Source organism: Yaniella halotolerans DSM 15476 (genome assembly GCF_000420805.1).
Lineage (GTDB): Bacteria > Actinomycetota > Actinomycetes > Actinomycetales > Micrococcaceae > Yaniella > Yaniella halotolerans.
Genome location: NZ_ATVQ01000001.1, coordinates 749,730 through 1,587,996, shown reverse-complemented (window position 1 = coordinate 1,587,996; position 838,267 = coordinate 749,730). Strand labels below are relative to the sequence as shown.

Annotated in this window: 753 protein-coding genes, 16 tRNA genes, 2 rRNA genes, 1 other RNA gene, 10 pseudogenes and 6 riboswitches (1 of these 788 running past the window's edge); of the genes and pseudogenes, 418 read left to right on the top strand and 364 right to left on the bottom strand. The window is 56.5% G+C overall.

What is annotated here, in order from left to right:
• The 7 genes from G583_RS0107585 to cysS all read right to left on the bottom strand — a co-directional run.
• Nucleotides 1–194 (bottom strand): 23S ribosomal RNA (locus G583_RS0107585); the annotation flags it as partial.
• 564 nt (nucleotides 195–758) lie between these two features.
• Nucleotides 759–2,291 (bottom strand): 16S ribosomal RNA (locus G583_RS0107580).
• 922 nt (nucleotides 2,292–3,213) lie between these two features.
• Nucleotides 3,214–4,005 carry an ABC transporter ATP-binding protein gene (locus G583_RS0107570; RefSeq protein ID WP_022870581.1) on the bottom strand — a complete coding sequence of 264 codons (792 nt, stop codon included), beginning with the start codon at nucleotides 4,003–4,005 and terminating at the stop codon, nucleotides 3,214–3,216.
• On the bottom strand, nucleotides 3,992–4,972 hold the full coding sequence (locus tag G583_RS14980; RefSeq protein ID WP_022870580.1) for an ABC transporter permease: 981 nt from the start codon (nucleotides 4,970–4,972) through the stop codon (nucleotides 3,992–3,994). Before G583_RS14980 ends, G583_RS0107570 begins: the two co-directional genes overlap by 14 nt.
• A gap of 97 nt (nucleotides 4,973–5,069) precedes the next feature.
• Nucleotides 5,070–6,110: an ABC transporter substrate-binding protein gene (locus G583_RS0107560; protein WP_022870579.1), complete on the bottom strand. Its 1,041-nt coding sequence runs from the start codon at nucleotides 6,108–6,110 to the stop codon at nucleotides 5,070–5,072.
• A 62-nt stretch (nucleotides 6,111–6,172) separates the two neighbouring features.
• Complete coding sequence (gene rlmB / locus G583_RS0107555; RefSeq protein WP_022870578.1) at nucleotides 6,173–7,102, bottom strand: 23S rRNA (guanosine(2251)-2'-O)-methyltransferase RlmB; 930 nt, start codon at nucleotides 7,100–7,102, stop codon at nucleotides 6,173–6,175.
• A 34-nt stretch (nucleotides 7,103–7,136) separates the two neighbouring features.
• Nucleotides 7,137–8,579: a cysteine--tRNA ligase gene (gene cysS / locus G583_RS0107550; RefSeq protein WP_029629366.1), complete on the bottom strand. Its 1,443-nt coding sequence runs from the start codon at nucleotides 8,577–8,579 to the stop codon at nucleotides 7,137–7,139.
• Nucleotides 8,580–8,822: 243 nt separating this feature from the next.
• On the opposite strand from cysS, the gene G583_RS0107545 reads away from it, so the two are divergent.
• On the top strand, nucleotides 8,823–9,404 hold the full coding sequence (locus tag G583_RS0107545) for a hypothetical protein (protein WP_022870576.1): 582 nt from the start codon (nucleotides 8,823–8,825) through the stop codon (nucleotides 9,402–9,404).
• A 70-nt stretch (nucleotides 9,405–9,474) separates the two neighbouring features.
• Here G583_RS0107545 and G583_RS0107540 read toward each other — a convergent pair whose 3' ends face one another.
• Nucleotides 9,475–10,155 carry a response regulator transcription factor gene (locus G583_RS0107540; protein ID WP_022870575.1) on the bottom strand — a complete coding sequence of 227 codons (681 nt, stop codon included), beginning with the start codon at nucleotides 10,153–10,155 and terminating at the stop codon, nucleotides 9,475–9,477.
• Nucleotides 10,155–11,381 carry a sensor histidine kinase gene (locus tag G583_RS14975; protein WP_022870574.1) on the bottom strand — a complete coding sequence of 409 codons (1,227 nt, stop codon included), beginning with the start codon at nucleotides 11,379–11,381 and terminating at the stop codon, nucleotides 10,155–10,157. Before G583_RS14975 ends, G583_RS0107540 begins: the two co-directional genes overlap by 1 nt.
• A gap of 179 nt (nucleotides 11,382–11,560) precedes the next feature.
• On the opposite strand from G583_RS14975, the gene phoU reads away from it, so the two are divergent.
• Nucleotides 11,561–12,217 (top strand): phosphate signaling complex protein PhoU, encoded by a 657-nt coding sequence (gene phoU, locus G583_RS0107530; RefSeq protein ID WP_022870573.1) that lies wholly within the window; start codon nucleotides 11,561–11,563, stop codon nucleotides 12,215–12,217.
• Between the two features lie 14 nt (nucleotides 12,218–12,231).
• Here the strand turns inward: phoU and G583_RS16335 are convergent, their stop codons facing one another.
• The 4 genes from G583_RS16335 to G583_RS14965 are packed head-to-tail and all read right to left on the bottom strand — an operon-like array spanning nucleotide 12,232 to nucleotide 16,115.
• A complete protein-coding gene (locus G583_RS16335) occupies nucleotides 12,232–13,041 on the bottom strand; it encodes an aminotransferase class IV (protein WP_022870572.1) in 810 nt (269 codons plus the stop codon).
• A complete protein-coding gene (locus G583_RS0107520) occupies nucleotides 13,038–15,011 on the bottom strand; it encodes a chorismate-binding protein (protein ID WP_022870571.1) in 1,974 nt (657 codons plus the stop codon). Before G583_RS0107520 ends, G583_RS16335 begins: the two co-directional genes overlap by 4 nt.
• Before the next feature lie 24 nt (nucleotides 15,012–15,035).
• Nucleotides 15,036–15,782 (bottom strand): phosphoglyceromutase, encoded by a 747-nt coding sequence (locus G583_RS0107515; protein WP_022870570.1) that lies wholly within the window; start codon nucleotides 15,780–15,782, stop codon nucleotides 15,036–15,038.
• Between the two features lie 21 nt (nucleotides 15,783–15,803).
• Complete coding sequence (locus G583_RS14965; protein WP_022870569.1) at nucleotides 15,804–16,115, bottom strand: DUF2516 family protein; 312 nt, start codon at nucleotides 16,113–16,115, stop codon at nucleotides 15,804–15,806.
• A gap of 60 nt (nucleotides 16,116–16,175) precedes the next feature.
• Here G583_RS14965 and tmk point away from each other — a divergent pair, with 60 nt between their 5' ends.
• The 4 genes from tmk (at nucleotide 16,176) to G583_RS0107490 (ending at nucleotide 19,684) form a co-directional block, all read left to right on the top strand.
• Entirely contained in the window at nucleotides 16,176–16,805 is a 630-nt protein-coding gene (gene tmk, locus G583_RS14960) for a dTMP kinase (RefSeq protein WP_022870568.1), read from the top strand.
• Nucleotides 16,805–17,977, top strand: a complete 1,173-nt coding sequence (locus G583_RS0107500) for a DNA polymerase III subunit delta' (protein ID WP_022870567.1) — start codon at nucleotides 16,805–16,807, stop codon at nucleotides 17,975–17,977. Before tmk ends, G583_RS0107500 begins: the two co-directional genes overlap by 1 nt.
• 17 nt (nucleotides 17,978–17,994) lie before the next feature.
• Entirely contained in the window at nucleotides 17,995–19,530 is a 1,536-nt protein-coding gene (locus tag G583_RS0107495; RefSeq protein ID WP_022870566.1) for an alpha/beta hydrolase, read from the top strand.
• Nucleotides 19,531–19,608: 78 nt separating this feature from the next.
• Nucleotides 19,609–19,684 (top strand) — tRNA-Thr (locus G583_RS0107490).
• Between the two features lie 62 nt (nucleotides 19,685–19,746).
• Here the strand turns inward: G583_RS0107490 and G583_RS14955 are convergent.
• The 5 genes from G583_RS14955 to G583_RS0107465 all read right to left on the bottom strand — a co-directional run bounded on the left by G583_RS14955 (nucleotide 19,747) and on the right by G583_RS0107465 (nucleotide 24,328).
• On the bottom strand, nucleotides 19,747–21,273 hold the full coding sequence (locus G583_RS14955; RefSeq protein ID WP_022870565.1) for an MDR family MFS transporter: 1,527 nt from the start codon (nucleotides 21,271–21,273) through the stop codon (nucleotides 19,747–19,749).
• Nucleotides 21,274–21,326: 53 nt separating this feature from the next.
• The gene (locus tag G583_RS14950; RefSeq protein WP_051129672.1) at nucleotides 21,327–21,965 is read right to left on the bottom strand and encodes a TetR/AcrR family transcriptional regulator; all 639 of its coding nucleotides are present in this window, start codon (nucleotides 21,963–21,965) and stop codon (nucleotides 21,327–21,329) included.
• A 108-nt stretch (nucleotides 21,966–22,073) separates the two neighbouring features.
• Nucleotides 22,074–22,781 carry a TVP38/TMEM64 family protein gene (locus G583_RS0107475; protein WP_022870563.1) on the bottom strand — a complete coding sequence of 236 codons (708 nt, stop codon included), beginning with the start codon at nucleotides 22,779–22,781 and terminating at the stop codon, nucleotides 22,074–22,076.
• Between the two features lie 69 nt (nucleotides 22,782–22,850).
• A complete protein-coding gene (locus G583_RS0107470) occupies nucleotides 22,851–23,300 on the bottom strand; it encodes a hypothetical protein (protein WP_022870562.1) in 450 nt (149 codons plus the stop codon).
• A gap of 11 nt (nucleotides 23,301–23,311) precedes the next feature.
• The gene (locus tag G583_RS0107465; protein ID WP_022870561.1) at nucleotides 23,312–24,328 is read right to left on the bottom strand and encodes an NAD(P)H-quinone oxidoreductase; all 1,017 of its coding nucleotides are present in this window, start codon (nucleotides 24,326–24,328) and stop codon (nucleotides 23,312–23,314) included.
• Between the two features lie 113 nt (nucleotides 24,329–24,441).
• Between G583_RS0107465 and G583_RS0107460 the strand changes: the two genes are divergently transcribed.
• The 12 genes and pseudogenes from G583_RS0107460 to G583_RS0107405 all read left to right on the top strand — a co-directional run bounded on the left by G583_RS0107460 (nucleotide 24,442) and on the right by G583_RS0107405 (nucleotide 36,490).
• Nucleotides 24,442–24,532: transfer RNA gene (locus G583_RS0107460), tRNA-Ser, on the top strand.
• Between the two features lie 816 nt (nucleotides 24,533–25,348).
• Nucleotides 25,349–26,713: pseudogene (locus tag G583_RS16325) on the top strand (MFS transporter).
• A gap of 130 nt (nucleotides 26,714–26,843) precedes the next feature.
• Nucleotides 26,844–27,614, top strand: a complete 771-nt coding sequence (locus tag G583_RS0107450) for an IclR family transcriptional regulator (protein WP_022870560.1) — start codon at nucleotides 26,844–26,846, stop codon at nucleotides 27,612–27,614.
• 93 nt (nucleotides 27,615–27,707) lie between these two features.
• Nucleotides 27,708–28,898 carry a 4-hydroxybenzoate 3-monooxygenase gene (locus G583_RS0107445; RefSeq protein WP_022870559.1) on the top strand — a complete coding sequence of 397 codons (1,191 nt, stop codon included), beginning with the start codon at nucleotides 27,708–27,710 and terminating at the stop codon, nucleotides 28,896–28,898.
• 29 nt (nucleotides 28,899–28,927) lie between these two features.
• Nucleotides 28,928–29,740 (top strand): protocatechuate 3,4-dioxygenase subunit beta, encoded by an 813-nt coding sequence (gene pcaH, locus G583_RS0107440; RefSeq protein ID WP_022870558.1) that lies wholly within the window; start codon nucleotides 28,928–28,930, stop codon nucleotides 29,738–29,740.
• Entirely contained in the window at nucleotides 29,730–30,323 is a 594-nt protein-coding gene (gene pcaG, locus G583_RS0107435; RefSeq protein ID WP_022870557.1) for a protocatechuate 3,4-dioxygenase subunit alpha, read from the top strand. Before pcaH ends, pcaG begins: the two co-directional genes overlap by 11 nt.
• A gap of 74 nt (nucleotides 30,324–30,397) precedes the next feature.
• Nucleotides 30,398–31,804 (top strand): lyase family protein, encoded by a 1,407-nt coding sequence (locus G583_RS0107430; RefSeq protein ID WP_022870556.1) that lies wholly within the window; start codon nucleotides 30,398–30,400, stop codon nucleotides 31,802–31,804.
• Nucleotides 31,801–33,000 carry a bifunctional 3-oxoadipate enol-lactonase/4-carboxymuconolactone decarboxylase PcaDC gene (pcaDC, locus tag G583_RS17125; protein ID WP_022870555.1) on the top strand — a complete coding sequence of 400 codons (1,200 nt, stop codon included), beginning with the start codon at nucleotides 31,801–31,803 and terminating at the stop codon, nucleotides 32,998–33,000. Before G583_RS0107430 ends, pcaDC begins: the two co-directional genes overlap by 4 nt.
• A 180-nt stretch (nucleotides 33,001–33,180) precedes the next feature.
• Nucleotides 33,181–34,374, top strand: coding sequence for a thiolase family protein (locus G583_RS0107420; protein ID WP_022870554.1), 1,194 nt, complete (start codon nucleotides 33,181–33,183; stop codon nucleotides 34,372–34,374).
• A gap of 10 nt (nucleotides 34,375–34,384) precedes the next feature.
• Complete coding sequence (locus G583_RS0107415) at nucleotides 34,385–35,092, top strand: 3-oxoacid CoA-transferase subunit A (RefSeq protein ID WP_022870553.1); 708 nt, start codon at nucleotides 34,385–34,387, stop codon at nucleotides 35,090–35,092.
• The gene (locus G583_RS0107410; RefSeq protein ID WP_022870552.1) at nucleotides 35,092–35,748 is read left to right on the top strand and encodes a 3-oxoacid CoA-transferase subunit B; all 657 of its coding nucleotides are present in this window, start codon (nucleotides 35,092–35,094) and stop codon (nucleotides 35,746–35,748) included. The genes G583_RS0107415 and G583_RS0107410 overlap by 1 nt, the downstream gene beginning before the upstream one ends.
• A complete protein-coding gene (locus tag G583_RS0107405) occupies nucleotides 35,732–36,490 on the top strand; it encodes an IclR family transcriptional regulator domain-containing protein (RefSeq protein ID WP_022870551.1) in 759 nt (252 codons plus the stop codon). The genes G583_RS0107410 and G583_RS0107405 overlap by 17 nt, the downstream gene beginning before the upstream one ends.
• Here G583_RS0107405 and G583_RS0107400 read toward each other — a convergent pair.
• Nucleotides 36,487–38,406, bottom strand: coding sequence for an AMP-binding protein (locus G583_RS0107400; RefSeq protein ID WP_022870550.1), 1,920 nt, complete (start codon nucleotides 38,404–38,406; stop codon nucleotides 36,487–36,489). The two genes, G583_RS0107405 and G583_RS0107400, sit on opposite strands and share 4 nt — an antisense overlap.
• Nucleotides 38,407–38,607: 201 nt before the next feature.
• Between G583_RS0107400 and G583_RS0107395 the strand changes: the two genes are divergently transcribed.
• From G583_RS0107395 to G583_RS0107385, 3 genes are all read left to right on the top strand, one after another.
• Nucleotides 38,608–38,699: transfer RNA gene (locus G583_RS0107395), tRNA-Ser, on the top strand.
• Nucleotides 38,700–39,036: 337 nt separating this feature from the next.
• On the top strand, nucleotides 39,037–40,104 hold the full coding sequence (locus G583_RS0107390) for a 2,3-butanediol dehydrogenase (RefSeq protein ID WP_029629360.1): 1,068 nt from the start codon (nucleotides 39,037–39,039) through the stop codon (nucleotides 40,102–40,104).
• 12 nt (nucleotides 40,105–40,116) lie between these two features.
• Nucleotides 40,117–40,431, top strand: a complete 315-nt coding sequence (locus G583_RS0107385) for a hypothetical protein (RefSeq protein ID WP_029629359.1) — start codon at nucleotides 40,117–40,119, stop codon at nucleotides 40,429–40,431.
• Nucleotides 40,432–40,488: 57 nt separating this feature from the next.
• Here the strand turns inward: G583_RS0107385 and G583_RS0107380 are convergent, their stop codons facing one another.
• Complete coding sequence (locus tag G583_RS0107380; protein ID WP_022870547.1) at nucleotides 40,489–41,181, bottom strand: hypothetical protein; 693 nt, start codon at nucleotides 41,179–41,181, stop codon at nucleotides 40,489–40,491.
• Between the two features lie 24 nt (nucleotides 41,182–41,205).
• Nucleotides 41,206–42,474: an MFS transporter gene (locus tag G583_RS14940; protein ID WP_022870546.1), complete on the bottom strand. Its 1,269-nt coding sequence runs from the start codon at nucleotides 42,472–42,474 to the stop codon at nucleotides 41,206–41,208.
• 91 nt (nucleotides 42,475–42,565) lie between these two features.
• Between G583_RS14940 and G583_RS0107370 the strand changes: the two genes are divergently transcribed.
• Nucleotides 42,566–43,957 (top strand): phosphomannomutase/phosphoglucomutase, encoded by a 1,392-nt coding sequence (locus G583_RS0107370; RefSeq protein WP_040895258.1) that lies wholly within the window; start codon nucleotides 42,566–42,568, stop codon nucleotides 43,955–43,957.
• Here the strand turns inward: G583_RS0107370 and G583_RS0107365 are convergent.
• Complete coding sequence (locus G583_RS0107365; RefSeq protein ID WP_022870544.1) at nucleotides 43,954–46,011, bottom strand: RecQ family ATP-dependent DNA helicase; 2,058 nt, start codon at nucleotides 46,009–46,011, stop codon at nucleotides 43,954–43,956. The two genes, G583_RS0107370 and G583_RS0107365, sit on opposite strands and share 4 nt — an antisense overlap.
• Before the next feature lie 62 nt (nucleotides 46,012–46,073).
• Complete coding sequence (locus tag G583_RS0107360; protein WP_022870543.1) at nucleotides 46,074–47,921, bottom strand: phosphoenolpyruvate carboxykinase (GTP); 1,848 nt, start codon at nucleotides 47,919–47,921, stop codon at nucleotides 46,074–46,076.
• Between the two features lie 385 nt (nucleotides 47,922–48,306).
• On the opposite strand from G583_RS0107360, the gene G583_RS0107355 reads away from it, so the two are divergent.
• Nucleotides 48,307–48,380: transfer RNA gene (locus G583_RS0107355), tRNA-Arg, on the top strand.
• Between the two features lie 139 nt (nucleotides 48,381–48,519).
• Complete coding sequence (locus G583_RS16725; protein WP_022870542.1) at nucleotides 48,520–48,681, top strand: hypothetical protein; 162 nt, start codon at nucleotides 48,520–48,522, stop codon at nucleotides 48,679–48,681.
• On the opposite strand, the gene G583_RS0107345 is transcribed toward G583_RS16725, so the two are convergent.
• From G583_RS0107345 to upp, 7 genes are all read right to left on the bottom strand, one after another.
• Nucleotides 48,678–49,199 (bottom strand): SixA phosphatase family protein, encoded by a 522-nt coding sequence (locus G583_RS0107345; RefSeq protein ID WP_022870541.1) that lies wholly within the window; start codon nucleotides 49,197–49,199, stop codon nucleotides 48,678–48,680. The genes G583_RS16725 and G583_RS0107345 overlap by 4 nt on opposite strands.
• Complete coding sequence (locus tag G583_RS14935; RefSeq protein WP_022870540.1) at nucleotides 49,189–49,521, bottom strand: GNAT family N-acetyltransferase; 333 nt, start codon at nucleotides 49,519–49,521, stop codon at nucleotides 49,189–49,191. Before G583_RS14935 ends, G583_RS0107345 begins: the two co-directional genes overlap by 11 nt.
• A 7-nt stretch (nucleotides 49,522–49,528) precedes the next feature.
• Nucleotides 49,529–49,870 carry a GNAT family N-acetyltransferase gene (locus tag G583_RS0107335; protein ID WP_022870539.1) on the bottom strand — a complete coding sequence of 114 codons (342 nt, stop codon included), beginning with the start codon at nucleotides 49,868–49,870 and terminating at the stop codon, nucleotides 49,529–49,531.
• Nucleotides 49,871–51,016 (bottom strand): pirin family protein, encoded by a 1,146-nt coding sequence (locus G583_RS0107330; RefSeq protein ID WP_022870538.1) that lies wholly within the window; start codon nucleotides 51,014–51,016, stop codon nucleotides 49,871–49,873.
• Nucleotides 51,013–51,516, bottom strand: a complete 504-nt coding sequence (locus tag G583_RS14930) for a carboxymuconolactone decarboxylase family protein (RefSeq protein ID WP_022870537.1) — start codon at nucleotides 51,514–51,516, stop codon at nucleotides 51,013–51,015. The genes G583_RS0107330 and G583_RS14930 overlap by 4 nt, the downstream gene beginning before the upstream one ends.
• Nucleotides 51,517–51,597: 81 nt before the next feature.
• Nucleotides 51,598–52,359, bottom strand: a complete 762-nt coding sequence (locus tag G583_RS0107320; protein WP_022870536.1) for a winged helix-turn-helix domain-containing protein — start codon at nucleotides 52,357–52,359, stop codon at nucleotides 51,598–51,600.
• Nucleotides 52,360–52,589: 230 nt separating this feature from the next.
• Nucleotides 52,590–53,225, bottom strand: coding sequence for a uracil phosphoribosyltransferase (gene upp / locus G583_RS0107315; RefSeq protein WP_029629357.1), 636 nt, complete (start codon nucleotides 53,223–53,225; stop codon nucleotides 52,590–52,592).
• An 89-nt stretch (nucleotides 53,226–53,314) separates the two neighbouring features.
• On the opposite strand from upp, the gene G583_RS0107310 reads away from it, so the two are divergent.
• Together G583_RS0107310 and G583_RS0107305 are read left to right on the top strand one after the other, a co-directional pair.
• The gene (locus G583_RS0107310) at nucleotides 53,315–53,752 is read left to right on the top strand and encodes a nucleoside deaminase (protein ID WP_051129670.1); all 438 of its coding nucleotides are present in this window, start codon (nucleotides 53,315–53,317) and stop codon (nucleotides 53,750–53,752) included.
• Between the two features lie 44 nt (nucleotides 53,753–53,796).
• Nucleotides 53,797–53,884, top strand: a tRNA-Ser gene (locus G583_RS0107305).
• A 59-nt stretch (nucleotides 53,885–53,943) separates the two neighbouring features.
• Here G583_RS0107305 and G583_RS0107300 read toward each other — a convergent pair.
• From G583_RS0107300 to G583_RS0107280, 5 genes are all read right to left on the bottom strand, one after another.
• Nucleotides 53,944–54,294 (bottom strand): YciI family protein, encoded by a 351-nt coding sequence (locus G583_RS0107300; RefSeq protein WP_022870533.1) that lies wholly within the window; start codon nucleotides 54,292–54,294, stop codon nucleotides 53,944–53,946.
• Nucleotides 54,295–54,440: 146 nt separating this feature from the next.
• The gene (locus G583_RS0107295; RefSeq protein ID WP_022870532.1) at nucleotides 54,441–55,574 is read right to left on the bottom strand and encodes a bifunctional 2-methylcitrate synthase/citrate synthase; all 1,134 of its coding nucleotides are present in this window, start codon (nucleotides 55,572–55,574) and stop codon (nucleotides 54,441–54,443) included.
• Between the two features lie 11 nt (nucleotides 55,575–55,585).
• Nucleotides 55,586–56,515 carry a methylisocitrate lyase gene (prpB, locus tag G583_RS0107290; protein WP_022870531.1) on the bottom strand — a complete coding sequence of 310 codons (930 nt, stop codon included), beginning with the start codon at nucleotides 56,513–56,515 and terminating at the stop codon, nucleotides 55,586–55,588.
• Nucleotides 56,515–58,032, bottom strand: coding sequence for an MmgE/PrpD family protein (locus tag G583_RS0107285; protein WP_022870530.1), 1,518 nt, complete (start codon nucleotides 58,030–58,032; stop codon nucleotides 56,515–56,517). Before G583_RS0107285 ends, prpB begins: the two co-directional genes overlap by 1 nt.
• On the bottom strand, nucleotides 58,025–58,678 hold the full coding sequence (locus G583_RS0107280) for a GntR family transcriptional regulator (RefSeq protein WP_022870529.1): 654 nt from the start codon (nucleotides 58,676–58,678) through the stop codon (nucleotides 58,025–58,027). The genes G583_RS0107285 and G583_RS0107280 overlap by 8 nt, the downstream gene beginning before the upstream one ends.
• Nucleotides 58,679–58,879: 201 nt before the next feature.
• On the opposite strand from G583_RS0107280, the gene G583_RS0107275 reads away from it, so the two are divergent.
• The 4 genes from G583_RS0107275 (at nucleotide 58,880) to G583_RS0107260 (ending at nucleotide 66,622) form a co-directional block, all read left to right on the top strand.
• The gene (locus tag G583_RS0107275; protein WP_022870528.1) at nucleotides 58,880–59,338 is read left to right on the top strand and encodes a 23S rRNA (pseudouridine(1915)-N(3))-methyltransferase RlmH; all 459 of its coding nucleotides are present in this window, start codon (nucleotides 58,880–58,882) and stop codon (nucleotides 59,336–59,338) included.
• 9 nt (nucleotides 59,339–59,347) lie between these two features.
• A complete protein-coding gene (locus tag G583_RS0107270) occupies nucleotides 59,348–63,784 on the top strand; it encodes a DNA glycosylase AlkZ-like family protein (protein WP_022870527.1) in 4,437 nt (1,478 codons plus the stop codon).
• Between the two features lie 9 nt (nucleotides 63,785–63,793).
• Entirely contained in the window at nucleotides 63,794–64,792 is a 999-nt protein-coding gene (locus tag G583_RS0107265) for a pseudouridine synthase (protein WP_022870526.1), read from the top strand.
• Nucleotides 64,793–64,912: 120 nt separating this feature from the next.
• Nucleotides 64,913–66,622, top strand: coding sequence for an MFS transporter (locus G583_RS0107260; RefSeq protein ID WP_022870525.1), 1,710 nt, complete (start codon nucleotides 64,913–64,915; stop codon nucleotides 66,620–66,622).
• A gap of 260 nt (nucleotides 66,623–66,882) precedes the next feature.
• Here the strand turns inward: G583_RS0107260 and G583_RS0107255 are convergent, their stop codons facing one another.
• The gene (locus G583_RS0107255; protein ID WP_022870524.1) at nucleotides 66,883–67,170 is read right to left on the bottom strand and encodes a hypothetical protein; all 288 of its coding nucleotides are present in this window, start codon (nucleotides 67,168–67,170) and stop codon (nucleotides 66,883–66,885) included.
• Between the two features lie 30 nt (nucleotides 67,171–67,200).
• Here G583_RS0107255 and G583_RS0107250 point away from each other — a divergent pair, with 30 nt between their 5' ends.
• From G583_RS0107250 to tgt, 8 genes are all read left to right on the top strand, one after another.
• Nucleotides 67,201–67,740: a DUF4916 domain-containing protein gene (locus G583_RS0107250; RefSeq protein WP_022870523.1), complete on the top strand. Its 540-nt coding sequence runs from the start codon at nucleotides 67,201–67,203 to the stop codon at nucleotides 67,738–67,740.
• A 19-nt stretch (nucleotides 67,741–67,759) separates the two neighbouring features.
• Entirely contained in the window at nucleotides 67,760–68,086 is a 327-nt protein-coding gene (locus tag G583_RS0107245) for a non-heme iron oxygenase ferredoxin subunit (protein ID WP_022870522.1), read from the top strand.
• Nucleotides 68,079–69,191, top strand: coding sequence for an NAD(P)/FAD-dependent oxidoreductase (locus G583_RS0107240; RefSeq protein WP_022870521.1), 1,113 nt, complete (start codon nucleotides 68,079–68,081; stop codon nucleotides 69,189–69,191). Before G583_RS0107245 ends, G583_RS0107240 begins: the two co-directional genes overlap by 8 nt.
• 36 nt (nucleotides 69,192–69,227) lie before the next feature.
• The gene (locus tag G583_RS0107235; RefSeq protein ID WP_022870520.1) at nucleotides 69,228–70,673 is read left to right on the top strand and encodes a DUF3375 domain-containing protein; all 1,446 of its coding nucleotides are present in this window, start codon (nucleotides 69,228–69,230) and stop codon (nucleotides 70,671–70,673) included.
• Nucleotides 70,670–71,254 carry a DUF4194 domain-containing protein gene (locus G583_RS14925; protein ID WP_051129608.1) on the top strand — a complete coding sequence of 195 codons (585 nt, stop codon included), beginning with the start codon at nucleotides 70,670–70,672 and terminating at the stop codon, nucleotides 71,252–71,254. Before G583_RS0107235 ends, G583_RS14925 begins: the two co-directional genes overlap by 4 nt.
• A 93-nt stretch (nucleotides 71,255–71,347) precedes the next feature.
• Complete coding sequence (locus G583_RS0107225) at nucleotides 71,348–74,821, top strand: ATP-binding protein (protein ID WP_022870519.1); 3,474 nt, start codon at nucleotides 71,348–71,350, stop codon at nucleotides 74,819–74,821.
• Nucleotides 74,815–75,987, top strand: coding sequence for a Wadjet anti-phage system protein JetD domain-containing protein (locus G583_RS14920; RefSeq protein ID WP_022870518.1), 1,173 nt, complete (start codon nucleotides 74,815–74,817; stop codon nucleotides 75,985–75,987). Before G583_RS0107225 ends, G583_RS14920 begins: the two co-directional genes overlap by 7 nt.
• Nucleotides 75,988–75,992: 5 nt before the next feature.
• Nucleotides 75,993–77,246 carry a tRNA guanosine(34) transglycosylase Tgt gene (gene tgt, locus G583_RS0107215; RefSeq protein WP_022870517.1) on the top strand — a complete coding sequence of 418 codons (1,254 nt, stop codon included), beginning with the start codon at nucleotides 75,993–75,995 and terminating at the stop codon, nucleotides 77,244–77,246.
• Here tgt and G583_RS14915 read toward each other — a convergent pair.
• The 3 genes from G583_RS14915 to G583_RS0107200 form a co-directional block, all read right to left on the bottom strand.
• Nucleotides 77,209–78,453, bottom strand: coding sequence for an acyl-CoA dehydrogenase family protein (locus G583_RS14915; protein ID WP_022870516.1), 1,245 nt, complete (start codon nucleotides 78,451–78,453; stop codon nucleotides 77,209–77,211). The genes tgt and G583_RS14915 overlap by 38 nt on opposite strands.
• 49 nt (nucleotides 78,454–78,502) lie before the next feature.
• A riboswitch (SAM riboswitch) is annotated at nucleotides 78,503–78,618 on the bottom strand.
• Between the two features lie 63 nt (nucleotides 78,619–78,681).
• Entirely contained in the window at nucleotides 78,682–79,380 is a 699-nt protein-coding gene (locus tag G583_RS0107205) for a queuosine precursor transporter (protein WP_022870515.1), read from the bottom strand.
• A 105-nt stretch (nucleotides 79,381–79,485) separates the two neighbouring features.
• Nucleotides 79,486–80,724: an MFS transporter gene (locus G583_RS0107200; protein ID WP_022870514.1), complete on the bottom strand. Its 1,239-nt coding sequence runs from the start codon at nucleotides 80,722–80,724 to the stop codon at nucleotides 79,486–79,488.
• Between the two features lie 84 nt (nucleotides 80,725–80,808).
• Here G583_RS0107200 and G583_RS0107195 point away from each other — a divergent pair, with 84 nt between their 5' ends.
• Both G583_RS0107195 and thiD read left to right on the top strand, forming a co-directional pair.
• On the top strand, nucleotides 80,809–81,294 hold the full coding sequence (locus tag G583_RS0107195) for a hypothetical protein (protein WP_022870513.1): 486 nt from the start codon (nucleotides 80,809–80,811) through the stop codon (nucleotides 81,292–81,294).
• A gap of 82 nt (nucleotides 81,295–81,376) precedes the next feature.
• The gene (gene thiD / locus G583_RS0107190) at nucleotides 81,377–82,222 is read left to right on the top strand and encodes a bifunctional hydroxymethylpyrimidine kinase/phosphomethylpyrimidine kinase (protein ID WP_022870512.1); all 846 of its coding nucleotides are present in this window, start codon (nucleotides 81,377–81,379) and stop codon (nucleotides 82,220–82,222) included.
• An 11-nt stretch (nucleotides 82,223–82,233) separates the two neighbouring features.
• On the opposite strand, the gene G583_RS0107185 is transcribed toward thiD, so the two are convergent.
• The 4 genes from G583_RS0107185 to G583_RS0107170 form a co-directional block, all read right to left on the bottom strand.
• Entirely contained in the window at nucleotides 82,234–82,623 is a 390-nt protein-coding gene (locus G583_RS0107185; RefSeq protein WP_022870511.1) for a VOC family protein, read from the bottom strand.
• A 12-nt stretch (nucleotides 82,624–82,635) separates the two neighbouring features.
• Nucleotides 82,636–84,681, bottom strand: a complete 2,046-nt coding sequence (locus G583_RS0107180) for a CocE/NonD family hydrolase (protein ID WP_245540583.1) — start codon at nucleotides 84,679–84,681, stop codon at nucleotides 82,636–82,638.
• A complete protein-coding gene (locus tag G583_RS0107175; RefSeq protein ID WP_022870509.1) occupies nucleotides 84,678–85,964 on the bottom strand; it encodes an ATP-grasp domain-containing protein in 1,287 nt (428 codons plus the stop codon). Before G583_RS0107175 ends, G583_RS0107180 begins: the two co-directional genes overlap by 4 nt.
• Nucleotides 85,965–86,083: 119 nt before the next feature.
• Nucleotides 86,084–87,211, bottom strand: coding sequence for a thermonuclease family protein (locus tag G583_RS0107170; protein ID WP_022870508.1), 1,128 nt, complete (start codon nucleotides 87,209–87,211; stop codon nucleotides 86,084–86,086).
• 244 nt (nucleotides 87,212–87,455) lie between these two features.
• Here G583_RS0107170 and G583_RS0107165 point away from each other — a divergent pair, with 244 nt between their 5' ends.
• A complete protein-coding gene (locus G583_RS0107165; RefSeq protein ID WP_022870507.1) occupies nucleotides 87,456–88,574 on the top strand; it encodes a YihY/virulence factor BrkB family protein in 1,119 nt (372 codons plus the stop codon).
• Nucleotides 88,575–88,658: 84 nt separating this feature from the next.
• Here G583_RS0107165 and G583_RS0107160 read toward each other — a convergent pair whose 3' ends face one another.
• Nucleotides 88,659–89,186, bottom strand: a complete 528-nt coding sequence (locus tag G583_RS0107160) for a CarD family transcriptional regulator (protein WP_022870506.1) — start codon at nucleotides 89,184–89,186, stop codon at nucleotides 88,659–88,661.
• A 142-nt stretch (nucleotides 89,187–89,328) separates the two neighbouring features.
• A complete protein-coding gene (locus tag G583_RS0107155; protein ID WP_022870505.1) occupies nucleotides 89,329–90,828 on the bottom strand; it encodes a helix-turn-helix transcriptional regulator in 1,500 nt (499 codons plus the stop codon).
• A 460-nt stretch (nucleotides 90,829–91,288) separates the two neighbouring features.
• Between G583_RS0107155 and aceA the strand changes: the two genes are divergently transcribed.
• Together aceA and aceB (G583_RS0107140) are read left to right on the top strand one after the other, a co-directional pair.
• Nucleotides 91,289–92,581 carry an isocitrate lyase gene (aceA, locus tag G583_RS0107145; RefSeq protein WP_022870503.1) on the top strand — a complete coding sequence of 431 codons (1,293 nt, stop codon included), beginning with the start codon at nucleotides 91,289–91,291 and terminating at the stop codon, nucleotides 92,579–92,581.
• A gap of 33 nt (nucleotides 92,582–92,614) precedes the next feature.
• Nucleotides 92,615–94,276, top strand: coding sequence for a malate synthase A (gene aceB / locus G583_RS0107140; protein WP_022870502.1), 1,662 nt, complete (start codon nucleotides 92,615–92,617; stop codon nucleotides 94,274–94,276).
• Nucleotides 94,277–94,369: 93 nt separating this feature from the next.
• On the opposite strand, the gene G583_RS14910 is transcribed toward aceB (G583_RS0107140), so the two are convergent.
• From G583_RS14910 to G583_RS14905, 4 genes are all read right to left on the bottom strand, one after another.
• Nucleotides 94,370–95,074, bottom strand: a complete 705-nt coding sequence (locus G583_RS14910) for a YoaK family protein (RefSeq protein WP_022870501.1) — start codon at nucleotides 95,072–95,074, stop codon at nucleotides 94,370–94,372.
• A gap of 170 nt (nucleotides 95,075–95,244) precedes the next feature.
• Nucleotides 95,245–96,156 carry a glycine betaine ABC transporter substrate-binding protein gene (locus G583_RS0107130; protein ID WP_051129607.1) on the bottom strand — a complete coding sequence of 304 codons (912 nt, stop codon included), beginning with the start codon at nucleotides 96,154–96,156 and terminating at the stop codon, nucleotides 95,245–95,247.
• A 55-nt stretch (nucleotides 96,157–96,211) separates the two neighbouring features.
• Nucleotides 96,212–97,042, bottom strand: coding sequence for an ABC transporter permease (locus G583_RS0107125; RefSeq protein WP_029629350.1), 831 nt, complete (start codon nucleotides 97,040–97,042; stop codon nucleotides 96,212–96,214).
• Nucleotides 97,043–98,134, bottom strand: a complete 1,092-nt coding sequence (locus G583_RS14905) for a quaternary amine ABC transporter ATP-binding protein (RefSeq protein WP_051129668.1) — start codon at nucleotides 98,132–98,134, stop codon at nucleotides 97,043–97,045.
• 632 nt (nucleotides 98,135–98,766) lie between these two features.
• Between G583_RS14905 and G583_RS14900 the strand changes: the two genes are divergently transcribed.
• Entirely contained in the window at nucleotides 98,767–99,807 is a 1,041-nt protein-coding gene (locus G583_RS14900) for an FAD-dependent oxidoreductase (protein WP_211210738.1), read from the top strand.
• 308 nt (nucleotides 99,808–100,115) lie between these two features.
• Here the strand turns inward: G583_RS14900 and G583_RS0107110 are convergent.
• Both G583_RS0107110 and G583_RS0107105 read right to left on the bottom strand, forming a co-directional pair.
• Nucleotides 100,116–100,203: transfer RNA gene (locus G583_RS0107110), tRNA-Ser, on the bottom strand.
• A gap of 89 nt (nucleotides 100,204–100,292) precedes the next feature.
• Entirely contained in the window at nucleotides 100,293–101,012 is a 720-nt protein-coding gene (locus tag G583_RS0107105; RefSeq protein WP_022870499.1) for a DsbA family oxidoreductase, read from the bottom strand.
• A 134-nt stretch (nucleotides 101,013–101,146) separates the two neighbouring features.
• Between G583_RS0107105 and ffs the strand changes: the two genes are divergently transcribed.
• Both ffs and G583_RS0107100 read left to right on the top strand, forming a co-directional pair.
• Nucleotides 101,147–101,243, top strand: an RNA gene (gene ffs, locus G583_RS16585) — signal recognition particle sRNA small type.
• 218 nt (nucleotides 101,244–101,461) lie between these two features.
• Nucleotides 101,462–102,379, top strand: coding sequence for a glycine betaine ABC transporter substrate-binding protein (locus G583_RS0107100; RefSeq protein WP_022870498.1), 918 nt, complete (start codon nucleotides 101,462–101,464; stop codon nucleotides 102,377–102,379).
• Between the two features lie 10 nt (nucleotides 102,380–102,389).
• Here the strand turns inward: G583_RS0107100 and G583_RS0107095 are convergent, their stop codons facing one another.
• Nucleotides 102,390–103,016, bottom strand: coding sequence for a malonic semialdehyde reductase (locus G583_RS0107095; RefSeq protein WP_022870497.1), 627 nt, complete (start codon nucleotides 103,014–103,016; stop codon nucleotides 102,390–102,392).
• 102 nt (nucleotides 103,017–103,118) lie between these two features.
• Between G583_RS0107095 and G583_RS0107090 the strand changes: the two genes are divergently transcribed.
• From G583_RS0107090 to purL, 11 genes are all read left to right on the top strand, one after another.
• Nucleotides 103,119–105,971 (top strand): DNA polymerase III subunit gamma and tau, encoded by a 2,853-nt coding sequence (locus G583_RS0107090; protein WP_022870496.1) that lies wholly within the window; start codon nucleotides 103,119–103,121, stop codon nucleotides 105,969–105,971.
• Between the two features lie 25 nt (nucleotides 105,972–105,996).
• Nucleotides 105,997–106,602, top strand: a complete 606-nt coding sequence (gene recR / locus G583_RS0107085; RefSeq protein ID WP_022870495.1) for a recombination mediator RecR — start codon at nucleotides 105,997–105,999, stop codon at nucleotides 106,600–106,602.
• A gap of 49 nt (nucleotides 106,603–106,651) precedes the next feature.
• On the top strand, nucleotides 106,652–107,938 hold the full coding sequence (locus G583_RS0107080; RefSeq protein ID WP_022870494.1) for an aspartate kinase: 1,287 nt from the start codon (nucleotides 106,652–106,654) through the stop codon (nucleotides 107,936–107,938).
• Between the two features lie 169 nt (nucleotides 107,939–108,107).
• Complete coding sequence (locus tag G583_RS0107075) at nucleotides 108,108–109,649, top strand: class I SAM-dependent methyltransferase (RefSeq protein ID WP_022870493.1); 1,542 nt, start codon at nucleotides 108,108–108,110, stop codon at nucleotides 109,647–109,649.
• 152 nt (nucleotides 109,650–109,801) lie between these two features.
• Nucleotides 109,802–110,893, top strand: coding sequence for a hypothetical protein (locus tag G583_RS0107070; protein ID WP_022870492.1), 1,092 nt, complete (start codon nucleotides 109,802–109,804; stop codon nucleotides 110,891–110,893).
• A gap of 195 nt (nucleotides 110,894–111,088) precedes the next feature.
• Nucleotides 111,089–112,153 (top strand): hypothetical protein, encoded by a 1,065-nt coding sequence (locus G583_RS0107065; RefSeq protein ID WP_156832063.1) that lies wholly within the window; start codon nucleotides 111,089–111,091, stop codon nucleotides 112,151–112,153.
• Nucleotides 112,154–112,219: 66 nt separating this feature from the next.
• A complete protein-coding gene (locus G583_RS0107060) occupies nucleotides 112,220–113,518 on the top strand; it encodes a sensor histidine kinase (RefSeq protein WP_022870490.1) in 1,299 nt (432 codons plus the stop codon).
• A gap of 2 nt (nucleotides 113,519–113,520) precedes the next feature.
• The gene (locus G583_RS0107055; protein WP_022870489.1) at nucleotides 113,521–114,195 is read left to right on the top strand and encodes a response regulator; all 675 of its coding nucleotides are present in this window, start codon (nucleotides 113,521–113,523) and stop codon (nucleotides 114,193–114,195) included.
• A gap of 101 nt (nucleotides 114,196–114,296) precedes the next feature.
• A complete protein-coding gene (purS, locus tag G583_RS0107050) occupies nucleotides 114,297–114,545 on the top strand; it encodes a phosphoribosylformylglycinamidine synthase subunit PurS (RefSeq protein ID WP_022870488.1) in 249 nt (82 codons plus the stop codon).
• Nucleotides 114,542–115,276, top strand: a complete 735-nt coding sequence (locus G583_RS14895) for a phosphoribosylformylglycinamidine synthase subunit PurQ (protein WP_022870487.1) — start codon at nucleotides 114,542–114,544, stop codon at nucleotides 115,274–115,276. Before purS ends, G583_RS14895 begins: the two co-directional genes overlap by 4 nt.
• Nucleotides 115,257–117,569 carry a phosphoribosylformylglycinamidine synthase subunit PurL gene (purL, locus tag G583_RS0107040; RefSeq protein WP_029629345.1) on the top strand — a complete coding sequence of 771 codons (2,313 nt, stop codon included), beginning with the start codon at nucleotides 115,257–115,259 and terminating at the stop codon, nucleotides 117,567–117,569. The genes G583_RS14895 and purL overlap by 20 nt, the downstream gene beginning before the upstream one ends.
• Before the next feature lie 51 nt (nucleotides 117,570–117,620).
• Here the strand turns inward: purL and G583_RS14890 are convergent, their stop codons facing one another.
• Together G583_RS14890 and G583_RS0107030 are read right to left on the bottom strand one after the other, a co-directional pair.
• Nucleotides 117,621–118,004: a DMT family transporter gene (locus G583_RS14890; protein ID WP_022870485.1), complete on the bottom strand. Its 384-nt coding sequence runs from the start codon at nucleotides 118,002–118,004 to the stop codon at nucleotides 117,621–117,623.
• Nucleotides 118,004–118,369, bottom strand: coding sequence for a DMT family transporter (locus G583_RS0107030; protein ID WP_322785325.1), 366 nt, complete (start codon nucleotides 118,367–118,369; stop codon nucleotides 118,004–118,006). The genes G583_RS14890 and G583_RS0107030 overlap by 1 nt, the downstream gene beginning before the upstream one ends.
• 109 nt (nucleotides 118,370–118,478) lie before the next feature.
• Between G583_RS0107030 and G583_RS14885 the strand changes: the two genes are divergently transcribed.
• Nucleotides 118,479–121,112, top strand: a complete 2,634-nt coding sequence (locus tag G583_RS14885) for an HAD-IC family P-type ATPase (protein ID WP_022870483.1) — start codon at nucleotides 118,479–118,481, stop codon at nucleotides 121,110–121,112.
• A gap of 60 nt (nucleotides 121,113–121,172) precedes the next feature.
• Here G583_RS14885 and pyk read toward each other — a convergent pair whose 3' ends face one another.
• A complete protein-coding gene (gene pyk / locus G583_RS14880; protein ID WP_022870482.1) occupies nucleotides 121,173–122,624 on the bottom strand; it encodes a pyruvate kinase in 1,452 nt (483 codons plus the stop codon).
• 254 nt (nucleotides 122,625–122,878) lie between these two features.
• On the opposite strand from pyk, the gene uraD reads away from it, so the two are divergent.
• From uraD to pucL, 3 genes are all read left to right on the top strand, one after another.
• Nucleotides 122,879–123,364 carry a 2-oxo-4-hydroxy-4-carboxy-5-ureidoimidazoline decarboxylase gene (gene uraD / locus G583_RS0107015; RefSeq protein WP_322785324.1) on the top strand — a complete coding sequence of 162 codons (486 nt, stop codon included), beginning with the start codon at nucleotides 122,879–122,881 and terminating at the stop codon, nucleotides 123,362–123,364.
• The gene (gene uraH / locus G583_RS0107010; RefSeq protein ID WP_022870480.1) at nucleotides 123,361–123,687 is read left to right on the top strand and encodes a hydroxyisourate hydrolase; all 327 of its coding nucleotides are present in this window, start codon (nucleotides 123,361–123,363) and stop codon (nucleotides 123,685–123,687) included. Before uraD ends, uraH begins: the two co-directional genes overlap by 4 nt.
• An 88-nt stretch (nucleotides 123,688–123,775) precedes the next feature.
• The gene (pucL, locus tag G583_RS0107005; protein WP_040895242.1) at nucleotides 123,776–124,681 is read left to right on the top strand and encodes a factor-independent urate hydroxylase; all 906 of its coding nucleotides are present in this window, start codon (nucleotides 123,776–123,778) and stop codon (nucleotides 124,679–124,681) included.
• Nucleotides 124,682–125,258: 577 nt separating this feature from the next.
• On the opposite strand, the gene G583_RS0107000 is transcribed toward pucL, so the two are convergent.
• On the bottom strand, nucleotides 125,259–126,038 hold the full coding sequence (locus G583_RS0107000) for an IclR family transcriptional regulator (RefSeq protein WP_022870478.1): 780 nt from the start codon (nucleotides 126,036–126,038) through the stop codon (nucleotides 125,259–125,261).
• A gap of 170 nt (nucleotides 126,039–126,208) precedes the next feature.
• Between G583_RS0107000 and G583_RS0106995 the strand changes: the two genes are divergently transcribed.
• The 4 genes from G583_RS0106995 to G583_RS0106980 are packed head-to-tail and all read left to right on the top strand — an operon-like array spanning nucleotide 126,209 to nucleotide 131,379.
• Entirely contained in the window at nucleotides 126,209–127,597 is a 1,389-nt protein-coding gene (locus G583_RS0106995; RefSeq protein WP_022870477.1) for an NAD-dependent malic enzyme, read from the top strand.
• 52 nt (nucleotides 127,598–127,649) lie between these two features.
• On the top strand, nucleotides 127,650–129,260 hold the full coding sequence (aceB, locus tag G583_RS0106990) for a malate synthase A (protein WP_022870476.1): 1,611 nt from the start codon (nucleotides 127,650–127,652) through the stop codon (nucleotides 129,258–129,260).
• A 14-nt stretch (nucleotides 129,261–129,274) separates the two neighbouring features.
• Nucleotides 129,275–130,534, top strand: coding sequence for a DUF6986 family protein (locus tag G583_RS0106985; RefSeq protein WP_040895239.1), 1,260 nt, complete (start codon nucleotides 129,275–129,277; stop codon nucleotides 130,532–130,534).
• A 26-nt stretch (nucleotides 130,535–130,560) separates the two neighbouring features.
• Nucleotides 130,561–131,379, top strand: coding sequence for a bifunctional allantoicase/(S)-ureidoglycine aminohydrolase (locus G583_RS0106980; RefSeq protein ID WP_022870474.1), 819 nt, complete (start codon nucleotides 130,561–130,563; stop codon nucleotides 131,377–131,379).
• A gap of 133 nt (nucleotides 131,380–131,512) precedes the next feature.
• Here G583_RS0106980 and G583_RS0106975 read toward each other — a convergent pair whose 3' ends face one another.
• From G583_RS0106975 to G583_RS0106960, 4 genes are all read right to left on the bottom strand, one after another.
• Nucleotides 131,513–132,910, bottom strand: a complete 1,398-nt coding sequence (locus G583_RS0106975; protein ID WP_022870473.1) for an NAD(P)/FAD-dependent oxidoreductase — start codon at nucleotides 132,908–132,910, stop codon at nucleotides 131,513–131,515.
• An 82-nt stretch (nucleotides 132,911–132,992) separates the two neighbouring features.
• On the bottom strand, nucleotides 132,993–133,535 hold the full coding sequence (locus G583_RS0106970) for a hypothetical protein (RefSeq protein WP_022870472.1): 543 nt from the start codon (nucleotides 133,533–133,535) through the stop codon (nucleotides 132,993–132,995).
• 83 nt (nucleotides 133,536–133,618) lie between these two features.
• The gene (locus G583_RS0106965) at nucleotides 133,619–135,370 is read right to left on the bottom strand and encodes a hydantoinase B/oxoprolinase family protein (protein WP_022870471.1); all 1,752 of its coding nucleotides are present in this window, start codon (nucleotides 135,368–135,370) and stop codon (nucleotides 133,619–133,621) included.
• A complete protein-coding gene (locus tag G583_RS0106960; RefSeq protein WP_022870470.1) occupies nucleotides 135,367–137,421 on the bottom strand; it encodes a hydantoinase/oxoprolinase family protein in 2,055 nt (684 codons plus the stop codon). The genes G583_RS0106965 and G583_RS0106960 overlap by 4 nt, the downstream gene beginning before the upstream one ends.
• Nucleotides 137,422–137,773: 352 nt before the next feature.
• On the opposite strand from G583_RS0106960, the gene G583_RS0106955 reads away from it, so the two are divergent.
• Nucleotides 137,774–139,198, top strand: a complete 1,425-nt coding sequence (locus G583_RS0106955; protein ID WP_084677266.1) for a PucR family transcriptional regulator — start codon at nucleotides 137,774–137,776, stop codon at nucleotides 139,196–139,198.
• Nucleotides 139,199–139,454: 256 nt separating this feature from the next.
• Here the strand turns inward: G583_RS0106955 and G583_RS14875 are convergent, their stop codons facing one another.
• The gene (locus tag G583_RS14875; RefSeq protein ID WP_407635164.1) at nucleotides 139,455–141,071 is read right to left on the bottom strand and encodes a nucleobase:cation symporter-2 family protein; all 1,617 of its coding nucleotides are present in this window, start codon (nucleotides 141,069–141,071) and stop codon (nucleotides 139,455–139,457) included.
• Nucleotides 141,072–141,336: 265 nt separating this feature from the next.
• Here G583_RS14875 and G583_RS0106945 point away from each other — a divergent pair, with 265 nt between their 5' ends.
• Genes G583_RS0106945 through allB form a run of 5 tightly spaced genes read left to right on the top strand, consistent with a single transcriptional unit; the run spans nucleotide 141,337 to nucleotide 147,528 of the window.
• Nucleotides 141,337–142,188: a hydroxypyruvate isomerase family protein gene (locus G583_RS0106945; protein WP_022870467.1), complete on the top strand. Its 852-nt coding sequence runs from the start codon at nucleotides 141,337–141,339 to the stop codon at nucleotides 142,186–142,188.
• A gap of 57 nt (nucleotides 142,189–142,245) precedes the next feature.
• Complete coding sequence (locus G583_RS0106940; RefSeq protein ID WP_022870466.1) at nucleotides 142,246–143,136, top strand: 2-hydroxy-3-oxopropionate reductase; 891 nt, start codon at nucleotides 142,246–142,248, stop codon at nucleotides 143,134–143,136.
• Nucleotides 143,137–143,174: 38 nt separating this feature from the next.
• Nucleotides 143,175–144,968, top strand: a complete 1,794-nt coding sequence (gcl, locus tag G583_RS0106935) for a glyoxylate carboligase (protein WP_022870465.1) — start codon at nucleotides 143,175–143,177, stop codon at nucleotides 144,966–144,968.
• An 11-nt stretch (nucleotides 144,969–144,979) separates the two neighbouring features.
• Nucleotides 144,980–146,164 carry a glycerate kinase gene (locus tag G583_RS0106930; protein WP_022870464.1) on the top strand — a complete coding sequence of 395 codons (1,185 nt, stop codon included), beginning with the start codon at nucleotides 144,980–144,982 and terminating at the stop codon, nucleotides 146,162–146,164.
• 20 nt (nucleotides 146,165–146,184) lie between these two features.
• Nucleotides 146,185–147,528, top strand: a complete 1,344-nt coding sequence (gene allB, locus G583_RS0106925) for an allantoinase AllB (protein WP_022870463.1) — start codon at nucleotides 146,185–146,187, stop codon at nucleotides 147,526–147,528.
• Between the two features lie 24 nt (nucleotides 147,529–147,552).
• Here the strand turns inward: allB and bcp are convergent, their stop codons facing one another.
• From bcp to G583_RS0106910, 3 genes are all read right to left on the bottom strand, one after another.
• On the bottom strand, nucleotides 147,553–148,017 hold the full coding sequence (bcp, locus tag G583_RS0106920) for a thioredoxin-dependent thiol peroxidase (RefSeq protein ID WP_022870462.1): 465 nt from the start codon (nucleotides 148,015–148,017) through the stop codon (nucleotides 147,553–147,555).
• 394 nt (nucleotides 148,018–148,411) lie between these two features.
• Entirely contained in the window at nucleotides 148,412–151,498 is a 3,087-nt protein-coding gene (locus G583_RS14870; protein WP_022870461.1) for a cytochrome P450, read from the bottom strand.
• Between the two features lie 6 nt (nucleotides 151,499–151,504).
• A complete protein-coding gene (locus G583_RS0106910) occupies nucleotides 151,505–151,972 on the bottom strand; it encodes an HtaA domain-containing protein (protein WP_156832062.1) in 468 nt (155 codons plus the stop codon).
• A 74-nt stretch (nucleotides 151,973–152,046) separates the two neighbouring features.
• Between G583_RS0106910 and G583_RS14865 the strand changes: the two genes are divergently transcribed.
• From G583_RS14865 to G583_RS0106895, 3 genes are all read left to right on the top strand, one after another.
• Entirely contained in the window at nucleotides 152,047–152,958 is a 912-nt protein-coding gene (locus tag G583_RS14865; RefSeq protein WP_051129605.1) for a LysR substrate-binding domain-containing protein, read from the top strand.
• Nucleotides 152,959–153,129: 171 nt separating this feature from the next.
• Complete coding sequence (locus G583_RS16320; RefSeq protein ID WP_022870459.1) at nucleotides 153,130–154,671, top strand: thiamine pyrophosphate-binding protein; 1,542 nt, start codon at nucleotides 153,130–153,132, stop codon at nucleotides 154,669–154,671.
• Between the two features lie 54 nt (nucleotides 154,672–154,725).
• Entirely contained in the window at nucleotides 154,726–155,742 is a 1,017-nt protein-coding gene (locus tag G583_RS0106895) for an MsnO8 family LLM class oxidoreductase (protein ID WP_022870458.1), read from the top strand.
• 20 nt (nucleotides 155,743–155,762) lie between these two features.
• Here G583_RS0106895 and G583_RS14855 read toward each other — a convergent pair whose 3' ends face one another.
• Nucleotides 155,763–156,260 (bottom strand): MarR family winged helix-turn-helix transcriptional regulator, encoded by a 498-nt coding sequence (locus G583_RS14855; RefSeq protein WP_022870457.1) that lies wholly within the window; start codon nucleotides 156,258–156,260, stop codon nucleotides 155,763–155,765.
• Between the two features lie 135 nt (nucleotides 156,261–156,395).
• Nucleotides 156,396–157,799 carry an LLM class flavin-dependent oxidoreductase gene (locus G583_RS0106885; RefSeq protein WP_029629339.1) on the bottom strand — a complete coding sequence of 468 codons (1,404 nt, stop codon included), beginning with the start codon at nucleotides 157,797–157,799 and terminating at the stop codon, nucleotides 156,396–156,398.
• Nucleotides 157,793–157,880: riboswitch (SAM riboswitch) on the bottom strand. Its footprint overlaps the gene before it by 7 nt.
• A gap of 120 nt (nucleotides 157,881–158,000) precedes the next feature.
• On the opposite strand from G583_RS0106885, the gene G583_RS0106880 reads away from it, so the two are divergent.
• From G583_RS0106880 to acs, 4 genes are all read left to right on the top strand, one after another.
• The gene (locus tag G583_RS0106880) at nucleotides 158,001–159,455 is read left to right on the top strand and encodes an APC family permease (protein WP_022870456.1); all 1,455 of its coding nucleotides are present in this window, start codon (nucleotides 158,001–158,003) and stop codon (nucleotides 159,453–159,455) included.
• Nucleotides 159,456–159,657: 202 nt separating this feature from the next.
• Nucleotides 159,658–160,638: an aliphatic sulfonate ABC transporter substrate-binding protein gene (locus G583_RS0106875; protein WP_022870455.1), complete on the top strand. Its 981-nt coding sequence runs from the start codon at nucleotides 159,658–159,660 to the stop codon at nucleotides 160,636–160,638.
• 46 nt (nucleotides 160,639–160,684) lie between these two features.
• Nucleotides 160,685–161,941 carry a type III PLP-dependent enzyme domain-containing protein gene (locus G583_RS0106870; RefSeq protein ID WP_022870454.1) on the top strand — a complete coding sequence of 419 codons (1,257 nt, stop codon included), beginning with the start codon at nucleotides 160,685–160,687 and terminating at the stop codon, nucleotides 161,939–161,941.
• Nucleotides 161,942–162,008: 67 nt separating this feature from the next.
• Nucleotides 162,009–162,096: riboswitch (SAM riboswitch) on the top strand.
• Between the two features lie 105 nt (nucleotides 162,097–162,201).
• Nucleotides 162,202–164,226 carry an acetate--CoA ligase gene (gene acs, locus G583_RS14850; RefSeq protein ID WP_084677310.1) on the top strand — a complete coding sequence of 675 codons (2,025 nt, stop codon included), beginning with the start codon at nucleotides 162,202–162,204 and terminating at the stop codon, nucleotides 164,224–164,226.
• On the opposite strand, the gene G583_RS0106860 is transcribed toward acs, so the two are convergent.
• Nucleotides 164,223–165,107, bottom strand: a complete 885-nt coding sequence (locus G583_RS0106860) for a hypothetical protein (RefSeq protein ID WP_156832061.1) — start codon at nucleotides 165,105–165,107, stop codon at nucleotides 164,223–164,225. The genes acs and G583_RS0106860 overlap by 4 nt on opposite strands.
• Before the next feature lie 234 nt (nucleotides 165,108–165,341).
• On the opposite strand from G583_RS0106860, the gene G583_RS0106855 reads away from it, so the two are divergent.
• From G583_RS0106855 to G583_RS0106845, 3 genes are all read left to right on the top strand, one after another.
• Nucleotides 165,342–166,613: an MFS transporter gene (locus G583_RS0106855; protein ID WP_022870451.1), complete on the top strand. Its 1,272-nt coding sequence runs from the start codon at nucleotides 165,342–165,344 to the stop codon at nucleotides 166,611–166,613.
• A gap of 246 nt (nucleotides 166,614–166,859) precedes the next feature.
• Entirely contained in the window at nucleotides 166,860–168,275 is a 1,416-nt protein-coding gene (locus G583_RS0106850; RefSeq protein ID WP_022870450.1) for an aldehyde dehydrogenase family protein, read from the top strand.
• A 144-nt stretch (nucleotides 168,276–168,419) separates the two neighbouring features.
• Complete coding sequence (locus G583_RS0106845; protein ID WP_022870449.1) at nucleotides 168,420–169,382, top strand: AraC-like ligand-binding domain-containing protein; 963 nt, start codon at nucleotides 168,420–168,422, stop codon at nucleotides 169,380–169,382.
• On the opposite strand, the gene G583_RS14845 is transcribed toward G583_RS0106845, so the two are convergent.
• A complete protein-coding gene (locus G583_RS14845; protein WP_022870448.1) occupies nucleotides 169,379–170,875 on the bottom strand; it encodes an APC family permease in 1,497 nt (498 codons plus the stop codon). The genes G583_RS0106845 and G583_RS14845 overlap by 4 nt on opposite strands.
• A 158-nt stretch (nucleotides 170,876–171,033) precedes the next feature.
• Nucleotides 171,034–172,257, bottom strand: coding sequence for an FAD-dependent oxidoreductase (locus G583_RS0106835; RefSeq protein ID WP_022870447.1), 1,224 nt, complete (start codon nucleotides 172,255–172,257; stop codon nucleotides 171,034–171,036).
• Between the two features lie 629 nt (nucleotides 172,258–172,886).
• Here G583_RS0106835 and G583_RS16315 point away from each other — a divergent pair.
• The gene (locus G583_RS16315) at nucleotides 172,887–173,228 is read left to right on the top strand and encodes a cupin domain-containing protein (protein ID WP_022870445.1); all 342 of its coding nucleotides are present in this window, start codon (nucleotides 172,887–172,889) and stop codon (nucleotides 173,226–173,228) included.
• Here G583_RS16315 and G583_RS0106815 read toward each other — a convergent pair.
• Nucleotides 173,225–173,527, bottom strand: a complete 303-nt coding sequence (locus tag G583_RS0106815; protein ID WP_022870444.1) for an MGMT family protein — start codon at nucleotides 173,525–173,527, stop codon at nucleotides 173,225–173,227. The genes G583_RS16315 and G583_RS0106815 overlap by 4 nt on opposite strands.
• Nucleotides 173,528–173,703: 176 nt before the next feature.
• Between G583_RS0106815 and G583_RS0106810 the strand changes: the two genes are divergently transcribed.
• The 5 genes from G583_RS0106810 (at nucleotide 173,704) to G583_RS14835 (ending at nucleotide 179,764) form a co-directional block, all read left to right on the top strand.
• Nucleotides 173,704–174,555, top strand: a complete 852-nt coding sequence (locus G583_RS0106810) for a Rieske 2Fe-2S domain-containing protein (RefSeq protein ID WP_022870443.1) — start codon at nucleotides 173,704–173,706, stop codon at nucleotides 174,553–174,555.
• A gap of 32 nt (nucleotides 174,556–174,587) precedes the next feature.
• Nucleotides 174,588–174,800: a hypervirulence associated TUDOR domain-containing protein gene (locus G583_RS0106805; RefSeq protein ID WP_022870442.1), complete on the top strand. Its 213-nt coding sequence runs from the start codon at nucleotides 174,588–174,590 to the stop codon at nucleotides 174,798–174,800.
• A 6-nt stretch (nucleotides 174,801–174,806) separates the two neighbouring features.
• Nucleotides 174,807–175,349, top strand: a complete 543-nt coding sequence (locus G583_RS0106800) for a DUF488 domain-containing protein (protein WP_022870441.1) — start codon at nucleotides 174,807–174,809, stop codon at nucleotides 175,347–175,349.
• Between the two features lie 88 nt (nucleotides 175,350–175,437).
• Nucleotides 175,438–177,957 carry an excinuclease ABC subunit UvrA gene (locus G583_RS0106795; protein ID WP_022870440.1) on the top strand — a complete coding sequence of 840 codons (2,520 nt, stop codon included), beginning with the start codon at nucleotides 175,438–175,440 and terminating at the stop codon, nucleotides 177,955–177,957.
• A 295-nt stretch (nucleotides 177,958–178,252) separates the two neighbouring features.
• Nucleotides 178,253–179,764 carry an MFS transporter gene (locus tag G583_RS14835; RefSeq protein ID WP_022870439.1) on the top strand — a complete coding sequence of 504 codons (1,512 nt, stop codon included), beginning with the start codon at nucleotides 178,253–178,255 and terminating at the stop codon, nucleotides 179,762–179,764.
• 78 nt (nucleotides 179,765–179,842) lie between these two features.
• On the opposite strand, the gene G583_RS0106785 is transcribed toward G583_RS14835, so the two are convergent.
• Nucleotides 179,843–180,709, bottom strand: coding sequence for a siderophore-interacting protein (locus G583_RS0106785; RefSeq protein ID WP_022870438.1), 867 nt, complete (start codon nucleotides 180,707–180,709; stop codon nucleotides 179,843–179,845).
• A gap of 108 nt (nucleotides 180,710–180,817) precedes the next feature.
• Nucleotides 180,818–182,020, bottom strand: a complete 1,203-nt coding sequence (locus G583_RS14830) for a heparan-alpha-glucosaminide N-acetyltransferase domain-containing protein (protein WP_022870437.1) — start codon at nucleotides 182,018–182,020, stop codon at nucleotides 180,818–180,820.
• A 553-nt stretch (nucleotides 182,021–182,573) separates the two neighbouring features.
• On the opposite strand from G583_RS14830, the gene G583_RS0106775 reads away from it, so the two are divergent.
• The 3 genes from G583_RS0106775 to G583_RS16310 all read left to right on the top strand — a co-directional run bounded on the left by G583_RS0106775 (nucleotide 182,574) and on the right by G583_RS16310 (nucleotide 188,677).
• Entirely contained in the window at nucleotides 182,574–186,593 is a 4,020-nt protein-coding gene (locus G583_RS0106775; RefSeq protein WP_022870436.1) for a Pls/PosA family non-ribosomal peptide synthetase, read from the top strand.
• Between the two features lie 39 nt (nucleotides 186,594–186,632).
• Nucleotides 186,633–187,964, top strand: coding sequence for a heparan-alpha-glucosaminide N-acetyltransferase domain-containing protein (locus G583_RS0106770; protein ID WP_022870435.1), 1,332 nt, complete (start codon nucleotides 186,633–186,635; stop codon nucleotides 187,962–187,964).
• A 107-nt stretch (nucleotides 187,965–188,071) separates the two neighbouring features.
• Nucleotides 188,072–188,677 carry a 4'-phosphopantetheinyl transferase family protein gene (locus G583_RS16310; RefSeq protein WP_022870434.1) on the top strand — a complete coding sequence of 202 codons (606 nt, stop codon included), beginning with the start codon at nucleotides 188,072–188,074 and terminating at the stop codon, nucleotides 188,675–188,677.
• Here the strand turns inward: G583_RS16310 and G583_RS14820 are convergent.
• Both G583_RS14820 and G583_RS14815 read right to left on the bottom strand, forming a co-directional pair.
• Nucleotides 188,674–189,666, bottom strand: coding sequence for a hypothetical protein (locus tag G583_RS14820; protein ID WP_156832060.1), 993 nt, complete (start codon nucleotides 189,664–189,666; stop codon nucleotides 188,674–188,676). The genes G583_RS16310 and G583_RS14820 overlap by 4 nt on opposite strands.
• Nucleotides 189,667–189,856: 190 nt before the next feature.
• A complete protein-coding gene (locus tag G583_RS14815; protein WP_022870432.1) occupies nucleotides 189,857–190,168 on the bottom strand; it encodes a hypothetical protein in 312 nt (103 codons plus the stop codon).
• 94 nt (nucleotides 190,169–190,262) lie between these two features.
• Between G583_RS14815 and G583_RS0106750 the strand changes: the two genes are divergently transcribed.
• From G583_RS0106750 to G583_RS14805, 4 genes are all read left to right on the top strand, one after another.
• The gene (locus G583_RS0106750; RefSeq protein WP_022870431.1) at nucleotides 190,263–191,009 is read left to right on the top strand and encodes a hypothetical protein; all 747 of its coding nucleotides are present in this window, start codon (nucleotides 190,263–190,265) and stop codon (nucleotides 191,007–191,009) included.
• 51 nt (nucleotides 191,010–191,060) lie between these two features.
• Nucleotides 191,061–192,416: an MFS transporter gene (locus tag G583_RS0106745; RefSeq protein WP_022870430.1), complete on the top strand. Its 1,356-nt coding sequence runs from the start codon at nucleotides 191,061–191,063 to the stop codon at nucleotides 192,414–192,416.
• A 160-nt stretch (nucleotides 192,417–192,576) separates the two neighbouring features.
• The gene (locus G583_RS14810; RefSeq protein WP_022870429.1) at nucleotides 192,577–193,995 is read left to right on the top strand and encodes an MDR family MFS transporter; all 1,419 of its coding nucleotides are present in this window, start codon (nucleotides 192,577–192,579) and stop codon (nucleotides 193,993–193,995) included.
• Nucleotides 193,996–194,137: 142 nt separating this feature from the next.
• Nucleotides 194,138–196,126 carry a BCCT family transporter gene (locus G583_RS14805; protein WP_022870428.1) on the top strand — a complete coding sequence of 663 codons (1,989 nt, stop codon included), beginning with the start codon at nucleotides 194,138–194,140 and terminating at the stop codon, nucleotides 196,124–196,126.
• A gap of 73 nt (nucleotides 196,127–196,199) precedes the next feature.
• Here G583_RS14805 and G583_RS0106730 read toward each other — a convergent pair whose 3' ends face one another.
• Nucleotides 196,200–197,765 carry an arylsulfotransferase family protein gene (locus G583_RS0106730; protein WP_022870427.1) on the bottom strand — a complete coding sequence of 522 codons (1,566 nt, stop codon included), beginning with the start codon at nucleotides 197,763–197,765 and terminating at the stop codon, nucleotides 196,200–196,202.
• A gap of 16 nt (nucleotides 197,766–197,781) precedes the next feature.
• Nucleotides 197,782–198,549, bottom strand: coding sequence for a hypothetical protein (locus G583_RS0106725; protein WP_022870426.1), 768 nt, complete (start codon nucleotides 198,547–198,549; stop codon nucleotides 197,782–197,784).
• A gap of 86 nt (nucleotides 198,550–198,635) precedes the next feature.
• On the opposite strand from G583_RS0106725, the gene G583_RS0106720 reads away from it, so the two are divergent.
• Together G583_RS0106720 and G583_RS0106715 are read left to right on the top strand one after the other, a co-directional pair.
• Nucleotides 198,636–199,928, top strand: coding sequence for an O-acetylhomoserine aminocarboxypropyltransferase/cysteine synthase family protein (locus G583_RS0106720; RefSeq protein ID WP_022870425.1), 1,293 nt, complete (start codon nucleotides 198,636–198,638; stop codon nucleotides 199,926–199,928).
• Between the two features lie 9 nt (nucleotides 199,929–199,937).
• The gene (locus G583_RS0106715; protein ID WP_022870424.1) at nucleotides 199,938–200,450 is read left to right on the top strand and encodes a CoA-binding protein; all 513 of its coding nucleotides are present in this window, start codon (nucleotides 199,938–199,940) and stop codon (nucleotides 200,448–200,450) included.
• A 125-nt stretch (nucleotides 200,451–200,575) separates the two neighbouring features.
• Here G583_RS0106715 and G583_RS14800 read toward each other — a convergent pair whose 3' ends face one another.
• Nucleotides 200,576–201,394: an SDR family oxidoreductase gene (locus tag G583_RS14800; RefSeq protein WP_022870423.1), complete on the bottom strand. Its 819-nt coding sequence runs from the start codon at nucleotides 201,392–201,394 to the stop codon at nucleotides 200,576–200,578.
• A gap of 167 nt (nucleotides 201,395–201,561) precedes the next feature.
• Between G583_RS14800 and G583_RS0106705 the strand changes: the two genes are divergently transcribed.
• A complete protein-coding gene (locus G583_RS0106705) occupies nucleotides 201,562–202,941 on the top strand; it encodes an aldehyde dehydrogenase family protein (RefSeq protein ID WP_022870422.1) in 1,380 nt (459 codons plus the stop codon).
• Nucleotides 202,942–202,979: 38 nt separating this feature from the next.
• Nucleotides 202,980–203,921 (top strand): MBL fold metallo-hydrolase, encoded by a 942-nt coding sequence (locus G583_RS0106700; protein ID WP_022870421.1) that lies wholly within the window; start codon nucleotides 202,980–202,982, stop codon nucleotides 203,919–203,921.
• 559 nt (nucleotides 203,922–204,480) lie between these two features.
• Here G583_RS0106700 and G583_RS0106690 read toward each other — a convergent pair.
• The 4 genes from G583_RS0106690 to G583_RS0106675 all read right to left on the bottom strand — a co-directional run bounded on the left by G583_RS0106690 (nucleotide 204,481) and on the right by G583_RS0106675 (nucleotide 209,141).
• Nucleotides 204,481–205,875 carry an MFS transporter gene (locus tag G583_RS0106690; RefSeq protein WP_022870419.1) on the bottom strand — a complete coding sequence of 465 codons (1,395 nt, stop codon included), beginning with the start codon at nucleotides 205,873–205,875 and terminating at the stop codon, nucleotides 204,481–204,483.
• A 126-nt stretch (nucleotides 205,876–206,001) separates the two neighbouring features.
• On the bottom strand, nucleotides 206,002–207,201 hold the full coding sequence (locus G583_RS0106685) for a cytochrome P450 (protein ID WP_022870418.1): 1,200 nt from the start codon (nucleotides 207,199–207,201) through the stop codon (nucleotides 206,002–206,004).
• A 17-nt stretch (nucleotides 207,202–207,218) separates the two neighbouring features.
• Entirely contained in the window at nucleotides 207,219–208,199 is a 981-nt protein-coding gene (locus G583_RS0106680; RefSeq protein WP_022870417.1) for a PDR/VanB family oxidoreductase, read from the bottom strand.
• Between the two features lie 150 nt (nucleotides 208,200–208,349).
• Nucleotides 208,350–209,141, bottom strand: a complete 792-nt coding sequence (locus G583_RS0106675) for an IclR family transcriptional regulator (RefSeq protein ID WP_022870416.1) — start codon at nucleotides 209,139–209,141, stop codon at nucleotides 208,350–208,352.
• Between the two features lie 126 nt (nucleotides 209,142–209,267).
• On the opposite strand from G583_RS0106675, the gene G583_RS0106670 reads away from it, so the two are divergent.
• Complete coding sequence (locus G583_RS0106670) at nucleotides 209,268–210,509, top strand: MFS transporter (protein ID WP_022870415.1); 1,242 nt, start codon at nucleotides 209,268–209,270, stop codon at nucleotides 210,507–210,509.
• A 396-nt stretch (nucleotides 210,510–210,905) separates the two neighbouring features.
• On the opposite strand, the gene thrC is transcribed toward G583_RS0106670, so the two are convergent.
• Nucleotides 210,906–212,327: a threonine synthase gene (gene thrC / locus G583_RS0106665; RefSeq protein ID WP_022870414.1), complete on the bottom strand. Its 1,422-nt coding sequence runs from the start codon at nucleotides 212,325–212,327 to the stop codon at nucleotides 210,906–210,908.
• A gap of 4 nt (nucleotides 212,328–212,331) precedes the next feature.
• A complete protein-coding gene (locus tag G583_RS0106660; RefSeq protein WP_029629332.1) occupies nucleotides 212,332–213,624 on the bottom strand; it encodes an adenylosuccinate synthase in 1,293 nt (430 codons plus the stop codon).
• Between the two features lie 605 nt (nucleotides 213,625–214,229).
• Between G583_RS0106660 and G583_RS14795 the strand changes: the two genes are divergently transcribed.
• From G583_RS14795 to G583_RS0106645, 3 genes are read left to right on the top strand one after another with little or no spacing between them, the layout of a single operon-like run.
• Entirely contained in the window at nucleotides 214,230–214,811 is a 582-nt protein-coding gene (locus G583_RS14795; RefSeq protein WP_022870412.1) for a TRAP transporter small permease, read from the top strand.
• Nucleotides 214,808–216,178, top strand: coding sequence for a TRAP transporter large permease (locus tag G583_RS0106650; RefSeq protein ID WP_022870411.1), 1,371 nt, complete (start codon nucleotides 214,808–214,810; stop codon nucleotides 216,176–216,178). Before G583_RS14795 ends, G583_RS0106650 begins: the two co-directional genes overlap by 4 nt.
• A 15-nt stretch (nucleotides 216,179–216,193) precedes the next feature.
• A complete protein-coding gene (locus G583_RS0106645; RefSeq protein ID WP_022870410.1) occupies nucleotides 216,194–217,321 on the top strand; it encodes a TRAP transporter substrate-binding protein in 1,128 nt (375 codons plus the stop codon).
• 80 nt (nucleotides 217,322–217,401) lie between these two features.
• On the opposite strand, the gene G583_RS14790 is transcribed toward G583_RS0106645, so the two are convergent.
• Entirely contained in the window at nucleotides 217,402–218,196 is a 795-nt protein-coding gene (locus tag G583_RS14790; protein ID WP_022870409.1) for an alpha/beta hydrolase family protein, read from the bottom strand.
• A gap of 246 nt (nucleotides 218,197–218,442) precedes the next feature.
• Between G583_RS14790 and G583_RS0106635 the strand changes: the two genes are divergently transcribed.
• Together G583_RS0106635 and G583_RS0106630 are read left to right on the top strand one after the other, a co-directional pair.
• Entirely contained in the window at nucleotides 218,443–220,155 is a 1,713-nt protein-coding gene (locus G583_RS0106635; RefSeq protein WP_022870408.1) for a choline/carnitine O-acyltransferase, read from the top strand.
• Between the two features lie 43 nt (nucleotides 220,156–220,198).
• Complete coding sequence (locus G583_RS0106630) at nucleotides 220,199–220,453, top strand: PspC domain-containing protein (protein ID WP_022870407.1); 255 nt, start codon at nucleotides 220,199–220,201, stop codon at nucleotides 220,451–220,453.
• Between the two features lie 24 nt (nucleotides 220,454–220,477).
• Here G583_RS0106630 and G583_RS0106625 read toward each other — a convergent pair whose 3' ends face one another.
• Nucleotides 220,478–220,906, bottom strand: a complete 429-nt coding sequence (locus G583_RS0106625; protein WP_156832079.1) for a DUF3151 domain-containing protein — start codon at nucleotides 220,904–220,906, stop codon at nucleotides 220,478–220,480.
• 94 nt (nucleotides 220,907–221,000) lie between these two features.
• Between G583_RS0106625 and G583_RS0106620 the strand changes: the two genes are divergently transcribed.
• The 4 genes from G583_RS0106620 to G583_RS0106605 all read left to right on the top strand — a co-directional run bounded on the left by G583_RS0106620 (nucleotide 221,001) and on the right by G583_RS0106605 (nucleotide 224,479).
• Nucleotides 221,001–222,005 (top strand): methionine ABC transporter ATP-binding protein, encoded by a 1,005-nt coding sequence (locus tag G583_RS0106620; protein WP_022870405.1) that lies wholly within the window; start codon nucleotides 221,001–221,003, stop codon nucleotides 222,003–222,005.
• Nucleotides 222,002–222,682 (top strand): methionine ABC transporter permease, encoded by a 681-nt coding sequence (locus G583_RS0106615; RefSeq protein ID WP_022870404.1) that lies wholly within the window; start codon nucleotides 222,002–222,004, stop codon nucleotides 222,680–222,682. The genes G583_RS0106620 and G583_RS0106615 overlap by 4 nt, the downstream gene beginning before the upstream one ends.
• 53 nt (nucleotides 222,683–222,735) lie before the next feature.
• On the top strand, nucleotides 222,736–223,608 hold the full coding sequence (locus G583_RS0106610; protein WP_022870403.1) for a MetQ/NlpA family ABC transporter substrate-binding protein: 873 nt from the start codon (nucleotides 222,736–222,738) through the stop codon (nucleotides 223,606–223,608).
• Between the two features lie 118 nt (nucleotides 223,609–223,726).
• Nucleotides 223,727–224,479: an OBAP family protein gene (locus G583_RS0106605; protein WP_022870402.1), complete on the top strand. Its 753-nt coding sequence runs from the start codon at nucleotides 223,727–223,729 to the stop codon at nucleotides 224,477–224,479.
• A 64-nt stretch (nucleotides 224,480–224,543) separates the two neighbouring features.
• Here the strand turns inward: G583_RS0106605 and G583_RS0106600 are convergent, their stop codons facing one another.
• Entirely contained in the window at nucleotides 224,544–224,735 is a 192-nt protein-coding gene (locus G583_RS0106600; RefSeq protein WP_022870401.1) for a hypothetical protein, read from the bottom strand.
• A gap of 116 nt (nucleotides 224,736–224,851) precedes the next feature.
• Here G583_RS0106600 and G583_RS0106595 point away from each other — a divergent pair, with 116 nt between their 5' ends.
• Nucleotides 224,852–225,349, top strand: a complete 498-nt coding sequence (locus tag G583_RS0106595; RefSeq protein ID WP_029629329.1) for an FABP family protein — start codon at nucleotides 224,852–224,854, stop codon at nucleotides 225,347–225,349.
• Nucleotide 225,350: 1 nt separating this feature from the next.
• On the opposite strand, the gene G583_RS0106590 is transcribed toward G583_RS0106595, so the two are convergent.
• From G583_RS0106590 to pyrE, 5 genes are read right to left on the bottom strand one after another with little or no spacing between them, the layout of a single operon-like run.
• The gene (locus G583_RS0106590; protein WP_022870399.1) at nucleotides 225,351–225,686 is read right to left on the bottom strand and encodes a hypothetical protein; all 336 of its coding nucleotides are present in this window, start codon (nucleotides 225,684–225,686) and stop codon (nucleotides 225,351–225,353) included.
• On the bottom strand, nucleotides 225,686–226,708 hold the full coding sequence (gene fbaA / locus G583_RS0106585; RefSeq protein WP_022870398.1) for a class II fructose-bisphosphate aldolase: 1,023 nt from the start codon (nucleotides 226,706–226,708) through the stop codon (nucleotides 225,686–225,688). The genes G583_RS0106590 and fbaA overlap by 1 nt, the downstream gene beginning before the upstream one ends.
• Before the next feature lie 48 nt (nucleotides 226,709–226,756).
• Nucleotides 226,757–227,389 carry a TrmH family RNA methyltransferase gene (locus G583_RS14785; protein ID WP_022870397.1) on the bottom strand — a complete coding sequence of 211 codons (633 nt, stop codon included), beginning with the start codon at nucleotides 227,387–227,389 and terminating at the stop codon, nucleotides 226,757–226,759.
• Nucleotides 227,386–227,694: a hypothetical protein gene (locus tag G583_RS0106575; RefSeq protein ID WP_022870396.1), complete on the bottom strand. Its 309-nt coding sequence runs from the start codon at nucleotides 227,692–227,694 to the stop codon at nucleotides 227,386–227,388. The genes G583_RS14785 and G583_RS0106575 overlap by 4 nt, the downstream gene beginning before the upstream one ends.
• A 48-nt stretch (nucleotides 227,695–227,742) precedes the next feature.
• The gene (gene pyrE, locus G583_RS0106570; protein ID WP_022870395.1) at nucleotides 227,743–228,303 is read right to left on the bottom strand and encodes an orotate phosphoribosyltransferase; all 561 of its coding nucleotides are present in this window, start codon (nucleotides 228,301–228,303) and stop codon (nucleotides 227,743–227,745) included.
• 121 nt (nucleotides 228,304–228,424) lie between these two features.
• Between pyrE and G583_RS0106565 the strand changes: the two genes are divergently transcribed.
• The 5 genes from G583_RS0106565 (at nucleotide 228,425) to nadE (ending at nucleotide 232,061) form a co-directional block, all read left to right on the top strand.
• Nucleotides 228,425–229,021 (top strand): hypothetical protein, encoded by a 597-nt coding sequence (locus G583_RS0106565; RefSeq protein ID WP_022870394.1) that lies wholly within the window; start codon nucleotides 228,425–228,427, stop codon nucleotides 229,019–229,021.
• Between the two features lie 104 nt (nucleotides 229,022–229,125).
• Nucleotides 229,126–229,401 (top strand): hypothetical protein, encoded by a 276-nt coding sequence (locus tag G583_RS0106560; protein WP_022870393.1) that lies wholly within the window; start codon nucleotides 229,126–229,128, stop codon nucleotides 229,399–229,401.
• Nucleotides 229,402–229,452: 51 nt separating this feature from the next.
• Nucleotides 229,453–230,271, top strand: a complete 819-nt coding sequence (locus G583_RS0106555) for an exodeoxyribonuclease III (protein ID WP_022870392.1) — start codon at nucleotides 229,453–229,455, stop codon at nucleotides 230,269–230,271.
• 8 nt (nucleotides 230,272–230,279) lie between these two features.
• Entirely contained in the window at nucleotides 230,280–231,218 is a 939-nt protein-coding gene (locus G583_RS0106550) for a hypothetical protein (protein ID WP_022870391.1), read from the top strand.
• A 24-nt stretch (nucleotides 231,219–231,242) separates the two neighbouring features.
• Nucleotides 231,243–232,061 carry an ammonia-dependent NAD(+) synthetase gene (gene nadE, locus G583_RS0106545; protein WP_022870390.1) on the top strand — a complete coding sequence of 273 codons (819 nt, stop codon included), beginning with the start codon at nucleotides 231,243–231,245 and terminating at the stop codon, nucleotides 232,059–232,061.
• 6 nt (nucleotides 232,062–232,067) lie between these two features.
• On the opposite strand, the gene G583_RS0106540 is transcribed toward nadE, so the two are convergent.
• From G583_RS0106540 to G583_RS0106530, 3 genes are all read right to left on the bottom strand, one after another.
• Nucleotides 232,068–233,528: a phytoene desaturase family protein gene (locus tag G583_RS0106540; RefSeq protein ID WP_022870389.1), complete on the bottom strand. Its 1,461-nt coding sequence runs from the start codon at nucleotides 233,526–233,528 to the stop codon at nucleotides 232,068–232,070.
• A gap of 129 nt (nucleotides 233,529–233,657) precedes the next feature.
• Nucleotides 233,658–233,873 (bottom strand): DUF6458 family protein, encoded by a 216-nt coding sequence (locus G583_RS14780; RefSeq protein WP_022870388.1) that lies wholly within the window; start codon nucleotides 233,871–233,873, stop codon nucleotides 233,658–233,660.
• Nucleotides 233,874–233,986: 113 nt separating this feature from the next.
• Nucleotides 233,987–234,931 carry an aldo/keto reductase gene (locus G583_RS0106530; RefSeq protein WP_022870387.1) on the bottom strand — a complete coding sequence of 315 codons (945 nt, stop codon included), beginning with the start codon at nucleotides 234,929–234,931 and terminating at the stop codon, nucleotides 233,987–233,989.
• 154 nt (nucleotides 234,932–235,085) lie between these two features.
• On the opposite strand from G583_RS0106530, the gene G583_RS0106525 reads away from it, so the two are divergent.
• Together G583_RS0106525 and G583_RS0106520 are read left to right on the top strand one after the other, a co-directional pair.
• Nucleotides 235,086–236,342 carry an alpha-hydroxy acid oxidase gene (locus G583_RS0106525; RefSeq protein ID WP_022870386.1) on the top strand — a complete coding sequence of 419 codons (1,257 nt, stop codon included), beginning with the start codon at nucleotides 235,086–235,088 and terminating at the stop codon, nucleotides 236,340–236,342.
• A 14-nt stretch (nucleotides 236,343–236,356) separates the two neighbouring features.
• Entirely contained in the window at nucleotides 236,357–237,196 is an 840-nt protein-coding gene (locus G583_RS0106520; RefSeq protein WP_022870385.1) for an oxidoreductase, read from the top strand.
• On the opposite strand, the gene G583_RS16305 is transcribed toward G583_RS0106520, so the two are convergent.
• A complete protein-coding gene (locus tag G583_RS16305; protein WP_169558771.1) occupies nucleotides 237,193–237,834 on the bottom strand; it encodes a phosphatase PAP2 family protein in 642 nt (213 codons plus the stop codon). The two genes, G583_RS0106520 and G583_RS16305, sit on opposite strands and share 4 nt — an antisense overlap.
• A gap of 245 nt (nucleotides 237,835–238,079) precedes the next feature.
• Here G583_RS16305 and G583_RS0106510 point away from each other — a divergent pair, with 245 nt between their 5' ends.
• Nucleotides 238,080–238,490, top strand: a complete 411-nt coding sequence (locus G583_RS0106510) for a hypothetical protein (protein WP_022870383.1) — start codon at nucleotides 238,080–238,082, stop codon at nucleotides 238,488–238,490.
• 25 nt (nucleotides 238,491–238,515) lie between these two features.
• Here G583_RS0106510 and G583_RS0106505 read toward each other — a convergent pair whose 3' ends face one another.
• From G583_RS0106505 to G583_RS0106490, 4 genes are read right to left on the bottom strand one after another with little or no spacing between them, the layout of a single operon-like run.
• Nucleotides 238,516–239,262, bottom strand: coding sequence for an energy-coupling factor transporter transmembrane component T family protein (locus tag G583_RS0106505; RefSeq protein WP_022870382.1), 747 nt, complete (start codon nucleotides 239,260–239,262; stop codon nucleotides 238,516–238,518).
• A complete protein-coding gene (locus G583_RS14770) occupies nucleotides 239,259–240,668 on the bottom strand; it encodes an ABC transporter ATP-binding protein (RefSeq protein ID WP_022870381.1) in 1,410 nt (469 codons plus the stop codon). Before G583_RS14770 ends, G583_RS0106505 begins: the two co-directional genes overlap by 4 nt.
• Nucleotides 240,665–241,285: an ECF transporter S component gene (locus G583_RS14765; RefSeq protein WP_022870380.1), complete on the bottom strand. Its 621-nt coding sequence runs from the start codon at nucleotides 241,283–241,285 to the stop codon at nucleotides 240,665–240,667. The genes G583_RS14770 and G583_RS14765 overlap by 4 nt, the downstream gene beginning before the upstream one ends.
• Nucleotides 241,282–241,926 carry a YkoF family thiamine/hydroxymethylpyrimidine-binding protein gene (locus G583_RS0106490; RefSeq protein ID WP_022870379.1) on the bottom strand — a complete coding sequence of 215 codons (645 nt, stop codon included), beginning with the start codon at nucleotides 241,924–241,926 and terminating at the stop codon, nucleotides 241,282–241,284. The genes G583_RS14765 and G583_RS0106490 overlap by 4 nt, the downstream gene beginning before the upstream one ends.
• Before the next feature lie 34 nt (nucleotides 241,927–241,960).
• Nucleotides 241,961–242,072, bottom strand: a riboswitch (TPP riboswitch).
• A 105-nt stretch (nucleotides 242,073–242,177) separates the two neighbouring features.
• Here G583_RS0106490 and G583_RS0106485 point away from each other — a divergent pair.
• The gene (locus G583_RS0106485; RefSeq protein ID WP_022870378.1) at nucleotides 242,178–242,951 is read left to right on the top strand and encodes a YwaF family protein; all 774 of its coding nucleotides are present in this window, start codon (nucleotides 242,178–242,180) and stop codon (nucleotides 242,949–242,951) included.
• 53 nt (nucleotides 242,952–243,004) lie between these two features.
• On the opposite strand, the gene G583_RS0106480 is transcribed toward G583_RS0106485, so the two are convergent.
• Both G583_RS0106480 and G583_RS0106475 read right to left on the bottom strand, forming a co-directional pair.
• Nucleotides 243,005–244,306 (bottom strand): hypothetical protein, encoded by a 1,302-nt coding sequence (locus tag G583_RS0106480; RefSeq protein ID WP_022870377.1) that lies wholly within the window; start codon nucleotides 244,304–244,306, stop codon nucleotides 243,005–243,007.
• Between the two features lie 546 nt (nucleotides 244,307–244,852).
• Entirely contained in the window at nucleotides 244,853–245,800 is a 948-nt protein-coding gene (locus G583_RS0106475) for a quinone oxidoreductase family protein (protein ID WP_022870376.1), read from the bottom strand.
• Between the two features lie 130 nt (nucleotides 245,801–245,930).
• Here G583_RS0106475 and G583_RS14760 point away from each other — a divergent pair, with 130 nt between their 5' ends.
• The 4 genes and pseudogenes from G583_RS14760 to G583_RS14750 all read left to right on the top strand — a co-directional run bounded on the left by G583_RS14760 (nucleotide 245,931) and on the right by G583_RS14750 (nucleotide 251,156).
• Nucleotides 245,931–247,925: an acetoacetate--CoA ligase gene (locus tag G583_RS14760; protein ID WP_022870375.1), complete on the top strand. Its 1,995-nt coding sequence runs from the start codon at nucleotides 245,931–245,933 to the stop codon at nucleotides 247,923–247,925.
• Between the two features lie 415 nt (nucleotides 247,926–248,340).
• Nucleotides 248,341–249,657, top strand: a pseudogene (locus tag G583_RS14755) (L-lactate MFS transporter); the annotation flags it as partial.
• A 37-nt stretch (nucleotides 249,658–249,694) separates the two neighbouring features.
• A complete protein-coding gene (locus tag G583_RS16720) occupies nucleotides 249,695–249,847 on the top strand; it encodes a hypothetical protein (RefSeq protein ID WP_022870373.1) in 153 nt (50 codons plus the stop codon).
• A 22-nt stretch (nucleotides 249,848–249,869) separates the two neighbouring features.
• Complete coding sequence (locus tag G583_RS14750) at nucleotides 249,870–251,156, top strand: amidase family protein (protein WP_022870372.1); 1,287 nt, start codon at nucleotides 249,870–249,872, stop codon at nucleotides 251,154–251,156.
• Between the two features lie 222 nt (nucleotides 251,157–251,378).
• Here G583_RS14750 and G583_RS0106445 read toward each other — a convergent pair whose 3' ends face one another.
• From G583_RS0106445 to paaA, 9 genes are all read right to left on the bottom strand, one after another.
• Complete coding sequence (locus G583_RS0106445; protein WP_245540582.1) at nucleotides 251,379–252,869, bottom strand: AMP-binding protein; 1,491 nt, start codon at nucleotides 252,867–252,869, stop codon at nucleotides 251,379–251,381.
• A 212-nt stretch (nucleotides 252,870–253,081) separates the two neighbouring features.
• Nucleotides 253,082–253,939 (bottom strand): 3-hydroxyacyl-CoA dehydrogenase family protein, encoded by an 858-nt coding sequence (locus tag G583_RS0106440; protein WP_022870370.1) that lies wholly within the window; start codon nucleotides 253,937–253,939, stop codon nucleotides 253,082–253,084.
• Nucleotides 253,940–253,966: 27 nt separating this feature from the next.
• A complete protein-coding gene (locus G583_RS0106435; protein WP_022870369.1) occupies nucleotides 253,967–255,184 on the bottom strand; it encodes a thiolase family protein in 1,218 nt (405 codons plus the stop codon).
• A gap of 10 nt (nucleotides 255,185–255,194) precedes the next feature.
• Nucleotides 255,195–255,977 (bottom strand): enoyl-CoA hydratase/isomerase family protein, encoded by a 783-nt coding sequence (locus tag G583_RS0106430; RefSeq protein WP_022870368.1) that lies wholly within the window; start codon nucleotides 255,975–255,977, stop codon nucleotides 255,195–255,197.
• A gap of 7 nt (nucleotides 255,978–255,984) precedes the next feature.
• Nucleotides 255,985–257,136, bottom strand: a complete 1,152-nt coding sequence (gene paaE / locus G583_RS0106425) for a 1,2-phenylacetyl-CoA epoxidase subunit PaaE (protein ID WP_022870367.1) — start codon at nucleotides 257,134–257,136, stop codon at nucleotides 255,985–255,987.
• A 12-nt stretch (nucleotides 257,137–257,148) separates the two neighbouring features.
• Entirely contained in the window at nucleotides 257,149–257,664 is a 516-nt protein-coding gene (gene paaD, locus G583_RS0106420) for a 1,2-phenylacetyl-CoA epoxidase subunit PaaD (protein ID WP_022870366.1), read from the bottom strand.
• Complete coding sequence (paaC, locus tag G583_RS0106415; RefSeq protein ID WP_022870365.1) at nucleotides 257,664–258,500, bottom strand: 1,2-phenylacetyl-CoA epoxidase subunit PaaC; 837 nt, start codon at nucleotides 258,498–258,500, stop codon at nucleotides 257,664–257,666. The genes paaD and paaC overlap by 1 nt, the downstream gene beginning before the upstream one ends.
• Complete coding sequence (paaB, locus tag G583_RS0106410; protein WP_022870364.1) at nucleotides 258,497–258,793, bottom strand: 1,2-phenylacetyl-CoA epoxidase subunit PaaB; 297 nt, start codon at nucleotides 258,791–258,793, stop codon at nucleotides 258,497–258,499. The genes paaC and paaB overlap by 4 nt, the downstream gene beginning before the upstream one ends.
• 4 nt (nucleotides 258,794–258,797) lie before the next feature.
• Nucleotides 258,798–259,808, bottom strand: coding sequence for a 1,2-phenylacetyl-CoA epoxidase subunit PaaA (paaA, locus tag G583_RS0106405; RefSeq protein ID WP_022870363.1), 1,011 nt, complete (start codon nucleotides 259,806–259,808; stop codon nucleotides 258,798–258,800).
• Between the two features lie 216 nt (nucleotides 259,809–260,024).
• Between paaA and G583_RS0106400 the strand changes: the two genes are divergently transcribed.
• The 3 genes from G583_RS0106400 (at nucleotide 260,025) to G583_RS0106390 (ending at nucleotide 262,662) form a co-directional block, all read left to right on the top strand.
• Complete coding sequence (locus tag G583_RS0106400; RefSeq protein WP_022870362.1) at nucleotides 260,025–260,504, top strand: hotdog fold thioesterase; 480 nt, start codon at nucleotides 260,025–260,027, stop codon at nucleotides 260,502–260,504.
• Between the two features lie 42 nt (nucleotides 260,505–260,546).
• A complete protein-coding gene (locus G583_RS0106395) occupies nucleotides 260,547–261,914 on the top strand; it encodes an AMP-binding protein (RefSeq protein WP_022870361.1) in 1,368 nt (455 codons plus the stop codon).
• A 127-nt stretch (nucleotides 261,915–262,041) separates the two neighbouring features.
• Nucleotides 262,042–262,662, top strand: a complete 621-nt coding sequence (locus G583_RS0106390; protein ID WP_022870360.1) for a TetR/AcrR family transcriptional regulator — start codon at nucleotides 262,042–262,044, stop codon at nucleotides 262,660–262,662.
• Between the two features lie 148 nt (nucleotides 262,663–262,810).
• Here G583_RS0106390 and G583_RS14745 read toward each other — a convergent pair whose 3' ends face one another.
• The 3 genes from G583_RS14745 to G583_RS0106375 form a co-directional block, all read right to left on the bottom strand.
• A complete protein-coding gene (locus G583_RS14745; RefSeq protein WP_022870359.1) occupies nucleotides 262,811–263,656 on the bottom strand; it encodes a dipeptidase in 846 nt (281 codons plus the stop codon).
• Between the two features lie 67 nt (nucleotides 263,657–263,723).
• Complete coding sequence (gene catC / locus G583_RS0106380; RefSeq protein WP_022870358.1) at nucleotides 263,724–264,020, bottom strand: muconolactone Delta-isomerase; 297 nt, start codon at nucleotides 264,018–264,020, stop codon at nucleotides 263,724–263,726.
• A gap of 43 nt (nucleotides 264,021–264,063) precedes the next feature.
• Nucleotides 264,064–265,617, bottom strand: coding sequence for an SLC13 family permease (locus tag G583_RS0106375; protein ID WP_022870357.1), 1,554 nt, complete (start codon nucleotides 265,615–265,617; stop codon nucleotides 264,064–264,066).
• A 241-nt stretch (nucleotides 265,618–265,858) separates the two neighbouring features.
• Here G583_RS0106375 and G583_RS0106370 point away from each other — a divergent pair, with 241 nt between their 5' ends.
• Entirely contained in the window at nucleotides 265,859–266,770 is a 912-nt protein-coding gene (locus G583_RS0106370) for a LysR substrate-binding domain-containing protein (RefSeq protein ID WP_022870356.1), read from the top strand.
• A 23-nt stretch (nucleotides 266,771–266,793) separates the two neighbouring features.
• On the top strand, nucleotides 266,794–267,897 hold the full coding sequence (locus tag G583_RS0106365; protein ID WP_022870355.1) for a mandelate racemase/muconate lactonizing enzyme family protein: 1,104 nt from the start codon (nucleotides 266,794–266,796) through the stop codon (nucleotides 267,895–267,897).
• Nucleotides 267,898–267,937: 40 nt separating this feature from the next.
• Here G583_RS0106365 and G583_RS0106360 read toward each other — a convergent pair whose 3' ends face one another.
• The 7 genes from G583_RS0106360 to G583_RS0106330 all read right to left on the bottom strand — a co-directional run bounded on the left by G583_RS0106360 (nucleotide 267,938) and on the right by G583_RS0106330 (nucleotide 274,776).
• Nucleotides 267,938–268,168, bottom strand: coding sequence for a DUF7010 family protein (locus G583_RS0106360; RefSeq protein WP_022870354.1), 231 nt, complete (start codon nucleotides 268,166–268,168; stop codon nucleotides 267,938–267,940).
• A 33-nt stretch (nucleotides 268,169–268,201) separates the two neighbouring features.
• On the bottom strand, nucleotides 268,202–268,990 hold the full coding sequence (locus G583_RS0106355) for a gamma-glutamyl-gamma-aminobutyrate hydrolase family protein (RefSeq protein ID WP_022870353.1): 789 nt from the start codon (nucleotides 268,988–268,990) through the stop codon (nucleotides 268,202–268,204).
• A gap of 165 nt (nucleotides 268,991–269,155) precedes the next feature.
• On the bottom strand, nucleotides 269,156–270,514 hold the full coding sequence (locus G583_RS0106350; RefSeq protein ID WP_022870352.1) for an NAD-dependent succinate-semialdehyde dehydrogenase: 1,359 nt from the start codon (nucleotides 270,512–270,514) through the stop codon (nucleotides 269,156–269,158).
• Nucleotides 270,515–270,617: 103 nt separating this feature from the next.
• Nucleotides 270,618–271,340: a gamma-glutamyl-gamma-aminobutyrate hydrolase family protein gene (locus G583_RS14740; RefSeq protein WP_022870351.1), complete on the bottom strand. Its 723-nt coding sequence runs from the start codon at nucleotides 271,338–271,340 to the stop codon at nucleotides 270,618–270,620.
• Nucleotides 271,337–272,044, bottom strand: a complete 708-nt coding sequence (locus tag G583_RS0106340; RefSeq protein ID WP_022870350.1) for a substrate-binding periplasmic protein — start codon at nucleotides 272,042–272,044, stop codon at nucleotides 271,337–271,339. Before G583_RS0106340 ends, G583_RS14740 begins: the two co-directional genes overlap by 4 nt.
• 33 nt (nucleotides 272,045–272,077) lie before the next feature.
• Entirely contained in the window at nucleotides 272,078–273,529 is a 1,452-nt protein-coding gene (locus G583_RS0106335) for a glutamine synthetase family protein (protein WP_022870349.1), read from the bottom strand.
• Nucleotides 273,530–273,564: 35 nt separating this feature from the next.
• Nucleotides 273,565–274,776 carry a cytochrome P450 gene (locus G583_RS0106330; protein ID WP_022870348.1) on the bottom strand — a complete coding sequence of 404 codons (1,212 nt, stop codon included), beginning with the start codon at nucleotides 274,774–274,776 and terminating at the stop codon, nucleotides 273,565–273,567.
• Between the two features lie 313 nt (nucleotides 274,777–275,089).
• Between G583_RS0106330 and G583_RS0106325 the strand changes: the two genes are divergently transcribed.
• The 5 genes from G583_RS0106325 to G583_RS14730 all read left to right on the top strand — a co-directional run bounded on the left by G583_RS0106325 (nucleotide 275,090) and on the right by G583_RS14730 (nucleotide 280,417).
• Complete coding sequence (locus G583_RS0106325; protein ID WP_022870347.1) at nucleotides 275,090–276,376, top strand: FAD-dependent oxidoreductase; 1,287 nt, start codon at nucleotides 275,090–275,092, stop codon at nucleotides 276,374–276,376.
• A gap of 27 nt (nucleotides 276,377–276,403) precedes the next feature.
• Nucleotides 276,404–276,892 (top strand): flavodoxin domain-containing protein, encoded by a 489-nt coding sequence (locus tag G583_RS0106320; protein ID WP_245540581.1) that lies wholly within the window; start codon nucleotides 276,404–276,406, stop codon nucleotides 276,890–276,892.
• Nucleotides 276,873–277,703, top strand: a complete 831-nt coding sequence (locus tag G583_RS0106315; RefSeq protein WP_022870345.1) for a FadR/GntR family transcriptional regulator — start codon at nucleotides 276,873–276,875, stop codon at nucleotides 277,701–277,703. The genes G583_RS0106320 and G583_RS0106315 overlap by 20 nt, the downstream gene beginning before the upstream one ends.
• A gap of 5 nt (nucleotides 277,704–277,708) precedes the next feature.
• Entirely contained in the window at nucleotides 277,709–278,425 is a 717-nt protein-coding gene (locus tag G583_RS16300) for a cache domain-containing protein (RefSeq protein ID WP_022870344.1), read from the top strand.
• Between the two features lie 702 nt (nucleotides 278,426–279,127).
• Nucleotides 279,128–280,417, top strand: a complete 1,290-nt coding sequence (locus G583_RS14730) for an ethanolamine utilization protein EutH (RefSeq protein ID WP_022870343.1) — start codon at nucleotides 279,128–279,130, stop codon at nucleotides 280,415–280,417.
• 102 nt (nucleotides 280,418–280,519) lie between these two features.
• Here the strand turns inward: G583_RS14730 and G583_RS14725 are convergent, their stop codons facing one another.
• A complete protein-coding gene (locus G583_RS14725) occupies nucleotides 280,520–281,365 on the bottom strand; it encodes a gamma-glutamyl-gamma-aminobutyrate hydrolase family protein (protein WP_022870342.1) in 846 nt (281 codons plus the stop codon).
• A 337-nt stretch (nucleotides 281,366–281,702) separates the two neighbouring features.
• On the opposite strand from G583_RS14725, the gene G583_RS0106295 reads away from it, so the two are divergent.
• Both G583_RS0106295 and G583_RS0106290 read left to right on the top strand, forming a co-directional pair.
• Nucleotides 281,703–282,638, top strand: a complete 936-nt coding sequence (locus G583_RS0106295; RefSeq protein ID WP_029629319.1) for an HpcH/HpaI aldolase/citrate lyase family protein — start codon at nucleotides 281,703–281,705, stop codon at nucleotides 282,636–282,638.
• Nucleotides 282,639–282,650: 12 nt separating this feature from the next.
• Nucleotides 282,651–283,844, top strand: a complete 1,194-nt coding sequence (locus G583_RS0106290) for an MFS transporter (protein WP_022870340.1) — start codon at nucleotides 282,651–282,653, stop codon at nucleotides 283,842–283,844.
• Here G583_RS0106290 and G583_RS0106285 read toward each other — a convergent pair.
• From G583_RS0106285 to G583_RS0106270, 4 genes are read right to left on the bottom strand one after another with little or no spacing between them, the layout of a single operon-like run.
• Complete coding sequence (locus G583_RS0106285; protein WP_022870339.1) at nucleotides 283,841–285,436, bottom strand: NAD-dependent epimerase/dehydratase family protein; 1,596 nt, start codon at nucleotides 285,434–285,436, stop codon at nucleotides 283,841–283,843. The genes G583_RS0106290 and G583_RS0106285 overlap by 4 nt on opposite strands.
• A 14-nt stretch (nucleotides 285,437–285,450) precedes the next feature.
• On the bottom strand, nucleotides 285,451–286,107 hold the full coding sequence (locus G583_RS0106280) for a superoxide dismutase family protein (RefSeq protein WP_022870338.1): 657 nt from the start codon (nucleotides 286,105–286,107) through the stop codon (nucleotides 285,451–285,453).
• Nucleotides 286,108–286,144: 37 nt separating this feature from the next.
• Nucleotides 286,145–288,397: a catalase gene (locus G583_RS0106275; RefSeq protein WP_022870337.1), complete on the bottom strand. Its 2,253-nt coding sequence runs from the start codon at nucleotides 288,395–288,397 to the stop codon at nucleotides 286,145–286,147.
• A gap of 28 nt (nucleotides 288,398–288,425) precedes the next feature.
• Nucleotides 288,426–289,601 carry an alcohol dehydrogenase catalytic domain-containing protein gene (locus tag G583_RS0106270; RefSeq protein WP_022870336.1) on the bottom strand — a complete coding sequence of 392 codons (1,176 nt, stop codon included), beginning with the start codon at nucleotides 289,599–289,601 and terminating at the stop codon, nucleotides 288,426–288,428.
• Between the two features lie 225 nt (nucleotides 289,602–289,826).
• Here G583_RS0106270 and G583_RS0106265 point away from each other — a divergent pair, with 225 nt between their 5' ends.
• Nucleotides 289,827–291,041, top strand: a complete 1,215-nt coding sequence (locus tag G583_RS0106265) for an MFS transporter (RefSeq protein WP_022870335.1) — start codon at nucleotides 289,827–289,829, stop codon at nucleotides 291,039–291,041.
• Here G583_RS0106265 and G583_RS0106260 read toward each other — a convergent pair.
• Complete coding sequence (locus G583_RS0106260) at nucleotides 290,998–292,083, bottom strand: alanine racemase (protein ID WP_022870334.1); 1,086 nt, start codon at nucleotides 292,081–292,083, stop codon at nucleotides 290,998–291,000. The genes G583_RS0106265 and G583_RS0106260 overlap by 44 nt on opposite strands.
• A gap of 28 nt (nucleotides 292,084–292,111) precedes the next feature.
• Nucleotides 292,112–292,513: a hypothetical protein gene (locus G583_RS0106255; RefSeq protein WP_022870333.1), complete on the bottom strand. Its 402-nt coding sequence runs from the start codon at nucleotides 292,511–292,513 to the stop codon at nucleotides 292,112–292,114.
• Between the two features lie 221 nt (nucleotides 292,514–292,734).
• Here G583_RS0106255 and G583_RS0106250 point away from each other — a divergent pair, with 221 nt between their 5' ends.
• Nucleotides 292,735–292,998: a hypothetical protein gene (locus G583_RS0106250; protein WP_022870332.1), complete on the top strand. Its 264-nt coding sequence runs from the start codon at nucleotides 292,735–292,737 to the stop codon at nucleotides 292,996–292,998.
• Between the two features lie 20 nt (nucleotides 292,999–293,018).
• Entirely contained in the window at nucleotides 293,019–293,372 is a 354-nt protein-coding gene (locus G583_RS0106245; RefSeq protein WP_245540580.1) for an NAD(P)/FAD-dependent oxidoreductase, read from the top strand.
• On the opposite strand, the gene G583_RS14720 is transcribed toward G583_RS0106245, so the two are convergent.
• The 6 genes from G583_RS14720 to G583_RS14710 are packed head-to-tail and all read right to left on the bottom strand — an operon-like array spanning nucleotide 293,369 to nucleotide 300,652.
• Nucleotides 293,369–293,962, bottom strand: a complete 594-nt coding sequence (locus G583_RS14720; protein WP_022870330.1) for a hypothetical protein — start codon at nucleotides 293,960–293,962, stop codon at nucleotides 293,369–293,371. The genes G583_RS0106245 and G583_RS14720 overlap by 4 nt on opposite strands.
• Before the next feature lie 17 nt (nucleotides 293,963–293,979).
• Nucleotides 293,980–295,302, bottom strand: a complete 1,323-nt coding sequence (locus tag G583_RS0106235) for an MATE family efflux transporter (protein ID WP_022870329.1) — start codon at nucleotides 295,300–295,302, stop codon at nucleotides 293,980–293,982.
• Between the two features lie 7 nt (nucleotides 295,303–295,309).
• Nucleotides 295,310–296,188: a CPBP family intramembrane glutamic endopeptidase gene (locus G583_RS0106230; RefSeq protein WP_022870328.1), complete on the bottom strand. Its 879-nt coding sequence runs from the start codon at nucleotides 296,186–296,188 to the stop codon at nucleotides 295,310–295,312.
• On the bottom strand, nucleotides 296,185–297,960 hold the full coding sequence (locus tag G583_RS14715; protein WP_022870327.1) for an ABC transporter ATP-binding protein: 1,776 nt from the start codon (nucleotides 297,958–297,960) through the stop codon (nucleotides 296,185–296,187). Before G583_RS14715 ends, G583_RS0106230 begins: the two co-directional genes overlap by 4 nt.
• Nucleotides 297,953–299,680, bottom strand: a complete 1,728-nt coding sequence (locus tag G583_RS0106220; RefSeq protein WP_022870326.1) for an ABC transporter ATP-binding protein — start codon at nucleotides 299,678–299,680, stop codon at nucleotides 297,953–297,955. Before G583_RS0106220 ends, G583_RS14715 begins: the two co-directional genes overlap by 8 nt.
• 12 nt (nucleotides 299,681–299,692) lie before the next feature.
• Complete coding sequence (locus G583_RS14710; protein WP_022870325.1) at nucleotides 299,693–300,652, bottom strand: acyl-CoA thioesterase; 960 nt, start codon at nucleotides 300,650–300,652, stop codon at nucleotides 299,693–299,695.
• 42 nt (nucleotides 300,653–300,694) lie between these two features.
• On the opposite strand from G583_RS14710, the gene G583_RS0106210 reads away from it, so the two are divergent.
• Entirely contained in the window at nucleotides 300,695–301,276 is a 582-nt protein-coding gene (locus G583_RS0106210) for a HEAT repeat domain-containing protein (RefSeq protein WP_022870324.1), read from the top strand.
• Here the strand turns inward: G583_RS0106210 and G583_RS0106205 are convergent.
• Both G583_RS0106205 and G583_RS14705 read right to left on the bottom strand, forming a co-directional pair.
• Nucleotides 301,273–302,616 (bottom strand): APC family permease, encoded by a 1,344-nt coding sequence (locus G583_RS0106205; protein WP_022870323.1) that lies wholly within the window; start codon nucleotides 302,614–302,616, stop codon nucleotides 301,273–301,275. The genes G583_RS0106210 and G583_RS0106205 overlap by 4 nt on opposite strands.
• 1 nt (nucleotide 302,617) lies before the next feature.
• Nucleotides 302,618–303,484: a carbon-nitrogen hydrolase family protein gene (locus G583_RS14705; protein WP_022870322.1), complete on the bottom strand. Its 867-nt coding sequence runs from the start codon at nucleotides 303,482–303,484 to the stop codon at nucleotides 302,618–302,620.
• 117 nt (nucleotides 303,485–303,601) lie between these two features.
• On the opposite strand from G583_RS14705, the gene G583_RS14700 reads away from it, so the two are divergent.
• Nucleotides 303,602–304,357, top strand: a complete 756-nt coding sequence (locus G583_RS14700; protein WP_022870321.1) for a FadR/GntR family transcriptional regulator — start codon at nucleotides 303,602–303,604, stop codon at nucleotides 304,355–304,357.
• 380 nt (nucleotides 304,358–304,737) lie between these two features.
• A complete protein-coding gene (locus tag G583_RS0106190) occupies nucleotides 304,738–306,639 on the top strand; it encodes an HNH endonuclease signature motif containing protein (RefSeq protein WP_022870320.1) in 1,902 nt (633 codons plus the stop codon).
• 47 nt (nucleotides 306,640–306,686) lie between these two features.
• On the opposite strand, the gene G583_RS0106185 is transcribed toward G583_RS0106190, so the two are convergent.
• Together G583_RS0106185 and G583_RS16785 are read right to left on the bottom strand one after the other, a co-directional pair.
• Nucleotides 306,687–308,387 (bottom strand): carbon starvation CstA family protein, encoded by a 1,701-nt coding sequence (locus G583_RS0106185; protein WP_022870319.1) that lies wholly within the window; start codon nucleotides 308,385–308,387, stop codon nucleotides 306,687–306,689.
• A gap of 105 nt (nucleotides 308,388–308,492) precedes the next feature.
• Nucleotides 308,493–308,951, bottom strand: coding sequence for a ParB family protein (locus G583_RS16785; RefSeq protein ID WP_022870318.1), 459 nt, complete (start codon nucleotides 308,949–308,951; stop codon nucleotides 308,493–308,495).
• A 162-nt stretch (nucleotides 308,952–309,113) separates the two neighbouring features.
• Between G583_RS16785 and G583_RS0106175 the strand changes: the two genes are divergently transcribed.
• From G583_RS0106175 to G583_RS0106160, 4 genes are all read left to right on the top strand, one after another.
• Nucleotides 309,114–310,136, top strand: a complete 1,023-nt coding sequence (locus tag G583_RS0106175) for a nitronate monooxygenase (protein ID WP_022870317.1) — start codon at nucleotides 309,114–309,116, stop codon at nucleotides 310,134–310,136.
• A gap of 56 nt (nucleotides 310,137–310,192) precedes the next feature.
• The gene (locus G583_RS0106170) at nucleotides 310,193–311,452 is read left to right on the top strand and encodes a sensor histidine kinase (RefSeq protein ID WP_022870316.1); all 1,260 of its coding nucleotides are present in this window, start codon (nucleotides 310,193–310,195) and stop codon (nucleotides 311,450–311,452) included.
• 92 nt (nucleotides 311,453–311,544) lie between these two features.
• Nucleotides 311,545–312,210, top strand: coding sequence for a response regulator (locus tag G583_RS0106165; protein ID WP_022870315.1), 666 nt, complete (start codon nucleotides 311,545–311,547; stop codon nucleotides 312,208–312,210).
• A 45-nt stretch (nucleotides 312,211–312,255) separates the two neighbouring features.
• Nucleotides 312,256–312,498 (top strand): hypothetical protein, encoded by a 243-nt coding sequence (locus G583_RS0106160; protein WP_022870314.1) that lies wholly within the window; start codon nucleotides 312,256–312,258, stop codon nucleotides 312,496–312,498.
• On the opposite strand, the gene G583_RS0106155 is transcribed toward G583_RS0106160, so the two are convergent.
• The gene (locus tag G583_RS0106155) at nucleotides 312,495–314,918 is read right to left on the bottom strand and encodes a hypothetical protein (RefSeq protein WP_022870313.1); all 2,424 of its coding nucleotides are present in this window, start codon (nucleotides 314,916–314,918) and stop codon (nucleotides 312,495–312,497) included. The genes G583_RS0106160 and G583_RS0106155 overlap by 4 nt on opposite strands.
• A 142-nt stretch (nucleotides 314,919–315,060) precedes the next feature.
• On the opposite strand from G583_RS0106155, the gene G583_RS0106150 reads away from it, so the two are divergent.
• Both G583_RS0106150 and G583_RS0106145 read left to right on the top strand, forming a co-directional pair.
• Nucleotides 315,061–315,798: an ABC transporter ATP-binding protein gene (locus G583_RS0106150; protein WP_022870312.1), complete on the top strand. Its 738-nt coding sequence runs from the start codon at nucleotides 315,061–315,063 to the stop codon at nucleotides 315,796–315,798.
• 2 nt (nucleotides 315,799–315,800) lie between these two features.
• Nucleotides 315,801–318,329 (top strand): ABC transporter permease, encoded by a 2,529-nt coding sequence (locus G583_RS0106145; protein WP_022870311.1) that lies wholly within the window; start codon nucleotides 315,801–315,803, stop codon nucleotides 318,327–318,329.
• 95 nt (nucleotides 318,330–318,424) lie between these two features.
• On the opposite strand, the gene G583_RS14695 is transcribed toward G583_RS0106145, so the two are convergent.
• The 4 genes from G583_RS14695 to G583_RS0106120 all read right to left on the bottom strand — a co-directional run bounded on the left by G583_RS14695 (nucleotide 318,425) and on the right by G583_RS0106120 (nucleotide 324,007).
• On the bottom strand, nucleotides 318,425–320,440 hold the full coding sequence (locus tag G583_RS14695) for an HNH endonuclease signature motif containing protein (protein ID WP_022870310.1): 2,016 nt from the start codon (nucleotides 320,438–320,440) through the stop codon (nucleotides 318,425–318,427).
• Between the two features lie 568 nt (nucleotides 320,441–321,008).
• Entirely contained in the window at nucleotides 321,009–322,544 is a 1,536-nt protein-coding gene (locus G583_RS0106130; RefSeq protein ID WP_022870308.1) for a tripartite tricarboxylate transporter permease, read from the bottom strand.
• A complete protein-coding gene (locus G583_RS0106125) occupies nucleotides 322,541–323,032 on the bottom strand; it encodes a tripartite tricarboxylate transporter TctB family protein (protein WP_022870307.1) in 492 nt (163 codons plus the stop codon). Before G583_RS0106125 ends, G583_RS0106130 begins: the two co-directional genes overlap by 4 nt.
• A 9-nt stretch (nucleotides 323,033–323,041) precedes the next feature.
• On the bottom strand, nucleotides 323,042–324,007 hold the full coding sequence (locus G583_RS0106120) for a Bug family tripartite tricarboxylate transporter substrate binding protein (protein WP_022870306.1): 966 nt from the start codon (nucleotides 324,005–324,007) through the stop codon (nucleotides 323,042–323,044).
• Nucleotides 324,008–324,165: 158 nt separating this feature from the next.
• Here G583_RS0106120 and G583_RS0106115 point away from each other — a divergent pair, with 158 nt between their 5' ends.
• The 6 genes from G583_RS0106115 to G583_RS14685 all read left to right on the top strand — a co-directional run bounded on the left by G583_RS0106115 (nucleotide 324,166) and on the right by G583_RS14685 (nucleotide 330,086).
• On the top strand, nucleotides 324,166–325,173 hold the full coding sequence (locus G583_RS0106115; protein WP_022870305.1) for an LLM class flavin-dependent oxidoreductase: 1,008 nt from the start codon (nucleotides 324,166–324,168) through the stop codon (nucleotides 325,171–325,173).
• On the top strand, nucleotides 325,173–325,760 hold the full coding sequence (locus tag G583_RS16940) for a CMD domain protein (protein ID WP_029629313.1): 588 nt from the start codon (nucleotides 325,173–325,175) through the stop codon (nucleotides 325,758–325,760). The genes G583_RS0106115 and G583_RS16940 overlap by 1 nt, the downstream gene beginning before the upstream one ends.
• Nucleotides 325,757–326,353 (top strand): alkylhydroperoxidase domain protein, encoded by a 597-nt coding sequence (locus G583_RS16935; RefSeq protein ID WP_029629312.1) that lies wholly within the window; start codon nucleotides 325,757–325,759, stop codon nucleotides 326,351–326,353. Before G583_RS16940 ends, G583_RS16935 begins: the two co-directional genes overlap by 4 nt.
• Before the next feature lie 7 nt (nucleotides 326,354–326,360).
• Nucleotides 326,361–327,149, top strand: coding sequence for a formate/nitrite transporter family protein (locus G583_RS14690; RefSeq protein ID WP_022870304.1), 789 nt, complete (start codon nucleotides 326,361–326,363; stop codon nucleotides 327,147–327,149).
• Between the two features lie 63 nt (nucleotides 327,150–327,212).
• Nucleotides 327,213–329,276, top strand: coding sequence for a TPM domain-containing protein (locus G583_RS0106095; RefSeq protein ID WP_022870303.1), 2,064 nt, complete (start codon nucleotides 327,213–327,215; stop codon nucleotides 329,274–329,276).
• A 75-nt stretch (nucleotides 329,277–329,351) separates the two neighbouring features.
• A complete protein-coding gene (locus tag G583_RS14685) occupies nucleotides 329,352–330,086 on the top strand; it encodes a PspA/IM30 family protein (RefSeq protein WP_022870302.1) in 735 nt (244 codons plus the stop codon).
• 42 nt (nucleotides 330,087–330,128) lie between these two features.
• Here the strand turns inward: G583_RS14685 and G583_RS0106085 are convergent, their stop codons facing one another.
• A complete protein-coding gene (locus G583_RS0106085; protein ID WP_022870301.1) occupies nucleotides 330,129–330,887 on the bottom strand; it encodes an ABC transporter ATP-binding protein in 759 nt (252 codons plus the stop codon).
• Nucleotides 330,888–330,946: 59 nt separating this feature from the next.
• The gene (locus tag G583_RS0106080; protein ID WP_022870300.1) at nucleotides 330,947–332,053 is read right to left on the bottom strand and encodes an ABC transporter permease; all 1,107 of its coding nucleotides are present in this window, start codon (nucleotides 332,051–332,053) and stop codon (nucleotides 330,947–330,949) included.
• 149 nt (nucleotides 332,054–332,202) lie between these two features.
• On the opposite strand from G583_RS0106080, the gene G583_RS14680 reads away from it, so the two are divergent.
• Entirely contained in the window at nucleotides 332,203–333,567 is a 1,365-nt protein-coding gene (locus G583_RS14680; protein WP_022870299.1) for a sensor histidine kinase, read from the top strand.
• Nucleotides 333,564–334,190, top strand: coding sequence for a response regulator (locus G583_RS0106070; RefSeq protein WP_022870298.1), 627 nt, complete (start codon nucleotides 333,564–333,566; stop codon nucleotides 334,188–334,190). Before G583_RS14680 ends, G583_RS0106070 begins: the two co-directional genes overlap by 4 nt.
• Nucleotides 334,191–334,194: 4 nt before the next feature.
• Here G583_RS0106070 and G583_RS0106065 read toward each other — a convergent pair whose 3' ends face one another.
• Entirely contained in the window at nucleotides 334,195–334,608 is a 414-nt protein-coding gene (locus tag G583_RS0106065; protein ID WP_022870297.1) for an acyl-CoA thioesterase, read from the bottom strand.
• Nucleotides 334,609–334,802: 194 nt separating this feature from the next.
• On the opposite strand from G583_RS0106065, the gene G583_RS17055 reads away from it, so the two are divergent.
• From G583_RS17055 to G583_RS0106030, 7 genes are all read left to right on the top strand, one after another.
• The gene (locus tag G583_RS17055; protein WP_156832059.1) at nucleotides 334,803–337,655 is read left to right on the top strand and encodes a helix-turn-helix transcriptional regulator; all 2,853 of its coding nucleotides are present in this window, start codon (nucleotides 334,803–334,805) and stop codon (nucleotides 337,653–337,655) included.
• A gap of 218 nt (nucleotides 337,656–337,873) precedes the next feature.
• Nucleotides 337,874–339,484: a vWA domain-containing protein gene (locus G583_RS0106055; RefSeq protein WP_022870295.1), complete on the top strand. Its 1,611-nt coding sequence runs from the start codon at nucleotides 337,874–337,876 to the stop codon at nucleotides 339,482–339,484.
• 119 nt (nucleotides 339,485–339,603) lie between these two features.
• A complete protein-coding gene (locus G583_RS16295) occupies nucleotides 339,604–340,194 on the top strand; it encodes an alternate-type signal peptide domain-containing protein (protein WP_022870294.1) in 591 nt (196 codons plus the stop codon).
• A 49-nt stretch (nucleotides 340,195–340,243) separates the two neighbouring features.
• Entirely contained in the window at nucleotides 340,244–340,834 is a 591-nt protein-coding gene (locus G583_RS14670) for a signal peptidase I (protein WP_022870293.1), read from the top strand.
• Nucleotides 340,827–341,411, top strand: a complete 585-nt coding sequence (locus G583_RS0106040) for an alternate-type signal peptide domain-containing protein (protein ID WP_022870292.1) — start codon at nucleotides 340,827–340,829, stop codon at nucleotides 341,409–341,411. The genes G583_RS14670 and G583_RS0106040 overlap by 8 nt, the downstream gene beginning before the upstream one ends.
• On the top strand, nucleotides 341,411–342,094 hold the full coding sequence (locus tag G583_RS0106035) for a SipW-dependent-type signal peptide-containing protein (protein WP_022870291.1): 684 nt from the start codon (nucleotides 341,411–341,413) through the stop codon (nucleotides 342,092–342,094). Before G583_RS0106040 ends, G583_RS0106035 begins: the two co-directional genes overlap by 1 nt.
• Entirely contained in the window at nucleotides 342,091–342,999 is a 909-nt protein-coding gene (locus G583_RS0106030; protein ID WP_022870290.1) for a hypothetical protein, read from the top strand. The genes G583_RS0106035 and G583_RS0106030 overlap by 4 nt, the downstream gene beginning before the upstream one ends.
• On the opposite strand, the gene G583_RS14665 is transcribed toward G583_RS0106030, so the two are convergent.
• The 6 genes from G583_RS14665 to G583_RS14650 all read right to left on the bottom strand — a co-directional run bounded on the left by G583_RS14665 (nucleotide 342,996) and on the right by G583_RS14650 (nucleotide 348,767).
• A complete protein-coding gene (locus G583_RS14665) occupies nucleotides 342,996–344,423 on the bottom strand; it encodes an NtaA/DmoA family FMN-dependent monooxygenase (protein ID WP_211210751.1) in 1,428 nt (475 codons plus the stop codon). The genes G583_RS0106030 and G583_RS14665 overlap by 4 nt on opposite strands.
• An 81-nt stretch (nucleotides 344,424–344,504) precedes the next feature.
• A complete protein-coding gene (locus tag G583_RS14660) occupies nucleotides 344,505–345,401 on the bottom strand; it encodes a MetQ/NlpA family ABC transporter substrate-binding protein (RefSeq protein ID WP_022870288.1) in 897 nt (298 codons plus the stop codon).
• 54 nt (nucleotides 345,402–345,455) lie between these two features.
• Nucleotides 345,456–346,331, bottom strand: a complete 876-nt coding sequence (locus G583_RS14655) for a MetQ/NlpA family ABC transporter substrate-binding protein (protein ID WP_022870287.1) — start codon at nucleotides 346,329–346,331, stop codon at nucleotides 345,456–345,458.
• Between the two features lie 17 nt (nucleotides 346,332–346,348).
• Nucleotides 346,349–347,248: a MetQ/NlpA family ABC transporter substrate-binding protein gene (locus G583_RS0106010; RefSeq protein WP_022870286.1), complete on the bottom strand. Its 900-nt coding sequence runs from the start codon at nucleotides 347,246–347,248 to the stop codon at nucleotides 346,349–346,351.
• 32 nt (nucleotides 347,249–347,280) lie between these two features.
• Nucleotides 347,281–347,943, bottom strand: coding sequence for a methionine ABC transporter permease (locus G583_RS0106005; protein WP_022870285.1), 663 nt, complete (start codon nucleotides 347,941–347,943; stop codon nucleotides 347,281–347,283).
• Nucleotides 347,943–348,767, bottom strand: coding sequence for a methionine ABC transporter ATP-binding protein (locus G583_RS14650; RefSeq protein ID WP_051129604.1), 825 nt, complete (start codon nucleotides 348,765–348,767; stop codon nucleotides 347,943–347,945). The genes G583_RS0106005 and G583_RS14650 overlap by 1 nt, the downstream gene beginning before the upstream one ends.
• Nucleotides 348,761–348,873: riboswitch (SAM riboswitch) on the bottom strand. It overlaps the preceding gene by 7 nt.
• A gap of 133 nt (nucleotides 348,874–349,006) precedes the next feature.
• Here G583_RS14650 and G583_RS0105995 point away from each other — a divergent pair.
• Nucleotides 349,007–349,897 carry a LysR family transcriptional regulator gene (locus G583_RS0105995; RefSeq protein WP_022870284.1) on the top strand — a complete coding sequence of 297 codons (891 nt, stop codon included), beginning with the start codon at nucleotides 349,007–349,009 and terminating at the stop codon, nucleotides 349,895–349,897.
• Here G583_RS0105995 and G583_RS0105990 read toward each other — a convergent pair.
• Nucleotides 349,894–351,828, bottom strand: coding sequence for an FAD-dependent monooxygenase (locus G583_RS0105990; protein WP_022870283.1), 1,935 nt, complete (start codon nucleotides 351,826–351,828; stop codon nucleotides 349,894–349,896). The two genes, G583_RS0105995 and G583_RS0105990, sit on opposite strands and share 4 nt — an antisense overlap.
• Nucleotides 351,829–351,928: 100 nt before the next feature.
• Here G583_RS0105990 and G583_RS14645 point away from each other — a divergent pair, with 100 nt between their 5' ends.
• From G583_RS14645 to G583_RS14640, 3 genes are all read left to right on the top strand, one after another.
• Nucleotides 351,929–352,714, top strand: a complete 786-nt coding sequence (locus G583_RS14645; RefSeq protein ID WP_022870282.1) for an IclR family transcriptional regulator — start codon at nucleotides 351,929–351,931, stop codon at nucleotides 352,712–352,714.
• Nucleotides 352,715–352,802: 88 nt separating this feature from the next.
• Nucleotides 352,803–353,147 carry a hypothetical protein gene (locus G583_RS0105980; RefSeq protein WP_022870281.1) on the top strand — a complete coding sequence of 115 codons (345 nt, stop codon included), beginning with the start codon at nucleotides 352,803–352,805 and terminating at the stop codon, nucleotides 353,145–353,147.
• A gap of 45 nt (nucleotides 353,148–353,192) precedes the next feature.
• Nucleotides 353,193–354,149, top strand: a complete 957-nt coding sequence (locus G583_RS14640; protein WP_022870280.1) for an Ltp family lipoprotein — start codon at nucleotides 353,193–353,195, stop codon at nucleotides 354,147–354,149.
• Here G583_RS14640 and G583_RS14635 read toward each other — a convergent pair.
• On the bottom strand, nucleotides 354,146–355,618 hold the full coding sequence (locus G583_RS14635; protein ID WP_022870279.1) for an APC family permease: 1,473 nt from the start codon (nucleotides 355,616–355,618) through the stop codon (nucleotides 354,146–354,148). The genes G583_RS14640 and G583_RS14635 overlap by 4 nt on opposite strands.
• Nucleotides 355,619–355,661: 43 nt before the next feature.
• A complete protein-coding gene (locus G583_RS0105965; RefSeq protein ID WP_040895151.1) occupies nucleotides 355,662–356,822 on the bottom strand; it encodes a CaiB/BaiF CoA transferase family protein in 1,161 nt (386 codons plus the stop codon).
• Between the two features lie 180 nt (nucleotides 356,823–357,002).
• On the opposite strand from G583_RS0105965, the gene G583_RS0105960 reads away from it, so the two are divergent.
• Together G583_RS0105960 and G583_RS14630 are read left to right on the top strand one after the other, a co-directional pair.
• Nucleotides 357,003–358,220, top strand: a complete 1,218-nt coding sequence (locus tag G583_RS0105960) for an acyl-CoA dehydrogenase family protein (RefSeq protein WP_040895149.1) — start codon at nucleotides 357,003–357,005, stop codon at nucleotides 358,218–358,220.
• 100 nt (nucleotides 358,221–358,320) lie between these two features.
• Complete coding sequence (locus tag G583_RS14630; protein ID WP_022870276.1) at nucleotides 358,321–359,286, top strand: universal stress protein; 966 nt, start codon at nucleotides 358,321–358,323, stop codon at nucleotides 359,284–359,286.
• On the opposite strand, the gene G583_RS0105950 is transcribed toward G583_RS14630, so the two are convergent.
• From G583_RS0105950 to G583_RS16290, 3 genes are all read right to left on the bottom strand, one after another.
• Complete coding sequence (locus G583_RS0105950) at nucleotides 359,280–359,615, bottom strand: hypothetical protein (protein WP_022870275.1); 336 nt, start codon at nucleotides 359,613–359,615, stop codon at nucleotides 359,280–359,282. The two genes, G583_RS14630 and G583_RS0105950, sit on opposite strands and share 7 nt — an antisense overlap.
• A 56-nt stretch (nucleotides 359,616–359,671) precedes the next feature.
• The gene (locus G583_RS0105945; RefSeq protein WP_022870274.1) at nucleotides 359,672–360,019 is read right to left on the bottom strand and encodes a metallopeptidase family protein; all 348 of its coding nucleotides are present in this window, start codon (nucleotides 360,017–360,019) and stop codon (nucleotides 359,672–359,674) included.
• Between the two features lie 157 nt (nucleotides 360,020–360,176).
• Nucleotides 360,177–360,728 carry a 2'-5' RNA ligase family protein gene (locus G583_RS16290; protein ID WP_156832058.1) on the bottom strand — a complete coding sequence of 184 codons (552 nt, stop codon included), beginning with the start codon at nucleotides 360,726–360,728 and terminating at the stop codon, nucleotides 360,177–360,179.
• A 199-nt stretch (nucleotides 360,729–360,927) separates the two neighbouring features.
• On the opposite strand from G583_RS16290, the gene G583_RS0105935 reads away from it, so the two are divergent.
• On the top strand, nucleotides 360,928–361,344 hold the full coding sequence (locus G583_RS0105935; protein ID WP_022870272.1) for a VOC family protein: 417 nt from the start codon (nucleotides 360,928–360,930) through the stop codon (nucleotides 361,342–361,344).
• Nucleotides 361,345–361,359: 15 nt separating this feature from the next.
• Here the strand turns inward: G583_RS0105935 and G583_RS0105930 are convergent, their stop codons facing one another.
• The 3 genes from G583_RS0105930 to G583_RS0105920 form a co-directional block, all read right to left on the bottom strand.
• Nucleotides 361,360–361,782, bottom strand: a complete 423-nt coding sequence (locus G583_RS0105930) for an NUDIX hydrolase (protein ID WP_022870271.1) — start codon at nucleotides 361,780–361,782, stop codon at nucleotides 361,360–361,362.
• Nucleotides 361,760–362,689, bottom strand: a complete 930-nt coding sequence (locus G583_RS0105925; protein ID WP_022870270.1) for a DUF368 domain-containing protein — start codon at nucleotides 362,687–362,689, stop codon at nucleotides 361,760–361,762. The genes G583_RS0105930 and G583_RS0105925 overlap by 23 nt, the downstream gene beginning before the upstream one ends.
• A gap of 136 nt (nucleotides 362,690–362,825) precedes the next feature.
• A complete protein-coding gene (locus G583_RS0105920) occupies nucleotides 362,826–363,629 on the bottom strand; it encodes an aldo/keto reductase (RefSeq protein ID WP_022870269.1) in 804 nt (267 codons plus the stop codon).
• Nucleotides 363,630–363,720: 91 nt separating this feature from the next.
• On the opposite strand from G583_RS0105920, the gene G583_RS16285 reads away from it, so the two are divergent.
• The 4 genes from G583_RS16285 (at nucleotide 363,721) to G583_RS0105900 (ending at nucleotide 367,259) form a co-directional block, all read left to right on the top strand.
• The gene (locus tag G583_RS16285; protein WP_022870268.1) at nucleotides 363,721–364,383 is read left to right on the top strand and encodes an RNA polymerase sigma factor; all 663 of its coding nucleotides are present in this window, start codon (nucleotides 363,721–363,723) and stop codon (nucleotides 364,381–364,383) included.
• Nucleotides 364,380–365,627 carry a serine/threonine-protein kinase gene (locus G583_RS0105910; protein WP_022870267.1) on the top strand — a complete coding sequence of 416 codons (1,248 nt, stop codon included), beginning with the start codon at nucleotides 364,380–364,382 and terminating at the stop codon, nucleotides 365,625–365,627. The genes G583_RS16285 and G583_RS0105910 overlap by 4 nt, the downstream gene beginning before the upstream one ends.
• A gap of 101 nt (nucleotides 365,628–365,728) precedes the next feature.
• Nucleotides 365,729–365,923, top strand: coding sequence for a hypothetical protein (locus G583_RS0105905; protein ID WP_022870266.1), 195 nt, complete (start codon nucleotides 365,729–365,731; stop codon nucleotides 365,921–365,923).
• Between the two features lie 25 nt (nucleotides 365,924–365,948).
• Nucleotides 365,949–367,259 carry an OmpA family protein gene (locus G583_RS0105900; RefSeq protein WP_169558770.1) on the top strand — a complete coding sequence of 437 codons (1,311 nt, stop codon included), beginning with the start codon at nucleotides 365,949–365,951 and terminating at the stop codon, nucleotides 367,257–367,259.
• A 3-nt stretch (nucleotides 367,260–367,262) separates the two neighbouring features.
• Here G583_RS0105900 and G583_RS0105895 read toward each other — a convergent pair whose 3' ends face one another.
• The 3 genes from G583_RS0105895 to G583_RS0105885 form a co-directional block, all read right to left on the bottom strand.
• Nucleotides 367,263–368,474, bottom strand: a complete 1,212-nt coding sequence (locus tag G583_RS0105895; RefSeq protein WP_022870264.1) for a DUF3137 domain-containing protein — start codon at nucleotides 368,472–368,474, stop codon at nucleotides 367,263–367,265.
• On the bottom strand, nucleotides 368,474–369,082 hold the full coding sequence (locus G583_RS0105890) for a LemA family protein (protein ID WP_022870263.1): 609 nt from the start codon (nucleotides 369,080–369,082) through the stop codon (nucleotides 368,474–368,476). Before G583_RS0105890 ends, G583_RS0105895 begins: the two co-directional genes overlap by 1 nt.
• Before the next feature lie 192 nt (nucleotides 369,083–369,274).
• Complete coding sequence (locus G583_RS0105885) at nucleotides 369,275–370,159, bottom strand: polysaccharide deacetylase family protein (RefSeq protein WP_022870262.1); 885 nt, start codon at nucleotides 370,157–370,159, stop codon at nucleotides 369,275–369,277.
• A 182-nt stretch (nucleotides 370,160–370,341) separates the two neighbouring features.
• Here G583_RS0105885 and G583_RS0105880 point away from each other — a divergent pair, with 182 nt between their 5' ends.
• Nucleotides 370,342–370,875, top strand: a complete 534-nt coding sequence (locus G583_RS0105880; RefSeq protein ID WP_022870261.1) for a GNAT family N-acetyltransferase — start codon at nucleotides 370,342–370,344, stop codon at nucleotides 370,873–370,875.
• Nucleotides 370,876–370,893: 18 nt separating this feature from the next.
• Here G583_RS0105880 and G583_RS0105875 read toward each other — a convergent pair whose 3' ends face one another.
• Together G583_RS0105875 and G583_RS0105870 are read right to left on the bottom strand one after the other, a co-directional pair.
• Nucleotides 370,894–371,973, bottom strand: coding sequence for a WxL protein peptidoglycan domain-containing protein (locus tag G583_RS0105875; RefSeq protein ID WP_022870260.1), 1,080 nt, complete (start codon nucleotides 371,971–371,973; stop codon nucleotides 370,894–370,896).
• A gap of 146 nt (nucleotides 371,974–372,119) precedes the next feature.
• The gene (locus G583_RS0105870) at nucleotides 372,120–374,033 is read right to left on the bottom strand and encodes an alkaline phosphatase (protein WP_022870259.1); all 1,914 of its coding nucleotides are present in this window, start codon (nucleotides 374,031–374,033) and stop codon (nucleotides 372,120–372,122) included.
• 337 nt (nucleotides 374,034–374,370) lie between these two features.
• On the opposite strand from G583_RS0105870, the gene G583_RS0105865 reads away from it, so the two are divergent.
• From G583_RS0105865 to G583_RS0105855, 3 genes are read left to right on the top strand one after another with little or no spacing between them, the layout of a single operon-like run.
• Nucleotides 374,371–375,150 (top strand): aspartate dehydrogenase domain-containing protein, encoded by a 780-nt coding sequence (locus tag G583_RS0105865; protein ID WP_022870258.1) that lies wholly within the window; start codon nucleotides 374,371–374,373, stop codon nucleotides 375,148–375,150.
• Between the two features lie 52 nt (nucleotides 375,151–375,202).
• Entirely contained in the window at nucleotides 375,203–376,384 is a 1,182-nt protein-coding gene (locus tag G583_RS0105860; protein ID WP_022870257.1) for a hypothetical protein, read from the top strand.
• Nucleotides 376,381–377,181, top strand: coding sequence for an oxygenase MpaB family protein (locus tag G583_RS0105855; protein ID WP_022870256.1), 801 nt, complete (start codon nucleotides 376,381–376,383; stop codon nucleotides 377,179–377,181). Before G583_RS0105860 ends, G583_RS0105855 begins: the two co-directional genes overlap by 4 nt.
• Nucleotides 377,182–377,209: 28 nt before the next feature.
• Here G583_RS0105855 and G583_RS0105850 read toward each other — a convergent pair whose 3' ends face one another.
• Nucleotides 377,210–378,865: a long-chain-fatty-acid--CoA ligase gene (locus G583_RS0105850; RefSeq protein WP_022870255.1), complete on the bottom strand. Its 1,656-nt coding sequence runs from the start codon at nucleotides 378,863–378,865 to the stop codon at nucleotides 377,210–377,212.
• A 118-nt stretch (nucleotides 378,866–378,983) separates the two neighbouring features.
• Nucleotides 378,984–379,118 carry a hypothetical protein gene (locus tag G583_RS17050; protein WP_281162069.1) on the bottom strand — a complete coding sequence of 45 codons (135 nt, stop codon included), beginning with the start codon at nucleotides 379,116–379,118 and terminating at the stop codon, nucleotides 378,984–378,986.
• Nucleotides 379,119–379,630: 512 nt separating this feature from the next.
• Here G583_RS17050 and G583_RS0105840 point away from each other — a divergent pair.
• The 3 genes from G583_RS0105840 (at nucleotide 379,631) to G583_RS0105830 (ending at nucleotide 381,974) form a co-directional block, all read left to right on the top strand.
• A complete protein-coding gene (locus tag G583_RS0105840) occupies nucleotides 379,631–381,133 on the top strand; it encodes an alanine/glycine:cation symporter family protein (protein ID WP_022870253.1) in 1,503 nt (500 codons plus the stop codon).
• 174 nt (nucleotides 381,134–381,307) lie between these two features.
• Nucleotides 381,308–381,526 (top strand): dodecin, encoded by a 219-nt coding sequence (locus tag G583_RS0105835; protein WP_022870252.1) that lies wholly within the window; start codon nucleotides 381,308–381,310, stop codon nucleotides 381,524–381,526.
• 79 nt (nucleotides 381,527–381,605) lie between these two features.
• Nucleotides 381,606–381,974, top strand: a complete 369-nt coding sequence (locus G583_RS0105830; protein ID WP_022870251.1) for a hypothetical protein — start codon at nucleotides 381,606–381,608, stop codon at nucleotides 381,972–381,974.
• 12 nt (nucleotides 381,975–381,986) lie between these two features.
• On the opposite strand, the gene G583_RS16280 is transcribed toward G583_RS0105830, so the two are convergent.
• The 6 genes from G583_RS16280 to G583_RS0105795 form a co-directional block, all read right to left on the bottom strand.
• Nucleotides 381,987–382,589, bottom strand: a complete 603-nt coding sequence (locus G583_RS16280) for an OmpA family protein (protein WP_022870250.1) — start codon at nucleotides 382,587–382,589, stop codon at nucleotides 381,987–381,989.
• Nucleotides 382,582–383,316, bottom strand: a complete 735-nt coding sequence (locus G583_RS0105820) for a hypothetical protein (RefSeq protein ID WP_022870249.1) — start codon at nucleotides 383,314–383,316, stop codon at nucleotides 382,582–382,584. The genes G583_RS16280 and G583_RS0105820 overlap by 8 nt, the downstream gene beginning before the upstream one ends.
• Nucleotides 383,317–383,808: 492 nt before the next feature.
• Nucleotides 383,809–384,969, bottom strand: a complete 1,161-nt coding sequence (locus G583_RS0105810) for an acyl-CoA dehydrogenase family protein (protein WP_022870247.1) — start codon at nucleotides 384,967–384,969, stop codon at nucleotides 383,809–383,811.
• A gap of 9 nt (nucleotides 384,970–384,978) precedes the next feature.
• Nucleotides 384,979–386,835, bottom strand: coding sequence for a cytochrome b/b6 domain-containing protein (locus G583_RS16925; RefSeq protein WP_022870246.1), 1,857 nt, complete (start codon nucleotides 386,833–386,835; stop codon nucleotides 384,979–384,981).
• 5 nt (nucleotides 386,836–386,840) lie between these two features.
• The gene (locus tag G583_RS0105800) at nucleotides 386,841–387,788 is read right to left on the bottom strand and encodes an electron transfer flavoprotein subunit alpha/FixB family protein (protein WP_022870245.1); all 948 of its coding nucleotides are present in this window, start codon (nucleotides 387,786–387,788) and stop codon (nucleotides 386,841–386,843) included.
• Between the two features lie 12 nt (nucleotides 387,789–387,800).
• Nucleotides 387,801–388,571, bottom strand: a complete 771-nt coding sequence (locus G583_RS0105795; RefSeq protein ID WP_029629307.1) for an electron transfer flavoprotein subunit beta/FixA family protein — start codon at nucleotides 388,569–388,571, stop codon at nucleotides 387,801–387,803.
• Between the two features lie 127 nt (nucleotides 388,572–388,698).
• Here G583_RS0105795 and G583_RS0105790 point away from each other — a divergent pair, with 127 nt between their 5' ends.
• The 3 genes from G583_RS0105790 (at nucleotide 388,699) to G583_RS0105780 (ending at nucleotide 391,767) form a co-directional block, all read left to right on the top strand.
• On the top strand, nucleotides 388,699–389,283 hold the full coding sequence (locus tag G583_RS0105790; protein WP_022870243.1) for a TetR/AcrR family transcriptional regulator: 585 nt from the start codon (nucleotides 388,699–388,701) through the stop codon (nucleotides 389,281–389,283).
• A 148-nt stretch (nucleotides 389,284–389,431) separates the two neighbouring features.
• A riboswitch (SAM riboswitch) is annotated at nucleotides 389,432–389,520 on the top strand.
• A 6-nt stretch (nucleotides 389,521–389,526) separates the two neighbouring features.
• Nucleotides 389,527–390,438 carry a MetQ/NlpA family ABC transporter substrate-binding protein gene (locus G583_RS16275; RefSeq protein ID WP_245540579.1) on the top strand — a complete coding sequence of 304 codons (912 nt, stop codon included), beginning with the start codon at nucleotides 389,527–389,529 and terminating at the stop codon, nucleotides 390,436–390,438.
• A gap of 117 nt (nucleotides 390,439–390,555) precedes the next feature.
• Nucleotides 390,556–391,767 carry a globin domain-containing protein gene (locus tag G583_RS0105780; RefSeq protein WP_022870242.1) on the top strand — a complete coding sequence of 404 codons (1,212 nt, stop codon included), beginning with the start codon at nucleotides 390,556–390,558 and terminating at the stop codon, nucleotides 391,765–391,767.
• A 62-nt stretch (nucleotides 391,768–391,829) separates the two neighbouring features.
• Here G583_RS0105780 and G583_RS14605 read toward each other — a convergent pair whose 3' ends face one another.
• The 4 genes from G583_RS14605 to G583_RS0105760 all read right to left on the bottom strand — a co-directional run bounded on the left by G583_RS14605 (nucleotide 391,830) and on the right by G583_RS0105760 (nucleotide 399,250).
• The gene (locus tag G583_RS14605; RefSeq protein WP_022870241.1) at nucleotides 391,830–393,206 is read right to left on the bottom strand and encodes an MFS transporter; all 1,377 of its coding nucleotides are present in this window, start codon (nucleotides 393,204–393,206) and stop codon (nucleotides 391,830–391,832) included.
• 143 nt (nucleotides 393,207–393,349) lie between these two features.
• Nucleotides 393,350–397,213, bottom strand: coding sequence for a hydantoinase B/oxoprolinase family protein (locus G583_RS0105770; protein WP_029629305.1), 3,864 nt, complete (start codon nucleotides 397,211–397,213; stop codon nucleotides 393,350–393,352).
• A gap of 69 nt (nucleotides 397,214–397,282) precedes the next feature.
• Complete coding sequence (locus G583_RS0105765) at nucleotides 397,283–398,074, bottom strand: isochorismatase family protein (RefSeq protein WP_022870240.1); 792 nt, start codon at nucleotides 398,072–398,074, stop codon at nucleotides 397,283–397,285.
• A gap of 417 nt (nucleotides 398,075–398,491) precedes the next feature.
• A complete protein-coding gene (locus tag G583_RS0105760; RefSeq protein WP_156832056.1) occupies nucleotides 398,492–399,250 on the bottom strand; it encodes a helix-turn-helix domain-containing protein in 759 nt (252 codons plus the stop codon).
• Nucleotides 399,251–399,616: 366 nt separating this feature from the next.
• On the opposite strand from G583_RS0105760, the gene G583_RS0105755 reads away from it, so the two are divergent.
• The 5 genes from G583_RS0105755 to G583_RS0105735 all read left to right on the top strand — a co-directional run bounded on the left by G583_RS0105755 (nucleotide 399,617) and on the right by G583_RS0105735 (nucleotide 405,690).
• Nucleotides 399,617–400,615: a Fic family protein gene (locus tag G583_RS0105755; protein ID WP_051129657.1), complete on the top strand. Its 999-nt coding sequence runs from the start codon at nucleotides 399,617–399,619 to the stop codon at nucleotides 400,613–400,615.
• A gap of 134 nt (nucleotides 400,616–400,749) precedes the next feature.
• Nucleotides 400,750–402,186 carry a Na+/H+ antiporter NhaC gene (gene nhaC, locus G583_RS0105750; RefSeq protein ID WP_022870237.1) on the top strand — a complete coding sequence of 479 codons (1,437 nt, stop codon included), beginning with the start codon at nucleotides 400,750–400,752 and terminating at the stop codon, nucleotides 402,184–402,186.
• Between the two features lie 8 nt (nucleotides 402,187–402,194).
• A complete protein-coding gene (locus tag G583_RS0105745; protein WP_022870236.1) occupies nucleotides 402,195–403,289 on the top strand; it encodes a histidinol-phosphate transaminase in 1,095 nt (364 codons plus the stop codon).
• A gap of 119 nt (nucleotides 403,290–403,408) precedes the next feature.
• Entirely contained in the window at nucleotides 403,409–404,425 is a 1,017-nt protein-coding gene (locus G583_RS0105740; RefSeq protein WP_029629302.1) for an LCP family protein, read from the top strand.
• A gap of 287 nt (nucleotides 404,426–404,712) precedes the next feature.
• Nucleotides 404,713–405,690 carry a hypothetical protein gene (locus G583_RS0105735; RefSeq protein ID WP_022870234.1) on the top strand — a complete coding sequence of 326 codons (978 nt, stop codon included), beginning with the start codon at nucleotides 404,713–404,715 and terminating at the stop codon, nucleotides 405,688–405,690.
• 28 nt (nucleotides 405,691–405,718) lie between these two features.
• Here G583_RS0105735 and G583_RS0105730 read toward each other — a convergent pair whose 3' ends face one another.
• The 6 genes from G583_RS0105730 to G583_RS0105705 form a co-directional block, all read right to left on the bottom strand.
• The gene (locus tag G583_RS0105730; protein ID WP_022870233.1) at nucleotides 405,719–406,501 is read right to left on the bottom strand and encodes an NAD-dependent epimerase/dehydratase family protein; all 783 of its coding nucleotides are present in this window, start codon (nucleotides 406,499–406,501) and stop codon (nucleotides 405,719–405,721) included.
• 278 nt (nucleotides 406,502–406,779) lie between these two features.
• The gene (locus G583_RS0105725) at nucleotides 406,780–407,496 is read right to left on the bottom strand and encodes a ubiquinone/menaquinone biosynthesis methyltransferase (protein ID WP_022870232.1); all 717 of its coding nucleotides are present in this window, start codon (nucleotides 407,494–407,496) and stop codon (nucleotides 406,780–406,782) included.
• 41 nt (nucleotides 407,497–407,537) lie between these two features.
• On the bottom strand, nucleotides 407,538–408,101 hold the full coding sequence (locus G583_RS0105720; RefSeq protein ID WP_022870231.1) for a YbhB/YbcL family Raf kinase inhibitor-like protein: 564 nt from the start codon (nucleotides 408,099–408,101) through the stop codon (nucleotides 407,538–407,540).
• Nucleotides 408,102–408,227: 126 nt separating this feature from the next.
• Complete coding sequence (locus G583_RS0105715; protein ID WP_022870230.1) at nucleotides 408,228–408,446, bottom strand: CsbD family protein; 219 nt, start codon at nucleotides 408,444–408,446, stop codon at nucleotides 408,228–408,230.
• A gap of 230 nt (nucleotides 408,447–408,676) precedes the next feature.
• Nucleotides 408,677–409,882 (bottom strand): NAD(P)/FAD-dependent oxidoreductase, encoded by a 1,206-nt coding sequence (locus tag G583_RS0105710; protein WP_169558769.1) that lies wholly within the window; start codon nucleotides 409,880–409,882, stop codon nucleotides 408,677–408,679.
• Between the two features lie 21 nt (nucleotides 409,883–409,903).
• Nucleotides 409,904–411,103 (bottom strand): pyridoxal phosphate-dependent aminotransferase, encoded by a 1,200-nt coding sequence (locus tag G583_RS0105705; RefSeq protein ID WP_022870228.1) that lies wholly within the window; start codon nucleotides 411,101–411,103, stop codon nucleotides 409,904–409,906.
• 192 nt (nucleotides 411,104–411,295) lie between these two features.
• On the opposite strand from G583_RS0105705, the gene G583_RS0105700 reads away from it, so the two are divergent.
• Both G583_RS0105700 and G583_RS0105695 read left to right on the top strand, forming a co-directional pair.
• Nucleotides 411,296–412,276 carry a daunorubicin/doxorubicin resistance ABC transporter ATP-binding protein DrrA gene (locus G583_RS0105700; RefSeq protein ID WP_022870227.1) on the top strand — a complete coding sequence of 327 codons (981 nt, stop codon included), beginning with the start codon at nucleotides 411,296–411,298 and terminating at the stop codon, nucleotides 412,274–412,276.
• Nucleotides 412,273–413,142 (top strand): ABC transporter permease, encoded by an 870-nt coding sequence (locus G583_RS0105695; RefSeq protein WP_022870226.1) that lies wholly within the window; start codon nucleotides 412,273–412,275, stop codon nucleotides 413,140–413,142. The genes G583_RS0105700 and G583_RS0105695 overlap by 4 nt, the downstream gene beginning before the upstream one ends.
• Before the next feature lie 3 nt (nucleotides 413,143–413,145).
• Here G583_RS0105695 and dnaB read toward each other — a convergent pair whose 3' ends face one another.
• Together dnaB and G583_RS0105680 are read right to left on the bottom strand one after the other, a co-directional pair.
• Nucleotides 413,146–414,501 carry a replicative DNA helicase gene (gene dnaB, locus G583_RS0105690; protein WP_084677302.1) on the bottom strand — a complete coding sequence of 452 codons (1,356 nt, stop codon included), beginning with the start codon at nucleotides 414,499–414,501 and terminating at the stop codon, nucleotides 413,146–413,148.
• A gap of 905 nt (nucleotides 414,502–415,406) precedes the next feature.
• A complete protein-coding gene (locus G583_RS0105680; protein ID WP_022870223.1) occupies nucleotides 415,407–416,147 on the bottom strand; it encodes a YggS family pyridoxal phosphate-dependent enzyme in 741 nt (246 codons plus the stop codon).
• Nucleotides 416,148–416,221: 74 nt separating this feature from the next.
• Here G583_RS0105680 and G583_RS0105675 point away from each other — a divergent pair, with 74 nt between their 5' ends.
• Both G583_RS0105675 and G583_RS0105670 read left to right on the top strand, forming a co-directional pair.
• Complete coding sequence (locus tag G583_RS0105675; RefSeq protein ID WP_022870222.1) at nucleotides 416,222–417,565, top strand: aminotransferase class I/II-fold pyridoxal phosphate-dependent enzyme; 1,344 nt, start codon at nucleotides 416,222–416,224, stop codon at nucleotides 417,563–417,565.
• 445 nt (nucleotides 417,566–418,010) lie between these two features.
• Entirely contained in the window at nucleotides 418,011–418,214 is a 204-nt protein-coding gene (locus G583_RS0105670; RefSeq protein ID WP_022870221.1) for a cold-shock protein, read from the top strand.
• A 111-nt stretch (nucleotides 418,215–418,325) separates the two neighbouring features.
• Here the strand turns inward: G583_RS0105670 and G583_RS14600 are convergent, their stop codons facing one another.
• From G583_RS14600 to rpsF, 5 genes are all read right to left on the bottom strand, one after another.
• Nucleotides 418,326–419,201, bottom strand: a complete 876-nt coding sequence (locus G583_RS14600) for a zinc-binding dehydrogenase (RefSeq protein ID WP_022870220.1) — start codon at nucleotides 419,199–419,201, stop codon at nucleotides 418,326–418,328.
• Between the two features lie 199 nt (nucleotides 419,202–419,400).
• A complete protein-coding gene (rplI, locus tag G583_RS0105660; RefSeq protein ID WP_022870219.1) occupies nucleotides 419,401–419,865 on the bottom strand; it encodes a 50S ribosomal protein L9 in 465 nt (154 codons plus the stop codon).
• A 23-nt stretch (nucleotides 419,866–419,888) separates the two neighbouring features.
• Nucleotides 419,889–420,125 (bottom strand): 30S ribosomal protein S18, encoded by a 237-nt coding sequence (rpsR, locus tag G583_RS0105655; RefSeq protein ID WP_022870218.1) that lies wholly within the window; start codon nucleotides 420,123–420,125, stop codon nucleotides 419,889–419,891.
• 72 nt (nucleotides 420,126–420,197) lie between these two features.
• The gene (locus G583_RS0105650; RefSeq protein WP_022870217.1) at nucleotides 420,198–420,740 is read right to left on the bottom strand and encodes a single-stranded DNA-binding protein; all 543 of its coding nucleotides are present in this window, start codon (nucleotides 420,738–420,740) and stop codon (nucleotides 420,198–420,200) included.
• Nucleotides 420,741–420,778: 38 nt separating this feature from the next.
• Complete coding sequence (gene rpsF / locus G583_RS0105645) at nucleotides 420,779–421,081, bottom strand: 30S ribosomal protein S6 (protein ID WP_022870216.1); 303 nt, start codon at nucleotides 421,079–421,081, stop codon at nucleotides 420,779–420,781.
• A gap of 145 nt (nucleotides 421,082–421,226) precedes the next feature.
• Between rpsF and G583_RS0105640 the strand changes: the two genes are divergently transcribed.
• The 3 genes from G583_RS0105640 to G583_RS0105630 all read left to right on the top strand — a co-directional run bounded on the left by G583_RS0105640 (nucleotide 421,227) and on the right by G583_RS0105630 (nucleotide 424,700).
• Nucleotides 421,227–422,285, top strand: a complete 1,059-nt coding sequence (locus tag G583_RS0105640) for a DUF1648 domain-containing protein (protein WP_022870215.1) — start codon at nucleotides 421,227–421,229, stop codon at nucleotides 422,283–422,285.
• A gap of 457 nt (nucleotides 422,286–422,742) precedes the next feature.
• Nucleotides 422,743–423,081: a MerR family transcriptional regulator gene (locus tag G583_RS0105635; protein WP_022870214.1), complete on the top strand. Its 339-nt coding sequence runs from the start codon at nucleotides 422,743–422,745 to the stop codon at nucleotides 423,079–423,081.
• Between the two features lie 101 nt (nucleotides 423,082–423,182).
• Entirely contained in the window at nucleotides 423,183–424,700 is a 1,518-nt protein-coding gene (locus G583_RS0105630) for a SulP family inorganic anion transporter (protein ID WP_022870213.1), read from the top strand.
• 7 nt (nucleotides 424,701–424,707) lie between these two features.
• Here G583_RS0105630 and G583_RS0105625 read toward each other — a convergent pair whose 3' ends face one another.
• The 4 genes from G583_RS0105625 to G583_RS14595 all read right to left on the bottom strand — a co-directional run bounded on the left by G583_RS0105625 (nucleotide 424,708) and on the right by G583_RS14595 (nucleotide 429,617).
• Nucleotides 424,708–425,988: a PhoH family protein gene (locus G583_RS0105625; protein ID WP_040895125.1), complete on the bottom strand. Its 1,281-nt coding sequence runs from the start codon at nucleotides 425,986–425,988 to the stop codon at nucleotides 424,708–424,710.
• Between the two features lie 353 nt (nucleotides 425,989–426,341).
• Entirely contained in the window at nucleotides 426,342–426,896 is a 555-nt protein-coding gene (locus tag G583_RS0105620; protein WP_022870211.1) for a hypothetical protein, read from the bottom strand.
• A gap of 16 nt (nucleotides 426,897–426,912) precedes the next feature.
• Nucleotides 426,913–428,166, bottom strand: coding sequence for a M18 family aminopeptidase (locus tag G583_RS0105615; RefSeq protein ID WP_022870210.1), 1,254 nt, complete (start codon nucleotides 428,164–428,166; stop codon nucleotides 426,913–426,915).
• Nucleotides 428,163–429,617 carry a glycosyltransferase family 87 protein gene (locus G583_RS14595; protein ID WP_084677254.1) on the bottom strand — a complete coding sequence of 485 codons (1,455 nt, stop codon included), beginning with the start codon at nucleotides 429,615–429,617 and terminating at the stop codon, nucleotides 428,163–428,165. Before G583_RS14595 ends, G583_RS0105615 begins: the two co-directional genes overlap by 4 nt.
• A 122-nt stretch (nucleotides 429,618–429,739) precedes the next feature.
• Here G583_RS14595 and G583_RS0105605 point away from each other — a divergent pair, with 122 nt between their 5' ends.
• Together G583_RS0105605 and G583_RS0105600 are read left to right on the top strand one after the other, a co-directional pair.
• Entirely contained in the window at nucleotides 429,740–430,825 is a 1,086-nt protein-coding gene (locus G583_RS0105605) for an inositol-3-phosphate synthase (protein WP_029629292.1), read from the top strand.
• A 199-nt stretch (nucleotides 430,826–431,024) separates the two neighbouring features.
• Nucleotides 431,025–432,386, top strand: coding sequence for an MFS transporter (locus G583_RS0105600; protein ID WP_022870207.1), 1,362 nt, complete (start codon nucleotides 431,025–431,027; stop codon nucleotides 432,384–432,386).
• Here the strand turns inward: G583_RS0105600 and G583_RS14590 are convergent.
• Together G583_RS14590 and G583_RS14585 are read right to left on the bottom strand one after the other, a co-directional pair.
• On the bottom strand, nucleotides 432,383–432,817 hold the full coding sequence (locus tag G583_RS14590; RefSeq protein WP_245540578.1) for a DUF1801 domain-containing protein: 435 nt from the start codon (nucleotides 432,815–432,817) through the stop codon (nucleotides 432,383–432,385). The genes G583_RS0105600 and G583_RS14590 overlap by 4 nt on opposite strands.
• Nucleotides 432,783–434,102 carry an ATP-grasp domain-containing protein gene (locus tag G583_RS14585; RefSeq protein ID WP_022870205.1) on the bottom strand — a complete coding sequence of 440 codons (1,320 nt, stop codon included), beginning with the start codon at nucleotides 434,100–434,102 and terminating at the stop codon, nucleotides 432,783–432,785. Before G583_RS14585 ends, G583_RS14590 begins: the two co-directional genes overlap by 35 nt.
• Before the next feature lie 156 nt (nucleotides 434,103–434,258).
• On the opposite strand from G583_RS14585, the gene G583_RS0105585 reads away from it, so the two are divergent.
• Entirely contained in the window at nucleotides 434,259–435,410 is a 1,152-nt protein-coding gene (locus tag G583_RS0105585; RefSeq protein ID WP_156832055.1) for a hypothetical protein, read from the top strand.
• Nucleotides 435,411–435,423: 13 nt separating this feature from the next.
• Here the strand turns inward: G583_RS0105585 and G583_RS14580 are convergent, their stop codons facing one another.
• From G583_RS14580 to G583_RS0105565, 4 genes are all read right to left on the bottom strand, one after another.
• Nucleotides 435,424–436,788 carry an HNH endonuclease gene (locus tag G583_RS14580; RefSeq protein ID WP_022870203.1) on the bottom strand — a complete coding sequence of 455 codons (1,365 nt, stop codon included), beginning with the start codon at nucleotides 436,786–436,788 and terminating at the stop codon, nucleotides 435,424–435,426.
• 184 nt (nucleotides 436,789–436,972) lie between these two features.
• Complete coding sequence (locus tag G583_RS0105575) at nucleotides 436,973–438,661, bottom strand: formate--tetrahydrofolate ligase (RefSeq protein ID WP_022870202.1); 1,689 nt, start codon at nucleotides 438,659–438,661, stop codon at nucleotides 436,973–436,975.
• Nucleotides 438,662–438,709: 48 nt separating this feature from the next.
• Nucleotides 438,710–439,225: a DedA family protein gene (locus G583_RS0105570; protein WP_022870201.1), complete on the bottom strand. Its 516-nt coding sequence runs from the start codon at nucleotides 439,223–439,225 to the stop codon at nucleotides 438,710–438,712.
• Between the two features lie 45 nt (nucleotides 439,226–439,270).
• Nucleotides 439,271–440,752: a CCA tRNA nucleotidyltransferase gene (locus tag G583_RS0105565; protein WP_022870200.1), complete on the bottom strand. Its 1,482-nt coding sequence runs from the start codon at nucleotides 440,750–440,752 to the stop codon at nucleotides 439,271–439,273.
• Nucleotides 440,753–440,855: 103 nt separating this feature from the next.
• On the opposite strand from G583_RS0105565, the pseudogene G583_RS16920 reads away from it, so the two are divergent.
• The 5 genes and pseudogenes from G583_RS16920 to trxA all read left to right on the top strand — a co-directional run.
• A pseudogene (locus G583_RS16920) lies at nucleotides 440,856–441,437 on the top strand (NUDIX hydrolase); the annotation flags it as partial.
• 314 nt (nucleotides 441,438–441,751) lie between these two features.
• Nucleotides 441,752–443,491 (top strand): murein biosynthesis integral membrane protein MurJ, encoded by a 1,740-nt coding sequence (gene murJ, locus G583_RS14570; protein ID WP_022870198.1) that lies wholly within the window; start codon nucleotides 441,752–441,754, stop codon nucleotides 443,489–443,491.
• A 100-nt stretch (nucleotides 443,492–443,591) separates the two neighbouring features.
• Nucleotides 443,592–445,295: a discoidin domain-containing protein gene (locus tag G583_RS0105550; RefSeq protein ID WP_022870197.1), complete on the top strand. Its 1,704-nt coding sequence runs from the start codon at nucleotides 443,592–443,594 to the stop codon at nucleotides 445,293–445,295.
• 121 nt (nucleotides 445,296–445,416) lie between these two features.
• Nucleotides 445,417–446,364 (top strand): thioredoxin-disulfide reductase, encoded by a 948-nt coding sequence (gene trxB / locus G583_RS0105545; protein ID WP_029629289.1) that lies wholly within the window; start codon nucleotides 445,417–445,419, stop codon nucleotides 446,362–446,364.
• Between the two features lie 48 nt (nucleotides 446,365–446,412).
• A complete protein-coding gene (trxA, locus tag G583_RS0105540) occupies nucleotides 446,413–446,736 on the top strand; it encodes a thioredoxin (RefSeq protein ID WP_022870195.1) in 324 nt (107 codons plus the stop codon).
• Nucleotides 446,737–446,815: 79 nt separating this feature from the next.
• On the opposite strand, the gene G583_RS16575 is transcribed toward trxA, so the two are convergent.
• The 8 genes from G583_RS16575 to rpmH all read right to left on the bottom strand — a co-directional run bounded on the left by G583_RS16575 (nucleotide 446,816) and on the right by rpmH (nucleotide 454,161).
• The gene (locus G583_RS16575; protein ID WP_040895118.1) at nucleotides 446,816–448,144 is read right to left on the bottom strand and encodes a ParB/RepB/Spo0J family partition protein; all 1,329 of its coding nucleotides are present in this window, start codon (nucleotides 448,142–448,144) and stop codon (nucleotides 446,816–446,818) included.
• A 1,907-nt stretch (nucleotides 448,145–450,051) separates the two neighbouring features.
• A complete protein-coding gene (locus tag G583_RS0105530) occupies nucleotides 450,052–450,987 on the bottom strand; it encodes a ParA family protein (RefSeq protein WP_022870194.1) in 936 nt (311 codons plus the stop codon).
• 45 nt (nucleotides 450,988–451,032) lie between these two features.
• Complete coding sequence (gene rsmG / locus G583_RS14565; protein ID WP_084677299.1) at nucleotides 451,033–451,698, bottom strand: 16S rRNA (guanine(527)-N(7))-methyltransferase RsmG; 666 nt, start codon at nucleotides 451,696–451,698, stop codon at nucleotides 451,033–451,035.
• Nucleotides 451,699–451,715: 17 nt separating this feature from the next.
• On the bottom strand, nucleotides 451,716–452,240 hold the full coding sequence (locus tag G583_RS0105520) for a Jag family protein (protein WP_022870192.1): 525 nt from the start codon (nucleotides 452,238–452,240) through the stop codon (nucleotides 451,716–451,718).
• The gene (yidC, locus tag G583_RS0105515) at nucleotides 452,237–453,199 is read right to left on the bottom strand and encodes a membrane protein insertase YidC (protein WP_022870191.1); all 963 of its coding nucleotides are present in this window, start codon (nucleotides 453,197–453,199) and stop codon (nucleotides 452,237–452,239) included. Before yidC ends, G583_RS0105520 begins: the two co-directional genes overlap by 4 nt.
• 3 nt (nucleotides 453,200–453,202) lie before the next feature.
• Nucleotides 453,203–453,613 carry a membrane protein insertion efficiency factor YidD gene (gene yidD, locus G583_RS0105510; RefSeq protein ID WP_022870190.1) on the bottom strand — a complete coding sequence of 137 codons (411 nt, stop codon included), beginning with the start codon at nucleotides 453,611–453,613 and terminating at the stop codon, nucleotides 453,203–453,205.
• Nucleotides 453,597–453,980, bottom strand: coding sequence for a ribonuclease P protein component (rnpA, locus tag G583_RS0105505; protein ID WP_022870189.1), 384 nt, complete (start codon nucleotides 453,978–453,980; stop codon nucleotides 453,597–453,599). The genes yidD and rnpA overlap by 17 nt, the downstream gene beginning before the upstream one ends.
• Before the next feature lie 43 nt (nucleotides 453,981–454,023).
• On the bottom strand, nucleotides 454,024–454,161 hold the full coding sequence (rpmH, locus tag G583_RS16570; protein ID WP_084677252.1) for a 50S ribosomal protein L34: 138 nt from the start codon (nucleotides 454,159–454,161) through the stop codon (nucleotides 454,024–454,026).
• Between the two features lie 422 nt (nucleotides 454,162–454,583).
• On the opposite strand from rpmH, the gene dnaA reads away from it, so the two are divergent.
• The 12 genes and pseudogenes from dnaA (at nucleotide 454,584) to G583_RS17105 (ending at nucleotide 466,474) form a co-directional block, all read left to right on the top strand.
• Complete coding sequence (gene dnaA, locus G583_RS0105500; RefSeq protein WP_022870188.1) at nucleotides 454,584–456,104, top strand: chromosomal replication initiator protein DnaA; 1,521 nt, start codon at nucleotides 454,584–454,586, stop codon at nucleotides 456,102–456,104.
• Between the two features lie 652 nt (nucleotides 456,105–456,756).
• Complete coding sequence (dnaN, locus tag G583_RS0105495) at nucleotides 456,757–457,887, top strand: DNA polymerase III subunit beta (protein ID WP_022870187.1); 1,131 nt, start codon at nucleotides 456,757–456,759, stop codon at nucleotides 457,885–457,887.
• 2 nt (nucleotides 457,888–457,889) lie between these two features.
• Nucleotides 457,890–459,119, top strand: a complete 1,230-nt coding sequence (recF, locus tag G583_RS14560; protein WP_022870186.1) for a DNA replication/repair protein RecF — start codon at nucleotides 457,890–457,892, stop codon at nucleotides 459,117–459,119.
• Complete coding sequence (locus G583_RS0105485; protein ID WP_022870185.1) at nucleotides 459,112–459,615, top strand: DUF721 domain-containing protein; 504 nt, start codon at nucleotides 459,112–459,114, stop codon at nucleotides 459,613–459,615. The genes recF and G583_RS0105485 overlap by 8 nt, the downstream gene beginning before the upstream one ends.
• Nucleotides 459,616–459,879: 264 nt before the next feature.
• Entirely contained in the window at nucleotides 459,880–461,970 is a 2,091-nt protein-coding gene (gene gyrB, locus G583_RS0105480; RefSeq protein WP_051129653.1) for a DNA topoisomerase (ATP-hydrolyzing) subunit B, read from the top strand.
• Nucleotides 461,971–462,023: 53 nt separating this feature from the next.
• Nucleotides 462,024–464,615: a DNA gyrase subunit A gene (gene gyrA, locus G583_RS14555; RefSeq protein WP_022870183.1), complete on the top strand. Its 2,592-nt coding sequence runs from the start codon at nucleotides 462,024–462,026 to the stop codon at nucleotides 464,613–464,615.
• Nucleotides 464,612–465,076: a DUF3566 domain-containing protein gene (locus G583_RS14550; RefSeq protein WP_084677251.1), complete on the top strand. Its 465-nt coding sequence runs from the start codon at nucleotides 464,612–464,614 to the stop codon at nucleotides 465,074–465,076. Before gyrA ends, G583_RS14550 begins: the two co-directional genes overlap by 4 nt.
• 85 nt (nucleotides 465,077–465,161) lie before the next feature.
• Nucleotides 465,162–465,235 (top strand) — tRNA-Ile (locus G583_RS0105465).
• A gap of 22 nt (nucleotides 465,236–465,257) precedes the next feature.
• The gene (locus tag G583_RS16820) at nucleotides 465,258–465,377 is read left to right on the top strand and encodes a DLW-39 family protein (RefSeq protein ID WP_022870182.1); all 120 of its coding nucleotides are present in this window, start codon (nucleotides 465,258–465,260) and stop codon (nucleotides 465,375–465,377) included.
• A gap of 5 nt (nucleotides 465,378–465,382) precedes the next feature.
• Nucleotides 465,383–465,458 (top strand) — tRNA-Ala (locus G583_RS0105455).
• A gap of 663 nt (nucleotides 465,459–466,121) precedes the next feature.
• Nucleotides 466,122–466,334, top strand: a pseudogene (locus G583_RS17110) (DinB/UmuC family translesion DNA polymerase); the annotation flags it as partial.
• Between the two features lie 68 nt (nucleotides 466,335–466,402).
• On the top strand, nucleotides 466,403–466,474 hold the full coding sequence (locus G583_RS17105) for a DUF4113 domain-containing protein (protein ID WP_084677298.1): 72 nt from the start codon (nucleotides 466,403–466,405) through the stop codon (nucleotides 466,472–466,474).
• Between the two features lie 36 nt (nucleotides 466,475–466,510).
• Here G583_RS17105 and G583_RS0105445 read toward each other — a convergent pair whose 3' ends face one another.
• From G583_RS0105445 to G583_RS0105365, 17 genes are all read right to left on the bottom strand, one after another.
• Nucleotides 466,511–469,645 carry a type I restriction endonuclease subunit R gene (locus tag G583_RS0105445; RefSeq protein ID WP_022870180.1) on the bottom strand — a complete coding sequence of 1,045 codons (3,135 nt, stop codon included), beginning with the start codon at nucleotides 469,643–469,645 and terminating at the stop codon, nucleotides 466,511–466,513.
• The gene (locus tag G583_RS16265) at nucleotides 469,642–470,976 is read right to left on the bottom strand and encodes a restriction endonuclease subunit S (RefSeq protein ID WP_022870179.1); all 1,335 of its coding nucleotides are present in this window, start codon (nucleotides 470,974–470,976) and stop codon (nucleotides 469,642–469,644) included. The genes G583_RS0105445 and G583_RS16265 overlap by 4 nt, the downstream gene beginning before the upstream one ends.
• On the bottom strand, nucleotides 470,973–472,943 hold the full coding sequence (locus G583_RS0105435) for a type I restriction-modification system subunit M (RefSeq protein WP_022870178.1): 1,971 nt from the start codon (nucleotides 472,941–472,943) through the stop codon (nucleotides 470,973–470,975). Before G583_RS0105435 ends, G583_RS16265 begins: the two co-directional genes overlap by 4 nt.
• A gap of 198 nt (nucleotides 472,944–473,141) precedes the next feature.
• A complete protein-coding gene (locus G583_RS14540) occupies nucleotides 473,142–473,591 on the bottom strand; it encodes a hypothetical protein (protein WP_022870177.1) in 450 nt (149 codons plus the stop codon).
• Between the two features lie 121 nt (nucleotides 473,592–473,712).
• Nucleotides 473,713–474,933, bottom strand: coding sequence for a Swt1 family HEPN domain-containing protein (locus tag G583_RS0105425; RefSeq protein ID WP_022870176.1), 1,221 nt, complete (start codon nucleotides 474,931–474,933; stop codon nucleotides 473,713–473,715).
• A 378-nt stretch (nucleotides 474,934–475,311) separates the two neighbouring features.
• Entirely contained in the window at nucleotides 475,312–476,439 is a 1,128-nt protein-coding gene (locus G583_RS0105420; protein ID WP_022870175.1) for an McrC family protein, read from the bottom strand.
• 31 nt (nucleotides 476,440–476,470) lie between these two features.
• Nucleotides 476,471–479,824: an AAA family ATPase gene (locus G583_RS16260; protein ID WP_022870174.1), complete on the bottom strand. Its 3,354-nt coding sequence runs from the start codon at nucleotides 479,822–479,824 to the stop codon at nucleotides 476,471–476,473.
• 104 nt (nucleotides 479,825–479,928) lie between these two features.
• Nucleotides 479,929–481,419, bottom strand: coding sequence for an aldehyde dehydrogenase family protein (locus G583_RS0105410; RefSeq protein WP_022870173.1), 1,491 nt, complete (start codon nucleotides 481,417–481,419; stop codon nucleotides 479,929–479,931).
• Nucleotides 481,416–482,111 carry an HD domain-containing protein gene (locus tag G583_RS0105405; protein ID WP_022870172.1) on the bottom strand — a complete coding sequence of 232 codons (696 nt, stop codon included), beginning with the start codon at nucleotides 482,109–482,111 and terminating at the stop codon, nucleotides 481,416–481,418. The genes G583_RS0105410 and G583_RS0105405 overlap by 4 nt, the downstream gene beginning before the upstream one ends.
• 40 nt (nucleotides 482,112–482,151) lie before the next feature.
• Nucleotides 482,152–483,468 (bottom strand): NAD(P)/FAD-dependent oxidoreductase, encoded by a 1,317-nt coding sequence (locus G583_RS0105400; protein ID WP_022870171.1) that lies wholly within the window; start codon nucleotides 483,466–483,468, stop codon nucleotides 482,152–482,154.
• Between the two features lie 3 nt (nucleotides 483,469–483,471).
• The gene (locus tag G583_RS0105395) at nucleotides 483,472–483,792 is read right to left on the bottom strand and encodes a 2Fe-2S iron-sulfur cluster-binding protein (protein WP_022870170.1); all 321 of its coding nucleotides are present in this window, start codon (nucleotides 483,790–483,792) and stop codon (nucleotides 483,472–483,474) included.
• Between the two features lie 9 nt (nucleotides 483,793–483,801).
• On the bottom strand, nucleotides 483,802–484,596 hold the full coding sequence (locus tag G583_RS0105390) for an SDR family NAD(P)-dependent oxidoreductase (RefSeq protein ID WP_022870169.1): 795 nt from the start codon (nucleotides 484,594–484,596) through the stop codon (nucleotides 483,802–483,804).
• A gap of 39 nt (nucleotides 484,597–484,635) precedes the next feature.
• Complete coding sequence (locus tag G583_RS0105385; protein WP_022870168.1) at nucleotides 484,636–486,504, bottom strand: PEP-utilizing enzyme; 1,869 nt, start codon at nucleotides 486,502–486,504, stop codon at nucleotides 484,636–484,638.
• Nucleotides 486,505–486,518: 14 nt separating this feature from the next.
• A complete protein-coding gene (locus tag G583_RS0105380; protein ID WP_022870167.1) occupies nucleotides 486,519–487,607 on the bottom strand; it encodes a PEP/pyruvate-binding domain-containing protein in 1,089 nt (362 codons plus the stop codon).
• 4 nt (nucleotides 487,608–487,611) lie between these two features.
• A complete protein-coding gene (locus tag G583_RS0105375; RefSeq protein WP_022870166.1) occupies nucleotides 487,612–488,895 on the bottom strand; it encodes a cytochrome P450 in 1,284 nt (427 codons plus the stop codon).
• Nucleotides 488,896–489,041: 146 nt separating this feature from the next.
• Nucleotides 489,042–489,803, bottom strand: a complete 762-nt coding sequence (locus tag G583_RS0105370) for an IclR family transcriptional regulator (RefSeq protein ID WP_322785323.1) — start codon at nucleotides 489,801–489,803, stop codon at nucleotides 489,042–489,044.
• 376 nt (nucleotides 489,804–490,179) lie between these two features.
• Nucleotides 490,180–490,794, bottom strand: coding sequence for a DUF2249 domain-containing protein (locus G583_RS0105365; RefSeq protein WP_022870164.1), 615 nt, complete (start codon nucleotides 490,792–490,794; stop codon nucleotides 490,180–490,182).
• A gap of 152 nt (nucleotides 490,795–490,946) precedes the next feature.
• Between G583_RS0105365 and G583_RS0105360 the strand changes: the two genes are divergently transcribed.
• The 6 genes from G583_RS0105360 to G583_RS0105335 all read left to right on the top strand — a co-directional run bounded on the left by G583_RS0105360 (nucleotide 490,947) and on the right by G583_RS0105335 (nucleotide 499,780).
• Complete coding sequence (locus G583_RS0105360; RefSeq protein ID WP_022870163.1) at nucleotides 490,947–492,551, top strand: Na+/H+ antiporter NhaC family protein; 1,605 nt, start codon at nucleotides 490,947–490,949, stop codon at nucleotides 492,549–492,551.
• Between the two features lie 116 nt (nucleotides 492,552–492,667).
• Nucleotides 492,668–494,002: an MFS transporter gene (locus G583_RS14530; RefSeq protein WP_245540577.1), complete on the top strand. Its 1,335-nt coding sequence runs from the start codon at nucleotides 492,668–492,670 to the stop codon at nucleotides 494,000–494,002.
• Nucleotides 494,003–494,957: 955 nt separating this feature from the next.
• The gene (locus G583_RS0105350) at nucleotides 494,958–496,031 is read left to right on the top strand and encodes a tripartite tricarboxylate transporter substrate binding protein (protein ID WP_022870161.1); all 1,074 of its coding nucleotides are present in this window, start codon (nucleotides 494,958–494,960) and stop codon (nucleotides 496,029–496,031) included.
• A complete protein-coding gene (locus tag G583_RS14525) occupies nucleotides 496,031–496,591 on the top strand; it encodes a tripartite tricarboxylate transporter TctB family protein (protein ID WP_022870160.1) in 561 nt (186 codons plus the stop codon). Before G583_RS0105350 ends, G583_RS14525 begins: the two co-directional genes overlap by 1 nt.
• Before the next feature lie 4 nt (nucleotides 496,592–496,595).
• On the top strand, nucleotides 496,596–498,128 hold the full coding sequence (locus tag G583_RS14520) for a tripartite tricarboxylate transporter permease (RefSeq protein ID WP_022870159.1): 1,533 nt from the start codon (nucleotides 496,596–496,598) through the stop codon (nucleotides 498,126–498,128).
• The gene (locus G583_RS0105335; protein ID WP_022870158.1) at nucleotides 498,125–499,780 is read left to right on the top strand and encodes a thiamine pyrophosphate-binding protein; all 1,656 of its coding nucleotides are present in this window, start codon (nucleotides 498,125–498,127) and stop codon (nucleotides 499,778–499,780) included. The genes G583_RS14520 and G583_RS0105335 overlap by 4 nt, the downstream gene beginning before the upstream one ends.
• 336 nt (nucleotides 499,781–500,116) lie before the next feature.
• On the opposite strand, the gene G583_RS0105330 is transcribed toward G583_RS0105335, so the two are convergent.
• Nucleotides 500,117–501,634: a helix-turn-helix domain-containing protein gene (locus G583_RS0105330; RefSeq protein ID WP_022870157.1), complete on the bottom strand. Its 1,518-nt coding sequence runs from the start codon at nucleotides 501,632–501,634 to the stop codon at nucleotides 500,117–500,119.
• A gap of 18 nt (nucleotides 501,635–501,652) precedes the next feature.
• Complete coding sequence (locus G583_RS0105325) at nucleotides 501,653–503,290, bottom strand: amidohydrolase (protein WP_022870156.1); 1,638 nt, start codon at nucleotides 503,288–503,290, stop codon at nucleotides 501,653–501,655.
• Between the two features lie 158 nt (nucleotides 503,291–503,448).
• Here G583_RS0105325 and gcvPA point away from each other — a divergent pair, with 158 nt between their 5' ends.
• The 13 genes from gcvPA (at nucleotide 503,449) to G583_RS0105265 (ending at nucleotide 517,883) form a co-directional block, all read left to right on the top strand.
• Nucleotides 503,449–504,858: an aminomethyl-transferring glycine dehydrogenase subunit GcvPA gene (gcvPA, locus tag G583_RS0105320; protein WP_022870155.1), complete on the top strand. Its 1,410-nt coding sequence runs from the start codon at nucleotides 503,449–503,451 to the stop codon at nucleotides 504,856–504,858.
• A complete protein-coding gene (gene gcvPB / locus G583_RS14515; RefSeq protein ID WP_022870154.1) occupies nucleotides 504,855–506,555 on the top strand; it encodes an aminomethyl-transferring glycine dehydrogenase subunit GcvPB in 1,701 nt (566 codons plus the stop codon). The genes gcvPA and gcvPB overlap by 4 nt, the downstream gene beginning before the upstream one ends.
• Nucleotides 506,552–507,721: an ATP-NAD kinase family protein gene (locus G583_RS14510; protein WP_022870153.1), complete on the top strand. Its 1,170-nt coding sequence runs from the start codon at nucleotides 506,552–506,554 to the stop codon at nucleotides 507,719–507,721. Before gcvPB ends, G583_RS14510 begins: the two co-directional genes overlap by 4 nt.
• Before the next feature lie 16 nt (nucleotides 507,722–507,737).
• Nucleotides 507,738–508,481 carry an SDR family NAD(P)-dependent oxidoreductase gene (locus G583_RS0105305; RefSeq protein WP_022870152.1) on the top strand — a complete coding sequence of 248 codons (744 nt, stop codon included), beginning with the start codon at nucleotides 507,738–507,740 and terminating at the stop codon, nucleotides 508,479–508,481.
• A 15-nt stretch (nucleotides 508,482–508,496) separates the two neighbouring features.
• A complete protein-coding gene (locus tag G583_RS0105300; RefSeq protein WP_022870151.1) occupies nucleotides 508,497–509,333 on the top strand; it encodes a 3-hydroxyacyl-CoA dehydrogenase family protein in 837 nt (278 codons plus the stop codon).
• Nucleotides 509,334–509,478: 145 nt separating this feature from the next.
• Entirely contained in the window at nucleotides 509,479–509,763 is a 285-nt protein-coding gene (locus G583_RS16560) for a cupin domain-containing protein (protein WP_084677248.1), read from the top strand.
• Between the two features lie 145 nt (nucleotides 509,764–509,908).
• Nucleotides 509,909–511,576, top strand: coding sequence for an amidase (locus tag G583_RS0105295; protein WP_022870150.1), 1,668 nt, complete (start codon nucleotides 509,909–509,911; stop codon nucleotides 511,574–511,576).
• A 212-nt stretch (nucleotides 511,577–511,788) separates the two neighbouring features.
• Nucleotides 511,789–513,357, top strand: coding sequence for an amidohydrolase (locus G583_RS14505; protein ID WP_022870149.1), 1,569 nt, complete (start codon nucleotides 511,789–511,791; stop codon nucleotides 513,355–513,357).
• A gap of 434 nt (nucleotides 513,358–513,791) precedes the next feature.
• Nucleotides 513,792–514,799, top strand: coding sequence for a TRAP transporter substrate-binding protein DctP (gene dctP, locus G583_RS0105285; protein ID WP_022870148.1), 1,008 nt, complete (start codon nucleotides 513,792–513,794; stop codon nucleotides 514,797–514,799).
• Nucleotides 514,800–514,862: 63 nt separating this feature from the next.
• Complete coding sequence (locus G583_RS16255) at nucleotides 514,863–515,369, top strand: TRAP transporter small permease (protein WP_022870147.1); 507 nt, start codon at nucleotides 514,863–514,865, stop codon at nucleotides 515,367–515,369.
• Complete coding sequence (locus G583_RS0105275) at nucleotides 515,366–516,646, top strand: TRAP transporter large permease (RefSeq protein ID WP_022870146.1); 1,281 nt, start codon at nucleotides 515,366–515,368, stop codon at nucleotides 516,644–516,646. Before G583_RS16255 ends, G583_RS0105275 begins: the two co-directional genes overlap by 4 nt.
• A gap of 177 nt (nucleotides 516,647–516,823) precedes the next feature.
• The gene (locus tag G583_RS0105270) at nucleotides 516,824–517,291 is read left to right on the top strand and encodes a MarR family winged helix-turn-helix transcriptional regulator (RefSeq protein ID WP_022870145.1); all 468 of its coding nucleotides are present in this window, start codon (nucleotides 516,824–516,826) and stop codon (nucleotides 517,289–517,291) included.
• A 133-nt stretch (nucleotides 517,292–517,424) separates the two neighbouring features.
• Nucleotides 517,425–517,883: a GNAT family N-acetyltransferase gene (locus G583_RS0105265; protein ID WP_022870144.1), complete on the top strand. Its 459-nt coding sequence runs from the start codon at nucleotides 517,425–517,427 to the stop codon at nucleotides 517,881–517,883.
• Nucleotides 517,884–518,374: 491 nt separating this feature from the next.
• On the opposite strand, the gene G583_RS16710 is transcribed toward G583_RS0105265, so the two are convergent.
• Complete coding sequence (locus G583_RS16710) at nucleotides 518,375–518,788, bottom strand: hypothetical protein (RefSeq protein WP_156832053.1); 414 nt, start codon at nucleotides 518,786–518,788, stop codon at nucleotides 518,375–518,377.
• Between G583_RS16710 and G583_RS16705 the strand changes: the two genes are divergently transcribed.
• From G583_RS16705 to G583_RS0105245, 3 genes are all read left to right on the top strand, one after another.
• Nucleotides 518,757–518,966 (top strand): fumarylacetoacetate hydrolase family protein, encoded by a 210-nt coding sequence (locus G583_RS16705; protein WP_245540595.1) that lies wholly within the window; start codon nucleotides 518,757–518,759, stop codon nucleotides 518,964–518,966. The genes G583_RS16710 and G583_RS16705 overlap by 32 nt on opposite strands.
• A gap of 160 nt (nucleotides 518,967–519,126) precedes the next feature.
• Entirely contained in the window at nucleotides 519,127–520,683 is a 1,557-nt protein-coding gene (gene istA, locus G583_RS0105250; RefSeq protein ID WP_022870141.1) for an IS21 family transposase, read from the top strand.
• A complete protein-coding gene (locus G583_RS0105245) occupies nucleotides 520,680–521,429 on the top strand; it encodes an ATP-binding protein (protein WP_022870140.1) in 750 nt (249 codons plus the stop codon). The genes istA and G583_RS0105245 overlap by 4 nt, the downstream gene beginning before the upstream one ends.
• Nucleotides 521,430–521,749: 320 nt before the next feature.
• Here G583_RS0105245 and G583_RS0105240 read toward each other — a convergent pair whose 3' ends face one another.
• Nucleotides 521,750–522,157, bottom strand: coding sequence for a VOC family protein (locus tag G583_RS0105240; protein ID WP_022870139.1), 408 nt, complete (start codon nucleotides 522,155–522,157; stop codon nucleotides 521,750–521,752).
• A 96-nt stretch (nucleotides 522,158–522,253) separates the two neighbouring features.
• On the opposite strand from G583_RS0105240, the gene G583_RS0105235 reads away from it, so the two are divergent.
• From G583_RS0105235 to G583_RS0105225, 3 genes are all read left to right on the top strand, one after another.
• Nucleotides 522,254–522,724, top strand: coding sequence for a nuclear transport factor 2 family protein (locus tag G583_RS0105235; RefSeq protein ID WP_022870138.1), 471 nt, complete (start codon nucleotides 522,254–522,256; stop codon nucleotides 522,722–522,724).
• 69 nt (nucleotides 522,725–522,793) lie between these two features.
• Nucleotides 522,794–524,275, top strand: a complete 1,482-nt coding sequence (locus G583_RS0105230; protein WP_022870137.1) for an MFS transporter — start codon at nucleotides 522,794–522,796, stop codon at nucleotides 524,273–524,275.
• Complete coding sequence (locus tag G583_RS0105225; RefSeq protein WP_022870136.1) at nucleotides 524,262–524,795, top strand: TetR/AcrR family transcriptional regulator; 534 nt, start codon at nucleotides 524,262–524,264, stop codon at nucleotides 524,793–524,795. The genes G583_RS0105230 and G583_RS0105225 overlap by 14 nt, the downstream gene beginning before the upstream one ends.
• Nucleotides 524,796–524,800: 5 nt before the next feature.
• On the opposite strand, the gene G583_RS0105220 is transcribed toward G583_RS0105225, so the two are convergent.
• Nucleotides 524,801–526,270 (bottom strand): GmrSD restriction endonuclease domain-containing protein, encoded by a 1,470-nt coding sequence (locus tag G583_RS0105220; protein ID WP_084677245.1) that lies wholly within the window; start codon nucleotides 526,268–526,270, stop codon nucleotides 524,801–524,803.
• 91 nt (nucleotides 526,271–526,361) lie between these two features.
• Nucleotides 526,362–526,709 carry a DUF262 domain-containing protein gene (locus G583_RS0105210; protein ID WP_022870133.1) on the bottom strand — a complete coding sequence of 116 codons (348 nt, stop codon included), beginning with the start codon at nucleotides 526,707–526,709 and terminating at the stop codon, nucleotides 526,362–526,364.
• Nucleotides 526,710–526,779: 70 nt separating this feature from the next.
• On the opposite strand from G583_RS0105210, the gene G583_RS0105205 reads away from it, so the two are divergent.
• The 4 genes from G583_RS0105205 (at nucleotide 526,780) to G583_RS14495 (ending at nucleotide 532,705) form a co-directional block, all read left to right on the top strand.
• On the top strand, nucleotides 526,780–528,270 hold the full coding sequence (locus G583_RS0105205; protein WP_022870132.1) for a lipase maturation factor family protein: 1,491 nt from the start codon (nucleotides 526,780–526,782) through the stop codon (nucleotides 528,268–528,270).
• A gap of 35 nt (nucleotides 528,271–528,305) precedes the next feature.
• A complete protein-coding gene (locus G583_RS0105200; RefSeq protein ID WP_169558766.1) occupies nucleotides 528,306–529,448 on the top strand; it encodes a lipase family protein in 1,143 nt (380 codons plus the stop codon).
• 168 nt (nucleotides 529,449–529,616) lie between these two features.
• Nucleotides 529,617–530,624, top strand: a complete 1,008-nt coding sequence (locus G583_RS0105195; protein WP_022870130.1) for a TAXI family TRAP transporter solute-binding subunit — start codon at nucleotides 529,617–529,619, stop codon at nucleotides 530,622–530,624.
• Nucleotides 530,625–530,704: 80 nt separating this feature from the next.
• On the top strand, nucleotides 530,705–532,705 hold the full coding sequence (locus G583_RS14495; RefSeq protein ID WP_022870129.1) for a TRAP transporter permease: 2,001 nt from the start codon (nucleotides 530,705–530,707) through the stop codon (nucleotides 532,703–532,705).
• Between the two features lie 101 nt (nucleotides 532,706–532,806).
• Here the strand turns inward: G583_RS14495 and G583_RS0105185 are convergent, their stop codons facing one another.
• From G583_RS0105185 to G583_RS0105160, 5 genes are all read right to left on the bottom strand, one after another.
• Entirely contained in the window at nucleotides 532,807–533,898 is a 1,092-nt protein-coding gene (locus G583_RS0105185) for a Zn-dependent alcohol dehydrogenase (RefSeq protein ID WP_022870128.1), read from the bottom strand.
• A gap of 97 nt (nucleotides 533,899–533,995) precedes the next feature.
• Nucleotides 533,996–535,063 (bottom strand): methyltransferase domain-containing protein, encoded by a 1,068-nt coding sequence (locus tag G583_RS16550; RefSeq protein WP_022870127.1) that lies wholly within the window; start codon nucleotides 535,061–535,063, stop codon nucleotides 533,996–533,998.
• A complete protein-coding gene (locus tag G583_RS0105170; protein ID WP_022870126.1) occupies nucleotides 535,060–535,857 on the bottom strand; it encodes an ABC transporter ATP-binding protein in 798 nt (265 codons plus the stop codon). The genes G583_RS16550 and G583_RS0105170 overlap by 4 nt, the downstream gene beginning before the upstream one ends.
• The gene (locus G583_RS0105165; RefSeq protein ID WP_022870125.1) at nucleotides 535,854–536,843 is read right to left on the bottom strand and encodes an ABC transporter substrate-binding protein; all 990 of its coding nucleotides are present in this window, start codon (nucleotides 536,841–536,843) and stop codon (nucleotides 535,854–535,856) included. Before G583_RS0105165 ends, G583_RS0105170 begins: the two co-directional genes overlap by 4 nt.
• 9 nt (nucleotides 536,844–536,852) lie before the next feature.
• Nucleotides 536,853–537,962, bottom strand: a complete 1,110-nt coding sequence (locus G583_RS0105160) for a FecCD family ABC transporter permease (protein WP_022870124.1) — start codon at nucleotides 537,960–537,962, stop codon at nucleotides 536,853–536,855.
• A 203-nt stretch (nucleotides 537,963–538,165) separates the two neighbouring features.
• Here G583_RS0105160 and G583_RS0105155 point away from each other — a divergent pair, with 203 nt between their 5' ends.
• Together G583_RS0105155 and G583_RS0105150 are read left to right on the top strand one after the other, a co-directional pair.
• Nucleotides 538,166–539,392 carry an ATP-binding protein gene (locus G583_RS0105155; protein ID WP_022870123.1) on the top strand — a complete coding sequence of 409 codons (1,227 nt, stop codon included), beginning with the start codon at nucleotides 538,166–538,168 and terminating at the stop codon, nucleotides 539,390–539,392.
• Between the two features lie 30 nt (nucleotides 539,393–539,422).
• A complete protein-coding gene (locus tag G583_RS0105150; RefSeq protein ID WP_022870122.1) occupies nucleotides 539,423–539,683 on the top strand; it encodes a hypothetical protein in 261 nt (86 codons plus the stop codon).
• 118 nt (nucleotides 539,684–539,801) lie between these two features.
• Here the strand turns inward: G583_RS0105150 and G583_RS0105145 are convergent, their stop codons facing one another.
• The 7 genes from G583_RS0105145 to G583_RS0105115 are packed head-to-tail and all read right to left on the bottom strand — an operon-like array spanning nucleotide 539,802 to nucleotide 545,173.
• Nucleotides 539,802–540,698, bottom strand: coding sequence for an urease accessory protein UreD (locus G583_RS0105145; protein ID WP_022870121.1), 897 nt, complete (start codon nucleotides 540,696–540,698; stop codon nucleotides 539,802–539,804).
• Nucleotides 540,695–541,309: an urease accessory protein UreG gene (gene ureG, locus G583_RS0105140; RefSeq protein WP_022870120.1), complete on the bottom strand. Its 615-nt coding sequence runs from the start codon at nucleotides 541,307–541,309 to the stop codon at nucleotides 540,695–540,697. Before ureG ends, G583_RS0105145 begins: the two co-directional genes overlap by 4 nt.
• A 38-nt stretch (nucleotides 541,310–541,347) precedes the next feature.
• The gene (locus tag G583_RS0105135; RefSeq protein ID WP_022870119.1) at nucleotides 541,348–542,067 is read right to left on the bottom strand and encodes an urease accessory protein UreF; all 720 of its coding nucleotides are present in this window, start codon (nucleotides 542,065–542,067) and stop codon (nucleotides 541,348–541,350) included.
• A complete protein-coding gene (gene ureE, locus G583_RS0105130) occupies nucleotides 542,048–542,521 on the bottom strand; it encodes an urease accessory protein UreE (protein WP_022870118.1) in 474 nt (157 codons plus the stop codon). Before ureE ends, G583_RS0105135 begins: the two co-directional genes overlap by 20 nt.
• A gap of 15 nt (nucleotides 542,522–542,536) precedes the next feature.
• Nucleotides 542,537–544,249 carry an urease subunit alpha gene (ureC, locus tag G583_RS0105125; RefSeq protein ID WP_022870117.1) on the bottom strand — a complete coding sequence of 571 codons (1,713 nt, stop codon included), beginning with the start codon at nucleotides 544,247–544,249 and terminating at the stop codon, nucleotides 542,537–542,539.
• The gene (locus tag G583_RS16545; RefSeq protein ID WP_022870116.1) at nucleotides 544,246–544,854 is read right to left on the bottom strand and encodes an urease subunit beta; all 609 of its coding nucleotides are present in this window, start codon (nucleotides 544,852–544,854) and stop codon (nucleotides 544,246–544,248) included. The genes ureC and G583_RS16545 overlap by 4 nt, the downstream gene beginning before the upstream one ends.
• 16 nt (nucleotides 544,855–544,870) lie before the next feature.
• Nucleotides 544,871–545,173 (bottom strand): urease subunit gamma, encoded by a 303-nt coding sequence (locus G583_RS0105115; RefSeq protein WP_022870115.1) that lies wholly within the window; start codon nucleotides 545,171–545,173, stop codon nucleotides 544,871–544,873.
• Between the two features lie 181 nt (nucleotides 545,174–545,354).
• On the opposite strand from G583_RS0105115, the gene G583_RS14480 reads away from it, so the two are divergent.
• The 7 genes and pseudogenes from G583_RS14480 to G583_RS14470 all read left to right on the top strand — a co-directional run bounded on the left by G583_RS14480 (nucleotide 545,355) and on the right by G583_RS14470 (nucleotide 552,784).
• Nucleotides 545,355–546,305: a LysR substrate-binding domain-containing protein gene (locus G583_RS14480; protein ID WP_169558765.1), complete on the top strand. Its 951-nt coding sequence runs from the start codon at nucleotides 545,355–545,357 to the stop codon at nucleotides 546,303–546,305.
• Between the two features lie 427 nt (nucleotides 546,306–546,732).
• Nucleotides 546,733–548,622: an HNH endonuclease signature motif containing protein gene (locus G583_RS0105105; protein ID WP_022870113.1), complete on the top strand. Its 1,890-nt coding sequence runs from the start codon at nucleotides 546,733–546,735 to the stop codon at nucleotides 548,620–548,622.
• A gap of 199 nt (nucleotides 548,623–548,821) precedes the next feature.
• The gene (locus G583_RS0105100; protein ID WP_029629279.1) at nucleotides 548,822–549,271 is read left to right on the top strand and encodes an urease accessory protein UreE; all 450 of its coding nucleotides are present in this window, start codon (nucleotides 548,822–548,824) and stop codon (nucleotides 549,269–549,271) included.
• Nucleotides 549,240–549,944: an urease accessory protein UreF gene (locus G583_RS0105095; RefSeq protein WP_156832051.1), complete on the top strand. Its 705-nt coding sequence runs from the start codon at nucleotides 549,240–549,242 to the stop codon at nucleotides 549,942–549,944. Before G583_RS0105100 ends, G583_RS0105095 begins: the two co-directional genes overlap by 32 nt.
• 6 nt (nucleotides 549,945–549,950) lie before the next feature.
• Nucleotides 549,951–550,649 carry an urease subunit gamma gene (locus G583_RS0105090; protein WP_022870110.1) on the top strand — a complete coding sequence of 233 codons (699 nt, stop codon included), beginning with the start codon at nucleotides 549,951–549,953 and terminating at the stop codon, nucleotides 550,647–550,649.
• 11 nt (nucleotides 550,650–550,660) lie between these two features.
• The gene (locus G583_RS14475) at nucleotides 550,661–551,419 is read left to right on the top strand and encodes an amidohydrolase family protein (RefSeq protein ID WP_245540576.1); all 759 of its coding nucleotides are present in this window, start codon (nucleotides 550,661–550,663) and stop codon (nucleotides 551,417–551,419) included.
• Nucleotides 551,420–551,481: 62 nt separating this feature from the next.
• Nucleotides 551,482–552,784, top strand: a pseudogene (locus G583_RS14470) (ISL3 family transposase).
• Nucleotides 552,785–552,939: 155 nt separating this feature from the next.
• Here the strand turns inward: G583_RS14470 and G583_RS0105075 are convergent.
• Both G583_RS0105075 and G583_RS14465 read right to left on the bottom strand, forming a co-directional pair.
• Complete coding sequence (locus G583_RS0105075) at nucleotides 552,940–554,277, bottom strand: MFS transporter (protein WP_022870108.1); 1,338 nt, start codon at nucleotides 554,275–554,277, stop codon at nucleotides 552,940–552,942.
• Nucleotides 554,277–555,341, bottom strand: a complete 1,065-nt coding sequence (locus tag G583_RS14465) for an MBL fold metallo-hydrolase (RefSeq protein ID WP_022870107.1) — start codon at nucleotides 555,339–555,341, stop codon at nucleotides 554,277–554,279. The genes G583_RS0105075 and G583_RS14465 overlap by 1 nt, the downstream gene beginning before the upstream one ends.
• Before the next feature lie 175 nt (nucleotides 555,342–555,516).
• On the opposite strand from G583_RS14465, the gene G583_RS0105065 reads away from it, so the two are divergent.
• The 9 genes from G583_RS0105065 (at nucleotide 555,517) to G583_RS14455 (ending at nucleotide 562,702) form a co-directional block, all read left to right on the top strand.
• Nucleotides 555,517–556,305 (top strand): sulfite exporter TauE/SafE family protein, encoded by a 789-nt coding sequence (locus G583_RS0105065; protein ID WP_022870106.1) that lies wholly within the window; start codon nucleotides 555,517–555,519, stop codon nucleotides 556,303–556,305.
• A gap of 158 nt (nucleotides 556,306–556,463) precedes the next feature.
• A complete protein-coding gene (locus G583_RS0105060) occupies nucleotides 556,464–556,910 on the top strand; it encodes a hypothetical protein (RefSeq protein WP_022870105.1) in 447 nt (148 codons plus the stop codon).
• A 167-nt stretch (nucleotides 556,911–557,077) separates the two neighbouring features.
• Entirely contained in the window at nucleotides 557,078–557,563 is a 486-nt protein-coding gene (locus G583_RS0105055) for a YehR family lipoprotein (protein WP_022870104.1), read from the top strand.
• A 357-nt stretch (nucleotides 557,564–557,920) separates the two neighbouring features.
• Nucleotides 557,921–558,613 (top strand): hypothetical protein, encoded by a 693-nt coding sequence (locus G583_RS0105050; RefSeq protein WP_022870103.1) that lies wholly within the window; start codon nucleotides 557,921–557,923, stop codon nucleotides 558,611–558,613.
• Nucleotides 558,614–558,634: 21 nt separating this feature from the next.
• Nucleotides 558,635–558,892: a hypothetical protein gene (locus G583_RS0105045; protein WP_022870102.1), complete on the top strand. Its 258-nt coding sequence runs from the start codon at nucleotides 558,635–558,637 to the stop codon at nucleotides 558,890–558,892.
• A gap of 49 nt (nucleotides 558,893–558,941) precedes the next feature.
• Nucleotides 558,942–560,855: a hypothetical protein gene (locus tag G583_RS0105040; RefSeq protein ID WP_022870101.1), complete on the top strand. Its 1,914-nt coding sequence runs from the start codon at nucleotides 558,942–558,944 to the stop codon at nucleotides 560,853–560,855.
• Between the two features lie 91 nt (nucleotides 560,856–560,946).
• Entirely contained in the window at nucleotides 560,947–561,327 is a 381-nt protein-coding gene (locus G583_RS0105035) for a LexA family protein (protein WP_029629276.1), read from the top strand.
• A complete protein-coding gene (locus G583_RS14460; protein ID WP_040894648.1) occupies nucleotides 561,309–561,779 on the top strand; it encodes a Y-family DNA polymerase in 471 nt (156 codons plus the stop codon). Before G583_RS0105035 ends, G583_RS14460 begins: the two co-directional genes overlap by 19 nt.
• 224 nt (nucleotides 561,780–562,003) lie before the next feature.
• Nucleotides 562,004–562,702 carry a DUF4113 domain-containing protein gene (locus G583_RS14455; protein WP_245540575.1) on the top strand — a complete coding sequence of 233 codons (699 nt, stop codon included), beginning with the start codon at nucleotides 562,004–562,006 and terminating at the stop codon, nucleotides 562,700–562,702.
• Between the two features lie 175 nt (nucleotides 562,703–562,877).
• Here the strand turns inward: G583_RS14455 and G583_RS0105020 are convergent, their stop codons facing one another.
• The 6 genes and pseudogenes from G583_RS0105020 to G583_RS0104985 all read right to left on the bottom strand — a co-directional run bounded on the left by G583_RS0105020 (nucleotide 562,878) and on the right by G583_RS0104985 (nucleotide 566,646).
• Nucleotides 562,878–563,375 (bottom strand): GreA/GreB family elongation factor, encoded by a 498-nt coding sequence (locus G583_RS0105020; protein ID WP_029629275.1) that lies wholly within the window; start codon nucleotides 563,373–563,375, stop codon nucleotides 562,878–562,880.
• 194 nt (nucleotides 563,376–563,569) lie between these two features.
• Complete coding sequence (locus G583_RS17045; protein ID WP_281162055.1) at nucleotides 563,570–563,704, bottom strand: hypothetical protein; 135 nt, start codon at nucleotides 563,702–563,704, stop codon at nucleotides 563,570–563,572.
• A gap of 96 nt (nucleotides 563,705–563,800) precedes the next feature.
• Nucleotides 563,801–564,034 (bottom strand): hypothetical protein, encoded by a 234-nt coding sequence (locus G583_RS0105010; RefSeq protein WP_022870098.1) that lies wholly within the window; start codon nucleotides 564,032–564,034, stop codon nucleotides 563,801–563,803.
• A pseudogene (locus G583_RS14450) lies at nucleotides 564,035–564,744 on the bottom strand (response regulator transcription factor).
• A 141-nt stretch (nucleotides 564,745–564,885) separates the two neighbouring features.
• Nucleotides 564,886–565,110, bottom strand: a complete 225-nt coding sequence (locus G583_RS0104990) for a hypothetical protein (RefSeq protein ID WP_022870094.1) — start codon at nucleotides 565,108–565,110, stop codon at nucleotides 564,886–564,888.
• Nucleotides 565,111–565,122: 12 nt separating this feature from the next.
• A complete protein-coding gene (locus tag G583_RS0104985) occupies nucleotides 565,123–566,646 on the bottom strand; it encodes a molybdopterin-dependent oxidoreductase (RefSeq protein WP_022870093.1) in 1,524 nt (507 codons plus the stop codon).
• 155 nt (nucleotides 566,647–566,801) lie between these two features.
• Here G583_RS0104985 and G583_RS0104980 point away from each other — a divergent pair, with 155 nt between their 5' ends.
• Nucleotides 566,802–567,125: a hypothetical protein gene (locus G583_RS0104980; protein ID WP_022870092.1), complete on the top strand. Its 324-nt coding sequence runs from the start codon at nucleotides 566,802–566,804 to the stop codon at nucleotides 567,123–567,125.
• Here G583_RS0104980 and G583_RS0104975 read toward each other — a convergent pair.
• The 8 genes and pseudogenes from G583_RS0104975 to G583_RS0104935 form a co-directional block, all read right to left on the bottom strand.
• A complete protein-coding gene (locus G583_RS0104975; protein WP_156832050.1) occupies nucleotides 567,122–567,724 on the bottom strand; it encodes a class I SAM-dependent DNA methyltransferase in 603 nt (200 codons plus the stop codon). The two genes, G583_RS0104980 and G583_RS0104975, sit on opposite strands and share 4 nt — an antisense overlap.
• A gap of 127 nt (nucleotides 567,725–567,851) precedes the next feature.
• Entirely contained in the window at nucleotides 567,852–568,757 is a 906-nt protein-coding gene (locus G583_RS0104970; protein ID WP_022870090.1) for an NADP-dependent oxidoreductase, read from the bottom strand.
• 28 nt (nucleotides 568,758–568,785) lie between these two features.
• Entirely contained in the window at nucleotides 568,786–569,211 is a 426-nt protein-coding gene (locus G583_RS0104965) for a cupin domain-containing protein (RefSeq protein WP_022870089.1), read from the bottom strand.
• A 34-nt stretch (nucleotides 569,212–569,245) separates the two neighbouring features.
• Nucleotides 569,246–571,255: a heavy metal translocating P-type ATPase gene (locus G583_RS0104960; protein WP_022870088.1), complete on the bottom strand. Its 2,010-nt coding sequence runs from the start codon at nucleotides 571,253–571,255 to the stop codon at nucleotides 569,246–569,248.
• 28 nt (nucleotides 571,256–571,283) lie between these two features.
• Nucleotides 571,284–571,517, bottom strand: a complete 234-nt coding sequence (locus G583_RS0104955; protein ID WP_022870087.1) for a heavy-metal-associated domain-containing protein — start codon at nucleotides 571,515–571,517, stop codon at nucleotides 571,284–571,286.
• 162 nt (nucleotides 571,518–571,679) lie between these two features.
• Nucleotides 571,680–571,983 (bottom strand): annotated as a pseudogene (locus tag G583_RS14445) (metal-sensitive transcriptional regulator).
• Between the two features lie 30 nt (nucleotides 571,984–572,013).
• A complete protein-coding gene (locus G583_RS14440) occupies nucleotides 572,014–574,248 on the bottom strand; it encodes a heavy metal translocating P-type ATPase (protein WP_211210737.1) in 2,235 nt (744 codons plus the stop codon).
• Between the two features lie 356 nt (nucleotides 574,249–574,604).
• The gene (locus G583_RS0104935; protein WP_022870083.1) at nucleotides 574,605–574,871 is read right to left on the bottom strand and encodes a hypothetical protein; all 267 of its coding nucleotides are present in this window, start codon (nucleotides 574,869–574,871) and stop codon (nucleotides 574,605–574,607) included.
• A gap of 759 nt (nucleotides 574,872–575,630) precedes the next feature.
• On the opposite strand from G583_RS0104935, the gene G583_RS14430 reads away from it, so the two are divergent.
• The 3 genes from G583_RS14430 to G583_RS0104915 are packed head-to-tail and all read left to right on the top strand — an operon-like array spanning nucleotide 575,631 to nucleotide 577,536.
• Nucleotides 575,631–576,506: a DinB/UmuC family translesion DNA polymerase gene (locus G583_RS14430; protein ID WP_245540574.1), complete on the top strand. Its 876-nt coding sequence runs from the start codon at nucleotides 575,631–575,633 to the stop codon at nucleotides 576,504–576,506.
• Nucleotides 576,507–576,516: 10 nt separating this feature from the next.
• Nucleotides 576,517–577,308: a hypothetical protein gene (locus G583_RS0104920; protein ID WP_156832049.1), complete on the top strand. Its 792-nt coding sequence runs from the start codon at nucleotides 576,517–576,519 to the stop codon at nucleotides 577,306–577,308.
• Complete coding sequence (locus G583_RS0104915) at nucleotides 577,309–577,536, top strand: hypothetical protein (RefSeq protein ID WP_022870079.1); 228 nt, start codon at nucleotides 577,309–577,311, stop codon at nucleotides 577,534–577,536. It begins immediately after the preceding gene.
• 36 nt (nucleotides 577,537–577,572) lie between these two features.
• Here G583_RS0104915 and G583_RS0104910 read toward each other — a convergent pair whose 3' ends face one another.
• Together G583_RS0104910 and G583_RS0104905 are read right to left on the bottom strand one after the other, a co-directional pair.
• Nucleotides 577,573–578,826 carry an MFS transporter gene (locus tag G583_RS0104910; RefSeq protein WP_022870078.1) on the bottom strand — a complete coding sequence of 418 codons (1,254 nt, stop codon included), beginning with the start codon at nucleotides 578,824–578,826 and terminating at the stop codon, nucleotides 577,573–577,575.
• A gap of 217 nt (nucleotides 578,827–579,043) precedes the next feature.
• The gene (locus G583_RS0104905; protein ID WP_022870077.1) at nucleotides 579,044–579,271 is read right to left on the bottom strand and encodes a tautomerase family protein; all 228 of its coding nucleotides are present in this window, start codon (nucleotides 579,269–579,271) and stop codon (nucleotides 579,044–579,046) included.
• An 88-nt stretch (nucleotides 579,272–579,359) separates the two neighbouring features.
• Between G583_RS0104905 and G583_RS0104900 the strand changes: the two genes are divergently transcribed.
• Nucleotides 579,360–580,253, top strand: a complete 894-nt coding sequence (locus G583_RS0104900; protein WP_022870076.1) for an amidohydrolase family protein — start codon at nucleotides 579,360–579,362, stop codon at nucleotides 580,251–580,253.
• On the opposite strand, the gene G583_RS0104895 is transcribed toward G583_RS0104900, so the two are convergent.
• Nucleotides 580,247–581,095, bottom strand: coding sequence for a CoA transferase (locus tag G583_RS0104895; RefSeq protein WP_022870075.1), 849 nt, complete (start codon nucleotides 581,093–581,095; stop codon nucleotides 580,247–580,249). The genes G583_RS0104900 and G583_RS0104895 overlap by 7 nt on opposite strands.
• Before the next feature lie 135 nt (nucleotides 581,096–581,230).
• Between G583_RS0104895 and G583_RS14425 the strand changes: the two genes are divergently transcribed.
• From G583_RS14425 to G583_RS0104865, 6 genes are all read left to right on the top strand, one after another.
• Nucleotides 581,231–581,599, top strand: a complete 369-nt coding sequence (locus G583_RS14425; protein WP_022870074.1) for an ArsR/SmtB family transcription factor — start codon at nucleotides 581,231–581,233, stop codon at nucleotides 581,597–581,599.
• A gap of 3 nt (nucleotides 581,600–581,602) precedes the next feature.
• Nucleotides 581,603–582,547, top strand: coding sequence for a cation diffusion facilitator family transporter (locus tag G583_RS0104885; RefSeq protein WP_022870073.1), 945 nt, complete (start codon nucleotides 581,603–581,605; stop codon nucleotides 582,545–582,547).
• Nucleotides 582,548–582,696: 149 nt separating this feature from the next.
• On the top strand, nucleotides 582,697–583,053 hold the full coding sequence (locus tag G583_RS0104880; protein ID WP_022870072.1) for a GntR family transcriptional regulator: 357 nt from the start codon (nucleotides 582,697–582,699) through the stop codon (nucleotides 583,051–583,053).
• A 12-nt stretch (nucleotides 583,054–583,065) separates the two neighbouring features.
• On the top strand, nucleotides 583,066–583,989 hold the full coding sequence (locus G583_RS0104875) for an ATP-binding cassette domain-containing protein (protein ID WP_022870071.1): 924 nt from the start codon (nucleotides 583,066–583,068) through the stop codon (nucleotides 583,987–583,989).
• Entirely contained in the window at nucleotides 583,989–584,753 is a 765-nt protein-coding gene (locus G583_RS0104870; RefSeq protein ID WP_022870070.1) for a hypothetical protein, read from the top strand. Before G583_RS0104875 ends, G583_RS0104870 begins: the two co-directional genes overlap by 1 nt.
• A 151-nt stretch (nucleotides 584,754–584,904) precedes the next feature.
• Entirely contained in the window at nucleotides 584,905–585,735 is an 831-nt protein-coding gene (locus G583_RS0104865) for a methyltransferase domain-containing protein (RefSeq protein ID WP_022870069.1), read from the top strand.
• A gap of 12 nt (nucleotides 585,736–585,747) precedes the next feature.
• Here the strand turns inward: G583_RS0104865 and G583_RS0104860 are convergent, their stop codons facing one another.
• Complete coding sequence (locus G583_RS0104860) at nucleotides 585,748–586,068, bottom strand: hypothetical protein (protein WP_022870068.1); 321 nt, start codon at nucleotides 586,066–586,068, stop codon at nucleotides 585,748–585,750.
• Nucleotides 586,069–586,341: 273 nt separating this feature from the next.
• On the opposite strand from G583_RS0104860, the gene G583_RS0104850 reads away from it, so the two are divergent.
• Together G583_RS0104850 and G583_RS0104845 are read left to right on the top strand one after the other, a co-directional pair.
• Nucleotides 586,342–587,865 (top strand): molybdopterin-dependent oxidoreductase, encoded by a 1,524-nt coding sequence (locus G583_RS0104850; protein ID WP_022870066.1) that lies wholly within the window; start codon nucleotides 586,342–586,344, stop codon nucleotides 587,863–587,865.
• A 14-nt stretch (nucleotides 587,866–587,879) separates the two neighbouring features.
• Nucleotides 587,880–588,104 (top strand): hypothetical protein, encoded by a 225-nt coding sequence (locus G583_RS0104845; protein ID WP_022870065.1) that lies wholly within the window; start codon nucleotides 587,880–587,882, stop codon nucleotides 588,102–588,104.
• On the opposite strand, the gene G583_RS0104840 is transcribed toward G583_RS0104845, so the two are convergent.
• From G583_RS0104840 to G583_RS0104820, 5 genes are all read right to left on the bottom strand, one after another.
• The gene (locus G583_RS0104840; protein WP_022870064.1) at nucleotides 588,101–588,709 is read right to left on the bottom strand and encodes a response regulator transcription factor; all 609 of its coding nucleotides are present in this window, start codon (nucleotides 588,707–588,709) and stop codon (nucleotides 588,101–588,103) included. The two genes, G583_RS0104845 and G583_RS0104840, sit on opposite strands and share 4 nt — an antisense overlap.
• Nucleotides 588,706–589,845, bottom strand: coding sequence for a sensor histidine kinase (locus G583_RS16250; protein ID WP_022870063.1), 1,140 nt, complete (start codon nucleotides 589,843–589,845; stop codon nucleotides 588,706–588,708). Before G583_RS16250 ends, G583_RS0104840 begins: the two co-directional genes overlap by 4 nt.
• Before the next feature lie 5 nt (nucleotides 589,846–589,850).
• Entirely contained in the window at nucleotides 589,851–590,672 is an 822-nt protein-coding gene (locus G583_RS0104830; protein WP_022870062.1) for an ABC transporter permease, read from the bottom strand.
• Nucleotides 590,669–591,595, bottom strand: a complete 927-nt coding sequence (locus G583_RS0104825) for an ABC transporter ATP-binding protein (RefSeq protein WP_022870061.1) — start codon at nucleotides 591,593–591,595, stop codon at nucleotides 590,669–590,671. Before G583_RS0104825 ends, G583_RS0104830 begins: the two co-directional genes overlap by 4 nt.
• 107 nt (nucleotides 591,596–591,702) lie before the next feature.
• The gene (locus G583_RS0104820) at nucleotides 591,703–592,080 is read right to left on the bottom strand and encodes a pyridoxamine 5'-phosphate oxidase family protein (protein ID WP_022870060.1); all 378 of its coding nucleotides are present in this window, start codon (nucleotides 592,078–592,080) and stop codon (nucleotides 591,703–591,705) included.
• Nucleotides 592,081–592,240: 160 nt separating this feature from the next.
• Between G583_RS0104820 and G583_RS0104815 the strand changes: the two genes are divergently transcribed.
• Both G583_RS0104815 and G583_RS0104810 read left to right on the top strand, forming a co-directional pair.
• Nucleotides 592,241–592,978 (top strand): sulfite exporter TauE/SafE family protein, encoded by a 738-nt coding sequence (locus G583_RS0104815; protein ID WP_022870059.1) that lies wholly within the window; start codon nucleotides 592,241–592,243, stop codon nucleotides 592,976–592,978.
• A 159-nt stretch (nucleotides 592,979–593,137) separates the two neighbouring features.
• Nucleotides 593,138–594,514: an NAD-dependent succinate-semialdehyde dehydrogenase gene (locus tag G583_RS0104810; protein ID WP_022870058.1), complete on the top strand. Its 1,377-nt coding sequence runs from the start codon at nucleotides 593,138–593,140 to the stop codon at nucleotides 594,512–594,514.
• On the opposite strand, the gene G583_RS0104805 is transcribed toward G583_RS0104810, so the two are convergent.
• Nucleotides 594,498–595,409, bottom strand: a complete 912-nt coding sequence (locus G583_RS0104805) for a hypothetical protein (protein WP_022870057.1) — start codon at nucleotides 595,407–595,409, stop codon at nucleotides 594,498–594,500. The genes G583_RS0104810 and G583_RS0104805 overlap by 17 nt on opposite strands.
• 9 nt (nucleotides 595,410–595,418) lie before the next feature.
• Nucleotides 595,419–597,739, bottom strand: a pseudogene (locus G583_RS14415) (ATP-binding cassette domain-containing protein).
• 65 nt (nucleotides 597,740–597,804) lie between these two features.
• On the opposite strand from G583_RS14415, the gene G583_RS0104795 reads away from it, so the two are divergent.
• Nucleotides 597,805–598,941 carry an aromatic acid exporter family protein gene (locus G583_RS0104795; protein ID WP_022870056.1) on the top strand — a complete coding sequence of 379 codons (1,137 nt, stop codon included), beginning with the start codon at nucleotides 597,805–597,807 and terminating at the stop codon, nucleotides 598,939–598,941.
• Between the two features lie 30 nt (nucleotides 598,942–598,971).
• Here the strand turns inward: G583_RS0104795 and G583_RS0104790 are convergent, their stop codons facing one another.
• From G583_RS0104790 to G583_RS16905, 4 genes are read right to left on the bottom strand one after another with little or no spacing between them, the layout of a single operon-like run.
• Nucleotides 598,972–599,859: a patatin-like phospholipase family protein gene (locus tag G583_RS0104790; protein ID WP_022870055.1), complete on the bottom strand. Its 888-nt coding sequence runs from the start codon at nucleotides 599,857–599,859 to the stop codon at nucleotides 598,972–598,974.
• Nucleotides 599,860–599,879: 20 nt separating this feature from the next.
• Nucleotides 599,880–600,914, bottom strand: coding sequence for a malate dehydrogenase (locus G583_RS0104785; protein ID WP_051129601.1), 1,035 nt, complete (start codon nucleotides 600,912–600,914; stop codon nucleotides 599,880–599,882).
• 25 nt (nucleotides 600,915–600,939) lie between these two features.
• Nucleotides 600,940–601,455, bottom strand: coding sequence for a CGNR zinc finger domain-containing protein (locus G583_RS0104780; RefSeq protein ID WP_022870053.1), 516 nt, complete (start codon nucleotides 601,453–601,455; stop codon nucleotides 600,940–600,942).
• Nucleotides 601,456–601,510: 55 nt separating this feature from the next.
• Nucleotides 601,511–601,672: a hypothetical protein gene (locus G583_RS16905; RefSeq protein WP_245540573.1), complete on the bottom strand. Its 162-nt coding sequence runs from the start codon at nucleotides 601,670–601,672 to the stop codon at nucleotides 601,511–601,513.
• 32 nt (nucleotides 601,673–601,704) lie between these two features.
• Here G583_RS16905 and G583_RS16900 point away from each other — a divergent pair, with 32 nt between their 5' ends.
• On the top strand, nucleotides 601,705–602,076 hold the full coding sequence (locus G583_RS16900) for an LLM class oxidoreductase (RefSeq protein WP_051129600.1): 372 nt from the start codon (nucleotides 601,705–601,707) through the stop codon (nucleotides 602,074–602,076).
• Between the two features lie 287 nt (nucleotides 602,077–602,363).
• Nucleotides 602,364–602,561, top strand: coding sequence for a helix-turn-helix domain-containing protein (locus G583_RS0104770; RefSeq protein ID WP_022870052.1), 198 nt, complete (start codon nucleotides 602,364–602,366; stop codon nucleotides 602,559–602,561).
• A 64-nt stretch (nucleotides 602,562–602,625) separates the two neighbouring features.
• Here the strand turns inward: G583_RS0104770 and G583_RS14405 are convergent, their stop codons facing one another.
• Nucleotides 602,626–603,180 carry a hypothetical protein gene (locus G583_RS14405; protein ID WP_022870051.1) on the bottom strand — a complete coding sequence of 185 codons (555 nt, stop codon included), beginning with the start codon at nucleotides 603,178–603,180 and terminating at the stop codon, nucleotides 602,626–602,628.
• Between the two features lie 170 nt (nucleotides 603,181–603,350).
• On the opposite strand from G583_RS14405, the gene G583_RS0104760 reads away from it, so the two are divergent.
• Both G583_RS0104760 and G583_RS14400 read left to right on the top strand, forming a co-directional pair.
• Nucleotides 603,351–603,881: a peptidylprolyl isomerase gene (locus G583_RS0104760; RefSeq protein WP_029629270.1), complete on the top strand. Its 531-nt coding sequence runs from the start codon at nucleotides 603,351–603,353 to the stop codon at nucleotides 603,879–603,881.
• A gap of 184 nt (nucleotides 603,882–604,065) precedes the next feature.
• Nucleotides 604,066–604,872 carry a rhomboid family intramembrane serine protease gene (locus tag G583_RS14400; protein ID WP_051129599.1) on the top strand — a complete coding sequence of 269 codons (807 nt, stop codon included), beginning with the start codon at nucleotides 604,066–604,068 and terminating at the stop codon, nucleotides 604,870–604,872.
• Between the two features lie 212 nt (nucleotides 604,873–605,084).
• On the opposite strand, the gene G583_RS0104750 is transcribed toward G583_RS14400, so the two are convergent.
• Nucleotides 605,085–605,354, bottom strand: a complete 270-nt coding sequence (locus G583_RS0104750; protein ID WP_022870048.1) for a cell division protein CrgA — start codon at nucleotides 605,352–605,354, stop codon at nucleotides 605,085–605,087.
• 95 nt (nucleotides 605,355–605,449) lie between these two features.
• On the opposite strand from G583_RS0104750, the gene G583_RS14395 reads away from it, so the two are divergent.
• From G583_RS14395 to G583_RS0104735, 3 genes are read left to right on the top strand one after another with little or no spacing between them, the layout of a single operon-like run.
• Nucleotides 605,450–606,229, top strand: a complete 780-nt coding sequence (locus G583_RS14395) for a class E sortase (protein WP_022870047.1) — start codon at nucleotides 605,450–605,452, stop codon at nucleotides 606,227–606,229.
• The gene (locus G583_RS16780; protein WP_022870046.1) at nucleotides 606,229–606,390 is read left to right on the top strand and encodes a hypothetical protein; all 162 of its coding nucleotides are present in this window, start codon (nucleotides 606,229–606,231) and stop codon (nucleotides 606,388–606,390) included. The genes G583_RS14395 and G583_RS16780 overlap by 1 nt, the downstream gene beginning before the upstream one ends.
• A 47-nt stretch (nucleotides 606,391–606,437) precedes the next feature.
• Complete coding sequence (locus G583_RS0104735) at nucleotides 606,438–607,535, top strand: LLM class flavin-dependent oxidoreductase (protein ID WP_022870045.1); 1,098 nt, start codon at nucleotides 606,438–606,440, stop codon at nucleotides 607,533–607,535.
• Nucleotides 607,536–607,539: 4 nt separating this feature from the next.
• Here the strand turns inward: G583_RS0104735 and pknB are convergent, their stop codons facing one another.
• Genes pknB through G583_RS0104700 form a run of 7 tightly spaced genes read right to left on the bottom strand, consistent with a single transcriptional unit; the run spans nucleotide 607,540 to nucleotide 616,850 of the window.
• Nucleotides 607,540–609,453, bottom strand: a complete 1,914-nt coding sequence (gene pknB / locus G583_RS14390; RefSeq protein WP_022870044.1) for a Stk1 family PASTA domain-containing Ser/Thr kinase — start codon at nucleotides 609,451–609,453, stop codon at nucleotides 607,540–607,542.
• Between the two features lie 18 nt (nucleotides 609,454–609,471).
• On the bottom strand, nucleotides 609,472–611,262 hold the full coding sequence (locus tag G583_RS14385; RefSeq protein ID WP_022870043.1) for a protein kinase domain-containing protein: 1,791 nt from the start codon (nucleotides 611,260–611,262) through the stop codon (nucleotides 609,472–609,474).
• Nucleotides 611,259–612,710 (bottom strand): penicillin-binding transpeptidase domain-containing protein, encoded by a 1,452-nt coding sequence (locus tag G583_RS0104720; RefSeq protein ID WP_022870042.1) that lies wholly within the window; start codon nucleotides 612,708–612,710, stop codon nucleotides 611,259–611,261. The genes G583_RS14385 and G583_RS0104720 overlap by 4 nt, the downstream gene beginning before the upstream one ends.
• The gene (locus tag G583_RS0104715) at nucleotides 612,707–614,113 is read right to left on the bottom strand and encodes an FtsW/RodA/SpoVE family cell cycle protein (protein ID WP_022870041.1); all 1,407 of its coding nucleotides are present in this window, start codon (nucleotides 614,111–614,113) and stop codon (nucleotides 612,707–612,709) included. The genes G583_RS0104720 and G583_RS0104715 overlap by 4 nt, the downstream gene beginning before the upstream one ends.
• Nucleotides 614,113–615,567: a PP2C family protein-serine/threonine phosphatase gene (locus tag G583_RS0104710; RefSeq protein WP_022870040.1), complete on the bottom strand. Its 1,455-nt coding sequence runs from the start codon at nucleotides 615,565–615,567 to the stop codon at nucleotides 614,113–614,115. Before G583_RS0104710 ends, G583_RS0104715 begins: the two co-directional genes overlap by 1 nt.
• Nucleotides 615,568–615,569: 2 nt before the next feature.
• Nucleotides 615,570–616,052, bottom strand: coding sequence for an FHA domain-containing protein FhaB/FipA (locus G583_RS0104705; RefSeq protein ID WP_022870039.1), 483 nt, complete (start codon nucleotides 616,050–616,052; stop codon nucleotides 615,570–615,572).
• Between the two features lie 3 nt (nucleotides 616,053–616,055).
• On the bottom strand, nucleotides 616,056–616,850 hold the full coding sequence (locus G583_RS0104700) for an FhaA domain-containing protein (RefSeq protein ID WP_022870038.1): 795 nt from the start codon (nucleotides 616,848–616,850) through the stop codon (nucleotides 616,056–616,058).
• A 235-nt stretch (nucleotides 616,851–617,085) separates the two neighbouring features.
• On the opposite strand from G583_RS0104700, the gene G583_RS0104695 reads away from it, so the two are divergent.
• Nucleotides 617,086–617,169, top strand: a tRNA-Leu gene (locus tag G583_RS0104695).
• A gap of 82 nt (nucleotides 617,170–617,251) precedes the next feature.
• On the opposite strand, the gene G583_RS0104690 is transcribed toward G583_RS0104695, so the two are convergent.
• Complete coding sequence (locus G583_RS0104690; RefSeq protein WP_022870037.1) at nucleotides 617,252–617,896, bottom strand: cyclase family protein; 645 nt, start codon at nucleotides 617,894–617,896, stop codon at nucleotides 617,252–617,254.
• 109 nt (nucleotides 617,897–618,005) lie between these two features.
• Here G583_RS0104690 and G583_RS0104685 point away from each other — a divergent pair, with 109 nt between their 5' ends.
• The 4 genes from G583_RS0104685 (at nucleotide 618,006) to G583_RS0104670 (ending at nucleotide 620,974) form a co-directional block, all read left to right on the top strand.
• Entirely contained in the window at nucleotides 618,006–618,218 is a 213-nt protein-coding gene (locus G583_RS0104685; RefSeq protein ID WP_156832047.1) for a hypothetical protein, read from the top strand.
• Between the two features lie 76 nt (nucleotides 618,219–618,294).
• Nucleotides 618,295–619,275 carry an LLM class flavin-dependent oxidoreductase gene (locus G583_RS0104680; RefSeq protein WP_022870035.1) on the top strand — a complete coding sequence of 327 codons (981 nt, stop codon included), beginning with the start codon at nucleotides 618,295–618,297 and terminating at the stop codon, nucleotides 619,273–619,275.
• A gap of 4 nt (nucleotides 619,276–619,279) precedes the next feature.
• Nucleotides 619,280–619,759 carry a pyridoxamine 5'-phosphate oxidase family protein gene (locus tag G583_RS16240; protein ID WP_022870034.1) on the top strand — a complete coding sequence of 160 codons (480 nt, stop codon included), beginning with the start codon at nucleotides 619,280–619,282 and terminating at the stop codon, nucleotides 619,757–619,759.
• A gap of 129 nt (nucleotides 619,760–619,888) precedes the next feature.
• A complete protein-coding gene (locus tag G583_RS0104670; protein ID WP_022870033.1) occupies nucleotides 619,889–620,974 on the top strand; it encodes a YkvI family membrane protein in 1,086 nt (361 codons plus the stop codon).
• 346 nt (nucleotides 620,975–621,320) lie between these two features.
• Here the strand turns inward: G583_RS0104670 and G583_RS16700 are convergent, their stop codons facing one another.
• The gene (locus tag G583_RS16700) at nucleotides 621,321–621,518 is read right to left on the bottom strand and encodes a hypothetical protein (RefSeq protein ID WP_156832046.1); all 198 of its coding nucleotides are present in this window, start codon (nucleotides 621,516–621,518) and stop codon (nucleotides 621,321–621,323) included.
• 206 nt (nucleotides 621,519–621,724) lie between these two features.
• On the opposite strand from G583_RS16700, the gene ltrA reads away from it, so the two are divergent.
• Nucleotides 621,725–622,609, top strand: coding sequence for a group II intron reverse transcriptase/maturase (gene ltrA / locus G583_RS14375; RefSeq protein WP_245540572.1), 885 nt, complete (start codon nucleotides 621,725–621,727; stop codon nucleotides 622,607–622,609).
• Nucleotides 622,610–622,795: 186 nt separating this feature from the next.
• On the opposite strand, the gene G583_RS0104660 is transcribed toward ltrA, so the two are convergent.
• On the bottom strand, nucleotides 622,796–622,987 hold the full coding sequence (locus G583_RS0104660; RefSeq protein ID WP_022870032.1) for a hypothetical protein: 192 nt from the start codon (nucleotides 622,985–622,987) through the stop codon (nucleotides 622,796–622,798).
• Nucleotides 622,984–623,283, bottom strand: a complete 300-nt coding sequence (locus G583_RS0104655; RefSeq protein WP_022870031.1) for a MerR family transcriptional regulator — start codon at nucleotides 623,281–623,283, stop codon at nucleotides 622,984–622,986. Before G583_RS0104655 ends, G583_RS0104660 begins: the two co-directional genes overlap by 4 nt.
• A 97-nt stretch (nucleotides 623,284–623,380) precedes the next feature.
• Here G583_RS0104655 and G583_RS0104650 point away from each other — a divergent pair, with 97 nt between their 5' ends.
• The gene (locus tag G583_RS0104650) at nucleotides 623,381–623,812 is read left to right on the top strand and encodes an Hsp20/alpha crystallin family protein (RefSeq protein WP_022870030.1); all 432 of its coding nucleotides are present in this window, start codon (nucleotides 623,381–623,383) and stop codon (nucleotides 623,810–623,812) included.
• Between the two features lie 397 nt (nucleotides 623,813–624,209).
• The gene (locus G583_RS0104640; protein ID WP_022870028.1) at nucleotides 624,210–625,370 is read left to right on the top strand and encodes an FUSC family protein; all 1,161 of its coding nucleotides are present in this window, start codon (nucleotides 624,210–624,212) and stop codon (nucleotides 625,368–625,370) included.
• Between the two features lie 96 nt (nucleotides 625,371–625,466).
• On the opposite strand, the gene G583_RS16695 is transcribed toward G583_RS0104640, so the two are convergent.
• Both G583_RS16695 and G583_RS14370 read right to left on the bottom strand, forming a co-directional pair.
• Nucleotides 625,467–625,640: a hypothetical protein gene (locus tag G583_RS16695; RefSeq protein WP_156832045.1), complete on the bottom strand. Its 174-nt coding sequence runs from the start codon at nucleotides 625,638–625,640 to the stop codon at nucleotides 625,467–625,469.
• A gap of 323 nt (nucleotides 625,641–625,963) precedes the next feature.
• Nucleotides 625,964–626,782: an HAD-IC family P-type ATPase gene (locus G583_RS14370; protein WP_022870026.1), complete on the bottom strand. Its 819-nt coding sequence runs from the start codon at nucleotides 626,780–626,782 to the stop codon at nucleotides 625,964–625,966.
• On the opposite strand from G583_RS14370, the gene G583_RS17100 reads away from it, so the two are divergent.
• The 3 genes from G583_RS17100 to G583_RS14360 all read left to right on the top strand — a co-directional run bounded on the left by G583_RS17100 (nucleotide 626,740) and on the right by G583_RS14360 (nucleotide 630,178).
• A complete protein-coding gene (locus tag G583_RS17100; protein WP_156832044.1) occupies nucleotides 626,740–627,192 on the top strand; it encodes an integrase core domain-containing protein in 453 nt (150 codons plus the stop codon). The two genes, G583_RS14370 and G583_RS17100, sit on opposite strands and share 43 nt — an antisense overlap.
• A gap of 144 nt (nucleotides 627,193–627,336) precedes the next feature.
• A complete protein-coding gene (gene chrA / locus G583_RS0104620; protein ID WP_029629265.1) occupies nucleotides 627,337–628,542 on the top strand; it encodes a chromate efflux transporter in 1,206 nt (401 codons plus the stop codon).
• A gap of 181 nt (nucleotides 628,543–628,723) precedes the next feature.
• Nucleotides 628,724–630,178, top strand: coding sequence for a DEAD/DEAH box helicase (locus tag G583_RS14360; RefSeq protein ID WP_022870023.1), 1,455 nt, complete (start codon nucleotides 628,724–628,726; stop codon nucleotides 630,176–630,178).
• A 13-nt stretch (nucleotides 630,179–630,191) separates the two neighbouring features.
• Here G583_RS14360 and G583_RS0104610 read toward each other — a convergent pair whose 3' ends face one another.
• Nucleotides 630,192–631,418 (bottom strand): variant leucine-rich repeat-containing protein, encoded by a 1,227-nt coding sequence (locus G583_RS0104610; RefSeq protein WP_022870022.1) that lies wholly within the window; start codon nucleotides 631,416–631,418, stop codon nucleotides 630,192–630,194.
• Between the two features lie 259 nt (nucleotides 631,419–631,677).
• Between G583_RS0104610 and G583_RS0104605 the strand changes: the two genes are divergently transcribed.
• The gene (locus tag G583_RS0104605) at nucleotides 631,678–633,651 is read left to right on the top strand and encodes a VanW family protein (protein ID WP_022870021.1); all 1,974 of its coding nucleotides are present in this window, start codon (nucleotides 631,678–631,680) and stop codon (nucleotides 633,649–633,651) included.
• A 13-nt stretch (nucleotides 633,652–633,664) separates the two neighbouring features.
• On the opposite strand, the gene G583_RS0104600 is transcribed toward G583_RS0104605, so the two are convergent.
• Nucleotides 633,665–634,333, bottom strand: coding sequence for a metal-dependent transcriptional regulator (locus tag G583_RS0104600; RefSeq protein WP_022870020.1), 669 nt, complete (start codon nucleotides 634,331–634,333; stop codon nucleotides 633,665–633,667).
• Between the two features lie 212 nt (nucleotides 634,334–634,545).
• On the opposite strand from G583_RS0104600, the gene G583_RS0104590 reads away from it, so the two are divergent.
• Nucleotides 634,546–635,094: a YceI family protein gene (locus G583_RS0104590; protein ID WP_022870018.1), complete on the top strand. Its 549-nt coding sequence runs from the start codon at nucleotides 634,546–634,548 to the stop codon at nucleotides 635,092–635,094.
• Between the two features lie 93 nt (nucleotides 635,095–635,187).
• Entirely contained in the window at nucleotides 635,188–635,850 is a 663-nt protein-coding gene (locus G583_RS14355; RefSeq protein WP_022870017.1) for a LysR substrate-binding domain-containing protein, read from the top strand.
• 17 nt (nucleotides 635,851–635,867) lie between these two features.
• Here the strand turns inward: G583_RS14355 and G583_RS0104580 are convergent, their stop codons facing one another.
• The gene (locus tag G583_RS0104580; protein ID WP_022870016.1) at nucleotides 635,868–637,196 is read right to left on the bottom strand and encodes a uracil-xanthine permease family protein; all 1,329 of its coding nucleotides are present in this window, start codon (nucleotides 637,194–637,196) and stop codon (nucleotides 635,868–635,870) included.
• Nucleotides 637,197–637,304: 108 nt separating this feature from the next.
• Between G583_RS0104580 and G583_RS0104575 the strand changes: the two genes are divergently transcribed.
• On the top strand, nucleotides 637,305–638,258 hold the full coding sequence (locus G583_RS0104575) for an HAD family hydrolase (protein ID WP_022870015.1): 954 nt from the start codon (nucleotides 637,305–637,307) through the stop codon (nucleotides 638,256–638,258).
• Nucleotides 638,259–638,302: 44 nt separating this feature from the next.
• On the opposite strand, the gene G583_RS0104570 is transcribed toward G583_RS0104575, so the two are convergent.
• The gene (locus tag G583_RS0104570) at nucleotides 638,303–639,040 is read right to left on the bottom strand and encodes a hypothetical protein (RefSeq protein WP_022870014.1); all 738 of its coding nucleotides are present in this window, start codon (nucleotides 639,038–639,040) and stop codon (nucleotides 638,303–638,305) included.
• A 73-nt stretch (nucleotides 639,041–639,113) separates the two neighbouring features.
• Here G583_RS0104570 and G583_RS0104565 point away from each other — a divergent pair, with 73 nt between their 5' ends.
• Together G583_RS0104565 and G583_RS14350 are read left to right on the top strand one after the other, a co-directional pair.
• On the top strand, nucleotides 639,114–640,538 hold the full coding sequence (locus tag G583_RS0104565; protein WP_022870013.1) for an aldehyde dehydrogenase family protein: 1,425 nt from the start codon (nucleotides 639,114–639,116) through the stop codon (nucleotides 640,536–640,538).
• Nucleotides 640,539–640,661: 123 nt separating this feature from the next.
• Nucleotides 640,662–642,617 carry a BCCT family transporter gene (locus tag G583_RS14350; RefSeq protein WP_022870012.1) on the top strand — a complete coding sequence of 652 codons (1,956 nt, stop codon included), beginning with the start codon at nucleotides 640,662–640,664 and terminating at the stop codon, nucleotides 642,615–642,617.
• A gap of 34 nt (nucleotides 642,618–642,651) precedes the next feature.
• Here G583_RS14350 and G583_RS14345 read toward each other — a convergent pair whose 3' ends face one another.
• Entirely contained in the window at nucleotides 642,652–643,563 is a 912-nt protein-coding gene (locus tag G583_RS14345) for a formylglycine-generating enzyme family protein (protein ID WP_022870011.1), read from the bottom strand.
• 43 nt (nucleotides 643,564–643,606) lie between these two features.
• On the opposite strand from G583_RS14345, the gene betC reads away from it, so the two are divergent.
• Nucleotides 643,607–645,127 (top strand): choline-sulfatase, encoded by a 1,521-nt coding sequence (betC, locus tag G583_RS0104550; protein WP_029629262.1) that lies wholly within the window; start codon nucleotides 643,607–643,609, stop codon nucleotides 645,125–645,127.
• A 99-nt stretch (nucleotides 645,128–645,226) separates the two neighbouring features.
• Here betC and G583_RS16815 read toward each other — a convergent pair whose 3' ends face one another.
• The 4 genes from G583_RS16815 to G583_RS0104530 all read right to left on the bottom strand — a co-directional run bounded on the left by G583_RS16815 (nucleotide 645,227) and on the right by G583_RS0104530 (nucleotide 649,716).
• Nucleotides 645,227–645,355 carry a putative transporter small subunit gene (locus G583_RS16815; protein WP_022870009.1) on the bottom strand — a complete coding sequence of 43 codons (129 nt, stop codon included), beginning with the start codon at nucleotides 645,353–645,355 and terminating at the stop codon, nucleotides 645,227–645,229.
• 1 nt (nucleotide 645,356) lies between these two features.
• Nucleotides 645,357–647,072: a sodium:solute symporter family protein gene (locus tag G583_RS0104540; RefSeq protein ID WP_022870008.1), complete on the bottom strand. Its 1,716-nt coding sequence runs from the start codon at nucleotides 647,070–647,072 to the stop codon at nucleotides 645,357–645,359.
• A 629-nt stretch (nucleotides 647,073–647,701) separates the two neighbouring features.
• Entirely contained in the window at nucleotides 647,702–648,151 is a 450-nt protein-coding gene (locus G583_RS0104535) for an acyl-CoA thioesterase (protein WP_084677294.1), read from the bottom strand.
• 161 nt (nucleotides 648,152–648,312) lie between these two features.
• Entirely contained in the window at nucleotides 648,313–649,716 is a 1,404-nt protein-coding gene (locus G583_RS0104530; RefSeq protein WP_022870006.1) for an amidase, read from the bottom strand.
• A gap of 80 nt (nucleotides 649,717–649,796) precedes the next feature.
• Between G583_RS0104530 and G583_RS0104525 the strand changes: the two genes are divergently transcribed.
• Both G583_RS0104525 and pheA read left to right on the top strand, forming a co-directional pair.
• Nucleotides 649,797–650,123: a rhodanese-like domain-containing protein gene (locus G583_RS0104525; RefSeq protein WP_022870005.1), complete on the top strand. Its 327-nt coding sequence runs from the start codon at nucleotides 649,797–649,799 to the stop codon at nucleotides 650,121–650,123.
• A gap of 27 nt (nucleotides 650,124–650,150) precedes the next feature.
• Nucleotides 650,151–651,077 (top strand): prephenate dehydratase, encoded by a 927-nt coding sequence (gene pheA, locus G583_RS0104520; protein WP_022870004.1) that lies wholly within the window; start codon nucleotides 650,151–650,153, stop codon nucleotides 651,075–651,077.
• On the opposite strand, the gene G583_RS14340 is transcribed toward pheA, so the two are convergent.
• A complete protein-coding gene (locus G583_RS14340; protein WP_022870003.1) occupies nucleotides 651,078–652,190 on the bottom strand; it encodes a diacylglycerol/lipid kinase family protein in 1,113 nt (370 codons plus the stop codon).
• A gap of 44 nt (nucleotides 652,191–652,234) precedes the next feature.
• Between G583_RS14340 and serS the strand changes: the two genes are divergently transcribed.
• Both serS and G583_RS0104505 read left to right on the top strand, forming a co-directional pair.
• Nucleotides 652,235–653,515 carry a serine--tRNA ligase gene (gene serS, locus G583_RS0104510; protein WP_022870002.1) on the top strand — a complete coding sequence of 427 codons (1,281 nt, stop codon included), beginning with the start codon at nucleotides 652,235–652,237 and terminating at the stop codon, nucleotides 653,513–653,515.
• A gap of 112 nt (nucleotides 653,516–653,627) precedes the next feature.
• Nucleotides 653,628–654,419, top strand: a complete 792-nt coding sequence (locus tag G583_RS0104505; RefSeq protein WP_029629259.1) for a Cof-type HAD-IIB family hydrolase — start codon at nucleotides 653,628–653,630, stop codon at nucleotides 654,417–654,419.
• Nucleotides 654,420–654,458: 39 nt separating this feature from the next.
• On the opposite strand, the gene G583_RS14335 is transcribed toward G583_RS0104505, so the two are convergent.
• Entirely contained in the window at nucleotides 654,459–655,100 is a 642-nt protein-coding gene (locus tag G583_RS14335) for a hypothetical protein (RefSeq protein WP_022870000.1), read from the bottom strand.
• 212 nt (nucleotides 655,101–655,312) lie between these two features.
• Entirely contained in the window at nucleotides 655,313–655,792 is a 480-nt protein-coding gene (locus G583_RS0104495) for an inorganic diphosphatase (protein WP_022869999.1), read from the bottom strand.
• Nucleotides 655,793–655,959: 167 nt separating this feature from the next.
• Between G583_RS0104495 and G583_RS0104490 the strand changes: the two genes are divergently transcribed.
• The 16 genes from G583_RS0104490 (at nucleotide 655,960) to G583_RS0104415 (ending at nucleotide 672,028) form a co-directional block, all read left to right on the top strand.
• The gene (locus tag G583_RS0104490) at nucleotides 655,960–657,507 is read left to right on the top strand and encodes a D-alanyl-D-alanine carboxypeptidase/D-alanyl-D-alanine-endopeptidase (RefSeq protein ID WP_022869998.1); all 1,548 of its coding nucleotides are present in this window, start codon (nucleotides 655,960–655,962) and stop codon (nucleotides 657,505–657,507) included.
• Nucleotides 657,508–657,554: 47 nt separating this feature from the next.
• On the top strand, nucleotides 657,555–658,571 hold the full coding sequence (locus tag G583_RS14330; RefSeq protein WP_022869997.1) for a zinc-dependent metalloprotease: 1,017 nt from the start codon (nucleotides 657,555–657,557) through the stop codon (nucleotides 658,569–658,571).
• 20 nt (nucleotides 658,572–658,591) lie between these two features.
• A complete protein-coding gene (gene tilS, locus G583_RS14325; protein WP_022869996.1) occupies nucleotides 658,592–659,713 on the top strand; it encodes a tRNA lysidine(34) synthetase TilS in 1,122 nt (373 codons plus the stop codon).
• 22 nt (nucleotides 659,714–659,735) lie between these two features.
• Nucleotides 659,736–660,287, top strand: a complete 552-nt coding sequence (hpt, locus tag G583_RS0104475) for a hypoxanthine phosphoribosyltransferase (RefSeq protein ID WP_022869995.1) — start codon at nucleotides 659,736–659,738, stop codon at nucleotides 660,285–660,287.
• Nucleotides 660,288–660,380: 93 nt separating this feature from the next.
• A complete protein-coding gene (ftsH, locus tag G583_RS14320; protein ID WP_022869994.1) occupies nucleotides 660,381–662,378 on the top strand; it encodes an ATP-dependent zinc metalloprotease FtsH in 1,998 nt (665 codons plus the stop codon).
• Nucleotides 662,379–662,951: a GTP cyclohydrolase I FolE gene (folE, locus tag G583_RS16895; protein WP_022869993.1), complete on the top strand. Its 573-nt coding sequence runs from the start codon at nucleotides 662,379–662,381 to the stop codon at nucleotides 662,949–662,951.
• A 36-nt stretch (nucleotides 662,952–662,987) separates the two neighbouring features.
• Nucleotides 662,988–663,896: a dihydropteroate synthase gene (folP, locus tag G583_RS0104460; RefSeq protein ID WP_022869992.1), complete on the top strand. Its 909-nt coding sequence runs from the start codon at nucleotides 662,988–662,990 to the stop codon at nucleotides 663,894–663,896.
• Between the two features lie 8 nt (nucleotides 663,897–663,904).
• Nucleotides 663,905–664,279: a dihydroneopterin aldolase gene (folB, locus tag G583_RS0104455; protein WP_022869991.1), complete on the top strand. Its 375-nt coding sequence runs from the start codon at nucleotides 663,905–663,907 to the stop codon at nucleotides 664,277–664,279.
• Nucleotides 664,280–664,281: 2 nt separating this feature from the next.
• Nucleotides 664,282–664,812, top strand: coding sequence for a 2-amino-4-hydroxy-6-hydroxymethyldihydropteridine diphosphokinase (gene folK, locus G583_RS14315; RefSeq protein ID WP_022869990.1), 531 nt, complete (start codon nucleotides 664,282–664,284; stop codon nucleotides 664,810–664,812).
• A complete protein-coding gene (locus G583_RS14310; RefSeq protein ID WP_022869989.1) occupies nucleotides 664,809–665,357 on the top strand; it encodes a DUF3180 domain-containing protein in 549 nt (182 codons plus the stop codon). The genes folK and G583_RS14310 overlap by 4 nt, the downstream gene beginning before the upstream one ends.
• Before the next feature lie 10 nt (nucleotides 665,358–665,367).
• Nucleotides 665,368–665,883, top strand: coding sequence for a PH domain-containing protein (locus G583_RS0104440; protein ID WP_022869988.1), 516 nt, complete (start codon nucleotides 665,368–665,370; stop codon nucleotides 665,881–665,883).
• The gene (locus G583_RS0104435) at nucleotides 665,880–667,598 is read left to right on the top strand and encodes a PH domain-containing protein (protein WP_084677238.1); all 1,719 of its coding nucleotides are present in this window, start codon (nucleotides 665,880–665,882) and stop codon (nucleotides 667,596–667,598) included. Before G583_RS0104440 ends, G583_RS0104435 begins: the two co-directional genes overlap by 4 nt.
• Nucleotides 667,595–668,092 (top strand): PH domain-containing protein, encoded by a 498-nt coding sequence (locus tag G583_RS0104430; RefSeq protein WP_022869986.1) that lies wholly within the window; start codon nucleotides 667,595–667,597, stop codon nucleotides 668,090–668,092. The genes G583_RS0104435 and G583_RS0104430 overlap by 4 nt, the downstream gene beginning before the upstream one ends.
• A gap of 11 nt (nucleotides 668,093–668,103) precedes the next feature.
• Entirely contained in the window at nucleotides 668,104–669,012 is a 909-nt protein-coding gene (locus tag G583_RS0104425) for a Rossmann-like and DUF2520 domain-containing protein (protein WP_022869985.1), read from the top strand.
• A 45-nt stretch (nucleotides 669,013–669,057) separates the two neighbouring features.
• A complete protein-coding gene (gene panC / locus G583_RS0104420) occupies nucleotides 669,058–669,972 on the top strand; it encodes a pantoate--beta-alanine ligase (protein WP_022869984.1) in 915 nt (304 codons plus the stop codon).
• A 40-nt stretch (nucleotides 669,973–670,012) separates the two neighbouring features.
• Nucleotides 670,013–672,028, top strand: a complete 2,016-nt coding sequence (locus tag G583_RS0104415; protein ID WP_022869983.1) for a M13 family metallopeptidase — start codon at nucleotides 670,013–670,015, stop codon at nucleotides 672,026–672,028.
• 80 nt (nucleotides 672,029–672,108) lie between these two features.
• On the opposite strand, the gene G583_RS0104410 is transcribed toward G583_RS0104415, so the two are convergent.
• The gene (locus G583_RS0104410) at nucleotides 672,109–672,504 is read right to left on the bottom strand and encodes a hypothetical protein (protein ID WP_022869982.1); all 396 of its coding nucleotides are present in this window, start codon (nucleotides 672,502–672,504) and stop codon (nucleotides 672,109–672,111) included.
• A gap of 114 nt (nucleotides 672,505–672,618) precedes the next feature.
• Here G583_RS0104410 and G583_RS0104405 point away from each other — a divergent pair, with 114 nt between their 5' ends.
• Entirely contained in the window at nucleotides 672,619–673,167 is a 549-nt protein-coding gene (locus tag G583_RS0104405; protein ID WP_022869981.1) for a YbhB/YbcL family Raf kinase inhibitor-like protein, read from the top strand.
• 89 nt (nucleotides 673,168–673,256) lie between these two features.
• Here the strand turns inward: G583_RS0104405 and gabT are convergent, their stop codons facing one another.
• Nucleotides 673,257–674,585 (bottom strand): 4-aminobutyrate--2-oxoglutarate transaminase, encoded by a 1,329-nt coding sequence (gene gabT / locus G583_RS0104400; RefSeq protein WP_022869980.1) that lies wholly within the window; start codon nucleotides 674,583–674,585, stop codon nucleotides 673,257–673,259.
• A 107-nt stretch (nucleotides 674,586–674,692) separates the two neighbouring features.
• On the opposite strand from gabT, the gene G583_RS14305 reads away from it, so the two are divergent.
• The 5 genes from G583_RS14305 (at nucleotide 674,693) to G583_RS0104375 (ending at nucleotide 682,193) form a co-directional block, all read left to right on the top strand.
• Complete coding sequence (locus G583_RS14305) at nucleotides 674,693–675,598, top strand: LysR family transcriptional regulator (RefSeq protein WP_022869979.1); 906 nt, start codon at nucleotides 674,693–674,695, stop codon at nucleotides 675,596–675,598.
• A gap of 78 nt (nucleotides 675,599–675,676) precedes the next feature.
• Nucleotides 675,677–677,227, top strand: coding sequence for a lysine--tRNA ligase (gene lysS, locus G583_RS0104390; RefSeq protein WP_407635163.1), 1,551 nt, complete (start codon nucleotides 675,677–675,679; stop codon nucleotides 677,225–677,227).
• A gap of 9 nt (nucleotides 677,228–677,236) precedes the next feature.
• A complete protein-coding gene (locus tag G583_RS14300; protein ID WP_022869977.1) occupies nucleotides 677,237–677,449 on the top strand; it encodes a hypothetical protein in 213 nt (70 codons plus the stop codon).
• Nucleotides 677,450–677,664: 215 nt separating this feature from the next.
• Complete coding sequence (locus G583_RS0104380) at nucleotides 677,665–680,199, top strand: ATP-dependent Clp protease ATP-binding subunit (protein ID WP_022869976.1); 2,535 nt, start codon at nucleotides 677,665–677,667, stop codon at nucleotides 680,197–680,199.
• A gap of 182 nt (nucleotides 680,200–680,381) precedes the next feature.
• Nucleotides 680,382–682,193 (top strand): BCCT family transporter, encoded by a 1,812-nt coding sequence (locus G583_RS0104375; RefSeq protein WP_022869975.1) that lies wholly within the window; start codon nucleotides 680,382–680,384, stop codon nucleotides 682,191–682,193.
• Nucleotides 682,194–682,199: 6 nt separating this feature from the next.
• On the opposite strand, the gene G583_RS14295 is transcribed toward G583_RS0104375, so the two are convergent.
• Together G583_RS14295 and G583_RS14290 are read right to left on the bottom strand one after the other, a co-directional pair.
• Nucleotides 682,200–683,012 carry a fructosamine kinase family protein gene (locus tag G583_RS14295; protein ID WP_022869974.1) on the bottom strand — a complete coding sequence of 271 codons (813 nt, stop codon included), beginning with the start codon at nucleotides 683,010–683,012 and terminating at the stop codon, nucleotides 682,200–682,202.
• On the bottom strand, nucleotides 683,009–683,512 hold the full coding sequence (locus tag G583_RS14290; RefSeq protein WP_022869973.1) for a low molecular weight protein-tyrosine-phosphatase: 504 nt from the start codon (nucleotides 683,510–683,512) through the stop codon (nucleotides 683,009–683,011). The genes G583_RS14295 and G583_RS14290 overlap by 4 nt, the downstream gene beginning before the upstream one ends.
• 118 nt (nucleotides 683,513–683,630) lie before the next feature.
• Here G583_RS14290 and G583_RS0104360 point away from each other — a divergent pair, with 118 nt between their 5' ends.
• Entirely contained in the window at nucleotides 683,631–684,155 is a 525-nt protein-coding gene (locus tag G583_RS0104360; RefSeq protein ID WP_022869972.1) for an amino-acid N-acetyltransferase, read from the top strand.
• A gap of 17 nt (nucleotides 684,156–684,172) precedes the next feature.
• A complete protein-coding gene (locus G583_RS0104355) occupies nucleotides 684,173–684,787 on the top strand; it encodes an LOG family protein (RefSeq protein WP_029629256.1) in 615 nt (204 codons plus the stop codon).
• Here the strand turns inward: G583_RS0104355 and G583_RS0104350 are convergent.
• Nucleotides 684,784–685,722 carry an HhH-GPD family protein gene (locus G583_RS0104350; protein WP_029629255.1) on the bottom strand — a complete coding sequence of 313 codons (939 nt, stop codon included), beginning with the start codon at nucleotides 685,720–685,722 and terminating at the stop codon, nucleotides 684,784–684,786. The genes G583_RS0104355 and G583_RS0104350 overlap by 4 nt on opposite strands.
• Nucleotides 685,723–685,780: 58 nt before the next feature.
• Between G583_RS0104350 and G583_RS0104345 the strand changes: the two genes are divergently transcribed.
• Nucleotides 685,781–686,416, top strand: a complete 636-nt coding sequence (locus G583_RS0104345; protein WP_022869971.1) for a hypothetical protein — start codon at nucleotides 685,781–685,783, stop codon at nucleotides 686,414–686,416.
• A 3-nt stretch (nucleotides 686,417–686,419) separates the two neighbouring features.
• On the opposite strand, the gene radA is transcribed toward G583_RS0104345, so the two are convergent.
• Together radA and G583_RS0104335 are read right to left on the bottom strand one after the other, a co-directional pair.
• Nucleotides 686,420–687,892, bottom strand: a complete 1,473-nt coding sequence (gene radA, locus G583_RS14285) for a DNA repair protein RadA (protein WP_022869970.1) — start codon at nucleotides 687,890–687,892, stop codon at nucleotides 686,420–686,422.
• A 37-nt stretch (nucleotides 687,893–687,929) separates the two neighbouring features.
• Entirely contained in the window at nucleotides 687,930–689,102 is a 1,173-nt protein-coding gene (locus tag G583_RS0104335; RefSeq protein WP_022869969.1) for an FUSC family protein, read from the bottom strand.
• A gap of 193 nt (nucleotides 689,103–689,295) precedes the next feature.
• Here G583_RS0104335 and G583_RS0104330 point away from each other — a divergent pair, with 193 nt between their 5' ends.
• The 4 genes from G583_RS0104330 (at nucleotide 689,296) to pstB (ending at nucleotide 693,505) form a co-directional block, all read left to right on the top strand.
• Entirely contained in the window at nucleotides 689,296–690,387 is a 1,092-nt protein-coding gene (locus G583_RS0104330; RefSeq protein WP_022869968.1) for a phosphate ABC transporter substrate-binding protein PstS, read from the top strand.
• A gap of 105 nt (nucleotides 690,388–690,492) precedes the next feature.
• On the top strand, nucleotides 690,493–691,452 hold the full coding sequence (pstC, locus tag G583_RS0104325) for a phosphate ABC transporter permease subunit PstC (protein ID WP_022869967.1): 960 nt from the start codon (nucleotides 690,493–690,495) through the stop codon (nucleotides 691,450–691,452).
• An 80-nt stretch (nucleotides 691,453–691,532) separates the two neighbouring features.
• Nucleotides 691,533–692,681 (top strand): phosphate ABC transporter permease PstA, encoded by a 1,149-nt coding sequence (gene pstA / locus G583_RS0104320; protein WP_051129643.1) that lies wholly within the window; start codon nucleotides 691,533–691,535, stop codon nucleotides 692,679–692,681.
• A gap of 44 nt (nucleotides 692,682–692,725) precedes the next feature.
• On the top strand, nucleotides 692,726–693,505 hold the full coding sequence (gene pstB, locus G583_RS0104315; RefSeq protein ID WP_022869965.1) for a phosphate ABC transporter ATP-binding protein PstB: 780 nt from the start codon (nucleotides 692,726–692,728) through the stop codon (nucleotides 693,503–693,505).
• Between the two features lie 206 nt (nucleotides 693,506–693,711).
• On the opposite strand, the gene G583_RS16230 is transcribed toward pstB, so the two are convergent.
• The 7 genes and pseudogenes from G583_RS16230 to G583_RS0104285 form a co-directional block, all read right to left on the bottom strand.
• Nucleotides 693,712–694,215: an FAD-dependent oxidoreductase gene (locus G583_RS16230; protein WP_169558764.1), complete on the bottom strand. Its 504-nt coding sequence runs from the start codon at nucleotides 694,213–694,215 to the stop codon at nucleotides 693,712–693,714.
• On the bottom strand, nucleotides 694,215–694,970 hold the full coding sequence (locus tag G583_RS16225) for an FAD-dependent oxidoreductase (RefSeq protein WP_084677235.1): 756 nt from the start codon (nucleotides 694,968–694,970) through the stop codon (nucleotides 694,215–694,217). Before G583_RS16225 ends, G583_RS16230 begins: the two co-directional genes overlap by 1 nt.
• Nucleotides 694,967–695,680, bottom strand: a complete 714-nt coding sequence (locus G583_RS0104305) for a class I SAM-dependent methyltransferase (protein ID WP_245540570.1) — start codon at nucleotides 695,678–695,680, stop codon at nucleotides 694,967–694,969. The genes G583_RS16225 and G583_RS0104305 overlap by 4 nt, the downstream gene beginning before the upstream one ends.
• 11 nt (nucleotides 695,681–695,691) lie before the next feature.
• Nucleotides 695,692–696,833 (bottom strand): annotated as a pseudogene (locus tag G583_RS14275) (type III polyketide synthase).
• Between the two features lie 43 nt (nucleotides 696,834–696,876).
• Entirely contained in the window at nucleotides 696,877–697,890 is a 1,014-nt protein-coding gene (locus G583_RS0104295) for an inorganic phosphate transporter (protein ID WP_022869963.1), read from the bottom strand.
• Nucleotides 697,890–698,516, bottom strand: coding sequence for a hypothetical protein (locus tag G583_RS0104290; RefSeq protein WP_022869962.1), 627 nt, complete (start codon nucleotides 698,514–698,516; stop codon nucleotides 697,890–697,892). The genes G583_RS0104295 and G583_RS0104290 overlap by 1 nt, the downstream gene beginning before the upstream one ends.
• Before the next feature lie 41 nt (nucleotides 698,517–698,557).
• Nucleotides 698,558–699,238: a hypothetical protein gene (locus tag G583_RS0104285; RefSeq protein ID WP_022869961.1), complete on the bottom strand. Its 681-nt coding sequence runs from the start codon at nucleotides 699,236–699,238 to the stop codon at nucleotides 698,558–698,560.
• 130 nt (nucleotides 699,239–699,368) lie between these two features.
• Between G583_RS0104285 and G583_RS0104280 the strand changes: the two genes are divergently transcribed.
• A tRNA-Lys gene (locus G583_RS0104280) sits at nucleotides 699,369–699,441 on the top strand.
• 77 nt (nucleotides 699,442–699,518) lie between these two features.
• Here G583_RS0104280 and G583_RS0104275 read toward each other — a convergent pair.
• The 3 genes from G583_RS0104275 to G583_RS16220 form a co-directional block, all read right to left on the bottom strand.
• A complete protein-coding gene (locus G583_RS0104275) occupies nucleotides 699,519–699,746 on the bottom strand; it encodes a hypothetical protein (protein ID WP_022869960.1) in 228 nt (75 codons plus the stop codon).
• Between the two features lie 76 nt (nucleotides 699,747–699,822).
• Nucleotides 699,823–700,923: a DUF998 domain-containing protein gene (locus tag G583_RS14270; protein ID WP_022869959.1), complete on the bottom strand. Its 1,101-nt coding sequence runs from the start codon at nucleotides 700,921–700,923 to the stop codon at nucleotides 699,823–699,825.
• Between the two features lie 118 nt (nucleotides 700,924–701,041).
• Entirely contained in the window at nucleotides 701,042–701,467 is a 426-nt protein-coding gene (locus G583_RS16220) for a hypothetical protein (protein ID WP_022869958.1), read from the bottom strand.
• Between the two features lie 299 nt (nucleotides 701,468–701,766).
• Between G583_RS16220 and poxB the strand changes: the two genes are divergently transcribed.
• Entirely contained in the window at nucleotides 701,767–703,488 is a 1,722-nt protein-coding gene (gene poxB, locus G583_RS0104260) for a ubiquinone-dependent pyruvate dehydrogenase (RefSeq protein WP_022869957.1), read from the top strand.
• Nucleotides 703,489–703,532: 44 nt separating this feature from the next.
• Nucleotides 703,533–704,012, top strand: coding sequence for a hypothetical protein (locus G583_RS0104255; RefSeq protein WP_156832043.1), 480 nt, complete (start codon nucleotides 703,533–703,535; stop codon nucleotides 704,010–704,012).
• 58 nt (nucleotides 704,013–704,070) lie between these two features.
• Here G583_RS0104255 and G583_RS0104250 read toward each other — a convergent pair whose 3' ends face one another.
• Nucleotides 704,071–704,571: a nucleoside deaminase gene (locus G583_RS0104250; RefSeq protein ID WP_022869955.1), complete on the bottom strand. Its 501-nt coding sequence runs from the start codon at nucleotides 704,569–704,571 to the stop codon at nucleotides 704,071–704,073.
• Between the two features lie 144 nt (nucleotides 704,572–704,715).
• On the opposite strand from G583_RS0104250, the gene G583_RS14260 reads away from it, so the two are divergent.
• Nucleotides 704,716–706,149, top strand: a complete 1,434-nt coding sequence (locus tag G583_RS14260; RefSeq protein WP_022869954.1) for a dihydrolipoyl dehydrogenase family protein — start codon at nucleotides 704,716–704,718, stop codon at nucleotides 706,147–706,149.
• Here the strand turns inward: G583_RS14260 and G583_RS14255 are convergent.
• Nucleotides 706,146–707,534, bottom strand: coding sequence for an NAD(P)-binding domain-containing protein (locus tag G583_RS14255; RefSeq protein ID WP_022869953.1), 1,389 nt, complete (start codon nucleotides 707,532–707,534; stop codon nucleotides 706,146–706,148). The two genes, G583_RS14260 and G583_RS14255, sit on opposite strands and share 4 nt — an antisense overlap.
• A gap of 183 nt (nucleotides 707,535–707,717) precedes the next feature.
• On the opposite strand from G583_RS14255, the gene G583_RS0104235 reads away from it, so the two are divergent.
• Both G583_RS0104235 and G583_RS0104230 read left to right on the top strand, forming a co-directional pair.
• The gene (locus G583_RS0104235) at nucleotides 707,718–708,317 is read left to right on the top strand and encodes a hypothetical protein (RefSeq protein WP_022869952.1); all 600 of its coding nucleotides are present in this window, start codon (nucleotides 707,718–707,720) and stop codon (nucleotides 708,315–708,317) included.
• A gap of 80 nt (nucleotides 708,318–708,397) precedes the next feature.
• On the top strand, nucleotides 708,398–709,870 hold the full coding sequence (locus G583_RS0104230) for a hypothetical protein (RefSeq protein ID WP_022869951.1): 1,473 nt from the start codon (nucleotides 708,398–708,400) through the stop codon (nucleotides 709,868–709,870).
• A 91-nt stretch (nucleotides 709,871–709,961) separates the two neighbouring features.
• On the opposite strand, the gene G583_RS0104225 is transcribed toward G583_RS0104230, so the two are convergent.
• Together G583_RS0104225 and G583_RS14250 are read right to left on the bottom strand one after the other, a co-directional pair.
• Nucleotides 709,962–711,593, bottom strand: a complete 1,632-nt coding sequence (locus G583_RS0104225) for a solute symporter family protein (protein ID WP_022869950.1) — start codon at nucleotides 711,591–711,593, stop codon at nucleotides 709,962–709,964.
• A complete protein-coding gene (locus G583_RS14250; RefSeq protein ID WP_022869949.1) occupies nucleotides 711,590–711,982 on the bottom strand; it encodes a DUF485 domain-containing protein in 393 nt (130 codons plus the stop codon). The genes G583_RS0104225 and G583_RS14250 overlap by 4 nt, the downstream gene beginning before the upstream one ends.
• A 245-nt stretch (nucleotides 711,983–712,227) precedes the next feature.
• On the opposite strand from G583_RS14250, the gene G583_RS14245 reads away from it, so the two are divergent.
• The 6 genes from G583_RS14245 to G583_RS0104190 all read left to right on the top strand — a co-directional run bounded on the left by G583_RS14245 (nucleotide 712,228) and on the right by G583_RS0104190 (nucleotide 718,828).
• Nucleotides 712,228–712,959: a sensor histidine kinase gene (locus G583_RS14245; RefSeq protein ID WP_022869948.1), complete on the top strand. Its 732-nt coding sequence runs from the start codon at nucleotides 712,228–712,230 to the stop codon at nucleotides 712,957–712,959.
• The gene (locus tag G583_RS0104210) at nucleotides 712,956–713,723 is read left to right on the top strand and encodes a LytR/AlgR family response regulator transcription factor (RefSeq protein WP_022869947.1); all 768 of its coding nucleotides are present in this window, start codon (nucleotides 712,956–712,958) and stop codon (nucleotides 713,721–713,723) included. The genes G583_RS14245 and G583_RS0104210 overlap by 4 nt, the downstream gene beginning before the upstream one ends.
• Nucleotides 713,720–714,220, top strand: coding sequence for a DUF485 domain-containing protein (locus G583_RS16215; protein WP_022869946.1), 501 nt, complete (start codon nucleotides 713,720–713,722; stop codon nucleotides 714,218–714,220). Before G583_RS0104210 ends, G583_RS16215 begins: the two co-directional genes overlap by 4 nt.
• Nucleotides 714,220–715,710: a sodium/solute symporter gene (locus G583_RS0104200; RefSeq protein WP_022869945.1), complete on the top strand. Its 1,491-nt coding sequence runs from the start codon at nucleotides 714,220–714,222 to the stop codon at nucleotides 715,708–715,710. Before G583_RS16215 ends, G583_RS0104200 begins: the two co-directional genes overlap by 1 nt.
• A gap of 346 nt (nucleotides 715,711–716,056) precedes the next feature.
• A complete protein-coding gene (locus G583_RS0104195) occupies nucleotides 716,057–718,084 on the top strand; it encodes an HNH endonuclease signature motif containing protein (protein ID WP_022869944.1) in 2,028 nt (675 codons plus the stop codon).
• A gap of 63 nt (nucleotides 718,085–718,147) precedes the next feature.
• A complete protein-coding gene (locus tag G583_RS0104190; RefSeq protein ID WP_022869943.1) occupies nucleotides 718,148–718,828 on the top strand; it encodes a hypothetical protein in 681 nt (226 codons plus the stop codon).
• On the opposite strand, the gene G583_RS14235 is transcribed toward G583_RS0104190, so the two are convergent.
• Nucleotides 718,825–720,066: an MFS transporter gene (locus G583_RS14235; protein WP_211210736.1), complete on the bottom strand. Its 1,242-nt coding sequence runs from the start codon at nucleotides 720,064–720,066 to the stop codon at nucleotides 718,825–718,827. The two genes, G583_RS0104190 and G583_RS14235, sit on opposite strands and share 4 nt — an antisense overlap.
• Before the next feature lie 134 nt (nucleotides 720,067–720,200).
• Between G583_RS14235 and G583_RS14230 the strand changes: the two genes are divergently transcribed.
• Genes G583_RS14230 through G583_RS0104160 form a run of 5 tightly spaced genes read left to right on the top strand, consistent with a single transcriptional unit; the run spans nucleotide 720,201 to nucleotide 724,995 of the window.
• Complete coding sequence (locus tag G583_RS14230) at nucleotides 720,201–721,166, top strand: siderophore-interacting protein (RefSeq protein ID WP_022869941.1); 966 nt, start codon at nucleotides 720,201–720,203, stop codon at nucleotides 721,164–721,166.
• Nucleotides 721,163–722,209 (top strand): iron-siderophore ABC transporter substrate-binding protein, encoded by a 1,047-nt coding sequence (locus tag G583_RS0104175; protein WP_022869940.1) that lies wholly within the window; start codon nucleotides 721,163–721,165, stop codon nucleotides 722,207–722,209. The genes G583_RS14230 and G583_RS0104175 overlap by 4 nt, the downstream gene beginning before the upstream one ends.
• Nucleotides 722,210–722,216: 7 nt before the next feature.
• Entirely contained in the window at nucleotides 722,217–723,197 is a 981-nt protein-coding gene (locus tag G583_RS0104170; RefSeq protein ID WP_029629249.1) for a FecCD family ABC transporter permease, read from the top strand.
• Nucleotides 723,194–724,222 carry a FecCD family ABC transporter permease gene (locus G583_RS0104165; protein WP_022869938.1) on the top strand — a complete coding sequence of 343 codons (1,029 nt, stop codon included), beginning with the start codon at nucleotides 723,194–723,196 and terminating at the stop codon, nucleotides 724,220–724,222. Before G583_RS0104170 ends, G583_RS0104165 begins: the two co-directional genes overlap by 4 nt.
• Nucleotides 724,219–724,995 carry an ABC transporter ATP-binding protein gene (locus G583_RS0104160; RefSeq protein ID WP_022869937.1) on the top strand — a complete coding sequence of 259 codons (777 nt, stop codon included), beginning with the start codon at nucleotides 724,219–724,221 and terminating at the stop codon, nucleotides 724,993–724,995. Before G583_RS0104165 ends, G583_RS0104160 begins: the two co-directional genes overlap by 4 nt.
• 11 nt (nucleotides 724,996–725,006) lie before the next feature.
• Here the strand turns inward: G583_RS0104160 and G583_RS0104155 are convergent, their stop codons facing one another.
• Genes G583_RS0104155 through G583_RS0104135 form a run of 5 tightly spaced genes read right to left on the bottom strand, consistent with a single transcriptional unit; the run spans nucleotide 725,007 to nucleotide 730,647 of the window.
• Nucleotides 725,007–726,020 (bottom strand): DctP family TRAP transporter solute-binding subunit, encoded by a 1,014-nt coding sequence (locus G583_RS0104155; RefSeq protein ID WP_022869936.1) that lies wholly within the window; start codon nucleotides 726,018–726,020, stop codon nucleotides 725,007–725,009.
• 15 nt (nucleotides 726,021–726,035) lie between these two features.
• Nucleotides 726,036–727,310 (bottom strand): TRAP transporter large permease, encoded by a 1,275-nt coding sequence (locus G583_RS0104150; RefSeq protein ID WP_022869935.1) that lies wholly within the window; start codon nucleotides 727,308–727,310, stop codon nucleotides 726,036–726,038.
• Nucleotides 727,307–727,864 (bottom strand): TRAP transporter small permease, encoded by a 558-nt coding sequence (locus tag G583_RS14225; protein WP_022869934.1) that lies wholly within the window; start codon nucleotides 727,862–727,864, stop codon nucleotides 727,307–727,309. Before G583_RS14225 ends, G583_RS0104150 begins: the two co-directional genes overlap by 4 nt.
• Nucleotides 727,865–727,906: 42 nt before the next feature.
• Nucleotides 727,907–729,748 (bottom strand): sugar phosphate isomerase/epimerase and 4-hydroxyphenylpyruvate domain-containing protein, encoded by a 1,842-nt coding sequence (locus G583_RS0104140; RefSeq protein ID WP_022869933.1) that lies wholly within the window; start codon nucleotides 729,746–729,748, stop codon nucleotides 727,907–727,909.
• Complete coding sequence (locus G583_RS0104135) at nucleotides 729,745–730,647, bottom strand: shikimate dehydrogenase (protein WP_029629247.1); 903 nt, start codon at nucleotides 730,645–730,647, stop codon at nucleotides 729,745–729,747. Before G583_RS0104135 ends, G583_RS0104140 begins: the two co-directional genes overlap by 4 nt.
• Nucleotides 730,648–730,802: 155 nt before the next feature.
• Here G583_RS0104135 and G583_RS0104130 point away from each other — a divergent pair, with 155 nt between their 5' ends.
• Genes G583_RS0104130 through G583_RS0104120 form a run of 3 tightly spaced genes read left to right on the top strand, consistent with a single transcriptional unit; the run spans nucleotide 730,803 to nucleotide 732,473 of the window.
• Complete coding sequence (locus tag G583_RS0104130; protein WP_022869931.1) at nucleotides 730,803–731,558, top strand: IclR family transcriptional regulator; 756 nt, start codon at nucleotides 730,803–730,805, stop codon at nucleotides 731,556–731,558.
• Nucleotides 731,559–731,601: 43 nt separating this feature from the next.
• Nucleotides 731,602–732,054 (top strand): type II 3-dehydroquinate dehydratase, encoded by a 453-nt coding sequence (aroQ, locus tag G583_RS0104125; protein WP_022869930.1) that lies wholly within the window; start codon nucleotides 731,602–731,604, stop codon nucleotides 732,052–732,054.
• Between the two features lie 32 nt (nucleotides 732,055–732,086).
• Nucleotides 732,087–732,473 (top strand): nuclear transport factor 2 family protein, encoded by a 387-nt coding sequence (locus tag G583_RS0104120; protein WP_022869929.1) that lies wholly within the window; start codon nucleotides 732,087–732,089, stop codon nucleotides 732,471–732,473.
• On the opposite strand, the gene G583_RS0104115 is transcribed toward G583_RS0104120, so the two are convergent.
• Nucleotides 732,465–732,842 carry a hypothetical protein gene (locus tag G583_RS0104115; RefSeq protein WP_022869928.1) on the bottom strand — a complete coding sequence of 126 codons (378 nt, stop codon included), beginning with the start codon at nucleotides 732,840–732,842 and terminating at the stop codon, nucleotides 732,465–732,467. The two genes, G583_RS0104120 and G583_RS0104115, sit on opposite strands and share 9 nt — an antisense overlap.
• A gap of 227 nt (nucleotides 732,843–733,069) precedes the next feature.
• On the opposite strand from G583_RS0104115, the gene G583_RS0104110 reads away from it, so the two are divergent.
• The 10 genes from G583_RS0104110 to G583_RS0104060 all read left to right on the top strand — a co-directional run bounded on the left by G583_RS0104110 (nucleotide 733,070) and on the right by G583_RS0104060 (nucleotide 741,951).
• A complete protein-coding gene (locus G583_RS0104110; RefSeq protein WP_022869927.1) occupies nucleotides 733,070–733,333 on the top strand; it encodes a hypothetical protein in 264 nt (87 codons plus the stop codon).
• Nucleotides 733,334–733,471: 138 nt separating this feature from the next.
• Nucleotides 733,472–733,735, top strand: coding sequence for a DUF6480 family protein (locus G583_RS0104105; RefSeq protein WP_022869926.1), 264 nt, complete (start codon nucleotides 733,472–733,474; stop codon nucleotides 733,733–733,735).
• A 21-nt stretch (nucleotides 733,736–733,756) separates the two neighbouring features.
• Entirely contained in the window at nucleotides 733,757–734,629 is an 873-nt protein-coding gene (locus tag G583_RS0104100; protein ID WP_022869925.1) for an aldo/keto reductase, read from the top strand.
• 66 nt (nucleotides 734,630–734,695) lie between these two features.
• On the top strand, nucleotides 734,696–736,153 hold the full coding sequence (locus tag G583_RS0104095; RefSeq protein WP_022869924.1) for an L-lactate permease: 1,458 nt from the start codon (nucleotides 734,696–734,698) through the stop codon (nucleotides 736,151–736,153).
• A gap of 61 nt (nucleotides 736,154–736,214) precedes the next feature.
• Nucleotides 736,215–736,868: a SatD family protein gene (locus G583_RS0104090; RefSeq protein ID WP_022869923.1), complete on the top strand. Its 654-nt coding sequence runs from the start codon at nucleotides 736,215–736,217 to the stop codon at nucleotides 736,866–736,868.
• On the top strand, nucleotides 736,868–737,584 hold the full coding sequence (locus G583_RS16210) for a hypothetical protein (protein WP_022869922.1): 717 nt from the start codon (nucleotides 736,868–736,870) through the stop codon (nucleotides 737,582–737,584). The genes G583_RS0104090 and G583_RS16210 overlap by 1 nt, the downstream gene beginning before the upstream one ends.
• A gap of 571 nt (nucleotides 737,585–738,155) precedes the next feature.
• A complete protein-coding gene (locus G583_RS17040; protein ID WP_022869920.1) occupies nucleotides 738,156–739,763 on the top strand; it encodes an LPXTG cell wall anchor domain-containing protein in 1,608 nt (535 codons plus the stop codon).
• Nucleotides 739,764–740,047: 284 nt separating this feature from the next.
• Nucleotides 740,048–740,788: a hypothetical protein gene (locus G583_RS0104070; RefSeq protein ID WP_022869919.1), complete on the top strand. Its 741-nt coding sequence runs from the start codon at nucleotides 740,048–740,050 to the stop codon at nucleotides 740,786–740,788.
• Between the two features lie 194 nt (nucleotides 740,789–740,982).
• Nucleotides 740,983–741,222: a hypothetical protein gene (locus G583_RS0104065; RefSeq protein WP_022869918.1), complete on the top strand. Its 240-nt coding sequence runs from the start codon at nucleotides 740,983–740,985 to the stop codon at nucleotides 741,220–741,222.
• A 57-nt stretch (nucleotides 741,223–741,279) separates the two neighbouring features.
• Nucleotides 741,280–741,951: a 4a-hydroxytetrahydrobiopterin dehydratase gene (locus tag G583_RS0104060; protein WP_022869917.1), complete on the top strand. Its 672-nt coding sequence runs from the start codon at nucleotides 741,280–741,282 to the stop codon at nucleotides 741,949–741,951.
• A 24-nt stretch (nucleotides 741,952–741,975) separates the two neighbouring features.
• Here the strand turns inward: G583_RS0104060 and G583_RS14215 are convergent, their stop codons facing one another.
• The 4 genes from G583_RS14215 to G583_RS14210 all read right to left on the bottom strand — a co-directional run bounded on the left by G583_RS14215 (nucleotide 741,976) and on the right by G583_RS14210 (nucleotide 745,245).
• Nucleotides 741,976–742,803: a TIGR03084 family metal-binding protein gene (locus tag G583_RS14215; protein ID WP_022869916.1), complete on the bottom strand. Its 828-nt coding sequence runs from the start codon at nucleotides 742,801–742,803 to the stop codon at nucleotides 741,976–741,978.
• An 88-nt stretch (nucleotides 742,804–742,891) separates the two neighbouring features.
• On the bottom strand, nucleotides 742,892–744,109 hold the full coding sequence (locus G583_RS0104050) for an MFS transporter (protein ID WP_022869915.1): 1,218 nt from the start codon (nucleotides 744,107–744,109) through the stop codon (nucleotides 742,892–742,894).
• Nucleotides 744,110–744,182: 73 nt separating this feature from the next.
• Nucleotides 744,183–744,530, bottom strand: a complete 348-nt coding sequence (locus G583_RS0104045) for a branched-chain amino acid transporter permease (RefSeq protein WP_211210735.1) — start codon at nucleotides 744,528–744,530, stop codon at nucleotides 744,183–744,185.
• On the bottom strand, nucleotides 744,517–745,245 hold the full coding sequence (locus G583_RS14210) for an AzlC family ABC transporter permease (RefSeq protein WP_022869913.1): 729 nt from the start codon (nucleotides 745,243–745,245) through the stop codon (nucleotides 744,517–744,519). Before G583_RS14210 ends, G583_RS0104045 begins: the two co-directional genes overlap by 14 nt.
• Nucleotides 745,246–745,374: 129 nt before the next feature.
• Here G583_RS14210 and pdxS point away from each other — a divergent pair, with 129 nt between their 5' ends.
• From pdxS to G583_RS14190, 6 genes are all read left to right on the top strand, one after another.
• The gene (gene pdxS, locus G583_RS0104035; RefSeq protein WP_022869912.1) at nucleotides 745,375–746,256 is read left to right on the top strand and encodes a pyridoxal 5'-phosphate synthase lyase subunit PdxS; all 882 of its coding nucleotides are present in this window, start codon (nucleotides 745,375–745,377) and stop codon (nucleotides 746,254–746,256) included.
• A gap of 27 nt (nucleotides 746,257–746,283) precedes the next feature.
• Nucleotides 746,284–747,213 (top strand): EamA family transporter, encoded by a 930-nt coding sequence (locus G583_RS14205; protein WP_022869911.1) that lies wholly within the window; start codon nucleotides 746,284–746,286, stop codon nucleotides 747,211–747,213.
• Between the two features lie 264 nt (nucleotides 747,214–747,477).
• A complete protein-coding gene (locus G583_RS14200) occupies nucleotides 747,478–748,785 on the top strand; it encodes an endonuclease/exonuclease/phosphatase family protein (RefSeq protein ID WP_022869910.1) in 1,308 nt (435 codons plus the stop codon).
• 40 nt (nucleotides 748,786–748,825) lie between these two features.
• Nucleotides 748,826–749,317 carry a DUF456 domain-containing protein gene (locus G583_RS0104020; protein ID WP_022869909.1) on the top strand — a complete coding sequence of 164 codons (492 nt, stop codon included), beginning with the start codon at nucleotides 748,826–748,828 and terminating at the stop codon, nucleotides 749,315–749,317.
• A 52-nt stretch (nucleotides 749,318–749,369) separates the two neighbouring features.
• Nucleotides 749,370–749,990, top strand: a complete 621-nt coding sequence (locus G583_RS14195; RefSeq protein WP_022869908.1) for an esterase — start codon at nucleotides 749,370–749,372, stop codon at nucleotides 749,988–749,990.
• 2 nt (nucleotides 749,991–749,992) lie between these two features.
• Entirely contained in the window at nucleotides 749,993–750,874 is an 882-nt protein-coding gene (locus G583_RS14190; protein ID WP_022869907.1) for a hypothetical protein, read from the top strand.
• 4 nt (nucleotides 750,875–750,878) lie between these two features.
• On the opposite strand, the gene G583_RS0104005 is transcribed toward G583_RS14190, so the two are convergent.
• Nucleotides 750,879–753,368: an ATP-dependent DNA ligase gene (locus tag G583_RS0104005; RefSeq protein WP_022869906.1), complete on the bottom strand. Its 2,490-nt coding sequence runs from the start codon at nucleotides 753,366–753,368 to the stop codon at nucleotides 750,879–750,881.
• Nucleotides 753,369–753,474: 106 nt separating this feature from the next.
• Here G583_RS0104005 and ku point away from each other — a divergent pair, with 106 nt between their 5' ends.
• A complete protein-coding gene (ku, locus tag G583_RS14185; RefSeq protein ID WP_022869905.1) occupies nucleotides 753,475–754,341 on the top strand; it encodes a non-homologous end joining protein Ku in 867 nt (288 codons plus the stop codon).
• A 300-nt stretch (nucleotides 754,342–754,641) separates the two neighbouring features.
• Here the strand turns inward: ku and G583_RS14180 are convergent, their stop codons facing one another.
• Nucleotides 754,642–755,835, bottom strand: a complete 1,194-nt coding sequence (locus G583_RS14180) for an acetate/propionate family kinase (protein ID WP_022869903.1) — start codon at nucleotides 755,833–755,835, stop codon at nucleotides 754,642–754,644.
• A 12-nt stretch (nucleotides 755,836–755,847) separates the two neighbouring features.
• On the bottom strand, nucleotides 755,848–757,920 hold the full coding sequence (gene pta / locus G583_RS0103985) for a phosphate acetyltransferase (protein WP_022869902.1): 2,073 nt from the start codon (nucleotides 757,918–757,920) through the stop codon (nucleotides 755,848–755,850).
• A gap of 81 nt (nucleotides 757,921–758,001) precedes the next feature.
• Here pta and G583_RS0103980 point away from each other — a divergent pair, with 81 nt between their 5' ends.
• From G583_RS0103980 to G583_RS14170, 4 genes are all read left to right on the top strand, one after another.
• Nucleotides 758,002–758,349 carry a thiamine-binding protein gene (locus G583_RS0103980; protein ID WP_022869901.1) on the top strand — a complete coding sequence of 116 codons (348 nt, stop codon included), beginning with the start codon at nucleotides 758,002–758,004 and terminating at the stop codon, nucleotides 758,347–758,349.
• Nucleotides 758,350–758,356: 7 nt separating this feature from the next.
• Nucleotides 758,357–758,920 (top strand): hypothetical protein, encoded by a 564-nt coding sequence (locus tag G583_RS0103975; RefSeq protein ID WP_022869900.1) that lies wholly within the window; start codon nucleotides 758,357–758,359, stop codon nucleotides 758,918–758,920.
• Nucleotides 758,917–759,810 (top strand): spermidine synthase, encoded by an 894-nt coding sequence (locus tag G583_RS14175; protein WP_022869899.1) that lies wholly within the window; start codon nucleotides 758,917–758,919, stop codon nucleotides 759,808–759,810. Before G583_RS0103975 ends, G583_RS14175 begins: the two co-directional genes overlap by 4 nt.
• A gap of 69 nt (nucleotides 759,811–759,879) precedes the next feature.
• Nucleotides 759,880–760,863, top strand: coding sequence for a universal stress protein (locus G583_RS14170; RefSeq protein ID WP_022869898.1), 984 nt, complete (start codon nucleotides 759,880–759,882; stop codon nucleotides 760,861–760,863).
• 135 nt (nucleotides 760,864–760,998) lie between these two features.
• On the opposite strand, the gene G583_RS16690 is transcribed toward G583_RS14170, so the two are convergent.
• Both G583_RS16690 and G583_RS14165 read right to left on the bottom strand, forming a co-directional pair.
• Nucleotides 760,999–762,564, bottom strand: a complete 1,566-nt coding sequence (locus G583_RS16690; RefSeq protein WP_022869897.1) for a C40 family peptidase — start codon at nucleotides 762,562–762,564, stop codon at nucleotides 760,999–761,001.
• Between the two features lie 296 nt (nucleotides 762,565–762,860).
• Nucleotides 762,861–763,628: a GntR family transcriptional regulator gene (locus tag G583_RS14165; protein WP_022869896.1), complete on the bottom strand. Its 768-nt coding sequence runs from the start codon at nucleotides 763,626–763,628 to the stop codon at nucleotides 762,861–762,863.
• 313 nt (nucleotides 763,629–763,941) lie between these two features.
• On the opposite strand from G583_RS14165, the gene G583_RS0103950 reads away from it, so the two are divergent.
• The 3 genes from G583_RS0103950 to G583_RS0103940 all read left to right on the top strand — a co-directional run bounded on the left by G583_RS0103950 (nucleotide 763,942) and on the right by G583_RS0103940 (nucleotide 764,260).
• Nucleotides 763,942–764,014 (top strand) — tRNA-Glu (locus tag G583_RS0103950).
• Between the two features lie 44 nt (nucleotides 764,015–764,058).
• Nucleotides 764,059–764,132: transfer RNA gene (locus G583_RS0103945), tRNA-Asp, on the top strand.
• Between the two features lie 55 nt (nucleotides 764,133–764,187).
• Nucleotides 764,188–764,260, top strand: a tRNA-Phe gene (locus tag G583_RS0103940).
• Between the two features lie 61 nt (nucleotides 764,261–764,321).
• On the opposite strand, the gene G583_RS0103935 is transcribed toward G583_RS0103940, so the two are convergent.
• Nucleotides 764,322–765,875, bottom strand: a complete 1,554-nt coding sequence (locus G583_RS0103935) for a helix-turn-helix transcriptional regulator (protein ID WP_169558763.1) — start codon at nucleotides 765,873–765,875, stop codon at nucleotides 764,322–764,324.
• A gap of 354 nt (nucleotides 765,876–766,229) precedes the next feature.
• On the opposite strand from G583_RS0103935, the gene G583_RS0103930 reads away from it, so the two are divergent.
• The 4 genes from G583_RS0103930 (at nucleotide 766,230) to G583_RS0103915 (ending at nucleotide 767,475) form a co-directional block, all read left to right on the top strand.
• A tRNA-Glu gene (locus G583_RS0103930) sits at nucleotides 766,230–766,302 on the top strand.
• Between the two features lie 37 nt (nucleotides 766,303–766,339).
• Nucleotides 766,340–766,413, top strand: a tRNA-Asp gene (locus G583_RS0103925).
• Between the two features lie 55 nt (nucleotides 766,414–766,468).
• A tRNA-Phe gene (locus G583_RS0103920) sits at nucleotides 766,469–766,541 on the top strand.
• Between the two features lie 109 nt (nucleotides 766,542–766,650).
• A complete protein-coding gene (locus G583_RS0103915) occupies nucleotides 766,651–767,475 on the top strand; it encodes a glycerophosphodiester phosphodiesterase (RefSeq protein ID WP_029629244.1) in 825 nt (274 codons plus the stop codon).
• Here G583_RS0103915 and G583_RS16205 read toward each other — a convergent pair.
• On the bottom strand, nucleotides 767,425–768,978 hold the full coding sequence (locus G583_RS16205; RefSeq protein ID WP_022869894.1) for a helix-turn-helix transcriptional regulator: 1,554 nt from the start codon (nucleotides 768,976–768,978) through the stop codon (nucleotides 767,425–767,427). The two genes, G583_RS0103915 and G583_RS16205, sit on opposite strands and share 51 nt — an antisense overlap.
• A 370-nt stretch (nucleotides 768,979–769,348) precedes the next feature.
• On the opposite strand from G583_RS16205, the gene mgtE reads away from it, so the two are divergent.
• Both mgtE and G583_RS0103900 read left to right on the top strand, forming a co-directional pair.
• Nucleotides 769,349–770,707, top strand: a complete 1,359-nt coding sequence (gene mgtE / locus G583_RS0103905) for a magnesium transporter (protein ID WP_029629243.1) — start codon at nucleotides 769,349–769,351, stop codon at nucleotides 770,705–770,707.
• A 23-nt stretch (nucleotides 770,708–770,730) separates the two neighbouring features.
• On the top strand, nucleotides 770,731–771,357 hold the full coding sequence (locus G583_RS0103900; RefSeq protein WP_022869892.1) for a PaaI family thioesterase: 627 nt from the start codon (nucleotides 770,731–770,733) through the stop codon (nucleotides 771,355–771,357).
• Between the two features lie 15 nt (nucleotides 771,358–771,372).
• Here G583_RS0103900 and G583_RS0103895 read toward each other — a convergent pair whose 3' ends face one another.
• From G583_RS0103895 to G583_RS14155, 4 genes are all read right to left on the bottom strand, one after another.
• Nucleotides 771,373–772,446, bottom strand: coding sequence for a YdcF family protein (locus G583_RS0103895; protein ID WP_022869891.1), 1,074 nt, complete (start codon nucleotides 772,444–772,446; stop codon nucleotides 771,373–771,375).
• Nucleotides 772,447–772,556: 110 nt separating this feature from the next.
• The gene (gene paaZ / locus G583_RS0103890; protein WP_022869890.1) at nucleotides 772,557–774,659 is read right to left on the bottom strand and encodes a phenylacetic acid degradation bifunctional protein PaaZ; all 2,103 of its coding nucleotides are present in this window, start codon (nucleotides 774,657–774,659) and stop codon (nucleotides 772,557–772,559) included.
• A gap of 121 nt (nucleotides 774,660–774,780) precedes the next feature.
• Nucleotides 774,781–775,596: an enoyl-CoA hydratase/isomerase family protein gene (locus G583_RS0103885; RefSeq protein ID WP_022869889.1), complete on the bottom strand. Its 816-nt coding sequence runs from the start codon at nucleotides 775,594–775,596 to the stop codon at nucleotides 774,781–774,783.
• A gap of 93 nt (nucleotides 775,597–775,689) precedes the next feature.
• Complete coding sequence (locus G583_RS14155; RefSeq protein WP_022869888.1) at nucleotides 775,690–777,060, bottom strand: MFS transporter; 1,371 nt, start codon at nucleotides 777,058–777,060, stop codon at nucleotides 775,690–775,692.
• 281 nt (nucleotides 777,061–777,341) lie between these two features.
• Between G583_RS14155 and G583_RS0103875 the strand changes: the two genes are divergently transcribed.
• Nucleotides 777,342–777,893: a GNAT family N-acetyltransferase gene (locus G583_RS0103875; protein WP_022869887.1), complete on the top strand. Its 552-nt coding sequence runs from the start codon at nucleotides 777,342–777,344 to the stop codon at nucleotides 777,891–777,893.
• An 85-nt stretch (nucleotides 777,894–777,978) separates the two neighbouring features.
• Here G583_RS0103875 and G583_RS0103870 read toward each other — a convergent pair whose 3' ends face one another.
• From G583_RS0103870 to G583_RS0103860, 3 genes are read right to left on the bottom strand one after another with little or no spacing between them, the layout of a single operon-like run.
• The gene (locus tag G583_RS0103870) at nucleotides 777,979–778,965 is read right to left on the bottom strand and encodes an ABC transporter substrate-binding protein (RefSeq protein ID WP_022869886.1); all 987 of its coding nucleotides are present in this window, start codon (nucleotides 778,963–778,965) and stop codon (nucleotides 777,979–777,981) included.
• Nucleotides 778,966–778,974: 9 nt separating this feature from the next.
• Nucleotides 778,975–780,261: a cytochrome P450 gene (locus G583_RS0103865; protein WP_022869885.1), complete on the bottom strand. Its 1,287-nt coding sequence runs from the start codon at nucleotides 780,259–780,261 to the stop codon at nucleotides 778,975–778,977.
• 20 nt (nucleotides 780,262–780,281) lie between these two features.
• Nucleotides 780,282–781,244: a PDR/VanB family oxidoreductase gene (locus G583_RS0103860; RefSeq protein ID WP_022869884.1), complete on the bottom strand. Its 963-nt coding sequence runs from the start codon at nucleotides 781,242–781,244 to the stop codon at nucleotides 780,282–780,284.
• Nucleotides 781,245–781,350: 106 nt separating this feature from the next.
• On the opposite strand from G583_RS0103860, the gene G583_RS14150 reads away from it, so the two are divergent.
• From G583_RS14150 to ligM, 7 genes are all read left to right on the top strand, one after another.
• Nucleotides 781,351–782,205 carry an IclR family transcriptional regulator gene (locus G583_RS14150; RefSeq protein ID WP_022869883.1) on the top strand — a complete coding sequence of 285 codons (855 nt, stop codon included), beginning with the start codon at nucleotides 781,351–781,353 and terminating at the stop codon, nucleotides 782,203–782,205.
• 147 nt (nucleotides 782,206–782,352) lie between these two features.
• On the top strand, nucleotides 782,353–783,375 hold the full coding sequence (locus G583_RS14145; protein ID WP_022869882.1) for an ABC transporter permease: 1,023 nt from the start codon (nucleotides 782,353–782,355) through the stop codon (nucleotides 783,373–783,375).
• Complete coding sequence (locus G583_RS0103845) at nucleotides 783,375–784,148, top strand: ABC transporter permease (RefSeq protein WP_022869881.1); 774 nt, start codon at nucleotides 783,375–783,377, stop codon at nucleotides 784,146–784,148. The genes G583_RS14145 and G583_RS0103845 overlap by 1 nt, the downstream gene beginning before the upstream one ends.
• 86 nt (nucleotides 784,149–784,234) lie before the next feature.
• Nucleotides 784,235–785,092: an ABC transporter ATP-binding protein gene (locus G583_RS0103840; protein WP_051129638.1), complete on the top strand. Its 858-nt coding sequence runs from the start codon at nucleotides 784,235–784,237 to the stop codon at nucleotides 785,090–785,092.
• A 179-nt stretch (nucleotides 785,093–785,271) separates the two neighbouring features.
• Nucleotides 785,272–786,267, top strand: a complete 996-nt coding sequence (locus G583_RS0103835) for an ABC transporter substrate-binding protein (RefSeq protein ID WP_022869879.1) — start codon at nucleotides 785,272–785,274, stop codon at nucleotides 786,265–786,267.
• 223 nt (nucleotides 786,268–786,490) lie between these two features.
• A complete protein-coding gene (locus G583_RS0103830; RefSeq protein WP_022869878.1) occupies nucleotides 786,491–787,354 on the top strand; it encodes a methylenetetrahydrofolate reductase in 864 nt (287 codons plus the stop codon).
• Nucleotides 787,355–787,412: 58 nt separating this feature from the next.
• Complete coding sequence (gene ligM, locus G583_RS0103825; protein WP_022869877.1) at nucleotides 787,413–788,807, top strand: vanillate/3-O-methylgallate O-demethylase; 1,395 nt, start codon at nucleotides 787,413–787,415, stop codon at nucleotides 788,805–788,807.
• A 12-nt stretch (nucleotides 788,808–788,819) separates the two neighbouring features.
• Here ligM and G583_RS0103820 read toward each other — a convergent pair whose 3' ends face one another.
• A complete protein-coding gene (locus G583_RS0103820) occupies nucleotides 788,820–789,053 on the bottom strand; it encodes a hypothetical protein (RefSeq protein ID WP_022869876.1) in 234 nt (77 codons plus the stop codon).
• Between the two features lie 570 nt (nucleotides 789,054–789,623).
• Between G583_RS0103820 and G583_RS0103805 the strand changes: the two genes are divergently transcribed.
• Nucleotides 789,624–790,217 carry a PadR family transcriptional regulator gene (locus tag G583_RS0103805; RefSeq protein ID WP_022869873.1) on the top strand — a complete coding sequence of 198 codons (594 nt, stop codon included), beginning with the start codon at nucleotides 789,624–789,626 and terminating at the stop codon, nucleotides 790,215–790,217.
• Here the strand turns inward: G583_RS0103805 and G583_RS0103800 are convergent.
• On the bottom strand, nucleotides 790,214–790,882 hold the full coding sequence (locus tag G583_RS0103800; RefSeq protein ID WP_022869872.1) for a GntR family transcriptional regulator: 669 nt from the start codon (nucleotides 790,880–790,882) through the stop codon (nucleotides 790,214–790,216). The genes G583_RS0103805 and G583_RS0103800 overlap by 4 nt on opposite strands.
• A 147-nt stretch (nucleotides 790,883–791,029) precedes the next feature.
• Here G583_RS0103800 and G583_RS0103795 point away from each other — a divergent pair, with 147 nt between their 5' ends.
• From G583_RS0103795 to G583_RS0103770, 6 genes are all read left to right on the top strand, one after another.
• Nucleotides 791,030–792,178, top strand: coding sequence for a 4-oxalomesaconate tautomerase (locus tag G583_RS0103795; protein ID WP_022869871.1), 1,149 nt, complete (start codon nucleotides 791,030–791,032; stop codon nucleotides 792,176–792,178).
• Nucleotides 792,179–792,206: 28 nt separating this feature from the next.
• A complete protein-coding gene (locus G583_RS0103790; RefSeq protein WP_022869870.1) occupies nucleotides 792,207–793,229 on the top strand; it encodes an amidohydrolase family protein in 1,023 nt (340 codons plus the stop codon).
• A 17-nt stretch (nucleotides 793,230–793,246) separates the two neighbouring features.
• On the top strand, nucleotides 793,247–793,930 hold the full coding sequence (ligK, locus tag G583_RS0103785) for a 4-carboxy-4-hydroxy-2-oxoadipate aldolase/oxaloacetate decarboxylase (protein WP_022869869.1): 684 nt from the start codon (nucleotides 793,247–793,249) through the stop codon (nucleotides 793,928–793,930).
• 9 nt (nucleotides 793,931–793,939) lie between these two features.
• On the top strand, nucleotides 793,940–794,941 hold the full coding sequence (locus G583_RS0103780) for a VOC family protein (protein WP_022869868.1): 1,002 nt from the start codon (nucleotides 793,940–793,942) through the stop codon (nucleotides 794,939–794,941).
• 82 nt (nucleotides 794,942–795,023) lie between these two features.
• Complete coding sequence (locus G583_RS14135) at nucleotides 795,024–797,393, top strand: FdhF/YdeP family oxidoreductase (RefSeq protein WP_022869867.1); 2,370 nt, start codon at nucleotides 795,024–795,026, stop codon at nucleotides 797,391–797,393.
• Nucleotides 797,394–797,521: 128 nt separating this feature from the next.
• Nucleotides 797,522–799,084: an acyl-CoA synthetase gene (locus tag G583_RS0103770; protein ID WP_022869866.1), complete on the top strand. Its 1,563-nt coding sequence runs from the start codon at nucleotides 797,522–797,524 to the stop codon at nucleotides 799,082–799,084.
• Between the two features lie 57 nt (nucleotides 799,085–799,141).
• Here G583_RS0103770 and G583_RS0103765 read toward each other — a convergent pair whose 3' ends face one another.
• Complete coding sequence (locus tag G583_RS0103765) at nucleotides 799,142–799,636, bottom strand: MarR family winged helix-turn-helix transcriptional regulator (protein ID WP_245540569.1); 495 nt, start codon at nucleotides 799,634–799,636, stop codon at nucleotides 799,142–799,144.
• A 99-nt stretch (nucleotides 799,637–799,735) separates the two neighbouring features.
• Here G583_RS0103765 and G583_RS0103760 point away from each other — a divergent pair, with 99 nt between their 5' ends.
• From G583_RS0103760 to G583_RS0103735, 6 genes are all read left to right on the top strand, one after another.
• Entirely contained in the window at nucleotides 799,736–800,659 is a 924-nt protein-coding gene (locus tag G583_RS0103760) for an SDR family NAD(P)-dependent oxidoreductase (RefSeq protein WP_022869864.1), read from the top strand.
• A gap of 9 nt (nucleotides 800,660–800,668) precedes the next feature.
• Entirely contained in the window at nucleotides 800,669–801,571 is a 903-nt protein-coding gene (locus tag G583_RS0103755; protein WP_022869863.1) for an amidohydrolase family protein, read from the top strand.
• Nucleotides 801,568–802,746, top strand: a complete 1,179-nt coding sequence (locus G583_RS0103750) for an acyl-CoA dehydrogenase family protein (RefSeq protein WP_022869862.1) — start codon at nucleotides 801,568–801,570, stop codon at nucleotides 802,744–802,746. The genes G583_RS0103755 and G583_RS0103750 overlap by 4 nt, the downstream gene beginning before the upstream one ends.
• A gap of 29 nt (nucleotides 802,747–802,775) precedes the next feature.
• Nucleotides 802,776–803,246: a MaoC family dehydratase gene (locus G583_RS0103745; protein WP_022869861.1), complete on the top strand. Its 471-nt coding sequence runs from the start codon at nucleotides 802,776–802,778 to the stop codon at nucleotides 803,244–803,246.
• 259 nt (nucleotides 803,247–803,505) lie between these two features.
• The gene (locus G583_RS0103740; RefSeq protein WP_022869860.1) at nucleotides 803,506–804,480 is read left to right on the top strand and encodes an ABC transporter substrate-binding protein; all 975 of its coding nucleotides are present in this window, start codon (nucleotides 803,506–803,508) and stop codon (nucleotides 804,478–804,480) included.
• 293 nt (nucleotides 804,481–804,773) lie between these two features.
• On the top strand, nucleotides 804,774–806,435 hold the full coding sequence (locus tag G583_RS0103735) for a serine hydrolase (protein WP_022869859.1): 1,662 nt from the start codon (nucleotides 804,774–804,776) through the stop codon (nucleotides 806,433–806,435).
• Between the two features lie 65 nt (nucleotides 806,436–806,500).
• On the opposite strand, the gene G583_RS0103730 is transcribed toward G583_RS0103735, so the two are convergent.
• Nucleotides 806,501–807,958, bottom strand: coding sequence for an aldehyde dehydrogenase family protein (locus G583_RS0103730; protein WP_022869858.1), 1,458 nt, complete (start codon nucleotides 807,956–807,958; stop codon nucleotides 806,501–806,503).
• A 292-nt stretch (nucleotides 807,959–808,250) separates the two neighbouring features.
• Between G583_RS0103730 and G583_RS14130 the strand changes: the two genes are divergently transcribed.
• Together G583_RS14130 and G583_RS0103720 are read left to right on the top strand one after the other, a co-directional pair.
• Complete coding sequence (locus tag G583_RS14130) at nucleotides 808,251–814,184, top strand: metallophosphoesterase (RefSeq protein ID WP_169558762.1); 5,934 nt, start codon at nucleotides 808,251–808,253, stop codon at nucleotides 814,182–814,184.
• A gap of 2 nt (nucleotides 814,185–814,186) precedes the next feature.
• Nucleotides 814,187–814,939, top strand: a complete 753-nt coding sequence (locus G583_RS0103720; protein ID WP_022869856.1) for a hypothetical protein — start codon at nucleotides 814,187–814,189, stop codon at nucleotides 814,937–814,939.
• 91 nt (nucleotides 814,940–815,030) lie between these two features.
• Here G583_RS0103720 and G583_RS0103715 read toward each other — a convergent pair whose 3' ends face one another.
• A complete protein-coding gene (locus G583_RS0103715; protein ID WP_022869855.1) occupies nucleotides 815,031–815,699 on the bottom strand; it encodes an NAD(P)H-binding protein in 669 nt (222 codons plus the stop codon).
• A 189-nt stretch (nucleotides 815,700–815,888) separates the two neighbouring features.
• Here G583_RS0103715 and G583_RS0103710 point away from each other — a divergent pair, with 189 nt between their 5' ends.
• Nucleotides 815,889–817,544, top strand: coding sequence for a thiamine pyrophosphate-dependent enzyme (locus G583_RS0103710; protein ID WP_022869854.1), 1,656 nt, complete (start codon nucleotides 815,889–815,891; stop codon nucleotides 817,542–817,544).
• 196 nt (nucleotides 817,545–817,740) lie between these two features.
• Nucleotides 817,741–819,057: an amino acid permease gene (locus G583_RS14125; RefSeq protein ID WP_022869853.1), complete on the top strand. Its 1,317-nt coding sequence runs from the start codon at nucleotides 817,741–817,743 to the stop codon at nucleotides 819,055–819,057.
• Nucleotides 819,058–819,083: 26 nt separating this feature from the next.
• Here G583_RS14125 and G583_RS0103700 read toward each other — a convergent pair whose 3' ends face one another.
• From G583_RS0103700 to G583_RS0103685, 4 genes are all read right to left on the bottom strand, one after another.
• The gene (locus tag G583_RS0103700; protein ID WP_156832040.1) at nucleotides 819,084–819,623 is read right to left on the bottom strand and encodes a hypothetical protein; all 540 of its coding nucleotides are present in this window, start codon (nucleotides 819,621–819,623) and stop codon (nucleotides 819,084–819,086) included.
• A 163-nt stretch (nucleotides 819,624–819,786) separates the two neighbouring features.
• Complete coding sequence (locus tag G583_RS0103695; RefSeq protein WP_022869851.1) at nucleotides 819,787–821,142, bottom strand: dihydrolipoamide acetyltransferase family protein; 1,356 nt, start codon at nucleotides 821,140–821,142, stop codon at nucleotides 819,787–819,789.
• A complete protein-coding gene (locus G583_RS0103690) occupies nucleotides 821,142–822,218 on the bottom strand; it encodes an alpha-ketoacid dehydrogenase subunit beta (protein WP_022869850.1) in 1,077 nt (358 codons plus the stop codon). The genes G583_RS0103695 and G583_RS0103690 overlap by 1 nt, the downstream gene beginning before the upstream one ends.
• 13 nt (nucleotides 822,219–822,231) lie before the next feature.
• Nucleotides 822,232–823,413 carry a thiamine pyrophosphate-dependent enzyme gene (locus G583_RS0103685; protein ID WP_022869849.1) on the bottom strand — a complete coding sequence of 394 codons (1,182 nt, stop codon included), beginning with the start codon at nucleotides 823,411–823,413 and terminating at the stop codon, nucleotides 822,232–822,234.
• Between the two features lie 169 nt (nucleotides 823,414–823,582).
• Between G583_RS0103685 and G583_RS0103680 the strand changes: the two genes are divergently transcribed.
• Nucleotides 823,583–824,059, top strand: coding sequence for an Lrp/AsnC family transcriptional regulator (locus tag G583_RS0103680; protein ID WP_022869848.1), 477 nt, complete (start codon nucleotides 823,583–823,585; stop codon nucleotides 824,057–824,059).
• A gap of 3 nt (nucleotides 824,060–824,062) precedes the next feature.
• Here G583_RS0103680 and G583_RS0103675 read toward each other — a convergent pair whose 3' ends face one another.
• The 3 genes from G583_RS0103675 to G583_RS0103665 form a co-directional block, all read right to left on the bottom strand.
• Nucleotides 824,063–824,479, bottom strand: a complete 417-nt coding sequence (locus tag G583_RS0103675; RefSeq protein WP_022869847.1) for a cupin domain-containing protein — start codon at nucleotides 824,477–824,479, stop codon at nucleotides 824,063–824,065.
• Between the two features lie 79 nt (nucleotides 824,480–824,558).
• Nucleotides 824,559–826,214: an HNH endonuclease signature motif containing protein gene (locus G583_RS0103670; RefSeq protein ID WP_022869846.1), complete on the bottom strand. Its 1,656-nt coding sequence runs from the start codon at nucleotides 826,212–826,214 to the stop codon at nucleotides 824,559–824,561.
• Between the two features lie 93 nt (nucleotides 826,215–826,307).
• Nucleotides 826,308–826,793 (bottom strand): SRPBCC family protein, encoded by a 486-nt coding sequence (locus tag G583_RS0103665; protein ID WP_022869845.1) that lies wholly within the window; start codon nucleotides 826,791–826,793, stop codon nucleotides 826,308–826,310.
• A 122-nt stretch (nucleotides 826,794–826,915) separates the two neighbouring features.
• Between G583_RS0103665 and G583_RS14120 the strand changes: the two genes are divergently transcribed.
• Both G583_RS14120 and G583_RS14115 read left to right on the top strand, forming a co-directional pair.
• The gene (locus G583_RS14120) at nucleotides 826,916–827,299 is read left to right on the top strand and encodes a DUF2267 domain-containing protein (protein WP_022869844.1); all 384 of its coding nucleotides are present in this window, start codon (nucleotides 826,916–826,918) and stop codon (nucleotides 827,297–827,299) included.
• Nucleotides 827,300–827,473: 174 nt separating this feature from the next.
• Nucleotides 827,474–828,976, top strand: a complete 1,503-nt coding sequence (locus G583_RS14115) for a SulP family inorganic anion transporter (RefSeq protein WP_022869843.1) — start codon at nucleotides 827,474–827,476, stop codon at nucleotides 828,974–828,976.
• A gap of 453 nt (nucleotides 828,977–829,429) precedes the next feature.
• Here G583_RS14115 and G583_RS17085 read toward each other — a convergent pair.
• Nucleotides 829,430–829,864: pseudogene (locus tag G583_RS17085) on the bottom strand (Abi family protein); the annotation flags it as partial.
• A 390-nt stretch (nucleotides 829,865–830,254) separates the two neighbouring features.
• On the opposite strand from G583_RS17085, the gene G583_RS0103645 reads away from it, so the two are divergent.
• The 3 genes from G583_RS0103645 to G583_RS0103635 all read left to right on the top strand — a co-directional run bounded on the left by G583_RS0103645 (nucleotide 830,255) and on the right by G583_RS0103635 (nucleotide 834,752).
• Nucleotides 830,255–831,052 (top strand): carbon-nitrogen hydrolase family protein, encoded by a 798-nt coding sequence (locus G583_RS0103645; RefSeq protein WP_022869842.1) that lies wholly within the window; start codon nucleotides 830,255–830,257, stop codon nucleotides 831,050–831,052.
• Between the two features lie 161 nt (nucleotides 831,053–831,213).
• A complete protein-coding gene (locus G583_RS0103640; protein ID WP_022869841.1) occupies nucleotides 831,214–833,016 on the top strand; it encodes a thiamine pyrophosphate-requiring protein in 1,803 nt (600 codons plus the stop codon).
• Between the two features lie 71 nt (nucleotides 833,017–833,087).
• Nucleotides 833,088–834,752 (top strand): class I adenylate-forming enzyme family protein, encoded by a 1,665-nt coding sequence (locus G583_RS0103635; RefSeq protein ID WP_022869840.1) that lies wholly within the window; start codon nucleotides 833,088–833,090, stop codon nucleotides 834,750–834,752.
• Between the two features lie 8 nt (nucleotides 834,753–834,760).
• Here the strand turns inward: G583_RS0103635 and G583_RS0103630 are convergent, their stop codons facing one another.
• Together G583_RS0103630 and G583_RS16685 are read right to left on the bottom strand one after the other, a co-directional pair.
• Nucleotides 834,761–835,252 carry a YciE/YciF ferroxidase family protein gene (locus G583_RS0103630; protein WP_022869839.1) on the bottom strand — a complete coding sequence of 164 codons (492 nt, stop codon included), beginning with the start codon at nucleotides 835,250–835,252 and terminating at the stop codon, nucleotides 834,761–834,763.
• 94 nt (nucleotides 835,253–835,346) lie between these two features.
• Entirely contained in the window at nucleotides 835,347–835,541 is a 195-nt protein-coding gene (locus G583_RS16685) for a hypothetical protein (RefSeq protein WP_022869838.1), read from the bottom strand.
• Nucleotides 835,542–835,617: 76 nt separating this feature from the next.
• Here G583_RS16685 and G583_RS0103620 point away from each other — a divergent pair, with 76 nt between their 5' ends.
• On the top strand, nucleotides 835,618–836,304 hold the full coding sequence (locus G583_RS0103620) for a DUF4956 domain-containing protein (protein ID WP_022869837.1): 687 nt from the start codon (nucleotides 835,618–835,620) through the stop codon (nucleotides 836,302–836,304).
• A gap of 23 nt (nucleotides 836,305–836,327) precedes the next feature.
• Complete coding sequence (locus G583_RS14105) at nucleotides 836,328–837,110, top strand: polyphosphate polymerase domain-containing protein (RefSeq protein WP_245540568.1); 783 nt, start codon at nucleotides 836,328–836,330, stop codon at nucleotides 837,108–837,110.
• Between the two features lie 7 nt (nucleotides 837,111–837,117).
• On the opposite strand, the gene G583_RS0103610 is transcribed toward G583_RS14105, so the two are convergent.
• Together G583_RS0103610 and G583_RS14100 are read right to left on the bottom strand one after the other, a co-directional pair.
• Nucleotides 837,118–837,786: a response regulator transcription factor gene (locus G583_RS0103610; protein ID WP_022869835.1), complete on the bottom strand. Its 669-nt coding sequence runs from the start codon at nucleotides 837,784–837,786 to the stop codon at nucleotides 837,118–837,120.
• A protein-coding gene (locus tag G583_RS14100; RefSeq protein WP_022869834.1) for a sensor histidine kinase crosses the window boundary here: on the bottom strand, nucleotides 837,786–838,267 show its 3' portion. Its footprint extends 1,036 nt past the window's final position; 482 of the gene's 1,518 nt are visible here — the last part of the coding sequence; its start codon lies beyond the right edge, outside the window — the gene reads right to left on this strand; the stop codon is at nucleotides 837,786–837,788. Before G583_RS14100 ends, G583_RS0103610 begins: the two co-directional genes overlap by 1 nt.

The window sequence follows — 838,267 nt, the reverse complement described above, 5'->3', positions numbered from 1 at the left end:
GTTCCCTCCAACTGGCCTATACATTCAACCAGCGGTCACACACACAACCAAAGCCATGCATGCGGGGTTTCCCCATTCGGACATCCTGGTATCAACGCTCGGTTATCAACTCCACCAGGCTTATCGCAGATTCCCACGTCCTTCATCGGCTCCTATTGCCAAGGCATCCACCGTGCGCCCTTCAAAACTTACCCAACCAACCCCGCAAACGGGACCAGCCGCATAAGCCACAAATTGAGCAAACACAACACCCACACCACAATTGTGATGCAAGATGCTGTCACACAGATACAAACAATCACAAGCCATCACACCAAACCCAAACAGGTCCGGTGTAAAGAACTCTTATATAAAGATGCTCGCGTCCACTATACAGTTACCACAACAACACCCCACCAACACCAGCCACCAGAACACACGTCCCAGCACCAATGCCAGCAGGAAAAATGTTTACACTAGAACACCACCACAACACAAACGTGATGACCGTGGTTGTTCCAAAACCCAACAGTATGCCAAAATCCCTACGTCCACGACCATGACTAGCACCAGCCTCCACATACCAACCACCCCACACAGGGGTGATCAGTCAGTACTACCAGCAACCAACCACAATCACAGACCAAGACCACACCCAACACGGGCATGATAAGTTTGATGTTCCACCCACGCTCACACACCACCAACCATCACAACGACGGTCAGTACCAATAGCATGTGAACTCAATATATCTATGAGATACGTGTTATCTCCTTAGAAAGGAGGTGATCCAGCCGCACCTTCCGGTACGGCTACCTTGTTACGACTTAGTCCCAATCACCGGTCCCACCTTCGACGGCTCCTCCCCACAAAGGGTTAGGCCACCGGCTTCGGGTGTTACCAACTTTCGTGACTTGACGGGCGGTGTGTACAAGGCCCGGGAACGTATTCACCGCAGCGTTGCTGATCTGCGATTACTAGCGACTCCGACTTCATGGGGTCGAGTTGCAGACCCCAATCCGAACTGAGACCGGTTTTATGGGATTAGCTCAACCTCACAGTCTCGCAACCCATTGTGCCGGCCATTGTAGCATGCGTGAAGCCCAAGACATAAGGGGCATGATGATTTGACGTCGTCCCCACCTTCCTCCGAGTTGACCCCGGCAGTCTTCCATGAGTCCCCAACCGAATTGCTGGCAACATAGAATAGGGGTTCCGCTCGTTGCGGGACTTAACCCAACATCTCACGACACGAGCTGACGACAACCATGCACCACCTGTACACCGGCCCCGAAGGGAAACCCTATCTCTAGGGCGATCCAGTGCATGTCAAGCCTTGGTAAGGTTCTTCGCGTTGCATCGAATTAATCCGCATGCTCCGCCGCTTGTGCGGGCCCCCGTCAATTCCTTTGAGTTTTAGCCTTGCGGCCGTACTCCCCAGGCGGGGCACTTAATGCGTTAGCTACGGCGCGGAAAACGTGGAAATGTTCCCCACACCTAGTGCCCAACGTTTACGGCATGGACTACCAGGGTATCTAATCCTGTTCGCTCCCCATGCTTTCGCTCCTCAGCGTCAGTAACAGCCCAGAGACCTGCCTTCGCCATCGGTGTTCCTCCTGATATCTGCGCATTTCACCGCTACACCAGGAATTCCAGTCTCCCCTACTGCACTCTAGCCTGCCCGTACCCACTGCAAACTCGAGGTTAAGCCCCGAGCTTTCACAGCAGACGTGACAAACCGCCTACGAGCTCTTTACGCCCAATAATTCCGGATAACGCTCGCACCCTACGTATTACCGCGGCTGCTGGCACGTAGTTAGCCGGTGCTTCTTCTGAAGGTACCGTCACCCCGAAGGGCTTCGTCCCAACTGAAAGAGGTTTACAACCCGAAGGCCGTCATCCCTCACGCGGCGTCGCTGCATCAGGCTTGCGCCCATTGTGCAATATCCCCCACTGCTGCCTCCCGTAGGAGTCTGGGCCGTGTCTCAGTCCCAGTGTGGCCGGTCACCCTCTCAGGCCGGCTACCCGTCAAAGCCTTGGTAGGCCATTACCCCACCAACAAACTGATAGGCCGCGAGTCCATCCAAAACCGTCAAAAACTTTCAACCAACCACCATGCGATGATCAGTCCTATCCGGTATTAGACCCAGTTTCCCGGGCTTATCCCAGAGTTAAGGGCAGGTTACTCACGTGATACTCACCCGTTCGCCACTCATCCACCCCCAGCAAGCTGGGAGCTTCAGCGTTCGACTTGCATGTGTTAAGCACGCCGCCAGCGTTCATCCTGAGCCAGGATCAAACTCTCCATACAAAAACTATGAAACAATTCAATCAAACAGACCAGGCCGGAAACAGCCCAATCCCTGGCAACACCACAACAATCACACGGAGGTATGACCATCATGGCAACCATTCAAAAAATAAATGGCATCAAACAAACTTGGCACACTATTGAGTTCTCAAACAACCACACCAACCCAACAATAACCCCACAAACAGTGAAGCCACCATCAGACAGTGCAAACAACAAACGATCCACAAGACATCATGAACCACACCAAAACCGGTGCAGACACAACACTAAACCAAACCAGGAAACAAAGTCAAATCGGCTTGAACGGAAAGTAAAAACACCATTACCAGCAAGCAAACCGCTCACAAGCAACAGCAACCAACACTAGCAGACAACCCACCAGCACAGTCAAATCCGAACACCATGACCCTGATCACACACAACCAAACCAGCAAACACCAGTCAAATCATGCAAACACCAACGCTACCACAACAGCAACACCAGCACCAACCAGAACCACCACCAACCTGAAATCACCAACGACTCAGCTCAGCAACCGGACCGAATCAACAGCATATCACAACGTGACACCAACCCGTCAACCCAACCCCGGAACTCTCAGGACCGCTATACAATTTTCAACAAAAACCTTCATGTCACAGCGCTTCACGTCTCCGATCCGCCCTGGGCACGAGAGATAACTATACACACCCCAAACCAGAACGCAAAACCGGGGAAGCGCTTTCATTGCATGTCTTTTTATGTCCGTTTAGTGTGCAATAAATAGGTTATTTACCAAGAAGTCACCAGAGGTTCACCAATATCTGAAAATTTGTGATCGAGGTCTCTAGAAATCTTGTATTTTTGTGCGCCAGTCATTCTTAAACCACAAAGCGGGTGGAGCCCCGAAGAGACTCCACCCGCTTTGACAGGATTGGATCATTGCAAGAGTGTGCGATCCGAAACTGTAGCGTTTTTGATGTTTGCAAATTGAGCTAGAAGATCTTCCACAGTCATGGATGATTTTTCTTCACCCGAAACATCAAGGATGATTTCACCATCATGCATCATGATCAAACGGTTACCCACCTCTAGAGCTTGTCCCATGTTGTGGGTGACCATCAACGTTGTCAGCTTTTGTTCTGCGACAACTTTTTCCGTCAGGTCAGTAACCAACCGTGCTCGCTCGGGATCCAGAGCAGCTGTATGCTCATCGAGCAAGAGAATCTTTGGCTTGGAGAATGTAGCCATCAGCAACGACAGTGCCTGACGTTGACCGCCCGAAAGCAAACCGACTTTTGCACTCAGCCGTTTTTCTAGACCAAGTTCGAGAAGTTCGAGCTCCTCTGCGAAGCGGAGCCGTTTCGCCTTCGTGATTCCAAAGGCCAAACCTCTGCTCATACCGCGTCGTTCAGCCAGGGCCATGTTTTGTTCGATCGTGAGATCAGGTGCTGTTCCTGCCATTGGATCCTGGAAAACTCGACCAACATACTTGGCCCGCTTGAAATCCTTGAGACGCGTGACGTTTCGTCCCGCGATATTCACAGTTCCAGTATCAGGACTGATCTTTCCAGCAACTGTATTGAGCACAGTTGACTTGCCCGCACCATTTGAACCAATCACCGTAACGAAGTCACCGTCGTTGAGGTCGAGATTGATGTTGGATAGTGCAACTCTTTCATTGATCGAGTTGGGAAAGAAAGTCTTATGTACGTTCTTAAGCTCTAACATCAGTGGTCTCCTTATACGCCGAGTTGGACGCGGGGGTCTGAACTGCCTTGGCAGGTTTCCTACGGACCCTCCATCTCGGAATGAGCAAGGCAGCCACCACGATGATTGCTGAAATAAGCCGCATATCGTTCGGGTTAAACCCAACGGCAAGGGCGCCCTGGACTGCAGCGCGATAGATGATGGAACCGAGGATAACGGCGGTAGTCGCCATGAGGACTTCCCGGTTTCGTGTTCCAAAAAGCAGTCGGCCAACAGGAGTGTCTGCGAAACGAGTAACGAAGCGGTTATTGAATATTGCTTGTCCAAGAATGACCGAAGCCAGCCCGATGAGGATCAAACCGATACCCATGGAGATGTCCGACGAGCCTTGTTTTTGAGCGATGAACGCTCCAGCTAAACCTACAAGTCCGTTGGACACGGACAGTCCTACGATTTTCATGGCGTCGGTGGAAACCCCAAATGACCTGACCATCTCTTCATTGTCGCCGGTCGCTTGTAGACCTAGGCCCATATCGGTACCGAGGAACCAATCGAGTAGGAGTTTGACGATCAATACGATTACCGCGAGGACCAAGATGAGTGTCCACCCGGTAATCCCAGCACCACTAAACCATGTGTAGATGGTGTCGGTGCCGAGCAACGGGACGTTAGCCCGGTCCCCCATGATGCGTAGATTGATTGAGTACAGTGCAAGCATCGTCAAGATACCTGCGAGAAGGGGGTTGATCCCACCTTTAGCATGCAGCAATCCGGTAATGATGCCCGCGAGTGCCCCAGCGATAAATGCTGCACCCAAAGCAAGTAATGGATTGGTGTCATAATTGGCAATGAGAATTGCGGATGTTGCCGCACCAGTCGTGAATGACTGATCGACCGTTAGGTCAGGAAAGTTTAAGATGCGGAAGGTCAGATATACGCCGAGAGCCATGATGGCGTATATGAGACCGAGTTCTATTGTCACGGTCATAGCAGACGGACTTACCTTTCAAGAGAGCAACGGGCCTGGCCAGCGTCCGCTGAGCCAGGCCCGTTTTGAGTTTTACAGGTCATGAAGCCCGCGAGGATTATTCGCTGGTTTCTTCGTCTGCTTCGCCTTCTTGGGCGTCCTCATCTTCACCAACGATGTTGGCGTCGGCACTCAGGTCCTCGGGAACTTCAACGCCCATTTGTTCTGCAGCGTCAAGGTTGAAGGTGTATTCCATCGCGGCGTCATCTGCCAATGCCGTTGGGGTGTCAGCGACCTCGGCTTCACCGGTAATGATCGACAGAGCCATTTCACCGGCTTGACGACCATGCTCATAGTAGTTGAGACCGTATGTTCCAACAGTGCCACGTTCTACCGAGTCAGATTCTGCGGCAAACACTGGCACTTGGTTATCGATACCGTAGGAAATGACCGTCTCTAGACCCGAAACCACCGTGTTATCGGTTGGCACGTAGATCGCGTCCACATCCGAGAAGGATTCGACACCCTGGGCAACTTCCGAGGTGTTCGTGACAGCAACTTCTTCAATCTCTATGCCCAAAACATCGGCAGCATCTTTGGCAGCTTCAACTTGGACAACAGAGTTTGACTCGGCAGAAGAATACGGAATACCAATAACTTCGGCGTCTTCAACCACGTCCAGGATCAACTGGAGCTGATCTTCCACCGGGTTCATATCCGACACACCGGTAATATTTTCACCTGGTGTTTCCCAATCAGGAACAAGGCCGGCATCAACCGGGTCAGTGACGGCCGAGAAGATAATTGGTGTCTCGGTGATGGACGTCGCTGCGGCAATAGCTACTGGAGTGGCGATTGGTAGGACTGCGTCAAGATTATCGTCGCCGCCGTAGGTGCCCACGATGTTATTCATGGTTGCCTGGTCCGCCTGAGCATTCTGCTCTTCAACCTCGATGTCGGCATCTGCTTCTTCGAAGACGTCTTTCATGCCCTGGGCCGTTGCGTCCAGGGAAGGGTGGGCAACATACTGAGCGATAGCCACGCTATAACTCTCGTCGCCATTTCCCTCTGCACCACCTTCGTCTGAACCACACGCTGTGAGCAGCAACCCCAGGGCTGCCGCGGTAGCTGAGGTTTTCAGCAGAGTATTCGTTTTCATTATGACTCCAACTTCAATAGGTGTGAGTGATAGATTGTGGCCTACGTTACATTGAGACCAGCTTAGTCAATCTTATGCCGAAGTCTGGAAATTTCGTAGAGGGTAATTCCCGTGGCCAATGATGCGTTGAGTGATTCGAGCTCTGAAGAGATCGGAATAGAGACCAATTGGTCGATATTTTCAGAAACCAAGCGGGACAATCCAGCGCCTTCGGAACCGACCACGACACACAACGGATCGGTTGCTAATGGCAAATCATGCAGCGTTTGCTCCCCATCACCGTCAAGCCCAATGGTAAACAGGCCGGCTTTTTTGTATTCGGTCAACGCGTTGTTCAGATTGGTCACTTGTCCCACGGGCACTCGTGCTGCAGCTCCGGCCGAAGTCTTCCAAACCGTCGCGTTCACACCGACTGCCCTGCGCGAGGGGATGATGACGGCATCAGCTTGGAACGCGGATGCCGAACGCAGAATAGCGCCCAGGTTATGAGGATCAGTGATGGAATCCAGCGCAACGACCAGCGGGGGGTTCTTGCGATAGCCGTTGGTCCAGTCGGACATCAGTCCGACAACAAGATCGATACCATTTTCGTATTCGTACGGCGGAACCTGCAGGGCGATACCCTGGTGCCGTGCGTTATCAGTGATCCGGGCGAGTTGTGGTTCAGTGGCATCCAGTACAGGGATGCCGCGATCTGCCGCCATCCGGACGGAGTTTCGAATACGGTCGTCCATTTCGACGCCCACAGCTATGTACAGGGTAGAAGCTGGCACCTCTGCCTCAAGCGCTTCGACTACCGGGTTGCGGCCAGCAACAGCGTCAGTGGTTCGAGCCGGTTTTTTCTGTTTGACCGGCGGACGGTAATTCTTGTGCCAGGTACGGTCCGAGGCTTTAGGGGTCGGGCCTTTGCCGGAGAGTTTCCGACGACCTTGGCCGCCGGAACCTTTAGTTGGGCCCTTCTTACGTGAAGGTCCGCTACGACGAGGACTCATATGCTCGTCCTTTCTTTGGTAAAAACTTTTGCGGTTAGTCCGTTATGGACCAGGTAGCACCATTTGCGGCATCTTTGACAACGATGCCGGCAGCGGTCAATTGATCGCGTATGGCGTCTGCTGTTGCCCAGTCTTTTGCAGCCCGAGCTTGGGTTCGGGCTGCAATTTGAGCTTCCACAAGCTCTGCCAACGCCTGGGATGCGGCGGAGTCACCAGCTGCTGGGAGTTCGTTTGCTGAATTTAGACCCAGGACTTCCACCATGGTGTTGACTTCACGTAGGTACTGTTTCACTGGATCCAATTCTTGAGCATCAAGCGCTGAGTTGCCGGCTCGTACGGTCGCATGGAGTGCAGCCAAGGCCTCAGGCACATTGAGGTCATCCTCCATAGCGGCTACAAACGCTGGGGGCACCGTGTCGGTCCCTATCGCGTCGTCAAACATCTTGGCGGCCCGGGATTGGAATGATTCAATCCGTTCCAAAGCAGTTTGCGCCTCGTCCAGCGCAGAGGGGTGGTAGTCCAGTTGAGAACGATAGTGCGCTTGGCCCAGGAAATAACGGACCGCGCCTGGCCGCGACATCGCCAACATTTGCTCGGGCGAGACAGTGTTGCCCACGGACTTGGACATTTTCTCGCCCTCGGCCGTCACCAACCCGTTGTGCATCCAGAAATTTGCGAAATTATGGCCGGCCGCACTGGACTGCGCTAGCTCATTCTCATGATGCGGGAACCGTAGGTCTAATCCGCCGCCGTGGATGTCGAAATGGGTGCCAAGATACTTGGTGGCCATCGCGGAGCACTCGATGTGCCAGCCGGGACGCCCGTGTCCCCATGGCGAAGCCCACGCAGCGCCAGCGGGGTCGGACGTAAGTTGGGATTTCCAGAGGGTGAAGTCGCGCGGATCTTTCTTGCCGCGTGCCGGAGCATCATCGGCATCCTGCATCATATCGACCGACTGGTGCGTGAGCGCCCCATATTCCGGCCAGGAAGTGACATCAAAATAGACATCCGCAGAACCGTCGAGAGCCTGGTAGGCGTGGCCTGCGTCGATCAGCCGCTGGATCAGCGTGATCATTTCGGGAATATGGCCGGTGGCGCGAGGCTCATAGGTCGGACGACGGACACCGAGTGCCGCATAGGCTGCCGCGAAGGCGTTTTCGAAACGATATGCGAGTGCCCACCACTGTTCTTGTGCAGGATAGTCGTCGGTAGCGGCGAAGTCCGGCGCGAAGGACTCGTCTGAGCGCGACAGGATCTTGTCGTCGATGTCGGTCACGTTGCGCACCAGGGTGACCTTGTAGCCCGCGTACTCGAGCCATCGTACGAGAATGTCAAACACCACAGCGGAACGAATATGTCCCACGTGCGGCCTACCCTGCACTGTTGCGCCACAGTAGTAGACCGAGACCTCGCCCTCGTGGATTGGTGTGAAGTCCCGGATCGCACCGGCGGCAGTATCATAAAATTGTTGTCCCACGTTGCCCAATTTTAGCTCAGGACGAGCGCTCAACGACAACTTCTGATATTCGTCGATAGTGTGTCGAAGCTGATGCCCCTTCCAGGGCGTGCTCGCTGCGAGATATCTTGTCGTAAAGTGGCCTCTATTTAGTCAAATACGATAACCTCATGAAGAAAGCTTCTTGCACCCTCGGGATCGACGCGCCCAGTGCAGGTAGAACATCACCTCTAGCGCACCTTATTTTTTACGAGGAGAACCATCGTGAAGGTCAACACAACTCGCCGGAACGTATTTGCCGGCTTGGCATTGGCTGCCCTGCTTGGCACCACCGGTTGCTCTGCAGTGAACCCGCAGGCAACCACGTTCGAGTACGCACCCTCCGACGGTACTCAGACCACTATCACCGCAGAAGAAACCAGTGACACGGCCTCCACTGACGACGATTTCAATGCTCCCGGCGAGCACGTTGATTTCCTGAACATCGGTGTGATCACGGAATCAGCCGATGACATCGGCACACTGATGGGCAGCATCGACAACCAGTCGGAGAGCAGCCAGGATGTGCAGCTGCAGATCAACGACGAAACGTTCGAATTCTCCCTAGAAGCCGGTGAAATCCTCAAACTTGAGGATGAAGATATTACCATCAACGGTATCGGCACCGAACCAGGCGGTCTCGCTGAAGGCACTGCAACTGCCTTCGGTAACGACCAGGAATTCCACGTGTCGGTTTTGCCGCCAACGCTGGAAGAATACCGTGAGCTGTACCCGGGTGACCTCGACGAAGATGAACAGATTGAGCACCTCTACGACTTCCAGGGCCAGTACCACTCAGACGAGTAAGTAGTACTACGCCCAAATAACAGCTGAGGGCCTGTCCAAAACGGACAGGCCCTCAGCTGTTTCTCTATGTCTATGCTTCGAATTTATATCCGAGCCCACGGACGGTCATCAAATAACGCGGTGACGAGGGGTCGGGTTCGATCTTGGAACGCAACCGCTTGATATGGACATCTAAGGTTTTCGTGTCTCCCACATACCCTGGACCCCATACTCGGTCGATGAGCTGACCGCGGGTCATCACGCGTCCAGAGTTTCGTAACAGCATTTCTAATAAGTCGAACTCTTTGAGCGGCATGGTGATGTCTGTGCCATCAACGGTGACGACGTGGCGTTCCACATCCATGCGTACCGGTCCTGCCGCAACGGTATCGGGAATGAGTTCATCGGCGTCAGCATTGCGTCGCAGCACAGCACGAATTCGGGCAATGAGTTCACGGGCAGAATATGGTTTGGTCACGTAGTCGTCTGCTCCGAGTTCAAGACCAACCACCTTATCGACTTCACCGTCCTTGGCGGTCAGCATGATGACCGGCACCTGAGATTCTTGCCGAATCTCTCGAATAACATCTGTTCCCGGTTGCCCCGGGAGCATCAAGTCCAGCAGCACCAAATCAGCGCCGTTGCGGTCAAATTCTTCCACGGCTTCTAGACCATCATCAACGACGGTAACCTCATATCCTTCCCGTTGTAACAAGTACGCGAGCGGGTCAGAAATTGACGGTTCGTCTTCAACGACAAGAATCCGAGTCATCAGTGTTGTCCTTTTCCTTCTACAGAGGTGTGTCTATGTGAATCATGTTTCACACTGTTCGTATTTGGTTCGGTGCCCTCAGTGGTTGCTTCGTGCGCTTGGGGGTCGAGTTCCGGCAGTCGGATGATAAACGTCGAGCCCTCTCCCACGGTTGATTCCACCATGATTTCGCCGCCGTGATTGGAGACCGTATGTTTGACGATGCTCAGGCCAAGACCGGTACCACCGGTAGCGCGTGAGCGGGCTGAGTCGACACGATAGAAGCGCTCGAAGATGCGTTCTCTGTCGTCATCAGCAATCCCTGCGCCCTGGTCTCCCACCGCGATCAGTACGACGTCTTCGTCCTTGGTCACTTCAACCCACACGGTGGAGCCATCGGGTGAATACGTCACGGCGTTGTCAATGAGGTTGCGGATCGCCGTCATTAGTTGGTCGTAGTCGCCATAGACCGACAGGGCTTCCGGTTGGCGATTGTGGATGGCAATATCTCGCGAGGATGCTTCGGTCCGCACCCGGTCGATAGCTTCGGAGACCAAACCGGTGATTTCCAGTGGCTCGGCGGTCTCAACAATGTCACGACCCTGCAGTCGCGACAGCGAAATCACATCTTGGACCAGAGCCGAGAGCCGTACGGATTCGATCGATAAACGGTTAGCGAAATGTCGGACGGCCTCGGGATCGTCGGCCGCGTCCTCAATGGCTTCGGCTAGCAGGCTCATGGCGCCCACCGGGGTCTTCAATTCATGCGATACGTTGGCAACGAAGTCATGCCTGATGGCTTCTGTCCGGTGTTGTTGGGACCGGTCTTCAGCCATGATCACGATGAATTGGTCGCCGATAGCGGCTGCACGCAGGTGCACGAGCCAGTGCCCTTCGGCTGCGGCCACCGCTGGTAGTTCGAAGCGATAGTCGTAGAGCTGTCCGGCGGTACGCACCCTGGAGGTGAGTTCCGTGAGCTGTTTATGCCCCAGCTGGTTACCTCTGACGAGCCCAAAAGCGTAAGCGGTCGGGTTTGCTCGAACAACCGTATCTGCGACGTCAACAATCACGTAGGCTTGGCCCACAACGGCCAAAACATCTAGGGCACCTTCGGGAATGGTTTGCTCATGGTCTGCTAGTCGTTCAATTCTTGAACGCGACGAGAGACGGAAGGCGACCATAGCGCCCACCGTGACGATCACACCGGCCAGCCCAAAGAGGACGGCTACCGAAACAAGACTTTCCACAATTCACAGAGTACCCATACTTTGTACATCGAGTTGACCCTTTTTCGTCATTTAGGCGCTAATACATGTATTTGTCCGGCAGAATTCACCACTCGTTTACTTTGCTTGGAGACAGTGGACACCGTCGGGCAGGATAATTGGCCTGCAATCGTTCAATGTATCTACGAGGATTTAAATTTATGCGAAAACTCTTTATGGCCGAGATGGAGGCCGTAGGTGACCAGTTGGTCGAAATGGCCACCCTGGTCAATCGAGCTATGAAGCAAGCGCGAGTAGCCATGGAATCCCAGGATCTGGGTTTGGCTGAAACAGTCATTACCCAAGATGCTCGAATCGATTACCTACAAAATGCACTCGATGAACGAACCATTGAACTGCTGCTGCTCCAAAACCCTGTCGCCACGGATCTTCGCCTGTTGATCGCCGCACTGCGGGTGTCGTCGTCGATGGAACGCATGGGCGATCTGGCACGACATACAGCCGCATTGACTCGACTGCGTCACCCTCAGCCGCTTGTGCCAGAACCCTGCCAGCCCGAGATGCAAGAAATGGCTGAGCTGGTCGTCCAGATCGGTGAGCATTTGCAGCAGCTCATGACGGAGTACGATCTGACCCACGGACGGGCCATCGTTAAGCTCAACAACGACGTCGATATTCTGCATTCAAAGGTTCTGACTTCGGTAACCGATGGCACCTGGGATATCTCTGCAACTCAAGCGCAGGATCTCACACTGCTGGTCATGCGGCTTGAACGGTTTGGTGACCATGCGGTATCGATTAGCCGCAAGATCGCGTATCTGGTCACCGGCGAGTGGGAGCCACCCGTTATCGCGTAGTTCCTGTCCCGTAGTTATACAGCGAACATCCCCCACCAGGCCGCTTGCCACTGTGCGGCAGTTTGGTGGGTTTCAACATGCGTTTCTCCGGTCGCACTGCCGACGGTGCTCACCGGGGAAATCCCGTGCAGTGTATTCGAAAACCACACCGGGTATTCTCCGGAGGCCAGCTCTTGAATGGTCACCAAACGGGTGGTCACCTCAATATTGTGTGACCGCGCGTGGTTGGCGATACGTTGCGCGGAAATCGAAGCAAGCTGCTTGGTCGCCTGACATAACACCAGGTGCTCTGGTGCGAGCCAGACGAGCAGCGCGCCGGTGGTGGTCTCATGGACGTTGGTGCCGTCATGCAAGACGACATCATCGGCTGGTGCTTCGTGCATCAGTCCGCGCATCAGGCCAATATCCGGTCCTTTGACCGTAGGCCTGGTGCGCGGGTCGGTGTAGTCCGGTATCCATAAACTCGTTGTTTGACGCGGTTCTGGGGCGGGCCGTACCAGCAGCACGATGCGCCAAGACCCTTCGTGTGCTTCCATACTGATCCGCGGAAACAGCTCCACCCCGGGATGGACAGTGGAGATGTCCGTCAGCTTCTGTTGCAACGCGTCCTGGAGTTTTTGCGCGGTGATGTCTTGCCGCAGCGCAGGATTCGGGTTCTGCTGTGCAATGCCTGCCATAAACCGTTGCACGTGGTCTGCAAGCCCCCAGATGGCGCCGTTCTGCACCCGCCAGGAGTCGGCCACGAGTATCTCAGTGGTTTTGGGCTGCGTTATGGCCACAAAACCGTTGTCCTGCCAGCCAAAGTACTGTGGAAACTCGGTCAAAGCTGCTCCGCGATACTGTCCATCAGGGCTCGAGCCTTCAAGTGTTTTTCTTGTTCTTCCGCCACAGGGTCGGAGTCCACCACGACTGCACCTCCAGCCCCGATGCTTAACTCGTCGCCGTTGATGACGACTGTCCGGATCACTACGTTGAGTTCAGCCGTATTGTGGTGTCCAATCCATCCCATGGCCCCGGAATAGATGCCTCGGGGCCCGGCTTCCAGCACATCGAGTGTTTCCAAGCTGATGTGCTTGGGCGCACCGGTCATGGACCCGCCTGGAAATACTGCTTTCAACGCGTCGACTGCTGAAGTCTCTGGGAGTAGCTGTCCGGTCACGGTGGTCACCAGTTGATGCACCGTCGCAAACGATTCCACGGCCATCAGTTTCGGCACCTGTACGCTTGCCGGAACGGTAACGGCGGCAAGATCGTCGCGTAACAGGTCGGTAATCATCAAGTTTTCGGATTGTATTTTTGCATCGGCGGCCATGCGTTGCGCAATCTCAGCATCTCTTGTGGGGTCGGCGCTACGCGCCACGGTTCCTTTGATCGGTTTGGATTCAACCGTCCCGGCGGCATCGATGCTGAGATATTTTTCTGGTGAAGCCGAGAGCACTTCGAGGCTATCCCCGAAGGTGTTGAAACGCAGGTAACCCGCATACGGGGCGGGATTCTTCGACCGCAAACGGCGGTATAGGGCCAACCCATCAATTCCGTGGGTGCTCATGCTGAAAGTATCGGTCAGGCAGACGCCGGCGGCTGTTCCTGCATGGAGTAACTTTTGGATACGGCCCACACGGTCCTCATACTCCGTTGCGGAAAGCCGCCATTGTCCTGTGATTTCCGTCCGCTCTAGCGCTTCGGGCTCGGTAGGCGGCCCGAAAACCAATGCGGCTTCCAGCGTATCGAGCAGCGCCGGGTCCTGATACGCGACCAGCGTTGTGGATTGGTCGCGGTGATCGTACCGGAGAAAGGCTTGCGGTTGGATCCAGTAGGCATCCGGGGTCGGTGCTTCCCAACGATTCTGGTGGCCTGCAACGGTGGCCTGTTTTGCTTCGTAGCCGAGATACCCAACCCAGCCACCGGTGTATCCGTCGAAGTCGAGTACGGTCGCCGGTTCCCACAGGTGTGCTTCAAGATAGTCAAAGACATCGGCGGTCAGGTGCTGCAAGCTGTCCCCGGTGAGCACATCGAGTTCGTTCGTCCTGACGTTCCAGCGAAGTGTTTGTGTCAGTTCGCCAGCGTTGGTGCCCATCACCGTCAAGCGGCCTTGGCCCCGATCAGCCGAGGCGGAGTCGAGCCAGAAAGCCGCCGACGTGTCATCTTGCAGTGCGGCAAAAGTGGCGACTGTGTCGAGTTCGCCGCGGAGCGTTCGGGTATAGACCTCATAGCGACGACGGTCTGGGGTTTTGACGGCAGCGGGTTCCGCCTCGGTGGCGTCGTGGGATGCGAGGCCTAAGAAATTTTGGATGATGGTGTGCCCTGCCGGTGATTGCAGAGCGGCCGGATCCCCGTGGAGGCCCCAGTGGTTGGTGCCGTTTACACGAAACGCTAGGACAGCATCGTTGTCATCGCTTGCGTGAATAGTGAAGCGTTCTGGGTCCATCCTGTGCAGACGCCACGCGTGGTAGCTAATGAGCTCGACGGGATCCGGCAGACCCGCAAAGAGTTCGCAACCGGTGTGCTGATGCTCCACGGGCTGCCCATAGACCGGTTGTGCGCTGGTGGTTGCGGTATGTCCATAGCAATCTGCAAGCTGCTGATAGCCTGCCCCAATGGCCAGCACCGGAAGATGCGGCACCTCGTGGAGCGGCTGTAGTTCATCGGCGGCAGTGCCGTGGCCCAGGACCACGTGCGTGTAGTCATGTAGGTCGACGACACGCAGCTCGGCGGCGGTGACAAGGCGCACCGCCCCGAGCTGATGCGTGAGGATTCGGGTCGTGAACCCGTGATTATCAACGACGAGTATCATGCAGGGTTTTCACGACAACCGGAGTTATTTGCCTTGCGCAGCAACGGCTGCGGCACCGGCAGCAGCTGCATCTGGGTCAAGGAACCGGGCTGGTCCTGCTGCTTTCATATCTGCGCCGAGTTCGTAAGCGAAGGGAACACCCGTGGGTAGGTTGAGTTCGGCGATGTCGTCGTCCGAGATACCTTCAAGGTGTTTGACAAGTGCGCGTAGTGAATTACCGTGTGCCACAACCAGGACAGTCTTGCCCGCGGCCAGCTGTGGAACGATGTTGTCGTACCAGTAAGGCACCAGCCGAGTGACGACGTCTTGGAGGCATTCAGTACGCGGAATGTCTTCGCCAAGCTGGGCGTAGCGTTCATCGCGGTACTGCGAGAATTCGTGATCGTCGGAGAGCGCCGGCGGTGGGGTGTCATAGGAACGACGCCAGGTCATGAATTTTTCGTCGCCGTGTTCCTCGCGAATTTCAGCCTTATTCATACCCTGAAGCGCACCGTAATGGCGTTCGTTGAGGCGCCAGCTGCGATGCGTTGGAACCCATTGGCGGTCTGCCGTTTCCAACGCTAGGTTCGCGGTGCTGATGGCGCGGCGCAGCAGTGAGGTGAAGACGACGTCGGGCAGTAGGTTTTCGTCTTTCAATAGTTGACCAGCGTGAGCGGCTTCAGTGCGTCCCTTATCGGTCAGCGGGACATCGACCCAACCGGTGAATTGATTGAGTTCATTCCATGTAGATTGTCCGTGGCGCAGTAAGACCAGTTTCGATGATGTAGACATGACGATAACTTTACCTGGTCGTTAGGCCCACAGCTCGAATTGACGTTTCGGCCCCGCCAAGTAGACGCCCGCCGCCACGATAGCTGCAAGTCCGAACAGCCCCATCCGGCCACCCATGAAGATGGTGAGTGCTGCGGAACCCAACCCAAAGATCAGTGCACCCCCGAGGATGAGCAACCAGGTTGGTTTGGTCTGATTCGTATGGGCTTCAAAGACACCGGCGGGACGGCGAGCCGCATCGGCCATCGCCCAAATCACCATGCCGGCGCCCACCAATGCCAGGCCTGCCTGCAGCCCATATTCGATCATCACAACGATTCGCAGAAAATTCATAAGATGAGTCTAGTGGGTGGCACTAGGCTAATGGGAGCATACGGTGAGAAAGGTTGTGTCGTGACGGGATTATTTGTGGTGTTTGAAGGCGCCGATGGGACGGGAAAGTCGACCCAGGTGGCCGCGGTAGCCAACGCTTTGCGTGAGATCGGGCATGATGTCGTGGTCACTCGCGAGCCAGGCGGATCAGATGTTGCTGAAACATTGCGCGCCCTGGTGCTTGATCCTGCCACCCATATTGACGACATGACCGAAACGCTGATCTTCGCGGCTGCGCGTGCCGATCACGTGGCCAAAACGATTCTGCCGGCCCTAAACGCGGGCAAGGTGGTCGTCTCAGATCGCTTCGTGGGGTCGTCCATCGCGTATCAAAGCGCTGGGCGTGGTCTTCGTCAAGATGCTGTCATCGAGATTAATGATTACGCCACCGGTGGGTTGCACCCGGATCTCACCGTGGTGTTGGACCTTGATGCATCAGTTGCCGGTGCGCGGCGTGATGATCGCGGTGAGATGATTGATCGAATGGAGTCTGCCCCTGATGGTTTTCAGGATGCGGTGCGTGCGTCATTTCTAACCCAGGTCGAGGCAGCACCAGACCGTCATCTGCTTATACCTGCAGCCCAGGCTCCTAAAACTATTACCGCACAGATTTTGACCCATCTTGAAACTAACTACGGAGTGAAGCTGTAATGGCGAATCCAGTCTGGCATTCTTTGGCCGGCCAGCATGCGGTCATCCAACAGCTTTCGCACCCGGAAACGATGACCTCCCCGACCCATGCATGGTTGTTTACTGGTCCACCAGGATCGGGACGTTCCATGGCAGCCCGTGCCTTTGCGCAAACCTTGCAGTGCGAACAACAAGAAATCTCCCAGCGCGGGTGTGGCACCTGCCAGGCGTGTGTCACCATTGCTGCTGGAACTCACGCCGACGTCAATATTGTGACCACCGAAAAGGTGCAGTACGCAATCGATGATGTCCGTGAGCTTGTTTCAGACGCCCACGATCGCCCCTCAACGGGACGCTGGCGCATAATTATTATCGAAGATGCCGATCGCATGACGGAACGCGCCACCAATGTGCTACTCAAAGCCATCGAGGAGCCACCCGAACGCACCATCTGGATGCTTTCGGCCCCGTCCCCCGCCGACGTGCTGGTCACGATCCGCTCCCGCACCCGGCACATCAACTTAGTCATTCCGGCAGTCGAAGATGTCGCGCAGCTGCTGGTCGGCCGAGACGGTATCGAAGCTGAGTTGGCACACACCTGTGCTCGCGCTTCGCAGTCCCACGTCGGGGTTGCCCGCTGGTTGGCCCGCTCCCCCGAAGCTCGTGAGCGTCGCGACATGATCGTCAATCTCCCCATGACCGTGAGTTCGGCGTCGGCTGCAGTGGAGTCGGCCGATAATCTCCATAAGCTGGTGCAAGATGAAGCCGAAGCTTCCTCATCGGATCGCAATGCGGCCGAGCGGTCGAGCTTATTGCGCTCGCTTGGGCTAACCGAGGACGATACCGTTCCGCCTAAACTGCGCGTACACTTCCGTCGGTTGGAAGATAATCAAACCGCTCGCAACCGGCGCGCGATTCACGATGCACTGGACCGAGCCATGATCGATTTATCCGGCGTCTACCGCGATCTCCTCGTCCTGCACTTATCCCAGGACACGCAACTCATTAATGAACATCTACGGCCGCACCTCACGGAGTACAGTGCCAAGGTGTCTGCAGAGCACTGTCTGAGCAGCCTCGAAGCTATCAATACAGCACGCCGACGACTGGCAGGCAATGTCCCACCGTTGCTTGCTCTAGAAGCCATGTTGCTGGCCTTTATTCCTCGAACTCGTCGACACGCTCCCTTATAACCACGCAAAGGAACTTGATGCCTACCACTATCCGAATCTTGGCTGCCGCTGGGACCGTCGCAGCACTGGCGCTCACGTCCTGCGCATCTGGAGAGCCTGAACCATCGCCGAGCAACCAAGCGCAGTCGGCGCCAGATGGGTTAGAGACGTTCTACGAACAGACCATTGCGTGGGAAACGTGCGACGATAATGCCGATTTTGAATGCGGCTCTGTTGAAGTTCCGATGGACTATGAGAACCCGGACGATGAGAGCATCGATATTCATCTGACCAGGGATGCCGAAACAGCAGACCAGCCACCTATGTTGGTGAACCCCGGCGGGCCAGGTTCCTCGGGTATCGCCTTTGTCCAAGACAGCCTGGGTTTTGTTTTTTCTGAGGACCTCTTAGAAAACACCTCTCCCATTGGGTTTGATCCACGCGGTGTTGGCGTTTCGGAGCCCATTCAATGTGAGACTGATGAAGAATTTGATGCATCCCGCGAGATAGTCCATGACCCCTCGACACAGGAAGGTTGGGACGCGACGGTTGAAGAAAACAAAGCCTACGCCCAGCAGTGCCTAGAGCGTTCTGGGGAAATAGTTGGCTTCGTGGACACTGCTTCTGCGGCCAAGGACATGGATGTCATTCGTTCCGCACTGGGCGCACCGCAGCTCGACTATTTCGGTATCTCGTACGGAACGAAACTCGGTGCGACATATGCCGAGTTGTTCCCGGAGCAGGTCGGCAAATTTGTGTTGGACTCTGTTCTGCCGCCTAGTGCCGAAACGTTTGAGGTTTCCAAAGCCCAATCTGCGGGCTTTGAACAGTCCCTCCAAGCGTGGGCGCAATGGTGTGCTGACAGCTCAGACTGCAACATCGGTCAGGATGGCGATGCAGAATCAGTCATGACCACGGTCACTGATTTCCTCGCCCAGGTTGAAGAAGAACCGCTCACGTACCCGGAGGGCCGCACCCAACCGGTATCTGATCTTTTCTTCGGCATCGTACTGCCGTTGTATTCCCAAGACAGCTGGGAGATGTTGGCGCTGGCGTTCGAACAAGCACTCGAGGATGACTACGCCAACTCCGACTACCGCCCACTGTTCCTGTACTTCGCGGATACGTACCACGGGCGGGATGACTCCGGAGAATATAGCAACGACACCGCGGCGTTTAATGCCATCAACTGTTTAGACTACACGGGCGAAGAGAAACCCTTCGAACAAGCAGAACAGGAAGCTGAAGAACTTACGGAACAAGCCCCGATCTTTGGCAAATATCTTTCGTATTCTGCAGGTTGTAATGGATGGCCGGTAGATCCCAGCGATACGGTTGAAGACACCGACGCTGAAGGTTCTGACACCATCGTGGTCACCGGCCTGACCTCGGATCCGGCTACACCAATTCATTTTTCACACGAGCTGGCTGATGAACTCGACAACAGTGTGCATATCACCGTTGAGGGCGAAGGCCATGGCGCATATTCCAAGGAAAATGAATGTATCGTCGACGCGATCGACGGTTATATCCTGAACGATGAGCTCCCAGATGACGACATGGTATGTGAGTAAACATGAACAATTTTGACCAATACATGTCACACTCGCTATGATCTCTTATCGGACCACATCGCATACGATGTCGTTCGCGCCGACTTAGCTCAGCTGGTAGAGCAGCTCCCTCGTAAAGAGCAGGTCACCGGTTCAAATCCGGTAGTCGGCTCCATCCACTTGAAGAGGGAATGCCCCGGTTCTGCGCACTTTGCACGAACCGGGGCTTTTTTCTTCTTAGGACTCTGCTGGGGTTTCCTCTGAAACCTCAGCTACAGTTTCTTCACTCGGCACCGGACGCGATCCACGAATGAAGAACGCTCCTATGATGCCTAGCACGGCGACTAACCCGGCTACGAGGAAGGCAATATTGACTCCGTGAATCAGACCTTCTGTCCCATGTGTGGCGGGGTCGAGTGCGGTTCCAGTCATGACTGTTACTAAGACCGCGGTTCCAACCGAAGCTGCGACCTGGCGCATCGTGTTGTTCAGCGCGCTGCCGTGTGGGATGAGCCTCTGCGGCAGCTCGTTGAGCGCAGCCGTAGTGACCGGCATGATGACCATGGCAGTCCCGAACATCCGAATTGAGTTGAAGACCGCAAGATAAGCAAATGACGTTGTCGATGTTAGTGCCGTCAAAAATAGGGTTCCGACAGCAAGCAGCCCAAAACCGACAATCGCTAGCCATTTGGCCCCGTAGCGATCAAAGACTCGTCCCGTTACCGGTGACATAATGCCCATAATCGCGGCACCGGGTAACAACATCAGCCCAGATTCCGTGGCGGTATAGCCGGCCATTGTTTGCATGTAGACCGGGAGCATGAGCATTCCACCGATCATCGCGATAAATACTGCCATGCCCAGCACGGTATTCAGGGTAAACATAGGGTTCTTCAAAATGCGTAGTTCCAACATTGGCTCTTCCAATATCAGTTGACGCCAAATAAAGAGGACCAGGGTCACGAGGCCAAGGCTGAGTGGCACGAGTACTTCATAGCTCAACCAACCGGTATTGCCTGCGTTCCCAAAGCCGAAGAGCATTCCACCGAAGGCTAGGGAGGACAGTACGATCGACAGCGAGTCCAGGCGTGGGTTCGTCCGTTCGGTGACGTTATGAAGAATAAAGTAGGCGATGATCATGTCGATAATGGCAATCGGCAGCATCATCAAAAAGAGCGTTTGCCACGGAAAATGCTCGACGATCCAACCGGACAGCGTTGGCCCGATCGCTGGAGCGAAGGAGATCACCAGGCCGAAGGTTCCCATGGCTTGGCCGCGTTTGTCTCTTGGGAAAATGGCGAACAGGATGGTCTGCATCAGCGGCATAATGATCCCGCCACCGGCAGCCTGAACAAAGCGGCCAGCAAGCAGAACCGCATAGGTCGGCGCCAGAGTGGCAAGCACTGTCCCGAGGGTGAACAACCCCATCGCAGCAAAAAAGAGACTGCGCGTCGTAAATTTCTGGATCAAGAACGCCGTAACCGGAATCATGATGCCGTTGACCAGCATAAACATGGTGGTAACCCACTGCGCGGAATTCGCAGTAATGCCAAAATCTTCCATGAGTGCTGGAAGTGCCGTGTTCATCAGGGTCTGATTGAGAATGACAACGAAGGCGCCGGAAACGAGTACCGCAAGCACGACGTTGCGGTTAATTGGCTTCCTGCGCGGTGAATCGTCTTTCTTTACTTTTGTCCGCTCATAATAGGCCTCGTTGTACCGACCTTCCACGATCGGAATCGAACCGGTAATGTCACTTGCCACTCGCTGTCATCTCTCCTTCACTTCTGCCGCCATGAAAAACTCTGTCCTCGGTGCTACGAAGTAGCACCAACGGCCCCATCGCTAAACAGGTCCATGTCTTCAAAACGCTTGAACGCCATATCGATCAGTTCATAGAGCGGCCTGTCGCCCTCGGCCACCCAGTGGCGCATTGCCACACGAATAATGCTCACCGCCGTCGCGGCTAACAGCTCAGGCACCAAATCTTGATCAATGTCAGTGTCCATGCGTTCAGCAAGTGCTACTGCAAATGTGCGTTCCGCATTAGCGATCTTTCCCAGCTGGTGAGCCATCAACGAGGGATGGTCTTGAGTTAGACGCTGCCGGGCAAGAAGCCGATCACGGTCTGGCGGGATAGATCCGTAATAATCGCTCGTGATAATAGCGTGATGCAACGCTCGCATCGGGGATTCCTCAGCGGGCCGTTCCAATAACAGGGCTCGCACCTGTGTCGCACCTTCGGCAGCTTCCGTCACCAACGCATCTTCTTTGCTGGCGAAGTAATTGAAAAATGTTCTTGGTGAAACACCAGCGTTGTGCGCAATGAGTTCAACGGTAAGGCTTTCCAAGCCGTCTTCCAGCGCCAGGTCTAATGCAGCATCTCTGATTGCTCGTCGTGTTTCGAGCTTCTTTTGCTCACGCCGCCCCAGGAACGCATCTTCTTGAAAAACCATAGAAGACGAGCCTAAACCAAAACTTGCACGCTGTGCAAGTTTTTCGTATACGAACTTCACTTGCGGTATGCCCGTAGTGATAGGCGACACCGTGTTCTATGCGTGGAATCATTCGCCCTTTGGACGCGCCGCCTTCCAACGCCAATAGGCCAAAACAGTCATCACCAACACGATGGCCCAACTGACCGCAACGGTTGTACCGGTGAAGATGTTCGGATTCGAAATCAATGCACCGACGGCCACCAACGAAAGTTGACCCGGTATCACGGCAAGTGCGCTTCCGATGAGAAAGTCACGTTGGCCCACACCGAAAGCCCCGCTCCCGTAGTTCACCGGCCAATACGGAAAACCCGGTAAGAGACGCAAGACAACAATGGCCTCTAATCCGGCTTGATCAAGATGTCGCTCAACTGTTCTTGCTCGCGTCCCAAGCATTTTGACCGTCACTTGGCGGCCCAGGCCTCGTGCCAACCAGTAACCACCCCAGCAGCCGAGAAGGACACCGATTACCGACAGCACAGTGCCGTCAATAACGCCGAATAACAGACCTGCGGTCACCGCCATAACCGTGACGGGAATGGGCGTCATCGCAACCAACGCGTAAATTCCAATGAACACCAGCCAGGCTGCCCAGCCCCAGGAGTCAATCATGTCGCGCAGTCGATCTGCCGATGGCAATTCAACGTTAAACAGCAGCCACAGGAAAATAAACAACACGACAACTAGAACCGTGTTACGGACTATCAGCGCCCAGTCGAATCGGTCTTGCTCAGGATCGTGCTGAGCCGCTGCTGATTCGTCACATTCTGGGGACATAGTCCCACTGTAGACCCCTTCAAAGCCCTGGTCACCCGTGGACTGTATGCGACTGACCGTCCAACCGCATTATCGTTTCATGAGGTCCTTGGCAGCTGTAACTGACTCCAGTACTTTTTCTGCACGTCTGCCAACGGATAGCACATTGGCTTGCCCACGCTTGTACATGGCAACAGCTTGTGCCGTGGCAGCTAGATCATTGGCCGCACGCGACATCATACGATGCACTTCGTCAGCGCCAGCTGGAACATTCAGCTCTTGCTCGCCATAACGCTGACGTGCCGCAGCACAAATTGTACGTACCGTGGCCAGCGCGTCGACTAGAGCGTTGCCAGCATTGACCAAGCCGTTATATTCCTCTTGGGTAACTGCACTTGTACGTTCGGACTCAACGACTTGCCAATATCGGTCGAGCGACCGCGCAAAACGATCATGGGCTTGGCGCCACAAAAGGTTGCCAAGCTCTGCATCGAGTTTCTTTGCCTCGCGACGGCGCGCAAACGGACCTGGTTTCATCATCACTTAGTGTCTCACATCGTCAGGACAATTTTTCCAACCCGGTCAGACTCGGAAAAACGCTCGTACGCCTCTGCGGTCTGGCTAAGCTGAAAAGTCTGCGCGATCAGCGGGTCGATCGTCCCGTCAACAAAGTGTGGCCAGATATGCTCCACCAGTCCACTCAGGATTTCACCCTTCTCCTCAGCGGAACGCGGGCGCAGGAGATTACCGGTCAGAACAGCCTGTTTAGTCATCATGCGTAGAAAGTTAATAGGCCCCTTAATCCCACCTTGCGTGCCAATAACCACCCAACGCCCACCATGGGCTAACGCACGCATATTCTCTTCTGAATATTCGCCAGCGATTATGTCCAGAATGATGTCGGCGCCGTGACCATCGGTGATCTCCTCAATCCGCTCGACGAAGTCCTCGGTGCGATAGTTGATGCCCTGTGCGCCCAGGAATTGAGAGTATTCGACCTTGGCATCGGAACCTGCCGTAGCTATCGGATATCCACCCATGGCTTTGACCATCTGGATTGCCATGGTGCCGATCCCGCCGGAGCCGCCGTGAATGAGCACGTGATCCCCCGCCTGAAATGCCGCGGTCATAAAGACGTTAAACCACACTGTTGCCGCTGTTTCGACAATGCCAGCGGCTTCATAAAGATCTAACTGGTCCGGGACTGGAATCACTTGGCGTGCATCGACAGCTACATATTCAGCGTAGCCACCTCCACCCAGCAGTGCGCAGACTCGGTCACCTACGTGCCAATTACTTACCCCCTCACCGAGTGCCGCGACTGTGCCAGCTATCTCCAACCCAGGGATATCCGTCGCACCCTCCGGAACGTTATAGCCTCCCACTCGCTGCAACAGATCCGCATTGTTAACCCCGGCGGCCTCGACCTTGATCAGGACTTCTCCCGCCTCTGGCTTGGGTACCTCATGACTCACCACATGAATATCGGCCGGCTCAGCTTTAGAAGCCTTCTCACTTCCGGGCTGCGGTATAAAGCGGACTGCTTGCATTTGTGAAGGTAATGACATGCTTTTCATCCTCGCCAGTAGCCCTGAAAGACGTCAATACGTGACCATCTAGCGGCTGAGACACTCACGATTATGTACCTGACCCCTAGAACAGGTACAATAAATCCTCGTCTGGATGGTTGTCCGAGCGGCCGAAGGAGCTGGTCTTGAAAACCAGAGGGCGGCAACCCCGTCCCGGGGGTTCAAATCCCCCACCATCCGCCACATCACTCGGGTGAGAACTTTGCAGAAACTGCTGTTCTCACCCGAGTTTTTCTGTTTTACATCAGATTTGCTCGTGACTCCACAATGGCGACCAAACACTAGCCCTCGATTTGCTCTTCTCGGCAGTGGCACCATTCGCATGTTCCAGTTAATTGCTCAACAACCAAGCACGAACGTCGGATCGAACCTCGACCCAGAGTGGTCCTCGCCCACAGAAAGTGATGGCCTTTCACTTGTCAGGTCCCCGATAAATACACGAAACCAAGCCCCCTAGTCGCAGAAGGAACTATCCGTGCTTACCCTGTATTCTCAGACCGTAACGCATTGTTCTTTGAAGGCATAATTGTGGGCGCATGTCAAGTGTCATCTTGACGCACTATCCGAGCTTCGATCACACGCGGAATCCAACTGACGAATCAGCCCGCATTCTCCGAAATGCCAACAGCGACAAGGGCAACAGTACGCCAGCCTTTTGGTATGACAACAGATACTGCCTCTACAAATCGTGCGTTTAACGATCTCGAGCAAGCCCAAGAAATGTGAGTCGTCGTAGCGCTATAACGACCTCATCGTGACAGTTCAACTGTACAAATCCCCCAAGCTCGTTAGGCTGAAATAGGGTCAAGCCACTAGCACGTCCGGCTCAGAGCACGACGGCGATAGACACGAGAATTCGGCCACCAGACCCCTCTTTCTACGCGGGAGAGATGCCAATTTTCACGTCACTTGACGAGATTTTTGACTGCATCAACACGCAACTGCCGTGATGCGTTTTATTTTGCGCTGCAGACCTTGGATTTGACCGCACGAGGACTTGTGGAGGTTTATCGCGGCTATATCGCCGCTGAACTAGAACATCATCAACACCGATACCTGGAGGATCACTTTTTGACGACTGATACAACACCAAATTTGATAGGGGCGCCCCCGAAAAAACGAACGGGCGGAATAGTCATTACAGTTTCGACGCTGCTGGCATTCTCGTACGGGTTACAGATGTATGCGGTCGTGCCTGCTTACCCGACGCTAACTACCGAGTTTGGTCTCAGTTATTCTCAAGTCGGGTTGATGGTTTCACTCTGGTTCCTTGGCTACGCCATTGCGCACATACCTGCTGGCTTCGCAGCAGCCGCTTGGGGCCTCAAGAAAGTAGCCGTCTGGGGCGGTTTTATCACTGCCGCATCGAGCGCACTTATCGCGCTGTCGAGCAGTTACGGACTGATGCTCTCAGCGCGGTTCGTCGGCGGGGTCGGCATGTCTCTCATCGTTGCGTCTGTCTTCCCGCTGGGCGCATATTGGTCCAAACCTGAAAACGGGAAACTCGTAGCGGGCATCCTGAATGGCCTCGGGCTCACCGGCGGCTCAGCCATCGGCTTGTATGTCTGAACGTTCCTAATGGAAGCCTACGGTTGGCGCGCCAGTTTATGGATGGCCGCCGGCCTTGGACTCATTATTGCTCTCGCTGGTGCCGCATTAATTCAGATTCCGGGGCAAATGGACGAGCTTGAAGGAGACGAGTTTAGCTGGTCCGCTACTGTCAAACTCCTCAAATCGAAGACACTGTGGGGCATCGGAATAGTAAGTGTCGCTGCCTACGGCGCATTCTTTACTGTGTCACAGCTTGCTCCAGGCTACGCAGAATCAGAACATGGCTTTAGCGGCTCGAATGCTAGCCTCTTAGGCTTGGTCATGCTCTTAATTGGTATCCCCGGCTCGATCCTGGGCGGTATTTGGGCTGATCGGGCAAAGAAGTTCTTGTCCACCCTCTGGATTCCAGCAGCCCTCATCGTCGCCTTACTGGCTTTGATCCCAGTAGCCAACAGCATCATGCTGTGGGTCATCCTCAGCGCAATCGGACTCTTTGGCATGATGTATCTGTCGCCTGCCAGTGTTTCCCCCTCGGAATACCCCGACCAAGTCTCGAGCAAGGATTTCGCCACTGCACTAGGGCTTGTCCTAACCCTCGGAAACCTCGGAGCTGTGGTGTTCCCGTATGTTTACACGCTCGGAACCGAACTTGGCAGCTCTGACCTCGGCTGGTGGATGATTGCCGCCCTGTCCGCACTAAGCGTTCTCGGTGTCCGTATGGCACGCGAACCCAGGACCCCTCAAAGCGAGGGGCAACCAGCCAGCGACCCAGTGCGTTCAAAAATAACGGCTGCATCTCGCTATCAAAGGTAGAAAAATCGACTTGCCACTAGGGCGTGACTCGAGAACCTCTTCGAGTCACGCCCTTTGGCGTTACGTCCTCCCCACATCGCGCACTAACGCCAACGCTGCTGCACGACTGCCGAGATAGACTAGAGAAGTCATGACTACATCATCCGGTGACACCGTATTGGACCGCGTGCTGCGCATCCTGTCTGCTTTCGACGCAAACCGCCGCCAACTCAGCGTGACTGACCTGGCCCACCTAGCAGATATCCCGCAAGCAACGGCTTACCGGCTAGTCGCAAAACTTTCGAACGAAGATATCCTGACGCGCTATCCAGACGGCACAATCGGACTGGGCATGCGACTCTGGGAATTAGCCGCCCGTTCTTCGCCAGCGGTCAGCCTACGGACGGCTGCGATGCCATTCCTCGACGACGTCCAAGCTATTTTCCGTCAGCACACACAGCTATCGGTGCTCGATGACCACGAGGTTCTGGTAGTGGAGCGCCTGTCGTCCAGAAACTCGGTGGTCAACCAGGCAACGGTCGCCACTCGGATGCCTATACATACTGTGTCAATGGGATTAGTGCAGTTGGCGTTCCAACCGCCCCACGTGATTGACGAATATTTCCTGGCCCACCCTAAGGCTGCTGAAATGACCTACCCATCCTCTGGTCACATCACCAAGACGTTGGCGCAAATTCGCCAAGAAGGCTTCGCCATGCTGGATGGCATGCTCGACGACGGCACCACCGGCGCCGCGGTGCCGGTCTTCAACACGTTGCGGGGTAAGAATCGCACCGCAATCGCCGCCATTTCGGTGGTCATCCCCGAAGATTTTGAGCAGCGCGGCGCAGTCATACCAGTGTTGATGGCCGCGTCCCGCGGACTCTCACGCGCACTGCACCCACTCCCCGACGTCGAGTAATTCTCATTGAGTGAGAATGTAGTGGCGCAGAACACGACATATGCCACACACTGTTAGAGACACCATCTAGTAATTGACGCGACAGGAGTTTTCGTGAGCACTCAAGCAGAATCCACCCAGGTGGGTATTGTCGGCGGCGGCCCAGCCGGACTGATGTTATCGCATCTGCTGTCACGTGCAGGTATCGACAACATTGTGTTGGAATCCCGAGACTACGAAACCATCAAGAACACCCATCGCGCAGGCATTCTTGAAACCGGTGCGGTACAAATGTTGACCGACTACGGCGTCGACTCTCGCGTACGAGAGATAGGCTACGAGCACGAGGGTATTGATCTACGGTTTGATGGTGAATCACATCGCATCAACTTCAAAGAACTCATTGATGCCTCCGTATGGCTGTACCCACAAAACGAAGTCTTCGTGGATCTTGCGGCAGCCCGTACACGCGACAAGGGCGATGTTCGATACGAACACACCGTAACGGATCTGAGCGACGTCGAATCGGATACCCCGAAAATTCACTACACCGATGCTGATGGTCAGCCCGGAGTAATCGAAGCAGAACTTATTGTCGGCACCGACGGTTCACGCTCATTCTGCCGGCGTGCTATCCCATCTGAAACTCGTGTTGAGCACAAGATTGAATACCCCTTCGCATGGTTCGGCATCCTAACCGAAGCACCCCCGAGCGCCGAAGAACTCATTTATGCCAACTCCCCTCGGGGTTTCGCACTCATTTCGCAGCGCAACGAGACGGTACAGCGCCATTACTTCCAGTGTGATCCAGACGAGAATCCAGATGACTGGACCGAGGACGAAATTTGGGCCGAGCTGCAAGCCCGCGTTGATGGCCCCGATGGTTTCCAACTCAAACGAGGCCCAATCTTTGAAAAAACTGTGCTGAAATTTCGGTCCTTCGTGGCAGAACCCATGCGCTGGGGCAATCTATTCTTGGCCGGGGATGCCGGGCATACAGTGCCACCCACCGGGGCGAAAGGCCTCAACCTCGCTTTTGCCGATGTAAAAGTGCTCTTCGCGGCGCTCGAGCAATTCTTCAAGACCGGCGACTCCACCGGCATCGACAATTATTCTGAAACAGCCCTCAAGCGTGTCTGGAAAGCCCAGAACTTCTCATACTGGATGACCAGCATGCTCCACACCCGCAAAGACGCAAGTTCCTTTGAAACCCGCCGTGCCATTGGCGAGCTACACACGGTAGTGGGCTCCAAATACGGGCGTCAATATCTTGCCGAATCATACTGCGGCTGGCCGCACGAATAACCCGACCGACACGACGAAAGGATGGCGAAGTGACCTCTACGAATAGTCCAAAACTCGACCCGTTGGCCACAGCCGACTCTCAGGAGACCCTCAGCTCCGAAATCCAAGACATTAGCACCACCTATGAGCAGAGCGTGCAAGCCGATCCCAAGCGGGAAGAGACCCAACCGCGACTGAACTATCCGCCATACCGGTCATCGCTGCTGCGGCACCCAACAAAGGATCTGCACCACACGGACCCCGAAACAATCGAGTTATACTCACCCGCATTTGGCCACCGAGACGTCCACCAGTTGGAATCGAACCTCACCATTCAACACAATGGTGAACCGATCGGCGAGCGCATCGTCATTCGTGGACGCGTACTCGATGGCAACGGCCGCCCGGTACGAAACCAACTCATTGAGGTATGGCAGGCCAACGCTGCAGGTCGGTATATTCACAAACGTGACCAGCACCCGGCCCCGATCGATCCGAACTTTTCAGGTGTCGGCCGCGCGATCACCGGTGACGACGGAACCTACGAGTTCACCACCATCAAGCCGGCTCCATACCCGTGGAAAAACCACCACAACGCTTGGCGTCCAGCACACGTGCACTTCTCACTCTTCGGCACGGACTTCACACAGCGCATGATCACCCAGATGTACTTCCCCGGCGATCCGCTGTTTGCGCTGGATCCGATTTACCAGTCGATCACCGACCAAAAGGCACGCGACCGCCTGGTTGCAACCTACGATCACTCAATCACCAGCCACGAATGGAACACCGGGTACCGCTGGGACATCGTTTTGACCGGCTCGCAGCAAACCCCGATGGAGGACGAAGACCATGACCACTAATGATCTGACCCCAACACCGGGCCAAACTATTGGCCCCTTTTTCGGCTACTTTAATGCTGCCGAACAAGTCCACCTGCCATTTGAGAATGGCGACAATCTGGTCCCCCCGGGGGATGACCGAGCGATCCAACTGATCGGTACCGTCTATGACGGCGAAGGCACTCCAATCCCGGATGCGATGATCGAAATCTGGCAGGCCGATGAACATGGCAACATCCCCAACCAAGATGGTTCACTCATCCGTGACCCATTTGCGTTCACCGGCTGGGGCCGTGCGACCACCGATAATGTGGGCACTTACCGGTTCACCACAGTTCAGCCGGGCGCTACCGATGAGGGCAAAGCCCCGTTCATCCACGTCGTCGTCTTTGCCCGCGGTCTGTTGAATAAACTGCACACCCGCGCCTATATTCCAGAGAACAAGGGCTTGGCAAACGACGCGACACTCTCGGCACTGGGCGATCGCGCAGAAACCTTGATTGCCAAGCGTGACGGTAAACGCTTGCTGTTCGACATCCACCTGCAGGGCAACAACGAAACCGTGTTTTTCAGTTACCCCGGTATGGATTACCCGAAACCGTAGGTTTTACTTTCGATACCCGCTCGTTGATTCGGGCGGGTATCGTTATGTCTGACCCCGATCAAAGGAACACTCTCGTGGAAGATTTCGGCTTGCTCAATCCCGCATGGGCCGGTACGCGTGCTGCCGCGCTCACTTCGGATACCGCTTTCGGACAGGCAATGCTTGATGTTGAGGCCGCCTGGTGTCGCGCCCAGGTTCGGTTTGGCACCGCGCCGGCAACTATTGAAGATGCCGTGGCGGCCGTCAGTCATATCGACGACTACGATCTCACAGCCATCGCAGCTCAGACCCCCGATGGCGCCAACGCCCTGATCCCGTTGTTAAACGCGCTGCGGAATAACGTTGCTGCCAATCTTCCACAGGCCGGTCAATATGTGCATCGAGGCGCGACGTCCCAGGACATTATTGATACCGCCTTAATGTTGATGGCTACTCGGGCCGGTGAGCACGTGCTGACAAACCTCAAAACCGCGGTCCGTCAGCTCTCAATGCTCGCCATAGACCATGCTGACACCGTGATGATCGGCCGCTCGCTGGCTCAACATGCCCAGCCCATTACGTTCGGTTACCGCGTTTCCCAGTGGATCGAAGCACTCGGCAGCGCAGGCCAACACTTTGAGAATGTGGTGGATAGTCTTCCGCTTCAGTGGGGTGGCGCTGTCGGTACCTCGACGTGGTGGGTGGATTACTTTAAGGCAGCTCAGCCCGAGTCCGATCCCATGGACCTGGTCAACCATCAGCGTGATCTGCTGGCCGAGGAGCTCGACCTCGTCTCAGCGCCGGTCTGGCACGCTAATCGCATACCGATCCTCCAGCTGGGACAGATGGCGTTCCAGGTAACGGCTGCTGCAGCAAAACTCGCCAACGATGTACTGACGTCGGTGCAAGCCGAGAACGCCGAATTAGCTGAGCCGACTAAACCCGGCCGCGGCGGATCATCGGCCATGCCCCATAAGAACAACCCGGTACTGTCAATTCGCCTCAAACATGCGGCCCAAGAGGCCAGCGGTCACCTCAATACCCTGCAAACCGGAGTCATATCGAATACCGCAGAACGTGCAGACGGTGGCTGGCATACCGAATGGTCCGCGCTGCGCGGGTTGCTGCGCCTGACCGGTGCGGTCAGCGAGATTCTTGTCGAACTCACCGACGGACTCCAGGTCCACTCCGATGCGATGCGGCACAATCTTGCGATCCACGGCAAGGCAGTGTTCCTCGGACGTCTAACACAGTGGTTGGTCCCCATTGTTGAGGCCCACGGTGCGGCTGCACCCGGTGATGGCAAGCAACTCATCGAATCCATCAGTACTACAGCTATGACCAATGACAATGACCTCGCCCAGGCCCTGGTAGAACAGTTGCCAGACGGGATCGTGACCGTGGAAGCTATTGAAAAGATGTTAGACCCTTCCGGATACAGGGGAGGTGCTGCGAGTATCGTGGCAGAAGTATATTCGCGTTATAGAAAGTGGAGCTCATGACCGAACCAAAAATCGCCGGTATTCAGTTCACCGACCATAACCCAGCCAAGCCCTTGCTGGTTCTCGGGCCCGGCATTGGGACTGCTGTGGAACCTCTGTGGGGCAAAGCTGCACAACTGCTGGCCAACGACTATGAAATTATCGGTTATGACCTACCGGGTCACGGACGATCCGAAGCCTCCACCGACCAATGGGAAATTGATGATCTCGCCAATATTGCGGCACGGCTGGCGTCTGAAGCCATTGACGGTACCGATCGAAAAGCATTTTTCGCCGGAGTCTCGCTGTCTGGGGCTGTCGCGCAGCGCATCGCAGCGAATCACGGCGATGTCTTTGAACGCGTTGCCATGGTGTGCTCCTCACCAAAATTCGGCACGCCGGAAGCGTGGCAGGAACGCGCAGAATACGTCTCGACCGCAGGGACCCCGGCCATGGTGGAGCGGTCAGCAAAAACCTGGTTTGCCGACGGTTTCATCGATGCGAATCCAACCGAAGCCACCGCGCTATTGCACTCGCTGCAAAATGCCGACCGGCATTCCTACGCGCACGCTTCAATTGCACTATCGCACTTTGACATGACCGACCAACTGACCCAGATTCAGACGCCGCTGCTGGCGCTGGTTGGGGAAGTCGATCCGGTCTCGCCACCAGAGCACGCGGAAAATGTAGCCGGCACTGTTCAGCACGGTCAGATGGCTGTACTAGAAAACGTGGCGCACCAGGCACCAACCGAAGATCCGGAAGGTACCGCACAAATTCTGCACGCCTTCTTCTCGGGCCAACTGGTTCAGCAACCATCCGATGAACAAACAACCACGCAAGTGTACGACGCCGGCATGGCTGTTCGTCGCCAGGTGCTATCCGATGCACACGTGGACCGTGCCAACGCTAATATCGACGATTTCACCCGGGATTTCCAGGAAATGATTACCCGCTATGCGTGGGGTACCATTTGGACCCGTCCCGGTCTGGACCGTCGCATGCGCTCAGCCGTCACACTGACCGCCATGGTGGCCGGCAAGTACTGGGACGAACTGGCCATGCATGTCAAAGCTGCACGTCGCAACGGACTCAGCGTTGACGAAATCAAAGAGATTCTGCTGCAAACAGCGATCTACTGTTCTGTACCAGCCGCCAACGTGGCATTCTCTGTCGCCAAGCAGGCGCTGTCGGAATACGAGGCTGAAGAAGCCTAGTCCCGTTGACATGAAATCCGGTCCAGTCTGTTGAGTGGACCGGATTTTTTATCGCTTCAAACGCATTTATGACGAACCCCTTTCGCCCAGCGGACGCGTCAGCTAGACTCGAAGTATCGCACAGTGAACCATCGTTCGCACAGCGAACATAGAGTTTTTGCTTCACGCTCGGAAGGAATCATGCAGCAGGTATATATCTACGACGCATTACGCACCCCCTTTGGTCGGCTCGGCGGCGGACTCGCCGGTGTTCGCCCAGATGATCTCGCGGCAACCGTCATCACCCAACTCCTCGAGCGTTACCCGAACCTGGATCGCAAGGCGATCGACGACGTCGTCTTTGGGAACGCCAACGGCGCCGGCGAAGAAAACCGCAATGTGGCCCGCATGGCTACCCTGTTGGCGGGTCTACCAACTTCCATCCCGGGGGTGACCGTCAACCGCCTGTGCGGCTCATCCTTAGACGCTGCCTTCCACGGCAGCTATTCGATCGGTTCCGGCGATAACCACCTGGTGATTACCGGTGGAACCGAGTCCATGTCGCGTGCCCCATATGTCGTGCCGAAACCAGAACGTGCCTACCCGGCCGGCAACAGTCAGATGGTCTCCACGACTCTGGGCTGGCGTCTGATCAACCCCGATATGCCCAACGAATGGACCGTTTCACTCGGTGAAGCCACCGAGCAGCTCGTTGAAAAATACGACGTATCCCGCGAGCGCCAAGACCAATACGCTGCTCTGTCACACCAGCGGGCCAATGCCGCATGGGAAGCCGGCCACTACGACAACCTGGTCGTTCCCGTCGACGAGGTCACCCGCGACGAAACCATTCGCCCAGAAACCACCGTTGACACCCTGTCGGGCCTACGCACCGTGTTCCGGAAAGAAAACGGTACCGTAACCGCCGGCAATGCGTCGTCGATGAACGATGGCGCCGGCGTGGTGCTGATGGGCTCCGAACAGGCCGCTACCACTCTGGGCGCTGACCCACTGGTTCGCGTTGTCTCCCGCGGTGTGGCGGCTAATGAACCCCAGTATTTTGGCGAAGCACCGGTCCCGGCCGCCAACCTGGCGCTAGAACGCGCGGGCATTACCTGGGATCAAGTCGGAGCCATCGAACTCAACGAGGCCTTCGCCGCACAAGTACTGGTCAACCTGGATTCCTGGGGCATCGCGCTGGACGATGAGCGCGTGAACGCCTGGGGTGGCGCCATTGCGCTGGGCCATCCACTGGGTGCTTCCGGTTCCCGTGTGTTGGGTACCCTGGCACGCCGCCTGAAAGCTGAGAACCGCCGTTGGGGTCTGGCCGCGCTGTGTGTTGGCGTGGGCCAGGGTGTTGCCATGGTGGTTGAAAACGAAGACGCCACTGAGTAAAGGAAACGATATGACAAAGATTGTAGATACCGCAGCCGATGCGGTCGCCAATATCTCTGACGGTTCAACGGTCCTCATGGGTGGGTTCGGCGACGCCGGCCAGCCCATGGAACTCATCGAGGCACTGTTGGAGTCGGGGGCAAAAGACCTGACCGTCGTCAACAACAATGCTGGCCAAGCCGATGCCGGCCTGGCCTTGTTGATCAAAGAGCGCCGCGTGAACAAAATTATCTGTTCGTTCCCTCGCCAATCGGATTCTTGGCACTTCGATGAGGCCTACCGCGCCGGCGAAATTGAACTGGAGCTCGTCCCGCAGGGCAACCTCGCCGAACGTTTGCGGGCCGCTGGTGCGGGCATTGGCGCGTTCTTCACTCCGACCGGGTACGGCACCCGATTAGCCGAGGGCAAAGAAGTTCGTGAGATCAATGGTCGCAACTATGTGCTGGAGTACCCAATTCATGGCGATGTAGCGCTGATCAAAGCGTTCCAGGCTGACGAAAAGGGCAACCTGGTCTACCGCAAGACGGCGCGCAACTTCGGTCCGGTTATGGCCACCGCGGCTAAGCAAACCATTGTGCAGGTCGAAGAGATACTGCCGACCGGAAGCCTTGATCCAGAAAACATTGTGACCCCGTCGATTTACACCGATGTGATGGTTCCCATTGAAACTCAGTCCACTGAACTGGCAGCACGCGAGCGTGCCCAAGGAGCGAAGTAATGCTACGTAGCGAAAAAGTAGACCGTAACACCCTGGCACAATTCGTTGCCGATGACATTGAAGCCGGTTCCTTCGTCAATCTCGGCATCGGACAACCAACCCTGGTGTCCAACTATCTGACCGAAGAACACGATGTCACCCTGCACACCGAAAACGGCATGCTGGGCATGGGTCGAGCTGCTGAAGAAGCGGAGGTCGATGTTGACCTGATCAACGCCGGCAAGGTCCCCGTCACTGAAACCCCGGGGGCTGCGTTTTTCCATCAAGCAGACTCATTTGCCATTATGCGCGGCGGCCACCTCGACGTCTGTGTACTGGGTGCCTTCCAAGTTTCGGCAACCGGCGACCTGGCCAACTGGCACACGGGTGCCGAAGATGCGATCCCTGCGGTCGGTGGAGCCATGGACTTGGCCATTGGCGCCAAACGGGTCTTTGTGATGATGAACCTGTTCACTCGTGACGGTGACATCAAGCTGGTATCCGAAGCCACCTATCCGTTAACCGGTGTGGGCTGTGTTTCCCGCGTGTACACCGATCATGGCATCTTCGAACTTTCAGACTCCGGCACCGTTGAAGTGCTTGCACTATTTGGCCTGAGCTTCGAGGAACTGACCTCGAAATCGGATATCGAATTCGTAGATGCAACCAGCAAATAATACGGGCCTTTTCGTCCAGTCGTTTGCCCGGGGCCTCGAAGTGATCGAGGCCTTCGGGCAAACGCCGACGATGACCCTCACCGAGGTCGCAGAAGCCACCGGGCTCTCCCGAGCGACCGTGCGGCGCTTCCTCCACACCCTGGTGTCGCTGGGCTACATGCGGGCTAACGAGAAGAATTTTCAGCTGACGCCCAAGGTGCTGAATCTGGGGTTTGCGTACTTGTCTTCGCAGCCACTAGTCGAACTGATCGATCCGGTCTTAGCGAACCTGTCCAAACAGCTGGGGCAATCCACGTCGGCGTCCGTGCTTGATACCACCGACGTCGTCTACATTGCTCGGAAAGAGACCACGTCGATCATGCGGATCAACATCACGGTCGGGACGCGATTCCCCGCGTATGCGACGTCGATGGGGCGCGTGCTCCTGGCCGGTTTATCCGATGCCGAGCTCGAAACGTATTTTGCCGAGGCGGAGCTGGCCGAGGTCACCGATTACACCATAACGGACCCGGCGTGGCTCCGACGTGAAATTGCCGAAATTCGGGCTCAAGGCTTTGCCGTGGTCACAGAAGAACTTGAAGTTGGATTAGCTTCCGTGGCGGTCCCGATTCGCAACCGGGCTGGGGAAACCGTTGCCGCCATGAATACCTCGATCGCGGTCACTCGGCATACGCCAGGGGACCTCACCGAACTACTGCCCGCGTTGCAAGCAGCGGCCGATGAGGTGTCCAACGCCCTTTAGATCTCCCAGCGCCGGGTTTGTCCCGCAAAGGATTCCAGTACATCGGGATCATCGATGGTCGCGGGCGCGGAAAAGTCCTCGCCCTCGACAATCGACCGCATCGTGCGTCGCAGAATCTTGCCAGACCGGGTTTTTGGCAGCGCCGAGACAACTTCGACGTCACGGAATGCCGCGACCGCACCGAAATCTTTACGCACTTTAGCCACTAACTCTTTGGAAAGCTGTTCGGGCGTAATATCGGCGCCGGCGGTCAAGACCACATAGGCCACCGGTTTTTGGCCTTTAATACCGTCGGCCACACCGATCACAGCAGTTTCGGCAACAACCGGGTGATCGGCAATGACCGATTCCAGTGTGCCAGTGGACAATCGGTGACCTGCCACATTGATGACGTCGTCGGAGCGTCCCAGGACAAAGACATAGCCGTCCTCGTCGATATATCCGGTATCACCGGTTTCGTAATAGCCAGGGAAGGCAGCCATGTACGAGGAGTGGAAACGCTCCGGTTCACCATACAACCCAACCATGGCACCTGGTGGGAGCGGCAATTTGATCACAATATTGCCCTCATTGCCCGGGCCAACGGGTTCACCCAGTGGATTGACAACACCGACGTCGTAGCCGGGCACCGCGACCGACGACGAACCGGGTTTCATCGGCATCGGATCCAACCCTCGCAGGTTCGCTACAATCGGCCAACCGGTTTCGGTCTGCCACCAGTGGTCAACAATCGGCTTACCTGTAACCTCAGCCAACCAGTGATACGTGTCTTCATCGAGCCGTTCACCGGCGGAAAATACATTCCGCAGAGCAGACATATCGTATTTTTCCCACTGTTCCCCGTGGGGATCCGCAGCCCGGATTGCACGGTAGGCTGTGGGCGCTGAGAAGATCATTTTGGCTTGGTGTTCGGATGCGACCCGCCAGAATGCGCCGGCGTCCGGGGTTCCCACGGGTTTGCCCTCATAGACAACGGTTGTGGCACCGGCAACCAGGGGCGCGTACACAATGTAGGTATGGCCTACGACCCATCCGACGTCTGAAGCCACAAACATGGTCTCCCCAGCTGCAACATCATAGATGTGTGGAACCGACCAGGCAGAGGCCACGGCATATCCACCGTGATCGCGAATGACGGCCTTTGGTTTCGAGGTCGTACCCGAGGTGTGCAACAAATACAGCGGGGCGGTTGCTGCCACAGGGACCGCATCAACCGGCTGCTGCGCGGCCAATTGCTCGTCAAAATCTAACCAAGCCGGATCGAAATCAGCAATATTATCGTCGATCTCTGGACGCTGTTTGATGAACACAACCTCTGGCTTATGCTCAGCCATTTCAATAGCCTCAGCCACGTTTGGAAGATAGCGAATGGGTCTAGACGGCTCGATACCGCCGTTTGCCGCAATGACAGCTTTGGCCTGGGCATCATCCAGTCGAGTAGCCACTTCTTTGGGGGCAAACCCACCAAAGGTCACCACATGGATGGCGCCGAGTCGAGCAACGGCCAACATCGCGATCAATGCTTCTGGGATCATGGGCATATAGATCAGTACCCGATCTCCGTGCTCGATACCCTGGGCTCGCAGTGCTGCAGCCAGCCGAGCAACTTGATCCAGCAGTTCAGCGTAGGTATAGGTAATTTTCTGGTCGGTCATGGCTGAATCCCAGATAAGTGCGGGTTGGTCACCTCGACCGTTCTTCACCCAGCGGTCTAAGGCTTGATAGGTGATGTTGAGGCGACCATCCGGGTACCATTTCCATGATTCGGCACCGTCATAGTCGAGTCCTCGAGTGGGTGCTGTATGCCAATCGAGCAGCTCTGCTTGTTCGAGCCAGAACTCTGCCGGTTGCTGGATGGACTGTTCCAGTACCGCACGATAGGCAGTACCTGGTTGTTGCGACTTTTCTTCACCCATGCTGCTCCTTCGCAAACTTCTCGATGTTGTCCAGTAAAACCATTTATGTATACATTGCGTGGGTCACACATTAGTCGCCTGTGATGTACATGACAAACTCGCGGGCGGTATTCACAGACACTGCCATGCTCGTTTTGCTCTATCCGTTTTCGTCCGATATGGTAAAGGGGTTATTTGCACACGAAAATGCGCAAATAGCCCGGAGGCGTGCCAGAGAGGCCGATTGGACTTCACTGCTAATGAAGGGTCTGTTTAAACGCGGACCGGGGGTTCGAATCCCCCCGCCTCCGCCAATACAGCCCTGCAGACTCATTGAGTTTGCAGGGCTTTGACGGCTAAGGCACTTTATTCGGCGAACGCCTTGGCGACAGTTGAGTGCCACCTAGTTTTTCCGGCCTCCGATAGGGGCCGCTTCACGGAGTATTTCCCAGCGTCTTCTGGCCAACGAATAATGTCCTCTTTTCAGCACCATACGTGGTTATGTATACATAGCGGCAGAATAGCCCCCGAATAATTTCCTGCACCGCGCCACAACATTCCGCCTGAAGAACAGCAGTCTTGAAGGACAACAGCCCTAGTGAAAGACTAGGAGCAGAAGCATATTCCACCGTTTTGTGAGAGGTGGTTGCATTGAAAGCAGTCAGATACTACGGAACGGAAGACGTCCGTATCGAAGATATTCCAGAACCTGAACTCGTCGATGGCGCAGTAAAAATTGCTCCGGCGTTCAATGGCCTGTGCGGGTCTGACCTCTCCCTGTTTTTCTCCGGACCGTTCCCGCCAGCTCCTACAGAACATGAACCGCATGCACTTTCGGGTGAAGTCCTTCCCGTGGTGTTCGGTCACGAATTCTCAGGCGTCGTTACTGAAATCGCACACGACGTCGATCATGTGAAGGTTGGCGATCGCGTGGTCGTAGAACCTCTAATGGTCGATGGCACCTGCTGGGCTTGCCAACAAGGACAATACAACCTGTGTGAAGACATGGGCTTCATCGGCATCTCTGGACGGGGCGGCGGGATGGCCCAGTCGATTGTGGTCGAACAACGTTGGGTACACGGAATCGGTGACATGTCACTCGAAGAAGGCGCCCTGATTGAACCCTTGGCGGTAGCGCTGAATGCCGTCAACCGGGCGGGCGTCCTGGCGGGAGAGACGGCCGTGGTCGGCGGTGGGGGCCCGATCGGACAGTTAGTGACCGCCGTGCTAAAAGCCAAGGGGCTCAATGTGATTCTGTCCGAAGTATCTACAGCTCGTCAGCAGATTGCTAGAGATGCTGGTTACGCAGATCGCGTTGTTGACCCCACTAAGGAATCACTGCTGAATGTCGTCCAGGATGCCACCGATGGCGTAGGCGCGGCCTTTGCTTTTGACTGTGCTGGCGTCGAAGTTGTCTTCAATCAGATGTTCGAGGTGGTCCGGCCAACCGGACACGTTGAGATCGTTGCGGTATATCCAGAAGCAATTATGTTTGCAGTTGCCGATGCACTGACAATGCAAGAACGGACGATGGGGTCATCGATCGGCTACGCTAATGTGCACGGCGAAGCCATTGACCTTGTTCTGTCTGGAAAATTGAATGTTCGTCAATTTATTAGTTCTGTCATAGACATGGATGACGTGGTGGATCAAGGCTTGCGGAAGCTTCGCGACGCGGGCGAAACTGAAGTAAAGATCTTGGTCAAAATTGATCAATAGATGGGAGTCGTGATGACTATTCAAGACGTATTCAACTCCAACCTGGCGAGGGCGGGTCGTGCCCTGGTCGGCATCTCGACGTGGTATATAGCTGACGAAACAGGTATCGAACGCGATGAGATTCGGAAGTTTGAACGTGGTGTCATTTCGTTACCCGAAGAGCAGGAGCAAGCAATCAAAGCCGTACTCATCGAACACGGCGCACTGTTCTTACCGGATTCGCAAGCCGGCGGCTATGGCGTACGGCTGAAACACTCCAGTTCAAAAGCCAAGCAGATAGACCGCTGGGAAGGTGAAGGCGGACCGGCTGCCGAGGACGACGTCTAAGCGACCATAGAAAAGCTCCCTGTATAAACAGGGAGCTTTTTCATTGGGCAAACGTCATTACTCTTTGCTGTCATCGTCCGCAGCGTGAATCTGTTGCGCGATAATTTTAATGAGATCCTGCGCCTCGGTCTGCTGCAACACCGTATGTTCGGTCAGGGTTTCTGCTGCATCATCAAGCCGCTCGTCGCGGACCATCGCCTCAATCTGATCGCGAATCCACGGAGGCAATTCCTCCGACGACATAGAGATTGTTTCGGAATCCCGACTAATTTGCACTTCGAAGCCTTGCTGCTTGGCCGGCTCACTGAGCTCTAACCACTCATCAGGCACCGTGAGATCGGTGACTTCCTGTTCATCCGCTGGGACAAACGGATCCGAGCCTGCCACATCTTCCAGTGGAACCGATTCTTCGGCATCTTCCACATGCTCTTGCGGGAACTGATACAGCGCTTGGACATCGACAAACGCCTCAATCCGTCCCACTCCGGTCGCTTTGTGGTAGACCTCTGCCGCCTGGGCAAGCTGTCCAACAGCAAGGTAACGATAGACCTTGTTGTGAGACTCTTCGTCTAGGCGTCGGGCAGCAGCAGATGCGCCTTCTTCGGACATACGGTCAAAGAGCGCCGGCGACTTACCGCGTGAACCTGCGGTTGTGTTCTGTAGGCCTGATGAGCGACCGAGAAAGGCGATGATGCCCCACACCAATAAAGCCGAGACCGCAAGCAGCAAGAGCGGGATAATGAATTCCATGCCGCCTATTGTACTGTCAAGTTGTCAAGCGCGTGTCGAGTTCGGCTCTCGGACCGCTTTAATTCGCGGTCGGACAACAAAAACGTATAACAGCGCCGTGGCAGTCAGCGCCAACAGTGCCAAACCGGCGGTCATCAGCACTGTTCCAGTCCATCCATAATGGATCAAAAAGATGCCGCCGAGCCAACCAAAAACTGACGATCCGGTGTAGTAACAGAGGTTGTATAGCGACGTTGACTGGGCTCTTCCGCCTTCTGCCGCAGCTCCGGCCCAACCGGATGCGACGGAATGTGCTCCGAAAAATGCACCGGTAAATACCAGTAGCCCGAGCAATACTACCCAGAGGTTGGGAACGAGTGTGAGCAGGATTCCCGTAATCATCAGTAGAGTCAGTACCATCAGCACTCGAGAAGGCCGATATCTAGTCGCCAGAGCACCTGCCCACGGTGACGTGAAAGTGCCCATGAGATAGGCCAAAAAGAGCAGCGACACCACAGAGACCGGCAAATTGAATGGCTCTTCTATGAGGTGGAATCCCAAGAAATTGTAGACGGCCACGAATCCGCCCATCAGTAACATGCCCTGCAGGTACATGACGTTGAGCACCGCGGAGCGCAAATTGGTGGTAATCGCTGCGATGGCTTTACGCGGGGAAGACTTTGTGGGTTGAAATTTTCTCGCCGCTGGAGTGAGGAGCAGAAAGCAGACGGCCGAAGCCACCGCAAGCGCCAACACTACCCCCATGCCCATACGCCAGTGGTACCACTCCCCTATGGGGGCTGCCACGACACGACCTAGGAGCCCGCCGAGTACCGTCCCCGCGATGAACGTCCCGGCTGATTGACCGGTGGCTTGCGGGTGGACTTCCTCATTCAGATAGGCCATTGCCAGCGCTGGCACACCACCCAGTGCCATGCCTTCTAACACCCGAAACAGCAGAATCACGCCGAAGGTCGGCGCAAGTGTGGCGCCAATACCGAATAAACAGGCGGTAATAATAGAAATCGTCATGGCTGGTTTCCGTCCGAGCCTGTCACCCACAAATGACCACGGAATAACAGCCGCTGCCAGACCAATCGTAGAAGCAGATACCAGCAGCGCGGCTTGATCCGCGCTAGCTTGCAGGTCTGCAGCGATCAGGGGCAGCAGTCCCTGAGGTGAATAGAGCTGTGCAAAGGTTGCGACGCCGGCGAAGAATAGACCGATCATCAACCGTCGGAAGCTCGCCGTTTTGGGAACGTGTCCCAGCCATGTTTCTCCGGTCTGTGGCCCCGGAAACTGGAACTGGTGCATGGCTGCCTTTCTGCCGCAACGAGGTTTTATGTGCCGGTGTGGTTTGAGGCTAGACTCAGAAATCGTGAAGCTTGCTTTTGATCTCCCCAAAATGAATTTAGCCGATAGTTTTAAAGCCTACGACGTCCGCGGTATCGAAGACGAAACCATCAATGCTGACGTAGCGTTAGCGGTCGGATTCGCATTCGTTGCGGTGACCGGTGCTGACCGGGTACTCGTTGGTGGTGATATGCGCCCTTCATCGGAAGACTATGTGGCAGCATTTACCCGCGGCGCCGCAGCCGCAGGTGCAGATGTTGAACAGCTGGGATTGATCTCCACCGATATGTTGTATCACGCCTCGGGTGTACTGAACGCTCCGGGCGTGGTGTTCACTGCCTCGCATAACCCCGCCGGCTACAACGGCATAAAAATGACCCGTGCTGCTGCCGTCCCCATTTCAGCAGATACTGGCTTGGCGGAGATCCAAGCCAAGGCGCAAAGTTATTTGGACGCCGGGTTTGTCGAATCCGTAGCTGAAGCAGGCGAAGTTTCGCAGCGCGATACGCTCACCGGCTACGCAGAATATCTACGCTCGCTCGTAGATCTATCGAACATTCGTCCGCTAAAAGTTGTGGTCGATGCAGGAAATGGCATGGCTGGGTACACCACCCCTGCGGTTCTGGGCGATAAGGTGTTGAGCTCACTACCTATTGACATCATCCCGTTGTATTTTGAATTAGACGGGACCTTCCCTAACCACCCGGCCAATCCTATTGAACCGGCCAACTTAGTCGATCTGCAGAACGCGGTGCGTGAGCATGGCGCGGATCTTGGTTTAGCATTCGACGGCGATGCAGACCGCTGTTTTGTGATTGATGAGCGAGGCGAACCGGTAACCCCATCGGCCATCACGGCCATGGTTGCGGTACGAGAGATCGCACGAGCTCAAAATGCCGGTGAGACCACCCCGGTGATTATTTACAACCTCATCACATCAAAGGTTGTGCCCGAAGCAGTTGAGGCTGCAGGTGGTCGAGCGGTTGAAACTCGTGTAGGGCACTCGTTCATCAAGGCCTACATGGCCGAGCATTCCGCGGTGTTTGGCGGCGAGCACTCTGCGCACTATTATTTCCGCGACTTTTTCAATGCCGATACCGGCATGTTAGCGGCCATGCACGTCTTAGCGATGCTGGGATCAACCACCGCCACCGCTTCCTCCTTGGCAGCCGAGTACACCCCATACGTTGCTTCCGGGGAGATCAACTCGCAAGTCGCAGACCAAGCCGGTTCGATCGCTCAGGTGCTCGCCGAATTCGACCCCGGTGTTGAAACCACTATTTCGACCATTGACGGCACGACGATGGCAGCGACCAATGGCGATTGGTGGTTTAATCTCCGCCCGTCGAATACCGAACCCTTGCTGCGGTTCAATGCTGAAGCTGCCGATCCATCTACGATGGTGTGGCTCCGAGACACCGTGCTGGGGATCCTCCGCGCTTAGGCGATGCCAAGCGTCAGTGGGAGGACACTGTCGGCGCCAGCCCGCAGCAGCGTCGCAGATGCTACGGTCAAGGACCACTTGGTCGAGGCAATATCGTCGACGAGCAGCAGTGGCCCTTGTGGTGCACTGTTCAACGCCTCTTGGAGTTGCGCAGGCACGCTATACCGATTATGCACTTGAGCTAAGCGGAACGCGCTGTTGGCAGCCGGAGGATGGACCGGACCGTTCCATTGCAACTCACCGAGGTACGGTAACTGGCCAATGCTTGCGATAGCCTGTGCCAGGGACCCCACCAGTTGTGGTCGGTTTGGCGATGGCATCGCAACGACGGCAATGGGACGCTGAGCCCAGTCCCAGTCCGCCAAGACTTGGACCAAGCCTTGCACCATGGCATCGGTAACAGGCTGATCATCAGCATCTTGGAGTTGACGCAGCGTGGTGCCCCAGCCGAGATCTGTCAGGCGGGCGAGTGCCCGCCCCGGGAGATGTTGCTGTTTGATTTTTCCTTTGAGGTTGATTCCAAGATTGTCCAGACCGGTAGGCCACATCTTTCGCGGCGCAATGTCGACCCCCGGCCGTGCCAAGACCTGTTGCGCGTAGTTGCGGGCGTCCGCAGAAATCTCAAGTGTAAGCCAGGCGCCCACGCAGTTATCGCACCGGCCGCACGCTTGGGCGTAGGGGTCATCTAATGTCTGTGAAAGATACTGCATACGACACTGCTCGGTGCGCTGGTATTCCAACATCAGATTTTGTTCGGCAACACGTTGGGCTGCCACATGCTCGTAGCGTTCGGCATCGTAGTGCCAGGGCGTGCCGGTGGCCTGCCAGCCGCCTTGAACTCGAACGATGGCGTCATCAACGGCGAGAATCTTAATCAACAGTTCCAGCCGTGACGGCGATAGGTCTACCCTGGCCGACAGTGCAGGTATAGAAAGCGGCTGCTGTGTGGCTTCCAGAACCTGCTTAGCGATCCCTTCGTCTGGCATTGATGCTGTCGCAAAGTATTCCCAGATCCGTTGGTCTTCCACACCGGGTAGGAGCACCGCCTCGGCGTGGTCGGTCCCACGTCCGGCACGACCGATATGTTGGTAGTAGGAAACCGGAGATGACGGTGCGCCAAAATGAACGACAAATCCAAGGTCTGGCTTATCGAATCCCATGCCCAGAGCCGACGTGGCAATCAGTGCTTTGACTCGGTTATCTTTCAATGCTTGTTCTAGCTCGGTGCGCTCTTCTGGTGCGGTCGCGCCCGTATATGCGGCCACATTATGCCCGGCTGCTTGGAGGGCTTCTGCGACGTCGTGGGCAGCAGCGACCGTAAGCGTATATACAATGCCCGAGGATTCGAAGTGCGTCAGATGGTCGACCAGCCAACCGATTCTGGTTTGCGAGTCGGCTTGGGGCAACACCGAGAGTCGCAACGACGAGCGGGCTAGCGGGCCGCGAGTTAGGAAGACGTCATTGCCAAGTTGTTCCAGTACATCGTCGACCACACGCTGGTTCGCCGTTGCTGTTGTCGCCAGGATTGGTGTTTCCAACTGGCTGATCACCGAGCCGATTCTGCGATAGTCCGGGCGAAAATCGTGACCCCAGTCCGAAATGCAATGGGCCTCATCGATGACCAAGAGCCCCAGTCGTTCGATCAGATCGGGCAGCTGACTCTGACGAAACATCGGATTGTTGAGACGTTCCGGCGAGATCAGCAAGACGTCGATTTCGTCGCGTTCCAGTTGCCCTGCAATCACGTTCCAGGCGGCCGCATTGGTTGAGTTAATTGATTCAGCCACGATGCCGGCACGCTGGGCTGCTGCAACCTGATCTGCCATCAGAGCTAGCAGAGGAGAGATGATCAACGTGGGTCCACCACCACGACGTCTCAGGAGTGCTGTCGCGACGAAGTAGACCGCAGATTTTCCCCACCCGGTGCGCTGCACGACCAATCCGCGCCGCCCACTGACGATCGCTTCGATGGCCTCATACTGTCCCTCGTGGAAGGCTGCGGGCTTTCCGACGAGTTCGGAAAGAATCTGGGTGGCCTCAGCGCGTAGTGTCATACCCTTTAACGTAGTCAACCCGGGCCTGTTATTGCAGACCCGGGTTGACGTGTTGTGGAAAACTAGCTGTTCAGCCCTAGACGATCCTTGAGTCCGTCAAGTTCGTCCGACATAGCAGCTGGCAGTTTATCGCCGAATTTTTCGAACCATTCTTCTATCATCGGGATTTCGTCGTGCCATTCATCCGCGTCGAATTTAATCGAGTTGATGAGGTTGTCTTCAGAAATCTCCAAGCCGGTCAAGTCCAACGCATCCTGGGTAGGAACGACGCCGATAGGAGTATCGGTGCCTTTGCCCTTTCCTTGCAGACGCTCAACGACCCATTTCAGGACACGAGCGTTCTCGCCGAAGCCTGGCCAGGAGATCTTGCCGGCGTCATTGCGGCGGAACCAGTTGACCAAGAAGATTTGCGGCATATTGTCAGCGCCGATCTTGTCTTCCATATCCAACCAATTTTGGACGTAGTCGCCTGCTGCGTATCCCATGAATGGCAGCATCGCCATTGGGTCGCGACGAACTTCGCCAACTTTGCCTTCTGCAGCAGCGGTGCGTGCAGACGACAGGGTTGCACCCTTGAACACTCCATCTTGCCATGACCGGGCTTCAGTCACCAGCGGGATCGCGTTGTCACGACGACCACCGAACAAGACCGCGTCAAGCTTGATGCCTTCTGGGTTGAAGTACTCCTCAGCCAACATGTCGGTCTGGTCAATCGGCGTGCAGAACCGTGAGTTCGGGTGCGCTGCCGGGGTAATAGACTCAGGCGTCCACTCGTTACCCAACCAGTCGGTGAGTTTGGCTGGCTTCTCTTTGGTAAGGCCTTCCCACCAAACGCCACCTTCTGGAGTCAACGCAACGTTAGTGAAGATTGTGTTCCCCTTGGCGATGGCACGCATCGCGTTGGGGTTGGTGTGCCAGCCAGTACCTGGGGCCACACCGAAGAAGCCGTATTCTGGGTTAACGACCCGCAGGTTCTTATCCTCATCGGGCGTGATCCAAGCGATGTCATCGCCCAGTGTTTCAGCGGTCCAGCCTTCCAAGGTTGGATCAATCAGCGCGAGGTTGGTCTTACCGGTGGCTGACGGGAAGGCGCCGGTGATCGTGTAGGACTCATTTTCTGGGCTGGTGAGCTTCAGAATCAGCATGTGCTCGGCCATCCAGCCTTCGTCACGTGCCATAGCCGAAGCAATGCGCAGCGCATATGCCTTTTTGCCGAGCAGTGCGTTGCCGCCGTAGCCGGAGCCGTAGGAGACAATTGAACGCTCCTCCGGGAAGTGGACAATCCACTTGGTGTCGCTTGATGGCCAGGTAACGTCTTCTTGACCTGGCTCCAGTGGGGAACCAACGGAGTGCAAGGCCGGAACGAAGAATGCTTCAGTTTCAGCAATCTTGTTCAAAACGTCTGTGCCGATACGAGCCATGACGCGCATGGACAGGACAACGTAGGGGCTGTCGGTGATTTCCACACCGAACTTAGGATCTTTAGCATCCAGTGGACCCATGACGAATGGGACAACGTACATTGTGCGGCCACGCATGGCGCCGTCGAATGCATCGTTGAGGATGGATTTCATCTCGGCTGGGTCTTTCCAGTTATTGGTAAAACCAGCATCTTCTTCTTTTTCAGAGCAGATAAATGTCCGCGATTCGACGCGCGCAACATCGGCGGGATCGGAGAAGGCCGCATAAGAATTCGGAAACTGTGGGTCCGTGAGTCGGACCAATGAACCGGCATCGACCATTTCTTGGGCGATGCGATCGTTTTCTTCCTGCGAACCATCTACCCAGTAGACCGAGTCCGGTTGGGTCAGCTCCGCTATTTCTTTGACCCAGTCCAATAACGGTGCGTAATTGGTGGGTGCGGTGTCCTCGACCTGTGCAGCCAGATCGGAGGCGGCGTTTTCAACCATTTGGATCCTTTTTCGTATCGACTTACCAACCGCAGCATGACAATACCAGCACGTCGTCGTGCTGCGAACCGTTCCGGTCGGAACGAGAGTCTATGTCGCACACTTTAGCAGCCTGTCCGCTGACCGCGCCCAAGTTGATTCACCAGAACTTCGCTCAGAGACAAGATTCACTTTACCTAACCGGGAGAAAGTGATGAACGACACTGGTTTTCATACTGAAACCCTGGAAAATGAGCTATTGTCGGGCTTTTCGCACCTCACCAATCCTGCGAAAATGAGTTTATACACGTTACTTCACCTCCACACAGCTCGTTTTTGCAAAAACAGGACCCGCACTGGTTTTGCATTTTCAAAAAGTACGAGTATAGTTAGTTCTCGTTGCCCGGCGCCCTTAGCTCAGCTGGATAGAGCGTCTGTCTACGGAACAGAAGGTCAGGGGTTCGAATCCCTTAGGGCGCGCTCAAAACGTTCGCAGTTTCATGCGGATCCTCGGCCCTTGAGATTGATTGCAGATCATATCTCAAGGGCTTTTCGTTAGCCCAAATACGTTTGCTGAAGTTCGCTAGACTTCAACGCATATCAGTATTCTTGAGGAACAATGACCTGCTCCCGCATCCTTCTCGCACTAGCACTCATCGCGATGATGATCACAATGTTTGTGCCGCTGCCGCTGTGGCTGGCAGTAACTTTGATGTGTTTCGCTCTCATCTCCGCGATCGGCGTCGTGCTTCTGCGTCTTGGAGTTCGAGAGGATGTCTAGCGTGGCACGACGAAATGCGTCATGTCAGCATCACGACCGTCCAGGCTGGCCCACTCACCGGGAACGTTGAATACCATCAGCCCTAGTGTCGGATAGCGTTCAGCCATATCCAATACTGCTTGTTCATCAGAGTCAACCGACGCTAACCGCATCCCAATTTCTTGCACCCAGGGCATGTGGCCGACAACCATGAGCGTCCGAACTTGTTCTTCGGTTTCGTTAATCACCGACAGCACCTGGGTTGCAGAGCTCAAGTAGAGACGAGAATCCAGGTAAGGCGTGGGGGCTGTATCTCCGAGTTCGTTGAGCACCCACGTGGTGGTTTGTCGTGTACGCACGGCATCTGAAGTGACGATGGCGTCAGGATATATGCCCTGTTCAATCAGCCAACGACCGGCGGCAGGGGCTTCAGTATTGCCGCGGTCTGCCAGTGGTCGTTCATGGTCGGGCACGGGCGGATACGCGGCTTTGCCATGTCGAAGGACAATAAGACGTTTCTGATCTGTGTTAGTCGACATTCAAGTGCTCCGAGGACGGCTCATCACGGTATTTCAAATAGGATCCGTCGTCGTATTCCCGCATCCATTGTGCCACGTAGGGGCAAACCGGCACGATGCGATATCCTTCGGCGATTGATTGGTCCAGAGAATGTTTCGTCAGTTCCCCGGCCAAACCTGCGCCTCGATAATCGGGATGGACAAAGACCCCTGGAAATACGCGTTGTTTGGTGCCGTCGGCGGATTCGACATCATGATAGAGGTTGCGGCCGATGACATCCCCGGTCTCATTCGTGACACCGAAGGACTCTTCATCGCGGAACCAGCGTGATTGTGTAGTCATGTCTGCCTTAGTTGAAGTGTTCGGGACGCGCAGTGTCACTGGCGTCGGCGTAGCGTTTATCGGAGTTTTTCTCGATCCAACTTTTGACGTATGGGCAGATCGCAACAATGCGGTAACCCTCGTCCAGTGCGTTATCGAGCGCATATTGTACGAGTTTTCCGGCAAGCCCGGCACCGCGGTAGTCTTCTTCGACCACGGTCTCGATAAAGATCCTCTGCTTTGTGCCATCGGCTGTTTCGTGGTCTCGATATATTTCGCGACCTGCAACGGTATCCGAGTCATCGACGATCATGCCGATATACCCATTGCGTTGAAAAAATTGTGGATGATCTGGCGATAGATTCGTCATCTAGTCCTCCTTGCGGCGGGCAACCGTTGGTGGATTTTTTCTTGGTTTCATCGCTACCGTCGGCAATCCTGGGGCCGGTAGGGGCGCTGGTTCGTTGGGCGGGAACTGTCCGTACTGTGGGAAGCGGGTGCCTTCGGGATAGGCGTTCGGTATCAACGTATCCAACAGCGGGCCAGCGACGGGTGCTTCGAGCTCATGCCCGGCCAGCGGAGAGTCTTCGGCAGGTGCTTCAAAGCCCATTTCTGTTTGATAGCGTTGTCTCCAGCGTGCGATTTCGTCGTGAGAACGACCCACGAAATTCCACCACATCACAATGTCTTCATGCAGCGGCTCGCCACCGATCAGCATGACACGTATGGGCGTTTCGCCGGAGCTGAGCTCCAGTTTCGTCACCCCGGTGCCTAAATATCCGAGGTGATTCTGTTCGATCAACGCACCGTTGAAGTTCGCGGTGCACTCCACTGCCAGCAGTCCGTGTTCGTGTTCAGCCGGCACATCAATTTCCAGCGTTGTGTTGGGCTCCAACGATATTTCTGCTGCAGAAAGTGGGCTGTACGTTTCGACTGGAGAAGTGACACCCAGCAAGGAGCCAATAGCGATTTTCGTCTCCCAACCTGGACCGCGAACGACTTCCGCTCGGTGCTGGTCAAGGTGGGGTTCCACGAAACGATGCTGCTCCGGAAAGGCGTACCAGAGCTGCACACCGTGCAGCGTTGTGGTGTCGTGGCTGGAATGTTCGGAGTGGGTGATACCGTATCCGGCATTCATAAGATTGACTTCACCGGGACGAACTAAAGCCCAGTTCCCAGCGGAGTCGACGTGGTCAACCCGGCCTTCGAATAGCCACGAGACGGTAGCTAAACCAGTGTGTGGGTGGCGTGGCACTTGCATGCCGCCGGATTGCGTAACATCGTCAGGCCCAAAATAGTCGAGGAAACACCACGCACCGATCAGTGAGCGAGCTCGCTGCGGAATGGTGCGCTGTACTGTCATCGCGCGTGGTCCGCCCAGCGGTACCCCACGTGGTTCGAGCACCTCGACAATATAGTCAGTGCCGCGTTTTTCTTCGAAACCGGCGCTAAGTCCTGCAGAATTATTTGGAGCGTTAAAGTCAATGAGTTCTGGATTTGGGTCAAGATTCGTCATGACGACTCCCCCAGCGCTTGCTTCGAGGCCTTATTCGGGCGTACCGGGTGGTGCGAGAGAATTGAGATCCGGTTCGTAAGATTCATCGTCATCGCCACCCATTGAACGGCAGCATATTGTTCTTCGTTCAATTGCCCAAAGGCGATCAGCTGTGCGGCCTGCACGGAATCAATGTCGTCCACGTTCGTGACTTCTTGAGCCAAGTGCAGTGCTGCACGTTCCTGGGCGGTGTAGAGGTTCTCAGCTTCCCACCAAGCGGCCAGGGCTCCGAGTCGTTGGGCCGATACTCCGGCGTCAACGGCGTAACGAGTATGCAGATCCAGACAGTAGGCGCAACCATTCATCTGAGATACGCGAAGATTGACCAGTTCGATCAGCTGGTCTGATAGGCCTGCCGCACGGGCGTCGTCACTCACTGCTCTCGATAATCGGATCACGGCTTTCCAAGCGTCAGGATTCGATTTATCGAGGAAAAACTGCAGTGGGTCACGATCCGTCATGACGGCTCCTTCCAAAAGCTCTCTACGAGTCTAGCCCTGCACAGCAGTTAATGCAGGGGTTGCTTGGAAGGCTTCAGGTGACTAAATGGAGTACTCTGGTGCGGCCCAGACGACAACTTCTGGGTGCTCGTAGAAACGGTAGCCCTGACCACGAACAGTGCGGACCGTGCCGGAGAGACGTCCCAGCTTGGCGCGTAGACGACGAATGTGAACGTCGATGGTGCGCTCGTTGGGGACTTCTTCGGTTTCATCCCACAGCGTCTGGAGCAGCTCTTCCCGGTTAACTGTACGACCGCCATTTTCGACCAGGTAGTTCAACAGCTCAAATTCTTTATATGTCAGGTTGAGTGGTTCGCCATCGAGCAAAACTTCGCGACGGGCAAGGTCGATGAGCACACCCGGCTGCCGGGTTGAGACCGGTGCTGGAGCTGAGGCAAGTTCTGGCGAAATAGCCTGCTGGATGGTGGGATCTGCGGTGACCTGACGGACGACGTCAAGATCTTCACCCGCCACGTCGGCCGGGGCAATAGCGACTGCCGCATAGGAATCTGCGCCAGGAACTAAGGTTTCAACATAGTGGCGCAGTTCGTTGGCTAAACGGGTCAACGACGTACCAGCGGCGAGGGCAGACTGTTCGTCCATGCCCACATACAGCACAAATCCACGAGCTTCGGTTTCCATATGCACCGGAGCCACACCATTTTCTGGTGCGGGGGTCTCGTCTGAAGGAACCGCCCTGAGACGATTCTCATCCGCCTCCCGATAAGCTCGGACACGCTCTGCTCGGCGTTGTGCGTTACGTACCGAAATGTGAACGTAACCTTGCTGGGGTGCGCTTGTCATAGAGTTATTCCTTCAACAAACTAAACGGCGATGACCACCGATGACGCTCGGGACTAACCTGACCCGAACTGGTATGTGCTATCACAACATTGACCCGTAATGGTCACGTAACGCAAACGCCGACCCCATGTTTGTCTCATTATGTGGACTTTCGACTTCATTAAGTGATGAGAATCACTTGTAACATTCGAACTCTCAGGAGTTTTCGACCCAATACAGATGTATAAGCGCTACTCTGCGACGCCGTAGAGGCGATCTCCTGCGTCACCGAGGCCCGGCACGATATAAGCATTCTCGTCCAGTCGCTCATCGATTGCTGCAACGTAGAGACTTACGTCAATATCGGCGAGGTTATCTTGGAGGTATTCGATGCCTTCCGGGGCGGCGAGCAGACAGATTGCGGACACCTGACGAGCATTGCGTTCGTATAGGAAACGAATCGACTCGGCCAACGTGCCGCCGGTGGCCAGCATGGGGTCCAGCAGGAAAACGTGGCGTCCCGTCAGGTCTTTCGGTAGGCGTTCGGCATACGTAACAATGTTCAACGTTTCGTCGTCACGGATCATGCCCAAGAAGCCAACTTCGGCGGTTGGGGCCATGCGAACCATGCCATCAAGCATGCCCAGTCCTGCACGCAAGATAGGCACCACAAGCGGACGAGGTTTCGCGATCTGCGTGCCGGTCGTCGCGGTTACCGGGGTCTCGATCTCGACGTCGACGACGTCCAAGTCACGTGTCGCTTCGTAGGCAAGCAGCATGACGAGTTCTTCGGTTACCTGCCGAAAGATCATCGACGGGGTTTCTTTTCTTCGCAGTACCGTCAGTTTATGAGCCAGCAGAGGGTGGTCTATCAGATGAACATGCATAGGGTCAGTTTAGCGTGATCACCTACAGTAAATGTGTGACTACCTCAACTGCTACACCGCTTCCGCCACCCGAGCACCTGGCTGCTTGGATGCACCGAGCCATTGCCGCGGCACATACGACCGCCGCGACCGATGATGTGCCCATCGGAGCTGCAATTTTCGCGCCCGACGGCGAGTTAGTTGCTGCAGCAGCCAACGAAGTCGAAGCTTCCGGGGACCCGACCCGTCATGCTGAAATGGTGGCCCTCACTCAGGCCACAGAAGCGCTTAGCACGACCGGCTGGGAACTTGCCGATTGCACCCTAGTCGTCACCTTGGAGCCATGCTCGATGTGCGCGGGTGCGATGGTGCTGGCGAGGATGCCGCGAGTCGTGTTCGGGGCGTGGGAACCAAAGACAGGGGCTGCAGGTTCCGTGCTGGATGTCCTGCGTGAACCTCGGCTGAATCACCAGGTTGAGGTCATTGGTGGCGTCTTGGCGAAAGAGTGTGCACAGTTGTTGCGAAACTTCTTTGCGGATAAACGCTAATTTTGGGGATTATCAGGGCATCCGGTATAGTGGCTCGGGTATTTGGTAGCGTGTCCGAGCGGCCGAAGGTGAAGCACTCGAAATGCTTTGTACGGCAACCCCGTACCGAGGGTTCAAATCCCTCCGCTACCGCTGATCAATAAGCCCTTACCTCGTTGATATATCAACGGAGTAAGGGCTTTTTGTATTGCCTAGGGGCGTTGTGCCCCCGGTAAGGATTCACGGACTTCGATCCACGTGTCGAGTTGTCCCGCGAAGGTTGCTGCGATCTCTCGGGCGCGCTCTTTATTTTCGACGCGAATTGCCCACACTCGTGCCGAGGGTTTTCCGCCTTCATTGTAATAACCGGGACGAACGTCCCCACCGGGACCAACCACGATCGCTTGTGACTCTGGGTCGAGTACTTCAACCCAGTCGAGTTCAGAACTGAGGAACAACTCGTCCTCGAATCGAGCGAGGAACGCTACGATCTCCTCGCGCCATGCGGGAGTGCGATCGTGTAGTTCGGCCTCCCGGATGTGCCATGACAACAGGTAGCGCATAATGAACTCCTCACTGCGGCGAGCCTCAGGATCTTGGTACCTCTATGCTCGCATCACGGATGCTTGGTGTCGACCCCTTATGGTGGAACGCTAAAAGCCGCGAACCCTGTTGGGAGTTCGCGGCCTTCTAAGCGTCTCAGGCGTTCTTAGAGTTCGCGCTGATCAGGTCCGTGGTAGAGCGACAGTGGACGGATCAGGGCGTTATCCGCACGCTGCTCAATAATATGAGCGGTCCAACCCGTGATGCGTGAGGCAATAAACAGCGGGGTGAACATGTCGGTGTCAAAGCCCATTAGGTGATAGGTAGGGCCTGCCGGATAATCCAAGTTTGGCAGGATGTCCTTAGCCTCGGCCATGGCCTTTTCGAGACCGTCGTAGAGCCCCAGGATTTCGCCACGATCGTAGTATTCGATCATCTTGTCCAAGGCTTCTTTCATCGACGGCACGCGGGAGTCACCGGACTTGTAGACGCGGTGGCCAAAGCCCATAACTTTACGCTTTTCGGCCAGGGCAGCTTCCATCCATGCCTTGGCGCGTGCTGCGGCGTCTTCGCGAGATTCGTTCTTGTCAATTCCGATCTCGTTGAACGTGTGCATGACGGCCTCATTGGCGCCACCGTGCAGTGCTCCTTTGAGCGCACCGATCGCACCGGTAACAGCCGAGTGCAGATCTGATTCAGTCGAGGTGATCACGCGGGCGGTGAAGGTCGAGGCATTGAAGGAGTGCTCGGCGTAGAGCACCATGGACACGCGGAACGCGTCAACAACCTCGGCCGGATATTCCTCACCGAAGGTCATCCACAGGAAGTTCTGCGAATAGTCGAGGTCATCGCGTGGTTCCACAACATCGAGGCCACGACGACGGCGCTGGTCGTAGGCCACAACAGCCGGGAACGCAGCAAAAAGTTCTTTGGATTTGCGCAATTCGACCGAGGGGTCAGAGTTTTCAGCATCGTCATGACGTGCCCCGATGACCGAGACTGCGGTGCGGGCAACGTCCATCGGGTGGGCGTCTTTTGGCAGCAGATCAATGGCCTCTTTGACGGCTGGATCCAGCGCACGATGGCCACGCTCCAGTTTAATGAAATCGTCGAGTTCTGCCTCGGATGGCAGTTCGCCGTTCCACATCAGCAGGGCGACTTCTTCGAAGGATTTCTGGCTCGCCAGGTCCTGAACGGGGTAGCCGCGGTAGAGCAGCGAGTTAGTGTCTGGATTGACTTTCGAGATGGCGGTGGAATCGGCGACAACACCGACCAGGCCTTTTCTCATCTCTTCGGACATAAATACTCCAATCAGAGGTTTTCGGCGTTGGCATCGATATCTAGGCCCGGCACTTCGAAGTTGAAGATACCGGAATCAAATGCGTTGTAGTCTTCGTAGGCTACAAGTTCATACAGGCGGGACCGGGTCAGCATCTGGTCCACGGACGCCTGCTGTGTGCCGTCTTTGGTAATCGTATCAAGGACGCGTTCAGCCTCGCCCATGGCGCTACGCAATAGGGTCACAGGGTAAATCACCATGGCGACCCCGGCGTCGGCCAGTTGCTGGCGGGTGAAGAGCTCGGATTTACCGAACTCTGTCATGTTGGCCAGGACTGGAACATCGACGGCGTTGGTGATGGCCTCGAACTCCGACAGGTCTTTCATCGCCTCCGGGAAGATCGCATCGGCACCTGCATCGACCATGGCCTTGGCCCGGTCGATGGCGGCTGGCAGCCCCTCAATACCGCGGATGTCAGTACGCGCCATGATGAGAAAGTTGTCATCGATACGCGTATCGGCAGCGGCTGCAATCCGTTGGGTCATAGTGGCGGTGTCGACGACAGTCTTGCCGTCCAGGTGACCACAGCGTTTCGGCAACACCTGGTCCTCGATGTGCATCCCGGCCAGGCCGGCATGTTCGAGCTCTTGAATGGTGCGCGCCAGGTTCATGGGCTCACCAAAACCGGTGTCGGCATCGACCAGCGATGGTAGATCCGTCATCCGCGCGATCTGGCCGGCACGATTGGCAACCTCGGGCAGGGTGGTCAAGCCGATGTCTGGCAGACCCAGATCATTGGCAAGCACCGCACCCGAGATGTACACGCCGTCGAAGTTCTTTTCTTCGATCAGGCGTGCGGACAGCGGGTTGAACGCCCCGGGAAACTGCCGTGCAGCTCCGGGGGTGAGCATGTTGCGTAAGGCGACGCGTTTGTCGGCGGGACTGACTTTCGAATACAGCATTAGAAGAGTCCTTTCGGTGCTTCCGCTGCGTTGATGTAGCCGGGCTTGGCGACGACGTTGAGCGCATCGAGTTCACCTGGCTTGAGTTCATCAAGGCGCTGGACTGCGTCCAGGAAGCGGGTGATTTCGGCTTCTTCGACGATGCCCTCAGCAAGCATGCGGAATTTGCTGATGTACTGTTCGCGTTCGAATGGACGAGCGCCCAGTGGGTGGGCATCTGCGACGGCAATGTCATCGGTGATGACGGTGCCATCTTTCATGGTGATCTCTACCGAGCCGCCAAAGGCTTTTTCGTCAAGGTCCAGCGAGTGGTAGCGGCGGGTCCATTCAGGATCTTCAACGGTTGAGACCTTGTGCCACAGTTCCACGGTGTCTTTACGCTGAGCACGTTCTGGTGCGTATGAATCAACGTGGTGCCATGCGCCGTCTTGTAGCGCGACCGCAAAGATGTACATGATCGAGTGATCCAGCGTTTCGCGGGACGCGGTTGGGTCCATTTTCTCTGGGTCGTTGGCTCCGGTACCGATCACGTAATGGGTGTGGTGGGAGGTCTTGATGACAATGGCTTCCACGTTGGCGGGATCGGTGGCTTCTGGGTGTTCCTGGTTTAGCTTCCGGGCCAGGTCGATCCATGCTTGAGCCTGGTATTCGGCAGAGTGTTCCTTGGTGTAGGTATCCAAGATGGCGCGCTTTGCTTCACCCTCGGCTGGCAGTGGCACGGTGTAGTTCGCATCCGGACCATCGAGCATCCACGCGATGACGCCGTCTTCACCTTCATAAATAGGGACCGGGGAGGTCTGGCCGCGCAGTGCACGGTCAATGGATTCCAAGGCCATCTTGCCGGCGAATGCTGGTGCGTGGGCCTTCCACGTGGAAATTTCGCCCTTCCGTGACTGACGAGTAGCCGTTGACGTATGGAGGGCTTGCCCAACGGCCTGGAAGATGGTCTCAGTATCGGCACCGAGCAGGGTTCCAAGACCGGCGGCGGCCGATGGCCCCAAGTGTGCGATGTGGTCAATCTTGTGCTCGTGCAGGCAGATCGCTTTGACGAGGTTGACCTGGATTTCATATCCGGTGGCGATACCCCGGATCAGCTCATGACCGGATTTCTCGGCGTGCTCGGCTGCCGCCAAGATGGCCGGAATGTTATCGCCGGGGTGGGAGTAGTCCGCGGCCAAGAAGGTGTCGTGATAGTCGAGCTCACGAACGGCCACCCCATTTGCCCATGCTGCCCATTCCGGGGAGACCTTCTCGTCAATACCGAAGACTGAGGCACCGGAGCCGCCGGTAGATGGCGCATGTGTAGCAGCCTGGGCACGCGCCGAGACAATTGGGGCACGGTTCAGTGAAGCAACCGCGACCGAGGCGTTATCAATGATGCGGTTAATGATCATGTCTTTAACGTCATCGGTGACCGCGACGTCGTCGGTGGCAACTTTGGCGATCTTGTAGGCCAGCTGATCTTCGTGTGGAAGATGCTGCGCGGATGGGTAAACACGTACTTCGTGGTTAATCATGACGTCCCTTCGGAGTTTCTGCATGGGTAAGGATATGATCCAGCGACGCCTGCAGATGCATGGTCGTTGCTGCACTGGCTAGCAGTGGATCTTGTTTTGCGATTGCCTCGGCAATCTTGGAGTGCTCCACCGCAGACGCGGCCAGACGGTCACGGTCGTCTTTGGCCATGCGGCGAACGCGTGCCAGGTGCACGCGCAAATTTGTGAGTGCGGTGGACAGGTAATTATTGCCCGCCGCTTCATCGATGAGCTCATCCATGGTGTTGACCAACTGGTAGTACGGACCGGGCTCTTCGAGTGTTTCGGAATGTTCGACGACCGATCGGAATCTTTCGGCCAGTGGAGCAAAACGGTGGGCCTGATCGCTGATCGCGGCAAGTCGAGCCGATTCAGTTTCGAGTACTCGACGCAGCACAAACATGTCCTCTAAATCTTCTAGGGAAACGTCGGAGACTACAGTCCCCCGCCCCCGTTGTGCATACGCCAGACCGTCAGCCACCAATTTCGCCACGGCTTCGCGCACAGGAGTACGCGAAACGCCAAGGCGTTCGGATAGCTCAACCTCGGCAAGCACTGAGCCGGGTGGGAGATCCCAATTGAGAATGTCCCGGCGCAGCGCCACATAGGCTCGTTCACTGGCTCGCATACCTTCAGTGTATACACAGGGTGGGCGACTTGGCCAGTTCCGTGAGATCTGCGCCATAATATGTATAGTTCTGTATACATCAGACGAGTAGCGGTGCTAGCGAACTACACCCCGACGCGGGGAGGTGCTGCCTGAAATGAGGCTGGCGCCAGGCTACAGTTGAGCAGAAGAGTCCACAACAGCAAGCCGGGAGTTCAAGCCTTGTCCATACGCGTCATTACCGTGGGAAAACGGCATGAAGCCTGGGTCATCGACGGTATCGACCGGTTTACCAAACGCCTCAAAAAGCCTTATGACGTGATCTTCAAACTTGTTCCCCACACAACCTCCGGTGAACAACGCTCTCGGGATGAAGAATCTGCGGCCATCACCAAACAGCTTCGCCCCAGCGACCACGTCATCCTGCTGGACGAACGGGGCAAAAACTTTTCATCGCCGCAGTTGGCGGCCCACTTGCAGCAACTCTTCGACACCTCACGAAACGTCGCCGTGGTGATCGGCGGCGCCTACGGCGTCAATGATCAGCTGCGAGCGCGAGCCGATACGGTGTGGTCGCTGTCGAATCTAGTGTTTCCGCATCAGTTGGTGCGGCTCATGGTGACCGAACAAATTTATCGCGCGCAGGAGATTTCCGCCGGGCGACCGTATCATCACCAGTAGTCTGGACCTATGACAGATTCGGTGCCGAGCGCATTTTCTGACGCCACGCGCTCATGGTTCGAGCGATCCTTTGATGCGCCGACCCGAGCACAGTTGGGCGCATGGAATACGATCGCTTCTGGCCAGCATGCTCTGGTGATCGCGCCGACCGGTTCGGGCAAGACACTCGCGGCCTTTTTATCGGCGATTGACCGGCTCATCACCCAGCCGGTCGAGACCAAGCGCCGCACTAAAGTTCTGTACATTTCTCCGTTGAAAGCACTCGGCGTTGATGTGGAGCGCAACCTCACCGCACCCCTGGTGGGTATCACCCAGATGGCGGCGGCACAGGGACACGAAGTTCCCGAGATCCGCACCGGGGTACGCTCCGGAGATACCTCACCGCGGGATCGTCGTCGCCTCATTACCGATCCCCCGGAAATCTTAATCACCACACCCGAATCGCTGTATTTGATGCTTACATCGAAGGCTCGGGAAACACTCACCGGAGTTGAAACGGTGATTGTCGACGAAGTCCATGCCTTGGCCGGCAACAAGCGCGGTGCGCACCTGGCGCTCTCGTTGGAACGCCTAGACGCACTGTTAGAGCAGCCAGCACAACGCATTGGGCTATCGGCGACGGTTCGTCCCCCCGAAGAGGTCGCACGATTTTTAGGTGGCGTCCAACCCGTCAAAGTTGTGGATGGGGCCGAGCAAAAGCGGTGGGATATCACCGTCTCCGTACCGGTGACGGATATGACCCAGCCCGCTGCTGGTGCCTCCCCCGAAGAGAACGTCTCGATGTGGCCGCACGTAGAAGCCCGCATTATGGAGATCGCCACCCAGTATCGATCAATGATCGTATTTGTGAATTCGCGACGCTCCGCAGAACGGCTCACCGAATCTCTCAATGAACTCTGGGACGATGAGGAATTCGAATTTGCACGCACCCACCACGGCTCGATGTCGGCAACCGCTCGCGCCGAGGTCGAAGAAGGCCTGAAATCGGGCACACTGCGGTGCGTGGTTGCGACATCGTCATTGGAACTGGGCATCGACATGGGTGTCGTGGATGCAGTGATACACCTGCAATCAGCGCCCACGGTTGCTGCCGGTCTCCAACGGGTGGGGCGTGCAGGCCACCAGGTTGGCGAAGTGTCGATCGGCTGGTTCTTCCCGCTGCACCGCGCCGATGTCGTAGACGCCGCAGTCGTGACAGAACGCATGCTGTCCGGTGAGATCGAGGCCCTGTCGATTCCGGCCAATCCGCTGGATATTTTGGCACAGCACACCATTGCGGCCGCCGCCATGGATGAACTCACCGACCAGACATGGCTCGACGTGGTGCGCCGAGCCGCACCGTTTACCACCCTGTCCCTGGACGTCTACGCATCGGTGCTGGACATGTTAGCCGGCAAGTACGTTTCCGATGAATTCGCACAGCTCAAACCCCGGGTCGTGTGGGATCGCGAAGCCGGGACCATTACCGCCCGGCCCGGAGCACAACGTCTGGCGGTCACCTCGGGCGGTACGATTGCAGACCGTGGGTTATTCGGCGTCTATTTGGCTACTGATACCGATGCAGCCAAGCGCGTGGGCGAACTCGATGAGGAGATGGTGTACGAATCGCGGGTGGGCGAAACCATTATTTTGGGAGCCACTACCTGGCAGATCGAAGACATTACCCACGATCGTGTACTGGTCACTCCGGCCTTCGGGCGCCCGGGACGGCTGCCCTTCTGGCGCGGCGACCAACCTGGCCGCCCGCTGGAGCTCGGTCGCGCTACCGGAGCATTTCGTCGCGAAGCGCTCGCCCACCCCAACATTGAGACCAGGTTGAAAGCCGCCGGGCTGGATGACAATGCCCGCGATAATCTCTTGAACTACCTGACCGAACAGCGCGAAGCCACCGGGCATCTGCCGTCCGACACCACCGTGGTGATCGAGAAATTCCGCGACGAGCTCGGCGACTGGCGGATCATTCTGCACTCCCCCTTTGGCAAGGCCATTCACGCACCCTGGGCGCTGGCGATCTCCGAACGCGTCAAAGACACCTATGGTTTCGACGCCAACGCGATGGCCGGTGACGACGGGATCATCGTGCGGGTACCGGCCACCAACGGCGAACCTCCAACTGCGGATATCTTCTGGTTTGAACCCGAGGACCTACGCGCCCAACTGCGTCAGCACGTGGGAAGTTCGGCGCTCTTTGCCGCACACTTCCGCGAAAATGCCGCCCGAGCGCTGCTACTCCCGCGTCGCGATCCAGCCAAACGCACGCCCCTGTGGCAACAGCGTCAACGCTCGGCTCAACTCCTCGCCGTTGCCTCCAAGTACCCGCATTTTCCCATCATTTTGGAAACCGTCCGCGAAGTGCTCCAGGATGTTTACGACATCGACGGTCTCACCGAAATCCTGGACCAGATTCGCACCCGTATCCTTCGAGTCGTCGAGGTCCAAACCCCGCAGGCCTCCCCCTTCGCTCAAACACTGCTCTTCGGCTATACCGCACAGTTCATGTACGAAACAGATGCGCCACTTGCCGAGCGCCGTGCCGCTGCCCTCTCCTTGGACCCGGGCTTGCTCTCGCAGTTGTTGGGCCAGGACATGCTGCGCGAATTGCTCGACGACGACGTCATCGCACAGGTACAGACCGATCTGCAGCACACCTCCAGCAACCGGCGTCTCACCGGGATTGAGGGCACCGCGGATCTCTTGCGTCTGCTGGGCCCTTTGACCACCCAAGAACTCACCGAGCGGCTACATCTGGACGACGAAGCCGTTAACGCAACGACGGCAGAACACTGGGTTGAGGAACTCGTCGCCGCTAAACGTGCCATCAACGTACGCATGGGCACCCACCACTATTGGGCGACGATTGAAGACGCCCCCAGGCTGCGCGACGGCCTCGGCATCCCGTTACCCATCGGTGTACCCCAAGCCTTTTCTGATTCGGTGCATGATCCACTAGGTGATCTGATTGCCCGCTATGCTCGCACGCACGGTCCGTTTACTGCACCCCAGGTCGCTGAACGGTTGGGTATCGGCCAAGTCATCGCCCATCAAGTGCTCCAGCGCTTAGCCGCCCAGCACCGAGTAACGTTTGGGGCTTACTTATCGACGCCGCCACCAGGCGACGGACCGGTGGCCACCGATGAATGGTGCGACGTCGATGTGCTCGCCCGTATCCGTCGTCGCTCTCTGGCCCAATTGCGCGCCGAAGTCGAACCCGTCGAACATAACGCCTACGCGCGCTATCTGCTCCAGCAGCACCAGATTGTCCCGAGCCCGCAGGAACGCGGTGCCGATGGGCTGGCGATTATCCTGGACCAACTCACCGGTTTCGCAGCGCCCACTGCAGTGTGGGAATCAGCAATCCTGCCCGCACGCGTGGTCGACTACCAGCCGGCCATGCTCGATGAACTGCTGGCAACCGGACAGTTTGTGATGGTCGGAGCGGCGGATCAAACAGTAGCGTTTCACCACGTGGACACCGTCGACCTGACCCTGCCGATTCGACCCACCGATGATCGACTCGCCGTCCACGAAGCTATCGTCACAGCGCTGACCGGCACTGGCGGGTGGTTCTACTCCGCACTGTTAGCCCAGCTTGAGTACTCCGGTGACGACATTCTGGCAGCGCTATGGGACCTCTTTTGGGCCGGGGTGATTACCAATGACACCTTCACCGCGGTGCGGGCCACCTACTCCAAAACCAGCCGGCGAGCCCCGGCACAGCGTACTTCCCCGCGGCGGGCAGCGCGCCTACGTCGACTCAACCGTCTGGCCCCGACAACCCCGGCGTCACGCAACCCCGATCCACCCTCGTCAGTCGGCCGGTGGTCTCTGTTACCCGAACGCACCGACGAAAACACGACCGCACTGCACGCCCAGGCCGAATATCTGCTGGACCGCTACGGCGTCATCACCCGGGGCGCCGTCACCGCGGAGGCCCTACCGGGCGGGTTTTCCGCTTACTACCGGCTGCTATCCAAGATGGAAGAGGCCGGCCATATTCGCCGCGGCTACTTCATCGACGGGCTGGGTGCCGCACAGTTCTCAACCGCTGCAACCATCGATGCCCTCCGAGCCTATGACGACCAGCCCCGACACCCACAGGCCATTGGTTTGGCCGCAACCGATCCTGCCAACCCCTACGGTGCCACGCTGGATTGGCCGCCCACCGAGGGTCACCGCCCCGGAAGAAAAGCCGGGGCCTATGTGGTGTTGGTCAACGGTGAGCTTGTGCTGTATTTGGAACGCGGAGGCAAAACGCTACTGCAGTTTGGCACCCAGCACCTCGGTCCAGCAGCAACGGCCCTCGTCGAGATCTTGCGTCGTGCTCACACCGACAAGTTAGCCGTCGCTACCGTCAATGGTGAACCGATAGCGAGAACGGAACTCGCCTCCCACCTCGTCGAAGCGGGCTTCTACACCACGCCCAACGCAATTCGTTTCCGCGCCTAGACTAGAAGTATGGCCACACCCCCACTTCCGGTCCGCAACGGCGTCGGACCCACCCGACTGCGCGTACCCGACGACGTCGCAACCACCGTCGTCGAGTATCTGCATCATCGCTTCCCGCACCTGGGCCGCGATGCGGTGGCCCAGCGCATCAACGACGGCGAGATCGTGGCCGGAGATGGTACACCGATTGACCATCACACACCCGCCAGCGCACACGAGTTCATTTGGTACTACCGCTCCGTCCCCTATGAGCAGCCCATCCCATTTGATATCAACGTCTTGCATCAAGACCAGGATTTGGTCGTCGCGGATAAACCCCACTTCCTACCAACCACTCCGGGTGGCCAATTTTTGCAAGAAACTGCGTTGGTGCGTCTCCGCAATCAACTCAACATTCCAGACCTGGTGCCGTTACACCGTCTCGACCGTGCGACCGCAGGCGTCTTGCTGTTCTCGCCAAACCCTGCAACACGTGGCGCGTATCAACAGCTGTTTGAACACCGCAAGGTCACCCGTCAATATCAAGCCGTCGTGCATGTCCCCAACCCAACCGAGTTATACCTTGAGCGTTTTCCGCTGACCTTTCGTAATCGCATCATCAAAGTACAAGGCATTATCACCGCTGCGGTTGAGGGCTACGCCGTTAAAGATTCGGGTCGCATCGAAGCCCCCCGGATCGGCAAGCGTCGCCGCAGTCATGCCCCAACGACGGGCCCGAACGCGGTAACTGATATCACACTTTTGTCGCATCGGGCCACCGATGATGGCGCTCTCGCCCACGTTGCACTGCAGCCGCGCACCGGCCGGACCCATCAGTTGCGCATCCACCTGGCAGCTCTGGGGCACGCCATTTTGCATGATCGATTTTACCCTGACCTGCTAGAACATGCCCCTGATGATTATGCTCAGCCGCTACAGTTATTGGCAGACAAGTTGGTCTTCACCGACCCGCTGACGCAGAAGCCACGTTTGTTCACATCCCAGCAGTCGCTCAGGTTCGCACCGTAAATTAGAACGTCGTGTATGCCCGCCGCAACCTCGAGCGTGTCCGTTCGTGGAATGCCGTATGCGGAAGTAAAATAGGCAGACTCGTCTAAAAGGGAACTTAATGCGGTGAAAGGAGTGTACTTGACCGAGGAATCATCGGAGTCGACAAACGCTTTGTCAAGGCTCAAGCAGCACCAGCCTCCCCGCACAGAAACCCAATGCCCCGAGGAAGCTGTCGAATCAAGTGAGTCCAATGGCTCCACACCTGCCGCCACGCAGGAGACCACCGGGTCTAGTGCGCTCGCACGCCTGAAAGACAACCAGCCTTCATCATCCTCTGTCACCCCTGCTGCGGAGACCGAGGAAGACGAAGCTCAAGAGCTCACCGAAGTGCCTGCGACGGGGCGGAACACTTCCAAGGTCCCGAAAGAAGATAAGTGGACCCTGCGCGATAAGTTCAACGCTTGGTTGGATTCATTCAAAGGGCCCTCTCAAGAAGATATCGAACAAGCAATTGCCAATACGCCGGAACGACTGCAGGCTCGTTGGCAAAAGTTGCAGGATGATCGTCGTGCGGCCCGTCTGGCAGAAGAACGCTCAAAGCACTTGGCTGCTGAAGTCGAAGAAGCACGTCTGGCATTAGAAGAGCAACGGGAGCGCGAATCCGAACGCATGGCCGAGCTGGAGCGTCAGCATGCGATCGATGCGCGCCACCGTCAGCAAGAGCGCGAAACCGAAGCATTACTGCGGGCTGCTCGCGAGTTAGAGTCTGATGATGTTCCTGCACCACAAAATCGTCCGATGCTGCAGCAGGACAATGAATACTTGTCGGATGACGAGCTCTTTGAGCGCGCCCGGCAAAATTTGCCAGAATGGCAGCGGTTGAACCGCATCGTTTACAAAGCGCGTTCCATTGAGTCGCAAACTCCCGCACCTGCTGTGGACAAGACCGAAGATAATGTTGAGAACGAGGCAGAGGTCGTGCTGCCCTTCCGTAAACCGATTACGGATGATCCAGATCCGCAACAGCTTGATGGCTTTCGCCGTATTACGCTGACCATCAGTTGGGCGCTTTTTGTGGTCGTCGGACTCGTGAGTCTCGGGTGGATTGGTCCGTGGTCATCGTTAATTGACGCCCACGATGGCTTGTACTCAGGTTCGACGTCGTTGTTGTCGATGGCGTTTTGGCATGTTGCGGCCTGGCCGATTCTTTGGGCCGGCATGCTGTTATACACCGCTTATCAGTGGGCGCCCTCGCAATACTCTGCTGTCCGAAATAGGACGACCGCTTGGTATGTATCCAATGCAATGCTCTTGTCGGTTGGCGCCAAACTGTTAGCGCATTTCCAAGATTGGGGTCTGGAGGCGATCGCCTCCATAGCCGCGGCAGTACTGCTGGTGCGAGCTGTAGGAAGCTTGAATCGATATACGGAGCGAACTGTTCAAGAGCGCTTCCTGGTGGACATGCCGATCGGTTTATTTACCGGCTGGATGATGATTTTTTCTGCCACCACAGTGTTCACGGCTCTTGCTTCACACAATATTTCGGACTTTCTCTGGATTCCGGAAATTGTCTGGGCAATCATCGCTATCGTCGCGTTGTTAGTAGTTCTGTCCCAGTTGACCCTGACCGGCCGAGGCCGCATGTCCATTGCTATTGGTTTTGGCTTCGGCATGATCGCCATTGCTGGTAGTCGCCTCTTCGGTTCGAACTCATCCTTCCTCATGGTCGGTGTGGCACTGCTTGGCCTGTTTGTCATCATTGCGGCCACTGAGAACCGGCGCTACCAAATTGCGACGGCCGAAAAGCAGGCAATGGAGCATCTTGTCTACGCTGATGAGGAAGACTAACGAACGGTCACCAGCACTCTGCGACATAATTCTGGCCACCGGCTAGTTAGGCAGCGAGGCGTTGGGTTATGGTCTCGAATCCGTCATACACCAAGCATAAACACCCGGTAGGACACGATAAGCCCAACCCCAACAACTCAAACATTCAACCAAGCTCTCCACAAACACAACAAACCAGGTAGGTATAACACTGGACACGGTGATAAGCATCAGCCGTGCAGCGTCACGTATGCGATGCCACACGAACTCCAGGCTGTAGACTAAATTGGCAACCAACGCCCTCCACGTCTCAGTAACAACCGCGCTGAGCCCGTCGTCGCGACTTCGGCCACGGCGTCATGCATTACCCCTGCGACATCGTGAGCATTTGCATCGTCGCCAATATGAAACCGCACCACTATTTGGGGAACATTGGACAACACTTGGATATCGGTCTGCTCCACGGTCGCCATGGACGACACGGCCGCGACGGCAGCATCCATGACCGCTTCGGGGCCATGACCTGGATGGACGTCACCGATGGAGAGGATCGCACGGTATGAAGGCATAGGTGCAATTGTAGTTGTAGAGTGGGGCCCATGACGGTTCGAACTCCTGACCCGAATCCCGGGTGGCTCCATGAAACAGAACTTGCCGCGGCCCGAGCGCGGTTGCCGATGATCTATGTTGAAGCTCTCCCTGTCCGCCTCGATTCCCACGGTCGCGTCGTAGAGGTTGGCCTGTTATACCGGGCAGATACCAGCGGCACGTTCCGGTACTCATTCGTCTCCGGTCGCGTGCAATACATGCAGCCGGTGCGCGATGCGCTGATGATGCACCTGGAAAAAGATCTGGGCCCATTAGCGATGCCGCAGTTACCCATGACGCTGACACCCTTTACGGTGGCCGAATACTTCCCGTATGGTTCCACATCAGGGCTCACCGATGAACGCCAGCACGCGGTAGCACTGTGCTACGTTGTGCCGGTCCGCGGTGACACAGAGCCCCGCGAGGATGCCCTGCAGGTAGCATGGCTGACCCCGGATGAAGCCCTTTCCGCCGACGTGCAAGACGAGTTCGAAGGCGGCCGGTCACAACTTGTGACACAGGCGATGGCTTGGGCCAACTGGGGAATCTAAGCTGATTTTGGAGGCTGATATGACAAGTATTGATATAGGCGCAGAAAACGAATTTCCCATCGAGGAAGGCGTCTACGTTGGTCACGATGTGACCGGTGGCGAGCCGATCGCGGTGTTTCGCACGGATGAGGGTATCTACGCGCTGAACGACCGCTGCACCCACGGCAACTATTCGCTGTCCGAGGGCTGGGTTGAAGACGGCACCGTTGAGTGCCCCAAACATGCCTCGAGCTTCTGCTTGGCGAACGGCAAGGTACTGAACCTGCCGGCAACCGTGGATGCCCCGACCCACGATGTTGATGTTGTGGACGGTCGCGTCCTGCTAACTCCGAAATTCGATGCCTAACACGGTTATTCTTGGCGGTTCGGTCGCCGGATTTTCTGTTGCCGCAGGATTGCGCGACGCCGGCTATACCGGCTCGGTGACCATTATTGATCCGCACGAGACCGCACTGGACCGACCGCCGCTTTCCACCGAATATCTGGTGGGTGACGACGTCGACCTGGCCCTCGCGCCCGACACCTGGTTCACCGACAACGCCGTAACCTGGGTGCAAGATACCGCGCTAGGTTTCGAATCCGGCGCCGTGTGGACCGCCAACCAACGGTTTGCAGCCGATCACATTGTGATTGCCACCGGTGCCACACCCAGAACATTGGATCTGCCCGAGCCCGTCTACACATTCCGGACGCTTGCCGATGCCGATGCGCTACGCGATGTGCTTGGCCCGGGAGTCTCGGTAGCGATAGCTGGGGGTGGATTGCTGGCGCCCGAACTTGCCACTTCGGCGAAACAGTTGGGCGCACAGGTCACCGTATATACCCCGCAGGTTCCGGCCACCGAAATTTTTGGCGAGCTGGCCGAGCAACTCTATGCGACCATGAGCGACCAGGTTGAGGTGGTCCCGCGTCGTCTGACCGTGGATGAAGAGCTCGACCGCTTCGATCTGGTCATCGCCGCCGTCGGTGTTGAACCGGCGGTGCAGGTAGCTGAAAACACCGGGGTGACCATTGATGACGGCGTCGTCGTTGACGAACATTACCGAACCAATCTGGCGGGCGTGTATGCGATCGGCGATGTCTGCCGTATTCACGACCAGCCCCGCCAAGACCACTGGGACCACGGCCGCGCCTCTGCCGCACGCGTGGTTCACACGATCATGGGCACCGAACCCGATGCGCCGCTGCCACAGTGGGTGTGGTCGGATCAGTTCGGCCACGATGCCCAGGCCGTTGGGCGGGTGATCCCTCAGGCCCACGAACACCTGGTACACCGCGGGGACAACGCGATTTTTGTTGTCGACGGCGACCAGTTGATTGGTGCTGCCGCACTCGACGAGCGCATGATCATTCGTGCGGCCACCCGCATAATCAGCCGTGGTATTGCAGTCGACCCCGAACAATTGGCGGACACTGATATTTCAATCCGACAGCTGACCCGGAAGCGCTAGCCCTACGCAGCGTTGGCCAATTATGCTAGTGAACATATGAGTCTCGTCCGTCGCGCGTTTGCTCATCAAAGAATTGCTGAAACCCATGCAGCATGGGCAATCCTGCGATCCCAGAATGCGCACATTGTACTGACGATCCTTGAACATCGGCTGGCCGGTGAACACCGAAGAGTTCCAGCACCCGAACTCTTCGAACAGGTCACCGAAGATCTCGAAGAACTTCGCTCCGCAGGATTTGAGCTTCCGCGTACCGCCCAGGAGTATGTATCTGATTGGCGGCGGTCCGGAATTGTGATCCGGCGGCCGAGTACCGATACCCGAGAAGAAACCTTCGAGCTCTCCCCCGGCGCACTGGCCGCGATGCAATTCGTCGAAGAACTCCATACCCCTCGCAGGACCGTGACCGAATCACGTCTCGCCACAATTCAGAATCTGATGTCCCAGCTCGTCATGGAAACCGACCCCGACATCGCTTCCCGCCTGGCAACCCTCGAAGCAGAAAAAGCTCGCATTGAAGACAAGATTCAGCGGCTTTCGGAGGGCGAGCTCGATGTGCTCGACGGCGAGAAGGCCGCCGAACGCATCGATGAGATCCTCAACCTTGTGACCGAGGTACCTTCTGATTTTGCTCGTGTCCGTCAAGAGGTCGAAGGACTCAATCACGGCCTCCGTGAAAAGCTCATTGATTCAGATGACTCGCGGTCCGAAGTGCTCGAGAATATTTTCCGCGGAGTTGATATGCTCGCGGATTCAGACGCGGGACGATCCTTCTACGGGTTCTACGCACTGCTGCTGGATCCTGAACGCGGCCTCGAATTCGAAGATGCGATTCAGACGATCACCGAGCGTAACTTCGCCCAGCAGATCCCACCGTCACAAATGCGGGCACTGCGACGCATGCTACCGGTCATGCAGGATCGCTCGACCGAGGTCCACCAGGTACTGACCTCGTTTAGCCGAAGCCTACGCCGGTTTGTACAATCACAACGCCTGGCCGAAGAACGTCGGCTCAACCGAGAACTGCGGGCGGCACTCAAAGATGCCCTGAGCGTGTCGGAAATATTGCGTCCGACCGACCAGTTCGATGTCGAATTACAGCTTTCACGGCTGCCTCAGATTTCGTCCATCTCATCTCTGCGACTCAAAAATCCCGGAGACTACCGAGTTGAAACGGTGCTCGAAGAAAACACGACGGGGACGGTGTCGTTCGAGACGATCCAACAGCTTGCCCGCACCATGGACATCGATATGTCGGAACTCGAGGTCAACGTCAACGCGGTGATCGTTGAGCATGGCACCGCCACTATCGGCGAAGTGCTCGAACACTTTCCTGCTACACAAGGCATCGCTTCGATTGTCGGCCTCGTCGTACTTGGTCAGGAACACGGACGGTGGCTCGTCGGCAATACCGAACAGGTAGCTTGGAACGACCGCACCGGCCAACTTGAAACGTTTCTGTTTACGGAAAGGATTCCGCAGTGACCGATCATACGCTGCCAGACCCGTTCACCACACAAAATAACACCACCGACGACGCCAACCAGCTGTGGGACAACGACACCGGGACCCTGAACGAAGCCTCACGGCGGACGCTGCTGCAGCTGCTTCGCGGCCCTTATATTTCTGCCGCACGGCACAGCAATCTATGGTCCAGAATTCTCGTTGACGAAACGATGCTCCGCTCACGCTTGGCCGAATTGTTCCTCACGCTCGTCGTAGATCATGAACAAGAGGTCGCCTTCGTCCGCAATGTGGATGCACCAGATGCCCCACGGGTTGTCAGAGCTACCAACCTCACACATATTCAGACCGTTCTCCTGTTGCATTTGCGCCAGCGATTGATGCAAGATGCGGACCAGAGTCGCGCCGTCGTTGATGAAGATGAAACAATCGAGCAACTCGCAGTCTTTGATCGTGTCGGCGGTACGGACCCAGCACAATTTGAAAAAACACGTGCGGGCAGCATGGAATCGGTTCAAAGAACTCGGCATTCTATACGAGACCACGACAAAAGGCCGCTTCGAGATTTCACCGGTGTTGACCGTCATCTTTGGTGCCGATGAGATAGCCGCCATTCGTGGTGAATACGACAGACTGCTGCACGAAAGGCTCCCCCTCGAGCAGGAGCGTGACCAGCCAGCGGAAGAGGATATGTCATGACAACGCCAACCACCATCTACCCTGGACAATGGCGCATGGACAAGATTGAAGTCCTAAACTGGGGTACGTTCCAGAACCACTGGGACATCCCGCTGTCCCGCCAGGGATTTCTCATTACCGGCCCTTCTGGCTCGGGAAAGTCTTCGCTCTTGGACGCCGTCTCCTCGGTGCTGGTGCCGCGGAATCAGATTCGCTTCAACGCTGCCGCACAAGAGGGCGTCTCCCGGGGGCCACACGCTCGCAGTCTGGTGTCCTATGTTCGCGGGGCCTACCGTCGAGCCACCGACGTCGAAACGGGTGAAGTAGTCAGCACATATCTTCGTGAACAAGCCACGTATTCCGGGGTCAAGCTCAGTTTCTCGAATGGTATCGATCCGGAACCGGTCGTGTTGATCAAGCTCTACTATCTGCGTCGCGGAGCCACGCAAAACGCTGACGTCCAGGAACAGTCGATCATTCTGCGAGACGACCGAAAACTCACGGACTTTGGGCAGTTCATTGATTCTGGGATTAATGTTCGCCAGCTCAAACGCGAAATTCCCGAGGCCGAACTCATTACAGATCGCCATGCGACATTTGCCAACCGGTTTCGGCGCATGCTCAAAATTTCCGGAGAAAACGCACTGCGGCTACTGCACCGGACGCAGTCCGCAAAATCTCTCGGCAACCTGGACGAGCTGTTTCGTTCGTTCATGTTGGATGAGCCCAAAACCTTTCAGTTGGCCGAGACGGCTCGGGAACAATTTCAAGAACTGTCGCAAGCGCACAGCACCGTGGTCGATGCTCGTGAACAACGCGATGTCCTGCAAGCACTTCGCGAGCCCGCCGAGGCATACGATAAGGCACGCTCGGACAGCGAACATGCCGCATACCTACTGGCCGGGCTGGATGACTACACCGCCTTAACGAAACATGCACTCGTGACCAAGGAAATTGAAGACGCTCGGCTGAAAGTGACCGAGCGTCGTGATGCGTTTGAGATTGCTGAGCGTCGTCGGGCAGACACGATGGACGACCATAATTTGGCGACTCAGCAACTCTTAGAAGCCGGTGGCGGGGCACTACAAACACTAGAATCTCGTGTCGCAGCACAACAGGAATTAGTTCTCGCCACACAGCAAACTCGCAACGATTTACAACAACGACTGCTCCGGGTCAGCATTGAACTGCCCTATACGCAACGTGACTTTGAAGAACTCCGGACGCAAGCGGCCCATGATATTACCAACGCAACCCAGCGTCGCGAAGAACTTCAACGGCAGATGCTCGACATTGGGACACAGCGAGGCCAGAACGAACAGGCACGTAAGAACGTCCAAGCCGAACTGCGCTCGCTACAAGAATCATCATCCAATATGTCGCTTCGGCTGCAACAGGCGCGCAAAATTATTGCAGCGGCCGCGGGACTACCCGAGATGAGCCTGCCATTTGCCGGTGAGCTGATGGAAGTTCGTGAAGAATATCGGGACTGGACCGGGGCAATTGAACGAGTGCTCCGGCCTTTTGCCACCACATTGCTCATTCCACAAGCACACGCCAACAAGGTGTTAGCGGCCATCGATAGCCAGCACCTCGGCACTCGAGTCGTTTCTCAAGTCGTGCCGGCATCAGATCCAAGCCCCAGGGCATTGAACTATCCGGATTCCGTGGTCAATCGTGTGACCGTCGCCGATCATGCCATGCAGCCGTGGATTTATGCTGAGCTCACACACCGTTATGATTATCAGGCAGTTGAGCAAGCCAGCGACTTTGGTAATTACCAGCGTGCCGTCACGCGCGCAGGCCAAGTCCGACGCGGTGCGAATCGCTACGAAAAAGACGACCGGCATAATATCAATGACGCAACGCACTGGGTCATGGGCTTTACGAATAACGAAAAGCACGACCGGTTTTCTGATCAACTGCAGCAGCTCACCACAGAAGATGGGCAGTTGGAACAACGTCTCGACAAAATTGTGCAACGTCAGAACCACGAGCAGCGACGCTTGCATTTATTAGAGGATTTGGAAACGATCCGGTGGGAAGCTATTGATGTGGTGACTACCGAGATGCGGCGGGATGAGCTGCAAGCAAAGCTCGTTGAACTCCAGTCGTCCAATACCGATCTCATCGAGGCTCAACGCCGCGTCACCGAAGCAGCTTCGCGAAAAGCTGCTGCTGAGAAAACCTATGACGAAAAACTGCAGGCTCGCATGGCATCTGAAAATCACTTGCAGAGGCTCACCGAGATACTCGATGAATTAGATCAGCAAATTCACAAAGCCGATGTTGCAGACGACGTGACTGCCGAACTCGATGCGCTGTTTTTGGAGGTGTCAGAAACACGGCGTATTGCACACGATAAACTTGACCGCGTTTCCCGTCAGGTCTTGAATCAGTTGCATAAACAACAGCATCAGGCAGAGCGTATTGCTTCCGACGCGGGATCCAAGTTTCAGGGTATAGCCCAAGAATTCCGCACTCGGTGGGAAGCCATTGCGGCCAACCTGTCGGTGTTCATCGATGATCGGGCTGGATACAAAGACTTACTCGATCGGATCATTTCCGATGGGCCTTCTCGGTTCGAAGAAAGATTTTTTGAGCTGTTACAGACACAGTCTCGGAATAACATTGCCAATCTCGCGAGTGAAATTCGCGGCAATCTCGGTCGCGTCCAGGATCGCATCGCACCGATCAATGCGTCGCTGTCACGGTCAGAGTTCAATCCCAATACCTACCTGAATATTGTGGTGTTGAATAACCAGAATGAGAAGGCACGAGAATTCTTATCCGACCTGCACGAAATTTCATCGGGTTCATGGGCGGAACAAGATCGGGCGTCCGCAGAATCGCGTTTTCACACCATGAATTCCATTATGCAGAAGATCGGTTCGTCCGAACCGGCTGATCACACCTGGCGACGGCAAGTCCTGGACACCAGATATCATGTGCGATTCCGCGCCAAAGAAACTGATGGTGCTGGCACTGAAGTCGATGCCTTCGACTCGTCCGATGGGCTATCGGGCGGTCAGCAACAGAAACTGGTGACGTTCTGCCTCGCTGCAGCGCTGCGGTATCAGTTGGCCGGAGTTGACGCTGATGTACCCGGTTTCGCCACGGTCATGATGGATGAAGCCTTCGATAAGGCCGACAGTCGTTTTACTCGGTTAGCAATGGATATTTTCCAGGAATTTGGTTTCCACATGGTCCTCGCAACGCCGCTCAAACTGCTCGAAACCCTGGACGATTATATCGACGGGACCGCCGTCATCAGCATCGAAGATTCTCGGAAATCCAGAGTATCGTTGGTTACCGCAGATGCACCCGGTGAACCAGGGCAAGAGTCCGACCGTGACCAGCTGCCGATGGAAATTTATGCTGGCGATTCAGACAATGTTCCCACATCCGGCACCACGAAGCAAAACGGCGTCGACCAGATTGACGAATCCGTCAAGAGCCCTGAACCAGCTGAACCAGAGGGACTATGGTAAAGCGCGTTACACCAGCTGCTGCGATTGAAAGGCTCAAGAAAACCTACCATCGCCACGTGGGCCGCTGGGCGCTAGACAGCCTCGCCTATGCAACACCCGAGACCGCGATTGTCAGCTTTCCCCTCCACCCACCAACGCAGAAGCAAGCCATGGAAGAGCAGCAGGCTGCGATCACCTGGGTCGACTCGTGGCGTGCCCACGAGACGCCAGCCGACCACGTGGTCTGGGAATCCAGACAGTGGTCGTTACTTGGACGACAAGTCATACCGCTGCGGTTGGAAATCTCAGACCCAGAAGTACTCGCCAACGTCATAGGCAAAGCCAAACAGTGGACAACGCTGTTGCAAAGGTTCACTCGTTTATTGGAGACCTTCGACCGTTCAGCTTCCGAGGTAGGCACTGTGCTAGCGCGCAACGTCGATCTGATCTTGGCGCTCAGCGAGATAGACTTCCAACGCCTCGTGAGCGTCGTCGAATGGCTCGCCCAGCATCCGGAGTCGAACCTCTATAGCCGCCAACTGCCTATTCGCGGCGTCGATACCAAATGGCTAGACGCCAAGAGTGGACTCGTGACCGCACTACATGCTGCGAATACAGGTCGCGAACATTTAGGGCTTGCAACCAAACCCAGCCTGTGGCGGATTCGCGTTCTGGACCAGGCACTGCAACTCGGCCCACTCTCGGACATTTCTGCACCACTGGACCAACTTGCAGCGTTCGATATGGCACCATCACGGGTGCTCATCGTCGAAAATTTAATCTCGCTCCTCGCCCTACCCGCCATGCGCGACACCGTTGCGATCTTTGGGCGCGGCACCGCAGTACCCGAATTGGCAAAACTCCCCTGGCTCAACACAGCAGACGTGTATTACTGGGGTGACGTCGACACCCACGGTCTGCGGATTTTGCACACTTTGCGAGCGTCGGGCATCGAAACCACTTCCTTACTCATGGACCTGTCGACACTGCAACGATTCCAAAACCTCTGGGCTCATGAATCAAAACGGTTCACCGGTGACCTCGATATGCTCACCGTCGAAGAAGCCGAAACCTACGATTATCTCCGTGCCAACCCAGGAACACGACTCGAGCAAGAACGCATCGATTGGTCGTACGTACTAAAAGTACTGCACGACCAAGGGCTGCTGATTAAACCACTAGACTGAAACCCATGGCAAAACCCAGCGATTTTTCTTTCACCCTTGGCACGCGACTTGAAGGTGCACACGGCCGCACCGGTACTATTCACACACCTCACGGGGATATTCAGACCCCCGCATATATTCCCGTTGGCACCAAAGCTACCGTCAAAGCGGTGTTGCCCGAAGTGGTCAAAGATCTGGGCGCTCAAGCTGTGCTCTCCAACGCCTATCACCTGTACTTACAGCCGGGACCCGAGTTGCTCGATCAGCACGGCGGGCTGAGCAAATTCATGAACTGGCCGGGTCCGACCTTCACGGATTCCGGCGGCTTCCAAGTCATGTCCTTGGGGTCTGGTTTCAAGAAAGTCATTGATATGACCGGCCCGGAAGCACAGGGCAAAGTGGGCTCGGACGACGCGGTTGCCCCGGGCAAAGAACGTCTGGCGAATGTTGATGACGACGGGGTTTGGTTCACCTCGCACATCAATGGGGATCGGCACCGGTTTACCCCTGAAATCTCCATGAATATTCAGCATCAGCTGGGCGCCGACGTCATGATGGCCTTCGACGAGCTGACTACCCTGCACAATTCACGTGGCTACCAGGTGGAATCGTTGGAACGCACCCGTGGTTGGGCTCAGCGGAGTCTCGACGAGCACGCAAAACTCACACATACTCGCGCCCACCGCCCGTATCAGGCGCTCTACGGTGTGATTCAGGGCGCTCAGTATGAGGATCTACGTCGCAAAGCGTGCCAGGATCTGAGTGCCATGAGCGCGGATTTCGACGGTACCGAAGCCGGTTTCGACGGGTATGGACTCGGCGGTGCGTTCGAGAAAGAAAACCTCGGCACCATCGTCGGGTGGTGTGCAGAGGAACTGCCCGAAGAGAAACCTCGGCACCTGTTAGGTATTTCCGAGCCGGATGATTTATTCGCCGCGGTAGAGGCCGGCGCCGATACTTTCGACGCCGTCTCCCCTACCCGTGTTGCTCGCACCGGTGCGTTTTATACCGAATACGGGCGCATCAACTTACCGCGTGCACAGTTCGCCGCCGACCTGTCACCGCTGCAAGACGGTTGTGACTGCTATACGTGCGCCAACTATACGAAGGCCTACATCCGGCACCTGATCAAGGCCGATGAAATCCTATCTGGCACGCTGCTGTCGATTCACAATCTGCGGTTCACCATTCGGTTAGTAGATACGATTCGTCAGACGATCATCGACGGGGACTTCTATGAGTTCAAAGCGCAGATGCTGGGACGCTACTACTCGAAGTAACTGCTTGACCCACCGTGTACTTGCGGTCCGGCGATCGGCCGTTGACCAGGAAGTCGCCCAGGATGCGAGCGCGGTAGATCAACGGATTGTGGCTGGCCAGCACTCGCGCGTTGCGCCAGTGTCGGTCCAACGCTCTTGTCTGTGAGGTGGCCGATGCTCCACCCACTTCGAAGATCTTGGTTGCTATCTCGAGCGTGATCGGCGCGATAACCTGTTGGGCCTGGTATACCCGCGCGTACAGGGCATCAATCTCTGCTTCGGGCAGCAGCTCTCCACGTGCATCGGCTGCATAGTGTTCAGCTAATACCGGCGGGATCGCATGGAAGATCGTGGCAATACCTGCTGTCTTGGCCTCGAGTTCACCGAGTAGTTGGAGGACTTGTGGGTCCTGGCGGACGGTTTCGGCGGCTCCGTGGCTAAAGGTGCGGGTCCGGGATTGCACGTAGTGCGCGCCGTCGCGTATGACGGCCTGGGCAATACCTACCAGCGTGGCCAAATGCACGGTCTGCCAGGAGGCCTGCCCGTATGCGGTCCGTTCACCCGAGTCGAGACCGTATCCGACAGGAAACACATCATCGTCGTCAACGATGACATCGGTGAAGCGGGTGGTTCCAGAGGCGGTGAGTCGCTGCCCGAAACCGTCCCAATCATCTACGATTTCAACGCCGGGCGCCTCGGCCGCCACCATCAGCGAGACGGGTTCTTCGATCTCGCCGCTCGCAGCCACTGCGATCCAATCAGCGTAGCCGGTGCCTGTCGAGTAATACTTGGTGCCATTGAGCACCCACTGACCGCCGCGGCGTTCAAGACGCGTGATATTTTCGCCTTGTTGATTGCCACGCTCTGTTATTGCGTTACCGACGACAGCCCCGGCGCCCAGACGGCTGAGCCAGCGGTCGGTAAAGTCGTGCTGATCGTCGGTTCGGCTGAGCACGTCTTCAACGAAGCTCCAGTGTGCGCGAAGTGCTTGGGCCAGGTTCGAGTCGGCTGTTGCCAGCGCGATGAAAAATTCATAGGCCTCGGGTAACGATAAACCGTACCCACCGAATTGTTTTGGTATCCGCAGACGGGTAAAGCCTGCGTTGACAAGCTGTTGCACCGCCGCGGTGTCGATATCAGTTGCCGCATCTCGAGCTGGTGCGGTGGCCAAAATATCGTCGAATACCGGAGTGAGTTGTTCCCACAGGGAAAGAATCGTCTGGTTCATGCAGACTCCTGAAATGATCGTGGCGTCGCCAGAACATCGTCCGCGCACGGCGCCATACTTGCTGAGAACGTTCGGACTCAGCCGAATCATCATCTGGAGCACCCCACTATGACAAGAGGGTTGCTGGCTGATCAGCCAGGGCTTCATTGATCAGCACTCGTGATTCTGTTGATTTACATAACCAGATTCTTGCGAACAAGGCAAGGTTCTTTGAAACACAACGACATATTAATCGCCGGTGACGGTGCCGTAGTGTGGTTCAGCAACCTTAATTTTACGGATCGTCCACATGGTGACCGGTGCCAAGACGATCTCCACGGTGAATTTCCAGACCCATCCGATGAGCACGAACACGACGTACTGGCCGAAGGTCTCGATGCCGATGACAGTGGCCGCGATCGCGGAAAACGCGATGGTATCCAGTAATTCACCCACCACCGTGGATGCTGCGATCCGCCCGAAGAGGTATCGTTCGCCACTGCGACGCTTCATGGCCACCATGATCCAGGCGTTGGAGAGTTGCCCCACGAAAAATCCAACCAGCGATGCCAGCACAATCAGCGGGACTGGCCCGAGAGTACGGATCAGCGCTTCTTGGCCATCATAGAATTCGGCTGGCGGAAGGATAATGATAATCCAGTAGGTCAGCGATGCGAATGCTGCGATCAGAAACGTGGTGTAAATGACCCGTCGAGAGGCTTTGAAACCGTAGACCTCGGAGATGATGTCGCCGACGATGTACGCCACCGGGAATAAGAAGAATCCGCCGTCGGTGAGCAACGGCCCAATTTGTACACCCTTGGCTGCACCTATATTCGACAGGATAAAGACCACGGCCATGATGGCAAAGAGCACAGGATAAATATGGGAACTAATCGGTGCGAAGGTTCCTTGGAACTGCCCTTTGGCATGTTGTGTTTCGGGCACGAAGCGTCCTTAGAGAAAAACGTTGTCTCGCGACGGTGTCACGGCCTCAACGGCCCCGTACTCGGCTGCTGCCCCAGCCGGCGTTATAGTTCACAGATATTGTAATCAAGACTGCCCGGAAGTTTTGAATGGGTCGACACCGCGTGGCACAAAGATCATCGCAGTCGTGATGCCCACCGCAGAGGCTGTGACCGTCATCGTCCAGGACATCTGCCAGTTGCCCGCGGCAGCGGCAATTGCGGACAGGATGATGGGTCCCAAAAAATTTGCCAGGTTATAGAGCTGGGTCATCAACCCAATCACGGCTGCTGCTGAGCCACCCGGCGGGGCGATGTCCACGGCTTGGCGGGTCACAGTGGTTGGCACGAGTGCACCGGCGAATGAGAAAACAGCGGCAGCAAGCAGCGGCCACACCACGTGACCGGGCACATTCGACCAGTCAGGGGCAAATACGAGCGTGGAGGTGACGGCCATGGTGATCAAACCGGTTACCAGCAAGCGGCGTGGTGGGTGTCCGTGCTGCAACAGCACACCGGTGAGAATATTGGCTACCCCGTTGAGTCCGCCGACGACGGCAGTCGCAAGACCGACGACGATGGCGACGTTGACGGCGGAGCTCATGTCCACGGCTCCGAAGATGGTGGGCAAGAAACTCAGAATCGCACCCCACTGCAGAGTGTACGACGAGAAAATGATGCCCAACGCCCACGGCAACGGCGTTTTTACCGAGTTGCCGATCAAACGGCCGATGCGCTTAAAGTTGATAGCGCCCGGGCTGTCAGCGGGCACTTTTCGTAGAATCACCGGGATAAAGGCCAGGGTGGCACCACCCATGATGATCCACCAGATCTGCCAGGAGATCTCTGTGGCATTGAGCAGGACCGCTGAAATGCCCACCCCGAGAAATAATGCGATGCCTTGAAAGGCACCCCACCACCCCATTGCCGCGTTAACGCTTTGTACCGGGGCGAGCGCTCGGACCAATGCAGGAGCCGCAACAGTAATGAGAATAAATCCGATGCCCTCAATTGCTCGGGTAGTCATTAGCCAACCGGCGTTTATGCTGACCCCGCCGGCAAGCGAAGCAAGACCAGCCAGTGCCATGCCGACCACCAGGGTATATTTCGCACCGATACGTTCAGAAACGACCGAGGCGGCAAGCCCACCCAATGCGCCGGCCAACTGCACGACACCCACCAGAGTTCCAGCTGCTACCAGGCTGATGCCCAGATCAGTCCGGATATATTCCAAGGCAGATGGCAGTTTCCAAACGTGCATCGCCGCCAGGATGCCCGTCGCCACTACCACGGTCCATGCCCGAGCGCCAGATGTCGTTGTTGCCATAACGACCAAGCTTACTCCTCTGTTTTCAAAAAGCACTAGACTAAACGCTGTCAGTACCCGCGTGACCCCGTTCTAAGGCTCGTTGTGACCACACCCGTTCCAGAGAAGTACGATTCCGCCCCCAAACGTCGCCGCAATACCGGCCCAAGAGCCCGGCTTTCGATGTCGATTTATGGTTTCCTGGTGGCCTGGTTGGTACCCAACATTGTGATGGCTGCAATCGTCGTCATTCTCAATCTCCTACCAATTTCAGATACGGTCGGCGACTTGACGCCAATCCTGACGCTGGTGGGTCTCTCAGGGCTCATCCTGGGGTTGCCGCTTGCGTTGCTGGCGAACTGGCTTCTGCGGCATCAGCTCAACCAGTCCATCCACATCTTGGCTTACGCTATTATCGGCATGTTCTATGGTCTGACCGTGCTGACCGCTGGTGGCGAAGGCCTGATCCCCCTGTTAATTCCGTTGGTGGGTTTCCCGGCTGCAATTCTGATGGCGCTGGGCCGCTGGGCTGCTAGTTCATTCGTCTACGTGGTTGAACCAGAAACGTCAGAACAGCCCGCCGACGAGTAAATTGTCTCGCCGAGCGCTAACTCTGACGAAATATGACCTAGCAGACATGCGTTCATTGGCCTAGGCCATATAAGATGATGGCATGTATAACGTTCACTCACCCGCCGTCACCATGACCATCGCGGGGTCCGAGGCAACCGGCGGCGCCGGTGCCCAAGCAGACCTTCGCACGTTCCAAGAACTCGGTACCTACGGCACTGCCGCACTCACCTGCATCGTTGCGTACAACCCGCAGGACAATTGGAACCACCGACTCACGCGCATTGCACCCGAGGTATTAGAGCAGCAGCTAGAAGCTATCCAGGCGAATTTTGCCGGTCAGCTCGATACCGTAAAGCTCGGCATGATGGGGTCGGTTGAAACCATTGACGTTGTTGCCAAGGCACTGCAGTCCCAAGAGTGGAAGAACATTGTCTTGGACCCGGTCTTGATCTGTAAGGGTCAGGAACCCGGTGAAGCGCAAGACACCGACCACGCTCTCAAAACCAAGCTCCTGCCGCTGGCAACCGTCACCACTCCGAACCATTTTGAGGCAGAACAGCTCTCGGGTATGACGATCACAACCCTTGCCGAGCTCAAGGATGCCGCACGCAAAATCCACGATGATTCAGGTGTGGCGGTGCTCGCCAAAGGTGGCATTCGTCTTTCCGGGCCCGAAGCCGTCGATGTGTTCTATGACGGATCCGATCTGCAGGTTCTTGGCGTACCAAAGATCGGTAACCACGCTGTTTCCGGTGCCGGATGCTCCCTGGCTGCAGCCGTTGCCGCCGAACTCTCGAAGGGCCGCACAGCACTCGAGGCAGCCGAACGTGCCAAAGACTTCGTCACCGCAGGCATCAATCAGCGCATTGCTGCTGAGACCCCGTATGACATCATGTGGCAGGGTGGACTACGCCGTAAACCACAGCAGGTTGTTTCACCCGAGTAACTCGGCGAGGACTAACGCTGATCCTGACGCAGTGGATGGTCGTGCGGAATCTGTACCAGCACGATCTGTACTCCGTCAGGGTCAGCGATCCAGGCTTCGATCAGACCCCAGTGTTCCGTTTGAGGTTCGCGCAACATGGTCACGCCTTGTGTTGCCAGTCGCTCGTACTCAACCTCAACGTCGCGAACCTGCATCCATAGCGAGAGTTGCGGGGTGGCTATCGTTTCTTCAGCCTGGCCGGAAACTTCTAACAAGCCGTTGCCGCAGAAAAACACCATACCCGGACGCTCTGGCGGCCCAAAGATTCGAAAGACCGCGAGGCCAAGTGTATCCCGATAGAACGCTTGAGTACGTTCAAGGTGTTTCGGTCGCAGCAATGTTCGGCTACTAAGAATCTCCATGCAGGTCTCCAATTAGATAAAATCACGTGCAACCGTGGTGTTCCAGGTTTTCGAAGCCACGCGGCTGTCATTCTCGTAGGCATCAAGTTCAGCGTAAATGTGGAACGCGTCGACGGTCGAGGTCAGCACAGTTTTGGTTCGGGTCTGAATATTCCACCCTTCACGTTCAAAACCCATATGCCAAACGGTTTCACCGCGCACCGAGTTCATATCGCCATCTGCGAAGGTGTACCGCTCGACTGCCCTGCGTTTCAGGTCAAGGTCGATATCTTCAAATCGAACCACACCGAGATCTTTGACCACTTCCAATTTACCCGTCAAGTCTGCCAGGTTCCGACTGATGTTCCAGTCGTGCTCACCTGGTTCTAGCTGCAATGTCTCAAGGGGTGGGGCGCCCTCTGGCGGCCTGAACGTCGGGGTCAGGTCGGCGTCGTCATCGATCGAGGTGGGCCGAACCGGCAGGACTAGACTACTTTCGTTTGGATCAACCGTGAGCCGGAACTTTTTAGGAGAAGGCCACACGACCGGCCAATAGGACGTGGATATCGACACCCGAAGCCTATGTCCGGCGGGAAACGATTGCGCCAGACCATTGAGTTGAACCGTCACGGTCTGCTTTTGCCCGGGTTCAAGGGGTTGCGGATTATCTGCGCTCACAAAGTGGTTCAGATTCAGCACACCATAACTCACCCGTGTTGCCGCATCGTCTGGTGCGACATCGGAAAGCCGCACCGCGACCATGGCCACCGGCTGATCGGCAGATAAGCTGAGTTCGACGGTCGGAGCGCCCAATAATTCCAGGCGCTCTTCGAGGGGATCACTATCGAACACCATTGCCCCGCCGTCTTCCTCGCGTTGGTCATAGGGCATATCTGGCGGCGCATTATATGAGCACCATTTGCCCCCGTACTGTCCAAGTGACAGTGGCGACTGAACAGTAAGCTCGGGGCTTTTCGGAAACTTGTCACGCGCTGCTTCAGACTCGAAGATGCGATGCCGCCCCAAGGGGTAGCGTTCTTCAACAATGCGGGAACTTGGCCAGCTTGGCTCCCCAACCCAACGGCCGGGCCGATCCTCATACGTGGTTGCCGGGGCGACAGAATCTTGCATCCAGATGGACAGTTGTGGGCCGTCCATAGCTCCGTTGTCTTTGTCGTCTTTAAGCCAGTGATCCCACCAATCCACCATTTCTTGAAGAAAGCCAATGGCCGGTCCCGGTTGTCCCAGATGCGGATACTTATGGCTCCACGGTCCGATCAAACCGCGCGTCGGGACCTCAAGTCCGCGCAGCAGACGGAATACGGCGTTCGAATACCCATCGGCCCAGCCGCTGACGGCAAAAACGGGGACTTCGATATCGGAGTAGTCCTCGTTGATGGATCCGTGACGCCAATACGCGTCTTTCCGCTGGTGCTGCAACCAGGTCTCCAGCCAGAGGCCGCTGTGTTCGATGCGGTCTTGCCACATTTCGCGCCAGCGCTCCCCTACGAGATCTGGATCGGGTGGCGACGCGTTATAGGCAAACATGGTTGATGCCCAGGACAGGTTGTCCGTTAAAAGACAACCGCCCATGTAATGCACGTCGTCGTAGTAGCGGTCATCGGTCGAGCAAACCGTAACCACGGCACCGAGCCCTTTGGGACGACGAGCAGCTACTTGGAGCCCGTTGAAACCGCCCCAGGAGATACCCATAATCCCGGTGCGACCGTTACACCAGGGTTGTTCAATCAGCCAGGCGAGCACTTCTTCGACGTCGTCGAGTTCTTGCTCTAAATATTCATCGGTGAGCACTCCTTCAGAGTCGCCACTACCTCGCAGGTCGACGCGTAAACAGGCGTATCCGTGGCCGGCCATATACGGGTGGTGAATCGAATCACGGACGGCAGTGAGGTCACGTTTACGGTACGGGATCATTTCCAATACCGCGGGTACAGGGTCCTCTCCGGCCGAGACGGGTTTCCACAGCCGCGCAGCCAGTCTGGTCCCATCGCTCATCGGGATCCAGAGGTGTTCGGTCTCTTCGATTGAGGTTGGCAACGAGGTAACTGTTCGCATCATGCTCCTTCCACGTCATCATCGATTTCGATCGTTAAGGCGTCACAACACGCGTCGTAGATTTCACGGAGTTGTTGTTCAGTCTCTCCCGCGATAAAAATCTCAGCCAGGGTAAAGCTATAGCTGTCCTCGGTGTCAGCATCAGAAAGGCGCGCGCCTTCTTCGACCACGACTTCAATGTCTACATTGTCGTAGTGTTGTTCAATAGCCTTGACTTCGTCTGCTGTTGGAACGCTCCGGACAACGCCGTCTTGGAAATGCCGTAGCATCCATTTTGCTGCAATCGCGTGTTTGCCGTGTCGTCTTGGCATCTGTGGTTCGCGGCCGAGGGCGAGGTCAAGCATGACGGCGTGGTTTGGTTGACCATCTACCCAGTGGAACATTTGGGCATGCGACTGCGAATGGCGGCTATTGATCTCGAGCAGTTTGAGTCGCTCGGCTGATGCATCCCAAAAGTATTCAATATTGAATGTGCTGTTGGTGAGTCCTACCGCCGAGATGATGCGCCGGCTGACATTGTGAATATATTGCTGCACCGGTTCCGGCAGTGTTGACGGGTACTGGTATTTCAGAAAACTCGGAGCATTGTCGTAGTTGAAGGAGTCGACCAACCCAATAATTTCGACCTCGTCGCCCCAAGAATAGCCTTCTAGCGTGTATTGCTGGCCCTGTGCCGCTTCCTCGACCATGTATGCGCCACCCGGGATGTCGGCGATTTCGGCTGGCAGGTCTAGCATTTCCAAAACGTCGTCAAAAGCTCCGCCGATGCGTTCCGGGGCATCACGTTCTTCTGCAAGCGCTTCTTGGAGTTCGCTCTCATTATCCACCCGGTGGGCGCCCTCGGAGGAGAAAGACTTTATGGGTTTGAGCCAGGCCGGGTATGTCATGTGCACTGGCAACTTGGCCGAGGGATCGTGCACATCAATGAGGTCAAAACCCGGGTACTCGTCGATAACTTTTTGTTGTTCGATCCGGCTCCAATACTTGTGTTCACACCGTACGACGCTGGCAAGTGGCTTTGATGGGAGCCCGTAGCGGTCACAGAGGATGGGTACCATCATAGAAACCGGGAAATCCCAATACCCTACGATGGCATCAATTGGGCCGTCGAAAGCGTCTAATTGCTCTTGCGCTTGTGCGAGTAAATCAGTAAAAGAGATGACCCCACTTTGGAGATCTTCGAGCGATAAAATTCCGTGAAAGCTATATTGATCGGCATCTGGAAGAGTGGCTAGTTCAGCGTAGCCGGGTTCATCCAACCCGAGGACAAAAATGTTTTGCGTCATGCGCTGCGCCTCCTGGTTGCCGTGAAGGGACGAGGCCCACCTTGGCTTGTGGGCTCAAACCTAACACACAGCGCGAGGCGCAGGAAGGGCAGAGTCTAATGCAAAATATGTCGCGGGGTTCAGTCAGTAGCGACCTCTGTAGCGCCACCGAGCTCAGCAGGTGAACTTTCGGCCTCGGAGGTTTGCGCGACTTCGACTGGCTGTGATTCAGGTTCCGTTTCAGCTACAGCTGGTTCGCCGGAAGGTTCTGCAGTCGGCTCTGCTGCAGCCGTATCTTGGTCACCCTCCTGTTCTTGGGGGTCCTCTTGTTCCTCGGCTTCATCTTGTTGCTGTTGCTCATCCGGCTGGTCCTCAACCGGTGCCGGAGCATCCGGTGAGGGCGAATTTTCCAACGTATCTGCCTCTTGAAGATCAGCCCGCTTGTCTTGAGCATCTTCAACGAGTCCACGAATCTCTTCGAGGTCGCCCTCCAAGGTCGTGATGTACTCTTGCTTTGCATCGCCCCACGCAAGTGCGGCAACGGAGTCATCATTTTCGGTGTCAGGAATTGCTGTCAGCACGGCGACAGCCTCCTGGGCCCCCGCGCGAAGGTTATTTAGTTCACCAATATATTTCGTCAGCTCAGTTACGTCGTTGGCCTGTGGAGTCGGTGGTAACTCATCGAGCTTTGCTAGTACCGGCTCAACATAGGATGGCAAGGTGCAGTCTGCGTCCTTGGAAAAAATGCCGCGCTCAGCATCACGGGCTTGTTGCTGGGCGTCCTGCAGTTCTTCCAATTTTTCCGGATCGTCAACCGAAGCAGGATCCACCACTGCATAGCCCGATTTCACCATTTCCAAGCCAAGGTCGTTCCCGGCGTGATAGATGTCAGCCCACAACTCACCGTTCGGAGCATTCGCGTAGGCTTCGATCTCTACATCAAGTGATGTACCTTCGCCGGCTAGGCCCTGCAGATGCTCCGTAGCTTGTTGTGCCATACACGTATCAAGGGTCTCAGGAACATCTTCTTCCTTTGGCAACGGTGCTCGAACATTCTGAAAGCGAATGACGTCCAGTCCGGTCGTACGGTTAACTTCCATAGATTGACCGGTCAACACCGAACTGACGACCACCGGGTCGTCTCCCCGGGTCATGGCTTTTACCACCGAGGTGATGGTGAGTGCCAGCATAACGACGGCAACCACCACGAAGGTAATCATGACTGGTGTAGTCAGGCGACTCGTGCGCCGAGTAGACGGTTTTGGCATAACTTTTCTTGCTACCTAGGAAACAGAGGATGAGCCAACATGTCGCTGGCTCCATCAGATTCTACAGTGGACAGTGTTCCTGACCTAGTTCGCCGTACGTAGTGGCAATGGACCGCAGAAACTCACGGTACAAATGTGTTCCAGTATAAATGTGTGCGCTCCACCGCACAGGAATAGCTGACAAGCTTACAGTGAGTTTCTAAGCTGGAAGAGTCCGCAGCACGACGGTAGAAAGAAGTTTGTTGTGACCATTCAACCTAGATTAGAACGTACTATTACGGCAGAGCAGCAGGCGATAAACGAGTCGTCGACACGGGAGCCTGCCGAAAAGCTACCGGCCAGTGCGGTCGGATATGCGTTGAAGCGTGCGGTACAGAAATTCTTGTTGGATAAGGGAACTGACCGCGCAGCTATCCTCACGTATTTTGCGGTGCTCTCCTTGGCCCCGACACTGCTGGCTGTGTTTTCTATTTTGACCCTGATCTTAGCTTCAGCTGCGGGCGCCATTGAAAATTTCACTCAAGACTTAGTTGAGCAGACGGTTCCGGCCGAGTACCAAGATATGGCGTTGAACCTCGTCAATACGATGACCGAGTCAGCATCCGGCGGTGTAATCGCTCTGATTGTCGGTATTCTCGTGGCACTGTGGTCGGCTTCAGCATATGTAAAAGCCTTTACCCGCAATATGAACCACATCTACGGTGTCGTCGAAGGTCGTCCATTTGTGCGCCTGACTCTAACCATGTTGCTCACAACATTAACCGTCGTCATCATTGTGGTCGCCGTGTTAATCTCGCTGGCATTGAACACCACGATCATTGACGCGGTATTTGCACCGATAGCCCAAGCCATGGGCGCACAAGGCGCACTAGACGCCATGACCGAAACATTCCTACCAATCTGGGCTTGGGTAAAATACCCGGTCGTGCTCATCCTCGTCATGCTACTCACGGGCGTGCTCTACCACTTCACCGGAAACGTTGAACGCCGCTTCCGCCTCTTTTCCGCCGGCTCGATTTTTGCGGTTGTGGGCATCATCGTGGCTGGAATTGCCATGATCATTTATCTCACCTATTTCGCTTCGTACTCCTCATACGGTGCGATCGGGACGGTTATGGCCATCCTGTTCGTCGTCTGGGTGTTCAACATCGTGCTGTTCCTGGGGGCTGAAATTGATGTAGAAATTCTTCGGGCCCGCCAGCTCGTTGCTGGCATTCCTGCTGAGGAAGCTCTCCAAATGCGCCCACGCTCGGTAGCTACCGTGGAAAAGCAAGCTGAGAAGAATCAGCAAACGATCGAAGGTGGCAAGGTCCTTCGCCGCACCTATTCCGTGTTCAACGACCAGGACACGGATCGAAGATGATGCTCGGTTGGTTTTTCTAGGCTCTAGGTAAGACAAAGGCGCCGCCCCGAACATTTTCGGGGCGGCGCCTTTGTCTAGTGTAAGTTATTTTTTGTCTTTGCCGCGATCCAGACCGAGACGAGTCAGTGGGACACCGTCAATGGCACCATCAATGGTCTTCTCCGCTTCTTCGTGATCCACGTCTAGCACGAGGGCAACCTCAGAGACGACCATGTCTTTGGCTTCCTGGTACAGGTTGCGCTCGGCCATGGAGAGATCTTTTTCTTGCTGACGACGGTAGAGGTCACGGGCGACTTCTGCCACGTTGTCGAGGTCACCGGTGGCGAGTTTTTCGCGCAATGCCTTCAACCGGCGTGACCACTGCTTTTCGAGTTTGTCACCGGTTTTTGCCAACAATGACATGAGCTTCCGCAGCCGGGTGTGGCTGGCCAGGTCACGGACACCGATTTCAGACAGGCTGTCTTCGGGGACGGCGATCTGCAGGCGCTGATCTTCTACTTCCAGCACCACGTACTCGACGTCTTCACCTTTGACCTTCCTGGTTTTACGCTCAACGACCTCTGCAGGACCGTGCTGAGGGTGAACTACAAATTTACCAAGGGTCAGACGCATGTGCGGTGGGCACCTTTCGTTCGGCAGGGTGACAAGCTGTGGGATTCAGAACGAAAAAAGACACAGCTGTCGCAAACAGTCTAGCTATATAACTCTAACAGCGGCATGTTGAAACAGCCAAGCTGCCGATCCGAAAATTGGCCTAGCGGCTGAAATGTTGTTGTGCAGCTAAGAACTCATAGACTGCGACATCGTCGACGCCGGGGAAAGCACCGGGAGGCATGGCTGCAAGCATATGCGCGTTTGTCCGTGCAGCAGGCCAGGCGTGACCACCCCATTGCGCTTCGAGTTCAGCCGATGGCGTTCTGCAGCACGTCGGATCAGGGCAGTTGGAGCGCGAGCGCTCAGCCGTGTCTGCACCTCGGAACCACCTCGCGTGATTAAAAGGGATCCCTACCGAGAGCGAAAACAATGCGGACTGTGACGGTTCGACCACTGCAGTACACCAGTAGGTGCCAACCGATGTGTCAGTGTATTGGTTGAAAGGCCGAAAACGATCACTGGTGCCAAACACCTCCCGGCACGTCCAGTACCGGCAGGCTGCTTGTCCCTCGATCGCACCGATGGAGTCCACCGGAAAGTTCACACCGTCATTTTCATAGGCTTTATGTAGGACACCCGATTCGTGGACTTTCTGGAAGTGACATTCGATATCCAGGTGGTGCGTGGCCAGATTCGTAAACCGGTGCGCTGCTGCTTCGTAGGACACCGAATAGGCATCTCGAATGTCTTCAATGGCGATGTCGCGGTCCTTCTTGCGCTGCTTCAGCTGCTTAACCAAAGATTTTTCTGGCATCATCAGCGCGGCAGTGACATAGTTCGTTGAAACTCTCTGTCGCAGGAAGTCCTTGTAGTCCACCGGTTCCCCATGACCCAGGACATATGAAACCAACGCTTGCAGCGCAACGGACCGCGGATCGTGGTCAGGATTCCGCGCATCGGCAAGGAAGATGACACGATTCTTCAGGTCTGTCACCGACCGAGTTGAGTGCGGCAGCGATGAAACGAATCGCAATTCAAAATTCAGGTGATCGGCGATATCTGCAATGGCATGGTACGACAGCGGGCCCTCATCATGCCCGACCGCCGACAGGAGCTCATGAGCCTGCCGCTCAAGGTCAGCATAATAATTATTCCGCTCGCGCTGTTCTTTGCGCATGGAGACATTTGCTCGACGGGCCTCTTCTGGAGTCGCAGCTTGCTCCGCAGACTGCCGACGCAATTCACGCGTGAGTCCATCAATTGCTTCAAGTACGGGTGTTGGGGTTCCAGAAGAGATTCGAAGGGCCGGCAGCCCCATTGCCTGCCAGTGTCGAGTGCGTTGAGCTTTTTCTACCGAGATTTCGAGTGCTGCTCGCGCGGAGGGCGCTTCGGGCTGGAGGAAATCGCCCACTTCCACACCGAGGATGTCAGCCCCACGGGTCAAAAGAGAAACTTTTGGTTCTCGCTTCCCATTTTCAATCATCGACAAGTGCGACGCAGTGGCGCCTAACTGGCTTGCTAGCTCACCTAAGGTCATGTTCGCAGCAGTGCGGAAATGGCGGAGCCGATGACCAAGAATCACTGGATCAATCTTGGAGGGTGATACCGTCTCGGAAATGTGAGGATAATTCTGCGACTCTGAGTTTGTGGTTGAGGCCATAAGAGCAGTGTAGTAAATATTTGCAATTCTTCACAGGGAAACAGAGAGATCACGAAAGTTTTAAGAGACAGCCCTCCCAAAATTGCAAAAAGTAGACGCGCGTTCACAACCTCCTGAAAAGATTTTTTATGCGTTATCGCACTCAAAACACCTCAGACACAAAAACACAACTGATATCACTGGATTATTCACTGTTAATTTACCCCATTTTTTCACTTTTTCCAGAGGTGCCGCCGAGAAAAATGAAAAACTCTCCAGAAATCGAGAAAATTTCTTGTACAAAAATTTTTAGGGATATTTTCATACGATGCACCTATTGTCACGTTGAAATCCACGGCAGAGTAGTTCCTACAGCGATCGCAACGGTCACAACCGCAGCGGTCCACACCACATAGAACAAGCAAGTTTTCGGTAGGTCCGAATTCGCAAAATCCAATTGAACTGTGATGTAGGGAGAAACATGGAACAGGCAATTCAGGCAGCAGCAGATCAACTTCAGCAAGACTGGAACAACAACCCTCGCTGGTCGAATATCACCCGTGACTACAGCGCAGAGGAAGTTGTTCGTCTGCGTGGCCGTGTACAAGAAGAACACACCCTGGCCCGCCGCGGTGCAGAAAAACTCTGGTACCAGCTCACTGCTGAACACCAAACCGGCGAATTCACCAATGCGCTAGGAGCCATGACCGGCGGACAAGCCGTCCAGCAGGTCAAAGCCGGTCTGCGTGCGATCTATCTCTCCGGTTGGCAGGTTGCCGCAGATGCAAACCTCGCCGGTCATACCTATCCGGATCAGTCCCTGTACCCCGCAAACTCCGTCCCGCAGGTAGTCCGCCGTATCAACAACGCTCTGATGCGTGCCGACCAGATCGAATGGGCCGAAGGTGTCCAGTCTGTCGAAGACTACTTAGTCCCAATCATCGCCGACGCGGAAGCAGGCTTCGGTGGGCCACTGAACGCCTACGAATTGATGAAATCAATGATCGGTGCCGGTGCTGCGGGCGTCCACTGGGAAGATCAGGTCGCATCCGAGAAGAAATGTGGCCACCTCGGAGGAAAGGTCCTCATCCCAACCTCCCACCACGTTCGCACGCTGAACGCGGCACGCCTTGCAGCAGACGTTGCCGGCACCCCATCGCTCATCGTTGCACGAACCGATGCTGAGGCAGCGACCCTCCTGCAATCCGATATCGATGAACGTGACCACCAGTTCTTGACCGGTGAGCGTTCTTCCGAAGGCTTCTACTACATCAAGAATGGTCTGGAACCATCGATTGCACGCGCCAAAGCCTACGCTCCATACTCCGACCTGCTGTGGATGGAAACTTCCACACCGGATCTGGACGTGGCCCGCCAGTTCGCCGAAGCTGTCAAGGCTGAATTCCCAGACCAGATGCTGGCCTACAACTGCTCACCATCATTCAACTGGAAAGCCAACCTGGATGACGCAACCATCGCGAAGTTCCAGCGCGAGCTGGCTGCCATGGGTTACACCTTCCAGTTCATTACCCTGGCTGGCTTCCACTCGCTGAACTACTCGATGTTCAACCTCGCCAAAGGCTACGCCGAACGTCAGATGTCAGCCTTCGTTGAACTGCAGCAGGCCGAGTTCGCCGCAGAAAAGGACGGCTTCACGGCTACACGTCACCAGCGCGAAGTGGGCACTAGCTACTTCGACCGCATCTCAACCACAGTAAATCCAGAATCTTCCACCACCGCTTGGGCCAACTCGACCGAAGCACAGCAGTTCTAGTTTGAACTGCTACACCAGATAGGAGCACCCGCCATGGCATCATCAACTATCCAGCACACAACGCCTGAAGGCATCACGGTGACCGTGTTCGGTGAACTCGATGCACGGCAGCGTGAAGTTCTCACCGAAGAAGCCCTCAACTTTCTGGGCTACCTGCACACCAAACAAAACACCAAGCGTCTCGATCTACTTGCAGCACGTCAGGACGCTCGGGCTCGGGTTGCAGCCGGCGAGCAACTGGACTTTGAAAAGTCCACCCGCACCATCCGTGAAGATGATTCATGGCGGGTCGCTCCCCTGGCCCCCGGTCTCAAAGACCGTCGCGTGGAGATTACCGGGCCGGTGGATCGGAAAATGACTATTAACGCGTTGAATTCGGGGGCCAAAGGCTGGCTAGCCGACTTCGAAGATGCGTCATCGCCGTACTGGATCAACATGATCAACGGTCAGGTCAACCTGTACGATGCAATTCGGCAAGAGATCGACTTTACGTCGGAGCAGGGCAAGACTTACCGCTTGAAGAAGCCAGCCCTGGCGCAGATGCCCACAATCAACGTTCGTCCACGTGGTCTGCACCTGGAAGAATCCCACATCGAGGTTAACGGCGAACCGCTTTCCGGCTCGCTGATGGACTTCGGCCTGTACTTCTTCCATAACGCCGAGAAGCTCGTCGAACTCGGTCGAGGCCCCTACTACTACCTGCCAAAACTCGAGCACCATCTCGAAGCCCGCTGGTGGAACTGTGTTTTCAATAAAGCACAGGACTACCTGGGCATCCCACAGGGCACCATCCGTGCAACTGTGCTGATTGAAACAATCACCGCGGCATTCCAGATGGAAGAGATCCTGTACCAGCTTCGCGACCACGCTGCCGGTTTGAACGCCGGCCGCTGGGACTACATCTTCTCAATCATCAAAACCTACCGCGACTCCGGAGCAGAATACGTGCTACCAGATCGTGCCGAAGTTTCGATGACCCAACCGATGATGCGTGCTTACACAGACCTGCTGGTTCGCACCTGCCACAAGCGCGGCGCCTCAGCAATCGGCGGTATGGCTGCCTTCATTCCTGAGTCGTCGAATCCGGAACGCACTAAAGAAGCTTTGCGGAAGGTTCGTGAAGACAAGACCCGTGAAGCCAACGACGGTTTCGATGGTTCCTGGGTCGCCCACCCAGGGCTGGTGCCAACTTGCATGGGAGTATTTGACGAACTGCTCCTGGACGCACCACACCAGATCCGGACAAATAAACGAGAAGACGTCATACCTTCTGCAAGCGCGCTCATCAATGTGCAGGCCACCACCGGTTCGATCACCGAGGCTGGCCTGGAGACCAATATTGAAGTCGGCATCCGCTACATGGATGCTTGGCTCAATGGCTCGGGCGCTGCAGCGATCAATGGGCTAATGGAAGATGCTGCCACCGCAGAAATCTCCCGCTCTCAGATCTGGCAGTGGATCAACGCTGGGTCCGAAGCTAGTCGTGACGATGGTTCCACCAAAGTCATCACAAACGAATGGGTGGGCCAGAAGATCGAAGAGGTCTTTGCCACGCTTACCCGGTACGACGGTGATCGTTTAGATCATGCCAAAGAGTTATTCGCCGAATCCGCACTGTCGGAAGATTTTGAGGACTTCCTGACATTGCCGGCCTACGACCGCTACCTATCTGTTAACGCAAAGGTTAGCGCCTAACACTTCCTCTTGTGCTCACAGTTCGTGGGGTCTCACCGTGCTACCGGTGAGACCCCACAACACTTTAAGGAGTATGTTGTCGCGGATCGCTGCTTATGCATTCCTGCGGCGCACCCGCCAAGTCAACGCGATGCTCAAGACGGTCATAGCGGCGACGGTAAGCCAGATAGCGGCGATGCCAAACTGCAGGTAGCTCCAACCACCAATCAGTGAGCCAACCGCAATCGCTCCCCAGAGCACAAGGTAACGCAAGAACCGAAATAGATAGACCGACGACTGTAAAGCCATGGCAGAGGCAAGAGCCTGACCCATTTTCACGAGCGTGCCAGTCATATATGTGAGCCCCACAGTGACTTCACCGCGCCGAGTGAATGTGCCGTTGATAGCACCCGTTGCAGCGGCCACGATGAATGATGCGGCGATGTCTAGTGGAGGGGTCACAGCAGTGATGCCGCCTAGCAGCATCAGCGCATAGGCCACCCATACTGCTGAACCATGCGGGGTCACCTGATCGGTTAGCAAGGACTCTGCTGGTGGGTGGAAACGTTTTGGCCCGAACCGCACGGCAAAGGATGCCAGCATGACTCCGACGATGAAGGCAACAATGAGTGATGACGCGGCCAGCCACGCCAGATGATTCCCTTGAGATAGCTCGGCCGCGGCCCGGGTCGAGTTCCCAGACATAAACGATACGAAGTAACCGCCCAGATGGATGAAGAAAAGACCATCAACAAATCCTGCGTTTGCAGTCAGTCCTACTGCCAGCAGGTGCTGCCGCGTTGAAAGCGAAGCCGCCAAAGAGTCCCTTTCTCGATGTAGCCAACAGTTCCATTATGGTCGACTGCTCCGCCATAGTGCTTGTTGTTCATAGATAACAAGCGCAGGGGCTGCAGTTTTTTGTGCATTAAAGCACCGCTGGCTTCCACTTGTGAGCGGAAGCCAGCGGCTGTTAGCAAGTTGAGGTTTGACTAGTTTGTCAGACCATCAACGTATTCTTGGTTCTCTGCAACCCATTCCTCGATGATTGGACGGTAGTCGTCCGTATCTGGGTTCTCATTGAACATCACATTTTCAAGCGAGTACAGCGTCTCGGAGTCCATTTCGAAGTTTTCGAGCCAGCCAACGACGTCGGCGTTGGCTTCATCTTCGGCCCACTCGGCATTCGCATAGGTGTGAATGCTCTCGGTGCCACCAAGTGCGCCCTCTGGGTCCTCAAGGTCCTTGATTGGGTAGGCATCGTAAGCCCAGTGTGGACGCCACAACGTGACGACGATGTTATCGCCGGCCTCAGTGGCTGTTTCTAATTCCTGCAACATTGCTGGCGTGCTGGAAGTGGTGTACTCCATATCTTCCAGACCATAGGTTGGAATGACTTCTTCCTCTGTGGTCTGTGTGAGGCCCGCGCCTGGGTCGATACCAACGATTTCGTTGTTGAACTCATCAGCATTTTCTGCGAGTTCATCAAGTGAATCAATTGGGGCGTCCTCGTTCACTGCAAGGTGCAACGAAGACTCATCGTTCCATACGCCAAGGTCAGTGATGTCCCCACTGTATTCCTCAACGTAATCAGCGTGGGTGACTGGCAACCAGGTATCGAGCGTGAAGTTGTAGTCGTTGGTCGATACCCCCGAATACACTGGAGCTGGGTCCGCGTATTCGAGAGTAACGTCGTAGCCTTCTTCCTCGAGGATATAAGACCACAGCTCGGAGGCTGCGACGCCCTCTTCCCAGCCGTTGAACACACCGATGGTAATTTCGCCACCGGAAGCTTCACCGTTGCCGCCCTCGTCAGACCCGTCGTCGCCACAGGCGGTCAGTGCTAGAGCAGCTACAGACAAGGCTGCTGCTGGTTTAAAGAATCGTGATTTCACGGTTAACATCTTCCCTTCGGTTTTGTGAGTATGAGAATTTGTTCAGTCATTAGGTACCTGCGAGTTAGGTCTTTGCCTGAATCGAGGTGAGTCGATCAAGGTACATCGCCAAAATGACGACGGCCAGCCCGGATTCAAAACCTAGGCCTGCGTTAATTCGGTTCAGCGATGCAACAACTTCACCACCGAGGCCGCCTGCGCCGACCATACCGGCGATCACGACCATGGACAGCGAGAGCATAATGACCTGGTTTACACCGGCCATGATGGTTGGCATAGCCAACGGCAACTGAATCTGACGCAGGATCTTGCCAGGAGGAGAGCCGAAGGCTTTACCGGCTTCGACAACCTCTGAGTCAACTCCGCGAATACCGAGTTCGGTAAAGCGGACGCCCGGAGCCATCGCAAAAATGACGGTAGCAACCATGCCGGGTACAACACCGACACGGAAAATAACGAGCGCCGGGATGAGGTAAACCATTGGAGGCATCGTCTGCATGAAGTCCATAATCGGACGCAAGATTTTCGAAGCGGTATAGGACTTAGCGCCCAAAATACCCAGCGGAATCGCAATAACGACTGCGATCAAGGTAGCGATGGTTACCAGGGAAAGCGTAGACATAGCGTTTTCCCATTGGTTCACACCAACAATGAGGATGAACCCGATAACGGTACCCAAGGCAAGTTGCCAACTCCGTAGCCACCAGCCAAGTCCAGCAAGTACGAGAGTGATGATCCACCATTCTGGTGTCATCAAAACCCAGAGCAAGAGCTCGTAGAGGTCCTCTAGAAAGTTGCGAATAACGGTGAAGAATCCACCAAGAGTGGCAAGGAGCCAATCGAGGATGACTTCGATCCAGTCACCTAATGGAATACGTGGTACTGGAATTTCCATTTAGTTTGCCGCCTTTGCACCATCGACGACGGTGGATTCTTGTGGTGTGAGCGCTTCGAGGAGCGTCGCTAGTCGGATGTAGCCGACACGGTCGCTGCCAGTTGCACTATCTACTGCCACTGGCCCCTGGGCTTCGAGCACCACGGGAACAATCTGTTGGATAGTTGCATCAGATTTGACGGACAACGATTTTCTGGCGAACGATGCACGGTCTTCTTCCGTCAGCTCGTTTTCTGGAACCATGACGCTTTCTGCTGTCAGTACCCGAGCGCGGTCAACGTCTGAGGTGAACGATGCAACGTAGTCGTCAGCAGGTTCGGACAAAATCTGTTCAGGAGTACCAATCTGCGCGATCTCGCCGTCTTTCATAACAGCAATACGGTCGCCCAAGAACATCGCTTCGTTGAGGTCGTGAGTAATAAAAATAATCGTTCGTCCGAGCCGGTCCTGAATTTGTTTCAGTTCTTCCTGCATCTCGCGACGAATGAGCGGATCGAGCGCCGAGAACGCTTCGTCCATCAACATGACGTCGGTATCTGCTGCCAGTGCGCGGGCCAGACCCACACGCTGGCGCATACCACCCGACAGCTCTGAAGGGTAGGAGTCTTCCCAACCCTTGAGTCCTACAGCTGCTAACACTTCACGGGCTTTTTCGTAGCGTTCTTGTTTTGCTACGCCCTGGGTTTCCAGACTGTATGCCGCGTTTTCAATGTTAGTCCAGTGCGGGAACAAGGCGAAGTGCTGGAACACCATCGAGATATGTTCGGACCGCAATGCACGAAGTTCTTTTGGAGAAAGCTTCGCTAAGTCTTGCCCTCGTACCTCGACGGTCCCTGTGGTTGCTGGCTGGAGTGCATTCAACGTACGAATCAAGGTTGATTTCCCTGACCCCGACAGTCCCATTACAACGAAGATTTCGCCGGGATAGACGTCGAAGGTTGCGTCGATAACCGCTGCAGTCCCTTGATTTTCTACGTCTTTTCGGGTGGCACCCGCCTGCATCTTCTCAGCGACAGCTTTGGGACGTCGACCAAAGATTTTATAGACATTCTCAACCCTGACGACGGGTTGGCCTGTGTTTGGTTCGCTCATGGTGCTTTGACCCACCGCCAATAATTCGCGGGTGAGCTCCTCCTCACGTCCTTTATACAACTTGCTAACAGAAACAAATATAGGTCGCGCTCAACTCATCAGCCCTGGATCACAGGGCGACAAGAAGCAAACGCAACCTCTAGATTTATAACGCTAACAAGATTGCCAGAACAATTACAGACTCCACTCAGACTGTTATCAGGCAGTGATTGTTTAAGTTGACAAGTACCGAAACGTGATTCGCGTGTCACGACACAAGTTTGTCATTGTGTGATCTACACCATAATATACTCACTGTCATGTGCCCCACCGGCTGTGTAGCAATACTTTTCACTCTGCCCGCACAGACGGCATGTGCCACACGGGCCACCTAGCACACGGTGTGCATTACCCTAGATCTCAATAAATTGCGTCAAACACAAGAGGGACCTTTACGCTTTCAGCGAAGTATGCTCCAGGGCTTTTACTCAATTAGTGACCTGACATCGATCCTTTCGAAGACGTGAGGCTGTCCCTTTTATTTGACTTTCACCCTTCTACCATAGTGGTCGAGCGCAGATAGGGCTATTTCGTTCAGGGTAAATATGCCGCACAATGAATGGACCTACCAAGCCCCAAGAGCGAGGGACAAAATGTCGAGAAGAACCACATGCGTGGTTGTCGGCGGCGGACCAGCTGGCATGATCGCCGGATTACTTTTGGCCCGTGCAGGAGTCGAAGTAACCGTACTGGAAAAGCACGCTGATTTCCTCCGCGATTTTCGTGGCGACACAGTACATCCCACGACGCTCGAACTGCTCGATGAACTAGGACTGATCGAGCAGTTCAATTCCCTTACACACACGAAAATTCACGGCCTCACCCTGCACGGTGAACAAGGCCCACCGGTACGCGTCGTCAACATCAGCGGGCTGAAGGTGAAATATCCATACGTAGCAATCACTCCGCAGTGGGAGTTTTTGAACCTGCTGGCCGAAGCGGGAACCGATGAACCAAATTTCCACCTTCTCATGGAAACAGAAGTCACAGCCCTCATCTGTCAAAACCAAAAAGTCGTGGGAGTCTCGTATATCAATGCCGGAATCCGACAGGAGCTCAAAGCTGACCTAACGATCGCAGCTGACGGCCGCTGGTCTGCATTGAGACGACAAGCACATCTGCCAATGAAGAGTTACAACGTACCCCTCGATCTGTGGTGGTTTCGCCTGGATACTTCCGAACCGGTGGGAGAAGCGATACTGCCAATATCCGCCTGCCACAAGCTGTTCATCATCATCCCTCGCAAGGGATATGCACAAATCGCGAATATTATTCGCAAGGGATCCGACGAGTTCCTCCGAGGCCAGGGTCTCCATCCGTTACGCACAGCCATCACCCGAGCGCTGCCGGTGCAATCGGCATCAGCCGCAGTAGATCTGACCTGGAACGAGGTCAAGTTGCTGGACATCAGGTTGAATCGGCTCACTCGATGGTACCGCGACGGTTTATTATGCATCGGCGACGCCGCCCATGCGATGTCACCGGTGGGTGGGGTGGGCGTTAATCTAGCGGCCCAGGATGGTGTGGCCGCTGCGCGACTACTCGCAAATCCCTTACTTGCTAGAAATGTTGCCACTTCGGATCTTGCTGCTGTGCAGCACCGGCGTGAATCCGCCGCAATCTTTATGGCCTGACCCCATTTACACAACGCTTACAACGCGCCATGCACCGACTTATTCATCAGGTGGTCCTCCGGGGCCGAGGGTTAGAAATTCCTCGCCCGATGCACACGGTGTTAGAGAACCTTCCTGTTGTAGCCAAGATTCCCGCCAAACTCCTCTTGTATGGGCGCAGACCAGAACATGCACCCGACTTTGCACGCCGAACGCCTAGCTCCCGCGTACAATAACGCACAGCCCTAATGGTTTCCGTCATTGTGCTGACAAAATGTCAGCACAACAAAAAACAACCCGCTCGATCCCAATGATCATGCGGGTTGTTTTGGCGGAGGATAGGGGATTTGAACCCCTGAGGGCTTTCACCCAACACGCGTTCCAGGCGTGCGCACTAGGCCGCTATGCGAATCCTCCTCAGAGCTTTGCAAAATACATAACCTTGCAAAGACCAGGTTTTAGCATAGCTCATTCGTTATCGAATAAGCAAAAGAGAGAGCTTGCTGCTAGTCGCAACCGTCGACATCGCAGGTTTCCCCATCGGCACCTAAGGTTTGCAGTGGTGCAGAGTTCAGCTCGTCCCAAACTTGTTGCAGTGCAGCACTAAATGTCTCGACCGACTGTGCTCCGGGAAGCGCATATTCCTCAGCCAGAACATACGTGGGCACAGCAGAGACGCCTAACTCTCGGGCCTGCGCAACATCTGCTTGGCCTTCAGCGTTGAATTCATCTGAATTCAACACTTCTCGGACTCGGTCTTCGGCAAGGCCAACCGAGATTGCAACTTGGACAAGTTGGTCGTGATCAGAGAGATCCAGGCCGTGGCTAAAGTGTCCAGCGAGGAGTTCGCGCTTGAGCTTTGGCGTGATCTTGGTTTCCGTAGCTTGAGCGTCCAGCGATTTTGCGAGGTGGAGCAAACGGTGAGCGGTCCAAGAGTTTGCGACCACAATGTCGTCCATCTGGAACTCCAGTCCAGCATCTTTGCCGTGCGAGGCAACGGTCTCGAACATTTGGTGCACCTGGTTCGAAGGCATGCCTTTCGTTTCGGCCAAGTACTGAACCTCGCTGCGCGGGTCGCGCTCCGGCAGGGTGGGATCTAACTGAAAGGTGCGATAGTGCACTTCTACAGAATCCTTGTGCGGGAAATCCGCGAGTGCTTTCTCGAAACGAGTAAGCCCGATGTAGCACCACGGGCACGCTATGTCAGACCAGATATCAATTCTCATAGCTGACACTTTGACAGGCGTAGTTACAGGTCGGCAAGACTGTTTCCCAAGAGCGTGGAATAACGACTATCGATCACCACTGGTGAACTTTTTGCCTCGAATTCGCTCTTTGACCACAAATTGGTAATATGGATCCCGGCCCCTCACGCGGTGCCATCTTACTCAACTCCCCCAGGGCAGGAATGCAGCAAGGGTCGGTAGGCTCTGGCAGGTGCGTGAGGGGTTCTTAGGTTAAGGCGGCTCAAGTACAGCTGGAGCCCCGCAAGAGTAGATTGATCATCACCGCAAAGCACCAGGCAACTGTCACTGCATCGGCACACACCGCATAAATATCGTGTCTTAACGACCAACCTATACGGCCGATGGGGCTAAACCACACCTAGCCTCTTGGGAAGCCGTGTGACTGGTGTTACTGTAGAAAAACCTAACACTCTACACCGAGGATCAAGATGAGCACTTTTGCGAAGAAAAAGTTTCCACTATTGGGGCGCCTCACGGCCATCGCTGCCGTATCTGGTCTTGCACTGACCGCTTGTGGCGACGACGTTGAGACCGCAGATACCGGGGATGGCGAAGGTGGCGGAACCATCAACATTGCGATCAATCACGGTTGGGAAGAAGGCATTGCCGTTGCCGAACTCTGGGCTCTCATTCTTGAAGACGAAGGCTACGACGTCAACAAGAACTATCTAGACCTTGCACCAAGTTTCTCTGCACTAACTACCGGTGACATGGACTTCAACATGAATATCTGGCAGCCGGTTACCCACGAGGAATACCTCGAAGAATACGGCGACGATCTAGAACAAGTTGGGGTATGGAATAGCGACGCCAACCAGGTAATTGCTGTCAACGAAGATGCTCCGGTCGACTCCCTCGACGAACTCGCCGAAAACGCTGACCTCTTCAACAGCGAACTTGTCGGGATTGAGCCAGGCGCAGGCCTGACTGAACGCACCGAGCAGTACGTCATCCCCGACTACGGCCTGGAAGATTGGGAATTCAACACCTCTTCCACACCGGCGATGCTGCAGGAAGTCTCCACTGCAACCGAAGCGGGTGAAAACATCGCTGTCACCCTGTGGATGCCACACTGGGCCTTCAACAGCTTCCCTATCAAACCACTGGAAGACCCTGAAGAGTCTCTTGGCCAAGAAGAAAACATGACCATTTATGCTCGCTCTGGTTTCTCTGACGATCAGCCTGAAGTCTTCGAATGGCTGTCCGACTTCGAAATTGAGACCGAACGACTGCAGGACCTTGAAGTCGTACTGTTCGAAGAAGAAGTAGAACAGGACGATTATCCAGAGGTCATCCGCGAGTGGATGGAAGAAAACCAGGACTGGGTCGACTCCCTCACGTCCTAATTCACTCGAATTACACGACCTGGCAGGCGTCGTCGAAGGAGAGCCGGCCGGCACGTGGACGTACCGCATCAGTATCACCGTCATTTGGCTCCCAGCCAACATTGATGATGACCGCGGTTCTCCACCCGTTGTCGGCATGGAACTCCTCGTCGACGCCTGCGGCGTTAAAACCGGTCATCGGTCCAACATGTAGACCATGCGCTCGGAGTGCAACAAGCAGATACCCGATTTGTAAGTGGCTGGAAACCTTTGCCATGTTCTCTCGAACGGCCAGATCCGGCTCCAGCTTTTCTCGGGCGCCCTGACGCTGCGGAGCTAAATGAGGCAAATGCTCGTGCCAATTCGGATCCCATGCGGCGATGATCGTCAATGGGGCTGCCAACGTTTTGTCACGATTGCCGGGTTTCATGTGCGGACCAAGCCGCTGTTTTGCGTCTGGGGTGTGCACCACGGTCAACCGCATAGGCTGCGAATTCATAGCGGTTGGCGCCCACCGAGCATCTTCATATGCCTGAGCAATCAGTGCAGGATCAACGGCCCCGTCAGAAAACGTGTTGGTCGTGTGAGCATTGACAAAGATCGCATCGAGCAGTTCGCGCGTTGAAATCGAGAGGTCTGTGGAACCAGTTTCGGGCATAAGTTTCCTTTCGTGGGTCACCGGATTAAAGTCTAGACTGAGATTTCTGCCAGCAAATCGTACTGGTTACCACCATGACGCCAGCAAGCTAGGGTATTGAGAGTGACCACCGCTTTATATCGCCGTTACCGTCCGGATTCGTTTGAACAAGTCATCGGTCAAGAGCACGTGACCGTGCCGCTGGCCAATGCTATCGACAAACACCGGATCAATCACGCCTACCTGTTTTCCGGTCCGCGCGGCTGCGGAAAGACCACGTCGGCTCGCATTTTGGCGCGCTGTCTAAACTGCGTCCAAGGGCCAACGGCAACACCATGTGGTGAGTGCGATTCGTGCACAGATTTAGCCACCGGCGGGCCCGGTTCACTGGATGTCATCGAAATTGACGCCGCGTCCCACGGTGGTGTGGACGACGCCCGCGATCTGCGCGAGCGCGCCACGTTTGCCCCGACTCGCGACCGGTACAAAGTCTTCATCATTGACGAAGCGCACATGGTGACACCGGCTGGCTTTAATGCCTTGTTGAAGATCGTTGAAGAACCTCCCGAGCACATCAAGTTTATTTTTGCGACAACCGAGCCGGATAAGGTTATCGGCACCATTCGCTCGCGAACCCACCACTACCCGTTCCGGCTGGTCCCGCCAGAACCGTTAATGCAGTATCTGGAAACGCTGGCCAACTACGAGCAGATCCCTATCGCTCCGGGTGTTTTGTCACTGGTCATTCGTGCCGGTGGCGGTTCGGTGCGTGACACCCTGTCGGTATTGGACCAGCTCCTCGCAGGGGCGACGCAAGAAGGCGTCAGCTACGATCTGGCCGTCAATCTACTCGGCTTCACGCCTGAAAATTTACTAGACGACGTCGTCAACGCCTTGGCCGCTGAGGACTCCCCCACTGTGTTCCGGGTAGTGGACCAAGTTGTCCAGTCTGGCCAAGATCCAGAACGTTTTGTCCAAGACCTCCTGGAGCGTTTCCGTGATGTGGTCATTGTCCGTGCGGCCCCGGACCAAGCCTCGGGGATTCTGCACGGCATGCCCGAAGATCAGCTGCGTCGGTTAGAAGCTCAAGCACAGCAACTTGGGGCCGCCGAGGTATCGCGAGCCGCCGACATCACAGCCGCTGCCCTAACGCAGATGAACGGTGCGACATCCCCGCGTCTTCACCTGGAATTATTGATGGCACGGCTCATGTTGCCTGCTACCGATGAAACTGAGCGCGGCTTAGCCGCGCGTATCGATCGTCTCGAACGGCGGTTCGAATACGGTGGCGCGCCAGAAACGCCTGCTGGTAGTCCACCTCCGCGCCAAACCGCACCGGAGCCCGCAGTCCCTGTCGAAGAGACTGGTTTATCCGGGGCCGCAGCTGCTCGGGCAGCGCTACTTCGTGAACGCCAGGCTGAAGCAGCAAACGAGGAACAGCCACCTGCTGAACCACAGCGTCCAGTTGCCCAGCCGGAACCTGCGCTACGTCAGGAACCTCGCCAGGAACCACAGGCCCGGCCTGAACCGACGCTGGAGCCACAACAACCCGAACCAGCCCGCGAACAACCGGCACAACCTGCACAAGCACCTCAGACTCCGCAACAGGCTGAGCCAGAACATGAGCAGCAGGCTCCGCCTCAGCAACCTGAACCACAGCAGCCCGCCGCACCGTCAACGCCGGAACATCCTGCCGAGCAACATCCCGCTCAGCAACCGTCACAGGTTGAAATGGTGCGCCGTGCGTGGCCAGAAGTCCTGGAGTTCTTGAAGAACGAGTCTCGCCTGATCTGGATGACGGTCAACGGCAATGCTCAGGTCGTGGGCTTTGATGGCAAATTGCTGACCATTGGCTTCGATAACGATGGCGCACGAAATACCGTGCAAATGCGCGGAGGCGCCAACCTACTCGCAGCAGGGTTCAACCACGTGTTGGGCATTCAACCGGAACTCGATCTCATCTCCGGCACCTCGGATGGTGGTTCCCCAAAAGGTCCTAGCCGCCCGGCTCGGCCACAGCCTCAGCCACCTCAACAGCGCCCGCAGGCTCAGCCAGAGCAACCGCCTGCTGCAGAACAGCAGCAGCCACAGAACCCGTCACAACCTACCCCTCCGGTAGCACCGCAGCATACGGCGAACCCGACCCCACAGGCATCGCCACAGTCCCCTCCTCAGCAACCACCACAACGACCCACACAACAGCCGGAGCAGCCGCCACAGTCCGCACCGCAGCAACCGTCCGCACCGCAGGGCGCTCCGAACCACCCGCAACCACCGGCCACCGGGGTTGCTGGTTGGGGCACCGGGCAGCCCGATCAGGCATGGGGCCAACCAGAGCCTGACTGGGGAGCACCAGACCCAAACTGGGGTCCACCTGACGACGATGACTGGATGCCGGATGAAGACCCGTGGCACAGCCCACCGCAAGACAATCCCGCAAGCCAGCAGCCTCCGCGTGATATGGAGCAACCACCGTCGCAGCAGTCTGCGCCACAGCAATCTGCCCCGGTAGAACCGCAAGCTTCTGTCGAACCTGAGATCGCGACCGGTCCCGACCCCGTCGCGTCTGATGGCTATGCCGGATTCATCCCGCGCAACGAGCCAACCGATGAGCCGGCCATCCCTGCGTTTGCCAAATCAGAAGCGGAACTGCGACAAGAGTTTCAGCGACGTTTCGGCGATGTCATTCCTGGAAGCTCCGGTGGTAACAAGCCGCAACAGGACAGTCCCAAACCGACCTCGGGTTCGCGCTTTGCCGACATGGTGGCGCAATACGGCGGTCAACCATCCTCCGGCTCCGAGTCTGAGACACCGGCCCAAGAAGAAAAAACCCCGGATGATGACGACGATGACTACGCCTCGGAAGACGACGAGATCATTGAAGACTCCGGGCTCGCTGGGCGCAGTGTCGTCGAGAATGTCCTCAACGCCCGTCTCGTCGAAGAACGCAACGCGGATGGCACACCCAAACTTTAAACCGTAACGAAAGAAAGGCACCAACGTGTACGACGGTGCAGTCCAAAGTCTTATCGATGAGCTGGGCAGGCTCCCGGGCATCGGCCCGAAATCTGCCCAGCGCATCGCTTTTCATATCCTCGAAGCATCCGAATCCGATATGATCGCGTTGGCCGATGCGATTACCGACGTCAAAACCAAAATCCGGCTGTGCGAAATTTGCTTCAACGTCTCCGAACATAAAGTTTGTGCTATCTGCCGAGACGAGCACCGCGACACCGGCCTGATGTGCGTTGTTGAAGAATCACAAGACGTCATCGCGATCGAACGCACCAGAACATACAACGGTCGTTATCACGTGCTCGGCGGTGCCATCAATCCCATCGGTGGGATCGGCCCCGATCAACTGCGTGTGCGAGAACTCTTGACCCGACTCCAAGATGAATCCATCTCAGAAGTCATTCTCGCGACCAACCCCAATCTTGAAGGCGAAGCCACCGCAACGTACCTGACCCGCATGCTGTCGCCGGTCGGGATCACCTTGTCACGGCTGGCGTCAGGCCTACCCGTGGGTGGGGATTTGGAATACGCGGATGAGGTCACGCTAGGCCGCGCGTTCGAGGGACGGCGCAAACTCGGCGAGACCCTATAGGGAAGCCGCTACACTTAACAGCATTCCAATTGTCTACCCGAGAGTACCTATGAGCCTGATCATCCAAAAATACGGCGGCTCCTCTGTGGCAGATGCTGCAGGAATTCAGCGCGTCGCCCGCCGTGTGGTCGCGACCCAGCGCGCTGGCCACCAAGTTGTTGTCGTTGTCTCCGCAATGGGCGACACAACCGATGACTTACTCGATCTGGCCGGCCAGATTACCGACGACGCACCAGCCCGTGAAATGGACATCCTCTTGTCGTCAGGTGAACGCATCTCCATGTCGTTATTAGCCATGGCGGTCGATGCCAGCGGTTCACGAGCACAATCTTTCACCGGTTCCCAGGCCGGAATGCTCACCGATGTGTACCACGGCCAAGCTCGCATCACCCGGGTCTCCCCCAACCGTATTCGCGAAGCAATCGACGCCGGCAACGTGGCAATCGTCGCAGGATTCCAAGGCATGTCCCCAGAATCCAAGGACATCACCACCATGGGTCGAGGCGGCTCCGACACCACCGCAGTTGCTCTAGCAGCTGCCCTAGACGCCGATGCATGTGAGATCTACACCGACGTCGACGGTATTTTCTCCGCCGACCCACGTGTCGTCCCCTCGGCTGCCAAAATTGATGAAATTTCGTCCGAGGAAATGCTCGAGCTGGCCGCATCCGGTTCAAAAATCCTCCACCTGCGTGCTGTGGAATACGCGCGTCGATTCGGCGTCAAACTCCACGTCCGTTCTTCCTTCACCGATCTCGAAGGCACCTGGGTTATCCCAGATGAAGATGACATCGTCCAACTACCAGAAGGCCAACCCATGGAACAGCCAATCGTCTCCGGTCTCGCACACGACACCTCCGAAGCAAAAGTCACCATCGTCGGTGTGCCAGACATTCCAGGCAAAGCCGCCGAAATCTTCCAGGTTATCGCCTCGGCGAACACCAACATTGACATGATTGTGCAAAACCCATCCCGTGCTGGTGCCGGCGCCACGGATATTTCCTTCACCGTGCCACTGGACCAGACCAAAGCAGCCATCGCGGCTCTGCGCGACGCACAGGCTGGCATTGGGTTCGAAGACATCGTCCACCAGCGAAACATCGGCAAGATCTCGCTGATCGGTGCTGGCATGCGCTCAAACCCAGGCGTATCTGCAACCTTCTTCGATGCTCTGCACCGCGCCGGTGCCAACATCGACCTGATCTCCACCTCCGAGATTCGCATCTCAGTTGTAACTGCTGAAGACAAACTCGCGGCAGCAGTCCAGGAGATCCACAACGCATTCGGTCTCGACGCCGATGAGGAAGCTGTTGTGCACGGCGGTACCGGCCGCTAAGCATCTTCCACTCGGTGCAATCAAAGCCACTGTAGGAATCCAGCTGGATTTCTACGGTGGCTTTTCATTTCACTACACAAACGCAAATATCAGCATCGTGTTCAAGTTGACAGATTAGGGTTGAGAGCTACCGGCAGTTCTGCCGTAGCAGTGGCGGGAAGGAGGCAGCGTGTTAGGTTTCGACTTCGATATAACCGGAACTGAGTCCGTTCGACAAACCGGTCAAGCCTTTCTCGAAAAACTCCGTTCCGACGATCAACACCATGCTTCCCAACAGGGCGCTACCCCGTTCGACATCGCCAGCGATATCGCCGGATTGGCCCTGCGGTATCATCCGGGACGCGAAATCAGCTTCCTCGAACCATGCATCGGCTCAGGCATCTTCTTCTCAGCGCTGTTACATGATGCCCCCGACCACGACGGCGGCCTCGAAATTCGTGCCGCACACGGGGTCGAAGCCGATGAGCAATTCGCCGCCCTGGCACATGATCTCTGGGCTCCGGCTGGACTCACCGTTCATGATCTCAATTTCATGCGCCTATCAGCAGCTGACCTGCCCAAGGCCACCCTGGTGCTATCGCGCCCACCGACAACAGCGCACCACCGGATGACCTCTGACCAAAAAATCATGGCGGCAGATCGGGCAGAAGAAGCCACCGGCATTCGACCTACCGGACTAGCCGATGCATACATCCACTTCTTATTGGCCTCGCACAAGTTCTTAGCTCCCGGTGCAGTATCTGCCTGGTTATTACCGACCGCATTTTTGCAGCGCACCGCGGGCCAAGCGCTACGTTCCTATCTGGCACGCCAGGTCCGAATTCACCGCATCCATACCTATGATCAGGGGATCGTCCGTACCACTGGGCATGACGAGGCAATCGCTGATTGGTCCGTCGTCGTCTTTACGAACCAAAAAGCCCAACCGACCGATACCTTCAAATTCTCATCGGGCGGAGAACTTTTTGGTGCCGACTCAATCGTTGAAGTGCCATATACCCGCTTAGATCCAGACACCTCGTGGGCCAAGCTAGATCAGCAAGGCGATGCCGCAGATCAAGCCACCTACACGATGGACGATTTCTTCCGGATTCGTCGCGGCTGGACGGCACCTGGCGAAAAGTTCTTTGTCATGGACGAAGAACGCGCATGGGCCTTGGGCCTGCAACCGTTTCACATGCACCCCATGCTGCCACCGCCAAAGGAGATCACAACCGATGTCATCGAGGCCGACCGATGGGGAACTCCGAAGGAAGGCTCTCGAAGAGTTGTCGTATTTTCGCGCTACGATACTTACAGTTTGGAAGATAAAGACCCAGCGTTCCTGAAATATCTCAAAGCTGCGAATGGCGACACCATCAAGGAGTCAGAAGACCGCGGCAATAAAGCCTGGTACAACTTGCATCTGCCGGGCGTAGCGCCGATCCTCGTCCAGCCTGCAAACGATGACGATCCGGCACCGTTCCGTTTCATCCAAAATCAGTCCAACGGCATCGCAGGGCCCGGCTGGATCACCATGTACCCAAATCTGGCATGGGCCCAGCCTGAACTGATTCTCAATGGCATCGATTGGGACGCCGTGCAGTTAGCCCTGGAGGCTATCCGGTTGCCCGACGCCGCCAAGAAACCAGAGCTCACACCACAGGCAGTAGCGTCCCTCGACGCAACGGTGATCGCCGAGTACCTCGGCCTAACTGACAAACATGCCTAAGCATGCGGTGATCAGACTTTATTTGTCTTCAGGTCTGAAGAACTAACAACCAGATCTTTGGGCTACTTTCCGCAAGACTACAGTTCAATCATTTGAACGCTGCGTAGCGAATCGGCCCCAAGCAAATAACTTCTAAGGCTACCGTATGAGTCATGAAATTTGTCCTCGTCACGCCAAACCCTGCTATCTGCCGAGTTTGGTATAAAGACTCTATGATGGCGCAGCATTGGAAAAGAGACTCTAATCCTTCGACCGGCCAATTGCTGGAGTTGAGCATTGAATTAGATTTTAAAATCGAAGAGTTCGAACGTCGGAAGAGCCTACTAACATCGCTCAAGCGACCGTTACAGGCTCTTAAAACCTGGAGGCAAATCTCGAGCGACCGGAAGCAGCTCAGGGCGCGGCGAGCAGATGAAAGTAAGGCCCGATGGAAGCGGAGACGTGATTTTATTTTTTTGCAAGGTGATATAACTCAGGAGCCACCGCTTACCAGCGACAGTCATGAGGCACAATGTAACGTGTGCAGCTCGATTCATTCAGGCTCCTTATCACCATCGAATTTTGACCGTGTCGGTACGACTGTAGATACGCTGGAAGAATTGGCATGCGAACATCAAACATCGCTAAAAAATGTTTGGTTAGCACTAGAGAAAGTTCTCGAAACCCGGCAAAAAGCTCCTCGAATACGAAAGTCCCTCGTTGCGTTCTGGGCAGTCTTCTCCATCTTTCTCTTGACTTTTGTTTTTCTTTATACGCGATTTCTCCTAAACGTAGGGGAAGTGCACACCCGGTCAGCCGACGAGCAATTTCTAGCTAACACACTCATCATTGGCGTTTTCGTTGTCCTTTCGGTACTCATAGTTCTCACATGGACATTCTTGAGCCTGCCCTTTTTCTTTAACCGTCCGAGACAACATCAGAAAATCATCGCCCTACTATGTCAGGCAGCGATGTGGGCGGCACCAGTTATATTGACTATTGCGTTATCCACCTTTGCCGATCAGAACCTGGTTGCATGGATCTCTTGGGCGGAGGGAATTTTACTCTTACTGCTTTTGTGTGTTGCTGCTATATTCATCAGTTCTATTTTGCAATTTCTAGTATTTCTCCCTCATTTCAATAAAAGTGAAAGATACGCCAATCGGCTACATATACTAAGAGAAACATTGTCTCTGTCAGAAATACAATCCGGCCTAGTGCAGCAGAAAAAAGTATTGCATCGACAAAATTGGCCGAAAATCTAAAATTACCATTCATCTAAAATTGCCATCGTGCTCAACATACCTCTTGCACGTCAGAACACCCATGGCAAATTGGTACTGCCAGAACTGACGAACCTAGAAAACGCTGGCACAGGCTTACGACATACGGACAGCAGCGAATGGTTTGCATTCTCATAAACTGCGCATTCTGCAACAAGAATTGATATACATGCAGGTATGACGAACCGAATGTGGGCACGCGACGACGTGGTGTCAGATCGAGAATTAAGTGAGCTCCGCTTCGAAATTAGCGAGACCATGGATGACCATGAGAAAACTCGCCAAACACGAACTGACTGGCGACAACGTCTTTTCCCAAAGAAATTTCGCTCTCGACGCGACTCTACCGTCGGTCGGAGAATGCGAAAACTGCGAAGCCCGGAACATACGGAAATCACGGGCTCCCCTCCCGCGCTGGACGCTGCTGAAGAAGCTGAAAGCATAGCACCTCAAGACGATCTCGCGTCGACCGAGACCAACCAGCAGCATGAATATTCACCCCAGCGCTTCGATACGGTGGAGCATTCATTGAACGCCATCATCGATCTCGCCAACTACCTCGACAAAGCCCCACGAACAATCTGGTTTGCGCTTGAGGGAATCTTTGCAGAACGGCAAACCACCTCGGCACCAGCGTTATTTCGCCACCGCATAGCGATTTTGGCACGGATGCTGCCCGCCGCATTAGGGTCATTCCTGCTGGCTCTGGTCCTCCTGCATTTCCTGATGCCCGGTCACCAAACCGATGCTGGCTACACTCCGATCTTCAGTGAACTTGGATTCTTGCTCTTCCTGACACTCTTTACGACGATCACTTTCTTTGCGTTAACGGCTGTCATGTTGCTCATCAAATCCTCGCTGCAAGAGCGCTTCCTTAGTGGATTTGGTCGCCTCGTCAACTGGTCCATTCCGGTCACCATGTCGTTCTTTTTTGCCTCACCCCGGTTCCTGTTGCTACTCCAAGATCTAGCTGGTGGCACTGCTACAACGCTTTCGGGCATCGGCGACATTCTGCAAGCACACGGGGGCATCGTCGAAACGATCTATTGGACCGTCCTGGTCTATGTTGCCATCTACGCCGGTATGTTCTTCTCGTTTATCGGGTTTTCGAAAGTGTTTCAGGAACAGCGCGAATATGCGCATCGGCACGAGGTGCTCAGAGCGCTGATCCCCATGCTGATATCGGAGGAGAACCGACACAGCCATCAGACCAAGCTCTTTCGCATACGGCATGAACCCTGACCCTGTGACGATTAGGCTGGAGTACAGTCACAACTCAGGCCGTTCCCACACTATGAGGCTCATTGCATGTTGAAATCCAGTAGTCGCAGCACCGGTTCGAAATCCGCGAACGGTGCTGAATTTGTCCGTCAGTTGCCAGAAAACTGGTTGCGGACAGACACGATTCTTGCCGTGGTCGTCGCCTTTGTTTCGGTCTTGAGTTTGCAGGCTTTACGGCTCACCACGATCTTAGAAGATACCAACGTCGATATCGTCACTGCCCAGGTCTTCTCCTTGGCCATCTCAGCGTTGCTGGTGCTATATCGGCGTTATCCGGTCATCATTGTCACGGTTTTTACCGCGCTAATCTTCGTTGGTTCATTGACTGCGGCTTCGGAATTGTATTCGTTGCTGTTCGTTGGGTTTATGACCATCTACTCGGTCGGCGCATGGGTGTCGAATAGGCGCGTAGCCTTCTGGGTTCGGTTCGCCGTGGTCAGCCTCCAACTGCTCGGCTCGATGTTGCTGGTGCTGCTGGATGATGAAACCGCGGAGGTCAGCGAAGAAGCCCTGCGCGACATCGATACCAGCGAGATTTTATACTTCCTAGTCACGAGTGTGATCCTGTCCTTCGGGTTTTATCTTTCGGCGTGCTACTTCGGCGGACAAGCCTGGCATCGAGCCAAACAACGCTGGAAGTTGCAAAAAGCACACGATGAATTAGCCGAGGCAAACGAGAAAGTCGCCGACGCGGCTGTCCATGCCGAGCGCATTCATATCGCCCGGGAACTCCACGATGTCACAGCACACCACGTCACCGTGATGGGTGTCCATGCATCAGCTGCACGTCGATTGCTCGAAGCCGGCCGAGACCAGGCGTCGGTCATTGAACAGCTCGAGCACATCGAGTCCTCGTCAGCACAGGCCGTTCAAGAACTTCAAACGATGGTCTATACCCTGCGCGATCAAGACGGTTCAAGCGAACCACTGCCGGATCTGAGTCAATTGCCTCAACTCGTTGAACAAGCAAACTCTGCCCGCCAGTCCGCTAGCTTCCAGGTACTCGGCGAACCGGCAGAAGTCACAGCTGCCACCGAACTGACCTTGTACCGAGTCGCACAGGAAGCACTGTCGAACGCCCGCAGGCATGCCGGTGAGGATGTTACGGTACAGGTTCAACTGCACTACGATGGCTCGGCCGTCACACTGTCGGTGATCGATGATGGAAAAGCCTATCACCCAGATTCCAACGGAACAGGTACGGGTATCCAGGGGATGAAAGAGCGTGTGCGAGCCGTGGACGGCACGTTAGAATATGGGCCACGCACCCCTTACGGCTGGAAAGTCGTAGTTTGTGTCCCGTGCGCTGCGCCGAATGAAAGCTGAAGATGTCCGACCAAGTGACTCGAATCCTGCTCGTTGATGATCAGCCAATGCTCCGCACCGGTCTGGCAACCATTCTGTCCACTGAGCCCGGCCTTGAAGTTGTAGGGGAAGCCTCCAACGGCCGCGAAGCGCTCGAACAAGCTCAGACATTAGACCCCGATGTGGTCTGCATGGATGTCCAAATGCCGGATATGGATGGTATTGAAGCCACCAGGGCGCTCGTGAATTCCGAAGTGCGAGCTGGCATTTTGATCCTGACGACGTTTAATCGTGATGACTTTCTCTTCGAAACCCTTCGCGCGGGCGCTTCAGGCTTTCTACTCAAAACAGCCGGCCCAGAAGAACTGGTACATGCGATTAACGTGGTAGCCAGCGGTGACTCTCTGCTGGCTCCTGAGGTGACCGGACGGGTACTGGATCGAATGTTTGAACAGCCCGTCGCCGAAGTTCCCGAACCGCAACCCAACCTGCAGGTCGATCTGACGCGACGCGAAGACGAAATCCTGAAAATGCTCGTCCAAGGACAATCCAATTCGGAGATCGCAGAAGAGCTCTTCGTCGGCCCGGCAACCGTCAAAACGCATGTTTCAAACATTCTGATGAAATTAGAAGTAAAAGATCGCATTCACGCGGTGATCTGGGCTTATGAACACGGTTATGTGAAAAGTCAGGCCTGATATTGCAGGCTCGTTGATGCTTTCGACCCATTGGTTCCCGGCCCGAGGATTTTCGATAAAATCGAGGGAGCCAATTGGTAGATTCCAGATCAGGAGCAATCATGCCCACTATCGTCGTTGATGTCATGCCGAAGCCCGCAGTGCTTGACCCACAGGGAAAAGCGATCGACGCTCGGCTTCCCGAATTAGGGTTCCGCGAGTTCTCACAGGTCCGTCAAGGAAAACGTTTTGAGCTCACCGTTGAAGGTGAAGTCACCGCGGATATTCTGGATCGTGCCAAGGCTTTGGCCGCAGAATTATTGGCGAACCCGTCAACTGAATATATTGCCAATGTTGAGGTAGCTAAATGAGCGCACCAAAAATCGGCGTCGTCATGTTCGACGCAGCAACGGATGCACCGTCGGTGCTTCGCGCCGTTGAACTTGCCGGCGGAACACCGGTGAAATTACATCCGAAGACCACCGTAGCTCCTGATCTAGCGGACTTGCCGCTCGTGATTCTTCCAGGTGGCTTTTCCTACGGTGATTACCTTCGCGCCGGAGCGTTGGCTGCCACCCAACCGATTATGCGTGTCCTGGAAGATGCAGTGAAGGCTCAAGAGCTCACGCTGATCGGCCTGGGCAATGGTTTCCAAGTTCTCACAGAATCCGGGCTGCTGCCGGGTGGCTTCATTGCCAATGACGTCCCCGTTTTTGAACACGCCGAAGTTGATCTGGTGGTCGAAAACAATACAACGGCCATGACCGCGGCCTACGATACCGGCGAGCACATTCGTCTGGTCCACAAGGGGGCCTTCACTCAATACACAGCAACGGAAGAAGAACTTGAAGCGCTCGAAGAGCAAGGCAACGTCGTCATCCGTGCTACCGAATCTCCCGCTGGTTCGGTGAATAATATTGCCGGGATCAGCTCCGACGACGGTCTGGTGCTCGGTCTGATGGCCAGCCCAGAATATGCGATTGAAGCCGGCTTTGGAACCGACCATGCAGAAGGTCCGGGCCAGGGTGTCGACGGTCAGGGACTATTTGTTTCGGTCGTGCGCGCTGCTATTGCCGCTAAGAATGGAGTCGTCAGTGAATAACGAACAACTAGATACGGTCGACTACGCGGCCGGCACCCCTGACCAGGATCAGCCGTGGGCGGCTCTGGGACTCAACGAGCAAGAGTACCAGCGGATTCGTCGGATTGTAGGACGTCGTCCAACCGAAGCCGAGTTGGCGATGTACTCGTCGATGTGGTCCGAGCACACCTCATATAAATCATCCAAGGTGCATCTCAAGCAGTTTGGCCAAAAGACCACCGAGGAGATGCAAAAGCATATGCTCGTAGGGCTTGGCGAAAACGCCGGCGTGGTCGATCTCGGTGACGGCTGGGCTGTCACCTTCAAGGTTGAATCCCATAACTCACCGTCCTATTTGGAACCCTTTCAGGGGGCCGCAACCGGTATTGGTGGCGTAGTACGCGACATCATTTCAATGGGCGCCCGCCCGGTTGCTGTGCTGGACGCATTGCGTGTTGGCCACGAAGACCATGAAGATACCGCTCGGATCGTCAAGGGTGCGGTGGCCGGGGTTGGACACTATGGCAATATTTTAGGTGTGCCAAACATTGCCGGCGAAACCGATTTCGATCCGGTGTTCCAGGGCAATCCACTGGTCAATGCCGGCGCCGTTGGCGTGCTTCGCCACGAAGATCTCCGCCTGGCACAAGCCTCAGGTGCGGGCAACAAGATTGTACTGTTCGGTGCCCGGACCGGTGGGGATGGCATCGGCGGTGCCGCGATGAGTTCGGCGTCATTCGATGACGAAGGTGCTACCAATACGCCGGTCGTCCAGGCCGGCGATCCACTGCAGGAAAATGTGATCATCGAGGCCACCCTCGAGCTGTTTTCCAAATCGTTGGTCGAAGGTATTCAGGATTTGGGTGCTGCGGGTATTGCCTGTGCAACCAGTGAGCTGGCTGCCAGCGGCGACGGTGGCATGCACATTGAGCTAACCAACGTGCTGTTGCGCGATGAGGGCCTCTCAGCCGGCGACATTTTGATGGCCGAATCCCAAGAACGCATGATGGCCGTCGTGACCCCCGATAACACCGATGCATTCGAACACATTATGCACAACTACGGTGTCGAGTATTCGTGGTTGGGTGAGGTCAATGATTCGGGTCGGTTGACCATCGACTGGAACGGCGAGCGCATCGTCGATGTTGATCCAGTGACCGTGGCCGATGACAGTCCGGTATACGAGCGCCCTTACGCTCGTCCGGCTTCACAAGATGCACTGCAGGCCGATACCTTCCGTGGTTCAGCTGCGGGCACGAATCTGCCAAGCACCGGTGACGAGCTGAAAGCCGCCGTCGTCGAACTGATGAGTTCGGTCAATATGGCAGATCGGTCCTGGATTTCATCGCAGACCGATACCTCAGTGGGTGGCAACACCCGCCAGGGCGCCCCCAATGATTCCGGGGTAATTCGCGTGGACGAAGAAACCGGGATGGGTATCGGGTTGGCCATCGACTGCAACTCGCGTTACGTCTACCTGGACCCATACCAGGGAGCCCAGTTGGCTGTGGCCGAGTCCTACCGCAATGTGGCGACCTCGGGTGCCACTCCCCTGGGTATTTCGGATGGCCTGAACTTCGGTTCCCCCGAGAACCCCGACGTGATGTGGCAATTTGCTGAGTCCACTCGGGGTATTGCTGATGCGTGCCAGGAGTTGGGCATCCCGGTGACCGGCGGTAACGTTTCGCTCTACAACCAGACCGTGGATACACCGATTCACCCGACACCAATGATCGTGACGCTGGGCCGCTATGACGACGTGGCCACCGCCGTGCCGTCATGGCTGCACCCATCGTTCAACGGGTCGGCACTGTACCTGCTCGGTGAGACCTTCGATGAACTCGATGGTTCCCAGTTTGCTCACCTGCGCGGTCACCTCGGAGGTACGCCGCCGAAGGTAGATTTAGCTCAGGAAGCTCGTTTAGCAGGGTTGTTGGCCAATGCTTCTCGCACCCACATGTTGGATGCGGCACACGATCTGTCCGAGGGCGGATTGGCCGGTGCACTGGCCGATATGGTGCTTCCAGCCGGTGTGGGTGTTCGGGTCAATCTGGAATACGTGACGGAGCGCGACAATATTGATGCGTTTACCGCCCTGTTCTCCGAATCTCAGGCACGTGCCATCGTGGCGGTGCCGCTCTCGGAAGAGGTGCGGTTCCGCGGTATTGCAGAATCACGCGGTTACCCTGCGCTGCGCATCGGTGTCGTGGACGCTGATTCTGAGTCGTTAGAGGTCCAAGATCTCTTCAGCGCGAGCATCACTGAGCTGCGTGAGGGCTGGGCTTCCGCTCTGCCTCAACGTTTCGGCAACTAACGCTCAAAACTACTGCGGCTGGGTGGAATACCATTCCAGCCGCAGTATTGTTTAACCCTGGCTGGTATTTTCTTGGCCCGCTGTAACGGGTTCTGGTGCATCTTGGTCATTCGGTGCCGGGGCTTTAATGAGTTTTAGCCCCACCGCAGATGCGATAATGCCAAACACGAAAACTAGTCGAAGCACTGTCACTGGTTCCGCACCGGTGGCCATGCTCCACGCGACAGCCAGGGCAGCACCGGTTCCGGTCCACACCGCATAAGCGGTGCTCATGGGAATGGTCTTGGTCGCATAGCCGAGACCAATCATGCTCAAGACGAGTGCGACCAAGAAAACGACGGCCGGCCCCAGTCTGCTCAGTCCATCACTGGCACCCAGTGCGGTGGCCCACACCGCTTCCAGTACTGCGCTTAGCAGCAACACGATCCATGGCATTAGCTCATCACCTGCAAGCCGATCACGGAGCCAATCAACGTGACCAGGAGTCCAAACTTGGCCAAGGAGAGACGTTCTTCGCCGCGAACCACCGCTACGATTACAACCAGTGCAGCCCCGATGCCCACCCATACGGCATAGGCCGTGCCGGCGGGTAGCTCGGTGAGGGCATATCCCAACATCGCGAGACTGACGGTGAAGGACAGCAAAAACAGTGCGGTGGGTTTTCGATGCTTAAAGTTCTCGGAGGCTTCCAACGCAGTCGCCCACACTGCTTCCAAGACGCCTGATATCGTCAGGACAATCCACACCATTGCCGTTTGCACTCCGATCCGTGGCGCACACCACAGGGATGACTGTACCAAGATGCGTGTTGTGACGAAAGAAAAATCCACCGCAGTGCTGAGTTAGGTTAACGTCGAGCTGGCTAGGATACTGGAAGTGGTACAACTGATGGTCAATTTGAGGTAGTACGTGGCCGATTCGACACCGGTGCGTCATAGCGCGCCAGATACAACCCGAGACTCCACCACGGTGGATGTCTCTGTGACCTATCGCCGGAGCCTCTTGCGTGCAAGGGGTGTCACCGATCCCGGCATTCTCGACGATACAGACCTGCTGCACCACGGCCTTAGCGACGAACAAGTCCATACTCGCGCCGGTTCCGGACTCGTCAATGTTCAGCCCGAGGACTCATCGCGGTCGTTGGCCACGATCCTGCGTACGCACCTGCTGACCTTATTCAACCTCGTCATATTTCTCTGCGCCGTCGGCATTATTGTGATGGGCCGCTGGCTGGATTTGTTGTTTGCGATTGCCGGTGTCTCCAACGTGGTAATCGGTGTCATCCAAGAATATTCGGCCAAGCTGAAACTTGACCGCATCGCGCTGCTCCACCAAGACGGCATCATGGTGCGCCGCAACGGTCAGCACATCGAGATTCCCATCGAAGACGCCGTGCTCGATGATCTTGTCTATCTGCGATCGGGCGACCAGGTCCCCGCCGACGGACTGGTCTTGGCCTCCGAAAGTCTCGACATTGATGAATCGCTGATTACCGGTGAAGCTGACCCGGTGTATAAGCCAACCGGGGCCACGGTGCTTTCTGGTACTTCGGTGGTCACCGGCAACGGGTATTTCCGGATCACCGGCGTCGGTCATGACTCGCACGCTGCCCGTCTGACCAAGCGCGCCCGGAAGTTCACCAAAGCACATTCTGAACTTCGCAGCGGCTTAGATAAGGTCGCCAGCTGGATCACCATTGCGCTGGTGCCGTTGATTGCCGTTGTGGCCTGGGGACAGATCAAAGCGCTGGGTGGTTGGCAGCAGGTCGTGGAAGAGGGCACATTCAACACCGCTTTGATTGCGACCATTGCTGGGATTACCACGATGATCCCCCAGGGGCTGGCGCTAATGACCACCATTTCGTTCGCGGTGGCCGCCCTGACGTTGGGAAGTAAAAAGGTGCTGATCCAGGAGCAGCCGGCCGTCGAAATTCTGGCACGCGTGGATACCGTTTGTCTGGATAAAACTGGAACGCTAACCGAAGGGGTCATGCAGTTCTCGAATGCCAAACCGCTGACAGCAAGTGACCACGACTGGGAGCTGGTGCTCGGGCACATCGGAGCCGATCCCAATGCCAACACCACTGCGATCGCACTGCGTGAGCCGTTCCCCAACACCCCAACCCTGTCACAGACGGATGCTATTGCGTTTTCATCCGAACGACGGTGGTCTGCCTTTGCCTTCGGTAGTGTTCAGGACACCCAAGCTGCCGCCGGGGCCTGGGTTTTAGGCGCACCAGAAGCACTCATTGATGTTCTCAATGTAGATGCCGCTCGGAAGGCTGAACTCCACGAGTCGGCCAAACAACTCGCGACATCGGGCAAACGCACCATGCTGTTGGCCCATTCGTCCACGCCATCACAGTCGGCTTCTGCCAAGCACCCTTGGTTTGGCGACGATGCTGCCCTGCCGGGAGACCTCTCTCCCGCCGTCGTAGTGACCTTCGAAGAAAAGGTTCGCGCCGATGCCCGCGAGACCCTCGAATATTTCCAGCAGCAGGGCGTCGAACTGAAGGTCATTTCGGGCGATTCCCCACACACGGTAGCCGCCGTTGCCCGACAGATCGGCTGGGATCATCCGGGTTCCGGATTCGATGCACGCGATCTTCCAGACAACATCGAAGACATGGCAGCGGTCATGGAGAAACACTCGGTCTTTGGGCGAGTGTCACCGGATCAAAAAGAACAGATGGTCAAAGCGCTACAACACGGGCAACACGTGGTGGCTATGACCGGGGACGGCGTCAATGACGCTCTGGCCGTCAAAACAGCTGACCTAGGTATCGCTATGGGTGATGCTGCGGCAGCTACCAAGGCGGTCTCTCGTCTGGTGCTGCTCGATTCGAAATTCTCCCGACTGCCCAGTGTTTTAGCTGAGGGACGCAAGGTCATCGCCAACATGGAGCGTCTGGCCCACCTGTTTCTGGCCAAGACCACCTATGCGTTTTTGTTTGTCTTGCTGTTCTCGCTTCTGGCGTGGCAGTACCCAGCACTGCCACGCCAGATGTCGACAGCCGACTTCTTGTTCATTGGGCTGGCCTCGTTTATCCTCGCGTTGATGCCGAATCCACGACGCTATGTGGCCGGTTTCTTATCGAGGGCGTTGAAATTCGCTCTGCCAACCGGCATCGTACTGGTGGCAGCCCTGTGGGGCATCAACTGGTACGCGCGCGCCTGGGCCGGGAACTTCAATGGCGTTTTGCCCTACGCTTCGGAAGATCCCGGCGCTCGTCTGGTTATGGAGCAACTCCAAACAGCGACGTTTATTACGCTCACTCTGGCGGGCCTGTGGTTACTCAATGTCATCTCTCGGCCTCTCAACTGGCAGAAAGTCGGCATGCTGCTTGTGCTGCATATCGTTTTTGTTCTCTCGCTGGTGGTCCCGCTGTCGCAGTGGTACCACCACTTCATCTTGCCTCCGGCACCGATTATTCTCGCGGCAGTCGGGATCGCAGCGCTGGGCGCACTAGGGATTGAGATCATTCACCGCATTCACGACACCCGCATGGGCATGGCGCCGGATGATCCGCGACCTCGAGGATAAGAAAAATGACAGACAGGATCTTATCGGTCGATATGTCAGAGTCAGCGTTATTTCGTCACCTTATAAATAGGTGTCGATCTGAGCTGGATCGGTACTAGCAGTCGAAAATCCCACACGGTGGATTTTGAGCATATTTGTAGATCCGGGGACCCCTGGTGGTGACCCCGCGACCATGACCGCAAGGTCATCGATTTCGGCCACCCCGGTTTTAACCAATTCATGGTCGATTTGTTCGGTCATTTGATCAGTCGATTTTTTGAAAGGCACCACTCGAGGGATGACACCCCAGGACAAACACAACGTATTGCTGGTGGTGAACGAGTGAGTGAAGGCATAAATCGGTTGTGGAGCCCGCAGTCTGGACAACCGTCGTGCAGAATCACCGGACTGGGTGAAAGCAACTAAAAATGGTATCTCTAAGGTTGCGGCGATGTCCACGGCAGCCCGTGTGATCGCCCCACCGCGAGTACTAGGACGAGTACCGAGTGGGGGCATCCGGTCCAGGCCGTGGTCCTCTGTGGATCGGATAATTTCAGCCATCGTCTGCACAGTCATCACGGGGTATTTACCCACCGAGGTCTCCCCCGACAGCATCACCGCATCGGCCCCATCAAGGACCGCGTTAGCACAGTCAGAGGCCTCCGCTCGGGTCGGACGAGCGCTTTCAATCATCGATTCCAACACCTGGGTAGCTACAATGACGGGCTTGGCCCACCGTCGCGCCAGCTCGATAGCCCGTTTTTGTACCACCGGAACTTGCTGCAGGGGCAACTCCACGCCCAGGTCGCCGCGAGCGACCATGATGGCATCAAAAGCATCAATGATCTCTTGTAGGTTATCCACTGCCTGGGGTTTTTCCAGCTTAGCGATCACAGGAATTCGACGGCCAACTTCTTCCATAATCCGATGCACCGGCGCGATATCCTGAGCGCTGCGCACAAATGACAGCGCGATCATATCCACCCCCAAATCCAAGGCAAAGCGCAAGTCTTCTTCATCTTTTTCCGTCAGCGATGGAAGATTCACCGCGACCCCAGGCAGGTTGATGCCCTTGTTATTGGACACTTCCCCGCCGATGACGACAGTCGTCACCACATCGGTGTCAGTAACTTCAATAGCCTGTAACTGGATTTTGCCATCATCAATGAGCAACTGATCGCCCACCGCCACGTCCTGCGGTAGGCCTTTGAAAGTCGTGGAGCAGATATCCTTGGTACCCTCCACATCTCGTGCCGTGATGATGAAGGTATCGCCGTCTTCTAACACATGCGGGCCATGAGCAAACGTGCCCAACCGGATCTTCGGGCCCTGCAGGTCCGCGAAAACCGCCACCGGAGTGCACAAATCTGATGCGACGTGCCGTACGGTCTTATACGTCTCGGTGTGCACCTGGTGATCTCCATGACTAAAATTCAGCCGCGCAACGTTCACCCCGGCTTTGATGAGTTCACGAGTTGTTGTATCTCCTTGTGTAGCCGGCCCAAAAGTGGCGACAATCTTTGTGTGTCTCATACTCCCCATAATCTTTAGGTGGTTGTTTTGCAAAGTTCGTGATCAACTTGTCATGACGCGATGCAACAGGTCATCCACGCCAAAGCCCTCACCGGGCCTACCGACGCAGTTTCGCCCGCGCCATCGTCAGCAGCATCGCCGAAAAATTCGAAAAACCGGCGAAACCGGCTTGACTTTATAGACGTGACACAGTTCACTATATTACACTACATGGAAGTAAGATTTCGCATCGTGGAGGTTTAGTCAAGGTGAACGTGCAGGAATTCGACGCCCTTTCCCGGGAGCAAGCCGAACAGGCGCTTCGACCATGCTTGGATGTACCCCGCTGGATCAAGGACATCACTGAAGGGCGACCATACGGTTCCGTCGACAGGATCCTCCAAGCTGCCGATCACGCCGGCGCACAGCTGACCCCGAACGAAGTCGAGCAAGCACTGCTCCATCACCCGCGGATCGGCGAACGCGCCCGGGGCGGTCACACCGAAGCTCGACTCTCTCGAGAGGAACAAGCCGAGCTCGGCATCACCACCGATATACAGACCCAACTCGACCAGGGAAACGCTGAGTACGAGGAACGCTTCGACCAGGTTTTCTTAATTCGTGCAGCAGGTCGGAGCTCGGATGAAATTCTTGCCGAATTGCGCCGTCGTATGAACAATACCCCGGAACAAGAAAGCCAAGAAGTAGCAGATCAGTTAAGCCAAATCGCGACTCTCCGTTTGAAAGGACTATTCTCATGAGCTTTGTCACCGCTCACATACTCGACGCGTCTCTCGGTACACCTGCTCCCGGCGTAACCATTACGCTACAGCGCGATGATAATACGGAGATTGCCCAAGCCGTCACTAATGCTGATGGCCGTGTGCCCGAATTGGGCCCAGAAACCCTGGAGGCCGGTGTATACCGGATCACCTTTGGAACCGGCGAATATTTCAGCAGCCGTAATGTCGAAACGTTCTATCCCTCGGTCATCGTGAATTTCACTGTTGAGCCCGGACAGAAGCATTATCACATCCCGTTGCTGCTGAGTCCTTTCGCCTATTCCACCTATCGCGGTAGCTGACCCAGGAGCTGTTGAAAAACTCAGTCAGCGGTTGCCGCAAGGACCAAGGAATCAGTTATTAGGAGACAATTCAATGACCAGCCAAACCATGGAGAACACCCCAGTGAGTAATGATACTGTGCGCTTGACAGCCAACCAGTTCGGCAAAGCAGAAAATCGCGTTATGCGAGTGTACCGTGACACGAAACGGCACAGCATCCGGGACCTGAATGTAACCTCTCAACTACGCGGAGACTTCCAAACCGCACACACCGAGGGAAACAACGAAAACGTCGTTCCTACGGACACACAGAAAAACACGATATTCGCTAAAGCTAAAGAAAATGGCATTGCTTCACCCGAGCAGTTCCTCATTGGTCTTGCCGATCACTTCACATCGAGTTTCGATTGGGTAACTGGCGGCCGCTGGGCCGCAGAAGAATACGGATGGTCCCGGATCAACGATCATGACCACGCGTTCTACCGCTCAGCCCCCGAAATTCGCACAGCCCTGCTTGTTCGCGATGGTGACCGAGATATCATGATCTCCGGATTCTACGATCTGACGGTATTGAAGACTACAGAGTCAGGCTTTGTTGGGTACCCGAAGGATCGGTACACCACACTGGAAGAAACTGAAGATCGCGTTCTAGCTACGGATATCGCGACCCGCTGGCGGTACAACACGACCGACGTCGACTTTGAAGCTACATATCAAAAGGTCAAGGACATCATCCTGGAAACCTTCACCGATCACTACTCCTACGCGCTGCAGCACACGCTGTACCAGATGGCGGAGAAAGTTATCGCAGCGGTTCCGCAGATCGACGAGATCAAGTTCTCCTGCCCAAATAAGCACCACTTCCTCTTCGACCTGGATCGTTTTGGTCTCGAGAACCCTAACGAGGTGTTCTACGCGGCAGATCGCCCATACGGTCTCATTGAAGCCACCGTAGCGCGCAAGAGCGCGGCATTGGACGAACGCGACTGGGTTGGCGTAGCCGGCTTCTGCTAAGCGCTGCATACATATCGAGCGCACCTCAACCTTAGAACGGGCCGTTACGTTTCGCGGATAAAACACTGCGATGCGCAACGGCCCGTTCGGCTCGCGCCCACCCCGGAAGGAATTGATCTGGCGACCAGTGCACTACGACAGAATCAAAAAACGCATACCGTCTTTGTAGACGGTATGCGTTACATCCTATTCTCGGCGATCTACCCGCCATTCCTGGGCGAAGCCTATCCAGCCCCGGGTGGTCGCCTACCTCACCGGCAGGCAGGGAGCACAGATTTTAACCAGGGGACCTTGCACAGCAGGGGCGGAAACTCAGTCCCGGGTGCGAAATCTGGATCGTCGCCGCCGACCGGCTCCCAGGAGCTGGGGTTCTGAAATGTGCCAGGCGCATATTTATTATGATCAGTGGTCATCTCAATCTACTTTCATATAGTGGAATAAACTATTCACTGCATGAAATACAGTGTCCGCCAATACGTCAGCTATGTCAAGGGGGTTGGGCAAGATTTGCAAATCAAACACAAAAACCCCGGACTCTTGCAAGTCCGGGGTTTGAGATTGCAGTCAACGCAGCAAGCTACTCGACTCGATTCAACTCCGCACCAATCTGCTGTGCGGCACCCTGCACCAGAGGGATAGCGCGCTTGGCAAACTCCTCGTCCAAACGGCTCTTCGGACCCGACACCGAGACCGCAGTCGGGGTGGGAGCCCCTGGAACATTGACCGCAAAGCAGCGAACACCCAACTCCTGCTCTTCCTCGTCAATGGCATAGCCTCGTTCTCGAATACGGTCAAGCTCTTCAAGGAGTTCGTCATAATCAGTAATCGTTTTTGGCGTCAGCTCTGGCATGCCGGAAGATTGCACGATTTGCGCAATGCGTTCTTGCTTCAAACTTGGCAGCACCGCCTTGCCCACCCCCGTCGCCGACGGGTGGACACGGCGCCCCACCTCTGTGAACATGCGCATGGAGTGCTGCGATGGTACTTGCGCTGAGTACACCATCATGTCACCGTCGAGTACCGCAATATTGGCAGTCTCCCCCAGATCCTGAACCAGCGACCGCAGGTAAGGTTGCACGATATCCCCAAGCTGCCTACCCGCAAGGTCCCCGAGGCGCATTAAAGCGGGACCTAGAGCGTATCCGCGGTCTTCCATTTGGCGCGCGCAACCCAAGCCGACCAGCGTCCTGAGCAGCCGGTGAATGGTGGGCATCGGCAGATCAGCGCGCTCTGCAAGTTCACTGAGCGTTGCCCTTCCACCGGCATCTGCAATGAGATCCAGTAGCGCAAATGCTCGTACAACGGACTGCACCCCCGACCGCGTCGACTTCGTGGACTGCCCGTCGACATTGCTCACTACGTCCTCCATGATCAACCCTTTCAACAATGGAATAGTCTTATGCTACATCGAATCTATGAAAACATATTTCCACTTGCTGAAATAAACGTGATGCGCAATACTGTATTCCACAGAGTAAAGATTTGATTCCGCATAGTGGAATAACAATGTTTTCAAAGGAGCCTTACATGTCTGCACCAAGCCCTGGCTACTCCATTACCGTTCGAGTTTCCACTCCTGCAACGTTTACCGCAACCTCCGATGTAACGAACGCTGTGGCCAGCACCGGCGCACAGATCACCGGCGTGGATGTTGTGGGGTCCTCTCACAGTGGCATGACCGTCGATGTATCATGCAATATCCGGGATCGCGCTCACGGCGACGAGATTCGGAGCACAGTGGATGCCCTTGATGGTGTAGAAGTCGGAAACATCTCAGACCGCACGTTCCTGATGCATCTCGGTGGCAAGATCGAGACGACGCCGAAGGTTCCATTGCGCAACCGCGACGACCTCTCACGCGCCTACACACCGGGGGTGGCACGTGTTTGCCAAGCAATTGCAAAGAACAAGGCTGATGCTCGCAACCTGACGATCAAACGAAATACCATCGCTGTCGTCACCGACGGGAGCGCAGTCCTCGGGCTCGGCGACATCGGTCCCGAAGCAGCAATGCCGGTCATGGAAGGCAAGGCAGTGCTCTTCAAACAATTCGCCGGCGTTGACGCCTGGCCAGTGGCGCTTGATACCAACGACACCGAAGAAATTATTTCCATTTGCAAGGCACTCGCCCCCGCCTACGGGGGGATTAATCTCGAAGACATCTCTGCACCGCGCTGTTTTGAAATCGAAGCTCGTCTGCGTGAAGAACTCAATATCCCGGTATTCCATGACGACCAGCATGGTACGGCGATCGTGACCCAGGCTGCGTTGATCAACGCGTTGAAAGTCGTTGGCAAAGATATCGGGGATATTCGGATCGTCGTGTCCGGCGTTGGTGCCGCAGGGACCGCCATCATCAAACTCCTGATCGCTTCTGGTGCCCAGCACATTCTGGCCGCAGGCCGCAACGGTGTGATCGAACACGGTTCAACACACGAAGATCAGCACCGTCAGTGGTTGGCAGAACACACCAACCAGGAAAACTTTGCCGGATCATTAAAGGACGCGGTAGTTGGCGCGGATGTCTTCATCGGAGTGTCGGCTCCTGATCTGCTAGACGAAGAAGATATCAAAGCAATGAATGCCAATGCGATCGTGTTTGCGATGTCGAATCCAGACCCAGAAGTCCATCCTGATATCGCAGCTCGGCATGCCGCCGTTGTGGCGACCGGTCGATCAGATTACCCAAACCAAATCAACAATGTGCTGGCATTCCCAGGATTTTTCCGCGGCCTGCTCGACGCCCAATCCAGCGATATTACCGACGAGATGCTCGTCGTAGCAGCACAAGCCATCGCTTCCTGTATTTCGGCTGACGAGCTGAACCCCGGCTACATCATTCCTTCGGTGTTCGACCCCGAGGTGGCCACACGAGTTGCCGAGGCAATCACCGAAACCGCGCGTCAAAATGGCTAACTCTTCAGAACATTCTTCTATCCCTTGTTGAGATTCCAAAGGAGACCCCGCAATGACTATTACTATGACTGACCGTACCGAGATGGACCGCGCCGATGACATCCTGACCCCGGAGGCGCTCGCATTCTTAGAAAAACTGCACCGGCGCTTCGCAGCTCGGCGCAATGACCTACTCCACGCACGAGCCACCGCTCGACAGGCAGCTGTACAAGCTGGGACCATGGACTTTCTGCCAGAGACCAAACATATTCGTGAATCTGATTGGACTGTGGCGCCGGCGCCTGAAAAACTGCGCGATCGACGCGTGGAGATCACCGGTCCGGTCGCCCCATCCAAGATGGCGATCAACGCACTGAACTCCGGCGCCAAAGTGTGGTTAGCCGACCTGGAGGACGCGTCGGCACCATTTTGGCACAACGTGATTGAATCTCAGGTCAACCTGTATGACGCTACTCGAGGCAACCTGTCCTTCACATCGCCGGAAGGTAAATCCTATTCGCTACGCCCTGCCGAAGAATTGGCGACCGTCGTCGTACGACCGCGCGGCTGGCACCTCAGCGAAAAGAACCTCGAGATCGACGGCGATCGTTCCATTGGTGCGTTGGTGGACTTTGGACTGCACTTCTTCCACAATGCTGCTCTACTACATGAACAAGGCAACGGACCATTCTACTATCTGCCAAAGCTAGAACACTACTTAGAAGCCCGTCTGTGGGACGACATTTTTTCGTTCTCCGAAGCCGAACTCGGCCTAGACCACGGAATCGTTCGGGCTACTGTACTTATCGAAACTATCCCCGCAGCTTTTCAGATGGACGAGATCCTCTATGAACTTCGTGACCATGCCGCGGGTCTCAACGCTGGGCGTTGGGATTATTTATTCTCGATCATCAAAACCTTCCGTGAAGCCGGCAAGAAATTTGTGCTGCCTGATCGCGCGGATGTGTCGATGACCGCACCGATGATGCGTGCTTATACCGACCTATTAGTTAAGACCTGTCACCGTCGCGGTGCCTTTGCAATCGGCGGGATGGCCGCCTTCATTCCCAATCGTCATCAACCCGAGACCAATGAAATTGCCATGGGCAAGGTCCGTGCTGATAAACAGCGCGAAGCTGAAGACGGCTTTGACGGTTCCTGGGTCGCCCACCCTGATCTGGTGCCGATCTGTGTAGCGGAATTCGATAAGGTGCTCGGCGGCAAGCACAACCAAGTCGACCGGCAACGCGATGATGTCAACGTTACTGCCGCAGATCTCCTCGACGTCGAATCTGCACCGGGTCAAATAACCGAAGAAGGCGTACGCAATAACCTGTATGTTGCCGTTGCTTATACCGCAGTCTGGCTGTCGGGTAACGGTGCCGTGGCAATCCGAAGTCTCATGGAAGATGCCGCCACCGCTGAAATTTCCCGCTCGCAGGTTTGGCAGCTGATCGCCAATAACGTGACCGCGGCAGATACCGGCGAGGTGATGACTGCGGCGCGTGTCACAGCTATCCTTGAGGAAGAAGTCCAACGGCTGCGCGACGAAGTCGATGATGATGACATTTTTCTCCGCTATTACAAGCCTGCCGCGGAGATCATCGCTCGCATCACCAGCGGACGTGAAGAGGACTTTGTCGACTTCCTAACCCTGCCTGCCTACGAGGTGATTGACCAGTGATTCTCAACGATGACATGTTTCACCAACTGAATCAGACCCTGGCTGCCACAGATGCTCTGCTGGCAAGTGCCTATCCGGGGGACGATGGGCGTCGCCAAGCTGTGCACACCGCTTATGTTCCTGCCGATCAGTTCAGCTTCGACACCGCACAACATTGGGGTCAAGAGGCGTTGAATACCGTCCGACAGCAGGGTGGGATGTCTCAGATCGCAGAGCTGGCGGTGGATAGCACGGCTGATCCGGAATATCGAGATCAGCTGGCTACACTCGTTGAGCGCAAGCTCACCAATGAGCCGGTTGAGGATCTGCGCATCGATTTTGAAGACGGCTATGGACGTCGCAACGATGCCGAAGAAGATCAACACGCCACTGCAGCGGCCCAACAGGTTGCCAAAGCATTGCAGGAAGGTACCGCACCACCATTTATTGGGATTCGTTTCAAGTGCCTAGAGGCTGATCTACGTGTTCGTGGACTGCGCACTTTAGAACGGTATCTGGCAACTCTGACAGAACTCACCGGTGAGCTACCTCCCTCAACCATGTTGACTCTGCCGAAGGTCACAACAGTTGATCAGGTCAAGGCGATGAACGATGTTACTGCCGCGCTTGAATCCGGATTGGGCCTAGCAGAGGGTGTGCTGCGTTACGAGGTGCAGGTAGAAACACCGCAGCTGATTATCAGCGCCGACGGGCGTTCCACAGTGGCCGACGTAGTCCACGCCGGACAAGGTCGGATCAGTTCGTTGCACTACGGGACCTACGACTATTCGGCCTCGCTGGGGATTGCCGCAGCCTACCAATCCATGGAGCACCCAGCCGCTGATTTTGCTAAGAACGTCGTCCTGACCGCGGTTGCCGAAACAGGGGTGCACTTCTCGGATGGCTCTACCAATATCTTGCCCGTAGGCGATCCTGAGCAGGTCCGTGATGCTTGGCAGCTCCACGCCCGGTTAGTAGGACGCCACCTACGTCGAGGCATCTACCAGGGCTGGGATATGCATCCTGCTCAACTACCAACCCGGTTTATGGCAACTTTCGATTTCTTCAACCGTTCGCTGGCTTCAGCAGTGGACCGATTGGAGCGATACATGCGAACCGAACACAGCGGCATCATGGACGAACCCGCCACAGCCAAAGCACTAGCTCGATACATTCTTCGCAGCATCGCGTGTGGTGCTGCAGATCCTACGCAGATGCAACACCGCATCGGCTTAGACCGACTTGCACTACAGCATTTGGCTTCAACCGGTCTGGTACCAGAGTCCGCATCGTGATTACTCAACAGTTCAAGGAGACCGCTTTGACCTCAATTCCCCCCTACTATGCACCGCAGGGTGGTCACCCACCGCAGACGGATCTACTGACCGACAGGGCTGTGGTAACCGAGGCCTACACCGTGATCCCCAAGGGGGTACTGCGTGATATTGTTACCTCCGTGCTGCCCGACTGGACAGACACACGTGCATGGTTCTTAAACCGGCCGGTGGCCGGTGGAGCCACTACATTTGCTCAGCTCATTGTCGAGGTCCAACCCGGCGGTGGCTCCAGCCGGCCCGAGCCTCAGCCCGAAGTCGAAGGCTTCCTCTTTGTCTTGGATGGCTCCATCGCGGTGCAACACGAGGGCCAGACCCATGAACTCTCAGCAGGTGGGTTTGCGTTCCTGCCGCCCGGGGCCGCGTGGCAAGTCCATGGAACCGGAGAAGGCCCTGCACGGTTCCACTGGTTTCGGAAACGCTATGAGCCACTCGAGGGTCGCATCCCGCAAGCAGTGTTCGGCCATGAATACGAGATTGACCCAGTCGCTATGCCAGGCACCGATAATGCCTGGCGGACCACACGGTTACTCGATACTACGGACCTGGCCTACGACATGCACGTCAATGTTGTGACCTTTGAACCAGGTGCGGTGATCCCGTTTGCTGAAACCCATGTCATGGAGCATGGTATCTACGTACTTGAGGGCAAGGCGGTTTACCGGCTCAATGCAGACTGGGTGGAGGTCGAAGCCGGCGACTATTTCGCGCTACGTGCCTTTTGTCCGCAGGCTTGCTATGCCGGTGGACCATCGAATTTCCGATATTTACTGTATAAGGATGTCAACCGCCAGGTCATGCTCTAAAGGCTTCGTAAGAAAACTTTGGCGGTGTTGTACTGAAAGTGTCAGTACAACACCGCCAATCTTTTTTGTCAGGGTTTTCACACCTTGGACCGGGTGCGATGCGAATTACTCACTACTTATCCGAGCTATGTCTTCACCATCTGCCACTAATGCGATTCGCTAGCAAACCAATGGACGAGCTCTTGGTGCTGTTGCTGGCATCCTCACGTTTATCTGCGACGTTATACGCAGCGTATATCGCATTAGCACCCAACCACCGCAGTGGTTCAGGCTCCCAACGCCTTGCTGTGCGATCAACCCAAGGCAAACGCGCAAGTTCCGTGTCTTCGTTTAAGATCAAGTCCCGCAGTGTTCGAGCAGCAAGGTTTGTGCCAGTCAATCCATGCCCAACGTACCCACCAAGTTTTCCAATGCCTGTGGACGCGTCAAATTGGACTGCAGCACTCCAGTCTCGAGGCACTCCTAGGATGCCGCTCCAACCATGGACATAGCCGTAGTCTTTCAGCACCGGAAACATCGCAGTGAGTTTATCTGCAATCTCCTTGACGGTGTCCATGTCGGTTTTTCCATCAGCCTTATATCCCGAGCGGAAATTATATGGTACGCCCCGACCACCAAGGGCTATTCTTCCGTCAAGTGTGCGATGGCTGTAAGCAAAACTATGCGCAGCATCGCCTACAAGCTCTGCCCCAGACCAGCCGATTTCCTCCCACACACTGTCGGGCAAAATTTCTGTTACCACCATGCTGCTATTGAGCGGCAGTAGCCTGCGCTGTTCTCCGTTCAATGAGTCGGAATATCCTTCAAGGGCAGAAACAATATATCTCGCAGTAACGTCTCCCTGTTGTGTTTCAACTCTGGCAGAGCCGATCGCTTCAACTGCGGTTTGTTCATAAATTTGAACACCCATTGATTCAACGACTCGTGCAAGTCCGGTAACCAATTTTGCCGGATGCACTCGCGCGCAATGCGGAGTCCAAAAGCCGCCGAGAGCACCGGCGATATTCACACGGTCGCCGAGCTCAGACTGTGACATCAAAACCATGTCGTCTTCTTCCCAGCCTTGGTCCAACAACGTTTCTCGCTGAACCTTCAGCCGGGAAACTTGTGCGGGGTTCAGCGCAACATGAATCAAACCGTCTTTTTCGATATCAGCGTCAATGCCGTGTTTGTGTGCAACAGCAAGGATCTCATCAATCGCGGCAAACATTAACTTCTGTTGCGCTATTGCAGCTTGAGTACCATGAGTTTTTGCATAATGCCGGAATTTTCCGGCTGGTTCGCCACTAAGCCAGCCACCATTGCGGCCCGATGCGCCAAATCCAGCGAAATTTTTTTCTATGATACATATGTCCCAATCAGGGCGTGCTTGCTTCAAATAGTAGGCACTCCAGAGCCCACTTAAACCTGCCCCCACAATGGCAACATCGGCATTACGCGGACCTGGCAATGCCGGTCGATGCTCTGGGTATCCGATGTCGCGAAACCAAAAAGACACTTCACCGTTGACGAATGACTTATGTTGTTCCAAAATTCTTTACTGCTTTCTTTATCGTTTCGTTCCGTGAAGATTCGCGGTAGAACTTGATAAGGATAAAATGGCCGCGACTAAGTTACTGTTGCTGTTGCTGTTCAAGAGGCTGTTCTTGTATTGCCCCGGTTGCGGTATTTATACGTTTTGCCGTGTTCAAGCCCATTAAATTGATATGTTCTTCGTCAACGGAAAGCACTCTTTGCGTCGTGTCTCCATGGTGGATCTGCCAGACAAGCTTCCGGTCGACTGTGACCATGGCTAGTCCGACTTCATTTGAGACCACACAGGATTCGTGATCGACATCGAAGAATCTCACTGTGTGGGTCCCTGGAGTAAAGCTCTTTTGAACATCCCATCGCGGTAGCGACGCGATCTGTTGGACACCTGACTCCTCTTGGATTCCGAAGAAGAGTTCCTCACCGCCAGCAGAGCCCGCTATGAAATACGTAGGTGTCCAATGCACTTCCAAGAACGGACTACGGTCTTCAACCAGTTCTGCAGAGGTCTGTCCACGTGAGGTTGTAAGGGCCAACGAGGAGCCGTGATGAGTGAGTTGTCCCCAAGGCAGCTGCAGATGTTGCCCTTTCCACAGTGTTGAGCCTTGTCCAATGCGTGTAAACATGCAATCCTCCGAGGCGAGCCAGGGGAGGTAACCTCCCCTGGCTCAATTTGACCGGTTACGAACGAAACGCCGGTGCGATCTTTTTACTGACGTAGTGCTTTCGTAGCTGTTTCATCAACGCTGAAATCATCACGAATTACAACGCCATAAATATCGCGAGCAGCATCGATCGAGACGATCTCATTTCGAACGTCAGCAGCGACTAACTCTGCTTTCCGCTGCTTCGGATCGCCCCAGCCGCCGCCACCACCGCTACTGAAGACAAACGAGTCTCCAGGAGCAAATTCAACGCCGCCAAGCATTTGCGGCAACCAGTTCCCTTCATTATCAAGACCGCCAATGGTCTCCAAAGCCCCGTCGTTACGTAGGCGCTGTTGCATCTGTCGGCCCCCTTGTCCGCCACCGCGAACGCCCGGTGAGCCTTCTCGTGTTCGAGATGACTCCATGGTGATGATCTCGCCGCGTCCCAGGAATTCGATTTCTACGCGGACCCCTGCTCCGCCACGGTGTTCTCCTGCACCAGCAGAGTCAGTACGCATTTCAAACGAGTTGTAGCGAATCGGGTACAGCAACTCAGCGGTTTCGGCAGGCAGGTTCTGGCAGTTGCCCAAAGGATCCATAGTTACATGCATGCCATCACCGGCAGGTGTTCCGCCCCAGCCTCCTGCAGGGAGGTCCGTGAACACTTCGACCTGTTTTGTTACTGGGTCGGAAACACTTGCCACAAACCAGTTCGCATCGGCATAGGTTGATGCCACGATCTGATCTGGAATAGCCTCCGCAAGGGCGTTCCATACAGCGCCGGTAATCTTCGATGAGGTCGCCGTCGTACAGCCCAGTACCGCTGCTGGCCACACAGGGTTCAGCCAGGAACCTTCACGGATACTCATCTCGATCTGGCGGTACATGCCCGCATTAGCCGGAGATTCAGGACTAACGAAGAACTTTAGTGAATAATAAATCGCTGAGGCAGTATTTGCATATGGAGAGTTAATCGGACCTAACACTTGGTCATCAGACTCTGAGAGATCCACCCGAATTATGTCGTCCTCAATGGTCAACTGCAGCCGAACCCACACCGGGTCATCGGAGATTCCGTCACTGTCAATGTAGTCTTGGCCGTGATAAACACCATTAGGAATCCGACGGATCGCTGCTTTTGTCATTTCCTGGGTGTAGTCCAATACTTCACGCATGCCGCGCTTCAGTACATCATTTCCATATTTTTGGGCAAGACGCTGTAGTTCATCACGCGCAGCCCATAGGGCTGCCAGCTGCGCCTGGATGTCTCCTTCAATGTATTGTGGGGTGCGGGTGCTGTTACGAATAATGGCGATAAGGTCGCTATTCATTTCGCCGGACTCAACCAGTTTCATCGGAGGCAACCGCATACCTTCGCCCGCGTTGTGGGTGTCAAAGTTACCACCGACATCGGTCCAGTGTGCGCGACTGACCGCAAATCCTAGCAATTCACCATCGTTGAAGATTGGGGCTGTGAGGGTGACGTCTGGGTTATGGGTTCCACCTTCATACGGATCATTGAGGATAATGACATCGCCATCTTGCATAGTTTCAATTGGATACTTTTTCAAGCTGGCTCGGGCACTGAAATGCATGGCTGCTAAGTGCACCGGACAGTTTGCGGTTTGTCCAATCAGTTCTACGTCCGTGTCGAAAATGGCGTTCGAGAAGTCGACCATATCGTAAATAATCGGGGAGAATGAGGACTTCTGTAGGACCTGACTCATGCGTTCACAGGTGTATTCGAAAGATCTGCGAAGCACTTCGAACGTGACAGGATCAAGGGTGCGCTGCATAACTGCGTGGGTACTCATAGGGCTTTCTCCAAATCAATAGTGATATTGCCAAATTGATCGATGGATCCTGATCCACCGTGTGGAACAACGACAACGCCGTCTTTTTGTTCGAGGATGACCGGGCATTCAAAAGCTTCGCCGTGATTCATTCCTGCAGAATTCACAATGGGGACGTCATGAAATTCTCCGTTAAAGTAGACCTGCCTGGTCCTACCATTCGATGGTGCTTGAATTTGTGCTGAACCAAAGACCGACGTAATTTCTTGTTCTGATGGTTTTTCAGTCGCGCCGATGACCGTAACGCGGAGATTGACCAATGCCGCAGGAATCGTTGTCGAGTGGACGCCATATTCTTTTTGGTGTTCACTCCAGAAGGTCTCTTCAATCTTGGAAAGATCCTCAGCGCTAATAGTGCCGCTCGATATCGGAGTGGTCACTTCATATGACTGGCCGATATAGCGCATTGCTGCGGAACGTTCCATCACGATCTTGTCACCCGACACGTTTTCCTCGGACATCAGACGACGCCCTTCGGCTTCCAGTTTTTCGAATTCTTCGTTCAACTTGTCTAAAGAAACATCGGACAATGGTGAATAGAAAGTCGCCTCCAGGTCGTGACGAACATCCATAGTGATCGCACCAAAGGCACATGCAACACCTGCGTAGGGTGGCACGATAATCCTTGGAATACCCGCTGAACGGCACAGTTCGTAAGCGTGCAATCCACCGGCACCACCAAATGCAACATATGTGTGGTCTCGTGGATCACGTCCTCGGTCACTACTAACCATTCGGATCGCTGAAGCCATACTCTCGCTGGCAATCTGGGTGATACCTTCAGCGGCATCTTCAATACTGATATTCAGTTTGGTTGCCAGTGTGCTGATTGCTGTTCGTGCGGCTTCAACATCAAGTTCGAATTTCCCGCCAAGGTCAGCACTGATGCGCCCCAATACCACGTTGGCATCCGTTACGGTCGGCTGTTTGCCGCCCAAACCATAGGCCGCCGGCCCCGGGGAGGCCCCTGCACTTTTCGGCCCGACCCGCAATGAGCCTCCATCATCGATCCAGGCAATCGAGCCACCGCCTGCACCAATGGAACGAATATCCAACATTGGCGTGATAATGGGCATTTCCCATTCGAGTTCGTATTCATCAGTAACTAACCCTTGGCTGTCCTCAAGTAGAGATGCCTCAAAACTGGTCCCGCCCACATCAGAGACAATGATATTTGGGTTGTCAGTGACTTCAGAGATGTAGGCTCCGGCCGCGACGCCTCCGGCGGGTCCCGATTCCAAAAGTTCTTCTGGACGAGCTTTGGCCATTGCCGAGGTCATCATGCCGCCGTTGGACTTCACAATATAGAGCGGAGCCGTAGAACCTTTGCGAATAAGTTCTTCTTCTAAGCGCGTCATATAATCGCCAACTACAGGCAACAATGCGGTTCGAATAGCCGTGGTCATAAAGCGACCCAGTTCACGGACCTTCGGGCTGGTCTCGCTGGAGAGTGCGATATTCAGGTCCGGATTCGATTCCAACAGAATGTCGCGCATCTGCCGCTCATGTTCGCCTGATTGATAGCTATTGATAAACGCGATAGCAATGCTATTAACGTCGCGCTCCTGAATAATTTGGGCGAGTTCGCGTGCTCTTTCGACGTCCAATGGAATGACTGTTTGCCCGTCCGCGCCCATTTTCTCATCTATAGTGAGACGATTATGCCGGCTAATGAGGGGCGCGGATTTTTGCTGGTATGGATCATAGAGATTTTCACGTCGTTGACGACCGATTTCGATCGTGTCGCGAAACCCTTCGGTAGTAATAAGAATCGGTTCAGCGAATCTTCTTTCCAACAATGCGTTTGTCGCAATTGTTGTTCCGTGAATGAGCACACTCATCTCCTCGGGCGCGATGTCAGCTTTGGCTAAAGCTAGAAGCACCCCGCGCGAAGGGTCATCAGGCGTAGTTAAGACCTTGGCGGTTCTAACCCGTTGGTCCGAACCTGCGGACTCATCCCATGCGAATAGGTCGGTAAAGGTTCCACCAACGTCAATTCCAACTCGAAACATTCTTTTCCCTTCAGAGCGGTTGCCACTTTAGATTTCAGCATCTCCATACCGAGTCGCGTTGAGAACTGCGGTGAAGAGGCTGAAAGACGTGAACAACAGTCTGCCGAAGAGTGATCTGGATTACTATTTGCGAAAGTTATGGAACTTTCAAACGGGACCTTATTCGATCGTATGAACCGAGGCTCATTTGCACGCATTGGCAAAGCCCGTCACAACATCTAAGTGGTCAAAATTGGCATATTTGTCAGGGACTCTAGATCGAATTAGCAATACAGCGTGGTAGGATCCTGACAACCTCAACGCCACCACTAGGCAAACAACTCTTTCCCAATTTATGTGAAAGTATGAACATATGGCTCTGACTGCTCATTTGCTCACGGAGATACCCGAATGCGGATCAAAAATAATCGCAGGTCACGGCGGCCAATATCAGCCCATCGCCTGGGCGCATAGTTGTGAAGAGCCTGAGCCCTGGAACTGGTTAGGCGCGACTCATCTCGTGATGACAACCGGGCTCGCAATACCCGCTGATGCTGCAGGACAGCGACGTTATGTTGAAGAATGTTCAGCTCATGGGATTGTTGGAGTAGCTATCGGGCAAAATATGAATGCGCCAAAACTAACCGAGGCATTTTTAACCCGAGCAAATGAACTCGCCTTTATCGTAATTCTCACTCAACGTGAGATACCGTTCATCGTCTTAAGTCGCGCTATCGCAGATTCCGAACAACGTAACGAGAGGGAACGATTGCAGCGGTCCAACCGCCTCTATGAAGCTGTCCTACTGACAACCGTTGATCACAGCAAAGACGTGAATCGACTTGAACTGGTAGGCGCGACGATTGGATACAACGTGAGTATCATCAACGACTACAAGCAAGAAGATGCCTCTGAACCGATTGACGATAAAAAATCACATACCGCGCAAGCTGCATCCGATGCTCTTGAATTACCTATCCCGGGCTTTCCTCAGGCTCTCGTCCGTCTCACGCCCCAGGAACCACAGCACAATCCGTTAGAACAAGGGATTCGACAGCACATCTCACTTATTGCAGCACTAGAGTTGCAACAAAAGAAAACTGAGCGAGAAAAAGCCTATCGCCAGAGTGCGGCTTTGTTAAGTAGCTTCATAGACGGTGTCGAGACCAAAGACGTGGAACAGCGTACGTCGGCAATGCTAGATTTTGAAAACCAGAGTTATTACATCGCCATCGGGAACCGGATAAGCAATGGCATCCGGCTATTCCATGAACTTTTAGATGCAGGCTTTCGCAGCGCTGTATACCCACAGGGTCAAACCACTCACATTCTCTGTTCAGCAACCACCGAAGCCCTAGAGATCGTCAATAAGCGAGTGCAGCACCTTGGAGTAAGTAATAGTATTCGTTCCGTGAAAGATGTGCGGACCGGATTAGGCCAAGCGCAGCTCGCTCACCAGAGCGCTGTGGAACGTCAGATGTCGGTGGTTTACTTCCGTGAACGCAAGGCCTCTATCGTTCCCAATAGCGCACCTGACGCTGATCTCTTAATTGAACAGACACTCAGCCAGCTTCTACAACACGATAAGCAACATGGCAGTGAGTACGTGCGCTCTTTACGTGTGTTTTTAGAAGAGAATCGTTCTTGGAATGTTGCAGCAGACAAACTTCACGTGCATAAACAGACACTCGTATATAGGATGCGTCGGGTGGCCGAAATGAGCGGACTACGTCTTGATCAGACAGCAGACGTAGCTTTGTTTTGGGCGGCACTTGAGGCTCTTGACGTCTATAGGTAACACGTGATCCGAGCTAAAAGCGGCCCGGACAGATCCACCCAAGTATTGAGGACATTCACTGCGTTAATCACTTGCTTACAGCCACTGTTTTGATTGTTCGCTCCTAAAATTACCGGTGCTGTTGTGATATGGCATCCTATGAACTCAGCGCAGACACCTTCGTCCCATGACGGGCCACTTTTGCCCTGTCACAACAACGCGACAGCTCAACCAGCGGATGCTGATCGAGCTGTCGCCTTGTTACCTGGTTAACGAGTTACTGGTCAGTCTCCGTTTTTCGAACGAAGGATTCACTCGAGGCAGGCCGGGTCTTGTCCTTTTCCAAAACTTGGGCAATTTCCGCCGTGGTAGTCACTTCACCGCGTTCAATCTTTTCTTTGACCTCTGGCAGTTTTTCCTCTGGAATAACCGGCACTTCTTCCCCGTCGCAGTCCACTAGTTTGCCGTCAACGAAGACATCTCCATCTTGAAGATCTGCCAAATGACTCGAGGTGAGATATCGCAGCGGTTTGGCAGCAAAGACAGAGGCCTGGGTGGTGGTCTTGGCGGCGATTTCATTGAACACGATGTTCAGGACCACTGCAACAATGGCAGCTGATGAAATACCAGAGTGGAAAATGGTTTCAAACCAGGATGGGAAGGCCGCATAGAAGTCTGGACTGACCACCGGTATCATGCCGAAAGCCAACGCCGAGGCCACAATGACCAAGTTCATGTTGCCGTCGTATTTAACGGTGGACAGACTGCGGATCCCGGAGGCGGCTACGGTACCGAACAGCACGATGCCGGCACCCCCAAGAATCGGCATGGGAATAGCTGCCACAACTTGGCCAAGCCATGGCACCAGCCCCAGTGCCACCATGATCACGCCACCAGCGGTGACCACCCAGCGGGACTTAATACCGGACAATGCAACAAGACCCACATTTTGGGCGAACGCTGACTGGGTGAAGGACCCGAAGAACGGTGCCGCGGCGGAAGCTAACATGTCGGCTCGTAGACCGTCTGCGATGCGTCTGGAGTCAACCGGGGTGTCGATGATCTCTCCAACTGCGATGATGTCGGCGGTGGTTTCGGTCTTGATTACTAAGATCACAATGACCATGGAGAGAATAGCGGCGATGTCAAAGGTAGGCACTCCGAATTCCAGCAGACCGGGGAATGCGATAGGCAGTCCATCGCCCACCTCAGAGAAGTCGGCTTGACCCAAAAACCATGCGACCAGGGTGCCGACGACCAATCCCAAAAGGATAGCAAGGCGAGACAGTATAGCCACGCCAACCTTGGATAAGACAATGATAATTGCGAAGGTCAGTAGCGCCAGGCTGATGTTCATAATCGAGCCGTAATCACTGGTTTCACTATCACCACCCATAGCCCAGTTTGCGGCAACCGGAAATAAGGTCAATCCGATGGCGGTGATGACCGTACCGGTCACCACCGGCGGGAAGAAGCGCACAATTTTCGCGAAGAACGGTGCGATCAAAAATCCGATCACACTGGCTGCGATAATCGCCCCGAATACGTCTTGGAGCCCGTTGCCACCGTTGAGGATGGCCAACATGGTAGCAACGGCTGCAAAGGAAACACCCTGGACCAGCGGTAATCGGGAACCAAGAAAAGGCAGACCCGCTGATTGCAACACGGTGGCCAGACCGCCAACGAATAAAGTTCCAGTCACCAATTTGGCAATGTCATCAGGCGAGAGTCCTGCGGCGTTTCCAATAATGAGGGGCACTGCAAGAATGCCGCCGTACATCGTCAAAACGTGCTGAAGCCCATAAGCAAAAGTGCGGCCGCTGGGCAATCGTTCATTTTCTGGCGCATCTGGGTTTGCTGCGTAGGCAGGCTTAGCGAAAAGAGATTTCACGATCCCTCGTTTCTTTGGTACTAAACATAGGATGAAATTTTCACATTGTGAAATTGGAATTCCAGAATATATTGCAAGTGTAACGCACATCACAGGACTAACGTCAAGGCAACTTTTCAGTCGGGCACTTTTTGCCGCGACCCTGCCCTTTTGCGACGAGGCCGCTAGCCGCTCTCCCAACCTACTTGACTCAAGTCACATTTCCTCATACGATAAATTTCACCAAACAAAAATAAGTTTCCACAATATGAAATTCATGGAGGTATTCATGACCGATACCGTTGGATCCGCACAAGAACAGCGTCGCCGATTCTCAGCACAAGATTTCGTGTTGAACTGCTCGACTCTGTTAACCGAGCTTCCCGTCAATGAACGTGCAGCTGCTGCAGCGGCTGCTGGTTTTACCGAAGTTGAATTTTGGTGGCCGTTCGATGGCACGCCCGTTCCTTCTGACCACGACATTGATGCATTCATCGATTCCCTAAACTCTGCAGGGGTCAAACTCGTGGGCCTGAACTTCTGGGCAGGCAACATGGCTGGGGGTGATCGTGGGCGAGTCTCAACCAAGGGTGAATGCTCAGCATTCAAAGAAAACGTCGAGGTTGTCGCTGAGATCGGTAAACGTACTGGCTGCAAAGCCTTCAACGCCCTGTATGGCCTGCGCCAACCGGAATTTACCGAAGAAGAACAAGAAATCTTGGCGGTCAAGAATCTGGCTTATGCAGCAAAAACCGTTGGCACGATAGATGGCACCGTCTTGCTCGAACCAGTTTCAGGTGCTGCCGAATATCCTCTGAAAACTGTTGCAGATGCTCTGGCCATTATTGATCAAGTCAGGGCAGGCGAGTCAGAAGCAGGTGCGGCACAAAATATCGCGCTGCTAGCAGACTTCTACCACCTGGCCGTCAACGGTGACGATGTCGCTCAGGTCATTGAGAACCACACCACCCAGTTCGGTCATATCCAAATTGCCGACAATCCCGGCCGTGGCGCTCCCGGAACCGGTGAACTGCCGCTCTTCGACTGGATCAGCCGAGCACGCGAACTTGGCTACACCGGCAAAGTCGCCTTGGAATACAAACAAGATCAAGCCACAGCTTTTGACTGGCTGGCAAACTAACCAGCCATTTCGGCTGCGTCACTGCCTGTACACGCAACGTGAAAGGACTACAAACCAATGGCTAAACAAAACATCGCATTCATCGGACTGGGGATCATGGGCTTGCCAATGGCGAAGAACCTGATTAGTGCCGGATTTAATGTCACCGGTTATAACCGCTCCCCTGGCAAGACCGAAGAACTAGCAACTGCTGGTGGTCAAGCCGCCAGCACCATCGCTGAAGCCGTCAAAGGCGCGGACGTCATCATCACTATGGTGCCTGACTCACCACACGTGACTGAGGTGGTCACCGGCGAAGATGGGGTCTTTGCGAATGCCCCTCAGGGTGCCTACTGGATCGACAACTCTTCAATTCGCCCGGATGTCACCACAGAACTATCGCAACAGGCTCGAGCCGCAGGGATCAAACCCCTCGATGCCCCGGTCTCTGGTGGTGAACAAGGGGCCATCGATGCGGCGCTGTCCATCATGGTCGGCGGTGAATCAGAAGACTTCGAAGCTGTACAAGATGTACTCGATGCGATGGGCAAGACCATCGTGTTGGTTGGCCCCACAGGTTCGGGCCAAACGGTAAAAGCGGCCAACCAGCTCATGGTCGCTGGCAATATCCAATTATTGGCCGAAGCAATCGTCTTCCTCGAGGCCTACGACGTGGACACGTCCTCAGCCCTGCAGGTTCTGGGTGGCGGGTTAGCTGGTTCCAAGGTACTCGATCAAAAGGGCCAGAAAATGCTGGACCGTGAATTTTCCCCCGGCTTCCGTCTTGAACTGCACAACAAAGACATGGGCATTGTCACTGCCGCCGCCAGAGAGGCCGGTGTTGTTATCCCGATCGGTGCGGCTGTTGCACAACTTGTTGCCTCAACGGTACGCACCGGAGACGGCGGCTTGGACCACTCCGGACTATTCCGTTTGGTCGAACAGCTGTCCGGCCGAGCCGACAACTAATACGCTTCCAAAAAAATTTTTGAGTCAAGGAGACCGATATGACCCTCATGCGCGCAGTTGATGCCATCGCATTGATTCTGGAAAAAGAAGGGGCCACCGAAACCTTCGGGCTGCCGGGTGCCGCGATAAACCCGCTATATTCAGCGATGAAAGCCCACGGCGGTATCAAGCACACGCTTGCACGCCATGTGGAAGGTGCCTCGCATATGGCGGACGGTTACAGCCGTGCAGCCGCAGGCAATATCGGCGTGTGCATTGGCACGTCCGGGCCGGCGGGCACCGACATGATTACCGGAATGTATGCTGCAGCAGCCGATTCGATCCCCCTGCTGTGCATCACCGGCCAGGCCCCCGTTGCGGTTCTACATAAAGAAGATTTCCAGGCCATCAATATTGATGAGATTGCCAAGCCGCTCTGCAAAATGGCCTCCACGGTTCTGGAAGCTGGTCAGGTGCCCGGCACCTTCCAGAAGGCATTCCAGCTCATGCGATCCGCTCGCCCCGGCCCGGTGCTTATTGACCTGCCACTCGACGTGCAGATGACCGAGATCGACTTCGATATTGACACCTACGAACCATTGCCGGTGCTCAAACCAGAAGCTACCGAAGCTCAGGCCAATAAGATCCTAGATATGCTGTTCGCCCATGAACATCCGATGATCGTCGCCGGCGGTGGCATTATTAACGCCGACGGCGCAGCCGAGCTTGTCGAACTCGCTGACCTGCTGGATATCCCCGTTGCCCCAACGCTCATGGGCTGGGGTGCGATCCCGGACGATCATCCGTTGATGTCGGGCATGGTCGGCATTCAAACCCACACCCGTTACGGCAATGCCAGCTTCTTAGAAGCCGACATCGTGCTGGGCATTGGCAACCGCTGGGCGAATCGCCATACCGGAGACCTCAATACTTATCGGAAGGGTCGGAAATTCATTCACGTCGATATTGAACCGACCCAAATTGGGCGGGTATTCGCTCCTGATTACGGTGTGGTTTCCGATGCCAAGGCTGCTCTGCAGGCCCTGCTGGCCGCCGCTCGGAAACGCCAGGCCGCAGGCACCATACCCAGCTATAGGGACTGGGCGAATAGTTGCACCGCACGCAAGGCAGGGCTGCAACGCAAAACGCATTTCGACCAGATGCCGATTAAACCGCAACGGGTCTATCAGGAGATGAATCAAGCGTTCGGTCGCGACACCACTTATGTCACGACGATTGGCTTGAGCCAGATTGCCGGCGCCCAGATGCTGCACGCCTACAATCCACGTTCCTGGATCAATGCCGGACAGGCAGGCCCACTGGGTTGGACAGGGCCTGCCGCATTGGGCGTGGCCCGTGCGAAACCGGATGCAACCGTGGTCGCACTCTCGGGTGACTATGACTTCCAATTCATGGTCGAAGAACTTGCTGTTGGAGCCCAGCACAATTTGCCATATCTCCACGTCGTGGTCAATAACTCCTATCTGGGGTTGATCCGCCAGTCGCAACGCGCCTTCGACATGGATTACGAGGTTTCCTTAGCTTTTGAAAACATCAATGCCAGCCCAGAAGCTAAAGAATCCGGCACTGCTGGCTACGGGGTGGACCACATCAAAGTCGCCGAGGGTTTGGGATGTAAGGCATTGCGCGTCGAAGACCCAGCGCAGCTCGGCACCACCTTTGCTCAAGCCCGGTCCTTGATGGACCAGTACAAAGTGCCGGTTGTCGTGGAAGTTATCCTCGAACGCGTAACCAATATTGCCATGGGGACCGCGCTGGATAGCATCAACGAGTTTGAAGATCTTGCCGTTACCGCAGCAGATGCCCCAACTGCTCTCATGCTGCTGGATTAACGGTGAGCCCGATGAGCACACAGGCGGTCATTGTTATCGCTGCCGATAAGTTCAAAGGGTCTGCCACCGCCGAGGAGGTCGCCGTAGCGCTCAAAAGGGGTCTCCGCTCGACGATCTCCCCGGCGGAGGTACGTTGTGTACCGGTCGCTGATGGCGGTGAAGGCACCGTCGACGCCGCCATCTCGGCGGGTTTCAAACGCCAGATAACCCGGGTGACCGGCCCGATTGGAGAACCCATCGACGCCGCCTGGGCCATGCATACCAGCTCCGATGGCATCGACGCGGTGGTTGAATTAGCTCAGGCCTCAGGCATTGAACTTTTAGAAACCTCCCGGCTGACCGGTGCCACAGCAACCAGTAGGGGCACCGGAGAACTCCTCCAGGCTGCCCTGGATGCAGGCGCTACCCGCATCACGCTGGGCTTGGGAGGTTCTGCCTGCACCGACGGCGGGGCAGGCATGTTGGCCGCACTAGGCGTAGAACTCCTCGACCAGAACGGTAAACACCTAGCCGATGGTGGCGCAGCCCTACAACACCTGGACCAAGTGAACCTTACCGGTCTTGACCCCCGCTGGATGCACACCAAACTTGTGCTCGCCAGCGACGTAGAGAATCCACTACTGGGCCACGAGGGCGCCGCTGCGGTATTCGGCCCCCAAAAAGGTCTCACCGGGCACGATGTGGTAATGCTTGACGCAGCCCTGGGGCACTATGCACAACTTCTGACGGAAGCCACAGAACGCGACTTCGGGCTAGACGCCGGGCAATCTGTTGCCGATCACGTTGCGCAACCTGGTGCCGGCGCAGCCGGTGGAGCAGGTTTCGGCGCGATGGCGGTGCTCCGCGCCCAAAGGCGCAGTGGGATCGACGTTATTTTAGACCTGGTCGGTTTTGCTGATGCTCTAGCTGACGCTGACCTAGTGATCACCGGGGAGGGCAGTCTCGATGCTCAAACACTTCAGGGTAAAGCTCCTGCCGGGGTCGCCCAACTGGCCAGTCAGCAACGGATCCCGGTCTATGCAGTCTGTGGACGCAACCTGCTCTCAACCGCCGAGACAGAAGCCGCCGGCATCACGCGAGTCTTCGCACTGACTGAGTTAGAACCTGACCCCGATGTGTCAATGCGCCAAACACCGAGCCTCTTGACCCAGGTTGGGGAACAAATCGGTGATATTTTATTAGCACAACCAGCGTGATGCCTACGAAAGGATCAAGCATGACACAACCTGCCTTTGACGTGGTGTTCCGGGCCCAGCAGGTACTACATGACGGCAGTATCCAACCACTTGAAGTGGGTGTCCGTCACGGAAAAATCGCGGCACTGGAACCGTTGGGAACCAGCCTGACCGCAGACCAGCTCATCCACGTTCCAGAACACCAAATCGTGCTGCCCGGCTTGGTGGACACCCATGTACACGTCAATGAGCCGGGTCGCACCGAATGGGAGGGCTTTGACTCAGCTACCCGTGCCGCGGCGGCCGGTGGAGTGACGACGCTGATCGATATGCCGTTGAACTCGATTCCCTCGACAGTCAATGTTGATGCGCTAGACCTCAAGCGGGCCGCTGCTAAAGATCAGATTCACATTGACACAGGTTTTTGGGGCGGTGCGATCCCAGGTAATACCGACGAACTGATAGCACTGCAGGATGCCGGTGTCTTTGGTTTCAAATGCTTTCTGGAACACTCGGGGGTCGATGAGTTCCCTAAACTTGAGCCCGAAGAAATGCAACAGGATATGGCGGTGATCGCCACATTTGATGGGCTGATGATTGTGCATGCCGAAGATGCTCATACCCTGGAGCAGGTACGAGCGGAAGGCTTACAACCAAGTTCAAAATATAGTGACTTCCTCGCCTCTCGGCCAGGTGAAGCCGAAAGTGTCGCCATCCAATCGGTCATTGATGCGATGCGCGCTACTGGCGCCCGAGCCCATATTCTGCATCTATCAAACGCCGATTGCCTGGACCAGATCGCGTCGGCAAAGGCCGAAGGCCTGCCGCTGACGGTTGAGACCTGCCCACACTATCTAACACTGTTGAGCGAGAACATCGACGACGGTAAGACAGCGTTCAAATGTGCCCCACCAATCCGTGAGAGCTCAAACCGCGAACGGCTGTGGCAGGGGTTGCTCGATGGGGTGATCGATATTGTTGTTTCCGACCACTCGCCGTCCACTCTTGAACTCAAAGAACACGGCAACGGGAATTTCAATACAGCCTGGGGTGGCATCTCCTCGCTGCAACTTGGACTCTCGGTGGTTTGGACAGAAGCCAGGCAACGCGGCATTAACTTGGCAACCGTAGCCTCCTGGATGGCCGACAGGCCTGCACAAATTGCACAAGTGGAGCACAAAGGACGGGTAGCGGTTGGTTATGATGCTGATCTGGTGATCTTTGATCCAGATGCAACCTGGACAGTTGATGCCGGCAGCCTGCACCACCGCAACCCCATCACGCCCTACGACCGCAAAGAGCTCACCGGACAGGTCGAAGCGACCTGGTTACGAGGTAAAAAAGTGGACTTCCACACTCCGCGCGGACAATTCCTGCGGAGCTAGAAGCCCACTTATTACCCCGAGAGGTTAGACGCCGAGGGTGTCGCGCAGTCGTGCGACATGGCCCTCGGCGTTGACATTGTATTCAACGTGCTGGATTACACCGTTCTCATCGATCACAAAGGTCGAACGAAGGGTGCCTTCAAAGGTTTGGCCGTTGATGGTTTTTTCACCGTAGCTGCCATATGCTTTGGCGATGACCGAATCCGGATCCGACAACAGCGGAAAGGTCAGGTTTTCCTGTTCGGCAAAAGTCTTAATGTCTGCTGGCCCATCCGGGGAGATACCGATGACCTGGTATCCGGCGCTGCCTAGTGAATTGACATTGTCCCTGAAGTCGCATGCTTCGGTTGTGCATCCAGGAGTCGCAGCTTTCGGATAAAAATACACAATGACTTTTTTGCCGGCGAAGTCATCGAGTGACACTGTATTTCCATCGGCGTCTGACAATGTGAACGAGGGGGCTGTCTGACGAGTCTCTAGCTGAACCATGCAACTCTCCTTATTTCGTAATGCGGAAAAAGTATTTACTAACGTGGAATCTCGTGCTATGTACTCTATGTTTCCCCTCGAGCACATGTCAACAACTTCTCGTCTCGATCCCATGCCCCGCAAAAGACCAGAAGAAAGCACTTGGAGCATGAGTAAGGCCCGGGGTCAGAATCCCCCGGGCCCCGGTATCGCAACCACAGAACCTCAGCGATACCGCAGGAAAAGAATTTCCTGCCTCTTATAACCACACAGGAACAACACATCTGCGTCTTCGGTAGATCCGCAAGTCTTCACGACGTTCGGTGGTCTACCAGATGGTTTCCATCGTAGCTACCATTATGCGTGTGACTGGTATCACAGTCAAGGTTTTTTGTGCAGTATTTTTATCAGAGACTCACTGTGCAGCAACTTCTCGAACATTACTCGCCATGAGCTCTTCAATCACTGCGCCCACCCAGCGTGCTGCCTGGTCGGTGGCCAGTGTGCCTCCTCCTGCATCGTGTCGCCCGATCTCGCCAATTCTGCGAGCGCCCGATACCTGCAGCGATTCGTCCAGGATATCGGCACCGCGCGAGAAGAATTCATAGGAATTATCCCCCAGCCCAAAGATTGCATAGCGTAAGGAAGTGAGATCCGTGTGCCGCGACAGCAGCTGAGCATGCAGTGGTCGAATACTTGTTGGCAGTTCACCCTCGTCGTAGCTGGACGTCACCACCAGCATCGGCGTTTCAGTTTGCAACTCGTCTGGTGTCAGCGCTGCCAGATCTAAGGTTGAGGCGTTCGCGTGGTCTGCCAGATCGAACACGAGCTGTTCGGCCACAAGCTCTGCGTTCCCCGATTCTGTGGCATAGGCGATGAAGAGTTTCGGCAAGTGTGCGTTGTTGAGCTCCACTTCCGCTTTCTGATTTGCCGACCGTGGAAGATCGGTAGCCGAGGCAGCCAGCAACCGGATCTTGCGAGGATCGGTGAGCTTGGTTCGCGGGCGAGGTTCTGCTGCGTTGGCCTTTTCATGTGCATCAACCAGCAACCAGCCATCCCAGGATGTGGCCCGCGCCAGATCCCTGCGAAGCGCAGACATCCCCGCACGACGCTGCACCTCCCCGCGCACCAAATCAGCGGCGATGATATCGGCCAGCTCACGTGCATCGGTACGCTGGGTAGGAATAGTGCCGACCGGCCCGCGACGCAACCACCCGGCAACGTACAGTCCCGGTTCAATTCGGCCCGTTGCCGCAGCCTGCTCATCGACCTCGACGAGTTGCCCACCAGCGGAACCGAACCCGATAGCGGTAATAAGCGAGGTGGAGGCGATGCTCACCTCAAGCGCACCGGAAGCGACCACGAGTTCGCTGACTCGGCTGCCACTGGCTTTGACCTGTTGTGGAGTGTGATCGAAGTACCAGTTGATGTGCAGTCGGGCATGACGATCGGTCGGCTGGTCTACCAGCTGTTGGACCAGCGTTGCACGGGCGTCGTCGGTGGGTTGAGCATCACGTGAAAAACCGTGAACAGTGTGGTTGATGCCTGGCAGCTCGAGGATTTCACGAAGCATGACGGTATCAAATTTCGCGTCCGCAACAGCTGAGCGACCAATCACATTGAGGGTGTTCAGGTCGCGTGTCAACGCCACGTGGGTGTCTTCGTCAATATCTGAGGTGACAAGCTGTGCATGATCCGAGGCCAGCAGACGAATCATATCCATTGCAACGTTCCCGTTGCCCACAACAGTGACATCGGATCCGAGATCAGGCATGGCCTGCTCGTCCGCGTGCTCGGTAGCATCTGCGTTGAGCAATCGAGCGATTCGTCCCGCACCATAGATGCAGTCCACATCAGCGCCCGAAATCGCAAGCGTTTTATCGGCGCTCAGCCCGGTCGCCACAACGACTGCGTCGTGGGTGCTGCGAAGTTGCTCCAGGGTGATCTCGGCGCCAGGTGCGTGCACCGAGGACACTGCTGGTGCATGGTAGGAGGGCCGACCGAGGATGGCAACATCGGTGGCCGGTTCACCGTTATGCACGGTAGTTGAGCCGATAAACTCGACGCCTTGACGCTCGAAGAGTTGGGCAAATTGAATTTCGACATCCTTGGTGCCCTGATGGTCCGCGGCAACACCGGAGCGGACCAGACCATAGGGCGTGGCCGACCGGTCGAAGATGGTAACGCGAGCGTCTGGCACGTTGCGCTTAATCGCCTGAGCCGTGTAACAGCCCGAGGGACCTGAGCCAACGATCGCAACGTGCGGGCTCTGCTTCTTTGAGGTTGACGCGCTCTCTGGGGCCTCCCATTGGGCCGGCAGCAGGTCCATGCCTCGGAACACCCAACCACCGGCTTCTGCTGGCTGATCTTCAATGAGGCCCAGTTCTGGTAGTTCAGTGAACAGTTTAGGCAATGCCGCCGTAAATTCCTCGCGCGCCACCCAGGCTCCCAGACACACGTGGACGCCCTTGCCAAAGGCTAGGTGAGCCCCTTCACCGGTGCGCATCAGATCGAAGCGCTCTGGCTGCTTCCAATACTTCGTGTCGCGATTTGCAGACAGCAGGGAGATGCCCAGTTTCGCCCCGGCAGGCAAAAATGTTCCCTGCAATACGACATCACGCGTGGTCTGACGCGAGTACATCCCGATCGGGGCGACCCAGCGGATCGCTTCATCAAAGACCGCATCCCACTTTGAGGGATCGTTTTGCACGATGGCCAGCTGGTCTGGATTTTGCATGAGCGCCCACGCGGCCACACCGATAGCATCGCGTGGTTCGTTGAGACCGCCACCAATGGTCATTTTCAGGTTCGCACGAATGGACTCAACCGGCATTTGGTAATCAGGTAGCTGAACGAGAGCTGAAAGCAGTGAGTCATCTGGATTCCGTCGATGCCAGGCCAGCATTTCATCTAGGGCCTCGTCGACTTCGTTATAGGAGGCTTCGCCTTTAGCCCAGACCACCGGATCATCGGCATAGTTGCCGGTGGCATCGATCATGGTCTGGGACCAGCGCTGCAGATCGTGCTGGGTCACGTTGTGCAGGCCTGTGACAGCTCGCAGGTTTTCGGCCGCGTAGGGTGCAGCGAAATCCCACACCAGATCGGCACCCGGGCCCTTCGCTTTGAGTTCGTCCACGTAGCGCTGGGCATTGCGATGGAAAATTGGCGCCCAAGTTTTCTTGACCACCGACGGGCGCAGCACAGGTTGCCAGGCCTGTCGCTCAACCCGGTGATCGGGGTCGTCCTTGCGCAACATGGAGTGACCCATTGCCCGAATCATCAGTGAACCCTGTTCATTGGCCGAGAAAGTTTCCTGGTCGAGTTCGGTGTCGTGGACGGCATCATAGGACGTGATCAGGTAGCGACCGATGGCGGGGACCCAGTGGACGCCACCCTCTTGGCGGAGCCGCTCAAATGCAGGGAATGGATCACGGTACAGCTCAGGGATCGTTACCCAATCAGCAATGGGAGCTGCTTTGGCTTGATCATGTGGCGTTGTCATCTGGCACTAGTCCTTTCCGGCCCAAAGAATGCGCAAGTCATCAAGTGCAATTTCTTCGGGGTAGTTCCCCATAAACAGATCGGTACCGGCTTCGGTCAACCGTGTGCTTGCGGTGTTGTCGTCTTGAAAATCTATGGCAACCACGTCCATGCGGGCGCCGCCGTCGAATGGGTCAACGATCGTGAGCACACCGGCCCCCTCGCGGAACTCAATCCACGGGTCCTGGATGGTGACGGCGAGCATTCCGTGGTGGCCGGTGAATTGGAGGGTTCCGGTGAACCGCAGGGCCTGCCCCGGTATGCTCTGAGGATCGAGCGGAAAATAGGTTTCGTCGCTCGAGCGCATTTCGGCGTCACCAAGAGCGCTCATCGCACCGTCAGACATCCGGCGTATGTACTCCCGGAATGGCGCGTGTAGCCCCCAGGCAAGGCCTGCGACGGTACTTGGTTCCTGGAAAAATTTCTGTTTACCCACACCACTACTGTGACGTACGCAATAAAGATGTGCAACTGAGGAGAATCGCGTTTTATGTGCAATAGAATTGCGTTATGTCGAATACGCTCGAACCTCATCCCACCCTGCGGCAACTGGAACTGTTTATCGCTGCAGCACGTGAGGGCTCATTTGCCGCAGCCGCCGAAGCCATGCATGTGACCCCTAACGCGGTAGCTTCCGCGGTCACCGAACTCGAAACCAGCTTTCATGCCCAACTCGTCATTCGACGTCGCGCAAAGGGCTTGACGACCACGGCTGCGGGCCAGGATCTCGTCACTCGCGCTGCCGCTCTCCTAGAACAGGCCGAAGAACTGACGCTCCATATCGGCAACACCTCAGATGTGCCCCGCGGCTCCGTGAGCGTTGGCTGCTACTCGACCCTGGCCGCGACGATCATTCCGGAGCTCTGGGCACAAGTGGCACAGCAACTTCCCGAGGTTCAGCTTGATATTCAGGAGGGGCCGATCGAGATGCTGGCCCAGCAGGTCCTGGATGGCCATCTGGATATGATGATTTCCTACCGGGTGGGCCTGCCGATGGGACTGGTGAGTGACGAGCTCTTTCAAACCGCCCCGCAGGTCGCTCTACCCGAACATCACGCCATGGCCGCACAGTCAGAAGTCTCACTTGAAGAGCTCGAGTCAGAGCCCCTCATCCTCTTGGATCTCCCACCGGCCGGGGATAATACGCTTCGGCTGCTTCACGAGCGGGGCCTGCGCCCCAATGTCATGCATCGCTCCACCAGTTATGAAACGGTTCGCTCGATGGTCGCTCGAGGGTTTGGCTACTCATTATTTTTTCAACAGACTAGAACCAAAGTCTCCTACGAGGGGCTGCCCCTGATTCATCGCGCAATACAACCCCCGCTGCAGGCAGAACCGGTTGTGCTGTCGTGGCAGATTGACGCCCAACCGACGCGCCGAGCCAATGCCGTCGGCGAGATCATCATGAACATGACCCAGTGACTACGCGAGCTTATTTGCCAAGCAGAATAGGGGCCCTACGGCCTGTTGCAGCAACAAGTCTTCGTCAGCGACGTATCATGGATGAGGTGAGAGACATCACCTCGAGGGCGGTGATTTACCTTCGAAGGTTCTAACCGTATTCTTAGAGTTGATAATTCTCGAGGAGGTATCGTGCCCCAATTGGTGTATTCGACCCGGTTAGCACAACTTTGTGCCGCTACCGGCGTGGAAACCGTGTTTATTCCAGAACAACTCTGGGATACATCATTAACCGAGGCTTTTGATCATGCAGAAGGCAATATCGCCACTGCTGATGGCATCGCCGAGATTGCCTTTAACAGCGTACGCACCGGTACCGCCGACGGCGCTGTCATGGCTGCAGCCGGCTATCGCCATGCAGGTGGCGCACCGGCAGCCGTGATCCTCGATGCTTCCGCCGACTTTCTCACCACCCTGGACAAGATCGGACAGGCGGTTCGCGACAAGTTATCGATGGTCATCATCCTCATCGAGCCAGACGAGTCGTTCAACGGCGTGAACGCGAATTGGGCCAGTCTCGTGACCGGTGTTGGGGCGGCTGCAATTCCTGCCGGTGAAGCCGAAAATATATCGCAGGCCATGGTGGATGTGATTGACGGACTGAATAAACAGCTGCCGTCTGTTTTGTTGGTTGATCCGGAAAACTTGAATACCGAGATCACCGGCGAAGCAGAACCGACCTTCGAGGCCCCGCGCACCGGAGCTGTGCCGCAAACGTCCCAAGTCGTCCGTGCCGCAAAGTCGTTGGCTCAAGCGCGCTGGCCGTTAATCATTGCCGGTCGAGGTGCCCGCCGCGCGAAATCTGCCATCGTTTCACTCGCCGATACCACTGGCGCCCTCTTAGCAACTTCAGCCGGTGCGCACGGCTTATTCGAAGAACAACAATTCAACATTGGCACGTTAGGCAAAATTTCTACGCCAACCACCGCTGAGTTGGCTCGTGGTGCCGACGTCATCGTTGTCTTCGGATGTGCGCTCGACGATTGGACGACCCGCGAGGGAAAGCTCATCAACCCAAATGCCGCGATCATCCAGGTCGACACATCACCCTGGGCCGTCGGTCGATTCAGTCCGGTTTCACAGTCTCTGATCGCCGATGCCCAAGCCGTGGCCACGTCTCTTGAAGTTGAGACCAGCAGGCTCATCAGCGGCACGAAAGTCGGCTACCGTACGGAACAGACCGTCGAACAATTAGCAACGAAGTACTGGAACTCTCGGCCTATTCCAGAGCATCAACTGCGCGAAGACACCGTGGATGCACGGGCGTTTTTGGATCGCCTCGAACAGGTGCTGCCCGTACAACGCACCGTCATCGTGGATCAATCTGCACAAGCCGGTTATGCGACCAGTTACCTTCGCGTCCTGGACCACCAGGGATATATGTTCTTCCCAAGCGGCGCAGTTGTTGCAGGCCTGGGGGCTTCCATTGCTCGAGACGACCGGATGATCGTGGTGGTGACACATCAGTCGGGGCTGATGGATTCGCTCTCCGATTTCCGTGCGGCCGTTGATTATCTCGATCGCGGGGCGTTGGTGGTCTTCCAGCAAGAAGCTCCCGTCGTTGAATTGGCGCGCTATTACGGTCTGCCGGTCCACGAAATCACCAGCCTCGACCAGGTGAATGAACAGATGTTTTCTTCCGGCGTTGTCGTCCTGGCCGTACAGCAACATTAACCCTGGTCGCGTACTTCGTTGCACACGATAACCGAAGGTGCTGAGCTATAGACCATGAGCTCAGTTCCGTTATCCATCCTCGATCGGGCCAACACACGAGTACAACATGACCAGACTGTTGGTGCACCGCAAATATTTGCGGAAGTCACCTCGCGGGCCCGGCACGCTGAGCAGTTGGGCTACCACCGTTTCTGGGTGGCCCAACATCATTCAGTCCCCGGCATCGCAGGGTCTGCACCAACTGTACTCCTGGCCCATCTGGCCGAGGCGACATCGCATATTCGTGTGGGCACCGGTGGGATCATGGTGCCCAGTCACCAACCCTTTATCATTGCTGAACAGCTCGGAACACTCCAAGCCCTCTACCCAAACCGGGTGGATGCTGGGCTTGGCGCATCTGTGGGCTTCACCAAACCGGCCCGTGCAGCACTGCGGCAACAAGCCGATGCCAAAGAACATTTTGCCGACGACGTCGATGAACTCCTGGGGTACTTGGACACCACCGGTGCTATCACCGCGTACCCGCAAGACCGCTCACAGACGCCGATCTATCTTCTGACGGGTGGCGGCTCAGCACAGTTTGCTGCGTCACGTGGTATCGGTCTGGTCCTCGGCGGCCCCGCCGTCTCGCGGGGTCTTCGTGCTTCAGGTGAGATCAACCAGACGGTAGTTGACTACCGTGAGGCGTTCGTCCAAGCCACACCTCGCGGGCAACAACCTCATGTCATCGCTTCGATTAATGTGGCGGTCGCTGATTCCCGTGAGGCTGCCCGGCAGTTAGTGTTGTCAGAAGTGTGGGCGCTGACACGTTCACGCAGCATCGGAGTCTTTGAACCGCTCGAAGATCCTGCTGCGATCAGCGCCGAACACGATTCTGCGCAACAACGGCAACGCGTCGAGCGCGCTCTTGCCTCGACGATTTATGGGACGCCAGAAGACGTCGTTGCCCAGCTAGCACTCGTGTTGCGGTACACGCTGGCTGATGAAATCATGGTGACCGGCAATATCTGGGATCCCGAAGCTCAACAGACCTCGGACCGCCTGCTCATCGAGGCCTGGCAACAACGATAATCGCACAAACCAGCTCTGGTTCAGTGACCTTTAGGTGGTCCTGCCACTTCGCCGTGTGGGGACACGGCTTCTGCAATTCGTGCGGCACCTTCTCCGAGTGCTCGCACCTGCTCATCCGTAAGTTGGTCGAAGATCGCTTGCTGCACGGCTTCGACATGGCCAGGGGCCATTTCCGTGACTTTATCCCACCCGGCATCGGTGAGTTTACCGAGCGTATACCGGCCATCCTCGGGGTCGGTGACACGCTCCACCCAACCGGCTTTCATCATGCGCGAGATGACTCGAGACAAGTGCGACAGGGTCATGTTGGTGATCCCTGCGAGCTCACTCAAACGGATTGCTCGGTCTGGGGCTTCCGAGATTTGCGATAGGGCATAGTATTCCGAAAGGCTCAGACCATGGTCTTCACGTAGTTGGGCTTCGAGTTTCACTGGAAGCCAGGTCATGATTGACCAGATGGCTCGCCAGGTGAAATCTTCGTCTTTCGACAACCAACGGGTTTCAGATGAATTACTCATAGCAGCACACTACATTCCTTGACACGACAAGCTGTTGATCTCCCAAGATTGCATCCCTTCAGACGCGAAAAGACCGACCCTTGCATACCGGTAATGGCAGGTTCAGGTCGGTCTCTTCAAGGAGTGTATATCCTACTAGGCGACTGGTACCCCCTGCTTGAAGCTGGCTCCAACATGGCTTTCTGGCAGGTGATCACCGCGTCCAAAGAGCTTGTGGCGCAGTGTACCCTCGGTGTACTCGGTCTTATAGCGACCGCGGGCCTGGAGTTCTGGAACAACGTATTCCACGATGTCTTCGAAGGTTCCGGGCGTGATGTGGTAAGCCAAGTTGAAGCCGTCGAGATCGGTTTCGTCTTGAATGCGGATGAGCTCTTCAGCAACGGTGGCACCGGAGCCAATAATGATCGGTCCGAAACCGCCGACGCCGACCCATTCGGCTAGTTTACGCACAGTCCATTCTTCGCCGTCGCCCGAAGCCTTGCGGAACGTTTCGGCAGCAGACTGAATGGCGTTGGAGTCAATATGACCAATCGGAGCATCGAGATCGTATTTGGCGAAGTCGGTACCCATCCAACCGGACATCAACGACAGGGAGCCTTCAGTGTCGGCGTACTGTGCAAGGTCGCGGTATTTCTCCTGAGCTTCCTCATCGGTGGCGCCGGTGATGATGGTCTGCATTCCAAAGACTCGGATGTCGTATGGATCGCGCCCGGCTTCAACCAATGCTGTACGCGTCTTGGCAACAGATGCCGCCTGGAGTTCGGTAGTGGGCGAATTGATAAAGGTAGCTTCAGCATGTTTGCCAGCAAACGCTTGACCTCGGGAAGAGGCACCGGCTTGGTACAGAACCGGGGTGCGCTGGGCCGATGGCTCGGTAACAGCGGCACCTGGCACCTTGAAGAATTCGCCTTCGTGCCCAATGTTGTGGACTTTATCTGGATCCGTAAACACGCCGGTTTCACGGTTGAACTGTACGGCGTCGTCTTCCCACGAACCTTCGAGCAATTTGTAAATGACTTGGAGGTATTCATCGGCGTGGTCGTAGCGGCGATCATGCTCCATCTGATCATCTCTGCCCATGTTTCGGGCGGCCGATGGCAGATAACCGGTCACAATGTTCCAGCCAACACGGCCTTCGGTCAGGTGATCCAGGGTAGCCAAACGACGGGAGAATGGGAACGGATGCTCATAGGAGGTTCCGGCGGTCACGCCGAAGCCGAGGTTTTTAGTTACGGCTGCCATGGCGGAGACCAGCAGGAACGGGTCATTGACCGGTACCTGGGCCCCGGAGGTGAGTGCAGCGTTGGCGTTGTCACCGTAGACGTCGTATGGACCAAGCACATCAGCGATGAAGAGACCATCGAACAGGCCACGTTCCAAAGTCTGAGCCAGGTCGGTCCAGTATGAAAGTTTGTTGTAGTCCCGTGAGTGATCCTCAGGGTGCCGCCACAAACCGGGTGATTGGTGGCCTACACAGTTCATGTCGAACGCATTGAAGAGGATTTTACGATTGGATGACACGATGAGTTCTCCTTCCATCGGTTCTGGCGGTAGCACCTGCACACTGTGTGGTTGCTGCGGCATCAACGAGCCAGATCTCTCAGCCGCTCTGGATGGGGTTTCAACTCCTTATTGAAACACAAGTGTGAGCGACATTGCCAGTTTTGATGTCGTAGCGTTACGTTCGACACGGTTGACACAGGCGTATGCTAAGTGAGCCCAGTCGTCGAAAGGTAAACAATGGCATCAAAGGATTCGAGTCAGCAGCCGGTCAAACTGGCCAAGACGCTGACAAATATTGACGCGCTCGCCCTTGGGTTCGGCGCGATGATCGGCTTCGGTTGGGTGGTCCTGACCGGTGGATGGTTGGAAAGCGCGGGCACCATGGGCGCCGTGGCGGCCATCGTGGTCGGCGGTGCGATCATGGCCGCAGTTGGACTCGTATACTCCGAGCTCACCTCTGCCATGCCGCTGGCCGGAGGCGTCCACCAGTATGTGTTACGGGGGCTTGGACCACGTTTTGCGTTTATTGGCTCGTGGGCTTTAGTCGGCGGCTATGTCACCATTGTGGCGTTTGAAGCGGTCGCGTTTCCGCGCACGGTCGCCTATATTTTCCCCGAGATCAATGCGATCCCGATGTGGGAAGTCGCCGGGCACACCGTGCATTTGACCTGGGCTTTGATCGGCGTGATCGGCGGGCTCGTCATCACCTGGTTGAATGTTCGCGGCGTCAAACAAGCCTCGATCGCACAGAATTTCACCGTGATCTTTCTGCTGGTGGTCGGTGTGCTGATGATCTTTGGATCGGCAACCCGTGGCGAAGCCGCCAACATGGAACCACTGTTCACTCCGGGCACGGCAGGATTCTTCACCGTGCTCATTGCTATCCCGTTCTTATTCATCGGTTTCGACGTCATCCCGCAGTCGGCCGAAGAGGTCAACGTACCGGCTCGTAAAATCGGTCGCCTCGTAATCATCTCGGTTGCGATGGCCACCGCCTGGTACGTCATGGTGGTCTTGACGACGTCATCCGCGATGGAGAGTGATGCACTGGCACAAACCGATATTGCAGTGGCCGATGCCTTCGGCACCCTGTTCAACTCGCAAATTATGGCAAATATCCTCATCGCCGGTGGGATCGCCGGCATTTTGACCTCGTGGAACTCGCTGCTGCTAGGCGCTTCTCGATTGGTCTATTCGATGGCCCGCACCGGCATGCTGCCCGCCTGGTTCGGCGAGTTGCATCCCAAATACCGTACCCCGGCAAACGCCCTGTATTTCATCGGTGGCCTGTCACTGATTGCCCCGTTCTTCGGTGAAAACATGTTGACTTGGCTCGTGGACTCTGGTGCCCCATCGATCATCATCGCCTACTTCATGGTGTCGGTGATCTTCCTCGTGCTGCGTCGTCGCGACCCCGAGATGTCCCGTCCACTACGAATCGGTGGGCGTGGTCGTGGTGGCGAGTTGATCGGCTGGACCGCACTGGTACTAACCGGTGCCCTGTTCAGCGTCTATCTGCCCGGCATGCCATCAGCGCTTGGCTGGCAACCGTGGTTGATCTTTGCGATCTGGTGGAGCATCGGCGCCCTGTTCTTCTTCCGTGTGCCAACAGGCATCACACCGGGCCCAAATGCAGGTGATGAAGTCCTGGCCGCCGTCGAGCAACGACGACGCGAAAAAGCGCAACGCTAACCAAACAGCAATCACTTCGAGCGGGTGTGGTGACGGCTCACACCCGCTTCCGAATCGGGCAGATTTTCGTAACGAACTTTCATTTAAAACTGCCGGTGCATAAACTTGAGACTTGTAACCATCCAGAGTCATGCTTCGCTGCAAGAGCAGCCGCTGACCGGTCTTAGGGTACAGCCACTTTGTAACTTCGGAGTTATCACCCATGTCCTTCTCACGAAAAAGCCTGACCGCTGCAGTATTGGTCGGGGCGTTGGCTCTTACTGCCTGCTCGAGTGACGACCCCGAAATTGACGAAACAGAATCTGTAACGCTCGACTATTCGACCTACAACCCGTTATCGCTGGTCGTCAAAGAGGCGGGCTGGCTAGAAGAAGAACTCGATGGCGAAGTCGAATGGGTATATTCGGCCGGTTCAAATCGGGCCAACGAGCATCTCCGCATCGAAGCAATTGACGTTGGTTCGACAGCAGGGTCTGCGGCCCTCCTTGCTCGTGCATCAGGCACCGAAATCCAGACCATTAGTGTGCTTGGCGATGTTGAATGGACCGCCCTGGTGGTCCCCCAAAATTCGGATGTGGAATCCGTTGCTGATCTCGAGGGTCGAACGGTTGCCGCCACCCATGGGACCGACCCGTATTTCTTCCTGGCTCAGGCCCTTGAAGAAGCAGGACTCACCGTAGAAGATATCACCATCGATAACCTCCAGCACGGCGATGGGTACACTGCCTTGGACAATGATTCGGTCGATGCTTGGGCCGGACTCGACCCTGTGATGGCCGAATACGAAGAAGACACCGAGTTCCTCTATCGAAACGCCGACTTCAACACCTACTCGGTACTCAATGCCACCGAATCGTTCCTGGAAGAATCCCCGGACGTGGCACAAACGGTTGTTGAGACTTATGAACGCGCCCGTCAGTGGGCACTAGAACACCCTGAAGAAACGGCGCAATTGCTCGCAGACCAGGCCGAAATCGACCTCGAATCCGCCAAAACCATCATTGAACAGCGCTCCGGTTTCGATATCAGCCCGGTCCCAGGGGAAGAACAAGCAAAAGTGCTCTCGAATCTTGCACCCACCTACGTTTCATCTGGCGTAGTCGACGATCAACAAAGCGTAGATGAAGCACTCGATACGCTCTTCGCCCCCGAATTTGCTGAAGAGGCTGAGAGCGCCGAATAAGCTCGACTGTTTTAGCGTGTCCTACCCCTCGACGTAGGATCGAGCCATGACAATTTCAGGCACCCAGATCGCAACACAACGCAGCACCTCGGTTGAAGCATTAGTTCCGCTGCTCAATGACGCACGACCCGTGCTCGGTGTAATGAACTTTAATATTCTCGACCAATTGATCGAGCAGCTGCGTGAGGCATATCCTGCAGAGTGGATTGTGCATGCAGTCTCGGTGCACTCGATGGGTTTGCCAGGTGTCCTCGAGCATTTTCGGGCCCGCGGTCTTGGTGCTGTCACAGGATCGGCCAGCCAACTCGATATCGCGAAACACACCGGCTTCATGGCCCACGAACTGGCGCATAGTGCCGCGATCAACACGTGGTCGATCTTGCGCCAGCTCATGGAAACGGGTCTGAGTTTGAGCGTAGACAACTTCGCAGAGCTCAACCGCATCGATGAACTCGTCGAACAGACCGAACACATCCAGCCCTATCTCGGTTTGTGCGTTACGCCGCAGGCACCGGTCGATGACGAGAACCCTGCGCACACGCATCGCGGTATTGGACTACGGGACCATCACCAAGAGATTCTGCAGGCCTACCTTGATCGTCCATGGCTCAACCAGATCCACCTCAATTTTGCGACCCCGCCGGCCACGCTGCAAGACGCCGCCGAACATGTTGCCGCGATCTACCGATTTGCCGAAGATCTTGAGCATGCTGCAGGTTCCCAACGCATCCAGCGCATTCAAATTACCGGTGGCCTACCGGTGAACTTTGCCTCTGATGATGTTGCACCGTCCATGGCCAACCACCGTTTTGTTCTCCAGGCCACCGTGCCCGAACTCTTCGACGGTAAATACACCATCGTCACCGAATTGACCGAGGCACTCACCGCTAAAGCCGGCATGATCATGGCCCGGGTTGAGTATGTCAAAGACCTAGAAAACAAGCTGATCGCCGTCATTCACACCGATACCCCGCTGCCGCCGGACCGGGGATTGCGTATTGAAGCCTACGATGACGCCGGTGAACTAAAAGACACTTCGGAACTATTTTACTACGACATTGCCGGCCCAACGGGTATTATCGGCCACCGCCTCCAACTCCCTGAACTCGACGAAGGCGATATTCTGGCGATCCTCGATGTGGGCGCCTCCGCGTTCGGCACCGATGGCACATTTTCTGCGCCCGTATATGGGATCCGTGCCGATGGACTGCTCACTGAAACCTCCGTACTACGACACGGTGACACAGTCGAAGACGTGGTGCACGCTGCTGGTGTCTACCAACCAGCCAAGCTCCTGCACTAACCTATCGGCCGCATTTATGACCGCAGAATTTTTGTTCCGGACGGTTATTGCCTAAGGTATATTCCTGTACCCATCCAGAGCGGCTAAGAGATCTGGCTCATTGATGCCGCAGCAACCACACAGTGTGCAGGTGCTACCGCCAGAACCGATGGAAAGGTTTTTGATTCTCCTTGTCTCAATCCCTAATCGACACCACAGACCGCACCGTGATCTTCCGTGCCGGTCTGACCGATGAGCTGTTCGACGACCACTACGAACCGCTGCCCAATGGGCTTCCCGGTCCCCTACCGCAGGCCATTGTTGATGCCGCTGACCCGGATGTACACCCCGGTCGATCACCACAGCAGGCGCACCATCGTCCCGACGCAACCGGCCAGCAGGCTGATGAAGCGAAACGCCTGGCCTACTGGGAATCAGCCGGCAACCGGCTGCAATGGGACCAACCGTTTGAAACGATCCACTCCTGGACCCGACCAAATCCCAACGCCAACGCCGGTCCCATCGCGCGCTGGTACGACGGGGGACAACTCAACGTTGCGGCCAACTGTCTCGACCGGCACGTTGCGTCAGGTCATCGCGACAAAGTCGCCCTGTATTTCGAAGGGGAACCAGGCGATCGACGCGCCGTCACCTATGCGGAGCTCCTCGCCGAGGTATCCCAAACCGCTCATGCGTTGACCGAGCTCGGGATTAAAGCCGGAGATCGTGTCGTCGTCTATCTACCCGTCATCGTTGAAACCGTAGTCATCGCGCTGGCCTGTGCCAGAATCGGTGCCGTCCACTCGCTGGTGTTCGGTGGTTTCTCGGCTGATGCCCTAAAATTCCGGGTCGAAGATACCGGCGCAAAACTTCTGGTCACCTCAGATGGCCAATTCCGCCGGGGCAAATCCGTCCCCGTGAAAACTGCCGCAGATGAGGCCGTTGCCGGCGACAACAACATCGAACACGTCCTGGTAGTCAACCGGACCGGCCACACCGACATCCCCTGGACCGAAGGCCGCGATGTGTGGTGGGACGATATCGTGTCCAAGCAGCCCACTGACCACACCCCGGAGTCCTTCGAAGCCGAACACCCGCTGTTCATCATGTACACCTCCGGCACCACCGGACAGCCCAAAGGGTTAGTCCATACTTCCGCGGGCTATCTGGCACACGCGTCGATCACCTACGACTACTTATTCTCCAACCCAGATGTCACCAAACGAGCCGAGGACGTGCACTGGTGCACCGCAGACCTCGCCTGGGTTACCGCACACACCTATGAAATCTATGGGCCGCTGTCCAACGGTGCCACCCAAATCATCTACGAGGGTGTACCCAATGCACCGCATACGTCACGCCACTTCGAAATCATTGAACGCTATGGTGTAACCAGTTACTACACCGCGCCCACCCTGCTGCGGTCACTCATGGGCTGGCATGAAAATGGACCGCCCGCCGAATACGACCTCTCCTCCATCCGGCTGATCGGTACCGTCGGTGAAGCAGTGAACCCAGAAGCCTGGAATTGGGCCCGCACCCACATTGGTCGGGACACACCTGCCGGGGTACCCATGGTCGATACGTGGTGGCAATCCGAAACTGGTTCAACCATCATCTCCCCGCGCCAAACGGATACCACGTTCAAGCCCGGCTCCGGTTCCCGTCCACTCCCCGGGGTGAATGTCGCGGTCGTCGACGAAGCAGGCAATGCATCTTCAACGAATGACCAGGGAGTCATCGTGGTGACCCGCCCAGGGCCAGGCGCCGCACGCACGGTGTGGGGCAATCCTGAACGGTTCTACACTTCCTATTGGCAGGACTACCACTGGGCTGAAGACGGTCGTGGCTGGTTCCTCGCTGGTGACGGTGCCAAAACCGATGAGGACGACGACATCTGGATTCTGGGTCGCATCGATGACGTGATCAATATTTCTGGCCACCGTTTGTCGACCATCGAGATCGAATCCGCACTAGTCTCCCATACAAACGTCATTGAAGCTGGCGTTACGCCGGTCCCCCACCCAAAAACCGGGCACTGTGCCATTGCGTTTGTGGTGTGCCGCGGCGAGTTTCACGATGACGCTGCGCGTGCTGAGCTCACCCAGTTGGTTGCGAAGCAGATCGGCCCCGTGGCAAAGCCCCATGATGTGGTCTTTGTCCCGGATGTGCCGAAAACGAGGTCCGGCAAGATCATGCGTCGCCTACTGACCCAGCTCTATACCGGTGACACACTCGGCGATACCACCTCATTGCAGAATGAGCCCGCCGTGGCGAAAATCGCTGACGTTCTAGCGAACCGTTAGAGACCAGCCAGCAAGCGGAACGTCTCGTCCAGGTCGATACGGCGGAACGTTTCACGTCGCACCATCCGCTCGCCTTCTGCCTGGCATCGCTGTGCCAAGAGTTTTTGGGCGAGCGCTTGGTCGACTTCACCATCCCGTGATTCCATCGTTTCGACCCAACGGTCAATGTCAGACGCTACGGTCGGCCCTGGACGGTAGATACTTTCGGGGTCTCGTCGGTACCGGCCCAGAATAATCTCTGTATCCAGTGTCCATTCGGCGTTGGCCTCAAACGTATGATCGTCGGATTCCATCGTCATATCGGCGTCACGGGTTGTTCCCGACGGGGCGTACGCTATGCACGAGGACAATAGGTTTGTCGCGGCCGAATGATCCGCCCACGTACTGGCACCGTTCTGCAACAGGTCGGGTCGACCTTCAGAGCCATCTGGAATGGCCAGACGAGTGATCCCACGATCAACAAGTGCGCTCATCACTTCCGCTGGCGCACCGGAGTCGAGAAAAATTTCTTTCCGAGGCGGCCAGAAGTCGAAGGAACTGTGGTCACCATACTTGCCGCCGATATGGAACATGTAGATTTCTGGGTACATCGGATTCTCATCACGACGTTCCGGCAAAATGTCATAGAACTGCACAATTGCTGCCTGAATGAGCAAACTCGCGCCAAGACCGCCATACGGTTCAGTCACAATAAAACCAAAACGGTCGTACTTATGAGACTCAGGGAAAACCTCATCAAGCGAGACCACCTGCTCTTCGATGGTTATATGCACGTTTTCGCTTTTCAACAGGTCTGCAACATGCATAGCTATTCCTGCTCCCAGGCGAACACAGAGATGGACATATTCGGAAGCACCTCGCGCTACTCGGTGATTACTCATGATCATGAGGCTTCTACTATTGATGGATCAGTGTAGGAGAGCGATGTGACCTAAATCAACCACCTGGGAGCGCAAATTCTGAGTATTCTCCAAACCTTTCAGTTCAGGCGTCCGAACAGTCGCAGCGTGAGCACTCCATGGTTCTATGTCAGGAACCTATACACCGTATTTTGAAGTCGGTATAGACTATGCGCGTTAGCCCAGAACATCGAGAATTCTTCAGAAGCAGGTGCCATGACTGATCGGTCCCGCCAGGCCGGGCCATTAGCCAATGCATTCCAGATTTATGCGCCCTCCCTGATCTATGCCATCGGGGTGGGTGCGATCATGCCGGCCATCGCGGCTGCTTCAACTCGCTTCGGGGCCTCACTCGCCGTTGCGGCCAGTACCGTCACACTGATTGGTATCGGCTCGTTACTCGCGAATGCTCCAGCGGCACAACTGGCCTCTCGCGCAGGCGAACGCACGACCATGATTGTCTCGGCTTCGGTGGGCACCCTGGGTGTAACCCTCGCCTGGTCCATGATTGCCGGTTGGTTACCTTTGTCTTCGCCAGCTGATTTTGCCGGGTATATGATCGGTACTTTGCTGATCGGCATGGCTGCTGCCGGTTTCAATCTGGCACGACAATCCTATTTAGCGGTCGCTATCCCGATAACGCACCGAGCCCGCGCCATGTCCATGCTCGGTGGGATGCAACGCGTCGGCGCATTCTTTGGCCCATTCCTGGGCGCAGGTGTGCAATCCTTCATGGGCATCCAGGGAGCCTTCGCGGTCGGTGCCTTCTGCATGGGTGTAGCGGTCATCGTCACGTGCTTTATTGACGAGCTCGACGACCCCGGAGCCCCTCGGCAATCCCCCACCACAACTGGCCCCATTGACATTGTGAGTAGTCCAACGATGCGGTCGCTGGCCAAAGAACACTGGCGGGTGCTGTTGAGTTCGGGGTTTGGGGTCTTGTGTCTTGCAGCGCTGCGCGCCTCCCGTACCGCAGTGATCCCGTTGTGGGCTGAGTATCTAGGGCTCAGCCCCGCACAAGCCTCACTCATTTACGGGGTCTCCGGTGCGATAGATATGTTGATGTTTTATCCAGCCGGGTCGATAATGGATCGCAAGGGCCGCCGGGTGGTGGCAGTCTCGTGCCTGACGGGGCTCGCCATCGGCTGCGCTGTCATCCCGTTCACTACCTCGAGCGTATGGCTGATGGTTGGCGCATTTTTGATTGGTCTGGGCAATGGTTTCGGTGCCGGGATCGTGATGACGCTGGGTGCCGATTACTCCCCTGCAATAGGACGACCAAAGTTCTTGGCCCTGTGGAGGCTGCTCTCTGATGCTGGAATGCTCAGCGGCCCACTGCTCATTTCTGCCGTGACCGCGGCCTTCACGCTGGCAGCGGGTATCTGGGCAATCGCTGCGGTAGCACTGGTAGGTGCCGGAATTTTCACCAAAACTCTCCCCGGTGGGCCCGGTCCTGTCACCAGACAAACCTCGGACCACAACAGCTGATGAAACCGGCGCATCGCATAGCTGTGGTTCATCACGGTGGCTTCATACGGTTGAAGGACTAAAATTGAGACGTACCCAATAGCTTGATGACAGGGCATGACCCGTTGTTAGAAGAACGATAATCTGCGCAAAAGTCCAAGAACTCTGCGCCGAAACCATAGATGAAACACGCCTTGCTTTGACAGCATAGACTCAAGAAATGACCACGAGTTCGGACTCGGATTCGAATACTACACGGAGGGATTCATGTCTTTAGATCTCACAATCTACGAAAATCTACTCGCCGCAGTGACCGTTGAGGACGGTATTGCAGTCCACGATCCAGCGACCGGCGAATTCATTGGCAACACCGCAGACTCCTCCACCGACGACGTCGATGCAGCAGTTGCCCGTGCCAAAGAAGCACAGAAATCCTGGGGCGCACTAACCCATGCTGAACGTTCCGGCTACCTGCACAAAGCCGCCGACGCCGTCAAAGAGTCCGCTGAAGCCCTGGCAGAGGTCCTGGCCCGCGAAGTTGGGAAGCCCCTCAACGGACCAAACGCACGCTTTGAAGCTGGCGCTTGTGAAGCCTGGCTGCGTGCCAACGCCGATTTTGAAATCGAGGATGAAGTCCTCGTCGATGACGAATCCGGTCGAGCAGTTCTTTCGTATGTTCCTATCGGTGTGGTCGGTGCAATCGGCCCCTGGAACTGGCCAATGATGATTTCCATTTGGCAGCTCGCACCTTCACTCCGCATGGGCAACACCGTCGTTATGAAACCATCGGAGCACACACCGCTGTCAGTTCAGGCTCTGGTGCGCGTGCTCAATCAGGTCCTGCCCGCAGATGTCCTGCAGGTAGTGCCTGGGGGCGGAGAAATCGGTCAGGCAGTTTCGGGCCACGAAGATATCGACAAAATCATGTTCACCGGTTCGACCAAAACCGGGCAGGCCATCATGCGCAGCGCTGCTGGCGACATGAAACGCGTGACCCTTGAATTGGGCGGCAACGACGCGGGTATTGTGCTCGACGACATCAACGTCGACGAAATGGCTCAAGACATCTTCTGGGGTGCCTTCATAAACACCGGCCAAACCTGTGCAGCGTTAAAGCGCCTCTACGTGCCGTCCTCCATCTATGACGACGTGGTCGACGCGCTGGCCAAGATTGCTGCTGAAACTCCAATGGGTCAGGGCATGTCCGAGGAAAACGTGCTTGGACCACTCCAGAACGAAGCCCAACAGTCCATCGTTGCCGGTCTGGTCGAAGATGCACGCACAGCCGGTGCAACCATTGCGACCGGTGGCAACCCGGACAAGGACCAGCCTGGCTATTTCTACCCTGCGACCATCGTCTCCGACATCGCACAGGATAATCCGTTGGTGCAGATCGAGCAGTTCGGTCCAGCACTACCGATCATCAAATACGACTCACTCGACCAGGCAATCGAGTGGGCCAACGAGCTCGAAGTTGGCCTGGGCTCATCCGTATGGTCGGCTGATGAAGCCAAGGCCCGCGAAGTTGCGAACCAACTGATCGCTGGAACCACGTGGATCAACAAACACGGTGCCGTGGATCCTCGTATCCCATTCGGTGGCGTCAAGAAATCCGGTATGGGTCTGGAATTCGGTGTTGAAGGCCTCAAGCAGGTCGCACTTCCGAAGGTCACTGCGCTCTAAACTGCACCACTTTGTGCTCAATTTTGCTGCCCTCATCGTCTGCTTGACGATGAGGGCAAGCTTATTTCATAGTATTCTGTGGCTGTGATCGTTAGCATGGGGTACTAAGCAAGACCCGATGCGAGCACTACAAGGATGTAGACCATGACTGACCGCCAAGATATCGCCATCGATGTAGGCTCAGGCCCGGTGCGGGATCAGGATTTTTGGGCATGGTCACAGTCAGCACAAGCATTCTTTCCCAATATTCAACTTACCGCCCCGGACCGAAGTGCGTTTCGCGCAGGACAAGATTTCATTGCACTTGGTGAAGTCCAGCTGTTTGATATGTCCACCGGGCCCCACACGGTACAGCAACAAAAAGTTGTGACGGGATCAACGGAAGAACCGTTATGCAAATTATCGCTGCAATTATCCGGCGTCACGCACCTCACCCAAGATGGTCGGTATTGCGCCTTAGAGCCTGGCGATCTTGCGTTGTATGTGGCACAGCGTCCCTACACCTTGCATTACACGGATGATCAACGCAGTTTGATCATCCAATTCCCGCAGGAATTCTTGCATCTCGTCCATCATCAAGTTGCTCAAGTCACTGCCTTACCAGTCAATGCCCATACCGGTCTGGGACGCGTAGCGGTACCCCTGTTTGAGCAACTGGCCATAAACTTCAGTGTGCTCCAGGGTCCCCACGCCCTGCGCCTGGTGCGTTCCGCGTTGGAAATGTTGGTCACCGTACTGTTGGAGACTTCCCGCGACGACGAAGGCAATCAAGACAATTCGTTATTCGATCAGGCTGTTGCCTTTATTGACGATCACTTGCATGATCCCCAACTGTGCCCGCAGAATATCGCCGACTACTTCTATGTCTCCCTTCGACAACTCCATGGAAAATTTGCCGAGGAGCACGAAACCATCAGCGCGTATATTCGCAACGAAAGAATGCGTAGGATCCGCAACGATCTTGCGGATCCTACGCATCGAGACGAAACAGTACAAACGATCAGCTCCCGGTATGGTCTCACCGATGCTTCACATGTTTCCAAACTGTTTAAGCAGACTTACGGTCAGACACCCTCGGGGTACCGCAGCACTATTTTCGGCAGCTAGACCGAAGTTCCCTCATCGACATCATCACGGGCGATCGCGACTTCTTCAGCGTCAGTGAGTTGATCTTGGTTACGCATTCGCTCGAAGTCCGCTGGGCGACGATTCTGGATTATCTGTCCCCAGATCAGGCCGATAACGCCCCCGGCGAGGATTATGCCCGGCATGATGTAAATCAGTGCTGAGCCTTCTTCTGCATCGATCATCAAACCAAAGTTCGCCAAGATCATGACGAAGACGGCGGTGAGTCCAACCGTGGCAAGACCAGGAGCAATAATCCGCGTCCAGACGCCGCGTCCATTCGGGTTTCGTGTGAACCACATGATGATAGCCACCGAAGTAATGGCCAGCAGGAAGACCAGTCCAAACGCTGCCGCGTTGGTCAACCAGGTAAACAGGGTGATGACCGGGAACAAGTCGCCAAGTTCGTGGTTGATGCCGGCTATGGCGAAGCCAACGACCACGACAATGGCTAACCCGGACTGCAGCAGAGAGCCGTTGCGGGGTGCACCGTTCTTAGCGGTACGACCCAAAAAGCCGGGAAGCACTGTCGAACGACCAAGAGCAAAGAAGTACCGTGCCGTGGCGTTATGGAAGGCCAAGAGAACAGCCAGCAAACTAGTTACGAACAGGACGTTGGCAAAATTCGCAAGCATCGGTGACTGTTGACCCAGCCACTGGAAGATCAGATCGGGTCCGTAGGTCTGCGATTCCTCAACTACACTGCTGGGTCCGACGCCAACGCTGACGGCCCAAGCTGAAAAAGCGTAGAACAGGGCAATCAATGTCAGCGCAATATACGTTGCCCTGGAGACGGTCCGGCGCGGATCGACCACTTCTTCGGAATAAATGGCCCCGGATTCGAATCCCATGAAGGCTGCAATACCAAAGGCCAGCAGCACTCCGATGCCGGGAACAAAGAATTCACTGGACTGCAGGGCAGCCGACGATACGCCTTCTGGTGCGATGCCCAGGGCCATGACGTCGACGACCAAGACGACGAGAAATTCCAGCACGACGACGACACCCAGGACCTTAGCGGACACATCCACCGAGCGCACGCCAAGTAGGGCCACAACAAGCCAACCAAGTGCCGCGGTGAGCCACCACGGCAGTGCCACCCCGGTGAATTCTGCAATGAGGTTCGCTGAAGCAAAACCGAATAAACCATAAAGGCCAATTTGCATCATGTTGTAGGAGACCAGTGCCAAAATAGCTGCTGCGATCCCCTGCCGATTCCCCAGTCCTTCGGTGACATAGGCATAGAACGCTCCGGCGTTTTGGATCTCCCGACTCATGGCCGTATATCCGACGGCAAATAACACCAGGAGCAGACCGAGCACGATATAAGTTTGGGGAACACCAAGCAGCCCCGCAACGGCGAAGTTTGTGGGAATCCCACCTGCAAGCACCGTAAGCGGAGCTGAAGCCGCAATAATGATGAACACCAATGATGCAGTCGATAATCGACGTCGTTCAAGCTTTGTCTGTTCCATGGGAAGCCTCCTAAAGGTGACGAGTATCCCCTATTGTGCCTCATGTCACTTAAAAACTGCTTGGCTGCTAGCGCATGGCAATTGTCTCGGAGTGCCAAAACGCCCAGGTCCCAAGCTATTCTGCGACCGGAACCTGGGCGTTTTGCGGTGGACGTTCTTTAGAGCTTCGACCAGGAGCGGTTCCAGCCTCCGGTCACGCCCCACCATTCGGCCAGACTGTTATTCGGCTCGGTGAAACGGTTGGGGTTCAGGTGTTCAATGTTGTAGCTGGTCTCTTCCTTTTCAACCAGGTCAGCGACAATCTGGCCCATGACCGGCGCGACCGTAAACCCGTATCCCGAGAATCCGGTGGCAAGCACGACTCTGCCCGAGGGCCCATAATTGCCCACGAGTGCTTCAAAATCTACGGTCCAGCCATCCATGAGCTTGATAGACCGCAGGGGCGCATCGTCCAGGCCGACGAAACGCTCACGAGCCATCATGCGGATGCCATCGAGGTCTTCGGGCACAACGTGGAAATCGGTTTGATTGATCTCATCTGCCAACCCCCAGTTGAAGTCTGCGCCGATTTTTACATACGGCTTATCAAGTGAGCCGGCACCGTAGATCATTTCGCCGCGGCGATGCGGGATGGAGCCGTGGAATGCCGGTAGTTGTTTGGGATCAGAATATGCATCGACATAATCTGGTTTTGGAGTAAACCAGCCCATCACCAGCCTGCGGGCTCGGATGGGCAGGTGTGGCAACAGTTCAGCGACATAAGCGCCCGGCGAGACCACGAGTTTCTCAACGACAAATTCGCGGTCGCGGGTGAAGACCCGCACACGATCCTGCTCGATGGCCCAACCATGCACCTTCGTATCAGTGTGGACTTCGGCACCGAGTTTCTGCGCCCCGTGGACGGCCGAATAGACCGCCATTTCCGAGCGAACGGCGCCACCTTGTTCATCGAACACGCCCAGACCGTCATCTGGGGTTCGGAAGAGTGGATACTCTTTGCGCAACGTGTCTGCGGACAATACGTTCCGGTCGTGCCCGTCGCGGTTGCGAGCGTTTTGGGCGATGACCTCAAATTCTTCGTCACCCTCGTGGCCAAAAAGCAGCACGCCGTGTTCCAGCACGATGTTCGAGTTGGTCTCTTTTTGGAACTGTTTCCACGCTGGCATAATGTCTTTGAGGATGTCGTGGTCGGGCGATCCTTCTGGGCTGAATGGCAGCGGGTGCAGCACTCGATGTTCACCGGCGTGACCTGAGCGCTCGTTTGGCGCCCAGTACTGCTCTAACCCGATGGCGCTAATGCCGCGTTTGGCCAACTGGTACAGCGCTTGTCCACCGTTTGCCCCGAGGCCGATAACTGCTACTTGTGCGTCGTACTTAACCATGGTGTGAGGTCCTTTCTAGGGAGTCAGTCGGGTGCGGAAACCGGGCGTCTGATGATTCTGAAAAGCCCAGGTGAGAACTACTCTTTGCAAGCATTTCAGCAAAATTTTGTGACTGGCTTCACGTTGATCAGTATGTTCCGAGCCTGGATTGATGTCAACAGAAATGCGTGCGCCCAAGCCTCGCCAGGCCTGAAAAACCGCCTAAACGGTCAGGAACGCGCAACGGAGCCGCAACACGTCAGCATGATCTTGGCCTGCGTTCCGCTGTTAAAAATCTGGCACCGCGGCGCAGAACCTTGACGACCACACCACACAGCACGACTACAAAAGAGCACCACACTCCAATATATTTATCGACTCTGCCGACGCTGGTTTCCTCGGTAAAATGCGCACCGGCGATGCATCAACGTGGTTGGCGGTTGGAGAACCGAGCACACCTCTTGTCGTTTCGTGCAGAACACGTTCGGGGTAGCCAAAGCCGTGGTGGATGAACTGTCCAAGACCGAAAAAGAGCTGGGGAGGACGTGCACAAAAGTGCAAGACGAATGCGCGGGAATCACAGCAGCATCGGTGACTGATAGGCAAGAATCAAGCTCTATCACGTTGTTTCGATACCTGAGGAGCTTGCATTGAGCTATGACATTGGCCGTCTGTCAGACGTAGAATTCCAGCCTTTTCCCCATCCTGCCGACCCCTCCCTTTCTGCCGGTGAATTCGCCTGGATTCGCGACGGCAAGGCACAATTCTGGCGGGGGACCGAAGACACCATGCCGCAGGTCGCACCGTATCCGTTTGCACGCGCAGAAATCATTTACGTGATTGAAGGTGCCGTGGACATCGAACTGCCGTCAGGTGAAACGGTCCATCTTGGCGAAGGCGACGTTGGAGCATTCGACCAGCACACCGACACCACGTGGACGTTTACTTTCCCATTCACCAAACTCTCGGTTTTCCCAGAGGACGACGCCTAATTGGTTCTGGAATCGGGGTCCCAGCGATAGACCTTCATATCGATTTTTGAGTCTTTAGCAAGTACACCTTCGGCGCGCAAACGGTCCAACTGTTCTTGTTGTTTGTGCACTGCAACAGTGCCATCGGCGCGCAGGATGCGGTGCCAGGGAAGATCGAAACCATCTTCTTTGAGCACCCAGCCCACAATGCGTGGGTTCGAGGCGCCGGCAAGCGCAGCGATGTCACCGTAGCTGGCGACGCTGCCTGCCGGCACCGCGGCGATATACTCTCGGATCCACTCGTGAGTTTCTTCGTCCATAGCCCCAGTCTTACCAGGTTGCAGCAATCGCGCAGGCCAGTTGTTCAACGCATCTCACCGCGCCCACCCTGGGGACATTAGCATCAGCCATTTGCGCGCGACTGATACATATCGAAATCACGACTGGGCAACTATGCTGGCGCACAAGAACTTTCGCCCGCAGAAAGGTGCTTGTCATGTTTGGTCTCTCGAAAGTCGTCGACCAGATCGGTCAGACGAAGGATCTGGACACCATCTCAAAACCACTGTCTGATGTCATTTCGAAAATAACAGCTCCCGATGCTGTAAAAAATGCGCTGTCTGGAACTTGGCTGGGCCATCAATTGCACCCGATGCTCACCGATCTTCCCATCGGGGCCTGGGCAATGGCGAGCGCGCTGGACCTGACCAGTCGAGGTAGCATGCCAAAGGCATCCGAACGCTTGGTGGGTCTGGGAATTCTGACCTCCGTGCCAACGGCACTATCAGGTGCATCCGACTGGTCCGAAAGTTACGGCAAAGAACAACGCGTCGGACTTGCGCATGCGCTTGGCAACAGTCTTGGGACGACGTTACAGATCGCCTCGTGGGTTTCACGAAAATGCGGTCATCATCGCGCCGGCACGAGTCTCTCATTAGCTGGCTTAGCCGCAACCATGTGGGCTAGCTATCTCGGTGGCCACCTGTCATTTGGAATGGGCGTCGGAGTTGATCACACCGCATTCCAAAAAACCGTCACCAAGTGGATCGATGTCGCCGCCGAAGACGAAGTGACCGAAGGAGAGCTCCTACGCGTTGACGCTCAAAACGTTCCGGTCATGCTGACAAAACATAAGGGCCAACTCAGGGCACTGTCTGCCACCTGCCTACACGCTGGCGGGCCCTTGAATAAAGGACGCATCGAAGGCGACTGTGTTGTGTGTCCATGGCATAACAGCCGCTTCCGCCTCACTGATGGGGCACCAGAACGCGGCCCGGCGGCAATGCATCAACCGACCTGGGATATCAACGTTGTGGATGGTCGCGTCCAAGTACGAAGTGCCGCTTAACCGTTCAAGACCCGATCGAAGGGAGATCTACCATGTCTGCACAATATGCCGTAGGCGACCATGTGTCGTGGAACTCTGAGGCAGGCCGTGTTTCCGGACAGATCACCAAGGTACACACCTCTGACTTTGACTATAAAGGCCATACTCGGAGAGCTTCAGCTGACGAACCCCAGTACGAAATTAAAAGTGATAAAACCGACCATATTGCCGCGCATAAAGGCAGCGCGCTGCGCAAGGTCTCCTAAGCCAGGATGCGTCACACCACAATTTTCACGGTCGGACATTCGAACCGAGAGCTCACTGATTTCATCGCCTTACTCGCAGAGCAGGCTATCGAACACGTCGTTGATGTGCGCAAGTTGCCCGGATCGAAGCGGTATCCGCAGTTCAATGAGGATACCTTGGCCGGTGCGCTCTCCGAGCATCAGATCGAGTTCACCCGTAACCAGGGTCTCACGGGGCGACGAAAAGTGAGCAAAGCGGTGGCATTTGAAACGAACGCCTGGTGGCAAAACCGTAGTTTCCACAACTACGCCGACCACGCGCTGACAGCAGAATTTCAGAGCGCGCTCGAAGAACTGACCAGTACCGCATCGCAAGAGCGCACCGCAATCATGTGTTCTGAAGCCGTCTGGTGGCGCTGCCACCGGCGCCTCATCGCCGACTATCTTGTAGCTGCTGACTACCGGGTCGAGCACATTATGGGCCCCGACCAGCTGATGACAGCGGAGCTAAGCGCCGGCGCGGTACCGCAATCGGACGGCACGGTGCTTTATCCTAGCGCCGACGACTAACGGCGCTTACTTCACCAGTCTCCCGAACCTGCGTATTCCGCTACTAAAACACTACTGTTGAATGCACTGAGTTTTTCGAAGGGTGACTATGCCAAACCACAGCGATGCCAATTTCGTGCACATCGTCGATGCGAAACTACACAATCTGAAGAACATTTCAGTGCAATTTCCACGCGGGGCGGTTGTTGCTTTCACCGGCGTCTCGGGTTCAGGAAAATCCTCGCTCGCCTTCGGCACAATTCATGGTGAAGCACAGCGCCGCTATCTCGAATCAGTCGCACCGTTCGCCCGTCGACTCATCGGCTCAGCCGTCGACCCCCAGGTCGAAATCGTCGATGGTATGCCACCTACCGTTGCCCTGGAGCAACGTACCTCAGCTGGTGGCGCCCGCTCAGATGTTGGTACCATTACCGCTCTGTCGAATTCCATACGCTTGCTGTTCTCACGCGCAGGCGACCACCCGGAAGAAATTTTAGACGACGCCCACGGTATTGCCGGTGGGCGGTTAACCGCGGGCCACTTTTCACCGTATACCGCCGAGGGCATGTGCCCGCACTGCCAGGGTGTGGGTAAGCAGTTTGATCCCGCCGAAGAACTCATGGTCCCAGACCCAAACCTGAGCATCCTGGACGGCGCCATCGCCGCCTGGCCCGGAGCATGGCTCGGCAAAAACTTTCGGGAGATTCTCGAAACCATAGGCGTCAACACAGCTGCACCCTGGCGCGACCTAGACAAAGCAACCCGGGAATGGATCCTCTATACAGAGGAAACACCCGTTATTACCGTTGTTCCAGTGCGGGAAGCCTGGCGCACACAAGGACCCTATGAGGGCCAATGGGAATCTGTTGCCCGCTACTTGCACCGCACCGTCGCGACCACGAAATCCGACACAAACCGCGCCCGGGCTTTGAGCTTTTTCACCTCGAGAACTTGTCCAACCTGTGATGGGCACCGGTTGAACGCTGCAGCGCTGCAGGTTCGCTACCTTAATTCAACGATTTGGCAGCTCACCCACCTCAGTTTGGACGCCTTACTGGAGGCTCTGCAGGACCGTCACCGGGCCCTTTCTGAGTTGGACGCACGTGATGATGGACCAGAGCAGGGGGCAGAACGAATCCTGCTGCCTGCCGCCATATCGGTTTTGGAAGCCGTCACCGGTCTCGGCCTTGGCCATCTCTCAATGGACCGTGCGGCCAATACGTTATCGACCGGAGAACTGCAGCGCCTGCGCCTGGCTTCACAGGTGCGCGAAGGCCTCTTCGGCGTGGCCTACGTGCTCGATGAGCCGTCTGCCGGTCTGCACCCGGCAGAAAAGCACATGCTCTCCAAACTATTTGAGCGATTTATCGCCGAAGGAAATTCCGTCCTGCTCGTCGAGCACGATATGTCTCTGGTGGCCAAAGCAGACTGGGTCATTGATGTGGGCCCCAAAGCAGGTACCAGTGGTGGCCGGGTCATCTATTCGGGACCCATCTATGGTCTGGCTGACGTTGAAGAATCGATTACCGCCCGGTTCATCAACGCTCCGCCGTTGCAGCTCAAGTCCACACCGAGTCGTGAAGCCACCGGCACACTGCAACTCGAAGGCGTGAATTCACGAACCATCACAAACCTCGATGTTGAGTTCCCCTTGGGACAGTTGACCGCGGTCTCCGGGGTCTCTGGCTCTGGGAAATCCACGCTGGTGACCCATGTTCTTGGCACCGTGGTGGGCAACAGCGTTTCCGCTACGGTCTCCGATGAACCGACCAGTGACGAGGCTGACGATACCGATGATGTGACAATTCGTGAGGTCACCGGGCTGGAACACATTCAGCGTCTCGTCCACATTACGCAACGCCCCATTGGCAGGACTCCGCGTTCGGTGGTGGCAACGTATACCGGGCTGTTTGACCGGGTCCGTCGAATTTTTGCCGGCACCGATGCGGCGCAGCAACGTGGCTGGGGCATCGGCCGGTTTTCGTTCAATGTGGCCGAGGGACGTTGCCCCGAATGTTTCGGCTTAGGACAGATTGAAGTCGAGCTCATCTTCTTGCCGGGCTCGTATGCCACGTGTCCGGCGTGCCACGGCCAACGCTTCAAGTCTGAGGTCTTGGAGGTTACCTGGAATGGCTATACGGTCGCCGATATCCTTGAGCTCTCCGTCCACGAAGCAAAGCAGGTCTTTGCCGACGAGGCTGCGGTCCTGCGCGCACTTGAGGCACTCGATGCGATCGGGCTGGGCTACATCACGCTTGGACAACGAGCCACCGAACTTTCAGGCGGGGAGGCGCAGCGCATCAAACTCGCGACCGAACTGCAGCGCATCACCACCAAACACACGCTGTATCTACTTGACGAGCCCTCGTCCGGGCTACACCCGGCAGACGTGGCACTGTTAAATGCTCAGCTGCACCGACTGGTCGTCCACGGGCACACCGTCATTGTGGTTGAACATGACCAATCCGTCATCGCCTCGGCAGATCACGTGATCGATATGGGGCCAGGCGCAGGGTCGGCCGGCGGAGACGTTGTCGCGGCGGCTTCGCCAGCGCAGTTGAGCCAAGACCAGAACTCTATGACCGGCAAGTATTTGGCTCTTGAGGCCGGCGTCACTAGGCAGCATTAGAATAATCACCTTTAGGCTATTAGCAGCAACGACCCTGAAGCTGAGAATAAGTGCAAGATTTCAGATGCTGCGAATTTAAGTGACCGACTTGCAGTAACACTGTGACTAAATTGGCAGAGAAGTATAGCCATTAAACTTGATGCTTCACTTTTTTGGAGTGCATAATTGTGATGCTTTCTGACGCGCCGGTGCCCTTGTTCACGAAACTGCACCTATAACATCGAATTCAATGATTTGCGCGTGGCCTTAAAGAGGACGAAAGTAGACATGTTGCAATGAAAGGTGAAACACATCTATGCGTCCACAGGTCACAAACAGCGCAGGTGGATCGGCTGAACAGTCGGTAAGCCCAGCGAAAGAAATCACCCCCAAAGAGCGTCGTCGCGTCCTGGCTGGAACCCTCATGGGGACCGTCATCGAATGGTACGACTTCTTCATTTACGCGCTGGCAGCCAATATCGTCTTTGACCAGCTGTTTTTCGAACCAGCCGGCGAACAATACAGTCGCATCATCGCGCTGGTTACCATCGGCCTGTCGTTCCTGTTCCGCCCGCTCGGAGCTGCCGTCGCTGGACGCCTCGGCGATCGCTTCGGACGCAAACCACTCTTGGTCATCACACTGGTCATGATGGGTGTTGCAACCACCTCCATGGGCCTTCTACCGACCTACGACCAAATCGGACTTTGGGCACCATTCCTGCTGTTGTTCCTACGCATCCTCCAGGGCTTCTCGGCCGGTGGTGAATGGGGCGGCGCTGTACTGATGTCCGTGGAATATGCCCCAGTAGGCAAGCGCGGATTCTTCGGCGCTTTCCCTCAAATCGGTGTCCCGACCGGTATGCTGCTCGCTTCTGCGGTCCTAGCTCTGATGAACTGGATCGCTCCAGGCGACGCTTTCCTCGAGTGGGGCTGGCGCGTGCCGTTCTTGCTGTCTATCGTGTTAGTCCTCGTCGGCCTCTTTGTGCGGTCCTCCGTTGAAGAATCACCAGTATTCAACGAGATCGCAGCCAAGAAAGCGAGCCCACAAGAGGCCGCTAAAACTTCGGTCAAACCACCAAAACTTTTCCCCAAATTCGGCATTATTGTCTTCTTTGGCATCCTTCTCGTGGCAGGAAACGGCGCTTCAGGCTACATGATCACCGGCGGTTATATCCAGGGAGTCGCAAGTCGACCGACCGCAGCGGGTGGACTCGGTTACGACGCCGTGGGTGTCCAACTCGCGGTCCTAGTAGCTGCTGCTGTTTGGCTGATCTCGACACTGGTGTCTGGCTGGGTTTCGGATAAAATCGGCCGTCGTAAAATCATGACGATCGGCTGGTTTGTGCAAGCCGCCGGTATTATCCCCCTGTTTGAACTCATCAAGAATTTCGGAGTCACCGGTGTTCTGATCGGTACCTCGCTCCTCGCGATCGGCCTCGGCATGACGTACGGCCCACAAGCCGTCTGGTACGCAGAACTCTTCCCAGCTTCGGTGCGCTACTCTGGCGTCTCGATCGCCTATGCACTCGGCGCTATTTTCGGCGGCGCATTCGCTCCGACCATCGCTGAGCTGTTGATGAGTTCCTTCGGTACTACGTGGTCCATCGTGATCTACCTGTTGGTCATGGCAGCTGTAGGGCTCGTCGGAGCTGCTGTCTTGAAAGAGACCAAGGACATCCGCATCGACTACGAATTCGAACAGAGCGGACAGTGGGAAGCTTGGAATTCAGGCGCCCTCTCACTGGCAGACTGCTTGGCCAAGGAAGAGGACAATAAGCAGCCAGCAAAACCGGTAGCTCACGCAACCGCTGATACAACAGCTCGGTAGCACTCACTACAACGCGCTGAGATACAAAGGAACCCACCATCGCATGTGACGGTGGGTTCCTTGTATTCCGGCACTTGCTTAGTACTGCAAGCCGGCTTCTGGATAAATTTGCCCGACGGGCAGGCTCTTTTCGGCTTGGAATGCGTCTTCTTTGCGACCATAGGCCCAGTAGGCAGACAGCGACAGATCCGCGCGATCAATACCTCGTTCATCATGTAAGTATTTTCGAAGTACTTTCATACTTTCGCGCTCCCCGTGGACAAACGCTTGAACGCGGCCTTCTCGCCACGGCAACTCCTTCACCGCCTGCTCCAGCACGGTGGTCTCCGGCGTGAACTCACCACCGCGATGCAGCCAGGTAATTTCGACACCTTCTGGAGCGGGAAGCTGCCATTCGTCGGAAAGTGTGGCAACTTCAATCAGCGCATGCCCAACGGCGTCTGCAGGCATAGCGGCTAGGACCGCACCGATCGCCGGAATAGCTGCTTCGTCCCCAGCCAACAGGTGCCAGTCTGCTTCAGGGTCCGGCTGGTATTTGCCCCCGGGCCCGGAAAATTGCAGGAGATCGCCGACTTTGGCGCGTTCTGCCCACGGGCCTGCGAGCCCGTCGGCACCATGAATGACGAAATCCATCTTCAAGGTTTCTGAGGCTGGATCGACCGAGTGCACCGTGTATGTACGACGCAGCGGCAACTCATCTTTCGGTAACGTTTTGCGCAACTCGTCCATGTCAAAAGGCGGGGTGAGGCCCGAAGATGGGTCACGCGGCAAGAGCAGCTTGACGTATTTGTCGACGGCCGCGGAATCCTGAAACAGATCAAAGTCCGCTCCACCGAACGTGATTCGTTTGAATGTAGGCGACAGTTCCTCAACTGCCACGACTTCCATCACCATTTGAGGACGGCGCTGCCGACTCTTCGTGGTGCGAGCAGTGTTGGTTGACAAAGAGTTCCTCCGAAATCAGAAAATAGGTCATAATAGCATTAGCTATTCACTAAGGCTAGCCTAAGGCCAAGGTTCCCAAACGCAAAAGACTCCGCGACGAAGCCGGGATTATCGGTGGCCCACCGCTTCTTTGGCGCGTTGATGTCTCAGATTGGTACGTCGCTCTACGAACTTCGTTACTGAAGTGACCATTCCTTCAAGCGGCCCCCGATCAAACAACACGCTCCAAACACTAGACACCACCCCGATGACAACGAGCTGCCACCAGAAAGTGGATACCGCCCCAGCCGCGTCCAACGGCGAGTTAATAAAGATGATGTGACCAACGTATACGGTCAGCGCCATCGTCCCGGCAGCCGCTAATGGGAAGGACAGCATAGTGAAGACTCGGTGGATGTGTCCTGGCAGGATGCGCTCGAGCCCCAACAGGAATCCCAAAACAAGCATCGTATAACCCGTCGTGGTGAGGAGATCTAGGGGTGTCCCGGTATGAGGCGTATTGAGTGCAAGCCACCACCAACTGGAGGTTGGCACCGAACCATCACCACCAAAACTCAACAGTGTGGCGGCATGCTCAGCAGAGACGGTAGTGCGCAGGTGCCCTGCAACGCCAGCTAGCTGCAAAATATACCAGGAGGCGAAGGCCGCGACACCAACCATTGCCGCACCGAGCCCAAGCATGCTCACGATAGTCTTGAACGAGCGCAGGTGGCACCGACCGATTATGAGCCCGACGCAGATATAAAACATCCACACGAGCGCGGGAAACTGTCCGGTCAAGAAAACATCCGAGGCAAATTCCGCTGGGGCCGTAAAAAGATAAACGAAATCGAGTTGGCGCGGCAGACCATCGGGCACGTGGGGACGCAGCAATTGACTCAGCACGGGCATAGTGAACAATATCGACAGCCCGGTTATCACTAGCGCACGGGTAGACAGCGCTGCTAGAGGAATCGCGAGTGCAAACATCGCTGCATAGTAGGGCAGAATAACCACGGCTATCTCACCATCGGTATATCCCAGCAGCAGCCCAATGATGCCAATGACTCCAGCACGAGCCATAAGTGAGGCGATCTTGCCTCGGGCCGCCGGACCCGCAAGTCGCTTCCGGCCAACAATAAACGAGATACTCACGCCTGCCAGGACGGCGAACGCAGCGGCAGACTTTCCAGCAGCCAGTGAATAGCTCAGGCTCGGTCCGCCTTGCGCGTTATAGGCGTATAACGAATGCACTGCAATCATGCCAATGATGGCTAATGCGCGCGTGATATCAACGGCAACGACGCGGCGGCCTGTGGTGCTAGTAGTCATATCTCTCCCCTGCGAGGACTGCTGCAGCCCTCCAGAATCTGGGCTCTCAACCAGAATATTGAACAGTAACGTCGCGTCGATACGGCAAGTTTGATTTTGTGAGGCTCATCGTCATTTTGCCCAGCATCTTCGCAGCCAAGTTTCAGCTCCGAATACCCGGATATTGTTGAACAAATACCGATACTCCGCAGGTGTAAGAACGCTTTAATGTACAAGCGCAGCAAACTTGACGTGTCTAGACGCAACAGAAGCACTCCAGATTCCGCAAAAGCTTGACTGTAACGCACCTCACACCTAAGAAGGCCCACATCAGCCATCAACTACCTCAAATTTGCATTAGTTGAAATCGGCACTATTGCAAGGAACTTGCGACATTCAAGTATTTTTTCCGCCACAATAAACGGATACCTAGCTGCACACTCTACCCATAAAAGCGTCGATTACTTAGGAGTCACCCGAGCAACTTGATTGACTTTCTAAACGAAAGAATCAAGCATGTCTAGACGGACAGTGATTTAAAGTACTGAAAAAGTCAAGTGTTTTCAGAATACAAATGAATTTAGAGGTAGACATTTTGACGGCTACGACTTCTCACACCGATCGCTCAGACGGAAGAGAACTAGAACGGGATGAGCGACTCGATCATCCGGTTTTTGCAATATACGGACACGAGGAACCCCCTGCACAGCGGACTCTCGTTGAAGTATTTCAATCGACAGTAGCTCGGTATCCAGACACTCCGGCCTTGGAATCCGACTCAGAAGAATTAACCTACGCACAGCTCAACGAGCGTGTTCTTGCTGTAGCCGACGGACTCAACGAAGCCGGTGTGCGTCGCGGCGATCGAGTTGGCGTCCGGGTCCCCTCCGGAACCACGGATCTCTACGTGGCAATCCTTGCAATTATGCAAGCCGGGGCAGCCTACGTTCCCGTAGATTGGGATGACCCTGACGAACGAGCTGTCACAGTGTTTGCAGAAGCAGACGTCGCCGCCGTCATCGGCGAATCCCTAGACATCACACCGTATGAACCAGCTCTGCAACGCCAGGCGCACGGTGGTGGATACCCACCGCCAACACCGGAAGACGACGCCTGGGTGCTCTTCACTTCGGGGTCGACAGGCAAGCCCAAAGGCGTTGCGGTGACGCATCGGTCTGCCGCAGCGCTGGTGGATGTTGAGGCTGATCTTTTTCTCAGCCAGCAACCGATCCATCCGGGAGACCGCGTCATGGCAGGCCTATCGGTTGCCTTCGATGCTTCTTGCGAAGAGATGTGGCTTGCATGGCGGCGCGGCGGCACATTGGTCGCAGCACCACGCGATGTCGTTCGTTCCGGGCCCGATCTCGGAAAATGGATCGTAGATCAGGCGATCACCGTGGTCTCCACGGTGCCAACGCTGGCATCCCTCTGGCCACCAGAGTCCTTGGATGCTGTTCGCCTGCTGATTTTTGGAGGCGAAGCAATCCACCTGGATTTGATCGTTCGCCTTGAAAAACCGGGTCGCGAAATTTGGAATACCTACGGCCCTACCGAGACCACGGTCATCGTATCGGGCGCCATCATGACCCCAGAGCCCCCTGTTCGTATCGGCCGGCCGATTACCGGCTGGCATTTGGCCGTCGTTGATCCGGTCACTGAGCAGCCCGTGCAATGGGGTGATACCGGTGAACTCGTGGTCGGTGGCGTCGGTGTCGCACGCTATCTCGATGCCGAACGCGACGCCGTTCAATACGCTCCGCTGGAATCGCTGGGCTGGGAACGTGCTTATCGTACCGGTGACATGGTTGTCGCTGAGCCAACAGGACTAATTTTCGTTGGCCGCACCGATGATCAGATCAAGCTCGGCGGCAAGCGCATTGAGCTTGGTGAGGTCGATGAATACCTCATGGAGGTGCCGGGGGTGAGTGCCGGTGCCGCTGTTCTGCAAAAAACCAATGGTGGCGCCGAAATTTTGGTCGGTTACCTCACCGAGCAGCCCGGCGAGACCATCGACGTTGCCCAGGCTCGACACCTGATGTCGCAACGGTTGCCCGGGGGTGTGGTCCCAATGTTGGCTGTGGTTGACGAACTCCCGATGAAAACATCTGGGAAGGTCGATCGCAAAGCCCTGCCGTGGCCGCTGCCTAGCGACGATACGGATGACCATTCTGATCTCTCAATCACCGAAGCCTGGTTGAAAGACCTGTGGGTCGATCAACTGGGGCCGTTGCCAATGTCGTCGGAAACGAACTTTTTTGAGATCGGCGGTGGATCAGTGCAGGTGGCTCGCTTGATGGCCAATATCCGCACCTCGCATCCCACCGCTGAAATTCGCGAACTCTACGCTCACCCAACACTGTCCTCAATGGCAGCATATTTGGATGCTTTAGAGAGCGTCGAGTCCGATCGACCGATGCCGGATCCGCTACCCTTTTGGCCCAAAGTGTTCCAACTGGGTTTTATTATCGCCAATTACGGGGTCAATGCACTGCGCTATGTTGTCGCGTTAATCGCCGTGGTGTGGCTACTGGGTTGGACCGTCGATGCCGGCTGGGTCCCCACCGTACCGCTGCTTCCAGTACTGCTGGGCTGGCTGCTGATGTTTTCTACCCCCGGAAAAATGCTGCAAGCCAGTGCGGTCGCTCGCCTGCTCACCATTGGCATTAAACCCGGTTCGTACCAGCGCGGTGGATGGACACATGTGCGGCTGTGGGCCGCCGAACGGTTCCTGCATTCACTGCGCTTAGAATCGGTTGCCGGCACCGTTTTTGCTCGGACGTTTTATCGGATGATGGGCAACCGGGTGGGCCACGGCACACATATTGCTAGTCTGCCTCCGGTCAGCGGACTCGTCACGGTAGGTACCCAAGCAACCGTTGAGTTCGAAGCTGATCTAAACGGCTATTGGATCGAAGGCGGGATCGTCCACGTTGGCGCGATTACCGTAGAAGATGGGGCACGCATCGGCACACGTTCGATCGTTGATCCCGGTGTAACCGTGGGTGCTTTTAGCGAGATCCTGCCCGGTTCCCACGTCAACCGCGATATTCCAGAGGGCGAGCTCTGGGGTGGGTCGCCAATTCGCTATGAAGGGGACGCTGGAGCATCTTGGCCCCACCACCGACTCCTGCGTCGTGACTTACGGGGCTGGCGTAAATCCACCCAGGTGTTGGCACATGGTGCCGGCTTGTCTCTCATGACGCTGCTGCCTGTGCTGGCGATCATTCCCGGCGCAGCAATCGTGTTTCCTTTTATCTTAGAGCTGCAGCGTTTTGAAGAAGTCGCACTCATCCTCGCAGCGTGGGTGCCACTTATTGCGGTGCTGATGGTGCTGACCTGGTTGGCGCTCGTGATTATTCTGATCAGAATTTTGGCTGGCTGGATTGTCCCCGGCTACTTTCTGGAAGCTTCAGCGACCGGGTGGGCCGTCTGGTTGACCCAAGCGCTGTTGCAGCGCACCCTGATTTCCGTCTATCCGCTCTACGCTTCACTTGCGACCCCGACATTTCTACGCCTCTTGGGTGCCAAAGTCGGCAAAGATACCGAGATTTCCACGATTGAAACCGTCCCGCACCTCACCTGGTTGCAGGATCGCACATTCATCGCCGACCATGCACTAGTGACCAGCACACGGCACCGTCGCGGTTGGGTTCATATCGGCACCACCGTGATCGGTGAGGGCACATTTATTGGGAACTCAGCCATTGTTGGGCCCGATACCGACCTACCTCCTGAGGCGTTGATCGCCGTCATGTCCTCGACACCGCGCTTTGCTCCCACCGGTACATCATGGTTGGGCCGGCCAGCGCAGTCCATCCCACGCACCATTCAAGAAGCCGACGCAGAGGCCACCTATCATCCACCTCGGCGCATCAAGTGGGCCCGGGGTTCGGTCGAGATCTTCCGCTTCCTGCCGTTCATGCTCACCGTGTGGATCGAATTGGGACTGGTTGTCGCTTTGAACGCCGTGTACATGACGCAGCTTGCGGCCACCGAATCGCATCTGACCGTCCTTGGGATCACGGTTGCAGCTGCCATGCCGCTGACCCTGGCCACCGGAATTGTTGCCTCCTTAATTGCCGTCGCAGCGAAGTGGTTATTAGTTGGTCGTTTCCGTCCTACCGAATACCCGCTGTTTAGCACCTTCGTGTGGCGCAACGAATTAGCCGATGTCTTTTCAGAGTCCTTAGCTGTCCCCGCACTGGTTCGAGTGAGCATCGGTTCTCCACTCTTCAACGTCTATGCCCGCCTGATGGGTAGCAAGATCGGCCGCAACGTGTGGTGTGAAACCTGGTGGCTGCCCGAATTCGACCTCATCGAAATCGGCGACCAAGCCACCATCAACCGCGGCACCGTGCTGCAAACACACCTCTTCCAGGACCGCGTTATGGAATTATCCCGCACACGAATTGAACCAGGCGGCACCCTGGGCGCCTCGAGTTTCATGTTGCCCGGTTCCACGATCGGCACCAAGGCCGTTGTGGGTGTCGACTCACTCGTCCTACGCGACGAAACCCTGCCACCAAATACCTACTGGCAAGGCAACCCCGTTCAATTTATCCACACGGACCGCCCGGCTGTGTTGCAGAACTAGCCGAGAACTCCTCACACACCTACTGACACGGAGAGTTTTATGACCATAGAGAAGCACGCCCCCGCAACCGTACCGCTGGATATTCCACCAGCACCCGGTCCTCGACCGCCCAGACCCCGCTGGACGGGGGAATCCGCCAGCCCATCGGTCAACGGGGCCTTTGCGGAATATCTACCGACACCCGCAGAAAAACGTCGGCGCTTATTCGAACAACGGTTCATCGGCGTCCACGCGGGTAAAGGGTTTGCTCTCCTAGCCATGGTGGCGGTACACACCTTGCCCCGTCTCGACCCGTCCACCGGTGAAGCAACCTGGACATGGACGCTCTTTGCAGGAACAGCAACCGCTCTGTTTTGTGTCATAGCCGGCATCGGTTTGGCATTCGATACCGGCGCCAATACGCGTTATGTGGGCCGAGCCTTTGACAGGTCGTTGTTAAACATTGGATTTCAGGCCGTGTTACTCGTGGGACTCGGTCTGGTGGTCAACTCCCTGGTCGAGCTGCCGGAATCCGATATCCTCGTCTACATCGGGGCGATGTATCTCTTGGCCCTCCCGTTATATGCGTTACGCGGTCGCCAACTGTTGGTGGTGACCGGGGTCCTTATCCTGCTCACACCCCTTATTCGCTATGCATTCGATTATCAGCTTCAAGGCGCCGGACACTACGTCAACCCGGTCTTTTCACACGTGTTCCAAGATCCAGCCGGCGTGGTCTCCACCGTCTTACTGACAGGATCGTTCCCTGCGCTGACCTGGATTACCTTCCTCTGCCTGGGGTTGGCCATTGGGCGATTGACCTTATTGCGTCCTGGTACGCCACTACTGTTACTGACCGTGGGACTCATTATTGGATTCGGAGCCAAACTCACATCGTGGTTTCTAGTGCGTAGTCCAGAGGGCTACAACACCATGAGAAGTTCGATGGCCGACGCGTCTCAGACACAAATCGACCGCTTCCTCGTTTTCGGTTCCGATGGTGCACTGCCAACGACTACGCCAGGCTGGTTACTCAGTGCAGCCCCGATGGCCAGTACTCCGTGGTCAATCGCCGCCAGTTGTGGCTTCTCGTTGGCCGCCATTGGACTGCTGATCGCACTGATCCGGAAACTTCCGCAACTGCTACGGCCGATCATCGACGTTGGCACCATGCCAATCACCATCTATGTTGGACACCTCTTCCTCCTGACCTTGTTTGATAGTCTCGTCACCGGCTGGGCCCTGTTCACGTTCGAAGTGATCGTCCTGGTCGCCTTCGCCACGCTGTGGCGCAGGCTGTTTTCACACGGCCCACTGGAGTATTGCGTCTCGCGCGTAGCCACCTTCGCCACGCAGGCTTGCATGCCGGCACATCCCCGAGCACGCAGCTAAAACAGGACGGTGGGTTGTCACTTATGTCTGGTCAAGTGCTCCGGCACAATCCAGACGCAATATCTCTTGATGCGCTGAGGTGGAGGCCCCCTGGCCTCCCCCAGCATGTGAGAGTCCACCGTGCCACCACCGAACAACTCGCCGGCCTGGGATGGATCGAGCCCAATGACAGCGATCCGACGGGGGCGAAGAGTTTTCTGGCACGTGCTGCCGCCGAGCAACTTGAGGCACACCATTCCAAGGTGGTGCTTCATCCTGCCGTAGGCCATGCCAATCCGCGTTGTGCCCGTGCTGCGAGCGCAAAACTCAACTCGCATGCGACCACGAATTCAGCGCAACTGTGGACCTCGCTGTCCCGGTGTGCTCCGTTCATCGTCGTGGCCACCGCTCAGACTCCGGTTGGAGTCGATCTTGAGGCGCTGCAAACACCCGACCAAGCGACGGATCTCGTAACGCTGTTTCACCCTGATGACCGCGGGGCGCTGATGACACTGCGGGAAGACCATTTCGTCCACGAGGTCACCGCAGCCTGGACTCGGAAAGAGGCGCTGCTCAAGGCGTGGGGCACCGGGTTGTTACGAGATCCTGCCGTTGACGCCGTCGGTACCCACCACCATCCAGACCAACCTCACGGGTGGGCGACGTTGTCGGCACCGTCAACCATTGCAGGGCAGACGTATTATCTTGGACTGGCTTGGCGAACGTTGTCCTAGTTCCCTTTGCGTTTGCGTCGCCACGCGAACAGTCCACCGATACCACCTGTTATCGCTAGACCCAGCGATGACCATCCGACAGCGGTCACTACCGCGTTCGTCTCAACTCGCGGCACACCAAAATGGTCGAAGTGAGCATCCAACACTTCATCGAGTTCGTAGTCCAAGTGATCGGTGTCCTCAACGACCTGCAGCGTCGTCCGTTCAAAGCCGCGTTGCCGATAGAACTGTTCTCCTAACCGTGCGGCTTCCAAAGCAGACCAATCTGGCGGATTGGTGGATCCTGCTACGTCCTCGTCCCCAACGACCCACGTGAGCCCGAGGATATCGCGCACTCCACGCGGCACGCTCACTTCCGCATCGGGTGGCCCTCCCCCACCGATCATGAGTGCACCGCCAAGACCATAGGACTCTTGAAAATCGGCCAGGATTTCTTGGGCAATAAACTCTGCACCACCCGAGTAGCCCATGAACCAAATCTGCTCTGATGCGAGATCATACTGTGCGGTGATGTGTCCGTGGAGCCCGCCGAACCAGGCGGCGTTGTCCTCGCCGTCTTCCCACCAGGTATAGCCCTCATACCCTCGCTCCGCCGGGCTCAGTGGCACGACGAGGAGCATATTTCGGGCGGCTGCTTCTGCTGCTAGGGTCTGCAGTGTCGCACCGCGCGGGTGGTGGAACACGCTTTCAGATTTTCGGAAGTAATCGCCAGCAAAGTAGTAGACGACGCCGACCGGTTGGTCCCAGTCAATATCTCGGGCATACAGGTGGTACGCGGACCCTTCGAATTCGTTATACAACGACGCATCCCGTGGCATAGGTGAGGCCTCCATCCGCAGATCTGCCGAAGCTGTTGACACCCCGACCACAATGACTCCGGCCAGGGTGACGATGCCTAGGAGAGTCGAAGCAAACCACACGACAATGGGTGGTCGGCCCCTGCCATTCACAACGTCCCGGTGATCATTCCCGCGACAAGAACGCTTCACGCTTTACGCCCCGACACGGGGCCGTACTCACGACCCTGAACTGCCGCCGCGGGTGGCAAAGCTGTGTGCACCATAAACCTGTTCCCAACCTAGACTCATTGCGGTATCCAGTCTATCGCGAGACAGCACTCAGAATAGCATCTTGGTATGACATTCATCTAGACATATCACTGGAGTGGTAGCCCGATGTTTAGGGATAGGTCATGGCCTCCACGAGCGAGCCAACGAACATCAGCAACGGAAATGACATCACGATCAGACTATTGAGCACGACCCACACATAGCGTCGCGATAACATCCCAAAGATAATCCCGGTCACACCGAAAACGGTCGGGAAACCAAGCAACAACAGGACTGGCCCCCACCCCGCAGGTGTAGGCCCCTGGGTTAGGAAAAAGATAGCTAAGCTCAAGACTCCTAGCAAAAAGGCCGCAACCGCATAACGCCGAGCTCGCCGCTGCGACAATGTCAGCTCCAGAGATGCTTGTTGTGTGGTCATCATGGTCGCATTCTACGCCCGAGTCGAAGTCTTCGAAGATGCCACCGGTGGTCGCGGCACACAGGCATTCAGGAGCTGAGAAGTCTAGACTGGACCTATGACCACTTCAGCTTCCCTGCTCCTTCGTGCCACATCAATTGCCATGGCAGCCGGCCTCGGTCTGGCAGCTTGTTCGACTGACGCTTATGAGAATCAGCCCGGTGGTACCGCTGATGATGCATTATCGAGCCCTGAAACTCCTGCGGCAACCGCTGAAGAAACAGCGCTGGCCGAAACACTGGAAGAAGACTTCGAAGTATCCAATGCGATGACTCTGGAAGACCAATGGCCCGATATCACCGCTATGGAATCCGCTCTCACTGGTACCGAAGAACCAGATCAGTGCCAAGAGGCCGGTGCAGCACAGTACGGTCTGCTTGTCGAAGCTCAACCAGCCAATGTGCAAGCCACCGTTGAAGATGATGCCCTGTTGGATGAAAATGCGACCGGAGAAACCATCTTCGCGTTTTACGCCAACGATGGTGCGAGCGCGAAGCAGCTCCAAGAAGTCCATCAGAACACCGATACAGCCTGTATCGAAGAAGACGATTCGACGGTCGATCACGAGGTCACACAACAAGAAGTCGCCGGAGAACAGGTCGATGTACACACCTGGCAGATCGAAGTGTCAGGACAACTCACCGGACGGATGATCGATGTCGTTGGCGAGGACATCTACGTACGCTATTCAGCTGCATATCCCCCACAGGTGATGCTCGAGGATCTCGAAGATGACGTGGCGGAGTTCAACGAGCAAGCCACCGAACGTGCTGTCAGCACGTTCGAAGCCGCAGCAGCTGAATAACCCAACCCTCGTTTAGTATCGCCTCGGCACGACCGGCATTAACATGAGAGTGTGACTCAAACACCTTATGTACCTTCAGGCAGCGAAGTCGTCCAGACCTTGCCGTGGAAATGGAACGTCCAAGGCCGCATTTTCATCATCGGCGGCCTCGGCTTCATGTTCGATGCCTGGGACGTTTCACTCAACGGCGTTCTCATTCCCTTGCTGTCCAAAGAATGGGACCTCACCGCCGGACAGGCCGCCTGGATCGGCACCGCTAATCTCCTGGGGATGGCACTGGGAGCGTTTGTTTGGGCCACGATCGCCGACCGGATCGGTCGCAAGGCTGCCTTCACCGCGACATTGGCCGTATTCGCGCTCTTTACCGTTGCCGGCGTCTTCACCACCGACATCGTGACGTTTGCGGTACTGCGCTTCATCGCTGGTTTTGGGCTCGGTGGTGCCATCCCGGTCGACTATGCCCTGGTGGGAGAATTTACCCCGCGAAAGCATCGCGGCCGCGTCCTCACCGCCATGGACGCGTGGTGGCCCATCGGCTCTGCCCTAGCCGGTTTCGTCTCAGCCTGGTTCATCACCATGTGGGCAGACTGGCGCCCACCGTTATTAGCCATGGTGTTACCGGCCATCCTGCTGATTTTCGTGCGCTTGTGGATCCCCGAGTCACCAATGTTCCTCATCCGCAAGAATCGGCACGAAGAGGCTCGTAAGGTCATTGATGACCTAGTGAAAGCTACCGGGGCCAAACCGGTTCCATACCGGCTCGAAACCATGGACGACGTGCCAAAAATGTCGGCCGGCGCGGTCTTTGACCAACTGCGCCGCGTCTGGGCTTTCTCTTGGCGAACGACACTTGCCGTGTGGTTGCTCTTTTTAACGGTCATGTTCGTCTACTACGTCTCGCTCCAGTGGCTCCCAACGTTCTTGATGGAAGCCGGCTTCGAGCAAACCCAAGCATTTTTGACCACCGGCGGGATGTCGGCCATCGGACTCGTCGGGGCGCTGTTGGCTACCTTCCTCGTCGAAAAAACCGGCCGCAAACCACTGTTGGCCGTCTCAGCGGTGCTCGGCTCGATTCTGCTAGTCCTGCTGGCCGTGTTCCTGCATGTACCACCCGCCGTGCTGCCGCTGGTCTTGATCTACGGCCTGGTCATCCAAGTGGCCATCCCGGTCATGTATGCCTTTGCCTCGGAGCTGTACCCCACCGACCTGCGATCTTCCGGCTTCGGCTGGGCATCGGCCGTTTCGAGGATTTCCGCCGGTATCGGCCCACTACTCTTCGTCACACATCTCGTTCCGGCGCTGACATTGGCCGGCGCGTTCGCCTTCGCTGGCGGACTCGTATTCATCGCAGTCATCGCCATGTTCCTCTTGGCCCCTGAGACCACGGGACGCGACTTGCAGGATTAGCACTTTTGGTGTTGTATCTAGGGGTGAAAACTCGGCATATTCGATGACGAGCCCTGCACGGCTTCTGGCAGGTTTCACAGTATCGACAACACTCTCCGATGACCTCGGGACTGTCTTGTCGTGATCTCTTCAAAGTACTGTGTGAAAGGTCGGTGCGGCAGTGTCCTCTACAACGACAGCCCCCGCAAGCCCGTTTCGCGTGATCGGTATCCTCTCGATCGCCGCATTCGTGGTCATTCTCAACGAAACCATCATGTCGGTGGCCTTGCCGCGGCTCATGGACGAATTCAATATCACCGAAGCCACCGTCCAGTGGGTCACCACCGCGTTCATGCTCACCATGGCCGTGGTCATACCAACCACCGGCTGGATCCTGACCCGCTTCCACCTACGGAATGTCTACATGGCGGCAATGCTGATCTTCACCGCAGGCACCCTGTTGGCCGCCCTTGCACCCACCTTCCTGGTATTGGTGATGGGACGCGTGGTCCAAGCCATCGGTACAGCCATCATGATGCCGCTCCTCATGACGACCGTGATGAACATGGTGCCATTTGAAAAGCGCGGCCGCACCATGGGCGTTGTCGGCATGGTCATCTCCGCCGCCCCGGCACTTGGCCCTACCACCGGTGGGGTCATCCTGGAACACCTGGACTGGCGTTGGATGTTCTGGTCGGTGCTGCCTATTGCCATCATCGTCCTGATCGTCGGACGGCTGATGCTCTCCAACGTCACTGAAACCCGATACATGAAACTCGACTTCATCTCGGTACTCTTGTCGGCACTCGGTTTTTCCGGCCTCATCTACGGTCTGAGCTCGCTGGGCGAAACGGCCCGCGGCGTAGCCCAGATCCCCTTCTGGATCCCCCTGATTATCGGCGCTGTTTCACTCACCATGTTCGTCGTGCGTCAGTTGTCCCTGCGGGAAAATGCCTTCTTGAACGTGAAGGTGTTTGCTGTGCCAACCTACACGTTTGGCATGGTGCTGATGATTGCTTCGAACATGGCCATGTTCGGAACGTTCATCGTTCTCCCCATTTACATCCAGCAAGTCTTGGACTTTGATGCACAGGTCGCAGGCCTCGTGATGCTGCCATCCGGCGTACTCATGGGCGTTCTCGGCATCTTTGTTGGACGAATCTTCGACGCCGTTGGGGCACGTCCCTTGTTGATCCCGGGATCAATCATTGGCGCCTCTGGTATGTGGGGCATGGTCTCACTGGATGCCACCAGCTCACTATGGTCGGTGATCCTCTGGAATATCTTGATGGCTGTCGGAATCGGCATGCTGATGGGCCCGATCATGACTTCCGCGCTCTCATCCTTGCCGGGTTCGCTGTATCAGCACGGTTCTGCAATTTTTTCGACCCTGCAACAAGTCGCCGCAGCCGGCGGTACCGCACTGTACATCACCGTGATGTCTGTTGCCGCAGTCGTGGGGGCTGGACGAGGTGAAGAACCGCTCACCGCCCAGATGACCGGCATGCACAACGCTCTGATCTGGGGTGCCCTCCTCATGCTGATCCCGGTGGTCGGTTCCTTCTTCTTCAAGGCAAAGCCACATACCGAAAAGATCTAACGATCTGTGCGATGGGTGGCGTGAACACTGTCAAAGTTTGCATGACTTTGTTTGAATGAGGACACTGCACTGAACAGTGGCCTCATATTTCCTCCACGGGAAATGGGGCACAGCAACCAACCATGACAAAGGTAGGTGTATCATGAGTTCCTCACATTCGGAGCCTTCAACCGAGGGGACCCCCGGCACTCAACCGCCGGAGCCCGAACACATTGAAGCTGATAAGCAGACCGAAACTGTCGCGCAGACACACGCGCGCATGGAGGATCTGCCGGCTGAGAAACGACTGCACGACGAAGACTCCGATGCTCGCATCGTGGGCAAGCTCAAGGCCCAAGGCGTGCGCATTGGGCGGGGTATGATCGCCCCGGCTGTTTTTTGGCCCTCGTTGATCGTAGTTGGCGCCTTCGCGGTCTTCGGTATTTTCTTCCCCGAGGCCGCTGACACCGTGCTCTCATCGACACAGAACTGGATCGTCGCTACCTTCGGCTGGTGGTACATGCTGGTGATCGCTGCATTCATTGTGTTCGTCTTAGTGATCAGCTTCTCGAAATACGGCAAGATCAAACTGGGCGGGCCCAACGATAAACCTGAATTCAGCACGATGTCATGGTTCACCATGCTGTTCAGTGCTGGCATGGGCGTCGGCCTGATCTTCTACGGCACCGCCGAACCGCTGATCTTCGCGGAAACAAACCCGAACCCCGGCTGGGAAGAAGGTGGCCCGCGCGAAATGGGACACCTCGCCATGGCGCAGACATTCGTGCACTGGGGTCTTCACCCGTGGGCTGTCTACGCCGTCATTGGTTTGGCCATCGCCTACGCCGTGCACCGCCGCGGCCGCCCGGTCTCTATTCGGTGGGCGTTTGAGCCGATCTTGGGTCATCGCGTCAAAGGCTGGATGGGCGATGTGATCGACATTCTGGCGATTTTCGGGACGCTCTTTGGTATTGCGACCTCACTCGGTCTCGGCGCGCAGCAAATCGCCGCCGGCCTGGGGGCAATGGGCATCGTAGAAGACTCCACCAGTACCACGTTGCTGATGGTACTCATCATCGTCATCACCATCTTGGCGCTCGCATCGGTGGTCTCAGGGCTGGGGCGAGGTATTAAATGGCTCTCGAACTTCAACATCTCTTTGGCCGGCCTCCTGCTGATCGCTGTGCTACTGCTGGGGCCAACGCTGTTCCTGGTGCAGAACCTGGTCGAATCCTTCGGCTCCTACCTTTCCAACGTTGCAGGCATGAGCTTTGACGTCCAGGCTTACACCGGGCAAGAAGGCCAAGATTGGTCCTCACTATGGACCCTGTTCTACTGGGGCTGGTGGATCGCTTGGGCTCCATTCGTTGGCGTGTTCATCGCTCGTATTTCTCGCGGGCGCACCGTTCGCGAATTCATCACCGCGGTTCTGCTCGTGCCGTTCACCGTGGGGGTTGTCTGGTTCTCCATCATGGGCGGGGCCAGTCTCTTCAAATACGTTCTGAACGATACCGACATGAGTCCCATACTCGGCGACGACGGCAGTCTCATCGCAGAAGAGACACTCTTCGATATTCTCGGCGGCCTCCCGCTGGGATCAGTGCTCTCCGTCATCGCCATCGTCGTGATCGGGATCTTCTTCATCACCTCCTCCGACTCCGGCTCGCTTGTGGTAGACATGCTCGCATCGGGTGGTCATCCGAACCCGCCAATTTGGTCCCGTGTACTCTTCGCAGTGCTCGAGGGCGTTTTGGCGGCTGCGCTCCTGCTGGCCGGTGGGCTCACCGCACTACAGGCCGGCTCACTGATTACGGCATTGCCGTTCAGTATCCTGCTGGCCGTAATGTGTGTAGCCATTGTGCGGGCCTTCCGGGTGGATCATCTGCAGCTGAGTCAGCAGCGATCTGCCGAGGAGTATTACCAGCTCAGCGATCGGCTGGCCGCAGACTTCGATACGGCATTCGGGGATCAAGTCGACCATCGAATCGACTACCGACTGCAGGCCACTCGTGGCGTCTTCAACCGTGGGCCAAGTGGTGGTACAGCCACCATCACGCAGCAAGAAACGACCGAGGTGTCCGATACCACCGAAGGATCCTCGGGACCGCGTTGGACCCTAGGACGCCGGGGCAAAGGTCGCCGTCGAAAATAGCTGAGCTGTCAGACACCTGACGCTCACCGACATTCGGGGGACTCGCTGCTACAGCGGGTCCCCCGAACTCGTCTTACGAGTTTTCAAGTTCCGGTGTCACGGTGGCAAGTACCTCGCCGTCAGCATCCAGAGCTTCAATGGCCAGGTATTCGGACGTCTCATCAAGCACCGGGATCGAGGTCTCGAATGCTGTCTTGGGCACGCTGTTTTCCTGGGTCACGTGGTCTTCATCCGACCCGGCGAGCAACCGCCAGCGATCCACTTCAGTCGCCCCATTCCACGACATGTAGGCTCTGCGCTGTCCGTTGTCACTGTCTTGCACCACAACGTCCGGATCAGTGTTCGGATCCCCTTCCCACGGGCCTTTATACGCCCGGTAGCTGCCACCACCGCCATCGTATTTTGGCTCATGGCAGGCATCGCCGTGACAGACGTCGTAGAGCAGTTCACCCTCATTGGTGAATTCGGAATAATACGGCTGCGCTCCCCAGCCCACGATCATGTTGCCGTTCTCCAACGGTTGGGTGTTGGCCATTGACCCTGCCGGGCGTTCTTCTGGTGGCGCATATTCAGTCACGACCGTAGCGGTCATCTCATCTTCGTCGACGTCGAGTCGCAACCCACGTGATGAGTCACCATCATCTTCTTTCGTGTGATTATCCAACAGCGTGATCGTGCCGTCGGTGTCCCGTGCCGCCGAGTGCTGCCACTTGAATACGGCATCCTCAGCCATCTCGAAGTCACTGGATCTACCACCCAGAATCCACTGCACTTCACCACTGTCAGGGTCCAGCTGATAGACCGCGTGAGTATGACGTGCGGACACTAAGATCGAGCCGTCATCGTCCAAGGTGGCTGAGTTGATGTGGAAGTAATCAAACGGCTGGCCCTGCGTACCGAGTTCGGCTTCGTCATCATCTTCGTCGTCTTCTTGCGCCTGATGTTCTTCTTCATAGTCCAACATCGAATCGGTCACCGGTATATGATCCAGTGCGCTCCACTGGAACACCACATCCCCGGATTCCATATCAACTTCCTGAATGACCGCGTCCTCAACCCAGCCGTCTTCAGGTCCTCCGACCTCGGTCAGGTCCGTTTGGGTCGCGACATAAGCCAGCAACAACATCGTGCCGTCCTCGGTGATGGTCATATCGTGGAAATCTGTTTCATGTGGCGGCAAAGAGCCACCGGTGGTGACCGTGTTAAACACCTGATACGACTCATCCATCAGGTAGATATCGCCGTAACCCCAGCCACCCGCGGCAGGCCCCTTAAAGTAGGTGAGGATCTGTTCGCCCTGGTACTCTTGCGGGCGCAAATCAAAATGCCCGGCATCGTCATCGTGTTGCCCGGATGGGTCCATCCACACGACCTCGCCGTTGGTATCGACAATCATGGCCGCGCTCGCGGGCGTATCGGTATCGAAATTCGGGGTGAGGAAAATGTATTCGTCGTCGGCCGCAGCCTCGGCATCCCAGGCGTCGCCGCGAGTTACTTGAAACTCCGGTGGTTTCAGGTCGGGGCGCGATACGAATTCTTGATGCGGAATCGGGGTGTCTGAACACCCTGCAAGGACGACGGCCAGGGTTGCCGCGGCAGTGACGCCAAAGACTCGAGGGATGCTTCGCTGATACGCCATAGCGAGATTCTATACGTTATGCCGACCAGTTCTGGTAGCCGATAAGGTCCGTCAACGGTTCCAATGTAACGGCTAGATCGTCTCCGGAGGCATCGATGTACCAATCGCCATCGACCCAGACCATGTCCAAGAGGACAGAGGTGCGCGATGTTTCAGCACCTTCGAAGGAGGTAACCGCCATATCGATTTGTGCGGTCGTTTCATCGTAGCGCACCAACCGGAAGCCACCCAGCGCTGAGTCCGCTTCGGAGAATACCGTGGTGAAGAGTTCTTCGGCCTCGGCTTGATGTTCCTCGGCATGCTCCCCGGCAAAAAACTGGCGGTCACCTTCCCAGTAGTCAGGGTTTGTCAGTTGTCCCGTATACGCGGAAGCAGCAAACAACATGCCTCGCGGTGAATGTTCAAAACAGCTGAATTTTCCTGCGGGCTCAAGTTCTCCCGGGCCGTACCGCTCCGAGGTAGGCAACCATGCGCCGCGGAATTCAATCCAGTTAGCATCCGGGGTGTCACCGATGGACCCTGAGTGCGCTACCCCGCCGAGATCACACACCGAGTCGGTGGGCACATCAAGGTAGCCACCTTCCCGACCAAATTCAGTGTCGTTGTCCAATGTGGACAAGATAAACGTCATGACGACGGCGGTGATCCCCACGGCGATGGCCACAATGGTCAGCACGCCCTTGCCCGTGGTCCAAAAATTGGTGGTCTGGGTCTGCGGCGGATTCTCTGAGCTCGTAGGCTGCCGCCGGGGTGTGTGGTGGTCAGGGGATTCGCGTTTGGTCATTAACCATTACTCTAATTGGCCCATATGGATCCCCGCTGAGTGCTGCCAGGTATGCTGGAACATGACGAATTTTTAGAAAGGATGTTATGGCAGATCACGAATTTGGGTTCCGCACACGTGCCCTCCACGCCGGGGCGGTGCCTGACGCTGTTCACGGTTCACGTGCCGTACCGATTTATCAGACGACGTCGTATGTGTTTGAAACACAACAAGATGCAGCGGATCTTTTTGCCCTGCAGAAGTACGGCAACGTCTATTCCCGTATCTCAAACCCTACGGTTGCAGCATTTGAAGAACGCATCGCTTCACTGGAAGGTGGCATCGGTGCGGTTGCCACTGCTTCCGGTCAGGCCGCAGAGTTTGTAACCATCGCAGCGCTGGCCGGTTCGGGGGACCACATCCTCGCGTCGTCGAAACTCTACGGTGGGACGGTCACGCAGCTGGATGTTTCGCTGCGTCGTTTTGGTGTGGACACCACATTCGTGGACTCCACCGAAGTTGAAGCCTTCGAAGCAGCCATCCAGCCGAACACCAAGGCCATCTATACCGAGATCGTGGCGAACCCTTCGGGTGTGATCGTGGATCTAGAAGGTTTGGGCAAGCTTGCTGCTGACAATGGTATCCCGCTGATTGTTGATGCCACGTTGACTCCGCCGTACCTCATCCGTCCGTTGGAACACGGCGCGGACATTGTGATCCACTCGGCCACCAAATTCTTGGGCGGTCACGGCACAACCATGGGCGGTGTGGTTGTTGAATCCGGCAAGTTCCCATGGGATAACGGCAACTTCCCGCTGATGACCGAACCGGTCCCGTCCTATAACAATCTGTCGTGGTACGGAAACTTCGGTGAATTTGGCTTCCTTACCAAGCTGCGTAACGAACAGTTGCGCGACTTTGGACCAACGCTCTCCGCACAGGCAGCCTTCCAACTGATGATCGGTGTGGAAACGCTGCCACAGCGCATGGATGAACACCTCAGCAACGCTTACAAAGTCGCCAAGTGGTTGGCCGAAGATGACCGTATCGCGTACGTGAACTTTGCTGGGCTCGAAGACAACCCATACTACGAGCGCGGTAAAGAACTGCTGCCACTCGGTGTGGGTTCGGTATTCAGCTTCGGAGTAAAGGGCGGCCGAAAGGCTTCCGCCGAGTTCATGGCCAACCTACAGTTGGCTTCACACCTGGCAAATATTGGTGATGCGAAAACCCTGATGCTGCATCCGGGCTCCACCACCCACCAGCAGCTTTCGGAAGAACAGCTCGTTGCCGCAGGTATCCCCGATGATCTGGTCCGTATCTCAGTTGGGATTGAAGACGTCGACGATATTATTTGGGACCTCGACCAGGCGCTGACCGCAACAATGAAAGACGCCTAAGGAGAATCAATGACTGCCGTATCTGAACGTAAGTGGGTTGGTCCAGGCGCTGTTGAGCGCTTGAACATCCTGCAAAATGTCAAAACCATTGCCATTGTTGGTGCGTCCGATAAGCTCAAGCGCGCCTCGTATTTCGTGGCGACCTACCTGTTGTCGTCGTCCACCTACGACGTATATTTCGTCAACCCGATCCTGGCTGAAAAAGGTGGCGAAATTCTGGGACACCCGGTCTACGCCTCGCTGGAAGATATCCCGGTGCAGATCGATATGGTCGATGTGTTCCGTCGTGCCGAAGACACCCCTGAGATTGCCAAAGAGGCTGCTGCGATTGGCGCCAAATACTTTTGGTTGCAGTTGGGTATCTGGTCGGATGAAGCAGCCAAGGTTGCAGAAGACCTCGGGATGACCGTTGTGATGGATCGGTGCGTCAAAATTGAGCACGCCCGCTTCCATGGGGGTTTGAACTTGGCTGGTTTTAATACCGGTCAGATCTCGTCGAAGCGCCAGCGCCTCGACGCGTAGAATTCCCCGTTACACAACCGGCCGCTGGGTAGATCCCAGCGGCCGGTTGACTTTCGTGAGGATTCTGGCTGCGGTAAGCACGCGCTGTTCAAGGCGAGCTAGCGATTCCGCGCAGCGGGATGCATTTATACCTGACTGGGAGTTACATGGGCTTCGCGCAGCGCTGCTGTTTCACGGTAGGCGGTCAATCCGCCATCGGCGCGAAGGTCGGTTCCATTGATCCAGGCCGCGGCCGGAGTGAAAGCAAAGGCTACGCACTGCGCAATATCTACCGGGGTACCAAAGCGACCGACGACCTGGGCTGCTGAATTGACCTTTTCACGACCGTGGTCGTTTTTGAAGTCTTCGAGGATCGGGGTCTCGACCGGTCCCGGACTCACCGAGTTGACACGGATCTTGTCCTCGAGAAATTCTGCTGCAAGATATTCACTGAGCAACTGCACACACTGTTTAGAGAACAAATACGAGTTTTCCATAATGTCTTGGTCTGCTAGTGCTGTTTGGAGCGCGACTTCGCGATCCGAGGCCAGTGCGAACCCTGCCAAACGATCTTTGCTCGCACGCCACTGGTACGCAACGGCCGACGCCAAATTCACGACAGCCGAACCGGGCTGCAGCAGCGGACGCAATGCGTACGTCAAGTCACGCAGACCAAAGACATTAATGTTCAAAACGACCTCTGCCGGAGCGGTCCCTGGAACACCAGCAATATTGGCTAGCCCCTGAATGCCTTCGGGCGCAGCCGCTGCAATGCTTTGTACAACACCATCGATACCGTCCTGGGTCGAGAGATCGCCTTGGATAAAGGTGCCCTCGAAGTTTTCCACCGCCGCGCGATCCACCCCGAGAATCTCATAACCCTGCGAGCGCAGTTCATTCGCGGTTTCTTTTCCAATACCTGAGGCAACTCCGGTAACGACTAGCTTGGGGCTCGTTGAGCTCATAAGTATGTGCACTCCTGTGACGTTGGCATTTGCTGAGGATATACCTGCATTCTGCGTGATGTGGCCCAGTTCACCACATGTTTTTCTATCCAATGGAAAACTTGTCGATTCCTCGTCCCTTGACGGTGAAACTGGAGTCAACATACGACAGTAGTGGAGGTAGTGCGTTGGCAGCACCGACATACGCGGTTTACGATCCCGCGACGTTAGAATTCATCGATGAAGCACCACAACATACGGAAGACGACGTCCGTCAGGCAATCAGTCGAGCCCAGGACAGTAGTGCTGGCTGGGCCGCCGATCGCGAAGCACGCCGGGCCGCTCTCCGTACGATCGCAGGGCTGGTTCGCAGTGACGCAGGTCGTCTCGGTCGAATCCTGTCCCTGGAACAGGGCAAGGTGCTGGCAGAAGCAATCGGTGAGTTCAACGTTGCAGCTGACCTCTTCGACTACTATGCCGACTTGGCCTGGGATGAGACTGAGGTTCTACCACCGCGTCAAGGTCGTGAGCTCGAAGTCCAGCACCGCCCGGTAGGGATCGTCGGAACCATTACCCCATGGAATTTCCCGATCTCATTATTGTCGGTGAAACTCGCCCCTGCTCTGGTGACCGGCTGTACCGTCATTGCTAAACCTTCGCCGACCACTCCCCTGTCCACCATTGCACTGGTGGAACTGTTGAACCAGGTGCTCCCGGACGGGGTGCTGCAGGTTCGCACGAGCAGCAACCGCACCGTCAATGTCGCTCTGAGCACTCTGCCAGAAATCCGGAAAATTTCCTTCACAGGGTCAACAGAAGTAGGAACGGCAGTGGCCGCGCAGGCCGCCGAAACCGTCAAGCGCGTCACACTAGAACTCGGCGGCAACGACGCAGCACTCGTGTTGGACGACGCCAACCTTGAGACCACCGCACGCAACATCGTCAACAGCGCATTCCGCAACGCAGGACAAGTCTGCATGGCGGTCAAACGGGTCTACGTGCCGCGCTCTATTGCCAAGGACTTCTCCGAAGCATTAGCCGCACACGCCGACAACATCATCGTGGGACACGGTATTGCCGAAGGCACCACGATGGGACCAATGCACAATGAATCGCAACGTTCAATCGTTCGTTCACTCGTCGATAATGCCGTCTCATCCGGCGCACGCCTCATAACCGGTGGTTCAAGCTCCTCGGACCTCCCAGGCTACTTCATGGACCCGACCATCATCGCGGATGCACAATCGGGTATGCCACTGGTGGATCAGGAGCAATTCGGCAGCGCACTGCCAGTTATCACCTACGACGACCTCGACGCCACGATCGACCAAATCAATGCCGGTCAGCACGGCTTAGGCGCCTCGATCTGGTCACAAGACCTGGATCGCGCCAAACAATACGCCAACCGTTTGGAATCAGGCACTGTCTGGATCAACCAACACACCGTTGTTGAACTCGATGCGCCCTTCGGCGGGTGGAAGACCTCGGGCCTGGGTCGCGAACGCGGCCGCTGGGGACTCAATGAGTACCTCGAACCCCGCACCATCAACACCTACGTTGGCTCCTAGTCCAGCAGCATATTCACCAGATCAATAGGAACATTGTCATGTCTGATATTTTTTCAACAGAACTCATTACGTTGGGGACTGCTGCAGGGCCCGCGATTCGCGGCAAAGAAAACGGTATGGCCAGCGCTGTCGTCGTCGGCGATCAGTTTTATATGATCGATTTCGGACTCGGATGTGTTCGCTCCGCCCACGAAGCCGGTCTGCGCGGTCAAGATTTCAAAGCCGGATTCATTACCCATCTACATTCTGATCATGTAGCTGAGTTGCCCGGATTCCTTATGTGGAACTGGGGCGCACCGGTTGACGGATTTGATCACCCCATCTCGATCTACGGACCGGGACGAGACGACGGGCACCCGGATGGCCAACAGCTGTCCGGGACCGAGGGACTCGTCAGCCACACGCTCGAGGCGTTTTCGTATGATCTCCGCATCCGCGAAACCGACGAGGCCCGACCGGTCATGTCCGAACTCATTCGTCCGGTGGAAATTGCCGTCCCCGAGTCGGGCATGGCCGAGCCGCGGGCTCCGTTCACCGTCTATGAAGACGATCGGGTCAAAATATCGGCTGCGTTGGTTGACCATCCTCCGGTGAACCCGGCATTTGCCTTCCGGGTTGACACCGCCGCTGGCTCAATCACGTTCTCCGGTGACACCGCAGAAAGCGACGCCCTGATCCGTCTAGCGCAGGACACCGACATTCTCGTGCACGAAGCCGTGAATCTCGACTTCTTTGCGGCCAAAGGCTTCAGCGAGGCGTTCATGAATCACCAGCGTCAGTCCCATACGACGGCCGCGGGGGCAGGGCGCGTGGCGACCGCTTCCAATGCCAAGCACCTTGTGCTGTCGCACCTTGCCGGCGTCGCAACCGCAGCAGAATGGGCCGCCGGAGCCCGTTCCACATACACCGGAACGGTGGATGTCGCGACCAGTGGCCAGCGCTTCGCCCTGGTTCCAGAACCTTCGTACGCGGGCGTGTAACCCAGCTCGACTACCTTGCACACCGCTCATTAACTGGCCGTGCCCCTGCGCATCCGCGCGAGGGCACGGCCAGTTGTCTTGGCACGTTCTGTCCCTGCAGCCAACTTATAAACATCTTCAAAAAACGCTGCTGCCTGGTCTGTGCATCGTCCAACCGCCTCGGCTCAGTTGGAGCTGTGTTTTGCCGAACCAAAAATCGCGTGCATTAGCTCAGTCTCGCAGGCTACCTGTGTTGGTGATGACGCTGCCCTTTCGCGGAAGTTCGTGGCGTCTCAAAAAGGGGCTAGCGTGGGACCGCGAAACAGCCCATCGACCCGGAGTTCGGCGGCTTGACCGCACGCAATGAACCAGCGCCTGGAGACATCGTTTCTCCTGGGCCGCCGGTCAACAAACCTTCACCGGATGAGAACATCGCTGCCACATTGGTCTGCCGGCTACTCGCATTGTTTGATACGGCAACCTGTGGGACCACACCAAGAAAGGCCTAAGGCCGGGTGGCGTCTGAAGAATCAGACACCAACCCGGCCTGTTGAACTGGTGGTGCGTGGCGTGAGCCGAACTAGGCGATATCGAGTCCAAGCTTCTTTCGATCGCGTTGCTGGTTAATAGCCAGACAGGCGATCAACCCGACCACGCCCGTGATCACACCGGTCAGCATGAATGACTGCTCATACCCAAGTGCTGGGGTCACCGCCGCGCTGACAAGCGTTCCGACGAACGCCGGTGCGAGTAGTCCACCGGTCGTGACCACGGCATTGGTTACTTGGAGCATGGCACCGCGTTGTCCGATACTGGTCATCTCTGAACACACCAGGTAAGTCAGCGCAAATAATGCTGGAGCCGTACCAAATCCGAACGTGAAACAAATAAGCGCAAGCACGGGTGAACCAGCCAGTGTTCCGGCGAGCACCATCACACCAGAAAATACCGTCGCCAGGCTCAAAACAAGCCCACGAGAGTAACGGCTCGACATGCCACGTGCGGCGAGTAATTCGGTGAGCCAGCTGAGTCCTACGGTTGCGACGGCACCCCATATGGCGGGCAGCGCAATAAGTGATCCAGACTGCTGCGTGCTAGCCCCCATGACATTTTCAAAATATGCGGGCAACCAGGTGGTTGCTACCGTAAAGGTCCAATACCCAAAGAAGGAACACAGGACCGCCAGGATCCAACTCGGCGTCAATAGGGAACGACGGTACTTGACCTTCTGATCGGCTGCTGCGACCTTGGCAGCAGCTAACGGATCAGTCTCATCTTCGCCCGAGTAGCCTTCAATTTCTCGCTCTGCTTTAACAGAGGTGTATGGGCCTTCCTTCCCAATGAACAACCATGCCACGGCCCAGATGACGCCAATGATGGCAACAAATACAAATGCCGCTTTCCAGCCGAACGATGCGGTAACCCAGGCCAGTACCGGAGCAAATGCGACAATACCAAGTGTGACACCTGCCGAGGCCAGCGCAGCTGGGGTCGCACCTTTACGGGCTGGGAACCATTTGTAGACCGCGTGCATCGTGATTGGTGCCAGCGGTCCTTCCCCAGCGCCCAACAGCAAACGGCTAAACCACAGCGCGGGCAGTGACGCGAATAAAATCACGGGCACTTGTGCAATTGACCAGACCAGACACAGGATGAGCAGGATCCATTTGGCTTGGACCCGGTTTGCGATTGGTGCGGCAACAAGTTGCGCAATACCGAAGAGTATGAAAACCGCACTGCCCAACAAACCAAACTGAGCCTCGTTGATACCAAGGTCTTCCATGAGTGGTACCGCAACGATCCCGAGGATCGCTTTATCAGCCCAACTGATCATCATGAGTACCAGGAGCATGACTGTGACCATCCAGCCATAGCGTTTACGGCGTTTTGCACTCCATGATGCTGGACCGGAAGTGGTCAGATCTGAAGCCGTGGGAACCGGAGCGGTGGATCGGGTGGCGGTTTGATGTGCCATGTGCTGTTCCTAACGGGACGAAGCATTTCAAATGCGATAAAAAAACAATACCTGCTGTTAAAAATGGCGCAGAACAGTAGGCCTCCGAGGTTGCTAGCTGAGAGGCCTGCCGCGACGTACGGTAATTTAGCGGCTAGGGGTAACCTTTACCGGGATGGAATCGAAGCCGCGCAATACGTTGTGAATCAACGGCGACGGGGCTCCGTCCAATTCGAGGGTTTCGAATTTCTCGAGCATTTCCTGGAGGACGATCTCCATCTCAAGCCGTGCGATTGGCTGGCCGACACATTGGTGCAAGCCCATGCCGAATGCTACGTGGCCGGATGAGCTGCGGTCGAGACTAAACTCTGCGGCGTCGTCGCCCCATTTCTGCGGGTCGCGGTTAGCCGCACCAACAAACACAAGGATCTTCGAACCAGCAGGAATGTGGACATTACCTAGAACTGTGTCTGTTGCCACGGTGCGGTGGAATTTCTGGAACGGAGATTCAACGCGGAGCGCTTCGTCGATGGCAAATTTGGCCATGGTCGGGTTTTCCCGTAGACGCTGCCAAGCTTCTGGGTAGCGCGCCAGGACCGACAGAGTGTTCCCAATACCGAAGATTGTGGTGTCAACACCTGCGGACAGCAGAGCGCGAACAAGCAGCGCTGCCTGTTCTTCGGTAATGAGACCGTCTTTGACACGATCCCAGATTTTTGAACCGAAACCGACATCATCAAGGGATTCCCGGGCACAGAGTTTCATGACGACAGCCGAGTGCTCATCGCCATTCGCAAACGCCTGCTGGTAAATGTAGTTCTCCGGACCGAAAGCGTTGAACACCATATTGCCGTACGGCAGCAGGTGTTCGCGCCCCTCTTCCGGCAGACCAACTGCATCAGGGAACACCCGAATTGGGTATTTTTCCGCCAATTGTGTCACGACGTCGAAACTGTCGAGCTTTGCCAGCTCGCTGACAATCTCGACGGCGGGAAGTGTGAATGGTTCACGCAAGGCGCGCACGGTGCCCGGGTTAATCACACCAGTCAGGGCGCGGCGCATAACCGTGTGAATCGGTGGGTCAGATTCGAGAATGCTCGGTGGACGCCACGCGTCATCCTCGCGGATGTCACGTGGGCCAAGACCGCCGGATGACACGTAAGTCTCAAAGTCCATGAGCACTTCATAGACTTCTTTGTAGCCAACAATCGCGTAGGTCCCGGTGGCCTCTAAATAACTGACCGGACCTGCTTCACGCAAGCGTTCAAGAAATGGATATGGGTCAGCGATAGCTGCTTCAGTGAAGGGGTCTTCGGTGAAAACTGTTGGTTCTATAATGGTAGTCATAAAAGCTCCTCGGTGAATCACAAATCAAGTACTAAACGACTGCAACCAGCAGCAGCACGGGAAACGCAGACCAGCATGACTTCACCGGCATCTTTGTCTTCCTGCGTCAGGACAGCATCGCGATGTTCTGGTTCACCAGAGATAATGCGCGTTTCACATGTGCCGCACAGTCCAGCGCGACAGCTCGACAGGACACGCGCACCGGCCTCTTCAACAGCGTCCACGATAGACTGGTTTGGCTGGACTTTGACGCTGCCACCAGTTTGAGCAAGCTCAACTTCAAATGGCTCGCTGCTGGATGCTGCGCCAAGTTCAGCCGCCACGAAACGTTCGGTGTGCAGCACGCCCGGGGGCCAACCCATGCAAAGTTCTTCAATAGCGGTCAGCATGCCACCCGGGCCACATGCATAGACGAGCATGTGAGCACGGGGTAGTGCGAGGACGGCGTTCAGGTCCAGGCCGTTATCTTCATCATTGGCATACAGCAATATCTTCTCTGGGCCGTATTTGGCCAGCAATTCATCAGCGAACGCCATGCTGGTTCGGGAGCGGCCTCCATAGTGCAAGACCCATTCCTTGCCTTCAGCTTCTGCTTGTTCCAGCATCGGGATCATCGGCGTAATGCCAACACCGCCGGCAATGAAGAGATACTTGCGAGATTTCAGGAGCGGAAAGTTATTGCGTGGGGCTGAGATGGTCAGCGCAGTTCCTGGGGTGAGATGCTCATGAACGTACGCTGAGCCACCACGGGAGTCTGGCGTGCGCAGAACACCAATTTTCAAAACCGACAGATCGTCAGGAGTCGAACACACCGAATACTGACGGATCAGGTCGTCGCCAAGGTGTACGTCGATGTGTGCTCCAGGTTCCCAAGCAGGGAAATCAGTACCATCTACTTTGCGCAACTCCAGCGAGAGAACTTCATCGGCAACTTTTTCAGCCGACTCAATCACGGTGTCAAGCGTGGCGGGGGCCTTGGATGGTGCAGTGATAGTCACGCTCTAGCTCTCCTTTTCATCGGGACCGCCCCAGACGGACGGGGCAATGAACTTGAGTCAACATTAGAAGTACTCCACATCACAGCAAGAACTGTTTTCCATCTAATGGAAAGAATTCTATGATTCGGATCATATCTTGATGTGATCCAGCTAGAAGCTCTCCACGGTACTCAAGCTTCTGGCTATCCCCCGTGCTGCGATCCGCAGCACGGGGACAACGGAACCAACCGAAGGTGCCACCTGGTGCACGACGCCGAGTGCTGCAACAGCTTGACCCATCGGGCCCAGTACTGGGACGGCGACCGCGTAGTTGTCCATGCCGACTTCTTGATTCGACAATGCGTATCCGGCTTTCTTCACAGCCTCGACCTCTACCCGCAAATCTTGCGGCGTCATCAAGGTGTGCTCGGTCAGACGCACCATATCTTTGGTAGCCTGTGACATGAGCTGCTGCCCAGCAAAAGCCAACATAACTTTGCCAGCCGCGGACGCGTGCAACGGCAGAGGGTCCCCTACCTTACGGAATGGCGCACCGACACGCGTCCCGGAAATTCGCTCCAGCAAGAGCACGCGGCTGCCCTCCAACACAAAAAGATTCACGACGTTATGCGTCACGAACAACACGTCCTGCATATAGGGCGCGGCAATTTCGGCCATATTTTGGCGAATGGGCGCTAAGAGCCCGAGCTTCCACAGTCGCTGACCGATGACGTACTCATTATTCACTCGTTCTAAGGCTCCCCATGTCACGAGCTCCGTGACCAAGCGGTGCGCCGTAGAAACCGGCAGATTCGCTCGCCTAGCCATCTCGCTCAGTGACAATCGCGTTCGACCAGGACCAAACGCCCCCAGCAATGCCAGAGACCGAGCCGTTACCGTATCGTTTTTAGTCGCCCCATCTTGGGGTTCGCGTCGCGGATGACGAGGACGGGGATTCGCCATAGCACACTCCTTCTAGCGCGCACTTGATTGTACGTGGTTGTCTACCAGTTTTCCATTAGACGGATAGCTGTCGTCGCGCAGGGAGCTTTCCCGGCACAATCATCCCAGAGACAGAGGAGTGCTTCATTGGTCCAACCGACTACAGTTTCCCATAACGCGGCTACGCGACAGGTTCACTCGAACAGCGCTTGGCTGACCGTTGTCACCGCGGGTGTCATGGCTGCGATCCACATCTGGAAACTGCCCGTAGCGCTGCCAGCACTCGAATCAGAGCTCGGCATGAGCCTCCTGACGTCGGGCCTGCTGCTGGGGATCATTCAATTCGCCAGCATGGTCGGAGGCTTGCTAGTCGCGTGGGGCGGAGAAATGGCCGGCCTGCGCCGTCTAATCGTCGCGGGATTATTGCTTCTAGCCGCTGGCTCATTCCTTGGTGCCACCACTACATCGATCCGCCTCCTTATGCTGTATCGCGGCATTGAGGGTATTGGGTTTTTGCTATGTACAGTGCTCGCCCCCGCCCTCATTCGTCGCGTTTGCGCTCCCGTCCAGCTGAACGTGGCGCTCTCAGCCTGGGGGGCATTTCAAGGCACCGCCACCATCGTGGGTTTTGCTGCAGGTGGCCTGTTATTGGAAGTGCTCAGCTGGCGGCTTCTGTGGGTAGTCCTAGCAGTGCTCACACTGCTCCTGATCATCCCGCTGTTGCGATCGACTGATCCAGATCCGCATCAACCTGCAGAAAATCTCATGAGAAACTCGGGGCACCGCATTGTGACGACGGTCAGGACCTGGCGCCCATGGGTAGCAGGCCTTACATTTGCCTCCTACACTCTGCAGTGGATGGCTGTTATGAGTTTCCTTCCAACCGTGTTCGCTGCCGCCGACATCGCTCCCCTCCAGGCAGCATTATTGTCTGCCGTGGTCGGCGGCGTTAACGTTATCGGTGCGCTCATAGCCGGGCGACTCCTGAGCAATGGCATCCAGATACGACACATTGTCGTCGCTACATTCATGATCATGGCCATCACATCGCTATTATTTTTCTCGATTGACTGGAAACCCACAGCGCTTGGGCTAGCAGGACAGCTCCTCTGTGCCATCTTCTTCTCAATGATCGGTGGCACGGTGCCCGCACTACTGAGTCGCCTTGCCGTCGATCTTGCTCCACCTGAAGGCTCCGTCGCAGCAGTGATAGGACTCATGCAGCAGATATTCAATGTCGGGAATTTCTTTGGGCCCTCATTGCTTGCATGGGTGGTGATGGTGACCGGTTCGTGGAACTCCTCGTGGTGGGTAACCGTAGGCTTTTCTGCGCTAGGGATTGCCTGCACATTGATTCTCACGTCGGGGTCGAAGGCCCCAAATAGCTAAGCTTCGTTTTGATCCCGGACGGCACTCCATCTCCCTGCGGTGCCTCGTCACGGCCGAACCCTCAAGGCCCTGAAACATAGCTTACCGACCGCCAAAGAGACGGCCAACTGGCCTAGGTGCTAACGACTCAGGGCCCCGGTTTTGTACCGGGGCCCTGATCACTCATCACTCACACCTTGAAGAGGTGCTCCCTAGTCTAAGAAATGATCTTTGAGAAACGCTTGAAAGTTCCTGTATAAATCCTCAGAGTTTTTCTGGGCTGCAGAAAGGGTAAAGCCCCGACCGGAGAACCGGTCGGGGCTTTACTTATCACTCACACCTTGAGGTGTTTCTAGGATAAACATATGGACCTTGAGCCCGTCAGGGAGTTGCCTGGCTAAACCCTGTGAATCTGAATTACACGTGATGCTGTGCGATGTAATCGCGCAGCGCTTCGGCGTCAGCGCCCATTTCTACGGTGTGCTGTTCTAATTCCAAAAGTTGGGCGAATTCGGGCAGTAACTCCGGTTCAAAGCCCAGTGCTTCATTGACGATGTCGCCAAATTTCTCTGGCTTGGCCGTTTCGAGCACGAGCATGGGATGACCGGGTCTCTGGTACCCCCTTGCGACGGTCACACCATCCGCGGTGTGCGGGTCGATCACGACTTCTGCCTTCTCATACACCGCGCGAATTGTGGCAACACGGTCCTCGTGTGTTGAGGTACCTGAGACCATGCCGAATTCTTGGTCGAAGCGTGGCTGCTGTTCGGACAGGTCAAGCGTTCCGGTCGCGTCGAGCTGCTCCCAAGCTTTCGCCAATTGCTCTTGATTCTGGTCCATGACCAAGTAGACGAAACGCTCCAGGTTGGAAGCCTTAGAAATGTCCATCGACGGTGACGACGTCGCTAGCGTATTGTCGGCCGAGCGTGGCTCGTACTTCCCGCTGCGGAAGAACTCGTCCAACACGTTGTTCTCGTTGGTGGCCAGCACCAGCGTATCGATGGGTAGCCCCATCTGGCGGGCTAACTGTCCGGAGAAAATATTGCCGAAGTTGCCAGACGGCACGGCGAATGAAACACCAAAGCCTTCGCGCTGGTCGGCTGGGATACCGTTGGTGACGCGCAGCCAGGCCCAGAAGTAGTAGACACACTGGGCAATCAGTCGGCCGAGGTTGATTGAGTTGACGGTGCCCAGCGAATTGGCCGCTTTGAACTCGAGGTCGCCGTTGAGTTCTTTAACGAGGTTCTGTGCATCGTCGAAGACACCTTCGATGACAACATTGTGCACGTTGTCATCGGTGAGCGTATACATCTGTGCGCGCTGGAAGCGAGACATCCGCCCCTTTGGTGACAGCATGAACACACCGATGTTCGGTTTGGACCGGAACGCATATTCAGCAGCGGATCCGGTATCGCCCGAGGTGGCCCCGAGAATATTCAGGGTCTGGCCGCGCTGTTGCAACACATACGGCAGCGCTTCGCCGAGGAATTGCATCGCCATATCCTTGAACGCCAGTGTGGGACCCTGGGAGAGATCCACGAGCGCTGACATCTGATCGATCGGCGTCAATGGGACGACCATTTCAGCTTTGAACTGGGACCCATAGGCTGCCTGGCACAGTTTGGCCAAGTCTTCACGCGGGATGTCGGTCCAGTACAGGCCGATGACCTCGGTGGCGAGCTCCGCATATGACAGTTCGCGCCAGGACTCAAGCGTTTCGACGTCCACAGTTGGGATGGTCTGCGGGACGACCAGCCCGCCGTCGGGTGCGAGTCCTTCAAGAAGGACGTCAGAGAAGTTGGACGGCTTCATGCCGCCGCGAGTGGATACATATTGCATAGCGTTAGTCTTCGTAGATTAGATCGCGAACTTGGATAACTTCATCGCGGCCCGGGCCAACGCCCACACCGGAAATGCGCACACCAGCAAGTTTTTCCAGTGCGGTGATGTAGTCCTGGGCGTTCTTCGGCAGATCTTCAATGCTGCGGGCCCCAGAAATATCTTCATCCCAGCCGGGGAAGTATTCATAGATCGGCTTGGAGTGGTGGAAGTCAGTTTGAGTCATCGGCATAACGTCGTGGCGAACGCCGTCGACGTCGTAGGCGACGCACACGGGAATCTCTTTGATGCCAGTCAGAACATCGAGTTTCGTCACGAAATAGTCGGTAAACCCGTTGATCATGGCAGCGTGCCGTGCCATCACAGCGTCATACCAGCCGGTACGACGTGGACGTCCGGTGTTGACGCCGAATTCGCCACCGGTGGTGCGCAACTGGTCGCCCATCTCGTCGAACAGTTCTGTTGGGAACGGTCCGGCACCAACACGTGTGGTGTAGGCCTTCACAATACCGATGGTGCGAGTGAAGCGGGTTGGACCAATACCTGCACCGACCGAAGCACCGCCGGCGGTGGGGTTGGACGACGTGACGAATGGGTAGGTTCCGTGGTCCACGTCGAGGAAGGTGGCCTGGCCGCCCTCCATGAGGACGACTTTATCGTCGTCGAGCGCCTCGTTGAGGATCCGAACCGAGTCAACAACCATCGGGCGCAGCCGCTCGGCATAGTCCATGAAGTAGTCGACGATCTCGTCAACGGTGAAAGCACGGCGGTTGTAGAGCTTCACGAGGAGCTCATTCTTCTGACGCAGCGCGCCCTCAATCTTCTGACGCAGAATGGATTCGTCGTAGAGATCCTGAACTCGAATGCCTAGTCGAGCGACCTTGTCCTGGTAGGTCGGGCCGATGCCTCGCCCCGTTGTACCGATGGCACGCTTGCCCAAGAAACGCTCGGTGACCTTGTCTAAAGTCTGGTGATAAGGCGCCACCAAGTGAGCGTCAGCAGAGATGCGCAGATGCGAGGTGTCATGTCCGCGAGTTTCAAGACCATCAATTTCTTCAAACAGGGCCTCGAGGTTAATGACCACCCCGTTACCAATCACAGAGATTGCCTGAGGCGACAGGATTCCGGCCGGCAAAAGCTTCAACTCAAACTTTTCACCGTTTACAACGACGGTGTGACCGGCATTGTTTCCGCCGTTTGGCTTGACGACGTAGTCAACGCGACCGCCGAGCAAGTCGGTTGCTTTGCCCTTGCCTTCGTCGCCCCACTGGGCTCCCACGATTGCGATTGCTGGCATAAAATTCATCTCTCCCACGGGGACTGCATCAAACAGTCCCGCAACATAGAAAGGTTCTCGCACCCGCAGCACGTTGGTAATTGGGTCGAGAACAGTTACAACCAGAGTTTACCAAATCACAGTGCGGCCGGCAGATTGCGAAGGCTCCTCGTCATCCTGGCCTGTCGCCCATGTTTCACGCCTCATCGCCACGGCAGCGACACCCACACCACGCATTGTTCGCCACAACACTATGTACTGTCCTGGGCTGCGCAAATTTCTCTGAGAGAAAACACGCCTAGCTTCGCAGGTGTGGATGCAGAAGATTTCAAGCGCGCCAATCGGGTAAAAGTGCAACATGTCGCAGATCGCAGTCGACCGAGTTCGACATCACGCCCCCGTCCCGCCTCTTACGATTGGTGTGAGCTGTCACACGTTTCGCTGGTTTTTGGTCGTGGCTGGCGCCTGGAAGCCCTACTCACGCTGCACAACTGCATAGCTTCGTATATGATTTCTCCCAGCTTCACTATCGCTGTGCAGTAGCTCACCACACAGCGTGCGGCACCGCATTTTTACACTCACAACCGGTGCCCCACGAAGACCTCGAGCACAAAAGGAAACTCATCATGGAAAAACTGATTCGCGGTATAGCCCGTTTGCTTGCCGTGCTTTCAGCGGTTGCCATCGTAGTAATGGTCATTGCGATCGCGATTGACGTCTTTGTACGCAACGCCACCGGTGCCTCACTGCCCGGCATGATCGAAATCGCCGAAACTTCGATGGTCACGGCCGTTGCCTTCGGGCTGGCCTGGGCCGGCGTCAATGGCGAACACGTTGCCGTCACGCTCCTCACCGACCGCTTTAGCACTAAATGGGCGAAGATCACCAATATTTTTATCTGGGCACTCGTGGCCTTCTACACAGCCTGGCTCTCCTACGCCAACATACTGAACTCAGTACAGGCCACGCAGGCAGGCGAAATCCGCTTCGGTTTGGTCCAGTGGCCAATGTATCCCATGCGTTGGATCCTGACCCTGGGCTTCATTTCTTTGCTCCTGGTGGCATTGGTGAATCTGTACCGCTGCCTAACGCATAAGGAACCCATGGGATTCTCCGATGAAGTCGAAGCAGTACTCGCAGAGGAACCCACGCCTGAAACTACGGAGAACGAAACTCCAGAAACCATCGAAGGAGGACGAAAATCATGACTGTTGGTAGTGTCATCGCAATTGTTCTACTACTCATGCTTGTCCTGCTTCTCTTGCGGGTACCTGTTGCAGTAGCTCTAGGACTTTCCGGCGCACTCGGCCTGGTTGCGCTACGGGGAATCAACCACACGACCCTGGAACTCGGGGCGGTGCCGTTCTCCGAAACCGCGACGTTTTCATTAACCATCATTCCGATGTTCATTTTGATGGGCATGTTTGCCGTTCGGGCAAACGTTGCGGCCTACGTCTTCAAAATTGCCGACCGTGTCTTAGGTCGACTCCCAGGTGGTCTCGGTATCGCAACCGTTGCCGCATCTGCCGGCTTCTCGGCCGTATCCGGTTCATCGATTAGTACTGCCGCAACCATGGCTCGCCTATCCGTAAAAGAGATGCGCGCTGCTGGTTACCCTGCCTCCATGGCAACTGCTCTGGTTGCCGTGGCAGGAACGTTGGGATCGATGATTCCGCCGTCCACCTTCCTGGTGCTGTACGCCATCTTGGCTCAAGTTTCCGTTGCGGAAATGCTGGCCGCCGGTATTGTGCCCGGCATCCTGTCTGCCATCGCCTACTCACTGTTGATCATGTTTTCCGGATGGCGCATGCGACGTCGGGAGAAGGTCGTCGACGCAGACAACGTTCAGGATGCCCTAGACCAAGCAACCGAGATCAACGCTGCACGACTGGAGAAGTCCCCACTGGGCCAACTCCCGTGGCGCGGGCTGGTCTACATCGCTATCTTGTTCGCCATTGTGTTGGGAGGTATGTACTCGGGTATCTTCACCGCGACAGAATCGGCAGCCTTCGGCGCGATCGCCGCTGTACTCATTTTGCTGTTCGAACTACGCAAAGAGGGCGCCAAAGGCATTTGGGACGGCATCACCAACGCGTTACAGAACACCGCTTCGACCACAGCAATGGTGTTCTTCATCGTGATCGGGTCCGGGATCCTGTCCTCGTTCTTCATTGCGGCTCGGGTGCCAAATATGATCACCGAGGCCGTGCTGTCTTGGAACATCGCACCGCAGCTGGCGATGCTCATCCTCTTGTTGAGCCTGATCCCGCTTGGCATGGTGCTGGAATCACTATCACTGCTGATGATTTCTGTGCCTCTGCTACTGCCGGTCGCTCTTGAGTTCGGGTTTGACCCAATCTGGCTGGGCATACTCATCGTCAAACTGATTGAGATTGGAATGGTCACTCCACCTGTGGGCATCAATGCCTTCGTCGTGGCGGGGACAACGGGGGTTCGCTCAGAAACGGTATTCAAGGGCATTCTGCCGTTCTTCCTGATAGATCTCGTACTCATCGCGATCTTCTTCCTCCTACCCGACCTCATCTTGTATTTGCCCAGTTTGGTGCAACAGTAGGAAGGCTTGTAACCCATGAAATCAACACTTTTTTCTCGCTTTGCCAAGGTTGCAGCAATCACTGCCGCAGCAGCCCTCACCCTCACCGCGTGTGAGGAAGGGATTGTAGAAGGCGCTGACAACTACTACTTCACCGTGGCGAACGGGGCACTTGATGGCACTCAGCATGCAGTTGTCGCCGAAGCGTACTATGACGCCGTTGAAGAAGCCTCGGACGGTCGCATCGAATTCGACCGCAGCTCGTTCGAAGCTGTCTGTAGCATGGACGAAGTTGCCGACTGTGTTCGGGACGGTCGTGCCGATATCGGTGTAACCGTTACCGACTACACGCCACACTTGCTCCCAACGATGTCGGTCATGTCCATCTCGTTTTTGAACAACGACATTCAGGCATCCGTCGAAGCGCTCTACGACCTCCACACCAACTACGAACCAGCAATGGCACAGTTGGAGCAGAGCAACCTGGAGTACATCGGTGCTTGGCCCGTCGGTGCCCTGCTGATCGGTGCTAAAGAACCGATTGAGGACTATGAATCCCTGCAGGGACTTTCGGCGCGTGCGGCTGGTCCGGTTACGCAGCGCACCTTGGAAACTGCCGGTGTGAACGTCAATGCAATCACCGCTGCAGAAACCTATGAATCCTTACAGCGTGGAGTTATTGACTCAGTAGCAGCCTCCCTGGACTTCGGCGTGAACTACCAGGTCACCGAGCAACTGCCGTACTGGGCCGACACCGGCGTTGGACAGTACACCGCTTACGGCATGTGGTGGAATAAGAGCACCTATGACTCGTTGACTCCCGAGCTCCAAGAGATTGTCGACGACGTGACCCAAGAGTTCAACGAGGGTCGCATCATCGAACTATCCAACGGTGAGCTCGAAAATATTTGCCAGGGCATGCTGGACTCCCCCGATGTCGAGAACTTCGAATCCTGGCCGGAAGAAGAAACTGACAAGTGGCGTGCAGAGGCCGAAGACGGCGCTCAAGAAGCCTGGTTGCAGATCATGGACGACTACAACTTTGATAATGCCGATGCATATCTCGAAGAATACGTCGCTGCCTATGAGAGCTACCAAGACGAAGATAACCCGGTAGATGCCGGTATTGCCTGTGCCGATAAATGGCAGGAACAAAACAACTAAATAGTACTCTCAACGCAACGGTGGCGGTGAACCTCTTTGGTTCACCGCCACCGCTGTTTCATGCCCAACTTCTCAGCACCTCAGGCATCTTGAGCTAGCGCGTGCGCCACCCAGGCCATCGCCCTGTCGGTACCTTCTCGAGCTTGCTTGTCATACTTCAGTGATTCGAAACCGTGCACTGCATCAGGAAGATCGATGACTTCGAGCGCACTATCAAAGTTTCTGGCAGCTTCAATGACTGCGTTTTGAGTATTCGCAAAACTTGAATATTCTTCGCCGACCCGGACCATCAATTTGGGTAACTCTGGCGCACCAGCGATGACTTGCCTGCAATCAAAACGTTCGACGTCACCGGGCCAATCACTCGGTGGCGCGAGCACCGGATAGCTCCATACGACAGCCCGCAGCCAAGAAGGGGCTTCACGCAACCAGTCGGCAGCTAGTGCACCTCCACCAGAGAAGAACCACAAGGCAATACGATCAGGATCCACCTGAGGGACTCGACGAACCTTTTCCACCACTTCTGCGATGTCCTCGGCAGAATCTGGGTAGCGTTCCATCTCATATAACCGGTGGTCAAAGGTCACGCCCGCCAGGCCAGCAGCCGCCGCAAGATCGCTATATCCAATGAATGTCGGCCACTGCCGCGGACTCGGAGTTTGCCCCTCCGGTACTGGCCCACCGTGGACAAAAATGACGGCTGGGCGCCGCTCCTTGGTGTCAGCCGTGTAGAGATCGAATGTCTCACGGGCAACGTGCTTGGCTGGTTTGAGACCGAAAAAGAAGTCGTAGTCTCCCGCAGCATGTTGCAAGCGGGGTGTTGCAGGTTTAGCTTGGACGACCATAATTGCACCTCCAATTGACGATGTAAACATTTTGCTCCTGATATGCCCTAGAAGCAATAGGTTCAACCGACTTACCCGACAGTAACACTGTTAGACATGGTGGAACAGCATCACAGTCGCGACTACAACACTGTTGAACCAATCACGGTTTACGACACCAAGAAAGCACTGTGTCCTGATTTGGTGATGAATGTAAGAGGTCACAATTTCAAGCAGCTAAGCAAAGGACACCAGTAGACTGTGGCTGTCGTCCACGATGTTTTATAGGGAGCTGTTGTGCGAACGTACCCGCATCATCTGACCACAGATCTACCGGTACTGCCTGTGCCCCGCCTTGATGAATCCCTGGAGCGTTATCGCAAGTCAGCCGCCGCGGTTCTCGATGCGAGCGGGGAAGCCGATGTGAATCAGGCGATTGCCGACTTTGCCATTGGACAAGCACCGGTGCTGCAACAGACTCTTGAAGAATACGGCCAAGCCCTGTCTGCCAGTGGCTCGAATTGGATGGCCGAACAGTGGTTGGAACATGCACTGCGCAACCGCCAGCCCCTCTTGTTGTCTTCTAATGTGACCTACCAGTTGAACCTTCCAACCGATGCAACGCGCTCCCGACGCGTCGTGGAATTACTCCAGCGCATCGGCGCCATCCATATCCAACAGGCCAAACGGGCTACACCCGAAGAGCTCGACGCCGACGGTCGACGGTTGTCCATGGATAGTTGGGCTTGTTTCAACGGCGGCATTCGAACCCCGGCGGCTGACGAGGATCTGTGGATGCGAGCTGGCGCCGGGGCAACCTACCGCACCATCGGTGTGCTGCACCTGGGTCGCATGTGGGAAGTACCGCTGACCGGTTCCGAGGGCAAGCTCCTAAACGCCATCCAATTGCGGTCTTCGATTGAACATGTGTTGTCCCAAACCCAGCCGGCGCAGTCCAGCTTTGCTGGGTTCTCGACATTGGGCTCAGCAATTCTTGCTGAGCAGGCCCCGTGGCGCAACGAAGCACACCGCTCCACCTTTGACCGGCTGGTCAACATGCTGTTCACCATCACCTTGGATCCCAACGGAGAAGAAGACACCCAGACGCTGCTGCGATGGGCGTTCCACCCCGGTAACGCGTGGGTCTATAAACCAATCAGTTACCAGGCCTCACTGGACACCAACATGCTGACCGCCAATGTCGAGCATTCGGTGCTCGAAGCCGGAACCCTGGCGACGGCGGTGACACGCATGCAACAGGTCGATACAACTACGCTTGATACCCAGTCAGAGCCGACCCTACCGAAAGCTACCGAGTTGACCTGGCGGGACAACGCCTACGGCCTGACAGATTATTACACCAAAGCCAACACCCTGAAGACCGAGCGTGTGCTGGTTCGCCGCGACCGTCACCTACCGTATGAGATGCGAAACGATGCACTGACGCATCTGATCTTGATGATCGCTCAGCAACTCACCTTCGGTACCGTTCGAGCCCACCGTCAAGACGTCGATATGCGCCATTTCCGGGCCGGCCGAACCGACACGCTTCGCCCAGTCACCCTTGAAGCCGTCTCATTTGTGCAACATCTGGTGCGCGACAAAGCCACCGTCAACCAGCTACACGCTGCGTTAAACGCGCACGACGAGGGGGTTGAAGCGACGGTGAACGGCCAAGCATTTGATCGGCACTTTTTCATGTTGCAACACATCGGCGCAGAGTTGGGTGGTGCTAATGCAGCACTGTTTACCGAGCACACCGATGCGCTTGAAGATTTCCTGACGGTCTCCTCCGCGGGCGCTTCCGAGGCATTTATCCGTGCTATCGCCGCCCCCTTAGTCGAGGACGGGTTCCACGTCCACTTCACGCCGGCCGCGGCAGGCACTGAGTTTCTAGTCACCTGGTTCGAAGGGACGCCGCAGGCCGAAGCGTTGTATCGCAACCTCCAACCGGCCGCGGAACTCCTCTACGATTTCATCGCCACCATCGAGCCGATCCACTCGTCCTGATACGTGCTTGTCGCCATTGACGAATCAGCGTAGGGTCCAAAACATGGACTCCATATTCAGCGCTATCCGCAGCCTTCGATTTCGTCGTGGCCCCCAGCGACTGCTGGGCGGCATAGCAGGCGGCATCGCTCACCGAACAGGCATGAACGTGTGGCTGGTCCGGCTGCTCGTATTCTTGTCATTCCTACTGCCGGTCGTAGGGATTGTGCTCTATTTGATCATCTGGATTCTGACACCGTGGCAAGACGGCCGCATCCCGCTCGAGCGGTCACTAAATAAACGTCCCCCAGCACGCTGACCGTACAGGAGACTTACAACAGGCCTAGTGGCCAGCTTCGATCTGATCGACCGCGGTGGCATCAGAATCATTCAAGAGCTTCGCAATGCGGTCCACCTCATCGGTCTCACCGATAGCAGCGGCAGCCCGTCCCAGAGAGTACAAGGCCCGCAAGAAGCCGCGATTCGGCGCGTGCTCCCACGGAACCGGGCCGGCACCCTTCCAGCCTGCGCCGCGCAATGAATCAAGCCCACGATGGTATCCCACACGAGCATAAGCATAGGATTCCAGCGTGCGGCCGTCATCCCAGGCGTCCTCAGCGGCAAGCGCCCAGGCCAATGATGAAGCAGGAAAACGCTGTGCAATTTCCTCGGGCAGATCACCAGCGTCGTAGCGAGCATGCACTTCTGGTTCGTCCGGCAGCAACGTTGGATCCGGTTCCATCAAGTTCTTACCAATGAGTGACGACACTATATTTCCTTCCACGAAGCCAAAACGGCAATGTCTAAGCCCCCTTAGTCTGCCAGTGTTTATACTTATTCAACAACCAATCTCCCTAAAGGACCTCATGATTTCCGTTCGAGAGCTTACAAAGGTGTATCGGCAACCCGCCAGGGATGTCGTGGCCTTAGACAACATCACGTTGGATATCGACGACGGCGAAATTCACGGCATCATCGGCCGCTCCGGTGCCGGCAAATCAACGCTCGTACGCTGCCTCACCCTGTTGGATCGCCCAACCAACGGTAGCGTTGTCGTTGGGAGCCAAAACCTGACCGCCGTAAGCGATACCGAATTACGCAACGCTCGTCGCCGCATCGGCATGGTGTTTCAACACGCCAATCTGCTCTCGTCGCGCACCGTGGCAGATAATATCTCGCTGCCGTTAGAGTCCGGCAAGAAGAAGAAAGCAGATCGACGAGCAAAGGCCAAAGAACTACTCGATTTAGTAGGGCTCAGTGGGTTAGAAGACACGTACCCAGCCCAGTTATCCGGTGGACAGCGCCAACGCGTCGGCATTGCTCGTGCGCTGGCTGCTGATCCGGATGTCCTCCTGTGTGATGAGCCAACGTCTGCACTGGACCCGGCAACCACCGACGATATTCTGAAGTTGATTCGTGCGGTCTCGGACCGCCTAAACCTCACCGTGGTGGTCATTACCCACGAAATGTCCGTCGTGAAAACGCTGTGTGATTCCGTCTCGCTGCTCGACAACGGCAAAATTTTGGATTTCGGCCCACTCAGCCAGGTTGCCGCCAACGTGAATTCCGACTTATCCCGTGCGCTCCTCCCATTGCCAACACACGAAGCAGCTTCCGCTGATCTGGTCATCGAGGTAGTTGGTAGTCAAGACGCCGTCAATATCCCCATTGCAACCAAGATTGCTGCGGAGCACTCCGTGACCGTCGATATTGCAGCGGCGAATATTGAAACGCTCGGCGACGCCCGCTTTGCCCACTACCTCTTGGCTATCGACTCAGATACCCAAATTAATCTCACCGGGATTGAAGCAACACTGGTCCGCAATGGGTATTCCATCCGCACGCGCGCCAAGGAAGGGGTGCAAGCATGAATTGGTTCGAGCAACTGCTCAATAACCGCGCCCTGGAAACAGCGCTTCCCGAAGCCATTTGGGAAACCGTGGTGATGGTCGGAATCTCGGGGATCGCTACGGTGCTCATCGGCGGGGCGATCGGCATTATTTTGCACCTGACCCGCCCCGGCGGTCTCACCCCGATGCGAGTGCTCTACGGTCTCCTCTCCTCGATCGTCGTGAATATCACGCGTTCGATCCCCTATGCGATCCTGATGGTCGCCCTCATTCCGTTCACCCAGTGGCTGGTGAACACCTCGATCGGACCGATCGCCGCAACCGTCTCGCTCACCATCGCAACGGCACCGTTTTTTGCTCGATTGGTCGAGACCTCACTGCGCGAAGTCCCAACCGGAACGGTGGACGCAGCACAAGTTATGGGCCTATCCAACGGTCAGATTGTGACGAAAGTTTTCCTCCCGGAGGCACTTCCAGGCCTCATTGCTGCAACGACCAACACCATTGTGGTACTCATAGGGTATTCAGCCATGGCGGGACTTATTGGCGGTGGCGGTCTGGGACGACTGGCGTATAACTACGGGTATCAGCGCTTTGACTCACAGATCATGATCGTCACCATCGTCGTCATCGTTATTGGTGTCCAACTCATCCAGTGGATCGGCGATAAAATTGTGGCGGCTGTCGACCACCGCTAACCTGCCCCGGCAAGATTTCCCAGCGCACATTCCACATACCTCAGGAGCACAACATGAACAACGCATCACGCACGTCGCGGCGCCTGGCCTTCACCGGCCTGGCTGCGGCCTCCGCACTCGTCCTTGCCGCTTGCGGCGGATCCGATGATACTGCCGAAGGCCCCACCGCCGGTGACGACGGCACCACCACCCTGACCGTTGGCGCAACACCTGTCCCGCATGGTCAGATCCTAGAATTTGTTTCAGAAGAGCTCGGCGAGGAAGCGAACCTGGAGATCGAGGTCGTGGAATTCGACGACTTCCAGCTGCCAAACCGTCAGATGGACGAAGGCAATCTCGATGCCAACTACTTCCAACACGTGCCGTTTCTAGAACAGCAGATCGAAGACCACGGCTATGAGATCTCGCACGGCGACGGTGTCCACATCGAACCGTATGCCATGTTCTCCAGCCAGCATGACGACGCTGAAAGCATCAGCGAAGGCGCCACCATCGGTATCACCTCGGATGCGGGTAACCAGCCCCGTGCCCTGATGCTGCTTGAAGAAGCCGGTCTCCTCGAAGATATCGACGGCGAATCAGCTGCCCTGACCCTCACCGAGGAACAAAACCCCATGAACCTGGAGTTCGAAGAGAACCCACCGGAGATCCTGGCACAGGTGGTTGACGACTCAGCGATCGATGCCGCGATCATCAACGGCAACTATTTCTTGGAAGCCGGACTCGACGTCAGCGACGCGATTGTTGTAGAAGAAGCCGAAGACTCTCCCTACGCCAACATCCTGGCCTGGAACTCTTCCAACGACGACAACGAAGCAATCCAAAAACTCGATGAACTACTGCACTCCGAAGAGGTAGCCGACTACATCAAAGAAAACTGGCCCGAAGGTGAAATCATTCCGGCCGGAGACACCGACGAAGAATAGTCTCGGTCAGCTCTAGCCTGAACTGCGCGGCGTCCTACCACTACCCGGGGGACGCCGCGCAATTTCTTCTTGCCCAAGTGCTGTTTCCTTCGCTGTCTACAGTCCCTAGAGTTACTGCATGGGACACAATTACCTCAAGAGCATCAGTATCGGCATCGCGGCCGGGGCAGCCACTGCGGCCAGCATCATAGCGGGGCGCAAGGTAGTTACCACCGCAAAAATGAGCCAGGGCCACCCGCTTAAACACCGATTGTTAGACATCAGTTCAAATCTGCTGCAGCCGAAGTATCCGCTCGAGGCCATGAGCACTTACCTCAATGGCTTTCATTTCTACGCCGATGATCTGGGACGCCAAGTGGAGGCCACACATTTTTGTATCCACCTACGCCACGATCTACATCAGTGCGTGATTTTCGACAGCAATGAACCGGATGCACGTCTCATCGGGATTGAATACATCATTAGCGAAGATCGCTTTCAAGCACTGCCCGAGGAGGAAAAGCATCTCTGGCACAGCCACCACTACGAAGTGAAATCCGGTTCCCTTATAGCCCCGGGTGTGCCAGAGCTCGCCGAGCATGCCTACTTCGAAGATCTCGTTACGACGCACGGCAAAACCTTCCACACGTGGCAATATGATCGCGATGATTTCCCGTACGGAATCCCGCAGCTCATGATGGGTTTCACCGCAGACGGGCAGCTTCGCGAAGACTTGATTCAAGATCGAGACGACCGACTGGGTATTTCGACCTCGACCAAGCGGAAGAATCGGGCAGACATCCCGACCCCGTATGTCCATCCGGGGGCGAATTCTTGGGAGGGCGGCCAGACCGCCCAAACCGAACTGCACCACATGGAAATGCCGCGCTAGTGCCTCACCGTGAGAGTTTCCGTAGCCGGGTCGCAGTTTTCGTAGCGCGTAGAGGTGCTGTGAACTAGCGATTCATACGGTCTATTTGCATTTCGAGTTCGTTGACCCGCTGCTTCAGCTCGTCAATCTCAGTCCGATCGGCACTACCCCGAGACGATGGCATCGAACGTCCAGTAATGCTTCCTACCACCATCACAAGCCCCCACATGATGATGGCAACGATGGCGATCCAGGCAAACCAAGGGATACTTTCCATGTTATTCCTTCCGAATCACAAGGCCCGATACCTTGTGTGCTAAGTATAGTGCGCCACGGTCACCGCCAACTACCCAACTGTGGGCAAGACCCAGACCCATGGCGTTTAATGGGGGTATGACTTTGCATGATTTAGTAGCCCCGTACGAATTTCTTCTCGGCGAGTGGGTCGGACATGGCCACGGACACTACCCGACGATTGAAGATTTTCATTACCGCGAAACGCTGACCTTCACTGCGACCGAAGGCAAACCGTTTTTGACCTACGTCCAAAAAACAACCAACCACGATGGCGTTCCAATGCACACCGAGGTTGGTTATTTGCGGCCCCAGGAAGGCGGCCATATTGAGTTTGTGATCGCACAACCGACCGGACAGACCGAGCTGCTAGAAGGCACCGCGACGGTCAATGACGACCAGAGCCTGACGATGGTGCTCGGCTATTCGGTGGTTTCGAATACCAGCACGGCCAAGTTCGTGGAGCAAACGATGCGCCATTATGTGTTCAACACGGACCGCAGTGCGGTCTATACCGAATACGATATGGCGGCCGAAGGTGAGCAGATGCAGCAACACCTCTCCAGCGAACTGCACAAAGCTGTACCGGATGCCTGACCTAGAGGTCTTCGAGCATCCACACTTCGGTCACGTAGTAGGCCGGTTCTTCGTATGGGTGCGCTGCAATCGCTGCTTCGACCACAGATCGGGCGATCTCTCGCGGAGCCAGTACCTCGATTTTGTGTTCGGGAACATCGGCCGGTACGTCTTCGGCACCGATCGTCGGGTTGGATCCGCGCAGCGGCGTGAAACGTCCAACTCCGGTGGTCGACCATGATGCGCCACGATAGTTACCCAGTTGCCCGGCGCCCGCATCAGCTAGCGCGTTACGCACGGTTTCTGCATTGCTCATCGGTACGTAGATGCTGATCTGTACCCACTGTGATGCAACCATTATTTCAACGATTTTCCGGCAGAGCCTAGGTTCTGGCAGGCTTCAACCACACGAGCGGCCATATTGGCTTCGGCGGCCTTACCCCACGCACGTGGATCGTATTTGGACTTGTCACCGACGTTGCCGTCAATCTTCAGCACACCGTCATAGTTTTCAAACATGTGGGTGGCAACCGGCCGGCTAAACGCATACTGAGTGTCGGTATCGACGTTCATCTTGATCACACCGTAGGACACGGCATCCGAGATATCCTGCTCGGAGGATCCGGAACCACCGTGGAAGACTAGATCAAATGGACGGTCCTGGCCGATCTCAGCACCAACGGCGTCCTGAATTTCTTTCAGGAGTCCCGGACGCAGCTCAACGCCACCTGGCTTGTACACACCGTGCACATTTCCGAAGGTTAGCGCGGTAATGTACCGGCCGTTTTCGCCGGTGCCCAGAGCTTTGACAGTGGCTAGACCATCATCGACGGTTGAGTAGAGCTTGTCATCAATTTCAGCCGCGTAGCCGTCTTCTTCACCGCCGACGACGCCAACTTCAATTTCCAGAATCTGCTTATTGAAGGCGGTGCGTTCCAGCAGCTGTTCGGCAATACGGAGATTCTCCGGCACAGTTTCTGCTGAACCGTCCCACATATGTGACTGGAAGATCGGATCGCGTCCAGCCTTGACCTCGGCGGCTGAGGCATCCATGAGCGGGATAACCCAGTTATCGAGTTTGTCGCGCATAGCGTGGTCGGTATGCAGCGCGATGCGGACACCGTAGTTCTTGGCGACTTCGCGAGCAAAGGCTGCAAAAGCCAGTGAACCGGTCACCATGTCCTCAATATTGGAGCCGGAGAAGTATTTTGCCCCGCCATTGGAAACTTGAATGATGCCGTCTGATTCTGCTTCTGCGAATCCGCGCAGTGCGGCGTTGAGTGTCTGAGAACTGGTGACGTTAATCGCAGGATACGCGTACCCGCCGGTTTTCGCGGCGTCGATCATCTCGGCGTACTGGTCTGGGGTGGCAAATGCCATGAAAGCTCCTTGGATATGAAACTTAGAACTATGGTTAGTCTAGCGAAGTCAACCGCCGTGTTGTCGGACCCAGGCGTGCATGGCAATACCAGCGGCACTGCCCGCGTTAATAGAGCGTGTTGATCCGTACTGAACGATCGATAATGTGGCTTTGGCAGCCGCGTGAATTTCTTCGGAGAGCCCGGGGCCTTCTTGTCCGAACACCATGACGCATGCAGCTGGGAAATCGAAGGTCTCGATTGGCACCGAATCGTCGAATAAGTCGACCCCGAGCACCGGCAGATTTTCCACGTCCGCCCAGGTCACAAAGTCCTCGACGGTTGGATGGTGGTGGACATGCATGTACTTATCGGTCACCATAGCGCCGCGCCGATTCCAGCGACGACGCCCGATGATGTGTACACCGGCCACGTTGAACGCGTTGGCGGTCCGTACCACGGTGCCGATGTTGAAGTCGTGCTGCCAGTTTTCAATGGCGATGTGCAGTGGGTGGCGCCGGGTATCCAAATCTGCGACGATCGCTTCGACCGTCCAATACCGGTAGTGATCAGCGACGTTGCGACGGTCGCCTTCAGCCAACAGGGTCTCATCCCATTGGTCGCCTACGGGCCACTCCCCCTCCCAGGGGCCGACGCCAACCTCGCGGTCTTCCCAGCTGGGTTCGCGGTGCTCAGTCGTCATTGCTTGTCGTTCAACACCCGGGCTGCACCTGCTGTCACAGCTGTAGACACCAGAACAGCTGGCCAAGCACCCAATTTTTTCGCCAGCGGATGCGAAAGCCCAAATGCGCCGACGTAAATCGTGGACAGCAGAGCAGAGGTGCCCGGTCCAGATGAGCGACGCCACCGCTTACCGGCAGCGATGCCGCAAGCGCCAAGCACGAGGCCAGCGAGCGGACGTTGCTTTGTTATGCGACCGGTCAGGTAACCGCCGAGCATGCCGGCGACAACCAAACCTGCCGTAGGTTCAGGAGGTGTTTTAGCCATGAATGGTCCTTTCGTTGAAAACTTTGGCGAACGAATCGGGGCTCGAAGTTAGTCGAGACCGAGATCGTTCTTTGAAAACGCGTAGAGGTATGGCACACCGGCTTGCTCTGCCACGTGTTCAGCCGCACCGGTGTCCCGATCCACGATCACAGCGACCGCCTGGATATCACCGCCGGCGTTGCGAACGCCTTCAACGGCTGTCAACGCTGAGCCACCGGTGGTTGAGGTGTCTTCAAGAATGACCACTTTGCGGCCGTCGACACCGGGACCTTCAACCTGGCGTGAAAGACCGTGAGTTTTCTGTGTTTTACGCACCACAAAAGCATCGATAGCGCGATCGCCAGCGGCATGCATCACGGCGGTACCCACCGGATCAGCGCCCATGGTCAAGCCACCAGCTGCTTCGAAATCGATACCGGCTTCGTCGAGCAGGCCCAGCATGACCCGACCCACAAGTGGTGCGGCTTCATGGTGGAGCGTAATACGACGTAGGTCAATGTAATAGTCGGCTTCTTTGCCCGAGGAAAGCGTCACTTTGCCGTGGACCACAGCAAGTTCGCGAATGAGTTCAGCCAGGCGTGCACGGTCTGCAGTCAGATCTTGGGTCATACCCCTATCCTACGTTGCCCCGATGCACAGACCCTCATGGTTGCAATCCGCAAACGCCGAGACGCGCTCAGGTACAGTACGGAGGAGAAGTTTTATACGACAGTCACGAAAAGGAACCTTCATGTCGATCAAAACCTTGGGCAAATTCGCCGCCATTGCCGCTGCGGCCGGTCTCACGCTGACCGCATGCGCTGATGACTCGGTCAGCCAGGCTCGTGACCAGGAAGAAACCTGCGGTCTGATCATGGGTGCGGAGACGAAGGCCAATGAAGGCATCCAGCAGGCAGGTATGGTTATGCAACAGGGTGGCGAAGGGAACGCATCCCAGGCCATCGAATCAGCTGCCTTGGACATTCGCAACCACTCATATGACCGCTCTGATGACCAGGTCAATCCAGACACCGGCGAAACCATTCCACTGCGCACCGCTTTACAAGTCCACGCTGCCTACCTCGATGAAATGGGCGACACCATCGACGAGGGCATGCAGGCTATGCAAGACTTCGACCCCGACTCATTCGAAGCCGAAGGCACCAGCTTGACCGAAGCCCTCGACACGATCAACGGCTACTGCTCGTCCTTCGCTCAGCAGCAGATGCAGGGCCAGGGTCAGGGCCAGATGCCACAGCAGCAGATGCCTCAACAGGGCCTGCCAGAAGAAGAAGCTCCAGCACCTGAAGAAGAAGCTCCAGCACCTGAAGAAGACGGCGACGAATAATTCGACGCTTACTCTTCCCCGTCATTGGCGGGATTTTTCTTGTCGGCTGCGGTGATTCCGCAGCCGATGAGGCGTGTGCACAACTTCAAGCCTACGAGTCCGATGTGGTCGAGGCCGATGAAAACGACGCTAACGAAGTGCTCACCGAGACCTACGCCGAGCTGAACGACCTGGCTGAGGCAACCGACGGCGAACTCGGCGAGGCCCTCACCAAACTGCAACCCTTATTTCTGCAGTTAGAAGGCCTAACCGGCACCGACGAAACGGCAGCCACCGAAGCTCAAGAAACGGTATCCGAGTTGTCAGAAGAGGAACTCGAAGATATCGATGAGGCTGCCGACTACGTGAACGAAACCTGTGATCTTTCAGTATTGCTGTAAGTTTTCCACACCTCGCCAAGGCAACCCGGACGGCCAGGTAGGCTTGTCAGTATGAAATTTGCGACTTGGAATGTGAATTCGTTGCGCGCCCGAGCTGATCGGGTAGAAGACTGGCTAGACGCTACTGACGCCGATGTTCTGACCATTCAAGAAACGAAATGCCGGGATGAAAACTTTCCCTGGGGTCTCTTCGAGATGGCCGGCTATCAAGTAGCCCACTTTGGGTTCTCTCAGTGGAACGGGGTGGCCATCGCTTCACGCGTTGGGTTAGAAGATGTGGAATATGGTTTTGAGGGCCAGCCCGAGTTCGGCAAAAACGGAGTCGATCCACAGGTTGAAGCCCGTGCCATTTCTGCCACCGTTGGCACCAAGAAAACTGACGTCGAGCCCTTCCGGCTCCACAGCCTCTATATCCCCAACGGTCGATCCTTAGAAGATGAGCACATGGAGTATAAGCTCCGGTTCCTCAACGCCCTGCACACCCATGTCACCTCCGACATGACTAACACCACCAGGGTCGCTCTGACCGGAGACTGGAATGTGGCACCCTACGACGAAGACGTCTGGGACATGGAGCTGTTCATCGAAGAAGGCCTGACCCACGTCTCCGAGCCAGAACGTACCGCCTTCCGTGCGTTCGAAGATGCCGGTCTTGTTGACATTGTCCGCCCCCGTCACCCAGGCCCAGAGACTTATACCTACTGGGACTATCAGCGTCTGCGTTTCCCGAAAAATGAGGGCATGCGGATCGATTTCATCCTCGCCTCACCGCATCTAGCGAACGACGTGACGGATGCGTGGATTGACCGCGAAGAACGCAAAGGCAAGGGCCCCTCTGACCACGTGCCGGTGGTAGCCCAGCTGGGATAGGACACACGATGAAGCACCTGGCGTTTCTGCGTATTTACCAACCGCTGGAGAAACTTCCAGAGCGGATCCAGAACCTCGCCCAGGATGCCACGAAGCTTTCGCGTGCCGATATTGAAGCCGAAGCCGCCGAACGACTCAATCGTCGGCTTCGGCCCGAAGCAGACTCAACATTTCCCGGTACATCGGATCCACCCATCGTCCGAGTCCTTGAAATGACGGATCCCTTCGGGCAAGTCCAACAATTTTTTCATGTCGAGTATCTCGCGCGCGCAGCGTTTGAATCTACGACGATTCGCCGGAAATACTTCGACGACGAGCTGTATCAACGCTTAGTGCCACAACACCAGCTCGATACGTTCGAAAAAATCTCCGAGCTCCAAGCCGATGCCGGACTCATCAGCCGCCCCATCTCCAACTTCTTTATGGACTTATGGTCGGTACCTCCACAGTGGCTCGCCATGTTTGGCGGTCCTGACGAACCACACGGCCTCAATACAGTCACCGAGGATGTCGTCGACGGCACCACCGTGATCCGGCGGATTCGAGAAACTAACTCGATCATGTCTCGCCTCGGGCATCTGACGATCCTGATGCATCATTACGGGCCTGAAGGTCCCAAGCACCCGTACAACAAAAATCTGCACGCGATGCAGAACTGGATTCGAAACTTCCACAGAGTTGGCAGTGTGGAGGGCCTGGTGGAACTGGATTACGGTGCCCTCAGCAAGTACGCCTGGCCGGATACCGCAGGACGGTTCCTCGAAGAAGGCCACGACGTATTGCAACGCATCTACCGGCTCGAGGACGAGATGGAGATGGAAGATCCCGAAAACTACACCGGGCTGCCCCCGGCTATGCTAGAACAAGCTGCCGACATCATGCGCCGCAAATATCAGGCAGCCCTAGATGTTTGGGACAGCATCCAACGCTACGAATACGCTAACTAGCCCACCCGAAGACGAAAGGCCGACATGCAACGCGAGATCATTGACACCCTGAATGCCGTAGCCGATATCGACTTAGACTCAGAGATCGTCCGGCGGGTAAATTTTATGGTCGACTATCTGCATCACACCCGAGCCAACGGACTGGTTTTAGGTATTTCGGGTGGAGTTGATTCCACCGTTGCTGGGCGTCTCTGCCAAATGGCGGTAGAACAATATCGCCGAGTCAACCCGGATTGGGAAGGCCGCTTCTACGGAGTTCAACTCCCCTACCACGTCCAAGCTGACGCCGATGATGCCCAAGCTGCCATGGATTTCATCGCACCGGACCGTGCCATCAACCTCCAAATCGGGTCCGCCACCGATGCTCTGTCGGATGCCTTCAACGACGCCCTCGGCGAGCGCACCAGCGATTACAATCTCGGAAACGTCAAAGCCCGCATGCGAATGGTCGCCCAGTATGCGGTTGCGGGGCATTACAACGCCCTGGTGGTCGGCAGTGACCAAGCAGCGGAATCACTCACCGGATTCTTCACGAAATTCGGTGACGGGTCAGCCGACATCATGCCGTTGTCCGGGCTCACCAAGACCCAGGTGCGCGATATGGGCACCCGACTTGGGGCTGAGTCACGGCTCGTCGATAAGGTCCCCACCGCAGATCTCCTCACCGATAACCCCGGTCGCACCGACGAGGATGAACTGGGCATCTCCTACGGCGATATCGATGCTTTCCTGGAGGGCAAGGATATCGACGATGAGGCAGCCGCCAAACTCGCATCCACCTATCAGCGGTCGAAACACAAACGTCGGATGCCAGTTACACCCTTTGATACGTGGTGGTACTAGGCCGGATCAGTGGCGCTGGTCTTCTAGGACGGCCTGTGCGGCCCAAGCCCCAGGCATTCCGTGAACACCAGCACCCGGTGGAGTCGCAGCCGAACACATATATAAGCCAGGCACGCCCATTCGGTACGGCTCAAGCGTGAGACCGCCACGCAGCAGCGACTGAAAACCCGTCATTGAGCCACCGGCAATGTCGCCACCGACAAGGTTCGGGTTCCACTGTTCCAGAGCAGCTGGATCCCAAATTTTCTTATCCAAGATCGTGCTACCAAATCCGGGTGCGAACCGTTCGAGTTGTCCCTGAATTGCATCGGCGACGTATTCGCGGTCAGAAGCTGCCGGCCGGTACCCGTTGGGGACGTGGGTATACGTCCACAAAACATGTTTACCCTCCGGAGCACGGCACGGATCAGCGACCTGTGGCTGTCCCACCATCACAAATGGGCGGTCCGGGATCCTTCCGGCATTGACTTGGGCTTCGGCCAGGCGGATTTCGGCAGCCTGACCACCAAGGTGCACGGTGGTGGCCTTGCCGACGCGCTGATCGGCCCACGGTACCGGACCGTCCAGCAGCCAATCGACCTTGTACACGCCTGGACCATAACGCCAGCGCTGGAGTCTATGCACCGTCGATTCAGGAAGCTGGCTCAGCTGTTTGCCGCGCATAACCAGGGCTTGTGAGGGCGTGATGTCCAACAGCGTGACGCGCGCCGCCGGCAGATCATCGATATTGGTGACCTCTTGGCCGGTGTGAATTTCTCCGCCGTGAGCTGTAATCACCTGGGCTAACGCGTTGACGAGCGCCCCGGTGCCACCCTTGACGACTGGCCATCCACGCGTCATACCGAGGGCAGAAAACAGTACGCCAAATGTTGAAGTAAATGGATGCCCCAGCGGTGTACTGGCATGAGCCGCAGAACCGGTGAAGAGCGCCCGTGCGGGTTCTTCACGAAATGCTGTTCGCACAAACCAGGTGGATGGCGGCGTTGAGAGCAGCCCGAATTGTGCCATTTTGACCGGATGATCAGGGAACCGCAACAGGGGCCGCAGAATCGCATCCATGTAGTCATCGATCGAGTTGACGATGCCGCGGTGAATGAGCCGCCACGCAATCTGATCGTTGCCCAAACTGCGTGCCGTCTTTCGTACGTCGCGGTGCAAAATCGCAGCGGGTGCATCATCGAATGGGTGGGCCATCGGATACTCGGAATGCAACCATTCCAACCCATACTCTTCGAGCCCAAGGTATCGAAAGATCGGGGATGCTGCACCAAAGGGGTGGGAGGCCGCACCCAAATCGACAATCGAGCCATCCCCGAAAACATCTGCAGATGCGGCGGCACCACCGATCGCGGTATTGCGTTCAAAGATGCGTACGTGCCAGCCGGCCCTAGCCAGCATGGCTGCTGCGGTAAGCCCATTTGGCCCGGAGCCCACAATATTTGCTTGTGGTCGAGCCGTGATAGACATGGTGGTTCCTCAGACGTTACCGGGTGTGATGCCGAGCAGTTATTCTGCCCTAATGTATCTTAACCAGCCCAGCTAAGGCACTTTATATGTGCGCGTTCGTAAGCGCTTTTAACCACATGGCGCGCCTGCTTACTCTTCGATGATTTCATGACGACCATCCGCTGGAACGACCCGTTTGCGTCGAGTGCTGGCATCGACGATGACAGTAATGATCAACCAGGCGACCCCACCAACCATGAGAATTAGCCCGATCATGTCGATGTTGACTGCTTGAATTTCAACGTTCACAGCAAAGTAGAGAATGGCTCCAATGACCATCAGTGCAACTGCTCCACCGTATTTCATAACCATGCTCCTTCGACGATGCGGGTTTATAAAAATTATCCCAGCCGCATTCTGTCCTGGAAACCTTAGGCGCACGATGTGGTCCAAGCCTGGCAGCTCGAGCTCGCTGTTTCTTAGCGGGAGCGCTCCGAAGCCCTGTCTAATTGGGCGATGTGGTCTTCGTGTAGTTCAAGCTGTGCCCCGGCGATCAGCGCCCCCAGTTGATCAACGACACGTGCCGAGGCGATCGGCGCGGTCACACCTTTAGCTCGCAACCAGGCCAAGGCCACCGAAGCCGGTGCGGCATCAACGTCATCAGCAACGTTGACCAGGGTTCCTACGAGCGCCAGCCCGTCCTCATTGGCGTATTTTGCCAGCATGCCTGCACGGTCTACGCCTTGAAAGTCTTCCAGTGCGCGGTATTTTCCGGTTAAGAGACCCGCGGCCAGAGCATAATAGGGGAAGACAGCCAAGTTGTGTTGTTCAGCCACCCGACCATAGCCTTCAGTGCCTTCGACCTCGCCGCGGTGGGCCAGTGAATAGTTGGGCTGGATGGCAGCGGGAACGGTGAGACCTTCGGCTTTTGCTGCGGCAATCCACGCGTGTTGGCGCTGCGGGCTGAGATTCGACATACCTACGTGGCCCACTTTGCCGTCTTGGACCAGACGGTCGAAGGTTCGGGCTAACTGCTGGGCAGTCTGCGTTTCGTCATCGTGATGTGCGTAGTAGAGATCAACGCGATCGGTTTGCAAACGTTCTAGGGAGCTATCCAGCGCGGCACGGACGTTGTCTTGTGATAAACCGAGTTGCGGCTCCCAAGCACCGACTTTTGTCGCGAGAAAAACCTTGTCCCGGTTGCGGCGAGCGCTGAAATAGTTGCCAAGCACCGTTTCTGATTCCCCACCCTTGTTGCCCGGTACCCATGCGGAGTAGAGATCTGCTGTATCGACGTGGGCTCCTCCGGCATCGATAAACGCATCAAGTACTTCAAACGATTCATTTTCGTCCGAGGTCCAGCCGAATGAGTTTCCTCCGAGCACCAGAGGTAAATCCGGGTTGATCAATTGTTTGTTCGTCATAAACGCCTTTCGTCACCGTGACTCGTGTTGTGTCAGTTCCATCCAGGCTAACTGCAGAACGTATGTGGTGCGGTGACGGGCTTCACCAATTTTCAAAACGGGCGCCGTGGTCTTAAGCTAAACGAACGTCAGATTTCAAAAGGAGCGGACCGGAATGTCTATCAAGCGGCAGTTGCCAAATCCGAAGGAACTTCGTGAATTGTTGAAGTTCAAGAAACCTGAGCTCGACTCGGTGAAGCGCCGGCTCAATAAAGCACTGACCATCGATGACCTGCGTCGCATTGCCAAGCGCAGAACGCCGAAAGCTCCATTCGACTACACCGATGGGTCTGCAGAGGGAGAGATTTCCTATGCTCGCGCTCGTCAGGCGTTCGAAGACATCGAGTTCCACCCGGAGATTTTGAAACCGGCCACCGAGATTGACACGTCCGTCCAAATTCTCGGGGCTCCCAGCGCCCTGCCATTCGGCATTGCACCGACCGGTTTCTCACGCATGATGCAGACCGAGGGCGAAGTTGCCGGAGCCTCTGCGGCAGGTGCAGCGGGGATCCCGTTCACGTTATCGACGCTGGGGACCGTTTCTATTGAAGAAGTAAAGTCTGTCAATCCGCAGGGTCGCAATTGGTTCCAGTTGTACGTGATGAAAGATCGCGAAATGTCGTACAGCCTGGTTGAGCGCGCAGCGTCTGCTGGATTCGATACGTTGTTTTTCACCGTGGACACTCCGATTGCTGGCAACCGGATGCGCGATACCCGCAATGGTTTCTCGATCCCTCCGCAACTGACCGCCAAGACGGTGCTGGATGCTATCCCGCGGCCCGAGTGGTGGATCAACTTCTTGACGACCCCGCAATTAGAGTTTGCGTCCTTGGCCAATACCGGTGGTACGGTTTCTGATCTCATCGGACAGGTTTTTGATCCAACGATTTCCGAAGCCGATCTGAAGATCATCCGCGAACTGTGGCCAGGCAATATTGTGGTCAAGGGCGTGCAAACCGTTGCGGATGCGCAGCGGATGGTTGATGCGGGAGTCGACGGCATCGTGCTGTCGAACCACGGTGGTCGTCAGCTGGATCGTGCACCAGTGCCGTTTCATCTGTTGCCCGAGGTCGTCAGTGCCGTCGGGCAGCACACCACCATCATGCTGGATACCGGTGTCACGAATGGCGCCGATGTGGTGGCAGCCCATGCCCTCGGAGCAGATTTCGTGCTCGTTGGGCGTGCCTGGTTGTACGGTTTAATGGCCGGTGGACGTGCAGGGGTGGACAAGATGATTGAGATCATGGACTCCGAAATCCGTCGCACCATGGGCCTGCTCGGTGCAAGCAATGTCGCTGAGCTCAATCCAGACCACGTCACGCAATTTGCACGCCTCGCACCGCGCAACACCACGCTTTCAACCAAACACTAAGGGAGGGTTCCACTATGGCAACATGGCTCATCACGGGCTGCTCAACCGGTCTCGGAAGGGCATTGGCCGAACACGTTCTGCAAACCGGGCACAACGCTGTTATTACTGCACGGGATGCCGACGCCCTGACTGATCTTGCCGAAGCGTATCCGGACACGGCGCTGGCATTACCGCTAGACGTCCGATTTGCTGACCAAATTCAGACGGTTGTCGCTGCCGCCCAGGACCGTTTCGACGGCATCGATGTGCTCGTCAACAACGCCGGCTATGGGTACCGTTCCGCGGTGGAAGAAGGCGAGACGGATGCGATCAAACAGATGTTCGAAACCAACTACTACGGCCCGGTCAACATGATCAACGCCGTCCTACCGGGTATGCGGCACCGCAGCAGAGGCATGATCATCAATATCTCGTCGATTGCTGGTCAACGTACCGCACCCGGTTCCGGGTATTATGCAGCAACCAAGGCAGCGCTGGAATCTACCTCCGAAGCACTGCGACAAGAAGTTGAGCCCCTGGGAATTCGTGTCGCCATTGTGCAGCCCGGAGGCTTCCGGACAGACTTTGCTGGGCGTTCTCTCCACCAGTCAGCCGAGCCGCTCGAGGTCTACGCAGAGACCGCGGGGAAGCGTCGCAAGGAGCACGACACCATCGATGGTCGTCAGGCGGGCGATCCGGCAAAAGCGGCCCGTGCCATTATGACGCTGGCAGAAGCCGAGCAGCCACCGATGCGGTTGATTCTTGGTCGTGAGGCGTTGCAGCTAGCTGAAGTGGACCTCAATCAACAGTTAGACGATCTCATGGATTGGGAGTCCGTGAGTCTCAGTACGGATTTCCCACAGACCGAAGCCTAGCTGTTGCTCGGTGTCTTACTGCGGGATACTGAGAGCTTCGCTGCCATACTGCTTTGTACTTTGACAAACATCAGCAGGGCACCAAGGACTCCGAGTGTTCCCAGGGCTGCGCCAACAAGAACATCGTGCGGATAGTGGTGGCCTGCCAGAACGCGGGACACACCTTCAAGGATGGCTAGCGGGAACGCCAGGTATGCCATCCACGGCAGGGCGAACGCCAACCCCATGGCCAGGCCGAAAGCTATCACCGTGTGGTTGGAGGGGTACGAGAAATCTTCAAGCGGCGGGCAGTTACTAACGGTCTCATACACATTGCACGGTCTCACGTTTCCGTAGCCGTCCTTCAGGAAGACGTTGATGACGTACACCAACGTCGTCGCGACGCCGCCGAAGACCAAGCGAACAAATGGGATGTTGTCTTTGGTCACCCAGGTCCGTACGAGCGTTCCGAGATAGACAATGACCAGAGCTAGCATCACTACGGTAGAAGCGATATAGCCGGTGTCGCCCAATGACTCGATGGTCATGGTTTCATAGAGTTCTGCACTCCACGGTGGAACTTCGATGAGTGCGCCGATGACCGCTGCTACCAGCAGCCAGATCAACACCGGCCCTACGATCTGTCTTGTCTTACCCAAAGTGTCCTCACACATTCACACCAGTCACAACCCGCCATCCGGCGAGACCTTATCGTCATTACTCTAACGGTGTGAGCAGAAAACTACCGATTTTCTACTAGCTACCAGCGCAATGTGTGAGGAGCAAGACTCTTCCACCCCAACATCACGTTATCCACACTTGATCGAACACGGCACCTGGGCTCCAACACTGACTTCTACGCTGAGATACGCCAGCCAACCCTCTCCTACCGCTGAGGTGTCTCATGTTTCGAAAACTTCTCCGTCTCGTGGCTCTACCGGTCGTTTTCGGCCTGCTGTTTCTCACAGCGTGTGGTCCTGGTGAGTCCACCGGCGAAAGTTGTCTGCGCTTCGAGGTTCTTCGAGTCGAGCTTGAGGCGTTTGAAAACAATCCACCGAGCGACCCGGAGGAACGCTTCCAAACTGCAGAAGCCATTGCGGGCGGATTCGACATCATTCGCGATAGCACCCGAAACCCTGAACTGGCCGAAGGTGCCGACGCACTCTCGGAACTGTACTGGACGGCCCTGCAGGTCCAATACGACAACGTACTGTTCGGCCCCGACCAAATCATCGCTGAAGTGGTCGACCAGGTCGGCGTCGAACGCGCGGAATCCGCCAACCTCACCTATGAACGAATCTGTGGTGCGTTCTAACGCCACTGCTACATACTGCTGGTGCCTACATCCATGGCCAGCAGTACGCGATCGACAGTGCACTGACCATCACGCCAAGGATCACATCACAGGGTCGCAGTCGAATAGGCCGGTACACCGTCCGCGGATGCAATCCGAAGCCACGGGATTCCAGTGACGTAGCTATTCGTTCTGAACGTCTCAGCGTCACGATCAACACGGTGAAGACCAGTCGCCTTGCCTCTGTGAAGGTGAGTTTTGGTTTCCCGCTGCGCGAGCGGCGAGCGCCTCCGGCGCGCATCAATTGCGCCGCACGAATGGTCTGCCATTCACGTGGTAGACCGAGCAACAGCTGGTAACCGGCGAGGATCGCAAACGTCATGGATGCTGGTAGTTTCAGGTTCTGGTTCAAGGACCGCATCAGCTCAACCGGGTCCGTCGACGTCAAAAACAGTATTGAGGCCACCCCGATCACCAGGGTTCTTCCGGCCAAAGCCGCACCAATCCAAACCCCGTCTTCGGGTCGAGTCAGCACGTTGACCAAGAACAACCCAGAACCAAATGCAAGGAACGGGATATGCGCCATGACAAGCCACTTCGGTGGAACGTTTCCGACGGTCAAAGCCACGATCACCAAGACGACCCACAGTATGGCGGGTCTAACCGGTTCCCACACAAATAACAGTGCCACCGAGATAACGAACAAGCTGATCAATTTGACGGATGGATTCCAGCGGGCCAGCGCGCCGGGCTCGACCAATGTTGAGGGATGTTCGATACTCAACGTCGTCATACCAGTGCCCCTTCCGCCACGGTGAGGATGCGAGTCGCCCATGCCTGAGCTAGCCGCTGATCGTGAGTAATGATGACAACGGCACCGCCGGTCTCGGCATAATCGGCCAGCACGTTCAGCACGGTCGTGGTTGCTGCACGGTCAAGCCCAAAGGTGGGTTCATCGGCAAGCAAGACCGTCGGTGCTTCACCGTGTTTTGCGGCAAGCAATCCCGCAGCAACCGAGAGTCGCCGCTTTTCTCCACCGGACAGTCGAAACGGATTCAGCCCTCCCAGGTGCTCGAGCCCAAATATTGTCTTCAGCTGGTGGACCGAGGCTTCGGTCGCCGGGTTGGGTAGCAGACCAAAACGCAGTTCGTCGTCGACGGAGTGCGTGAGGAACTGGTGTTCCGGATTCTGAAACACCATCACCGGTTGGTCGCCGACCAGGCTACCTTCCCCTTCGATGAGGCCGGCCAACGCCAGAAGTAGCGTCGTTTTTCCGGTGCCGTTGGCCCCCATGACGACAATGCGTTCACCGGGGCGAATATCCAAGCCGACATTGGCAATAACCGGCTGAGCACCTGGTACTGGGCCAACGGTCAGTCCGCGAGCGCTCAACAAAGGTTCGGTTTCAGCCACTGCAGGTGGTGCGAATTCCGGTAGGCATCCGCCCGGGGTCCACACACCATCGGCCTCCAGCTGTTGCGCGTGCTCGACCAACACCTGTCTGGTCGGACCATCTGCTCGAATTTTTCCCTGGTCTATGACGACAGTCCGTTCTGGCAGCCCCGGACCATCTGCCAGTTCATCCAGCCGATGCTCCACCAGGATCAGAGCTCCACTGGTACCCACCAGCTCGGTGAGTACTTGCATGACCGAGGCGACGCCTGCACCGTCGAGCATTGACGTCGGTTCATCGGCAAGTACCACCTGCGGGTGTGCTGCAAGTGCTGCAACGGTCGCCACCCGTTGTACCCAACCGCCGGAGAGGGTTTGTGTACGTTGCCGCAAAAGGTGCTCGGCACCCACAGACTCGAGGAGTTCAACGATGCGTTGCCCAATCTGCAAGGGGTCGACTCCATGATTTTCCAAGGTCAACGCAATTTCGTCTTCGACCAGAGGTAACGTGATGCTGGCGTGGGGATCTTGTGGCACGTTGCCCACGACAGCACTGAGTTCAGCCACTGAGGTAGCCAGCACCGGTGATCCCGCGACCAGGCACTCCCCCGAAACTTCTAAGGGCACCGAGTGCGGGATGACACCGCGGATAGCGTCGAGCAGACTAGATTTTCCGGCGCCGGATGCACCCAGCAACAAAACCTGTTCCCCGGGATACACGGTCAGGTTGATATCTTCTAAGAGCACCCGGCCGCTGCGCGGATCCACGGCTGTGAATCCGCGCAGCTGGATTAGTGGCTCGGTCATCGATGCCTTCCAATGGCGTAGTTATCGACGACACCGGTAGCTTTGATGGCACGGACCAGGAAATAGGCGAGAATACCGCCTAGAATAATGCCGGAACTGCAGTGAATGATCAGACGCAGCACCAGGATATCCTGCCCAAACCAACCGGATCTGATGGCGGTGAACCAGAAGATGAAGAAGGCGCCAAGAAAACCGCTGATCGCATACCGGGAGATGCCAAACCGTTTATACCGACCAATAGCAAACGGCAGTTCTGACCCCAGCCCCTGGAGGAAACCGGATAATAACAAGGTGGGGCCCACCGGCGAACCGAGAAATACGAATTCGATGGTGGCTGCCAGCATCTCTGCCAGGATGCCAGACCCCGCTTTACGTGTGATCGCCACGGCCAAGGGCGCCACGAGTAGCCAACCACCCTGTAAGAAGTGCTGAGCCAGGTCACCTGCCGGCCCCATCACAATGGCAAGCCCGTTCCAAGCTTGCACCAGGGCCCAATAGATGAAACCAAATACCACGCCCAAGACGACCACAAGCACTAGGTCTTTGAGCTGCCACCGCCAGGGACTGTCATAAGGGTTGCGGATTTTCGGTGAGGTGTGTTGGAGTGACCCGGTCATGCTGCATCACCTGCGCGCTGTGCCGATGGGGAGTCCACCGATACCGACACATGGGACACCACGTGGGGCACCTCTTGTCCGACTTTGGCCCACGCATTAACCACGACGCCCAGGATATCGGCCAGGTCACCGCGCAGGATGGTCGCATAGTGTTCGCTGGTGACGGTCACGCCGGAGGCTTTTGCCTGATCGATGGCCGCATAGATCGGATCCATGTGCGCGCTACCGTCATCAGCCAATGGGTATAAGGACCATGCGGCAGCGGCTTCGAGTCCGGTTCTTTCTAGTGTCACGGTTTGCTCGCTCGGTATCTCGCCGGGGATGAGTTCGCACGTCGCTTCACCCGGGCAACCCCGAGAAAACAAGAGATGACTCGTCAGATGCTGCCGATTTGAAGCACGTGAAGCCGAGGCGATCAGCGTTGTGGAGTATTCCGCCAGCCGTTGCGCGGCAGCACCGGTTTTCACCCCGACATAGGTGGATACTTCACCGGTGGAGATTTCTAAACCACCCAGATCTATCTGGTTCTTTGTGGTGTCTAGCGCATCGAGAATAATACGCTCGTAATCGTCACTGTGTGGGTGGACGCTAATGCGCATCCCAATCCCGATTTCTTCAGGCGATAATGTTTGACCACTCACGGTGGTCTCCCTTCCGACCACCGGGTTCTTAGATTTAAGAACTTCGGACCTCTCCCTACGCCAGTATGATCTGGATCAGGTGAATTTCGGGTCTGCGGCATCTCCGCACTCTCAGCACCAGTTTCAGTGCACCCCGGGGTCTATGTGTGCCACCCACCATAGTCCCCGAAAGGACCCTCACGTCAATGTGACGCAATAGGGAGTGCTTCATTGCTATCCGCTACCTGAGGGAGCCAATTAGACTGCACATCGTGCACAGCTCAGTTGAACCGATTGACCGCATGATCCCGTACGGCAGCGAGCACCTCATCGTGCTGATCTTCACCGTCGTCTTAGCTGTGGTCGCTGTCTTGGTGGCACGGCGCATCCGCGGAACCCGTTATGAGAACCAGGCCCTACGGATCTCCGGCTGGGTCATGCTCATGACAACGGTGCTCTGGATTCTGTGGGGCTTCTTACCCGGCAATTGGAATATCGATCAGTCGCTACCGTTGCAGCTCTCTGACGCCGTACGCCTCATTACAGCTATCGCGCTGCTGACGCGTGCCGGCTGGGCCATCGCGATCTCATACTTCTGGGGTTTAACCCTCAATCTGCAGTCGATTATCACCCCGGATCTCAACTATTTCGATTACCCGGTGCTGGAGTTCGTGATGTACTGGTTCCTCCACATCGCGGCCCTCATTGTGCCGATCATTTTTGTGTGGGGGCTCGGCTACCGTCCGACCTGGCGAGGATACGGCATCGCTTACGCGGCGACCTTGCTGTGGGCTGGCACCGCATTCAGCGTCAACACGCTGACCGGCGCAAACTATGGATATTTAAGTCATGCACCCGCGGGCCCCTCAGTCCTAGACGTACTTGGTCCATGGCCGGTCTATATTCTTTGGGAAGCCGTCATCATCGCCGTTGTTTGGGCTCTTATGACGTGGCCGTGGGAAACCCGGGACAGTCGCACCAACACCGCGGTGGTTGGGACAACAGGTACGGTGCGCCGGAATAATCGGCACACGCTCGTGACATGATTGAAGCCCCGGAGTTCAAGACGCCGGGGCTTCAGTGGGGTGGAGTGTGGAGCTTATCGAGCTTCTTCGTTTTCAATAGCTGACGTTGGGTCACCTGGACGGTCACAGGCGTCGTAGATTTTCATGAGATCGCCGTAGGTGTACGGATCATCCAGGGTGGAGACGCCTGGGTCACCTGGAACTTCGCCACTGCAGTCGAAGGATCCAAGACCGGGTACATCCACGGTATTCGCTGAGGTTTCGGTGCTGGAGCTACCCGTGCTGCTGTCCGATCCGGAGCGGTCACAAGCCTCCTGGACTGCTTGAATTTCTTCGTCCGTGTAGTTGCCGTTTGGATCAGTGAATCCTGGGTCACCTGGAACTGGGCCGGCGCAGTTTACGCCACCAACACCAGGGACAGTGACTCGGTCTGAACCCGCGTTCGAATTTGTAGCAGGGCTAGACGCAGGAGATTCAGCTGGCTCAGATGGTGCAGGTTCAGACGGTGTGGCGTCTGGTTCAGGCATCGAGCTACCGCCGCCCGTCATCAGCTCAGCCATGCGCTCTTCCATGTCTTGCTGGGTAGCGATCTGAGAATCTTCGGGGCGCTGCGGAGATTCAGTTGAGCCCCACTCGACGAATTCCATCGACACTTCACCGTCTGAGATTTCAACGATCTTTGGTGCGTCATGGTTCGCTTCGAGCACGAGCTCTTGGCCTTCTTCGTTGCCGGTGTAGACCCAGACATCCTTGTCGTTGCGCACCTCATGGGTGCCTTCATCGGAGATCTCGTCACGGGCAATTGGACTATCGCCAGAATCATCTCCGTCACCTTCCCAGCTCTCCTGCAGGTCAGTGAATAGTGTGCCAATGTCGAAGCCGTCGTCTTCGCTACCGCTCTGTAGTTCGCTGCTGTAGTCCACCCAGGTATCTGAGAACTCTCCAGCAATGTCACTCATTGCCTGCTCTTGTTCAGCAGTGAGTCCCATGCTCTGGCCTTCAATGACGCTAAAAACTGCGTCTGCAGAAAGATACGCTTCGTCTTCTCCAAAGACACGCATCAAGTCTGAGTCACCAAATCCAAGGCCGGTAGCGGAGCCGTCGAGTTCACCATAAATCCGCATCTCGCTGCCGTCATCGCCGAACATTTGTTCAAACACTGCAGCGCTTTGAGGTTCCGCATCTGCGAACGCTTCCATGTCTGCAACAAGCGTGACCGAGCCTGCTTCTTCCATTGACTGCCACATCGACTCTTCGATTTCGGACAGGGCGGGTGCGTCTTCGACATTTGGGCCCATCAAACCGGCACAGCCAGTTAAGGCCAGCAGTGACGCCGAAGCTGTCGCTGTCATAGTGGTGCGAATGCCTTTTTTCATGACTCTCTCCATATTTTCGTTTCGCGTTTCCGCATTTTCGATTAAGAGGATCGGCATACTTTGATATGTACCAACCGCAGGGCCACTGATTCTTCGAGAACCTCTTCGGTGACCTCAAGCAGTGACAACAACGAATGTAGCACGCACCAAAATGGGGTATATCACTTTAAGATCACGGCTTCTTCGGCTAAGTCACCTTAAGGTAAAGATCTTCCAGATGATGCAACTAATTCAGAACCGATGCTCCGGAAATGTCCGGGTATGACTTGGGGATATCCTGCGAACGCTGTAGAAAAATCTCCACGGAGCGAGTTTTTTCAGGATTTACTCGAAATAAAAACTGTTATCTAACTGTGATCTTTAAAGTCCAGATGAAAGCGTCCCAGACGAAAACGAGGCCCTGGGACTGGAACCCAGGGCCTCGCACTCTCATCACTCACACCTTGAAGAGGTATTTATTAGTCTAGGAAACGGTCCTGACCGTGAGCTTTATTTCCTCTCAGAAATAGTCATGAGTTTTCTGTGAAAACGCTAGATACTCCCATTTCACGACTCCGGAAGATCTCCGAACTCCAGGACTAGCCGGCCGCGAATGCCGCCTGCTTCCATGCGACGATGGGCCTCAGGAGCGTTTTCTTTCGGGAGCACATCGGCGACCCGCAAGGTCAGAACGCCGTCTTCAACCTGTTGACGTAGAGCATCGAGCTTGGCCTGCTTGCCGTCGTAGTCGGTCACCCAAATGGAACGAAGCGTGACACCACGTTCGCGTTCACCTTTATCCCCACGGATAGTAATGATGCTGGCGCCGTCTTTGGCTGCCGGCACGATTTCATCGACCTGTACTGCAGCATCGACGATACCGTCCACCCCGTCTGGGCACTTGGACCGGACCTGTTGGGCATATTCTTCACCGCGGGGCAGCACCACATCGGCACCGGCGCTTTTGACGAGCGCCTCGTCGTCTTCGGCCGCGTCGGCCACCACCGTCAGCCCCTCGGCTTTGGCCAGTTGGATGACGTATCCGCCAAGTGTTCCGGCTGCACCGGTGACGGCAAGCACCGCGCCTTTCGGCAGGTTCAACGTGTCGAGTGCCAACCGGGCGGTCAACCCGTTCATCGGCAGAGTTGATGCTTCAACCAGTGAGGCGCCTTTGGGGATGGGCACGACCGAGTCAGCTGATACGGTAACACGTTCCACATACGCACCATGCGAACCGTTGGGAACCAGGAAGGCCATCACCTCATCACCGACCTGCAGACCGGTCTCGGTGTTGTCGTCAATGGCCTCGATAACACCGGCCGCGTCCATACCCGGAACAAACGGGCCCGGTTGATCACTTGTACGAGCACCGGCTCGGCGCATCGTATCGGTAGGACTCACCGCGGCAGCTTGAACGCGAATCAGAACTTCTCCGGGACCTGCCGTAGGTGCGGGAAGCTCGTGAACTGTTAGGACGTCCGGACCACCCGGTGTCTCAAATGCAATAGCTTTCATATCCACGACAGCAGGACAACCAGGTCTTCTATTCCTGTACAAATTAGCAAAGTTTGGCCGCTGCCAAAGCTAAACGTTTTCTGCGCTGAACGGTAATGTGATGGGCACAACACTCGTAGAAGGATCAGTGATGATGCAGTCGAAGACTCCAGCTGAAACCTGGCGTCCCAAGAACCCACAAGATACCGAACTGTTTCGCTTTGCCATCTGGGCAGCCCAACACCGTGGCGCCGATCTGGGGGATCTCTCCGACGGCGCGGGTGTGCCAGACGACCTGTACCGCCGGATCCACCAGTGGTCGATCACGGAGCTCTCCGAGTTCTGGGATGCAGTTCGCACATACTTCGACATCATGGGGATCGGCTTCGAGACTGCTGCGCTCGTCGATGCGACCATGCCGCAGGCCCGCTGGTACCCCAATGCGCAGCTGAACTACGCAGAAAATATTCTCGAACGCACTCGTGACACCGTCGATCAAGATGCTACGGCTGTCCTCACGATCAATGAAGACGACGCCATGGAATCCATTTCGTGGAATCAATTGCGCACCCGTGTCCACGGTCTGGCCGAGCAGCTTCTTGAATTCGGTGTGAAACCTGGTGAACGTGTTGCCGCGGTCTTACCGAATATTGCTGAAGCCATTATCGGAATGCTGGCAACAGCCACCATCGGCGCTATCTGGACAATCAACTCGCCGGATCTTACGCCGACCGCAACCCTGTCACGTCTGCGGCAGTTGGAGCCTAAAGTCCTCATCACTACGGACGGGTACACGTTCAATGGGCGATGGTATGGTCTCGCCGAATTCAACGCTGAATTGACAGCGGGGCTTCCCGGAGTAGAACACCAGCTTGAGATAGCTGATTTCCGTGCCGCCCCGACGGATGGGAACATTGAATACGTGGCCGTCGGGTTTGATCACCCCTTGTGGGTCCTCTTTTCTTCCGGCACCACCGGTAAGCCCAAAGGCCTTGTGCATGGTCACGGCGGCATGCTGCTGGAGTCACTCAAGGGCAAGGTTCTCAATCAAGATCTGTCCATCCACGACCGCTACTACGTCGGTGCCAATACATCATGGATGGTGTGGAATACACTGATCCAAGCCCTGACCTGTGGTGCATCCGTGGTGGTCTACGGAGGTTCGCCGAAGGTCAACGCTGCGGACCGACATTTTGAAATCATCGCCAAAACGGACACCACCCGGTTTGCCGTGGGTGCCCCGTACCTGACGATGGTGGAACGCTCCGGCCTCTCGCCGGCCGAGCGTTGGAACCTCATCGGTTTGAAATCTATTCTCTCGACTGCGGCCCCACTCCCAGAATCAACGTGGCGCTGGGTCCATGAACATGTGCAACCGGATGTCCGGTTGGGATCAGATTCTGGAGGCACTGATATCTGTTCGGGCTTTATCGGGACCAATCCGCTGGAACCCATCCACCTGGGTGAAATTCAGAGCCCACTCCTAGGCGTGGATGTCCGGTCGTTTGATGACGACGGCACCGAGGTCTTCAACGAGGTCGGCGAACTCGTCATCACCCAGCCCATGCCGTCTATGCCCATTTACCTGTGGAACGATCGCGATAATCGGCGGTATCAGGAAACCTATTTCGGACGATTCCCAGCCTCGAAAGAACATCCGTATGGAATTTGGGCTCAGGGTGATTGGGTTATTCAAACCGATCGGGGCAGTTTTATCGTCAAAGGCCGGTCCGATGCGACGCTCAACCGCCAGGGCGTACGCCTGGGCACCGCAGAAATTTACGCCGCACTCGGACCGATCCAAGAAATCGCTGAATCCACGGTCATCGGCGTTGAACGCCCCGACGGTGGGTACTGGATGCCACTATTCGTCCAACTAGCAGACGATGCACAGCTGACGCCTGAGCTCACTGAGCGCATCACGGCTGAGATTCGTTCGAAGGCATCCGCGCGACATGTGCCCGACGAGATCATTGCCGTACAGCAAATCCCACTGACGCACACCGGCAAACGCATCGAAGTGCCACTCAAGCAACTCTTCTCGCAGCACGATGCCGGATCTGCAGTCAACCGGGATGCCATTGCGAATCCCGAAGCGCTGTCAGAGTTTATCAATCTCGCTGAGCAGGTCTCGCCGTCGTCATGAAATGAATGTTGCCCCGGGAACTGGAACCCCGGGGCAACACACTCTCATCACTCATCACTCACACCTCGAAGAGGAGTGATTAACACTCTAAAGACCCTTCCTGTTGATGAGCTTGAATTCAGCGCAGAAACTCGGAGGAACCCGCTGTGAAAACTCTGGGCATGCCCCCGCGGCCAAGCAACGAAAACCGCCGAGGCTCCACCCAGGAAGCAGCAACCCGGCCGGGATGCTGACGTGTTGCGCGCCGGTAAACATATCGAACAACTCCTGGCCACGCGCGGTGAAACACTTCACGAAGGATAAGCTTCACCGGCCAAAATCCAGTTCGAAGCATTGACGCTACGATTTTCAAGTATGTACACTCGTGCAGATTGAACGGCTCATGGACTTGCGTTGCTGCGCAAGGAAGGAAGCAATGGCCAACGTTTTAGATAAAGAAGCAATTACCGCTCCGAAACATTTCAATCGGTGGCTCATTCCGGCAGCTGCCCTCGCAATCCACCTGTGCATCGGCCAGGTCTATGCGTTTAGTGTTTTCAAAATCCCGTTGATGTCGCGCTTCGACGTCGGCGAGGTGTCGGTGGGCTGGATCTTTTCAGTCGCCATCGCCATGCTCGGGCTCTCGGCCGCATTCGGCGGGACCTGGGTCGAAAAATCTGGCCCACGAAAGTCCATGGTTGTGGCCGGTGCTGCATGGGTTATCGGCTTCTTCGTCGCCGCCTTGGGCATTGCAACCGGTCAGTTGTGGCTGGTGTACTTCGGGTACGGCTTTATTGGCGGTATCGGTCTAGGCATCGGCTACATTGCCCCGGTGTCCACGCTCATGAAGTGGTTCCCCGACCGCCCTGGATTAGCAACCGGCTTGGCGATTATGGGCTTTGGCGGTGGCGCGCTGATCGCAAGCCCCATGTCCAACGCCCTAATGGTGCTGTTCGGTGGCGGTACCGACACCGAAAACCTCGCGGCCGGCCTCGTCCCAACGTTTGTAGTGCTCGCCTTGAGCTATGCCATCATTATTGCGGCCGGCGCCTACGTCATTCGGTTGCCTCATCCAGAATGAAAACCACAGGGCTGGGATCCTTCCAAAACCGAAGCTACTCCCATGCAGACCAACCTGAACGTCTCAGCCAACCAGGCACTCAAAACCCCGCAATTCTGGTTCTTGTGGATCATGTTGTTCACCAACGTGACAGCGGGAATTGGAATTCTCGAAAATGCTGCGCCAATGATTCAGGATTACTTCCCCGGTGTGACAGCCGCAGCGGCAGCCGGTTTCGTCGGTATCCTCTCACTGGCCAATATGGGTGGTCGATTCATCTGGTCTACAGCGTCGGACTATATCGGACGAAAGAACATCTACCTGCTGTACCTAGGGGTCGGGGTGCTGCTGTATCTCGTCATCGCGTTCTTCGGTGGGAGCGCCCTTGCATTGTTCATTGTCTCGGCAATGTTCATCCTCTCCTTCTACGGTGGCGGTTTTGCCACGATGCCCGCCTACCTGCGCGATATGTTTGGCTACTATCAGGTCGGCGCAATTCACGGTCGCATTCTGACCGCGTGGGCTGCCGCCGGTATTGCAGGACCACTGATCGTCAACAGCGTGGTCGAGTCCCAGTCCGCAGCTGGCAATCAGGGCCCAGAACTCTATACCGTATCGATGTACATCATGGTCGGTCTGCTCGCGCTCGGACTGATCGCTAATATCCTGATGCGCCCCGTGGCTGAAAAACACACCGTTGAATACTCCGAAAAACAGGAGGCTCCATCCGATGCATACTCCAAATGAAACACCAGATACCGGGTCCGAGGTCAGCACCACCTACCAAACCATCGCCGTCATCCTGGCGTTGATTGTCATTATGGGCCTGGGATACGGACTTGTCGACACCACGATTAACGCCGCAGCGTTGTTTACCGAATAAGCCTGCCGTCTATGCTCGAGGCATGCAGCCTTCGCAATATATGATCACCAATCCCACTGACGGCGTGTGGACTGAACTCGCCAGTGAACACCATCTACGCTCGCAACTGGATGAACTAAAGCTTCAACATCCCGACGACGCGCCGACTCTGGCGGTCAAGGCCAATATCGGTGTTGCGGGTTTGACCCGCTCGGCCGGTAGTAGAGCGTTAGAAGGTGACGTTCCTGAGGTCGACGCTCCGGTTGTCGCCGCGCTCAAAGCTGCCGGTCATGTCGTGGTGGGAACGACGAATATGCACGAGTTGGCCTTCGGTATTACTTCCGAAAATGCTGATTACGGTCCGGTTCGGCTGCCTGGTCATCCATCACGTTCTGCGGGTGGCTCGTCGGGTGGTAGCGCTGTTGCAGTTGTGGAAGGCGCGGTCGATATCGCTTTGGGCACCGATACCGGTGGTTCAGTGTCGATTCCGGCAAGCCACTGTGGCGTTTATGGTCTACGTCCATCGACTGGGCGTTGGCCTGGTGCCGGGATTACCGGTTTGTCTTGGACTAGAGATACCGCCGGGGTATTCGCTAGAACCCTGGCCCAGCTGCAGTCGGCCGATACGATCATCACCGGTCAATCTGCTGTGCCACCGGCCGATGAAGTCCGGCTCGGTGTTCCAACTCAACTGTTGGAGTCGCTAGACCCCCAGACTGAGCATGCAGTCCGTCTTGCGCTGGAGAAGCTGGAACGGCATGTGGAGCTGGTCGAGGTGGACTTTGGGCCACTTCTCGAGCAGGTGGCCTCGGCAGAACAGCCTGTGGTGCTGTGGGAAAGTCGTCGGATCTTGGCTTCGGTTACAGCTCAGCTCTTCGATATGACACCGCACAAAGGGTTTGAATTTCTAGCGAAACATGTTGGCAGTGCTGACGTCGCGGGCTTATTGCAAGCTGAGCTGGCAGATCCGGTGAGCGCTGATGCATATGCTGCTGCTCAACGCAGCATTCTGCAGGCACGTTCCAGCTATGACGAGCTCCTGACCGACCTGGCCCTTGATGCACTGGTATTCCCTGCTACACCTGCACCCGCACCATTGTTAGGTGCGGAGGGGGTAGTCGAGCACCTGGGTAAAACCGTTCCGATATTCCCGTTGTATACGCGCAATACCGCACAGGGCACGATGCTGGGAGCACCCATGCTTACCCTGCCGTTACCGGTTGGCGAGCAGGACTTGCCGGTGGGTCTGACACTTCAGGGCGCACGGTTTGGAGATCGCAAACTCCTGAGTGTCGCGGCCACTGTCGATGTTGCATGCGCGGCAGACTAAGCGTGCTTGGCTTAGGCCGCGGTGCGTTGGGTTATGGTCGGGTATTTCCTCGACTTCGACTGCAGCAAGCTGGGCCTTCATCGCCGATACGGCTTGCAGCCGATCGATGCACTGGGCAGCGGAGTCAGAAGGGTCCAGCATAAACCCCAAAAGCTCAAACATTCAACCAAGCTACCCACAAACACAAACCAGGTTGAGACGAGAGGTATCAAAATGCCGGCGCTACGACCTGAACAACTCAGAGAAGTGGTCTCGCAACTGTGCTTTTTGCACCTTGCCCATCACATTGCGCGGGAGCTCATCAACGGCGCGATATGCCCTGGGTTGTTTGAACCGTGCCAAGTCATCACGAAGCGATGATTCCAGCGCGGCAGTGTCCAGATCTCGCCCTTCCGCAAGCACGATGACGGCGACGACGGTCTCGCCCAGATCCGGATGTGGCACACCGATGACGGCAGATTCTTTGACCGTGGGGTGTTCGTCAAGCAGCTGTTCAATTTCTTTGGGATAAACGTTGTAGCTACCCGAGATGATCATGTCTTTGGAACGCCCGGAGATGTAGAGGTATCCGTCGTCGTCATAATATCCCTGGTCGCCGGTAATGAAGAACCCGGAGTCACGAATTTCTTGTTCTGTTTTCTCTGCATTGCGCCAGTATCGGTCAAAGACGTTCGGGCCGCGTACTTCAATGGATCCGATCTCTCCGGCTGGAAGTTCTGTACCCGACTCGGCATCAGCGACGATGACTTCGACGCCGCGCAGTGGAGAGCCGACACTGCCTGCGCGACGCTGACCATGATACGGATTGGTGGTGTTCATGCCGGTTTCGGTCATGCCGTAGCGTTCCAAAATATGGTGTCCGGTGCGCTGCGTGAATGCCGCGTGATCGGCCGCCAACAGCGGGGCCGAACCCGAGACGAACAGACGCATGGTCGCGGCAGCTTCCCGGCTCAGGTTCGGTGAGGCCAGCAGGCGCGTGTAGAACGTCGGTACGCCCATGAGTACGGTGGCACTGGCAAAGTGTTCGATGACCACTTCAGCGTCAAAGGCATCCATCCACACCATAGTCGCACCGGCTACCAGGGTCATGTTGGCGGCCACGAAGAGTCCGTGAATGTGGAAGATCGGGAGGGCATGAATGAGTCTGTCGTTACCGGTGAACTCCCAGGCCTCGAGCAGTGCCAAACAGTTGCTAGCGAGGTTATCGTGGGTTAGAACCGCACCTTTGGAGCGGCCCGTGGTCCCGGAAGTATACAAGATAGCGGCTGCGTGATCTCCGTGGACCGGTTCAACGGTTGTTCGCGTTGTCTTGGTTTCCAACAGTGAGCCGTTACCGTGTCGATCCAGGGTGAGAACGGCGCTCTCGGGTGCCAATTTGCGGGCTTGTTCCGCGCGCCCGGGATCCACGATCAGCACGGCGGGCTCTGCGTCGTCAAGAAAATACCGCAGTTCAGCATCGGTATAGGCGGTGTTCAAGGGGACATACACCGCACCCACCTGCAATGTTGCCAGGTACGCTGCAATGGCCTGCGGCGATTTTTCAACCTGAACAACGACCCGGTCCCCTGTCGTAATTCCAGCTGCATGGAGAACAGCCGCGATGCTTTGCGTGGTTTTTAATAGCTTGCCGTAGGAGATGCTCGAACCGTCAGCCAATTCGAATACAGGTTTGGAGGGGTGGGCAGCTACGCGGTCCAGAAATCGCGTATACACACTACGGTACGGAAGTTGGAACACCGGGGCCTCACTGTGTTCTGGCTGCCTGACATCTATGACCAGCCGTTGAATTTTGACATATCGTACAAAAATTCAAGTGTATCTTCAACTAGTGAGGGGCCAGTATTTATGGGGTTAAATGAACGCAGGACGTGATCCCGGTCTTGCAGCTGGGATCACGCCCCGCGGTCTCTACCGACGAGCTTGTCCTAGTCGTTATAGTCGTAGAACCCTTTACCAGATTTGCGTCCCAGATCGCCCCGGGAGACCATATCGCGCATGAGTTGCGGCGGGCTAAACCGTGGGCCGAGTTTGGTTTCCAAGTACTCCGCGATATTGAGGCGAACATCGATACCAACGATGTCGGTGAGTGCCAGTGGTCCGACCGGGTGTTTATATCCCAGCACCATGGCGTTATCGATGTCCTCTGCTGAGGCGACTCCTTCTTCGACCATGCGAATGGCTTCTAATCCGAGCGCGAGGCCCAGACGTGAGGAGGCAAAGCCTGGTGCGTCGTTGACGGTGACCGGGGTTTTGCCGATGCCCTCGGTCCACTGTGTGGTGAGGGCTTTGAGCTCGTCAGAGGTCTGCTTGCCGATGACGACCTCGACCAGTTTTGAGGCTGGCACCGGGTTGAAGAAGTGGAGGCCACAAAAGTTGTGCGGGCGCTGCAGCTGTTCGGCGAGACCGTCAACCGACATCGACGACGTGTTGGTCGCCAGGTATGCGTCTTCGGCCAGGTGTCCTTCGACCGCCTGCAGCGCGGAGACTTTCAGATCGAAGTCTTCCGGGACAGCTTCGATCACCAAACCAGCATTGGCGAAGGCTGACTGATCGGTGGTGACCGTAAGCTGCGCTTCGTATTCGGCGGTCGTACCCGAGACTTTACCGCGTTCTACGGAGCCGGCGACGTCGCGCAGGACTCGTTCACGTGCTGCTTCTGCGGCGTCATCGTGCTGTTCAACGACGACAACCTGAGCTCCGGAGGTCAGGAAGGCGTGGGCAACGCCGGCGCCCATGCGTCCGCCACCTAGGACGCCAACGGTGGATGGAAGAGTGTTTGCCATGGTGCTCCTCTAGCTGTGGATAAGTGGTTAGACGCGTTCGATGAGCATTGCGGCGCCTTGGCCTACCCCAACACACATGGTGGCCAGACCGCGAGATTTCTCTTCGGCTTCGAGTCGTGAGAGCAAGGTAATGACGATGCGTGAACCCGATGAACCCAACGGGTGACCCAGCGCAATCGCACCGCCCCAGGCATTGACGATCTCCGGGTTGATGCCTAGACGACGCATCGAGGCAATCGATTGGGTGGCGAAGGCTTCATTGAGTTCTGCGGCATCGAGATCATCGACGCTCCAACCGGCCTTCGCCAAGACTTTTTCGGTGGCCGGAACCGGTCCAAGACCCATCACTTCTGGGGCCAGACCAGCTGACCCACCGGCGACAATGCGAGCACGAGGGGTGAGGTTATATTTTTCGATCGCAGCAGCCGAGGCCACGATAATCGCCGAGGCACCGTCGTTGAGGCTCGAAGAGTTCCCGGCGGTCACAACGTCACCCAAACCGGTGACTGGACGCAGACCGCTCAACTTCTCGGCGGTGGTTCCTGGGCGGGGTCCTTCGTCCTGGTCAACGACGGTGACATTGCCCTTGCGGTCTTTGATCTCAACCGGCACGATTTCGTTCGCAAAGTGCCCGGCTTCCACCGCGGAAACGGCCTTGGCCTGCGAGGCTGCAGCAAACTCGTCAGCCTCTTGACGCGTCACACCGTCAACGTTGGCGACTTCTTGCGCAGTTTCAGTCATCGAATAGGTCATCTTGCCATCGCGTGACAGATCCCCGTACTCAAACCGTGGGTTGACGAAACGCCAGCCGAGCGCCGAGTCAAAAATTTTACCCGGTTGTGCAAAGGCGCGGGTTGGTTTCTCCAATACCCACGGCGCACGAGACATGGACTCCACGCCACCGGCGATCACGATATCGGCATCTCCGGTCGCGACCATGCGCGAAGCGGTTTCGATTGCCGACATACCCGAGGCACACAATCGGTTGACGGTCATGGCCGGAACGGACTCGTCCCCGCCAGCCAGCAGCCAGGCCATACGGGCCACGTTGCGGTTTTCTTCACCTGCACCATTGGCATTACCCAACAGCACCTCGTCGACAACAGCCGAGTCAAGACCACTGTCATCCAGTACGGCCTTGATAGCGGTGGCCGCCATATCGTCAGGTCGCAGCGAGCTCAAGGCCCCACTGTGACGTCCAACCGGGGTCCGTTTACCCGAGACCAAAAATGCTTCTGCTACCACGTGGCTCCTCTTAGTTTTCCAGCAGTGTGCCGGTAAAGTTTGGTTTGCGTTTTTCCTGGAAGGCAGCGAAACCTTCGGCGTAGTCATCTGTGGAACATAGCTGTCCCTGGGCCAGATTTTCCTGTTCCATAGACTCCCACAAACCAATACGTTCGTCACGGATCGCCGCGACTAATTTACGGGATGCCATAAACGCACCGGTGGCTCCCTCGGCTGCTTTGGCAACACGTTCACGGGTAAAGTCCAGCAGTTCGTCTTTTGGCACCGAGCGGGAAAAGAGTCCCTGCGCTACCGCGTCTTTCCCACTCATGAGCTCGGCGGTGTAGATCAGATCCAGGGTGCGGTGAGCGCCGAGTCGTTCGGTGAACAGTGCGTGGCCGCCCGAGTCGAGGGTGGCGCCCAGATTGGCAAATGGTGAGCCGATCTTGGCGTCGTCGGCAACGTAGACCACGTCGGTGGCGATGGCCAGACCGAGGCCTACGCCCAGGCAGGCGCCCTGTACTGCGGCGAAGGTTGGGGCCGGAAATTCGGCCATCTGGCGCAGTACCGGCGTGACGATGTTGCCCAGGTAATCGTAGGCGTCGTCATCGGCTGGGTCGACGTTGGAGATGTCGCGTCCGGCGCTGAATACGCGACCTTCACCGCGAAGCAGCAGGGCGCGAACGCCGGCTTCTGCGGCGTCGGTGTAGGCCTGGCCGAGTTCGGCGATCGCGCGCTCGTCCAGGGCGTTCATCTTTTCTGGTGCGTTAAGCGTGACTTCGGCGATGTTGTCGCTGATATCGAGTGTGATCATGTGATTCCTAAGCGTCGTAGTCAACGGTCAAAGTGTCTGACGTGGGTCGGGTCTGACAGGTCAGCACGTAACCGGCCTCGACTTCGTCGGCTTCCAGCGCATAGTTTTCGTCCATCTCGAACGTGCCGCTGACTACCTTGGCGCGGCAGGTGCCACACACACCGCCGGCGCAAGCGAACGGGGTGTCCGGGCGGACCCGTAGGGCTGCGTTGAGCACAGATTCGTTGGCTGACACTGGTGTTTCCACCGTTGACGAGAGACCATCCAGCGCGAAGTCGATTGTCCGGTTTTCGCCCTTGGGATCCACTTGGACGGGACGGCCACGGTGACCACGATCTTCTTTCGGGTCACCGGTGGTAAACAGTTCAAAACGAACCGCGTCGTCGGCAACACCGCGGTCTTTGAGCTGGTCGCGCGTCATCTGGACAAGTTCGAATGGTCCGCAGAGGAACCATTCGACGGCATTTTCGACCGGGATGATGTTCGTGAGCAGTTCGGAGAGTTTGTCCTCGTCGATGCGTCCTGACATCAGCGGAGAGATGCGCTGTTCGCGGGATAGCACGTGGTGGATGGACAGTCGCGACGGGTATTTGTCTTTGAGGTCGCCGAGTTCTTCGGCAAACATGACATCCATCGCGGAACGGTTTGCATACACCAGGTCAAAGGTTGCTGACGGTGTGGATTTCAGAATGGTGGCAACGATCGACATGATCGGTGTGATCCCGGAGCCGGCCGCGATAGCCACAAAGTGTCCGCCGTCGTGCTCTTGGGCGATGGCTTCTGGATCGTTGAGCGCGGTGGTTTGGACACGCGAGGTAAATGAGCCCTGAGGGTTCATCACGTTGATGGTGTCTCCGACCGCGAGTTCTTCGTGCGCCCAGGTCGAGAACAGGCCGCCGAAGTCTTTTTTGATGGCGACGCGGATTTCTCCGGGGACAGGTTCGGCACAGATCGAGTAGGAACGCCGGATTTCTTCGCCGTCGATATCCGCCCGCAGTGCCACGTACTGACCGGGGACGTAGTTGTAGTCGTCGAGCAGTTCGTCAGGGATCGCGAAGGCTACTTCGATGGCCTCGTCGGTCAGCTTGCGGATCTCTGAAACGTTCAGAGCATTGAACCGTGCGCGCTTCTTTGCAGGTGCGGTGGTGGTTTCTGTCATGGTGCAAGTTCCTTAGTGGACTTTAAAGTAGTCGAAAGGTTCCAGGCAGTCGTTACAGGTGTAGAGCGCTTTGCATGCGGTTGAACCGAATCGAGTAACTTCACGAGTGTTTAATGAGTGGCACTGTGGGCATTTGACGGCCATCTGGAGCATGATCGGGCCGTCGTTGACCGCGGATTTTCCGGTGGGTGGCGCAATGCCGTATTCTTCCAGTTTGCGCTTGCCGTCTTCGGACATCCAGTCGGTGGTCCAGGCCGGGGTCAAGACGAGTTTGACCTCGGCGTCGTGGTACCCAGCCTCTGCCAGCGCAGTCGTCACATCAGCCGAAATGGTGTCCATGGCTGGACAGCCGGAATAGGTTGGTGTGATCGTCACAACCGCTTTGCCGTGAACCAGTTCGACGTCGCGCAAAATGCCGAGGTCCTCGATGGTGACCACGGGGACTTCAGGATCTGGCACCATTTTGACGGCGTCCCAGAGTTCTGCGGTCTGTGAGTCTGTTGGGCGAAGGGTTGCGGAGGTAGTCATTACCATGTCACTCCTTGTGGGAACTGACGGGCTAGCACCTGCATCTCAGCCAGGATATGGCCGCGATGCTCGGAGAAGTTGCCCGAACGGTCACCGCCCCATGCACCTGGTACATCGGGCACGGTGAGTGTGGCTTGTTCAAGGATTGGTTCGATTCGTGCGTCGAAGGATGCACGCAGCGTTGACGGAAGAACGGCGATACCGCGTTCCGAGAGGTCGCGCAGCAGATCGTCGTCTTTGAAGAGTTCGTCGACGTATGGCCACATGTAGTAGAGGCCTTCCTGCATCCGACGATGGGACTCTTCGGTACCATCGCCGAGACGTATGGTCCACTGGGCTGCGTGGTCGACGTGGTAGGTCACTTCTTTGACGGCCTTGGCGGCAACCGAGGCCAGTGTTTCATCGGCTGAGTCCATCAGACGGGTGAACAGCTCGTACTGGTAGAGCGAGAAGATCAGCTGGCGGGCGATGGTTTGGCCAAAGTCGCCGTTTGCCTGTTCGACCAGGCGGCAGGAACGAAATTCTTCCTCACCGCGGAAGTAGGCCAGGTCGTCTTCGGTTTTGGCCCAGGCAGAACCTGCGTAGGACAGCAGGAAGCGGGCGTGGCCGAGTTGGTCCTGGGCAATATTGGCCAGGGCAACGTCTTCTTCCATTTCTGGTGCACGGGAAATCCAGTGGCCCAACCGCTGCGCGAGCATCAGGGCGTCGTCGCCCAAATACATCGCGTAGGTTGCGACATCTTCTGGTGCTTTTTCACCGGCTGCGATGATGTCTTCCGGAGTGATCGCATTGCCCGCAGAGATCTTGGTTGCGGAGTCACCTGATGTGAAACTCATAGGTGCTTCACTCCTTCAGACTTCGTGTAATAGGTGGCGTGGCGGAAGTTCTTACCCTGTGGCGATTCGAAGAATCCGCCCTTGGAATCTGGATCCGAGCTCGAAATGCTGTCGGATGGCATGACCCACACCGAGGTGCCTTCATTGCGACGGGTGTAGAGGTCACGTGCATTGCGCAGCGCCATGGTCGCATCCGGTGCGTGGAGCGAGCCGGCGTGGACGTGGGAGAGCCCGCGGGACGAGCGAACAAAAACTTCCCACAGTGGCCAGGAGGCGTTGAGGCTTTCAGTCATTTCGTTAGGCTCCAATCAGGTGTGCATCAGCGGCTTCATGCTGACGACGAGCTTGTTTTTCGGCGTAGGCGGCAGCGGCTTCACGAACCCAGGCACCATTTTCGTGTGCTTCGCGGCGGTGCTGCATGCGCTGGACGTTGCACGGGCCGTTACCTTTGATGACGGACATGAACTCGTCCCAGTCGAGTTCACCGAAGTCGTAGTGACCGCGCTCTTCGTTCCATTTCAGATCTGGATCCGGCAGGGTCAAGCCGAGAGCTTCGGCCTGCGGAACGATCATGTCGACGAAGCGCTGACGCAGCTCGTCGTTGGAAAAACGCTTGATCTTCCAGGCCATGGACTGCTGAGAGTTAGGTGAATCATCATCCGGTGGACCAAACATCTGCAGGGCTGGACCGTAGAAACGGTTTACCGCATCCTGCGCCATCTGTTTTTGCTCTGGCGTTCCGTTGGCGAGCTCCAAAAGGATTTCCCAACCCTGGCGCTGGTGGAAGGATTCTTCTTTACACACGCGAACCATCGCACGACCGTATGGTGCATACGAAGCGCGGCACAGCGGAACCTGGTTCTGGATGGCAGCGCCATCTACAAGCCAACCGATCGCACCAACATCAGCCCAGCTGCGTGCCGGGTAGTTGAAGATGGAGGAGTACTTGGCCTTACCCGAAAGTAGCTGTTCCACCATTTCGTCACGCGAAGTGCCGAGCGTTTCTGCGGCTGAGTAGAGATAGAGACCGTGACCGGCTTCATCCTGCACTTTAGCCATCAGGATCATTTTGCGCTTCAGCGACGGCGCGCGAGTGATCCAGTTTGCTTCTGGCTGCATGCCGATAATCTCGGAGTGCGCGTGTTGGGAGATCTGACGGACCAAGGTCTTGCGGTACCCGGCTGGCATCCAGTCGCGGGGCTCAATACGAGAATCAGCGGCGATGATTTCATCAAACCGCTCTTGACCTGCCCGCTCTGCTTCGATATCCGCGACTGCGGCATCGGAGTGTTGTGACGTTGTAGACATGTGAGACACCTCGCGACGAATTGTTTTAGCAACTTCTAGAACTGTTTATGCACTGACGGATATATACCGAACGTTCGTTCAGTATATTGGCTGGACGTGAGCTATGCAACTCACGCCTCCACTGTATTCGAGAAATGATTTGACGCACATCACAATTCAAGATTACCGTATGAATGGTCAGTAGATAATTATACAGATCACACTCGGAGATACGCCATGTCACAAACGCTCGGTTCGACGAACACCGCAACAGCTAGCGGTCAAACCGTCACGTCAGGCTCATTCGGCGCGAACGAGCACCCTCGTCTGGGCCATGATCGGGCTGCCGAATGGATGGGTATCACGGTCTCCGAATACGCCGATGGATACGCCAAAGGGCACATGCAATTGCGTGAAGAAATGCTCAACGGTTTCAACATCGCTCACGGGGGCATGCTTTTTGCGTTCGCAGACACCATCTTCGCCTGGTCTTGCAACAATCCGGACGGCGATGGTTCAACGATCACCGTGGCCCAAAATGTTGACATTGATTTCATCTCGTCCCCTACCAACGGCGCGCAGTTGACCGCCATCGGCAAGCGCCGCGCCTCCTATGGTCGATCTGGCATCTACGACATCACGATTACCGATGAGAACAACAAACTTGTCGCCGAATTTCGAGGACGCGCCAGAACCATCCCAAATCCACAAAAATAACAAACACAGTTGTCGAAAACCGCTTCTCCTAAAGGATCCACCATGACTAGCCACAGTGTCGCACCTTCTTCCGCTGACGTTCCTCAACCATGGACGCCACCTGCTCCCCCGGCAGATCGCAGCCAGCTTGATTCAGAGGAACTGTACAGTCGTGACGAAATCGAAGCGCTACAGTACGAGCGCCTTCGCTGGACCCTTCACCACGCCTACAATAATGTTCCCGCATATAAAGAGCTGTACGACAGCCACGGCGTGCACCCACGAGATTTCAAACAACTTTCGGATCTCGAGCTGTTCCCCACCATCGATAAAGAATTCCTGCGGGCTGCTTACCCATTCAAGGCTCTGGCGGTTCCAATGGACCAGATTCGCCGCATCCACGCTTCATCAGGCACCACGGGTCAGCCGACCACTGTTGCCTACACCGAAAATGACATCGAAATGTGGGCCTCACTCGTCGCCCGCTGCATGCGTGCCGCTGGCGTCAAACCAGGCTACAAAGTACATAACGCCTACGGGTACGGCCTTTTCACCGGTGGGCTCGGCGCTCACTACGGCGCGGAACGTCTCGGCTGCGCCGTCATTCCCATGTCTGGCGGACAAACCGAAAAACAGGTGCAGATGATCACCGACTTCGAACCAGAGGTCATCATGTGTACCCCAACCTACTTGTTGGCGTTGGCCGATGGCTTCGCCAACGCCGGCATTGATCCGAAGGATACCTCTCTAAAGGTTGCGGTTCTCGGTGCTGAGCCATGGACTGATGGCATGCGCCAAGAGATCGAGAAACTCTTCGATCTCAAGGCCTGCGATATTTACGGCCTGTCCGAGCTCATGGGCCCCGGAGTCGCTGGTGAATCCGTTGAAACCCAGGACGGTTGCCACATCTGGGAGGATCACTTCCGCCCAGAAATCATCGATCCGATCAACGAGAATGCGCTGGGAGACGGCGAACACGGCGAACTGGTCTTCACCACCCTCACGCGTGAAGCCCTGCCAATCATCCGGTTCCGCACCCACGACCTCACCAGCTTGGAACCGGGCACAGCTCGTCCAGGGCACCGCCGGATGAAACGCGTCACCGGTCGCTCCGATGACATGATCATCTTGCGCGGTGTAAACATTTTCCCAACGCAGATCGAAGAAATCGCGCTGGAGATCGACACCCTGTCACCGCACTTCACACTCGAAATCGCCCGTCCAAACCGCATGGACGAGCTGACCATCAAGATTGAGCGTCGTGAAACCGCGACACTTCAAGATGCCGAAGCCGGTGGTAAAGAACTCCAGGCACGCATTAAGACGCGTGTGGGCTGCTCGTGCAAACTTGAGATCGTCGAGCCACATACTTTGGCTCGCTCGTCAGGCAAGCTTCGTCGCATCTATGACCTACGGGAGTTAAACGACTAACCCATTCCGGAGTCCTCAGCCAGTCGCGGAGAACGCCTCCTGTTGGTACCCCGGAATAACCTACCAATCTATACTTAGGACCCCACCCTCAGGTGGAGTGTTCACGCGTTTTGTTCGAGGAGTGTTCATGACAACTACCCCAACACCGGCGCCCGCCGTGCGGCGTGGACGACCCGGTTACGATCGCCAAACCTTGGTCGATCTATGCGTCAAGGTCTTCAATCGTCACGGTTACGACGCCACGAGCATGGGCATGCTGGCCACCGAGCTGGGCATATCCAAGTCGGCGATCTATCACCACGTTAAGACCAAAGAGGAAATCTTGCAGAGCGCCCTCACTGAGGCGCTGGGTGGGCTCGAAGAAGTCATGGACACCGCCGAGAGCACCAGCGGGCCCGCGACCAGCAAGATTGAGGCACTGATTATCGGTGCTGTTCGGGTCCTCGTCGAAAAACAGCCATCGGTTACGTTGTTGCTGCGCTTGCGTGGCAACTCAGAGGTCGAAACCGACGCGATGAAACGACGTCGTAATCTAACGAATCGTTTGGCTAGCCTCATCGCTACCGCGCAGGCCGAGGAAACTATCCGGGATACCGTCGATCCACAGACCATGGCTCGGCTTATCTTTGGAACGATCAACTCGCTGGCCGACTGGTATCAGCTCGATAAATCGGTCAATGCCGAGGAGACTGGTCGTGTTCTCGCCGGACTCGTATTCAACGGCGTCCTAGAGGACTCAGCCAAATAACGGTTTAGATGCAACTGCGGGGCTGACGATCGAAATCGTCAGCCCCGCAGTCTTTTAACACTCACTTTGTTAGTGTGACTCACTCCGTATGCAAGCGGCAAGGTGTGATCGCCGACAAACATGCTCTCGAGGAAAAGAACTTGCCAGATTAGTCGGATGCTCCCCAGACATCGCCAAGGACTCGCATCCAGTTTTCTCCCATGATCTTCTCAACCCGCGCTTCGGGATGCCCTCGCTGCAGCAGGGTTTCTGTGAGGTTAGGAAATTCACCAATGGTTCGGATCCCCTTGGGGTTGATGATGTTTCCAAATTCAGTCAACCTTCGGGCATAGCCTTTATCGTGGGTGAGCCATTCGAAAAAGGCTGCATCTTGACCTTGGGTAAAATCAGTCCCGATACCTACGGCATCTTCGCCGACGATATTCATGATGTATTCGATTGCTTCCGCATAATCGTCCACGGTCGCATTTACCCCCTTCGCGAGAAACGGTGTAAACATCGTGACGCCAACGAATCCTCCGTGATCTGCGATAAACCGCAGCTCTTCATCGGTTTTGTTCCGCGGATGCTCTTTGAGCCCGAATGGGAGGCAATGTGAGTACGCCACCGGTTTGGAAGACTCCTGGATGATTTCCTGGGAAGTAACCGCACCAACGTGCGAGAGATCGCAAAGCATGCCAACCCGGTTCATCTCCGCGATCACTTCTCGCCCGAAACCGGATAGTCCACCATCACGTTCATAGCAGCCTGTGCCAACGAGATTCTGGGTGTTATAGCAGAGCTGGACGATTCCAACGCCAAGCTTTTTGAAGATTTCAACGTAGCCGAGTTGGTCTTCAAAAGCGTGAGCGTTCTGAAAACCCAGGATTATGCCGGTCCGCCCCTCCCGTTTCGCAGCACGAATGTCTTCGACGGTCGAAACCGGTCGAACGAGTTCAGAGTTTTCCCGGATGAGAGCATTTACCTCGGCAAAACTACGGGCCCAGGTGGGCATCCGGAAAACGGATGACCACCTGGGCCCTTAGCGACTAACCCTTAGGGGCAATAAACGTTGCTAGGTACTACGCACCAAAGAAATCATCGAGTGTCGCATTCGGGTGTTTTGCCAGCGGCGTCACCTTCACGTTCATGTGCGCGAACATCGGGAAGCCCGAGAGTAGCTCGTGCAGTTCGTCGTGGCCATCGACATCAAAGATCGAATAGTTGGCGTACTCGCCAACGACCCGCCAGATGCCTTTCATCAGGCCCTGTCGCTGCAGGTTGCCGGAGTACTCCTTCTCCTGTGCCTGCAGATCCGCCTTGGTGACGGCATCCATGGAGTCCGGAAAAACTACATCCATACGTGCTAGAAACAGCATGTTTGTCCTTTCAGTGCAATTCGGCAGCTACGTGCGGGATACCTTACAGGCTAACGCCAAATATCAGTGGTACGAGCGTGTACATCACCAGCATGATGAGGCCTATAGAAACGATATTGAGGATGACGCCGGCTCGCGTCATCTGTTTGATGGTGATCTCTCCGGAGCCAAAAGCCACGGCGTTTGATGGAGTGGCGACCGGCAGCATGTATGCCGAACACACGGCCAGCGTGACGGCAATGGTCATGAACAACGGATCGATACCAACGCCGATGGCGACAGCACCGAAGATTGGCAGGAAGGCCGCTGCCGTGGCGGTGTTCGACGTAAGCTCAGTGAGCACGAGACTGACCACGATGACGGCGATGATGATCAGCCAGGATTGCATAGAGCTGAGACCTGACACCTGTTCGCCGACCCATTCGCTGAACCCGGTTTGAGTGAACATGGCCGACAGCGACAGGCCGCCTCCAAAGAGCAACAGCAGACCCCAGGGAATCTCTTTTGCCGCGGACCAGCGCAGCAGTGGTGTCCCGGAGCGGTCATCGCGAACGCGTTGGGAGGGCACGATGAAGCAGGCGACGGCGGCAGCCATGGCGACCTGGGCGTCGTTGATTTCACCAAGGAAGGGCATGTTTTCGGCGAACCAACCAATTTGTGCAATGAATGGCACAAAGATCCAAAAGAAGATGGCACCGGCAAAGATCCAACCGACACGACGCTCTGCGGTGGTCATGCGACCTAGCTTGGCGTGCTCGGCACGAATCAGCTCTTTCCCACCGGGGAGTTCGTTAATTTCTGGGCGGTACACCAGTTTTGTCAGCACGAACCAGGCAATGAACAGCATGACGATAGCCCAAGGGACTCCGATGAGCATCCACGTACCAAAGGCCATATCGAAGCCGTGGGATTCCATGAGGTATCCCTTCATCAGCGCCATTGGTGGCTGGCCAATGAGGGTTGCGGTCGAACCGATCGTCACGCCGTATGCGACACCCAGCAGCAGTGATGCTGCAAATTTCTTGCCTGCGGCAGTCTCGTCGATCGATCGTACGAGGTTCAGGATGGATACGGCAATCGGAACCATGATGACCGCGGTGGCCGTGTTCGAAACCCAAGCGGAGATGAACGCCGAAGCGATCATCAAGCCCAGCACAATCTGTGAAGGCTTGGTCCCTACCAGCCGGATCGTCAGCAGTGCCACCCGTAGGTGCAGATTGGACTTCTCCGTTGCTAAACCGAGAATGACCCCGCCCATGACCAGGAAAATCACGGTGCCGGCATATGGTGCAGCAATCTCTTCCATGGTTCCCATGCCAAATAACGGGAACAAGACCAACGGCAGTAAAGACGTCACCGGAATCGGTGCGGCTTCGGTCATCCACCAGATCGCCATCCACAGAGCGCAACCCGCAACAGCACGACCCTCGAACGACAGCGACTCTGGCAAGACCAGGGCCAGGAGTAATCCAGCGACGGGGCCGAGCCCAACGAGCCACCAATTGCGTTTCGTGGCGCGGTCGAGCGCATCCTGAGGTTCATCCTCTGAACCAGCGGGACGGTGCGCCGCTACCTCGGACTGTGGGGCGGTAGCCATACTTCTGCTCCTCAAAACAAGCGCGATACCAAAAATGATGCTGACAGACACTTCTACTGGTGACTGTGTTCACTGTAGACGCTTTTATATAGATACAGAAGTACATGAATACTTGGCATTGATATGCTGTGGCTATGAATGCACACAAAACATGTCTTTCACTTGTACCGTGCCACCGACGTACGCTGATGTTGCCGCACTCACAGTCGACATCCACAGCGTTCAGAGCATAGGAGGCACCATGGTTGAATTACGTCACCTGCGGTATTTCCTTGCTGTCGCAGAGGAAAAACACTTTGGCCGTGCCGCCGACCGCTTGCACATGGCACAGCCTCCGCTGTCGAGTCAGATCAAACAACTTGAGGCCGAACTCGGTACTGTCCTGCTGGAACGCACCACCCGAAAAGTCGAACTCACTGACGCCGGCGCACTGCTCATGAAACGGGCCCGACAGATTCTTGCTGAGGTCGAAGCCACCAAAACAGACGTCGCGGAAATTGGTCGCGGTGCAGCAGGGGTGCTGCGGGTCGGTTTTTCAGGAACGGCCACCTATCGTCTGATGCCCGAAATTGTCCGGGTAGCCCGCGAGCGCTTCCCGCTGGTGCGGTTGCAGATCTCTGGCGAAATGCTCACCCCGCAAATGGAAGAGGGGCTCCTCGAAAACCGGCTCGACGCCGCTATCTTGCGACCACCGGTGCAATCAACCGAGCTCAGCCTCGAAGAAATTCAACACTCCCGCCTCGTGGTGGCCTTAAACCGTCAACACCCGCTGGCCGACAATACCGAACCACTGGATATCAGCGAGCTCGCCAACGAGAACATCGTCGGCTACCCACGTGGCTCATCGGTGTCTTCGGTGGTCTCCGAACTGACCCGCCAGGCTGGGTTTCGCCCCCGCATCGTGCAAGAAGCCACGGAAACATCTACGCTCATCGCCCTTGTCGGAGCCGGCTTGGGCGTCGCCTTCGTGCCCGGCTCGCATTCCTTGCCGCTGAACTCATCGATTGTCATTCGACCACTCACCGACACCGTGACGGTGGGGTTGAGCACGGCATGGCGGACAGGCAACGACAGCCCGCTGCTTGCCTCATTTTTGACGTTGGCCCGCGAGGCCGCTGAAGACCTTGAACATCGAGATAATGTACCAACCTGAAGACGACGTACTTTGGAGACACCATGAAGATCACTGCCGTTGAAGCAATCCCGTATGCCATTCCTTATACGCATCCGTTGAAATTTGCCTCCGGTGAAGTCACAACCGCCGACCACATTGTCGTGCGCATCCACACCGACGCCGGAATCACCGGTACCGCAGATGCACCACCACGGCCATACACTTACGGCGAAACTCAGACTTCGATCAAAGTGATCATCGAGGATGTTTTTGGACCGGAACTCATCGGGCTCGATCCCTTCGACCGCGAAAAAGTTCATGCGATCATGCACCGCACCATTCACAACCAAGTGGCCAAAGGCGCCGTCGATATCGCCCTGTGGGACCTGATGGGCAAGGCTCTCGAAACGCCCGTGCACAAACTGCTGGGCGGCTACACGGATTCCATGCGCGTCAGCCATATGCTCGGTTTCAAACCCGCCGACGAGCTGCTCGAGGAAGCACAGCGTTTCGGCGAACAGTACGGCATCACCACCTTCAAATTGAAAGTTGGTCGTCGTCCACTCTCGTTGGATATTGAAGCGGTTCGTGTACTGCGCGAAGGGCTCGGCGACGACGTCGAAATCTATTTGGACGCCAACCGTGGCTGGACGGCGAATGAGGCTATGGAGGTCCTCCGTCAGACCGCGGAGTACGGGTTGACCATGCTTGAAGAGCCCTGTGACGCGAAAGAGGCCATGAGCCGTCGTCGTCTGGTTGACCACTCGCCCATCCCGATCACCGCCGATGAATCCGTACCGACCGCCGGCGATGCCTCTCGTGAACTGCTATCCGGTGGTGCCAACGCGATCTGCATTAAGACCGCGCGTTCTGGCTTTACCGAAGCCACCGAAATCCTCGGTTTGTGCACCGGCCTGGGAGTCGACGTCACCATGGGCAACCAGATTGACACCCAGGTTGGGTCGCTTGCGACCGTGACTTTCGGTGCGGCGCATCGTGCGTCTTCCGCCCGTGCCGGTGAATTGTCGAACTTCTTAGATATGTCCGACGATCTACTGGCCGAGCCCATTGAAATTGTTGACGGCCGCATTTCTGTTCGCGACCTTCCCGGCGTTGGTGCCGAGATCGACGAGGACAAACTGGCCCACTACCGTACGGATAGCTAAGCCACACCGTGTAGCACCACAAAGAGGAGACCGGTGGCGGCTAAAACCCCACCGGTCGTTCTGAACCGAGGGCACCGATCACATACGAGGCTCCCAACGCGATGGGTAAAGCGACCAGTCCTTGAAAGAGGGTTGCGTAGGCCGCCACCTGCATCGATATGCGTTGCCACAGCACGCCGCACACGAGCCAAGTCCCTCCGTAGGCCAACAAGAAGGCCACCCCGGAGATGTTTTGCTCTGCTAAGAGCCGTAGCGACTCAACCAGGTCCACACCATAAATTGTGCCATCCCGGCCATCTGTGGTCTAGCGTACTTTCGCCGCCTGGGCCACCAGCGCACCAAAAATCTTCTGCCGGTCTTCGGCATTGGCGTTGGCCTCTTCGGGGTGCCACTGCAGCCCGACCACCCAGGTTTTTTCGCGGTGCTCGGTGCCTTCAATCGTGCCGTCTGGTGCGTATGCAGTGACGGCTAAGCCCGCACCGATTTCGTCGATCGACTGGTGGTGGGAGCCTCGGACACTGATGTCGTGTCGTCCTAGGATGCCGGAGATCTTCGAGTTTGGTTCGAGCCTGAGGTTCTCGTCAACAAAACCCTCACCGTCGTCGGGTCTGTGACCGTCGATATGTTGAATGATACTGCCGCCCAAGGCGACGTTCAGCAGTTGTGAGCCTCGGCAAATTCCCAGAACTGGTGCATCGCCTTCGATAGCGTGCTGCAATGATTGCAAACAGAATTGATCCGCGTTGGCGTCGACTCCGACCATCTTTTCATTCAGATCGGCATCAGAGAAGAAGCCTGGGTGAACGTCTGCCCCACCGAGATATATGAAGGCATCAATATCGTCATGCCCAGTCGTACCCGATAGCTGTTGAGCCGGATCAGAGCTATCTATAACTACTGGGCGTCCGCCGGCATCTCTGACTTCTTGCACCGAAGTCAGCGTGAGATCATGCATTGTTTGGACTTCGGCATCGCCAAAATCCGGTGACCATAGGGCTACTACCACAGCTATTGCAGGACGTTCGTCAAGAACATAGTCTTCGTCAATTTGGTAATCAGCCAGAGTGTACCGAGACTGCACTTCAACGTTCAAAAATATCTCCTACCATTTGCACTCGATGAAAGCTTGTTGATCCCAACCATAGTTGTTCACAGCAAGTGGCAATTGCTAGCCCAACCAACACACTATGCTCTTCGTGTTGTGTAAGAGGGATGGAGCCAATCTTTCAGAAAACTCCATCCCTCCATCACCTACAACTCAGAATCGGACAACTTTCTTGTTCATGAACTCTTCGATTCCCAATGGACCAAGTTCACGCCCAATACCAGATCGCTTGACGCCCCCAAAGGGCAGGTCTGGCTGCGAGCCGCCTGCTTCATTGAAGAAGACCATGCCGGTTTCGATTTGATCGGCGACTTCTAGCGCTGCTTCTGGATCTTCCGTGAAGATACTTGAGCCTAGCCCGAAGGGTGAGTCATTGGCTAAGCGCAATGCGTCATCCACCGTTTTGGCCCGGTATACAATCGCGACTGGACCAAAGAGCTCTTCGTAGTAACCACGCATTTCCGGAGTGACGTCAGTTAGGACGGCAGGGCTGAAGTATGTCCCTTTGTCGGAAAGCCGTTCGCCTCCGGTGTGCAAGGTGGCGCCAGCTTTCACCGTGTCCTGCACCTGTTCGATCAATTCTTCGAGTGCTTGTGCGGACGAAATGGGTCCGACAACGCTCTTCGGATCCATCGGATCGCCTACTTGAGCATTTTCGAATTCACGGACCAATACTTCGACGAACTCATCGTAGTATTCATCCATCACGATGAGACGTTTTGGTGAATTACATGCCTGTCCAGCGTTACGTAGACGAGTTTGTGCAATTTTTGTAGCGACCGCCTGGACATCGTTCGTGTCCAATACGAGCAGCGGATCGGAGCCACCGAGTTCAAGAACCATCGGTTTAAGGTGTTGCCCCGCGTTTTTGCCGACTGCCACACCAGCACGTTCACTACCGGTCAAGGAGACACCGAAGATACGCGGATCAGCGATGACATCTGCAATCTGGTCGCTAGAAGCATACATATTAATGTAAGCATTTTCTGGGAGTCCCGCATCGCGTAGGAGCTGTTCAATTGCTGCAGCCGACTCTGGACAATTCCGTGCGTGTTTCAGCAACATCGTATTGCCAAGGATGAGGTTTGGTGCGGCGAAACGCGCTACCTGGTAGTACGGGAAGTTCCAGGGCATAATGCCCACTAGCGCCCCAATAGATTTCTTCTGAAGAAGTGCTCGACCGCCTTCAATGTCGAGTTCCTCATTCGCAAGGAGCTGCTCAGCGTTGTCGGCGTAGTAGCGGAAGATATCGCGGGATGTCTCTGCCTCACCGATACCCTGCCCAACGGGTTTACCCATTTCGCGAGCGATAATCTTGGCAAGCTCTTCTTTACGTTCATCGAACAGATCGGCGGCTTTCCAAACGATCGCCTGCCGTTCGCTCAACGGGCGACGGTTCCATTCACGGTATCCCTGGTCAACCTGTTCAACAGCTTCTGCAACCTCAGCATCCGACATCTCTGGATATGTTGCTTCAACCTCGCCGGTGGCAGGGTTCTTTACCTGATACATTTTGTGGCCTTTCTACACATAAGATCGCAAAGTCTTGAGTAAGTAGTCATGGATAAAGCGGTCTCGTTAAAATAGTCGAGACCGCTTTATCCATTCAGAAAATTTATACCTGCACCCTGTCAGACTGCATGCTGGCAGTAGTTACCAACCAGTCGAAGAGTGCTTGCTGTTGCATATCCGTGGCAGCGTTGTCTTCTGGATGCCATTGAATAGCCACCACCGGGATGGTCGAATCCACGGGTTCCAGCGCTTCAACAATGCCATCCTGTGCAGTTGCAACAGCCCGGAGTCCTGTGCCGATCTGGTCTACAGCCTGATGATGATAGGACGAGACACGAATATGGTCATGCTCATTGAGCACCGAGGCGAGCCGCGAGTCCGATGCAATGTCCACATCGTGAAGATCATTGCGATGTATCTCGTGTTCGGGCGGCAAGTCCTGCATCAACGTTCCGCCATGCATGACGTTGAGCATCTGGAAGCCACGGCACACGGCCAACGTTGGTAGACCGAGTTTCAGCGCAGCGTCCAAAATATTTCGTTCGAATTCATCCTGATACTCATAGTCGGCCACCTTGGTATCGGGCCCAGTTTCCTGGCCGTACATCGCAGGTTTAATATCGTTTCCACCGGGGATCAGCACACCATCGAAGTCCGCTAAGCGATCGAGTGGACTCAGAGGCGATTCAGCAAATAAGGTCACTGGTTCCCCACCGGCGCGGACCACACTTTGCAGCAGTGCCGTCGCGACTGAGTTTCCTGAGAAACGCAGACCGCTCACACTATTGGCCCACATCCCAGCGACAGCAATCTTCGGAACTGTCATGTGGCGTCAACCTTTGAACCCTCAAGTGGGAATTCGAGCGCTGGCATCCACTTCTCCCAGGCCTGCTTCAAGCTACCATCCTGAATCGACGCTTCAAGTCCACGATTGATCGCTTCCCGGAGTTTGTCGTTACCCGGAGTAACACCAATGGCCCAACGATTTTGGGTCTTAATGGTGAAAGCTTCCTCTAGGTCTTCATCTTGCTCGGCAACCGGAAGCATCACGACGTCATCATCAACGAACGCGTCAATATCACCGTTGCGAGTCGCTTCAATCATGGCGCCAAAGACATCTTCACCTTCGAAAGGCACCAAGACTGCGCCGTCGAAAGTTTCGGCCAGCGCCATGTTGGCTGAATTTGCAATCGCACCAACCTTGAGGCCGTGTAACTGCGCCGGTTCCGTAATGCCTGATCCAGACCGCACCAAGATGGTTTCATCAAAGATCGCGTAGGGGTCAGTGAAATCTACCTGGCGAGCACGCTCTTCAGTAATGGCCTGGCCACACCAAACGGCGTCCACTTCACCTGAATTCACAGCCGGGAGCATTTGTTCCCAGTTGAGGTAGACCCACTCAAATTCTTCGCCGATATGGTCGAAAACGATTTGGGCTGCTTCTGGTTCATAACCTACCCGGTTGCCCTGATCATCTTTTAGATCGAATAAGGGTAGGGCTTCGCTGTCAATGCAAGCGATACGTAGCATAGATTGTCTCCTTGAAGTCCGTTGACCCGCTGTTTATGGGATGCTGGCCCAGTACTGGGTGAATTCCCACTCAGTCAGAGTGGAGCAGTAGCGAGCCCATTCGTCTTTCTTGATGTCGAGGTATACCTCGGTGACTTCACGCGGAATGGTGTTCATAAGATATTTATCGGATTCGAATGCGTCGATGGATTCGCCCATGGTGCGTGGAACAGTCAGCCCTGCAAAGTCTGAGACAGAGCCCATTGGTTCGCCGGCATCCAGGTTGTTGGTAATACCGTCGTCCATGGCTGCCAGCAGATAGGTATGAGACAGGTATGGGTTTACCGAAGCGTCTGGTTGACGATATTCCATACGGCCGTTTGCGGAGATGCGCATGGTCGCGTCACGACCATCAAGTCCCCAGCTGAGGTCCATGGTTACATACTGGCCAACATCCCAGAATCGCTTATACGAGTTCACGGTCGAGTTCATCACGAGCGCCGCACCAGGCGTGTGCTTAAGCACGCCTGCGATAGCATTCTTAGCGATATCTGTTGCGTGCAGTTCGACGCGGCCGTCTTCAACAACGTTTTCATTTCCGCGCCAGAGGCTGAGGTTGTGGTGACAGCCATTGCCCATTTTCCCGTTGTAAGGTTTCGGCATGAAGCTTGCTTGCATATCGAGCTCGCGCGCCACCTGTCGGCAGATTTGGCGATAGGTGGTCATGCGATCAGCGGTGAGGTTGGCCTGATCAAAATCCCAGTTGAGCTCAATCTGACCATCGTCTTCGTAGTCACCCTGGATCATGTTGAAGCCCATGGCCTGTGCGTAACTGATGATCTTCTTGTAAACGGGACGCATACGTTCCAGGTTTTCGACCAGGTAGGCAGGAGAAGCGCCGTCTTTGACGATCACGTCTGCCATCGAACCAACCCAGGTCATCTCTGGTTCTAGACCGGAGCGTAGTTCCAGACCGGTTCGGTCAGTGAATTCTTCGTGTGTGATTTTGAAGAGTGAGCGAACATCTGTCGGCAGTACAGAACCGCCGATGTCACCGAAGTGCAGTGGTTCATAAGCGCGGCACCAGATGGTCGCAACGGTAGTGTCCCACGGGATCGATGTGAACGTCTCTGCTTCAGGCAAGGCCCAGAATTCTTTGGCCTCAACGCCTCCGTGAACCATTTCCCCTTCGCGGGTGGTCTGTAGATCAGCCATCGCAGGACGGTGCATGGCGATGCCTTTACGTAGGAAGCGCTCGAAGTGCTGTGCTGGTACAACTTTTGCTACTACGCGTCCCTGCATGGTTGGGATCTGATAGTAGATATATTCTGTACCAGCCGCTTTGATCTTCTCGCTGAGTTCAGCAATGACCTCTTTCGACATGTTGTGTTCGCGGTGGCGCGCGAACGCGTCCTTGTCTGCATAACGCTTTTCTAGTCGCTCGGCAAGCGAGAGATCCTTTGGCGCTGCAGTTTTAATTGCAGAAACTGTAGGTAGAGCGGTCATGGTAATCTCCTTGGAAAAATCCTTTACGTTATGGGTTAGCTACGCTTTTTAAAGCGAATTGGGAGCCTCACTGGGCCGGTGTTCCCCGAGTCGGGAAGCCACTCGTCCGCTCCGTCCAGCTGTAAGTCAGTAATTGCCGCCGAAAGAGTAGCTAGCGCTACAGACATGTCGGCCTTTGCGATGTGTTGACCGATGCACTGGTGTTTTCCTCCACCGAATGTGAAGTGCGCTTTTCGGTCCTTCTCTTCGATGTCGATCTCAGGATCAGGGAAAGCCTGCACATCAGTACCTGACGAAGCGGTGAACAAGTGGACTGTGGTCCCTGATTTGAACTCAACACCCTGGAACTCGAAATCTTCAACTGCTTCGCGGGTAACCCAGCGAGTTGTCGGGTTCACGCGCAGAACTTCTTCGAGCGCGCTGTTCACCAATTTGGGGTTTTCTCCCAACAGATCCCACTGCTCTGGGTTATGAATAAACGTCTGAATAGCCAGACCAAGCTGGTTGCGCGTGGTATCCATACCACCAAACAACATGAGCACGATGGCGTTTCGAAGTTCTTCCGGCGACAGACTGTCACTGTCGCTACTCTGCGTGACGAGCGTGGAAATCACATCGTCAACTGGGTTTTCCCGACGCTCCTGAATCAATGTTTCAACAAATTCGTAGAGTTCATCCACTGCAGTATCAATTTTGTCGATTTCTTCTTTGATATTGACCGAGAGCGCGAGACCAATGGTGTCGGCGCGATCAGCAATGAATTCCCAGTGCTCTTCCGGCAAGCCCAACATGATGCACAGCGCTCGCGTTGCGAATGGAGCAGCAAAATCACTGACGAATTCGATTGATTCCTTGTCTGCGATTTCGTTTACCAACTCATCAGCTAGGTCTTGGAAACTTGCCTTGAGTTTGCGAGCTCGGGCTGGGGAAAACGCGGGATTGAGCAACCGTCGAATACGGGTATGCTCCATGCCTTCCAATACGAGAAGGTTTTTGCTCCACCACGCGTAGAATGAACCGCTATGAACGCCGTGGTGTTCTGGCCATTGCGCACTGCCCTGAGATAGAGACTTACTGCGAAGCAAGGAGCCCACTTCAGCATGACGAAGCACAGCGTACCCGTAGTTCGTCCGAGCGATCCACGACTCATCACGAGCACGTCGAACTTCCTCGGACTGCATCGCGAAGCTCGGGTCTGCAATATTGAAGTACGGCATCTCAAGGGCCTCTTCTGAAACTTGTGTCATGCCACTCCTCCGAAATACATTCATTTTGAGATGATTTATCATTGAATGTGACTTAGCTAATCATAAATTCTTCTGTGAGGCAACTAACATGTTGATGAGTTGCAGAGTGCTCGATCGACCGACGCTGCAGCAATGCACTCGCAGGGACTGCCCGGTTTCAAGAAAATATACCTAAATACATTTATTATCAGCAGTAGAAAAGTAATATTCATCCTGTGAGTTGCACCACAAGACTTTTTCGATAATGATTTAGTAACGAATGATTTAGAAAAGCTAGGCGTAAACACACATTTCGCCGATGAAAGGAAGCTCCATGACTACGGATAAACCACTACAAATCGCTGTTGTGGGCTCTGGTCCAAGCGGCTGCTTTCTTGCGCAAGCACTCAACAGGAAGCGTCCCGATGACATCATCACTGTCTTTGATCAGCTTGCTGCCCCCTACGGTCTCATTCGCTACGGTGTTGCAACAGACCATCAACAAACAAAATCAATTACGCGGCAGTTTGATCGCCTCTTCGCGAAAGAAAACGTCAAGTTTGCAGGCAATATTGAAATCGGCGCTGATATAAAAATCGAAGACCTCCGCGAACAGTTTGACGTGGTCGCGTTAGCTACTGGACGCCCAAATGCTCGCCAGCTTGATATCCCCGGAAAAGATTTAGATGGCGTCTATACCGCTGCAGATCTCATCTACTCGCTAAACTCTTTCCGCGGAAAAACCGATGTGTTCTCAACTTTGGGCGAGCACATCGTGCTAGTAGGTGGTGGAAATGTAGCCCTCGATATCCTGCGCTTCCTAATCAAAGAGCACACCGACTACGACGGAAGCGACGTCAATGACGACGCTTTAGAAGCATATCTCGGTGCTCCCGTAAAAACCGTTACTGTCCTCAACCGCTCCAGCATTGATGAAGCAAAATCCGATTCCGCTATGTTGCGAGAACTCGGAAGCATTGAGGGAGTGCGGTTCACCTCTAACCACGCGCCTGAAGAAGACCTCGATGAAAAATCAGCAGCTGCTCGTCGACGCTCTGCAGTGGATTCACTTGTTGACACTCAAACCTCCGCGCCTCGAGTTGAGGTCGCCTTCCGGTTCTCCACTGCCCCTGAACAGTTTCTAGGCCAAGATACCCTCGAGGGCATCCAGATACATGAGGCCGAGACTCAGCTGCGCTCTGAGATCTATGCGGATTCAGCCATCACCGCCGTCGGGTTCGAAGCCGACGACAAGTCACCAATCTACAAGGGCCACGAGGACCTCATGCGGATCACAGAAGACTCAGGCCGAATCGAGCCTGGCTTCTACCGCACAGGCTGGCTGAAACGCGGAGCAGTTGGAACCATCCCCGCGAATCGTGCTTGCGCACAAGGGGTGGCTAAAGAAATCCTTGCCGACATTGACGAAAACCGTATTCATGACACAGCAGAAAAAAGCGGTCTCGATGGTCTAAGACATCGTTTAGCAGAGGAGCCCATCTCGTTTTCGCAATGGGTTCTAGCTAACGAAAAAGAGCTGAACCTGGCAGATGTCAATCGTATACGCAAGAAATTTGTTGGCCAACGAGACATCATCGCTCAAGCCACGACACAAAACTAAACCCCTCAACATCACCACGAAGGACATATGATGAACATCCAAATTTTATACGGCACGGAATCAGGCAACACGGAACTTCTTGCGATGGACCTCGAAGAAGAAATTGCAGATTCAGGCGACCACGAGGTCGAGTTCGCCGACCTTCAAGAGTACGAGGTGAGCAGCCTTGACTCCTCGAAGTACTACATCTTCGCATGCTCTACACATGGCGAAGGAGAGCTGCCTTATACAGCGCAAGAGTTCTATGAAACACTCGTCGAAGAATCTCCAGACCTCAGTGATGTCTACTATGCGATGTTCGGGCTTGGAGATCGGTTCTATGAAGATACATACAGCCAAGGCAGCGAAGTACTCGACAAGAAATTGTCGGAGCTCGGTGCTACCCGTGTAGGCGAGTACGGCAGACATGATGCATCGTCTCTTGAAGTGACACCTTCCGATGCTGCACTAGAGTGGCTACCACAAGCTCTCGCAGCTTTCTCAGAAATTGGAGAAGATGTCTCTGCCGCTAGTTGAGCGAGAGACCGCGGCTTCGGGAGTCGTCCCTGAAGTACCTCCGTACCCCGAAAGTCGAATGCACTCTCACATACCCCTTGTTGGTGAAGCAGCCTCCGGCGTTATACCACTCGGTTACGAGCACAGTCATGCAGGTCAAATTGCCACGGCTATATCACTTGGCGAGCTGGCTGTTGGTGATCGCTTACCTGCAGAATCTGAGCTTGCTGATCAATTCGGTGTAGCTATCGCAACGATTAGAAAATCGCTAGCCGAGCTCCGTGACAAGGGGCTCGTGGAAACTCACCGCGGGAGGAGCGGTGGCACATTTGTCATCAAGGTCCCGTTTCCAACGAGCAATCAGGTCAGCCAGTATCTAGACGGCATTAGTATCGTCAACTTGCGAGACTTCGGCGACGAGAGAGTAACGATAAGCCGCGGCATTGTGCACCTAGCATGTCAACGGGCACAAGCGGCATCTCTTCAGGCCCTGGAACGTGCTGCAGACCGTCTGCTAAATGCCGAGGACGCGTCAGCACAGGCGAGCGAATATAGTAGATTCCATACGCAACTGGCAGTCGCAGCGCAATCACCACGACTGCTACGACTCCAGATGCGCCTCCTCAGCGAGATCACTTCATTGCTCTGGTCTCCCGGCGGCGCTGGGATGACTCCCGCCCTCGTTCAACGGGATCACGAAGTGATTCTTGAAGCCCTGGCACAACGTGATGTCTCCAATGCCCAACAGTCAATGGAACGTCATGTGCAAGACGGCATTTATCGGTTGATCGATGCCAAACTGACCCTGCAGAACCGACCTGAGACAGAGTAGGTTTCATGGAATTTGCTCACACCACAACTGAAATAACCCAGCGGCTATCGGACTGGACAGAGAATATTTTCGATGGCGTCACCCAAGTACGCACGAAGTTTGTCAACGTAGTTGAACAGCATGTAGAAAAGTCACCAAAGTTCTACGTCTCATCGGCAGAGCGGAAGATGCTGCATGAAGTAGCAGCCGAACACCTCGCGGCACGACCAGCAACAGATGGTGTAGGCCTGATCTTTCAACGGGAGCTTGTGCACGCTTCGTCTCCCGCGCTGGAATGGTGGATTCGATTCGGGGACCATTGTCGCTGGCAAGAGTTTGATAACGACCCGTCGTCTCCAAGATTCTACGACTATGAGCAGTTGGAATGGTTCCGAGGGGGATTTGGCGCCGAAGCTCGGACCATTGCTGGCCCCTACATAGATTATCTTGGCGTCGACGAATACATTACGACCTGGGTCATCCCACTGGTGGTTAATCATAAAACCGTGGGGGTCGTTGGTGCAGACCTTAAAGTTGACACCCTTGAAAAATGTCTTATCCCTATCCTTCAGAAAGCCCCTAACGGGCGCGCAGCGCTGGTTAATGAGGGCGGTCGAGTGATTGTTAGTACCATCGGCCCCTACGGCTCGGGAGCCTTGCTTGAGACTGCCCCGCCCGGGTACACCCTCCAGCCCCTATGTGTTGCCGACATGGACTTGCAACTGCTCTTTGAAAAAAGCTAAACCTCGCTTTCGTGAGAAGACTGCATCTTCATACAACATGCAGCTTGAGGCAGCCTTCTGAGGCGCGCCCAGCGACATACGTATCAATTCCCTCCGGTTGGATGATTAGACGGAAAATTTTGCTTTGAAGACCTTGTAAACCTTCAGAAAAGAAGGTATTAATAGATGAAAGCAAAATGTGACTCATGCAACACCCTCGCTGAATTGGTCACGCGCTAGAAAGAATCGAACCGCCGGATTTCACCGGCCCTGCAACGCTGATAGCGCCACAACCCCCGCCGCCATTAGCCAACCAGCCCGCGTCGATCTTCCCTCCGAGACTAAGGAATCCAGTGCTCTCAACTCGTGAAATATCTGCGGATCACACGCACGCGAAGTTGGCCAGTAGCACTCGTGTACTGGCAGCAGGGGCCGCAGTCCATATGGGCAAGCAAGCTGCTGCACGGACTCTTCATCAACCTTCCAACGAGATCTTTCTGCCCGCACTACGCTAAAACAAATATTGCATCACTAAATGTTTTTATGGGACGAGAAACCCTCATAATTTTCCGCTCATCTTTGAGCACGTCACTCACCAACGACAACTACAAGTCACCCGCTGACATGAGTACCAGACGTAACGGTCTACACATGTCCTGGACTTAGTGAAAACCGTTCTCGGCTCGACCACAGAGTTGTCATTTCTTACGGAGACTCAAAACTATGGAACTTATCGGCGACATAATTGTCTACAGCATGATGGTTGCCCTCATCATCGGTGCAGCTGCCCATATCCTCCGACCCAGCTCAGAGCTTGGCCTGGAGTTCAAACAGGGCATCCTTACCATGGGGCATATTTTTATTCCCATCGCAGGAATCATGACACTGATACCTGTCTTGGTCCCCCTCATCAACTCGGTTGTTGCGCCGGTCTACTCCGCGGTTCAATCGGATGCTTCCATCGCGGTGAGCACCTTTATTCCGGGCGATCTCGGGTCGTATCACCTGTCTCACGCAGTGGCTGATAGTCACGGTGCATGGATTCTCGCGTTCACGGTGAGTACAACCGCGGGCGCAACGATTGCTTTCTGTATTCCGGTCGGACTTTCAATCTTGCAAAAACGGGATCACAAGTATCTTGCGCTTGGTGTCATGTCTGGATTCCTCGCGATTCCCTTTGCTTCATTGATCATGGCACTGGTGCTGTTGCAAACGGGCGTTCCCCTCCGGGAAGGTCTTGAAACCACAGGGCCTGGTACACGCCCCTTTGATCTTTCATTTTCTGAAATTTTGCTCAACCTCCTTCCGCTAGCGGTCATTATGGTTGTGCTGTCGCTAGCCTTGCGTTTCTTCACGCAACAGATGATTGCTGCATTCCTCATCTTCGGGCGTGCTATCCAGATCATTACTACGATCGCGGTAGCTCTTTCGATTGTCGAATACTTTACCGGGGTCTTTTCCGCGCTATTTGGCGGTTGGCCATTGGCCCCATTCATGGCCGATACAGAGGACCAGATGCGAGCACTGGAAATCGTCGGCGCGATTTCCATCATGCTGGCAGGTGCCTTCCCACTAATTTTCCTTGTGAGAAAAGCACTATCTAAGCCGCTCGAGGCCATGGGTCAACGAGTTGGCCTGTCTGAAGCAGGCATCGCTGGTTTCTTGGCTGTGGCCGCCAACGCTGTGGCATTGTTCCCACTGATTCGTCATATGCCGCCTAAGGACAAGGTCCTCACGCTGGCATTTATGGTGTGTTCAGCTTTCGCGATTGGTGACTATCTGGCCTTCACCGCAACTTTCCAGCCGAACATGATCGTCACCATGATCGTAGGCAAAATTGGCGGTGGACTGATCGCGGTGCTGTTCGCCATATGGTTGGCATTACCGTATGCACGGAAACTCGAGCAGGCTGACATTGAAGCAGATCGCCTCGCGGCTGAAGTTTCCGAGCAAGATAGCCCGGAGGGCACTGCCTCTACAGCAGAGTCGGAAGCTGTCACGGCTAAAGTCTAAGATCAACTGCATTAAACATATGGTGGCCTGGACGGGTTTTAGTTCCCTTCCAGGCCACCATTAATTAAAGGCTTACTGGCTCACCTACTAGCCTCAGTGAATCTAGCGAGGCAAGGAGGTATCTACGTTGGCAAACCGAGCGTCTTTTACCGCATCGCTGCCCGCTTGTTTCACAAGTGCTTCGAAGAGTGTGGCCAAGTCTTTTTTGTTAGCCTGTTCGTCCTCTGGGTGCCATTGAACGCCAATGAACCACGACTTTTCTGGATGCTCTGTTGCTTGCACAATTCCATCACGAGCAAAAGCCACGGCGTTGAGTTCCTCTGCTACCTGATCTACCGCCTGATGATGTCCGTTTCGCACCGTAAGTGTTTGACTGCCAAGTACTGCGGATAGTCGACTGCCTGCCACAACATCAACTGGTTCGCTGATAAAGGCGACATTTCCGGCGTCGTCGATAACTTCCCGGTGCCCATCTATATGTTGATGGATAGTACCGCCCAGGGCTGCGTTTAGCAGTTGCGAACCCCGACAAATTCCCAGAGTGGGCATATCGTCAGAGGCGCATTTTTGAATAGAGTCGATGCAAAATTTGTCGGCTTTGGGGTCTACTCCCTCAAGCTTTTCTGCTAAATCAACGTCGGAGAAGAAGCCCGGGTGGATGTCTGCACCCCCGAGATACACGACTGCATCGACACCGCTGAGCCAACCGGTTCCAGATGCCTGAAGCTGTTCGTCTGAACTATCAATGATCAGAGGGCGCCCACCGGCATTCCGGACAGCTTGTGTCCCATTAGCGGTCAAGTCATGAGCCACCTGCACGGCAGCATCACTCATATCAGGCGCCCACAATGAGACAACCAGACCGACAACAGGGCGTCCGTCGTCTTCAAAATCTTCGTTTTTCTGAAAGTCCGCCAGCTTCAGACCTGGATGTCCCTGTGTCGTCACAATCGCTCCTTCTCCACTTTATTACATCCAGTATTAGATGTATTCGTTACTCTATGTGCGCGACAACTACAATTCAAAGAGCTGGCAGGCGTATGGGGTGCACATCGGGCGTCTGCCCTCACGCCGTTCAGTTTCTTACTGCTGCGCAAAACTCCCCCGCTATCACATAGATCACACGCTCTGCTCTCGTAGCTTGAATTAGTGGTCAGTGCTAGTTCACCGCGGTATTCTGGGAGAAGTACTTTCTTTTGCTGTGTTCAAGCGAAATCAACACTTTGCGTACTGCACTACACAGGGTGCACTACGGTAAGGAGATCTGGTGTCCAACAGTTCCATTATGACTACCCACGTCACGCCATCACCGGGGCAAAAGGTCCAAGCGGACCTTGCTCGCACATGGTTACTAGTCAATGCTGTTCAACCAGAACGATTTTCCGCTGCTATTGATTCGGCCGCCGACGTCGTCCTCTACGACATCGAAGACGCTGTGGCTCCCAAAGATAAAGATATCGCTCGCAAAAATGTGATCGACTGGTTTGCCGCTGGCAACACCGGCTGGGTCCGCATCAACGGCTACGGCAGCCCCTGGTGGGAGCAAGATGTCGCCGAACTGGCCAAATACATCTCGAACGAACTCGACGGCCCCCACCATAACGGTGGCCTGCTGGGTGTCATGTTGGCCATGACCGAATCCACCGACCACGTGAACGAAACCGCAGCACGTCTACCGGGTGTGCCAATCGTTGCACTGGTAGAAACAGCTCGCGGTTTGCAGCGCATTAACTCTATCGCCGCCGCCCGAGGCACCTTCCGTCTCGCCTTCGGCATTGGCGATTTCCGTCGTGACACCGGCTTTGGTGGCTCACCGATTGCGTTGGCCTACGCACGCAGCCAGTTCACCATCGCATCACAGGCGGCCATGCTGCCCTCCCCCGTTGATGGTCCAACCCAAGGCACCTCGGGCAAAGTCCTCACCGAAGCCGCATCGGTCTCCGATGAGTTCGGTTTCTCTGGCAAACTGTGCCTGCTGCCCGAGCAAACCGCGACCATCAATGAAGCCCTGAGCCCGTCGCAGGAAGAACTCACCTGGGCACACGACTTCCTCGATGCTTTTGAAAACGACGGCGGACAGATCCGCAACGGCTCCGACCTCCCCCGCTTGGCACGCTCCAACAGCACCATTGAACTGGCCAACGCGCTAGGTATCGAATGGTGCCGCCCGGCAACCTCGGATAACTACGCGACCGCTCCCACGGATACCTACCACTACTAAAGAACGGTATTCATGGCCCCGCTCCCCTCACAACGCCTTTGGACGGCGGACTACTTCCGTGCGTTCATTGTGCACCTCGGGGTCAGCATGGTGTTCATTACGCTGATGTCGTTTATGGCGCTCTACGCCGCCGAACGATTCAGCGTCAACGACACCGCAGCTGGCTTTGCCGCGAGCGCATTCGTCGCCGGCGGAGCACTGGCCCGCGTGCTCATCGGAAAATACTTAGACTTCCTCGGGCGTAAACGCACACTCGTCTTCGTGCTGCTGGTGTTCGTGGCATGTGCACTGCTGTATCCGGTGACGGACCACTATGTGGTTCTGCTGCTGGTGCGTATCATCCACGGGGCCGCCTTTGGTGTCGCTTCCACCACGATTACCTCGATAGCCATTACCCTGGTGCCGGCAGTCCGGCTGGGCGAAGGCCTAGGCTATATGGCGCTGGCCGCCACGCTTTCCAATGCGATTGGCCCACTGGCGGCACTGCAACTACATGAACGGGCTTCCAATCTGTGGGTATTTGGCTTTACCCTCGTCTGTACTCTGTTTGCCCTGATAGCCGCCTTGTTCATGACCGTTCGCGAGCGCACCCCGACCGAGGATGAGTATCGTCGACGGTGGCGTATCCGGGGTTCAGATCTTGTGGACCCGCGGGTCCTTCCCATAGCCGTGGTCGGGTTACTGACGACGCTTGGCTATTCGGTCATCATGACCTTCTTGCCCGCCTACCTTGTTGGTCTGGACATGGTGAACATCGCCTCGTTGTTCTTCCTCATTTGGGCATTGGCGATGTTGATCGTCCGGTTATTTGCCGGCCGTCTACACGATCGCTACGGGGACAACGCCGTGATCCCCGGCGCGCTAATATCGCTCACCGCAGGGCTCGTCATCCTCGCGCTGGCAAGCGCTGACTGGCACTTCATCATCGCAGCGATCTTGGGCGGTTTCGGCCACGGTGCAGCGCTACCGGGCATACAGACGGCCGGTATTAAACGCACCACCTCCCACCGGGTGCCGATCGCGACGTCGACGCACTACCTGGCGTTGGATTCGGGTTTGGCCATCGGTCCGGTCATGCTGGGGTTCATCATCCACATGGCCGGTTACTCGGTCCTATACTTTGCCGGAGCAGGGATCGTTGCACTGGGGCTACTCGTGTACTGGCTCGGGCATGGTCGCCGCGCTGCACACGCAGCAACCTCCTAAGCGTCCACATCCGTTTCCCGGTCTTCGTCGAAGGCCTGTTCCCTGGCGTATTTATGTACGCGTTCCAAGATCGCATACTGTTCTTGCGCGTCATCGACCAGTTGCCGGAAGACCTCCGAAGAAACTCCCAGTGCTTGGGCTTCGTTGAGCATCGTCCGCCAGCCGTGGAGCTTGCCCGTGACCGCAGACAACATGAGTTCGGTTTCTAACACGAGCACCGACGGGGTAATTTTCATACCTTCTGGGAAGAACGATTTGATCCGCGCGACGCGTTCACCCACCCAGAGGGCAGGACCTGCGATAGCCGGACGGGAGAACTGCTGCCGTTTCATCAATTCCTGTAAGAAATTGTGTTCGGCGCGGATCTGCTCGGCCACAGCAGCAAGGTCCTCATAGACCGGGGAATTCATAAACGATTCTGCCAGTTTTTCAATGCGCTTGAGTCCTGCCGTTGCTCCGGCAAGATGATCAGCCATGTACTGCCGCAATGCTGTGGCATCAACGTCGTCAGCGACCCGGTGCTCTGGGGAGGGCAGCCATGCTTCATCTACGGGAGTGCCACCACGTGCCCGCATGGGAGCTGAGGCGGTACCCTCCCCGTCGGCCATGCCCTGTATCAACTCGTCCAGGGCTTCAGCACCGCTGATCTTCGGCGCCCACCCGAGTTCACGCTTGGCACGCGAATTATCCATGAGTGGGACCTTCACGGCCATGTCTAACCAGCCCTCGTCCATGGCCAGTACCCCGGAGCGATGCGCAGCTTTGAGCAGGGGGCGTAAGGGTTTTGCCGGAACCGGCAGCACCCGCCCAAATTTCGGTTTGCGCGTCACCACGCCCCCGATGGTTTTGGCATCGAGAATGTCATCGGCGCAAATATTGAAGGCGCCGTGAGCCCCCTGCACCGCCGCTTCGACGTAGGCGCGTGCGACGTCGTCGGTGTGTACCGCTTGAGTACGGGCGCCTTTAGGGAACGGGATGATGGGCGGACGCGCATGCCGCAGGACCTGGACGGGTATCCAGCTGCCAAGGAAGTACCGTTGAATTTCGGAGCCGGCGCTGCCCTGGAATTTTAGTGCCGCTCGGATCCGGGCAACCCGAACCTCGGGATAGTTCTTTTCAAACTCATCCATGACACGCTCTTGGGCCGCTTTGTCGACGCTGTAGTGCGAACCGGCAATACCACCGGTCGGCCAGGATTCGTCACGCAGCTCATCGTCGTCCACGGGGGAATAGGCGCCAACCGATGACGCAACGACCACGGTTTTGACTCCAGCCTGCGCTGCGGCTTCCAGCACATAGTGGGTGCCATCTACGTTCACTGTGCGTAGCAGTTCCCGTTTCGTATTGGGTTGGATCAGCCAGGCCAGATGAATTACCACATCGTAGCCTCTGAACAGTTCGGCAAGCTCGGAGCGTGCAGCCGAGAACTGCAGGTCCACGCTCTCCCAGGCCGCGTACTTATAGGGCTGGGTTTCTTCATCCGGGAGACGCCGGGCAATCCCCAGGATCGATTCCACGGTGTCGCGGCTTGCGAGTTCACGCAACACCGCTGTCCCGGCGTTTCCGGTTGCTCCTACGACTGCAATACGCATTGCGGCCTCCTTTATCAGCCTTCGATGACGCCGCAACCGATCCGATCGCCTGCATCGCCCGTTGATAATGTGTCATCGTCTGGATTCTCGCCGTCAAGATACCGGTCGGGCACGTTGGCGTAGTTATCGGCGTCGGAGTGGATCATGACCGCGGCACCATCCTGGCCCACAAGTTCCGAAACCTCGAGACGGTTTGTCACAACCGACATTTGTGCGGTGTTGTCTTCATTGACCAGTAGCGCCGGTAGATCGCCAGCGTGGTCTGGATGATCGGCGTCAGCCTCTCCCGCAATATGACCGCCGGCCGATAAGAAATCGCCAGTTTCCGCTGGATCATCTGGTGTTTGGCTATCGGTTTCGCATTCGCCGTTTTCATGAAGATGCAATCCGTAGAACCCTTCATCGAGGTTTTGAACATCGACGACGACCTCCGTGCCGTCATCTGTTTCGTAGAATTCAACCTGCCCAAGGTCATCACCCTGGGGATTCTGTAGTTCAGCCGTAGCGGCCGCCGACTGGTCGGCATCCGAGGGCGACGTCTGCTCAGTCCCGGTATCGCCTTCGACCCCCTCACCCGGATCCTCTTCGCCGCAGCCTGCTAGGGCAAATGCGGCCAGCAGTGTCACCGTGGAGGCGAGACCGAAACGAGAAGTGCGTGATGTATTTTTCATGGAAGACTCCTTTCTGCGCTGCGTCAGGTGCTTGTCGTTAGGCAAACCGTTCCCAAACGCGATGTTTTTTCACGGCCTCAAAGAGTTCCGTCATCAGGTGTGCCGGCTCACCGATAAACACACCGGGTGCTTGCTCATCAATGCCGGCGGCCGTCAGGACCGGACTGTTTGCGGTGAACAGCAGCGACTTAGCATGCCGGTAGGTTTCGGCTGCTAAAAGCACCAGTGGTGGGTCAACCGTGCCTCGTCCTACTGGGTCACCAACTTTGCTGTCGAGTCCGGCTTCGGTGGCGTCCTTTTGCGGTGTGGCCGCCGGCTCGGAAACAAATATGACGGCGTCGTACTCCACCGATCGACCGGTCAAATAGGTTCGCTGCACCGCAGTGCCATCCGACAGTGGTGCTGCGGTGGGTGCAATGATCACCGGCACCATACTGTGTTCGGCAATGATCATGCGAAGTTGGTTGATGTGTTCGGCATCCGCCGAAGCGTTGTCCCCGATGGCGATCCCGATCAGTCTGCCGTCTAGCGGCCAGGTATTACCAACCTGAGAGACCGCCGGGCTGGTGAGACCGTTATTGGACGGCGTGATGTCTGTTTCGTCCTCGGTCGGCACGTCTAACCCCAGTAGGTCGCCGACCTTGGTCGCCAAATCGCGGTCAATATTCGCCAGCTGATTTACTTGGCGTTGCCTGACCGTGGTTTCATAGCACTTGCCCAGTTCGAATGCGTAGCCCTGCGCGGTGTGTTCCTGTTCGACCGGGGTGAGGCTGCGGTAGAACATGGTTGCTTGCGAGAAGTGATCGTCAAAGGACTGCGAATGTCTACGCACCATATTGGCGGCTGCCAGCTTCTGCGGGATATCAATGAGCGCTTGCTTCTGTTCCTCGCTGCCCGGTCGATCAGCACCGGCGAAGAATGGGCATCCGCAGTCCAAGGAGTTCGGTTTATACGGGGCTACACCCTCGTGAACGGCGTGCTGGTGGAAGCCGTCGCGCAGCATGTCATCGGTTTCGGTATGTGGTCTGTTGATCGGTATCTGGGCGAAATTCGGGCCGCCCAAACGTGTCAGCTGTGTGTCGACGTAGGAAAACATTCTGGCCTGCAGCAGCGGATCATTGGTGACATCAATGCCTGGTACCAGGTGCCCTGGGTGAAAGGCGACCTGCTCAGTTTCAGCGAAATAGTTGCTCGGATTCTCGTTCAGGGTCAGCAATCCAAGTGGCTGGACTTCGGCCAACTCCTCCGGGACAAACTTGGTGGGGTCCAGCAGGTCAATGCCTTCGAACATCTCGTCCTCGGTGTCCGGAAAAACCTGTACCCCGAGTTCCCACTGCGGATAAGCGCCCGATTCGATGGCGTCGGCGAGATCACGACGATGGAAATCCGGATCAACCCCGTTGACCATTTGTGCTTCCTCCCAGGTCAGCGAATGCACACCGAGACGCGGTTTCCAATGAAACTTCACCAGAACCGTTTCGTCGTCAGCATTGATGAGGCGGAACGTATTGACACCGAACCCCTCCATCATACGAAAGGACCTGGGTATACCACGGTCGGACATCTGCCACATCGCGTGGGCTTGCCCCTCGGTGTGTAGCGAAACGAAATCCCAGAAGGTGTCGTGTGCCGATTGTGCCTGCGGTATCTCCCGGTCCGGGTGGGGTTTGGCCGCGTGTACGATGTCGGGAAATTTTATCCCGTCCTGGATGAAAAACACCGGAATGTTGTTCCCGACCAAATCGAAGGTACCTTCATCGGTGTAGAACTTCGTGGCAAAACCGCGAGTATCTCGCACGGCATCGGCTGAACCCCGCGAACCGACAACAGTGGAGAACCGGGTGAACACCGGGGTGGTCTGCTGTTCGGTCAAAAAACGTGCTCGAGTAATCTTTCCGGCGACTCCATAGGATTCGAAAATGCCGTGTGCGGCGGCCCCACGGGCATGCACAACGCGCTCGGGAATCCGTTCATGGTCAAAGTGCGTGATTTTCTCGCGCAGGTGGTGATCCTGCAACAGGGTTGGACCGCGTTCCCCGGCTTTGAGCGAATGGTGGGTGTCCCGGACCCGTGCACCCTGTGAAGTCGTCAGGTAGGTATCTGCCTGCGCCCGTGGATTGGCATCCGTTTGGTCACCGACTTGCTGGCCGGTCGCGGATCGCGCTGCAGGAGCACTCTGGTCAGCTTTGGCCGGGGTTGTCCCCTGGTGTGGTGGTTGTTGCTGTTCTTCGGGATCCTGTAGATCTGGATCGACCGAACTTGGCTTTCCTGGAGTATTGATGTCGGCCATGTTCTTCACGTGCCTTCAGCGACGTTCGTTACGGTTGCAGCACAACCTTGATGCAGTTGTCCTCTTTTTGCTGGAACATCCGATACGCTTCTGGGGCCTGTTCCAGCGGTAACCGGTGAGTGACCAGGTCGGTTACTCCGAGTGGATCCGCGGTATCTTCGACGTACGGGATAAGTTCTTGATCCCAATGACGGACATTGCACTGCCCCGCGGTGATCGTCAGCTGTTTATCGAAAATTGTTAACATTGGAATCGGTGTCGCGGTGCCGCCGTACACACCGCTGAGCGAAACGGTACCGCCTCGTCCAGCAAGATCGAGCGCCGAGTTCAACGCTGCGGTCCGATCGATTCCGACGTTTTCCAAGGCTTTCTGTCCGAGTGCATCAGGCAGGTGAGCGGTGGCCTTCTGTAGCGCCGCGGCAACGTGATTTCCGTGAGCTTCCATCCCCACTGCGTCAACCACTCCATCGGCTCCACGGCCACGCGTACGTTCGTTGACCAATTCCAAGGCTTCGTCGTGTTCGGCAGCAACGGTAACGCCGTGGCGTGCTGCCATATCGCGCCGTTCCGGCACGGGTTCCAATGCAACGACGTCGTAGCCGAGCTGCACACCAATCCGGGCTGCGAACTGGCCGACGGGTCCAAGCCCCAGCACGGCCAGCACGCTATCGTCGGGCATATGTGCGTATTGCACCGCTTGCCAGGCGGTGGGCAAAATGTCGGAGAGGAAAAGGTAGTGCTCATCGCAGAGCTCCGTGCCGACTTTGATGGGGCCGTAGTCCGCGTGGGGTACACGCAAGTATTCGGCCTGACCGCCCGGCAGCTGGCCGTAGAGTTTTGAATACCCAAAGAGCGTGGCGCCGGTGCCATATTCGGTGACCTGTGTGGTTTCGCACTGGGATTGCAGTCCTCGGCGGCAGTAGTGGCAGGTGCCGCACGAAACGTTGAACGGTATGACCACGCGGTCGCCCGGTTGTAAGTTGGTAACTGCCGATCCCGTCTCTTCGACAATGCCGATCGGTTCGTGGCCGATAATATCGCCGGCGGTCATATACGGGGTCAGCACTTCATACAGGTGCAAATCCGAGCCACAAATCGCGGTCGACGTGACGCGAATGATCGCATCGGTTGGATAGTGGATTATTGGGTCTGGGACATCTGCAACGCGGATGTCCCGTCGTCCTTGCCAGGTTACTGCTCGCATGCTTCACCCTTGATCTCTTTGGGGTCGAACTCCGTGGAATTCGCTGGTGACGCGTGGCCTGTCTTGGCTATGTGGACGAGTCTAGGCACCAGCGATGCAGCCTGTCTATGGCGGCTCGTCAGGACATTTGAAAAAAATATCCAGCGCCGAAACGTGGATTCCCGCACAATATTCCGTAGGCTGGTTCAATAGTTCTATCTCTCAACGTTCAATGTTTGGTTGTGCATGACCGCGTTATCCCAGCAGCGTCTCTTCACACGCGATTACCTCCTCGGCTTCGTCATCCTCATCGGGGCTTACATCGTGTTCATCGCGTTGATGACGTTTATGGCCCTGTATGCTGCCGACCGATTTAGCGCCAACGATACGGCTGCCGGATTCGCGGCAAGCTCGTTCGTCGTCGGTGCCGGCCTCGTGCGTCTGGTGATCGGAAAGTATCTGGACTTCATCGGCCGAAAACGCACCCTCGTGCTTGCGCTGACGGTGTTCGTGTTGTGCTCGGTGCTCTATCCGTTCGCAAACCACTTTGGTCTGTTGATTGTCATACGATTAGTACAGGGCACTGCATTTGGTGTCATTTCGACGGCGGTCACATCAGCGATCCTGGACATCATTCCTACGAGTCGCCGCAGCGAGGGCCTGGGATTTTTCTCGCTTGCAGCAACCCTCGGTACAGCCATCGGACCTTTTGCCGCCGTGCGCATTGCCCAGGTCGCATCTGATCAGTGGGTGTTTACTTTCACCGCAATCTGTGCGGCCATCTCGTTGCTTGCCGTGCTGCCGATGCGCATCCAGGAGCACGCTCCCACGGCTGAAGAATACGCTGAGCGGTGGCGGATCCGGGGGTCAGATCTCCTCGATGCCAGGGCGCTTCCCGTCGCCGTCGTCGCGTTTATTAGTGCCATCGGCTATTCGCTGATCATGACGTTCTTATCGCCCTATCTCGTCGCGCGCGGCCAGGCCGAGGCCGCCTCAATCTTTTTCATGGTTTTTGCCCTGGCGATGCTGGGAGTTCGGCTGTTTGCCGGTCGCGTGCAAGACCGCTACGGTGAGAACGCGGTGGTCCCCGCCGGACTTATCTCGCTGGCGCTAGCGCTGCTGACCATCGGATTGGCGGACAGTCTGTGGCTCATTGTGCTCGCAGCAGTCTTCGGCGGCATCGGTCAGGGTGTTGCGGTGCCAGGTTTGCAGGCGGTTGGTATCAACCGCACGAGTCCCAACCGCATTCCGATTGCGACGTCGACGCACTATTTGGCCCTGGATACCGGAATCGCTATTGGCCCCGTGGCGTTGGGCTTTATGGTCCCGCTGGCAGGCTATCCCGGCTTGTACTTTGTTGGAACAGGCGTTGTGCTGGCCGGTGTAATCGTCTACTGGCTCGCCCACGGCCGACACGCTAGGTATTCAGCCCGCGGGCACCGACCTGCCACGTCTTCGTGATGCGCTCGCCGTTCGTCACATACACTTCATCGACGAGATTCACTGCCACGCACACGTGATTAGGAATGAGCTGCAACCGGGTACCGATATCGGGGAGTTCATCACTATCCCAGCTGATGGTCCCGTGGTGTTCGGACAGCGCAGTGATCCGGGCGTCAGGATGGCCTAGCACTCGGCCATGGCCTGTCGCCCACGGGGCACGGTCGGCCGCCAAGATCTTTGAACCGGCGTCGACAATAATGCGTGCTGGAACACCGTCCTGCGCCTCGTGTCGAGAGACGACGGTGGTCACCACGGTGAGCGCAATGTCTTCGACATCGATACGGCCCAACTCATACTGCTGTGCATCACCGAAAACATAGACTCCCGGACGAATTTCACCGGCACCATCCGCAGCGGTCGCCTTGGCAGTCGGTGACGACCCTCCGGATAGCACGGGCACATCGAACCCGGCCTCATGCAAATACCGCTCCGCAGTTTTCAACGTCCTGGCCTCATCTGCGGCCGCTGTGGTCTGCTCCCCCGGTGCATAACTGTGACCGGGGAACGTGAACAGACCGCGCAGCACCATGTTGCGATCGCGAATGGCTTCGGCGATGGGAACGACGTGTTCCGGCAAGACACCCGATCGGTTGTGCCCCGAGTTCAGTTCGATCATGAGTTCAACACCGGGATGTTGTCTGGTCACATCGGCCAGCTGGTGCACGGCTGCCACAGAATCAGTGCCCACGGCAAGCACTGCCTCGGTCGCCAATCGACTCAGCGATTCGGCATCGTTAGCGGTAGCCCAGAGTGGATATGACAGGAACAGGTCAGTGATGCCGTGTTCGAAAAAGTAAAGCGCTTCGCCCACGGTCGCGACGGCTAATCCCTGAGATCCAGCAGCGAGTTGTTTATGGCCAATAGCCGCAATTTTATGTGTCTTGGCGTGTGGGCGAAGGGCCAGGTTGTGGTCGGCTGCAAAGGTGGCCATGGCCGCAATATTGGCGTCCACTATCGGTTCGTCCACCACGATGGCGGGAGTATGCGGTACCTGATCCATGACGCTCCCTCTCCGTTGCAGGTTCGTTTTAGCGGTCGTCGGTTTCGGTAGCGGATTCGTTGCCGGTGGCTTGTTCGGCCTGTTCGGCTTCGGCACGTTCGCGGCGCATGCGTTCACGTGCACGAGCGACGGCGGCGCGGTGCAGCTCCTCGGAGGAGCGGTTCATGCCCGATCCCTCAGATATATGGTCGGGGTTTTCGCGACCGGTGAGCTGCAATAGGGCCACGACGACGAGGGTAGCGGCAAAGCCGACTCCGAAAGCGATGAGTCCGATATCGAGGCGCAACGGGTGCTCAGGATTATTGAGGCCACCGGTGCCCACAACGGTGGCCACCACGAAGGCGATGATGCCAACGACGGAGGAAAAGACCAGCGGAACCTTTACGCCGCCTTGGAATCCGCCGCGTGGTTTTTTAGGTGAATCTGCCATGGTGTATTCCGGGTACCGGAGTCGCTCCTTAGGAAAGTCTTGATCGGGCCCAGTCTAGTCGTTGTTTTACACCACGTAGAACTCTGGACAGAACTGACGGCTGTGAGCGAAATTCTGCGCAGAAAACTCGTGGTTGTCCCTTGTTGCTCCCATATATGCCGACGTAAAACTGAGGTAGCGACATTGCTGCCAAATGTTTTGCTCCAGGTGCGGAGGTCGTCATGCGTGACGAAAGGGAGTCAGCACTGGCAGCATCGTGGCGCAAGCGCCCGGACGCTTTAGCCCTCACTGCTGGACGTCGTGCCTCGGCCATGCCGGGGGCCCGATTTCCGCGCAGCATTGGCACATTTCCAACCGCCGATGAACTCGTACAGCATCTCGAAGAATTCGCCTCCCACCACCACATCCGGGTGCGCACCGACTTCGCCGTCAAGCGCGTCGACCGCGACGGTGATGTGTGGTCGGAGCGGGGACGACGGGCGTAGAGATTGCCAGTGAGCTCGCGGTGGCCGCACGCAGTGTCCGCATGGCGGTACGAACCCCACCGAACCTCATACCGCGTATTCTCGGGGTATTGCCTGGTCTGAAGCTGATACTGAAGCTCCCCGACCGCATCGGCGATGCTCAAATGCGGTTCTTGCGGCGAATATTCATCCGCGGCCTCACAGCGGTCGAGAGTTTCACGGAGGAGAACGTCCAGCTGGTGGACGGTACGTCCTTGAAAGTAGATGCCGTGATTGCTGCCACTGGGTTCCAACCGGGGCTGGAGAACCTCGTCCGTCAGCTTGCGTTCTGTGGTGCGGCAGCACGCCGGGTGGTAAAAGAAATTACGGCTGACGAACACCCGCTGGCAGCCTAGGCCTCGGGCGGGACGTAGCCTTCTTCTTTCACAGCTTTTCGGGTATCCAGCCAGTACCCGATACCGGAAATTCCAACCAAAATAGCGACAACCAAAGCATAGGTGCCGGTGATGCCGAAGATCCGATGGTAATCCAGGTTCTGGACGAACACCAAGATTCCGGACACCGCGATTCCAGCAATACCGGCAATCAGGTGGTCACGTGCCGGTCCAAACACTTTGTGCCACGCAAAGGCCCACAGTTCAGCGATACCGGAGAGTCCCAGAGCCGCGGCAATGACAATCCAGGTAACGGTCGGAGACACCCCACCGAGTTGGACGCCCACCAGCGTGAGGGCGGCAAGCATCCAGAGGGCGGCCATCAGTGACAACGGCGTGCGCATAGCTTCGGGCACCGGATCGCGACGGAGGTATTCCCACATCGCGGATCCTGAAAACAGGAAGAAGATTGCGCTGCCGTAGTTCACGACTGCGTCGGAGGGCGTTTGGATGAAGAAGGTTGCGATACCAAACAGTGCGGCCACGCCGGCACGAATCAGAACGGGCCGGAAGATGACGGCGGTGGTGTCGAGGTCTATTTTTTGGCTCATGTCGGTTCCTATTCTAGTCATGCTGCGCCCACTCGAATCCACGTGTCACGGCGAATACGCAACCAGAGGCCCAGCGCTCGCGCCGCGAGGTAGACTCCGGCGAATCCGACCCACACCCAGGCCACGGCCCCAATGTGGGTTGTTTGATTGGCCAGTACGGTTAGGCCTGCCAGCGCGGGCAGATAGACGATGATATTGGCGATACCCACCAGTCCCAAATATTTGGCATCGCCGGCACCCATCAGGATGCCATCGAGCACGAAGACGTAGCCCGATAATGGTTGTGACACCGCCAGGACGATGAGCCCGGCGGTGGTCGCGGCGACAACACTGGGATCGGTGGTGAAAATATGGGGCAGCCAGAACGCTCCAATCCCCAATAAGATACCCGTCAGCACACCGAAGCCAACGGACCAACGGATCATCATTTTGGTCAAGGCGCGCACCGCGGCAACATTGGAAGCACCCAGCTCTTTACCAATAAGCGCCTGGGCGGCAATCGCCAGGGCGTCCAACGCAAACGCCATGGTCGAATAGACGTTGAACACGATTTGGTGTGCTGCCAGGACTTCGGTACCCAGTGACGTCGCGGTCAAAACGGTGGCCAGCACGGCGACACGCAGTGAAGCCGAGCGGACCAGGAGCCAAGAGCCCACCTGTGCGGTAGCGCGCAGACCCGCCGTCTTTGGTCTGAGTCCCACGCCGTGGTGTCGCATGCGCGGTAACAGGATGACCGCATAGGTAGCGAACATCAACCACTGAATAACCGAAGTACCAATCGCGGAGCCGGTGACCCCCAAGTGCAGCACGTAGATCAGCACGTAATTGGCCACAATGTTGACGCCGAATCCCACACCGGCAACGATCAGCGGGGTGGTGGCATCTTGGAGTCCGCGCAGCACGCCGGTTGCGGCTAAAACGGCGAGCATGGCGGGTAGCCCGATCATCGAGTACTGCATATAGGCGATCGCGTGAGGTGCGGCGTCGTCGGTGGCCACATGTTCCAGCAGCGGTGCGGCATACCAGCCGATCACACCGATGACGGCGCCCAGCCCCAACCCCAACCAGATGCCATCGCGGCCGCGGGCCAGGGCATTGCCGAGCTGACCGGCGCCGAGGAATCGCGCAACGGCGGGGGTGGTCGAGTAGGCCAGGAAGATCAGCAGGCCCGTGACCGTTTGAACGATCGCAGCAGCCAGCCCAACTCCCGCGAGCTCTGCAGCCCCGAGTCGACCGATCATCGCCGTATCTGCCAGCAAAAACAATGGCTCGGCAATCAGCGCGCCGAAAGCCGGGACCGCCAGCGACAGAATCTGGCGGGTCATCGATGAGGTAGACATGGTGGCTCTAGAAGGTCACCAGTGCCGTTTCCATCGTGGTCACATGCAGCAGCACCACGGAAACCACGTTATTGAAGGCGTGCGAGAGCCAGGCGTAGGCGAAGGATTTCTTGGAAATCAGGTACACCGCGGTGAAGGCGAGCGCCATCGAAACATAGGGCAATACCGAGGCAATCGACATATTCGGGTCGCCGATGAAGTGCAACAGAGTAAACGCGATGATCGAGACCGGCGCCGTGACCCAAACCGGGATCCAACGGGAGAGTTTACCGATCAGCAGGTGACGGAAAATGTACTCTTCGACGAATGGTCCGAGCAGCCCCATCACGACAATCGAGATGATCAGTGACGATTCACCCGCAGCCTGCTCGACTGCTTCCTGGTTCGCCGAGACATCGGGATCTTGTCCGGAAAGCATCAATAGCGCCGAGGTCAGCATCAGGGTCGCCAGCCAGATGACCGGTAGGAGCAAGACTTTGACCCACCACCAGCTCGCGAACCAGCGGAAGGACTGTACAAATGGTCGCCACGATACCAACAGCATGACGATCCCGGTGATGCCGTAGAGCACCACGTTGGAATACATCAAGAACCAGCCCGGCATCGGATTCTGGTTCAGGACCTCTTCGAAGGAGATGGGCTCGTGGCCATACGCTTGGGCTCCAAACTCGGTCACGCCCGGGATGGAGAAGACCAGCAGCATGGCGCCGAGGACAAACCCGCCAATGTAAACGATCAGCGCAAACAGATCGCCCCAGTGAAATTTTCCGGGGTTCGAGGCGGTTTTATCGGCGGCGTGCGAGGCTCTGTCGCGCCGTTGCGATTGTGGTTGCGGCCAACCACTGTTGGGGTACTGGCCTGGCCATCCTGTCGGGTAGCTACTCACCGGCCTCCTTCAAGGTTGTGCTGGGTTTGGGCGGTGTATAAGTCATGGTACATTCCACCGGCTGCCACCAGTTGCGCATGTGTCCCCTGTTCGACCACATCGCCGTGATCCATGACCACAATCACATCGGCAGCGCGGATGGTCGACAGGCGGTGTGCGATAACAAATGAGGTGCGCCCCTGTTGTAGTTTCGCCAGGGCCTCCTGAATCAACGCTTCGGTTCTGGTATCAACCGACGACGTCGCCTCGTCCAAAATCAGCAGGCGCGGGTCAGAGAGGAATGCCCGGGCGATCGTCAGCAACTGGCGCTCACCCGCCGAAATCGCATCGGCGTCCAGACTGATTTCGGTGTCGTAACCCTCCGGGAGCTGGTTGATGAAGTGATCAGCGCGCGCAGCCTGTGCCGCAGCGATGATCTGCTCGTCCGTAGCATCGGGGCGGCTGTAAGCAATGTTGTGTTTGATCGAACCCGAGAACAACACGGCGTCCTGCAACACCATGCCGATCGGTTTGCGCAGCTGTGCCCGCGAGACCGTCGAAATGTCTGTGCCGTCGAGCAGGATGGCTCCGGCATCGACGTCGTAAAACCGCATCAGCAAGTTCACCAGGGTCGTTTTGCCCGCGCCGGTGGGGCCGACAATGGCCACCAGCTGACCGGGTTCAACCCGCAGATTGAGGTTGGTGATCAGTGGCGTCTCGCCGTAGCCAAACGCCACGTTCTGGAATTCGACGGCGCCGACAACCTGGTCTAGTTCCCCGTCAGTATCGTCTTCGTCTTCGGCATCGAGGAATTCGAAGACCCGCTCGGCCGAGGCCACCGCGGAGATGATCATATTGGCCAGACCCGCCAGTTGTCCCAGGGGCTGATTAAATTCTCGCGAGTACTGGATGAATGCGGTGACCGAGCCCAGCGGCAGCCGACCGGCCGCCACCTGCAGCGCACCTACCACGGCGATGCCCACGTAGCCGAGATACGTCACCCACTGCATAATCGGGTGGATCATGCCCGAAATGAACTGCGCCTTATAGCTGGCCTGGTACACGGCGTCATTGCGGGCGGCGAACTCTTCGTTCATCGCCTCCTGGCGGTTGAACAGCGTGACGACCTCGTGGCCGGTGAATGCTTCTTCAACGTGGCCGTTAAGTTTGCCCGTATTGGCCCACTGCGCCGAGAAGAGTTTCTGGGCTCGCTTGCCGATAATGCCCACAACGAGAGCAGCAATCGGTACTGCAATCAACGCGATCAACGCCAACCGCCACGAGATCGCAAACATCATGATGGTGATACCGATGATTGTCAACAGTCCGTTGAGCAGCGACGACACGGTTTGTTGCAGTGCGTTTTGAATATTGTCGACGTCGTTGGTGGTGCGTGACAGCAAATCGCCGCGCTGTGTGCCATCGAACCAGTTACTCGGCACCCGGTGAATTTTGCGTTCGACGTCCTGACGCAGCAGGTAGGTAATGCGCACACCAATAATGATCAGAATGCGCCCCTGCAACCACATCAGGGCCATCGCGACGACGTACATGGCGAGCACACGCGCGATGAGTTCGCCCAGGCGAGCGAAATCGATACCGTCGGTGTGGAAGAGCACGTTGACGGCCTCACCAAGGATCAACGGCGCCCACACCTGCAGCACCACCGAGACGACAGTTACCACGACGGCCGTCATTAGCTGGAGTTTATACGGTGCAAAAACCTTCAGCAGGCGCAGCGCTGACGGCCAGAAAGCATTGGCCTTGCGGCCGGGATCAGTGGTTTCAGACATGGCCCACCTGCGATGCAACGATTTGTTGGTACACGGTGCTGGTTTCGCTCAGGTAATCGTGTGTGCCGGCGTCGACGATGCGGCCGTGTTCCATGACCAGAATGTGGTCGGCGTCTTGGATGGTGGCCACACGTTGCGCCACAATCAGAATGGTTGCGTGGCTCAGCTGTTCGGCCAGGGCATCACGTAGGGCTGCATCCGTGGTGGCATCCAGCGCTGAAAACGAGTCGTCAAATACGTAGATCTTCGGGGCGGCGGCAAGGGTGCGACCGATCGCCAACCGTTGACGTTGCCCGCCCGAAACATCGGTACCGCCCTGGGCAATCGTCGATTCCAGTCCGGTGGCGCCGTTGGTTTCTCGTGCGATCACAAAATCGCGGGCCTGCGCGGTTTCCAGTGCGTGCCACACGTCGTCGTTTGAGGCGTTTGGAGCGCCGAAGCGTACGTTCGAGGCCACGGTCCCCGAGAACAGGTAAGCCTTTTGGGGCACCATACCCACGACCTTGGACAGGGCGGCGCGGCTGTATTCGGCGACCGGGACGTCGTCGATCAACACCTGGCCCGCACTGGTATCGATCAGCCGCGGAATGAGGTTCAACAGCGTGGTTTTGCCCGACCCCGTGGACCCGATAATCCCGATGGTCTGTCCGGGCGCTGCGGTGAACGAAATATCCTCGAGCACCGGTTCGTCGGCACCGGGATACGAAAAACTGACGTTCTTAAACTCGAGGTGACCTGCCACGTCGTCGGCCTCGCGGGTGCCCTCGGTGAGTTCGGGTTCGGTCGCTAGCACTTCGTTGATGCGTTTGGCCGCAACCATCGCTCGCGGGATCATGAGGAAAATCATGGTGGCCATCATGACGGCCATCAGAATTTGCAACAGGTACTGCATGAACGCCGTCAGCGAGCCGACTTCGACCAGTCCATCGGCTACTCGCATTCCACCGAACCACAGGACCGCTGCCGTGGCGATGTGCAGCACCAACGAGATGAGTGGAAACAGCAGCACAAAAATCTTGCCGACGCCCACCGCCAAATCGGCCAGATGCTGGTTGGCCTTGGTGAAGCGCTTGGCTTCGTAGTCTTCGCGCACAAACGCCCGGACCACACGCATTCCCGTAATTTGCTCGCGCAGGGTATGGTTCACGTCGTCAATGGCTTCCTGCATCTGCCGGAACAGCGGCATCATCTTGAGCCCAGCACCGACCATAATGACGACGATCACCGGCACCGCAGCCCAGACGAGCCAGCTGAGTCCGGCATCTTCGCGCAACGCCATGACCACTCCGCCGGCCGCCATGATCGGCGCCATGACCAGCATGCTCAGCGACATGAGCGTGACCATTTGCAACTGCTGCACATCGTTGGTGGCGCGGGTGATGAGCGTTGCCGGGCCAAACTGCGACATTTGGTACGACGAGAACCCAGAAACCCGCCGGAAGATTGCGGCACGCAGATCATGTCCGATAGACATAGCCGATCGGGCAGCGAACCATACCGAGGCGATCGCGGCGGCGAGTTGCGCAAACGCCACGGCCAGCATGATGCCACCCAGGTTCCAAATTACCCCGGTGTCTCCGGTGGCAATACCGTCGTCAATGATTTGGGCGTTTAGTGCGGGTAAAAACAGGATAGCACCGACTGTGAGCAGTTGCAGCGCGATCACGGCCAGGATGTGGCCAAGATAGGGGCGGCCGAAGCGCGCCAGGAGTTTGAGCAAGTTGGGTTCCTCTTACGGAATTTCTACCGTAGACCATTCATAAACGTTGCGGTTGCGCAGGGTGACCAGATCAATTGCATGACGCTGCAGCTGCTTCTCCGCATCGGTTTGCGGTTGCCAGCCCGGAACAGGTTCAGCCTTGCCATCACCGGCGACGACCATGATCGCAATCGACTGGGCGACCTGGTGAAGGTCACGGTCGTGCGCTTTACCCGACCAGGCGCGGACTACCAAATAGATCGAGCGCTCTGTGGTGTGGACAACGCGGGCTTCAATTTCGACGATATCGCCCACATATACGCCGTGGTAAAACTGCACGCCACCTGCAAAAACTGCGACCGTGGGTTTGCCGGCCCAACGCGAAGCACACACGTAGGCCGCCTCATCGAGCCAGTTCATCAGGGTACCGCCCTGCAATCGGAATCCGGGGGTCACGCTCGCGGCGTGGGCAATGAAGCACAGCAGAACAACTTCGGCGGTGGTTTCGGACGCGTCAGGAAATGACACTTGTCCCAGCGACTCTTCACCGCGGGTATGTTCAATGGAGCGAATAGCAGCGACTTCACGACGACGATGCCCCGCATCCGTGCGAGGCTCCCACTTCTTGACCTGTTTTGGCTCGCCCTGGGCGTCAACGGCTTCGTAGACAATGACCACCCACGTAGCCACGGTCGGCTCGCCGTCGGCACCCAAAACATCAGGTAACGCCAACCGAGCCTGAACATGCACCCGCGATTCCTCGGTGTAAATAAGTCTGGCCTGGGCCGCGATCTGCGTATCAACGGGTACCGGATGGCCGAATCGCATATTTCCGATATAGGTGGCCACTACATTCGTGGCAGCCCAAGTAGCGGCAGTAGCGTAACCGGCTTTATCCAACCAGCTCATAACCGTACCGGCGTCCACGTAGCCCGAAGGATGATCGTACGCTTCAGCCCGGAAGTGTAACGTAATGGAACTTCGCGAGCGCATAATTCCTAAACTACCACTTGATCTTGTGTGCACAATAGACGCATGTCCTTTTCTTCACAGCCTTCCTCCAATACTCCGGATCACTTTGCTAAACCCGTGACCGTGCGAATCGCCAACGCCGTTGAAACACTGGGGTACACCACCCTCGTCGACTGGGCCATGCGACTCCTGTCCGGCCAGACTACGCCGGGCGCCGAATCCGATCCTGACATCAAACTCTTGGGCGGTATGGATGCCATCGAAGTCTATATGGGTCGCGTTTGGGCCGGCCAAGCACTCCTCCACGCCTGGCACCACAAAGCCACCGACGCCGTCCAAGGCGCACTTACCGACGACGAATGGCAGGTTCGCGAAGTCGCCGCCGAACTCGTAGGCCACCACGAACTCACAATGGTCGACGACCTAGTCGCGCTCCTGGCCAATGACGCCTATCCGCAGGTTCGTGTTGCTGCCGCCAACGCCATCGGTGCGACCGCCACCCCGCAGCATGACGTCGCTATTGACCGTCTGCAGCGACTCGTCATGGATCCAAACACGGTGCTAGCTGCCGCCGCCGAGGACGCACTCGACGAGATCTCAAAACGTCACAACCGTCCTGATCTGGCCATCGCTTCGAGGTACTAAACTTCTAGTTTTTCACCTAACTCATCTACTGTCTCTGGCGGATTGACACGGAATCCTCGTGTAAGTACCGCGAGAACAATCACACCGATCACCATCCACGCTATTCCCAAGGTAATAGCGTGGATGTCCAGCTGTGTCAGCAACGTCAGCACGACGACGACACCGAGTAACGGAGCTACAACCCACGCGAGTGAGCTGAGGGATTCGCCCGCACGCCTGCGCTGTGACCAATACACCAGTACTGCAACATTGACCATGGCAAATGAGATAAACGCACCGAAGTTAATGAAGGAAGTCGAAGTCGTGACATCCATCGCCAATGCGATGAGCCCCACCAGGCCGATGGCAACAATTGCAACAACAGGGGTGGCAAATCTGGGGGCGAGTCTTGAGAGAATTCTCGGCATGACTCTATCGCGCCCCATTGCATACAGTAGTCGCGACCCTGCAGTTTGAGCCGCGATGCCCGAAGTAAACTGTGCGATCACCAGCGCCGCGATGAAGACTGCCGCGAAAGCTGCCCCGCCGATTCGGGTCGCGATTTCGAAACCTGCAGCATCCACGTTTTCGAAGACCCCACCCGGATGGACCAGTTGCACGGCATACGAGACAACAACGAATATGCCCCCACCTATCAACGCGATCAGCATAATGGCTTTCGGGACGGTCTTGCGCGGCTCGATCGTTTCCTCGGACATAGTAGTGACAGCGTCGAAACCAAGAAACGCGTATGCTGCTACCGCAGCACCGGCTACAACCGGAGTAGCTTCGCCAGCTTCACCAAGAAAAGGAGCAATCGAGAAAACAGAGGCCAGACCGCCGTCGCTTGTGACCGACACAATAGAAAACAACACGAAGAGCACCAACACCAGTGCTTGGAATGTCATTAGGACCACATTAACTTTGTCGGCTACTCGCATCCCAACAACATTCACAACCGTAGTGACCACGATAAAAATAATGATCCACACGGCTAACGGGATGGCGGGAAATTGAGCTTGCAAATATGAGCCACCGATCAACCAAATCACCATCGGTAAAAACAGGTAATCCAGCAGCGTCATCCAGCCCACCATGAATCCTGGCTTTGCCCCCATAGTGGCTCGGACGTAGGTGTATGCCGACCCTGAAATTGGGTAGACGCTCGCCATACGGGCATATGAGTGCGCAGTAAAAAGCATAGCGGCCGTGGCTAAAGCATATGCACCGGCTGATGCCCCAGAGGTAATCGATGCGATCACCCCAAACGTACCAATCACGATTAACGGCGTCATATACGCCAGGCCGAAGACAACCAAGGAGCGAAGGTTCAGAGAACGAACCAGAGTCTGCTGTGCCATATTATGTTCTATCTCGTTTCGGTCTAAAAGTATCTGGGCTCAGTCTGCCCTGATACATGGGAAGTTTTATGTCTCTTTTGCCACCATCCAATTGGTGCCACAGACGGTTCGTCCCGCGGGTACCAACCTCACGGACACGAGCTAAGCGATCAGTGTCAATGGTGACGACCAAGGTGTCCTCATCATCACCAAGTTCACCAAGCACATAGCCCTCTGGGTCCACAGCGATAGTGCGCCCCCTGCCAACAGGTGCAGCACAATTGACTGACAGCATATAGTTTTGATTCACGATGGCGTTCGCTTTGGCCAGAATGAGCTCTTGTTCCCTGTCAGGGCTGATAGTTTTCACAATGTTCAGGACAAACTCAGCACCAAACCACCCCAGATGACGAGAGTGCTCCGGGAACCACGCGTCATAACAATTCGAAAGCCCTGCCCGTCCAAGATCCGTTTCAACCACAACAAATTCTGTGCCGTACTCGTGTGGTTCAAAGGGACGCCACGGAAACATCTTGCGGTAATGCGCTACAAGTTCCCCGCTTGGATTGAAAAGTAACTGCGTGTTATAAAATTCGTCGCCTACCATTTCGCCGATCGATCCTGGACACAGCCAAATCGCATACCGCTTGGCGATTCCCCCGAGATCACGAACCAGTTCCGAGTCCAGCTCAACCGCTCGCGCTCTCTCAGCCTGGTCTCTCAGTTCCTCAGGAAGGTACTCGGTCCCGTGCAAATGCAATTCGGGGTACACCAACATGCCCGTTTCTGGATACCTCGCAAGAGTCTTGGCGACATCGCGCGCGAAGGCCTCTACCGGGTCTTCCTCAAAAATCGGCTTGCGTTGTGCTAGCGCCACCTTGAAACGCATAACGGCAACGTCCTTTCAAAATTCTCAGAGCCAAATTTTAATACGCTCATTTTGAACAATATAAGGCACATCACAAGCCTAAGTCAACGAAGGCGCTCAACTCGTTAGACTGAGATCATGGACGACGTCGCGCCCCAACACCACTCAACTTCGGAAGTGCTGCACGCATCCCCTGGAGCAAAAGCACTCACCAGACTGTCCGCAGTCGACACAGTCCGCGCGAGAATCCGTCTTTCCATTGACTCAGACTTGCTCCCACCGGGCACGAAACTACCTCACCTCAACGACATCGCTGCTGGCCTCGAGGTCTCGAAAGCCACCGCCCGGCGCGCTCTGGAGCAGCTTGTCAATGAACATGTCCTCGTGCGCAAACGTGGACGGTATGGCGGAACGTTTGTCGCCACCGAGATCCCAGCAGAATCCGGGGACGCGACGGACGCGTACCACTCAGCTGCCTCGGTTGTTCGACTGCTGATAGACCAGCGCTCACTTATGGAAACCACAATCATGCTTGCCGCAGCCCAGCATGCCACGGAGAGCGACTGCCAGAAGCTTGAAGTGCTAACCGAAAAATCTGAAGCATCGACGACCTGGTATGAGCACCATAAATACGATGTGCAGTTTCACCGCCACTGCGCTCACATGTCGCGACTTCTAGAATTGGACGCCTACCTCGACACCTACCACACACTTCATCACTATTTCGTGCCGTACCCTATGGAAAAAATTCAACCGCGCATCGACGAACACAGGGAGCTCATTGAGGCGTTTCGGGCGAACGACGCGATAAGAGCCGCCCAAATCACCCAACGACACGTGGGAGCCCTGCGAAACGAAATGTTCATTGGCCTAACAAAAGTCAACGATACATAGCAGCTGGAGACTTCACCGCACCTCGCTAACGCCGCTCGCGACCTCCCTAGCCAACCCCACACCCGCCTCTTGAATGCCTGCCCACGAGGCCGGAAAGGCCACCTGGACGCACCCGAAACCTGGTCGGGAGCTAAATGTGGATACTCAGAACAAGGCACCACAGTTATCCACAAAATACGATATTTACCACACGCTAATAGGTTTACCTGATATTAGGATGCATCCAACGTTAATTAAGTTCAACAAAACTTATTAAAATACCTCAAAATCATTGATTGTTTACCTGGTTTTCGGTAAAATAAAAGGAACATCAGACGCTCCCAATTCCTATTAGTCGAGATATTCCTCATCCGCCCCTCACAAAAAGGAAGGACGCTGCCGTGGCGCAAACCCTGGTCCCACCGGATATCAGCTCTGCGGTACTCCTCGATGCAATAAACGGCGATGCAGTCGACGACATGTCCTTAGGTGAATTGGCGTTGGCAAAAGCCTTCTTTGGCCAGAAATTTTCGGAGCGTTTTGCCTCCCCACATGCGGTGAATGAACTGGCAACGTTCGACAAGGCCCCCGGCGACGATTGGTCAGGATACAGTTCAGCATCGAAGCAGAAACAGCATGCAACTGACGAACGACCTGCGCCGGTACCACCAGAAAACGTCGAAGACACGCTACAGACCATTGCCGTGATGATCTCGCAGCATGAGCGATCAACGGAAGCTGATATGGCGAACCTTGCACGCAAACTTGAGGTCGCGCAGAAAGATCCGAGCGCCTACCTCGGCACACCAGAAGGTATCCAGGCATTTAAAGCCCCCAAGGATTTCTTTCGGCAAACTATGAAGATGTCGAGCGGCAAAGCCGACAAGATACTCAGCCGCGCTCAATTCGTCACACATGGTTCCGACGTGAGTCCCACCCTGCCCGGAGATGCTCCAAAAATGCCGAAAATGGCTACGGCATTCGCACAGGGCTTGGTCCCTTCTGAAAATCTTGACCGCTTTATCTCCATGGACCAAGACCTCACGAAATACGCGATCGAGTCCGGTCATACGCCCGCGTATAAAGACGAGATCGTTCGATCAGTTGAACCCATGTTGGTCGAAGCCGCAACATCTTCCACACCTGAAGAGATCAGCCAAAGTAAACACCGTTTGATAGAGATGATCGCTCACCACATTGATGCTGATGGGCCACCTCCTTCTGAGGTCCTGCGCAAGAAACCAGACAACGCGCTTCGCCTGAAATCACACCAAGACGGATCGACGACGGCCTCTATGCATATGGACCCGTCCTGGGGTGCATTCCTCAAGGAATTCCTGAATACGAACCTCAATTTTAAAGGCGACACTCCCCTGCTGCCAGACAATATCGACAATCTCTACAAAGCAGCGGCTGACGCAAAAGCTGACCAAGCGGACCACGAAAACTCCGACAGTAACGCAGAGGACGAGCAGCAACCAACTGAGGCGGAAGAAATAGTCGCTGAGGACGCAACCGGAAACACTTACAGCGCTGAAGAAATCAGCACCATGGACCTGCTTTCGCGAGCTGAACGAGCCGGTGCCATTCTGCTCGGCGCCTTGTATTCGGTCATGAGCATGTCGCCGAAAGATGCTACTGCAAAATCTGCTCACGGTTCGCCTGCAAAACTTGTAATCGTTCAAGATATCCAGACAGCCTATGCCACCTTAGGTTTGCCAGGGCTGCCAGAGGCAGTGCGACGACCCCACGGGCCAGGCGGCATACTGCCGACGGTGATCAAACGGCCCAATCCAGACAAGCACGAGACACAAGTATTCGTAGAACATACTGGGTCAGACGATATCTATACCGGGCACGTCAGTCCAGTGCCCTGGACTCCGTATCAGTCCGAAGGGGTCAACGTGGGGCCGATCCACCCGAAGAATGCTGCCCAGGCACTCTGTGATACGGAACTCACGGGCCAAATTTGGAATGGACAGGACATCGTTCTGCACGAATATCGCACCAAACGGATGTTCACGACAGCACAGCGCAAAGCAATCTTCGCCAGGGATAAAGGCTGCCAAGCACCAGGTTGTACGATCCAGGCCACCTACTGCCAATGCCACCATTGCAAAGAATGGTGCAATCAGGGACTAACAAACGAGCACAACGGAATCACCGTTTGCTCGCGGCACCACGCTGATATTCACAATGGCAAATGGCGCATCAGAAAAATCAACGGCATCACGTATTTCCAGCCCGCAGCATGGGTCGACCCGTATCAGCCCCTCCTGCGAAATCTGTACTGGAACGGTTAGGGAACACAGAACCAGCGGCCAAATCTGACCGCTGGTTCTGTGTATGACTAGACCGAGGTTCCCGCTTCGATATCATCCATCTCTGCGTCCAGATCCAACGGCTGATGTCGAGTACGAACCATACTGCTGACCGCAGCCAACACGACCCACACCGCAGCAATCAAGATGATCACATCGATCACTACGAGTAGCCACTGACCATCAGCGATAAAGGTTCCCAGCTGGATGATCGCCGCGTACATCGACACGAAGAACACGAAGATCAACGGGATCAGCACCGGCCACGCAGGACGCTTGGTGCGCAACAAGATAATGACCAGGATCGACATAGTCAGCGCTGCCAACAACTGGTTCGTGGTACCGAACAACGGCCAAATGATCATGCCGCCTCGACCATCACCGCCGGCAGAGAACGCCAAACCAAAGCCAGTCACCAGCGTGATCAACGTAGCCGCGAAAACGCTGAGTTTGACACCGAACAACTCGAAAATCTCAGCTGTGACAAAGCGCTGCAGCCGAACGCCCGTATCCATCGTTGTGGCAGCAAACAGGACAGCCATGGTTGCCAAAATCGTAGCTGCCAGACTCTCTGGAATAGCCAAACCAGCGTTGAGAATACCCCCGCCGGCAGTGACAAATGCACCAGCACCACCCTCGTTGAATGCCGAATACACTTCCTCCCAAGCCGCCAGAGTGGCAAAGCCCGACGTCGTAGCGATGATCGTGCCCAAGGCCAACAGACCTTCACCCACGGCACCGAAATACCCAACCAATCTGGCATCCGGTTCCTTATCCAACTGCTTGGACGAAGTACCCGATGACACCACACCGTGGAAACCCGAAATCGCCCCACACGCAACCGTCACGAACAACAGCGGCATAATCCCGGGCGTGCCTTCAGGAACATTTTGATTGACCGCCGGTGCGACAACAGTTGGGTTTGAAATGAAGACTGCCAGGTACAGCAAGCCCAGACCAACGAACAGCTGCAACCCATTAATGTAATCACGAGGCTGCAGAAGCATCCACACCGGCAACATCGAAGCAATTCCTGCATACAGAAAGAGGACAATAATCCAGAACGCCGCGGAGGACATACCCATGATGGTCTCTGGCAATGCAACCGGGAATCGGTCTCCCAAGATAATCAACCCGTACAGCGCACCAACACCGACGATCGAGACGATCGGAAGATTCCACTTCAACCGGTAAATGGCCTGCCCAATCAGTAACGCAACCGCGATCGCACCCCAGACCGGGATGACCGCCGTCGGTGTAGAGATGAGCAGATCTGCGATGACCACAGCAAAGACCGCGTTGACCATCAACAACAAGAAAAAGATGACGACAAGGAACAAGATGCGTCCCGAACCGCCAATGTATCGGCCAGAAAGCGTACCGATCGAACGCCCTTTGTGACGGGCCGAAGCCCAGAGGGCGCCCATGTCATGCATGCCTGCGAAAAACACGGTGCCCAACGTGACCCACAAAAACGCGGGCAGCCAACCCCAGATCACTGCGACAGCGGGTCCAACGATCGGCGCGGCACCTGCAACGGAGGTAAAGTGGTGTCCCCACAAAACCCATTTATTGGTCGGAACGTAATCGATTCCGTCCTGGTACTTATGTGATGGTGCTTGATAGTCCGGGCTCAGTTTAAATACCCGTTTTGCTAGAAACTTGGAGTAGAGAAAATACCCAAGCAACATCATGACTATGCCCACCACAGCCATTACTAAGGACTGCATTGCCAGACTCCTTCACGGTGAGTGATGTGTCTAGCACACTTTAGTCAACGTCATGATCCGTGTCACTACAGCTGTGTGATTCCACCACGTCAGACACCAGGTTGATTAGCTATGTGGGCGTCCTTGTGGCATTTCATTTGCCGCCACCGCGGGGAAAGGTTTACCGCCGTTGTACTTTTCTTCGAGGCGCTGCACTTCTGTCATGACCGCACGGATCACGAACTGGCTGAGTGAACGGTGTCCCTCGGGGACCATGGTATGCAGGACAGCGCCACGCAGTCGGGCGGTATCCTCGGGTTCCTGGTAGAAACTCACCTTATTGGGGTGTTTGCGAGGCGCAGTTTCCGGGTTCTGCAACACTTCTTCGACCACTTCAGCGGCGGGCTCTTCGACGTCGTCGGCCGCATCCTCATCCGGTTCCGTAAACGGTTCGGGGATGGAAATACCAATGTCGAAGGCACCTTGGTGCTCGGTATCATCCGCTGCTTCAACGGTGGGCTCCGCCGGTGCGGCGGGTTCGGCCGGTTCAAGGTCAAACAGCGTTTCGTGATGTCCCTCAGACATGTTTCACCCGTGGTCATGATCGATGGCGTGTGTGGTCGGTTAATACTCTAGGTGTTGAACGATCCTGGTTGGCACAGGCGGCGTCGGTGTGGTGTTGTGACTTCGGTTCAGGCGGGGATCGTTCTAGAGTGGGGGTTATTGCCGAACTGCTAAGGATAGATCATGGAATTTCGTCATCCAATCGTTGCCGCACCAATGGCCGGCGGACCGTCGTCCAATGAACTAGCTCGCGCGGTGGCATCCACGGGAGCGCTCGGATTTCTCGGAGGCGGCAATAAAACCGCTGCACGCTTGGCCGAAGATTTTCGTTCGGTGGCCTCAAGCGGTGACGTGGGCGTGAACCTGTTTGTCCCGGATGCGGCCAACACTGCGGTCGATGTCGCGAAGAGTCAGCAAGGACGTGCCGAAAAGCTGACGGCATTTCGCAACGAACTCCTGCCGTTTGCCGAACGGTTGGACGTTGAGCTCCCGACCGTTGAACAAGCCGGCGCAGATGTGTCGGACGACTGGGATGCCAAACTTGAGGCGGCAGTCGAGTGGCCAATCGTGTCCTTTACCTTTGGACTTCCCGGCCCAGAGGTGTTCCAGAAGCTGCATGAGTCCGACACCCAGGTTGGCGTGACGGTGACCTCGGCGGCTGAAGCCCGCAATGCCGCGGACCACGGCGCCGACTTTTTGGTTGTACAGGGGCCCGAAGCTGGTGGGCACCGTTCGGTGCATGACCCATTGGGCACACCCGAAACCCTGGAACTGCCCGAACTATTGGACGCGGTAAACGCCGTCGTCGATATTCCCTTTGTTGCAGCGGGTGGCATTATGACGCCGGAGGATGTGCACAAAGTACAGGCCCACGGTGCATCGGCGGCTGCGGTAGGGACCGCACTGTTATTGACCGATGAGGCCGGCAGCAACGCACTGCACCGGTACATGTTGCGCACCGATCGTTCGGGGATCACACAGTTGACGCGTGTGTACTCGGGGCGGGTTTCACGATCGCTGGTCAATGAGCTGATGTCGCTGGATGCCCCGGCCGCATATCCGGAAGTCAATGCGCTGACCGTGCCAATCAAGCGCGCGGCCATCGAGGCTCGTGATCCACGTTCGACCCACCTGTTCGCCGGCACCGGGTATTTGCAGGCCCGCACCGGTAGCGCCGTCGAAATTATTGACTGGTTGGCATCCTAACGAATCGTCCCAGAGGATGATGCGACTGGCCAGCACTGCCGCATAGGGTTGGTGCCGTGAAGTTTTTTGACCGCATTGTCACGTGGTGGCGCACATATCCTCGGCTCGCCGATGGGCTCATCATTCTGCCGCTATTGGGGCTGTTGCTGGTGACCTCTGCCGGGTCGATGACGTCGGCGACCTTCCCCATGCTCGTGTACAACTGGCCTAACTGGGCGCTGCGAACCGTCGTCGTGACTATTCTGGTGCTGCATATGGCACCGTGGGTTATCCGTCGGACGAATCCGGTAGCCTCAGCTGCCCTCGTGGTGGTCGGCTCGCTGATTCACCTGGTGCTTGGGCCCGAGTTGCTGCCGTCGATGATTATGGTGGTGCTGACCGTCCAGAATCTCGCCCATTTGGCCCCGAGTTGGGCATCGATTGCCGGGTTCTGTACTGCGCTCGTGGGAGCGGTGCTCTACGCCGCAGAAGCAACGATGCTGCCACATTTCTGGGGTGAAGGGTCGTATTCGGAAGGTGAACTGATCGAACCGTCCGGGGCGTTCTACGCGCTGCCGGTTAGCATCCCTGTCATTGCACTGGTGGTGCTGTTCTGGGCAATCGGCAACGTCCAGCGCACCCGGCGCGTCCGGATGGAAACCCTGCAGGCCCGGACAGAGCAGCTGCGCATTGAGGCTCGTCAAGAACGCGAACTGGCTGCCGCTGACGAACGCAACAGGATTGCCAGGGAGCTCCACGACATCGTCGCGCATTCTTTGCAAGTGATGATTTCGCAGGCGGACGGCGGGCGTTACGCAGCAAGAGCTGATCCAGAAATCGCTGCGCGCACTCTGGGCACCATCGCAGAAACCGGCAGGGACGCACTCGACCAGATGCGCCGGCTTCTCGGTGTGCTGCGTGATACCGATGCCGCCGCAACCTCTCCGCAACCCGGCCTTGCTGATATCGACGAGCTGATTGCCACGATACGGTTAGCCGGCATGCGGGTCGAGTTGTATCGCAGCGGTGAGCCCCAACACCAAATGGCCGACGGGGCAGAACTGGTGCTGTATCGCATCACTCAGGAAGCCCTCACCAATGTCGCCCGGCACGCTGGACCCGATGCGACCGCTACCGTGACACTGCGGTGGTGGAATTCAGGGGTCTCAGTCACGGTTGAAGACGACGGCATTGGGGCAGCCGAAACCGATAACGCCGGTCAGGGGTTAGTGGGCATGCGAGAACGCACCGCACTGTATGACGGCACGCTTTCAGCCGGTCCGAAAGCAAGCGGCGGATTCCGGGTCCACGCGCAACTGCCCTATCAAACTATTTAGGCTTCGCCCAGATATGCATAGCGACTACCAGCACTGCCGCACCCAACCGCTAGACTCTCATATTCCACAGTCCACCTGCGAGGATTGACTCCATGCAACCCATCAAAGTGGCCATCGTCGACGATCAGCAGCTTATCCGTTCCGGGCTGTCGATGCTCGTGAATTCCCGGGACGATATGACGGTTACCGGTGAGGCATCCAATGGCCAGGAAGCCGTGCATTCGGCACATATCCGAGCCGCCGACGTCGTCCTGATGGATGTTCGAATGCCCGTCATGGACGGGATTGCCGCAACCAAGGGGTTACTGGAGCACAATGGGGCCCTCAAAATTATTGTGCTGACGACGTTTGACCTCGACGAGTATGCCCTGGACGCGATAGACGCCGGAGCCAGCGGCTTCCTGCTCAAGGATGCGCCACCGGAGCAGCTTCTCGGCGCCATCACTTCGGTGTTCCACGGCGATGCGGTGATTGCACCCTCGACGACGAAACGGTTGCTCGAACACCTGGTGACCCCGAAACGTTCGACGCCGTCGGCGGAATACGACGCCGAGCTGGCGGCTCTAGCCACACTGACTGCTCGTGAACGTGAGGTGTTGGAAGCCATGGCCGAGGGGTTATCAAACACCGAGATCGCGGCGAAACTGTTTGTCTCGGCCACCACTGTCAAAACGCACGTGGGCAAAGTGTTGACGAAACTGGGGGCTCGTGACCGAGTGCAGGCCGTGGTGCTGGCCTACCGCACCGGTATCGTCTAAGTCACTGAAATTGTCTAGCGCGCAGTGGCGGGCGATAATGGCCCTATGGAACCACGCAGAGGATTAGACGACAAAGATTTAGAAAACCCACGCCGCGCAAAACCGGCCACGGTCGGCATGACTATCATGTTGGTCATCGGCGCACTGGTCTTGGGCTCGTCGCTGGCGATCAACTTTTTCACCGGAACGTTCTCAGTCCCAACGTTCAGTGTTGGTGTGGTGTTGGTCGGTATTGCCGTGGCCTTCTTGGTGGTCAACGCGTTCAAGGACGATGCCGAGGGCAGCTAGTCCCGGAATTCTTGGCTGAGCCAGGACGGATTGGGCTCATCCAGTGCCGAGTAGTCGATCTGGATTTCGTCGCCATTCAGGGTGACAGGAAATTCCATCGCATCGCCCCAGCCACCAAACGGTGGATAGGTCCGTTCCCGTTCGCTCCAGTCTTGGTCCTCGTCATCACGAACCTCGTAAGTCACCGTGATATCCCCTTCGACAATACGAGCAACTACCGGTCCGGAGGAGTCGGTGATGTCCGAACCGTCGGCGTAGGGTTCCGTCTCGGCGGGGACCAGCTCAACCTCGGGGGTGGTGGCCCACGTCCGCTGTATATTCGTCATGGCGTTCCACCCGGTATCTTCCCAACTAGCCGCGTCGCAATCGTCGATACGAATCGTCTCGTTAGCCACGCAAGCTTCCAGACGTTGCTCCACCTCTGCGATCACATCGGTTTCGAACGCCTCGGTGTAACGCTGGTTGAATTCAATAGGGGTTTCGGAAAATTCGCCGGGGGTAATCGTCAGTTCCAGATCATCTCCGTGAGAAAGATACTCGTTACCCTCCGGTGCGGCGAATGTATACGTGCCGGGCAGCAGAATCTGTCCGACGAATTCAGTTTTATCCAGTACCGGATCGATGTCGCTGCTGGACGACGCGGTCTCACCGGACGGATCAAACGGTTCAACCTCGACTTCGACACCGTTGACGGTCAGGTGGGATGGCCCCGACAGGTACATTGCGCCCCCGGCGACATCCCCGGAACGCAGTTCCCAATCGTCAAAGACCCCGGCCTGAGTACCGGCCTTCGCCAGGCCCAGTTCGATCGGATACGCCTTGCCCGACTGATATATGGTCGCTTGCATCACGGCGTCGTTGACCTGGTCTTGTCGAAAATCGACGTCGCCAAGTTCGAATCGATCCGGCCGATCAGTTGCTTGCTGATATACCTCGTCGGTGGCCAGTGCACGTTGCTGGTCGGTAACATTCGGGCCCAGTAATTCCAGGGCATCATCAGCGCGGCCGTCCACCACAGCCTGCAAATATGCTTCCGCGGTTTCTTCAGGACCATATACCGTTCGACCCAGCACCGTGTGGGTTATCCAGGCGACTGCGGCCAGAGCCACCACACCCAAGCTGGTCCACAACAGCACCTTGGTTTTACGCTGCATGGGTCGGCGGGGCTCGACCGGTTGCGACCGTGGAACTGTCAGTCCCAAGCCAAGAACCCGCACGACTGAGGCTGGGAATCGTTGCGCGAGTCCGGGCATCACGTACACGGCCAACAGCTGAACGATCGCGCCGAGCACCAGCCAGATGAGGAAGCCCCACACAGCCGAGCTCACACTAAACCGCAGGCCCTCCCCCTCGGCAAACATCGAGAAGTACATGCCGTTGCCGGCTGTCAGCAGGATCCCCACCAGCAGGTAGGTAACGGGCAGCGCGAGCCACGCCCACCCGGCATGAGCATGGAATCGGGTGCGTAGGGTCCAACGAAACGCGCTGACGCACAGCGCCAGCAGAACCACGAGTATCACGGTGATCCAGACCACCGCAGGGGCCTCGAATATGGTGATCGACTGGTGTTCGGCGTTCCCCGTGAGCTCTTCATGTCCTGTTGCTGAGGCTGGAATGAAGTGCATGAGCGAGAACATCAGGAACCCAACCGACGGCAACAGCGCCACGATCGGCACCAGATCCTGGGTATCACCCTGGCTGAGCAGCGCAATCACAGTGGCCACCGCGGCCAGGCCCGAGACGACGATGACGTGTTCCCAGACCGCCGCTAATACCGTCATCGCACGTTCGACGACTTTCCCACGCCGCGGCAGGAAGAGCACATAGGTGATACACCCGACGAGTAGTGCCGCAACCAGAAATCCTGGGAGCGAAGCCGCATGGGCCCACATCGCGATCCCGAAGAGCTCGTTATTTTCAACAACTCTGAAGCGTATCACCGCCGCAAGAATCGTGACGATCCCGGCAAACAGCAAGCCTGCAACTCCGGCCATGAGGAACCGGACCCCGGTACGCGGAGCACGCAGGTTGCCCCCGAGGAATCGCTGGGTGGCGGCAACCGCGATCAGCCCGCCGATCGGCACCCACCAGGGCACCAGAAACAGGGAGCCACCCGCTGCAAACATCCCAAAGTCTGAAAAATCTACGCCCATGGACAACGGCGATAAGAACCCCATGGCCAGTATTTGGAAGGTCAGCACAATCCAACTGGATCCGACCAACTCAGCAAATTCCCCAGCGGCACCGTTTCCGAAAGCTGCATTCATGCCGACGGTCAGCAGACCCGCGATACTGCCGGCCATGACTACACTCCCGGCAAAGAATACGACGACGATCAGCAGTGCTCGGGTCCACGCTTGCGCTGGAATGCCTCGCAGAACTGCTGGAAGCGGTGGGGGTGGTGGCGGTTGCTGTGACATGTCAGGCCTCGTCAAAAGGTGGTGCTAGCGGGGTGGGGATAGGAATCTCCATCTTACGTCTCATCCTTTTGGACGAGTCTATAGCGTCAAGATCCTCCCGGCTGGTGATTTGCTCAACGACCAGTCAGTGCAGACTGAGTGCATGTTAACCACAGAACCGGCTGCCGTTGCAGCACAAAATATTACCAAGACATTTGGCACCGACGACACCAAGGTGGCCGCCCTCGATGAGGTGTCGGTGACGTTTCGTCCGGGTGAGTTCACCGCGATCATGGGACCTTCTGGCTCCGGAAAGTCCACACTCATGCATTGTCTGGCCGGGCTCGATACGGTCGACGCCGGACAAGTCGCCGTCAACTCAACGGTTATTACCGGGATGAGCGATAACGATCTCACCAAGTTGCGCCGCAGCCACATCGGTTTCATCTTCCAGGCCTTCAACCTGGTGCCAACGCTCAATGCCAAAGACAATATCGTGCTGCCGTTGGATCTGGCCGGGGCGAAGGTGGATCAGGACTGGTTCGACCAGATTATTGCAACCCTGGGGCTTGCCGACCGTCTCACTCATAAACCCCACCAGCTCTCGGGTGGGCAACAACAGCGCGTCGCCGTGGCTCGAGCCCTGTTGACTCGCCCGGCCGTGGTGTTCGCCGATGAGCCCACGGGCGCCCTGGACTCCAACACCGGCGCCGAGGTGCTCGCACTATTGTCCCGCAGTGCTCGGGAAATGGGGCAGACAATCATCATGGTCACCCATGATCCTCACGCTGCCTCCTACGCAGACCGTGTCGTACTGCTCAAGGACGGCGGCGTTCTCGGTCATCTTGAAGATCCAACCGCCGATGCCGTGTTGGCCGCACTTGCGGAGCTGGGTGAATAGTCATGTGGAAACTAGCAACCAGTGAATTGAAATTACACCCGCGGCGGTATGTGGCCGTACTCTTGGCCATCGTGCTGGGAACCATGTTCTTGGCCGGTTCCTTGTTGGTCACCGCCTCGGCTAAGGAATCGACCAAACAGATGTTGGGCGCCACGTACGCCAACGCCGATCTGCTGATTACCTCCGAAACGGTACCCGCCCCAGACTCGCCGTTCTACGATTTGGCCGGCACCGTTGACCAACCCGGCAGTCTCACTGACCTCAACGGCGTCGAAGAGGTCTATCCGCTCATGAACACGGCCACCGCCATGGTGCTACCCGAGGGCTCCGATAAGCAGGGCACCTTTGATCCGGATTCAGATTTTGTTTACGCGACCAGTCGTCCGGGCGACGCTTCACTGCTGGCCACGCCATTAACCGACGGCGACCTGCCTAGCGCCGACGCCGAAATCACCGTCGACACCGAGTCCGCGGAACGCCATGATCTGGCGGTCGGCGACAGGGTCACGTTGCGTACCCTGGCCGATGAGACCGAACGCGACTTCGTGGTTTCGGGCATCATGGACCAGTCCATGGATCCCACAGTGGTTGGTGCGATGACGATTTATACCACCGCGGCGACCCTGGGCGAACTCGGCGGCGACTCCCCTACCTACGACACCGCACTGCTACGTGTCGACGGTGATCTGGACCAGGCCATCACCGATATCCAACAGGCTCTCGACGCCGCCGGGGTGTCGGCGACCGTGAACACCCCGGATGTGCAGATCTCCGAGCAGTTGATCGACATGATGGGCTTTGACGCGATCACCGTGGTGCTCGGCGGGTTCTCTGCCATCGCGTTGTTGGTGATGATGCTCGTCATTAACAACACTTTCTCTGTACTGGTTGCCCAACGGACCAGACAATATGCACTGCAGCGCGTCCTGGGGGCGACCCGGGGCCAAATCCGCAAAGGTGTGCTGGCCGAGTCTGTGCTCATCGGGTTGATCGGTTCGGCCACCGGTATTGCCTTAGCAATCGGGTTGATCTTTGGCTTGTTGACCTTGGCGCAGCGGTGGATGTCAGGCGCTGCCTTTGGCATGGACCCCTCGGTTCTTTGGGTGCTGTTTGCCGGCGTGGTGATCACCGTGGTGGCATCCTGGGTGCCCGCGTCACAGGCGATGCGCGTTTCACCCCTTGAGGCAATGCGCCCGGTTCCAGCTGCGACTATGGGTTCCAAAGCCGGGAAGTTTCGGTTGGCGCTTGGTGCCCTCATGCTGCTGACCGGTGGTGCCGCCCTGGTGTACTTCGCTGCGACCGGTTTGATTGGTTTGGCGATTGTGGCGGGGGCCATCTCGTTTATCGGGGTGCTGGCCGTGGGAGTGTTGTTTGTTCCCGGCGCCGTCTACGGGCTGGGTTGGCTGACTCGCTGGACCGGTATTCCAGGCAAGATTGCTCAGCTGAATTCGGTGCGTAACCGTTCTCGCACTGCAGCAACTGCGACCGCGCTGATTGTTGGGACGACGCTGGTCGCGATGATACTGACCGGTGGTCGGACTGTTCAAGACAGTACGGATGAAATGTTGGCCACGAAATATCCTGTTGATGTCTATGCCCAGCTGACCGAGATCGATCCGACCGATACTGCCCAGGTCACGTCTACCGCTGAGACTCTGGCTGATACTGCCGGTATCGCTGATGCTGAGGCACTGTATCCGGTGGGTTCCATCGATGAGTCTTGGGCGGAGCAGGTGATGGCGGCGGATCCACAACGGTTGGCTGGGATCTCGGACGCTCTCAGTGACGACGACGCGCAAGCGTTGCGGCAGCCCGGTACCGTGCTCGTCCCCGAGCAGTACGAGTCGGAGACCCTGACCGTGACGACTGCTGATGGCGAGGTTGAACTGGATGCGGTTCGGTCTGATTTACCGTCCGTGACGCCGATTGTTTCGTCGGATACAGCAGACCAGTTGTCGATGGATGTCGCTGGTGAAGCGGTTGTGTGGTTGTCGGTTGCGGATAAGGATTTGTCGCAGGCTGATTTGCAGGAGATAGTTACCAGCATGACGGCTGATACAGAGGTATCGGCTCAGGACGTGAGTTCGCCGTTGGTCATGCGGTCGATTTATCAGCAGGCGATTGATGCGGTGATGTTAACCGTGATCGGTTTGTTGGGTATTTCGGTGCTCATTGCTTTTGTTGGTGTTGCTAATACTTTGGCACTGTCGTCGTTGGAGCGTACTCGTGAAAACTCGTTGATGCGTGCTTTGGGTCTGACAAAGCGTGGGCTTCGGACGATGTTGATGTGGGAAGCTATCTTGATTAGTGCGGTCGGTGCCATTCTGGGCAGTGTGTTGGGCATGCTATATGGCTGGGCTGGTTCGGTTGCGATCTTTTCGCAGATCTCGGGTGGCGTCGATATAACTTGGCCGTGGTTGGAGGTGACCGCTGTGATTGCTGTAGCGGTGGTAGCTGGACTGATTGCATCGGTTGCTCCGTCACGGCGTGCGGCGAAAATGTCTCCTGTTGAGGGGCTAGCTGCTGACTAAACAGATGGCGTCAGACTAACCATCGTCCCGCGTATCTATCCATTGAACACAACGACCAAGCCCCGGCGATTGAGATTCTGTCGTCGGGGCTTGGTTTAGGTGTTCCAGTGGAGGTTGCGGAGCAGTGGTTGGTAGGGGTCTAACCAGATGGCGGGTTGGAACCAGGTGTGGCCGTGGTGTTTGCGGATGCGCCATTTGCCGATGTGGACTGCTGTGTGGTGGTGGCTGCAGAGGGTGATGGCGTTGTTGACGCTGGTGTTGCCACCGGCCAGCCAGTCTTTGATGTGGTGGATATCGCAGAACACGGCCGGGGTGGTACACCCTGGTGCTTGGCAGCCACGATCTCTAGCTAAGATGGCCCTGCGTTGCGCGGTAGTGAATAGGCGTTTGGTGCGTTTTTGCTGTAACACGGTATCGGGGCCGTCCCAGAGTTGGGCGACCAGTTCACTATCACAGGACAGGATTTCAGCATCAGCCGGGTGCATCGACCCGTGGTTGAGTGCTTCGGATCGGTAGGGGGTCCAGGGGAATTGGTTGATGAACCGCGTGTGCCGGCCTTCGATGGCTGGTTCACCTGGATCATGGCGCCTGCATGGACAAGCGTCTCCTGGATCCGGGGGTCCGTGGTGGTGGGCAGTCTGCTCCGATGCGTCGGGGTTGGGGTGTCGGATGGTGGGTGGGGTCAGCCCGGCTGGGCCGGCTGGGCGTCTGAGATCTGGTGGTAACGGTGGGACGCCCAGGGTGTGGTAGGCGGTTTGGAGGTCTTGGGTGATGACCAGTTGTGCTGAGGCGCCGTGGCTTTGCTTGACCCCCAGCTCTGTGGGATGCATCCGTAACACGATGCGAAACATCCCGATCAGCAGGGCCGCGATCTGCTGCCCTGAGCTCATCGGATCAATCGCGTTGAGGTCATTGGTGGTGTAGGTGTTGCCCTGGGCATCTTCGGCGCCCACCTGATTATGCTCTGCATCGTGGAGGGGGAGGTCGTCAATATTATCAGGGACCTCTCCGAACGGTGCATCATCACTGTGCGGGACGTCTTGCTCCGAGGCGCTTGCGTTATGACCGGCACCCTCGTCTGGGGCTGATGCCGTGCCTGCACTCTGCTCGTCGCCTGCGGGACCTGCTCCGTTGGTTGGGTGACTGGTGTTCTCGCCGTTTTCCTGACCGGTGGTCGCGGTGTTGGCGCCAGTAGTACCGGCCGGGTGGATGAGGTTGCGAACATCGAATGGGATATCGGGTGGGGTGCCATCGGCTTTGAGCATGTGCAGCACGAAGTTCTTGAACTGGTTATACACGTCTGGGGTGGCATCGAGCCAGATGCGGCCGCCGCCTTCGGGGAAGCTTTTGGTCTTGATCGCATTATCCGGCGGTTTGCGTAAGGCTTGAGACGGTGAGGGCCCATCAGCGTTGAGTTCGTGGGCGATCTGGTCCATCCACCCTTTTTTCGCTGCTGAGAGCTCTTCTGGTGTGACATGCTCACCGGCTTCTGCCAGCACGGGTTCAAAGGCAGCCATGACCTGATCGACCAACCCGGGCGGGACATCACTATTGCCAGCATATTTGTGTAACTGGGTGCGCATGTCCACGATCCGGTCCACAATTTCGGCACTCAACCGCCCATCAGCATACGCACCACCCACGGTCGGATAGGTGGGATGCGAGGCAAGGGCGTCGGGGTTGCCGCCAGGGGTATGGGCCAGCACGTGGGCGCGGGCGAGATGTTTTTTGGTTTTAGCCCCGGACCAGCGTCGGGTTTGGGATAAGTAGTGGTTGGCGTTACGGAACGGGGTGGCATCATAAGTGGTCCCCAGATATCGAGGTTGGTCACTCATGGAGGCCTGCACATAGTTGGCATATTGTGTGTTGGCGGCTTCGGTGAGGTTCTCCAACTGGCCCAACAAGAGCCCGAGTCCGGGCAGGGAATCATAATACCGGTCCGGCGGGACCGATCCCTCCACCGGGGCACTTCCCGGGCCCTGGTCGGTGGTGGGAGTGTGCTGCGGGGTGGGGTCAAAGCCCTTCCAATCACCACCAGCAGCATTGTGGAAGGTCGGCACCTGATGATACGTGGCGGGATCAGCAAGTTGATCAACCGCCAACTTGGTCAACTGAGCGCCAAGGTGTAGGAGTTCACCGGGGAGGCGTCTGCCAGTTTGTCCATGTTCAGCAAATCTGTGGGCACTGGAATCCCAATATTGGGCAACAACGATGGGAGCTCCATAGTGGCCTCCTTCAACCAAACAATCATGGACTCAGAACAACGGGAACCTCAGAGAAACAAATACGTGGCAATGCATAGGAGAAGAAATGGGAGCGTTTGCGTACCACTATTCTACCGACCCATCCTGGTTTCTACAATACTTTCGCACATCCTTTAGTGTGTATTTTTAATGCTCTGATGCATTTGTGCTGCCTTTAGCATAGGGAGAGTATTTGGTGTTGGTATGTTGCATATTTTGTGGATAAATCGCTCAACCGGCCAGAGTTATCCACACTGACGAAAGACACGGTTGTCAGCTGCAATACCTTGCGCTATATCGGCCCTGGTTCAGAACGAGGTTCAGAGTGGCTAGCTACCTTATTCGAAGACACCTTGCCGAAGGCTACAAGGGGTAAGGCAAAAAGAGACGGCCGGGGTAGAACCGCCAAGTGGCGCAAAGGTCAGTTAAACATCAACTAGACAGATGGGTGATGTTCGTTCGCCGTCGTCACTAAAGAAGCTTTTCGGCGTCGTCCCAAGAACCAACGCACAATTGGCAGGGCAACGATCACCAGAAGGACGGCGATCCAGATGCCAGCGGCGATGGGCTGGGTGATGAAATAGGTGAGGTCGCCGTTAGCCGCGGTGAGTCCCTGGCGGAAGTGGCGCTCGACAAGGGGGCCGATCAGGGCGCCCAGGAGCACGGGCACGAGCTGAAAGTTGTAGCGGACCATGAAGAACCCGATGACCGCCAGTGCAGCAGCGACGGCGAGGTCGAACCAGCTCAGGCGGAAGGTATAGACACCGGCCCAACAGAGTGCGACGACGGATGGTAGCAGCGCCCAGTTGGGCACTCGGAGAACGGCGACCCAGACGCGAATGAGGTTCACGTTGAGCACGAGCAGCATCACGTTGCCGATCAACAGTGAGGCGATGAGCCCCCAGAACAGATCCGGGTTGGTGGTGACCAGTTGCGGGCCGGGTTGAATGCCGTGTACCTGCATGGCGACGAGCATGACGGCCAGCGTTGCAGAGAATGGCAGGCCGAGTGCGAGCAACGGGATCATGGACGAGGTTGCGGCTGCGTTATTGGCGGATTCGGGACCGGCCAGGCCGGAGACGGCGCCTTTGCCGAATTTGTGACGGTCGCGGCCGACCATCGATTCGGTGCGGTAGCTGAGCAGTGTGGCCAGCGAAATGCTCGGGCCGGGTAGCAGTCCGAGGCCGAATCCGATGCCGCTGCCGCGGAACCAGCTGCCCGCGGAGTTTCGCATATCGGATGTGGTGGGGATCAGTTGGCGCCATCCAAGGGATCCGACGTACGGCGTCGAACCTTTTTGAATGATGATGCGCAGGATTTCGGTGAGCCCGAAGAGTCCGACGGCAAGCGCTACGATGCTGACGCCCTGGTAAGCTTCGCGCACGCCGAAGGTGAATCGGGCGTCGCCGCTGATGGCATCTTCCCCGAGCACACCCAGCAGCAGACCAAAGGCTAGTGGGAGGAGGCCGGCGGTCAGTGAGCCACCCATAATACGAGCCAGTACGAGGAGCCCACCGAGTGTGAGTGCGAAGTATTCGGCCGATCCAAATACGATGGCGACTTGGGCGACGGGGGCGGCGACCATGCTGAGTACGATCACGCTGCCGGTGCCGCCGATGAATGAGGCGATTGCGGTGATGCCGAGGGCGGGGCCGGCTCGTCCGGATTGTGCCAGCGGATACCCTTCGAAGGCGGACACCACCGAGGGTGCGTCACCGGGGATATTGAGGAGAATCGACGTCGTTGATCCGCCGTACATAATCCCGTAGAACATGCCGGCGATGACGATCATGCCGGTCAGCGGGTCGAAGACATAGGTCAGTGGCAGCAGGATGGCGGCACCGGAAACCGGTCCGATGCCGGGGACCAGGCCCATGACGGTACCTAAGAGTGCGCCAATGAGTGCGGCGATGAGGTGCTCAACGGTGAAGGCGACGCTGAGGCCGTAGAGTAATCCGTCCCAGGGGTTCATGGCAGCGCTATTCCTAACAGCTGCTCAAACACAAACCAGATGCCGAAGGTCACCAGCGTCATCGTCACAGGGATTTTCCAATGGAATTTCCCCTCGATCAAAATGGCTAGCCCTGTGGTTCCAACCAGTGCGACCGGCAAGAATCCGAGGATGGGCAGCAGCCCGGCTCCCCCGAGGATCACACCTGCGGCGATGCCGAATCGGCGCCATGCGATGGGTTCATACCCGAACGTGGCACCGCGAGCTTCGATCAGTGCGATGACGGAGGCCACGGCCATTAGGGCAGCGACCAACAACGGAAAGAACGCCGATCCGGGGCGGTCGAGCGTGCCCAGCGGGTAGTTATGCCACGCAATCCACGCGGTGACCGCGGCGACGATGAGTCCGATGACGCCGGCGATCCGCCAAGCCAGGGTGGCCGAGCGTTGTTCCAGCGGCTCGTCAGCTGTGGCTGGGTCGGACGGTGCGACGTCGTCGGGTGTAGTCATGGCAACAGTTTAGGGTTCGAGGACTTCGTATTCGGTGATGAGGGCTTCGATTTCTTCCTGGGTGTCGGCGTGGTTGAGCCCGGAGTCGGACAGTCCGATCCCTGCCAGGGTGTCGGCCCATTCATCGGAGGCGACGAGTTCTTCGAGCGAGGTGATCATTTCGTCACGCAGCTGTTCGTCCAGCCCATCGGGGCTGACCACATAGAAGCTGGTGCCCATGGGGACGTCTAACCCGAATTCGTCCACGGTCGGGGCATCGGGGTTTTCGGGTTCTGGCGCATCGGCCAGGATGCTGAGAATTTCGACGTCGCCGGCATTGATTTGACCCTGGACACCGGCGGTTGTGGAGATCTGACCGTCGACTTCACCGCGCATGACGGCCAGGATGCCTTCTCCTGCCCCGTCGGTGTATGGCACGCTGCGGAGGTTCCAGTCGTTTTGCTCGTTGAGCAGTTGGACGGTCAAGTCGGTTTGGGCGCCTTCGCCGGTCACGGCGATCGACAGTTCTTCGCCGGAATCGGCGGCTTCAATGAAATCGTCCATGGTTTCGAAGTCGCCGTTAGAGGCAACCATCAGCGAGAATGCGGATTCGGCGACTTTGACGAGTGCTTCGTAGCCTTCGGTCTGGCTGTATTCTAGACCGTCTTCAACCAGGGGCTGCCACAGCAGACCGTTGGAGGTGGCTAAGCCCAGGGTGGTGCCATCCGCTTCGGCGCTCAGGGCCTCGTTCATGGCGATTGTGCTGGCTCCACCGGTGCGGTTGGTGGCGGTGACGTTGACGCCGTGTTCGGATTGCAGCTGGTCTCCAACACCGCGGCCTAGTAGATCGGGGGTGCCGCCGGCACCGAATCCGATGAGCATTTCGAGGTTTTCATCCGGCCAGGCGCCGTCGTCATTGGACCCTCCGCACGCGGTGAGTGTCAGGGCGAGTGCTACCGCGGCGCCGGTCGCGCGCAGGATGGATGTCAGCTTCATGGATCCTCCGGAGTGAGAGATAGGGCAACGGCTTACCCTAATACGAGCACCTGCCATTATCGTTTGCCGCTGCAACTCAAGGTAACATTGCTTTGCTCAATTTTGGCCGGTCGGGAATGATTGGAGCCAACTGAACTCAACGTATAAAGGACAACACCGTGCCACGCATTGGATTTTTCACCCGGCTCCTCGAACCCGGCACCGCCGCACAGCGTTATGGCTGGGCTCTGGAACAGATTCAGCAAGCTGAGCGGGCCGGGTTTTCCACCGCGTGGATTGCCCAGCACCACTTCAATGCCGACGAAGGCGGCTTGCCCTCGCCGTGGCCACTACTGGGTGCTGCCGCGCAGGCTACCCAGCGCATTCGCCTGGGCACCGCGGTCGTCACCCTGCCCCACGAGAATGCGGTGCGCACCGCCGAAGACGCCGCCGTGGTCGATGTATTGTCGGGCGGCCGTTTTGAATTCGGGATCGCTCCCGGCGCCAGTGCCGAGAATCTCGATGCGCTGGGCTACACGAATACCAATGCTCGCGAACTGTTCAACGAAAAACTGCCGGTGTTGCGTGCTGCGCTGGCCGGGGAACCGCTGGGCGACGCCGGGCTAGTTGTACAACCGTTGGCTGAGTCCTTGAACCAGCGCATGTGGCAGGCCACGTTCTCAACCAACGGCGCCACCCGCGCTGGCAAAGCCGGTGACGGGTTGATGCTGTCGCGCATTCAGCCGGGCTCGGAGGTCGGCGAGCTCGTTGGCGATTTACAGCTGCCGTTGATCGAGGCCTACCGTGCGGAGCTTGCCGACGACGTCGCACCGCGTGTGCTGGCCTCGCGCACCGCCGTCGTCATTGACGAAGAAAACCGTACTGCCGCGCTGCGACACCTGCGGACCCGGGTCGCAAACCTTGCCGAGCGCAACCTGCGTTCCAACGGTGAACCGATCAACGCCGCGGACCTGAGCGACGACGAGCTGCTGCGCTACACCGGCACCTATTTCGGCACCGCCGACGAGGTTGCCGAACAGTTGGCCGACGACCAGGCTGCCGCGGCTTCGACGGAAGTCAGCTTCCAGGTGCACTCGCTGGATCCGGGCCACGAAATCACCATGCGCTCAATCGAGCTGCTGGGCACCAAGGTTGCTCCGGCGCTGGGATGGACGGTCGAGAGCTAATGTCAGATATTATTGACGTCCTGACGGGCATCGAGTCGGGTTCCTCGTTGGATGCGATTCGCCGCACCCGCGAGCAGGCCCGCCAGAATGCGCAGCGCAGCTTCGAAGTGCTCTTTGAACCAGCTGAGCCCGGCACGTTTTCACTCGCCGAACGCTATGCCGTGTCAGCCTATACGGTCGCGCTGCAGGCAAGCGCTTCGCCGGCCGCAGCGTTCTACACTGAATTATTGGAAGACGAGGTCAGCCCCGAACTGGCGGCCGCAGTGGCCGAACTAGCCGAGCGCGATCGCCGGGCGGGTCCCTATGGCGAGTATCAAGAGACCGGTCTCGCCGCGGAATCCGTGCCCGGGCCAACCGTGTCTTATGCGCAGCGTCCGAACGTCGTTTCCGAACGCCTCGCCGCCGCACTGGAACACGCACACCTATTGAGCCTGCACCCACGCGATGCTGAAGCATCCCATCTACGGCGATTAGAAGAAGCCGGCTGGAACGCCGACGATATCGTGACGCTGAGCCAGCTCATCTCGTTCTTGGCCTTCCAAATTCGTGTGGTTGATGGTCTGTTGGCCCTGAAAGGAGCCGCATGAGCGACATTCAGTACCCCGAATCGAATCGTCCCGAAGGGTTCACCCAGCAAGGCCTGGGATGGCAGCCCTGGTTGGCACCGGTTGCCGAAGCCGAGCTCACCGAGGAGCAGCGCGGCGCCCTGATCGGCCAGTTCCGGTTGAAGAGCCCGTATTTCCGTCTGCTGGTGCGCAATCCAGAAGCGCTAGAAGCACGCACACTGACGGATCAGGATATTTTCTACAACGTCACCTCGGGTCTACCGCGGGCCGAACGCGAGATTGCTGCATCGGCGGCCTCGAGGATCAATGGATGTGTCTATTGCGCCTCGGTGCATACCGACCGTGCCACCAAAGAATCTGGGCGCGAGGAAGACGTCCAAAAGTTGCTCGACGACGGTGTGGAGGCCGATCTGGGTCAGCCGTGGTCTGCGATCGCCCAGGCGTCTGCTGCTTTGACCGAAACTCCAAGTGCCTTCGACGCCGGGCAGATTGACGCCCTGCGCGAAGCCGGACTGGATGACGCCGATATCGTTGACGTCATCAACGGTGCCGCGTTTTTCAACTGGGCCAATAGACTGATGTTGTCACTGGGAGAACCAAGCCAGCCCCGTTAGGAGCACCTTGTCATACGTTGCCCCGCCCACTGTCGTCGACTCCATGCTGGATGCTGGAGAAACTAAAACGCAACACAGTGCTGGGCAACTGGTACTGCGCGCTGCCTTTTCGGTGATGCTCTTGGCCGGGGCCACCGTGCTGGCTATTGCCGCATCCCAAGAAACCGGTATCGACCTCATCGGGGCGCTGTTGTTCCCTATGGGACTGGTGATTGTGGTGCTGCTCAACGTCGAACTGTTGACCGGCAATTTCGCCTTGGTACCGCTGGCTGTCGTCCATCGACGGGCCAACATGCGAGGGCTGGCGCGCAACTTCGGCTGGGTTACACTCGGACACCTGCTTGGTGGAGTGCTCACCGCGACGATGTTCGCAGCGCTGCTGAGCCGCTGGTGGACATCGGAACCTGACGACGTCGCACAGGGCATCATCGATATGACGATCACTAAAACGCTGGAGTATCAGGACCTGGGCTACCTCGCCGGTGCGGGACTGGCGTTCCTAAGCGGCATTTTATGTAACTGGTTGGTCGCCCTCGGCGTGGTTATGGGCATGACGAGTTCCTCGACCACCGGGAAAATCATGGCCATCTGGCCACCCATCGCCGCGTTCTTCGCGCTCGGGCTAGAACACAGCGTCGTCAACCTGTTCCTATTGCCCGCGGGCATCATGCTGGGGGCGCCGGTCGGTATCGACGACTGGTGGTTGTGGAACCAAATTCCCGTGCTGTTGGGCAACCTGGTCGGTGGGTTCGTCCTCATCGCACTGCCTCTGTACTATGCCCACCGGCAGAAATAGCAGTGCTCAGAAAATGAGCCTAAACTTGTCCCCAGATACCCAATCCAAGCAAAAGGTGGGTCCATGATCTTCAGAAAACTTGGGATAGCGCTGCTCGCGTCGTCCTTCTTCCTGCTCGGCTTTAGCGCACCGGCCCAAGCAGCCGAGCCGGTCACCATTCCGCCGGGTACTTTTGTGGTGGATGACGCCGATGTGCTGTCCTCGGGTGAAGAGGACGAACTGTCGCAGCAGGTGCGTGAGCTGCAAGCGGATCATGGCACCACACTGTTTCTGTTGTTTGTTTCGAACTTTGAGAACCCGTCAGAGCCCGAAGAGTGGGTCGCCGAAGTCGCTGCTCAAAAACAGCTCGGGACCAACGATAATCTTCTGGCGATTGCCACCGAAGATCGTCTCTACAACTTTGTCGCACATGCCGACGGTCCCTTCCGGCAGTATCAGTCCGCGATTGATCGTGAGTTCGTTTTGCCCGCACTGTCTGACAGCGACTGGTTCGGTGCTGGCCAGGGGGCCATCGAAGGGTTAGAAACCGCAGCCATCGGTGAGTTGGATGACGATACAGACGAAGAAGAGTTTGAGGGTTCAGCGATCGGTCTGGGCATCATCGGTATTCTGTTGGCGCTTGGTGCCCTCATATTCGTGGTCATCGCCGGCGTGGTCGCAGTCCTCTGGTATCGCCGCTCGAAACAACGCAAGGCTTTCTCCCAGCAGCACAGGGTGCGCTCGGGCCAGAATACAGCCGTAGATCCGCGGGATAATACCTCGGTCGATGAGTTGCGCACGCAAGCGGGCTCGGCGCTTATCCAGGCCGATGACGCTATCACGACCGCCGAACAAGAAATCGGTTTCGCCCAGGCATCTTACGGCGATGCATCAGTTCAAGTATTCCAACAGGACCTCGCCGAGGCCAAAGAGCATATGCGGCAGTCCTTTCAGCTGCAGTATCAGCTCGATGACCATATTCCGGATACGGAAGCAGACCAGCGGGCCTGGTTGAAAGAAATACTCGATCGTTCAGCCAAGGTCATGTCGTCACTCCAGGCGCACGAACACGACTTCGAAGAGCTGCGTGACCTGGAGAAGAACGCGCCGGAAGCGCTGCAAGGTGTCCGAGCAGCCTTTGATCCACTTGTCACACAACAACGACAGGCCATCGCCACGATGGACCGTCTGAAAGCCGACTATGGTCCCAAGGCCATCGAGGACGGTATTGGGAATCTTGAACAGGCCGAAGGGCTCTTGACGTTTGGACAAGAGAAAATCGCCGCGGCACAAGAGGCGTTAGATAACTCAGATCGGTCACAAGCTGCATGGAACATTCATGAGGCCGAGAATACGACGCAAGAACTCCGAGATATCTTCGCGTCGATCAATCTTTTGCCCTCCCACTTGGATAAGGCGCAGCGCCAGCTCAACATCGAAGTGCAACAGGCCAGGCATCTGCTGACCGAAGCCAAGAATTTTGCCACCCAACACCGTACCGACGCCGAGCTGCCGAAACGTATTGCAGCACTGGAACATGTCACACAAGCCATCGCGGCACGACTGCCAAGCAAGCATCCTATGAAGGATCTGGAAGAGTTTGATAACACCTTAGATCCGCTGGAGGACGCGCTACAGCCGCTGCGTGACCAACAGCAGCGTGTGAAAGCCGCCCGGCGTGATTTTGAGCCCGCCATGGCCAAGGCACAATCGGCTATCGATACGGCAGAGTCGTATATCCGTCGGCGGCGAGGGGCAGTTCGCCACGATGCACGAACCAAGCTCTCAGCTGCTCAAACACACTTTTCCAGTGCCAGAAAGTTGAGCGAGAGCGATCCTGAGCAAGCGATCGCCGAGGCGCAAAAATCGCTGCACTTAGCTCGCATTTCGCAACAACAAGCAGAAGCAAATTATCAAGACTTTGACCACCATCATCGAGGACACGGCGGCTCCAATATGAGTGCGATGCTCGGCGGCCTGCTGCTAGGCCAAATCTTTGGTGGGACCCCTACCAGTTCGGGTGGCGGTCACGGTTTTGGTGGCCCATCACGAGGTGGTGGAGGATTCTTCGGCGGTTCCGGTGGCGGCTTTGGCGGCAGCCTCGGAGGCGGTGGAGGTTTCAGTGGTGGCAGTGGCGGAAGCTTCTAACACCTAAAGATCACATAAGATTGCAGAAACCGCGACTATCCGACAACAGTCCGGAACGCATGAAAGGTACCGAATATGGCGAAACAATCCATCCTGGGACGCATCACTCAAATGGCGAAAGCCAACATTCACGCGATGTTGGACTCCGCCGAAGACCCACAGAAAATGTTGGATCAGATGATCCGCGACTACACGGCTAATATTTCTGAAGCAGAATCTGCCATCGCCCAAACGATCGGTAACCTGCGCCTCGCTGAAGAGGATTACCGCGAGGATCGCGAAGAAGCTAATACCTGGGGACAGAAAGCGCTCGCCGCATCCACTAAGGCCGATGAATTCCGTGCAAAAAATGATCCTGCCGGTGCCGAAAAGTTCGACAAACTCGCACGGGTTGCCATTGAGCGACAGATGTCCGCAGAATCCTCAGCCAAGGATGCAGAACCTTCCATTGCCTCTCAAACCGAGGTCGTGGAAAAGCTCAAAGCCGGCCTTGAAAGGATGAAGCAGAAGCACAAGGAGCTGGTGAGCCGTCGCGACGAACTGGTTGCTCGGTCCAAGGCTGCCCAAGCCCAAGCCCAGGTCCAGGACGCGGTCAAATCGATCAATATGCTCGATCCGACCTCTGAGCTCTCCCGGTTTGAAGACAAGATTCGCCGGGAGGAAGCCCGTGTGCGCGGTCAGGAAGAGCTCGCGAATTCCACGTTGGACGCACAGTTCGAAGAGCTGGAAGACCTCGGTCACCAAACCGAAGTTGAGGCACGCTTGGCTGCGCTAAAGGCCGGTCAGCCACAACAACAAATCGAAAACTAAGCTCGGATCACAGTGTGCGCCCTGTCCTGCTCGGCAGCCAAGCTAGCCCACGGACACGAGTCGTTCGGCTGAGGCCACTTCCCCATCGGAGAGCGTGACCTGTTGATCGGCATACTGGACGAGCCCGGTATCGTGGGTCACGACCACGGTGGCGACTGAGAATTCCTTGGTAAGACGCTGGAGCAGCTGCATGATCTCGTGAGAGCGTGACTGGTCTAGCGCGGAGGTCGGTTCATCGGCCAACAGTACCTGCGGGGTCCCCATCAGGGCACGAGCAATGTTGACACGTTGACGCTGCCCACCTGACAGGGCGTGGATTTTTCGGTCGGCCATATCCTGGAGTCCCACAACCTCCAGAAGCTCTTCGGCGCGGGTCCTGCGTGCTTTGAGTTTGGCGCCGCGAAGTCCCCGCAAGTGATCGGTGACGAGCAACTGGTCTCGTACGCTCAGTGCGCTCAGCAGGTTCGGTTGTTGGAAAATCAGGCCAACGGTATCGCGGCGTAGCTGAGCTTGTTGCGAGTCGTTGAGTTCACGAACACTAGTGTTGCCGACCGTCACGGTGCCCGAGGTTGGTTGCACGAGTGCACCGATAACGGACAGCAGCGAGGATTTACCGGAACCGGATTGGCCGATCAGTGCGGTCAGCTCGCCCTTATTCGCGGTGAAATCGACCTGGTCTAACGCCGCGATGGTGCGCTGTGTACCATCGGGGTTCTGGCCGTCCGGGTAGACGAGGCTGACCTGACGTAGATCGACGGTAGCGGTTGAAGTTTTTGACTTGCGGTGCTGTGTGCTGGTCATAGCAAAAGCCCCTTTCTCAAACTGATCGAAACAAACTGCGTGTGCTTTGGCGGAGCGGCTTAGTTGCCGCCAAGTGCCAGCAAGGGGTCGACATTGGAGACGCGGCGTACCGCGAGCGCTGATCCCAGGATGCCCAGAACCCAGATGCCGATGGCGGGTCCGACGATGGTCAATACTGACAAGCTCACTGGGACAGCCGAAGCGGCCAGTGTTCCCAGTCCAGCGCCGAGACCCGCGCCTGCGACAACACCGATCGCCAGAATGACGGCGGCCTGACCCAGCGAGTCCTTCATGAGGTAGCCACCCGAGGCACCCAGGGCTCGCAGCACTGCAAGGTCACGGGTGCGCTGAATGGTCCACACGGTCACGAATGAGACGATCACCAGCGCGGAAATCGCGTAGAGGAAGCCCTGCATCATGGTCAGCGAGCCCGATTCGGAGGAGTAGGCGGGCAGCGCCTGGAAGGATTCGGACACCCCGGTACTCACCGTCGCGGTGTCCTGTGCGGTGGCATCCCAGGCTGCCGCATCTTCATCACCGAACACTGCCAGCACAGTACCAACGACGTCGTCACCGGCGTGGCTGATGGCTTGCCAGGATTCGGTGGTCACCCAGACAATGCCCGAGTGTGAGTACCACTGATCTTCAACGATGCCCTGGACGGTCAGGTCAATCGGGCCGATGGTCACTTCGTCGTCGACCTGCAGTCCCTGTTCTTCGGCGATGGATTCGGAAATGACCACGCCATCTGCATCGGGTTCGGTCGCACCGGTGACCGCCGACGACGCGGTGTGCTCAACCAGCCCGGAATCTTCGGGAATGCCCCACACAGCGACGGAACCGGAGGATTCCCCGGTCAGCAGGGTCTGCGACATGCCAACCGGCACGGCGTTCTCAACACCGGTGGTTTCAGTCCACTCCGACTGGTCAGCCGAGGTCACCGAGGACTCTGCGAAGGTTGGATCTTCTGGTACTTCATCCACCTGCGCGTTGCCGAAGACGTAGCGCTCCGGGTTCAGCGCGTCCAAGCCCGCCGTATTTTGGGCACCGAGCCCGCCGGTCAGCCCGGTGAGCATTACCAGCAGCAGCGTGATCATACCGACCACGGCGCCCATCAGCGTGAACCGCCCTTTGGCGGCCCGGATTTCGCGTAATCCTACAAACATGGAGTCATCCCCTAGTAACGTTCTGCGTTGTCTTTGGTACTGATTCCAGTCTGGTTTTTTCCGCCCCTGGATACATCGGGGGATGGGTTGATTTGCCCATCAACCCTTCGGTTGATTCAGCGTGGCCCATTTTTCGCTACGTTAGAGACATGACTATCGTCTCGGCCCCGGAACGCTCCCCGATTCTGCGTACCCTGCGCATCGGGCTGCACGTGATGTTCGCGCTGCTATTGGCACTGGGCCTAGTGCGTGCGTTCATGCCCGGCGACGGCGTCAGCGCTCCACCCATGCACCACCGACTGGTGATCATATTCCTGGTGGTCGTGCTGGCACTGGTCTATGTGCTGGGCACCTCGCGAGAATACCGGCGGTACCGCAGTGACACCGCAGCCGCCGGGAGTCTGCCGGCCAGTACCGGAACGGCTGCACCCAAGCTCATGGTGTGGAGCTGGTTAGCCGTGATCACCGTGCTGTGGCTGGTGCTGTTGGTCTTCAGCCCGGCATTTGTGTGGGTCGCGTTTCCACTCATGTTTTTATACCTGTACCTGCTCGGTACGATCTCCGGGGTCATCGCGGTCGTCCTGTTGTGGGCGGCCACCTGGGTGCTGCCGTGGTGGGATGCGGTGCGCGCGTCCGGGCCGCAATTCCCCGAAATCGCCTCTATTCTGGGGCCCGGGATCGGTGCGGTGCTAGCCGTCCTCGTATCTGCCGCCTACCGCCACCTGCTGGACCAGGCGCTACACCACCAGCGGGTAGCCGCAGCCCTGCGTGCCGCCCAAACCGATCTTGCCGCCACCGAACACCGTGCCGGCCAATTAGAAGAGCGCGAACGCCTGGCCCGCGAAATCCACGACACCCTGGCCCAGGGGTTTTCCTCGATCCTGCTGTTATCGCGCGCGGCAGGTCAACACCAGCTCCCCGATTCCACTCGGCAGGCACTCGACACCATCGAGGACACTGCGAGCGCGAATCTGACCGAAGCCCGCGAATTTGTGCGACATTTAGCAACCGCCGACCCCGATACGTCGCTGGTCACCGAACTCGAACAGCTGACCGCCCGCTACGAAACGGAACTCGCCGTCCGCAATCAGCCGCTGAGCACACTGCTGCGCTGGGAGGGCGAAAAGTCACCGGCTGAATTGACCAAAACCATGCGTTCCGCTGTCTTACGTACCGTCCAAGTGGCCCTTGGAAACGTTGCCGCCCATGCCGCAGCCTCCCAAGCGGTCATCACGGTGGGGATTTGGCACGAAGAACTCACCGTCGATATTTTTGACGATGGCATCGGATTCTCCGTCCCGGAAACCTTCGAACCCGGGTTCTCAGCCACAGACCACACCGATGACGGCGACCGTCATACCGGATATGGGCTCTACGGTCTGCAGCAACGCCTGAATACTCTCAAAGGCACGCTGACCGTTGAGTCGGCACCGGGCGAAGGCACCGTGTTAGCCGCACGGATCCCGTTGACCAGCGCCGCACCACTTTCCACCGAGACCCAGGAGATCTTGTGACCGACCCAGCACAACCCATCACAGTGCTCCTCGTTGATGATCACCCGGTGGTCCGCACCGGACTGCGAGCGCTACTCGAAGGTTTTGAGGGAGTCCAGGTGGTCGGTGAGGCCGCCGACGGCGCAGAAGCTCTGACCAAGGTGCATGAGGGCATCGACGTCGTCGTGATGGATATTGAAATGCCCGGACTCGACGGGATTACCACCACCGAACGCATCACTGCCCAAAGCGGTCCGCCGGTGCTCATTTTGACCACCTACGACACGCAGTCGGATGTGTTGGCCGCTGTGGACGCCGGGGCCAAGGGGTACCTGCTCAAAGATGCGGCACCCGAGAAACTGCGCCAAGCCATCGTGGATACCGCAGCGGGCAAGCCAACCCTGTCATCCGAGGTCGCCGCCCTGTTGATGACCCGCATGCAGCAACCAAAGCTGAGCTTGTCGTCGCGTGAGGTCGAGTTATTAGCGCAATTGGCGACCGGGGCCACCAATAAGCAACTGGCCAAGTCGTTGTTCATCTCTGAGGCAACCGTGAAAACTCACCTGGTGCACATCTATCAAAAACTGGGCGTCACCAACCGCACTTCGGCGATCAATATGGCCCGCGAACAGCGACTCATCTAGCGGACTAGGCCGACACGGACTCCAATGCCTTGCGCACGTTATCGGTAATTTGCATCGGCGCCTGCGTCGTACTGGAGAACATCACGACCACCGCCTCGACGGTCGCGGCAACCTTCCCGCTCTGGCTCAGCTCATGCTGCATCACAAAGGACGTGTTGCCGATTTTCGAGATCCACACACGAACGACGCAGTCGCCCGGGTACATCAACGGTGCAAGAAAATCAGTGTTCGAAGTCCTCAGTACTGCGTCAAACGGCGCATCGGATCCCGCGGCACGCTGCAGCTTCTCCATCGACCGAATGCGTGCTTCTTCGGCGAGCGTCATGATCCGCGCGTTATTCACGTGTCCCATCAAATCCTGATCTGACCAGCGCAATTCGATGTTGAGCTCTAATGCATTTTCAGGTGCCTGCGACAATGTTTCTCCTGTGTTATCTGGCGAAATTGTGTTCGACACTACATTAGCTCGTGGAGACCGTCATTCAAGTAGCTCACCAAACATTCACTCCGTCGGAAGCCTTAGGTTACGTCATGGTACGAGCTGTTACCACAGAAGTGGTAGAGGTTGAATATTATAGTTAACAAACCGCAAAATCTCTGGTGGGCGGCGGTTTGAGTGCGTCATATCCAGGCCACTGGGGAAGGAAAAACATTCTACGGAACCCAATAGCGACCCGACGTCAGACAGTCACCGAAATTCTTGACAAGGCCTACGCCAATGGCGGTGGGACGGTGCTGGTTGACGGCATGTTCGGGATGGGTACCACGCACTTTCTCCGACAGTTTTCGGTCGCTGCAAAAGAACCTCCGGCCTGGAACGTCACACACGTCAGCGCGGACTACATCGAACGAGGCGAACCGTACAGCTTCATCGAACGGCTCTTATTGTCCGGGATTGCCAACGACTGGGACTTCCAACCGGACGACGATCACCAACCGATTGAGGTCGCAAGAGAGTGCGTGCGACTCATCCTCAACGGTTGCGAGGGTGCGGGACGCATCATCATTATCGACGACACGCAATGGATCGACCCGAAATCAGTGCGCGTGCTGCGCCATATGATCCCCCGCGTTCACCGGCGCAATGTACTGATGGTCTTCGGAGCCATCACGCCTCACCCACCGGGATCCCTCGGCGAGCTCCTTGCTATGGCGGCACCGACGCATCCGGAAGATCATCACATCACGCTGGAACCCCTCACTGAAGACGAAATCCTAGCCCTAGCGATTGATCGATTTGGCGTGACGATATCTCGGCGAAACGCCACGAAACTCCGCGAGCTAACCGGCGGCTCTTTCCTCGGCGTCGAGAGCATCTTCGACCAGGTCACTGCAGAAGAAATCAGTCAGCTCCACACAACCTGGGATATGCCGATCCGCAATGTTGATCTGGAAAATCCGCTGTTGAGCAGCTATCAAGAACTCAGCCCGGGTGCACAACAAGTCATGCAGATCGTGTCGCTAGCCGCCCATGAGATTTCATCAGACACACTGTGCACCGCCGCGGAACGCTTAGGAGTCCCCGACAAATCCGACGAGGCAATCCGCGCCGGCGTCATCATGGAGTCTGGTTTTGGGCGGTACATTGTGCCGAAACATACGCTGATTGCTTCTGCTGTACGCGACGTGGCAGATCCAGCATTTGCTCAAGAGGTTCATCAGGTGCTGGCGGGCCTCACCGAAGGGTATCGATCCATCCGACACCGCTTCAAGGGAGCAAAGGATTGGAACGCTGACCTCAAACAGTGTCTTGAAGCCTACATTCCGGGGGCCATTGAACTCGGACAAATTTCGAATGCATCTGAGATACTTCGCATGGCACTGGAGCTTGCAGACGACCCCGCAGACCGACAACAGCTCATCATCCAACTGGTGCTACTCAACCTCAGAGCAAAAAGAGGCTACCTCTGTCTTGACCTACTGCGCGAAATCGAGACGTTTCCACCCAGCATGCTCCGTGAGTTCTTGGTCCTGATGCTCCGGGTCTACCTGGTCAATGAAACGTACCCCTGGCGCCGATTGCATGCTGTGCTCCAGGTTCCCAGCTCAACCCCCGATGAAGCAGCACTCCAGGCGCACCTGACTTTCATGTTGGCGTTGATGACGATCCGGAGCCCGAATCGTCGAAAAATGCAAGACCGTATTGATGAGGCAAAGATCCGTTTCGCAGAAGGCCCCCAGCACCCCGACGAACTGAGTGATGCTCGCCTGGGGTGGATTGTGACACCCCAGGAACGCATTCTGCTGCTGGATTGCTACGAGGTGGTCGACTGGCACCTCAACGGCGAAATTCAGGCCACCCGGGAAGTCTTGCCAGCCCGATTAGAACGGGCTTCCTCGCTGCCTGATATACCGATCAAGATTGACTGCCTCGCACCGCTAGCCAACGCCGCCATGTCCACAGGAAATATTCTGTTGGCCCACGATATCGCTACCGAAGCCGTCGAGTTATTTGACCGTGTGGACGGCGAACCGTGGGCGGGCGGTACACCGTATGTGATCCTGGCTCACACGTCGCTCCTTCTTGGACGGTACGACCAGGCGAAGCGCGCCTTGGATGACCTGGAAAAGATCAGCCACGAAACATTAGAACTTGAAGCGCGTCTGACGGGCGCGGCTTTACACGCTTCCCTTCTTGCCATCACCACACAGGAAGATCCCAGCACGTATATTTCACTCGCCGCACGCCTCAAAGAGTTGCGTTGGGAGCTCTATGGGCGAGACCTGCGGATCATGGCAAAAGCTGAAATCGCCCGTGTCCAGCAGGACGCAGAAGCTCTCGAGCAGATCACTTCTACACCCGGTATCGAAACGATCTCCAATACTCAGCGAGGTTTCCTCACGCATAGAGCTCATGCGCTGATCTCTTTGGACCGTACAGCGGACGCCGAAGAGCTCATCTCTGAACTTGCGGCACGTCGAGGAATCTCGTGGTTTGAATATTGTGGAACCCTCGAATGGCTACAAGCCCGGCTAGCTCAGGCCAACGGGGAGACTAATGTGGCGCAGGATATGTATAAATTTGCCCTCGAAGAGAGGAACTACCCTCTTCCGTGGGCATTGACCGCACTTGACTACGGAATGTTCCTCCAAACCACAGGGCATCCTGACCAAGCGGTTACAGTGTTCCAAGAAGCTGTTGCTACGCTTCAAGAGATCGGAGCAGAAGCCTATCTACCAGCGGCGCGGCAACAACTGGATGGGGCGCGGGAACACAATCAAAGTGTTCGGGCGAGTGCACTGGCGGCTCTGACCGAACGAGAACGAGAAGTTGCCAGGCTCCTGGCCGAGGGACGTTCGAACCGGGAAATCTCCGAGTCGCTGTATGTTTCCATGGCTACGGCTCGCTTTCACGTTTCCAACATTCTTCGGAAACTGGAGCTGTCATCGCGTGCCGAAGTTGGCCCGCTCCTACGCAATGCATCAGCATCGCAATCCGCGACAGAAGCCACCTCACGTCACTAATTCCGGCCTCAAATCTAACGATCTCGCAACCGGCTAGGCACAACCTAGTCGAACTACTTCAAAATTCAAACACTTAGACTAGCCCTAAGGCTAGTGTGCTGAGCTCTGCAGCTTTCTAAAGTATTAACCACATGTACTCCTGATGAACGATTACCGCTGGTGCGGTAAACGAGCATTACGGAACGAAGGACAATACGAAGAGAGAAGGCCTGCCAGCTGTGGTGACCCCCGCTGAAGACACACGTGCTCGCACGAGCCGGAGGATTGCCGCAGCATTGCTTGGCGCAATGCTGCTGTTCACCGGTATCTTCGGCACCGCAGCATCAGCAGCAGCTACTCCCGCCGAGAACCAAACACTCGAGCCAGTCGAAGAAGAAGTCACACCAGAACCGGTAGAGACCGAGGTTATTGCAGAGGAAAGCACACCTGAGCCCGAAGCAACGCCGAATGCCGAGGCTCAGGAAACACCCACCCCACAAGCCTTCAGTGCAACCGCAACCGGTGAAGCCATCATTCAGGTCCAGGTTGGTGGAGATCGCACAAGTGCTTCTAATGTTGCTGGCCTTGCCGGGGTAGAACTTCGCTTGAATAAAGGTGATGCTGCCGGGCCGGAGAACAACCCGGTCGATGCACACTGGGCAACCTGTATTTCGGATGCCCAGGGCATCTGTGAATTTACTGTCGCTGAATCCGACTTCGACTCGTTCTGGGTTGTACAGGCAGCTGCTCCAGAGGGTTGGTACGCCAATGAGAGTCTCACCGTTTCAGGCAACTCATCAGGCGAATACCAGTTTCATGTCGGCAACCAGCTGCAAGCAGGAAAGACCTACGAGCTTGGAAAGAACTTCACGGGTGATGTACAGAACGGCAACAACCGTCATGCGATCTCCGGCATCTGGCAGAACTCTCGCGACAATCCGCAACTCGGTACATGTGAACCCGGCATGAATATTGCACTTGTGCTCGACCAATCCAAGGAGATGAACGAGGGCAAGGTAAAGAACGCAGCTCATCAATTTGTTGAGTCTATGAACGGCACCGGTTCCTCGATTGCAATTCACGCTTTTTCCAATCCGGGCAACAGCGGCCAAAAGCTTTCGTCTACAACCATCGACGCCGCTAATAAGCAAAAGATCGGTGGAGCAATCGATTCATATAAAACCCGTGGAAACCACTCAAACTGGGACCTTGGGTTGTGGCAAGTTGCTGCAGCCGAGGAGAAATACGACCTCACCATTGTCATAACCGGAAAGAACCCTACCGACCATGGACACGGCAAGGGAAGTAGCGGAAGCGGGAATTTTACTCAAATGGTGGCCCTTGAAGAGGCTATCTTCTCGGCCAATGCTTTGAAAGCTACCGGCTCTCGGGTCGTCGCAATCAGTGCGGGGAGCGACTCCGAGAACTTGAGAGCAATCTCTGGACCTACCGAATATAGTGCTGACTCTTCCGCCGCCACAGCCGCAGCAGATTATGCACGTTTGGAGTGGGGCGAGCTCGAGAATTTCATGACTTCCTTGGCCAAGGAGCTCAATTGCGAACCAACGCTGGAACCAGACATCACCATTGAGAAACTCGGTTGGGACACACCAACCGCAGACGAGCTCGAGGGTGCAACACAGCTGGTCTCGGAGGAAACCAAGGTCCCTAGGGGCCAGAAGATCACCTGGACTTACGAGGTAGAGAACACCGGTGAGACGATCTTGCACAACATCGAGGTGGTCGACGATGCACCCGGCAGCAACGAGGTCGTATGTCCGGCTGAGACCTTAGAAGTCGGCGAGTCAATGACCTGTACGGCTTCCGGAGCCGTCACACCAAACCTCTAGAAGAACTGGCTGCAACGCAGTCTCACAGGACACAAGTTTGCTCGGAGTACGAGCATAAATTACTCATCAACAAATTATTCCGAATCAATCACAATTCGGGCACACAAGAAGGAGCACATATGAAGAATTCGACAAAAGGTTTCGTCGCGGGAGCCGCTGGTGTAGGTCTACTGCTCGGAGCGTCCACGTTCGCGATCTGGAGCGACAATGCCACGGTCGACGGTGCAGAGATTGCTGCCGGTAACGTGGAAGTCTCTGTTGAACATAAGGGCTGGGAAGATGATCGCACGGGTCAGCACATCGGGCAGACCCTCGAGAGTTTCAAAGTCGTTCCCGGTGACAGCATTAAACGTACCGACGAGGTCAAAGTCGATCTGGACGGTGACAACATGGTCGCGAACCTTCAATTGGTCGGAGGCGCATTAGATGGCGACCTCTCGAATGCACTCACCATCGACTATCAACTGCAAAATAGTACCGGGGTGGAGGTCCTTCAGGTTGACGAATCAGGACTGGAAGTTCAGCTGACCCCAGAAGATGTTAAAGGCACAGCCACCCACCCGAACACGCAGTTTGTCGTCGAGACCACCATCCATTTCGATGCAAACAAAGTCAAAGACCGGGAGCTGACCCAAACCGAAGCCAAGCTGGACCAGACGTCACTGCAACTTCGCCAGATTAACGAATCTTCAGAAGGCTCAAACAACTAATCTATCTCCCTCAGAACGACTCAATATTTAGAATAGATAGGCATGCACCATGACAACCACGACTCGCACCGAGGCTCCTGAAGAGGTGGCCGAGACTTCGGCTGATACCTCTTCCGAACCTCCCGTGTGGCGAGGCATGGTGTCAGGTGTAGTCAGTGCCGTTCTGATTGCCCTTCTTTTACTTGTGATGATCAGTACCGTCCTGCCCCGCTTGATAGGTGGTGCGGGGCTCACGGTGTTGAGTAGCTCGATGGAACCCACCTATTCGCCCGGCGATATGGTGATCACCGTCCCGCAGGAGAGCTACGCAATCGGCGACGTCGTCACGTTTCAACCGGTCTCGAACGATCCAACCCTGGTGACGCATCGCATTGTGGCTCAGCGTTCGGGAGCAGACGGCGTCAGCTATGTGACCCGCGGCGACGCGAACGGCAGCGATGACGAGCCGATCGTCGCGGATCAAGTGATGGGCAAGGTGCTTTACCATGTGCCCTATATTGGCCATGTGTCCCTGGCGATCGGTGATCACCGGAATACACTGATCCTGGTTGTCGCGGCTGGATTGCTGCTGTACGCAAGCTACGCGCTGGGATCTGCAGTGATCGGTGGAATTCGTGGGAAACGGAGGCGTCATGAGTAATGCAACGTCTCGCAGCAGACCGCACTGGTTCACGCTGGCTGCGGTTGCTGCACTGGTCGGCCTTGGTTCGGCTGGCGGGACCTATGCGCTGTGGAATAGCGGAGGCACGGTGTCGCAAGCGCAGATCGTTTCGGGTGACCTCGAAATCACGAGCTCAAACGTTCACTGGCGAGACACGAGTAGCGAAGATCCACAGGAGATCAAAAACCCAGAAACCCACTTGGTGCGCCCTGGAGACACCGTTTCGGTTGAGATTCCTCTGGAATTGAACCTCGAGGGTGACAACATGCAAGCCGAACTCAATGTGGTTTGGGAGTCACCGGCTAACGTGCCCACCGGCGTGAGCAGTAGCTACGCAGTGCTGGATGCGGACGGCGCTGAAATAGGTCACTCCCCTATGAAACTTGGCGAGCAAACATTGCTCGACCTGGAGCAGCTCGAGCCACTAAGTGTACGAATTGACCTGGATTTTGCTGATCTGCCCGACCGCTTCGGCGCAGACAGTGCAGATACCTTGAACAACCTGAGTGATTTCACGATTGTGCTAGAACAGGTTCGTGGCGGAGGTGAGGACTAATGAGGACCAAGCGTTCTGTCGCGCTGATCAGTGGTGCCGCCGTCGTGGGCGCTGCGCTTGGCATCGGTGGGACCACCATGGCTCTGTGGAATGATTCGGTCCCGGTTGAAACCCAGATGCAGAGCGGTTTCGAATACTTCGCCGCCGGCGCCGGCGACAATACGGTTGTCGCTACCGATGGCACCGTGGAGTTCACCGTGGGTGCTACTGAAGCTGCCCAACTATTGGAAGATCGCGAGTTCGCCGTTGCGCTGCAGACCGAGTCCATCAGTCAAGGAAACGCCGGGTTGACCTACGCGATTGACGAGCCAGACTGGGGCGATCACATTTTCGGTGCGGCCGAAACCAAACTTTTCCGGATCGACTTCGCCTCGGAATGTTCCGTCGACAGCACTGAAAACGCAGACGCTGCTACACAGTCCACACCGGTGGAAGCAGAATACTCGGACACAACCGAACCGAACGTCGAATACTGGTGCTTCGTCGCCGACTTGGAAGCACTGCCCGTTGAGGGCGACTATTCCAGTTCAGCAACGGTGACCGCCGAGAGTGACGATGGTGTCACGGTCGAGGACACCAGTGAGTGGAACGCAAAAGTCACCAGGTCTATGGATCCCGCCAAAGAACCAGACCACACCATAACGTTCTCGTATGAGACCGTCCGAGCAGAGGTGACCCTGTGAAACGCCACCTCGTCGATCGACCGCGCCGGTACTTAGCCGCCGGAGTGGCTATCGTTGCCTTATTGGTTGGCGTCACTGCACCTGCCGCGGCTGCTCCAGTGGTTGCAGAGAGTCCAGTTCAGATCACCTGGGATGCGTCGGACAACGGGTCCGCCACTGCTAAAAGCTTCTTTGGAGTTCCAGTCGTTGTCCCCGGCGACAGCGCTCACCGCAGCCTAACTGTGCGCAACGGCGGACCCTCAGACGGGACATTGACCGCTCGCATTGTTAATGTGCAGCTTGCCGGCTCGAGTACCGGGGTTTCCTTCTACGATGACCTCGAGATCCACTGGGCCGGTGATTCAGCTTCGATGCGCGAACTGCACAACAACGGCGAAACGCAGATCGTCCACGATGCCTTGGCTCAAGGATCCCAAACCGAAGTAACCCTCGAGTACCTCTTCCCACGAGATGCCGCCTCGGGTAACCATGCCAACACTGCGTCACATCGGGCCAGCTTCGACGTCGAGTTCCAAATCAGCGGTGCCCTACCTACCAGCGGCGCTGCTACAGATCCAACGCACGCGTCCGGCAGTTCCACCAGTTCGGAAAGTTCCGGCAGTGCAGCAGTTTCCCAAGGATCCGCTGACCCGCAAGGCAATGAATCACTCATCGCCCAGTCCGACAGCAGTGATTCAACCGGGACCAGTGATCAGTCAGGGATAACCGTGCCAGTGGGGATCAGTGATCCAGACGGAACGAATGTCACCACTGAGAGGGCCGCCGACCCAGAGCCCAGGTTGGACACCGGCGACTTAGTTCTGGTCGGTGGAGTACAGAACTGGCCAATCCTCATCACGGCCATACTGGTTGGTGTCGGTTGGGCCGCGATGAGAGGGTTCCGAACACGCCCGAGGGCTTACTAAAGTGCTTCGGCCGGTGCTGCCCCGAGTACTTCTTCCTCGCTCAGTTCTGTTGCTGCGGCACTGTATTCGGCAAAGGCGCCGCGATATTGTGCTGCGGGGTGCGAGTCGGGGAGTCGATCAGCTCCGGTGATCCGTCCACGAAGTGTGCTGCCAGTCTCGGCATCGAGCTGCTCGGGGCTCCGGGCCATACCGCGAGCGCGAAGCTCTGGGATCACATGATCAATAAACTCGACGTAGCTGCCGGGCAGGGTCGCGTTGATGACGTTGATGCCGTCAATACCGGCGTCCTGCCATTGTTCGAGTTCGTCCACGATCTGCTCGGGTGTACCGGTTATCCGGGTGGCTTGCGCTCGGAAACGGGCCAAGTCACGCACGCTCATCGTGCCGTCGGGGTTCATGGAACGGAGCTCAGCTAGATGTCCCCGCGAGCCCTCAGTCGTCAACTCACCGATGGGCGTATCTAGTGGGAGGTAGCCCAAATCAACACCAAGGCTACCGCCCGTATGAGCAATCAACGCGTGGTCGTCCAGCGAATCGTCAAGCTCAGCAGCTTTGGCCTGAGCTTCAGCCTCGGTCGAACCAACCACGAAGGAGAGGCCCTGAATGAATTGCACGTCTTCGGGTTGGCGACCGAATCCAACGGCACGACGACGTACATCGGCGGCATGTTGTTGAGCCTGTCCTAAGCTCGGTGCCATCGAAAAGGTCGCTTCAGCGTGCTGTGCGGCAACATCGCGACCGCGTGGCGAGGAGCCCGCCTGGAATAGCAACGGGGTGCGCTGCGGTGACGGCGAAGATAGGTGCGGTCCTTCGACCGTGTAATTGCGGGAGACGTGATGGATCTTGGCGATCTTGGCCGGATCTGCGTGTAGGCCGACCCCGCGATCGTGTTCCAGGGTTTTATCGGCCAGCAGTGCGTCGTCGTCCCAGGATCCTTCCCACAGTTTGTAGCAAACCTCGAGGTACTCTTCGGCCAGGTCGTACCGGTTGTCATGCTCCAGGAGTCCGGTACCGCCATAATTGCGGTGTGAGTTTTCCAGTGCGGAGGTCACCACGTTCCAGCCCACTCGCCCACCGGTCAGGTGATCCAGTGTGGAGAGCTGGCGGGCGAAGGTATACGGATGCGTTTGAATCACCGACGAGGTCAGCGCTAACCCAATGCGGTTGGTCGTCGCAGCCAACGCGGACAGCAGCACGAGCGGATCATTCGCTGGGACTTGCAGGCCACGGCGGACATGCGAGGCCCATCCTCCCTCGTGGTCCCCGTAGACGCCAACAACATCGGCGAGGAAAGCGATATCAAAGCCGCCGTCTTCTAAGGTTTTGGTGAGTTCAACCCAGTGCTGCAGTTCGTTGAATCGGTGTTGTTGGGCTTCAGGTTGGCGCCAGGCACCACCGAGAATGTGGCTGGTGGTGTTCATCATGAAGGCTGACAAGATCAATGGACGACGGTGTGACACGGTGTGCTCCTAATATTGATTCGTGGTTTTGCGGACGACGAAGGACTATTCGGCTGTGAAGTCGGCCCATACCTGTTCGACGTTTTCCACGGTGACGTCGTCGGTGAACTGAACGGCACCGTCGAGATATTCATCAAACCAAGCAGCCACTTCTTCGGACTGGTAAGCCTCTTGCAAGGCTTGGGTTTTCTCAGATTCTTGTTCGCCGGGTTGGACTCCGACCGCAACAGTGAACGGCTCCTCAAAAGTAGCGCTGTCTTCCAACAGCAATGTGGTTTCGGACATGTCATATCCGGCCTCGGCAATGAGCCGAGAAGGTGCAAACGCTGCATCGACATCCGGGAGCGTCTGACCAGTCGATTGCAAGTCCACCTCAATAAAATCGAAGTCTCGCGGATTGGCGGTGATGGACTCCTGAGATAACTGGTTAACCGGAACGGTTTCGTCGATTTCAATGAGGCCAGCATCAGCCAGGATTTTGATTCCTCGACCGTTATTGGTGGTGTCCACTGCAAGCGATATCTGAGCGCCATCCGGCAGATCCTCGACAGAGTCGTGAGTGACTGAGAAGAAGCCATTGGGCATATAGAACACAGAAAATGCTGGTTCTACTTCGGTCTTATTATCCGTGTTGAATTGATCCAAGTACGACAAGTGTTGGAAGTAATTCGCGTCGTATTCCCCCGAAGAGACCACATGATTTGGCTGGATGATGTCGGTGACGTAGGTAGTCTCCAACTCCCAACCATCTTCCGCAAGGAGATCTTTCGCGATCTCGGTTGGCTCCTGAAACGGGGCGGATTCGGTGACGATAATGCTGATCGTACGGTCGCCGTCACCGGCCGAAGCCAGTCCGCAGCTGGTGAGTCCGAGTGCTGCGATGGCGGCGATACCGGCTGTCAAATTGCGACGAAGGATTCTCAGGGTAGGCAAAATTGGCATGGAAAACCTTAAAGGTGTGATGAGCGATGAAGATGTGTGTAGCGGGTACGGTGGTTATTCGGCAAGGTATGTTTCCCATTGCTCGCCGATATTCTCGGTGGTGTACTGACCGTTATACGGCAAGGCTCCGTCAAGGTATTGTTCGTACCATTGTTCAACCTCTTCGGATTGGAAGGCATCTTGCAGGGCCTGGATCTTTTCCGAATCGCGCTCGCCGTCACCAACGCCGACTATGACGCTGAATGCAAAGAGATCTGTATAGTCCTCAAATGCGAGCATGGTGTCCTGGACGTCGTAGCCTGCTTCTACTTGGAATCGTGTGGTCGAGAAACCGGCGTCTACATCAGGCAAGGTTTGAGCTGAAGACTGCTGATCTATCTCGATAAATTCCAAATTCTTGGGGTTATCCGTGATGGATTCTTGAGAGAGCTCAGTCACGGAAACCGACTGGTCAACTTCGATCAGTCCTTCGTCTGCGAGCAATTGAAGTGCGCGGCCATTATTGGAACGATCCACGGGCAGAGAAATTTGTGCACCGTCAGGCAGATCGTCGAGCGTGTCATATTTAACAGAGAACACACCGGCTGGGGCATCGTACACGGTGAATGCAGGCTCCACGAGGGTGTCGTTGTCTTCATTGAACTGCCGCAGATAAGCGGCATGCTGGAAGAAGTTCGCGTCGTATTCGCCCTCGGATACAACCTGGTTGGGCTGGACGATGTCGGTAACGTACGTGGGTTGCAACGTCCAGCCTTCTTCGGCCAGGAGTTCCTTGGCGATCTCGGTGGGCTCTTGGTAGGGCTCCGATTCAGTCACGATGATGCTGATGGTGCGGTCGCCGTCACCAGCCGAAGCCAGCCCACAACCGGACAGAGCCAGAACAGCAAGGGCACTTATGACGCCAGAACGCGTGAGCCTAGTGATAGTCATGATGCTTTCTCCAAACGCTATTCTGCTGTGAACTCTGCCCAAATGTCCTGGGCGTCGTTGGTAGTGATATCCCCGTTGTATTCAGTTGCGCCGTCGAGATAGTCTTCGAACCATTGCTGCACCTCTGGCGACTGGTAGGCATCCTGGAGTGCCTGGGTTTTCTCAGAGTCCTGGTCACCCGGCTGAACCGCCACGACATTCGTATATGGGCGGCGTACTTCCTCGTCTTCTTCCAATGCCAATGCTGTTTCGTTGATGTCGTGGCCTGCTTCGGCGATCAGACGGGCGAACACGAATCCGGCATCAACGTCGCTCAGCGTGTGCGCCGAGGATTGCTGGTCGATCTCAATGAACTCCAGGTTCTTGGGGTTAGCAGTAATGTCAGCTTGGGACAGTGCGGTTACCGGCACCGATTCATCGATCTCCAGCAGACCATGCTCGGCCAGTAGTTTGATACCGCGCCCGTTATTAGCGGTATCGACGGGCAAAGAAATTTCTGCTCCATCAGGTAGGTCGTCAAATGAATCATGCTCAAGCGAGAAGAGACCAGACGATGAGTAGTACGTGGAGAATGCAGGTTCCACCTCGGTGCCATTGTCTTCATTGAACTGACGCAGGTATGCCAAATGCTGGAAGAAGTTCGCGTCGTATTCGCCCTGAGAAACTACTTGGTTGGGTTGCACGATATCGGTCACGTAGGTGGGTTCCAACGTCCAACCGTCTTCGGCCAGTAGTTCTTTTGCAATCTCGGTGGGCTCTTGATACGGCGCTGATTCGGTGACGATGATGCTAATGGTGCGATCCTCACTACCTCCGGCTGAGGTCAGCTCGCAGCTCGTCAAAGCCAGTGCGGCGATGGCGACGATACCGGTCGTCAGATTGCGGCGGATCGGTTTTTGGGTAGGTAAAATTGGCATGGAAAACCTTAAAGTTTGTGATGAGAAGAGCGTTAGATGCGTTTATCGGCAACGCGTGCCAGGGAGTTTCCGCCCCACTGGACCGCGCTGACCAGCAACACCATGAGGACGACGGCGACGAACATGACCACGGTTTCGTATCGGTAGTAGCCGTAGCGGATGGCGAAGTCGCCGATGCCACCGCCCCCGACCAGGCCAACCATGGCCGAGTAGGAAATAAAGCTCACGGTGGTGATGGTGATCGATCCAATAATGCCGGATCGGGCGTCGACCAGCAGCACGTTGCGGATGATTTGGCGGCGGGTTGCTCCCATGGCTCGGGATGCCTCCACCGCACCGGCGCCCAACTGAGAGATGTTCTGTTCGACCAGCCGTGCGAAGTACGGGATCGCGTTGATGGTCAGCGGCACGATCGCCGCTGCCGTCCCAACGGTAGTGCCAACCAACAGTCGGGTCAGCGGGATGATGGCGATCAACAAGATCAGAAACGGAAATGACCGCAGCATGTTGACCAGGCCGCTGACAAAAGCATGCAGTTTTGGTTGGGGAGCGATCGAACCGGGAGCATGCACGAATAACCAGATACCCAGCGGGGTGCCAAGCAGCACAGCCACAGGAATGGCCACGCCGATCATGGCGAAGGTTTCTAACATGGCCTGGATCAGTTCGGGGCGGAGTTCTACGATACGTTGCATTAGACGCGCCCTCCCACTGCCAATTCGGCTGCTTCGGCGTCCACGGCAGCGGCGTGCTGACCACGGTCTACGTGGATACCGTCGGAGGTCAAATACCTGCCGATTGGCGTAGTCGGTGCGAAGGTTTTATCGTGTAAACGATCTGCGGCAAAGCGCTCGACAATGCGCCCGGATTCCATCACGGCAACGTGGTCGGTCAGCGCTTTGATGACTTCCATTTCGTGGGTGACCACCACAACGGTGATCCCAAGTTCCCGGTTGATGTCCGCCAAATATTGCAGCACGGTGGCCGTGGTGAACGGGTCCAGCGCCGAGGTCGGCTCATCGCAGAGCAGGACCCGAGGGCGGGTAGCCAGGGCACGGGCAATCGCCACCCGCTGTTGTTGTCCACCGGAGAGTTTTGCCGGATACACGGTAGCTTTGTCTGATATGTCGACAATCTCGAGCGCTTCTGCCACCCGAGCACGGCGTTCGTTTGCACTGCTGACCCCGGCGAATTTCAACGACAGTTCCACGTTTTGGGCAACCGTGAGGTTGTTGACGAGGTTGAAGCCCTGGAAAATCATGCCGATCTGGTGTCTGGACTGGCGCAGGTCCTCAGTAGAAAGTTTCATCAGATCAACGCCGTCGATGATGACTTCGCCGGTGGTTGGGCGTTCGAGCAGGTTGATATTGCGTAGCAGGGTGGATTTACCAGCACCAGAAAACCCGATGATCCCCTGGATACTTCCGCGAGCAATCTCGAGGCTGACATCGTCAACTGCGGTGATGGGATCTTTGCCGCGGGCGGCAAAAGTGGTCGATAGATGACGCAGAGAAATCATTGAATCACTCCATTGTTTCTGGCGTTAGCACCGTCCGACACCAGAAATGGTGGAGGGGTTGCTGCGACGTCTACGAGCCAGATCTCTCAGTCGCTCTGAATGGTTTACTCCGCATATCTTATGCGCACCACAGGCAAATGAGCAAGAGATCACATGAAATTGAGTCATAAAAAGTCACAACGTCTGGCACCAGATCGGCCTATGATGAGTAGAACACCACAACTCGATCGGGAACACCAATGGACGTCGTAGACGCTAAAGCATTCTTAGTTCTGGCCGAAGAACTCCACTTCGGTCGTGCTGCCCAGCGCCTGCAAATGGGACAACCACCGCTATCTCGCCAAATTCAACGGCTCGAGAGAGCTCTGGGGACCAGGCTGTTCAAACGGACTTCCCGCCAAGTCGAGCTCACCGTGGCCGGGCAAACGCTCATCGAGCCGGCCCGTGAACTGATCGCCGCATCCGAACGCGCCGTCGAATCGGTGAAATCTACGATGACCGGACAAATCGGCACCGTTTCCCTGGGCTTTGCCGGAGCCAGTTCGAACGCTGAAGTTGCCGCTTTAGCACGGCAATTGGCGATCAAGACTCCCCGACTACGCTTTGAAGTCACGTCATCACAGTTTGCCGACGACGCTTTGAAGAAGGTGCTCGATAAATCCTTGGATTTCTCGATTGGACTCTGGGAATTCCTGCCGTCCGAACTCGATGCCCTGCACCTGGGCGACGACGATGTTCTAGTTGCCGTCCATGAAAACCATCCGCTGGCCAAATACGACCGGGTGAGCATGTCACAGCTTGCTCAAGATGCCTGGATTAATCTGCCCGGGGGCTACAACTCTGCGCTGCAAAACCGGTTTCGCAACTTGTCACTCAATGCGGGATTCGTGCCGAAACGCAATCAGACGGTGCCCGACTCATGGACCGTCATGCTCCTGGTGGGTGTTGGCATGGGTGCATCGCTGACACTGTCGTCTGTGGCTTCCTCGGTGCCGGCTGACGATGTGAAGTTCTTAGAGATCGATGATCCGACCAATACGCCCATTCCGCTGCGGCTCGTGTGGCGACGCGATGCGCTGAATCCGGTATTGCAGACGGTCATCGATACTGCCGAAGAGCTCTTTACTTAGCCCTTCAGAAACGCAGCAAAGTAGGCATCGAACGCTTCGTAGTCTTCCAACGGCAATACGTGGCCAATGTACTGGTCGGGGCGGACAATGACGACGGCTCCGCGGGTGCGATCGATTTCGCGCAGGTCATAGATATCCTGCGTGGCCTCCAGCCCCGGGATATTGCCCAGCAAGCTACCGTTCGTCTTTTCGGCTGAGAAGACTTTCTCATAGTCGGTAAGCCCAAAGATGCCTTTAGCTGGCTGCACCAATTTGGGCAGAGCGTTGATATCGACCTCGGTATGCGACTGCTGAGTGACGGCGTAGATGTCGAAGACCGAATCCGTATCGGTGCTCTGCGGGGTGAACCGGTTGATCGCGCTGGCGTCATCGGTGAGCATGCGTTCACACCAGTTGGCGATGGCCGACCCTGGCGCCAGCCCGGCATCATCAGCGAAGAGGTAAACGCGCCACCGTCCGTCTGCCCGGTGGACGTGGCCAAGCTGCAAAGGTTTGGCATCGGCGACCCGAATGACCGGTGCCGAGTGGAAGCGGGTGCCGATTTCAAACTTCGGTGCCAGATCCTGATGCGTGTCGGCTCCGGTCAGCGTCGAAAATTCGGGAGTGTACCGGGTCGCGAGTCCCGCAGTAAATTGCCCGCCGCGCACAAACTGTGCTTCGACTTCTTCCGGGGTGACCGGTTGATCAGCATCGCGTGAACCCACCATCTTGGACCAACGAATGTCATAGTCAATGAGTTCTTGAGCGGTGACTTTGCGCTCTTCCGAGTAGGTGTGCAGCAACTCCGGTTTAGCCTGGCCGGTCAGCACAGCGCCCAGTTTCCAACCGAGGTTGAACGTATCCTGCATCGACACGTTCATCCCCTGACCGGCTTTTGCCGAGTGGGTATGGCAGGCATCGCCGGCAATGAAAATACGCGGCTGCTGGTCGGCACGTTCGTCGTCGTTGAGGTTATCGAAACCATCGGCGATGCGCTGGCCGACCTCGTAAATTGACCACCAGGCAACATCGCGGACCTCGATGCTGTAGGGGTCCAGAATCTTGTTGGCTGATTCGGTGATCTGTTCGACCGTGGTGCGTTTCCGGAAGTCGGTATCGCCTTCGGGGACGGCACCGAGGTCAACGTAGAGCCGCACCAAATAGCCGCCTTCACGTGGGATCAGAATGATCGAACCTGCATCCGAGCTGATCACGGCCTTCTTGCGAATATCTGGGAAATCCGTGACCAGCAGGACGTCCATGACGCCCCACGCATGGTTTTGCACATCTCCGTGGAGCTTGCGATCGATCGACTCGCGCACCGCAGAACGGGCACCATCACAGCCGACCACATATTTTGCGCGGACGGTGCGAGTTGTACCGGCCTGTTCCTCGGCAGTAGCTTCCAGGGTCACCTCGACGGGGTACTCGTCCGATTCGTCGATGGTCTGAGAAACGTACTGCCAGCCGTAGTCGACGGCAAAACGGGACGGTGAATTTGCAGCGACGTCAAAGAGCAATTCCTGCATGCGCGCCTGGTTCACGATGACGTGTGGGAATTCGGACAGTCCATCGGCAACGTCTTGGACCAGGCCGGTGCGGGTGATGCCCTCATCGGAGTTTTCAACCGACCAGAACGCAGTTTCATTGACCCAGAGCGCTTCGCGCACGAGCCTATCGGCCAGACCAAAGGCCTCAAACATTTCCACGGTTCGACAGGCAACCCCGTCAGCATGACCACGGGCTAGTGGTTCGGCACGACGATCCACCGTGGCCACCGATAACTCGGGATACTGGGAGAGTTGAGCGGTCAGCACGGCACCTGCGGGCCCGGTCCCTACGACGAGGACATCGACGGTTGCGGGCAACTCGGCGTCTTGCCGCATATACCGCGGTGCCGCCGGGGCAATGCTGGGGTCTCCGAAGGTGTAACCGTTGAGGTGGTATTGCATGCTGTTCTTCCATTCTGCGCTCGTGCGCTCCAACACATTCTCTGCTGGACCGTACGCCCAAACATGCGACAAACGCAACGACAACTGCTAAATTTGCGGTGTGAGCAAATCCACCCCGCGAATTGAGGCAATTCACCGTGCACTGCAGGTCTTGCGACTCATGGCATCCCAGGGCTCGGTGAGCGTTTCTGAGGCGGCCAAACACCTCGACGTGAACCCGTCGACGTCATCGCGCATCTTGGCAACCATCGCGGCCGACGGGTTTGCGGTACGGGGTGAAAAGCAGCGCTTCTTCCCGGGCGCCAGTGCATTGCACTTTGGCCAAGCGCTGGTCACTCCCCCGCTACACGAACGCTTGCGTCCGCACTTGGAACGGCTCTTTAGCTTGGTCCATGAAACCGTGCATGTGGCCACGATGGTTGGCACAACGGTGCACCATAATGACTGCATCGTCGCAACAGACCGGGCACTGATCTTAGCCAGCAGACTCGGAAAACGGCTGCCAGCGCACCTTGCGTCGTCGGGCAAAGCCATGCTGGCTGATCTCGCTCCGGCGGTCGTCAACACGCGCTACGCCCCGACCGATCAGGGAGCGATACCCCAGGCGGTCGCGTTTAATCTCCGAGACCTCCACGAAGAACTCGACAAGGTTCGCACCCAAGGGTTTGCCGTCAATGTTGAATCGACCGAGCAGGGCTTAGTGGCTTTGGCCGTATCGCTGGGACACATCGGTGGTGAACATATTGCGCTGAGTGTCGCCTTGCCACTGGCCCGTTACTCCGCCACGAGCCGTCGCGAGATTTCCGATGCGCTCCTGACAGTGCAGCATGAAGCACAAGCTGCATTTTCCTCAGACGAGATTGCACAGCACACCGATATGGTCTGACCTGCCGCAACATCAACCCTGTTGCAGCACACGAGGCTGGGCTAGCCTGTCAATCAAGCACACCACCTTGAACCATCGGAGTGACGTCGTGACACAGGAATATGCTCCACCTCCCCTACCCGAGTCACCTGCTTCGCGGTCCAAAGGGTTGGCAACGATATCACTGCTGCTTGGCCTCGTCGCACTGGTTGTCAGTTGGCTATCGATTGTCGGCATGGTGATCAGTGTGCTCGCAGTGGTGCTGGGCATCATCGCTCGACGCCGCTCACAAGCGCAGGTGCTGAGTATTCTCGGTATCATCACCGGCACTATAGGCCTGGTGATTTCCCTCTATCTGACCACCACCGCCGGGTTTTTCCTCCACGTCGAAGAGCCGTGTGGTTGCATCGAAGAACAGTCATCAACCCTGTTGACTCCTACGACGCTGGGCTAGGGTTCCAAGGACACTCACTCACCTTGAAGTTCTTGGAGCATCAGCATGACACAGGGATATCCTCCACCCCCGCCACCACCACACCAGCAGTACAGTCCTATGCCGCCCCCTGGGTCAGCTGCACCAAAAGGGCTAGCGATTGCGGCGCTGATTGTCGGCATCATCGGGCTGCTTTTGGCCTGGGTGCCCATCGTGGGCCTGGTTGTTGGCGCCGCAGGTGTGGTTATCGGCATCGTAGCGCTACGGAAGGCACAGCCGAAGGGCGTAAGCGTTACCGGTATTGTGACCGGTGGTCTGGCAATGCTCGTGTCGATCATTCTCGCGGTCGCCACGGGCCTCGTCATCAGCGCTCTGGATGAGGGCGAACGGGCTCCGGAAACGGAAGTCACGTCGTCACCCGATGCCTCACCAAGCGAGTCCCCCACGGCCTCAGCCTCGGAAAGTCCAAGTCCCACCGAGACCGAAGAGTCCTCATCAGCACCGGAGACCACCCCTGCAGCAACGCCGAGCGCCACGAGCCAAGAGCCCACACCGGAACCTTCTAGTGAAACGCCGGAGGCCACGCAAGATGGCTCGGTGAGTCAGCGAAACGCACTTGGAGCTGCGGAAGACTATCTCAGCTTCTCGGCATTTTCCCGCAGCGGGCTCATTGATCAACTCGAATTTGAGGGTTACTCCACCGCCGACGCGACGTGGGCCGTCGATAATATAACCGTTGACTGGAGCGAGCAGGCTATCAAGTCAGCAGACCAGTATCTGGAATACTCGGCGTTTTCACGCTCAGGTCTTATCGGCCAATTAGAGTTCGAGGGCTTCTCGAATACCGACGCCTCCGCGGCGGTCGACAGTGTGAGCGTTGACTGGAATGAACAGGCAGCAGAGGCCGCCCAAGATTATCTTGACTACTCGTCCTTCTCCCGCTCTGGACTCATTGACCAACTGCTGTTCGAGGGGTTCACTCAGTCTCAGGCAGAATACGGAGTCAATCAGACGGGTCTCTAGTGTTTCTCCACTCGCGTCGAGGTGATGCGCTGACGTTCGCGCTCCTGCAGTGCCCGTTCGAGCCGTTCTTCGACGTCTTCACCGGCACGGATGCCCTTCGGTATGCGGAAGTAGAAGAAGGCACCCGCAAGCCACCAGGCCAGGAAAATGACCCAGGGCTGCCAGCCCAGTTGAGCGGGCATGCCGGGCAGATATTGGACCAGCAGTGCGATGGTCAGGACCACGGCGAACCAGCCAATCACTTCACCACCGCGGCCCTTACCGCCGACCCGCAGCGGACGATCCATCGTTGGTTCACGACGGCGCAGGATCAGGAATGACACCGCAACCAGCATGTACGTGATGACGATCATCGGCGACCCGGATTCCACCATCCAGTCCAACAGGGCAGTTCCGAAGAACGGTGCAACACAGGAGATAACGCCCAACAGCACCAGCGCGTTGACCGGGGTCTTATATTTCGGATGCAGCTTCGATAACCGTTGTGGCAGCATGCCGGTCCGAGACAGCGCATAAATCATGCGCGATGCACCGATCAACAGCGAGTTCCACGTGGTCAAGATGCCTGCCAGCCCACCGGCAATCAGGAAGTTTGCTGCAGCCTGCGAATTGAACATGTTGAACACCGCATCGGCGGTTGCCAAGTGTGAGGCCTCCAGCTGTTCAGCGGATAGTCCCAGCGCCGAGGTGAAGATGACGCCGACGTACCAGATGGTGGCCATAATGACCGAGATGACGACCAGACGTCCGACCTGACGCGGTGGAACATTGGCTTCCTCTGCCGACTGCGGGATGACGTCGAATCCAACGAACAGGAACGGGACGGCGATCATCACCGCGAAGAACCCACCCACACCCGGGGTAAACAGCGGTTCCAAGTTGCGAGCTTCCCCACCGGTGAAGGCTCCGGTAATGAGCATGAGGCCGACCAGCAGCAAGAACAACACCACGAAGGTTTGAACCATGCCAGCGATTTTGGTGCCGCGAATATTGATCCATGTGAGGACGACCGCGGTCACCACACCGATCAACGCCCACGTCAGGTTCACTTCAAAACCTGCGATAGTCCACAGCGGGATGTGATTGATGTTGGGCCAAATATATTCGACGGTATTCGGGACGGCAACGGCCTCGAACGCAATAATCGTGACGTACCCACCGATGAATCCCCATGAACCGATAAATGCTCCACGGGGTCCACGAGCACGAAGAATGAAGTTATGGGCGCCACCTGCTTTGGGCATCGCCGAGGTCAGTTCGGCATAGACCAGGCCCACAAAGGCCATGATGATACCGCCGACGAGAAACGCCAGTGACGCGCCTCCGGGGCCGGCATCCAGGAGCCATCCCTTGGTCAGGACCACCCACCCGAAGCCGATCATGGCACCGAACCCCAGGGCCAGGACGTCTCTATTCGATAGGGTCTTGGCCAGTGAGATGGCGCCCGACTGCTGTTGCGTTTTCGTCATCGTGTGTCTGTTCTTTCGTCCGTGGTGCGCGGGATGCTGGGGGCTAGCTTTCGGAGTTGAGCCAATCCAGAATGCTTTGGCGGTCTTGGTTCAGCGTCGGTGGTGCCTTGTCGTAGGCAACCGGGCTACGTGAGTAGTCAACCGGGTGTTTGATCGTGGGGATCTGCTCTGCACCGGCAGGTTGCACCGGTTCCAGGCCGATCTCATCAGCGAAGTCCACGCCCTGGGCAATCGAGAAAACTTCCGAACACGGGATCCCGAGTTCGCGTAGCTCTTCGACCCAACCGGAGGCAGTCTTGTGTTGCAGGTGCCGCTCGAGTTCGGTTCGCAGGTGATCACGGTGCTGGTTGCGGGCCGGGTTGGTCGCGTAGCGCTCGTCGTCAGCAAGCTCCGATGCCCCCAAAGCATCGACGAGACGACGGAACTGTGTATCGTTGCCGACCGCAATGATGAGCGGCTGATCCGATGCCGCGAAAGGCCCATACGGCGCCAAGGACGGGTGATCATTGCCCATACGGGTTGGCACCACTCCCCCGGCAACGTAGGCAGAGGTTTGGTTGACCAATCCAGACAGTGCAGAGGACATCAGATTCACGGCAACGTGCTGGCCTTTGCCACTCCGGTTGCGCTCCTGCAGTGCACCGAGAATACCCACGGTGGCATGCAGACCGGTGACAACGTCGAAAATCGCCACCCCGGCCTTCTGCCCCTGGGACTCAGGTTCGCCGGTAATATCCATGAGCCCCGAAGCTGCTTGTGCCAGCAAATCATAGCCGGGCAGGTGAGCGCCGCCGGTGGTACCGAAACCGGTAATCGAAGCGTGCACGAGGTGCGGATACCGCTGCGCCACTGAGTCGGGGTCCATGTTGAATTTGGTAAGCCCGCCGGGTTTGAAGTTCTCGATGAATACATCAGCTTTGGCCAATAGTTTGTGGGCGGCAGCAAGATCGTCGTCATCTTTCAGATCTAACGCAATGGCTTGTTTATTGCGGTTGACCGAGAGGAAATACGTAGACTGCTCATCACGCACCGGTGGTTGCCACGCGCGGGTGTCGTCACCACCGGGTGATTCCACCTTGATCACGGTTGCTCCCATATCAGCCAGCATCATCGTGGCATAGGGACCGGCAAGCACCCGGGAAAAATCAGCAACAATGATGCCGTCGAGTACACCGGATGTTTCAGTCTGCGCATGTTTGGTCATGTCGTCCATCGTCGTGTGTAACGCAACACATTTGCAAGATTGATGCTCCAACAACATTGATGACCCACGTTCTGTGCAACGATCCGAGCCATTGTTGCCCGGATGTGGTCCGTTGGCTACCGTGAAGGTGATCACATAGATTTCATCCGGCCGTTGTTCGGTCAGACCATTGGAGCACTCATGTCGAAAACAGACCTCTTCAATATCGCCTCGATGCTCAGCGAGCAGGAGCTAGAAGTTCGCGATACCGTCGCGGAATTCGTAGACCGTCGCGTCCGTCCGAACATTGCCAAATGGTTCGACGATGCCCACCTGCCTACAGAGTTGATTCCGGAAATGGCTGAGTTGGGGCTCTTTGGTATGCATATTGACGGTTACGGCTGCGGGGGGCGCTCCGCCGTTGAATACGGTATCGCCATGCAGGAGATGGAAGCCGGCGACTCTGGTCTGCGCACCGTGATCTCCGTACAGGGCTCTCTGGCGATGACCGCAATCGCCAAAAACGGTTCAGAAGAGCAGAAACAGACCTGGCTACCCAAAATGGCCAAGGGTGAAGTGATCGGCGCCTTCGGCCTCACCGAACCAACCGCGGGCTCAGATCCATCATCGATGACCACCAACGCCAAACTGGTCGACGGCGAATGGGTGCTCAACGGCGCCAAGCGCTGGATCGGGCTGGCCACAATTGCCAACATCACCATCATCTGGGCGAAAGTTTCCGTTGCCGACGCCAAGGCAGCCGGCGTGCACCCCGAAAACGACACCAAGCCCGATGACGCTCAGGTGGTTCGCGGGTTCATCGTTCCAACCGACACGCTGGGCTATCACGCCGAAGCCATCGAACAGAAAATGTCGATGCGCGCTTCGCTGCAGTGCGATATCTGGCTCAAAGACGCCAAACTACCGGTCGAGGCGATTCTGCCGCACAACCCCGGACTTCGTGGGCCATTCTCGTGCCTGAACGAGGCCCGTTACGGTATCGCCTGGGGCGCACTGGGTGCTGCACGTGATTCGATTGAATCCGCTCTGGATTACGCTTCAAACCGCATGCAGTTTGGCAAGCCGCTCACCGCATACCAGCTGACGCAGAAGAAACTGGCCGACATGACCATCGCCTTGAACAAGGGGCAGCTCATGGCCCTGCAGCTGGGTCGCGCCAATGACGCCGGCACCATGGACTTACACCAGATTTCGATGGCGAAACTCGATAACGTCCGCGTCGCCATTGAGATCGCACGCGAGTGCCGCACCATCTTGGGCGGCAATGGCATTACCGGCGACTACTCGCCACTGCGTCACGCCAACAACCTGGAATCCGTTCGCACCTACGAAGGCACCGATGAGGTCCACACCCTGATCGTTGGCCACAAACTCACCGGCGAAGCCGCATTTAGCTAACCTGCTTGCATCCTCCGCGCCTAAAAACATGATGCGCATTACATCGTGCTGACTTAGTATTGAAGAACACGAAGCCCAACGGACCTGGAGGTACAAGGTCATGGCTAGCTCTTCAACCGGTGAAACGCTCAATCTCGGTGTCGTCGTAGGTTTTGATGGCTCACCGCATGCACAACACGCACTCCGCTGGGCTGCGCGCGCAGCCACTCGTCGCAACATGCCCCTGACGGTCGCTTCGGCCTATCTCTTTCCATACAGCGACTATCTGCATAGTGTCGCGCCGGGTCCAGACGATGATGTCTCCCAGCGAATAGCCGACGGCATGCTGGCTGAAGCCAAACAACTCCTGAAAGACGATGGGCATCAAGGCGAGGTCGATTACCTAGCCATCATCGGCGATGCGACAGCCGGGCTCGTCAGCGTCTCGGCCGATGCTGAACTCCTGGTCGTGGGACGGCGCGGACTCGGACGGTTTTGGGGACGAGTCCTCGGCTCGGTCGCGGCAGCCCTCCCCGCCTACGCCCACTGCCCAACGGTGGTTGTCCACTCTCCAGACGAGGTTGAACGTAAAGCGGGTGACCTCAGCGAGAGGCCGGATACAGCCCGGGATACTCGCGATATCTGCGTTGGCGTGGATAGTTCTGCTCATGCCCGTCATGCCGCTCTCACCGCTGCTCAAGAAGCAAAACGCCTTGGCGTTGGTCTTGAGGTCGTGCACGCACAACCGCCGTTTACCGGCACCTCGAGTGTCTGGTATCTGCAACAACATGAAGACCTCGAGCAGCAAACAACGCAGAACACACTGGAGTTCCTCGCCGAAGAAATCGAGTTCTTACAGGAGCAGGTGCCGGGTGTAGACATGAAACCCACTGCTATGCGCGGCGCACCGGCAGAAGTCATGATTGAGTGCAGTGAACGATCCCAATTAACAGTTTTGGGGACCCGCGGTCGTGGCGGTTTTACCAGCCTCTTACTCGGGTCCGTCTCATGCACTACCTTGGCTCACGCCCGCGGAGCCATCATGGTTGTTCCACTGCCGGATGACCACCCAAGGAAAACTCAGTAGTTGTACTCGTAGTTCGTGGGGTAGGTCTCGGAAAGTTCATTGAATATAGAGACCCCAAAGCTCGCGAAGAGGATGAACACAAGGATCCAGAGCACGATGCCAATGGCAGTCCAGATCAGCATCGCCCGGCCGTAGTTTTTCTTCGCAACAGAGACGCTGCCGCCGAAAGCGAGTACCAACAGGTAAATGATGTTGACCAGTGGAATCATCGTCAAGAAGATGGCAAGCATCCAGCTGCCAAGACCCTCTGTATGCTGCTGCGGTGGTGGCGCGTATGGCAGATTGCTCGGCGGCAGTGGCTGTTGCTGATACTGCTGGTACTGGCTCATGATTGATCTCCTGATTGTTGTGCCAATGTGGGGTTAGGACGGCTCCGGTGTGGGGATTATGCCCACCCAAGGTCGTGGAGCTGAGCGTCACTCAGCCCGTAGTAATGCCCGATCTCGTGAACAAGCGTTACGTGAATCTGATGACGCAACTGCTCTACGTTCTCACAGATAGCCAGTATAGGGTCACGGAAGATCGCAATGACGTCAGGTAACTGCCCATAACCATAATCCGCACGACCAAAACGGTCATGCCCCTCATAGGTGCCGAGCAAATCCATGGCACCGTCCTCGGGGCGGTCTTCGACAACAAAGACGACGTTGTCCAAACCACCTACGACTTCCTCGGGAAGCCGGTCGAATTGCTCCGACACTTCGGCTTCGAAGTCGTCAAGCGTCATGTCCATGCGTCTTCCCTCCTATCCTGGCCATGCAATAGTAGTACAGACTTCATGTTTTCGACGGCCTATTCGAAAGCTTTCGGCATCGACGGTTGGAGCGTTCCGAGGACACAACTGCCGATATTCAGGTTGACGTGGACGGACAGACCCGCTGCGAGGGCTATTACCCGTTCCGCCCCAGCGGCACATCGGCCACTACCCGATACCGCGCCCCTGAGCTACGACCTGGATTTTCGACCAGTTGCACGCGTTTAGCTATCCAAGACAGCTCATCCGTTGCTTGTCCGTCCAACTGGTCGGCCTCCCCCGTGGGTTTTGGACGCACTTTGCCGAGTGTCAGGTGCCCGTAGAACGGGCGATCTTCCGCGCGTTGATTCGACGATAAGTGCCCCAGTTCTGCAATGAACGTTGTGCCAGCCTCATCGAGACCCGATGCCGGCAAGACCAGATTGATGCCCAGCCAACGCGTCGGTCGCCCTAAACTCATGGTGATCGGCGGCAACTCTCGGGCTACGCGTTCCACCTGCCGCAGAAGATCTTGGCGGTCACCATACTCGCCGATGTATAGCAGCGTGCAGTGCAGGTCAGCCTCCGCGGTCCACGTGATCTTATGGTTCTCAAGGGTCAGGGTATTGGCATGCAGCATCTTGATAAATGGGCGCAATTGTTGCCGGATTTCTCGTGGCATCATAAGCCCAATAAAGTACCGACTCAACTGTCCTCCTGAGCATCCTCTCGGACCACGTCGTCGCTTTCTGCGGTGCCCACAAGTCTAAACGCTGCGATATTGCGGACCGGCCACGGCCTGCAATATCGTGACTCGCTTCAGCCTGTATCAGGGCCTGCAGAAACGCTCTTGTCATCGTGTCTCGTCGAGTTTTAGACTCTTGCTACCTCAATCGAAGGAATCACCGATGGCTACCTCATTAGCAACATACATTGCACTTCCCGGCACGACTGCTGAAGCCATGACCCACTGGCACGAAGTATTCGGTGGGGACTTAGAAATTCTGTACTACAAAGATACGCCGATGGAGGATCTGGGTTTCGAACCTGATCCGGGTGCTGTTGCACATTCGACGTTGACGCTCCCCCACGGGGTAATTGCAGCCGGGGACTCCATGGATTCAGAAGACGAGTATCCCATCCGAGGCACCGCATATTCCCTGCTTTACACGACCGATACACCAGAAGAAGCCGAGCAGCTTATCGAGCAGCTGCGTTCCGGCGGGAGCATCGGCATGCCGTTCCAGAAAGCACCCTGGGGCGACTGGTATGGGCAGGTCTTTGATCGCTTCGGCGTGATGTGGGCATTTTCCTGCGAAGCATGATCCACCCGCCTCGGCTCACGACGGGCGTTGGACTATTTTTTCGAGCATCATTCGGCTCAGCGGGGCCAGGTCGGTGCCAACCGGCAGCCTGATCTCGGCGGGATCCACCCAGATCAGCTCGTCAATTTCAGCCTGAGCAATGACAGGAACGTCAACGGGCAACCCAGCTTGATACACCTGTGAGAACAGTTCCATCCCGGTTTCATTGGCGGCCGGGGTCGTGTAGTTTCCCAAGTGGACGAGATCGGTGCGATCAAGCGGTACCCCGAGTTCCTCGTACACTTCACGGACCGCAGTGGCGACGCCGTTTTCATTGACCTCAGGTTTACCGCCCGGGAAAATAAAAAACCTGGTGTGATGCTTGCGTACCAGTGCGATGCGTCCGTCGCTGTCGCTGAGGACGACGGCCGAGACTCTAATAGGCGGGCTGGGGTGCACGTCGGCTCATTTTCCGATCCGCCCAGATCATGGTGAGCACAACTGCGGCACCGCCGATAACCAAGAGTATGTCGAGGCCGAGAGTATCGCCAATGGGCTGCAGCCCGCCGTCTTCGGTTTGATAGGGCCATAAGGCTCGAAGCGCACCGATCATCAAACCGGAAAGTACGATCAGCGTCGTTGAATGGTGGTGATCCAATAACCACTTCATAAGTTGCACCACGACACCCGCGCCAAGCACGAGACCTGCCCCGAAGACCGCGATATACCCGAGGTCCAGCGCTTCGACCGCACGTAAAGTGGGCTCATAAAGCCCGACCGTCAACAAAACCAGCGAACCAGACAGGCCGGGCAGCACCAGCGCAGAAACAGCAATTGCGGCGGCCGGCATGATGGTGTACCAGTGCGGTTCTAACGACAGTGTCGCAGGCAGCGACAGTACGACGAATGTGACGATTGCGGCAACCATGAAGAAGATGAGGTGTTTGATACCGAGTCGCTTGCGACGAAAACTGACGTCGTCGCGGACCATGAGCAGCGGCACCAGTACCGAAGCAGCGACCATGCCAAAGAACAACGAGCGCATCTGTTCCGGATAGGTCTCGACCAGGTTCACCACCGGCCCGGCAACAGTAAATACCGCGGCAACCATACCGATGCCCAAGGGGATCAGCAGACGCCAGGAGATAGTGCCCCAGTATTCACGGGCTTCTGCGCGACGGCCACGGACCAAAGACAGTGCCCAACGGATCAGGGCTGAAGCAGATTCGATGAGCCCTTGGTAGATCCCCACGACGAGGGCGACGGTGCCCCCGGAAATGCCGGGGATGGTTTCGACGATGCCGATGAGGGCACCGCGAATGAGGTTTCCTAGCAGCGACGTTTGTCTCTGGGGTGTTTGGGTCATCTACTCACAATCCTTTGATCGGACATAGATTACTTTAGCTGCCTGGATGTCGGCTCAATTTAAGACACGTATCCGCGGATTGAGAGCGTGTTTAAGCGCACATCTGCGCATTTTTGCTACGCTCACACACTGCCGGTTAGAACTCTTCGTGCTCGGCTGGGTCTTGGAAGAGCCGACCGCGTTCGAGACCGTCGAGAGCCGTGAGGTCATCGTTATCGAGCTCGACATCAAAGAAGAGGTTAGCTCGTTGGCGTTCCGGATGGGATGAGGCCGGCAGCGGCATCGAGCCGTGGTGCACATGCCAGGCCAAAACGACGGCCGCCGGTGTGGTGCTGTGTTTGTCTGCGACGGTGGCGAGTACCGGATCTTCGATCATGTCTGCGGTGCGACCCAGTGGTGACCATGCCTGAGTCTGGATGTCGTATTTCTGGTGAAACTCCCGCAGTTCGGCCTGCCCAAAGTATGGGTGCATCTCCACCTGGTTGATGGCGGGCATCTCGCCGGTTTCATCAGCTAACCGCTGCAGATGTTCTGGCAGGAAGTTTGAAACACCGATGGTCCGGATCAGTCCGGCATCACGCATTTCAATCATGGCCCGCCAGGTATCAACGTATTTGTGCTGGTCCGGTAGCGGCCAGTGAATCAGCGCAGCATCAACAAACGGCAGCTTCAGATCATTCAGAGATCTGATAATTGATGTTTTGGCTTCGTGGTAACCCTGAAAACGTCCCGGGATTTTGGTGGTGACGGTGATATCTTCACGGGCCACATCGGTTTGCGCGATGGCTTGGCCCACCTGGACTTCGTTTTGATATCGCAGCGCCGTGTCCAGCGTTCGATACCCGATGTCGAGAGCAGACAGTGCTGCCGTACGATATACGTCTGGGTCGCCTTTACCGGCTTGTACGAGTGTTCCGAATCCAATGAGATCTGAGCGCATAGGCCCAGTCTAAACATACGAATCACGGTTGGGTTCGGACACGTTGGTAAAAGACTACAAATGCAACCCCTGTGCCAATAGACTTTGCTCCATGATGCGAGCCAATGATGATCTTCCTCAGGATGTCTCTGAGACCGTCGAGACACTAGATCAGGCACTCCAAAACGCCAACTACATAACCGCTCGCAAATTGACCACCGGACTGACGACGTCGCCCGACTTGGATACCGTGCTCGATATGCTCGCGCGGTATGCCAAGTCGCAACCGCAAGCAACTGAGCTGTTGGTCGAGGCACTCGATGCGTCCGGTACGGTTCGCCGTTTCGCAGCAGGTGCTCTGCTAGACCAGGCCGCCGTCGATGATGTCAGTCAGGATGCACTGATTTCGGTTGCCGATTCGGTCGGCTCCTATGACGGCCGCAGTAAGGTCACCACGTGGGTGCACAGTATCGTTCGGCGTCGGGTGGTGGATCATCTGCGCCGACAGCGTTCCACGGTGCCGTTGGAAGATCATGATATCTCGCCTGCTGCCCGGATGAGCTCTATTATTGCCACACGGGCTACCGTGCACGAAGCGTTGGACGCACTGCCTGAGCTGTATAAAGTGCCCGTCGTGTTGCGTGATATTGAAGGCCACGCCTATGCGGTGATTGCCGAACGGTTGGATCGACCAGAAGGCACGGTCAAAGCGCAGATCGCGCGTGGTCGCGCCATGGTTGCCGCACACCTGCGTGACACCGGAGTTGCCGGATGATCGCCGGGCGCTACCAGCTGGGTGAAGTCATGGGGGTAGGCTCATTCGCCACCGTCTACCGCGCCACCGATGACCTGCTGGAAGACACCGTGGTGGTCAAAATGTTGGCCGAAAACCACAGTCTGAACCCCGAAATCCGGGAACGCTTCATCGCCGAGGGGCGCAGCCTACGTCGCGTAGCGTCGGAACACGTCATCACCGTGCATGACATCGGTGAAGCCGAACGCCAACAGCCATTCCTCGTCTTGGAATTAGCCGATCGCGGCACACTCGCGGGCCGGGTACGCAAACTGCGAGCGCAAGGGTGGCACCCAAATGCCCAAGATCTGCTGAGTATGGCCCGCCCGCTGGCCCAAGCGCTCGAAGCCATTCACGCGGCCCAACTCGTGCATCGCGATTTGAGTCCGGGCAACCTCTTGCTCGCGACCGAACCAACTGCCGTCGCGGATGGATCAGGGGCACAACTGGTTGGTGCTGATGAACGGCTTTTGCTGTCGGATTTGGGCATGTGCAAAGACCTGGCCATCAACTCTGGGTTAACGGTTTCCGGTGGGACCGCAGGATTCCGTCCTCCAGAGCAATCCCAGCCCGGCATGGTTGATACACGCGCCGATATTTGGGCCGCGTCCGCTTTGATGTCCTGGGTGGTTGAGGGCGCGAACCTACCCAAAGACTTCCACAATGTACTCCAACGCGGCCTGGAAACTGACCCGGGCCGCCGTCACCAAACCATTATTGAGTGGTTGACCGACATTGAGGCCGCACTGGCCCCGCCGCCACCAAAAATCCAGGCTCCTCCCCCGCCACAGCTGCAACACCGGGGAAATAACTACCCCAATACTCAGGGGGACGACCTTCCGGATTCCATTCCCACCCCCACCAGTGGTGAACCGCTGCGCACCTCGACTCTGCTGTTGATTGGTCTGGCCATCGTTACCGGGATCATCGGATTGGTCGCCGGCATGTTCTTTGGTGGCGACCACTATCCTTCGGAGATCGATGACGCTTCGATTGCCATTAATGGACCCGAGGAAGTCGAAGTGGGTGAAGCCGCCACCTTTGAGGCTGAAACCGACGGCGTGCACAGTTGGATCTGGTCGCTGCCCACCGGGACGAGCATCGTCGATGATGCCGAGGCAACTATGACCGCTACCGAACCAGGCACTACCGAAGTGATTCTGCGTGCTCGCAGCCCAGATGGCGATGAGATGGAGGTTCGCCACCGCGTGACGGTCACGGAATAACCGCGCTAAAAATTTTTTGAAAATGTGGGCAACTTTTTGCATCTCCCCACCGACTTACGGGTAGAACATCACTTCTGCACGGAATCGGTAAGGGGAAACTCATGACCACCCGCTCCACCTTGAAGCGCACGATCATAGGATTCGTACTCTTCGGCGTGCTGACTCTGACGGGGTGCGGCACCGATATCCCGTCGGGGTTCTTGGAGGACGGGGTGCAGACGTTACCCCCAACGGTGCCGGCCGACGCGCACGAAACCGTCATCCATTATGAATCAGCAATCAATGAACGAACGTAGCATCACCACTACCTTGGGAGACACTATGACCACCCGAAAGACCGCAATCCTTCGCAGCACATTAGGCCTTGCACTGGTGGGCGCGTTCGCATTGACCTCGTGCGCCACCGACGAGCAGGCCGGTTTTGACGACGAGGACATCACAAAAAATGACGGGGGCAGCACGACTCCGGCAGAACGAACCGATGGTTCCAAAGAGAACCCGACGGAGACCGATCCCGACTACGGTGACGCCCTGGTTGCTGAGATTGATGACCCGGTGGAATTTACCGAGTGTAAGGAAGCCGAAGAAACACCCGGTGCAACCGTTGAGTGGCTCGATGACGTCGTCATAGAAGAACAGCGCATCGATGCCGTTGGTGATCAGACCGTAGAGATTGATGGCGAGCAGGTCACCGTACCGGGTATGCCTGAACTGGTGATCCCTGAGATCGTAGGCCAATCCGGCTGTGTGATCGAATACGCGGCACCGGGCGGCTGCTTACCGGCCGTAGAAGTCTCGGGTTCATATATTCCGGGGTATCGCGTCCCGGAACGCAAGCTGCCCGCGGTTGAACTACCCGACGGCACAGTGATCGAAGAAGAAGTCCAACCTGCGTTTGAGTCCGAACCCATCAAGGAAGAGGGTGTGTTCCAAGAACAGGTGTGCCAGACCGAGCCCGAGGCCGGTGAAAGCGACTACGTGGCCCAGGTGATTCGTCCACATATTTCGCGTCCCTACATCATGGCCTCGTTCTCGATGACCGAAAGCATCAACCGTTCATCGGATATTACCGAAAGTGGCGCCTCAGTGCCTGGAGAAGTCGTCCCGAGCTACCAGGTACCGACCATCACGGTTGATTCTGCATTCGTAGAATCCGACCTCTTAGAGACCTACAAGGTTGACGGCGCAGATCACACCGATTACGCCGAAGACGACCAGGTCATTTCCTACACCACCGAGGGCGATGTGCTCTTCGACAGCGATGACCACGCGCTACGCTCCGAAGCTGAGGGCGAGCTGAAGGCGATCGCCGATGACATTGCCCTGCGCGAGGACGACTACACCATCACCGTGGAAGGGCACACCGACGACCTGCCGAGCCAGGAATATGCCGATAACACCGACCTCTCTGAGAAGCGTGCCCAATCGGTGGTCACCTGGTTGCAGGAGAACGCCGACGTCGCGAACGACGACATCTCCGCCAAAGGTCTGGGCGATGAAAACCCACGGTCCAGTAACGACTCAGAAGAGGGTCGTCAGGAGAACCGTCGCGTAGTCATTACCGTCAAGCCGGTGGACTACCAGCCTGAGATCGACTATAAAACCGAAGGCGGAGGCGTCGAGGGCCAGTAGCCGTTAGGCCTTGGACCAGATCCTGGTGTTGAGGTTGAAGTGTTCGACCAACGATAAAAAGGTCACCAGGTCTTCGTAGATAGCTTTGGCGACGCTATATCCGCCGTCGTTGTCAGTATCCAGTTGGAAACTGAAACGGTCTTCATCCAACACCACCGCGAAGTACATCCACGAACCACGGAAGGACACGGCGATACGCTCCGACCCCATCCGGTCGGAGACGTCGCTGATGGCCAACATCAGCTCAGGGGACAGCAGGTAGCGGGCTTCCACCTGATCGCTGGTCCAACCGGCGAAGCGCTTGGTAATACCTGGATCTTCCAGTTCCATCGGTTCCATGCCGTCGCCTGCCGCGCTGTCTTCGGTGAAGTTCCGAATCGCCTGGGATTCTGTTTTGCGAGGCAGCAGGTAGGTTTTCGAGCTAAAGTCCTTGTGGAAATCGGCGGCGAACATCACCATGGATGGTCCGGCGGCTTCGGACATGGCTTCGAACTCGCTGTACTTTTCCTGCACCGAGTTTTTGATGGAGTCTGGTACGAAATCTAACAGCGAACCACCGCGTTGCTGACGCTCTTTGTAGTACCGCCAGTGCACCCCGTGTTTTTCGCGTAGCTCACGGTCGTTCGCTCGTTCTTCGCGACGTCGCTTGCGCTCCAGGCGGGCTTTCGACTCGTCGCTGAGTTCTACTTCCGAGCTCTGCCATTTCACATCTGACAGCATGAACCGGGTGTCACCAAACGTGCCGCTGATGAAGTCTTCTTGACGGGCTTTTGGATCCCGGATGAAACCGGAGGTGCTCAGCACCGAGACCGGGATGCCGCCTTGTGGGTCGTAGCTGGCTTTCAACTCGGCTTGCTGGCCGGTAGCTGACGTCGCCGTCATGCCTTCAGCCAGTGCTTCGATCATGGGCGCGACCACTTGTTGCGCATGTTGATCGGAAGCTTGCTTATGATGGCGAAGGCCAATCATGACCGATGGGATCATCAGCGCGAGACCGACGACGATGCAAAGTAGCGCGAACAGGGGCTGGCCGATGAAAAAAGACAGGAGCGCAACGAAGATCAGTACGACGCCGAGGACAGCCGGAAGCCCAAGGAGTAGACCTTTGCCGCTCCATGATCCCATCCACGCAGTATTGCGGGAGAGCTGACCAGCGTCTTGTTCAATTTTCGTCCAGACGGTATCGAAGTCTGGGGCGGAGATACGATCATGCATTAGTCGAGGTAGCCTTCCAAGTTATAACCGGCCTGCTTGCGCTGATCGGTTAGCTCAAAGAGTTCGTGGTGTTTGAATCCCATCGGTGCAGCGATCAGCATCGTAGGAAATGTCTGACGGTGGGTGTTATATACGGTGGCCGAACGGTTGTAGACCCGGCGTGCGGCCTGCAAACGCTCTTCCGCCTCATTGATGGTGCGCTGCAACAGCTCCACGTTGACGTGGGTCTGGATTTCCGGATAATTTTCGATCGATGCAAGACGTCCTGGACTGGCCTGAGCTGCAGCGTTCATGAGTTTCTGCTCGGCGTCTTCCATCGCGGCGTTGACTTCCATCTTTTCGGAGATGGTCAACTGATCAATAGTGCGACCGGTACGCAGCGCGGTGGCATCCAGCACCAGATCGACTTCTTTTTTCACTATGCCGGATACGGCATCGGCTTGCGCTTTAATCTGATCAAAGCGACTTTCCAATGCCACATCGATACCGCGTACCGCCTCGGTCGAGGAGTTGCGCGACTTCACCAACCGGTTGTACGTGCTGATCAACCAAATGACCAGGACGAGGACAACTACGCCAGCGATAATTGGGACCCAAGGTATGTTCACAGGACAACATTCCTAACAAAAACTCTTGTAGGTGACTAAAGCACTATAGAGTACCACAAATTTTGCTTGGAGCATGGTGAAGTTGAAGGATAATGGGCTGAATATTCGGTGAAAGGGTATCGAACACAAAACGGCCGCTACAGTTCTGAGATCCGTTGAACTGCAGCGACCGCTTGCTAGAACATGCGTTGACTATGCGTTGCGCGGATATCGCTGCTTGAAGTCTTGAGCGATATCCTTCATGAACGCAAACTCCACGCCCGGGTGGGAAGCGAAATGATCAAAGAGCCGTTCGAGCATCAGCAACACCTGCGGACGACCAGAAACATCGGGGTGTAGTGTCATCGGATACACCGCATAGTCCATTTCCCGGTATACCCAGTCGAACTGGTCCCGCCAGAGTTCTTCGATATCTCGTGGGTTCACGAACCCGTGTGAGTTCGGACTGGACTTGATGAACATCATCGGTGGCAGATCATCGATATACCAGGACGCCGGGATCTCGACCAGGTCCGTCTCTTCACCTCGCGCCAATGGTTTCATCCATTCCTTAGCAGACTCCGCCTGGTAGTCGATATTCGTCCAGGTATCCCCGACACGCACATAATATGGGGTGAAGTCACGGTGCATAAATGAGTGGTCATACAGCATACCTGCTTTGGAGAGCAGCTCGTTCGTGTAATGGGACATCTCCCACCACGGTGCAACATAACCCACGGGCGCCTTGCCCGCTCGACGTTGAATCAGGTCGAACACATATTCAAAAACCTCGGTCTCTTGCTCCGGAGACATCTCCAGCGGGTTCTCGTGTGAGTAGCCGTGGTGTCCAATCTCGTGACCAGCTTGGACTACCTGGTCGAATTGCTCGGGGAAGGTTTCAATCGAATGGCCCGGCCAGAACCAGGTGAACGGGATCTTGCGTCGCTGGGCCAACTGCAGCAAGCGTGGGACACCGACTTCACCCGCGAAGAGTCCGCGAGAAATATCGTTCGGTGAGTCTTCGCCACCGTATGAACCTAGCCAGCCTCCGACGGCGTCAACATCGACACCTACTGCAATGTAGATTTTCTTTGCCATGCTCAAAGCTCCTTCTCAAAAGGGTCTGCTGCCGTGCGCATCGGACAGATGCGGGTCAGCTAGTTCTCACTGTAATATTGGAGCCCAGCGAAACCAGGGCCTCATCAGCGACAAACTAGTGCGCAGCCAGCTCCACAACTTTGACCATGGGCTTATACCATGAACCGTGATAGTTTGGGAATATGTTAAATTCCTCGTTCTTGCCTCTGAGCGACGGTATCCGCACACTGCGGGTGTTTGCGGCCCAGGATACCGGACGCTACCTCGCGGCTGTCCAGGATCCACTCATCCAGGAGTTTGGCTATCTACCAGCGGCACAACATACGGAGCGATCGGTCGCACAACTCGCCGAGACCGTTGCGCCGCTAGGACTGTCCCGTGGCGATTTGGGGTTGTTGAGCATTGTCGATGACTCGGACACCTTTCTCGGCAGTCTGGTGTTGTTCAACGCGACTCGGGATAGCGCCGAGGTAGGGGTCTGGCTGCTACCCCAGGAGCGTGGATCCGGTCATGCACTGGGTGCCCTCAAACTTGCGGCCACGTTCGCGAAGCAAAGCGGGCTGCGTGAGCTCATCGCACGAAATGTCGAAGACAACTACGCCTCCAAGTACGTCGTGGAACGTGCAGGGTTTGAAGAGGTCGCCCGCGGCATGGACAAGACGCCGTCCGGGGAACAAGCACCGCATGTGCACTACCGGCTCGTACTGCGCTCCTAAAACACGAAGTCATCATCGCTATTCGCGTGAAGCAGTGGTGGCCTCATCGTCAGTATCCGTTTCGCCAGTACGTTTGGCAGCTGCCGCAGCGACGGCTGACTCAAATTTCTTCTGCTTGCGTTTTTTGCTGGAGACCAGCCACCAGATCAGTACGCCGAGGATGAGCACAATGATCAACTGCGGAATCGGAATGGCTGCAGCAGTGGTTTCACCGGAACTTGTGGTGAGCTCGGCATCGACCTCGTCCTCGCCAACGATCTGCGGCTCAAGCTCCACCGTCGAATTCAGCGCAAATAATGGCCACACATCGTGTTCTACCTGTACCTGGGCTTCACTACCGGGCAGCACTTCGCGGATGGGCTCGGGCTGTTCATCAGCCCCGGCAATGCCAAACGGGCCGGACAAGTGCAGCGCTTGTTGAGCACCGAGGCGCACATTTCCTTCGTTGGCAACAGTGTAGGTAATGGTTGCGGTGCCCGGCGCGAAGGGATTCCAGTTCTGCTGATAGTCAACATCCATGTCCTTCACAGCTAGCGTGGGCATAATATCGCCGTCAACACGTAGGTGAATGCGAGTTCCGACGCGGGACACCATTGAAACATCTTCGTCGGCCCCTGAGGAGACCGAAGCGGCAATACCCGCCGGTTGGTCGCCGGGGGTCGCGTTTTCGGGGACGGTCACGGTGAACGGCACGGTCACAGTCTCATCGGCTGGGACGGTGACCTCTTGCTGTTCAAGCTCAACCCACTGGCCTGCTGCCTCGTTGTCTTCACCCGGCGGCAAGATGTCGAACACCCCGGAATCCGAGACAATCCCGTCGGCGGCTTCTAACGTGAAGGTGGCCTCCTGGGCGGAGAAGTTTGTGAGCTCGACGGCGTCTTCGACACTTTCACCCGGAGGCACATCAAAGCGGAATGACACTCGGTCGTCTTCGTCCTCCTGCGCAGCAGGGGTCAGCGACCATACGGTGGATGGCGCTTCTTCGCCATCAGCAGCGGCAGGCAGTGCAAGGAGTATAGTCGCCACAAGCATCAGCAGCACCGCAAACAGGGCGGCGAAAGTTGTGCGATGGGTGGTAGCAGCGGATTTGGAGGACATCGTCAGGGTCTTTCGTCAGTGAAGTAAACGGAAATACCAACGACGTCGGCCCCCTCGGACCGCGTGCAGCGGGCCGATGGTAGACCGACGTCGTGTGGAGTGCACATGGTGGGTGCGTGGTGGGTTAGCGTGGCTGAACCTGCCTGTTAGTCAACTGGGAATAGTGAGACCGACAGGGCGCCTTCGTAGGTGCCAGATGCGGTGTCGACTGGGACTTCCAGGTTCAGGTCAGCGGCCAGTTCGGTCGAGCCCATGCGGTTGTCAGCGTCGGCTTGCCCAAGGGTCTGTGGCGTGGCCAGGCCTTCGCCACCGGTCAAGGTTCCGGCTACTGCGCCACCTGGGATGGGGTTCTCGTCTTCATCGACGACGTTTGGTACCCAACCCAAGTGATCAGCGGAGACAGTTTCATCACCGGCGGTCAGATCCGAGGACTGCCCGGCAACAGACCAACCATTAGCTTCATTGCGGGTGTCAGTGACAGCTACCGAGGGCATTTGACCGGTCATACGCAGGCGGTCACCGGCGTTGCGCTGGTTGCCCAACGAGGCAGAGCCTTCAGAAACAGACAGCACCAGTGAGCCTGGGTCAGGGTTTTCGCCATCATTGTTATCGCCCAGTCCGCGAACATCGGCCTCAACAGGAATATCACCCTCAGCCGGCTCCTCAGAACCGTCGTCCTGCTCAACCCAGAGTTCATCCTTGAAGAGGTTGGCAACGGTGGTGTTATCGATGTAACCACCGCGAACATCATCTTCACCGACGGTCGAGTTCAAGATGGCATCCGAGCCGGCGCCTTTGAAGAAGTATGGGACCAGGTGGTTGGTGTGGTTACCGGATGACCAGCCAACGGTTGGTAGCTCACCGGCTTCACCGGTCATTTCGGTGAACGCTGGATCGTCTTCGGCACCGCCCAGGTATCCGGTTTCGTGGTCAGCGGTGACCACGAGCAGGGTTTCATCCCAGGACGAGTTTTCTTCGACCCAGTTGACTACGGATTCAACGGAGGCGTTGAAGTCTTGGGTTTCTTCGATGTTCCTAGTGGTTTCGTTTGCGTGACCGGTCCAGTCGATCGCGCCACCTTCGATCATGAGGTGGAAACCGTCTTCATTCTGGCCAAGAACTTCGAGTGCGCCTTCGGACATGGTTGGCAGGTCTGGAACATTGTCATTAAATGGCACTTCGCCCGGCAGCTTGCCTTCTGAGTCGCCGCCACGAGCCTGCTGCAAGGTTGTTTCAACCTGGGCCAGACCAAAGACCTTCTCGGTTCCGATCTCACCGTTGGCGAGCGCTTCAAAGTCAGACTTGGATTCGACGTAGTCCCAGTCGGTCTCGCCGTTGGAAACCGCATTGTAGGTGTCTTCAGCGATGTAATCGTACGAGGCGGATTTTTCTTGGCCGCTGTCATCGTATTCTGGGTGGCCTGCACCCATGACAACGTCGAGGTATTCGGCGTTGACCATCGAGTCGCCGATTTCAAGATAGTTGTTGCGGTTCTCGTTAGCTACCGCGTAGGAAGCTGGAGTCGCGTGGCTGTACTGGACCGAGGAAACCACGCCTGCAGAACGACCGGTTTCATGCGCGAGCTCGGACATGGTCTTGAGCTCGTTGCCTTCCGGGTCCACGTTCAGGGCGCCGTTTTCGACCTTGGTGCCGGTGGCCATGGCGGTACCTGCAGCGGCGGAGTCTGTTGGGCTGTCTTTCGCCCAGTTGAAGTCACCCCACGCGTCGGTTGAGTCATATTCCCGATCTGCAGCCAGGCTGGTCAACGAGGTGGTGGTCAGGCCCAGGTGGTTGAAGTTTTCGTAGACCTGGACGGCATCGCCGTCGTGTTCGGTGACGTCGCCTGCCTCACCGGAAGTAATGTATTGCGACTGACCGGTTTCATAGAGGTTGGTATTGACCACGTGGTTGTAGCCCATACCGTCACCGATCATGACGATCACGTTTTTGGGAGCTTCGGCGCTGTTCTGATCTGCGTTGGCGGGTGCAACAACGGCACCGGCAACCACGGCAGCTGCCAACACACCGGTCGCGGCGCGCTGGATACTAATCTTCGACATGTAGGAATCTTCCGTTCACGATGATGAGAGGTTTCCATAAGCCAAACCGGTTGTGCAGTCTGGCTGTCGGCCACCCTCATGGGGGCGACCAGACTTCACTGTAAGGAAGCTGTATAACGCGAAAAACACCACCGAGTGAATACGGCAACAACTCTTTTTCGAACCTTTTTCAGCACAAACATTCCCGCGTAAAGCGCAGTATGTCGCGCCAAACTGGACATTGTCATAGACAGATCCGGTCAACTTCAGCGTGGTTTGGTTCATTCGTCGTTTAGCTTGGTGACCCAGGACACTGCCGTGGAACATTTATGGCTGTGGATTCACTACAGTTGGGCACATGAAGATTTTGCTGTTGGGCTTTGGCTCCATTGGTCGGCACATCGTTCGGTTGCTCGACCACGAGTTCACCGCGATGGTGCGCGATATCGGTGGGCACCGGGAGCGCGGTACCCACGGTGTCCGGCTGATCACTGCCCAGCACTTTGAACAAGCCGTTGCCGAAGCCGATCTGGTGGTCGAGGCCGCAGGCGTTCCCGTCGCCAAGGAGTTCCTGCCGCGAGTTGATAAGCCCTTCGTCCTCACTTCGGTTGGTGCCCTGGCGGATCCGGCAACCGCCGAGCAGTTAATGACCCCGCATTTACACGTGACCAATGGCGCCATCGGTGGCTTCGACCTCTTTGAGGCCGTGGCGGACCAACTCGACCACGTCTCGATCACCACCTCAAAAGCCCCGACCGGACTGATTCAATCGTGGATGTCACAGCACGAGGCTAATCGGCTAGAAGAACTCACCGAGCCTGAAACCATCTTCACTGGCAATCCAATTGATGCGATCGAAAGATTCCCCGGCAACGTCAATGTCGCGGCCGCACTCGCCTATGCCACGCGCGGTTCAAAACCTCTGACTACCTCGCTGCAACGCGTCCAGGTCCAGTTGGTCGCAGATCCGGTGCGCACTGATTCCGCCCACCACATCGAAGTTTCCGGTGACGCTGGGAAATTCACGTTCGAATTTGTATCCTCCCCCAGCCCGATCAATCCGGCGACCTCTGGAACGACGGCGCTCTCGCTGGCAGCAACGATTCGCCGCCTCGAGCCGCATATCCGCCGCGGCTAAATGGCCATAGGCTCTAAATCCCTGTCATACTGTGTCGAATTAGGATGGTGGTGTGAGCAATATCGAGCTAGAACCAAAGATGAGTGCAGCCCCGGTGGACCGGACCCGAAAGTCCGGGGCCGGGCTAGAATCCCGAGCAATTTGGGTTGCCATCGCATTCGCTACATTGGCGGTTGCGACGGGCCTGCTCACCTTCTCCGGCAAACTCACGCCACTTTCTGCCGACTACTCCGTGGGGACGATCGCTGGTATCACAGCAGGCATCGCCGCCGGCATCTCTGCTCTGTTAGGACTCATCATTGCCACCAGTCCAGAAGAGGGCAGCCTGCGATGGATGCGGCGCAGATTCTGGGGCTGGTGGATCATTGATTTCACTGGACTGATGATCACCCACGGGGCCATCGCGACACTGGCCTCGCTGAGTACATTCCGGCTCTTTCAGCAAGCGTTTCAAGGGCTAGTCGTCGACGCCATTGCAGCCACCGTCATGCTGTGCATCGTCGGCGCTGCGGCGGCCTATTTCGGGTTCAGTTCTGCCTCACGAGTCTCTACGACCTCAATTTCCACACTCCTGGCACTGTTCATGGGCGCCGGGGTGTTGGCCTCGATGCTCCTGGCGGAAAACCCATACTGGTGGCATAGATTCTTCTCCGAACTGGGGACCCTGCAGGCTGGCGTGCTGTCCTTCTGGACGTTCAATACCACCATCACGGTCTCCGGGATCGTCCTGATCACGCTGGCGAACTTCATCTCCCAGGACCTCTACACGTGGATCGCCCACCGAAAGCGTCAGGGCAAGCGTCCCGGGTTCGTCCGAATGCTCAAAGTCGGCATGATCGTAATGGGGATCTGCATGATTGGCCTCTCCGTGATCTCGATTCACCTCCATGACCCGATCCACACCAGCTTCGTGCAAATCTTGGCGGTCACATTTGTCATCCTGTTGTTGAGCGCTCCAATCTGGTTACCGGGCGCACCCGCAGCAATGTATGTCATCAGCTACCTGATGCTAGGGCTCGGAGTTTTTGCGGTGGCCTTGTGGAAGCCCTTCGGTTACTACAACCTCACCGCGCTCGAACTGGCGTTCGCTGGGATCATTTTCGCCTGGTTGGTTGTCCTGATTCGAACTGTTGACGGCATGGTCTTCGATGCCACCCGGCAACAGTCCGACGTGCAACCCGATCAAGAGCTCAACGGGCACGCGGACACCACGGTTGCGAAAGCCGCACCATGAGTCCCGTCCGTTCACCGCGTACCGGCGCCCAGTTAGGTCGGGAAGGTATCGTCCTGGCCGGTGCCGGGGCTGCTATCGCGCTGCAGGTGGCCCACCGATCGGTCGCAGCCGGGGTGCAGCAGCACTCCAACTTCACGGCAGATCCGCTGGGCCGGCTGTCTCGCACGCTGCAATATATCTTCGCGGTTGTGCTGCCCGAGGCCCAAACAGCCGAACACACCGTGACCAATTGGGTCAGACAGGCCCATATACCGGTTGAAGGATTTGTTGACGGGTCACCATACAGCGCTGCCGACCCCGATACGCAGCGCTGGGTCACCGCAACCCTGTATTGGACCGCAGAGCAGATTCGCTGGCGCATCTGGGGCGAACAGCATCCCGCCGACGCCGAACAAATCTACCGCAGCTACGCCGTACTAGGTACTGCCCTAGGTATGCCTCACGATGCGTGGCCCCAAGATCGTCACGCCTTCCAACGGTACTGGGATCACCAGGTGTCGTCCCTGGAGGTCTCTGATGGCGCACGACAGATCATGACGGATCTTTTTGCCGCCCAAAGTGCGCCCGCATGGCTACGAACCGCCATGCCACTTGCCAGGTTTTTGACCGCTGGACTCTTACCCGACCGGATTCGAGTCCAGCTCGACCTGGTCTGGAATGGCGCCGAGTCTCAACGCGAAGACCTTCTGTGGCGCACGCTCCGCCACACGTATCCCCGCCTGCCCGCTGGGCTTCGACATGCACCGGCACGGTTCGTGGTTTCCGGACTCCCCAAACACGATTCGCATAGACCCTAGGGACCGGGAAGCAGCCGGGCACCTGCTGTTATCCCTGATCGGTGTACAGATCCTCGTATTGGCTGCGAATAACCTTCTTATCGATCTTGCCCACCGAGGTCGCGGGAATTTCATCGACCACCATGAACTGTTCGGGCAGCTGCCACTTGGCAAACTGTTTCAGCAGGTGTTCATCAACTTCTTCCTTGGTAATCTCTTCACCTTCGAGCAACACCAACAACATAAAGGGTCGCTCATCCCACTTCGGGTGCTCAAGCCCAACAACTGCGGCCTGGTTGACCTTCGGGTGGCCCACCATCGCATTTTCCATGTCGATCGATGAAATCCATTCGCCACCGGATTTGATGACATCCTTGAGCCGATCAGTGATCTTGATGAAGGCGTTTTCGTCAATGGTCGCCACATCACCGGAACGCCAATAGCCGTCCACGAACTTATCGGCCATTTCCTCATCGGACATGCCGTGATAGCTTGCGGTAATCCACGGGCCCTTGATCAGCATCTCGCCTTCGGTCTTGCCATCGGCTGGCACTTCATTGCCAACGCCATCGACGATTTTCATTTCGACATTGACCGGAATGCGTCCCTGCTTGGAGCCATAGGCTCGAATTTCTTCTTCGGTCAGATGCTCGCGCATAGCCGGGGTGATGCGGTTGACTGACACCAACGGTGAGGTTTCCGAAGCACCATAGGCGTGCACAACTTCAGCGTTAAAAGCGTCCTTGTACTCGGTGATCATCGACAGCGGTGGTTCGGTTCCACCACATAACAGACGCAGTCCAGTCAGGTCTTCAATTCCCTTAGATTTGAGCACCTGGAGCATCGGCGAGAAGATAGCCGGTACACCGTTGGTCACGGTCACGCCTTCATCAGTCAAAGCACCGGTAATATCTCCGAGGGTGTCAGCAGAGAACTGCCCGGGCAGCACGAGTTTTGCACCGGCCAACACGGCAGCCTGGATGGTACCCCAGGTCAGCACATGGAACATCGGCGTAATCGGCATGACTACATCAAACGGCGTAACATTCAGACCGTTGATAAACGCGTAGGCGTGCAGAAACTGCGAGCGGTGCGAATAGAACACGCCCTTTGGCCGTCCCGTCGTGCCGGTGGTGTAGCCGGCAGCAAATGCGGAGTCTTCGGACATATTTGGCCACTCATCTAATGGTTCGGCCTCCGCGATGAGATCTTCGTAGTAGACGGCGTTGGGGAGATTGTGGTCAATTTTGCCGTCGGACAGGATGACCCAATGTTTCACGTGCTCGGCACGCTTGGCGATCGCCTCCATCATCGGCACCAGCGTCTCATCGACCACCACCACCGAGGCTTTGGTGTCCTCCATGACGTAGAGCAGATCCTCATCTCCGAGGCGAAGGTTCAGTTGCGTGAACACTGCGCCGATGGCCGGCACCGCCCAGTACAGTTCATAGTGCCGCAGGGAGTTCCAGTCCATCACTCCAACACGGTCGCCGACGCGCACGCCGAGTTTGGCCAGTGCTGCTGCCCCGCGTTCAATTCGTTCAAAGTTCTCCCGGTAGGTGGTGCGTCCCCATTCGCCGTTGGAATTACGGTGCACGATTTCCGTGTCCGGAAAAGAACGGACGGATTGGCGGATGAGCCGGCCCATCGTGAGCTGATAGTCGTCTTGCATGGTCGATGGGTAACCGTGAACAACTGGCGACATGGTGGTCCTAACGTCGAGGAAGAAAGCAGTGTGCTCTACACCACAATATCGGAGAGGCGGCTCGCCGTGAAGGAATGCTAACACTTTTACTGCAAGTGAAACTTGCTCAATCAAAGTGTCAGTCACCTGCCGGCCCTGCATCGCCAAGCCCCTCAACGGTGAGGTCAAAGTCGGAGCGTTCAGCTTCCAGCACTTCGGCGACGGGTGTCCTCGTCGGATTCGCCATCCCCGAGTTGCTCAATGAATCGGTCAACCCTCCGAAGCTTCAGGTGCCTGGTCCTCGGGAGCCACGTCACCGGGTTCCGTCTGCCCCGAGGTGGCAACACCGGCGGATCAGCGTCATCACCTGCGCCACAGGCTCTCAACAAAAATAACCCAAGGACCGCGAGGGTTGGTTGGACGCACGCTTCATGAGTGGAGTCCTCTTCGTCGCTTTATGTCCTTTATATATTTTCCTTTGGAGCAGACAGTAGGGTTAATGCGCGAGACACGTTGAGACATTGTTTATTTGCGCGTACATGACGCATGCGGATTCTGCGGCAGATAGATGAGGACTACTGGGTCCTGAACTCGTGGCGCGCAGGATATCCAGAATCCGCGCAAAGCCCCTGCTGATCTGCAGGAAGTGCGCTAGGCCGAGAAGTCTCGAAGGTCTATTGAATCCTTGACTCCTCCGGTAGGCTATCCAAATAACGTGACACACATCACCCAATATCATCACTCACCGAAGTCCTTTATGGACCAGCCTTAAGGGGTTCCATAGCAATGACTCAACTTCTCGACATCCTTGATCAGATTAGTTCCTTCGTCTGGGGGCCGTTCTTCCTCATCCCCCTCCTGCTCGGTGTGGGGTTATATCTCACCATTCGTCTTGGCGGGTTACAGTTCACGAAACTGATCCCGGCACTGACACTGGGCATCATTCGGCGAAAAGATCCCGGCTCCGAAGGCGATATTTCACAGTTCCAGGCGTTGACGACGGCGTTAGCGGCCACGATCGGCACCGGTAATATCGTTGGCGTTGCCACAGCCTTGGCCATCGGTGGACCCGGTGCGCTGTTCTGGATGTGGGTGACCGGTCTCGTCGGCATGGCTTCGAAGTATGCCGAAGCATATCTCGGCGTCCGGTTCCGTGGCACAGATACCGCCGGCGAGAAATCCGGTGGCCCGCAGTATTACCTCTCCCGCGGCATTAAGGGGCCAATCGGTAAAATCCTTGCATTCTCGTTTGCTATCTTCGCAGTCATCGCGTGCTTCGGTATCGGCAACATGACCCAGGGCAATGCCATCGCCTCGAACGTGGAGAGCAGCTGGAGCGTCCCCATTTGGATCACCGGCCTGATACTCACCATATGCGTCATGCTGGTATTGGTCGGTGGCATTAAATCCATCGGTCGAGTCACTGCTGGCCTGGTGCCAATTATGGTGATCTTCTACGTCGCCGGCGCGATCTTCATTCTGTTGGCAAACCTGAACGCTCTGCCAGGCGCGCTCGCCCAGATCTTCACCGACGCGTTTACCGGCACCTCAGCAGCTGGTGGATTTACTGGCTCTGCCATCATTATCGTCATTCAGTTCGGTGTGGCTCGCGGTATGTTCTCCAACGAATCCGGCCTCGGCTCCGCCGCTATCGCAGCAGCTGCAGCTCAAACAAGCCACCCGGTCCGCCAGGGTCTGGTCTCCATGACACAGACCTTCATCGACACCATCATTGTGGTCAGCTTCACCGGACTGGTGATCATTACCACCGGTACCTGGAGCCAGTCCGACCCCGAGACCGGTGAACAAATCGAAGCCTCACTGATGACCGGCGAAGCGTTTAGCCACGGTCTTCCCGGCCAATGGGGCCACTGGGTGGTGACCATCGGGCTGGTGCTCTTCGCGTTCTCCACCATGCTCTCCTGGTCCTACTACGGCGAGCGCAACATTGAACGCCTCTTCGGACGTAGCCTGGTCATGCCGTTCCGCGTGTTCTTCTCATTGGTCGTCTTCATTGGCGCTACCGCAGAACTCGAGGTCGTCTGGCTCTTCTCGGATATCTTCAATGGTCTGATGGCGCTGCCAAACCTCATCGGTCTGGCAATCCTGTCGGGACTCATTGTGCGAGAGACGAAGCACTACCTCAAGCACGATCCGAAGCTCGAAGCAGATGCCGACCAAATCGAAACGTTCATGGCTGGTCGGCCCGGATGGGACGAATGGAAATCCGGCGACGTCGTCGGCTCCTCGCGCAACTACGGTGTCGGCAAGAACTCGCCACCCTCCTAGCAACCAGCACACCAAAACACGACTTCGCCGTCGCGTGTACCCTTCCTCTTCCTCTTCGGGTGCATGCGGCGGCGTCGCTGTTCCGGGGTAGACGACCACCTCTTGGCCACGTAGCGTTGCAAACACCAGGCCCTCAAAGGGAACCGGCCCAGGGCCGACAACCAGGAGGAAATCATGGTCGACAATATTTATAACATCACCGAAATCGTAGGCACGTCACCCGACGGTACTGACACCGCCATTGCCAACGCCATCGAAGAGGCGTCCAAAACCCTGCACAACCTCGATTGGTTTGAGGTGCAGTCGGTCCGCGGAAATCTCAATGAGGGACACGTCGTCGACTGGCAAGTCACCATCAAGATCGGCTTCCGCCACGAAACCAAAGGTGAGTAACGCCCACTAGGACACATTGGTACGCGGTGCAGCCTCGATTAGAGTTGCACCGCGTAACCATTTCTACGTTAGGAACACCATGCCTCGCACCACCATCGGAACCGGCGCCGTCCTCATCGTGATGGGGATTATCGCCTATATCGCTACCGCATTTGCCAGTTGGACGGCGCTGATTCCAGCCATCCTTGGACTCATCATGCTGATTTGCGGTCTCATTGCCCTCAAGAACGCCAAAGTCGGCCTCATCATTGCGCTAGTCGTTGCGGTCTTAGGCATACTCGGGACCTCGATGAATGTCATGCAACTGGGTGAACTGTTTGCCGGTGACGCCGAACGGCCAGCCGCCGTTATCACCAGCACCCTGACCTTCATCCTGCTCATCATCTACGTGATCGTCGGCATACGCTCCATGGTCACCGCTCGCAGACAAGACAGCATTCAGGCATAACTTCTTTTCCAGTCAGCCGTCGTAGTGGATTTCAACTCGACGGTTAGCTGCAAAGGTCCCGGGCTCTTCGACATCCTCGGTTTCTGCCGGGTCCGAATCGCCCAAGCCCTCAACGGTGAGGGCGAAATCGGACCGCTCGGCTTCGAGTACCTCCGCGACGGCGTCGGCCCTCTGCTCGGACAGCTCCTGGTTGTCGAAGTCAAAGGAATCGGGCACGGGCCTGGAGTCTGTGTGCCCGGTGACTTCTACCGTGGCGCCATCAGCAACGTCGGCGACAAGTTCATTGATCTCATCCGAAGCGCTGTCCGGCAGTTCCCAACTGTTGGGCTCGAACAGGATGTCGGTTTCCAAGACGATCACGTTGTCTTCTTCCGATTCCCTGTCGCCGAGACGTTCAATGAATCGGTCGAGATCATAACGCATGATCGCATTTTCGGGGTCATAGGCAACCACAGCGTTCTCCCAGCTCTCACCTGAAAGGTCGGGCTGCTCGGTCGCCTCGGGCGACGGGGACTCCGGCTCGGCGTCGGCCGGGAGCGCTCCGGTCAACAACAGCGCACCGATACAACCTGCAGCTAGCACACCAACTGACATACCACAACGCGCATCACGCATCGTCATCATCCTCGTCGTCGGTGCTTTCACCGGTGTCTCCCGAACCGGGTTGCGTGTCGCCCCAGTCGATTTGCACGTTCTGGAATTCTTGAGCGCCTGGAACCACAGCGACGTCTACGGTGTCGATGTCGTCTTCAGGGACCGGGAAGTGTGCCCAGTGCACATACTGTTCACCCGAGCGAACTTCAACGTCACCGATTGCTGATGCCCACGTTTCTGGTGCAAACCGTCCAGCAAACCAGCCGCCACCTTGAACGTGCGGGTTGGTCGATACTCGCGGTACGTGATACGCCTTCATGTTCTCACGGTCATTCACCACGGGTGCCAGCACGGAGCCGATCTCGCCGTGAAGCTCCCTGAACTCCACGCTTTCATCTTCGTTTTCAAATTGCGGCTCAAACACGACGGAAACCTGCATCGAGTCACCCTGAACCTCCGGGGGCAACAGTCCCATCGTGATTTCTCCGTCATAGCCTTGCATCGGATAGGTGATGGTTTCCATCGCGTCGTCCATCCTCCGGGTGCCGTCCTGCGGACCATCCTGAGCATCGGCGGATTCTTCTTCCGCATCCGCGCCTTCAGCTGCCCCCTCGTCGGGAGCGACGTCTCCCGGCTCAGTTTGGTCCTGGTTTGGGGTCACCTCGGGAGCCTCGTCGCCCCCTGCTCCGCAAGCCGTTAAAACAAATAAACTCAATACCGCCAGTGCGGGTTTTGGTGTGCGTGTCATCGTGCTGGTCCTCTCCTCAGCCGGATGTTGTCTACACAGTTTCGACCGGGGCGGACTCCATCGTCAATGATCGCAAGGCAGTTTATGGCATGTTTATTGAGCTATACATGACTCACGCGGATTCCGCGGTAGATAAGGGTAGACCTCTCGAGCCTACAACCAAATCGTGGAGTCTAGTATTAGTGCCATCTGCCAAGGAGCCTCACGACGCTTTCTGAGCGGGCCACATCACGCTACGTCTGACTGCACATCCTGGAACATCTTCTGCCGACCGAACCCGGCTAGCTTAAAAGCGCTCCATGTCGATGATCGCAAATCTGACACACCGAACCATTGCGCATTCTCAATGCTGCCCTGTGGATGTACGCCCGCTAAAACTTCCTCACCATCCATATCCCACGAGGTAACTATGGATCTCAACCCCGGTGTCATCGCGCCGTTCCGCTGTGACACCGGGGTTGATTTACTAGGAGCAATTAGTTCACCTGAGCCTTAGAACCCGCGGGCGATGAGTTCCTTCATCACTTCGTTGGTGCCAGCATAGATCTGCTGGACGCGGGCGCCAGCGTACATGCGGGCGATCGGGTATTCCATCATGAACCCGTAGCCGCCCCACAGCTGGAGGCAGCGGTCGAGCACAGAGTTCTGGACGTCGGTCGCCCAGTATTTTGCCGCGGATGCCTGTTCACTGGTCAGGTTGCCTTTATCGTGTTCGGCAATGCAGTAGTCGACAAACGTTTTGGTAGCCAGTACTTCGGTTGCGCACTCGGCCAGAGTGAACTTGGTGTTTTGGAAATCCATCACGGTCTGGCCGAAGAGTTTGCGTTCCTTGGTGTATTCAATGGTCTGACGAACCGCTGCTTCGGCTTGACCAACCGCGGTAATGGCCACCGCTAGACGCTCCTGTGGCAGCTGCTGCATGAGTTGGCGGAAGCCTTGACCGTCGCCGGCCTCCCCACCAATGATGTTTGCTGCTGGCACACGCATGTCCGTGAAGGACAGTTCGCGGGTGTCTTGACCGTGAGCACCGAGTTTTTCCAGTACACGGCCACGGGCAAATCCTTCGAGACCGTCCGTTTCGGCCACGACTAGTGAGACGCCTTTGCCACCAGGATTGTCGTTAGTGCGAGCCACAATCACAATGAGGTTGGCCTGGGATCCGTTGGTGATGAACGTCTTGGAACCGTTGATCACCAGGTCGTCGCCGTCGGGGGTTCCGGTCGTACGGATGGCTTGCAGATCCGAGCCGGTTGTTGGTTCGGTCATGGCGATGGCGGCGACGAGTTCACCGGTTGCCAGTCTGGGCAGCCAGCGCTGTTTCTGTTCTTCGGTACCGTAGGCCACGATGTAGTGAGCGACGATGGTCGAGTGAATGCTGTAGCCCCAAGAATCATCTCCGGCTAGGCCCTGTTCGTAGAGGATGGCGGCTTCGTGGGAGAAGTCTGCGCCACCGCCACCATATTCTTCGGGCACTGAGACCAGTAGAAGGCCGTTGTCGCCGGCTTTGTTCCAGAGCTCCCGGTCGACTTCGTGGTTTTCGGCGAAGCGCTCTTGGTTTGGAGTCAGTTCACTGGCGATAAAGTCGCGAGCCATTTCGCGAAGGTCAGTGTGCTCTTCGGTTTCCCAGATGGGGTTGTAGTTGTCCAGAATCATGGTAATTCCTTAGCGTGTTGAGACCTTTCCGGTCTTTTCGGCAATGGGGGAGATAAAGATGGGTTTGATCAACCAGGCAACACCAACGGTGACGGCAACAGAGACGGCAAAGACTCCGATCCCCCACCAGTCGCCAGCATCGCGGGCGGTAAACATCATGTTCAGATTCGACAGGATACCTGTCGTGAAGACCAAGAACAGGTGCACCAGGATGAACACGATGAAATACACCATGGTGCCAAAGTGGATCTTGCGCGCCACTGGCAACGAGAAAGCCTTGTTGATCCCGGCATGCTGTGGCCACCAAGTCGACAACCGCAACCCGGTCAACACCGCCAACGGTGCCGCAACAAACACCGTCAGGAAATACGTCATGATCTGCAGGGCGTTGTAGTACACCCACGAGTGTTCTTCCGGCCAGTCCAACGACACATACTGCAGCCCAGCCGAGACAATATTGGGGAAAATATCCCAATTCGTCGGCACGATCCGCATCCAGTGGCCAGTGGCAAACACCATGATGTAAAAGAACAGTCCATTGGCTACCCACAGCACGTTAAACGACTGGTGGATCCATTGCTGGATCGACACCTTCTGTGGAGTGTTCTTCTTCCCAGGCGAATAGAAACCACCAGCATTGGGGGTCCAATACGCCTCCGGTCGCTCCTGATTGCGTATCAAGAACCCTGAACGAATCACCATGACCATAATGAAGAAGTTGAAGAAGTGCTGCCAACCAACCCAACCGGGGATACCAGCAGTCACACCATCCCGATGCGTGGGGGTGCCATCATACGTACCAATAAACTCCGCCACCGGATCCAAGGTTCGCAACCACTGAGCCAACAAGACCACACCGGCAGCAACAAGCGCCACACCCAGCAACGAGAGCAATGCCTTGCGAAGCTTCGATGGCTGCCTGACGACGTCCTTTTCCACGGTCTCGGTCGCCGCAGGCTGAGCCGCCGGTGGCGGCGTCACCACTTCCGGCATCTTCACCTCAGGCTCAGCAACCGGTGACGACGCCGCGGGTGCACCCATACGCTGCTTCACCGGTGCAGTTTCTGGCGTTGGCGAGTCCATACGCTGCTTGGCAGGCTGCGGGTCAGCAACAGGAGGCTCTTTAGTAACAGCAGGTGAAGCAATACTGTCGGGATGGCCTACCGCAAGTGGTTGCCACCCTTGCATCCGTCGTCGTGGCAGATCCTCGGTAACCGGAGCAGGCGCAGCATTGGTTGACCCTGCCGGAACCGCCTCTTGAGCAGGAGCTGTTTCAGCAGCTACGACTGGCTCAGACTCTGCCACACCAGCCTGCGGCCAAGCCGTCCCGCTAGCAACGACAGCTGGTGGGCCATCATGAGCTACCGATAACGGCCTCCAACCAGCCATCCGACGACGCGGAACATCCGGATCCTGAATCGGACCCGAAGACTGCACCGTTTGCGCCGGAACCTCACCGGTAATCGCCTGCTCTGGAGCTTCTTGCGTTTGAGCTGGTTCAGCCGAACTTGCTACAGACTGCTCTGCAGCAGAGGACGGAGCGGCACCAGCAACAGTGTCAGGTGCGGCAGTATTGGCAACTGTGAGTGGCTGCCAACCTGCCATCCGGCGCCGGGCCACGGCAGGGTCTTGCACCGGACCAGACGAGGCAGGCGCCTGAACATTGGCCGCTGGCTGTTCTGCGGGTTGTTCGACCGGTGCTTCAGCTACCGGTGCAGCGGGCGCTGGTGTGGGTTCCGAGGTGGCTTGTTCGGATGTAACTGGCTCAACGGGAGGTTGGGGGTCAGTGTCAGCTGGCGCCGGAGTTGGCGCATCAGTGTTTTCTACCGCCAGGGGTTGCCAGCCGACCATGCGACGTTTCGACATAAATATCAGCTTTTACGAGTCTTGAGTTCGTCAACAACCTGTGGCAAGACCTCAAACAGATCCCCCACCACACCAAAGTCGGCCACATCAAAAATTGGCGCGTCTTCGTCTTTGTTGATCGCAATAATGGTTTTAGCAGTCTGCATCCCGGCCAAGTGCTGAATCGCACCAGAGATACCCACCGCAATATACAAATCAGGCGACACAGCAACACCGGTCTGGCCCACCTGCAAATTATGCGGCACATACCCAGAATCCACGGCAGCACGCGATGCACCAATAGCCGCACCAAACTGATCCGCCAGATCCTCAATCAACGAGAAATTCTCTGCCGAACCCAACGCACGACCACCCGACACCACCGCGGAAGCAGCAGTCAATGCTGGCCGGTCCCCGCTGACCTCGACTTCCTCGGCCGACACAATCGTGGCCCCGACAGCCGTGGAAATCTCAGCATCCGAGTGCACCACGGCAGGATCAGCCACCGCATCCCTTCGAGCCTCGATAGCACCCGGACGGATCGTGACGATCATCAGACCACCCTCCACGGTGGATTCGGTGTTGTAATCCCCACCAAATACCGCGTGCTGGGCAACCGGTTCCTGACCGTCTTCGTCCCAGTACAACCCGGTCGCATCAACGGCCACGGCACCCTTGGCACCGATAGCAATCCGTCCAGCGATCGCAGCATTCACCGGATTCTGCGTAGCCAACAGTAGCGAGGCACCGTAGTGACGTACTGCGGCAACCCCGGCAGCCACCACCGCTGAACCCAACTGATCTTCCGGACCAGCATGAACAAAAATCTCGGTAGCGCCGGCGGCACCCAGCTCTGAAAGCGTCTGCGCATCAGGGGTTTGGGTCACCACAGCAACAGGTTCACCAACAATCGAGGCGGCACCCAATACCTCAGCAGGGTCAGCATCAGCTATAACAGCAAGCACTTTAGTCATCTCAGGACTCCTTTAGATCAAGTGCCGAGTGGCAAGAAAGTCAACAAGTTCAGTAGCAGCGGTGTCACCAGAAACCTTCACACCGGCTTCTTTCGGCGGCCGTTCCGCCGCCGACACCATCACATTGCGCACATACGCCGCCCCCGGTCCCGCAGCGACACCAAGATCTGCCAACGACGTCACCGTGATGTCTTTTTTCTTGGCCTCACGAATGGATTTAAAGTTCGGCAACTTCGGCTCGCCAGCCTTCTCAGTCAACGACACCACCACAGGCGTGGCAGCAGAAAGGGTGAGCTTCTGTGTATCAGTATTGGTCACAGCCGTCACCGAACCCTCGGCAACCTCAATCGAGTCAGCATACGGAATATGAGCGCGACCGAGAATCTCAGCCATCATCGCCGGAACCATACCTCCACCACCATCGGTGGACTCGGCCCCGGAAAGGATCAGGTCAGCATCCTTGGCAGCCTCGGCCAGCACACGAGCCGTCTGGATCATATCCGAGCCCGCCAGCCCATCATCAACAATATGCACCGCGCTATCGGCAGCCAGTGCGAGCACTTTACGAATAGCCTTGTCAGCACCTGCCGGGCCCATCGTCACCGCAACAACTTCAGTAGCAGTGCCAGCCTTTTTCAGCTCCGCAGCCACCGCACACACGCGTTCGTCAATCTCATCAACGATGTTCTCCGACGCCTCACGGGCCAACATACCCGTATCCAAAGCAATCGAACGCTTCTCATAGGTATCCGGCACCTGCTTGACTAACACTACGACTTTCATAACCACCCCAAAGTGACGTCGTTCACGTGGACTATATGGTTGTACAATATACCGTACAATTTAGGCGTCCCATATTTTTTAAGTTCATCGAACAGCGACGCCTGTGCCATCCAATAAGGTAGACCGTATGTCCACTGCAGAACTCAACGCAGATCTCACCGCTAAGGCACGCATCCGCCAGGTGGCTCTGGAACTCTTTGCCCTCAACGGCGCCGATGCCACCTCGATGCGCGCGATTTCGTCACGCGCCGGCGTCACGGTTGGTCTTATCACTCACCACTTTGGCACCAAAGCTGGCCTGATACAAGCCGTTGAAGACGACATTATTGACGGCATTCAACGAGCGATTGCCTATAAACCATCCGACGCAAACGTGGACGGCGTCGTGCGAGCACTGGACCAGCGCCTCATGGACCACGTCGATGAGAACCCGCTAGTCGTAGCCTACTTGCGCCGCATGATGCTGATCGAAACCAACGGTGAGGGCACCGACATCACCGAGCGGTTCACGCGCATGGCGCTGGATCAGATTGAGGATCTGCGTTCCCGAGGTATCGCCTCCACCTCTCGCGAGGCCGAAGATCAGGTCATGCAGGTCATGCTCGTCCAATTAGGACAAGTTCTTTTGCAGCCCTTTTTGCAACACATCGCCGGCCACCTGGACCGGGATCCGGAACAATATCGTCTGAGTCTGCGCAAAACGAAAAATTAAGACACTCCTTGCCATTGTTGAAGGCTCAAGGGTCCCCTAACGCCAGCGTCGACATGCCTCACAGCCTGTTTTACAGTTTGTGAAGCCCAACAAGCAAGCGTGCCCTCATCACTGTATAGTGACTGACCACTTCGCTATGGCGAATAAACACCCATCCAGAGCGACCGAGAGATCTGGCTCTACGACGTCGCAGCAACCTGCCTACAGGCCCGGTGCTACCGCCAGCAACGATGGAGGATACTTGTGATTTCTTTCTGCAACGTTTTGAACACTTTCCGCTCCCCGAAACGACTGCTCCTTGGCAGTCTTGCTGCTGCAAGCACACTAACACTGAGCGCATGCGGTCTCGCCGACAACGATGAACAGCGTATTTCAATGATCCTCACTGAGTCGGGTCCCTTCCAAGAGCCCACTGAGATCGCAAAAGATACACTCGAAGCCGAAGGCTGGACGTTAGACACCACCTATGTCACAGATATCGTGCAGCCGAACCAGGTCGTGGCTAACGAGGAATACGACGTCAATTATTTCCAACACCTAGCGTATTTGCGGCAGTTCAACAGGGACTACAACCTTGACGTCGAACCACTTTTCGCCGTATTTCAGGCCCCTGCGGGCATATACTCAGAGCACCACGATGCCCTAGAAGATCTACCACAGGGCGCTAAGATCGCCCTCCCGGTTGATCGCGCCAATAATGGACGAGGTCTGCTGTTGTTACATGAGGCAGGAGTATTGACAATCGATGACTCCAAGGACGTCACGGAGATTTCACAAGAAGACATCATCGACAACCCTCGTGACTTCGAATTTATCGAAGTGGATCAACAGTCACTAGCACAGACGCTTCCAGACGTAGACGCTGGATTTTCCTTCACCCGGCTTATCGCCGAATCAGACGTTGAGGTCGACGCCACAGACCCGCTGATTATCGAGGAAGATGCTGAAGCTCAACTTCCCTACACGGTGGTGATCGCGGCGGCTCCCGGTTTTGCAGAAAACGAGCCGGAGAAATACGAAGCATTGCGTGACGCCTACCAGTCAAACGAAGTACAAGAATGGTTCGACAACTACATTGGCGGGCTCAAGAATACTGCTTTCGATATCGACGTCCAAGAGATCTGGGATGATTTCCAACAGGAGAGCACGAGTTGACTAGGGACACTGAATAAACACGGTGAAAAACCAACCGCCGAATTCTCGGACGGGAGACAATGATGATGTTCTCGAAATGGTCGAGAGAATCATTGTCCCAAGGAGATGAACCCGTCCATGAAACTGTCACCCGCATCAGAAGCCGTTGTTAAAGAAACCGCCGGAGTCGTTGCAGAAATCGCCGATGACGCCACCGTATTGTTCTACCGCGATATGTTCGAGGCCCACCCCGAACTCCTCAACGTCTTCAACGAGGCCAACCAGGCCATCGGTGAGCAGCCAAAAGCACTCGCCGCCTCAGTCGTGGCGTTTGCGGTGAACCTGATCGACCCGGATGCACCAGACTTCACACCGGTCATGCAGCGCATCGCCCATAAGCACGTCTCCCTGGGCATTAGCGCACCGCAATACCTGATCGTTGGGCACTATCTGCTCGGCGCAGTAGCCAAAATCCTTGGCGATGCAGCCACCCCGGAAATCGCCACGGCCTGGGATGAGGTCTACTGGCTCTTCGCCACCGCACTCATCGCCGAAGAAGCACGCCTCTACGCCGAAGCTGGGACCGATCCAGCGGAACCCTACCGCAAATACCGTGTGGTGGAACGCTTCGAGGAATCCGACGAAGTTTTCTCCCTGTTGCTCTCCCCGGTTTCGGGAACTGTTCCGGCCCACCGCACCGGCCAGTACGTCGGTCTCGCCGTGGACCTGCCAGACGGACGTCGCCAACCACGCCAGTACACCATCTCGTCTGGGCCGCGTGGCGACACCCTGCGCGTCACCATTAAGCGCGTTCGCGGTATCAACGGCAACCCTGATGGCCGGGTCTCCGGTTGGCTACACGAAAACGCCACACCGGGCACGATCCTGGATGTCTCGCAACCAGCCGGCGACGTCATTCTCGATGAGTCTGAGGCTCCCCTGGTGCTCGTCTCAGCCGGTATCGGCATCACGCCGGTGGCTGCGATCATGGAAGACCTTTCGCGTCGCAATCCGGACCGTACCGTTCGTCTCTTCCACGCCGATAAAACCCACTCGCACCACGCACTGTACGACGGCCTGCGCCGCCAAGTCCTCGCAATGTCCGATGCGCGAGCACAGAACTGGTACGAGGAAGGCGCCGAAAAAGCTCCTACCCTGCACCCGGCTCGACCAGGTTTCATGGACCTATCCGACGTCGAACTACCAGCCGAAGCTCAGGTGTTCATGTGCGGTCCGCTGCCATTTATGCAGATTGCTCGCAAGACCCTCATGGATCAGGGAGTGCCAAGCGCTTCGATCCACTACGAGGTCTTTGGTCCGGACATGTGGGCACAAAACCCCGACGCTTAAATACCGCAAAATACTGGTGCCGCGCCCATACGGGGCGCGGCACCAGTATTTTTGTATAGCGGTTACGGCTGCGGGGTTATGGGCGCTTGTGCCACAACCGGCTGCTCTTCCTCCTCGAGGTCATCACCGGAAGTCTTGACCGGGCGAGCTAGCATCATGATCAGACCGGACAGCAAGATACCTCCCAGGGCAATCACAATCGTGGCATTGGTCAGTCCGAAGTTGGCGGTGACCAGTGCGGTAAGAATAAACCCACCGACAACAGCCCCGGGCTGGCTCATCGAGACGATGAAGGCCGAGCCGGTACCACGGCACTCCGGCTGGAAGCATTCTGCTTGGAAGTACATGATGGCCGCGTAGGGCCCGAGCAGGAAGAAGAGACCGATCATGTACATCGGCAGCACAAACCCTGGGGTACTTGGCCCGAGCATCATGGTGGTGAACGCGATGCCGGCGATAATCCAGCCGCCCACGATCACATTCTTGCGGCCGAGTTTGTCGCCCAACCACCCGTGGGTGATGTAGCCGAGTGCACCAACCACGTTGGCGACGATAATCATCAGCAACGCGCTTGAAGCATCCACGCCCTTGCCACTCTCCAATACGGTGGTTCCCAGAACCGAGAAGGTCTGGATGCCCATCCAGTTGAGTATCCATACGACACACAACACGATGGTGTTGCGACGGTGTACCGAATTAAAGATCTGACGCAGTGGCGCTTCGGTCGACAGTTTCAGGCCGGTTTCGTCTGAAATCTTTTGGGCACCGGCATGATCGCCGGCTTTCTGCAGGAGCTTCATCTGCTTCATCGCCACAAACTGTGGGGTCTCTTTCAGGAACACGTAGATGAGCACAAAGACCGCGGCCGCAGGGATAATCGAGATCAAAAAGGCCATCCGCCAGCTTTCAGGACCGAACCACATGGTCACCAGACTGACGAAACCTGCCGCCAGCAGTGCGCCGACGGGCCACCCGGTCTGAACAAATGCGTAGATCAAACCCTGATTCTTTTTGACCTTCTTATCTTCCGACAGCGCATAGACCTCGTTAAGGTAAGTCGCGTTGACCGACTGTTCTGCCAAGGCAACACCCGAAAGCGCACGAATACCAACGAGGCTGGCACCCCCGACGGCCAGTGCACTGGCGCCACTTGCCGCAGCGGATCCACCGACCGAGGCCATCATGCCTTTGCGTCGACCAAGACGGTCAATAAGTGGCCCGAACAGGATAATGACGAGGAAGACGCCCACGCTGACCAGGGTGGAAACGAACAGGGCTTGGCTGTTGTCCCAGCCGAAACTTTCTTCAATGCGTGGCAACAACGTGCCGAAGAGAATGTAGTCGTAGACCGCAATGACCCAGGCGAGAAAGGCGATGAGGGTGACGATTCGAGTTTCTTTGAGACTTATTTTCCGGAATGCATAACTTTGGTTGGCCATGATGGCTCCTAGGAAAAGGTGTTTGAGCTATAGAAGTGATGTCACGGTTTTGGCTTTGGGGATAAAAAACTCACCCGCGGCAAGGAAGTGGCTTCCGTCCTTGCCACGGGTGAGTGTGTTCGGTATTCAGTTATCTTGGAGGTTTATGCGTTGGTTGATGCGGTGACGACACCCGCCCGGAGTTTGGCGGTGGCCTCCTCATCAACCTGGAGTTTGCCGTCGCGTTCTGCCAGTGCGACCTTGTAGTCGTCGAAGGCGGCCTGCTTGGTGGTGAACCCGTCAAGCACGTCCTCAAGTACCTTGTAGGCATCGCGCTTCGAAGGTTCGCCGAAGCCACCACCCGATGGGACGGTGATCTGGATCGAATCGCCGGCATCCAAGGTGCGGCCGGTAACCTTGGACGGCCAGGCTTCTTCGCCTTCGCGGCCAGGGTTTTTCACGATCGACGCGTTCAAACCATCATGACCACCGAACGCGCCCCACGGCAGATCCGATTCGTGACGTTCGCCCTCACACGTGATCATGGTGTCAGTGAGGAAGGTGTTTTCACGAACGATGCCGATGCCGCCGCGGAACTCACCTGCTGCTGCCGGTTCATCACGCAATTCGTAGCGATCCGTGCGCATTGGGAAGCGCCATTCGAGCTCTTCGATCGGGTTGTTACGGGTATTGGCGATCAGGTTGTCGGTCGAGTCCGGACCATCGGATGTCTGACGACCACCGTAGGACCCTTCGTTGACCTCCAGGTAGACCCAGTATTCACCCTGTGCTTCATCCCAACCGGAGTAGGACATGAAGTGGATGTGTGCCGAGTTACCGGCCGTGACCTTCTCCGGGATGACCGGGGACAGGGCTCGCAGTGCGAGGTCCACAGCACGCTGAACCTGCGAGAACCGCGAGAACGTGGCCGCCGGGTATTTCGGATTGAAGATCGTGCCCTCGGGTGCGATTACCTTGAGCGGTTTGAGCATGCCCTCGTTCTGGGGTACGAAGACCGGGAAGGCGACTTCGTCGAGGAACATCATCCTGGTAATGAACGTGAACGCTGAGACGGTCGTACCTTCAAACGCACAGTTATATGCGGTTGGGACCTGTTCGGACGAGCCGGTTAGGTCGTAGGTGATCTCGTCGCCTTCGACAATGACTTTGACCGCGATCGGCAGTTTCTTGCCGTAGTTGCGACCGTCGTCGTCGAGGTAGCCCATTTCGGTTTCGTATACACCGTCTGGGATTTTGGCGATTTCTTGGCGCAGCATGCGTTCGGAGTAGTCGATCCATGCCTGACCGGAATCGCGCACCGCGTCCAGGCCGTAGCGTTCCACCAGCGCAAGATACCGATTCGAGGCGAGCTCGGTTGCGGCAATCATGGCTTGGAAATCGCCCTGGTTGGAGGTCGGTGTGCGGGTGTTGTTCAGAATGTGTTTGATCAGGGATTCTTGGCGAACACCCTTTTCGTAGATCTTGACCGCACGGAACATCTGGCCTTCAGACTGCACGTCTTGAATATCGACCATCAGCCCCGAGAACGCACCACCGTTATCGATCAGCTGACCGGAAGCTCCCGAGAAGCCAACGAGTTGACCATCGTGGAAGATCGGTTTGATAATCGCCACGTCTGGTGAGTGGGTGGCGCCCAGGTATGGGTCGTTGTGCAGGATGATGTCACCTTCGTGGATGTCATCGCCAAGCACCGAGATCACACCTTTGACGATCTTCGGCATCGATCCCATGAACATCGGGGTCGAGTCGGATTCGGCCAGCACGTTACCGTTAATGTCGAAGAGTCCGGCACCGAGGTCTTCAGATTCGCGAATAATCGACGAGTACGCCATGCGGAACAAGACCGAGGCCATCTCTTTGGCGGCTGAGTTCAGCGCACCACCGATCACGCGCATCAGAATTGGGGTGGCCAGTTCTTCTGCGGAATCTTCATTGGCTGGGCAATCGATGACGATATTGCCGACCTCGTCGATGCGACCCTTGAAGCGTGGTGGAACCACGACGGTCGCATCGTACTGTTCAATAATCGCTGGGCCCTCGAAGGTCTGACCGACCATGAGTTTCTGGCGATCATAGAACGGCGTCGCGTGGGTGACTGGTTTGCCAACCTCGTCGAAGATTACGTCGCGGGTTTCCACGAGTGCCGCATCGAGTGAGCCGGTGCTCTCGCCAGCCACGACGGGCAGTTCGTTCATTTCGGCGGTGGCTTCAACACGAATGTTGATCAGTTCAACTGGGACGTGGCTGAAACGGTGACCGTATTCTTCCTCGTGGGCAGCGTGGAAGCGGCGTTCGGCCTCATCCAACCAAGCGTCGTCGATATCGCCGTCTGGCACATCGAAGCGAACTTCATAGCCCTGGCCTTCATACCGGGCATCGGCCAGGCGCTGCAGTTTGCGCCGACCCTGCTCGACCTTTTCGGTATCCAACTGGTGCGTGGCTTTGGCTTCCAGGTTTTCATAGGATTTCTGGAGTGCAGGTTTATCGGCACCGGCGAGTGGGAAGCGGACAGTGCTGACAAATTCGTAGCGCTCATCCGTCGCCAGCAGACCAAGGGCAGCAATAATGCCCGGATTCGCTGGCACCAGCACACTTGGCACCTGGAGTTCGGACGCAATTTCGCAAGCGAACAGGCCACCAGCTCCCCCGGCAGCAACCAGGGTGAAGTCGCGAGGGTCATAGCCGCGGCGAACAGAGTTTTCTTCGATTGCCTGGGTCATACCGAAACGCATGACCTGCAGGGCACCGAGTGCTGCCTCTTCTACCGACATCTCGAGCGTATCGGCAACCTTTTCCATGGCTTCTTTGGAGAGGTCCGGACGCAAATCGATGCCGGAACCTGCCAGCATGCGCTCTGGGCGCATACGACCCAGGAGCAATTGCGCATCGGTTGCGGTCGGTTCAGTACCACCGCGGTTATAACACACCGGACCTGGATCGGCACCGGCCGACTGTGGTCCAACACGGTAGACCCCACCGGCATCAACGTAAGCGATCGAGCCACCACCGGCACCGATCGTGTCGATATCGACCATCGGGATCATCGCCTGATAATCACCAATCTTGGTATCCAGCAGGTGACGCATGCGAAGCTCACCCTGATAGGAAACCCCGATATCAGCAGATGTACCGCCGATGTCCAGGGTCACGGTATTCTCATAACCGGATTTCTTACCTGCCCACATACCGCCGATCAAACCGCCGACCGGACCGGACATCATGAGCGAAACCGGGATCTTGGCCGCTTCATCGACCGGGACCATACCGCCCGATGACTGCATTAGCAGGATCTCACGGTCGTAGCCCAGTGCCTCAATTTCGGACTGCAGACGACGCACGTAACGTGAAACGCGTGGTCCGACGTAGGCATTGAGTGCAGTGGTTGAGAAGCGTTCGTATTCGCGGTACAGCGGAACAATTTCGCTGGACAACGATAGGTACGCTTCGGGGAATTCCTCTTTGACGATTTCCCCTACCCGCTGCTCGTGAGCCGGGTTCAGGTACGAGTGCAACAGGCACACGGCGATGGCTTCCACGCCGGCGGCCTTGAGCTCACGTACCCGGGTACGCACTTCGTCTTCATCCAGTGCTCGCAGCACGTCACCGTGCGGTGCGGTAATGCGCTCTTTGATCGTCAGCCGATGACGACGTTTGACCAGCGGCTGGGTCTGCCACGGAAGGTCCTGCTGCAGCGAGAAGTTATATGGCTTCTTGTGACGCGCAATGTGAAGGATATCGCGGAAACCCTCGGTCGTGATCATACCGACCTCGGCGCCCTTATGGGTCAGCGCGGTGTTGGTTGCGACTGTGGTTCCATGGACCACCTGGTCTACTTCCGACAGTTTGATGCCGGCTTTTTGACTGAGGCGTTTCAATCCGTCGATTACCGCAATCGAGGGATCGTCTGGGGTTGAGGGAACTTTCTCAACCGCGCCTTCGTTAGTCTGATCGTCAACATAGTACAAATCCGTAAAAGTACCGCCGACGTCTACGCCAATGCGTTTCATAATTTTCCTTCCGGGGAGAGTCCGGGTAAAGGGTGTCGTGCTTGTGAACCCGTGGTGGGCAGGTTGGTACTAGACAGCGAACTCAGCATCAGCAGGACGCTGATCAACAACCTGTGCTGTTGGAGTTGGAACGGTGTCTTCAAAGTTCGGCAGGTTACCGAGGTAGTCCACAACGGTCGAGAGGTTTTCGACGTCGCCGAACTTGTTGTCGATATCAAAGAGGTTCCATGCGACAGTGCCTGCAACGCGGTCGCCAACTGCTTCTTTAACGACGATTGGACGGAAGCCTTCTGCCATAGCGTCTTCAACTGTGTTGCGAACACAAGCCGAAGCGGTCACACCGGTCACGATGAGCGTGTCGATGCGGTTGGCAGTCAAGAACTGGTTGAGGTAGGTACCTGGGAAAGCTGAGGCGCGCTTCTTGGTGATGACCAATTCGCCTGGCTGTGGGGCGATGCGGTCGTCGATATCGGCGGCACCGGTTGACGGATCCAGGGTTTCCAATGGGATCTTCTGGGACCACAGGCCCATATCCGACGGCAGAGAGGTATCTAGAACTTCGTATGCGGTGGTAATGAAAATGACCGGTACACCCTTGGCACGAGCCGCTGCGTTCAGGTCCTGGCAGGCCGGGATGATTGTATCCATATTGCGGCATGTGAACGCGTGGTCTGGACGTGTCCAGGCGTTTGCCATGTCAATGTGAATCACGGCCGGACGGCTGCCGAAACCAACGCGACGCTTGAAACCGCGGCGTTCCATTTCTTCAGCACCCTGACCGAAGGCTTTATCTAGCATCTCTTCAAGTTGACGTTCGGTATCTTTGTAGTTCTCGTCGGATGCGTAGATATTGTCGACCATTGTCATGCTCCATTCAGAAAGTTTGTGATGTGAATCACGCTTTGCGTTGATACTGGAACAATTTAGTTGCTACTGCAGCAAACAACAATGGTGGGAATTTGCCGCCCAGAACAATTTTCGAATCGAGTTAATTGCAACCAACCAGAATGCCGCGATACATCCGACCACCTACTCGCGAGTAAGACAACCCCACTTCTGACCACAAAAAGAGCGACCTCATTGAGCAGACAGCGGGCAATGACTAGGCCGAGGGCTCCGAACCGAAGGCTGCTCGGCAAATGAAACAAGACGCTCTGGCGGCCCGGAAAAATTCACAACCACGAGAGCCTGAACGCCATGAAGCGCTGAAAAAGTCAGCAGAAATATTTGTTGAACAACCCAAATATTTGCGTCGGATATATGTGCGACGCAGCCAACCTACAGTGGACAGGACGGCCCGTCCCCGCCTGAGCCGTCTTCGGCACGACGCTGCGCCTCGAGAGCAAATTCGCCAAGTTCAACATCACTACGATCCGCAGCAATACCCGGTACCGCAGCGTTTTCTTCAGACACAAGCGGCTCCTGCTCGTCCGAATCCAACACCAACAGGCAGCTGTGCGCTGTAGTGAATGGATGCAAACGCCGCAACTTCAGTGGACCGTCCACCTGCTCCAGCTGCTGACGCACTAGCTTTGCGTGCACGGAGCACACCACTGGCCGCTCTGACTCCAATAATCCCTGATAAATACACGGCCGCACACCGACTGTCAGATCATCACTATTGACCACGGGATCCATACCGGCGTCCTCAAGATGCTCATACAGCACATCGAGTTGATGAGCCGCGGCCACCTCAAGCGCTTGGCCGTGATCACGATCCGGCGCGAGCCGTCGCAACAATTCGCCGCGAGCGCTCGCTTCTTCCGCACGCTCCTGCGCCGCTGGACTATGTTCGCTACGCTCAACCGGCCAATACCCCATCGGAGGACGACCGCGGCGGCCGGTGTCCACCGGGGCGCTCACCACGAATCCTTCAGCTTCTAGGACCCGCAAATGGTCACGCGCCGTATTGACATGAACGTCAGCTTCGGAGGCGAGATCCTTGAGCGCTTGTCCCGGATGAAGCTGGACAGCGTGGAGAAGGCGTACCCGGGATTCCTCTGTGAGCCCCCGGAAATCTTTAACTCTGCGAGGCATGCTTACATCGTATCAAGCGGACATTTCATGACGAACGGTGTCGCGCCCTCAAGGCACCAACACAACCTAAGAATGGCCGCCCCGAAATTGTACTGGATCTGCAAGAATAATTTTCTCATTAGTAAACTTAATGAGAAAATTGAAAAGAATTTTCTCATTAGCATCGAACAAACAGAGGAAGGGGGCACATTGACGCACTCTTGGCCGCCTGTACAATACCGCGAACAACAATGGCCTGAGTCGGAAGCAACGACTGACCCCCTGTGGTCCAAGCGACGGCGCCAAGCAAATAAGGGAACTTATCAACAGGCAGTTGTACCGCACATCGCTCACATCACGACAAACCTGCCCTCCGACATAGCGTCCATGGCACAAACCGTGAACGAAGATCTGGCCCGCTTCGATGCGCAGTACGAAGGTGGCGCACCCTTTAGCGCGGTACTACTTCGCAGCGAATCTTCCGCCAGCTCCCAAATCGAACACTTAACCGCGAATGCACGACGAATCGCTTTAGCCCGACTCGGCGATAACACGAGACGAAACGCGAGTCTCATTGCGCGAAACACCATGGCGCTCGAAGCAGCACTGCAACTCGCCGACGACCTCACCGTGAACGCGATGCTCGAGATGCACCGTGCTCTACTCAATGACTCGGACCCCAAACAAGCAGGCCGATTGCGCAAAGAGCCAGTGTGGATCGGCGGACACTCCCCCGTTAGCGCGATGTTCGTACCTCCGGAGCACTCAACAGTCAGCTCATCGCTCGAGGATCTTGTCGAATTCATGCAACGCACCGACATCCCGGCAATAGCTCAAGCAGCCATTGCGCACGCACAGTTCGAAACCATTCACCCCTTCACCGACGGCAATGGCAGGACCGGCAGAGCGCTAGTTTCGGCAATCCTGCGCTCCCGAGGCACAACGCAGAACTTTACGGTGCCTTTATCCTCGGGACTACTCACTGACACGGAACAATACTTTGAAGCACTGAACGCATATCGACGCGGGTCCATCATTCCCATCATCGAGCAATTTGTCGCGGCTACTCGTAGCTCAATGGCCAATGTCCAGGTACTTCTGAACGATATCGAGACTTTACGCGCCGAAATTTATGCAACCGCCCAAAGAAAAACGAAAAATCTCCAAATCGTTGCGAACCTATGTGTCATGGAGCCTGCTTTTACCGTTGGCATGGTGCAAGAGCGAGGTGTGGCACTATCCACTGCGTACAAGATTCTCGACAGGCTCGTTGAGCGCAATCTACTGCGGACCGAGAGCAAGATTGGAGGTCAGTCGGTATGGTCCGTCCGGGTCCTGACGGATGCCCTCGACGCCTTCGCGGAAAGAGCCAACCGTAGGTCATAAGTTGTGCATTCTGAGAGGCGGATCACGATACCGTTGAGCATTTTGCCAATATTTGTAGAATTTAGTTTGCGTTCACCAACCGTATTGCGGATTATGTGTTCTACATCTCAAACGATTCGCATCCAAAGGAATCCATGCAAGCACATAAGCTCCCCTCCATTCCGATCGCGCTACTGCCGATCGCTGTTTTGGTCATCATGGCTCTAGTCTCGATCTCCTTCTGGGACATCGGCATGCTCATCCCGCTAATGACAGCGGTCGCCATTGCACTCCTTATTGGAAAAAGTCTCGGATATACCTGGAATGAACTCGAAACCTCGCTCGCACAGGGCGTGAACCGAGCACTCCCCGCGGTGTTCATCCTCTTTTTGATCGGGACGATCATCGGCACGTGGATCGAAGGCGGTCTCATTCCAGCCATCATCTACTACGGTCTGCAAGCTATCTCACCGCACTTCTTCCTAGCACTAGCCTGTCTAGTACCGGCCGTAGTCTCGTTGGTCTTGGGCAGCTCGCTGACAACCATCGCGACCGTCGGCATTGCCTTCATGGCCATCGGCGAAGGCATGGGCTTCCCACCAGCCATCGTTGCGGGCGCCGTCATCTCCGGCGCATTCTTTGGCGATAAACTCTCACCACTGTCTGATACCACCAACCTGGCAGCGGCCATGGGCGGGGTCAAGCTCTTCTCGCACATTCGCCACATGCTCTGGGACACCGTGCCCGCACTGGTCATCAGTGCTTTGATCTTTTGGTTCATCGGCTCCTCGATGTCGTCCAGCTCCAGCGCAGATACCAGCGATCTCACGGCCCTCATGTCGGGTCTCAACGAGCAATTCGTGATCCACCCTGCCCTCCTGATCGTGCCGGTTCTCGCGTTGGGACTCATGTTCCTGAGGATGCCAGCACTGCCCACCTTGCTTCTCGTATCCTTGCTCGGCGCCGCCACTGCACTTCTGGTGCAAGGCAGCACGGTCACAGCCGTCCTGCAATCCATGACCTCCGGGTACTCGTCAGAAACAGGAGTGGACTTCCTCGACAGCTTGCTGTCTCGAGGTGGTATCGAAGCGATCCTCGGCACCATCGCGTTGGTCATCATCGCCACCGCGCTCGGCGGTGTGCTCGAATCCACCGGTTCTTTCAAAGTCCTCATAGGTTCTCTGGTCAAACGCATCAAGCGCCCAGGCTCCATGGTCGCCGGATCACTCGGCGCAGGTTTTGTTGTGGCGTTTGCCAGCGGTGAGCAGTATGTCTCCGTTCTATTACCGGCTCGCGCATTTCTGACTCCCTATAAAAAGATGGGCTTGTCACCGCTGAACCTCACCCGCACAGCCGAAGCCACCGGCACCGTGGGGATTAACCTGGTCCCCTGGTCCGTTCCAGCTGTCTTTGCTTCCGGCGTCTTTGGTATAGCCGCAACAGAATTTATTCCGTTTATCTTCTTCGCCATTCTGGTACCACTCATCAATCTGATTTATGCGTACACCGGATTCACGATCAAACGCACCACTCCGGTCGACGAAGTAAACCAAGAAATTCCAGAAAAAGAACTGAGCGGTCAAGGAAAGTAAGCAAAGCAATGACACAAACAACAACCAACTCCCCGTTCCGCCCCGCACTGGCGAACGTACCGACCTATAAAGCAGGCAAGCAGCCGGCAGCAGCCCCCGGCCTCACGCCATATAAACTGTCGTCCAATGAGCTTTGCCTGCAACCACTACCTGGTGTCTTGGAATCGGCAGCGGAGCCGTTCAACCCTGCCAATTACCCGGACCCGTCTGCGAACGCGCTGATCTCCGTGCTCGCCGATTATTTACAGGTGCCAAGCGATCATCTCATCGTCGGAGCCGGTGGTTCAGAGATGCTTACCGCCATCAGTCACATCACCCTTGAGGCCGGAACCGAAGTTGTGTACCCCTCCCCCAGCTTCGAACTCTATGCTCAGGCTGCGGCGCTCAACGGAGCAACCCAAAAACCGGTTGGACTCACGAACGAGTTCAAGCACGACCTCACAGCGATGGCCGACGCCATCACCGATCGCACTCGGTTAGTCCTGCTGTGTTCACCAAATAACCCGACGGGTCCGACGATCAGTAAAAGTGAGTTCGACGACTTCATGACCCGGATACCTTCTGATGTACTCGTCGTGTTGGACGAAGCCTATTGGGAGTTCATCACCGACCCCGCAGCAGTCAACGGACTGGCAGCGCTCAACGACTATGACAACCTCGTCCTGGTACGCACCCTGTCCAAAGCTCACGGCCTCGCTGGGCTACGGATTGGGTACGCTGTAGCCAAACCCCACATCATTAGTCAAGTGCGCAAAGCGCTCATCCCATTCAGCGTGACCGCACCGAGCCAAAAGGCGGCAATCGCTTCAATAGACCGTGTTGACGAAGTTCTAGAGCGCGCTCAAACCGTGGCGGAAGTACGCGACCAATTCGTCGCCGAACTGCGTGGTCAAGGTTGGAATATACCGGATGCCCAGGCCAACTTCGTCTGGCTCCCGCTCGGTGATCTCTCTACAGCATTCGAGGACGCTTGCGTGGCTCAATCCCTTGCAGTGCGAAACCTCAATGACGGTGTGCGGATTAGCATCGGTGAACCTGAGGCCATGGAGCGCACCCTACAGGTCGCCGCCGAATTCCGAAAGCAGCACTATCCCACCGCATAGCAACTGCCAGTCTCGGAGGGTCCGTGCTGACCTTACAAAGCATGGGCCCTCCATGAAACTGCCCGTAAACAACTTGTTTCGAGCAGCTACGTTATAAGCAACGCTATATAGTCTCTTATATGACTGAGAATCTTCTGGAACCAACAGGCACAGAGAGCCGGCCTAAGTCTAAGAAAAAAGTATTGTTCTGGACCCTGGGCATCTTCTTGGTGTTTGTTCTCATCGCCGGTGGCATTATCTGGGCTGCCCTGTCGAAACTGGGCGACTTCGAGACAATCGACGACGCATTCCCAGAAGAATCGACTCGCCCCGAGGCCAGTGTGGCCGCCGAAGGGGAAGACGACCCGTCGATGAATATTCTGCTGCTCGGATCCGACTCCAGAGCAGATACAACAACGCCTATCCTCGATGATTTGGGCAACCGTGCCGATACCATCATGGTTGCCCACATCCCATCGGATCGCAGTGGCGTACAGATCATGTCGATCATGCGTGACTCCTGGGTCGAAATCCCAGGCCACGGTCACTCCAAAATCAATGCCGCAATGTCCCACGGTGGCGTGCCGCTGATGATCGAGACCGTCGAAGACATCATTGACCAGCGCATCGACCACGTCGCCGTCGCAGACTTCAATGGCTTCCAGAACATGACCAATGCCCTGGGCGGCGTCGAGGTCAACAATCCGCAGGCATTCTCCTACGGTGACCACCAGTTCGCGCAAGGGCCTATAACCCTCAACGGCGATGAAGCACTCACATTCGTGCGCAGCAGGAACTTCTCTGACGGCGACTACACCCGCGTAGAGAACCAGCAGCTGTTCATGAAGGGCATGGCCTCTGAAGTCCTGTCCCGCGATACCCTCACCAGCCCCGGCAAACTCAATGACCTCATTGATGCCACAACACCATACGTTGCACTCGATGGTGACTTCGGTGCCGGCACGATGGTCGGCCTGGGCACTTCAATGTCGTCGGTTCGTGCCAACGATATCACCAGCTTCACCTTGCCAACCTCCGGACTTGGCACCGAAGGTGGTGGCCAATCGGTGGTCTACATCGACTGGGACGAATTAGAAGACGTCCAAGAACGGTTCAAGAACGACGACCTCGCCGACTACCAGCCCGATCCACGCTAGGACGATTCGGGCAGGCCCCAAAAAACACATAAGAATGATGCCCCGGGGTTTCAAAACCCGGGGCATCATGCTCTCATCACTCACACCTCGAAGATGATAATTAAGAGTCTAGGCAACGGTCCTGGTCGCGAACTTGAATTCATCTCAAGATCAGGGCTGAATTGTCTGGACAATTCCTCAAAGACGATCTTATTTCGCCAGGTCCAGACGGTAATTCCGCTGTTTCTCGGGGTTTTTTGATCTGCTAGCGTGGCAGCGTCACACCACACCGTTCAGAGGATCGAGCAATGAAACGCGTACCGATGCTTCTCGCCGCCGTGGCAGCTTTAATGTTCGCAGGCTGCGGCGCGAGTCCTGAGGAAACCAATGACGCCCAGAGCTCGGCACGCACCGAGGCCACTGTCATCACAAATGATGCAGACCAACAAAGTAGTTCGGAAGAACCTGAGAGCTCACCGGCCACCGATGTAGTCACCGAGGGGCCTGGTGCTGCCGAAAGTCTTGAACACCTGCTGACCACGTTAAACAGGGTCTATAAGGACAATGTGGGTAACGGGAACTTTTCTGGCGAATGTGATGCTCCCTTTGCAACGCTTGAGGAATTCCGGGAATGCAGTCCTGATGATCCCATCGCATACTTAGATACAATCGAAGCACCCCGCCAAGGCGAGCTGATCGTCACGCTGTTGCCGGATTCCTGGGGTGGTGGCGAATATGATCCCGACAGGGTGTTCACCGTGCCCTACCTCGCCGAGATTCTGCACGGTTATATCGGCAGGCACAGCGATGGCATGCTGCAAGTCACGACCACAACACCGGATGGGGAATATCAAGCTACCCACGGAAGACTTCCTACGGCAACCAACTCAGATGCCCCGACAAGTGAGGCCGATCTGGAAGCTTGGGCTGATGAGCGGTTCGATGACTGGCTACGCTCCATGAATTTCACGTACCAGGGGCTCTGCGGGGGTGTCGATTCGGTTGCAGACTATCGGCAATGTGTTCCCGATGATCCGCACGGTTACATCACCAGTTTCGAGGCCCCAGTGGCTGGCGAGATCGTCGTTCGTATCGAAAATGGTCCCTGGCAGGGCGGCCCATACGTACCCGCAGCGCAGTTCATGGCCGGAAATATGATGCTAAAAATCGCTTCCTATTCCAATGACGTCGATCTCTTGACCGTCATCACCGAGGAAGGTGAGTCTCACACCGTCCAGTACGCCCCGAGCGGTTATACCGAGACCACTAGAGAACCGACCCTATAACCCACCCGCCGGGACAATCGGTGTAAGTTCAGGGCTTGTAAACGGTGTGGTCCCACTGTTCTTGGTCCGGCGATGAGCTTGCGTAGCGCAGTCGGTATGGCTCCTCCGCCGTGAACTCTTCGACCAGGATTTTCACAAGGTCATCACCGGTCAGCCACGTGCGTTGAAGCCGTTGTGCTCTGAACTCACCGAAGCCTAAGTGCGGCATTTCGTCAGAATCAATGAGCTCTTGAAGGCTCATGTTGTTTCGCATGGTTCCAATGCGAAGCACGCTGACGGGAAGTCCTGATGCATCGCTGGCAAACCGTCCGAGGGCTTCCATATAAGCCTTGGCCGCTCCGTAGAGTCCGTCCGGCCGAGGTGGATCTGAGGGTTTCACGTGTCCGTCACCGGTTCCGGCCATGAGTTCGCGCTCGGGCCAGCCCGCCGCATGATTACTGGACGCGAGGATAACCCTGCGCGTGCCATATGCCATGGCCAAGGCAAGGATTCGGTTCGTCGCGTCCATTTCAGTCGCGTAGATCGCGTGTTTACCGCCGGGTGCACCGGTCGCCAGGTGCAAGACGTAGTCCGCCTCGGACACAAGGCGGTCCAACAGGGCGTCGTCGTCCAAATCGGCTTGATACGTTTCGGAAAAGTCGGGGTTGTCGATTGTTACGGCATCGGTGCCCACGAGCTCATATGACGCGGATAATTGCTCGGTGATGAGGCTCGCGACGGTCCCGGCGGCACCAGTGATAAGGATCCGGTTACTCTTGGGTCGCGGTGTCCATTGTAGCCCGCCCGCAGGTGCTTCGATCGGAAGGTCCATGTTGAGTCTCCTCGTCGTCGCATACGTCTGTTCTTCGACAGTATGCCGAACAACTCGAGTGAGTCCAACATGGTCGCAACATTTGGGAACCCCTACAGACAGAACAATGCCCCGGGTTGAAACCCGGGACATCGAACTCTCATCACTCACACCTCGAAGAGGATGCTTAAGAGTCTAGGGAACGATCCTGTTCGCGAACTTGAGTTCTGCTCAAGATCAGGCATGAATCGTCTGAGTATTCCCTGCACGCCTAGTACCGATATTGATTGTGAGAAGTCCTACGCAGCAGTTTTTTGAGCCCAGTGAATTGCCATGGTGCCGAACATCAGTGACTTGTAGCCGGTGGCGACGAATCCAGCTTCCTGCATCATGTTCTCGATGCGGTCTGCAGTATGGAAGCCTCGCGAAGTGCGGGAGAGATATTCGTAGGCGTCTGGGTTTTGCGTGATCGCATTGGCCAGGCGTGGGACAACGTACTTGATGTAGGCCGTCGAAAATGGTTTGACGATATCGCGCGGGGCAGGCGACATTTCAAGGCATGACATCATGCCGCCGGGTTTCAATACCCGGTATTGCTCTTCGAGTGTTTTGGCAATGTCGGTGACGTTGCGCAACAAATACCCGTGGGTCACGGCGTCGAAGGTGTTGTCTTCGTAGGGCAGGTCCATGGCATCGCCGGTTTGCCAAACGATGTTCGCGCCGCCGGGCCGGTAGCGGGCAACTTCCAACATTTCGTTGGAGATATCGAGGCCGTAAACCTGTGCACCGTAGCGCTGATTGGCTATTTCGAAGGCGAGATCGCCGGTGCCGGTGGCCACGTCGAGCACTTTTGGTGCCGGGCCGAGTTTGACGGCTTTGACCGTATCGCGAATGAATCTGGGTTCTTGTCCCCAGGTCATGACCAGGTTCATCAGGTCATAGCGGTCGGCAATATTATCGAACATTTCGGCCACGGTGGCACCGTGGGCGTCAACGGCTGAATGGTGTGTAGTCACAGCACTCCAGTCTAGCTGACGCCCACGGTGCGGGGTGGCTTTTAGTTCTCGACAATTCCGTAGACGGTCAGTGTTGCACGGCCGAGTGTGTGGCCGTGACGGTTGAAACCGAAGAAGGCGTTGGAGGCATCTTCGGGGATGTCGAGTTTTTCAACGTCCAGGGCGTGGACGGTGATGATATAGCGGTGTGCACCGTGGCCTGCTGGTGGTGCGGCACCGATGAAGCCTGGGCCACCGCCATCGTGTTTGAGCTGGAAGGCACCGGTTGGCAGTCCGGAGCCGTCATCGGCACCTGCGTTTTCGGCGAGTTCAGTGACGTCTGCCGGGATGTTTCCGACTGACCAGTGCCAGAAGCCCGAGCCGGTGGGTGCGTCTGGGTCGAAAATGGTGACGGCGTAGGATTTGGTGCCCTCTGGAGCGCCAGACCAAGACAGCTGTGGCGAGATGTCTTGACCGTTGGGTACACCCATGGCGCCGGAGTATTGGGCGTCCGGCCATTCTTGTCCTTGCGTCACGGTGGTGGAAGTGACGGAGAATTCGGCGGCTTCTTCTAGTCGGGCGAATTGGTCATTGCCAAGTCGAGCGAGTTCGTTGATATCTACCATGCTGCTCCTTTGATTGTGAATAGCCGGGATGGGCATTGAATGCGCCTCCCAGCCTATCTGGACAGCGAGAAACCCGGGAGGTTGAGCACCTTCCCGGGTTTCTACTCAAGTACTTCGTATTCGGTACTACTTCTTACCGAAGCCGTCAGTAAAGCCTTTAGCCTTATCTTTGACGTCACCAGCGGTGTCCTTGACCTGCTCGGTGGTGTCTTTGATTTTGCCCTGGAGATCCTGAGCTTTGCCTTCACCTTCAGCCTTGGAATCGCCTGTGGCTTTACCTGCGGCCTCTTTCGCCTTGCCGGTTACTTGGTCTTTCTTGGCGTCTGCTTTGTCTTCAATTCCCATGGAATTTCACCTCTCAGGTTCGCGGAAAGTTTTCCGTCTACGACGTTACCTACCGAAACCCTCAAATGTCACGCAATGTCATGCGAATTCAGTGAATTTTCAGGCATTATCCACCAGATGTTCGGATTTTCTACTGGTCAGTAACGTTTTGAGGTTGAAGCTTATATGGGACATTCGGTTCAATAATCTGGTGCGGTTTCCAGCTCCGACCTGGTGCAATAGCGTTGCCCTCACTGAGCTTGCTCGACGATACGCCGCAACATCTGATCCGTGACGGTTTCCCTCGATCGGATCAGGGGCCTGGCCGCGCGAGGCACGCCTTTGAGCCCCATGTTCATCGCGGCTTGGAGTCGTCCATCGCGCAACCAGAAGGCTACGAATCGATGTGAGGGCACATCGCCGTGCACCACCACTTCACAGTCACCTCCGGCGGTGCCGGTGTATTCCATCCACACGTCGTACTGGTCGGAGAAGAAGAATGGGATGACGTCGTAGCTGACTGCTTCGCCGAGCATACTGCGTGCGGCCGCCTTGCCCTGGGTCCGCGCGGTGTTGAAGTGTTCTCGACGTTCGTGTCGCCCGATCGTCGGATTCCACACGGACGCCACATCACCGGCGGCAAAGACGTCCGGAACGCTGGTCGCCAACGACGCGTCCGTCACGATACCATTGTTGACCTCAAGACCGGCGTGTTCTGCGAGCGCAGTCCGCGGTGTCGCTCCCACCGCAATCAGCACGGTGCCTGCCTCCACCGTCATGCCATTGTCCAACACCACCTGTTCTACCCTGCCGTTGCCGTGTAGTGCGGTCGCCTCGGTGTTGGTCAGGATGCTGACACCCTGTTCGACGTGCAGATCGCGGTAGACCGTGGCCATCTCCTCACCCAGAGCACTGCGTAGCGGTAGCGATGACCGGCAGATCAGTGTGACGTCTTTGCCCAGCATCGCGGCGCTGGCTGCTACTTCACAGCCGAGCAACCCTGCACCGATGACGGCGACCCGCTCGGAATCGTAAAGCTGGCTTCGCAGCGCAGTAGCATCGTTGAGGGTACGCAGATACTGTACGCCGGTGAGTTCGTCAGCCCCCGGTACAGTGAGTCGACGTGGTGTAGCACCGGTGGCCAGTAGTGCCGAGGAATAGTCCATCGTTGCGCCGGTACCCAAGTGCAGCACCTTGGCTTCTGCATCGAGGCCGGTAACCGGTGTGTCGAGTTTCAAGTCGATGTCATGTTGGCGGTAGAACTCAGCGTCGCGCAGATACAGCTCGTGGTAGCCCTCCCCGCCGTAGAGAAAATCTTTGGAGAGCGGCACGTGGTCATAGGGCTGTTCTGTTTCTTCGCTCAGCATGGTGATCCGGCCGTTGTAGCCGGATGAGCGCAACTGAGCTGCAGCATAGGTGCTGGCTAACCCCGCCCCGACCAGGACGATATGTTCCATGGAATCTCGCATACTGTGGGATTAGTCAATGGTCTTGTTGAATTCGACGATGCGTTCGATGGCGCGTTCCACGGCCTCGTATCCGGCAGCAAAAGACACGCGAATGAACTGATCGCCGTCCACCTTGTCGAAGTCCACGCCGGGAATTAGCGCCACGTGTGCGTGTTCGAGCACGGCCGCCGCGTAGTCGACGGTATTGCCGTAGCGTTGAAGGATCTTCTCGGAGGGTTGGGCGTAATAGTAGAAGGCGCCGTCGGCGGGCGCGGAATTACGCCAGCCCAGGCGCTCCGCGTTCTCCAGCACCAGCTGGCGTGTGCGAGCGAATTCGGTGACCTCTGCGTCTGAGGCTTCGTAGGCTTGGTGGCTGAAGGCTTCAATGGCCGCATACTGTCCGGCCGCCGGTGGGCACAGGGAGATGGAACCGGCCAGCCCGGAAACCGCCGGTGCGAGATCTTCAGGCATGAGCATCCAGCCCAGACGCCAGCCGGGCATGCCCCAGTACTTGGAGAATGAGGAAATGACGATCGCGTTGCGGTCATACTCCCACGCGGAAACACCCTTGTCCTGGCCGTAGGTAATGCCGTGGTAGATCTCGTCGGAGACCAGGCGGACTCCGTTTTCACCGCACCAGGTCGCAATACGTTCCATGTCTTGACGGGTGACCATGGTCCCGGTCGGATTATTCGGTGAGGCCAAGATCAGCCCGTCCAGTGGTTCTTTTGCGTGGGCCTCGGCTAGTTTGTCGACGTCAAAGCGGAAGTTTGTGTCGATGCCGGCGGGTAGATCCACGACGTCCACGTCGAGGGCTCGAAGAATATTGCGGTAGGCGGGGTAGCCGGGACGGGCCAGACCAACGCGGTCGCCGACGTCGAAGGCAGCAATAAAACTGGCAACGAAGGCGCCTGAGGAGCCCGTGGTGACGGCTACCGACTCGTAGCTGACATCGAGGTTGTACCAGGTGCGGTAGTGCTCGGCGATGGCTTCGCGCAACTTCTGGGTGCCTAATGATGGGGTGTAGTTGAAGATCGGCGTTTCAGAATTGTGCAGGGTGGCTGCCGCACGGTTGACGGCAGCTGGCGCACCGCCGCTGGGTTCGCCGGCCCCCAGGGAGATGACATCAATGCCCTGAGCCTTCATGGCTTCGACGTCACCGACGATATCCATGACTTGAAAGCGCGAAACCGCGGAACGACGACTGGGGGAGAATTTTGAGGCTGCCATGCTCCTAGTATGCCAAATCACACTGCATCGTCAACGGGCTCCAGTAGCCAGGAAAATCGTGGAACAATGTAAAATTCTGCAACGGTCCTGTCACTCCCACGAACAGCATCCGCCGCCCGTGCGCGTGGTTGTGGCCCGACAATTGCCCTAGCATCTTAGGCTAGGGCGTGCGACCGGTTGAAAGGAAGAATTATGACAACCGACATCCCCGCCGTAGAGACCCAGGGGCTGGTCAAAAAATTTGGCGACACAGCCGCCGTCGATGGCGTCGACCTCTCGATCTCCCAGGGCGGCATCTACGGAGTGCTTGGCCCCAATGGTGCAGGAAAAACGACGGTCATGCGTATGCTGGCCACCTTGTTGCGCCCGGATGCCGGCGAGGCGAAAGTCCTCGGCCATGATGTCTACACCGAACCCCAGGCCATTCGCGAAAAGATTGCGTTGACCGGGCAGTTCGCGTCCCTGGATGAAGATCTGACCGGCATCGAGAACATGATCCTGCTCGGCCGACTCCTGGGCTATAAACATCGGATTGCTCGCAAACGCGGGATGGATCTTCTGGAGGCATTCGGGTTGACGAAGGCCGCAAATCGACCGGTCAAAAAGTATTCAGGTGGGATGCGTCGTCGGTTAGATATTGCCGGATCCCTGATCGTCACCCCGCAGCTCATGTTTCTCGATGAACCGACCACCGGTATTGATCCGCGCAGCCGCAACCAGGTCTGGGATATTATTCGCACGCTGGTCGACGGTGGCACCACGATCCTATTGACCACCCAGTACCTAGAAGAGGCCGATCAGCTAGCCGACCGTATCGCGGTGATCGACCACGGCACGGTGGTAGCAGAGGGGACACCCGGACAGCTGAAGGCAGAAGTCGGTTCTGGCGCACTGCGCGTTCGGCTCCATGACGTGAGCGCACGCGATCAAGCGGTTGAACTCCTGCGTCGAGAGGGCACGCCCGTTACCCCCGAAGCCGATCCGGCAGCGCTGACCGTGCAAGTTCAACACAGTGCCGATGTGACCCACACGCTCGAGTCGCTCGCGCATGCATCGATCGAGGTCGCTTCCTTCTCCTACGGACAGCCCAGCCTCGACGAAGTCTTTTTGACCCTCACCGGTACAGCGTCTACTCCACACTCCGATTCAGCGCCCGAGGTAGGTGCCCCATGACGAATTCTCAGTCCACTACGCAATCTTCGACTCCTGCCACACCAGTTGCCAGCGGCGAACCCGAACGGATTCGCAAGGTATTGGTGCCGCAGCAAGACCGTCCGGCACCGGCCTCCGCGCTGACGGCTTGCGTGGCCTATGGGTGGCGGGCCTTGTTGAAGATCAAGCACCTGCCTGAGCAGCTTATCGATGTCACCATTTTCCCGGTCATGATGACCTTGATGTTTACGTTCATCTTTGGCGGGGCCATCGGCGGCTCGGTGGATAACTATGTCCAATTTTTGATCCCCGGTATCTTCGTTCAAACCCTGATCATGATCACCATGTACACGGGGCTGACGTTGAACCGCGATTTTTCCAAGGGAGTCTTTGACCGATTCCGTTCGCTCCCGGTCTGGCGGCCCGCACAGCTGGTGGGCGCCCTGCTGGGGGATCAGATTCGCTACCTCTTGGCGGGGACGATCATTTTGACCGTCGGATTCTTTCTGGGCTTTCGTCCGGAGGGCGGATTGACCGGTGTGCTCGCAGCCTTTGCGCTGCTGTTGGTATTCAGTTTCAGCCTGTCCTGGGTGTGGACGGCCGTTTCGTTAGCGGTTCGCACTGAACAGGCGGCCATGGGTGTTTCGATGTTCGTGATGATGCCCCTGGTGTTTGCCTCAAATATTTTTGTCGACCCGTCGACAATGCCTACGTGGCTCCAGCGTGCCGTTGAGGTGAATCCCGTATCGATCGTCGTCACAACGATTCGCGAAATGATGGCCGGAACCTATAGTTTGAGCTCACTTGGACTCGTAGCACTGTGCTGCGGTGTGCTCATTGTGATCTTTGGGCCGGTGTCCATGTTTATGTACAACCGCAAGAGCTAGCCGCTAGAAGCCACCATCGGACGGTGCCATGTTGGCGAACCGTGAGTAGTGCCCTTGGAAAGCCAGTTCAATGGTTTTCGTGGGACCGTTACGGTGCTTGGCCACAATCAGGTCGGCCTCACCGGCACGCGGAGATTCCTTATCGTACATGTCCTCACGGTGCAACAGAATGACCATGTCGGCGTCCTGCTCGATCGAACCGGATTCACGCAGGTCCGAGACCTGAGGGCGCTTATCGGTACGCTGCTCGGAACCACGGTTCAGCTGGGACAGAGCCACAACGGGGACTTCGAGTTCTTTAGCCAGCAGTTTGAGCGAACGTGAGAATTCGGAGACTTCTTGCTGACGTGATTCCACCCGTTTACCCGAGCTCATCAGCTGCAGGTAGTCCAGCACCACCATTTTGAGGTTGTGCTGCTGTTTCAGTCGGCGACACTTGGCGCGAATCTCCATCATCGACATGTTCGGAGAGTCGTCGATAAAAAACGGTGCTTCGTTGAGTTTCTGTAGGGTCAGGGCCATTTTGCGCCACTGCCCTTCATCCAGGGTTCCCTTACGCAGATCGGTCAGCGAAATGGTGGCTTCGGCAGACAGTAGACGCATGGCAATCTCGGTTTTGGACATTTCGAGCGAAAAGAATGCGGTGGTCATGCTGTGACCGACGGCCGCAGCGCGCGCAAAGTCGAGCCCGAGCGTGGATTTACCAACTGCCGGACGGGCCGCGATGACGACCATTTGTCCACCGTGTAAGCCCTGCGTCAACTCGTCGAATTCGTCAAAACCCGACGGCACCCCGGACATGCCGTCGCCGGTCGTCGATGCTGCTTCAATTTCGTCAATGGTTTCGGCCAGAATGTCGCCGAGAGCAACGTAGTCCTCGCCGGAACGGTTATCGCCGACCTTATAGATCTCTGCTTGTGCTTCATTGACGATGGCTTCGACTTCGCCGTCTGCGCTGTAGCCCATTTGCGAGATTTTGGCGCCGACGTTGACAATGCGGCGCAAAATGGCCTTCTCAGAAACGATTTCTGCGTAGAAGGAAGCATTCGCGGCAGTTGGTACTGCCTGAACCAAGGTGTGGATGTGTGCCGCACCCCCGGTTCGGGTGAGCTCCTTGCGCCGATCTAACATCGAGGTGACGGTAATGGCATCGGCCGGCTCACCTGCAGCAAAAAGGTCAGTGATTGCCGTGTAGACCAGCTCGTGACCAGGGGAATAGAAGTCTTCGGGGCGAATAATTTCCGAGACTTCGGCGATCGCATCGGTGGATAACATCATCGCACCCAGAACAGACCGTTCCGCGTCAAGGTCTTGTGGGGGTGTACGTGGGTTTGCTGAGACTCCGTTGGCTGTATCCATTGAGTTAAAGTTTGCCATTGTTATCTAAAAGATGCCCTCCCCTACCCCGGCAGCAGAATGCCAAAACTCGAGCCCGTAGCGCGACCGATGCACGCACCATTTTCGTAATGCCAATATCGGCCGCTACGAGCAAGTACCCTGCGACGATACCCGGCCATTTCCTGTGGATCAACTGCCGAAAACTCTTTAATTGTGGATAACCTGTGGATTAAGTTGTGGGGACTGTGCACAAAATGTGGACCAAGCGTGGATTACTTATGCACAGTATCCACAAACATCAACCTGACAAGGGAAGATGATAGTCACATCCTGTGCATAACCGAATTTCCACCCCTATTTTTGGTGATTTGACAACCTAGATTTAAAGCGGTTTTAACTCTATTCACATCTTTCCCACGAGTTATCCACAGGTTATGCACACACTGTGGGTAAACTACACGCATGTCATTCACGTAGCATTTGGCGTGTTTTCCGGCATGTCGTGATGCTGTTGGTTTACGAGTGCAAAAGTTCCGAAAATTTCAAGTCGAGCTGATCTTCCCCGAAATGGCCATCACAACCGTCTCGGTGAATCGTTTTAAACCGGTTTCGGTGGATGAGAAACACACTTCATGACGCCGTGAAATCCGACATAAAAATTGTTCACCGATTTAATCACACAGCCCGGATGCCTTAATTCATGCGGGAACGAAGAACCGGGAACGCCTCTGCGCCGCATCGTGCCGCGACACCGAGGACGTCGCACAACGAACATCTGCCCAGGACGTTTACACGCTGGAGCACATCGCGAGCATCGCACATACGGCTACCTCTTATAGCAATCCGAAAGCGTACTTTAACGATTCTGACCTGGAGAGGTACATGCGTGTAAGTAATTCACACTTGTGGAAACGACTGTGGACAACCTAGTTGGAGTACTCGCGTTCTCCAAAAATCGCACTGCCGACGCGTACAACGGTGGCGCCCTCTTCAATGGCGATCATGTAATCACTGGACATGCCCATGGATAGCTCACCATCACCGATCAGCTCCGGACGACGCCGGCTAATGTCATCACGAAGAGCTCGCAGCATTGCGAAGTTCTCACGAATGACCACTTCATCGTCGGAATGCAGCGCCATGGTCATCAAACCTTTGACCTGCAGGTTCTCAAATTCTTGGAGCTGCTCCAAAAACTCCTCTACCTCACCCGGTTCGATGCCAGATTTCGTTTCTTCACCCGAAGCGTTGACCTGAACAAAGACATCGAGAGTACGATCAAATTCCTTCAACTGGTTGTCGAGACGGCGAGCGATGCGGATACGATCTAACGCCTGAAACTCATGAGCAAACTCGGCGACGTTGCGAGTCTTATTCGACTGGAGTGGACCAATGATTGCCCAGTGCGCGCCCAGATCGGACATGGCCTCTGCTTTACGTTCGGCTTCTTGGACCTTGTTTTCACCAAATGCTGTCATACCTGCTGCGAAAGCTGCCCGCATACGTTCCGCGGTGACGGTTTTTGAGACCGGTAACAGGCGAATATCACGGGGGTCTCGACCTGCTCGTTCGGCGGCAACGGCAATATTTTCGTAGACCGCGTCGAGGGCTTTCCGGAACTCGATTTCAGTAGTGGCGACAGTAGATGCATTCTCAGGCGTGGACATGACCAAAATGTAACATAGGAACAACGTATTTCAGCCTTTAACCCGCGTCCTTGGTGGGTTGTTGAGGAGTTTTGGTGCCCCAACCGTCCGTTCCGTCCGACCCGATTGCATCGATCACCGCCCAAACCGCCGCAGAGATTGCTGAGTCGGTGCGAGATCTGGTCGATACCGGCAAACTCGCACCCGGTGCGGGGTTACCACCGGTGCGCGCTCTCGCCGAGCAATTGGAGGTTAATCGCAACACGGTGGTTGCCGCCTATGGGCTCCTTGTCCAGGCCGGTGTTGCGGTAACTCGTGGCCGTGCCGGTACCAAGATCGTTGACCTTCAGCCGCTCCCCCAAGAAGGTTTCGCGAATATCACCGGTATGGTCGACATTGCCTCAGGCAATCCAGACCCTGATCTTTTGCCGCCCGCGTCGAAGGCGCTGGCGCAATTAGCCGCCGATGAGCCGGTGCTCTACGGTCAACCCGTGATCGACCCTGATCTAGCCGCCTGGGCCCGTAAAGCCCTAACAACCGACGTCGGGGATGCCGAACTCACCGTCACGGCAGGATCAGCAGATGCCGTGCAACGGTTACTGGCGGACTCATTGACCATCGGCGACGCCGTAGGGTTCGAGCAACCGTGCTTCTTGACTACCATCCAGACAGCCCAGGCCGCTGGATATCGGCCAGTTGCCATGCCCGTAGATACCGAGGGACTCACCGTTCAAGGACTGCGTGCCGCCCTCGATGAGGGCATCCGAGCCCTCGTGGTCACTCCGCGCGCACAGAACCCCACCGGCGTCGTCATTTCAGAACCTCGCGCGAAAGCACTGCGTGACTTACTGACCGATTATCCACATGTGCTCGTGATTGAAGACGATCATTTTTGGCAGCTCTCCGGCCACCCCTACCGGTCGATCATCCCCCAGGACCACCCGCGTTGGGCCCTGGTCCGTTCCGTCTCGAAGTCACTGGGCCCGGATCTGCGCGTGGGCATCGTCGGCTCCGATACGCTCACCGCGTCTCGTCTGAGTACACACATTCGCTCGGGCGCCATGTGGGTTTCCCACCTTCTGCAGCGACTCACCTACCTGCTGACAAGCAACCCTGAGACACCGGCAAAGCTTGAATATGCGGCAGCTGAATACGCTCAGGCCAACGCTCGGTTGGTGGCTGCACTGGCTGCCCAGAGCATTGCGGCCGTCTCTGACGACGGCGTCAATGCGTGGATCAATCTCGGCACCATCGCTTCACCCATTGTCGAAGCACTCAGCCGGCGTGGTTGGCTGGTCCGTGATGGTGCGGAATTTTCCCTCGATCATACCGACGACGCCGTGGAACACATCCGCGTGACTATCCACCAATTGAGCACGATACAGGTAGAACACTTCGTGGCAGATCTGACTGCCATACTGGCTCAAGAGGGCTCTTGAAATCTTTCGCATAGCGCCATTAGGTAATTTGGCAAGCTGTGGGGTAGAGTAAGAATCGCTGTTGAGAATCTCACAGATTTTCCAACAGCGCTCGCGCATGGTGGTTCCAATTGCTTGGTTTCTTTTCCTTCGCGGACCAGGACCCCGAGTACTCGGGGTTGCAAGACTTTTGAACGAATTGGTTTTTGATTTCCACCATTGCATTACCCACAACACCGCTGAATCTGCCCGTGTTGTCACATCGTCCGATCATGAACTTCGCGTGACTTAACCGCACCTCATTGGTCCACGATCTCTTTTAGTCCCCAGCTCAACCACTACCGCGTCGTATTGCACCCGCAATAAAACGCAGGGCACATTGCTGCCCCACAAATTCCGCGTCGGCACCGTCTTCGCGGCTATTCGGATCACACTCGTGATCTCAGACTGATTAGGAAAAATATTTATGGCTACAGGTACAGTCAAATGGTTCAACTCCGACAAGGGCTACGGCTTCATCGCTCCAGATGACGGCTCATCGGATGTCTTCGCACACTTCTCGGCTATCCAGGGTTCCGGTCACCGCAACCTTGAAGAAGACCAGAAGGTTGAATTCGACATCGAGCAGGGCCAGAAGGGCCCACAGGCTACCAACATCCGTGGTATCTAAGCTCTCCCTGTGATGATGCTGCCGGTCTAACCGGTAGTCGAATCGCTTCAAGTGGGCGGTCATGCAGTACAAACTGCGTGGCCGCCCACTATTTTCATGTCCCAAAACGGGTTAAGGCACGAGTACGGCGCGACCCTGAATTCTGCCATTTGCCAGGTCCTCGAATGCGGTAACAGCATCATCCAATGAATACCGTTCCACTTCGACGTGCAGCTTATCCTGGGCAGCTAACGCCACCACCTGACGCAAATCAGATAGCGTCCCAGTGTAGGGCAGCTGGATGTTGACGTTCCAGGGCAGCACTTTCGTGTCTCCGGCAATATACGGGAACTCGCCACGCCCAAGCCCAACAAAACGGATAGCGCCGCCGTTACGGATCACTTGTGTGGCGATGTCGACCGTTGGTTGAACACCCACAAAATCTAGGACCACATCGGCACCGATACCGCCAGTCATCTCGCGGATCTTCTCAGCAGCGGACTCATCGCTTACCATACCGATAGCACCCTTCTGGGTGGCATAGTCGACCTTCTCTTGGTCGGTATCCAGCGCCACGACGCGACTTCCTGTGGTCGCAAGAATAATCTGTAATCCCACATGGCCCAGGCCACCCAAACCGCTGACGACGACGGTCGCTTCAGGGGTGAGACGATCGCGCACAGAATTCACAGCCTGCATTGGTGTCAATCCAGCGTCAGCAAGCGGTGCGGCCTCGGCCAGATCCACGTCTTCAAGTTTGATCAGGTGCCGCGCATTCACAGCCATATAGTCGGCCGTTCCACCTGGCTGTCCAATGCCGTAGGACATTGGGATTGGGCCCTCATTCGCGACCTCGCATTGGTGATCACGTCCCGCATGGCATTCGGAACATACACCACAAGAAACCACAAGGTGGACCACGGCTTGGTCTCCGACGTTCCAGGAATCGGAAACGTTCGAACCAAGCTTGGCGATCGTCCCGGCCGTTTCATGTCCCAGGGTGCGCACTTTCCTAGAGATGCCCACCGCCGACCCTATCCGGACAGGTCATTACTTGTCAGGATTGATGAACGAATAATTGTGCCAGGATGAGGCAGGTATATGAAACTCTTCACGCTGATGCCGCTCTCAGGAGCAAGTGTGGTGCGTTAAACACTGCGGGCGAACCCCCGTTGAGGGAGTCCGCCCAAAAGTGGGTTGAAGAAGCTTACTTCTTCCGTGCCGGGATGACCGACACTTTTGCTTCAGCCAGTACGTCTTCGTGCAGACGGATCTGGATTGGGTAGGTACCCAATGCACGAATGTCGTTGGCTCCAATGATGGAACGACGATCGACGTCGCCCTTACCAGCCGCAGCGATCGCGTCAACGATGGCGTTGGTGGTTACGGAACCGAACAGACGGCCAGTGTCGCCGGCCTGCATCTGGATCTGAATTGGTGCTTCTGCCAGTTGTGCAGCCTGTGCCTGTGCGGCTTCAATGCTGCGTTCCTGACGAGCTTCGCGGTTTGCACGCAGCTGTTCTACCTGCTGCTGCGCACCCTGGGTCCAACGGACTGCCTCGCCACGTGGGATCAAGTAGTTCCGCGCGTGACCGTTGCGTACATCAACGACGTCACCGGCCGAGCCGAGGCCCGGGATCTCCTGGGTCAAAATGACTTTCTGATTCGCCATGATTTCTCTCCCTTGATCAGCGTTTAGCGGCCGGAACCGGAGTATGGCAGCAGAGCCATTTCGCGGGCATTTTTAATTGCCTGCGCGATTTTGCGCTGCTGTTGGACGGTGACACCGGTTACGCGACGTGCACGAATCTTGCCGCGGTCGGAGATGAACTTGCGTAGCAAAGCAACATCTTTGTAGTCGATGTAATCGATCTCCGCTGTTTTCAACGGATTCGGTTTTGGTTTCGGCTTGCGAATTTCAGCTTTAGCCATCGTGGTGCTCCTTTATTTGTTAACCTGGAGCCCGCCGGTCGGCGGGATGGTATTTGAGTGGTAATTAAGGTTTTAGAACGGTGGAGGCGAGTCGTTGCCCTGATCCCAAGATCCGGCAGATCCTCCGCCACCCCACGGGTCATTATTCGGTGCGGGTTGACCCCAGCCACCGCCGCCAGCTGGTGCGCCGCCCCAGTTTCCACCGGGTGCACCCTGGCCGCCACCGCCGAATCCGCCGCCACCACCGGAACGTGGTGTGCGGTTGACCTGTGCGGTAGCCCAGCGAAGTGAGGGACCAATCTCGTCTACATCGAGTTCCCAGTTGGTCCGTTGTTGACCTTCTTTGGTCTCGAATGACCGAGCTTTGAGCCGACCGTGCGCGACAACGCGCATACCCTTGGTCAGCGACTCTGCCACGTTTTCGGCAACGTCACGCCATACGGAGGCCCGGACCCACAACGTTTCATCATCAACCCATTCACCGGATTGTTGGTTTCGCGTTCTCGGGGTTTGAGCAATCGTGAAGTTCGCAACTGCGTGACCCGATGCGGTAAACCGCAGTTCTGGGTCACCTGCCAGGTTGCCAACCACAGTGATATATGGTTCTCCGGCCATGACACGCTCCTATGCGTAGCAGCTTGTGGTACTAAAACTTAGAGGGTAATTTTCTGATCTTCCGGACGGATGATCTTGGTGCGCATAACGGTTTCGTTCAAGCCGAGCTGACGATCCAGTTCTTTCGACTGCTCAGGAGTAGCAGTGAAGGCAACGACGGCATAGACAGCCTCGTTTTTCTTCTGGATTTCATAGGCAAGGCGACGACGACCCCATACTTCGAGTTCGTCTACGGTCGCGCCATCTGTGATGATTGCATCAAGATATTTACGCAAGGTTGGTTCAACTGTACGCTCGTCGATCTCTGGATCGATGAGCACCATCAGTTCATATGCACGCATGTGAACCCACCTCCTCTGGTCTGGTGGTCACGGTATTTCCGTAACAGGAGGTTCTAGTGCAAGCGCCTGTCCCATTTGGGGGCAGACAGCAACCTCAACATTATAGCTGACAGTCGCCCAAAACTGAACTCAAAGATTATGATCGGTGGTTATAGCATCCCCGCTCTATTCCAGGAGGTCTGCCATCGCTGATCGGTCCCAAGATATTGCCCAGTCACGAGTGATCAGCCGCTTTATCCTGGCGGCAATCGTCCTGCCGGTCGTTGTCGTTGTCCTAGCCTGTATCGCACAGCTGATGCTGCTACCTGCAGTGCCCGATCCTATTGCAACGCACTGGGGCCCAGACGGTGCGACCGACGGATTTTCGTCACCGGGCTCCGCTCCACTGATGACTGCACTCATCGGGTTTGGTTCCGCGGTTCTCATTGCCGCATTGCTCATTCCCGGTCTACGCCGCGGCGAGCGCGGCCCAGTCTATCGCTTCATGGGCGCAATCGCTGCCGGGACAGCGGGGCTCATAGCGGTACTCTTGACCGGCATCCTGTGGATACAGCGCGGACTCGACGATGCTCGGGAGGTCGGTGGCATTGGCGAAGTCATGCTGATCGGGTTTGGTGGTGCCCTAGCGCTGGGGCTGCTTGCATGGTTCATCCAACCCGCGCAGCAGAATCGCAGCAAAGCAGATATTGCAGCTCAACCAGTTGAATCCGCCCAGACCCAGAGCCTGACATGGGTCCGGTACACCAGTATGCCCAAACTCTTTGTGGCGACAATAGCGACGGTAGAGCTGTTGTTAGTCATCGGGATTGTCACTTCCTGGATGGCAGAAGAACGCGGTGTCGCGCTCGGCCTGTTGGGTCTGGCGCTGTTGATATCAGTCCTTACCGCGACAATGATCGCCTTCCGGGTGCGAGTGGATCACCGGGGATTAACTGTCACTTCAGTGACGGGACTGCCCCGGTTCACGGTGCCGCTGCAGGACATTGAGTCAGTGACGACGACCAAAGTCGAGCCGATGGCCGAATTTGGTGGCTGGGGTTTACGGCTGGCACCAAAACGCTTCGGTGTAATCACCGGCCGAGGTCCTGCCATCCAGGTCCATAAATCCACGGGCCGCGACTTCGTGGTCACCGTGCCCGACGCAACCACGGGCGCAGGCGTCCTCCAAGCACACGTTGAGACCAACCCGGTCGAAGCAGAATAGTGAACTCACGTGCAGAACAACTTAAGGAGCAGCCGCGCGATTTCAGAATCCTTTCGCAATGATTAGTCCAGTGGGCCTGGACTCCCAGGTGCTCACTGTCCTTGCTCGTTCAAGCCAATATGTGACTGCCCCAGAAATACACAGCCGTCTTGAGCGATGATCTCGACACGGGAGCAGAGAACACTGCAATCTCTGATCTGACTACGCGGAAAAATCCGAGAAGCAATAGCGTTATTGGCCGGGGTAGACAAAGATATATCAAAACACCTTGAGATTCTTCTTCAAATGAAAACCCCTGCTGGGTACGGCCACCGCCCCATTCGAAGCACTGACCCATCAACGAGCCCTGATATCAGAGGTTTGCGGTGTAAACAACGCTTTTCGATTAGGATCGAGGGGTCCCTCGTGTGGAAAGTATTGGAGGCAGAATATCGTGTCGGACAAGGATGCAGTCACGATGCAGATTGGCGAAGTCGCCGAACGCACTCAGCTGTCCCTTCGTACAATCCGCCACTACGATCAGGTCGGTCTCGCACCACCCTCGGCTCGCAGTGAAGGTGGATTCCGTCTCTACACCGAAGATGACGTCGAACGTCTGCACCACATACGACGCATTACCCCGCTGGGCTTTAGCCTCGAAGAAACCGCTGAATTACTAGAACTTATTGAACACGGTGGCTCAGAGGAAGCGGTCATTGAATTCCTGGAGCGTGCACGTACCGCGCGTCAAAAACTTGCCCGGAAACTACGCCAAGCTGATGGGCTCATCAAAACATTAGAGCACCTGTCGAACTAATTCATCGACAATTTCCGCTTCGGAAAACTGCGCTTCAAACTCTACTCTTACGTTAGGGTAGAGTTTTGGTTTGCATCTTGCACGTTGAACAGGAGTAGGAATTGTCGACCTCGATTCACTCGACCCCACCGGTGGGGATCACACCGGAAGAGCGTCAATCTGTGTGGCGGACCCTGAAATCGCCACGTTTACTCAAAACCGAAATCTTGGCCGGTTTAGTAGTTGCTCTGGCACTTATCCCCGAGGCCATCGCTTTCTCGCTGATCGCCGGGGTCGATCCAAAATTCGGACTCTTCGCATCGTTCACCATGGCGGTCTCCATCGCTTTTCTGGGCGGCCGCCCGGCGATGATTTCGGCGGCCACTGCAGCCACCGCACTGGTCATTGCCCCGCTGGTTGATTCACATGGCATCGACTATTTTATCGCCGCCGTCATTCTTGCGGGGATCTTCCAAGTGCTGCTCGGGGTGCTCGGCGTCGCAAGGATCATGCGGTTCATTCCGCGGTCTGTGATGATCGGGTTCGTCAACGCATTAGCGATTTTGATCTTTACCGCGCAGCTACCAGATCTGATCGGTGTGCCGCGGCTGGTCTACCCATTGACAGCGCTCAGCTTGATTGTCATCTTCTTGCTGCCGCGCATCACCAAGGCCGTCCCGGCACCATTAGTGGCCATCGTCCTGGTCACCGCCATCGCCGTCGTATTTTCCGTCAACGTGCCCACCGTGGGCGATAAAGGACAACTGCCGGAAGCGTTCCCGACCTTCTTCCTGCCGGATGTGCCCCTGACCTTTGAGACGTTCCAGATCGTTGCCCCCTACGCCATCGGCATGGCACTGGTCGGTCTGTTGGAATCGTTGATGACGGCGAAACTGGTCGACGACGTCACGGACACCCGCTCCAATAAGGTCCGCGAATCCTGGGGGCAAGGTGCCGCGAACATCATCACCGGCTTCTTCGGTGGGATGGGCGGTTGCGCAATGGTTGGCCAAACCATGATCAACGTCAACGCATCGGGCGCCCGAACCAGGATTTCCACATTCACAGCCGGTGTGCTGATCCTGATCCTTTCAGTGACTCTGGGAGACCTGGTGGCGATGATTCCGATGGCCACCCTGGTGGCCGTGATGATCTTCGTCTCCGTCACGACCTTCGACTGGCACTCCGTCCGGCCATCGACCCTGAAGTTCATGCCAAAGTCCGAGACCGCGGTCATGGTCATCACGGTAATCGGTACCGTGGCGACGGATAACCTAGCCGTCGGCGTTGCTCTGGGCGTGCTCACCGCCATGGTGATGTTTGCCCAGCGCGTCTCGCGCTTCACGAAAGTCACCCGCCACATCACCGGCGAGGGCGACGACACCGTCGCACACTACACAGTGACGGGCGAATTGTTTTTCGCTTCCTCCAACGACCTCTACACGCTGTTCGACTACGCCGAAGACCCAAACCGTATCGTCATAGATTTCTCAGAATCTCACCTCTGGGACGCCTCCACCATCGCCGCGCTAGATTCAGTCACATTGAAATATCAGCACTACGGCAAAGCGGTCGATATCCAAGGACTCAACGTTGCCAGTCGAAGAATGCGAGTCCGTATGTCTGGGCGCCTCAACTAATGTGGCCTCAGTGTTCCTCGAGGAGTTCGGTGACCAGTGCTGCAATGCGGCTGCGCTCCGAACGCGTCAGCGTTGCGTGGGCAAACAGCGAATTGCCCTTCAAGATCTCGATCACAGCACCAACGCCGTCGTGCCGTCCGACCCGCAGGTTGTCGCGTTGGGCGACGTCGTGGGTGAGCACAATCTTGGAATTCTGGCCCATGCGTGACATCACGGTCAGCAGCACGTTCTTCTCGAGTGATTGGGCTTCATCCACGATCACCCAGGCATCGTGGAGACTGCGTCCGCGAATGTGGGTCAGCGGCAGGACTTCGATGAGCCCGCGATCCATAACCTCGGCCAACACGTTTTCGCTGACCAGCGCGCCCAGGGTGTCGTACACAGCCTGAGCCCACGGGTTCATTTTTTCTTCTTCGCTGCCCGGCAGGTAGCCCAATTCTTGACCACCAACCGCGTAGAGCGGGCGGAAGACAATGATTTTCTTGTGGTCGCCGCGCTCCAACACGGCTTCCAGACCGGCGCACAGGGCGAGCGCTGATTTACCGGTTCCGGCGCGGCCACCCATCGAGACGATGCCGATGTCGCGGTCGAGCAGCATATCGATGGCCAGGCGTTGTTCAGCCGAGCGGCCGTGCAGCCCGAAGACGGTGCGGTCCGCGCGGACGACTTCAACATATTTATGGGAGGTCGCATCAGTTTTGACTCGGCCCAGGGCCGAGCTGTTGCCCGAGGAGATGACCAGTCCGGTGTTGGTGGGGAGGTCATTGGCGTCGGTGAGTTCGATGCGCTCACCGTTGTAGAGCTGCGTAAGCTGCTCGTCAGATGCGTCAATGTATTCGAGGCCGGTCCAACCAGAATCGGTGACCCATTCATTGCGGTATTCATCGGCCGCAAGCCCCATCGCCGAGGCTTTGACGCGCATGGGCAAATCCTTGGACACGACGGTGACGGCTCGGCCTTCATCGGCGAAGTTTTTGGCGACGGCGAGGATACGGGAATCATTATCGCCCTGACGGAATCCGGCGGGCAGGACGGTTTCGGTGATGTGGTTGAGCTCGACGAGCAGGTGACCGCCGTCGTCGTTCAATGGGATCGGTTGGTTCAGGGAACCGTGGCGGACCCGCAGGGAGTCGAGTAATCGGAGCGCTGACCTCGCGTAATAGCCCAGTTCGGAGTCGTGGCGCTTCTTTTCGAGTTCGGTGATCACCACGATGGGTATGATGACTTCGTGTTCTGCGAAGCGCAGCAGGGCTTTGGGATCCGACAGCAGCACGGAAGTATCCAGCACATACGACTTTTGCGCGACCGCAGAAGCAACCGCTGCGTCGAGGTCTGTAACAGTAGGGGTGTTGAGCGTGGCCACAGTGACTCCAAACCAGGGACAGACGGATCAATCAACGAATCCGCCATGCCTCACATCGTTTCGCGGATGGGGTGATCGGTCGGCCCGAGCCTTGCGTGCGGCCAGGAACCGTACCGGCCCCTGGTGTCGCGTGGCATAACCTTTTGGGCCTTCCGGTCAGTGTTCTGACACTTCTCAATCTAGGGGCATCGGCGCGCGTTGGACCCATCTGACACTCAACGGATGAGTGACGTTTCGATAAACAGTTGATAACACGAGGGTAAGCAGATCCTCGCGACTCACTGCCAGCCCGGTGGATAGTAGGGGCCTGGGTGCGCAGCATAGTATCCGGGAGGTGGCAGCAGTTTCTTGCGCTGGTTGTGCGCTATGACGGCAACGACAATGCTTCCGATCACCGCGAAGCCGCCGCCCAAGAAGATGGCATAAATAGTGAACAGGACGGTCATCGGCAGGAACAGGTGGCCGGAACTACTAAACAAGATCATGGTCGATATCAATGCCATCAGCGGCATACCCCCGATACCGGCAACGACCAAGATCGGGATGGTGGGATGCCACGGCAGCCCACGACGTTTGCGTCGGCGCACGAGTACCGCCAACACGATGGCGGCAATGAGGAGCATGATGCCCGAGGGCAGGGTCATCATGATGAGGGCCACCATGTCCGGCTCAAACATGGCAAAAACGGCCATGCCCGAAACCACGCTTGCGGTAGCAATCACGGCACCGATCGCGAACCCCATCCCCGGGCTCGGTGGAGGCAGTTGCGGTGGTTGGTGAAACTGTGGTGGCGGGGACGGTGGGAGTGGCTGCTGCGGGGACGGCTGCGACAAGGGGGCCTCCTGCAGGCTAGATCTGATCTGCGTAGAACGCTGCGGCCAGCTTGGACAGGTGCTCTGGGTCTTGGGCACCACACATTTCGCGTGCCGAGTGCATCGAGAGTAGGCCAATGCCGGCGTCAATGGTTTCAATACCCAAACGAGTAGCCGAAATCGGGCCGATCGTTGACCCGGACGGCTGGTTGTTGTTCGACACGAACACCTGGTGTGGGACCTCTGCGCGTTCGGCCCAGCGGGTGAACTTGGCGGCGCCGCGCCCGTCAGAGAGGTAACGCTGGGTGGCGTTAACTTTCAGAATCGGACCGGCGTTGGGCTGTGGTCGGTGATCAGCGTCGTGGCGTTCAGTGTAGTTGGGGTGGACCAGGTGGCCGCCGTCGGCCGAGAGCAGTATCGAATGTGCGATGATGCTGCGGTGCAAGTGGGACGGAATGCTCTGGGCGGTGAGGATGCGGGTGAGCATCTCTTCAAGGAGCGGCCCACCTGCGCCGGTGCGGGTTTCGGAGCCGACTTCCTCGTGGTCGAAGGCCGCCAGCATGGTGATCTTGTCCGATTCGGCGTCGAGGATCGCACGCAGTCCGGCGTGGACGGAGACGAGGTTGTCCAAGCGCGGTGCAGCGAAGAAGTCGTCATGAACACCCAGTGTTGCCGGGGGCTGAGTATCGGTGAGCAGCAGGTCGAATCCGGTAATTTCGGCTGGATCGACGCCGGTATACTTCGCGATTTCGTGGATGATGTTGACCTCACCGCCGGCCCCGACGATGGGCACCAGGTGGTGTTGGCGGTCCAGCTTCAGCCCCTCGTTGACGCTGCGGTCCAGGTGAATGGCTAGCTGCGGAATGCGCGCCATGGGGGGTGTGTGGACGAGGTGTTCGCCGTGTTCGGTGATCAGGCGACCCGCGAAGCCTAGATCCCGGTCGAGCCAGGAGTTTGCGAGCGCTCCGCCATAGACTTCGACTCCGACACGGTTGTAGCCGGCCGAGGTATTATCCGGCAGTGGTTTCACGCGAAATGTTGGGGAATCAGTGTGGGCACCAACGATGCGGAAGCTTGGGTGTTCGGGCAGGTTTTCGGGCACGTGCCAGACGATGACGGCGCCGTCACGAACTAAGACGTAGCCGCCGGGGGCATCAGGCAGCTCGCCCGGAGTGTCGTTGACCACGGTGAATCCTGCTTCGGTGGCGCGGGAGGCCACCTGGGCGACTACGTGATACGGGGTCGGTGAAGTGTGTATGAACTCGGCTAGATCATCAAGGAATTGGGTCATGCTTCGAGTCTAGGCTGGATGCGCCTCGACCGCAGCGCGAAAGCATCGTCGGCGTCGTCGAACTCTGCTCCGAGCGGGTCGTCTTTCGGCAGCAGCGGATGCGTCGTTTCCTCGAGCGTGGTGCGTACTGGATCGTTGATGGGATCGTACATGTCGACGAGCACCCGGATCATCAGGTAGACCAGCGCGGTCACGTGGAGAGCCACAGCCCCCACGTAAATGGTGTCGTCCATGAGGTGTTGGGAATCAAACCCGGAGGTCTGGCCCGACAGGTAGCCCCAGATTGCCCAAAAGTGCAGGAGTTCGGCGGTCGAGAAGATCAGAAAGTCGCGCCAGTTGGGCAGTGCGAGCACGATGAGCGGGATCAGCCAGAGCACAAACTGCGGCGAGTACACCTTATTGACCAGAATAAATACGGCCACGATCAACAACAGCAGTTGGGCCAGACGTGGACGGTGCCGGGTGGTGAGTCCGACGACGGCAATTGCCGCGCACGCGATGACAAAGGACCAAAAGGCCCACCCGGCCAGCTCATCCCCGCTGATATCGGCACCGGTTGCGGTGGTGTAAGCATGCCAGATCGAGGACCAGCCGGGTTCACGGGTTGATGAGTATTCGTAGAACACCGCCCAGGCATCCGGGTTGAACACCAAGAGCGGTAGGTTGACGGTCAGCCAGGCAATCGCAGCACTCGCTGCGGTGATCAGGAGCGGGTAGTAACGTCTGGTGCGAATGGCCAAGACGATAATGGCGCCCAACAGGAACAGCGGGAACAGTTTGACGGCGGCCCCCAGCCCAACCAGCACTCCTGCGAGCGCGTAACGGTGTTTGGCGAGGGCCCACATCGCCGTCACCATGAATGCTACCGCCCACATGTCCCAGTTGATAAACCCGGCAAAAATGATGCCCGGCGCCACCGCAACCATCGCGGCGTCCCAGTACCGAATGCTGGCCAATTTGGCGACCACCACGGTCACGAACATCCATAACGCCACCACCGCCAAGAAGTTTAGGTCATAGAACACCACGTTCGTTCCGACCTCGAACCCTAAGCTTTCGGCGCCAGCGGCCACGGCATGTGCCAACCACGCCAAAACCGAGGCGATCACCGCGATGAGGATCGGGTACTCAAACCCGCTGTCGAATCTGAACGGCGCCCAAGGATCATCAGCGAAACCTCGCGACGTCCACAACCCCGTCCAGTCCGCATAGCACCCGGCGAAATACACTTCGGGTGCACCCCAACCACCTGTACGGCACGGAGTCTTCAACACTGCTGCAATAATTGCTGCGATCGTCACCAGCAGAATGAGCACCCGGGCGGGATTGAAGAATGTTCGGATCCGCCCGGCAACCGTGTATTTTCCCCGCGGTGCCACGCGATGGTGGCCAGAATTCGAGTGCTTTCCCCTAGGGTCTTTCGCCGTCACTAGGTTCTGTTCACTCGCCATAAGCAAAAGTCTACCGATATCGAAGGTTATACCGCATCACGTGCACGGAGGGTTGGGTGAACTGTCGTACAATACGAGGGGTCCATAGGCTTAAACCCATATCCCGTCCAAGGAGTCTCGTGCTGTCCAACCAAAAAGTTCGCGTTGCAATCGCCGGTCTGGGCAACTGCGCTACCTCGCTGATCGAAGGCGTTGAGTATTATCAGAATGCCTCGAATGACGACGTTGTTCCGGGTCTGATGCACGTACAGTTCGGTGACTATCATGTCTCCGATCTCGAATTCGTGACCGCTTTTGAGGTCGACGCCAAAAAAGTTGGCCGCGACATCTCGGAAGCTATCCGCGCCTCAGAAAACAACACCATCAAGCTCACCGACGTTCCCGAAACCGGTGTGCAGGTGCTGCGCGGCCCAACTCTGGACGGGCTGGGCAAGTACTACCGCGAAACCATCGAAGAATCTGATGCTGAACCAGTCGATGTCGTTCAGCAGCTCAAAGACGATCAGGTCGATGTCCTGGTCTGCTACCTCCCGGTCGGTTCCGAAGCCGCCGCCAAGCACTACGCACAGGCCGCAATTGATGCTGGCGTTGCCTTCGTGAATGCCCTTCCCGTGTTCATTGCCTCGGATGAGACCTGGGCCCAAAAATTTACCGACGCCGGTGTGCCAATTATTGGTGACGACATCAAATCCCAGATTGGCGCGACCATCACCCACCGTGCCTTGGCCGCACTATTCGAGGCCCGCGGCGTGACCGTGGATCGCACCTACCAGCTCAACGTGGGTGGCAATATGGACTTCAAGAACATGCTGGAGCGCGAACGCCTCGAGTCCAAGAAGATTTCCAAAACCCAGGCCGTGACTTCCAATCTCAAGGCTGAGCTGGATGTCGACGACGTCCACATTGGCCCATCCGACTACGTTGCCTGGTTGGATGACCGCAAGTGGGCCTTCGTCCGCCTCGAAGGTCGCAACTTCGGTGACGCACCAGTCTCTCTGGAATACAAGCTGGAAGTTTGGGATGCCCCGAACTCAGCCGGTGTGATCATCGATGCGATTCGTGCCGCGAAGATCGCCCTAGACCGCAAAGTCGGTGGACCGATTCTTTCGGCGTCGAGCTACTTCATGAAGTCCCCACCGGTGCAACACCACGATGACATGGCACACGACCTCGTCGAAGCCTTCATCGCTGGAGACATCGAACGCTAGACTTTCTCTGGCTGTTAACTAGCCAGTACAGCATATAGACCCCGCTTCGGCGGGGTCTTTTGCGTTCCACGAGCACACCCGGTAATTTCTTGAGTTTCACAACGCATCAATTTCGCAATGCTTGACATCTTCATCTATCTCTAGTTGGATTGACGGTGATCCAAACCACAGAACCTTCCCCACTTCAAGGAGTGTCACCATGAGCGTTTCTGCCACCGTGCCCGCCTCTGACACAACCCTGCACGAGCTCACGCCCGCGCAGAAGAAAAAGGAATCCCTTCGAGTCATTCTTTCGAGCTATCTGGGCTCCTCGATCGAGTTCTACGACTTCCTGCTCTACGCATCGGCGTCAGCATTAGTTTTCCCAACCGTCTTCTTCAGCGATCTCGATCCGCTGGCCGGGACCATCGCCTCATACGGAACGTTCGCAGCGGGTTACCTTGCCCGCCCACTCGGCGGTGCAATCTTCGGCCACTTCGGCGACAAGCTGGGCCGCAAGAAAATGCTGGTGCTGTCCATGTTCATCATGGGCATCGCGTCCACGCTGATCGGCCTCGTCCCCAGCGCCGAGATGATCGGTTCCTGGGGCGCCGTCATCCTGGTTATGTTGCGCATGTTCCAGGGCATCGCGGTTGGCGGTGAATGGGGTGGTGCCGCGCTGATGGCGTTGGAACACTCCGAAAAAGGACGACGCGGTTTCGCCGCTTCCTTTACTAACGCAGGTGCACCAACCGGTGCAGCACTCGGGACATTTGTGCTCGGCACGTTCGCGGCGGTGCTGCCGCAGGATGAGTTCCTGTCCTGGGGTTGGCGCGTACCCTTCCTACTATCCTTCGCACTGCTGGTCATCGGTATGATCGTGCGCTCCAAGATCACTGAGTCCCCAATCTTCCTGGCTGCCCTGGAGAAGGAAAAGCACGAACCGGTCAAGGCCAAGAAGAAACTGCCCATCTTGGAGGTACTGCGTCGTCCGAAAGCCCTGATTTTGACCATGCTGGCCGGTGCTTCCGGTTTCGCACTGCAGGTACTCCTCTCAACCTTCGCGGTAAGCTACGCGACCGAATTCGGTGCCGAGCGCGCCTCGGTGCTCTACGCATTCGCATTCGCTTCGGTTGCCTCGATCTTCTTCGTGATCTACTTTGCTCACATTTCCGACCGTTTTGGACGCCGTCCGGTCATGCTCGTGGGCCTCGCCCTATTCGTCGCTTTCCTGCAGCCGTTCTTTGCCATGATGCGCTCCAATAACTGGGCGCTCATTCTGCTGGCGTTCACCATCGCGCTGGCGTTACACGCGGTGATCTTCGGTCCGTTGGCGGCGTTCATTTCCGAGCAGTTTGGTACCAGCTCACGCTATACAGGTGCATCGATGGGTTACCAGCTGGCCACCCTGATCGGGGCGGGCTTTACCCCAACCATCCTGGCCTCGCTCTACGCAGCCTCCGGCGGCACATCAGTGACCACCGTAATCTGGTACCTCGTCGGTCTGGCCCTCATCTCGGGGATTGCAATCATCCTGACGCGCGAATCCAAGAACCTCGACCTCGAAACGCACGAACACTAAGCCTCGTCTGGAAACTCCGCCTTGATGAAGTCAAAAGAGTCCTTGATCAGAAACCGAAGCACCGTCTCGTCGACGTCTTCAAGTTTCTTCAGATACAGGCAGGACTTCCCGGCCTTATAGGGGCCGAGTTGCGCCAGCTGTTCGGCGTAACGCTCCTCAAGACCTCCCAATAAATACACCACGAGATGCGCCTTTCGCGGGCTAAACCCTGCGGCGGGCGCATCGCCTTGCCGCCCCGAAGCGTAGACGTAGTGGTAGCTACCGAACCCGATGATGCTCGGACCCCACATCACCGGGCGCTCACCGGTTACTCCACCCATGATGGTTAGCAGTCGTTCGGCGTCAGCCCTCCGGACTGCATGATCCACGGTTGCGATGAACTCTCTGGGATCGACCTCAGTCGGTTGCATTGCGTTCTGAGACGTCGCCACGTTGCTCCTTGATGTCATCCTCGATTGTGAACACCAACTCATTGCAACAGTAGTCGTAAATGGATCGCAGTTCGCGTTCGCTCTGCCCGGCAACATAAACTTCCGCCAACATGAAGCTATAGCTATCCTGCCCTTCGAGATCCGACAGCCACATGTGTTCCTTTGCCACAATCTTAATGTGGACTGCGGGAAAACGCTGCTCAAGTTCGGCAATTTCTGCAGCACTCGGCACCCGATGAACGAAGCCATCGCTAAAACGTCGGAGCATCCATTTCGCGGCGATCCGGTACTCGCCTTGCGCCTCTGGCATGTGCGGACGACGTCCCAAAGCAAGGTCCATCATGGCTAAGTGATTGGGCATACCGTCAACCCACCGGAAAATCTCTGCATGGGATTGTGAATGTCGACTATTGATCTCCAGCAACGCCAGGTGCTGCGTCGCCTCGTCCCAGAAGTATTCGATATTGAATGTACTGTTTCTCAGACCGATCGCACCGAGCACTCGGCGGGTAGTTTCTGCCATTTTTGCTAGCGCATGTTCGGGCAGTTGCGATGGGTATTGATAGCGCAGAAAACTCGGGGCGTCATCGTAGAGAATTGAATCGACGACGCCGATGATCTCTACTTTCTCGCCCCAACTATAGCCTTCCAGCGTGCACTGCTGACCGAATACGGCTTCTTCCACCATGTAGGCATGCCCGGAGATATCCGCCACCTCGTCGGGCAGGTCGAGCAATTTGAGCACCTCGTCAAAAGCATCCCCGGTGCTATGCGTCTGCTGCCGTTCCGTCTCTAGCGCCGCACGCAGTGCGCCTTCATCGGAGGCATAGTGTGCTCCCTGGGAAGAAAAGGATTGAATCGGTTTTACCCAGACCGGATATATCATGTGCGATGGCAGGGTTGCCATCGGGTCGTCGACGTCGATCAGCCCGAATGCGGGATGTACATCGATCACGTTCTGTTGTTCAAGCCGAGACCAATACTTGTGCTCACACTTGACCACCGCTTCCAGCTCTTTGGAGCGCAAGCCGTATTGCTGCGACAGAATCGGCACCAGCATATTGACCGGAAAGTCCCAGTACCCAACGATGGCGTCAATCGGCCCTTCAAATTGGTCAAGCCGATCTTGGGCTTTTTGCAAGATCTTGGGAAAGGACACACGGCCCTCTTGCATTTCTTCGATGGTCAGCAGACTGTGAAAAATATACTGCTCGGCATTAGGCAGCGCCTCAAGCTCTGCTAAGTTTCTGGGTTCAAGTCCTAGAACAAATATGTGCTGTGGCATGGGCTTCTCCTGCCCGAATATAGAATCTACGCGTCGCACCAGATAGACAAATGTCTTGGCAATCGTGCGCGGTGTTCTCAGTATAAAGTACGCGACTCCGCGTGGGAACGGGCCTCTTATGCGCACTGTTCTACCGCGCGTTGTACGATGGGCGCCGTGACGGATTACGAAATTGATACCGATGACATCCTGACTCGCCACCGACAACTCGGTGGGTTGAAGGCACTCGCGTCGTCGGCGCAAAAGCTTACTGACCGCAGTTTCGAGTTGTACGGCCCAACAAACCTTGCAGATTTCGCCAAGTGGTTGGGGCGCGCTGGGAATCTGGCCGCTAAACCTCAGTTCGTGCAGGTGGTTCAGGCCAATCAGCAAAACATCATGGCCCACGGTGTCTATGGTTGGTTGCAGATTGTGTTAACCGGTGCGGTCTATCAGTATCGGCGCGACCTCAACATGCGGGGGCGCAGCGATGATGCCACGTATTTATCGCGTCAACACGTCGACGATGTGTGTCGTCTCGGCACGCATATCGTGCTGAATTATGGTGCACCGACCGTGGTCAACCGCAGACTGCTGGGACATTTCATGTCGGGCAACTACGCGCGGTTGGTGGATCATGTACTGCCGAAGGTTGGGGAATCACTCGGGAGCGAGTTGCCGTCGGATGCGCTGGAACAGGGTGCAAATCCGGTCTTTCGTCTGCCGCAGCAAACATTGCAGATGACCGTCGTCCATGAGCTGGATTTGCGGCCGATGGATGCTGACGAACCCATTGACCATGAAGGTTTTGCGTATTGGCCCGATGAGATCAAGCAAAACGATGTTTCGACGTCAGACGGCGCAACCCAGCAGATGATTTACGAGCTGACGATGATCACCCGCGCATTGCAGGAGGGCTCGGCTCCTGCACCATGGGATGATGCTTCGGTGGTTCGGTCCAGGTTGGAAGCCACGATGGGGATTGCGTGGGCTTCGCAGTGTTTGGATCCACACCCCGAGATTGCTTCGGATGAGCATACGGACATGTACATCGCTGAACTGATCTCCCGTGTGGAGCAGCTCCAGGAACGAGGCATTATCGGAGCGATTTCTTCCGATATTTTCCAAACTCGTCAGTTGGTTGAGGAAGCAGCTAACGATGATCCGGCAACGGTCATGCTCTATGAGCGCGCTTTGCGTCAATCGGTCGACAACGCGGCCTGGGTCGTCTTTAACTGGGTGCCGGACATACAGACGGCAGGCTTCCTAGCTCAATTGCTCCTGGACTATCAGTTCGACGCATTCTTTGCGGAGGTCGAGAAGCTCTAAGACCCAGGGCCCTTTATGTCATGCTGACTAGCTGCCGTGGCATCGCGATATTGATTGGTCCGATATCCGTGGTGAGCTCATCGTCGGTTTCATCGTCCGGTGATCCTGTATTGGATGGCAGTCCTTCGAGGATGGGACCGTTTGGTGTCGTGTAGGTATGACCGGTCGGGGTGGTCACCGTCAGCCCTTCATCGGTGACGGCATGCAGCCAGCCGCGGTTTTCCTTGGCCTGATTACATCCAGCACACAACCCCGACCCATTCGCCCAATTCGTTGGCCCGCCCTCGTAGTACGGAGTGACATGGTCATACTCCTGAATCGGGGCATCACAAAACGGTGTCCGACACGTATTGTCACGCAACGCGAGCATGCGTTGTATCCCCTTGGGAAAGGACCTCGCCCTCGACTCCAAACTCACCAACTGATGATCCTTGGGCCTGGTGAACAGTCTTCGTAAGAACTTTTCGCCTTCGGGGTTTTCCAGCATGCGCCTGGCCAGGTGTGCTGGAATCGGGCCATGACCGACCAGTTTCGCTGGGGTTTCATCAACCCCAAACAGTGCACCATCCGACATCACCAACTGCACCTCAATGGCCACACCATCGGCAGTGGTCTGACCGGTGGTCAGTTCGACGAGACTATCGGCCATAATCTGATCCCGGGTTCGCGGCTGCTGCTCGGGATCTTCACTGTCATCGGCTTGTGGAGTGCCCTGAGTGGTGGCTCGGCGTTGCAGGGCCGCATAGGCAGCAATTGCTTGCTGAGTCGGCAACAATGCAGTCAGGTAGGACATCCCGTCCGCGGCAGGCCGCACCGACACCCGACGCTCGGTGACGGCCTTGTCATGGCGTTTCACGGCGCCAACAGGGTCCAACGTTTGAGCATGAGCACGGACCTTGCCACCCAGCTTCTTAGGTCCAAGACCAACAAACTTGCCCGCCATCAACTCATCAACCTCAGCCCGATGCTGGGTGGATAGCCAGTTCGTTTCGGTCACCACCACGTTGGCGCGTTCAAGATTGATCTCACCAGCAGCCAGGGCGTCCATAGTGTTGGGCATTTCATACACCAACGCATGCGAGGCATTCAGCAGCCGGTTACCACGAAACGTGGACTCCCCGATTGCCAACCCAATTTCTGAACCTAATCCTTTACACCGCTCTGATTTCGGGACGCCTTGGGCAGCCTCTTCTTCAGCCCGGATGGCTGCCAGGTCAGCGATTTCTTGGGCCTCAATCGCATCCAACGTCGCCTTCTGGGCCGCAATCAACTGCAACCGATCAATGCCTTGAGTGGAGGAGTCAATGGTATCCAGTAGCCCTAAAGCGGCACGAAGCTGCGTCGTTGCTTCCCTGCCTGTCACTGCTGAATCTTTCATGCACACAAGTCTATAGATGGGCAGGGACATGATAAGCCCAACTTCAACAACTCAAACCTTCAATCAAATTTCCCACAATCACAACAAACCAGGTTGACAGTAGACTAGATGCCCTGATTTAAATACTGCAGCGGGTGCAGACCCGAAGGTCCAGACCCGCTGCAGTGCATGCTATGGAAGAGGTTTAGAACAAGCCGAGGATCTCGCCTTCAGCATTGACGTCCATGTTGTCAGAAGCTGGCTCATTTGGCAGGCCAGGCATAGTCATCATTGCACCGGTCAGCGCGACGACGAATCCTGCACCGGCACGAACATTCAGCTCGCGAACGGTCACACGGAAGCCTTCTGGCGCACCGAGGTCCTTTGGATCGTCAGTAAACGAGTACTGCGTCTTGGCCATACACACCGGCACTTTATCTTCGCCGGCGTCTTCGAGCTGTTTGAGCTGCTTCTCAGCTGCTGAGGAGAAGTCGACGCCTTCGCCGCCGTAGATATTCTTGACGATGTGCTCGATGCGAGCACGCACGCCGGTGTCGTCCGAGAACATTGGCTGGACCGGGTCGTTGCCTTCGTCGAGCATACCGCGCAATTTGGTTGCCAACGCTTTGGCACCTTCACCACCGTTGGCCCAGACACTGACCACTTCGGCTTCAACGCCGCGAGCTTCACAGAAGTCTTTGACCCACTGCAGCTCTTCGTCGGTGTCCTGTGGGAACTGGTTGATCGCCACGATGACGGGCGCACCATAGGACTTGACGTTATCCAGGTGGCGGGCCAGGTTGTTGGAGCCTTTCTCCATGGCTTCGATGTGTCCAGAGCGGTCATCGCCGGGTTTATTGACCTCGTCCAGCGATAGGCCACCGTTGTATTTCACGGAGCGTACCGTCGCGACGACAGTTACGGCGTCGGCAGCGAAACCACCGGCCGGACCGGTGATGTTTACGAATTTCTCGGCACCAAGGTCAGCACCGAAGCCGGCCTCGGTGACGACGGTTTCGGCCAGATCCAATGCAGTGTTGGTGGCGATCACTGAGTTTGCACCGTGGGCGATGTTGGCGAATGGTCCACCGTGAATCAGCGCCGGTGTCCCACCGATCGACTGGACAAGGTTTGGTTTCATGGCATCGCGCAACAGAATCGCCATGCCACCCTGTGCACCATTTGGTCCAAGTTCAGCGGCGGTTACTGGTTTCCGGTCATAGGTTTCCGCAACCACGATGCGCGAGAGACGGTCTTTCAGGTCGTCAATGTCTTTGGCCAGGCAGAAGACCGCCATAGTTTCGGAGGCCACAGTAATTTCGAAGTGATCTTCGCGAGGCGTTCCGGAGGCGCGTCCACCCAGGCCGATGGTCACGTTTCGCAGGTTGCGGTCGTTCATGTCCAGTACGCGCTTGATGCGCACTGTTCGAGGGTCGATACCAAGTTCGTTGCCGTGGAAAATGTGGTTATCCACGAGGTTGCACAGCAGGTTGTGGGCCGAGGTAATGGCGTGGAAGTCACCTGTGAAGTGCAGGTTGATGTTTTCCATAGGTACCACCTGGGCGTAACCGCCGCCGGTAGCACCGCCCTTCATACCAAATACGGGGCCCAGCGATGGCTCACGCAGCGCCACCATGGTCTTAGAACCCACCAGGTTCAGGGCGTCGGCGATACCGACGGAGACGGTGGATTTCCCTTCACCCGCAGGTGTTGGGGAGACCGCGGTGACCAGCACGAGTTTGCCTCGCTTGCCGGAACCTTGAACTTTTTGGGTATCGACTTTGGCCATGTGGTGGCCATACGGGATAAGCGCCTCGTCAGAAATGTTGACCGAGGCGGCAATGTCGGAGATCGGTTGCAGTGTGGCAGCCAGTGATATTTCAGCATCATTCATACGTGCAAGGTTAGCTACGTCACTGTTTTTAAGGAAGGGCCGACCACATTAACTTTGGATTTTTTCTGACGCCTTCTTATCGGTACTGGTCAGACGCCAGATGATCCACGCAATCAACACAACAACCAGCGCAATAACTACCGCGACCGTCGTTATGGGCCACCTGGAATACGCGATACCCAGGGCTGCAATGGATACCGATCCGATGGTCGTATAGATGGTCGCCCAGGTCGCTCCGCCAAGTATCAGTGCTGGCAGATACCGGTACCACCGCATTCTAACGACGCCGGCGGCGAGGTTGATCGCGGTTTGGAAGCCGATGGTTAGAAAGGAGACGGCGACGGCGGGTGGCCCCCACCGGTCCAGGGCTCGTTCGGCACGCTGATACACGGTCGAGGCCATGATCCGTTGGACGGCCTTGATCCGAGCCATACCGGCTCGGGCAGCGCGGCCAATGAGGTAGGTACCGCCGGCGCGGAGGAAGACGATGGCAAACAGCGCGATCCACACCCAGATCCAGGGTCCATCCCAGCTCAGGGGGTTGTACCAGACGCCGTTACCCACGTGGTCTCCTTGCTATGGCGTTGTTGTTACGCTTTCTACCCTAGATTATGTGTCGGTGGCGTCGTCGTCAGGGGTTTGGGCTTCAGGCTGATCCGCCCACCAGTCCAGCAGGGCGGTCTTGGTGGCCTCGAAATCGGCGGGACCTTCGTCAAGCCGGAGATTCAGCAGGTGGTTATAGGCGCGTCCGACCAGCGGGCCGGGTTTGAGGCCCAGGATCTCCATGATCTGTTTGCCGTCGAGGTCCGGGCGGATCGAGGCGAGCTCTTCTTCCTCGGCTAGCTGCTCGATGCGGGTTTCCAAATCGTCGTAGGCAGTGGCCAAACGACGGGCCTTGCGCTTGTTCTGGGTGGTCACATCCGAACGGGTCAGTGCGTGGAGGTGGTCGAGTAGGTTCCCGGCGTCAGTGACGTAGCGGCGTACCGCGGAATCGGACCATTCACCTTCGCCGTAGCCGTAGAACCGCATGTGCAGCTCGACGAGTCGGGCCACGGCTTTGGTCGAGTCCTTATCGAAGCGCAGGGCTCGCATGCGTTTGGCCGCGAGTTTTGCTCCGACGACGTCGTGGTGACGGAACGTGACCTTGCCGTTTTTCTCGAATCGGCGGGTCTTGGGCTTGCCGATATCGTGCATCAGGGCTGCGAAGCGGAGCACAAAATTCGGGGCGTCAACGTAATCAGCTTCGTGCTGGATGGCGTTTTCCATGACCTGCAACGAATGCTCGTACACGTCTTTGTGGCGGTGGGTGGCGTCCGAGGCTTCGCGCATCGCGGGGAGTTCGGGCAGCACGAAATCAGCGATTCCAGAGGCGACGAGAAGGTCGAGACCACGGCGTGGTTTGTCGGCGATCATGAGTTTCACGAGTTCTTCGCGCACGCGTTCGGCCGAGATGATCTCGATGCGCTGGGCCATCTCACCCATGGCGGTGGCAACGCGATCGGAAACGGTCACACCGAGTTGGGCGGCAAACCGTGCGGCGCGCATCATCCGCAGCGGGTCATCGGAAAAGGAGTCTTCGGGAGTGCCGGGCGTATCGAGCACACCGGCCACCAGCGCCTTAATGCCGCCAAACGGATCGACAAGTTCAAAATCGGGCAGGCGTAACGCCATGGCGTTGACGGTGAAATCCCGACGACGCAGATCCTCGACGAGCTCGGTGCCGAAAACGACTTCAGGTTTCCGCGAATCCGGATCGTACTTCTCGTCCCGGTACGTAGTGATTTCGACGATCCAATCGCCGTAGCGGGCGCCGATCGTGCCGAAAGCTGCCCCGATGTCCCACTGCGCGTGGGCCCAGCCGGTCAGAATCTGTTGGATCTGTTCGGGTTTGGCATCGGTGGTGAAGTCGAGATCGGTGACTTGTGAACCCAGAAACATATCACGTACTGGGCCACCGACCAGGGCCAGCTCGAAACCAGCGTCAGCAAACCGTGCCCCAAGATCCACAACGAATTTTGGCAGGGTGACGTCGGCGGGGAAACCGGCGGGTAAGTCCACGGTGGCTTGGTTGAGGTGGCTGGTATTCGACATGAGGTAAGTACGTATTCGATCCGATAGGTCAGTTGAAATTTTTGTTAGTCGGTGTCCCCGTATTGCGCGCCAGACAATGCTGGCTCGGACACTACGGGCTAGAGTGGATTGTATGTCCCACCGTGCCCGTGGTGCTTCCGATCGCACCCCACCCAATGTCTGGGGCACCAGTGCGTCTACGATCCGGCGGGTTCGCCGCGATGCACAGACTGCCAGGGTACGCACCGAGTCTGCTACAGGCTCGGGTCAGATACCAACTGTAAGCGAAATTTCCGCCGGTGGCATGGTGGTCCGGGAGCACCGCGGGGCACACCAGGTAGCCATTATCGCACGGTATAACCGCGGCGGACGACTCGAATGGGTGCTGCCCAAAGGCCACCCCGAAGGCGAAGAAGACCATCACGAAGCCGCCATGCGCGAGGTCGCTGAAGAAACCGGCATTTCCGGCGATGTGCTGACGGCGTTGGGCCACATCGACTACACGTTTACGGTGCCGGGTCGGCGCATCCACAAAACCGTGCACCACTTTTTATTGCGTGCCACCGGCGGGGAACTGACCATTGAAAACGATCCGGATCAAGAGGCCGTCGACGTTGCCTGGGTTGATGTCGATCGTCTCACCGGCCGCCTGACGTTCCTCAATGAGCGCCGTATTGTTGAAATGGCCCGCGATTTGATGGCCGAGTTTTTCGATATCGGTCCGCCACCTGCCGTCGTACGGCCGCGCCGGATTATTCCGATGATTCGTCGGCTGCCCTCTGGGTTAATTCCCCCGCAGTTCCGCGATGACCACGACGCTGAAACTGAGAAAAAGCCGCCCACACCCTATGAACTGGCTCAAAAGTTGGCCAGGGCCAAGCAACCCGACCAACAGCCTGGTAACCTACCCAAAGATTCCCCTGAGCGTCAGCCTGAGGAATCAACTTCCCCCGAACCAGAGCAACCGAAGATTCCCAAACCTTCGGCGGCACTATTTGAGAAACACCGTAAACGAAACACATGACCGAAACCCCCCAGGCCGAACAGGCTACTCCAGATCCCAAGGACGCCTCGAGGTCCCGCTCCCTTGCCGCAAAAGCTTCGGCGCTCATGGCGGCCGGGACGATCGTCTCCCGAGTGCTTGGGTTTGTCCGGAGCTCGCTGCTATTCGTGGCGATCGGTTCGACTGCCTTGGTGTCGGATGTCTTCGAATCCGCCAACACCATCCCAAACGTTATCTACATGCTGCTGGCGGGCGGCGTGTTCAACGTCGTGCTGGTCCCGCAGATCATCAAACAGGCCAAGAAAGCCGACCGGGGTGCCGACTACACGTCGCGGCTCATTACGTTGGCGGCAATCATTATCGGTGCGTTCACGATCGCCCTGACCTTCTTAGCAGCACCGATTATCGAAGCGCTCACCCTCGGATGGTCGGAGCCCAAGCTGGCTCTTGGTACCGCGTTTGCGTTCTGGACGCTGCCGCAAATCTTCTTCTACGGCATGTACGCGATCATCGGCCAGGTGCTCAACGCCCACGGCCGCTTCGGCGCGTATATGTGGGCGCCGGTGGCTAATAACGTTATCGCTATCGGGTTCATTCTCTTCTATATGGCGACATTCGGGGCCTACGTGGCCATTCCGGACGCCGAACAATTAGCACAGTGGACGACCACGCATACGATCATCCTCGCTGGCGGGCATACGCTGGGCATCGTCGCGCAGGCGGTCGTACTTCTTTGGCCGCTCAAACGCCTCGGTCTCGGGCTGAAACCCAAATTCGGGTGGAAGGGCATGGGCTTACGCCACACCGGTCGACTAGCTGGTTTTACGATCGTTACGATGGTGGTTGGCAACGTCTCAAACCTCATGATCAATCGACTGGTCACCGGCGCCACTGAAGCGCGAAGTGAGATCAGCGGTACCGTTGCCGAGGGCGCCTCGATTCCAGGGCTCCAGGCCCTGAACATCACCCAGTTGATCACGGTCTTACCGCATTCAGTGTTCGTATTGTCGATTGCCACCGTACTGTTCAACCACCTAGCCCGTGCGATGCAAGAACAAGATATGGACACCGCCCGGCGCACCACCGGCTCAGGCCTGCGCACATTCGCGGTGCCGATGATGATTTCGGTGGTCGGCGTCATAGTGCTGGCACCACCCATCGGACGACTGTTTGCCGGTTCGGCCGAAACCGCGGTTATCTCCGCGCACGCGATCGCCCAAATCCTGTTGCTGTTGGCCCTTGGGATGCCGCTGCGCTCAGCGCACTTCTATCTGCTGCGCGTCTTCTATGCGGCCGAGAACGCCATGATCCCCATGATCGTCCAAATCGGTGCCGCAGCGGTGTCGCTGGGCTTGTCCTACGGGTTGGCGCCGATCATGCCGATCGAAAACATGGCGTATCTGATCGCCCTGATCTTCACCGTCGTCCACGTCCTGCAGCTGGCACTGACCCACATCCTGGTCAAACGGTTCTTTGGTGACTACGGAGTCAAGCACGTCCTATCCACCTACATTCGAACCGGTTGGGCAGCGATAGCGGCAGGGGTCTTCGGTTTTGCCCTGCTCTACCCGCTCGGCGGGTACACCGGCGGGTGGGCAATGAGCTCCATTGTCAACGCCGTCATCGCGTGCGGACTGGTCGGTTCAGTCATGGTTGTGGTCTATCTGGTGGCCTGCCGAATCTTGGATGTCAGTGAGCTCAATCAGTTCCTCAATCCCATCACCAAGCGGTTAAAACGCAAGACCAACACCGGATAACAACAGTGTGACGGTAACGGTGTCAGATCCCAACAGTTCCCAACGAATACCATAAACTAGACACAGTGTTTCAACATCCATCGGTAACAGGGAGGTCTTGGTGGCCAACTTAGACGAAGGCGCGGTACTTGGTGGCCGCTACCAGATCACCGGACGCGTCATGGCATCCTCGCAAGGCGATCAGGTGCTCAACGGGCTCGACCAGGTACTCAACCGCGAGGTGCTGATCCTCGTCGCTTCGCGTGAGAACGCTTCCCAGGCCGCACAATCTGCCCGCCAGTTGGCCACCGGTGAACGCGCCAGCTCGATCCAAATTCTGGATCTGGGCCTGTCGAATGACCGCACCTATCTGGTTGCACCCGGCAACTCTGACGTCGAAGCCCTGTTGGCGCTGCTGACCAACCAAGAGGTCTACGTTGAACCATTCTTCACCGAAGCCCTGGGCACCGAACTCTTTGGCGAATCCCGGTCGAATACGCCACAAACCTTTGATGATGACGCCGAGTACTACGCTGATCTTCAAGATGAGTTGGAAGAAGAACAGGACGAAGGCTCAAATCGTCCAGAGTTTTTGAATAAGCTCTCCGATCGCATCGATAACTGGCTACAGGACGAGAATAACGAAGCCCCCATTGCTCCCGGACGTCCCCATGATTCCTCTGGTAAATCCGGCATTGGTACTGCCGCAGGCCTGGGTGCGGCAGCCGGTGCAGGTGCCGCTGCAGCCGGAGCATCGAAGAACAGCGATGACGACGATACTGACGGTCCGAAGACGGAGCAGACCGAGCAGCAAGAACCAGCCCGTTCCAAGCTGCCGATCCTGGATGATGACCAGGACGACGATGAGGTCGAAGAGCGCGTCCAGCCTGGCCAACCGCAACAGCCAACGCCGCCGCAAGAACCGGTCGATTCTGAACCTGAAGAAGAAGCACCGGAAGAGCGCACCCAGATCGTTCCACCGGTGACCCAAGAGCCGATCACCCAGAGCCAACCACAAGCTGCCGCTGCCCAGGAACCTGCACCGGACCAACCAGCAGAAGAGCGTTCCAAGCAACGCGCTGCTGCACCGATTATCCCACCACCCGCACCCGACGAGCCCACCGCTGAAGAGGGCTACGCCATCCAATACACCGATGAGCGGCAGCGTTCCACCCTGGGACGTTGGCTCGCGGGCCTCTTGCTCGTTGCTGTCCTCGTCGGTGCCGTCATCGTTGGCTTCCAATTCCTAGGCTCCCCTGAACAGGAAGAAGAGCCACCGGTCGCCGAGGAACCAACCGAAGAACAACCGGCCGACGGACAGACGGATGAACCCGACGAAGAGGAATCCGAGGATCTACCCGACCCCGTCCCAGCTTCGGTAGAACGTGTCGTACCGGATGCACCACAGCTCTCCAACGAGTACGAGTCTGATCTACCAGCGATCGTCGATGGTAACCAAGCAACCGCCTGGCACACCCTGACGTTCACCAGCCCGCAGTTTGGTGGATTCGCCTCCAACCTCGCACTGGTGGTCGAGCTGGAAGAAAAGGCCCCGATCTCGGAAATCACCATTGCCCAGAATCAGGGCAGCGGTGGGGCATTCACGGTGGCCGTTTCCAACGAACCGGATCCAACAGGTGGCGTCATGCTCACCGATGGTTCATTCACCGGACCCGAATATACGGTTGATGCCCACAACGAAGACGGCGAGCCCATTGAAGCCCGCTACGTGATCATCAACTTCACCGAACTACCGACCCTGTCGAATACTAATTCGCCTGAACGACCATACGGTCTACGCATCGCGGAAATCGACGTCAATTAGTCCAGAACACGAAGGCGCCATGGGGAATGGAATATTCTTTATGGTGCCTTCGTTGTCACTGACGGAACCAATACCCTAGGGCCCTGCTTACTGTGCCCTCCGCCTCATCAGAGCAAAGGAAATACTCTTGGCAGAGAACCTCACCGCCGACGTACACGACGTTGTGATTATCGGATCTGGCCCAGCCGGCTATACCGCCGCTGTTTACGCATCCCGCGCGAACCTGAACCCAATCCTGTTCACCAGTTCCGTCGAAGCAGGCGGCGAACTCATGAACACCACCGACGTTGAGAACTACCCGGGCTTCCCAGAAGGCATCATGGGACCAGAACTCATGGGCCACTTTGAAGCACAGGCCCGTCGCTTTGGAACTGATGTCCAGTACGAGGACGTCACCGAGCTGGACCTCAACGTGCAGCCAAAACGTATCACCCTGGCCGATGGCACCATCCACCAAGCACGTGCCGTCATTTTGGCGACCGGCTCCAAGTACCGCGAGCTCGGCTTGGCCGGTGAGAGCGCTCTGGTAGGGAAGGGTGTGTCCTGGTGTGCAACCTGTGACGGCTTCTTCTTCCGCGATCAGCCACTAGCTGTCGTCGGTGGCGGCGACTCCGCCATGGAAGAGGCCCTGTTCCTCACCAAGTTCGCTTCGAAAGTCTATGTCATTCACCGTCGCGACGAGCTGCGTGCCTCCCAGATCATGGCAGACCGTGCACTAGCCAACGAGAAGATCGAATTTATCTGGAACTCGGCTGTCACCGCGATCAACGGTGATACTAAAGTCGAATCACTTGATGTTGAGAATATCGTTGACGGCACGACCAGCACCCTCGATGTAAACGGTGTCTTCATTGCGATTGGTTCCGATCCTCGTACAGACTTGGTCAAAGACCAGCTCGATATTGACGAAACCGATGGCACAATCGTGGTGCAAGAACCATCAACTGCCACAAAGATCCCGGGCGTCTTCGCCGCAGGAGACGTCGTAGATGGTAAGTACCGTCAGGCTATTACCGCAGCCGGCATGGGTGCTAAGGCTGCTATCGACGTAGAAGATTTCCTCGGCTAAGACTCTCAACGCCCGCTAGGCGTATTCAACTCAATCGGAAGGAATATTATGGCGACCATCGCAGTAACAGATCAAGATTTCCAAGAAAAGGTTATCGACGCAGACAAACCAGTCATCGTCGACTTTTGGGCCGAATGGTGTGGCCCATGCCGTCAACTATCTCCAGTCCTGGAAGAAATCAGTGACAAATACGCTGACAAGGTCACCGTTGCCACTGTAGATGTTGACGACAACCCAGGTATCGCAGCAAAATACGGTATCACCAGCATCCCGACCGTCTACGTTTTCAAAGACGGCGAGAAAGCTCACGAGTCAGTCGGAGCGAAGCCACTCCACGCACTCGAGAAGGAATTTGCTGACTATCTGAACTAAGGTATTCACACACTAGAAAAGTGGTGCTGGTCAGAGTCTGACCAGCACCATTTTTTATTAGTTCAGAAGCTACAGGCTGCTATTCGTTTTCGGTAGCCTCACTATTGATGACAGCCATGATCCGGTTGAGATCATCGACAGACGCAAAGTCGATCGCGATACGTCCCTTCTTGGCTCCGAGGGTGATCTTCACGGAGGTATCGAGGAGATCCGTCAGTGTTGACGCCAACTCATCGAACTGCTGAGTGTTTCGACGAGGGCGTGGAGCAAGCTGACCTGCATTGTGCATGTTCCGTAGCATGAGACTTGCGAGCTCTTCAGTGGCACGGACTGACAGGCCCTCGTTGATGACGCGCTGTGCTAACTGGGTCATCAACGTCTCGTCATTGACGCCGAGAATGGCACGTGCATGTCCAGCCGATAACACGTTGGCTGCGACCTGACGTTGCACAGCAGGGGGCAGGTTCATGAGGCGCAGCGTATTTGAAATGTGTGGCCGTGATCGGCCCACACGTTTCGACAAGATCTCTTGTGACCAACCGAAGTCATTCATCAGCTGCTGATAAGCTGCGGCTTCTTCAAGCGCATTCAGTTCACTTCTGTGAATGTTTTCGAGAAGTGCATCACGCAGGAGATCTTGATCGGCAGTATCGCGAACGATCGCCGGGATAGTGTCTAGTCCGGCACGTTTACTCGCGCGCCAACGGCGCTCACCCATGATGAGTTCATACTTGCCCTGGGTGTCAGTAGGTCGAATGACGACAGGCTGTAGAACCCCTACCTCGGCCACCGAAGCGACAAGCTCGACCATTGCTTCTTCGTCAAACTCTTCACGTGGTTGTCGTGGGTTCGGGACGATGGCATCTACTTGAATCTCGTTCAGCAAGCTGCCCTGCTCCGTCTCGGTCACTTCTTGAGGCAGCTCTTCAACGGCAGGTCCTTCTACTGCGGTTTCTTCTGCAGACACTTCGGTAGTTTTCTTCCGTGGACGCTCGAGTATCGGGTTTGGCATAGCGGCACGGCTAGCCTTTGTTCGCTCTACAGATGGAGTTCCTGACGTGATACTGGAACTTGTGTTCACGGGAGCGGTCTCGGAGTCACTGTCGTCCGCGCTATCATCTCCAAAGAAGAGGTCTGACGGACGGCGTCTTCTACTGGCGGGTCGTACGCCTTCCAGGTAGCGAGATTCAACAGGTTCAGTATCTTGCGATAAATCAATCTTTGGCGCTTCATCTGCGATGATGAATGCCTCTGCAGATCGATTCTCGTCTGCTGCTGGTGCAGCTTCCTGCTGGTCCGGTGCTTCTTCGATTTCTTCTGGTGCAGGTTCTTCCTGAGATGTGTTCTGTATCAGAGCACCCAGTCCTCGACCCAATCCTCTACGAGATTTCTTGGGTTGTTGCGCCATCAATACCTCCGTTGTTGCTTCTGAAACTACAGCCACACCTAGCATATCTGCTATTCCTGCTGTTTGCTGTGTTTCACGTGAAACACGCGTTGTGTTCTGCCACCAGCTATCGTTGGTCGATAGTTTGCAATTTAATCCTCCATTTTTTGTCTGATGCCGAGCTCAAAATAGGTCAAAGAATATTTGCAGTCGTCGGCCAGCGCCGCAATAGGTGAGCGCTACTTGTTTTCAGCATTCGGTTTCACGTGAAACGCTTCTATCCCGAGCCTCCACAGGCTGACTTGGGCTCGATGAGTCCAGAATGTACAGTTGGTTTAGACGCTAGCCCGTACTCCACCCGCTTTATAGTGAAAACACTGTTTTTAGCAGCTTATCGGGACATGTGAGCAGAATTTTCCGCACATACCATCACGTCTAGCCCCGGTAGTGAGGTGAACTTCTCTTGGTGGATAGAGGACAAGGAAGATTGAATGGTTGTAATGTTTCACGTGAAACATATGAGTTAGGCGGATTACTACTCTCTTATACGACTAAAACTTGGTGTTGTGATATCGCCAGAGTCGTGATTCAGCTAAGTTTTATCCACGACAGCAATCAATGCGTATGGTTCTCATAGAGGGACGATCTCACTTTCTTACCTGGGTTGTTTCACGTGAAACCCTTTTCCAAGCATTAGAAGCAGGAGCAGAGCGTACTTTTTGATGATTGTCCTAGGTACAGCATGATATGGTCTGCTTTGCCCTGGATAGGTGCCTCGAACATGGTTTCTCAAATGACGTTTCACGTGAAACCAGCGCGAGAACCAATCGCAACCCTCACCCGTACCATGCTCAACATGTCATGCTGTGTATTATTCGTTGGGTACCGTGGGCAATCGCAGGTGAGACCGCTAACGAAAACAGACTACTTCTATGTGAGGGCCTAGTTTTACGACACACATATATGAGGTTTGTACATAGACTCAAATGGCAAGAATATGTGTCTATCGATCGTCGCCAGCATAAACTGCTCGGCATCGAGTACTGCACAGTTTTCGTGTTTCACGTGAAACGCAAGGTTATGTTCCTGAACTTTTATACACCAGAGTGTCTAGCCCCGAAGAGTGTACCAGCTTCCGTGCATCGTCTGCTGTGGTTCTCTAACGATTGAGTGTTTGTTGAGCATTCACTAATCAGCTTGCTACCCAAACTAGTCTTACCGAACTCGCGTTGGAGTGCGTCTAATCTCGTTTCACGTGAAACGTTTCCGTAAAAGTTTGGTCCTTCAAAACTGACACGGTGTTGGCTTGCATACTGAAACTAATCTCAGCAAAAGTGCACCTAATACCTGGACACGATCCGCTATATGGAACCCGCTCGTAATAGCACGCAGAGTTTCACGTGAAACGGGGGCAACGCCCAAACTCATAGTGCCAGATTTAATCGATATATTGGCGAAGCCTAGTGCTTTGAGCTGATGGCGGGCTTAGATATGTAATGACAACGATTTGCTGCTTCAATAGCTACGTATCTGCCAAGCACCACGTCGTATTGACATACCGGTCCGTGTTTCACGTGGAACGTCCCGAACCCGCACGGTCCAATTTTCCAGTTGAGTTTAAATTGCGACTCTACGCACCTAATACAATATTTTGGACAAACCAAACGTTGGCATGAGTGCGCAGACGCAAACGACTATATAGCTATCCGGTGGTTTCACGTGAAACGCTCTAGCGCTATATCACGATTCAGGGGAACAGAGTTACCGCCGACGAGTCGGTAGAACGAGGTACCAAAGGAAGACACCATAGCAGCCTGGCGAATCCTTTTTCACGTCAAAGGACTAGTATGCTCGGCAGTCAGTTTACAGAGCTATAATTGAGCGGCGCGAACTAACTGACGACTATGACGTGGAAAAATGACTGTTCACTACTGAGCATTACCCCGAGAAGCTATCTCCATAGCAGCCTCGCGATAGCTGAGGGCGCCGGTGGAACTTGGGTCGTAAGTGAGAACGCTCTGCTGGTACGAGGGGGCTTCAGAAATACGTACGTTCCTTGGAATGACAGCATCTAGCACTTGCTGCGGAAAGTAATCCCGGACTTCTTCGGCAACTTGCACTGCAAGGTTTGTCCGCGAGTCATACATCGTGAGAAGAATGGTAGAGATATGCAGCGCAGGATTAAGGTGTTCCTGAATCATCTGAATATTCTTAACCAGCTGTGAAAGCCCCTCGAGTGCATAGTATTCAGTCTGGATCGGAATCAGTACTTCATTCGCAGCAACGAAAGCGTTTACGGTTAATAATCCAAGACTCGGTGGACAATCAATAAAAACATAGTCGATACGAGGAAGGCCTACTTCTTCGCGATACTCGAAGTAGCGGTCGAGGGCACGCGAGAGTCGCTGCTCGCGTGCAACAAGTGAGACAAGCTCAATCTCTGCGCCAGCGAGGTCAATTGTCGATGGGGCGACTAGGAGACCGTCAGTGTCCGGGTTCTCGTAAAGTACGTCCTTCAGGTCATAGTCTTCGATAAGGACGTTGTAGATCGAGGGGACACCTTGATGGTGGTCAATATTCAACGCGGTCGAAGCATTACCCTGGGGGTCGGTGTCAATCACCAAAACGTTCATGCCAGCACGCGCCATAGCGGTCGAAACATTCACCGTCGTCGTAGTCTTACCGACGCCACCCTTTTGGTTAGAAATCGTCATGATGCGAGTGTGTTCAGGCTTTGGCATCCGCTTTGTTTTCAACTTCTCGCGTCGACGCTTTTCTGACTCCAACTGTCTGGCCAGCGGTGTCGAAGCAGCGCTATTCGTAGACTGCGCAGTTTCACCTGAAACATTTTCCTTCTCGACCAAGCCAGCCTCCCTTACTTTAAAGTTGAAGTAATTATTTCCTACAGATTAGGAATCATACGTAAGTCTTGCAACAGTCGTGGGAACTGCCAAGAGTTCGTCCCCGACTGTAAGAACTTCCGAGTGCTTCGTTTTGAATTTGCGCAAAACTTTATCTGCCTTTTCAATTTCATTGGCAGCACTTTTGCCTTTAATCGCTAGTAATTCACCCGAGCCATGCAGTAGCGGCACAGTCATCGGAACTAGAGATTTCATTGCCGAAACAGCACGTGCGGTCACTATATCCACATCGACCGTTTCGAAGACCTGTTCTGAACGGGCACGTACAACATCGACGTTTTCCAGTTCAAGATCTTCAACGACCATTTCTAACCAGTCGACACGTCGTTCTAATGGCTCGATGAGAACGAACTGGACATCTGGTCTAGCGATAGCCAGAGCGATACCGGGCAGTCCTGCACCTGAGCCAACATCGGCGACAAGGGCGCCCTTGGGCAACAGCTCTTGAACCACAGCACAATTGAGCACGTGTCGATCCCACATTTTCGGGATCTCTCGGGGTCCAAGGAGTCCCCACTCGATGCCAGTTGTCACGAGGTGGTGTACAAACCGTTCGACGGTAGCTGTGGATTCTCCGTAGAGCACCTCGACAGCGTCAACAACCCAGTCTTCTTGGCGACCGAGTTCGGCGTCGGATGGATCAGCGTCAGGAATAGGATTCTCGGTCAAGGCTACTCTCCGGCACTAATGACGACGTGACGGCGTGGGCCTTCACCTTCCGATTCGGAGTACAGGCCAGCTTCAGCGACTACGTCGTGAACGATTTTGCGCTCGTATGGGCTCATCGGCTTCATGTGCTCGACGTCGCCCGATTCCTGAACTTTGGCAATGGCTTCACGAGCTTGGTCACGTAGGGCGTCAGCGCGCTGTACACGGTGCCCAGCTACGTCCAAGATGAGTCGTGAACGTTCCCCTGTGGAGGAGAGTACCGCGAGGCGAGTGAGCTCCTGCAGAGCGTCTAGAGTCTTGCCGTTCTTACCAATGAGACCGGCGATATCTTCGTCATCTTCAGCGGCAAGCACGGAGAGGTAGGTCCGGTTGTTTCGGACTTCAATATCAATATCGCCATCGAGGTCGGCGATATCCAGAAGTTCCTCAATGTAGTCGGCGGCGTGGTCGCCTTCGGCTTCAATGTCAGAGGACTCGTTGACCTCTTCGGTGACGTCTTCCGACGCGTTAGCTTGTTCTGCGTTCATCGTTTCTTCCTAGGTTTTTTCACAGGTTGGTGACGCTGGCCTTTAGGCTTCTGAGCTTCAGCCTGAGATTTCTCTTCGGCTTCTTGGGCTGCTTTGCCAATTGGAGGCAAGCCTTTAACAGCGCGACGTTCATTGAGTTCACGTTCGGCAATGGAGCCTGGCGTTGGGTTCCGGCGGATAATAAAGAGTTGCTGTCCAACGGCCCAGAAGTTGGTTGCGGTCCAGTAGATGAGTACGCCAACTGGGAAGTTGAAACCACCGATGGCAAAGACAGCAGGCAGTGCGTACAGCATGATCTTCTGGGTCTGTGCGAACTGTCCGGTCTGCGCGGCTTCGGACATGTTCTTCCCCATCAGGGTCTTCTGCATGTAGAACATGGCAGTGACCATGAGGATAATCAGAATGACGGCGACGACGACAACGTTCAGGTCGAAGTTTTCCCCGACATTGTCCTTCAAGACGTCCGACATTTGTGCGCCGGCGAAAGACGAATTCGCGAATGAGTGCACTTCGTCTGCTGAAAGTGCACCGATCGTTTCATTATTGTCGGCAGCTTGTGACGCGCTGACGAGTACACGATAGAGCGCAAAGAAGAATGGCATCTGCACCAGCATGGGCAGACATGCCGCAAACGGACTGGTGCCGCGGTCCTTGAACAGCTGTTGCTGTTCCATCGCCATAGCCTGGCGGGAGAGCTGGTCTTTTTTATTCTTGTACTTAGCTTGCAGCTTTTTGATCTCGGGCTGCAATTCCTGCATGGCCCGCTGGGATTTAATCTGCTTGACGAATACCGGGATGAGCAAGGTACGGATCAAGATCACCAGCAGGACGAGTGCGAGTGTCCAAGTCCAGCCCGATGCCGAGTCCATTCCAAGGAAGCCCAGCACGGTGTGAAACATGCTCAGCACCCATGAGACCGCCCATGTGAAGGGGAGAAGAATTGTGTCAAAAAATCCCATAGTTTATTTATCCTCTTCGGTGGCCTCGGTATCCGGCGGTATCACCGGGTGGTTCAGTTCAATAATGAAGGGTTGTTTGCCATCCGGCCAAATCCTATTCCCTGGAGGGACCGGATCAATGCCACCGTCTTGCCATGGATGACAACGCAAAATACGCCATCCTGCCATAAGGCTACCCTTAATGGCCCCCTGCGTATAAACCGCTTCTAGGCCATAGGCTGAACACGTTGGAAAGAATTTACATACGTCTCCATACGTTGGAGAGATGATTCTGCGATACGCTCGCAACAGCCAACCAACCACGGTTGATGGCAGGGCACGAATGAATCCCCACTGTTTTGCGCCGTCCTTCACGATAAATGGCGAAGGCTGCGCACTGTCGGGGAGATCTTGGTGCTCACTGTTGCTCTGCACGCCGCATATACTTTCTCAGTGCCCCATGAACTGCATGGGTTGCCGCCTCTTTGAGCTCATCAAAGGTGGCATTGGCAGAAGTTGGTAGTGCTCTGACTACTAGGTCAACCGAGCCCTCAGCTACTTCGATATCAAAATCACGGTCAAAGAGTTCGGCGACGATAGCACGCAGTCGACGTTTTACAGCGTTCCGGGTGACGGCATTCCCCACGGCTTTGGAAACAATAAAGCCTGCACGTGAGTCATCACCGGTGGCTGGTCGAATATTTGCAGATACGACAACGTTCCGATTACCGAAACGGGAACCGGAACGTTGTGTATCAGAAAATTGTGCTCTAGTGCGTATCCGTTGGTGTTGCGGCAGCACTAAATCAGTGCTCCTGTGGCCACCGGCACCGACACTTTAAAGCTTAAGCGCTCACACGTGCGCGGCCCTTGCCGCGACGTGCTGACAAAACTGCACGGCCGGCGCGAGTACGCATACGGGAACGGAAACCATGCTTGCGGGCACGGCGGCGGTTATTCGGCTGAAAGGTCCGCTTAGTCACTGTTATTTCTCCACACTCAGTCAGACGCAGAAGCATACTTTGGGAAGTGCGTCTCAAACTGCGTTAGCCCAAAAAAACTTCGGCGATATTAGTTCATTATTTGTTCATACTCTCCCGGTGCGCGCTAAAAAATGGCACGCCTCATCCCGGGCAAGACTCAATAAGTCTATGAACAGCAGTCGGTTAGGTCAAATTGACGTGAAGTTTTCAGTTATCCTAAATGCCGCTCTGTGTATAAGCTGTGCATAACCCTCTCAACCCTGTGGAGATTAAGGCTAAGGTTGGGGAGGTCGGACTTGTAGAACGTTGAAAACACAATGTAACCGGTCCGGGGCTTGTGGATAATGCGTGCGTAAAGATATTGCCGTCCTGCTGTGTACAACGCAGCAGAGTACGGGAATCATGAAGTGGGGTTTTAGCGGATGAGTGTTAGCGAATCGATCATCAACTCGTGGGAACGAGTTGTTGAGAAAGTGCGCGCTTCTGGTGACGTAGGCCTTAGTCAGATGGGCTTTTTAGACCTCGCACACCCGCAGGGACTCATTGCCAACACCCTGTTGTTAGCCGTCCCAAATGAGTTGACCCGCGACATCTTAGAAAACCGTTTACACGACTATCTAGCCGATGCCCTGACCGAAGTTTTTGGCACTGATATCAATTGCGCCTACTCGATCGACACCAATCTTCACGCCAGTACCCCAGAAATTCCGACCGCACCAAGACCATCCACGCCCGAATCTCGTGTTGTGGATAATGTTGTGGACATATCTGAAGCGTCCCAAGCCCCAGCGGAAAAAGCTCAGACTGATGAACCGCTCATGGACGATCTCTTTAGCTCCCAAACCAACCCCGCTGCAGCTCCCTATGGTGGCCCTCAGCTAACTGTTTCACCACATTCAGGTGAACGGTCCCGGCTCAATGAGCACTATCATTTCGATAATTTCATCACCGGTTCATCAAACCGTTTTGCTCATGCTGCCGCTTATGCTGTGTCTGAACAGCCAGCCAAGTCATACAACCCACTCTTCATTTACGGGGAATCAGGTCTGGGGAAAACCCACCTCTTGCACGCCATCGGTCACTATGCTCAGGAACTCTTCCCGGGTTTACGCGTTCGGTACGTCAACTCCGAAGAGTTCACCAACGACTTCATTAACTCGATTCGTCACGATGAAGGCGCATCCTTCAAGCAGATCTACCGCAACGTGGACATCTTGCTCATTGACGACATCCAGTTCATGGCGAATAAAGAAGCCACCGTTGAAGAGTTCTTCCACACATTCAACGCGCTCTATAACAACCACAAGCAGGTTGTGATCACATCAGACCTGCCTCCAAAACAGCTCTCTGGTTTCGAAGAGCGTCTGCGTTCCCGTTTTGAATGGGGACTCACCACAGATATTCAGCCACCAGATCTTGAAACGCGTATCGCAATTCTGGCGAAGAAAGCTGATGCCGAGCGCATTACCGTGCCAAAAGATGCCCTGGAGTACATTGCTTCACGGATCGATACCAACATTCGCGAACTGGAAGGTGCCCTAACTCGCGTCACCGCATATGCCTCGTTGAATAATGAGCCAATCAATCTCGACCAGGCTCAGTACATTCTGAAGGATCTGATCACTGACGACGATGCACAAGAAATCACTTCAGATCTGATCATGGATGAAACCGCGAACTACTTTGGGTTTACTTTGGCTGATCTGCAATCGAAGTCTCGAACCCGAACGCTCGTTACGGCCCGACAGATCGCGATGTACTTGTTGCGCGAGCTCACCGAAATGTCATTGCCGCGCATCGGGGCTGAATTCGGCGGTCGTGACCACACCACGGTGATGCATGCCGATCGCAAGATTCGAGATTTGATGAGCCAGCGGCACGCGATTTACAACCAGGTCACGGAACTTACGAACAAAATTAAGCAGCGGGCACGCAACGTCTAAGAATTTTTTGTGTGATCCCAGACTCCACAAAAAATTCGTTTAATTCTGTGTTTTAGGTGGATACCTTCAGGTTAAGGTTGAAGCGATCTCCACATACCCCTATTAACCCTATTTCGGCCTGAGAGTCGAGCGTCCCTCGAATCCTCAAAACAGGCGTCCACCGTCATCCACAGTCATCCACAAGGTTTTCCACAATAGGGTTAGAGCTTCTTGAAGGCCTTGTGGATAACCCTGTTGATAATTAAGGGACAACTTGGGTCTGGCTGCGGATAACTCGCTTAATCGGTGGAATTACAACGATGTAAGGGAATGATGTCCCCACAACTTACCCACAGCCGAAGCGAGCACTCTGCACTTAATGCTCCACAGGCAAATGCTTATAGGGGCGCCGATGCACAGGCTTTTCCACAGTATCCACACCCCCTACTAATACCCCCATTCCTTTAAACACCTCTAAATAACGATGAGTCGGACTTCTGGCTGATGCACTTTTCAAAAACTGATTCGAGCTCCACTGCTTTTTCAAACTGCTTGTCGACGGGGAAGTTGAAATCACGCTAAGCTGTCTAAGCACCCCTAATAATTTCGGGTGTCCAATTTTTGTCATTGGGCAATTGCGTATTGCCATTTTCTGAGGGAAGGCAGACTCTTCGTGAAGTTCACAATCGGACGGGATGTTCTTACTGACGCTGTCACTTGGACCGCACGTTCACTGTCTCCTCGACCACCCGTACCGGTTTTACGCGGTTTGCTCATTACCGCCGAAGACAACCTCGTCTCAATCGCCAGCTTCGACTATGAAACATCTGCTCAACTCGATGTTGAGGCACATATTGAGTCCGAAGGCCAGATTCTGGTTGAAGGCCGCATGCTCAGTGACATCGTTAAGTCGCTGCCGAATGCCCCAGTCACCATTGAACTGACCGAATCTCGAGTAGTCGTTACTTGTCAGAATTCCACGTTTACGTTGGCAACTATGCCGGTCAATGAATACCCAGCACTTCCAGCTATGCCTGAAGTTGCCGGCACTATTGACGGTTCAGTCTTTGCTGAAGCTATCGCTCAGGTAACTGCTGCAGCATCCAAAGATGACACACTGCCAATCTTGACCGCAGTCAAAATCGAAATTGAAGGTGACAAAATCACCTTCTTGGCTACCGACCGGTACCGCCTCTCGATGAAAGAAATCACCTGGACACCACATGATCCACAGATTTCGACATCTGTACTGGTCAAGTCTCGTACGCTAACCGAAGTCGCTCGATCACTCGGTGGCGGCGGAGAAATTGAATTCCGTTTTGCCACAGAAACAGACGATGCTGAACTCGTTGGCTTTTCCTCAGGTGGTCGTCGCACCACCAGCCTGCTGGTCGATGGTGAATACCCAAAGATTCGTTCACTGTTCCCAGAAGAATCCAACATTTACGCAACCGTCGACACCGGCCAGTTGATCGAAGCCGTCAAGCGCGTTGCGTTGGTGGCAGAACGCAACACCTCACTGCTGATGGTCTTTAGTAACGGCGAAGTGTCGCTTTCTGCAGGCCAAGGTGACGACGCATCAGCTACAGAATCCGTTCCGGTACAAATGGAAGGCGAAGACATTACCGTTGCCTTCAACCCCTCGTACCTTTCCGAAGGTCTCAACGTCATGGGTGGGGCTTACACCCGTTTCGCATTTACCAGTGCACCAAAACCGGCCCTACTGACGGGCAAAAAAGAACTTGAAGGCCCGCAGAATGAGGACTACCGGTATTTGGTCATGCCGATCCGCATTCCGAACTAGCCGTGTACCTTTCACACCTTTCGCTCACGAATTATCGTTCGTATGAACAGGCCGAGATTGAACTCAAGCCCGGCCCGAACATCCTGATTGGCGCAAACGGTGTTGGCAAAACCAATGTTGCCGAAGCCATGAATTATTTGGCTGTGCAACACTCCCACCGGGTTTCCAATGACCATCCACTCGTGCGAATCGGGCAAACCCAAGCACTAGCACGTGGACGGGTGCACCGCGGGGAACAAGCCGTATCAATCGAATACGAAATCAACCCCGGCAAATCCAACCGGGTGGCTATTAACCGTGGGGCACCGCAAGCCGCACGGCAGGCTTACGGTATTTTCAAAGCTGTCCTCTTTGCCCCCGAAGATATTGAACTCATTAGTGGGCAACCAGATATTCGACGTCGTTTTATGGACGACCTCATCGTTCAGATGCGCCCGGCACTCGGTGACGCCCGACGTGACTACGACAGGGTCTTACGTCAACGCAATGCATTGTTAAAATCTGGCCGCAAACCAGGCTCATGGACCGACGAACATGAATCCACGTTGGCGGTGTGGAACGAACACCTTGCCAGGGCCGCCGCTCGACTCATTAATGGGCGGCTCCATGCGCTGCGCCTGCTGGCTGCACCGACTTCGGAAGTTTACGCCGAGCTCTCGAATGGCAATAAGCCCGCAGGATTCGCCTACCAATCTACGGTTCCGATGGCTACCGGGCAGCACGCTGAAGTACCCGATGAGGCTGTACTGTATACCGCCATCGTCGAAGCATTAGAAGAAGCGTATCAATCCGAACGGGACCGGGGCGTTACCCTGGTTGGTCCACACCGCGATGATTTGGTGGTCACCTTGGGCCCGGCGCCGGCCAAAGGTTTTGCCTCGCACGGAGAAACCTGGTCCTTAGCACTTGCCCTGCGGTTGGCGTCATACCGGGTGCTGGCCAAAGATGATCCAAATCCTGATGCCCGGCCGGTGCTGATCCTCGATGATGTTTTTGCCGAACTCGATGCGGCCCGCCGAGCTCGTCTAGCCGAGATGACCCGCGATGCAGAACAACTGATCATTACCGCAGCGGTCAGTGCCGATATTCCACCGGAACTCACCGGAACGCATATTCCCATACGCATGCGTGAAGGCATCTCCTCGTCGGGTGAGCACCTCGAATCCCTGGACTCACTGAAGCTGACCGAGGCGAATTACTTTGAAGACGCCGAGGGATCTTCCGATGAGTAACGACGACGATGCCATCGAAGAAGACTCTATTGATGCCGCTGCTGCCGCACTTCAACGCGTGCGACAAGCTGCTGCCGAAGCCGGATTTCAACCCGGGATGGCAGGGCAGTTCGACCGCAGCAAGAGAAGACGACCGCGTACCAAGAGCGATAAACCGGGGCGTTCAGCTGGGCCGCAACCACTGGGCGATATATTCTCGAAATTTTTGGCACAGCGCGGCTGGAAAGAACCGGTTGCCGTCGGTTCGGTGCTAGCGGATTGGCCTTCGATTGTGGGTCCACAGATCGCTGAAAACACCGAAGTCGAATCATTTGAGAATGCCACCCTGGTCCTGCGGGCCTCGTCGACCGCATGGGCCACTCAACTTCGCCTGCTCACCCCGCAATTGATGCATAAGTTCAATGATGTGCTGGGAACCGGCGTCATCACGAAGCTTGAAATTAAAGGTCCGGCCGGTGCCAAATATGGGCGTCGGAACCGTGGTGGCTGGCGGTAAAACGTGGAAGCGTTAGAACCGCCTGTAAATCGATTCATGGATCCGAAGGTGGATCCCGCCTCATTATCTGCCCCGTGATCCAGCCACAGAGGCCATTTTGGGCGTTCTGGCAGAAGTTTTAGCTCACGGCACGCTCACATTTTGGGCGAAATGGTGTCCCATGTCGTAGAATAGGCACGTTATAGACTTCCTGTTTTTGATCTGCAGTGCTGTTAAGGAGCAAAACGGCCCGTGTCTGAGAACCTAACTGACAATAATGTAGCGATGCCTACAGAAGCGCAATCTGAAATGCAACGCGTAGAGCATTCCTACGAGGCAGGCGACATCACTGTCCTGGAGGGTCTCGAAGCAGTTCGGAAACGTCCGGGCATGTATATCGGCTCCACCTCGGAACGCGGACTCCACCACCTCGTCTATGAGGTTGTGGATAACTCGGTGGATGAGGCCCTGGCCGGCCACGCCGACACCATCCACGTGACCATCCAAAAAGATGGCGGTGTGCGCGTTGAAGATAATGGTCGCGGTATTCCCGTGGCCATGCACCCCACCGAGAATAAACCCACCGTTGAAGTGGTCATGACGGTCCTGCATGCCGGCGGTAAATTCGGCGGCGGCGGCTATGCGGTTTCCGGTGGTCTCCACGGTGTGGGTATCTCGGTTGTGAACGCACTGTCCTCCCGCGTGGACGTATGCATCAGCCGTGACGGCTACCTGTGGGATATCTCGTTCAAAAACGGTGGCATCCTCGATGCCGCACTGCAACAAGGCGAAACCTCCGAAACCACCGGGACAACGCTGACGTTCTACCCGGATGCAGAGATCTTCGAGACCACCAATTTTGATTTCGAAACACTGCGGGGACGCTTCCAGCAGATGGCGTTTCTCAACAAGGGACTGCGCATCACGCTCACCGATGAGCGCGAAGAGATGGCCGAAACCATCACCGCAGACGAAATTGCCGGCGAAACCGATAACGAAACCCTCGCCGATGCCGAAGCCGAACTGCAGTCCGAAGACGGCGACGGTGAAGCAACCTCGGCCGAGGACACCGTTCGCCGCGTCGATTACCTGTATGAAAACGGCCTGCTCGACTACGTCACCCACCTGAACACGTCCAAACGTGCTGAACTCATCCACGAAGACGTCATCGCATTTGAAAAAGAAGACACCGAACAGGGCATGTCCATTGAGGTGGCCATGCAGTGGACCACCGCGTACTCCGAATCGGTACACACGTACGCCAACACCATTAACACGCACGAGGGCGGTACCCACGAAGAAGGCTTCCGTGGTTCGCTGACCTCGCTGGTCAACCGGTATGCCCGCGAAAAGCAGATCCTGCGTGACAAAGACGAAAACCTTACCGGTGACGACATCCGTGAAGGCCTCACCGCCGTGATCTCGGTGAAACTGTCCGAACCACAGTTCGAAGGTCAAACCAAAACCAAACTCGGCAACTCCGAGGCACGCGGCTACGTGTACTCGGCCATGACCGAACAACTCGGCGACTGGCTCGAGAGCCACCCCGGCCCGGCACGCGACATCATTCGCAAATCCCAGCTGGCCGCCCAGGCTCGTATGGCCGCGCGGAAAGCTCGCGAACAGGCCCGCCGCAAATCACCGCTGGAATCCTTCGGTATGCCCGGTAAACTCTCGGACTGCTCGTCGAAAGACCCAGAAGAATCCGAAATTTACATCGTCGAAGGTGACTCGGCCGGCGGTTCCGCCAAACAGGGCCGCGACCCACGCACCCAGGCGATCCTGCCGCTGCGAGGAAAAATCCTCAACGTCGAACGCGCACGCATCGACCGCGCTCTCGGCAATGCCGAAGTCCAAGCCATGATCACCGCCTTCGGGTCCGGCATCGGCGAAGAATTCGACATCGCAAAAGCCCGCTACCACCGCATCGTCCTTATGGCCGACGCCGACGTGGACGGCCAGCACATCACCACCCTGCTGCTGACCCTGCTCTTCCGTTACATGCGCCCGCTCATCGAGCACGGCTACGTGTACCTGGCCCAGCCACCGCTCTACAAGATCAAGTGGTCCAACCAGGCCGATGAGCACGTCTTCACCGACGAACAGCGCGACGAAGCCCTGGCCCGTGGCGAAGCAAAAGGCTGGCGCCTACCAAAAGACAACGCCATCCAGCGTTACAAAGGTCTGGGCGAAATGGACTACCAGGAACTGTGGGAAACCACCATGGACCCAGAACAGCGCACCCTGCTGCAAGTCACCATGGACGACGCCGCAGCAGCCGACCAAGTCTTTTCCATGCTGATGGGCGAAGACGTCGAGTCCCGGAGGAACTTCATCCAGGAAAACGCCAAAGACGTGCGCTTCCTCGACATCTAAGTCCCCACCAAGCCTTTCAGTAACTTTTCGACGAACTCGGAGATGACAAACCCGTGAGTGACGAGCAAACACCCACCGAAAACGACGTAACGCGAACCGGCGTAGACCAAATCGACCTGCAGACCGAAATGAAACGGTCCTACCTCGACTACGCCATGGCCGTCATCGTGGGACGTGCACTACCTGACGTGCGAGACGGCCTGAAACCCGTCCACCGCCGCGTCATCTACGCCATGTTCGACGGCGGCTACCGCCCAGAACGGTCCTTCAACAAATCCGCCCGCGTCGTCGGCGAAGTGATGGGGAACTACCACCCACACGGTGACAGCGCCATCTACGACACCCTCGTGCGTCTCGTCCAAAGCTGGGTCATGCGCTACCCGTTGGCCCTGGGCCAAGGAAACTTCGGCTCCCCCGGTAACGACGGCGCCGCCGCCCAGCGTTACACCGAAACCAAAATGGCCCCGCTGGCCATGCAAATGGTCCGCGACATCGACGAAGACACCGTCGACTTCCAGGACAACTACGACGGCAAACAACAAGAACCCACCGTCCTGCCAGCCCGCTACCCCAACCTGCTGGTTAACGGCTCAACCGGTATTGCCGTGGGTATGGCCACCCAGATCCCACCGCACAACCTGCGCGAAGTAGCAGAAGGCGTGCAGTGGTACCTGGATAACCCAGAAGCCACCCGCGAAGAACTACTCGAAGCCGCCATTCAGCGCGTCAAAGGCCCAGACTTCCCATCCGGTGCTCAGATCCTTGGCCACGCAGGCATTGAACAGGCCTACCGTACCGGCCGCGGCTCGATCACCATGCGTGCGGTCGTCAACGTTGAAGAAGTGCAAAACCGCACCGCCCTGGTCGTCACCGAACTGCCATACATGACCAACCCGGACAACCTGGCCCGCCGCATCGCCGAGCTGATCAACGAGGGCAAACTCTCGGGCATCGCCGATGTGCGTGACGAAACCTCCGGCCGTACCGGTCAGCGTCTGATCATCGTGCTCAAGCGCGACGCCGTGCCAAAGGTTGTGCTGAACAACCTGTATAAGCACACCGCACTGCAAGAAAACTTCTCGGCCAACATGCTGGCCCTGGTCGACGGTGTGCCCCGCACCCTGTCCCTGGATGGTTTCATCCACTACTGGGTCAAACACCAGGTCGAAGTCATCGTCCGCCGTACCGCCTATCGCAAACGCAAGGCCGAAGAGCGCGCGCACATCCTCCAGGGCCTGCTCAAAGCCCTGGACATGCTCGACGAAGTCATTTCGACCATTCGTGCCTCCGCATCCGCCGATGTGGCCCGTGAAGAACTCAAAACCCTGCTGACCATCGATGACGACCAAGCACGCGCCATCCTGCTCATGCAGTTGCGCCAGCTGGCCGCCCTGGAACGCCAGAACATCCAGGACGAATACGACGAACTCCAGGCCAAAATCGCCGAGTACATTGCGATCCTGGAATCCCCAACCCGCCAGCGCGAAGTCATCTCCGAAGAACTCGCCGGCATCATTGAAAAACACGGGGACGACCGCCGCACCGAAATCCTCTACGGCTACGACGGCGACATGTCCATCGAAGACCTCATCCCAGAAGAAGAAGTCGTCGTCACCATCACCCGCTCCGGGTACGTGAAGCGCACCAAGGTCGACAACTACCGCGCACAAAACCGCGGCGGTAAAGGTGTTCGCGGTGCGGCGCTGAAGGATGAAGATGTCGTAGAACACTTCTTCACCACCTCAACGCACAACTGGTTACTGTTCTTCACCAACTTTGGCCGTGTCTACCGGGTCAAAGGCTACGATCTTCAAGAAGCTGGACGCGACGCCCGTGGACAACACGTTGCCAACGTACTGGCCTTCCAACCCGATGAGCACATCGCCCAGGTACTCACGCTCGATACCTACGAGGACGCCCCCTACTTGGTGTTGGCCACCAAATCGGGCATGGTCAAAAAGACCCGCCTCGCCGACTACGACAGCCCACGCCAAGCCGGCCTCATCGCGATCAACCTCAACGATGGCGACGAAGTCGTGGCAGCCAAGCTGATCGACAACACCGAAGACCTCATCCTGATCTCACGGAAGGGCCAATCGCTGCGCTTCACCGCCACCGATGAAGCCCTTCGTCCAATGGGCCGCGCCACCGCCGGCGTCAAAGGTATGAAATTCCGTACCGAAGACCAACTGCTCACCATGTCGGTCATCGAGGATGAGTCCTACGTGTTCACCATTACCGACGGCGGCTTCGCCAAGCGCACCTCGGTCGATGAATACCGCACCCAGAACCGCGGTGGCTTCGGCATCAAGGTCGCCAACCTGCCAGAGGCACGCGGCGAACTGGTTGGTGGCGAAATTGTTGTCGCCGATTCCGAAGTACTAGTTGTCATGGAATCAGGCAACGTCGTACGCTCAGCTGTAGAGCAAGTGCCCATCCGTGGTCGTGACACCATGGGCGTCATTTTTGCCTCACCCGGCAAGAAAGATCGCATCGTAGGTGCTACGCTCAACTACGAAATCGATGAACTCGAAGACGACGCCGAAGAAGGCGACGAAACCGAGCAAACCGACACAACAGATGAATCCACCGTCCAAGATCAGGTATCCTCGGATACTGACCTCGACGACGAAGGAGAACAGTGAGTAAGACTCAAGCAGCCAAACCCAACAAGGGTGGCAGCCGACCAGCGGGCAAAACCGGTTCCGCAAAAGGACTCGTTCGTCCAGCCCCAAAGGCCAAAGCACGCCGGGCCAAACTTGTCATAGCCAAGATTGATTCCTGGTCGGTCTTCAAGATTTCCTTCCTCCTGTCAGTAGGCTTGGGTATCGTTACCGTGGTCGGTGCTGTCCTCATGTGGACCACCATGGACCTCACCGGCATCTTCGACGACGTCAATGCCCTGCTCGGCACCATCTTGGGGACCGAGGGCGGCGGCACGCAGGTTCAAGAGCTCGTGACCCTCGGCCAGGTCGCCTCATTTGCCACCATCATGGCCGTACTCAACGTGGTATTAATCACCGTCGCAGCAGCACTCGCGGCCCTGTTATACAACGTTTGTGCGTCTCTTGTTGGTGGAATTGGTCTGACCATGACAGACGACTAACAAACAGACCCCACCGATTTTGCTTTTTAGAAAATCGCGTGTAAGGTTATATTTCGGTTCACGTCGCAAGGCGGAATCGAAATGAGGGCGTATAGCTCAGGCGGTTAGAGCGCATCGCTGATAACGATGAGGTCCCAAGTTCAAGTCTTGGTACGCCCACTACACCAGCAAAGGAGTGGTTGTGAAGAAAGTTCTTCTCGGACTTGCCATGATCACCGCGGCGGGTGTAACTTATAAGATTGTTACAGATCGCAAAGAAGCCCAAGACATCTGGGATTCAGCAACTGATACAATCAAATAACCTTCGGGGGCATGGCGCAATTGGTAGCGCATCTGCTTTGCAAGCAGAGGGTTAGGGGTTCGAGTCCCCTTGCCTCCACCAAGGAAAAAGGTCGGAACTGATTTTCAGTTTCGACCTTTTTTTGTTAAACATTCTAAGTTTTGTGAGTTATAGGCAGAAATGTGTACCTGATCTTGGCGCCACTGATGGGATCCTCAAGGATCGGTGGTGTGATGCGTGCTGCCGGGTCCTAGTGACGCTGTTGGATGAAGGTGTGCACGGGTGCTGGTGCCTCGGTGTGTTAATTCAGCGTCCATTCCACGGCCCGTTAGCATCGTGGCAATCGCATTCCGCGGTGTAGCGATAACATTCGTTGCAGAGGTGCATTGAGCCCGCCTTCAATTAGATTGATCGTCGAGGACACCGGTGCTTGCACCGTGTCGAGCAGATCAGGCTGTAAATACTGAAATAGCGTGCCCTCGCGGTCCTGGGTGGCCAGCAGGTTCCAGGCCTTGGGACTCGGTCACGCGTCCAACACCACGGGGTAGTGGCAATCGGGTCGGTGGCGGAGGTCTTTTGCTTGAGGAATCCTTGATGCTCAGAATGCTATTCTGCTAACCCGGATCCACGATCGATGACCACGACTGTAGCGCCGGAATCCGGGTTAACAGGAAGCCCCAGGCGGTGGCGTCTCCGGTGGTGCAGCTGCACACACTATTAGCGCTGCGAGAGAAACCCTGTATTCCTCTGGAGGAAGCACGTTAGGTGAAAGACCGGCTGATCTATTCGCGCAGTTTCGCTAATCCGGTTACCGACCGTCACGGCATAGACCAAGTGCTGAGCATTTACGCGCAAAAGGCGTCCACCCGGTTACACCGCCACCACCTGGAGGCCAAGGTGGTCACCGCGTGGGCGATGACCAGCGCCTTCAATGACGATCAGTCTCACCAGCCCGCTGTGACGGTGGCGTTGCCGGGGTCTAGTGCCGATCCAGTGGTGTTGACTAGGACCGCCAAAGCATTGTTGCCCAAGCTCCGGCCTGGCAGATGCGTCGGAGCACTATGTCACCGAGGTACACCACTCACTGGGGTGAGTTGTTGACCGTTACAGCTGCCTAGCTGGGTTTTCATCTGAGGATGGTGGGGTGGTCGAGTTTATTGGGCGTGTTCGAGGGCGTCGAACAGGCCAACCTCCACGAGGAGTTGGATGCGGTCTTGGTTGGGCATCTCGCGGAGGTGTTTGATGATTTCGTTGGTTTGGGTCTCGTGGGACCATAGGGCGTCTTCGGAGACTTCGACTAGGGCGGGAGAATAGAGAAAATCGGTGGCGGTGTTGTTATGATACTGCTGCTGCAGGGTGGGGTCGGCAGCGATCTGATTGGTCAGGAGTTTCAGTGATTCGACTTTGTATTCATCGGAGGCTTCCAGGTCTCCGAGATAGGCGTTGACTTTTTCGATGAGCTCAGCCATGGCGGCGCGTTGTTGTTCTGCGGCGCGGTTCATGCCGGCTTCGGTGAGGCCTTCCAACCCTGGGGTGTCTTCGGAGGCTAGGCGGAGGTTTGCTTCGTCCCGGATTTTTTCTAATTTGTAGTGTGTCAGGACCACATCGGAGATGTCGACGGCATGCGGGTCTGGCTCGTCGGTGGTGAAGTTGTTCAGCAAGCGGGCGAGGAGCCCGGCATAGGCGGCGAGTTTCTCATAGAAGGGGTCCCCATAGTCCAGGATTTGGGAGAAAAATGCGTACGCTTTGGGGTACTGGCTAAGCGCTGACCGGAAGGCCATCAGTTCGTCGAGGTGATGGGTGTCCTGGTCGTAGACGGCTTGTTGCCAGCGGTGGGCAAATCGTTGTTTGGCTGGTTCTAAGGACTGATAGACGGCGTTGTGGCGCTGGGCAGATGACCGCCATTGGGTCCAGAACTGGTCGACTTCAGCGTGGGTGAAGATCTGTTGGTTTTCTAGTGTGGTGCGTAGATCGGTGATCAGTTCCGGATCGGATTCCGTTTGGACGTGGGCGTCTTCATAATATTCTAAAAACGCATCTCGGATGTCTTCTGGGTCATTGATGAAATCCAGGATGAAGGTTTGGTCTTTACCCGGGGCCGTACGGTTGAGCCGGGAGAGGGTTTGTACCGCGGCAATGCCGGAGAGTTGTTTATCCACATACATGGCCACCAATAAGGGTTGGTCAAACCCGGTCTGGTATTTATTGGCCACAATCAACACATGCTGGCCTGCCTGATCAAATACGGTGGCTAGATCCCGACCGTGCAGGCCGGGGTTCTCTGAGGTCTCGGTGACCGTGGGTCGGTCAGCGTCATGCAGTGCTTCCACATCGGGGTCGGGGACCTCCCCAGAAAACGCCACTAAGGATTGCAGATCTAGGTTACGGCGTTTCATTTCGTCTTGGAAGGCCCGATGATATCGTACTGCTGCTGCTCGGGATGCGGTGACGACCATGGCTTTGGCTTTACCACCCAACTCGGGGCGGACCACGCGTTGGTAGTGTTCAATGATCTCATGGACTTTGGAGCGAATGTTGGTGGGATGTAGCTCGACTTTGGCCAGTAACGCTCTGGCCCCACGGCGCGCATCCACCTCATCATCGGCGGTGTTGTGGCCGGTGGTGTCGGCTTTGCTGGCGATCCGGGCGGCAACCTCAAAACTGGTGTAGTTCTGCAGCACGTCTAAGATGAAGCCTTCTTCGATGGCCTGTTTCATGGAATACAGGTCAAAGGCCTCCAGCTGGTCGGTGGTGGGGTTGCGCTGGCCGAACAGCTCCAGGGTTTTTTCTTTCGGCGTGGCGGTGAATGCGAAAAAACTAATCCGGTCATCCGCATCGACCTGGGCGGCCATCCGCGCTAACGCGTCCTGATCGGCTCCAATCGCCTCGGCCTCCTCAGGGTCCTTAGAGTTATTCGGGTGCTCAGTGCTGGTGTAGAGCAGTTCTTTGAGTGCTGCGGAGGCTTGGCCGGTCTGGGAGGAATGGGCCTCATCAGCAATGACCGCAAACCGGCGACCCGCTACCCGGCCACCTTCATCTCGGACCTTCTGCAACGCATAGGGGAAGGTTTGCAGGGTTAACCCAAGAATCGGGGTATCCGCCGCTAACGCCTCTAAGACTTGGTTGGTCTTGGACTGGTCTGATCCTGAAGTAATCGGTTGAAACGTGCCAGTGGTAGTGGTGAGCTGATCGATCGCGTCTTGTAACTGCCGGTCCAGGACTTGTCGGTCCGAAATCACCAACACATTATCAAAAACCTTCTCCCCAGCATCGGTATGCAACGACGCCAACCGGTGGGCCGTCCAGGCAATGGAATCCGTTTTACCGGACCCAGCAGAATGCTGAATCAAATAATTGCGCCCCGGCCCATGGGCCTTGGCAGCTTTGGTGAGTTTCGTGACGGCCCGCCACTGGTGATACCGCGGAAACCGGATCTGCGTAGACTCGGTGACCCGACCGGTGGTGGGATCAGTTTGGCGCTGATGATTAATATAAATGAACTTGGTCAGAATATGCAGCCACGTATCCGGCTCCAAGATTTCTTCCCAAAAATACGCTGCCGGCACCTTGCCCGGCACCGGCGCATTACCCGCCCCATTATTGTGGCCTCGATCAAAGGGCAAAAACACCGTGGCATCCCCAGCCAACCGGGTCGTCATCGCCACCTGGTCTTCCGAGACCGCGAAATGCACCAACGCCCCACGACCAGCCGTGAGCAACGGCTCCCCCTGGGGTCGACGATCCTTGCGATACTGCCGCTTGGCCGCCTCTAAGGCTTGGGTCATCTCAGTTTTCAACTCAATGGTGGCCACCGGGATCCCATTGGCAAACAACACGAAATCCAACCGGCCACCATGTTTGGTCGAATACCCCACCTCTGGGACCACCCGCAACCGGTTGCGCTGATACCGGTCAACTAACACCGGATTGCGCGTATCCGCCGGCGGGAACTGCAACAATGCAAAATCCCGAGCGCCCGGCAGCCGTAATTTGCCCCGCAAGGTTTTCAGTGTGCCCCCACCCTGGGATTCATCGGTGCTCAGTTGTTTGACCACCCGATCTAGAATCCGGCGCTCACCACGCTCACGCACCACGGCATCAGCATCTGGGAGCACAATCCGTGCATAATTGTCGGGATCAGTATCGTGTAACCACCCCAACAGGTCTTCCGGAAACAACGCCCGCTCAACGTCATACCCTGAAGCATCCGCCGACACCAACCAGCCAGCTGCACCCAAAGATTGGGCAATCTGCTGCTGAAATGCCTTTTCCTGATGCGCCAAACTCACACCCGCACCTCGTCTTCTAACACCTCTTCAACCGGCCGCCGCGCCTGGGACACATCCAACTGACCCGTCACCGCAGCAGAAATCAACGCAGCCCGACGCTCACGAGACAACACAATCGCCTCCCGCGCATCAGCCACCGCAGCATCCAACTCTGCTGCCTCACGCTTCAAAAAATCAGCAATCGCACGCTGCTCTTTGTAGTCAGGCACAGCAATTTCTATCGATCCGATTCTGCTTTCAGTCATCGTGGGTGTGGTTCCACCGGTTGGGTATGATCGAAATTCATTATGCACTCTACTGTTTGATATAGCACAGTGGAAAAAATAGCCATCCATATTGTATGGACGCAAGATCACTATCTGCGGGTTGATAGTCACGTGTGACTTCTCGGACAACTCTACATAGGCGGTCTTACCAAATGTCGAACCAGTTTTGACCAAAAGAGTGTCACCCGAAGATACGACAATTTCGGGGGATTCAAAGTACTTCTCCCATGAAATATAGGTAGAATCCTGCCAGCGCAAGCGTCCCGCTCGCATATTCCCCGGACTCAAGGCAATCGCTCCGCTACCTTCATCAACTAGATCAGCGGTCGTGTATCCGCGAAAGCCAATTCTCCCTCGTATTGAAGCAACCCTTTTTATCGGCATCATGCGCCAATGCTCTGGTATTTGGCCTACCCATTCCAAACCGCTGTCTTTCATCGGGGCATTGGGGTCGAGGCCTTTGGTGACGGCGTGGGTGATCGTTGCGGCACGACGCTCCTCCAACAACTCAATCAGCCGTTCCTGATCCGCAATAAACGCATCAATCTCCGCCGTCTCACGATCAAGAAAATATAAGAGTTTGAGTAAATCTGTATTCCCAGGTAGAGGGATACGAATCGAAGCAACATCTTTAGACGACAAATGTTTGACGGTTGTTGAATATTTTAAGTCATTGATAATGGTTAGAGGTTCTGGCAAACAGTAGCCAAACCATGAAGAAATCTCAGCTGAAGCTTCAACAGCCAAGACACGTTGATTTAGTAAGCCTGGCTCAGAGTGTTCCCAACGGCCGGTATTGAAATCCCCATCCATCCCGATGAGTAAATCACCATATTGCACTCGTCGAGAGGTCAACGGCGCACCACTGTATCTAGTCTCGATTGAGCCACCAAGTATGTCTCTGATGCGGATCAACGGAACACCTTCTTGACCGAAAAATTTCGAATCATAGGGTTGCCCATTTATTAGATGTGCCAGATCTCCCACACGTGCGACTTTCCAACCTGACGGTAGATCATGCCGGGGTGTGATCCCGAGTGCTGCAGGCTTCCAGGACCAGCTCATTTTTTTACCTGTTCGAGTCGTGTGCGGATGCGGCCGAGGACTTTGTCGAGGTCGGCGTCGATGTCTTCGAGGGGTCGGGGTGGGGTGTATTGGTAGAAGTGGCGGGTAAAGGGGATTTCGACGCCTTCTTTGGCTTTGGTTTCATCAACCCACGCATCGGGGATGAAGGGTTTGACTTCTTGTTCGAGGTACTCGTGAATGTTCTGGTCCCAGGGGACGTTTTCGGTGTCGCGTAGCTCAGTGTTGGGTTCGGGGTCGCCGTTGCGTTTGGTCACCAGCTCCCCGTTGTCGTCGTGTTCGCCGAGTTCGGCTACCACGGTGCGCAGCGCGGCGGGGGTGAGCACGATTCCGGCTTGGTCCAGGCGGGTGGTCAGGTCGTCGGTAAATGCTTGGCGTTGCGTAAAGACCAGGTCGTCGTGTTCGTGGTGGGCTTGCTGCAACGCTTGGCGCAGTGTGGTTTGGGTGGGCTTATCGAGTCGGGTGATGGGGCGTGCGGCGAGGACGCGTTCGATGCGTTCGGGGGTGTAGGCGTAGTTGAGCCGCAGTGGGCGTTCTACGGTGATGGTGCGGTAGTAGAAGTCTGTGGTGTTGAAGATCTTGGAATGTTCGGTGTCTTCAAACGCGGCGTAGAGTTTCGCGATGGTGGTGATGTTCTCGTCGGACAGTTGGTGGCGTTTCGAGCCCACGGATTTGCGCATCTTCACATACATCTCGGTGGCGTCAATGAGTTGGACTTTGCCGCGCCGGTGGTCGGGTTTGGCTTTATTGAGCACCCAAATATAGGTTGAAATCCCGGTGTTATAGAACATGTCTGTGGGTAGGCCCACGATGGCTTCCAGATAGTCGTTATCGAGGACCCATTTGCGGATATTGGACTCCCCGGAGCCGGCACCGCCAGTAAACAGAGGGGACCCGTTGAGCACGATGGCTCCGCGGCCTGCCACGTTGTGGTCATCGATGGTGGGTTCGCGCAGTTTGCTGATCAGGTGCATTAAAAACAATAATGACCCATCTGAGACTCGTGGTAGGCCGGGGCCGAAGCGTCCATCATAGCCTTGGATGGTGTGTTCGGTTTCGACTTGTTTGCGGCGTTGTTTCCAGTCCACTCCAAAGGGTGGGTTGGATAACCCATAATGAAACGTCCGGTCTTCAAAGGCTGGTTCTGTGAGGGTGTCACCGAGGACGATGTTGTCGATGCTTTGGCCTTTGACGACCATGTCGGCTTTACAGATCGCATACGAGGATGGGTTGATTTCTTGGCCCAGCAGGTTGATGGCGGCATGCGGGTTGATGGCTTTGATCTTGTCATCCGCCACCGACAACATGCCCCCGGTGCCAGCGGTGGGGTCATACACATCTCGCACCACCCCGGGAGTGGTCAAATCGTGTTCATCCGCCAACAGCAGGGTGACCATCAGTTCGATGACTTCTCGTGGGGTGAAGTGTTCACCGGCGGTCTCGTTGGAAGCTTCGGCAAACCGGCGGATCAGCTCTTCAAAAATGTGGCCCATTTGGTCATTGGAGACTCGGTCTGGGTGTAGATCGGTTTTGGCGAAGTGCTGCAACACTTGCAGTAACAAGTCATGCCGGGCTAGGTCAAGGATGGTGTCTTCGAACTTGTACTGTTCGAAGATATCGCGGATGTTCTCAGAAAACCCGTTGACATAGCCCCGCAGGTTTTCTTCCAAGTTATCGGCATCCCCACGCAAGGTTTTTAATGAGTGCTGGGACCGGTTGAAGAAGCTGTAGTGATGCCCAGCCCGTGCCCGTAACAGGCCTAATGGTGGTTCCTGGTCTGGTTCAAAACCTTCCACCGCGGCCAGCACCGCGTCTTTGGTTGGGGCGAGCACCGCATCCAGTCGGGCTAGCACGGTGAACGGTAAAATCACATCCCCATACTGGTGCTGCTTATACGCTCCACGGAGGATATCCGCCACCGACCAAATAAACTGCGCATGATTCAACACCAGAACGACCCCTACCTGTCAACAAACTTTGGTTATTATCTCAGGATAATTGATAAATAGAAGAAAAGTGGCTGCTAGTAGTGTTTATCGCAGACGCACTGGTACCGAGCAATCTAGGACAGTCCCGACACCACAGTAGCTGAGAGGGTACCAACGAGGGAAGACTATAAGACAAGGTCACGGTGGGAATCATGGTATTTATGTCGAGGGGAAACGAGTTGCATGTGCCAGTGCTGCTATTCTCGACCAGGGCAGAATTTTGCGGGCTGCTGCCGTGCGACTTCGTGGGGGCACCTTGAGGGCTTCTTCGCCCGCAAGCTGCACAACGTCAGGGTCTTCTCCTAAAGCTTCAGCAATCCATAGAGGCATAGCAGGATTGAGTAGACGGTTGTAGGTTGTGCGAGCACTGGTATTTGGTTTCGCTCGAGAATACGCCCCAGACCCTGTGGTGCTCTGGGATTCAAACCAGCCCAGCACGTGGTTTTTTTGATTCCCATACCACCGGCCTGTGTCTGGGGTTTGTTTTCCTCGTTCAGTAGCCCAAGCTAGCTCAAAAGCCTCAGTCATCGGCTGTCCTGCTGGCTGTTGAGCAAGAATCCGCACAAATTGCTCAACGTTAATATCATCGGGTACATGGTCTTGTTGCATATGCCAAGTATGACACATACCGTTGAAAACTACTCTCAGTCCAACGAGACACTCTGTGGTTACGTGCGTTGCGTGGAGCTTTCGTCTAAAGAGCGTAAGCACGGATCGGACTGTGGCTGTATTAGCTGGTGGTACGTTTCTTGGTGTCGGATTGAGCTGGACCGTTGGTAGAAACGGTGAATTTTCCAGTGGCTTTGCGATGTACTTGGCCATTGGTGATGCTGCGTTTGATGGCTAGAGCTAAGTGTCTCCTTGTGGGTCCTATGATGCGCTGTAATCCGAAATGGCTACCTAGAGCGTTGAGGAGCCGAGTTTTATCAAATCTGGAGGGTTCTGCCGCTACTAAGACTTCAACAAGGTTTGCTAGTTCATATGGTGAAATTTCTTGGACTTGGCGTTGTCCGCTGGGGTCAGTTCGAAATAGGCTCCATTGTGCAGGGTTTATCCCCGGCGACCAATAAAACCCGTCCTGATCCCGAACTACGTCAGCATTTTTGAGTTGGTGTACAAATTTTTGGCTGATTTTTTTACTCAGTCGTTTGACACCAAAGGCACGGCCTACTGATGCGACCAGTACGGCTTCTGATATCGGGCCATAATCATCGACCAAGGTTTCAATGGCTTGAATGACTTTCCGTTTCGAGCTTTGACGACGAAGGGTTTCAAGATCCTCTCGATCGCCTATCGGATGTATCGCAATAGGATCCCATGAAATGATCCGCTTCGAAAGCGAGACCTGCTCCTTGGGCAAAGAATGCAGCTTAGGAACGTCAGCCACAGTTGTTTCTACCGCGTGATTTTGTGGCTTCTCTGGGTTCGGAGTATCTACAGAAACAGCGGGGGTGGCTGTTATAGCAGCCTCAGGCGTATGATCGTTCTGGTCTTTCCATAGATACTCCAAGATATCTTCATGAATGGTTTCAAGTGCTTCAACCGTTTCAGGAGCATCAATCAATCTAGCCAACTGTACTGCACTAAATACCGTGTGCATCGCATGAGTTGGTTCTACACTGTCATCTCCATGCGCTAATTGATTGCGATGCAGACGCAACATCTGACCATATGTACTAAACAATCGACTGCGGTTATGGCGATCAAAGGGATGCCCAAGTTCTCCGAGACGTTCGGTCAACATACGAAACTGTAACGCTGGGTCCCGACGATTCAGGGTTCTTGGCGGTTTACCTTTTAGCCGATCTAGTTGGCTAAGCACCTCGGTCCAGGCAAGTTCTGGCCCAAGAATGTCTGCCATGACGTGACTGATATAGGTATCAAGTGCCGGTGCTAATGTATGCAACGCTTTATCCACCCATTGCCGCGACAAAATACGCTCGTTATTCATACTCGCCTTCACAATCAATACCTTCGGTACCCGTTCACTGCATGCAAGCAGCAATCTAGACAACTTCTAAAAGACTACCGAGAATAAATCAATCACGCATCAGCGTCTCTAATACGCTTCCAGAATGTGCTGGCAACCCGTACATCTTGGTGTACGAAGCGAACCGCGGCAAAAAGTCGCGCCCGTATTTCTTTACCCAACGAATACGGATTCTTGAGGTTGGCCATACCCGCTATGTCTGGTTCATTTGCGCTGAGCTTTCCAGGCAAGAAAATCGAGCAGCCGTACGTCGCTGAGCTCTGTGCCCCAAGTTGCTAGATGATTCTTTGTCTAAACGGTGAGGGAATCGTGTTGAATGGCCGAGGCTGTGGTGTCTTCTTAGAAGCTGAGCGCCCGACGTGTCTTCTCAATGAGTATGCTCCGCGCTTCTTCGGCCGAAAGATCTAACGAGACAATGTGGATTGTCGCTCCGAGTTGTTGGATAGTGATCGTTTCGTCCTGAGCACCAATGCCCGCATAAATAAGGAAGCCCTCTTGCAGGCCTGTGGCTGTAAGGTATGCGAGCATTTGGTAAATATCGTTCCGATCGGCGCCTGCATTGCGCATCGAGTGTTGTGGGAGCACCTTATATTTGACGTCTCCGACGAATGTCCAGATTCCGGCACGTTGAACGGCTAAGTCTGGCTGTAGTTGGACGCGTCGGGTCTCATCAAGCCAGAGGTAACCGTTCCAACTGTTGCGCATTTCGTGCTGGTTGAGACCCCATGCCCGGCGAAGGGTGTCTCGAATCCATCGTTCAATTATATGGGGCATGTTAATGAAGAAGCCGGGCACGGCTTCTTCACCAAGTTCGTGATCAACTCGTCCAAAGGACAGGATCAGGGTTGCCAGAGAAACAGCTTGTCGGTACCACTGGTTGTGACGCGTCCAGACGATATCGTCGGCTGTTCTGAGTGGATCACGGAGGTTCGCAACGTGCCTGACATCGCGAAAGACATGATGCGCTTGCTGCCGGGTAGCGTCACTGAGATGCGGATCGGTTCGTAGTTTTCGGAGTACCGCTGCCAGGACCTGGTTTTCCGGGGTGTCATCGTCAAATACATCGGTTTCAACAGTCACGGGCACTGGCCTAAGTTGGCGAATGGTTTGCGGTATCAGCAGTTTGCCACGTACGAATCCGAGGCGCTGGCGCTCGCGACGATAAGAACGGTGCATTCCCTGTTCGAATGTGCGGTGACAAGCCTGGATGAACAGTGCAGCAAGTGCATCGCTGATGTCGTGCTTCGATCGTGTCGCGGCGTCAACATCAAGCCAGTCGTAGGGGTCAGCAATCTCGGAAATCATCGTCAGCAGACGGTAAACCGGGATCTTGGGTCCTACAGAAATCTTGAGTCCGTCGAGGTCAGCACCGCCAACCCGGGAACCGGGAGTTATACGCACGAGACCGTTCTCAGCTGGTTCAATAACTGCTCGAAACCATTGCTGGAGCTTGAGCTGCTGCGCCATGGTAAGGTAAACGGGCTCACTCTTAGAATGTTCAGTCAGCTGCAGCATCGATATCGCCCGTCAGTGCGTGCGCTTTTAATTGATCGAAAGTTAAACCAGCAATTCGGTCTTTCTGCCCGTAAAAGTATTCTCGAAGCGTTGGCATAACAGTGAAGTCCCAGGCCTGATGAGCAGCTTCTTCGGTCAGTTTGTCACCCAACAGGAAGTGGCTGGGACCGATACTTTGATCGGGATCGTTGATAAGCTCATTGGCGCGTTCGAGCAGTTTTGTGAGCCATTCAAGCTCGGGTGCGTGACGTGTAAGGTGGTGCTCGAGCACATCAGCCATGGGCTGTTCCTCAGGGCGTAGGTCCCGAATGAAAAACCGTCGGCGTAGCGCAGAGTCGATAGCTGCAATGGAACGATCGGCCGTGTTCATAGTGCCGATGACTAGCAGGTTTTCGGGCAACCAGAAATGGTCACCATAGTTCAGTGTCACTGCTTCGTCTCGGTATTCGAGGAGATAATACAGTTCACCAAATACTGCCGGGAGGTTTGCTCGGTTGATCTCATCGATGATGATCACGTAGGTGGCATCAGGTTCCCGGCGTGCCCGTTCAGCTGCTTCAAGTAGAGGCCCGTTGCGTAAGGTGAATGCTCCTGCCGTGCCCTGTTCAGGACGAAGCCCCTGTACGAAGTCTTCATAGGTTGTGGCAGGGTGGAACTGTACGAGGGTGACACGGCGAGGATCTTGTGTCAGAAACTCGGCGAGTGCGCGCGCTATGTAGGTTTTTCCGGTTCCAGGTGGGCCCTGGAAAATGAGTTGGCCTTTACGGTCTAGGAGTGTTCGTGTAGTCCGTAGCCATTCCACGCTTTCATCACTGATGAACGTTAGTTTCTGTGCGAGATCATCCAAGCTGGCCGGGATACGGTGGGGGCGCTCTTGATGAGTGACCTCTGGCTCAACTTCTTCCAAGCTGAAACGCTCGTCGACGATGTCGTCTGGAGAGATATCACGCCGTCCTGCACGCCAGTCTTGGAATGCTGTTTTCACGGCATGGTTCCACCCGGTTTCTTGTGGATCTAATGCGATGACTTCTTGAGCCAGTTCAGCAAGTACGGCAGAGTTCAGTTCTATGCCATCGCGGAAGAACAGACCCCAGCGTAAGGCTTCGATGCACTCTTGCAATGTCATGAAGAGTTCACCAGGTGAGGCATTCGACGAGATGAAAAGTGAAGAAAGTTCACTGAGCAATGTCGAGACTGAGGCGCGATAGTAGACGGGGATGGTGCCATCAATTTCATGGATCACGCCGGTGGCTGCTTCCAAAAATTCGGCGTTTGAGCCGGAGAAACCAACCTCTTCGTGAAGGACATCTATACCGGCGGCGGTCTCCATATCTAAGACGCGGATAAGGCACTTCGAACTCGCAGCCTCATCTTCCCTCATCCATTGCAGGATAGCGCGAGAGGCATCTGTTTGAAGTTCGCGAAGCGGCACCATGAGGAGGGGCAAAGTGTGCGGTGATAACTTGAGCGGCGTATTCTGCGTGGTGATTTCTTCGAGAAGTTCGGAGTCTTCCAAGATGAGTGAGGCCCATGCAGCCCAAATGCGTAAGCCCTCTGCAGTTCCTAACCAAGCGTATTTGTGTGGTGCAGCGTAAACATTGACTTCGAGACGGTCTCCGTACCGGATATTGGGATCGAGGTAGTTGATCAGATCGTTGGGATTACCGTCTGCTCCGACGACGTCCATAAAGCCTTTGCTCATACGTTGACGATCCGCGGTACTAGCGTTGAGTAGGGCGCGGTCTGGGAAGAGCAAGTGTTCAAGGATGAGCCGCATTGACTGCGAAGCCTGCACCTTTATGCCATCGAGGTGGTCTTGGAATGCCTGCCAGTCATTCAGCACACGGGTACGCTCTTCCACTGTCTGCTTGGCCAGTTTGTGCACGAAGTGGCCAAGGTATTGGAAAATTGCCCAGCGATAGGTGTGGAAGGCAGTGCCTACCCGAATCATCCCGCTATGCAGTACGGTTTCTAGGTCGGCGGGCATCATTGTCACGTCTTCTCGCCATCCAAGGATTTCGTTCACGTGAGAAATTTTCGTCGTGGATTTCATGCTGCTGGGCTGCATGGGCATCGTGTAGATGTACATGAGTTCAGCAGCCAATTGGACCGTTGACGTTGCTGCTGGCTCTAACTGAGCCTTAAGCTTCCCAAGAAATGTTCCGTCGCCTTCATCGGGCCTATTTACAAAATAATTGATGAAACCGTTGGTGGCTTCTTCGTAGTTCATGGGTTCGCCGGAGAAGAGCGAATGTCCTTGTATCAGCGCAGTTCTCCACATCGCAGCGGCATCATAGATTGGATCTGCGGAAGGGCTGGCTCTTCGGTAGGAAGCACTGCCGACGGAGGTTTGTCGTTTGAGGCGTTCGCCTTCTTCTCGATACCGTCGCCAGAAACTTGATGCAAGAAAAGCTTCGTAGTCTTGGTCCTCGTCGTCGAAAATAAAGCGTTCAAGATGTGGAGTCCACTGATTTTTAGGGCTTACGCGCCAGACAGACCAGCGACCTGTAAAAAAGTACCAGACTCGCGAGGTGAACGCGGGGTCCCAATCGACCAGAACACGGTCCTCTTTGATTTCGCGAATTGTTCCACGGGCCTTGATGTTCATGGTGGAGACTGGGATGCCGTGATTCTCAAACGGTAAATCGTCTTCTTTCGTGTATGAAAACTTGATAGCGATGCGGTCTCCGGCTGTCATCTCGAGCGCTAGGCCAGACAGTCCGTCATCAAGGGCCCAGTAGCCACCGTTTACGAATTCGTGTGTCTTATCCTCATTGCCGGTATAGGCACCAACCAGCCAGGTGCTCTTTTGATCTTTCGTATTACTCGACGAAGATACGAGGTATGCTTCGCGCAGTGACCGGACTTTTGCTGGATCGGTGGCTATTTGCTCAAAGAGGTCCGGTTCACGTCGAACGCGTGAAAGAGTTGCAATGCTGCGCAAGCCGTCTTGGACATACTCCGGTAACGCATTTTTGGGAAAATCCGTTACTGTCCATTTAACCGGCTTGCGATGTCGGTGTGTGGGAGCTTCCGGGATGTAGTAATAGTCGCCCGCAATATGACCGATGCGAAGGAATTTACTCTCATCATATGGCGCTACCACGATGTCGCCTTCGGTCACCTCAAAATAAAACCGCCGCAAGGAATGCGCCCATGCGCGAAGCGACCCCATCGAACTGTCCGGGTTCAGCTGTGTCAGGCTTGCCACGAGACTGTCGACTTCAGTCGAGATCCGGTCGAGATTATCAGTGCCATCCCAGCCGATCGAAACAAAACCTCCCTCTTCGAGCTCGCTACTGAAGGTGTCGTTACGGATGAGCCAGACTTTCGTCACAAATTTCCTTCCAAACGGAGATGGGTTAAGCCTAATCTCCGTTTGATAAAAATGCTGTGGGTGATCGCCTAGATTTCATCGCACCAGGGTTCGACATGGGTCCATCAGCGACGGTGGATAGATTTATAGGACAGGTAGGCGGCTAAGCCTTCTGGACCGTATTCGACACCTAAACCAGAATCGTTACGACCACCGAATGGTGCTGCGTGGTTCGATGCGAAGAAGTTGATCCCCACACTGCCGGTGTCTACGGCGTCAGCGACTTCGAGTGCTTTTTCTTGATCACTACCAAAGACAAGGCCGCCGAGCCCAAACTCTGTATTGTTGGCCAAGCTGATCGCATCATCAAGGTCGGTGTATTTCATGATCGTGATAACAGGACCGAAGATTTCTTCGCGGGCAACCCGCATTTCTGGCGTCACATCTGCCAGGACCGTCGGCTGGATGAAGAGCCCGTCTGACAGCTCACCGGTGGCTTTCCCACCACCGGTAGTCACACGGGCGCCTTCTGCTTTGGCTGAGTCCAGATGTTCCAGCACCGACTTATATTGCGACAGGTTGGCAGAGGGGCCGAAGACGGTTTCGGGATCGAGTGGATCGCCTTGGGGTGCAGCGGCAATGGTCTCGGTGACCATATCTACGATGTCCTCGTACCGGGATGCCGGGGCCAGGATGCGGGTGGAGATGTAACAGGTTTGTCCGGTGTTGCGCATGCACGAGCGGATCAGTCGTGCCGACATTTCTTCTAGATCGGCGTCTTCCATCACGATGGCGCTGGATTTTCCACCGAGTTCTAGGGTGACTGGTCGAAGCAGTTCACCGCATGCGGCAGCGATGTGGCGACCTACCGGGGTGGAACCGGTGAAGGCTACTTTGGCGACTTTTGGGTGGCGGACCATCAGGTCTCCCATGCGTCCCGGGCCGGTGACGAGGTTGACCACTCCGTCTGGAACACCGGCTGCGGTGATGGCGTCGACGATGATCCGAAATGACAACGGGGTAGGGGAGGCTGGTTTCATCACGACGGTGCAGCCTGCCAATAGGGCGGGAGCCAGCTTGGTGACCATCAGGTTGATCGGAAAGTTCCACGGTGCAATGAGGGCACAGACGCCAATGGGGTCCTTGCGAACCAGTGACTCACCGGTGCTGGCTGGGAATGGTCGTACATCGTCGGTTTCTAGTTCCGGGGCCAGGGTCGCGAAGTATCGGAAAATGCTGGCCGCATTGGCAGCGGCACCGGAAGTTTCAGCAACCGGTGACCCGTTTTCCAAGGTATTGGTCAGGGATAGTTCGGTGGAGCGGGCTTCAATTTCTTCGGCGATGCGCAGCAGCGTTTCAGCGCGCTGCGTCGGTGTCGTGGCCGCCCACGGCCCGGTGGTGAATGCGGTGTGTGCTGCGTTGACAGCGGCGTCTACGTCGTCCTGATTTCCCACGGGCACCGAGCCCCATACGGTATTTGTTGCCGGGTCGGTGACTTCGATTGTGTCCTGGCCGTGGCTTGGCTGGTAGGTGCCGTTGATGAAGTGGGTTGTAACGTGACGGTAGGGGAGATCGAGGGTGTCACGGGTCTGGTGAGTAGTGGTATCAAGTGTCATCGAAGCACTCCCGTTTTCATGAGGTCGCGGGAACGTTCAAGGTCAGCCTGTGCCATTGCAATGGCTGCTTCGGTAATGAGTTCCGGGATAATTTCGTTTTCTAACCGGTCGGTGTAGTAGTCGGGGGTTTGGTCGAACCAACCGGAGGCCAGTGCGATGCCGACCCGGTCGAAGCGCCAGGATCGATCAGCGTCACGCATCAGGGCGTCTTCGAGGCTGTGGGCTTCCTGCCGGGTGTCATGGCCATCGATGATGGCGCAAACTCGTTCGATAAAGCCTTCGGAGTAGCCGAGGTCAGGCAGGACTCTTCTGGCGACCAGACAGCCTTGGACTTCGTGTTCATAGCGGATGTCTGCTTGTCGCCAGTCGCCGCGGAAGCCTTCGGAAATGATGCGGTCTTCATCGACGTGGGCCCAGCCGGTGTCATGTAACAGCGTGGCGACGAGCACGAGCTCACGGTCTGCTTGCGGGTATGCATCGCATAGCCGGTGGGCGTAGGCTACGGAAACTGGTAGGTGAAAATCATTGCCGCGGGCTCGAGTTTCTGGGATGACTGTTTGCCATAGGGCATTGAATTCGTCGGTATCCGGAGTGGTGTCTATGGGGCTGGTGTCGATGGGACCTTCTGCGGGGATGGGCCGCTGCGCATACTGCTGGGCAAATGCTGCAGTTTGCTCTTGTAGTGTCGACATGATCTGGACTTTCTCCAATAGTGTTCTGTGTCTGTGGGGTTTAGGCGATCAGCGTTTTCAGCATGGTCGAAACCTCGGCTGCTGCTTCTGGGTCGATGTTCTTGCCTTTACCCAGTGCTTGTTTGACCGCCATGAAATCCAGTGGGGCATTCGCACAGTCGGCGGCAATAATTTGGCCGTCGCGGTAGTACAGCACACTGAATTTTCCGCGGTTGGTATCGTCACGGACCACGGTTTGATCGAATCCGGTGGATAGGCCAGCAATTTGTAGTTTGATATCTGCTTGATTCGACCAGAACCACGGAATGCCGGCGTATTCTTCGGATCTGCCCATCAGCGAATAGGCCGCAACTTTGGCGTGCTCGATCGCGTTGTTGACGGATTCCATGCGGATCCGCTCGTTGGTGGGGGAGCCGGGTACCGGATTGGGCATATTGGCGACGTCGCCGGCCACGATGGTGTTGCCATCAGAGGCCAGGGCGTGTGCGTTGACGACGATCCCGTTGTTGATTTCGAGCCCGAGGATATCGGCAAGCTGGGTATTGGGGACCACCCCGATACCGATGAGCACAATCTGGGCAGCAACTTCTTCGCCGTTGGTCAGACGGACTGCTTTGACGTCGCCGTTGTCATCGGCCAGGATCTCATCGATCTGTGCTTCGAGCCGGATATCCAGGCCCCGGTGTCGATGTTGGTTGAGGAAGTACTGACTGGTTTGTTCCCCGACGGCACGGCCGATAAGTTTCGGTCCGTGTTCTAAGACCGTGACGTTTTTGCCGAGTTCGTGTAGGGATGATGCGGCTTCTAGACCGATGAACCCGCCGCCGACCACGACCACGTCTTTGGCTTCGGGCACGAGTGCTTTGAGTTCAATGGCATCGTCGGCGTTGCGAAGGTACACCACCCCCGGCAGGTTGCCGCCGGCCACCTCGAGGCGTCGCGGGCTTGCACCAACGGTCAAAGCCAGTCGACGGTATGGGTAGGTCGCACCTGAGCGGCCATAGGCAATACCGGCGCCCGGGTGCTGTTGGTCGCGCTGAATGTCATCGATCCGCTCGTTTTTGATCAGCGTGATGTTGTGATCGATCCAGTACTCGTTGGTGCGGAAAATCAAGGACTCGGAACCGACCTTGCCCTGCAGATACTCTTTGGATAGGGCAGGACGCTGGTACGGTCGGTGGTCCTCATCGCCGAGCAGCGTGATGTGGTCATCGAAGCCCAGCGCTCGCAGTGAGATGGCCAGTTGGACGCCGGATTGGGAAGCTCCGATGATCAACAGGCCGGTAGCCTGATCGGCCGCTGGGGCTTGGGCACCGGCGTATGAGGGAACGGTTTGCTGATCTGTGGACACGGTCATGACTTACACCTGAGTTTCTGGGGTCGTGACATGTACCTCGGTATCGGCACCGAGTTTGAGCTGGCACGACAGTCGAGAGTTGTCCTCACGGTCTTCGGTCGTGCCGTAGAGCATTTCGTCTTCCATCTCAGACATGGGCGGTACCTTGTCGGCGTCAGCCTCATCGAGAAAGACATGACAGGTTGCACACGAGAGTGAACCGCCACATTCGGCAACGATGCCTTCCAGTCCGTTGCGGACTGCAGTTTCCATCACCGAATCGCCTTCGTTTGCGTCCAACGAGGTGGTGTTTCCTTCGTAATCTGTGAAATGTACTGTTGACATGAAGTTCTCCTAGATAAATTGGCGGCCACCGTCGACGACGATGGTCTGTCCAGTGACGAACGACGAATCCGGGCCTGCCAAAAAGAGTGCTGCGCCGACAATGTCGTCGGGTTGGGACGCGCGTTTGAGCGCCCCGCGCTGTACTCCGTAAGACGCGGCATCATCCATGAGTCCGTAGCTTGCTTCGGTGAGCGTGAAGCCCGGGGCGATGGTATTGACGTTGATGTCGCGGTGTCCCAGCTCTTTGGCCAGCACACGGGTGAGTCCGATGACGCCGGCTTTGGATGCCACGTAGTGGGCCCACTGTTCTGAACCGGAGTACACGGTTGCACTGGCTAGGTTGATCACCTTGGCACCGGCTGTCAGGTAGGGGCTGAACGCCCGGGTGACCATCCAGGGCCCTTTGAGATTGACCCCGAGCACCTTGTCCCATTCATCCGGGTCGATGTCCTCGAATGAGCTGCGGTTGATGGTCGCGTAAATCGCGGCGTTATTGACGACAGCGTGGACGGTTGTGCCCAGTGATTGAGCGTATTCGTTGACCTGTTGGGCCATCGAGTTCGTTGAAGCGGTATCGGTGACATCGGCGGTGAATCCGGCAGCGGTACCGTTCGCTTCGGTCACTGCTTGCACGGTTTCTTCAATGCCGTCGGGAGCGATATCCACTGCGGCAACCGGGTACCCCCGGCGGGCGAAACCAAGCGCAAAGGCTCGACCAAGCCCGCCGGCTGCACCGGTGATGACCACGGTGCCCAGACCACCGGAGGACTGGTGCAGGTCTGAGGTCTCAGGTGTTTCAACCACGGGGTCTACCTTTCGAAGTGGTCAGTCAGTTTGGTTCAGTTAGGCGGTGGCGTGGGAATGCGCGCCCGGACCGGAAACCTGTGTTGGTTTGTCGCCGGAAACGATTTCCACGGTGCCTTTGCCGCCATCGACGATGAGCTGGTCACCGGTTTTGATGGTGGTCGAGGCGTTGCCGGTACCCGTCACCGCGGGCAGGTCGTATTCTCGACACACGATGGCTGCGTGGCTCATCATCCCGCCGATATCGGTGACGGTCGCCTTGATCTTGCCGAAGATCGGACCCCAACTCGGGGCAGTAATCGGTGCGACCAGAATCTCACCGGGTTGAATCTCCGAGAGCTCATCGGCGTGCATGATCACTCGAGCGGTGCCTTCGACTTTTCCGGGGGATGCAGCCATACCTTTGAGCTGGCTTGCGTCCTCGTCGTCGCCAGCGAGCCACTGGTTGACCTGCTCGGTTGTGATACCCCACAGCATGCGGGTAAACGGTTCGGTGATCGACTCGGGCGGAGTATTCAGCGCCGGAGCTGGACGTGCAGTTTTGAGCGCATCGACGATCTTGCGGCGGCGTTCAATTTCCTTTGGCCACTTCACAGCACCGATCGGAGCCTTAGCACCGACGCCGTGGAACATGACGACGTCGAAGAGGACATCGCGGATCTCATTGCGATTGAGATACAGCATGTCGTCGGCGGTTTCCCAGAGGCCCAGGTCGGCCAGCATGGTGCCAAGTTCGCGGACTTTGCGCCAGAAGACGCCCATGGTCCAGTGCTCGATGTAGAAGTTGTGGTTTTCTACGTACGGGTAGGCGGTGACGGCCAGCTGACGTTTGGACTCGAACACTTGCTGAGCTTCCGCATCGAGGAGGTCGCGATATTCTTCGACGATCCGTTCTTTTTCGACGATGAGGCGCTGGGTTGGGCGCATAATATCGTCGCCGTTATCTAGTCGGCGAATGTAGTCGGCAATAAAGCCCAGCGGAATGTCGAGGTGTTCGATCCAGTATTTATCGTGACCGTAGAAACCGTTGCCGATGGTGAAGTTGAACCACGGATCTTGAGCTTGTTTCCACTGCTCGAGCCACTGCTGTCCACCGTCCATATTGGCGATGGCGTCGAGTGTGGCATCGGCGTCATGGGTCTGGTCAAAGGCCGACTGTAGGTTGAGTTCGACGGCAGTTTTGGCCAGGTGCTTGAGCTCGTCGTCCGGGCGGAAGAGCTCCATATCAACACCCTGGACCATGGCTGCGATCGACTGGTCTGGGATATTGGGGAACGCCTCTTTACAGAAGTTAAAGAAATCCAGGTAGGCGATATAGCCCAGATTGAGGAACTCGAAGTGGTACTGCCAGTTCTGATAGGTCAACTGGATGAGGCGATCATAGTTTTCCATGAGCCGTTCGGAACCATCCATCGCCTTGCCCGATGTGATGTCTTCAAAAGGGACCTTCTCCGGCAGCGGAGAGAAGTCGAGCGCCTCGATCTCGGCAATGGTGTTTTTGACCTTGGTGTGCCACTGGGCCAGGAGGTCTTCCCAGTTGGCAAAATAGTGGCCGACCCGTGCCTCGAAGTCTTCAATGCGCTCGGCAACTTCTTCGCCTGGAACCGGTATGGGGGACATGTACAGGTAGCCAAGGTGGACTCGAAAATCGATGCCCTTGGCAGTGGGGATCATCAGGTGTCGGGCGTTGTACTGGCCCAGGCACTTGACCGCGAATTCGCCGCCGATGGTTTCGAAAGGTTTGAAAACGGTGGGCCAGTGCTGGGAATCACAGAACCAGAACTTTTCGTCTTCCTGTTCTTTCAACTCATCCTGGAACACCAAATAGTACGGGTAGATGTCTTCCCAGCCTTCGGCACCTTCCGGGACCGGTAACTCAGACGGTTTTGGAAACGATTTCATAGTCATGGGAGATGTGCCTTTCAAGATTTCAAGAACGAGGCGGTCATAGAGGAAATGGAGGAACCGATACCCAGCGAGGCCGCAAATCCGCCGCTTGTGGCAGCGGGCTTTGCTGCGGGTTTCTTGGATGAATGAACGGTTTCTGGGCGGGACTGCAACAGCAGGATGTTTTCACCGTCTGGCAGATCTGCATCCACCGACCACTCGATATCCTGGGGGGTGCCGTAGTGTTTCTCGGCTCGCTTGGCCAGTTGAGCAACAGCGGTCAACTGTTCATCGGTCAGACTGCGGACCGCACGACGATCGGCATCTACTTCGCGTTCGATCAGGCTATTAGTCGTCACATCGGGGATCAGCTCAACGTGTTTCTCCCCAATGTGCTCGGAGACGATGTCCAAGGTGACTTTGTCGAGCTGGATATTATCCGGTGTGACGGTGCCCGAGACCACCGTCTCGCCTACGCCGTAGGAAGCATCTACCGTGATCTTGGAACGGTCCCCGTTGGTTGGGTCCAGTGTCATCGCAACTCCGGCAGCGGAGGAATTGACCATTTTCTGAACCACAACCGCCATGGACAATCCGTCATTCGGGATGTCATTTTTCAAACGGTAGAGAATCGCCCGGGACGTGAACAGCGATGCCCAGCACAGGCGGATGTGTTCGGTCACGGCGTCGTAGCCGTTGAGCCACAAGTAGGTATCTTGCTGGCCTGCAAACGATGCATCCGGTAAGTCTTCGGCCGTTGCAGACGACCGAACAGCAACCGGCACCTGCTGTTCGAATTGGGCCTGAAGCCGGTTGTAGGCGGTATGGGTGGCCTCGCGCACGTCATCCGGTACCGGACATTCCAGGATGAGCCCACGAATCTTGGCGCTGATCTCATCAACGTCGGCAACGTCGTCGACATCCACCGATTCCAGGAGTTCATTGATCTGTGCGATCAGGGAGGTGCCGATAAAAGCGTCGAAGGCAGCGGTGGTAATGACAAAACCGGGTGGTACAGGCATGCCCGCTGCGGTCATGGTGACTAACGAAGCGCCTTTGCCACCAAGGGTTTCAAGCTTAGGCTCGATGCCGTCATCGAAGTGCTCGATAAATGCATTCGTCATGGTTCTAGGCCTCATTCCAGGTCACATGGACGTGTTCGGGGATTCGCATGGAAATGTTTTCGCGAAACGGGATGCCCTCTGGTTCATCTAATTCCAGGGACGGGATGGCGCTCGAGAGTTCTTCGAGTGCAATTTTGGTTTGCAGTTTTGCGAGCATATTGCCCAGGCAGTAGTGAATGCCGAAACCAAAGGACAGGTGCTCGCGCGCGTTGCTCCGAGAGATGTCGAAGGACTCACCATCATCGAAGCGTGTCTCGTCGCGGTTGGCTGACCCCATGAGCAGGAGGAGTTCTGCGCCTTCTGGGATCGGGACACCGCCGACTTCAGCATCTTTGAGTGCTTTGCGCCGCCAACCGACAATCGATCCTGCGTACCGGAGGACTTCGTCGATGGCTTTCGAAATTTTCTTGGGTTCCTCCACAATGGTTTTCCACTGATCGCGGTGGCTGAGCAACACCCGCACCGCATTGGAAATCAGTGTCGTGGTGGTCTCGTGACCGGCGAAGAGCAGGGAGTAGAGCAACGAGGCGATCTCATGATCGTCAATTTCTGCGCCTGCTTCTTGGTCGCGAACCATGTCAGCGGTCAGGTTGTCGCCGCCTTCTTCATGGGCTTGGGCGACCAGTTCGCGGCAGCGAGCCCAATATTCCACGAGGTTGTGGGCGTGCGGAATTTGCTCCTCGTCGCTCAGGTTTGACCAGGTCATGGCCCCACGCGAGTCTGACCACCGTTTGTACTGGTCGATCGTTTCAGGGTCGGTGGATTCACCGATCAGGGTGAGGATCGTGATGGTTGGCAGGCTGTATGCAACTTCGCTGACAATGTCGGCATGTGGCGTATCTTTGGCCAGCATGTCTTGGATAGAAGCTTTGACGTTGTCGCGGATCATCGGCTCCAGTACTTTGAAGCGACGAGGTGTGAAAGCTTTCTGTGCGACGGCACGGATCCGTGTGTGCTCCGGAGGACGGCGGGCGGAGAGTCCGGAGTAGACGGTGAAGCCGCCATCATTCATGATCTGGGTGGCCTGAGGTCCACGGGAACGGACCGGTGCTTGCGCATTTTCTGAGGAGAAGGTCTCCCAGTCTTCGAAGACGGCTTTGACGTCGTCATAAGCGGAAACTACGTAAAGATTGGTGCGGTCATCAAACATGACCGGCTGTTCATGACGCATTTTCGCGTATGCAGGAAATGGGTCATCTTGATTGAACGGCTCGTAGCCATGATGGTCGGCTGGTGCACTGGCTTCGTGTGCGACGGGACAACCGCCGATCGATTGTGTGCGAGACATCGAACAATCTCCTTTGCAGTATCGGATGTAAGCCATCATTGTGATGCGCATTACGTCTACTGCCCTCTAGTGTGTCTCACCTCACCAGCGAAAGTCCCGTTGAGTCTTCCATCCAGTGGAAGTGATCTTTGGGGAGGAGCTGGAGCCTATGTTTTGGGGTCCCGTTTGGGATCGAGAAAAGCGCCAAGGAGGGTCTCCAGGGGAATGTGGGCGGTGGCCGCTTCCAGACGTTTCGATGTTCCATAGAGCACAGGAAGATGTCTATGCATGTCAGCTGCAGCATCACTGGAAACCACTAGTCCTATGGCGCAGCCGAGTTTTCCCGTGTGATACACCGGAACGGCGATCGAACTGGCGCCATCTCGGACTTCATCCAGCGTCGTGGCATGACCATTGGCGCGGATCGTTTCTAATTCAGCGGCCAAGGTGTTGGGATTCGTTTTTGTACGTGGTGTGAGTGGTTTCAGGTCACCTGCCAGATATGCCTCAGCGACCCATGGCTCAGAAAACGCTAACAGGACTTTTCCAACGGCCGTGGCATGTAAAGGGAGTCGACCGCCAACCCGTGACGCGCGAGGCACTCGCCGCGGACCATAGACGCGATCAATGTACAGGCTCGAGGTCCCGTCTCTAATCGCCAGCTGGCTGGTGTGCCCGGTCAGAGAAAACATGTCTTGAACAAATGGGGTGGCTGTATCCCGGAGTTGTCGACCGGTGTTTTGCGCGATACTCCACAATTTCAGGCCCAACTGAATTCTCCCATGCGGACCGTTGGCTAAGATGCCGGCATCGGTCAGTTCACCGACGAGTCGGTGGGCGGTAGACAGGGGCAGACCCGCTTCATCCGCAATTTGAGTGAGACTCAGCGAGCCGCGCGACTGTTCGAATGCCGTTAATATCGCTATCACTTTTGAGGTGACACTACGCCCGCGCTGCGTGGACCCGCCCGCCATGTGATCCTCCGATTCGCTGTATGTGTTTGGCTGCTTTGAAGTCTAGAGGACGCTGAAAAGCGAGGTATGCCCCCGCTCGGTAAGGCTGTGCGAATTTCCAGGATGCGACGGCGCGGTGCACACCCACTTCTTCAATTTTTAGGTGCTCACGGGAAAACTGTGCCAGGAGCATAGGAACAGAACACAGCGAGGTCCGCCACCGTTTGCCAGTGCGGCTCACGGTTGAAGACCTCGCTGGGTTTTCGAGATATTTAGTTATGCGACGAGCAACGGCACCAAATGGTCGCGAGGAAGATGCTTTGTGGTCTCTCCCGAGGTAATCAAGAACCTTTTACCGAGGCGAACCTGTGGTAATGCCAAGGGTAGGTTTGCGCTGGTGAACGGTAAAGTACTGTAGCCCATCCGGCCCAGCGGTGAACCGTCGTTGGGATTTCTTGGGAAGCCACAGTAACAATCCTGGTTGAAGAGAGATCGTGTCGAGTTCGGTTTCAAGTTCCCCGGAACCGTGCAGGACGTGGATTAGCACGTCGAGGTCTGGCCCCACATGCTGAGCGATCTCATCGTGCGGCGGAAGCGCAATAATATTCGAGTCCAGATCTCGTGCGCCCGGTTCGAGCTGCCACACAGAACCTTTCGCATCAGAAGTTGTTGCAAGTTCGGTCGTATTAGCAACAATGCGAGGTAGGGCAGTGGCCGCGCGTTTGGTCATGCGAACTCGGTATTCACCGGCATCGGTTGAGAAGGTATTCCAGCTGAACGATCCAGCGAATTCACATTCGAACGTTTCGTAGAGTTCGTCCGGTTTGCGATCGTTGAGCAATATGAGTGAGTCGTTTACCTGCAGCTTTTCGTATGCTTGAAGGGTCAAACGTTCCCCTGCGTTCGCAGATATTCCGCGGATGTCTACTTCGCGTTCTGCGGCATTGTGGGTTCCAGATTGAGACATAACTACCTCGTATCTCTTGTGACACGGTATTTCCGATGATATCGGGCCACCCGCAGATGTCTTTAGCAGGGTACTGTAGTGGTATTTACATCGGCTGTTGCCGTGTTGCTACTGTTATGAAAGCTTCGGCTGAATCTTGATGAGGTGCGATCGTGCTTGACGCCTATCCTATATTGACGTTGCTGCCGCCATTTGTGGCGATCCTGCTCGTGATTGTCACGAAGAAAGTGTTGATCTCACTTGGCGCGGGCATCCTGACGGCGGGCTTGCTGCTTGCAGACTTCAACCCTGTCACCATGGTGGTGACTGTATGGGAGGCCGTCCTCCGTCTGGTCTGGGTAGACGGTGAGATCAACTGGTACACGATCCTGATTGTCGCCTTCCTCTTCCAACTTGGCATTATCACTGCCCTCGTCATGATGTCTGGTGGGGCCTCTTCATTTACCGAATGGGCTGCCAAACGCATTCGAAAACGTCGCGGTGCCAAAGTTTTGACCGGCCTGCTGGGCATGCTCATCTTTATCGATGACTACTTCAATGCGCTCGCAGTTGGTCAGGTCGCCCGTCCGATTACCGACCGCTACCGAATCTCAAGGGCCAAGCTGGCCTACCTCATCGACTCCAGCTCCGCGCCCGTCGTCGTGTTGATGCCGCTGTCCAGCTGGGGTGCGACCATTATGGGCATCATGGCCCCGCTGCTTGCCAGCTCTGCACTCATGTTGACCCAGGTTGAGGCCTTCGTCCTGTCAGCAGCCATGAACTACTATGCCATTGCTGCCCTGGTGCTGTTGTGGCTTACAATTCTGATGGGGTTGGACTTTGGAAGCATGCGCAAAGAAGAGCAGCGCGCCGTTCGTGGAGACGGACTGCAGAACCCCAAAGACCAAACTCCAGACCCGTTTGCCGAGGATATGCCCAAGCACGAACCCGGGGCCATGCGGGCACTGGTGCTCCCGTTCGTGATTCTGATCGTGGGTGTCGTCTCTGCCATGTATATTTCCGGTGGCATCCTCGGAGATAGCTGGGGCATCGTTGACACCCTGGCCGCTGCCGACGTCGCAATTGCGCTCAATGTCGGTGGTGTGGCAGCCCTGGTCATTGCTGCGTACTACTGCATTCGGTACACCAAAGGAAACCCGGAATTTACCACGGGTACAAAACGTCGCGGCACTGCGCACGGAGCCAAATCCATGCTGCCTCCGGTGCTCATCCTCTTATTTGCCTGGACGCTTGGGGACTTGATCAGCGAAATGGGGACCGGCGAATTCCTCGCCTCGCTCGTTGAGGCTGCTTCCATGTCTGCCGTATGGCTGATTCCACTCCTGTTTGTTATTGCAGGGCTCATGGCGTTCGCCACCGGTACATCTTGGGGTGCTTTCGGCATCCTACTCCCGTTGGCCGGCGAAATGATGAACGCGGTACCAGGTGGCGACGAATTCTTGATTGCCAGTTTCGGTGCCGTGCTGGCCGGCGCGGTGTGGGGCGATCACAGCTCACCGATTTCGGACACCACCATCCTGTCGAGTACAGGTGCCGCCTGTTCAGTGGCGGTTCACGTGGCCACTCAGCTGCCATACGCCTTCGTCGGCGCCGTTTCATCGCTCGTTGGTTATGTCGTTTATGCGCTGACGGGCAGTGGCGTAATCGGCCTCATCACGACCATCGCGCTGGTGATTATCATTGCCCTCGTTATTCGGAAGGTTCGTCCACCGATCGAGGATTATGCGTCCATCAAGGTAAACGCAGACATGGCCTGAGACCTTTCATCTTGGCCCAAAGAAGACCCTGAGAACCCCGTAGGACGAACACCGTGAATACAAGCAGTACGCCTGCTGCGTGGCCCGTGCCGCGTAGCTCTACCAACAGAGTCCTTTTGTGTTGTTTCATTGCAATACTGGCGGAGGGATATGACGTCGGAGTGCTCGGGGCGATTCTGCCAGCGCTCAGCGAGTACGAAGCGTGGGCGCTGTCCCCGCTAGAACTCGGTGCGCTGGGATCATACGCCTTGATCGGTATGCTGATCGGTGCGATGACCATCGGCACCTTGTCTGACCGCTATGGTCGTCGGAATATGCTGGTCGTATCGGTCCTGATTTTCGCAGTCGCGCAGATCGGTGTTGCCTTGGCGCCAAGTCCTGAAGTATTCGGACTCTTCCGCCTTATTGGTGGCCTGGGCATGGGCGGTGTGATTCCGGTAGGTGCTGCGCTCACGATTGAGTACTCGCCCCCCGAAAAACGCTCCTTCAACTACGGTCTGATGTATTCCGGCTATTCCTTGGGCATTTTGGTCGCAGGATTGGTCGCGTTTGTATTGCTCGAGCACATCGGATGGCGCGGTGTCGTCGCAATCGGTGCACTGCCGCTTTTGATTCTGCCATTCTTGGCGAAAGCCACACCAGAATCACTCGAATACCTGTTGATCCGTGGGCGGACCGAAGAAGCTGCACAAGTAGCTTCAAAGCTCAAGATCACCCCGTACCGGGAAGCTGACTGGAAACCGATCCCGAAGGCTGATGGCAAAAAGTATTCAACAGTTGATTCGATCAAAGTGATGTTCACAGGCAAGATGGCTCTGGGGACGATCGGTTTCTGGATCAGCCTCTTCTGTGGTCTGTTGCTTGTGTACGGATTGAACACCTGGTTGCCATCACTGATGCGTTCAGCAGGCTACGAGTTGGGATCGTCCTTGACCTTCCTGATGGTTTTCTCGCTGGCTTCAGCTATCGGTGGGCTGTTGATTGGCGGCATTGCAGATAAATGGGGCAAGAAAATCTGCCTCGTCACCTTCTATCTCGTTGGCGCCGTTGGCATTTTGATGTTGATGTTCCCAAACAACATCTTTATCAACTACGGCTTCGTAGCGCTTGCTGGTATCGGTTCGATTTCTACTTCCCTGGTGTTGACCGGGTGGGTCGCAGACTACTATCCGGCATATGCTCGGGGTACTGCGACCGGTTGGGCGCTGTCGTTTGCTCGTATCGGTGCTATTTCTGGCCCGCTGATTGGCGGATGGATCGGCTCGGCGCAGCTACCGTTTGAGTGGAACTTCATCATTTTCGCCATCATCGGTGGTATTGCTGCACTGTTCATCTTCATGATCCCCACCAAGGGTGGAGAACAAAGTGCTCAACAGGATTTGGAATTAGAACCAGATACGACTGTGGCTGGATCGACAGCCGCTACCGAACAAAGTTATAAAGTTAAGTAGAGCGCCTAGAAAATCGCGGTGCGGACAAGCAGTTGTCCACTCCACCGCATTATGAGTCACTCGGTTTCGATATCGTTAAGTTTCGCGTATTTGGAATGCCTGTTGACAGTGAATACAAAGTCTCGCTGATGCATAGGGTATTAGTGCTGACTTGCTTAGTGGTTGTTGGCTCGCAAGCGATTACGTAGTGAGCCGGGGAGCAAGGCGTGTCAATTGTCAGATGGGCTGAAGTGGTCAGAAAGTCTACATGATCGCGTTTCGATTCTGACAGTACCTAGATGCCGCAAGGGTCATACTGAAGGTTATAGGTTGTTCGCGTCATCGAATCGTCAGATGGAATATTGTCTCATTCGGACCCATCTCCTTTTCTACTGTCTCAGTTCAAATATTTTTAGAGTTTACCGATCCAGCACTTTGGAACGGGTTACGGCGCATGACGCTGTTCTGTGTTGTTTTATGTTGACCAGGCTTTAAAGCACCCGACAAGTGCCCGAGTTTTCACTTGCGAAGTACTCCTGGCATACCTGACAACATTATTGGCTTGGCAATTCGGTTCCGTCTGAGTCAGAAATCAGGAAGATCATGGACTGTGGATCAAAAGTGAGGGTCCGCGCAGATGCTTGTGCAGCATGGCTTACTTCGAAAGTAGCCGTGATTTCATATCGGGACGGAAGGCGTGTGGAGCCATGATTGCAGGGCTGGGTGTATCGCATGAATGTGTCTCGACAAGTCCGAGTGTTGAAGAACTACGCCTACGCATAATAAAAACACCATTGATCGAGTGCACTGCATGCACTGTCCAGAGTGGATGAGTCGTATCCATTTTTCGCCGGCAAGGATATCGTTTCTGTGGTGGTTCGGTGGTTCTATAGCAGTATCCATACAGTGACAAGGGTCACAGTAGATGGCCGTAATGGCATAGCGACTCAGCACTCTGTGTGGTGTTAAGAAACTCATGCTCCAATTTGAAGAGGCGATCCGAATGCGCAAAAAGTTCAACTCCAATCCTCTAGTTGCAGGACTTGCCCTCTTTGGTCTGTTCCTAGCTGGGTGCGGGGCCAGTCAAGATTCCAATGCGACAGATGAGTCAGCTGCGGGTGGCGGTAATGAAGATACCTGCGATATTGCATCAGATTATCCAAATGGTCCTGTCGAGGTCATTGTCGGGTACCCAGCGGGTGGCGGAACTGACAGTGTGGGTCGATTGATCGCTGACGGGCTTTCAGAGGCCCTTGATACGCCGGTGAACGTTGTTAACCGTGACGGCGGTGGCGGGGTAGTCGGTGCTGAAGCTATGGCCAACGCCGAGGCCGATGGCCATACCTTAGGTATTCTTGGAAGTGACGTTATTCTGTCTCACTGGATGGGGCATACTGATATAACGTTGGATAGTTACACTAGTGTCGGTCAAGTCAACCGTGACGGGTCAGGTCTTCTCGTTGCCGCTGATTCAGAATGGGAAACTGCAGATGAGTTACTTGCTGATATCGAGCAAAACCCGGGACAGCTAAAGGGTTCTGGGGTCGGCCAAGGAGGTATTTGGCATGTGGGGATGTTAGATATGCTCCAGGCAAGTGGACTTGAAGCCGATGATGTTACCTGGGTTCCGTCAGAGGGTGCAGCCCCGGCAATGCAACAGCTCGTCGCCGGTGGAGTAGATTTCACAACAAATTCATTGGGTGAAGCAAAGAGCCAGCTGGACGGCGAGCAGGTACGCGCTTTGGCGGTGAGTAGTGGAGAGCGGGAAGGCGACTTCCCTGAAGTGCCTACTTTCGAGGAAGCAACCGGTTCGACAGCAACCACAGGTGTACGTCGGGGGCTTGGTGGGCCAGCAGGAATTGATGAAGACATTGTCGCGGAGTTGTCGTGCCATCTCGAAGGCATTGTTGAATCCGGTGAATTCACTGAGACTATGCAGAATTTGGGATTAGGAATTGAATATTTAGATGGCTCTGATTTTGCAGACGGCTTGGCTGCTGATGATGAGCGTCTAGGAGAACTGCTTGGCGAAGCGGGCTTGCTTCCGTGATGTCACCGCAACATGTAGATCACAGGCAACGAAATGTGGATAGCGAGGAAGTTCCTGGGGTAAAGCCGCTTAGTGATGGATTGCTTTCGATTGCCAGTATTGTCGGGGGAATCGCCGTAGTACTCTATAGCACTACTTTGCCAACCCCCTCTGGAGGTTCTTTTGGGCCTGGCCTTTTCCCAGGAATTGTCGGCTCCCTTTCTGCGTTGTTCGGTTTTGTCCTTGGGGTCGCCCTTTTAGCTCAAATAATGGCCAGACGTGAGGATAGAACATCTTTGGTCGGTGAGCGGGAGGCACTCAAGGCATCCGAGAGACGAGGTCGCTTGTCGTCTCATTGGTGGGACGTAGCGGCTGCGCTTGGTGCGATCGGGTTTTATATCCTTTTAGCCGACGTTTTGGGCTTTATTGTGACAATTTCAGTGATCCAAATTGGACTTATGATTAAGTTCGGTTCCAAGATACGTTGGTCGTTCGTCATTGGTGTTATTTCGACGCTCATATTGTATGCAGTTTTCGAGCAGCTCCTATTGATTCAGCTTCCGGACGGGTTTATTGGTTAAAAATATGTTTGAGAATTTTTTGGAAGCGTTAAGTATGGTGGGAACTGTAGAAACCATATTAGTTATTCTTATATCTGGTTTCTTCGGTCTTCTGATGGGCGCTTTGCCGGGGATGACTGCCACCTTGGCCGTTGCATTGCTGCTGCCTTTTACGTTATTTATGGATCCGGTGCCGGCTATTGCTGCAATTATAACTATGTCAGCAATGGCTATTTTTGCCGGAGATATACCAGGAGCTCTTCTCAGGATCCCCGGCACACCGTCGAGTGCAGCTTATGTTGACGACGCTTATAGAATGACTCAGAACGGCAAAGGGGTGCTCGCTTTAGGCGGGGGGCTGCTGGCGTCTTCTCTGGGGGGCTTGTTTGGGACTGCAGTCCTTATTTTATTTGCTCCAGCGATAGGCGCCTTCGCGCTCCAGTTCACCTCGTTCGAGTATTTCTGGGTAGCCGTCCTCGGGCTCACAACCGCAGTCGTGATCTCTCAAGGATCACAGCTCAAGGGAGGCATCTCCTTGATGATTGGGCTCTTGATCTCGACAGTGGGGATAGATGTAACACTTGGAATACCGCGCTTTACCTTCGGTAGCGCGGAACTGACCGCGGGTATCAGTTTCATCCCTGTGATGATAGGTCTATTTGGGATTTCCCAAGTAATGATCAACTTACTGTCCCCTGATTCTTGGAGTTCCCCAAATGTCTCAGAAGTCTGGCCTAAGGGGTCCGTAGGTCTCTTATTCCGGTCAGTCTGGAAGCTGCGTACAAGACTGTTATCTGGTTCTGCCATAGGTGGTGCAGTTGGATCACTCCCAGGCGCAGGCTCGGACATAGCTGCTTGGGTTGCATATGCTGTCACGAAAAATACATCAAAAAGAGGACACTTATTTGGTAGGGGCAAAGGAGAAATAGAGCCAATTATTGGAGCGTCAAGCGCTAATAACTCAAGCGTGGGGGCTGCCTATATTCCGACATTGGCTTTTGGTATCCCGGGCGATACCGTCACTGCAATTCTGGTCGGGGTTCTGTTGATGAAGGGTATAACGCCCGGGCCCGAACTCTTCTCAAGTGACACTAGTACACTGTATTCAATATTTATATTATTTATAATAGCGAATATACTAATGGTTCCTCTTGGGTTAGTTGCCATAAGGGCAAGTACTTATATAGTAAATATACCTCGACCAATTCTCCTCACAACTATAGTTTCTATATGCATTGTTGGTAGTTTTTCGGTAAATAACACTGTATTTGATATAGCGATAATGCTCCTCTTTGGTATTTTAGGTTACTTTCTGACAGTTACTAAAGTACCTTTGGCGCCTATAGTTTTAGGAATAGTTCTTGGTCCGATTGTAGAACGGTCATTCATGCAAAGCATGATTGCAACTGGTGGAGACGTAACGCAATTTGTTACTCGCCCGATTTCCTTAGTCTTAATGTGTTTAGTTGTGTTAGTGCTAATGCTTCCGTTAATACGCAAGGTATTTGGAGGAGTATTTAGTGGAGTCGGGCGCATGAAAATGAGAGAGCGACTATGATTAGAGATGAGATGGGCAGCATGAGATTGTACGAAGCCGTTGGCAAATATTTGGCGGCCGAGAGGCAGGGAGCTCCCATTTTTGGGCTGCTTGGTGACGCAAACCTCGGCTACATGGGTGTCTATAAGGAACGTGAAAGAGGCAATTTTATTGCTTCCGCGCATGAAGGCGGCGCGGTCTCAATGGGGGATGGCTGGGCAAGAGCAACCGGCAATGTGGGGGTCGTGACGGTTACCCATGGGCCCGCGCTTTCAAATACATTGACAGCCCTCACGGAAGCTGTTAAGTCGAAGACACCAATTTTGCTACTAACTGGCTCTACGCCAGAAGTCAACGAACACTATCAGTATATAGATATTGAAGGGTTCACTCGATTGTCGGGGGCGACTTTCCTGAAAGTACGGAATGCGAGTGAGGTGCTAAATATACTTGACAGGGCTCTTACTCGTGCAGCTGCTGATCAGAAGCCGGTTGTAGTTGACATCCCCGCTGGGCTTTTGCGCGCGGAAACACATTACAGAGGGCCGAAGATTCCTGTTACTGCGTGGCGAGAACGATTACCGAATTCCGAAGCGGTCGTTGAGACAGCGCAACGATTGGTATCTGCTAAGAGGCCACTTATCCTCGCTGGTCGGGGAGCGGTCGAGGCTAGAGCGCGCGATGAGTTGCTGGAATTGTCGCGTCAAGTGAATGCCCCTCTTGTTACCACACTCTTAGCCAAAGACCTCTTTAGAGGCGAGCCTGCAAACCTGGGCGTGCTAGGTGGTCTGTCAACACCGCCAGCCCGTTCCTACTTAGAAGATGTAGACTTGGTCATATCTTTCGGTGCAGCATTGAACGGGTTCACGACCGATGAGTTCGAGCTGTTGGATGGTCGAATTTTAATTCAGATCGACATCAAGCCTGAGGCGCTTAGCGGTTTTGGGCCGGCAACTCAGATAATCTTGGCCGATGCGAAATCAGCTGCATCCGCGATAGTGGAACATATAGCGGCAGCCAAGCTAGAAGTAGAGCCCGCAGACTACCTAAGGGAGATTGAGCATGCTGCCGACCGTGACTCTAAAGACTTGTACGTATCAACGACTGGGGGTGGGTCCATTGATATGCGTGAGGCCACTCAATGGTTATCCAACCTACTCCCAGCCCATGGTCGTCAGGTTTGTGACGTAGGTCGTTTCGGCTATTCGACGTGGCCTCATATCACAGTAGACCCAGCACGTTGGCACTATATAGGTGGGTTTGGTTCTATTGGGTTAGGGTTAGCCTCGGCGATTGGTGCTTCAATTGCCGACCCTAATAATGTAACCGCCCTATATGTTGGTGATGGTGGCATGATGCAGAGTTTCGCTGAATTGTCGACTGCCGTCCGCCATCGACTTCCCTTAGTTGTAATGGTTTTGAACGACGAATGCTACGGTGCTGAGTATCTTAAGCTACAGCAGTTTGAAGTCTCTTCAGATCACGCAATGATGGAATGGCCATCTTTTGCCGACGTTGCAAAGAGTTTGGGAGCTCATGGGATTCGCGCGACGGGCGCAGGAGACTTAAGGCAGGCGGCTTCTATGATCAGCGCTGAACAATTTCCGTTATTGATCGAAATTATGGCTGATCCACATAAGGTAGCCAACAGCCCAGGCGTTGTTCGTTTCTAGAGTTGAACGCCAAACTGCAAAGTATGGCGCGCACTAAAATTGAAGGGTGGCGTCTCGTGCAAAGTTGAGCAATAAAAAAATTCAGATTTACTTTGCAGTAAAGGTGAAGTCTTTTGCACTTGAGAGGCTCAAACGAACTTCAATGCTTGAGGGATTACAGGTACTGTCAATTTACGAGTGGAAAACCACCGCGTTGCTCAGTCCCACTACACAAGTTAGAGTAACCGGCCACACGGTTACTCTTGAGAGTAATTTAGAGGCTAAGCGGCCATGCGATGACATCTCGATGTGTTTATTTTGCTTTGTCCATAAATAGCTTTTAAATGATGGTTTAGGTCAAACTTCACGAAACTCTACAGCCAGCCATAGTTCTAATAGATCCGGGGCAATTTTTAGGTCTCGTTTCGTTAGTTCAGATATTTTAGTCAGCCGAGCTCGCATAGTGTGCCGATGGATCAGTGCGTGATCTGCAGCTTTCTCTATATTCCCCACCGCGTCTAGGTATGCACGTAGGGTCTGTAGTAATTCGCTGCCATGATGATTGTCATGATCATCCAGCGGTTGCAATATAGTGTCGGCAAATACAGCACGTGTTGTGTCGTCGCCCAGGAGTGTAAGAGCGTGATAAGAGTTCAAATGCGGAAAAACAACCATAGATTCTTTTCGATCTTCCGCAATTTTTCGAGCTCTGGATGCTTGTCTGAAGCTAAGACCCGCCTCCGTAATGTTGACTGTTGCTCCTAAACCACCGGGGGAAATATCTAATTCGTCTGATGCTGTTGCTATTATTTCTTCGATACCATGGTGAGGATCGCATATGAGGGCCAGGACGTCTTTATCAGTCTCCCACAGCAGAATTTCGCTGCAGTAGTCATTGAGTTCCGACAGGATTGTGTTAATTAATGCCGAGTTCGGTGAAGAGGGTAGTAGGAGGCACTGGAGTTTCGCCGCGCTAACGTTGACGCGAGCTAGGTGTAACTCTGCCTCAGTCTGGCTCAGTTGTTGTTCCACCAAAGCTTGGACAACGGTGCTTCGCAGCAGTCTACTATCACGTGAAGCCGTATAACGAAGTTCTAACAGAACCTGCAGCAATGAAAAAACTGTGCTCAAGATGGCCTGGTCTTGCTCGCTGAGAGGGCCCTCTTTGACCGTGACCATAATACCGCGCAGGTTATCTGATGCATGTAACGGGGCGATTACTGAGTACTCACCGTTATGATCGGTAGAAATCGACCAGTGGTTATTCGAGCGGATTTGCTTTCTAACCTCTTCCCGATGCTGATCAAAGACATCTTGTGGTTCCAGCTTTGTAGCCGTAATCAATTGAAAGGTAGGATCATAGAGAGCTGACGAGAACCCGGTGTTGGCGTCTAATACTTGAAGTACTGAAGCGACTCCATTGGGTTTCACCGCAGCTTCGCTCAGTTGTCGTTGCGCTACTAAGGCTCTTTTAAGGGGCTCAGAATCACGCTCACTGATGGCATCGCTAACATGCCGGACAACTGCTTGTAGGGGGGTATTTTCGGGAACTTTTATGAGTGTCAGGCCGCTGTCGTGCGCTGCGTTTAGAAGCCTTTTCGGGGGTTCGTTGTGGGCCAGGCTCGATCCTGTTGATAAGCCAAGAGCGGCTATATTGTGGTCGGCTAGACGTTCACAGTACCGTTGTGTTTCCTCATCGTCGAGGAAGAGCGTCAAACCTGTTGTGAGCAGAAGTTCACCACCAACTAGCCAGGGGGTAGGATCGCGAAGCTCACTAACGTGCGCCCAGGACAAGGTTTGGTCATCAACTGGAGGGTTGGTTAGGACTTTGAGTCCTAGCTCTGGATCTCTCAGAACGCGGTTGAGTTTAAGCATAGTGTGTCCATTCTCAGTTTAAGACCAACTACTGGAGTCGCTATAAGTAGGAATGCCCCCAAGATACGTTGCTAAAATTGGAATTTGTGCTATCTCAACGGGGTCTACAACAGTCAGGTCTTCGCCCATAACCACAAAGTCAGCGTAGTAACCACGGCTCAATTTCCCTTTGATGTGTTCTTCGCGGGAGGCATAGGCCGAATTTAGGGTATAAGCTTTCAGCGCTTCGTAGGCTGAAATACGTTCATGTGGAGTAAATTCTCGGCCTTTATCAGTGAGGCGTAAAACCATTGCCTGAATGGCTGCTAACGGAGCACCATCGGATACTACCGGCCGATCCGACCCTCCGGGGACTATTAGACCCGCGTCAATAAAACTCCGGGTTCGATACGTCCAGTCGAGCCGATGTTCGCCTAGACCTTCACGCACATTCTCACCGAGCTCGTACACGAATTGTCCCTGTGGTGAGGGGATAAGGCCAAGTTTCACAATCCTTTCAAGCTGGTCGGGTCGTACTATAGAAGCATGTTCAATACGGTGCCTGCGCCAATTTCTGGGATTCGGCTGGCAGGCGTTTTCAAAAACGTTTAGGGCCACGTCGATGGCTTCGTCTCCGATCGCGTGCAAAGCGATCTGCCAACCAGCAGTATGCGCCTGGGCGGCAATGGAGGTGAGCTCAGGTTCAGCGAATTGCATTATTCCAGCATGATCGTGACCACAGAAGTTTGAAGTCAGCGCTGCGGTCCTGCTCGAGATCGCGCCGTCGGTAAACATTTTTACGGGCCCGATAGAGAGCATGTCACCACCCAAACCGGTGCGGATACCCAAGTCTAGACCTTCCGAAAAGCCATCACCGATACCAGTCTGAACCTTATGAAAATTTTCCATAGCGATCATTAATTGTGTGCGTACGAGAATCTTACTGTCGTCATGGCCCTGTTGGTAGGCTGCCAATTCTACGGGACTGGAGCCAACTATCGAGGAATTACCTATTCCTGCTTCGGAAACTGAAGTTAATCCCTCTGATGCATACCGCTCACTAGCGAGCTCTAAACTCCGCACCAAATGGTTGATTGGCACGGGTTTTCGTAAGTTCCGAAACTCGGTCATGCACTGCTCTGAAACGAGGCCAGTAGGCGAACCATCAGAGTCACGTTCGATTTCGCCACCACTGGCCGTAGGGTATTCGGGGCTGAGCGCCCCGACTTCTTCAAACACCGGTGTATTTGCTACGAGCATGTGACTAGTGCGGTGTATCAGCATGACTTTTTTGCCCATCGCCGCGCGATCTAAGTCTTCCCGTCTGGGGTGTTTGCCTAGTTTTACTTGATCATATCCTGAGCCTGTGATCCATTCGTCATCAGTGGATTCAGCACGGGCTTGGATGGCGGCGTACAGCTCATCGAGGGTTGTGAATTTACTAGCATCGATTTCCTGCAGACGTTGCCCAAAAGCCGCCATGTGATTATGAACGTCATAGAAGCCCGGGGTGATTACTGCTCCACGAGCATCGATATGACTCGACGCCGTGCAGTTGGCAAGTTCTTCATCTAACCCTACGACCAGTCCGTTCCAGACACCAATGGTCCTAGCGAAGGGGCGGTTTTCATCCATAGTGATGATATGGGCGTTGCTAATGATTAAATCGAGTTCCACGTCTCTATGCTAAATCATTTTGAGAAATGAAATACATGCAAGGTGTATAACATCGCGAAAAAATAGTCCATCACGTATAGGGGGCAAGCGGGAGTGTGCGAGGTACCTTCGGTAGTAATCAAAGACAAAGCCGATAGATGAACCGGAGATAATACACTATGAGCCGTACTCACCCGTATGTTCCTAATGCGTCCCCGCAAACAAAGCAAAAAATGCTCGACTCGATTGGGGTTGAGACAGTAGAACAACTTTTCTCTAGCATTCCGCAAAAACTTCGTCTGGAACGTCCGCTAAATATCCCGGAGGGTTTTACTTCAGAGGCAAAACTTGTACGCCACATGAGCGGGTTATTGGGAAACAACAAGCCGACGACCCGAGCGCTTTCATTCTTGGGGGCTGGGGCATATCCGCATTATGTTCCGGCAGTGTGTGATGAGGTAAACCAGCGAGCTGAATTCCTTACCGCTTATGCCGGCGAGGCCTATGAGGATCATGGGAAATGGCAGGCATTGTTTGAATATACGTCCTTGATGGCGGAACTGCTGGAAATGGATGTAGTAAACGTTCCAACATACGACGGTTATCAAGCTACCGCTACCGCTCTGCGGATGGCAGGTCGGATAACACAACGATCAAAAATAGTATGCTCAACCGCAGTTGTTTCCGCAAAATTGCGGCGAATTGAGTCGTTTCTCCAGGGCGCACTCGAGATCGTCTGGGTAGAACCGCGAAAAGAGACGGGTCTCATTCACACTGATGATGTGATCGAACTGCTGGATGATACTACCGCTGCGGTTTATCTCGAAACTCCAAATGTTGCAGGGATAGTAGAAGCCAATGGTGAGAATATTGCCCAAGCTGCGCATAGTGCGGGCGCATTACTGGTCTGCGGCTTAGATCCACTTTCTTTAGGTTTTACTGAGTCACCGGCCAGTTGGGGTGCTGATATCTTGTGTGGTGACATACAGTCACTCGGTCTTGGCCTCCACTATGGTGGCGCTCACGGTGGGTTCATTGCTACTCACGACGATGAACGCTTTATTTACGAGTTCCCTTCTCGTTTATTTGGTCTAGCACCAACACGCAAAGATGGTGAGATTGGTTTTGTTGACGTCGCTTATGAGCGAACCTCACTTGCTATGCGGGATCAAGGCGTGGAATGGGTTGGTACTGCCGCAGCGCTTTGGGGAATTACAGCTGGAGTTTATCTAGCTCTGATGGGACCTCACGGAATGAGAGAGCTGGGCGATACCATTGCTTCGAGAACACGTTATGCGATTGATCGATTGGCAGCCATTCCAGGAATTACCGTCCATCACGTAAATAGCCCTCATTGGCGTGAATTCATGATTACTTATGACAACCACACAGCCGCCGAGGTCAATGCAAAGATGCTCGATGACGATATCTACGGTGGTGCAGAGGCAGGGGACCTACTTACTAGTGAGCGAAGTGTTGGTGCGGACGGACACTCATTAGAAGCCAGCAGCATTGTTTGTGTCACCGAGCTGCATTCAACCGATGATATTGATGAGCTGGTTGTGGCGTTTGAAAGGATCATGGCGTGACGAAAGCGACATCTACGCATAATCAGAACCTTAAGAACACAGAGGACATGATGACACTTCAAGAAGACACAAGAACGCATCCTTTTCAGAAAACCCTCATTCGAAACTACCAGGCCCCGCGATGGGATGAACCGCTGATATTCGAATTAAACGCTCCTGGTCATACTGGCGTCGTGTCTAATAGCGATGGACATTCTGCTATTACGAAATCCGCACCAGAAAATTCCGTTCAGCGTAAAACAGCACCAAACCTGCCTGAGATCGGGCAAGCCCAAGTTTTGCGTCACTATCTTCGACTTTCACAGGAAACCTTAGGCGCAGATTTGAATGTCGACATTGGGCAAGGTACATGCACAATGAAGTACAGTCCAAAAGTAAATGAAAAGTTCGCAGGGTCATCCTTGTCTGCAGACATGCATCCTCTTCAGGACGTATCTACAGCCCAAGGAACCATGGAAATTATTCATAATCTACAAGATTATCTCAAAGAAATTTCGGGCATGGACCAAGTTAGTCTTCAAGCTGGTTCTGGTTCGGCTGCAATTTATGGAGCGGTGAAATCGGTCCAAGCCTATCATGAAGCACAAGGTGAAAGTACGCAGCGAGACGAGATAATCACCACCATCTTTTCCCATCCCTCCAACGCTGCAACAGCTAAGACTGTGGGGTATAAGGTAATTACCTTATACCCAGACGAAAATGGCTATCCTGACCTCGAGGCATTGAAATCGGTGCTATCGGAGCGGACGGCAGCACTTTTTATAACGAATCCTGAGGACACCGGAGTTTTCAACCCAGAGATTACGGACTTCGTTGATGCCGTTCGCCAAGTAGGTGGGGTCACCTTCTACGATCAGGCAAATGCGAATGGTCTTCTCGGAATCGCCCGGGCTCGTGAAGCAGGGTTTGATATGTGCCATTTTAACCTTCATAAAACTTTCTCTACCCCACACGCATGCGGTGGGCCTGCAGCTGGTGCTCTTTGCGCTACAGATGAATTAGCTCCATACTTGCCAGGGCCTCAAGTTGTACGCACCCCCTCGAGGTTCGAGTGGTCTGAACAGGGGAAATATTCGACACCAGATATTCGTCCTTTCTACGGTGTAGTACCGAACCTGGTCCGTGCCTATGCTTGGATCCGTGCACTGGGAGCCGAAGGATTAAGGCAAGTCGCGGAAACCGCAGTGCTTAATAGCAATTACCTACACGCCGAATTGTCAAAAATTGATGGACTTTCTATTCCGTATGCGAGCGGAGAGTACCGAATCGAACAGGTACGTTATTCATGGCAAGAGTTGGCTGAGGAAACTGGAATATCCACAGGTGAAATCGGTGCACGTATGGCAGATTACGGTTTCCACTACTGGACGAGTCATCATCCCTACATCGTTCCTGAACCTATGACTTTAGAGCCTACTGAGTCTTATTCGAAACAGGAGCTCGACGAGTACATAGCTACCTTAAAACTCACTGCCGAAGAAGCACGCCAGGATATTGACACGGTCAAATCTGCTCCACATCGAAGTAGCATCCACACTATCGACCAAGAAGCAACAACTGACCCTGAAACATGGGCAACATCGTGGCGTGCCTATAGAAGAAAATATTTGGGGGAACAAAGGTCTGAGCCCAGTACTTGGGTAGCCCCTGCCAATTTGCCGATTCCTCAACGAGCACCGAAAGCTCACCACCGGTGATCGCAAAATTACAAGCCGAAACCCACCTACGCATCGGTCTAGTAGTCAATCCGGTAGCCGGGATAGGTGGGACAGTCGGCCTCAAAGGTAGTGACGGGAGCGATATTCAGAAGCAAGCTGTGGCTCGAGGTGCAAGTCCTCGAGCCCAGCATCAGGCAACGAAGATGTTACGGCATTTTGCCGATATTCGTAAGAACACTTTTGAAATCATCACCGTGTCCAAGGAAATGGGTGAATTTGCCACGAATAACGCCAATATAGAGGCGGAGATTCTAGAGGAACTGTCCGGTTTCAATGCTCTGTCGCACAGCACCGCTCAGCACACCAAAGAAGCCGTTCAAAGCCTCGACTTGCGAGGGGTAGACCTAGTGGTGTTCGCCGGAGGTGATGGCACTGCTCGTGATGTTCACGCCGCCCTTGAGGGAAACTCATCTAGACTGCCAGTTCTGGGCATTCCCGCAGGCGTGAAAATGCAATCGGGTGTTTTTGCACGCTCCGCGGAAGATGCGGCCGTGATTCTCAACGACTGGTCGCTAGAACCTGGAAAAACCGTGCCTGCTGAAATAGCTGACATTGATGAAGAGGCACATCGTCAGGGTGTTCTCACTTCTCAACTTTATGGTTATTTAAATGTTCCCGATACTCGGCGGCGTTTGCAAGGAGGAAAGGTAGGTTCCTCAATTGGGACTCAGTCATTACCTGGATTAGCTTCTGAATGTGCAAAACTTATCGACTCGGAGGCAATGTGTTTGTTAGGACCTGGCAGTACCGTTCAAGGGGTATCAGAACATTTTGGTGCTGAAACTTCTCTACTGGGGGTAGATGTTCTCCACCGTGGAGAGATCATTGGTTACGACCTTTCTGCCTATGAGCTTCACCAGCTCACAGTTAATTATCGCTTGCAACTAATTGTGTCCCCGATCGGCGGACAAGGTTTTCTTTTTGGTCGAGGAAACCAGCAACTGGATTCGGAGCTGCTGACGCGACTGGGTACAAACGACTTGTTGATTGTTTGCACGGAGGATAAATTAGCTCAACTTGGGGGAGGACCATTGTATATCGATGTGCCTGATGCTGAAAATATTGAGCGATTTACTGGATATCAACGAGTCATCACAGGCACCAAACAAACCGCGAGCATTCTAGTAAAAGACGCACGACACTAGACCGATAAGGTGGGATATGAACGTTCAAAAAGTAGCAATGGTCACGGGTGGGGCTGGGTCTTTCGGCAGTGCGATAGCGCGGAGGCTGCATGAAGATGGCTTTTACGTCGTGATCAGTGACGCAAACCTTGAGCAGGCACAACAGGTTGCGAGCAAGCTTAAAAATACTTTGCCAGTGAGACTCGATGTTACTGACCCTGAAGGCGTCGAGACTTGCATCCAAGAAGTTATCGAAAAATCTGGACGTCTGGACGTCTTGGTTAATAACGCTGGGATTGGATTCTCTGGAGACTCTGTCACCGCCAAACTAACCGAGTTTGACCAGACCATCGCTGTAAATTTAAGAGGAGTCTATCTAGTCACAAGGGCCGCCATACCCCATTTAGAACAAGCGGTATCGCCAAGAGTAATCATGATTGGTTCGCGAACATGGCTTGCCGGTGGCAATCCTGCATACACGGCGTCGAAAGCCGGGGTAGTCGGGCTTGCTCGGACTCTCACACAAGAGTTGGGGCCGTGGAACGGAACTTGTAACGTCATTGCCCCGGGTCCTGTCGACACTACATTCGTAGACAACATGAAATTGGCACAGCGGGAAGCTAGTTTTCAACGATATGAGGAAATTACTCCCTTGGGGCGCAACGCAAAGCCCGAGGATGTAGCCGGGGCAGTTTCATTCTTTGCCGGCCCCGATTCAGGTTATATCTCTGGTGAGGTGTTGCATATCGCCGGCGGACTACAGCTCGCGCCAAAACTGTAACTAAAGAGGTTTTACATGAATTTCGGAGATAAATTCCAGCAACGAGTGACGATAATAGGTGCTGGCACCATGGGAACGAGCATTACAGAGTTGTTTGTAATGCATGGTTGGAGAGTCAACATCTACGATAAATCAAGCGTACAACTTGACGACTGTCTGGAACGCATCACTGCTTCATATGGGCGGGCTCGAGCTCGTTTGATAAACCCCGTTTCAGATCTGACGGGGATTGATCAGGGCGGTTTCGTCATTGAGAGTGTTCCAGAAGACATAGACCTCAAAATTTCCGTACTTGCAGAAGCAGAGAAGCGTCTGCGTCCTTCGCTCCTAACAACAAATACGAGCTCTCTAAGTATAGAAGCGATGCAGAGCGCTTTGGATAATCCAGAACGATTCTTGGGTCTTCACTTTTTCCAGCCAGTGGCCTCCGCTCAGTTAATTGAAGTGATTCACAGCAGTATAACTTCTGCCGAAAGCCTGGAAATGGCTATTCAGTGTGCAGAGTTTATGCAGAGACGCCCAATCGTAGTCCGAGATTCCGCGGGTTTTGCCACTAGTCGTCTTGCGGTATCTCTTGGCTTAGAGGCAATGCGGATGGTCGAGGAGGGCATCGCTGATCCAGAGGATATTGATGCAGGTATGCGCCTTGGATACGGACATGAGGTCGGTCCGCTACGTATGACTGACATAGTAGGACTTGACGTCAGACTGGCTATTAGTAACCACTTAGCTACAAAATTCGGGGCGAGATTTGAACCGCCGCAAATACTGCGACGGATGGTCGCTGAAGGGAAACTAGGGAGGAAAAGTGGACTGGGGTTCTTTCGCTGGGAGGTTGGCGACGAAATTTAATGAAGCGCTTACGGCCCCAGAGCTTGTAGCAGCCAGACCAGGCATTGGCTGCGTATTGTAGTGAATGCTTATTGAGCTTCTATGGTTCTGCACTTCGCAATACCGCAATACTTAGATCAACAAAACCATTCTCGGAAAAGGAATCATGTCGACAACAGCTACTGCAACTGTTCAATTAGAAAACAATGATGTTCGTGTTACGCGTTGGGACTTTCCGCCTGGAACACAGACTGGCTCTCACACTCACGAATATGACTATGTTGTGGTTCCGACAGTTGGTGGAACCTTAACAGTAGTGAGCGACGAAGGAACGCTTGAGAGAGAGATTGTAAGTGGCTTAAGTTATGCGGGAGAAGCCAAGACTAAACACAATGTTCATAATTTGACAAGTGAAAACGTGTCGTTTGTTGAAGTTGAACTAAAAAAATGATTAATAGAACCTTCCGTTAAGGCCAATTTGAAGCTGATCATTGGGCTCAAGGACACTCCTATCTGTGGCCTAGCCCTTCACAGTGATTTGAGTCTATTTGGGATGTCCTGTTCCGATATCTCACAAGAACGGTAGGAAGAGTGAAATGGACAAGCCTTTGGAAAAATTCGAGTTGCTAGAAGCCAATATTTATGGAGTCCTGGAAGCTTTGCAGCGTGGCGACATCACTAGTACGTGGTTAACGCAACAGTATCTAGATCGGATCGAAGCTTACGACCGTGGTGAGGAAGGGCTGAAGTCTGTTCCTGTCCTCAACCCTCGAGCCATGGAGGAGGCAGAAGAATCAGATCGTAGAATAAGAGCAGGATGTCCGCGTGCTCTGGAAGGTGTTCCTTTTACCGTTAAGGACTCATTCGTCGTTAAAGGCCTGACCGCGTCTGCCGGTTCGCCGGCCTTTGCAGAGCTGATGGGACACTGGGATGCTTTTGTAGTGGAGTGCCTACGTGATGCCGGTGCGGTACTGCTCGGAAAAACTAATATGCCGCCGATGGCAGCCGGAGGCATGCAACGGGGAGTTCATGACAGGCCGAAGAGTCCATATAACAGCGAATACTTGCCAGCGGCTTTCGGCTCCGGGTCGTCAAGCGGTTCGGCAGTTTCTGTTGCTGCAAATTTAGCAGTATTTAGCATGGCGGCAGAAACATTGTGTTCGGGGCGGAGTCCCGCTTCGAATAACGCGCTTTGTGCTTATACACCATCATGGGGCGTTATTTCGATTCGGGGAAATTGGCCTCTATTCCCAACCCGAGATGTCGTTGTGCCGTATACCCGTTCGATGCCTGATATGTTGCGTTTGCTAGATGTGATCGCGCAGGAAGACCCGGAAACACGTGGAGACTTTTGGCGGAGCCAGAATATCGTCTCGCTCCCAAAGCTCAAGGAACCGCGACTGGACTCTTATCTTCAGCTTCGAGATGGACGCGCTCTTGAAGGAAAGCGATTGGCAGTGCCAAGGATATATCTGAATCAGGATAAAAATTATCCTCTAGAATTACGTCCATCTGTAAACGATCTATGGCAAGCCGCGCGGGAGCGCCTTGAGTCACTGGGTGCGGAAGTAGTGGAAACTGATTTTCCACTTATGGAGCAGTACGAGAATGGGCGCCCAGGGAGACGCTTTGTTGATGGTCTGGGCGATCTACCTTACGGATGGACTAATCTCGAGTTTCGAGAATTTATGGCTTCTGCGTGGGACGATTTCCTTAAAGTCAATGGTGACCCTGAGTATCCGAATCTTGGGGTCGTAGATTCAGAACAGGTATTCCCTACACCCGCAGGTGCATTACCGAATCGTTATGAATATTCCAGCAAGAAAGGGAGTCCTTACGTAGAGGCAGTGGAACTTGTGAAGGCAGGTTTGCAGAAGCCACATCTACATCACGATTTTTCGAAAGGTCTTCGAGCCACAGTCCAGTTACGTGAAGAACTGCTTGATAGCTGGCTCATTGAGAATGAGTTTGACGCAGTAGTGTTTCCCGCCAATTCGGATGTTGGGGCCTCAAATGCTGACGTTGATCCAGCAGCTGCCGACCATGCGTGGAGCAACGGCGTGGCTTTTTCGAATGGGAATTACGCTATTCGACACCTAGGTATTCCGACTGTCACAGTTCCGATGGGGAATATGGAAGACATTGATATGCCCGTTGGTCTCACATTTTGTGGCGGCACATCTGCCGATCTAGAGCTGCTGAGCTTTGCGTCTGCCTTTGAAGATGCAGGCCCCCAACTTCGCCAAGCACCGAAGATGGGTTAGGCGTCGCTACTTAGGAGTATCCAGATCTCCTTTGTGGGGATAGTTTATTTGGTTCCGAATGCGTCAATCATATCGATGTCTTCTGGGAGCTGTATTGATGTCACTGTGGCATCGATCTTGCTTCCTGACAGTGGATGCTTGTAGCGTTTCAATTTGTGCCTTATATCACTGCAGGTCTGGTGTGGTGGGGCGAGACTTATGACTGGAGATAAATGTCTACCCTAATTTTTACTAATGCCCGTGTGTTCGAGGGCTCTGGCTTTAGTGCCCCGCAGAGTTTCGCAGTAACAGACGGGAAAATCGTTTCTGAGCCGGATCCACAAGCTCGCCGGATAGATCTTGGCGGGCATTTTGTTATGCCGGGGTTCATTGAGTCTCACGCTCATCCTGAAATGCTGGGGAAAGCGCTTTTAAACCTTGATCTCCGACCGCAGGCAGTATCGAGTGTAGATGACATCCTCGACAAAATTGCACTCGCGGTAGCCAACGCAAAGCCCGGAGTTTGGATACGTGGGAGCGGTTGGGACGAGACCTACCTAAGCGACGGCCGCGGTCCCACGAAAGCAGAACTAGATGTGGTAGCCCCTCGTAATCCAGTTGTCCTGACCCGTACTTGTACTCATATGTTCGTAGTAAACTCTGAGGCTTTGACGACTTCAGGTATCTCCTGTGATGTAGAAGATCCTCAGGGAGGTCGCTTCGTTCGTGATGGCCTTGGGGCGCTAACAGGACTGATCCAAGAAGCCGCCATGGACCAGGTGCAAGTTCCTAATTATGCAGACCACGAGGAGGAGCAGGCCTTCAGGCTGGCGCAAGAAGCCTTTGTGGGCTGGGGGGTTACAACCGTTCATGATCTGTCAGCTTCTGCGGCAGGCATGCGCAGATACAGTCAAGCGGAACGGAGCGGCAAATTGAAAATGCGCGTGCGTCCTTGGCTATGGGCTCTGAGTCAGTCAGCCATGAAAGGCTTGCTTGATTCGGCGCTCGGCGCAGGTATTAGTTCTGGATTCGGCAATGATATGTTGCGGATTCAGGGAGTGAAGTTCACACTTGATGGCAGCGTGGGTGGGCGCACCGCCGCGGTCTGCTGTTCATTCGAGGATCTGGACGACTGTGGCCTTCTCTATCTTGCAGACAATGACTTTATTCCAGAGTTGAAGCGCGCAGTTGAGGGTGGTTTAAGATTAGCGATCCATGGAATCGGTGAACGAGCCATCGAGCAAGCACTGGACGCTTTAGATCAACTTGACAAAAATTTCGTGACGAACCAACGCATTCGATTAGAGCATTGTGCTTTACCGACTCACGGACAACTTGAGAGAATTCGAGATAACAATATTATTGCGGCTTCTTCTATTGGTTTTATTCATCACCTAGGAGATTCATATATAAAGGCTTTAGGATTCGACAGAGCAAGTCGTGCTTATCCGCAACGGACCTTTCAAGAATGGGGTATCTGCGCGCCGGGAAATTCAGACTCGCCTGTGACTGATGGGAACCCCTGGGGTGGCATTTATTCCGCTGTCACGAGAACGACGAAATCGGGCGTTGTTCTGGGGGAAGAAGAAAGTATCAGTCTGTCCGCAGCCATTAGAGCGTATACCAATGATGCCGCATATACATCTTTTGAAGAACACGAAATTGGAGTTCTGTCTCCAGGGGCTTGTGCAGATATTCAGGTCCTGGACCAAAATCCATATGAAATGGAACCGTCTGAATGGCTGAACCTCACGCCGACTGCCGTCTACTTAGGTGGCCAACTCGTTTATGAGCGTTCCTAACTAAAAGTTGCGCTATACATCTAAGCAGCATCTGAATGAGCTGGTTTGCGGCCGCTTCCAAGCGTTCCAGGCTGGTGGCAAAGTAGTAATAATTCGGCCCACTTTGGAGTTGTTGGGCTCTGAGTTAAGTAGTTCCTAGAACTCTACAAGAATCGATGGGCGATGTGTCCAGGCCGCGACGTGACTTCAGAGGTGTCCATTGCGTATGCAGCAATTATAAACTTATCCAAAAGGGATATGTGACCTGATCTACAAAAATGGTTTATTGGAAGTAGTTAAAGGACTCTTCGAGTTCAAAGATCGAGCCTGATCATCGGCGCTTAGGAACTGCGCTTTCCTTGCAACCTCACGACACCCGGATTTAACTCCGAATTAGAATCACACCCAATTTTGAAAGAGGAAAAATGGTACAGAAGAGAAGGAATTACAAAGTCATGGCTAGAATTGGTGCACTCAGTGTTCCATTCGCCCTGATGGCGACTGCATGTTCCGATGGCGGGGCGACAGAAGGTGGAGCTGAAGAGGTAACACTGTCTTTCTCGACTATTTACACACCGGAATCACCGATAATTGCTTGCGGCTATGATGCTCTTGAGAACCACCAGGGGCTTGAAGACGCTGGTATCAGCATGAACCTGACGCATTCCTCCCAGCTAGGGAGCGAGAATGAATTGATGGAGCAAGTTTCGTCAGGTCAGATCGATATTGCTCTCTCTACCGGTTCGACGTTGTCAACGGTGTTTGGCATGACAGATATGGAAATGTACGACACCTTCTTTCTTTACGAAGATCTAGAGCAATACAACCATGTTTTAGAAACAGATGTAGCTCAAGAAATGTGGAGCGAAGTGGACGAGGCTGCAGGAGTGCAGGTTGTTGGCGGGCCCTGGCTCTACGGAGAGCGGCACATGTTTGGGAATTCACCGATTCGAACAATTGACGATTTCGATGGGACTCGAGCCCGAACAACGCCGGTGGATATTTACGTCGAGTCGTTGGAGGCACTTGGAGCAGACCCAACTACGACTGCATATGACGAAATTTACATGGCATTGCAGCAAGGCATCTTCGATGTGGGGGAAGCGCCACTATCGATTATTAAAACTGATTCTTTCGACGAGCCCTCAGACTACGTTAGCCTTACAGGACATCTGTTGACAGGGTTACCGCCTGTAATTAATTCCAATACCTTAGAGTCATTAAGTGAGGATCAGCAGAGTGCTCTTACCGAAGCTTTCGACGAAGGCTCAGAGCGAGTTGCCGAGTGTCTAGAGCGAGACGATAAGGCAGCGCTTGAAGAGTGGGAGAACTCTGACAGCATCGAAGTTATCGATGACGTAGACATCGAACCCATGCGTGAAGCCGTCCGTGAATCGTACACTAGCGATTATCCATGGAGCGATGCGTACCAGGAGCTCCTTGACGAATTGGAATCGATGTAGATCGGTTTCTCAATCCTTTATTCCCTAAAGCAGTAGGTGTTCACCGTGCGTCGAAGTCTATTCATGAAAAGCGCATTATTTTTCAGGACAATAGCTGTCGCCTTAGCGATTTTAATTCTTGCGATTATGGTTACCCAAGTATTTTTTAGATACGTACTAGAGGATCCGATTATGTGGGCTGAAGAACTTGCGCGGTACAGTTACGTCTGGATGGTTTTCCTGGCAGCAATTTTTGTTACAGCAGAGCATTCACATGTCACTGTCACTCTTGCAGACGATCGACTATCGCAACGTTTCAGGCGTATGTGGGAAGGTCTCGTTGCATTCCTCGTTGCGGCAGCTTGTTTTGTAATTGCTTTTGGCTCATTTAGCTGGCTTCAAGAGGTTGCTGGGGGGTCTTCGGCTGCGTTAGGGCTACCATCTGAAATATATTATGGAGTGGTTTGGGGCGCATTTATTCTGATGGGTCTGTATTCAGTAATCCGGGGATTCCTGATACTTAGAGACAAGGACGCTACTAATACGGCATCAGAAGTCGACCAGGCTCTCGAAGAAAGTGTAGGCGCATGAGTATTTTCGCTGTTATTGCCCTATTATTTTTGCTCATTTTATTGCGGGTTCCTGTAGTATTTGCGATTCTTATTCCTTCTGTTTTGTATGTGGCGCTTGATCCTAGTTTGACCTTTAGTATTGTTTTGCAGCAGATGGCCGGGACGCTGAATTCTTTCACGCTACTCGCGGTGCCGTTGTTCATTATGGTTGGATACATAGCCAACGAATCTGGAATGGCAACCCGCTTGCTTGATGCAGTGTCCGCCGTTATAGGCAGGGTCCGCAATAGCTTGGCTTACGTTAACGCTAGTAGCAGCATGGCTTTTTCTACTATGAGCGGTACCGCTACGGCAGACGCTGCTGCGATGGGTTCGATTATGATCCCACAGATGAAGCGCAGGGGCTATTCTCCGGGATACGCTTCTGGGTTGACGGCGGCGTCGTCTTTGATTGGACCTATCATGCCACCTAGCGTCGTTGCTATATTGTATGCGGTTCTATCAGGGTCATCAGTTGCTTCGATGTTCCTGGCCGGAGTAATCCCTGCCTTAATACTTTTTCTGGCGCTCTGCATTTATATTTTCATTCATTCGCTTAAGAACCGTGAAGAAGAGCAGCCGAGAATGCCTGGCAAAGAACGAGTCATGGCGATTGTCAAAGCAATTCCTATCATGATGACTCCTGTTATTATCTTCGTGGGTATTCTTGGTGGCATATTTACCATTACTGAGTCAGCTGCTATCGCAGTATTCTATTTCGTTTGCCTAGGGCTTGGGACACGTTGGATGTCGTTTAAGCAACTCGGTTCTGCGCTGACGAAATCAGTTGCGACTGCGGGCCGGATAATGATCATTGCAACGGCGGGAGGGCTCTTGGCGTATGTGATGGCTCGGGAAGGTGTTTCAAATTCGATTGCTGAGTTGCTGGGGACAATTTCTGATAATCCGGTTCTAGTACTTTTGCTGATCAACGTCTTCTTGTTATTGGTTGGAACGGTATTGGAGCCCGTCTCTGCGCTACTGATCGTAGTGCCTACTCTGGCTCCAGTCGTGGCACAGTTTGGTATTGATCCTCTACATTTTGGCGTCATAGTCATACTTAACTTGAGTATCGGGCTGTTAACGCCTCCAGTGGGTATCGTTTTGTTCGTATTATCGGAGGTTGGCCACACATCGCTAGGTGAAATATTCAAAGGTATTGTACCGTTCCTTGCGATGCTTATCGCAGTTTTGTTGTTATTTACCTTTGTTCCTCAACTTGTAATGTTCCTTCCGAATTTAATTGGTGTTGGCTAATTCCATACTAGGAACTAGTCTCAGGGTTGGGCTTCGGTACTAGGGGCCCAACCCTGGCATTCGTTAATTCAGGGACTGAGAAGGCTGTGGTCTAGATTAGTCAGCAAGCGTTCTGTCAGATGCATCATTTTCAAACCGTGGGCACCATTCGCCAACATCTGTGAGTAGGAGATAAATATGACTGATCGTCATTCAAATAACGGACAATCCACTGGTGTCGCGGGTTTATTATCTGCAACTTATCACTTCATGATGAGCAGAATTATGGACCGGCTCGGGACTGAAGGCTACGGCAACCTGTCGAAGACCCAATTGCACGTTTTAGCGCGTTTTGACTCTAGCGGCATGACCTTGCGACAAATTTCCGATCGAGTCCAGATTTCAGTACATATTGTGTCGAATATCGTTAATATGCTGCGAACTAATGACTATGTCGCAGAAATGCCTTCAGCGACTCCGGCTGATGGATCCAAGTATATGCTCACGGGGCTCGGTCAAGAAGCCCTGACAATAGTAGAGAGTGAGCAGAAGGCCGTGGAAAGGGAATGGAAGCAGCATATAGGGGAAGAACGCTTGTCCTCAATTATATCAAGCCTGGAGCTTCTCTTTCGAGCTACCCTCCAGGCCAAGGGGGATCGCGACTAAACAGAGCGATAAGACCGAGCCCGGTAGGCCATTGATATATCTAATATGGATTATGAGTGCCGGGTGAGACGTTCCGATCCTTACATTTCAAATACTATTTTTACGACTATTTTCGTTGAAGAGGAATACTTCTATGGAAGCACTACAAGTAAGAGTCGTTCGATCGAGCGACCGTACGGGTTGGAAGACACTCTTTGAAGGTTACCGTGATTTTTATGGTTTTGAACCTTCGAGTGATGTTGTAGATCGAGTATGGAATTGGTTGATAGAGCCTGGTCATGAGAGCTGTGGGATAGTTGCAGAGATTGACGGTCGTGTCGTCGGATTAGCGAATTATCGAAAGTTCCCTCGTCCGTCAACGGGGACAGTAGGGGTATGGTTGGATGATCTTTTTACAGAACCTACCTTCAGGGGACGAGGCATCGCACGGGCGCTAATTGCGGAGCTAGATATTGTAGCCGCTGCTGAGGGTTGTTCAGTGGTCCGCTGGATAACCAAAGATGATAATCATCGAGCGCAGCATCTTTATGATGCAATCGCGCAACGCACAAATTGGGTCGTTTACGACCAGGTCCCTGGCGACGATCGCTGACGGTTGAACTTGGCACTTCGAAAGCAAGAGTTAAAGGGACCTGCTCATCTAGAGGATACAGCGACTAGGCCAGTGCTAAATTTCCGTGGCGCCTGTCTGTTGCTGTGCCATAAAGATGTTGGGAAGGCGAAGCTTGGGTGATTCGTCTCAGTAGGTGGCGATCTGTATCGCTTATGACGCCGCTGAAGTGATCTAGCTTGGCGTCCACTCTGGCACAGCTCTATAAGTGAGTCCACCATGGTCGTATCCTGAAGTGGTATTGAGCGACGTATGCTTTTGTGTTGCCGTCCTTGTTGGCAGGGTTCCAAGCACGTTTGAATTATCTATTCGCTGGGCTTGCCCGAAAGGCATCTTTGCAGGCTCGGTCCATGTATGCAGTCCGTGTCTACTCATAGAATTGCTGGTCTATTCTTATGGAGATTAAACGACCCGGGTGCAAGCTAAGGCTTGCACCCGGGTCTTGGCTTCACTCACGTGGAAGATTTTTTTCTTTAGCGCAGTCCTGCATTCGCGTAGCGGTTGTAGTCCTTGGCAGCTGTGGTAGCCAGGGTTTTGGCAACCTCGGCAGCGGCAGCCTGCATTGCTTCGACGAACTCCAGAGCCTGCTGGCCGGTCATGCCCTGTGGCAGGTGGCCAAGGCGCAGAACGAGGCCGGAATTTAGTGAGTCTTCGCTCGTGGGATCGAAGACCGGCACGACGATGCTCGCCAGATCCAAGTCGGCATCGCTCGGGTTAATACTGCCCCCGAAGAAGCTGGCGGATGCAGCGATCGTGGTGCGCACTGCACGGTCACGTGCCGGGGTGAGCTCGCCGCCCGCGTATTCTGACAGCGCGTTGCCCAGGGATTCATAGCCGGGTGGTTTCGGCCCGTACCTGGTTCCAGCCGACGTCGTCGGTGATGTCAATGAACTCACCCTCGAAACCCGTGTGAACGGCGAAGTCCGCCAGCACGCTTCCGTCGCTGACCTGTACTTCGACATCCCAACCCTGATCAACTACGTCACCGGCTTCACCAAGCTGAACCCGGGCGATGTCATTGTGACCGGTACTCCCGGTGGCGTTGGACTTTTCTGGGGCGAATGAATATTCGCAGTTTTTAGAGCCGGTGATGGTGCTGTTGAGAGCCACCGAGTTGTGAGGGCGTTGGGGTTGTTCAGAGCCATCGATGGTGTCTTTGAGAGCCACCAGGGCTTATGCTCCTTCCGTCATGTGCCAAACCCACATGACGGAAGGAGTATCTCAAATGGTACGCAAAATACAAGCGAAGTTGGTCCTAGAACTTCGCGCGCAAGGGCTCTCAGCGCGTGCGATTGCTGCCGCCCATGGCATTTCTCGCAATAGTATTGCTGAAGTCTTCGATGCTGTGGATCGGGCTTACCTGGATTGGGACCGGATCGCTGATTTATCTGAAGATGAGGTCTATCACCTGGTGTTTCCGGGGCGGGGCGAGCATATCAGTGTTTATGCTCAACCTGATTGGCATGCGGTGCATAAAGAGCTGGCCCGGGTCGGGGTGACCCTGAAACTGCTGCATAGTGAGTACGTTGATGAGCATGCGTTAACGGGCCAACCGGTGATGGGTTATGACCGGTTCTGCCGGGTCTATCAGAAATACGTGCTGCAAGCCGGGATCACTTCCCGGGTCGGGCATAAAGCCGGTCAGACCGTTGAAGTCGACTGGTCTGGACCTACGATGCGGCTGACGGATCCGCACACTGGCAAGACCCAGAAGGTGTACTTATTCGTGGCGTGTTTACCGTTTTCGCGGTATGGCTTTGTCGAACCAACGTTGGATATGCAACAAAATACCTGGCTTGCAGCCCATGTGGCCATGTTCGATTTCTTTGGCGGATCCGTACCGCGAATCGTCTGCGACAATCTCAAAACCGGGGTAACGCAGCGTCCAAAAGAAGGCGAGATTGTCCTCAACGCCGCCTATCGCGAACTGGCAGGCCATTACTCGGCCGGGGTCCTTCCTGCGCGCATCAGGTCGCCCAAAGACAAATCCAGCGCGGAGAACACAGTGCGGCATGTCGCCACTGACGTCATTGCCCCGTTGCGCAACCAAACGTTTCATTCCTTAGAACAACTGCGCCAGGCAATCCGTGACCGCCTGGTCGAATACAACCAGGAGCCGTTCCAAAAACGTGCTGGATCGCGGTTGAGTGTCTTTGAGACTGAGGAGCAGCCAACTTTACGACCACTGCCGGTGACTGCTTATGAGATCAGTGAGTGGGTCTATGGGCGTCGCGTGGCGCGCAATGGCCATATCACCTGGGCCAAGAACTATTATTCGGTGCCATATACTCAGGTGGTCGAAAAAGTCGATCTGCGCATCACCGCTACTGTGGTGGAAATCTATCGCGGCAGCCAACGGCTGGGATCACACCTGCGATTGCCAGCAACAGTAGTGCATCAATATGCCACTCATGAGGCAGATCTACCACCAGGACCTGGCTATCAGCCATGGGACCAACACCGGATCCGCGCGTGGGCCACCAGGATCGGACCGAGTGCTGAAACCGTGATTGATCGGATCTTTGTCAGCGTCGCCGTGGCTGAACAAGGCTTTGACCCTGCACTTGCGGTGTTGAGGTTAGCCCGACGATTCTCGCACCCACGGCTTGAAGCTGCATGTGCGTTAGCGCCAAATAGCCGGGTGCCGTCTCCACGATATGCGCATCTGCGCCCCATTCTGGAATCTGGTCAGGACAAAACCGGAGAACTCACCCAACCAGATGCCATCGATACCGCCGGCTACGTACGTGGCGGCGACTACTACGCAGGAGACACCAAATGAGCCAACTCGATACCGAAACCCGCCGCAAGCTGCGTGAGATGGCCGCTGGCCCACTGCTGGACGCGCTGTTGGCACAAGACGACACGATGACCATGGGGATGTCGTTTGAACAACGCGTGGGTCTGGCCGTGGATGAGGCCCATAGCTCCTTCACGCATGCCAAAGTCGAAGGACTCATTCGTCGGGCTCAACTCCGGTATCCCAACGCGGATCTTCGTCGCGTTGACCTGCTCGAAGAGCGCGGCCTCAACCAGCAAGTGCTGGCCCAACTGGCCACCTGTTCATTTATTGACCGGCGACAAAGCGTGGTCTTTCAAGGCTTCAGCGGTTCTGGCAAATCTTATTTGGGTTCTGCTCTGGCTAAACAGGCCTGCACCATGCGCATCCGAGCCCACTACATCAGGATGCCGGATCTGGAAGAAGCTTGGATCCAAGCCGCGGATAAGCCTCAAGGGCAAGCAAAACTGCTCAAAAAATACGCCAGTTTCACGATGCTGGTGATCGATGAGTGGCTCCTGGATGCTCCTGATGAAGCCATGCGCAGCATGCTCTTGGAACTGCTCGAACGTCGGTACGACAATGCCTCTACCGTGTTCTGTACCCAATATGCCCGAAAAGACTGGCACCAACGCCTCGGATCAGGGGTCCACGCTGATGCCATCATGGATCGGATCGTGCACAACACGATCTGGGTGGAAACCGGAAGTTACAATATGCGTGAGCATATAGCCATGACCAACCACTAACCATTAACCGGTGAGAGCCAGTGGCTCCCAACAACACCATCGCTGGCTCTCATCGGCACCATCACCGGATCCGTTTGACACCAACAGGTGGCTCTAAACACCCCGGATATTCAGCGAAGCCGGCCTGCTCAACGACGGTGACGTCGTGGAAGTTGAAGTAACCAATCTCGGCATTCTGCGCAACAAGGTTGTAGACGAAGCCAACCTCTAAGGCATGTCAGGGCAGACTGGAGGCCACGCCTTGACTGCTCACGCAACACTAAAGAAGGACCTGACTACGATTTCTTTCGCGGCCAGGTCCTTTTTGTTGTGGTCGCTGATTAGGCTGTGGGGTTGTAGTTGAGCTGCCACGAGATGCCGTAGCGGTCGTTGACCCAACCGAATGGTCCGAAGCCGTAGTCTTCCACCGGCATAAGGGCGGCGCCGCCGTCCGACGGCGCCGTCCATAGTTGATCGAGTTGTTCCTGCGAGGCACAGTTGAAGAACAGCGACATTGACGGGGTCAGGTCGAATTCGTGCTGAATCGAACTGTCCATGATGTTAATGCGTAGGCCCGCGATGACGAAGGTTGCGAGCATGACCTTGCCGTCCATGTCCGGCGTTTCGGCACCGTAGCGGTTGATTGTTAGCACTTCACCGCCGAAAAGTTTCACGTAGTGATTCATGGCTTCTTCGGCGTGACCATTCTGGAACATCATGTGCGGAGTAAGTTGTTGAGTTTCGGACATGAGATCCCCTTTGTACTATGGTCAGCCTGCAGACCGGGTGGCTATGGTGGACTGGCACGCGCTATTTAAAAATTGCGAAGTCGTTGGAGGTTAGTGATGTCCATTAAACCGCCCATTCCGCCGTTTACTCAAGAAACCGCGATCCAGAAGGTACGCGCAGCTGAAGATGCCTGGAATAAGCAAGAACCCGAGAAAGTCGCGCTTGCCTACACGCCCGATAGTCGGTGGCGTAACCGCGATACGTTCCTGCTGGGGCACGACGAAATCGTCGAGTTTCTGCAGCAGAAATGGGCACGCGAGTTGAATTATCGGCTCATCAAAGAACTCTGGACCTTCACCGACAGCCGGATTGCTGTTCGGTACTGCTATGAATCCCAGTCCACGACCGGGCAGTGGTACCGCTCCTACGGTAACGAGAACTGGGAGTTCGATAGCAACGGACTGATGTCGAGCCGTCACGCCAGCATTAACGACGTCGAAATCGATGAGGCCGACCGAAAATTTCACTGGGAGTTTGGGAAGCCGCGACCGGAGGGCCACCCCGGGCTCAGGGACTTAGGTCTGTAGAAAACTACAGTCGAACATCGCATCAAGCGGACAGGGTAACTGCACCGAACGTTTGGTATAGTTACGCGGGTGAATGTTTTCCCTCAGACGACATCCACCCCAAAACAGCGGTGGACCTTCCTCGCTATTATCAGCGCCGCCTTATTCTTGGTCGGTGCTGATAACTCGGTGCTCTATACCGCTCTGCCCGAGCTACGAGACCAACTAGGAACCACGCCCTTACAAGGATTGTGGATCATCAATGCGTACCCGTTGGTACTCTCGGGGCTGTTGCTTGGCACCGGCACGCTGGGGGATAAGATCGGGCACCGCCTGATGTTCCTGATCGGTGTCAGTATCTTCGGGATCGGCTCCCTTGCGGCCGCATTTTCACCCTCCGCCTGGACGCTGATTGCAGCCCGCGGCCTGCTCGGCGTCGGTGCCGCCACCATGATGCCCGCCAGTCTGGCCCTGGTTCGGATCACGTTTACGAATGTGCGCGAACGGAACCTTGCCATCGCGGTGTGGATGTCCGTGGCGGTAGTGGGTGCTGCTGCGGGGCCGTTGCTCGGTGGTCTGCTGCTTGAGTTCTTCTGGTGGGGATCGGTCTTCCTCATCAACGTCCCGGTCGTCATGGTCACCCTGATAGCCACGCTCGCGGTCGCACCGCCGAATATCACCAATCCGAACAAGCACTGGGATTTTATCTCTTCGGTCTGGGCCATGTTGGCGATGGTCGGATTAGTGATGGCGATCAAAGAGCTCGCCAACCCGGACCGGGCTGCGTGGCTACTGATCGTCTCGAGCGTCATCGGAATCGTTGGCCTATTGCTGTTTATTTTCCGGCAGCGTGTGCTGGAGCAACCCTTGTTGGACGTAAGTGTTTTCAAGAACCGGATCTTCGCCGGTGGTGTGCTGACCGCCGGTCTGGTGATGTTCGTGGTTGCCGGAGTCGAGCTGATGACTACCCAGCGGTTCCAGACCGCAGGAGGGTTCACGCCATTGGAGGCCGGCGCCCTAGTGGTATCTATTGCGGTACCGGCCATCCCGGCGTCCCTGTTGGGCGGTTCCATACTGCACCGCGTTGGGTTCATTCCACTGATCACCGGTGGTTTCGTACTGATGGGTTTCGGCATCGGCCTAGCTGTATGGACCTTCAACATGGACTCACTGGTGCCATTTATTGTCAGCTTGGCGATAGCGGGTACCGGCGGCGGACTCGCTTCCTCTGTCGCCTCGACCGCGATCCTGGGCGCCGCCCCGGTCGATAAAGCCGGTATGGCGTCCTCGGTGGAGTCCGTATCGTATGAATTCGGTACCCTCATCTCGGTAGCCATCTTCGGTTCGCTGCTGCCATTTTTCTATGCGCTGTCCGCGCCGGCCGAAGTCGCCGGCGATGTAGACCACGGCGTGGATCATGCCGTGCACGGGCCTGCAGCAATCGAAGCTTATGACGGTGCGTACCTGACCATCCTGGTGATTGTCGGCATCGTGGCGTTTGCCGCTGCTGCCGCGACTGCTTACTGTTTCCGTGGGAATCCGAAAGAAGCTAAGGTAGATGCGCCCCAGTAAAAAAGTCGAAATCCTCAACGCCGCCGTCGAGTTGATCGAACAGGGCGGGTTGGAAGCTGTGTCCTTTGAGGCGTTAGCCCAGGCATCCGGGATGTCTAAATCCGGTATTGTGTATCATTTCCCGTCCCGCTACGAGATAATGCGCGGTATCCACCAGCACCTTGCGGACCAGTGGGAACAAGAATTGGAACGTGCCGCCGGGGGACCAGCCTGTACCGTCGATACGCCAACCCGTATGCGTGCAGTGGTGCTATCGCTGAGTCACAGTGCCACCAAGGCCGAACTATTACTGGAAATTGACGCCCGGAGCAACACGGAGTTCTCGGCTATCTGGCAGCAAGTAGATGAGCGCTGGTCGCCGTCACCACAAGACATTGAAGACGACGACATTCAACGCGCGCAGTATTTGGTGCAACTGTTGGCCGATGGGCTGTGGGTACATGACTATGTGCACGAACACCAGCTGAAGCCTGCCCAGCGCCAAGCCCTGACCGAGGCGATCCTATCCATGCTGGACTAGGGGCTTCACATACTCACAGGAATGGCAGCGATCCTATGTAGTAACTCTGCCATCTGTGTCCCGTGTGCATGGATATGGGCTACGTCCCAGTGGTCGTGAGAGGCATCAAGTTCCTTGGTGATCGCGGCCATCACTTGGAATTTTAGGCTTTGGTTCGTGGACCGATACTGCGCGATCTTGGCCTTCGGCATGAGATTACTGCGTGCTGAGTTTTCTGACCGCGACATGATGCAGAGATTGCCGAAGTGGTCGGCGTCAGCAATTGCTAATGCCTCATGTAATTGGACCGTATCGGGGCTTCGTGGATAAAAGTGCTCTACTGAGGTTCGATATCGGAAACTAAAGCCATCGGCATAGCGCCTTAGTACAGACACCAGTTCCGGATCTGTCACCAGATGTGCAAGTTCGTGGGGTTTATCCTTACCTCGTAGCCACAAAACATAGTCTAAGAAGTTGAAGATGAAGTTTGGAACTTGCGTTCCAAGGTTCAAGACAGCCTCTGGTTTGAGAGCTGTTAGACGCCGGACCGCTGAAGCCTCCAGATATTGTGCAAATGCTTCAGCGTCGACCGACTGGTGCTCATTATGATGGAGCCAATGCAATGCCTGGAAGAGAAAATACTTCGACGCACGACGGGTATCGGTCACTTGGAACATAGACTGCAGCATCAGCACTCGACGCCCCGAGGCGCGTTGATCGGTAGTACCGACTGGTGAGCTGCCTAAGCCGAAGGTGGAGCGTGCACTCAACTGACGCGTTCTGTCCGAGGTGTATTTATACGCGCGGTGAAGTACCCAGTTTTCATCGTCGTCGCCTGCGAGGCCCAGCTGGATCCGGATGACATAGGTGTCCAGTAAATATCGTGTACGGAGGAGTAACCAGGCGAAATTTCGTACCCATTCAGCGCCGGCTCCCGGCAGAACGGTTTCGAACTCCTCAAGAAGATACTTATCTTCTAAACGGATCTGGTGTGCGTGGACGTCGTCGTCATCTTCTTCTTCCGACCAGCGGTACTCTTCTCCACGCTGGATTTTCAGGACGTGCAGTAGGAAATTCGGAAAGTCGATGATGGATCCATATGAGCCGGGTTCTTCATCCTCCTGAGAGGTTGACTCGGATTCCCAATCATCTTCAGCACCTTCTAGAAGATCAATCAGTTTGATCGTACCGGTTCGGCTATTCGCATCAGGATCTCGATACCTGGTGTTCTCGGAGTTAGACGGTACTTCGCGATGCTGCAGAGCTTCGAAAAGGGCTGCACTGTCTTCTGGTAGAAACCGGTCCCAGTCCTTGCCGAAGATTGCCGATCGTTCATTTTGGGTATCGAACTGCACTTGGATATGTCGGTTAAGTTGGGCGGTGGCGTCCCAAATCCGCGCAAAGACATCTTGGTCCGCGGGCTCGTGCTGGAGTTCTTTAAGCATCCTCGCTTTGAGGATCTCATGTTTCTCGAGTTGCTCCCCACGAGTATTCATCACTTCAAAATAATGATTCAGATCAGTATTTTCTGGGAGCTGGGTGCGAACTATTCTTACGTGGTGCAATAGGTAGTCCAAGTCCTCATCGTCAAAAATGATCTCCGAATGCGAGGTCTCGGCCGTAACAGCGGCGTACGGCTTTCTCGGAACAGCCGTCAACGATGTCTAGACTGTTTTCGAAGTCTCGGCTGTTGTCCTCGGAGGGCGTCCGATGAAGGATAAACGTACCCAGCCGGTGGTGGCCTGAAGACTGAAAGTCGTGGATATCCGATAGCAACTGATCGACGTTTTTGACCGTCCAGGTATAGGGCCGCTGATATGACGGGATGTGCAGGCTGCGTTCTAAGACATGTTCAACCGACATGATGTAGGCATCGAATTGCTCCCGTGGGTGCCCGGTGGGGTATTGTTCGCTAACCGTCTCCGAAATACTCACAATGCCATATTCTCATACAAGATCCATGAAGTAGATTGGAGAACCGCGACGTAGTACAGGGGGTGGCGGAATGGATTTCACCGCATGGCTTCCGCTGCTTGAAGCATCCGACTACACCATCGCCCGCGAAGTGCTGCTGCGCGGGGTAGCAGCTTTGTACTTCGTGGCGTTTCTCGGAGCGTTCAACCAGTTCCCGGCGCTGTTGGGTGAACGCGGCCTGTCGCCGGCGCCAGAATTCATTGAGCGTACGAGCGCTCGCAGTAAACCAAGCCTCTTTCGCTGGCGAATCACTCCCTACAGTGACCGGCTGCTGCGTAGCGTCTGTCTGATCGGTATGGTGCTGAGCCTGTCCGTCGTCGTCGGTATTGTGCAGCTGGGGCCCGCATGGGCGACGATCCCGGTCTTTTTGGCGATGTGGTGGCTGTACCTGTCGATCGTGAGCATCGGGCAGTATTACTACGGTTTTGGCTGGGAATCGCTGCTGCTGGAAGTCGGCTTTATCGTCGCGTTTCTTGGGGCTTCCGAGGTCGCGCCTCCATTGCTGATCCTGCTGTTTCTGCGATGGACGGTGTTCCGAGTCGAGTTCGGCGCCGGCATGATCAAGATGCGCGGAGATACATCATGGCGCGATTTCACGGCCATGAATTATCATCACCAAACCCAGCCGATGCCCAATCCGCTCAGCCGGTGGGCACACCAGAAGCCGCAGTGGTGGCATAAGGTCGAAACCCTGGGCAGCCACGTGATCCAGCTGGTGTTTCCTTGGTTGCTGTTCTTCCCGCAACCCATTGCTTCGATCGCGGCGTGCGTGATTATTTTCAGTCAGTTGGCGCTGGTGTTGACCGGCAATTATGCGTGGTTGAACTGGCTGACCATTGTGGTGACGTGCTCGGCGATCAGCGACTCGTTCTTGCACTCGCTGGTGGGCGGCGGTTGGCCCGATTGGGGAGGGGACTATGTCGCTGCTGTCGTCAACGGCCAGGTCGCCGCGCAGTCACCGATGTCGTGGATTGTGCTGACCGTCGTCGTCTTCCTTTTTCTGTCTGTACTCAGTTGGCAGCCGCTGTTGAATCTGTTCTCATCCCGGCAACTGATGAATGCCAGTTTCAACCGCTGGCACCTGGTGAACTCCTACGGTGCGTTTGGTTCGATGACGCAGGTGCGGCGCGAACTGATCATCGAGGGGACCATGAATACCAACCCCTCGTCTGAGGTCGACTGGCGCGCTTATGAGTTCAAAGGAAAACCCGGTGACGTCTATCGACGAGCACCGCAGGTCGCGCCGTATCATTTACGCCTGGATTGGATGATGTGGTTTTTGGCGCTCGGTTCCGGCGATGCCCTGTGGTTTCGGCGCCTGCTGGACAAGCTCGTTGACGGCGACCCGACCATCCGGCGACTGCTGCGGACGGACCCTTTCGACGGCCAGGCGCCGATGCTTATCCGCGTTAGAGTCTTCGAGTATCGCTACGCCACCGCTCAAGAACGCCGCGAGACCGGCCAGTGGTGGTCGCGCAACGAACTCGGCGTCCTCGTACCGCCATATGGTGGGGCCGCATAATGCGGGTGCGGACGAGACTGCGATTTGGTGCTGCCATGTTGCTAGCCTTGACCCTTGTGTTGACTGCATGCCAAACGGATCAGACTTCCCCGGAAGCCTCCGCGTTCTGGGAGCTTGACGACACTCCGAACAGCGATGCTCGGGCCGGTGATCTGCATTCGAGTCAACAGCGCGACGATGCGCCCGAAGGTGCCCGCGGATGGAACATGATTTACGTGTCAGAAATTCTCGAGGACACGTATAAATATGTCTCCGGGGAGGTGTATATTCCTGATGAGCCCGCTGAGACACCCCGAGATGTGGTGCTGTGGAACCACCAGACGACGGGGCTGCCGGATGAATGCGCTCCGTCGCGCACCGAAGTTGATGACACGCGAATTCCAGCGCTGGAGCAGCTGCTCGACGACGGCCACATCGTTGTTGCCAGTGACTATCCGGGGCAGGGACTGCCGGGGCCCGTCTACTACATGGTGGGCCAGGTCAATGCTCGCGCTTCACTCGATGCGCTGAAAGCCGCCGAACACCTGCCGAACCTCGAAACTAGCGGCCGATTTGTGCAGTACGGCTTCTCGCAGGGCGGGCAAACCACCATGCACGCCGAAGCGCTGGTTCAGGACTATGCAGCGGACTTCGAATTGCAGGGGTCGGTATTGCTTTCACCCGCAGTCCGGATGAAAGCTCTCACCGCCAACGCCATGACGGATGCTGACCTCACCGGTTTCTCCCTGTCGATGCTCTCCGGGCTGAAAACAGCGAATCCCGACCTAGCCTACGAAGACTTTTTACGGTCGGAAGGCCTCGAAATCCTGCCGGAGGTTGATACCGGTTGCTGGGATATCTGGCGGGTCGCATCCTCGGCTGAGGAGCCCTATCGTGATGCCGCAATGCGCGACGGCAGTGATTGGGCTGCAGCCATGGACGAGGTCGATGATTTCGAACCCGCGGGTGCCACCCCATTCCTGGTGCACCACAGTGTCGAAGATGCCATCGCCCCCGTTGAACAGACCCGGCGCGAGGTGCACCGCCTGTGCGCGGCCGGCAATGCGGTGGAATATCACGAATATGACGACTTAGAGCACGGTTCGGTCGTCGTCGAAGCAGCACCGGATTTCCCTGCCTGGGCACAAGCCCGTTTTGACGGTGCCTCAGTAACGGATCACTGCCCGGAACTCAACTGAACATAAAGCGCCGGGAAGGCTCGGCGCATCTGTTGTATGTGACATGGATCATGTTAGCCTTTCAGGTAAATTATGAACTCACCTGCGACGTCGTCGGTTTCGGACTTCTGCACAGCGGTCCGTGCGACGTCGCAGACTCATCACTCATACACCAAAAGGGAGTTCCAGATGAAAGCTCGTCGGATTATCACAGGCCTTACTACTGCAGCCGCTTTGCTTGCGTTGACCGCTTGTGGCGGAGATAGCGGAGACAACGGCAACGGTGGGGAAGCAGGAGGCGAAGAAAACTTCACCAACGATCTGGTATTCGCAACCGGGGGCACCGCAGGTGTGTATTACCCATTTGGTGGCGAACTTGCGACCATCTATGAGAATGAAATAGACGATGTCTCAGTGAACTATGTTGAATCTGGTGGTTCTGCTGAAAACGTCGGTCAGATTTACCAAGAAGAATGGCAGATCGGCTTTGCCGACAACGGCACGACGAACCTCGCTGTCCAAGGTGAGCTGCCCGGGCTCGAGGGCGAAGAACTGGACAATATCGGCTGGATCGCGAATCTCTATCCCGAGGCACTACACATCGTGGTGCGCGACGACTCCGAGTTTGAAAGCGTTGCTGATCTTGAAGGCGCCACGATTGCCGTGGGGGATGCCGGTTCCGGAACACGTATTACCTCTGACGCCGTCTTAGCAAGCTATGGCCTGGAAGAAGGCGACTACGAACCAGAAGTAACCGACTTCGGCTCGTCAACGGAAATGCTTGCCGACAACCAGATTGATGCGACCATGTTCGTGGTTGGTACCCCGGTCGCCGGGCTGACACAGCTTTCTGCACAGACTGATGTGCGCCTGCTACCAGTCGAGGACGACGTAGCGGCTGAAGTTGAAGAAGCCGGAAACGAAACACCGTACGATATCCCGGCTGACGCCTACGACTTCCTCGAAGAAGACCTCTCAACGGTCGCAGTCTTTGCAACCATCGTGGCCTCGACAACGCAGGTCAGCGAAGATCTCGGCTATGAAATCACCAAAGCGACCTTCGAAAATGCTGACACTATCACGGTAGAAGCCGCCCAGTTCGTCGACATTGAAGAAGCTGTTCTTGGTATTGGCGACATCCCGTTGCACCCAGGTGCTGAGCGCTACTACGAAGAAGAAGGCATCGAATTGCCATGATTCGTCGCAAGAGCCGACACGATTCGGGCTCTTCGGTCGCTGTCACTCCTAAGGGGGTAACAGCGGCTGGAGAGCCGAATTTGTCTACAGGTAGCGCCGACGAGGTTTTGCGGAAACACGACACCTCGAGCAGATACCGCACCGACCTTGGCTGGTTTGGTTGGGTGGTGGGAATCGTTTCCATCATCTTTACCCTCTACCACCTGTACTCCGCACTGGAGCGCCCCTTTAACACGTGGATCCACTCGGCATTCCACCTCGGTGGTGGTACAGCCCTGATCTTCATGCTGTACCCGGTGAGTCGTCGCCTGTTGAACCTGCGGTCTTCGGGAAATCGCTGGATGGACTTACTCGTCGGGCGTGGACGCGGTGTGCCGTGGTATGACGTCGTGCTTGCAGGTACGGCCATCTACTGCAACGCGTATCTGTACTTTAACTACGAGCAACTCACCGGGAACGCAGTCCAGGTACTTGGTTACTCAACTCAGGACTACGTTGTCGCAACACTTGGCATTTTACTGGTGTTGGAGGGGACGCGACGCTGTGTCGGGCTGCCAATTATTATCATTGCGGTAGCCGCTATCGTCTATGCGCTGTTTGGCAATCACAGCCCGCTCTTCCAACATGCCGGGATGTCGTGGGAGACGTTCTCGACGAACATGTTCCTCTCCACCGGGTCGGGCATATTCAGCACACCGATCCAAGTGTCGGCCCAATTCATCTTCTTGTTCCTGTTCTTTGCCGTCGTGCTGCTCAGAACAAATATCGGTCAGCTCTTCAACGACCTGGCGTTCAGGCTCGCGGGTAAATATAGCGGTGGCCCCGCAAAAGCTGCGGTTGTGGCATCGGGTCTGCAAGGCATGGTGTCAGGTTCGGCCGTCGCCAATACGGTCGCCTCCGGATCCTTCACGATCCCGATGATGAAAAAATCTGGTTTCAAGCCACATGTCGCGGCTGCGACCGAAGCCACCGCCTCAACCGGTGGTCAGCTCATGCCACCGATCATGGGTTCGGCGGCCTTTATTATGGCGCAAAATGTGCCGGATGTGACCTATAACGACATCATCATTATTGGTATTATTCCGGCGGCCTTGTACTTCCTCGGGGCGTTGCTATCAGTACACTTCGAAGCGAAAAAGAACCTGCTTCGTGGCTTGCCGGTGGAAGAACTGCCGACCTGGAAATCATTGCTCACTCGCATTGATCTCCTACTGCCACTGGTCGTCATCGTGACAACGTTGGTCGTCGGGTTCACCCCGATGCGTGCCGCGTTGCTGGGCATTATCACCGCGTTCTTGCTGAGTTTCATTCGTGCCTCGACCCGACTGGGTTTCCGGGCGATGATCGACATGCTCATCGATGCGGCACGCACTGCGCTGCCGGTCATTGCAGCTTGTGCGACCGCGGGCATTGTGGCTGGAACCGTGACCTCCACCGGTCTTGCCGGGCAGCTGGGTCACGGCCTGATCGACCTGGCGGGCGGCAATTTCCTGATCGTCCTCTTCTTGGTCATGATCGCGTGCATCATCATGGGGATGGGCCTGCCAACCACCGCAAACTACGTGGTGACCTCCACGGTCGCGGCACCGATCCTCTACAACAACTTCGATGTGCCCATCCTGGCGGCACACTTCTTCGTGTTCTTCTTTGGAGTGTTATCCGAAGTCACGCCACCAGTGTGTCTCGCGGCGTATGCGGGAGCGGGATTAGCCAATGCGAATCCAATGACCACCGGGTTTACGGCACTGAAAATCGCGGTGGCAGGATTCTTGGTCCCCTACGTGTTGGTGTTTGAACCGGCCATGCTCTTAGATGGGCCGTTCATGGATCTGCTCCCCGCCCTGATAACGGTGATCATCGGAATGGTAGCCCTGGCCGCAGGTTTGGGCGGGTTCTTCCTCACCAGCGCCAATATCGTGGAACGAACGGTCTTGATCGTCAGCGGCATCCTGCTGGTCATCCCACAATTACTGGTTTCCGGCCTCGGCGCGATCGGTCTCATCATTGTGCTGGTCATCCAGTACAGCAAGTCATCTCGTCAGCGTAAACAAGCCAAAACTGCCGCACCTCAAACCGTGTAAGTCAGTGCGAAAACAGTTCAGGGCCTGAAACCGCTAAGTATGCGGTATCAGGCCCTGAACTATGCCTTACTGCTCAGACACGCGACTGCTCGTCGTCGGTATTATTCAAATGAGGTGATGACCACGCGGTTCACCTGCGGATCCTTGAGCTTCTCGTAGCCTTCATTGACCTCCGATAAGCTGATCTCGGCTGACACCAGGTCATCCAGATTCAGCTTGCCCTGCAGGTACAGATCGGCCAGGACCGGGATATCGCGCTTCGGTACACCGGAGCCCATGAAGACGCCCTGAATGGCTTTTCGCTCGAAAATGTTTCCCAGGTTTTCCAGCTCGAGGTTTCCGCCACCCATACCAATTTGGTAGAGGGTGCCGCCCTTGGCCAACATGTCATAGCCCTGACGTGCGGTCGGGCTGATACCGACGATGTCGAAGGCATATGGCACGCCGCGGCCGTCGGTCAGTTCCTTGACCGCAGCGACAGGGTCCTGATCGCCCGAGTTGATGGTGTGCGTGGCACCGAATTTCTTGGCGGTTGCCAACGTGTCGTCATTCAGATCGATCACGATGATCTTCGCAGCACCTGCAATGACCGCACCACTGATGGCGTTGAGCCCAACGCCACCGGCGCCAATGATCGCGACCGTTGCGCCCTGCTCGACCTGTGCTGCGTTGAAGATTGCGCCGGTACCGGTGACGACACCACACCCCAGGACTGCGGCCTGTGGGAATGGCATTTCTTTTGGAATGGCCACCAGCATGTTCTCATGTACCAGTGCCTGTTGGGCGAAACCGCCCAGGCCCATGCCCTGGTTCAGCGCCTTGCCGTCACTATCGCTAAGGCGTGGTTCTTCGCCCCCGGCACGCTCGGTGGCGGACGGGTTGAGGCAGAGACCGACTTCACCGGACAGGCATTCTTCACACTTACCGCAGAACTGCACCAGGCAGGCTGCAACGTGGTCGCCGACCGCAATGTTGGTGACGTTTGGCCCAATCTCGGTGACCACACCGGCAATTTCGTGGCCCAGGACGGATGGCGGTGGGAACTGGACTTCGTTGCTCATCTCCATCTGGTCACTGCCGCACAACCCGGATGCCTTAATATCCACGAGGACTTCATTGCCCTGTGGCTTAGCGATCGTGATCTCTTCTGGAACCCAGCCACCGCCGAGTTCGCGAACTACCATTGCTTTCATATATTCCTCTCGTTCTGCTCAACTGTCTTCCCCTCTACGCTAGCCATGCGGGGAAGCATCTGGCGACTTCCGGCTTAACGGCGGCCCACGGATGGTGTTAAGGGTGTTCCGGGTGCAGATCAGAATGCGGAGCGGCCAAGTGATGCAACAGATTGTGAATGCGCGGATCGATGAGCCGCCAGCGCCGGTGACGTCCGTGGGTTCGCGGTTCCGTGATCCCTGCTTCGTGGAGTTTCCGCAGGGCCTGAGTGACCGCATTTGGGGTCGATTCAACGGCTGCGGCGAGTTCGCTCACGGTGGCTTCGGGTGCAGCATGCAGGGCGATGAGCAGTTTCAACCGGGTGGGATCCGCACACACCGCAAACGCGTGCGTCCACTCGGTCAGGCTCGGTTCCATATTGGCGACGGCGGCATCAGCGACCACCCCGTGATCCGTGCCTGCGTCGACGGCCGGGGCTTTGGTCGCGGTGATCAGGTGCTGCATCTGCACGTGGTGTCCGGGTGCCACACCGGTGGCCTGGTCCAGGGTGAAAATCTCAGTCAGCGGGGTTGCGGTGACGTGCTGAAACCCAGCCTGCCGGACGATCGCCAGGGTGTCGTCGATGCTCCGCGCTTGGGCTAAGGGCAGCTCATCAGCAACAGTGCCACCGTAGTGTTCGACGAAGCCTTCGGTGGTGTTGGCCTCGATGCCATTGGGAAACCACGGTGCATCTACGAGGATCAGTTGACCGCCCGGACGCAGCAGTTGCTTCCAGTTCAACAGCGCTTCAAGCGGGTCGCGCAGTGTCCACATGACATACCGGTTGGTGACGGCATCAAAACGCTCGGGCGCAAACGACGGGTCCACGGCGTCACCGAGCTCGAAAGTTGGGTTCGCAAGGCCCTCGGCTGTGCGGGCTGCCGCGTGGACCGCGGCGACCTCAAGCATGCCTGCGGAGAGATCGGTCGCGGTGACGGTATAGCCGAGGTCCGCCAGGCGAAACGCCAGATAGCCTGAACCGGTGCCCACATCCAGGACCTCGGTGACGTCGTCATCCAGGGCGTGAGTGAGCACCCGGGACCAAGCAGCACGGTCGGCGGCATGCCGATCGTCGCGTTGTTGATGGGCGTCATAGGCTCGGGCGCGACCGTCCCAGTATCGAGTGATGTTGGTTTGGATATTCACGTTGGCAGGCCTTTCTGGGGTGCTGTCAGCGCAGGGTCGGCTTGCAGGGTGAAGGAGAGTTGGAGGCGGTCGGCCAACTGGTGGCGTTGAGCGTGGATGCCGTAGACCCGGTGGATGAGGTCGGGCTGTAACACCTGGTCCGGGGTGCCGGTGGCGGCGACGCGTCCATATTCGAGCATGATGAGCTCATCGCAGTATTGTGCGGCCAGGTTGAGGTCGTGGAGGACGACGAGCGTGGTGACGCCCAGGCCGCGCACCAGGTTAAGGATCTCGTGTTGGTAGCGAATGTCCAGGTGGTTGGTCGGCTCATCGAGCAGCAGGTGGTGGCCCTGTTGCGCCAGCGCTCGGGCGATGAGCACGCGCTGGCGCTCGCCGCCGGACAAACTGGTGAAGGCCCGATGACCCAGGTGTGCCACACCCACCCGTTGTAGTGCCTCGGTTGCGATCCGGTGATCTGAGAGACGGGTGCGGGCGAAGGGTTTCAGATAGGGGGTGCGACCCAGTAACACCATTTCACCGACGGTAATGGTCGTTTCGGCATCGGATTCTTGCACGACCACCGACAGTTGCCGGGCAATCTCGCGTGGGCTCAACGTTTCCAGCGGTTCGTCGTCGATATGTACGGCACCGGTTTGGGGTTTCAGGGAGCCACTGAGCAGTCGCAGCAGGGTGGTTTTGCCCGAGCCGTTGGGGCCGATCAGCCCGAGCACGCGTCCCGGTGAGGTGGCCAGCGAGACGTTGTCGACGACGGCCTGGGTGCCGTAGGCGTAGCTGAGTTGATTGCCGGTGATCATGGGTGGAACCTCTCGACGATGCGCTCCAGCCCGGTCACCGATAACGGGGTGGCGGGTTCGGAGAAGTTGAGTAACTGGACCATGACGTCGTCATTTTGCGCCGCTTGTAGGTCGCCGGCGCCCGGTAAGTTGCGCAGTGCGGTCTCGACGTCGTTGGGATCGCCCTCGGAGTGCAGCAGGATGATGATGTCGGGGTTCATGCCGAGCAGTTGTTCGGATGAGACCTCGAAGACCCGTTCTGAGCTGTTTTCGAAGACATTGGTGAATCCGGCGGCCTCCAGTTGTGGTTGGGCCATTGAGCCGCTGCCGTAGGCGTACGTGGTGCCTCCGCCGACGGTGGGGTAGAGGACCGCTGCGGTGCGCTCTTCGTCTTCGGGCACTTGCTTGGAGGCGGTCGCGACGCGGTCTTTGAGTTCTGCAATGTACGTTTCGGCGGTTTCGCGCTTATCGAAGACTTCACCGTAAACGCGGAGCTGGTCATAGACGCCTTCGAAGTCGGGTTCGGTGTCGGGGTCGGTTGCACACAGTGCGGGCTCTTCCAACATCGCGATATCCACCTGGGATAAGCTTTGGCGCGGTAGGTTTTCGACTTCCCCGAACACTACATCCGGTTGTTCTGCAATGACCACTTCCTTGGAGATCTGCAGGTGGCCGGTCGCATCGACGTCGGAGGTCAGTTGTGGAATATCCTCGAGTTCGGCCAGGGTGGCGTCATCAAAGTATTCCTCGGGAAACGCGCCGGCTCTGGCCACTGCGCGGTCCAGGACTCCGAGTTCGTGCAGTGCGGGAATCGATGCGGATTTCAACAGTACAAGTTCCATGGGGGCGTTATCGAATTGCACGTCGGCACCGCAGTTTTCTACGGTCACCGGGTAGCCCTCCGCTGCGGTGGTCGTGGTTTCAGTGGAGCCGTTGCCGCACGCACTGAGCGCAAGGGCGCCGGCGAGCAGCAGTGCGGCGTGTGCTGTTCGTTTCGATGTGAGCACGGAGTCTCCTTAGGGGTTGCTGTGGAGTCGGCGGATGAGGACAAGCAAAAACGGGGCGCCGACCATCGCGGTGAGGATCCCGATGGGGATTTCCTGGGGTGCCAGCAAGGTGCGGGCCACCAGATCCGCCCAGATCAGCAGCACCCCGCCCATCAGTGCTGCCACCGGGAAGGCGCGGGAGTGCGTGGAGCCGACGGCCCGGCGGGCAAGGTGGGGGACGACGAGCCCGACGAACCCGATGCTTCCCGAGGCCGAGACCAGCACACCGATGCACAGGGCCACCAGGATGAGCAGGATGGTCCGGAGCTTTTCGGGACTGATGCCCAGGGTGTGAGAGGTTTCATCACCGATGGCCAGCACATCCACGCTGCGCCCGAAGAGCGTGAGTACCGCGGCGGTGAAGGCGGTGACGAGGACGACGGTTAGTAGCGGTGTGCCCCAACCGGCCAGGGACAACGAACCCAGCAGCCAGAACATGACCGACCGGGCACCTTCAGCTGAGCCGCTGGCGAAGATGAGGAAACTGGTCAGTGCGTAGAGTGCGTAGCCGACCGTTACGCCGGACAGCAACAGCCGAACCGAGGTGACGCGTCCGCCGCTGCGGGCGATGCTGTAGAGCAAAACGGAGGCGGCCAGCGCACCGAGAAAAGCGCTACCCTGGAGTGCGTGTTCACCGAGCCCGGCACCCGCGCCGAACAGGATGGCCGCGGCGGCTCCAGACGATGCACCGGAGTTGATACCCAGCAGGTACGGGTCCGCCAGCATGTTACGCACCATGGCTTGCAGTGCCATCCCACAGAGGGCCAACCCGGCGCCGACACTGAGTCCCAGCAGTACGCGGGGGAATCGGACATCCCAGACAATGGCTTCGGTTGCCTCGGTCCAGGCGCCTTCGGCTGTTCCGAGGAGTCGGTGGCCCAGAATGCCCACGACCTGCTCGGGCGGTACATAGACCGCACCAATCGCGATGCCCAGGATGAGACTGAGCACGGTGGCGGCCACGAGGGCAATGATCCACGTGACGGTGCGTCGTCGTTGGCGCTTGACGCCTAAGACGTCGTCCGTGTGTGTTGTACCGGTGTCAGCGCGGTGTTGGTCAACAACCTGATATGTGTCCACTCGGACACATTAGCATTTCGAGTGCTGTTTCGCATGCTGGATGCCTGGCAATTCCCGGTCTGTGAATTGTCTATAAATTGGCGACTCAGGAACCTCTAATCTGACGACTAGAAGTCCTCCAAATTGACGACTAAACTCTCTCTAAACTGACGACTGGACAATTTGATCAGGTAGAATGGGGCAAATTGGCACTTTTGGAATACATGCCACGAGTGGTAGATGCTGAACTGCTCTCTGCGCTACGGCGAGCCGGGGCGGTATTAATGGAGGGACCGCGCGCTTGTGGTAAAACCGAGACAGCCTTGCAAGTAGCGAGAAGTTCGGTGCGACTTGACCGTGACCCAAGCATTGTCGACTTGATCGGCATAGACCCGACTTTGGTGTTAAACGGTGCCGTGCCACGCTTATTTGACGAATGGCAAGTAGCTCCAGAATTGTGGAATATAGTGCGGGGCGAAGTGGACGCTCGACGTGAAAAGGGTCAGTTCATTCTTACCGGTTCTACCGCCCCCGTGGCGGATGCAGTGCGACACACCGGGGCGGGCCGATTTGCGCGTGTTCGGATGGGCACGATGACCCTCATGGAAACAGGCCATTCGACGAATGACATCTCATTTTCTGACATCATGCACGGGGAATCGCCCCGCGCCGCCGATGCAAATCTTTCGTATCGTCAACTGGTAGAACGCATCGTGGTGGGTGGCTGGCCTGGGTTTCAGGATCTTACCGCACCTGAGGTGAGTCGGAACTTACGGGACTACCTGAACACGGTCGCAGAGATTGACCTGTATGCAACAGACGGTGTGCGCCGTGATCCAATTCGAGTTCGGCGACTCTTCGCAGCGTTAGCTCGATCGACTGCAACTGAGGTTTCTCTCTCGACGCTTGCCAAGGACGAGACGTCACTGTCTCGTGATGCTGTTCGTGACTATCTGACGGCCCTCGAAAGAGTGTTTATTACCGAACACCAGCCTGCCTGGTCAACGCATCTTAGATCCTCTGCAACATTGAGGCAGGAACCGAAACGTCATTTCGTTGATCCTTCGCTCGCAGTAGCAGCGCTCGGTGCTGGTGTGGATGCTCTCCTTCAAGACCCGCGATTTACCGGTCAACTATTCGAGTCGCTCGTCGTTCAACATTTACGCGTCTTTTCTCAACCGCTGGGAGGGACAGTGGCTCACGTGCGTGATTCATACGGAGGCGAACTCGACGGTGTCGTGACGCTGCCCGACGGGTCTTGGGCGGGTTTTGAAATCAAGCTCGGTCATAACAAAGAAATCATTGATGCAGCAGCCACCGGTCTCCTGAACTTCGCCGACCAAGTGGTAGGTCCGGATCCGTCGTCACTGACGGTAATTGTTTCATCGGGTCCGTCGTATCGACGTCGTGATGGGGTCAATGTGGTTGCCATCGGCGCACTCGGACTTTGATGTGATCCATGCTCGTCCACAGATGGGCATGTGGCCGGATGTGCCCGGGAGGGCGGTGGTGCAAAAATTGCTCAAACGGTTATTCATCGCGTTGAGCAGTTGGCCAAGGTCATCGATGCTTCTCAATATCCCAATGTCTTGATCTTTCCACGGCCGGATGGCGGCGCTCAGATTGAGTGGCAGAATGAAGAGTTCGAGCTGGATATACTCGCCGACGGCACAGAAATTGCGTACGCTTTCGCAGACGAAAGAGAGAAAGACGGGGAGCGCGTCTTCGATAGTTCCGTATAAAGTGCAGATACCGTAATTTCCTGGCTCTATCGAGGAGACCAGCGGCATCGGAAGATTTGATCCGGCACGACGGCAATGCTCTCATGACCACAGAGACAGCAATCCGACGTCTCCAAAACTAGTACTTCCGCAGATGGATCGGGCCCTGGTCGCGCCAGCGCGCTCGCAGATCATTGACGACGGCGTACAGTGCGGCGGCAATCTGTTCCGTTTTTGTGCCCAACACTCGCACGGCCAGGCCCGGCCCGTCCACCAGCGTGATGCCAAACAGCGCCTCGGGCTTCGAGCTTTCCGGCTTATTCGCCGGGGTCATGGTGCCGATATGTTCGAGGGCGTCGGCAATTTTTTCGCGCAATTCGGCCACGAGCTCGGCATCGATCCGTGCGTCGACGGCCAGTAGGGAGCCCAGGTGGGTGCGACCGTCCATGAACAGCATCGAACGAACCGGTGCAGATTCGTCATCCGGACGGACAATCAGGTTATCGACGATCACCGGCCGCCCGTGCATGCGAACTTCCTGGCGCAACTGCAGTTGATCGTATTTGAACAGCGTGCCATCTGGAGCCCAACCGGGGGTCACGATCTCGGTGCTGAGAAAACTGGCCGACGGATCCATCTCGACCACGGTGTCCTGGATGTAGTGCGCATCGCGGTAGGCAATGAGCTGATCCGGAACGTATTCCAGCACCGCATCGGGGCCGAGCCGGAACGTCGAGTGCTGATAGGCGGGCTCGTCGGGAGTTTTATACACCTTGGTGGCCGACTGGCTGGTCATCGTCGCCGATGAGCCACCCCCAACCTCGATGTCAAGAGCGTAGACGTCGCCGCCCAGATACCCGCCGCCAGGATTCACAATCGTGTAGGAAACCTGCCCCGTGTCATCCAGATAGTGGGGACGTAGGACGCGCAAGGCACCCTGAAAATACTGTTGCCGAGCAATCGCCCGGCCAGCGCGCTCCTCGATTACCATGCGCAGCTGGCCGACAGGATTATCGGTGGATGGCCGAACGGTCACTGTGCCAGATCAGCCATCATGACGTCTTTGCGAATCCAGGTCAGGATCGCGTCGAGGCCCTCATCGGTCTTCAAGTTCGTAAAGGAGAACGGCTTGTCGCCGCGGAATTCCAGGGAGTCCTTTTCCATCACGGACAGATCAGCACCAACGTATGGGGCGAGGTCGGTTTTGTTGATGACGAAGAAGTCAGATTTGATCATGCCCTGGCCGGCCTTGCGAGGAATCTTTTCACCCTGGGCGACGTCGATGATGTACATCGAAAAGTCCACCAGCTCGGGGCTGAACGTCGCCGAGAGGTTGTCGCCACCGGATTCAACGAACACGATATCGAGATCTTCGTGGCGGCGCTTGAGCTCTTTGATGGCCGCTTCGTTCATCGAGGTATCTTCGCGAATCGCGGTGTGCGGGCAACCACCGGTTTCAATACCGATAATCCGGTCCAGGGGCAGCACGCCGTCGGCGGCCAGAATCTTGGCGTCCTCGATCGTGTAGATGTCGTTGGTGATCGCGGCCATCGAGAACTCGTCGGCCAGGGCGCGGGTGATGCGTTCGATCAGCTGGGTTTTTCCGGCACCGACGGGTCCGCCGACGCCAATTCGTACTGGTTTCATGGTGTTGCTCCTTACCGTTTCTACGTATGTTGTGCGGGTTACGACATGAACATGCGTGCCCGTTGCGTTTCGTGCATCATTTGTGCGATTTCTAGGCCCGGTGCGCTGGCGCCCAGATCGTGTTCGTCCAGGTCAAAGACGACGTCGACGACCTCGGGGATCACGTGCCGGAGGTCGGTGAGCACCTGCTGGCCGGCATTTTGCCCCAGCGGAATCGACCGGATGGCGTTCTGGGTTAGCGCGGTGCCCAGCTGCATCAGATAGGCGGCCACGGCTTGTCGCACCGATACCCCGACAGCCGCAGCGGCCAGCGCGAACACCACGCTTGCATGCCCGTGACACTCGTGAGCCTCGATCGCGTCGCGGTAGTTCCGCAGCGCGCTCGTCTCGTCAATGGCGACCTCGACGATCGTGTTCATCCGTTGCCCCATCGAGGTGCCGGCGTCACGAATCTGCTGGGGGATTGCCGCGGCGTAGAGCAGTTGATCAATCCGCGCGATGCGTTCGTGGTCGTCGTCGCCGGCGGCGTCGTGCGTCAACCGAACCGCCAGCCCCTCCGAATAGGCCATCTGGTGCAGATAGCCGGTGGCCCAGGCCGTGTAGCTGGCCGCTGAATCAACCGTGCCGCGCTGCTGATAGGTCTCCATGCCAAACGAGTGGCTGAACGACCCGGTGGGCAGGGCCGAATCGGAGAGCTGCATGACGGTCAGTAACCCGGCCAGCTCGGTCTGATCGAGCTCAGTGGGAATGTTCGGCATGGCGGAAAGCTTTCGGCATGACGCGCTGCTCGCGGGTTGCAGGGATATCGTATTCGGTCAGGAAGTCCTCGACCGTGTGGTCGTAGCGCACCACCATTGCAGCCCGACCGTAGTCGGATTCGGGGCCAAAGAACTGCGCCTGCAGGTGTCGGTTACCCAGACTGTGGGCCACAAACGCCATGGTTTTCAAATCTTGTGGCGCAATGACCAGCACATCGGTGGACGCGGCTTCCACGGTGATCAGGGTGTCCTCGTCGAGGTGCACAATATCGCCGTCGTGCAGTTCCTGATTGTGGGCCAGTTGCAGGCCGATTTCCCGACCCGAGCTGGTGGTGAGCCGCTGGACGCGTTTGAGCAGTTGCTCGTTATCCAGCAGCACACGGTCTTCGGTGAGCTTGGCAAGCCGATCGGCAGACAGCTCTGACCGGTTGCCAAGTATTTCATGAACAATCATCAAACCTCCGAGGGGTTAGAAGAGGAAGTAGCGCTGCGCCATCGGTAGGGTATCCGCGGGTTTCGAGGTCACGTGTTCGCCGTCGACCCGGACTTCATACGTTTCGGGGTCGACCTCGATCTGCGGGGTCTCACCGTTGAGCTTCAAGTCAGCCTTGGTCAACTCGCGCATGTTCTTGGCCTCTGCGACCGAGCGCCGCAGGCCGAGACGTTCTGGGACGTCGTCCTCCAGGGCCGCCGTCGGGAGGAACGTAAGCGATGAATCGTGTACGGCACTGCCCATCGACCCAAAGTTGTAGCGCATGGTGCGCGGCTGCGGGGTTGGAATCGAACCGTTCGAGTCGCCCATCAGTGCCTGAGCGATTTGGCCGCCCTTGATGACCAGTTGCGGTTTGACGCCGAAGAACGCCGGGTCCCAAAGCACGAGATCCGCAAATTTGCCGACCTCAACTGAGCCGACCGTATCGGCAATGCCGTGGGCGATCGCCGGGTTGATCGTGTATTTGGCAACGTAGCGTTTCAACCGGGCGTTGTCGCCAACCTTCGGATCGTTTGCGAATCGGCCGCGCTGCTGTTTCATCGCATTGGCGACCTGCCAAGTGCGCAGCGCAACCTCACCGACGCGGCCCATGGCCTGGGAGTCCGAACTGGTGATTGAGAAGACGCCGAGATCCTGGAGCACATCTTCGGCCCCAATGGTCTCGTGGCGAATCCGCGAGTCCGCGAACGCGACGTCTTCTGGAATATCCGGGTTCAAGTTGTGCGCGACCATCACCATGTCCAGATGCTCATCCACCGTATTGCGAGTGTAGGGCAGCGTCGGGTTGGTCGAAGCCGGCAGCACATTAGACAGTGCCGCCATGCGAATAATATCCGGGGCGTGACCGCCACCGGCGCCCTCGGTGTGGAACGTGTGGATCACGCGACCGGCAATCGAGCGGATCGTGTCCTCGACGAAACCACCCTCGTTGAGCGTATCGGCGTGAATGGCCACCTGAATGTCCATCAGATCGGCCGCCGTGAGCGCGCGGTCAATCGACGAGTGCGTGGCACCCCAGTCTTCGTGCAGTTTCAGTCCGATGGCACCGGCACGGATCTGCTCGGTCAGCGGATCGACGGCGCTCGCGTGGCCTTTGCCCAGCAGGCCGATGTTGATCGGCAGGTTGTCCATGGCCTGCAGCATCTTCGAAATATGCCACGAGCCCGGCGTCACCGTCGTCGCATTCGACGCGTCCGACGGTCCGGTACCGCCACCAATCAGCGTGGTCGTACCGTTGGCCAGGGCCACCCCAACCTGATCGGGGTTAATGAAGTGCACGTGGCTGTCGATCGCACCGGCGGTCAATATCTTGTGTTCGCCAGAAATAACGTCGGTCGCCACGCCCACGGGAATGGTCACGCCGTCTTGGACCAGCGGGTTACCGGCCTTGCCGATGCCAAAGATATGACCATCGCGCAGTGCGACGTCGGCCTTATAAATCCCCGTATAGTCCAGCACCACCACGTTGGTGATGACGGTATCCGGGATGCCGTCATCGCGAATGCGCTGACCGTTTTGGCCCATTCCGTCGCGAATGACCTTCCCGCCACCAAACGACACTTCTTCACCGTAATTGGTGTAGTCGTACTCAATCTCCGCCAAGAGATCGGTATCAGCCAGCCGGATCGCATCGCCGGTGGTGGGGCCGTACATTTCCGCATACTGTTTGCGGCTCATCTCAAAACTCATGAACGGTCCTCCTCGTCCTGGCGGTGTTGTTCGATCTGACGGGCCGCGGCAGCCTTCGAACCACTAATCGTCGAGTTCGTCTGCATCTCGTCATTGGCGTCAAACTCTTCATCCGTGGCGCTTGAGTTTTTGACCGGCGACGTCGTCTCGGTCTGCTCACCCTCGACCTTGTCCAGGCCGGCCTTGGCGTCGCGTTCCTCGCGCTGTTCTTCGTGACGATCCTTCAGATCGGCGTCACGAGCAATGTCGTAGCCCGCCGAACCGCCGATGGCCTCGGTCGAGAACATCGACACCGTTGAACCTACCGAACCATTAATCTCATCGCGCAGACCGAAGATCATACGTTCGCCGCCGATCTCCACCAGGTGCACGCTGCGGGCATCACCGGGTTCAAAGCGCACCGCGGTGCCAGCGGGGGAGTCCAAGCGCATACCGCGCGCCGCCAGCCGGTCAAACTCCAGCTGCGGATTCGTTTCGGCGAAATGATAGTGCGAGCCCACCTGCACCGGACGGTCGCCGCGGTTGATCACATTGATAATTCGCGTCGCTTTATCAGCGTTACACGTGATGGGTTCTTGCGCCGTAATGTATTCACCGGGAATCATGTTAGACACCTCCGCCTTATCGAATGGGGTTGTGGACGGTCACAAGTTTGGTGCCGTCTGGGAACGTGGCCTCGACTTGAACATCCGGGATCATTTCCGGGACCCCGTCCATCACGTCTTCGCGCGACAGTACGGTGGCACCATCGTTCATCAGCTCCGCGACGGTCTTGCCCTCGCGTGCCCCCTCGAGTAGCTCGGCCGTTAAGAGGGCCACAGCTTCGGGGTGATTGAGTTTCAGGCCTTTTTCTCGACGACGACGGGCCAAATCAGCAGCCACGACGATCAGCAGTTTCTCCTGCTCACGCGGAGTCAAATGCATCGCATATCCTCTCGATCAACAACGACAGCCTTCCCGGCAGAAACCCCGCGGGACGACAATCTGTATCCTTTCGTAGCGTAGCGGATTTGGTTCTAATTATCTCGGGCGTGGCGACGGTGCACGCCGTCATCCTGACCACCGAGTAGAGTTACAGAATCGTTGGTATTTCGAGTCAGTGGGTGTGATATTTTTGGATCCGTTTCGCTTCACTCTGCGCCAGTTGCAGCACTTCATTGCTGCCGCAGACGCCGGAACGGTCACTGCTGCCGCTGAGCAAGTTCACATCTCGCAGGCCGCGATGTCGCAGTCACTCAATGAACTCGAACGTTCGGTTGGTCAACAACTCATGGTGCGTACCCGAACCCACGGCATACGGTTGACGTCGTCGGGTCGCAGATTCCTGGCCGATGCGCGTGAGCTCGTGGGACGCGCGGCCGACGTGCAGCAGGTCATGAGTGACCGCTCCGATGACCTCGTCGGCCCCTTGGATATCGGATGTTATACCGCAGTCGCCCCGTTCTGGGTGCCGTTTATCGCTGAGCAATTCGTCGTCCCCAACCCCAACGTCGATGTCCGTATCACAGAGGGCGACGGCAAAGCGCTCCAACAGCAGATGGTCGAGGGCCGATTCGACGCGGTCATCACCCACACGGGTCACCTTATCGAGGGCGTACGTCACCAGGTCATCCGTCGTGGCCAAGGCTATGCTTTGGTCTCGCCGTCACATCGTCTCGCCGATCGCAAGAGTGTCAGAGTCAAAGAATTTGGTGACGACCCATTTGTGCTGCTCGATGTACCCGCGGTTCGTGACAATCAGCTGCCGAAGCTTCGTGCCAATGGACTAGAACCAAATATCGCCTGGCGCTCGAGCAGCTTCGAGGCCGTGCGTGGCATGGTCGCCCGCGGATTAGGTTTCAGCGTGTTGGTGCAGCGTCCGCCCGTGGATATTTCTTATGACGGCCTACCTCTGGTGGCTATTCACCTCGAGGATTTTGAGCCCAGCGATGTTTGTATCGCCTATGTTCAGGAGCGTCGCAGCCGTCGACTTCGGGAACTGATTTCTGTTTGTCAGGCTGAGGCAGCCCGGTTAGACGCCACAGCGCATACTGCTCAGAACTCCGCGGAGCAGTAAGCGCTTCCGTCTGTTGAATGCTCTCGCCTGTTTAACGAGGGCGCGGTCACGCATGCAGCCTTAAGGAGCGCTGTGCAGCTATAAGAAATGCAGGGCAGAAGAACAAGACGTGTCCGTCCGAATGTGGATATTTTCTTGCCCCTGAGTTATCCACAAAATGCTAGACACGCAACACAAGTTTTCACGTTCATGATAACGGCATTAAAGATGTAGTAAAGCATTGAATAAATCCAAAAGAACATCATCAAAAGTCTTGTTATATAGGGCCTGTGCCGGTAGAATGGAGGCACGAATTATCCACCGTTTCTTACTCGCCGGTTCGAGCAACTCCTGCTCAACTCACCAACTCTTTTAACCGCGTATCTAGTCACTTTTTCGTTATCGAGGTTCTTTTTCGTTTGTTGATTCTCATGTGAGGAGGCACTGCATGGACTTGCCGTCATTGCTGCCAAAGTTGGGTGTTCCGGTGCCCACGGACGTTTTGAATCTCGACAAAGTCTCTGACGCGTCTCAGGGTGAACTCTTGCACGCGGGAGTGCAGCTGATCATGATGGCCACCAAAAAGATGGCCAAGCCAGCGTCTTTTCACAACATACCGACATATCGCAGCTCTTCCGGTGGTGACTGGACCGGCTTCCAGCCCAGCCGACAGGCAGCCGCGGAAGATACAGATAAGGCTTGCGGCGAGGAAATGGTAGTGCCGGAGCAGTATTATGACACCGTCCAGGCGCTCGGGTTGATGCTCGGTCATCTAGAAAACTTGACCGATGCTACAAACACGCTTTTTACGGGCTACGTGCGTAAAGCAATGCGGCAGCAGGCCTTATATCTTGGTACGCCAGTAAACGCGGTCCCATTCCGCGACGAAAGCCAATACTTGCGTCAGACCAGGCTTTGGTCAGCCCCAAAAGCCAAGAAGCACGTTGAACGGGTGCCACTTTTGACGTATACGCCCGGTGGCGACCCAAGCAATATGTTCTGCCAACCCACGTATCCAGACATAGCGACTTCTTTTGTGGAAGGGCGGCTACCGGGCGAAATCGCGGACCGATTCGTGAGTATGCACCACAAGCTCGCCGAGTATTCAGAGCAAGTCGGTGAATCAACCGGCTATATGGAGCAAGTTTTACAAGCCTTTCAACCAACCCTCGTGGAAGCCGCCGAGACCTCTACTCCTGAGGCGTTCAATAGTGCTCGGAAAGCGTGGATGGATCAACTTGCACATGCCATTAACGCGGACGGTCCCTCTCCATCCCAAGCGTTACGAAAACCGCCTGATAATGCGATCAAAACCAAAAACCTGCCCGGTGGAGGTGGCAGGATCTGGATGGATGCCACTCCAGAGCTCTTCCACCAATTCAAAAATTTGAGTCTGCACATGCTCAAAGCCAGTGGCGGAGAAGTCAAAATCCCCCAGGATCTGATTGACCTGATCCGACCTGCCGACGCCACTACGGCTACAGAAGACGACGGCCCGCTGCCAGAGAACCTCGATGATCTGCCCACCTTTGATGACTCTGACCGGGTGATGGGTGAGGACGACCAGGGTAAGCCCTACACTGCACAAGAGCTCGATGAGCTAGACCCCTTAACTCCGGGTCAGAAAATTGGCGCTCTCTTGATCGGCATGTTCCGCACCCTGCTACGAATGGACCCCGCCGAGGTAGGAATTAAACGTTCCCACGGCGCCTCCGCCCAATTAGTTATCGTTCAGGATGTGCAGACAGCATACAAGACGCTCGGTGTGCCACCGCTCCCACCAGACGCAAGGCGACCAACCGGCCTCGATGGGTTTGTTCCACCACTCATACGACATCCGAACATTCCAGGAAAACCTGATTCAGTAATGGGCAACACTGCAGAGACGGCAAATGAGCCGTCACGGTCATGGACACCGTTCCGGTCCGAAGCCTTACACACCGGGCCGATTCACCCCGCCGACGCCGAGATCCTGTGTTGCGACAGTGAGCTCGTCGGCCAAATCTGGGATGGCCAAGACACAGTGTTAAACCAAAAGCGCACCCACCGACTTTTCACGCCTACCCAACGGCGTGCCATTCTTGCCCGCGACCGCGGATGCCAAATTCCAGGGTGTACCACCCCGGCCATATTGTCTGATGTCCACCACATCAAAGAATGGTTCGAAGGTGGCAACACCGACGAAGAAAACGCCACCACGATCTGCGGACCACACCACACTGCCATCCATACCGGTGCATGGAGTATCCATCGCATTGATGGCTCTATTTTCTTCAAACCCGCGCCATGGCTCGACCCCTACCAACCACTGCTGCGCAACTTGTACTGGAATAACTGATTCCCGAGCATACGGGCAACGCGCGGGCATATTGCGTGTGACGCTTGAAGTCTTGACCCGAGCAAGGGCTCTTGGGAAGCGGGGACGTATCTTATCTAACTGCAGTGAATTTCGCGATCCTATTCTGGTAATCAAAACGATCGTTTCTTCATAGTTATCAGTGGTGCTCGACATTTCGCTGAACCTGAGGGGGCCCTGCATGGTGACCGTGACATCGGTTGGCAGGACCATGGATCTACATGAGTCCGCTGCCACGGGAAAGAAAATTGATTATCTAGAGATTAGCCCGGAGGACGCGAAAAGACGACGCTTTCGTTCAAAAACTTCCTCCGGTCTCGCACTCAACATGTCTATTAATCGTGATGCTGAGCTTCGAGAAAACTCCGTTCTGCATGAAACTGATGACCTCGTTATCCTCGTGCGAATCAAGAGTCCCTCGAGGCTTGTCCTTGAACCGCATACCACGTTTGCCGGTTTGCAACTGGGCTTTTTGGCAGGACACCTTCACTGGAAAGCAGCAATTGGTGAACAGGCAATCCGTGTCGAAATGGAAACGGACCTAGCGGAGTATCAGGATCGGCTGGATGATTACCTGGACCGCAAGGACTACAAGCTGAGTGTCGAAAGCGATAGCGATGGACAAGATTGAGCTCCAACAGGATCTGCTGACAAGCTTGCGCGTCAGCGACAGCAGCTTTCCTGGAGGAAATTTCGGGTTTTCCAACGGATTAGAAGCAGTACTAAGCGCCGACGAAAACCTAGACCAGGACTCCTTAGCCCGTACAATTTACGACCTACTTGAGAATCGGTGGAAGCCCTCCGATTGTGTTGCGCTGCGACAGTGCTACAGAAATATTGACGACCTAAGCAAGATCGCTCAAGTAGACCAAGAGCTCGATAAGACCGCAACATCGAGCATAGCCCGAGCAGGATCTATCGAGAATGGGCGTGCACTACTCAGTACAGCGGCTACCTTGGGCGATCAACCAGCGAAAGAGTACCTGCGCCTCATTCGAGAAGGGCAAGCCATTGGCCATATACCTATCGCCCAAAGCCTTTACTGGCACCACAACGGCATGAACGAGTCACAAGCTATACATCTGTCCTTGTACTCCACAACTAGCAATTACTGCCAGGTCGCTATCCGTATGGGTGTCGTGGGGGCTATGCAAGCCCAGCGCATTCTGACAAAAATCTTGCACGACTTCTCTGTAACCGAATCCAACGACTTTTGGCTGTCCGCTCCTTCGTCCTTCACCCCATATTCCGATATTGCAACGCTCAAACTGGCTGAGCAAGATCTTCGACTATTTAGGAACTGAAAGAAGATGCTACTAACTCCTACCGAAATGGAACGGCTGACTATATTCACAGCCGCTGAAATCGCCCGACGCCACAAGAAGAAAGGGATGAAGCTAAACCATCCCGAAGCCATCGCTTATATTACTGATGAGCTCCTTGAAGGGGCTCGCGAGGACCGCACTGTTGCCGATCTCATTGGCTGGGGCTCTACCATTCTGACAACCGATGACGTGATGGAAGGGGTCGCGGATCTCATTCCCATCATTCAAGTTGAAGCTATGTTTCCTGATGGAACGAAGCTGGTGACTATTCACGATCCAATCCGACCAGGTGAGCAAGAGCCGACCAAGCAAGCCCGCCAGCCGGGTCGACTCGTGGTTGGCTCAGATGCCGAACTCGTCCTGAATGAAGGACGTCGTGCCGTAACGCTACGGGTAAGGAACTCAGGAGACCGGCCCATCCAGATCGGTTCTCACTACCACTTCTTCGAAACCAACAAAGCACTTGAATTCGACCGAGAAGCTGCATTTGGGCTCCGACTCGATGTTCCTGCAGGTTCCGCTGTACGTTTCGAACCGGGTCAGGAAAAAGAAGTCACGTTGGTTGAGTTCGGCGGGAATAAGTACCTCACGGGCTTGAATGACCTCACACAAGGCGACGTCACTGACTCAAACAAGTCCGCTGCTTTGCAGCGTGCAAGAGAACTAGGGTTCAAGGGGAGCTAATCATGGTGAAAATGTCCCGAAAAGCATACGGAGAGATGTTTGGTCCCACCGAAGGTGACGGATACGAACTCGGAGATACCGGCCTTGTTGCGATTGTTGAAAAAGACTATAACGTGTTGGGCGATGAAAGCCTTCACGGAGGCGGAAAAACACTCCGCGACGGCATGGGGTTGAACTCTCGAACAACCAGCGAAGAGGGCGCGTTAGACATGCTCCTCTCCAACGCCATGATTATTGATGCAGTGCTCGGTGTTGTCAAAGGCGACATCGGCATTAAGGACGGACGAATAGTCGGCATCGGAAAGGGCGGCAACCCAGATATCATGGACGGCGTTGATCCGCGCCTAATCGTTGCGCCGTCTACGACCGTGCGTGACTGTGAAGGCATGGTCGTTACTGCGGGTGGAATTGATGTCCACGTGCATTTCGACAGTGCGCAGCTCGTAGAACACGCCATATCAAGTGGCATAACTACGATGCTTGGTGGATCATTGGGGCCGATCACTGTTGGGATTGATTCTGGAGGTCCTTATAACATCGGGAAAATGCTGCAGGCCGCCTCGGAATGGCCAGTAAACTTCGGATTTTTAGGTCGGGGGAACGCTCACAACCCCGAGACGCTTATTGAACAGATAGATACTGGTGCGCTGGGACTCAAAATCCATGAGGATTGGGGAGCCATGCCATCGGCAATCCGCAACTGTCTTAAGGGGCTCTTCGGAATTTCGGGTGTAGATCAGGTTGAGGAATCTGGTGTGTTGATGGCATAAAAGTGTCGAGGTCTTTCGAAGATGGAAGTGCTGAAACAACTCATCTGAAGAAAGACCTCGACGTGGCCCAGCCTACCTTTTCTGCGCCCGATATTGATGCATTATGCATGCTGGATAACTACGGTGTTTCTGTGACAGGACAACACGTGACCGCCAAACGGATCGTCTTGGAATGTCGGGTGAGGCGGCAAGATAATTTCTGTCATCACTGTGGGGGCCAAGCCCGGGTCCGGGACACGCTGGTGCGCAACGTCACGCATGTACCGATTGGATGGCGCCCAACCCAACTGCATCTACGCTTACGCCGCTATCGGTGTGACGACTGTTGCATTGTGTGGCAGCAAGATACCACCAGCATCGTGGCTCCGGGTGCCAAGTTGTCGTATCCAGCCGCCTTGTGGGCGTTGAAATCCGTGGTGACCGACCGGGTCTCGATTGCCAGAGTGGCAGCCAATCTTGGGGTGTCGTGGCATACCGCCAACGACGCCGTGCTCGATACTGGCCGCAAGTTACTCATCGATGATCCTAACCGGCTGACTGGAGTCCGGGTGCTGGGCGTGGATGAACACGTGTGGCGTCACACCCGGTGGGGCAACCGATATGTCACCGTGGTCATCGACCTAACACCGGTGGCGGACGGCATCGGCCCGGCACGGCTGTTAGATATGGTCCCGGGCCGATCCAAACACCTTCATCACCTGGTTGAACGCGCAGACTTCCGCATTTCGTGGCGGTGTTGAGATCGTAGCTATGGATGGCTTCACCGGGTACAAGACAGCCACCACCGAGACTTTGCCGCATACGACTGCGGTGATGGACCCCTTCCATGTGGTGGCCCTGGCCAGCAAAGCCTTGGATCAGTGTCGCCAACGCATCCAACAAGCCACGCTGGGACATCGCGGCCGCAAGGGCGACCCGCTCTATGGGATCCGCAAAGTGTTGAAAACCGGTAAAGAATATCTCACCCAACGACAACAGACCCGTCTGGCCACCGTATTTGCCAATTCGGACCATGCCCCGGTGCAAGCCACCTATGACATCTACCAGCAGATCGTAGCGGCCTACCGCAACCCGAACCGGACACAACAGCGGTTACGCAAACTCATTGACTCCATCAGCCACGGTATTCCCAACACACTCACCGAACTGCAAACGTTAGGCCGGACCCTGAAACGACGAGCCACCGATATCCTGGCCTACTTCGATCACATCGGCACCAGCAACGGCCCCACCGAAGCCATCAACGGCAGAATCGAACACCTACGCGGCACCGCACTGGGCTTCAGAAACCTCACACACTACATCACCAGAGCACTGCTGGACACCGGCGGATTCAGAATCAAAATACACTCATTTTTACGATGAGCCGGATAAGTCGCTTCTCGTTGTGAACTCTGGGAGTTCCGCGACATCCGAAGTCCCCCAGACTTCGTGAAACGTCTGCGCGTTGGAAAAAAGAAGCCGCTCGGTCAGATGCTGCATAGGCATCCAACCGAGCGGCTAGGTTTATGTACTGCTGTTTAGCGCATGTCACCTTCGAGGTCCGCGGTGCGGCCCTCTTTGACGAACGCGATGGCACCGATGGCAACGAGGAACACGGCGATCCACACGACGGCGATCAACCAGAGAGAGCCACCAGCGAAGGCTACGAGGCTTGAAGCAATCATCGGAGTGAAACCAGCGCCCAGAGTTGAAGATGTCTGGTAAACCAACGACGCACCGGTGTAGCGGATATGAGTCGGGAACATTTCGGCAGCAAACGCACCGAACGGTCCGAAAATCGTGCCCTGCACCAGGCCTTGAGTAATCAGCAGTGCCATGGCAAAGACCCATAGGTTCGTCATATCCAGCATGAACATGACCGGGAACGCCGCAACCGCGCCGATAAGCATCCCGACAATCATCACCGGACGACGACCAAAGCGGTCGGAAAGTTGGGACGCGAACCACACGACAACCACGGTCGATGCGGCACCGAGCGCCTTGACCCACAGGACATGCGTGGAGTCCAGGCCGCTATCGATGACATATGCAATACCCCAGACAGTCATCAAGCCCTGCACTGTGTAGGAGCTCATGCCAGCAATGATGCCCAAAATCAGGTTCTTCGGGTATTTCGAGACCACCTCAAGGAACGGAACTTTGCGTTCGTCCGCTTTATCCTGCAGCTTCTGGAAGACCGGTGACTCGTGGACCTTCATGCGGATAACCAGGCCAATGAGTACCAACACGGCGCTCAACAAGAACGGGACACGCCAGCCCCAGCTAATGAACTGTTCATCCGGCAGCAGGGTGAACACACTCATGACGACGGTGGCCAGTACCGCACCGGCAGGGCCGCCCATGTTCGCGAAACTCGCGGCGAAACCACGACGCTTCTTCGGTGAGTGTTCCAGGGCAATGAGCATAGCTCCGCCCCATTCGCCACCTACGGCAAGACCTTGAATAACACGGAAAACCGTTAGCAGAATTGGTGCCGCAACACCGATCATCGCAGTTGGTGGCAGCAGACCGATCGCGACAGTGGTACCACCCATAAGCATCATTGATGTTACGAGCACACCCTTACGTCCGATCTTGTCACCAAAGTGCCCAAAGACGATGCCACCGATTGGGCGGGCAACGTAACCAACCGCCAAAATGGTGAAGGAGAGGAAGAGGCCAAGACCAGGATCAAGGTCAACGAAATAGACCTGACTGAACACGATAGACGCCGCCGTAGCGAACAAGATGAAGTCGTAGAACTCGATCATCGAACCCAAAAAGCTCGAGGCAAGGATACGACGCATCATCGTCGTGTTGAGTGAATCAGAGAGATCTTCCGAGGAAATCTCTTCAGGTTTCGTGGTCGTAGTCATTAGACACCTACCTTAGTGAGCTGATCAGCGTGCTCGGCATCTTGGCGAGCAAATGAAATGGAATCAAGATCATGAGGGATGAGGAATTCGCCCTCAAACGTTGCCCCGAGTTTTTCCCAACGGTCTAGGGGAGTGTTGCCCGGAACCAAGTGGTGCAGGGCCAAGCGCGAGGCGCCCGCACGCCGGGCCAGTTCGATGGCCTGTTCTGGACTGGTGTGTGACTTGCGGTGATGGTCGATCGACGCTTGTTCGGTGTCGGTCTGACCGCCGCCGTAAGCTGTTTCAACCCAATCAAAATCGATGGCTTCGTGCAGCAATAGATCGGTGCCGGTGGCCAGCGTAACCAGGTTGTCGGTCGCAGTAGTGTCACCTGAAATCGTAACCGAACCTTCGACCGTGTCGAAGCGGAATGCAAATGCCGGGGCGATTGGTGGGTGCTCTACAAGAATAGCGGTGACGGTTACCAGCTCATCGCGGTACACCTCGAACGGCGCCATACCAGCCGGCGTCGGATTGTCATTGGGGTGGTAGCCGATATCGGAAGGAATCTCGATGTCGTTGACGGCAAAGCAATCCAGTGGTGACGGGCGCAGCGCGTCCAGCACGCGGTCGTTGACGTCGGTGGCATAAGCCTGCACGATCGAATTGACCATGCCCGAAATGCCCGGGGTCGGGTTATCCGGGAAGACGGGCTGGGGTGCGACCTTGGCGCGTTCCGAGACCGGTGGCAGCATGCCGCGGTCGCCCGGGCCGTACACCTGAACTGGTTCTTGACCAGTATCGCGAGCGTAGAGCCCCATGAGCAGCAAGCTTGGAAGATCAACGGTGTGGTCGGAGTGCAGGTGGGTAACGAACATGGCGCGCATTTCATTGAAGGGCAGTTCGGCGCGTTCTAGTTGCCGGCCAACACCCAGGCCAGCGTCCACCAGGTAATAGGCATCGCCGATGACGACGGCCGTGGCAATACCGTGGCGGTGCTGTCCGGTTTTTGAAGACCACCAGCGTGGTCCGCCAGCGGTACCCAGGGTCACGACGCGAGGCGTGAGATCTGTTGGTTGTTGCACTGCAACTCCTTACTGCTCCATGTGTGGGCTATGTCATGTGATGTACATCTATGTTCCGGCACCTTGACATAGAAGTAAATCTAAATGTTCCTATCGTTCTCATAAGGTAAACCTATGAGTCGCATGGTGCTAACCTCGTTTTGAGAAGATTTAGCTGCAACTGATCGGAGCGACCTTGGAGACGTCAGCGAAGCCCGCGAGGCGCAACTGGTTTGGACTCGTGTTATTAGGCCTAGCCGTTGGTGTTTCGTCTGGCCTGTTCGGCATTGGCGGCGGCATTATTATCCTGCCGGCACTGGTGTACCTGCTGGGGTATAAGACGCGTATCGCGGTGGGCACCTCACTGCTCGCGGTCGTGCTGCCATCGATTGTCGGGGTGATTAGTTACGCTGCTGAGTCCAACGTCAATCTATTGATGGCTGCGCTGCTCGCCGCTGGCTCGATCTTCGGGGCGCCGATTGGGTCGTGGTTGTTGTCGATCGTTCCGCAGCGTGCGGTGCAATGGGGCTTTATCGCGTTCATGATCCTCGTCATTATTTCGCTATTCGTCGTGGTTCCGTCACGTGACGCCACGGTAGACATCGACATGCTGACCGGCGTCGGATTGGTGGCTCTTGGGCTCTTCACTGGCGTGATGTCCGGACTGTTAGGTATTGGGGGCGGTGTTATCGTCGTGCCATTGCTGGTCGTGCTGTTCGGTGAAAGCGACCTCGTCGCCAAGGGGACGTCGCTGCTGATGGTTATCGCAACCGGCATTGCGGGCACGGTTTCGAACGTCCTGCGCAAGAACGTGGACCCGGCTGGCGCGCTGACGATTGGGCTCAGTGCTGCAATCATGACGCCCCTGGGAGTGTGGGCTGCTCATGCGCTTGCACCAGCCATTGCGAACATGGTGTTTGCGGCGTTTTTGGTTATCGTCATTGCCAGAATGTTGGTTGACGTGTTTTCACGCCGCGCAAAATAGGTATGTGGGGCATCTTGCCTCGTCGCGCAGAGTTTGGGGAGCATTTCGTCCAAGGCGTTGAGTCAGTTATAGGAATTCTGGTGTCAGTGTTTTAGCGTGTACATTGTTGTTCATCTGACGCCAGAATTCGCCCTCGCCGAGGAGATTATCCAAGCTCTATGTTGCTCAAGAATTTTTCGCCTGCCATCGTCGCCGTCGTCGCTGTTTTTGGGCTGAGTGCGTGTGGTTCAGGCGGCGACGTCGGGGTCTCGAGCGACGACGTTTCCGTTGCCGGTACCGATTCGACCGAGGTGACTTGCGAACGATTCAATGAGGTCAACGAAGAATTCAACGACGTCGACCTGCAGTCCATGGAGGCTGACGAGATTGCCTCGCACTTTAGCCAAGGTATAGCTGAGCTTGAAGCCGTGAGTAATGACGCCGAAAATGTTGAGATCGCGCAGTCGATCACGACGATGGCCGATGCGCTGCGTTCCTCCGTCGGGCCTGCAGATGGTGATCTTGATGCAGTTCAAGCGGAATTCCAGGAGCAGCTGCAGGGAGTGGACGTGCAAGATGCCGCTGCTCGTCTGGACGAAACCTGTGATGCGCGGATGAATCTTTAGATCGGCTAGGTCTGATAGCTTTTAAGGGATTTCTTCATATTTGAACGAGTTATGTTGGCAAAATTGGCGGCTTAATTCGGTTAGAATCGAGCCGTTCCGTCTTTAAGGGGCAACATTGTGCTCTTGAAGGCGTTCTCTCTTGTCACGTCATTCGAAGGAAGAATCTCATGAGTTTTGCTCGCCCCAGCGCGAAGAAAATCACCGCACTGGCTGCCTTGCCATTCGCTGCAGCCTTGACGCTGTCAGCCTGCTCGGGTGAAGAAGAAACAGAAACGTCGTTTACCACTAGCCAGAACGGTGTTGAAATGACACTGACCTACACCGCTGTCGGTGATGAAGTTGTCAAGCAGACCACCAGCAACGTTATTGAGTATGAAGCTGCCGGTATCGGTTCCAAGGAAGAGGCGCAGGAACTGCTAGATCCGCTCGTTGAAGAGGGCGCCGACGTTGAAGGCTACGAACAGAACATCGAATACGGCGACAGCTCCGCAACCGAGGAAGTCAGCATTGATTATAAAGTCGCTGATATGAATGAGCTCTCGGAGGTTCCTGGCTTTGAAGCGACGGCTAACATGAACGATGAGGGCGCCTTCATCAGCCTTGAAGAAAGCCGTGAAATGCTCGAGAACCAAGGCTTCACCGAGGTCGAGTAAGCCGTTCGCGCTTGAGTCGCAGTGTTAACAGCTCGAAGAATCCGGCTGCTCCTGGTAGGCGACATTTTTGGAGCTGCCTTACTGGTGCCTATCGGATCAGCCGCATTCTTGGAGGGTCTTCCAACGCACGTCGGAAAGTGCAGCTGTGGTCGGCGATCACCGTAGTGTGACCGACTGGAGCAGGGCCCTGTAAAGTTGATTTATCTCACATGACAAGACTGCTTCAACCTGGATGCTGGGAACCACCGGTGACCCAGGATTGCGGGCGCCTGACGGGTTCATCTGTGGAATCAATCCGTCTTTCGATGAGTAGCGTGCAGCCCAATAGAGTCAACAGTTGAACTAGGTAACAGCTCAATGAATAACCCAGTGCATCTTGGACATGTTCCGGCAGCTACCGCCGGAGCGGCTAGCAGCTCTATCCAGCGTAAGTTGCGCAAGATGAGCGCTCATCCTGAGGATCCTCGCGTCTTCTCACAGGCAAAAATTCTCGTCTCGATCGGGTTGCCCCTGAGTTTGATCATGACCCTGACAATGTATTTCCCGATCACCGAGTATATTGCGGGTCAAGAAGATGATATTTTTTCAGTGATCGTTCCCAGCCTCATTACGCTCATGTGCTATACCTTGTTGGCCCATGGCCTGTTTCGGCGTTTTGGGGTGGATCGCGAGAAGGTGTGGACCCGGTTTGGCACACTGTTTTATCGTCAGATTCGGTTTGAGGACATCACCCACTTTGATGTCGGTGTGGGCCGGTACAAGCTGTACGCCGGTCAGACCAAGGTGAATATAGACTACAACCGGTTTGATTATGCGCTCGTGTATGTACACCTTCTGGAAGAGCTCCAATACCGCCGCTTTAAGCTGCGCGACGTTGACGTCGATGATCCTGATTGGGAAGCAGCCGCCCAACGCTGTCGGAATCTTTTTGCTTCCGACGTCTATAGCGATCACCAAGAATTTTATGACTCGCAGCCCGCAGAGCTCGAGAGACTCCAGGCACTTCTACAACCTCCACAGCGGCCGTTGAATAAGCCGCCGCAGACGTGAAACCAGGGCGGTGGCCTTGCCATGGCCTTTGGTGACACCCGAGGAGAAGAGCCAGAATTGGTATGTGCACCCGAAGGTGAGGCAACTTCAGGATTTGTGGATCACGATCAGGATGATTGCCCCATCACTATTGAGAGCTGGAATGAGTATGCGAATTGGAGCTCTCAACTGCAGCCGGTCAAGATTATCGGACTTTTCGCTACCGTGGCCGGAGTCGGACTCGGAATAGGCGTCGGTATCACGGCGATCGTTCAGAAGGCACGTAAAGGATCCGTCTAACTCGAAGTAACGAACCGTGAGGCGGTGAGGTACTCGTTATGATCGAAAGATGCAGTGGCGCAAGGTTGACGGTTATGACTGGTGCCTGATTGACACCCCCGAAACCGGCCCGTATCTGAACATAACACTGGGCTATGGGCTGGTGCATGAACCGCTCCACGAATACGGCACACTGCAGGTCCTTGCGGGTATGTTGGAACCCGAGCTGGCCAGACCGGTCGAAATAGCGACCGGAAAAGTATCGGTGCCAGAAGTGTCTGTCACCGTTCATTCGGACACGACGACGATTGCGCTTCGTGGCCAGAGTGCGACACTGCGCGCCGCCTGGCAACGTCTGGCTGAAGTCTTCGCTGGACGACAATCACTCGATGTCGCACAACCGCTCATGGTCAATTTGTCGGCAGCCCCACGAGATCTCAGCAGCAGATTCGGTATTTCCTCGTTGACCCTGGCCACCACCCCGGGACTCGACGTCGTGACCACGCGCGATCCCACGACACTACTACAGCGCCTCGACCCGTCGACCGGCAACATTCGCGCCGTGATGTGCACGAACTCCGCAGAACTTATGACAACGCACTTCACGCCGCCACCACGAAGTATGCCGGCGATGCCATCGCAGTACCGCCACCAAGCACGCAATGGTGTGATGGAATTTCCGCCCGGCTACGCCTTGCTTTCTACCGTGGTTCCGAGAACTGCCGACGGCGCCGCAGCTGTCCGGGTACTCGCTGAACAAGCGGCACACCATATTGGCGGTGTGACCCAACACGATCTCGGTGTCAGCGTCGCAATGCTGGGTGTTGGCCCGGATATGCTCGCCACCGTGATGACCAACGATGCCATGCTCGGAGCCCAGCAGCGCTCGCAGGTACAGGCGCTGCTGGCCTCGCGCCCCATCCCTGATCATCGGGTTGCGGCCGGCGTCGAATGGGAGCTCGACAACAGACATCTCAGTGCTGCCCTGGAGCGTCGCGTTCATGGAGTCGACGACGCCCGCCCCAGCCAGGACGGTACCAGGCAAGCACTAGCGCAAGCGCGCACGACTTTGCGATTCTTCACTCAACCACATTCCACAACCCCGGAAGGTTACGATCGAGTTCAACCCGAACTCGCCTCGCCCGACGGACAGTGTTTCCGAGCTCGCTACACCCGTGACAGCCTGACTATCGGCGACGACGTATTGGAATATCGCCGCGGTGACACGAGTGCAAAAACGTCCGAGTACACCCGGGTAGATCTGCAGCACCTCGCTCTCGTCATTGAAGATCCGCGCGGTGGGGTGGTGCTCATTGACGACGAATATCGCCTTGTCGAAATACGCTTTGCCGCCTACCGGAAAGCACAGCGGTTGTGCGAATTGCTGGACCAGCTGAGCGAAGGGATACCACGCATTACCGCCCATAATGCGGTGCTGCCCCGTGCATCTGTCCCGCCCGTTGATGGGCAGCGGCCCGGTGGAGGCGCCACATTGAAAGTGGTATCGGTGTTAGCGGTCGTGGGAATGGCGGTCGCCGTAGCCTCGATGCTGAGTAACTTTGATGCATCCGAGGACGACGTCGATACTGAACCGCACACAGCGGAAACAACGGTTGGCGACACAGCCACCATGTCCACCGGGTCCGACGTCACCGTTCATAGCGTTGGACAATATAATCCGGGGCCAGGCGGACAGTTCCCGACGGATATCGGGCACCATGTTTTGGTGGACATCGAGTATTGTGCGGCAGCAGCTGAACGGCTTGATCCGCAAGACATTCGGTTGTTCGTCGGTGAGCAAAGCATGCCGACCCACACCGTTGATGACGTGGACGACGGTCTTGAGGCACAACGACTTGATCCCGGTGAATGCGGCAGAGGCAACCTCGGTTTCTATACCGAACAAGACCAGTTCGCCGGGGTACAAATGGAGTACACGAGCAATCACAATAGTCTGACCTGGCACGCGGATGAGGTGGGGTAGACCACGCCTGCCGCAGTAGACTAGGTGACCTAGCAAGGGAGACAGCATGAAGGTTGAACGGGTCGCATCGTATGCGCCGAACGGTGCCAGAATGATCCCGGCGGGAGTGGGCCGAGTGCCGGCCGGTTTTCCCTCGCCATCCCAGGACTACTCGGACACCAAAATTGATCTGACCCAAATGCTGATCCGCGACGAGCTGTCCACGTTTATCGTGCGGGTTTCCGGCGACTCGATGGAGGACGCCGGTATTTTCGATGGCGATGAATTGATTGTTGACCGGTCCATTGAACCCCATGACGGACACGTCGTCGTAGCAATAGTCGACGGCGACATGACGGTCAAACGACTCCGTGTCACCTCCAACGGCGTCGTCCTCCAGGCCGAAAATACCGAATACCCGGACGTCGAGGTGGCCGAGCTCTCCGATTTGATGATCTGGGGTGTTGCCACAACGTGTCTGCACCACCTCTAACTGACGACTACATCGCCCTGGTTGACGTCAACTCGTTTTACGTGTCGGCAGAACGCGTTTTCGACCCGAGACTGATTGACCGTCCCGTAGTCGTGCTGTCGAATAACGACGGCTGTTGTGTGGCCATGAGCCGGGAAGCCAAGGACCTCGGCATCCCGTTCGGGTACCCGTGGTTCAAACTGCAAGCCAGCGCTGACAAACTCGGACTCGCCGCCCGTTCCAGCAACTACGAGCTCTACGGTGAAATGTCGGCGCGCGTCATGGGATTGCTGTCGCGAATGTCGATGTGGACCGAGGTCTATTCGATCGACGAAGCGTTCCTCGGATTGCGTGGCACCCTTGACGAGGTACACGCTGCCGGCGAGCACATCAAGCGCGAAATCTTACGACTCACCGGACTACCGGTTTGTGTGGGTATCGCCAAGACTACCGGTATAGCCGAGTATTCGTGAGTAGCTTATCCGACCAGGCACGGGATGATCCAAGCATGACTATTGGCAACATACACTACCGCTACAAGAAGATCCGCCACATACTTACGCCGAAGCCAAACATCTAACAAGGACCCTACTACCAGGCAGTCGATGCTCTTGGGGGAGTGTTCGTCTGGGAGCGAGTACCCCCACGAGTCCTAGCCCGACTGCCAGTCATTGAAGTCTGAGGGATCGGCCCTCGGGTGACGAAACGACTCCACGGCATGGGCATTTTTACCGTGCGAGAGTTCCGCAATGCGGACCCGGTATTGATCCGAAACGAGTTCTCGATTGTGCAAATGCGAACCCTGCTGGAATTGCGCGGCACCGCCTGTATCCCGTTGGAAGAAGAACGCGAAATCAAAGATCAGCTCATTTACTCGCGCAGCTTTGCCGAACCCGTCACCGACCGCGACGGCATGGAACAAGTGCTGAGTATCTATGCGCAAATGGCCTCCACACGCTTACACCGTCACGACCGGGAAGCCAAAGTGCTCACCGCTTGGGCCATGACCAGTTATTTCAACGGAGACCAGTCCCACCAGCCTGCCGCCACTGTTGCCCTTCCCGGCCACAGCGCGGACCCCGTAGTGCTCACCAAGGCCGCAAAACAACTCCTACCCAAAATCCGACCCGGCACCCGCTGCGCCCGAGCTGGCATCGTCGTCGCCGAACTACGCCCCGTTGGGGCGCAGCCGATATTTGAAGAATTTGTGTCACCGCATGAGGCCAAACAGATCGGCCCACTCTTGGAGCAGATCAAACATGAATACGGTCCCGCTGCTATCGGCTTAGGCCGTGCCGGACTGCGTGAGGGTCCCGCATGGCAGATGCGCCGCACCATGATGTCACCCCGATACACCACCCACTGGAACGAACTACTAACCGTCAAAGCCGCCTAAGCATTCTTTGCCGCTAATCGTACATTTACCGATATATTCATGGAGTTGGTGGGCCGAACGTACCTGCATCATCAGCGGTAAGGTCCGCGTTGATATCGAGTTTGACTCCGGCTTTCACGAGGCGTGACCTCAACGAGACTCTTGACTCCCACTCGTTGAGGACTTACACAGTCCTTTAGCCTTTATATGGTGTGACGGAACTGATGTGGACTTCGACATCCCGACCATTAGGGGCGGTATAGGTAACGGTGTCTCCGGTGCTGGCCCCGTGGATGGCTGCACCTAGAGGCGAACTTTCAGAAAACACTTCCAGATCATCTTGTCCATCAACGATGTGGCGATCACCCAACAGAAACTGGAGCTCGTCACCGTTGACGGTGGCAGTGATAATCATCCCCGTCGTGACGATACCGTCGTCGGCAGGCACCTCGCCGACGTGAGCAGCGCCTAATAATTCTGTGAGCTCAAGGATGCGGCCTTCGTTTTTGGATCGTTCCTCTGCAACCGCGTCGAACGCTCCATTCTCGCTGACAGCACCTTCTGCACGGGCCGCCTCAAGGCGATGAGTGATCTCTTTTCGTCCCGGCCCGCTGAGGTGTTCTAACTCTTTGGCCAGTCGATCATAAGCTGTTCGGGTCAACCAAGGCCCGGATGTGCTTTTGCTTGTGGGCATCATATGTCTCCTCCATCGTCATACAGAAGCCTTAGTAACAGAAGCCTTAGTAAAGGCTCTTCCTACCTCATATGAACGATGTCAGTACAAGGCTATGATTTATTTGCACTATCGTACCGGCCCACGCCGACTTGGCCTAGAGACTGCTAGCGGTCTCCACAGGGGCAGGTACTTCAGGTTGCTTGACGGTGGATTTATCTGTTTTTAATATGATAACCATCCTCTTGATGGGCAATCATATCCATCACAATTGCAAGCTCGGACACTACAAACGCGCCAGAACTGTGTGCGACGGCATCCTGGGCGTTGAGTCGTTGAATACCGGACACATTGGAACTCTCGAAATAAATCCGAGAGCCCAGGTTGCCCTCGCTATCTAGGACTCACCATGGAATCGCATGATGGGCTGCTGAAAGCTGCTGGTGTCATACGGGCCTGCAGCTCCCAGGGGCGTCAGGAATCTCGACACGTTGTGCCGGTTCGTGAAGATCTTTATCAATCTGGCGAATGCATTTTTGCCGGTACAACGTGACCCTCAAAATCGCTGTGGTGGCCACGGTCAGCGCCATGAGCACCTGATGATGAACGCCAGCTGGGTGCGCAACGACGTAGCCTGCCAGCAGCGGGTTACGTCGTTGCAGCGGCTTAGTGTGGGCCATTTAGCGCTTGTCCTGGGTTCTCAACAAATACCCGACGCCGCGTTTGGTGTAAATCATCTTCGGACGGTCTTCAACTTCGATTTTGCGGCGCAGATAGGGGATATAGGATTCGACAATGGATGTATCCCCCTTTGAAATCGTATTCCCACACGTGGTCCAAGATCTGTGCTTTGGAAAGCACTCGGTTGGGGTTTTTCATCAGATACCGCAACAGTTTGGATTCGGTGGGGGGACAGGTCAACGACTTCACCACCGCGACGGACCTCGTGGGCGTCGTCGTCGAGTTCGAGATCATCGACCACTAAGGTCACATCAACATCGTCTGCTGGTGCCGTCCGACGCAGCAACGCACGAATTCGGGCGACGACTTCATCGAGACTAAAGGGCTTGGTGACGTAGTCGTCACCACCAACGGTCAGGCCGGTGACTTTGTCTTCGGTGTCGTCACGGGCGGTCAAAAAGACGACCGGGAAAAATGTCCCGAGGCGCGGAGTTTCCGGGTGACGGTGAACCCGTCTATATCGGGCAGCATGACGTCGAGTACCGCCAGGTCTGGATTATGGGTTTCGGCGGCTTTGAGTGCTTCACCGCCCATTGGCCGCGGCGATTACTTCGAAACCAGCAAAACGCAGTGAGGTGGAAAGCAGTTCGCGAATGTTGGGTTCGTCATCAACGACCAGGAGCTTTGCTTCAAACTTTTGCGACGCCATGGGTCTATTTTAGAAACCTCAACTTGAAAGGTAGCTGAGCACTGCCTGACAATAGGCTTGGTTCGTTGCACTAGGTCTTTGAGATGGGTTTTCGCTGACCAGCCGTCAATCACCCTCAGCGTTCCGCATCGTCAGGCATCGCTACAGGAGCCGGTAGTTTCCCGCTTTGACAATAGCCGCTTCCAATTGCGCACCGTTAATTGGCTCATCGACCTTGTGTTTGAGGATCATGCGGGTGTCCTTGCCGTGTTCGACTTCAAACGAAATACCGCCGACTCGCGGTACTTGGTAGACCTGCCCTTTGATGGCACGGGTAGCGGCGTTGGACAATGCGCCTTCAAGGAAGTAAATGGTGCTGGTAATCACTGGGGCTCCCGGTCAGATACGGCCGTTGAACGCCTGCATGGCGGAGTCTTCACGGGTTCCTCCCCTGCCGTCACCGACCTCGGCGTAGTCACGGATCCATTCAATCTTACGAACCCATTTGACCATCTTATACCCATGATTTGATTCAACGCGAAGACGAAGAGGCGCACCCAGATGCTCCTCCAGAAGGCGATCGTTTCGTTCATACGCCAACATCGTGTCGTCATCATAGACATCACGCAAAGGGATAACAGCATAAAACGGTTCACGCGGCCGATTATCGTACATCACCTGAGCTAGCCCATGGGATTCAATCAGCACATACTTCGCATCTTCGGGCCGCGGCCCCAGTAAATCGAGGACCTCGCGAAGTTGCACCCCAGCCCACTTCGAGGTCGCGGTCCAACCCTGCATACATGAATGAATCGCGATGTATTCGTGTTTGGGCATGGCCTGCAGGTCTTGCAGGCTCAGATGGATCGCCTTGCCGCTCAGTTCTCCCCCGACCTCTAGGCGCCAGTCCGCCCACTGGTTGTCGCGGTGTTCAAGCCATTCGGGTGACTCGTCCTCGGTAGGTGGTAACCCATTGGTCCAGTGATACTCTGAAATGTCTTTTTCGGTGAAGACGTTCTGTTTGGACATTCGTGAGGGCATCCAATTGAGGAAAAGCTTTCTGCCGGGTTCTGTCACAGCCACCAGGAAGCGTTGTGCCAGCGGCCTATTGGCCAAGCTCCAGTAGCTCAAGCCAATCAGCAATGCGAGCACCACGACGATGGAGAGCAGCGCAACCGTGAACGCTTGAGCATAGTACTCCGGCTGGTTGGCTTCGACCCCGAGCATCATGTGGGGCAGGTTGTATTCGGGATGGACCAGAAAGACCAGTCCGACGTGCATAATAATGAAAACCACAAACGCGGCGTGACAAATAAAGTGCAACGACCGAACCACTTGGCCGCCACCAAAGAGTTTTAGATACCAGGGAAACCGCGACCGGATTGCCGGTGCCATAGCCAACCCGGTCAGGATCATCAGCGGTGCCAGCACAAACACGACGCCGGTATACGTGAGCATCTGTAACGCATCATAGGGTTGGAAGTGCTCTATCGATGGCACTCCGAACCCCACATAGATTTTCAGTGACTCCCAAGCTTGGGGGAACACCTCCCAGGATGTGGGAATGATACGTGTCCACAGTCCGGTGGCGAACAGCATGATCACATAGAACAGCCCGTTGAGTACCCACAGCATCACGCCGAGTCCATGCCAATGCCGTCCAAGGCCTATGTTCTCCCGGCCCGGTAAGGCAAGCAGCGGTGACATCGAACGCTCATCCATCAGCGAAGTGTAGACACCCTCTTCTCGAGGTAACTTCCGCCGGGTGAAACGCAACCATTCGGTGCCGGGTTTTGCATCGTTGCGCCACCATAGCCTGGGCAAGGAAGCCAGGATTTCCCAACCACTCCGGATCAAGATGCCCAGTAATACGAAATTGAATAGATGTGAGGCACGTAGCCAAAAAGGAAAGTCTGCTTCCACGATGCGCTCCTCCGGGCTCACCTGGTCGGGCACTCATAAGAGAGCTTCCCTGCAGCGTATCAACCCGGGGGTAGGGCAACAAGGAATCATATGACTCCGTCTGGAGATTCGTTACACTCGAGAACATCTGATCTTCGACAAGGAAGGGTCTTCTGATGACCGATGTAACTTTGGATAGCCTGCACGAGAAGTTAAATTTTCTGCTCCGCGACCACGGGGTAACCGATTTCGACGCGTCGAGTCTGGACCTTGAGTCCTATACGTCCCTGCATGCCAAAGCGGATGCGCTGTGCAGCGCTCACGGTGGGGACCCGTCCACCATGCAAGATGACACGCTCGAACAGCTTCAACCGAAACTGGACTTTTTACTCAGCGGCCACGGCGTGGAGTTCGATACGTCCGGCTGGGACCCGGCCTCTCTGGAAACGGTGGATGCCAAGGTCGACGCCATCGTCGATGCTCACCACGACGATCACTAACCCGATGCTGTTCGGTTCGTCGGGCGGGCAATGACGTAGGCATGCGGGGTATGACAATCCCAGTGCTGTGTTGTCACATCGAGACCTGCTTCGGAGAGCAAACGGACCATATCGTCCATCGGCCAGCGATACGCCATGGCCACCGGGTGGGCAAAAGACTGCTGCTCCGGACCAGCAAAGAACGACATCAACAGGGTGCCATTCGGTGTTAGAGCAGTTCGTAGCGTGTCCAAGGCAGTCGGCAGTTCCGCCGGTCCCATATGAATGATGGAATACCAAGCCAAAATCCCGGCCCACTGCGTTCGAGTTTGTTCAAGATCCGCGACCGAAGCTTGCCGAAACTGCACCGCCGGATACGTCTCGCGAGCTATCTGAATGAGCCGTTCAACTGGCTCCAACCCGGTGACCTCGTGTCCTCGGTTTACAAGATGACCGGTCCACCGACCCGTGCCCGAACCCACATCCAGAATCGGACCGGACACCGTCGCTGCCCACGGTTCAATGACTTGTCGGTCGGGGTCACCAGGCGACACCGCCGTGCCAAGTATGTGTTCCACCGGATTGGTTTCAGAACCGTAGGCTTTTTTGATCTCATCCATGGGCATGCCGCCTCTTCGTAGGTGCTAGATCGTGGCTTGCGGGAGTGGAAAATGCCCGAGCTCAACAGGTCCTCGTTTCTGGCATCCACCCAAAACCGGCATACCAACTTACCGCAAGGGAGGATGCTTACGGTTCAATCACAACTTTGCCAGCCGCATGCCCATCTTCAACAGAAGCGACGGCCTGCTGGGCCTCCTGGAGTGAAAAACGTTCCACCACATTGGGATTCACGAGTCCGTATTCGGCTACGTCGGTGATCTTTGTTAAACCTTCGTTGGTGCGCTGCACCCCGGCCCCACCCAGTTGTGTGGCAGTGTCGGGGTCAGCGGTGGAAATAATAAGCTGCGGGTCTTTGGCCACCGGGGCGATCTCGCGCAGCGCGGCCCCGCCCACTAGGTCGATGACCAGGTCAGCCCCGTCCGGGGCAATGGCTCGGACCCGGTCGGCCGCGCCATCCCCAGATTCCACAAACGTGGCCCCGGTGGCTTCCACGAGTTGCTGTTTCGATGCGCTGGCAATCCCGATCACGTTGAACTGATGGACCTGTCCGATTTGGGCGGCCATCAATCCGACTCCCCCGCCGGCACCCAGAATGACCATGGTCTGTCCGGCTTCTAGCTCGATTTGGTGGGTGACGTCGTAGGCGGTGGCACCTGCAACCGGTAGAGCCGCGGCGTCAGCAAAGCTGAGTTCTTCGGGCTTTGCCACGGTCTGGCGGGCATTCAACACGGTGTGCTCTGCGATGGTGCCGTGACCTTTGGCCGCCAGCCCCAGGACCTCGTCACCGACCGCAAATTCTTCGACATCGTCGCCGATGGCGGTCACGATGCCGGAGGCTTCGCGCCCCATGGGGGCGGGAAGCTTCCAGTGGTCGCCCATCTGGCCGGCACGGATTTTCCAGTCGGCCGGGTTCACACCGGCGGCTTGCACTTTGATTGTTACCTGTGCGCCCTGCGGGTCCGGGAGTCCACGGTCGATCAACTGTTGGGTTTCGGGTCCACCAAATTTTGTGAAGATCAACGTTTTGGTCATGCGGTTCCTCCTGCGGTCAGCGTCGGGTTCAGGCTTGCGGTGGCTTGTCTTCACCCGAGGCTTCGGCGGCGTCGGCTACTTCCTTGGTCGCGTAGTGGGCATCCGCCGCGTGCTCGGGTGGAGAGTAAATGGTGTAGAGCACTAAGGGTTCGTCGCCGGTGTTGCGAAAGTTGTGTTGAGCCCCGGCGGGGACCGCACACTGGTCGCCCGCCTCGATGGGATGCGTTTCACCGCCCAGGTCAGCCTCACCGGTACCAGAAATAAAGGTCAGGATCTGGTCGGTGTGTTCGTGGACTTCGTCACCGATTTCACCGCCCACCGGGACCGTCATAATGACGATCTGAGCGTGTTCACCGGTCCACAGGGTGCGACGAAAATCGGGGCTGTCCTTGGCGATGTCGGCGATCGTGAAGTGTTGGATATTGCCATCGAGTTCGAAATGTTTTTCGGTCATGTGCTACTCCTTCTCTTTCTGCGGGTCAGCGAGGTCAGACCTCGGCAGGTTGGGTATCTTTGGCGTTTGCAGCCGGGCTGCGTTGGGTCTTGGACATTGCGGTTGCGTGTTGATCGTTGCGCATCAGGCGCATGGCGTTGAGAATCACGACGAGCACGGAGCCCTCGTGAACGAGCATGCCCACCGACATCGTGACCCCACCGGCAAACACTCCGATCAGCAGTGCCACAACGGTGGCCAGCGCGATGAAAATGTTCTGCCGCATCACCGATACCGTGCGTTTTGCCAGGCTGACGGACTCGGGCAGTTTCATCAGGTTGTCGCCCATCAGGGCAATATCTGCGGTTTCCACGGCCACTGCGGAACCTGCAGCTCCCATGGCAACCCCGATATCGGCGGTTGCCAGCGCCGGAGCGTCGTTGACGCCGTCTCCGACCATCGCGACCGTGTGTCCGTCGCGTTGCATTTGGGCAACCGCGTCGAGTTTGTCTTCGGGCAGCAGTGATGCCTGGATCTCATCGATCCCAACGGCCTCACCAATGGCTTCGGCCACCAGGCGGGTGTCGCCGGTAAGCATTACGACTTTGTCGACCCCGGCGGCGTGCAGTCTGGTCACCATTTCAGGTGCATCCGCGCGGATTTGGTCGGCCACCGCGATCACACCGATGACGGCGTCCTCAACGGCCACGATCATCGGGGTTCTGCCTTGGGCTGCCAGTTGGTTGGCTGCCTGATCGGCGCCGACCGTATCGTCGACCCCGTATTGTGCCAGCAGCGGCGCGTTACCAATGAGCACTCGCTGATCGTCGACCATCGAGACGATGCCCTTACCTGCCACCGGGGTGACACCACCAGGCAGCCCTTCGGGTCCGACGCCTTCGTCACGTGCAGCATCCAGAATCGGCCGGGCAAGGGGGTGTTCGGAACCGGCTTCGGCTGCTGCGGCCCACCGCAGCACTTCGGTACGTGACAGGCTGTCATCCAGCACGACGATGTCGGTGAGTTTAGGCCGACCTTCGGTCAGTGTGCCGGTTTTGTCCACGGCCACTGCCGAAATTTTGGCCGAGGTTTCTAAGTACTCGCCGCCTTTGATCAGAATCCCGTTGCGCGCTGCACGACCAATCCCAGCGACGATCGCCACTGGAATTGAAATAACCAGCGCACCAGGGCAGCCGATGACCAGCAGCGTCAGCGCCAGGACCACGTCCTGGGTGATCAGCCCGGTCACCAGGGCCAGGATAAAGACCGCCGGGGTGTACCATGTCGAAAACCGATCGATAAACGCCTGGGTTCTGGCTTTGGCATCTTGGGCTTCTTCGACGCGGTGAATGATACGCGCCAGTGTGGTGTCCGCGCCGACCCCGGTGGCAAGCACCTGTAAGAATCCGCTGGTGGAAATGGTGCCGGCAAACACCTGGTCGCTCTTGGACTTCTCCACCGGAATGGATTCCCCGGTAATCGAAGCTTCATCGATGGCCGCGGTACCGGCAACAACTTGCCCATCAACGGGTACTTTAGAGCCGTTCTTGACCAGCACGATTTCGCCCAACCGCACCTGGTGGGCCGGGACTTCTTGTTGTTCTCCGTCCCGCATGACCACCGCACTATCCGGTGCGACCGCCACGAGTTCGGCCAGCGCCGAGCGGGTCTTGTTCATCGTGGCGGCTTCTAGCGCGTGCCCGACCGAGAACAGGAACGTCACCGCCGCAGCTTCCCAGAAATTACCGATGATGGTCGCGCCGATGGCGGCAACCGACACCAATAAGTCGATGCTAATCATTTTTGTGACCAACGCGCGGACCGCGTTAACCACGATCCCATAACCGGCCACCACCGCGGCGACCAACATTAACAGGTTGGCTAGGGTAAAGACGTGGCCCGAGCCGTGAGCGTGGTCACCGGCATCGACCCACCACTGCGGGCCGACCACGGTGTTCCACGCGCCACCGGCCAGGTGCTCCACGGCAAACGATGCCAGGATCAGGACCCCCGAAATGACGGGGACCGCCCAGTTGCCGTACCACCATCGTTGGAACCAATTCATTGCGCTCCCCTTCCCTGACTAGGCCGTTCTAGAATGCCGACGGGGTGGCTTTGTAACCAGCTTTGGCGACCGCAGCGACCAGATCATCGACCGAGACCTGGGATTCGTCGTGGTCAACTTCGATGCGCGCGGTCGCAAAATGTACCTTAACGTCGTCGACGCCTTTGAGTCGGCCGACGCGTTTCTGGATCTTGTTGACGCACGATGGGCAGGAGAAACCTTCGGCACGAAGCAGGGTGTGGGTAGTGGTGTTGGCAGACATAAGCATTCCTAACAGTCGTGAGTTACTTTTACCTTATCTTCCAGAGATGATTTACACACTACGTAAGGTCCACCGGACCTGCCTTGATGTACGTCAAGACGGCGCCCACCCGAGAAATCACTTCGAGTACCGACATAGTCGCTACGTTGTGTGCTCCTGGCGTTAGGAGCGGACAAACCGGTCGATGGCAGCGGAGGCTTCGGTGATTTTCGCCTCGGCTTCCGCCCCACTGGTTTTGACTGCTCCGACCACGCAGTGGCGTAGGTGATCATCAAGTAAACCCAGCGCCACGTTATTGTGCTGAGGTGATCGCACCGATTTGGGTGGATATCAATGCAGTAGGCATCCTCGTCGATCATCCGGTACCACGGGCTTGGCCTTCAATACGCTTGACCCGAGCCAGATATCGGTCTTTGTCACTGATATAGCCGTGGCCAGCGGTGTCGGAATGAGTTTCGTGTGTCATTGTTTTGCTTTCATGTCTACATCAGTTGGCTCAATGCCCCGTGTGTGAGGCAGGTACCGTTTCGGGTGACCGGTCTAAGGATTTCTCAACGCTTGCTTTCGGGGTGAGATCCAGCCGCCGCAGTGTTTGGGCGTTGAGGGCGACAATAATCGTGGACAATGACATTATGATTGCCCCAACACTCATCGGGAGCACAAACCCAATCGGGGCTAATACACCGGCAGCAAGTGGGACGGCCGCGATGTTGTAGCTAGCAGCCCACCACAGGTTTTGTTTCATCTTCCGGTAGCTTTCCCGGGAGAGTTCAAACACGGACAATACCGAGCGTGGATCCGACGACGCCAAAATCACCCCAGCTGATCCAATGGCCACATCAGTGCCAGCCCCGATGGCGATGCCGACATCAGCCTGGGCCAAAGCTGGGGCATCATTGACCCCGTCGCCCACCATCGCGACTTTGTTGCCCTCGTCTTGGAGTGCTTTGACTTTGGCGGCCTTATCTTCGGGGCGCACTCCCGCAAAGACCCGGTCGATGCCCAGCTCCTTAGCCACCGTGTCGGCCACGGCTTGAGCATCGCCGGTAATCATCACGACTTGGACACCGTTGGCGTGCAGCGCGTCCACTGCATCGCGTGATTCTGGTCGGATCTCATCGGCCAATCTCAGGGCACCGATGACCTCTCCATCAGCCAGTACGTGAAGAATGATCGCCCCCTCGTCGCGCCACTGATCAGCAATCGCCAATTCGTGTTGCTGATGCTCCTCCAACAGGTAGGGGCCACCGACTTCAATGACTGTGTTATCCACGGTGGCTTTGACGCCCACGGCTGGCGAGGAGGAAAACTCAGTAGCCGCTGGCACGGTGAGACCGCGTGCCCGAGCGGCGCCCACAATAGCGTTGGCCAGGGGGTGCTCACTGTCGGCTTCAGCGGCAGCAGCCAACGCCAGCACCTCATGTTCGCTTCGACCACCAGCAGGATGGATCCCGGTGACGGTTGGTTCACCCTTGGTCAGGGTGCCAGTTTTATCAAAGAGTACGGAATCCACGGTGCGCATTGATTCCAAGGCCAGCCGGTCTTTAATCAAGACCCCACCCCGGGCGGCCCGTTCTGTGGCAATCGATACCACCAGCGGGATGGCTAACCCCAGCGCGTGAGGACAAGCAATGACCAACACGGTAATAGTGCGGACCACGGCAACATCTGGCAGGCCCAAGAGCCCCCAGACGATCGCGGTGATTAGGGCGGCCCCCAAGGCAAACCAGAATAACCAGCCCGCAGCGGTGTCAGCGATCCGCTGAGCACGCGACGAGGAGGTCTGGGCATCGGCAACCAGTTTTTCAATCCCGGCCAGGGCCGTGTCATCCCCGATGGCGGCGACTTTGACCCGTAACCCTGAGTCGGTGGCCACCGTACCAGCCACCACGTGTTCACTGATGGTACGCCGCACCGTTTTGGACTCGCCGGTGACCATGGACTCATCCATGGAAGCACTCCCATCGACAATCTGACCATCGGCCGGGACCGCAGCCCCCGGACGAACAATGACCACATCCCCAACAACCAGGTCAGTAGGGGCCACGGTGACCACGGCATCCCCGTCGACTCGTTCGGCCTCATCCGGCAGCAACGCCGCCAAGGAATCTAGGGCCGAGGTGGTCTGGGCCAAGGATCGCATTTCGATCCAGTGGCCCAACAGCATAATGACCACTAACAGGGCCAGTTCCCACCAGAAGTTCAGTTCATGGTCCAGGATGCCCAACGTGGCGCCCCAGGAGGCGACAAATGCCACCGTAATGGCCAATCCGACCAGCAGCATCATGCCCGGTTGCCGGGCCCGGATCTCTGCGACCGCCCCGGTCAAAAACGGCTGCCCACCCCAGAAGTACATGACCGTGCCCAGAATGGGCGAGACCCACCAGACCCACGTGGCATCTGGCAGCTGGTAACCCAACAGGTGGGCAAACATGGGATTGAATGCGACCACGGGGATGCCTAGCACCAGCATGATCCAAAACAACCGGCGAAACTGCCCCACATGATCCCCATGATCACCTTGGCCATGTCCCGCATGGCCCCCGTGAGTGGCATGCCCGGCATGATGTTGCTCTTCCTGGCCATGTCCACCCGATTCGCGCCGATGATCCTCGTGATCGTGACCCGCCTGATCAGGCTCGGCGTGTGTGACGGCGGCTTCCCTGTGCCGGGTCGGATGTTGTTGGGGCGGAGCGTGGTGGTGGTGTTCGTGGTGGTTGCGTTCAACCATGACAAGGTCCTTTCCGAACAAGTGATGAGACGAGAAAGATTGGGCCGTGGCCTGGGTCACGGCGACGTGGGGCGAAAGGATATGTACCGAGTTTAGGTGGCACGAGCCCATAAGCCCACGGACATTATGGTTTAGGCTGTGGACGCCTGATCCCCAGCCTGTTCAACCGCGTTGATCACAGCGTGATCGTCCAGCTGACGCCGCTAGATGACCACGCTACGATTGTCAGTGAAGCAGACTGGGTCGAACAGCAACGCTCGGCGCCGATTGATGAAGAAGAACGAGACGATTAAACGACAGATGGTCGCGGATCAGTTCGATCGGCGACCATCTCCTGTGAGGGGCTTGCCTCTGTCTTAGGCAGCGGCCTGCTCCTGTTTATCGGCGCGTTCTAACGCGTGATACGTGGCTTCGAAGGCCTCACAAACGTCATTCGGAATCGCATAGTTATCTGTCACAGTGCGTAGCTCCTGAAAGAGCGCAGGGGTGTTCGTGGCATTGTCTGACTGGTGTAGCGCCTGGGTAATTTCACGGACTCGGGCGAGTTCTGGGTGGTGTCCGCCGTGGACGCGCTCGATGATCGGGGCCAGTTGTGCCGCTTTTTCAATGTTGCGATTTGCCATTTGGTATCCCCTCTTCCTTGGTTATGCCCTCAATCTATGAGGTATCTCCCCGCCTGTCCTTGACGTTGGTCAAGTGGTGCCCGACCATCGTGAGACGTCACTCTGAGTCGTCGAAGTCCGAGGTCAGCGTTCTTCGGACGCTTCGATCTCAGTCAGGAGCTTCCCAGAGTTGCTGGTTGAATCATGGCGTAGGGTCAGCCCCAAGTCCACGGGCACCTTGGCCGCGTTTGGCAATAACGTTTTGCCCCATGCACAAGATCTGAGCGTTATAGTTTTTCGATTGAGCCACGGACCGTCACCAGATGGTGCGCCTGCAAAAACGTCAGAAGAGATCTCAGTAGGCGACTTTTGAAAGTGACACCTACGAGCAGGTCCCCATGAGGGGGAAGAATGCGCGCGAGCTCGAAGGAACCGGCGGTATTGAGGCCTAACCCGGTTCTGTCTCCAGTCGGATACGGGGGTAGTCGGTCCAGTCGTGGCCGCTGTGGGTGCTCCAGCGTTCCGCGGCGGTGATGGAAATTCCTAAGAGGTCGGCCAAGACTGAGGGTGGAAGGTCTCGAGCGAGGGTCAGGAGTGCGACATTTTTTGCCGCACGGATATTGATACCTCTTTTCGTGAGTGGCAGGCGCAACCCCTATGTGTCAGGGTTGAACGGTACCAATCACTCAGAGCAAGTCAGCCAGTTCATATAGGGCGAGAATCAGGAATCCAAAGAAAATGTCGAATGTTGTTGTCGCCGATGTAGGCCACAATGGAGTCATGACTAGATCCGGACCCCGTCCATGGTTGAAAACACTGGCCAAACTGGCCAACCAGGCGGCAAAAAAGATTCCGCAACTCGCGGGCGTCTGCGTGTGGGACAGGGTGCCGGTGACGACGACGGAGCAGTTGTTGGAAGATTTGCCGGTCGGCGAGGTGTGGGGGATTGGCCATCGCATGGCGAAGCGACTCAACGGGCTGGGCATCGTCTCGATCAAAGACTTCCGGGACACCGATGAATGGCGTATCCGGGACAAGTTTTCGATCGTCCAGCTGCGGACCCTGCTGGAGCTGCGTGGCACCTCGTGCATTCCTGCGGCTGAGGAACGCGAGATGAAAGATCAGCTGATCTTTTCTCGCAGTTTTTCGGAACCCATCACCGATCGCGAGCAGATGGAACAGGTGCTGGCGATCTATGCCCAACGCGCTGCAACCCGACTGCACCGGAACAATTCCGAGGCCAAGGTGGTCACCGCGTGGGCAATGACCAGTCATTTCAACGACGAGCAATCGCACCAGCCCTCAGCTACAGTGGCTTTGCCCTCCCACAGTGCAGACCCGGTCGTGCTCATCAGGGCGGCCAAGAGCCTGTTGCCAAAGATCACGGAAGGCGTCCGGTACGCCAAGGCCGGTATTACCGTCCCCGAGCTGCGTCCCGTCGGAGCCCAACCGATGCTCGACGAATTCGTCTCATCGCACGAGTCCAAAAACGTCGGCAAACTGCTCGAGCAAGTGCGCACCGAACACGGCGGTGGCGCCATCGGACTGGGCAGTGCCGGGCTGCGGACTGGCCCATCATGGCAGATGCGACGCGAGTTCATGTCCCCGCGCTACACCACCCACTGGGATGAACTCATGACGGTGCATGCCAAGTAGACTCAAGGCCATGCGCTCTCATACTCGTTCGCCTTCCGGGCTGTCCAGGGGTATGTCATTGGCAGTCGTGCTGTTTACCGGTTTGTTGGTTACCGGGTGCACCAGTGAGTACATTGAGGGTCTGGAGTCTGGTGCGAAAACGCTGCGTTCATCGGGTGCATTTTCCCAAGTGATTTTTGACTATGAACGCGGCCTGGACCCTATGACACGTTCCCGCAGTCTCGATGATTTTCCAGCACTCCTTCAGGAAGACGGCGATTTGGTCGTGGCGGGGCAGGCCTTGGCGGATGTAGTCGACACTGCGGGCAAAGCGCCCGATATTTTGGTGGATGAGTCAACCTGGATCCTGGGTTTTCACACTTCTAGTAGGGGACCGGCGACTGCTGAAATTACGTCTCAAGACTGGACTGAGTTGCTGAACATTGCGCGGTCGACCCACGCGCGCGAACTGGAAGTGTGGCAATTGCTTGAGCATGAGGCTCAGGAGAAGAACGATTTTGATCCGAAACTCACCCTCAGAGCCTCGGCGCCAACACCTGCCTCAGGACTGGAGGAATTGGAACAGCTTGTCTCAACGCACATTCCGGCGGGCATTCGCGATGTGTACTTTGAATTACAAGCCGGAAGCGTGCAGCAACCGTGGCATTATGAAACCCAACCTGCTGGCTCGCAGCATCACGGAAATCACGACGCGCCCATCCGGATCTTGATCCCCAAAGGCAAAGAAATTGGAAATGCGCGGGCAGTTCTGGAGGCTGCCCAGCAGCACTTCGGCGAGTTGCACAAAGTCTGGTTCTATTAGTTGGACGACATCCCGAACCTTGAGATCCTCCACGACGGGCGGGTGGAAACCTGTCAAGAGAACATCGCATATGCACAACAGGTTGCCGAGCTCCTGGGTGAAGATCTTGATATCACACTGTCAAAAGTCAACGCTGCCAACGGAGTCCCGCTGGAAATTTATCATGAAGTGTCGGATGCCTCAGCTGCCCAAGGCAAAACCTCAAACGGTTGCAATCCGGACTTATGAAAACCCCGTGGTGATCACCGCGTGTGCGGGCCGGTCTTACCGTGTGGCCCGAGGCGACAGTAAAACAGCGGGGATGACGATCAAGGCGATGATTCCGCCAACAAGGGTGAGGGTAGCAAATCCCGTGGCACTCATGAGTATGCCCGAGAGGATGCCGGCACCGGCGCCAAAGAGCTGATACCAGACATCGATGGTGCCCTGGGTGGCCGCCCGAACATCCGGGCGGGTTCCATGGACCACCAGCGTGGTGCCGGAGACCAAGCCAATATTCCATCCCAAGCCCAGCAAGACCAGGGCGATGAGTACTCCGGCAAGACTCTCACCGGGCGACAGTGCTGCGGTAAGTCCTGCAGCCAATAAGGTCAGTCCGGCCGTGATCGTGGTCAGTCGCGGGCCAATCCGGTCAACGAGCGGTCCGGTGACCAGCGAAGGTAGCCACATGGCGCCGACGTGGAGACCGATCACCACACCGACCGCGCCCATACTGTGGTCGTGGGCCCGCATGTGGATCGGAGTCATGGTCATGACCCCGACCATCACGATCTGCGATACGACCATTACCAGCGCGCCGACTTGTACCAGTCGCGGCGACCCGACGGCCGCATCGTCGTCGGAAGTTTGCTGATCTTGGGCTGCGGCTTGTTGTTGTTCCCATTGCTGAGCCACCGTATAGGGGTCCGGGCGCAGCAGCGAGACCAGGATGGTACCGGCTAGCAGGTATGCGACGGCCGCCAAGAGAAAGGGGCCCGCCAGGGCGGGGAGTCCGAGGTTTTCGGCTAGCCCACCGAGCGGTTCGATGAGGTTGGGCCCGGCGACCGCGCCGATCGTGGTGGCAACCATGGCCGTGCTGATCGCGGTGCCCTTGCGGCTGGTCGGTGCAAGATCCGTGCCTGCATAACGGGCCTGCAGGTTCGTGGCGGTACCGGCGCCGTAAACGAACAACGAGATAAACAGCAGCACGGCGCTTTCGAACTGGGTTGCGAACACGACGCCTAGCGCGCCGAGCCCACCGGAGATAAAACCGAGGCCCAGGGCAATACGGCGGCCCACGCGTTGGGTCACCCTGCCGATAAGAAACGCCGTCAGTGCCGCTCCAAGAGTGAACAGCGCGGTCGGAAGCCCCGAAAGTGCCTCGGAGCCAAGCATGTCCTGGGCAATCAGCGCACCAACCGAGATGCCGGCGGCTAACCCTGCACCACCGAATGCCTGGCTGAGCAGGACAATGGCCAACGTTCGGCGGTGTAAGTGCTGTCGTCGCTCGGCGGTGAGCGGACTATGAAGCGTGGTCAATGCGGAGTCCTGTCCGGTGGCTGTCGCTCAGTGAGCTACATCGTATATCGCTTGGACCACAAGTCAAGACACGAAAGCAGGTAAAGATTGAGGCACTTCGTTCTGCCAAGTGGCTCAAGCCTGTGGTTTTGCTAGCCGGGTGACGTTGCGCCAAAACGTCGTTACGGCGTATGGCACAACCCGACGGCCTATCGTCAGCATTTCAGCGACGTGGCAATTACTCGTTCGCAGGGACAGCCCTAGAAGAAATGTAAAGGTCTTCGGCCCGGTAGCGTTCTTGGACGGTTTCGGTGAAGTCTTCGGCCGGTACCTCAACAATCGATACCGATACGGCTTCAACATCGGTGCCGAAGGTCTCGACGTAGTGCTGCTGCATTTTCTCGGCAATATCGCGTTTGGTGGCGTCGTCGCGGCCGGGATGCAGGGTGATAGCAATGTGTGGCATGATGAAGTCCTTTGAGCTGACATGGGTTATGTGTGTTTCACATTACTAGACTGTGGTCAGGCGCTAGCGATCACTAAAGGAGTCAATCTTGAGCCAGCTTGCCCCACCAGAATCCGATGACCAGATTCGGGCGTATCTCAACGGTCTCGGCCTCGACGGCATGATCGATTTACACGTGCATTTCATGCCGGATCGTGTGCAGCAAAAGGTCTGGGGTTTCTTTGATCGGCTACCGGAGATCGGGGAACCCGCGTGGCCGGTCAACTACCGGTACTCCGATGAAGAGCGTGTACAGATCTTGCGCGACATCGGCGTCACCGCGTTTAGCACGCTGAACTATGCGCACCGGCCCGGTATGGCCGCCTGGCTCAATGATTACTCAAAAACATTTGCTGCTCAGCACGACGATGCCATCCGCTCGGCAACCTTTTTCCCAGAACCCGGTGTTGAAGACCTGGTAGGGGAGGTGCTGGAAGACGGCGCGCAGGTCTTCAAAATCCATATTCAGGTCGGTGCGTTTTCCGCCATGGATCCGATGCTGGCATCGTCGTGGCAGTTGATCGCCGCTGCCGGTGTGCCGGTGGTTATCCATTGTGGCAATGGCCCACATGAGGGGGAGTTCACCGGGCCGGGTCCGATTTTTGAACTGGCCGAAAAGTATCCGGACCTGGTGTTAGTCATTGCTCACGCGGGGCTGCCGGAGTACGAGCAGTTCGCGGAACTGGCACGTCGTGCGCCGAACGTGTATTTGGATACCACTATGGTAGGGACCGGGTATATGGAGCACGTTGCCCCGATGCCCCAGGGGTATATTGAAACCCTGGCCCAGCTAGGCGAGAAAGTTGTGTTGGGCACCGATTTCCCAACCATCCCGCACAGCTACAGTCACCAGCTCGAGGTCTTGCACAACTGGGGTTTGGGCGATGAGTGGATGCGCAATGTCCTCTGGCATACCCCGCATAAACTGTTGAAGAATCAGTGATCAGTGGTGGGCCGGTTGATCGCTACGAGCGGGAGATCGTGCTCATTGGCTAGCTCGATCCATGCTGCGTTCGTGCGACGTGCAAACTGTTCTTCCAGTGTTTCGCGATCTTTCCCGAGCAGCTCGGTGAGTACGGCGTGGAAATGCGGTTCAATGGCTGCCAATGCGATCCAGCCGTCTCGGGTTTGATACACGCCGTACTGCGGCGCATCACCAGATAAGAGCTGACCGGGAGCGGAGCCACCGATCAAAAACGACTCTGCGGCCTCCTGCGCACCTTGCTTCAGTCCGATGCGACGATGGAGGGCTTGCGGGTCTTCTTCCGCGGTGAGCTGTCGGGCCAAGAGTACTTCGAGCGCTGCCGTGGTTGCGCGCTCGCCACCGAGGGCATCCGCCCAGAGAACCCGCGGCGCGCTGGGTCCATGGAGGATGCCGGCTTGTGCTTGATAGGTCAGATCATGGCCCGGGGCCTCAGGGTTTTCGACATCTCCCACGATTTCAACGTGGCCTATACCGGTCTGCTGAATCATGTCATAGAGCCCCAGACGAGAAGCTGCTGAAGGACGCATCGAGGACAGCAGCAGGTCCGAGTCCGACAGCAGGTTCACAAACTGGTCTCGATCTGCTTCGTCTTTGAGGTTCAAGGACAAGATGTGCTGGCCGTTGTTCAGCGCTGCGTACCATTCGGGAAAGGCATGCACGGGATCTCCGCCTGGCGGTTCGACTTTGACGACAGTCGCTCCCATACGCAGTAGGCGTCGTGCGGCCAGTGGACCGGGCAAATTTGGTGCGATGGTGATGACGCGAATGCCGCGCAACGTGGTGGTGCGAGAGTCTTCCATGGGCATCCTTCACCTGCACACTGTATGAAACTTCAAGTTACTGTACAAATATATAGTATCCGCGCGCGTCAAGCCCCGACAAGGGAGGGGTTTTCGACCCTTGAAGAGATCGCCGCCAGGGAATATCATCGTTGTATGGCGATCAATCAGATGAATGGTTTCGATGAGTCTGCGACCCGCTCCTATGCCCATCTCTTTCAGGCCCTGGCCGACCCCACGCGGCTTGCGGTGGTGCAGCACTTGGCCTCGGGTGAGCATCGAGTGCGCGATCTCGTCGAGCACATGGGATTAGCGCAGTCCACGATCAGCAAACATCTACGATTTCTGGTCGAGTGCGGGCTGGTCGTGGCCCGTCCCGAAGGGCGTGCGACTTGGTATGACCTTGCGGAGCCCGCGCTCCTCAAAATTCTGGTGGCCGCGGCGGAAAAGATGCTGGAGGCGACCGGCCATTCGGTGCAACTGTGTGCCCACCTGCGGGCTGGTGGGCAAGAAGTGAGGGAGTAAGCCATGGGTGCAGGGCATAATCACAGCCCCGCTGCAGAGAGTGGCCAGTCGGGCGATCACCGCATCAAACTGTGGATCGCCTTTGGTGTTACCGCAAGCATTGTCGTCGTGCAGCTGGTTGGTACCATCATCACCGGCAGTTTGGCGCTGTTGGCCGATACCGTCCATGCCATTACCGACGCGTCGGGCCTCCTCGTAGCGCTTATCGCGGCGACCCTGATGCTCAAACCGCCAACGCCGAAGCGCACTTGGGGTTTTCGGCGCATCGAAGTCATCGCCGCACTCGGGCAAGCCACCTTGTTGTTGGGCATTGGTGTGTATGCGGCCATCGAGGGGATTCGTCGTCTGGTGGAGCCCCCGGAGGTTCCGCCGATGGAACTGTTGGTCTTCGGTGTGCTCGGGCTGGTCGCAAATATTCTTGCGCTCACGGTGCTAGCCTCAAGCCGCGGAGCCAATTTCAACATGCGCGCAGCATTTCTCGAAGTGCTCAACGACGCGCTTGGTTCGCTCGGCGTCATTGTGGCCGCGATCGTCATGGCTACGACCGGATTCTTGCAGGCAGATGCGCTCGCCAGTTTGTTCATCGTCGCTTTGATTGTGCCCCGTGCCTATGTATTGATGCGAGAGACGCTCAGCGTGCTCATGGAATTTACCCCCAAGGGACTCGATCTCGATGAGGTGCGCCGTCACATCATGGAACTCGAGCACGTGATCGATGTGCATGACCTGCACGCATCCACTGTGGCGACCGGTTTGCCCGTTCTGACCGCCCACATCGTCGTTAAAGACGAGTGCTTCACTTCAGGCCATGTGGCGCAACAGCTTAAAGCCGTTCAGGAATGCATCACCGAACACTTCGAAGTGGCTGTTCATCACTCAACGTTCCAGATCGAGACCGCCGATATCGCCGCGCATGAACCAGCGGTGTTGAAACACGACCTGAGTTAATGCCGCGGCGCTGGAGCGCCAGTGCCGATTGTTGGTGCTGGCATTTTCTTTGCCAAACACTTGCACCTTCATTGGTTAGTTAGTACACTAATGAACCAGCGAGGTAATGTACCCGCGAAGCTATTTCACACATGTGGAAGGTGAGTTCTATGGATGATGGTCGTCCACTGTTTCTACAGATCGCAGAGAAGATCGAGGCGTCGATACTCGACGGTTCGTTGGCTGAAGAAGACCAGGCGCCATCAACGAATGAACTCTCGGCCTTCTACCGCGTCAACCCGGCAACCGCCGGCAAAGGCATCAACCTACTCGTCGATCGAGGCATCTTGGTGAAGCGACGTGGTTTGGGAACGTTCGTGGCGCCCGGCGCACAACAAATCGTGCGCGATGAACGAGTTGAACAGTTTGCACAGCACTACCTTGATCCCCTGCTGGCAGAAGCAAGGGCAATTGGACTCGATACTGAAGCGGTTCTATCGATGATTCGAAACCGCGATGCTTCCTAACGAGGAGAAAACATGACTACCCCGGATACTGCACAACGTGTCAGGGCAATTGAAGCACACGGCGTCACCCGCCGTTATAAAGACACCATTGCCCTTGATAATGTCACCCTCAACTTCGAAAAAGATAAGATTCACGGTCTGCTCGGCCGAAATGGGGCCGGGAAGACCACCATGATGTCGGTTATGACGGCACAGGATTGGCCTTCTGAAGGTCAGATCCGGGTGTTTGGTCAGACGCCGCACGAAAACGAACAGGTGCTGCCCGATATCTGCTTCGTTCGTGAAGACCAGCGCTACCCCGAAGACGCGCTGGCGAAACACGCATTCGCTGCGGCTCGAGACGCTTTCGAAAACTGGGACGCCGAGTTTGAGCAGCGGTTGATCGAGGACTTTCGAGTTCCGCTCAAAACTCCGATTAAGAAAATGTCGCGCGGTCAAAAGTCGGCCGTCGGAGTGATTATCGGCTTAGCATCGCGGGCGCCGCTGACGGTGTTCGACGAACCATATATGGGACTCGACGCCGTGGCACGCCAGTTATTCTATGACCGGCTCCTGCAGGATTTCACGGAACATCCGCGAACCATCGTGGTCTCGTCACACCTGATCGATGAGATTTCATATTTGCTGGAACACGTCGTCGTCATAGACCAGGGCAAGATCCTGGTGGATGAAACCGCTGACGATCTTCGCGATCAAGCAGTCACCCTGGTTGGTGCGGCAGAAGCGGTGCAACAGGTCGTGGCAGGCCGCGAAGTGTTAGATCGCGAAGAACTCGGCCGCATCGTCCGGGTCACCGTCTTGGGCAAACTGACCGACGATGAACTGCGGCTCGTCAAGCAACTCGACCTCGATGTCTTGCCCGTCTCCCTACAACAGCTCATTGTGCATCTGACGCGCAATAATACCGAAGAGCACCCTAGCTCGGAGGGGTTCTGATGACTACCACAACACTGCACCAAACGACAACAAATCGCTCGAGTTTTGCTCGGGTCCCCGCCGCTTTCCGACTGCAGTTCGCCGTGCCGTGGTCCTTTATTTGGCTACCGATCGGCATCTTCTTGCTCGCGTGGGTACTGGGAACCGGCATCGGATTTTTGATCGATTCACAGATGCCCGAGCGCATTCCTGTAGAAGAACCACTCAGCTCGATGGGAGCTGCTCAGGCACCCATCTGGTACCTGGCGTTTATGGCAGCCTACACGGCATCACATACGTTCCCGTTTTCGGTCGCCCTGAGCTATAGCCGACGCGTCTACCTCATCGGTACCTACCTGACCTTCGCGGTGGTATCGGTCGGGTACGGTCTGCTCGCCATGTTTGGGTTCTGGATTGAACGCCTTACGGATGGTTTTGGCCGACACATTTACGTGCTGGGCGCACCATTTCTGGACGACGTCGGTGGAATGCTGGGGGTCGGAGCCTTTGGCACAGTGGTCACACTGTTCTTCATGTGCTTCGGATTCTTCTGGGCCATTCTCTACCGTCGGGTATCTATCCCCATACTGTGGACCGTGATTCTTGGCTTCATCGTCGTGCTCCTTGGCCTCGTCGCCATAACCACCCTCAACGAGTGGTGGCCAAACGTCGGCCTATGGTTCGTTGACCAGACGGCGTTCACACTCGCTGGTTGGGGACTGCTCGCAACGGTCTTGCTCGGCGGACTCAACTACTGGCTGATCCGGAAAGCTACCGTTAGCTAAACCACCACCAAAATGGGGTCTCGAACAGTGCTTCGAGGCCCCAATTTGGTACTTAAACAGCACTACGTGACGGTTTATGGCACCGAGTCTGAGAGCTAGGCCACGAAGTCTTTAGAGTGGGGAGCAATCACCAACGACTGAAGGAGACTTCTTGCCGTACAACGAATCTGAACTGGTCGCCAGGGCCGCCTACGATAGTGAAGACGCAGGAGCGTTTTATTCACAGATCTGGGGTGGGGACGATATCCACCTGGGCTTGTATGAGACTCCTGACGAGCCGATCGCCGACGCAAGCCACCGCACTATGGAACACATGGTCAGCAAAATCCAACAGGACTCCATCGATTACGCGGTGGACTTTGGTTCCGGTTATTGTGGCGCCGCCCGGTATCTGCAAGCTGAACTGAACACCCAGATCTTGGCGGTCAATCTCAGTGGTGAACAAAATCGTCGCGCCGAACAGCTAAATCAGCTTGCCGGTACGGCCGAAAAAATCACCGTCGTCGATGCCAGCTACAACAACGTTCCCGCCGAAGACGACACCGCTGACCTCGTCTGGTCACAAGACGCGTTCCTCCATGCCGAACGCCGCGACCTCCCCATGGCAGAAGCCGCAAGAATTCTTAAACCCGGCGGTGAATTCCTCTTCACAGACCCCATGGCAGCCGATGGTGTCTCAGCTTCAGAGCTGTCCGGTGTGCTGGAACGCCTGAACTTGAGCTCGCTGGCCTCCCCGGACGAGTACAAACACCTTGCCGCCGAAGTAGGGCTAGAGCTCGTGGAATTTGATGACCTCAGCGAGATGCTGCCGCAACACTACGGTCGGGTGCTGGAAGAAACTCAGGCGAATACCGACGAGCTGTTGCAGACCGCGAGCCAAGAATACCTCGACGGCATGACGAAGGGGCTGCAGCACTGGGTAGACGCCGGGAACCGTGGACTGCTGTCCTGGGGGATCTTCCACTTCCGCAAAACCGCCTAACCTCACCAGGGCTTAGTTGTTTGCGTGCGCGTTATAGAGCTCGGTGAGTTTGGCTTCGACGGTTGCAAGCGAATCTGGATCAAAGTCGGTGTCATCGAATTCGATCTCGTGATGCTCTAGCAAAAAATCCAGTTTCGGTTGCAATTGAGCCAGCGAGTCATTTTCCCAGGTTGCTGGGTCGCCACCGCAGGCACTGCACAGTGCATCCGCTTTGGCATGCAGCGATTCGTAGGACTCGATGTCAAGGGTAGATTCACCAAAGTCACTGATGGCGTGATCATCCAGCAGAAAATTCAGGATGTTTTGCAAATGCATATACGTTGATCGAGACATTGGCTCGTGCCTTTCGTGAACGACAGGGACTCTTTGATCGTAACGAATACACAACACCTGCTGGCTAGCCCTGCCGTGCCGTGAGCATATCGTTGGAGAGTCGGCCGGCTTCCGCGTTGTTGACCAGCAATGGGGGCCGAAGGCACCGCACGCCTATCTGCAGGCCGTAACAACGTAGTGTCCGAGCAGCTATTGAAGCTCTACCAACCCATTGATACGCTGATTTTCAGCGGGCTCCCAGGAAACGTCAAGTGAGCCCACGAGGAGCCCAACATGGAAGCAGATTTCCCTTTCTGGCTGCGAGCCTCACACCTATTCAATTTCGTGCTGCTTGGCATTCTCATCCGTAGCGGATGGGAAATACTGGCGTCGTTGCCCAGGCTGTGGTGGCGTAATGACTCCAAACCCGGCACTGAATGGTTACGCTTCACCCGGCGAAAGCTGCCCGAAGAAGAAGGCGTCTACACCTCACTGATGGACGAACGATCCATGTCGCCGTTGTTGGCGCTACCGGGTCGAGAAAATATTGGCCTGGGGCGCCACTGGCACGGCCTGGGCGTCATGCTGTGGGTCGTCAACGGGCTGTTCTATGTAATCATGCTGTTCGCCACCGGACTGTGGACGAGGATTGTTCCAACGTCGTGGAACGTCTTCCCGCAAGCCTGGGAATCCTTCAAAATCTATGCGGGCTTCGGAGTCCCGGCGCTTGAGCACTTCCAACCCTACGACGCGCTCCAAATGCTCACCTACAGCGGGGTCGTCTTCCTGCTGGCCCCATTGTTGATCCTGACCGGTCTGGCCATGTCGCCGGCTATTCGATCCCGATTCCCCTGGTACATAAAACTCTTCGGCGGCCCCCAGGTAGTCCGCTCGCTGCACTTCATCTGTCACGCAGCATTCATCGTGTTCATCATCGGACACGTTGGTTTGGTGTTTCTGGTCCACCCGGAATACAACCTGCCCCACATGATCCTAGGTGTGGAGGCGAATCAGCCAGAATATTATGCGCAAGCATTCACCATCGCACTGATCACGATCGTTGTGGTCATCGCGTTGTTGATCAGCCTGAGTTACTGGAGCCTTGCAAATCGACCACGTGCCCAACGCTTCCTCGTTGCTGTGACTGAACCGGGCCGCCAAGTGTTTTTGAACTGGATGCGCTCACGCATGTCCAAACAGCAGGTGTTCACCGAAAAGGATATTTCGGAGTTCCACTGGACCAATGGCCTACCGCCCACCCAAGATGAGTCGCCCGAGTGGTTGCAGCACCGCGATACCGACTGGTCTGACTGGCGACTGGAACTCGGGGGCGGACTCAACGGCGAAACCAAGCAGCTGAGCCTGGAGGATCTGCGCTCGATGCCACGTCACGAATACATTGGCATCCACTCGTGCATGCAGGGCTGGACCGCTACTTCCAAGTGGGCCGGTGTGAAACTCCGCGACGTTCTGGAGTTGCTGGGCCCGCGGCCTGAGAACGCCAACTATGTGATGATCGAATCCCACGGTCTGGCCCAGGTCATGTACGACAACCGGCCGCGCGAACCGTTCTATGCGGTGATCCCACTGCGCGACGCCTACGAGGATGACACGATTCTGGCATACGAACGCAATGATCGACCCCTGGATGACCATCTCGGTGCACCGTTGCGGTTACGGGTGGAATCCAGCCACGGCTATAAAATGGTTAAATGGGTACGCAAAATTGAATGGGTAGAAGACTACGAAGATATCGGTGACGGCCGCGGCGGAACACGAGAAGATTCCGCGATGCAGGCCTTCAACGGACGCATCTAGCCGGGAGGCCCACGGTGATTACCAGTACCATTTATTTGCTGGCCGGGGAGCTATCCAACGCCGCCACCCGGTCGATCAAAGGGCGGGTGTACCAGGTGCCCTGCGTTGGCGGGATCGCTTTTGAAGTCGTGCCCGGCCAGGACACCCGCATGATTATCAAACACAAAGACGACGAACCTCTCGACCGTGGACAACTCGAAGCAGCCGTTGCCAAAGCCGGCAATTACCAACTGCTCTAAAGCCAACCTTTCAGCTGAGCCGTCCGGGCCGCTTCGCTCCGATTCGATGTCTGCGTTTTCCCGATAGCCGATGACAGGTGGTTCCGAACGGTCCCGGCGCTGAGATGGACTGCTGCGGCGATGTCTTTGACTGAAGCACCGGTCAGCGCGGCTTTCAGTACGTCGCGTTCGCGGTCAGTCAGTGGGCTCGTCCCGGTGCTCAACGCTTCGGCGGCAAGGGTTGAGTCCACCGCGGTACCACCGTCATGCACCGTACGGATGGCAGCGGCCAACTGCTCTGCCGGAGCATCTTTGACCATAAACCCTTGTGCGCCGGCCGTCATGGCGCGTTGCAAATACCCGGCACGGCCAAACGTGGTGAGAATCAGCACCGCAACCTCGGTTCCGAAGGCCTCACTGAGGTGCTGGGTTGCAGTGATCCCATCAACCTGAGGCATTTCAATATCGAGGATCGCCACATCCACCCCGTGTTCCCGCACGGCATCGACCACTCCCGTGCCGTCGGGGAGCTGATGCACCACCTCGAGGTCCTCTTCAAGGTTCAACAGCGCGGCGAGTCCGGCACGAATCAGATGCTGGTCGTCAGCAAGCAGTAGACGGATCACAGGGTTACCTCCAGACGGGTACCGGGTTCCAAACCGATGATTTCCAGGCTACCCCCGGCAGAAACAACCCGACGGTGCAGCCCGGCCAAACCGTGATGACTCTGGGGCTCGGTGTCGGCGATACCTGTGCCGTCGTCATCAATCCGAAGGCGCATCTGCTCGTCGACCGCACATATATCGATGGCACAGCTCATTGCGTTGGCATGCCGGATCACGTTGGTGACCGCCTCACGGACCACCCACGCGAAAATTTGCTGCTGCACCAGACTCAGGCGAGGGAGGGCCTCGGGCCGGTAGAACGTGAGACCGGCCGCCGTGAGCGCCTTGGCTGCTTGGTCGAGTTGTTCTGCCAGATCCGGGTGTTGTAGATCGGTCACCGTGGCGCGAACTTCGGACAGTGAACGGCGGGCCAAAGCCTCAATATCAGCGAGCTCGGTTTTTGCGGCATCGAGATCGGTATCGAGCAAACGCTGTGCCAACTGTACTTTCACGGTCACGGTGGTCAACGAGTGTCCCAGCACATCGTGGACGGTTGAGGCGAGTTCTTCGCGCTGCTGTGCAAGGCGCAGCTGTTCGGAACGTTCCTGCTGGGTGGCGCTCATCTCGATGCTGATCCGGATGAAAATCATGATGATCGCCGGCGAACCGACCGAAGCGAGGAACCAGTTGGCGTAGTCGTCAAAATTCGCTACGGCCACAACGCCCACCGCTGCAAAGAACAGGACGACGACGGCGAGGATGCCGGTGAGCAGGCGATGATTGAAGATCCACTGGGCCATTAAATACGGGACGATGTTGATAATCGCCGTCGGGGTGGCTTGCGACGTGATGAGTCCCAGGACAATCAGTGCTGCCGTATAGAGCAGGGTGCTGACGTGCCGGCTGCGGTTGGGAAGAATGTCTGGGTGCAGGAACCCGCGGAGGTAAACAAACGGGAAGGCTGCCAGTGCACCCCAGGCGGCAACTTGTATCGGGACGGTTGCGGTGGAGTCCAATAGCCCGATGACGGTCCAGGCCAGAAACGCCAACCACACGCCCGAGACGAAGAGGATTGCTCGACGTTCTTGGCGGGTGGTGGGTGCTTCCGGCAGGTAGCGGGTCTGGCCGACGTTGGAGATTTTCCAGATGAGACTCATGGTGGTTAGCGGGAGGTGCGACGGCGGGAAGCGAAGAGGCAGATAGCACCGAAGATCGCCGTCCATGCCCCAATATTGGCAAACAGTACCCAGAGGGATTCAAACTGGACTTCAACACCTGCTTGCATGGGGATGAGCATACCTTCGGTCTGTGGCCAGCGGGCAAGCATTGCCGGACCATAGAGCGGCGTGAATTTGGCAATTTCCAGGAGGACTCCGCCTAATGGGATGAACAGGTTGCCAAAGAACGCGAAGATCACCAGGAACCCGGAGGCCGCACTGACCGCGGTTTCAGAACGGAACAGTAGCGCGAACGCCAAACCGTAGAGGGAGAATGGGATAGCGACCACCAGGCAGAGGGCAGCCGAGGCTACCCAGTGGCCGAAGGAATCAAATTGCGCGCCCGTGAAGGCGCCGACCACGTAGACGATCACGATGGGGCTGATCGCCATGAGCAGTGCCATCAACATCTTGCCGATGATGTAGTTCGCCTCGGTCAGACCGGTCAGGTTCAACTGTCGACCCCAGCCCATATTGCGTTCCACCGCGGCAGAGCCGGCCATCGCGGTTGTGGCGATGACGGCCCCGTAGACGGCCATCGACGTCATCACATACGCCGAGACGTTACCGTAGCCAGCCGGGAGTTCACCCTGATCCATGCCCACACCGAACATCAGGTACATGGCGGCGGGCAGCACGAGCACAAAGAACGTGGCATCCAACATGCGGAAGTTGCGCCAGAACTCCCATCCAACAAAGCGCAACAGGATTTCGACTTGGGACTTCTTGGGTCTTGTGTGCTGCGGGGTTGGCGTCGTGGTGGTCATGACGTGACCTCCTGTCCGGTGGCTTCGGTGAGAGAAAAGAAGGCTTCTTCAATGCCCGGCTGGACGATATTGAGGTGACGAATCACCTTGGCGGCCAAGAGTTGTTCAGCAATACGATCGGTGTCGGGGGTGGTGATGCGGATCCGTTGCAGCTCGGTATCGTAGTCCACTTGGGTGGGGTCCAGCCCGGCGGTGGCTGCCCAGTCGTATGGGTCGGTGTTGGCGATCCACTGGGCTGAAAGTTTGCGCTGTAGTCCGGCGGTCATATCGTCGACGCTGCCATCGGCAATCACCTGGCCCTGCGACATCAGCACCACGCGGTCGGCGTAGTCATCTGCTTCTCGCAGGTAGTGGGTGGCAAAGACGATCGTGCGTCCGCGTTTGGCTTCGGCGTGCATCGTGTCCCAGAATTCCCGGCGGGCTGTGGCATCCAGTCCGGCCGTGGGTTCATCCAGGATGAGTAGTTGCGGATCGGTCAATAGGGCCAGCGCGAACCGTAGGCGCTGTTTTTGACCGCCCGAACACTTCTTGACCTTCCGGGACGCGAAATCGGTGACCCCGGCTCGCTGCATCACATCGGCTACCGGTGCGTGGCTGTAGTGACATGCGGCGATCATCTTGATGGTCTCGCCGACGGTGAGGTCATCTAAGAGGCCACCATCTTGGAGTACGGCGCCGATGTGGCCGTTGCTGGCCGCATGTTTTGGGGCCTCTCCGAACGCTCGGATCTTACCGGTGTTGGGTTCGGCGAACCCCAGCACCATGTCGAGCAGGGTGGTTTTGCCGGCACCATTTGGTCCCAGCAGGGCGAGCACTTCGCCGGGTCGAATTTCTAAGCTGACATCATCGACGGCGGTGAGCTCGGCGAAGCGTTTAGTCACCGACTCGATGGCGATTGCTGGGACGGGTACTGAAGTCTGCATACCTCCAGTGTTCCGTACCAGCGCTCAATGCGGTACTGCTATGGATCACTTATTGTCCATGACAAATGTCATTGGCCCGCGCCACTGTGGGTTTTACGACGGACTATTTAGACGGGCCGGAACGTTGAGACCGAATCGACGTGGACGAGCACGCTGCAGATCTGCGCTGTTTTTCCTCGATCAGCGCGAGCCTGGACCCGGTCGGTGAAGATAGCACCGGCGTCGAGAATTTCGGTGCGACCGGTGAACCGGTACCCGTTTTTCCACGCTCGGTCCACGACGGCAATCATGACGGGGGAGCCTTCTTGAATATTGCTCAGGGTCGTGCCGCCGGTCGTTTCATCGAACACCAGCGCTGTGTGGTCGTAGACACCGATCGAGCCTTTCGGCCCAACATTGGGGACGCCCTCCGGACTCGTGGTGGCAATAAATGCCAGTTGTTCCCTAAGGACTTCGGCCATGTGGTCGGTAATTTCTACGCTCATTATCATTCCTTACAGGTTGACTGGTTTCAAAACCAGTCAACCTCACGGCTGCAGCACTGGCAAGACGACTGCGTTCGTGGCTGAACGCCTCTGCTCCCAGCGCGATCGCATCATCTAGTCTGGTCAGAGCAACATCCTCGAAACAGAAGGCTCCCTTGTCGTGATCATAGGCATCTTGCTGCTGACCTTTATTGCCACTGCCCTGCAGCGTCTCACCGGCCTGGGATTCGCCATGCTTTCGGCGCCGTTCGCCGTCGTCGTGCTGGGAACTCACCAGGGAATCATGCTCATCACAGCGTTAGCGGTCATTGCCTCACTGTTCATGCTGCCGGGCATGTGGCGGGATATTCACTGGAGTCGGGTGTTTTGGATTGGCATACCGGCGATGTTGTCGATCCCGGTTGCCGCCTGGGTTGGCACGATGATCGACGGGTCGATTATTTACCTGCTGGTCGGTGTGCTGGTGATTATCGGACTGGGGGCCGCGCTCCTGATGCGGGGCAGTGCGAAGCCGGTCACCGGTCGCGGGGCTCAGGTGTTGACCGGTGTCGGTGCCGGCGCTGGGAGCGTGCTGGCTGGCATCGGTGGGCCAGCAATGACGATCTTCGGGGTGCTATCCCGTTGGCCGGTTGCCTCGTTTGCCGCAAGTTTGCAACCGATCTGGGTGCTGTGTTGTACCGCTGTATTGATCAGCCGGTCCACGTTTATGGGGTCCACGCTCCCGCCATTGGACTGGTGGATGTGGGTCCTGGCCGCGGTCGGTATCGCTCTGGGCATGCTGGTTGGCCAGCGCGCGGTGGGCAAGGTGAATGACAAGGTGGTCTTTGGCATCGTGGTCGTGCTGGCGATGACGGGTGCGGTGTTGTCGGTGATTACCGGGATTGTCGAGCTGTTCTAATGTGCCAAGACTCACCGCTGGTTCGCGCCGAGGCATGAGCTGTTGTTGATACCGGACAAATCTAGAAGACTGGTCGGTGAGTCTGAACTTCAAGAGTGCTGACTTCAGCCTGCGCCCAATGAGCGCCGCGAGTCGGCACCATGATGAAAGGAAGTGCTCATGACGAAGTACAAGGTAACGAATCCTGCTACCGGACAAGTCGAGAAAGAATTTCCTGAACACACCGATGAGCAGCTCACTCAGATCATCGATCAAGCTGCCGAGACGTTTGCCACCTGGTCCAAAACGACTCCACAAGAACGCGCGAAGCTGTTGAACACCGTGGCCGACATCTATGAACGCCGCACCGACGAGCTAGCCGAAATCATTGGCCGTGAGATGGGCAAACCGGTCAAACAGGCCCGCGGAGAACTGGGTATCGTCGTCGATATTTATCGTTACTACGCTGACAACGGGCCAACATATTTGGAAGACGAGCCCGTCGAGGACGCCAAGAGCGGCTCAGCGTATGTGCAGAATGAACCGTATGGTGTGCTGTTGGGGATCATGCCGTGGAACTTCCCGTACTACCAGGTGGCACGCTTTGCTGCGCCGAACCTGATGATCGGTAACACGGTGCTGCTCAAACACGCTCAGATTTGCCCCGAATCAGCCCAGGTCATGGAAGACATTTTCCATGAAGCCGGCTTCCCAACGGGTGCCTACACCAACATCTATGCGTCGAACGAGCAGGTCGCCGACAGTATTATCCCGAACCCGCAGGTGCAGGGTGTTTCCCTGACCGGTTCCGATCGAGCAGGTTCAGCCGTCGCCGCCAAAGCCGGGGAATACGTGAAGAAAGTGGTCCTGGAACTCGGCGGGAACGACCCATTCTTGGTGCTGGACCGCGACATTCTCCCCAAAGCCGTCAAGAGTGCATTGATCGGCCGGATGGCCAACGCCGGCCAGGCATGCAACGCTGCCAAACGCATCATTGTGCTCGAAGATATGTACGATGAATTTGTCGAGCAACTCAGTGAAGCCGTCAACAAGCTGGAACTCAAAGACCCGGCCGACGAGGACACCTTTATCGGCCCAATGTCCTCGGCGTCAGCGGCTGATGGTCTGCATGAACAAGTTCAAGATGCGATCAGCCAGGGCGCTACCGTCCATGCAGGCGGTGACTACGATGCCCGTGGTGGCGCCTGGTATCAGCCAACCATGCTGACCGGGATTACCAAGGGCATGCGTGCCTACTCCGAAGAGCTCTTCGGGCCCGTCGCGATGGTTTACAAGGTCAAAGACGAAGAGGAAGCCATCAAACTGGCCAACGATACCCCGTATGGTCTGTCAGCATCCGTGATGGCTTCCGACGCCGATCGCGCTCGCCGCGTTGGTGGGCAGATCCAGACCGGAATGGTCTATATCAACGAACCGTCCAAGACCTCTGCTGAGCTACCGTTCGGTGGCGTCAAACAATCCGGTGTCGGCCGTGAACTCGGTCGCTACGGGATGGATGAGTTCGTCAACAAACGACTCATCAAATTCGCCAAATAACGTCGATGAGGCGGCGGCGCAGTACCTGGGCGCGTTCGGAAAATGCCCGTTGTGCCTTAACGTACTGCGCCTTGCCCTCGGCGGTTTCAATACGAATGGGAGCAAAACCCCAATCGGCGAGGTCGTAGGGCGAGGCCTGCATGTCGACCACGCGGATGTCCCAGGCCAACTCGAAACAGTCGGCAACTAAGGACGAACTGATTGCTGGAATGAGCTTGGTCGCCCATTTGTAGAGGTCCATATTGGCGTGCAGGCAGCCGGGTTGTTCCATCTGAACCATGGTGTCTCGTGCCGGTTGCAGCTGATTCATGCCGCGAGCTTCCGGTGCGTAGAAACGGAACGCATCGTAGTGCGAGCACGAGATCTTATGCGACTCCACAACCTCATCGGTACCCTCAGCACCCAGTCGGAGCGGTACTGCAGCATGTCGGACCCCATGTGTATCCGAACGATAGGCCATCGCCCACTCGTGCAACCCAAAACAGCTCAGGGTGGCGGGGCGCGCTTCAGTGGCAGGCAAGAGTTTGGATGCAAAGTCCAACAGCCTTGCGCGTTGCTGCACAAACTCGGCTACGTCTACCGTCCAGCCGCCCTGCGGTAATCCCTCGGCTGCAGGCACTTCGCGATAAAACTTGGTTCTCGCCTGGGGCCCCGCAGTACGGTCGCTGGGATTGGCAATGACAGTTCCCGCCCCGGGATGCCAGCGCTTCAGCGCACCGGCCGAGAGGTAATAGTAGGAGAACAGAAAATCATGCACCGGATGCTTGATCCCGCGCTTGTGCAAAGCTATCAGCGGGTCAGTATAGGCGGCGATACGTTTCTCGTGAGCCTGCGCCAACGGATGCCACTGCTCGGCAGCTAGGACAACGTTCGTCTCAAATTCGGTAGTCAGCACCCGTCCATTCTAGGAGCTCGTCGAGACGGCTGCGCGCGATAAATGTCGGCTCGTAGGAGTATCCGCCCGCGTTAGCGCTTCCGGGGTGCCTTCAAAGATAATTGTTCCGCCGTCAGATCCAGCACCCGGACCAATATCGATGACCCAGTCGGAGGCTGCGACGACGTCGAGATCATGTTCAATGACAATCACCGTCGTGCCCTGATCCACCATCGTGTTCAACAGGTTCACCAGGCGGGCCACGTCGGCGATGTGTAGGCCGGTTGTGGGCTCGTCCATCACATAGATATCGGCCGGTTTGCCCAGACTGGTCACCAATTTGAGCCGCTGACGTTCACCGCCGGACAGGGTGGTGAGCGGTTGCCCTAACCGCACGTAGCCGAGACCGACGTCAATGAATCGTTGCGCGATTTTGGCGGCAGCAGGAATTTTTGTCTCCTGCAGATAGGTTAGGGCGTCTTCGGCTGGCAGTTCCAGCACATCGGCGATGTTCTTGCTGCCGAGTTTATAGCCGAGCACTTCGTCATTGAAACGATGACCCTGGCATGCGCCACAGACTGTTGATTGGCCGAGCATGAATCCAAAGTCCAGATAGATGACGCCCGCACCCTTACATTCGGGGCATGCTCCATCTGAGTTGGCAGAAAACAGGCCGGGTTTGACCCCGTGTTCCTTGGCGAAGGCCTTGCGAATCGCATCGAGTGCGCCCGTATAGGTTGCCGGATTAGAACGACGAGATCCGCGGATTGGTGTCTGATCGATGACCACCACGTCTTCGCGTTCGGCGAGGCCCGCCGCCAGTAGTGTGGATTTTCCGGAGCCGGCCACACCGGTGACCGAGGTGAGTACACCGGTGGGAATGTTGACCGAAACATCGTGCAGGTTGTGTTGGCTGACGTGCTCGATGGCCAGCTGCCCGGTTGGTTTGCGGAACTCGTCTTTGATCACACAGTGGTGGTCCAGGCTATTGCCGGTTATGGTTCCAGCGGTGCGCAAACCGTCGAGCCCACCCTCATACACCACGGTGCCACCGCGTGTTCCGGCCTCGGGACCCATGTCGATGAGGTGATCGGCGATCGCAATGACATCGGCATTATGCTCAACCACTAACACCGTGTTGCCAGCGTCGCGCAATTGCACCAGCAGGTCGTTCATACGCTGCACATCGGCCGGGTGGAGTCCCGCGGTTGGTTCATCAAAAACGTACGTGACATCGGTCAGTGGCGATCCCAGCTGACGAATCATTTTCACCCGTTGTGCCTCACCACCCGATAGGGTGCCCGACGGGCGATCCAATCCGAGATACCCCAGGCCGATATCCGCGAACCCCTGTAATAGATGCCGCAGCGTTGCCAACAGTGGCTCGGCCCCGGCTAGGAGGCGACCTCACCAATATTCACACCATCGATGGTCACCGAACGGGCGGTGTCGTTGAGCCGGGTACCGTTGCAGGCCGTGCAGGGAGCAAAAACGATCGCTCGGTCCACAAATTTTCGGACGTGAGTCTGCATCGCTTCGCGGTCTTTAGCCAACATGGACTTGCGAATTCGGGGGATCAACCCCTCGTAGGTCAAATTGGCCCCCTCGAACTTCACCTTGATCGCCTCGGAATACAACAGCAGATCCAACTCGTCGGTACTATATCCGGCGATCGGTTTCTCCATGTCGAGCCCGGCGGCTTTGAATAAGCGCCCATACCAGCCGTCCATGGAGTAGCCGGGCACTTTCAGCGCACCATCGGCCAGGGAACGCTCGGCATCGTAGAGCTCCTCCAAGGCAAAATCCGAGACGGCGCCACGACCTTCACACGCGGGACACATGCCACCGTTCATGCTGAAATCGCGATGCTGAGACACTGGCTGGTCGCCCTTTTGCACGGTGATCCGTCCGGAGGCTTGCACAGAGGCGACGTTGAACGCGAAGGCCTGTGGGCCACCGATGTGCGGAGTGCCGACCCGGGAGAACAGCATGCGCAGTAGGGCATGAACATCGGTCACCGTACCGACCGTCGAACGTGGGTTGGCAGGTAGCGACTCCTGGTCGATCGCAATCGTGGTGGTTAACCCCGCCAACCGGTCCACCTGCGGACGCGTTGTGGGTGGCATGAAGCCCTGCACGAACGTCGAATAGGTCTCATTGACCAGGCGCTGGGACTCCGCGGCGATTGTCCCAAAGATCAGCGATGATTTCCCAGAACCTGACACCCCGGTACAAACCGTCAACCGACGTTTCGGGATATCAACCGTGACATCGCGGAGGTTATTTTCTCGAGCGCCGGCTACCTGCAGGGTGTCGAAGCTGTCTGCTACATGTGTCGTTGCTGAAGTCATGACCCAAGCATAAAACGCGTTTAGGGTTAGTGGCACCACGCTGTCTGAATGAAATGAGAGGGCTCATGCAACGCGACAAAAATCGTTCAGGATCATCAGACGAGGATTTGGTACGTGACGAGGATGAACAGCCCTCACTCGGTGCCAAAATTATGCACCGATTGCGGCAACCCGAGACCACATCGGACATGTTGTTGGCCGCCAAGGGTGTCATCGCCGCGACGGCGGCGTGGGCTCTGTCGGTCGGGGTCTTGGACAGTGATGTAGCGTTCATGGCGCCGTGGACCGCCTTGTTGACGGTTCACGCTACGGTGCACCGTTCCCTGTCCAGGGGAGCACAGACAACCGCGTCGTCAGCCATTGGCATGGGGCTGGCCTTTGCGATCATCTATTTTTTTGGCGTCACTATCTGGTCATTTGGCTTGGCCGTGCTGGTTGGTTTGCTCGGAGCGCGACTGTCGTGGATTCGGGATGAGGGCGTCGCTATCGCCACCTCCGCTATCTTTATCCTCACCTCGGATGAGCCGATGTTTACGGATCGTCTCTTGGAGCTCGTCGTGGGTGTCGCGATCGGTATCGCGGTGAATGTGCTGGTTGTCCCCCCGTTACAGAATCGGCAGGCAGCCCGGTACGTGGATAATATTAATCGTCGGATGGGTACGGTCTTGGTGGAAATGGCCGATGAGTTCTCCGACGGTTGGACCACCGATGGCGCGGACGAATGGTTGAACGATACCGAATCCATGAACGATGAGCTCCGCTCCGCTTGGCAGACGGTTCGCTTCGCGCGGGAGGCGGAACGGGAGAATCCGCGAACCCTGCTCCGAAGTCGTCCAAAATGGCAACGGGACGACGTGAGTTACGAAGAAATCCTCACTAGGGTGGACGAAGGCATCTCGCACCTGCGCAATCTGACACGAACGCTGCGCGAGGCTACCTACAACGAGGGGTCGTGGGATGAGCGATTCCGCACCGGGTGGGTCGAAATCGCCCGCGACGTTGGCTACGCGGTGGCCGACCCTGATCAATCAGTCGAGCCGCTCTATGAGCGTCTGAGACAATTATCTAAGGATATGTCCGATTCTGAGAACCTGCCAAAAATCCAGTGGCCCACTTACGGTGCGCTGATCTCGAGCCTGCGCCATATTATAATCATTGTCGATGATGTTGCCTCTGCCCGGGCGGCCCGCGAGACGGACTAATGGCTGCCGCGCGGTTTTGTCAGGCACAATTTAGGCCAGGCCGAGGAACTCTTTGATCGCCCGGATCTCACGACGTGCCTGTGCCAACCCCTGTTCATGTGTGGCACTGAGTTTGCGCACGTCGCGCTCACCATTAGCGACCGGCATGACTTCCGGGATAAATAGGTAGGCTTTGCCCTCGCGCTGTAACTCAAGAAGCTTTTCCTTTGTCTGGTTATATCGCCACCACCGGGTGAGCAGCGCATCGGCCACGGCAGGGTACTTGCGGAAATATGTGCGATAGAACTTCGGGAATTTCTCGGGCTTCTTGAAGTAGTGACGCTCTCGGGTCATCACGACGAGAAACCGATCATAACCGTTGGCTTCGGCGACGCTCAATGGCACACCCCCGTCGGTACCTAACGCGCCATCCACATAGGTTCGGCCACCGATTTCGACCGGCGGCATCACAATCGGCATGGTTGACGACGCCCGAACGGCACGCATCAGTTTCGGCATGGTCGGGGTGTCGTCGTTACCCCACCACACCGTCTCACCCGAACGAATATCAAAGCCGCCCACGCGAAACTGTGCCGGATTGTTCAGAAACGTGTCCCAATCAAACTGCAGCGGCATGCCCGGTTGCCCGGCGCGCTCATAAATGTATTCGGCGTGGAATAAGCCTTTGCCCCGCAGAAAGGTGCGCCAGTCACCAAAATTTGGGTCAGCAGCAAAGTCTGTGAACGACTCTCGCGCTCGCGGTCCATCGTGGGATAGATAGTTTGCGGTATTCGATGCCCCAGCAGAGATCCCGGCGACAAAGGGAGCGTGGATTCCTGCTTCGAGCAGGGCCACCACCATGCCCGAGGTGTAGGAGGCGCGCATGCCGCCACCTTCGAATAACAGCGCAGTCCTATTCAACAGATTGGTTTGCTCCATACCTCCAGCTTAGAGCGGTTTTAGATCAAGCCCAGTTCGGTGACCGCCGACCGCTCTTCTTCCAGCTCAGCTGCGCTGGTATCCATCTTCGCGCGGCTAAATTCACTAATGTCGAGTCCTTGCACGATCTCCCAGTCACCCCCGTGAGTGACTACCGGGAAGGAATATATCAACCCTTCCGGGATCCCATAGGACCCATCGGAGATCACGGCCATGGAAGCCCAGTCGCCGTGAGGGGTGCCGAGCAACCAGTCGTGGGCCGCATCAATGGTGGCCGAAGCGGCCGATGCTGCTGATGAAGCACCGCGGGCTTCAATAATGGCCGAGCCGCGTTGGGCAACGGTTGGAATGAACGTACTTTCGACCCAGTCTTGATCATCAACGAGATCGGCTGCACTGCGGCCGTTGATCTTGGCATGCGATAGATCAGGATATTGGGTCGCCGAGTGGTTACCCCAAACGGTCATGTTCGTGATGTCACTGACCCGGGCATTGGTCTTATGAGCTAATTGTGCAATCGCCCGGTTATGATCCAAACGTGTCAGCGCACTAAAACGCTTCGCAGGAATATCCGGGGCGTTCTGCTGAGCAATCAAAGCGTTTGTGTTCGCCGGATTACCGGTGACGCCGATGCGGACATCGTCGGCTGCGACAGCGTTGAGGGCCTTGCCCTGTTCGGTGAAGATCGCACCGTTGGCGTCCAGGAGATCTTTGCGTTCCATTTCTTTGGTGCGTGGTTTGGCACCGACCAATAAAGCCAGGTTGGCGCCGTCGAAGATGTGTTCGGCTTGGTCGCCGATCTCAACGGAGTCCAGCAGGTCGAATGCGCAGTCGTCGAGTTCCATGGCAACGCCTTCGAGTGCCTTCAACCCGGCTGGGATCTCGAGTAAGCGCAACTGGACAGGCGTTGTTGGGCCGAATAGTGCACCGGATGCGATACGAAATAGCAGGCTGTAGCCGATCTGGCCGGCGGCACCGGTGATGGCGACTTTCTTTGGGACGGTCACTGTGTGCTCCTCTGCCGGAGGGAATCGCGTACGAATCCATCCTCGCATGTATGACCGACGTTGACACAGGGGTTCAGTTGCCCTCGGGTTGGTGGTACTTCCGCGCATGGGCTCGTGCAGCACGTGCCCGATCGCCACACCGAGTAGAACACCATCGACGCCGAGCGTGGGTACGCAGGTAAAACCGATCACAAGGTTCGGACTGACATTGCGCAAGCAGGTCGGCGTCGTCGCCGGCCAAAAGTCCCGCTGCATCATCGGCAATGAGAGCCATAGCGTGTTCAACAAGTTGGGTGACCGGGTGGGTGTGCTGTCGGAAGAACCCCTGGCTCTCGTTAAAGCACAGAGCAGGAGCGCTAGAAATTTTCTGCATGTTGCCGTTCACCGCATCTACGATCGCTGCAGATGGTGGCCTGTTTTGTACTGCTGCTTCAAAGAGGGCGCGCACATGGACGCGTAGGCCCGTCAGTTGGTTCTGACAGTAGGGGAGCAGTTGGGTATCTTCGGCCACGAGCAGGTGGGAGATCAGCCAGCTCGTCGATGTTTCTGGACTGGTCAACGCATCGTCGTATTGGTCGGTGCTTGACAACGCACATACAGCCGTGGGGCAGCCCGTGGAGGAGTCCTTCGAAGAAGTGATTCGCCTAACCCAGCGCGCTGATGAGTTCGGTTAGCACCGATTTTGGATGTCGGAGCACCACGCGATGCCAGGTGCCGCCACTTCCTCTCCGCAGCTCATGCTGGCTCGCCTCGTTGGGAAGAGGCGGCGCATCCGACGGGGCGCTGGCGGCATCATGTTGTCCCACTATGCACCTTGGTTATAGCCGAGCAGTTTGGCATGCTCAATGCACTGGCTCCGTGGCGGATCGATTTGGGTCTCCGCCGCGCGCCAGGTACCGATATGGCAACTACTGCGGCACTGCGCCGGCACGACCAGGCCAATGACCATTTCCCGGAGCAGGTTGAGGAACTCATGGGCTTCTTGGCTGATAACTTCCCCGCCGAGCACCCCTACAGTGCGGTGCACGCGGTGCCTGGGCCGTGGCAAAACGCGGAAAATCGTCTGGCTGCACCGCAGGTCAGTCCTGAACTGCGGATTCTCGGCTCGTCGCCGTATTCAGCGCAGCTGGCGGCCAGGCTCGGTAGGCCGTATGCTTTCGCTCTGCAGTTTGGTGAGGCCGATGTCGGTGCTGCTATGCGACTGCTATGAGCAGACTAGTGTTGACGAGGTCATGCTGGTAACACTAGGAGCGCTGCACCTGAAGTGTCATTTGCCGAATCGGAGACGTCCGGACATTCCGTGAGCAGGGAGTCAAATTACTTCAAAGCCGTAGTGTTGTCATGCTGTTGGGGGCACTTCTGTGTACTTTTCAAGTATGCAAAATAGCCCATTGTCATGTTGTGGGGTATTCAGTCATGTGGGTAAGACTATACTCGCGAGGTATGTTGAGCTAACATAATAGTCAAGCATGCTTACCTATAGCTCAAGGAGCCACCATGATTGAAGCCTGGATGTCCGCTGACGATATCGCTGAACACCTTGGAGTCACCAAACACACCATTTATGGGTGGATCAATGATCGTTCTATGCCGGCTCATAAAATTGGGCGCCTCTGGAAATTCAAGGCTTCCGAAGTGGATGAATGGGTGCGTACCGGTGGTGCCGCTACAACGGATGAACTTGATGAACTCTAGGTTCTGAACACAAAAAACCCGGCCTGTAGAGCGTTTGTTCTACAGGCCGGGTTTTTTATGCGTATTATTCAGCGCTTGTAAGCGGCTGTGGTGTGGGGTTTGTCCACGGATCCTCAACCGGTTGGGACAACCGCCAGACGGCGTAGGCTGCACCGGCAGCCGCTACTGTAATACCAACGACAAGGAGTCCGCGACCGGACTTCTTGCTCTTCTTTGACTGTTTCTTCAACTGTTTTTCTGCATCCTTGGCCCATTTCGAAGCGGCCTTCTGCAGACGACGACCGGACTTCTTGTTCCCCGTGACCCGAGTGATCGAGTCGTTGACGAAATCAGGGAGGTCGGCGTCTTTGATCGCCTTGGCGCTACCAGCAGCAACCGGCGCTAGTTGACCAGCGGCAGCTGGGATGTAGTCGTCTTGAACTTTGTGCTGGAAGTTGTTGGCCGCGTCGCCGACTTTATGTGCGGCTTCGGAAATTTTCTTGGACGCGGCGTCAACGACCGGAGCGGCGCGATCTGCGGAATCCTGCCAAACATCTTCTGCCCAGTGACGGACATGCTCTGCAGCTTCAGAGACGGTGTCTGTCAGGGTTGGTGTCTTGGACTTCGAACGTCCGAGCATATGTACCTCCAGAGTAGGGATTGACTACCCTCTAGAGTACGCTGTCCGACGGTCTCTCGCCATGATTTGAGCCCCACGCGTTGGATCTCTTTAGGCCATGGGCGAATGAATCCTGACTCGCGCAGACTCAAGACCACACGATGCAGACAGATGATGGAAGAATAACCCTCATGAGTATCGCTACGCATAAAGCAGTTATCAAAACCAACCGCGGCGACGTCGTCGTCGATCTCTTCGGCAACCACGCCCCAAAGACCGTCAACAACTTTGTTGGCCTCGCAACCGGAACCCAGGAATGGACCGACCCAGCCTCCGGTGAAAAGAAGAGCGGTGTCGCGCTGTACGATGGCACCATCTTCCACCGCATTATCGCTGACTTCATGATCCAGGGTGGAGATCCACTGGGTCGCGGCATCGGCGGACCAGGCTACCAGTTCGAAGACGAATTCCACCCAGAACTCGACTTCAACGAACCATACAAATTGGCCATGGCCAATGCAGGCCCGGGCACCAACGGTTCGCAGTTCTTCATCACTTCGGTGGCAACCCCGTGGCTCCAGAACCGCCACACCATCTTCGGTGAAGTCTTTGATGCCGACTCCCGCAAGGTTGTTGATGAACTCAACACCGTGCCAACTGGTCCACAGGATAAGCCAGTGAACGACGTCATCATCGAGACCATCGAAATTACCGAACTCTAAGGAACTCCCGCTCATAATGTCATCCGGTCCATCATTTGGTGCCTATCACGATCCTTCGGCAGAACAGCCGGTGTGTCCACGGCACCCGGACCGGGTGGCATTTGTGCGTTGTCAACGCTGTAACCAGCCCGTGTGCGGTGATTGCCAACGATCATCCCAAGTCGGAGTGCTCTGCGTTGACTGCGTGCGCGAACACCAACGTGCACTACCCCGTGAACAACGGGCCCCTAAATTTACTGATCGGCATGGTCGGGCTGTCCCCTTGGCCACCTACATTATTATTGGCCTGACCACGCTGGTCTACGGCCTGCAGTGGGCCGGTCAGCTGATTCCTGGCTTCCCGGATATCTACCAGCTGTTCTTATACTCCCCACTGCACACCTCGGCGGTGGCGCTGGAAATGCAGGCGCTCACCGGGCAGAACCTCTTCCAGCCCTGGCGTATGCTGACGTCCGCATTAGTGCATTCGATGGGTTCGCCCATCCACCTCGTGCTGAATATGGCAGTGCTGTGGATGATTGGCCGCCAAATTGAACAATTTCTCGGCGCCGCCAAATTTGTGGCGATCTATGTGCTGTCTGCCCTTGGCGGGGCAGTGGCGGTACTCTTCTTAGCTGCCCCGAACTCGGCTGTTGTTGGCGCATCCGGTGCGGTCTATGGACTCTTCGCTGCACTGTGGATGATTGGACGACGCATGGGTGCCGATACACGTGGCATTACCGTTCTCATTGTCATCAACTTTGCCTTCTCGTTCCTCGGTGCCGGCATTTCCTGGCAGGGCCACCTCGGCGGTTTCCTGACCGGTCTGGGCGCCTCAGTCCCGGCCCTGATCGCCGACCGGAAACAAAGAACCAGCGTGACCACTCCAGAAACGCGCAAAGCATTGCACCGGCGAACCTGGCTCGGGTTGGTCGTCGTCGCGGTGGTACTCATCGCACTCACCGTGATTGGTGCCCTGTTGATTGACGCCCAATCGGTCTTGGCGCGATAATCCGTTTCGCCGCTGTGGATAACACAAGCGCGGCCCAGAATCCACAGCTGTGCCCACAGGCAATCCACATGGTTGTCCACAGTTTTTGTGGATAACTAGCATAGATTGTGTGGAGTCCCCAGGATATCCCCAGAGTTATCCACATAATCATCCACAATGTGGAGAGTTACATGTGTGTAACTCTGATCTTCTGTGGGGAGGTTGTGGGAAACTTAGCGCCAGCGGGTCATCATGATGAATCCGACCATTGCTAAACCGAATCCAACGATAATGTTCCAGCCACCGATACCGGGGATGGGGAACTGGCCACCGGGTGCAAGGTAAAAGACCATAATCCACAGCAACCCCACGATCAACAGCCCGAACATGGCAGCCTTATACCAGGTTGGAAGTGGCGCGGGCTGGTCGTCGGCGGCCATGATTTCCGCGTCCAACTCTGAAAGTTCGGTGTTCTTGTTACGGCGCTTCTTCGATGATGCCAATGCGTGTCCTGTTCAAGAGGGGTGCGTATACTACTGACAGTATTCTACGTGCACGGATTCTGTGCCGCAGCGTATCTTGAGATCAAGGACCCAACATGTCATACGCCGGTTCCCGGCCGCCATCACGGAGGCAGCGCCGCGCCACCCCAAAGCGCCGTCCGCCGCGTCCAACATTTCTCGGCGTGATAGGCGAACTGCTCATCACCGCCGGACTATTCGTCCTACTGTTTGTGGTGTGGGAGCTGTACTGGACTAACCTCGGCGCTAACCGTGAGGCCCAAGCCCACCGAGACACCATCGTTGAAAACTTCGATGCCCAGCACGACGCTGGGTTTGACGGTTCTGGGCCCGATCCGTCAGTGCCGGCTGATGTGACCACCGGCGACCCCTGGGGCATGCTCTACGTTCCACGCTTTGGGTCAGATTATTCGGTTCCGGTGCTCGACGGGACCGGAACCGAAATTGATTCGGCTGTCCTGGGCCGATACGATTCCTCGCCGCGTCCCGGGGAAGACGGCAATCTCGCCTTGGCCGGTCACCGCCAAACCTACGGTGCGGTGTTATGGGACATGGATCAGCTGCAAGACGGCGATCGGCTCTACTTGCAAACTGCCAATGGCTGGTGGGTCTATGAAACCCGCCAGGTGCATATCGTGCAGCCCACCGACGTCGGTGTCCTCGCCCCCAACCCCACGGATCCCATCTCGGCTGAGCCCGCGGGGCAGTGGCTGACGCTGACAACGTGTCATCCGCCCTATACCGTACTGGAGCGCATGATCACTCACGCCGAGCTCGTAGAGTTTGTGCCAGTCAATGACGGTGCACCAGATGAGATCGCCGATACCGTACCCGAGCAGCTTTTCGAGGAGAACTAATGTACGCCTGGCTTTTCCACCTGTTGCCCGGCCCCACGTGGTTCCGCTGGATCCTGACCCTGGTGGGATTAGCGGCCGTCGTGTTCGTGCTGATGGAATACGTCTATCCCTGGGTCGCGGAATTTGGGTTCTTCTCCGATGCAACAATGGACGTCGAGTAGTTCAGATTTGAAGGAATGTATTTGCGGTGGTGTAGGTTGTTCAAGATATGACCAATTTTGCGCCTACCCCAAATCCATCCAACCACCACGCTGCATCACTTGACGATGGCGTCGTGGAGTTCGGTCTTCACACGTTCGGAGACATCACCCAGGACGTCGAGGGCACCCGTGTACTGTCCTATCCCGAAGTGCTTCGCAATGTTGTAGCCGAAGGTGTCTTGGCCGACCAGGTCGGTATCGACGTGATCGGTATTGGTGAGCACCATCGTCCCGATTATGCTGTCTCGGCCCCAGACGTCGTCTTGACCGGCATTGGAGCCCCAACCGAACGCATTAAACTCATCTCCGCGGTTACCGTGTTGTCTTCTGATGATCCGGTACGCGTGCATCAACGCTTTGCCACACTCGATGGCATCACCTCGGGGCGGGCTGAAGTATCGCTGGGGCGCGGTAGTTTTATCGAGTCTTTCCCGCTGTTCGGTTATGACCTGAGCGATTACGAAGTGCTGTTTGAAGAAAAGCTTGAACTCTTCGACCACCTCCGCCGTGAAGAACCCGTTACATGGTCCGGAACACAGCGTGCCGCACTCGAGAATTATTCGATCTTCCCAAAGACGGCCCACGAACATGGTCTGCCGACCTGGGTTGCTGTTGGTGGCTCGCCTAACTCGGCTATTCGGGCCGCCAAATACGGTATGGGTCTGGAACTGGCCATTATCGGTGGGGCAGCCCAACGCTTCGCACCGTTTGCGGAACTGTACCGGAAACACATTGCGAACAATGGTTTCGACCCGCGCCGTATTGCCGTGCATTCTCACGGTTTTGTGGCCAACACCGATGAGGAAGCCATGGAACGTTATTACCCGTACTGGCACCACTCGATGTCAAATATGGCGCGTGAACGCGGTTGGCCACAGCCCTCACCGGATCAGTTTGCCCAGGAAATTCGCCACGGAGCCCTGCACCTGGGTTCACCTGAAACGGTTGCCCGGAAGATTGCCGACAGCATTCGCGCAATCGGTGCCACGCGGTTTGGTATGAAGTACGGCAACGGCCGGCTACCGCACGAGTTCATGATGGAATCGATCGAACTCTACGGGACCAAGGTCAAACCGATGGTGCTGGATATGCTGGCCGATTCCTAATCGGTTAGCTTTCGTCTTCGCTGGCAGACTCCGAGTCGGTCGGGGTGGGCGACTCGTCGTCCGACGGCTCATCGGAAGCATCCTCTGAGTCGTCCTCGCTGGGTGATTCAGTCTCGCTGGGCTCTTCCGAGGGCTCTTCGGGCTCCCCGGCGATACCAAGGGTAATCGTTTCGCCCTGGGAAGCGGTTTCTCCCGGCTCGATGGACTGGTTGACGACCTGACCAACCATGTCAGGATCGTCGTTGCTCACGTCGGCAATTTCGACGCTGAGCCCAACCGAGTCGGCAGTCAACGTATTTTCGGCTTCTTCCTGCTGCATTCCCATAACGTCGGGGACTTCAACCTCGCCCGATGACATTTTCAAGGCAACGGTCGAACCGTAGGCCACGGTTGAGCCTAAAGCAGGGTTGGTGTCGACGAGTCGGTCGCGCGGGATGGTGGGGGAGTTGACGTAAGAAACGTCCGAGACGGTCAAGCCAAGTCCTTCGAGCGTGTCACGCACGGTTGCTTCGGAGGCGCCCTGCAAATTGCCGGGGATTTCGACTTGGTCTGGACCCAGTGAAATATTGAGTGTGATCTCGTCGTAGCGCTGCATGGTCGTTGCGGCGGCGGGATCGGTGCCAATTGCTCGGTCGCGTTCAACGTCGTCATTATGCGCGTATTCCAGGATGGGTCGTAGCCCGGCGGTGGTCAGCGCATTTTGGGCGTCGGTTTCAGGCATACCGGACACATCAGGAACCTCGACCTGGTTTTCTTCGATGCGCTGTTGCTCGGCTTCATTCCAGAACCACCAGCCGGCAAATGCGCCGCCGCCCAGCAGTAAAATGAGCAGCAGAGCGATAAGCCATCCGCGGCGACGCTTTTTCTTGCGATCCGGTTTGGGGTCATCGACGGCGTCCATTTCGCCGGTCATTTCGTAACGCTCGGGGAGTTCCTCGCGTGGTTCAAAAATGGAGTCGGAATTGTTGGCCGATATCGCCCCCATCGCTTGGGTTGGCTCAGTATCGGCAGGCAACACGGCTGGTGGGATGACGGTGGTGGATTCGTCTTCGCTGATCGCAATGCCGTCGTAGTGTGCGGCACGCAGCGCGGTCAGGAATTCTTTACCCGTTTGGAACCGGTCTTCGCGGTTTTTGGCCAACGATTTTGTGAGCACGGATTCCAGAGCTGGACTGATTTCGGGGACCAGTGTGGTCGCGGCCGGCGGTTCTTCACGAACGTGTTGATAGGCGACCGCAACGGGCGAGTCACCAACAAATGGGGGTCTGCCGGTCAGCAGTTCAAAGAGTACACAGCCCACCGAGTAGAGGTCCGAACGGAAGTCGACCGATTCGCCGCGAGCCTGTTCGGGGGAGAGGTATTGTGCGGTCCCGACCACGGCCTGGGTCTGGGTCATCGTCGCCGAAGTGTCGGAGAGCGCCCGGGCGATACCGAAGTCCATGACTTTGATGGCGCCGGATCGATCGACCATGGCGTTGCCAGGTTTGATGTCGCGGTGGACGATGTCGTTGTCGTGCGAGTAGGAGACGGCTGCGAGGACGCCTTCGGTCCAGGCAACGGCCTGATCAATGGTGACTTCGTCTTTGCGCAACAGTGCCCGCAGGGTGTCGCCGTCAACGTATTCCATGACCATGTACGGGCAGGCCACACCGGGCTGCCCGTTAGTTTCGGGTAGCTGTTCCTCCCCGGTGTCGAAAACCGCAACGATATTGGGGTGATTCAGTGCCGCTGAAGCGTGTGCTTCGCGACGGAACCGCGTCTGGAATTGCGGGTCTCGGGCCAGGTCGGCGCGCATCATTTTGATGGCGACGGTTCGGCCCAGGCGTTCGTCACGGCCGAGATAGACGTCGGCCATTCCGCCTCTTCCTATCAGTTCGCCGACTTCGTAACGGCCATTGATAATGCGTTGTTGGGACACGGTTTTCCTTATGAGACGCTAGGCCGCGTTTCCAGCGCCATTGGTTGGGGAAGTTGTAGGACCGGAAGCGCTCTCGACGGCCGGTGAGTCGCCCTCGCCTTCGCCGCTTTGACCGTTACCTGGCTCGCCCTGGTTGCCGTTTGGGCCACCGTTGGCTTCGTCAGCAGGCGAGTTCTCTGGTGATTGCTGCGTTGGCTCGGTGTCCGGCGTGGTCGGGTCTGGTTCAGGGGCCTGAGTGGTTGGATCTTGCGGGGTCTCTTCCGGAGTCGTTGGGCCCGGTTCTGGTTCCTGAGTGGTTTGTTCTGGCGCTTGCGTGGTGGGTTCCGGCTCCGGTTGTTGCTGAGTAGGCTGCGGTTCGGGCTCAGGTGCTGGTTCAACTTCCGCAGCATTCGAGAAGGTCACGGTAATGGTCTCGCCTTCCTCCACTTCGCCGGTCGGGTTCAAAGCGATTACCGTACCATATGGTTCTGAGTCGTCCCTCTCCTCAGCCTCAACGGTAAATCCAAGCTCCTCGAGTTCGGCAGTTACTTCCTCGAGGTCACGCCCAACATAGTCCGAGGCCACCAGTTCGACGGTCGCAACGGTCTCCGTTTCGGAAGGCTCCGGTTCTGGTTCCTCATCGGAACCCAGCGAGGAAACCCATAAACCAATACCGACCAGGGCCGCCAGGATGACGACGCCAATCAGCGGCCAGAACCACGGACTGCGTTTCTTTTCCTGGTCTGTGGTGTCAAAGTCTGCGGCGCCGTCTTCAGGCAGCGATTCCGCGCCGTAGCCGTTTGACTGTGCCGAAAGCGCCGCGCCTTGGGCAGCAGGCATTGCCGCGGTGGTGCTCGATGGTTCTTCGGTCGGCGACATGATTTGTGTGGCATGTGGGTCTGCCATGCCATCAAAACCGGACGTGTTGATCACCTGGGTGGCATCGGAGTCGAAACCGCCGGCGGTGATGAACGGGACCATGCCGGGAACAGCATTGATCGCGGACTGCGTGTTCTGGCGGCGTAGGGCTTCGGCAGCGGTCGCCAGTTTTTCGGCATCTGCCGGGCGATCTTCGGGCTCTTTGGCCAGCATGGACATGATTAATGCCCGAACCGGCTCGGGAATGGAGTCCGGAAGTTCTGGTGGATCGTCGTTGACCTGTGCCAGGGCGATGGCGATCTGTGATTCACCCGTGAACGGACGGTAGCCGGCTAAACATTCATACCCGATAATACCCAGCGCGTATACATCCGAAACACCGGTAGCCTGCTGACCCGTCGCCTGCTCTGGCGCGAGGTATTGTGCGGTGCCCATTACTTGGCCGGTCGCCGTCAGCGGTACTTGATCTGCGAGTCGAGCGATCCCAAAGTCGGTGACCTTCACCCGATTCTTTGAGTCAATCAGGAGGTTTCCGGGTTTCACATCGCGGTGCACAAGGCCCTGATCGTGAGCCGCTGAGAGCGCGCGTGCTGTTTGCGCCATGATCGATAAGGTGCGATCCGGGGACAGCACCTTTTCACGATCCAAGATGGCGCTCAGGGGGTCGCCCGGTACGAGTTCCATGACCAGGTAGCCGGAGCCTTCTTCCTCGCCGTAGTCGAACACGTTGGCCACACCGGGGTGATTGAGCAGTGCGGTGTGCTGTGCTTCAGCACGGAAGCGTCGCAGGAAGTTGGGGTCTCCGGTGTATTCTTCTTTGAGAATTTTGATGGCGATAATGCGGCCGAGCACTGTGTCGCGTGCTTTCCACACTTCACCCATGCCGCCAATGGCGATACGATCGGTCAGTTCGTATCGGCCGCCTAGCGTCATTCCCGATATTGGTCTCACTGTTCGACCACCGCCTCCACGATTGTCTTAAGGTTCGTCGCGGTGAGCTGGCTACCCACCGAATAGTCTGTGTTTTGGTATACCAGCGTTACCGCAACCTGGGGATCATCTGCCGGTGCGAAGCCCGTGATCCACGAGTTCACTTTGCCTGTCGTACCGATATCTGCGGTACCCGTTTTGGCCGCGATAGGGATGGATGAGCGAGCTGGCATGGCTGTCCCCGATTGGACGACTTCTTGCATCATCGTCGTCATCTGATCTGCGGTCTCTTCGCTGATCGCTTCTGAGTATACTTCCGGCTGGGTTTCTTCGAGCAGGTTGAGCTCTGGGCCGCGCACCGAATCCACCATTTGCGGTGTCATCACGGTGCCGTCATTCGCAATACCGGCGGCAACCATGTTCATCTGCAATGCCGTGGCCTGGACGTCAACCTGACCCAGGACGGATTGTGCGAGTGTCGCGTCGGCGATGTCCTCGGTTGGGAAATGCGACGTGTTCACGGACAACGGGATGTTGAGCGAATCGTCGTTGAAGCCGAAGCGCTCTGCGACGTCCAGAATCTGGTCCTGCCCCATGTCCATCGCGGCCTGGGAGAACGGGGTGTTACACGATTGCGCAAAAACCCAGGTGAACTCGGCCGAACCCCGCTGGTCACAAATACCGCCGCGGAAGTTCGTAATAGGGTTGTCGGGTGCTTGCGGCAGAGGAAGCTCATTTGGAATGTTCACGGAACCACCGGGGGTGTATTCTCCGGATTCCAGCATGGCGATCGCATCAATCAGTTTGAACGTAGACCCGGGATACGGGCGTTCATAGGTCGGCTGATTGTTATACGGCGAGACGCCGGACTCTACGAGTTCATCCATATTCGCAGACGCCTCGGTGGTCGAGTGCACCGCTAACTTATTGGTGTCGTAGCTGGGACGCGAAGCCATGGCCAAAATTCGCCCGGTATCGGGTTCCGAGATAATGGCCGAGGCTTGCATACCTTCAGGTAGTGCGTCGAAGGCAGCTTGCTGTGCGGCCTGTTCGATAGTGAGTTCAACCGAGGCACCCGGATTTTCTTCACCGGTCAGTTGCTGCCGGATGCGTTCGACAAACAGATCATCCGAGGTGCCCGAAAGCCATTCGTTGAGACGCTGCTCCAACCCGGTCTGGCCATAGTTCAAGGAATAGAACCCGGTGATCCCGGAGTACATAGCCGGGTCGTGATACACGCGTTGGTAGTCGAAACTGGTGGAATCGCTTGGCACGGATTCGGCGATAGGCTCGCCTTCGACCAGAATTGGGCCGCGGGGTCCACCAAACTGTTTATATAGTTCGCGGGTGTTGGCCTCGTGGGTGCGCAGATCGTCAGCACCGATGACCTGAATATAACTGGCGGCACCTAACAGAACCACAAAAATGGTGACAATGCCGTACCAGGCGTAGCGGATCGATTCGTTCACTCGCGCTCACCTGCCCCAACGGGTTGTCCCGGATCGCCCACGCCTGCTCCGAACCCCGAAGCGTTGACCATCGGACCGGATTGCACCGGACGGTTGGCGGTGTGGGAAATTAACAAAACTAGCCCCATAATCATCCAGTTTGCGAGCAGCGAGGAACCGCCGGCGGCCATAAACGGTGTGGTCAAACCGGTCAGCGGGATCACACGCAGGACACCACCGACGACGACGAAAATCTGGATGGCCATCGCGCAGCCAAGCCCACCGGCCAACAACTTACCGAAGGCATCGCGTGCTGACAGGCCAATACGCATGATCCGGGTGATCAGTAGGAAGAAGGTCAACAAGATGGCGGCGAGCCCAATGAGCCCGAGTTCTTCGCCAAACGACGCGATGATCATATCGGAGTTTGCGGCGAACACCATGTCGGGGCGACCTTCACCGAGCCCTGACCCAAAGAACCCACCCGAGGCCAGCCCAAAGAGTCCTTGGACAATCTGATGCGAGCCGTGTTCGGCGTAAATCATGTCCATGTCAAAGGCGTTGAGCCACCCGTCAATGCGGGCCTGAACGTGTGGGAAAAGACTCGCGGCGATTACTGCGCCGACTGCGGCGGCACCGAAGCCCAGAATGATCCATGACAGTCGTGAGGTTGCCAGGTAGATCACGGCCATGAAAAGCCCGAAGAACAAGACGGCCGAGCCGAGGTCGCGCTGGAAGATGAGCACGCCCATGGCAACCAACCAGGCCACGACGAGCGGCCCGAGGTCCTGCATGCGTGGGAAAGTCAGGGGCCCGACCTTCTTACCGGCCAGCAAAATGAGGTCCCGGTTGGCGCTGAGATACGAGGCGAAGAAGATGGCCAGCGTCAGTTTGGCAACTTCACCCGGCTGGAACGAACCGATACCCAGGTTGACCCAAATGCGGGCACCATAAATCTCCATACCGATAAACGGTAGGAACGGGAGGATGAGCAGTAGCGCTGAAGCCAGCAGCCAAACATAGGTAAACCGGCGCATATTGCGGTAATCGCGGATAGCCCACACGATTGCCATGGCGATAATAATCGACAGCGCCGTCCACAGCAGCTGGTTGTTGGCCGAGGCATCTCCCGGAGGTACCAGATCGAGCCGGTGAATCATGGCCAGGCCGAGCCCGTTGAGGGTTAACGCCAGGGGCAGGATGTATTGGTCGGCAAACGGTGCGCGTAAGCGCAGTACGATGTGGAAGATGACGGCCAGCGCCAACATGACACCGAACTGGACCCAGTAGTTGGCGTCGATGGTTTGGTCCATGCCGAGCCCGGAGAGCATATAAGCACCGGAGCCAATGACCACAGACACCAACAGCAGCACCAATTCGGCGATGCGCAACGGTTTCTTGAGTGACTGATCAGTCTGAGCCATTACTGATTGCCTCCCATGGCGCCGGCTGTTGCTCCGGCAATCGAGGCGGAAGCGGAGACGCCGTTTGTAGCGATCGGAATGTCCGTGTCCTCCGGTTGGTCGCCTGGCGAGACCGGTGGAGCCTCAGGTATCAGCGCAGTTTCTAAGTCCATCAGGATTTCGTGAGCATGGTTGAGATCCTGAGCCGGTAGTCCGGTTTCTACGCGCTGACGGCTGTATCCGGGTAGTCGCGAGAGTGGGATTTCCGTCGTTTCTTCGAGCGAGGATAGTTCGACCGGACCGATCGCCTGCGGCACGCCACGATAGATGGCCACGTTCTCGGCTTCGGATCCGACATAGTACTGGCTTCGAATCCACAGGAAACCTACGGCAAGCGACGTCGCAAATAAAATCAGAAAGACTCCGACCATCGTCAATAACGGCCAGGAGCGCCGACCGGTTGGGACAGCATCCTCTTCTAATTGGGCCGGTGGCGGGGTGTTGTTTGGTTGCGCGGCATCCGATGCGCCGTGGAGGAGTGCCGCGGCACGTTTCTGTGACGACGAGCGGGTTACCACGGGAATCTGGTCGGTGTCAGTAGCCAATTCTGCCGCACCGACGAGCAAGTGGGGCCGCGATGCAAGATCTGCGCGCAGCAGCGACGCCGATACGGATTCGCCGTTATGTGCCGCGGTGACTTCGCGGGCTGATTCCGTCAGCTCGTCGGTTTTGGGATCAGTTTCAGCGGTGATCTGGCGTTCGGCGGTCTCAAACACCACGATTGAAACGTTATCCGGTGCGCCGCGATGCAGTGTTTCGTCCACGAGATCTCGAGCGATATCCTCAAGTGTTTTATCGGCGCGCAGCAGCATCTCAATGGTGTAGTCATCAACGACGGCGTTCAGGCCATCCGAGCACAACAGCCAGCGCTCACCAGGTTCGGCAGCAAACGACGTGACATCGAGTTCCGGGGAAGCATCCACATCACCCAGGACCCGCATCAGCACGTTCTTATGCGGATGCGATTCGGCATCCGCGGCGCTAATCCGGCCCTCATCGATGAGGCGTTGGACGAAGGTGTGATCAACTGAGAGCTGCTCGAAGGTATCGTTTTTGATGCGGTAGGCACGAGAGTCGCCGATGTGTGCCATATGTATGATGTCGTGGTCCACGAGCACGGCCGTGCACGTGGTGCCCATACCGGCAAGTTTCGGGTTATCGTGCACCAGGTCATTGAGAATGAGGTTCGCCGATTGAATTTCATCGGGCAGAATTGTGGCCGGATCAGGGTGGTTATTCCGGTCCAGGGGTGCTAAATCAAGTACCACCGAGGCTGAGGCAACATCACCGCCGACATGTCCGCCCATGCCGTCGGCGACGATCGCAAGATAGCGGCCAACATAAGCCGAGTCGTCGTTTTTTGAACGGACTCGTCCGACGTCGGAGCGGGCTGCGAAGTCTAACTCGAGGGCCATGGTTATGCCTTGAGCTCCATGACAGTTTTCCCAATTCGGATACCTGTACCCGGGTCAATTGGCATCGTACGGGTGAGCTGGTTGCCCTGCACAAAGGTCCCGTTGGTCGAACCCAAATCTTCTAGGAACCATCGGCTGCCCTGGGGAAATAACCGTGCATGGCGGCCCGAAGCGTAGTCATCTTCCAGGATCAGTCCGGCGTCCTGAGCACGACCAATGAGTAACGGTTGACCGCCGAGATCAATCGATCGTCCGGTCAGGGGTCCCTCGGTTACCACGAGTTTCGAAGCGAGAGCGCGCTGCGGTACCGGAGTCGCGGTGGTACTGGTGGCGGCTTCAGCATTTTTCTTATCCTTGCGACGCGTTAGGCGTGCCGGACGTGCTATCTGCAGCGATTTACCTTGAGAACCAATCACGGAGAACACAAAAATCCACAACAGGGCGAGGAGCCCAAAACGCAGCGCTGTAATCGCTATTTCGCTCACGGGCTACCTCCGTGTCTGGGTTGTTGTATCTGGGGCGAGTCGAAACACGATGGTTGTCCGACCGGCGGTAATAATATCACCGTGATGCAAATCTACAGTGTTCGCTGCTTTCTGCCCGTTGACGTAAAAACCATTCGTGGACCCCAAATCAGCGGCGCTGACGCGATCCCCTGCAACGTTAATTTGAAGATGACGGCGCGACATACCTGGATCAGCCACCGTGATGTCGGCATCCGAGGAACGGCCGATGACCGCCGCTGATGAATTAATCGCGTAGCGGGTGCCATCGATTTCTAAGACCGGACGCCAATCCGTCTGATCGACCCGCATATTCGGGTCGGTCATCTCGAGTGGTGGTTGCACCGGACGCGAGGAAACTTGCTTATCTGCCGAGTAGGAGATCGGTTGGCCCGGATCGATGTCCTCCGTGCTTTCGGTGCTGGACTCGATCTGCATGTTGCCTTTTTCGACGTCATCGTCGGAGACGAACGTCACGCGCACGGGGCCGGATAGTGAATAGCCCTGCACCGAGGCATGTCGGATTGCCTCGTCGCACAGCTCTTCGGCTAGAGCACGGCCCCACTGTTGTACCTGCGTGAAGTCGTCTTCCGAAAAGGCGATCGTGTACACGTTGGGAACCAGGGTGCGGTCTTGCGAAATGGTCGCGGCTCGATTGTCCATTTCGGTGCGCATCGCATTGGTCACTTCGACCGGTTTGATCCCTTTTGACCCGCCGGCCGAGAAGATTTTGCGCACGGAACGTTCGAGAATGTTCTCTAAACCATCCAAGATGCCCAACTCGGCACTCCTCTCAACGTGTCACGCAGATAACCGGTAAAGACTCAACAGTAGTTCTGCACCGAATATTTGTCACATGTGGTTACATTTTCGCACATCAGTCATAGCATTACATGAAGCCTGAAGTCAGGGCCAGAAATTTTTATAAACTTGGTGACTGATTAGCGTTCAACGGTTGTTTGTGTTTATACTATAGATCGTGCTTAGCGCAGATGCATTGAAGCGCAAGTCACTCGCGCGAGTGGCGGAATTGGTAGACGCGCTGGCTTCAGGTGCCAGTGTCTTCACGGACGTGGGGGTTCAAGTCCCCCCTCGCGCACAGACAGAAAAGACCTCCGAACCCGAAGATTTCCCTCCGGTTCGGAGGTCTTTTGCATTGGGGTAGGCATCCAGCCGCGCAGCTAATCGCAGCGGGCAACTGCACGGACCGGGGAACCGTCGAGTCCAGCGAGCGGTAGGGGCAGAATCGTCACGTTTAGTTGATGTGGGAGTGGCGTAAGGCCTCGCAGGTTCTCAACGATAACGCCGTCATTGCCCAGCCAGAACTCGTGGATCGGGAAAGCTGAGGGTTCTGATGTGGGATCAGGACTGAGAGTATCGACGCCGAGAACGCGTGCACCCCGATGCCAGAGCTCTTGAGCTAACTCCAAGTCGAGATATGGGTGATGTTCTCGAAGGACAGTGTGGAAGTGCTGGTCCCAACCCGTAGCGACACACACAATATTGGGAAGTCTGCCAGGAAGCTGTTGGAAATCCGAGGCGTTGAGCTGGGTATCCTGCAGCGGTTCGGTCCGGCCCTTTTTCAGGTGCAAGATATATGCCTCGCCGTCGAGCAGCTTGAGATCGAGCTGCTCAACCGTTCGCCCACCGTCGACAGAATGCGCGGGAGCATCCAGGTGCGTTCCGGTGTGGGTACCGAGTTCTACACGGGCGACCGCTGCGCCGTCGTCGTGGATATTCAGTACGGGCGTGATTGTTACCTGTGGATCGCCGGGATAGACGGGCATCCCTGAGGTGAGGGGATGGCTTAGGTCAATGATTTTCATGAGAGGGACTCCGGTAGATGGCATTCTGGACGCACGGGGTCTGTTGTCTCGGTGTGTTGCGACGTAGGGTGGGAACAAGTTTTCCGAGACGAAAGTGCAGGTGATGAAGATGGCTGTGACCTTTACGAATAGGCGTGAAGTTGAGGCCTACGTGCAGGATGCGGTGCAGGAGCACATTGTCGCCAGCCACACCGTAGATATTAGCGCGGTGGTCGACGAGTTGCATGCGATCGCTGGTGGTACGTGGGATGTTCAGCACATTGATGACGACGTGTTTTGGGCAACGGTGAAACGTCATCAAAATTCCGAGAATACGCCCTAAGTACCACGTGGCTCGGGGGTGCTGGGCGGTCCGATAGGCTAAGCGGCAATCGCACCGTATGAAAGGACAACCGGCATTGTCAGTCCCACTGAGTATTCTAGATCTCGTCTCAATTTCCGAGGGTTCCACCGCTCGGGACGCCATCAAAGCCTCGATGAAGTCCGCTCAACTCGCCGATGAGCTGGGCTATCACCGTTTGTGGTTCGCCGAGCACCACAACACCCCGAACCTGGCGGCCAGCTCGACCGCGCTGCTGATATCGCAGGCCGCCGAGAACACCGAAAAGATCCGCCTGGGTTCTGGCGGTGTCATGCTACCAAACCACGCACCACTCATGGTGGCCGAACAGTATGGCACCCTGACGAATATGCACGGGGATCGCATTGATCTGGGCCTGGGGCGCGCTCCGGGCACCGATATGATGACGGCGCAGGCGCTGAGCCGCTCATCTGCCGAACCGCAGGCTTTTGCCCAGAGTATTTATGATCTGCAGGGTTGGTTCAGTGACAAGGGTACGTCGTATAGTGCGCCGATCGTTTCCGCTGTTTCGGCCGGGATGAATGTGCCAATCTGGGTGCTGGGCTCCACGGTTAACGGCGCATCGATTGCCGGCCAACTGGGCCTGCCGTTCTCAGTCGCCTCGCACTTCGCGCCGGATCAGTTGGACCAGGCGATTCAGGTCTACCGCGATTCATTCAGCGCAGAGGCCCCAACCGCCCAGCTGGAAAAACCGTATGTCATGGCCGGAATCAATGTTTTGGTTGCCGATACGGATGCCGAAGCGCAGCGCGAATACACGGTGATCGAACAGATGTTCCAGGATATTCAGACCGGCCAGCGTCGTCTGTTACAACCACCGGTTGATCCGGCCCAGCTGGGCTCGAGCGGCAACCCGATGCTCAGCATCAAAGCCGTGGGCGCGCCGCAAACAGTTCGAACTCAACTCGAGAAATTCGTCGAACGGACCGACGCCGATGAACTCATTACGGTGACCTATACGTATGACCCGGCCGTCGGTGATCATTCCCTGAAACTGCTAGCTGACGCATGGTTCTAACGTCATGACCTATGTGCTCGATCGGATCTGGCAGGCATTGGGCGATGCAACGTCAGAAGGTACCGGTTTTACCCTGGGCATCCTCGCAACCATTGGCGTCGGGGGCGGGCCCAGGGCGCGCGCTATTATTCTGCGCAAATTCCAGCCAGCACCGGCGCGCATCTACTTTGCCACGAACGTGCATTCAGATAAGGTCGACGAAATTCAGGAGCACCCACAAGTGGCCCTGACCTTACAAGACGGTTCTGTGCAGTTACGTATCCAAGGGAAAGCAGTGATTGCCGACGACGCCGAACGGCTCACTGCCTGGGAAGCCTTGGCGCCACATAGTCGAGAGCTCTATGCAACGGCCGGCATACCGGGTGAGGCTGTGGATGAGACAGCCGAGCGTGTTGAGGACCCGGGCACAGCGTTTCAACGTTTCGCGTGGATTCGGGTCGATCTTGAACACCTTGATTGGCTCGATCTGGCCGGCCCCCATTAGAGGTGGCAATTCCATCGTGAGGTTGGCGGCTGGGTCGGTCAGCGCGTCGTTCCGTAACCCAGCCTTTTGTGAGCTGTCACACTGAGAGGATGGGATTAACTCGAGCATAAGGGTGGTAAGGACAACGTCATGAAAGATACTCTTCGCGTTGCCGGGGTATACATCGGCACGATCATCGGGGCAGGCTTCGCCTCCGGCCAGGAAGTGCTGCAGTTCTACACCGGGTATGGCTGGTTAGGGATCCTCGGGACACTCGTCACCGTGGTGTTGTATCCGTTGTTGGGCTACTACCTCGTGGTGTTGGGTAAACGTGTGAAGGCGCAATCGCATAAGAGCGTGATCTACCATATCGCTGGGAAGTACCTGGGCTTCGTCATCGATCTGCTGCTCACCTTCTTCCTGTTCGGGGTCGCCGTCATTATGGTCGCCGGCAGTGGCTCGCTCTTCCAACAGCAGTTCGGCATGTCCCCGTCCATCGGCTATGCACTGATGGCCATCCTGATTGTGCTCGCCCTGTTGCTCAGTCTGCGCCGAGTCTTGAACGTGATCAGCTCAATTGCACCGTTTGCATTCGCGGTCATAGTTGCCCTGGCACTCTATGCTGTTCTGACGGCCGATACCAGTGGTGTCGATCTCGAAGCAGTGTCTGCGACTCAGGAGCAACTAGCCTCATCGCACTGGCTACTGAGTGCGTTCCTGCACGTGTCCTTTAATGTGGCGCTATCCGTCAGCATTCTTGCGATCATGGGCGCCACCGAGCAGGACCATAAGGCAGCTAAGCGAGGGGCCATCCTGGGGGGAGTGGTCCTAGGCGTTATCGCGTTGGTTATCAACTTGGCCATGTACTTTAACGTCGACGAGCTTATTGGAGCCGAAATGCCAATGCTGACGATTGCTAATGACGTGAGTCCGGTCGTCGGTCTCGTTATCGCGATACTCCTGCTGGCGATGATCTTCAATACCGCCGTGCCGATGCTGTATACCTTCACCGCACGGTTCTTCGAAGTCGACACAACTCGGTTCAAAATTGCGGCACTGGTGGGTGGAATCGTTGCCTTCGCTCTCGGGTTCGTCGGCTTTACAGAGCTGGTCAATCAAGTTTATCCGTTGCTCGGATACCTTGGCTTCGTGATCTTTGCGTGCATGGCTGTCAATCTGGTGCTCATCACTCGGAGAAAGTCGAGGGGAGCAGCGACCGAGGTATCGGAACGCTGATGTCCGCGAGCTGCTTTTACGCTCCCGATGTAGTCATTATTTGAGCCGAGTTATAGCAGCGGCCTTGCCTGAGAGCGGGCAAGGCCGCTGTTTTGTACGCCCGGCATGGGCATCTACTTGGGGGTGAAAGTCCTCTGGAGGAGAAGATGGTTTAACTCCTAGCCGATGGCAACTGCTGCATCGTGAGGTGTGGTGGAGAGGAAGCCGGTTGGCAAATCTTGGCACCGAGGTACACGAATCGCATCAGGCATGCAGTCTGGGGTCAGCCAGCAAAAGATGGTGATGCCCGTTCCATCAAGACGGTCTGTGTGTAAATGCGGCGGGAGCTAAGAGAAAGTACGTGTTCTTATCCGGGGAGGTCTGCCTTAGTGCGCCACCAGAATATCGGTGGGGCGATCATGGCTGTGAGGTTGTGGTTGATGGGGTAGAAGTCAGCAGCGGTCGTAGTACCTGCCAGGGATCGGTTTGGTGTCCACGCAAGTGTCCCACCGGCTACAAATGGTAGAGAAGGGCCAAACGCTGTGTTTGATATGCAAGCAGTCATGATCCTCGTGATTGGATGTTGATCGCAGTAAATCACTGATGAGAGAAGTGAGCAGTACAAGTTGGAGGGACCGGTGCATACGGGAGGGCCCTTGTCTGTGCGTAGTCGTCTTGATCCGGCGGATGTGGATGAACATATCGAGGCTCAGCAGGTCAGTTTGTGGGAACGTGTGTTTTCGCAGGCGAATCTGCTGGGTGCGTTGAAACGTGTCGAGCAAAACAAGGGTGCCCCCCGGTGTTGATGGGCTGCCCGTGCATGAGTTGCGGGATTGGCTGGAACAACATTGGGTGGATATTCGGGAACGCTTAGATGCGGGGGTGTATCGGCCGTTGCCGGTGGCTCAGGTGATGATCCCAAAACCTGATGGCGGCCAGCGACGACTTGGTGTGCCCAGTGTGGCGGATCGTCTGATCCAACAAGCAATCGCGCAAGTACTGGTCCCGATCTTTGATCCGGGTTTTGTTCCGGTCTCGTATGGGTTTAGGCCGCATCGGTCTGCCCTGGATGCTGTGGTGGTGGCCAAAACGGTCATTCAGCAGGGGTATCGATGGGTAGTCGAGGTGGATCTGGATTCGTTCTTTGACCGGGTCAATCATGACATGCTCATGGCCAGAATCGCGCGCAAAGTAGAGGACACACGACTGTTGAAGCTGATCCGTGCCTATCTTGAGGCGGGGATCATGGCCGATGGCGTCGTGCAAGCAACTGACGAGGGTACCCCACAGGGTTCTCCCTTGTCTCCGCTACTATCGAACATTTTGTTAGATGATTTCGATCAACTGTTTTGGTCTCGCGGTCACCGGTTTGTCAGATATGCTGACGATCTTCGGGTATTCGTGAAATCAAAACGGGCTGCCTATCGAGTTTTAGACGTGGCGACACGCTTCTTAGAAGACTCGTTGCGGTTGAAGGTGAATCGGGCAAAGTCATCAGTGAAACCAGCATCCTCTGCAGAGTTGCTGGGTTATGGTTTCTATTTTGCCAAAGGTTCACAGGTCAAATTACGGATGGCGCCTGCCACGCGCAAGCGTGTCAAGGATCGTATACCCTTCTTTACGGGCCATGCCTGCTCAGCATTAGTAGCTCTGTGATTGTTCACTTCATTTGGTGTGTGTAGCTTGGCGCGGCGGCTTCTGGTCAGTCCGAACACCAGAGGCGATCGAACTGCTTCTACGAAGAACCTGCTGGTGTCCTACCACGAACACTCACAGGGCTTCTTTTAAATACCTGCCTACGAAGATGGCCGCCGGTCAGCTTGGCCGGCGATCCTTTTTCGTCTACCTTTCCTGCTCCTTGTCGTCTATCGGTACGTTTTGTTGTTGTTCGATCCAATCGAATTCGCTCACCGAGGTAGCGCGCGTAGCTAATGGTGCCAGTTGTTCGTCATCTTCATGCTCATCAGAGTAGACTTGCTCGGCCAGTTCCTCTTTGGGTACTTCCAGTTTCGGATGCTTGCGTTGCGACATCATGTCTGCTCCTTTCGTTGGGATCGAAGCTTCGCATTTTCGTCTTGCAAATTGAGTACCATCTCAACACCAGCGAGGTTCAGGCCGGAATCGATCAACGCCAGAACACGGTGTAGACGCTCAATGTCACTGCGACTGTAACGCCGTGTTCCGCCGGCGGTGCGGGCGGGATCCACTAAGCCACGAGTCTCATACAGTCGCAGCGTCTGCACGCCAGCACCCACGATCTCAGCTGCAACTGAAATCGTGTACACGGCTCTGTGTTCATCGCTGTCTTCGAAGCGTTCTGATTTTTTCATCCACACCCCTTGCGTCGTTTCACATGCCATGCTATAACAAATATATACCGGACGCTATAGATTTCCGGTAAAGTTCAACAGAGAAAGGGAAGCGAAGATGCTGATGCGTACCGATCCATTTCGTGAATTTGACCGTCTCACCCAGCAGATCCTTGGCGGTAACGGGACAGCCGCTCGTCCCACCGTGATGCCAATGGACGCTTGGCGTGAGGGTGACACCTTCCACGTCGAGTTTGACCTGCCCGGAGTTGATGCCTCCAGTATTGATTTGGATGTCGAGCGGAATGTTGTGACAGTAAAAGCCGAACGTCCACGGCTTGATGACAATAAGGAACGCCTTGCAGCAGAGCGTCCCCGCGGCACCTTCAGTCGACAACTCGTGCTCGGCGACAACCTAGATACCGATCAGATCACGGCGAATTATGACGCTGGGGTACTGGCGCTTGAGATTCCTGTGGCCGAGTCTGCCAAGCCACGTAAGATTGAGGTCAATGACGGTGGGAGCCAACAACAAGCGATCACACCATAATCAGCTGAAACTCAACGAACAGGAGGCACTATGATCAAACTCAACAAGGATATGCCCTCACTGATGACCGATCCCGCGTCTCCTGCTGGGCGGGACAGCGAAGAGGAGTTTGATTGGATCGCCGTCACGGAGCCACCGTGCTAGTTCCCTAGCGTCCCCGCAGATAATCATGCGGCGGGAAACATAACCCCACCCTCCACACGCACCACCCTGGCGGCCCCACGTCGATCCACCATCTTTCCGGGTCGCAGTGGGGCCCACAACCGCCCTAGGATCACGCAACGAATATCGCCTAGACGCTTACAGTACAGTTGTTGTACCCAGCAACGAAACAGGACAGACGCGTACCTGTATGCACTGTCTGGCTCCATAGCATTGCCAACAGAGAGGACTGTTGATGATCTCAGAACGCACGTCGGCCGGTTTATCGTCCAGAGCCGCCAACTCAACGCGCTATATGGACCTGGAGGGACAATCACGGCACGGACGCTTCCTGCGCTGGTTCAGGAGCCCCGAAACCACTTCCGATCTACTACTGACCATCAAAGCAGTCGTAGCCGGCACCTCCGCGTGGGCCATTTCTGTTGGTGTACTGCATTCAGAAGTAGCGTTCATGGCCCCGTGGACAGCCCTTTTGACGGTTCATGCCACAGTGCACCGTTCGCTATCGCGCGGTGCACAAACCGTAGTATCTTCCACCGTAGGCATGGGCTTAGCGTTTGTTGTCATGCAATTCCTTGGCGTCAATATCTGGACGTTTGCGTTGGCATTGCTCGTGGGATTATTTGGAGCCCGCATTTCGTGGATTCGGGACGAAGGGGTAGCTATTGCTACCACAGCCATCTTTATTTTCACCGCAGACGATCCCATGTTCGCCGAACGGTTCATAGAATTGCTACTAGGGGTAGGGATCGGCGTCGTAGTGAACCTGCTGGTCATCCCACCACTGAAAGACCAACAAGCTGCCCGGTATGTCGATAGTATTAATCGGCGTATGGGCGCCGTCTTAGTGGATATGGCCGATGAGTTTGCTGAACAGTGGGATACGGACAGCGCTGAAGACTGGCTCAAAGAAACTGAATCGATGAGTGCCGAATTAAACTCCGCGTGGCAAACCGTTCGGTTAGCCAGAGAAAGTCAGCGAAAAAACCCCAGGGCAATCTTCAGACAGCGGCAAGGACCCCAACAAGAGATCATCAGCTACGAAGACATCCTCAACCGCGTCGATGAGGGTATCTCTCATCTGCGTAACCTGACCCGGACTCTTTGGGAAGCCGCCTACGATATCAGCGAATGGGATACCGAATTCCGCGAGGGCTGGGTTGCAATCGCCCATGATGTGGGTGTGGCCATTGCAGACCCTGAAGGCACCGTAGAGACTGAGCGCGACCGTCTGACTTCCCTGGCATCGAAGATGTCTGAGGCAGAGCATCTGCCAAATATCAGCTGGCCTACCTATGGGGCACTGATTTCAAGTCTGCAACACATCGTTGTGATAGCCCATGACGTCGCCTCCGCCCGCGAAGCTCGCCAAGCCTCTTCGAAAGCAGCCGCCTAAGAACGCGTGCCAATAAGTGTCGTTAACGACACACTCGATGCTACCGACCTCGTCGATCGGGGTTGTTCCAGAATACAAAAGCGGTCTCAGTTGAGTTTAAATAGTTGCGATCCTGCCCTGGAATCTTTGGGCTATGGCCAGGTAACTCGATGTACTGGAAGATTTAGAACTTATCTGACGGAAAAATTGAATATACAGTTCGATGAGAACGACGCCTTGACGCCATTTGAAGCCGGTTGCGGTACCGGTCATGGCGGTATGTTCGCTCATATTCTAACTTCAGGTTCGACCCGGATAGTGTTGTGCACGAGCCGATCCATATTGGCATCGGTGTGAACACCTGAGCCAAGACACTGATGCCAATCTTTCTTGGCGTATTGCGCGCAGAGAACACCGTCAGGGCGGTGTCGTAGCGACGTTCAGGGAGCTCCAGCATGACGCTGCGTACTGGCTCGTCCGGCGGGTCCAGCAACCTACTCGAAAAGACTAGCAGGCCGAAACTGGCGTATGCTTTTGAGCAGTTTGGCCTGACATTGAGGCTCACCTACGGCTTGGATCCAGGATTTTTCTAGGTCGGGCTTGCGCAGTATTCATCATTTTTCTCTTTTCACTCTCGCAGCGGCAGAGCCGAGCATCTGGCGCTGTAGCTTTTGGGGTGATGTGCTCATATTGGTCGATGGCAACTCTCGGTGGAGGCGTAACGCTCGCAGTGCAATGATGATCGCAACAACATCAACAACTTCTTGCATCAGTGCACCGATGGTCGCTGGTAGATAGCCGAAGGCGGCAATACTCATCAGTCCAACGGAAACCGCTATACCAAACCAGATTGATTGCAGCGCGATGTTTACGGTTCGCTTTGAAATATGCACGACATCGGCCAGGGCAGAAAAGTTCTCCGATGTAATCACGGCATCAGCGGATTCGGAAGCTGCAGTCGCGCCCCTGGCACCCATAGCAATACCGACATCGGCGGTAGCTAAAATCGGCGCATCGTTGATGCCGTCAGCGACCATGAGTGTAGGTGCCGGCAGTTGCTTTACGATGTCGACCTTATCGGTGGGCGTCAGGGACGCGTGCACCTGGTGTGATCTCAACCCAACGTCTCGAGCAATGGCTTGGGCTGTACTTTCAGTGTCACCAGTGACCATGACCATGTCGGTGACACCATGGGCTGATAGCCACGCCAACGTGGCCCCAGAGGTTTCACGTAGCGGATCTGCCAGTACGATGATGCCCAGTAACTCATCATTGTGGGAGACATAGACGGCCGTTTCACCAGCGGTGAGTTCCAAGGGCTCAAAGGCAGGCACAACTTCGGCGATGAAGGAAGATTTACCAACGCGCAGCCTGTCGCCAGATGTAGTAGTTGCGGCAATACCGTTGGTGGCAATTTCTTCGGCTTCCAACATTGGTACGAGTTCTATATTCTTGGTCGTCGACCGAATTGATCTATGCTCGCCCCGCCTGGCCTTCAGCTACTGAAGTGGCATTCCAGACGATGAACTGGGTCCATTGGTGGAACACGAACCGCTTGCACGAAGCGCTGGAGTACCAGACCCCGGCCGAAGTTGAAGCCGACTATCATATGACCCAAGCTCACGCCCTGAGCCCCGTATCACAATCGGAACAAAACCTAGGACGCTTCAAAATGGCGGATCCGCAAACACCACGGCCATACCTGGTTCCAGCCCGCCATCTGGTTAGACCCCTACCAACCACTGCTCCGCAACCTCCACTGGAGCAGCTGACACAGCCTAAAAATGCGAAGCTGAGAGGCGGTGGCCAGAAATGGTCACCGCCTAACGCTTACTGGTCGTAGCTGGTTTCAGGCTAATCACACCGAGTCATTGAGTGAACTCTTCGTAGCGTCTAGTAAATTGAGGCAGGTTTTCCCACGCAATGCAAATACAGTTGCTAGGCTTTGGTTGTTTGTCTATGTCCATGAACATCTGAAGGATCAGCCATCACAGCGCTAAAGTCGGCAGAGGTATTTCGTACATTCTTGAAACTCGGGGTGACTTCTTTCGGAGGTCCCGTTGCGCACCTCGGATACTTCCGCAATGAACTGGTCTCCCGTCGCCAGTGGGTCACCGAACAGCAATACGGTCAACTCGTAGCGCTATGTCAGTTCCTACCCGGCCCCGCCTCCAGTCAGGTTGGCTTCGCACTCGGCCTCATCCGAGGGGGCTACCTAGGTGCACTAGCTGCCTGGGCAGCCTTTACCTTGCCCTCAGCACTACTTCTTGTCCTGTTTGCCATCGGAGCAGTGTCACTCGAAGGACCCATCGGACAAGGCCTGCTCGTCGGGCTCAAGGCTGTGGCAGTTGCTGTCGTTGCCCATGCGGTGTGGGGTATGGCCAAGAACCTGACTCCAGATATACGTCGCATTCTGATCGGACTCGTTGCAGTCGTACTCGCACTCGTTATCCCCGGCAACTTCGGACAACTCATCGCGATTATTGCCGGCATCGGTGCTGGCCTACTATGGTGCCGCGGCCTGACGAAGGCAGACTCACAACCGCTGGCAGTTCGCGTCTCTCGTCGCGTAGGCATCAGCTGCGCTGTCGTCTTCGGTCTACTGCTAGCGGGACTTCCCGTGATCGCCTCACTAACCGGCAATGCATGGACCGGACTTACCGATGCCTTTTATCGTGCTGGCGCCCTCGTCTTTGGTGGCGGCCACGTCGTATTGCCGCTCTTACAAGGTGAAGCAGCCGTCGCGTCGGCCGTGACACAAGATCAGTTTCTGGCGGGCTACGGTGCTGCGCAAGCGGTGCCCGGACCGTTATTCACGTTTGCAGCGTATCTTGGCTTTGAAATGGGTGACGGGTCGACAGCCTGGTTGGCTGCACTCGTTGCGTTAATCGCGGTGTTTGTGCCAGGCATATTGCTGCTGCTGGCGGTCCTTCCATTCTGGAATGACGTGCGAAATAACACCGTGATCCGTGCGGGAATGGCCGGGGCGAACGCCGCCGTCGTCGGTATTTTAGCGGCAGCACTGGCCACTCCGGTCATTACCTCGGGCATCACTGGTATCGCACCGTTGATCATAGCGCTGGGCTGTTTCAGCCTGCTGATGTTTGCCAAAATGCCCGCCTGGGCAGTGGTGCTGATTGGTGCCGTGGCCGGGTTGATCGCCGGTATAACCGGGCTTGGAATGACCTGGTGAGAGCGCCAAATACGTGCGTGTACTGAGCATCAGGTTGTATGGAGTAGGATAGTACCAGCCAGCCGGATGCGATCTACGTAATTCGGTGCCGGCCAGTACCGCGTTGAAGCTGCTTTTGTATTGCCGTTTCCGCCTGTGCCAGGGCCGGGTATTTTCTTCCACCCGGACGGATTCATTTTTCGTGACTAATATTCAAGATGCCGCCAATACTGGCGGTCCTTCCACCATGCCCGCAAACGGTACTCAGGGCTTCACCGCACTGGGCGTACCCGCCGACCTGACAGAGGTTCTGGCGCCGCGCGGCATCACTTCACCAACACCCATTCAAGCTGCGACCCTGCCGGATTCCTTGGCGGGTCGTGACGTACTCGGGCGCGGTCGTACCGGTTCCGGTAAAACCTACGCTTTCATGCTGCCAACAGCGGCTCGTTTAGCCGGTGGTCCGGCGCCAGCCGCGCGCCGTCCTCGCTCCCTCGTCCTCGCGCCAACACGCGAACTTGCGCTGCAACTCGCCGAGTCATTTGAACCACTTGGTTCAGCAACCGGTCTCTCCTCAACCACTATCTTCGGTGGGGTTGGCCAAAACCCGCAGGTCAAAGCGCTGCAGCGCGGCGTTGACGTGCTTGTTGCCTGCCCTGGTCGACTGCTGGATCTGATGGGACAAGGCCACGTAGACCTCTCCGGCATCGAGATCCTCATCATCGACGAAGCCGACCACATGGCCGATATGGGATTCTTGCCGATGGTTCGGCGCATTCTCGATCGGGTAGCACCAAGCGCCCAAAAAATGCTGTTCTCCGCCACACTCGATGCTGGCGTCGGCGTCCTTGTCAAAAAATACCTCGACAGCCCGGTCGTACACGAAGCCGACTCCGCGACCTCGCCGGTGGCCAAAATGGACCACCACGTACTCGCCGTCGACGGTGATGCTCGGCTGACGGCACTCACCAATATTTGTGCCGCCGATGGTCAGGCTATTGTGTTTACCCGTACCAAACACGGCGCCAAACGACTTGCCAAACAGCTGCGACAGCGCGGCGTGGCCGCCCTTGAGCTGCACGGCAATCTCTCGCAGAACGCACGCACCCGTAACCTCAATGCTTTCCACGAGGGCTCGGCGACGACCTTGGTCGCAACCGACATTGCGGCTCGCGGAATTCACGTGGACGATGTCGCACTGGTGGTGCACGCTGATCCGCCTGCTGAGCACAAGGCCTATTTGCACCGCTCGGGCCGTACGGCACGTGCGGGCCAAGCCGGGATCGTGATCACGATGGCCCCGACCAACGCCCAGGGCGAAGTGCGTCAGTTGATGAAAGCCGCAAAAATTTCACCAACCGTACACTCCGACGGCGCGTCCAAAGAATTGCTGACGGACCTGGTGCCAGGACAGCGTAGGTTCCTAGAACCAGCGGAACTGGAGCAGGTACTCGCCGTCGCGACCCCTGCACCGCAGCCGCAAAGCGGCAAACGGACCGGCTCAAAAGGTCGCGGTGGTGAACGAAATGGCGGTGGCCAACGAAATGGTCGTTCCGGCCAACAGCGGGGCCGTTCCGGACAACGCAATACCCCGCGTGCAGGGACCGGCCAGCGTTCTTCGAACCGTCGCCGTTCGTCGAGTTCTGCTCGAGGCTAGCCGGTCAGCGCAGTTACTGCGGTGAACCTGGTTGCTGGGGAGGTTGGTAGCCACCAAACTGTTGTGGCTCCTGACCGTACCCACCCTGCGGGAACTGTCCCGACTGTGGGTACCCGCCGGGCTGATTGAACGGCGGGTTCTGCTGGTACTGCTGAAATTGCTGGTTCTGTTGGAATTGCTGCGGTGGCTGTTGTGGTTGCTGTGGTCGCGGCTGGGCCTGCGAGCTCCCTGGAGCAAAGTAGACCATGGTTCCGGCCAATAGGACCATAGCCATGAAAATAACCCAGACCAGCGAGAACCCTATGCGGTAGCCGTCCAGGATGCCCATGATGGTCATGTACCGGCCAATCAACGCGAATGCGGTACCAATGCCGAGCGCCACGAACGCATAGCGGGTCCACCGATTCGGCATCAGCAGATCAATGACTGACATAGCAACGGTGGCGATGAGCAGCAGCATCAAGAACCAGCCACCGGAGCTGAAATGCGAGACCCCGAGCACCGAGGTTGGCGCTACCGAAGGGTTGAAGAAGAATCCGAACAGCGCCAGAAATGCGGCACCGCCGGCGATGAACAGTCCCCAGGTGCTGCGTGAGCTTAGGTCAATTTTTGACGCACCGCGCGACTGCCGCATGTACGGCTGACCGAATTGTGGTTGGGACTGCTGCGGCTGCTGCTGGTATCCAGGAGTTTGCTGCTGCGGAAAACCGTAGGACGGCTGACCGTATCCGGGGTTCACCTGACCGCTGTCTTGTGGTGATGTTGCGCTGAACTGCTGCTGTGGCGCCAATGGTTCAGCCGGTTGTGCCCACTGTGCCTGGCCGAAAGTCTGTGTCGGCTCTTCAGCTGCGGGAGCTTGGTAGGGCTGTTCTGTCGGCTCGAACTGTTCTGGGGACGGGTGCTGGAACCATGAATTGGTCGGGGCAGGCTGCTCGGTCGGAGCCTCAGTAGGGAAGTCCTCGATTTCGCCGTCAGTTTCCTCGGCTGTGACGTCGACGGAAGTTTCGTCGTCCGCAACATGCTGCGAAACATCCTCGGCCGGGTACTGGGTTTGCGGCGCAGCAGCGGCCTGTTCGGCCTGGCGATCGTGAATCCAGTCGGCGAGACCGGGGTACACGTTGGGGTGCTGCAAAATGTCATTCCACAGGTGCGGATGGGTTTGCGCCAATTGCTGGAGGCGTAACGGTTCGATTGCGGGATCGGTAAGATCTACCGGTTCGGGTGAAGACGAATTCGTCATGGGTTTCCTTCGAGCTCATCAAAACGTGCGTAAGTTCAGTATTTCCGGGTGTCGAAACGATAAATATGACAAGACAACTTCTAACGTTGACGCCGCTCCAAAAGTCTAGCTGAGCAACATATCTCGGTGTGCTCTAAGTACTGACGTTTTGGGCGTTACGATGATACTTGCGCTCGTTATGCAGGCATGTATAACAGTTGCATATATTCCGGGCGGTGGTGCAGTGGATTTCCGCCGTCATATTGTATGAGTAGAGCATATGGCTGACGATAAAAAACCTGATCCGTCGGAACCCACCGACAACGAGCTCGACGCAGAGAGCCGCATGTTGCAGCGCATCGCAGCGCTGGGTGATCAACGGGACCCCGAAGCGAACGACGACACGCCTGATGCCGAACCGGACACCGACCCGCAAGAGGCTGTCGAGACCCCTCAGGGACCGGAAACGTATGATCCGCCAGCTCCCACAGAACAAACCAAAATGATCCATCCGGTGGCAGCCGGCGGTGGTTCGACGGGTAGCGAGGACCCTCCGAAGGCCAAGCGGAAGCGCCGTCGTTGGCCGTGGGTTGTTGTCGTGCTCCTGCTACTGCTTGGTATCGGGTATGTGGGTGTCGCATTTGCGACTGAAAACGACCTTCCAGCGACCCTGACCGTCGAGGGTGTAGACGTTTCTGGAAAAACGGTTGACGAAGCCGCGCCGGTGATCGAGGAAGAACTTGCGGCCCGCGCTGAACGCGAGCTCGTGGTCAGCGCAGCAGACGCCGAGGCCTCCATCGTGCCAGCCGAAGCCGGATACTCCTACGACGTCGACGCCACCCTCAACGATCTGACCGAACTCACATTTGACCCAGTTGAACTCTGGGGGCGAATCTTTGGTGAAGCCCACGTTGACGTGGCGACCTCGGTTGACGAAGCAGCCGCAGAAGATGCAGTCGCAGGTCTGGCAGAGCAGCTGACCTACGACCCGACCGAAGGCTCAGTGGTCTACGAGGGCGAATCCATGGACTATTCGGAACCGATCAACGGTTTCACCGTGGATAGTGAACAACTTTCCAACGATCTGTCGGCCAACTGGTTGGGTAGCGAAACCGAGATGGAGGCGCCCGGTGAAGCCGTGGCCCCAAACGTCAGCCAAGAACAGTGGGACACGTTCGTTGCAGACACCGCACAACCACTCGTCGATGACATTTATACGGTGACCGCCGACGATGCGACCGCACAGCTCACCCCCGCGCAACTGGGCGAGGCAGCGGAAGTTCGCGTCGAAGAGGGCGAAGACGGGGATGCGCCAGTGCTGTCGCTGGACGGTGATACACTGACGGACGCGCTAGCGCAAAACAGTGATGAATTTGAGTCCACGAATCAGGACGCCTCGATTGAACTCACCGGCTCTGCCGGGTCAGCCTCTCCCGAAGTCATCCCGGGCTCTTCTGGGCGTGGAGTTGACGGAGAACAAGTCGTCGACGAAATTCTTGCTGACCTGAACGGCGAACAAACCCGTTCCGTCAGTGTTGAATTGCACGAAGTTGAACCCGAGATCACCACGGAAGAAGCCGAGGCCTGGGACGTCAACCACGTCGTCGCCGAATACGCGACACCGTACCCGGCTTCCGACGGACCGCGAACCGCCAACCTGGAAATCGGTGCCCAACGCGTCAACGGCACCGTGGTTATGCCCGGCGATGAGTTTAACCTCAATGCCCTGTTGGCTCCCATTACCGCGGCCAATGGCTACCACTCCTCGGGTGTTGTAGAGTCCGGCGTCACTACTGAGGCGCTGGGCGGTGGTCTGTCGCAAATCGCCACCATGTCGTATAACGCAGGCTTCTTGGGCGGCATGGACATCGTGGAGCATAAACCGCACTCCCGGTGGTTCGACCGTTATCCGCAGGGCCGCGAATCGACCTACTGGGAAGGCCAGATCAATGTCCGCTGGGCCAACGACACCGATGCTCCGGTGATCGTGGAAATGTGGTTGGACGGCTCCCAGGTGCACACCCGGCTGTGGGGTTCGGACTACTACGACATCGCAACCTCGACGTCGGAACCGTATAACTTCACTGCTTCGCCAACGATTCGTTCAACCGACGAGGAATGCATCTCCGAAAGCGGTGGCGACCGTGGCTTTACCGTGGACGTCAACCGCACCAAAACTCCACCGAGCGGCGAAGCCGTCCAAGAATCCTGGAGCTGGGCCTACTCTGGTTGGCCAACCGTCATCTGTGAGTAACGCGCCCGAATACCTAGACGGGCGTGACCCAGACGGCGTCGAGCGCAGCCGGGCCTAACGTCAGGTGGGCATCCGGGGCGATCAGCGTGACGGTATCCGAAAACGGTGCGCCCTCGGCCAGTTTGATGACCGTGCCGTGGGCGACCCCGTGCGAGGCGAAGTACTGCAGCAGGGTCGGATCGTCATCCGAAATCCGCTCAATCGAAGCCGAAATGCCAACGCCGAGGTTCGTCAACGAGATAGCGGTCAATCGTTCGACACTCCCGTCTGCTGCGGGAATCGGGTCCCCGTGGGGGTCTCTGTCTGGGTGGCCCAAATACTCGGCAATCTTGTCGACCATAAACTCGGAAACCGCATGTTCGAGAATCTCGGCTTCCTTATGCACCTGATCCCAGGTGTAGTCCAGCGCCTGAACCAAAAAGGTTTCAATGAGCCGATGACGACGCACCATGTCGACGGCATGAGCGCGACCGGCGGCCGTCAGGGCAATTGAACCGTAGGGGGCGTGGTCAATGAGTCCGGAGCGCCGCAGCCGACGCAGGGCATCCGACGTCGTCGAGAGTGTCACCCCTACCCGCCGCGAAACCACCGTGGCCGTCACTGGTTCATCCGACCACTCGCCGGCCAGCCAAATCGCCTTCAAGTAGTCCTGGGTGGAATCGGATAATTGCTCGATTGTCATATTCGTTAACGTACCAATTTCCGTGAAGGCCCGCGTCAGCGCGCTGTAACCCAGTGTTCAGCCCGGCGGTTTACCGTTGGCTGAGACGGCAAAGTCGACAAAGTATTTCAAATCTGGAATAGTTTGGTGTTGGAACACGTTGTACAGCAGTAGATGGTGCTCATGCGAAAAGGTAGTGGCACCGCACATCAACTCAATGGAGGAAAACGTATATGGCTAACATTTCAGCTGGCAAATGGACTCTCGACGCATCACACTCAGAAGCAATGTTTAGCGTTCGTCACGCTGGCATCTCGCGCGTTCGTGGTACTTTCGAAGAATTCTCCGGTACCGCAACCTTTACCGGCGACCTGAATGGCTCCGTTGTGGAAGCAACCGTCCAGGCAGACTCCGTCGATACCCGCAACGAAGGCCGCGACGAACACTTGCGCAGCGAAGACTTCTTCGACGCGGCAAACCACCCGCAGCTGAAGTTTGAATCCCTTGAGGTAGCGAACTTCGATGGTGAGTCATTCGACCTGAACGGCAACCTCACGATTCGTGGGGTGACCAAGGCTGTCAATTTCAAGGGTGAATTCGGTGGCCAGACCGTTGACCCATTTGGTTTGACCCGCGCAGGTTTCGAAGCCTCAACCGACATCTCACGTGAAGAGTTCGGCCTGACCTGGAACGCTGCTCTCGAAGCTGGTGGCTTCCTGGTTTCCGATAAGGTGCGCATTACTCTCGACGTTTCCTTCACCAAAGATGAAGAAGAAGCCTAAGCTTTAGAGACCTGACACCGCCCGGTTGGTCCAAGATGATCGACCGGGCGGTGTTCGCGTTTAACGGGGTTCGGTGCATTAAAGTGGAACACCATGAGCAACCAGGCCGTCGAGACACTGTTTCTATCCACCATCCCGGGTGCGACCCCATCCAAGTGGGTGCATCGGTTTTCCGCCCGCGGTTCCAACGTGGAGTTGGTGAATCAGGATGAACATTCCCAAACGCTGTTTCTGCAGTCCCACGATCCACCCCGGTATCTGCCGCAGTTGGGGTATATTCGCTGGCGCGCTGATCAAACCTGGCAACAGCTCGTAGCCGACCACGGATTAAACCCTGACGAGCTACATCTGGTGCGGCTCTATGAGGAGCGACCGGTGATCGTGGTGTCCGAAGATCACCTTTTGGCGGCCTGGGCCGAGGACGACGGCCAGGTCGGCGCCGAGGATGTGGCCGGTGAAACGTTCTGGGACCCGCAAGACCACGCTTCGGAGCCGGTGGATGATCCGCTAGATGCTCCCGAACAGGTCGGGGCAGGGGAGCGGATGGCCATTCAGTTGGCGGCAACCGGTTCTGGGTATACGGTGCTGCCGGCCTCCGTGGCGCGTATGTTTGGGCAAAAGGACGTCGTCGTGCTCCCAACCTCGCTACATCCGGGGTGGGAAACGGGCTTGGCCTGGCGCAGAGCTGCCGACTCGGAGCTCATTCAAGACTTCATCGGAGTTACCAAGGGGCGGCGACCGCGGTCGAGCCGCTAGCCCGGAAGATTTGGTGCTTACCCGATGCGTCCGGGTTCGACCGCCTCGAAATCGTCTTCTTCGATGGGTTCGGTATCGCGCCAACGGGCAATTGCCGTCATCAGATGGTAGATCCCCAGTGCGGCCAGCGTGCCCATCGCGATGCCGCCGAACTGCATACCGGCGACTTCAACCACCGGATCCGCAATGGCGATGATGAGGCCAGAGCCAGCAGCCATCAGGTTGATCGTGTTTGAAAAATCGACTTCATTATTGACCCATATGCGAGCGCCCATAATGCCGATCATGCCGTAGAGAATGATGCCGGCGCCCGCTGCAACACCCATGGGGATTGTGGCGATGAGTGCACCAAACTTTGGGAAAAACGCCAGGCTCATGGCCACGATGCCCGCGACCCAGTAGGCCGCGGTTGAATAGATACGCGACGATGCCATGACCCCGATGTTTTCCGCATACGTGGTGGTACCAACGCCACCGCCCGAACCCGAGACCATCGTAGCGATACCGTCGGCAATCAGCGCACGGCCATTATGGGGGTCCAGATTGCTGCGAGTCATCAGACCGACCGTGCGGACGTGACCAATGTTTTCGGCAACCAGGACGAAGACCACCGGCAAGAATAAAAACAGGACGTCGAACTCAAATTTCGGGGCGTGAAACGCGGGTAGCCCTATCCAAGAAGCCTCGGCGACCGGCTGGAAATCGATCTGGTCCTGAGCCAGCGCCAGCAAGTAGCCGACCACAATACCCAGCAGAATGGATAACCGCCCCAAGAAACCACGGAATAGCACCGCGGTAATGATGACGGCGGCCGTGGTCCCGAAGGTCGTGAGCGGAACCTCGACCATCCCGTCGGTTGTTGCCCCTGCCAGGTTGAGACCGATCAACGCCAGAATTGTTCCCATGACCACCGGCGGCATCACCGCGTGAATCCAACGGGTGCCCGCCTTGTGGACAATGAACCCGACAATCGCCAGTGCGAGCCCGGTAATGATGATGCCGCCCGAGGCAACCGCCATTGAATGCATCGACGTGGCCGCCACCATGGGGGCGATGAACGCGAAGGAGGAGCCCAGGTAACTTGGGACCTTGCCCTTGGTGATGAGCAGGAATAAGAGTGTGCCAACACCTGAGAAAAACAGCGCCGCCGTCGGTGGGAAGCCGGTGAGCGCCGGTACCAGTACGGTTGAGCCGAACATGGCCATCACGTGCTGGAGTCCAATACCGATCGTCTGGGGCCAGGCCATCCGTTCGTAGGGTTTGACAACTTGGCCTGCGTTGATGGTTTTCCCATTGCCGTGGATATCCCAGGTGAGACCCCAGCGCTTGCGGAATGATGCTGCCATACTGGCTCCTCTACACGCGGTATTCGTTCGGAGCAAGACTCTACCAACGAATGACACCTCTGCAGGTAAATCACGCTACGATTCTTAGGTAAGGAAAGGACTGCGCGCATGCCAGAACATTTGGCGCCTCACGGTGCCGAAGTGGAGCGGGACACCATCGGTCATCCGCTGGTGAGGCCACAACTGATTGCCACAGATTTAGACGGGACGATCATCCCGTACTCACAAACCCACACAGGATATGTCTCGCCTCGGACCCTGGCGGCCTTTAGCACCGCGCATGCCGCTGGAATTCGGATCGCGTTCGTCACCGGCCGCCCGATGCGCTGGATGAGTGCCCTTGCCCCCACCCTTGGTCCAATGGGTGCAGCGATTGTTTCTAACGGCGCGATTATCTATGACATGAACACCGATACCGTCATGGAAGCGCATCCGATGGATCAGCATCTGGTCACCGAGGTGACCAACGAGCTGCGCAGTCTGTACTCGGGTGCCATTTTCGGTGCTGAAACGCTCACCGGGCTGATCATGGAACCAGAATTCATTCCCTCGGCTTCGCGCGCTCGGGCCCGTGCCGCTCAGGAGGCACCGCCGATCACCGCCGATCCGGTGAACTCCGTTGCGGTGCAGTCGTCTCGCTGGATCGAATCGGAGAAAATCACCGATCGGCTGGCCGAACACCCCGAAGTCGTCAAACTGATGGTCAAGGTCAACGGTCACGATCCGGATGACTTGTTGATGACGGTGCGAGCCCATTTCGGGCATCGTGTGCAGGTTACCCACTCGGCGCCTGGCATCTCCCTGCTGGAAATTTCCCGTGGCGACGTTCACAAGGCCTCTACTCTGGCCGATTATGCGGCGTCGATGGGAATTCACGCCAATGACGTCGTTGCCTTCGGAGATCAGCGCAACGATGAGCAGATGCTGCGCTGGGCCGGCACCAGTTATGCGGTGCAATCGGGGCATCCCGGCCTGTTTGCCGAAGCCGACGTCGTCGCGCCGGCGTGTGATGACGATGGGGTCGCCGAAATGCTTGAGCACCTCATGACTCTGCCCGAATAGGCCAGCTAGCCCGAAGAACGCAGCTAGGACGGCTGGGCGAGAGCCTAGAAGAGTTCAGCGCACTGGGTGGGTTGTCCGGTGGCAAAGTATTCGACCAAATCCGCACGCTGCGTCTGCGTCATGTCTGCGGGAAGTTTGCACGAGGCAATATTGGCGGCCGGGACGTGCCGAAGTGACCGCGCAAGATCCGTAATGCGGCCCGTGTTCAGGCCCCCATCGGCAGCAACATAGGGGGTCAGCGACCTCGCGATGGACTGTAACTGCCCTGGATCTTGGGTGTCTAGGGCTTCTTGCAGCACGGAGGTCCACACGTCATCGGCGCTGAGTGCCTCGGGGTGTTCGGTCAACTCTTCGGCCGTGATATCGGTGCTGTCCAGTTCGGTGAGAAATTCTAGATCCCAGAGCATCACATGCTCCATGCGCGCACCGGTGAGTTCCTCAACGGCCACCAGCGTGCCTTCGACATCATCCAAATCTGACACGAGGTGGGCGTCCTGCGGAAAATTGAGGATATCGATGCGACGACGTCCATCGGCCAGATGGAAAATGGATAGCGTCTGATTCGACGAGGCGGCTTGCCCAAACACTAAGAAATTTACGGGGCCGCGCTCTTCCTCGGAACCTTCAGGTCGGAGATCCTCTTGTGGAAACGGGTCCTCAATGACCGATAGCGGATGAAGACTGGAACGGATCGTGCTGACGGCAACCCATACTGCACCGGCAAAGACCGCCAGTACGATCACCCATACCCATACCGTTTTTCGTCGCGAAGCAGCAGCCATGCGGCAAAGTCTAGCTGACCGTCTTCAGGGTGGCACCAGTATTGGTCCACGAATTTGTCGTAGCCTGGAGTGCATGACCACAGGCCCCAACGAGTCGATGACCACCCGGATCGCCCAGCTGCGATCCTTTGCCGCCACCCGGGCAACCCACGCCCGGTCGTTCCGCATGGACCAGCTGCGGAGCTTGCGCGAACTTTTTGAGGATTATTCGAAAGATATTCAGGACGCCCTGTGGCAAGATATCGGCAAATCCGCGGCTCAAACTGATCAGACCGAATTTACCCCGGTCAAAGACGAGATCTCGCACGCCATACTGCATCTGACTGACTGGATGGAACCTGATCGGCGACGATCTATCCCGTTGGCGCTACGTCCCGGACAGGCCATGGTCAAAGCCCGCCCATTGGGAACCGTTGGCATTATTGGACACTGGACCCACCCGTTTTATAGTCTGCTCGCACCGCTGGTGGGAGCGGTCGCCGCTGGCAACTGTGTGGTGCTGAAACCATCTATGCGTGCCCCCAAAACGGCAAAACTGCTGGGCACGATTTTGCCCGAATACCTGAACCCTCGCTCGATCGTCACGGTGACCGGGGGAGAAGGCGCACTGGACGAACTCGCGTCTCAACAGCTTGATCATCTGTTTTATTCGGGCTCCGAAGCGGTTGGGCGGCGAGTGTATCAGCGTGCTGCCGAGCAACTCACGCCTGTCACTCTGCAACTCGGTGGGAAGTCTCCGGTCATCGTGGTGGACGGGCACGATTGGAAAACCATCGGCCGCCGGATCGCCTACGGGAAATTCTCGAATGCCGGACAGAGTCTGGTGAGCCCCGACTACCTGATCGCCGTCGGCTACGACGTGGCGACGAAAGTTCAAGATGCGATTATTGACGCGGTCGAAGACTTCTACGGTCCGAATCCGGGGGAGGCAAAACAGTTCGGGCGGATGATCACCCCGGATCACACGCAACGCCTTGTGGGCCTGCTCCAGGCGACCATGAAGGGTGCGGTCGGCGCTACTCCGGCGCGGTTGGTCCACGGTGGAAAATACAATATCGAGTCCGCATATCTCGCGCCCACCATCCTGGCCGATGTGGACCCGAACTCAGCGATCATGCAGGAACAAATTCTTGGCCCCATCCTGCCGATTCTCGTGGTGGATACGTATGACGAAGCCATGGAACTCGCCAATTCCATGCCAACCCCGCCGGTAGCCTATGGCTTCTCGGAACGTCGACGCATCCGTCGAGATTTCATGCACCGCATCAACGCCGGTGCTGCCGTTATGAACGTGACGGTGCTGCAAGCTTCCTTGCCGTCACTGCCACACAATGCGACCGGAGCTGCAGGATTTGGTGCCTGGGGTGGTTACGAAAGCTTCCGCCTTTTCTCGCAATACCGCACTCATCTCTATAAGCCCACGCGTTTGGACACCCTCGAGGCCGCCTACCCTCCGGAACCAAAACTTGGCGGCCGCTTCATCGACAAACTCAAGTGATCTGCGGAGTAGGCGAAGTGTGCCCGTGCTCATATCGGCTACCACGGGGTAATGAATAGAGCTAGTGTAGATGCGTTCACTCATAACCGAGCAGTCGATACAGCATGCTGGAGGTGCTACGTCATGGCCGAAAGACCGCCATCAGATGATGACAGCTTAAAGGAGGACGCCAAACGCGTGGGGCGTCAAGCGGGAAAGTCCGTTGGATCATGGGATTACTCCCGACCAATCTATCCGCATAACATGCACCCCGCACTGGTTCCAGGGATCAGCCTGGATGAGCAGCGTCGTAAATACAGCGTCGATAAAATCGTTTTTGCTGTTGCCGGTGTGCTGGCCGTAGGGTTCGTGATCTGGGGTTTGATAAGCCCCGAAAACGTCGGCGTCGTCGCCAACGCAGCCTATGGTTGGGTCACCACCAACCTCAGCTGGCTCTTCAGCGCGGTAGCTACAATTGTGCTCTTCAGCCTTTTGGCGCTCGCGTTTACCCGATACGGCAGGATCCCGTTAGGTAAAGACGGCGAGAAGCCCGAATTCTCCACGTTCTCCTGGGTCGCGATGCTCTTTGCCGCTGGCCTTGGTATCGGTGTGATGTTCTGGGGTCCAGCTGAACCACTCACGTACTTCATCTCACCTCCACCGTTGACTAATGCACCGGAATCTACCGAGGCGATGCAGTTTGCGCTGGCACAAACCTACTTCCACTGGGGTTTCCACGCATGGGCCATGTATGCGCTCGTGGGTGGTGCGGTCGCCTATGTCGCGTACCGTCGTGGCCGTACACTGCTGATGTCGTCGATTTTCCGCCGTCTCTTCGGCGCCCGCCAAACTGATGGTTTCGCAGGTCGTCTGGTGGACATTTTTGCTATTATTGCGACCCTGTTTGGTACTGCTGCAGCGCTTGGTATCGCGGCGCTACAGATCGGTGAAGGCGTCACGATCGTGACCGGCGTATCGGAAATTACCAATACGGTACTTGCTGTCATTATTGCGGTGCTGATGGTCGGTTTTATTATCTCTGCCGTGTCAGGTGTCGCCCGAGGCATTCGGTATCTGTCGAATACCAACATTGTGTTCACGATCGGTATCGTTGCCCTGGTCTTCTTCCTCGGCCCAACACTGTTCTTGCTGAACCTACTGCCATCCGCGGTCATAGAGTACATTGGTTCATTCTTTGACCTCATGGCACGTTCTGGTGCTTGGGGCCAAGAGACCATTGACTTCCAGTCTGCCTGGACCGTGTATTACTGGGCCTGGTGGATCTCGTGGTCACCATTCGTCGGTATCTTCATCGCACGCATTTCGCGCGGTAGGACGATCCGTCAGTTTATTCTCGGCGTCATTTTGATTCCATCATCGCTCCTCTTCGTTGCGTACGGGGTGATGGGTGCAACGGCCATTTGGATGCGAGCGGAAGGTAAGCCCGGCTTCGACGAGGAGATGGGCGCTCCGCAAGTATTGTTCACCATGGTCGATAACTTGCCGTTTGCCGAGTGGTTGCCACTGGTCATTATGGTGATTCTGGCGATCTTCTTCATCACAGCAGCGGACTCCGCCTCCGTGGTGATGGGTATTCTGACGACTCGCGGGCGACAGGATCCCCCGAAGGGCATCGTAGTCTTCTGGGGATTGGTCATGGGCGGTATTGCGTTCATCATGCTGATACTCGGTGATGAGACAGCGCTGGAAGGCCTGCAATCGCTGGTTATTATTACTGCTGTGCCCTTTGCGATTGTCATGCTGCTCATCATCGTGGCGTGGATCAAAGAACTCCGTACTGACCCATACGCACTGCGTTACCGGTACGCGGATAACGCCATTAGTCAGGCCGTCATTGACGGCGTGGATAAGTACGGTGACAACTTTGCGATCAAGGTTGTACCAACAGAACCCGGTGAAGGCGCCGGTGGAACCACTGATTCCGCACATGATGACTACACCGGTTGGTATCAGCGCACCGACGAAGATGGTGACCCGGTCGGCTACAACTTCGAAACCGGAGAATGGGAAGACGGTTGGGACCCAGAGACCGGAACCATACCGGTCTCGGAGGTCCGAACAACGGATAAACCCGAATAAATTCCTCGGAGTACAGGGTCGGCCGACCCGAACTTTAGTTCGCGGTCAGGCCGATCCTGAATCCGGTGTGCCCTAGCGAAGTATCTGCGGTCACACCGCTGCGCGCTGAAGTACGATATCGCCTACAGTAGGATGCGTGGCACATATAGGATCCTCCGCGAAGGACCGCAACCTCTTGGCCGGAAGTGAATCGGCTCGAGGTCCATTCCCAAACGTTGCCGGTCATATTGTGCAGCCCGTAACCATTGGGTTCGAAACTCGTGGCTGCCACGGTTCCAACGGGGGCGCCGGGACGATCTGGAAACTGGCCGGGGAAGGTATTCATCCGAGGCATCCCATTGGGCTCACGGATACTGCCCCACGGAAAAGGTTGCTGTTCCAACCCACCCCGTGCAGCAAATTCCCATTCAGCCTCGGTCAACAACCTGGCACCCGCCCACTCGGCGTAGGCCATCGCATCGCGTTGCGACACATGCGTCACCGGGTGATCGGGACGCTCAAGCACGGACGTCGAGTCACCGGCAGGATACAACCAGGTAGCTCCCGATACTTGACGCCACCATGGCGCATCACGAACCGCTGGGGCGCTCGACTGCAACTCTTCAGACAGCAGACCGGAAAAAACCAGCGAATTCCCGTGCAGTTCGGCATCTGTGCGGTGGTCGGTGTCCAGCACAAACGCAGCAAATTCGGCATTGGTAACCGTTGTGGGAGCAAGAGCAAACGGGGCAACACTGACTTCTCGCACGGGGCCCTCGCCATCTTCGGCGTAGGCTTCGGGCGCTTCACTGCCCATCAAAAATGTGCCACCCTGCAGTCCAACCATACGCAATTCGGTCTCGGCCAAAGCAGCCAAGGCTTCAACAATTTTCGACGAGTTGGTGCTTCGTATGTCGTCGTGAGCTGCGGACGAGCCTCCGCGCTGCGGACTACAGCATGCACTCATGAGTCAATTTCTCCAATCGGATGTCGTGAAAGGTGGTTTTGTCATGAAACCTAACATCGTGGTAATTCAAGCAGATCAAATGGCGGCCCAAGCACTGGGCGCATACGGGGACGAGGCCGCAAAAACCCCACATATCGATGCGCTCGCGCAAGACGGTGCCGTTTTTGATCGCGCCTATTGCAACACGCCACTGTGTGCACCATCGCGAGCCTCGATGATGACCGGACAGATGCCATCCGACGTTGGCTGTTACGACAACGGTGCTGATTTTGCGGCATCAATGCCGACGTTTGCCCACCATTTGCGCGCCGTTGGTTATCATACGGCACTGATCGGGCGGATGCACTTCATCGGTCCAGATCAGGAACACGGTTTCGAAGAGCGTTTGACGACCGACGTGTATCCGGCAGACCTCGATATGGTTCCTGAGTGGGAACGCCCCATGGATCAGCGACTGCAGTGGTACCACGACGCCGATGCGGTCTTCACGGCCGGACCGTCGCAGGCTACCGTCCAGCAGGATTTCGATGACGAAGTTGGTTTCCGCACGCTTCGACACCTCAACGATCGGGTCCGTGCCAACCAGGCGGCCGGTGAAGATGTGCCGTTTTTGATGGTCACCAGTTTCATTCACCCGCACGATCCCTACGAACCACCAAAAGAACACTGGGAGCGCTTCGAGGACCATCACATCCCAGACCCACTGCACCCTGACGTTCCGAGCATCGAGCAGGACCCGCACAGCCACCGCCTGCGTGCCATGAGTGGTTTCGATCAGCGTTACCCGAGCATCGAAGAAGTTCGAAACGCCCGGCGTTCCTATTACGCGGCAGTCAGTTACATCGACGATCATGTCGGACGCATCCGGGCCAAGCTTGATGAGCTCAACCTGCTCGACAACACCGTCATCGTTGTCACCAGTGACCACGGCGATATGCTGGGAGAAAAGGGCCTCTGGTACAAGATGTCACCCTATGAGGAGTCATCTCGTGTTCCGCTGATCGTTTACGGTCCGGATCATTTGGTGCCGCAGGGTCGATTCGCGAACCCGGTTTCGTTGATTGACCTCATGCCAACCCTCTTGGAACTCTCAGATGCACCGCAGGCTGATGTTGCCGGCCTGTCGTTACTGGAGTCCGCTCGCCAGGAAACAGCTGGCAAAACCGAGCCAGAGGACCGTGACGTCATCATCGAGTACCTGGCCGAAGGTACCCACGCCCCGCAGATCACGCTGATCCGCGGTCAGTATAAGTATGTTGTGTGCCCAGGAGATCCGGACCAGCTGTTTGATTTAGCAGCCGACCCCTCCGAGCTGCAGAACGTCGCAGCAGTCGATGACTATGTCAGCGTCGCTCAGCAGCTGCGAAAAGACGTGGAAGCGCGCTACAACCTCGAAGAGTTGGAAACCGATGTGCTGCACAGTCAGAAGCAACGTCGTCTGGTTGCCTACTCGTTGCAACAGGGCAAAGTTCGCCACTGGGATTACGTCCCAGATCCTGAGCACCGTTATGTTCGTGGTGACTTCTGGGATGCGCTCAACTACGGCACTGTGAGAATTCCGTAAGCACTCGAACTGTTTGAACAGATAGAACACCCGCCCGGGATCGAAGTCAGACAAGACTTCGACACCGGGCGGGTGTTGTTCCAGGGTGGAACATATGTGTTAGATAATCATGCGTCCTTCACGGCGGGCTTTAAGCCACTCTTTGAAAAAGCCGCGTGCGATGGCGAACATGACAGTAGCCACCAGGACAGGCCACATCAATATGTAAATAGTCAGACCGACGGTCATATTATTCTCCTTGCTTGTCAGTAGCTGCGTTGCCTACATTTGTGCGTTCGAGCTGTGCTTCGTCCTCTTCGGTATCGAAGTCACCGGTAATCTTCTTGATGACTGAGTAGTCGAAGTCCTGCTTGGAGCGGAAGGACATGAAGTAGCAGACCAGGAAGCTGACAGCGTAGGCCACGAGCGAGGCGCTTAGAACCGGGTAGTCACTGAGGTAGTTAAAGCTGAATGGCAGCACAGCAACCATGCCGACCGTGGCGATGATCAGTGCTGGTTTCATACCGAAGAAGCCGAAGCCCATGATGCCGAGAATGACGCCGATGCCGATGATCGACAGGATCTCGACACCATAGCCCAAGATGCCATCGACGGGGATCCATTCGAAGCGTACCGGCAAGAATACGAACAGCGCAGCCACTACGGATACGGAGAAGGCGGCGTTGGTGACTTTCTTCCAGTAGAACGATGAGATGACCGGGAAGACCAGGCAACCCCACATAGCGCCGACGAACACCAACAGATCCAAAATACTGAATTGTGCCGTCGCGAAATAGAGCGCTGCTGCGGTGGCAACGATCATGGTCACACGACCGACGGTGAGCATAGTGCGTGGATTCGCTTTACCGCGACCTTTGCCCTGGCCATAAACATCTGCCATGACAATTGAGGACAGCGCAGATAGGTCAGAGTCTGCTGTGGACGACAGCGAACCAATGATCATAATAAAGGCGAGGCACAGCAAGATTGGGCCGAGATAGGTTCCGGCCATCTGTGGGATCAGGCTGTTGAGGTCACCATTGAGTGGATCGATGCCCACATACAGTGCGATGACGCCGAACATACCGATACCAATGATGGTGGCACCGTAACCAATAGTGGCGGTCACGAAGGTCGGCTTGATGAGATCCTCACGCACGGCGAACAGACGCTGGGCGATAGTTTGGTTACCGATGGCATACGCCAGTACAGCGGCGATATACGGGGCACCCTGATTCATGAAGGCCTCGGATGAGAAGAAGCTCTGCTGCTCAGGGGTAACGTTGCCTGCCGCGACGCCGGCTTCAAACATGTCCGGACCACCGGCGGCAAAGAAGACCACCGGGATAATGATGGCGGTGGCGCCGAGCATTGCCATGACCTGAACGAAGTCAGTGAGGACGGAGGCGCGGAAGCCGGACCACAGGGTATATAGCAGCACACCAGCGGCAACGACCACGATTCCAGTGCCGAAATTCAAGGGCGTCAGGATCGCAAAGAGCGCCCCGCCGGCAATAAAGTTTGAGGTCAGCGAAATGGTTGAGCCCAGAACATTGGAGCCAGCCAGCATCAACTGTGAAGAACGCCCGTGGCGTGCGTACATGACCTCCGCGAGTGTATGTGCCCTTGGTGCAACCTTGCGGATGCGCTTACCAAAGGGGTAAATGAAGAGAATCATCAGTGCGCCCCAGAACCCATAATGGATGGGTCCAGAGACGCCATAGTTATATCCAGCTTCAGCTGAAGCGTACATGGATGACGCCCAAATCCAAGTAGCCGTCATAGAGGCGGCTGAGACGCCAAAACCGATCTTGTTCCCAGCGGTCATGTAGTCATCAGCGTTCTCCTTTTTCCGGCTGATGAAATATGAGATGAGCAGGGTTCCTCCGTAAAAGAGGATAATCAGCAACACCACGACAGGTATGGATATTTGGAGTATTTCTTGGCCTTCCGAAGCAGGCGGCACAGTAGTCCTTTCGCTCAAACGTCCATTCACGGCGCACGTTGCGCCTTACGGCCCGACTTCTCGCATAGGCTCAAGCCGCAACGGGGATATTCCACAATCCGTCACAGTGAGTAGGCCGCTTTTTCAGACCATGTCGGGCGCTCACGCAGGATTTCTACTGGCTGCACAGTCCCGGTTTTCTGTCGGCGCGCGCCCTGGTCAAATCCACTTTTCGTGAGCTTCAACTTCTCTGTTGAACATAGATAAGCTTGGCATAGTTCACAGCGAATAGCGAACTCGTCATACACGGAATGGGTCGTGAGGTCGCTCAAACATCGGTGCCGTGGTGCGAGAGTGTGAATTTTCCAAGATGCTAGATCAAGGATGGTGTCGGTAGTCAAGTGCGATGCGAGGATGGTGCTATTACGCGCTCATTGCAGTTTTGTGGCATTGATTCAGCGGGATCTAAACCGTTGAGAAATCCACGAAATTGCTCGCGTTGTGAGCTACTACTCAGACGCTGTATTTTCGCTAGCGTAGCATGTAATAAAGTGACGCTTCGAGTGAGGTTCAGCAGTAGAAATTGCTGAAAAACGACTGCTTTATGACAGTGAAGCCGTCAGTGTGTGGTGCTAATCCACTGAGGGTGATTAGCGGGTTGGGAGCCGATCACGGTTATACGTGATGTCGTCGTAGCCGTGTGGTTGAGGTTTGCCGTCTTCATCCAAGGAAACGAAGACGATCTTTTCGATCGACAATATCAGGTTGCGTGTGATCATGTTTCGCACTTCTGCGCGCATCGTTAGCGATGTGCTTCCGAAATGGGTTGCTTTGAGTCCCATTTCGATCATGTCGCCCTGTACGGCCGAAGAAATGAAATTGATTTCGGACATCATTTTGGTCACGGCCCGGTGATTTCCCAGCTGCAAAATAGCGTAAATGGCGGCTTCTTCGTCGACCCAGCGGAGGAGCGCTCCGCCAAAGAGCGTGCTGTTGGCGTTGAGGTCCTCGGGTTTAACCCATTTCCGGGTGTGAAAATTCATTCCATCGTCGAGGACACTAAAGGCTTGAGTTTGTGGTGAAGTTGGTTCAGAAGTCATGGCACTCAGCATAGTTTGGCATGGGAACATCGAGAATAAGGTCCATCACAATTGCTGTGGTGGCGAACATTATTCGCCCCAGCGACGTTCCCGGGTACCAGAAGTTTCCGGGCAGGAAGATGGGCCCGCGCTGAACGCGAGCCCATCGTGGTTACGTGCGATTAGTCTGCTGAGCGTCGTTCCGCCACCAGGGTTTCGAGGCGGGCGCCGAGTCGCAGCAGTTGATCCTCGGCACCGATGCGCCCGATGGCCTGAATCGACCAGGACATCCCCTTTTCGTCGTCTTTGATTGGCACGGAAATCGCCGGGAGGCCCAGCACATTGATCATGGAACTGTATGGCGTGAACTTGCACTGATACTCATAGTCCTCCTGGGCCTCTTTGGCAGAGAAGGTGCCCACTGGCGGCGGAGTGAATGCCAGAACGGGTGTGAGGACGATATCGTACTGCCCAAATTGGCGGCGGGTATCTTGTGCCCAGTCGGTCAGGCGTTCGACGGCTTCCTCGTACTGCTCGGGCGTACGCGAGCGAGCCTGGCGTATGAAGTCCTTGGCCAGCGACTCCATCTGTTCCTCGGCGCCTTCAGCCAGTGGCATCCGGGTGAGGCCATTGGTCCACACGGTTTGAAAGTTCTTGTGATAATCCGGCAGGTAGGAAAAGTCCATTTCCTCAATGGATAGGCCCTCTTTGCTCAATAGAGACACGGCAAGCGTCAATGCTTGAACGGCCGACTGGGAGAGCGTGATTTCTAAATCTGGTTGAAACGGTGCGGCTGTGGTGTAACCAATCGACAGATTCCCGGCGGATTCCTGACCTTCGCGAGCCGCAGTCATGTACCGACCCTGCTGCTGTGTTGGGTCGACCAGCGCATCCATGAGCATGCCGGCGTCTTCGACGGTGCGTGCCAGGGGACCGGTGACCGTGAGGTTGGTGACGTGATCTGTCTGATCGTCGGAGGGGACCGTGCCACGGCCAGGTTTCAAGCCGATGAGGCCGGTTGCGGCCGCAGGAATACGGATCGATCCGCCGCCGTCGGAACCCGGGGCGACCGGCAACATGCCGGAGGCAACCGCGGCAGCAGCACCGCCGGAAGAGCCACCCGCGGTCAATTCTGGGCTCCGTGGATTCCGGGCAGGAGCCGAAATGTCATTATCTGAATGACACGAGAGGGCAAATTCGGGAATGGTGGTCTTGCCGACCTGCACAGCGCCTGAAGTGTTGGCATTGAGTGACAAGGGATCGTCACTGGTTTGCGGTGCAGTATTGACGAATAACTTGGAGCCAAAAGTAGTGACCATACCGGCCACGTTCACGGCGTCTTTGAAGGCTAACGGGAGGCCATGTAACGGCCCGACCACGCCGGTGGAAGCATACCTTGCATCGAGCTCATCGGCGCGAGCCAGGGCGGCGTCGTCATGCACCGTTATGAAAGCCCCCAAATCAGCTTTCGCCTTGATGACGGAGAGAAAATGTTCGGTGACTTGCCGGGCAGTATAGGTTCCGGCGGCAATCGCATCGCGCAGTTCGACCGCGCTCAACGAGCCAATGGCATGATTTTCGGTCATACGTTAACCCTATACGCCCACGAGCTCAATCTGGCCGGTTTTGCTGGTAGCCGGGCGTTTTGTTGGTTTATTATGGCCACATGAGTGACTTTGAAACCCTTAACGTAAACGAAGTACCCGATGACGCCCACATTCTGGACGTTCGAGATCCCTACGAATTCGACGCCGGGCACATTCCCGGGGCCATTAATATTCCGATGGATCAGCTGCCGGTCCGTATCGAAGAGCTCGACCCGGACACGGACTACTACGTCATCTGCCGAACCGGTGGCCGCTCCGCACGAGCCACACCGTATATGGAAATGCACGGCTACTCCGCGTTCAACGTCGCCGGTGGGTGTGGTGCCTGGTTAGAGGCAGATAAACCTTTGGTCTCTGAAACCGGCGCTGACCCCATCGTCCGCTAGGCAGTATACGGGGTACAGTAAACAGCCATGAAGTCGTTTGCGTATCTTGGTCCAGAAGGCACATTCACCGAAGCTGCCCTCCAGCGAGTTCCAGAAGGTCGTGGAGCAACAAAACTCGCGGCCGGTTCGGTGATTACAGCCCTGAACCATGTGCGCAGCGGCGAGGTTGACGCCGCCGTCGTCCCCATTGAAAATTCGGTCGAGGGCGGTGTCTCTGCCACCCTGGACGAAATTGCGGCGGGCAATGAACTCCATATTGTTCGCGAAGTTTTAGTGCCCATTAGTTTCATGTTGGTTGGACGTCCCGGTGGGCCACAAGAACTCGATCAGCTGACCAGCGTCTCAACCCATACCCATGCGTGGGCTCAGGTCCGCACCTGGGCTGAAGCAAATATCCCGCAGGCTGCCTTCGTACAGGCGTCGTCGACGGCCGCAGGCGCTCGCGGTTTACTTGACGACTCAACCGCCTATGACGCTGCCGTGTGTGCACCACATCTGGCGCGCGGACTCGATCTGCCGATTCTCGCAGAAGGCATTGAAGACACCGTCGGAGCCGTCACACGATTCGTTGTGGTCGCTCAGCCGGGCACGTTGCCCGAGCGCACCGGGTCCGATAAAACCTCACTGGTCGTACCACTGCCCGAGGACCATCCGGGCGCGCTGGTCCAAATTATGAACCAGTTTTCCACCCGCGGCATCAACCTATCGCGCATTGAATCCCGACCCACCGGTGAATACCTGGGCAAATACTTTTTCTCGATCGATCTTGAGGGTCACCTGGGCGAAGAACGCGTTGGCGCGGCCCTGGCAGCGCTCTACCGGATGTTTCCGGGTGTGCGATTCATAGGGTCGTATCCGCGAGCCGAACCTATCCCGTATTCCATCCCGGCCTATACCACCGACGACGCCTATCAGCGCGGCCGGGCCTGGGTGCAAAACATTCTCGACCGGTAGCTATTCCGCGTCGGGCGAGGGATCGACCGGCACCCGCACGCGCAACGAAAGTGGAATGGTCGTGGCCTTGACCTCTTTGATCTGCGGGATCGGATCGCCATCAATTTGGGCGACGAGCGGTTCTTCGAACACCATCCGGCAGGTACGCACCTGAAATGTCGTAACCCGCGGGCTCTTGCGCTTGGTGGTGAGGGCTGCACTGGCGACTTGAATCCAATCGACTAGGTGGCGCGGATCCAACAGTGCGACGTCCAGCAGTCCGTCGTCAATGACCGCATCGGGGAGCATATTGATGCCGCCGGTCAGGTAGCCGCAGTTGGCAATCATGGCTGAACGAACTCGATAGCGTTTGGGCTCCGTGCCATCCGATGACACCGTGACCGCGTGGCGTTTGCCCCGTAGATGTCGCACGCCCGCCTCGGTGTAGGCTAACCATCCGGCGGCGGCCTTGAGGCGGTCTGACGTTGAATGCATGATTTGTGCGTCGTAACCAGCGCCAGCAATCACCACTGACACCTGGTTGTCCCAGGTGTCGTCGTCGTGCAACATATCCAGGGACACGACATCCACGGCCCGCGATTGCCCGTTAAAGGCAATGGAAATGCACGAGTGGACATCGTTGATCGGCAATTTGAGATTTCGGGCCAGCAGGTTGCCCGTGCCCGTGGGGATGATTCCCATTTGCACATCGGTGTTGTACAAAACTTTTGCTGCAGCGCGTACCGTGCCATCCCCGCCGGCGATGACCACCAGCTGGGCGCCGTCTTGGACCGCGCGCTGGGTGGCCGCATAACCAGAGTCCTCAGGGTCTGTTTCATAAAATTTTGGCTCCGGGAGCCCAAACAGTGCGCAAGCCTGCGTGACCAACGGACGTGCCTGGTCGGCGGCAGCCTTCGCCGGGTTAAACACCATCGCCACGTGGTTCAACACGCCTAACCGCGAGGCGACTTGCGGCAACTCATATGCTTGGGTGAGTTGACCGGAAAGCTCCCGGTTGACATCCCGCAGTCGTGTCACACGAATATTGGCTTTACGCCAGGCAACGATCGCCACAATGGCCCCAATGATGGCGCAAACAGACACCACAATAAGCACGGTGGTTAACGGATTCATGTCACCAAGTGTAGGTCACACCCGGCTCAGGTAAGCTGATTGATGTGATTGACGTAAAGCATCTTGCCGAAAACCCTGACCTATACCGAGCCTCGCAGCGCGCACGCGAAGAGGATGAGTCACTGGTGGATCAGATCATCACCGCTGACGCCGACCGCCGTGCTGCACTCCAAACCTTTGAGCGCCTGCGTGCCGAACAAAACGTGGTGTCCAAAAAGATTGGCCAGGCCTCCGCAGACGAGAAGCAAGCCCTGTTGCGTTCGGTCAAAGAACTTTCGGCTAACGTCAAAACGGCCCAAGCTGAGGCCGATGCCGCCACCCGAGAACTTGAAGCCCTCAACAACCGTTTCCCCAACCTTATTGTTGAAGGGATCCCAGCCGGTGGCGAAGACAATTTTGCCGTGCTCAAAGAAATCGGTGATGTACCGAAGTTCGATTTTGAACCTCGCGATCACCTTGCGCTGGGCGAACTGTTGGGCGCCATCGATATGGAACGCGGCGCCAAAGTCTCGGGTTCGCGCTTCTACTTCCTCAAAGGCGTAGGCGCCCAACTTGAAATGGCACTGACCCAAATGGGCATGGCACAAGCAGCCGAAGCCGGTTTTACCCCAATCATCACGCCCACTCTGGTCCGCCCAGAAACCATGAACGGTACCGGATTCAACGTCGAGCACGACGACGAGATCTACCGCATCGAAAAGGATGACCTCTACCTGGTCGGCACTTCCGAAGTGGCGCTGGCCGGTTACCATGCCGACGAGATCCTCGACTTCAGTAACGGTCCCATCCGTTTCGCTGGTTACTCGACCTGCTACCGACGCGAAGCCGGAGCGGCTGGAAAAGACACCCGGGGCATCATCCGGGTCCACCAGTTCAATAAACTGGAAATGTTTATCTACACCACCGTCGAGGAAGCCGAAGCTGAGCATGAACGCCTACTCGCGTGGGAAGAAGACATGCTGGCCAAGATCGAGGTGCCCTACCGGGTGATCGATACCGCCGCCGGCGACCTCGGCCCTTCCGCCGCCCGCAAGTTCGACTGTGAAGCATGGGTCCCCACTCAGCAGGACTACCGCGAACTGACGTCGACCTCGAACTGCACGACGTTCCAAACGCGTCGTCACAATGTTCGTCAACGCCTCTTTAACGACGACGGCTCACGCGCCGGAACACGGATGGCAGCGACCCTCAACGGAACGTTGGCCACGACCCGCTGGCTGGTTGCGATTTTGGAAAACCACCAGAACGCTGACGGTTCAGTCAACGTCCCCACGGCGCTGCAGCCATACATGGGCGGCAAAACCGTACTCGAACCCGTCAAATAACCACGGGATATCGCCAGTCGTCGCGAAGTAATTTGACCAAATTTCCTGCCACGTTCGCGTGTGTTCGCCTCGCGTTCATCGCAACGTTGCCCAACATGATTGACTAGTGATTATGAACAAAAAGATGGTCTGTTTAGACGTAGACGGAACGATCGTGGACTTTGATGGCCACATGTACCCAGAAGTACGTGCCGAGATTATCAATGTCATGGAAGCCGGCCACCACGTGCTGATTGCCACCGGACGAGCCTTCCACGCGACCCTACCGATCGCTCGCGACCTCGGACTCCACTCCGGCTACTCGGTGTGCTCCAATGGAGGCGTCTCGTTGCGTCTGGATCCAAAACTGGATGAAGGTTTCGAAGTCATCGCCCGCAGTACATTCGATCCCTCGTCCGTGCTGGACGCGCTCAGTGAGCGCATCCCGATGGCGAAGTTCGCGATTGAAGACGATAACGGACGATACCTCTCGACCGAACGCTTCCAAGACTTCAGCTTCGGAATACAAGCTACCGGTGTGACGTTTGAAGAACTCCAAGAAACCACTGCGGTACGCCTCGTGGTGTTCTCGCAGGACTCCTCAACACAAGAATTTGCTGAGGCCATCGAAACCCTGGGGCTGCAAGGTATTACATACTCGGTTGGGTATAACGCCTGGCTGGATGTTGCCGGCGCTGGGGTTTCGAAAGCCTCGGGCCTGGAAGCGCTACGGCAGATTCTGCACGTCGAGCCGGAAGACACCGTCGCCATCGGTGACGGGTTTAACGACGTCGAAATGTTGGAATGGGCTGGTCGTGGGGTGGCCATGGGCCAAGCACCACGTGAGGTCAAACAGGTTGCCGACGAGATTACCGGAACTGTACACGACGGCGGACTCGCTACCGTACTGCGCACGCTCCTCTAAGCGCCACTATGCGCACGCTCCTCTAAGCGCCACTAGGAGCTACAGTCCACTATTCGACTGGATGGCGACGGCTGAATCCGTCTGGTCTAAGAGCAGCCCCACCGTGGCACGGACGTCGTGCTCGGTGTTGTAGAGGGAACGTTTGATCGCTTGGGAAACGGCTTGGACGGTCATCCCCAGTTCTTGGGCAACTCTGCGTTGCTGACCGCGCACACCGGGGACCAGCCGATCCAGGACCGCCCATTCGGCCTCGGAACGCCGGGATACAATGTGTCCGAGCAGCTGCAACACGCTTTGTGCATGTTTGCCCAGCTGGGTCGGGTCGACACCACGTGGCGGTTTTGCCGCCTCGATACGTAGTGGCACCAGTTGGCCCTGTTTCGATGCCAATGAAAGGGCCAATTCGGCGGCTTTCACGCCGGAGCCTTCAAGTCTGCCCTGACTATTCTCGGCAACACCCCCGACGCCAATACCGACATTCCAGTCCTGTAGCCGCATGGCGTGCATGGCGACTTCGACGAGTTGTTGCGATGAGCCCACAATCTGTTTGTAGGCCGTAGGGTCTGCGGCGCGTGAAGCGGGGAAGTCGATACCCAAACGTTGCTCTACGTCGTGCCGCAACGACGATAATTGCTGTTCGCTTGGTTCGGCAGAGCGTTGAGTCATCATCAAAACAAACATATTTCCATCCTTGCACGTACCCAACACCTAGCGCGAGGGACTGCGGCGTAATCAACGGCAAGTTCTTTACTCGTAAATACAGTAAAACGCCGTAAGAACGGATTCTTACGGCGTTTACTGGTCTGAGAACACTGGAAGTTGTATATTACCCCAGCGCGAAATTCCTCAAACCGGACGGATACGAGGCCTGGTTCGAGCCGATTTTCGAGATTTTAGCCTTGAAAACGATCGATCGAGGCTTGGAGTTCAGCTTCGGCAGCTTCGCGGCCCTTCCAGCCTTCAGCTTTGACCCATTTACCGGGTTCCAAGTCTTTGTACCGGGTGAAGAAGTGCTCGATTTCTTTGACCAGATACTGCTCAATGTCTTCGAGCTCTTTGATGTGGTCGTAGCGAGGGTCATTTGGTACACACAGCACCTTATCGTCACCACCGCCGTCATCGGTCATCGAAAAGATCCCGATGGGACGCGCTTCAACAACGATGTTTGGTAGCAGATCGAAGCCCGGGAGGTACACCAGAGCATCCAGCGGGTCGCCGTCTTCGCCCAGCGTGTTGTCGAAAAACCCGTAGTGAGTTGGGTATTCCATGGACGTGAAGAGCACGCGGTCCAAGTGCAGACGGCCGGTCTTTTCGTTGATTTCGTACTTGACTCGAGAGCCGGCTGGGATCTCAATGGTGACGTCGTGGTGCATAATTTCTCCATCTCCTCGGGGTATGTCTTGTCGCACCGAATTGATCAGGCGCAAGCGTATGCTTGGTCTAAGGTTATTACGTGCACAGGCGATTCGCCCAAATAAGCGTACAACGTGCAACGATTTTAACGGGATAAGGCGAAAACAGTTCGACAGGTGACAGCATAATGGCAGCGAAATCCACCGGCCGGCGGGCAGACCGCAACCGGCAGGCTCGCCGCCCCAACGCATGGTTGCTCGGACTATTCATCGGCATCGTTGGTGGCACCGCAGTAGCCGTGACCTACCCGGCACCCAGCGTCGACGTCATGAAAATCCAGGCCAACGACTGGTACACCAACATGCGAGATCTGGTGGCCCCCGAAAACCAAGCCGCCGGAGGTGTGACACCCTCCGACCCACAAATCTATGCAGCCCCGCCGGTTAGCCTCCCGCCCGAAGCAGATGTTGACGATGCCACTATCGACGATATGGATGCCTTGGTGGATGTCACCGCACCACAGCCCAACGCTGATGAGCTTGGTGATGCACTAAACGACGAAATCGCGGACCTAGAGTACACCCACCGTGTACGAGTCACCGATGTGGCCACCGGAAAGCTGCTCTATAACGCAGGCGGTGAGGACGCGATTGTGCCGGCCTCGACCCTGAAGCTCTTCACCGGTGTCAGTGCGCTGGAGCATCTGGGCACCGATCACCGGTTTGTTACCTCTGCGGGCTATGATCCTGCGACCGGCGTGGTGCTGATCGGCGGGGGAGACGGCATGTTGTCCACCGGGGAAAGTACCGGGCGCACGATGGGACGCGCCGGTCTTGGTGATCTGGCGCAAGAAACCTGGGATGTCATTGCCGAGGAACTACCCGAAGGCCAGACCACGATTGATGTGTGGGCGGATGTATCTCGGTACGCGCAACCGACGGTGCATCCCTCATGGACTGAAGGCCTCATGACCTCGGGCTGGGTCTCGCCGGTCTACCCGATGAACACTTATGGTGGCTTCGTGTCGAACCCGTTCTATGACAGGACCGCGGTCGAAGACGGGGCGGTCAGTACGGGTGGCGCCTACGCGCAGCGGCTGACCGAACTTGCTCAAGCCGACGGACGACAGGTGGAATTTCGCTACGCCGGGCAACGAAGCCAACCGACGCAGGTAGAGCCGATTGCTCAAGTGCACTCGGCACGCCTGGGTCAGCAACTCGAATACGCCATGAAGCAGTCCAATAACATGCTGTTTGAGATCTTTGGTCGCGAAGCCGCCCTGGCTGCGGGCAACAGTCCGGACTTTCAAGGCTCCACCCAAACCACAATGGACGCCGTCCAACAACTGGGAATTTCCACCGAACACCTCAATTTTCTTGATAACAGTGGGCTTTCCCCTAATAGTCGTGCCACGCTGGAATCTATGACTCAGTTGTATGACGTCGTGATGAGCGAAGAACATCTGCGGCCGGTTGTGCACTCGTTGACGATCGCCGGCTATGACGGGACCATGCGAAACCGGCTGGCCGAAGCACCATATTCGGGTCTCGTCCGGTCGAAGACTGGCACATTGGAAGTGGCCAGTTCCAACGCCGGTATGACCGTCACCGTCGACGGTCGAGCGCTCTGGTTTGCGATCAACACCGCCGGGGCCGAGGAGGACTACGCGGGAGCTCGTGCCGAACAAGATCGCCTCACCCAGGTGATCACCGACTGTGGATGCAGCGGTGAGTAACGCACGACGTCATTGGTAAAAACGTTTCAACGTGATGGGATAGACCTATGCAGATTTTTAATCAGAACGTAGCCGCTTCGACCGGGCGAAGCCTCGTGCCCCCGGGACCTCGAGTTCCGGCCACCGATGCCATCGTCGAAGCCGAAGGGCTCCGTGCCGCCGCGTTTACCGCCGCCGAACACGTCGCTGAGCTCAGTAAGCTCCCGGCAGTGCAACACTGGGACGCCACGACGATCGCCAACGACGTCGATATTCTGGTGGTCGACCGTCCCGGCTGGATCAGTGGTAACGCTGAATCATTGCAGGTCATGCTCAACCCTGCGTTTCAGCAACTCGAACAGCAGAACCCAGAGCTGGTAAAAACCATGGGATCCGGTGCAACGGCAGCATTTTCGGGAGCACAGGTCGGCTCTGTGCTGGCCTTCCTGTCGACCAAAGTCCTGGGACAATTTGAACCCTATGCGGCACAAGCGCGCGGTGGGAACCCACGGTTGATGCTGGTGGCCCCGAACGTGATGATGATCCGTGACGAGCTCAACCTGGATGCCGAAGACTTCCAATTCTGGGTGAGCCTGCACGAACTGACCCACGTGGCCCAATTTGCTCAAGCACCGTGGCTGGCCGACCATATTCTGAGTATCGCTACCGAGTACCTGACCACCAATTTATTGCCGGTTGCCGAAAGTGAACTCAGCGCCGACGAGAAAAAAGAGCGTACCGGTGCTTTAGAAGCCCAGATTACCGGGGTCATGTCTCTGCTGGAGGGCCACGCCAACGTCATCATGGATGCCGTGGACCCCAGCATGGTGCCCACCGTCAAAGTCATTCGCGAACGCTTCGACGCCCGTTCGTCGAAAATCAAATGGTTTGGACAAATCTTGCGCAAAATCTTTGGCCTCGATGCCAAAGCAAAACAGTATAAGCAAGGACAGTCCTTCGTCTCGGCGGTGGTCGATCGCGTTGGCATGGACCAGTTCAACGTGGTGTGGCAGCAACCAGAACACTTACCAACTGCCGACGAGCTGCATGACGCCGATGCCTGGACCGCCCGCGTGCTGGGCTAACGAGCACTGATAACCAACACATGGAACCGGCATACTCCCAGATGCAACTGCCCGGCGGCCCCGAAGCATGGCCGCCGTCGGCTGCATGGCCGACTGCCGTGCATGCCGGCGTCGCCACACTCAAAGTCCTGGCCCAACGCTGGGGTGTCCAAGCCGGTGGGGCGCCCATACTTGTGGGAGTATCCGGCGGCGCAGATTCGCTGGCCCTAGCCGTGCTGGCCGCAGAGACACAACGGGTGACCGGACTCCGGTTTGGGGCCGTGATCTTAGACCATCAGCTCCAACAGGTCACTGCAGATGTGGCACAGCGGACCGCACGAATTTGTACACACTTGGGATTAGCCCCGGTGCTGCGAGATAACGTGCAGGTGATCCAGCAGGGCGATGGCCTGGAAGCCGCAGCGCGGCAAGCCCGCTACGGTGCGTTCGTGCGTCTGGCAGCAACCACGAACGCGGCAGGAGTGGTGACCGCCCATACCGCTAATGATCAGGCCGAACAAGTACTGCTCGGGCTGGCACGAGGCTCCGGATTACGTTCACTGGCCGGGATCAGAGAAACGCGTGAGCATGTCTTGGCCGACTACAAACCAGTGCGGATCGGCCGCCCCTTATTGGAGCTGACACGAGACGATACTGAAACGATCTGCGCTTGGGCCGGTCTGCAGTATTTTCAGGATCCGATGAATGACGACTTGTCCCTGGCACGGATTCGAGTCCGCCAGCAACTCCTGCCTGCCCTCACTGATCCGACCACGGGTCTGGGGCACGGAGTTTTTGCGGGGTTGGTCACAACAGCAGCACTGGCTGCTGACGATCTGGACGTACTGGAAGACCTGGCCGCTGAGGCCTACGGTGCGCTCGCAGTCGCCGAAACGACCCGAATTCACTTCCCACTTGCGCAAATGCAAGGTTTAAAACCTGCCATTCTGCGCAGAGTTGTGGCACTGGCCGCACAACATTTCGGCGCACCACAACCTTCTGCAGAACGCTTGGCGGCCGTTCAGAGACTGGTCTCTCCACCGATTGGACGGGCCTCATCGCCTGGACCGGTGCAGTTAGAAGGACATGTGAGTGTGTATCGAGAAAAAGTGACCCACGAATATGCAAAACTATTAGTTATTCGCTCAAACACGAGCGACTAACCTGACACTACGAGGAGTGACAATGAAGGCCGAAGACGTTTCAGGCGATTTAGAGTCGGTGCTACTCGACCGCGAAGAAATTGATGGCATCGTCCAGGACCTGGCTGTCAAAATTGACCGCGACTACGAGGGCAAGGATGTGCTGCTCGTCGGAGTGCTCAAGGGTGCGCTCATGATCATGGCGGATCTCTCACGAGCAATGAAGTCACAGGTCACCATCGACTTTATGGCGGTTTCCTCCTACGGTTCCGGCACAAAATCCTCCGGTGTAGTGCGGATTTTGAAAGACCTCGAAGAAGATCTCATGGATCGCCACGTGTTGATCGTTGAAGACATCGTCGACTCCGGGCTGACACTGTCCTGGCTGAAAACCAACTTGGAATCGCGCGGTCCGGCTTCCGTAGAGATTGTCACGTTGTTGCGTAAACCAGAAGCTCTGGCCGTAGACATTGATGTGAAATACATCGGCCGTGACATCCCCAATGAGTTTGTGGTTGGCTACGGCCTGGACTTCAACCAGAAATATCGCAACCTGGATATTTTGGGAACACTGGCTCCGCACGTCTACCAGTAGGACGTATCACCGTTTCCTTTTTGTGCTTCCACCGATTGCGAAAGGAAATGAGACGTAGTCTTTTTGGGCTGCTGAACCAGGTAGCTTAGAAGGGTGAAAGCCAAGAACATCTTTAAGGGACCGGTCATTTGGATCGTCCTCGCAGTTTTAGCGTTACTCATCGTCGTACCGGTGCTGTCGGGTTCCTCGACAAACCGTGTGGATACCTCGGTGGGTATCGAACTGTTGGAGGACGACAAAGCGAGCCAAGCGCTGCTGGACGACAATGATCATCGAGTCGACCTAACACTGCGCGAAGATTTCCACCACGAAGACCGCAACCTGGGTACCCAGGTACACTTCTTCTACTCAACGGATCGCGCTGAGGCCGTCACGACGCACATCGCGGATTCGAACGTGGATGACTACACGGACGAGCCGGTGCAGTCGAACTGGCTGCTGTCCATGCTTGGCTTTTTGATTCCGTTCATTCTCATTGCCCTGCTGTTCTGGTTCTTGCTGTCCCGCATGCAGGGTGGCGGCAGCCAAATGATGAAGTTTGGTAAGTCGCAGGCCAAACTCATGTCGAAAGACACCCCGCAGGTCACCTTCAAAGATGTGGCTGGTTCTGATGAGGCCGTTGAAGAACTGTATGAGATTAAAGAATTCCTCACCGAACCCGAGAAGTTCAAGGCCGTTGGCGCCAAAATCCCAACCGGTGTGCTGTTATATGGCCCTCCGGGCACGGGTAAAACGCTGATTGCACGCGCACTGGCCGGTGAAGCAAGTGTGCCGTTCTACACGATTTCAGGTTCTGACTTCGTGGAAATGTTCGTTGGTGTCGGCGCATCTCGTGTTCGCGACCTGTTCAACGAGGCCAAGAAGAACGCCCCGGCAATCATTTTCGTCGATGAGATCGACGCTGTAGGTCGTCACCGTGGCGCCGGTGTCGGTGGCGGAAATGACGAACGCGAACAGACCCTGAACCAGCTGCTGGTTGAGATGGATGGCTTCGACGAAAACTCGAACGTCATTCTGATCGCGGCCACCAACCGTCCCGATGTTCTGGACCCGGCGCTGCTGCGTCCCGGCCGTTTCGACCGTCAGGTACCGGTTGAGGCTCCATCGCTTGAAGGACGCCTGCAAATTCTGAAGGTCCACGCACAGGGCAAACCGCTAGTTGAGAACATCGATCTGTACGGCCTAGCCCAGCGCACCCCCGGTTTCTCGGGTGCAGATCTGGCCAACGTGCTCAATGAAGCAGCACTCTTGACGGCGCGTTCGAATGCGCACCTGATCGACAATCGTGCCGTCGACGAGGCGGTTGATCGTGTGATGGCCGGCCCGCAGAAGAAGACTCGTTTGATGAACGACCACGAACGAAAAGTCACCGCCTACCACGAAGGTGGGCACGCTCTGGTGGCCGCCGGGTTGAACCACTCGGCACCGGTTTCAAAGGTCACGATTCTGCCGCGCGGTCGGGCCCTAGGCTACACGATGGTTGTCCCGGACGAAGACAAATACTCGGTAACCCGCAACGAACTGCTCGACCAGTTAGCCTATGCGCTGGGCGGCCGTGTCGCCGAGGAGATTGTCTTCCACGACCCATCAACGGGTGCGTCTAATGACATCACCAAAGCGACCGATACCGCGCGCAAGATGATTACCGAATACGGCATGTCATCACGTGTCGGTACCGTCAAACTGGGCTCCGGAAACGACGAGCCATTCCTGGGCCGCGATATGGGCTCAGGACGCGACTACTCTGATGAACTGGCCTTCGTCGTTGATGAAGAAGTCCGCAAACTACTCGACGATGCCCACGCCGAAGCCTACTGGGTGTTGAACACTAACCGGCACATCCTGGATGACCTGGCATCGAAACTGCTGGAACAGGAAACCTTGAATCGCCACGAATTGGCAGATATTTTTGCCAACGTGCACAAGTACACTCCGCGTAACACGTGGCTCTTCCACGAGGACCGTCCGGTCTCAGATCTGCCCCCGGTCGGCATGCCTGAAGGTACCGCCACGGATAAGCACCCGGAGAATTCATCAGCTACCACCGACGAAGCCCCCAGCGGCTCGCCCGGTGACGACCAGGAGAACTAAATGATGGACCAACCCAGAATCGAAGCGGCGGTTCGTGAGATTCTGTTGGCTGTGGGGGAGGACCCAGACCGTGATGGTCTGGTGGATACCCCTGCCCGGGTTGCCCGAGCATATGGTGAATTTTTTGCCGGGCTCCACCAAGATCCAGCCGACATTCTTGGCACCACCTTCGATATTTCGCACGAGGAACTGGTCTTAGTCAAAGACATCGAGTTCTATTCGATGTGTGAGCACCACCTGGTCCCATTCCATGGCAAAGCACACATCGGGTACATCCCCTCGGCAGAGGGCAAAGTCACCGGACTGTCGAAACTTGCCAGGCTCGTCGAACTCTACGCACGCCGTCCACAGGTTCAGGAACGCCTGAACACCCAGATTGTCGAAGCCATCATGGAACACTTGAATCCGGCCGGTGCCATCGTGGTGCTGTCTGCCGAACACATGTGTATGTCGATGCGCGGCGTGCAGAAACCGCACGCGAAAACCGTCACGTCTGCGGTCCGCGGGCAGTTGCGGGAACCGTCCACGCGTAATGAGGCCATGAGTCTGATTCTTAACGCCGGGGTACACTAAAGCCGGTACGAGATAACCAAACAGGAAGGATTTTCCATGTCTATTGGAGCTGTCCCAGGAACCGGTCCGGCAACGGGCCCGCTTTCGGTAGTGCGAAAAGCTACGCGAAAAACCTTTGAGGATCTGCCAACCGATCGCACTCTGGTCATGGGCGTCCTGAACGTGACTGATAATTCGTTCTCGGACGGCGGCGAAAACTTTGACGCCGGCAAAGCCATCGATCACGGACTTCGCATGCACTATGCGGGCGCCGACATTATCGACATCGGCGGCGAATCCACCGCACCAGGAACCGAAGAAGTCAGTGTCGCCGACGAACAAGCACGCATCCTGCCGGTTGTCGAAGCCCTCGTCAAAGCCGGGGTCTATGTCTCGGTAGATACCCGCCACACCGAGACCGCTCGCGCAGCCCTCGAATACGGCGAAGTCATGATCAACGACGTCTCAGGCGTCAACCACGAAGCCGATATGCCACAACTGATCGCCGAAACCGGTGCGCGCTATATTGTGATGCACAATCGCGGCAACTCGAAAACCATGGATGGTTTGGCAGAATACGACAACCTGGTCTCCGAAGTTGTGGCCGAAACCCAGCAGGTCATTGACACATTCCTTGCCGCTGGCGTCAAAAAAGAACAACTCATCGTAGATCCGGGACTTGGGTTCTCCAAGACCGCAGAGCACAACTGGCAGCTGCTCAAGCACCTGACCGAATTTGAAAAACTCGGTTACCCAGTACTGATTGGTGCCTCCCGCAAACGGTTCCTCGGCACCCTGCTCGCCGAACACAATACCGAAGCAATGGAACCACGCCAGCGTGATCACGCGACAGCTGCAATTACTGCACTCGTGGCACAAGAAGGCGCATGGTGCGTACGCGTGCATTCCGTGGTGTCCAACCTGGACGCTGTGAAAACCGTGGCTGCACGCCAGGCCGCAGAATAAGCAACGCCATGGGGACCATCAGCCTGATGGGGCTACGCGCCCGCGGTTACCACGGGGTACTCGAACACGAACGAGCCACCGGCCAGACCTTCCTCGTGGATGTAGACCTCGACCTGGACATAGACCAGGCGGCTGCCACCGACGACGTCGCAGCAACCGTGAACTATGCAGAAGTTGCTGCCGTAGTGGAGAGTATCATCACGGGGCCACCGGTCAATCTGATTGAAACCCTCGCCATCACCATGGCCGATACGATTCTGGCAGACTTTTCGCGGATCGTATCGGTGCGAGTCACCGTTAATAAACCCCAGGCCCCCATCCCGGCAGACTTTGCCAATGTTGCCGTTAGGGTTGCTCGAAACCGTACTGCTGCAGGACGGTAACCATGCACGACCTCGATCCGCAATTGGTGGCACAGCCTGCTGAACCTGTGCGCGCCGTGGTGGCGCTGGGTTCAAACCTGGGCGATTCGGCCAGCATTCTTGACGACGCCGTCGACGCGTTCTGGCAGGCATCAAACATCGACGTCACTGCTGTGTCGCCACGGGCCAAAACGGCACCCGTCGGTGGACCGGAGCAACCAGATTTTCTCAACCAGGTGCTCATCATCGAAACAACGTTAAGTCCATATGCGTTGCTGGAGTTCGCCCATGAACTCGAACAGGTAGCCGCCCGGGTGCGAGGCGTCCGCTGGGGGCCGCGCACCCTCGACGTCGATCTGATCGATTATGACCAGGTGACCTCGAAGCATCCGGTGCTCACCCTGCCGCATCCACGCGCACACGAGCGGGCCTTCGTGCTTATCCCGTGGTCGTGGGCGGAACCCTCCGCCACACTCAGCGGCCAGCCCGTTGCCGAATTAGCTGCACGAGCCGACGACGCCACCACCGTGCACCGCGTGGAGGATAACCGATGAGTTCGCTTCGCATCAGCTGGATCGTCGTCGTAGTGCTCAGCACCGCGATCCTCGGATGGCTGGGCGCATTTGTCGCCGCAGAATCCGGTTGGCCGGCCCCGGCACTGGGTATCACCGCCGTCATCACGCTGGCCGCCGTCATCGTACTGGAACTCATCTTGGGTATTCGGGTACTGAAAGACAGGCAACGCCCCGTCGCAGATCGGCTGAATCCCGTCGCCGCGGCCCGCACCTTAGTCCTCGCCCAAGCAGGCACCTACGCGGGGGCTGCGATCGGTGGCTGGCACGCCGGCATGTTGGTGCATCGTGTGCCCCAGGTCGGCTTTGGTTCCGACGTCGTGACCGAAGCCTCTGTTCAGGTGATCACGGCGTTGGTTCTGGTGATCGTTGGTTTTGTTGTGGAACAATGGTGCCGGATCCCACCGGAGGACACTGACGGCAACGGTGGTAACCACCAGAACCCGCCCGGCGCTTCCGGAGTGCAACCCACCGCGCGACAAGCAGACACAGATAGCTGGTCGCCACCACGGCAACCCAAGAGATGAGACTGCAGGCATGGACCACGAAAACCTTCCGTATCGGAGAGTTTCGCCTCGCCTGATTCCACTGCGCCAGATCAATAACGCGATCGGCTTCGGCATCTTCTTCCTTTTCTTGCTGATACCCCTGCTGATTGTTCAGTTCGTCGCACCACTGTTTTTCACCAACAGCGCCGCATATTTGCTCTACCTTCTGCCAGCCGGCGTGCTGGTGTGGGGGATCGTGGTCGCCTGTATCATTCCGCGACAGGTTCGAGCCATGGGATACCTGGAGAACCGTGACGATCTAGTGCTACGTCGCGGCATTTTATTCCGGAACCAGGTGGCCGTCCCGTACGGGCGCATCCAATACGTGGACATCCACCAGGGACCGCTGCAACGAGCCTTCGGGGTCACACAGATTTCTATCACAACGGCCGGTGGCGGGACCGCCTCGACCTTTGAGGGGTTGCCCATGGTTGAGGCGGAACGACTGCGCGATGAATTGACACAACGGGGTTTCGCTCGGTTGGCAGAATTGGCGGAAGCATGAGCCAACCAGTGCAACAACAGCACAGCCCCGAGATTCCATGGAGCCGCGTCCACCCGATCTCGCCCTTTGTCCGATCGTGGTCGGTGTTGCTGATCTTCGGCTACGTCCTGACAAACCTTTCGCTGCAAACCCTGCGGAATATCGTCGAGAGCTTTGAGCTGTCGATCGGCCAGGCCATCCTCATATTTCTCGGCATCGTCTTCATCGCACTCCTCGTCGCGGCAGGCCTGTATACGATCGCCTGGCGGTTTTATCAGTTCCGCATCACCGCTGACGCGGTCGAATTACACGCGGGCGTCGTTTTCCGTCGTCGCCGGTACATGCGTTTAGACCGACTACAAGCCGTCGACATCGACCGGCCACTCTTTGCGCGGCTGTTCGGCCTATCGAAACTGTCGCTGCACGCGGCTGACGGATCAGAGGCCACGCTCGCGCTTGAATATCTCAAAGCAACGGATGCCGAACAGTTGCGCCGTGAGATCCTCTATCTGGCCTCTGGCGCTCAAGATGATCCGCAACTCGACCCCATGGCCGAAAGCACCACTTCTGAGACGGGACCATCGGCGGGGCACTCGCCGGGGGCACCCGCTGCGAATCCCGTTACGCACCCGGCTGCACCCGCATACCCATACGCTGAGTATCTCAGCGCCTATGTGCAGCACAATCCTCGTGGGCTCACCGAAGCGGTCAGCCCACCGCCGGGCGTGATCCCACAGCAGATCACCCAGTCACGGCGAGCCAAGAACCCACCGCGAGAGTTACTGACCATCCCATTGTCTCGGGTCGTGGGAGCAGGCGTAGTAACAGGTCTGGGCGCCGGTATTGCCAGTGCTCTCTGGGCGTTGATCGTGGGTGGTTTCGTGTTGTGGCTCAGCGCGCGGGACGGGTCGAATGAAACGCTCCCGTTCCTTATCGGTGGCGGCATCGGGTTCCTACTCATCGTCGGGTTCATTACCATCGTCACCGCATTTGCACAGGTTAACTCGAACTATAATTTCACGGCCAGAACCTCGGATTCCGGGGTGCGTGTTCTCTCGGGCCTCTTATCGACGTCGTCGCACACCATCCCACCCGGTCGCATCCAAGCCATTCAGATTTATCAACCCATCGCATATCGGTTCTTTGGGTGGTACCGGATCCAAGTCAGCGTGGCCGGCTACGGGCTCACCGACTCCTCAACCACCGTGCTACCGGTCGGCAAATTCAACGACGTTCTGATCATGTTGTCGGTGCTTGCCCCAGATGCTGGGGTCGAGCGGGCCGATGAGCTCATCTACAATGCCCTGAAATATACCTCCGACGACGATGGCTTCACCCACGTGCCGTCCCGAGCGCGGTTCTGGCAACCGGTCGCCGGCCGCCGCCACGGGTATATGACAACCCCAACACTGTTGTTGATTCGATACGCTAAACTGCGCCGCATCTTAGCGATGATCCCGCACGAGCGTATCCAACAGTCCACCGTGCACCAATCCCTGTCCGATAAGTTCAGTGGAACAGTATCGGCCAGATTCAGCACACCGCCCGGGCCGGTTCGGGTGAATATTAGCAACCATGAGCCTGAAGCTCTGATCCAGCTGTTCTTCCATGAAGCTGAAATCGCAGCCCACGCGCGTCGCATCAAGGATAAGAACAAGTGGATGGCCGATGAGGAACTCGAGAATTTCGAAAAAACGGCCATCAAGGCAAAAGCCCAAGGAGGTGACCGCGCGTGAAAGACTTCCCACACCATCTGCAATTCCGCCCGGTTCGCCGCCAACTGACGACCTACCGCCAGATTCATAACGCCATCAGCCTGGTGATCAACATTGTGATCTTCGGTGGCGCAGCAGTGCTGACCGGGTATCTCTCCGAACCCGGCTGGTGGCAACTATTGCTCTACATCCCGGCAGCCTGGATACTCATCCACCACGTCGTCAAGATGTTCATCATCCCGCGACAAGTACGAATCCACGGCTGGGCAGAGCAAGCCGATGATATCCTCATCCGTTCGGGCGCGATTTTTCGCAAGTATCAAGCTGTGCCGTACGGACGTCTGCAGTTCGTTGTCGTTACTCAAGGGCCGCTGCAACGAAAATATGATCTCGCGGATGTGTCCATTACAACCGCAGGTTCCAAAGCTGAGATCTTGGGACTCCCCACCATCGAAGCAACCCGCCTGCGCGATGACCTCTCTGCCCGCGGATATGCCCGACTCGCCGGACTCTAAGGAAGGTACTCATGAGCGTTGACGAACCCCTGACCACCGGAGCAATCGGCCAACCCAACCGGCTCGGTATCGGCATTATCGGGGCAGGCCGCGTCGGCGCCGTCCTCGGCATGGCCCTGCAGCGCGCAGGCCACACAATTACCGCCGTCCACGCGGTATCCGACGCCTCGATCAACCGAGCAGAAACCCTACTGCCCGATGTGCCAATCATCGAGATCCCAGATATTCTGCGCCGTTCCGAAGCCGTGATTTTTGCGGTACCTGACGACGTCCTGGAACCACTGGTCGCCGGACTCGCCGCAGCCGGCCACATCCAAACCGGCCACCTGCTGGTCCACACCTCGGGACGCTACGGTACCTCGGTGCTGCAGTCGGTGCGCGAGCACGGCGCCATCCCGGTGGCCATCCACCCGGCCATGACCTTCTCCGGGCTGAGCCTGGACGCCGACCGACTCCAAAATACAGCGTTTGGGATCACCGCTGACGCAGTCGTCGTGCCGATCGCCGAGGCACTGGTGGTCGAGATGGGTGGTATCCCGGTGACCATCCCCGAAAACGCGCGTCCAACCTATCACGCCGCGATGGCTCACGCCTCAAACCACCTGGTCACGCTGACCGCTCAGGCCCAAGCGATGTTGGAGTCCGCAGGGATCGCCCAGGCACCGAAATTATTGGGCAACCTGATGACCGCCAGCCTCGAAAACGCTCTGAATAACGGCGACCAGGCACTCACCGGACCGGTCTCGCGAGGTGATGTGGGAACGGTAGCCACACATATTGCAACCCTGCAGGAACTCGATGATCCTGACCTCTATGAAACCTACCGGTCCATGGCCGTCGCCACCGCGCGGCGGGCTCACGGGGCAGGAATCATCAATGCGAGCAAACTCGAAGAACTCCTCCAGATGCTTGAAGGCTAAGTTCGCCTGCACCCTTCAGCTCAGCTTCGGATTAGACTATGGGTCGTGACACTCCAACAAGCTCAACTGGCCACCACAGCCACCGCTGCCAAAACCCAGATCGCTGACAAGGTCGCCGAACTCGTTGCCGCAGGCAACTCGGCGCCAACGGTCGGCCTTGTGCCAACTATGGGTGCCCTACACGACGGTCACGGCGCACTATTTGAACAGGCGCGTGCCGAAAATGATCTCGTCGTCGCATCCGTGTTCGTCAACCCGCTGCAATTTGATCGCGATGAGGACTACGAGCACTATCCGCGTGACCTCGATGCGGACATGGAACTGGTCACCAGGTATGGGGGAGACATCGTCTTTGCTCCCGACACCCAGCACATGTATCCCGGATACCCAGACGCCCCGCAGATCCGGGTGTCAGCAGGGCAAATGGGCCGCGTCTTCGAAGGCGCCTCACGCCCCGGCCACTTCGACGGTGTCTGTACCGTGGTTGCCAAACTGTGGAATATTCTCATGCCCCCCGCACCGGCCACGCTGCGCAGCTACTTTGGACAAAAAGACGCCCAACAGCTGGCCATCGTCACCCGCCTGGCACAAGACCTCAACATTGATGTCGACATCCGCCCGGTCGATCTGGTCCGAGCCCCCTCGGGCCTGGCGTTGTCATCGCGCAACGTTCGACTCGATGATCACGGCATGGAAAAAGCACTGGGCCTATCCCAGGCGCTGCACTATTTGGCCGATCAGGTAACCAACGGTGAACGCGTCGATATCGACGCCGCACGAGACATCATTCGATCCCACGAACACGTCGAACTAGACTATTTGGAGATCGTTGACCCGGCCACCCTCGCACCGCTTTCAGAAGAGCTTCTTGCCCGACCACTGGCGCACGAAGCACTCGCCCTCGTGGCCGCCCGGGTGCCCCCGGTTCGGCTCATCGACAACATGTTGCTAGCGCCGTAGGCTACCAATTGGATACCGGCACCATTTCTCAAGGAGACGCGTGACAGCCATACCTCAACCGACCCAGGACCTGTACCGACACGTTAATGGTGAATGGATGGACAACAACACCATCCCCGCGGATCGCGGCACCTATGGCGCGTTTATGGAACTGCATGATCAGTCCGAAATCGCCGTCCACAACATCCTGCAAGACGCAGCCAGCGGGCTGTCGAAGAAACAGCTGAAAAAGCCCATCACCGCAGAACATAGTGACGACGGCGCCGCCGCACGCATTGGCGCACTGTACACGGCCATGATGGATGAAAAGACCATCGAATCCCAGGGCGTTACCCCGCTGTGGGAGACCCTGGATAAGATATCCGCCATCGACAGTGCCGCGGAATTCATGGAAATGACGGGCAAGCTCCAACGTAAAGGCATTGTCGGCGGTCCGATCGGCACCGGTGCCATGCCAGACGCCGGAAACCCCGATCGCGTATTGCTGCACATGATTCAAAGCGGCCTGGGTCTACCCGACGAATCGTATTACCGCGACGAAAAGTTCGCCGATATCGTCGAGGCCTACCGCACCTATATCGAACAGCTGTTTCTGCTGTCCGAGCTCGCCCCAACGGAAAAACGCGCACGCAAGATGGCCAAACGGGTCATCGATCTGGAAACCAAGCTTGCGCAGCAGCACTGGGACATTGTGTCGGTGCGAGACGCGGTCAAACGCTATAACCTCTACACCCGAGACGCGCTGCTTGAAGAATTCCCCTCCGGTATCCACTGGTTGACCGGGATGAAGATGGCGCCGGGCCAGAAACACGAAAACCGTTCGGCCGAAATCGTCGTCTGGCAGCCAGACTTCCTCACCGGACTGGAAGAGCTCTTGGCGTCAGAACCCACCAAATCCTGGCGCATCTGGCTGAAGCTGCACCTGATATCGTCGCACGCACCGTACCTATCGGATGCCTTCGTGCAGGCCAACTTTGAGTTCAGCAAGGTACTATCCGGTACCGAAGAACTCCGCCCCCGTTGGAAACGTGCGGTCAGCCTGGTCAACTCGACCCTCGGCGAAGACGTCGGCCGTCTGTATGTGGCCAAGCACTACACGGAATCGCACCGCCAGGATATGGACCGGCTCGTTGATGCGCTCCAACAGGCCTATGCGGGCTCCATCGCGCAACTGCCGTGGATGGGTGAAGAAACACGCAAGCGCGCCCTGGAGAAACTGTCGAAGTTCAACCCGATGGTTGGGTATCCGGTCAAATGGCACGACTACTCGGATATCGAAGTCGACGCCACCGACCTGGTCGCTACCCTCGACCGCATTTCTGCGCACGATTTCGAGGACAACCTGTCGAAAATCGAAGACGGCCCGGATCCAGAAGAGTGGCACATGAGCCCACAGACGGTCAACGCGTATTACTCCCCGTTAGAAAATGCGATCGTCTTCCCGGCAGCTATTCTGCAGCCGCCATTCTTCTCACCCGAAGCCACACCCGCCCAAAACTTTGGTGGCATCGGTGCGGTCATCGGCCACGAAATTGGGCACGGCTTTGATGATCAAGGTTCACAGTATGACGGCGATGGCGCACTGAATAACTGGTGGACTGATGAAGACCGCGGGGCGTTTACTGAACGCACCGAATCGCTGATCGACCAGTACAAGGTGTTGGCGCCTGCAGAAGCTCCGGACCACAACGTCAACGGCGAACTGACGCTTGGTGAAAACATCGGTGACCTCGGCGGTTTGGGCATCAGCCATAAAGCGCTCTACCTGTACCTGGACCAAAACCCAGAAGCAGTCACGGCTCAGGACCTGGATCCCAACGACCCAGCAGATCGCAAAGCCATCGATCGGCAATTCTTTGAATCCTGGGCCTCCGTATGGCGCCAGCTGATCCGCCCTGAGGCTGCGGTTACCCGCGTCTCAACGGATCCCCACTCGCCAAATGAGTTCCGCTCTAACCAGGTGGTCAAGAACCTGGATGCGTTCCACGAGGCGTATGGCACCAAACAGGGTGACGACATGTGGCTTGCTCCAGAAGAGCGCGTGACTATTTGGTAAGCCCGTTGACGAACACAACTGCATAACGATAACGCCTCGGACCGATTCAGGATGCATCGGTCCGAGGCGTTCGTGTTGCGTTAACCTGTCTCATCAGCGGGTGCCCAATCCCGCACCGCCAGCGACTTCCGAGGCGGGGCGGGCCAGGCTTTATACGCCAAGTACGCAGTTAAGGCCCCATAGACGAGGCAGAGCGCAGCTAAGCCAAACACCGCCGAGCCCTCCCAGGTAAACCACGGCACAATGAGCGTGAAGACTGTCAGGGTGATGACCAACGCCGTACTGGAAGCTGATTTTCCAGGAAAACTTGGCCGCAGACGCTGCACCGTAATCGCAACGGCAATGACCGGCAACATCAGCACCATGGTCCACAGCAGCGACATCTCGAGGGCCAGCGTCAGCAGTATGACCGTAAGCGAGGCTCCTACTCCAATGCTTGTTATCCCTCTGAATCGATTGGGATCGGACTGTTGCACCTTTCCTCCCTGGTTCAGTAGCAAGACGATTGTGTCTAGTGTATTCCACGCTACAGAACCTGATCATCACAGTGAACCCTGGACGTCATCGATGTCGCGTGTCAGGATGCAGATATGAGTTTTGATCCGTATGAACCACTTCCAGCATTACCTGAAATCACGCTGACCAGCGAGGACTTCACCGACGGCGGCAAGTTGCCGACCCGCTCAGTTATGGAAAGTCTTGGACTGGGTGGGCGCGATGAACTGCCACAGCTCTCGTGGTCCAATATCCCAGTGGGCACTGAAACATTCGCGCTGACCTGTCTGGATCCAGACGCTCCGACGGCCAGTGGGTTCTGGCACATGTCGGCCTTCAATATCCCAGCAACCGTCACCGCGCTCGCCGGCGGGGCTGTGCGTTGGGACGAGATCGATTGGTCAGCCTTCAACGTCTCCGGTGCGGGGCAGGGCCCGATCTTCTTGGCCAATGACCGCAATGTGGCCGGTTTCACAGGTGCTGCCCCACCGGAGGGCCATGTAGAACACCGGTACATGTTCGTCGTCCACGCCGTCGGTACAACGTTAGAACTGGGCGCAGATGCCACCCCGGCCCAGGTTGGATTTAACCTGTTCAAACACGCCATTGGTCGGGGTCGGATAACCGGACTCTTCGCACGCTAACCAAAAGCACGCGTTTAACGACTGTGGCCGCAGCCAGAAGTTGGTTGCGGCCACAGTCCTTGTCTCGTCGAGGTGAGAGCGTTTGGGAGTTATTTCATATCAGTCAAGATATCGGTGATCACGCTCAGGCCTTCTTTGAGGAGGTCTTCACCGATAATGACCGGTGGCAAGAAACGCAGCACGTTACCGTAGGTGCCGGCGGTCAAGGTAATGACGCCCTGTTTGCGGGCTTCGACAGCAACGTTGTTGACGAGCTTCGGCAGCGGCTCTTTGGTTGCTGGATCGACCATTTCAACGGCCATCATGGCGCCACGGCCACGGATGTCACCAATACGTGCGTCGTCTTTTTGGAGCTGGGTGAAGTGCTCGGTGATGATTTCACCGATCCGGGTGGCCTTGGCGGCCATGCCTTCTTCTTCCATGGCTTCAAGCGAGGCGATACCGGCGGCGACGGCGACCGGGTTACCACCGTAGGTTCCGCCCAGCCCACCGGCGTGGACGGCATCCATCACTTCGGCGCGACCGGTAACAGCAGACAGTGGCATACCACCGGCGATACCTTTTGCCAGGGCGATCAGATCCGGTTCGATACCTTCGGCCTCGGAAGCAAACCAGGTACCGGTGCGGACAAAGCCGGTCTGGACTTCGTCTGCGATGAATAGCACATCGTTGGCTTTACACCATTCGACAACCTTGGCCAAGAAGCCTTCGGCTGGCACAATGAAGCCACCTTCGCCCTGGATGGGTTCCATAATGACGGCGGCCAGGTTGTTGGCGCCGATCTGGGACTCCAGTGACTCAATGGTGCGGGCTGCAGCTTCTTCGCCACTGAGACCATCGCGGTACGGGTAGGAGCCTGGCACACGGTAGAGCTCGGAAGCAAACGGGCCAAAGGATTCCTTGTACGGCATGTTTTTGGCGGTGAGCCCCATGGTCAGGGTGGTACGACCGTGGTAGGCGTTATCGAAGGCTGCAACAGCCTGTTTGCCGGTGTAGGCGCGCGCAACTTTGACGGCGTTCTCAACGGCTTCGGCACCGGAGTTCAGCAAGACGGTACGGGTATGGCTGGAAATCGGGACGAGTTCATCGAGACGCTTGGCCAGCTGAATATAGGACTCATACGGGGTCACCATGAAGCAGGTGTGGGTGAAGTCTTCGACCTGTTCCTGTACGGCTTTGACGACTTTCGGGTGCGAAGCGCCCACGGTGGTGACGGCGATGCCAGCACCGAGGTCGATCAAGCGGTTACCGTCGACGTCTTCCACGATGCCGCCTTCAGCACGCGAAACAAAAGCTGGTGTTGAAGGGCTTACGGCTTTAGGAACATATGTTTCAAGGCGTTCGCGCAGCTCACGGGCCTTGGGGCCGGGGAGCTCGGTAACGAGTTTGCGAGACTGATCGAGCGGTTCACGCGACATGAGGATTCCTAACGTTGCAGGACGATAAAAGTATTCACCCTCAGTATGAACTACTCCACCTATGTTCCGCCAATAGAATCTCTTCATGGTGGGTATGCTTAACAGTCATGGACGAACGGTTACTTACAGCGTTTCTCACGGTAGCGGAAACTCGCAACGTATCGCTGGCAGCACGTAGGTTGAATATCACCCAGCCAGCCCTGTCGCGGCAACTGCAGAAGTTGCAACGCCACCTAAAAGTGGAGCTCTTACAGTCGCATCGTTCCGGCGTAGGGCTGACCGCTGCGGGGGAGGAGTTCCTCCCGGTGGCCCAAACCGTCATTAATGAAATTCACAAGGCCGAAGCGTTTGCACGCATGCTGGCAACCGGAACGTTCACCGAAATCACATTTGCCGCACCGGGTACCACGCTGATCGATATTGTGATCCCGTTCGTCGCCACCCTGGACTCCTCCCGATTGCATTCGCATGTGATTGAAACCCCGCTCGGTGCATCGCTGCAGCAGGCGGTCAACACCGCGGACCTGGTGATCATGCCTTCCGAACCGCCCAGAGAGTTTGGTTCGATCGCCCTGGTGGAACTTCCGGTCTGGGCCTATGTTGCGCCAGATCATCCGTGGGCAGACCGCGAGCACATCCCACTGGAAGAACTCGTGGAAGAGCGCGTCGTCGTGGCCACCACGGACTTCATGTCACGCAGAGTCTTAGACGGTGCAGTCGATGTTGCCGGGCTGACCGTACCGCAAATTGTCGAAACAAATTCCGGTCGGGTTGCCCAGGCCCTCGTGGCCGCGGGTAACGGGGTCGCAGTCGTCACCGAAGACGCCTACTTCGGCCTGCGGCCCGCCAAGATTTCAACTGGGTCGGGGATTTTGTCGGTGTGGTTACATGCTGGTTGGCGTGCTGATCACTACGCGTTGGAACACGTCCAAGCCCTGGCTGAACAACTCGCTGAGTTCGCACAAACACGGTACCCGGCATTGACGCCAGGACCATTTGATCCCACAGGCTAAGCATGCTGTGAGCCAGCGGCGATTAAAACGCTGGAACCAGACATAACGCAGCCCAGGGGACGATCCACAGTTAGACTATTGGTCGTGAGTACGACCAATGCAGCTAATGCCAATCAGACCGCCGGTGACGGCGCCGCAAATACCCGTGATCAGCGAAAAGTTCGACGCGCTAAACGCCAGGAACTGCTCGACGCGGGACTCCAAGCCTATCCCGTTGAAGTAGAACGCACCCATACGCTTGCCCAGATTCGTGAAAAATACCCGAGTCTGGAAGCCGGCGAAGAAACCGGTGACATCGTTTCGGTGGCCGGGCGTATTGTGTTCCAGCGGAATACCGGAAAGTTGGCATTTGCCACGCTGCAAGAGGGCGGCGAAACCGGCGACCACCCACGTCTGCAGGTCATGCTCTCCCAGGGACGGGTGGGGGCTGAAGCGCTTGATTCGTATAAAGGCTTGGCCGATCTGGGTGACCATATCGCCGTGACCGGTGAAGTCATTGCTTCCAAGCGTGGTGAACTCTCGATCATGGCCGATTCCTGGACCATGGCCTCCAAGGCGCTGCGTCCACTGCCCGTGCTGCACGCCGACCTCGCAGATGAGACCCGCGTCCGTCAGCGCTATGCCGATTTGATCGTGCGTCAAGAAGCCGCCGAAATGGTGCACAAGCGCTCCGCCGTCGTACGCTCGGTTCGTCGTGCGCTGGAGGATCAGGGCTATATCGAGGTTGAAACCCCCATCTTGCAGCTGATCCACGGTGGTGCCCAAGCTCGTCCATTCGAAACGCACTTGAATGCTTTTGATCAGACCATGACGCTGCGTATTGCCACCGAACTGTATCTCAAGCGTGCTGTGGTCGGCGGCATCGACAAGATTTTTGAAATCGGACGTGTGTTCCGCAACGAGGGTGTTGATTCCACCCACTCGCCTGAATTCACGATGTTGGAAGCCTACGAAGCGTACTCGGATATGTATGGCATGGCTGATCGTATCCGCGAAATCATCCTGTCTGCTGCAGAAGCTTCCGGTGTCGGCAAAGAACTGGAAACTCCCGAGGGTAACACCGTTGTACTCGATGAGCCATGGGAATGGCAAGAATTCTACCCGGCCGTCTCCGAGGCCGTCGGTCAGCAGATCACCCCGGATACCTCTGCCGAAGACCTCCGGGCCATTGCCAAGAAACACCAAATCGACGTTGACGAAAACCTCGACGTTCAGCAGTTGGCGATGGAACTGTTTGATGAACTGGTTGAACCAAATATCATTCAGCCAACCTTTATCTATCATTACCCGCAAGCGGCACAACCATTGGCCCGCCCACACCGCGAAGACCCACGCATGGTCGAAGCCTGGGACCTGATCATCAACGGTTATGAAATCGGTACCGCGTTCTCTGAGTTGATTGACCCGGTCATCCAGCGCGAACGTTTGACCGCACAATCGGATGCTGCAGCTGCTGGCGATGAAGAGGCCATGCAGCTGGATCACGACTTCCTGCGCGCCCTAGAATATGGTGCACCCCCAACCGGTGGACTCGGTATGGGCGTAGACCGGTTGGTCATGCTGTTGACCGGCACGGGAATTCGCGAGACCATACTGTTCCCGCTGCTAAAACCAGAGGGTGACGAGTAAGGAGGCGCCATGGACGTGTTTTGGGATTATTTTGAGGTCCTAGCCCCGTCGATCGGGCTGTTCTTTATTTTTTGGTTGGTCATGCGCTCCCTTTTCCGAGGTGACTCGGGTGAGCGTGATGCCCGCCGTGACGCTGAAGAACGCGAAGCTCAGGCTTGGGCCTTGCAGCGCGCCGCCCAACAACGTGGTGTCGACGAAAACGAGTCTGCTGAAAAGCTCTAAGTTGTAGGAATAATGCAGGTTCAAACCTGGTTATCCTATCTCCAGACAATTACCTTTGGGTAAAACGTCGTGAGTTGTGCAAGTTCTACCTTGAGCCAAATTGACTCAGCTTTAGGTAAAAGTGGTGCATTTCCTTCGCCCAGCAGTGAACAGCAGTCTCAATACGATTTATAACTCAGTACGATCAGAGTCAATAGTCAGCGAGGAGTGTGCCTATGTTTGAAAGATTCACCGATCGGGCCCGACGAGTAGTGGTACTTGCGCAGGAAGAAGCGCGGATGCTGAACCACTCGTACATCGGAACCGAGCACATCCTGCTCGGGTTAATTCACGAGGGTGACGGCGTGGCCGCCAAAGCCCTCCAATCCCTAGATGTGTCCCTGGGCGCAGTTCGCGAGCAGGTGCGGGAAATTATTGGTCAGGGCCAACAAGCCCCATCCGGCCACATCCCTTTCACCCCGCGCGCCAAAAAAGTTTTAGAGCTGTCACTGCGTGAAGCACTGCAGCTGGGCCACAACTACATCGGTACCGAGCACATCCTGCTGGGTCTGATTCGTGAGGGCGAAGGCGTAGCAGCACAGGTACTTGTGCAGTTGGGCGCCGACCTCAATCGGGTACGTCAGACCGTGATCCAGTTGCTCTCGGGCTACCAGGGCTCAGGTGAAGGCGAAGGAAAAGAGACCGCAGGCGTTTCATCCAGCGGTGGCAGCCAGGGGCAGCAAGCCGGTTCGGTCGTTCTCGACCAATTCGGTACCAACCTGACCGCAGCCTCGCGCGAATCGAAACTTGACCCTGTCATTGGTCGTTCCGACGAGATGGAACGTGTCATGCAGGTGTTGTCTCGCCGTACCAAGAACAACCCGGTTCTCATAGGTGAGCCCGGCGTTGGTAAAACCGCCGTCGTCGAAGGCCTAGCACAGGCAATCGTTCGCGACGACGTCCCAGAGACTTTGAAAGACAAACAGGTCTACACACTAGACCTGGGCTCACTGGTCGCAGGTTCCCGCTACCGTGGTGACTTTGAAGAGCGCCTCAAAAAAGTGCTCAAAGAAATTCGCACCCGCGGCGACATCATCCTGTTTATCGATGAGATCCACACGCTGGTCGGAGCCGGCGCCGCCGAAGGTGCCATCGACGCAGCATCGATCCTGAAACCAATGTTGGCACGCGGCGAACTGCAGACCATCGGTGCAACCACCCTGGACGAGTACCGCAAGCACATTGAAAAAGATGCTGCCCTGGAACGCCGTTTCCAGCCCATCCAGGTCGATGAACCATCCGTGGAAGATACCGTCGCCATTCTGCGTGGTCTACGCGACCGTTATGAGACACACCACCGCGTGTCGATTACCGACGAAGCACTGCAGGCGGCAGCCACCATGGCCGACCGCTATATTTCTGATCGCTTCTTGCCGGATAAGGCCGTCGACCTGATCGACGAGGCCGGTGCTCGCCTACGCATTCAGCGCATGTCGACTCCGCCCGAGATTAAAGAGTACGACACGCGTATCGAAGAAGTCCGCAAAGAGAAGGAAGCCGCCATTGACGGCCAAGACTTCGAAGGCGCTGCCTCACTGCGCGACAAAGAGCAGACCCTGCAGGACGAACGCAACCAAAAAGAACAAGAATGGCGTGACGAAGCTGCTCACGGTATCGCCGAAGTGGGCGAAGACATGATTGCCGAAGTGCTTTCCAAGTCGACCGGCATCCCGGTCTTCCGTCTCTCCGAAACCGAAGCCGAACGTCTGCGCAACATGGAAGACGAGCTGCACCGTCGAGTCATTGGCCAGGACGAAGCCGTCCGGTCCCTGTCACGTGCGATTCGTCGTACCCGTGCCGGACTCAAGGATCCGCACCGTCCAACCGGTTCCTTCATCTTCGCCGGTCCAACCGGTGTGGGTAAGACCGAACTGGCCAAGACACTGGCCGAGTTCCTCTTCGGTGACGAAGACGCCCTGATTACCCTGGATATGTCCGAGTTCCAAGAGAAGCACACCGTGTCGCGTCTCTTCGGTGCACCTCCGGGCTATGTTGGCTACGAAGAAGGGGGCCAGCTGACCGAACAGGTTCGGCGTCGTCCATTCTCCGTTGTCCTGTTTGACGAAGTTGAAAAAGCCCACCAGGACCTCTTCAACTCGTTGCTACAGATTCTGGAAGAAGGCCGACTGACCGACTCCCAGGGTCGTATCGTTGATTTCAAGAACACGGTCATCATTATGACCACCAACCTGGGTACGTTCGACATTGCTCGTGGCGTCCAGACCGGGTTCCAGTCAATTTCTGATACCGAGACCGGCTATGAACGGATGAAGGCAACTGTTCAGCAGGAACTGCGTCAGCACTTCCGCCCAGAGTTCCTCAACCGTGTGGACGACACCATTGTCTTCCCACAGCTGTCCCTGTCGGAAATCATTGAGATTGTTGACCTGTTTATCGGCAGCCTCCAGGAACGTTTGAAAGAACAGAACCTGAGCATCGAGCTGGACCAGGCATCCAAGGAACTGCTGGCAGAACGCGGCTACGACCCATCCATGGGTGCACGCCCGCTCCGCCGTACAGTGCAGGACATGCTGGAAGACAAACTCTCCGAGAAACTGCTGTTCGGTGAGATTCCAGCGCACACGCACATTCTGGTAACCAAGAAGGGCGAGGGCAAGAACGCCGAACTCGAATTCGAGTACGTCAACGCACCAGACACCATCGAGGCAGCGCCAGAGCGTGAAGCCATCGAAGCAGGTAGCGACAGCTAAAACCTGCCATCTATCCGAAATAGTCGGGATCCAAGAAACCCCTTGGATCCCGACTATTTTTATGCCCGAAATGTATGGATTCACGAAAGTCGTTCGTATTACCACGTCAGAACCAGGCTCAGTGCGATAGTGTAAAAGTCTACTATCTGACAGGGATCGTTTGACCTCGAGGAGCTGATGCCATGCTGACCCGACTGCACGACATGCTACGACTTCGAACATCGCCGAGCATCTTCTTCGGCGCGGCCGCCGTGATCATCGTATTCGTATTCATGACGGTCGTTTTCACCGAACCCATGGATACCGCGGTCAGTGCTGCATCTGACTGGTTGTATACGAACCTTGGCTGGTTTTACATTCTCGGTGTGACCTTATTCCTTGTGTTCTTGCTCTACTTGGCGATTAGTCGGTTCGGCGGCGTGCGGTTAGGCCCCGACGACGAAAAGCCCGAGCACTCCGGACCTGCATGGTTCGCGATGCTCTTTGCCGCCGGAATTGGCAGTATTCTCATGTTCTGGGGTGTAGCAGAACCCGTCAGCCACTTCGGTGACCCACCGCGTGGCCCATCATTGGGTATCGAAGCTGGAACCACCGAAGCCGCGGCAGATGCCATGAACTTCACCCTGTACCACTTCACGTTGCACACCTGGGCTATCTTCGCGCTGCCGGCGCTGTGCTTTGCGTACTTCATTCACAAACGGAATCTGCCGCCCCGCGTCAGTTCGATCTTTCAGCCCATTATCGGTGAACGCATTCACGGTCCGATCGGCAAACTTGTCGATATCGTCGCCATTGTTGGTACCGTCTTCGGCGTCGCAGTATCGCTGGGTTTGGGTGCTCTACAGATCAACGCCGGCATCAACACGGTCTTCGGGGTACCTGAAGGCGCCGTATGGCAACTAGTTATTATTGGCGTGGTTGGCGGTGTCGCCATGATCTCGGTGGCCCTCGGCCTCGACAAAGGGATCAAGGTGCTATCCAACTTCAACATTTGGGTTGCTGTAGCACTTTTGATCTTCATCCTGGTGGCTGGTTCCTCGTTGTTTATTCTGCAGGGGACGGTAGAGTCTGCAGGCCGCTACCTGATGAACTTGCCAGAATTGGCCATGTGGAATGACACCTTTGCCGATTCCGGATGGCAAAGCTCCTGGACGGTCTTTTATTGGGCCTGGACCATTAGCTGGTCACCATTCGTAGGTATCTTCATTGCTCGCATCTCCAAGGGCCGTACCATCCGTCAGTTCGTTTCCGGTGTGCTGGCTGTGCCGGCAGGCTTCTCTATTCTCTGGTTTGGTATCTTCGGACACGCCGCCTTCGATATCGAGCTCAACGGTGACGGCGGACTGGTCGAAAGTGTGGTCGAAGAACAAGATGTGCCAGGAGCACTCTTCGCGTTCCTGGATCACTTCCCAGCAACGTTCTTCATCTCAGTCATCGCGATCATTTTGGTGGTCATCTTCTTCATCACCTCGGTTGACTCAGCTGCCCTGGTGACAGACACGATGGCCAACGGCCACGAAGACTTCAACCCGCTGGGACAGCGAATCTTCTGGGCTATCGCAATTGCCCTCATCACGGCGACTCTACTGGTGTTTTCCGGTTCTGGTGGTCTGGAAGCGCTTGAACAGCTCGTCGTGCTCGTGGGGCTGCCGTTCTTTATTCTCGCGTACTTCCAAATGTATGCGGTGCATCGCGCGTTACGCGAGGATGCAAGCGAAGTGCCTCCCGTCCGTACCCGTTCGTGGAAGCAAGTGCTGCCGCCCGAAGAGCATGAGCGCCGCCTAGACGAAGACGGGCACGACACAACCGACGTGGTCGTTGAGCCTGAGGCTGCTGATGAGCGACCGGTTATGCGAGACCCGTACCTTGAAGAGGACCGACTCATCGGTCCGCGTGGCACACTGTCGGCACGGACAGGCTCCGCGTGGTTGCGGAGAAAACAGGGAATGGAGCAGCCACCGCCGGATGCCCCAAGCCCGCGCGACGACGATTAGTACCCTTTATTCGCCACCCTGCAGTGTTTGTTCAAAAGCGCGCAGGGTGGCGGAACCATATCCGCCACCGAATAACAGTGCGTGGACTAACAGCGGTACCAGCTGGAAAGCTGGTATGCGATCTCGCCAGCCGTCGGCCACCGGGAACGTTTCCTCATAGCCATCGATAACTTCCGGGCCAAAGCCACCAAATAACTGCATCATGGCAATGTCCTGTTCACGATGGCCCCAGTGACACGACGGATCAATGAGCCAACTGGCCCCCGCATTATCGACCATCCGGTTGCCGGCCCATAAATCCCCGTGCACCAGGGTCGGCGGTTCAGACGGACCAAAATGCTGTTCAGTCAGTGCGTTAGCCATACCGATGGCCGCTGAATCCAAACGGCCCGCATCAACCGCACGCTGCGTCAACGGCACAATCCGATTGACCACTAACGATTCATACAGGGTGACGGTCGGTTGCAGATCGATCTTCGCACCGCCAAGAAACCAGTGGTGAACACCTTCGAGGCTGCCAAACGTCTGGTGGGGCCCGGTAGCCTGCTGACTCTCCAGGTGCAGTCGAGCCAGCTCTTGGCCAAAGGTATATTCCGGATGACTGATTCGGTGGGCAGGTTTGGCCTCGACCATTTCAATGATCAGATAATTATCGGTGACCTCATAGACCTGAGGCGCCCTGGCACCGAAGTCGCGTAGGGCCTGCAGGCCGGCGGCTTCGAAAGCGAAGAACCCCGCTGGTGCTTGGGGCAGTGCCTTACGGAACGCCGGGGTGCCGTCGTTCAGTGTGATTGTTGAGGTCGTGCCGGTTAGGCTCATTGATTCCCGTAGCGCTGTTGGATGCTAGCCAGGCTGTCGTCTTGGATTGCTGTGACGAGTCCTTCGGCGGCATCTTCGATCTGGTTATACATGTCGACGAAGGCTTCTTCGGGATTGCCGTATGGGTCGGGCACATTGGCGATACCGTCGTCATCAACCGTGGAACCGAACGCCCCAAAGCGGATGATCTTGGCGCGCTGTTCATCATTTTCTGTGATAGCCAACAGATTCTCGAGGTTGGATTGGTCCATAGCCAGCACCAGATCAGCCTGATCGAGGTGGGTTGGGGTCACCTGGTCTGCTACCGACGTGAAAGCATAGCCGCGTTCGTGGCCAACCTTGCGGGTCAGATCGTGGGCATCTTTGCCAATGTGATAATCCGCGGTACCGGCCGAGGCCACCTCGGCATCGATGTCGGCCTGCGATAACTTGTGCACAAGTACCGACTCGGCGGCAGGAGAGCGACAAATATTTCCAAGACAAACAGTCAAAATTCTCATGCTTACCATTGTGCGGATAAGTCATGGCGTTTGACTAGTCCACGGTGCCGTGTCCGCAGCTGGCACAGCAGGATCTTCCTCCTCGCCGGATAGGACGTTAACCGTTACAGTTGGAAGAATGGAAATTACAGTCCGCCCGGCCCGCACACAAGACGTCAAAGTCATTCGTTCGATGGTTCAACCACTTGCCACCGATCGTGTGCTGTTAGACAAAGACAAAGTTGCGTATTTCGAAGCGATCCAAGAATTCTTGATGGCCGAAAATGCGGACGGCGAGATTGTCGGGTTTGGTGCCCTCCACGTCATGTGGGAAGACCTGGCAGAAGTCCGCACGCTGGCAACGGCCGACGAGTTTCAAGGTCGTGGCGTGGGCGGTGTTGTGTTGAACGCACTGCTGGATAAAGCCGAAGAACTAGGCGTCCAACATGTGTTCTGTTTGACGTTCGAAACCTCGTTTTTCAAGCGGCATGGTTTTGAAGTGATGAACGATCAGTCAGTACTGGAACCTGACATCTTCAGCCAACTGCTCCTTTCCACCGATGAGGGTGTCGCAGAATTTCTGGACCTGGCACGCGTCAAACCCAACACCCTGGGCAATACGCGCATGATCGTGGATCTGGCCAAACGTCCGGATCGGGCCTAACTGTTCGGGAGTGTCCTGTGAGTGCTCAGATACAACGCATAACGGTTTTTACGGGTTCTGCAGTAGGTAATTCGACGAGTTATCTGGAAGCAGTCCAAGACTTTGCTCGAGTTGTTGCTGAGGCCGGTTACGGTGTCGTCTTCGGCGGTGGACATGTGGGCCTGATGGGGGCTCTGGCCGATGCTGCCCTGGGTGCAGGTACGGAAGTTATTGGCGTGATGCCACAGTCCCTGGTGAACGGTGAAATTGCCCACGAGGGTTTAACTAGCTTAGAAATCGTGGACGATATGCACGCTCGAAAGATGCGCATGGCAGAACTCGGAGATGCTTTCGTAGCGTTGCCCGGCGGTGCTGGGACGCTAGAAGAACTTTTTGAGGCATGGACTTGGCAACAGTTGGGCATTCATGCAAACCCCGTTGCGCTCTATAACGTCGATGGTTTCTGGGACCCGTTGATCAGTATGGTCGAACATATGACGCACACAGGGTTCATTCGTGAAAGTTTCCGAAACGCACTGATTGTCGCGCCCGATCCACACGAATTATTGGCTGCGATTGAGCGGTGGGAGCCACCTGCTGCCAAGTGGACGAAACAGTCAGGTGATGCGAAGCATCCAGCGAATCCGCGCTAGGGGAGCGCGAGGACTTCGTCGTCAAGCACGGCCAGCCCGTCGGTCACCAGTCCGTTGACCGCACGGTCCCACTGGGAGGTCTCGGGCACGTGACGTCCCAGCCGGCCGGTGGCTTCAACGGTGGTTTGGAGGGTCGCCACGTCAATGGCACCCTGGGCTCGCAGAACCCCCATGATGGCGCCTCGTACCTGCCGGTCAGACCCATTCCACGACTGAGTTTTGGCCACCGTTTCGGGCTCCGGTTTGCCGGCAGCGACCCAAGCACATTGCTGCATCACAGGGCACTGTTCACATTTGGGGGCTCGCGCTGTACAAATTAGCGCGCCTAATTCCATGGCAGCAACGTTCCACGTGTTGGCATCGTTTATGCCCTGGTCGGTGGAAGTGTCGGGCATGAGCCGTGCGGCAAGTTTGCGTTCAGCCGCCGTTAGGCTTGGAGCCCCGGCACCTTTGCCAGTGAAAATTCTGGCGTGCACCCGTCGGATATTGGTGTCGATCACAACTTCCGGGATACCAAAGGCAAAGGACGAGACTGCGGCGGCAGTGTATTCGCCGATACCGGGCAGGTCCAGCAGTAGCTCGGGGTCTGCCGGGAGGATACCGTCGTGTTGGGCAACGACGGCTTTTGCGGTTTCATGCAGGCGCAGCGCACGGCGCGGGTAGCCAAGTCGTCCCCACATGATGAGCACATCGGAGGCTTCGGCTTGGGCCAAGTCGGCGGGTCCGGGCCATCGTTTCATCCAGGCCAACCACGAATCCCACACCCGTGAAACTTGGGTTTGTTGCAGCATCACTTCGGATACCAACACACCCCAGGCGGTTGTTTGCGGGTCGCGCCAGGGAAGATCCCGGCCGTTGTTGGCATACCAGTCCAGGATGCGGGCCCGGACGGCGGACACATGGTCTTGGGTGAGTGGATGTTCAGTGGAGGACATGTGCTCTATGCTAGCTGTGGCCAGTTGACTGTCAGACAGAATCGCTAAACTATTGGGCATGGCCGATAATCTTCCCCCACGCCCACGACGTATTCCGCCGCATATTCTTCGACGACGCCGTATTGTCGCAGTCGTCATTCTGCTGGCGTTATTGGGGCTTATCGCCTGGGGAATTTGGGCTCTGGTGGGATTGTTTTTACCTGACGACGAAGAGGCTTCGCCTACGCCTGAACCAACGGTGACCGAATCGGCAGAACCATCGCCCTCAGAATCACCGAGCGACCAGGAATCTGATGAGGCAGCTGACGCATGTGACCCGGAGGTGCTTTCCTTAGCTGGCGAAACGGATCAAGAAGTCTATGCCGCCGACGAGTTCCCCACGTTTACCATGACCATTACCCACGACGGTGATGAACTGTGTGACGCCTCCCTTGGCACCGATGAGCAAAACTTTGTGGTTGAAGACGCCGAAGGTGAGTATGTTTTCTCCACTCGGGCGTGCCAGGTCGAACCACAGTCTCAGGTTGTCGAGATGGAACCGGGCCAGTCCGAGTCTGTTGATTTCCAATGGGAGCGCGTTGGTACCGATGAGGACTGCCAGACGATTGTCGACGACATTTCGGCCGGCGAGTACCAGCTAACGGTTGGGATGGGAGAACAGACCGCAGAGCCGGTGACGTTTGAGCTGCAGTAGATGCTAGTTATCGGTGATGTCATCGGGGTGCAGGGTGAACACTTTGGCCATCTTGTCGTGGTTCGGTGATGGGGGTGGCCGGTGTGCCGGGTCGAATATTGTGCTGATCGCATCGATGAGTGACGGGGTCCGGTAGACGCGCATTCCAGGTGGTGCCTTGGTGTCATCATCCTTGGGTATAACGGCGTGGGTGAAGCCAAGCCGGTGTGCTTCTTTCAGACGACGCTCTGTGCCGGCGACCGGGCGAAGCTCCCCGGCCAACGACAGCTCACCGATGGTCACCGTGCCGCGTGGCAGCGGGAGGTCCTTGCGGGAGGAGATGATCGCTGCAGCCATGGCGAGATCCGCGGCGGGTTCATTGACGCTGATACCGCCTACGGTCGAGACATAGACGTCATCGGTAATCAGTGACAAGCCCAGGTGGCGCGACAAAATGGCCACCACCGTATTGAGTCGGGATTGCACTAACCCGGTGACGACGCGGCGGGGTGAACCACCGCTACCGTCAGCAACCAGTGCTTGAATCTCTGCCATCAGGGGACGGTGCCCGTCCATCGCCACGGTGATCGCGGTGCCAGGCATCGGGGTGGCGAACGTATTGATGAACAGCCCGGACGGGTCATCAATCGAGGTGATGCCCGAATCATTCATCGAAAAACAGCCCACCTCGTCGGTGGAGCCGTAACGGTTTTTGATCGATCGAATGAAGCGGAGTTGCGAGTGTCGGTCGCCGTGGAACTGGCAGACGACGTCGACGAGGTGCTCCATGGTACGTGGTCCGGCAATGCTGCCCTCTTTGGTCACGTGGCCCACCAGGATGGTGGCAATGTCGTGACGTTTAGCCAACCGGATGATCGACGAGGTGACCTCTTGGATCTGCATGCGTCCGCCCGGTGTGCCATCGATGGCCGCTGACTGGATGGTCTGGACCGAGTCCACCACCAGGAAATCAGGTTTGATGTGTTCGATCTGACCCAGTACCTGGCCGAGATCTGTTTCGGCCGACAGCAGCAGGTTGTCGTGCATTGCACCGATGCGCTCTGCACGCAGACGCACCTGGGCCGCGGATTCTTCACCGGTCAGGTACAGGGTGGTGCGCAGCTTTTTGTCATCGCGGTGCGTCGTGGCGACCTGACCGGCGATGTCCAACGCCATCGTCGATTTTCCAATACCTGGTTCACCAGCCAGCAGGATGACTGCCCCGGGGACCAGCCCTGAACCCAACACACGATCAAACTCGCTGACCCCGGTGGGAAAACTCTCAGCGTGGGAAGCATCAATCTCAGTGATGGGTTGTGCTACTTCATCAACGGCCACCGCTACCGGTGCGGTCCGCGCGGTCGAGGGCGTGACCCCGGCTTCTTCGATGGTGCCCCAGGCTTGGCATTCTCCGCAGCGTCCCGTCCATTTGGCGGTCATCCAACCGCATTCGGTGCATTTATAGGCAAGTTTTGTGCCGGTCTTCGTTTTGGCCATGGGGCCAGCCTAGCCGCACCCTAGGACGCGATAAAGATTAGAGGCGGGGGAGATAACTGCTTGCTTCGGGGTGATCCGAGCCGGTGGCTTCCAAGAAATCGACCATCATGGGACGGCACATCATCACCAGGGCCTCACCGTGCAGGGTATTTGCCCCCATGCTCATGGGAGTTAACTTGGTAGTCACGGCCCCCAGCGCATCGCGGGCCACGGAAAGCGACCGGTGACGCCCCGGGGCTGCGGGTTCTGAAACAGACCGGCCAAGCACCGCCACGGCGTCGGCGACTTCGGAAAACCAGTCCGCCAATTTGTCCAGGTCATCGGCCGAGGTAGCTTTCGCATCAAGCTCATCGATGACCGTGATGACCCGCCGGGCGATAATGCGCAGTGAGCGAACCGCCAGATCCGTTTTTTCTAACGTGCGCGACAGCTCGTCTAAATCTTGGCGCGCTGATCTTCGGGTGGGGGAGTAGGTGGCGGCTTGATCTGCTATGGAAATCGCGGTGCGAACCGTGTCGATCTGTGACTGCAATCCGCGAGCTTCGATCAGAGCCGCCCAGCCGCTGCGCGATTCGTGTGTCCGCAGGGCCTCCGAAAGTTCACGCAGCACATCGGTGATTGAAGCGAAGAGTTCCCGCATGCCCGATATGGTTTCTTTTCGGAAGGAAACCGGGGTGATCATGGTGATCGCAATGGCGATGATGCCACCGATAATCGCATCGAGGGAACGCGCCAGTGGCCCACCGTCGGGCAGCGGCAATAAGACCACCAGCACGGACTGGATAGACATCTGGGTAGTAAAAATAACGCCCGAATCAATAAACCGCGCCAGCATGATCGTGGTAAATACCACAATCGTGCCCTGCCAATAGCCTTGCCCGAGTAACGCTTGTAAAGAATCACCAACCAGTATGCCCAACGTCACGCCGACCGAAACCTCGAGGGCCTTCTTGATATGCGGGTCGCGTCCAAAGCCAAGGGTGATTAAGGCAGAAGTCGCTGCGAAATATGGTTCGCTATGGCCGAGAATAATGGCGGCAAAGGCATAGGCGGCAACCGACGCGATTGCCGCTGTCGCCGCGGGAATCAGAGACTTCCGGGCACGCCAGGTGCCGGAGCGAAATCGGGTTGAGAAAAACTGTTTGACCTTCTGCCAGCCCTGCGGTCCGGTTTGTACCGGTAAGGGGGTGGTATGCATGCGCTCAGCCATGCCTCTTATCTTAGAAGGTTGTAAAAAATAATGTGAAAATCGCCGCTTAGGTCAACGTTAACCATTCGTTCACCCAACTGGAGCCAGTAGGTTACCTCGTCTGCGTACCTTCGAGGTTAGTTCGGGTCACCAACCTTGGATGTCTCGGCCCAACACATATGACTCACAACGAACTCGAAAGAGGAAAACACCAGTGAAGTTTTCGCGTTTTTACCGCTCCGCTGCAATTGCTTCTGTAGCAGCGATCGCTCTTGCCGCTTGCTCATCTGACGACGGCGGCGACAGCGCTGACGCCAACGGTGGCGGCGGAGAGACTACTGCCTCGGGCAATCTCATCGGTGGTGGCGCTTCATCGCAGGAAGCAGCCATGACCGCTTGGACTTCTGGTATCACCGAAGTCCACCCAGATCTCACCGTTCAGTATGACCCAGTTGGTTCCGGTGCTGGCCGTGAAGGCTTCATCGCCGGCCAGTACACCTTCGCAGGCTCCGACTCCGCCATGGACGCGGATGAGCAGGAACAGGCTTGCGGCGCAGCGAACGCATTCCACGTGCCTTCCTACATCTCACCGGTTGCTGTTGCATTCAACCTCGAGGGTATTGACACCCTCAACATGAACCCAGACACCATTGCGAAAGTCTTCGCCGGCGAAATCAGCTCGTGGGATGACGAAGAAATCGCAGAGCAGAACCCAGACGCGGACCTGCCAGCCACCGACATCACCGTTGTCCACCGCTCCGATGAGTCCGGTACCACCGAAAACTTCACCGACTACCTCAACGGTGCAGCCGGTGACTCCTGGGAATGGGAAGCCGCAGATGCTTTCCCTGAAGAGCTGACCGGTGAATCCGCACAGCAGACCTCGGGTGTTGTTTCCCTGACATCTGACACCGATGGCGCTATCACCTACGCCGATGCATCGCAGATCGGTGACCTGTCCACGGTTGCGGTAGGTGTAGGCGAAGACTACGTAGAGTACTCTTCAGACGCTGCGGCAGCTGCCGTTGAAACTGCAGAAGAAGATACCGAGTCTGAAGGTGCGCGCGTTCTCGATCGCAGCACTGAAGAAGAAGGCGTCTACCCGATCGTGATGATCTCCTACCACATCTTCTGCGATGAATACGATGACGAAAACATGGTAGAACAAGTCAAGGCTTTCGGTAACTACGTTATCTCTGAAGACGGCCAAGCAGCTGCTGAAGAATCAGCCGGTTCCGCACCAATTTCAGATACGATCCGCGACGAAGCAACAGAGCGTATCGAAGCAATCAGTGTTGCTGGCTAACCAAGCCACATAGCTATCACGGCCGATACCATCGCGCTGCACCACATGCGATGGTATCGGCCTGAATAGCCCCTAGAGTAAATAAGAACGTAACAGGAGTACAACGTGACATCCACATCCCCGCGCACGAAAAATACCGCGCGGACCACGTCGGCTGTGGGGGATAAAGTCTTCTTTGGCCTGTCATGGACCGGTGGCGCGATCATTCTGGTCGTGCTGGCATTCGTAGCTGCCTTCCTGCTCATCCGGTCTCTGCCGGCAATCATGCCAGAGACGTTTGGGCCCGGCGCAGACGAAGCTATAGATTTCTGGTCATATGTCTGGCCCTTGATGGCGGGTACCGTTATCGTCTCGGTCATCGCACTACTGCTGGCCACTCCGATCGCCATCGGCATTTCGCTGTTCATCAGCCATTACGCACCACGCCGATTCGCGAACCCTATTGGCTACCTCATTGACTTGCTGGCCGCCATTCCCTCGGTCGTCTACGGCGCATGGGGCATGCTTGTACTCGCACCCGCAATGGTGCCGATCTACCACTGGTTGCACAACAACCTGGGCTTTATCCCGCTGTTTGCGGGAGATCCAAACGTTACTAACACCGGCCGTACGCTCATGACCTCAGGTGTCGTGCTCGCAGTCATGGTCCTGCCGATCATCACTGCACTGTGTCGCGAAATATTCCTTCAGACCCCGCACCTGCAGCAAGAGGCTGCGCTAGGGCTTGGCGCAACGCGCTGGGAAATGATCAAAATGACAGTTTTCCCATTCGCTCGTGCCGGTGTCATTTCCTCAATCATGTTGGCTTTGGGACGCGCACTGGGTGAAACCATGGCGGTCACCATGGTTCTGTCGGCAGGTGGCTTCTCCTGGTCGCTTGTGACATCAGGTGCTAATGCGACCATCCCGTCAGAAATTGCGCTGAACTTCCCAGAAGCCTTCGGACAACGCCAGGCCGAATTGATAGCAGCCGGACTGATGTTGTTCGTGATCACCTTGGTCGTCAACGTCATCGCAAGGGCTATCGTCAACAGCCACGCGAAGAAAGCTGAGGGATTGTCGTGAGTTCCCAAATTCGCTCGCGTGCCAACTCGAAGCCACAGGGCTCGCAACAGGATCCAGACGGTCGGAAGAAGCCAGAAGACATGACGCCACAGACACATCAGAAATCTCGGTTGGACTCGCTGACTGCCCACCGGAAACCCACCTGGACGTGGATGGCAGCCGCTGCAGGGTCTGCGATCCTTTCGCTGCTCATCACCCTGGTTGCCTTCGAATCCTTTAGTGTTATCGGCTTCGGCGTCATCGCCGGTGTGCTGTTTGTCGGCAGCATGTATGTGGTCTCAAGGGTGTTAGAGGATCGCCTCAAGGCAACCGATGAATTGTGGCGCCACCTCGTGTGGACCTCGTTTATCGTTGCGTTGATCCCACTGATCTCTGTTATCTGGTCGGTAGTGTCCCAGGGTCTACCGACACTCATCTCGAATCCTGGCCTGTTGACCGCTGACATGGCGGGCGTTGCTGGCGCAGATGATATCGCCACACAAAACGAAGGGGCATCGCTGCAGGGCGGTATTCTCCACGGTCTGGTCGGGACCATCATGATCACGCTGATGGCCTCTGTCATCTCGATCCCCGTGGGACTGTTCGCCTCGATCTATCTGACTGAATACGGCAACCGTAACGCCTTCTCCCGCGGTATCCGGTTCTTCGTCGACGTGATGACCGGTATCCCATCGATTGTGGCTGGTCTCTTCGCATTCGCGGGCATGACCCTGATCGTTGAGCTGACCATCGGTTCTTCACCACAAGCACTGCAGTCGGTCAAAACCGGGTTCACCGCTGCCATTGCGCTGAGTGTTTTGATGATCCCGGTGGTCGTCCGCTCTACCGAAGAGATGCTGCAGGTCGTCGCTGACGAACTCCGTGAAGCCTCCTACGCCCTCGGTGTTAGGAAATGGCGCACCATCATGAAAGTCGTCTTGCCAACCGCCATGTCGGGCATTGCCTCGGGTGTCACCCTGGCTATCGCGCGGGTCGCCGGTGAAACGGCACCAATTCTGGTGACCGCAGGCTATGTTGCAATGACCAACTGGAACCCGTTCTCCGAATGGATGACAGCCCTTCCAGTATTCATCTACCGTCAGCTGATCAACCCGACGGCGCCGGCTGCGGGTGACCCGTCCACTGCACGTGCATGGGCAGGTGCGCTGGTACTGATCGTCATCGTGATGGGGCTCAACCTCGCCGCTCGTGCAATCGCTAAATACTTCGCTCCGAAAACTGGCAAGTAGTCGTTTCGAAGTCTTTGAATCTTTCAGAAGGATAAAATACAACCATGGCTAAACGCATCCAGACCGTCGATCTTGATTGCTACTACGGCGACTTCCTCGCCGTCAGCGACATCAATATCGATATTGAACCCCGCTCCGTGACCGCATTCATTGGTCCTTCTGGCTGTGGCAAGACCACCTTCTTGCGTACGTTGAACCGCATGCACGAGGTGACTCCCGGAGCTCGCGCCGAAGGCAAAATCCTGCTGGACGACGAAGATATCAACGCCCCCAACGTGGACCCGGTTCGTGTGCGTTCAACCGTGGGCATGGTATTCCAGCGTCCGAACCCATTTCCAACCATGTCAATCCGCGAAAACGTGTTGGCCGGCTACCAGCTCAACGGCATCCGCCTGAGCCGATCTGAAGCAGACAACGTGCTCGAACGTTCCCTCACCGGTGCAAACCTGTGGGGCGAGGTCAAGGATCGTCTAGATCGTCCCGGCGGTGGCCTGTCTGGTGGTCAGCAGCAGCGTCTGTGCATCGCGCGTACTATCGCGATTGAACCAGATGTGATTCTGATGGACGAGCCAGCTTCAGCGCTCGACCCGATTTCCACATTGGCGATCGAAGACCTGATTCACGAGTTGAAGAAGGACTACACGGTCGTCATCGTGACCCACAATATGCAGCAGGCAGCCCGTGTGGCCGATAAGACGGCGTTCTTCAACCTGCAGGCCATTGGTGAACCGGGCAAACTCATCGAATACGATGACACCACCACGATCTTCAACAACCCTGCCAACCAGCAGACCGAAGACTACATCTCCGGACGCTTCGGCTAACCCAGCGGTTTAGACACGAACGCAAAAAGCCCTGACCACCGTTTGGTCAGGGCTTTTTCAAATCTAACGATGCCGAGCCGGGCACGCCTCACGGCGTGTGGCCGCTCGAAGCGGCTGATGATTTGGAGCCCGGGGGTACCGCAGCTCGACATCTAGTAGTCACTCTATCTTCACTGTCGAGTGGTACGCAAGGAAACCAAAAACCATCACCCCGGAACCAGAATTTCACTACCGCCCAGTGGCTGGCGCATGGTGAAGGCTTGTGCAAAGCGATGCCGCATTCTGGTCGACAACACCGTCCGTAGCGCAGCATCCCGGATCGAGGCAGCCACCGGGGACATAGGCCTACCAAGAGCCATATTAAGCTCAGCCTGTCGGGCAACGGTTTTGGCAAGGCTGCGCTGTTGGCGTCCAAACGCTTGAAAAGGTTGCAATAGTTCCAGCGGCGCCGTGTTGTGGTCAGTCAACACCTGGACCAGCAGCGGCGCGACTTCTACCGCGTCAAGCCAACCCAGTGTCATTCCCTGACCACCGATCGGACTCACCTCATGCGCGGCGTCGCCCAGTAGCAGACGCCGCCCCGCAACCATCTGTTTCGTCAGACGTCGTCGGATGTTGAAAGCACTGATCATCGTGCAGGTTTCGGGATCCACCGAGACCCCGGTACGTTCTGCGACCAAATCCGTTAGCTCGCGTGGAGATTGGTGCATCAACGCTGTGCCGGTATGCGCCACCCAACGGCGCATCCGTCGGGGTAGCGGAAACGACTCCACAACACCGGTTGGTTCCAGAAAAATGGCCGCTGTCGCTTCGCGATGTTCGGTATCGGGGGGGGTTGGGCGAAATCACCCATGATGTAGGTGTCGTCCACTACCTTTGCCTGGACGGAGATGCCTGACATGCGGCGCACCAGACTATGTGGCCCGTCTGCACCGTTAAGGATTTCCGCTTCCCAGTGGGTTTCAACGCCAGGGTCTGGTGAGCCTGAGTTGGTGGCGCGAGCCGTCGCCTGAATGGGCTGACGGCCCTGTTGTTCACCGTTGGGGACTTCGGTGAACTCGGTGAGCTCCCACCCTGACTGCAATGCACCCGGTGCCAGTTGTTCAAGTCGTTCGGAAAGTAACGCCTCGGTACGATTCTGCGGCAGCGTCAACACAAACGGCGTCTCTGGCCAGGCCCGTTCGAAGCTGAGGGCGCCCTGACGGCGGCCCCGGCTGTAGGCAGCACCCGCGTGGACGCGGGCGCCTTCGTTGACCGCGGTGCTTGCCAGTCCAAGCCTCTCCAGCACCGCTAGGGCCGGCGGGTGTAGGCCGATTGCACGGGAATGTCCCCTGGGCTGGGTGCGTCGTTCCAGTAAGACGACGTCGACCCCCTCCATCGCCAGCAGGCAAGCAAGCACCAGCCCGGTGGGCCCACCCCCGGTAATCAGCACGTCGCAGCTACGAACCGTGGAAGCAGCCATCATGGACCTGCCGCAGTAGCGTCTGCGGCATCAAAGCTCAGGATGTTCCGCCACGGATGTTGGGCGTGTACTCGCCAACAGGGGCGTGCGACGGCGCCTAACTCATTTTCGGTATAGCTGCGACGGATGGATGTTAGCCCGTCCTCACGAATGAACGACCCGGGGAAGAAGGGCCACGTACCCACCGAAAATAACGCGTACGCTAGGCGGCTGCGACGAATATCGCTGTGCACTGCCCGAATCCGAGCCAGCTTTTCGGAATCATGGAGGAGCCCCTGCAGCGCTGCATCGTCTAGGTGGTGTAGCAGGTGGTTGGAAATCACCAGATCAAAGGTCTCGCCTTGTTCGACGAGATCTGAGCTCAATGCTTGTCGATACGTTATTTCGCCGGCTGGGTCACGGTGGCTTGTCCAGGCATAGGCGCGCTCGTCGGGGTCGGCTGCGGTGATATGCAGATGAAAACCATCGCGCCGTGCCCAGCCAGCGATCGCCCGGGTCACGTCGGCGCCACCTGCGCCGATGTCGAGCAGAGTATTGAGACGGTCGTGGCGCAATACGGGACGTAGGGAGTTCCTGTATGTCAGCTGCCAGCCGGCAACCACACGGTTGACGAGCTGGAACTGCGCATAGGTGCGATGAAGTTTAGCAAGGTCGCAGTTGGGATCGTCCATCCGCTCGACGGCGTCTTTATCGCGGTCCTGCAGTTTGGGCACGACGGTCCGCCTCACGGATTGGCACCGACGGTTGTGAAGAGGCCCGTCTCGACGGTTAGTCCCGGCCCGAAGGCCATGCTGCAGATGCGCTCGCCGCCACCAGAGCCCGGTTGCTCCAGGATCTCCTTGAGGACAAACATCACCGTGGCGCTACTCATGTTCCCAAAGCGGCGCAATACTTCGCGGGAGGGGACCAACTGATCGGCGCCGAGCTCCAGTTTGGCTTCGACTTTGTCGAGAATGCTTCTGCCACCCGGATGAATCGCCCAGTGCTCGATTTCACGGTACTCGCGTGCTTCCAGCGTCTGATCGTGGGCAAGCAGGGGAGCTAGCGCGTCGACGATATGCGCATCGATGATTTTTGGAACGTAGGTCCCCAGTACCATCTCGAATCCGTTGTCGCCAATATTCCAAGCCATCGCTTCCTCGCCGACCGGGGTGATCACGGTTTCAAAATGGTCCAACTGCAGCGCGCGTTCGCCATTCAGGTCTCGGCCGGTGATGACGGCGGCCGCCGCACCGTCGCCAAATAGCGATGAGCCAAGGATGGTATCGGGATCATTGGAGACTCGAACGTGGATGCTACATAATTCCACACTCACCACCAGCACGACAGCATCGGGATCGGCATCGCAGATGGTCTTGGCTTGCCGCATGGCCGGAAACGCCGCGTAGCAGCCCATGAATCCCAGATGATAACGCTGCACCGAGGGATTGAGGTCGAGGCCTCGCACGATTCGGTAGTCCGGCCCCGGGGAGAAAAATCCTGTGCACGACACCGTGATCACATGGGTCACGTCGGTGTTGTCGATGCCTCACATGCGGTGACTGCAGCGTCAGCGGCGTCGACATAGAGTTTCGTCGCCTCGTCGACATACACATCGTTGCGAACACGTGTGCTGGGGTTGAGAATCTCGCGGTTGGTCGGGTCAAAGAATTGTGGGGAACCGTTGGATGCTGGTTGCTCTTGCAGATCCATCTCGGTGACGGCACTGTGTCGGGTTTCGATTCCCGAGGCGTCAAAACTGGCGTTGACGAGGCGCGTGGCCAATCGACTGATGCCGGGTTGGGAGGCAAATATATCGCGAACCTCAGCCTGATGGAGGACGGTTTCGGGTACAGCGACTTCGAGTGCTCTGAGTGTGACTGCCATAGTTCATTGTCTCAGCGTGGTGTAGCACACGCAATGGCTTGCGCTAGGTCAGTGCTGTGATGGCTCCGACGGCTGCGAACGCTACCGCCGCACAGATGATTACGGTAGCAAAGAAATAGCTCATGAGCCGCAAGACTTGAACCCAACGGACCACGCCGTTGTTCTGTGCGGTGCCCGCCCCGGTGATCGCTGCCACCGTGGTGAGCGACGATGACAGCGGGATGTGCAGCATGAATGACCCGACCAGTAAGAGCAGGGCTGACGTCGATGACGCAATCGCAGAATGGAGCGGATCTAAAATCGTGATTCGACGGGCCAGTGTGTAGTTCACGCGCCAAGCTGTGAGGATACTCCCGACACCCAGAAGTAGCACCACGGACGCCGCCATGATCCAGGTGGGGAAGGGTTCTACATCAGCTGCCGCGATAGACATCAGCAGCACGATGTAGATACGTTGCCCGTACTGGACTCCGTGGCCGAGGGCATTTGCCGCAGCCCCGATTGCCAGCGTGCCGCGGGCTGCGTAGCTGACCCGATGCGGTGCCGTGTCCTTGGCGAACCAGGTGACCGGGATCGTTAGAAGCCAGGCGACCAACATCGCCAAAATTGGTGAAGCAAACAGCGAAATAATGATCCCCATTGAGATCGGGGATAAATCTGGCCAGCTCAGGTGTTCGGTATTGAATAATGAGACGGCTACTGCACCGCCGGTAATTGAGGCGGTGAGGGCATGTGAAGATGAGACGGCGACGCCGCGCCACCAGGTAAAAATTGCCCAGGCTAATGCCACAGCGACCCCGACGGCGGTGATTGATAAACCGGTGTTACCGGACGGCACCAGTGCGACGAATTCTGCGGCAAAGAACTGAATCGTGCTGACCCCCATGACCGCGCCGACCATACGCATCAGGGCGGTCATGGCGACCGCGTTGGCGGGTGTGAGCGCACCGGAGGCGATGGGCAGAGCGACGGCGTTGGGGGTGTCGCGGCCTGCCACGACAAAACTAAATGCCGCGGTGAGGACAAAAACCGCGGTGAGCAGAATCAAAGTGCTCACTAGGAATCACGCACCAGGATCCGTCCTAGCTGCGTACAAAATTCGCGGATGGTCATGAAGGTAGATTCTAGGGACCGAGCGACTTCCTGTTGCCGGTAGTAGTGGCGGGCCAGGAGTTCATCGGCATCCGTGAGGCGCCAGGTGACCAGGGCGCGATGGGCCTGGTGGGTGAGGCGTTCCAGATGCATCCAGGTGCTCTCAAGATCATCGACCTGGTCGAGCTGTTCGGCGGCATCCAGGACGAGATCAGCCTGTCGGGTCAGGATCTCCAACACGTCGCCGGCGCGAGCTGGCAGACGGTACTGGCGGGTCGCGTGAATGATCGTTCCGGTAATGGTCACGGCCTCGACCGCACGGTTGATCCAGGTGCCGAGTAGGTAGAGATCTTCGCGGGGGAGTGGGGTGAGGTAAGAACTACGCAGCGCCGTCAGCATGGTGCTGGTATTGCGGGAAGCTCTTGCGTTGAGGTTGTCGAGCTTGGCATCAAGTTCGGTTCCGGTTTCGGGGGAGGCCCCAAACATTTGGGTTACCAGGTCCACCGATTCCACGAGAAGTTTTGCAAGACTTCGTACTTGGGCCGCACCTGATTCATCGGCAGAAAATAGGTGCGTTACAGACAGCTTCATATCTGGTCACTTTACACACCGAAAGTTAACAATCTGACGCGTTAATTCCGCGGTAGTTCACTGGGGTGGGCGTCATCCAGTCGGCCCTGACGCCAGGCGGTGGCGCATAGTTCTAATTCGGTTGCGGTGCGCTGGAGTTTGACCGAGCGGTGTTCCAGGGCGGCAGAAGCTTCCGGGTTGAGATCTTCGAGCCGTTCGGCGTGCTGGTGCTGGCCGGCGGCAATGACCCGGGCGTAGGCTCCGCCACGTTCTAGAGCGATGGCAAAATCCCCCGAGTAGAGCCCGGTCAGAATCTGGGAGATCAGGTGCTGGAGATCCTTGGCGTGGGGTGGTTCCGTGGCGCCGGCGATAACACGTGATGCATACGCGTCGTAGCCCGCTCGGTACCAAGCAGCCCACATTTCACCATCGCGACGGGTCGCTTGTTGAAGGGTATACAGCCGCCACAGAGCCCCACCAAACGTGACCGCTGGGGCGTTTGACCACATTTCGGCCATCGTATCGAGTCCGACGTCGTCAACAAGGTCAACCAACCAGTCCACGGTAGCGTCCTTTGCGTCGGGGTCCTGACCGGTGGCCACTAAATGCGCGGCCACGGTTTGAGCCGCAGAGTACACCTCAGCAGGATCCAAACCACCCGGCTGGTGTTCAAAGCTTTCGAGCGGCATCAGTTTGGGTCTGCGGAATGGTAGACCGGTTGATCCGCCGCGCTGATAACTCAAACGTCCTCCTTGATACGAGACGCGTACACCACGACAGCATAAAGCAGGTGCGGCTCTAAATAACAGTCAATGCGGCAAATTTTGTTCCGCAGCAAAATAGGCTACAATCGTATAGCGGTCATCGCGACCAGGGCCTTTAGCTCAGTAGGTAGAGCATCGGACTTTTAATCCGCAGGTCGCGGGTTCGATCCCCGCAGGGCCCACAATCAGCCGGTATCTGATGAAGCAAGTGCTAGTTCAGATACCGGTTTTTTGTATTAGACATGGTTGCGGTCGAAGGTCACTGTTCGAACGCAGGCCAGATCCTGTTTTGCATTGGATCGGGCATCTTGGCCCAACCCCAGTATGCCAGTGGGTCTTTTGGCTTGATGCCTAATACTTCCATGGGGTCGACTTTATGGGTTTCCACAGTACAGCGGTGCACCCAGAAATCTCCGAGGTCGAACACAAATTGAAATTCGTCGCCCGGTGTTACGGTGCGTGCGACTTTCGTTGTTGCGGGCTCCACCGGAAGCAGGATTGGACCGTGTAGCGAGTTTGCAATCTCATCGACAAATTGCAGGCCATCACTGCGAGTGATTGAGTCACATGCGCTTCTTCGTGCTTCTTGTTTGTTGGCGGGCGAGCAGGGGTGTTGGTAGCAGCCAGCGTCGTTGCGAGGCCAGTGAGATCTCTGGCGTCAGGAGCCCCAGCACACGCACAAACGTCGTCATCCACAGCAATGCGAGCCCGACGACGATACTCTCCAGCGCGGTAACACTGATGACGGAAAACAAAAACGTGAGCACCGTCGAGACGCCGACCAGGATGACCATCATGGCCGTGACCGCTTTGAGAACCAATGGCGGATCAGGGAGCACGAACTGCGTATAACCGGCTGCTGCCATCAGGAGAAAGAGCATCGCGAAAGCCGCAATATTATGCGGCATGGGTAGCTGGTCAATGGGTAGGAGACCGACAGCGGTCAGCGCAATTCCGGCAGTGAACCAAATGCCAACGACGGTGGCGATACGGGGGATGGCATCATCTTCGAGTAGCCGGTGGAGATCGCGCCCAATGTAGGAACCGACCGTAGCGATGAGCAGACCCGCGATGATCAATGTACCGTTGAATGCCCAGGCACCACTGCCGGCGCCGAGCTGTGAGAAGTTTCGCTCCCACCAGGTTGGATCGGTCGCGGTGGTCATGGCAAAGACCGTGCCGATGATCAGGTAGGAGAATAATAGGGCCGCAAGGTTTCGTGTGCTCAAGTGGATACCCGCCTGGAAGGCGAGTCTGCCGCTCAGTCCCGCAGCAACACCGGTTAGGATTCCACCTCCGACGGGGCCGAATTCTAAACCTTGGAGCCCGGTAGCTAAGACTTGGCCAGCTAATAGCACGCCAATTGCGGTGACCCCACCCATGGCCAGCGTGATCGCAATCGCGGACACATTGGAAATGAGCTTTTGCCAGCGGGGCATCTCCCAGGTTTCACCACGGCGATAGAACACCGTGCTGAGAATAAAAGCCAGTGCAGCTACCGAGGCTGCTATGGCTGCGGTTTGTATGGCCGCCGGACCGGTACCAAAAATTTCGTATTGCTCGCCCCGCAGCGTGATGAAGCCAAGAGTCGCCCCTACGACAAAGCAGCCGACCGTGGCCCACAGGGCGTGGAGCTGCTCGCGCAACGCTTGATCGGTGTCCATCACGTCTCCATCACAGCAACAGCGTGGATAAAATACTGCTCCCCGGTGTCGAATAGGCCATTGAAGCCAACACCGGGGAGCAGGCACGCACCGTCATGGCACGCAGTATGAGTTGTATTTAGCGGCGAGTGGCGGTGGTGCCACCTTCTTCTTCTAGCGACTCGGACGGATCACTGATGGTGTCTCCGTTGACGTGCTTCTTTTCGTGGCCGGCTTTTTCGTTCCCCGGGTTTGCATTAGGGCTGTTGGCCTGTTCGGGTGCATCGTTTGAATCATAACCTGTGGATTTGTCCAACATATCGGCTGCTGTGTCAGCTACACCGCCGAGTGCAGGTGCTTTCTCTTTAACGGCATCAGCCATGCGACCGGAGGTCTCGTGTACCCGTTCCTGGGTTTTCGGGTCATTCCAGAATTGCTGAATCGTGCGCTGAGCCTGACGAGCGGCTTCTTCTGCTTGTGCGCGACCTTCACGGTTGCCAAGGAGGTAACCAATACCTACACCGACGCCGAGGGTCAGTACACGACCAAAACTCAAGATTTTCATAGTTGACCTCACTTCATTAGGGGACACTTGCGATGGTGTTGATTCTTCTTGGTTCAAGCGTAGTGGGTCAATGCTGGAATGACGGTGCGCTATGGCACACCCCGACCAAACGTGCTGACACTCGGTGCCCACTCTTGCGGCAAAAGGTTGCTGGCCTGGGCTGTAATGATTGAACAATCATGTCGTCAGGCAGTGCGAGCATTCCGCCAAAAATACCTGTCCTGTAGCGTGGAAGACAGAATTCAGATTCGCAAACATCTGGTTTGCGAGCTGTGCATTCGAACTATTCAGGAGGAAGCATGGCGACCGTCGCAGAACATTTCATTTCAACATTTGAAGCCAACGGGATCGATCGTATTTGGGGTATCGCGGGAGATTCCTTGAACGGGTTCACCGATGCCATGCGGAACTCAGATGTTGAGTGGATGAACGTTCGACATGAAGAAGCTGGAGCGTTTGCCGCAGCCGCCGAAGCCGAAATGACCGGTGAACTCGCGGTCACGGCCGGGACCGCCGGACCTGGCAACTTGCACCTGATCAACGGGCTTTATGATGCTCAGCGTTCGCGTGTTCCGGTGTTGGCGATTGCCTCCCACATCCCGGCAGAAGAAATTGGGACCGGCTACTTCCAGGAAACGCATCCGCAAGAACTGTTCCGCGAGTGCAGTGTTTATGTTGAACACGTCAGCGATATTGGGCAATTGCCGCGGCTGCTGACCATTGCCATGCGTGCCGCAGTCGAAAAACGCGGTGTGGCTGTCTTGGTGATCAGTGCTTCGATGTTCGTCACCGAGCTTCCGGATGCCAAACCAGAGATTATCAAGGCCACCAATTCTCGGATCCTGCCCGCCGACGAAGAGCTCAACAGTGCAGCCGAGCTGTTGAATAGTTGTAAGAAGGTCACCATCTTGGCCGGGGCTGGTGTGGCAGGCGCTCACGATGAGCTGCTAGAAATCGCTGAGCGAATCCAAGCGCCCATCGTGCACGCGATGCGCGGTAAAGAACACGTCGAATACGACAATCCCTATGACGTCGGCATGACCGGCTTGTTGGGTTTCACCTCAGGGTACCGAGCCATGATTGATGCCGAAGCACTCCTGATGATCGGTACCGATCTGCCGTATCGACAGTTCTATCCCGAAGATGTCCCGGTGATCCAGATCGATAGTCGTGGTGAACAAATTGGCAAACGCGTGCCCGTTGAAGTCCCACTGGTGGGCACTGCCAAAGACACGATCCGCGAACTGCTTCCGCTGCTGAAACCGGCTAAATCCTCGCGACATTTGTCGAAAATGCTGGACCACTACAAGAAGACCCGGTCCAAGCTCGATGATTTGGCCCGGCCATCGCGCGGTTCGCGACCAATACACCCGCAGTACCTCACCCGCGTGCTCGATGAGAAAGCCAGCGACGATGCCGTATTTATCCCGGACGTCGGATCACCGGTGGTCTATGCCTCGCGCTATCTCCATACAACCCAAGATCGTCGTGTGATCGGCTCATTTGCCCACGGCTCGATGGCCAATGCGGTGACCATGAGTATGGGTGCACAAGTTGTTTCACGTGATCGCCAAGTCATCGCGCTGGCGGGAGACGGCGGACTGGGCATGATGTTGGGCGAGCTGCTCACCGTGCGTGAGCACAACCTTCCGGTCAAGATCGTCGTCTACAATAACTCGTCGCTGAACTTTATTGAACTGGAAATGAAAGCCGGCGGATTCGTACCGTTTGCCACCGACCTAGAAAACCCCGACTATGCAAAAGTCGCTGAAGCGATGGGGATCTGGGGCAAACACGTTGAACGCAGCAAAGACCTACCCCGGGCAGTGGAAGAATTCCTGGCCCACGATGGCCCGGCGGTGCTCGACGTCGTCACAGAACGAGCAGAACTGACCATCCCACCAACTATCTCCGCCGAGCAGATGAAAGGTTTCTCGCTATATGCTCTGCGAACCGTGTTGAGTGGCAAGGGTTCTGAGCTCGTGGACCTCGCTAGAGTAAACTTGCGCCACATACTTTAATCCTTTAGCGACTGCTGAATAATGCACCTACCGAAAGGCCTACTATGTCAGCAACACCAATGAAAATCGGCATGTATCACTTCGCACGCATGATGACGTCGAAGAGCACACCGGCGGTTGTGACCATTTCGCCGGGTCGCATCCACGTTGCGACAGCCGAGCAGGTGTTGCTTGACGCTGCACCCGGCCAACTCCAGCTCAAATTCAGCAAACTCTCCGGAGCTATCACCCTGCTGACACCGGCGGGCAAAGTGATCCTCGCCGGCGTGGGGTCTGCCTCCGCCGCGCCACATTCACCGCAGCAAGAAGAAGAAATTCGGGCGGCTCAACAAGTGGCCTCGCAGGATCCACAGATCAGCCACATTGGGCTGAGCCAACTGCTGTGGGCCGGACGCACCACCAGTGTTGATGGCACATATCAGGGTGGGTTGAAATCGATTCTCGACGGCGACGCTGGTGCACAGAAGCGCATCGGGCAAACCGTCCGAGAGGCGATGTTGGCCGCGGGTGTACAACCTGCCTAGACCGTAGGCACAGCACCGGCTACCATTTGGCGGCGTCGTCAGGACCGCAAAGGGTGATCTATTGTTGCTCGATACCGTGCAGTTGCAGGTGCAGCTGCCGGACCTGCTCGGCGAGTGCAGTATCCGGACCTGCCGTGTGAACACCCGGCGCCACGGCGTTAATCGGCAGTGTCGCAACCGGGCGCGCTTCAATACCCCACTGTTGGTGCCACGCGGAGAGTTGCTCACTACTGGTGGCGTAGACAATTCGCCCAAGCCCCACCCATGCGTGAGCTGCCGCGCACATCGGGCAGTGTTCTCCAGACGTATAGACGACGGCGCTGGCCCGTTGTTCCTCGGTGAGATGCTCTGCTGCCCAGCGGGCAATCGCAAACTCCGGGTGCCGGGTGCGATCACCGTCAGATACCCGGTTCCGATCGCTAAAGAGCACTTCGTCCTCGGCGCTGACGAGTAGCGACCCAAACGGTTCATCGCCGTCGTCCAAAGCTTCTTTGGCCAGCTGTACGCATCGCTGCAGGTAGTCGCGGTCCTGGTGTGTCAGATCGAAATAATTCGCCATGCCTCCATGCAAACACGAATCGGGGCGAACCGAAATGCTCGAGGATCCTCGTCCACCTCAGCCCTAGACGTGTCGGTGGAGTTGCGGAGAGGATGGAGAGAGCAGAAGACGTTTTGCAACGTGGTCTCAACCAAAGGAGGAGCCATGTCTGCCACTGATTCAACCACCGAAACACAAGAATTTGATCTGATCGTGCTTGGCGCCGGACCGATTGGCGAAACTTTAGCGCTCGCCGTCGCACAACAGGGTCTCAAGCCGGTCATTGTAGAACACGACCTCGTCGGTGGGGACTGCGCATATTATGCGTGTAAGCCCTCCAAAGCACTGCTGCGTCCGGTCGAAGTGGCCGCCACCACCCAGCATTTGCGCGGTGTAGGAGGTTCCCGTGTCGGCGCCGATGATTTGCTGAAGCGACGCGATGAACAGGTCTCCAACTATGATGATTCCGGTCAGGAAGAATCGCTGGAATCCTCCGGTGTGACCGTTGTGCGTGGCCACGGGCAACTCAACGGGGAGCGCACCGTTGAAGTACACGGTAGTGATGGTGCAGCGCAAACGCTGCGGGCGACTCGCTCCGTCGTGGTGACGACGGGAACCACCCCGAATATCCCACCGGTATTCGAAGGTATCCCGGTGTGGGATTCGCAAGATGCCACGTCGGTACAGGATGTACCGGCCCACCTCGTCATTATTGGTGCGGGTGCGGTCGCATGCGAAGCAGCCAGCTGGATGAATTCGCTGGGTTCGAAAGTCACCATGTTGGTGCGCGAAGGGTCCCTGATGAGCAGCGCTGAACCATTCGTCTCCGACATTCTGACCGATCAATTCAGCGACGCCGGTATCGACGTCCGCTTCTACACCGAGGCCACCCAGGTCCAACGTCCCGATGGTATGGACCAGGGGCTGGGCAAGGTGAAGGGCGGACCCGTTTCGATCCGGACTTCAGAAGGTGAGACATTACAGGCTGATGAGGTGCTGCTAGCTACGGGACGCCGTCCTGCACTGGAGTCGATTAACCTTGAGTCGATAGGTCTCAGTGCTGACGACGTTCTGGAGCAGCGCACGCCTGACTGGTTGCACGCACTGGGCGATGCCGGCGGCAAACACCAGCTGACGCATATGGGAAAATACCAGGCCAAACAATTTGCGGCCGGATTCCTGGGCCAGCAGGTCGATGAGCCCTCGATCGAACCACCGACCCCACAGGTGGTCTTTACCGATCCACAGGTTGCATCGGTTGGGCTCACAGAAGAAGCGGCTACTGAGGCCGGCTATGAGGTGGTCACCGGTGAAGTTGATTTTGCCGACGTTGTGGGAGCCGGATTATTGCGTGACGACGTCGTCGGCAAAGGCAAGATCGTAGTTGACAAGACCACCGGGTATTTGCTGGGCGCGACCCTGATGGGACCAGAAACCGGTGAGATGCTCCATGCCGCAACGATCGCGATCACCGGGCAGGTGCCGGTATCGACGCTGCAGCACGCAATCCCGGTATTCCCCACGGCATCAGAAATCTGGGTGGGGCTGCTCGATCAGGTCACCGGGTGGTCACGGACCGGTTATGAACCGGTGACCTAGGACCGGGCCGTTCGGGGTTCGTCGGTGGCCGCCCGCGTTTCTAGGGTGCTGGTCATGAATGTCTCGAGCGAGTCGTCTAACAGCTCCATCCAATGATCGGGCAGCGGTGGTGCCAGCGTCCCGGTGATGGTCGAGCGGTAGGACTGGTTGCGATACCCCATGATGTCGTCTTGTTTATGTTGCAGCCAGAGTTTGAAGAGTTCGGCCTGTTCCTCTACGGCAAAGTCCGGGTAATCGGTCATGCTGATGAGATCCCTGGTGTAGGCGCCCTGGAAATCGATGGCATCGTTGGAATCTTCGATTTGGGCTTCGCGGTCGAGCCAATCCAGCACATCGTCGTGCATGGTCTCAGCATCTGGCAGCGTGATGCGGCCCAGTATCACATCGCGTGCGAACCAGGCCTGTGCATCGAGCATATTGAACGTGAAATACTGGTCCTGCATCCCTAGGTACATCAGCTTGGGATTCTTCTCCCACACCACACCCTTATACAGGTCTGGTGCATACATCCGATTTGCGGTAATCAGGCGGAGGTCGTCGGGTAGATACGGGAAATGGTGCAGATAGCCCGTACACATCACGATCGCATCGAATTGCTCTTCGGTGCCGTCGATGAAGCGAACCGTATTTTTGTCGACGCTGCTGATCAGTGGTACTTCTTTGAGCGGATGCGGCCAGTCATAGCCCATCGGTGCAGAACGATAACTGAAGGTCACCGAGGCGGCTCCATACTTATAACACTGCGAGCCGATGTCTTCGGCGGAGTAACTGCTGCCGACCATGAGGATGTGCTTGTCAACGAACTCTCGTGCATCGCGGAAATCATGGGCGTGCATCACTCTGCCGCGGAACGTTTCTAGGCCATCAAAATACGGCATATTTGGGGTCGAGAAGTGACCGGTAGCCGCAACAACCCAGTCGAATTCTTCAGACTTTAGCCTGTTGTTCTGATAATCCATGACCGTGACGGTGAAGCGTTCGGTGGTTTCGTCGTAGCTGACCCATCGAACCGCGGTTTCAAACTCAATGTACTGCCGTACATCACTCTGTTCTACCCGGCCCATGATGTAATCCTGCAGCACCGCCCGGGGTGGGTAGGAAGGAATCGGGCGACCGAAGTGCTCTTCAAATGAGTAGTCGGCGAACTCGAGGCACTCTTTGGGGCCGTTGGACCAGAGATACCGGTACATGCTGCTGTGGACGGGTTCGCCATTTTGGTCCAAGCCGGTACGCCAGGTGTAGTTCCACTGGCCGCCCCAATTGGGTTGTTTTTCGTAGCACACGAGGCGGGGGATATCTGCACCCTGGCGCCGCGCAGAATCGAAGGCGCGTAATTGTGCGAGCCCGCTAGGGCCTGCACCGAGGATGGCAACGCTGGACGTCATGGACGGACCTCTCGTTAGAAAACAGGATAGTACTGTGATATACATCATATGTGCTGGTTAGAAAGCGTGTAAAACAGCAGCGGCGCGGTAAGAGCTTGAATCCCCGGCGTCGCGGTCCCAAGGTTTTGCGCATACTGTAGTGCACACAAAATATGCAGTTTCAAACACGCGAGAGAGGGCCACATGCCGCAGGAGCGCAGCTATGGGCACACACACCACCCAGATGGTTCACGCCCTGCATTGCCGACGCAGCAGGTTTTAGACGGAGCGTTGAGCAACCGGCTCACCTGGAATATTTGGCTGTGGCTCGTGTGGTTGTTGCCGGCCGTGCTGATCGTTATCAAGGTAAGCATGCCCGGTAGCATGGAGAAACTGTTCCTCATCATCTTGTCTCCGATCGTCGTGGCGCTTTCCGGATTATTGGGATGGTTGCCACGATTTGTGTTGAAAAAACGGGGATTCAGGTATTCACCCAGTGGTGTGAGCGCTGTTTTTGCTGTGCACTGGTGGGCCTTTAGTCTGTGCGTGCTCGGCCTCGGCGGTGCTGACCATATAGGGCCGATTCCATCGCCGCTCGATAGGGCCCTGCCGTTTCTGGGTGGAGAGATAGGTGGCGACGTTACGAGCTTCAGTATGGGGGTCGTTGGGCTCAGCTACGTCGCGCTTGTCTCGTTGGCTGTCTGGACACCACTTGGTTCTCAGCAGCGTCGCGCATCCTGGGCCGTGTGGGTCGCGGCTGCGGTCTCTCCGCCGCTTCTGATCGGACTTGGCGTGCTCTTCTAAGGGCGTTATGCCGGGCACATCTTTGCCGTGGACGCGCCGTTCACCGCAAATTTCCCGGGTATTTTTGGTACCGTCACCTTATGACAGATTCGACGTCGCGGTCTCACGACCCAGATTTTCAAGACATGCTGGCCCAGTCCGGCATGCAACACATGCCGGAGCAGGGTGACGAGCTCATGCAACAGCTCGCCCCGTTGCTGTCCGCAGACGGCATTGATGTAGACAACCTCGACGACGTCGACCCGAGCCAGCTCGAGACCGCCATGGCTCGTGCTATTGAACGCCACAACTTGGAGCTGATGACCCCCGTGAGTGATGAACGAGCACGCACTATTAATACTTTGCGAGATATTTCGCAGGCATTAGATGCCCAACAACACGATAAAGCCGTGGAGATCCTCGGGAGAATTGGTCCGGAGGCAGAGGAAGGTCTCCCAAGCGCCGGTCACGTGACCGGTGTCGCCATGGAATCCCTGGATGCCTGGTACGCCAGCGGCGCACTACAAAACGGCTCGGCCCGCGTATCCCAACGCGAAGCGCCACGTTCCGTCCGGAAAATCACCCCGGACGTAGAAGCGCTGGCTCGCAAAGGCCGCGCGTACAGATCCATCGGCAGCTTGCTGCGCCGCAACCCCGAGTCAGCGGTCGTCGGAGCAGGTGCCTACATGGTGGCCGCAGCCGTCGCTGCACTGGCCGAGCACCGCGAAGCCTCTTTTGACGACGTCCTGAACGAGCTCCTGCCCGCACAGCAAGTGGCCGAAGCTCCTGCTGCAAAACCAGCAGCTGAGCCTGCGGCAGAATCAGCCGTGAAGCAAGCACCGGCGAAAGAAGCTCCAGCAGCACAGCCGAAACCCGCTGCAAAAACCCAGGAGAAGGCGGCCGACACCGCCGCACCAGCGGACGACCAGACTGATGTGAGGGGCCGCTACACCGCGATAGTCGAAACTCGTTTCATGGCCGGCGTCAAAGAATTCCAGCAGTGGATGGGTGACTCGCACCCGGTAACCGGCACAGGTCTACCCAAGCGCGCTGACATTCAAGACGTTGCCGCGACCATCGGCATCGAGGCTGAAGGCGTTGCGAAAAAACAGGACCCGGCAGAAGCCCCTGCATCGGACACCGATCTCAACGTAGTCGCTGGCACACAGCCAACTCGCTATGTGCAATCAGCACAGGCCCTCCCAGAACTCATGGCCTTCCTCGAAGCACTCCAGGAGTTCCAGCTCATCGAAGTTCTCTCGACCAAGGTACAACCCGGTGCTCGTGCACAGGCCTTCGGTTTCGAGGACTTTGAACAGCTCGACGCAGCCGAAGAACTCGTGGCCACTTACGTTCGTGCAACCCTGACCTACGCGACCGAAGGCGATGCAGCAGCACGGACCGCGCAGTTCGCACTTGGCAATGGTGACGTCGACGAGACACTCATCCCACGCTTGCGTCAGCTGGAAGCTATGGACCTCATCGCGATCCAAGACGGCACCGTCGTCATCCCGGCACCGCTGAACGCTGCCGTACGCAACGGCCTGGAGCAGGCAGCACAGCACTCAGCCTAAACACCTTCCAACAGAAAGACCGGGTCTCCGTATTCGTAATGAATACGGGGACCCGGTTTTGTGTTGTTCCGTGGTGGTGAGTCCCTTCGCTTTAGTGATCGGTCGCTTCTTCAGCGCCAACACCGGTCAGCGAACGAACCTCCATTTCGGCCTGCTTGCTGACATCCTCGCGAGTTTTCGAGGTCTTCGAACCGATCCAACCCAGCAGGAAGGACAGCGGGATCGAGACGATGCCAGGGTTTGTCAGTGGGTAGAGCGCCAGATCTACGTCTGGGAAGAAGGACGACTCCGCACCCCATAGCACCGGCGAGACGAGAATCAGACCGATTGATGCGCCCAGACCGCCATACATCGACCACAGTGCGCCGCGAGTGGTGAACCCTTTCCAGAACAGTGAGTAGATGATGGTTGGTAGGTTCGCCGAAGCCGCCACCGCGAAGGCTAGTGCAACGAGGAACGCAACGTTCTGCCCCTGGGCGCCGATACCGCCGAGGATCGCGAGAATACCAACGACAACTACAGTCGCACGTCCTGCTCGCATCTCACCTTTGGAATCGATCTTGCCTTTCTTGATGACCTGACCGTAAATGTCGTGGGCAAACGATGCCGAAGCGGTAATCGTCAGACCGGCGACTACAGCCAGAATGGTAGCGAAAGCAACAGCTGCGATCACACCGAGCAACAGGGTGCCGCCCAGTTCATACGCCAGCAACGGTGCCGCGGAGTTCTGTCCGCCCGGCGCATTTGTAATTGCTTCTGGGCCGACGAGTGCCGCTGCTCCGAAGCCGAGCACCAGGGTGCACAGGTAGAAACCGCCGATGAGCCAAATAGCCCAAACAACAGATTTGCGTGCTTCCTTTGCAGTTGGCACGGTGTAGAAACGCATCAAAACGTGTGGCAGGCCGGCGGTACCAAGAACCAGGGCAAGACCCAGCGAGATGAAGTCCATCTTGGTCAACGTGGATTCGCCGTATTGCTGGCCTGGATCCAGGATGTCTGTTGTGCCCGCAACGGAGGCTGCTTCGCCGAGCAGTCCGGAGAAGTTGAAACCAAACAGTGCCAGCAACCAGACACTCATGATGCCCACGCCGATAAGCAGCAGCGTAGCCTTAATGATTTGTACCCAGGTGGTGCCCTTCATTCCGCCGATGAAGACGTAGAAGATCATCAGCAGACCGACGACGGCGATGACGAGTGACTGACCCACGCCGGAGTCGATACCTAGTAGCAGAGAGACCAGTGCGCCAGCACCGGCCATCTGTGCCAACAGGTAAAAAATTGAGACTGCCAACGTGGAGGTTGCAGCGGCGATACGAACCGGGCGCTGTTTGAGGCGGAAACTCAACACATCCGCCATGGTGAACTTACCGGTGTTGCGGAGCATCTCAGCTACGAGGAGCAGCGCGACGAGCCATGCGACCAAAAAACCGATCGAATACAAGAATCCGTCGTAGCCATAGATCGCGATCGCGCCAACAATACCCAAGAAGGATGCGGCCGAAAGGTAGTCCCCGGCAATCGCGGTACCGTTCTGCGTGCCGGTAAATGAGCGACCACCGGCGTAGAAGTCCGCGGCCGTTTTAGTTTTCTTGGAGGCCCGCAGTACCGCGAAGAGCGTGATGGCCACGAAGACCAGGAAAATACCGATATTTGCCCAGGGGCTACCCACCTCGGTGGTGAGTCCCTCATTAGCCTGGGCGCTGAGGATAGCTAACTGTGTCATGACTGATCTCCTGAACCCTGACCTGAAGACGCATAGTTGGTGTCGTCAGTTGTATCTTCCGGTGCTCCCGCGCCTGCGGCTTCCATGGATTCGCGAAGATCGGTAGCAATCGGGTCGATCTTGCGGTTCGCATAGGACACATAGGCGCCGGTGATAATGAACGTGGTGATGAACTGGGCGAGACCCAGCAGGATGCCTAAGTTGATATTGCCGAAGACCTGAATAGCCATGAACTCAGGAAAGAATGCCGCCACGATGACAAATCCCAGGTACCAGATCAGGAAGATCACGGTCATGGGGAAGACGAAGCTACGGTGTGTGCGCCGCAGCTTTTGGAACTGATCGGAGTGTTGGACTTTCGTAAAGTCCGAATAATCGAGGGTACTCATGTTGATCCTCCAGGGTGGAGCTTGGATATCGATCTCATGAAGCACACGGTAGTGATGTGATGAGGGTCACGGAACGACGCGGTGGGGAATCTGCGCTAAGCGGCACTGTCTGTGAGTTGAGCGGTTTGGTAGATCGATAAAGTGATAGCAATCACCTAGCATAAAGGTATGTTCAGGTTCTTCTTACGTCGTCGTGCGGTCGTCGTTGCGAGCACATTTGCCGCTGTCAGGTGGTATATCACGTGATGCTGCGTAGAAAATCGCGTCGTCGAACGCCAGAGTCTGAACCGGATTATCAGCAGCTGGTGCAGCTCACGCGCGAGCAACTCATAGAGGCTCAGCTGCGCAGTCTGCGATCCCAAATATCACCGCATTTCATCTACAACTCACTCAACGCTATCGCCGGTCTCATCCCGACCGATCCAGCACGAGCACGCGAATTGCTCATCGATTTCGCTGACTTCACAAGGTACTCGCTGGGCACCGAAGGCGATTTCACCACACTGGAAGATGAGCTGACCGCCGTTGAACGGTACGTCGTGTTAGAGAAAGCCCGCTTCGGATCGCGGTTGCAGGTCAGCCTCGACATTGCCCCGGAAGTGCTCGGCGTCGAAATTCCTTTCCTAAGCGTCCAGCCGCTCGTCGAAAATGCGGTTCGCCACGGCATGTACAACTCGGATCGCGACGGTCAGGTGTTCGTGCGGGCAAAAGACGTCGATACCTTTTCTCAGATCAGCATTGAAGACGGCGGCGTCGGTGCCGATCCGGAATACATGGCCAAAGTCATGAGCGGCCAAGCGGAAAGTTCGCACGTTGGGCTGCGCAATGTGGATTTACGCCTGCGCCAGGCCTACGGCGCTGACCACGGATTGCAGATCGAAACACAGCTCGACGCCGGCATGAAAGTTTCGATGCGCATTCCCAAATTCAAGGCGCCATCACACTTCATTCCGCCAATGACCGCGGGGCCCGCATGACCACACAGGTACCAGGGTTGCAGGTGCTAGCAGTCGATGACGAGGTACCCGCGGTTGAACAAATGCGGTGGTTGCTCGAAGCTGACCCGCTGGTGTCCGCGGTGCAAACCGCCACCAACGTTGCCGAAGCGCGGCAGGTCCTGGCCGACGGGAACATCGACGTTGTCCTGCTCGATATTCACATGCCCGGGCCCACCGGTATGGATCTGGCCCACGAGCTGCGCCGTGCGAACAATGGGGACACCCCACACGTGATTTTCGTGACCGCCGATGCTCGTCCGGCCGTGCATGCCTTCGAGCTGGACGCGCTCGACTACCTGCTCAAACCCGTGCGCCCCGCACGGCTACACGAGGCACTGCGAAAAACGCTCAACCGGGTCGACACCGGTGCGATAGAACAGGTGCCGGAGCAAGGCAGAGTGGCGGTACAACAGGGCTCGCAACAGGTCTTCATCCCCATCCGTTCCATCCGCTGGGCCCAAGCCCAAGGCGACTACGCCCGGATCCACACCGCCGATGAATCCTATCTGCTGCGCATTTCACTGGCCGGGATCGAAGAAGACTGGGCAACGTATGATTTCGTGCGCATTCACCGGTCACACATAGTGAACCTCAATTTCGCCACTAAAATCGTCCAGCAGGAAGGGCGCATGCGAATCCACATTGACGATAACGAGCTGCCGGTCAGTCGACGCCTCATGCCGCAGGTCCGGCAACGGCTCAAGCAATTGAATTTTCGATCGGTTTCCCGGAGTGATGGATGACCCACCGGCGCCACCCCGACGACGGTTCCGGAGACGACCTCCCAGCCCCCGACGACGACTTCGTACTCGACCTCATACGCGAGCCCGCACCACCACAAGACGTCCCCGAGAGTATCCGCGCCATGCGAGCCCGACGCGTCCAAGTCCGCATGCCAACGGGAGCCCCCAGCGTCAAAGAAGTACTGCTGAATCCCTCCGAGACCTCGGGAAGCACGCAACCATCACGCAGCCTGCTCCGCAAACTCATGCGCGCGCAGCTGCGGCTCGGCGTCACCCTGGTGTCATGGTTTTTCGGTTTGGTCGTCGTCGTCAATGTAGCTTTCGGCTTCAGCCCAAATCTCGCCTCGCTCGCGGTCGCGAACGTTCCGTTAGAGTGGTTCATCCCCGCCGCTGCGTTCATTCCGTTGCTCATTGCACTTGGCTGGTTCTATGTCCGGCGAGCTACCGCCAACGAACAAATGCTTGAGCCCCGGCCCAACCAAGAGGTGCGCCAGTGATGCACGAACCCCTCCTGGTGCTAGGGTCCATCGGCCTCGTCTGTGCGGTGACTATCATTATCAGCGTGCACGGACTGCACCGTAGCCGTACCACCCGCGACTTTTACGTGGCATCGCGCCGGGTGCCACCGTGGATGAACGCCTCTGCCGTTGCCGGTGAATATCTTTCGGCGGCAAGTTTCCTCGGTGTTGCCGGGCTCATCATGGCCTACGGTACCCACGGGCTATGGTTTCCGGTGGGCTACACCGCAGGCTTCTTGTCACTACTCGTTTTCGTAGCCGCGCCGCTACGACGCTCGGGCGCTTATACGATTCCCGACCTCATGTCGCTACGGTTTCCCTCCAAGCTGTTGCGTCGACTCACCGCCATGATCGTCGTATTCACCGGCTGGCTCTACATCGTGCCGCAGCTGCACGGGGCCGCCATTGCCTTGTCGTCGACCACGGGTCTGCCCGCCTGGCTCGGTCCCGCCATCGTCATCCTGGTTGTGCTGCCCACTGTTGTGTCCGGCGGCATGCGCTCGGTGACCCTGGCCCAGGCCGTGCAATATTGGTTCAAACTCTCCGCGCTCTTGATCCCAACCGTTTTCATTGTGCTGCGCCTGGGAGTGGGGGACACCAATTTCATCCCAGACCTCGCCAATGCTTTCGAGGTCGAACTCGTCAACGACACCCAGACGAGCACCTACCGCACCGTTTCACTGGTCGCAGCCCTAATGCTTGGCACGCTCGGGCTGTCGCATGTTTTGGTCCGTTTCTATACCAACCCGGACGGCGGGACGGCCCGACGCACCACCGTCTTGCTCCTGTGGCTCCTAGCCGGTTTCTATACGCTGCCGATCATTCTCGGCGTCGTCGCCCGCGCAGTTTTGCCCGAACTCGGCGAAAGTGCGAGCACCGATACCGCACTGCTTCAACTGCCGACGGCACTTTTCGACGGCCTGACCGGCGACCTGTTGACCGCACTCGTAGCCGGCGGTGCCTTCGCCGCGTTCCTGTCGACCGCTTCTGGACTGGTCGTGTCCATATCCGGTGTGGTGTCACAGGAATTTTTCGGTGGCACCGTGCGCGGCTTCCGTGTTGGGGCCATCCTGGCGATGGTCTTGCCCATTGTGGCAACGTTCGTGACCACCGGGCTCGCACTCGCAGGCGCTGTTGCCATGGTATTTACGTTCACCGCCTCGTCATTGGCGCCGGTCGTGTTGTTGGCCATTTGGTGGCGAGGCCTCACCGTCACCGGTGCTGTCTCCGGCATGGTCACAGGTGGATTTATGTCTCTCGCCGCGCTGCTCGCCGGGCATCTGCTCGATGACGCTGGCATGTCGATGGCCGTGTTGCAGTATCCCGCACTGTGGACCATTCCGTTGGTCCTGGTAGTCACCATGCTGGTGTCGTCCCTGGGCTCACAGCGACCACCGGAGAATACCGACGAAGTGCTTGCGCGGTTACATCTTCCGGAATCGCTGAAACAGGGCACCCACTCTTCATAGCTGCAGGGCCACATAGCGCTAGCCATTCCTTATTTCCACCTTTTGTGTCTGCACCAGCCTGCGACAGCATCCCTGAAGTCTGTGGAGAACAGCAGCATGTCAGATTCCGTTATCCACAAACGGTGCGACACGCAACACAAAAATATCTACATATGATAAAGCGTCACAAACCATATTCAGACATATTAATAAGTTAATTAAAATATGCTAAAAGTATTGCTTGGTTGGTGCGGTTCGGGTAGAATAGTGACAATATCCAATCAGCAACTCAGTGCTCCTATCTCTGTCGTCCAAGCCCCTTCACCGCCGGTTAGCTAGCTTTTCTTTTGCATCGAGAGGACTTCTTGTGGATCAAACATCGATCTTCACAAACCTCGGCGCCGCCGTGTCAGTGGATGCGATCAATGAGGACTTGATTGACGATATGAGCCTCGGTGAACTCGCCTATGCTCGTGCACTTTTCAATCAGAAATTTTCTGAACGACTCTCGCAACCAGGTGCAGAAAACGACGTTGCTCTTTATCGCAAGAGTTCAGGCGCTGACTGGTCCGGCTTTGCGGCACAAGGCGACTCGCAGAACACCGTAGAGGGCGCCGTGGAGCCAACACCTCCTGATAATTACGTTGATACCCTCCCTGCCATCACCTCGTTAATGGCCCAGCATGATCGCGCTAATGACGCGGCGATGACCAACCTCACGCGCCTATTGCAGATCGCCCAGAAAGACCAAACTGCCTATCTCGGAGTTCCTGAAGGACTGAGGGGATTCCGCGATGTTAGCGAAATTATGCGCAGGCAGCTTCGAATGTCGGGGCATAGAGCGAAACGACTGCAGATACGAGCGAAATACGTTTCCCATGCAGTAGCTACAGATCAAAATCCAGCCGGCGTCGAGCCCAAGCTGCCAAATATCGCGGCGTCGTATGCTGCCGGAAATATTCCGGGTGAGAGCTTGGACCGAATTGCCGCGTTTGACGAGGACCTGACCAAATATTCCAACACGGTGAAAAGACCGCTGGATTACAAGGATCGGGTCATCCGGGCGTTCGAGCCCACTTTGCTGGAAGCTGCGGAATCTGCATCACCGGAGGAACTGTCTCAGGCTCGCCAACGATGGGCCGAACAGGTCGCTCACCATATTGACGCAGACGGTCCACCACCGTCAGACGCTCTCAAAAAGAAGCCAGATAATGCACTACATCTACGGTCCCATGAAGATGGTTCGGCAACAGCATCGATGCACATGGATCCGGTTTGGGCAGCAACGCTCAAGGAATTTCTGAACACGAATCTGAACTACAAGGGCAAGAAGCCGTTACTGCCGGAGAACATCGAAAATCTCTATGAAGCAATGGCTGAAGCAAAAACTGCGCAAGACGCTGCAGAATCGGAGCGCCAGCGGCCTGCTGGTACAACTAAAGATGAGACCCCAAAGAGCCAACGACAAGGGCCCACCGAGCATGGAGACAAGCTGGAAGCATTACACGACATGCTGGGATCCAGGCCCGAGATCGACGATCGTGTTCCAAGTCAGATCGAAGCCAGTCTCCCGCAGCCGCTTCCCGCCGACGCGGTCATTGCCGAGGATGAACAAGGTAACGAGTACACAAAGCAACAAATCGACTGGATCGATCAGCTAACTCGACCTCAGCGCGCCGGGGCTATCTTATTAGGCGCCATCAATGCAGTGATGAGCATGCATCCCAAGGATGCAGCAGCAAAGCGTGCTCATGGTTCAGCTGCCAAACTTGTTATCGTGCAGGATATTCAGACGGCGCATGCGACGTTGGGTTTGCCAGCGCTGCCTCAGGAGGTGCAGCGACCGCCGGGACCTTCGGGTATTTTGCCGCCGATAATCAAACGATCGAATCCGAATGTTCGTGACCGATTAGAAGCAGTTTCTGAGCCTGAACAAGAATTCACCGGTTATGCCAACCCGGTCCCTTGGACTCGATATCAATCAGAAGTCGTCAATATCGGACCAATGCACCCCGGACATCTCGGGCCGAGGTTATGCGATACGGAACTGGTGGGCCAAATATGGAACGGCGTGGACATCGTCTTGAACGAATATCGGAGTAAGAGGTTATTTACTACGGCGCAGCGAAAGGCTATCCTCGCGCGGGATAAGGGCTGTCAAGCACCCGGCTGTATTGTGCAAGCGACCTACTGCCAATGTCACCACATCGAGGAGTGGGCCGAGGGCGGGGAAACCAACGAGAACAACTCCATCACATTATGTCCGGCGCATCACCCTGACGTACACAACGGCAATTGGACCATACTCAAAATTGATGGAGTGACATATTTCCGGCCGGCCAAATGGCTCGACCCGGACCAGCCACTGCTCAGAAACTTGTACTGGAATTCATGAACATGCCTCGCGACGGTCCATTTGGAGACTGCGTTCTGCCAATGAGGCTGGTACTGTCGCCGTATGGATAAAGCGAAGCCCCCTTTCGACGAAGCGGATGACGCCGATCTGCTAGCACGGATGCAACGTGATCCCGAGGCAATTGACGAGGTCTTAGAAGAACTAAAACCCTTACTGGCCGCTGACGGAATCGACATCCACGACCTCCCCAATGTCGATCCCGATGAATTGCACGCGGCCATGACCCGGGCAATAGAACGCCATCAATTGGAAGCACATACCCCTGTCGGTGATGCTCGTACATTGACGGTTGATACGATACGCGACATCTCCGAAGCCCTGTATCAACAGCAACCGGCGCAAGCAGAGAGCATGCTGCGCTCCCTACCGCTGGAGCCGACAGCAATTCTTCCAAGCAATACTTACGTCACGGGTCTAACCTTGGAGACGCTCGACTCGATATACACCAACACGAAATTGCGAACAGCACTCGGTATCGTGCGTCTGCCCGAACTCTCAGACGCCACACGAGCTGCAGCCCAGGATATTCAAACATTCGCGATGCAAGGGCGTGCATTCCATTCCCGAGACAAGATGGTCACGACGCACAACACGCGTGAGGTCGGGCGAGCAGCGGTATACCTCTTCGCCGCAACCGCAGAAGCCATAGCGGACCACAGCAAACTGCAATACCCAACAGTTGTGGACCAACTCCTGGAATCTAATCCGAACGCATCTGCCTAAGACTTGTCTTCTGCAGAACTCAACTGTCGCCGTCGCAAGAAAAAGGTCGGTACCCAAACGCCGACGGCGGCCAAGGCGAGTGCGGTTCCCGCTAGAGCTGGAGCCGAATAACTGAACCCTGCTGAGATCACCAGCCCGCCGATCGCAGCACCAGCCGCATTGGCAAGGTTCAGCGCCGAATGGTTCAGGGCAGCCGCAAGCGTTTGAGCATCACCGGCAACATCCATAAGCCGGATTTGTAAGCTCGGAACAAGGCTGGTGCCAAAGAACCCGACCACCCCAAAATTGATGACGCCAAGCACCGGATGTGCTGACGTGAAGTAGAACGCGGTAAGAGCGGTCGCGATCATCAGCAGTGCAAACAGGATGCCAAATTCCAGGTTCCGGTCGGCCAACCGGCCACCGAACCAGTTGCCCGCAACCGAACCAACCCCATACACCATCAGCACCAGCCAGATCCAAGACGGGTCCAAACCGGCACGTTCCGTCATGGTCCACGAAATATACGTGTAAACGGCGAACATGCCACCAAACCCCACGGTCCCCATCGCCAAGGTGAGCCACACCTGACTGCGCTTCAGCGCACCAAGTTCGGTGGCAGGATTCGTCGGACGCATCTTCGTCATATGGGGCATCAAGAACCACAGCGCCCCGATCGTTGTCAGTCCGATGAGCGCCACCAGTGCGTAGGCGGCAGGCCAACCGAGTGCTGCCCCCAAGGCTTGAGCCGCTGGAACACCAACAACCGTGGCAACGGAGAGGCCCATGCTGATAAACGCCACTGCTCGACCGCGCTGGGCAACGGGTGCCATCGAAGCTGCGGACAGGCCGGCGACCGAGAAGTATGCGCCGTGGGGGAGTCCTGCAATGAACCGGGCGAGAAGGAGCACTTGGTAGTTATCGGCGAAAACAGATAAGCCATTGCCGATCGTGAACGCAGCCATCAGGATCAGCAGGAGTCGACGCCGCGGAACCCGGCCGGTCAGTGCGGTAATAAGCGGCGCGCCGATAACCACACCCAGGGCGTAGGACGTGATGATCACGCCGGCGGTGTCCTCGGTTATCTGAAAATCCTCGGCGATCATACTGAGCAAGCCCATCGAGACGAACTCGGTGGTCCCGATGCCGAAGGCACCCAGCGACATCGCCACCATGACAATCAGGCGACGCTTTTCGCTGATTTGCGTCTGAAGAGGGCGCGGACGTCTACGGAGAAGTTTGGGCTTGGAGGAGTGCACAACGAGTCAGTGTAACAGTGACTGGTGAAAAACATTTGTCTTAGGGTAGGCTAACCTCATTACAGATCGCATGGCTGTCTTATCGGCATGCCGTGGTTGATCGCAGCCCGTACAGCCCATTGCAAGGAGCCGCCATGATGAGTGGTGCCCACGGCCCCGTCCGCGGAATAGTTGAATCAATTGAAGACCTATCCTCCACGTTCCGCAGAATCACGTTTTCCGGCCAGGAGCTGCAGGACCTGGCCACCGACGGTCCGTTCTACGATCAACGAATCAAATTGATTTTGCCCAATACTGCCGGGGCGCTTCCGGATATTCCCGACTCGGAGGACTGGTATCAACAGTGGCTGGCGCTGCCGGATCACGAACGCGGCATCATGCGCACCTATTCGATCAGGGACCTGGTCCGGCAGGATGACACCACTCGTCTCACTGTCGACTTTGTGCTGCACTTCGCAGACAACGGCTCGACTGGCCCCGCAGCGGCCTGGGCGGCAGAGGCCGAAGTGGGCTCCGAATTACTGCTGGTCGCACCACGACACGGGCAACCACAATCGGGCATTGAATTCGCTCCCGGTGACGCCGATGAGGTCGTCCTACTCGGGGACGAATCCGCGGCACCTGCCATTGCTCGGATCGTTGAAGACCTCAAAGCGACGACAGCGGCACCCCGGGTGTGCGCCTATATTGAAGTTCCCGAATCCGCCGACCGGCTGACGATCGACGCTCCGGGCGATGCGAAGGTTACCTGGTTGCCACGTGGTGCAGCATCGGCTGGTGAACCGCTGGCCGATGCCCTGGGCTGGCATGTTGAACCAGACGCATCAGATGAGTCTTCGGATGATCTGCTGTGGGAAACACCGGTGTTTTCGGCGTCGGGCGAAGAACTTACCGAGGCTGCTGCACCACAATCCGGCACGTACTACTGGATTGCCGGTGAGAGCGGCGTCATCAAACGTTTGCGCAGATTTTTGGTGCGTGAAGTTGGCGTTGACCGAGCCCAAGTGGCCTTCATGGGGTACTGGCGGCACGGCGTCGCCATGCGCGGCCAACTCACAGGCGCTTCGAATTGCTACTGCACATCTCAAGGAGAATTATGACAACTTCCACGGCAACACGGCCGCACCGGCGCTGGCGTAGTGCGCTGGCCATTGCGTTTACCGCGAGCATGGCCCTGAGTGCCTGTTCGGGTGACGACGACGAAAATACATCGTCGGGCAACGGCGATTGGGAACCGGTGACCATCGACAGTGCGCTGGGAACCGCCACGATCGAAGAGGAACCGGAACGCATCGTGACCCTGGGCCAGGGTTCGACCGAAACCGCGATCGCGCTGGGCACCACGCCGGTGGGCATGGAAGAGTACACGTGGGGCGCCGATGATTCGGGGTATCTGCCCTGGATCCAAGAGGAAGTCACCGAACGTGGCGATGAGCTGCCAGAACTCTTCACCGGTGCGACCGAACTCGACATCGAAGCCATTGTGGAGCTGGAACCCGATCTGATTTTGGCACCGTGGTCGGGGGTGACGCAGGAGCAGTATGACCTGCTGTCGGATATTGCACCGACCGTTGCGTATCCGGAACAGCCTTGGACCACCGAATGGGAACAGCAAATCGAGATTATCGGTGAAGCCATGGGTCAGGAAGAAGAAGCCCAGGGACTGATCGATGACATTGAATCCCAGTTCGATGAGGCACGGAACGAGGACTACGAAGACGTCACGTTCTCCTACATTTACAACACCGGGCCGGGCACGCTGGGTGTGTTCTACCCTGAAGAGCAGCGCGTGGCCATGGTCTCGGAGCTTGGGCTGACGCCTGATCCGGTGGTTGAAGAATTGCGTGCAGACTATGACGAACCGGGAACCCAGTCGGCGCTGATTGGTTTGGAAAATGCCGATAAGTTGGCGGATTCGGATCTGATCTTCACCTTCTATATGGACGAAGCCAACCGTGAAGAAACTGAATCCCAAGACCTTTACGCCAGCATCCCGGCGATAGAAAATGACGCCGTCGTGGCCTCCGAAGATCAAGCGTTTGTGACGGCGTCGTCGATGATCAATCCGTTGACGGTCCCGTGGACGTTGGAACGGTATCAACCCATGATTGACGAAGCGATCGAAAACGCGGAGCAAAACTAACGCCGTCATGCGCCGAGCCATCATCCTCGCCGCCCTGGTGCTTGCTCTGGCGGTAACCTGTCTGACGAGTCTGTTCCTCGGCAGCCGCCCCAACGGCATTTCCGACGTCGTGGCCGCGCTGTCGTCGACGGGCGATGCCTACCTGACCAGCGTGGTGGATTCGCGTATCCCGCGCACCGTGATGGGGGCAATCGTTGGCGCCGGGCTGGCCGTGTCGGGCACGTTGATCCAGGGGATTACCCGCAACCCGCTGGGGGAGCCTGGCATCTTGGGCATCGGGGTGGGCGCTTCGGCGGCGGTGGTTACCGGAACCGCCTTGTTGGGTGCGCTCGGGGCCACCTCGACGATGTTCTTCGCACTCATCGGTGCGGTACTGGCGGTGCTTGTTGTGCTCGCGCTCGGCGGGAGGTCTTCGGCGCGCGGTATCGTGCCCTTGATCCTTGCCGGGGCCGTGATCTCGGCGGTGCTCTACGCCTATATCAACGCCATGGTGCTGTTGAAGCCCACGGTTTTTGACTCCTATAGGTACTGGATGGTTGGCTCACTGGCCGGCGTTGAATTAGCACAGCTCAGCCAGGTTGCGGTGCCCTTGGTGCTAGGTATCGTGCTGGCCTTGGGCATCGGACAAGGGTTGAACGCGCTGGCACTGGGGGATGAAACCGCGATCTCGCTGGGGTTCCGCATCGGACAAACCCGGCTGATCGGTATTATCGCGGCTGCGCTGTTAGCCGCGGCGGCTACTGCGATCGCCGGGCCCATTAGTTTTATCGGACTGGCCGTCCCGCACATCATCAGGGCGATGTTCGGTGACGACTTCCGCTGGCGTATCCCAGCCGCCGTCGTCGGGGGAGCCCTGGCGTTGGTCGCCGCTGACATTCTGGCGCGCGTACTCATTCGACCACAGGAATTGATGGTCGGGATCGTCACCGCATTTATTGGTGCACCATTCTTACTGGCCGCCGTGCGGCGCGGGGCGGTGATGAAATGACCGTCAAGATGTTCCGTGTGGGTGAGCGCATCGCTCTGGGCTACCGCCGTCGGAGCGTACTGATTTGGTTGGTGATGACGGCGGCGATCCTGTCGCTGGCCGCTGCGACGTTGATGCTGGGCAAACTTGGCCTGAGCCCGGCCGACTTCGTCGACATCCTGAGCGGTGAAGCCAGTACGGCAACCGAATTTGTGCTGCAACGCGTGCGCGGCCCCAGGGTGCTGATTGCCATCATGGCGGGTGCCGCATTCGGACTCTCCGGTGCACTGTTCCAAAATGTGACGCGCAATCCGCTGGGTAGCCCGGATGTACTTGGTCTAGCAGCAGGCGCCGGGGCTGGGGTGGCCGCGGCATCGCTGTTACCGTGGGCGATTCCGACAGCGGTTGGTGCGCTTGCCGGAGCAGGCATCGCCATCGGCCTGGTGATTGTATCGACCGGCAGCGGGTTGTCGTCGACGTCGAAAGTCATTATTTCTGGGATCGCGGTCGCGGCCATTGCCACCGCGGTCACCCAGTTCGTGGTCACGGCCACTCTGCGTGATGAAGCCAGCCGACTAACCGCCTATCTGGTGGGTAGCCTGAACTCCCGCGATATAGGCCAGGTCGGACTCATCGCCGCCACCCTGGTGTTAGCCTTCCCCGTGATCCTGTGGCTCTCGCCGCGGTTAGAGCTGATGGAACTAGGCGACGAACTGACCACCTCGCTGGGTGGTAAAGCCGCTGCCACGCGCACCCAGGCGATTCTGGTTTCCGTGGTGTTGGCCGCAATGGCTGTTGCCGTGGCCGGACCCATCGCCTTCGTCGCACTGATGAGCCCGCACGCAGCTCGCATGCTCACGCGAACGTCGGGCCCCAACTTGGTGGGCAGTGCGCTGACCGGTGCGCTACTCATGGTGCTGGCCGACCTGGCAGTTCAGCAACTCCCGCTCGTCGAGGACCTGCCCGTCGGCATCATTACCGCGGGCTTTGGGGGAGTGTTTTTGGGGTATCTGCTGCTGACCGAATTTAGGAAAGGACAATCATGACCGGACTGACCGCCACCCACCTCACCGTAGGTTACGGTGCCGCCCCGGTGTTATCCGAGCTGGACTTCACCGTGCCGGAAGGTCGTTTCACCGCCGTCATTGGTCCCAACGGTTGCGGCAAATCGACCCTGGTGAAATCGTTATCGCGAGTCCTCACCGCGCAGGCCGACATGGTGCAGCTCGATGACAAGCCGCTGCAGAAACTCAAACCCAAACTGCTTGCCCAACGCATCGCGTTACTGCCACAACACCCCGTCGTGCCCGATGGTGTCACGGTCCGAGGACTCGTGGCTCGCGGCCGGTATCCGTATCATCGGCCGCTCAAACAGTGGTCCGCCGACGATCCGGCGGCCATCGCACAGGCGCTGGAAGACACCGGTATGACGGCGTTTGCTGATTTTCCGATCGATGAACTCTCGGGTGGGCAGCGCCAACGGGCCTGGCTGGCAATGGTTTTGGCGCAGCAAACCCAATACGTTTTGCTCGATGAACCGACGTCGTTTCTGGATATTTCACACCAGATAGAGGTCTTGCGGTTATGCCGGGCGATTACCGCGAACGGTCGCACCGTGTTGGCGGTACTGCACGATTTGAATCAAGCGGCCCGGTACGCCGATGAGCTGGTGGTCATGCATCGTGGTGCTATTGTAGCCCAGGGTACACCGCACGATATTCTGACCACGCAGCTGATTACCGACGTCTTTGGCATGGAGTCCATGATCGGATCGGATCCGTGGAGTGGGACCCCGATGGTCGTGCCCGTCGCTGACTAGCCGCTGAGGGATTAGCCCTCGTCGGCAACGGAACGAATGCTCTCCAGGGTTTCCAGTTCGCCGGCACTGAGATTGTTTTCTAAATGCTCCAGTGCCTTGTCGCGGAACGCGTCACGGTCGACATCCTCGATGACGGTCGGCGTACCCTGTTCGGCCCAGCGAGTGAGCACTTCCTCTTCTTCGGCTTCAGCACACGCCCGGTTTTCACTGCGCGTTTCGGTAACAGATGCTTGCAGCTGTTGTTGCTGCTCGGCGGAGAGCCGCTCCCAAGTTTCATCGGCGACGATCACCAACTGGCTGCCGACGGCGTGCCGCGAGAGACTCACGTAGTCGACCACTTCGTCCAGACTGTTCTGGGCGGTGTAGGCGATCGGGTTTTCTTGCCCGTCGGCGATGCCCTGCTGCAGGGCCATATAGACTTCCTCGACCGCAACGGCCACCGGCTCAACGCCCATGGCTTCTGCCGACATCAGGTGCGCCGGTGAATCCGGATACCTCAGTCGTAGCCCATCGAGATCTGACGGTTCGCGAATCGGGGCGTTAGCCGAGAAGGTGCGGTCGCCCTGATACCAAATATCCAGGACCTTGACGCCGGTTTCCTCTTCGAACGAGTTGATGACCTCATCGGAGGCGTCGCTATCAAACCAGCGGAACAGGTGGTCGGCATCATCAAAGACATAGGCCATGTCGAGCACACCGATCGGCTCGTGGACCGATGCCAACGCTGAACTGCCCTGGAGATCAAGATCGATATCGCCGTTCATCATCGAGGTGAAACGATCGGTATCACCACCGAGCTGCGAGGACGGATAGGTATCGATCTGCACATCGGCGTCGTTCATATCCTGCTGCACAAGTGCCGTCCCGCACGCATTATGCGGGTGATTCAGGGTATAGGAGTTCGCAAACGAGAGCTGTTCGGAGCCCTGCGTTGCGAAATGATGCAGCGATGGCATGCCAACCAGCGTGGTTCCAACGAGGACGGTTCCTGCTGCGAATGCGCCCCAACTTTTCTGATACTTCATAATAATTTCCGCCTCTCAGAATCCAAGCAGATTCGGAACGAAGGTGACGATAGCAGGGAAGAAGGTCAACAGCAGCAGCACCAGGAACATAGGGATCAAGAATGGTGCGACGCCCTTGAACACGGTTTCTATCGGAGTGCGCACAACCGAGCTCATGACGAACAGCACGCTGCCCACCGGTGGGGTGAGTAGACCGATCATGAGGTTCAGAATCATCACGACACCGAAGTGGACGGGGTCCACACCGAACTCGACGGCGATTGGCAGCAGCACCGGCACCGTGATCAAAATGACGGCGGTCGCGTCGATGAATGCTCCCAGAATGATCAGCAGCAGGTTGACCGCCAGTAAGAACAGTACCGGGCTTGAGATATTCGACGTCATGAAATCTGCCAGGTTTTGTGGCACCTGTTCGCGGGATAGGACCCAGCCCAACAGCGACGCGGCCGCAATGATGAGCATGATCGAGCCCGTGGTCACGGCTGTTTCACGTAGTGCATTGAGCACGCCCTTGAACGTCAGGGTGCGGTAGATAAAGCCCAGGGCCAGGATGTAGAGCACACCGATGGCGGCGGCTTCGGTCGGGGTGAAGAACCCGCCGAGAATACCACCGAGGATGATGACGGGGGTCAACACCGGACCGATGACGCGAATCGACGCGGCTTTGATTTGTTCGGCGGATCGTGGGGATTTCTCCAGTTCACTGTTTTTGCGCACGTACAGATAGACCGTGACCAGCAGGGCTGCGGCCAGAATGAGCGCCGGCAGGACGGAGGCGGCAAAGAGCGCGCCCGTTGACACGGTGGCTACCGAGGCGAAAATAACCGCCGGGATGGAAGGCGGCATCATCGGGGAGATGAGTGTCGCCGAGGCGGTGAGACCGGTGGCAAATCCGCGCCGATATCCCGTTTTCTCCATGGCCGGCACCATGATTTTGCCTAGCGCCGCAGAGTCGGCCAGTGCCGAACCCGACATCCAGGAAAAACCGACACTCGAGGCCACGTTGACGTAGCCGAGACTGCCGCGCACCCGACCCAGCAGGGCCAGCGCGAAATCGAAGATGCGATCAGCGATGCCCGCGGAGTTCGCCAGCGTCCCCAAGAGGATAAACAGTGGAACAGCAAGCAGCGGGAAACTGGCGGTGCCTTCGGCCGCGATCCGCATCGCAAAGCCCGGAGAGTTACCGGACATCAACATGTACATCAGGGACGGGCCCAGGAAGGCCAGACCGACGGGAACTCGAATGATCAGCAGGATCGCAATGGCGACCGCGAGGATGAGTAAGCTCATAGCTGGTCCTCCAGTTCAACGTCGGACGGTTCTTCGACCGGTACGAGATTCTCTTCGGGCGCGTAGACGATATTGAAGAGCGCCTGGAGCGTGGCCGACGTAAACGCCACTAGCGGCACCAGATAGAGCACCCACAGCGGAATCCCCGTAATGGCCAGGGTCTGTTCCGTATCAGCGGTGACGAGGGCAAAGGACTCTTGGGCGAAGGCCGCGCAGCACATCGCAACGATGATCGACGAAACGACGATGACCACCCGGCGTGATGATTCCGAACCGACCTTGAGGATGACATCGATGCTGATATGCCGACCTTGCCCAACCAGCGAGCCAACCATCAGGAAGGTCAGCGCCATGAGCGAATAGCGTGAGAGCTCACCGATCCAGGGTGAGGTTGCCACCGGAAAATAGCGCTGGAAGACCTGGACACTGATCAACACCAGGATGAACAGGATGAGTCCAGCGCCCAGAAACTCCTCGAATTTCTGTAACGCCTTGAGTGCTCTGGGGCGCGGTCGCTTCCCCATGATGTCGAAAGGTTCGACTGCGTGCTCCATGGCACAGCCCCCTTGTGAATAGTTCTATATTGCGAAAAGTTTTTAGTTGCTGAAGAGTCGATGCTGTTGTTCGTGCAGGTCTTGGGCGGCTAACCGCACCGCGGCGTTGCCGGGACCGTAGTCGCGGTAGGCGCCGTTGCGCTGGACGAGTTCGATGAATAAGCCGCCGAGGGTTTCGGTGTAGAGGTGCAGGAATTCGCCGTCGTCATTGCGGTCGTACAGCATGCCCAGCGATTGCCAGCGCGTCACCGTTGCCTCATCGAGGCCGAACCGAGCTTGTAGATCCGCGTAGTAGTTGGACGGGACCGGTAGTACGGTTAGGCCCATGTCGATGGCGGACTGAGCTCTTGCTTCAAGGTCATTGACCTCCAGGGCGATGTGACCCGGATACCTTACCGGTTCGCCTGCACGGTTGGTGTAGATTTTGGGCACCCGGTTGAAGATCCACCGGATACCTCCGCCGGGAGATTCTAGAGCTTGGGAATGTACCAACCCGCGAGGCGACGCGACATTTTGAGCTTCCAGTGGTTCCAGCCGCAGTGTGGCCAAGGTGAACAGGACCGAGGCGCCGAAATGATCGCGAGCTTCGGGAACATTGATGTGGTCGAGTGCCACGGTGTTGTCGGATGTTGAAGCTGGCGTGGTGGTTGCTCCGAATTCTGCCGGCCATCCCGCGGAGCGCTCGTCAACGAAGAAGATCTGCATGCCGCCTGGACCGTAGACGCCCAAGATCCGGACCTCGTCTGCCGTGACCGGGCGCGATATCTGCGGTGCGCCAAGTGCTTCTGCACGAGCGAGTGCATCACGACTATCGGCAACCTGCACGGCCACCGACGCGATATACGTACCGCCCGAGGCCGTTGGGGACACCACGATTTTCACATCATCGGCCACGAATAACTGAGCGGCTTTGCGACGATGCTGCCCGGCAAAACGAAAGCCCAGCGTGCCCAACAGTGCCCCGAGTTCATCCGGGGCATCCGTGCTGACCTCAAGGTGGTCGATAGATTCGACCGGTTCGATCTTAGGCATCGCCGTTAGGGTTTCACGCTGTGGGTTCTGTTTCGCCAACTGTCCGCGGGCGCTTTGCTGGATCCAACGTAAGGAACGGAGGCCATCGGCAGCGGTGATGCCGGGATCAGTTTCGCGGAAGACGTCGTTAAAGATTTCCAGCGACAGCGGTCCCACGTAGCCAGCATCAGTGAGATGAGCCATAAAACCCACGGTGTCGAAACTGCCTTCCCCGGGGAAGACACGGTGGTGGCGTGACCACGGCAGTAGGTCCATGCCCAGATCCGGTGCGTCGGCCAGTTGTACAAAGAAGATCTTCTCGCCTGGAATATCGGGAATCCGAGACGGGTCATCGCGGCGTGACAGGATGTGGAACGAATCCAAGCAGATCCCAAGATTCGGGTGGTTCGCTTCCTCGACGAGTTGCCAACTGTGCCAGTACGTGTTGACGAATCTGCCCCAGGCGAGGGCTTCGTAGGCGATACGCATATTGTATTGGGCGGCTAACTCGGCGGCCCGGCGCAGCTGATCGGCAACGACCTGATCGTCGTCGACGGTGGCAGTGCCCGCGTTGGAAGGGACCAGGATGAGGTCCATACCGAGTTCTTGCATGAGCTGGAACTTTGCTTCCAGGCGTGCCAGGTTGTCGGTGAAGAGTTCTTCGGTGACACCTTCGAGATCACGGAACGGCTGGTAGAGGTCGAGCGTTAGTCCGAGGCGTTGGGCAAGGGCTTCGATTTCTGCCGGTGACGACGGCGAGACAATAAGATCGGGTTCGAATATTTCAATGCCATCGAACCCTGCTCTGGCGCAGGCCCGCATTTTTTCTTCGAGCGTGCCGGACAGGCACACGGTTGCGATAGATGTTTTCATGCTTGTTCCTTAAAACGACCCTGGAGTTCTTCTTCGTCAATCAGCGCATCGAGGTGTTCGCGCATGCGCGTCCGGTCCGGTTGCAATCCGGTAACCAACTGGAATGTATCGGCGGCCTGTCCCACGGCCATGGCCTTGCCCGGCATCACCTCGCAACCCAGCCCACGCGCTGCGTGGATGAGCGCGGTTTCGGCGGGCCGATACACAATGTCAGCAACCCAGAGCCCGGAATGCAGCGCATCAGGTGCAACGGGCATACCGGGGTGTGAGAACATGCCGATGGGACTGGCATTGACCAGACCGGTTGCGTTCGTCAACCAAGCAGCAGCGTCATCCGGTGCCCCGATGCGGATCTCGAGGTCATGATCCGCGGAGGATGCGGCATAGAGCTGGTCGATGAGGCCTTCGCCGCGTTCGGGTTCAGGATCGATGATCGACAGCCGCGAGACGCCGGCACCCACCAGCGCATCCGCTACCGCCGATCCGGCGCCGCCGGCGCCCAGCAGCACGACGTCATGGAGCTCTGCGTTTGGCAGGACAAACTGTAGTCCGGAGGCAAAGCCAGAACGGTCGGTGTTGTAGCCAATGAGGTTGCCGTTACGAATCAGCACCGTATTGCAGGCACCGAGACGTTGGGCTGCCGGGTCGACGTCGTCAAGATAATCCAGCACGATTCGCTTACACGGGTGGGTGATGTTGAAAGCATCAAAGCCAAGCTCTATGCCGTGGCGCAGTAACCTACCGACGTCAGCTGCCGACAGCTGCAGTTCTGTGAGATCAATCGGACGGTAGACGTAGCGGAGGTTTTGGGCAGCACCTTCTTGCTCATGCATCGGTGGTGTCAGAGAGGGACGAACCCCCTCACCAATCAGGCCCAAAAGGTAACTTCGCTGTGCCATAAAACCGTTCACCCAAAAGTCTCTATTGCCAATATGTGGCAACTGTTGTTAAATAATGATAATGTAACTATGGGGCACCTCACAGGGGTGTGTCAAGGCGTGCATAGAATTTTGGTCCAATATCGTTGGTGGGACGGTAAGTCAGGGAGGCTGGCGTGAGTGCTGGTAGTTCAACATTGATCAAAGGTTTAGGACTTTTACGGCTGCTCAGCCAGTATCCGCAGGGAGCTCCTGCAGCCGTATTTGCCAAAGAGTCAGGCATGCCGTTTTCGACCGTATATCGCTTGCTCAATACGCTGACCGACGCAGGCTATGCCGAATTCGATGCGTCGACAAAGCACTACCGGATCGGACTGGCAGTGTTTGAACTCAGTCAAAAAGTCTCGTCAGCACGGGGCTATGACGGTTCGGTACTTCCCGTCCTCAAAACACTGTCTGCAGCGACCAACGAGTCCTGCCTGTTCTCCGTGCGTGATGGCCACGAAACCGTCACTATCCAGACGGTCGATGGGCCAGAGTTCCGCCAGACCACCGATCCGGGGGACCGCTTGGCGCTGCATGTATCGTCAATGGGCAAGGCAATTATGGCGGCGCTTGACGAGGAAGAGGTGGAGCACCTCGTGACGGAAATGCAGTTTGAATCGCGCACCGAGCACACTATCGTTGAACCAAACCGCCTCATGGAACAAATTGCAGCCGGTCGCAGCGACGGTTATGTGTATCAGCGAGAAGAAGTCGATTTGGGCATGAACGCCATCGCTCGGGCAGTGATTGGACCAACGGGGTCGGTTCTGGGTGCGGTAGCCATTGCAGCCCCGCTGTTTCGCGCTGACCGCCAGCAACTCCTGACGCATAGCCAGGCTCTGGCCGAGGCGACCCAACGACTAGCCGCTACCCTGCCCACTGTGTAGTAAACCCAAATCCGTCGACGCAGGACACCACGAAGGAATGAGCATGACCAACATATATGTGCTGAACGGGCCGAACCTCAATCTACTGGGCGTTCGTGATCCGGCCGTCTACGGGAGCGAAACCTTGTCGCACGTCGAGAAGCGCTGCGCCACCGTCGCCGACGAATGCGGGTTTGAGCTGGATTTCCGACAGTCGAATCATGAGGGCGAGCTGGTCGATTGGATCCAGGAAGCCGGGCGCCAAGTGGCCGAAGGCCAAAGCATCGGCGTCGTATTGAACGCGGGGGCCTATACGCATACCTCGGTTGCACTGGCCGATGCCATTTCGGGACTCAGCGTGCCGACTATCGAAGTGCATATCTCTAATGTGCACGCACGTGAAGCGTTCAGGGGCCACTCATACCTATCAGCCGTGGCAGCAGGCATTATTGTTGGCCTCGGCACCTACGGTTATGAGGCCGGAATCCGTGCGCTTGCGTACCGTGCGCAAGCCTAGTTCTGTGAAATCGCGGCAGCTATCCTTGATCCATGGATAATGCAGTAGCTCGCGAAATTCTTCAACTGGAACATCGAGGGTGGCGCGCGCTGTCCGATGGAACCGGTGCCCAGTTTTATGCCAATATTATGACTCAGGACGCCGTGATGATCCTGGCACCCGGTTTCGCCTTGGATCGGCAAGCCGTGATCGGCTCACTCGAGCATGCCCCACCGTGGGATAGTTATGACATCACTGATCCCACGATTGTGGCGCTCGGAAATGAACACGTGCTCCTGCGGTATACGGGCACCGGTCGACGTCGCGGTGAGCCGGATTTTCTTGCCCTGATGGGCAGCGTTTACGTGCGTGTCGACGGTGTATGGCAATTAGCGCACTATCAACAGACTCCGGTGCCAGCCGTCGATGAATTAAGCTAATTGTGCCGAATTCCGGTGCTCGCGAGCTGTGATAACCATGCTTCGGATGATGAGTGCTGCGTAGAGCACCAAGAAAATAAAGCCGATGGTACTGGTGATCACTGCCGCCGGACGTGCGACGTCGCCTGCGAAGAGCGAGCCGAGTTCAACAACGTTCATCGCGGTCCCGGCGAGCCCTACGATCGCTACGCCCAGACCCAACACGCCACCGATGACCGGGTGAATCATGCCCACCAGCGCACAAGCAACGAGTGCTAAGCCGAGGAATGCTGGGATGAGCGCGTTCCAATTTGCAAATTCAGTAACAGCATACGCAGCGCCGCCTACAATGATGAGGATAATGCCGAAGGTAATATGAATGCGTGACATGATGCCCTCCTGAAGGTCTGTCTAGGAGTGGCCTGTAAAGGTACGACCGTCATGGTTTCATTATCCCACCGAACCGTGCGCTCCGTAAACCGTTTTATGCTCGGATAGACGCTCCAATTTCTGAGAAAATCGCTTGATTTGTGTTTTTCAGACCTTTCGGAAGCCGTGGCAGGGCATTAGCGTGTAAGTACAGCATCCTTGAACTTGAAGGATGAAAGGAGGGGGATATGAGCCCTGAACATACTGAAACAGACCAATCACCTCAACAGCCTGACCCTGAACACGGGAAATCACCCACCAAGATGGGCTTCTTCATGGTCCCGGTGGAACTTATCGGCATGGTTCTGCTGATCGGAGTTGGCGTCCGATTCTTGACAGTTGAAGGTCAGCCAGACATTGTTGCCTATATTGCTTTTGCGCTCGGCGCCGTCCTGCTGGTCGACGTTGTTCGCCGCCTCAGAAGACTATCTACCGGCCGCGACCGCTATTAGTTGCGGACAACTTAGGCAAGAGAAGTACGTTGCCTGAACGTGTGACAGTTTGAAAATTTCGATAGCGTCAGTGGGCATTTCGTTGCGGCTCACTGACGCTTTCGTCTCACCATATGAGCTCACCGGAGGTGAGTCGCCGTGAACGAAAGAAATCCACAAAACCACGAACCAAACGACAATCCAGATCTTGATCCCAATCCTGATGGAGATCACGATCTCGAGGAGGGCGGTGGCGTTAAGCCGGGCCACACGCCACCTGAATCCCAATCAGCTTCAGCAACACCACGCCATACCCCGGATGCTCGTCCACCGCGTTCCAACGTGACGCTCATTCTGATCGGCGTCATCGTAGCGCTCCTCGTGTTTTTCTTTATTGCCTATGGCATTGGTCTCTGGGACTAGTGCTAAGTATGAGTGGGTACTATGCAACTGACGTTAAATAACGATGTTTCGATGCCGGCGCTGGGATTCGGCGTCTATCAAATTCCACCGGATGAAACTGCAGCGGCTGTGTCTGAAGCGCTGCAGGTCGGTTACCGGATGATCGATACAGCAGCATCGTATGAGAACGAGCGCGCAGTCGGGGACGCGATCCGCGAGTCTGGACTTACCCGTGACGAGGTATTCCTCCAAACCAAAATTTGGATCACCGACTATGGGTTCGACAAGACCCTGCACGCATTCGACAAAAGCGCGGGCAAACTCGGCGTTGGCGTCATCGACCTGCTGTTACTGCACCAGGCTATGCCCGGTGAATTCGACCAAACCCTCGGAGCCTATCGCGCACTGGAGCGGCTCCTTGCCGAAGGAAAAGTTCGCGCCATCGGCGTCAGTAACTTTATGGTTGAACACCTTCGAGAACTTCGTGAACGGACCGATATCTTGCCGGCCGTCAACCAGATCGAGATGCACCCCTTTTTTACACAACCCGCGGTGCGCGAGTTGAATAATGCATGGGGCATCCGCACACAGGCCTGGTCACCAATCGGTGGCATCACCGACTATCTGGGAACCGGAACAACGACGTTCGAAGACGGAACCATTGGTGCCATTGCCGCCGAACACCGGCGCACACCGGCCCAAATCATGTTGGCTTGGCAGCTGCAACACGGACGGTCGGCGATCCCAAAATCTGTGACCCCGCACCGTATCGCGGAAAACTTCGAGGTCTTCGATATTGAACTCACCTCAGCCCAGGTGACTGCCATCGATGCGCTGGATACCGGTCAGCGAGGCGGGCCAGAGCCCGATGAGGTTACCCAAGAGGCGTTCGGCAAGCCGATCCCGGAAGCCTAGGAAGCACTGACCTGTAAGGCAGCTATGCTTGTGCCTTGTGGTGCGTCGAATTAGAGGAGTAGCTGCGTGGGTCTGTTCATAGCGGTCGTTCCCGTCCTGGTGACCCTGCTGCTGCTTGCGTTCGGGCGTATCCCGGCCGCGATACCACCACTGTTGGGGACCATTAGCGCAGCGATTATCGCCCTCTGGTACTTTGACACGCCAGTAGACAACCTGGTGACCGCATGGAATGACACCTTCTGGACGCTGGTCAAGGTCTTAGCGATCATTGGCGGTGGCGTCTTACTTTCCGGCGTCATGGATCGCACTGGTGCTCAACGCCGATTGGCGGGCTGGCTATCGGCAGGTGGACCGGGGGTCGCGTCGGCGTTGTTGATGGCACACGGTGTTGTGCCGTTTTTAGAAACTGTTACGGGTTTTGGCGTCTCCGTGTTGATCGGTCTGCCGTTGCTGTTGTCCTTTGGTTTTACGCCATATCGCGCCGCACTACTGACGTTGCTCGGACTGATGATCGGCCCCTGGGGCTCCATGGGGCCCGGCACACTTATCGCAGCTGATGCAGCCGGTGCACCGCTAACCGATATGGGGCTGGTGTCAGGCTGGATGAACCTCATCCCATTCGTGATTTCCGGTATCGCCGTCGCTCTCATCGCAGGAAAGGGGTACACCGCCAAGGACATTCCTCGTCGACGGAAAATCTTCTGGGCGCTGATCGGCACAGGATCCGGCATCATATTGTGGGGTTTCACCATGGCGGCGAACCTCTTGCTCGGTACGCCGGTGGCTGGTGCCGTAGCAACGCTCGTCATGTCGGTCCTGTGGTTGCTCGTGATTCGCCGGGGCCGTCTCACACCGGGGCCTGGCCGCTCGCTGGTGCCCTACCTCATCTTGCTGGTGGGTACCATCATCGGACAGTTGCTCTACCGGTCCTTCGAGCTCGGTGTATTCGGTGAGATCGTTTCTTCTCCTGCATTATGGTCAACGACGGCGGCCCTGACTGCGCTGACCTTTATGCAAATGGAGCCCGGCGATGCGCAGGCGTTGCCCAAGGCATCGTTGCTGATGTGGTGGGCGGTCGCCATTCCGACCGCGCTGTACGTGCTGCTCGGAGTGATGATGGCCGGCGGTGGGCTAGCTGACGAAATCGCCGGCAGTCTGGCCGCGCTGGGTCCGGTGTATCTGTTCTTGATGCCGTTTGTAGCTGGGCTATCCGGTTACATCACCGCGTCTGGCACTGGGGCGAACGCCATGTTTGGCGCCACCCAGGTCTCGGCGGCCCAGGGTCTTGGCGTTTCGCCACTGTGGGCCATGGGGCTGCAGAACTCGGCTGCCGGCTGGGCCATCATTGCTGGCCCAGCCCGTATTGAGTTGGCCTACCGTATGGCGCATGTGTATCAACGCGATGATACTCCCGGCCCGGCGGTGAGCCGAGGGGCGTTGCTCAAGGTTTTGTTGCCGATCGTGCTGTTCAGTCTCGTGCTCTGGGGTATTGTCGCGGTCATTTTTCTGCCGATGACGAGCTAGCCAACCACCAAATGCACAAAAAAGCTTATACTAGTGCATTTATAAGTGATATTGTGGTGATATGAGCCAAGCAGTCGGAATCATCGCAGACATCGTCGGTTCACGTGAGATGGCGGATCGTGCAGCGGCACAACGGGCAATTGCCGAAGTATTTGCCGAAGCCGAAACAGCTGTGCCTCCTGTGCGTGCTGCTTGGGCAACGGTGGGGGACGAATTCCAGGTAGTTGTCGAGTCCTGGCAGGATGCACTTCGTGTCATATTGCGTGTGCAAGTATTGCTGCCGGACGAGATCCAACTGCGATATGGCATCGGTGCCGGTGAGATTCGCACCATTGAAGAGGGCGAATCCGGGCCCATTCAAGATGGAGCGGCCTGGCTGCATGCTCGCGCTGCGATTGAAGATGTCGAGGGACGGCAGCAGCGCCGCGATGAAGTTTTGACGGGGTTTCGTTGCGACGATATCGACCTTGTCGCGGCAGTCAATGCACAGCTGGTTGTTCGCGACCATGTGGTAGCGCGAATGAAAGCTCGCGAACGACGCCTGTTGGCGGCCTTGCTATTCGGGTCGACGCAGCAGGAGGCTGCCCAAGCTGAACGTATTTCGCAGGCCGCCGTATCCCAGGCGCTGCATCGTTCCGGTGCCATGGCACTCCTGGAGGCTGATGATATGCTCGCAGTTTCCTCCGATGCCGAAGGCCCGAAGGAAGGCTTCTAATGCTTGTAGTGCTCACCATTTTGGCAGTGGCGGTCACCGACCTCATCCGACTGGTGCAACCCTCCGTGACTGTCAGGGTCGTACAGTTCATGCAATTGGGGTGGTGGCTGGCGCTCGTGGTTGCGGCAGCCATCTGGGTTCGATCTGACGGGTGGGCCGGCGCAGTTGCCGTCGTGGTGGCTGCCGCCTGGTACTACAGCTCCGAGCGTATGGATGGATCGGAGCGACGTCCACCCGCTTCGATGTTCGCGTGGTCGGGAGTCGGCCTGGTCGCAATCATCGCTGGATTGGCTTGGTTGGACATTGTTGTATTGGGTTCAGCAGCGCCCGTTGGGTTGATGTGGATTGCCCTCACACTGTTTTTGACGCAAACCGGAAATCAGGTCACGCGAGCCGTCCTCTTGCTTTCGGGGCGTGAAGCGGGCGATTCCGAAGCCTCTGGAGCGGTGCCGAACAGTCGCCTCAAGGGCGGCAGGGTCATCGGTCCACTCGAGCGCATTTTCATCATGGTTTTGACGGTGGTCGGCGCCTATCATGTGGTTGCGGCACTCATGGCGGCTAAGGGGATCGTGCGGTTTCCGGAAATATCAGCTGATGCAAAACGAGAATCCGAGGAATCCACAGCCGGCACGAAAGCCGAAGAATTCCTCGTCGGGAGTCTCGCGAGTTGGGGCTTGGCTGGAGGTGCAGGACTCCTGGCCGCCATGTTTTCGTAGCACCCGTTTTCATGAAGTTGCTTATATTCTGGCCTGTATAAGCGTTTTTGTGAAGCCGGAATTGTTGCCAATTCGCGGTGTCCTGCAAAAGTTGTTTGTCGTGCGCGGACAACGCGTTCGGACGGGTCGCCAGCGCTAATGCCAAATCCAAGCGCCGCTGCTGACCCCATCCAGAGCTCCCCAGCGCGCATTTGCAGTTCGGAAGGTGCATAGCCATGCGGGCAGTCGAACCCGCTTGAAAATTGTTGAGCAATTCGCGTGTCGGGGGAATATTTTCTTTCCCAAAAATCTACCCATCGGTAGATCGTTGACGATTCAAGTTGTGGATCGCTATCTGATCTGGGAAGACGTCGTTGTTGACTCGGCTGGGTGCTGCACTGCGAACGCGGCGATGCAGCTCCTAGCGATGCACGTTTTGCTCAAGTGTAGGCCGAAAACGTGACGTATCGCATGTAGCCTATATCCGGTTCCACTACATAAGTGTGTCCGTTTAAAGATGTCTGAGCCGTTTGGTCTTGCCCGCGGGATTTGCAAGAGACGGCACTCTCACTCACTTGGAAGGAAACACCGCATGGCGGAAGAAGAAAATAAAAAGAAGGGTCGGCTAGCTACAGCTGTGCTTGCCGGCTCTGCTCTCGCGATCGGCTCTTTTGCAATGGGTGTGCCTGCTGCATTTGCCGATAAAGAACAGGATCCAGCAGTTGTAAATCAGACGCCGGAAGCCACTGCCACAGATGAAATTGAAATGCCCAGCTATGAGCTGAGCACCACTAAGGTTGAGCCTGGTGGTTCAATAACGGTTACAGGTGTTGATTTCACGCCAGATACGGTCCTCGATTTTAAATTTGAAACATCTGAAGGCGCCCCGACTGGCATTGATATTCCAGCTGTAACTGCTGACGGTGAGGGCAACATAAATTTTGTTGACCACATCCCGGATGATGTAGAGCCTGGTCTTTACCAGCTCGCTGTAGTCGATGAACCTCAGCGTGCTCATATTTACTATGAGTTCCGCGTAACTGAAGAGCCGACGGAGGACCCAACCTCGGAACCGACCGGCGAGCCTACGGGTGAGCCGACTGAGGATCCTACTTCGGAGCCGACTGGGGAGCCCACGGAGGATCCTACTTCGGAACCGACTGGTGAGCCTACGGGTGAGCCGACTGAGGATCCTACTTCGGAGCCGACTGGGGAGCCCACGGAGGATCCTACTTCGGAACCGACTGGTGAGCCCACGGAAGATCCGACCTCGGAGCCGACTGGTGAGCCGACGGAAGATCCGACCTCGGACCCGTCTGGTGAGCCTACGGGGGAGCCGACGGAAGATCCAACCTCGGACCCGACTGAGCAGCTTGAAGTCGAATTAGCGGAGAGCAAGCTTTACCGCGGAGATATCCTTGAGATTTCGGGTTCAGGATTTACCGCCGACGGGGCTGTTGGTCTCAGCTGGAATCCTTCTGCTGAAACCACTGCCGATGCGGAGGGGAACATTTCCGCCGAGATGGGGATTCCAGCTGACACTACTGCGGGCGAGTACGTATTGACGGTGACTGATGAAGTCACCGGGGCCGAGACTCAGGTAGATTTCGAAGTACTGGCCGTTGAGCCTGGTCTAACGATTGATCCTGAAGAGATAACAGTTGATGATTTCATGGGTGATCATGAAGATGGTGCCGGTGTTAATCACGCTGTTGTAGGTCTCGAACCTGGTTCCGAGATCACATATTCTGTATCTGGTCCTGAGGGGGTCAACGACTTTGAAAACACGGACCAGGTGAGCGATGAAGGTACGGCAGATTTTGTCATTTACGCACCTGAGTCTTCAAATCCAGCAGCTTACCTCGGTGAATACACCACCGTCGTCACCTTCGAAAATCAGGATGGCGAAACGGGTCAACTGCAGGGCAACTTTACCGTTGTCGATGGATCCGGTGGCACTGGAGCAGGAGCGAACGATGACCAGGCGAATCCGGTAGGTGACGCGGGCGATCCGGTCGATGACCAAGCGGATCCAGTAGGTGACGCCGGCGATCCGGTTGATCTCAACGGTTCAGATAACCTAGCCAAAACAGGTGCAAGCAACACGCAGCTTGGTCTGATTGCTGGGCTGTTGTTGGCAGTCGGTGGAGCCCTGGTTGTTTACACAAACCGTTCGCGACTGTTCTCACGTAAGCACTAACGCACGATAACGAACTGAATAATACGACTGGAACCGGCTTCTACACAGTGTGTAGAAGCCGGTTTTGGCTTTTGGATGCCGCGGTCCGTCGCTCTCAGCTCAAGATCTGACAAAGTATGGTTGATTAGGCGAAACGAACCACTAAGTGTGCATCTTCTGTGAGTTCCATGAAGTTGTGGACTTGCTGATTTTTGCGTTGCTACGCTGGCTGCATCTCACCTCATAAAACGCTCCAATTCTCGACTGAGGGGTATTCCGAAGGAACCTCACGAAGGGAGCCCACAATGACGGAAATCAACAACGCAAAACCGACCAAAGGTCGTCGCGCAGCAGCTGCAATCGCTGGTTCAGCGTTAACTTTGAGCAGTGTTGCATTCGGCGCACCGGCCGCATTTGCTGCGGATAATCAGCAACAAACAGAAGAGACTCAAACTGCCCATCACGAGCAGTCAGAAGTAGCAGGCAAGCTAGAAATTACGCCGAGTACCACAGAAGTACAGGCGGGCGACTCCTTCATGGTGCAAGGCACTGGCTTTGCACCAAACGATGATGTCCAGCTGAGAGTCGGTAACGAGATATTGGCCAATGAACACGCAGATGCAAATGGCGAGATCGCTGTCGAAGTTGATATTCGGGACGATTTCGAACCGGGCACGCATTCACTTGCGGCGGTCAACTACGGCGGTGGAAATGCTGCCTACGCTGATTTCGAGGTGCTAGAAAAGTCTGACGAACCCGAAGTGGACCCTGATGTTGATATTGCATCTGATGAGCTAGCCCCGGGTGACGAGCTTGAAGCCTCGGGGGAGGGATTCACGCCTGAAGGCGAGGTCAGGTTCAGCGTGCACAAAGATGATAAGACCTTTGAACGGGTGGTCACCGCTGATGAAAACGGGGATGTGAGCAACTCAATGACCATTCCTGAGGATACCGAAAACGGATCGTACGACCTTACCGTGTTCGACTACGAAAGTGATGAGAAAGCGTCAGAGCAATTCACGGTAGAAAATGCCGATGAGGCATAAGTTGTAGTCCAATACACGAATCTCAATACACAACTGACACAATCCAGCGGCCGACTTCTACTGGGTACACAGTGGAAGTCGGCTGTTTGGTTTCCGTGGATGGCTCAGCACGTTGCACCCCTTCCAAATGCTGCACCCGAGAACTACCGTGGAATGGAGCACCCTGATTGATCAGGGATGAGAGGGAGGCAAGTATGAGTCCGGACGAAGTGACCACATCACCCCAGAAACCTGATCGAGGCAAATCAGCCAGCCGTGCTGGAATCTTCGGCATACTCGGAGCAATCGTCGGTCTGCTGCTGGCCCTCTTCATTGGTTTCATGTTCCTGCTGGGCGAATCACGCCCCGATGTAGTGGCTTGGATCCTATTTGCAATTGCCGCCGGCCTGGCCATCGATCTCGTTCGACGGATCGTGCGAGCGGTGCGAATTTAACACACTGAACTACGAAGCTGCCGGCTGCTCCGGTAGCAAGAATGTAGGAGGCCAACGATGACACACGTGACCCCGGCAGACGCCCAAGAACAATTACCCGGCTGGACCGTTGTTGACGGTCGATTAGAAATTAGCGTTCGAGCCAAAGGATTCGAAGGCGCGGTTGAATTCATCAACCGGTTCGCAGACATTGCCGAATCAATGAACCACCACCCGGATTTTGATATCCGGTACAACACGATTCGCATGCGCGTAGTCAGCCACGATGTTGGCGGTCTGACCGACCGTGATATGAAGTTTGCTGCGGAACTCGACAAGCTGATCGATGAACTGGAGCTCAAGCGACAACCCAAGAAGATTAGCCGCACCCATTTGGTCATCGTGACCCCTGACATCGAGGCTATTCTGCCATTTTGGAAAGCCGTCCTGGACTTCAAAGAGTCCGGTGGTGATGATCAGCCCACGATACTGGTGGACCGCTCCGATGTGCTGGATCCGGTTCGTTTCCACCAGCGTGCAGATGCGAATATTCCCGAAGACGACATCGACCCATCGGGTGGTCCGGTGAGCATGCACATGGATGTTTTCGTTCCAGCTGAACTTGCCGAGCAGCGCATGCAGGATGCGATCGAAGCTGGCGGCAAACTCCTCAGCGAAGCTGATGCTCCGTCGATGTGGGAGCTCGCCGATCTCGACGGCAACCGAGTGTACCTGCGCACCTACCGGTAACTACTCGAGCCAGGTGCAGCCTCCTTAGTCCAAGTTTTGCCCATCAACAGATGCTGCTTGTTGTGCTCTGACCACGGACTTTGGAGGTCCGGCAAAGGCCTGCGCGATCGATGCCCACGTGTTTGCATCATCGCCGGTAATAGTCAGGTCCAGGTCGTCTAACTCAGCGCGTTGCGTTACCAGTAATGCGAAGTCCCATGCTGAACCTTTGACAGAGTTTTCGGCTTCCGGGCTACCCCACGTCCAGGTCGAACCGTCGGGTCCGTTGAGCTCAACATACATTTCCGACGTTGGAGCTTCCATGCCGTTGTTCTTATATGTGAATTGTCGGGTAGCAAGACCGAGGTGCGCGACATCCTTGAGCGCGGCTGTCTGCGGCCAACTGAATCCGAGCGCAGCGGCAACATCTTGTCCGTGAGCCCAGGTCTCCATGATCCGTGCGGTGGTCAACGACAGTGCCTTCATACTCGGTCCAAACCAAGGATAGCGGGCCTGGTGATCGGCTTGCTCAAGGGCCTCGGCGACTTTCAGATGGTTTGCCCGCCATTGTGCGAAAAGTTCTGACGGCTGCTTTTGCGCACCCTGTTCGGCGGCGTCGTGCACGAACGTCACGGGGTTCTCCGCGCCCGCCGTGCGAATACGACCGAAGGCTTCCTCACCATCTAACGATGCGAGGGCAGCAGTATCGGTCCACGCCAAATGAGCGATCTGGTGGGCAACCGTCCACCCTTGAGCCGGCGTCGGACTCTGCCAGTGCTTGGGAGGAAGATCCCGGAGGATATCTTCTAGGATTTGGCTTTCTGCACGCAGTCGTTCAACAGCTGCGGTGAGACGATCTGGGGACTTTGCCATGTAGTGCTCCTCAACGGGGAAGTGTGAATCCATCCACCATAAGTCACCTGTCGTAGCGTGGCCCAGGTAGGGCTTGCTCTGCTGGCTCTTAGCGTTGGACCCAGGGGCCGCGCACATACCGGATACGACCAAAGGCGATGATCATCGAGATCATCGCCAGCCCGGAGAAGATCAGCAGGGTCACGTGATACGGCATGACCGGCAGCAGCGCCGCGATGAAAGTCGGAAACAGGAAGCCCACGTAGGTGAGGGCGTAGAACATTCCGGTGAGCCCGGCAAGATCCCGTGCCGGCGCGATCATTTGGACACGATAAAGTCCAGTGACCAGCACGGTTCCGTAGCCCACGCCCAGAATCATCGCCGTGACGACGCCGAGTACCGGGTTGGCTTGATATGCTGCCAGCGCTGCCGAGGCGATTCCAATGACGACGACTCCGAGGCCCAGAGGCAACGCGCGGCCCTTGAGTTTGCGGTCAATCCGCTGGGCGAAAGGCTGGACAAAAGCACCGACTCCGAGGGTCAGAACGGCCATCATCGTCGCGTAGAGCGTGGTGAAATCACCGGTCGCCTCTGCCAGGACTAATGGCATGAGGCCATAGGCAATACCTCCGGCACCGAACACCCAGGGGGCAGCGGTGGCAACTTTGATCAAGAAGTCAGGGGTTTTGGCAGAAGGCGTACGTAGCTGGTGGACCCACGAGTTCTGGCGCGGTCGTTGACGGGGAGAGGCACCTACGGTTTCGGGTGCCAAAACGGTGGGAACTATCGTCAGCAGCAGCATGGAGATGGTGACGATAAACGGTGTGATAGTTGGGGCGGGGACCCACTGAGCCAGTGCACCGGATACGGCCGCGCCGGCTCCGAAGCCCAAGGTCATAGTGAGTGAGGGGCGTCGTGCGCCAGCGCCGATGGTGGCTTTCGGATCCCAGTCTCTTGAAGACAATTCCTTGATCCACGAGGTGCCCACGGACATGCCAATGCCAACGGCCAGACCAGCGAAGAAGCGGCCGGAGTAGAGCATGGCAATCGAAGTTGGCCCCAGCAGGATAATGAGATTGCCTACGGCCGACGAGACCAGTCCGGCCAGCGTCACCGGTTTGCGCCCGTACACATCGGAGAGGGCAGCGGCTACCAAGAGACCGGGGACCAATCCCATGACGTAGGTACCCAGCAGGAAATTGGTTTGCCACGGAATCAAATCGGCGTGTTCACCGTAGAGCGGCAACAGCGGTGTGAAGTGGTTACCGCCCCAGGCGATGAAAAACAGGGAAGGAACAGCAAGAATCCAGGGGGTTAGGTTCCTCATCCGTGTCCTTCCTGTTGGGCTGCAGTTCAGTGTAACGTCATCTGCAAAATAACGAAGTTAGCCGGACAACAATTCAGCTGACAAAGTTGACTAATACGACATAGGTCAGGGTGCCCAACCCGATCGAGGCGAGTGTGCGTCGGCCGAGCAGCAGATGCGAAGCGACCGTCACCACGACAGCGACGAGCAGTTTCCAGAGCTCAGATTCAGGTGACGAGTACGTCGAGTAGAACAGGGCGATGGCCAGTAAGCCGAGGATCCCGGCGGGCATCCAGAGGGCCATGACATTCACAAACGTCGATTCACGAAGTTTGGCGAGGATGGCAAACGGTAGTGCCCGCAGGGTGAAGGTGACGACGAACATGATTGCCAAGACGGCGATGATGTAGCCGGTGGCCGGGATGCCGCTAGTTGCCAGCATGATCATAGAGCCCGCCCTTTCTTCGTGCTGTGAAGTATCGGATGGTCAACAGTGCCATGAAGATGATCATGCCCGCGAAGATGATCTGGTTCGGGGTGATCAGAAGTGCCGCCAAGAAAGCCGCGGTCGCGATGAGCAGGGAGGGGAGTTGTTCTCTGGTTCTGACGGCGTCCAGGGTCAGCGTGATGAAGAGCGCGAGCAGCGCAAAATCGAGTCCGGCGATGGTGCCGGGGATAGCTGTGGCGATCGCGATGCCGACGAGTCCGCCGGCAACCCAATAACAGTGCATCGAGATCTGCAGCGATAACAGTCTCGCGGCGGTCCAGCCGGTCGGGTTTGCTGCCGTGACAGCGTAGGCCTCATCAATCAGGGCGTGCATCGAGTAAAACTTGGCGATCGGGTTCTTGACGACATGCAGTGGAAAAGAGAAGGCATAGAACACGTGACGGAAGTTCACGAAGAACGTGGTCACGGCGATCGTGAGCAAGCCGGTGCCAGCGGTCATCATGTCGATCATGAGAAATTCGAGCGAGCCTGCGTATCCGAAAATGGAGAGCGCGGGGACCGCCCAAGCGGGTAGGCCGGATTGCAATGCCAGCAGGCCAAGCGCGATGCCGAGCGGGAAGAGACCCAAGCCCGGTCCGATCCCCAATTTCAGGCCGGTAAGAATCTCGTGGCGGCGACTCTGCGGTGCCACCCATGACCGATTGTTCATATGGACCATGCTCCCAGGAAGCTCGGGCGGCTGATGTTGTATTGCGCAATATATGGGCAGATGCGGAGACTTCCGCTATTCTTTGACCTAGGCCAAATGATTGGCATAGGTCAATATAGGAGAATAGTCATGAATGCATCGAATCAAGTAGTACGCGACGGACTGTCCGAGCAGTTCCGCGGCGGCGTCATCATGGACGTGGTTACCGCCGAACAGGCTAAGATCGCCGAAGACGCCGGCGCAATCGCCGTTATGGCACTCGAGCGTGTGCCTGCGGATATTCGCGCCGAAGGCGGTATCGCCCGGAGTTCTGCCCCAGAGCTGATCGAATCAATTATTGAAGCCGTCGACATTCCGGTGATGGCCAAGGTGCGCATCGGGCACTTCGTTGAAGCGCAGATTCTGGAAACCCTGGGAGTGGACTTTATCGATGAATCCGAGGTGCTCTCCCCTGCGGACTACGTGCACCACGTGAATAAGTGGGATTTCCATACACCGTTCGTCTGCGGAGCGACCCACCTGGGCGAAGCACTGCGCCGACTGACCGAAGGTGCTGCCATGATCCGGTCCAAGGGTGAGGCAGGAACCGGCGATGTCTCCGAAGCCGTCAAGCACCTGCGTACCCTCAATTCCGAAATTGCGTCCCTGGCAGCGATGGACGAAAATGAACTCTTCGTAGCAGCAAAAGAACTGCAGTCCCCATATCAGCTCGTCAAGCAGGTTGCCGAGGCGGGTAGGTTGCCGGTGGGATTGTTCACCGCAGGTGGTATCGCCACACCAGCTGATGCCGCGATGATGATGCAAATGGGTGCAGACGGCGTCTTCGTCGGTTCCGGTATCTTCCATTCCGACAACCCAACAGCCCGAGCCAAAGCCATCGTGTCCGCTACCCAGAACTATAATGATCCACAGACCGTAGCCAATGCCTCCCGCGGTATCGGTGATGCCATGGTGGGCCTGAACGTATCCGATATCCCAGAACCGCACCGCTTGGCGGAACGCGGCTGGTAAACGGCATGGAGGAAAGGGGAGGGGGAGTTGGCCCAGCGCACCCGCGGCATATCCCTGACCGGTGTGATCATGGTGATGGTCGCGACCTTCTCCCTCCCGGTCGGCGCCGCGCTCGCGACCGATCTCTTCCCGCATGGCGGCGCTTGGGGCGTCTCAGCACTGCGCCTGGGGCTAGCTTCGGTCATGCTGTTACTCCTCGCGCGGCCAACACCCTGGCGTTGGACGTCGGCGGCGTGGCGCGATGTCGTATTATTTGGCATCAGCCTCGCCGGGATGAACGGCTTTTTCTATGCTGCCATCGACCGCATTCCACTGGGTGTCACCGTGGCCATCCAGTTTGTTGGACCGCTCGCGCTCGCCGTCTATCTCTCAACGAACCGTCGTGACTATATCTGGATCGGTGCCGCCGGCATCGGGCTGGTGTTGCTCGGCGTCGAATCAATGACCGGGCCCGTCGTGTTCGATCCGCTTGGCATGCTTTTTGCAGCGCTGGCCGGAGTGTCGTGGGCGTTATATATCTTGTTCAGTTCCCGTGTTGGCCGACACCTGCCGGGATTGCAGGGCTTGCCGGTTGCCGCGCTGATTGCTGCCATCATCCTGCTGCCCGTTGGGTTCAGCGGCGTCATAGAGCTGGTCTTTACGCCGGAAATTTATGTGCTCATGCTCGCCGTTGCATGTATTTCGACGGTCGTGCCGACCTCGCTTGAGCTGGCCGCACTGCGCAGGCTTCCGCGCAACACGTTCTCGATTCTGCTGAGTTTCGAGCCGGTCTTCGCAGCGCTCATAGGCTGGGTGCTGCTTGATCAGACGTTTGGGCTCCTCCGGGCCCTGGCGATTTTCCTCATTATTTTCGCGACAATCGGCATGACCCTTGGTACAGCGCAGCTGAGTACCGAGGTGATCGATCAGCGTCGTGCCCGACAACAGGGTGAGGGCGACACAGACCGGGCTGTCTAATCGGATATTTTCAGGGGTACGCTTATGGTGTCGAAAATCACGATGTCTATCCAGGTCAGCGATAGATTTTCGAGCCCATGGGCCCTGTGTTTGTTGCCACAGGGTCACGAAATGATCACATTCCGATCAAGACTTGACTGCGAAAATAATTGCAAGAACCTAGGGTAACCGCCAGAACCCGCTTGTTTGCAAGTGAATAGCCAATACGCTATTCCTGCGGTAAGTTTTATGCCGTTGGTGTGCACTTTCATTAGAAGGGACATCATGCCTAAGCTGGCGGTCATGCATGATTATCCCCCTCGTTTTGGAGTGCAAAAAACGGCGCTCATCGCGGCAACAGCCGGATGCTTAGCGTTTGGTTTCGCGACTCCAAGCCTGGCTGCGGAAGAAGAATCAGCTTCCAAGGACAACATGTGTCTTCCTGCCGGCTCCGTCTCCAATATTTCCACGGCTGATGCATCCGATGAATCGTCGGCACCCGTGCTCGAGGAAGCCGAAAGCAACGCGCTTCGTATTGCAACATTTGACGCGAGGCTCAGCCGGTCGGCCTCTGGAGATCTCTACGAAGATCTGTCCGCGCCGGGAGCCGAAGACGCCGCCGAAGTTGCCAAGGTCATTCAGCAAGTACGTCCCGATGTACTGGTACTCACCGGCATTGATGTCGATGCAGGCCAAGAGACGGCTGAAGCCTTCAACACCAACTACTTGGCGGTCGGTGCCCACGACAGCAGCGGCATGACATACCCCTACAGTTACACATCGTTTTCAAACGCCGGTGTTGAGTCCGGAGCAGATCTGGACCGCAACGGCACCATCGGTGGCCCTGGAGATGCGTTAGGCTACGGAGATTTTCCCGGCCAGTCCTCCATGATCATCTACTCGAAGTATCCAATCGAAACCGATAAGATCCGCGATTTCACATCGTTGAGCTGGTCGAAAATGCCAGATAATAGCATTCCAGACGACGTCACTGACCTGGAGCGCAGTATGCTGCCGCTCGCCTCAGTCTCACACTGGGATGTACCCATTGAAGTTGAAGGCGAAACGGTCCATATCCTGGCGTCCTCAGCAGCCGATGCATCCGAAGGCGCAAACTCCGAAGAGCGGAATCAAGACCAGGTGCGGTTCTGGGAAGACTATCTCGACCAGAACACCGAATACATCACTGATCACCGCGGCAATCGCGGACCACTCGAAGACGGCGCACAATTCGTCATCGCCGGATCCCTCAAGGCTGATCCAAACGGAAACGGACCGGCAGACCCAACGGCTATTTCTAGTTTGCTGGACTCCGAAGCGGTCACCGACCCTGAGCCAGCCCGCACGTTAGTCTCGAGCGGCACGCAGTCAGGCGAATCCGGAACACCACTCCACACGGCGCCTGATCCGACCAGTAGCAGTAGCAGCTATCGTGCAGACTACGTATTGCCAAGCTCCGATATGCATGTTCTCAACTCGGGCATTTTGGAAACAGACGCCGAAAGCCGGGACAACTACCGTGGCTTCTTCGGGATGCGCTCCAACGACAGCGCCAACCACCTCGTGTGGACCGACACAGCCATTGACAACTAAGTCCCGTACCACAGCGGGCCAAGACGAGTAGACTGCCACCGTGGAAGTCATCGTAACCCTCAGCGCCGCCCTGCTCATGCTGGTGGCAATCTTCGGAACCATCTTTCCCATCGTCCCGGGCTCACCGGTCGCTATCGTCACCATGATTGCCTGGGCCTGGATCATCGGCTCGTCAGCATCCTGGTCCACCGGGATCATCGCCGCCGCACTCGCGCTGGTTGGCATGAGCGCCTCCCTGGTGCTCACAGGCAGAACGATGCGTCGAGAACGCATTCCCAGCACACCAATCCTCATCGCAACCGGTGCCGCAATTATCGGCCTCTTTATCATCCCCTTCCTGGGGCTCTTCATCGGCTTTGCCGTCGGCCTCTTCGGAGCTGAGTATTACCGGCGACGCGACCTTGCCGCCGCCACCCGCTCATCACTGCAGGCAATGAAATCCATGGGGTGGGGCATACTCATTGAGTGCGGTTGCGCCATTATGGCCTTTGGCGTCTTCGGTCTGGGCGTCTTGATTCACTTCGTGAGCTAAGCCCAGCGCCGACACCCTGCGGGGTACTAGCAGTTTCGTTAGAGTGAAGCGCATGTACCCAGAAACCTTGTCTACCGGGCACCGCGTCATGTGGTCGCTGCCCGAAGCCTTACGCACCGAGCACCTCGTCCTCGTGTTCCACGACGCCGGATCAACCATGGAAACCGTCGCAGAACATTACTTTGGCTACCTGCCCGAAACTGCCACGGGCCTGGCCATTCAAGCTGGCTTCGACGCCACGTTTGGTAACAGCTGGTTCACCACGACAGACCACGAACATGCCAACTTCCCAGAAGTCATCTCCGCAGCCCACCGAGTCTTCGACACCATCGACGAAGACGAATACGGCACCACAAGCTACACCAGCATCCAACTGTTGGGTGTCGGCCAAGGCGCAGCACTGGCGACCACGCTGCTGCGAGTACGCCCCGAGGTGGTCAACAGCTTGGTCGGGATTGATGGGTACGTCATCGATAATGCGATGCTGGCAGCACTCGACAACGGTGGCGCCGAAACGTCGAGCCAAGCTGCACCGGTCCTGTGGCTGACAATCGAGGACTCCAACGACCCCTCAGCTGAATTTGCTCATGATTGGTTGACAGCCAATACACGCTTGATTGAAGCTGAAAGCACCTCGGCCATCACACCGTTTCTGACTCAGAATGTGAGCTGACTTTGGCAAAAAATCCGGAACAACCCAAAAAATCTCGCAAAGACGCCCGCGGAGAGAAAGCAGCCAAGAACGCACAAAAACTGCTGGGCAAAGCCGTCGACTCCAAGGGGCGTCCAACACCCGCGTTCCAACGGGCCGTCCTAGCCGCTATGCGGGCACAACGGCCGATGGTCATAGCTCAGCTGCGACGCCTGATGAAAAAGTACCCGCACGATACCCCGGAGGAACTCGCCCAACGTCTGGGACGTTTCTATATCGGGTCATTGACGACGACGGGGGCTGCTGCCGGTGGTGTTGGGGCGGTGCCGGGTATCGGTACGGCAGCTAGCCTGGGTGCCTCGTTTGGTGCCGCCATCGGGTTCCTTGAGCTGACCGCACTGTATGCCCAATCGGTTGCCGAACTAGCCGGGCTGCACACCAAAAATGATCAAGAATCCCAAGCACTGGTCATGACCATCATGCTCGGCGAAGATGGTCGCGAACTTCTGAAACAAGCCGCGTCAGCTCAACCCGGTACGCGGTTTGGAACGCTGGGACCGGCCGCCTGGATCGCCTCCGGTATCACAGGACTCACTGAGCGCGCCTTCTCGGCCATGACCCGACGATTCACCACAACGCTGCTCCGCGGTGAAACCGTTCGGTTCATGGGCCGACTCGTCCCATTTGGACTCGGTGCCGGCATCGGCGGACTGGCCAACCGCAATTTGGCCCGCCAAGTCGTCATCCAAACCCACGAGACCTTCGGGACGCTGCCGCAATGGCATGACCTGCCCGAGCTCTTTGTTGAGCTGACCTCACCGCGCAAGCCCAAGGCCCAACGCCAGCTTGAAGCTGCCGAAGAAAAAGCAGCACTCGAAAGCCCAGCGACGGCGCAGGACGAATAGGTGTTTAGACGCTGACGTCGTCGGGATCGATGTCTTGACGGAGCCCGCGCCACACCGGATGCCGGAGCCGCCCAGCCTCGGTGATCCCTCCGAACGTGACTTCACCAACCAGGGAAGGGGTCACCCAGTGTGCGTCGTGGCGGTCTTCTGATGGGACTTCTACGGGCGGTGTTTTCCGGGATAGTCCGTCGAGTTTGCTACGAAGCGACTGCAGCTGTTGTTGGTTAAACCCGGTGCCGACCCGGCCAAGATAGACCAGGCCGTCATCCCCGTGAGCTGCCAGGAGCAGTGAACCAAACGTATCGGAGCGTTCGCCTGTGCCGGTCCGCCAACCAACGATCAGCGCCTCGCGGGTCGAAGCGTGCTTGAGCTTCAACCAGGTGCGGGTACGTTTTCCCGGCTGGTAAACGCTCTGCCGTTGCTTGGCCATGACGCCTTCCAAATCCAGCTCCTTGCTGGAGTCCATGGCCTCATCCAGCGTCCCCTCGAATGCCTCTGGCACATAAATATGGTTTCCCTCGGAAACGGTCTCTATTAGACGCTTACGGCGTTGTTCATACGGGGTGCGAAGCAACGATTCGCCGTCGACATCCAACAGGTCAAAGACCATCAGATAGACCGGGTTTTTGCTCTGTTCACGCTCGATTTCTCGCGTTTTGGTGAGCCCCATACGTTGCTGCAGACGCCCGAAGTCCGGACGGCTCGAGGGGCTCAGGGCGACGATTTCGCCGTCGACAACACAGTCGACGTCGACACACTGTGCGAGTTCGGTGAGCTCCGGGTAAGTAGTCGTCATGTCCTTGCCGTTGCGGCTGGTCAGCGTTACCGCACCGGCAGAATCTTTGGTTGCCGCCTCCACCGTGGCGATAGCCCGAATGCCATCCCATTTCATCTCAAAGGCCCAGTCGGATTCGTCACGAGCCACCGTTGCGGTTTTGCCAATACTGGCCAGCATCGGTTTTAGATCCACCGGATCCGCTGTCTGTGGGGCGGGCTTGTCGGATGTTGCCTTGTCGTCGCTGTCATCTGTTGTCTTCGTGGTGGTTTGCGGGGAGTCCTGCATCAAATGGATCATCCAGTTCTTGTGTGGATCATCATTGGGCCCGCTGCCGCCGGTATTGAAAAGCGAAAACTTCCGAGTCCCGCCGAGTCCACCGTCCTCCTGACCGTGCAGGGTGGCGACAACTTTCTTGCCCTCCTGCCATTCCTCGAGCTCGTAGGTGCCCCAGTCCCAGATCGTGACCTCGCCGCCACCATATTCTCCCTTGGGAATCGTGCCCTCGAAGGTCGCATATTCCATCGGGTGGTCCTCGGTTTGGACCGCGAGATGGTTCTTCTTCGGATCCGTCGGTGGCCCCTTGGGTACAGCCCACGAGGCGAGAATACCTTCGTATTCCAGGCGGAAATCCCAGTGCAGGGCTTGCGCGTGGTGTTCTTGAATCACAAACGTTAGCTCATCGCCGCTGGTGCCGTGGCTGTGTGGGATGGGTTCTGAAGTGCGTTCTGAATCGCGCTTGGACCGGTAGACTTCGAGCCGGTCGCGAGGTGTTGCCGCCGACGCGGTTTCGGAGGTCCCGGCGGTTTTCGCCAGTGGTTCCAGCAAATCACCGAGATCTTCAACCCGCTCGAGCACCTCTTCGAGCCTGAGATGTTCAACAGAACTTGGCTCATCGAGTTCTTCCCAGGTGCGCGGGGTGGCCACGGTCGGGGTGAAGCGCCCGCGCAAAGAATAGGGCGCAACCGTTGTTTTGGCCGCGGCATTCTGCGACCAGTCGATGAACACTTTATTTTTGCGCAGTGTTTTCTTCATGGCCGAGACGATCAATTTCGGCTGATCGGCAGCCAAACTGCGGGCCAGTTCGTGGGCGACGGCAGAGACTTCCTGACTGGTAGCCGAACCATCCAGCGGGGCGTAGAGGTGGATCCCTTTGGCCCCACTGGTCAACGGATAAACATCTAAGCCCATGCCATTGAGCAGCTCTCGCACCAGGTGGGTTACTTCCACGCAGTCGGCCAGTCCACGGCCTTCACCAGGATCCAGATCGAACACCATGCGATCTGGATACCGATCATCAGAGGTGATCGTGCCGGGATCTGAGGTGCCGGGGGACACCCGCCACTGGGGGATATGCAGCTCGAGTGAGGCTAACTGCGCTAGATACGTCAGCGTCGCCTGATCTTGGATCAGCGGATACCGTTTGCGCCCGGTGGAATGTTTGATCGAACGGGTGGCGATCCAGGACGGCGCATGGTCTGGGAGGTCCTTTTCGAAGAACACCTGACCCGGATCCTCGGGAGTGCCAACGCCGTTGACCCACCGCTTCCGAGTGGCAATACGATCCTGGGCGTGCGGAATCAAATACGGTGCGATCCGGGCGTAGTAGTCGAGCACTTCACCCTTGGTGGTACCGGTTTCTGGGTAGTAGACCTTGTCGAGGTTTGTCAGCGTCAAACGGTGCCCGTCGACGGACACGCGCTGTTCATTGGATGCCATGGCTACCTCCTGTGCCGTGCATGCTACCTGAGGGCTAGACGAGAAACGAGAGTCGAAACCAGCGCGCTCTAGCCAACACACCTTCAGGTCAGTTTGAATGGGGAGCATGAGAGCAATTTGGAAAGGTTCGATAGTCTTCGGGCTGGTCAACGTGCCAGTGAAGGTGTACTCGGCAACGGAGAAGCACGACGTCGATATGCACCAGGTGCACGATAAAGATGGCGGCCGGATCCGATATGAACGTCGTTGCGAAGTCTGCGAGGAGATTGTTGAATACGCCGACATCGACCGATCCTTTGACGACGGCGAGCACCGGGTCATTCTGACCAAAGATGATTTTGACGCGCTGCCGGCCGGCGAAAGCGACGACATTGATGTCTTGCAGTTCGTGCCGACCGATCAGATTGATCCGATCATGCTGGAGCGTTCCTATTTCCTAGAACCTACCTCAAAAACCCCGAAGGCCTATCTGTTGTTGCGGCAAACGCTTGAAGATACGGATCGCACAGCGATCGTGAAGATCACGTTGCGTACTCGAACACGGTTGGCGATCCTGCGCACGCGTGGCAAGTTGCTGATGCTGCAGACCCTGCGTTGGGCCGATGAGATTCGTGAGGTGGACTTCAAGGGCGTTAAGTCCCGCGCCAAAATCTCGGATAAGGAACTCGAGATGTCTGCTCAGCTCGTTGAAGCGTACTCCGGTGATTTTAAACCCGAAGAGTTTAGGGATGATTATCAGGACGAACTCAAGAAACTGATCGACGCGAAGATCGAATCCGGTGAGACCCTGGATCTGGAAGAGGCCTTCCCAGATGACGATGAGGACGAGGACACCGGTGGTGACGTGGTCGACCTGATGGAAGCTCTGCGCCAATCCGTGGATCGTTCCCGCTCGTCAAAGAAGAAGTCGAGGTCGAAGAAATCGGATTCGAGCAAAAACTCCAAGAAATCAACGAAGAGAAAAGCCAGCTGACTGGGTCGGTTGGGGCTACAGCGGAACGAAACGTGTTGAAGTTTCGAAGGATAACAAAATATGTCAGCGCGTTGGGCGTCGGGCCCTAGCCCTCACAGCATGCGGGGATTGCGCCGATGAATTTGGTGGCAATGATCGCGCAGTTTGAGCTGAACGACGACCAAATCTTCTCACTACTCAGCGAGTCCATGAAGCCGACGAAGCCAATGTTGAAAACGCGATGGACCCTGGTTAGAAGACCCAGCACACTAGGACCTGTGGACGGCTGGGCTGCAGCCGCTCAGTCAGATTAGCTGGTGCTCACGAGGTCGAATAGGCGTCGGTGCCTTGGCACCAGGCGCCAGAGGACTCCACGAGTCGGAAGGTATCCTGAGCGATCGCCATTTCCTCATCCGTTGGCACCACGGCAACGGCCATGGAGGAGGCCGATGTCGAAATGAGTCGTGGTTCATCGGACCGCGCATCATTGAGCTCTGGGTCGTATTCGACGCCGAGCACAGCCAGCCGATCCAGTACGCGAGCGCGAAACGGTGCCGAATTCTCGCCGATACCCGCGGTAAAGGCAATCGCGTCAGCACCGCCGACGGCCACGTGATAAGCCCCAATGTATTTGGCGAGCCGGTAGGTCGCAACGTCCAAGGCAGCACGGGCATTGCGTTCACCGTGCTCAGCGGCTTCCAGTACCGGGCGCATATCCGCGTGCCCGGTCATACCCAGCAAACCAGACTCGTGGTTGAGCACCCGGGCTACCTCCTGGGCGGTGTAGCCGTGGGCGGTGACCAGCTGGGTAATGATTGAGGGGTCGATATCTCCCGACCGAGTGCCCATGACCAGTCCGGCCAGTGGCGTGTAGCCCATCGTGGTATCTACGGATTGGCCGCCACGAATAGCGGTGGCTGAGGCACCATTGCCTAGGTGCAGCACCATGCCATTGAGCGCTGACCGTTGAACGCCCAAGAGTGCCGCGGTTTTGCCGGTGACCAAGTCGTGGCTGGTGCCGTGAAAACCATAGCGGCGAATTCCATGATCGATGTACCACTGATCCGGAATCGCATACCGCCAAGCTTCCTGCGGCATGGTCTGGTGAAATGACGTATCGAAAATGACCACCTGCGGCATATCGGGCCACTTATCCCGAATGGCGCGCAGACCCTCGGTCGCCGGCGGGTTATGTAATGGCGCCAGCGGGGCTAACCGGTCGATGGCCCGAATGACCTCGGAGTTCACCAGCGCGGGTGCTTTGAACCGTTCGCCGCCGTGCACCACGCGATGTCCGGCCGCATCGATGGTGCGCCCATCCAGCACTTCGTCGAGCTCTTTCGCGACGACATCCAACGCCTGGGTATGGTTTGAAACGCCCGAACCGGGGACACCGATGCGTTCAATCAGACCAGAAGTCTGGATCGGATTGTCGGTGTCTGTACCGTCGTCGTGCAATTCGCGCAGCTGGTATTTCAGCGAAGATGAACCAGAGTTAATCACTAAAATGAGCATTGCATACCTAACCTACTGTGCTTGTGCCTGGATGGCGGTGATGGCAACGGTGTTGACGATGTCATCAACCGTGGTACCGCGTGAAAGATCATTCACCGGCTTATTTAACCCTTGCAGCACCGGTCCAACGGCGACCGCACCGGCCGACTGTTGGACGGCCTTATAAGTGTTATTCCCGGTGTTGAGGTCCGGGAAAATAAAGACGGTCGCGTTGCCGGCGACCTCCGAATCGGGCATCTTCGAAGCCGCGACTGATGCCGAGACGGCAGCGTCATACTGTAGCGGGCCGTCGACTTTGAGATCAGGTTGCGCGGTTTTCACCAGGTTGGTGGCTTCTCGGATTTTATCCACTGCCTCCCCAGAGCCGGAGTCGCCGGTCGAATACGAGAGCATCGCAACCCGCGGATCGACACCGAATTGTTGGGCGGTTTCGGCCGAAGCGGCAGCAATGTCTGCCAGCTGTTCGGCATTGGGGTCGGTATTGACGGCGCAGTCTCCGTAGACCAGCGCCCGGTCGGGGAGCAGCATGAAGAACACCGATGACACAATCTTGGTGCCCGGTTGAGTTTTCACAAATTCCAGGGCCGGACGAATCGTATGGGCGGTCGTATTGGCAGCCCCCGAGACCATGCCGTCCACATCGGAGAGTTGGACCATCATGGTGCCGAAGTAGGCGCCGTCCAACATGACTTCGCGAGCGTATTCAATATCAACGCCGCGATGCGCGCGAGCCTCGGCATAGGCCTGGGCGTAGCGTTCCCGGTCGGGGGATTCGGCAGGGTTGATCAGGTCAACGCCGCTCAGGTCCACACCGTCGCTGGCTGCGAGCTCGCTGATCCGGTCGACATCACCCAGAATGGTGAGTTCACAGACGCCACGACGACGCAGAATTTCTGCGGCGCGAAGGATCCGAGGGTCCTCGCCTTCGGGTAGGACAATGCGTTTACGATCAGCCGATGCCCGTGCAGTCAGTTGGTGTAGGAAACGTACCGGTGTCATCGCTGAGGGACGGGCCAACTCGATGCGGCTGAGTAGTTCGTCTTCATCGACGTGCTGATTCCATGCGCCCAGGACGGCCGCGATTTTTCGCGGTTGAGCAGCCGAGAGGCTCGACGGGATGGCAGCCACCTGGCGGGCCATCGTGAAAGTATCAGCGAATGACACAAAGACAGGAAACGGCGCGTCAGCGTACAGGCGTTGGATCATCGCATTGGGCTCGATACCGTTGGTCAAAATCATGCCCGCGGGTACCGGGAATTCTGCGGTGCGTGCTGCGGCCAGCGTGGCCAGGATGGCATCTGACCGATCTCCAGAGACGATTACCAGGGCGCTGTCATTGAGCACCTGCAGGAAGTTGCCGCCCTCCATCGAAACAGCTTTGACCTCGGATACATCGCGGTCCAGTTGCTCGGAACCGGCCACGAGATCCAGCGACAGCCCGGTCGCGACCTCGCCAATGGTTGGGTAGCGCAGCTCTTGGAGCTCGGGGATGATGTAGACCTTGCGCTGGTTGGTCCCCGGTTTGATGGTCTGGGACATTTGCTCGAGCAGTGCTGGATCAGCGCGGTTCACCACAATGCTAAGCAATTCAGAACCCGCATCGCGAAGATTTGAGCGTGTCAGCTCAACGGCCTCGGAGGCTTCCTGCGGCGTCAAGCCCTGGGCCGATACCACGGCCAGCACCGGAGCGTTGAAGTGCAGCGCGAGTTCGGTGTCCATTTCTGCTTCGAACCCGGAATCACCGGTGACCAGATCGGTGCCCTCGATGACCACCGCATCGGCGTTGGCCGCCACCTGCTCATAGGCGGCCACCAACTGAGCGTACAGTTCATCCTGTTTTCCGGAAGCCACCATCGTGCGGGCGTAGGTATCGGTGACTCCACCGGCTGCGGCTTCGGCCCCGATCCCAAATTTCTCGCGCATCAGCTGCACCATGGGATCGGCCTCGACGACATCACCGGCAACGATTGGCCGAAAGTATCCGACCCGTGGGGTACGGCGGTTCAACGCATCGGCCAGACCCATCGACACCAGCGTTTTTCCTGCCCGGGCCGTCGTCGTTGTGATGTAAATTCCTTGTGCCACCGTTGATTTCCCTTCCGAAGAATGGTCATTGCACCGCAACTCACTATAGTCGGGCTGACTAGACAGGATTACGATGGGAACATGATCTTAGCTTTTTCCATTTCTGTATCCGGTGTCGGCGAGCTCGGCCCCCACGCTGCCGCCAACTCCCCTGAGGACGCCGAAACCGGCTCCGTAGCCCGCGCTGTTGCCGCGGCAGTCAACGTCGTCCGGCAGTCGGGGCTGCCGCATCGGCTGTCCTCGATGTTCACCGAAATTGAGGGTGAATGGGATGAGGTCATGGGCGTGCTGAAACAGTGTGTCGAGGCCGTGGGCCCGTACGGTGCTCGGATTTCGATTACCATGAAAGCCGATATCCGCGACGCCAAGAGCGATCAGCTCGACGAAAAGATCACCCGCGTCAACCAACTGCTCGATAGCCCAGAGTAGCTCGACTGTGATCTGGCCGTTCAACCGCAAAAACACCACCGAAACCGGTGCCGAACACTATATTCGCGACGCCGCCATCGCCGATGCCAGAGCGGTCGTGGAATTCAAACACCGCCTCTGGCGCGACATCTACGCTGATTTCAAAGATGCGGCTTTCTTCGAGACCGCGGAAGCCACCATCGCAGAGCAGGTGAAATTCTGGCAGTCGCGCATCCGTGGCGGCGAGACCATCTGGTTGGCAGAAGACCTGCGCGGAGCGATCGTTGGAACCATCCATGCCACTGAATCACTCAGTGACCAGACGGCAGAGTTTGCCGAGCTTTACGGGCTAGAACAGCTCTGCGAGATCCGGTTTTTCTATCTCAGTGACGCCGCAGAAGATACCAACGTCGCAGCAACCTTGATCCAGCATGCAGTGGGGGACCGGCCCGCCCTGGCCTGGTTATCCGGCGACATGCCCCTGGTTGATACCGTCCTGCGCGAGGCAGGACTCGAACCGCTGGGTAAAGCAGTGCATCCCACCACCGAGCCGTGGCAGGGTGTGCCAAGACAAGCTATGGTACGCAGATGAGCAAGAGCCGACGCAACCAAAAGCAGTCCGCAGTCAATATCGAACCCGGCATCTATGCCATCGATTCGGGCACCGCGGAAATCCGTCCCGACCCGTTCACCCACGGGGCCTGGTTGCTCTTAATCAATGGCGTGGAATCTTCCCAGTTGATCCCCGATGACCCGCAACGGCTCGGCTTTGAATACATGCGCTGGATCGCTATTGCTCTGGGGTTCCGATACCCACACACGGCACGGCTGCGATTCCTACACCTTGGTGGTGGGGGAGCGACCCTTGCCCGCTGGGGTGCCGACCGGTATCCGAATTCCCGGCACACCACGGTCGAATTCGACGCCAAACTCACAGAGCTAGCACGGGATAATTTCGGGCTACCGCGCTCACCCATCGTCAAAATGCGGGTTGGCGAAGCAGGCCAAGTGCTCTCCGAAACCCGACCCGACAGCTGGGACGTCATCATCCGCGACGTGTTTGTGGAACAGGACGCCGGGCACCACGTTGTACCCAGCCATCTGAGCGGGGTCGAAGCAGCCGAAGTCGCAGCCCTGGCTGTTGGCACCGAGGGGGCCTACGTCATCAACTATGGTGGGCCGCCGAATCTCAACCCGGCACGTGCTGAAGCGGCTGCACTGGCGCACGCATTTGCCCACGTTACGCTCATTTCTGATGCAACCATGTTTAAAGGACGACGCCGCGGCAACATCGTTATGGTGGCAACGCAGAACCCACTGGCGAACCCTGTGCTGGGCGGGGCTGATGCCTTCTCTGCCGCATTGCGTTCCGAGCCGCTGCCGGCGCAAACAAGAATGGGGAAGGCGACCACAAATTTCATTGCCGGGATGCCCCCGACAACCACACCGTTACTTTTAACCGATCCGCTCGAGAAGCCGTAACGCGGCTCACTTCAGCGTTAGACTGGGTTTAAGGACCTTCGTAACCACGACCGCCAGGAGGGGATTTTCATGACCGACCATGACCCAACAAGACCAGAAAACACCACGCACAAAAAACACGGCGTTGTTGTCGGCGTTGACGGTTCCAAACGAGCCTTGGCAGCCGCAACCTGGGCACTTCGAGAAGCCCAACGAATCAACGCGCCGCTCACCATGGTCTCGGCTTATACACTGCCGATCTTCCCGTCTGTTGCCGTTGATGCGGCAACCGGTGGTCATGAAGATTCCGCGCTGGCACAATCTTGCCGCCAAATTTTAGAAGCCACGAAGGCCGAACTTGGTGAGACCGATGTTGAAATCCGCACGGCCGTCGAACTCGGCGACCCCGGAACGGTCCTGGTGGACTACTCTTATGAAGCCGAGCTGCTCGTCGCTGGCCCGCGTGGGCGCGGCGGCTTCCTCGGCTTGTTAGTCGGCTCAGTATCTCGAGGCCTACCGGCCCGAGCGAAATGCCCGGTCGTACTCGTGCCCCGCGGTGCTGAAGGATCACGCGCTGATACCGATGCGCCAGTCGTCGTTGCCTCTGATGGTTCCCATCAGGGACGCGTGGCGATGCTGCGTGCAGCAGAAGAAACCCAGCGACGCGGTGCACCATGCCGACTTCGTGTGGTGAGCGCGATGGCGCCGGTCTCCTCGGCGGTCGAATGGCTGCCATCAACCGTAGACGAACGCGCCATGTTTGATGAACTGCGGGACAAGGTCAATGCGGGGGTAGCTTGGCTGCAATCGCACTTCCCAGAGTTGAAAGTCGAATCAGAAGTGATTGACGGGGTGCCTGTAGATGCTGTCGTCGCGGAATCAGAATCGGCCCGACTGACCGTAGTCGGTACCCGGGGTCTGGGCGGTTTTACCGGGGCGCTCTTAGGCTCAACGTCGCAGGGTATTGCGGCACACGCCCGTGGGCCGGTCATGATCGTTCCGTACGCAGAGGACCCTCGTCTAGAAGACCGTGATGAGTACGGTCCGATGATTGATCAAGATCCTGTGATATAAACTGCTGCACACAAAAACATTCGGGGCGGATAACCAATGAGTTATCCGCCCCGAATGTTTCTATGCGATATTTAGTTTTGGCCTCCAAGGGTCCGGAGAACTTCCCCGGACTCCGAGCCCCTGGAGGAACCTGTGTTAGTAGCGGCCGCCAACACTCAGCATGTTGTATGGCGAGTAGTGCAGGCCGGTTACCGTAATACCGGTTGACGGGTTGCGAGCGTGCGCAATCTGGCCATTACCGATGTAAATCGCGACGTGGTACACCCCTGATTGAGAACCGTTATTCGACCAGAAGACCAAGTCGCCCGGCTGCAGGTTGCTCAATGAAACGTAGCTCTTGGCAGCACCGTACTGTGCGCTGGAAGTACGTGGCAGTGATTTACCAGCTTGCTGGAATGCTGCCACGGTGAAGCCCGAGCAGTCATAACCTTTCGGACCATTGCCGCCCCACGAGTAGTACGTGCCCGATTCGTTGGTCTTATTGACCGCCCAGCTCGTTGCCGCTGACATGTTCCCGCTCGGAGCCGCTGGTGCAGCAGTCTTTGTTGGAGTCGGGGTCGGCGTTGGAGTAGGGGTTGCCGTACGTGTCGGCGTCGGGGTAGGTGTTGGGGTCGGTGTCGCCGTCCGGGTTGGAGTTGCTGTCCGAGTTGGAGTCGGTGTCGGTGTGGACGACGGAGTTGAAGACTGTGTCGGCGAAGGCGAAGATGTCTCAGTCGGCGCCGGGGTTGCCGTCGGCGATGGCTCTTCAGTCTCGGACGCGGTCTCGGTTGGCGAAGCACTCTCAGTTTCTGTTGGAGTAACAGGTGCCTGTTCAACCGACTCGGTACTAGTTGGTGAAGTTTCGGACGAAGCGGTGGCAACGCCAATGTTCTCTTCGAAGTTTGCCCGACGGACTTGATCATCAAGCTGTTCGGTCTCTTCTTCGGCTTCTTGCTCGCTCAGGTCTTCAGCTGCTGCAAGAGCAGCAGCGACTCGCTGGCGCTCTTCTGCTGCCTGCTGCTCGGCTTCTTCAAGCGCACGAGCTTCCTGCTCTTCAACACGACGCCGTTCTGCTTCGGCCTCTTCTTCCGCCTTGTCAGCAGCTGCTTGCCGTGCCTCAGCTTCTTCAGCTTCGTTCTCGGACACTGAGTCAGCAGCGGATGCCGCGTATGCACCATCTGCAGCTTCAGCGTTGAAGTTTTCCGATACTTGCTGACCATTCTGTTCAGCACGCAGAGCGTCTTCATCACCAAGCATGAACTCTTCAGTACTCAAGCCCCCGTTGCGATACATGTTCGCAGCGGCTTCCCCGGCATTGTTCTGAGCTTGTTCATTTTCTTCGGTGGCTAGCGTGGCTTGCTGTGATGCAGTTTCAGCATCTCGACGAGCCTCGGCTGCAGCTTCGCTGAGTTCACGAGCTTTTTCGTTGGCAGAAAGTGTTTGACCTTCAACTTCAGCTAAGCGTTTGTTGCTCTTATCAAGGATTTCCTTGAGGTCTTCCCGCAACTTTGCCTGGGCGTCAGGGTTATCCTTCGCCGCGGCAACAGTGGTTTCATCAGGAAGATCCGGAACTTTGGTGAGTGAGCCGTCGCGTTGATTGTCGGATCCAGCGAAAAAGGTGTCGGATTCAGAGAAAATTTGTGGCATCGCGGTGGCAGACATTGCTGCGACCGTCACCAGGGCGACGCCTGCGGCTGCCCCTTTAATGCTTCGTGACTTCACGATAGTTTCCTCATTCTGTGGCTAGTCCAGTTTTATGGTTTTCGTTTCAACCATTTCGACCACAAACAGTGACTTTATCCGGACTATTGTCACAACTGCAACACTTGAAACATTGATCTACATGAACCACATTCGTGTAACTTTCGCGACACGCCTGCAAACATCAGGATCTGCGCGAAATCAGGGATTTATAAAATTGTTACACAGAAGAGTGTTTGGTGCTTGACACGAAATAAAGCAGCGCCTGAAAAGTGAATTCCAGGCGCTGTTTTATCGTTCCGTTATGACGAAAGTTTTTAGTGTGGGCTGAGGTCGTGCCCGTTCGTCATGGCTTCTTGTTTGGGTATTTGCTTGGTGGTCACGACTTCGCCATCAGGGAGTGCGTACTGCAAGACCATGTTTTCAGCGAGTCCAAGGTAACGGTGGAGGCCTCGCGATGCGTCGATCCGCTCGCCGGCCAGTATTCGGGCGATGATTGCCAGGTTCTGTTGCGCAAACGCTTCATGGATACTGGGGCTGATGTTGAGGCTCTGGAAGGCCAAGCCAAGTTGTGTCAGTAGTCGCTCTAATGCCAGCGACATGGTTGTTGATCCTGCTAGGGCGACGGCGGCTATATGAAAGTTTCGGTCGGCTTCCTCAATGGCCTCAAGGTTTTCTTGCGCGATGCCGCGGCGGGTCTGATCAGCAACGTGCTGCAACGTATCGGTGAGTTCAGGAGTCAGTTGGCCCCAGAGGATCGCAGACGGTTCCAGGAATCTGCGAGCCTGGTAAATCTCTTGGACATCACGGATTCCTGGGTCGATGACAAATACGCCCCTATTTGGGACTTTGAATACGAGGTCTTCACCCACGAGTATGGTGAACGCTTCTCGGAGAGTGTTTCGTGAGACTTCAAATTCGGCGGCGATGGTCTCTTCGGAGAGTTTTGCTCCGGGTTCTAAACTGCCCTGGCAAATGAGTCGGCGCAGTTCCGTTGCGATCCTGGTGGGCGTATGTGCATGCAGTTGCTCATCATCGCTGTCTTCGATCGCATTCAAAAGCTCTGGGATTACAGGCTTGTCCATCTGAACTCCCGTAGATTCATGGGATTAACAGTGCTGAATCTCACAATATCACTGGAAAATGCTTCTGTCTGCATTTGATGGAACTCAAGTTATTGCACAAGATTTCCACTAATTTTTGCAACCTGACTAGTGTTTTCAAAGAAAGATGCCTGGTGACCTTGAGCTTAACGCCCTCACTGTGATGAGAGGGCCTTGCGGAAGGGGCGGGGCTGTCGACCCAATTGATGTAGTTCGATTTGCATTAAGAAAACCTTTAGGTCTATGATGATCTAGGTCGATCGCGCCAAAGAGTTCAAAACTCAGCGATAGTCCTGCCCCCATCGTCTAGTGGCCTAGGACACCGCCCTTTCACGGCGGCGGCACGGGTTCGAATCCCGTTGGGGGTACAGTCAGAATATGACTCATGAGAAACTGTAGAGAGATTCTCTATGGCCCTGTAGCGCAGTTGGTTAGCGCGCCGCCCTGTCACGGCGGAGGTCGCGGGTTCAAGTCCCGTCAGGGTCGCGGATCTTAGAGCCTGTCCTTTTGGACAGGCTCTTTGTCCAGAAGCGACAGCTTCGGCTCTGTAGCTCAGTTGGTAGAGCGTTCGACTGAAAATCGAAAGGTCACCGGATCGATGCCGGTCGGAGCCACACGGATTTGGCAGGTACCTGTCAACAAGTGCCTCGGACAACCATCCGGGGCATTTGCATTTCAGATGATCCCGCGACGTTGTGCTCCCACAATAGCGTCTGAAGCAGTCGAGACTTCAAGCTTCCGATAGATCGACCGTAGCTGAGTCTTGAGAGTGTTCAGTGAAATGTAGAGGTTCTTGGCAATGTCAGCACGGCGGTAGCCTTGGGCTAGCTGACCGATAATCTCAACTTCGCGCTCCGTGAGGGCATGGCCAGGTTTAGGCAGACCAGTCAAGAACGCGGAGGGACCACCGGTATCTTCAGGCCATGCCGCCACCCGTTCGATACCTAATTCACGGGTTTCGGGACTAAAAAGTTCCATCTCTCTCGCGGAGAGGCCACGAGGTAGCCCAGCGGCAATGGATAGCGTCTCGACGCATTCTTCGATTGCTTCTGACTGGTACTGGGCGGCCGCCAGAAGGCTGAGGCGACGAATTTCAAGCAGCCGAAAGCCCCGAGTTTCATTCTTAAGGCGGGTAGCTTGGTTCAACGCCTGTTGGGTTCGCCCCGCATAAATGTGTCCGGCGGTTTCGATCAGTCGCGTGTAGGGCAGCTTCGGGTCTGCTCGACAGAGGAAAACTTGAGCATCGGCTTCACGGCCGGTTTTCATGGCAAGCATGGCGCGTTTGAGTGGAATGACACTGCCGGAGAATCCTTCGCGGTCCACGACGGGGAAGGGCATCGCATCGAACATCTCAAGTCTGTGATCGAGTTCGTCATGATGGCCGCAGGCCTCTAATAGGCGGTGCACCGCGACGATATAGAAGGGCCACATTTCCCCAATATCGTGCAGGCTGATCGCTTCCAACTCGTCTAGTGCTTCTTCGTGGGTCGTTGCTGCGGTGAGAATCGTCGCGAAATCGCGATGCGCATCGATATGATCTTCGATCCAACTCGGAGTTCGGGCAATCTTTTCTGCCCGCTGTAAGAGCGATCGCGCCGTCGTTGAATTGCCAAAGCACGCGTGAATGACAGCTGACTTGACCAGGGCGTCACGTGTCAAAAACGCATACCGGGGGATGAGTGAGAGCATTTGTCCATGCATGAATGACGTGAGCGCGCCCGTGAAGTCACCGGCCAGCATGGCTGAGATACCGATTTGTATGACAGTCTGGAGCTCGGCGCCGTCTTGAGGGTCGAGGAGCAGGCGCATTTTCCCCAGGTATGCTTCGAGGTTGTCAGCCTGCTCCAGGGCCTCAACTGTTCTGCCATGCAGGCGTAGGTCTGCCATTCGAAAGATCGACAGCATAAACATCTCGTGGGGGTCGTCCGAGTCTACGCTTGACAAATACTCTTGCTCATCGAACTGGCCGGCCGATGTAGCGGTCAGTAGTCGTATCACAGCATTCAAGATCGGTTTTGATGAGTCGAGCTGAGAGGAAATCTGTTGGAGCATTTCAGCGGTTTTTGCCGGTTCGAATCCGTACCATGCCGACGCCATGTCGGATTCTAGAAGTTTTGCAACTTCGGGGAGATCGCCTTGTTCGAGACAGTGCTCAACTTGCTCCACGAAACGCGACAGCGCATCGTAATCACCGAGGGGTATTCTTCCCGGGAACGATTCGTCAGTCATGAGTCCCTCACGCACTTTTGCAATGAACATTTCAGTTCTTGCTTACTCGATATTTACTTCAAATTCATCCTAATTGCATTCTCCGTCACACAGAGTCATCTGTCTACGGAAAAGTATGACAAATTCGCTGCTGTTATTGTCCTGCAGTGCTCTGTTATGGTAGATGGGCGCAATTGGAGTCAATGGTTGCTACTACTGCAATGAACGTGCCGAACACGACCGTTTCATACCGTGACGGGTGTTGTTGCTGAGCTGCTGCGTATTCGGGGTCGTTGACTCAATTTGCGCCCAGCTGCACTTGCCTCTATGATTAGGTGTTCTGGCCTCGGACCGTCAAGGCCCGAGGAAGAGCAGGCCCCCATCGTCTAGTGGCCTAGGACACCGCCCTTTCACGGCGGCGGCACGGGTTCGAATCCCGTTGGGGGTACGGTCATTACATGACCGACGAGCAATTGCTCGTCAATGGCCCTGTAGCGCAGTTGGTTAGCGCGCCGCCCTGTCACGGCGGAGGTCGCGGGTTCAAGTCCCGTCAGGGTCGCTTCGGTCTTTTGGGACAAGTTCCACAAGACGCTGGCGGTCAGATTGTGGCCCCGGGCTCTGTAGCTCAGTTGGTAGAGCGTTCGACTGAAAATCGAAAGGTCACCGGATCGATGCCGGTCGGAGCCACTGGAACCCTCGCGTAGCTTCTACATCGCGGGGGTTCCTTCATTTTTCTCCACACCTCGTTTACCCCGGGGTCGCCGCCTGGACACGTTCTTGCTCTATTCTTGAGTTCGTGAAAATTTTTGCACACCGCGGCGCAAGCGCTCAATATGCTGAACATACTCGCGCCGCATTTGCCCACGCGCTGGCAACCGGCGTCGACGGAATCGAAACAGACGTCCAACTCTCAGCAGACGGACACCTCATCTGCTGGCACGATGCCACGCTGGACCGTACGTCGTCCGGCACCGGCCCGGTGCGAGATCACCGCCTCGCTGATCTCCGTCAACTCGACGTTACCTCTTGGAAAACTGCTCAATCCTCGAACCGTGATGAGCTGAAAGCAAGCGTCACCAGTCCAGAAGGCCAACTCGTCACACTAGACCAGTTGACGCAGATGATGATTGCAGCGCAGTACCCCGTAGAACTCGCCCTTGAAATGAAAATTGGCGCATGTGCAGCGGGTGTCATTGAAGAGGCTGTCTGGGAATGGCTGCAGCGGTGGGGATGGAACGCTGAGACTGGCACGTTGATGCCGCAGGGCAGGCCAACCGAAGTCAGTGTATCCATCATGAGTTTTTCCAACGAAGCACTGCGACGAGTAGCTCGTGCAGTGCCCTCGACACGGTTGTGCCAACTGATCGACTCCCACGATGTGGATATCAACGCCACGGGGATGATCGGCCCGTCGGTTGACTGGCTGACCGATCACGGGGCGTTAGATGCATGGAATCAGACGGACCGGGTAGTTCGCATGTGGACTGTCGAAACGAACGAGCAGTTGACTGCAGCAAGGCGAATGGGCGTCCGGCAAATCACCGTGAATGATCCCGCATGGGCGCTGGCGTTAAATGATGCCGCGTCGTTGACCCTGTTGGACAGCGTCGGCGGCCGATGACACTTTGAGCTTATGAAAAATTGATCGAAGCTGTGTTTTGACGGTATTGGGGCTGACCCCAAGCGCCTTGGCGATGCGTGCTCGGGTATGTCCACGGGCCAAGTGGCCGAGAATTTCTACTTCACGCTCGGTAAGGGTAGGACCAGCTTCGGGGAGTCCCACCAAGAATGTAGATGCCCCTGCTGAAGGTGGCGGCCACGTGCTCACGTGTTGTTCCGCGAAATCGCGAATCATCGGATTAAAGAGATTGATTTCCGTGGGGGAGAGACCGCGCGGTAATCGTGAGGCGTGCTCGAGTGTTGCAAGGCTGTCTTTCGTCTCGCCTGCTTGATACTGAGCGGTGGCGATAATGGAGAGGCGCCGGATTTCGACCAGGCGAAACCCTCGTGTGTGGTGCCGCAGACTCGATGCTTGCTGTAGAGCCTGTTCGTATCGCCCGGCATACAGCTGCGCGGCAGCTTGGATCAGTTTCGTATACATCAGCTGTGGGTCGGTGCGCCCCAAGAACTCCACGGCTTCCGATCCTCTACCCAGCAACAACGCGAGTTTTGCACGTTTCAGCGGGATGACGCTGCCGGAGAACCCGTCCCCGTCGACTCGTGGAAAAGGGAGAGCATCGAATATTTCTAGTCGATGTTCTAGCTCGCTGTAGTGACCGGCAGCTTCGAAAACCCGGTGAATCGCGACGATATAGAAGGGCCACATCTCGCCGATATCGTGCAGACTGACGGCTTCAAGCCGATCAAGCACGGTTTCGCTATCTTCCGGGGACGTTAGAATGCTGACAAACTCCAACTGCGTATCAATCTGGTCCTCGAGCCAACTCGATGAGCGAGCAATGCGCTTGGTCCGTTCCAGAAAAGCGTTTGCACTCGTGACATTGCCGAAACATGCATGAATGAGAGCTGATTTCACCAGGGCAGCGCGCGTGAGATAACTGTATTTCGGTGTCGCTGGATGCAGCTGTATCTGTGTGAAAATCGTGAGCGCTTTCGTAAAATCCCCGGCCAGCATGGCAGAGACTCCGATTTCTAATGAAGCCTGGAGACGCCAGCCGCCGTGCGGATCCAATACGAACCGCATTTTGCCCAGGAGCTCTTCGATGACTTCGGCTTGGTCTAATGCTTCAACCACGCGGCCTTGCATGCGAAGATCGTGCATCCGAAACATCGCCAAGATAAACATCTGTTGTGGGTCGTTGCCGTCAATTTCTGACAGGAAGGCGCGCGCATTCGCTCGTTCGGTCTCGGAAGACATTAGGATGCGGTTGGCGGCGAGCAGCAGTACCGGCGGAGATGGCAGACTCCGCACAAGTATTTCGAGAACGCTCGCCATTCTGGGTGGTCGCAGACCGAACCATAGAGCGGCTATGTTCTCTTCAAGGAGATGAGCTGCCTCGTCGAAGGATTCATTGGCGATAAAGGCTTCGACTTGGGCAACGAGGACAGACAAGTCGTCCCATTCCGGAACCTTCTTGTCATATGAATGGGGTGGGGCAGACATATGGGTATACCGCTCACTTATGTACAAGACAATAGGTGTCTTTGAGGAAATCATAACGCCAGAATGCGTTGTGCGCCATAGAAAGTTGCCGAAATTGAGCAAAATGATCAATCTGCGGGAACGCTGGATGAGCATAGGCTACTGCTAAGCTGAGCTATGGCCTACCGCGCTTCGCGGCCGTGCGGCAAAGATTTGGGAGGTGTCCTCGTTGGACGAGAGTTCTAGTTATTGTCCTGTGCTGGACACTGTCCGGTGCCGTACGTTTGAACAGCTGTTTTTCGCTGTGTGAATGCTGCGCGGTACGGTGCTCCAGCAACCTTGAGATCCCCGGGTATGTACCCATTATTTTGAGCTTATGAAAGTGGTTGCTATGACCAATAGGCAGCTGGACGACATCAAATATCTGGTTGACGAAATCAAAGAGCACCTCAGCAACGATAACTTCGCTGAAGTGTCCCAACGCATTAACGTGCTGCGACCGGTCGATGCGATCAGTGTGCTCGAACGCTTGAATCATCGTCACCGCGCGTTTGTGTATCTGATGTTCGATAAAGACTTAGCGTTGCGCGTCTTTGAGGGCTTGCCTCCGGTGCTGCAGGGAGACCTGGTCAATGCCCTGCAGGAACATGATACCGCCGAATTATTTATTGGTTTGGCCCCCGATGATCGGGTGTGGTTGCTCGACGAGCTGCCAGCGACCGTGGCCTCAAAACTTTTAGAGGGCCTCGATGTCGATGAACGTGCGCAGACCTCGGCCCTGTTGGGGTACGCCGAAGGATCGATTGGGCGGCGCATGAGTCCCCAGTTCATTACCCTGCGCCCGTATAACTTAGTGGCCGATGCCATGGAACGAGTGAATTCGCGACTCCACACCGCAGAAACGATCTACTATCTGCCGGTGATTGACGATGGTCGCCGCGTGGTCGGAGCGGTCAGCTTGCGCCAGCTCATGGGTGCCCAAGAGTCCCAAACCGTTGAGAACCTCATGGGGCCTGCCCGGACCGCAGATGTATCCGAGGATGCTGAAAACGTGGCCCGTAGAACGGCACGCCGCGGTACCTTTGCGGTCTCCGTTGTGGATCACGAAGAACGTCTCGTCGGCATTTTTACCCTGGATGATGCGGTACGAATTCTGGAGCAAGAGGAATCTGAAGATGTCTCGCGTCAGGGTGGTGTCGAGCCGCTGCGCCGCCCCTATCTCTCAACTCCTGTTTCGCGACTGGTACGAAGCCGCATCACCTGGTTGCTTGTACTCGCGGTCGGTGCCACCCTGACCGTTCAGGTCTTATCGGTTTTTGAAGCAACCCTTGAACAGGTCACCGTGCTCGCGCTGTTCGTGCCTTTGCTCATTGGAACCGGCGGGAACACCGGCAACCAGGCGGCGACCACGGTGACCCGCGCGTTGGCTCTCCACGATATTGAACCTCGCGATCTGTTCCGCGTGCTCACCAGAGAGCTGCGCACCGGATTCATGCTCGGCGTCTTGCTGGGGTCCCTGGGCTTTGTGATCACCGCACTGATCTACGAGTTCGAGGTTGGTCTGGTCATTGGGCTGACACTGTTGGCGGTGTGTACCGTCGCTGCGGCGGTCGGCGGGGCAATGCCGTTGTTGGCACGGGCGATTAAAGTCGACCCCGCTGTGTTCTCGAATCCGTTCATTTCGACCTTCGTGGATGCCACCGGGCTCATCATCTACTTCATGATTGCCAAGGCCATCCTGCAAATCTAGCCACTCGGGGCTATCCTGGAGCAATGACCACCACACAGCACACCGATGCCATTGCGATGGCCAAAGCGCGTCGTCGTCCACTGCCAGATACACCGCAGGTCCGCGAGTATATTCGACTGATCCAAGAGGTCTCGCAGTTTCACGATGCCCTCGTTCAGGCCAGCCCGAGCGCAGAACAGCTCGCAGAGATGACCGAAACCTTGGCTTCGGTGCGTGATGTGCTCGAACAGACGGAGGTTGGTGAACTCGAGCAGCTGTACGGCAATGGCCAGCTCGGTGGGCAAAACCAGCTGCTGATGCCACCCATTACCTACGACACCATTGATGACGATGCACTGACCGCGCACACCACCGCCAATAAGTACTACATGGGGCTCAACGATGCGATGCACGGCGGGGTGGTCTCGGTGTTGTTCGATACAGTCATGGGTCGCATGGCCGTGGGAACCGAAGGGCGCGTCTGTCGGACCGCGTATTTGACCACCCAATACCGCAATATCACGCCGATCGGGGAGCGTTTAGACCTGCACGTCGTCGTAGAAAAAACTGCGGGACGGAAACGGTTTATCACCGGTCAACTGTGGCACGGCGAAATCCTGTGTGCTGAAGCAGAATCACTATTTGTCGAGGTCAAGCCGGGGCAACGCTAACCCCAGCCTCGGTGCTTAGGCAGGCATGACCAGGGCCGGCACAATCCAGTGGGTAAACGCCATGGTCAGCGCGATGATGGCCACCACTGCGATCACGTGGATACGAAGATGGTCGCGCATAACCGCAACAAACTCACGGATGATCGCCCCCGGCAGGTAGTACCAGACGGTCGGCGCGCCAACAACCTGCGCTCGCAAACCCAGGGCCCGCGTAAGTAGCGCCGCCCGAAAGACGTGATAATTACTGGTCACCACGGTGACCGGTGAGTCGTTTTCGGGGAGTAGCCGTTGCGAATAGACGAGGTTCTCCTCGGTGGTGGTGGACTGCTCTTCGGCAATCACCCGCTCTGGATCCACACCCTGGTCAATCAGATAGTCGCGCATCGCTGCACCCTCGGGGCGCGGCTCATTGGCACCTTGCCCGCCTGAGGTGATGATGACGGGATGCCCGACGTCATGCTGTTGGGCTTTCATACCCCGTTGCAGTCGGTCCGCCAAAAGTGGTGGGACCTTACCGTTGATCAGTCCGGAGCCCAGCACAATGATGGCGGCAGCACCGGTGTGGAGTTTGCGGAAGCGGTAGGCCACGGAGGCAACAATGAAGACACCGAAGCAGCAGGCGATATAGGTGACCAGCAGGAACAAGCCGAGATGGATGCCGTACTGCAGGTGGTAGGTGAGGTCGTCCCGGGCTACGTCGGCGGGTTCGAAGAGCGCCAGCGTTGTGGGGAGGAAGAGTAGGCCGATTCCGGCGATCAGAGACAACATGTTGGCCAGGGTTCGGGACTCGCGGCGCACGGTCGTGACACCTGCCCAGATGAGAAATGCAATGAGCCCCGGGTAACCGATGAGGTTGCCAAGGACGAGGACGCCGCCTGCCACCACTGCCGTGGTGATGAGGAGATGCGGTGAGTCGGCTTCGAGATAGAGCACCAGCCCCAGGCTCATCAGGGCAGCTCCGAGGCCGACAATACTATAGGCGTACGCTGAGATCCTGCGCGGATCGCGCACAAACCGAATGGTGCCGATAGCGGCTGCGATGGTCCCGAGAATTCCAAGTGCCACTATGAGCAGAGTGAATGTGGTCATGCATATGAGCTTACTGCGGACCGTATCCGTGAGCATTGCTGTTTAAACACAGCCGGGACAGTCCACAAGGAGCTGTCCCGGCTGGTGGCTGTATTTGAGCTACTGGATGCTTAGCGCTTGTACATTTCTGGCCAGGTCTTGGTGACCAGGGTCAGTACATCGTAGGTTGCCACGATCTCGTCGTCCTGGTTATGTAGCACGGCATCCCAACGGACCTCACCGTATTCATCGGTGACGCGCGGAGTGATCTGCTTGGCAGTCAGGGTCACGCGGATCGAATCGTCATAGGTGACTGGCGTGATGAACGAGAGGTTCTCTAGCCCGTAGTTCGCCAGAACTGGTCCGGGTGCCGCATCCACAAACAGGCCGGCAGCCCAAGCGACCAACAGGTAGCCGTGGGCAACACGACGGGGGAAGAAGGGGTTGGCCATAGCGGCCTCTTCATCCGTGTGCGCGTAGAACTTATCGCCGGTTTCTTCGGCGAAGTCCAGAATATCTTTCAGGGTGACGGTGCGCAGTTCGGACGCAAACTGATCGCCAATGCGCAGGGTCTCCAGTGACTTGCGGAATGGGTGTTCGCCGGAGCCGTCATCGACTTGCTGACGAGTGACGGTGTTGGCAGCCGCACCCTGGTGCCAGACGCCGGTAATCGCCGTCATCATATCGGGTGAACCCTGCAGGGCGGTGCGCTGCATGTAGTGCTTGACGGCACGGACGCCGCCGAGTTCTTCACCGCCACCGGCACGACCTGGTCCGCCGTGGACCAGGTGTGGCATTGGGGAGCCGTGACCGGTTGAGGTCTTGGCTGTCTGACGGCTCAGCACGTGCAGACGACCGTGGTGTGCAGCAATGCCTAGTGTTGCATCCGTGACGAATGCTGGATCGTCGGAGCATACCGTGGCAACCAGCGAGCCGGCACCGCGAGCAGCTAAGCGAGTCGCTTCACCCGCTGTGCCGTCATAGCTAATGACGGAAGTGACCGGACCGAAGGCCTCGACGCTGTGTACCTCGTCGGTATCGGCGTTGTCGAATTCCAGAATGGTCGGTGGGAAGAACGAGCCGGCCTCGTCGTAGTCTGAGATCTTGTCCGGACCGCCCAGGCGAACCTTGCCACCGGCATCGATGAGCTGTTGGGTCGCGTCAGTTACATCGCGCTGCTGATCCTTCGAGGACAGGGCGCCCATGGTGGTGCCTTCGGCATCCGATGCGCCAACGGTGACCTTCTCATTGAGACGGTTGGACAGGGCAGCGATAACCGGTTCTTTGAGGGCTTCGGGCACGATGACGCGGCGAATCGCCGTACATTTCTGGCCGGCCTTCGCGGTCATTTCCACGAACACGGCCTTGATGAAGGCCTCAAACTCTTCGTTACCTTCCACAGCATCCGGGCCCAAAATCGCGGCGTTGAGCGAATCGGCTTCAGCGGTGAACCGGACGCCACCGTTTTGCACGCTGTCGTGAGCGCGCAGTGTGTTGGCGGTGTTCAGCGAGCCGGTGAAGGCCACATGGTCGCGGTAGTCGAGGTGATCGAACAGATCCTGGGTCGAACCAGAAATCAGTTGGAGTGACCCCTCCGGCAAAATGCCTGATTCCAGCATCATGCGCACGGCAGCTTCGGTGACGTAGCTGGTGGCAGTGGCTGGCTTGACGATGGTTGGCACACCGGCGATGAATGACGGCGCGAATTTCTCCAACATGCCCCAAACCGGGAAGTTGAACGCATTGATCTGTACAGCCACACCGGGGATACGGGTGTATACGTGGGTGCCGATAAACGAACCGTCGCGGGACAGTCCCTCGGTTTTGCCGTCCACGATGACGTTGCTGTTTGGCATCTCGCGGCGACCCTTGGACGAGAACACAAACAGGGTTGAGATACCGCCGTCGGTGTCAACGCCGTGGTCGCGTTTGGTGGCACCCGTGCGGTAGGAGATCGTGTAGAGCTCCTCTTTACGGCCGTTCATGTACTGGGCCAACTCTTTGAGCTTGAGTGCGCGTTCGTGGATGGTGAGTTCGCCAAGTGACTTTTGGCCCACGGTGCGGGCGTAGTCGACCATGCCGGCGATATCCACGCCTTCGGAAGAGACGTGGGTGATCAGTTCACCGGTGTTCGCGTCGAAAACCTCGGCGGTTTTTTCCGGAGCGTCGGCGGCCTGCCATTCGCCCTGTGCGAAGGAAGGCAAGATCGTTTTTTCTGGTGCATTCGTTGTCATGAGTCGGCGAGCTCCTTCTTTACTGCCTGAACGGTCGTTCGGTTATTGCGGCCAGTATAGCTTAGATTACACCTGCCAGCCAGCTGTTTTTGCGGCGCAGGTCACGTGCTGGGGCGGGTTGTTACTTCCGGCGATCCAGGAATGCTTGCATCCGATCAAACTTTGCCTCGGACTCAAACAGGATCGCTTGGCCGAGCTCATCGGCCCATGGGTGAGCCTCCGGGGGCATCTGGAACACGCGTTTGGTGACCTGAACGGCCAGTGTGTCTTGGGCGGCGATGCTGTCGGCCAGTTTGTGGGCTGCGGTCATGAGGTTTTCGGGCTCGTGGACCGAGTTCACCAGCCGCAGTTCAAGGGCTTCTTCGGCGTTGAGCATGCGTCCGGTCAGCAGGAGTTCCAATGCGACGGATTCGCCGGCGAGTTCTTTCAGTCGCCACATAGCACCGGCGGCAGGGGAGATGCCCAAACCTGTTTCGGGTTGTCCGAAGCGCACCTTGGTGGTGGCGACTCGGAAGTCTGCGGCCCAAGCGAGTTCAGCTCCGCCACCCAGTGCGAAACCATCGATGGCTGCGATGACCGGCATCGGTAAGTCTTTGATGCGGGAGAACAGCCGGGAGTTCACGCCGCGCAGGGCGTCTTGGCGACGACGCTCGCGCAGCTGGGCAATATCGGCCCCGGATGCGAAGATGCCGCGTTCGCGGCTCGGATCCTTTGGATGCGGTGTTGTGGTGCCGGTGATGATGAGAGTTTTTGGGTTGGCTTCGAGCCACTGGCACAGCGCATGGAATTCATCCACCATGGTCTGGTCGATGGCGTTGAGGACTTCGGGGCGATCCATGGCGGCCACAACACGGTCCGGCTGGGCGTTGTCGACCCGAATATTCAAGGCTTCGAAATCTTGCGTGAGGCTGGTCAGGGAGGCGAAGTCAGTAGACATGAAATCCTTTGTTCGTCGATGGGTGGGTTAGACATGCGTCGACGCCGTGCACTGGAGTTGCAGTGCACGGCGTCGACAATAATCCAGTGATGCTTAAACCGTAGCCTGAATTGTTTCGGGGTCTTCGTCCGGTGTTGTGACGTCCCCGGTGTTGTCGTCGTTGAGGTCGCGACCTTCAACGGCTTTCGGCACCAGCAGGACGCCGATGAGCGAGACGGTGGAGATACCGGCGATGTAGAGGCCGATCATCCAGGACTGCCCGGTGGCGTTGAGGATAAATTGCGAAATCATTGGGGCAAACGCGCCGCCGATAATCGAGCCGAATGCATAACCGATCGAGACGCCAGAGTAGCGAACGGCGGCCGGGAACATCTCGGCGTACAGTGCAGACTGCGGGCCGTAGGACGGGCCAAGCCCCATGGTCAGTACAAAGATAGCGACCGTAAACAGTGGCAGCGACGCGGTGTCGATCAGGAACCACATGGGGATAGCCCAGGCGATGATCCACACGTAGCCGATGATGAAGGTCCGGCGTTTGCCAATCTTGTCGCCGATCCAACCACCAAACAGGGTGAAGGCAAACCAACCAACACCACCGACGAGCGAAGCGATCAGTGTTGCCGATCGTGGCATGTCCAGTACGTTGGCGCCATAGGAAGCGAAGAAGGCAATGACTAGATAGCCGGCGGCGTTGTTGCCGGCGAAGATGAGTGCGGCCAAGATGACTGGACGCTTGTGGCTGCGCAGCAGTTCACCAAGTGGTGCTGAAGAGTCACGACGACGTTCCTGCATCTCGGTGAAGACTGGCGACTCAGAAACCGCGCGGCGAATCAGGTGACCAACAAGAATCAGTACAACCGAGGAGATAAACGGAATGCGCCAGCCCCAGTCCAGGAACTGCTCGCTGGTCATTGAGGAGGTCAAAATGAACATGAAGCCGGTGGCCAGCAGCATGCCCAGCGGTACGCCGATCTGCGGGTAGGAGCCGAAGAAGGAGCGCTTATTGGTCGGCGCGTGCTCAACGGCCATCAGTGCGGCACCGCCCCATTCACCACCTGCAGAGAAGCCCTGCAGCACACGCATGAGGATCAGCAGAATTGGTGCTGCGATGCCCCAGGCGGCGTATGTTGGCAACAGGCCGATCGCGGTAGTTGCGCCACCCATTCCGATCAGGGTCACAACAAGTACGAGTTTACGACCGTATTTATCGCCCAGGTGTCCCGCAACGACGGCACCCAGTGGGCGGAAGAGGAACGAAATACCGATGGAGGCCCAGGAAAGAATCTGCGCCAGCCCTGCGTTATCGGCTGCCAGCGGTTCGAAGAACAGTGGAGCTAACACGAACGCTGCCGCTTGGGCGTAAATAAAGAAGTCGTACCACTCAATTGTGGTTCCTACCAGGGTGCCGGCGAGGACGCGACGCTCTTCAGCGCGCGTTCTTCCGTTGTGGGAAGTGGTGGTCATGGTTTCTCCAGAATGTCAGTGATGTGGTCTGCATACCGCGTGCTGCTCTGCTTACAATACTGCTCCAGGGTGGAGGATGATCCCTGGAATTAGATACTGAACGATCGGTATGGAATGATATTCTGACATACTGTGAGGGCAATCACAAGTTGAATAACGCATTGTCCGTACATTTTTTATACCTGGGACCACAGCTGGCACGGAACCCGCGTCAACTGAGTCGGTGACGCGACGGTGTAGCTGCAATAGAGTGGTCCCACCTATAACGCAAGGGAGTAGCTATGCAGCGCACTGGACACTTATGGAGAACGCGAAGTGAGCACGTTGAGTCTCTCGAGGATCAGACCTCGATCAGGAGAGTTCTCGAGGCCGCATTCGAGACTGACGCCGAAGCTGATCTCGTAGAAGCGTTACGAAAGGATAGCGATAACTGGATTCAGCGCTACTCGGTCCTTGGCATGACCGCGGCGATTCCAGATTCCGAATTTGAAACCATGCCCGCTGCACACGCGCTCATCCACCGGTGTGCGGTCGGCGGCGAGCCAGGGTTGATGCTGGCGCCCACCGGGGTATTGCCCCAACATCACGGCGAAGGTGCCGGTACTGCCGTCATTAACGCCGCGCTTGAGCTGGCGAAAGCAGACGGCGAAGCCTTCGTTGTGGTCTATGGCTATCCGCACTACTATCCTCGCTTTGGCTTTAGGCCAGCGTCGGATTACGGCATCACTGCCCAGTGGGCAACGCAAACCGATGCGCTTCAAGTCAGGGTTCTTGATGAAGGCGCCAAGCTGCCTGCCGGCGAGGTGCAGTTGCCGGCGGCCTACGGGGTGTAGATCGCGTAAAAAAGAAAATTGCGTAACAGGAATATCCCGAGTGCCGAAATGCCGCACCCGGGATATTTCGTTCGTTGTAAAAGGCCTATTCCACGACGAGATCGGACACTTTCAATGGTTCAGCAATGATTCCGTATTCATGCATCATGTCAGCACCATGTTGCAAGACATCGATTTGTAAGTCGGTGTCATAATTCGGCAGCGCCAGTTCTTCAGCCACAGATACGTCAATTTCTGTGTAGCTTGGCACAAGTTCCAAATGTAGTTCGTGGTTGCGCTGCAGATCGTCGCCTGCCTGACCGAGTGCTTGACGGAAGGAATCAATCACTTCTGGATTGCTGTCTGCGAATTCCTGCGTGGTCACCCACCCGCCAACAGGCATGTCCGATGCCGGACCATCAAACATGTCGCCAATGCGCCGCAGGCCGGATTGTTCCGAAATAGTTTGGAACGGCTCGACTTGCCAGATTGCATCGACGTTGCCGTTGGCAAGTGCTGGCGCCATGTCAGGGTTGGGCATTTCAACCAGGTCGACATCCTCTGGGCCGACACCGACCTCTTCAAGCTGAGCATAGATTGCCACAGTCCCAATGTTTTGCAGATTATTTACAGCAAAACTCTTGCCTTCAAGGTCTGAGAGATCCTCAATGTCCGAGTCTTCCGTAACGAAAATGCCGTGGTCGTCGGTTGCGATATCGTTACCGGCGACGAGCGCCACCGGTAACCCCTGCTCGGCGGCCAACAGAATCGAGGTGTAGTTGCTGTAAAGAATGTCGATGTCACCAGATATAAGCGAAGGAATGGCTGCGGCGCCACCTTCGGTTTGCATCAATTCGGCGCTAATGCCGGCTTCTTCTAAGTAGCCAGCCTCTTCAGCTTGAATAATCGTTGAGGTATGAACCAGCGGAAAATAGCCAATATTGACCTCGTGCATGCCATCCGAGGTAGCGGCATTGGCTGAAGATTCATCAGCGCTGGACGACCCGCAAGCACTGAGCGCAAGACTGCCGATGGCAAGGATCCCTAGCGTGCGGAGCTGGCGAGGCTTGGAGTGATCGAGAGTTTTGAACATGGAGGCTCCTTAGGCGGGGATGAAGCGGAGTGGCAGGGAATGCCACCCCAGTAGGGTGTTGTTGATTTTTCGGACAGGCGGAGCAGCAAATTCGATGCCCTCAACACGTTCGATGAGAGCGTCGAGTACACACGAAGCTTCAAGGCGTGCTACGTGCTGGCCAACGCACTGATGGGCGCCACTGCCGAAGGCAAGATGGCCGGAAGGATCGCGATCAAGGTCGAAATCATCAGCGTTGTCCCAACGGCGCGGGTCCCGGTTTGCGGCACCCAGGAACATCAAAATTTTCTGGTTCTCCGGGAGCGTGGTGTCGCCGATCTGTACTTTACGGGTAGTTGTTCGGAAGAAGGTCTGCACAGGGGACTCCAGGCGCAGCGCCTCTTCGAATACTCGGCGTACCAGCTGCGGTTGCTCACGAAGGCGAGCATATTGCTCCGGGTTTGAAGCCAGATGGTAGAGCACAGCTGAAATACCGTAGACCGTCGTGTCCACACCGGCCGTCAATAGCGAACGAACAATCAGAGGCGCCTGTTCTTCGGTGATATTGCGTTGGTCAGCAGCACGCCATATGTCACCACCGAAGCTATCCGGGTTGAGCGCATCTCTCGGGCACTGCTGGCCAACCCACTCCATGACCGGACCGATAGTGTCGAGCTCATCGGTGACTAAGCGGTTTCGGGGCCCAAAAGCGTTGAACGCGAAATTGCCATACGGCAATAAATTGTCGAGGCCGCCCTGCTGCAAGCCCACCGCATCTGGAAAGACGCTCAGTGGGTATACCTCGGAAATCTCTGTAACCGCATCCAGCTCGATTGCCCTTGCGGTTTGGTGCTGGGCATTGGTCAGGAGGCCATCCACTAATCGATGTGCCGTGTTGGTCCAGTCAGTTTGAAAGCGACGAAGTTGCCGTGCACCTAAAATTTTCTCCAAGGTGGCACGAGGGGCATCATGTTTTGGCGGATCGGCTTCAAGTAGCAGCGACGGTGTCCGCCATGGTTCTTCTTTGTTGAAGTTTGACAGCCCCACGCCTGCGGCACTGGAGTAATCCTGCCAGTTTTCTAACGTGTCGAGTACTGCCTCGTAGCGCGCCACCGCATAGATGTCGTAAGCAGGAAGATAGACAACGTCGGCATCTGCATCGCGGAGACGTTTGTGCATTGGATGCGGGTCGGCCAAGTTGGATTCCTCAAAGGGGTCTTCAAGCAGGACTGGAACGTCTACCTGCTGTTCGTGTGAGGCGGGGGCCAGGTCTGGTGCACCCGTGAACGGGCATTTGGAAACAGCGTTTGTAGTCATGAAATTCTTCCAATCGGGTCTTAGAGGTCCAGTACAAGACGTTCTGAGAGGGAACGTGAAACACACGGGAACATGCACGTGTTCGTGGCACGTTCGTCGTCATCAAGAATTGCGTCGCGGTGGTCAATTTCTCCGGCAAGGACGTCGACTTCACAGGTGCCACAAACGCCTTGGGAGCACGACGTGATAACATCAACGCCCGCATTGGCCAGGACGTCTACGACTGAGGTGTTGCCCGGCGCTTCTACGACGCGACCACTGCGCTGCAGCTTAATTTCATAGGGTTCAGAACTGACGATGGCATCGGCCATCGTGTTGGTGAACCGTTCGGTTCGCAGGGTCGTTTCAGGAAGATCGGAGCACGCCTCCGGCAAAGCTTCCAGCAGCGATTCAGGCCCACAGGCGTAGACCATGGTGTCGTCCGGCGGGGAGCCGAGCCACTCTCGAATTGAGATTCGGCCAGCATTTTGGCTGGCGTGCACGGTGACACGTTCGGGGTAGCGTTCTTGCAGTTCTTGGTAGGCCATACGTTCGAGGTTGCGCCCGAGGTACAACAGCTGCCATTCAAGACCGAGCAAATTAGCTTGTGCGATCATGGGCAATAGAGCGCTAATACCGATGCCACCGGCGATAAAGCGATAGCTCTGGGCCGGTGCGAGGCGGAAATTGTTGCGGGGTCCGCCGAAGCTGATGGTGTCGCCTGGCTTCAATTCGGTATGGAGCTCGACTGAGCCCCCTCCGCCGAGATCGTCTCGTTGTACCGCAATCCGATACTGGTGTGGGGCCCAGCGATCTCCGCACAGAGAATATTGCCGAATTTTTCCGCTCGGTAGGACGACGTCAATGTGAGCGCCCGGGGCCCAGTCGGGAAGGCGCCGACGATCGCGCCGTTCGAGTACAAATTCAGTGACGCTCGTAGAGCGATCCAAGCGTTGTGTCACTACGAGTTGGTCACTGTTCGATGCGTTGTCTACTGCAGTCATGATTCCTCCAACGAAATGACGAAGTGGGGCACATAGAAAGTTATTGTGACAGTCGTCACGTAGGATGTAGAGCGGAATTTCCGATCATTGGAACTCGAGGAGGAATATGCCAAGGCAGAATGTCGGGACGCCGATTACAGTTCTTGAGCGACACTTGTTGATCCTGGATGCGTTTGAGGCTGGCACCGCATTCTTGTCGCTCTCCGAGATCGCCAAACGGTGTGGCTTGCCAATGACGACAGTGCATCGCCTCGTGGGCGAGTTGGAACAACAGCGGCTGTTGGAGCGACTGCCCGACAGGTCGTATCAGCTCGGTCTGCGTTTATGGGAGTTGGCGGCACGCACTCCACGCGCTATGGGCTTGCGAGAGATCGCTGCGCCTATGGTGCAGCTTGTTCAGAATCAGGTGCGGCAGCATACGCAGCTTGGGGTGGACGGTGGTCATGACGTCGTGTATTTGGATCGCGCTTCGAGGGTTGACGCCGTTGTGAATGCCACCATCGTAGGCGGGCGTATCAGTCTAGGGGCCTCTGCTATCGGCCATGTATTGCTTTCAGGGAAATCGCCAGACTTTATTCAAGAGCTTGTGGCCGCAGGGATTCATGCTTATACCCGCCGGACGCCGCGTACTGTGGAGCAGGTCCTTGCGCAGGTTGAGAAGGTGCGTGCGAACGGCTATGCGGTGGCTGATGGTTTCGTGCACCTGGACGCCCGAGGCATGGCTGCGCCAATTTATGGTCCGCAAGGGGAGGTGCTTGCCGGCCTCGGTGTGGTCGTTCCAGCGAACGAGCCTGTCAGTGTGCGAATCGTGGACTTATTGCGTCACGCGGCGCACGGTGTGAGCCAGCAGTTGAGGGCCGCGTATATCGATCCTGATCACCCGCATGCGCTGCCGGGTGCTCGGTTCCGCATGCTTATCAACTCCTCCCGAAGTTCCATGGAGTACTTTGATGAAGCGTAACCGTGGAATCAATGAGTTATAGAATAATTGACGACTTGAATCATCAAGGCTAGCGGGTTAGTCTTAGCTGAAGTGTCGCGCCTCACATTTGTGTAAGCAGTGACACCACAATTCATCCGCAACTTGCACACCTAGTGGAGAAAACTCATGACAGAACGCGACCCTTCAAAGGGGCCCGCGCCACGCGATGATGGGGCGGTGGATCGTCAGCGGCAGTCTCGCGATTTACATCGCCTTGAACATGGTGGTGGCGATTCGTTCCCGGCTGGCTATCGAGTAGCTGGTTTGGATGAATCAACGCGTCCGGATCCTGGTGCGCCGGCTGTTTCAACGGCGCAGCGTGGTGCGACCGGTCGAAAGACGAGTACGGGGCAGTCGCAGGCCGTTCGTCAGCGGCGCCGGACGTGGGCCAATCGGTTGTTAGGTCTGGTCGGTATTTTGCTTTTCCTGGGTATCTGGGAATTGCTGCCGCTGCTGGGTATTGTCGATGCCCGGTATATGCCTCCGGCATCGGCGGCGATTGCTGATCTGATCGTGAAGTTTGGCGATTCTGTGTTCTGGATTGCGGTCTGGGATACGTTGCGCGCCTGGGCGATTGGCATGGTAATTGCAGTGGTTTCCGCTACGGTGCTGGGTTTCATTATTGGTTCGTCGAACTTTTTGCGGAAATTCACCAACTCAACGATTGAGTTTATGCGTCCGGTGCCTTCAGTGGCTTTGATTCCGTTGGCCGTGCTGATCTTCGGTGTGGGCATTGAGTCTGCACTGTTGCTGATTGTCTACGCCTCGTTCTGGCAGGTGTTGATCCAGGTGCTCTACGGTGTTGCGGACGTTGACGCCGTGGCAATGGATACCGCGAAGTCGTATGGCCTTGGACCAATGAATCGTATCCGGTATGTCATTTTCCCAACGGCCTTGCCATACTTGATGACTGGTGTTCGTTTGGCGGCTGCGGTGGCGCTGATTCTGGCGATTACCGCGCAGTTGATTATTGGTACTCCGGGGTTGGGTGCTGAAATTGCGCGAGCACAGTCTGGTGGTGCGTATACCTCAATGTATTCACTGGTCTTAGCCACAGGCATGATGGGTGTCTTGATCAACCTGGTCACTCGTGCGGTTGAGCGCAGCGTGTTGTCCTGGCACACGTCGGTCCGCTCGGAGGTCAAATAATGCGTTTCCTCAAAGATTTCTTCCATATCATCGCGCTGCCAGCACTGCTGATCGTAGCGTGGATCGTGTGGTCTTCTCAGTCCACGAGCTTCTTTGTTCCGACCCTGGAGCAAATGTCCAATGCATTTAGTTCAACCTGGACCTGGAACCGGATGCAATCCGATGTATTCCCATCGGTGGCCCGGTTGATTGCCGGCCTGGTGTTGTCCATTGTGATCGGTATTGTCGTGGGCTTGTTGGTCGGGTCATTCCGGTGGCTGCGTCAGCTCATGGAACCAACCATGGAATTTTTCCGCGCCATCCCGCCGACCGTGTTGATTCCAGTGTTTATGCTGCTGATCGGTATTGGCGATGACATGAAAATTGCCGTCATCGTGCTGGGTGCCGTCTGGCCGATTCTGCTCAATACCATCGAAGGTGTGCGTTCAATGGACGAAGTACTGTCCGATACCTCGCATACCTATCGCATTGATGGCATCGCCCGGATCCGGTATCTGATCTTGCCATCGGCGATGCCGCAAATTATGGCGGGCATTCGCCAGTCGTTGTCCATTGCCCTGATTCTGATGGTGATCTCGGAAATGTTCGCCTCCTCGGCAGGGCTGGGCTACACCATTATCCAGTTCCAGCGGTCCTTCGCCATTCCTGAAATGTGGTCGGGCATCGTGGTGCTGGGTCTGATCGGTGTCATTATGTCGTTCATCTTCCAGATCGTCGAGCGCAGTGTCCTGAAGTGGTACCACGGACAGCGCGAGATGGAAAACGCCGGCTAGCAACAACGCTCACACAATTTTTTGAAGGATATCTTGCTATGACGACTCAACCTGCAGAACACAACCCGGTGATCAACCAGGGCAGTATGGCCGACACACCGGACGGGCAACTACCGGTGGGGCTCACCCTGCCTGACGGTGAAGCCTTGCTGTCGGTACGCAATCTCAAAAAGGTCTATCAGACCGACGGCGGCGGTATTGAAGCCGTTCGGAACCTCACCTTTGACCTACCCAAGGGCGAACTCACCTGCCTGGTGGGGCCATCGGGCTCGGGTAAAACCACCCTGCTCAAAGCCATCTCAGGACTCCTTGAACCCACTGCTGGCGAGGTGAAGCTGGGCGGCAAGCTCGTGACCAGCCCACCAAAGAACATGGCGGTGGTCTTCCAGGAGTATGGTCGTTCGCTATATCCCTGGATGCGCGTTCGCGAAAACGTGGAGCTGCCGTTGAAGGTCCAAGGCATGGACAAAGCCCAACGCGACAAAGTCGTTGATGACGCACTCGAGGCTGTGGGCTTGGATCACGTGCCGCGGTCATATCCGTGGCAGCTATCGGGTGGTATGCAGCAACGTGTTGCGATTGCCCGCGCCGTGGCCTACCAGCCAGAAGTGCTGCTCATGGACGAACCCTTCGCCGCTGTCGACGCCCAAACCCGTGCCGACCTTGAAGACCTGGTCCGTCGCGTGTGGCGCCAACTGGGTGTGACGATCTTGTTCGTGACCCACGATATCGATGAATCCGTGTACCTGGGGTCCAGGGTTGTCATCCTGTCCTCGTCACCCACCGTGATCCAGCAGGACATCAAAATCGACCTGCCAGACGAGCGCGATCAGCTCGAAACCCGCTCATCACAGCGCTTCAGCGAACTACGCCACCACGTCTACGAGCAAATCCAACTGGCCAAAGAAGGCTTCCGGCCAGATGCGGCCAAAGCCCAAGCCTAAACACGCAACTTTTCAACTCAGTGGGGATCTGCTTGTCAGGTCCCCACATTGGGTTAACACAAAAAATACACTGATAAGCGTTAAGGCAAAAAACTATTGACGATCGCATGCAATCCGCATACCGTTGTGACTTGCTTCACTAAATTCACGTGAAGCCTCACGCCTGCAAGGAGCTCATCATGAAAACACTCGGTATTCGAGGCAGTGTCGCAGCGGCCGCAGCTGCGGGTCTGCTTGTACTCACGTCCTGTGGTGGGGGAGAAGAAGGTCCCGCCGAAGGTGACGATGCGGCGCAAGACGGTTCGCTGACCCAAGTTTCGGTCGGCGTCATTCCCATTGTTGACGTAGCGCCCATCTACTTGGGTGCCCAAGAGGGCATCTTTGAAGAACACGGCCTGGAGCTTGATCTCACGCTGGCTCAGGGTGGTGCGGCCATTATCCCAGCGGTGCAGTCCGGCGACTTTGATTTCGGGTTCTCGAACATCACCTCGCTGGTGATTGGTCAATCCCAAGGCCTGCCGCTGCAGCTTGTGGCGCCGGGCCCGCAGACCACGGGCAATGTCGGCGAGGACTTCTCGTCCTTGCTCGTGCCTGAAGATTCGGATGCGGAATCTATCGCAGACCTCGAAGGGCAGAGCGTTGCGGTCAACACTCTCAACAACATCAACGACACGGTCTTGAAGGAAGGGCTAACGCAGGCTGGCGGAGACGCGGAAGCGATGAACCTGGTTGAAGTTGCCTTCCCGGATATGGGTGGTCAGCTGGAGTCGGGCAATGTCGATGCCATCATGGCGGTTGAGCCGTTTGCGACCCTGGCAAAAGATGCCGGAGCTCGCGAAATCTACTCGCCCTATGCTGAGCCAATCGAAGATCTGATGATCGCTGGCTACTTTGCCTCAACGGACAGGATCGAAGAAGATCCTGAACTTGTTGATTCGTTTGTCGCCGCGATGAAAGAGTCTCAGCAGTATGCCGAAGATAACCCCGAAGAGGCTAAGGAAATCCTGCCCGAGTATTCGGAAATTGACCCAGAGATCATCGATAGCCTGAACATGCCTCGATTCCCGCAAGAGATCAATGTGGAATCAACCGAGCGAATTATCGAGCTGTCGGAGCAAACCGGTCTGATCGACGAGGTCATTGATGTGAATGACCTGGTTCGCGACGATTCGTAGACACTAAATCACGCGCTTAGAGTATGAACCTAAACGCCTGCGGCGCCTCTATGGCTGAGGTGTTGCAGGCGTTTAGCAGTTAAGGCTGCATGGTTGTGTGCGTGAACTTTTCAATAATGATCTTTTTCCAGCAATTGCTTGCAACTCACTATGGTCATAGATAGTATGTGATGTGCGACATTGATTCAGGTCGGTCGCGTACCAACGAAAAGTGAGGTAACCGATGTCCCAATCAGCTACAACCGCGGGTGTCCGTGCGTTGATGCAAGACTTTTCTCTTGAAATGACCGGTAAAGATGTGGATGCTCTGCGTGAGGCGGCGCCACTGATTCCGCAAGGATCGCGAGTCAATGTCACCTTCCTGGGGAACGAAGACCTCGAGATGCGTGTGGCGGCTGCAAAAGCCGTCAAAGAGCTCGGGTTCATTCCGGTTCCACACATCTCGGCTCGTCGCATCCACAGTGAAGACGAACTCAAAGAATTCCTCCAGGCCTTGGCCAACGTCGACGCGGCGCAGCACGTCTTTGCCGTAGGCGGGGACCCAGCAGAACCGCTTGGCCCATATGGATCGTCGCTGGAAATGCTGCAATCCGGGGTCTTCGCAGAATTCGGTGTCAAAGATGTGTCAATCGCAGGTTACCCGGAAGGTCACCCAGACATTTCCGAAGAGGTGCTCTCCCGCGAACTCAGTGGCAAGGTCGAGTACCTAGCCGAGCAGGACATGAGCGCAGTCATCCTAACGCAGTTCGGTTTCGACACTGCGCCGGTGGCCAAGTGGCTTGACGAGTTGGCGGTTAAGAATATTAGCGCCCCCGTGCGCATTGGCACGCCGGGCCCGGCAGGCATTCGTCGCCTATTGAACTACGCCAAGCGTTTCGGTGTGGGGACGTCGGCGGGCATAGTCAAAAAATATGGTTTCTCACTCACCAACCTGATGGGCAGTGCCGGACCAGATAAGTTCTTGCAAGACCTCGCAGCTGAAACTGAATCAACCAACTACACCGGCAGAGTCGGTGTGCACTTCTACACTTTCGGTGGCATGGCAAAAACCGCCGAGTGGGCTCAAGACTTCACCAAACAGTTCTAATCCAGTATTCCCAACCTTCTTCGAACACTCAGCACTAATTATGTGAAAGGCGGCCAACATGGCTTCATCCCTTCAGGACCTACTCAACAAGCAGTCTGCAGTTGATCTGCTGCGCAATGCACAGACCGGCTCCTACATTTACCCGGTTGTCCCAGCAGACTTCGGGAACTGGATCAACGAGCAGCGTGCTTGGCGCGAAGCTGCCGTGCTCTACGACCAGTCGCACCACATGGACCAGGTCTTTCTGTCCGGCTCAGACGCCATCAACCTGATTTCAGATACCGCGATCAACTCAGTAGCCAACTTTGAAATCGATATGGCCAAACAGTATGTACCGGTCTCCTCGGTCGGCGCGGTCGTCGGTGACGGCATTCTCTTCCGCGAAGCCGAAGATCAGTTCACCTACGTTGGCCGTGCACCTGTGACCAACTGGTTGATGTACCATGCAGAAACCGGTGGCTATAAGAACCTTGACCTGCAGGTTGACCGTCGTTCGCCATCCCGCCCATACGGTGCCGGTGTCTCGCGCGAACTCTTCCGTTTCCAGATCCAGGGTCCGGCCGCATGGGACGTCATCAACAAACTCAACGGTTCAGAAGTTGAGAAGCTGAAGTTCTTCCGCATGTCGACCATGAACATTGATGGTCTGACCGTTCGCACACTGCGCCACGGCATGGCCGGCGCTCCAGGATTGGAAATCTACGGCCCATACGAGCACCACGCACGCGTTCGCAACGCCATCGTCGAAGCCGGAGCCGAATTCGGTCTGCTGCCGGTTGGTTCCCGTGCCTATGCAACCAACACCCTGGAATCCGGCTGGATTCCATCACCGCTGCCTGGCATCTACTCGGGCGAAGCAGAAAAGGGCTACCGCGAATGGTTGGGTGCAGACTCCTACGAAGCAACCGCACCACTGGCCGGTTCGTTCATCTCCGACAACATCGAAGACTACTACGTCAACCCGTGGGAAATCGGCTACGGCTCCTTCGTCAAATTCGATCACGACTTCATCGGTCGAGACGCACTCGAAGCCATTGACAAAGACAAGCAGCGCCGCAAGGTGACCCTGGAATGGAACACCGACGACCTCAAGGACGTTTTGTCCGCACCGCTCAACGTTGATGGTCCGAACTACAAGTTCTTCGACCTGCCACTGGCAAACTACGGTGCCTCAAACTACGACCAGGTCACCGATGCTGACGGCAACGTCGTCGGCGTCTCGATGTTCACCGGCTACACCGCCAACGAACGTCGCGGACTGTCACTGGCTACCGTTGATGCCAACGTGCCGGAAGGCGCAGAACTGTCCGTGACCTGGGGCGAACCAGACGGCGGTTCCGCGAAACTCTCGGTCGAACCACACGAGCAGAAGACTGTTCGTGCTGTCGTCTCGCCGGTGCCTTACTCCACCGTGGCACGCGAGTCCTACCAGTCCGGCTGGCGTACCGCCTAATCCGACAGGGTCCTACGCAAACAGCTCTCGGCGGGAGGTTCCAAGAAATGCCGCGGCCTCGGCCTGCGTCATTTCTGCCTCCTGCAACAGGGACGTAAACTTTTCGCCGAGTAACTGTTTGTCAGTCTTGCGAGCGTTTCGAATGGCCGTGCCGATACGTCTCCACTGCGATAGTCCACCACGATCGACTGCGGTCAGAATGCCTGCGAAGCCCCAGTCCTCGACCGGGGTCGGACTCGATCGCATTGATGTTTCGAAAACGCAGCATTAGTTGTAGTCCTTCCGTTCCATCCGTGCTGCGATATCAAGCAAGGAGGCTTGATGTCTTTAGGGCGGTTGAGGTGATTCACCGTTGCCGCCTCCGTATCTGTGAGAAAGCGCGGCAATATCGAGGTAGTCGCGCACTTGGTTCCGCTTGACCGCTAGATAGGCTTTGATCCGAAGCGCTTTTTGTTGGGTTGCTACGCGCACGGTATTGCCACTCGGTAGTTGCACTTCCAGGACCTCGAGCGGCACAGTGCGGATCATCTGACGTACGCCGGCTTCTATGTCGCCGAGTTGGCCGAGGATGATTTTGCCGGGTCTTTTAGGACATCATGGTCGTAGGATGAGCGGCGGTTTGCCTATAGACTAGCCGCGCTTCCACCGACGAGCGTAGCGTCTGCGACTTTGTCGTTGAGGCGCGCTGCTGACTCGAGAACGGCTCTCAAATCTTCGCGCAAAGCATCGAAGTCAAACTGCTGAGCGGCAATGAATCGCGGATTCTGCACACTGATAACTGATCCAAACGAGAGTTTCTACTACACTACGGTCACCATGAGTCTACGATCTGCACTGCTTACCTTGTTGTCCTCCGGCCCCAGCACCGGCTATGACATCGCCAAAAATTTCCACTCATCGGTGGGGTTTTTGTGGCACGCACCGGATTCGCAAATTTATCCCGAGCTCAAGAAGATGCAAGCCGAACAGCTGCTCACCGGTTACCCGGTGCCCTGGGGTTCAAAGGGTGCCACGAAAACCGAGTATGCGATTACCGATGCCGGTATCGCTCATCTGCGCGAATGGTACGCCAAGCCCGTTGCATATCGTCCCGAACGCAGTGAGGTTCGACTGCGGTCAGCCTATTTCGAATTTGCAACCGACGACGAAGCCCGACGGTGCCTCCAAGACCACCTCGAACACCACCAACAGGTGGTCGACGATGTACAGTTCCAGATCGATGAACTCCACGAAGGTAGCTCAGCCATTCACCAGAGCAGGCTCGCGCAATATCCGCCAGCTGAGCACACCAAGATCACGCAGTTCAAGGTGTTCGCCTATGAAGGCATCCTGCAGCAAGCCCGGGCAGAAATCACCTGGGCCACACAGGGGCTCGAACTGCTCGACAGCTTCGAATCAACAGGCCGCTAGGCCCCCGCAGATTCCGCAATCGCTTCGGTGACCGACGCTAAGTGCTCGCCCATCGCCCGACCGGCAGCATCAGGATCGCGTGCACAAATGGCCTCGATAATCATCATGTGCTGCGGCAATGAAACCCGTGGTCGGTCCGGTTGGGTTGCCAACTGGAAGTGGTAACGAATGGCTTGGCCGCGAAGCCTCGTAATCGTCTCGGCCGCGGTCTGCTGGTCGGCAAGCTCTATGACGCGACTGTGCAGGGCACGGTTGAGTTGCGAGTACTCTTGACGCTCGCCCCGATTCACCGCCAGCTGCATCTGCCGACCGATATCCCGCAGCTCGTCGGCTTGGGCTTCGGTAATGTTCTCGGCGGCCTTCCGCGCACACAACGACTCCACTGCAGCACGAACTTCGGTAATTTCGATGGCTTCCTGCAGCGACACTTTGCGAACCCGTGCACCACGATTCGGGATCCGCTCAACCAGTCCCTCGGTGATCAGCTCGTTTAACGCCAGACGTACTTCGCCCCGCGAAGCTCCGTGCGCTTCGGCCACATCGGCTTCGACTAGGCGCTGATGTGGCACCAGGTGTCCCGCAACAATGTCTTGACGTAGTCGATGCGTCAGTGAGAGTTCGTGTCGGGCATCAGCCGACTGCGTGGCTGTCGAGGTGCTGGCCATATCGGAGGCCTCCAATACTTACGTGAAAGCTGTATTGCCTCCATAGTAGCGACCCTACGAAGTATCAGGGGTATTTAGTAAACAATATTGTAAACAATCCCGCGAATGGTTAGTCTGGTGTGAGCGTACCCACAACAAAGGATAGTCATGCCAACCAGTCGTGCGCGCCGGAACGGTGATCAAACGGCGCTCCCGTTCGCCCTCATGCGCGGCGGTACCTCGCGTGGACCTTTCTTTCTAGCCGCTGATTTGCCCGATGACGAGCACATGCGCGATCAGGTCCTGCTGTCCGTCATGGGCAGTCCGCATCCACTGCAGGTCGACGGTATCGGGGGCGGCCATCCGCTGACGTCCAAAGCCGCAATTGTGGGGCCATCGGAAGCGGATGACGTCGATCTTGACTTCACTTTCGCGCAACTGCAGCCCGATGCGGCAACAGTACAAACCACCCAGAACTGTGGCAATATGCTCGGGGCCGTGGTCCCATTTGCCGTTGAAGCCGGGCTCATCGAACCGACCGATGACATCACCGACGTCGTCGTGCGCACCACGAACACCGGTTTGGTCTCGCACATCAGCATTCACACGCCACAGATGGATGGTCAGCGCATCGTGCAGTACAGTGGCGGGACAGAAATCGCAGGCGTGCCCGGGGCTGCGTCGCCGGTGAATATTCGGTTCCTCAATACCGCAGGATCCATCGCCGACGCTCTGCTTCCGACCGGCAATGTCACCGATGTTGTCACGGCAAATGGTGCCGAGTACACGGTGACGCTGATCGATAATGGCCAGCCGTTGGTATTGATCAAAGCTGAGGATCTTGGCGTGACCGGTTACGAATCGGTTGCCGAGCTCAGCGACAATCACGAACTCCAGGCGCGCGTCGAAGAGCTCCGTCTGACCGCGGCAGCAGTGATGGGCCTGGGCGATGTGACCGATGCGTCGTATCCCAAAATGACACTCGTGGCACCACCGGTAGCCGGCGGCGCTATTAGCACCCGCAGTTTCATCCCGCACAGGGTGCACGAGTCGATCGGCGTGCTCGCAGCGGTCACCGTGGCCACTGCACTGGTGATGGACGGTTCGGTCGCGGCCTCGGTTGGTGCAGCGAGCAGCGGCAGTCAACAGACGGTACCGATCGAACACCCCACCGGTATCTTTAGAGCACTCGTGGACTTGAGCGACGACGGCGCAGTCGTGGCCTCGGGCAATACGCGCACCGCCAGGCTCATCTCACGCGGTGAACTCTACGTGCCACGCAATGTGTGGGACCCCGGACATCGTCCCACAGGTTAGAACAATTCGGCAGAGCAAAGGAAACGCAGTGATCATTGACATTCACGGGCACTACACGACGGCGCCGGAGCCGCTTGGTGCCTGGCGAAAACAACAACTGGCAGCGCTGGACGGAGGCATGCCGCCATCCGGTGACGGGCCGGTCATCACGGATGACCAAATTCGCGAGTCGATCGAGCCCAATCAGCTGCGCTTGATGAATGAACGGGGCATCGACGTTCAGGTCTTCTCACCGCGTGCCTCCTTTATGGCCCATCATGCCGGAGATTTCGAAACTTCGTCCGACTGGTCGAGGCACTGCAACGACCTGATCGGCCGGGTGTGTGAACTCTATCCACAACGTTTCGTACCCTCTGCGATGCTGCCACAATCACCGGGTGTCGAGACGGCAACCGTCATTGAGGAACTCGAGCGCTGCGTGGCCGAACACGACGTCGTTGCTGTGAACCTGAACCCGGACCCGTCAGGTGGGCACTGGACCTCACCACCGCTGACCGATGAATACTGGTTCCCGGTGTATGAAAAGCTCATCGAACACGAGCTGCCCGCGATGGTGCACGTGTCCACCTCGATCAACCCGGCGTTCCACACGACCGGCGCCCACTACCTCAACGCCGACACGACCGCCGTCATGCAATTACTCGAAGGCGACCTGTTTGCAACGTTCCCAGAACTCAAGCTCATTATCCCCCACGGCGGGGGAGCGGCACCGTATCACTGGGGCAGATTCCGGGGGCTGGCGATGATGCTGGACAAACCTGAGCTAGAGGATCATCTGCTGAACAACGTCTATTTCGACACCTGCGTCTACCACCAACCTGGCATTGACACGCTGCTGGAAGTCATCCCGCACGACAACATCATGTTCGCCTCCGAAATGATCGGAGCCGTTCGAACCGAAGACCCCAACACCGGCCACTTCTTCGATGACACCGTGCGTTACATCAACAACGCAGACCTCACTGCGGCCGATCGGCACAATATTTTCGAAGCCACCGCACGCAGAATCCATCCGCGCCTGGATCGCCGCCTGACGGCACAGGGTCGCTAAGAGGAAGGGGAATCACCATGTATGAACTCGGTGTCGTCAACACGACGATCCAGCGTCCGGACCCCGAAGATGTCGCAGCGCTGAGCGACTACGGTACCGCTACCGTTCACGAAGCCATGGGCCGCATCGGGTTAATGCGCCCCTATATGCGTCCCGTCTACGACGGCGCCAAGCTCTGCGGCCCGGCCGTCACCGTCCTGTTGCAACCCGGTGACAACTGGATGCTGCACGTTGCCGCCGAGCAAATCCAGGACGGCGATGTCGTCGTCGCCGGATGTGCCGCACCATCCCATGCCGGATTCTTCGGTGACCTCTTGGCCACATCCTTTCGCGCACGTGGCAGCGTGGGACTCGTAATTGACGGCGGTGTGAGAGATATTGCCGACCTGGAAGCAATGGATTTTCCCGTCTTTGCTGCCGCGATCCACGCTCGTGGCACAGTCAAGGCAACCCTCGGGTCGGTCAACATCCCGGTCACCGTGGCCAACGCCCATGTCAACCCCGGTGACGTGGTGGTCGGGGACGCCGACGGCGTTGTCGTCGTACCGGCAGATCGAGTGGCCGAGGTGGTCGCGGCGTCGCGAGCGCGAGAAGCTAAAGAAGCGACGGTTCGTGCACGCCTGGCCGCCGGTGAACTCGGGCTAGACGTTTACAACATGCGCGAAAAACTTGAGGCCGCCGGCCTGCACTACAACGACTAAGGAAGCATCATGGCTGAACGAGAAAACTTTGACCTGGCGCATATCAGCGCCGTAGAAATCCTGACCCCGACCTTTGACGAGAGCCTGCGGTTCTTCAACGAAATGCTGGCCATGCGCGAAGTCGAACGCCTCGGCAACTCCGCGTATCTACGCTGCTGGGACGAATATGAAACCTATTCGATCAAACTCACCGCTTCTGAAACCAACGGTGTTGGCCGCACCATGTTGCGAGCTACTAGCGCCGAGGCGCTCGAACGCCGGGTCGCCGCGATCGAGGCCACCGGTTTAGGCAGGGGCTGGCGTGAACCTGAAGTCGGCATCGGCGCCTACTACGAATTCGAAGACCCGGACGGTCACGAATTCGGTATCTACTATGACACCACGCTCTATATTGCCGACGACGAGGACCGGCCCGCACTGAAAAACCAGGCTTCCCGCTTCCCGGGCCGCGGGGTCAACGCCCGCCGCCTCGACCACATCAACTACCTGGCCGCAGATGTGAATGCCGCGGGTGACTTCTGGGGCACCGTGATGAAGGCGCGCGAAACCGAACAGGTCGAACTCGACGCAGGCGGCTTCGCGGCACGCTGGTTCCGATTCGCCCAAAAATCCTACGACGTCGTCTATTCCGACGACTGGACCGGTGAACGGGGGCGTTTTCACCATCTGGCGTTTGCCACGGATACTCGCGAGGATATTCTCAAAGCGGCAGACTACTTTTTGGAAGAAGGCGTCTATATCGAATACGGGCCCTATAAGCATGCGATCAACCAAACCTTCTTCCTTTATGTCTGGGAGCCGGGCGGAAACCGTATTGAATTCGCTAACGCCGGCGCACGGTTGATCATGAATCCTGACCAGCCAGTCGTCACGTGGTCGGAAGCTGAACGCGCCAAAGGCCAGGCGTGGGGTATGAAAACTGTGCCGACGTTCCACACCCACGGCACACCCTATGTTGAGAATCAGGAACAGATTGACCGCGATGCGCTGGCCGGGATCCGTCATTCCTAACACCGCATACGGTGACTTGAATAACAGATGTTGCTAAGCTGCAAAAGATTGCGCGATGCACTACGAAGCGAAGGATAGCAGCATGTCAGATGTACGAGGACACCGGGCCGAGTTCGACGATATAGACGAAGCCAACCTGAAAGTTTCCGAACCGAAACAAGCAGCGGCCGGACTCAAGGGAGTCACCGTCTCATTCGAGCGTGGCCTCAAACAGGGCGGGATATCCCGTACGGTGCGCTCGATGTACCGGGTCAATCAGCCCGACGGTATTGACTGCCCCGGTTGTGCCTGGCCAGAGTCGATCACCGGGGACCGCAAGAAGATCGAGTTCTGCGAAAACGGTGCGAAAGCACTTGCCGAAGAGAACACGACCCGTGTGGCAACACCGCAGTGGTGGGCCGATCACTCGATCGCCGACCTCGAACAAAAAACTGAATACTGGTTGGGCCAATCGGGCAGGATCACCCATCCGATGGTCATTCGTGAAGGCGAAACGCACTACAGCCCTATCAGCTGGATGGAAGCGTTCGACGTCATTGCCGAGCACGTCAATGCCACCACCCCGGATCGCTGCACCTTCTACACATCGGGTCGTACACCCAATGAGACAGCATTCATGTATCAGCTCCTCGCGCGCAGCCTGGGCACCAATAACCTGCCGGATTGTTCGAACATGTGTCATGAGTCCTCCGGTACGGCACTGACTCCGACCATCGGCATCGGCAAAGGGACCGTCTCGTTGGAAGACATCGAACAGGCCGAACTCGTATTCGTGGTCGGACAAAACCCGGGAACCAACCACCCGCGTATGCTCGGCTCGCTGACCGCCTGCCGCAAAAATGGTGGCAAAGTCGTAGCGGTGAATCCCCTGCCCGAAGCCGGACTGTTGCGTTTCAAAGACCCACAGACCCCTCGAGGCGTCGTCGGTAACGGCGATCAGGTGAGCGACGAATTCTTACAGATTAAAATCGGAGGCGACCAGGCGCTTTTCCAAGCGCTGGGGCACATCCTGCTTCGCAAGGAAGCTGAGCACCCCGGGACCATCGTGGATCGCGAGTTCATTGACTCGGTTACCGAAGGATTTGATGACTACGCCGCCGCGCGTGCAGATCTTGACTGGCCAACCATTGAGGTAGCCACCGGGCTGACCCGCGATGAGATCGAGCACATCGGCGATTTGCTGGCCGAGTCTAAAGCCACGATTGTTTGCTGGGCCTTGGGTATCACCCAGCAGCCACATTCGGTGGACACGATTAAAGAAATTGTCAACATGCTGCTGGTGCAGGGGAACTTCGGCAAACCCGGGGCTGGTGCGTGCCCGGTTCGTGGCCACTCCAACGTCCAGGGTGACCGGACATTTGGGATCTGGGAGAAACCCGGTGAACCGTTTCTGCAGCGCCTCGATGCTGAATTCGGTATGACGGCACCTCGGCAGCACGGCTATGATTCGACCGAAGCTATGCGTGCCATGGCCCGTGATGAGGTCGACGTTTTCGTGTCCCTCGGTGGCAACCTGGCGCTAGCCAACTCCGATACCGCGTTGATGGAAGACGGTCTCAAACGTACCGGCCTGACCGTCCACATCTCGACAAAGCCTAACCGCTCACACGTGGTGCACGGGAGGACTTCACTGATCCTGCCAACACTGGGCCGCAGTGACCTCGACGATAAACATCCCGGTGGCGCCCAGTTCCTCTCGGTGGAGAACTCCATGTCGGTGATCAGTAAAACTCAGGGCAGACTGGAACCAGTCTCGGATCACCTGCTCGGCGAGCCCGTCATTTTGGCTCGGATGGCCGAGGCGATTTTCGGACCCGACCACCACGTCGATTGGAAAGCCATGGCGGATGACTACGACGTCATCCGGGACCATTGCTCCCGGGTCATTCCAGGAACTGAGAACTTCAATGAGCGGGTACGGACCAAGTACGGGTTTGTGCTGCCGAATCCGCCGCGAGACCGCCGTGAGTTTGCAACGCCCCAGGGTAAAGCGCAATTCACCGTGCGGGAGCTGGAATACTTGGCACCGCCTGAAGGGTACCTGGTGTTGCAGACCATGCGTTCTCACGATCAGTACAACACCACGTTCTACGGCCTGGATGATCGCTACCGGGGTATCTCAGGTGGACGTCGCGTGATTCTGATCCACCCTGATGATCTAGCAGCGACCGGTTTCCAAGATCGGGACCTCGTGGACGTCTTCTCCATGTATCAGGGAGAAGAGCGTCGAGCCGATGCCTTCCGGCTGGTGTCCTATCCGACCACCCGAGGCTGCGTTGCCGCATATTTCCCAGAAGCCAACGCCTTGGTGCACCAGGGACTGGTCGTTCGTGAATCCAATACTCCAGGATTCAAAGCCATGATGGTTCGCTTTGAACCCAGTCCTCAAGACAACGGTGAAAGTGCTGATGCGAGCTCGGAGGTTGAGCCGGCTGACGTCAGCGCATCGTAGAGCCCCGGGAGCCTGAAATATCGCAGCAACGATTGCATAAGTAATGCAATCGTTGCGAATAACAATCATTTGATGCAAAATGTAATCAGTATGATGGTTATCACAAGAATTTCCAGGCAAGGAGTGGCATGACGAATCACGGTATAGGCGATTGGATTCATCGACGCAGGATCAAGTCGGCAGGTCGCATGGCGGTCACTGCCGGCGACTTGAATCTGACCTATGAACAGTTTGATCAGCGTATTAATCAGTTGGCAAACGCACTGACGGATCGTGGGGTCAAGCAGGGCGACCGAGTTGCCTACCTCGGTGAGAACTCAGTGGAGTTCCTCGAAACCCTGTTCGCACTGGGGAGCATCGGCGCGGTATTCGTGCCGCTCAATACTCGCCTGGCGGGACCAGAAGTGACGTTCCACTTGGAGGACGCCGGAGCGCAAATGCTCATCGCCTCGATAACCATGGAACCGCTAGCTGTAGCGGGCGTGGAAAATACCGAGGTGGAGCGCGTAATCTTCGTTGACGATGGCGCCCGCGTTCCAGCCGAAGAAGGTCGCTTGACCCTGCCATCCGAGCATTACTCCGAGGTGTTGGCCGACGCCAGTCCGGAGCGTCCACGCACCAACGTAGACCTCGATGATCTCGCCATTATTCTCTACACCTCGGGAACCACTGGCAATCCAAAGGGTGCGATGTTGACCCACGGCAATTTGACTTGGAATGCCATCAACGTTATTTCTGATATGAACATCAGCAGCGACGAGGTCTCGCTAATGATCTCGCCGATGTTCCACGTCGCGGCACTTGGCATGGGCGTACTGCCAACCTTCATTAAAGGCGGACATCTCATCCTTGAGCCGCGCTTCCATCCTGGTCGAGCGCTGGAGCTCATTGAGCAGCACAAGGCGACCTTCATTTCCGGGGTGCCCACCACGTATCAACTCCTGGCGGAGGGCCCAGCATGGGAGCAGACAGACATTTCCTCCCTGAACAGCCTGACCTGCGGTGGTTCGGCTGTGCCGCTGCGCATCCTGGAGGCGTATGAGGATCGCGGCCTCAGCTTCACTATGGGGTATGGCATGACGGAAACATCGCCTGGAGCCACCACACTGCCTGGGCGCTACTCACGCGAAAAGATGGGCTCGGCTGGTCTGCCACAAATGCACACGCTCGTTCGTGTTGCTGATCTCGACGGCAAAGAACTGTCAGCCCACGAAGTTGGCGAAGTCCAAATTCAGGGCCCCAACGTCATTTCGGGTTACTGGAATCGACCAGAAGCGAATGAATCGTCCTTTATCACCGATGACGGCGGCACCTGGTTCCGCAGTGGTGACATGGGCTACATGGACGACGACGGCTTCCTGTTTATCTCCGACCGCATGAAAGACATGATTATCTCTGGCGGGGAGAACATCTACCCGGCGCAGATCGAACAAGAGTTGTCGCAGATGGATGCCATCGCCTTCGTCGCGGTCTTCGGGGTATCGGATGAAAAATGGGGCGAAGTGCCACGTGCAGCTATCGTGGTCCGCGAAGGCCACGAGCTGACCGAGGCGGACGTGCTGTCCTATCTCGATGGGAAACTCGCGCGCTACAAGATTCCGAAATCCGTGGTCTTTGTCGACGACCTGCCACGAACGGCCTCGGGCAAGGTTCGCAAGCCACAACTGCGTGAGCTGTACGGGAACGCTTAATAAAAAATCGGGACACAGCGTGCACTGTGTCCCGATGCCCGTAGGGCGTGGAAACGTTTAGAGCGTGGCTTTGGTCAACAGTTCACGCAGCTGATCGCGTTCTGTCTCAGTGAGTTTCGACAGCACGTGATCTTCAGCAGTAATCGTAATGGTGCGGGCCCTGCGGTAGAGCTTCTCTCCGTCTTCGGTGGCCACGATATTCTTCGAGCGTCGATCCCGACGATCGGTCTCGCGCTTGACTAGACCGCGGTCTTCGAGCGTATCGACGAGGGCAACGATTTGAGAAGGATCCAGGGCGACAAATGCTGACATTTCGCGCTGGGTTGGTTTCAGTTCAGAAGCAGCCAGGGCAAGAACTGAGAACTGTCGAACATTGAGGTCGAGTTCCTCGAGTAGCTTGTTGGCGTGATTATTGCCCTTCGCAGCGAGTCTGGCAGTGAGGAATTGGATTTCTTGGACCAGCTCGGTGTCGCGCAGCGGCGAAGGGTCGAGCTCATTGGCAGTCAGCAGTTCGGCGTTCATATGAAACATCTTTCCATCAATTATTGACATCCACAAAATTATCGGTTGGTATAGACAATAAGTGTTATTTACAATTATTTCTATATCCAACGAGCAGTTGAATGTAGCAACAAGGGATAGAGGTCAAACATGACACTGAATGGCAAAGTAGCAATCGTTACCGGATCGGGCGCTGGCCTGGGTCTAGCTTACGCGCAAGAACTGGCCCGTCAGGGCGCCAAAGTCGTGATCAACGATGTCAACGAAGAAGTCACGAACCAGGCCGTTGAATCTATTACCGGCGCAGGCGGCACTGCCGTTGGCGTCACCGCGGCCGTCGGCTCGACCGAAACAGCCGAAAAGCTCGTCAACGCTGCTGTTGAAAACTTTGGCACCCTCGATATTTTGGTGAACAATGCCGGAATTCTGCGGGACCGCAGCCTGCTGAAAATGTCAGATGACGATTTCGACCAAGTGATCAACGTGCATCTGCGCGGGACCTTTACCTGCGTTCGCGCAGCCTTTGACTACTTCAAGAACAATGAAGTTAAAGGTCGCATCGTCACCATCGGTTCGCCAACCGGCCAGCGCGGCAACTTTGGTCAGACCAACTATGCCGCAGCAAAAGCCGGCATCGTCGGTATGGTGCGCACCTGGGCAATGGAAATGAAACGCGCAGGTGTAACCGTCAACGCCATTATTCCTGTGGCCGCGACTGCCATGACTGAAACCGTGCCGTTCTTCTCAGCTGCGATTGAAGCAGATAAAGCCGGCGAAGCCATGCCAGATTTCTTCCGCAAGGAGCTTGGCTTCGGTACAGCAGCCGACGTCGCCGGACTCGTTGCTTTCCTGTCATCCGACGACGCAGCCAACATCACCGGTCAGGCCATCGGCGTTGGTGGCGACCGTCTCCAGGTTTGGGGTCACCCAGAGCCAGTTGCCACCGAATACCTCGAAGGCGGATGGACCTACGAAGCACTGCAGAACAAGGGCCGCTCGATCGTTGAAGGCAACCTGCAAGAAGTCGGCGAAAAAATGCCAGAACTTCCGGCAGACCTGCAGCCAAAGGCCTAGGTGGTATCCGTGGCAAAGTACGTATCAAATATTGATGTCTCCGCGATCTCCGCGGTAGATGTCCACGTTCACATAGAACTGGATGAGCAGGGGCACAAACCCATGCCAGAAAAGTTCTACGAAGCGTCGGCCAAGTACTTCAAGTCCGAAGATCGCACGCCTTCCATCGACAAGATCGCCGGTATCTACCGCGATCTGGGAATGGCAGCGGTCGTCTTTACCTTGGACGCTCGCACACAGTTTGACGGCCACATGCCAAACTCGATCGACGATCTTGTAGCTGGTGCGGCACGCAATAACGATGTGCTGCTCCCATTCGGCTCCGTTGATCCGCGAACCGGTGCGGCAGCCATTGAAGAGGCTAAACGTCAGGCAGATGAGCTCGGCGTTCAAGGGTTCAAATTCCACCCGTCGGTACAGGGCTTCAACCCGTCTGACCGCGAGTTTTACCCGCTGTGGGAAGCATTGGAAGAAATTGGTCTCCCCATCATCTCCCACACCGGACAAAACGGCATGGGCGCCGGACTGCCGGGCGGTGCCGGAATCAAACTGGGGTACTCCAATCCACTGTTGCTGGACGAAGTTGCCGCAGATTTCCCAAACCTCCAGATCATCATGGCGCACCCATCAGTACCCTGGCAAGACGAGGCCAACTCGATTGCAACCCACAAGTCGAACGTATATATCGACCTGTCAGGTTGGTCGCCCAAGTACTTCCCGGAGTCGCTGGTGCGTCAGTCGAATAACATGCTGAAGCATAAAGTGCTCTTTGGCACCGACTTCCCGCTGATCCCGCCACCAAAATGGATGGCCGCGTTTGAAGATCTGCCGATTAAAGACGAAGTTCGCCCGTTGATCCTCAAAGAAAACGCCGTGAAACTCCTTGGCCTGGACCAAGGTGATTCGGCATGAACAACGTGTCATCCTGGGATGCCTATGGTTTTTCGGACCGTTTGACGGCTGCTGAACAAACCGTGCTGGACGAGCTGCGCGCCACGCTGACCGATCAGGTTTACCCATACCTCAACGATGCGTGGCACGAAGATCGCCTGCCTGAAGAAATCATCGAGCCGCTGCAATCGTTACGCCTGATGAATCCGCCGGCGCTTCAAGAGGCCGGGGAGAGTGTTCGCGGTGTCTTTGAATCCATGCGAACCTTTGAACTGGCACGTTGCGATACCAACGTCGCCACTTTCTTCAACGCGCAAGCCGGTTTGTTTCGCACCGTTGTGAAACAGGGCGGCAGTGCAGCGCAGGTCGCAGAACTCGATCCACAAATTGTGAACTACGAGCTACTCGGCGTTTTTGCGCTCACCGAGCCAGATAACGGTTCAGATGTCGCAGGTGGCCTCCAAACATCGGCCTCACAGAATAACGACGGTTCGTGGACCATTAACGGTGCCAAGCGCTGGATTGGCGGTGCGTTCCAGGCGGATGTGCTGTGCACGTTTGCGCGCGATACCGCCGATAATCAAGTCAAAGCGTTTCTGGTGCCTCGCGATGCCCAAGGCGTTACACTGGAAAAAATCGAGCGCAAGGCATCGCTGCGGATCATGCAGAACGCGGACATCACCTACGACAATGTTCAGGTATCCGCCGACGCCCGCCTACTGAACATCAACTCGTTCCGAGATGTGGCCAAATGTCTACGGCTGTTGCGTTCGGATGTTTCCTGGATCGCAGCCGGAGCGATGGCTGGTGCTTATGAAGCAGCCGTCCGCTACACCACGAGTCGCGAACAGTTCGGTAAACCCATCGCCGGATTCCAGCTGATACAAGAAAAGCTGGCCACCATGTTGGGCAATGTCACCGCATCGGTCGCCATGGCTATGCAGCTCACCGAGCAGCAAGATGCCGGCGTCTATAAAGACGAGAACTCGGCACTGGCCAAAATGTTCACCGCAGCAAAGCTCCGCGAAACCGTTGCTTTGGCTCGTGAAGTGTGCGGTGGCAATGGCATCACCTTAGACACGGATGTTGCCCGCTTCCACGCCGATGCCGAAGCGGTGTACTCCTACGAAGGCACCCACGAAATTAACGCGCTGATTGTTGGCCGCGCCATTACCGGCCAAAGCGCGTTCGTCTAAAACCATTCAAGACAGATAAGGAAAACCCAATGACTGAAACTACTGCCCGTACCGTCGTTGAATTTGACCAAGTTGCTGACCTCGCCGGCACTGATCTGGGTGCCACCGAGTGGACGACCGTCACACAAGAGATGATCAACACCTTCGCTGACGCAACGAGCGACCACCAGTGGATCCACACTGACGTTGAACGTGCGAAAGAAGGCCCCTTCGGCGCTCCGATCGCCCACGGTTTTCTGACGCTTTCGTTGATTATCCCATTCTGGTCGGAACTCTTTGACGTCACTGGCGTCTCAACCAAGGTCAACTACGGCCTCGACAAAGTTCGCTTTACGAGCCCGGTCAAAGTTGGCTCGCGTATCCGCATGCACGCCGAAGTCACTGAAGTACAGGAAGTCAAAGGCAACGGCCTGCACCTGGTGACCAACTCGACCATCGAAATCGAAGGCGAGGAGCGCCCAGCAGTTGTAGCAACGTTCCTCTCACGCTTCTACGCATAAGACTGCTCTAGACCTACCGCATTAGGGCCTGCGGAGAGCCGTTTCCGTGCTTTCTTCGGGCCCTTTTGCTCGCCCAAATTCTGATGTGATGAACCTAACAATTTTATCGCATAAACCCTTCCAATGTGTTGGAATGTGGTCTATTGTGGATCTCAATTGATGAATATCTAGATCAAAACTCAATAACCGATCCTCTCATCTCACACTGTTTCCGATCGTGCCTATGGTGCACCTGGAAACACTCACACCAGGAGAACCAATGAAAAACAAATTGATGACGGGCTTCGCGACTGCCGCTGCATCCGCCCTCTTGCTGACTGCCTGCGGTGGTGGTGGAGGCGATGAAGCGTCCGGTGATGGCGAAGAGCTCCGCGAAGTAACCGTTGGGGTGCTGTCCATTGCTCCGAGCGTGGGCGTTGCCTACGGCATTGAAAACGGCATCTTCGAAGAACACGGTTTCGATGTGGACTATGAGGTTTCCACCGCCGGTGCCGCGATGCTACCGGCTGTGTCTGCCGGTCAGATGGACTTCGGTGTCGGTAACCCGCTGTCCGTAGTCACCGCGGTTGACCAGGGCCTGGACATGAAGATTGTGGCCGGGTACTCGAACTCGCTCGAAGAAGGTGAAGACGTCGCAGGCGTCGTCACTCGAGCAGACTCAGACATTGAAACCTGGGCAGATCTTGAGGGCAAAACCACCGCGGTCAACGCTCTGAATACCCTCGGAGATTTGACCGTGATGAACCTTGCTGAACAAGACGGTGCTGATCCGCAGGCTCTTGAATTCTCTGAAATCGCCTTCCCTGATATGCCGGCACAGCTTGAGCGCGGTAATACAGACGCGGTGTGGATTCCAGAACCATTCCTGTCTGGCCTGCTCGCCGATGAGGAAAACCAACTCGTTGGGTACTCTTTCCAGGAAAATGACCCTGGCATGGCCACTATGATTACCTTCACCTCCGGTGAACTGGCCGCCGATGATCCTGAAATGGCCGCCGACTTCGCTGACGCCATGACCGAAGCGTTGGCCGCCGCTGAAGAAGACCAAGAAGGTTCCCGCGCATTACTGGTCGACTTCCTCGAAATCTCACAAGAAGATGCGGATGCCCTCACCATGGAACGCCTTGATGGTGAGCTCGATCGTGACCAGCTCATGGACATGGTCGAACTGGCTGACCGTTATGACTTCATCGGGGATGCGCCAACCGAAGAAGATCTCTTCCTCCAGGAATAACCGGCTACTGAATAACACTCTCGAAAGCCCCGCCGACTAACGTACATGCGTTGCATCGGCGGGGCTTTCGTGTGCTCGCATGCTAAAGCAGAAATCCTTGAACAAAACCTACTGACCAGTAGCTAATCAGGGCTACCTGATATAAAGTTCTCCCTAGTGGGTTTTCAGGCCGTTTTGGGTGTACATTCAGGGACCTGAGGTAATATTTGAAAAATCAAACATAGACGCTGGTTACTTTAAAATGTCTATACTCAGCCCGGCTACGTTGTCTCAAAATCTTTTGCGTGGAGTACATGTCAGACAAGTTGTATACATTAGAGAACAGCCTTCACGAAATCATTGAGGGTTACCCCTTTTCGGTGCACTGGCAAGTACGAGATATTGCCACGGGACAATCCGTCGGTGCGGACGACCGCGATGTGCTCGCGGCATTTAGCGCCCGGAAAGTTAGCGTTCTATTAGCCTGTCTCGCCTTGGTGCAGGACGGCAAGCTTTCGCTAGATGCCGTGTATGTTATCGATGACCCGCTCAGAGACGGCGTCCAATCGGGCATTATGCGCCACCTATCCTGTGGCATTGAACTGAGCTTACGTGATCATCTCGCACAGATGATGATTACCTCCGACAACATCTGTACCCAAATAGTATTCCACGCCATCGATGAAGCCACCGGTGACGCACTGCAATGGGTCAACGACTACTGCGCGCAGGTTGGCATGCAGGACTCGCAGCACCGTGAGATCTTCCCTCGATCAGCCGAACTAGACTGGTCACACCCCATTGATTCGATGACCGTCACCTCTGCACACGACCAGGCCCTGATATTGGAGCGACTGGCACAGGGGAGCCAGGATGCCAAGCAGGCCGCTGCGCTCGGGTTGAGTGTCCAGCTTTGCGAAACAGCAATCGAGTTGTTGAGCAACCTCATGACCCCGATGCTGGGTGCCTCGCTGGACTGGGGGCACTTCGCTGAAAAGAACGGTCGCGGTATCCGAGGGCTGTCACAGATAGGACTGCTATTGGACGTGGCCGGTGCGCCGGTTGCTTCCGTGGCGGTATTTGCCGAGTCTATCCCCGTCCAGTTCGACGACGGGGCCCCTGGTCGAGTGCGCGCTCAAGAGATGTTCGTGGAGTTTGGTAAAGCAATCGAAGCGTTCTACCTCGACACCCAGCGTGTTGACGCCATGAAGCGCCAGCTCGTCGAACCTGACTACTGGGGTCAAGAGTTTGGTGAATTGCTGTATGCAGTTGAAGGCGGCCGCGCCGTTCACGAAGATATGGTCTTCACCTTCTCCGGTATCGGCAAATTGTTCTTTGCTTGCACCCTGGCAGAGCTCGAAGACACCACGCCGGGCCTGTTCGAGGCCAGCATCGACATTACGGACCACCACCGCTCGCATGCCTATACAGGTTCACTGCGGCACCTGAACGGTTCCGTTCGCGTCTCCGTCGATGACGCCATGCATCTGGTGATCGGTAGTGGAGATGGTGCGGCAACCATGGCTCTACTTGAGCATTTCAAAGCACTCGGCGTCGACTTGGTTGAACACGGTCGCCGGTATGTCGCCAACCTCAAGAACACAACCATCACCGGTGTTGAAGAACGCTCCAGTGGTGAAGGGTTCACCGGCACCACCACCGCTGCAGATTTGCTAGCCGTCTTGCGCCAGGTACTCGAGGATGACGGACGCGTGAAGCAGTGGATGTCAGCGGTCTTTGAGCCAGATGGCCTCGCCAATGCGTTGCCAGGCTATGGGCCGCACACCGTGAAACACTGGACCGTCTCGGGCTGGGGACGAGTACGAGACTATGACGAGTATCAAGGACGCAGCTCGGTGCTCATCGTTGAGTGTCCACAGGGTCTGGTCGGTATAGCGGCACACGCTCCGATCGGCACACAGGATGTGTCGGCGAAGTTTGGCAGTCTTGGGCTAGCCGCCTACGTTAAAGACTAGAGATCACGTTGTAGCCCGGGCCAGTTGAACTCGCTCGGGCTACAACTTTGACTTTTTGCGTGGGTTTAGAAGGGGTACGGGGCGATCTCTGGTCGCATGGTCAGCCACTGCACCTCGGTGAAGGCCTCGATGTTCGTGGTGTAGCCACCGATACGCGAACCGTTCCCGGAATTGCCGAAGCCACCAAACGGGGCGTTGGATTCATCGGACACCGTCTGCTCGTTGATGTGAACCTTGCCAGAGCGCACCATGTCAGCCAATTTCATGGCCTCACCGACATTGCCGAGCAACCCAACTGACAGGCCGTATTCGGAAGCGTTGATAATCTCTGCGGCTTCCTCGATGGTCGAGAAGGTCCGAACCGGGGCTACCGGGCCAAAGATCTCCTGGCTCCACGCCGGACTCTCATCGGTCAGATCGGTAATGACGGTCGGGGAGTAGAACAGCTTGTCATAGCTACCGCCCGCAACGACCTTGGCCCCACCATCCTTGGACTGCTGCACAATGCGGTCGATATTATCGCGCTGGCCCTCATCGATCACCGGACCGATCGCGATATTCTCTTCGGTGGGATCGCCCAGTGGGAGCTGCTCAGCCTTCTGCTGCAGCGCTGCGACATATTCTTCGGCAATCGACTCGTGCACCAGGTGCCGTCCGGTGGTCATACATACCTGACCCTGGTGGAGGAACGAACCGAATGCGCCGGCCGATGCAGCCTTCGCGACGTCGGCGCCGGGCAAGACAACGGTTGCGTTATTGCCACCCAGTTCCAGGTGTACGCGTTTGAGGTTGCGGCCGGCAGCCTCGCCAACCTTGCGGCCAGCGGCGGTGGATCCGGTGAAGGAGACGACTTCAATTTCCGGGGCTTCGGTCAAGGCAGCGCCAGCTTCAGCGCCACCGGGCACCATCTGGAAGACACCTTCGGGTAGGCCTGCTTCCTCCAGGGCGCGAGCGATCATGACACCGCCGGAGACCGGGGTGCGTGGATCTGGTTTCAGCACCACCGCATTACCCAATGCCAGGGCGGGCACGACGGAGCGGATCGACAGGATCAGCGGGAAGTTAAACGGCGAAATCACTCCGACAACACCCACCGGCAGACGTCGAGCGAAGGACCAGTGATCCTCATCGGAAGTCAGCACGTCGCCCATCGAGTGGTGGGGGAGCGCCGAAGCGTCGTAGCATTCGTTTGCGGCAACCGTGATTTCCAAGCCAGCTTTGGCCGGAATGGCGCCGGTTTCCCGCTGAATCCAGTCGGTAAGTTCTGCAGCATGATCTTCAAATATTTGACCGGCGCGACGCATAACAGCGGCCCGTTCAGCTGGTTTCGTTGCAGCCCAAGCCTTCTGCGCCTCCGCAGCTTTTTGAGCGGCTTCGTGAATGTCGTCGGCACTTGCTAACCCGGCGCGTTCCAGGACGTTGCCGGTGGCTGGTTCCAGGATATCGGTTGGTTCAGCTGAGCCAGCACGCCAGCCGTTGAGGAAAATCTTTTCGGACCATATAGCGGAATCTAAGAGCGCCATGCGGCCTCCTTTGCAGATAGAACATTCTGAGCGTCAATGCGGAAAACTTTGCGGCACAATCGTGTGCCAAAGCTCCGCGGGAAGGTCCTCCCAGTGTCTCACGTCACTGCAAAGACAAGCTACCGTTGGGTGACTCCAGTGGCAACTGGCCACGTCAGCTAGAGGTTTGTCACATTTGCCGTGCATCTGTCCACGCTTACCTGTGAATTCGTTGAACGTTCACCTAGAAATCGCCGAGTCGTCATGCATGCTCTTTAGTCTCAAAAAGTCTCACATCAAAAGAGGAGTATTTGTGGCGTCTCAACGAACGTTTTGGAAGAAGGCGAGTTGCCGTTCTGCAGCGGTGCTCACCGGTGCCGCGCTAACCGCCGGCCTGCTGGTCTTCCCCACCTGGGCCGAATCAGGCACCCAAGAAGCTGCAGCCCAAGACCTGGCGGTCCCTGAGACCGAGGAACACGATCCACGCGAGCTTGGAAAAACTGCCGGGGAGCACGACCACACTGAAGATGAAGATTTTGCCGAATCTGAGGTGAGTCCCCGCATCACGATCGCTGAAGAAGACGCCGAACGAGCACAACATCTCGGCAAACAACACTTCCGTGCAGAAATCCACTCGCACACCGCGATCAGTGATGGTGTGCAGCTTCCCACCGATGCGATGGAACACGTGGCAGAAAATGCCAACGTCGACTTCTTTGGCGTGACCGATCACGACGTCGTCTTTGATCTGCGCAATGCGGATGCTTTTACTGAAGATCGCTACGCCTCGCACTCGGACGAATGGTCCTACAGCCACGAAGCAGCCGATGAATTCAACGCGACCAGTGATCATCTGCAGGCACTGATTGGTGAAGAGGTCACGTGGTATAACTCCAGCGGCCATATGAACATCTTCAACACCGACTGGTTTCTGACCGCCAAATCTGAAGGTGGCGGCGACTGGGGTACCGGCCACCTGATGTGGGATGTCCCCACTGTGATGTCCCGTCTCACCATGGATCCGGATGCCATCGGGCAGTTCAACCACCCGGCCACCAATCACGGGCACTTCGGGTTTAGTCACCTCACCCCTGAGGTCGACGAACAGATCCCGCTGTTTGAGTACAAAACACCGAATTATCACGACCACTTCGTCAAAGCCCTCGACGCCGGCTGGCACTTGGCCCCGGTCTGGTCCGGCGATGAACACAACGCCACCTGGGTAACCGGCAACCCGGCGCACACCGGCGTCTGGGCCGAAGAGCACAGCATCGATAGCCTCTACCAGGCCATGCGAGACCGCAGCATGTACACCACATTCGACGTGGATGCCTCGTTGCAAATGGACGCTAACGGCGAGCAAATGGGCTCCATCCTGTCCAGCGATACCAGCCAGTTAGAGCTCAACATTGAACTAGTAGACGCTGGCGAAGATGAAGCTTTTGAAACCGTTGTGGTCTACACCAACGGTGGCGACGTCGCACACGAATTCACCCCGGAGGGTGGCAACCAGATCAGCCTGGATGCCACCCTGGAGGTTGCAGACGGAGACTACTACTGGCTCAAAGCGACCCAGGCCGACGGCGATGAAATCATCTCGTCGCCTGTCTGGATTGGTGAGGCGACTCGCGGAGCGGATTATGCTCCTGAACTCGAGGTGGCAGAAACCGCCGCATCTGCGACATATGGGGAGCGCATCGAGCTGCCGGCAGTTGAGGCGACCGACGACTCTGGTGCAGAGCCCACTATCGAAACCACGGTGTATGATGCGGCCGGTGAAGTGGAGCTGCGAGACGACGGCTTTGATATCTCGAGCTACTCGGACCACTTGATCGTCACGCACGCCACCGACGGCGAAGGCAACACCGCAGCGGATATCAAACGCATTGAGATCAGCCAGGATCAGTTGGATCCCGACGGTGTGTTCCAATACTTTGGTTCCACCGCAACTGTCGGCGAAACCGGCGATCAAACGGGAGTATCGGTCAACACCGATGTGCAGATCACCGAAACGTGGGCGCAAGCCTTGCCGGTGGGCTCTTCTGACTGGTCAGACGCCATCACGGTACGGTCCGACGCCGAACAAGTCTTTGAAATCGACACCATTGGCACCGACGCCGAGAACTACCAGGACTCGATTACCGGCCAACCGTTGCGCTCACATGAATTTACGTTTGAGGGCCTCGAAGAAAATCAGCGCTACCAGTATCGTTTTGGTGTTAGCGCTGATGGCGATTGGACCGAACCCCAGGGTGAATTCATCTCCGGCGGGGACGACAACTCACCGCTGTATGTGATGGGTGACCTGCAGGTAAATTCCAATGACCAGGCTGAACACGAACTCTTCACCGCAGCGCTCGAGACCGTCCGAGAACAAAAACCTGGCGGCCACACGATGCTGCAGGTCGGCGACTTCGTGGATAATGCCGGTCGCGGCCAGTACTGGGAACAGCTCTACGACTGGGTCTTAGACGACCTAGACCTGCGCCTGGCCACCATGGCGGGCAACCACGAAGCCTACGGGGACAAAGAATTCAACGAAGTCTCACCGGAACGCAACGCCATTTTCCGCGGCATGTACAACCACCCCAAAAACGGTAGTGAAGTTGGCGAATCCAACTATTCGTTCGACCACGGTGACATCCACGTCTCCGTGTTGAACTCGAACTACGATCTGCAAACGCAGTTGGACTGGCTGGTCGATGACATGCGCGCCACGGATAAATCGTGGAAGGTCGTCACCGGGCACTTCTCCTACTACGGGGGCGGCCACGCCGATGATGCCGGTATGGCAACCGACCGCGCCCTGGTTACCGAGACCCTCGATCAGTTGGGCGTGGACCTCTACATCGGTGGACACGACCACGTATATAAACGCTCCACGATCATCGGGGGAGAGGCCCTGGCCGAATCCGCGGAAGAATACGCCGCCGGTACCACCTATGTGACCATGGGTTCATCGGGACCAAAATTCTATGAGAACCAGGCCTTCTGGTGGGACGACATCGTCTATGACGACAACGACCAAATGGGCGCCGCCCTGGAAATTACCGACGACGGTCTGACAATGACCACCTACACGGTTGACGGCGACGTCGTTGACGAATTCGTGGTGGACCAGCCCGAAGGTGTCTGGGACATCAGCTCAACCAAAATCTCCGACCACCAGCTCGAAGGCGTTGGCCTGCTGAGCTATCCGGGTGCTCGTGACGACGTTACGGTTGCTGTGGCCTCGTATGATTACGACGAACAAGAACTCTTGGACCTTCGGGTGGAAGAAGTCGAACTGGATCACCGAGGCACCGAGCAGTTCGTCAGCTTCGATGAACCACTCGAGCTGCCGACCTCCGCGACCGCAAAACTGTTTGTCTGGGATGAGCTGGGCTCCGGAGTCCCACTGCGTGCACCAATGGAACTGCGCCAGGGCATGCTCGGTGGCGGCACCGCAGAAGACCCATTTGAACTGCGGACCTGGGAAGATGCGGAGAATATTCGCTGGAACCCTAACGGCCACTACGTGCTCATGAACGATTTGGAACTGGACGACAGTCCGCGCTCGCAGATCGGTGCCGGCACCACACCATTCACCGGGGTCTTTGACGGACAAGGTCACAGCATTACCGGATACCAGCCGACCGATAACGGCGGCGGTGGCGTGTTTGCCGTCAACGAGGGAACCATTCGCAACCTGGCGGTCGAAGACGCCGAAGTCGATACCGCGCAGGGCACGATTGGCCTGCTGGCTGACTTCAACGAAGGCACCATCGAAAACTCCTGGACGTCAGGTTCGATTACCGGGCAGGGACGCGTTGGTGGCGTGGTCGGTGACTCCACCGGAACCATCACCGACACCTACTCGACCGCGGATGTGCGATCACGAACCACCGAGGCCGGCGGCGTCGTCGCAGTGGCCCTGGGCGGCTCCGATACCGAACGGGTGTACTCGACCGGTAACGTCACCGCAGACACTCGCAACGTTGGTGGCGTGGTCGGCTACGGCTACAGCGGCACCGAGGTACACGACGCGATCTCACTCAATGAGTCCGTGACCGGCCCGCAGTATGCACACGCGGTTGTTGGGCGCGTGCTCAACGGCCAGACCGCAACCTTGTCCGGTCTGTTGGCCAGCGATGCCGGCTACATCAGTGTGGAGACACTGTCCGATGAGCCCGCCGAAGACAACTGGAAGGGTCGCGTCGTCGAGGCTGAAGCAACCCAGAGCCAGGACCTCTACACCGAGGATCTCGGTTGGGACTTCGCCGAGGATTGGCAATGGAATGCTGATGCCCAACGGCCGGTTCTGCAGGTCAATCCTGAAGAACACCGGGCACAACAACCTGCCGGAGAACCCAATGCTGACGGCTACTACGAGATCGACAGCGCCGAAGAACTCCAACAGATCACGCAGTACCCTGACGAACAGTACGTGCTGACCGCAGATCTGGAGTTGTCCAAGGTTCAGGGGTGGGAACCACTGGGTGGGCTGCGGCCATTCACCGGTGAACTCGATGGCAACGGTCATACGATCACCGGGCTTACCTCGCAGACCGGTGGTCTGTTCAATATCAACAACGGTGCGATCTATGACCTCGCCGTGACGGACGCCGAGGTCGATTTGGAAGGCGGACGCGTGGGTATTATCGCCAACGTGAACAATGGCGAAATGCATACCGTCTACACCACAGGAACCGTCGATGGCACAAGCCGCGTGGGCGGTGTGGTTGGTGATTCGGGTGGCAGCTTGCTCAACGCCTACTCCACAGCCGACGTCCACTCTCGCTCAACAGAAGCCGGCGGCGTGGTCGGTGTGGCGCTTGCCGGATCGACCACCGAAAACGTCTACTCCACAGGCGCGGTTTCGGCTGAAACTCGCAATATTGGTGGTGTGGTTGGATACGGCTATACGGACACCGTGATCAGTAACGTGCTGGCCGCCAACCCGAGCCTGCATGCGCCAAGCTACACCCACAGGATCCTCGGTCGAGTCTTCAGCGGGCACACCGCCACGTTGGAGAATAACTGGGCCGCAGAAACCGTGGATACCAACGCGGTTACCGAATCCGACACAGGTGCCAACACCTGGATGGGCGCCACCGCAACGACAACGGATCTCGGTGAATCGGCCTTCTACACTGACACGTTGGGCTGGGACATGGAATCCGTCTGGCAGTGGGACGACGACGCGGCGCGCCCTGTGTTGCAGGTTGTGCCAGAAAACTACACCGGCGAACCGGTCCCACCGATCGATGAGGATGATGAATCCAACGAGGAGGAACCATCCGAAGACGACGAACAGACCGGCGCTGACGAGCAGCCTGAAGAGGAAGAACAACCAGAAGAAGAACAGCCAGAAGAGGAAGCTCTGGAACGGGATGAAGACGGCTACCTGCTGATCGGCGAAGCAGCCGACCTGGCAAAAGTCACCGCACAACCGTCCGAGGACTTCCGTCTGACCGAATCACTGGATCTCACCGGCGTCGACCAAGAACAGTTGGCACCTGAGGGCTTCAGCGGAACCTTCGACGGCGCAGGCCACACCATCACCGGGTACACCTCGGACGTTGGAGGACTGTTTGTTGAAAACTCGGGCACCATTCGCAACGTGGGCCTGGCCAATGCAACGGTGACCAACACCGCCGAAAATACCGGCCTACTGGTCGATACCAACCGAGGGACGGTCGCAGAAGTCTGGACCTCCGGTGAAATCATCGGTCATGCCACCGTCGGCGGAGTCGTGGGCTACTCCTACGGCACCGTGACCGACACCTACTCGACCGCCGATGTCACAGCGGATGGCCACCGCCAAGCAGGCGGCGTCATCGGGATTACTGCAGAAGGCAGCACCACCGACCGGGTGTATGCGGCAGGTGCGGTGGAAACCGTAGGGAACGAACCCAACGCGGGTGGCATCACCGGGTACGGCTACACCGGTACGACCATCCAAAATAGTGTGGCACTGAATCCATCGGTGACCGCAGGGTCCCAGGCCAGCCGCATCGTTGGTCGGGTTCGCGACGGCCACACTGCAACCATGCTCAATAACTACGCGGTGGAAACCCTGGCGGTCGACAAGGAATCGGTGCCCGAAGAAGGCCCTGACACACAGCGGGGCGCAACACTGACCACCGAAGAAGCGACCGATCCGCAAACTTGGATCGAAACGTTGGGATGGGATTTCGAGAACACCTGGCAATGGAACGACACCACACAGCGCCCGATGCTGGTCAATGCACCGGAGGAGAACTGAACATGAAAACACGCACAATCGTGGCATCCTGGCTGACTGTCGCATGTGGCCTGCTGGGCGCTGGTACCGCAACCGCGGCCACCACCGATGTCCCAGTCTTGAGCCACCAAGCTGAGCCCGGCGACTCAACTACCGCATCCGTGACCATCAGCTCATCGGACGCTCTGGCCGGGGAGCCGCTCACCGTGCTGATCCTGAAGGACGACGCCGACGCGGCCGATCCCGCCACCGACGATGTCGTCTTCATCGAACAATACGAACTCGATGACGCTGGTACCACCGACTTCCAAGTCCAACTGCCCAGTGACGTCTTAGAAGACTACGACATCGCGCTCAATACGGCCGCAGATACCGAGCGGTACTTGGCGCCGTTGGTAGGCGCAAACGACCCTGGGGATGGTTCAACTCAAGACCCCGACGACGAAGCATCCCCTGATCCTGACGAAGACTCAACCACCGCTCCTGATGATGGTCAGGGCAGCGACGGTAGTGGTTCAGGGACGGACGGTGACTCTCAGGCCGGTGATGGTGGGGGTGATACCGGCGATGATGCTGGAACCGACTCCGAAGGGGCCGACAGCTCAAAAGGAACGGATAACTCAAACGGAGCTGACAATACAGATGCATCAGGAGACCAGTCCTCCGATGGCTTCCTGGCGAATACCGGGGCGAACATCGCGATTGGTGTTTTGATCGCGCTTGCGGCCATCGGTGTGGGGGCGGTCCTGGTGCTGCGTAGTCGCAAGTCCGTGTAGGAAAATTATGTGCTGCACTGAATAATTGCAGAGAAAAGGGCGCTTGGGGACTCACCGGTCTCCAAGCGCCCTTTGTTTATAGAGAATGTTTTTAGCGGAAGATATCTTCGATCGGGGTATCGCCGTCGACGAAGTCCACGATGTTATTGACGGATTTCTCTGAGCTCAGCGCGGCAGCAATCGCATTTGCCACATTCGCACGGGAGGTGTCTTTTGAATCGTTCTCACCGAGGCTGTCGTCGGACATCCGACCCACGCGGCGGATCGTGTTCGAGGGGTCTTCCAAAGTCAGCGAACCCGGACCAAGAATCGTCCAGTGCAAATCAGAGTCCATCAGATGCTCATCGGCCAGTGCTTTGGATTCGGCATAGGGGAAAAACGAGTTGTCTTTATCTACCCCGTGTTCCAGCGAAGCACCAAGGTAGGAAATCATGATGTAGCGCATTGCATTGGCACCTTGTGCGGCATCCATCGAGGCGATCGCAGCGTCACGGTCGACGGCATAAGTGCGGTCGGGATTCCCACCACCGGCACCGGCGGCCCACACAACGGCGTCTTGGCCGGCAAATGCCTTGGCTAGGTCATCTTGATTTGAGGTTTCGATATCCAGCAACAACGGTGTCGACCCGAGTTGTTTGATGGTCTCTTCTTGGTCTGCACTGCGGATAATCGAGGTGACCTTGTGGCCGGCTTCCACCAGTAGGGGAGTAGCTAACTGCGCGACTTTGCCGTGGCCTCCGACGATGATGACATTCGACATTCTGTAGTTCTCCTAATGCAGCACCGCGTGCTGCCGACGGGGGAATATTTATGGTCTTATGTACTGAAACGTTGAGTTACAGTGCAGATATTCCATCTAGGGCTGGTACTTTGTAAAGGTTAGCGCTTGCCCATATGTCAATGGCGACTGGGCTGAACGCAAGGTATTTCAGTCAAGGAGCACTATTTCATGGGTTATCCACTCAACAGTAATGGCCAGAAAAAATCTGCCGGACACGTCATCGTTGACTCTCTGGTAGCGCACGGCGTCGAACGCGTGTACTCGATCCCCGGTGAATCGTATTTGGACGTCCTCGATGGACTCGCTGATTCCCCGATCAAAAACGTCATCTGCCGCCACGAAGGCGGAGCCACCTACATGGCTGAAGCAGACGGCAAGCTCAACCAGACACCCGGTGTCGCCATGGTGACCCGCGGTCCCGGTGCAGCTAACGCTCACGTCGCACTGCACACCGCATGGCAGGACTCAACAGCAATGGTGCTGTTCGTCGGCCTCATCCCATTCGAACACCGCGAAAAAGAAGCCTTCCAGGAATTCGATCCACACGCTTGGTTCGGCACCGGAACAAAACGCGTCATGGTCCTCGACCACCCAGAACGCGCTTCCGAAATCGTTGCTGAAGCAATGTTCGCCGCGTCTTCCGGACGCCCAGGCCCCGTAGTCGTGGGTCTGCCCGAAGACATCATCACCCAGCCGATCGATGCGCGCGTCCACCCGCAGATTCCGGTTGCCGGTGGCGGTATGACCGTCGACGACTGGAAACAGCTGCATGACGCACTGTTGGAATCCGAAAAACCACTTTTCATTACCGGTGGTAACGACTGGACCAGCGAAGCCTCCCGGCAGCTGTCCACCTGGTTGGAAGACCACAAGATTGCCGGCGCCGTTGAATGGCGTACCCAGGGAACTATCCCGTTTGATTCGCCATCCTATGTCGGACCAATGGGCTACGGTCGTCCGAAACCAACCTACGATCTCCTCGAGGAAACTGACCTCCTGGTCTTCGTCGGTACGGTACCCGGCGATATGATCACCGATGGTTTCACGATTCGTCAGAACTGGGACAAGAAAAACTTCCTGGTCACCGTCGACCCCGCACTGCGCGGTCGTTCAGGCCCAGTATCTCACCAGATTCTGGCCAAACCAGCCGAGTTTGTTCGCGACCTGGTGCGCATGGACTTGCCGAATAAACCTGAATGGGAATCTTGGACGGCAAAGATGCGCCAGCAACAGGAAGACTTCGCTGCGCTGCCAACCGAAAACCTCAACGAGGGCCCAGCCACCATGGACGCGATGATGGCGCACCTCGTGCCAACGCTGCCATATGATGCGATGGTTACCTTCGGTGCAGGCGAGCACACCAACTGGGCGCACCGCTACTTCCCGACCCACCACTACGGTTCACTGATTTCAGCCCGCAACGGTTCCATGGGGTACTCTGTCCCATCTGCTGTATCAGCGTCGCTGAACTTCCCGGAGAAGTGCGTTGTGTCGATCGCCGGTGACGGCGAGTTCCTCATGAACGGACAAGAAATCGCTACCGCCACCCAGTACGGTGCGACTCCGTTCATCATCGTCATGGACAACCAGGAATACGGCACCATCCGTACCCACCAGGAACGCGACTACCCGGGCCGAGTGTCAGGCACCCAGCTGCAGAACCCGAACTTTGCTGACATGGCGAAAGCCTTCGGCGGTTTCGGAATCAAGGTGACTGAGAACTCTCAGATCTCGGACGCGATCCAGGCTTGCTACGATGCCATCAACGAGGGCTCTTTTGCTCTGATCCATTTGGTAACGGAACAGCGCCAACAAGCCTACTAATCTGATCACCACGACGCTCAACGCGTCTGATAAGCGGGAGCCAACGAAGAATCGTTGGCTCCCGCTGTGTTTCAACTCATGATTATGTGACCTGTAACGGTCTGACCTAGGCTAAGTTTCAGGTCTGCTTTTCAGACTGGTGCCATCCGATGTGCGATTCGGTGCAGCGTTCGCCAAATAGAGGAGCGATCATTTTATGAGTTGGTCTCGAGAAGAATTCCCTACGGAAGGCGGGACGGCCGTCACGCCGGCGGAATTCGAAATGCACCGGGGCAAGGGCGAAAAACCCAAGTGGAGTCGCTTCGATGCCAGCTGGCTGATCAGTCTGTTCGGCACCGCCGTTGGCGCCGGAATCCTATTCTTGCCTATCAATGCCGGTGAAGGCGGCGTCTACCCGCTGATTGTTGCGACCATCCTGATCGGTCCGATGACGTACCTCGCACACCGTGGGCTGTCGAGAATGGTGGTTGCTGTTCGTGAACCCACATCGGACATCACCGAAGTTTCTCGTCAGTACTTTGGCCGTGGTGCTGGCCTGTTCATCACGGTCGTGTATTTCTTATCGATCTATCCGATCATCCTGATCTATGCGGTATCGATAACCAATACCGTCAATTCATTGATGGTCAATCAACTCGGTATGGAACCCTGGCCGCGCTGGTTACTGTCACTGATCTTGGTGTTGGCAATGTCGGCGGTCATGATCGCCGGGCCAAAACTGGTCTCAATCGTCACAGGGTGGATCGTCTACCCACTCATCGCGGCTTTAGCCTTCCTCATTATTTGGCTCATTCCGCACTGGCAGTTCGATTCATTCGGCGAGGTGCCGGCATTCGGTGACTTTGTGTCATCGGTGTGGCTGGTCATTCCAGTTCTGGTCTTTTCGTTTAGCTTCGCCGCGGCGACCAGCCAGCTCACCGTCTCGCTCAAAGAGACCTATAAACTCCGTGCCGGGATGAAGGCATCGCAGATCATTAAATGGACGACTGTTATTCTCACCATCTTCACGATGGGATTCGTCTGGTCATCAGCACTGGCACTCGGGCCCGAAGGGATGCAAGAAGCACGCGAAGCAAACCTTCCGGTCGTGTCATACCTGGCGAATCAGCTGGATCAGCCGTTCCTACAAATTCTTGGGCCAGCGATCTCCATCGTTGCCATTGCCTCATCATTTTTCGGCCACTGGTTGGGTGGCATTGAAGGCGGTGTGGGCATCATCAACAACACGTTCGGTACCAAAGGCAGAAACCTCAACCAAAAGTACATCCGCTACGGGGTTATCGGATTCGTGGTGTTGACCGCCTGGATTACCGCAATTTTGAATCCGTCCGTGTTATCGCTTATTGAATCGCTCTCGGGACCGATCATTGCCATGGTGTTGTACCTCTTGCCGATGTACGCCATCCATAAAGTCAATGTGCTGGAACCATATCGTGGACTCGCCTCGAATATTTTCGTGACGATTGCAGGTGTGGTTGCCGTTTCGGGCATCATCTACGGGCTACTGCCGTAACCCTGAACAATGGCGAAGCACGGCTACTAGTCGGGGTCCACGACGGTAATCGTGACGTGTGAGCCGCTGTTTGGATGATAGTTCCAAGTTGCTTCGTATACGTCCCAGGTACCGGTTTGCGTGCCGTCCAGGGCGCGGGTTGTCTCGAAACGGTTAATGATGCTTGAAGGCACCTCTAGTTCGACGAAAACACATGCAATTTCTGTTATCGGAGCGCCGAGTGACTCGTCTCCTTCTGACGTCATGAGCAGAGTGTCGCCATCGTCAGCCACCTCAATATAAGGCGACGTCTCCGAAACGTCACAGGTTTCTACGGCCTCTGCAAACGACGTATCGCGTTGGGCTTGAGCGAACAAAGTTTGTAGATAGAGCGCCGACATAACCAGAGCCAGAACACTTACTGCAATGAGGGGTATGAGTAGTGGATTGCGTTTTTGTCTACGTGGTCTTTGGTATTTTCTACCTTCGTCAGGTGGTGTTGTGGAGGCTTGATTCTTGTACGCCGGAATCTCCGGTGGAGGCGGCGGCGAATAGTTATTCAAGTTGGTGTGATCGTGATGGTGCATGCCCCGCATGATAGTTGACGGTTCTACTATCCCGGCTGTTAAATGCTTTTTCGGACTGCCAGCAATCTACCGGCTGAATTTGGGTCAACTTTTGTCATCACACGAACACGGTGAGGAATATCGTTGCGGTACTCCTCACCGTGTTGTTGGCGCGGCAATACTTTTACAAATCTGCCAACGCCGAGGCTGGGTGGTGCATAGCATCGGCAACCGAGGTCAGGAATGCCGAAGCAGTGCCACCGTCGGTCACCCGGTGGTCAAATGACAGCGTCAGCTCAGTGACTTTTCGCGCCATGATTTCCCCATCAACCACCCATGGGCGATCCATAATCCGGCCAACACCGAGGATTGCAACTTCAGGAGTATTGATGATCGCTGCTGCACCGTCAGTACCAAAGACCCCGTAGTTATTCAGGGTGAAGGTTCCACGGGTCAGTTCGGCCGGGGTGCATTGGCCATCCCGGGCTTTCGCTACGAGTTCACCGATCTCGGTGGTCAGCTCGCGAGCAGAGAGCCGCTGGGCATGTTCGATCGCAGGAACGACGAGACCGCGCGGGGTTTGGGCGGCAAGACCTAGATTGATCCCGTCGAAGTAGACAATCTCTTCACCGTCATCGGTTTCCACGATCCTCGAGTTCATGACGGGGTAGCGGCGCAAGGCTGCCGTGGTGAACCGTGCGATCAAAGCCAACAAGCTGGGTGCGGTTTCTGGATCATCAGCTTTCAACCGTGCACGCAGTTCGATGAGTTCGGTGACGTCGACGTCTAACCAGGCGGTGGCTTCTGGGATGTTCGTTCTCGAGCGCACCATCTGCTCCGCAACCATTTTGCGAACGCCGGTCATGGGTACCCGGTCCACGATGGTCAAACCAGAACGGGCATCCTGGTCTTGGGCGGCCGGCGTGCTCGTTTCTGTCTGCGGTGTATCGGTCTGTGCTTCCGTAGCAGCCAGAACATCGGCGCGGGTAATGATGCCATCCTGCCCACTGCCGGTGAGTTGGGCGACGTCAATATTGTTGCGTTTCGCGAGCTGACGCACGATAGGAGAAATTACGCGCGGCGCCCCTCCCTTGTCGGTGGACTGGCTCGTCTGAGTATTCGAAGCCGTCGAGGGGTGTTTGCGAGCGCGGGTGCGCCCTGTTGCTGCGCCACCGGTGGTACCATAGCCGATCAGCACGCTGCCGGAAGATTCGTTATCCTCGTCGTCGGGGACTGCAATGCCAGCTTGCTCTTCTTCTCGATACTCCAGTGCGCCGGGCTGGTCTGCAGACTGGGCTGACTCATCGCCGACAGTGATGAGCGGGTTGCCCACGAACAGCGTTTCACCCGGTTTGCCGTGCAGGGTGATCACGGTACCGGCATACGGTGAGGGGACTTCGACGAGTGCTTTGGCGGTTTCGACTTCGGCGATCGGCTGGTCGACGGCGATGGTCTCGCCTTCTTCGACGAGCCAGTTGACGAGGTCGGCTTCCGTGAGGCCTTCACCCAGGTCGGGGAGGTTGAAAATCTGTGTGCTCATCAGTGCCCTCCTGTGGCGGTGGCGAAGTCTACGGGAGTGTCATCCCACTGCAGATCGTCGATGGCATCCAAGATTCGATCGACATTCGGCAGATGATATTTTTCCAGCATCGGAGGTGGGTAGGGGATATCGAAACCGGTCACCCGCAGCACCGGTGCTGCTAACGAATGGAAGCAACGCTGCTGAATACGCGCCACGATTTCCGAGGCCACCGACGTGAAACCTTGCGGTTCGGCAACAACAACGGCGCGACCGGTTTTGGCAACCGATGCCGTGATGGTGGCTTCGTCCAATGGATTGATGCTGCGGAGGTCAACGACTTCAACGCTGTGACCTTCTTTTGCGGCTGCTTCAGCGGCTGCCAAGCAGGTCACCACAGACGGTCCGTAGGAGACCAACGTGACGTCCTCACCGGGACGGGCAACGCCAGCACGAGCGTATGGTTCACCGTGTTCACGCTGTGTCTCGACCTGGGCCCAGCGAGTGTCGAATTCTTGACGCAGCTCTTCGAGCGAGACCTCTGCCTTGGTCCAGTAGAGCTTCTTTGGCTCCATGAAAATTACCGGGTCATCCAGGCGGATCGCGGCTCGCAGCATCAGGTAGGCGTCTTCCACGGAGGCCGGGGTGTAGACCTTCAGTCCCGGGGTGTGAGCGTAATACGACTCTGAGGAATCACAGTGATGTTCGACGCCGCCGATTCCACCGCCATAGGGGATGCGTACGGTGATGGGGAGTGGGGCGGAACCCTTGGTGCGGTTGCGCATCTTGGCCATGTGGCTGATGATCTGCTGAAATGCTGGATAAGCGAACGCGTCGAACTGCATTTCGATGACCGGGCGTACGCCACCGAGCCCCATGCCGATGGCGGTGCCGGCAATTCCGGACTCAGCCAGGGGAGTGTCGAAACACCGATCCTCGCCGAACTGTTGGCTCAAGCCTTCGGTAATGCGGAAGACCCCACCGAGCGTGCCGACGTCTTCGCCGAAGACCACGACCATATCGTCGCTCGACATCTCATCGGTCAGTGCTGCGTTCAGTGCGGCGGCAAAGCTGAGAGTTGATTTATCCTTGCTCATTGTTGTGCTCCTCTTAGCCCTGGTGCTCGGTGTGTGCGTCGCGGGATAGTTCTTCAGCCAACTGTGCCCGTTGCTCAGCCAACTGTGGTGTTTGCACTGTGTAGACGTGATCAAAGAGATCCAACGGGTTCAGTTCAGCGTCTTGGCCCATCGCGTCCCGCAGCGATGCTGCGACCGTTTCAGCATCTGAGGTATATTCCGATTCAAGTTCCTCGGTCAGAGCGCCTTCATGCTTCAAGTAGGTGCGCATACGTGTCAGTGGATCGCGCTTAGTCCATTCATCGACTTCTTCGCCTTCCCGGTAACGAGTGGCGTCGTCGGCATTGGTGTGCGATTGCATCCGGTAGGTATCGGCTTCAACCAGGAATGGGCCGCGACCTTCACGGCAAAGTTTCACGGCACGACCGAGCACCGCGAGCAATGCAGCTAAGTCATTGCCGTCCACGAGTTCACCGGCCATGCCGTAACCCACAGCTTTATGCGCCAGCGATGGAGCAGCTGTCTGGCGGGAGAGCGGTACGGAGATCGCATACTTATTGTTTTGTACAAAGAAGATCACCGGCAGTTTGAACACCGAGGCGAAGTTCAGGGCTTCGTGGAAGTCACCTTCCGACGTGCCGCCATCGCCGACCATGCCCAGCACTACCATTTCTTCACCCCGGAGTCGGGCGGCGTGTGCCATCCCAACGGCGTGTAACAGCTGTGTGGTCAGTGGTGTTGATTGAACCGAAGTGTTGTTCTCATGTGGGTTATAGCCTTGATGCCAGTTTCCGCGGAAGTTGGTCATTACTTCCATGGGGTCCACACCGCGTGCGATGACGGCAACAGTGTCGCGGTAGGTGGGGAAGAGCCAGTCGCGAGGTTCCAGACACAGGGCGGCTGCAACTTCAGAGGCTTCTTGCCCATGAGATGACGGATAAACTGCCATGCGTCCTTGGCGTACCAGCGCATAGTTCTGATCGTTGACCCGACGGCCAATGACCAGCTGGCGGTAGCCGTCGAGCAATTCTTGCGTGGTCGGCATGGGGTATTCGTGGCCTGGTGTGGAGCCTTGCTCGTCTACGGGCAAAAGCTCACCGGATTCAGAAATCATCTGGATCCGACCGTGAGTTGGCAGCAGATAGTCCTCAAGGCTGATTCCAAGTCTCTTGACTTTTTCATCTGTGGGATCAGGCTGTGCGTTCTCCGGCATCATGGCTGGCACGTCCTTCAAGTTGGATGCGAGTACTGTAAACACCAGTATGGTCACTTGAAACGAAAAGTGGGATGCAAATCACAAACTGCAGACATTTTTTCAATATCACCATAGAATTGTGTACAAATTGAAGCGTATAGATGCGTGTGGCCTACATTTTGGAGATGGGATGCCCGAGGAGCAACGCAGTACGGAAGCTGCGCAGTTGGAGACGATCGATCGGCGCATTATCTCGGCATTGGCTGATGACGGGCGGATTTCTGTCACTGCGCTCGCGGAGAAGGTGCACATCTCACGAGCGCACTGCTATTCGCGCCTCCAATATTTGCAGAAACACGGCGTTATTACCGGGTATTCGATCTCGGTTGATCACGCACGCTTAGGGTTCGGCGCTTCGGCCCATGTCATCCTTAAACTGCGCCAACATAACTGGCGTGCCCTGCGGCAGAAGCTCTTAGATATTCCAGAGATCTGGCAGGTGACACTGACCGGTGGTCCCATGGACGTCATTTTGCTGGTGCGGGCACGTGATAATGCGGATCTGCGCCGCGTGGTGTTTGATGAGATCCAACCGTTAGACGGTGTGGTCGATACTCAAACGGTGATGATTTTTGAGGAGCGAACCTCAGATAGCGCACTGCACTAGCGATTATTCTGCTGTCGGTTCGGAATGACGTTCGCCGGTCAGCATGCTCAGCAGCAAAACGTTGGTGTCTTCGGCGTCGTCTGGGGCTGACACTTCATGGACGACCATCGCACGCAGGTGCACGACGGTCCCCGGCTCCATGACGATATCACCGTCGTCGGTCGTGAGGACCAGTGATCCCTTGAGCGCTTGAACTGTGATCGGGTGAGCCGTGGTGTGTGAACGCAGCATTTGCCCCGGGGTGAATGTGAGGAAGATGAGGTTCACCCCGTCACCTTCGAGTCTGCGTGTGATGGCAGGTGGTGTGCCCTGACGTGGGGCTGGCGCATCATCGGCGGTGAGAACCGTGACATCAGCATTGGGGTCGCCTTCGGCAGGGCCAAAAGCTTTGGGCGGCATATTGAACGGTTTTCTTGCCATGGCTCCGACGTCCTTTGCTAGTCGACAGTTTGCGCGGATGCACACGTCTCACGAGTGAAGTGCTCGGTGTCGCTCCAGCTTACCGCCAGAATCGATTGCGCCGAGGCCGTTGATCAGGGTCTAGATACGGTGCTGGAGTGAACCAGGGGATCCCTGCGTTCATCGTCACTTGCCACATGCCGGCGTGCACCGCGTGGTGATGATGCGAACACAACAGTGTCGCATTGACCACCGAGGTTGGGCCGCCACGTTTCCACGCCTCGACATGGTGAGCATCGCACCAGGGTGCAGGAATCGTACAGTTCGGCGCCGCACACCCGCGGTCTCGCGCGATGAGCGCCCGCCGTTGATCGGTCGTAAAGAGCCGAGTTTTTCGTCCCATATCCAGAATCGCACCTTGTGACCCCAGTACCGCCGGGATCAAATCGGCCTCGCAGGATAGTGGGCGGATCGACGATGGCGAGATGGGGCCGGTAAACAGGGCTTGGGAAATGAAATTGGTGGCTGTGGGCTGAGACGGGCCTTGGATATTGCAATCGTGGCTGAGCTGATCGTATAGCGTCTGATAGTCCATGACGACGCTGAGTTGCGGTGGTAGCCCGCCCATGGTGGGAAGTGTTGTTGAGGCTAAAGACATGCCGGTGTCGAAAACCGCAGTCAAACCGTCTAAGAGTTTTTGCTGGCGATTCCGGTCATCAGCCGCAGCAATAGGGGTGCCGACTTCGTCTTCACTCAACAGCTCTTGTTGTCCGTTTTCTGCCGGGGGCTTGTGGCCGACCGGGCTACTGAAGTTTGGCAGGGCTGTGCCAAAGAGCTTTTCGAGCAGGGACTTCAGCGGCTCAAAGGTGGCATTGGGATTATTCACTACCGCGGCCAGAACCCGCAGGCGTTCGTGAAATAGGCTGTCGACACGAAGCATCCAACTGTGGAGACCTTGAACTTCACCGCGATAGAAAGCCCCACGCTTGCGGTCGAGTACTTCGTCGTCAGGAGGGTGGTTCTGCTCAAACCAGTGCGTGGTGTATTGCGACCAACGCTTGGCGACCTGGCGAAGACCATCGGGGTCGAGCGCGTCAGCCTGCTTTGCCAGGTGGTCCTGCCCAGCGACAAGTTGCTGTTCGACCTCGGGTGTCAACACTTTGGCTTGAGCCGCTTCGCGTTCCACCTGATTGATGGTGTCCACGACAATCTCTGCGGCAGAGGCATCAATCGAGGCCTCCAGAAAGCGTTTGGCAACCTCGGGATACGGTGAGTCGGGCCGGTGCCCGCCGTCCAAGCTCGGCGCGGGGGAGAGGTGGCCGGCTAACTTCACTCGCGATTTAGCGTCCCGCAGCGTGATCCCTAAAGAGTCTCGAAGGAACTCAGCGATATTCCGAAACGCTGTCTTACCTGCTGGCATGCCAAAGATTTCAGCACGCTCAATATCTGAGTAGTACGCGGTCGAAGCGAAACCAACCAATAACGTTTGCAGGACATTGATCTGACGCGACAGCTGCTCGACGTTGCGCAACAGCACCGGAAATGGGACATCCGGGACTTGTGCGGTTCCTTCGGACGGCTCAATGCCGGTACCCCAGACAGTTCCCCAATCGATGGAGGCTTGGTCCACGATAAACCGAGCGAGCTTCGAATAGGCCTCGGGTTGGCGGTATGTGGTGATTGCCTCGGCGAGGAGCCCGTGCGCCTGGTCGATGAGTGCTGCCGGGTTCACCCCGGATCCGAGTTGCTGTGTCATACCTCGACTTCAGCACTCGAGACCCACCTCCGCAGAGTTTGCCGACAGAATGTGGGCAACGGGTGCGGCTGCGGCTCGCTGTGGAAAACGGGATTAGCGAAAGCGTTGTTGCAGATCGCGGAGTGAGGCCCGGATATTCTTCGCGTTGTTATGGAAAATGCCCAACCAGTTAAACCCACGAATCATGATGGGTGCTACCTGCGTGTAGTCGAAGGTTTCGGTCACCCAGGTGCCGCCGGTGTCGGCAGGGGTGAAAGCCCAGCGCCAGATGTGTTTTCCGGGGTGCTGCCAGGCAATTTCACGTTCTGGATCAGCTGACACCACACGCATTTTGAGGGTGTAGCGCACCCCATACTGGCGCATCCAAATGTTGAAGGTGTCACCCTCGGCGAGTTGTTCAGGCCCGGTCACTCGTGCGGAGAGGTTTCCACCGCCATCCAGCTCGTGGTGACGGTGCGGATTTGAGGCAAGTTGCCACAGGTCTGCAGGCTCTGCGTTGACCCACACGCGGTAGCTGATCGTGAAGGGACCGGTGTCGACTTCGGTGACGTCGTCGGAAGAATTCTTGTGTTCAGTCATGGGCCTACACTACTCGCGTTGTCTGACCGTCAGCTAACAGCTGTTGCCAACTCGGGGGTTTATCAGCCCACAATGGACAGAGAACTCCAATTGCCCATCGAACGTATTTTCAAGGAGGAATCATGCAGACCACCGAAATTATTGAACGCGTGCAACAGCGTGGCGAACTCGATTCATCCCAGGACGCACACGACACCGTCATTGCCGTACTGGAAACATTGGCGCTGCGGGACCTGGGAGAGGAGCGCGATAATTTTGCGGCTCAATTGCCCAAAGAACTCGCTGAAGTGTTAGCCGTTGGCGACCCTGTGATCAAGGAACAATTTGATGCATCAGATATGGTGCGCCGCGTCGCCAAACACCTCGATGCGACACTGGGTGAAAGCCAGCGCCGCACCCACGCAGCATTTTCTGTGCTGATGGACGCGGTGGCCGAGGGTCAAGTTGAAAAAGTTCTCGAGGCGCTCTCGGATGACTTCGCGCCGTATGCCACCTGGGAAGGCTAGCCCCCACCGCATTTTGTGTAGCGGCCAGGGTGTGCTGCGCGTTTTTCTAGCCGGGAGCTGATGGTAACGACCAAGTACGTGCGTCCATCACGTCATTGGTAGAATACCTATGTTCACTCAGGCCCCTATGCCCACTTCGGCGTGCCTGAATAGGCAAGTCATTCAGAGGTGTATATGTCCGCGGCGCAGGTCACTCCAGCCCAACGCCAATCCGTTCGAGAAACCTTCAAGCGTCCGGCCTGGCTGCGCACCGAAATTCTCGCGGGCCTCGTCGTCGCATTGGCACTCATCCCAGAGGCCATCGCGTTTGCATTGATCGCAGACGTCGATCCCAAGGTCGGTCTTTACGCCGCGGCTGTAATGGCCATGTCCATCGCGTTTGTCGGGGGCCGTCCCGCGATGATCTCCGCCGCCACAGCCGCAACGGCGCTGGTGATCGCACCGGTGGTTGCTTCTCACGGCGTGCAATACCTCTTTGCCACGGTCATTCTGGCTGGGCTGTTACAAATTCTGTTCGGGGTCATCGGGGTCGCCAAGCTGATGCGGTTCATTCCGCAATCGGTCATGACGGGTTTCGTGAACGCACTTGCTATCCTCATTTTTGTTGCACAACTGCCGGATCTGATTGATGTTCCCTGGGCCGTCTACCCGCTCTTTGCGCTTGGGCTGGTCATCATCTTTTTGTGGCCCAGAGTCAGTGCGGCTATTCCAGCACCACTGGTAGCCATCGTGGTCGTCACGCTAATCGTCGTCATCTTTAGTCTTGATGTTCCTACCGTTGCAGATAAGGGCGAACTGCCCAATGAGCTACCGTTTTTCCTCATTCCAGATGTGCCGTTCACACTCGAAACACTGCAAATCATTCTGCCCGCTGCCCTGACCATGGCGGTCGTTGGGCTGCTCGAATCATTGATGACGGCGCAGTTGGTCGACAACATCACCGATACACCGTCGAATAAAACCCGCGAATCCGTTGGGCAAGGAACCTCAAATATCTTGGCCGGCTTCTTTGGCGGCATGGGTGGCTGTGCGATGATCGGCCAAACCATGATCAACGTGCGCGCATCCGGAGCCCGCACCAGACTCTCGACATTTATCGCCGGTTTATCCCTGATGATTCTGGCCGTTGGCCTGGGCGATATCGTCGGCATGATGCCGATGGCCGTACTGGTCGCCGTCATGGTGTACGTTGCCTATGCGACCTTCGAATGGCACTCGATCGCACCGCGTACGCTGAAGAATATGCCGGTATCCGAGACCGTCGTTATGCTCATCACCGTGATTCCAACGGTCATTACCGGCAACCTCGCGGTCGGAGTTGGCCTAGGTGTCCTGGCTGCGATGATCGCCTTCGTCCGGCACGTATCCCACTTCGCACACGTCAAACGCAGCACCGAGGACGCAGAGACTGCAACGTATCTGGTCACTGGCCAGTTGTTCTTCGCCTCATCGCATGATCTGGCTAACCAGTTCGATTATGCGCTGGACCCAGAGCATGTCGTGATCGACCTGCGGCAAGCCAATATTTGGGACCAATCCACCGCCGCAACGCTGGATGCGATTCATGAGCGCTATACCGAACGCGGAAAATCCGTCGAGTTCCTAGGGCTACGAAAGCCATTCCCACTCGGTCGGCACATTGCTGAAACGCCGACCACTCCGACGGCTGAGAGCTAATTGGAGCTGAAGGTACGATTCTTTACGCGGTTGTACTAACCGAAGTGCAAAACACAGGCAATCTGGTGACTGTGAAGGTGCGACGGGGATTTTGGGACCTACTTCCACAGGGATAGTTCACGCCAATTATGAGGTGTACCTAAACGGTCGAAGGGTACGAGCGAATTCGAGGGGAACTCTTCAAGTAGTTGTGGAAGACGTTTAGCGGGTGATATGCCGAGTTGGCGATGGAGATATTGCACGAGTGTTAGCTGCCCAAAAAGTCTGTTACCGGTTTCCTGTACGTTACTCAGCCTAGGATCTGCGCTGACTTTTGGTTTTATATCGTAGACCCGGTTGAACATGCGCGCATGATGTGCAGCGTAATTCCGGAGGATATTTAGGCACTTGAGTCACGACCCAAGTTGAGGTGGGGTGAGGTTACAGGCGCTTGCGACTTCCCTTCGGGCTGGACTAGGTGCCATTGAATACAAATGCGACAACATCCCCCCAGTCCATGACTTCCACAGCTGCCCATATAGGTAGCTTCGCATCATATTTTGCCTTATGATGTTTCACGAAATCTTCTTTTGATGACGTGAGTGCGCGTTTGAAGTTTCTGAGCCATACTGCATGTACCGGCTCAGCGTTAGACCGCGAGGTCTGTTGCTTAGCTCTAGCTCCCAGCTTGTCAGGATCCAAGTGGGCCAAGGGGTCTATACGTCCGAGGGAGTGGCCAAGCATTGCGCGGACCGCTAGTTCAATCGCTGAGAGCTCGCTAAAAACGGTGTGACGAAGTTTCTCATCAAAGTGATAAAGATTGCTTATCAGTTCGAAGGTAGTCCCGTTGCAAAATACGTCGATGCTTTGCTGGGTCTCTGGCTCAAATTCCCGCAATGGGAACCAGTAGCCTGATAAGCGCTAGTAGCTCACTTTACGCAGCAGTTTTTCTGCCCGATCGGGATCTTTTATGGTCATCCCGCGTAGTTGCAGCAGCTCAATTTGTTCTGCGTATGTTTTAAATAGCTTCGTTGGAGGGCTCACCAGTATTGTCCTGCAGAGATAAAGCAAGGACCGGCCCTGGGCTCCCACCGAGGTGGGTAGCGGAACCGGTCATGTTATGAACGATCCTAGCATCGCGCGCGAGTTGTGTCGATTACTGGTACTAGCTATTTATCAGTCACATAGCGATCGTTGGGGAGCTGTTCCTTCTCCTTTGCAAACTACACAAGGTGGCTGCTTCTCGTGGGGGTCGGTCTCGGTTAGGCTTCTGTGAAAGCCGATACCTAAGGGAACCGCATGAGTCTTGTTGCAGCAGTGATCCAATTTGCGCCGACCACCGACAAAACAGTAAATCTCGAACAGATTCGACAGCTGGTATCCGAAGCAGCTGATGCCGGTGCTGAACTGGCGGTGTTGCCCGAGTATGCAACGTTTACCAACCTTGTGATCGATAAATCCTTTGTCGATAGTGCCGAAGCGCTCGACGGGGAGTCGGTGACGGCCTTGTGCGAGCTCAGTGTTCAGCGGCGTATTGCAATCATCGCAGGCGTGAATGAGTCCGACGGTCAAGGCCGCATCTACAACACGTTGGTGGGCATTAAAGATGGGCAGATACGAGCGGTCTACCGCAAGTTGCACCTTTACGATGCGTTCGGGACCCAGGAGTCCACCTGGGTCAATCCCGGCGAGATACAAGAACCGCAGTTACTCGAGATCAATGGTCTGAAGATCGGCATGCAGACCTGCTACGACCTGCGGTTTCCAGAAGTTTCGCGCATGCTGGTCGATGCGGGCGCTGATGTATTGGCGTTACCAGCCGAGTGGGTGCCAGGCCCACTCAAAGAGTTCCACTGGACGACGCTCTTGCAGGCTCGCGCCATTGAAAACACCGTGTACGTTCTAGCCGCAGATCAGTCGGCGCCAACCGGATCCGGCCACAGTTCGATTATCGATCCGATGGGCATTGCTATCGTAACCATCGGCGAAGAAGTCGGCATTGTGCAGGCCGAATTGAAGTCCGACCGCATTGCCAATGCCAGGGCCACGAATCCGGCGCTGACCGCCCGCCGATTCAAGGTCGTGCCCAACGACTGATGACAACCATAGGTCGCCACCGGCAGTCTGCCACCAAAGGGACCAGTTGATCATCGGGTCTAGCAACAGCGGTTGCGGCGACGCAGGGTGAAAAATGCCGGTGTAGCCTATCGGCCCCGGTATGACAGCATGCTCAATTCGGCGCCCAGGAGGGTGATGAAATGGCAACTTCAGTTAGTGACTTTATAATTGATCGGCTGATCCAATGGGAATTACATCAGTGGTACGGCTACCCAGGTGATGGTATCGGCGGTTTTGATGGCGCGATGGGCCGTGCCCAGCGAGAAGGCAAAAACTTTAGCTACATACGGTCAACGCATGAAGAAGAAGCCGCGTTCATGGCGACCGCACATGCAAACTTCACCGGCGAGGTCGGCGTGTGCATTTCTACCTCGGGTCCCGGGGCACTGCACCTGCTGAACGGTCTATACGATGCTCAGGGTGATAACGCACCGGTTGTAGCACTTGTCGGACAACAAGGTCGAGTAGCGCTGGGTAGCGAGTTCCAGCAAGAATTCAATCTCGAGCGTGCGTTCAGCGACGTCGCCGTTTTTGTGCAGACCATAACGACGCCGATGCACACCCAACTGGTGGTCGACAAGGCCATCCGAATGGCCAAAGCGTATCGCGGACCCGCCGTTATCGTTCTTCCCGCCGATATACAAAACCTCGAAATGGAAGAGCCCGCTGTTGAACATTTCGTTTCTCGCAGCGGCGTGGGCTACGTTGAAGACCAGTTTGCTCCTGACGATTCGGCTCTGGCCAAAGCCGCCGAAGTGCTCAACTCTGGTGAAAAAGTCGCGATGCTGGTGGGGCAGGGTGCTATCGGAGCAACCGATGAGGTATTACAAGTCGCTGAGCGACTCGGAGCCGGGATCACTACTGCGCTGCTGGGTAAACAAGCTGTGCCAGGCGACGTGCCTTATCACACCCAACAACTTGGTCTGCTGGGTTCCCGCCCCAGCTATGACATGATGCAAAACTGCGACACCTTACTGATGGTGGGAACCAATTTCCCCTATGGAGAGTTTTTACCTCCCACCGGGCAGGCGCGCGCAGTCCAGATCGATCTGTCGCCGCGCCATCTTGGCATTCGCTATCCCACCGACGTGAACCTGTGGTGCGACGCAAAAACAACGTTGACGGCACTGCTGCCGCATCTGCAACAGCATGACACCGCCTGGCAGGAGTCGATTGCAGAACAGATGCAAGACTGGGATGCGGAAAATGACCGAATAGCCCAGACCAAAGCCGAACCTATTAACCCACGCCGGGTCTTTACGTCCCTGAATGACAAACTGCCCCAAAATGCGATTATTACCGCCGATGCTGGAAGTACCGCAGACTGGTACGGATTCCACATTAAACTTGGGCGCAATCAGATGGGGAGCCTCTCGGGCAGAATGGCCTCGATGCTTGGTGCCATGCCGTATGCCATGGCCGGAAAATTTGCGCACCCGGATCGCCCCGTGGTCTGCACCATTGGTGATGGCGCCTTTCAGATGCTGGGGATGAACGGCATGCTCACGGTCAAACGACACTGGCACGAATGGGATAACCCCACGTTTATCGTCTTAGTGATCGATAACGGTGACCTTAACCAGGTCTCGTGGGAGATGCGAATCGCAGGTGACCCGCGCTGGGACACCGCACAACTCGTGGAACCGATGGACTATGCCGGGTACGCCGAATTGCTGGGTCTCAAAGGTATTCGGGTCGAAGACCCAGAAAACATTGATGCGGCCTGGGACCAAGCGTTTGCCGCGGACAGACCGGTGGTCTTGAGCGTCAAAACCGATCCCAATACGCCACCGCTGCCGGCACACATTGCCAGTGCACAAGCGAAAGGACTGGCGAAGTCGTTGCTGCACGGCGACCCCGACTCCGGGGAGGTTATCGCCCAGAGTGCTCGAGCAGGTGCTGCCCGACTGTTTGCCCGCATGGGATTGAGTACAGATGGATAACTCCAAATCAGTCCAGTATGATGACGTATGTCACAGCATTCTGCGGCTGCACCTAGGAGTTCTCAACGTACATGAAGTTCCCAATTTTTAATATCGACAATCCGGAGTCTCTCGAAGGCTTTGAACTTGACCACGCCCTGGCGCGCCGCACCTCGGTGGGTGATATCCCAACCCGCGCGGCCAAGGCCTATGGTGACCGCAGGGCCCTGGTCGATGCCCGCGGAGAATTGACCTACAACCAGTTGGAAACACAAGCCAACCGGTTTGCTCACGCCCTGGTAGGTGTCGGTGTTGCCGCTCGCGAAGCCGTGGCGGTGATGGCCCCAAACTGCAAAGAATACATGGTCGCCTATTTCGGCATCACCAAAATGGGTGCAGCAGCTACCCTGGTGAACATGCTGGGCGGTGAACATCATGTGGTCTATGCCTTGAAGCAAACTGAACCAAAGGTCATCGTGATCCATGTAGACCTGCTCCCCGTACTCACGTCTGCCGCTGAACTGATTCCTTTTGTAGAGCATGTGGTCGTCATCGGCGCACAACACGAAGCGCTGGCCAACGGATTCCCCGGAGCTCAGTTGCATGATTTTGATGCGTTCGTTGCCACTGCGGAACGCTTTGCCGGCGATGACGTCGAAGTCGATGCGCCATTAGAGATAGCGATTGCTGACCGTCAGATTGCACAGTGCCTGTTCTCGTCTGGATCAACCTCGGATCCGAAGGGCATCATGACATCGCATTTGACCGTCTATATTTCTGGGCTCTCGAGTGCGACCACGCTGAATATTCAACGCCGCGAGCAGCAGCCGGTCACCACTATTGCACTGCCGGTATTCCATACTGCCGCGCTAAATATGATTGTCATCCCGTTTTTGCAGATGGGCGGCCGAGTGCATATGCTCTCGGGCTTTGACCCTGAAGTCTTTGGACGCACCGTCCAAGAATCCCAAACCACGCACGGCATGGGGCTGCCGATCATGCTCCAGGCCATCCATGACTATTCAGTGAAAACCGGCGACATGCTCGAACACCTCGAAATCCTTGGCTACGGTATGGCGCCGGTGCCCGAGAGCCTCTACAGTTCTCTGCGCGATCGGTTCCCACACGCCGATCTGGTGATGGCGTCGGGAATGACCGAAGCGACGCCGGGTACCCTGTGTCAGTGGCCAGGTTATGACGAAGACAAGCGGTTCACCTGGGGCACGATGACGGCGCATACCGAAGCCAGCATTGTGGATCCGAACACGCACGAACACGTGTCACCGGGGGTGGACGGGGAACTGGTGTTGCGTGGTCCGGCCATCATGGAAGGCTATCTCAAACCGGATAACTCAGTTTTTGCTGGCGGCTGGCTCCACTCCGGAGACGTGGGCAGTATTGACACCGAGGGTGCTTTCTCTTTCAAAGATCGGTTGAAGGACATCGTGAAATCCGGCGGCGAGAACGTCTCATCGGTGATCGTTGAACAGGTCGTGCTGGATCATCCAGACGTGCTCGAGACGGCTGTCATCGGTGTACCGGACGAGGACTGGGGCGAACGGGTGACCGCCGTCGTGGTTCCGACCAAGGGGGCGCCGGAATCAGAGACCGCGCAAGCTGAGCTCCGGGAATCGATCCTCAACTACGCGCGCCAACACCTGAATTCATCCCACCGACCGCGAGACGTGTGGTTCGTCGAAGAACTCCCGCGCACCGGATCCGGCAAGATCCAAAAGAACAAGATCCGAACACAGTAGGGGACCAGTTAGTCCGCTACCGGTTTGATCTTCTTCTTGAGTAGCTCGGTGAGCTTCTCATCAGTGGCCTTCTCTTCGACGAGGGTTTCCTTCAAGAGGTCTCGCACTTTGGAGTAGCCCAGCTGTTTGGCGAGTACACGAAGCGTCCCATAAGCGGCGATTTCGTAGTGCTCAATCTTTCGTACGGCACCGATGAGGGCGGCATCTCGTATCGGGCCCTCTTCGGTGCTTTCAATGATGTCGTCGGTGTCTTCCACCAGGGCAGCGAAGGCGTTGTCTTTGATCCGTTTGATCCGGAGGTCGTCAATTTTCTCGGCGGCACGTTCGAGCCGTTCTAGCTGGCCCTGGGTCTCTTCCGCGTGGCGGTTCAGAGCCTTGGCAAGCGCCTTGCGATCAACTGCTTCGGCCCAACGGGGTAGGGCCTTGCTGAGCTGTTCTTCGACGCTATTGATTAGAGATAGTTGACGTTCGAAAAGGTGTTCGGCATTTTTGATGTGCATGTTGTGCGCTCCTTGCCGGATAGCGGTAGTGGTGTGTTGCGGTTGATGGAATAACAGCTCAGTCTAACGTGGGGCTGTTCATGAGACGTTAGCGTCAGAAGGTAAACCGAATATCTTTGGGCATAATGTGGGTGGCCTTAAACGCTGGATTCGGCACGATCTCGTCGTGGAAAATCAGAACGTCTTGTTGTGCTGTTTCTAGCGTAGCCAGCCGCGAGGCGTCTGACACGGACTCGATGTCCGCAATGTACCGCCAAGGTAAACGGCAGGTGTATGAGAGGTTTCTCATCAGTTTCTACTTTGTGGCTCATAATACGTTTTTAGAGTGAAAGCATCACGAACACAAAACGAATGAAGGAGACATCATGACGGCACTCTGGGTAGGGCTACTGGCCAACGTTATCGGGATGGCAATTCTCGTATTTTTCGTCTATTTTCGGCGGCACTACCGGCGCGATCTTGCGCTGGCTTATGTTGCGCTGAGCATGGGCATCTTCGCCGTCACACTGCTCTTGTCGGAATCTGAAGCCGGATTAGGTCTGGGACTCGGACTCTTTGGCATTTTGTCGATCATTCGGTTGCGTTCCGATACGCTCACCCAGGAAGAAGTCGCATACTACTTCATTTCACTGGCGATCGGTCTGCTCAACGGCCTGCACCCGGATCCAGCGTGGGTTTCACCCGTGATCACCGCGAGCCTGGTGCTGATCATGTACGTTGTCGATCATCACGGTGTTGGAAAAAATACGCAGCGCCAAATGGTCACCCTGGACCGGGCCTACCCTGAAGAACACCAACAGATCGATGCTTTGGAGCAGCTCCTCGATGCCAAAGTCTTGCGCACGGTGGTACTGGAACTGGATATGGTCCGGGACCTCACGATCGTTGATGTGCGTTACAGCCCTAACGGCCCGGTCGACAACATCCCGGCACCCAAGAAGCCACGGAAAGGCAACGCCTCCGATACGAATTATTCGCCCATTTCAGCGCAGCAGCCGACTTACGGTCTCGCGCAGGGTCCGGCGAGCGTTTCATCGACTCGGGTGCGATAACCATGCAGCAAGCGGATATGAATATGGCACAAAACAGCGCGCGTGAAGCACTCGATGCGGCGGTGACAGACCGAGCAAGTATCTCGCTTGCCGACGTCATGGAAACCGCTGCACTGCAAACCCGGGTGGATAAGAAATTCTTACTGACACCCACCCAGTTTGCGGCATTCACCGACCGGTTAGGCGAGGAATTCTCCGTGATGGAAATCGACGGGATCCGCAGCTTTCAATACCGCTCAACATATTTCGATACCCCGGATTTCGAGCAATACCGGGCACACCGCCAGGGTCGCCGGCGCCGATATAAGGTGCGCTCGCGGACGTATGTGGACTCCGATCTGTGTATGTTCGAGATCAAAACCAAGGGACGTCTCGGCGCCACGGTGAAGCACCGCCGTGAACAGCCGGTCGATGATGCTCGTCAGCTGACACCGCAGAACCTGGAATTCGCGGCCCAGGTGTTGGCCGAAGAATACGGGCAGACTGTTCCAGAACTTGAAGCGGTGCTGCACAACTCCTATGTTCGGGCAACCCTGGTGAATTCAACGGACGGCGAGCGCGTGACCAGTGACGTCGAACTGCGCTACAAGGACAGCGAAGCGAAGGTGCACGGCCCAGATATGGTGGTGGTCGAAACGAAAACCAGCAACGGTCGGGGAGTCTCTGACCTGGCATTATCGGAGCTGGGGATCCGCCCGGTGAGCATGTCGAAATATTGTCTGGGGGTGGCGGCGTTGAATCCAGAACTACCAGCCAATAAGTGGTCGCGACTGATGAAGCGTCACGAATGGGCTCGGGTGGCCTAACGCAATCTCAGACTTTGGTGGAGAGTCGGTAGCCGACGCCGCGAACCGTTTCAAAACGTCCGGTACCTAGCTTATTGCGTAGGTACCGGACGTAGACGTCTACCACGTTGGAGCCGGGGTCATAGTCGTAACCCCATACACGGGAAAGTAACTGTTCTCGAGATAACGCCTGGCCGGGATGACGCAAAAATGTTTCGGCGAGTTCAAATTCGCGGGCCGAAAGATCGACTTCGACGTCGTTGACCGTCGCCACTCGGCGCAGCAAATCAAGTTGCAGCCCGTTGTGGGTGAGGATCGAAACTTCAGCTTCCTGCGGTTCAGAACGCAGCCGCAATTGGACACGGGCCAACAGTTCATCAAAGTGGAATGGTTTGGCCATGTAGTCGTCGGCCCCGGACTGCAGGCCGGTCACGGTATCGTGTATCGAGTTGCGCGCCGTCAAAATAATCACCGGTATGTCCAGGCCTAACGATCGAATATAGCTCAGCACACTGTACCCGTCGCCATCGGGTAGGCCCAGGTCCAAAATGACCAGATCGAAGGTTGCGGTACCGGCTTGTTCACGGCCCTCGGTGGCGGTCGCGACGGCCAGCGGAGTGAACCCTGCGGCCTTTAGTCCTTTGGAGAGGAACGAGCTGATGCGTGGTTCATCTTCGACAATAAGGATTCTGTTCACTACTCGGACTCCTGGTCTTCGGATGGCTGCGTCGAACGTGTCGTATCAGGTAGCGTATCGGATGCATCGGTCGGTTCCAGCGGAATGGTGATGATAAAAATCGAGCCGGCGCCCGGCGTTGATTCGACGTGAATTGTGCCGCCGTGTGCGGCGGTAATGGCCGAGACGATATTGAGGCCCAGACCGGAACCCTGGGTGCGTTCACCGCTTGAACCACGACCGAACCGTTTGAAAATACCCTGCTGATCTTCCGGCGTGATGCCGATGCCTGAGTCAGCGACCCATAGGCAGAGCTCGGTGCCGGTACCATCGCTGTGGCGGAAGGTACTGCCTAGCTCCACCGAAGTATTGGGTTCAGAGAATTTGACGGCGTTAGCGCACAGCTGCAGCACAGCCTGGGTGAGCCGAGCCGTATCCACGGTGACGGAGCCGTGCGCTCGTGCGGTCAGTGTCCAATCTCGTGGGCCCAGGGCTTGAGCTT

Excerpts from the sequence above, each read along its gene's own strand:
- G583_RS0107570 (WP_022870581.1), bottom strand. The coding sequence starts at position 4,005 with ATGTTAGAGCTTAAGAACGTACATAAGACTTTCTTTCCCAACTCGATC.
- G583_RS14980 (WP_022870580.1), bottom strand. The coding sequence starts at position 4,972 with ATGACCGTGACAATAGAACTCGGTCTCATATACGCCATCATGGCTCTC.
- G583_RS0107560 (WP_022870579.1), bottom strand. The coding sequence starts at position 6,110 with ATGAAAACGAATACTCTGCTGAAAACCTCAGCTACCGCGGCAGCCCTG.
- rlmB (WP_022870578.1), bottom strand. The coding sequence starts at position 7,102 with ATGAGTCCTCGTCGTAGCGGACCTTCACGTAAGAAGGGCCCAACTAAA.
- G583_RS0107540 (WP_022870575.1), bottom strand. The coding sequence starts at position 10,155 with ATGACTCGGATTCTTGTCGTTGAAGACGAACCGTCAATTTCTGACCCG.
- phoU (WP_022870573.1), top strand. The coding sequence starts at position 11,561 with ATGCGAAAACTCTTTATGGCCGAGATGGAGGCCGTAGGTGACCAGTTG.
- G583_RS0107520 (WP_022870571.1), bottom strand. The coding sequence starts at position 15,011 with ATGATACTCGTCGTTGATAATCACGGGTTCACGACCCGAATCCTCACG.
- G583_RS0107515 (WP_022870570.1), bottom strand. The coding sequence starts at position 15,782 with ATGTCTACATCATCGAAACTGGTCTTACTGCGCCACGGACAATCTACA.
- G583_RS14965 (WP_022870569.1), bottom strand. The coding sequence starts at position 16,115 with ATGAATTTTCTGCGAATCGTTGTGATGATCGAATATGGGCTGCAGGCA.
- G583_RS0107500 (WP_022870567.1), top strand. The coding sequence starts at position 16,805 with ATGGCGAATCCAGTCTGGCATTCTTTGGCCGGCCAGCATGCGGTCATC.
- G583_RS0107495 (WP_022870566.1), top strand. The coding sequence starts at position 17,995 with ATGCCTACCACTATCCGAATCTTGGCTGCCGCTGGGACCGTCGCAGCA.
- G583_RS14950 (WP_051129672.1), bottom strand. The coding sequence starts at position 21,965 with ATGGTTTTTCAAGAAGATGCGTTCCTGGGGCGGCGTGAGCAAAAGAAG.
- G583_RS0107475 (WP_022870563.1), bottom strand. The coding sequence starts at position 22,781 with ATGTCCCCAGAATGTGACGAATCAGCAGCGGCTCAGCACGATCCTGAG.
- G583_RS0107470 (WP_022870562.1), bottom strand. The coding sequence starts at position 23,300 with ATGATGAAACCAGGTCCGTTTGCGCGCCGTCGCGAGGCAAAGAAACTC.
- G583_RS0107465 (WP_022870561.1), bottom strand. The coding sequence starts at position 24,328 with ATGTCATTACCTTCACAAATGCAAGCAGTCCGCTTTATACCGCAGCCC.
- G583_RS0107450 (WP_022870560.1), top strand. The coding sequence starts at position 26,844 with ATGACTACATCATCCGGTGACACCGTATTGGACCGCGTGCTGCGCATC.
- pcaG (WP_022870557.1), top strand. The coding sequence starts at position 29,730 with ATGACCACTAATGATCTGACCCCAACACCGGGCCAAACTATTGGCCCC.
- pcaDC (WP_022870555.1), top strand. The coding sequence starts at position 31,801 with ATGACCGAACCAAAAATCGCCGGTATTCAGTTCACCGACCATAACCCA.
- G583_RS0107420 (WP_022870554.1), top strand. The coding sequence starts at position 33,181 with ATGCAGCAGGTATATATCTACGACGCATTACGCACCCCCTTTGGTCGG.
- G583_RS0107415 (WP_022870553.1), top strand. The coding sequence starts at position 34,385 with ATGACAAAGATTGTAGATACCGCAGCCGATGCGGTCGCCAATATCTCT.
- G583_RS0107410 (WP_022870552.1), top strand. The coding sequence starts at position 35,092 with ATGCTACGTAGCGAAAAAGTAGACCGTAACACCCTGGCACAATTCGTT.
- G583_RS0107405 (WP_022870551.1), top strand. The coding sequence starts at position 35,732 with ATGCAACCAGCAAATAATACGGGCCTTTTCGTCCAGTCGTTTGCCCGG.
- G583_RS0107400 (WP_022870550.1), bottom strand. The coding sequence starts at position 38,406 with ATGGGTGAAGAAAAGTCGCAACAACCAGGTACTGCCTATCGTGCGGTA.
- G583_RS0107385 (WP_029629359.1), top strand. The coding sequence starts at position 40,117 with ATGACTATTCAAGACGTATTCAACTCCAACCTGGCGAGGGCGGGTCGT.
- G583_RS0107380 (WP_022870547.1), bottom strand. The coding sequence starts at position 41,181 with ATGGAATTCATTATCCCGCTCTTGCTGCTTGCGGTCTCGGCTTTATTG.
- G583_RS14940 (WP_022870546.1), bottom strand. The coding sequence starts at position 42,474 with ATGCACCAGTTCCAGTTTCCGGGGCCACAGACCGGAGAAACATGGCTG.
- G583_RS0107370 (WP_040895258.1), top strand. The coding sequence starts at position 42,566 with ATGAATTTAGCCGATAGTTTTAAAGCCTACGACGTCCGCGGTATCGAA.
- G583_RS0107365 (WP_022870544.1), bottom strand. The coding sequence starts at position 46,011 with ATGACACTACGCGCTGAGGCCACCCAGATTCTTTCCGAACTCGTCGGA.
- G583_RS0107360 (WP_022870543.1), bottom strand. The coding sequence starts at position 47,921 with ATGGTTGAAAACGCCGCCTCCGATCTGGCTGCACAGGTCGAGGACACC.
- G583_RS16725 (WP_022870542.1), top strand. The coding sequence starts at position 48,520 with ATGACCTGCTCCCGCATCCTTCTCGCACTAGCACTCATCGCGATGATG.
- G583_RS0107345 (WP_022870541.1), bottom strand. The coding sequence starts at position 49,199 with ATGTCGACTAACACAGATCAGAAACGTCTTATTGTCCTTCGACATGGC.
- G583_RS14935 (WP_022870540.1), bottom strand. The coding sequence starts at position 49,521 with ATGACTACACAATCACGCTGGTTCCGCGATGAAGAGTCCTTCGGTGTC.
- G583_RS0107335 (WP_022870539.1), bottom strand. The coding sequence starts at position 49,870 with ATGACGAATCTATCGCCAGATCATCCACAATTTTTTCAACGCAATGGG.
- G583_RS0107330 (WP_022870538.1), bottom strand. The coding sequence starts at position 51,016 with ATGACGAATCTTGACCCAAATCCAGAACTCATTGACTTTAACGCTCCA.
- G583_RS14930 (WP_022870537.1), bottom strand. The coding sequence starts at position 51,516 with ATGACGGATCGTGACCCACTGCAGTTTTTCCTCGATAAATCGAATCCT.
- G583_RS0107320 (WP_022870536.1), bottom strand. The coding sequence starts at position 52,359 with ATGACAAGCGCACCCCAGCAAGGTTACGTTCACATTTCGGTACGTAAC.
- upp (WP_029629357.1), bottom strand. The coding sequence starts at position 53,225 with ATGCATGTTCATCTGATAGACCACCCTCTGCTGGCTCATAAACTGACG.
- G583_RS0107310 (WP_051129670.1), top strand. The coding sequence starts at position 53,315 with ATGCACCGAGCCATTGCCGCGGCACATACGACCGCCGCGACCGATGAT.
- G583_RS0107300 (WP_022870533.1), bottom strand. The coding sequence starts at position 54,294 with ATGCGCTACCTGTTGTCATGGCACATCCGGGAGGCCGAACTACACGAT.
- G583_RS0107295 (WP_022870532.1), bottom strand. The coding sequence starts at position 55,574 with ATGTCCGAAGAGATGAGAAAAGGCCTGGTCGGTGTTGTCGCCGATTCC.
- prpB (WP_022870531.1), bottom strand. The coding sequence starts at position 56,515 with ATGCTGTATTCGAAAGTCAGTCCCGCCGACAAACGCGTCGCCTTACGC.
- G583_RS0107285 (WP_022870530.1), bottom strand. The coding sequence starts at position 58,032 with ATGATTAACCACGAAGTACGTGTTTACCCATCCGCGCAGCATCTTCCA.
- G583_RS0107280 (WP_022870529.1), bottom strand. The coding sequence starts at position 58,678 with ATGCGAGCCAGTGAACGAGCCTATGTGGCGCTGCGCCGGGACATTCTC.
- G583_RS0107270 (WP_022870527.1), top strand. The coding sequence starts at position 59,348 with ATGACAGATTCGGTGCCGAGCGCATTTTCTGACGCCACGCGCTCATGG.
- G583_RS0107265 (WP_022870526.1), top strand. The coding sequence starts at position 63,794 with ATGGCCACACCCCCACTTCCGGTCCGCAACGGCGTCGGACCCACCCGA.
- G583_RS0107255 (WP_022870524.1), bottom strand. The coding sequence starts at position 67,170 with ATGCCTTCATACCGTGCGATCCTCTCCATCGGTGACGTCCATCCAGGT.
- G583_RS0107250 (WP_022870523.1), top strand. The coding sequence starts at position 67,201 with ATGACGGTTCGAACTCCTGACCCGAATCCCGGGTGGCTCCATGAAACA.
- G583_RS0107245 (WP_022870522.1), top strand. The coding sequence starts at position 67,760 with ATGACAAGTATTGATATAGGCGCAGAAAACGAATTTCCCATCGAGGAA.
- G583_RS0107240 (WP_022870521.1), top strand. The coding sequence starts at position 68,079 with ATGCCTAACACGGTTATTCTTGGCGGTTCGGTCGCCGGATTTTCTGTT.
- G583_RS0107235 (WP_022870520.1), top strand. The coding sequence starts at position 69,228 with ATGAGTCTCGTCCGTCGCGCGTTTGCTCATCAAAGAATTGCTGAAACC.
- G583_RS0107225 (WP_022870519.1), top strand. The coding sequence starts at position 71,348 with ATGACAACGCCAACCACCATCTACCCTGGACAATGGCGCATGGACAAG.
- G583_RS14920 (WP_022870518.1), top strand. The coding sequence starts at position 74,815 with ATGGTAAAGCGCGTTACACCAGCTGCTGCGATTGAAAGGCTCAAGAAA.
- tgt (WP_022870517.1), top strand. The coding sequence starts at position 75,993 with ATGGCAAAACCCAGCGATTTTTCTTTCACCCTTGGCACGCGACTTGAA.
- G583_RS14915 (WP_022870516.1), bottom strand. The coding sequence starts at position 78,453 with ATGAACCAGACGATTCTTTCCCTGTGGGAACAACTCACTCCGGTATTC.
- G583_RS0107200 (WP_022870514.1), bottom strand. The coding sequence starts at position 80,724 with ATGGCAACAACGACATCTGGCGCTCGGGCATGGACCGTGGTAGTGGCG.
- thiD (WP_022870512.1), top strand. The coding sequence starts at position 81,377 with ATGTATAACGTTCACTCACCCGCCGTCACCATGACCATCGCGGGGTCC.
- G583_RS0107185 (WP_022870511.1), bottom strand. The coding sequence starts at position 82,623 with ATGGAGATTCTTAGTAGCCGAACATTGCTGCGACCGAAACACCTTGAA.
- G583_RS0107180 (WP_245540583.1), bottom strand. The coding sequence starts at position 84,681 with ATGATGCGAACAGTTACCTCGTTGCCAACCTCAATCGAAGAGACCGAA.
- G583_RS0107175 (WP_022870509.1), bottom strand. The coding sequence starts at position 85,964 with ATGACGCAAAACATTTTTGTCCTCGGGTTGGATGAACCCGGCTACGCT.
- G583_RS0107170 (WP_022870508.1), bottom strand. The coding sequence starts at position 87,211 with ATGCCAAAACCGTCTACTCGGCGCACGAGTCGCCTGACTACACCAGTC.
- G583_RS0107160 (WP_022870506.1), bottom strand. The coding sequence starts at position 89,186 with ATGCGTCTGACCCTTGGTAAATTTGTAGTTCACCCTCAGCACGGTCCT.
- G583_RS0107155 (WP_022870505.1), bottom strand. The coding sequence starts at position 90,828 with ATGGCCTCAACCACAAACTCAGAGTCGCAGAATTATCCTCACATTTCC.
- aceA (WP_022870503.1), top strand. The coding sequence starts at position 91,289 with ATGGAACAGGCAATTCAGGCAGCAGCAGATCAACTTCAGCAAGACTGG.
- aceB (WP_022870502.1), top strand. The coding sequence starts at position 92,615 with ATGGCATCATCAACTATCCAGCACACAACGCCTGAAGGCATCACGGTG.
- G583_RS0107130 (WP_051129607.1), bottom strand. The coding sequence starts at position 96,156 with ATGTTAACCGTGAAATCACGATTCTTTAAACCAGCAGCAGCCTTGTCT.
- G583_RS0107125 (WP_029629350.1), bottom strand. The coding sequence starts at position 97,042 with ATGGAAATTCCAGTACCACGTATTCCATTAGGTGACTGGATCGAAGTC.
- G583_RS14905 (WP_051129668.1), bottom strand. The coding sequence starts at position 98,134 with ATGAGCGAACCAAACACAGGCCAACCCGTCGTCAGGGTTGAGAATGTC.
- G583_RS14900 (WP_211210738.1), top strand. The coding sequence starts at position 98,767 with ATGTCGAGAAGAACCACATGCGTGGTTGTCGGCGGCGGACCAGCTGGC.
- G583_RS0107105 (WP_022870499.1), bottom strand. The coding sequence starts at position 101,012 with ATGAGAATTGATATCTGGTCTGACATAGCGTGCCCGTGGTGCTACATC.
- G583_RS0107100 (WP_022870498.1), top strand. The coding sequence starts at position 101,462 with ATGAGCACTTTTGCGAAGAAAAAGTTTCCACTATTGGGGCGCCTCACG.
- G583_RS0107095 (WP_022870497.1), bottom strand. The coding sequence starts at position 103,016 with ATGCCCGAAACTGGTTCCACAGACCTCTCGATTTCAACGCGCGAACTG.
- G583_RS0107080 (WP_022870494.1), top strand. The coding sequence starts at position 106,652 with ATGAGCCTGATCATCCAAAAATACGGCGGCTCCTCTGTGGCAGATGCT.
- G583_RS0107070 (WP_022870492.1), top strand. The coding sequence starts at position 109,802 with ATGAAATTTGTCCTCGTCACGCCAAACCCTGCTATCTGCCGAGTTTGG.
- G583_RS0107065 (WP_156832063.1), top strand. The coding sequence starts at position 111,089 with ATGACGAACCGAATGTGGGCACGCGACGACGTGGTGTCAGATCGAGAA.
- G583_RS0107060 (WP_022870490.1), top strand. The coding sequence starts at position 112,220 with ATGTTGAAATCCAGTAGTCGCAGCACCGGTTCGAAATCCGCGAACGGT.
- G583_RS0107055 (WP_022870489.1), top strand. The coding sequence starts at position 113,521 with ATGTCCGACCAAGTGACTCGAATCCTGCTCGTTGATGATCAGCCAATG.
- purS (WP_022870488.1), top strand. The coding sequence starts at position 114,297 with ATGCCCACTATCGTCGTTGATGTCATGCCGAAGCCCGCAGTGCTTGAC.
- G583_RS14895 (WP_022870487.1), top strand. The coding sequence starts at position 114,542 with ATGAGCGCACCAAAAATCGGCGTCGTCATGTTCGACGCAGCAACGGAT.
- purL (WP_029629345.1), top strand. The coding sequence starts at position 115,257 with ATGGAGTCGTCAGTGAATAACGAACAACTAGATACGGTCGACTACGCG.
- G583_RS14890 (WP_022870485.1), bottom strand. The coding sequence starts at position 118,004 with ATGCCATGGATCGTGTTGCTGCTAAGCGCAGTACTGGAAGCGGTGTGG.
- pyk (WP_022870482.1), bottom strand. The coding sequence starts at position 122,624 with ATGAGACACACAAAGATTGTCGCCACTTTTGGGCCGGCTACACAAGGA.
- uraH (WP_022870480.1), top strand. The coding sequence starts at position 123,361 with ATGAGCTTTGTCACCGCTCACATACTCGACGCGTCTCTCGGTACACCT.
- pucL (WP_040895242.1), top strand. The coding sequence starts at position 123,776 with ATGGAGAACACCCCAGTGAGTAATGATACTGTGCGCTTGACAGCCAAC.
- G583_RS0106995 (WP_022870477.1), top strand. The coding sequence starts at position 126,209 with ATGTCTGCACCAAGCCCTGGCTACTCCATTACCGTTCGAGTTTCCACT.
- aceB (WP_022870476.1), top strand. The coding sequence starts at position 127,650 with ATGACTATTACTATGACTGACCGTACCGAGATGGACCGCGCCGATGAC.
- G583_RS0106985 (WP_040895239.1), top strand. The coding sequence starts at position 129,275 with ATGTTTCACCAACTGAATCAGACCCTGGCTGCCACAGATGCTCTGCTG.
- G583_RS0106970 (WP_022870472.1), bottom strand. The coding sequence starts at position 133,535 with ATGTTTACACGCATTGGACAAGGCTCAACACTGTGGAAAGGGCAACAT.
- G583_RS0106965 (WP_022870471.1), bottom strand. The coding sequence starts at position 135,370 with ATGAGTACCCACGCAGTTATGCAGCGCACCCTTGATCCTGTCACGTTC.
- G583_RS0106960 (WP_022870470.1), bottom strand. The coding sequence starts at position 137,421 with ATGTTTCGAGTTGGAATTGACGTTGGTGGAACCTTTACCGACCTATTC.
- G583_RS0106955 (WP_084677266.1), top strand. The coding sequence starts at position 137,774 with ATGGCTCTGACTGCTCATTTGCTCACGGAGATACCCGAATGCGGATCA.
- G583_RS0106945 (WP_022870467.1), top strand. The coding sequence starts at position 141,337 with ATGACCGATACCGTTGGATCCGCACAAGAACAGCGTCGCCGATTCTCA.
- G583_RS0106940 (WP_022870466.1), top strand. The coding sequence starts at position 142,246 with ATGGCTAAACAAAACATCGCATTCATCGGACTGGGGATCATGGGCTTG.
- gcl (WP_022870465.1), top strand. The coding sequence starts at position 143,175 with ATGACCCTCATGCGCGCAGTTGATGCCATCGCATTGATTCTGGAAAAA.
- G583_RS0106930 (WP_022870464.1), top strand. The coding sequence starts at position 144,980 with ATGAGCACACAGGCGGTCATTGTTATCGCTGCCGATAAGTTCAAAGGG.
- allB (WP_022870463.1), top strand. The coding sequence starts at position 146,185 with ATGACACAACCTGCCTTTGACGTGGTGTTCCGGGCCCAGCAGGTACTA.
- bcp (WP_022870462.1), bottom strand. The coding sequence starts at position 148,017 with ATGGTTCAGCTAGAGACTCGTCAGACAGCCCCCTCGTTCACATTGTCA.
- G583_RS14870 (WP_022870461.1), bottom strand. The coding sequence starts at position 151,498 with ATGACAACGCCACATGATCAAGCCAAAGCAGCTCCCATTGCTGATTGG.
- G583_RS14865 (WP_051129605.1), top strand. The coding sequence starts at position 152,047 with ATGTCGAATACGCTCGAACCTCATCCCACCCTGCGGCAACTGGAACTG.
- G583_RS0106895 (WP_022870458.1), top strand. The coding sequence starts at position 154,726 with ATGAGCTCAGTTCCGTTATCCATCCTCGATCGGGCCAACACACGAGTA.
- G583_RS14855 (WP_022870457.1), bottom strand. The coding sequence starts at position 156,260 with ATGAGTAATTCATCTGAAACCCGTTGGTTGTCGAAAGACGAAGATTTC.
- G583_RS0106885 (WP_029629339.1), bottom strand. The coding sequence starts at position 157,799 with ATGGAAGGAGAACTCATCGTGTCATCCAATCGTAAAATCCTCTTCAAT.
- G583_RS0106880 (WP_022870456.1), top strand. The coding sequence starts at position 158,001 with ATGGCATCAAAGGATTCGAGTCAGCAGCCGGTCAAACTGGCCAAGACG.
- G583_RS0106875 (WP_022870455.1), top strand. The coding sequence starts at position 159,658 with ATGTCCTTCTCACGAAAAAGCCTGACCGCTGCAGTATTGGTCGGGGCG.
- G583_RS0106870 (WP_022870454.1), top strand. The coding sequence starts at position 160,685 with ATGACAATTTCAGGCACCCAGATCGCAACACAACGCAGCACCTCGGTT.
- G583_RS0106860 (WP_156832061.1), bottom strand. The coding sequence starts at position 165,107 with ATGAGTAATCACCGAGTAGCGCGAGGTGCTTCCGAATATGTCCATCTC.
- G583_RS0106855 (WP_022870451.1), top strand. The coding sequence starts at position 165,342 with ATGACTGATCGGTCCCGCCAGGCCGGGCCATTAGCCAATGCATTCCAG.
- G583_RS0106850 (WP_022870450.1), top strand. The coding sequence starts at position 166,860 with ATGTCTTTAGATCTCACAATCTACGAAAATCTACTCGCCGCAGTGACC.
- G583_RS0106845 (WP_022870449.1), top strand. The coding sequence starts at position 168,420 with ATGACTGACCGCCAAGATATCGCCATCGATGTAGGCTCAGGCCCGGTG.
- G583_RS14845 (WP_022870448.1), bottom strand. The coding sequence starts at position 170,875 with ATGGAACAGACAAAGCTTGAACGACGTCGATTATCGACTGCATCATTG.
- G583_RS0106835 (WP_022870447.1), bottom strand. The coding sequence starts at position 172,257 with ATGGTTAAGTACGACGCACAAGTAGCAGTTATCGGCCTCGGGGCAAAC.
- G583_RS0106815 (WP_022870444.1), bottom strand. The coding sequence starts at position 173,527 with ATGGACGAAGAAACTCACGAGTGGATCCGAGAGTATATCGCCGCGGTG.
- G583_RS0106810 (WP_022870443.1), top strand. The coding sequence starts at position 173,704 with ATGTTTGGTCTCTCGAAAGTCGTCGACCAGATCGGTCAGACGAAGGAT.
- G583_RS0106805 (WP_022870442.1), top strand. The coding sequence starts at position 174,588 with ATGTCTGCACAATATGCCGTAGGCGACCATGTGTCGTGGAACTCTGAG.
- G583_RS0106800 (WP_022870441.1), top strand. The coding sequence starts at position 174,807 with ATGCGTCACACCACAATTTTCACGGTCGGACATTCGAACCGAGAGCTC.
- G583_RS0106795 (WP_022870440.1), top strand. The coding sequence starts at position 175,438 with ATGCCAAACCACAGCGATGCCAATTTCGTGCACATCGTCGATGCGAAA.
- G583_RS14835 (WP_022870439.1), top strand. The coding sequence starts at position 178,253 with ATGCGTCCACAGGTCACAAACAGCGCAGGTGGATCGGCTGAACAGTCG.
- G583_RS14830 (WP_022870437.1), bottom strand. The coding sequence starts at position 182,020 with ATGACTACTAGCACCACAGGCCGCCGCGTCGTTGCCGTTGATATCACG.
- G583_RS0106775 (WP_022870436.1), top strand. The coding sequence starts at position 182,574 with ATGAATTTAGAGGTAGACATTTTGACGGCTACGACTTCTCACACCGAT.
- G583_RS0106770 (WP_022870435.1), top strand. The coding sequence starts at position 186,633 with ATGACCATAGAGAAGCACGCCCCCGCAACCGTACCGCTGGATATTCCA.
- G583_RS14815 (WP_022870432.1), bottom strand. The coding sequence starts at position 190,168 with ATGATGACCACACAACAAGCATCTCTGGAGCTGACATTGTCGCAGCGG.
- G583_RS0106750 (WP_022870431.1), top strand. The coding sequence starts at position 190,263 with ATGACCACTTCAGCTTCCCTGCTCCTTCGTGCCACATCAATTGCCATG.
- G583_RS14805 (WP_022870428.1), top strand. The coding sequence starts at position 194,138 with ATGAGTTCCTCACATTCGGAGCCTTCAACCGAGGGGACCCCCGGCACT.
- G583_RS0106730 (WP_022870427.1), bottom strand. The coding sequence starts at position 197,765 with ATGGCGTATCAGCGAAGCATCCCTCGAGTCTTTGGCGTCACTGCCGCG.
- G583_RS0106725 (WP_022870426.1), bottom strand. The coding sequence starts at position 198,549 with ATGACCAAACGCGAATCCCCTGACCACCACACACCCCGGCGGCAGCCT.
- G583_RS0106720 (WP_022870425.1), top strand. The coding sequence starts at position 198,636 with ATGGCAGATCACGAATTTGGGTTCCGCACACGTGCCCTCCACGCCGGG.
- G583_RS0106715 (WP_022870424.1), top strand. The coding sequence starts at position 199,938 with ATGACTGCCGTATCTGAACGTAAGTGGGTTGGTCCAGGCGCTGTTGAG.
- G583_RS14800 (WP_022870423.1), bottom strand. The coding sequence starts at position 201,394 with ATGAGCTCAACGAGCCCCAAGCTAGTCGTTACCGGAGTTGCCTCAGGT.
- G583_RS0106700 (WP_022870421.1), top strand. The coding sequence starts at position 202,980 with ATGTCTGATATTTTTTCAACAGAACTCATTACGTTGGGGACTGCTGCA.
- G583_RS0106690 (WP_022870419.1), bottom strand. The coding sequence starts at position 205,875 with ATGGCACATCAAACCGCCACCCGATCCACCGCTCCGGTTCCCACGGCT.
- G583_RS0106685 (WP_022870418.1), bottom strand. The coding sequence starts at position 207,201 with ATGACTACCATTATAGAACCAACAGTTTTCACCGAAGACCCCTTCACT.
- G583_RS0106675 (WP_022870416.1), bottom strand. The coding sequence starts at position 209,141 with ATGGCGAATCCCCGTCCTCGTCATCCGCGACGCGAACCCCAAGATGGG.
- thrC (WP_022870414.1), bottom strand. The coding sequence starts at position 212,327 with ATGCAATATGTATCCACTCGCGGCGGCATGAAGCCGTCCAACTTCTCT.
- G583_RS0106660 (WP_029629332.1), bottom strand. The coding sequence starts at position 213,624 with ATGCCAGCAATCGCAATCGTGGGAGCCCAGTGGGGCGACGAAGGCAAG.
- G583_RS14795 (WP_022870412.1), top strand. The coding sequence starts at position 214,230 with ATGGAAAAACTGATTCGCGGTATAGCCCGTTTGCTTGCCGTGCTTTCA.
- G583_RS0106650 (WP_022870411.1), top strand. The coding sequence starts at position 214,808 with ATGACTGTTGGTAGTGTCATCGCAATTGTTCTACTACTCATGCTTGTC.
- G583_RS0106645 (WP_022870410.1), top strand. The coding sequence starts at position 216,194 with ATGAAATCAACACTTTTTTCTCGCTTTGCCAAGGTTGCAGCAATCACT.
- G583_RS14790 (WP_022870409.1), bottom strand. The coding sequence starts at position 218,196 with ATGTTTACATCGTCAATTGGAGGTGCAATTATGGTCGTCCAAGCTAAA.
- G583_RS0106630 (WP_022870407.1), top strand. The coding sequence starts at position 220,199 with ATGGACTCCATATTCAGCGCTATCCGCAGCCTTCGATTTCGTCGTGGC.
- G583_RS0106620 (WP_022870405.1), top strand. The coding sequence starts at position 221,001 with ATGATTTCCGTTCGAGAGCTTACAAAGGTGTATCGGCAACCCGCCAGG.
- G583_RS0106615 (WP_022870404.1), top strand. The coding sequence starts at position 222,002 with ATGAATTGGTTCGAGCAACTGCTCAATAACCGCGCCCTGGAAACAGCG.
- G583_RS0106610 (WP_022870403.1), top strand. The coding sequence starts at position 222,736 with ATGAACAACGCATCACGCACGTCGCGGCGCCTGGCCTTCACCGGCCTG.
- G583_RS0106605 (WP_022870402.1), top strand. The coding sequence starts at position 223,727 with ATGGGACACAATTACCTCAAGAGCATCAGTATCGGCATCGCGGCCGGG.
- G583_RS0106600 (WP_022870401.1), bottom strand. The coding sequence starts at position 224,735 with ATGGAAAGTATCCCTTGGTTTGCCTGGATCGCCATCGTTGCCATCATC.
- G583_RS0106595 (WP_029629329.1), top strand. The coding sequence starts at position 224,852 with ATGACTTTGCATGATTTAGTAGCCCCGTACGAATTTCTTCTCGGCGAG.
- G583_RS0106590 (WP_022870399.1), bottom strand. The coding sequence starts at position 225,686 with ATGGTTGCATCACAGTGGGTACAGATCAGCATCTACGTACCGATGAGC.
- fbaA (WP_022870398.1), bottom strand. The coding sequence starts at position 226,708 with ATGGCATTTGCCACCCCAGACCAGTACGCCGAGATGATCGACGCCGCG.
- G583_RS14785 (WP_022870397.1), bottom strand. The coding sequence starts at position 227,389 with ATGACGACTGAGCACCGCGAACCCAGCTGGGAAGACCGCGAGGTTGGC.
- G583_RS0106575 (WP_022870396.1), bottom strand. The coding sequence starts at position 227,694 with ATGGCTAAAACACCTCCTGAACCTACGGCAGGTTTGGTTGTCGCCGGC.
- pyrE (WP_022870395.1), bottom strand. The coding sequence starts at position 228,303 with ATGACCCAAGATCTGACTGCAGACCGTGCACGCCTGGCTGAACTCATT.
- G583_RS0106565 (WP_022870394.1), top strand. The coding sequence starts at position 228,425 with ATGTCGATCAAAACCTTGGGCAAATTCGCCGCCATTGCCGCTGCGGCC.
- G583_RS0106555 (WP_022870392.1), top strand. The coding sequence starts at position 229,453 with ATGAAATTTGCGACTTGGAATGTGAATTCGTTGCGCGCCCGAGCTGAT.
- G583_RS0106550 (WP_022870391.1), top strand. The coding sequence starts at position 230,280 with ATGAAGCACCTGGCGTTTCTGCGTATTTACCAACCGCTGGAGAAACTT.
- nadE (WP_022870390.1), top strand. The coding sequence starts at position 231,243 with ATGCAACGCGAGATCATTGACACCCTGAATGCCGTAGCCGATATCGAC.
- G583_RS0106540 (WP_022870389.1), bottom strand. The coding sequence starts at position 233,528 with ATGTCTATCACGGCTCGACCACAAGCAAATATTGTGGGCTCCGGGCCA.
- G583_RS14780 (WP_022870388.1), bottom strand. The coding sequence starts at position 233,873 with ATGAAATACGGTGGAGCAGTTGCACTGATGGTCATTGGAGCCATTCTC.
- G583_RS0106530 (WP_022870387.1), bottom strand. The coding sequence starts at position 234,931 with ATGACGAACAAACAATTGATCAACCCGGATTTACCTCTGGTGCTCGGA.
- G583_RS0106525 (WP_022870386.1), top strand. The coding sequence starts at position 235,086 with ATGTCTATCAAGCGGCAGTTGCCAAATCCGAAGGAACTTCGTGAATTG.
- G583_RS0106520 (WP_022870385.1), top strand. The coding sequence starts at position 236,357 with ATGGCAACATGGCTCATCACGGGCTGCTCAACCGGTCTCGGAAGGGCA.
- G583_RS0106510 (WP_022870383.1), top strand. The coding sequence starts at position 238,080 with ATGTTTCGAAAACTTCTCCGTCTCGTGGCTCTACCGGTCGTTTTCGGC.
- G583_RS0106505 (WP_022870382.1), bottom strand. The coding sequence starts at position 239,262 with ATGACGACGTTGAGTATCGAACATCCCTCAACATTGGTCGAGCCCGGC.
- G583_RS14770 (WP_022870381.1), bottom strand. The coding sequence starts at position 240,668 with ATGACCGAGCCACTAATCCAGCTGCGCGGATTCACAGCCGTGGATCCG.
- G583_RS14765 (WP_022870380.1), bottom strand. The coding sequence starts at position 241,285 with ATGACCGGGTCACTCCAACACACCTCACCGAAAATCCGCAACCCTTAT.
- G583_RS0106480 (WP_022870377.1), bottom strand. The coding sequence starts at position 244,306 with ATGAAAAAAGGCATTCGCACCACTATGACAGCGACAGCTTCGGCGTCA.
- G583_RS0106475 (WP_022870376.1), bottom strand. The coding sequence starts at position 245,800 with ATGAAAGCTATTGCATTTGAGACACCGGGTGGTCCGGACGTCCTAACA.
- G583_RS14760 (WP_022870375.1), top strand. The coding sequence starts at position 245,931 with ATGATGCAGTCGAAGACTCCAGCTGAAACCTGGCGTCCCAAGAACCCA.
- G583_RS16720 (WP_022870373.1), top strand. The coding sequence starts at position 249,695 with ATGCATACTCCAAATGAAACACCAGATACCGGGTCCGAGGTCAGCACC.
- G583_RS14750 (WP_022870372.1), top strand. The coding sequence starts at position 249,870 with ATGCAGCCTTCGCAATATATGATCACCAATCCCACTGACGGCGTGTGG.
- G583_RS0106440 (WP_022870370.1), bottom strand. The coding sequence starts at position 253,939 with ATGGCAAACACTCTTCCATCCACCGTTGGCGTCCTAGGTGGCGGACGC.
- G583_RS0106430 (WP_022870368.1), bottom strand. The coding sequence starts at position 255,977 with ATGATCACACTCGATATCAGCGACAACATCGCCGAAGTCACGCTTAAC.
- paaE (WP_022870367.1), bottom strand. The coding sequence starts at position 257,136 with ATGACAGAAACCACCACCGCACCTGCAAAGAAGCGCGCACGGTTCAAT.
- paaD (WP_022870366.1), bottom strand. The coding sequence starts at position 257,664 with ATGACTACCTCCGCAACCCTTCGCCCAACAGACTCACAGACCGCAGAA.
- paaC (WP_022870365.1), bottom strand. The coding sequence starts at position 258,500 with ATGAGTTTCACATCAGGTGACTCCGCAACCAAGATCTCTGCGGGCAAT.
- paaB (WP_022870364.1), bottom strand. The coding sequence starts at position 258,793 with ATGACTGAAAGCCTCAACGCCTCCTGGCCACTGTGGGAAGTTTTTGTT.
- paaA (WP_022870363.1), bottom strand. The coding sequence starts at position 259,808 with ATGTCTACAACGTCACAACACTCCGATGCCGCAGTCGCGGATATCGAA.
- G583_RS0106400 (WP_022870362.1), top strand. The coding sequence starts at position 260,025 with ATGTCACAAACGCTCGGTTCGACGAACACCGCAACAGCTAGCGGTCAA.
- G583_RS0106395 (WP_022870361.1), top strand. The coding sequence starts at position 260,547 with ATGACTAGCCACAGTGTCGCACCTTCTTCCGCTGACGTTCCTCAACCA.
- G583_RS0106390 (WP_022870360.1), top strand. The coding sequence starts at position 262,042 with ATGACAACTACCCCAACACCGGCGCCCGCCGTGCGGCGTGGACGACCC.
- G583_RS14745 (WP_022870359.1), bottom strand. The coding sequence starts at position 263,656 with ATGCCCACCTGGGCCCGTAGTTTTGCCGAGGTAAATGCTCTCATCCGG.
- catC (WP_022870358.1), bottom strand. The coding sequence starts at position 264,020 with ATGCTGTTTCTAGCACGTATGGATGTAGTTTTTCCGGACTCCATGGAT.
- G583_RS0106375 (WP_022870357.1), bottom strand. The coding sequence starts at position 265,617 with ATGGCTACCGCCCCACAGTCCGAGGTAGCGGCGCACCGTCCCGCTGGT.
- G583_RS0106370 (WP_022870356.1), top strand. The coding sequence starts at position 265,859 with ATGGTTGAATTACGTCACCTGCGGTATTTCCTTGCTGTCGCAGAGGAA.
- G583_RS0106365 (WP_022870355.1), top strand. The coding sequence starts at position 266,794 with ATGAAGATCACTGCCGTTGAAGCAATCCCGTATGCCATTCCTTATACG.
- G583_RS0106350 (WP_022870352.1), bottom strand. The coding sequence starts at position 270,514 with ATGTATCAGGTAAAGAACCCTGCCACCGGCGAGGTTGAAGCAACATAT.
- G583_RS14740 (WP_022870351.1), bottom strand. The coding sequence starts at position 271,340 with ATGACAGTTCCGAAGATTGCTGTCGCTGGGATGTGGGCCAATAGTGTG.
- G583_RS0106340 (WP_022870350.1), bottom strand. The coding sequence starts at position 272,044 with ATGCTACGTATCGCTTGCATTGACAGCGAAGCCCTACCCTTATTCGAT.
- G583_RS0106335 (WP_022870349.1), bottom strand. The coding sequence starts at position 273,529 with ATGACCGCTCTACCTACAGTTTCTGCAATTAAAACTGCAGCGCCAAAG.
- G583_RS0106330 (WP_022870348.1), bottom strand. The coding sequence starts at position 274,776 with ATGACACAAGTTTCAGAAGAGGCCCTTGAGATGCCGTACTTCAATATT.
- G583_RS0106325 (WP_022870347.1), top strand. The coding sequence starts at position 275,090 with ATGACTACGGATAAACCACTACAAATCGCTGTTGTGGGCTCTGGTCCA.
- G583_RS0106320 (WP_245540581.1), top strand. The coding sequence starts at position 276,404 with ATGATGAACATCCAAATTTTATACGGCACGGAATCAGGCAACACGGAA.
- G583_RS0106315 (WP_022870345.1), top strand. The coding sequence starts at position 276,873 with ATGTCTCTGCCGCTAGTTGAGCGAGAGACCGCGGCTTCGGGAGTCGTC.
- G583_RS16300 (WP_022870344.1), top strand. The coding sequence starts at position 277,709 with ATGGAATTTGCTCACACCACAACTGAAATAACCCAGCGGCTATCGGAC.
- G583_RS14730 (WP_022870343.1), top strand. The coding sequence starts at position 279,128 with ATGGAACTTATCGGCGACATAATTGTCTACAGCATGATGGTTGCCCTC.
- G583_RS0106295 (WP_029629319.1), top strand. The coding sequence starts at position 281,703 with ATGACTACCCACGTCACGCCATCACCGGGGCAAAAGGTCCAAGCGGAC.
- G583_RS0106290 (WP_022870340.1), top strand. The coding sequence starts at position 282,651 with ATGGCCCCGCTCCCCTCACAACGCCTTTGGACGGCGGACTACTTCCGT.
- G583_RS0106285 (WP_022870339.1), bottom strand. The coding sequence starts at position 285,436 with ATGCGTATTGCAGTCGTAGGAGCAACCGGAAACGCCGGGACAGCGGTG.
- G583_RS0106280 (WP_022870338.1), bottom strand. The coding sequence starts at position 286,107 with ATGAAAAATACATCACGCACTTCTCGTTTCGGTCTCGCCTCCACGGTG.
- G583_RS0106275 (WP_022870337.1), bottom strand. The coding sequence starts at position 288,397 with ATGGCCGACATCAATACTCCAGGAAAGCCAAGTTCGGTCGATCCAGAT.
- G583_RS0106270 (WP_022870336.1), bottom strand. The coding sequence starts at position 289,601 with ATGCGAGCAGTAACCTGGCAAGGACGACGGGACATCCGCGTTGCAGAT.
- G583_RS0106265 (WP_022870335.1), top strand. The coding sequence starts at position 289,827 with ATGACCGCGTTATCCCAGCAGCGTCTCTTCACACGCGATTACCTCCTC.
- G583_RS0106260 (WP_022870334.1), bottom strand. The coding sequence starts at position 292,083 with ATGGATCAGGTACCGCATACTCCCGCCATCGTGGTGGACGAACCGATA.
- G583_RS0106255 (WP_022870333.1), bottom strand. The coding sequence starts at position 292,513 with ATGGCAGATTCACCTAAAAAACCACGCGGCGGATTCCAAGGCGGCGTA.
- G583_RS0106250 (WP_022870332.1), top strand. The coding sequence starts at position 292,735 with ATGCGTGACGAAAGGGAGTCAGCACTGGCAGCATCGTGGCGCAAGCGC.
- G583_RS14720 (WP_022870330.1), bottom strand. The coding sequence starts at position 293,962 with ATGAGCCAAAAAATAGACCTCGACACCACCGCCGTCATCTTCCGGCCC.
- G583_RS0106235 (WP_022870329.1), bottom strand. The coding sequence starts at position 295,302 with ATGTCTACCTCATCGATGACCCGCCAGATTCTGTCGCTGGCGGTCCCG.
- G583_RS14715 (WP_022870327.1), bottom strand. The coding sequence starts at position 297,960 with ATGTCTGAAACCACTGATCCCGGCCGCAAGGCCAATGCTTTCTGGCCG.
- G583_RS14710 (WP_022870325.1), bottom strand. The coding sequence starts at position 300,652 with ATGCGCTCGCGAAGTTCCATTACGTTACACTTCCGGGCTGAAGCGTAC.
- G583_RS0106210 (WP_022870324.1), top strand. The coding sequence starts at position 300,695 with ATGTCCTTTTCTTCACAGCCTTCCTCCAATACTCCGGATCACTTTGCT.
- G583_RS0106205 (WP_022870323.1), bottom strand. The coding sequence starts at position 302,616 with ATGGCACAGCAGACTCTGGTTCGTTCTCTGAACCTTCGCTCCTTGGTT.
- G583_RS14705 (WP_022870322.1), bottom strand. The coding sequence starts at position 303,484 with ATGCGTTTCAAGGTGGCGCTAGCACAACGCAAGCCGATTTTTGAGGAA.
- G583_RS14700 (WP_022870321.1), top strand. The coding sequence starts at position 303,602 with ATGGACGACGTCGCGCCCCAACACCACTCAACTTCGGAAGTGCTGCAC.
- G583_RS0106185 (WP_022870319.1), bottom strand. The coding sequence starts at position 308,387 with ATGCAGTCCTTAGTAATGGCTGTGGTGGGCATAGTCATGATGTTGCTT.
- G583_RS16785 (WP_022870318.1), bottom strand. The coding sequence starts at position 308,951 with ATGTCTGAGGGACATCACGAAACGCTGTTTGACCTTGAACCGGCCGAA.
- G583_RS0106175 (WP_022870317.1), top strand. The coding sequence starts at position 309,114 with ATGGAATTTCGTCATCCAATCGTTGCCGCACCAATGGCCGGCGGACCG.
- G583_RS0106165 (WP_022870315.1), top strand. The coding sequence starts at position 311,545 with ATGCAACCCATCAAAGTGGCCATCGTCGACGATCAGCAGCTTATCCGT.
- G583_RS0106160 (WP_022870314.1), top strand. The coding sequence starts at position 312,256 with ATGGAACCACGCAGAGGATTAGACGACAAAGATTTAGAAAACCCACGC.
- G583_RS0106155 (WP_022870313.1), bottom strand. The coding sequence starts at position 314,918 with ATGTCACAGCAACCGCCACCACCCCCACCGCTTCCAGCAGTTCTGCGA.
- G583_RS0106150 (WP_022870312.1), top strand. The coding sequence starts at position 315,061 with ATGTTAACCACAGAACCGGCTGCCGTTGCAGCACAAAATATTACCAAG.
- G583_RS0106145 (WP_022870311.1), top strand. The coding sequence starts at position 315,801 with ATGTGGAAACTAGCAACCAGTGAATTGAAATTACACCCGCGGCGGTAT.
- G583_RS0106130 (WP_022870308.1), bottom strand. The coding sequence starts at position 322,544 with ATGAACCCCTGGGACGGATTACTCTACGGCCTCAGCGTCGCCTTCACC.
- G583_RS0106125 (WP_022870307.1), bottom strand. The coding sequence starts at position 323,032 with ATGACTACACCCGACGACGTCGCACCGTCCGACCCAGCCACAGCTGAC.
- G583_RS0106120 (WP_022870306.1), bottom strand. The coding sequence starts at position 324,007 with ATGAAGCTGACATCCATCCTGCGCGCGACCGGCGCCGCGGTAGCACTC.
- G583_RS16940 (WP_029629313.1), top strand. The coding sequence starts at position 325,173 with ATGTCAGATATTATTGACGTCCTGACGGGCATCGAGTCGGGTTCCTCG.
- G583_RS16935 (WP_029629312.1), top strand. The coding sequence starts at position 325,757 with ATGAGCGACATTCAGTACCCCGAATCGAATCGTCCCGAAGGGTTCACC.
- G583_RS0106095 (WP_022870303.1), top strand. The coding sequence starts at position 327,213 with ATGATCTTCAGAAAACTTGGGATAGCGCTGCTCGCGTCGTCCTTCTTC.
- G583_RS14685 (WP_022870302.1), top strand. The coding sequence starts at position 329,352 with ATGGCGAAACAATCCATCCTGGGACGCATCACTCAAATGGCGAAAGCC.
- G583_RS0106085 (WP_022870301.1), bottom strand. The coding sequence starts at position 330,887 with ATGACCAGCACACAGCACCGCAAGTCAAAAACTTCAACCGCTACCGTC.
- G583_RS0106080 (WP_022870300.1), bottom strand. The coding sequence starts at position 332,053 with ATGTTTGTAGGATTACGCGAAATCCGGGCCGCCAAAGGGCGGTTCACG.
- G583_RS14680 (WP_022870299.1), top strand. The coding sequence starts at position 332,203 with ATGACTATCGTCTCGGCCCCGGAACGCTCCCCGATTCTGCGTACCCTG.
- G583_RS16295 (WP_022870294.1), top strand. The coding sequence starts at position 339,604 with ATGAAGAATTCGACAAAAGGTTTCGTCGCGGGAGCCGCTGGTGTAGGT.
- G583_RS14670 (WP_022870293.1), top strand. The coding sequence starts at position 340,244 with ATGACAACCACGACTCGCACCGAGGCTCCTGAAGAGGTGGCCGAGACT.
- G583_RS0106040 (WP_022870292.1), top strand. The coding sequence starts at position 340,827 with ATGAGTAATGCAACGTCTCGCAGCAGACCGCACTGGTTCACGCTGGCT.
- G583_RS0106035 (WP_022870291.1), top strand. The coding sequence starts at position 341,411 with ATGAGGACCAAGCGTTCTGTCGCGCTGATCAGTGGTGCCGCCGTCGTG.
- G583_RS14665 (WP_211210751.1), bottom strand. The coding sequence starts at position 344,423 with ATGATGAACACCACCAGCCACATTCTCGGTGGTGCCTGGCGCCAACCT.
- G583_RS14660 (WP_022870288.1), bottom strand. The coding sequence starts at position 345,401 with ATGCCAATTTTGCCTACCCTGAGAATCCTTCGTCGCAATTTGACAGCC.
- G583_RS14655 (WP_022870287.1), bottom strand. The coding sequence starts at position 346,331 with ATGACTATCACTAGGCTCACGCGTTCTGGCGTCATAAGTGCCCTTGCT.
- G583_RS0106010 (WP_022870286.1), bottom strand. The coding sequence starts at position 347,248 with ATGCCAATTTTACCTACCCAAAAACCGATCCGCCGCAATCTGACGACC.
- G583_RS0106005 (WP_022870285.1), bottom strand. The coding sequence starts at position 347,943 with ATGCAACGTATCGTAGAACTCCGCCCCGAACTGATCCAGGCCATGTTA.
- G583_RS14650 (WP_051129604.1), bottom strand. The coding sequence starts at position 348,767 with ATGATTTCTCTGCGTCATCTATCGACCACTTTTGCCGCCCGCGGCAAA.
- G583_RS0105995 (WP_022870284.1), top strand. The coding sequence starts at position 349,007 with ATGGACGTCGTAGACGCTAAAGCATTCTTAGTTCTGGCCGAAGAACTC.
- G583_RS0105990 (WP_022870283.1), bottom strand. The coding sequence starts at position 351,828 with ATGCAATACCACCTCAACGGTTACACCTTCGGAGACCCCAGCATTGCC.
- G583_RS14640 (WP_022870280.1), top strand. The coding sequence starts at position 353,193 with ATGACACAGGGATATCCTCCACCCCCGCCACCACCACACCAGCAGTAC.
- G583_RS14635 (WP_022870279.1), bottom strand. The coding sequence starts at position 355,618 with ATGACGAAAACGCAACAGCAGTCGGGCGCCATCTCACTGGCCAAGACC.
- G583_RS0105965 (WP_040895151.1), bottom strand. The coding sequence starts at position 356,822 with ATGACCAAACATGCGCAGACTGAAACATCCGGTGTACTCGACGGCATC.
- G583_RS0105960 (WP_040895149.1), top strand. The coding sequence starts at position 357,003 with ATGTCGAAAACAGACCTCTTCAATATCGCCTCGATGCTCAGCGAGCAG.
- G583_RS14630 (WP_022870276.1), top strand. The coding sequence starts at position 358,321 with ATGGCTAGCTCTTCAACCGGTGAAACGCTCAATCTCGGTGTCGTCGTA.
- G583_RS0105950 (WP_022870275.1), bottom strand. The coding sequence starts at position 359,615 with ATGAGCCAGTACCAGCAGTATCAGCAACAGCCACTGCCGCCGAGCAAT.
- G583_RS0105945 (WP_022870274.1), bottom strand. The coding sequence starts at position 360,019 with ATGGACATGACGCTTGACGACTTCGAAGCCGAAGTGTCGGAGCAATTC.
- G583_RS0105935 (WP_022870272.1), top strand. The coding sequence starts at position 360,928 with ATGGCTACCTCATTAGCAACATACATTGCACTTCCCGGCACGACTGCT.
- G583_RS0105925 (WP_022870270.1), bottom strand. The coding sequence starts at position 362,689 with ATGACCCAAACACCCCAGAGACAAACGTCGCTGCTAGGAAACCTCATT.
- G583_RS0105920 (WP_022870269.1), bottom strand. The coding sequence starts at position 363,629 with ATGCGCTCAGATCTCATTGGATTCGGAACACTCGTACAAGCCGGTAAA.
- G583_RS16285 (WP_022870268.1), top strand. The coding sequence starts at position 363,721 with ATGATGCGAGCCAATGATGATCTTCCTCAGGATGTCTCTGAGACCGTC.
- G583_RS0105910 (WP_022870267.1), top strand. The coding sequence starts at position 364,380 with ATGATCGCCGGGCGCTACCAGCTGGGTGAAGTCATGGGGGTAGGCTCA.
- G583_RS0105905 (WP_022870266.1), top strand. The coding sequence starts at position 365,729 with ATGACCACCCGCTCCACCTTGAAGCGCACGATCATAGGATTCGTACTC.
- G583_RS0105900 (WP_169558770.1), top strand. The coding sequence starts at position 365,949 with ATGACCACCCGAAAGACCGCAATCCTTCGCAGCACATTAGGCCTTGCA.
- G583_RS0105895 (WP_022870264.1), bottom strand. The coding sequence starts at position 368,474 with ATGCATGATCGTATCTCCGCCCCAGACTTCGATACCGTCTGGACGAAA.
- G583_RS0105885 (WP_022870262.1), bottom strand. The coding sequence starts at position 370,159 with ATGGCAAAGAAAATCTACATTGCAGTAGGTGTCGATGTTGACGCCGTC.
- G583_RS0105880 (WP_022870261.1), top strand. The coding sequence starts at position 370,342 with ATGTTAAATTCCTCGTTCTTGCCTCTGAGCGACGGTATCCGCACACTG.
- G583_RS0105875 (WP_022870260.1), bottom strand. The coding sequence starts at position 371,973 with ATGTCCTCCAAATCCGCTGCTACCACCCATCGCACAACTTTCGCCGCC.
- G583_RS0105870 (WP_022870259.1), bottom strand. The coding sequence starts at position 374,033 with ATGTCGAAGATTAGTATCCAGCGCGCCGCGACCGGTGTGTTGGCAGCT.
- G583_RS0105865 (WP_022870258.1), top strand. The coding sequence starts at position 374,371 with ATGAAGATTTTGCTGTTGGGCTTTGGCTCCATTGGTCGGCACATCGTT.
- G583_RS0105855 (WP_022870256.1), top strand. The coding sequence starts at position 376,381 with ATGAGTCCCGTCCGTTCACCGCGTACCGGCGCCCAGTTAGGTCGGGAA.
- G583_RS0105850 (WP_022870255.1), bottom strand. The coding sequence starts at position 378,865 with ATGTCGCCAGTTGTTCACGGTTACCCATCGACCATGCAAGACGACTAT.
- G583_RS0105840 (WP_022870253.1), top strand. The coding sequence starts at position 379,631 with ATGACTCAACTTCTCGACATCCTTGATCAGATTAGTTCCTTCGTCTGG.
- G583_RS0105835 (WP_022870252.1), top strand. The coding sequence starts at position 381,308 with ATGGTCGACAATATTTATAACATCACCGAAATCGTAGGCACGTCACCC.
- G583_RS0105830 (WP_022870251.1), top strand. The coding sequence starts at position 381,606 with ATGCCTCGCACCACCATCGGAACCGGCGCCGTCCTCATCGTGATGGGG.
- G583_RS16280 (WP_022870250.1), bottom strand. The coding sequence starts at position 382,589 with ATGCGTGATGCGCGTTGTGGTATGTCAGTTGGTGTGCTAGCTGCAGGT.
- G583_RS0105820 (WP_022870249.1), bottom strand. The coding sequence starts at position 383,316 with ATGACACGCACACCAAAACCCGCACTGGCGGTATTGAGTTTATTTGTT.
- G583_RS0105810 (WP_022870247.1), bottom strand. The coding sequence starts at position 384,969 with ATGATTCTGGACAACTACAACCCCATCTGGGAAACCGAAGAGCACACT.
- G583_RS16925 (WP_022870246.1), bottom strand. The coding sequence starts at position 386,835 with ATGTCGAAACGTCGCATGGTCGGCTGGCAACCCCTGGCGGTAGAAAAC.
- G583_RS0105800 (WP_022870245.1), bottom strand. The coding sequence starts at position 387,788 with ATGACTAAAGTGCTTGCTGTTATAGCTGATGCTGACCCTGCTGAGGTA.
- G583_RS0105795 (WP_029629307.1), bottom strand. The coding sequence starts at position 388,571 with ATGAAAGTCGTAGTGTTAGTCAAGCAGGTGCCGGATACCTATGAGAAG.
- G583_RS0105790 (WP_022870243.1), top strand. The coding sequence starts at position 388,699 with ATGTCCACTGCAGAACTCAACGCAGATCTCACCGCTAAGGCACGCATC.
- G583_RS0105780 (WP_022870242.1), top strand. The coding sequence starts at position 390,556 with ATGAAACTGTCACCCGCATCAGAAGCCGTTGTTAAAGAAACCGCCGGA.
- G583_RS14605 (WP_022870241.1), bottom strand. The coding sequence starts at position 393,206 with ATGGCCAACCAAAGTTATGCATTCCGGAAAATAAGTCTCAAAGAAACT.
- G583_RS0105770 (WP_029629305.1), bottom strand. The coding sequence starts at position 397,213 with ATGAAACGCATTGGCGTAGACGTCGGCGGTACTTTTACGGATTTGTAC.
- G583_RS0105765 (WP_022870240.1), bottom strand. The coding sequence starts at position 398,074 with ATGGTCGACAATATCTACGCATCCGACGAGAACTACAAAGATACCGAA.
- G583_RS0105760 (WP_156832056.1), bottom strand. The coding sequence starts at position 399,250 with ATGCCTCGCAGAGTTAAAGATTTCCGGGGGCTCACAGAGGAATCCCGG.
- G583_RS0105755 (WP_051129657.1), top strand. The coding sequence starts at position 399,617 with ATGGCACAAACCGTGAACGAAGATCTGGCCCGCTTCGATGCGCAGTAC.
- nhaC (WP_022870237.1), top strand. The coding sequence starts at position 400,750 with ATGCAAGCACATAAGCTCCCCTCCATTCCGATCGCGCTACTGCCGATC.
- G583_RS0105745 (WP_022870236.1), top strand. The coding sequence starts at position 402,195 with ATGACACAAACAACAACCAACTCCCCGTTCCGCCCCGCACTGGCGAAC.
- G583_RS0105740 (WP_029629302.1), top strand. The coding sequence starts at position 403,409 with ATGACTGAGAATCTTCTGGAACCAACAGGCACAGAGAGCCGGCCTAAG.
- G583_RS0105735 (WP_022870234.1), top strand. The coding sequence starts at position 404,713 with ATGAAACGCGTACCGATGCTTCTCGCCGCCGTGGCAGCTTTAATGTTC.
- G583_RS0105730 (WP_022870233.1), bottom strand. The coding sequence starts at position 406,501 with ATGGACCTTCCGATCGAAGCACCTGCGGGCGGGCTACAATGGACACCG.
- G583_RS0105720 (WP_022870231.1), bottom strand. The coding sequence starts at position 408,101 with ATGGTAGATATCAACGAACTCGCTCGACTTGGCAATGACCAATTCGCC.
- G583_RS0105715 (WP_022870230.1), bottom strand. The coding sequence starts at position 408,446 with ATGGGAATTGAAGACAAAGCAGACGCCAAGAAAGACCAAGTAACCGGC.
- G583_RS0105710 (WP_169558769.1), bottom strand. The coding sequence starts at position 409,882 with ATGGAACATATCGTCCTGGTCGGGGCGGGGTTAGCCAGCACCTATGCT.
- G583_RS0105705 (WP_022870228.1), bottom strand. The coding sequence starts at position 411,103 with ATGGCAGCCTCAAAATTCTCCCCCAGTCGTCGTTCCGCGGTTTCGCGC.
- G583_RS0105700 (WP_022870227.1), top strand. The coding sequence starts at position 411,296 with ATGACAACCGACATCCCCGCCGTAGAGACCCAGGGGCTGGTCAAAAAA.
- G583_RS0105695 (WP_022870226.1), top strand. The coding sequence starts at position 412,273 with ATGACGAATTCTCAGTCCACTACGCAATCTTCGACTCCTGCCACACCA.
- dnaB (WP_084677302.1), bottom strand. The coding sequence starts at position 414,501 with ATGGATACAGCCAACGGAGTCTCAGCAAACCCACGTACACCCCCACAA.
- G583_RS0105680 (WP_022870223.1), bottom strand. The coding sequence starts at position 416,147 with ATGTCCACGCCTGAGAATGCATCTACTGTCGCCACTACTGAAATCGAG.
- G583_RS0105670 (WP_022870221.1), top strand. The coding sequence starts at position 418,011 with ATGGCTACAGGTACAGTCAAATGGTTCAACTCCGACAAGGGCTACGGC.
- rplI (WP_022870219.1), bottom strand. The coding sequence starts at position 419,865 with ATGGCGAATCAGAAAGTCATTTTGACCCAGGAGATCCCGGGCCTCGGC.
- rpsR (WP_022870218.1), bottom strand. The coding sequence starts at position 420,125 with ATGGCTAAAGCTGAAATTCGCAAGCCGAAACCAAAACCGAATCCGTTG.
- G583_RS0105650 (WP_022870217.1), bottom strand. The coding sequence starts at position 420,740 with ATGGCCGGAGAACCATATATCACTGTGGTTGGCAACCTGGCAGGTGAC.
- rpsF (WP_022870216.1), bottom strand. The coding sequence starts at position 421,081 with ATGCGTGCATATGAACTGATGGTGCTCATCGATCCAGAGATCGACGAG.
- G583_RS0105635 (WP_022870214.1), top strand. The coding sequence starts at position 422,743 with ATGCAGATTGGCGAAGTCGCCGAACGCACTCAGCTGTCCCTTCGTACA.
- G583_RS0105615 (WP_022870210.1), bottom strand. The coding sequence starts at position 428,166 with ATGACCCAATTCCTTGATGATCTAGCCGAGTTCATACACACTTCACCG.
- G583_RS14595 (WP_084677254.1), bottom strand. The coding sequence starts at position 429,617 with ATGGCGAGTGAACAGAACCTAGTGACGGCGAAAGACCCTAGGGGAAAG.
- G583_RS0105600 (WP_022870207.1), top strand. The coding sequence starts at position 431,025 with ATGAGCGTTTCTGCCACCGTGCCCGCCTCTGACACAACCCTGCACGAG.
- G583_RS14585 (WP_022870205.1), bottom strand. The coding sequence starts at position 434,102 with ATGCCACAGCACATATTTGTTCTAGGACTTGAACCCAGAAACTTAGCA.
- G583_RS14580 (WP_022870203.1), bottom strand. The coding sequence starts at position 436,788 with ATGAAAGATTCAGCAGTGACAGGCAGGGAAGCAACGACGCAGCTTCGT.
- G583_RS0105575 (WP_022870202.1), bottom strand. The coding sequence starts at position 438,661 with ATGAATGATGCTGAAATATCACTGGCTGCCACACTGCAACCGATCTCC.
- G583_RS0105565 (WP_022870200.1), bottom strand. The coding sequence starts at position 440,752 with ATGTCGAATACCAGCCACCTCAACCAAGCCACCGTGGACTTACCCGCC.
- murJ (WP_022870198.1), top strand. The coding sequence starts at position 441,752 with ATGACCGAAACCCCCCAGGCCGAACAGGCTACTCCAGATCCCAAGGAC.
- trxA (WP_022870195.1), top strand. The coding sequence starts at position 446,413 with ATGGCGACCATCGCAGTAACAGATCAAGATTTCCAAGAAAAGGTTATC.
- G583_RS16575 (WP_040895118.1), bottom strand. The coding sequence starts at position 448,144 with ATGGCGCAACAACCCAAGAAATCTCGTAGAGGATTGGGTCGAGGACTG.
- G583_RS0105520 (WP_022870192.1), bottom strand. The coding sequence starts at position 452,240 with ATGAACGCAGAACAAGCTAACGCGTCGGAAGACGTCACCGAAGAGGTC.
- yidC (WP_022870191.1), bottom strand. The coding sequence starts at position 453,199 with ATGGGATTTTTTGACACAATTCTTCTCCCCTTCACATGGGCGGTCTCA.
- dnaA (WP_022870188.1), top strand. The coding sequence starts at position 454,584 with ATGAGTGTTAGCGAATCGATCATCAACTCGTGGGAACGAGTTGTTGAG.
- G583_RS0105485 (WP_022870185.1), top strand. The coding sequence starts at position 459,112 with ATGAGTAACGACGACGATGCCATCGAAGAAGACTCTATTGATGCCGCT.
- gyrB (WP_051129653.1), top strand. The coding sequence starts at position 459,880 with ATGCCTACAGAAGCGCAATCTGAAATGCAACGCGTAGAGCATTCCTAC.
- G583_RS16265 (WP_022870179.1), bottom strand. The coding sequence starts at position 470,976 with ATGAGCTGGTCCTGGAAGCCTGCAGCACTCGGGATCACACCCCGGCAT.
- G583_RS14540 (WP_022870177.1), bottom strand. The coding sequence starts at position 473,591 with ATGCAACAAGACCATGTACCCGATGATATTAACGTTGAGCAATTTGTG.
- G583_RS0105425 (WP_022870176.1), bottom strand. The coding sequence starts at position 474,933 with ATGAATAACGAGCGTATTTTGTCGCGGCAATGGGTGGATAAAGCGTTG.
- G583_RS0105420 (WP_022870175.1), bottom strand. The coding sequence starts at position 476,439 with ATGGCGCAGCAGCTCAAGCTCCAGCAATGGTTTCGAGCAGTTATTGAA.
- G583_RS0105410 (WP_022870173.1), bottom strand. The coding sequence starts at position 481,419 with ATGACACTTGATACCACTACTCACCAGACCCGTGACACCCTCGATCTC.
- G583_RS0105405 (WP_022870172.1), bottom strand. The coding sequence starts at position 482,111 with ATGTCGACACTACAAGAGCAAACTGCAGCATTTGCCCAGCAGTATGCG.
- G583_RS0105400 (WP_022870171.1), bottom strand. The coding sequence starts at position 483,468 with ATGACCGTGTCCACAGATCAGCAAACCGTTCCCTCATACGCCGGTGCC.
- G583_RS0105395 (WP_022870170.1), bottom strand. The coding sequence starts at position 483,792 with ATGTCAACAGTACATTTCACAGATTACGAAGGAAACACCACCTCGTTG.
- G583_RS0105385 (WP_022870168.1), bottom strand. The coding sequence starts at position 486,504 with ATGACTATGAAATCGTTTCCAAAACCGTCTGAGTTACCGGTCCCGGAA.
- G583_RS0105380 (WP_022870167.1), bottom strand. The coding sequence starts at position 487,607 with ATGACGAATGCATTTATCGAGCACTTCGATGACGGCATCGAGCCTAAG.
- G583_RS0105375 (WP_022870166.1), bottom strand. The coding sequence starts at position 488,895 with ATGTCTCGCACACAATCGATCGGCGGTTGTCCCGTCGCACACGAAGCC.
- G583_RS0105365 (WP_022870164.1), bottom strand. The coding sequence starts at position 490,794 with ATGTCTCAATCTGGAACCCACAATGCCGCAGAACGCGAAGTAGACATC.
- G583_RS0105350 (WP_022870161.1), top strand. The coding sequence starts at position 494,958 with ATGCTCCAATTTGAAGAGGCGATCCGAATGCGCAAAAAGTTCAACTCC.
- G583_RS14525 (WP_022870160.1), top strand. The coding sequence starts at position 496,031 with ATGTCACCGCAACATGTAGATCACAGGCAACGAAATGTGGATAGCGAG.
- G583_RS14520 (WP_022870159.1), top strand. The coding sequence starts at position 496,596 with ATGTTTGAGAATTTTTTGGAAGCGTTAAGTATGGTGGGAACTGTAGAA.
- G583_RS0105335 (WP_022870158.1), top strand. The coding sequence starts at position 498,125 with ATGATTAGAGATGAGATGGGCAGCATGAGATTGTACGAAGCCGTTGGC.
- G583_RS0105330 (WP_022870157.1), bottom strand. The coding sequence starts at position 501,634 with ATGCTTAAACTCAACCGCGTTCTGAGAGATCCAGAGCTAGGACTCAAA.
- gcvPA (WP_022870155.1), top strand. The coding sequence starts at position 503,449 with ATGAGCCGTACTCACCCGTATGTTCCTAATGCGTCCCCGCAAACAAAG.
- G583_RS0105305 (WP_022870152.1), top strand. The coding sequence starts at position 507,738 with ATGAACGTTCAAAAAGTAGCAATGGTCACGGGTGGGGCTGGGTCTTTC.
- G583_RS0105300 (WP_022870151.1), top strand. The coding sequence starts at position 508,497 with ATGAATTTCGGAGATAAATTCCAGCAACGAGTGACGATAATAGGTGCT.
- G583_RS16560 (WP_084677248.1), top strand. The coding sequence starts at position 509,479 with ATGTCGACAACAGCTACTGCAACTGTTCAATTAGAAAACAATGATGTT.
- G583_RS0105295 (WP_022870150.1), top strand. The coding sequence starts at position 509,909 with ATGGACAAGCCTTTGGAAAAATTCGAGTTGCTAGAAGCCAATATTTAT.
- G583_RS14505 (WP_022870149.1), top strand. The coding sequence starts at position 511,789 with ATGTCTACCCTAATTTTTACTAATGCCCGTGTGTTCGAGGGCTCTGGC.
- dctP (WP_022870148.1), top strand. The coding sequence starts at position 513,792 with ATGGCTAGAATTGGTGCACTCAGTGTTCCATTCGCCCTGATGGCGACT.
- G583_RS16255 (WP_022870147.1), top strand. The coding sequence starts at position 514,863 with ATGAAAAGCGCATTATTTTTCAGGACAATAGCTGTCGCCTTAGCGATT.
- G583_RS0105275 (WP_022870146.1), top strand. The coding sequence starts at position 515,366 with ATGAGTATTTTCGCTGTTATTGCCCTATTATTTTTGCTCATTTTATTG.
- G583_RS0105270 (WP_022870145.1), top strand. The coding sequence starts at position 516,824 with ATGACTGATCGTCATTCAAATAACGGACAATCCACTGGTGTCGCGGGT.
- G583_RS0105265 (WP_022870144.1), top strand. The coding sequence starts at position 517,425 with ATGGAAGCACTACAAGTAAGAGTCGTTCGATCGAGCGACCGTACGGGT.
- istA (WP_022870141.1), top strand. The coding sequence starts at position 519,127 with ATGGTACGCAAAATACAAGCGAAGTTGGTCCTAGAACTTCGCGCGCAA.
- G583_RS0105245 (WP_022870140.1), top strand. The coding sequence starts at position 520,680 with ATGAGCCAACTCGATACCGAAACCCGCCGCAAGCTGCGTGAGATGGCC.
- G583_RS0105240 (WP_022870139.1), bottom strand. The coding sequence starts at position 522,157 with ATGTCCGAAACTCAACAACTTACTCCGCACATGATGTTCCAGAATGGT.
- G583_RS0105235 (WP_022870138.1), top strand. The coding sequence starts at position 522,254 with ATGTCCATTAAACCGCCCATTCCGCCGTTTACTCAAGAAACCGCGATC.
- G583_RS0105225 (WP_022870136.1), top strand. The coding sequence starts at position 524,262 with ATGCGCCCCAGTAAAAAAGTCGAAATCCTCAACGCCGCCGTCGAGTTG.
- G583_RS0105220 (WP_084677245.1), bottom strand. The coding sequence starts at position 526,270 with ATGAATACTCGTGGGGAGCAACTCGAGAAACATGAGATCCTCAAAGCG.
- G583_RS0105205 (WP_022870132.1), top strand. The coding sequence starts at position 526,780 with ATGGATTTCACCGCATGGCTTCCGCTGCTTGAAGCATCCGACTACACC.
- G583_RS0105200 (WP_169558766.1), top strand. The coding sequence starts at position 528,306 with ATGTTGCTAGCCTTGACCCTTGTGTTGACTGCATGCCAAACGGATCAG.
- G583_RS0105195 (WP_022870130.1), top strand. The coding sequence starts at position 529,617 with ATGAAAGCTCGTCGGATTATCACAGGCCTTACTACTGCAGCCGCTTTG.
- G583_RS0105185 (WP_022870128.1), bottom strand. The coding sequence starts at position 533,898 with ATGAAAGCAATGGTAGTTCGCGAACTCGGCGGTGGCTGGGTTCCAGAA.
- G583_RS0105170 (WP_022870126.1), bottom strand. The coding sequence starts at position 535,857 with ATGATCACCGGCAATCAACTCAGCTACGCCTACGGCACCCAGGCCGTC.
- G583_RS0105155 (WP_022870123.1), top strand. The coding sequence starts at position 538,166 with ATGCCACGAGTGGTAGATGCTGAACTGCTCTCTGCGCTACGGCGAGCC.
- ureG (WP_022870120.1), bottom strand. The coding sequence starts at position 541,309 with ATGAAACCAGTACGAATTGGCGTCGGCGGACCCGTCGGTGCCGGAAAA.
- G583_RS0105135 (WP_022870119.1), bottom strand. The coding sequence starts at position 542,067 with ATGCCGAACATTCCCACTGAGCTCGATCAGACCGAGCTGGCCGGGTTA.
- ureE (WP_022870118.1), bottom strand. The coding sequence starts at position 542,521 with ATGATTGTTCATGAAATACTTGGCAACCGGTCAGAGCTGTCTGCCGAT.
- ureC (WP_022870117.1), bottom strand. The coding sequence starts at position 544,249 with ATGAGTTTTGAGATGAGCCGCAAACAGTATGCGGAAATGTACGGCCCC.
- G583_RS16545 (WP_022870116.1), bottom strand. The coding sequence starts at position 544,854 with ATGATTCCCGGTGAATACATTACGGCGCAAGAACCCATCACGTGTAAC.
- G583_RS0105115 (WP_022870115.1), bottom strand. The coding sequence starts at position 545,173 with ATGCATTTGACTCCGCGTGAGCAGGAGAAACTGCTGATCGTCGTGGCT.
- G583_RS0105105 (WP_022870113.1), top strand. The coding sequence starts at position 546,733 with ATGGACTTGCCGTCATTGCTGCCAAAGTTGGGTGTTCCGGTGCCCACG.
- G583_RS0105100 (WP_029629279.1), top strand. The coding sequence starts at position 548,822 with ATGGTGACCGTGACATCGGTTGGCAGGACCATGGATCTACATGAGTCC.
- G583_RS0105090 (WP_022870110.1), top strand. The coding sequence starts at position 549,951 with ATGCTACTAACTCCTACCGAAATGGAACGGCTGACTATATTCACAGCC.
- G583_RS14475 (WP_245540576.1), top strand. The coding sequence starts at position 550,661 with ATGTCCCGAAAAGCATACGGAGAGATGTTTGGTCCCACCGAAGGTGAC.
- G583_RS0105075 (WP_022870108.1), bottom strand. The coding sequence starts at position 554,277 with ATGACTACGACCACGAAACCTGAAGAGATTTCCTCGGAAGATCTCTCT.
- G583_RS0105060 (WP_022870105.1), top strand. The coding sequence starts at position 556,464 with ATGTTGCTCAAGAATTTTTCGCCTGCCATCGTCGCCGTCGTCGCTGTT.
- G583_RS0105055 (WP_022870104.1), top strand. The coding sequence starts at position 557,078 with ATGAGTTTTGCTCGCCCCAGCGCGAAGAAAATCACCGCACTGGCTGCC.
- G583_RS0105050 (WP_022870103.1), top strand. The coding sequence starts at position 557,921 with ATGAATAACCCAGTGCATCTTGGACATGTTCCGGCAGCTACCGCCGGA.
- G583_RS0105045 (WP_022870102.1), top strand. The coding sequence starts at position 558,635 with ATGGCCTTTGGTGACACCCGAGGAGAAGAGCCAGAATTGGTATGTGCA.
- G583_RS0105040 (WP_022870101.1), top strand. The coding sequence starts at position 558,942 with ATGCAGTGGCGCAAGGTTGACGGTTATGACTGGTGCCTGATTGACACC.
- G583_RS0105035 (WP_029629276.1), top strand. The coding sequence starts at position 560,947 with ATGATCCCGGCGGGAGTGGGCCGAGTGCCGGCCGGTTTTCCCTCGCCA.
- G583_RS0105020 (WP_029629275.1), bottom strand. The coding sequence starts at position 563,375 with ATGCCCACAAGCAAAAGCACATCCGGGCCTTGGTTGACCCGAACAGCT.
- G583_RS0105010 (WP_022870098.1), bottom strand. The coding sequence starts at position 564,034 with ATGGCCCACACTAAGCCGCTGCAACGACGTAACCCGCTGCTGGCAGGC.
- G583_RS0104980 (WP_022870092.1), top strand. The coding sequence starts at position 566,802 with ATGACCGATGTAACTTTGGATAGCCTGCACGAGAAGTTAAATTTTCTG.
- G583_RS0104975 (WP_156832050.1), bottom strand. The coding sequence starts at position 567,724 with ATGGATGAGATCAAAAAAGCCTACGGTTCTGAAACCAATCCGGTGGAA.
- G583_RS0104970 (WP_022870090.1), bottom strand. The coding sequence starts at position 568,757 with ATGACCAAAACGTTGATCTTCACAAAATTTGGTGGACCCGAAACCCAA.
- G583_RS0104965 (WP_022870089.1), bottom strand. The coding sequence starts at position 569,211 with ATGACCGAAAAACATTTCGAACTCGATGGCAATATCCAACACTTCACG.
- G583_RS0104960 (WP_022870088.1), bottom strand. The coding sequence starts at position 571,255 with ATGAATTGGTTCCAACGATGGTGGTACGGCAACTGGGCGGTCCCCGTC.
- G583_RS0104955 (WP_022870087.1), bottom strand. The coding sequence starts at position 571,517 with ATGTCTGCCAACACCACTACCCACACCCTGCTTCGTGCCGAAGGTTTC.
- G583_RS14440 (WP_211210737.1), bottom strand. The coding sequence starts at position 574,248 with ATGGTTGAACGCAACCACCACGAACACCACCACCACGCTCCGCCCCAA.
- G583_RS0104935 (WP_022870083.1), bottom strand. The coding sequence starts at position 574,871 with ATGGCAAATCGCAACATTGAAAAAGCGGCACAACTGGCCCCGATCATC.
- G583_RS14430 (WP_245540574.1), top strand. The coding sequence starts at position 575,631 with ATGACTAGATCCGGACCCCGTCCATGGTTGAAAACACTGGCCAAACTG.
- G583_RS0104920 (WP_156832049.1), top strand. The coding sequence starts at position 576,517 with ATGCGCTCTCATACTCGTTCGCCTTCCGGGCTGTCCAGGGGTATGTCA.
- G583_RS0104905 (WP_022870077.1), bottom strand. The coding sequence starts at position 579,271 with ATGCCACACATTGCTATCACCCTGCATCCCGGCCGCGACGACGCCACC.
- G583_RS0104895 (WP_022870075.1), bottom strand. The coding sequence starts at position 581,095 with ATGGAAGACTCTCGCACCACCACGTTGCGCGGCATTCGCGTCATCACC.
- G583_RS14425 (WP_022870074.1), top strand. The coding sequence starts at position 581,231 with ATGGCGATCAATCAGATGAATGGTTTCGATGAGTCTGCGACCCGCTCC.
- G583_RS0104885 (WP_022870073.1), top strand. The coding sequence starts at position 581,603 with ATGGGTGCAGGGCATAATCACAGCCCCGCTGCAGAGAGTGGCCAGTCG.
- G583_RS0104880 (WP_022870072.1), top strand. The coding sequence starts at position 582,697 with ATGGATGATGGTCGTCCACTGTTTCTACAGATCGCAGAGAAGATCGAG.
- G583_RS0104875 (WP_022870071.1), top strand. The coding sequence starts at position 583,066 with ATGACTACCCCGGATACTGCACAACGTGTCAGGGCAATTGAAGCACAC.
- G583_RS0104870 (WP_022870070.1), top strand. The coding sequence starts at position 583,989 with ATGACTACCACAACACTGCACCAAACGACAACAAATCGCTCGAGTTTT.
- G583_RS0104860 (WP_022870068.1), bottom strand. The coding sequence starts at position 586,068 with ATGTCTCGATCAACGTATATGCATTTGCAAAACATCCTGAATTTTCTG.
- G583_RS0104850 (WP_022870066.1), top strand. The coding sequence starts at position 586,342 with ATGGAAGCAGATTTCCCTTTCTGGCTGCGAGCCTCACACCTATTCAAT.
- G583_RS16250 (WP_022870063.1), bottom strand. The coding sequence starts at position 589,845 with ATGAGTCTCATCTGGAAAATCTCCAACGTCGGCCAGACCCGCTACCTG.
- G583_RS0104830 (WP_022870062.1), bottom strand. The coding sequence starts at position 590,672 with ATGACCACCACGACGCCAACCCCGCAGCACACAAGACCCAAGAAGTCC.
- G583_RS0104825 (WP_022870061.1), bottom strand. The coding sequence starts at position 591,595 with ATGCAGACTTCAGTACCCGTCCCAGCAATCGCCATCGAGTCGGTGACT.
- G583_RS0104820 (WP_022870060.1), bottom strand. The coding sequence starts at position 592,080 with ATGAGCGTAGAAATTACCGACCACATGGCCGAAGTCCTTAGGGAACAA.
- G583_RS0104810 (WP_022870058.1), top strand. The coding sequence starts at position 593,138 with ATGACGAAGTACAAGGTAACGAATCCTGCTACCGGACAAGTCGAGAAA.
- G583_RS0104795 (WP_022870056.1), top strand. The coding sequence starts at position 597,805 with ATGCAACGCGACAAAAATCGTTCAGGATCATCAGACGAGGATTTGGTA.
- G583_RS0104790 (WP_022870055.1), bottom strand. The coding sequence starts at position 599,859 with ATGGAGCAAACCAATCTGTTGAATAGGACTGCGCTGTTATTCGAAGGT.
- G583_RS0104785 (WP_051129601.1), bottom strand. The coding sequence starts at position 600,914 with ATGCGAGGATGGATTCGTACGCGATTCCCTCCGGCAGAGGAGCACACA.
- G583_RS16900 (WP_051129600.1), top strand. The coding sequence starts at position 601,705 with ATGCTCAATGCACTGGCTCCGTGGCGGATCGATTTGGGTCTCCGCCGC.
- G583_RS0104770 (WP_022870052.1), top strand. The coding sequence starts at position 602,364 with ATGATTGAAGCCTGGATGTCCGCTGACGATATCGCTGAACACCTTGGA.
- G583_RS14405 (WP_022870051.1), bottom strand. The coding sequence starts at position 603,180 with ATGCTCGGACGTTCGAAGTCCAAGACACCAACCCTGACAGACACCGTC.
- G583_RS0104760 (WP_029629270.1), top strand. The coding sequence starts at position 603,351 with ATGAGTATCGCTACGCATAAAGCAGTTATCAAAACCAACCGCGGCGAC.
- G583_RS14395 (WP_022870047.1), top strand. The coding sequence starts at position 605,450 with ATGTCATACGCCGGTTCCCGGCCGCCATCACGGAGGCAGCGCCGCGCC.
- G583_RS16780 (WP_022870046.1), top strand. The coding sequence starts at position 606,229 with ATGTACGCCTGGCTTTTCCACCTGTTGCCCGGCCCCACGTGGTTCCGC.
- G583_RS0104735 (WP_022870045.1), top strand. The coding sequence starts at position 606,438 with ATGACCAATTTTGCGCCTACCCCAAATCCATCCAACCACCACGCTGCA.
- G583_RS0104715 (WP_022870041.1), bottom strand. The coding sequence starts at position 614,113 with ATGGCTCAGACTGATCAGTCACTCAAGAAACCGTTGCGCATCGCCGAA.
- G583_RS0104710 (WP_022870040.1), bottom strand. The coding sequence starts at position 615,567 with ATGGCCCTCGAGTTAGACTTCGCAGCCCGCTCCGACGTCGGACGAGTC.
- G583_RS0104690 (WP_022870037.1), bottom strand. The coding sequence starts at position 617,896 with ATGAAAATCATTGACCTAAGCCATCCCCTCACCTCAGGGATGCCCGTC.
- G583_RS0104685 (WP_156832047.1), top strand. The coding sequence starts at position 618,006 with ATGGCTGTGACCTTTACGAATAGGCGTGAAGTTGAGGCCTACGTGCAG.
- G583_RS16240 (WP_022870034.1), top strand. The coding sequence starts at position 619,280 with ATGACCTATGTGCTCGATCGGATCTGGCAGGCATTGGGCGATGCAACG.
- G583_RS0104670 (WP_022870033.1), top strand. The coding sequence starts at position 619,889 with ATGAAAGATACTCTTCGCGTTGCCGGGGTATACATCGGCACGATCATC.
- G583_RS16700 (WP_156832046.1), bottom strand. The coding sequence starts at position 621,518 with ATGACTGCTTGCATATCAAACACAGCGTTTGGCCCTTCTCTACCATTT.
- G583_RS0104660 (WP_022870032.1), bottom strand. The coding sequence starts at position 622,987 with ATGATGTCGCAACGCAAGCATCCGAAACTGGAAGTACCCAAAGAGGAA.
- G583_RS0104655 (WP_022870031.1), bottom strand. The coding sequence starts at position 623,283 with ATGAAAAAATCAGAACGCTTCGAAGACAGCGATGAACACAGAGCCGTG.
- G583_RS0104650 (WP_022870030.1), top strand. The coding sequence starts at position 623,381 with ATGCTGATGCGTACCGATCCATTTCGTGAATTTGACCGTCTCACCCAG.
- G583_RS0104640 (WP_022870028.1), top strand. The coding sequence starts at position 624,210 with ATGATCTCAGAACGCACGTCGGCCGGTTTATCGTCCAGAGCCGCCAAC.
- G583_RS16695 (WP_156832045.1), bottom strand. The coding sequence starts at position 625,640 with ATGAGCGAACATACCGCCATGACCGGTACCGCAACCGGCTTCAAATGG.
- G583_RS14370 (WP_022870026.1), bottom strand. The coding sequence starts at position 626,782 with ATGTTGGAAGCCGAAGAAATTGCCACCAACGGTATTGCCGCAACTACT.
- G583_RS0104610 (WP_022870022.1), bottom strand. The coding sequence starts at position 631,418 with ATGACGAATTCGTCTTCACCCGAACCGGTAGATCTTACCGATCCCGCA.
- G583_RS0104605 (WP_022870021.1), top strand. The coding sequence starts at position 631,678 with ATGGCTGACGATAAAAAACCTGATCCGTCGGAACCCACCGACAACGAG.
- G583_RS0104600 (WP_022870020.1), bottom strand. The coding sequence starts at position 634,333 with ATGACAATCGAGCAATTATCCGATTCCACCCAGGACTACTTGAAGGCG.
- G583_RS0104590 (WP_022870018.1), top strand. The coding sequence starts at position 634,546 with ATGGCTAACATTTCAGCTGGCAAATGGACTCTCGACGCATCACACTCA.
- G583_RS14355 (WP_022870017.1), top strand. The coding sequence starts at position 635,188 with ATGAGCAACCAGGCCGTCGAGACACTGTTTCTATCCACCATCCCGGGT.
- G583_RS0104580 (WP_022870016.1), bottom strand. The coding sequence starts at position 637,196 with ATGGCAGCATCATTCCGCAAGCGCTGGGGTCTCACCTGGGATATCCAC.
- G583_RS0104575 (WP_022870015.1), top strand. The coding sequence starts at position 637,305 with ATGCCAGAACATTTGGCGCCTCACGGTGCCGAAGTGGAGCGGGACACC.
- G583_RS0104570 (WP_022870014.1), bottom strand. The coding sequence starts at position 639,040 with ATGGCTGCTGCTTCGCGACGAAAAACGGTATGGGTATGGGTGATCGTA.
- G583_RS0104565 (WP_022870013.1), top strand. The coding sequence starts at position 639,114 with ATGACCACAGGCCCCAACGAGTCGATGACCACCCGGATCGCCCAGCTG.
- G583_RS14350 (WP_022870012.1), top strand. The coding sequence starts at position 640,662 with ATGGCCGAAAGACCGCCATCAGATGATGACAGCTTAAAGGAGGACGCC.
- G583_RS14345 (WP_022870011.1), bottom strand. The coding sequence starts at position 643,563 with ATGAGTGCATGCTGTAGTCCGCAGCGCGGAGGCTCGTCCGCAGCTCAC.
- betC (WP_029629262.1), top strand. The coding sequence starts at position 643,607 with ATGAAACCTAACATCGTGGTAATTCAAGCAGATCAAATGGCGGCCCAA.
- G583_RS16815 (WP_022870009.1), bottom strand. The coding sequence starts at position 645,355 with ATGACCGTCGGTCTGACTATTTACATATTGATGTGGCCTGTCCTGGTG.
- G583_RS0104535 (WP_084677294.1), bottom strand. The coding sequence starts at position 648,151 with ATGACTTCTGAACCAACTTCACCACAAACTCAAGCCTTTAGTGTCCTC.
- G583_RS0104530 (WP_022870006.1), bottom strand. The coding sequence starts at position 649,716 with ATGACCGAAAATCATGCCATTGGCTCGTTGAGCGCGGTCGAACTGCGC.
- G583_RS0104525 (WP_022870005.1), top strand. The coding sequence starts at position 649,797 with ATGAGTGACTTTGAAACCCTTAACGTAAACGAAGTACCCGATGACGCC.
- pheA (WP_022870004.1), top strand. The coding sequence starts at position 650,151 with ATGAAGTCGTTTGCGTATCTTGGTCCAGAAGGCACATTCACCGAAGCT.
- G583_RS14340 (WP_022870003.1), bottom strand. The coding sequence starts at position 652,190 with ATGAATCCGTTAACCACCGTGCTTATTGTGGTGTCTGTTTGCGCCATC.
- G583_RS0104505 (WP_029629259.1), top strand. The coding sequence starts at position 653,628 with ATGAACAAAAAGATGGTCTGTTTAGACGTAGACGGAACGATCGTGGAC.
- G583_RS14335 (WP_022870000.1), bottom strand. The coding sequence starts at position 655,100 with ATGTTTGTTTTGATGATGACTCAACGCTCTGCCGAACCAAGCGAACAG.
- G583_RS0104495 (WP_022869999.1), bottom strand. The coding sequence starts at position 655,792 with ATGCACCACGACGTCACCATTGAGATCCCAGCCGGCTCTCGAGTCAAG.
- G583_RS0104490 (WP_022869998.1), top strand. The coding sequence starts at position 655,960 with ATGGCAGCGAAATCCACCGGCCGGCGGGCAGACCGCAACCGGCAGGCT.
- G583_RS14330 (WP_022869997.1), top strand. The coding sequence starts at position 657,555 with ATGCAGATTTTTAATCAGAACGTAGCCGCTTCGACCGGGCGAAGCCTC.
- tilS (WP_022869996.1), top strand. The coding sequence starts at position 658,592 with ATGGAACCGGCATACTCCCAGATGCAACTGCCCGGCGGCCCCGAAGCA.
- hpt (WP_022869995.1), top strand. The coding sequence starts at position 659,736 with ATGAAGGCCGAAGACGTTTCAGGCGATTTAGAGTCGGTGCTACTCGAC.
- folE (WP_022869993.1), top strand. The coding sequence starts at position 662,379 with ATGATGGACCAACCCAGAATCGAAGCGGCGGTTCGTGAGATTCTGTTG.
- folP (WP_022869992.1), top strand. The coding sequence starts at position 662,988 with ATGTCTATTGGAGCTGTCCCAGGAACCGGTCCGGCAACGGGCCCGCTT.
- folB (WP_022869991.1), top strand. The coding sequence starts at position 663,905 with ATGGGGACCATCAGCCTGATGGGGCTACGCGCCCGCGGTTACCACGGG.
- folK (WP_022869990.1), top strand. The coding sequence starts at position 664,282 with ATGCACGACCTCGATCCGCAATTGGTGGCACAGCCTGCTGAACCTGTG.
- G583_RS14310 (WP_022869989.1), top strand. The coding sequence starts at position 664,809 with ATGAGTTCGCTTCGCATCAGCTGGATCGTCGTCGTAGTGCTCAGCACC.
- G583_RS0104440 (WP_022869988.1), top strand. The coding sequence starts at position 665,368 with ATGGACCACGAAAACCTTCCGTATCGGAGAGTTTCGCCTCGCCTGATT.
- G583_RS0104435 (WP_084677238.1), top strand. The coding sequence starts at position 665,880 with ATGAGCCAACCAGTGCAACAACAGCACAGCCCCGAGATTCCATGGAGC.
- G583_RS0104425 (WP_022869985.1), top strand. The coding sequence starts at position 668,104 with ATGAGCGTTGACGAACCCCTGACCACCGGAGCAATCGGCCAACCCAAC.
- G583_RS0104405 (WP_022869981.1), top strand. The coding sequence starts at position 672,619 with ATGAGTTTTGATCCGTATGAACCACTTCCAGCATTACCTGAAATCACG.
- gabT (WP_022869980.1), bottom strand. The coding sequence starts at position 674,585 with ATGTCGCGTGAACCGCTCGATCAGTCTCGCAAACTCGTTACCGAGCTC.
- G583_RS14305 (WP_022869979.1), top strand. The coding sequence starts at position 674,693 with ATGGACGAACGGTTACTTACAGCGTTTCTCACGGTAGCGGAAACTCGC.
- G583_RS14300 (WP_022869977.1), top strand. The coding sequence starts at position 677,237 with ATGGACGTGTTTTGGGATTATTTTGAGGTCCTAGCCCCGTCGATCGGG.
- G583_RS0104380 (WP_022869976.1), top strand. The coding sequence starts at position 677,665 with ATGTTTGAAAGATTCACCGATCGGGCCCGACGAGTAGTGGTACTTGCG.
- G583_RS0104375 (WP_022869975.1), top strand. The coding sequence starts at position 680,382 with ATGCTGACCCGACTGCACGACATGCTACGACTTCGAACATCGCCGAGC.
- G583_RS14295 (WP_022869974.1), bottom strand. The coding sequence starts at position 683,012 with ATGAGCCTAACCGGCACGACCTCAACAATCACACTGAACGACGGCACC.
- G583_RS14290 (WP_022869973.1), bottom strand. The coding sequence starts at position 683,512 with ATGAGAATTTTGACTGTTTGTCTTGGAAATATTTGTCGCTCTCCTGCC.
- G583_RS0104360 (WP_022869972.1), top strand. The coding sequence starts at position 683,631 with ATGGAAATTACAGTCCGCCCGGCCCGCACACAAGACGTCAAAGTCATT.
- G583_RS0104350 (WP_029629255.1), bottom strand. The coding sequence starts at position 685,722 with ATGTCCTCCACTGAACATCCACTCACCCAAGACCATGTGTCCGCCGTC.
- G583_RS0104345 (WP_022869971.1), top strand. The coding sequence starts at position 685,781 with ATGGCCGATAATCTTCCCCCACGCCCACGACGTATTCCGCCGCATATT.
- radA (WP_022869970.1), bottom strand. The coding sequence starts at position 687,892 with ATGGCCAAAACGAAGACCGGCACAAAACTTGCCTATAAATGCACCGAA.
- G583_RS0104335 (WP_022869969.1), bottom strand. The coding sequence starts at position 689,102 with ATGGCTGAGCGCATGCATACCACCCCCTTACCGGTACAAACCGGACCG.
- pstA (WP_051129643.1), top strand. The coding sequence starts at position 691,533 with ATGACGCCACAGACACATCAGAAATCTCGGTTGGACTCGCTGACTGCC.
- pstB (WP_022869965.1), top strand. The coding sequence starts at position 692,726 with ATGGCTAAACGCATCCAGACCGTCGATCTTGATTGCTACTACGGCGAC.
- G583_RS16230 (WP_169558764.1), bottom strand. The coding sequence starts at position 694,215 with ATGCACCAATCTCCACGCGAGCTAACGGATTTGGTCGCAGAACGTACC.
- G583_RS16225 (WP_084677235.1), bottom strand. The coding sequence starts at position 694,970 with ATGATGGCTGCTTCCACGGTTCGTAGCTGCGACGTGCTGATTACCGGG.
- G583_RS0104290 (WP_022869962.1), bottom strand. The coding sequence starts at position 698,516 with ATGAAGCTGTCTGTAACGCACCTATTTTCTGCCGATGAATCAGGTGCG.
- G583_RS14270 (WP_022869959.1), bottom strand. The coding sequence starts at position 700,923 with ATGGACACCGATCAAGCGTTGCGCGAGCAGCTCCACGCCCTGTGGGCC.
- G583_RS16220 (WP_022869958.1), bottom strand. The coding sequence starts at position 701,467 with ATGAAAATCTTGAGTTTTGGTCGTGTACTGACCCTCGGCGTCGGTGTA.
- poxB (WP_022869957.1), top strand. The coding sequence starts at position 701,767 with ATGGCGACCGTCGCAGAACATTTCATTTCAACATTTGAAGCCAACGGG.
- G583_RS0104255 (WP_156832043.1), top strand. The coding sequence starts at position 703,533 with ATGTCAGCAACACCAATGAAAATCGGCATGTATCACTTCGCACGCATG.
- G583_RS0104250 (WP_022869955.1), bottom strand. The coding sequence starts at position 704,571 with ATGGCGAATTATTTCGATCTGACACACCAGGACCGCGACTACCTGCAG.
- G583_RS14260 (WP_022869954.1), top strand. The coding sequence starts at position 704,716 with ATGTCTGCCACTGATTCAACCACCGAAACACAAGAATTTGATCTGATC.
- G583_RS14255 (WP_022869953.1), bottom strand. The coding sequence starts at position 707,534 with ATGACGTCCAGCGTTGCCATCCTCGGTGCAGGCCCTAGCGGGCTCGCA.
- G583_RS0104235 (WP_022869952.1), top strand. The coding sequence starts at position 707,718 with ATGCCGCAGGAGCGCAGCTATGGGCACACACACCACCCAGATGGTTCA.
- G583_RS0104230 (WP_022869951.1), top strand. The coding sequence starts at position 708,398 with ATGACAGATTCGACGTCGCGGTCTCACGACCCAGATTTTCAAGACATG.
- G583_RS0104225 (WP_022869950.1), bottom strand. The coding sequence starts at position 711,593 with ATGACACAGTTAGCTATCCTCAGCGCCCAGGCTAATGAGGGACTCACC.
- G583_RS14250 (WP_022869949.1), bottom strand. The coding sequence starts at position 711,982 with ATGAGTACCCTCGATTATTCGGACTTTACGAAAGTCCAACACTCCGAT.
- G583_RS14245 (WP_022869948.1), top strand. The coding sequence starts at position 712,228 with ATGCTGCGTAGAAAATCGCGTCGTCGAACGCCAGAGTCTGAACCGGAT.
- G583_RS0104210 (WP_022869947.1), top strand. The coding sequence starts at position 712,956 with ATGACCACACAGGTACCAGGGTTGCAGGTGCTAGCAGTCGATGACGAG.
- G583_RS16215 (WP_022869946.1), top strand. The coding sequence starts at position 713,720 with ATGACCCACCGGCGCCACCCCGACGACGGTTCCGGAGACGACCTCCCA.
- G583_RS0104200 (WP_022869945.1), top strand. The coding sequence starts at position 714,220 with ATGCACGAACCCCTCCTGGTGCTAGGGTCCATCGGCCTCGTCTGTGCG.
- G583_RS0104190 (WP_022869943.1), top strand. The coding sequence starts at position 718,148 with ATGGATAAAGCGAAGCCCCCTTTCGACGAAGCGGATGACGCCGATCTG.
- G583_RS14230 (WP_022869941.1), top strand. The coding sequence starts at position 720,201 with ATGATGAGTGGTGCCCACGGCCCCGTCCGCGGAATAGTTGAATCAATT.
- G583_RS0104175 (WP_022869940.1), top strand. The coding sequence starts at position 721,163 with ATGACAACTTCCACGGCAACACGGCCGCACCGGCGCTGGCGTAGTGCG.
- G583_RS0104170 (WP_029629249.1), top strand. The coding sequence starts at position 722,217 with ATGCGCCGAGCCATCATCCTCGCCGCCCTGGTGCTTGCTCTGGCGGTA.
- G583_RS0104165 (WP_022869938.1), top strand. The coding sequence starts at position 723,194 with ATGACCGTCAAGATGTTCCGTGTGGGTGAGCGCATCGCTCTGGGCTAC.
- G583_RS0104160 (WP_022869937.1), top strand. The coding sequence starts at position 724,219 with ATGACCGGACTGACCGCCACCCACCTCACCGTAGGTTACGGTGCCGCC.
- G583_RS0104155 (WP_022869936.1), bottom strand. The coding sequence starts at position 726,020 with ATGAAGTATCAGAAAAGTTGGGGCGCATTCGCAGCAGGAACCGTCCTC.
- G583_RS0104150 (WP_022869935.1), bottom strand. The coding sequence starts at position 727,310 with ATGAGCTTACTCATCCTCGCGGTCGCCATTGCGATCCTGCTGATCATT.
- G583_RS14225 (WP_022869934.1), bottom strand. The coding sequence starts at position 727,864 with ATGGAGCACGCAGTCGAACCTTTCGACATCATGGGGAAGCGACCGCGC.
- G583_RS0104140 (WP_022869933.1), bottom strand. The coding sequence starts at position 729,748 with ATGAAAACATCTATCGCAACCGTGTGCCTGTCCGGCACGCTCGAAGAA.
- G583_RS0104135 (WP_029629247.1), bottom strand. The coding sequence starts at position 730,647 with ATGGCACAGCGAAGTTACCTTTTGGGCCTGATTGGTGAGGGGGTTCGT.
- aroQ (WP_022869930.1), top strand. The coding sequence starts at position 731,602 with ATGACCAACATATATGTGCTGAACGGGCCGAACCTCAATCTACTGGGC.
- G583_RS0104120 (WP_022869929.1), top strand. The coding sequence starts at position 732,087 with ATGGATAATGCAGTAGCTCGCGAAATTCTTCAACTGGAACATCGAGGG.
- G583_RS0104115 (WP_022869928.1), bottom strand. The coding sequence starts at position 732,842 with ATGTCACGCATTCATATTACCTTCGGCATTATCCTCATCATTGTAGGC.
- G583_RS0104110 (WP_022869927.1), top strand. The coding sequence starts at position 733,070 with ATGAGCCCTGAACATACTGAAACAGACCAATCACCTCAACAGCCTGAC.
- G583_RS0104100 (WP_022869925.1), top strand. The coding sequence starts at position 733,757 with ATGCAACTGACGTTAAATAACGATGTTTCGATGCCGGCGCTGGGATTC.
- G583_RS0104090 (WP_022869923.1), top strand. The coding sequence starts at position 736,215 with ATGAGCCAAGCAGTCGGAATCATCGCAGACATCGTCGGTTCACGTGAG.
- G583_RS16210 (WP_022869922.1), top strand. The coding sequence starts at position 736,868 with ATGCTTGTAGTGCTCACCATTTTGGCAGTGGCGGTCACCGACCTCATC.
- G583_RS17040 (WP_022869920.1), top strand. The coding sequence starts at position 738,156 with ATGGCGGAAGAAGAAAATAAAAAGAAGGGTCGGCTAGCTACAGCTGTG.
- G583_RS0104070 (WP_022869919.1), top strand. The coding sequence starts at position 740,048 with ATGACGGAAATCAACAACGCAAAACCGACCAAAGGTCGTCGCGCAGCA.
- G583_RS0104065 (WP_022869918.1), top strand. The coding sequence starts at position 740,983 with ATGAGTCCGGACGAAGTGACCACATCACCCCAGAAACCTGATCGAGGC.
- G583_RS0104060 (WP_022869917.1), top strand. The coding sequence starts at position 741,280 with ATGACACACGTGACCCCGGCAGACGCCCAAGAACAATTACCCGGCTGG.
- G583_RS14215 (WP_022869916.1), bottom strand. The coding sequence starts at position 742,803 with ATGGCAAAGTCCCCAGATCGTCTCACCGCAGCTGTTGAACGACTGCGT.
- G583_RS0104050 (WP_022869915.1), bottom strand. The coding sequence starts at position 744,109 with ATGAGGAACCTAACCCCCTGGATTCTTGCTGTTCCTTCCCTGTTTTTC.
- G583_RS0104045 (WP_211210735.1), bottom strand. The coding sequence starts at position 744,530 with ATGCTGGCAACTAGCGGCATCCCGGCCACCGGCTACATCATCGCCGTC.
- G583_RS14210 (WP_022869913.1), bottom strand. The coding sequence starts at position 745,245 with ATGAACAATCGGTCATGGGTGGCACCGCAGAGTCGCCGCCACGAGATT.
- pdxS (WP_022869912.1), top strand. The coding sequence starts at position 745,375 with ATGAATGCATCGAATCAAGTAGTACGCGACGGACTGTCCGAGCAGTTC.
- G583_RS14200 (WP_022869910.1), top strand. The coding sequence starts at position 747,478 with ATGCCTAAGCTGGCGGTCATGCATGATTATCCCCCTCGTTTTGGAGTG.
- G583_RS14195 (WP_022869908.1), top strand. The coding sequence starts at position 749,370 with ATGTACCCAGAAACCTTGTCTACCGGGCACCGCGTCATGTGGTCGCTG.
- G583_RS0104005 (WP_022869906.1), bottom strand. The coding sequence starts at position 753,368 with ATGGCATCCAATGAACAGCGCGTGTCCGTCGACGGGCACCGTTTGACG.
- ku (WP_022869905.1), top strand. The coding sequence starts at position 753,475 with ATGAGAGCAATTTGGAAAGGTTCGATAGTCTTCGGGCTGGTCAACGTG.
- G583_RS14180 (WP_022869903.1), bottom strand. The coding sequence starts at position 755,835 with ATGCTCATTTTAGTGATTAACTCTGGTTCATCTTCGCTGAAATACCAG.
- G583_RS0103980 (WP_022869901.1), top strand. The coding sequence starts at position 758,002 with ATGATCTTAGCTTTTTCCATTTCTGTATCCGGTGTCGGCGAGCTCGGC.
- G583_RS14175 (WP_022869899.1), top strand. The coding sequence starts at position 758,917 with ATGAGCAAGAGCCGACGCAACCAAAAGCAGTCCGCAGTCAATATCGAA.
- G583_RS14170 (WP_022869898.1), top strand. The coding sequence starts at position 759,880 with ATGACCGACCATGACCCAACAAGACCAGAAAACACCACGCACAAAAAA.
- G583_RS14165 (WP_022869896.1), bottom strand. The coding sequence starts at position 763,628 with ATGGACAAGCCTGTAATCCCAGAGCTTTTGAATGCGATCGAAGACAGC.
- G583_RS0103935 (WP_169558763.1), bottom strand. The coding sequence starts at position 765,875 with ATGACTGACGAATCGTTCCCGGGAAGAATACCCCTCGGTGATTACGAT.
- G583_RS16205 (WP_022869894.1), bottom strand. The coding sequence starts at position 768,978 with ATGTCTGCCCCACCCCATTCATATGACAAGAAGGTTCCGGAATGGGAC.
- mgtE (WP_029629243.1), top strand. The coding sequence starts at position 769,349 with ATGACCAATAGGCAGCTGGACGACATCAAATATCTGGTTGACGAAATC.
- G583_RS0103900 (WP_022869892.1), top strand. The coding sequence starts at position 770,731 with ATGACCACCACACAGCACACCGATGCCATTGCGATGGCCAAAGCGCGT.
- G583_RS0103895 (WP_022869891.1), bottom strand. The coding sequence starts at position 772,446 with ATGACCACATTCACTCTGCTCATAGTGGCACTTGGAATTCTCGGGACC.
- paaZ (WP_022869890.1), bottom strand. The coding sequence starts at position 774,659 with ATGACAACGAATGCACCAGAAAAAACGATCTTGCCTTCCTTCGCACAG.
- G583_RS0103885 (WP_022869889.1), bottom strand. The coding sequence starts at position 775,596 with ATGTCTACTGACTTCGCCTCCCTGACCAGCCTCACGCAAGATTTCGAA.
- G583_RS14155 (WP_022869888.1), bottom strand. The coding sequence starts at position 777,060 with ATGACCACCACTTCCCACAACGGAAGAACGCGCGCTGAAGAGCGTCGC.
- G583_RS0103875 (WP_022869887.1), top strand. The coding sequence starts at position 777,342 with ATGCAGCGCACTGGACACTTATGGAGAACGCGAAGTGAGCACGTTGAG.
- G583_RS0103870 (WP_022869886.1), bottom strand. The coding sequence starts at position 778,965 with ATGTTCAAAACTCTCGATCACTCCAAGCCTCGCCAGCTCCGCACGCTA.
- G583_RS0103865 (WP_022869885.1), bottom strand. The coding sequence starts at position 780,261 with ATGACTACAAACGCTGTTTCCAAATGCCCGTTCACGGGTGCACCAGAC.
- G583_RS0103860 (WP_022869884.1), bottom strand. The coding sequence starts at position 781,244 with ATGACTGCAGTAGACAACGCATCGAACAGTGACCAACTCGTAGTGACA.
- G583_RS14150 (WP_022869883.1), top strand. The coding sequence starts at position 781,351 with ATGCCAAGGCAGAATGTCGGGACGCCGATTACAGTTCTTGAGCGACAC.
- G583_RS14145 (WP_022869882.1), top strand. The coding sequence starts at position 782,353 with ATGACAGAACGCGACCCTTCAAAGGGGCCCGCGCCACGCGATGATGGG.
- G583_RS0103845 (WP_022869881.1), top strand. The coding sequence starts at position 783,375 with ATGCGTTTCCTCAAAGATTTCTTCCATATCATCGCGCTGCCAGCACTG.
- G583_RS0103840 (WP_051129638.1), top strand. The coding sequence starts at position 784,235 with ATGGCCGACACACCGGACGGGCAACTACCGGTGGGGCTCACCCTGCCT.
- G583_RS0103835 (WP_022869879.1), top strand. The coding sequence starts at position 785,272 with ATGAAAACACTCGGTATTCGAGGCAGTGTCGCAGCGGCCGCAGCTGCG.
- G583_RS0103830 (WP_022869878.1), top strand. The coding sequence starts at position 786,491 with ATGTCCCAATCAGCTACAACCGCGGGTGTCCGTGCGTTGATGCAAGAC.
- ligM (WP_022869877.1), top strand. The coding sequence starts at position 787,413 with ATGGCTTCATCCCTTCAGGACCTACTCAACAAGCAGTCTGCAGTTGAT.
- G583_RS0103820 (WP_022869876.1), bottom strand. The coding sequence starts at position 789,053 with ATGCGATCGAGTCCGACCCCGGTCGAGGACTGGGGCTTCGCAGGCATT.
- G583_RS0103805 (WP_022869873.1), top strand. The coding sequence starts at position 789,624 with ATGAGTCTACGATCTGCACTGCTTACCTTGTTGTCCTCCGGCCCCAGC.
- G583_RS0103800 (WP_022869872.1), bottom strand. The coding sequence starts at position 790,882 with ATGGCCAGCACCTCGACAGCCACGCAGTCGGCTGATGCCCGACACGAA.
- G583_RS0103795 (WP_022869871.1), top strand. The coding sequence starts at position 791,030 with ATGCCAACCAGTCGTGCGCGCCGGAACGGTGATCAAACGGCGCTCCCG.
- ligK (WP_022869869.1), top strand. The coding sequence starts at position 793,247 with ATGTATGAACTCGGTGTCGTCAACACGACGATCCAGCGTCCGGACCCC.
- G583_RS0103780 (WP_022869868.1), top strand. The coding sequence starts at position 793,940 with ATGGCTGAACGAGAAAACTTTGACCTGGCGCATATCAGCGCCGTAGAA.
- G583_RS14135 (WP_022869867.1), top strand. The coding sequence starts at position 795,024 with ATGTCAGATGTACGAGGACACCGGGCCGAGTTCGACGATATAGACGAA.
- G583_RS0103770 (WP_022869866.1), top strand. The coding sequence starts at position 797,522 with ATGACGAATCACGGTATAGGCGATTGGATTCATCGACGCAGGATCAAG.
- G583_RS0103765 (WP_245540569.1), bottom strand. The coding sequence starts at position 799,636 with ATGTCAATAATTGATGGAAAGATGTTTCATATGAACGCCGAACTGCTG.
- G583_RS0103760 (WP_022869864.1), top strand. The coding sequence starts at position 799,736 with ATGACACTGAATGGCAAAGTAGCAATCGTTACCGGATCGGGCGCTGGC.
- G583_RS0103750 (WP_022869862.1), top strand. The coding sequence starts at position 801,568 with ATGAACAACGTGTCATCCTGGGATGCCTATGGTTTTTCGGACCGTTTG.
- G583_RS0103745 (WP_022869861.1), top strand. The coding sequence starts at position 802,776 with ATGACTGAAACTACTGCCCGTACCGTCGTTGAATTTGACCAAGTTGCT.
- G583_RS0103740 (WP_022869860.1), top strand. The coding sequence starts at position 803,506 with ATGAAAAACAAATTGATGACGGGCTTCGCGACTGCCGCTGCATCCGCC.
- G583_RS0103735 (WP_022869859.1), top strand. The coding sequence starts at position 804,774 with ATGTCAGACAAGTTGTATACATTAGAGAACAGCCTTCACGAAATCATT.
- G583_RS0103730 (WP_022869858.1), bottom strand. The coding sequence starts at position 807,958 with ATGGCGCTCTTAGATTCCGCTATATGGTCCGAAAAGATTTTCCTCAAC.
- G583_RS0103720 (WP_022869856.1), top strand. The coding sequence starts at position 814,187 with ATGAAAACACGCACAATCGTGGCATCCTGGCTGACTGTCGCATGTGGC.
- G583_RS0103715 (WP_022869855.1), bottom strand. The coding sequence starts at position 815,699 with ATGTCGAATGTCATCATCGTCGGAGGCCACGGCAAAGTCGCGCAGTTA.
- G583_RS0103710 (WP_022869854.1), top strand. The coding sequence starts at position 815,889 with ATGGGTTATCCACTCAACAGTAATGGCCAGAAAAAATCTGCCGGACAC.
- G583_RS14125 (WP_022869853.1), top strand. The coding sequence starts at position 817,741 with ATGAGTTGGTCTCGAGAAGAATTCCCTACGGAAGGCGGGACGGCCGTC.
- G583_RS0103700 (WP_156832040.1), bottom strand. The coding sequence starts at position 819,623 with ATGCACCATCACGATCACACCAACTTGAATAACTATTCGCCGCCGCCT.
- G583_RS0103695 (WP_022869851.1), bottom strand. The coding sequence starts at position 821,142 with ATGAGCACACAGATTTTCAACCTCCCCGACCTGGGTGAAGGCCTCACG.
- G583_RS0103690 (WP_022869850.1), bottom strand. The coding sequence starts at position 822,218 with ATGAGCAAGGATAAATCAACTCTCAGCTTTGCCGCCGCACTGAACGCA.
- G583_RS0103685 (WP_022869849.1), bottom strand. The coding sequence starts at position 823,413 with ATGATGCCGGAGAACGCACAGCCTGATCCCACAGATGAAAAAGTCAAG.
- G583_RS0103680 (WP_022869848.1), top strand. The coding sequence starts at position 823,583 with ATGCCCGAGGAGCAACGCAGTACGGAAGCTGCGCAGTTGGAGACGATC.
- G583_RS0103675 (WP_022869847.1), bottom strand. The coding sequence starts at position 824,479 with ATGGCAAGAAAACCGTTCAATATGCCGCCCAAAGCTTTTGGCCCTGCC.
- G583_RS0103670 (WP_022869846.1), bottom strand. The coding sequence starts at position 826,214 with ATGACACAGCAACTCGGATCCGGGGTGAACCCGGCAGCACTCATCGAC.
- G583_RS0103665 (WP_022869845.1), bottom strand. The coding sequence starts at position 826,793 with ATGACTGAACACAAGAATTCTTCCGACGACGTCACCGAAGTCGACACC.
- G583_RS14120 (WP_022869844.1), top strand. The coding sequence starts at position 826,916 with ATGCAGACCACCGAAATTATTGAACGCGTGCAACAGCGTGGCGAACTC.
- G583_RS14115 (WP_022869843.1), top strand. The coding sequence starts at position 827,474 with ATGTCCGCGGCGCAGGTCACTCCAGCCCAACGCCAATCCGTTCGAGAA.
- G583_RS0103645 (WP_022869842.1), top strand. The coding sequence starts at position 830,255 with ATGAGTCTTGTTGCAGCAGTGATCCAATTTGCGCCGACCACCGACAAA.
- G583_RS0103640 (WP_022869841.1), top strand. The coding sequence starts at position 831,214 with ATGGCAACTTCAGTTAGTGACTTTATAATTGATCGGCTGATCCAATGG.
- G583_RS0103635 (WP_022869840.1), top strand. The coding sequence starts at position 833,088 with ATGAAGTTCCCAATTTTTAATATCGACAATCCGGAGTCTCTCGAAGGC.
- G583_RS0103630 (WP_022869839.1), bottom strand. The coding sequence starts at position 835,252 with ATGCACATCAAAAATGCCGAACACCTTTTCGAACGTCAACTATCTCTA.
- G583_RS16685 (WP_022869838.1), bottom strand. The coding sequence starts at position 835,541 with ATGAGAAACCTCTCATACACCTGCCGTTTACCTTGGCGGTACATTGCG.
- G583_RS0103620 (WP_022869837.1), top strand. The coding sequence starts at position 835,618 with ATGACGGCACTCTGGGTAGGGCTACTGGCCAACGTTATCGGGATGGCA.
- G583_RS14105 (WP_245540568.1), top strand. The coding sequence starts at position 836,328 with ATGGCACAAAACAGCGCGCGTGAAGCACTCGATGCGGCGGTGACAGAC.